Here is a 922,746-nt window from a genome sequence, read left to right on the forward strand (position 1 = left end):
ACTTTATTGCGTATTTGATAATTGTTGTAGCTGTAGAGCTCTTAAGTAAGAAATTACCCAATCAGGTTGGTTTCTTTTATTTAGCAAGTGTATTCATCAAAATCGGCTTTTTTGTATTGATTTTTAAGGATGCTATTTTTGCTGAAACTCCGATGAATTTTTTGGAAAGAATCTCTATTATCATACCATTTTTTATGTTCCTAATCTTCGAAGCGATCTATAGCGGAAAGTTGATGAATGCGCAGTAATTATATAGGTTAATTAGAAGGTAAAAAACTTAATAAAAAAATTATCTTTATTAATAAAATGTTTACCTTTGCCCCCAAATTAAGGCTATCGAAAGAAGTAGAATGATCAATCCAACTATAATGAGAAACACATTGTTGTTCGCACTTTTAATATCGCTAATTAACGTTAATACGTTATTTGCGGTTGCAGGAGGTTCAGAAGAAGGTGGGCAAGTCGACACCAAAGAAGAGATAAACGAATATATTCAGCATCACTTACAAGATTCACATGACTTCGTTTTTTGGACTAACGGTAAAACTGGAGCTCATTATGGATTCCCTTTACCCGTTATTTTATGGTCTGATGGATTGCATGTTTTTTCATCTTCAAGATTTGACCATGGCCATGATGTAGCGGAATCAAACGGAAAACATTTCGCACTTTATCACAGCAAAGTTTATGAAACTAATGCTGATGGTGATATCGAATTAGATGAAGCAGGTCATCCTACTAATCCTAAGCCATTAGATCTTTCAATCACTAAAAATGTGGTAGGGATGTTATTAGCGTCTTTATTATTGTTTTTAGGATTTAATTCATTAGCTAGAAGTTATAAAACAAGATCTATTCCTAAAGGAATTGGTAGAATATTAGAGCCATTAGTAATATATGTTAGAGATGAGATTGCTCGTCCTAATATTGGTCCTAAATATGAGAAATACATGTTCTATCTTTTAACTGTATTTTTTTATATCTGGATTTTAAATATGTTGGGTTTAACTCCACTTGGGTTTAACGTTACAGGTAATATCGCTATCACTGTTGGTTTAGCTTTAATTACTTTCTTAGTAGTGCAGTTTAGTGGAAATAAAAATTATTGGAAACACATTTTTTGGATGCCAGGTGTTCCAATTCCAATGAAAATAATCTTAATGCCAATTGAGGTATTAGGTATGTTCACAAAGCCTTTTGCTTTATTGATTCGTTTGTTTGCTAACATTACTGCTGGTCACTTCGTAGTTATGAGCTTAATTGCTTTAATGATTACTATGAAATCAGCTTTTGGTTTGGTAGCCTCAACGGGTATGGCATTTGCATTAGCGTTTTTTATTACAATAATTGAATTACTAGTTGCTTTCTTGCAAGCTTATATCTTTACAATGCTTTCTGCATTGTTTATCGGTATGGCAGTGGAAGAAGAGCATCATTAATAAATAAGTATTTTTGTTTAATTTAATATAAATCAAATCTCATGTACAATTTAATTGGAGCAGGATTAATCGTAATCGGTGGTGGAATTGGCTTAGGTCAAATTGGTGGAAAAGCAATGGAAGGTATTGCTAGACAGCCAGAAGCATCAGGTAAAATTCAAACCGCTATGATTATCATCGGTGCATTATTGGAAGGTTTAGCATTTGGTGCTTTAATCTTAGGTCAATAATCTATACCGAAGGAAAAAACAAATGTTGTTTGCAGCGCTAGGCTGTAAACAGCATTTTTTAAAAACATTTAATTAAACACAAGAATGGAACAATTAGTAAATGATTTTTCTCCAGGGTTGTTTTTCATGCAACTCTTCATTTTTGCTATTCTTTTATTGCTTTTATCAAAGTTTGCTTGGAAGCCAATTTTGAACTCATTGAAAGCAAGAGAAGGCAGTATTGCAGATGCATTGCAATCAGCTGAAAATGCTAAAGAGGAAATGGCAAAATTGCAGGCTGACAATCAAAAATTATTGCAAGAAGCAAGATTAGAGAGAGATAAGCTGCTAAAAGAAGCAACTGACATTGCTAATAAAATTAAAGAAGAAGCTAAATCTGATGCTGCTAAACAAGCAGATAGAATGATTTCTGATGCTAAAAATGCAATTGAAGTAGAGAAGAATGCAGCCTTGAAAGAGGTGACTACTAAAGTTGCTGAGCTTTCATTGGAAATTGCAGAAAAGCTTATTCGTAAAAACCTATCTGATGATAAAGCACAAAAAGCTTTAGCGGAAGATTTTATGAAAGATTTAAAACTCAATTAATCTGATCAAATGTCAGAATATAGAATTGCATCCCGATATTCCAAATCCTTAATTGATCTTGCGGTTGAAAAAAATCAGCTAGAAGACATCAAAGCGGATATGGAACTTTTTTCTAAAGTCTGTAATGAAAATAGAGACTTTGTACTTATGCTGAATAATCCGATTTTGGAGAGCTTGAGAAAAGCAGCCATAATCAAGAAAGTATTCAAAGGCAAAGTGCAAGAAATGACTTCTTTGTTTTTTGATATAGTATCAAGAAAGCATAGAGAGTCTGTTTTGCCAGAAATGGCAAAAGTTTTCAAGCAGCTTTATAATGAACACAAAGGGATAATTGCTGCTGAAGTAACAACTACATTTAAATTGGATGATAGTTTACGTTCAGAAGTGATCAAAATTGTAAAAGAGATTTCCAATAAGGAAGTTGAATTAAACGAAAAAGTTGATGAGGCTTTGATTGGTGGCTTTTTAATCCGAGTGGGTGATAAGCAAATCGATGAAACTATTCAAAGCAAATTAAATGATTTAAGACGGGAATTAACCCAGAATCAATATATCAAGCAGATTTAAAAAATTAATTAACCTATAATAACAGAATAATGGCAGAGGTTAGACCAGACGAGGTTTCAGCAATATTAAGAGAACAACTTTCTGGCTTCAAAACAGAAGCAGAATTAGAAGAAGTTGGTACCGTCCTTCAAGTTGGTGATGGTGTGGCACGTATTTACGGCTTAACACAAGCCCAATCAGGTGAGTTGTTAGAATTTGAAAACGGCTTACAAGCATTGGTATTAAACTTGGAAGAGGATAACGTTGGAGCTGTATTGTTCGGTAGTTCCCAAGGAATTAAAGAAGGGGATGCTGTAAAAAGAACAGGAAAAATTGCTTCCATTAAAGTGGGTGATGGTATCGCAGGTAGAGTTGTAGATACACTAGGTCAACCAATTGATGGAAAAGGCCCTATCGAAGGAGAGCTTTTCGATATGCCTTTGGAGCGTAAAGCACCAGGTGTAATTTTCCGTGAGCCTGTAAGTGAGCCTTTACAAACAGGTATTAAATCTATTGATGCGATGATTCCTGTTGGTAGGGGTCAGCGTGAGTTGATTATTGGTGACCGTCAGACAGGTAAAACTGCTGTGGCGATTGATGCCATCATCAACCAAAAAGAATTTTATGATGCTGGTAACCCAGTTTATTGTATATATGTAGCTATCGGACAGAAAGCTTCTACAGTGGCACAAATTGTGGCTGAGTTAGAAAAAGCTGGGGCAATGGCTTATACTACTATTGTTTCTGCTTCTGCAGCTGATCCAGCTCCTTTACAGTTCTTTGCTCCTTTCGCAGGTGCAGCTATCGGTGAGTATTTCAGAGATACAGGCCGTCCAGGATTGGTTGTTTATGATGATTTATCAAAACAAGCGGTTGCTTATCGTGAGGTTTCTTTGTTATTAAGAAGACCTCCAGGACGTGAAGCTTATCCTGGTGATGTATTCTACTTACACTCTCGTTTATTAGAGAGAGCAGCAAAAGTGATCAATGATGATACTATTGCTCAAGATATGAATGACTTACCTCCTTCATTGAAAGGTAAAGTAAAAGGTGGTGGTTCATTAACAGCACTTCCAATTATTGAAACTCAAGCAGGTGACGTTTCAGCTTATATCCCAACCAACGTAATTTCAATTACGGATGGTCAGATATTCTTGGAAACTAACTTGTTTAACTCTGGTATCAGACCAGCAATTAACGTAGGTATTTCTGTATCTCGTGTGGGTGGTAATGCTCAGATTAAATCAATGAAGAAAGTATCGGGTACCTTGAAATTGGATCAAGCACAGTTCCGTGAATTAGAGGCTTTCTCTAAATTTGGTTCTGATTTAGATCCTGCTACTAAAAAGATTATCGAAAGAGGTAAGCGTAATCAGGAAATCTTGAAGCAAGGGCAATACTCTCCAGTTTCTGTTGAGCAGCAAGTGTCTATCATTATTGCTTCAACTAAAGGGTTCTTGGATAAAGTTCCAGTTGATAAGGTTCGTGCTTTTGAGAAAGAATTTTCAATGATGATGGAGAATCAAGAAAGAGAAACTCTTGATGCATTCAAAGCAGGTAAAATTAATGATGACTTAATCGCAGTAGTGAAGAAAGTAGCTGACGATTTATCATCTAAATACTAATATTTAGAGGAGCTTTTTAGAAGCTCCTTTCTACATTTTAAGATTAACATTTTCCCTTTTTAATTAAAGGTCTAAATAGATATAAGGCTGTATGGCAAATCTGAAGGAAGTAAAAAATAGGATTAGTTCAGTTGTTTCAACACAACAAATTACCAAGGCCATGAAAATGGTGGCGGCTGCGAAGTTGAAGCGTGCTCAGGACAGAATCACCATGATGCGTCCTTATTCCCAAAAATTATCCACTATTTTACAAAACGTAAGTGGTGGTGGTGAGGAAATGAACAATCCTTACGCAAAAGAAAGGCCAGTTGAAAATATTTTATTGATTTTGGTTACTTCTGATAAAGGACTTTGTGGTGCTTTTAATAGTATGGTGACTCGTAAAGTTACCAGCTTAATAGCAGGTGAATATCAGTCAATTGCCGAAAAAGGTAATTTGCATTTTATGACGATTGGAAAGAAGTCTTCAGATTACTTAAAAAGGAATAAGCTTCCTTTTAATGCTGATTACATGGATTTATTCAATAGATTAAATTTCGAAGATGTAAGTGAAGCAGCTCAGTTTGTAATGGATGAGTTTGAGAAAGGCACTTATGATAAAGTAGAAATCATTTATAATGAGTTCAAAAATGCAGCCACTCAAGTTTTAAATCAAGAGCAATTCTTACCAATTGCTAAAGCAGATGATGCTGAAGGAGCTAATACTGATCATGGTTATTCTTTTGAGCCATCTAGAGATTATATTGAGAAGGAATTAATACCTACTTCATTGAAAACGCAATTATTTAAAGCACTTTTAGATTCCAATGCTTCAGAGCATGGAGCTAGAATGACGGCTATGGATAAAGCGACTGAAAATGCTGGTGATCTATTGAAAGAATTGAGATTGACTTACAATAGAACTCGTCAAGCAGCCATTACGACAGAAATATTAGAAATTACAGCCGGAGCAGAAGCTTTAGCAGCTGAGTAATACATAATATACTTTATAAATTAGAAAGCCGAAAAATTAGTTTTTCGGCTTTTTTATTGATTTTAAATTAGTTTTTATGATTCTATAAGTATAACCTAGTGCTTATAAGTATATATTTAATGCTTCCAATTCACTTCTTGGCTATCTCTAACAGCACGCATAATATCTCGCTGACTTATTTGACCAATAAGCTTTCCTTCTTTTAAAACAGGAAATCTTCTAAACCTCATTCTTAAAAACATATTAGCAGCTTCAAAAATATTCGTTTCAGGTTCAATGTGAATTATATTTGTAGCCATATAATCTTTTACTAAGCCAGGAAGCTTAGGGGAGTTATTATATTTTCCTTTGACTATTTCCTTCAGGCAATCGCCTTCAGAGATTACACCTATTAAATTACTATCTTCATCTACCACAGGGCCACCTGAAATTTTCTTTTTCATCAAAATATCCATGGCTTCATAAATAGTTTGGTGCTCATTAAAAGTAATGAGATTTGTAGCCATATAGTCTTTTACTGATACACTGTTAGGCTCTTCTTGCTTGGGTTCTTTTTTGATGAATGCCCCTTGATAGCTTTTTACCATGATTGAAAAATAGTTTAGTGTTGTATAATATACACTTTTATTAATTCAAATCAAATTTAATTAACTACAAATCAGTAATTTGCTTAGTTGCTTAAGGTAATAAGCCTATCTTTAAACTCAACAGATTTGAATCCAAAAGTATCTTTAATCCAATCAAAAGTTGTTTTTTGATATAAGAAGACATGGGTAGGATCATTTTTGTAATACCAATCCTGAAAATCTATCTCTTCTCTGTAAAGATCAGTCATGATATAGAGTATTCCATTTGGTTTTAATAATGATTTTAATTTTTCAAACTCTAATTTGGGTTTATGAAAATGCTCAACCACCTCGCAACAGGCAATATAGTCATAGGTTTCAGTTAGAATCTCTGGTCTATTATCAAAGTAAGGATCATAAGTTTCGAGGCTATATCCTTGCTCTTTTAAAACTACAGTAATCACAGGACCTGTTCCTGATCCAAAATCTAATCCTTGATGGTTTTTATTAAAATCCTTAAGAATACCATTTGTTATTGGTTTAACAAACTTTCTGTATCTTGGATCATTTACATCGTTGTTATGGGTGGAATAACGGTCAATTTCAATACTATCATCTGGTAAAAATTGCTCAGACATGAATATTCCAAAGCAGTTTGGACACTTTAAATAGTACCTTTCTTCATTGATGTGAACTATAGGACTTAATGTGTTGCATAAGCTGCAATTTTCTTTTTCATGCATCATATTTTAGTCATTCCTTTTTAAAAATTGCACTATTCTTTACATCAGCTCTTCCTTATTGTTGCAGAAGTATCTGTTTTTAATTTGGATGTAAGGTTAATTTATTCTAAACCCTATAAATATAATTAGAATTTAAGTTTTACTAATTATTTAAAATAATCTATGTAATTCTTTTTTTTGATACATATGTCTATGTTTGAATCAACTAAATAATTATTTTTATGACTGGATTTTCAACTTTTAATGTAAATCCAAAAATTACCGCTGATGCGACAGGAACCTACACTGATGATGGATGCGGAATCAAGACTTCTGATGGAGAACCATGTAATTGTACAAATAAGATTGTAATCCTAAGAAGTGATTGTTAACCAGTTTTTTATAGGAAGCTATAATTGTATAGTTTTCTTTTTTTATATTTTTAATAATTATTTCTTTCATATGAAATCATCTTTTCTAATATTTTTAATAATTATATTTTTCATTTTTGGTTGTGAAAAGCAATCATCTGAAAATGAAAAAGCTAAAAACATAGACCAACGGAGCCTAATATTTAATTCCTCCGTATCCTCATATACAGTGGATTCATTTAAGATTGAGCTTGGATCAACCACTCCTATAAAGTCTCCAAATATCCAGTACCTGGAAGAAATGAATCAATTGGCCATGATGAATGCTTCCATGAATGAGATAAATATCTATGATTTGGAGACTTCTCAATTAAGTAACAAAATTAAGTTAGAAGAAGATGGCCCCAATGGTGTAGGAAAAGTTAGAATGTTTAAATTTTATGAAGATAAACTTTATGTATTGAATTCTAATTAATTCAAATTTTATGAATTAGATCTCTCCGGAAATGTAATTAAAAAATATGATTTGAATCGAGATAATGCACCTAAACCAAAAGCAACAACCTGGCAACCTATCATCATTGATTGGCCTTTTGCTTATATGGCCAGCACTCCTTACAGAGATTATAATTCCAAATCATTTTATGAGGCAAATGACTTAATGACTAGATTAAATCTTGAGACAGAAGAAATTGCTTATTCAGTTAGTTATCCTGAGGCTATAAAAGGGAAACTTTGGGGACCGAATTTATCCGACAAATTTTATACTTATAACTCAAATCAAAAGAAATTTGTAATTAGTTGGCCACCCATTGCAGATTTATCTGTTGGTGATTTTAATGATATGGAACTTGTTTCTGCCCCCAGTAAATTTAATATTAAGCCAGAACCAGTAGATGAAGTACCAAGAGATTTTCACAAAAGCCATGCAATATTTACTACTAATCCACAATATGGCAGGATTTATTATAATAAATATAAAAACGAATATTACCGAATTGTAGAACAAAGAGTCCCAGAAAAATATATAGATAGTCAAGATTATGATAAGAAGAACTTAAAACCATTTTCCTTAATGGTTTTAGACTCAGATTTTAATGTAAAAAGCGAGATCGAATTTCCACATTTGAAATATTATCATTTTATGGTATTCATAACAAAAGAAGGTTTGTATATGGCAAAAATTCCTGAAAATGAAGATGAGTTAGTTTTTGATTGTTTCCAATTTGATGATAATGAGAAAGTTTGATTTAATTCCTTTTTACAAATTGCACCACTCTTTCCATTAGTTCTTCCTTATCGTTCCAGAAGTTTCGGCTTTTGATTTGAATGTAGGGCCAATTCATTTTGGATAATAGAAAAGGGGTATAAGCAAATATATCCTTCACCGATGGATTGTCATAAAACAGATTATCGTCAGAAAGCAATAAGCCTTTGTATTGATCACTGTCTTTAAAGCTTAAATCAGCAAAAGGCAATTCTTCCTCTGCTTTAATGCTTTTTACAGATTCTTCTAGCTCTTCCCTTACTTTGGTTTTTAGGAACCAGCTGCTTTGAAATTTATCAGATGGTTTTGGTTTCGGCTTGAAATTTCCTTTTGAAACATCCAATGCATATTGTAAATAAGCTTTCAATAATTTAGGGCCATTATTTTTAGCATCTTCTACTTTTAATTGATCAGGATAAAGGCTGCTTATGATTACTACCTTCTCACGAGCTCTAGTGATGGCTACATTCAATCTATTTTCTCCTTTTGGGGCATTGATACTCCCAAATTGCATTTTAAGTCTGCCAGACTTATCGGGAGCATATCCTGTGCTGAAAATAATAACATCCTTTTCGTCACCTTGAACATTCTCTATATTTTTAACGAAAAATTTATCAGGCAAAGTGATGTTTCCAAGGGCAATTTGATCTTCCAAAATATCCCAAATCAACCCCTGTTGAGGAGCATTGAAAGTCACTACACCTATTTCTTTTTCTGGCTCATTATGCAGATATTCTTTAATTAAATCTACCACATTGAGCGCTTCAATTTCATTAGAGTTTTGCTCCCAAATTCCATCCACTTTTATATAATCAATGCCAGGGTCTGCATTATTGATGTAATTAAAATCAGGTAATAATCTCAATCTATCTTTATAGAAATGATGATTGGAAAATTCTATCAAGTCTAATGATTTACTTCTATAATGGCCGGCCAACTGAAGGTTCATTACATATTTGTTGGCTAAATCGAGTAAGGAATCAATTTCTAAATCAGGATGATCCACTTCCTCTTCCTCCCACCTCACTTTGTAGAGATCATTTGGACTTAGTTGCTTATCATCACCAGCTACCACAACTTGCCTGCCTCTGTACATGGCAGGAATTCCTTTTTCTACAAAACATTGAGAAGCTTCATCAAAAATGACTAAATCGAATATTTCTTCCATAGGGAAAATAGCAGAAACAGATTCAGGACTTGCCATCCAGCAAGGAATAAGATCAAAAAGTTCATCTTGAAATTCTTGAATCACCTTTCTTATAGGCCAAATCTGACGCTTTTTGGTCACCTGATGACTTAAATCTCGATAAGAAATCCTGTTGTTAAGGCGATTATATTCAACATTTTCAAAAGTTCGTTCCCGCACTTTTAAATTGAGGATTTCAGAACTTAATTCTAGCTTCTTTTCAATCGAATATTGTAATTCGTTAGTTTGTTTATCAAATTTCCGAGTAGAGACCTCTCTCAATATCGGATGTTTAGTTTCAATATGATTAATCCATTCTAAATAGATGCTGTTGAGAAAAATAGGTTTAATATTGGTATGGTCAATGGTAGTGTCACTCTCATTGAGAAGTTTTACCACCTCTTTTTCATGGTTTTCTAAGCTATCGTAAAACTGATCAAAATGAACAAGCTCATCAAAATATCTTTGAAAGGTTTTAATGTAGCTTTCAGGCAATCTCTCTTGCTCTAATTGGTCAATTTGAGTTCTGGTCAGGTATTTTTTCCATTTATTTTTCTCTTCAATAGTATCCTCTGCAAGTTGAATAATAGCCTTTATTTTAGATAAGAATTCTGCAAGAGTTTTACCCTCAATTAAAGAGAATGCCTTAAAATTTGTGAAAGAGCTAATAATTTCCTTTGCATTAATTGCACGTTCTTGCTCTTGAAACCAATGATTTAACTCAATTTGATTTTTTGTTTTAGGAATATCTTTTAGCCAAGTCTGTTTTTTGAGCTTGGTCATATTGTGCTCAAAATTTAGACGGTTATCTAATCGTTTTTCTAATTCTTTTACGCCTGTGCCATTCACAGTCAAATTATTGGCTACTAACACCTTTTTCAAAAAGTATTTCTCTTTTGAAAAAAGCAGCCAATGAATCCATTTGGTGGGTCTTTTTCGAGATTGTCTTCTTAAATGAATTACCTTTTGAAGTGTACCTAAGTCTTTAGAGGGCAAACTATTTTCAATTCCCCCATCTTTAAAACAATCGTTTATTACTCTTTGGACATTACTCAACCATAATGCATTTGTATTGTCGCCAGAATAGTTAAACATATACAACAAATACTGATAGGAGTCAGTATTTAATAATTCTTCCAATGAGAATAATTTATTTCGATGTTCCACAACATCTTCAAATTCTTTCAATGACATAGGAGAGCCTACTAATTTCTTAGAGTTTACAGCAGTTTCCTGAAAGTAGGAAGGTATTTTCTCCAGTAGTTTTATGATTTCCGTTTTGTCATTCAGTCCAAAATCTTTGAAGTTCACTCTATCTTGCCAAATGAAATCATCTTTACTGAAATCATCCACATAAGTTTGAAAATGGACTAATTTATTGGCGAATTCCTCAATCTCTTTTTTATGGAAATGTCGGTGTATTTGTTTTAAATTGATTTTTATTTGATTGAAATCACAATTCAGATACAGTTCCTTAGCGGAAATTCCACATTCTGATTCATCAAATAACGCTAATCTATAATCTTCTTTTTCTTCTACTATCTGATCTATAATTCTACTCGATTTAAGAAATTCTCTTTGAATTTGAACAGAATCTAATCCGTTGTTTTTAGCTTCATATTCTTCCAGTCTTTCAATCTGACTTTCAATTTGCTCAAAAATTGCTTTTCGGTCATTTTTGAAATCATGCACTAGCCCTATGAAGGGTTGAATGTCAATAGATTTCATTCTGTCATAAATAACATCCAATGCAGCTCTTTTTTGACAAACCACCAAAACCTTCTTTCCCCTGGCAATAAAATCAGTCACCAAATTGCTGATAAGCTGGGATTTTCCAGTTCCAGGAGGTCCTTGAACCACTAATGAATTTCCTTTTTTTACGGCCTTTAGAGCATTTTCTTGATAGGCATCCATTGGGAATACCGTGAAGGTTTCTTCCTCCTTTACACTCTCAATAAAGCGATATCGCTGTTTGTAATCTGTTGGGTCTTCTGTTTGTTTATCAGGATTTCTGCTCAAAAAGAATTCCTCTATATCTTGTACTTCTTGGTCTTTTTCAAGTAAGTAAGAATAGTCAGGAACTAAGTATGAACCACTTTGCGGGAAAATTCCAAGAACAGCTTCAGGGTAGAGTTTTAATTCACCTTCTTTTTCATTTTCCTCAAAATCTGGTTTCTTGAAATTTTTAAATGAACGTAGAACATCCATGAAATTATCCTGATTGAAATTTATATCAATCGGACTTTCTTTAAAAATTTGATAAAGATCAGTTCTAAATACCCGGCTATCCGGATCATAAATTTCAAATACTTTTTCAATTAATTCATCGCTGATTTTTATTCCGTGGTAATGTGCATAAGCAAGAAGAAAAGATTTATTGAAGGTGATGTTTACATCTTCTCTTAACTCCATCACCCATTGATCATTCACTTCTTTTATTTCAATAGGGAAAAATATAAGTGGGCAGCGAACTGAAGTTCCGCCTTGAAATTTACCTCTTACGAATGGCCATCCAACATATAAATCTTTTGCGCCTCTTTCGTCATAAATGAATTTTTCTATCCTTTTTAATTTTTTCAATTTCTGGCTCATGATGTTGTTTTGCTCGAGCCGAGGATCAGAAATGGCAGCTAATGGGATATGCTTTTTTCTAGCTATTAAATCTTCTATAAGCGAAAATGAACTCTTGTTGAGTAAGAAATCAAAATCATGCAAATCTAAGGTTTGATCTGAAATCAAACGAAGAAGCATTAATGATCGATTACTTCCTGAAAGATTAGTGAGCCGTTTTAAATAGTGCCTTAGTATATCGTGCATGAAAAAATAATTAGCAAGAAATCAATTTAAGAAATTATTATCTTAATTATAAATCTTTAAATATTGCTTAATCAAATGAGATATAGGGATTAACTTTTTTGACCCAGCTGCTATCTAAAATTTTAATAGCTAAAAGGTCTTTTATTGAGTTAAATTCCCCATGTTGTTTTCTGTAATTGATTATTAAGTTTGCTTCTTTGTAGGAAATATACGGATGTTGTACTAAACTGTCCACATTAAGTTGATTAACTTTTAATTGTTTTAATTTTAATTCATCTTCAACAAAAACATATTTTTCTAAGGAATCTATATTCTCTTGCTTTAAACCATAAACTTCTTTAAGCTGATAAAGTGAATGAAAACCTCCTAAATATGCTCTATATTTAATAATCCTACTAGAATACGCTGGCCCAATTCCGTATATTTTTTGTAATTGTAAACTATCGGCTTTATTGAGATCAAAGCGAGTCAATTTTTCATTTTTAAATGTTGTGTGCGTAGTTTTCTTCTTCTTAATTTGGTAAGTGTTGCTACTTTCCTTTGCTAAATCAACATCAGGCTCTTTCTGTAATTTTGTTACTCTGATATAAGGATGGATTTCATGGTAGAAAGCACTGTCCATACCATAAATTTTGAGTAATTCTTTTTTAGATTCAAAAGGCTTTACTTTTTCTCTGTATTTCACGATTCTTTCAGCAAGAAATTCCGGAAAGCCTGATTGAATCAATTGCTTAGAATTGGATTTATTAAGGTCAAAGGTCTGATAACTCCTTTCTTCAGCTATTTCTCTTTCGATTTCAACTTTATCTTTTAACTCTAAAAGTAAAGAATTAAGATATGCCTTATCATTTTGAGATTGTAATGGTTTTTTGTAAAAGGAGTATATTTTTTTAGAAAAAAAGGGCATTGAAAGTATGGCGACCATCAAAATTAAGAGGACAATAAAACCATTGGTTTCAGTTCTTGAAAAGCCGAAAAAATTACGAAGCCAAATTCTTATTTTTTGCTTCATTGCTTAAGTAAGGTTTTAGTTCAGTACTAAAGTAAGGAAGCAAATTTAATTCTACAATTTTTATTGAGGGTCTAATTTTATTTCTTCAAAAACATCCCAAGATTTTCCATTATGCTTAAATACAGTAATAGAATCAGCTAAGAAATTTTCTTTAAAAGTTCTGTTTTTCACATCATCCCAAATTTTATGAAAAGTAGGTTTTTTCAAATCACGAAAGGCAACAGTTATGTGAGGAGTAAAGCCATTATTTTTGTGAGTGCCGTTAAAGACCTGAAATCTTTTCATAAAGCGCTCGACAGATTTTTGCAATAAATCTAGTTCCTCATTTTCATCTACTTTAATAAATATCACACGTGGCTCAAATTTTCCAAAATCATTTAATTTCAGTTCAATTGGCTTCTGTTTTATTAAAATCTTTTTTAATTCATGAATAAAATCCTTTTCGCTATTTACTGATAAATTAAAAGGCATTTGTAGTGTAATATGTGCTTTTGAACGAAATGCTCCTTCAATTCCATGTTTTTGACGAAACTCCTCTTTTATTCTTTGAATCTTCTTCTCAAGCGGATGAGGAGGGCCAATTCCAATAAAAAACATAGATTTTTCCATATATTTTAACTACTACAATTTATTAAAATCCTTCAATTTTCAATAGATTTGACACAAAATTAGTAAATATGAAAAAAATCATTCGTAAATCAATCCTTCTTTTTGGCATATTAATAAGTGTGCTTATTGGAGGCTGCTATTCGGAACTCGGAAATTTGGAGTTTGGAGATTTGCAGTGGAGCCCAGAATTAGGGGTGCCATTAGTTGATTCTAAATTTACGCTTGTAGATATTTTAGAAGCTAATGCTAATGACATTGAGGTTACTACTAACACTGATGATGTTATAGTTATTTCAATCTCAGATGATAGCTTATTTAGCCAATTTGCTACTGAGTATTTTTCCTTAAGTGACCAAACCCTGAATGTGCCTCCAATATTGTTGACTCAAGAAGAAATAAATGAGTTCAATGCTAGTGGTCAGGTAACTGTAACCAGAGAAGAAATGGTTGATTATCCTAATGAAGGTAATTTGGATAGAATTTTAATTGATCAAGGGTTTGTTCAAACTCAAGTAACTGAAAATTTTCCTGTAAATCTTGATTTGTCTTTCAGTTTGGATGACCCGAATAATATTTCGATTCTTAATTATAATAAGTTTTTTGGTTTTAACGGTGATAGCAATGATCAATCTACTGATCAGTTCAATAATATAGGTTTTACTTTTATTGCAGACCCCAATTTAAGACAAGTAAAAGTTTCCTTTGATATTATTCTTACTAGACAAGAGGGAGGTTAAGATTTAGTCTTTGGTGAGAATAGTATAGACATAGAATTAGGAGTTGAAGATTTAGAATTTGGAGCTCTATATGGTGATCTAAGTCCAAAAGATATTAGCATAGCAGAAAATACTATTAGAACCGATGCTTTTAGTCAGAATGCGTTGTTAGATGAAATTGACTTTTATTTTGATGATCCTCAATTCAGAATAATTTTCACCAATTCAATGGGTTTGCCAGTTCTTTTTAATGTCAATAATTTTACGACCTACAAAGATGGACAAGAAACAGATGACCCTATTAATAACGCAATTGAATTAGAAGCCGCACCAGAAGGTTCTACAATTACATCAGGAGCTAATTTTGATAATATCTTTAAAAATATTATCAATAATGTACCGGATTCTGTTTCTCTACAAGTTGATGGATTTTTAGATCCTGATAATAATACCACGGATAATTACGTAACTAAAGATTCTTATATTCAAGGAGGCTATGAAGTTAACTTGCCTCTAAAATTTAGCTTAAGTGGATTAGAAATTAATCAAACCATTTCCTTAGACGGAATTGACCCCCAAGAATTGCAATATGCTTTGTTCAAGTTTACTTCTGAAAATTCATTACCGATTGATCTCAATTTTAAAGCAGATCTTTTAGAGGAAGATAGTACTGTTGTAATGAATTTATTTGACGGCAAGTTTCTAGCGGCAGGCACAGTAAGCCAACCAGAATCTTCAAGAAGTATCATCAGACTTGAGGATAATCCAGAGACTAACAATGCCAACGAGCTAGAGGATTTAAAAAATGTTAGAAGGATTGGGATTAGAGCTACTTTATCTACAACTAATAATGGCAGTGAAGTGGTTGAAATTAAATCTGATGCTTCAGTACAGTTTAATTTGGCAGTTCAGGCGAAATATAATGTGAATTTAGAATTGGATTAACTATGAAAAAAATCAATTATATAGCATTAATCATTTTTGTGTTTTTGAATTCTAGTATAGCGCTAGCACAATCAGATATGATTGGATATGGTTTGAACAAAACCTTACCACAAGCCAATAATTTAAATCCTGCGATGCTGCCTGATTATAAATTCTCTTTTGGTTTACCCGGCATTTCAGGAGTTCATTCCAGTACAGGTCAAAATTTTACAAATTTGGATTTACTTACTTCAGTCGATGAAAATGGAAATATCAATACATCTGATATTTTTAATAAAATGAGGAGAAACAATCGAGTGACCTCAGATAATACAGTGAGTATTTTACATTTAGGGATTCGAGGTTTAACAAGTTATACTGCTTTTAGTATAAACACGAAAGCCTTTGCAAGAGTGAGTTTGCCTAAAGAACTTTTTGCCTTTGCACTTTATGGTAATGCTTCAGATAAATTGGATGATGGGCTATTAGATTTTAGCAGAGGCTCTATTAAAACTATGGCATATACTGAAATAGGGATTTCTCATGGAAGAGAGATTTTAGCAGGAAAAATGACTGTTGGAGCAAGGGTTAAATATTTGATTGGCCATGCCTATGCAGATGTCAAATCCTTGGATGCCAATTTAAGAACTTATGGAAATGATGAGTTCAGAGGAGATTCAATTAAAATGAATGTAAATCAATTTGACGTTCGTACTGCAGGTGTTGCTGGGGATTTAATTAATGGAAATGAAGATGTCAGAGGTTCTGCCCTTTCAAATGGTGGCTTTGGTTTAGATTTAGGCGCTACCTATGAATATAGCAAAAAGATAAAGTTTTTTGCTAGTTTGAATGACTTAGGATTTATTAAATGGAACGAACAGTATACAAACAAACAAACTGTTCCATCATTTCAATATAAATTTAGTGGAGCAGATGTGGTAGAATTAATTAATGGGGAGGATTTATCTGTTGTTAATGATTTTGATAGTGTGATTTCTGATTTGGAAATAAAAGAAACAAAGAATGAATCTTTTAGCACATCCTTAACAGGGAAACTTTATGCTGGCGCTTCTTATCAATTGACTAGAAGACAAACCGCATCAGCTATTTTGTATTCAGAATTTTATAGAGGGGCATTAATTCCAGCTTTTACTGCCATGTACAATTTCCAAGGTGGAACGTTTTTTAACTTCGCATTTTCTGCTACTATGATGAATGGTAGGGTCAATAACCTTGGTACTGGATTTACTTTAAACTTAATTCCTTTTCAATTAGTGTTAGCAACCAATGATTTGTTGTCTATTGTAAATCCAATGAAAGGAAGAGCAGTGGATATTAGATTTGGAATAAATCATACTTTTGGTAACCTAAACAAAGGAAAATCAAGAGCTAAAAAGAATAGTAATAATACAATTGACACAATTGATTTAGGAATTGACTGATTTTTCAAAAAAAATCCCCTATTTTGAAGAAAATTTAAAAATAAAATATTTTTGAAATCTAAATATTCATATTATTAATGATAGATAACATAAAAGAAAACAAGATGGATTTAAATGTAAATTTCATCAAATCGGTATTAAGCCTTTTTTCTGAAATGCAAGGAAATGGGATCTCATTGGTTTATTTAGGAGAATTCAATCATGAAATCACAAAAATGTTTACTTCCATGGCAGAGTCTGACATGGAAAGGAAAAAGGAAGATAGATATGTGAAAAAGAGAGTTTACCATGTAATGGTAGAAACTCTTCAGAACATGAATAAGCACTCTGATGAAATAACAGATGCGCAAATTGGAAATGGATTATTTGTGATTGGTAATAAAGAAGATATCTATTATGTAATTACAAGTAATAAAGTTGCGAGAGATAAGGTTGAAGATTTGAGATCTGCTATTGATGAAGTAAATGCTGCTAGTGCAGATGAATTGAAGAAAATGTACATGCAACAAATCAAACACGGAAAGCTTTCAGATAAAGGAGGAGCTGGACTTGGATTGATTGACATTGCTAGAAAAACAGGTGAGAAATTGGTCTATAAGTTCTTGCCTATTGATGAGGAATTTGATCTTTTCATCTTAAAGGTGGAGATTAACGCTGATAAAATTAAAGACGTAAAAAGTAAGTAAGTAATTTTTACTTTATAACATACCAAGCCTTTTCAATATTGAGAAGGCTTTTTTTATGATCATCAATATTTTGAATTACAATTATTCTCAATCAAGAAATATTATATTTGCCTATCATTTAATTAAGTTTTGCTAATGAGTTTTAATACAGAGTTAAAAGTTGGAGTTTTAGGTGGAGGTCAATTGGGAAGAATGTTGCTGCAAAGTGCTATCAATATCAACATCGATTTGAAAATGATGGATGCTGATCCTAGTGCTCCTTGTTCTAAATTAGTTTCTGATTTTGTGGTTGGAGATTTGGAAGATTTTGATGCTGTTTATCAATTTGGTAAACAATGTGATATTCTGACTATTGAAATTGAGAAGGTCAATATCGAAGCCATGAAAAAGCTTCAATCAGAAGGTGTGAAAGTATTTCCTCAGCCTGAAATAGTTGAGATGATTCAAGATAAAAGAGTTCAGAAGCAATTTTATATAGATAATAACATCCCTACTGCCCCATTTGTATTAACTGATAGTAGAGCTGATTTAGAAAAATTAAGCGATAAATTTCCTGCAGTTCATAAAATAGGCAAAGGGGGTTATGATGGTAGAGGAGTTCAAATTATAAAATCAAAGGATGATATAGCGAAAGGCTTTGATGCTCCAGCATTATTAGAAGAATTTGTTCCTTTCAAAAAGGAATTGGCTGTAATTGTAAGTAGAAATGAAAATGGAGAAGTGAATACTTTTCCAGTAGTTGAGATGGTTTTTCATCCAGAGCATAATTTGGTAGAGTATCTATTGTCTCCGGCTGTTATTGATAAATCTGAAGCAGAAAAAGCTAAGAAGGTTGCGATTGAAATTATCCAGAAATTAGAGATGGTTGGCATTTTGGCAGTAGAAATGTTTTTGACAAAAGACAATCAGATCCTAGTGAATGAAATTGCACCAAGGCCTCATAATAGCGGTCACCAAAGTATAGAAGGAAATTTTGTGTCTCAATATGACCAACATTTACGTTCTATTCTTAATCTTCCATTAGGCGATACTTCAACCAAGATTAGCTCTGCTATGGTAAATGTTTTAGGTGAAGATGGCTTTAAAGGAGATGCAAAATATGAAGGAATGGATGAGATAATGAGGATATCAGGTGCTTCAGTTCATTTGTACGGTAAAAAACTGACAAAGCCATTTAGAAAAATGGGACACGTTACCATTACTGATCCTAGTCTAACATCCTTGAAAAGGAAAATTGAGATTGTAAAATCTACATTAAAAGTAAAAGCATGAGCAAAGGTAAAATAGCGATTATAATGGGCAGTCAATCCGATCTTCGAGTAATGAGTGAGGCTGCTAAAGTATTGGAAGAATTAGAGGTTAATTTTGAATTAACTATTGTTTCAGCGCATAGAACTCCTGAGCGAATGATGGAGTTTGCTCAATCAGCAAGAAAGAATGGTTTTCATGCCATTATAGCTGGAGCTGGGGGAGCTGCTCATCTTCCAGGTATGGTCGCGGCTTATACCACTCTTCCTGTTATAGGTGTCCCTGTAAAATCAAGTAATTCTATTGATGGATGGGATTCTGTATTATCTATTTTACAGATGCCTGGCGGAGTGCCGGTAGCTACTGTTGCTTTGGATGGTGCGAAAAATGCAGGAATTTTAGCTGCTCAAATCATATCTAACTTTGATGATAAGGCAGCTAAAAAGTTAGAAAGCTATAAAAAGCAAATGAAGGATAAAGTATTGAAATCTGCTGAAGAAGTGGAGGCTAATGGTTGGAAATCTGCTAAAGTAGGTTTTTGATTACTCCTCTAAGAAAGGGAAGTATAGTGTAAACTCACTATATTTTCCGACCTCAGTTTCTAAGTTGATTTTGCCATTCAATCTATCTACTAAAGTTTTTACAATAGCCAGACCCAACCCATTTGAACTTTCACCACCAGTTGGTCTAGCGCTTAGCTTTTTAAATTTTATAAAAAGATTTTTCTTGTCTTCTTCAGTAAATCCTGGGCCAAAGTCTTTAACACTTATCCAGAAATTATTTTTACCTATGCCTGCTCTTAATATCAAATCGGATTCTAAATCTGAAAACTTGATGGCATTTGATACTAGGTTTTCTAAAATCCTATTGATATAGTTTTTATTAGTTCTTATATAAATATTTGGCTCACATTCTATATTACATTTAATTTCCTTATTGGTCAATTCAACAACAAAATTTGAGACTGTATCTTCTAAAAGTTTTTTAAGCTCAATCTTATCAGATGTGAGCTCTTCTTTTTCAGATGACATCGAATTGACATCTAATAAGTCATTAATTAAATAAGCGCCATGTTTGGCGTTATTTCTTATCATTTCAGTGTATTGATTTTGTTCTTCATTAAGCCCAGATAATCTTAAAAGTTCAGTTAAACCTTTTATTCTGTGAAAAGGAGCTTTCATATCATGTGCTACTAAGTTTAACAAGGAGTCTTTCTCATTATTTAAGTCATCCAATTCTTTATTTCTAATTATGAGCTCATCATTTTGAGTTTTGATTTCTTTGTTCTTAAGCGTTATATTTTTTTGCTGTTGTTCAATTTTATTATTCTTTAGTTGTAAAATTTTATTATGTTTTCTTCTTCTATTAGCGGTTATCCAAATACTAATAAGTAGAATAACAGCTAATACAATGGTCGCTGTAAGCGCAATGTTAAATGCTCTTTGCTTTTGTATGACTTGTTTATAGGTTTCTTCATTTTGTTTCAGTAGCTGATTTTCAGTTTCTTTAACATCAAGTTCTAATCGGGCTTCAAGACGTTCAATTTCACGAGCTGTATTTACATTTTCAGTTTTCTCTTTTAATTCAGAGTATTTTTTGAAATAATCAAAAGCTTCTTGAGTAGAAGCTTTTTTCTCAAAGATTTTTGATAGATAAAAATAAGCGTCTTGTTCATATGTTATATCGTTGTTGGTAGCGAGTTCACTAACTTTTAAAAAGTAATCCTTCGCCTGTTTATACTCATTTCTATAAAAATGAATTTGACCCAAAAGTGAATAAACTTGTATAATGAGATTTACATTTTTTGCTTGTGATGCAAATTCAAGTGCTTCGGTAGCATTTGTTAAGGCAATTCCTAATTGACCTCTTTTGGTATTCATTCTAGCAATAGACAATTTTATGATTGCTAAGTTGGCTTCATCATTTATTTTAGATGCTACTTCATAAGCTTGAGTAAAATATTTTAAGCTGTTATTATAATTTTCCATTTGGCCATAGATGTCAGCTATTTCAAGATAAATAGAGATTATTCCAGAAGGATCATTAAATGATTTTCTAATTTCAGCTGTTTTTAAAGACATTTCCAATGCCTTTTCAAGGTTGTTTTGGGATTGATATAGCTCGGCCAAGCTTTTGTAACCATAGCTCAAGGAAACAGAGTCATCAATTTCTTTAAAAATCTCTAAGGCTCTGAAAAAATTATCGTAAGCTGCTACATAATTGCCTTGATTAAAAAAGAGTCTTCCAATATTGTTGAGTGAGTATCCATATTGCAAAGAGTCACCGTATAATAAAGCAGAATCTTTAGCCTGTTGATAGTGTTCAAAGGCTTTAATGTTTTCCCCTCCATAAAAATAACCTACCCCTTTAAAATTTAAGGCCTTAACAATTTCTTCAGCTAACTCAGGGTTGGAGCTTGATAATTCTATTGCTTTTTGACTATAAAAGATCGTACTATCAGGGAAGGATTTTCTATATTCCCAAGCAAGCTGATTGTAGGTTTGAATTTTTGCGGATGAGCTGGAATTACTCAAAGTGTTTTTAAGGCTATCAATTGCTGTCTTGTTTTGTGCCATTAATATAGATGGTAACAAAATAACTAAGACAGAGAATAATATGCTAAACTTAAGTTTCACTTTAATCGAATGTTTGTGCAATTTATAGTATTTCAACAATAAAAATGCAAAATGATTTGATCTAATTATTAATTTTATAATCTAAGCTAAGAATTTAAAATTATATAAATGTCATCTCATCATATTATAAGAGACGAACAAGAGCCCCCTGTTCTGGTATTTCAATTAAATGATAATTGGCCACAGCTATCCGAGATATTAGGCTGGTCGCCAAATTTATTGATTATGCCTGAATTAAAAGACATATTTGAGTTAAAACAAACTAAAATTGATGGTTATTTAATTGAGGAAAATAGAGAGGTTAATATTGGTGAAAAGGATCTAGTTTATAATAATTCGCAAATATTAGAGTCATTGCTAAACTGGATAAGTAAGAAAAAATATACTGCTTTAAATATTTTTTGCGATGATAATTTCATGATGGAATTATTTCAACAATTGAAAACCTTGCCCACCTCTATTCCTTTCATTTTTTTCACTGAAAAGGGGAAATATATTTTAAAGCCAAATGCTAACTTTAAAAAGTGGTATCCTGAAAATTTTCAGATTGAAATCGTCAATGATGATATTAAAATAATCGAAAATTTGAAAAGAGAGCAAGATGGATATAGGGTAGATAAAGCAGGCTTTGTATGTATTGAAGTCAAAGGAAATTTGGTATTGATAAAAGAGAAATCAGTATAAACCTTAAGCACCCCGAGAATTCGGGGTGCAATTTTAATCAGATTTTATACGCATGAATTAGAGTTAGATTAGCTTTATTTCAAATTACCCGTAAATTTCATTTAAAAGCCCGGCTAATCTAATACCTGCTTTTTTCAATTGGGTTTGAACAGTTCCCCAATTTTTATAGCTGTATTCATATCCTAAATACATATCTTCGGGTAGTTCATAAACCTGGTTTCTTAATCCCATAGCTTCCTTATACCAATCATCTATTGTACTGTTTTGAAGAGCTTTTATTTCGTCTTTTGAGGTGATATTTACAGCATCTGCCAATTCTGTATAGCTAAAAGCTTTGGAATCAATCATTTCACTGTCCCAAACACGGTGAAGGTTTGAGTTCTGACCGAACCATTTTAACCTTACAGCATTTCCTCCCATGTCATCTCTGCCGCCAACATGGCAAGGTTGGTGAATATCTCCTACCAAATGAATCAACATTTTAAGTTTTTCTTGCTCACTTTTTGCATCAAGATTACCTGCTTTTAATTCCTCAGTGATTTTTTCAATCATCATGATGATATCTCCATCAGGGTTTTTCTCACTTTCTTCATATGTCATTCCATCAGGAATAGTAACATAATGCCAAGGTTTAGCATAGTCCCAGCTATCATCTGACTTGATGTTGTCCATCCAAACACTGGCTACTGCTAATGATTTTCCATTTAAAATATCATTTACTTTTTTCTCCACCTTTCTTTTCAAATAGAAAGAGGCCACTTCTCCCACAACTCTATGTCCAGTTTGACCCCATGCTAAAGCTTGAGAAATAGTGAAAATGCTTAAAATAAAAACGCTTATAATTCTAATCTTCATATTTTTAAATTTTTGCAAAGGTAGTATTTTAGTATTACCGAAAGGTTATTTATTGTCACGTAATTTTTGCAATTCTTGCCATTCGTCTCTTAATCTTGCGGCTTCCATAAAATCTAGATCTTTGGCAGCTTTTTCCATTTTCTTTTTGGTGGCAGCAATCATTTTATCTAAGGCTGGTTTATCCATATATTGAACAACTGGGTCTGCGGCAACAGAAGTTTCCACCAATCCTGCATAGTATTTTTGTTGAGAAGTTTTTTTAGAATCAACTGCTACAGTTTGGCCTAATATACTTTCTCTAGATTTGAAAACGGTTTTAGGTGTAATGCCATGTTCTTCATTATATGCTTTTTGAATCGCTCTTCTCCTGTTGGTTTCATCAATTGCTTGTTCCATCGAAGCTGTAATTTTATCAGCATACATGATCACTTTTCCCTTTTCATTTCTGGCAGCACGACCAATGGTTTGAACCAAAGAACGCTGGTTCCTTAAAAATCCTTCTTTATCTGCATCCAGAATTGCTACTAGTGAAACTTCAGGTAAGTCTAATCCTTCTCTAAGTAAATTTACCCCTACCAACACATCAAATTCTCCTAAGTCTTAAATCTCTCAGGATTTCAACTCTATCCAAAGTGTCTACTTCAGAATGAATATACCTAGCTTTTACACCTGCTCTACCTAAGAATTTATTCAGTTCTTCAGCCATTCTCTTGGTAAGTGTAGTACACAAAACTCGCTCATTTAACTTTACTCTCTCATCAATTTCTTCTAATAAATCATCAATTTGATTTCCGCTAGGACGAACATCAATTTCAGGATCTAATAATCCAGTTGGTCTAATGACTTGCTCTACCACAGTCCCTTCTGTTTTTCGCAATTCATATTCTGCAGGAGTGGCACTTACAAAGATTGTTTGACCTATCAAATTTTCAAATTCATCAAATTTCAAAGGTCTATTATCCATAGCGGAAGGCAATCGGTAGCCATAATCAACTAAGTTAATTTTTCTGGCCCTATCACCTCCATACATTGCCCGAACTTGCGGTATTGTAACATGGCTCTCATCTATCACCATCAAAAAATCATCTGGAAAATAATCTAAAAGGCAGAAAGGCCTAGTGCCTGGAGTTCTTCTATCAAAATAACGAGAGTAATTCTCAACGCCTGAGCAGTAACCTAATTCCCGCATCATTTCAATGTCAAACTCTGTTCTTTCCTGAAGTCTTTTTGCTTCCAAAAATCGACCATCTCTTTCAAAGAATTTCACTTGCTCCACCATATCATCTTGAATTTCTTTGATGGCTTGGTGCAATACATCCTTTCCAGTTACAAATAGATTTGCAGGGAAAATACTAATAATTTTTTCATCCGAAATTTTCTTTCCTGTTTCAGGATCAATTCTTTGGATTGACTCTATTTCATCTCCCCAAAACATAATTCTGTAAGCGAAATCGGCATATGCTACAAAAATATCTACCGTATCGCCCTTTACTCTAAATGTCCCACGTTTGAATTCTGCTGTGGTTCTATTGTAGAGAATATCCACAAAAGCAAAAAGCAGTTGGTTGCGAGGAACTTTATCACCTTGCTGCAAGCGGATGATATTTTTTCCAAATTCTTCTGGGTTTCCGATACCATAAATGCAGGAAACAGAAGCCACTACAATTACATCTCGCCTTCCTGAAAGCAGTGCAGATGTAGCGCTCAATCTAAGTTTTTCAATTTCCTCGTTGATAGAGAGATCCTTTTCTATATAAACATTGCTGGAAGGAATAAAGGCCTCAGGCTGGTAGTAATCATAATACGATATGAAATATTCCACTGCATTTTCAGGAAAGAATTGTTTGAATTCCCCATAAAGCTGTGCAGCTAAGGTTTTATTATGGCTTAAAACCAAAGTGGGTTTTTGAACGCGCTCTACTAAGTTCGCAATTGTGAATGTTTTTCCTGAACCCGTAACTCCTAGAAGTACTTGGTCTTGTTCACCTTCTTCAACTCCTTTTTGAAGTTCCTCAATGGCTTTTGGTTGGTCACCCGTAGGTTGATATTCACTTATGATTTTAAAATCCATACTTACAACAAACGATAAAGTTGGAAAATGTTTATCAACAAATATAAGCAGATTTTAAACCCTTATGAATCTTAATTTCATCAATATAAATACTACTTAATTTTTATAGAAGTGTATCAATGTAACAATTGTCACACATAGCCTTTTGTTTTCAATATTTGATGAGTTTATGTCATTCAATATAAAACTTATGCCGTAAACATAAGAAACTAAAAAGCTATAATTATGAACTATTATCATTCAAAAATATTAGAAGGAAAGGACTTTGATGCAGTAAGAACTGAAGTTGAAGCAGCCTTGAAAGAAGAAGGTTTTGGGATTTTAACTGAAATTGATTTTCAAGCCACTATGAAGAAGAAGTTGGATAAGGATTATTTACCTCATGTAATTTTAGGGGCTTGCAATCCTACTTATGCTGATAAAGTTGTTTCAATTGAACCCCATATAAGCACTATGTTGCCATGCAATGTCACTATAAGGGAAATGGAAAATGGGAACATAGAAGTTACAGCTATAGATCCTGCAACTGCAATGGCTGTTGTGGATAATAATGACCTAATTGAACATGCCGAAGAAGTAAATGAAATGCTTAAGAACGTATTAAAAGCATTATAATAAAATAAGGGCAACATTTTTGTTGCCCTCTAATCATAATTCAATTGTTAGCAGCATCCACCTCCATCATAAAAATAAGTGGATGGTGAAATGTAAATATCTTCTCTATCAAGTAAATTCAATGCATTGGCCGTTTTATCACAAACCGATAATGGCTGATTTTGCATCAAAACATGTCCTTTCTTATCATCAAAATATTCTTCTTCTCCAATGTAAATAGCAGTTTTACCAGTAAACACACAAGGCCCATCTTCTGGCATTGGGTCTTTAATAGCGCAAACTTCTACACTTTCTATAAAAATATTTTCTTGCGTATCGTAATGCTTAGGACTTAAGATTCTGTAAGGTCTTTTGGCTCTAATTTCGACAGTGCCAAATCCTGCATCCGTAATTTTTTTAATATAATCAGTTAAGGGTAATGAACCACTTAAGCAAAGTGCTCTTAATCGTTCATCTTCTTTTAAATTTTCAGGCATGGCTTGATCGCAAACAGGATCCGACATTACCAAGCGACCATGAGGTTTCAACACACGATACATTTCATCCATCGCTTTTTTAATATCGCTTTCTTTGAAAATATTAAATAAACAGTTTTGTGCAGCTACATCTATTGAATTATCTTCAACTGGCAGATTTAAAGCATCACCAGTTCTTAAATCAACAAAAGAAGAGTCGAACCAATCGTTTAATTTTTCTGCTTCTGAAAAGTTGTCTCTACTGGCTGTGAGCATTTCTTCTACTACATCCACACCAACTACGCCAGTTTTTTGTCTGCTGAAATAAGAGAATTGCAGTAGTTCCATTCCTCCGCCTACTCCCACATATAATATGTTGGGATTGTTAACCAAATCACGAGGATGAACCGTACTTCCGCAGCCGTAATTCATTTCCTGCATTCTTTTGGGTATGTCTAATCCTGGTAATTGCCAGATTGGTGTGGTAGTGCAACAAAGTCCTACATCTGGAGTTTCGGCTGCTTTTCTATAAACATCCTTTGTGGTTTCTAAATAAGTATCGTTCATATTTGATCAAAATAAATTTAATTAAAGTACGGGAATAAATTTAAGATAGATTGTTACAAATGAGACATTGCTAATACAAGCGGATATTTGAAATGGTTTACTTAGTGAATTTAAATCATTTTTAATCAAACTCATCTTCTATATCTCCCACTACAGTTTCCACCAAATTTTCTAAAGTAATCATACCAATAATTTTATTGGTCTCAGATTTTACCATTGATATGTGGAATCTGTTTTCGTTCATTTTTTTCAACAGATTTATGATTGGGGTATTCTCGTTAATGAAAATGATGGGTCTTATAAATTCTGTCAACTTGTTTTCAGAATTCTCCTTTTCGTTTAGTGCAATTTCTTTGAAATTTATATATCCGTATACATCTTCTATAGAGTCAGTGCTACTTATCGGATAACGAGTATGTTTATGTTTAGCCGCTAAATTGAAATATTTATCAAAGCTAATATTCTCTTTGAAAAAAATGATTTTTTCTACAGGTAGCATAATTTCTTTCACAAAACGTTTTTTTAGTGTAGAAGTGTTGATAATGATGTTTTCTTGATCGGTATCAATTATCTTTTCCAATTTAGCCATTTTGGCAATTGTACGAATATCATCTAAGCTGTATGGATTGCTCTTTTTTCTTTTACCCACTAAAAGGTTGGTGAATGCTTGAGTCACTACAATAAGAGGGTGCAGAATTTTAATAATTACCTGAAGAGGCCTTGCCATCCTCCTGGAAATCAAGTTTGATTTATTTACACCAATTACTTTGGGTAGGATTTCCGTACCAAAAAGAATTACGATTGTAAAAATGACTGAAAATATCCAGATATACTTTTCCCCGTAAATCGCATCAAAGGCACTACCAGCTATAGTTGCTCCACCTGTATGGGCTATGGTATTTAAAATAAGAATTGCGGATATGGGCCTATCTATATTTGATTTGAGTTTATGCATTATCTTCGCATAAGTTAGCCCCTTTTCTTTATCAGTTTCTATTTTTACTTTATCAACACTGAGCAAAACAGCTTCAGCCATGGAACATAAAAAGGAAACAAATACTGCAACAAAGGTGCTTATTACGAATACAAGCATGGTAATCTAGTTTATTCTTGTAGCAAGGGCTCAAGACTAATTCTTAGTAAATACCCTAACTCTTTTGATTCTTTTTTGGTCAACTGCCACTACTGTGAATGTGAAGTTTTTAAATTTTATTTTCTCTCCAGTGCGAGGTAATTTGCTGTTAATTTCTAGAATAAGGCCACCTAATGATTCGCTTTCTCCTTTTACTTCTTCGAAAGTACTGGGTTCTTCATTTATGATTTTGCAGAAATCATTTAATGATGTTCTGCCTTCAAAAATATAGGTATATTCATCTAGTTTATTATAGGCAACATCAATATCTTCATCAAATTCATCATTGATTTCACCAACGATTTCTTCAATTACATCTTCTAAAGTAATAAGTCCTGAGGTACCGCCATATTCATCTACCACTATTGCCATATGAACCCTTTTTTCCTGAAAGTCCTTTAATAGACTGTCAACTTTCTTGGATTCAGGTACGAAGAAGCCTGGTCTTAGCAGTGTTTGCCATTCAAAGTTTTCTTCTTTTTCTATATAGGGCAATAAGTCTTTAACATAAAGAACACCCTCAATTTTATCAATAGTGTCTCTATAAACGGGTATTCTACTAAAACCGTTTTTATTGATTTGATCCATCAGTTTGTGGTAATCATCATCAAAATCAAAGGCGGTAATATCAAGACGAGATTTCATTACTTGACGTACTGAAAGGGTTCCGAAATTTACAATTCCTTTTAATATTCCTTTCTCTTCTTCGGTAGTGTCTTTATCAGCAGTGATTTCAAGTGCCTGATGTAATTCATCAATTGATACACTAAAGCCTTTTTGTTCTACTCTTTTTTCAATGATTCCGCTTAAGCTCATTAATGGAATAGATATGGGGCTAAATATTTTAGCAGAAAAATTAAGAGGAAAGGCCATTCTAGCAGCAAAACTTAAATTGTTCTGGTTGGCATATACTTTAGGAACAATTTCACCATAGAAAACAATCAGAAATGTTACGATAGCAGTTAAAGTAACGACTAATAAACCTTCTGTTTCTTTAGTGCCTACTATTTCCCAGGTTAAATAAGTGGAAAGCGTAACTATCCCTACATTAATAAAATTATTAAGGATTAGGATAGTGGCCAATAAGCGTTTTGGATTTTTTAAAAGCTCCAGAATAGTCTGTTCTTTTGGCTGATTGCTAGTTTTGCATTTAGCCAAATCATCGTGAGACAATGAAAAAAATGCTACTTCAGAGCCTGAAACTAGAGCTGACATCATAAGTAAAAACATCATCAATAAAGTATTGATGATGTAAAACCAATGATTGCCGTTTTCGGCTATATTTGCTAATAAAATTATACTAGGGGAAGGGTCTTCCAATTTTTATAATTGTTTATTAAAATGGTAAATCGTCCATTTCGCTGTTGGTATCCGGTGTTTGGCTTGGTGCCGCAGCGGCCTGATTATTGGATTGATTCCCTGCATAATTTGATGACTGACCTGAATCATCGCCACTTTTCTTTCCACCAAGCATAGTCAATTGGTCACCTACAACTTCTGTTGTATAACGTGTAACGCCTTCTTTTTCCCATGATCTGGTTCGAAGTTTTCCTTCTATATAGACGCTATCTCCTTTTTTCAAATATTTTTCAGCTACTTCCGCTAAACCTCTCCAAAGCACAATATTATGCCATTCAGTTTGATCAACTCGTTCTCCAGAATTTCTGTCTTTATAGGTTTCGGTTGTTGCTATTGAAAAATTTGCAACGGAAGCTCCGTTGTCCAAGTGTCTTACCTCTGGGTCTTTACCCAGATTACCAATCAAAATGACTTTGTTTACTCCTTGCATAAGTTAAAAAGTTTTAGTTCAAAATTACAGTTAATAGTTGAAGCAAACTGCTTTTTTTGAGGAAATATTTTCTCAACAGTTAAAACTTCAGGTATAAATTTACCTAAAAATATTTTCTTGTCAAATAATTCTCAATCAATCTGGGTTTTGGAAGTTCTTCAACCTCCTGTTTTGTATAATACTGTAAATTACTGTCGTTCAATATTTTTTCATTGTTTGATTTTAGTTCAATAAATACGGCTTCTAATCGCTGATGTGAAAGTATATGCTTAACTGGTTCAGATATTTCAACTACTTCAGCATTGCTGTGGTGTTTATTTACTTCTTCAAAAATCTCTTCTGTCGATAAAGCAATTTTGCTTTCTATTAAGTCGAAATCAAATAAGCCTTGCCAAATATCTTTTGGCCCTCTTTTTTTCATTGCCAATTTTTCACCATTCAGCCAGATCAAATAATAGAGGTATCTATTTTTAACCTTTATCTTTTTCTTTTTAACAGGTAGTTCTGATTGTTTATGATGAATTCTAGCCATACAATCTTGAGCTAAAGGACAATTTCCACAGTCAAATTTCTTTGGTGTACAAATCGTTGCGCCTAACTCCATTAAAGCTTGATTGAACGAAGCGGCTTGATTTTGAGGAATTAATTCGTTGGCAACATTAAAAAATTGGGTGAAAGTTTTCGGTTGAGCAATATCTTCTGAAATATCAAAATACCGAGCAAGCACTCTAAAAACATTTCCATCTACCACGGGCACTGCCTGACCAAATGCAAAAGATGCTATTGCAGCAGCTGTGTATTTACCTATGCCTTTTAGTTTCAGTAATTCATTATATGTATCTGGGAATTTGCCATTATACTCTTTTACTATTGATTTAGCACATTCATGTAGATTTCTTGCTCTAGAATAATAGCCCAATCCTTGCCATAGTCTCATCACTTCATCTTCAGGTGCCAATGCCAAATCTTGCACAGTAGGATACTGGCTTACAAATTTGTTAAAATAAGGGAGGCCTTGGTTTACCCTGGTTTGTTGCAAAATGATTTCAGAAAGCCATATTTTATAAGGGTCTGAAGTATTTCTCCAAGGTAAGTCCCTTTGGTTATTGTTATACCAATTTATAAGAAGATTTGAGAAGCTATGAATCATATAAATGCAAATATGAGCAATCTTAAATAAAATAAATAAAGAATATAAAGATGAAGTTATTAATAAGATTTTGCATAAATTGTTGAAAATTAAAAGGTTAAATGTGAAATATGGAATAAAAGCTTACATATCTTTAAAAGATTTTACTTTTAAATTCAAAAATGTAGGACTACCTTTGCAGACCCAAAATGATAGGGTAAAATTTTTTAATAATTTAAACCAAATAGAAGCGTGACTAAAGCAGACGTTATATCAGAAATTTCTGAAAAAACAGGTATAGACAAGGCAGATGTAACCGCTACAGTAGAAGCATTTTTCTCTGTTGTGAAGGACTCAATGGCTGATGGTGAAAACATTTATGTGAGAGGTTTTGGTAGTTTTGTGAATAAGAAAAGAGCTAAGAAAATTGCTCGTAATATTTCAAAAAACACCGCTATTGTAATTGATGAGCATTATGTGCCTAGCTTTAAGCCATCAAAAGTATTTGTTGAAAAGATCAAAAGCTCAAATAAAATAACTGAAGAAGTTTAATTTCAGACATGCTTAAGTCCCGAATCATATTAATTGTTATAGCCATTGTTTTAGTAGCTGTGTTTTTCAGTTTACCTAAAGTAGTGGTGGATAACGAGAATGAAAGTATCGATAAAGGGGCCGAAACAGCAGAAAACAGTACATCTTCAGGGGAAACTTCTGCATCCTCAGATAATAATATGATGACTGAATCTCATTCAGGAAATATCCCTAAAGAGGTTCGGGAAGATATTGAACGGCTAAGAAATAGTTATAATTTGGCTGAGAATCAAGAAAATAGTATTATATTTGCGGATTCTTTAGCTGATGTGTTTCGAAACTTAAATAGGTTAGATAGCGCAGCTAAGTATGTAGAATTGTCTCATGAAGATAATGAATTAATAGGAAACGCCTATTACGAAGCTTTCAGTTTTGCAGCTGATGTTGAAAAAGCAAATAGGTTAGCAGTGAAAACAAGAGAATACTTGCAAAAAGTATTGGATGAAAACTCTGCTAATAACAGTGCTAAAATAAAATTAGCAATGACTTATGTGTCTTCTGACAATCCAATGAAAGGCATTTCGATGCTTTTAGAAGTGGTAGAAGAAGATCCAGATAATGAAGAAGCTCTATTTAACTTAGGTATTCTCTCAGTTCAATCTGGTCAATACAGCAAAGCAATTGAGAGATTTGAAAAGCTTTTAATACAACACCCTGAAAATATTCAGGCAGAATTTTATTTAGCTTTGAGTTTGATGAATAATGGTCAGAAAGCAAAAGCTAAAAAGCTATTTACAGAAATTAAAAATAAAAGTAATGATGAGCAGTTGTTAGCAGCTGTTGAAAGTTACTTGAATGAATTGTAATAAAATTGTTTAACAAAAAATTTTAAAGTTATGCCTTGCGGTAAAAAAAGAAAAAGACACAAGATTTCAACTCATAAGAGAAAGAAAAGACTAAGAAAAAACAGACATAAGACCAAGAAGTAATCATTACTTCTTGTTGTCTTTTTATAAGACATTTTTTTAGTTTTCACTTAAACTTATAGAGCTTTGAGCAATGAATTAGTTATTAATTCAACTCAAAATGGCAGTCGTATTGCCCTTCTAAATGATAGGAATCTTATAGAGATTCATTATGATAATAAAGAAGAGCAGTTTAGTGTGGGTGATATTTATTTAGGGAACGTCCGAAAAGTAATGCAAGGCTTAAATGCCGCATTTGTGGATGTAGGTTATGAGAAAGATGCATTTTTGCACTATCATGATCTTGGACCGAAAGTGAACTCACTTTTAAAGTATACTAAATTTGCCACTACTCGTAATAACACCTCATACAAATTAAGTAAGTTCAAATTAGAGCCTGAGATTGACAAATTAGGTAAAATCTCACAGGTGCTCTCCAAGAACAAGCAGGTGTTGGTTCAGGTTATTAAAGAACCTATCTCTACGAAAGGGCCAAGACTATCATGCGAGTTGTCACTAGCAGGAAGGTATTTGGTATTAGTACCATTTGCCAATGGAATAAGCATATCCAAAAAGATATCAACTAGTGAGGAACGTAAAAGACTCACCAGATTAATTTCTTCCATAAAGCCAGAGAACTTTGGCGTAATCATCCGTACTGTTGCCGAAGGTAAAGAGGTAGCTGAATTAGATACGGATTTAAGAAATTTATTAGACACTTGGGAGAATGGAGTTAAGAAACTTAAAGACGCTAAACCGAAGGATAAAATCATCGGTGAAGTAGGCAGAGCTTCTTCTATTCTGAGAGATATGATGAATGAATCTTTCGATAACATCCATGTGGATGATGAAGAAATATTCAAGGAAATTCAGACCTATATCCAGAAAATAGACCCAAGTAAAGAAAAAATCCTAAAACTCTACAACGGGAAGAATAAGATTTTTGAACATTTCGGGATTGAAAGGCAATTAAAATCCTTATTTGGACAATCTGTTAACATAAAAGGTGGCGGATATCTTATTATAGAACATACTGAAGCATTACATGTTGTAGATGTCAATAGTGGTAATAAGTCTAATAATGAAGAAAGCCAAGAAGATACAGCTTTAAATACGAATCTGGAGGCTGCTAAAGAAATAGCACGTCAGTTACGATTGAGAGATATGGGAGGGATTATTGTGGTCGATTTCATCGACATGAAAAATCCTGATAATAAAAAGCTTCTCTTTAAAAAGATGAAGGATTTTATGGAAACAGATCGCTCTAAGCATACTGTTTTACCATTATCTAAATTTGGATTAATGCAGGTGACCCGTCAAAGGGTTAGGCCTGAATTGAATATTATTACAAAAGAAAATTGTCCTACTTGTAATGGAACCGGTAAGATAACCGCTTCCATATTAGTTTCTGATAATATAGAGCAGGATTTGGATCACCTATTGACTAAGCAGAATGAGAAATCATTAAGTCTAGCAATACACCCATTCCTATATTCTTATTACACAAAAGGAATTATTTCCTTACGTGTAAAATGGTTCTTTAAATATGGTAAATGGATTAAGCTAATACAAGATAGTTCTTTAGCCTTAACTGAGTACCATTTTATGAATGCAAATCAGGAATTGATAGAGATGGAATAATTATAACATAATTGTATTATTTTAATAGCCCGTAGTTTATCAAAAAACTACGGGCTATTTTTATTATATATTACATCGAAGCCAAATGCACGTTAGTCTAAGATATTTTTGGGGTAATTAAAATTTCCCTAAATTTAGGGAATATTGGATTTTTTTAACATGACGATCAGTAAATCATTGTTTAATTTATTAATTGGGGATAAAAAAACATTGTTACTCACAATAATTTTTGTGCTAGTGTCTGTTCGTGCAGTATCTTTTCAGATTAATGATTCCCTTCAAACAGCATCCGCTGATTCAATAATATTTCATGATTTTGATGGATCCAACTATCAAGCAAGTTCTTTTAATTATACCTCAGTTGAGGATGAAGATGGCATTATGTATTTTGGAAATGAAAATGGATTGTTAGAATTTGATGGAAGCCATTGGCGATTATACAGAACACCCAATTATACACCTATTACTTATCTAAAGATCGTAGGAGATAAAATTTATACATTCGGCAGTAATGAGTTTGGTTTCTTTCAAAGAAATAAAATTGGAAATATGATCTATCATCCCTTGAACGATAGGTCAACTGATGAAATTGATATCTCTTATATTTGGAAAATACTGGAACACAACGGAGATGTTTATTTTAGTGCAGATAGTTTAATATTTAAATGGGATGGTGAGATTTTGAAAAGAATTCAAGCTGACAATAAATATTTAACGATGTATAATGTTGAAGATGAATTGTTAGTTTCTTTTTATGGTAAAAATGGAGGTTTAGCTTTACTCGAAAAAGATACTTTTAATTTTGTAAATAAGAGTTTTAATTTCCAAGAAGATTATGCTTGGGAAATCATTCAAAAGGAAGATGAAGAATGGTTATTGTTTACTTCAGAAAATGGGGTTTTTAAGCTAGATCCTGAAACCTATGAAACGGAGGTGTGGGATAATGAAATAAATCAATACTTCTTACAGGATAGTACTTACTTATATTATGTTGAAAGGTATCAGGATTCTTTATTTTTAGGTTCAACTTGGCAAAATGGAATTGTACTTTTTAATGATGAAGGAGATATCATTAGGAAGTTAGATAAAAAATCTGGTTTATTAACTAATTACTATTCATATCCTATTGAGGATAGAAGAGGTAATATTTGGCTAACTACAGAGGTTGGGTTGCAATATTTGGAATTCTATAATCCAGAAGAAGAAGAATTTAATTTTAAACCGCAGACTAAAGTTAGATATATTAAACTTGGCGACAGCTCCGTTTTTATAAGAGATACTAATCATGTTTTATCTATTTCGGAAAATAAAAGTAATTCAATTGACTTTTACTTTTCTGTACCTAGCTTTTTTAAAGAAAATTTACAGTTTTCCTATTATTTGGATGGCTTTGATGAAGACTGGTCAGAATGGACCAATAATACGCGTAAAGAATATACAAATTTATCTGGTGGTAAATATACTTTTCATCTTAAAGCTAGAAGTCTTAATAACCCAGATTTAGAAATTCAATCATTTGAGTTTGATATTATAGTACCCACTAAATGGTATGAAAGTTATATCACTTATGTGCTACTTGCGGTGTTATTAAGCTTGTTAATTTTTGGGTTTATTAAATACCGTACGCATAGATTAAGCATTACCAACAAGAAACTTGAGAAAATAGTAAAAAAGAGAACCTCAGAGCTTCGTTCTCAAAAAGAACGCTTAAAACAAGCAAACGAAGAATTAAAAACAATTAATAATGAACTAGATAATTTTGTTTATCGATCGTCTCATGATTTAGTGGCTCCTTTGAAATCTTTAAGAGGCTTAATTTCGGTAGCAGAGATGTCTGACAGACCAGAAGATATTAGAGAATATTTCAAATACATGAATGTCAGCATTACTAAACTGGAGGAATTTATAAAAAGCATTATGGATTTTTCCACTAATACTAAAAAGCCACTTGAAATGAAACCTGTTAAAATGGATTTCATATTAGATAGTATAGTGGAGGATTTGAAATTTTATGCAAATGCAGATAAAGTTAAGTTAATAAGGGCTTATAATTCTGATTTTGAAATAAAAACTGATCCCAAAAGGTTGAATATTGTATTGAGTAATTTGGTAACTAATGCCTTGAAATACCATGATTTTGAAAAAGATGAATCTCCGTATATTAAAGTGAGTGCAAAAGTTAAAGACAATTCTTATGTGATCGAAGTGGAGGATAATGGATCAGGAATTCCGGAAGAATATCAAAGTAAGATATTTGAAATGTTTTTTAGAGCTCATCAAGGTATTGAAGGTTCAGGGTTAGGGCTTTATATAGTGGTAGATACTCTAAATGTATTGAAAGGTACTATTGATTTTACTTCTAAAACTAGAAAAGGGACCAAGTTTACAATCCTACTTCCTTTTGTGAATTAAATAGAGTCTATTTGGTAATTACACTAGATGAGTTTATACCTATCTGATAATCAGTACCAAACAATGAATATTTGTGATATTAATTGTTAAACTTCATATAATTTATTGTTCATCAATTTCTTCATCCAACTCCAATAGATTTTTTAAATTGAAAATTACTTTGTCCAATTCGGTTGCACTTGTTTTCAAATGCTTTAAGAGGACAGGATCTATTTTTCCATCTTTTGCTAATTCCATCACATTAATAAGGCCTAATACATTGGCAACCGGTGCACGAAGTTTATGAGAATTATAATAGGTAAATTCAGCAATTTGACGGTTCCTTTCATTTAATTTCTGGGTTCTTTCAAAAACCCTTTGTTCTAGATTATTATTGAGGCTGTTAAGTTCCTTATTCACTCTAGCCAGTTCTAATGATTTCGATGAAATCTTGCTCTGTTTATCTTCAATTTCTTCTTTTTGCTGTTTAAGTTTTATATGAGCACTATTAAGCTGAATGCTTTTATTTCTGAGATATAAAATGAGAATAAATGCTAATATTAATACAATGATTAATATAGTTATAAACTGTGTTCTATTTTCAATTTTATTGGATAATTCTGCTTGTTCTAATGCTAATTTATACCGCTCTTTTTCTTTTTGAGACAAATTATATTGAATACTTAATTTATTAATTTCCGCTCTTGATTCTGAATTGAATATAGAATCTTTAGTTTCCAGATATTTATCAAAATAAAATACAAGTGAGTCTTTGCCTCCTTTAAATTTAAATAAATCAATTTTTGACTGATATATATTAAGCAATAAATCTAATGCATTAATTCTTACAGCAAGATTTTCAGCCTCTCTTAGATATTGATTAGCTCTTTCAAAATCATTTTGATCAAGATAGATTTTGGCAATTTCAATTTTACTTTCAACAGTTCCTCTTTCATAATTTATGTCATCCCAAAATTTCAAACTTCGCTCAAGAAAATACTGAGCGGAGTCATATTGCCTGATTTCATGATTAATAATGCCTTTATATAAGTAGGTGAAACCCCTAGATTGTGTGCTTACACTGTCTTTATTCAGAATTTGATTGAGATAGTAATTAGCGCTATCATAATTTTCTTTGAGCATAAATAACTGACCTAAGTTTACTAGTATTAACTCAGGAGAAAGATTCTCAACTTCACTTACTTTTTGTAGGGCTAATTTTATAAATCTGGCAGACTGTGTATAGTCTTTCTGTTTTTTATAAGTCTCACCAATATTGTTTAAGGTTTTAATGACTTCAATAGAATTCTTTTCGTGCTCAAATAATTTAAGTGCTCCAAAATAGGCATTAAGAGACGCATAATATATTCCTTGTAGCCAATAGAAAGTTCCTTTTTTACTTAAAATATAAGCTTTTCCACTATTGTCTTTTTCGGACTCTAACTGTTCCTCTAATGCATTAACATAAAATAATGCATCTGTTGGAGATTGTGAGTATAGTTTTTCAGAAATATCTAGAAATTCAATTATCGCCTCTTCTTGCTTGAAACTTTCATTTGAGAGCTTGTTTTTAAGCAAGCTTTGTAAAGAATCATTCTGCAAAGCCAATAATGAATGCAATTGCACGATAATTAGCAATAAAATAGGCGGTATGACTTTTAAAAAACGGCTTATCATAATTTAAAATAGCCAATAATTTAATCAAAAAAAATTAATGTTACAGCCGTTTAGCTTACCTAATTTTTCATGACTAAAGATTTTAAAGTAAGTATCCAATCTTTATTGTCGTTTAAGCTCTCGACTAAATCCCATCGCTCTCCACCTGCTTCTTCAAACTCTTCTTTAAACTCCTCTCCCACTTCAATAGTGGTTTCCAAACAATCAGAGACAAAAGCAGGAGAATAAGCTAAAACTGATTTTTTCCCATCTTTAGCCAATTCTTTCAAAACCTCATCTGTATAAGGTTTAATCCATGGGTCATTTCCTAATCTACTTTGGAATGTAACGGTATATTTATCTTCTGGTAAGTTAAGTTCATTTGCAATTAAGCGTGCAGTTTGGAAGCACTGAGCCCTATAACAAAATCTATTTTTATCATGATAAGCATTGCAACAATTACCCAGCTTACAATAATTATCAACAGAACCTTTTCGGATTTGCCGCTCAGGTAAACCATGAAAACTAAAAAGAACATGGTCATAGTCATGCTTATCCAAATATTTTTTACCTAAAGCTGCAAATGTTTTATAATAACCTGGCTCTTCTACAAAATTGCTAATGAAATTAATATGAGGAATAATCTGCCATTTTTGTACAATTTCCATGACCTTATCTTGAACAGATCCGCTGCTTGCAGATGCATATTGAGGAAATAATGGTATTACTATTATTTTAGCTACGTTATGACTTCTTAATTCATCCAAAGCATCTTTTATACTTGGAGATTGATATCGCATTGCTATTTCGACTACATACTCATCATCTAATTCCTGTTGCAACAAATCTCTGATATCTTCCCCATAGAATTTTAAGGGAGACCCTCTTTCTACCCAAAGTTTACGGTATTCTTTGGCAGATTTTGGTGCTCTGAAAGGTGCAATTATTAAGTTCACCAACATCCATCGGAATAAAAAAGGAATATCAATTACCCTTTTATCCATTAAAAATTCTCTTAAATATTTTCTTACATCCGATGTTTTTGTAGAATCTGGTGTTCCCAAATTCACTAGTAATACTCCTGTCTTTCCTTGATTTGCTTTTTTCATATTGGGTTGAATAACCAGCAGTGTGATTTTATGTTTTAAATTTCAAAATTAACCAAAGATATATTGATATAATATTCTATTAAGGATTATTACTAATAGTTTGAAATGTTTTGATGACTTATTAAGAAATTCCTAAATCTCTTTTTTGTTTTTCAAGAGATGCTTTTAATTCTGATTCGTTCTTTTGGAGTTTCTCTATTAATGATTTCTTCAATTCTTGTTGATATGCTTTTAATTCAGCTAACCCGCCCTCTCCAGTACTTTTAATTTTACTTTCAATTTCTTCTATTTGTTGTATTAAAGCATCTTTTTCTTTTACTAAAGCGTCTATTTTTTGATATACTTCTGTAATGTCAAAAGCAAATTTGACAATTTTGGTTATTTCCTCATTTTGATTTCTTAAAATTGAATAAGAGCCTTTGATGTTAATTTTTTGTCCATTTTTACTGTAGCGTTCAAATATTCCACTTTGAATTTTCCCTGCTCTTAAATTTTCCCAAAATGATTGATAATCTTCTGAGTTAGCATAATCTTCACTTACAAAAATACGGTGATGTCTTCCTTTAATTTCATCTACTGAGTTATAGCCAAATAATTTAATAAAAGTTTCATCAGCAGTAAGGATATCTCCTTTTGGATTAAACTCTATATAAGCCATGCCACTTTTTTCCATGGCTACTAAACGTTCATTACTTTCTTTTTGGGCGCGTTCCATCTCTTCTTGGGTGGCCTGCAATTCCTCCATATTCTGGCGCATTTCCTCTTCTTGAGCACGCATTTCCTCTGTCATCTGTTGAGAATCCTCTAAAAGTTTATTGGTTCTCTCATTTATCTTAACAGATTGAACTGAGGAAGCAATGTTTTCGCCTACGTCCTCAATAAATTTCCTTTCATTATCGGTAAACTCAGTAAAAGTACCTATTTCAATCACACCATAGACAGTTTCATTGGCGATTAGCGGAACTATGAAAATACTTTTTGGAGTTGCTTTTCCTAATCCTGAAGTAATAGTAATATAATTTTCAGGCAGTTCTTTCATGTATATAGACTGCTTTTCTAGATAAACTTGCCCAACTAATCCTTGTCCAGGTTGAATCGTTTTTTCTAAAAACTTCTTTCTGTCGTATGCATAAGTTGCAGTTAGACGAAGTGCTTCCTCTCCATTTTCATCTTCATCTACTATAAAAATGCTTCCTTGATTTGCATTTAGGTAGTTTACCATAAAAGTGATGACGTGATCGCTCAACTCCGAAATGTTGTTATTGTATTTCCGTAAGATGTCACCAAATTCAGCAGAACCTTTATTTGTCCAGTTTCTAATTCTGGCTTCTTCCGATACGTTTTTGAGGCTATCACGCATTTCAGCTAAAGATAAGCCAATGTCTCCTTGATTATTGAAAACAGAAATATCACTATCAAAACTCCCTTTTCCGACTTCCAAAGCAAAGTTCTTTACATTAGATAGATTTTCTGATAGCGTATGAATTTCTTCTAAAATAATATCGAATTCATCGTTGGTATTAGCTCTTGTTTCAGGAATGTTTCCCTCACTTAGGATTTTTACTTCATCTTGTAATGTGTTGATACTGCTTTTGAATTGTCTTCTTGCGAACCGATATAATATAAAGCATAAAAGAATAGAAATTATGACAATAATTGATTCAACAATTACGAATCTATCGCGAGCATTATATATTTTTTCAGCCACACCCCAAGATTCTTCTTCGATGTTCGCATACAAAAGGCTTGCTTTTTCATCAAATTCATCGCTTAAAGACTTTAAATTATCTGCATAAAGATTACCATTTGGATTGTTGTTTGAGCTTTGGTCTGCTAATTCATCATCTATCCAATTTTGGAGATCATTTGAGTCATATATAGTATCACTTTCTGATCCAGGATAATCATTTATTGATAAACGGATATCCCCACCTCCAAACTGCGCATTATTCATTACTTCTTTTTGCTTAAGCTGGATTCTGTTGCCAAGTCTGCTCAGCTTTTCATATAAAATAATGTTCTCTGGATTCTCCCAAGAAGATTTTAAAGAATCAATACTGTCTTTAGCTGATTGGATTTCTTTCTCCCAAATTTCTTCAATTTCGTTTTTTAAACGGTCATTTCCTGAAAGTAAATAATCTTGAAGATTAACATTGGAATGGCGTATTCCACTTTTAAAGGCATTTACATAAATTCGAGAGGGTTGTTTATTTTCCAAAACATCATTTCCCATCATCATGATTTTGCCGATTTGCGAAAGTGTTATAATAACAACAATTACTATCAATAGGGCCATACTGCCATAGCCGATGATCATTCTGCTTTTAATGGAATTGAAGTTTATTTTTCTCATGTTACACGCTCGCTTTTTCCAAGTCTCAATTTATCTTTTATCAACCTAATTAAAAAGCTTCAAACATAAATTTTAAGCAAACGGTTATTCTGACACATTAAAATCTTTGGAAAATGAGGAAAAAGCATCAAAAATCGCTGATTTGGTTCAGGAAAAATTTAAGAATTGAAGATAATCAAGCACTTTTGGAGGGAATCCAAAACTCAGAAAGATACCTGTTGCTTTATATTTTTGATGAAATAGAATGGAAAGAAAATCCAATTGGCTTGAAGCGATCCTCTGATTTGAAATTAAAATTCAGATGGCAAACTGTGTTGGACTTAAAATATAATATTGAACAGAAGGGAGGGCAATTATTGATTCAAAAAGGGGATTCTAAAACCATCATTCAATCACTTTTGACGGAGAATAAATTTGATGCACTATATGCTCCTAAAGAATTTGGTACAGAGGAAATTCAAGAGGAATTAAGCATTGAAAAACTATTTATAAAACAAAAAAGAGAGGTGCATTTTTATGCTCAAACTACACTTTTTCATGAGGACGATATTCCCTGGCCTATTGGAAAATTGCCAGATATTTTTACCCAATTTAGGAAAGAGAATGAAAAACAAACCGAAGTAAAAGATTTATTAGAAACACCACGAGATTTATCAGCTTCCTTGCCTGTAGACTACAATTTTGAGTTTTCAGATTTAGGGATTGATGATATTCAACCAAATTCAAAATCGGTTCTAAATTTTGAAGGAGGTGAAACAAAAGCTTGGGAGCGTTTGAATCAATATATATGGGAATCAGACCAACTCAAAGAATATAAAAATACCAGAAATGGATTGCTGGGGGAAGCTTACTCTTCCAAATTTTCCCCTTGGCTGGCTTTAGGATGTGTTTCTCCTAAATCAATTTACTACCAGGTTAAGAAATATGAAAAAGAACGAAAGAAAAATCAATCTACTTATTGGTTAATTTTTGAACTGATTTGGAGAGATTATTTTCAATTTGTTTTGAAAAAATTTGGTTCTCAGCTTTTCCAAAAGGAAGGAATAAAAGGAAATGAAGTAGAATGGAAATGGGATTTAGAGCTTTTCCAAAAATGGAAAAATGGCGAAACAGGAGTACCGTTTATTGATGCCAATATGCGGGAATTAAATGCTTCTGGTTTTATGAGCAACCGGGGCAGGCAAAATGTAGCCAGCTTTTTGGTAAAGGATTTGGGATTAGATTGGCGAATGGGCGCCTGGTATTTTGAGCATCAATTAATTGATTATGATGTGGCAAGTAATTGGGGAAACTGGGCTTATGTTGCTGGAGTGGGAAATGATCCAAGAGAAAACCGCTATTTCAATATCCTAAGCCAAGCTAAAAAATATGATGCTAAAGGGGAATATGTTAGAAATTGGATTTCAGAATTGAAAGAAATCGAAGGCTTTAATATTCATAAAATCTCTTTAATGAAGCAGACTGAATTAGAAAAACTTAATTTGGATATACCAGAAATTTATTTGAAACCAATTGTGGATATGGATAAATGGGAGTATTAAAATAAAAATTGAATGAATTCATGGTCGTACTGAATTTTAGAACTGTGGATTAAATTTTGTTGCTAAGTGGTCTTCCTTTACATCTTACCTCTTCATCCTTTAGCTTTATGCTCAAATCTTCTTATTTTTGTTTTTTAGCCTATAACAAAATTTGAAAACAAGATGAGACAGAAAATAGTAGCAGGAAACTGGAAAATGAATAAAACATTAGTAGAAGCGCAATCTTTAACTTCCGAAATTGCTAATATGGTGGAAGATGAAGCACCTTCCGATGTTAAAGTGGTCATTGCTCCTCCATCCCCTTTCATATATGCAGTTGAAAATTTAGTTCCTGAAATGGGACAAATTGTTTTGGCAGGTCAAAATTGCCATCAAGAAGATTCAGGGGCTTTTACTGGCGAAGTTTCTGCTCCAATGTTGAAATCTTTAGGTGCGCAGTATGTGATTTTAGGACATAGTGAAAGAAGACAGCATTTTTCTGAAACCGATGAAGAATTAGTCAAAAAGACTGATAACGCACTTAAAAATGATTTGAAGGTAATTTTCTGTTGTGGTGAGCCTTTGGAAATCAGAGAAGCGAATACTCAAAATGAATATGTTACCAAGCAATTGACCAACAGTTTATTTCACCTATCAGCAGAGCAATTCAAAAATATAGTGATTGCTTACGAACCAATATGGGCAATTGGAACGGGTAAAACCGCTAGTTCTCAACAAGCTCAAGATATGCACAAAACCATTCGTGAGCACATTGATTCAAAATTTGGACAAGAGGTAGCAGATGAAACTTCCATTTTATATGGAGGAAGCTGTAAGCCTGATAATGCGAAAGAACTTTTTTCTCAACCTGATGTTGATGGAGGATTAATTGGCGGGGCCTCTCTGAAATCAAGAGATTTTACGGATATTATCAAATCTTTTTAATGAGCTATATATCTTTAGAAGTAAATTGTCAGGAAGATTTCATTGAAATTTTCATGGCAGAGTTGGCAGAAATCGGTTTCTCTACCTTTCAAGAAAAGGAAGATGGAACCGGCCTTTTTGCCTATTCAGAAGAAAATCAAAACATAGAAAATTCTCAAATTGAAGAGCTTTTTCAGCAATATGAAAATCTGACTTCCTTAACTTATGAGTTGGGAACAGTGGAGAAAGAAAACTGGAATGCAGATTGGGAGAAAAATTATCAGCCGATAGAAGTAGAAGATAAAATACTAGTGCGTGCAGATTTCCATCCACCTAATCCCCAATTTCCTATTGAGATAGTGGTGACGCCTAAAATGTCATTCGGAACGGGGCATCATGAAACCACATATCAAATGCTGAATTTGATGCATGATATGGATTTAAAAGATAATGTGATTTTAGATGCTGGATGCGGAACAGGAATTTTAGCTATTTTAGCAGCTATTAAAGGAGCTGAAAAAGTACATGCTTATGACATTGATGAATGGGCTGTTGAAAATACCAATGAAAATTTTTCGTTAAATTCGATAGAAAATTCAAACTATAAAATTTGGCAAGGAGAGGTTCAGAGTGTTCCCCAAGATGCGAGTTATGATTTGATTTTAGCTAATATCAATAAAAATATATTATTGGCAGATATTCAATATTTACAAAAACAGATTAACAAGGACGGGTTTTTGATGTTGAGTGGGTTTTATGAAAATGACATTCAAGATATTTTATACGAATGCGAAAAATTTTCATTGGAACTTGTTAATCAATCTGTAAGGAACCAATGGTCTGCAATTTTGCTTAGGAAAAATAAATGAGATTAATTTTAATCACGATATTAACCTTTTTACATTCATTTTGGGCTTTCTCACAGGATGAGGCTGCTTCTGAAGAAGTGAATGAGCCTACTTTTCTAAAGACAGTTCAAATGGATTTGGCACAGTTAAATTCTGAAAAAGGAGAAGGGGTGTCATTGTTTTTTCAAAACTATTGGAATCAGGATAATTTATTTACCAATTCCAATAGAGAAAAAATAGAGCTTATTTATCGTAAGATGATGGAGCAAAATTTAAGTATCACTGTTTATAGACTCCCATTTATTAGTACTTTGTCAGGTGCAGCATCAAACTTGAAGGATCCTGCTGCAGCCATCAATTCTTTTCTTGAAATTATCGAAAGAGCTTTTGAGGAATTAGAATCAAATCAGTTTAAAACATTGCTGAGAGTATCCGAGCAGATTCTGGAAAAGAAAGCCATCTTTTACAGCAAATATTATCAAGTAGCTTTCAGTGGAGGGAGCGTCAGTTTTGAATGGTCTTCAGAACCTAAAGCTGAGGCAATAGAAACGGTTCCCGAGCCTGCTGATGAGGAACAGACAGATACATGGGGAACCGAATCCAATGATGATTGGGGGAGTGATGATGGATGGGGTGAAAGTGAAGATGATGGTTGGGGAGACAATGATAGCTGGGGAGAAGAGCCTGATAATACGGAAGCTGAAAAGGAACAAGAGGTGGTAAATACCATTGCTACATACAGTGAACCCATGCCGATATTAGAAGGGCCAGTTGTAAAATTGAAAAACATAAACTTAAAATTCCTTACTTCAACCGATTCGGTTAAAATAAATGATGTTACCGGAAATATGGAATTGATTGGATCAACCTTTGTAGCAGAAGGTGGAAAGCTCACTTGGGAACATCTAGGGTTTTCTACAGATGAGCTATATGCTGATCTTTCTGATTTCACATTTGAAGTAAATGAAAAAGAGTTTTATGCAGAGCAATCCACACTCCATTATCCTGAAATAGTAAAGAAGCCTGTGAAAGGTATCGTTGAATTTAAGGCAGAAAGCAGAAGCCGTAATAATTCTTCAAACTATCCTTATTTTCAATCATATGAATCGGGATATGATCTGAATTTTATTAATAAACAGGGATTATATGTAAAAGGAGGGGTTACTTTGAAAGGGACAACTCTAAGTACTGCTTCGATGGATAGTGGATTAGGCAGTATTGAACTTCAAGGCACAGCGGTAAAAAAATTCAGGGCAGAATCAAGAGATTTTGTTTATAATGATAGCGCATTCACAGCTGATCAAAGTGCTGTATCTATTTATCAAAGAAAGGATTCAATTTTTCATCCTGGTTTAGCCATAAATTATAAGGTCAATGAAAATAATTTAACTCTCTTAAAAAAGAGCGGGAATTTTAAAAATACTCCATTTTACGCCAGTTTTTTTAACATGGATTTTACAGCTGATAAAATTAGTTGGGATATGGATTCATCCATTGTTGAAATTTCAGTGCTAATTGCTGGTAATAGAGTGCCGGCTTTGTTTGAGTCTGCTGAATATTACAATGAGTATAGATATAATAGTTTGTCAGGATTATATCCTTTTCATCCTTTACAAGTTGTCGTGTATTTTAGTAGAGAAGTCAATAAAAGGACGTTTTATGTAGATGAAGTTGTAAAAAAGATGGGGCGTATTGAAGACAAAAAACTTCGTGCGAGCATGAAGCTTCTGATGGAAAATGGCTTTATAAAATATGATCAGGTAAGCGGAAGAGTAGAAATGCTTGATAAAGCATTCCATTATGTAGATTCAAAATGGGGTAAAAAAGATTATGATAATGTTCAAATTTCTTCAGTAGCCTCAGGTAAACCTAACGGAAAACTGAATTTGGATAAAGGTATCTTGGATATTGTGGGTGTTGAAGAATTTATTATCAATGATAAATTAGGTGTAAGAGTAACTCCGGATAGTGGAAGAGTTAGTTTGAAAAAAAATAGGGATGTACAATTCAATGGGACAGTATATGCCGGAAACTATGAATACTTTGGGACTGAATTTGAAATGGACTATGATAGCTTCTTGATTTCAATGCCTCAGATTGATAATATTAAATTTAATTTAGCCAAAGGAGATAAAAGTAAACAATCCAACAAAGAGCAAATTCAAAACCAATTGGTAGAAACCGCTGGTGTGCTTTATATCAATGAGCCTAATAATAAATCAGCAGAAAAGGAATTTCCAAAGTACCCCATTTTTAATGCAACCAAAGGAGCAACAGTTTACTTTTTGGGGGAAGAGATTTTAGATGGAGTTTATGATCAAAGTTTATATTTCGTTATTCCACCTTTCCAAATTGACTCTGTAAGTAGTAGTGACCCTAATTCTATTGCTTTTGAAGGGCAGTTTCATTCAGGCGATATTTTCCCTGAATTTGAAGAGAAATTACGTGTGATGCCAGATAAATCATTGGGTTTTGAGCATCCGGTTTCTGAAGATGGGATTGATCTATTAAATGGAGAAGCAAAGTTCTATGGAAGTATCCGATTAGATAACCAAGGGTTAAGAGGAGGAAAAAAAATCGAATATCTGAGCTCAACCATTCTTTCTGAAAACTTTACCTTTTTTAAAGATTCTATTAAAGGCTTAGGAACTTATGCCAATATTGAGCCTGGTGAATGGGAAGGAGTTTCTTTCCCTAAAATGGAGATTTCCAATTTTGATGTCCGTTGGCTAACTTCTAAAGATAGTCTTTACTTAACCAACAGATCAGATGCATTTAGGATGTATGATGAAACTGCTTCATTAGAAGGTAAGACAATAATTTCTAAAAAGGGGCTTTTTGGGCAGGGTGAAATGAAAACTCGTGGATCAAAAACCTTATCCGAGAATTATAATTTTAAAGAACATCGCTTTTCTGCAAGACATGCAAATTTCGAAATTGAATCTACTGATACTATCCCGGCTCTTTCTGCCGATGATGTTCGTTTAGATTTTGATTTCCAGGCTAATACCGCCACAATCAATCCTGAAATTGAAGGTGACGCAGCTTTAAATTTTCCATATGCAAGTTATAAAACCTCCATTCCATCAGCTTTATGGAAGTTGGATGAGAAAATTGTAGAAATGACTAAGCCCGATAATATTAACATCAATAATTCATATTTTTATTCTACTAATCCTGATCAAGATTCTTTGGTTTTTAATGCAACAAAGGCTGTTTATGATATTGAAACACAATCTTTGAATGTTTCAGGAATTCCATCTATAACGGTGGCAGATGCTAAGATCACGCCAAGCGGAGGAGAAGTAATTATTGGTGAAAGTGGGAAAATTAACAAATTATTTAATGCCACTTTATCACTTGATACTTTAACAAATTACCATAATTTGTACAATGCTGAAATTGAAATTATTTCCAAAAATAAATTCCTAGGTAATGCTACCTATCGATATGTAAATTCAGTAGGAGATACTTTCTCCATAAAAATGGGCGAGTTTAGCTTGGAGCCAATTCCAGACCCAGGAAAAAGTGATCGTAAATTAAGAACGGTATCTTCTGGAATTGTCAGTAGAGATGATAGAATGTTAATTAGTCCGGGCATGTATTATAAAGGCGATGTAACTATGTATGCCGATAAGCCTGCGCTCGAACTCAAAGGTTATGTGCAACCGGATCTTCAAGATATCCCTAATTATGATACTTGGATTAGCTATACTAGTGATGGGAGTAATAAAGAAGTGGTCATTGATTTCAATAATAGCGTAACTGAAATGGGCGAACCTCTTCAGGCTGGGATTCATTTCGATAAGGTGGATAATGAATTGTATGCTACTTTCTTAAATGAGAAAAGAGATTTTACGGATAGTGATTTCTTTATCCCAAGCGGAGTCTTGACTTATAGTGCAACTAAGAACCAGTTTATTATAGAAGATAGAGACCGAAAAACTGATGGTTCATTCTCCGGAAAATATTTTGCCTATAATGAAAAAGAGCAAAAGATTGATTTTGAAGGTCCATTCAAATTTATGGACAGTAGAGATGAAGCAGAATTTAAGAGTGCGGGTTCTGGCTCAGGAGATTTATTAACGCAAGAATTTGTCTTTAATTTAATGATGACCACTAAGTTTGATTTACCTAATTCATTTACTTCAATTATTGGAAATGATATAATTAAGGTGGTGCAAAGATTAGGTCTTCCTGAATCAACCAAAGACTTGGAACGCCTCTTGCCTAAATTAGCTGAGCTTGCTGGGAATAGTGCTGCTAAAAGATATGAAGAATATATTTTCAAAGAATATATTCCTTTACACTCCTTATCTTCTAATCTTACTAAAACGCTAGTGTTAAATAATATGGACATGAAGTGGTCTTCAGAAGAACAATCATGGTATAGTGTTGGTAAAATTGGCTTATCTAATACAGGAAATGTTGATATAAATGCTAATCTGGATGGTTTTGTTGAGATTAAAAGAATGGAAATGGGTTCTGCTATTAAAATATTCTTACAGGTTTCACCATCTTGTTGGTACTTCTTTCATTACGAGGAAGATCGACTAATTTTCTTTTCATCTAATGAGGAAGCAAATGAATTAATAAACCGTAAGTCAAAAGCCGAGAAAGCAAAATTTGGTGATTTTGTATTCTTGACTGGTGATAAATTAGAGGTGACAAATTTTGTCGAAGAATATCGTAAAAAATATTTTGACATAGATGCTCCTTATTTCTTAGAAATGGCCAGCGAAGCAGGAGCTGCAGCTGCTCCAGCAAATAATACTCCTATTCCTCAACAGGATGATACTCCTGTGGAGGATGATGACGATGGGTTTTAAATCAATAGATTAATTTATATAAATTACAATCAATGATAACTAAAGAAGAAACAGGACAATATTTAAGTGAAAACAAGCAACGGTTTTTGGATGAACTTTTCGAATTGCTGAGAATACCAAGCGTAAGTGCAGATCCTAAATTTAAAGATGATGTACAAAAAGCAGCTCAATTTGTAAAAGGGAAATTTGAGGCCGCTGGTGCTGATAATGCAGAAGTTTGCCAAACAAAGGGTCATCCAATAGTTTACGCTGATAAAATAATTGATCCAAATTTACCCACTGTCTTGGTTTATGGTCATTATGATGTACAACCAGCCGATCCCTATGAATTATGGGATTCAGAACCATTTAATCCGGTTATAAAAAATGGCAAAATTGTAGCAAGAGGCTCTGCAGATGACAAAGGTCAGATGTATATTCATATTAAAGCCTTCGAAATGATGATGAAAAACGGAGGAGTTCCTTGCAATGTGAAATTCATGATTGAAGGTGAAGAGGAAGTGGGCTCTGAAAATTTGGAAATCTTCATTGCAGAAAATAAAGAAAAGTTGAAATCTGATGTAATTGTAATCTCCGATACTTCTATGATTGCAAATGAGCATCCTTCCATGGCAGTAAGTTTGAAAGGGATAAGTTATTTGGAAATTGAAGTTACTGGTCCAAATAGAGATCTACATTCAGGAGTTTATGGTGGCGCTGTAGCAAATCCAATTAATGTATTAGCTAGAATGATTACTTCACTTCAGGATGAAAATAGGAAAGTTACTGTTCCTGGTTTTTACGATAAGGTTTTGGAATTGACACAAGCGGAAAGAGATGAAATGAATAAAGCTCCTTTCAACTTAGATGATTTCAAAAAGGATCTGAATATTGACGATGTAGAAGGAGAAGCTTCTTACAATACTCTTGAGAGAATGGGCATTCGCCCTACTTTGGATGTAAACGGTATTTGGGGTGGTTATATAGGTGAAGGTGCTAAAACAGTATTACCGTCAAAAGCGCATGCAAAAATCTCTATGCGTTTGGTTCCAAACCAAAATCATCATGAAATCACAAAGCTTTTTAAAGAGCATTTAGAAAGTATTGCGCCTAAAAGTGTAAAGGTAAAAGTAACTCCACATCATGGTGGAATGCCTTATGTTACACCTACTGATACTGATTCCTATAAGGCAGCAGAAAAAGCTTTTGAAAAGGTATGGGGTAAAAAGCCAATTCCAACACGAGAAGGAGGAAGTATTCCTATTGTTTCTTTATTTAAGGATATCCTAGGGCTAGATAGTATTTTAATGGGCTTTGGTCTGAATTCAGATGCTATTCACTCACCTAACGAAAGTTTTGGGGTAGAGAACTATTTAAAAGGAATTGAAACTGTAGCTTTATTTCACCAATATTTTGCAGAATTAGGCAAAAAGTAAATGACTCAAAGTTTGATATTAAAGCCTGTTATTCGAATGATTAACAGGCTTTTTTTATTTTATGACAATGGAAGTTATACCCAAAGTTTCAAGTATCATCCAAGCTACAAAAAGCACATAAAGTCCTAATAGCACTATTCCTTCCCATTTGACTAAAGCTAAATTAGTTCTTAAGAAAACGAACATTATAATTGTTATCAAAGCAAGGAATAACATAAGTGGCGCTGCTACAGTAAAGTTAACAATTGCGGAACCAGCTATTAAAACACCTACTGGTACTGCCACTAATAAATCAAAAATATTGCTGCCAATCACATTTCCTAAACTAATAGAGCCTTTAAATTTCCTGGCTATTTTAATACTTACCACTGCATCTGGAATGCTAGTTGCACCTGCAACTATTGTGATACCCCAAATAAAATCTGGAGTATTGAAATATTCTCCTAAGAAAATAGCACCACTTACTAAACCCTCCACACTGGCAACAATTAATACAAGACTAATAATTAGCTTTATCCAATCTTTTCTAATGTGGACACTTTCTTTATCAACACCCAATACAGCCCGTTTTCCGTGGTCTCTTCTGTAATCCCGTGTTTCCATACCTTGAATGAAAAGATATAGCCCATAAAACACTACTGGAATAAATGCTATCCACCTTGTCATTGTGCCTTCCATATTCCCAGGAGTAACTACAATTGGGTAATAAATATAAGCAAGGGCAAAAGTGATAAACAGGATGAAAATTGAAATGATATAATACTGAGTGTCTTTGTAAATTAAACTTAAATCTGCAGGCATTCTCTTAACTAAAACTGCTGAAATCCCTGGGATTACTAGTATGTTGAATATAGCTGAACCTACTATTGCAGATACACCTAAATCAAATTTTCCGTGAAGTAATGTTGATAAAACAGTTGCTGCAAGTTCAGGGAAACTTGAACCCACTGCAGTTATAATAGTACCTTGAATAAGGGGAGGAAGTCGGTAAAAATCAGATAGCTTTTCTGAAGATTCTTCTAGGAGACTACCTCCTTTCCATACTGCCCATGTAGATACAGATATTATCCCTATATAAAGTAAAAGCTCACCCATAAATTATTTCAAATATCAATAAAATACTATTACAAAACAATACAAAATGTACTTGGGTATAAATATATTTGTTGCAACAGTTATCGTAGCCTTATTTATCTATTTTTATAACATTTATTGCTAATATCTATCATCCTCATTAATATTTATGGAATGTTTGCAGTTTCAAGGTTTTAAATGAAAGCTGTTTTTACTTGTACGTTTATATTCTGATTCAATTGAAGGCATTTTTCTAAAAGTCTCCATAAAATGACCGCTTAAATCAATAATGACCTCAGGTTTATTTTTTTGAATATCATCATATAATTCAATTAGCCGTTCTTTTTCATGCATATCATCCAATATTTTAATACTTAATTCAGGATGATAAAATTTGGTTGCCACTATTTTTGCCTCTTTGTAATTGGAAGGCTTTGCACCCAAAATCATAGCTTTTTTATTTTTTACTTGGTGCTGATATACTGTTTGAGAAGTTTGAAGCTTATTAAAATCGCCATAATTGTGGATTGGGGTATTTTGATAATATAAACAATATCCTATTCCTATTAATAGGATACTGAATCCAAAAGTGAATAATTCCGCTCTATTTTTTTTATTGAATTGTAATATGAAATGAGTTATAAAGAACGCAAATGAAGGTATAAATAACAATAGCTCATTAGGTGCTTTTTCTTCAGAAATCCACCATGCTCCTAAAGCAGCTAAAAACATAATGAACATAACTTGCTGTACTCTGACCTGATAGTTTGTAAATCTTCCTGCAGAAAATGTTTTGTACAAGGAAATAAGAAACACAATTACGGGCAATCCAATTATAATCAATATTGACTTATAATCGATTATTGCGTCTACTTGATTCATTAGGTTAAATTCTATCCATTGAAAAATCAAATTTTGCAAACTTTCTTGCCAGAAGAAGTAAATAAATATTATTCCGAAAGGAAATAGGAAGCCATAAAGAAACAGCAAGTATCTTCTTACCACCAAGCTTGTAAGCATGGCAAAAGATAAAATGGTAGCTATAAAAAATATGATACTAGGCAAATAAAATAAAACGGCAATCCCCATGAATAAGCCAGTTTTAAGAATTGTAGCATCATTTAATTTGTTTTCAATTCTTAAATAAATATTATCCAATACTAAAAGAATAAAAGTAAGGCTGATGAGAGCAGGCGATAAGGTGAAGAAATCATAGAAAGTAAACATCATCAAAGCATAAATCAATGCAGGGATGTAGGAATTTTCATTATAGGCCTTATTTCTCAACATTATATTGTTGAAAAGGGAAAATTGGTATGTAACTAGTAGAACGGATAAAATTTGTAGTGCTAAGATCGATTTTCCAAATATAAATTCTACCACCATATAAACCCATGCGGATAAAGGTGCAATTGGGCTTACCAAATCTTTATACAATACTTTTCCCGAATTCAAAGCTTCTCCAATTAAAAGCCAATCGGTTTCATATATTAAGGGTTCTGACCCTACTAAGTAGGGCAGACGCAATAGAAATACTGCTAAAAAAAGTATCAGTAAGCGATAAGGATCGTTAATTCGGAAAAAACCTAACAATAGTCTTTGGTTTTGTTTAAAATTCGATTGCTAAATTAGGCGATAAAGCACAAATTGTATAAAATATCGTGCATATTTGTAAAGAAATTATAGAATAATATGGCTGCAGGATCAAGACAGAAAAAATATTCCAGTTTATTACAAAAAGATTTAAGCGAAATATTCCAGAAACAAATGGCTAATGCCTTTGGAAAGGCTTTTATCACGATCACTGATGTGGAGATATCTCCTGATTTAAGTTTTGCTAAAATTTATCTTAGCTTAATGTTGTCTGAGAATCCTAGTGAAACATTGGAAATGATCAGAGAAAGAAAAAGCGAAATCAGAAAGCATTTAGGAAACAGAATTGGAAAGCAAGTCAGAATTGTTCCAGAAATAGCATTTTTCATGGACGATACATTGGAAAGAGCTAACCGAATTGATGATATTCTGTCAAAACTTGACATCCCTCCAGAAGAAAAGGATGAGGATGATGACGAAAACAAGGATTAAAATCACAGCAATAGAATATTGAAAAACCTATCATTTTTCATAGCAAGAAGATATTTCCTATCTAAGAAGAAAAAGGGATTCATAAATGTACTGTCCATTATTGCAATGGTGGGTGTTGCAATTGGAACGGCCGCTTTGGTTATTGTACTTTCCGTTTTCAATGGACTTGAAGACTTAATCCGTTCTTTATACAGTTCTTTTGATGCCGATATCAAAATAAGTTTGAAGGAAGGCAAGTTTTTTGAGTATGATGACGAGCTTAAGAATAAAATAGAACAAAGGGAGGGCTTAGCTACTATTGTGCAAGTAGTAGAGGATAATGTTTTGGTTCGCTACAATGATGGAGAATCAGTGGTGCGTATGAAAGGGGTCAGTCCTGATTTTGTCCAAGATAGCCAATTGAAAGATCATATAACTGAAGGTCAATTAAAGTTGACTGAAAAAGAGCAGAACTTTGCAGTAGTTGGTCAAGGAATCCGATATGATTTGTCCATCAATTCACGCAATGACTTTTTGGCTTTACAGTTTTATTACCCTAAAAATATTAGCCCAGGCAGGACGAATCCATCAAGCATGTATAACTCAAGCATTTTGATGCCAGCAGGTGTTTTTGCAATTGAAAAGCAATATGATGAGAAGTATATTTTTGTGCCGTTGCGCTTTGCTCGGCAATTGATAGGAAGGAAAAATGAATGTACATCAATAGAGATTAATTTGGATGAAGGGGTTTCTGTTGGTAAAATACAGCAATCTCTCCAACAGGATTTAGGTGATAAATTTGAGGTTTTAAATTCCGATGAACAACACGCCTCTTTATTGAAGGCCATTAAGATTGAAAAGTTATTCATTTATCTAACCTTCAGTTTTATTTTGACAGTTGCTTCTTTTAATATCTTTTTTGCACTTACTATGTTGGCACTAGATAAAAAAAGAGACATTAGCATTTTATATGCTATGGGAACACCTATCAAAACCATTCGCAATATTTTCTTAAAAGAAGGTGCCATTATTTCCCTTTCTGGGGCATTAACAGGAGGACTTTTCGGCTTTATTATTTGCTTACTCCAACAGGAATATGGGTTGATTTCAATGAATATGGCATCAGCAGTTCAAGAAGCATATCCCGTGAAGATGATTGCTTCAGATTTCATTTTCACCATGCTAACCATATTTGTGATTACCATTTTGGCATCCTTCAAACCTGCTCAAGTAGCAGCGAAATCAGTTGAAATCCAGAGATTATAGGAAATTATTTAAAAAAACAGTACCAGTTCCAACCTTATTTATTAAATTTCAATTCTGATTTTTTTAAAAAATTGACAAAAATTGTTTGATTGATAAGTTTTATCCATGAAGGTATACACCACTCAACCATTTCAACTGATATATTCATTATTCCAACATGAATATTTGGGCTACACTTTCGAATCTTTTGTAGTGCAAATAAACAGCAGGGGAGAATTAACCTTTTCCCATCAAAATATTTCTGCTAAGAATGCAAAGGAATTTGAAAAGGGGCTAGATGATGTGGACTATGAGCTAATTGAGCTAATGGATGAAATGCAGCAGGATGTGGTGGTGAGGAAGTTTGCCAAAAAGAAAATGAAGCCTGCCGAATTCTTTGATAAATTTTATAATATAGACGGTGGGAATGACTTAGTGAAGAGTGAAATAGAGCGCTACATGGAAAAAAGGCGTTCTGAAATTTTGAGCAGAATAAAAGGCAAAATGCTCTTTGAGATGGGTAATGATGGCGAGCCCGCTTGGCGTCAAATTGAGATAATGGAAGAAAAAGCCACTATCCTTTTCCATTTCGTAAAGAATGAAGAAAACACACACTATTTCCCTACTATTAAACATAATGGAGAGAAATTAGAATTCCAATATAAAGGAGCATATCTAATTTGTAATGAACCTGCCTGGCTAGTTGTTGATCAAAAGTTATATTCATTCGAAAAAGACCCAGAAGGAAAAAAAATAAAACCCTTCCTAAACAAAAAGTTCATTGCCATTCCTGAAAAAGTAGAAGAGACCTATTTTAAAAAATTTGTTGCTCCATTAGTTGCCTCTTTTGATGTTTTTGCAAGAGGATTTAAAATTGAGACCTATCGAGAAGAACCTTTTCCAAAATTGAAAATTTCTGAATTGGTATCTACATCTGGAAAAAATCTGGATTTATTTAGCAATGGAGATAAAGAGATAGAGGATGAAGGTAAATTATTGCTTGAATTAAAATTCCAATATGGCCAGCATACTTTTCCACTCGGGAAAGGTGAAGGGGTTTCAGTAAAAGTTGAAAAGGAAGATGGGCAGTTTGTTTTTAAGCGGTTGGTAAGGAATATTTTAAAAGAAAAAAGCCTTCGCGATGCCATGGTGGATAGAGGGCTGAATATTTTGAAAGGAAAACTGACTGCTCCCAAAACGCAAGCTTTCAGTTGGATTTCCAAAAATGTGGATTGGCTAGAAGAAAATCAGGTTGAGATACAACAAGAAAAACAAATAAGTGATAAGAACTATTTTGTAGGCAAATCTTCTATTGAAATTGATATTTCAGAAGGCATCGATTGGTTTGATATCAATGCGGTGGTCATGTTTGGTGATTATGAAATCCCTTTTAAGGAACTCAGAAAACATATTTTAAATAATCAAACTGAGTTTCAATTACCCAATAACCAGACTGCAGTAATTCCTTCACACTGGTTTGAAGATTATTCCGAGTTGTTTAGCTTCATGGAAAATGGTGATGAAGACGCTATGAAAATGCGTAAGCATCATTTATCACTGGTCAGTGATATGGAGAAAAGTAATTTGGCCAAGGTTCAAATGGACAGGAAATTGGCAAAATTAAAAGACTTTACTCAAATAGATGATCATCCTATGCCTGAAGACTTCTCAGGTGAGTTGCGACCATACCAAAAAGAAGGATTTAATTGGCTACAGTTTTTAAATCAATATAATTTTGGTGGATGTTTGGCAGATGACATGGGTTTGGGGAAAACCGTACAGACTTTGGCAATGCTACAATCTGAAAAGGAAAATGGTAGAACTGCTGCAAGTCTTTTAGTGATGCCTACTTCTTTGGTTTATAACTGGCAATCGGAAGCAGAAAAATTCACTCCTGAACTAAAAATATTTGTCTATACAGGAACTAATAGAATAAAAGACAGCAAGCAATTTGAAGATTATGATTTGGTTCTGACTTCATATGGCATCACGAGATTGGATGTAGATATTTTATCAGAATTTCTTTTTAATTATATCATTTTGGATGAATCTCAGGCAATCAAAAATCCTGACTCTCATATTGCTAAAGCCGTTAAGAAATTAAAATCCCGCAGGAAATTAGTGCTGACGGGTACTCCGGTTGAAAATAGCACTATGGATTTATGGTCTCAAATGTCATTTGTAAACCCAGGTCTTTTGGGAAATAAAAAATTCTTTAAAGATGAGTTTGTTACGCCTATTGAAAAAAAGCGAGATGAACAAAAATCTCAAAAATTAGCTACACTGATTAAACCGTTCATATTAAGGAGACATAAATCACAGGTGGCAACTGAGCTTCCCGACAAAATTGAAACTGTGCATTATTCTGGCATGACTACCATGCAAGAGGAAAAATACGAGGAAGTTAAAAACTACTTTCGGGACATGATTCTCGATGAAATTGAGAAAAAAGGGATTCGTAGTTCTCAAATGATTTTATTGCAAGGGTTAACGCAATTACGGCAGATCGCAAATCATCCTAAAATGGTAGATCCCGAATATCAAGGTGATTCTGGAAAGATGGAAGATGTTACCCATATGCTAAGTTCTATTATTTCAGAAGGGCATAAGGTTTTAATATTCAGTCAATTTGTTAAACATTTAAGTTTGTTTAAAGATTTTATGGAGCGCAGTCATATCAAATATGCTTATTTAGACGGCACTACCAAAGACAGGCAAAAGCAGGTAAAATCATTCCAAGAAAATGAAGATATATCTGTATTTTTAATCTCCTTAAAGGCGGGCGGTTTGGGCTTGAACCTTACTGCAGCGGATTATGTGTTTTTATTAGATCCTTGGTGGAATCCTGCTATTGAACAGCAAGCAGTGGATAGAGCGCACAGAATTGGACAAAAACAACAAGTTTTTACCTATAAATTCATCACCAAAAATACGGTGGAAGAAAAGATATTAGCACTTCAGGAGAAAAAATTGACGCTGGCAAGGGATTTAATTAGCACCGAAGAAAGCTTTATGAAAAGCTTAAGCAAGGAAGATATTCAAGGGATTTTGTCTTAAAGGGTTTTTGTATTCTCAAAAAGTTGAAAGGCTGCTTTCTGCAACCAGAAGGAGGCTTTTTTAATGGCCTCTTCTTGACTTTTAGCTAAATCTGTTAAACTAATAACCGCTTTAATTTCTTTTGGTAATTCAGATTTGTACCCATTATATCCGACCACTAAAAATAAGGACTTATCAAGTTTCTGACATGAATTTAAAACTCCAGAAACTACTTTTCCTTGAAAGGATTGTGTATCCAGTTTTCCCTCACCAGATATCACAAGGTCTGCATTCTTCACTTTATCTTCTAAATTGAGTGCATCTGCAATAAATTCAATACCTGAATGCAAATCTGCATTAAGAAAAAAAGTGGAACCGCCACCCATTCCTCCAGAAGCTCCTGCACCAGAGTGTTGATCAATGTTGAAGTTAAATTGCTGGAAGATTATATCCTTCAGATGCTGCATTCCTTTATCCAAAAATTCTAAATCTTTTTCTAAAGCCCCCTTTTGAATGGCATATTGATAACTAGCTCCATTTTTTCCTGTGAGAGGATTATTTACATCTGTTAAAACGGAGACTTTGATATCCTTAAAAAAATGATCTTCTGGCATTTTAATTAATTTGATCAGATGTAGATTTTCTGCAGTTGGAATGAATTGTTCTCCTTCATCATTTAAAAATTGAAAACCTAAAGCGGATGCCATTCCTGCTCCCCCATCGCTTGTAGCACTACCGCCTATACATAATATAATCTCATTACAGCCTTTAATTATGCCATCTTTTATTAATTCCCCTGTTCCAAAAGAAGTGGTTTTTAATACATTTTGCTCATCAGACTTTAATAATTGCAAACCAGAGGCAGAAGCCATTTCAATAAATGCGGTTTTATCTTTAATGAAATATTGAGCTTCTATATTTCGCATTAGTGGGTCATGCACTTTAGCCGAAACTGGTTTTGCATTAGCTTGTAATGCTAAAATTTCAGATGTTCCTTCTCCTCCATCTGCCATTGGAAAAGATTCTATTTCCAAACTACCCGATTTTTCTTTTAGGCCATTCTCAATTATTTTACAAACTTCTTGAGCGGTTAAACTATGCTTAAACTTATCAGGAGCAATTAATATTTTCATAGGGTGTAAATTATTCTTTATATTCATTAAAATGAAATCTAAAATTAATTTATACTAGGTGTTATTATTTGATTCTTAATAGGCACCTTTCAATTTAAGAAACATGGGAGACTTTTATACCATTATTTTCTGGATTGTACTGTCCATCATCTTGATTATCCTTGGAACAGCACGTTTTAAACTACACCCTGCCATTGTGCTTTTTTCTGTAGCGCTTTTAACAGCAATTGGCTTAGGATTTCCCGTAATTCAATCAGTGGAAGTAATCAGCTTCGGCTTTGGAAATATGCTTGCCAATATCGGGATACTGATTTTATTGGGTTGTGTATTAGCAGTAATTTTAGAAGAACTACAATCCATAAAATATTTATCCAATTTATTTATTCGTGTTTTTGGATTAAAAAAGCCCTTTTTGCTTTTAAGCTCCTTAGGAGGTTTAATAGGTATTCCTGTTTTTTGTGATGTTGCTTATATAATTCTGTCTGATTTCAGTAAAACTCTGGCAGGACAAGCTAAAGTAAGCCGAATTTCCACATCAGTTACCATTGCTTCCTCATTATATATAGCCCATAATTTAATCCCACCCACACCTGGCCCTTTAGCTGTAATCGGCAACTTTGGGGTAGCAGATCAACTTGGATTAGTATTTTTATTGGGAATTATAATCAGCTTGTTTTTAGTATTGATATTGAGTCTCTATGCTCAATTTATATCTAGAAACACGCTAAATGAAGATACCGAAATAGAAAAGGAGAAAGATGAAAGCAATACTTCTAAGCTGCCATCCAAAATAATTATACCCTTAATTTTACCCATTATACTCATTGCTAATGGTAGTGTTTTGGGAATAATCAATTCAGATAATGTAGTTTTGAATGCATTAGAAACGATAGGGAACCCTATTATTGCTTTAGCCATAGGTGTTCTAATAGGTTTGTTTTTATTGAAAAGGAAATCCAGTGAATTGAAAATGGATTTAATCAAAAAAGCAATTTTGCAAGCAGGTCCTATTTTGGTTATTACGGGCCTAGGAGGTTCTTATGGGCAAGTCATTAAGGAAAGTGCTTTTTCAGACTTACTTATTGACAGCATTAATATCCAAACTCAAGAACCCTTTATGATATTAATCATAGCCTATTTGATGGCATTTTTCATTAAAACAGCACAAGGATCAAGTACTTCTGCTATGATTATAGTCAGTGCTATTATTGCACCACTAATTATTGGTTCCACATTAGATACCGTAATGGGAACCTCTTTATTGGTTTTAGCTATAGGATCAGGAGCTATGATGGTAAGCCACAGTAATGATTCTTACTTTTGGGTAGTAAAAGAATTTAGTGGAATGAGTGTGAAACAAGCACTTAAAAGTTATAGCATTGGTACAATTTTACTGTCTGTAAGTTCAATGGTATTGGTTATGCTACTCTTTTGGATTTTAGGTTGAACCAATTAATTTTTGACAAATCAATTAAATTATAATAGAATGACAGATTATATTTGGTACGCCAGCTACGGTTCCAATATTTCCACTGAAAGATTTATGTGTTATATCCAAGGTGGGAAACCTGAAGGAGCTACTCGGACTTATCAAGGATGTGTAGATCAAAGCCCACCGATTGAACAGAATCCCATCAAAATCCCGCATGAATTATACTTTGCTAAAAGCGCAGGAGTATGGAATGGAGGAGGCGTTTGTTTCATTAATCCCGAGAAAAATGAAAGAACTGAGACATTAGGCAACATGTATATGATCACTCGCCAACAGTTTATGCAAGTGGTTCAACAAGAAAATAACACCAAAGACCCTATTAAAATAGAATTTGAAAAAGCACAAAAGGAAAAATCCTTAATAGTAAGGGAAAATAGCTGGTATGGTAATTTACTATATTTAGGCGATCAGAATAATGCACCTATATTCACTTTTACAAATGAAAATTTTTTATCAACTGAAATCAACTCACCTAATCTGCATTATCTGAAAACAATTATAAAGGGTTTAATAGCATCACATCAACTTAGCCAATCTGAATTAGAAGCTTATTTTCATTCCAAAAAGGGTGTAGACCAAACAATTATTGCTGAAGTAATCAATCAACTATAAAAGTTTCAGGATAAAAAACCATTCTTAAATTGTTACGTATTTAGAAATAAATACTATGTTTGTAACATAATTATAAATTAGTAACATTTTAAGCGAATGACTAAAAGTCAAAAAGCGATATTAGACAGTGCCAAAGCTTTATTTTGGAAATATGGTTTAAAGAAAGTAACCGTGGAAGAAATTTGCGAGCACGCAGGTGTGAGTAAAATGACTTTCTACAGACGTTTCGTAAATAAGGAGCATGCTGCAGAGGAAATCTTGGAAGCCATCTTAGAAGATAACTTGAGACGGTATTCAGCTATCATGGATGAGAAAAAGCCATTTCCAGAAAAGATTAACGAGATATTAAACCTCAAGCATCAAGAAGCAAAAAAAATGAGTAAGGATTTCATTAATGAAATCCTAACAGAAGATGGCTCAGCTCTGAGTGAACTCATTCAAAGATATTCTTTGAAATCCTATAAAGTAATGATAGCTGATTTCGAGAAGGCGAAAAAAGAAGGTTGGGTGAGGGAAGATTTAAAGCCAGAATTTATCATTGATATGTTGGGGGTGATTAGATCTAAAATGCAGGATGAAAATTTCCTGAAAATGTTCAAGAGCATGGATGAAGCCATAATGGAATTGACAAATTTTTTCTTCTATGGAATTTTTGTCAAACGATGACACATGAAATGAGCATAAATTTTAGAATCCTCAAAATACCAACCGAGGATGAATAAAATTTATCGAATTCCATGTGGCAACTTAAAAACAGTTACATACACATGAAACACCACTTAATTACCATATTGCTAATTTTTGCCCCTTTCCTTCTGAAAAGCCAGATTTCGTGGGATGGTCAAGTATCAGCTTTTGGTAATTACAGCCCAGATAATCAATATTATTTATTCGTAGGTGGGCGCTATATACCCGAAATCAATTATACACATTCTTTAGATTCCGGTAAAAGCTTTGATATGCTAGCTTCGGCTAATATCAGTGGCTCAATTCTTTCAGACCCTTTTCAGGATAATCAAACCGATGGAAATTTAGACCCTTACCGACTTTGGGCTCGATATGCTGGACAAAATTTCCAAATTAGAGCTGGCTTACAAAAACTTGATTTTGGAGTGGCAACTTTGCTCCGACCATTACAATGGTTTAATCAAATCGATCCGCGTGATCCTTTGGCTCTAACTAATGGAGTTTATGGGATTATGGGAAATTACTATTTTAAAAATAACACCAATATTTGGGCGTGGGGCTTATATGGAAATAGCAAAAGAAGAGGTTTTGATGCTGTGGAGACGAATGATAAAGTCCCTGAATTTGGTGGGCGAGTCCAGCTTCCACTCCTAACAGGTGAAATAGGTTTTACTTACCATCACAGAAAAGCAGATGCGAGTGAGTTTCTGAAAGATAATTCATTTAATAACATTGCTGAAAACAGATGGGCAGTAGATGTCAAATTAGATTGGGTAGTCGGTTTATGGATGGAAGCTACTTACATTCATAAAGCAGAAAATTTAGGGCTTTTGACCAATCAAAATCTAATAAATATAGGGTCGGATTATACTTTTGGCTTAGGTAATGGGCTTACTGTAATTACAGAACATCTTTTATATGGAAATAGTGAGGATTACTTTTCTGATAAGTATGCAAATATTACGGCTGCCAGTTTGAATTATCCATTGGGTTTTTTTGATAGCTTGAGTGGCTTGGCTTACTATAGCTGGGAAACTGAGAGCACTACTTTTTTTCTAAATTACCAACATCAGTTCAAGAAAATTATAGGCTACTTGATGGCTTATTATAATCCTTCTGAATTTCAAGGAATTCAACAAAATGAATTAGTCAATAACTTTTCAGGACCAGGAGTGCGCATTATGCTGGTCTTAAATCATTAAATAAAATGCTTATGGAACCTATCATCAAAATTGAAAACGTAACCAAAAAATTTCCCGAAGGAGAAGGGGAATTTGTTGCCTTGAAAAACATCAGTCTCAATTTTGAGAAGGGTGAATTTTCAGGAATAGTTGGACCCAGCGGTTCTGGCAAAACCACTTTGCTGAATATCATTGGTTCTTTGGATCAGCCGAGTAGCGGAAATGCTTGGGTGATGGATAAGAATGTTGCTGAATTGAGCCATAAAGAGTCGGCACAACTGAGGAATCTACATTTGGGCTTTATTTTTCAGGTATATAATTTATTACCTGTCTATACAGTATTTGAGAATGTGGAATTTGCTTTGCTCTTACAAAATAAAAGCAAGGAAGAAAGAAGAAAGGCAGTTATGCAAGCATTGGAATGGGTGGGTTTGGAGAATATACCTGATAAAAAGCCTTCAAAATTGTCAGGTGGTGAAGGACAAAGAGTGGCAATTGCCAGAGCGATGGTGAAGGAACCTAAAATTGTGTTGGCAGATGAACCTACAGCCAATTTGGACGCCACTAATGCCCATGCGATCATTCAGACCATGAAAAAACTCAATGAAGAACTCGGTACTACTTTTCTATTTTCCACTCATGATGAAAAGGTGATGAAATATCTGAACCGCATTATTCACTTAAAAGGTGGGGAAGTGGAAAAAGATGAAATCATAACAGTGCAAAATCAAAAGTCATGAAATCGACATTAAAAGTTTAGCTTTGAATTTCACACCAACCAAAGATAAATTTTTAATCAAAGATTCCATGTGACCGTAAAAAAACAAACAATATACACATGAAACTCGCATTTCAATTGGCATATCGAAATTTAGTAGGTGCAGGATTGCGCACCTGGCTGAATGTTGGGATTTTAGCCTTTACTTTCATTGTCATTATATTTTTTAATGGCTATTTGGATGGCTGGAATCTGCAAGCACAAAGGGAGAGCATCAAATGGGAATATGGAAATGGTCAGCTCCGTCATCAAGATTACGATCCATTAGATCCATTTACTTTAACGGATGCTCATGGAAAATTGGAATCAGGAAAAAGCGGAAATTTATCTCCTATTTTAATCCGGCAGGCATCATTATATCCTGAAGGCAGAATGATTTCCATTCTGATGAAAGGCATAGATGCAAATCAGGAAACATTGAGTATTCCAACTGAAGCATTTCAGGGAACAGATGCTGGAATTCCTGCTTTAATTGGTCAAAGAATGGCTAATTCAAATAATCTTAAAGTAGGAGATCAAGTTTTACTGCGATGGCGAGATAAGAACGGAACTTTTGATGCATCAGAAATCACCATTACTGAGATTTTTGAAACAGATGTGGCAGGTGTTGATTTAGGTCAAATCTGGATTCCGATTGAAAAGCTTTGGGAGATGACAGAATTAAATGGACATGCAACATATTTTGTAGCTAATGAGAAATACGAAGCTGAAAAATTAGAAGGCTGGGAATTCTCTTCCAAAGAAGAGCTTTTAAACCAGTTAAAGGAAATTATTGAAATGAAAAGTGCCAGCAGTTCTATTTTATATCTTCTACTGCTAGGAATTGCTCTTTTGGCAATTTTTGATACTCAAGTGTTGTCCATTTTCAGGAGACAAAAGGAAATTGGGACTTACATAGCTTTAGGCATGACCCGATGGCAAGTGGTTAAATTATTTACTATTGAAGGTAGTATGTACAGCTTAATGGCAAGCGTTGTAGGAATTATAATTGGTACTCCAATTTTCTGGTATTTTGCTACAAATGGAATCGGAATGCCGGAATATGTAACTCCAGAAGATATGGGAATCACCATTGCACAGCGTATTTACCCAGCTTTTAGTATTGGTCTTTTGTTAGGTACCCTGGCTTTGGTTGTAATTTCAGCCACGATCGTGAGCTTTTTACCTTCTAGAAAGATTGCAAAAATGGATCCTGTTGATGCTTTAAAAGGAAAAGTCCAATGATACAGTTTATTTTAAAAGGAATATTAAGAGATAAAAACCGCAGCCTTCTGCCTATCATCATTGTGGCATTAGGTGTTACCTTAACGGTCTTCCTGAGTGGTTATTTAGCAGGTGTTTTTCAAGATATTATCAATCAAAATGCACGATTTGATACAGGACATGTGAAAATTATGAGTCGATCTTATGCGGATAATAAGGATCAAATGCCAATTGATTTGGCTTTGTTGGATGTAGATCAGCTTCAAGAAGGTTTAGAAAAATCTTACCCTGAGGTGGAATGGGTAAAACGCATAAGGTTTGGTGGACTTTTAGATATAGCCGATGACAATGGCAATACAAAAGGTCAAGGACCAGCCAGCGTTATGGCTATTTCACTTTTTTCACAGGAAAGTCGAGAAGCCGAAAGATTAAATATTGAACAAGCTTTAGTAAGCGGAGAAATCCCGGGTAAAAATGGAGAAGTCCTTATAGCTCATGATTTTTCTGAAAAGTTGAATATTGAAATTGGTGATGAAATTACCTATGTAGGTTCCACTATGTACGGAAGCATGGCTTTTCAGAATTTCATTGTTTCTGGCACTGTGCATTTTGGAACCGCTGGTTTCGATAGAGGAGCTGTAGTCATGGATATATCCGATGCGCAAACCTTATTGGATATGGATAATGGTGCCACAGAAATTCTTGGTTATTTTGAAAGTGGGCAATATAATAGCGAAAAAGCTTTTGAAATCGCCAATGAATTTAATCAAAAGCAGGCTTCTTCAGATGATGAATTCGCTCCTAAAATGTTCAGCTTAGAACAACAAAACAATCTGGGAGATATGCTGGCTTACAGTAATTATATGTCACAAATTATAGTGATCATATTAATATTTGCCATGTCTGTAGTATTATGGAATACTGGTTTATTAGGCGGACTCAGACGCTATAAAGAATATGGAATTAGATTGGCATTAGGAGAATCTAAAGGAAGTATTTACAGAAAATCAATTATTGAAGCCATTCTCATTGGAGGTATGGGATCAATAATTGGTACAATATTGGGCTTATCAGCAACTTATTATATGCAAGAAGTAGGGGTTGATATCAGTGATTTAATGCCTCAATCAAGCATGATGATTCCTTCCACTTTGAGGGCGAAAATGATCCCATCACAATTTTACATTGGATTTATACCTGGCGTTTGCGCCATGGTTTTAGGGAATATGCTTTCAGGAATGGGTATTTACAAAAGACAAACTGCACATTTATTTAAAGAATTAGAAGTATGAGAAATAATATGAAAATATGGCTATTGACTTTGATAATCCCATTCAATTTAATGGGGCAAAGTCAATTAACCGCAGATGAAATTCTACAAAAAGTGGATGAAAACATAAGTTCCAACTCCACCATAACGGAATCTAAAATGGTGATTCATGGGAGAAGAAATACAAGAGAGATTGTCTCCAAAGGATATGCAGAAGGAAATGAAAAGGCATTTACGGAGTATTTAGCACCAGAGCGAGAAAAAGGCACTAAAATGCTGAAGCTGGAAGATAAGTTGTGGATTTATAATCCATCCACGGATAGAACCATTCAACTTTCAGGTCACATGCTGAGGCAATCGGTTATGGGTTCTGATCTTTCATATGAAGATTTAATGGAAGACCGACAGCTTACTGACATTTATGATGCCCAAATTACTGGTGAGGAAGTTATTGATAATAGAAAATGCTGGATATTAGAGCTAAATGCTACTGTGGAAGATGCTAGTTACCAAAAGCGGAAAACCTGGATTGATCAAGAAAGATTTGTGCCTTTAAAAGAGGAGCTTTATGCAAAAAGCGGACAACTTCTGAAGCAAATCACTATGAAAAATGTTGAGAAGATAGCGGGAAGATGGTATCCAAAAAACGTGAATTATAAGGATGTATTGAAGGAGGGAGAAGGAACCGATTTTATAGTGTTGGACATTCAGTTTAATCCTGAGATTCCAGATTATATTTTCAATAAGGCTTCTTTGAAGAGGTGATAATGAAAGAGCCTAATTTTTTTAAAAAATTAGGCTCTTGTCCATTTAACAACTAATCTTATCAACCCTTCTTCCATGTCTTCCACCTTCAAATTCGGTAGTTAAGAAAGTTTTCACAATTGATTGCGCCTTGTTATAATCAATAAAACGAGCTGGAATGCAGATGACATTTGCATTATTGTGTTGGCGTGTCAGTGCTGCTAATTCATCTTCCCAGGCAATACCTGCTCTGATTCCCTGATGCTTATTAGCTGTAATAGCTACTCCATTTGCACTTCCACAAAGTAATATGCCCAATTCTTGTTCTCCTTTTTCTACTGCTTCAGCTAAAGGATGTACATGATCAGGATAATCAACAGATGCATCTGAATCTGGACCAAAATCCTTTACTTCATATCCTTCTTTTTCAAGAAATTCAACTAATTGCTTTTTGTACTCAAATCCAGCATGATCGCCACCTATTGCTACTTTCATTGTATGTGTTTATATTAATAAATATTTTAAAAAGACCTGGAAGATTTATGAAACATGCAAGGTCTGAACTACTAGCAGTTTTTATTTTTTCTCCCAAATCCTATCTGCCTTGCTTTCCTCAAAATGCTCAGTCAGGATTTTTTGTTCCGTTTCGTCCAATGTTTTATCCCTTCTTTCCATCACTTTTTCAGCCACTTCAAAAGCTTTTTTCAAATTGAATGTGCTAAAGCCTGCGGCACCTCCCCATGCAAAAGAAGGAATGAAATTTCTTGGAAATCCACTACCAAAAACATTAGAACAAACGCCTACAACAGTTCCTGTATTAAACATGGTATTGATTCCACATTTGGAATGATCTCCCATCATTAAACCGCAGAATTGTAAGCCCGTATCCTTAAAACTGCCCTTGGCATAATCCCAAAGTTTTACGCTGGCATAATTGTTTTTCAAGTTGGACGTATTGGTGTCCGCGCCTAGATTACACCATTCTCCTACCACAGAGTTCCCGATAAAGCCATCATGCCCTTTGCTGGAATAGCCGAAGAAAACAGAATTGCTCACTTCTCCACCTACTTTGCAATAAGGACCAATAGTTGAATCGCCTTTTATCTTTGCACCCATATTTACATGGGAATTATCTAGCATAGCAAATGGGCCTTTGATGATGGCGCCTTCATGGATTTGCGCATTTTTACCAATATAAATTGGGCCATTTTCTGCATTCAAAATAGCTGCCTTAATAGAAGCACCTTCTTCTATAAAAATATTTTTCTCACCATAAACTGAAGTGTGTGGATCATTCACATGCTGAGAATTTCTTCCTGCAGTAATCAACTCAAAATCACTTCTGATTTCAGCCGCATTCTTTTGAAATATGTGCCAGCTCTGAGTGATCATGGTAATTTCACCATCATATTCTGCAGCTTCTTCAAGTTTTTGCTTTGGATCAAAAAAACCTATTTCCTCCTCAGTTGCAGTAGCAGAAATTAAAACACCTTCTTTTTTCAAACTTGCGCCCAACTGAATAGCTTTCACTAATTCAGGATTAGGGCAAACAGAGCTGTTGATTAAAATATTTCGGGCTTCCGTTTTTGTTGGATATTTCTCGCTTAAAGTTGGAGCTGAAATATGAGATAATGTTGCATTTAGATGTTTTTCCCATTTCTCCTTAATAGTTAAAATTCCTACTCGAATTTCTGCAATAGGGCGAGTGAAAGTAAATGGTTTAAGTTGATTTCTAAAATCGGTTTGTTCTATGAGCAAATAGTTCATGCCCCAAATTTACAAGCTTCATTTTATAAATCTGAAATTCTATGAATGAATTTAAAAAGAATTAGAAACATAATTGATTCGACTTTGTCTTTTTTACCTATTATTTCAACAGCTTTAGCTGTCACTTAGTGTTCCTCTGTGAAATCTCTATAATCTTTGTGGTTAAAAGAAAACAACCTTGGCGGTCTCTATTGTAGTGGCGAGACATAAAAAAAACCTCTCCGAATTTGAAATCGAAGAGGTTTTGAATTCTTTTGAAAGAAATATAAATTATTTCTTCTTGTATTTTTGGTTGAACTTCTCCACACGACCTGCAGTATCCAAGAAAATTTTCTTTCCTGTATAAAAAGGGTGAGAAGCTGAACTAACTTCTATTTTAACTACTGGATATTCTTTGCCATCTTCCATTTTGATGGTTTCACCTGAGGACATTGTAGACCTCGTTAAGAATTTCACGTCTGCTTGAGTATCCCAGAAAACAACTTCTTTGTATTCCGGATGAGTATCTTTTTTCATAACTAATTAATTAAATTATTGATTTCCAACCAATTCTTTTAAAAGGAATGCAAAAATAGCAGAAGCTTTTTATCTTTCCAAACCTTCCTTTGTTTATCCACTCTAATATTTTGGTTATCTTGCAGCTTTAATTTATTCTATATGAGATTATTACTAACTATTGCGTTCTTTTTCTCTGGTTTAATTGCCTATTCTCAAGCTGTAAATGCACCACTAAATCGTGATTATTATCACCTTTTGGAGCGATTGGAAATACAAAGTGGAAAATTTTCTGAAAGCTTTCACGCCTCCATGAAGCCTTTTAATCGTAAAGAAATTGCTCAGTTTTTGGATAGCCTTGATACAGATAATTTCAATAAGAGAGATGAATTTAACTATAATTACCTGAAAAATGATAGCTGGGAATGGACGGATAGCGCTGATTACAAAAATGATAAAGGCATATTTGGACATATTTATAAAACTAAACCTGATTTTCTAAATGTTCATAATGAGGAATTTGATTTACATATAAATCCTGTTGTGGGTCTTTCTATAGGAAAAGAAAGCATCACTGATAACCGACTATATACCAATACTCGAGGATTTGAAGTAAGAGGATTAATCAATAATAAGCTTGGCTTTTATACTTTTGTTGGTGAGAATCAGATCATATTTCTTAATCATGTCAATACCTATATTAAGGATTTTAAAGCTGTTCCTAATGAAGGCTTTTGGAAACCATATGGTGATAATAATGAAGGAGTGGATTTTTTTACGGCTCGTGGATACATTTCCTTCCAAGCCACAAAAAATATCAATTTACAATTTGGGCATGACCGCTTTTTTATCGGAAATGGAGAGCGTTCGTTAATTTTGAGTGATTTTGCAACAGGCTATTTATTCTTAAAAGCCGAAACCAATATCTGGAAATTGAATTATACCAATCTTTTTGGATTACAAACAGCGGATGTTGTTTTGCGAGGTAATCAACTTTCTGGAACGCAATATCAATATCCAAGAAAATTCATGTCGCTGCATCACCTAAGTTATAATATTACTGATAATATAAATATCGGAATTTTTGAAGCCATAATGTCAGGAGATTCAACTGTGGCGCAAAATCCAATTGATCCTGTTTATTTCAATCCAATTATTTTTTATCGTGCTTTGGAGCAGCAGGATGGCAGCTCAGGCAATGCCTTAGTAGGTATGGATTTCAGAGCACTTTTCTTAAAAAGGTTCAGCCTTTACGGTCAGCTAGTTTTGGATGAATTTTTAATTGATAATTTACGACAAGGGGGTTGGTGGGCTAATAAATGGGCTGTTCAAGCAGGTTTGAAATATGTAAATGCATTTGAAATTCCTAATTTGGATTTACAGGCTGAGTATAATGTGTCAAGGCCTTTTATGTATGCTCATGATACTAATTTTACAAATTACTCAAATTATAAACAACCACTGGCACATCCTTTAGGTGCAAATTTTGAAGAATGGATTGCCACTTTGCGTTATCAGATAAGCCCAAGAATTCATTTTAAGGCTCAAGCAGTAATGGCTGAATTTGGAACAGATACAAGCGCTAATGCTCACTTTGGAGGCGATATATTTAAATCCAACAATAACCGTTACAATCATGTAAATCCTGATACGGGAAGCAGATGGCAGTTTGGTCATACTATTGGACAGGGAGAAAGTAATAGCTTAAAGTTCGTGAAGTTGAGTTTGAGCTTTATGCCTTATCATAATATTTTTATCGATCTGAATTATAGTATCCGAAATCAAGTAAGTGAATTTGATAATAATACTGCAGAAAATAACTTCTTCGGAGCTTCGATGAGGGCAAATATTCCTAAAAGAGAAAATTTGTTTTAAACAGCTTCGTTCTACTTTCCATAATTTAACTCGTAAATTGCGCCCAAATTTAAGGAATTGAGTCATCCTTTTAGAAAATTCTAATAATTAGGACAATTAAACACACATGAAGACATATTTTAGAGTGCTTTCGTATGCAAAACCATTGGGTTGGTTAGCGCCTCAATATTTAATTTATGCTATATTTCAAGCAGTATTCAGTGTAGTTACATTGGGGATTTTGACGCCCGTATTAAATGTGCTGTTTAAAGTTAAGGAGGAAGAAACCAAAATACCTGAGACCCTACCTGATTTTAATCTCAGCATTCAATATTTCACAGATGTATTCGACTATTATTTTCTGGCCATAGTGCAGGAAGATCGTTTTGCGGCACTTCAGTTTGTATGTGTGATATTAATTATAAGTATTTTTCTTTCTAACTTATTTAAATATTTATTAGCCGTTATTTCTGCAATAGTGAAAGCTAATGTGATTTCCAACCTAAGAAATGCACTCTACCACAGGTTGGTGAATATGCATATTGGTTTTTATACGGAAGAGAGAAAAGGGAATATCATGTCAAAAGTAATGGCTGATGTTCAAGAAGTAGAGGCTACGGTAGTAAATAGCTTAAAGGCTGTAATTAAAGAGCCATTTATGCTTATTGGCTATTTTATTGCCCTATTTTTTATTTCTGCTAGACTTACCCTAATAACATTGATTATCTTACCTGTTTCGGGTTTTATTATATCCTACATTGCCATTTCATTAAAAAAGAAAGCAAGGCAAAGCCAAGAAACTATAGGGAGAATATCAGACATTTTGGATGAAACCCTTAGCGGAATGCGCATCATTAAAGCTTTTAATGCTATTAAATTCTCAAAAAATCGTTTCCAAAAGGAAGTGAAAAATTATGCTGAATTTAATGTCAGTATGCAGAAAAGACAAGCCTTAGCTGGCCCAACTTCTGAATTTTTAGGAGTATTTGTAGTGGTGGGGGTTTTGCTAATAGGTGGTGGTATGATTTTGGAAGGTGAATCAGAATTAAATGCAGCTAACTTTATAGCCTTCATTGCTATTTATTCACAGCTCTTGGTGCCTGCTAAATCATTGTCTACAGCTTTCAGCAATGTACAAAGAGGTTTGGCCTCTGCAGAAAGAATATTTGGGATAATAGATTTAGAACCTGCAATAACTGATAAAAGCACAGCAAAAAAATTAGAAGAATTTAAAAGTGAATTAAGCTTTAAGAATGTTTCTTTCGCCTATGGAGAAGAAAAAGTATTGAAAAATATTAACATCAACATTCAAAAAGGGGAAACAATAGCATTGGTTGGCCCTTCTGGTGGCGGGAAATCTACATTGGCTGATTTAATTCCTCGCTTTTATGATCCTATTGATGGCGAAGTTCAAATTGATGGAGTTTCATTGAAAGATTTAACAGTTGAAAGCTTAAGAGCAAAAATGGGGATCGTTAGTCAAGAATCCATTTTGTTCAATGATTCCATTTTCAATAACATTGCCTTTGGCAAACCTGAATGCACTTTAGAGGAAGTAATGCAAGCTGCTAAAGTAGCTAATGCCCACGAATTTATTTCTCAAATGGAAGGTCAATATGATGCTAAAATAGGAGAAAGAGGAACCAAACTTTCCGGTGGACAAAGGCAAAGAATAAGCATTGCAAGAGCAATTTTGAAGAATCCAGATATATTGATTTTAGATGAGGCTACTTCAGCTCTAGATTCTGAATCAGAAAAATTAGTTCAAGATGCCTTGACAAACCTAATGAAGAATAGAACTTCAATAGTGATTGCTCACAGATTAAGTACCATTCAGGAGGCTGATAAAATATATGTGATGCAAGAAGGGGAAATCATAGAAGAAGGTAAACATGATGTGTTGATGCAAAAAGGTGGTGTTTATAAAAAGCTAATTGAGATTCAATCTGTTAGTTGAGGTAAAGGTGGCATAAATATTCAAAAACAGCTTTAATTATCGGTTCTTAATCAACTTGGCAATACTAGTTGTTAAATAATTTCTATATTTGTTTATATTCATAATCACAACCATCACAACATCATTTTTATGAAGACTTTTAAAATTATTGTTTTTGTGGCGCTTCTTGTCTTTCACATAGCCACTGTGGTAATTATTTCGATAGGAAAGAATGATCTAAACTTTTTATTTGATTTATTCAAACAAATGGATTTGGTTCAATACAGTGCTATTGTTGGCCTTGTCCTCTTTCTTATAGTAGTTTTTCTATTCCGACAACAAGAAAAAGCTAAAGCTAAATTGATTGAAAAGCATGAAAATGAAATCAACCAATTTAAAGCTAAGCTTTATGATAAAAAGGAATCTGAAAGTTCTACTACTTCAGCAAAGCCTGAGACTTCAAGCGAAAAGATTGATAGTCCTAAAAATGAAGCTCAAGAAAAAGATTCAACCAAAACTGACGATACAAATCCCCAATCATAAGAGACTAAATGATCAACCTTATTAAAAATGAATTGAATTCAGCACAGAAAACGCTGGATGATTTTTTAAACCAACCCGAGCAGTTAGCCAATATAGAAACGGCTGTAGAAATGATGGTCGATTCCTTCAAGAAGGAAGGAAAAGTGATGAGTTGTGGAAATGGTGGATCCCACTGTGATGCCATGCATTTTGCCGAAGAATTAAGCGGAAAATTTAGAGAAGCGAGACCAGCCATAGCCGCTATGGCACTCTCCGATATCAGTCATACCACTTGTGTAGGCAATGATTATGGATTCGATTTTATATTCAGTAGAGCAATTGAAGCCTTAGGAAGAAAAGGCGATGTTTTATTAGCCATCAGCACCAGCGGGAATTCAAAAAATATTTTAGAAGCCTGCAAAGCAGCAAAAGCCAAAGGAATGAAGATTATTGCGCTTATAGGTAAGGATGGAGGCAAGTTAGCCAATGAGTGCGATGTGGAAATAAGAGTTCCTCATGCTGGTTATGCTGACAGAATTCAGGAAATTCATATCAAGATTATTCACATTTTTATTTTGCTGATTGAAAAAAGATTAGGGTATGCTAGCTAAATCTTATGGAAGTTCAGTTTTTGGAGTAGATGCTAATGTAATTACCATAGAAGTTAATGTAAGCCAAGGTACAAAATTTCACATGGTAGGTTTGCCCGATAATGCCATTAAAGAAAGTGAACATCGAATTGATGCTGCTATAAAATATAGCGGATACAAAATGCCTCGCCAAAAAGTAGTAGTTAACTTAGCACCTGCTGATGTAAAAAAAGAAGGCTCTGCTTATGACTTGCCAATTGCTTTAGGAATTTTAAGTGGGTCTGAACAGATATTCACCGAGGCATTAGGCAATTATATGATAATGGGAGAATTAGCTTTGGACGGAACACTCCGGCCCATAAAAGGTGTTTTGCCTATTGCCATAGAAGCTAGAAAACAGGGGTTTAAAGGCTTTATACTTCCACAGGAAAATGCAGCAGAAGCAGCTATTGTTAATAATTTAGATGTGATTCCTGTCACAAATTTAAATGATGCCATTGGTGTTTTAGAAGGAACCTCGGATATAAAACCAATGGAAATGGATACTCGTGACATCTTCTTCACTAATATTAATGATTACGAAGCAGATTTTGCAGATGTACAAGGTCAGGAAAATATTAAAAGAGCTTTAGAAATTGCAGCAGCCGGTGGACATAATGTGATTATGGTCGGGCCTCCCGGAGCAGGAAAAACAATGCTGGCTAAAAGATTTCCCTCAATTTTACCTCCATTAAGCTTAACCGAAGCTCTAGAAACCACAAAAATACATTCTGTTGCCGGAAGATTGGGGCCTAACGCTTCTTTGATTGCAACACGCCCATACCGAGCACCCCACCATACAATTTCTGATGTTGCTTTAGTAGGAGGTGGTGGTATTCCTCAACCAGGTGAAATTTCATTAGCTAATAATGGAGTTTTGTTTTTGGATGAATTACCAGAATTCAAAAGGACAGTTTTAGAAGTAATGCGTCAACCACTGGAAGAACGAAGAGTAACAATTTCCAGAGCAAAAGTTTCTGTTGAATTCCCTGCTAATTTTATGTTGTTGGCTAGTATGAATCCATGTCCATGCGGATATTATAATCACCCTGAAAAAGAATGTGTTTGTCCTCCAGGTTCTGTAAAACGGTATTTGAATAAAGTTAGTGGCCCACTTTTGGATAGAATTGATTTGCATGTAGAGGTTACTCCGGTTTCATTCGATCAAATGACGGCTGATCGTAAAGCTGAAAGCAGTGATACCATTCGCAAGAGGGTAATAGCTGCTAAAGAAATACAGGAGAAAAGATTTGAAGGCTTAGAGGAGGTTCATTCCAATGCTTTGATGCCTTCTCAAATGGTAAAAGAAGTTTGCGTAATAAACTCCGCAGGAAAGGCGTTGTTAAAGAATGCAATGGAAAAATTGGGACTTTCAGCACGGGCTTATGATAGAATTATGAAAGTTTCCCGTACAATAGCTGATTTAGCAGGAAGTGAAGATATTAAAATTGAGCATTTAGCTGAAGCAATTCAATATAGAAGTTTAGACAGAGAAGAATGGGCAGGTTGAAGTTAGTTTTTATTACAAGTTTTTTATTGGTAATGAGTTTCATTAGTTTCTCTCAGGAACTCATTTATGATGTCACTATTGAAGGAAAACCGGTGGGCAATATGCTTGTAACCAAAAAAGCATTGGATAGTGGAAAGATTTATTATTCAGCTGTTATGGATTTGGAGTATAAACTTTTTAGACCAACTCAAATGGTGCAATTGCATGAAGCTATTTATCAAAATGACACTTTACGTCAAACTTATTTTGTAGATAAAAGAAATGGAGAAACGATAAAGGAGGCTAAGATGGAGCAGCTGCTCGGTAAGCAATATTACCGAACCACTATGGATACTTCAAAAGCATGGCATGAAAAACCAGTAGTGAAAAGTGTAGTAAAACTTTATTTTGAAGAACCTCAGAAAAGAGATTCAGTCTTCTCGGAAAGTACTCACCAATATAATAAAGTAGCAAAATTACCAGATGGAAACCGCTTTATGATGTTAAATGATGAAGGGGAGAAGTCTATTTTTAAGTATAATGAAAATGGGACTTGTATTCAACGTAACTTTAATCTTGGTGCTGTGGAATATGAAATAAAACTTAATGATAGGAAAGAGTAATGAAAATATGGTTCATTTAATCTTCTAATTTCAATCCTTATTCCCTCTAGAAGTAGCTTTTTGAGCCCGTAATGCCCTTCATCGTCTCTTTAAAAGTCTTAAGGATACCTTTTTATTTGGTTCACAAACTTTGATATTATAATCAAGAGTACCCCTTCTTAAAATTCTATATCAATTTGAATAAAGGTTAAAATATTTAAAATGATATAGCTTTTTTTTCAATAAAAAAACCTGTGAAGTAATCTCCACAGGTTTAAGTAATTTATTTTAGATTCAATAACCTATTTTAAAATGAGCTATAAATCTTGGAAAATTATTCAGCTTCAGTTAATGGAACTGGAAACTGACTAAAAACTTGATCACCTTCTCTGTCAATTGGTAAATAATCATCATCTAATCTTCCGTATCTTCTTAAATCTACCATTGCATGACCTTCACACCAAAAAGAATATTGTCTTTGAATTAATAATTCTTCAATTACAGCTTCTTTGGTTTGAGCACCACTATAAGGCTCAAGACCAGCATAATCTCTGATTATATCTATATCAGCGATAGCACCTGGAATATCACCATTTTGCATTTTAGCTTCTGCTGAAATCAAGACTAACTCCTCATTTCGAATGATATCAATCGGTGAAGTTGGGCTTTCAAATAAAGCTGTTTCAAGCTCACCATTTAACCCATCCTGAGAAGCTGCGTTTTCTCTTCTGGACATTTTTGTGATTATTCTTAAATCAACTGTATCGGCCCCATCTTCAGCATTATTTAAATACCTGTCATGCACTACAATCATATCACCATTATTTCCAGGAATCTTATATAGACCATTCAATAGATCTCCTGAAGCAGTCGAAAAGCTATGCTTTGGACCAACCCTTAAATCACCATTGGGATCATAAAAGGAATCTGCAAGTAATCCTGCCACTGATCCCCATTCTTCTCTATATATGGCAACTCTAGCAGCCAACGCCCTGTTGAACAACGCAAAAGTTGTTGGCGTATTAAATCCATCAAAACCAGATGAAAGACTAAAAGGAAATTCAGCACCAGCATTACCTAATTGAGTGTTGGCAGTATTTAGCAATTCTGCAATGTGTGTTAAAGCAGCACTCTTACCTACAAAGGGGCCTAAATTATCAGGATTTGCCACATCAATTCTAATTCCATTTTCATCAAGCATATTCAATACTCTTAACTCCTGTAAAGCAATTACAGTATTTGCAAAACCTCTATAACCATTTTTCTCTTGATCAGATACAAATTCTGTGTTATCCAAAGCATTCAATAGAATATTAGCATTCTTGACATTAGTGTAACTACCGTTATACGGGCCATTCAGATAGAAAACATTGTTGTCTAGCTGACCGCCATTCTTACCAAGTAAATCCTCGGTATTTCTAGGATCTGCATTAAATAGGTACAATTCTCGAGCGATTGAACCCGTAGAAGTTACATACAATGCTAGTCCATTACGCATTCCAGACTCCATGCCAACCACAATGTTGTTGAGTTCATTAACTGTCGCATCTTGATTGTATTGCTGTAAATTCGGATTATTAGGGTCTACCTGATCTTCAAATTCACATGAATAGAAGAATAGCATAGAAAATGCTACTAATCCTGATGCTATTGATTTTATATTAATATTTTTCATGATTTTTTGATTTAAAATTCTAAGGCTAGGTGAAAATAAACTTGTTTAGTTGATGGGAAAGGGTTTACATCCAAGCCAGTGGAAAGTCCTGTCCCGCCTTTAGCGGACACCTCAGGATCATATCCTGTATAAGAGGTTACTGTCCATAAATTTCTTCCAGAAGCCCCAATCTTGATTTTATTAACCGCGCCATTGAATACATCTACTGCTGATTCTGGTAATCTATAGTATAAAGCAATTTCTCTTAATCTCATATAAGAGGCATCCTCTATAAATCTATCAGTATTAGGATTAGACGTTCTTTCAATACCTGAAGGATCATCCAAGTCACCCGTTAAACCTGCTAAATCTGTTAAAAAAGTTGTTAAATTCAAGTTGTTTCCGCCTTCCTTAACATGAATTAAGAAACTAAAGTCAAAGTTCTTGAATATTGTAAAGCTATTTAAGAATGATGTTTGGAAATCAGGCTCTGCATCTCCTACTGTTACCACTTCACCGTCAATAGTACCTTTTAATTGTGTTACTGGTTGACCTTCCTCTATAAATGCAGTACCAAGTCCTAAACCAAATCCAGAACCTGCAGGTGCAAAAGGAGGTACATCCAATCTCGTAATTTCTGATCTGTTAAACCAGAAATTGGTAGTAGAAGTCCAAACGAAATTTTCGTTTTGCACTGGGCTGGCATTTAATGCTAACTCTAATCCTTGGTTTTGCAAATCGGCAAGGTTTGTAACCTCTAAGTTAAATCCAGTTGAAGGTTGTAAGGCTCTTTGAAGAATTAAATCATAGATATTTCTATTATAATAAGTAGCTGTAAATGAAAGCTTATTATCTAATAATGTAACATCTATACCAGTTTCAAATTCAGAAGCAGTTTCTGGTATTAAATCTTGACTTCCTCTCAATCCTCCAACGGAAACCCCTGGAGAACCCCCGATATTTACTGCTTGGAAACTTGTATATAGCGAACCAAAAGTTGCACTAGATCCTGTTTCACCATAAGCGGTTCTTAATTTGAATTGATTGAATAAATCTAAGTTCCAAAAATTAAAATTAGCTAAGTTTAAAGCAACTGAAGCTTTTGGAAAGTAGTAGAATTGATTTTGATCGGCATTTAATGTTGATTTATCAGCTCTTACACCTAATGTAGCAATGATTTTATCTTCATAATTCATTTCTTGCTGAGCAAAGAAACCGAATTCTTTTACGTTTTGTAACGTTTGACCTAATTCCTGAGTACCAGATTGGCCCAAAGTGGTCTGACCAGGAATCAATTGTGTAGCTTGATTATATACCAGATCTCTATCAAAAGTAATATAAGTATAACCAACTTGAGAAGTCAATTGAATTGATCCTCCACTTAGGTAATTATCCCAAACTAAAAATCCTTGGTTGTTGGTATTGAAGATACTGTTTTTTCCAACTCCAATAAATCCATTCTGTACTCCTTGTGCCTGATGATATTCTGGCACATATACATATGTCTCAAGGTTATAAGAATCAAAGCCACCATTCCATTTAAATTTCAAGAATGATTGGTCAGTTTCATATAGATTAATATCTATGCTTGCACCTTGAATAAAACGATTAATTACCTCATCATTTAATGCTCGGTCTCTAACTAATAACATATTACCGGCAGCATTTGGATTGTCAGGATAGTTGCCAAATTCATCAGGATACAGATTTGCCCAAGGGCGGGTAAAAGCCATATTATAACCATAACTCAAACCACCTTCATTTTCATTTCCTGTAAAACCTCTTTGAGTGGTGGAATTTACAAAATTACTTGAAGTGGTGAATTTTATTCTATCAGTTAATTCGTGATCAATATTAGCCCGAACACTTGCTCTTGTATATCCAGTATTTTTAATTATTCCCTCTTCATCTCTTAAAGAAGCACCAACATAAAATTTAGTGTCCTCGCTTCCACCAGTTGCACTAATTTTTGTGTCTGTTATTAAACCAGTCTCTCCATATATTTCTTCTTCATAATCAATTAAGCCTCTTCCGTTTAATGCGGCATTATATCTAGCCACTTCGTCAGGGCCAAATACTTCCGCTACTAAAGCAGGTGTCCAATCTCTCTGACCAATACCTACTTTTCTTTGGATTGTGCTGAAACCCACATCTTGGGTAAGGTTAACTCTAGTTTCTCCTCTTTTCCCTCGTTTGGTAGTTATGATAACAACACCTGCATTAGCACGTGAACCATAAATAGCAGCAGCTGATGGACCTTTTAAAATCTCTATATTTTCAATATCACTAGGTGCCAAGTCCGCAATCCTGTTTGATGCATTTTCTTCGTTTCCAGAATTTGCACCTGATGCATTCCTTAATCCACTTGGAATTTCTGCATTACTTACATAAACACCGTCAATGATAAATAAGGGTTGATTATTTCCTGTAATAGAGGTAACTCCTCTCAACCTCATAGCAACACCACCTCCTGGTGCTCCAGAGCTAGAAGTAATATTTATCCCTGTTACTTTACCATATAAAGCATTGTCCATAGTAGGTTGGTTGGTCATTCCGGTTAATTCTTCAGAAGAAACCGTAGCTACCGCATTACCTAAATTAGATCTTTTTACACTTGATGCCAGACCGGAAACTACCACTTCATTTAGTTTAGTGATATCTTCTTCAAGTCTAATTGTTAAATCACCAGTTTGATCTGGATTAACAGCAATTTCTTTTTGAGCAAATCCAATAAAAGAAACCACTAAAACCTCTGGTTTAGAAAGTTCAATTTTAAACTTTCCGTCTAAATCAGTTGTGGCTCCCGAAGTCGATCCTTTTTTCACAACTGTAGCACCAATCAAAGGTAAACCATCGCTGGCACTCACAACTGTTCCTTCTATCACCCGATCTTGAGCGTATGAAAACGTTCCCATCAGGAATAGAATAATCAATAATAGATACTGTTTTTTCATATCAATTTTAAGTTTTGTTTTAATGTTAATATGAACAATAAAACTGATATTAATTAATAATATGCAAAATATCTTATCTAGATGTTAGAAATGTTAAATATTATCTATGTAAATGAAAACATTTGTATGCTTTACGAACTAATGATTGTTAGCTTAGAATTGTGCTGTTATTGTATCATGTTATTCTTTTTCTAATAGATTAGCATTGATTTCTTTAACGGTTGCTCTTGCAGTTCTCCCAACTCCAATCAAAGTGGCAGAAGCAAAACCTGTCCAGCCGCCAAAACCTACTAACCATAGATTCTCTTCTTCAACAGAACGGGTTCCTTTAGTCTTAATTTTGCCTCTTTCATCTGTTGAAACAATATTTTTTAAATGGTCTGTGGCAAAACCAAAACCAGTGCACCAAATCACAGCATCAAATGATTCTTCATCTCCATTTTCCCAGATTACTCCTGATTCAGTAAATGCTTTGACTTGACCTTTTGAATGGAGGACATCCCTATTTCGTGCTTCTTTCACCGAAGGAACCATCACTATATTACCTAAATTGTATTTTGAAGCATCAAATTTCTCACCTTTCTTTTCAGCATAATATTTAGCAGAAGCTTGATCGAATAAAACTCTACCATCTACATCATCAGGTAAAAACTCAGGTGTTTTACGTGTTGTCCAAACAGTTTCAGCAACCTTGGAGACTTCAGCCAAAATTTGAGCACCTGAATTGCCTTCTCCCACTATCAATACTTTTTGGTCTGTAAAAACTTCTGGCTTTTGATAAAATGCAGAATGAACTTGCTTTCCACTAAATTTTTCCTTTCCAGGAACTTCAGGAATAAAAGGCTTTTCCCAAGTGCCAGTGGCTGAAATTATAGTCTTACTGTAGAATGTTGATTTGTCAGTTATGATTTCAAAGTAATCCGCTTCTTTTTCTACATCTTTTACTTCAAAAGGCCTTTCAACTGGTAATCGATATCGCTTTTCATATTGGCATATATAGTCAATTACTTCTTCTCTACTAGGAAATTCATTTTCTGATTTGGGCATTAACCAACCTGGCAAGGAGCTGTGTTCTGCTGGAGAAAAGAGTGTTAAAGATTTCCACCCATGTTGCCAGGCTCCACCACATTTTTCCTGATTATCCAGAATTACATATTCCAAATCAGTTCTGCGGAGATAATAGCCACAAGCAAGAGCACTTTGTCCGCCTCCTATTATGATAACATCATGTATTTTTTGTTCTTGCATAGGTTATTTTTTTCGGTTTTATAAATACCTGTTTGCTTTTCACAAGTTAGCGCACGTGCCTGTAAGCCTAATATTTCCATTTATTAGCCAAAGCAACTAAAGAAAGCATAACTGGAACTTCAACTAATACGCCCACAACTGTTACCAAAGCAGCCGGGCTTTGCAATCCAAATAAAGCTATAGCTACTGCCACTGCTAATTCAAAGAAATTACTGGCGCCAATCATGGCAGCTGGTGAACATACTGCATGAGAAAGCTTTAATTTTCTTCCTGCAAACCAGGCTATGAAAAATATAAAATAAGTCTGTATGATCAGCGGGACAGCAATCAGCAGTATGATAATTGGATTATCTAAAATATTAGGTCCTTGGAAGGCAAACAAAAGAATTAAAGTCAACAATAAAGCAATAATGCTAACAGGTTTGAACTTTGGCAAAAACACATCCTGAAACCATTTTTCGCCTTTTTGTGCTACTAAGATTTTATTGGTAATCACACCAGCCACTAATGGAATCACAACAAAAATAATGATACTTGCTGCCAGTGTTCCATAAGGAATTGTAATGTCCGTTATACCCAAAAGAAAGCCAACCAAAGGAATAAAACCCACTAAAATAATCAGGTCGTTAACGGAAACTTGAACCAATGTGTAATTCGGGTCGCCATCTGTTAAATAAGACCAAACGAAAACCATAGCCGTACATGGTGCGGCTCCCAATATAATAGCACCTGCTATATATTCCCCTGCCATTGCAGGATCAATAAAAGCGGAATATAAATGTTCAAAGAAAATCCAGGCGAAAAATGCCATAGTGAAGGGTTTGATAAGCCAATTGATCACCACCGTCATAATCAATCCTTTTGGAGCTTTGCCGATTCCTTTTATACTGGAGAAATCAATTTGCAGCATCATAGGATAAATCATCATCCAAATTAAAATGGCAATTGGCAGATTTACTTTATAAATCTCCATATCACTTAAAAAGGAAATATCATCTCCAGCTAAGTATCCAATTAATATTCCAACACCTATACATAAGGCTACCCAAAGGCTTAAATAGCGTTCAAAAAAAGCCATTTTTTTCTTTCCTGCGGCTTCACTCATGATTTTTTAATTTTTAAGAATACATAAAATAATTCTGTGGCAATTTGACGACTTCTTTCTTCATACTTACTTTTTTGAAGCGGACTGCCATCAAAAGCTTTTGGGTCTTCATAATTTAAAGCAATTCTTTTTTCCGTCCCTGGAATAAAAGGACAATTTTCATCTGCATCTGAGCAAGTCATCAATGCTGCAAAACCAATGGACGGATTAAAAGCATGATCGTAAGTCTTGGAAAAAGCAATGATTGGATGGCTATCTGCTTTATATTTTATAGCATATACTGGATTTCCTTCATTAGAAAGTTGGACAGTTTCAAAACCAGCTTCTTCCAAAACCTGAATAACCATAGGATAAATTGCCGTTGCAGCTGTTCCTCCAGAATAACAAGTAACTTGATTCAACTGAAAATGCGCTGCCAGAGCTTGAGCCCAAATTTGGGAAAGATGACTTCTTCGAGAATTGTGAGTACAGATAAAATTCAGTGAAATATTACCTCCCGAATTGATTTTCTCCTGTAAATATTCAATAAAAGGATTTAATACTTCTTTTCTTTCGGAAGAGAGGGATTCTAAATCTAGTTTCTTGATGTAATTAGTGAGTTTTTGGAACATTTTAGTAGAGGATTTAGCAACATTCTATTTTATCTTAAACCTGACAGGTTTATGTGGCTTAACAACATCCACCACCTGGTTCACATGCATTTGTACCTGAACCTGAAACATCAGCTAATTGCACTTTCGGTTTTGACTCAGGAATTCCACATTTATCTTTGGCTAAACAATCTGTTTGGGTATTCAAAAGTACAAAGTAATCTTCCTCGAAATGCAAATGATATTTACCGATAGTAGTCCCTTGATATTCCACTTCTATGTCTAAATTATCATCTATTCCAAGTTTATCTTCCGATAAGGTGATAATATCATGAAGTTTTTTAGCTCCTAATCTGTGGTCGTAATCGCCAGCTTCATATAATTGGAAATTTACTGTTTGTTCATTTCTTATGGTGCCACCACAATCAATAAAATTGCGAGTAATGATGCCCACTTCTGTAATGTGGAAATGCTGAGGGACAAACTCCCCATTTGGCAATTGAAATTTAACTTCGCTTAAGTTTTCTAATGTTGATTTGATTTCTGAAAGTTTCATGATTTCTTATTTATAAATTTTATTTAATTGTATTATCGCTTTATTACGATGGTTAAAGACAAAAAAATATCAGCAGCAGTTCTGCTGATTTGGGTTTTTATATAACTCAAAAATTCCACTGAAAAGGTTTTTTACTTCTTCCCAACGCTTGGGGTTTATGCAGTAACTTACTGATACACCTTCAATAGTACCTTGTATAATACCAATGTCTTTCAATGCTCTTAAATGTTGGCTGATAGTAGCCTGCGCTAAGCCAAGTTCCGCCACTAAATGTCCATTGATGCATGCATTGGATTTCAGCAAATACTGAATAATGGCAATACGAGCCGGATGAGCAAAGGCTTTGGCCACATTTGCCAAGTCATTTTGCTCTTCTGTGAATAAATTTGATTTAGTTACGCCCATTTGATTCTTATTATATTGCAATATTACGATTAATCATTGTGTACGCAAATTTCGATGCTAAGTTTATGTGATTTCTGTATTACTTAAGTGCTGTAAATGAGCCTGGAATTTCCAATTATGCAACAATCGGGAAAGTTACAGCGTGTAAAAGTTATGATTTAATTGGCTGTGATCATTTTTTTACCTGAATAGAAAGTATTTATAAAACTTTAATTTTTAATCGCGCACTATTTAATGAGGCAGAAAAATATGGTAATATGCATTCTACCTTTGCTTTTTTAGAGATTGTGGCGCATTTGTTCCAGAAGTTTTTAGGTGGGAAATAATCTATTATGCTTTCATCGGCTCCAACCCTTATTTTTTATTAGTCTATTAAATTACTAGCTATTTGGAGTCGACCTCCCTTTTGAGGAAAGAGGGGAGTTATAGTTCTATTTATATCATAAAGAATAAACTTAAGTATGTATAACTCAGTAAATAATCAATCTACTTTAACTTACATTCAACAAACTGCGAAGAAGTTTCTTGATAGGGAGACTGCTGGAGGCTTACTTCTAATTGCGGCAACTATTGTAGCTCTTATCATAGGCAACTCACAATGGGCAAACAATTATCATCATTTTCTAAAGGATGAATTTCTCATTGAGTTTTCAGAGTATTTTACTTTTGGTCTGACTGTCGAAGAGTGGATTAATGACGGTCTAATGGCCGTATTTTTTTTAGTAGCAGGTATGGAACTGAAGCGGGAAATCATGGTAGGAGAGCTGTCATCTTTTCGGAAAGCCTCCATGCCAATAATGGCAGCACTAGGAGGGATGATTGTTCCTGCAGTTATTTTTGCGAGTTTCAATGCTGGTACAGAAAGTGCAAGTGGATGGGGAATCCCAATGGCGACAGATATTGCCTATTCATTAGGGATTATTGGTTTGTTAGGTAAAAGGATTCCCTCGCAGCTTAAAATATTCTTGGTCGCTTTGGCTATTGCCGATGATTTAGGAGCTATTCTCGTTATTGCAATTTTTTACAGTAATGAATTGAGTTGGACGTATCTTGGGTTAGGAGGGGCATTATTTATTCTTTTATTGACCATTAATCGACTAGGGGTAAAAGATTTGTTTTGGTACATAGTTGGTGGTATCTCACTTTGGTATTGCTTTCTTAATTCTGGGGTTCATCCAACGATTGCAGGAGTACTTTTTGCGATAACAATTCCGGTCAAACCAAAGCTAGACAGTAAATTACTGAAAGAACGCACAGACAAGAATTTGGCTGAATTGGAAAAGACTGATATTGAAACTCGCGATCCTATGCAAGATATTCAGCAGAGAAAAATACTCAAAGCCATGAAGAAAGATACTCAAAACTCCAGACCACCATTGCTCAAACTGGAAAATTCCCTCATTAATTTTAACGCCTTTTTTATTCTTCCAGTCTTTGCCATAGCCAATGCGGGTGTTAAACTTGATGTAAGTCTATTAGAAGTTACTTCTCACTCATTAGGCTTGGGCATACTGTTAGGGCTTGCAGTCGGCAAAGTATTTGGGATTAGTATTTTCTCATATATTGGTGAAAAGCTTGGGATTGCGGAACTTCATTCTTCCTTGAGGTGGCAACATATTATTGGGATTGGGTTGATTGCAGGTATAGGTTTTACGATGTCTTTATTTATCACAAATTTAGCTTTTGTAGATTCTGAATTAGAAAAAATTTCTAAGATTAGCATTCTAATGGCATCACTTGTTGCTGCGCTTTGTGGGGTTATTACTTTATTATTCACCAATCCTAAAAGAGATTAAGCTAAGTTAATGATTGAATCAATAAATCTCTTAATTATTCCTTATTCTCCGAATCCCCTTCTTCTAAGGTTTTATTTATTTCATTAATAATAACATTAAGTTCTTCAGATGGATATCTTAATTTTTCAAAAATATTTTTTAATTCTTCAGGGTTATTAGAGTAATCTGAAATATTGATTAACCCCATAATTCTTGCAAGGGGACCTCTCACTTTGTGAGCATTGATATTCGCATAATCTATAATTTGTTTGTTTTTAGTGTCTATAACGTTCGTTCTTTCTTCCACCAAAGCTTCAAGGTTGCGATTAATGGCTTCGTACTCTTCATTTTTAGCAATTAACTCCTCTTGTGTTTCTTGAAGTTCTTTATTTGTACTTCTTAATCGTCTTTCATATTGAGAATTCGTTCGATTATACCATAAAAGTGTGGCGGTGGAGAAAAAAGCCACAAATAAAGGAGGTAATTTAAAGTCACTAAAATTAGTAACTAGTACTTTCATTGCTTCAGGAGGCTCACCGTAATGAAGTAAAATCTTATCAATGAATAAGGTCACCATAAGGTAATAAGTAAAGAAAAAGGCGATATATAATTTATCTTTAGTATGATCAAATAGAATAAAAGGAATGGAACAAAATATCGCTCCCGCGTACTGAAACCAAATAAATTGACCAGGAAAAATATCTCCAATAATTATAGGGACTCCTAGAAGAATAAAGCCGGGAAAAAACAGAAAGATACTTTTTGATAATTTGTAGCGCCTTTTGTGATTCAAAAAAGGGATCAGCAGCATCAAAACAAAAACTCCTGCTCTTCTGTAGGCCGCTAAATAATTTTCAGTATTAAAAACATCATTGAACCAAACTAAAACCATGACCACTGCCAAAAATAAAGACATAGTATTGGTTAGAAACACTTTTCGCTTTTCATCATCATCCATTTCTGCATGAATTCCAGCTTTTGTCCAATATTGTATATATCCCGTCAACTCTATATTTTCTTAAACTTTAGTTTAACTCAAAATAAAAAATAAAGTTGATTTTTTTCAATAAATAAGAATAAGCTCATCTTTCTTTCTTCGAATATGGATTTTTGTTCATTGGCTTTCCATTTTTTAGTACCTTTGCAGATTGAATCAAAAGAAAACATAAGTGACCTTAATAAAATCAATTTCAGGCATTAGAGGAACCATAGGTGGAAAGACGGGAGATGGATTAACGCCCGTTGATATCGTAAAGTTTAGCAGCGCCTATGCAGCATGGTTAAGAACCAAATCCGATAACAATAAAGTAGTTATTGGAAGAGATGCAAGACCTACCGGTGAAATGGTGTCTAAACTAGTTACCGCCACTCTTCAAGGAATGGGAATGAATGTAGTTGATCTAGGATTATCCACTACCCCAACAGTAGAAATAGCCGTTGTTTTAGAAAAAGCAGCCGGTGGATTTATCCTTACAGCTAGTCACAATCCCGTTCAATGGAATGCTTTAAAGCTTTTAAACGATAAGGGGGAGTTTATATCTGGTGAAGATGGGCAGGCTATCTTAGATTTAGCTGAAAGTGGAGACTACAATTTTAGCGAAGTAAAGAAAATTGGAAAATACACTACGCAAGATCATTATATCCAAAAGCATATCGATATGGTGATTGATTTACCATTGGTAGATGTGGCGGCTATTCGTGAAAGAAAATTCAAAGTAGTGGTGGATGCAGTAAATAGTACTGGAGGTATTGCAATTCCAAAGTTATTGAAATCATTAGGTGTTGCAGAGGTAAGAGAACTTTATTGCTATCCTGATGGGAACTTTCCACATAATCCAGAGCCACTGCCTGAAAACATCACGCATATCTGCAATGAACTGGCGAATGGTCAATATGATTTAGGATTCGTTTTGGATCCCGATGTAGATAGATTAGCTATTGTAAATGAAGATGGAACTCCATTTGGTGAAGAATACACCTTAGTTGCCGTTGCTGACTATATTTTAAGCCAGCAAAAAGGTAATACGGTCTCCAATCTTTCCAGTACTCGTGCATTACGAGATGTAACCGAGAAAAGGGGTGGTTCTTATGAAGCTTCTGCTGTTGGAGAAGTTAATGTAGTAACTAAAATGAAGGAAACGAATGCAGTCATTGGTGGTGAAGGTAATGGCGGCATTATTTATCCTGAATTACATTATGGTAGAGATGCATTAGTAGGGATTGCATTATTTCTTACTCACTTAGCAAAATTTGGAAAATCTTGCTCACAGTTAAGATCAACTTTCCCAAGTTATCATATCTCAAAAAATAAGATTGAATTAACACCAGATATTGATGTAGATGGTATTTTAGAAGCTATTCAAGAGCGTTATAAAAATCAACCTATTAACACAATAGACGGAGTTAAAGTAGAATTCGATAAAGAATGGGTGCATTTGCGCAAATCAAATACTGAACCCATTATCAGAATATATTCAGAATCCGATTCCGAATCTAAAGCTGAGCATTTAGCTCAAAAAATGATTTCGGATATTAAAGAGATTATCGCATATAAAGAAAATTAATATTATGGCAGGGATTTATTTAGATAATGCAGCTACCACCGCTTTAGACCCTGAAGTTTTTGAAGCGATGAAGCCTTTTATGTTGAATCATTATGGCAATCCTTCATCTATTCATTCTCATGGACGAGAGGTAAGGGCAGCCATTGAAAAATCTAGAAGGACAATTGCTGAATTATTGAATACTTCTCCTTCTGAAATATTCTTTACTTCTGGAGGAACTGAGGCTGATAATACTGCTTTAAGATGTAGTATAGAGCAAAAAGGAATCAAAAAAGTTTTGACTTCCAAGATTGAGCATCATGCGGTATTGCATACGCTTCAACATTTGGAAAAAGCAGGACATGTTGAGTTGGATTATGTTCCTTTGGACGAAAATGGCTCAGTTGAGTTGGATGCTTTAAAGGATTGGTTAAGTAAGAATCCAGAAAGTTTAGTTTCCTTAATGCATGGTAATAATGAAATAGGAAACATCCTCGATATTGAAGAAGTGAGCTGGCTTTGTAAGCAGTATAATGCTGTTTTTCATTCTGATACAGTTCAAACCATGGCTCATTACAACCATGATTTGCAGGAAATTAAGGCACAACATATTGTTGGGGCGGCTCATAAATTCCACGGGCCAAAAGGTGTGGGTTTCTTATACATTAATAATGAACATAAGATTCATCCTTTTATTCATGGCGGAGCCCAAGAGCGAAATATGCGTGGAGGAACTGAAAATGTTTATGGTATTGTTGGTTTAGCTAAAGCAATGGAAATAGCTTATCGGGATATGGAAGAACATCAAAACCATATTCAGGGCTTAAAGGATAGAATGATTCAAAAGCTGAAAGCTAAAGTTGATGGAGTAGCTTTTAATGGTTTATGTGCTGATCCAGATAAAAGCCTTTATACGGTATTGAATGTTTGCCTACCTCCTTCGGATATGAGCGATATGCTATTATTTAATTTAGATATTAAAGGCATTTCTGCAAGTGGAGGTTCAGCTTGTAGTAGTGGTAGTGATGTTGGTTCGCATGTTATTGCTGAGTTAGGAAAAGCTTCAGAAAGACCAAATGTTCGTTTTTCATTCAGTAAATATAATACAGCCGATGAAATTGATAAAGCGGTTGATGCTCTAGCTGAAATTTATGAAAAGAAGACGGTAGGATAAAACTTAAACTTTTCCAAAGCTCCAAAACTTTGGAAAAGTTAATTTCTAGGAATTAAAGTTTAAGTAAAGCTTTCAGAAAGCCCATATTCTCTCCTTTTTCTTTTACAATCATCAAAGGAATTTCGCTGTCATAAATCACTACTTTTTCAGCTACGCTTCCTAATAAAATAGAAGCTAGTCCGGTTCTCCCTTTTGAGCCCATAATAATCATATCGGCATTTTGGTCTGATGCAAATCCAAATATTTTATCTGCTGGAGAATCATCGTCATCCAGAACAAAATGGCATTCTAAATCTTCTGGAAAGTCATTTCTTTTTACAAAATCCTTAAAATCATTTTTTGCGTGCCCTTTCATTATAGTAGCAAATTCATCATAGGTTTTGCCTGTTTTATTATAACCAACAGGAACTCTGAATACATTGACAAGAGATAAATTGATGTTTTTATCTTTTGTGATAGCCATAGCTTCTTCTACAGCTAGTTTAGAATGCTTTGAGAAATCCGCAGATACCACAATTTTATCCAGTTTAAAGTCAAAATCTTCAGGCACTATCATAAGGGAAGTTTGGGCCACTTTTGCTATTTTATTAGGAACAATCCCTCCTCCTTTTAGCTTTCTTTTTCTGCCCATCACCATCATGTCAACATCTTTGATGTTGACCCATTTTAATATTTGATCTGAAGGGTCTCCCTCCTTAATTTCGATTACTTTTTCGCAATCAAATCCTGATTCCCATGATGAATTGACTACTTTGTCAATGGAATCCGCAATAGATTCATCATTTGGCGCCATTAAGTCAGGATAGCTTTTTCTTAAATCTTCAGGTAACTCTAAGTCTCTTGAAACATGGATAAAATACACTTTCTCACTTTTCAAAAATTTGGCTAAATGAGATGTATATTTAATTAATAATTCATCCATTTCAGTTAAGTCAAGCGCAACTAAAAGTCTTTCTATTTTATACATTTCAGTTTAATTTATTTAGTAAAATCAATCGGTTTTGTAATTTAATAATTTATCTAACGAATTGTAGCTTACATAGTGGTAATTTTCTCTTGCTTTTTTATAGATGTTTAAAGCAATTCTTTTACCGGTTTCAGTTTTAATAAGTTCAGCATATATAGGCATTAAGAATTTTTTTCTTCCAGTATTGATTAGGAAGTTTTCCATTGCTCCATAAGCAGGGATAAACTCTTTTTTAATGGCTAACAAAAACCATTCAGTTAATATTTCTGAATTACTGCTATTGGTGAAATCAAATTTCTCATCCAGTAATTTCACTTCTGCATATTCAATAGAATCCGGCAGCTGATGAAAGAAATGTAAAAATTCGTGTGTACTCCATTCTAGCGTATTCAAAGTGTCAATATTTCCAGTATTCAACCATTTTGCAATAGACTGTTCAATATTAATGAATTTAACAGAATTTGGTTTTGGTAGATCATTAGGAATTCCGGTACCATAAACCCAATTAGAGAATAATTCCTTTGGGAGTTCAATGTCATTTTTTCCGAATAAATTCTGCTCCATATACAGAATAAATTGCTCAGTATTTATGCTTTCAAAGGCGTGCTCATTAAAATATTGCTTTAAAAATTCATCGAAATTTCCTCTTCCACTTATCTCTTCAATCTTTCTTAAAAAGAAATAACCCTTGTCATAAGCGATAGCAGTCATTCCCACATCAGGATTTCTTCCACTTAATTCTAATTTCAAACGGGTGTCTGCAGCATTTCCATTATCTATCAATTCCTTCGCTTCCTCTTTTAATTCTTTAAAAGAAATAGAAGCCAACATTTCGGCATAATCCTTACCATAGAGCTCTTCCATAATACGGTATTCAAAATAAACTGTGAACCCTTCATTTAGCCAGAAATCATCCCAAGTGGCATTGGTAACTAAGTTTCCTGACCAACTATGTGCTAGTTCGTGAGCGATTAAGGAAACCAATGATTTATCACCTGATAATATGGTAGGTGTTGCAAATGTCAGCCTTGGATTTTCCATTCCTCCAAATGGAAAACTTGGAGGTAAAACCAAAACATCAAATTGTTCCCATCTATACTTCCCATAAAGCTTTTCAGCTGTTTCCAAGAAGGATTGTAAATCCTCCAAATCAGTTATTGCTTTTTCCATAGTGGCAGGCTCAGCATATATCCCAGTTTCTTCACCTGTTTCATGATATTCCAATTTACCTACTGCCAAAGCCATCAAATAGGCAGGAATTGGTTGTTGCATTTTAAAACTATAATTTCCAGTTGAGTCAATTTTTTGAGGGTTTTCAGCACTCATTAAAGCTAGGTTTCCTTCTGGGACTTTTACTTTTGCTTCATATGTGAAGCGGATGCCGGGTGAATCCTGAATAGGAATCCATGTTCGGCAAAGAATTGCTTGAGATTGTGTAAATAAAAATGGAGAATCTCCAGCAGTTTGTTGGGCATTTAACCACTGCAAAGCTTCAGCCTTTTCAGGTGTTTTATATTGAATACTGATTGTTTTGGTATCTTTTGATAAAGGTATGTGCAAAGCTTGGCCTAAAATCTCATCTTGCTCTTTTAATTCAAAATCAGTACTATCATTTTCATTTCTCCATATTTTCTCGATTTCTAAATTTTTAGTATCTAATATGATTTCCTTAGCACTTTGAGATTTTCGAATATCATATTGAGCTATTGCTTGTATGGTTTTATTCTCAAAATCAATAGTTGAATTCCAATTTAGATGGGTAATGAGAGCCTCTTGAGGTTTAGCAAATGAATGCTGATCAGGATTTTGAAAATCTGTTGAAGTAATTCTATTGTTTTCCATATTTTTATTTTCATTACAAGAAAACAAGCCTAATATCACACAAAATAATAAAGCTAATTTTTTCATTTCTGTTGATTAAAATTTTATTTTAAGCCTTAATATTTTAAAATATGAAAGCTAAGACTAAATTAGTTAAATGAAATGATCATACCTTAAAAGCAAATTATTATCTTTAGAATACACGAGAAAAAGAAATATTTAAAGTAAAAAAAGACACGACTATCGAAAATTATAACAAGATTTTGAAGTTAACGTAATTTGTTATCATATTTGATACAGTATGTTTAGAATGTCAGGAACACATCAGAGACCCACGGTGGTCATCGATATAGAAAAAGGTTTTTTTGAAATCTCAGGGTCTTCAATTCCAGAGAACCCTATGGATGTTTTTACACCCATTTTTGATCATCTTAATCGGTACATGGAAGATCCATGTCCAGTTACGGAATTACATTTTCGGTTAGATTATTTCAACACAAGTACCTCGAAACTAATGTTGGATATGATTCATAAAATGGAATCTATTAAAGACCAGAAAGGCAATGATGTTAAAATCAAATGGTTTTACAGAGAAGCAGATGATGATATGATGGAAATAGGAGAGGATTTTGCTAATCTTTGTAGATTACCGATCGAGATTATTCCTTATAGTTAAAGTCCAGCCTCCTTGCCCCCAATCCCGCCAACTGGCGGGGAATGGCGCACGGAATGGTCTTTTTTTAAAATGTTCAAACACAGTTTTAAAGCTTTAACTTCTAGGTTTGATGGGTCTAATCAACAACTTTAGCTGTTACTTTGTGTTCTTTGTTAATCTTTGTTGTTAAAAGAAAAAACATTTGGAGTTTAAACTTCCCCTAAAAACAACTCCAATTTTTCTATAGTAACATGATCCATCACTACTATTTTATACCATTTTGGATTTTTATGATTATCTGGGATCAATCCATATTTTTTACAAACTGCTTGCTTTAAGTATGGAGCTTTAATCGTCACAATATTAGCATCCGGATATCGGTAAAACTCGAATTTTTTATCTTTTAATTGATCACAAAGCCATTGAGTTCTATGATTTAAAACCAAAGTTTTCTCATACCAACCGTTTGGCCCATATGTCATTAAGATCATCCAGATAGCAATAGCATTTGCCCCAGAGCGAGATCCAATTAAAGTAAAATCTTGACCTTCAACATAGCTGGCTTCTTGCGTATTGGCATAATGCATCCAATTTTTACGGATTAAAAAGATTCCGGTTCCATAAGGTGCCTGTAGCATTTTATGGGCATCTAATGTTACTGAATTGACATGTGGGTTACTAAAATTTAAATCATTTTCAGGCTTTGCAAATGGAAAGAAAAAACCGCCATAAGCACCATCCACATGTAATTTGAATTCTAAATTTTTCTCTATTAAAAGATCAGTGTAAATATTAACATTATCAACAGAGCCAAACATGGTGGTCATCATATTGGCCATAATGATGAAATATTTCTTTCCATCTGCTTGTGCTATTGAAATAGTCTCCTCCAAAGCTTCTTTGCTTATAGAACGATTATTTTCATCAACAGTCACTTTATAGAAATCAATCTGCAGTACATTGGAGGCTTTTGCAGAAGAGTAATGTGCATCTGATGAGCTAATAAGTGCTATTTCATTTAGTTTTGCATTGTGCTCTTGCTTGAAATAGTTCCTGTAGATCCACACAGCCTGCATATTCGCTTCAGTACCACCCGAAGCTACATACCCATCATACTCAGTGGTACAATGTAAAATGTCTTCTGCACAGATCTTGATTACTTCCTTTTCAAGTTCCTGAGTGCCCTTGAAAAAGCTTTCTGATTCACCTAAAGTATGACAGCCAATATGATTCGGATTGTGAATTAAGGTGGATAGATAAGGAGCGTCTTCTAGGAATGGCGCATTTTGATAAAATACCTTATCATCTAAATGAGAAGCTGGTAATCCAATAATGTTTTGAGTATAGTAATCTACATTTTCTGAAAGTGCAGAAAATATCCTTTGTCTGATCTCTTGCTGAGATAGCTTTTTCCACTTTTGCATGAATATGAAATTTTAATGGTTTTGAAATTTGTCAGATTCCTCGTGCGGAGATCTTGGATATGAGCCGTAAATGTAGGGAAATTGATGTAATAATTTAAATTCCTTTAGCCTTTTAAGTAAATCCATTAAATTTATTTTTAAAATAGCTTCTTTTGATCTCTTCTATGAAGGGATGAGCTAGATAGCTTTTTAGCTTAATGAATTATAATTGAATATGCATATGAAAAAAATTAAGAAAAAGTATGTGGTTGGATTTATTGTGGGTTTATTAACAGTTTTGACAATGGAATTTTTGATGAATACAGAAAAATATGTAAATGCCTTTAATGAAGGTTATAATAAAGCTCATCAATCTGAAAAAAGCCAAAATTAATAAGTAACTGTGGACAAAAAAAAGCCGACTTACGTACAGTAAATCGGCTTAGAATTTATAAATATTTAACTAAACTACGCTTCAATAACCTTTTCAGCCAGAACAGTAATATTGTTATTTAAAACTTCTACCACACCGCCATCAACCACAATAGTTGTAGTATTCTTGCCATCGGAGAATTTTAAATCTCCTTTGTCTAATGAACTAATAAGTGGGGCGTGGTTATTCAAAACCTGAAAAGAACCATTGCTTCCCGGAAAAGTAGCAGAATCTACATTTCCTTTAAACACATTTTTTTCCGGTGTAATGATTTCTAAAAGCATGATTTTAATTTTAAGCTTCTGCTAACATTTTCTCTCCTGCCTCAATGGCTTCTTCAATAGTACCTTTCAAGTTGAAAGCTGCTTCAGGAAGGTGATCTAACTCTCCATCCATAATCATATTGAAACCTTTAATAGTATCTTTGATATCAACCAATACCCCTTTCAAACCAGTAAACTGCTCAGCTACGTGGAAAGGTTGAGACAAGAATCTCTGTACTCTTCTGGCTCTATAAACGGTTTGTCTATCATCTTCAGACAATTCATCCATACCCAAAATTGCAATGATATCCTGCAATTCTTTATATCGCTGTAAAATCTCTTTTACTCTTTGCGCACAGTCATAATGTTCATCACCAACAACACTTCTTTCCAAAATTCTAGAAGTTGAATCCAATGGATCCACCGCTGGATAGATACCTAACTCAGCAATCTTACGAGATAATACTGTAGTAGCATCTAAGTGAGCGAAAGTTGTAGCTGGTGCAGGGTCAGTTAAATCATCCGCAGGAACGTAAACAGCCTGAACGGAAGTAATTGAACCATTTTTAGTTGAAGTAATTCTTTCCTGCATGGCACCCATTTCAGTAGCCAAAGTTGGCTGGTAACCCACAGCAGATGGCATTCTACCTAAAAGAGCAGAAACCTCAGATCCTGCCTGAGTGAAACGGAAAATGTTGTCAATAAAGAAAAGAATATCTTTACCAGTTTCATTACTGTCTTTATCACCGTCACGGTAATACTCAGCTAATGTCAAACCAGACAAAGCAACTCGAGCACGAGCACCTGGAGGCTCATTCATTTGACCAAAGACGAAAGTAGCTTTAGATTCTTTCAAAGCTTCTTTATCGACTTTTGAAAGATCCCATTTGCCTTCTTCCATAGAGTGCATAAAGTCATCACCGTATTTTACAATACCTGATTCCAACATCTCTCTAAGCAAGTCATTACCTTCACGAGTTCTTTCACCCACACCGGCAAATACAGACAAACCACCGTGTCCTTTTGCAATATTATTAATCAACTCTTGAATCAATACGGTTTTACCAACTCCGGCACCACCGAATAAACCAATTTTACCCCCTTTTGAGTAAGGCTCAATTAAGTCGATAACTTTAATTCCTGTATATAAAACTTCAGAAGAAGTTGATAAATCTTCAAATCTTGGAGCATCCCTATGAATAGGCAATTTAGTTTTTCCTTCCGGCTGGTCGATACCATCGATAGCATCACCAATTACATTAAAAAGCCTTCCTTTAATATCTTCACCTGTTGGCATTGAGATAGGCGATCCGCTATCTACAACTTCCATACCTCTAGTCAAACCTTCAGTACCATCCATTGCGATGGTTCTTACTCTGTCTTCCCCTAAATGTTGCTGACATTCTAAAACGATTGTAGAACCGTCAGATTTTTTTACTGTAAATGCATCAAAGATGTTAGGTAATTTCGCGCCTTCTTCCTCGAAGCTCACATCCACTACCGGGCCAATTACTTGGGTAATCCTACCAATATTTGCCATGATTTAATAATTATTGTAAAATAAAATTGCTCTATTCTTTCAGGGTGCAAAGCTAAGGTTTAATTCAATTATAACAAAGTATTTTTAGCTTTCGGTTTGGGTTGATACAGAAATTTTATAATCTGACACTAAATGATTATTTAGATTATAACTTTTTCCATTAATAAGGTTGTTTCCTCCACTCATGGAAAAGAGATAAAAATTGTAAACTTAATACTTCCTTGTTGTTAGTTTAGCAGGAAATTAAATGTACATACAATGAAAAAATTAATATTTAGCTTAGCTGTAATGGCTTTTATTGGGCTATCTGCTTCAGAAAGTCATGCTCAGTTTAAGCTGTTTGGTAAAAAGAAAAAGGAAGATAATAAGAAAGAGAATAATTCAGATTCAAAATATAAGCCTTATTCAAAGGTGATTACTTCAGAGGCGGAATCTGATGAGGGATTGTTCACTTTCCATAAAGTGGATGACAAATATTATTTTGAAATACCAGAGGATTTATTGGAGAGAGAAATTTTGATAGTTTCTAGGATTTCAGGTCACGTAAAAGGACTGAATTTCGGTGGAGCTGGAATGAAATCTCGTCCGCAGCAGGTGATTCGATTTCAAAAGAAAGATAAGCAATTGTTATTGCGTTCAGTATCCTACAATTCTGTAGCAGATGAAGAAGATCCAATTTATGAATCTGTAAAGAACAATAATTTTGAACCTATCATTCATACTTTTAAAATTGAAGCATTAGGAAAGGACTCATCATCCTATGTGATTGATGTTGAAGATTTCTTTACTACAGATGTTCCAATGATTGGTGCACTTTATGATTCTCAAAGAAAGGCTTTTAAAATTCAAACTGTTGATAAAAGTAGATCTGTTATTGTTCATGGAAAAGCTTTCCCTGAAAATGTTGAAATTAGACATATCTTAACTTACAAAGGAAGTGAGATACCCGATAATCAATTAACAGGTGCATTATCAATTGAAATGAATCAATCAATGATTTTGCTGCCTGAGGAACCGATGGTACCAAGAAATTTTGATGATAGAGTAGGCTATTTTTCTATTCGTCAGTTAGATTATTCTAAAGATTCTCATAAAGCTGATGACAACCGTTTCATCACCAGATGGAGATTGGAGCCATCTGATTGGGAAGCTTATAATAAAGGCGAATTGGTAGAGCCAGTTAAACAAATTGTATATTATATCGATCCTGCTACCCCAATTGAGTGGAGAGAATTCATCAAAAAAGGAATTGAAGATTGGCAACCAGCTTTTGAAGAAGCAGGTTTTAGAAATGCAATTATTGCAAAAGATGCCCCAACCAAAGAAGAGGATCCTGACTGGAGCCCAGAAGATGTGCGATACTCAGTTATTCGTTATATAGCTACTGATATTCAAAATGCACAAGGGCCACATGTTCACGATCCAAGAACTGGAGAAATTCTGGAAAGCGATATCTTATGGTATCATAACGTAATGAACCTTTTGAGAAACTGGTATTTCATCCAAACTGCTGCGGTTAACCCTGAAGCTCAAAAAGTTAAGTTTGAGGAAGATTTAATGGGTGAATTAATCAGATTTGTGGCTGCACATGAAGTAGGTCATACATTAGGATTACCTCATAATATGGGATCAAGTGTTGCATATCCTGTTGATTCATTACGATCAGCTGAATTTATGAAAACGCATGGAGTTGCACCTTCAATAATGGATTATGCAAGATTTAATTATGTTGCGCAGCCAGAAGATAATGTTGAAAATTTCTTCCCAATGGTTGGAGAGTATGATAAATGGGCAATAGAATATGGTTACAGGGCAATTCCAAACATTGATACTGCTGAAGAGGAAGAATCTATTTTGAATGGATGGATTTTAGAGAAAGCAGATGATCCTGCTTACCGATATGGTCGTCAGCAAAGAGGAGTTGTAGATCATACTGCCCAAACTGAAGATATTGGAGATGATTCCATGATTGCTTCTGCATTAGGTATTAAAAACTTAAAGAGAATTGCTGATAGATTAATTGAATGGAGCTCGGAAGAAGGTGAAAATTATGACGAGCTTTCTGAACTTTATGGTAATGTAATAGGTCAATATAATCGTTATATGGGTCATGTTACTGGAAATGTTGGCGGCATAAGCGAGTACTTTAAAACATCTGATCAGGAAGGTGCTATTTATACTCATGCTTCTAAAGACAAGCAAACCAGAGCTATCGCATTTTTAAATGAGCAATTATTCGAAACTCCAGAATGGTTGATTGATGCTGAAATACTTAGTAGAATTGAGTCTGATGGAATTACCGATAGAATAAAAGCATTGCAAACTAGAACTTTGAACAGTCTTTTCAGTGCTGATCGTGTGAAAAGAGTTTTAGAAAATGAAGCCTTAAATGGAAATGATGCTTATAAGGCCACACAAATGATGAGCGATTTGCGTACTGGCATTTTCTCTGAATTGAGAACAGGAAAAAGCATAGATACTTATAGAAGAAACTTGCAAAAAGCTTATGTTGAGAAGTTGGGTGAATTAGTGAAGACAGAAGACGAGGATATCCGAACAACAGACATCCCTTCTCTTTCAAGAGGAAACTTGGTTGCTTTAAGAGCTGAAATCAATAGAGGTTTAGCAAGACAGAGCGATCAAATGTCTCGTTATCACTTGCAAGATTTAGTAAGCAGAATTGATCAAATTTTGGATCCTAGGGGTTAAGGTTGATTAAATAATAGTTTAAATTTTTGCCTTTCGGTTTTTATTAATCGGGAGGCATTTTTTTTGTGAAATTTATGAATACAACACACAAATTCAGGGTAGGTAGGAGGTTTTAATTGATGGGTTAGGACACAAACAGTCTTATGAAACAAAAAACCTGAAACAAGTTTCCCAAAGTTTAAAAATTTGGAAAGCTAACATATCCGTATACAGCTTTTACTTATCCTATTTGATAGCCTTTACCTTTTTAATATAATTCTAAAAGTGGTTCCTTTGTTTACGATAGATTCCTTGACTGATATCTTCCCATTATGGTAGTTCTCAATTATTCTTTTTGCTAAAGTAAGTCCTAACCCCCAGCCTCTTTTTTTAGTGGAAAATCCTGGCTGAAAGATTTCTTTTATCTTACTGGAAGGAATTCCTTTTCCAGTATCTGTAACATCTATCAAGGCATCTCCATATTTTCCCTCTTTTAAAGTAATAGTGATTTCACCCTCACCATTCATGGCATCAATCGCATTTTTACATAAGTTCTCAATCACCCAATCGAAAAGAGGCTTATTAATATCTGCCGTAACCAGATCATCTTTGCAATGAAAATAGAGATTTACCTTTTTTGAAGTCCTTTTCTTTAAGTAATTAATAGTTTGCTCAATGATTTTTGAAATATTTTCTTGCTTCAATACGGGGATAGAACCAATACTTGAAAATCTTGAGGTTATCAATTCCAATTTGCTGATATCTTTTTCCAGCTCTGTTACAACCTCTTTATCTTTTATATCATCATCAATTTTCATGATTTCTAACCAAGCCATTAATGAGGAAAGGGGAGTACCCAATTGGTGAGCAGTTTCCTTAGCAAGACCAACCCAAACTTGGTTTTGTTCGGCTTTTCTGGAATAGGAAAAGGAAACATAGCCGAAAAATACAAACGCAGCAATTACAGATAATTGTATGTAAGGGTAGTAGCGTAATCTGTAAATCAAATCGGAATTTCGGTAATAGATATATTGAAAGTCATTTGGATCATCTGAACCCATTCCGGAAATAGCAATTGGCTCATATTCTTGTTCCATGATTTTGAGCTCTTTCTTCAGTATTTTTTTTCTGGCCTCCTGATCATGTTTGGAACTGTCTATGTCAATATTTCTATAAACACTGGGATTTCCATTGGCGTCCACCACAATTGCTGGAACAAAGTTGTTTGGAGCTACGATTTCTTGAAAAATAAAAATCAGATTTTCGCTATTATCAGGATCACTGGTATATTCCAAAGTTTTGGCAAATAATTCGATATAACGTTCCTCTCTTTCTTTTAGCTCTTCTACTATGCTATTGGTGTAGAGAACCGAAGCAATACCAATAATTAAAGAAAATGCTAGTGCAACCCATTTTAAAGCAGCCTTACTTTGGTAAATGGAAGAAGCATTGCCCATAAAGGGGTTTTCAGAAGGAGTTACCATTTATATTTTTCAGGCAAATTATAAAAGTTTAAGGGATAACGGAAAAAATGAGCCTTATTACTTTGAAACTGTGAAATAATAACTGATTTAATTCGATATTTAATTGAGAGTAACCATTTTATAACTTTTTCGATACATAGTACATGGAAAATATAGTGCAAATTGAATTATGGGGCATCAGAATAGATGAGCCCATTGTTACCCTCACCGACCTATTGGTCAGTTTTTTTTGTTTCCTTTATTTTTATAAGATGTCAATATCCCCTAAAAAGGGAAAAGTATTCACTTATTTCAAATACTATTTTTTAGTGATGGGTTTAGCTACCACTTTTGGAGGCGTTATTGGACATGCATTTTATTATGAATTTAGTAAATCATGGAAACTGGTAGGATGGATAATTAGTATGTTTGCAATTATGCTAATAGAGCGGGGAGCTATAGAACACACTCGTATAGCATTAAATAAAAAATATGTTAAAATATTAGGCATAGTTAATATAATAGAGTTTTTAATTTTTCTTGGATTAGTGTTTTATACCCTCGATTTCTTTTATGTCCAGTTACATTCTGGCTATGGATTAATGTTTGTAGTTTTCACAATTGAGGCTTTACTATTTTATAAAACCAAGAATGAAGCTACTAAATATATAATGGCCGGAATTGGTTTTGCTGCGCTTTCGGCTTTAGCATTTGCTACAAAATTCTCAATTCATGAATGGTTTAACTACTTGTCTTTAAGCCATGTATTGATGGCAGTAGCAACGATTTATGTTTATGGAGGAGTAAAGAGAATTAAAATAAAGGAAGGGCAAGTAAAAGAAAAGGTTTAATTCTATTTCAAATTAATATTAATGAGGCTAAGCCTAAATATAAACAAGCCAAATGCTTGAGGTGTTTCACGCAAAGACGCTAAGTCGCAAAGAATAAGAAAGGAGAGAATAGTGTGCTTTAAATTTATATTTCAAAGTTCTCAAATCAAATCATATCGTTATTCTCGGGGTAAATATTGCTCAGAGAGAGTATTATAATCTATTTTATTTAGTATTGACAGTTTGAACGGGAATTCAAAAAGTTAAACAATTAAATACCTTTGCGTAAACTTTGCGCCTTGGCGTGATTTATTTAGTGCGTCTTTTGACGCTTAAAGACAGAAATAAAAAAAGCCCATCACTCTCCAGTGACAGGCCCTACTATGGAAACGACTAATTGAATACTATTTTATAAAGCGATACTATGTTTAAAGTTCCTATCGCCAGACTGAACCATAATCTGATATTCACCTTTATCTAAAGAAGAAATATCAAATCTTTTCTCAATTCCTGATTTACTACCTAAGTTCTCTTTATAAATCACGTTTCCTTTTGAATTTGTGATTAAAATTGAGGTACTATTACTGCTTAAATTAAGATAATTGAAATCTACAATTCCATTTTCCTTAAGTTTTACAAATGGTTTGTGGATCGTGTTGAACTGATCTTCCGCTACCGTAACAGAATCCCAAGTAATGGTAATAGGTAATATTTCTATATTGAGATCATTTTCCAACTCGATATTATATCGACCAGATTCTAAATGTCTCAAGTCGAAATTTTTCAAAATACCATTTACATTTTCAACTGTTTCAGTGTATAACACTTGACCGAATTGATTTTTTATCCTAATATTGGTCAAATCAGACTCAGCTGATCCTACCCTTAATGTGATCATTTTGTTTTCCTTGCTTGTCAATTTTACAAATGGGAAGCCATCTGCAAAGCTCAATAATGGCAGTAAAACCAATACTGCGGTTACAACCGATTTTTGAATTTTTAAATTGTTCATAGACTTTTTCTTTAAAGTACATTACAAATGTAGGGTGCTTTTTTGCCACTAACTATGTGAAGATTTTCCAATTGTAGTACTATTTTAACTCTTTAGTGTTATCTTATTGTTATCAAGAGGTAAAATGCAATAACAAAATCAATTTTCAATCGTTTTAAATTCACTATGCAATTCTATAAGCCTACACTCGAACAAATTGAGCCTACCTTTGGAAGCTCGGTACTCATCAAAAAATTTGAACAGTCAAGACCTAATAAGGAACCATTTTGGCATTTTCATCCCGAAATTGAATTAGTTTTTGTGCGTGGAGGGAATGGAAAAAGACATATAGGCAATCATATTTCCTATTACCAAGATGGAGATTTGATGCTGATCGGATCTAATTTGCCGCATTATGGTTTCACAGACCGCTTAACAGGAAATGAATCGGAAACTATTATCCAGATGAAAGAGGATTTCCCTGGACCAGTATTTTTAAATTTGCCTGAAATTCAACCTATCAAGCAACTAATTGAGAATGCGAAGCTCGGAATTGTGTTCACAGGCGAAACCAAAAAGAAAATTGGAGATGAAATAGAAAGTTTAGTAGATAAACCGCCTTTTGATCGGTTGATAGGTTTGATATCCATTTTAAAGAGACTATCAGAGGTAAAAGATTACTATTTGTTAAATTCAGAAGCAGTATCAATTGAGGCTAAGGCTGTTGATCAGCAGCGGGTAAATTTAATTTATGATTTTGTAAGAGATAATTTTAAACGGAATATATCATTAGAAGAAATTTCAGCTGAAGCTGCCATGACCGTTCCAGCTTTTTGCCGCTATTTTAAGAAGATTTCTAATAAGACTTTCACTCATTTTGTAAACGAACACAGGGTAGTACATGCTTCCAAGCTTTTATCAGAAGGGAATTTAAATATCACAGATATTTGCTATGCCTGTGGATTTAATAATATCTCCCATTTCAACAGACAATTCAAAGAAATCACCGGTAATAGCCCATCAGATTATAGAAAGGCTATTAGGAGAGTGGTTAGATAAAGCCCCCTAGCCCCCAATGGGGAAGTATGCACGGAATTAGGTCAGTATTAAAATTTTTTTATCTGAAATAAAAGGGAGATAAGTACAAATATGTTGTAATTCTTGTCAGTATCTAAAACGGAAAATATACAAATGTTTTGATACTAATATCCACAGAAATAACACAACCACTTCCGACGAACTCGGAAAGGCGGGAGGGAGGAAAGTTTAGCGGGCCAGCGTGGGCATGAGGGGTAGTAGCATTAAACTTTCTTGAATTTTTGTTTCTTTTTGTTCAAGCAAAAAGAAAGTAAGAATGATGAAAGTAAAATAAATTGATTTCTGCAGATATGGGACAAACTAAGTGGCTAGTCCCTTCTAAAACTTTTACTAATAGCTTTCTTTTTCCTTCTGATATTAGCTTTTAATATTTCATCCAACATTAAGCTTAACAAAATACATAGACCTACTATTACTGGTACTAAAATATTGTCCCCTAGAAAATCTAAAGCCAAGGCTACTGATATAATGGCAATATTAGTAGCGATCATAATTAAAGTAGTACCAGAATGGCTAAAGCCCAATCGCATTAGAATATGGTGTAAGTGCGTCTTATCTGGTGAGAAAGGAGATTTCTTTTTCATAGCTCTTGAGATAAATACCCTGAGCGTATCAAAAAGTGGGATGATGATTATTGAAATCCCTACTGCAACTGAAGACGTTAATTTGAACGGAGTTTCTTCAGGCAAATAATGATTATAATCAATAAACTTAATGGTAATCACAGCTAAGGCAAAACCAATTAATAGCGCTCCGGTATCTCCCATAAAAATTCTTGAGGGCTCCCAATTGAAATTCAAAAAGGCTATCAATGCACCTATAAACCCAAAGCAAACCATAGAAAAATATGTCTGTCCTACCAAAAAGAAATAAATACCAAAAAAGAAAAAGGCAATTATACCAATGCTACTAGCTAAACCATCCAGACCATCTATTAGATTATACGAATTAGTAATCACGATTAATGTAAACAGTGTTACCACTATGCTAATGATATAGGGAACCTCCTCAATAGACAATAAACCATAAAAGGATTTTAAAGTAATGTCCATTAAGAAGATGACCATAAAAGAAGCTAAGAACTGTGCTCCCAGTTTTACTATTGGACGAACAGGAACTAAATCATCCCTTAAGCCCACCATAAACATAATGCCCATAGCGCCAAAGAAAAACTTAAAGCGCTGTAAGCCCACAAGCGGCATGAAGATTAACAAGGCTATCATGACGCCTATAAATATGGCTATTCCCCCCATGCTGGGTGTATCACCTAAGTGTATTTTCCTTCCTCCCGGTTTATCCACGATATTTCGCTTTTTAAAAAAGCTAATTACCAATGGCGTAACCAAAAAGGTTAATATAAATGAAGTAATTAAACTAGCTAGGGTTTGGGGCATGTTTAAAATTTGATAAATCTACAACTTTAGCTTTATCCCAATCAATTTGGTCATCAGCCATTAACAGATCAACAAATTTAAATGGTTTTAGGGAATTATCTAAAGTTAAGTATAATTTTAGAAGTAAAAGAAAATCAATATTTAAACTAATGCTTTTAAATGATCCAGCATTGTCTTTGCTAAAGTTTGTCTATTGTAAGCTTCAGCAAGTTTTGAACAATTATTTTTGATTTTATCTTTTAATTCCGGCTCTTCAATTAATCTATTAAGCTTTACATTAAAATCATCAAAGTTTCCAGGTTCAAAAAATAAACCAGCATCATATTCTTCCATTATTTCCCTTGCTTGCCCATCAACACCCAATAAAATAGGTTTTCTCATTGCAGCCGCTTCAAATATTTTTGAAGGGATAACGGTTTTAAAGGTATCGTCCTGTTTCAGAGGAATCAAAGCAAAATCTGCCAAAGCCCAATATTTTACTATTTCACTTTTAGGAACTGGGTCTAAGAATTGAACATTGTCTAAATTTAGTTCTTTTGCTCTTTGAACTAAAAGCTTTTTGTTGGCACCATCTCCAATAAATAAAAATTCAATGTTATTATTCTCAATCTTATTAAGATTAGAAACATAAAGCTCCAAATCATGAGCTAAACCATGTGTCCCAATATAGGAAACTACAATTTTATCATGCAGATTTAATTTACTCCTTAGGTCAGAAGCATCCACTTGCGGATTAAATAATTCTAAATTACAGCCATTGGTTATAACAGTTATTTTTTTAGCGTCAATACCGCGTTGAATTAGATTTTTCTTGAATGCATCAGTTACAGCTACAATCAGATTTGCATTTTTATATAATCTTAATTCTATTTTTTCTAATAGATTAAGAATCCATTGGCTGTTCATTGATGTAACAGATCGAATAGAATCAGGCCAAAGATCACGAAGCTCAAAAACCCATTTTTTTCTTTTAAAAAATGCTAACCAAAAGCCAGAAATTGCAGTGAAAAATTGCGGGGATGTAGCTACAATTAAATCCGTTTTTATAAATAGCCCTACAATAAATGCTGACAATGAATAGCTAATGTAATCTAACGTCCTTTTGAAGAAGCCTTCATTTCTTGTAATATAGGACCATACTCTAATTACCTTTATCCCTTCAATTAGTTCTCTTTGAGGAATTATTTTATTTTTATATCCCTCATAAACTTTACCCTGTGGGAAATTAGGATTACAAGTTATCACAGTGACCTCTATTCCTTCTTTTACCCACTCCTTACAATGCTCAAAGGTTCTTGTAGCAGGGGCATTTACTTCCGGTGGAAAATTATCAGTAAGGAATAGAATTTTCATTTAAAAAATTTTGGTCTCAAGTGACTTATTAAAATGAACCGCTAATTTATCACATGTAATATAACTATTAAAGCCTTTTGGACAATTATATTTTTCGATATCAATTGAAATAGCATTTTTGAATTTCATTTTAATACCATTATTAAAAGAGATTTTGGCAGTCCCCTTATCTACAATTTCTATTTCTTTTGATAAATGGAAATATGCTGTGGCACTCGATTTTGTATTGTCTCTTGTTAATATATCTTGAATTGTAATGCTAGTTTCAGAGAACTGAAGTTCTCTGATGTGATCGCCACAAATTGATTTGTAGCCATTATGAGATAATTTTAAATGATTTGCCGATTCCTTCAATATTTTCACTTTTGCTCGTTTACCTAATCTAAACCCCCCCCAAACATCAGACTGATTTTGATCATTTACAACAACTGTATTATGAAATTCGGTTGACCTTTCTAAATTTCTTCTTTCATTTTTGTCATAGGTAGAAATACCGGGATCTATTATAAATGGTTTATTATCATAATATAAAATAAAATTACCTATATCTGCATGTGCGTGTCCTGGGATATAATTTGGACCCGGTTTTCCAGCATCAGCGACTAATTCCCAATCTTGGTTTATATATTTTCTGTAACCACATGAACCTAAGTTTGTAGTCTTAGATTTTACTCCTAAATTCTCAGCATATTTAATTAATTCTTTACCAGACTTAGCGATTCCAGTAGTTGAATCATTCAAAAGTGGCATCTCACCATTATTCATCTTCATCTCTTTCAACCAACCAAGCATTAATTCTGCTTTTTGAGTTAGAAAATCTAAAAATAAATGGTCTTTAAAAGCATTCGAAGATTTAGCAAAATTTATACAATCCAGTAATCTTTCGAAAAGAATATGATGATACATAGGAGATAGCTCAAAATGAGCACCATCATCCAGTATTTGTTCTTCTAATTCTTGTTTTAGGAGTTTTTTACTTTTAATAAACAGCTTTTCATCATTAAAGTAAACTGATCCAATAAATAATGAATAGGCGTTTTCAAGTAAATGGTTTCCGAGTAAATGATATTCTAAATTCTTTATTAAATGGACATAGCATGAGAATATAAAGGAATCAATTTTATTGTCTTTGATATTATGAAGGACTATGAATTTAATCCAGTTTATATTTCTTAAAGAAATTGGGTAAGGTTCTAGTCCATCTTTAAGAGTTTCTGTTTTTGAAATGTAATCATTAATTAGCGTTAGTCCATTGTCTTTTGATAAGTCATCTTGTAGTAAGAAGTCGAAATAATTAAGGTTATAGCACCACAATTTCCCATTATTGGAATAATTCCAATCTACTGAATCAAATTGTTTCTCAATACTTAAAATAATGAATGTTGATTTGTCTTTAATTATTTTATTACTGAATAGAAAATCAACAAATATATTAATGGATACATCGTTTCTCTTAACTTTCCGAAAAGTAAATTTATTTCCAAATAGGTTGTTTCTAAAATAATAATACAATCTAAAATATATTTGAATAAACTTTAAAAAGTAGATTGTATAGAAGTATTTGTGAAATTTATTTATCATTATTTTTTAACCAGAAACTGAAATATATCAATTGAAAAATTTTATAGGTATTGTTTTCATTCTTGTTAAAGTGCTCTTTTAAAATAAGGATGATTTCTTTTTCATTTAAATAATTAAATAATCCATTATCAAGAAATAATGTTTTTATCTTCTCAAAACCTAAAGATTCAATTTTAGCGTCCAGTGGAGGATTAAATCCTGCTTTTTTTCTATTGATAATATGATCGGGCAGGTCTTTTTTTAGAATATTTTTAAGTAGTATTTTTGTATTTTTAAAATTTATGAGTTTTTTATCAGGTAAATGAAATATTTTCTCATATAATTCTTTAGTTACTAGTGGCACTCTTAACTCTATACTTTCAAGCATTGAAGATTTATCAGCAACAGAGAAATTATGAGCCAAAAAGCCAAAGATATCTAGGTACATTGCTTTTTTCAAATCTGTAGAATTATCGGGCATTTCATTTGTTATATTTTTCAGCTTTTTAACAAATTCTGAAGTGCCAAGTGAATTCCTTGTTAAGTTGTTGACTTCATGTGATGAAAAATATCCTATTAATTGAGTGTATTTTAACTCAAACTCTTTTTGAGTAAAGAAATTTCTAAATCTGGATAGTTTTTTTTCAAAAGCCTTATTTTTTAAGATAAAACCTGGTAAAAAATTCACTAATTTGTAGTATTTAGCATATTTTACTAGTTTATATCTTGGGTATCCTGCAAATAATTCATCTGCACCCAAGCCAGAAAGCATTACTTTAAAGCCGAGCTCTCTAGCTTTTCTAGATAAAATTTGTGATGCAATAAAAGTGTAATCCGATATAGGTTCTTCTGTATTTTTACTTAACTTATCGATGCTTGTCAAGAAGTCCATTTCTTCCTTATCAAAAGAAACTTCTTTAATTTCTCTATTCCATAATTCAGAAATCATTTTTGCGTATGAATAATCATCTGAAAAACCAGCGTTTTCAGTTTCCTTTTTGTTATTTTTAAAAACAATAGGAGTTACATTTTCTTTTAAACTTTTAAGTATAACGGTCGAATCAATACCACCGCTAAAAAAAAGACCTACAGGAACATCACTTACAGTATGTTGCAAAATGCTTTTTTCTATGCTATCAAAGGTTGTTTCATTTTTATCAAACTCTTTTGAATCAAAAACTGACCAGTACCTAGTTTCTTGCATTGGTTGATTTTCCGAAAGAACTACATAATGCCCTGGTTTAACTTTTTTTACATTTTTAAACCCAGTATCTGGTTCATAAAGAAAGCCATTAAGTAGGAATTCATTTATACAATTTTCATCAATTTCTTTTTTTACGATATCGAATTCCCACAGTGATTTTAATTCAGATGAAAAAATTAGGGTATTTGTAGTATTGAAATAGTATAATGGTTTGATACCCAATGGGTCTCTAGCTAAAAACAATTGCTTCTCTAGAGTATCGAATATGGCAAATGAAAACATGCCCTCTAGTTTACTGAGCATTTTAGCCCCCTCATTTTTAAAGAGATTTAATATGACTTCTGTATCAGAAGTGGTTTTATAATCATATGGATAGAGAGTTCTTAGATCTTTATAATTATATATTTCACCATTAAAAATGATTACATATCTTTTGCATTCAGACCACATTGGCTGATTTGCTTCGTCTGATATATCTATAATACTTAATCTCTTGTGACCCAGCCCACAGTTAATACTATTTTCATTGAAATAGTAATCACCTGTTCCATCCGGTCCTCTATGTTCAATGCTATTTAAACTTGTATCAAGATCAGGTTTATATTCGTCTTGAGAAAAATAACCAACTATTCCGCACATTTTATATCCTTCTTAAAAGTCATTAATAAACAATAAAACAAACTAATAAATAAAATTCCTTTATTCAAACCTAAAAGAACTTCAGTTAAAGAATAAATAGCTATGATAATCGAAAATAATATAAGAGGTTTGTTAAGAATTTTTTTTAAATATAAAAACATAGGTTTTAAATAAATATTTAATAGAATTAATAATCCAGGTATTCCGTAGCCTAGTAGAGTTGACAAATATTGATTATGTGCATTATGATAAAATGTTTTTCCATTTTCTAAATAACAATCAGTGAGGGCTTCTTGAACAGAACCTGTTCCATAGCCGATAACTGGGCTTTCAGAAATTTTAACTAATGAGCAATACCATGAAATAGTCCTTTCAAAAAAAAATGTATAGTAATTTCCTTTAAAAACCTTAAATAAAGGAATGTAAAATCTTCTTTGAAAAAAATCGACATTGTAACTTACTATTATTATGACACTTATTGAAATAATAATAAGGGATATACTTTTGTAGTTGAATCCCAACTGGAGTATTAAAATTGCAATAAACGTGATCAGCAAGCCAACTATAAATATTTTAGAGCCAACGTAGAAACCAAATATTATTGCATATATTATCAAAACTGCATAAATAACTATTTGTAGTGGAGAAATTTTATCAAAAATCTTTAAAAGTAACATTGCGATGCTCATATTTAAATAAAGAGAAAAATATGTAGGGTGCATTGCTAATGGCTCTAATAGAAGAATGTAAAAATTATGAAAAGGGTTTGAATACAATAAGATTTGATTTACATTACAAATAAATGCTCCAGTAAAAACACCTAAAATAAATGTATTTATTAGAATGTTTCTAGTTTTATTATTTAAATGTATGCTAGAAAATAAGAGGGGAAATAAAATTAATGAGGCGCTTTTCTCCAAATTAAATAATCCAAGCTCTACATTAGAAGAATAAGTTAGTCCTACTATCATCAATAGAAAATATGCAACAATTGGGTAATAATCTTTTTTTAAGAATTGTTTAATTGTAAGGGAGTTCCTAAGAGCTTTGATAATAAATAGAATAGCTGCGAAAATTGATGCCGCTGATGTTACTTTATGAGAAACTAACGGCATAGTAAATAAAATTATTCCAATAGAAAAAAGAATACCAAGGTCAAATTTTTTCCCTTTATATTTTTTTGAAAATTCAATAAAGTGATTATGAATTACAGTCATTTGTTTAAAAAAAGATGAGTAGAAGTATTTTGTTTAAATTTCTTGAAAAGAACCTATGACCAACTCAAAATTCTTTGTGAATTCTAATTTCATTGTGCTGTAGTAACTGCAATAAAAAGATCATTAGACAAAAATATATAAATATCGCTATGGCTCATTATTTTTAAATACATTGTTTGATTCAATTATAGCTTTTATTGATTATGGTGTACAAATTTCAATTTTATTAAAACATATTGAAACTCTTAAATTACTGGTTCATTTTGCATTAGCTTTAAAAGAGGTCTGATAAAAATGATTTTTGTATCCTAAATTATATTTTTAGTAATTGAAATTAACAGTTGATAAAACGTACTGGCAATTAATTGGGCTCATCATTTTCTGCTTATTATTAATATTAACAATTTTGACTATAACAAATTTATTGGTTAAAGGCATTATTTAGATTTTGTCATTTATACTACTTTCTTTACTATAATACAGTACGATCTTGTTTTACTTTTACGTGGTCTAACAGATCTACAAACGATTTAATTGTATTAACATGATTTTTATTGTCTTTTTCATACCTAAATTCAAAATCTAGAATACCCTTTACTGAAGTTTCTAAAATTCTTTTAATCATAGATCTTTTCTGGGTTTCTGTGATTTCTTTGTGATAAAGATGTTTATTAATACTCGATAGATTTTCATAACTAAATATATTATGCGAAACTTCTGATTCTGGATCATAATAAGTACCACCCAGAGCAATCACAGTTTTATTTTTTATTATTGCTTCTATTCCTGTTGAAGCAGAACCAGTTATTATCACGAAATCACTTATTTCAAGAATATCATTTGTAGGAAAGGCAAGATCTATTAATAGGGTGTTTTTGTAGGATTTAATTTTTTTGTAAAATTCTTTTCTTCTGTAGGCATAAAAGTCTGGATGTTCTTTGAAAATTACTAGAACATTATTTGGTAATTCATTCACTACGGTTTCTATCGTTTTTTCATACTGATAAAAATTTGGATCTTTAATTCCATAATTTATGGTATTTTCTGGTACAAATTGTAGAGGAAAATAAACAACACTTTCATATTTTTCAGTTATAGCTTTAATCTTATTAATATCCTTTTCAAATAGATTACGAACAAAAGCATCAGATATTGATTTGATTGTTATTGCACCTGGCATAGGGTAAATACAATTATAGTGAAATGAATATGGATCTGAGTTCTTCCATTTCCGATATGAAAAGACTATTTTTTTTACTCTTTCTTTAAAATACAAAAACAAAAGCTTTTGGAATTTTTTAGGTTTTTTAAGCCATGTTGGTCTAAAATAACGGTCGCTTAGTACTTTATAAATGCTTTCAACTTCCTCAAGTGATGGTTCTCTTAGATCATATGATTCGTAAAGATTTCGAATCCTTACATAGCCAGGTAGAGGGGAGGAAGTTGGACATATAGCAGGGATCTCGTGGTCTAAACATTTTAAGAATAATAAATGTAAAATGTAGTTATCAATAGGCATACCGATAAAACCGTCAAAGGAATTTTCAGAAATAATTTCTTCCAAAGATTCCCAAACTCCATTAATTAAGCTGATAGCCTCTTTCTCTTCTATGTGTTTAATATATCGATCTCTCTTTATAATATCATAATAGTTTATATCATAAAGTTTTTCTGAGATGTCTGATCTCTTAATCTTACTGTAGACACTATTCATTATTGGAAAATCTCCGAAATTCTTAAAATCACTTATATACTTGGGATTTATATCCCTTAATTCATTGTATGATTCTGAAAATTTCAAAAAACTAGGAAAAGGTCTTTTGAATATTAATATGTTTTTCATATTTGAAGAATTATGATTTTATAAAGCTTTATTAAATAATCTTAAACAGCCAAAAAAGTATAATAATTTGGAAATAAGAATGATTATTAAGATTTCTGTTAAACTTAATTTAATTTTAAAAAGCGCAAAGATAGCGAATAACACTAAAGATGCTACAATATATGAGGTTTTCATGACCGCCAACTGCTTGTTGTTCTTCCCGTAATAGACTGCCATTTCAAATACGTTTAGAATTATTACACTGCTAATTATAATAATAAAAAGTAAATCTAGAGTATTGTAGGTGTAGGAAGAATAAAAATTCGTGAGCAATTTATCTAATACAAAGAATACAGGAATAGCTGAGAATGACAAGATCAAAAGTAACTGCTTTGATAGTTTTTTGATACTTCTTCCAGCATCAATTTTCGATCTTAGTAGTTCTTTGTAATATAGGTTTTGCAATAATGCTAGTACGCTATAGGCAATATTAATAAAGGTTGAAAGTAAGATAAATGAATTATATTGATTTTCAAACATTACTCCTTTACCAACAATTTTTTCGATGTTAAGTAATACAAGTGATAATAATGAATTAATTAAAAGAAATAAAGGAAATTTATAGAATGTTATTAACTCTTTCCGAATCTGTTTAAAATCGAATGTAGGAATAACCCTTCTTATTGCTGAAGTTCTAAACAGATATGCTGCAAATAAGAAACAAGTGATCAATTCTACCCCAAAAATTATTTTAATATTAATTTTAGAGAAAGAATAGTAGATAAAAGTAAGAATAATTAAATCCATTAAATTTCTGAGAAACACAAAAGCAAAGAAATCATTAGTGAGACCCCAGGACCTTATTATTTTTAGATTATTTCGAAAAATACTTAATAAAAAATAGCTTCCAAGTACAGTAATTGTTAGACTAAGAGAGTAATCTTGGAATAGCAAAAATGGAAGAAGTAAAAATATTCCAATAAAGAAAATGTTTAATATTGTAATGCTATGCTGAGCTATTCTCTCATGACCTTCACCGTCAATTAGACTTTTCGCGAATGAATCACCCCATCCCAAATGAGAAAAACCTGCAAAAATTGATATAATTGCAAATAACCATCCAAATTCACCAGATTGTTCAAACGGGATAAATTTGAAAATTAGAAATATCTTTAAAGGCTGAATGAGTGCTGCAAAAAGCGAGTATTTCTGTTTTAGGACTTTTTGAAATATCATCTAATTTTTAGTAAAATATATAGAAAACAAATTCCCCAAAATTACACCAGGTAAAAAATTAACAAACATATCATTGGTGGAGAATGAAGCGAAGATTATAAATATTCCTAGAATAGCGTAAAACTGAATTTTCGAGGAGGTCTTGTATATATATAATTTAATAGTTTTAAAAACTAGTAAGAGAAAGAATGTCAATCCAAATATACCATAACATAATATAAAGTACCATAATGAAATATGTACATAATGCCTTTCTGAACTTTTACCTACTAGGCTAGGTAATTCGTATCTCCATCCATAACCGTTCCCGAAGATATAATCAGAATAACTGCTCATAAGCTGTTCTTTAGAGCTAACTATTTCTTGTACTTTTTCACCTAAGGAAGTTGGCTGATAATTTTTTGAAGTATCTAAAATATTTGATATTGATTCCATACCATTTTCTATTCTGGCTATTACTGGCTTGGTAATTTTATTTGGGAGAACTAAAAAACTAAAAAAAAGAATTAAAACAAGGGCAGTGAACCGTATTAACGATTTTATAGAAAATTTTGAATTACGTAGATAATACAGTGCGAAGAGTATCGGTGCTATAAATATCATAGCTCTTTTCATATGAAGTATGATAAATAGTAAAAATATTATCACATAAGTTGTTCTTTTTTCGACTAAAAAATAAACCAAAAAGGGAAATAAATACAAAGACTGCATTGAAAGGTAATAGTTTCTACCGAATGGGTTTATCAAAAAAAACAGTAAACTGATAAACACTAAGAGCATAAAATATCGCTGAAAATTTTTGTGGTTTATTATCTCATAAATATCTAATATTTTCTTAGTACCAAGGAGGAAAAAGATGAAGAAGATAAGTGATCCGACAAAATGCGGGAGAACAATCGAAAAATTAGTCTCCTGAAAATTCAAAAAAAATATTAATATGGGTAGGGGAAAAAGTATGAAAAATAGATATATAACTATCGGTTTATACTTCTTACCATAGCGTAAATCATTTATAACAAATAAGGTGAAAAATAATAATAGAGATACCAGATAATACTTAATAAGTTGAGTTTTTATGAATTCAACTTTAAAATAGTAAATTAATATATTCCAAACTGGCATGACCAATATGTAGAATCTGAAAACGTTTTTTGCAAGATTTGAAGCTTTCATGTTTTTTAATGTAATTCAATCTAAATGGATTAAATTTCTATCAGTTATACGCAGTGTTTCAAAAGGTAATAAAATGATCCAAAATGACTAAACGAAATTATCATATTTCCTTCCTTAACTATTCTATTATTAACGCTTTCCTATTTTGAAGTGTTAGTATAATTTTTTCCCAATCACCTTCATTTCTGGAAAACTATTTGTTCCGTATTATTTAAGCAATTGAAAAAGAACTAATGAGGGTGCTTTTTATACCACATTTTTTCAGTAGAATTTCAGATGAAGCAAATATGCTTACTATAAGGTTTTTATCTACTAAACTCTCCATTATGCCTTTTTCAAGAACTGTTTAAAAATAAGACAAAACTTTGGTCTGAAGTTCTCTTTCTAACCCATGGTTTAGTTTTCAAGAAAATTAATTTACATTAAAGTACAAATCTCTCCAATTATTGTTGATGCCTTTATGATTTTTTCTGCTAATTGAAGCTTTCATTACTTCAAGCCGATAGTTCTGCTATTATTATACTTGTCTACTTCATATTAGAGATGTTTAAAAAAATGGAAATAAAGAATATTTATTGATTATTACTATTGTCTATGTTATCAAAGGACAATCTGTCACCCTTTTCTAAATCTATTAAAGCCTCCTTTCCAATGACATTATAATAATGTTTAGGATGCATACCAAACCCAGGTCTTATACTCCTAACATTTTCTTCCGTAAACTTGTCCCCCTTTTTAATGTCTTCCACAACATATAAAGAACGGGAGAAATCCTTACCTTTTGTTTGCTTCTCTGTAAGTGTATAATCTACTTTCCCAATGGCTTTTTCAGCTTCTCTTACTACTTTTACCATCTCTGTAAATTCTTTTTCATCCATAGAAAAAGAAGCATCGGGTCCCCCTACGGAATGATCTAATATAAAATGTTTTTCGATAATTTTAGCACCGAAACAAGTCGCTACAATAGGCACCGTGCTTCCCATGGTATGATCCGAAAGTCCTGAAATAACACCATAACGTTCTCTTAAATCTTTTACCATCACCATATTCGCCTCATCTATTGGAGCTGGATAACTTGAGGTGCACTTGAGCAATGCAATATCCTCATTCCCCATTCTTTTGCAGGCGTCCAATGCCAGTTCTATATCTTCTTTTCCTGCTATACCAGTAGATAAAATTACTGGCTTCCCTTTAGAAGCCACATATTCTATTAAAGGAATATCAGTAATTTCAAAAGAAGCGATTTTATAAGCCGGGGCGTCAAGATCTTCTAAAAAGTCTACAGCTGTTTTATCAAAAGGGGATGAAAAACAGATTAATCCTTCTTCAGCAGCTATCTTAAATAATTTTTCATGCCATTGCCAAGGTGTGTAAGCACTCTTGTATAAATCATAGTACGTTTTCCCATCCCAAATAGAGCCTGATTTTATAATGAAATCATCTTTTTGGGACTGGATCGTTAAAGTGTCAGCAGTATAGGTTTGAAGTTTAATTGCATCTGCACCTGTTCTTTTAGCAGCTCTTATTGTTTCTACAGCCGTCTCTAAACTACCATTATGATTGGCTGACAATTCAGCAATGATAAACACCCCTGAATCTTTATTTATATTAAACCCTCCGATTTTCATGATTGTAAACTTTTATAAGATGCTATTCAATTTTAAATTCGTATTTCTATTTCTGACTTTCTTGATTTCCACTACTCCATTCGGTGTTTTTACCAGTATTGGGTTGATCGATAAAACCTTGCCATTTGGCTCCTCGCATGAGAATCCATAATCAGTGTAGCTAATTTCATCAATTATGATTTTTTGATCTTTATAAATAGAAAATGCCCCTGGATAAGGCGCGGCTTGCGCTCTTACCCAATTCCTTATCCGCTCTTTTTGCCAATTCCAATTAATTTGGCCATCCTCAGGAGTCCGCTTTCCAAAATAAGTTGCCTTACTCTCATCTTGATAAAGATATCTCAAACTGTTTGATTCTACCTTGGTCAGAACATTTTCTATAATGGGTAAATAACTGTTTTCGTATTTTCCTAATAAAGTAGCTCCAGTTTCATTTTTATTAATCTCGATGACTTGCTGTTCTAAAATGGCACCAGTATCACACCCTTCATCTATTAAATGCGCTGTAATACCAGTTTCACGTTCATTGTTAATAATGGCCCAGACATGGGGTGTCCTACCTCTGTACTTTGGTAAAAGTGATCCATGTATGTTGAAGGCTAAAGTCTTCGGTAATTCAATCAATTCCTTTTCTATGATAAACAAATAATTTACCGAAATAAGAACATCTATACTTTTATCACTGATGAAATTAGCGCAAGCTCCTTTACGAGGATTACCTTCAAATAAGGCTACATTATTATCCTTACATAAAGAAATAATACCTTCAGATTTTTTGTCCGTCATGACGAAATTAATTTCCCAGGAAGTAATTAATTGTTCCAAAACTTTAAATCCAAGATTACCACTAGCTAATATCCCTAAAGTCATCCTTTTTCTAGTTTTGAATAGATTACAACGTCTTTGTATTCGCCTTCAAAATAACAATGGTCCCTTAGTCTAGCGTCCAGAAAGTATTTATTATCTTTCAGTGCATCATACAAATGAGGTCTTAGATCAAAAGCATATACATATAGCTTATGAAAATCTAATTCTTCAAAAGCTACTTTTTCAATCAGGTTCAGGTAAGATTTCCAATGTAGGTTGAATTCTTCAACTTCTAATTCGGTTTTCATAATAAAGGATACTTCTGCATTTTTATCAACCCAATTGATATGAACCAATCCTCCATAGCCTATGCAATGATTATCTTTCAAATAAGAAAAGAGAATCTGCGCTGGCTTTTCCTGTTCAAACAATTTAACTATTACCTTATTAAAATAATTGTCCTGCGATTCTTTGGCAAGAGGCTTATCTTGTCTTAAGTGATATATTTGCTCATTTCGCCATTTCATGATGGCGTATCGATCTTCCATTCTGATGGGGACTATTGAATAGCCATCAGATTCAAATTTTTGTTTCGATAAAACCTTATAAGAGCTCATACTTCAGTTCCGCTAACTTCCAATCTACCAGAGTATCAATATCCTGCACTTCAGTTGCTTCTAAAACAACACAAGATGTTCGATCTCCAAATAATTTCTGGTCTTTTTTAAAGCTTTCTATATTAATCCAGTACCATTGACCAGCATCATGGTAAACGGTTTCCAAATCCTGGGATCTTTTGTTTAAGTTTTCAGGCCATACCATTTTAAATCCCTCATCAGTTGTTTTTTTAAGCCCTCTCCAAACAGGGTAAGAAAACTCCACTGCAGGAAAAACGGTATTGAAATGTCCATCTTTCAATTTCTCAAATCCCATTTTTAGCTTCTCAGTTTTAATCAAAGGAGCTGTAGGATAGATGCAGCATGCGTATTCAAACTCTTTTCCATTAACCTTATATTCGTCTAAAACTTCAATCAAAACGGCTGAGGTTGTAGCAAAATCATCAGCATTTTCATTCGACCTCTTAAAAGGGACTTTAGCCCCAAATTTTTGAGCAATTTCAGCAATTTCAGTATCATCAGTAGAAACCATCACCTCATCAAATAAACCGGACTGTAAGGCAGTTTCAATAGAATAGGCTATAATAGGTTTGCCCAGAAAATCTTTGATATTCTTCCTGGGGATTCTTTTGCTACCACCTCTTGCCGGTATGATACATAAATTGCTCATTTATAATATTCAATAATTTTATTGAGTACAATATCCTGATCTTCGTCAGACAAGGTCGGAAACATAGGTAAACTGATACAATGCTTATAATATGTTTCTGCTTTAGGCATATCACCCTCTTTCCATCCAAACTGTCTATAATAAGGCATTAAATGGGTAGGTATATAATGAATTTGAGCAAATATTTTATTAGCTCTCAAATAATTATAAAGTCCAAGTCTATCCTCTACCTCTATTACATATAAATGATAGGCATGACCTTCAACTACACCAGATTGACCTTTAATAAAGCTTTTACCTTTAAATGCTTCGAAGTATTTTTCAGCAATTTCCCTTCTTCTTGCCAATCCATCATCAGCTCTCTTTAATTGACTCAACCCTAAAGCTGCCTGAAAATCAGTCAATCTGTAATTGTACCCTAATTCTTGCATTTCCATATACCAAGCAGGATATGTGTTATGTCCTCCAGCAAAATCTATTGAGTTCTCATAGGAGCTTTCGTCCTTGGATATTCCGTGGGTTCTAAGCTTTAATAACTTTTCGTAAAGACTTTTATCACTTGTTGTAATCATCCCCCCTTCACCTGCTGCAATATGCTTTACCGGGTGGAATGAGAAAATAGCTAAATCAGCAAAATTACCGTTTCCGCAGTTCTGCTTTTTCCCAGTGGAATCTATAAAATGTCCTCCAGGCGAATGGCACGAATCTTCAATTATCCAAAGCGAATATTCATCAGCCAATGTTCTAAAAGCTTCAAGATCTACTGATCTCCCTGCAAAATCCACAGGGATAATTCCTTTATAAGTGCCTTTTGGTGAGGCCTCAAGTAATTCTCTTGCTTTATTGATGTCTAATAAATAAGTCTCTGAATCAATATCAGCAAAAATTACCTCTCCACCACAATATCTAACACAGTTAGCAGAAGCAGCGAAGGTAATTGGTGTGGTAATCACTTTATCACCTGGTTTTACACCCAAGGCGAGACAGTTTAGATGCAAGGCAGCAGTGCCATTGGCTACAGCAACAGCATATTTTGAACCTACGTAGTCTGCAAAATCCTCTTCAAACTCCTTGATTTTAGGTCCTTGAGTTAGGTAGTCGGATTGTAAAGTTTCTACTACAGCCTGAATGTCAGTTTCTGTAATGTTTTGCTTTCCGTATGGAATTATATTTTGGCTCATACTTCAAATGTCGAATCTACATGTTCTTTAATAAGAGTGCGCAAACTTTCCACAGTTTCCCATTCATTATTTTCTCCTGAATTATATTTGAATCCTGGCTCCACCTTTGTAGCATTAAATTGTTTGATGAAATCATCTATCTTCCATTTATGAGTAGCGGGAAGTATAGTGTAATATTTCCCTAAATCATATGTATAAAATGAATCGGAAGTAGTAATCATCTCTTCATGGACTTTCTCACCGGGTCTAATTCCGATTACAGGCTTGTCACAATTCGGACAGACGGCTTCTGCCACATCTGGAATTTTATAAGATGGGATTTTTGGAACAAAAATTTCTCCTCCCCATGCATGTTCAAGAGCATGCATTACCATATCCACTCCACCTTGGAGGGAAATATTAAAACGAGTCATGGTGGGGTCTGTAATAGGCAAAACACCGTCTTTTTTCTTATTTAAGAAAAAAGGAATAACAGAGCCATTTGATCCCATTACATTTCCGTAGCGTACAACAGAAAATTTGATAGGGTTCCAACCTGTTATATTGTTGGCCGCTATAAATAATTTGTCAGAGGCTAATTTAGTAGCTCCATAAAGGTTAATAGGTGCACAAGCCTTATCTGTGGAAAGTGCCACTACTCTTTCAACATTGGTCTCTAAGGCTGCATGAATTACATTTTGAGCACCATTAATATTTGTCTTCACACATTCATCAGGATTGTACTCGGCCAAATGCACATGTTTCATGGCTGCGGCATGAATTATATAATCAACATTTTTAACAGCTCTGGTCAATCTTTCTTTGTCACGTACATCTCCAATAAAAAATCTCATTTGTGGAAATTTGTCACTTGGAAATTCTTGCGCCATCTGAAATTGTTTCTGCTCGTCTCGAGAAAAAATGATTATTTTTTTAATCTCGGGATGAACTTTTAGTATATGGCTTGTTAGTGCCTTTCCCAAAGAACCAGTTCCACCAGTAATTAATATAGTTTTATCCTTGTACATATTTACTAATTTACAAAACTTAAATATTCCTTATCTATTCCTTTTTCAAAAAGCTTTTTGAATTCTCGGTGAGATACTAAGAAAACTAAAATATCAGCTTTTTCTTTGGCTTCCTGAGTAGAATAAACCTGAAACTCATCATGCTCATCAATATTAGGTTCCACAGGCATGATCTCTACTCCTTCTTTGATTAGAGATTTAGTCACGTACAGAGCCGGACTTTCTCTTAAATCATCAATATTAGGCTTAAAAGCTAAACCCATACAAGCGACTTTTGGCTTTTTACCATGCTTCACTTCAAATTTCAGTGCTGCATTTTTTATCTTTTCAATTACCCATTCTGTTTTGTAATTGTTTATTTCACGGGCAGAACGAATAATCTTGGCTTCTTCAGGGAATTCAGAAACGATAAACCAGGGATCCACCGCTATACAATGACCCCCAACACCTGTTCCAGGTTGTAAAATGTTTACTCTTGGATGTCTATTGGCTAAGCTTATTAACTCCCAAACATCAATTCCTGCTTTATCACATATCATGGAAAGTTCATTTGCAAAAGCAATATTAACATCTCTGGAAGAATTCTCTACTAATTTACACATCTCAGCAGTACGTGCATTAGTAGCTACTAATTCTCCTTTCACAAAATGTCTATAGAAATTTATGGCTTTTTCAGTGGAATTTTCATCCATGCCGCCAATTGAACGATCATTATGTTCCAGCTCGTGAATTACATTTCCTGGTAAAACTCTTTCAGGGCAATAAGCGATAAATACTTTTCCTTTTAATTCAGGTCTTTCTTCATCAATAATTTCTTTTACCCTTTCAGTTGTACCCACTGGGCTGGTAGATTCTAATATCACTAAATTCCCTTCCTCTAAAAATGGACAAAGGTTTCTCGTTGCAACTTCTACATAAGAAATGTCTGGTATGTGGTCACCTTTAAAAGGTGTAGGGACAGCAATTAAAAATACATCAGCAGCCGTGGCTTTGGTATCAGCTACCAAATATCCCTCTCTTACCACATGACGTACTAAACCGTCCAGATCTGGCTCTACTATATGGATTTCTCCTCGGTTAATGGTGTCTACTGCTTTTTGGTTTATATCAACACCATGAACTTTAATTCCTCTGCTTGCCATCAATGCAGCAGTAGGTAGGCCTATATATCCTAAGCCGACCATTACGGCTTTTATATTTCTATCTTTTTTTACCATTGTTATTGCTGAGATTTTAAAATAGTCAACACTTTTTGACTGGTTGTGCCATCACCATATGGATTTACTGCATTTGCCATATTTTTATAATGCTTCTCATCGTCCAAAAGCAATTTAGCTTCTTTCATAATCACATCATAATCAGTACCAACCAATTTGGCTGTTCCTGCTTCAACACCTTCCTGTCTTTCTGTTACATCACGCATTACTAAAACTGGTTTACCTAAAGAAGGTGCTTCTTCCTGTATTCCTCCTGAGTCTGTCAATACAAAAAATGATTTATTCATTAACCAAATCAAATAAGGATAAGCTAATGGTTCAATTAGCTTTACATTATCAACTCCTGTTAAAATTTCGTTTACCGTATTTCTAACATTAGGGTTTAAATGAACAGGATAAACTAATTCCGTATCCGGATAAGCTAAAGCAATGTCTTTCATGGCATTGCACATATTTTCAAAAGGTCCACCAAAGCTTTCACGTCTGTGTCCCGTTACTAAAATCACTCTTTTAGAAAAATCTATATCTTTAAAGAAATCCTGATATGATTCTTCTCCTTTTTCCTTTATAATATCAAGTCCTAATAATAAGGCATCAATAACTGTATTGCCCACCTGATGAACGTTATCTATTATTCCTTCTAATTTTAAATTATTAACCGCTCTGTCGGTTGGTGCAAAATGGAAATTAGCTAAATGTCCTGCTAACTTCCTGTTACCTTCTTCTGGGAATGGTGAATATAGATCGCCACTTCTTAAACCTGCTTCAATATGAGATACTTTAATTTTTTCGTAAAATCCTGCCAAAGCACCAATAAATGCAGTGGTCGTATCTCCCTGTACAAAAATATTGTCTGGTTTCTCTTCAGCTAAAATGGGTTTTAATCCTAAAAGTGCTTTAGCTGTAATATCATATAAGGTCTGATTTGGAGCCATTAAGTTTAGGTCATGATCTGGTTTGATTTCAAAAAAATCTAAAACCTGATCCAACATTTCTCTATGTTGCCCAGTAACGCAAACCACTACTTCCTGACTAGGATCAGCTTGAAATGTTCGGATTAATGGCGCCATTTTAATAGCCTCCGGACGAGTACCAAATACAAATAAGTGTTTCAAAATATTACAACCTTTTATTTACTAATCCTCTCTCAAAAAATCCTTTAATGTCATAAGTGACTCCATTACTGCTTAAATGGTTGGATAAGTTGAAATCTTTAAATTCTTTATGTGAAACTGCTAAAACAATAGCATTATAACCTGAGCTAGGCTTGTCAATTAAATCAACCCCATACTCATGTTTAACCTCTTCTTTATCCGCTTGTGGATCATAAACTTCTACATCAATTCCGTACGAAGTTAATTCTTTAATCACATCTATTACTTTACTGTTTCTGATGTCAGGACAATTTTCTTTAAAAGTAATGCCCAAAACTAATGCCTTAGAGCCCTTAATTACGGATCCTTTTTGAGCCATTAGTTTTACAACAGAACTAGCCACATGAGCTCCCATATTATCATTGATTCTTCTTCCAGCTAAAATAACTTGAGGATGGTAACCCAGAGCTTCTGCTTTGTGGGTCAAATAATAAGGATCAACGCCTATGCAATGACCACCAACTAGCCCTGGTTTAAACGGCAAGAAATTCCATTTAGTACCGGCTGCCTCTAAAACATCGGCAGTGTCGATACCCATTTTGTCAAAAATCAAAGCCAACTCATTAACGAAAGCAATATTCAAATCTCTTTGTGAGTTTTCAATTACTTTTGCTGCCTCTGCTACTTTTATAGTAGCAGCTTTATGAGTTCCAGCGGTAATAATTTCTTTATATAATTGATCTACCTCCTCAGCAATTTCAGGAGTGCTTCCTGAAGTTACTTTTTTAATAGTCGGTAATCTGTGCTCTTTATCTCCCGGGTTGATTCTTTCTGGTGAATAACCACAAAAAAAGTCTTGATTGAATTTCAAGCCACTTTCTTTTTCTAAAATGGGCACGCAATCATCTTCTGTACAACCTGGGTATACTGTAGATTCATAAATTACTATATCTCCCTTTTTCAATGTCTTGCCTACGGTAGCAGAAGCCATTTTCAATGGAGTTAAATCTGGTTGTTTATATTCATTGATAGGAGTTGGGACGGTTACTATATAAATCTGAGCTTCTGCTAAATCATTTACTTCAGAAGTGTAAGATAAATGTTTGGTCTCCTTTAATTCATTTGAATCTACTTCTAAAGTACGATCAAATCCATTAGAAAGCTCATCAATACGCCTTTGATTAATATCAAAGCCAATTGTAGGTCTTTTCTTTCCGAATTCTGCGGCCAAGGGTAGTCCCACATAGCCTAAACCAATAACAGCGATTTTTTTCATACTATAATCCAAATGAAGTGCAAAATTAGTCATTTTTGATAACTTAGGAAGTGAATGTACTTTTAATATCAATTGTATTGGAAAAGTGAAATACTTATAGCCTAAGGCTGAAGGGGTAACCACGAAGTTGCACTAAGCTTTACACTAGGAACACCAAGGACAGCTAACCTGTCTCGTATTTATCGCGAAGGCTGTTTAAAATTTAATCAGAAAGAGACAAAAAACAAAAAGACAGGCTAATACTGTTTAAATAATTCTTGCAAAGTTAAAGCAAAGAGTATTTCAATAGAAACAATTATCCAATTTGTGCTTAGAGATTTTTGAAGTTTTATATTTTAATCCCATAAAAAGTTAAATTCCCACTTATTTATACATTGCGTAAACTTTGCTCCATTGCAGCTCTGCGAGAGTAATCATACAGCATTAGGCTGTTTTAAATTTTCTTTAGCGAGAACAAAAAAATATTTCCTTATATACTTTTTTGAAATGGAATTTCCTTCTTACCTTTGTGAGCCAAAATGGTGGATGTAGCTCAGTTGGTTAGAGTATCGGTTTGTGGTACCGAGGGTCGTGGGTTCGAGCCCCATCTTCCACCCATTGTTTGATAGCCTGATTCTTTGCAGAATTGGGCTATTTTTTTTGCATCAAATGTTAGAGTATATTCCCTCAAATTATTCCATGCCACACATCCGCTAGCTAGACTCTCTTAATACAGGGGAGCAGCATATTATGCTAAACTTGAGTTGACTGTTTATGAAAAAACATAATCTTAAGAAAACATATGACAGATACAGTTTTAGAATTTTAGTACATAATTCTTTTAATAAGAAGGGGTAAACTCCATGCATCTTCGACTTTAGAGTTCCAAGTGGACGCTTGAAACATGGTGGAACTTATAATATCCAGCCATTATTTCAGTTATTCCCTTCCAATAGCAAAATTTCTAATTGAAGATTCGTATTTTGCGCTTAAATTGAATTTATGCAATTTTACTGTCGCTTAGTCAGCAAACTCTATGGCAAAGAATACTTATAAATCAAATACTTTCAAAAAAGGGGAGAAGGAGAAAAAATCTACCAAATTAAATTTCCAATGGAATTTTCTAAAGGATAGAAGATTGCAATTGGCTTTTGGGTTCTTTCTGTTAACTGCCTCTATTTTTTTATTTACAGCTTTTGTTTCCTATTTATTTACAGGAAAAGCTGATATGAGCGTATTGCAATCTGTTTCGGAAACAGGTATTAAAGCTTCAGGTTCAGAAATGGATAACTGGCTTGGACTATTGGGTGCACAATCTGCTTATTATTTTATTTTCAAATGGTTTGGCTTAGCTGCCTTTCTAATTCCACCTTTTTTATTTTTAGCAGGTTATCGTATTACTTTCGATAAAGTGATCTTCTCAATTAAAAGTGCTTTTACTTTTATGTTGTTTTTCCTTTTTTGGTTCAGTTTACTTTTAGGCTTTATGGTATTCGAATCGGGGAAAATTACAGCTTTCTCCTTTTTATGTGGCGGAATAGGATATGAATTAGCAGTGCTATTCAATAGCCTTTTCGGTTGGGGGACTTATTTGGTTCTTATTCTTTCTTTATTAATATTCATTGTTTTCTATTTCGATGTTACTTCCCTTCTATTCTTTCATTCCAAAACAGCTAATGATGAACAAGTAGGTGATGAAAATGAAAAAGTAAGCTTTTCTGAAGAAAAGTCTGAGGATGAAATCGATCAAGCAGTGACGTCAACTAAAAAACAAGAGGACGTGGTGGAAGACGATGAATCTTTCGATGAAGCAAGCACTTGGACTGTAGCCGAACAAAAACCTAAAAAAGCCCAGCCCCAAGAAGAATTGACTATGGAGGTGGAAAATACATTGGAAAATAAGGTTGTGCAGGAAGAACCTCCTCAAAAAGAAGAGAAGCCGGAAATGGAAGTAGAGGAGTCTGACTTCGATGAGAAATTAGGCAAAAAAGTAGAGAATTATGACCCTACTTTAGACTTGTCTTCATATAAATATCCAACACTTGATCTTTTAGCAGATCATGATTCTGGAAAAGTGAAAGTTACCCAAGAAGAGCTTGAAGCTAATAAAGATAAGATTTTGGAGACTTTGACCAATTTCAAAATCAAAATCCAAAGTATTAAGGCTACTATTGGGCCTACCGTTACACTTTATGAAATTGTACCAGAAGCGGGTGTAAAAATCTCCAAGATCAAAAACCTTGAGGATGATATTGCATTAAGCTTGGCTGCTTTAGGTATTCGTATTATTGCTCCAATTCCGGGAAAAGGAACAATCGGTATTGAGGTTCCAAATAAGAACCGTGAAATGGTGAGCATGAAATCGGTATTAGCCACTGATAAATTCCTAAAAAGCGATAAGGAATTGCCTATTATTATGGGTAAAACGATTAGCAATGATGTGTTTATTGCTGATTTGGCTAAAATGCCACACTTACTGATGGCAGGAGCAACCGGGCAAGGTAAATCTGTTGGGTTGAACGTGATGTTGGCTTCCTTGATTTATAAAAAGCATCCTTCTCAATTGAAATTTGTATTGGTTGATCCAAAGAAAGTGGAATTAACACTTTTCAATAAATTGGAAAGACACTTTTTGGCGATGTTGCCTGGAACGGAAGAACCAATTATTACCGATACCAAAAAAGTGGTGAATACGCTAAATTCTCTCTGTATTGAGATGGATAACCGTTATGACTTATTGAAAGATGCAGGTTGTAGAAATCTAAAAGAGTACAATAATAAATTTATCAGCAGAAAATTAAATCCTGAAAAAGGGCATAAGTTTTTACCATATATTGTTTTGGTAATAGATGAGTTAGCGGATTTGATGATGACGGCAGGAAAAGAAGTGGAAACTCCAATTGCACGTTTGGCTCAATTAGCCCGAGCAATCGGAATTCATTTAATTATTGCCACTCAGCGACCTTCAGTTAATGTAATTACAGGTATTATAAAAGCCAACTTCCCTGCCAGATTATCATTTAGAGTGACATCCAAAATTGATTCAAGAACTATTTTAGATACTGGTGGCTCTGAACAATTGGTTGGGATGGGAGATATGCTGCTTTCTCAAGGTTCGGATTTGATTCGTTTGCAATGTCCTTTTATTGACACGCCTGAGATTGATGAAGTAGTGGAATATATAGGAAATCAACGAGGATATGAACGAGCTTATCAACTGCCAGAATTCTCAGGAGATGATGATGACAGCAAAGTAGGGGAGGTCGATTTATCCGAAAGAGATGCTTTATTTGATGAAGCAGCCAAATTGATTGTGTTGCATCAGCAAGGAAGTACTTCATTGATTCAAAGAAAATTAAAATTAGGTTATAATAGAGCTGGTAGATTAATTGATCAGTTGGAGGCTGCAGGAATAGTAGGCTCATTTGAAGGAAGCAAGGCTAGAGAAGTATTAATTCCTGATGAATATAGTTTGGAACAATTATTGACCAATATCGATAAGAATCATTAGAACAGAATAGAAAAAGATATGAGAAGATTAACAATAATTATGGTGCTATGTATTTATAGCATCTCAGCATTCGCACAAAATGACCCAAAAGCGAAAGAGATTTTGGATAAAATGAGCGCTAAGTACAGTAATATTCCAGGGTTTACTGCCACTTTCACTCAAACTCTAGAAAATAAAATGGAAGATATTACCGATACTTTTAAAGGAGAGATCGTTGTAAGTGGTGATAAATTCAAGGCAGATGTTGCTGGGCAGTTAATCGTTAATAATAATGAAACCGTTTGGACTTATCTGAGAGACGCAAACGAAGTGACCATCAATAATTATGATGAAGAAGCTGGAGAGATGAACCCAAGTAAGATTTATAAAGCTTATCAAGAAGGATACAAATATTTATACATGGCAGGAGAGGGGAATGCTCAGTACCATGTAATTGATTTAGTGCCAGAAGATAAGGATGAGTCATTTTACAAAATCAGATTGAAAATCGATAAAAAAACTAATTTATTGGATAAATGGACAATTTTCGATAGAGCAGGAAATATATTCAATTATGAAGTGACCAACTTCAAAGTGGATGATTCTTTAACTGCTGAAGATTTTGTATTTAATCCTTCAGAGTATCCAGATATTGAAGTGTTAGATTTTAGATAATTTTAAATTTAAACCCGCAAGCTTTTCAAAACCTTGCGGTTTTTTTTAGCTTTTATGAACTACCAAGAACTTTCCCAACAAATCAAATCTAAATCAAGCTACCTCTGTGTTGGTTTGGATACAGATATCAATAAAATTCCAAAGCATTTATTAAAAGAGAAAGATCCAATCTTTGAATTCAATAAGCAGATTATTGATGCTACTATTGATTATGCGGTGGCTTACAAACCAAATATTGCCTTTTATGAAGCCTTGGGAATAAAAGGCTGGGAAAGTTTACAAAAGACTATAGAATATCTACCCAAAGATGTTTTTACGATAGCCGATGCTAAAAGAGGAGATATTGGCAATACTTCTAAAATGTATGCAAAAGCATTTTTTGAGGAAATGAATTTTGATTCCATCACTGTAGCACCTTATATGGGAAGTGATTCGGTCGAGCCATTTCTTGAATTTGAAGATAAATGGGTAATTCTATTGGCTTTAACTTCTAATGAAGGTGGAAAGGACTTTCAGTTTGAAGAATTGAAATCAGGTGTAACACTTTATCAAAAAGTGTTGGAGGTTTCTCAGAAATGGGGTACGAAGGAAAACTTAATGTATGTTGTGGGAGCCACCCGCTCCAAAGAATTTCAAGAAATCCGAAAATCAGTACCCAATCATTTTTTATTGGTTCCAGGTGTTGGTGCCCAAGGTGGTGATTTGGAAGAGCTTTCAAAATATGGTTTGAATGCAAATGGCGGCTTATTGGTCAATTCTTCAAGAGGGATTATTTACTCTTCTTCAGAAAAGGACTTTGCTAAAGTAGCTGGAACAAAAGCTAAAGAAATTCAAGAACAGATGAAAGGGTATTTGGAGAGATTTAGTTGAAAATATTGATCATTCAATCAATTGAGAAATAATGTACACTTATTAAAAAGCCTTATTATCAAGCGCTTGAGGCGTGAGTAATCATCACGACCTAGAGGATGGCAATAGCAATTATTTTCCTTTCGCTTGCCTTCGGCTAGTGGAATTTACTATTGCCTGGCAGAATTTGAAGAAAAAAACACCAGATAGAATCACTTCACAGACTTTACCAAATCCTTAATAAGATTTAATATAAAACTAGCGCTTAAAACGGTTATTCCCATCGATACTATATATATAGTATTTATATCTACTGTATGACTATTAATAGCATACTTAAAATAGAAGTATGAAATATTTATTACTATAATTACTATACTTAGCTTCTTGATGTAGCCAAATTTTTTGTGAAGGTATTCTTTGCCATTCATAACTTTACTTTTTATTCCATATCTCCCAAGACTTCTCAGCCTGACCCACCAACATTTCCAAGCCATTAATAGTCTTAGCTCCTTGCTTTTTTCCAGCTTTCATAAAAGCTGTTTCAGATGGGTTATAAACCAAATCATAAAAATAATGATTTTCTGTTAGCACTTTAAAAGGTAAATTAGGCTTTTCTTCTACTTTCGGATATGTGCCTAATGGTGTGGTGTTGATAATTAAATGGAAGCCAGCAAGAATTTCAGGCTTGTCATTTATCTCTTTATAAGTAAAATCAAAACCTTCCTTTCGGGAAACCACCTTAAATGGAATAGATAAATCTTTCAGTACTTGCTTGATGGCTTTGGAGGCACCACCTGTTCCCAAAATAAGTGCTTTTGACCTAAATTCTTTTGGCAAGAAATTTAAAAGAGAATCTTTAAAGCCATGATAATCTGAATTATAGCCTTTGGTTTTTCCGTTTTTAAACTGGATTACATTTACTGCACCTATGGCTTGTGCGTGCTCATCTAATTCATCCAAATAAGGAATAATTTTTTCTTTATAAGGAATCGTAACATTCAATCCAGCAATTTCCTGCCGTTTTAATTCTTCAAATTCCTGAATGTTTTCAAGTGGGAATAATCGGTACTCGCAATTTTTAATATTTTCCTTATCGAATTTTTTAGCAAAATATTTTCCGGAAAAGGAGTGTTCAAGCGGATAACCGATTAAACCATAAATTTTCATTTATTCACTTTCTTAACATTAAACATAGAGGCAATTTTCTCAATAGCTACAACCAACAAAATACCTAAACTTGCCATTAGTATAGCCTGAAATAGTTGTGGATCCTGTCCAGTCTCCAATAAAAATTCCTTCGGCAAAACATTATGGTCAAATAATGGCACCTGCTCACCATCGCTATTGATTCGAAAACTATCAATTACTTTCCATGGCCATACTTTGTTTAAAGAGCCTATCATAAATCCTGCAAGGACAGCAACCGTAATAGATTGATAATTTCTTAAAAACCAGGAAATCAATCTTGCAAAACTTAAAAGTCCAATAATACAACCCACTATAAATATAGCTATCGTGACTATGTCAAATGCATCAATAGCCTCAAACATGTACTTATATTTCCCTAAAATCAAAAGAATGAAAGCTCCTGAAATACCTGGTAAAATCATGGCGCAAATAGCAATAGCTCCTGCAATAAGCACAAACCACCAGGTTTCTGGAGTTTGGGCAGGAGAAGCCGAAGTAATAAAATAAGCAATAAAAATACCGACAATACCAGCTATAATTGCTTTCCAATCTTTCTTTTCAATGTCTCGGGCTACTAATACCGCTGAGATAATGATTAAGCCAAAGAAAAATGACCAAACCAAAACGGGGTACGTGCTTAAGAGAAAACTAATAAGCTTGGCTAAGCTAAAAATACTGATGGCAATTCCTAATACTAAGGTAATAAGAAAGTTACCATTGATATGGCTCCAGAATTCTTTGAATTTAAAATGAAATAATAATCTGAATGCTGTGCCATCAACTGATTTGATGCTGTTCAGCAATTCATCATATATCCCTGTAATAAATGCGATGGTACCCCCTGAAACCCCAGGGACAACATCAGCACTTCCCATTGCAATACCTTTTAAAAGTAGAACAAAATATTCCTTAATCGACCGCACAAAAAATCTTTTTTAGAGTAAATCTTTATTATTTAAAAAATGGTGGAAGGTATCTCCCCTTAAACCCAAACGAATGGTTTCCAAAGGAATTATCTCATTTGGAGCTATATTTCCAAGATTTACATTTGCACCTACTAATTTGATGAAATAAACTTGCTGCGCTTTTTGTGGAGCTTCCCAGATAATTTTTTCGTAAGGAATTTTAGTTAGAATTTCCTGTACCAAGCCTGAACGAACTTCACCGCTGGCACGGAACAAACCAACATTTCCAGCTTCTCTTGATTCTCCGATTACTTTCCACGCACCTGCATCTAATTCGGTTTGCATTAGTTCAATCCACTGGTAAGGAGGAATGATTTTTTCAGCATCTTTTGACCCAACCTCTGAAAGAACTGTAACTTGCTCAGAAAGCTTTCTGATATAATCACATTTTAAGTCGTGTGGCAGCTCAATAGAACCATCGGATACTTCTGCGAATGGCATATCATATTTATCCAATAACTTGCGGTAGTCCTCAAATTGATCTCTAATGATGAAAGCCTCAAAAAGAGTACCTCCGAAGTAAACTGGAATACCAGCCTCTTTATAAAGTGCTAGTTTGTCTTTTAGATTAGTTGTAACATAGGAAGTTGCCCATCCTAATTTTACTATATCAGTATATTCTCCGCTGCTATCAATGAAATCTTCTACCTCTCTCAGGCTAAGACCTTTGTCCATAGCCATAGTAAATCCTACATCTCTTGGTTTTGCTGGTCTTTCAGGGATGTCTTTTAATTCGTAGTTCATGTCTTACTGGTTATCTTTTCTGAATTGATCAATGATTTTGAACAATGCCTTCTGTGTTTCAACCCTTGGGAAGAACTCATAAAGCACCGTATGCATTTCAAAGTCCAAAACTAATGCATTTTCCAGAAAGATAAAGGCTTCTTTGTATTTACCGTATTCAATTAGGTAGGCCGTCATTCTATAATAAAGCTCAGAAGCATCAGGATTATCCTCCATTCCTTCTTTAATTATATTGATGGCTATCTCTAAATCACCTGATTCATAGTAAATGAAAGACCAATCCAAAAACAGGCTAACTTCTTCAGGGTCAAGCGCTACAGCTTCTTCATAAGCATCAATAGCAGAATTTTGATTGCCTAATTGGTACTCAGCATTGGCTAGTGCTTGCCAATATTTTGATTCATGTTTATTAATTTTTATTGCTTTTTTGGAATAATGCACTGCTTCTATCCATTTTTCCTGTTGGATGAGGCAAAGAGACATTCCAAAATAAGCTTCGTCATAGAGTGAATCGAATTTAACTGCTTTTTGAAAATATTTTATGGCTAAGTCTGCTTGGTCTAATTTGTCATAAGTTTCTGCCATTCGACAAAATACTTCGGCACTTGGTCCTTCTATTCTTAAGGTTTGAGAAAAGGCATCTAAAGATTTATTGTTTTTCTCTAGTGCAGAATAGGTATTGCCCATGTTGAAATAAGCAGAAGCAAAATTCTCATCAATGGCAACTGCAAATTCATAAGCTTCAATCGCTTTTTCATATTTCCCTAACTTATGAAGTACAACGCCCAAGTTATACCAAGCATGATAAGAATAAGGATCAGCATCTATAAATTTCTCATAATAAGCAATGCTTCCTTCTAACTGATCGGTCACATCTAAGCAATAAGCTAATTCATAAATGGCGCTTTCATGATCTATATTCTCTTCTAAAACTGATTTATAGTTTTTAATGGCTTCCTCATATTTTCCGAGTTGCTGATAAGCCATTCCCATCTGAAATAACACTTCATCTTTATCTTCAGCAAATGTAAGTGCTTTTTCTAGGCACTCAATTGCTTCCTTGTTTCTGTTTGAAATGGTTAAAACATTCGCCTTGGTTAATAATAAATCAACATCATTGGGCTGAATATTTTCGGCTCTGTCCAATACCTGAAGTGCACTGTCGTATTTAGAATTACTAGCTAAAACATGTGCATTGAGAATCAAAAGCTCAACTGAAAAAGGAAATTGTTCTACTGCAAATTCACTGGCTTTGAGTGCCTTCATGAATTTGTCGTTGTCTAAATACAATTCAACCACTTTTTCAAGTTCTTCCACATCAAAAAAGTGGAAATCTTTGCCCTGAATATGATTCTCGAATTTTTTAATCAACTCTTTCTCTTCGTCTTTTCTATTTCTGAAAAATTCGCTCATAAATAATGAATAAGTGGTTATCCTACTTTGTCATTTTACTACTACTCGCCTATGCCTAGGTTTGTGTCTTCACAAACCTGAAAATAGCTTCTTAAAGCTGCAATATACAGGCTTTGGCATGATCTGGTAAATAGGACGTAGTAGCGTTAAATAAATTTACTGATTAAAAGGTGAAAATCAAGCAACGTTGAATTAAATTTTAAAGTTTATAATTCACCTTTTTTCTGCATTTCCTTCACTGTCCATTCAACAGATTGCTCTAAAGTTTTATAACGTAAATTGAGAGTGTTTTTTGCCTTTTCGCCATTATATATTTTTTTATTTCCTGCCATTTTTGCAGTTTCCATTGTAAGCGTAGCAGGTTTCCTGCTAAGTTTACTGAAAATGTTTTCCATTATTGCACCCAATATCACCATAAATTTAGGCATGCCTATGTAAGGAGCTTTTACTTTCAATTGTTTTGCGATGGCTTTAAAAAAATCATGATAGCTAATGCTCCCTGTATTTAAAATAAATTGCTCATTGCTGATTTTATTTTCCAAACTTTCTACAACGGTTTCTGCAACATCTCTCGCATCTATGTAATTGATCAATCCCTTCGTGTAAAAGGGCTTTTGGTCTCCAACATATCCAAATAGTTGTGCGCTGCTTTGGTAACGCTTTGCAGGGCCAATAATCACGGATGGGTTGAAAATAAGAATAGGCAATCCTCCTTTTGATAAATCCCAAAGTATTTCTTCTGCTTTCCTTTTGCTATTTCCATAATTGCTTAAAAATTCATCTTCTGATTTGGGAGTGCTTTCATCTATTAAATTATCGTTAGAATTTTTACCCAAAGCGGAAATACTACTAATGAAAATAAATTTTTTTACTCCAGCTTTCTTGGAATCCTTAGCCAATTTAGAGGTCCAATCAGTATTGATTTGAAAGATTTTTGTTTTGTCTGATTTTTTGTAGGAAACCAAAGCTCCTGCATGGATTGCAAAATCAATGGGTTCAGGAATAAGCTGGAATAAATCATCTTCCATAGTGTTTATGTCAAGCCAATTTATTTTCTCTGATTCTAAAGGAATAACAGAATAAGGTCTTTTAGCAGCATAAACTTTATAGTCTTGGGCTATTAATTGTTTTAATATTTGTTTCCCCAAAAGACCTGTAGCGCCTGTAATTAGTACTGTTTTCTGCTGCATTAAATATTAAAGAGCCTTTTCAGAGTTGAAATGGACTTGCTGTTATTGTCATTATAGTAATCTTGATAATATCCATAGCCTTTATTTTCTTTTCTGACGGCATTGAAAATTATGGAGATGTTCTGGATGTTATTCAAACTCAAGCTTCTATGTAAATCATCAATAAATGACCTTTTGGAATAATCTGCTCTAACTACAAAAAGAGAATGGTCAGATTTTTTCAATGCAATAATTCCATCAGATACCAATCCAATTGGAGGGGTATCTAATAAGATAATATCATATTCTGCTTTTAGTTCTTTTAATAGTTGATCAAAATGATCACCTTCCAGTAATTCTGCAGGGTTTGGAGGGAGAATACCTGAAGGAATAAAATGCAAGTTGTCAGTTTTAGTAATATTGATGCATTCTTTCCAGTGAATTCCACCACTAAGGATAGAGCTAATACCCATTTCATTTTGCTCTAAATTGAAGGCATATTGGGCGCGGGGTTTTCTCATGTCTAAATCGAGAATAATCACTTTTTTATTCGACATGGCAATTATTGCAGCCAGGTTAACAGATATAAATGTTTTCCCTTCACCACTGGTGGTGGAGCTAATAGAGATCACTTTTTTACCTTCTTTTATTCCCACAAAATCAAGGCTTGTTCTTAAAGTTCTAAAAGCTTCACTAATTTGAGATCTGGGTTTTTCTGAAACAATCACACCACTTTTTTTCGCTACAGACCTATTTAGACGGCTTATTTTTGCAATAATAGGGATAGTTGTTAATCGCTCAAGCTCGTGAATACTGTTTATTTGATCATAAAGCAGGTACCTAATTCCGATGAATATAAAACTCAATATAAATCCTACAGCAAAAGAGCCAATATAGATCAGGTTAGTAGAAGGCCCAATTGGACTTCGAGGTAAATTTGCTGGAGTTAGAATATCAACCTCCGATAAAGTTCCTGCTTGAGCTATTTCAAATTCTGTTTTCTTTTGCATTAAGGATAAATAAAGCTCTTCATAAAGAGAGTAGAACCTCATTTTCTGATTAAGCTCATTTGTTTTGGCCGGTAATTGATTAAACTTACGCTCGATAGCCTGTTTTCTATTTAAGATGGTCTCTTTTCTTTCTTGAAGGACCTCAACCTTATTGCTTAAATAATTGTTTATTCTATCCTTTAAAGCATTGATTTCTAACTTTCTTTGTTGTAGTACTTGACTTTCAGTTTTATAGCGAGTTTTAGCCATTTGATATTCACGCTTGAGTTCAGAAAACTCTTCAAATAATGACTGTGTATTGGATGGTAACACCAAATAGTTGATCTTATCGAAGCTTAAAGTGTCTTTTTCTAATTGGTTTTGAATATTTTCAATCTCCTCAAGCTGATAGTTGATTCCGTATAAAATGGAGTCCATTTTCACCATTTCTGAAATCGATCTGTTTACATCAGCTGATGGATTCACGGTTTTATTTTCTATGGTGAAATCCTCGATATAGGTCTCGTAATTGGAAAGTTCTTTTTCTGTTTGCTTTAATTGTTTATTTAAAAATTCAATTTTAAGCTGGTTAGCCTTGTTTTTCTGTTCTTTACTGTATTCAGTATATAACTCACTTATTTTCTCAACAATTGCTTGAATTTTATAAGGGTTAAAATCTTCAAAAGTGATTTTTATGGTGTTCGCACTTAAGTTTTCAGGGGCTACAGAAAGATTTGACTCCACATAGCCCATTAAACTTTCAGGAGTTGAAATGATGAAAAATAAATTTTCAGTATTGAAGAAGTGAGAAGTTATTTCAAGTTTGTAGCTGCAACCATCGAGTGTAAAATATTCTCCAAATTTTTGATCTACCCATTCTTCTCCATCCGGATTTGTTGATATTTTGAAATTTTCTTTATCAATAATATCAACAAAAAATTTTTGACCATAATTAGCACATGATTTTTCATAGCTTACTACGAAAGGAGTGAATTTATAACGTTCCTCATTTTTAAACCTTCCTATAACATGATAGGATACATCTAAAGGTAATTTCTCTATTACTTGCTTTAAAAAAAGCTTTGAGCGGATAAGTTCAACTTCTCCTGAAAGCGTATTAAGGTTTGAACTTTCTTCAGATAAAGGATTAAAACCAAAAACACTTGCTTCGCTTCTTTTATTGAGCTTTAATTCGGCATATGATTGAAATTTAACATTTGTATATCGGACATATAGAAAGGCCACAAATACGGCTACTGTTATCAATAAAATTGCCCAGGGTAAATTATTTTTAAGTATGGTTTTTAACTTAAAAAGATCAAGTACTTCAGATTCTTGATTTTGAGGTTTATGTGAGTTTTTAGACTCTAAATTTCTTTGATATCGTGTTTCTTGATTGTTCACTGTTATTGACTATTCAAATTTTCAATCACAATAAACAAGGTAACAACATTAGTAACCACTCCGATTATTGGCGCTATGTCTCGGATAGATTCAGTAAATATTCTACGAATCGGCTCTATGTAAATAATATCATTTGGGAGCACGCCTAAATTGGCTTTTTGCATTCCATCAATAGTAGCTAAATTTATGACTTGAACAGATGGATCATCCAATGGGCCTCGTATCAATCGGATATTTCTTCCTCTAGAATCTCTTGTTAAGCCCCCAGATAATGCTAATACTTCCAAAACAGTCATTTTTTCGTTTTCCAATGGGATAACCTGACCTCCCAACGCTCCGAGAACAACCACGCGTCTATTTAGAGGACGAACTCTTACATAGGGTTGGATGTAATATTCTGAGTATTCTTCTTTTAGCATTTCTTGAAGTCCTGCAATGGAAAATCCGGCTATTTTGGTTTCCCCGAGCAATGGTAGAATAGCGTTTCCATTTGGTAATACTTCAAATATTTTATCGGGCATCATGCGGCCGCCTCCTGAACCTCCGCCTCCTGTTATGGCATTTAATTCCATATTAGGGTCAATCACTCTCTCCCCTTTGTTGGTATAAACTTCTATATTGAGTTTATCTCCAGCCTGGATTTTATAAGCACCTTCAATTCTAGATACTTCTTCTTTAAAATTCTCTGATTTAATATCTGAATCTGTTTGCAGGATAATATTCTGCCTGTACACTTTGCAACCACTCATTGCTAGCGCAAGTGCAAGAATACTAATAGGGTATAGGTAAAATTTTTTGATAGTTTTATTCACTAATTGTAAAAATATAACCAATTAAGCAAAAGACAATAAATTATTGGGATTGCTTATAAATTATTTGCGTAAGCAGCCTTAAGTTCGGGTTTTAAGGTGCTATTTTGATCAATTGCCTTCAAATATCGTTCGATTACTAAGTTATGATCAAATCTTCTCTCTACTATCTCCCTACCTTTTAAACCCATCTGGTGACGTTGATCTGGCGTCATATAATACATTTCTTTCATTTTTAAGGCTAGATCATCTTCATCTTTTACCTTACAAAGTATACCGTTTAATCTGTGATCTACTATATTGTTACATCCAGGTACATTTGTTGCTACTATAGGTTTTGCACTAGCAGCTGCTTCTAATAATGTTCTAGGAGTGCCTTCTCTGTAACTTGGTAGAACCACACAATCGGCTTTATTGATGAAAGGTCGAACATCGTCAGTGCTCCCTAAATAATTAATATAGCCTTCTTCAATCCAAAAATTCAACTCTTCAGCAGAAATTCCTCTTGAGTGCAATTCATCTAATTTTCCTAATAGATTAAATTTTGCATTCATTCCTCTTTCTTGCAGAATTGCAGCAGCTGCCACATATTCCCTGATTCCCTTGTCTATAATCAATCTGGAAATCATTAAAAATTCAAATGACTCTCCATCTGCCTTTTCTTGAGGAGGATGAGGAGTGAATTTGTTTAAATCTATACCTGATCCTGGAATTACTTCACAAATATTTCTATGTATTAAGTTTTTATCCATGAAGAGTTGGTAATCTTCATGATTTTGGAAAAACACTTTTTTCGGAAATTTGAAAGAAAATCTATATAAATTTAATGCTATTTTTGAAATCCAATCCTCATTTAAGAAAATTGTACCTAAGCCACTCACATTGTTGATAACAGGAATTCCTAACATGGCAGCAGCCAAAGTTCCATAAATATTTGGCTTGATGGTATAATGTAATATGATATCAGGTTTAACTCTTCTATAAATATTATGCAATTCAAAAGTTAGTCCAATATCACGAATAGGGCTTGCTCCACGGCTATCCATGGTGACGTCTTCAAACTCACATCCAGCTTCAATAAGCTTTACTGTATATTCATCATGGGGGGCAATAGCCACAACTTCATGCCCATCTTTTCTGAGAGCTTGAATAAGTGACATCCTAAAATTATAGATGTTCCATGAGGTATTTAGGGTGATAGCAATTTTCATGTTATGATAACAAATCTACAAATAATAACACTTACGGTTCTTTTATGTTGGGGAGATTTCGATAGGCAGAAGCTAAAGGCAGATTAGTTTGCACTAATTCACTTTAAAACACCCATAAAATTCAAATATAATGGACAATATGAAATTATTCCCATAGCCTTTATTAATTTTGTACAAAAAACAATTAGATATGGAAATTGGAATGCTTCACTCCCACGTATTAGTGGTGACTTTATTTTTACTATTTTTATTATTCAAAACCGTTTTGTTATTGGTCAATAAAAAAGAATTTTTGACTAAAATCAGAACAAAACTCAAAATGGTTGATCCTATTTTGGGAGTACTTATGCTGGCAACAGGCGGATATTTATTATCATTATATGGTTCAGCTGCCCCTACCTATTTATGGGTGAAATTAGTATTAGTTTTAATTATAATTCCAATTGGGATCGTAGCCTTTAAAAAGGAAAACAAAGCTATGGCAGTTATTGCACTATTATTGACTTTTTACATTTATGGAGCCTCAGAGGTAGGAAGCCTTACTTTTTCTAAAGATGAATCAGTGGCGGTTTCTGATGATAGTCCAGCTAATAATGCAGCTGAAGTTGTTATTGAAGGTGAAACTACAGAGTTGGTGAAAAATGGCAAAGAAATCTATTTAGCAGAATGTAAAAAATGTCATGGAGAGGACGGTAAAAAAGGACTTTTCAAAGCACCTGATTTAACGCAAAGTCAACTTGATTTATCTGAAAGAGTAGCTTGGATTAAAATAGGAAAAGGCGTGATGCCAGCTTATGAAAATGAGTTGAGTGAAACCGAAATAGAGGCGGTTGCTCTTTATTTAGATGAACTGAAATAAGCTCATTTGCTTGATAGAATGAGAATTAATTGTGATTCATTGAAATCTAGTACCTAAGTTGGATTTTATACGTAATTACATATTAGAATACCTATAAAATAATATATGCAACATAATTCTGCAGAGGAAAAAGAGGAGAAGAAAGCCGTTTTGGTGGCGATCATTACACAAAATCAAAACGAAGAGAAAGTCAATGAATATTTAGATGAATTGGCTTTCTTAACATCAACTTTGGGTGCAAAAACAATCAAAAGATTTACCCAAAGATTGGAAAAGCCTGATATTAGAAGCTTTGTGGGTAAAGGTAAGTTAGAAGAAATCAATGCTTACATAAAAGCCGAAAATGCAGATTGGATAGTATTTGATGATGATTTAACTCCCTCTCAATTAAGAAACCTAGAAAAAGAACTGGAAGTCAAAGTTTATGACCGGAGTTTATTGATTTTGGATATATTTTTGAGCAGGGCCCAAACAGCTCAGGCTAAAACACAAGTAGAATTAGCTAGAAATCAATATTTATTACCTCGCCTAACTCGAATGTGGACTCACTTGGAAAGACAGCGAGGTGGAACTGCCACTCGTGGTGGTGCTGGTGAGAAAGAGATTGAAACGGATAAAAGGAATATCCGCAATACCATTACCAAGTTGAAGGATAAGCTAGCTAAAATTGAAAAGCAGAGTAGAACCCAAAGAAAATCAAGAGGCAAAATAGTGAGAGTGGCCATAGTCGGCTATACTAATGTTGGCAAGTCCACTTTAATGACGCTTTTATCTAAATCGGATATACTAGCAGAGAATAAATTGTTTGCCACTGTGGATTCCACTGTGCGTAAAGTAAATTTTGATGATATTCCATTCCTCTTATCCGATACAGTGGGTTTCATTCGGAAATTACCTACCCACTTGATCGAATCCTTTAAATCTACATTGGATGAAATTAGGGAAGCAGATGTTTTAATTCATGTGGTGGACGTTAGTCACCCAACTTTAGATGATCATATTAGTGTGGTTAACCAAACTTTGACGGACATAGGTGCTAGTGATAAGCCTACTTTATTGGTTTTTAATAAAGTAGATTTATTAGAAGAAGAGGAAGAGTTAAGTGTGAAGGAAAAGATCAAGAACTTGAAAAACACTTATTGGAATAAGGAACAAAATGATGTGGTATTCATCTCTGCTACTAATAAGGAAAATATAGAAGAACTGAAAAGCAAGCTACGAAAGTTAGTAGAAGCCAAGCACTTTACAATTTTTCCGAATTACTTGAAAAACACTTATTACTAATTTAGATTTGCGTCTTTCTAAATATCTTAAAACCTTGCGGGTTTTGATATCAGGTATAATTATGGTTTTGATGAATGTCTACATTGTTTCAAACTACTGAAACCCGCAAGGATTAGAAAATATTGGTCTCGTAGTTCAATGGATAGAATAGAAGTTTCCTAAACTTTAGATGCAGGTTCGATTCCTGCCGAGACCACTAGGTTTCCTGAGCTTAAGTTGCAGAGTCTGTACCGATTTGTCTTTATTTTGACATCTACTTGAATCAATGATGATCTGATTAAGTGAAATTTTCAGCCTTCTTATTTTAAATTATCCACTACAAGTCTCGAAATACTCCTTACTTCTAAAAAATCATCTTTAATAAGTTGCGTGTTGGGATGGGTATCAGTACAAATTACCTTCTCAATAATATTTGAATTCTTGATTTTTTCCAATCCATTATTAACGAAAAGCCCGTGACTGGTAATGACAAAAATTTTATTTGCACCTGCATTTTTATAGGTTTTGGCTGCATTAATTATACTTCCCCCAGATCGTATCATATCATCATAAATGATTACATTTTTACCTTCAACATCAGCATTTACGGCATTTACCTCTGTTTTGTCTCCTTGTAATCTTCGTTTTAACACAAATGCAGCATTCACATGCATGTCATTTGCTAGCGATTCCACCCATTTTGCCCTGCCTGCATCAGTACTAGCTAGTACAAAATTATCACCACCAAATTCTTGACAGGCTTCTATTATTAATTCTTTGCAATAAAGGTGAATAGGAAATAAGTTCCCTTCAAAATAATGAGGCAAACCTTCGGTATGTAAATCAAACAAATAGATATGATTTCCTTTATTGCTTCTTGGGATAGATGAAAGGAGACGTGCACGAGTTTTTGCTGTCACGACTTCACCTGTAGCTACTGCTCTTTCCATAGTTGAATATCCAAAATAAGGCACTACCAAACTTAATGAATTTGCTCCATAGCTAACTAAAGCAGATGCAAGGTCATAAAGCTCTAAGGTTGCAGAATCATTTACAGTACCCCCAATCAAAATTACATTTCGGTTTTCAACTTGAGATAATATTCTTTGATATCGTTCTCCATCAGAAAAGGTATTTGTTTCTAATTCTCCTTTTTCAAATTCACCCAGTTCAAGAACTTTTTGAGCTAGATATTTATAGTCTGAAGTATTAAATATGATTTTTTTCATTTCATTAATTTTTATTGAGTGGAATGTAAATTTCATCTTTAGCCATGCCCGTTTTATATAATGAGCTTAGCTTTGTCATGAGCCTTAGTAATGGTCACAGTTCTACCGGAATTAAATACAAGATAATCTTCCATAATCCCATCGCTGAAGATAACCCCATCATCTGGCATTACAGATTCAATTATTAATTTTTCATCTTTATTGATGTATCCTGCCACCATATCTGTACTAAAATTAGGGCTTTTGTAGGGTTCTCGCACAATATAGCATAATTTGTCATCGTCCCATTCCATGCTTTGAAATGTGCCCATGCTTTTATAACCTAAAAACTTTTCCAAACCCCTGAATTCATTTAGTACAGAGCTTAGCCAAGCAGTTGATCCAGCACCTGTGGAAATAATAATTCCGCTAGAAGATTGGTTTTCATGCCTACCTTGATAAATAATTTTGTAGCGTGAAGAGCTGTGATTTGATTTTCCAATATAGAAATCATTGAAAGCCAGTAATTCTTGCCCATCATTCATTGTAGCTTTTGCTAATGTGATATGCTTGCATTCATTCTGCCCCTTTAGTATTCGTTTATACCCCTCTGACAAACTATCTAAGTCAAATGGCAATAAAGCACCCATATTTCTTTCTAAATCTGGATTAATTGCAAAAATAGGATTTGTGGATACATATTTGGCAGTATTCGCTACTAAACCGTCCTGTCCAATTACTACTATCAAATCATTTTTCTCAAACAGAAAGGCCGGCAAGAAATTTCTTTCGAGTACAGTGGGTTTTAACTGTCTACCAATAATCTTTTTAGCATAGTTAAAGCCATTGTAAAACTGCTCATGTTCCAATTCATATTCAGAAAAATCGCCTCCATTATGGTTGATATAAAATTGCGCTTGAGATTTGCTGTTATATCGATCAAGAAGCTTTTCTAACCGGGTTTTTCCTTTTATAATTATTGCTCGTTCGTAATTCATCTTTTCCCTTTTTCTTGTTTGAGAAGCATGTCAAATAAATCAGGACTGATATTTAAAGTACCGATCTTACCTGCATTTTCTGCAAGTTCCCTAAAGGCTAAAGCAATATTGTTACGAGCATCACCTGATTGCTGATTTAAAGCAGAGAGGACTCTCCAGTCCAAATCTCTGTAAGGTTTAATCATTGCCTCAACTGCGTAACCTTGTGATTCTGCAGATTTCTTTTCATTGCTTACTTGGATATCTATCAGCTCTTGACGTTTCGATTCAACCGAAAAATCTGCTCTCACTTTCATTTCTCTTATTTTTCTATCGTTTTCAGCTTCCGCAACATCTCTTTCCATTTGTTTTTCGGCAATCTCTTTCTCTTTTTCCACAATGGCAATTTCAGTGTTCAACTCACTTTGCTTAATCATTCGTTCTTGTTCAACTGAGAAATTACGTCTTTCATAAATTGCTAAATCAGCCCTTTTAAGTAACTCCTCCCGTGCTTTAGATTCTAAAGCTTTTTGTGTTTCTGGAGTTGCTTTTATCGATAGGATGTTAATTTTTAATGGGACAACTCCTAGCTGAGATATCGCATTTGAATCTTTCAAATTCTGATAAATTTCAGATGACAGTTCTTTTGAACTGTTTATAGAATCCACTAAATCCATCTCTCTAATAAAAGAAGATGTAGCTGTTTGAGCTTCATTTATCAATCTTTCATTTAGCTTTTCAAAGTCATTTTTTTTGTAGTTACCATTACTGTCAACCGTGTAATCAAGTAACTCTGCTAGTTGACGAGGCTTTTCAATTTTATAGGTAATGTTCCCCTGAATGCTAACTTCTTGAAAGTCTGATGTTGTTTCTGTAAAAATGAAATTGATATCATTACTGCCAGTAGGAATGGATGCAATAGAAGAGTTTGGCGAAAAGTAAAAGAATGATAAGCCTTTACCTTCTCTAGCTATTTCTCCATTTTTATACTGAATGACATAGGTCATTGAATCGAATTTAATATAGTTTATACCGAACATATCTCTTGATTTTTGTTGATTATTTTTAATACTTCTTTCCAATCGTTTTCTGCATCGAAACCTGCTTTATCCTCAAAAAGAACATTGAAATAGGGTTTCTTTTCAAAGTATCCATAGTTTTTGCTCACTACTTCAGGGTTTTCGTTTACATAGTCAAAGTGAATCCCATTTTGACTGAAAAAAAACAGATATTTCTCTAATTCCGTTGGATGAGTACATGTATATAAAATGCGAGTTACATCCTTTCTTTGACTGATTAACTGCAATGCTTCCTTTGCAAAAGGATAAAATTCAGTTGATATTTTGTCAGTTGACCAATTGGGTTTTACAATGGTCTCATGAATATCAAATGCCCAAAAAGTTTTACCCCATTTCTTTTCCTTGGCATTATTTAATGCTCTGCATATTGCTTTTGATATCATATAGTTTATCGTTAAAAGTGTTATTTGCATTAGCTCTCACCTGTTCAAAAGTCCAATCCTGAATAATTTCTCCATTTTCAAACACGGTCACTAGTTCATCCTTAATTTCTGGATATTCATGCTCATTAACAGTTTTGAATGCTCCCTCACTTTTGATAAGCTTAAGGCGCCCTCCTTTACTTTTCTTAAAGCTTTCAGTGATATTTCCATTTTCATCCATCTCAGTAGGGTTTTTCTTCACAATTACTCCTTCACCACTTATTTCAGCATAGCTGCACTTTAAAGCAAATTTCTGTGTATCACGATCTAGCTTTTGGAGCAATGCTCCACCCATGCCCAGTACTAAATTTTCTGCACTGATTTGATTTTCTTTTAATGCTTGAAAGATATCTTTTATGGCATCATAGTTTACCCCATCTCCTTGAATCACTCTTACTTGAGGTGGAAGTACCTTAAATCCCTTTTCATTTATGGTATAGCCAAACTTTTCAAATAGGATATCGAAAATTCTCAATAGGGTCTTAATTGGATCACCACTGTCTGGTCTGATGACCAATACACCTTCCCTTTCCATTATCTGGGTTTTCAAATCTTCGCCCCAATATTCTTCACAAGCCTTGAAAATATTGTAACTATCGGAAACACAGGCTACTATTCCTGTTGGAAAGCTGTTTAGCACATGCTTGAAGATGTCGAGTTCTCCTTTCTCTCCTAATAATGTGCAAATACTATGTTCTGTAGCGGGTACACTTTTACCGTAAATTGTAGAAGTATTGTAATATTTTTGCGCCAGCACAGATCCAATGATTGTATCACTTCCTTGAAAGTTTACCAAGTGAGCACTACCGCCTAATCCTGCACTTTCAACACTGCTGACTCCCCGCAAGCCAAAATCATTTAATACATAATCAATACCTGCCTCAGCCCCATTGCTTGCTGTTTCCCTATAGAAATTGGTCAAAACCTTTTTAATTTCTTTGCTAATTGTGGCAACAGTTATAGGATACCATACCTGCATGAGTAATGATTCCAAAAAGTTGGTTAACCAAAAACAATTGGGATCTGTATTTTCAATAGTCAAGAGTACATTGCTTACAGGAACTTCCGTACCCTCAGGAACTGCTTTTATTCTTATGGGCAGTTTTCCATCATATTCATCTAATATGTATTGGAATTTGCTTGGGTCGAAAACATCATCCCTACCAAAAACTTCTTTTAAAATAGGAATTGCCTCATCCAAATCTTGTTGAGTAAAAGCTATTCCTTCTAAATATTCTTTTATGAAATATTGAAGTTCATAGAAGACAGTAGAGTTAAATTTCCCACCTCTACTTTCCAAATAGCTATATACTTTATTTGTGCCTGGGTAATATAACTTGTGGTGGGAATATTTGTAGGCATCTGCTAATAATATTAAGTTATTTCTATTCATGGCTTTATTATTTAATGGTGAATATTATTTTTTCAAGAGGAACTGAAATAGTGCTATATGCTCCTCAGTTATTGTTTTATCCTTTATCATTTGAAATAAGTCATTGACTTTTATCCATTCCAGATGCTCTATGTCGTCTAAAGGAATAGGATTTCCAGATTGATGATCACAGCTAAATAAAGTGGTGATAATTTTATCAGCTTCATTTCTGTACCGCCAATCGTTAATCTTGAGTGAGGTTTCGTATTTTAAATTACTGACCTCTATTGGTCCGCATTCCTCAGTTAGCTCTCTTTTTGCAGCTTCTTCAAAACTGGAATCCTCAGCATCGGCAAAACCACCAATAAGTCTCCATTTTTTGTTGATTACCTTCTGCCCCAGCAAAATTTCAGTTCTGTTATTTCTAAAGACAGCAACATCAACAGTCGGATAAACTTTTGTGTACTGATTGTGATAGGCATATAAAATACCTGCCCTGAAATCTTCTGAATTTGTAACTCTATCAGCATATTGTTTTCGGATATCTGTAGAGTTATAATCACCATGCTGTGGTAATTCTGCTGTTTCATATTTTCCGCTGTAATAGGAAATGAAACTGTCCCTACTTCCGTATAAAATGAATCCTTCGGTAGTGAAAGTATTCTTTAGCAAAGTATCCAGATTTTGCGACCAAACATTATCATCAGGATGATCAGATAAGGGAAGTACAATTACTTCAGGATAGCTGGCTTTTATCATTTTTTCCCTGGTATAATAATCATAAGGATTTCGTTTGCTACCAGCAATTGGTGAAATACCCAAAATGATAATGAGCTTATTGTGATTAGCTTTTACGGATTGAATTAATTCAGTATGACCGCTATGTAAATACGGGGTCTGAAATCTTGCTATTATTACTGCTGTCTTCATTTCTAATTGCGTTTAATATACGCAAATATAAATAAGTGTAATTAATACACAAAATATTTCATGTAATTTTTACGCAAATAGTAAAATAAATTTATACAGCTTTAATTTTCAGTGGGTTATATTTCGAAGTTTATGCCTTCTTTTTTGAGTTGAAAGTACTTCTCCTGATTAAATTGAAACAAATTACCAGGTCTGCCAGCACCTGATAAGTTTTGCTTTTCTTTGGTTTCTTCTAAGAAACCGAATTTCATGATCTTTTTTTTGAAGTTTCTTCTATCCAATGGTCGATCCAATACTGTCATATACAGTTTTTCTAATTCTGAAAAAGGGAATTTTTCATCTAGGAGTTCAAATCCAATAGGTTCATAGGTGATTTTACCTTTAAGCCTTTTGATGGCTTCGGAAATAATTTCATTATGATCGAAAGCTAATGTTGGAAGTCTTTTAACTTCAAACCAAGCAACATCACTTGCATCAGTTGCAGCTTTAAGTTTAAAAATATCAGGTTTAACCAATCCATAATAAGCAACCGATACAACTCTATTTCTTGGGTCTCTTTCTGGTTTTCCAAAAGTGTATAACTGCTCCAAATAATTAATGGACACTCCTGTTTCCTCATTTAACTCTCTGGTTACAGCTTGTTCTAGTGATTCGCCCTCATGGACTAATCCTCCAGGAAGTGCCCAGGTACCATGAAAAGTGTCACTTTTTCTTTTTATGAGTAAAATGGATAGCCCATCAGTTGAATTATAGCCAAAAACTACTGCATCTACAGCAACCTTAATATTTTGAGTTATAGTCATACTGATAAAGTTAGTAAATTATGTAATTATTACACAAATTAACAGCTAGAGTTTTTTTGCAATCATTAAAGCATTGGTTGGTGGATAGGGTAATTCTTGCATTTGTTCATCAAACAACTTTACTTTATTATCGAACCTGTTATTAGCAATCCATGGGTTAGTGTAGGCAATCGAATTATTTGATAATTCGAAACCTACTGCTTCTAATTGTTCTTTCCATTCTTTGATGCTCCAGAAACAGAAACGTTCATGCATTTCGCTATTCCAGTTATCTGTGTAGTCCTTGGTCAGCATATATTCTGCAGCATCCTTGAGTTGCAGCAAAATATAGGTTTTCCCTTCAATAGATTTTAGACTATAGCTTATTTGATCATTTTCTTCTTTTCTAAAATCTTCTGTAAACCTCAGGAATCTTGAAAAGGTAGAAAGACTATTGAGATGGTTTGCTAACTCTTTTTGGTTTGAGAAAGATTGATAGATATTTTCATTTGCGCCATCTTCATTATTTAAGAGCATTAAAACTTCTTTCTTGCCATCTTGAGGGCCAATTACATCTCTATTGATCCATACACCTCCAGATTTTAGTTCCTCAAACGATTTTGAATGAAACTCAACAAATCTGATCTGCTTCCATAAGATTCAATTTCATGAGTCAGTGAAGAAGTATGGATTGTATTCATTGAATGCTGTTCGAAGACTAAAGCAGTGACCGCATTTTTTTGTGCAAAGAAGACATTTGGGTTTTTGAATTCACCATTATGCTTTCTTTGAATGCATATATCGTATAATTGACGTGCTACTTCAATTCCATAGAAATCTGATTCTCGCAATTCGGACACCTCACATGCCTGCTTAATCCAAGATCCTACGGCACATCCAATATCTCCAATTCGACCCGATAATATGTATGGACTTGTTTCCCTGAATTTAAGCTCTGCTATTTCATCCATTTGACGAACATAGGTGTTATAATCTCTTGACTCAGTAATATCTCCATCCTCCCCGATTATTGGATCTGATAATATCCTTCTAACTTTGCTTCCAAGATTGTAAGTATTCCAAATTTTAGAACTTGATTCATGAATTAGGGGAACGATATTTTGATCTTTCTCCCAATTTTTATTTTCAACAATTAATTCCACTATATCCCAAGGTAGTTTAGCATGATATTTTTGGTTGTTAATATCTTCCAATTCAGCAGGAAGGATAGTAAAGCCCAACTCTTGGTACATTTTCAATACTGGTGTGGAACAAATAACAGAAGTGTTTTCGGCTGTAAGATTTAATTCTCCGTCAGTTTGATGTTTGATCTGTTTAACAGTATAATTTGCAAAATTTTCTATTGTTCCTACATCATCAATTCCGATAACATAGATGGGTACATCAAGATTCTTTGAGAATTCCTGTATCATCATAGCTCGCAAGTAAAAAGGCACCGGATTGCGCTTTGTGCCACTATGATTTGCCGAAGTAACTGCGAAAATAATACCTTCTATATCATTTGATCCATCTGTATTCTTTAATGGACTTTCAGATAATGACTTTATTGTTTTTGTAAGATATTCGAATTGAAATGAGGTAAGTATATGATGTCTTCCCGGAAATAAAATGTACATGTTTCAAAATCTAGTAGTTGTCATTGGTAGCCAAATTTAAACTTTAAATCTATAAACCAATTAAGCCCGATGATTTTTCCCCATTGTGCTCATTTGACTTCTCCTCAAATGTTTGGCTCCTTCTCTGGAGTAAAAAGGATCAGTTTTTAATTCTGGCCTGGAACTCAGCACATGTCCATGTTTTTCTTCTATTTCCTTTCTTTTGGTATATTTAAACCATGTTTTTTCTTCTATAGAGATGGGATGTCGTTCGTTTTTTGCTGCTTCTATAAATAGTTTTTGTTTTTCAGTATAAGGTCCTAATTCACCAGAAATCAAAGCTTTGAACCAATGTCCGTATTTTTCTAAAATCTCTCTTTCTTCATTACTAAAAATGGCAAGGCTACAGTCCATTTTAAATTTTCCTTTTTAAGTAATTAATTTTAGGTGGGAGTCTTTAGCGTTTTTAATTCTTGATAGGTTTAGTTGAAAATATAGAATATAATAATTTCATTAAATTAAGTAATATATTATTTATGCTCAAAAATTCAAGATCTTAAATAGAAGTTAAAAAGAGATTTGAATGCTTGGCTATATCCGCTAATTTGGCATTTTAGAATTATAGAATTTTTAAGAATGAAGAGCATACACCAGAACGAACAATCAATTCAATGGACTTTATCTCCTTTTGATTTTCAGGGAGATATTAATGCAGGTCAAATTTTTTTCAGCCGTTTTGAGGAGATACCCAATACATTTGAAATGTATGATGTGGATATTCACAAAATTAGTAAATGGTTGGAATCAAATTTTTCAGAGAATATCATAACTAAGCATAAAAGGGAAAAATTTTCTGAGAAAGACGGTGTTGAAATGCTTTCAACCATCTATGTTTTAAATGATGATATTGTACTGGAGATAGCAGCAAACATGATGCAAATGGCTTATGGTGCTGGGGCGAAAATAAAGGATAAGCTAATTGAAGGAATGAAGGCTTTTGTGAAAAATGAAAGGTCAGGAATCTCTATGATTGTCCAAAGTAAAATGGGCTTAATGCCCAAAGATCTTGAAATTAAGAAACAGGATATCGATTTGTCCTTACACTATAATGATGGTTTTAATGGCATTGATGAGCAATTGAAAAGAGAACTATCAGAGGAAAACGGATCTGGACTGTATCTACTTTATGGGGCACCGGGAACTGGTAAAAGTTCTTATATCAAATACCTTATTCATCAAGTAAATAAGCGTATGGTATTTTTACCACCGAAAGTCGCACTCAATTTAGATGATTTTGCCCTTACCGATTTCCTCTTGGATAACAGAAACATAATTTTGGTTATTGAGGATGCTGAAGAATTATTAAAGGCTGATAATAGTGCCAGAACTTCAGCCATTTCCATGTTATTAAACCTGACGGATGGAATTTTAGGTGATGGATTGGGCATAAAAATCATTGCCACTTTTAATACGGAGCTGCACCAGATTGACCCAGCCTTAATGCGAAAAGGAAGGCTGAAGTTAATGTATGAATTCAACAAACTTAGCATTCCAAAATCAAAAGCTTTGCTAGCCCATCTGGGTGTAGAAAAGGAGGTTCATAATCCAATGAACCTCTCAGAAATTTACTATTTGGAAGAACATCAATATCAGCTGAATAGTAATAATGGAATTGGCTTTTAGGTGGAGACCTTTTTTAATAGGGTATTTTTTACTGAATATAATCTATTTACAGACTATTGAACATCACGGATTTGATAGAAAGAAACTAATTTTACATTAGTATTAATTATTGCTTAAATTTGAATTTTCAGTCATAAACTGAAATAAATTTTATCCTTATTTTCAATATGCCCCAAAAAACCAACAAAATAAGCTGTGAAGAATGTACTACCACTTCATGTTTTGTGAAAAGGACGAATCCGGAGTGGCTAGCCAAAATCAGCGAATTCAAGAATCAAGTGGTTTACCCAAAAGGACAATATATTTTCTCTGAGGGCTCGCCCGTATTTGGAGCATACTTTATTCAATCAGGAGATGTAAAAATTGTGAGCAGTAGTTTTTCTGGAAAGCAAAATATAGTGCGATTAGCTAAAGCTGGTCACATGATGGGACACAAAGGAGAGGCTAAGGAAAATTATCCGATAGGGGCAGTAGCAATCAATGATGCCCGAATTTGCTTTCTAAATAATGAATTGCTTTATGATGCCTTTTTGAATAATACTCATTTCACTATAGACATCATGATGTTCTATTCTAAAGAACTACGCAAAAGTGAAATGCGAAATAAATTCTTTGCCCAGATGACCACAGATGAAAAGGTGGCTTACGCAATTGTTTATGCTGGTGAAATTGTAGGTGAGAAAAATAATAAGGGTAAAATCATGATTATGCTCAGTAGACAAGAACTGGCACAGATTGCTGGAACAAATGCTGAACAAGTTAGCCGAACCATCAGCCATATGAAGAATGATGGATTATTATCTCTGGATGGTCGTTGTATTTGCATTGAAAACCTACCTGGAGTTTATAATTTACTCTCCGAATACGAACAGTTTATTTAGGGCTTGCTTAAAAAGTCTCAAGTGCCTCATATACAACCGGGCTAAGTGAAGGAGTATTGTAATACTTCGAGCTTTAGCCCGGGAAGTAGATGAGGTGCTTGAGGCTAGAGCACTAGAAAATCAAATTTTGATTTTCTAGTGCAAACAATTTAGAATTGTACCTATATAATTCTGGCATTTGCTGAAATACTATTCCTCAATGATCACTGCCAAAATAGGTCTAAAGATTATTTTATTATGTATTCTAATTTTAAGCAAGCCCTAATTAGTTTCCTGCGTTTTCGCAGACTAATTCCTGTAAATAAACTTCTTAATCCCTGATTTGGAACATTTCTATTGTAAAATTCTCTATTGATCTTTGCCTTAAACAAAAAAGGATAAAAACATCCGAATATATTTAAAATTATAGATTATGAAAACGCATAGAAAAACACAGACACGATTCGCTTATTTGTTTTTTGCACTGTTATTCCCTTTTCTTTTCGCGGCTTGTCAGCAACAGGAAGAAGTTGTGAAATCCAACAGAAATAAAAATGAAGACATTAAAGTAGTAGGTACAATGAAAGCGGAATTAACCGCCCCACCTCATGTTCCAAAACCGATAGGTAAAAGAACTGCCAAAAGGCTTTTTGTTGATATGGAAATCATAGAGGAGGTGGCTGAAATGGATGACGGTGTTGAATACGTTTACTGGACATTTGGTGGGAGTGTACCCGGTTCTTTTATTAGAACTCGAGTGGGTGACATAGTAGAGTTTACGCTTAAAAATCACCCTGACAATAAATTACCACACAACATTGATTTGCATGCTGTGACAGGTCAAGGAGGAGGAGCTGAAGCTTCTTTTGTAGCACCTGGACAACAGAAAACCTTCTCTTTTAAAACACTTAATCCAGGATTATATGTTTATCACTGTGCTACAGCCCCAGTTGGAATGCACATTGCAAACGGTATGTATGGATTGATTTTAGTTGAGCCCTTAGGAGGTTTACCACCTGTAGATAAAGAGTATTATGTGATGCAAGGCGATTTTTACACTAAAGGCAAGCACGGAGAAAAAGGTTTGCAAGATTTCGATTTGCAAAAAGCAGTAGATGAAAATCCAGATTATGTAGTCTTTAATGGTAAAGTTGGAGCTTTAACGGGTGAAAATGCACTTACTGCGCAAGTTGGGGAAACCGTAAGAATTTTCTTTGGAAATGGTGGTCCAAATCTAGCTTCCTCATTTCACGTGATAGGAGAGATTTTTGACAGAGTTCACCTAGAAGGTGGAAAAAGTATTAATGAGAATGTACAAACTACTCTAGTACCTGCTGGTGGGTCAGCAATGCTGGAGTTCACTGTGGAATCCCCTGATAATTTGGTTTTGGTTGACCACTCTATTTTTAGAGCTTTTAATAAAGGAGCTTTGGGTATATTAAGTGTCTCTGGTGAGGAAAATCATGTAGTATATGACGAAGGTACAGAGGCAATTCCTTATAATCCACAATCAGAAATTGCTGAAAGCACTCCTCCGCAGGAAAAACAGGTAGAAGCAGTGGTTGAAGAGCAAGTTTCAGCACCAGCTGACTTTGATTTGCAAACCAGCATCACAAAAGGGAAAAAGATTTACTCTCAAAACTGTCTGGCATGTCACCAGGCAGAAGGTCAGGGTATTCCTAAAACCTTCCCGCCATTAGCAAAATCTGATTATCTAAATAATCATCCTGACAAGGCTATAAATGCAGTGGTAAATGGTTTGACAGGTGAGATTACAGTAAACGGTGAAACCTATAATAGTGCAATGCCTGCTCAAAGATTGAGCGATGAAGATGTAGCAGCGGTACTCAATTATGTTTATAGCAATTGGGGAAATAATGGAACTACCATTACACCTGAAAAAGTAAAAAACACTAAATAAAATATCATGCTTAGATATTTCACAATTGCAATCTTGTTCTTTTTTCATTTGAATTTAAATGGACAGGATCTTGAGATGCTCAAAATTGAAGGGGGAGTTTACATCCCCCTTTATGGAAGTCAAGAGGAAGTGCAGGTTGAAATAGAGTCATTCTATATGGATACTAAACCTGTTACGCATCAAGAGTTTGCTGAATTTATCAAGCAATATCCTCAATGGTCTAAAGAAAATGTGAAAGCATTATTTGCAGATGCTAGCTATCTGACCAAATGGACTGCTGATGGTGAAGTACCAAAGCATTTAAAAAACAGCCCAGTGAATAATGTCTCTTGGTATGCAGCCAAAGCTTATTGTGAATGTCAGGATAAGCGCCTTCCTACAACAGATGAATGGGAATTTGCCGCGAAGGCAAGTGAGAATTCAATTGATGCTAGGGAAGACAGCTTGTTCAACCAAAAAATAGTTTCAGGCTATGAAAAACCTAAAACCTATTTGAAAGAAGTGGGGCAAAGCAGTCCTAATTATTATGGAGTTTATGATTTACATGGATTGGTTTGGGAATGGGTTTACGATTTCAACAGCATCATGATAACCGGAGAATCAAGATCCAATAATAACACAGATGCTAATTTATTTTGCGCAGGAGGAGCTGTCAGTGCCAACGATTTAATGAATTATGCCGCCTTTATGCGCTATGCGATCAGATCCAGCTTGAAGGCCAGAAATACCATGAGCAATATGGGCTTTCGATGCGTGAAAGATTACGATGACGAATTAGAACTAAATCAATGAAAGGGGCTAATACTAACTAATTTATAAATACAATCGCTATGAAAACGCTAATGATATTACTCGCTACTGTTTTATTTTTCGCTTGTGATAATGTCGAAAAACCCGAATCAAATGATGAAGATAAGGGCATTACTTCCAAAGAAGAATTCAATGACCTATCAATTTTCAATATCACTTCCGAATGGACTACCCAGCACAATAAGCAAATAGAATTTAAAGATTTGCAAGGTAGCGTTTTGGCTGTGGTTATGGTATATACTTCCTGCCAAACGGCTTGTCCTAGATTAGCTGCCGATATGCGCAATATTGAAAAACAAGTGGCTGAAAAAGGAAAGGAAAATGTAAAATATGTTCTAGTAAGTATTGATCCCGAAAATGATACACCTGAGCGATTAACTCAATATGGTAAAGAATATCAGTTGGAAGGCGATCAGTGGTTATTCTTAAGAGGAACTGAAGAAACAGTTAGGGAATTTGCCAATGTAGTTGCGGTAAAATACAAACAAATCTCTCCTATAGATTTTTCTCACTCTAATATTATCTCTGTTTTTGATGCAGAAGGAGTGATGCAACATCAACAAGAAGGCTTGGGAGTAAATAATAAAGAAACGATTGAACAGATTATTGAATTGAGTAATTGACCTTGAACAAGTAGAAAGTGCTTTTTTTCTGCTTGTATAACATTTAGAAATTCCCTTCAAAATCGGAATAAATAACCAACAAATATCATCTTTTTTTGACCCTGTCTGTCTGCCTGTGCAGAACAGTCTTCACAACCAGATAAGGAAGTAGATAGCGTACAATGCCGCTAAATTTTCTTTCATGCAATTGTCGAGGCTTGCCTGAACAAGCAGGCATAAATGCAGGCGAAGAGATTAAATCCTTTTCTCAATGTGGATAAAAAATACTAACAAATATCATCCTTTTTGAAATTATTTCGTAATAAAAGATAAAAAGACCAAAATATCCTTTTATATTTGTGTCAATAATGAATACCTAGAATTAGGTAAAAGCAAAACAAAAATTTATATTTAAATACAACTGTTATGAACGTTTACAAAGAAAAAACCATAGGAGAATGGGTAGCGGAAGATTATCGCACAGCATCAGTTTTTAAATCATTTGGCATTGATTTTTGCTGCAAAGGCGGTAGATCAATTCAGGAAGCATGCGAGGCAAAAAACATCCCTGAAAGAGAGGTTGAGATTGCTTTGGCTGAAGCCGTAATGGACAAAGCAGAACAAAGTGATATAGATTTTAAAAGATGGCCAATGGATCTTCTGGCTGACTATATAGAAAAAACGCATCATAGATATGTTGAAAGGACAATTGAAGAACTAAAGCCATATCTGACCAAAATTTGCAAAGTGCATGGTGATTCAAATCCTGAATTGCATAAAGTAAAACAACTATTTTTTGAGTCAGCGGGGGAATTGACTGCCCACATGAAAAAAGAAGAATTTATTCTTTTCCCTCATGTTCGTAAATTAGAGAAGCATTTAAATGATGGTAGTTCTATAGAAGCCCCTCATTTTGAAACAGTCAAGAATCCTATTAAAATGATGATGGCTGAACATGAAGCAGAAGGAGATCGCTTTGAAGAAATCGCAAGATTAACAAATAACTATACTCCACCAGAACATGCTTGCAATACCTATAGAGTGACATTCGCATTGTTGGAGGAATTTGAAAACGATTTACATAGACATATTCATTTAGAAAATAATATACTCTTTCCGAAAGCTGTGAGAGTGGAGGAAAGTTTTAATTCATTAAACTGAATAAAATAGCCTTGGGCTAAATTCATGAAGAAAACTTGGTTAATAGTTAGTTTGGTTAATTTTCTGATAGCTTCTCTGATGGGCTTGCTCCTCAGAGGAGCTTTTGTTTGGGAAATTGATTGGTTGGACTACAGAAATATGTTGCACGGACATTCACATGTAGCCCTGCTGGGCTGGCTATATCTAGGGTTTTTTATTGTGATACATGCCAAGTTGCTACCTAAAGAAAAAGCTGATAAGCCCATTTATACCTGGCTTTTTTGGCTAACTCAGTTTACGGTATTAGGTATGGCAATTGCATTTCCAATTCAAGGCTATGCTGTCTTTTCTATTTTCTTTTCCACTTTGCATATTGTTTTAAGCTATATTTTTGCTGTACGAGTTTGGAAAGATCACAGTAGAAAAGATTTTAAGAGCTCTCTCTTGCTTAGAACTGCCATTTTATTTTTATTTATTTCTACTGTTGGCGTTTTTGTGGTAGCCTATATTATGGCATCTAAAAATGGTGCAAATGTCATTTATCAAATCGCTATTCAGTTTTATTTACACTTTCAATTTAACGGATGGTTGCTATTTGCATTGTTGGCTTTATTTTTCAATCGTTTTGGGAATATTCTTAAAATTAGCAATAAAGCTTTCAAACAGTTTTACTGGCTATTATTGCTAGGGAATATCTTGAGTTATGCATTGGTCCTTTATTGGGGCTATCGATGGGAATTCAGTTATTATGTTAATGCTGTAGCTGTAGTGCTTCAGTTATTGGCTGTTCTTGCCTTAATTAAATCATTTGGCAGCAGTTGGATACAACTCAAGAACTCATTGAGTGCAGCGCAAAAACTCTTATTGAAGCTATTGATTACAGTGTTTTTAACACGAACAATTTTTCAATTTGCATTGGTGATTCCTGAAATGGCTGAAATGGCGGTTTTATTGAGGCTGTTTATTATAGGCTTTATTCATTTAAACATGTTAGGCTTTTTTACTGCCTATATATGGCTCGAATATCTTTTTGATTATAAATCTGCGATAAATACTCTTCAAAAATCAGCAGTAATCCTCCTTTTAATCGGATTTCTCTTAACAGAGTTGATCATGTTTTTACAAGGGTTTTTTTACTGGCAGGAATTAGGAAAGTTCCCTTATTTTCATGAAGGGCTGTTTTATGCTAGTTGCATTTTACCGATAGCAATCCTTACTTTTTTAAGAGCATTCGCAAAAAAAGGAAAATTTCAAATTGCAACAAATCACTAAAAAACATGACTTAAATCATTTTTCTTACATAAATCAATTAATAACTTTAACATAAATCAAACAACTATGAAATCACTAAAATTTTTAAGTACCACAATCATTGCAGCCGTATTTTTATTTGCCTGTGGAGGTAATGAACAGTCAAATAATAAGGCTGAAGCTGATAAACAAACAACAGAGAAGCAAGAAGACAAAATGCCAGAATCCATTAAAATGGGTAAAGGAGTTGGAGAATTTACTGAGGTAGAAGTTTCCGATCCACTAAATAAAGAATGGGTTGAAAGAGGTCAGGCTATCTATGATATGAAGTGTTCTGCTTGTCACAAATTAACAGATCAAAGGGTTGTTGGACCTGGATTTCAAGGCGTAACGAATAGAAGAAAACCAGAATGGATCATGAACATGATTACCAATGTGGATGTGATGTTGGCAGAAGACCCAACGGCTCAGAAACTTTTGGAAGAATGTATGACCAGAATGCCAAACCAAAACATCAAACCGGATGATGCACGAAAAATCCTAGAATTCTTTAGAAATAATGACGTGGAAAAAGCTGGTAAAAAGGATGAAGCTATTAATTCTTAAATACCAATTAATTTTTTTAACTAAACTAAAATGTAACATGAAAACACACTATTTAAATTATGTTGCAGGATTAAGCCTGATTTTCTTAATGGCTTCCTGCGGCAATCAAGGTTCAGAAACCTCTCAAGTTTTGGGAGGTAGCGCAGCCGAGCAAGCCTATGTTGCTCCTGGTGAATACGATGAGTTTTATGCTTTTATGTCTGGTGGCTATAGTGGACAAATTACAGCCTACGGATTACCTTCAGGAAGATTATTAAAAGAAATTCCAGTTTTTTCAAAATATCCTGAAAATGGATATGGATACAGTGAAGAAACTAAAGCCATGTTCAATACTTCTTATGGAGAAGTGCCTTGGGATGATTCTCACCATATTGAATTATCGCAAAAAGATGGTGAATTTGACGGTAGATGGTTATTTGTAAATGGAAATAATACGCCTAGAATTGCTAGAGTAGATTTAAAAACATTCGAAACAGTTGAAATTTTGGAGATTCCTGATGTAGCAGGTTTGCACTGTGCACCTTTTATTACAGAAAACTCTGAATACTTAGTTTCAGGTACTCGTTTTTCAGTTCCTATCCCTCAAAAGGATGTGCCAATTGACACTTATAAAAAGAACTTCAAAGGTTTAATTAATTATGTTTCAGTTGATCCTGAGCATGGCCATATGGAATTGGCTTTCCAAATTGAAATGCCAGGCTTTAATTATGACTTAGCTAGAAATGGAAAAGGAAAATCTCACGGATGGAGCTTTTTAACCACTTATAATTCAGAGCAAGAGCACAGTCTTTTGGAAGTAAATGCTTCTCAAAAAGATAAAGATTTGATGGCTGTAATCAACTGGAAAAAAGCTGAGCAATATATGAAGGAAGGGAAATTTACAGAAAGACAAACTTCCTATTTCCATAATTTAATGAATGAGGAAACCAGTATTGTTGAATCAGAGGAGAAAACTTTAACCAAAATTTTGGATCCAAAAAATTGTCCTGACATGGTTTATTTCATCCCGGTTCCAAAATCACCTCATGGTTGTGATGTTGATCCAACAGGTGAATATATTGTGGGTAACGGAAAGCTTTCTGCTGATATGTCTGTTTACTCATTTGACAAAATCATGAAAGCCATAGAAGAGAAGAATTTTGATGGTAACTTTGATGGCATTCCTATTATCAACTATGAAGCTGCACTTGATGGCATTGTTAAAAAGCCAGGCTTAGGACCATTGCACACTGAATTTGATGGAAGAGGAAATGCTTATACTACTTTCTTTATTTCATCTGAAGTAGTAAAATGGGATGTAGAATCTAAAGAAATTTTAGATCGTCAGCCTACTTTCTATTCTCCTGGTCACTTAGTAATCCCTGGTGGAGAAACTAAAAAACCAGACGGCAAGTATTTAGTGGCGATGAATAAAATCACTAAAGATCGTTATCTGCCAACAGGTCCTGAATTAGCGCACTCAGCTCAATTATTTGACATAAGTGGTGATAAAATGAAATTGATTTTGGATTTCCCAACCAAGGGAGAACCGCATTATGCTCAAGCAATTAGTGCTGATAAAATTCAACCAAATTCTGTTAAATTTTATGATATTGAGCAGAATAAACATCCTCATGCTACATTAGGAGAAAGCAAAACTAGAGTAGAGCGTGATGGCGATGAAGTACATGTTTACATGACTGCCATCAGAAGTCACTTGGCTCCGGATAATATTGAAGGTTTTAAAGTTGGGGATAAAGTATATTTCCACCTTACCAATTTAGAGCAAGATTGGGATGTACCGCATGGTTTTGCTATTCAAGGTGCTACAAATGCTGAATTGTTAGTAATGCCAGGACAAACTAGAACTTTACTTTGGGAGCCTAAAAAGCCAGGTGTATTTGCATTCTACTGTACAGATTTCTGTTCTGCACTTCACCAGGAAATGTCTGGTTATGCAAGAGTTTCTCCTAAAGGCTCAGATGTTCCAATAAAATGGGGATTAAATGAGAAATTGAGAGAAAATGAACAAGCTGCTCATGACTTCTATGAGAAGGCTAAGCAAAATGCCAATATTGGTAAATAAAATCTATTTAACTGCCGGTTAACTACCGGCAGTTTTTCTAACATATTTAAATAAAGCAAGATGTCACTCAAGCAAAAAAGCAGATTGCCACAATTATTGATGCTATTGGGAATATTGTCCTTAGGAGCTGTTTTCTTGTTTCCTTTATGGCAAATTACCTTAGATGCAGCACAGTTTCCAGGTGGACTGAAAATGCACATCTGGGTCAATAAGATTTCGGGGAGTGAGAAGAATATCATTCAAAATATTAATATTCTGAATCATTATATAGGTATGCAATATATCGAACCTGACTCTATTCCTGAGTTGAAATATTTTCCGATTGTGGCTTATTCTATGATGGCATTAGGATTGATTTCCTTAGTCCTTAACAAAGCTTGGGCTTATTTATCTTGGTTTATAATTATTGCTATTTTAGGAGCGCTTGGAATCTATGATTTCTATTTATGGTTATATGATTATGGGCACAATCTTGATCCCAAAGCTCCTATTAAAGTTGAAGGTATGACTTATATGCCTCCACTTTTAGGAGAAAAGGATTTACTGAATTTCTATGTAACCTCCTATCCTCATTTGGGGAGTGGTTTTTTAGGCTTATCTTCTATACTTGCTTTGGCTGCATTTTGGGTTAAAAGAAAAAGCAAATGAGAATACTTAAGCTCTTATTTATATTTTCTATTATTTCAGTTTTAATAGCATGTTCTATTGAACCCGAACCTATAAATTTTGGAAGTGATCATTGTATTTATTGCAAAATGACAATTTCTGATCCTAAATATGGTGCTGAACTGGTAACCGATAAAGGAAGAATCTATAAATTCGATGCTATTGAGTGTATGATTCCATATCTCAAAGAAAATCCTAAAACCGAGTTTAGCTATATCATGGTAATAGCTTATGATGAACCCAAAAAACTTAAAAAAGTGGAAGGATTGCACTTTGTGAAAAATGAACACTTTAAAAGCCCTATGGGCAAAAATCTAGCTGCATTTGCTAATCAACCTAAAGAATTTGAAAGTTTAGATTGGAAAAAATTGAAAAAATCATTCAACTAAAATATTTAAATAGACCATTTTAATGACTCGCTACTTCCTGCTTTCCTTCCTCACTTTTACTCTCCTTTCAGGCAGTCTGCTAGCTAAAACAATTATTGTTAAGCCAAATGAATCCATAAAGAAGGCAGTCCTGCAAGCTTCAGATTATGATACTATCATGGTAAAAGCTGGGGTTTACAATGAAAACTTGATTTCAATAGAAAAACCCTTGACCATCATTGGTGAAGAAGGCGCCATAGTGGACAGCCAAGAAGGAGATGAAATATTTATTGTTCAGAGCGATAATGTGACTATCCAGAATATGACCTTAAAAAATATAGGCGTTAGCTATATAAAAGATAGAGCAGCCATTCGCCTCAATAGAGTTCGAGATGTTAAAATCCTCCATAACACCCTGATCAATACCTTTTTTGGGATCTATCTACAGAAATCTAATAATTGTGTAGTCGATGGTAATAAAATTATTGGTGGAGCTGAAGACGAATCTACAGCAGGGAATGCCATCCACATCTGGCAAGGAAAACGAATTCAGGTGAGCAATAATGAAGTTTCTATGCATAGAGATGGAATTTATTTTGAATTTGTGGATGAGAGCTATATCGCCAATAATATCAGTAGAAATAATATGCGCTATGGACTGCATTTTATGTTTTCCAATAATGACCTTTATGAAAATAACCGATTCCAAAACAATGGATCGGGCGTGGCGGTAATGTTCAGCAAAGAGATCGAAATGATCGAAAATGAATTTTTGGATAATTGGGGAGGAGCTAGCTACGGATTATTGCTCAAAGAAATTTCAGATGGAAGCATAGAAAATAATAACTTCTCAAGAAATACGGTGGGGATTTATGCTGAAGGAGCCAACAGGCTTTCAATTAAAAATAATCTCTTTCATAATAATGGCAAAGCCATGGACATTAAAGGCAATAGCCTAGATAATCAGATTATAAAAAACGATTTTGTGGGCAATACTTTTGAAGTCCTGACCAACTCAAAATCAAATCTGAATCATTTTGAAGGAAATTACTGGAGCCAATATTCAGGTTATGATTTGAATAAAGATGGAATTGGGGATGTACCACATCGTCCTGTGAATCTCTTTGCAATTGTCACCGACAAAATCCCAGCTGCTAGTATGTTATTGCACAGCTTTCTGGTGAATAGTTTGGATGCGGCAGAACGTCTGTTTCCTCAATTTATTCCCGAACAGCTTATTGATCAAAAACCGAAGATTAAACCCAATCATTATGATCAAAATTAAAAATTTAAATAAGCATTTTGCTAAACATAAAGTATTGAACGATATCAATCTCCAATTTAATGCAGGAGAATGTGTGGCTTTAATTGGACCGAATGGTTCGGGTAAAACTACGCTTATTAAGAGTATTTTGGCATTGGTGACCATCGAAAAAGGAGAGATTAATGTGCAAAATGAAAATATCCGAAATCAAAGTGCCTATCGATCAACTATAGGTTATATGCCCCAGATCAATAGATTTCCTGAACACATGTCGGTTCATCAGCTTTTTAATATGATGAAAAGCATACGTTCTGAAGTGACTGATTATGACCTTTCTTTATATGAAGCTTTTGACATTGAAAGCATGGGCAAAAAGAAGCTAGGAATATTATCAGGAGGCATGCGACAAAAGGTAAGTGCCGCCCTAGCATTTTTGTTTAAACCCAAAATTTTGATTTTAGATGAACCAACTGCAGGTCTGGATCCTGTTTCCAATGAAATTTTAAAACAGAAATTGAAAGAGTCTATTGAAAAGGAAAACAAATTAGTTTTAATCACCTCTCATATTTTGAATGATCTGGATGACATAGCCGATAGGGTGGTTTATTTGATGGATGGAAGCTTATATTTTGATAAACAAATGAGGGCTTTAAAGGAAGAAACTTCTGAAAGCAGACTAAATAAAATTATTGCCAGCATTTTAAATACAGAGAATCAATATGTTTAAAATAGCCAAATTTATAACGACAGATTTATTGAAAAATAAGGTGATGCTACTTTATCTAATTTTTCTATGGGTAGCGTGTTTTGGTCTGTTCAGTCTTCAAGGTCAGGGAGATAAAGCACTCACAGGAATTCTCAATGTCAGCTTGTTGGTTACGCCTATGTTGTGCTTGATTTTCGCTACTATTTATTTCTATAATATGTATGAATTTATGATGTTGTTACATGCTCAGCCCATCAAAAGGAATACACTTTTTATAGCATTATATTTAAGTCTGTCTCTGGTTTTTACGCTTATCTATTTTCTAGGAGCGGGTATTCCCCTTCTGTTTATGAATCCCGGAAAGGCTTCTATTTTGATGATAGTCGGGACTTCATTTCTCAATTTTATATTCATAGCCATAGCTTTGGGAGTAGCCGTTTGGACAAAAGATAAATCAAAAGGAATGGGCTTTTCACTCTTGATTTGGGTTTATTTTGTTCTTCTTTTCGATGGGATTATTCTGCTCTTAATGTATAATTTCAGTGATTATCCAATTGAGAAATTTGTCTTATATATTAGTTTCCTAAATCCAGTGGATTTGATGCGAATATTAGTTTTAATGCAGACGGAAGCTTCTGCCTTAATGGGCTATAGCGGAGCAATTTTCCAAAAAGTATTCACTCAAAATTGGGGTATCAGCATCATTTTATTAGTCATGCTAGTTTGGACTGTTCTGCCGCTTGGATTATCACTAAAAGCCTACAACAAAAAGGATTTATAAATGCCAAAGCACATCTGGATATTGCCCTTTGTGATGCTTTCATTGATAGTGGGCATTATTGGCGGTTGGTTGCGCTTGGGGTGGGCACAATTTAACATTCCAGAAGCTGCTTTTCATCATGGAATTATCATGACAGGAAGTTTCCTGGGGGCTTTAATTAGCATGGAACGAGCTGTTGTGATGAAAAACAAAGCCTGGTTTTTAATTCCCGTTCTGGCAATTTTGGCTTTGCCTTTAAATTTGTTTGGCTTCACACAAATAGCAATCGTTAGCTTAGTGCTATCGTCCACAGGCTTAACATTTCTAATGTATATCCAAAGCACGAGGGTGAAAGAAGCCTCGCATTATGTAATCACATTGGGTGCTTTTTGTTGGGCTGTGGGTAATGCTTTATTACTGAAATCAGACTTTATCCCCATGGTAGTGCCTTGGTGGATAGCTTTTTTGCTTTTTACCATAGTGGGTGAAAGATTGGAGTTGAGCAGGTTTCTGCCTGTCAAAAAGATATTCATTGTTTTACTATATGTTCTGATTGCGGGCGTATTTGCTAGTTTTTTCATTCCATTCCATTTTGGTGGAAGTCGTATTACTGGAATCTTGATTGCCTTAATAGCACTTTGGCTTCTGAGATTTGATATGGCAAGAAAATCCATTAAGAAAAAGGGAGAATATCGATACATAGGATTGGGGTTAATAGTAGGATTTATTTGGTTATTAATCCATGCGCTTATCATGATTTTTCTGGAAAACCATGCGCTTTATTACGATTTATGGGTGCACAGCTTCTTTCTAGGTTTTGCCTTTTCCATGATCTGGGCACACGCTCCTATCATTTTTCCAGCAGTCGTGAAAGTCAAGAGATTAATATACCATCCAGTGCTTTATATTCCTTGGCTATTGTTCCAGCTATCTTTAATTGGAAGAGTTTGGGCTTCATTTGCTGGAAATATAGAACTCCGTCAATTCTTTGGAGTAGCCAATGGCTGGCTAATTCTATTGATGTTTTTAAGCATGGCAATGACCTATTTTTGGAATCAAAAAAGGATATCTACTAATTAGATTTACAATCAGCTTATCAAAAACTCCGCATTGGAATTGATAAAAAATAGTGATGAATTATATTGTTTTCTGTTGAAATAAATCCGTGAGAGCTATCCCCTTGAGGGGATTATAGGGGTGTTGTTCGAGAGAATTAAAGGTGTCTGCTAACAAAATGAAAAGAATAAAAATTAAAGCATCAAAACCAATTCTCAAAAACAATGACATGAATCAGCCTAGCTAATGATTACCGTCATATTATTTAGAAGTCCAAAATTTTAAATTTGTTTAAGCATTTTATCTAAGCTAAAAAATAGCGGAGGAGAGTTATAAGATATGAACTTAGCAGAGAAAATCACACAACTGAAGGAAGAGAAAAATGCCGTTTTATTGGCGCATTACTATCAATATCCTGAAATTCAGGAAATAGCAGATTTTGTGGGCGATAGTCTGGCATTGTCCAAAAAAGCATCTGAAACTGAAGCAGATATTATAGTTTTTGCAGGAGTACATTTCATGGGGGAAACGGCTAAGTTGCTGAGCCCTCACAAAAAAGTACTAATTCCCGATATGGCAGCAGGCTGTAGCTTGGCAGATTCCTGTTCAGCTGCTGATTTGGAAACATTGCGAAATGAATACCCGGATCATATTGTAGTCACTTATATAAACTGCAGCGCAGAGGTGAAAGCCTTAAGCGATTATGTTTGTACCTCTTCCAATGCTGTAGAAGTGATTAATAATATCCCTAAAAATATCCCTATAATTTTTGCTCCCGATAAAAACCTAGGCAAATATTTAATCAAAGAAACTGGCAGAGATATGGTGCTTTGGGATGGTACTTGTGTGGTACATGAAGCCTTTTCTTTTGATAAATTATTAGATTTGGTACAAGCATATCCTTTAGCTGAAATTATTGCACACCCCGAGTCAGAGCCTCATTTTTTAAAAACAGCACATTTTGTGGGCTCCACAGCAGCCTTATTGAAATATGTTCAAACGTCTGATAAAACGGAATTTATTATTGCCACAGAAGTGGGCATTATTCATGAGATGCAAAAGAAAGTTCCTCATAAAACCTTAATTCCCGCTCCTATTGATGAAGATAATACTTGCGCTTGCAGTGAATGCGCCTTTATGAAAGTCAATACACTTCAAAAAATATATGACTGTTTGCTAAATGAAAGTCCTGAAATATTAATTGAAAATGCTGTACTAGACCAAGCGAGAAAACCTATTGAAGCCATGTTAGAATTTTCTTTTTCAGGGAAATGAAGACAGATATTTTAATTATTGGAAGTGGTCTTGCTGGAATGGCAACGGCTCTTTATTTAGCAGAACTACGTCCAGAATTGCAAATTGTGATTGTAAGCAAAGCAAAAAAGGACGAATCCAACACTAAATATGCACAAGGAGGAATTGCCGGAGTTGTTGAAACTAAAATTGATAGTTTCGAGCAACATATTGAAGACACCATGAAAGCTGGTCATTATCTATCCAATAGGGAAATTGTGGAATTAGTGGTCAAATCTGCGCCTGATGGCATTAAAGATTTAGAAAGGTGGGGTGTAAATTTCGATTATGAGAAAGAAGGCACTTATGAATTAGGTCTTGAGGGCGGACATTCAAAACATCGGATTTTACATCATAAGGACAGCACCGGTAAAGAGATTTATGATAAATTGAATAAGCAAGTTCAACAAAACGCTTCTATTCAGCTCATTAATAATTGCACGGCATTAGAGCTTAATAAAAATCAACAAAATCAAATTGAAGGAGCATTATTTTTAGATTTAGAAAGTAATCAGTTTTTCAATATTTCAGCCCCTAGAACTATTTTGGCAAGTGGAGGTATTGGTAGAATTTTTGGTCATACCAGCAATCCGGAAGTAGCTACTGCTGATGGTTTGGCAATGGCGATTCGGGCTGGAGCAGAATTAAGTAATATGCACTTTGTACAATTTCATCCCACCCTTTTTTATAAAGCCAGTAAGGAAAAATCATTTTTAATTAGCGAAGCCTTACGAGGTTTTGGAGCTTATTTGGTGAACCAGGATGCTAAGCGATTTATGCAAAATTATGATGAAAGAGCAGAGTTAAGCCCTCGGGATATCGTATGTGGGGCTATTTTTAAGGAATTAGAGCATAGGAATGAGTCTAATGTATTTCTTGATTGTAGACATTTGAATCCAACTGACACTAAAAATAAATTTCCATTTATAGCTAAGAAATGTGAAGAGGAGGGATTAAATATCAATAAGGATCTTATTCCCGTGGTACCTGCTGCGCATTATCATTGTGGTGGAATAGCGGTTAACCAGTACGGTCAAAGCAATTTAGAAAATTTGTATGCAATTGGTGAAATAGCAGAAACAGGATTGCACGGGAAGAATAGACTGGCATCCAATTCATTGCTAGAGGCAGTGGTTTTTGCGAAAAAAGCTGCTCTTAAAATAATAAAGGAAATTCAAGTAATCGAATCAAAGAAGCACTCTGAAATAGAATTTATTGAGCTTTCAACGAAAGTTCATTCAAATATAAAAGCAGAAGAATATTTGGCAGCATTACAATCAGAAATGCAAAAATTAATAACAGTCTCAAGAGATAAGTCATCTTTATGCCAGATTCAAAATCAGATTGTTAGCTTGCAAGAGAATTTTGAAAATAATTTTCCAATTACCACATCAAGCCTTAAATTAATGGAAATCAGTAACATGTTGTTAGTGGCAGAGAAAATTGTGAATTCAGCCATCAATGATGTTTAATTATAAAATTCAGTATTTTAAAGATTCCAACGAAAAACCGATTCAGTAATATGGAAAAAAGAAAAGCCGCTTAAAAGAAAGGAAGAAATGAAACCAGTGAGTAGAGATCATCACCATTCACTCTTGCTATGCTGGAAAATAAGAACTGCCTTTAAGAATAAAATTTCCGTTGAACGCGTGAAAAAATATGCGGATTGGTTTTATCAAGAGCATGTTTTACCCCACTTCGAATTGGAAGAGAAATATATTTTTCCTGTTCTTGGAAATGAAGATGAATTGGTAAAACAAGCTTTAGCAGAGCATAGGCGACTCAAAAGACTTTTTGAAAATGGAGAAGAGCCACTAAAGTCATTAAGTTTAATCGAAGAAGAATTGGAAAAGCATATCCGCTTTGAGGAGAGGGTACTCTTTGAGAAAGTGCAAGAAATTGCCACTGACGGTGAACTCAAAGCCATTGAACTCCACCATGCTTCAGGAGAATTTAAAGAAAATACCGAGGATGTTTTTTGGGTGTAAAAAGGGTACATACTATAATTTGAATAACAAATGCATGAAGTCTATTAAGGCTTTGACACCCCCCTTCGCCCCCCTCAAGGGGGGAGGCTCACGGAAATAGATTTTCCTGTTAATTTGATTTAACAATTTTGCCTGATAATTGATAAAAAGTGATAAAACTTATTATTTCCTGCTAAAATAAATCTGTGCAACTGTCCCCTTGAGGGGACCACAGGGGTGTTGCTTGAGTTGATTAAAGTGATTTCAAGTTATATAGTAGAACAATATTTACAACCTTAAAAAGGTCTCTCCTCTTTCCAATTTTTCTAGTAGAATCACCATATTAGTGTTTTCCAACATGCGTTTTAACTTTGTTCTTACTTCTTTAAATTGAAAGTGAATCGGACAGGGCTTTTCTTCAGAGCATTGACTTAATCCTAATCCACAGCCGTCATAAGTTTGTGAACCATCAATACAACGCACCACATCTATTAGATAAACCTTTTCTTGCTGTTTTTTGCTTAGGCTAAACCCTCCATTGGGTCCTTTTATGGAGGAAACCAGGTCATCTTTCACCAATTTTTGCAAAATCTTGGCAGTAAAAGCTTCAGGGGAATCAATATTTTTGGCAATGTCTTTTAGTCCGACATTAGTGCCCTCTTTGCTTTTATTGGCAATATAAATTGTTGCTCTAATAGCGTATTCACAAGTTTTTGAAAACATTATTTCTATTTTAAAAGGCAAATATAAGTAAATTCATTTTTCCCATTCCCCAAAAGAGGTGGCTGTTTCAAATAGTTTCAACTTCTTTAGAAACACCGGTTTTGCTAATGAGTTCTCAATTTGGATTTTTATATATTCTATTAATCTTTCAACAGTAGGTTCATATTCCATCCAAAATATTTTGCTATCAATATGCTGAGCTAGTTTAGTGTTTTCTTCATTACGCTTTAAAACCAATGCATGATCGAAAGTTTTAATCACTTTCTCATTAATAATCTGCTTCAATACCTTAAAATCAATGATCATGTCATTTTCTTGGATTTCTTCTGCTGAGACGGTTACTAATAAGCGATAGGAATGACCGTGAAGATGTCTACAGGCTGCCGGATGATTGCTAATACGGTGGGCAGTTTCAAAAGTAAATTCTTTAGTGATACTTATCATGAAATTTAAATTAAGAGCCAAATTTAATAATATTACACATAAGAAGATAAAAACATCCTTTAATATTTTTTAGGTTTCCAGTTTTCTGGAAAATAACTTTAAATTCATTCTTTTTCCAGTGTGGATAAGTGAGCTGCTTCAGCGCCTTGCTTGCTTTTTTTGTTTAATGAAGCAGATAAAGCAAGCGTTTGTATATAGTTGATAGTTAGTGTATTAAACTTTAATTTTTACTGAATCCGCTTGCTTTCCTTTCGTTTTTGTGGATAAATAAAGACCTGAACATCCTTTGAATTAAGATATTAATAATCTTATATTCGGATATACATATCCTGTAATAATGAGGTAAAAAAAACTAATCAATATGGAAAATTATGTAATCAAAAGAAACGGGGAATACCAGCCTCTCAAGCATTATAAAATTGAAGATGCTATCAAAAGAGGATTCAAAAGTGTGGGTGTTGAATATGATGTTATTATCTTAAAAAGTGTCTTAGAAAGGTTGGAAGAAAAAACCACTTGGGCAGTAGAAGAAATACAAGATATCATTGAATTGCAGCTTTATCATTATCACTATTTTAAAGTGATGCGTTCTTTTATGCTTTATAGGCATACTCGCAAACTTCAAAGGAATAAAAAGAAAGGAATAAAGCACGATACCACTTGGGTGGATAGCACCCAAACAATTAAAGAGTATATCGGAAAAGATGATTGGCGAATTAATGCCAATGCCAATACTTCCTATTCAAATGCTGGCTTGGTGAATAATGTGGCGGGAAAAGTGATTGCTAATTACTGGCTTGATAAAGTTTACAATAAGGAAGAAGGCTATGCCCACCGAAATGGCGATATCCATATTCATGATTTGGATTGCTTGACGGGTTACTGTGCAGGTTGGAGTTTGAGGGTTTTGTTAAATGAAGGTTTCAATGGTGTTAGAGCAAGGGTAGAAAGCAAACCTCCAAGCCATTTCCGAGAAGCGCTCGGCCAGATGGCTAATTTTTTAGGCATTCTCCAGAGTGAATGGGCAGGTGCTCAGGCTTTCAGTTCTTTTGACACTTACCTTGCGCCCTATGTTTTCAAAGATCAATTGACCTACAAAGAAGTATTAAAAGGTATCCGCAGTTTTGTTTATAATTTGAATGTTCCTGCCCGTTGGGGACAGTCTCCTTTTACCAATATCACACTTGATTGGGTAGTTCCGGAAGATTTGAGAGAACAAATCCCAACTAAAAAGGATCAACATCTTTTCTCCAATAATCAAGACGAAGCCTTGAGGCAAAAAGCCAAAGAAAGAGGGGCGAACACAATGGAAGAGCTGACCTATCAGCACTTCAAAGAAGAAATGGATATGATCAATAAGGCTTATTATACGGTTATGACAGAAGGAGATGCCAATGGACAACCTTTTACCTTTCCAATTCCTACCGTAAATATCACCGAGGATTTTGACTGGCATGGTAAGAATACTGATATACTGTTTGAGAATACAGCTAAAATTGGCTCCTCCTATTTCCAGAATTTTATTGGGAGTCAATATACCTATGACGAAGAGGGCAATAAAATTGAAAATCCATTGGCTTATAAACCCAATGCAGTAAGAAGTATGTGCTGCCGTTTGCAATTGGATTTAAGAGAATTGCTAAAAAGAGGAAATGGCTTGTTCGGAAGTGCGGAAATGACCGGAAGCATAGGCGTGGTTACCATCAATATGGCTAGGCTGGGCTATTTATACAAAGGGAATGAATCCGCCTTTTACGAAAGACTTGACTTTTTACTGGATATCGCCAAATCTACTTTGGAGAAGAAAAGAAAATTCATTCAGGAAATGTATGACAGAGGCTTGTATCCCTATACAAAACGCTATCTGACTCATTTCAGGAATCATTTTTCTACTATTGGGGTGAATGGAATGAATGAGATGATCCGGAATTTTACTGATGATGAATATGACATCACTTCTCATCAAGGCATGAAATTATCTTCTCAAATTCTGGAATATATCAGAGGAAGAATGAAGCAATATCAGGAAGAAACAGGCAATTTATATAATCTGGAAGCCACGCCTGCGGAAGGGACCACTTACCGATTTGCTAAAGAAGATAAAAAGCGGTTCCCTGATATACTGCAAGCCGGAATGGAGGAGAATATTTATTATACCAATAGCTCTCAAATTCCTGCTAGCCACACAGATGATCCTTTTGAAGCATTAATGCTCCAAGATGATCTACAATGTATGTATACCGGTGGAACAGTTTTACACCTATACATGCGTGAAAAAATAAGTTCTGCGGAAGCTTGTCGTAATTTGGTAAAGAAAGTGATGACCAATTTCAAGCTCCCTTACATTACAGTAACTCCAGTATTTAGCATTTGCCCAACGCACGGATATTTGACTGGAGAGCATGAATATTGTCCGAAATGCGATGATATTTTGAAAGAGCAATTAGAAGTAGAAGAAACTGAATTATAATTTAAACTTAAAACAGAAATAACATGGAGGCACAAGTAAAAACAGCAACGAAATTAGAGCGAAATAGTGAATTACGAACAAAATGCTTGGTTTATACTCGAGTAATGGGCTATCACCGACCGGTAGAAAGCTTTAATATTGGTAAAAAAGGGGAACATAAAGAGCGAAAACATTTCAATGAGTAAGGGAAAACCTATATATGATATTACGCCATTCACACTTCTGGATTATCCGGATAAAACAGCCTGCATCGTATGGTATGCAGGCTGTAATATGCGCTGTGGCTATTGCTACAATCCTGATATTGTGTTGGGGAAAGGCAAAATATCCATCGATGAAGTGCTTCAATTTTTAAAAAGCAGAAAAGGACTTCTAGATGGCGTAGTCATGAGTGGAGGAGAATGCACTATGCATCCTTCTTTAACTGATTTTGCATTAGAGGTGAAAGCCTTAGGCATGGAAGTGAAAATAGACACCAATGGAAGCAGACCAGAAGTGCTGAAAAAACTCTATGAAAATGGCACATTGGATTATGTAGCACTTGATTTTAAAGCAACACCTCAAAAATTCCATTCTATCACCAAATCAGACTTATTCTCACCTTTTGAAAAAAGTCTGTATTTTCTGATTAAAAATAATATCTCATTTGAAGTCAGGACAACAGTTCATTCTGAGCAATTAAAAGCCGAAGATATTTTGAGTATGAGGCAGTTTTTGGAGACCAAAGGATATGATGGTAATTATTACTTGCAACACTTCACCAATAACAGCAAAACCATAGAATCTTTAGCTGATTCAGATCATAAAGAGTTTGATCGTAATCTTTCGTCTGACCGTGTACAGGTAAAGATTAGGGAAAGTATATAGCCATCAAGTTATTTTTATTTTTGTAAATAAACATATATCTTAATGACTTAAGTCATGATTAGCCGTAAAAGTATGTACTACATTTGGATTAGAAATCATTAAGAATGGATTTACTCAAACCCATAAAAAAATTTCTTACTAGAATAGGTCTGGAACCCGGACGCAAATGGAAAAAAGTAGCTATTGTTTCTTTTGCGGCATTAGTGGGCTTGGGTTTTTATATATTAAAGGTTAGCCATGCAGTTTCCTATCTTTCTGATGATCCTCAGGCTTGTGTAAACTGCCATATTATGATGCCGCAATATGTAACCTGGAATCATAGTTCTCACAGGGAAGTAGCCACATGCAACGGCTGTCATGTTCCTCACGATAATATTTTTAATCAATATTTCTTTAAAGCTAAAGATGGTTTATACCATGCATCAGTATTTACAATGCGTGCTGAACCACAAGTTATCCAAGCATTGGAAGCCTCTCAGGCAGTTATTCAAAGTAATTGTATCAGGTGCCATGAAGATCAGGTGACCGATGCTAAAATGGGAGCATTTGTAGAAGATCATCATTCCAAAAGAACAGATAGAACCTGCTGGGAGTGCCACAGGGATGTGCCCCATGGTAGAGTTAAAAGTCTTTCATCTGTAGGGAGTCAAATTGAACCTATTAAAATGCATGTGCCAGAAGACCGGGAGATTATACCAAAATGGCTTAAAGAATCCATGAAAGAAGAAAAATCGCAGAAACCTAAAACTATATCACCATGAAGAACTGGATACTATTTGGTGTAACGGCTATAGCAGTATTTTTACTGGCTATGTTGGCTTACACCATCATCGATAGAAAGGCAGAGGCTAGATTTGCCTATCAGCCCAAAGTTGAAATTGAAGGTGTTGAGCCAAGAGATTCTGTTTGGGGCTTAAATTATCCTAGACAGTATCAATCCTACATGAAAACGGCAGATACCACTTTCAAAAGTATGTACAATACCAGTGGGTTTGCTGATATTCTGGATGAGCAGTCGGAATTGGTGGTTTTATGGGCAGGATATGGTTTTGGTAAAGATTACAACCAACCTCGCGGGCATGTTTATGCAGTAGCTGATATTTTAAAAACGCTAAGAACAGGCGCTCCAATGAAAGAAGGAGATGGTCCAATGCCAAGTACTTGCTGGACCTGTAAAAGTCCGGATGTTCCCCGCCTAATGAAGGAAATGGGTGCAACTGAGTTTTACAGTAAGCAATTTTCGGATTTAGGCAGCGAGGTGATTAATCCAATAGGCTGTGCAGATTGCCATGATCCAAACACTATGAATTTAACTGTCACCCGACCAGCTTTAATAGAAGCCTATGAAGCTATGGGGAAAAATATTAATGATGCCTCACATCAGGAAATGCGCTCATTGGTTTGTGCTCAATGCCATGTGGAGTATTATTTCGATAAAGATAAACCAGGCAAAGAAGGAGCCAATTACCTTACCTTTCCTTGGAAGGATGGAATGGATGTGGAATCAGCGGAAGCCTACTATGATAAAACAGATTTTGCTGATTGGGTCCATCCAATTAGCAAAACACGAATGCTTAAAGCACAACATCCGGATTATGAATTATTTCAACAAGGTGTGCATGCCAAGCGTGGTGTGAGCTGTGCCGATTGCCACATGCCATATAAATCAGAAGGCGGTCAAAAGTTTACAGATCATCATATCGGCTCTCCTTTAGAAAATGTGGAAAACTCCTGCTTTGTCTGCCATAGAGAAAAAGTTTCCGATCTGGTTGATGATGTTTATGAACGCCAAAGAAAGATAAAAGAAGGAACTTCAGAATTGCAGACTTTAATTGCAAAAGCACATATAGAAGCCGGAAAAGCATGGGAGTTAGGAGCTACTAAAGAGCAAATGAAAGAAATTCAAAAAGGTATTAGACATGCTCAATGGCGGTGGGATTACTCAGTTGCCTCGCATGGTGCTGCTTTTCATGCACCTTTAGAAACCAGTAGAATCGTAACTTCTGCTACCAGAATTATAATGGAATCCAGATTAGAGTTAATGCAATTGCTCAATTCTTTAGGTCATTCAGGTGATGTGGAAATGCCAGACTTAAATAGTAAGGCAGCCCTACAGGAATATACTGGGATAGATATAGAGAAAGAACGCTATAATAAAGAGAAATTTCTGGAGGAAATAGTTCCTAAATGGATGAAAGAAGGGAAGGAAAGAGAATCAAAAATGAATGTTAAAGAAGTAGGCTCAAAATAGCCGATCCAAAAATTCCTAGATTATGAAGACCATAGTAAAATATGGATTAAGCCTACTATTGGCTTTTTCCGCACAGTTCTCTTATGCCCAATTTACAGTTGATGGGCAAATAGTTCAACGAGCAGAATTCCGAAATGGAGCAGGTCGTTTAATTGGCGTAGACCAAGAACCCGCTGCTTTTATGGCTCATCGTGTGCGATTGCAAACTCGCTATGAAATGGATGGTTTTACGTTTTATGCCAGCATACAAGATGTTCGGACTTGGGGGAATACGCCACAGACTAAAGCCACTGATCCATTCTTGTCTTTACACGAAGCTTGGGCTGAAACCTCTTTAGGAGATTACTGGAAAATAAAACTGGGTAGGCAAGAGCTTAATTATGATAATGCTCGCTTTCTCGGAAATTTGGATTGGGCTCTGCAAGCTCGTGCTCATGATTTTGCTTTAGTTAAATACGAAAAGGAAAATATGAAATTGCACTTTGGTGGAGGGTATAATCAAGATGCGCAATCACTTTCAGGAAATATCTTTTTCAATCCCAACCAATATAAAGTAGCTCAGATGGTTCGATATGAAAATCAGTGGGGAGATTTTAAACTGTCAGCTCTTTTCTGGAATGACGGACGTCAGTTTATTGAAACAGATACTGCAGGGAACGTGATTAATGATAAGGTCAACTACAGCCAAACGATTGGTTTGCCTACCATTAAATATCAATTGGGTAATACTTTGCTTTCAGGTTTTTATTACCATCAGACAGGAAAGGATATTTCCGACAGAGATGTTAATGCTTATGATGTAGGGGCGCAAGTCACTCAAACTTTAACTTCAAATGATGAAAAGGGAAGTAGTTTTAAAGCGACTTTAGGTTTTGAAATATTGAGTGGGACAGATAATCTGTCAGCTGAGCAGAATAATTCCTTTAATCCACTTTACGGAACCAATCATGCGCATAATGGATATATGGATTTATTCTTTGTGGGAGGAAGATTTGTAAATAGTGTAGGCTTGCAAGATTATTACCTTAAAGGCAGATATCAGTTTAACCCTAAATTTTTCACCCAAATTGACGGACATGTTTTTACTGCTCAGGCAGAGGTTAAGCAATTCGGAGAAGGTGGACCTGCTATTACACCAGCAGTAGAAACACTTGATCCTTATTTAGGAACTGAAATTGATTTCTCTTTTGGTTATATTCTAAATCGTGCGGTTTCAGTACAAGGCGGTTATAGTCAAATTTTTGCTTCCAATACTTTTGAAGCATTGCAGGGACAAGCAGAATATAAAAACACACAAAACTGGGCTTATGTGATGTTCATTTTTAGGCCTACAATGAAAAATAGATTTATAGGAGTTTTATTTTAATGACGAAATTTTTAAAAATAATATTATCGACTAAAGTCACTTTAGTATTGTTATTGGCTTTTGCCATTTCAATGGGTGTGGCAACTTTTATTGAAAATGATTATGGTACTGAAACCGCACGTGCAATGGTGTACGAGGCTTGGTGGTTTGAACTCATCATTGCATGGATGGCAGTTAACTTTCTGTCCCATATCAACAAATATAAATTATTCAGCAAAGGAAAGTGGCCGGTTGGTTTGTTTCATGTAGCCTTTGTAATTATAGTTTTGGGTGCAGGTATCACGCGCTATTTTGGTAAAGAAGGCATGATCCACATCCGTGAAAAACAGGAAGAAAGCACTTTCTATACTAATGAACGCTATTTGCAACTGGAAGCATTGGATCATGAAAAACCACATCATTTTAATGAGAAATTAACCTTTACTCCTAAAACATTTAGCCCTTTTGAAACAGATGTCGAATTGGCTGGAAAGGAATTAAAAGTGAAAGTTGCGGATTATATAGCTGCAGGTAAAGAAAGCTTTATTGAAGGAGATCAAACCTATATTTCGCTGGCTGTGACAAATGGAGAGGGTAGGGAAGATTATCTTTTAAAAGAAGGACAACAAGTTAAATTGGAGAGTTTGGCTATTGCAACCAAAAAGAATTCCCAAGCTGATGTCAAGATTTTCAAGGAAAAGGGTGAATGGATGATTGAATCGGATAAGCACCTAAGCATTATGGAAATGTCCACTCAGAAAATGGGCACTCTGCATAAAAATGAGAAAAAACCTCTACAATACATGAGCTTATATCAATGGGACGGAGGGGCATTTTTGGTAAAATCCATAAATGAAAATTCAGCCTTGAGTTATAAAACAGAAGAGGACGAAAAGAAGGCAGAGAATATGACGGATGTGGCTCATTTAGTAGTGGAAGACACAAAAGGCAATAAGCTTACTGATGCATTTGTGCATGTAGTGAGCATTGAACCTGATTGGACAAAATTCGAGCATGAAGGCCAGGAATTTGGTATTACTTATGGTCCTAAAGCCATGAAACTTCCTTTTAGTTTATACCTTTCTGATTTTCAATTGGAGCGTTATCCTGGTAGCCGAAGCCCTGCTAGCTATGCCAGTGAGGTGGAGGTAAGGGATGGAGAAAACAACTTCCCGTTCCGTATATTTATGAATAATGTATTGGATCATGCAGGCTATCGTTTTTATCAGGCATCATACGATACGGACGAAAAAGGAACCGTACTTTCGATCAATCAGGACAGACCTGGTACCTATATCACTTATTTAGGCTATACTTTATTGACCTTGGGGATGCTGTTTACTCTTTTTGCAAAAGGAAGCCGTTTTTCTCTGCTCAATAAAAAGCTTAACAGAATGCACAACAGTAAAAAGTCTAAAATTAGCCCGAAAACAACACTGATATTAGCCTTGCTTTGCTTTAGTTTTTTAGGATTGCAAGCGCAGGATAAATCCGCAATCGAGCATTCTGTGGTACCCAAAGAAAAGGCAGATGAATATGGGAAATTGATTGTTCAGGATATGGATGGGCGAATGAAACCGCTCAATACCTTGGCACATGAAATTGTTCGTAAGCTTAGCGGTAAAACGTATATGCCCATTCCACTTAAAGATGAGACTGTAAAGCTAAGTCCTGAACAATTTATACTCGCTGTACAGCTTGATCCAATAACTTATGGCAATTTGCCTTTGATTAAAATTGATAAGGAAAAATCATTGGAAGCTTTCAAAGCTTTAGGAGTGAAGCCAACTGATCGATTGAGTTTTAGGCAGTTTCTGGCAGATGATGGAGCCTATAAATTAAATCATTTGGTCGAAACAGCTAATAAGCTAAAACCTTCAGAGCGAAATGAAGGTCATAAGGAGTTATTGAAAACCGATGAGCGTTTCAATATATTTTATGCACTGCTTTCAGGAGATTTCCTGCGGCTTTTTCCGTTGGAAGGAGAAGAAAATAACACTTGGTTTACTAAAAATCAGTTCGATCAAGGATTTGGTGAAGAAGACGGACGCTTTGTGAAAAATATCATTCCTCTTTATTTACAAAACCTAGATAAAGGAATTAAAGAGGGAGATTGGACTGCAGCAGATGAAGCTTTGGGCTATCTCAGTCTCTATCAGGAAAAAGTTGGGGAAGAGGTTTATCCTTCTGAAATGGAAATTAAAGGGGAGCTTCTTTATACTGAGTTGAATTTAGGTAGCCAATTATTTGGACCATTTTGGCTGATTGGTATAATTATGCTGGTTTTTGCTATTCTTTACCTCTTTTACGATAATAAATTCCTTAGAATCGGATGGAAAGTAGGCACTGTTTTAAGCTGGTTAGGATTATTGGTTTTCACTTTTCACTTAGGCTTGCGCTGGTATATAGCCAAACATCCGCCTTGGAGTGATGGGTTTGAAATGTTGGTTTTTGTGGCTTGGGGAGTATTGTTTTTTGGCTTAATGTTCTCAAGAAAATCACGTTTTGCATTGCCTTTGGGGTTACTTTTTTCAGGCACACTTTTATTTGTTGGCTTTCTGGACTGGCTAAATCCCGAAATCACTAATTTAATGCCTGTATTGAATTCCTATTGGTTGAAAATCCATGTGGCTATTATTGTCAGTGGTTATGCTCCATTGGCATTGGCAGCCATTATTGCACTTTTAAGTTTATTGCTCTTAATTTTCAAACCAAAAAACCCTACCAATCAATGGTGGAAGAGCATGGAAGAACTAACCATTGTAAATGAAATGTCCATCACAATTGGCTTATTTCTATTGGCGGTAGGTACATTTTTGGGTGGCGTTTGGGCCAATGAAAGCTGGGGAAGATACTGGGCTTGGGATCCAAAAGAAACCTGGGCACTGATTTCAGTGATTGTATATGCCATTGTATTGCATATCAGGTTGATTCCGAATTTAAGGGATTATTTGATATTTAATTTAGCTAGTTTGTGGGCTTTTTCTTCCATCATCATGACATCCTTTGGAGTAAATTACTACTTGTCAGGATTGCACTCTTATGCAAAAGGAGACCCTGTTCCAATCCCAGGTTGGGTGTATTGGGTTGTGGGAATATTGTTGGTTATTTCTATTGCAGCTATTATCAGGCACAAGCAAATGAAGTCTCAGGAGAAATTGAATGTAACTACTTAGACCTTAATAATAAAGCTGAGCCAGTCTATTGAAAGTCTCAGCTTTATTGATTTATTCAATACTTACGAGCTCCCCAGCTCATACCATTTTAAAAGTTTTCTAAAGTGTAGCTTTTTGGAAAAGCTAAGTCTATTTCACTGAAAATACTGGTGATAAATTTCATAAGAGTCTTCCAATTGTTGGATAACAGCTTCAGCCTCTTTTTTTGATTCAGCCTCCTGCAGCTTCTTTACCAACTGAAGATGTGGATGAAGCCATTTATGCAGTTCATCATGGCTTTTTCCTTTCATGGTGCAACTTGAAATCAATTGATCGTTTTGTGCTTTTAACTGATCAGCAAGTTCCAAATGGCTTGAATCATTCGAAGCATTATACGATTGAAGGATCTCTTCTGATTGTTTTAGAAATGGTTTCATTTCTTCATTCACCACCCATTTTTCTCCCTGATTCAATTCGATTTCAATATTTTTACTTTGCGTTTCATGCTCAGAATGCCCTTCTTCATTTCCTTGCTTTTTTCCATCGCAATTCATTAAAAATGCACTTATAAGTATAATAATAGAAATTGATTTAATATTATTCATCGCTTTTAATTTAATGTAAAATAATACTTACAATATTTGAACTCCCCCAAAAACGCCTACAATTAAAGCAGTTACAACGGCTAGAAGGATTACACTGAATTTCCAAATACCATGAGATTTTCGCAGTTCCATATACTCCATTACCACTAAAATGAACTTAAAGACTGCAAGAGCCATTACTATTCCTGCTGGAATCCATGCCAATACCCGAAATATAAGCACTTACAACAGTTAAAATTATCAATACTAGGTAAACTATAATCAATCTTCTCATTTTATTAAAATTTTGAATTTTCATGCATTAAAAAACCAAATAGAGGGCTGGGAAAATCAACAGCCAAATTAAATCACACATGTGCCAAAAAGCACCTCCTGCCTCAATATCCTCTATTTTAATCGCTTTCTGCTTATTCGTGATTTTCACTATAATTATAGTAAGAATTACTAAGCCGACTATCACATGAATGAAATGGAAGCCTGTTAACAACCAATAGAAGGTGAAAAACATGTTTTCATCAAGCCCTAAACCGACATTTAATTTCTCCTCATATTCAAACCATTTAATGACCAAAAATGCAGAGCCGACCAAAATAGTAGCAAGCATGGAATAGATACCGTTCTTGACATTCTCTTTTTTAAAGTAATGAACTGCTAACGCCATGAAAAAACCACTTGTTAACAATACAATGGTGTTAATTCCTCCAAGCGTTTTATTTAAAACGGCAGTTGATTGCGCAAATAACTCAGGCTCTTGAAATCTGTAATACATAAGACCTGCCAATGCCAGACCAAAAGTAAAAACTTCTAATAAAATCAAAATCCATAGCAAGATTCCACCAGGCGGAGATGCTATTGCTTTATAATCCATTTTGTTTTGCTGAATTCCTGATGTTAGCTCCATTCCAATAGTCTTTTTTCTCCTTCAATATCTTTGATTTCTGTAATGTCCTGAGACATTTCCACCACTCCTTTGTAGTTTTTCTTTTCGTCTCGAACTGCGAAATACCGAATGTAGATCAAGCGTCCTTTGAAATTAATCCAGAAAGAAGCTTCACTTTTAGTCCCTGCCCTGAAAGCCTCTAAAATTTTCAAGACTTTGCCTACACTTTTCGGAGGATGACAGAATTTAACTTCTCTGCCAATAATGCCTGCACTTCTTGGGAAAACCCGTTCTTCGCCTCTGTTGTAAAAAATCACCTTGTCATTTTCATCCACATAAGTAATGTCAACAGGAATGGTTCTAAACAGCAAATTGACTTGTTCCACTGTCATATAGCCCTCATCATAATGAGCACTTTTTTCATCCAGAAAAGAGAGATCTTTTGCGCTTTCATCTTCAGAAGGGTGCACATACTCTGTTGCTTTTTTGGGCATAGGTTCACAGTCAGGCATCCAGCCTATTTCTACTTCTCCTTTTTCCATTTCCTTCCAATCCTGTTCTTCTAATATTTGGAGTGCATTAGGAAATAATACAGTTTGCTCTACTGCCATCAAATTATTGATGCCATCTAATAGATAGTGAATATTTTGATCTATTTTTTCGAATTCTTTTTCCTCAAAGGCTTTTCTCAACAGTCGAATTTGATCTCTTAAATTGTCATGGAAAGACCACATATTTTGAGAAGGACCATCCCATCCTCTTTTTTCCAGATAAGGGAAAAGTTGATTTTCCTTGCGTTCAAATCTCTTGTCAATAGTGCTCAATTTGTTGAAGAGATTGAAGAATACTTGTGGCTCTTCTGAAGCCTTCACTGTCCTTAATTCCCAGATAATATTCTGTAATAGATCAATCTCTTTTATATAATGATTAAGCGGATGCCATTCGGGCAATTTTGCTATTTCTTCAGGTACTTGCATTTCTATTGGTTTTTAATTTTGGTATATAATTTTACCAAAGAGTGAATTAAATCGTCCGGTTTTGAAAGAATCTGATAATGATTTTGTCCGAACATCTGAGGTAAATAATATTTGGCTTGCGATTCTATGGCTATTGCATAAGAATTGATATTTAATTGATTGAATTCTTTTAATGCCTGCTTCACGTCCTGCACCCCGTATTTCCCCTCATAGCGATCATAATCATTTGGCTTACCATCACTTAGCAAAATCACCCATTTATTCTGGCTTTCCCTGCTATGCAATCTACTGCCAGCGTGCCTGAGAGCAGTGCCAATTCGGGTATAGCCGCTTGGGGCAATGGCACCCACTTTATAGCGGGCACTTGACCATTTTTCATCAAAATCTTTTATGGTCAGATAGCTTGAGTGATTTCTGGTTTTGGAATAGAAACCATCAATACAGAAATCAATATTAAACTCATTCAATATTTCCCCAAATAGAATAGAAACCTCCTTTTCAACATCCAAAACTTTACGATTATTGACATAACTATCGCTGGAAAGGCTTAAATCCAATAACAGGGTTAATGAAAGATCCTTTTCCTTTTTCCTGTTGTCAACATAGATGTTTTCATCTGGTGATTTTTTGGCTTGAATATCAGTATAGAAATCCACCAAAGCATCTAGGTCGAAATTGCCACCAGAAGTAAGCCTTTTTTGTTGCCGGGCTTTATTATTAATGGAAGCCACCATCTTTCTTAAAGAATTTAATACGCTTTTATTCTTTTGGATGGTATTTTGATAATAATTAACATCTGTTTCCTTTAAAAAATCGGGAAATAGTTTACAAAAATCCCTCTTGTACATATTGGATTTGAAATTCCATTCATCGTAGTGGATATAAAAGGCATCACTCTCTTTCTCAGCACTTTCTGCAATGGTGGTTTGCTCTACAAAATCTGCCTGATACACAGAATGAACCGCTTCATCAACCCGCACAGTTTGTCTCATTTTAAGTTCTTCCAAAGCATCCTGATGCTTTTCAAGTTCATCCGAACCATCAAAATCACGCCATAGCCCATCATGCTCCTCTGCAGTCTCTACTTTTTCAAAATTGTGCAACAATACATAATCCTCCTGTTGCTTTTTGTCTATGCTCAAACTTTTGATTTCTTCTACTGCTTTGGTTTTTATGATGGTATCTGCCTTGTCTTGTGCTTGATGCAGTTTGTTGTCAAAATTTTCTAACTTTTCAGGCTCTCGCTCTGCTTTTTGTGGATTCATCCACTTGCCATAAAGCATGCTAAAGTCTGGCAATTGATTTCCTTCTGCCTTATCCTTAAAAAACTGGTAAAAATTAGCATGTAGTTCTTCTGCAACTGGAAATTCTTCAAAAAGCTCGGGCAAAATCTCCTCTGCACTTTGAACTGCCATTTTCCTTGAAAGTAGAAGGTCATCTTCAGGGTATTCCCAATTAATATTTTTTTTCTTTTGAACATATAAATAGATCAATCTGAAAAAATAGAATGAGAGATTTTCTTCTTTAGTCGGGAATTCTGAAAAACTAATGGGCAGGAAGAAATTATTTCCTTTCCAGCCTCCTTCAGCTTCGGCAGGGTAGATTTCAACAGCATTTCCGCTGATTGCACGGGCAAGCAAAGTAAGCCTGGGTTTAATTTCATCCAAGCTTACTTTTTGAGGTAACTGCTCATTTTGCTTTGCTTTCTTATTTTTAAAGTATTTGGCTACCTTTCCAAATATCCATTCATCCGGCTCAAATCCCATATCATTATATTTTAGAATTATCTCATTTGAATTAATCCTTCAGTAGATCTGTAAAGAATTTTGAGGGATTAAATCATTAAATCACAAAGGTCTTTTAGTGAGGTAGTGGTATGTTCATCATCAGAAAGTGGTTCTACTACCGCTACATGCATACTTTGTCTTTTCGCCAAACCGCTGTTAATCAAAATAGAGGCATCCACCAATAGTCGGGTTGAAACGGTTTCTGCCAAGCCTAATTCCGTCAGGTTTCTGATTTTATTACCGATATTCACTATTTTCTTGGCATTACTGTGATCAATCCCACTTTCTTTTTCCAGGATCATCATTTCAATATCCGCTTTTGGATAATCAAATGAGAGGGCAATAAACCGCTGTCTGGTGGATGGTTTTAGTTCCTTATAGCCTTTTTGATAGCCGGGATTATAAGAAGCCACCAACATAAAGTTAGGGTCTGCTTTGATTGTTTCTCCCAGTTTATCAATAAAGAGTTCACGTCTGTGGTCGGTCAAGGAGTGAATCGCAACAATTACATCCGGTCTGGCTTCCGCTACTTCATCCAGATACAGAATAGCACCTTCTTTTACTGCTTTTGAAAGTGGTCCGTCAATCCAGACAGTTTCAGCTCCTTTTATTATATATCTGCCAATTAAATCCGTGGCTGAAGTCTCTTCATGACAGCAAACAGTGATCAATTTTTGGTCTAATTGTTCTGCCATGTATTCTACAAATCGGGATTTACCACTTCCTGTAGGACCTTTTAGTAAGAGCGGAATTTTGTTTTTAAAACTGTGTTCAAAAACTTCCTTTTCATTATTTATTTCCTGATAAAAAACTGAATTTTCCATCTTTTAAGTATTTAAAGTGTTGAAGCTGAAATTAGTTGTGTGTACAATGATGATAATGAAAGGGCGGAGGTGATTTTGAAATTTTACAACACAAAATCGACAAGCATACTCCGCGCCTTACAACCATCACTAACCACAATCTATGAAACTAACTCTGCTTGATTTTTTGACATACTTGTATCATCAGTTTCGTCATCAAATGGATTTTCACTTTCCAGTGCTTCATCCGTTGGTCTTCCATATTTGATGAATTCATATATGTATATACCAATCCCTATAGTGAAAAGCGTTGCGCAAAGCAACATCACCACAAAGTGAATTTTCACTTCTTCCTGCACGATCATAAATTCCATTTTCAATTTTCTTTCAAGATAGACTTGAACTACTCCGGCTACTCCCATAGCGGTGACCATTCCGAGCATCCCTATATTTGAAAGCCAAAATGCTAAATGCCCATTGGTGTTATTGTATCTTTTTCTACCTGTCATATTCGGCATACTGTAACTAATAATAGCCAATACAATCATTGCATAGGCGCCCCAAAAAGCATAGTGCCCGTGCATAGCGGTTACTAAAGTACCGTGAGTATAAATATTAGTTTGAGGTAAAGTATGGGCAAATCCTAAAAGCCCAGCTCCAATAAAGGAAACTATGGAAGCTCCAATTGTCCAAAATAAAGCAATTTTATTGGGGTGATTCTTTTCGCCTTTTCTATACATATAGACTGCAAATAGTGCCATTGCCAAGAATGCAAGAGGTTCCAGAGCGGAGAAAATTCCCCCTACAATTATCCAGATTTTATTTACGCCTATGTAGTAATAGTGATGACCTGTCCCTAAAATTCCTGAAAGGAAAGTAAGCCCAACTATCACATAAAGCCATTTTTCAATTACTTCTCTGTCCACACCGGTTAGTTTTATCAATAGGAAAGCAAGTATACCGCCCATGATCAATTCCCATACACCTTCTACCCATAAGTGCACTACCCACCAACGGAAAAAGGAATCTGTTACCTGACTATCAAACCATATCATGCCCGGCAAATATAAAAGTGCCGCAAAAAACAATCCCATAACTAATACTATCGAAGTGGTAGTTTTGCGTTTTCCTTTATAAAGAGTGGTAATAATAATCCCTAGGAAAAGCAGTACATTCACTACTACCAAGTAATCCAGTTCTCTTGGGATTTCAAGGAATTTTCTTCCTTCCCAAATGTTAAAGTGATAGCCTGTTATAGCAACTACACCCACTAAAGCCAATGAAATCAATTGAACATAAGCCCACTTGACGCTTACCAATTCTCTTTGTGCTTCTTCAGGTATTATGTAATAAGCTGCTCCCATAAATCCACTTAGTAACCAAACGACCAATAAATTGGTATGTACAGCCCTTGCGGTATTAAAAGGAATGAATTCATGAAAAACATCAAAACCTATACGGGCAAATCCCATGACAAACCCGTATACAATCTGCAAAGTGAAGAGTAGCATGCACAGTGCAAAAAACCAATACGCAACTTTTTGTGATTTATATTTCATCTTTTTAAAATTTTAATTGCTGTTTTATTTTCCTTTAGCTTTATCTTTTGCCAAAGGCGATACCATATGGTCAAATCCATTGAGGTCGATTTCCCCAATCCATTTAAAATATTCTATCATAGCTTCGGCATCTTCTTCGCTCATATTATAAGCCACCATTTTCCTACCATTTGGCTGCCAAGGAACGGGTGAAGTCAGAATGGCTTTGATGATAGGCTCACCTTTTCTGTCCACTACTTTAGTTAATTCAGGAGCATAGTAGCCCCCTTCTCCTAGAATTGAATGGCAGCCCATACAATTGTTCTCTTCCCATAGGTGCTTTCCACGCTTCACTTCCTCAGTGATATTTTCATGATTCGATTGATCATTACTGGGCATCATGGAATAAATTGTTAAACCAATAAAGATCAGGAAGGTGACCAGCGTCCCTCCCAGAAAAAAAGCTTGTGCTTGTGATTTTGATAACATGACTAATTGCTTTTAGTGGATATTCGATAAATAAGGATAAAAAAGTCCTTTATTATTCAAAGGTATATCCGTCCTGCCTTATTTTCAAAATAAACAGCAAAATATTTTCTGATATGCAAGGGATGTGGTCTACTAAAAAGTGTTTTAAATAGAATAAAAGCAGTTTTGTTGATTTACATCTGCAATAATTCATTTTGCAGCATGATAAAAGTCAGTGTTTTTGAGAGAGCATATTTTAACTAAAATAAAGTTGTTAAAAGATTAGCTCTTGCCGAATGGTGTGGTGCTTTTAACGAGGTAAATTCCACTAAGCATTAAAAATGCCGCAAAAATTTGGTGAAGAACACCTAGGCTTATCGGAACTGCATATAGTAAAGTAAATACACCTAAGGTAAATTGAGCTACAATCAAAATCATCAGAAATATGACAGTTTTTGGGAAATATTTTAATTTTTGATAGGCTTGAAAAAAGATGATAAGACCTAGAACAAAAATAATATAAGCCAAAGAACGATGAACAAACTGGACTACCGGAGGGCTTTCTATCATAGCCCAAAGCCCGTAATGTTTGAATTCATAGTGAAATGAAGAAGGAATCCATTCATCACCCATTTTAGGAAAAGTATTATACCACTTTCCTGCTTTCAATCCGGCAACAAATGCACCGAAACAAATTTGAAAAATTAAAAGAAGGAGAAAAGAAAGATTCAAAAAGAATAAACTATTACTTCTGATTCTTTTTTGTGGGATGAAATCTAAAATCACCCAAAATATATAAGCTATTAATCCGAAAGCAGTTATTAAATGAGCAGCTAACCGATAATGACTAACATGCGGAACATTCATCAAACCACTTTTCACCATATACCAACCTAAAACCCCTTGAAATAAGCCTAAGAAAAAAATAACAATCAGTTTATTCTTAAGCGAGGAATCCAAATATCCTTTTATCCAAAAATAGAGAAATGGCAATAAGAAAATTATGCCAATTATTCTGCCTAAAAGACGGTGTAAATATTCCCAAAAATAAATCTCCTTAAAATCAGCAAGCGTAAAATTCTTTCTGTAATGAATAAACTCAGGGCTTTCTTTGTACTGCTGAAAGGTCTGTTGCCATTCGTCCTGACTAAGAGGAGGGGTAATTCCACTGATGGGTTTCCACTCCACAATGGATAACCCAGATTGGGTAAGGCGTGTGATACCTCCTATAACTACCATGCTGATCACTAGGGCACACCCTAAAATCAGCCAGATCAAGATTGCTTTGTTGTTATAAGTACTCCTCAATTTCTTATAAGTTAGGAAAGCAAAACTACAAATAAAAAGATAACATTATCTTTTTATTTGTAGTAAATAAAGTTGTTTTATAACAATGAACCCCTTGTAAAGAGTTTAAATGTTTTATTTATCAAAAACTGTGACCCTTCTCATTTTTTAGAATGACTTAAAGCATTATTAGTCTTAAATCAAGCCCATACCTTTGATATTTTAAAATAAGTTTAATGGATTCATACAATATGTGTCCAAATAATATCAAAGTTATTCTATGACATTTTCAACTCATCAGCACTCATTTCATATACCCGTAATGGGTTTAGCTTATACTATTGATACACCCATCAGAATTGCACATTTAGGCATTAATTCGGTTGTGTCGTTAGGCGATGATGTTTTAATTGAAAAAGTGAGAAAATTCTATTCTCAGAAGTTTGATTTTGAGTTTATCCCCATTTTGTCTTCTGAATTAGATGCAAGAGCTAAAAGGATTACTTCCTACCTTAATCTCATGCATAAAATAGTGGTGCAGAAGTTTGAAGAGCATAAGGTGAAACTTGCTACGGACGAAAGTTATCTGGATAATTTTCTGGATCTATTACCTGATTACTCAACTGCTAAAAAAAGACTCCTTGAGTTTGCTAAAAAGTTCAGTCAAACTGAATTTTTAGATTCCCTACATAAAACGTTAAACCCAGGAAGAATTGATGTGAATATCATGACAAAATTGGATAAAACCAATTATCATGAAAATGAAGCGCTGCCCATTCAATTTAATGATGGGCACTCATCATTCAGGGCATTTGCAGACAGTAATTTGTCTTCATCGGTAGTGCTTTCAGCAGGAATGAATCCTAAATTATTTAGTTATATGGCTGAATTTAATGATTTTCTTCCAGATGCTTCGGGTAGTTTAAAAAAGGAAGTGATTATTAAAGTAAGTGATTACCGATCTGCATTTATTCAAGGAAAGTTACTTGCCAATAAAGGAATTTGGGTTTCCGAATATAGAGTGGAATCTGGTTTGAATTGCGGTGGACATGCATTTGCAACGCAGGGTAAACTTATGGGACCAATTCTTGAAGAATTTAAAAATAACTACGATTGTTTAGTCAATACATTATTCCCCATTTATCAAAAAGCTTTATCGGAAAGAGGTATTGTTCAGAAAATAATACCTGAAATAAAAATCACCACACAAGGCGGAGTGGGCAATGCAGAAGAACATGATTTCCTGTTAAATCATTATAATCTGAATTCTGTAGGATGGGGAAGTCCCTTTTTGTTGGTTCCGGAAGCAGTATCAATAGATGAAGCTACTCGCCAACAATTATCTGTGGCAGAGGAAAAAGATTTTTACCTTAGCGATGCTTCTCCATTGGGAGTACCTTTCAATAATTTGAGAAAATCATCCAGACAAAAGGAGATGTCCAAAAAATTGCAGAAAGGAAAAAGTGGGAGTCCATGTACCAAAAAATTCCTGATGTTAAATACAGAATTTACGGATAAACCAATTTGTACGGCTTCTACTAAATATCATAAGCTTAAATTGAAGCAGCTGCAATCTGAAAATTTAAGTAGTGAAAAGTATCAAAAAGAGTATTCAAAACTCATGGAAAAGGAATGCTTATGTGGAGGATTATCCATTGCTTTTTTCTATGAGAATAATATGGATACTAAATTGGAAGGAGCGGGTGTGACGGTTTGTCCAGGTCCAAACCTAGCCTATTTCAGTGGTAAGATAAAACTCCATGATATGATAGGTCATATTTACGGGAAAAATAATGTGTTAAATCAAATAGAGCGTCCTCATATGTTTGTAAAAGAGTTGGAGCTTTATGTAAAATATTTCCTTAAAGAGCTGGATAAATTTCAGGAAGCGCCAAGTAATAAAGTGGCAAAATATTTAAAAGATTTTCAAACCAATCTCCTTGAAGGTATTGATTATTATAAATCTTTATTTCAAAAAGAAGCTGGTTTTTCATTAAAAGCAATTCAAAATGCTATAGAAGTATTAAATGATTTTGAAGATCAACTCAAATCAATTTTAATATCACAAAATTCAGCAGCATTGAACTGATATATTTTTTAAAAAAATTAAGTAGTTGTGTAACAAATATCACAATAAAAAAGTATAATAAAAGATAAATTTGTCCTAAATTTAAATATAAAAAATATGGAAGACAGACACACATATAATTTAGACCTTGAATGGCAAAAAGATAGGATAGGTTTAATAAGTTCACCGGAACTTAATGAGAAAATTACAGTAGCCACACCACCTGAATTTCCTAAAGGGGTAGAAGGAATTTGGTCACCTGAGCATCTTTTTACAGGCGCAGTTCTATCCTGTTTTATGACCACTTTTTTAGCAATGGCTGAATATTCTAAATTAGAATTTTCAAAATTTGATTGTAAAGCTCAAGGTGTTTTGGAAAAAGTAGATGGTAAATTCAAAATGTCAGAGATAATTTTAAAACCTTCGATCATTTTAAATGAAGAGTCCAAAACTGATAGAGTAATTCGATTGATGGAAAAAGCTGAAGCTTCTTGCCTGATTAGTAATTCTATTAAATCATCAGTTAAGTTGGACTTTTCAGCAATTCAAGTTTCAGAGTCCGTTTAGTAAATAGTTTCATAATGAAGGAGGTACCAGTACCTCCTTTTTTCGTGCAGGATTAATTCTATTTTGAGAAAAATATTAAATATTAGCATATATAATTGATATCAAAATGCTTCAAAATTCACTTCTAAAGCCTGAAAGTATTGCTGTAATAGGCGCTTCTGAAAATCAATCCAAGCCTGGAGGCAAAGTGATTTATAATTTAATATCCGGTGGCTTTAAAGGGAAAATATATGGAGTAAACCCTAAAGCAATTTCAATAAAGGGTGTAGACCACATTTCTGGAATTGACCTTCTACCTAAAGTGGATTTAGCTATTCTAAGTATTCCTGCAGCTTTATGTGTTAATACAGTAGAAAAATTGGCGAAAGCTGGAACTAAAGGCTTTATCATTTATTCCGCAGGCTTTGCTGAGGCTGGGGAGAATGGAATTGAACTGGAAAATCAACTTATCGCAATAGCCGAAAAATATAACGCCCAAATTATAGGTCCTAATTGTATTGGGATTATAAATGGACATTATAAAGGAGTATTCACTACACCGGTTCCTCATTATTATGAAGAGGGGTGTGAATTAATATCGAGTTCAGGAGCTACAGCAGTTTTTATCATGGAAGCAGCTCATGCAGTGGGTTTAAAATTTTCTAATATCTACTCCATAGGAAATGCCGGACAAACAGGAGTGGAGGAAATTTTGGAGCATATGGATGTTACTTATGATCCTAAAAGAAGTCCGAAGGTGAAATTGCTGTATTTAGAGAATATCAAAAATCCTTTCAAATTTTTAAAGCATGCCTCTTCATTGGTTCGCAAAGGATGCCATATTGCTGCCATAAAATCTGGCTATTCAGAAGCAGGAAGTAGAGCAGCTTCATCTCATACCGGGGCAATTGCTACATCTGATACTTTAATTCGGGCTTTATTTAAGAAGGCCGCCATTGTTTATTGCAATAGCAGGGAAGAATTAATAAATGTAGCAGCTGTATGGCAAGAAAATAAAGCCATAGGAAAAAATGTAGCTATTATCACTCATGCAGGTGGTTCAGCTGTAATGCTTACGGATGTTTTAAGTAGTAATGGTGTCAAGGTGCCTCCAATTGATGAAGATAAGGCCCAAGATCTATTGAAAAAGCTTCATCCAGGTTCTTCTGTTGCAAACCCAATTGATTTTTTAGCAACGGGCACGGCAGATCAACTGGCTGAAATCATTGATTTTTGCGAAGATTTAGAAGAAATAGACGCAATGGTGGTAGTTTTTGGGAGTCCTGGTCTATTTAATGTCCGCGATGTTTATGAAGTATTACATAAAAAGCTAAAGAGCTGTAAAAAGGCTATTTTCCCTGTATTGCCTTCCTTAATTAATGCTGGAAAGGAAATTCAGGAATTTTTGGATAAAGGACATGTGAACTTTCCCGATGAGGTGGTTTTGGGAAAAGCCTTGGCAAGTGCTGCCAATATTGATGTTCCTGCTTATGGTAAATATGATTTGGCTGAAATGGATTATAGTCGCATTCGTGATATCATTGCTGAATCCAAATCCGGATATCTGGACACCAATATTGTACGGGAATTGCTAACGGCTGCTGGAATAAAGATGGTGAAAGAGCAGGAATTCTACGATGAAAAAAGTCTTGAAAACATCCAGAAAACCATGGCATTCCCATTGGTGATGAAGGTATTGGGCCCTATTCATAAAACAGATGTGGGAGGGGTAAGCTTAAATATTAATTCTCAAGAATTCCTGAAAAAGGAATTTAATAGAATGATGAAAATATCCGGAGCCAAAGGAGTTCTCATTCAGGAAATGAAAAAAGGGGAGGAGTTTTTTGCGGGCGCTGTTAAGAAAGGAAATTTTGGACATCTGGTACTTTGCGGAATGGGCGGAATTTTTGTAGAAATTATTAAAGATGTAGCCAATGGACTAGCACCACTAAGCAAACGAGAAGCAGAGAAAATGATCAAGTCCCTAAAAACTTATCCTATTATACAAGGATATAGAGGCAGAGCAGGAATAAACGAAGCAGCTTTTGCAGATGTTATTGTCCGACTTGCTTCCTTGGTGCATTTAGCTCCTGAGATCGAAGAAATTGATATGAATCCCTTAATTGGAAATGAAAAAGAATTGGTAGTTGTGGATGCTAGAATTAGAGTTTCATAAAAAAACCGAAGAAGATAAACTCCTTCGGTTTTAAATATATTTTCAAAAATTGTAAACTAATTAAAGCAACATTCCGTCTCTAGGACCTCCTGAAGCAAAAATTGCTCTCATTCTTTCTTTTTGTCCTTCAGAGAACATATACATACAAGCATCATTAGAATAATCCATGTAGTTCATGGTCATGTCGTTGCTTCTGCAATTTACAGTTGGGTAAGCAGGACATCCATAATTAGGACCATCTGAAGAAGGAGTATCTGCTACAAAATCATCTTGCTTACATCTTCCATCTCCCCAGATATGACGTAAATTTAAGTAGTGGCCAACTTCGTGCGTACCAGTCCTACCTTGATCGAAAGGAGCAGAAACATATCCAGTTGTTCCGAAATACTGCGGAGCAATTACAACACCGTCAGTAGATGAACTTCCACCAGGGAATTGAGCATATCCTAAGATACCTCCGCCAATGTTACAAACCCAAATATTAAGAGCACCTTCAGGATTTACAACATCTACTCCACCATTTGAAGCAAATTTCATCTCATCTCTAGTACCCCATTCAGTTCTGCTTGATGCCTTTCTAGTAACTCCAGCTAAAGTAAAGTTAATATCAGAATCAGCTACTAAACCAGCAAATTCTGAAGGAACACTATTTGCATCTCCATTTGTAGCATTAAAATCATCATTTAAAACTGCAATTTGAGAATTAACTTGAGCATCACTGATGTTTTCTTGTGAGTTACTATAAATCACATGAACATAAACAGGTATGTCGATAACACCTAATCCGTCATCAACTGGGTCGGTGCCTCCACCGTCTCCACCATCACTTCCACCATTGTTTCCTCCACCATTTCCATTTCCAACTCCGTCAGGCTTTTTAGAGGCAATGAATTTTCTGGTGTTCTTTTCAATGTTATACATCTTTTGGTAAAGACCAGGGTTTTCATCCAAATTTCGATTTAAAACTGCCATTGAGAAACAGTTTTTTCCTTCATTTGATGTTCTTCCATTTACGAAATCAGAAGTTTCTGTGAAAACGTAAAAATCACTCATATCAACATTTACTTCCTGTTTTGTTACTGTTTCGGCTTCATTATTACATGAAGAAAACACAACTGTAAATGCGATTAACGCTAATAATAATTTTTTCATAGTGTAATATTTAGTTATAAAATCTTCGCAAAGTAATAATTTTATACAAAAATCAATAGGCAAAATAAAATTTTATTTTAATACTTAATTATGAAATATAAATCATGTAGATGGATAGTTGACAATATTATAAAGAATTTTATAATGAGTATATATAGATTACATTAATATTTTAAGTTAAGATAAGTGAAATACAATATGTAAAAAGTGCAATTATAGATATTTGCTGGAAATACAATATATATATCTATATTCATTACATAGGTCATTTATAGGTACTTTTAGTAATCATCATTCACTTCAACCCAATAGCCATTAGGATCTTGAAAATAAATTTGTTTTACTCCGTCTACTCTATTTGTTATTTTTCCACTTTCACCAATCCAATTCTCAAAAGGAACATTTTCAGCTTTTAAATTTTCAATAAAGCTATTCATATCCTTTATACTAAAGCATAAATGATTATTTTTATTAATAGTAGGTTCTTCCCAATCTCCTTCTATCAGATGCAATTGCGAACTGCCCAATTTGTACCAAACATGCAATCCATCCTTAAATGGTTCCTCAATTTCTTCTAAACCAATAGTGTTGGAATAGAAAGACTGGCTCTCAGTCAAATCCTCTACATATACTGCAATGTGATTTAATTTTACTTGTGCTTGAGATAAATGAATAGTGAATATGAATAATATGCTAAAAAATAATTTCTTCATCTTTTTTATTATTAGTTTATATACAATTTAGAAAGTTTTCCAGCTATCCGCAAGATTTAGTATATTGATGGAAATTTTTTGATATGAAGCGACTACTTTACTTTTTACCCATCCTGCTATTTACAGCTTGCAACTTTGAATCAGAAGTGGCAGACAGAAGCAGTGCCAACTGGCAAAATATTGAAAAAGATTTACAAACGGCATTGATAATGGCTAGTGATGGCGATACCATTAACATTCCAGAAGGCTATTTCAAATTCTCCAAGAGTTTGTTGTTGGATGAAAAATCAAATATTGTTTTTAAAGGTGCGGGTATTGATAAAACCATATTATCCTTTAAAAATCAGGAAGAAGGTGCAGAAGGATTGAAAATAGCAGATTGTAAAAACATCTTGTTAGAAGATTTCACCATAGAAGATGCTGCTGGAGATAATATTAAAGTCACCGATACGGATGGCATCACTTTCCGAAGGGTAAAAGCTCAATGGACAGGAAAAGTAAGTGAGAAAAATGGGGCTTATGCGCTTTACCCTGTGCTTTGTAAGAATGTGTTAATTGAGAATTGTATAGCTATTGGCTCTTCAGATGCAGGAATTTATGTAGGACAATCTGATTCTGTTATTATCAGAAATAATGAAGCTTATCAAAATGTGGCTGGCATCGAAAGTGAAAATTCCAATTTTGTGGAAATCTACGGGAACAAAGCCATCAATAATACTGGTGGTATTTTGGTTTTTGATTTACCAGGACTTACTCAATATGGAGAAAATATTAAAGTATATGATAATGAGGTAAGGGAAAACAATCATCGAAATTTTGCCCCAGCTGGAAATATTGTTGGTGTTGTACCTCCTGGAACTGGAATAATGATTTTAGCCACTCGAAATGTGGATATTTATGAAAATGAAATCATCGATAATCGTTCAGCAGGATTAGCCATTGTTAGCTATGAATTAGTGGCTGCCATAAGCGAAGAGGAAACCTCAGAAGCTGATGCAGAACAAGACGGCTCAGCCCAAAGAGTGAACAGTAATTATGATTTGGATGAAAATTATAATCCTTATCCTTCTGATATAAAAATTAGGCAGAATACTATTAGCAATAGTAAATGGTTTGCCACTTTCCAGCACGATTTCGGAAAATTATTTAATTTCACATATCCTTTCAACCCACCTGATATAGTTTTTGATGGATTTATGGCAGAGGGCAAAACGCCTAGTGAGATTTTATGCATTGACCAAAAAGACGTGCACTTTGTCAATTTGGATGCGCCTAATGATTTGGAAAACATGAATGAAAATATGGAGGGCTTTGTTTGTAAGTAAAATGAGAACCTCTTTATACATACTATTCAGCATTTTCTTTCTAGTTTCATGCAGCAATAAAGAAAATCAAAAAGAAGAAATCCAACAAAGCACTCCCACTCAATTTGTCTTTAATTCCAATAAAGAACTAGGGAAAGAAAAGCTTTCGGAATATGGTTTTTTCAGAGGGGACCTGGCTGATTTATCTCCATCTGAAAATGTCCATCCCTACAAATTGAATTCTGCTCTTTTCTCTGATTATGCGCATAAAGCTCGCTTTGTACAATTACCTGAAGGCAAAAGTGCTGATTACCACCCCACAGAAGTAATGGAATTTCCAGTAGGCAGTATTTTAATCAAGAACTTCTATTATCCAAATGATTTTTCTGAGCCAAATGGAGCCAGAAAAATTTTGGAGACCAGATTATTGATTCATGAAGAAGAAGGTTGGAAAGCTTTGCCTTATGTCTGGAATGGGGAACAAACTGAAGCCTATTTGGAAGTTGCTGGAGCTACTAAAAGTGTGAGTTGGAGAGATGCAGATGGCTCTACTCAAAAAATTAATTATAGTATCCCGAATATGAACCAATGCAGGAGTTGCCATTTGAAAGACAATAAAATTATGCCTATTGGTCCTTCTGCAAGGCAATTAAATGGAGGTTATGATTATGCGGAAAAAGGCGAAATGAATCAATTGGAATATTGGCAATCACATGGATTACTATCGAATTTACCCAAAGAAGATTTACCTAAATTAGTGAATTATGAAAATGAAAATGCTCCATTAGCCGACCGGGCAAGAGCTTATTTAGAAATTAATTGTGGACATTGCCATCGTCCAGAAGGTCCAGCCAAAAACTCTGCTTTGCATTTAATGGCCTCAGTAGACAATCCTGCTGCTTGGGGAGTGGGCAAAACTCCAATAGCTGCAGGTAAAGGCTCTGGTGGCTTGAAATATGATATTGTAAAAGGAAATGCAGATGAATCTATTCTCGCCTACCGTATGGAATCTACTGATCCTGGAATTATGATGCCTGAATTAGGTAGAAAAATGGTGCATGAAGAAGGCTTGGCTTTGGTGAAACAATGGATTAATGAGATGGAGTAAAGGTTGACAAGTTTTAAGGTTGGCATGTTGTCAAGTTGAGCCATATTGCTTTAAAAAAAGAAAAGACATCAAAGTGTCAAAACAACCTTGATGTCTAATTACTTATTACCTAAAACCTATTACTGAGAACTAATTAAAGTCCTTCATTCTTAGCAATCAATTCTGCAAGGTCTAAAACCTTCACATTATGTTCTCTTTCTTTGTTTTTAACGCCATCGCCCATCATGGTCATGCAGAAAGGACAGCCAGCAGCAATCACTTCCGCACCTGTATCTAAAGCCTCTTCAGTTCTCTCAATATTAATTTCTTTGTTGCCTTTTTCAGCATCTTTGAACATTTGAGCACCACCAGCGCCACAGCATAAACCTTTCGTTTTACAACGTTTCATTTCCACTAACTCCGCATCTAATGCTTTGATGACATCTCTAGGCGCCTCATAAACTCCATTTGCTCTACCCAAATAACAAGAATCATGGAAAGTGATTTTCTTGCCTTTGAATTCTCCACCATCTTTTAAAGTTACCTTTCCTTCATTTATTAATCCCTGTAAGAATTGAGAGTGATGCACTACATCATAATTACCACCCAATTCAGGATATTCATTTTTCAAAGTATTAAAGCAATGAGGGCAAGCAGTTACAATCTTTTTCACATTGTAGCCATCCAAAACTTGAATATTGCTCATTGCCTGCATTTGAAATAGGAATTCGTTTCCTGCTCTTCTTGCGGGATCTCCGGTACAACTTTCTTCTTGTCCTAAAACGGCAAAGTTGATACCTACCTTATTTAAGATTTTGGTAAATGCAATGGTGACAGCTTTGTATCGGTCATCGAAAGAACCTGCACAGCCCACCCAAAATAATACCTCTGGAGATTCTCCTTTGGCACTCATTTCTTGCATGGTTGGGACTTTATATGTTGAATCGCTCATAATATCTTGATTTATAATTTATAGTTTCCTAAAATTTATTTTTGTTCTTCATTTAACTTGTCTGCCCATTTGAAACGGTCTGTTGGAGGAAATTTCCAAGGTGCAAAGCTGGTTTCTACGTTTTGGAACATAGCATTCCAAGATTGTGGTGAGCTGCTTTCCTCCATTGCCATATATCTTCTTCCTTGCAATATAATATCCAAAGGGTTGATGTTGATAGGGCAAGCTTCTACGCAAGCATTACAGCTCGTACACGCGTTCAATTCTTCGGCAGAGATATAATCATCACTAAATAAAGAACTCCCTTCTTCGGCTTCTTTTCCAGCTTTAATATTCTTCCCGATTTCATCTATTCTGTCACGCGTATCCATCATGATTTTTCGAGGGGAAAGTTTTTTTCCTGTAATATTAGCAGGACATTCAGCAGTACATCTTCCACACTCCGTACAAGCATAAGAATTCATCAAATTCACCCAAGTTAAATCAGTGGCATCTTTTGCTCCTAATCTCGCTACCTCTGCAGGAGGATCACCAGCATCCATTCCCAACATGCTTTTTACTTCTGTAGTTACTTCGTCCATATTGTTCATTTTGCCGTTAGGTGTTAATCTGGCGAAATAGGTATTAGGAAAAGCCATGAAGATGTGCAAATGCTTAGAGTAGGTTACATAAACTGCAAAGGCTAAAATACCAATAATATGAAACCACCATGCAAATCGCTCAGTGAATCTTAATGCGTCTACACTCATGCCTTCAAAAAGAGGAGTTAAAAAGCTACTAAAGAAAAAGCTTCCTGTTTGTAGGTAATGACTGTCTTTTCCCTGCAGCAATTGGTCTGTAGCATTCATGGTTAAGATCGCAAACATTAAAATGATTTCAATAACCAAAATCAAATTACCATCTAATTTCGGCCATCCACTCAAAGTTCTGAGCCTTTTCACGTTCAAAACATTTCTTCTCAAAAGAAAAGCCACACAAGAAACTAGAACAGCTACCGCTAAAAATTCAAAAATATTGATGGCTACAGTGTAGGCATCACCTAAAATAGGGGCGAAAATTCTGTGTGTTCCTGCAATTCCATCAATTATAAATTCCAATACTTCCAGATTGATCACTAAGAATCCTACATAAATCATTAGGTGAAGTATGGCTGGAATAAATTTCTTAAACATTTTCTTTTGCCCGAAAGCAATAAGCAAAGTGTTTTTCCATCTTTGCCCTTTATTATCACTTCTATCTACCTCTTTTCCGAGATTGATGTTTTTTTTAATGCTTCCTATTCTTTTTGCTAAAAAGTATCCTGCCACCGCAAGTACCAGTAAGAAAGCAATTTGCGAGATGTATTCCATAGTTGTTCTTTAAACGTTTAAAAATTTTTATTATATTTTTTTTAAAATCCTTTTGCAGGATAAATATTTCACCTACTTTTGCACCACTCTATCACGGTGCTGTAGCTCAGTTGGTAGAGCATCGGACTGAAAATCCGTGAGTCGGTGGTTCGAATCCACTCAGCACCACAAGCCTTGCCTTCAAAAGCAAGGCTTTTTTTATGTTCTTTATGCGAATTTTATTTACTGCCATTTTCATCTAATTTCTGATAAAGCTTACACTTGAAATTTAAAAATAATAGTTGAGTTTAAAAATAGTATGCATACATACTATTTTTGTGATAATTTAAAATCAATACAGATAAGCAATTACTTACTAAATTTGATTTAAAATATTACTTTAGTGATTATAAAACAACTAAACATTGATTAATCAATCTAATTTCGACCAATATTTTGAAAGCATACTTATAAGCTATTCAGGTCAAGCTGTTTGGGGTATAGGGCTGACGCTTATTTTATGGTATTTTTTCAATTTATATCAAAGAAAGCATTTAAAACTTTGGTCTTTTAGTTGGCTTGCATTTGCTGCCTATGTATTGTTTTCTTTGTTAACACTTTATTGTGCAAGGAATCAAGACATCGGTCCATTCTGGCAAAATATATTCACCTTCCTATTTCAAATTGCTGGCCTAATGCATGTATTATGGCTTCTCCAGGGTACATATCATCTTATTTACAGAAAAACGCTAAGCTTAAGGTACGAATATATTCAATACACATTAGTTGTTCTAATAGGGCTCTTTAGTTCATTATTATATTTATTCGAAGAAGATGGAGGGTATATTTATTCTCTGGTACTTCCTTTTACTATTAAATCTTTAATTGTAGGGGGTTCTTTCATTTTTGCAGGAATACAAATCATGAGACTTGGCCGCAGGGATACTGCTGTAGGAAAAAAATTGTTGTGGATTGCCTTTTTACTCTACGGCTTTGAAAATCTTAATTATGCCCTTGGAGGAGTTTATATGATTTTCGATGAGAATTATATTGTTGAAATCGATGGTGCGCTAGGGGTGATTGATTTCTTATTACTTTCTTTTATTGGGATAGGAATGATTATTTGGATGCTGGAAGAAGAACGCTCAACATTGGAAAAGACCAACAGGGAATTAGATAGTTTTCTTTATAGTACTTCCCATGATTTACGTGCACCCGTAGCCTCCTTATTAGGATTAATTAATATTGCCAAACATGATATAAAAGATGAATCGGGACAGCGATATGTGAAAATGATGGAAGATAGGGTGAAAAAGTTAGATCATATTTTCAGCGATATTCTGAATTATTCCCGAAACATTAAGACAGAAATAACACTTAAGACTTTCCGACTGGGGGAAATGGTGGAAGATGTTATTACGGATGTAAAGTTTAATCAGGGTGCAGATAGTATTCGACTAGATTATGACGAACATATTCATCATACTTTGAGAACTGATTATTATCAGCTCAAAGTGGTGTTAGGTAATTTAATATCAAATGCTGTAAAATATCATGATTCAAAAAAGCCTGACCAATTTATTGCAATACGTTTCGAGAAATATGATAGGGATGTTCATATTTCTGTGGAGGATAATGGTATTGGTATTGCTCCTGAAAGTCAGCATAAGGTTTTTGACATGTTCTATAGAGCCACAAGCGAGGCAGAAGGCTCTGGCTTAGGCTTATTCATAGTCCAACAAGCGCTAGATAAAATTAATGCCCGCATCGCTCTCGTTTCGGAATTAGGCAAAGGCAGTATTTTTAAAGTTATAATTGAAAATGCAGGGGTAAAGTTGGATGATTAGTCTCCTAGCCCCCTAGCCCCCAAAGGGGGAAGACGCACAGATTTACTTTTTTTAATCTCTAATTTTTCTACGATAAAAGCACAAGCGGCCGCTTGCGCTATTGCAGTATGATTCATCACGGCTGCTGGTTCAAGCGTCCGCTTGAACCAAAAAGCAGAAGCATATTATCTCCTTATCACCTCAAATGCTTCAAATTAATCACTTCTTTTTCCTTCAAGAATCTCCATTTACCTCTTGCTAAATCTTTTTTGGTGAGACCTGCAAAGGTGGTTCGATCTAATTTTACCACATCATAGCCCAAATGTTCGAAAGTTCTTCTGACAATACGATTGCGACCCATTCTGATCTCCATACCTATGGTTTTGGCATCAGGAGTTAAGATTGCAACATTGTCTACTTTTACTTCCCCATCTTCCAGTGTTACACCTTCTTCGATTTTTAGGAAATCTTCTTCCGTAATCGGCTTGTCCAATTCAACTTGGTAGATTTTTTTGATCTTATGTTTAGGATGGGTTAATTTCTTGGCTAATTCTCCGTCATTGGTAAAAAGCAAAAGTCCAGTGGTGTTGCGATCCAATCTGCCAACAGGATAAATACGTTCATCTCCTGCAGATGAAATTAGATCCATTACGGTTTTCCTGCCTTTAGGATCATCCATAGTGGTGATAAAACCCTTTGGTTTGTTAAGCAATACATAAACCAATTTCTCTCTTTTGATGGGTTTTCCTTCGAAGGCTACATCATCCATAGGCTTCACTTTAAAGCCTAATTCTGTAACGACTTTATTATTGACCTTAACCTTCCCATCAGCTATATGTGTGTCGGCTTCCCTTCTGGAGCAAATTCCTGCATTGGCAATGAATTTATTCAGACGAATGCCTTCCTTAAGTTCCTTTTCTTTAGTCTCTGCGGATTTAAGTTTTTTAATATCATAATCAGGAGTTTCTGCTTTTCGTTGATTTGAAAACTTCTTTACCTGATGAGATTTATGGGGTTTCTGAGGTTTTTGACCTTTTGGAGACTTCTTATTATGCATAGCAATGAAATTTATGAACTGACCGACATTTGCCTGTCACTATTTCAACTACAAAACTACGCTTCTATTCTGACTAATCCTCGTTTTCTTTTCCTATTTGATTTTCGTCTTGGGAAAAGTCTTTTGGGGTAGGTAAATCTTTCAAATCATTGATGCCGAAATACTCCATGAAATTTTGGCTTGTGCCATATAAAATGGGTCTTCCAATGGCATCTGCCTTTCCTTTTATTTCAACCAATTCTTTTTCCAGAAGCTTTTGTACTGTATAATCACAATTCACACCTCTAATTTGCTCCATTTCCCCCTTGGTTATAGGTTGTTTGTAAGCAATGATGGAAAGAGTTTCCAAAGCCGAAGTAGATAATCTTTTTTTGGATTGCTGTTTGAGCATAATGCCGATACTGGCTTGATAGGCAGGCTTTGTCATAAATTGATACCCGCCCCCAATATACTCTACTTGAAAAGAATATTCGTCTGATTCGTATTTTTTGAGGATTTTTTCAAGTGCACCTTCTATATCCTGCTTTGGAACATCTGCCTCAAACATCTCGGACAAGCATTTCTGAATTTCATGCAACTTTAATGGTGAAGTTGCACAGAAAATCAGTGCCTCAATATGGTTGAGCAGAAAATCCATTAATTATCTTGGGCCAATTTAGCTTCAATAGATTGCGTAGTATGCGGAACAGCTCTTAATCTTTCTTTAGAAATTAATTTACCTGTTACAGAACACACTCCGTAAGTACCGTTTTTAATTCTTACTAAAGCATTCTCTAAATTAACGATGAATTTATGTTGACGAGCTGCCAACTGATTCATGCTTTCTTTTTCCATGGTGTCAGCACCATCTTCCAAAACTTTCACATTTCCTGAAGTTCCGTCTGTTCCTGAATCTCCAGAACGAGTAATGGTTGATTTGATATACTTTAGTTCTTCTTTTGCTTTATTTAATTTGCTAGTGATTAGCTCTTCAAATTCTTTTAGCTCATCGGCACTATATCGGGTTTTCTCATTATCACTCATAACAATAGTGGGTTAGTTTTACTTTGCGGCAAAAATAAATGCTTTCCTTGAAAACAAAAACTATTTATTGAATAATTAAAGTGTTTTCTCAATGTTAAGCAAATTTTAATCAATGGAATATTTTATTAATATTAGAATCATCCAAATATTATTTTTTAGGACGGTTTGCAAAGGCAACTCCCAGTATAATTAATACAATTCCGACATAGTGACCAAATACTAATATTTCTCCGTCCAATAATCCCCAGGCAATTGCTACAATTGGAATTAAGTAAGTTACAAAACTGGTAAAAACAGGAGAGGTTAGCTTAACTAATCGGTTAAATAGGATTAAAGCGAATGCAGTTCCTACCACACCCAAGATGCTGATATAAAGTAAAGCTCGCCAAGCACCTTCTTCATATTGCATTTTAGTTACAAAATCACTGGAGCCAAATAAATAACCACCTGCCAATGGGGCTATTAAAACTAAAGATATACTAGTAATCATTCTTGGAGTAAGAATGCTAAATTGAGTTTTAATAATATTTAAATTGAATCCATAACAAAGCGTTGCTAAGATTACGAATATGGCGTAGAAGTTAAAATTGCCAAGTTCTCCACCAGAACCAGCGACTATCAAAACTATTGTCCCTCCAAAACCTAAAGCGATTCCTAGGCTATCTCTTAATTTCAAACTTCCCTTGAAAAAAATAACCCCCACCAAAAGGGCAAAAATAGGTGTTAAGGCATTTAAAACACCCGTTATCCCGCTTTCTAGCTGCGTTTGGGCATAGGCAAATAGGAATGCTGGGGCAAAACTGCCCACCATACCTGAAATAAATAACCATTTCCATTGGCGTTTATTCAAACCTTTAAGTTTGGGTAATGATAAAGGGGTTAATACTAGCGCAGCTGAAAATATTCGTAGTGCTCCAACCTCTCCAGCGGAAAAAACAAGAAGTCCTTTTTTGATAAGGATAAAGGAACTCCCCCAAATGAGCGCTAATAAAATTAATAAACCATAAACTAAAACAGGACTTACAGATTCTTTTTCGCTCATATATTTTCAAACATTTGAGCAGAAAATACTTCATTCACCTCGTCTAAGGTATCCAAAACTGCTTGGTAATTCTCCCCCTCCACTAATCTTGTTCTGTAAGGTTTAAAATGTGGGATTCCTCTAAAATAATTGGTGTAATGTCTTCTCATTTCAAATATCCCTAATTTTTCACCTTTCCATTCTACTGAAAATTTGAGATGCTTTTTAGCAGTCTCTACTCTGTCATCCAAATTAGGAGGAGGAAGTGTTTCACCAGTTTCGAAAAAGTGTTTGATTTCATTGAAAATCCACGGATAGCCAATAGCAGCCCTGCCAATCATGAGTCCATCCACTCCATATCTATTTTTATATTCCAATGCCTTTTGAGGAGAATCGATATCTCCGTTTCCAAAAATTGGAATATTGATCCGAGGATTATTTTTAACCTTTGCAATAAGCGACCAATCTGCCTCTCCTTTGTACATTTGCTGGCGAGTTCTACCATGAATAGACAAGGCCTTTATTCCCACATCTTGCAACCTTTCAGCTACTTCCTCTATATTTTTTGAACTTTCATCCCATCCTAAACGAGTTTTCACAGTAACAGGCAAGTCTGTAGATCTTACAACAGATTCAGTCAGCCTGACCATTAAATCAATGTCTTTCAAAACTCCAGCACCTGCTCCTTTGGTCACTACTTTTTTGACAGGGCAGCCGAAATTAATGTCGACCAAATCTGGCTGTGTTACATTTACTATACTGGTTGCCATGGCCATTGCTTCCTCATCGCCCCCAAATATTTGAATGCCGATGGGCTTTTCATAATCGAAAATGTCCAGTTTTTGTCTGCTTTTGATGGCATCCCGAATTAATCCTTCAGAAGAAATAAATTCTGTGTACATCAAGTCTGCGCCATTTTCTTTGCATACTGCTCTGAAAGGCGGATCGCTTACATCTTCCATGGGTGCCAAAAGCAATGGAAATTCGCCTAATGATATGTTTCCTATCTTTACCAATTTGATAATCTTAATTTTGGTGTAAATTTACGCACTATATGAATTCTTTAAAGCATAACAACCCACAAATTCTGCATAAAAATCCCTGGACTTCAATTTTTTACCTGGTATTGCTGTTTCTGGCCTGGAATCTTTTTAGTCAATTAATTGGCACAGGCATAGCTGTATTGGTCACAGGAGTTGATTTTATGGAAAGTCAACAACTTTTAGAACCGCCTTTTAGTCCGAAAAGTAAAATTTTCATGTATGTGGCTCAAGGAATAAGTCATTTCCTAGGGTTCACTGTTTTCGCCCTGTTTTTTATAAAGGCAATGGATAAAATGAGTTGGAAAACTTTTTTTAATAAGAAAAATATAGGTGTCCAGCCTTCTATTTTGATTGTTTTAACCACTTTCTCTTTTATGATATTCAATTCCATCATAATCGAATGGAATATGAATATCGAATTTCCTGAATTTATGAAAGGTTTTGGCGAATGGGCGAGAGGTATGGAAGACCGAATGATGGAATTAACAGAACTGCTCAGTTCTTATGATAACTTTGGTGAAATGTTGATTGCTTTAGTGATAATCGGTGTTTTTCCTGCAATTGGAGAGGAGTTGGTATTCAGAGGGCTATTGCAAAATAAATTACAAACTGCCACAAGAAACGCACATTTAGCCATCTGGATAAGTGCTATTATTTTCGGTGCATTCCACATGCAATTTTTTGGGGTTGTTCCTAGAATCTTGCTAGGCGCATTATTTGGCTACATTTATCTTTATTCTGGTAATATTTGGTATCCAATTTTAGCCCATTTTGTAAATAATGGTTTGGCAGTAATTGTTATGTATCTTGGTCCGAAATATATAGATGATTTTGACGCAGCTGAAGTGGATACCGCTGTCCCAGTTTATGTTTCCATAATTGGATTATTCGCATGTCTCATTTTTTTCCGTTACTTTATGAATTTAATAAAAGGAGCAGTGGAGGAATGAAAAATTGGAAGACTGTATATAAAACGGATAAGCTCTATCAAGTACAAATCGTGAAAGATTATTTGCAGGATAAGGATTTGCAACCGATTATTGTAGATAAGAAAGATTCTGCCTATCAACTGGGCTATTACGAGATCGTAGTTACTGTGGACGAGGTAATGCGTGCGATAAAACTAATTGAAGATGATATCAAATTTGAGTAAATACAATAATTTAACCCAAAGGATTATTGCGGCATTATTAGGAGTCGCTATTATGCTTTCTGCAATAGTCTATAGTGAATGGACTTATTTTGCAGTCTTTTTTATTCTATGTGCAATGACCCAATTGGAATTTTACAAGCTGGTGGGATTAGATGGAATGCTTCCCCTCAAGTTTTGGGGCACCATTACGGGTCTTTCCATTTACAGTATAACATTTTTGGTTCATGCCGAACATCTTGATCCTCGAGTTTATTTCGCAATTGCACCCATAGCTTCCACGGTTTATTTTGTTAAACTCTATAAAAAGAATGATAAAAAGCCTTTCACCAATATTGCCTACACGTTTTTAGGGATAATATATGTAGCAGTTCCATTTGCACTTTTACATATTGCCGTTTTTTATAATGGGACTTACAGTTTTCAGATTATTATCGGAGCACTTTTCATTCAATGGGCAAGTGATACGGGAGCTTATTTTGCAGGAGTGAAATTTGGCAAGAGAAAATTATTTGAAAGAATTTCTCCAAAGAAAACCTGGGAAGGTGCCTTAGGTGGAACCATATTAGCCTTTATTTTTGCCATCATAATGGCTTCAAATTTTAATGAAATTGCAGATTGGCAATGGTTGTGTATTGCTGGAATAATTGTCATTGCAGGTACTTATGGTGATTTGGTTGAATCACTTTTCAAAAGAAGTATTGAAGTAAAAGATTCAGGCTCCATAATCCCAGGTCATGGCGGCTTTTTGGATAGATTTGATGGACTTTTGCTATCCGCACCATTTATTTCTGCTTTTTTGATGCTTTTTGAATGATTTTTTCAACATTAGTACTCGAAAAAGTAAAAATCATTTAACAAATACTTAATTTTACCGCAAAGTTTTTAAAAAAAACAATTACTACTATGGGTTATATTGAACCGGCTCCAATTAAAGACTTAGAAAATCCTTTCGAGTCCATGATGTCACGATTTCATATCGCTGCGCAACACTTAGGTTTAGACGATGAAATTTACAATGTATTGAAATCACCCGCTCGTCAGGTGATAGTCAATCTTCCTATCACGATGGATGATGGCTCTATTCAAGTTTTTGAAGGCTATCGTGTGATTCACTCTACTATTTTGGGTCCATCCAAAGGTGGTGTACGCTATGATATGGGAGTAAACATTGATGAGGTAAAAGCACTTGCAGCTTGGATGACATGGAAATGTGCTGTCGTGGATATTCCTTATGGCGGTGCCAAAGGAGGTATAAAATGTAATCCGAGAGCAATGTCTGCTGGAGAAATTGAAAGATTGACTCGTTCTTATACTGAGTCAATGGTGGATGTTTTTGGAGAAGATAGAGATATTCCTGCTCCTGATATGGGAACAGGGCCTAGAGAAATGGCTTGGATGATGGATGCTTATTCTAGATCAAAAGGTATGACTGTTAATGCTGTTGTAACAGGAAAGCCACTGGTTTTGGGAGGTTCTTTAGGAAGAAATGAGGCGACTGGTCGTGGTGTGATGGTATCTGCTTTGGCTGCGATGGAAAAACTGAAAATCAATCCTTATAAAGCCACTATGGCGGTTCAAGGATTTGGTAATGTTGGTTCTTTTGCTGCTTTATTATTGGAAGAAAGAGGTGCAACCATCAAATCTATTTCTGATATTTCTGGTGCTTATTTTAATGATAATGGAATTGATATTAAGAAAGCTATTGAATACAGAAATAATAATAACGGCACTTTAGAAGGTTTTAAAGGAGCTGAAAAAATAGAAGGGAATGATTTATTGACTTTAGAAGTGGATGTTTTGATTCCTGCGGCTAAAGAAGATGTAATTACCCATGAAAATGCAAGTAAAATCCAAGCTAAGCTAATTGTAGAAGGAGCTAATGGCCCTACTTCAGCAAAAGCGGATAATATTATAAATGAAAAAGGAATAATGGTAGCACCAGATATTTTAGCGAATGCTGGTGGTGTTACGGTTTCTTATTTTGAGTGGGTGCAAAACCGTTTAGGTTACAAATGGACTCGCGAGCGTGTAAATAGACGTTCTGATAGGATTATGAAAGACGCTTTTGAAGTAGTTTATAAAACCTCTCAGGATTATGATGTGCCTATGAGAATTGCAGCTTATATAGTAGCAATCGATAAAGTAGCACAGACTTATAAGTATCGTGGAGGTTATTAATTTATTGGATTTATAAATTTTATGATATAATTAAAAGCGTAGGAGACTGCGCTTTTTTTATTCGCTTTATATAATTCCATACTTTGTTTTCCGTGCGTCATTCCTGCGAAACCTGTCCCGCACTGAAAGTCGGGAGGTAGGAATCTATTTATTTTAACCAAAGGTTAAAAAAATAATTGATGCGGATGATATTTAGTACTTTTGTTAATTGGGTTAGTAAGAATAGGGAAATTGAAACTCCGTTTCAATAGGACAAGATTCCCACCTTCGTGAGGATGACGCCCTGAACAAACATTCTTTCTTCATATTCAATCATTATCTTCTTATAAATCCCATTATTCAACTGATTTGAAACGATTTTTCACACTTATTAACAATTACCTCATGAAATCAATTCATTAGTAATTATATTTGATTGTTTTTAAATTTAGATTATGACTTTACATAAAGAAGGAAGGAAAATATTATTTTTCTCATTGATAATATTCGTTGGAGTATTCTTTTTATTTGAATACGCATTAGACACACCAAATTGGGTGAATAATGCACTATTGGTTGTTTTAATAGTGCTTTACCTTGTGATTTTACAATTTTTTCGAAGCCCAAAATTTATTATTAATAAAGATGAAAAACACGTATTAGCGCCAGCTGATGGAAAAGTAGTGGTAATTGAAGACACTGAGGAGAATGAATATTTTAAAGGAAAAAGAAAGCAAATATCCATTTTCATGTCCCCAATAAATGTACATGTAAACCGGAGCCCAATCTCAGGTGTGGTGAAATTCTGTAAATACCATGCAGGGAAATATTTAGTTGCATGGCATCCTAAATCCAGTACCGAAAATGAAAGAACCACCATAGTAGTAGAAACTGGTAATGGTGTTGAAGTACTTTTCAGACAAATTGCCGGAGCTATGGCAAGAAGAATTAAGTGGTATGTAAAAGAAGGCGATATGGTGGAGCAAGGAGGTGAATTCGGTTTCATAAAATTTGGTTCTCGTGTGGATATTTATTTACCTCTTAATTCCGAAGTGAAAGTAAATATAGGAGATAAAACCAAAGGTGGTAGAACTGTTATTGCAGAATTGAAATCCTAAATTTGAAGACCAAAAAAACCATAGGCAGAATCGATAAATTGGATTTACCTGAATTGGGATTGGTAAAAGTTCAGGCTAAAATAGATACAGGAGCTTACACTTCTGCTATTCATTGCTCCAAAATCCATATCGAGAAAGACAAAGACGGAACTGATTTATTGGTTTATACCATTAGTGCAAAGCGGTTGGGTCAGGGAATGAAAGCCAAGAAATTCAAAACTTCTGATTTTAAGTTAAAGAGAATTAAGAGTTCTAATGGGCAAGTGCAGGAGCGCTATGTAATAAAAACCAAAGTAAAAATTTTTAATAAAATTTACAATACTGAATTTTCCCTTTCCGACCGAAGTCACATGAAAAATCCTATTTTATTGGGTAGGAAATTATTGAGTGGTAGATTTGTGGTGGATGTAACGGAGGAAAACCTTTCTTATCAATACCATCAAAAATAATAGAAATTTAATAGGATGAACATTAGAATTGGCACTCGAGGCAGTAAGTTAGCATTATGGCAAGCAGAGTATGTGAAAGATAGAATTGAGAAAGCTGGACATATTGCTGAGATTGTTGTTATTCAGACCAAAGGAGACAAGATTTTAGATGTGGCTATTTCCAAAATCGGAAGTAAAGGAGTTTTCACTGAAGAAATTGAAGCTCAACTAGTCGAAGGTAATATTGATATAGCCGTTCACAGTGCCAAGGATATGCAATCCGAATTGCCTCAAGGATTTGAATTAATAGCATTTACTGAAAGGGAAAAGGTAAATGATGTGTTGGTTTCGCATAAAGAATCCATTGATATTAATGATAAAGAAAATCCAATTGTAATTGGAACTTCTTCCACTCGTAGAATTGCGACTTTAAAGCATTTCTATCCGCATATTAAAACTGTAGATATCAGAGGGAATCTGCAAACACGAATCAGAAAAATGGAGGAAGGTTTATGCGATGCCATTTTGCTTGCTTATGCGGGAGTGCATAGAATGGAATATGATGATAAAATCAAATTAGAACTTTCTACCGAAGAATTTATTCCTGCAGTAGGGCAAGGTTCTGTTGCTATCGAAGTGCATGAAAATTTATCAGATGATAAAAAGCAAATGTTGCGTTTTGCACTTAATCACAGAAATACGGAATATTGCTTGAGAGCGGAAAGAGCTTATTTGCGCCATTTGCAAGGTGGTTGTAGCATTCCAGTTTTTGGCTTGGCAAACTTAAACGCCAACTCAATTGAAATGGAAGCAGGAATTATCAGCTTGGATGGACAAGAAAGGATTTCTATGAAATTAACAGATGAAACCTCCCGAGCAGAAGAATTGGGGACATTATTAGCTCGCCAAATTTTGAAAAAAGGTGGTGACAAAGTTTTAAAAGAAATTAGAGAACAACTTTCAGAATAATTATGAAAAATAGAAACAGTTTAATTTTAGTATTTTCCCTATTGATAATTATGGCTTCATGCCAAACTTCAAAAGATTCTATAGTGGTATTTCATACAAAATATGGTGATATGACTGCCATTCTTTATGAAGAAACCCCTAAGCATAAAGAGAATTTCCTTGAATTGGTGGAGTCAGGAAAGTATGACAGCACCATCTTCCATAGAGTAATTGAGAATTTTATGGTGCAAGGAGGGGATGTGAATCAGAAAAAAGGACTAGAAGAGGAAGAAAAAGTGAATTACACAATAGATGCTGAAATCCATCCTGATTTTTGGCATGTAAAAGGTTCTTTGGCTGCTGCTCGTCAAGGGGACAATGTAAATCCTGAAAAGAAATCTAGCGGCTCTCAATTTTACATTATTCATGGGCAAAAATTTAAGGAAGCAGATTTATTGCAAATGGCCGAAGGAAGTGTTTACCAACAAAAGAAGATGAAATTACGTGAGCTATTAGGAATGAAGAAATATGCTAATATCAGAAATGAAGTAATGGAAATGCAAAAAGCCCAAGATATGGAAGGCTTACAAAATTTCATGGAAACTACTGCAGATTCTTTAGTTAAACAGGAATTTGGAGAGGTAGAAGTATATCAATTCAGCAATGCTCAAATAGAAGACTATGAAACTATAGGTGGCGCTCCCCATTTAGATGGGGAATATACAGTATTCGGAAGAGTAGTGGAAGGTTTAAATGTAGTGGATTCGATTGCTACAGTAAGAACTGCAGGAGCTGATAAACCAGTAAAAGACATCTTCCTAACAGCTGAAATTGAAAAAATGTCGAAGAAAAAGATTACCGAACAATACGGATACGAATACCCTAAAGAAGAAAAGTGAAAATTTTAATAACAGGATCAAACGGATTATTAGGTCAGAAATTAGTCAAATTAATTACTGATCAAGGCAAGCATGAACTAATTGCCACAGCTCGAGCTAAGAATTGACTACCGAATGAGTCTGGATATATTTTTGAAAGTCTGGATATTACAAGTCAGCAGGAGGTTATGAATGTGGTTGGGAAATACAAACCTGATGTCATCATCAATACTGCTGCAATGACTAATGTAGATCAATGCGAAACGGAACAGGAAGATTGCTGGAATTTAAATGTAACTGCAGTAGAGCATCTGATTAAAGCTTCAGAGGAATATAAAGCCTTTTTATTACAGCTTTCCACAGATTTTATTTTTGATGGAAAGGATGGTCCTTATCCAGAGGAAGCAGTTGCTAATCCTGTAAGTTATTATGGTGAAAGTAAGTTAGCGGCAGAGAAATTGATGTTAGAAAGCAAAATCGATTGGGCTATAGCTAGAACTGTTTTGGTTTATGGCATTGCGCATGACATGAGCCGATCTAATATTATTTTGTGGGTCAAGAAATCTTTGGAAGAAGGTAAAGATATTCAAGTTGTAGATGATCAATGGAGAACTCCCACATTAGCAGAAGATTTGGCGAAAGGTTGTTTATTAATAGCTGAAAAGAAAGCCAAAGGTATTTATAATATTTCAGGGGATGATTTATTGACACCTTATGAAATGGCAGTGAAAACAGCTGAATTCTTCAATCTCCCTCAAACCACCATGACCAAATCGGATAGTACCAAATTTAAGCAAACTGCCAAACGTCCTCCAAAAACAGGTTTTATTTTAGATAAAGCCAAACAGAATTTAGGTTATAAACCGCATTCTTTTGAAGAGGGCATTCAGGTTTTAGCTGAGCAGATAAAATAGCTTTTATTTATTCTAAAGCAGTCTGATGAACATATCCATGAATTCGATTATTGGTAAAAAAGAGAATTAAACTTTTTTCATTCAGTATTGATCGAAGTAAAATAAAGGTTTGTGGAATAGACTCCATATTAATTGAAAAATGCCAAACAATAGGTTTAAACAAAGCATCTATTAATTAGAAATATATTAAGATGCTTATGCCAACTTTTACAATTGTTTACAAAGATGAATCCACTAAAAATTTTGAAGCAGCAAGCAAGGAAGATCTCATAAGAGATTTCAGTTTAGAAGATGCAACTGCATTTCAAAATGATGTGAAAGAAATCCATTGGGACGAGAAAGAATGTTTTTGTGTAGAAAACATTTCAAGTGGTGAAATTATTAAAACTGCTTTTATTAAGAATGAGAAATAAGTAAAGGAAGTTAATCCTTTACTCTCCATCCACAAAACTTTGTAAATAGCTAAATCTTTCTGTCAATTTACCATTTTCAGTAATAGTCGCATTTTTGATCACGTCCTCTTTATCATCGCCAAGCAGGTGCGGCAAAACGTTTTCGATCATTTCCTGACCGAAGCTTTCAGAAGCATCTCTTGGAAGCTCACACGGTAAATTATCGACTGCCATAACGGTAATATTACTTTCTTCACTGAATTCTGGTTGAATTGTATCAGTGGTAGGGTCATAATCATACACAGGTTCATCCACTGTAGCTGGTTTTTTAGTGCTTGGAATAGAGCCCTCAATATCACAGGTTATATCTCCTATTATTCTTGTTTTAAACTCAGGACGCATGGCATCTTCCTTTGTAAAAAGAACTGGAGCACGAGGATCCCAAAAAGCACCCGCAATTAACATATCTGCAACTTTCGTATATTTAAGAAAATCCCCTTCATAAAGCCCTGGGTTTTCATAGAATTCATCTCTATTAAATGGACCACCGTCTTTTTTCCGATGATAAGTGTGGCTGCTCAATTGCGTGAAAACAGGTCGGTCAAATCTTTCATTCAAAAACTCATATGGTGAAACCTGCAGAATATCCATTCCATACATAACTTCCATAGCGCCTTTTGCTACTCTTCCTCCGCCTGTAATAGCAATTTTGATAGCGGGTAACTCCACTTTTCCAAATTCGGTTTTCATATCAGCCAAATCATAACACTCATGAGCCCGCCTGATGTGGAAAAGATTATATCGCTGACCGAATGTCCAGATAGTATTATAAGCGCCTACAATTCCTGCAAAGCGACCAAAAGCTACAATTCTTTGATTGGTTTGAGGATCTAATAAACATTCATAATCCACTAGCTTAATCTTTTTCTCCAGGATGGTTTGTAAAAGATCTCTATTATATTCTTGTTCTTTAATGGTATGAGAAAAGAAAAAATACGTTTTTTCAGGTATTAATTTTTCCATCGGAACTTCCTTAACTCCCAAAAGAATGTCGTTATCACTAATGTCATCCACCATTTCAATTCCGTGTTGTGAGTATTCATCTGGTCGAAAGATCCTTACATCACTTTTTTGAACTTTAACATCTACCTCAAATTGGCTTGCCACCATTTGGCATTGAGCTGGAGTTAATGGTGAACGTTTATCTACTGGTATTTTATCCTCGCGAATAATTCCTATTTTCAACATATAAAAAAAAGTAATAATTACAATTGAGTTAATCCTTAAAGGTATTAAAAATAGTGGAGGCTACATGAGTTTTAAAATTTATTGATTAGAAAAAAGGCCATGAACTTCCGTATCTATTTTACTTACGATTAAAGCAAAATCTTCAACATTGTTTAAGTAATCTAATTGGTTGACATCAATTATCACCAATTTTCCAATGTCGTATTGCTTCACCCAAGCTTCGTAATGCTTGTTTAAGTTTTTTAGGTAATCAATCCTGATGGTTTCTTCATAATCCCTGCCTCTTTTTTCAATTTGCCCAACCAATTTTGGGATATCAGCTCGCAAATAAATAAGTAAATCAGGAGGAGTAATGACTGAAGCCATTGAATCGAATAACTCCAAGTAATTATGGTAATCGCGGTCAGACATATTCCCTGATTCATGAAGATTTTTGGCAAAGACATAGCAATCTTCATATATGGATCGATCTTGAACCACAGTGTGTTCACTTTCTCTGATTCTTTTAACTTGCTGAAGGCGACTGTTTAAAAAATATACTTGTAGATGGAAAGCCCATTGCTTCATGTCACTATAAAAATCTACTAGGTAAGGATTGTCTTCAACAGCCTCAAATTCAGTCCTCCAGCCATAATGATGAGATAATTTTTTAGCTAAAGTGGTTTTACCGGCACCAATATTTCCGGCTATGGCGATGTGTTTTAATTGATCCATCCTGTTTTCCATCTGACCACAAAAGTAAAAAATATAAGCTTTTTAACTGGTATGTTTTCCGATATAATCTTTTATAAATTTTTACTCGCTTAATTGGTTGAGAACCAAATATTTGTTTAATCTTTTAAAGTTAATTGAAACGTATGTTAAACATAAATAATAAATTATTAAACAATAAATGGCATTCTAAACCTTTTTAATCAATTAGTGTTTATCTTTTGTAACTAAATATTAAACACTATGGAAACACTATTTCTAGCGGATGTCATTGACATCAAATCAGATGATCCAGTAGCATTTACCTTTTTTACAGGCTACATGGCAATGTTTGCAGCTTCTGTCTTTTTCTTTTTCGAAAGACAGCAAGTTGACGGTAAGTGGAAAACTTCACTTTTAGTATCAGGTTTAATTACTATGATTGCAGCAGTTCATTACTACTATATGCGTGATTATTATGCTGCTACTGGTATGAATCCAACTGTATTACGTTACATCGATTGGACTTTGACAGTTCCATTAATGTGTGTAGAATTTTATTTATTGTTAAGACCAGCAGGCGCGAAGCAGAGCTTTATGTGGAAATTGATTTTCTTCTCATTAGTTATGTTAGTAGCAGGTTATATCGGTGAAGCCTTCACTGACGGATCTATGACTCACTCTGTTACTTGGGGAGTAATTTCTACTGTCGGATATGTCTATATCTTGTATTCAGCTTGGTTTGGTGAAGCTGCGCAATTGGCTAAATCAAGCGGTAATGAATCTGTGCAAAAAGGAATTAAAGCTTTAGCGTGGTTTGTATTAGTTGGATGGGCTATTTATCCAATTGGATATATGGCAATGCCAGGTGGTTGGCTTGGTGCTGATGGAGCAGGTTTATTAAGGCCTCAAGATATGGATTTAATTTACAACATAGGTGATGCTGTTAATAAAATCGGTTTCGGTTTGGTAGTATATAGCATTGCAATGAAAGAAACTAAAAAATCTAAAGCATCAGCCTAATGCATTTTTTAGTTAAAATTAGTTTAAAAGGGATCTCAAAAGGGTCCCTTTTTTTATTCCACATTTTCAACTGCTAAGCGTAAAAATTTATTTACAGGATAAGCTTTCTCAAGTTTCTCTACACAAAATTCCACCAACTTATCAGATGTGATTTTACTAGCTGGGTAGCGTTTCATAAAATAAAATTGTTTTTGGTATAAGATAGGAATCTCTTCACCAAATTCTTTAAAAGGAGGTTTTAGTATTTTGTTTTTGTTTCCTTGCAGTTCGCCAAATTCTTTTTTAAAACCATTTGAATTTAATGCTTCATCTAAATCCTTTTCATTATAAAGAATCTCTTGCCTTACCTTATAAATATTTTCTGTAGAAAGATCATATAATCCTCCACCTAGCCATATTCCTTCTGCATCCAAATGAACATAATATCCTGCAAATTGCTCTTTTTTAGAAATTCGGGAGATATAGGCTGCCACATTATTTTTATAGGGCTGTTTATTTTTGGAAAATCGTATGTCTCTATTGATGCGGAAAATGGCATCTTTAGGTTTGATCATGATTTCAGGATCAAACTTCTGAATGGCAAGAATTAATTCACTTACAAATGCTTTGAAAGGGTTTTTAATTTCCTTTTCATATCTTTTTCTATTCTCGTCAAACCACTCTTTATGGTTGTTTTTCTCCAGTTCTTCAAAAAACTTTACAAAATCACTACTGAAATAAGCCATTGTTTCTACATTTATTGGAACTAAAATAGCAATAAATAATTGTTATGTTTGTTTAAGAATTGTTCATTTTTTTTCTCTTGCATGGAAAATTATTACCAAATATTAGGTTTAAGTGAAATGGCAACTTTATCAGAGATAAAGTCTGCCTATAAAAAGCTAGCAAAAGCTTACCATCCTGATATTAATCCATCACCAGCTGCTGAAGAGAAATTCAAATTGATTTCTACTGCTTATACGGTACTAAGCAATCATGATTTAAGACGGCAATATGATGTGAAATTAGCTCAAATGCGTCTTAATGCAAAAAGGGCAAGTATCCGTGCACAGGAGAATAAGCAAAGAGCCTATCGAAATCCGTATCAGAACTACACTTACAGGCCACCGGTTTATAAACCCACTAAAGATGCTAGTACAGAAAGGAAAGCTACATATTATGCTTTAGGAATGGTAGCATCCATTGCCATTCTAGTTTATGTAGGTGTGGCTATTTATGAATTTATTCAGGAGAGGAAGCTTCAAAATATGATTAGCCAATTCGAACAGAAGGTTCAACATGCTGACAGCCTATATTATTCTGGAAAAACTCAAGCAGCATTGAATTTTGTTGATAACATCAAATCCATTAATAGTGATTATGTTCCAATTAAAAGATACGAAATTGATTATTTAAATTTCCGCAGAGACCAAGCCGATATTGATTATAAAAATAAAGCTTTTCAAGATGCACTTTGGGGTTATTTATTCTTTATGGAATATAGTCAAAGTCAAAACCCTGATATGCAATATAGATTAGCGGTTTGTTATAGAAATTTGAATGAGCCCAACAAAGCAGTATTTATCTTAAATAGGTTGATGAATAATAACTATAAGCGAATGAGAATGATATCGCTGATAGCCGAAATTTATAAAGAAGAATTAAATGATTATGAAGTGGCCATGCAATATTATCAAATGGGGTTGAAAAGTATATTGGCAGAATTTAAGAGTGTATATGGTAATGCTTATCGCTTATTAGTTTCTGCAGAAAGAACTCCAGAAAGTTATAAATCAATTTATTTCAATGCTGCAGAAATTTTATTTGAACAGGGAGACTACAAACAAGCATCTAAATTATTGGAATGGGTTACCTTTTTTAAACCGGAAAAAGAATTAGGATATCAGTATTTAATTGAGTGTTATTTTCAGCTGGGTAATAAAAAGGAAGCTTGCAATATTTTAAATAAGGCAGAAAAAATGGATATTCGCCCGAAATTAAATTTTGAATTAAGCTGTAATTAATGCGATATCTTTTTATTCTATTCTTTCTCAGTAACATTTCTATTGGCTCTAGCCAAAGTGATTTAGCTAGAGAACATCTTTCAATTTTGACTTCTGATTCATTAGGAGGTAGGGGATTTACTCAAAATGGTCAAGAAAAAGCATCAAATTATATCATAAAGAAATTACAGGAATATGATTTGAAAGCTGGTGGAGATAACAATTTTAGGCAGGAATTGACATATCCTGTCAATACTTTTCCTGGAAGCGCTCAGTTTTCAGTAGAAAATCAAAATGCCATTAAAATTTATGGGGCGGGGAAAGATTTTCTTTTTCATTCAGCTTCAGCATCAATTGATATTAAAGGACAAATCGAGGAAATCTCCATTGGTTTTAAATTTTCTAGGAAAGCTAAAAATAAGATTTTTTACATTGAGAAAACCGCGAATAATGCTAAAGAAATTGAGGACATAACTCAATCTTTTTTGTTTGATTTAAAGGCTTCTGGTAATTTACTAATCATTCAAGATAGTGCTAAATGGAGCTGGTTTCCATCTTCAAAGCAATCGAATAATAGTGTTTTATATGTGAAAGATCATTTGAAAAGTGGAGCAGAAATTAGAGCGACAAATGAAGCCAAATTTGTATCAAATTTCAATTCTTCTAATGTAATTGGCAAGATTGAAGGTGAAAGGAGCGATTCAGTCATCTTGCTTTCCGCCCACTATGATCATATTGGCCAAATGGGAAGTGCTATTTTTAGAGGTGCAAATGATAATGCATCAGGAGTTGCAATGCTCTTAGCATTGGCAAAATATTATGGAGAAAATCAACCAAAATTGGATACCTACTTTCTTTTCACCACTGCAGAGGAAATAGGCTTGTTGGGCAGTTATTATTTCATTGAAAACCCGCCATTTGATCTAAGAAAAATCAAAATGTTAGTTAATTTAGATATGGTAGGAACAGGAGAAGAAGGAATTACAGTTGTGAATTCCAAAAAGCATAACCGCTATTTTGAATTGCTTCAAAAACTAAATAACGATAGAATAACCAAGATTAAAGCTAGGGGAGAAGCCTGCAATAGCGACCATTGTTTATTTGATCAAATTGGAATTCCAGCAGTCTTTATTTACACCTTAGGCGGAAAGCAAGCTTATCATGATGTTTATGATAATGGAGAAGATTTAAGCTTAGAAGCTTTTGATGAATTGCATGATTTGATAATTGAAAGTTTAAATAAGTACTGACTAGGCACTCAAACTAAAGATTGAACGAATTTCAGCTTCATGTTGATAATTTTTTCCTTCAATTGCCTGTACGAAATGATGGCTTAGTTCATTTCTACTGAAAAACTGTTCTGCCGTATCTCTAGATGCTTTTTGATATTTCATCAATAATTCTGGGGAATCAATAAAAGGCTTTATTTTTTCTCCAAACTCAGCTGGGAAATCTGAATCAGCGAAAAAGCCTATGTGGCGTTTTTCCACTAGACCTCTAATCCAGCCTTGGATGTTCGTGATAATCAATTTACCCGAGGCAATGGCATCGAAGAATTTATTGGGTGAATTTGTCCTTAAAACAGGTTTATGAAGAAAGGAAACATAACAAGCATCCGTAACATTCATAACATCTTTCACATCATCTTTAGTGCCATAAGGAATGAAGAAGACGTTTTTCAACTGATTCTTAGCTACATAATTTTTTACATCAGGCAAGCTTGATCCTTCTCCCATAATCAAAAAGCGAATTGGTAAATGCATGCTTAATTCAGCACATTTAATTAGGCTCATCAAGTCATTTACAGGTCCTACTGCACCAAAATAGCTTACTACAAATTTATTTTTTACTCCATATTGTAAGACCAAATCCTCATCTTTTTCTTCTACTCGCTCAAAAAAATCGCAATCTGCAACATTTGGGATCAAGTCTACTTTTACTTCTGGAGCTTTTTTCTCAATATGATTACGCATGCCAGGTGAGAGGGCAATAACTCTTTCAGCATTTTTGTAAAATTTTAATTCCTGCTTTTCTAACCAGATTTTTAATAATGGATTTTTAATTGCTCCCATTTGAATGGGAGCTTCAGGCCATAAATCGCGTACTTCAAAAATATAAGGTATGTTAAATTTCTTTTGTACCCATAAGGCTATAAAACCTACGGTAAGCGGAGTGCTTGTTACGATTATCTTATCATAGTCATTGTGCTTTCTTATAAAGCTTTTGGAAAGCATGATAAAATTCAAGAAAGCTTTTATTCTTTTTAAGAAACCGAATTGGTTTTCATATTGAACTGGTAAATAATGTACTTTTAATCCATCCACTGTTCTGGAAATAGCCTTTTTCTCATTATGAGTGGTCAGCATTTCTACCTCATGGCCTTTAGCCTTTAAAGCCTGAGCCATAAAGTAGGAGCGATTTGCTCCCCCTTCATCAGGCGTTTTGAAATATTGATGGATGTAAAGGATTTTCATTCAGCCACTAAAGTAATTGCTTTAGTTATATAACAAATAATATTGTGATATAATTTTTAAAGTGAATTGAAATTGTGGCTTAATTCTCAATCATACGCTTACTCTTAATATGTGTCATAATCATATCAGCATGAACTCGGCTATTCTCAATAAACCACTTATTAGTTTCCATTCCACCACAAATCACACCGGCTAAATAAATCCCTTCCACATTGGTTTCCATGCTTTGAGCATCATAAACTGGAGCAAAAGGCGGTTCTTCAATTTTTTTGACACCCATATTGCTTAAGAAATCATAGTTTGGTTCATAGCCCGTCATGGCTAATACAAAATCATTTTCAATGGTGATATTACCTTCAGGCGTTTTGATGTCTATTTCATTTTCTCTTATAGCGGTAATTTCACTTTCGAAATACGCTTTTATACTGCCCTCTTTAATTCTATTTTCGATATCAGGCTTCACCCAATATTTCACCGTTTTACGGATTTCTTCTTCCCGAATTACCATAGTTACTTCTTTTGCACCTTTTCTGAAGCATTCCAAAGCAGCATCAACTGCAGAATTAGCAGCTCCAACAATAGCCAAATTCATATCATAATAAGGATGAGCTTCTTTATAATAGTGAGTTACCTTAGGCAAATCTTCTCCAGGTATTCCCAGCTTATGTGGTAAATCATAAAATCCTGTTGCCACAATAATGTTCTCAGCCTGTAAGTCGAATTTTTCAGAACTTACCTTAAATCCATTTTCATTTTTCTCTACTTTTTTTACAGGATTATAAAGAGAAGTATTGAGCTTATGTGAGCTGGCCACTCTTCTGTAATATTCCAAAGCTTCCATTCTTGTTGGCTTCGGGTTATGCGAGATAAATGGCACACCTCCAATTTCTAGTTTATCGGAAGTACTAAAGAAAGTCATTCCGTATGGATAATTGTACAAGGAGTTTACCAAAGTACCTTTGTCCACAATTAGATAAGATAAGCCTTCAGATTCCGCTTTTATTCCACAAGCCAAACCTATGGGGCCAGCACCAATTATTAATACATCTATATTTTGCATCTAGTTAATATCTTGAGTTGTATTCAATATCTTAATTAATACGATAAGTGTCCTGAAAGTTTTGGGAATTCGGGGTTTTCTTAGAAGGATTAGTCCTCCATTTAGGTAGATAAAAAAAAACCTGCCAGGTTTACTCAATTTCTAGTATCTAAAAAGATCTTGAAAAGAAATTAGCAATTGAAACCTGACAGGTTTGGATGGATTTTTTACTTGTATTTAATCAATCCATTCAAAACCAGTATAAGATTGCAATGCTTTAGGCACTCTAATCCCTTTTTCGGTTTGATTATTTTCCAAAATCGCTGCTAAGATTCTTGGGAAAGCTAACGCACTGCCATTTAAAGTATGCAATAAGTGCTTTTTCTTATCCGCATCTTTATAGCGCAATTTCAAACGGTTGGATTGGTAAGTTTCAAAATTAGAAACAGAGCTCACTTCTAGCCATTTTTCTTGTGCTGCAGACCAAACTTCCATATCATAAGTTAAGGCAGAAGTAAAACCTAAATCACCACCACATAACCTTAATACACGGTAAGGCAATTCTAATTTAGTCAGTAAGCTTTGAATATAACTGCTCATTTCCTCCAATGCCTGATAAGATTTATCAGGATGCAGAACTTGCACTATCTCTACTTTATCAAATTGATGCAAACGATTCAACCCTCTAACATGTGCTCCCCAAGAGCCTGCTTCTTTTCTGAAACAAGGCGTATAGGCAGTCAATTTGATAGGCAAATCCTCTTCATCGATAATTTCATCTCTTAAAAGATTGGTAATAGGTACTTCAGCGGTAGGAATCAAGTATAAGTCTGTATCTTCTATGTGATACATCTGACCTTCTTTATCTGGTAATTGTCCAGTCCCTATCCCTGAAGCTTCATTTACTAAAACAGGTGGTTGAATTTCTTTGAATCCTTGTTTTTCTGCTTCGTCTAAAAAGAAATTCAATAAAGCACGCTGCATTCTTGCTCCTTTGCCTTTATAAACAGGAAATCCTGCACCCGTGATTTTAATTCCTAAATCAAAATCAATGATGTCATACTCTTTAATCAGATCCCAATGTGGTTTTTTGCCAGCATATAATTCAGGCTTTTCACCGTGCTCAGATAGGATTTCATTATCATCTTCGCCTTTTCCTTTTTTAACGTCCTCTTGGGGAATATTAGGAATTTGATAGAGACTGTCTGTCAATTCTTTTTCAATCTCTTGAGATTCTTCCTGCAAAATTTTACTGCGTTGCTTGAGTTCAGCAGTTTTGGCTTTTACTTCCTCTGCTTCTTCCTTCTTTCCTTCTTTCATCAAAATGCCAATGCTTTTGGAAATTTGGTTTGATTCTGCCAAAACTGAATCCAGTTCAGTTTGCAATGCTTTTCTTCTATCATCAAGAGCAATTACGCCATCGATTAGAGATTCAGCATTTTCAATATTTCTTTTTAATAAGCCTTTGACTGCTTTGGCTTTACTTTCACGCAAATTTGCAACTTGTAACATTTTTCAGAATTTTTGGCAAAATAAGCTATTTTTAACCGTATTCTAAACAGAAAGCTATCTTAAATGCCAATTTCTATTTTATATTTCTTAAATTGCTTGACAATTAAAAAAGCTTAGCATATCATTGTGGTATCTAAAAAGAAACGGGGCAAAATTCAAATGTCTCATTCAATAAAAATCCAAAAACATAATATCAAATTTATCATACCAAAAAATCAGGGTCTCAAATCCTGAAAAAGTAAAAGTCCCTTTATGTATAACATTGAAGAATTAAACTTAAAGCTACTTTCTGAACTTAAGGAAATAGCGGAAAAACTGGGAGTATCTCAGTACAAGAAATTGCCGAAAAAAGAACTGATTTACAAAATTTTGGATCAACAAGCACTTTTACCCGAAAGTGACTTACCAAAAAAGGAAGAAGAAAAATCGACTCCTAAATCAGCACCTTCAGCAAAGAAAGAATCAGCTCCAAAAGCTAAAGCTCCTGAAAAAAAGGAGGAAAAAGTTCAATCTAAAGCTCCTAAAAAGGAAGAAAAACCTGAAGCTAAGCCAGAGAAAAAAGCTGAAGAAGCGACTGCCAAACCTCAAGCTGAAGCAGACGATAAGCAAGAACGCAAACCACGTCCGGCTCCAAAAGATAAAAGACCTAGACCAGAAAGAGCTGAGCGTTCTAATGACAAAGGTGATAGACCTCCTAGACCTGAAAGAGCTGATAACCGACCTAAGAAAGCAGATATCAAAGATTTTGATGGTATAATAGAAAATGAAGGTGTATTGGAAATGATGCAAGACGGATACGGTTTCTTGCGTTCTTCTGATTACAACTACTTAGCAAGTCCTGATGATATTTATGTTTCTCCATCTCAAATCAAATTATTTGGTTTAAAAACTGGTGATACGGTAAAAGGTCAAATAAGACCTCCAAAAGAAGGTGAAAAATATTTCGCTTTATTAAGAGTTTCTTCCGTAAATGGAAAAACGACTGAAGAAATAAGAGATAGAGTTCCTTTTGAATACTTAACTCCTCTATTCCCTGAAGAAAAATTCAATTTAAGTACCAAGCCTAATAAATATTCCACTCGTATTTTAGATCTTTTTGCTCCAATTGGTAAAGGACAAAGAGGGATGATTGTAGCTCAGCCTAAAACAGGTAAAACGGAGCTATTAAAAGAAGTGGCAAACGCCATGGCTGAAAATCATCCGGAAGCTTATTTATTGATTTTATTAATCGATGAACGTCCTGAAGAGGTAACGGATATGGCACGTTCTGTAAAAGCAGAAGTAGTAAGTTCTACTTTTGATGAGCAAGCAGACCGTCACGTGAAAGTGGCTAGCATGGTTTTGGAAAAAGCCAAAAGAATGGTGGAATGTGGCCATGATGTAGTGATTCTATTGGATTCTATTACTCGTTTAGCTCGTGCTTACAATACAGTGGTTCCTTCATCAGGTAAGATTTTATCGGGTGGTGTGGATGCTAATGCATTACACAAGCCAAAAAGATTTTTTGGTGCTGCCAGAAATTTAGAAAATGGTGGTTCATTAACAATTTTGGCTACTGCCTTAATTGAAACTGGTTCTAAAATGGACGAAGTGATCTTCGAAGAATTCAAAGGAACTGGTAATATGGAATTAGTATTGGATAGAAAATTAGCTAACAAGCGTATTTATCCTGCAATTGATGTTCCTGCTTCTGGTACAAGAAGAGAAGACTTGTTGATGAGCAAAGAAGAATTGCAAAGAGTATGGATATTACGTAAATTCATGGCAGACATGAACTCAGGAGAAGCAATGGAACTTTTATTAACTAAAATGAAAGGTACTGTGGACAATGATGAGTTTTTGATTTCCATGAATGGATAAACTAACAAAGAAAATAATAAACATTCCTAAGCGGCTTCTTGTAGAGGAGCCGCTTAATTTATATTCTGGTATCCGTGGAATGTTCGGAGAAAGTTCCAAAATTGCTGGTCTTCCGCCCGGAAGTGCGATTTATACCGGTTTCCGAAAAGACACTCCTTTTAACATTGACCTTTTTTCCTACAGTGAAAATACCCTTGAGGAAAAAAATAATATCTCAATAGAAGAAGTTATTAATTTACCTCAGGATGGAAATTTCAAATGGATAAACATTGAAGGCATCCATCATGCTGAAAAGGTAAAAGAAATTTGTGATGCTTTTCAGATTCATCCGCTTACGATGGAAGATATTTTATCTGTAGGGCAACGTCCACAGATAGATGATACTGAAAACTACCTTTTTGTAGCTTTAAAAATGCTACAATTTGATTCTAAGAATAATAAAACCCTTAATGAGCAGGTTAGTTTCGTGTTGACTAAAGACTTGCTGATTACTTTCCAAGAAAGAAAAGGAGATACTTTTGAAGCCGTTAGAAACAGATTAAGAGCTGGCAAAGGAAGGATAAGAAAAGAGGGGTTGGATTATCTGCTTTATGCCTTGGTGGATACAGTGGTTGACCATTATTTTATTGTGCTTGAAAAATTCGGGGATATTTTGGAAGAAATTGAGGAGCGTATCATGTTCCAAGGTCAGAAAAGAGATTTTGATTTACTCTATACACTTAAGCGGGAATTAATTCATATTCGTAGATCTGTTTGGCCGCTTAGAGAAGTGATCAGCAAATTGGAACGCGATGAAATTAAATTAATAAGGAAGCATACTCGCTTATATATTCGTGATGTTTACGACCATACCATTCAAGCCATTGACTCTGTAGAAACTTATAGGGATTTTATTTCCAGTTTGGGAGATTTATATCAATCAGTCATTAGCAATAAGCTTAATCAGGTGATGAAAACCCTGACAATTTTCTCTGTTATTTTTATACCCTTAACTTTCATTGCGGGAGTTTACGGGATAAATTTTGAGAATGTGCCTGAATTCAGATGGGAGTACGGATATGCCTATTTTTGGTCTTTAATAGTTGGAATGGCTGTTGTAACCTTAGCAATTTTCAAATATAAAAAATGGATGTAGGTGTTTAATTTCAAGCCATTCTTATTAAGACATTAAATTGATGAAAAAAGGAGTTCTTTATCTAATCCCTACAGTTATTGCGTCCAACACAGAATCGAAGGCTTTACCTTCTGATTTGGTCAATTTATGTAATAAATTAGATTATTATTTGGTGGAGAATCTTCGTACTGCCAGAAGATGTTTGAGTGCTATGAACATTAGCAAACCCATTCCAGAAATTACTTTTCACGAACTTAGTAAAAACACGGCAGATACTGATGTCGCAGCATTAATGCAGCCTCTTTTTGAAGGTAAATCCGTTGGTGTAATGTCAGAAGCTGGCTGTCCAGGAATTGCAGATCCAGGTGCAAGGGCAGTAGCATATGCACATGAAAATGATATTCAAGTACAACCTTGGGTGGGACCTTCTTCCATATTTTTAGCATTAATGGCTTCAGGATTTAGCGGTCAGTCTTTTGCTTTTTCTGGATACTTACCCATTGATAAGAAGGAAAGAACGCAGGCTATTCGAAATTTAGAACAAACTGTTTTCAAAACTGCACAGACTCAGATTTTTATGGAAACACCTTATCGTAACAATCAGTTAGTAGAAGATATCCTAAGAATGTGTGCTCCTCAATTGAAATTATGCATTGCAAAAAATATCAATTCAGAAGATGAAATGATTAAAACTGATACCATCCAGAATTGGAAAAACAATAAGCCTGAATTGCATAAAGTGCCTTGTATTTTCCTATTTGGTATGAATTGATAAATGGCTGACATTTATCACCAATAAATTAAAATTATTATAAATAGTCTGTTAAATTTGCCCCTTGAAAAATTAAAACGTTATGCCATATTTATTTACCTCAGAGTCGGTTTCAGAAGGACATCCGGATAAAGTTGCCGATCAGATATCAGATGCATTATTAGATAATTTCTTAGCTTTTGATCCACAATCGAAGGTGGCCTGCGAAACGCTGGTTACTACTGGCTTGACAGTTTTGAGCGGTGAGGTTCGCAGTAATTCTTATGTGGATGTGCAGCAAGTAGCCAGAGATGTAATCAACAGAATCGGTTATACCAAGGGCGAATATATGTTTGATGGGAATTCTTGTGGTGTAATTTCTACCATTCACGAGCAATCTCAAGATATCAATCAAGGTGTTGATAGAGGTAATCCTGAAGAGCAAGGAGCTGGTGATCAAGGAATGATGTTTGGCTATGCTACCAAGGAAACTGAAAACTACATGCCATTAGCATTAGATCTTTCTCATAAGATTTTGATGGAACTAGCTCTCTTGAGAAGAGAAAATAATGATATTCAATATTTAAGACCTGATTCGAAATCTCAGGTAACCATTGAGTATTCGGATGATAATGTTCCGCAAAGAATAGAGGCCATAGTAGTTTCCACTCAACATGATGGCTTTGATAATGATGATGAAAAGATGTTAACTAAAATCAAAAATGACATCATCAATATTTTAATCCCTAGAGTTAAAGCTCAATTAAAACCGGAATTACAAAAACTTTTTAATGATGATATTAAATATCATATTAACCCAACCGGGAAGTTTGTGATTGGTGGTCCTCATGGAGATGCTGGTTTGACTGGTAGAAAAATTATTGTGGATACTTATGGAGGAAAAGGAGCTCACGGTGGTGGTGCTTTTTCTGGAAAAGATCCATCAAAAGTGGATAGATCTGCAGCTTATGCTACTCGACATATTGCCAAAAACTTGGTGGCAGCTGGTGTGGCTGATGAAATATTAGTGCAAGTTTCTTATGCTATTGGTGTTGTAGAGCCTATGGGAATTTATGTAAGTACTTACGGAAGTGCTAATGTAGATATGACGGATGGCGAAATTGCTAAAAAAGTTTCTGAAATATTTGATATGCGTCCGTATGCGATCGAAACCCGATTGAAATTAAGGAATCCAATGTATAGCGAATCTGCTGCTTATGGGCACATGGGAAGAGAGCCAAGAACTGAAAAGAAAACTTTCAATGCGAGTAATGGCGATGTTTTCTCACAAGAAGTAGAGCTTTTCACATGGGAGAAATTGGATTATGTAGATAAAGTAAAAGAAGCTTTTAATTTGTAAGAATTAAGTCTTTTCATTGATAAAAAACCAAATGGGCATGTGTTGAAAAACGCGTGCCTTTTTCGTTTTCCACCGTTTGCATAAATAAGTTATTTGCTTGCAAATTGTAGTTCCTTTTATAAAATTCCTTACTTTCGATATATTATTTACAAAAACAAGCCATGAAGAAAACATTAATTGTAATTATAGCACTTATTATTGTTTCCTTAATTGCGTATGCGATTTTAGGGGGATTTAAAGAAGTTGAAAAATCTATTGAAGAAGATGTTTTAGTTCATATTGCGGGTACTGAATATCAGGGTAAAATAGGATCGGATAGTTTGCAAATGCTATTTATGCAAGCAAAGGAATTGGTTGAATCAGAAGCTACCGCTACTGCAATTGCTATAGCTTATTATGGTGAAGCAGATGATAAGACAGGAGCAGTTCATAATTTCATAGGTGTGGAAGTAGGAGATGAAATGATTTATGAAATGCCTAAAGATTGGGAAATAAAGACTTTTAAAAGATCTACTTCCGTGAAAGGATGTATTGAAGCAAATGTTTTAGCAATGCCAACTCCAGATGATATGCTACAAGAATTAAAAATGTTTGCTATTGATAAAAATGTGGCCGTTGATTCCATGTTTATCGAGCTTTATCCTGGCCCTAATCAATTATGCGTGCAGTTGTTGGGGGCTGAATAATAACTTTTCCAAAGTTTTAAAAATTTGGAAAAGAAATGCTGGTGCGAGCTTCCCAGCTCGTACCAATATTAATCTTGTATTTAGGCAAAAAAACAAGCGCGAGCTTCTTAGCTCGCGCTAGCATTCCAGTTTTAAATTTACTAGACCTTATTGCAAGTTCATTTTTTACTCATAAGTAATGGTATATCCTCTAATACCGTGTTCATGACTGTCTAATCCTTGCTCTTCATGTTTTTTAGAAACTCGCAATCCAATAGTTTTCTTCAATAAATAAAACAATATTATGGCACATCCAAAAGCAGCAGCACCGCATACAGCCACTCCAATTAATTGATTTATGAATTGTTCCCAACCGGCTTTTGCTCCAAATATGCCAACAGCTAAAGTTCCAAATATTCCACAAGTCAAGTGGACGGAAACAGCACCAACGGCATCATCTAATTTCAACTTATCCAAACCAATTGCAGAAAGTACCACTAAATTACCAGCAATGAATCCTATTAAAAGCGACAGTCCAGGAGTCATTAAATCCGCACCAGCAGTAATCCCAACTAATCCAGCTAGGGTTCCATTAAGTACCATTCCTAAATCTAGTCTCTTAAAAGTGAAATAGCCCATTACAAAACCACCTAAAGCTCCAGCCGCTGCGGCAAGTGAAGTATTCATAATCACTAAAGAAGTAGCTTGTGGCTCTGCTGAAAGGACTGAGCCGCCATTAAATCCAAACCAACCGAACCATAATAAAAATACACCAATGGTTGCCAATGGAACACTTGATCCTTCTTTGTCTATTACTTTTCCATTTACATATTTACCGATTCTTGGGCCTAAAACAATTATGCCAGCTAAAGCACCCCATCCACCAACGGAATGAACCAGAGTCGATCCTGCAAAGTCATAAAAACCCATGGCAGCTAATGCACCGCCTCCCCATTGCCAACTCCCTATTGCAGGGTAAACGAAGCCTACGAATATGATAGTAAAAATGAAATAGGCTGAAATCTTTATTCTCTCTGCTACTGCACCAGAAACTATAGTTGCGGCTGTTGCAGCAAACATAGCTTGAAATAAGAAATCTGTCCAATAGGTATAATTTTGATTATAATCTAATCCTGCAAAATCATCCAAAAAGAATCCATTGAAATCAAACCAACCAGGGCCGTCTGCAAATTCAGGATACATTAGGTTAAAGCCGATTATTGTATAGGAAACTAGTCCTATTGCTGGGGTTAGTGTGTTTTTGAAAAGAATATTAACTGTGTTTTTTGATTGAGTGAATCCAGCCTCTACACAGGCAAAGCCTAAATGCATAATGAATACTAATGCAATGCAGAGCATCATCCATAAATTATTTACAGTTAAAATTTCTAAGTTGATTTCTGAGGCTGCTGTAGCTGTACTTTCAAGATTAGCTGCCAATAAGGGTGAAAATAATCCCTGAATTGATGAGATAAGTGATAAATCCATATAATTTGGTTTGATAAAAATTCAAATTTATGGAAATATACAAAAATGAAAATGTTTTAGAATAAAATTTTAACTGTTTTAGAGTTTAAATATGAAATTATTCTGTTGGATGGGTTTAATTATAACTTAAGAAATTGAATATTCTGAAAATCGGCTCAAGTTTGGATCACTTTTAAACCTCCGCTAGTGTGAGCTGTTGTAAATTTCCTCTATACTCTTTCCGTAAATACTCAAAAGTTTTTCCAAAGTTCCATCAGAACTGCGCTTGTGCGACCTTTCCAACTCGTGCCAATGTTAGCAAAAAGCCAGATTAAGCACGAGTTAGGAAGCTCGTGCTAGCTTTATTGGTTCAATAACAGACTATTTATAGTTTTTTAGCCTTTTCCCAGTAAACATCCATTTCTTCTAGGCTCATTTCTGAAATTTGCTTGCCTTCTTTTTTGCTTTCTGACTCTAAGTAATTAAATCTTTTGATGAATTTTTTATTCGTTTTTTCTAAGGCTTCTTCGGGGTTGATTCCAGCAAAGCGGGCATAATTAATTAAGCTAAACATTAAATCACCAAATTCCTCTGTGGCTTTTTCCTTATTGCCTGCTTCTTCTTCGGTTTTAAATTCTTGAATTTCTTCCTCAACTTTTCCCCAAACCTGCTCTTTTTTATCCCAATCAAAACCTACACCTCTTGCTTTCTCTTGAATTCGGATTGATTTAATCAATGCAGGCAATGAATTAGGAACTCCTCCTAAAACTGTTTTATTGCCTTTTTCCTTTAGCTTTATTTTTTCCCAGTTTTCTTTTACTGCTTGTTCATCATTGGCTTCTACATCGGAATAAATGTGAGGATGGCGGTTGATCAATTTATCTGAAATTCCATTGAGCACATCCGCCATATCGAAAGCTTTTTGCTCATCTGCCATACGAGCATAAAAAACCATATGGAGCATAATATCACCCAATTCTTTTCTAATTTCTTCCAAATCATTTTCTAGAATCGCATCTGATAGTTCAAAGGTTTCTTCAATAGTCAAGTGACGAATACTTTCAATAGTTTGCTTCTTATCCCATGGGCATAAATTTCGCAATTGATCCATGATTGTGAGTAATCTGTCAAAGGCCTGCAGTTTTTCTTCTCTTCTTGCATCTGGGTATTTTTGCACTTCTTTCATTTCTAGATTTTAACTGTTTGGGAAAAATGCAATTTAAGAAACTTTGCTTTCTTTGTAGGCGTTATGAAATTAGAATGTTAAATTTGTGAATTGATTATCAGGGCTGACGAAATGCCCTTAAAATTAAAAATATGACTACTTTTTTATTAGCAATCGGATTAATTGGAGCGTTTTTTATTTTAATGTCAGTAAGACTGATATTTATTAAAAACGGAGAGTTTAAAGGGACTTGTGCATCTCAAAGTCCTTTCTTAAATAAGGAGGGAGAGTCTTGCAGTTTCTGCGGAAAGCAGCCAGGAGAACAATGTGCAAATCCTGATTCCGAGGTAAACAAAGTAATGAATAAATTCTAATAAAATTAAGATATAGGTAATGAATTAGCTCAGTAACTTGAATATGCTGGGCTTTTTTTATGTTCTTATTTTTTGAGAACGGATTTAAAAATATTTCTTCTATATCACCCCCTACCCCGGTAGGTGGAACACCGACCAGAAGCAGAGAAGATGGCATTTAGATTAATTTGATCTGTGCGGCACCGACCATGGGATAAAAATATTCTTGAATATTTTTTAAGCTGAATGCAACCTCTTTTATTTTCTCGCATCTTTACTGAGAAACTAAACCATAATAACATGAAAAATATACTATTAGTATTTGTTCTTGCTTTATTCGCGTGTCAGGTACAATCACAAGAAATTGAAACGCGCTCTTTGTCAGATTTTACATCTGTTTCATCTTCTCAAAGCATCAGAGTTACGTTGAAAAAAGGTAACGAACCTAAAGTGGATGTAAGCACCACCGGAGAATTAGAAGATGTGATTACCGAAGTAAAAAACGGAAACCTGAAAATTGAAATGGAATCTAATAAGACCTTTAGAAATGTAGAAGTTGAGGTTACAGTCTATTTTCAAGAGCTAGAAAGTCTAAAAGCTAGCAGTTCATCTAGAATGATGTCGGAAGATTTAATTGAAGCCAACAATATGGAGATTAAAGGTTCAAGTTCAGCTAGAATGGATTTGAATGTGAAAGCCAACAATATTGAAGTATCAGGCTCTAGTTCTGCACGCATTGCTTTATCAGCACAAGCGGTTAATATAGAAACCCAAGTAAGCAGTTCATGTCGATTTAATTTAGATGGTAATGCAGAAAATTTTGAAGCACAGGTGAGTAGTTCAGGAAGAATTGATGCATCTGAATTTAGCTGTGATAATGCCGATTTAGCAGCAAGCTCATCAGGAAGAATAGAGTTGAATGTACAAGAGAAATTGATTGCCAAAGCTTCTTCATCAGGGAGAATAACTTATGGTGGAAAGCCTTCCTTAGTAGATGTGAATTCAGGTTCTGGAGGGAAAATTTCTAAAATGTGATACTCTGAAAAGATCTTTAACCATAAAAGTAAAAGGCTGTCTAAATTAAATTTAGTCAGCCTTTTATGGTTTTAAAGTATAAATCAAGTTTTTTACTTTCTAAAAGTTTTGTCATAAAGATCTATACTATCTTGAATAACTTTGTGTGCTTCTTTTTTATCAAAAAAATCCTCTACCACTACTTTTTTGTTTTCAAGCTGTTTATAATCCTCAAAGAATCTTTGCATTTCTTTTGAAGTATGTGGAGGTAAGTCATTAATATCATTCATATGATTTACGGACATATCATTAGCTGCAACAGCTATGATTTTATCATCTGCTTCTCCCTGATCCATCATTTTCATAACGCCCAGCACTTTTGCTTTTACCATACAAAGGGGTGGTAATTCAATAGAGGTAATCACCATGATATCCAAAGGATCTTTATCATCACAATAAGTCTGCGGAATAAAACCATAATTTGCTGGATAGTGTACAGAGCTGAAAAGTACTCTATCCAACATTAAATAACCTGTTTCTTTGTCTAGTTCAAATTTACCCTTGCTGCCTTTAGAAATTTCAATTACGGCATTCACATACTCGGGCACTTCGTCTCCGTAATGGATATCGTGCCAAGGGTTTCTTTTCTTATCTATCATCTTAAATTTGTAAAATATTTTTACAAAAATAAGGCATTTAGCTGAGAGCACCTACTTATAGTGTTATTAGATTATTATAACTTTGTATTATGAACAAAAAAACCATTACCCCTATCATAAATTTAGAGCGAAAAAAGAGAATCTGGTTTTTGGTTAAAGCTGTAATTTTTATTGCTACTCTTTTTGCTATAGATAACTATAAAAATCAGATTTTGGAATTTGGTATTCCAGAACACTACCTTAAAGCATTGAGGCTTTATCTTTACGCAGACCTGTGGATTTCTTTTATAAGATTGGCAGTGGTTTTTTACTATCAGCAAAAGCACAAATTATCCAGAGGGGTAAAAAGCAATTTTATTTTAGGGATAGATCATATTGCCAATATCTTGCACACTTTCGTGCTAATTGGCGCTATTCTGCTACTTTTTAATATTGATCCCATCAATCTGATTACTTCCTTAAGTATAGTAGCAGCAGCAATTGCCATTTTATCAAAGGATTATATTGCCAATATGATTAATGGAATGTTGATCATGTTTTCAGAGGAGGTGATGATAGGAGATGAGATTAAAATAGGGGAGGTAAAAGGTAAAGTGACTGATATCACCTTGGTGAATATGCATATCGTAAATGATGATGAAGATTTGATTTACATCCCTAATTCAATGGTCTTTACTTCTCAAATCTTCAATTATACTAAAAGAGCGATTAGAAAAGTAAGTTTTGATTTCGATTTGAAAAATGAGCTTGCAACAGATGTTGAAGCTGTTGAAAAGCATATTATTGATGTATTAGGAGAGTATCATCACTATATAAGAAATGATAGCTATGTTTTACGAATCATCAAAATCAATGAAAATTTCACTTCCCTAAAATTTCAATTTGTGTTGCATAGACATTCAGAAGTCCGTGAAAAAGATATTAGAAAAGCTGCTTTACGACATGTATTGAAATATATTGGGGACGCTAAGCAAAAATACTAACCAAAGCCTCATGAGGGGCGAGCTTATTCAGAAATCAAGCTTACATATCTTTTCAGAAAACTGAAACACTTGCGATTGCAATCAGTTTTGTATCTTTATAATAAACCAACTAAAATAACTATGAAAAGTACAGTATTCGTATTGGGATTTGCATTGCTGATATTTGCATGCCAACCCGCTAAAAAAGAAAATCAAGAAGAAGAAACACAAGAAAAAGAAGTTGTAGAACAATCTGCTGATCCTAAATTGGTAAAATTATGGGAAACAGATACTGTGATGACAACTTGTGAATCCGTTTTATATGATGGAGAAGGTAATAGACTATTCGTTTCCAATATCAACGGAAAGCCATTAGATAAAAATGGTGAAGGATTTATCTCTATTTTAAATCTTGATGGAAGTATTAAGAATTTGAAATGGGCGACTGGATTGAATGCTCCTAAAGGAATGGGGATTTTTGATGGCCATCTTTATGTAACGGATATCGATAGAGTTGTAGCTATTGATATGGAAACTGGAGAAGTCGCTAAAGAATTTACTCCGGAAAAAGCTGAATTCTTGAATGATATCACAACATCTGAAAGTGCAGTTTATATTTCAGATATGGGCTTAGGTTTAATTCACAAAATTGAAGGTGGAGAATTATCTACTGTTGCTGAAGGAGTTAAAAGCATTAATGGATTATTAAGCAAAGGCGATCATTTAATGACTTTAGATGGAAAGGGCTTAAGAGCTTATGATTTAGCTGAAAATAAATTCGAGATGGTAAATGATTCCGTAACTGGAGGTGATGGTTTAACTATGTTAAATGATGAAACTTATATTGCCAGCAGATGGAAAGGCGAAATTTATCACGTGGCTGGTAATAAAGCTACTTTGTTATTAGACACAAAAGCAGAAGAATCACAAACTGCTGATATTGGTTTAGATGCTGATAAAATGATTGTATATGTTCCTACTTTCTTTAAGAATAAGGTAGTAGCTTATCAATTGGAGAAATAGATTTATATACTAAAATTAAAAACCCGCAAGATTTCTTGAAACCTTGCGGGTTTTTTGTTGCCCTAAAATTGAAAAAAGCTTCCGAGTTTCCCCGAAAGCTTCTTCAATATTAAACAGTCAACCTAAACTTAAAATTTGTAATTCACTCCAACGCTAAATGCAGTTCCAGGATTTAAACTGGTAAACACTTCTTTATCTGCTTGAAATGATTGATAGAAACTTTCTCTTTTATCGTTTAATATATTTGATACTTTGAAATCAATGCTTGTTTTATCATCCTTACCAAACGTTTTATTTATGCTAAAACTTAGGTTGTGAAATGATTCATCATACACATCACCATACAGACCAGTACCAACAATTGCCAAAGTAGGACCTTTCACATTGTAAAACATACCTGCATTTAAGCCTAATACAGGATTATTATATGACAGTCCTCCATTGATCACGTAAGGTGCCTGACCTGCCATTTGACGGACATCTGAGATGTTCTCTCCTGTTTTTTCGTACTCTTTTCTTGCGTTAAACTCTTGATCAGTCATATCGATTCTTGATTCAACCATTGTCAAATTTCCGCTAATGTTGAAATTCCTTAATGCAGGGCTAATGAAATCTAATTTCTTTCTAGCTTCTAGTTCTACACCAAGCAATCTTCCGTTTCCTACATTTCTAGCTTGAAACTCAGTGCTTGTTTGTTGTGCTGGAATTCTTACTAACTCAATTGGATTGTCAAAATATTTGTAGAAGGCACTAACTGAGAACATCTGTCCTTCTCTTTGGAATAATTCCCATCTCAAATCAATGTTGTCGATTCTGGTTTCAGTTAAATTACCGTCCCAGTCAGCATAGGTAAATAAACTTCCGTTGAAAATTCTGTTTGTAATAGGATCCAATATTTGAGCAAAACTTAATTCTTTGAAAGAAGGTCTTGCTATAGTTTTTGAATATGAAGCTCTTAAATTTTGATCATCAGTTAATGAATAAATCAAATTAGCAGTTGGGAAGAAATCGAAAGAATCTAATACTTTTTCGTTCACTAGATTTCTACCATTTGAACTCCCACTTGCATGTGCTTGATCTCTACCAGTATGTCTCTGCACATAATTCTCAACTCTTAAACCTAAAACAGTTTTGAAGTTTCTGATAGGAGTCATTTCATTCGAAACATAAAATGCAGTATTATTTACATTGGAGCTATATGCATTTGGATTAGGATTGTTATTTCCTGATTGATAATAGATTCCATTTGTTTCGCTTGGGAATAAATTTTCTTCATTTAAAACAACTTCTTGGCTTGGATTAGGCCATGATTGGCTTTCAAAGAATTGTACATCAAAGAATAATATTTCGTAATCTCTGTTTTTATAAGTGTGACTTCCACCAAATTTAAATTTAGCATCTGCATCGTTGAAGCTATACTTTTTAGTAATATCGATTTTAGAATTTATATTAAATTCATTTAATGATCTCCAGATTCTGGATGGATTACCAGCCTCACCAGCAGCAAATCTAGGGTTGTCTGTATTGACAGCAGAGAATGCAGTTTTTCTGATATCTGGATCTTCTAAAGTCGAGAAAGTTGGAGAAACTCTCCAATCGATATCCCACCCAGTATTTTTCAAGATATGAGTACCATTTAATAGGATATTATTTAATGCGCTTTGTGTATATTCTAAGTTGTCTGATTCAGCAACATAACCTGACTGACCAACTGCTTCGCCATCATTCTGAATGTTGAATTGACCTGCTCTACTTTCACCATTTTGTAATCGCATTGCAGTTAATCTCAATTTAGTGTATTTTGATTTTAAAGCTAACCCTCCTAATGCACCAATAAGTACGTTATTCTCACCTAATTGACCGTCTTGAGTAGTAGCATAACGCATCTCAGTTCTTTCAGGATCTTTATATTTTTGGTATTCACCATAGCTTACGTCATCATAAAAACGCGTATTGTTTTTATATGAAAGAGAGAAGATGTATCCTAATTTCGGTTTGTCATCATCTTCTGACTTGCCTAATTGCAATTGGTCACCAATTGAAAATCCAAGGCTGTAATCCATTAAGCTAGTTTGATTTTGCGCTGCTAGGTTTGGATTGAAACTTCTTATGAATTCAGATGCTTCCTCAGTATTTCCTGTAAAAGGACCAGGAACCTGAGTTGCTCTTGCTCCTTGAGGCAATGCTCTCGTGCCATCATCAAAACCTAAGAAATCAGTACTACCACCTTCGTATGTTAAGTAATCTGAGTTGAAGTGCATAGATGGGTTAAAACCTATTCCAAAAGAAACATCCATAATTTTTTCATCAGGAAAGTCTTTTGTTTCCACATTCACTATTCCACCTGTGAAATCTGCAGGTAAATCAGCGGTGAATGATTTTCTTACAATCATATTGTCAATTAAGCTTGTAGGAAAGATATCCATTTGCAAGCTATTTCTGTCTGGATCTAAACCTGGAACATCCATACCATTCAAAGTAGTTTTGGTATATCGATCTCCTAAACCTCTAACATAAACATATTTACCGCCTTCTATTGAAACTCCAGTTACTCGCTTTACTGCTTCAACTGCTGTAGCATCGCCAATTAATTTGAATTTAGCTGAAGAAATTCCGTCCATCATTCCAGGAGCTTTTTTCTTAACTGTCATCAATGCAGCCTCAGTAGTTCTGATAGCTTTAGCTGTAACCACAACTTCTTGAAGCTCTGATTTCTCTTCTTTCAGTCTGATTTGTCCTAAATTATTTACTTCTCCATCTTTTATCACTACCCCTTCAATGGTTAAAGCCTGAAAAGTAACAAAGGATACTTTAACATTATAGGTGCCTGCTTCAACAGGAACAGTAAACTGTCCATCTAAATCAGTAACAGCACCAATAAGTGCTCCTTCAATAATCTCTTGGTTATCGGGGGAAACTTTATTAACCACGACATTGGCACCGATCATCGGCTCTCCGTTTGAATCCTCGATTATAGTACCACGAATTTTACCTTTCTGTGCAATAGCTACAGAAGTGGAAAGAATCAATAAGACAGCTAAAAGATGTTTAAATTTTAACATGTGTATAATTTTTATGCTTTTTTTATAAACGCCATTAAATACTAAAGGCACACAAAATTACTTTGTGTGCCTTTAGTAAGCTATCCTAGTTGATTAAGGATTTATTATAAATTAGCCGTTATGTTAATTCAATGTTATCTGAATTATTATAAACTTGATACGTTAGCAGCCACATCAGCCCAAGTCCAGTTTGCAAATACAGAAGCATCTGCTTGTCCGCTCGTTCCAGCAACAATTCCAGCTGGGACTTCACTTCCTTCAGGAATATAGTTTGTTAATTCAGTGTTAACATCAAGGATAACATTGTCAAAAGTAACATTTGCAGCATTTACTCTATTGATGATTTGACCATCAGCAATTCCAGTAATGAAAACGTTTCTTAAGATTACTCCTGAATTGTTATCAGTATTGATTAAATCTTGAGAACCTCTTTCAACTTCTCCATCTGAATCAAAAGATGAAGCAACTACAGTTCCATTAGAGAAAACATGTTGTACATCTAATAATACATCACCTTCAGGTCCATCTAATTCAAAGCAATGTCCAGCAGGAGTAACTACTAAGAAATTATCCATAGTACCGCTCCATGATTGGTCAGTATCCATTCCGTCATCACCTGCATTCCATACTAAAGCATTAGTAACGTTAACAGTCCCACCGAACCATTCGATTCCGTCATCTTGGTTACCGACTATCTCTACATTTTCGATTACTGTTCCTGAACCAACACCGCCTAAAGTTAAGCCATTGATTTCATTACCTGCTCCTATGTTAGTTCCACCATGACGAATAGAAATATATCTTATTTCACCTGAATTATCTTCAGCATTAGTTCCTCCGTAAAGTCCGTTTGGATCAGAAGTAGGGATACCTTCAATTTGTACTTCAGCAGCCGAAGCTGAGATAGGAGCATTTCCTAAAATGATAACACCACCCCATAAACCATTTTGAGTTGGATCTAAATTTGGAGAAGCAATTTCACCCGGCTGAATTTCATCTGCAACTGATGTGAAAATGATTGGCTCATCAGCAGTACCTTGTGCAAATAATTTTCCATCTCTAGCAACAATTAGAGCAGTTGCATTTGCTTGTGAACCAGCTTCACCTTTTATAATTGTACCGGCTTCTATTGTTAATTCAGCGCCAGCTTCCACAACAATTCTTCCACCTAATTGATAAACTTTGTCTTTTGACCAAGTAGTATTTTCAGTAATGTTGTCTGTAACTACAACAATACCCTCGTTTTCCTCTTCTTCATTTACTTCTGGCTCAACTGTGTTTTCATCACAAGCTGTGAATCCAAATGCAAGTACTAAAACTAGCATCGCTAATAAATTAATTTTCTTCATCGTGAGTAATTTTAATAAGTTTAAATTTCTTTGCGACAAAGGTGGGTTTTAATTGTTAACTGAATTTGTCAGACTCTTTAGCAAATTGTTATCAATTCTATACACTATTAATTTTGTGTTAAAATAAAAAAGCGTCCCATCCGGAACGCTTTTAAAATTATCTTGAAAATAGTGCTAATTAACCAATAGGCACTTGTTTTAATATTTTTTCAATGATATCCTTTGTTGTTACCCCATCTGCTTCTGCTTCATAGTTGAGCAAAATTCTATGGTTCATCACATCATAAGCAACTTCTTTTATATCTTCAGGTAATACGTAATCTCTACCTTCCATATAAGCAACAGCCTTTGCGCTCAGGTTTAAATTAATACTAGCACGAGGTGAAACTCCATATTGGATATATTCTGCTTCTTGTTTCAAACCATAATCTAAAGGAGATCGAGTGGCATAAACCAATTCGATTATATAGCGCTCTAAGGATTCAGAAATCTCTACTTGATTTACCTGATCTCTAATGCTAAATATTTCCTCTTTAGTCAGAATAGTATTAACATCCTTATTAAATGTCATATTCGACATTCTTCTCATTACTTCTAGCTCCTGAGATTTTGTAGGATAACTAACCGTTACCTTTAGCATAAATCGATCGACCTGTGCTTCCGGTAAAGGATAAGTTCCTTCCTGATCCACTGGGTTTTGGGTGGCTAAAACCAAAAATGGTCTATCCAATTGGAATGTAGTTTCTCCAATCGTTACTTGTTTTTCCTGCATGGCTTCCAAAAGAGCCGATTGAACTTTAGCAGGAGAACGGTTCACCTCATCAGCCAAAACTAAGTTGGAGAAAATAGGTCCTTTCTTCACTTCAAAGTTTCCTTGCTTCTGATTGTAAATCATGGTTCCGATCAAATCGGATGGCATTAAATCAGGTGTAAACTGAATTCTTTGAAAATCTAAATGCAATACATTAGCTAGTGTATTTACAGTTAAAGTTTTTGCCAAACCGGGAACACCTTCTAATAATACATGTCCGTTAGTGAAAAGACCAATCAATAAACGGTTGACCATGTATTCTTGTCCAACTACCACTTTAGCCACTTCAGACATAACGTCCTTTACTTTCTGTTGCAATGCGCTTTTATTTTCTATCTGTGCTTCTTCCATGATTGCTTTATAAATCTCTTTTTAATCTGAATTTCAAATATATTATTTAAATTTTAAAAATTTAAACACCTATTAGTTCGGTGTGGAATATCAAATTGCTATTTAATAAGTAACGATACTATAAACCGCTTCATTTTCTTTAGCTAGCTTTTTTTTGCCTTCCAAAAAGCCTAACTCAATCAGAAAGCTAAAGTTGCCTACTTTTCCGCCTAATTCTTTCACTAATTTGGCTGCAGCCAAGGCTGTGCCTCCTGTTGCCAGCAAGTCATCATGAATCATTACATTCTGCCCTTTTTTGATTGCATCTTTATGGATTTCCATGGTGGCACTTCCATATTCTAGATCATAAGAATATTTAATGGTTTCATAAGGTAACTTACCTTCTTTCCTTACGGGTACAAATGGTACTCCTAATTTCTCGGCTATCATCATTCCAAAAAGAAATCCTCTGGATTCTACTCCCACTATCACATCAATTCCGTCATTTTTAGCTTTTTCTACAAACCAATCTACAGTTTCAGTTATTAGTTTTGGATGTGAGAGAACTGGCGTAATGTCTTTAAATATGATCCCTGCTTTCGGGAAGTCAGCTATATCTCGAATTTGGTCATTAATTTTTTCTGCTAATGTCATGGTGTAGGATAAAATGGGTTTAAATAGCTTTTAATTTCTTGATCATATCATCAAGCATGTCATCGTCAAAATCGAGATGTGTCACAAATCGGACATCATGCTTTCCAAATGGAACAGCTAAAATGCCTATTTGCTTTAGTTTTTCAACAAAATCAACCGATAAAGCATTGTTGGCTAATTTGAATATGACAATATTAGTCTCAACAGGCATAACGGAATCTACAAAACCTAAACTATCTAATGCATTAGCAATAGTTTTTGCTCTATCATTGTCCTCATTAAGTCGGTTTATATGATGATCTAAAGCATAAATGCCCGCAGCTGCCAGAAAACCGGCCTGACGCATTCCGCCTCCTAAGACTTTTCTTACTCTTCTGGCTTTTTTGATAGTAGCTTTATCTCCAAGTAATAAAGAGCCTACAGGACAGCCTAATCCTTTTGACAAGCATATTGAAATGGTGTCAAAGTGCTTTCCATATTTCTTAGGATCATCATCTGTGGCAACTAAAGCATTGAATAGCCTAGCTCCATCCAAATGAAGTTTCAAATTTTTGTCTTTACAAAGCGAACTAATTTTTTCGATTTCATTGAAGTCATATACGCAACCACCTCCTTTATTCATTGTGTTTTCTAAAGAAACCAAAGTTGAGATAGGTGCATGAACATCATCAGGATTGTTGATATTATCCTGAATCATTTCAGCCGTTATTCTTCCTCTATCACCATGCAACAAACGAACGGAAGCAAAAGAATTATAAGCTATTCCACCACCTTCATATAAATAGATATGAGATTTTGCATCGCAAATAACTTCAGTGTGTGGAGCAGTATGGACTCTGATAGCAATTTGATTGGTCATCGTTCCGCTAGGGCAGAAAATAGCAGATTCCATCCCGAAATAATCAGCAGCTTTTTGTTCCAAAGCATTTATAGTAGGGTCTTCGCCAAAAACGTCATCTCCAACTGGGGCAGCCATCATGGCTTCCTTCATTCCAGCTGTTGGTTGGGTTATAGTGTCACTTCTTAAATCTATCATTTTAAGATACTTTTTCGAGCCAATGTGGTAGTTTCACTTGATCTGTATAAAACTTTTTTCTGGTGTGATTACTATCAAAAGGAACGATTTTTTCGATACGGTCAGTTTTGGGATGATAAAAAGCTTCTACATAAAAATCATTCAATAAAAATAAATTCACTTTATAGCGATAGTAACGGATGGAAGTCACAAATTCCCCCTCTACATATAAGGTCTTTATCTTTTTAAATAAACTTAAACTTACAAACTCCTCTACCTTCACTGACCTATTTCTTTTTAAGTGTGTATAAATCTTTTCTTCTATCCTTCAAATTACGCACGCTTCCGTAAGTATGCAATTCTTTTAGCAAATTAACATCTACATCTGCAATTACTGTCATCTCAGTGTTAGGCGTAGCTTCGGTTTTAACCCCATTAGTAGGGAAAGCAAAATCAGATGGTGTAAATACTCCAGACTGCGCAAACTGAATATCCATGTTATTTACTTTAGGCAAGTTACCAACACTTCCTGCTATGGCAACATAACACTCATTTTCTATTGCACGTGCCTGAGCACATAGTCTTACCCGCATATATCCATTTTGAGTATCCGTTAAAAATGGAACAAATAAAATCTTAACTCCTTCATCTGCCAATAATCTTCCCATTTCAGGGAATTCAACATCATAGCAAATATTAATTCCAATTTTACCACAATCTGTATCGAAAGCTTGAATTTTCTTTCCCCCACTCATTCCCCATGCACTTACTTCTGCAGGCGTCATGTGGATTTTTTCATAGGTTTCGCTAGTTCCATCTCTTCTGCACAAAAATCCTTTATTGTAAAGTTTACCTCTGCTCATTACTGGCATACTTCCAGTAATGATATTCACATTATAATTAATGGCATACTCCTGAAAAATTTCTTTTAAAGGCTCAGTATATTTTGCCAATTCTCTGATGGCTGAAGCTTCATCCAAATGGTTGAATTCTGCCATTAATGGGGCATTGAATAATTCAGGGAATAAAATAAAATCACATTGATAACCACTTACCACATCAATAAAGAATTCAATTTGCTCCTGCATTGCCTTTAAAGATGGAGTTGGTCGCATTTGCCATTGCACTAATCCTAAACGAATTACCGTTTTTGGAATATGGACATATTCCTCCGAAGGTTCATAATAAATATTATTCCACTCAATTAAAGCGGCATACTCTGCAGATTGTTTATCGCCAGGTAAATAGCCTTTTAAAACTTTCTTTACGTGGAAGTCATTTGATAATTGGAAGGACAAGGTTTTGTCATAAATCTCTTTAGCAATTACTTTTTGAATATATTGCTTGGGCGTCATCTTCTCAGCGTATTTCGAATAACCTGGTAGTCTTCCGCCAGCTACAATAGAGTGAAGATTCAATTGCTCTACTAAATCTTTTCGAGCATCGTACATTCTACGCCCCACTCTCATTCCTCTAAAATCTGGGTGTACAAAAACATCTATCCCATAGAGTACATCTCCATCAGGATTATGAGTGTCAAAAGATTCCTTTCCTGTAATCTGCGGATAGGTATGATTATCACCGAATTCGGAATAATCAACTATAATAGATAAAGCGCAGCCCGCAACTTGTCCATTTACTAAAACGCATAATTGCCCTTCAGGAAATTTATCAATTAGGGTTTTGATGTGCTCTACTTCCCATAAATCATCCCAACCCGCATAAGCTTTCTTCATTGATTTCAGTAAGCTGCGGTAATCCTTTAATTTTAGATTCTCTAGGGTAACGATAAAATTATCTTGCATAGGTATTCAAAATTGACTTTCTATTAAAAGCCTTTATAAAAATGGTAAAAGCTTTTCAAACTTCATTAATAAAGTCCAAAAAGTAAAAAACCACAGCAATATAAGTGGAATTCACTAGATGCTGTGGTTTTGAAATATATTTACGCTCCTTAAATAGGGACGTTTACGTGTCTTTCGGCATGGTAAGAAGATCGCACTAATGGACCTGACTCAACATATTTCAAGCCTCTTTTCAATCCTTCTTCTCTGTACATATCAAAAACATCAGGATGTACATATTCAATTACATCATGGTGCCTTTTAGTAGGTTGTAAATATTGTCCAACAGTTAAAATATCGCAGCCATGTGCTACTAAATCATCCATAGCCGCAAACATCTCATCATGAGTTTCACCTAAACCAACCATAATACCGGTTTTTGTTCTTTTCCCGTATTCCTTAGTAAGTTTGATCTGGTCTAAACTTCTTTGATATTTGGCTTGAGGTCTTACTCTTCTGTAAAGACTAGGAACCGTTTCCACGTTGTGAGAAACCACTTCTTGTCCAGCTTCAATCATTCTGTATAAAGCATCCCATTTTCCTTTTACGTCAGGAATTAATGTTTCTATTGTAGTTTCAGGAGAAAGTTCTTTTGTTTTCACAACAGTTTGATACCAAATTTCTGCACCTCTGTCTTTCAACTCATCTCTATTAACAGAAGTCAAAACAGCATGTTTCACCCCCATTTTTTTGATAGCTTCTGCTACTCTTTGTGGTTCTTGCTCATCATATTCTGGTGGTCGACCAGTAGCTACTGCACAAAATGAACAGCTTCTGGTACATACATTTCCTAGAATCATGAAAGTGGCAGTACCTGCTCCCCAGCATTCTCCCATATTCGGGCAATTACCGCTTTCGCAGATAGTATGCAATTTATTTTCATCCACAATCTTGCGAACGTTTGCATACTCTTTACCAACAGGTAATTTAACCCTTAACCAATCAGGTTTTTTATTTTTCTTTTTTTCTTCTTGGCTTACTACCGGTAAATCTATCATATCAATTTATTAATCGATTCTTAATCTATTTTCTTGACCCAAACAGTATACTTACAAATGCAGCAGGGTAAAAGTTATAATTTTTTGTACCTAAAGGCACAATTTGTATTTCTCTAGTGAAAATTTCAGCTAAAAAACCAACTTCAAAGCCAGTTATTTTACTCTTAAAGGATCCAAATTCAAATAGCAAAGAGGCTCTCAAGTGTGCGCCAGGAACTACTTCCATTTGATCTATTCCTGAAAAATATCCAGCAGGACCAATAATCGATGAACCATTCAGATATTGTGAATATGTTACCAATCCGCCTCCTTCACTTCTCAGTAAATAAGGTGATACTAAACCTAATGTAGGTCCTCCAATTAATACTCCATTAATCTGAACTCCCTTTTGTTCTGCTTTTTTAAACAACAACATATCGTAGCCATACATTAATCGAGTGCTTATTAAATATTTTTCTTTTCCTTCATAGAAAGAGGAGGAGCTAAAAAATGTTGGGCTCTGAACTCTTCTTTCTTGAGGATGTCGAATATTAGCAATTTCCAATCCGAATGTTTGAAATATGCGATCGGATTTTTTTGCACTATATCTAAAAAAACCACCAGAAATTAGCCCTCCATTTGTTGCCTTCGTAGCTCCAAACAGAAATTCTTGCCCATAATCAAAAGGATCATCCTTTTGAGCTTTTGCATCAGTCAAAAGAAAGAATGTCAATAAAGAAAATATGAGCAGTTTTTTCATTTCTGTTAAATAATTCCACAAATTTAAGCTTTTAAATCAAACGATAAAAAACTTAGTTAGTTTATGGCAACTTCATCTATAAAATACGTCCACTTGTTAAAAACAAAAGCGACTCATAATGGTTCGGGAAATTCTTTAATTACTGATGCTCCAGTCGATAATAATGGGGAAGGAGCCTATTTTTCTCCTACCGATTTAGCGGCTACCTCACTTGCAAGCTGTATGTTTACCGTTATGGGGATTTATGCTGATCAAAATAAATTGGAATTAGGTGAAATCAATTGCGATTTACAAAAAGAAATGGCGGCAAATCCAAGAAGGATTAAAGCTATTACTATTGACATCAATTGGAAAACTAACTTATCAGAGGATGAAATTCAGAAATTAAAGAAAATTGCCTTGAATTGTCCTGTAGCAAAAAGTTTACATCCTGATATTGAACAGAATGTAACTTTTAATTTGTTGTAATCTAATTGAAGTGCTTAAGCAGCAACTCCTGATTTCAAATTTTGATAACTGATTCCCATATGTGAATCATCATAAACACATTCTCCATTTTTTATTAACAAAACTTGGGGAGATTGGTGCATCACTCCAAATATTTCAGCAACTGTATTTGATATGTCTCTATAGGAAATCAAATCTAAATAATATGCTTTTACTTCAGCCATTTCGCTCTCATTCCAGCTTCTTTCTAATCTGTTCAAAGCCATTGCACTAATAGAACAACTAGTGCTGTGCTTAAAAATCACTATTGGATTTTCATTAGAATCTTCAATGATTTTATCTAATGTTTCTTTACTATCTAATCTATTCCAATTCATAAATTCTTTTTATAATATCTATTGTTGCTCTCCAGATTCGGCTTTCTGTTTTTTCCATTCGCTAGGATGAACAGAATTATCCCAAATTTGGCCTTCTTTTTTATCTCTTTTTTCTTTAGGGTTTTTTCTAGTTACGTATTTTGGTTGAGTAGGATCACCCCAAATTTTCTTAAAGAACAAGGAAACGGACTGAAAAGTTTTAGCTAAAAATGGAACGTTCGTATTTTCTGCCGCCAATATTTTTGTGCCAGGATGCGATTCTGTACTCACGTAAAAATGTCTTTGATAATCACCATCATGTTTAGAAATGTCCTTGCTAGTTTCCTTCATTTCATCAGTTGGCTTTCTGCTTTCTAATACTGTGAGTAATCGGTCATCATGCAATTCCTGTTTTTTAGGTTTGCTGACCGTAGCAGTCATCAATTTACTATCATCATACTTTTTTCTTTCTGGATTAGCAGGGCGAGCAGTCATTAATTTATCATCATCGAAAGGCTTTCTTTCTCTATCTCCATGCAAAGCAGTCATTAATTTACTGTCATCATAAGGTTTTCTTTCCCTATTAGCTGGTTCTGATATCATCAATTTATCATTATCAAACTTATTTTTTTTACCATCATTCACCCTTTCGGTCATCAACTTATCGTTATCAAATGGCTTAGGCTTCTTATCGGAGGCGTCAATTGTTAATAATTTATCACCATCGGGTTTATTTGATTTATAGTCAGGTCGCTCAGAAACCATCAACTTATCATTATTCATTTTAGGATAATCATCCTTTTTCTTTCTGAACATGATTTGGTCCTCATCCATTTTAGGATCTAAATCTGGAGCTGATGCAGTTTCTAGTTTATCGTTATCAAATGGTTTTCGATCCTTATCCTTTCTCCTGCTGTAAAGCTTTTTTCCATCTGTTTTGCTTTCCTTATCTTTTTTTGGAGCCTTCGATAAAGTCTCTGATGGGTCATTCAGACTTATAGGTTTACGGAAATCTTGCGGCCCACCATCTGATACATTTACATTTTTGGGTTTTCGCTTTTTCTGTAAAACAGGACCTTCTTCAGCAATTCGGCTATCATAAGGAATTAATGGTTTGCTTAATTCAGATGGATTCGTGATGGCTTTTCTGTCAGCAGATTTATAATTTGGTTGATTATCATAGGTTTTTCTTTTTGGTCTTTTGTTAGGATTATAATCTTTGGTTTCATAATCGCTTTTTCTCGCTTTAAACCACATTACTTTATCCCAATCCCATTTAAATGGGTTAATCACAATTACCTTATTACTTCCTCTGTTTGGATTTCCTTTTGCCTTTCTTCTTTTAGAAGTTCTTACTTTTTTATTGTCCATTTTAGTTGGACTACTCTTTTCAGAGACCTCTAGTTTTTTTCCACCAGTATCTTGCCCGTGAGATATGGACGGAAAATAGAGAAAACTTGCCATAAAGATGACAAGTCCTATTCCAAAGAATTTATATGGTAAATATTTTATCAAATTATATTTTCTAAACCTTCAATTTAATGCCAATTTCTCAGAATATGAATTTTCATCTACTCTGAGACAGTATTTTAATATTCAGCTAGTTTCTTAAGCTTTGTTTTAATCCTCTCTTTTGGTAAAAAGTTTTGCTCTAAATCTGCATTGAAAGGAACTGGAGTATCTAAACTTCCTTCTCTCATTACTGGTGCATCTAAGGCTTCAAAACAATTTTCACTGATCCAAGCGGCTATTTCTCCGCTAATGCTACCAGTTAAGCAATCTTCATTGCAAATCAATACTTTCCCCGTTTTTAATATGCTTTTTTCGACTGTTTCAGTATCCCAAGGCAATAAAGTTCTTAAATCAATCAACTCAACAGATAAATCTGATAAATCATTCATTGCTTCTTTTGCCCAGTGAACGCCCATGCCGTAAGTAATGATAGTGATATCAGTTCCTTCATTAATTATGTTAGCTTTTCCGATTTCAATAGTATAATAATCATCAGGAATTTCCTCAGTTAAAGAACGATAAAGTGCCTTGTGCTCAAAATACATTACTGGATTCGGATCTTCTATAGCTGCAGCTAATAATCCTTTCGCTTCATAAGGATTGGAAGGGAAAACGATTTTCAGTCCCGGTGTATGGAAAAACCAAGCCTCATTTGATTGGGAATGAAAAGGTCCTGCCGCAACTCCTGCCCCTGTTGGCATTCTGACCACAACATCAGCATTTTGCCCCCAACGATAGTGCGATTTAGCTAAATTGTTCACTATTTGATTAAATCCGCAAGTCACAAAATCCGCAAATTGCATTTCGATTACAGATTTTTGCTTTTTGATGCTCATTCCTAAACCAATACCAATAATGGCTGATTCGCAAAGTGGTGTATTTCGGATTCTGTCTTTGCCGAATTTGTCAATAAATCCTTCCGTGATTTTAAAAACACCTCCATAATCGGCAACATCCTGACCCATAATCACTAATTCAGGATATTTCTCAAATGATTGCTTTAGTCCATCTGAAATGGCATCAACATATCTTTTAGGGCTTTTTTTGTCTGATTTTGGTGCTATAGGTTTTGTGTTATTGGGCAAAAATAAATCAGCAACTTGCTGTTCAGTACTCACTTCTGGATATACATCTTCCCCAGCAAGTTTTAAGCCTTTATTAATTTCTGCTTTAATGCTAGCTCTTAACTCATTGATCTCTTCTTGAGAAATTATTTTTTCTTTCAATAAAAATTGCTCGTAATTATCGACTGGATCTTTTTTAGCCCACTTATCAAATAATTCCTGTGGAACATATTTTGTACCTGAAGCTTCTTCATGTCCCCTCATTCGGAAAGTCATGGCTTCAATTAAAATAGGCTTAGGATTTTTGCGCATTTTTTTTGCGGCTGTATCCACAGCGTGATAAACATCCAAAATATTATTTCCATCTACTTTGATGGCCTCCATTCCATAACCAGGGCCTTTATCTACAAAATTTTTGAATTTGAATTGCTCATTGCTCGGGGTGGAAAGTCCATAACCATTATTTTCGATCATGAAGATAACAGGCAGATCCCAAACAGCGGCAACATTCAAAGCTTCATGAAAATCTCCTTCAGAACTTCCTCCATCTCCACTAAAAACAAGAGTAGCTTTATTTTCACCACTTAATTTATTGGCCAGAGCAATTCCATCTGCAACACCCAATTGAGGGCCTAAGTGAGATATCATACCCACAATATGAAATTCATTGGTTCCGAAATGGAAAGAACGATCTCTCCCCTTAGTGAACCCCTTCATCTTACCCTGAAATTGGGAAAACAATCTGCTCAGCGGAATTTCTCTAGTGGTGAATACACCAAGATTTCGATGCATTGGTAAAATGTATTCGTCATTTTGCAAAGCTGCTGCCGAACCAACTGAAATTGCTTCCTGCCCGATTCCAGAGAACCATTTGCTGATTTTATTCTGCCTAAGCAAGATCAACATTTTTTCTTCTATGAGTCGGGGCAACAAAATTTGCTCGTAGAGGTTAATCAGTTGGTTGTTGGATAATTTTTTTCTATCGAATTGCATGAAAAAATACCTTATAGAAAGGCTTTAGAGGTTTAAGTTTAGTTTTTAAATTACAGTTTCTATCTTTGAGTTTCCTAATAAAGTCGGAAACAATTATCCGACAAATTTAAAGTAATGGTCTTATCTGCAAAAGCCATTATATTTTTTATTTTTGATTCACACATTAGCTTATGATAAAATATAATTCTTTTACACTTGATAATGGTCTGCATGTTTTCGTACATGAAGACAAAAATACACCATTAGCGGTTGTTAACCTACTTTATGATGTAGGATCAAGAGATGAGAAACCTGATAAAACTGGTTTTGCACATCTTTTTGAGCATTTAATGTTCGGAGGGTCAAAAAATATTCCTAATTATGACGAACCTCTACAAAGAGTAGGAGGAGAGAACAATGCTTTTACGAGTCCAGATATTACGAATTATTATGTAACACTGCCTGCCCAAAATATTGAAACTGCTTTTTGGTTGGAATCTGACAGAATGTTATCTCTTTCTTTTGACCCCAAAGTTTTAGAAGTACAGAGAAGTGTAGTGATTGAAGAATTTAAACAACGCTATTTAAATCAACCTTATGGAGATTTATGGTTGAAATTGCGTCCATTAGCTTATGAAAAGCACCCTTATCAATGGGCAACTATAGGGAAAGAAATATCTCACATCGAAAATGCTACTATGGATGATGTAAAGGATTTTTTCTTTACTCACTACAGGCCAAACAATGCATATTTAGTTGTTGCAGGAAATGTAGATACGGAGCAAATAAAAGAATTAGTAGATAAATGGTTCGGGGAAATTCCATCAGGGGAAAAGCGAGAAAGAAAATTACCAGCTGAACCAAAGCAAGAAAAAGCTAAATTTTTGGAAGTGGAAGCGGATGTTCCAGTTGATGCATTGTATAAAGCATATCACATGCCAGCCAAAAATGATGATAAATATTATGCTACAGATTTGATGAGCGATATTTTGGGAAGAGGTAAATCAAGTAGATTATATAAAAAATTAGTGAAGGAAGCTGGAGTTTTTTCTAGTTTGGCTGCTTATGTAATGGGCTCAGTTGATCCTGGTTTATTGGTGATTAGCGGGCAGGTTTCAGCTGGAATTAGTTTGGAAAATGCAGATAAAGCTGTTCAGCAAATCATAAAAGAATTGCAAGCTGAGGAAGTTGCCAACAGGGAATTAGAAAAAGTAAAGAATCAAGCAATTTCCACTACTGTATATGGCGAAGTAGATATTTTGAATCGTGCAATGTCCATTGCTTTTGGAGCTGCTATGGGTAATCCTAATTTGGTAAATGAAGAAATTGATTTGATAAAAGCAGTAAGCACGAAAAACATCCATGAGGCATCAAATGAAATTTTGAGAGCCGAAAATTGTTCCACTATTTATTATAAGGCAAAGAAATGAATTTCAGAATAGGATATGGATATGATGTACACCGCCTAGCAGAAGGTGAAGAATTCTGGTTAGGAGGCATAAAGCTAGATTATCATAAAGGTGGAGTAGGGCATTCCGATGCGGATGTTTTAATTCATGTGATTTGTGATGCTTTATTAGGAGCTGCTAATTTGCGAGACATTGGTTATCATTTTTCAGATCAAGATCCACAATATAAAGGAATAGACAGTAAAATTCTACTAGAAAGAACCGTTGCTTTAATTAGGGAAAAGGGTTACGAAATTGGAAACTTGGATGTAACTGTAGGTTTGCAAAAACCAAAAATCAATCCTTTGATTCCCGAGATGGTCACTGTTTTATCTAAAGTGATGAGGATAAGTGAGGAGGATTTATCTTTAAAAGCTACTACAACCGAGAAATTGGGCTTTGTAGGCAGAGAAGAAGGTGTGGATGCACATGCTGTGGCTTTGATTTATAAGGTAAAGAGTCAAAGTGATTTAGATCAATAATCATGGAAAACATAAAAATCATAACTACTGAAGATGGTTCTCATTCCCTTTATCATGAAGGATTAAAGGAAACTTATCATTCTTTTCATGGTGCTTTGCAGGAGTCTGTTCATGTATTTATTGAAAAAGGCTTACGATTTTGGAGAACCAAATCAGGCTTGCCTAAGCAAGTTGATATTTTTGAAGTGGGCTTTGGAACAGGATTAAATGCCCTTTTAACTGCTCAATTTGCTATTGATAATGAAGTGAAAATCAATTTCACCACTATCGAGCCTTATCCATTGGATATGGAAATCATAGATCAATTGAATTATGCGACTTCAATTGGACAGGATAATTTAAAAACTGTTTTTAAAGAACTACATAGCTGTAAATGGGAAGAAAATATCGAGATTAGTCCATATTTCTCGATTCATAAAATCAAAAGTAAACTGGAGGATTTTCAAACAGACCAGCGATTTGATGTGCTCTTTTTTGATGCTTTTGCTCCAAGCAAACAAGCAGAACTCTGGACAGCGGATTTATTGCAAAAGTGTTTTTCTTTATTGCGAGAAGGAGGAGTTTTTACTACCTACAGTGCCAAAGGTCAATTAAAAAGAGATTTAAAATCAGTTGGTTTCGAAGTGGAGACTTTGCCTGGGCCTCCTGGGAAAAAGGAAATGGTGAGGGGAATTGTTAATTAGATTAATTTATAAATGCCTTTGGCATTATTTCTTAACAACAAAAGAAAACAAATGGCAGCCAAAGGCTGCATGATTTTACCACAGAGTGACACAATGAATATGCACAAAGTGACACTGAGGTTTTCACAATCAGAAACATTGGGAAGAACATGGAGATTAATCTCAAAACAAAATTAATCAAGATTATTTTCTGTTTTTTTTATATTATTAATGGATTGAATTATATCAAATAGCCCTATTTCTTAAGATTAAGAGTCAATCAATAACTTTTATCTGATCCTTTGAGTCCTTTGTGAAATTCTTAGAGAAACTTTGCGGTAAAAAGAAAACAGCCTTAGGCTGGTCATCTAATTTGTGGTTATAATGAATCATTTTACTCAAAATTAATGCTCATCAAATTATTGTTATTAAATTCATGCCATGGATTTAAGACTTTTCTTTAGCCCCGTTCCCGAGGAGATTTTTTCCGATATAAAAAAACAGGGAAGCTTTTACAAAAATATTCAAGTCTATCAGGAGAAGTTTCCTGATTATAAAAGTGCAGATATCGCCTTGATAGGAATTTCCGATAAAGGAAATAATGAAGAAAATGTGGGTACAGTTGGAGGCGCAGACGCCCTTAGAAAAAAACTCTATAAATTATCAAAAGGCTCAGGTGCTTATAATATTGTGGATTTAGGAAATATTTCCGAAGCTATAGATACTGAGCAAACCTTCGGAAGAGTTCAAGAAGTTTGTCATGCTTGTATTGAGAATAATGTTTTACCTATCCTAATTGGAGGTTCTCAAGATATGGGATTTGCGCAATATTTGGCTTATGAGGAAATGGAAAAGCTCATTAGCGTATTAAATGTGGATGCTTTTTTAGATATGGAGGATAAAGATTCTCCAGCCAACCAACAGCATGTTCAAAAAATGTTGATGCATCAGCCCAATTATTTATTTAATTATAGCCATTTAGCTTATCAAACCTATTTGGTAAATCCTCAAGCTATTACCACACTTGAAAAATTATATTTCGAGGCGCATAGAATAGGAGCTTTGCGTCATGATATCAAAGAAATGGAACCTGTTATCCGTCAGGCTGATATGATGAGTTTTGATTTGTCTGCCATAAAATCATCTGATTTTCCAGCCTCCGCTCAAGCTCAGCCTTTCGGGCTTACTGGTGAGGAAGCCTGTCAATTATGTTGGTATGCCGGCATAAATGAAAAATTGAGTGCAGTAGGATTCTATGAATTTGACGTCACCAAAGATGATGAATCCAATAAATCAGCAGCAGTTTTGGCCACCATGATTTGGTATTTTATCGAAGGTTTTTATCATAGAAAAGAGTCTCGAGACTTCCGCTCTAATGATTATATGAAATATGTGGTTTCCATGCCAATGGAGCCAGAAATTTTAACTTTTTATAAAAGTAATTTCATAGAAAAATGGTGGATGGAAGTTCCTAATCCATCTGGGAATAACCGATTTAACAGAAATTCTATTGTTCCATGTAGTTATTCAGATTATCAGCAAGCCATGAAAGGCGAATTACCCGAAAGATGGATCGTGATGCATTCTAAACTATTTTAAAAATAAGGCGTACTTTTGTTTTATGAAAAATATATTTGGAGTAATAATTTTAACATTTTTTATAAATGCTTGCAATCCTAGTGAGCAGTCAGCTTATAAAGTAATTCAAAATGCTATTGAATTTCATGGCGGTGAAGCCTATGATTCTTTGAATGTTCAATTTCAATTCAGGGATAAATTTTATTCACTCAGACATGCTGGGGGAAGTTTTCAGTATGAAAGAATTTTCCGAGATTCAACTGATAGTGAAATCAATGATATTTTGAATAATAGTGGTTTCAAGAGACTAATTGATGGTGAAAAAGTCGATTTATCTGCTAAAGATTCTGCAGCCTATGCAAATTCAGTGAATTCCGTTCACTACTTTGCTTTGCTTCCTTACAATTTGAAAGATGAGGCTGTAATAGCACACAATAAAGAAGATGTTCTTATTAAAGGAAAGCCTTATAAAACTATAGAGGTGAAATTTAAGCAAGAGGGTGGAGGTACAGATTACGAAGATGTTTTCATGTTTTGGTTCAATGCAAACACCTATGATATGGATTACTTTGCTTATTCATATGAAACAGAAGGTGGAGGAGTGCGCTTTCGAGAATCCATTAATAAAGAGAAAGTAGAGGGCGTGATTTTTCAGGATTATAATAATTATAAAGCTGAAAAAGGAACTGATTTAGCAAGTTTACCAGCAATGTTTGAGAAAGGAGAATTGGAATTACTTTCTAAAATTGAATTAGAATTTGATGTTGAAGCTTTATGATTGTATCAAAACCACGCATTAATACTGTATTCGCTTTAAGCATTTTTTTAATTCTTGTATTTGTGTCTTTCTTCCTATTGTTAGATAGCCTATTGAATAGTGAGTCTTTCTTTATAGTGAAGCTCATTCTAACTCCAATAACATTGGTCATTGCTTTACTAGTTTTAGGGAAATTATTGGCGGCAGTAAAGATTGTAAAAGCAGGCAATAATAAATTGAATATATTTTTTCCTATTAGTCGCAGCCGGATTGATTTGCCACTTGCTGATATAAGAGGTTGGAGAGAAGATGTAGTCAAAACCAAACAAGGTGAATTCAGAGAAACTAAAATCCTATATGGGAAGAAAAAAGTCATTAAACTTTCCAATAAAGAGAATACAGAATACGATAAATTAGTAAAATACCTTAACCAAAAAGCCAAAAAGCAGAAGGCAGAGTAAGATTTATCACACATTCTACCCGTATTAGAATCACTTAATTTAATCACCAAACATTGTAAAAATCTGGGCTATTTCCTCCATAGCCCCCAAATGAATCTACCTATAAATTTGACAAAGTAATATGTTTAACTAAATTCGGCTTGTTTTTAAACTAAACAAGACATTTATGGCGGAAAAAGTTGAAGAATTTAGTAGTAGGTGGAGTATAATTCTAGCTTCTTTAGGAATGGCAATTGGTGCTGGAAATCTCTGGCGTTTTCCAAGAATTGCTGGGGAATATGGCGGCACCTTTATTATACTCTGGATGTTATTTCTTTTAGTTTGGTCTATTCCTTTATTAATGGCTGAATTAGCATTAGGTAAACATTACCAGAAAGGTACATTAGGTTCTTTAGGTAATTTGGCTGGGAAGAAATTCAACTGGATGGGGACTTTTATCACCATCGTAACTTTAGGAATCGCATTTTATTATTCTGTAGTTACAGGCTGGTCGCTCCGGTATTTCATCTTAAACACAGAAGTGCTCATAGGTTATCTATTTGGCGCGGGTGAGTTGAACCAACAAATTGGAGAAACTGATTTCATGAACAACTTTTGGTCAAATTTATCCAATTCTAGCTGGGTGGCTGTAGTTTGTTATATGGTGACTATTCTTGGGGCTATTTGGGTATTGAGTAAAGGAATTAAAAACGGATTAGAAAAAGTTAATAAGATTTTAATCCCGACCTTATTCATATTGTTAATGGTGGTTTCCGCTTTTGCTTTAAATATGGAAGGAGGTTATCAAGGATTAGAATATTTATTCACCATTGATCCAGAGAAATTCTCAAATCCGACCATTTGGATTGAAGCAATCACAGATTCCGCTTGGAGTACTGGTGCAGGATGGGGATTGATGATTACAATTGGTTCCTTTTCCAATAAAAGAGAAGATGTTACTTTAAATACATTTCTTGGGGCTTTTGGTAATAATACTGCTGCACTTTTAGCCGCTATGGCAATTTTACCAGCCGTATTTGCAATGTCCGCTACTCCTGAAGGCGCTATGGATTATCTCCATTCAGGAAGCCAGGCCTTAACATTTACCGTAATTCCTCAGCTTTTTGCGCAAATGCCAGGAGGACCGATATTGTCCTTTATATTCTTTGGAGCATTTCTAATGGCGGCCTTTAGTTCTTTATTGCCCATGATGCAATTGCTCATTAAAAATTTAACTGATTATACCTTAACAAGAAAACAAGCTGCATTTGTAGCAGGAGCATGTTGTTTTATAATTGGTTTCCCATCGGCTTATTCTTTAGATGTATTCAAAAATCAAGATTGGGTATGGGGCTTAGGATTGTTAGTAAGTGGTATTTTTATTGCATTTTTAATTATCAGATATGGCCCTACTAAGTATAAAAAGGATTTTATTGACGAAAGCTCCGATTTTACAGTAGCGAATTGGTATTTCAAAATCATGGTATATGCTATTTTCCTATTCGGATTATTCTTAGTGTACTGGTGGATGAGTCAAGGTTATAGTGAATATCCATGGTTCGATGCAGAAGGAAACTGGAATGTGATGGATGTTTACAGTAATGCTAGTATAGTAACTCAGTGGGGAATTGCCTTAGTAGTTGCAATTGTATTTAATGGATGGTTTTACAAAAAATTTGTTAAAAAATGATGAGTACTGAAGCAATAATCGGAATGGTAGTATGTTTGACTATCACCTTGGGGGGCTTTATCGGATTAGTGATAAAAGCACTTTCAATGGATAAGAAAAAGGAAGAAAAGTAAAATTGAAATCGTTTAGTTAAGATAAATATCCATCTTAATAAGGAGAAGAATAAAAGGATGAGGCAATTTCTCTTCTCTTTTGTGGAAGAACAAAAGAGGGGGCTTTAAAGCTTAACTAAACGACATTCTTAACTAAACATAAAAAGGGGAATCAGTCGGTTCCCCTTTTATTATTTCTGCTCTAAAAAATCTTTGACCACTTTCTTAGGCAAAACATGATAGCCGTTTACAGGCTTTAAGTTTTCTTTTTTATCAGTTATATTAAGATGAACATGATAACCATCCAATTCTTCAATAGCTATCATATCGTCCACTTCATATAAATCATCTTTATGCACTTGATCATAGCCATTTAATAATTTTTCTTTTGCTCTTTTTTTAATTTCAGTGGCTAATTTGCCTACCAAAAAAGTGTTGGCATGATGTTCCATGAAATCACCCTCTTTATAAGCCCCTAAATTGATGAAGAATAATTTTATATCCTTTTCCTTACTTTTTTCTTTTTGCAAGCTGATTTCATATCCGTCCACCACGTCCAATTCCATATACGAATCGACATGCATTTTTTCAGGAAGACCGAACCATTTATCCAATAATTGAAAATAGCAATCTTCTATATTTTCACCAACCGCAAATACCACATCATGCAGTTCAGTATTTGATTTTTCTGCTGCACCACCCAAAACGACCGCATATAATTTTAATGAATTCATTTTTTTAATTCTTAAAGGGAAAACAATAACTATTCGTAAGCATTCAAGTTTAACAAAGGTAAACTAAATTAAAAATAAAATTATGGCAGAAGTAACATTAGGAGGCAACCCTTTAAACACAGTTGCAGATTTACCCGCTAAAGGACAAAAAGCACCTGATTTTAAATTGGTCAAAACTGATATGACAGAAGTTTCCCTTTCTGATTATAAAGGGAAAAATGTGATCTTAAATATTTTCCCAAGTGTAGATACGGGCGTTTGCGCCATGTCCGTTAGGGAATTTAATGAAAAGGCTGCTTCATTAGATAATACGGTGGTTTTATGTATTTCAAAAGATTTGCCTTTTGCACAAGCAAGATTTTGCGGTGCGGAAGGAATTGATAATGCATTACCATTATCCAATTTCAGAAATGATAGCTTCGGAAAAGATTATGGAGTTGAACTAATTGATGGAGGATTTAAAGGACTAAATGCGAGAGCGGTTGTAGTTGTTAATCCTGATGGAGAAGTTTTATATAATCAGTTAGTACCGGAGATTGGGAATGAACCTGATTATGAAAAGGCTTTGGAAGCGGTGAAATAATTTTTTAGAAATATTAGAAGATAAAAAAGGCTCGGAAATTATTTTCCGAGCCTTTTGTGTTTAAACTCTTTTAATGTTTATTCTTCCATTACAATTGAAAATTCTATTTGACCATTCTCACCATCTCCTGGAGTAATTGACTCAACTAATAGTAAGCCTTTTTTTGCTCCACCATCTTTTGAACCATCAGTTTCAAAAGCTAAAACGTCACCTTCAGCTAAGTTTACAATTCTACCGTCAGTATTTCCAGGAGCCCCATTTTCAAAAGCTTCTGTTATAAAACTTAGATTAGCCTCATTAAATTGAGATTCAGTTACTGTAGTAGCTCTGATTAAGGTGTTGTTTCTAGCACCCCATGCGTTCTGACCATATTCAAATGGATAATGAGCTGGAGAAGCAATGGTTGCTTCAGTGTCAAATTCCCCTGAGCCATAAAAATAACCAAAGTCAATGTTTGCTGATAATGGTTCAGAACTTCCATTTACCTGTGCCATTGAATATGTTTCACCTGTATTGGTACTAAAAAAAGTTTCAGAGGTTTTACTTGTTGTTGACCCTGCATCATCTTGTAATGGAGCAGCTAATAAGATTGCACTAAAATTAACTAGTGGTTCTTGATTTTCCCCAACTTCAATATCCAAAGTACCCTCACCTGTTCTACCATCTTCATCCTCCATTGATACTAGAAAACTTAACGTCATATTAGCTGCTTGATCAGGTATTTGTAAGCCTTCAATTGTAAAACTACCTTCAGTTTCACTAGCTACACTAAATGCATTTAAATCAATTATATTGTCAGAAATACCGTTTGCTGATAAAGTAAAAGTATTTTCAGTAGTTTCAATATCAATAGTTGAACCAACGACTGGGGCGTCAGCTGTAAAATCAACAACTAAATTAATAACATCACCAGGTAAATAGGTGTCTTGCTCAGTTTCAACTGACAAGTTTACTTCTGGCGCACTCTCTACAGGAGTTTCTTCTTCCGGATCACATGCTGTAAAAAACAGCGTTCCAGCTGCAGCTAACATTAACCCATTTCTCAAAAATTTTTTCATAACCTTTTTAGTTTTAATTTTAAAATGTAATAAATAAATCAAATTCTGGAGTAGATTCCAGATGTTTTTAAGACCCATTTTACCGTTTAATAGTTGTGTTTAAACGGATAAATATTTTTTTATTTGATGTTTTAGTGTTTTCTATTTTAAAATCTCTAAATTTATTATTAATATTGATATATGTAAATAATTGTTTATGAGCATGTTAGTTGCTTTTGCTTTGAGTAAAAGCTTAACTATGTGTAATAAAAAAAAAATTTTTTAGGTATTTCAATTAATTTATATAACTTTATTGATAGAATTTTACGCAATTAATTTTAACTTGCTTAAAGTTTCGTTGTATTCATGCAATGAATTGTTAATATTTCGAATTAGAAAACTAAATTTACCATCACTAAAAAACTGAATTATGGCAGAGAATAACCAAAGCATCTTTGACATGATAAACCATTATGGTCCTTACGTAGGTATGGTCATTATTGGGATAGCCGTCTTACTTGTTTTATTATACTACTTGAGGTTAGGTACCTTAAAAGAGTTCAAGCAAAAGTATGATTACATTAATAAAAATGAAATCGATGTCTTATGGCGTTCTGCTGTAATTATATTGATTGGTGCTGTAATATGGGTTAATGCCCTATTTGGCGAAACTGAATTTTTATGGCTAGCCGTTAAGATTTTTGTTTCTGGTATGTTGGCTCTTATCATTGGTGTAATTATTCAGAATGTACTACGATTTTACTTTCCTTTTTACATCGAAAAGCGTCTAAAGAAACTAAGATACACTCCAAGAATTTCTCCTAAAACTGGAAAGCCTATGAAGCTTTTGAGTGAAGAAGAAGAAGATGTTTACCTTGATGAAGGTATGCAAGCAGAGGAAGATATCTTTTCAGTTGATTATGATGTATGGGTAGATGAAGAAACTGGTTATACTAAAATTGAGAAATATTCTGGTCACTTACACGCATTACAATGTTCTGAGTGTAATTACCAAACTCTAAAAGTAGTTAAGGAAGAGATTATTAAATCTCCAACTGTAACTGAAGATGGTGAGTTAATGAAGTATTTCAAATGTTCTTATTGTGGACATAAAGCTAGAAAGACTTTCCATATTGCAAAATTGAAAGAACCAAGTCCTGAGGCAGCGTCTTCAGACTCTTCGGCTCAAGCTTAATAAATTGACTAAGAAGTTTAAAAGCCAATCAGGATTCCTGATTGGCTTTTCTTTTTCTAGTTAGTTTAGTATTGTATACAAATATTTTTGGGCTCTGTGAAAAATCTCAAAGCTTCTAAACCACCCTCTCTACCTAAACCACTATTTTTCATTCCACCAAATGGGGTTCTTAAATCGCGATTCATCCAACAATTAATCCAGACTATCCCAGTTTCTATCTGGTTTCCTATTCGGTGCGCTTTTGATAAATCATTCGTCCAAATGCTGGAAGCTAAGCCATATTCACTTTCATTTGCAAGTTTAATGGCTTCTTTCTCATTTTTAAAAGTATTTAAGCTCACTACAGGCCCAAAAATTTCTTCTTGATTCGTTCTGCAATGATTGGGTAAATTTTCAAAAACATGAGGTCGTAAAAAATATCCATCCTTATTCTTTTCCTCTAATTCAAAATCTTCATCACCACATAATAATGTACCGCCTTCATCTTTAGCTAAAGTTATATAGCTTTTCACTTTTTCTAAATGCTGTGTGGAAACCAAAGCTCCCATATTAGTTGAATCATCTGAAGGATTGCCTACTTTCAAAGCTTTTACTTTCTCAAGAAATTGAGTTTTAAAATCATCATAAATAGATTCTTCAATATAAATACGAGAAGCACAAAGACAGATTTCACCCTGGTTTGCAAATGATGCCCGAACTAAGCCCTCAGCTGTTTTTTCTAAATCACAATCTGCAAATACCAAAGCAGGATTTTTGCCGCCTAGTTCTAAAGAAATTTTTCTGAACATGGGAGCTGAAATTTCAGCTATCTTCCGGCCTGTTGTCGTACCGCCAGTAAAGGAAATAGCTTTGATTTTTTTGTTTTGCACTATAGAGTTTCCAATTTCAGGTCCAGTCCCATGAAGAATGTTTAATACTCCTTTTGGTAGTCCTGCTTTTATACAAACTTTACTTAATAAGTATGCGGTGTAAGGTGTGATTTCGGAAGGCTTTGCAATCACACAATTCCCTGTCGCAAGTGCTGGAGCAATTTTCCATGTGAAAAGATATAGCGGTAAATTCCATGGTGAAATACAAGCAACCACGCCTATTGGTTTTCTCAGTGTGTAATTAATAGAATCTTTTCCAGCATGAGATTCACTGCTAAATTGAGTAATGGCATATGCAAAAAACTCCATGTTTGCGCTGGCTCTTGGTATGTCAACAGTTTTTGCTAATTGCAGTGGCTTACCCGTATCTTTGCTTTCAGCTATTGCAAGTTCTTCTAAATTATCTTTAATGAGATTTGATATTTTTATCAAATAGTCGGCTCTTTCTTTAGCCGATAGTCTGCTCCATTCTGGAAATGCTTTTTCTGCTGATTCTATTGCAGATTTTAAATCTTCCTCATTAGAAAGTGGAATCTTTGCAAAAATTTTTGCAGTTGCTGGATTTATATTATCAAAATATTCAGATGAATGAGGAGGAGTTAATTCTCCATTGATATAATTGGCTAATATTTCCATATTAAATACAATCTAATCGACCCCCATCAACAGGTAAATTTACTCCATTGATATAGGATGCTTTTTCTGAAGCTAAAAATAACACGGCATCAGCTAATTCATGTGGCTCAGCAAATCTGCCAGCAGGGATTTTTGATTGCATATCTTTGCTAACTTCATCCAAACTTTTGCCACTTGCTTTACTTTTACTTTGTATCAACCCTTCTAGTCTTCCTGTCATAGTTGCTCCTGGCAATACATTATTTACAGTTATGCCGAAAGGACCTAATTCATTGGAAATGGTTTTTGACCAACTAGCTACCGCTCCTCTAACAGTATTAGAAATCCCTAAATTCGGGATAGGCTGACGAACAGATGTGGAAATTATATTGATAATTCTTCCGTATTGTTCACTTTTCATATTGGGAATTACTGCTTGTGATAAATATTGATTACAAATCAGATGTTGCTGAAATGCAATCATATAATCTTTCCCCAGAGCTTCATGAGCTTGTCCTGGGCTTGGTCCCCCCGTATTATTGATTAAAATATCTACTTGATGCTTGGTACAATACGCTAATGCTATTTCTCTTAATGATTCTGGATGGCAGTAATCTGCGACTAAAATATGATGTTCTTGATTATTATTTGGTAGTTCATTTTTAGTGGCTTCTAATTTTGATTGATCTCTTGCGATTAGTGTAACATGTGCGCCTTCATTTGCAAATGCATGAGCAATAGCTTTACCTATTCCTGCCGTACTTCCACCTACTAAAACTCTTTTTCCCGATAAATTTAAATCCATTTTAATTATTTTTATAGAAGAATATTAACATCTGTTAATATTGTATGACTGATTTTAAACTCCGTCTTAATTTCACTAAATTTAGAAGATTAACAAAATCAATTTGAAGTTAAGACTATTTTAAGCTTTATAAAATTGAGAAACAATGGCAATAAAAAGACCTTTTAACTTAATAAAGTGGGTGGAGGAAAACAGAGATTTGTTAAAACCACCAGTTGGAAATAAAAACCTATATAAGGAAGCAGGAGATTATATTGTAATGATAGTGGCTGGCCCAAATGCTCGAAAAGATTATCATTATAATGAAACCGAAGAGCTTTTTTATCAATTGGAAGGAGAAATTTCTGTTAAAATTCAGGAAGATGGAAAAGCTGTTACCATGGATTTAGGTCCTGGTGATATGTTTTTATGTCCTGCTAATACTCCGCACAGTCCGATTCGAAAAAAAGATTCTATTGGGTTGGTTGTGGAAAGGGTAAGAAAAGGGACTGATATGAAGGATGGTTTACTGTGGTTTTGCGATAATTGTAATCACAAATTGCATGAAACTTATTTCCCTTTAATAGATATAGAGAAAGATTTTTTGCCTCGTTTTAAAGAGTTTTACGCTTCAGAGGAATTGCGCACTTGCGATAACTGTGGACATGTAATGGAAACTGATCCAAGATTTGTATAAACAGAGCTTATTGGGCAATTAATGGAGTTAATTTTAACTGTAATTTATATTGAATACTAAATAACTAATATTTATCATTATTAGATTCTGTATTGATGGAAAAAGTAGCTGACATAGCAACAAAAAGGCCTTTAAAAGTCGATATACACACACATATTTTGCCTAAAAACTGGCCTGATTTGCGTGAGCGATATGGTTATGGTGGTTTTATTCGTTTGGAGCATCACAAGCCATGTTGTGCTCGTATGATGATGGATGATAAATTCTTCAGGGAAGTAGAAGATAATTGCTGGGATCCTAAAACCCGAATACATGAATGTGAGAAGCACAATGTGGATGTTCAGGTATTATCTACTGTCCCTGTTATGTTTAGTTATTGGGCAAAGTCTAAAGATGCACTTGATTTATCTATGATGCTAAATGACCATATTGCAGGCATTGTAGATAAATATCCAGATCGTTTTATTGGCCTGGGTACTTTACCTATGCAAGCTCCTGATTTGGCAATTAAGGAATTGGAGCGATGTGTAAATGAATTAGGCTTGGCTGGAGTTCAAATTGGAACCCACATTAACGATTGGAATCTGGAAGCCCCGGAAGTGTTTGCTGTTTTTGAAGCAGCACAAGATTTAGGAGCCTCTATTTTTGTACATCCTTGGGATATGATGGGAAAAGATCAAATGCCAAAGTACTGGTTGCCCTGGTTAGTGGGCATGCCAGCAGAAACCTCTCGAGCAATTTGTTCTATGATTTTCGGAGGCGTATTTGAAAAACTACCAGATTTGAAAGTGGCTTTTGCACACGGTGGAGGATCTTTTCCTGCCACTATTGGTAGAATTGGGCATGGTTTTGATGTACGTCCTGATTTGTGTGCTATTGATAATCCTCATCATCCTAGTAAATATTTAAAGAAGTTTTATGTGGATTCTTTAGTTCATGATCCATCTACTTTAGAATATTTGATTAAAACTATGGGCGAAGATTTTATTGCTTTAGGTACTGATTACCCATTTCCTTTGGGGGAATTAGAACCAGGAAAAATTATTGAGGAAAGTGATATCTCTAATGAGTTAAAAGCAAAACTCTTGGGACAAAATGCTTTAAAATGGTTGGGCTTACATCAGGAAGAATATGCAGGGCATTGAACAAGAATTTTTCATTGACACCAAAATTGGTAAGCTTTTAATAGGAGTGTCTGGAAATAGAATTGCCAAGATATCATTTAACCAGCCTAATAATACCTTAAAAGGAGTAAAACCAAAAGTGGTGACTAGTTTGGAAAACCAATTACTCGAATATTTTAATGGGCATAGAAAAACATTTCAGATTGAATATTCTTTAACAGGAACAGAATTCCAGAAGGAAGTTCTGGCAAAAATTGATTGATATTCCATTCGGAAGAACAATAAGCTATGGTAAATTAGCGGCTCAAATGGGAGATGTTAAAAAAATTAGAGCAGTCGCTAATGCAGTGAGTAAAAATCCAATTCCAATCGTGATTCCTTGCCATAGAGTGGTGGGCATGCACGGGAATTTAACAGGCTACATTGGAGGATTGCCAAACAAAAAATTTCTAATTGAATTAGAATCTAATAGGCAATTAGGATTATTTTAAAAGAGTACTAATTGAAATACAAAGCTTAATTTAAATATAGAATCTATAAAACTACATTACATTAATTCATAGAATGGCAGAGAATTATCAGAATACTTTAGAATACGCACAAAAAATGGATCAAGAAGATCCGTTAAAAAAATATAGAGATGAATTTCATATTCCGGTTATTGATGGTCAGCAAGTGATTTACTATACGGGGAATTCATTAGGGCTTCAACCTAAAAGAACTCGCTCTTTTATTGAAAAGGAAATGAAAGACTGGGAGCTTTTCGGTGTGGAAGGCCATTTTAATAAGAAGAAAGAAAATATCTGGTATAAATATCATGAATATGGAAAAGAAGCTATTGCAGAAATAGTGGGAGCAAAGCCTATTGAAGTGGTGCCAATGAATAATTTAACGGTCAATCTTCATTTACTCTTAGTTTCTTTTTATCGACCCACAGCTAAAAAATTCAAAATAATAGTTGAAAAAGGAGCTTTTCCATCTGATCAATATGTATTTGAAACACAATTAGATTTTCATGCAAATCATGGCGGGCAAAAATTATTTGACCCTGCAGAAGCTTTAGTAGAAATTGCTCCTAGAGAAGGAGAAGACACATTAAGAACTGAAGACATAATTTCCACTATTGAGGAACATCAAAATGAACTGTGCTTAGTGATGATGGGTGGATTGCAATATTATACTGGTCAATTCTTTGATTTAGAAAGTATCACAAAAGCAGCTCATAAAGTAGGAGCTTATGCCGGTTTTGACTTGGCACATGCAGCAGGAAATATTGAATTGAAACTCCATGATTGGGATGTAGATTTTGCTTCTTGGTGTACATACAAATATTTAAACTCTGGCCCTGGAAATGTCTCTGGGATTTATGTGCATGAAAGATTTGCCAATGAAAAGGATTTACCTCGTTTTGCAGGCTGGTGGGGACATGATGAGGCCGAGCGTTTCAAAATGAAAAAGGGGTTTATCCCTATGGAAGGTGCAGACGGATGGCAATTGAGCAACACTAATGTTTTAGGACACGCAGCTCATTATGCCTCTTTAGAAATTTTCAAAGAAGTGGGCATGAAGGCCTTGAGGAAGAAAAGTGTACTTTTAACAGGTTATCTTGAATTTTTAATCAATGAATTCAATAAAGAAGAAAAGATATTTGAAATTCTTACTCCAAAAGAGCCTGAAAACAGAGGTTGTCAATTATCCTTATATTTATTGAAATATGGGAAACCTTTATTTGATGAGTTAATGAAAAGAGGGGTTTTGGGAGATTGGCGCGAACCGGATGTAATTCGTTTAGCTCCAGTCCCATTGTATAATACTTTTGAAGAACAATACCGATTTATAGAAAAGCTAAGAGAAGCTGTAAAAGCTGTAAAATAAACTGATTTTGAAGAAAGAAATTAAACATATCGGAGTTATGGGTGCAGGTTTAGTGGGTGCACTTTTGAGTATTTATCTAAGAAAAAGAGGCTATAAAGTCAGCCTTTATGAGAAACGTGACGATATGAGAAAATCTTCTTCAGATTCGGGTCGTTCAATTAATTTGGCTTTAAGTAAAAGGGGAATTAAAGCATTGGAAGACATTGGCGTAATTGAGGAAGTAAAAAAGATTATGCTCCCAATGGAAGGCCGAATGATGCATAGCAAAGATGGCGAACTTACTTTTCAACCTTATGGAAAGGAAGGACAGTTTATTAATTCTGTTTCGAGAGGAAATTTGAATAAGATTTTATTGGAAAAAGCTGAAGCTTCAGGAGTTGAGATCAAATTCGAACATACTTGCAAATCTGTTGATTTAGAAGGTACTAGTGTGACTTTTAAAACTCCAGAGACAGAAAAAACCATGCAATTTGACTTGCTCTTTGGTTCGGATGGAGCCTATTCACAGATGCGTCAGGCAATGTTGAAAACGGATAGATTTAATTATGAGCAATATTATATTCCACATGGTTATAAAGAACTTTCAATTCCGCCTACTGAGGATGGTGATTTTGCTATAGCGCCTAATGCATTACATATTTGGCCAAGAGGGCAATATATGTTGATAGCTTTACCGAATTTAGATAAAAGCTTTACCTGTACTTTGTTTTTTCCTTTTGAAGGGCAACCATCCTTCGAAAGTTTACAGACTCCGCAACAAGTATTACAATTTTTTAAAAATACATTTCCTGATAGTTTGCCTCATTTGAAGAATATTCAAGATGAATATTTTCAAAATCCGACTTCTTCTTTAGTGACCGTAAAATGTGAGCCTTGGGTTAAAAATAATTGCGTTTTAATAGGTGATGCGGCACATGCCATAGTTCCCTTTTATGGTCAAGGAATGAATGCGGGCTTTGAAGACTGCTACGAACTCAATTTATTATTAGATAAACATTCTGACGATTGGGAAAATACATTGGCTGAATATCAAGAAGTGCGAAAAAAGGATGGAGATGCTATTGCGGATTTAGCTTTACATAACTTTGTTGAAATGCGAGATTTAGTGGCAGATGATAAATTCCTGGTTCAAAAGAAGATTGAAGCTAAACTGCATGAAAAATTCCCAGATAAATGGATTCCACTTTATTCTATGGTTACTTTTAGTGATTTACGCTATTCCGAAGCTTTTGAAATTGGAAAAAAACAACAAGTCATAATGGATGAAGTTATGCAGAAACCTGATATTTTAGAAAATTGGGAAAACATTGATTTAGAGAAGATTGTGGATAAATTGTAAGGTTTAGGTCCTTTTATTTTAAACATAATTTATTTATTTCGTTTCTATTGTAGAACAAAACGTAATAGAAATGGCATATACCGTAAAAATCACCAATGTGCTTTCCTTAACGCACAATGTAAAACAGATTAAAACCGAAAAACCAAAAGATTATAAATTTACACCAGGTCAAGCCACAGAAGTAGCCATTAATAAAAAAGGATGGACAGAAGAAAAAAGGCCTTTTACTTTCACCTCTCTCCCTGAAGATAATCATCTAGAATTTGTTATTAAAACCTATCACGATCATGAAGGGGTAACTCATGAAATAGATAGCCTTGTAGAAGGAGATGAATTGATCATTGATGATGCTTGGGGTGCTATTGAATATAAAGGAACTGGGACTTTCATTGCTGGTGGAGCAGGAGTTACTCCATTTATCGCTATTTTCAGAAATCTTGAGAAGAAGAATGAAGTTGGTGAAAATAAACTAATTTTTTCCAATAAAAGAGGAGATGATGTTATTTTGGAATCCTATTTTAATGATATTCTAGGAGATAATTTTATTTCTACATTGACTCATCAAAATATTGAAGGGCATGAAAATGAAATGGTAGACATGGAATTTTTGAATAAGCATTTGGAGGATTTTACACAACATTTTTATGTATGTGGGCCTGATGCCATGGTGAAAGATGTTAGCAAACAATTAGAAATGTTGGGAGCTAGTCCAAAAGGTATAACTTTTGAAAAATAGATGACCCATTATCGACTCAAAATTTGAAGCTTCTTAATAGCACTGAGTGGAAAATTAAGAAGGATGCTCAATGCGTCAGAACAGATTAAATTTTTACAAATCATAGTAATTAGTGATAAAATTTAAAAAATGATATGAAGAATATACTAGTAAGCGGAGCAGATGGAAATTTAGGAAGTGCGGTTGTCAATAAATTAAAATCGGAAGGCAATAAAATTTTTGGTCTATTCGGGGATAAAGAAAATGCAAAAAATTCAGAAGATGATTTTCAAAAGCTTTCAATTGATTTGACTAATCCAAAAGCTGCCTCGGATGCAGTTGAAAAAGCAAGTAGTGCATTTGGGGAAATCAATGGAGCTGTACTAACTGTTGGCGGTTATGCTGGTGGTGGAATAAAAGATGTGACTATTGATGACATCCATTTCCAAATCAAATTGAATTTTGATACTGCTTTTAATTTAGTGAAGCCACTAATGGAAAAAATGCCGAAGGGTAGTCAAATATTTCTGATTGGTGCAAAACCTGTTTTATCAGCAAATGATTTGAAGAATGTAGTATCCTATGGATTGGCTAAACAATTGGTTTTTAGTCTTGCCGACATCATTAATGCGGATTATTCAGAACATCAAATTAGCGCTCATGTTATAGTGCCTAGTATAATTGATACACCACCTAATAGGGAAGCAATGTCAGATATGGATTTCAGTGACTGGGTAAAACCAGAGCAAATCGCAGATTCTATTTTGCATTACTTAAAGCATCCTGAATTAAGAGAAGGGGTGATTAAAGCCTTTGGCAAAATTTAAAAAGCTTCTCTCAAAAGCGGCCAATTAATAGCTTTTGAGAGAAGCTTTTTCTTATGATTTCAATAAATTTCTCAATCCCAATAAGGCAATTATGCTTCCTGCAACCAATGATGTGTAATACCAAGCTTCACTCATTCTGTATGCATTCTCTTCTAATAAATCAGTTACCTTTTCACCTATGGGAGCATTAGGACTGTGATCTATTGCCCAATAAATAGTAAATGCACCTATAGCGATTAAAATAATTCCGCTTAAAAGTCCTTTTTTCATAGATTAAAAAATTTGGTTTATGCAATTTAATGAAAATTTAGAGAATTCTTAGATTCAAATTAGCCTCTGTTTTTTAAACTATTTAAATTTATCCTATATTTATGTAAACAGACCGCAACTAAATTTTTGAGCTTACGATAAGCCTAGTAGATATGTCTAAAAAAGTAAAAAATATTCCTTGTGATTTATGCCTAAGTAGGCGTAAATCCATGTTCAATGAAATTCCAAATGATGCTCTTTGTGCATTAAGTGAACATAAAAGTACTTTGGCGCATAATAAAGGTCAGGTGCTTTTTCTTGAAGGAACCCAACCTATGGGTTTGTTTTGCATTAGCGAAGGGAAAGTGAAAATTTTTAAAACAGATGATTCCGGGAGAGAGCAGATTGTACGCTTGGCTCAGGAAGGAGATTTTTTAGGCTATAGAGCTCTACTTTCAGGAGAAAACTATAATTCTTCTGCTACTATATTAGAAAATGCAAAAGTTTGTTTTATCCCTAAAAGCAGCTTTACTGAGCTAATTTCAAAAGACCACAATTTTCAGAATAAACTTATGCAGGCTGTTTGCCATGATTTAGGCGTTATGGAACAAAAAATGGCCGATATGGCTAATAAAACTGTAAGACAACGTCTAGCTACTACATTATTAATGTTAAAAAGCTCTTACGGTGTAGATGGAGATCAAAAAACTGAAATTAATATTGCACTTACAAGAGAAGATTTAGCCAAAATTGTGGGTACAGCTACTGAAACCCTTATTCGTTTGTTGTCCGATTTCAAGAAAGATGGATTAATTGATCTTAACGGCAAAAAAATAAGCGTCTTGGATGATAGAGCCTTAGCAAAAGAAATCGATCTATTCGCTTAATCTCACAAATTTCCGAAAATCCCTGAACTTATATCACTTCATTAGGCTTATGTCTGCTGATTATTGTAATTTTGTGCTATGCAAGAGAAAGCAGTCCATATTCAGAAAGAAGTAATAGAGGTAAATCTAAGCAAAAAGGATATTCGAAAAATGTCCATTGATGCTATTGCAGAAGATTTAACCGCATCAGGCGAGAAAGCTTTTAGAGCCAAACAGATTTATGAATGGCTTTGGATGAAATCAGCTGCTTCATTTGAGGAAATGACCAATCTTTCCAAAAATTTAAGGGAATGGCTGGATCAAAACTATTGTATTAATAGAATTACAATTGCCGATAAGCAATTAAGTTCAGACAGAACCATCAAAGTCGCTTTCCGATTGCATGATGGCAATGAAGTAGAAGGAGTGTTAATTCCTACCGAAAACAGAATGACGGCTTGTGTGTCCTCCCAAGTAGGCTGTTCATTAAGTTGTAAATTTTGTGCTACAGGTTATTTGAAGAGAATGCGTAATCTTGAAGCAGCTGAAATTTATGATCAGGTGGTGATGATTAAAGAATTGGCAGAAACGCATTACGATATGCCACTTTCCAACATTGTTTATATGGGCATGGGCGAACCGCTTTTGAATTATAAAAACATGATGGAGTCCATAGAACATATCACTTCCGAAAAAGGATTGTTCATGTCTCCTAAAAGAATTACCGTTTCCACAGCTGGTATTTCCAAAATGATAAAGAAATTAGCGGATGATGATGCTAAATTCAATCTAGCACTTTCTCTTCATGCCGCAAATGATGAGAAAAGAAGCCAAATCATGTCTATTAATGACAGCAATAACTTGCCAGTGCTCAGAGAGGCTTTAGAATATTACCACTCTAAAACCAAAAACAGAGTGACCTTTGAATATTGCGTTTTCAATAATTTTAATGATAGTCTGGAAGATGCAAAAGAACTATGGCAATTCACTAAATATGTTCCAGCCAAAGTTAATTTAATTGAATATAATCCAATTGATCAAGCTGATTTTACCAATACGGATGAAGATAAGCTCGATAAATTTGCTGCATTCCTTGAAGATAGAGGTGTAATTGTGAATGTGAGAAGAAGCCGAGGAAAAGATATAGATGCTGCTTGTGGGCAATTGGCAAATAAGCATTAACTGGATTTTGTTTTAATAGATTAAACAAATGAAAAAGCTTGCATCCCTATTTTTATTACTATTATTTATATTCTCCTGTGAGCCAGAGCCTGAAGATCCATCTACCGAATATACATTAATTAATTCTACTCCGTGCCCTGTAGAGGTGAGAGGGTATTTGAATGGTGAAGTACTTGATACTTATTTGATAGATGAAAACTCGGATTTCTATAAATCTTTTAATTCATCTATTGAGACTGGTGCTATTTATCCACCTCCATTCCGACCATATGCTGATTCATGTGTGGTCATTTACTGTGATAGCTATAGTATAACTCATTTACGCACGTATGAAGATCTGTATTTTTCAAGCCCTATAAAAAATTTATTTCATGACAATGACTACGAAATAGAGACTAGTGGGGAAAGAGTTAGTTATGTTTTTGAATTCACAGAAGAAGATTATGAAAAAGCAGTTGAGTTAAACAGGTATTGAAAAATATGAAGCCGTAGTTCATAACTACGTTTTTTATGTCCTGCTTGAAAGAGAATTAGCAAAAAATGTAACTGATCACCAAATTATTCATTCAGCAGACCCAAGCAAAAAAACTTTTATTGGGGGAGAAGCTTCGATAGGGCTTGCGTAAAAACTGCTAGACCTTAAACTTCTCAAGCATTATTTTAAAATTTTCCTGCAATTTATACTTAATGCAATATGCTTGCGTTATAGTGTTAGGTGTATGAATAATCATGTTCAACTCATAGAATCTAAAAGTTAATTACACATTAAATTGTGGGTTGCTTCTGAATATCAGATAGTCACTTCAGTTTCTCATGTAATTGCCTAATAGGCTCTATTTAAATGATTATTCACTATGGAACATTTCAAAAATGCAACTCGAGAATTGTATGCTAAGCGTCCACTTTTTTTTAATTTTGGATTAGTCTTAGCAATTAGTCTTTGTTTTATTGCCTTTGAATTTAAGGTCTTTATCGATGAAGGAGATAAAGTAGATTTTTCAGAGGAGGAAATAACTTTTCATCTTAATGAAGATGTAATACCTACCACTCATCCACCAAAACCTAAGCCTAAAAAATTACCAGAACCAAAGGGTGATATCAACATAGTTGAGGTGGAGGAACTTTCTAAACCAGAAGAGAAAACGAAAGAAATTGATATCAATAAAGAGCTTGAATCACTTGGTAATGAATTCAAAATTCCTGAGGAAAAGGTTGATGATAATAATATTTATAATCCTGAATTATTAGAAGTTAGACCTCAATTTAATGGAGGCTTAGAAGCTTTTTATAAATATATTGGGGAGGCAATTGAATATCCTACTTACGAGCAAAGAAGAAATATAGAAGGCAAGGTATATTTATCTTTTGTAATAGAGAAAGATGGTTCTTTATCACAAGTGAAAATTCTAAAAGGTGTTTCTGAAGGCATTGATAAAGAAGCGGTTAGAGTTATCGAAAATGCTCCAAAATGGGAAGCCGGAAGACAGAGAGGACAAGCCGTGAGAGTGAGTATGAATATTCCTATTTCCTTTCAATTGAGGTAAATAATATAAATAGAATGAGAGCTTTTTAAGCTTTCATTCTAACCTGAATTCGATTATTAATTTAGGATTCAGACCGTTTGTAAATAGTGAGTTTCAACTAAAAATTTTGAAGCAATAGCGGGCTATTGCAAGAAATTTTTAGGAAGAAAATCGCTGTTTACAAGCGGAATCAGAAAAAATTTCCCATAAAATCTGAATTTCCAAATTAATGTCGAACTCAGGTTTCTATCCTGCAAATCCAATTTTATTGTGAGTTCCATCGCAAAATGGTTTATTTCCCGAAGCGCCACATCGGCAAAAAGCGGTTGTTTTGTCCTTACTTTCCGTTTTCCCATTGGAATGTTTTATTTCAATTTTCCCTTTCACCATCAAAGGGCCATTTTTGCTGACTTCAACTTGGGTAGAAGAAGACTCGGTCTTATTATCTTGCTTTTGATTTTTCCAATATCCTGAAATCGCACCAGATGGACAGGCTTCCAACTGTTCCATAATTCTTTTGTCCTCTGCACCTTCTATATTCACCCACGGTCTTTCGTCTGTTCTAAATACCTCTGGGAGACCTCTCCAGCATTTTTCGCTATGAATACATAGAGAAGGTTGCCATTCTACTACCAATTCATCTGAATCATAAGTTTTTTTAGTAGGTTTTACATTCATTTCATTTTAGCTATTTGATTCATTATTTAAGTTAATGAAATTTTAAGAATAGATTTTAAAGGAACTTAAAAAAATCATTTTACATTCAATGGTTGGGCATTATTAATAAATCAAATTCACCATTTATGGAAGAGGTTTACTTAACTGTAAAGAAGTAGTCTAAATTCCGTAAATTTGTATGACTTGATTTCATCAATTTGAAAAAACAATTCATTCTTATATCGTTTCTTTTTTGCTTGTTAGCACCAGCTATGGTGACCTACCTATGGTTAAATCATCAAAAGAAACAAATCAAGCGTGAGGTGAAATGGAAAATCATTGAGGGTATCGATAAATCTGAACTGGTATTAATTCAGTTAAGTAAATCTGAAGCTGCTGAAAAACTGGAATGGAAACATTCCAGAGAGTTTGAATTTGAGGGGGAAATGTATGATGTGGTGGAATTTGCAGAAACCACGGATAGCATAAAATACTGGTGCTGGTGGGATTATGAAGAAACAGTATTAAACAAAAATTTGGCGGAAGTAGTCAATAATTTGTTAGGGAACCATCCTGATAAGCAGGAGAAAGAACAGAAGCTGATTTCATTTTATCAATCTCTTTTTTCTGAAAAAGTCTTTCAGTGGCAAGCGCTTCAATTTGCTGAAGTATCAAATCCGGAAACTGATTACCGATTCATTTCCAAAATGAATATTATTTCTATTCCCAATCCACCTCCTCAAAAGATAGTTTAAATATTTTATTTTGCTTTACTGATTAAATTGGATAATTGTATCTCTTCTACTCAGTAATGCCTTCTATTTTTTAAACTATTTATAAACTAAAAATTTATAATGAGGAATATTATATTGCTCTATATGTTTTTGGGTAGTCCTTTTATGGTCTATTCTCAAACTATTATGGTCAAAGATGACAAAACTTCAGAGCCTATTGAAATGGTAACCCTTATCAGTGAGGAAATGAAAGAATTCATTAGCACTGATAAACACGGAAAGGCTGATATTTCCGCTTTTTCGGGTGCTCAAAAAATCCAGATTCAACGGCTAGGCTATCAATTGAAGATTTTAAGCTATGAAAAAATAAAGGCTTCTGATTTCATAATTGAGCTCAAAGCCAATAATTTCAATTTGAATGAGGTAATAGTTTCTGCAACTAGGTGGAGGCAGAATACTGGAGATATCCCTTCAAAAGTCATTTCGATTTCACCAAAGGAAGTGGCACTCCAAAATCCTCAAACTGCTGCGGATTTATTAGGTGTTTCAGGGAAAGTCTATATTCAAAAAAGTCAACAAGGCGGAGGTAGCCCAATGATTCGAGGGTTTGCTACCAACCGGTTGCTTTATACAGTGGATGGAATTCGGATGAATAATGCAATTTTTCGTGGTGGAAATATTCAAAATGTGATAAGTTTAGATCCTTTTGCTACAGAAAATACAGAGGTTTTATTCGGTCCTGGCTCAGTTATTTACGGAAGTGATGCCATAGGTGGAGTGATGAGCTTTCAGACTTTAAGTCCTGAGTTATCTGATTCAGATGAGGTTTTAATATCTGGAAAAGTAAATACCCGGTTTTCTTCTGCTAATAATGAGAAAACCATTCATGCTGATATAAAATATGGCTGGAAAAAGTGGGCTTTTGTGACCAGTGCCAGCCGCTGGGATTATGATCATTTAAGGCAAGGGAGTAATGGACCGGAAGATTATTTGAAAACTTATTATGTTGAAAGATTTGAAGGTGAGGACAGAATAGTGGAGCAAGACGATCCTTTAATTCAAAATCCTACTGCATATACTCAGAAGAACTTAATGCAAAAAGTCAGATTCGAGCCTAATGAAAATTGGGATTTTCAATATGGATTTCATTATTCTGAGACTTCAGATTATGGGCGTTATGATAGACTTAATCGAGTATCAAATGGTGAACCGCGTTATGCGGAATGGAAATATGGTCCTCAAAAATGGATGATGAATAATTTGAATATCACACATTCAGAAGAAACCAGAGCATTTGATCAACTATCTTTTCGATTAGCTCATCAGCAGTTTGAGGAAAGTAGAATTGACCGCAGTTTTCAAGATGAGATAAGGAGAATAAGAGCGGAAAAAGTTGATGCCTATTCAGCCAATATTGATTTCGTTAAAAAACTAGGGGAGAAAAGTACAGTTTTTTATGGTTCAGAGTATATTTTAAATAATGTTGAATCAAATGGTAAACAGGAAAACATCTTAACAGGTAATTTTGCCAATTCACCTTCCAGATATCCTGAGTCTACTTGGAGTTCGATGGCAGTTTATACAAATTATGAATTTAAACCATCGGATAATTTCACTATTCAAGGGGGCCTACGATATAATCACTTCTTATTGAATGCTGAATTTGACACTACCTTTTACTCTTTTCCTTTTACAGAAGCCTATATTAATAATGGAGCTCTTACTGGAAGTTTGGGTATGGTTTATCATCCTGGAGATTCTTGGTCGGTTAATGCTAATTTCGGAACAGCTTTTAGAGCTCCCAATGTAGATGATGTAGGTAAAATATTCGATTCGGAACCTGGAGCTGTCGTGATTCCCAATCCGAATTTGACGGCAGAATATGCTTATAATTGGGATATAGGAATAGCAAAAGTTTTCAACGATTTTCTTAAAGTGGATTTTACAGCCTATTATACTTTGCTCAATAATGCTATGGTTCGAAGGGATTCTCAATTAAACGGACAAGATAGCATCATTTTCGATGGTGAACAAAGTAAAGTTCAGTCCATTCAAAATGCGGCTGTTGCAAATGTGTATGGAGTTCAGGCAGCAATGGAAATTAAATTTCCTGGAGGAATAAACTTGTCTTCAGATTTAAATTATCAAATAGGAGAAGAAGAATTAGATGATGGTTCGCTTAGCCCTTCAAGACATGCAGCTCCAATGTTTGGTACCACTCGTTTAAATTTCAAATCTAAAGATTGGTTAGTTCAGCTTTACGCTAATTATCAAGCGGAACGCCAACATTCAGAATTAGCAGTTGAAGAAAGAGGAAAAACTGAAATTTATGCATTGAATGAGAATGGCAATACTTATGCACCAGCTTGGTATACTCTTAATTTTAAATTGAGCTATCAGTTTTTACAGGATTTGAGTTTAAATGTTGGAATAGAAAACATTACTGACCAACGATACAGGCCATATAGTTCAGGTATGTCTGCTCCTGGAAGGAATTATATTATGTCTCTTAATTTTAAGTTTTAATCTATATTTTGAATTCAAGAGATTGCCGAAAACGGTAGTCTCTTGAATCTTTTCTTTTGATTTGCACTTTCAATTCCTTTTGCCAATCATTATTCGTAATTTTGCAGCTTCATTGAGGAATCCATATGAACAAGTTAGAACAAGAGATAAGCAAGCGTAGAACTTTTGGCATTATTGCCCACCCTGATGCTGGTAAAACCACTTTAACGGAAAAACTTTTACTTTTCGGTGGTGCTATTAATAAAGCTGGAGCTGTTAAGTCCAATAAAATTGATACGGCCACCAAATCGGATTGGATGGAGATTGAAAAGCAGAGAGGTATTTCTGTAGCTACTTCCGTGATGGGATTCGAATATAAAGATTTAAAAATCAACTTATTGGATACTCCTGGTCACCAAGATTTTGCTGAGGATACTTATCGAACGCTGACTGCTGTCGATAGCGTGGTGATGGTAATTGATTGCGTGAAAGGGGTGGAGCAACAAACGGAGAAGTTGATGGAAGTTTGTCGTATGCGAAATACTCCTGTGATTTGCTTTATCAACAAACTAGATAGAGAAGGAAGAGATCCTTATGATTTGCTCGATGAAATAGAAGAAAAATTGGACATTCAAGTTCGTCCCTTAACCTGGCCAATTGGAATGGGAAAAACCTTTAAAGGGGTTTATAATTTATTCACTAAAAACTTATTGCTATTTAAACCTAGTAAGCAACAGTTAACGGCAGAGGGTCTAGAAATTAAGGATTTGACTGATGAAAGGTTAGATGCAACTGTTGGCGATACTTTAGCTGATCAATTAAGAGAAGATGTAGAACTCATTGAAGGTGTTTATCCTGAATTAGATAAAGAAGAATATTTATCTGGAAAAGTAGCCCCTGTATTTTTTGGATCTGCTATCAATAGTTTTGGCGTAAAAGAGATGCTGGATACCTTCATCAATATTTCTCCACAGCCTAAGGAGCGTTCAACAGAAGGAAGAATTGTTAAGCCAAATGAAGAGAAATTCACTGGTTTTGTATTTAAGATTCATGCTAATATGGATCCTAAGCATAGAAACCGAATTGCTTTCGTTCGAATTTGCTCCGGAAAATTTCAAAGAGGAAGTAGTTACTTGAATGTGAGACACGATAAAAAATTCCGTTTCTCCAATGCTACAGCCTTTATGGCACAAGATAAGGAAACCGTAGATGAAGCTTATCCGGGCGATATTGTTGGTTTATTCGATACTGGAAACCTAAAAATTGGAGATACCTTATCGGAAGGTGAAAAAGGCGTTTACAAAGGAATTCCATCTTTCTCTCCTGAGATTTTCAAGGAAGTAATCAACAAAGACGCCATGAAAACCAAGCAATTGGATAAAGGCTTAACGCAGCTGATGGATGAAGGTGTGGCACAATTATTTACTTTTGAAATGGGAGCTAGAAAAGTAGTGGGAGTAGTTGGAAATCTTCAGTTTGAGGTAATTCAACACCGTTTGAAGAACGAATATGGCGCTTCTTGTGAATTTGCTCCAATGAATTTGTACAAAGCCTGCTGGTTTAGTAGTAATGACAAAAAGAAGTTGGATGAATTCGTAAAATCTAAGTATCGCCATATTGCAAGAGATAAAGACGGAAAAATGGTCTTTATGGCAGAAACTAAATCTTGGTTGCAAATGGTAGAGGATAATTTCCCTGAAATCGATTTCCATTTCCAGTCGGAATTTTAGGAGAGAACCTAGAGTCAAGAATCAAGATTTCAGTCTTTTTAAACTCTAGATCCAAAACAGATAGGTAGTTTCAAGTTATTTAATAGATAATAAAATCCGCCAGAGGCGGTATTGTTTTCAACTAGCGAGGCGCTAGCGGAAGGGAAAATCAGTTATCTATCGCCATCCTCTCGATGGTGATGATTACTGGCTCCTCTGGCGCTTGGTAATAAAACTCTTACTGTTTCTGGTGACAAACAGACCATCTCTCCTCAAAAGCTATCTTTTCTATTTCTGATTGGTATGCCACCTACTATGGATTAGCCTCTAGAGGCTAGAACCTAGTGTCAAGATATATTTCCTTCTCTTATAGCAGAAGGATAAAGGATGAGGTTATTTCAAACCCCTTTCACCACCTGATAGTTTTTGCGGGTTCTTTGTTCCATGTAGATTTCTTTACCTGCCCTCATGCGTTCTATCAAGCTATCATTGCAGTTTTTTATGGTGATTAATTCCAAACCTTTATTATAAAGAATTGAAAAATCATCTTTCAATTCATTTATTAATTGATCTAAACGATGTAAATCATCATTTACACAAACAGAAAAGGAAATGGCCGTATTTTGCATCATATTGATTTTGATATGATGCTTATTTAAAGCCTCGAATATTTTCCCAAATAAAGCTTCAGTTATAAACGTAAAATCTGTCAATTTGAAAGTGATCAGGCTTTGTTTTTCTTTAATGATTATACAGGGGATTTCATGGACAATTTTACAATTATGGATAATCGTGCCTCCTTTTTCAGGGGAGCTGAAAGAGCGCACATGCATTGGAATTCCAGCAATTGCCAAAGGTTTAATAGTCTTTGGATGAATGACTGAGGCGCCATAATAAGTCATCTCTGCAGCTTCTTGATAAGACAGCTCTTGATACAAAACGGCATCCTTTATTTTTTTCGGGTCTCCGTTTAATATTCCTGGAACATCCTTCCATATTGTGACTGCTTGCGCATTGGTGCAATAAGCAAAAATAGCAGCAGTAAAATCTGATCCTTCTCGTCCTAAAGTAGTGATCTTTCCATTGCTAGTGCCTCCTAGAAATCCTTGTGTTATCACCAACTGATTTTGAGAGAATTCATGATGGATTATTTTTTGTATTGATTTTTTGGTTTGTTCCCAATCAACCAATGCATCTCTAAAACTTTCATCAGTGCTGATGCAATTTTTTGCATCAATCTTAGAAATAGAAAAATCTTCTTTTTTCAGAAATTCTAATAAAATGGAGGAAGAAATCATTTCACCAAAAGAAATGATGCTATCATAAGATTCATCATATCGAGATTTATTGACCCCAGAAAGTTTTATTTTTAGGTCTTCAAACATCCTTTCTAATAATTGAAGAATATTTGCTTCATTTTTCTCAAATAATTTTGAAATAATGACAGAATGATACTGAAAAAGATTCTGAATAGCAGTCTCAATTGATAGCTCATCAAGCTTTAAATGCAATATTTCTTCCAATGCATTGGTAGTTTTTCCCATTGCGGAAACCACTATGATTATTTTTTCATCGGGGAATCTTTTCAAAATATCCGACATATTCCGCACTGCTTCTGCGTCTTTTATGGATGCCCCACCAAATTTAAATACTTGCATTTGTTCCTTTTTGTAATGAATGGCAAAATAAGCTGCAATTTTTTCATAATTTAGCATCAATACAAATAAATATTCCATGCAAACTAAACTAGCCACCTCTGTTGGTATCACTTTAGACCGATTTATCAAAAAGAAACAAAACGATTTTGCCTTTGCTTCGGGTGAACTTTCACAATTGCTGAGAGATATTGCCTTGGCAGGAAAAATTATTCATAGAGAGGTGAATCGAGCTGGCTTATTGAATATAGGAGGTGCTTATGGGACTGAAAATATTCAGGGAGAGGAACAGCAGAAATTGGATGTTATTGCAAATATTCGATTTATAAGGGCTTTAAAAAATGGCGGTGAGGTTTGCGCCATTGTTTCAGAAGAGGATGATGAAATCCTGGATCTGAATAATAAGGACGGAAGATACATTGTCTCTATGGATCCTTTGGATGGTTCTTCCAATATAGATGTCAATGTTTCCATCGGAACTATTTTCTCGATTTTTAGAAGAGTTTCGCCTGTTGGCAGTAAAGTCACCGATGAAGATGTATTGCAAAAAGGCTCTGAACAAGTAGCAGCTGGATATTTATTGTATGGATCTTCCACAATGTTAGTTTATACCACTGGAAGAGGTGTAAATGGATTTACTTATGATCCTTCTTTGGGTGAGTTTTTCTTATCGCATGCTGATATGAAAATTCCTGAAGATGGAAAAATATATTCGATTAACGAAGGCAGTTATAGAAGCTTGGAACCTAAAGTGCAGCAATACATTGAAAACTGTAAAGATAAAAAATACACTGCTCGCTACATTGGTTCTTTAGTAGCTGATTTTCATAGAAACTTATTGAAGGGTGGAATTTACATTTATCCATCTACTGAAAAAGCCCCAAATGGAAAATTACGGTTGAATTACGAATGCAATGCCTTAGCCATGATTTGTGAACAAGCTGGAGGATTAGCTACTGATGGGAACATGAGAATTTTAGATATTCAACCGGAATCATTGCACCAAAGAGTGCCTTTTTATACAGGTTCTAAGAAAATGGTGGAAGAAGCGATGAAGTAATTTACTTCTGCTCTTCCCAAGCAATATTCATTTGTTCAATAATGCTTAAAATTTCTTCTTTACCAGTCTTTTTTTCTGCAGAACTGACAAAATAAGGAGGAAATTCTTCCCAACTACTCAACATTTTCTTTTTGAAAACAGCTACATTTTGATTCGTTTTATTTAGAGATTGTTTGTCCGCCTTGGTGAATATTAGGGAGAGCGGTAATCCATTTTTGCCAATAAAGTCCAAAAACTCAACATCTGCTTTTTGTGGAGGCAGTCGCGAATCAATTAATACGAATATGCAGACAAGATTTTCTCTGTTTTTTAAGTAATCACTGATCATCTTGCCCCATCCTTCATTGGTTTTTTTGCTGACTTTAGCATAGCCATAGCCTGGTAAATCCACCAAATACCACTTTTCATCCATTAAAAAATGATTGATAAGCTGTGTTTTACCTGGTCTTGAGGATGTTTTGGCTAAGCTTTTTCTATCCGTCAGCATATTGATCAAGGAAGACTTGCCTACATTGGAACGACCAATAAATGCATATTCGGGTAAATTAGTTTCAGGACTTTTTTTGTAGTCCGTATTACTTATAATAAATTCTGCATTTTTAATTCGCTTCATTTTGCAAATATAAAGGCTTTATGTGGCTTAGAAACTTAAGTTTGCTAAAGAATTATTAGATTTAGGTGATTTTTCTAGTTAATGTAAGCTTTTAGCATCAAAATAATTTATTCAGGCTTACTATTTTTACATCTAAAAAAGATGGGTTTTAATAAAAATACTATAACATTTTTATATTTATTGCTTCATCTAGTAAAAATATCGAATAAAAACAGGAAGTTTTGCTTACTTTTTTTGATATAACATAAAAAGTAGTTTAATTTAAGTGATTATTTTAGTGAAGCGACCTAACTCGCTATATTTTACCGAATTAAAGAATACGATGATATATAAATTTAGATTCTTTGCTGTCTTTTTAATTTCTGTTTTATTTGTTTCTCAAGTAAAGGCTCAGGAACCTAATCCTGAATTAGCAAAAGAGTTTCTTTTAACTGCTGAGGAGATTTTAAAAGAAACGAAAGCATTAAATCAAGCTGTTGAGATGTATAAACTAGCGGCTGAGGCAGATCCTAATAATGTTGAAGCCAATTATAAAACAGGGGATACTTATCTTCAAATAACTGATAAAGCAAAAGCAACCCAATATTTATTACGTGCTTATCAATTAGATTCTGATTATAAATTTGATATGCTCTACAAAATCGGACATGCTTATCAATATGGGTATGAATTTGATAATGCTATTGAGTACTATAAAAAATATAAACAAAAGTTAGAAAATAATACAGGCTACAGTGGTGCTGATAAAACACCAATGTCAGAAGTTGATAGACGAATAGATGAATCTAATACGGGTAAAAAATTAATGGATGATCCTGTTAATTACTCCATCACTAATGTTGGTACAGCTATTAATTCTGAGCTGTGGGATTATGGTCCAGTGGTTAATGCTGATGAAACCGTTATGATTTTCACTTCAAGAAGAGGTCCTGATCAAGGGAACTTAAATGAAAACGTATTTGATGATAACTTCTATTATGAAGATATTTTTATCTCTAAAAAATCAGGTGGAGAATGGCAGCCTGCAGAAAATATTGGTCCTGTAGTTAATACAAAATACCATGATTCAAATTTTGGTTTCTCGCCTGATGGTAAAACGCTATATATCTATAGTGATGAAGGAAATGGTGATGTTTATTATACCAATAATTTATCTGAAGATACTTGGTCGGAACCCTTAGGATTAAGTGATAATATCAATTCCAGTGGATACAATGAAAAATCTGTTTCTCAATCAGCCGATGGAAAAACTCTATTTTTTGCAAGTAACCGCCCAGGTGGATATGGTGGATTTGATATTTACTATTCAACAAAAAACAGAAAAGACGAGTGGGGCCCTTCTAAAAATCTTGGAAGAGTAATTAATACTGAAGGCGATGAAGACGGTCCTTTTATTCAGTATGATGGTAAAACACTTTACTTTAGTTCTACTGCTCATAATGGCATGGGCGGTTTTGATATTTTTAAATCAGAATATGACAGTGCAAGCAATGAATGGAGTAATCCTGAAAATTTAGGTTACCCATTAAACACTCCTGATGATGATATTTATTTTGTAATGACCAAAGATGGAAAAACGGGTTATTATGCTACTGTACGTGAAGAAGGAATGGGTTACAATGATATCTACAGAGTAAAGATTGGAGGTAGCGAAGATAAAACGGACAAAAAAGTAGCAAGTAAAAAAGCCAATGTAGATGAAGGCGAGAATGAATCAGAAGAAAAAGAGGTTGAAAAAGTAGATGTGGTTGAATCGCAAGAAGATGAAGTGGATACAGGAGCTCCAGTAAAAGTAATGGTAAGAGTAGTCGATGCTAGTAATAATCAATCTATTGAATCAACTGTAAAGTTAAAGGGACAGGCAGACAATATTAACGTACCTTCTGAAAGTGAAAATAACGGCATTTATACTTTTGTAATAATCCGAGATGCTGCAACGGATTTTATGTTGTCTGCTGAAAAGCCAGGTTATATTTTTGCTAATAAAAGAATTAATGTACCAGCTTCAAAAGGAGAGGAGCAGACTATTAGAATTACCCTTAGCTTGAGTAAACCAGAGGTAGGAACTTCTAAAACTTTAAGAAACATTTTCTTTGAATTCGGTAAAGCTACATTCACATCCGAATCTTATGAAGAGTTAAACAAAATGGTGAGTTTCTTGGAAGCTAATCCTCAGGTGAATGTTGAAATTGCTGGTCATACTGATAATATTGGTTCCGATTCGGTTAATAAAAAACTTTCCCAGCAGCGGGCTAATAAGGTGGTAGAATACCTTACGGGCAAAGGAATTGACAGAAGAAGATTGAATGCAGTCGGTTATGGAGAGGAAAGACCAATCGTAAGTAATGATGATGAGGTAATGGGTAGAGAGATAAACAGAAGGGTTGAATTCATCGTTAAAGAGTAATACCTACTAAAATATTTGAATAGGATAGGGATGTTCGGCATCCCTTTTTTATTTATAGATTTTAAAAATTGTAATAATGAAAAAGTATGCAATCATAGTAGCAGGTGGTACTGGCAAAAGAATGGGGGAGAGTCTTCCCAAGCAATTTCTTAAGCTAGGAGGCACACCTATATTGATTCATACTTTACAAGCCTTTGAAGCAGCTGATCCTGAAATAGAATTGATTTTAACACTTCCTCAAGAGGAAATCCAATTTTGGGATGAACTGAATATATGGCATCAAAATTATTTAGAACATAAAGTAGTGGCTGGTGGGGAGACACGCTTTCATTCCGTAAAGAATGCTTTAGAACATGTTGGAGAGGGCTTGGTTGCAGTTCATGACGGTGTTCGGCCTTTTGTTTCTGCTAAAATCATAAATCAATCTTTCGAGCAGGCTAAAGTGAATAAAGCAGTTGTTACTGCAGTCTTTATGAAAGACTCTGTAAGGCAGCTTGATGAAAAGGGCAATAGTAAGAATATTGATAGGAATTCTTTAAGGATGATTCAAACTCCACAGACTTTTGATGTAGATTTACTGAAATCTGCTTATAATGCCGACTACAAATCTTCATTTACTGATGATGCATCAGTGGTGGAGGCATATGGATATAATATTACCTTAATTGATGGTGAATATCAAAACATCAAGATCACAACTCCTGAGGATTTAATTATAGCAGAGGCTTTATTAAAGGCAAAGTAAGCTTAAAAGCTTACTTTGCTAATATTCATCTTCGTTAAAAAAGAAATCTTCTTTGGAAGGATAATCCGGCCAAATCTCCTCTATGTTTTCATAGGGTTGTCCGTCATCCTCTAGTTCTTGTAAGTTTTCAACTACCTCTAATGGTGCTCCAGAACGAATTCCAAAATCAATTAATTCGTCTTTTGTGGCTGGCCACGGAGCATCTTCTAAGTATGAAGCTAATTCTAATGTCCAATACATATTCTACCGTATTTTTTTGATGCGCAAAAGTATGATAAAAAATTATAAATCAAAGCTTTAATTGCATTTCACTTTACATGCATACTAAAATAATACGCGCAAAGTTCAAATTATTTTAAATTTTTATTCAATTCACGGAGTTCTTCCATGATTTGTTGCTTTACGGTGAGCTTTCTTTTTTGTTTTTCATGTTTGAAGCCTACCATTTTATCCAGCTTTTCAGTGCCTAAATTAAATTTTTCTAAATTTTCTTCAAATACATTAAGTTCTCTTTGATCTCTTGAAATCAAATCTCTTAAAATATTCATTTTAAACTTAACAGCATCCTTTTCATCTAAGCCTTTTTTAGCTTTTCTTTCAAATAAATTTTCTAAGAAGCTCTTTTCAAAAATATAATCATTAAGAGTGAAATATTCCTCATTTAATGACTTATTGAATGTTTTTCCTGAGTTCTTCCATTTTTGTTGAATTGCTTTTGCCTTTTCAACTGATTCAGAAGGCTCCAGCTTTTGAGCTTCCTTTAATTCTTCAATCAAAGCCAATTTTTCTTTATCATTGCCTTCCTTAGATTGAAATTTAGGATTTTTCGCATTTCCTGCTTTTCTTCCGACCTGAGTATATTTCTTAAATTCTTTTAGAAGCAAAGCATATTTCTCTTTAGGAATATTTTCTAAAGATTTCCATTCTTCAACCAATGCATTGCTTTTTTTGGTTAACTCATCAGCTTCCGATTTATCATCTTGTAGTTTTTTAGCTTTTTCTATTAGGCTTTCATATTGCTTTTCCCTGGTTGCCATCATTTCTTTTTTGGCATCATGAAAAGCTTTCTTTTTATCGTAAAACTCATCGTAAACAGCTTGGAAAGTATTTTCTACCTCTTCTTTTTTATCCTCTTCTACTGCGCCTACTCTTATCCATCTTTGGCGAAGTTCTTTTAGCTTTTCAGTAGCTTCTCTCCAATCGGGATTGGCAGCATAACTTTTGGCTTCTTCAATTAAAGTAGATTTCACCTCCAAGTTTCGTCTTCTATTTTGGCTGATATAATCTTCCAGCATTTTTTCCATCATCTCTAAACGATCCTTAAGCGCAACGAAGTCGCCTATGCCGTCAAAAGAAGATAAAGATTCTTTCAAGTTTAAGACTTTCATCAGGAATGAACCTTTATTGTCTTCCGTTTCAATCTGATGCTGAACTTTGTCTACTTTTTCTTTTAGAGATTCGTATCGATCCTGAAAAAACTGCAATGCAGTTGCCTCATCCTCCTTTACTTCTCCTATCTCTCGCTGCGGAAAACCTTCTTGTTCCCTTAAAATAACTTTTCCGCCTTCAATGAAAGCCAATTCTTGCTGTAAATCAGTCAAAATATTTTAATTTGGTGTTTGTAAAATTTGGTGCAAAATTAAATTTAATTTGCAATATAGCCATACGGCTGTTGTGTTATTAATGATGATATCACTTAATTTGATATTATATTCAATATATAAAGAAAAAAAAGTAATCAAAAACTGATATGAGTGACGAAAAAATTATTTTTTCAATGGAGAAGGTTTCGAAAATCTATCCTCCTAAAAAGACTGTTTTAAAAGATATTTATTTATCCTTTTTCTATGGGGCTAAAATAGGTGTTTTAGGTCTAAATGGTTCAGGAAAATCCTCTTTGTTGAAAATTATTGCCGGAATTGATAAAGATTATCAAGGAGAAGTGGTGGCTTCTAAAGAATATTCTGTGGGGATGCTGGAACAAGAACCTGAATTGGATCCAGATAAAACCGTAAAACAGGTTGTGGAAGAAGGCGTAGCGGAAACCGTTAATCTGTTAAAAGAATTTGAAGAGATTAATGAGAAATTTGCGGATCCTGAAGTCTTGGACAATCCTGACAAAATGAATGACTTGATTGAGCAGCAATCCAAAGTTCAGGAAAAATTGGATCATGCCAATGCTTGGGAGCTCGATAGTAGATTGGAACAAGCAATGGATGCCTTACGCACACCGCCAGCTGATTCACCAGTTAAAAATCTTTCAGGAGGGGAAAAGCGTAGAGTGGCTTTATGCCGATTGTTGTTACAAGAACCTGATGTATTGCTTTTGGATGAACCCACCAACCATTTGGATGCTGAATCTGTGCATTGGTTAGAGCACCACTTACAGCAATATAAAGGAACCGTTATAGCCGTAACTCACGATCGTTATTTCTTAGATAACGTAGCGGGTTGGATTTTAGAATTGGATAGAGGCGAAGGAATTCCATGGAAAGGAAATTATTCTAGCTGGTTGGATCAAAAGCAAAAAAGATTGGCTCAAGAAGAAAAATCTGAATCTAAAAGGCAGAAAACCTTACAGCGAGAATTAGAATGGGTGAGAATGGCACCAAAAGCCCGTCAAGCTAAATCGAAAGCTCGTTTAAGCTCTTATGAAAAAATGCTTGGTGAAGAGGGTAAGGACAAGGAACAAAATTTGGAATTGTTTATTCCACCTGGTCCGCGTTTGGGAAGTAAGGTGATTGAAGCTAAAGGCGTTGCAAAAGCTTATGGTGATAAACTTTTATATGAAGATTTGAATTTCTCTTTACCTCAAGGTGGAATTGTAGGGATAATTGGTCCGAATGGAGCTGGTAAAACTACTTTATTTAAACTGATAACTGGAAAAGAAGAAGCAGATGCAGGTACTTTTGAAGTAGGTGAAACTGTTAAAATCTCATATGTCGATCAGGAACACAATAATTTAGATCCTAATAAATCTGTTTGGGAAAATATTTCAGAAGGCAATGAATGGATTCAGCTAGGAAATAATAAAATCAACTCCAGAGCTTATGTAAGTAAATTTAATTTCGCTGGTGGTGACCAAGAAAAGAAAGTGGGCGTATTGTCAGGTGGTGAAAGAAACAGAGTCCATTTGGCCATGTCTATTAAGCAGGAAGCCAATTTACTTTTACTCGATGAGCCAACCAATGATTTGGATGTGAATACGCTTCGAGCTTTGGAGGAAGGTCTAGAGAATTTTGCAGGCTGTGCCGTAATCATCAGTCACGATAGATGGTTTTTAGATAGAATTTGCACACATATTCTAGCCTTTGAAGGTGATTCTCAAGTCTATTGGTTTGAAGGTAACTTCTCTGACTACGAAGAGAATCGCAAGAAGAGACTTGGAGATGATGCTATTCCTAAAAGGATTAAGTATAAGAAGCTTACGAGATAATTTAGTAAAGCTATAAATTGAAAAACCCGCATGAGGAATTTATTTTCTTCATGCGGGTTTTTTGTATAAAGTATTTTTAATGAAAATGGTATTTGTGACGTTGACTCTTCCAACTTCTCACTCCCAACTTCCAGCTTTTCATGTCAAAACATTCTATGGTCTGACCTGCGGTACTGACTATCACCCAACATCCATCACCCTACACCCATCAACCCTTCACCTCACTCATTCCCATTGCCTTCAGCATAAATCTAGGAAGTGGTTTTTTAGGATTTCTCTTTTTAAGATCTAAATACCAACCTATTTTTTTCATAATCGGCACTTTGTGGGTTTCCACAAATTCAATTAAGGTTCCATCAGGATCTTCAATATAAGTGAAATGACCTGCAGCTTCTCCCATATCAAAGCTATTAGCAGAATCCACTGTGAAATTAAACCCTTTAGCTTCGCACTCTTCTTTTAGTGCCTGCATGCCATTGATGTCATAGCAAAGATGTATATAGCCCAAATCTCCCCAGAATCTATCTTCAAAGATCTTTTTTGGCTTACGGTTTTCAGCCAATACTAATTCAATTTCAGAAGCACCTAAAAGCGGACTAAATGCACCTTCCATTGGTTTGCTGTGGCGTAATAAAATCCTTGTCAATTTTTTATCTCCACCAGGGACTGCTTTTAAGTCATCAAAAACACCTTCTTCTTCATAAATAACAGTGTCATACCCTAATATATCTGAATACAGTGTTCGGGCTTTTTCAATATCTGTAACGCCAATAATAGCACCATTTGGGCCGCCAGGTAAATCTGTTTTTCTTTGCTGAAACCAAGAATTAGAAGTCACAATCTGGAAAATATTATCCCAAGGATCTTTTACGAAAAAAGTGGGTTTTCCATAAGGATCATTTTGTAAATCACCCAAAACATTGAGCCCTCTTCTGTTGAAAAGTTCATAAGTAGCTTCTACATTTTTGCTTTTCATTTTGGCGATATTGATTCCTAAATCACCTAATTGTGGTTCAAACTTTGGGCCTTCAGGCTTTCGGGAAGTGTATTGCCATATTTCAAATCCACCGCCACCTTGCATATTTATTGCTAAAATAGCATGGCGACTTCTAGGCTCACCACCAGTATAGGGTAACATTAGAGCCGCTTCGGCTGCTTCTTCAAAAACTGGTACGCTCATTCCGAAGTTTTGCCTATACCATTTGAAAGCTGCTTGAACATCTGAAACCCCTATTCCAATTTGCTGTATTCCGCTTATTATTTTCCCGCTCATAATATTAGAATTCTATTTTCGGCTAAAATAAGGCAATTGATTGAAAAGGCGAGTATTTGAAGGTGAAAATTGTAATTTTCTGTTTTAAGTGGTAAGAAAGCAGGCTGCCAGCGCAGTTTCTGACGGTTCCAACCGTCTAACGCATAAAGCACAGGCTGGACAACACTCTGAATCTTTCTTTTACATCAAAACGGTCAGACGGGATTAGAGCACAGTTAAAAGAGTATTGCTTTAAAGAAATCATCTTTCTTAAAAGATTTTTCATGCCCCGTCCTTGTGAACGCAAAACCTGTTTCGCATGGAAAACTTTTCTTATACTAGAGTTTCTGACGCTTGAAAAACGCTTTTCATATGTAACAGTTATAATATAGCTATATATTAGATTAGAACGTTCCCGATTAAAATACGGGACAGGCTATTCCTGCGAAGGCAGGAATCTTGACTATTGAAACGAAGTTTCAATACCTTATTCTAAAAGAAATATGAAGGAATTCTTTAAAAGTTTAATTTACTACTAGTGGCTTTCTTAATATTTTAACCAAAGGTTAAAATCAACAGATTCCTGCCTTCGCAGGAATGACGCACAGATCACAATTCATCAAACTTAAAATATGGTAAAGAAAAGCAACAAACCTCAAGCCGATTACCCAGTGTCTGACGGTTTCAACCGTTTGACACATACGGACAAAGCTGTCCAACAGCATGATTCTCTTTCTTTGACAATAAAACGGTCAGACGGGCTTAGAGCATTTTAATAATATTCCGCCATAGTGGATACAGTTGTGGTTATACAATGATATTTACAACCCGTCAGACCGTAACCCGCCAGAAATTACAGATATAAAAAAAACCTTTCCCAAAGTTTCTGACTTCGAAAAAGGTTTTCAAAAATATTTTTAGACATTACCTAATATCGGTCAGACGCGAAATACGTCAGGCCGGAGTAACTGTCTCTTTAATCCAATTTCACCGCTTTTACCTGATTGGCTTGAACCAAATCATTAAATGCACTTACTTTTTTATCCAAAATTTCATTTAAAGCTTCCAAATGTTGGTCTATTCTGGCTGTAACTTCCTTACTAAACTCTATAGCCGATTCAGTTGGTTTGAAATCGCCCATTCCCACCAAACTATTCAAATGCCCTAATTTATTGTTCAATCGGATAGGGTAATTTAGTGGATCCTGTCTGCTTCTGTTTTTAGTTTGATATAAGGACTCTTCAATTTCCTTGATCTCATCCAAAATGCTTGTCCCCATATTTTTAATAGTGTCAGCTTCAGCTTTTTTTATCACATCTTCAATCTGTACTCTTGCTTTTCGGATATCCTTAATAGCCAAATTAGTTTCAGAAAGCTTTGCAATTACCCTGTTTTGGAAATCAAATTGTGCTTTTAAATCTTCCTGTGTAGCACTTGATCTTGGATCTTTTACAATCTCAAATTCTTGGGTTTTCGTTTCTTCATTGATAGAGAGAGCCACATCATATTTCCCAGGAAGTGCTGTTGGGCCGCTTGTTGATGACCACCACAAAATCATGCCCTCAAAAATTTCGGCATCAGGATATCGCATATTCCAGATCAACTGATTACTTCCAGGTTCTACTTCCAACTTTTCTTCTTTTGATTCTTTATCAGGATGAGTACTATAAGTAGCAATCACTTTTCCTGATTTTTCCTTATACTGGATTTTTACAGTATCCGCAGAAGCAGTATCCTTTAGGTGGAAATAGGTAATTACGCCTGATGACATGTTTTCACCAGCAGTTTTCGATTCTTCACTTCTTCCGCCTATTCTATACGTTTTCTTGGGTTGAAATAAGTAGAAATCATTTTGCTTTACCTCATCATTTAATTGATGTAAAACTGTTAAATCATCAATCAACCAAAAGCCTCTTCCTTGAGTAGCTGCAATCAGGTGATTATCCTTAAGGGTCAAATCCGTAATCGGAACAATTGGTAAATTCATTTGAAAATCTTTCCAACTAGCCCCATCATCAAATGAGATATACATTTTCGTTTCAGTTCCAGCATACAGCAATCCTTTTCTTTCTGTGTCAGCCCTAACAACTCTTGTGAAATGATCATTTTGAATTCCATTTACGATTTTTGTCCAGCTTTTACCATAATCTTTGGTTTTATATAAATAAGGTTGATAATCTCCATTTTTATAAGAAGTTGCAGCTATATAAGCCCCACCTTTTGTAAATGGATCCGCTTCAATGCTATTGATCATAATCCATTTAGGCATATTTTCTGGGGTCACATTTTTCCAGCTTCCCCCACCATCTTTGCTGACATGCACCAAACCGTCATCAGAACCTGTCCATAATAAACCTTCTTCATAAGGCGATTCTATTGCTGCGAAAATGGTGCAATAATATTCTACACTCGTATTGTCTTTGGTAATTGGACCACCTGAAGAGCCTAATTTACTAGGGTCGTTTCTAGTCAAATCCGGACTGATAGTTTCCCACTTATGTCCTTCATTGGTGGTGACATGCAAATGGTTGGAAGCCGTATATAATTTATTCGGATCATGAGGTGAGGTGAAAATTGGGAAATTCCATTGGAAACGGTATTTCATTTCTTCAGCTCCATGTCCCATAGGATTATCAGGCCATACGTTGATTGCTCTAATTTCTTCGGAATTATGATTATAGCGTGTTAAAAAGCCATCATAACTTCCGCCATATACCACATCATTATTTTCATTATCAATGGCCAAATGCGCACTTTCACCACCAGCCGTTGATTCCCAATCTCGTTCACCAATCACAGAGCCGGTAGTTCTATGTGCAATTCTTACAGTAGAATTATCTTGCTGAGCTCCATAAATTCTGAACGGGAAGTGATTATCAGTTGTAACTCTGTAAAATTGAGCAGTATTTTGATTCATATAGGTACTCCAATTATCACCTCCATCAAAGCTTACTTGAGCACCTCCATCATCAGCCATGATCATTCGTTGGTTGTCATTAGGATCAATCCACATATCATGATGATCTCCATGTGGTGCTCTATGGGAAGTAAAGGTTTTGCCTCCGTCTTTAGATTGGTGATAGTCTACATTGACTACATACACCATATCTTCATCTTGAGTATCAGCATAAATTCGAGTGTAATACCACGCTCTTTGTCTTAAAGCTCTGTCATCATTGGTCTTTTGCCAAGTTTTCCCAGCATCATCCGAGCGGAAAACACCACCGTTTTCATTTTCAATAATAGTCCACACTCGATTGGAATTTTGAGGAGAAACTGTGATTCCTGATATTCCCCAAACGCCTTTTGGTAATCCTTTATTTTCGGAAAGCTTTTCCCAATTTTCTCCGCTATCTGTAGATTTCCAGATATCCGAGCCAGGCCCGCCACTAGAAAAATTAGAGGGACTTCTTCTTACATTCCAGGTGGAGGCATACATGATTCTTGGGTTATTAGGATCCAGTATTAAATCCACAGCCCCAGCTCTATTGTTGACAAATAATTTTCTTTGCCAGGTTTTTCCTCCATCAGTAGATTTATAAACGCCTCTTTCTTCAGAATCTTTAAAAATATCGCCCATCACTGCTGCATATACTATGTCAGGATTTTGAGGATGAATTCTGACTCTACTGATGTGTCGGCTGTTATCCAATCCGATATGTTCCCAGTTTTTACCGGCATCTACGGATTTATACATGCCATAGCCGTATGACATATTTCCACGTAGGGTTTTTTCTCCGCCTCCTACATAAATTACATTAGGATCACTTTCAGCAATAGCAACTGCCCCAATTGAACCACCAAAATGACCATCTGAAATACTTTCCCAAGTGCTGCCACCATCTTTGGTGCGCCAAACACCACCTCCGGTAGCGCCCATATAAAATAAATTAGGTTCACCAATAACGCCAGTTACTGCAGCGGATCTTCCACCGCGAAATGGCCCAATTCCTCTCCATTCTAGTGCGTCATATATTTTTTCATCATAAGATATTGTATTGTCGGCCTTTCTTCTTTGTGCATCCATATTAAAAGGAATACAGAGTAAGAAGGCTAATAGTAAGCTATATAGTCTGTTCATATGTTTTTGATTTTAAGATGGAATATAATATTTGATTTAATTTAATGCGATCTATATTATATGAGTGGTACAGATCAATAGGTTCTTCTGATTATAAAACTAACCAACACCATGGTTCTCTTTCTTTGACAACAAAACGTTCAGACGAGTTTAGAGCATAGTTGGAAGAGTGTTGTTTTAAAGAAAATTCACCTTTCTCAAAAGAGTCTTTACGACCCGTCAGGCCGTGAACCGCAGATAAGTACTATTAAGTTAGATATCGCTACTACTCTTTCTGAATTTATTGAAAATAGGAAGTTGATTTTAGCAAAGCTAAAAATTAGTTAACCACAAAAGTGACAAAAGAAAACAAAGAAAATAACCAAGGTTATTTGTGATATAAGCTAGTTCCTAACTTTTGGGAAGAGTTAAATAAACACTCTTATAGCACTGAATCACGAACCAATTGCATTAATGTGTTAGAGCTCATTTACCATAAAAAATGCTTTATTTGCATTTTAAGGGCATTCGGAAATTCAAAAATGCTATTTCAGAAATCAGGAAAATCATAATAGCATTGCTCTAATTAATTTTATGTGATTAAACGGTTTTTTCAAACTATTTTATTAAAATTGAATTAGGTTTAAAATTGAATGATTTTAATATTACCCTTGTAAATGTCACTAAAATATTAAATGTCAGGGCTTTATATTTTTTAAATAGTTGATTTACAATCAAATAGATATACATATGTAATATTGATGTACCTAGAAATAGGTATTTAAAAGTATTTTCGATGAAATTGATTGTGTTAATTGATTTATTTATTAATTTAGTGCAATATCTTAAAACAATAATAACAAAGTATATTTTTAAATTAAACTAAAACAATGACTATGAGAAAACAATTAATGCTTTTAACTGCATTGCTATTGATTTCATGTCCTATTTTTGCTCAGGAAGAAGATTCTGGCGAAAGTAGTTCAGGAGGAATGGCAGGGGCAGGTGACCTCTTATTTGAGGTAACGGGAACTCCCTTCAGTGGGACTAGCTTATTGGACTTTTCTGAGTTTAGAGCACGCTATTTTATCACAGAAGATATGGCGGTTCGCTTAGGAATGGAAATGAATTTGAATAATAATCAGCAAACACCTGATGTGGTGACAAATGATAGTTTCTATGGCTTGATGCCGGGTTTTGAATATCATTTCGTAAACGATGGCCCATTTCGTTCTTATGTTGCGGGTGATTTAATGTGGGGACAACGAATAGCAAGTCGTAAGTCAAGCACTGGCCCAACTGTTTTGGGGGCTAATTTTGATCCAGATCCTGCTTTTGGTCCAAATCCAACCCCAACTTCAATTATTCAAAATAGAGCTTACAACCAATTTGGTTTTAGAGCTTCTATAGGTGCTGAATATTATTTCGGAAAGAGATTTTATGTTGGAGGCGAAGTTGGCTTTCAGTACTTAAATCGAAGCAATAAGGAAGTATTTGTTGATGGTGAAAGTTTCCAAGACGCTACTAAGACTAGCTTTGGTTATTTAGATACCAGCAATATACTCAAGATTGGTTTTAGATTTTTAAATTTTTAAACTAAAAAATAGATACAATGAAAAACATAATACTACAAAAAACACGCTACCTCAAAGCGATGATGCTTACGATGCTCGTAGGCTTATTTGCGTTTGGGGCTAATGCGCAAACATTCACAATATCGACTCCACCACCTGCCCCATGGTATGCTGGTCAGGAGGCTACAGTTACTTACGAAGCTTCAGGCTTTGATGCAGGTACAACTTTTATTGTTTGGGATGATGCTGATGGTCAGTTTGACATCGATGAAAGTGAAACTATTTTTGGTAGTTCTACAGCTCAAGGTGCGTCTACAGATATTGACTTCAACTGGGGAGAATCAGGGGCTGTCAACTTGAAACTAGCTGCTTTCTCTGGAAATACTGTAACGGGTGAGGTTGTTACTTTTGAAAGATCAGAAACAACTGTGCTTGGATCTAATAGTACCGGTGAGTACGTACAATTTAACAGAGCTAGTACTAGAAGCTTAACGATTAATGATGTGGATCTCAGTACAACAGATCCAGTTGAACTATCATTTTATTTAGAAGCGGGTAACACAGATGTAGATAATCCAATTGAAGTCTTGTATTCTACTGATGGATTTGCATCAGCTGGTACAGCGTTAACAGAAGATAATTTGGCAACTGCTGAATTTGAAAATATTAACCAATATTTGGAATTTACTCTTCCTACGGCTGCTAAAACCGCAAATACTTCATTCCGAATCAGACAAAAAGGTACTGTTGATTATGGTACAACTAAAAATTGGGCTGTTTATGTTGGTCCTTCAGCTGGTTACACAATTTCTTTTGAAATTGGTGAGACGTATAGCTTTATACAAACTGGTTTTCAGAACGGTGATAATGTTCAGCAGAATCAAATAATTATTGATGATTTATTAGATGAAGCCGATGCATCTGAGACAGTATTTTATCCTGGTGATGAGGTGACTATTGATGCTCAATTGCCAAATGTTGACTTAACTGATTTATCTTTTGTAGCCACTATGGTTAATAACAATACTGGAGCTGAATATCTTTTAGATGTTCAAACTACTCCGGTGAAGGATAATGGTACTAAAGACATTAATGTTAACGGTACTATTCCAACAAATATTGAGTATTATACTGCTGTAAATGGCTGGGATTTTAGACTTCAAGCTTATGAAGGAAGTGAGCCATTATTGGGGGTAAATGAGACTGTAGATTTCAGTGGTGGAATACCTGCTGATTATACTTCTACAAGCACGCAAGTAAACTTTGCAAGAGGAATTTCCTTTAACCAATCAGGTGAAAGATCACTTTTAACGCCAGAATTTGATATCACAAGCACTGATGGTGTATTAAGTTTGACATTCCAAAGACATTCTGATTTGATTAGTCCTGAAGGAACTGATCTTATAGTGGAGTATACTACGGATGGAGAAACTTTCACTGAATTGACTTCAATTGGAATCAATGAATTGATATATGACATTAGCAACTCAACTAATACAACGATTGAAATTGACTCGTGGCCTTCAGGCGTAGTTTCTTCATCTACTCAATTTAGAGTGAGACAAGAAGCTAATAACGGAGCTGGTTTAGACGGGTGGTATTTCAGAGAATTTGATATACAAAATGAAAGCAATATAGTTTCAAATGCTACTATTAATGAAGCTTTTGCTGCATTTACTATGCCAAGACCAGAAGTAACTGCTGACCTTATTGAAGTAGGTGGCGATGGTTTAGCTTTCGCTATGGAAGATTTGACTTACACTTATACAATAGATGAAGGTGCTTTTCCAACTGGTACTTCTGCTCAGTTATTATTGGATAGAAATAATACACCAGGAGACGACATTATTATAGGAACTACAGCAAATATTGCTTCAGGTACTATTAGTTTTACAGTCCCTCCTTTAGAAGCAGGTGATTATGATGTTTACGTAAAAACATTCAATGATCAAAATTATGGTTTTCAGACTTTATCAATTTATGATACAGAGCTTACTGTAACCAATATCACTTATGAAAATCCAGTATTAGTTGCAGGTGAAGAATTTGGTACACCAGGATCTGGAATAACAGTTAATTACTCTTTACTTGGTGATCCAGGAGCGTCAGCTGAAATCATGTTATCCATATATGATGATGAAATAAATGAGTTTGTAATGATTAGTGCTTCAAATACAATAAATGGTACTATCGCTGGGACTCTGCCAATCAACTTCGAATACGACAATCCTCCTAGACTTCAATTATCATTGGGTAATGGCGGAGTTTTTGCGGATAGTCCTTTTAATGAGGAAGTATATGGTGAAACTTTTGGAAGTACAACAATTCCTAGTGGTTTTACTTTTGAAGGGAATTCGATTATTAGCGGTGCTGCTAATAATTTAACTTCTGCTGGTACGAGAAGTGTAACTGCAGATGCACAATCTTTTCAGTATGGAGCGAGAATACGTGTTCAGGGTTTTGTTAATAACTACAATGGTAATCCGCAGGATTTATTTTTGCAAGCATCAACGGACGGTACTTCTTGGATTGATATAGATTCAAAAACAATTACAGGTAGTAGTTATTTAACTTTTGATGTTAATCTACCTAATACGGTTTGGAGCGAAACTACTCAAGTTAGATTGATTTATAACGAAGATGGTGCAGCGGGCTTTGAGGAAAATAGATTTTATGTAGATTTCTTTCAAGCTAGAGTACCGGAATTCTTAAATACTTCTGTTATAGCAGATTTCAATGTAATAGTTCCTTCACTATCGGTAGATCAAGACTTTGATGCTGAACTTCCTACACAATGGTATTATGGTGAAGAATTCACAGTGAATTATAACGCTGTAGGTTTCGCTGCTGGTACTGAGTTTGCTGTAGTGATAGAGCAAGGAAACGAGTATTTTGTTGCTGGTACAAGTAGTGCTCAAGGTTCTGGTTCAGTAACTGCGACTATGCCTACAGTATTGCCACTTGATTTGGATAACCCAAATGATGATTACAACTTTTTCATATATCCTTTTGTTCCAGAGAGTGCTGGGGATACTTATATGCAAGGGGTAACTATTGTAGCTAATGCTCAGGAGGACTTCTTAACTATTTCTGGGGCAAATGATCCTTCTAACTTCACTAATTTGGTGATGGACCAAACTGGAAAACGTGAAATATTAACTAGAGCTTTTGATCTTTCAGGTTCTGATACGGCTACTTTGAGTTTCAGACATAATTGGAATTACGCTCCTTTTGATATTAATGATAATAAAAATATAGTTCCAAGACTGGAGGTATCAATAGATGGTGGTGCAACCTTCCAGACGATAAATGTTGAAAATTTATCACCTGGCGAAATGTCTATGTATGATGAAGGTTTATTGTATGAAGATGATGATTATGAGGTTGGAATTCCTTCAGAATTTTTAACAGAAGCTACGCATTTCAGATGGTCTCAACCTTTAAATCTAGGTCAAAACCAAAATATATGGCAAGTTGAAAATATAGAAATCGAACTTGGTGGCGGAAATGCAATTAAGTCAAATGTATATGATGAGTCAAATACTGATTTTTATGATATCAGTATCAATGCTCCTGATTTAGGAGACTACACTTGGTCACAAGCAGATTTACAAGATGCTGTTTTTAATGGTGAAACATTTGATTATTCATTTGATTATAGGGATGGTTTAGATGCTACAACTGCGGAATTATTCCCTGCTGAAACTACTTTTGATTTCTATTTATATGATGCAGGTGCAGGTCAGTATGTGATGGATCCAGAAACTGAAAATCCATACGTAATTGCAAGCACTACAACTTTAGGTACTGCTCAAGCTGAAATACCTTTCTATGTTGTAAATGGAAATTATCAAGTAAGATTAGCAGCTTCAATAGATAATGAAGGTGAGCCACATTATATCATTGGAGATGAGAGTAATGGTAATCAAGTTGGTAATCTAAATGTATTCTTAAGAGTAGCTGAATTGGTTTACCAAGGCGATCCTAATGCAATCATCTATGCTGGACAAGACGTTACTTTCGGTATCGACATCGAAAATAACGAAACTAATACCGAAACTACTGATGGTTTATTTGCTAATGTAATCCTTACTTTAGGTAATGGAGATAGATTAGTAGTAGCTACGCAAGAAGGTTTAGAAGATGTTTCTTTTGCGTTACCAACGGACGTTTGGGGTGCTGCTTCAGGCGACTTTAGTTTAATGTTGACGGAAAATGCTGCGCTTGCAGAAGTGGGGACTATTTTGGAGAATCAGCAATTTAATAATTTGCAAAACGATTCAGATAACTTCCTTACTTTAGATAATTCTTCATTTTCAAATGTTTCTGGTCGTAGACTCATCACAACACGTGATTTCTTGCCAGCTGAAATTGAAGAAGCAACTTTACTTTCGTATGACGTTAGTTTCAATCAAGTACCTGCTGATTTAACAGCAAATCAGTATGTGATATTTGAATTTTCTACTGACGCAGGAGCTACTTATACTTCATTGGATACTATTCCTGAAACAGGTGCAACCAACAATTTAGTAGGTGATGCAAGAATGTTTGCATTTACTACTGCTATGAAAGAAAATGGTGTTCGTTTCAGATGGAGACAGGAAGAGGCTAAAGGAAACTTCTCAATTGCTGATTTCGATTTTGTATTTGGTGAAACTTTACCATTTGATTATGTAGATGAATCAATTGACATCGCTCAACAAGCTTTATTAGTTACTAATATTGCTCCGTTGGAAATCTGCCCAGGTGATGATATCACATTAAACTATGAAATAAGAGGTAGATTTGGAGCTGATAATGTAGTTACAATTCAATACCGTAATTCAGTAGGTGGTGTTGCTACAATTAATAGCTCTGAAGCCAACTTAGTTGAAGGAACTGGTGAACTTACTTTTAGCTTACCTGGAAATACTTTAACTGCAGGAGCTAATAATGGTACATTCAAAATCCGTTTAATTGCGAATGATGAAACAACAGACAATACGGTTACTGTTAATGGATCTTTCTCTGAAGAAAGTGTAGAATTGGTAGCACCAATTGATCCAGATGCAGATTTCAGTGTTGGTAGCCAACAGCTTTGTGACATTCAGGATGTAATGGTAGATATCACTAATCCGCAGGATTATTTCACTTATCAAGTGATCAATGCTGTAAGTGGTGAGGCTATTGGAGATGCATTAGCTTATGATCCTGAGTTAGGAGATACAGAGATTAATTTAGGAGCATTGGAGGAAGATGTTCGATTAGGTTTACAAATTACGTCTGCTTCTTCAAGTGGTGCAACTTGTAATACAATCACTTCTACAGTAGAAAGAGATTTCTTTGTACAGCCGAATTATGCACTATTCAGCGGTTCAGCAACTGCTGCTACTTTAGTTCAACCTGAAACAGTTGTTGATCTGTGTGGTACTTCTCTTACATTGAGAGCTTCTTACTACAATAGTAATGGTGCTCAGCAAAATGCAATTAATGCTCAGGTAGAATGGTTTAGAGATAATCTACAAACTCCTGTAGGTTCTAATGCTTCATTATCTACTTTTAACAAGTCAGGTGACTATTTTGCTAGAATTACAGACGGTAATTGTATCTATACAACTGAGAGCATTACAGTAAATGTTACAGTTCGTCCAGATCAACCAGCTATTACAGTTGTAAGCGGTGATTTAGTTTCTTGTGATGAGACTAACCAAGTTGTATTAGAAGGACCAGAAGGATTTGCGGTTTATAATTGGACTAGAACTGTAAATGGTGCTTCAGCTACACCTTTTGCGGCTAACCAAAGAACAATTACTGTATCTTCAAATGGAGAATATAGGTTACAGGTTTCTAATGCTACAGAAGCTAACAACTGTAATTTGAGTAATTCTTCTGAACCAGTTATAGTAAACACTGTAACTAATGATGATGTGTCTATCAACATTGCAGGTTTTGGTAATGCTCAGGCGGGACAGGTTTATGATATCTGTGACAATAATGGTACAACCATTTCTGTAAATGGAGCTGTTACGGGTAGTTCAAATGTAAAATGGTTCCAAGACGGTGCGGAATATGCTGCAAATACCAATAATGATGGTACTGTTAACATTAACGTGTCAGGTGCTTATTATGCAGAAGTAACAACTGGTGAGTGTACATTCACCACTCCTGAGGTAACTTTCAATGTATTGGAAGCTCCTGAAGATGCACCTGCAATTACAGCAACCGGTGATCTTACTTTCTGTGATGGTCAAGGTTCTGTTGTATTAGAAGGACCAGAAGGATTTGCTTACTATGAATGGGAGAGAAGAGCACCAGGAAATATAGGTTTTAATGCCTTAAATACTACTGGAGCAACTAGTTCTAATAATACGATAGAAGTAACTCAAGCAGGTACGTATCGCTTGTTAGTAGGTAATGTGTCTGCTGACGGTGCAGTATCTTGTTTAAGCCCTGTTTCTAATACTATTACTGTTAATAGTAGAGCTTTACCAGAGATGCCGAGAGCGACCTTATTTGATAATTCATGTGGAGACGGCCCTGTTACTTTCGTGTTGGATGACTTTTTTGATGGGGTAACAACACAGAATGTTCAATCTAACGTAAGTTATCAATTGATCAATGCGGCTACAGATGAGGCTTCTGGTTTACCAGTAACTGGTAACGCAAGTGATGCTACATACATAACTTCAGATGTAATAACTGAAGAAACTACTTTCTATATTGAGGCAACTTATGCAGATGGTAGTGGATGTACAGTATCGTATCCTGAAACGCGTGCTTTCACGGTTACTCCTAATAATGTAACATTAGAAGTAGAAGGTGCTCAATTGATTGCTAACTATAACGGTAATGCAACAGTAAGATGGTACAGAGATGGTGTGCTTTTAACAGGTGAAACCTCTGATAGAATCACAATTTCTGATGCTGCTGAATATAGCGTAGAAGTAGAGTATGCTTCAGGTTGTGTAGTTACAGCTAGCTCTGCTGACATTGCAGGTAAAGTATTGGGTAATCAAGATGCGATGGCTATGAAAGTAGTATCTTATCCTAACCCAACAATATCTGATGCTACTTTAAATGTGAATAGCCAGTACATGGGTAAACATGAAGTAATTGTAACTTCAATGACAGGTCAAATCATGATGCAATCAAGCTTCGAGAAATCAAGCTTTGAGGCAGAACATGTAATGAATGTTGCGAACCTTGAAGAAGGCATCTACAATGTTCAGATCCGTCATGACGGTTTAACTCAAAATGTAAGAATCATTAAAAAATAAGAATCATGAAATGAGCTCAAATTTTATTCCTCTTAATTTTATTATGAAAGAGGTCTAAAATTTGAGCAAATTCCATGTGGCGATTTAAAATTTAAATTATACACACATGAAAAGATTATTAAATTATATGATGTTCATAGGGATAGCCACACTGGCTATCTCATGTGCTGAACCCGTAGAACCATCTTCTAGCCAGCGAGTAATAGGTACTTGGTCGGTTGAAGAAGTATATGTTCAAGGTCAGGTTGAAAATGGCGATCTTATTGAAAGATTGGTGATCGAACGCGATGGTAATTTCATATTGCAAGATGGAAATGGCGTATTAACAGTGGGCTCATGGTCTTCTGATGATGCGGCATTAACATTAACTCCTGTAGAGGGTGAAGCTGTAGTTTTAAATATTGTGACACTTACTTATGATAAAGGTCACTTTACACAAAACTTAAGCAGTCCAATCTTGGGTGATGTAGAAATACGTTACCTAATGGATAACTTAGGAGAGCAAGATTATTAAGCTAAGCTTTTAATCAAATTATAAATTTCAAAACCCTAACAGGCATTGCTTGTTAGGGTTTTTTTGTGATTTTTAATTAATAAGCTTTGATTATTCATTTTTAATCAATAAGCTTGTTTTATCAATTTAATAATGAAGTCATTACAACAACCATATCAATCTCAAGTAAATGCAATTGCCCAATTGCATAATGGGATGATTATGACTTCGTTTACTATTACTACCACTACCATTACAACCCCGATTCGGGGTTAATATTTTCATATCGCCATAAGGCATATTTTGCCATAAATTCAATTGAAGCCAGAGAATTGACCAGATAGTCTGTGCTTTGGTCTGTCGGTTTGAACCGTCTGAACGATAAATCGAATTGCCAATTATTTAATTACGGGTAAGACAATAGCAATCACGAGCTTCCTAGCTCGTGCTCGTTTTATCTTTTTCAAAGTTTAGAAATTTGGAAAAGATGGTTCAAGAAAACATCATAAAAAATAGAATAATGAAAGTATTAAAATTTGGAGGTACTTCCCTAGGAAGCCCTGATAATATAAAGAAAGTAAAAGCCATAGTGACTGAAAAGTCTAAAAATAGCCGAGTAGTTGTAGTTGCCTCTGCTTTTAGTGGTGTAACCAATCAATTACAAGAATGCAGTCACTTAGCAGAAAAAGGAGATGATCAATATAAAACTGAATTAGATAAATTAATCAATCGTCATCTTGAAGCAGTCCAGAGTTTATTGGGTGCTAAAAGCCAAAGTCCATTAATGGCTAAGGTTCGGCTTGTGCTTAATGAAATAGAAGACATTCTGAAAGGAGTCTTTTTAATACACGAGTTATCCATTAAAACCCTAGATAGAATTCTAGGTTCAGGAGAAGTTTTGTCGGCTCTGATTATCAATGAATTTTTCCTTCAAGAGGGAATGAAAAGCAATCTGCTAGATCCCCAAGATTTCATTATAACAGATAGTGAGTTCGGAAAGGCAAATGTAGATATGCCATTAACCGAAAAGAAAATATCTTCCTATTTTCAGCATCAAGAAGCAGAAGTTTTAGTTTGTCCTGGTTTTGTAAGTAAAGATTTACAGGGTAATAATACTACCTTAGGCAGAGGAGGTTCAGATTATACCGCAGCTTTGATAGCCGCAGCATTGGATGCTCCTGAATTAGAAATCTGGACAGATGTCAATGGAATGATGACCGCCAATCCAAAATATGTAAAACAGGCTTTTGCCATTCCTCAGATTAATTATGAGGAAGCAATGGAATTGACTCATTTCGGTGCAAAAGTGCTGTACCCGCCATCAGTACATCCAGTTTATAAAAAGGGAATTCCGATTTATATCAAAAACACTTTCGAGCCTGAAGCTGAGGGTACCAAAATTCATAAATTTCCTGAAGCGGATTCACAATCTATAAAAGGTATATCTTGCATTGAAAACATTGCCCTTTTCAATTTATCAGGAAGCAGTATGGTAGGAATCCCCTATTTTTCACATCGATTATTTGAAGCATTGGCGCAAGCTAAGGTTAGTGTAATTTTAATTACACAGGCTTCTTCGGAGCATAGCATTTGTGTAGCCATAGATTTAGAAGATGTTAAAAGAGCTAAATTGGCTATAGAAAAGGCTTTTTCTTTTGAATTTAAACAAGAAATGCTTGACCCACTTTTTATTGAAACAGATCTGGCAATTGTCGCTTTGGTAAGTTCTCAGTTAAAAAACCAAATAGGACTTAGCGGAAAAATGTTTAGTGTACTAGGTCAAAATGGAATCAATATTAAGGCCATTGCCCAGGGCTCATCAGAGAAAAATATTTCTGCCGTGATCGATAAAAAGCAAATCAAAAAAGCATTAAATACTTTACATGAAAGCTTCTTTCTTTCAGATCTTAAAAGAGTGAATTTATTTATTGTAGGAACTGGAAATGTAGGAAAAACCTTGATTGACCAGCTTAATCAACAATCAGATTATTTAAAAGATCATAGTCAGATAGATTTAAGAATTAGCGGTATTGCTAATTCCCGTAAAATGCTTTTTGACTTGAACGGTATTCCTTTTGAAAATGCTGTGAATACTTTATTGGAAAAAGGACAGAAAATGAATTTAGAGCAATTTCTTGAGGATATGAAAGATTTAAATCTAAGAAATAGTATTTTCATTGATAATACTGCACATGAAGTAGTGGCCAATACCTATTCAGATGTTTTAGCTAGTAGTATTTCTGTGGTAACGCCCAATAAAATTGCTTGTACAGGGAAATATGATGATTATAAAAATCTTAAGAATTTAGCTTTAAGATATAGAAGTCATTTCCGATTTGAGACTAATGTAGGTGCAGGATTACCTGTTATCAACACGCTGGATGATTTAATTAAAAGTGGAGATGAAATTTTGGGAATCCAGGCTGTATTATCAGGTAGCTTGAATTTTATTTTCAATAATTACACTGGTGAAGGCGATTCTTTTGCGGAAGTGGTAAAACAAGCGCAAGAGGAAGGTTATACAGAACCTGATCCAAGGATAGATTTGAGTGGGGTAGATGTAAAAAGGAAAATATTAATCCTGTTGAGAGAAAGTGGATTTGAAATGGAATTAGATGATATTGATACCATTCCTTTTATTCCGGAAAAATGCATGCAAGCAGAAAATGTTGAGCAATTCTTTGAATCTATAGCTCAAGAAGAAGCTCATTTTAAGAAATTGGTGGAGGAAGCCAATGCAGAAGGTAAGAAGTTGAAATATGTTGCCACATTTGAGAATGGAAAAGCGAATACAGGCTTAGAAAAAATAGCTTCAGATCGTCCATTGTATAATTTAGAGGGAAAGGATAATATTGTTTTATTTAATACCAAAAGATATCCCGAACAGCCTCTGGTGATTAAAGGAGCAGGAGCCGGGGCAGCAGTAACGGCTTCAGGTATATTTGGTGATATAATTAGAATAGCGAATGCACTATAGAGCAGTTGACAGTAGACAATGAACAATTGGCAAAATGGGCCTGCTACTTCGGTCTGACGGTTGGAACCGTCTGACCGATAAAGACAGAAGCTGTATCCATGATCTGTGGCTCACAGAAGTGCTGGTGCGAGCTCAATGTCGTTAAGTTAAGGATTTTATTATTTCTCGGGAATGTGTTTTTTACTCATGCTTGATATCGCAGTTTAATAGTTTCTTAATAGAGAATTAATAAAATCCGCCAGAGGCGGTAGTAGTATCCACTAGCCGGAGGCTAGCGGAAGGAAATTATTTTTCTACCGCCATCCTCTAGATGGTGATGATTACTAGCGTCTCTGGCGCTGGATAATAAGACTGTAAAAGTTTCTTTGTATCCAATTATTCAATAAATGTTTCTAGCTTTTTTTAATAGCAATTTGTATTCGTTTTTGAAGTCTCATACTGGTATAAAAGTATTAACCTAGAGCAGTATCTCTTAAATTAACGACATTGGGTGCGAGCTTTCCATCTCGTTCCTTCTTACTCAATAAAAACATTAAAGAAGTTAAAAAAATGAAAAAGATAAAAGTATTTGCTCCTGCTACCATCGCAAATGTGGGTCCTGGATATGATATTCTAGGCTTAGCATTGGAAGGTGTAGGAGAGCATTTGGAAATAGAATTATTGGATTCAAATGACATTATTATTCATCCCATTCCAGGTTATCCAGATTTACCTTTAGGTCCAGATGAAAATATAGCAGGAATTGTAGCCAATGCTATGCTTAATCAGTTAGGCAGAAAGCAAGGGTTAAGCATTAAAATCCAAAAAGCAGTAAAACCAGGAAGTGGATTAGGCTCAAGTGGTTGCACAGCTGCTGCCACTGCTTTTGCACTCAATGAATTATTGGATAGTGTTTTTACGCCACTTGAACTGGTAGAATTTGCGATGTTAGGTGAAAAGGCTACTTCTGGTAAAGCGCACGCAGATAATGTAGCGGCTTCATTAATGGGTGGTTTTTGTATTATAAAAAGTTATCACCCTCTGGAGATTTTAAGTATTCCTTTTCCAAAGGATTTGCGAATAGTGGTTGCTCATCCACAAATTGAAGTGAAAACAGCGGATTCAAAGAAAATTTTGAAGAAGGAAATGGCTATTTCGGATGTAATTACTCAAATGGGAAATATTGCTGCCCTGATCAGTGGATTGACGACTTCCAATTTAGAATGGATAAAATCTGGAATGAATGATTTGATTGCTGAGCCTATTCGTTCTTACTTAATTCCTGGATTTGGTCAAGCAAAAACTTTGGCACTAGAAAATGGTGCATTAGGATGTAGTATTTCGGGTTCAGGGCCATCAATTTTTGCTTTTTGTGAAAATGAGAATCAAGCACAAGTAGTAGGGGATAAATGGAAGCAATTTTATGCTGATTTAGAAATTGATTCCAAGATTTACTTATCTAAAATTAATCCTAAAGGAACTCACTTAATAGAAGCCTCATGAACTATTACAGTACTAAAAATAAAGATATAAGTAAGAGCTTTAGAGAAGCTGTTATAGAAGGTTTGCCAGCGGACAATGGATTATTTATGCCTGAATATATCCCTCAATTACCTAAAGATTATTTTGAGACTATACAGGATAAGAATATTCAAGAAATTGCTTTTGATATTTTAAAACCATTTGTGGAAGATGATCTAAATGAGGAACAATTAAGGAAAATCATTATAAAAACCTTTTCCTTTGATTTTCCACTTCAAAAAATCAATGGCAATAATTATGCGTTGGAATTATTCCATGGTCCAAGCTATGCTTTTAAAGATGTGGGCGCTACATTTTTGGCTTTGTGTCTGGAAGAGTTTTATAAAGAAGAGCAAGAAGAGTGTACGATTTTGGTTGCTACTTCAGGCGATACGGGAGGGGCAGTAGCGGCAGCTTTTTCAAAAGTCAAAAATATAGAAGTGGTTATATTATATCCTTCAGGGAAAGTAAGCGAGCTTCAAGAGAAGCAATTAACAACTTTTGATCAAAATGTAAAAGCACTAGAAATAGATGGGAATTTTGATGATTGTCAGCAACTAGTGAAACAAGCATTTCTGGATGCTGATTTGAGAAAGCACTTGAATATAAGCTCAGCAAATTCAATTAATGTGGCTCGTTTTTTACCACAAATGGTCTATTACTTTGCTCCTTTTATTGAATTTGGCAATGAACCCTTAACGATTGCAGTACCTAGCGGAAACTATGGTAACCTAACCGCAGGCTTGATTGCACAAGAAATGGGGTTGCCAGTAAAACAATTTATTACTGGGGCAAATAGTAATGATGTTGTCCCAAGGTTTTTAAATAGTGGAAAATATCAGCCCAAGCCTACTATCCAAACCATTTCCAATGCGATGGATGTGGGAAATCCGAGCAACTTCCAGCGGATGATGGATTTATTCTCAGAGAATAAAATCAAAGAAAAAGTAAAAGGATATGCCTTTTCAGATGAAGCTACATTGGAAGTTATGAAAAAAGTAAATTCAGAAAATGACTATTTATTAGATCCTCATGGAGCAGTAGGCTATTTGTCATTAACTGAATATATGAAAACTTCAGAAGGGATAGGTGTTTTCCTAGAAACTGCCCATCCTTGCAAATTTATGGATGTGGTCAAGAAAGTTACTGATAAAAATATTTTGCCTGATTCAGCTCAAGCTTTAATGCAGAAAGAAAAGAAGAGTGTAAAGATGGAGGTGGATTACGAGAGGTTTAAGGAGTTTTTGTTGCAGTAGGAAGGTATTCTATATTTTAAATCGCATAAAAAAGCCCTAATCATTTCTGAAAAGGGCTTTCTTTTTAAATATTTAAGTTTATTTACTTCGCATAAGAAACAGATCGCATTTCACGGATAACCGTTACTTTTATCTGTCCTGGATACTGCATGTCCTTCTCTATTTTTTGAGAAATATCAAATGACAATTGCCCAGCTTTTTGGTCAGATACATTTTCAGCATCTACCATCACTCGTAATTCACGACCAGCTTGGATAGCATAGCATTTGTTTACGCCATCAAAGTTCAAAGCAAGCTCTTCAAGCTCTTTTAGCCTTTTAATGTAACTATCCATGATTTCTCTCCTCGCGCCCGGTCTTGCGCCTGAAATAGCGTCACAAGCCTGTACAATAGGAGAGATTAACGTAGTCATTTCAATTTCATCGTGGTGAGCACCAATTGCATTTAAAACTTCAGGATGCTCCTTAAATTTCTTGGCGAACTCCATTCCTATAATCGCATGTGGTTGTTCCGGCTCTTCTGGCCAAACTTTTCCAATATCATGCAATAAACCAGCTCTTTTAGCCAATTTAGGATTCAATCCTAATTCTGATGCCATGGTAGCACACATATTGGCAACTTCTCTAGAGTGTTGCAATAAGTTCTGACCATAAGAAGAACGGAATCTCAATCGACCAACCATTTTGATTAGCTCAGGGTGAAGGCCATGAATTCCTAGATCGATCACAGTTCTTTCACCGATTTCGACTATTTCCTCATCTATATTTTTGGTAGTTTTATTTACGATTTCTTCAATTCTTGCAGGGTGAATTCTACCATCCTGCACTAATCTGTGTAAAGATAATCTTGCAATTTCACGTCTCACTGGATCAAAACCTGAAATGATAATAGCTTCTGGTGTATCATCCACTATGATTTCCACGCCAGTAGCTGCTTCTAAAGCACGGATATTTCTTCCTTCTCTACCGATGATTTTCCCTTTAATATCATCACTTTCAATATTGAAAATGGATACGCAGTTTTCTACCGCATGCTCAGTGGCGGTTCTTTGAATGGTGGAGATTACAATTTTCTTAGCCTCTTTTGTAGCTGAAAGCTTGGCTTCTTCCATGATATCCTTTATCAATGAAGATGCTTTGGTTTCAGCCTCATCTTTTAAGGTTTCAATTAATTGTTCACGAGCCTCATCCGCAGTTAAATTAGCAGCTTTCTCAAGAATATTAACTTGCTGTTCCTTTATCTTTTCAAGTTCTTCTTTGCGCTTTGCAATTACTTCTAATTGAGCGTTAAGATTCTCCTGTATTTTCTGTGTCTCGTTTTCTTTTCTTTTGAATTGCTCAATCTCTTTGGAAAAGTTTTGCTCTCTTTGTTTCAGCTTATTTTCATTAGCCGCCATTTGGGTTTTTCGTTGCCCAATCTCATCCTCAAAATCTGATTTCTTTTTAAGATAATGCTCTTTTGCTTCGAGCATTTTATCTTTCTTGATGTTCTCTGCATTTACTTCAGCTTCACGAACAATCAAAGCGGCTTTATCTTGCGCTTCTCTTTCTAGCTTGCTAAGTAGGCTTTTTTGAGCAATTTTGCTTAACAAAAAGCCCAAAAGCAGTCCCACTACCCCGGAAATGATTATGTATATAGTTCCCATTTTTATTTATTATTTAATGGGAAGCGGTGATATGAATATAGAACCAACACTTAATTACTGAAACGTTTGATTCTGATTGTCAGATAATTTCAAACGGCTCTCATTAATTGCCTAATAGGCTCTATTTAATTCTGAATGGAAGGTATTATATTGCTTGATTTATTAAATGTTCAATAGATTTTATTTTATTCAAAACCGATTCGTCATTGCTTTGTAAATTTTCTTCAACGCCAAATCTGTCAACTATAGCATCAAATGCCACCATTGAAAGTAAGTCCTGTTTGTCATCAATCCCGAATTTTTCTCTATAAGATTTCAATCGTTCATTGATTAATTTTCCGGCTCTTCTCACTCTTTCTTCTTCTTCCGCTTTCACTGTCATGGGATATTCCCTGTCAGCAATCTTAATCTTGATTGAAAGTTCTCTCATAAACCGGTTATTATCTATCTTGTTAAGTGCAATATGCACTTATCAATCTCTTTAATGTAATCGTCAATTTTACCCTTCATTTCAGAAGCCTCTGCCTCACTCTTCCCAATACTTCCTACAATTTTACTAATTTTATCTTGATTTTGAAAGTCGTTAATTTTCTCGTCTTTAGATTTTAAAACAGCTTTTAATTCTTCATTTTCTGCTTTTAAGCTTTTCAATTCATTCTTAGCATTTTGATATTCATTCAAAAGTAATTGAACTTTTCGCTCTAGGGCATTTAATTCGTTATGTGTAGCTGCCTGATTCATTTTATTTTCTGATTATTGCCCCAATTTCATTTTCGAAAGCCTTCATCAGTTTGTCCATTGTTTTATCTATAATCTTATCTGTCAATGTCTTTGTTTTGTCCTGCAAGGTGAAGGATAAAGCATAAGCTTTTTTTCCTTTCTCTATTTTGTCACCTTGATAAACATCAAAAACATCTATTTTACTGATTAAGTATTGTGCTTGTTTCAAGCTTATCTTTTTAATTTCATCATATGAAACATTGTCATCTATCACTAATGATAAATCCCTTTTTACTTCAGGGAATTTACTCACCGGCTCAAATTGGATGTTGACATTGACCATTTTCAATAGCGCTTCCCAATTGATGTTTGCATAGAAAACATCTTGCTTCAATCCGCTCAATTTCAGGGCTTTTTTACTTAATTTACCCAATTCAGCAACTACTTTTTGCTTGATTTTTAACTTCAAGCCATAGTCGAAGCAATCATCATGAAATTCTTCATTTTCAATACTTTCCGCATTAAATTTATTGAAAATTTTTAGAACTGCCGAATAGAGATCATGAAATTTTACAGATTCATTTTTTCGAATCCAATTTTCAGCTTCGGTTTTCCCCGTCAGGTAAATCCCAAGGCGCATTTCCTCCTTATATTTGGAATTTATTTTTTTGTAAACTTTTCCGAATTCATAGAATTTTATGTCGGTTTGTCTCCGATTAATGTTATATGCCAAAACATCTAAAGCTGTAAACATCAAATCCTGACGCATCACACCCAAATCTTCGCTCAGTTTATTCAGGATTTCTACATTTTCTTCCGAATTAAAACCATCCAATTGCTCACTAAAGATTGATTTGGTCAAAGAATTGGTCATGATTTCCTGAAAACCATTGGCAGTTAAGAGCAAACCAGCCTCTTTTCTCATTTTCACCGGGTCAACTTCAGGAAAACTTGCCATATAACTGCTAGAAAGCGTTTCTGGTAAATCGATGTTGTTAAAACCATAAATACGAATGATTTCTTCAATTACATCAGCTTCTCTGGTGACATCTACTCGATAAGGCGGAACAATCGCTTTGAAACCTGTTTCTGTTTTGTCAGTAGTTTCAATGTCCAATCGGTTGAGAATAGTATGAATTTCATTATGCTCCAATTTTTTCCCTATCAAGCGGTCGATGTTTTTGTATTTCATCATTACCTCTCGGTCTGGAATAGCAACAGGGTATTCATCTTGAATTTCACTGCTAATTTTTCCACCCGCTATTTCCTGAATCAGTAATGCAGCTCTTTTGAGGGCATAAACCGTAATATTTGGGTCTGTTCCTCTTTCATATCGAAAAGAGGCATCCGTTTTTAGTTGATGGTGCTGTGAAGTTTTTCTTACGCTATCAGCTGAGAAATAAGCAGATTCCAAAAATACTTTTGTGGTATCCTCTTTAACTCCAGAATCAATTCCGCCAAATACTCCAGCTATGCAAAGTGGATTTGAATCACCATCGCAAATCATTAAATCTTTAGCCGACAGTTTTCTTTCTTTTTCATCTAAAGTGATGAATTTACTTCCTTCAGCTAAATTTTTGACTTTAACCGTATTGCCTGAAATTTTATCAGCATTGAAAGCATGCAAAGGCTGACCTAATTCGTGCATTACGAAATTGGTCACATCCACCACATTATTAATAGGCTGTAAACCAATGCTTTTCAAAGCATTTTGCAACCAATCCGGGCTTGGAGCTACTTTAATTCCTGCAATGCTCAAGCCGCTATAGCGAGGACAAGCTTCTTTGTTTTCAACTTCAACTTTTATAGGTAGATCTTGATTATCCACCTTGAAATCTAGAATTGATGGAAATCTTACTTCTTCACCCGTAACAGCTTTTATGTCTCGAGCTGCACCGATATGTCCCATAGCATCGGCACGATTTGGCGTTAAGCCGATTTCATAAACAATGTCGGATTCAATATTGAAATATTCTGCTGCAGGTGTTCCATTAGGTTTATCAGTATCCAAAACCATAATGCCATCATGACTAGCGCCCATTCCGATTTCGTCCTCAGCACAAATCATTCCCATACTGACCTCACCACGGATTTTGGACTTCTTAATTTTGAAAGGCTCTTCAGGATTAGGGTAAAGAGTGGAATTCACCGTTGCTACCACCACTTTCTGTCCTGCAGCAACATTTGGCGCGCCACAAACAATTTGCACAGGCTCTTCCTCACCAATATCAACAGTAGTGATTTTTAATTTATCTGCATTCGGGTGTTTTTCGCAGGTTTTGACTTCACCTATCACCAAACCTTTCAATCCGCCTGGAACGGTTTCAATTTCTGCCATTCCTTCTACTTCCAATCCTGTGTTGGTCAAGGTTTCTGAAAGTTCCTCAGGAGATTGCGTAATATTTATATAGTTCTTTAACCAGTTTAAAGCGATCTTCATTTCTGTATTTTTATACTTCTCTATTAATAAATATGGATTCTAGAGGAGTCCATATTATTTTCCAAAAACAAAATTAAAGAAATGATTGATAAGGAGAATGATTAATTACGCTTATTCGTAATTTTTCCTTTTTTATTTACAGTCCCAATCTATGGAACACCCCCCTAAGCCCCCCTCAAGGGGGGAGTACGCTCAGATGTACTTTTGTTTTTTAATTTGATTCTGATTAGCCTACTATTTTTCTTTTTGGGAAACCTCAAATAAAAATAGTGATGAAAATTATGGTCTACTGCTAAATAAAATCCGTGAGGCTATCCCCTTGAGGGGATTATAGGGGTGTTATTGTAATACTGTATATCCTAGCTTATTCATAATTCTTTTCTCCAGCATTAATCGGAATAGAAATATTATTCTCTGGTGGAGGTACAGGACAGCTATAGCCATCAGTATAGGCGCAATAAGGATTATAGGCTTTATTGAAATCCAAAACGACTTGTTGTTGCCCTTTTTTATAATCGACTTCTAAATATCTTCCAGCTCCATAAGTTGTAATAGCAGAGGTTTCATCATAAAAAGAAAGGAAAAAATGTCCATCAACTGCAGATTGCAATAAAGTTAAGTCTTGATGAGATCCGACAATATCAAAATGTAAAATAGCGACTGCCTGATAAGTTTTTACTTTATCATCACTAGTCCTCAAGTCATAAACTTTACCATCTTCAAGTGCTTCAACCGAGGCTTTTACTTTAAAACTTTCATCTATATCGAAATAATTTAAGCCTTTGAAATCTACACTTTGTTCAACAAAAGGTGATTTTTCATTTGTACGCATGAAACTATCTTTTTCATGGCGGAAAGTTTTTATTTCCTCAATGTAGTTGGTTTCCACTTCTGGGCTATCTCCAGTATTGAACAAACTAAAAACAGCAATCAAAATGACTGCTGCTATTACGATATAAGTTAAGACTTTAGTTGGTTTCATGTGATTAATGTATTTTACTTAAAGGTCACATGGAATCTTTGATTAATAATTCTTCTTTGCTTAAAATTAATTTCAAAGAAGAATTATTAATATCGATTTCATTTTTTAGAAAATCACTTTCCAGATGTCATTGAATATGGCAAATGCCATTAAACTTAATAATAAGACCATACCCACTTTCTGCGCATTTTCAAGGAATTTATCAGATGGTTTTCTACCTGAGATAATCTCATAACTTAAGAACACAACATGTCCACCATCCAGTGCAGGAATTGGTAAGAAGTTCATAAAAGCCAATACCATGGAAAGTAGTCCTGTAATTCCCCAGAATTTTTGCCATACCCATTCGCCTCCAAAAATTTGAGCGATTCCAATTGGTCCAGATAATGATTCAGAAGCCGAAACCTCTCCTCTAAAAATCTTACCAAATCCTTTAATGTTTAACCAGATTACATTGAAAGCTTTAGCTGTTCCTGTTGGGATTGATTCTGCAAAAGTGAATTCTTCATGTTCCAATTCAACTTTCATTTTAGGCATGAAACCTAAAAGTCCGTCATCTCCTACTTTAGCTTGAAGATTTTCAATCTTTTCATTTCTTTTTACTGTCAAGCGTATTTCTTCGCCTTTATTACTATCCAATTTCTCTTTAAAGAATTGGAAATATTTTACTTCATCCCCATTTACCGCAATTATTTTATCACCAGGCATTAAACCTGCCATATCTGCATTGCTTTGCGGTTGAATATTATCAACCTCAAATTCATATAAAGGTTGAATAAAGGCAACTCTTTGATTGTCCTCAGAGATTCTTTCAATCATATCATTTGGAATAGGAATCACTACCTCTTTACCATCTCTTAAAACAGTATAATAGCTGTCAGATTCCAACAATACATCTGAGCTTGTTATGTCGCTTACTTTTTCGTAATCTTTTCCATTTACATTCAGAATAATGTCTCCAGTTTGTAAGCCAATTTCTTTGGCTGGCTCATAGGCATAAATCCCGTTTTCTGCTATGTTATCTTTAGATTCGTAAGTTTCGCCATAGCCATATTGAAGAAATATAAAAATGATGATACCTGTGATAACGTTCACGATAATACCGCCCATCATCACAATCAATCTTTGCCAAGCTGGTTTTGCCCTGAATTCATAAGGCTCAGGCTCCTTGTCCATGTTTTTAGTATCCAAAGATTCATCAATCATCCCTGAAATCTTCACAAAACCACCCAAAGGAATGGCGCTTAATGCGTATTCTGTTTCACCGTATTTGAAACTAAAAATTTTAGGAGGGAAGCCAATTGAAAATTGTTCCACTCTCATACCAAAAGCTTTGGCTGCCAAAAGGTGGCCAAACTCGTGCAATCCTACCAAAATAGATAAGCCCAATATTAATTGGGCGATCATAATAACTGTTTCCATTAATTTATTAACTCTAAAGCTTTAATTCTAGTTTCTTTATCAGTTGAAATATAATCTTCCAAACTAGGGGTTTTAATAAAATGTACTTTATCAAGGCAATTTCCAATCACTTCTGACATTCCTAAAAAGGAAATTTTATCTTCAAGAAAAGCCGAAACTACTACTTCGTTTGCTGCATTCAAAATACAAGCTGCATTTCCTGCTCTACCAAGCGCGTGGAATGCTAAGGCTAAATTACGGAAGGTATCGCTATCGGGTTGTTCAAATGTGAGCTGCGGATAATCCATAAAATTAAAGCGAGGAAAATCAGCCTTCAAACGGTCAGGATAGCTTAAAGCATACATAATCGGCACCCGCATATCAGGAAGCCCCATTTGCGCTTTAATCGAGCTGTCTTCAAACTGCACCATACTGTGGATGATGGATTGTGGATGCACCACTACATCAACCTGGTCCTCCCTAAGATTGAATAACCATTTGGCTTCAATCACTTCCAAACCTTTATTCATTAAACTGGCAGAATCAATGGTGATTTTGGCACCCATATCCCAGTTGGGATGTTTTAAGGCTTGTTCTTTTTTAACTGATTCTAAAAATTTTCTGTTTCTACCTCTGAAAGGACCGCCTGAAGCAGTTAGAATTATTTTTTCAATTGGATTGTGGAATTCTCCCACCAGGCACTGAAAAATAGCCGAATGTTCAGAATCAACGGGGTAAATATTCACTCCCTTTTCTTGGGCCAATGAGGTAACTAATTCTCCTGCAACTACTAAAGTTTCTTTATTGGCCAAAGCGATATGTTTACCTGCCTCTATGGCTTTAATAGTGGGTACTAAACCAGCATAACCAACTAATGCAGTCAAAACAACATCTATGGTGTCCATTTGCACCACACTGGCTAAAGATTTCTCTCCTGAATATACTTTTATGCCGAGAGGGTCTAATACATTGAAAGCTTTGTCATATAAAACTTCATTTCCAATTACTACTGCATTAGGTCTAAATTCAATGGATTGTTGTATGAGCAAATCTACATTGCTTTGTGCTGTCAATACTTCAACTTGAAAATTATCAGGGTGTGATTTGATAACCTCTAAAGCTTGAGTTCCAATGGAACCTGTAGAGCCTAAGATGGCTATCGATTTTTTATTAGACATAAGTCAATTAATATAATTAAATTTTAATGTGTATATTTCTCCATAGCTTCCGCTATTTTTCTGTCGTTTGAAAGGCGAGGTACTTTGTTTTGTCCTCCCAACTTTCCTTCTGACCTCATATAATTTATGAAAGAGGCTTTTTTGAGTGTTCTAATTTTTAAAGTTCTCAATATGTTGCCCGTAATTAGGTCATCATAGTAACTATTTCTTTTTCTTAAATTAATATCCAATTCTTGAGAAAATGCTTCCAAGTCAATCGGTGGATTGTCAAATTCCACAAACCATTCGTGGTGAGGTAGTCCATCCTTTGGAGTTACTTGAGGCGCAACTGTAAATTCTGTGATTTTCACATTTTCAAATTTCTCACAGGTTGCTTTCATTGCATTTTCCACTTCTTCTCCAATCACATGCTCCCCAAAAGCAGAAATAAAATGCTTTATCCTTCCAGAAACTACCACTCTGTATGGATTCATGGAAACAAATTTCACGGTATCTCCAATTGAATAGCCCCATAATCCTGCATTGCTGTTGATGATCAAAGCATAATTTTTATCCATTTCCACTTGATCAATCATCAATCTGGTTGGATTTTCATCAAAATATTCTTCAGCAGGTATAAACTCAAAAAATATTCCACTGTTTAATAAAAGCAACAATCCATCTTCTTTCTGAGAATCTTGATAGGCGATAAAACCCTCCGAAGCGGGGTAGGTTTCGATTGAATCTACTTTTTTTCCAATGCTTTCGAAGAGCTTGTTTTTGTAAGGCTCAAAATTCACACCACCATAAACAAACATCTCAAAATTTGGAAAGATGTCTTTGATAGGTTTATTGACTCTTGCTTGAATTCTATCAAAATACATTTGCACCCAAGGTGGAATGCCTGAAATCAGACTCATGTCCTGATCTATTGTTTCATCAATTATCCGTTCTAACTTTTCTTCCCATTCTTCAATGCAATTGGTTTCAAAAGACGGAAGTTGATTAGTTCTCAAATAATTTGGAACATGATGATTGACAATCCCTGATAAACGACCTGTATTAATCCCTGCCTTTTGCTCTAAAGTTGGAGCTCCTGATAAGAAAATCAGTTTTCCATCCAGAAATTGAGATTTACCTGTTTCGTGAATATAGCTTAAAAGGGCATTTTTGGCACTATTAATATGGTTGGGAATCGAATCTTTTGTGATGGGGATGTATTTTGTTCCCGAAGTGGTACCACTAGTTTTGGCAAAATAAGCAGGTTTTCCTGGCCAAAGCACATCACTTTCTCCTTGCAAAATTTTATCTACATAAGGTTTTAGCGCCTCGTAATCCCGAATGGGCACTTGCTTTTGAAAATCTTCATAGGTTTGAATATTTTCAAATCCATGGTCTTTCCCAAAAGCAGTGTTTTTTGCTTTAAAGATGATGTTCTTGAAAATCTTAACTTGAGACAGAGCTGGTTGAGCCGCCCATTTTTTTTGTTGGTTGACTACAATAGCCGCCAAAGGTTTACTTAGTACTGCACGTATTCCCATAAGCCCAAAATTAAGAAAATTATTAGGAACCCTTTTTGATTCTAATGGCTTTTATATAATAATTGAAATTATTAATGATTCCTTATTATGGAAACTTCAATAACCTCAGCTTTCTTAAGCTTGTCGGAAACAGGTAAAAAGAAAGTTTTAGATTTGATAGAACAACTTAAATCAGAACAAAGAAATAAAGGAAGAAAAGAAGAAGAGCTTTTAGATTATTAAAAGGGAGAATCCATATAAAAGATAATTTTGATGACCCGATTGAAGAATTTAAGGATTATTATGTAGGATTAATTGTCATAGAAATAAATGAACAGCCTTTCCTGAGTTCCATCGGAACGGCCTTATGGTAACCTCAAAAAATAATAGAATGAGTAAGTTCCGTAGGAACGACCTTACCTTAAAATCATGATGGAAATACATAACCATCTGAACTAATTCACTTCTCATCTAATTCTCAATAAATTAGAATAACCTTATTATTATATCTCAGCCTTATTGCGTACTTTTGCACTTCGATTATCAAGATGAATGGTCTTCAACTTATCTAATGCACTTAATGTTGAGATCAACTAAAGAGGTTAATGATTTTTCTACCTAATCAGAATAATCGAGCAAAGTTATATAGATGAAGAATATTAGAAATTTTTGCATTATTGCACATATTGACCATGGTAAAAGTACCTTGGCAGACAGGCTGTTGGATTCAACCCAGACAGTGAATGATCGAGAGAAAATGGAGCAGTTGTTGGACAACATGGATTTAGAGCGTGAGCGAGGCATCACTATCAAATCGCATGCAATCCAAATGGATTATAAACTCAATGGAGAGGAATATATCTATAACCTTATTGACACTCCAGGTCATGTGGATTTTTCCTATGAGGTTTCTCGTTCCATTGCAGCTTGTGAGGGAGCTTTACTGATTGTAGATGCCGCTCAAGGAATTCAGGCACAAACTATTTCCAATTTATATTTAGCCATAGAGCATGATTTGGAAATCATACCAGTGCTTAATAAAATTGATTTACCAGGTGCCATGGTAGAGGAAGTCTCTGACCAAATTATTGAACTAATTGGTTGTAACAGAGAAGATATTCTTCATGCAAGTGCTAAAGAAGGAATTGGAATAACTGAAATTTTAGAGGCTGTTGCTCATAGAATTCCTGCTCCCAAGGGAGATCCAAAGGCACCTTTACAAGCGATGGTTTTTGATTCTGTTTTCAATCCTTACAGAGGAATTGAAGTCTACTTTAGGGTTTTCAATGGGGAAATTAATAAAGGGGATAAGATTAAATTTATCAATACTGGTAAAACTTATGAGGCAGATGAGATTGGGATTTTAAAACTAACCCAACAGCCAAGAAATACCATTAGTACAGGAAACGTAGGCTATTTAATCAGTGGGATTAAAGTAGCTAAAGAAGTAAAAGTGGGGGATACCATTACCCAAGTTGACAATCCGGGAACAGCAGTTCAAGGTTTTGAAAATGTAAAACCAATGGTTTATGCAGGTATTTACCCTGTTGAAACCTCTGATTTTGAAGAATTGAGAGCTTCAATGGAGAAACTTCAGTTAAATGATGCTTCATTAGTTTGGGAACCTGAAACTTCTGCAGCACTTGGTTTTGGTTTCAGATGCGGGTTCTTAGGAATGTTGCATATGGAAATCGTGCAGGAAAGATTGGAGCGTGAATTTGATATGACCGTGATTACCACTGTTCCTTCTGTGCAGTTTCATGCGTATAAGAAAGGTGGTGAAATGGTGAAAGTAAGTGCTCCATCAGAATTACCTGATTTAGGAGAAATCGACCATTTGGAAGAGCCATATATAAGAGCGCAAATTATCACAAAAGAAGATTTTGTGGGGCCTGTGATTTCTCTTTGTATGGATAAAAGAGGAGAGATTAAAAATCAGGTTTACTTAACGCAAAGTCGAGTTGAATTGACTTTCCATCTGCCTTTAGCGGAAATAGTATTTGATTTCTTCGATAAATTGAAAACAATTTCAAAAGGTTATGCTTCCTTAGATTATGAATTGGTAGGATATCATAGTAGTAATTTAGTAAAGCTTGATATTCTTTTAAACGGAGATAAAGTAGATGCGCTTTCAGCTATCGTTCACAGAGAGAAAGCTTATGAATGGGGTAAGAAATTGTGTGAAAAATTAAAAGAATTAATACCTAGACAACAATTTGAGATCGCAATTCAGGCAGCAATTGGAACTAAGGTGATTGCTAGAGAATCTGTGAAGGCTTTACGTAAAAACGTATTGGCTAAATGTTACGGTGGAGATATTTCCCGTAAGAGAAAGCTTTTAGAAAAGCAGAAAAAAGGAAAGAAAAGAATGCGTCAAGTAGGGAATGTTGAAATTCCACAGGAAGCATTTATGGCAGTTCTTAAATTAGACTGATCCACATATAGTAGTTAAACATCATATAAGCATAAAATCATGCCTATTTTATTAGATGGGAAGAAAATATCTTCTCAAATAAAAGAAGAATTAAAAGCAAAAGTTGAAGAATTAAAGAAAGAAGGGGGCAAAGTCCCACATCTTTCTGCAATTTTAGTAGGGACAGATGGTGCAAGCCAAACCTATGTGGAGGCTAAAGTTAAAGATTGCCAGGAAATTGGTTTTGAATCATCAAAATTGCTTTTTGATGATACCATTTCAGAAGCCGAACTTTTGCAAGAGGTAGATAAACTGAATAATGATGATAGAGTAGATGGATTCATCGTTCAGTTGCCATTGCCTAAACATATTGATGTTAATAAAGTGTTGAATGCCATCAAGCCAGAGAAAGATGTAGATGGTTTCCATCCGGTGAACTACGGAAGAATGGCTTCCAATTTGCCGGCTTATGTTCCAGCAACTCCTTTTGGGGTAATGGAATTAATCAAACGCTATGATATTCAAACAAAGGGTAAACATTGTGTGGTAGTTGGAAGAAGTCATATCGTGGGATCACCCGTTTCCATTTTAATGGGTAGTGCCAATTATCCGGGAGATGCAACAGTTACTTTGACACATCGCTTCACAGTAGATTTAGCAAAATACACCAAGCAAGCGGATATTTTGATTGTGGCGGTTGGAAAACCAGGTTTAATTACAGCCGATATGGTGAAAAATAATGTGGTAGTGATAGATGTAGGGACAACTAGAGTTTCTGATTCAAGTAAAAAATTTGGATTTTCTTTAAAAGGAGATGTTCTTTTCGATGAGGTTTCCAAAAAAGCTACACATATTACTCCAGTTCCTGGTGGAGTTGGGCCTATGACTAGAGCTGGCTTATTAATGAATACATGGTTAGCAGCTCAAAAAGAAATTTATGGAAAAGAACTCGTTTGATCCAAGCGTTGAGCTTCCGATAATGGAGGCTTTTTATACTATTCAAGGAGAAGGTTTTCACAGTGGAAAAGCAGCATATTTTATTCGTTTAGGCGGATGTGATGTGGGTTGTGTTTGGTGTGATGTGAAAGATTCTTGGGATGCCGATAAATGGCCACTTAAGAATATAGATGATATCGTAGATGAGGCCTATCAATATGAATCTCGTTTAGCGGTTATTACTGGAGGTGAGCCTTTTATGTATGATATGCACGGGCTGACCAAGCGTTTATTGCAAAAAGGCTTTCATGTAAATGTAGAAACTTCAGGAGCCCACCCTTTTAGTGGAATGGTAGATTGGATTTGTCTATCACCAAAGAAATTTAAAGCTCCCTTAGACCATTGGTATGAAAGAGCAGATGAATTAAAAATCATTATCTTCAATAAATCAGATTTTAAATGGGCGGAGGAACATGCCGAAAAAGTTAGCTCTGATTGCAAGCTATTGATTCAACCCGAATGGAGTAAGCGTGAAGAAATGATGCCTCTGATTGTGGATTATGTAAAAGAAAATCCAAAATGGAGTATTTCTTTACAGACTCATAAATATTTACAAATCCCATAATACTTGAAATTATTGAAGATTTGCTTGCATTTGAGTCTCCACAAATGCATTTAGGAAAGCTTAGAACACTCTGCTATATCTACTTCACAAGTTACGCGAGCTTCTTAGCTCGCGCTTTAGAAGGTTTATAGCTTAATCCTCCAATTCCTTTTGAAATTCTCCCGTATCAACTAAATTGGGATATGAATTTCAAAATAATATTCCTCTCTATAATAATTATGTTTTTTAGCCTGACTTTATTCAGTCAGGATTATAAATGGAGAACAGAAAGACTAGTCGAAAAATCTAAGGAAGCTCTTTACCAAAGAGATTGGGATGCGGCTGTTCAATACATGGATGATGCCATTGCTCTTGAACCTGAAAACCATCACCTTTATTTAGAAAAAGCCACCTTGTTTTATGGTATTAATGACTTGAATAAAGTGGTTACTTCATTGGAAAAAGCTTTTTCATTAGAAGAAAAATGGCCTGCCAAATATAATGATTACTATTTCATTTTAGGGAAAGAGTCATTCGATCGTGGTAATTATGCCCTAGCAAAAAAGCCACTTGAAATTTATCAGCGGAAAGGTTTTAAAGAGGACTACCTTAAAATGACTGATATAATTACTCAATCTATTGATTTTGCTTTAGAAGAGTTAGAAAAGGTACCAACCAATAATGAAGAAATTAAATCTATAGAATCAGATAAGATCTTTCGCAGTATTTATTTTCCATTTTTCACTCTCTACCCATCTGAATTTTTGTATTTCACAGGACAAAGAACCGGTAGTTTGGCTGAAGGTATTTATAGAGCTAAATTATCAGGTAATCAGTTTGAGAATGTGGAAGAAGTTCCAGTAATCAACACTAAAGAAAATGAGGGCGCAGCTGCAATTTCAGCAGATGGCAGAGTAATGGTTTTTACAAGCTGCAACAAACGCGATGGGTTTGGGAGTTGCGATTTATATATTTCCTATTACGAAGGAGATGAATGGCAGAAACCAGAGAATTTAGGTGTTAGTGTTAATTCAAATGCTTGGGAATCACAGCCTTTCCTTTCTTCAGATGGAAGGTTTTTGATATTTAGCTCCAATAGGAAAGGTGGATTTGGTAAAAGAGATCTTTATTATTCCAGAAAGGAGGGCGATGAATGGATGGAAGCTGTCAATTTAGGAGCGGAAGTAAATACTTTTGCTGATGAGATATCTCCTTTTCTAACCTTATCTAATGATGAATTATATTTTAGCTCGAATGGTAGAGTGGGGATGGGAGGATTTGATATCTATAAAACGAAATGGCCTATCAATAAAGGGGAAATTGAAAATATCGGCTTACCCATCAATACTTTTAGCAATGAACTTTCCTATCACCAGAAATTTAGTGGAGAAAAATATTGGTCGAGAGAGTTGCAGTCAGATGCCAAATACCCTCCATCTAAAATATTTTTTAATGATAAGGAAAAAGGTGGAGAAATTAATTTGGTTTTCGGGAATGTCATAAATGAGGTAGATAGTGCTAAGCTCAAAGCTAAGATTCAGATCTATGATTTGGAATTAGATAGCCTTGTTCAAGAAACCTATAGCAATTCGCTAGATGGCAGGTATAAGGTGATCATACCTAGGCCATCAGATTATGCTTTTTACGTAGAGGCATCCGGATATTTATTTCAATCTAAGAAATTAGAAGTAAATGAAAGAAGAACGGAATTAAATTTTGCTTTAAAACCAATAGAGAAAGGAGCTACTGTAGAATTAAATAATATTTATTTTGAATTTGATAGTTATGAGTTATCTGAGAGGTCGAAAAACGAAATAAATAAGATTGCTGACTTTCTGATTCAAAATCCAGAGGTAGCTATTGAGATTGGTGGATACACTGATGAAGTGGGCTCCAAAGAATATAATAAAGAGTTATCAAGAAAAAGAGCAAGTGCTGTTTATGATAAAATAATACAAAAAAACGGTGTTGATAAGGAAAAAATTAATATAGTAGGCTATGGAGCTAGAAAATTACCGTCAGGAGAATTCAAAAAGACTGTAATATTTAGAGTTTTGTAGAAGGTTTTTCTTTTTAATATTATATTAGAATATTAATATTTAAACAATTTCTTGAAAAAGAAGTTTATTTCAAATCTATTGTTTTATTGGCTTTATTGCCTATAATAGACTTGTTTAAAAGGAAAAGTATAGTTAATATTTGGTAAATAATTTTCAAGAAAAATTTATATTTTGTTAGGAATTTTGATTTGATATTATGTACTTTTAACCTTTAATTATTGTTAACCTAAACTAAAATAAGTATGAAGAAGATTCTACTAACATGTATGATGTTGGTGTTCGTGCTATATGCATGGGCGCAGGATCGCACCGTAAGCGGTAAAGTTACTGACTCCGAAACTGGAGAAGGCTTACCGGGTGTGAATGTTTTATTAAAAGGTACCGGTACTGGGGTCAATACTGACCTTGATGGAAATTATAAAATTTCCGTGCCATCCGAAGGTGGTACATTGGTTTTTACGTTTATTGGAATGTCAAAACAGGAAGTTTCAGTAGGCGCTAGGTCTATAATTGATGTTCAATTGGTGACAGATGTACAGCAGTTAAATGAAGTAATCGTCACGGCATCCGGTATTGAAAGAGAGGCCAGATCCACGGGGTACGCAGTACAGACTGTTGATTCGGAGGAAGTATTGAAGGCTAGAGAGGGTAACATCGCCAATGCTTTGGCAGGAAAGGTAGCCGGAGTGGACGTGAATGCTTCTTCAGGTACAGTGGGAGGATCGTCCCGTGTGGTAATCAGGGGTGTAAGTTCCATAGGTCAGGACAATCAGCCTTTGTATGTAGTAGATGGTGTACCTATCCAAAATACCAACATTGCTTCAGTGGATAGATTTTCAGGTGTAGATTACGGTAACCGTGCCGGTAACATAAATCCTGATGATATAGAATCCATGACAGTACTGAAAGGAGGAGCTGCTTCTGCCCTATACGGTCAGCGAGCGCGTAACGGTGTAATTGTTATCACCACCAAGAAAGGATCAAAGAACACCAAAATGTCAGTGACAGTCAATAGTTCAGTGAGATTTGATAGCCCTTTCCGTCTTCCTAACTATCAAAATATATATGGTCAGGGTTCGCAAAACAAGTTGGACAGTGCCTCATTGTCAAACTGGGGTCCAGAGATGGATGGTCGAACTTTCATTGCCCCTGATAGCTCATCGAGAAACTATACAGCCGTTCCTGATAACGTAGAAAACTTCTACAGAACTGGAAGAACCAATATCAATTCAGTTTCACTTGCTGGAGGAGATGAAAGTTCTACTTACCGTTTTGGTATTACGAAATTTGACCAGGAAGGTATAGTACCTAATACAGCATTGGAGCGATACTCATTCAACCTGAATGGCAGCAGAGACTTTAACAATAATTTCTACTCCAGCTTTAATGCGACCTACCAGCGATCAGATAATAATGGTCGTCCTGAGACAGGTTTCAATAACCCGAATGCAGTATCATCTATTGTTACTACGATCCCACGAAATATTGATTTGGAGTCGTATAGCGATCCGGAGGATTATTTGAACGAAGACGGAACCCCTGTTCCCTTTTTAGGAGTAAATCAGAACCCTTACTTCTCTTTAAATGAGAACATATTTACCCAGCAGGTAGACAGGCTTTTCGGTTACGGTTTGGTAGGATTCAGGCCAACAGACTGGATAAACATATCTTGGAGATTGGGAACAGATGTGATATTCGATAGAAGAAAGCAAATCTACCGAGTAGGATCAAACGGGAACGCAGATGGAGCATTATGGGAGGATAGAATTTTTGAATCCCAGACCAACTCAGATTTATTGTTAACCATCAATAGAGACATTACCGAAAAATTTAACCTGAATATGATTTTAGGCCACAACGTCAATGATATCTCAGTAGAGACCTTATTTAACAGAGGCCAGGAGCTGGTGGATCCCAACTTATTTGTGGTTCAAAATGCGGTTTCTACAGAAATCAATTACAGGGTACCTTCTAGAAGAAGGTTGGTAGGTGCGTTTTTTGATGCAGGCTTCTCATGGGACAACTACTTGTTCTTAAACATCACAGGCCGTAATGACTGGAACTCTACCTTGCCGAAGGATAACAAAAGCTACTTCTTCCCTGGAGTAAGTGCCAGTGCAGTTTTGACTGATGCCTTTGATTTTGGTTCTGATATAGCCAACTTCATCAAAGTAAGAGCCAACTGGTCTCAGGTGGGTGGCGCAACAGACGAGTTCCAATTGCAATTCAGGTTCTTTCCTCAAACAAGTATATTCCAATTGTTTGGTGTAGACAATACTTATCCGTTCAACGGAATTCCTGGCTTTGCCGGTACCAGCGTGTTACCTAACAGAGAATTACGACCTGAAATTTCTACTTCCTATGAAATTGGTGGAGAATTTCATTTCTTCCTCAGCAGGTTGATTGTTGATGCAACCTACTATAACCAAACCACCGATGACCAGATCATCAGCGTGGACGTGGCGCCATCTACTGGTTTTTCTGCCTTTTTCTTGAATGCTGGAGCGATTGAAAACAGAGGAGTAGAGATCAAAATGAGCGGTACGCCAATCGAAGCAGGAGATTTCACATGGACTTCCACAGTTAACTTCGCTAGAAACGTGAACACTTTATTGTCATTGACAGATGACTTCGAGTTCGTTTCAGTGCCAGGCACAAGGACTGACCCCAGCTTACGTGCTTACATTGGAGAGTCTGTAGGTACTATATTTGGTTCAGATTGGAGAAGAGATGATGAAGGTAATCTTTTGATCAACCCTGACAACGGCCTTCGTCTGGATCAGGATGGTCAAAAGATTGGAAATATCGTGCCAGACTTCAGATTAGGTTTTCAAAATGAAATCAACTTCAAGGGAATTGCAATCAGTGCCCTGATCGACTGGAGACAAGGCGGACAAATTCATTCGCAGACTGTTCAAAGCTTGCGAGGAAGCGGATCAGTTGCAGAAACAGCTGTCGGAAGGGATTTAGCCTATATCGATAATGGCGTGATCCTTCTGGAAGAAGATGAAGACGGGAATGCCACCTCCACACGACCTAACGACATTCCAATTACTGCGCAACAATTCTGGGCCCAGCAAAATGGAGTGGATGCCGATGGTGTGTTCGATGCTACTTACGTGAAGTTAAGAGAGGTGAGCGCATCCTATACGCTACCAAGCTCGTGGATGGGTAATTTACCGATAAACAGCTTATCGTTTGGTATCGAAGGTCGTAACTTGGCATTGCTGTACTCTAAGATACCACATATCGACCCAGAGGTTAGTTTCTATGGCTCAGGTAATGCGCAAGGTATAGAGGCATTCAACTTGCCAACAACTCGATCTTTAGGTGTAAATGTTAAGTTGACATTTTAATTAAAATACAGATAATCATGAAAAAATACATATTTATATTTTTGATCGGATTAGTGACATTAACATCCTGCGAAGATGATTTTCTTGATGTTAACACCGATCCTACTGCCTCAACAGAAGTTCCTCCAGGTACTTTGTTGATGAACGCATCAATTGCCCTTTCCCAGAACAGGTTGAATACCCTGAGCCCTGACGGAGCGGCATATATTCAGCACCATAAACCAATTGTTGTACTTACTGCCCCTGATACCTATGGTTTCAGCGAAATCGGTAACAACAACTTCTGGGAGTTTTCTTTCTATCAGGATATCATCAAAGATCCTAATCTGGGAATTACCCTGGCTGAAGAGCGAGGTAACTTCAACGTGTCTGCCCAGTTAAAGCTTTTACAGGCTTTCGCATGGATACATGGGGTTGACAGATGGGGAGAGATGCCTTTCTTTCAGGTGAATAACCCTGAATTCCCTAATCCGATGTTTGACGAAGGAGCAGAGATATACCAAGGCATCATTGACTTAATAAATGAGGCACTGGATCAGATTGACCTTGACCAGCAGGTTGAACCATTCACCATCGTGGCCTTCGATCATATTTACGGAGGAGACATGAATAAGTGGGAGGCTTTTGGGAATAGCTTGAAGTTGAGAGCCCTTATGCGTCTTTCTTATGTAGAAAACAGAGATGCTGAAATCAGTGCCCTTTTAGGGTCAGGAGTGAATTTCATCGATGCCCTTGATGGATCGGAAGATGCGGTTTTCAGATATTTCAATAACAGACCTAATCAGAATTTTGATTACGCTACCTTTGATAATTTTACCCAGTTTAATTCATTTCTACCAAGTGCAAGCAACAGGGTTCATCAGGCATGGCGTTTGGCATCAAACCGTATGGTTACCTTGCTGACGGACGACAATGACCCGAGGTTGAACTCCTTCTTTGTGCCTTTCTATTCACAACCAGATGGCTATGCATTTACAGGTGCAGTGAATGGTTCAGCACCACTTCCGGATGCAGCAGAAAGAGGTTTCGTATCTCCATTCTACATTCGACAGGATGCACCTGATGTGTGGTTTGCTGCCTCTGAATATTGGTTATTGGTGGCAGAAGCCTACCAGCGAGGTCTTGTTTCTGGCGATGCGCAGACTGCTTTTGCCAATGGTGTTATCGCTCATATGAATATATTCGATGGTACTGCACAGGAGATATCCGATGCCGACAAGGATGCTTACATTGCGGCAAATACACTTGCCTCTAAAGGAGATGCTACTTCATTCATCCAGACAGAGCTTTATAAAGCACTATTTGGAAACGGTGTTGAAGCATGGTCGCACTGGAGAAGAACCAAACGTCCTGCATTGACTCCGGCCGTGGGAGGTCCAATTACTACTGTAATTAGCAGAATCCCACTTCCTCAGTCACCACTAGGAGCAAACAGCAATGCACCTGAGGTGTCGAAACTTAGAGATGTTCCAGTATTTTTTGAAAGACAAGAATAATTTATAAGATATGAAAAAACTGATATATTTAATATTTGCCCTAGTTGTTTTTGCCTCCTGTGAGGAGGACTATGATAATCCTATAGAGGGACTAGAAACGACTAATTTGTTTGTACAGTTAGGTGCCAATACGCCTGATTCAGTTAGTTTGACCGAGGGCGAAATGACACAGTCATTGACCATTCAGGCGCCAATTTCTGCTAACCAGAATTTATTGGCCTCTCTTACTTTTGAAGGTTCTGCCGTTTATGGCACCGACTTCATCATTGAGACGCCAGATGGTGACTTCCTTGTTTCAGCTGATGCAGACGGAGCGGTGATCCGGGTACCATTCTTACCCGCTAAGCCGAATGAATTTGTAACAGACCAGGTTTCATTCATTATTTCTTTTGCCGAGAACTTTATCCAGGATGGCGACAAAGATCTTACTGTCACTTTAACAGGTGCTACCGGTGAGGAGAATTCCGGTGTTACCTTAGATGGAGGTCGTGGGTCAATACGTAGACAGTTCTATATCGAAATCGCAGATAACGATTGTGGAAATCTTGCTGGTCTCTATGATGTTGAAGGTGATGTTCTTGTCTCTGACCTTGGTCCATTGACCTATAATTATGATGAAGCATTAGGGTTAGCTGATTGTACACAAGAAGGAATTTATCCAGTTGTAGATATTACTGGAGGACTTTGGAGTGATGGATATGCTAATCTTTATGGAACGTCAGCTATAAATGCTTTAATCACTATTAATAGCACAAATAATGAGGTTACATGGGGTACGGTAAGCGACCAGTTCGGTGGAGCAATCATTCAAGATCCAGTGCAGCCAGTTAGTAACTATGATCCATCTTCCAACACAGTTACAATTTACTGGACTGCGACAGCATATAATGAAAGAGGTGTTACTACTTACACATTACAATAATCAGAGTTTAATTTTTCAAAAAGCTTGTACTTTTGTACAAGCTTTTTTTATGCCTTTTGAATTAAATTAATTCAGATCTGTATAACTATTTTGATTATTAAATGACGTAATTATGGAAAGTAACGCTTTCATTATCGCTTTAAAAGTAAGGTATAGAGTCAGGGGAAATTTTAATTGGAAATAGTAAATGGATGATATATATTGCCTTTCATTTCCCTTTTTATCTATTATCTTTGAGCCGTGAACCGACTCAAACCCATTTTATATTTATTTGGAGGCGCGATATTACTTTATTTAGTCAGCCTTCTCTTTTCTGATATATTAATATATATCATCATTTCCCTGATAATTTCAACTATCCTACGTCCTTTAGTAGGTTATTTAAATAGCTTATATTTTTATGGATACAAACTGCCAAAGGTCTTTACTATTATAATATCATTTACCGTCTTTATAGGATTTATCGTCCTTTTTGTGGGGCTGTTTATTCCTTTGGTTTCAGAGCAAATCCAAATTCTGAGTAAACTCAATTATGATAATCTCTATAATAGAATTACAACCCCAATTCAATCAATTGAAGTATTTTTAATTAATTCTATTCCTAATATTGGAGAGCAAGGATTTCTGATTGACCGATTAAAGGAGAGTTTTACGAACTTTGCTCAAACAGTAGATTTTAGTTACGTATTAAATAATTTTATTTCCATTACAGGTAGTATTTTCGTTGCTATTTTGGCAGTTCTTTTTATTACTTTCTTTTTACTTTATGAAAAAGGCTTAGCTAGAAGAAAATTTATCCAATTAATTCCCAATAAATACTTTGAGGTATCTATTGGGGCTATTTATAAAATCGAAAAGCTCCTTTCCAATTATTTATTAGGACTATTATTTCAAATGATTTCAATATTTACAATTGCGTCTGTTGGGCTAAGTATTTTCGGGATCAAATATGCTGTGACTATTGCGGTATTTGCAGCAGTTGCTAATCTTATACCTTATGCAGGGCCAATTTTAGGGGCAACTTTTGGGATTATAGTAGGGGTTACTACTGGTGGGATTTTCGAACTTAGTAATGAACTTTTCCTCTTAGTGGTAAAGATTGTGTCGGTTTTTGCAGTAGTTCAGATCACCGATAATATTGTATTGCAACCACTTATTTTTTCAAAAAGTGTAAAAGCCCATCCATTAGAGATTTTTGTTATTATCTTTGCAGGCGCATCCTTGGCAGGGGTGATAGGAATGATAGCAGCTATTCCGGTTTATACCGTTATAAGAGTAGTGCTGATTGAACTTTATCAAGGATACAAGCAATATAAGATTTTTCAGAATTAAATAATTTATTTTCATGGGGTTACAGTGTGGTATTGTTGGTTTACCAAATGTTGGAAAGTCAACTTTGTTTAACGCACTTTCGAATGCGAAAGCTGAAGCGGCAAATTTTCCTTTTTGTACAATTGATCCAAATGTGGGCGTTATCAGCGTTCCAGATGAACGGTTGAATATTTTAGAAGAACTAGTCAATCCTAATAAGGTAGTGCCGACTATCATTGAATTTGTGGATATAGCAGGTTTGGTAGAAGGAGCAAGTAAAGGCGAAGGCTTAGGGAATAAATTTCTTGGCAACATCCGTGAGGTTGATGCCATTGTTCATGTTGTAAGATGTTTTGAAGATGATAATATTACACATGTTTCTGGAAGGGTAAATCCAGTAGCGGATAAAGATATTATTGATACTGAATTGCAATTGAAAGATCTGGACTCAGTAGAAAAGAAAATTCAGAAGACGGAAAAAATTGCTAGATCAGGAGATGCCAATGCTAAAAGAGAAATGGCAATCCTAACTCAATATAAAGATGTATTAGAAGATGGTAAAAATGCCAGGACGCTAAAATTATCAAAAGAAGAGAAAGAGCCTGTCCGTGATTTAATGCTTTTAACTGATAAACCAGTAATTTATGTTACGAATGTGGAAGAATCTGCAGCGGTATCTGGAAATGAATGGGTTGAAAAGTTTAAAGAATATGTAAAAGATGAGGAGGCTGAAGTAATAGTAGTCAGTGCGGCAATTGAATCTCAAATAGCTGAATTTGATGATCTTGATGAGAAGGCCATGTTCTTGGAAGAATATGGGTTAACAGAATCAGGATTAAATAAATTGATTCGAGCCTCCTATTCTATTTTGGATCTAATCACCTACTTCACAGCTGGTAAACAAGAAGTTCGTGCCTGGACAATTAAAAAAGGCTGGAAAGCACCACAAGCTGCTGGTGTTATCCATACCGATTTTGAAAAAGGCTTTATCAAAGCTGAAGTAATTAAATTGGATGATTACCAAAAATATAAAACGGAACAAGCTTGTAAAGAAGCTGGAAAAATTTCAATTGAGGGCAAGGAATATGTGGTCAAGGATGGTGATATCATGCATTTTCGATTTAATGTGTAAATTTTCTTAGAATTTTATAAACAATTTTATATCACGATTGGTCTTATAACAAAATAATGAATCGTGAGAGTAAGACTAATTTTTAAAAATAAGGAGAAAGGGGCAACGGTTCCATTTCATCACCAATACTATTTGTTTAGATTTTTTAAAGGACTAATCAAAAAGTGTGGTAAAGAAGAATATAGGGATTTCAAGCACTACAATTTTTCTGGTTTAAAAGGGCAAACCACAGTTAGTAAAACTGGATTGCATTTCTATAGCTCAAAAATAACGGTTGTTTTTTCTTGCTCCAATAAAGATTTTATCGATAGCATAATTGAAGTTTTATTCAGTCTTCCTGAAATTAAATTAAATGGATTAACCATAATTCCCCATACCGTTGAATTAGAAAATGAAATTGAATTCAAAGAGGAGACTAGATATATATGTATTTCACCTCTAATACTGCTAACTCCGGAATTTTCCAGTGATGAGGGTAAAAAGTTTATTATTCCTGGATCAAATGAATTTGTGGATCATTTAAGATCTGCTTTACTAGAAAAGAATCAATTAAATGATTTTGGAGGTTTTGAATTCTATCCTGACAAACAATATTTAAAAAAATTAGAAGATAGGGGTAAAAAATATTCCAGAGTATATCCTATATTCGATCAAGATGTGCCTTACGAAGTTAGGGGTTATACTTTTCCGTTTACTTTAAAGGGATCTCCTGAGCTCCATCAATATTTATTTGAGTGTGGATTGGGGTTGTTTAACGACAAAGGATTTGGCATGTTGGATTTAGCAGAAGTGACACCTGGCAGTCAAACAGTTCCATATTTTACTGGGCAGCTCGAGAATTAAATTGAGTATAACCAATTAATTTATCATAACGGAGTTGAGGATTCCTATAGTAAACTAAGATATCATAAGTATTTTCTGTGTCATTATAGCTTCCATCTACTGGGTTAACTTCTTCCCCTTTCACATAATACGTGTATTCATAATATCCTTGCTTCATTAAGAAGCTGCTTTGATAATTACCTGTATTAACATTGTATTTCATTCTGTTGGGATTACTTAATTGCCAATTATTAAACTCTCCGACTAGGTAAACTTCCCCCAATTCTTGTGGAGCATTCAACTCAAAGTTAGTTAAAAGATAATCAGAGACTAAAGGAGTGTTTTGTCTTTCTATATTCCCGATAACAAATGCACCGTTGCGGTCTTCCCATTCTCGGTATGCTTCTGAAGAGCGAACTGCGTCCGGTCTTGCTGTTACTGTAATGGGTTTAGTATCTTTATTAATGTTTGCAACATTATTCCCTTTAAAATTAACTGTGGTTAAATCAATAAAGCGAAATTCATTATTACCTGGGAAATTCAATTCACCATTATAAAATTTGTAAACCAATCTTTTATTGCCATCTAAAATCCTTAATGGATCGGGTGCCTCTTTTGCAAATAACCAACTCTTGTTTTGCCTAACTACAGGGTAAATGTCCGTGGCTGTATTCAAAATATTAATTCGGTTCAACATTATTTCAAATTCTATTTCCTGATGAGTTCTTCTATTAGTAACCACATTGGATGGAATAATTTTAAAATCAATGCTTGACTTATTTTCATACACCATAAATCTTTCACTTAGAATAATATTAGCTTCATTATTATTTTGATATACAACCAATAGGTAATTCCCTGAAAGACTTACTTTTGGTAGTTGAAATTCATAATGAATATACCCCATTTTCGTGTCGAAAGAAAACTCGTAATCTCTGATTGGAAATTGATTATATTCTTCAAGGTAATCCATCGACTGTAAATTACTTTTTTGCTTCCAATCCTTATCGCAATGGAAAATTTTTGCTTGAAATTGTTTTTGTTCTTCCGAGATGTCATCAAAGGTAAGTAGTAATCTGTCGTTTTCACCTAATTCTATCACAGGGTTATCCGTGGAAATCATTTTGTCTCCATTCAATTGCACTAGTTGAACAGTCTTGATACTTTCCTTATAACTTTTATTTATAAATTCTAAATCAGGATAGTAGGTTCTAGTGCTATTTGATTGTGTGTTTTGAACTGGCACACAAGCACTTGCTAAAAATAAAATTGGTAAAAATACGATGATAAAATAAAAATAATGTTTCATTCCAACCTTTAATTTGTAATTTGGGTCTAATATAAACAGAATCCTCAAGGTTTTTGTCATGCCTAGAACCAAAGAACTTATAAAAGGTTGCCAGAATGGCGACAGAAAGAGCCAATATCAACTCTATCAACAATTTTCCTCAGGGATGATGGCGGTAGCTATGCGCTATTCAAAATCAACTCAAGAGGCAGAAGATATTTTGCAAGAAGGATTTATTAAAATATTTCAAAATATTTCAAAATTCAGAGGAGAATCAAGTATAGGATATTGGATTAAAAGAATCATTATCAATACAGCATTAAATCATCAAAGAAGTAAATTATATCTCTATCCAATGGTGGACGTAGATGATTTAAAAGAGGGCATGATGTCCTTATCGGTAGATAATTTGGCAGTAGAAGATTTAATGGATTTGGTTCAGCAATTGCCAACTGGATGTCAGGTTATTTTTAACTTATATGCTGTTGAAGGTTATCAACATAAAGAAATAGCGGAAATGCTCGATATAAATATTGGAACTTCAAAATCTCAATACGCTAGAGCAAGGAAAATATTAATGGAACAATTAGAAAAACAAAGTAAGTGGGGGAATGAAAGATTTCAATAAAGATAATTTCAACGATTCTATACGCAATAAATTTGCCAATGCTGAAGTTCAGCCGGGAAATAATGTATGGGAAGGAATTGAAGCCGAGCTTTTAAAGCAGGACAATAGAATAATGCAAAAAAAGGCAGCTTTTTACAGAAATGTTGCAGCTGCTGTAATACTGATTGCGATGGTTTCAATCTATTTCAATTTACAGGATTTTACTTTCAGCACTAATCAAAGTAACGCTTTTGCTCCAATTGAATTGGAGGAGCAAAAAGATCAAATTTTTATTAGTGAGAACAATGATGTTCTGACAAAACCTAAATCATTAAGTACTGCCGATGGTGATAATACTATATTCGAGAATGGTAATGAGAATACTACTTTAGCTCTTTTAGGGAATGTAACTAATCAGGAAAAAAATACTACAATCATTACAGATAATCAAAAAAGGGATGTTATTGCATCTTTAGATGGCCCATCTGCTATATTAATTTCAAAACTTAAAGGTAAAACTCCATCTGATTTTGAATTGCCTCAATTAGAAATGGAAGTTAAAGGAGTATCTTATTTTGCAGTTAGCAATTTAGAAAAACCAAAAGAAAAATCTGAGTTAGCATGGAATACTAATGTTAATGTAGGCTCTGGAAGTTTTAACCCCAATTCTGAAATTACTTCTTCACCGATAAATTCAACAGTGTCTACTTTAAATAGTCCTGGCACTGCAGGTAGAACTACTGGAGAAACTGTTGATGCTTACAGTCAAGAAAGAGAAGCAGTGCAAGAATTAAGCTCGGCACCTATGAGAAGTAATGTTTCCTTTACTATAGGGCTGCATGCTGGCATTGTATTAAACGATAGATGGAATATTAAATCGGGCTTACAATTTGGTAACTACAGATCATCATCTACTAGCGGTACTGTAATGCGTGATAGAAACAGTGATATGCTATATCCTTTTCATGGGGCCAGCAGTTCAACTGCAATTTCTGATGGAAGAGTATTTAATGTTACCTCAGAATATGATATCTATAATGATTTCCAGATTTTATCAATCCCATTAATGGCTTCCTATAAGATTATAGATAGGAAATTGGATATTGCATTAGTGGGTGGTGCCACCGCGGATTTTATTTTGAAGAATACTTTAAGAGGTGGAAGTGACCAAATCAATGATGTATCCTTTGATCAAAACGATAAACAATCATATAAAAGTATTTTTGCAAGCGGAATAGCAGGCATTGAGTTTAGTTATCCTCTTGCAGACAAATATGCTTTGAGCATTATGCCTACTTACAAAAGAGCATTAACAAATGTTACTACAGAAAAGGCAACCTTTAATAGTATGCCTGCCTTTATGGGATTGAATATGAGTTTGGCTTATTTGTTTTAAAACAGAATATTTAAAGGTAAGGCTTAATCATCGCTTTCACCCTTATTGGCTAAGTGTTTTTGAATTTCTTCAAAAGCCATGTCCATTTCATTAAAATCATAAGGGGATTTAATAAAACGGGCATATTTATCTGAATCGATAATAGGAGTTTTGACTATATGTGGATGATCTTTTATGATTTGTAAAAGATCATTATCATCAAAATCCTTTCCTTTCAATTCATCTTTATAATAATCATTATTTTCATCAATTAAATCTTTAACAGCTACTTTAAGCTTTGTTGCAAGTTCAGCCCAGTGTCTTTCAGTTAAGACTTCTTTATCCAAATCTATGGCATTAATATAATGCTGGTCTAAAGACTTTGCATAGCCATAAGCTTCTCTTTCCTTAATTTGAGAACTGTTATAAATAAACTTGAATTCCATATCTGATTTTTTCTTCTTATCCATAGTTATAGAACTGACATTGAGTATTGAGGTTTCAATAAATATATAACAATTAAACTATTGTATAAAAAAAGCTCTGCTAATAATTTAACAGAGCTTTTGTATATTTGTTTTAAAGAGGTGTTTTAAAAAACAGGTATTCTAAATTTAATATAAAGATTAAACTCTGGATTTAATTTCATATTTGTTTGTCCGTATCCAGGAATATTTTTCACTTCAAAATCAGGGAAATCATCAAACTCTTGAAGTGATTTAAGTCTAAATTTAAAACCTATAGAAAGAAAATCTGGAATATCTTTTTTGCGAATCTTCTTTATTTTTTTCTCTGATGTTAAAACAAGCTCATACCAGCTTGCACTGAGATTTTCTCTGTTCAATTCGCCAGTTTCATTCTCAAAAATAGGATTCCCTATCTCGTAAAATATACGCTCACTAAATGAAGATTGAGCGTATCGTAAACCTAGTAAAAGGAAATTATTGGGAATAACGGTCATATGATAATCCAAACCAATGCGGTAATAATTACCTTCAGATTTGTAATCAGAATTTTTATAAGATTCCTTCGGAGTAAGTTCGGCAATTCCATATTCCCCAATTACTGAAACTTTATCTAAGATTCGGAAATTAACTGCTCCTTCCCATTTTTCGCTTTCATCAATTAATAAGGTATGAAGCTTTAAATAATCGAAAGCGATGCCTATGCTTAACTTTTGAGCCTCTTCAATATTTTCAGGTTTATTTGATTCCACAGCAGTTGAATCTTGTCCTATGGCTTGATTCATAAAAGCTGGGACAATCAAAATCAGGTATAATAATTTATATTTCAACATAAATCTCTAGCTCATTACTGATACATTCGGATATTGATCTGCAACCAAAAGGGCCTCTTAATGAATCAAATTGGTGTTCAATAACTTCCAGATGTTTAGCAGATTTGGTGATTTTATTGTTGATTACGGTATCTGATAATTCATATCTAATTTTTAGTTGATGTGTAGTATCCGCGAATTCAATCTGAAAAACATATTCCGATTCCGTCTGATTTGTATTAATTGGAATTTTAAATTTTCTTAAACTATCTCCACCATTTTTGTTTTCAAACAAATTGGTTTCCCCATTTATAGAAGCTATGCTGATGATTTTATTATTAGTGGTTTTAATAATGGCATTAATTAATGTCAATGAATCGCCTTTTATTTCCTTTAAGTTATTTAAAGAATCAACAACTGGTGCATTTTCAGGATTATCTAATGCAGTATTTATGGTTTTAATTTCTGCCGTTAATCTTGTTTTGTATTCGTTTAAAGTATCTAAAGAAGTTTTATTTAAAATGCTTAGGTTAAAATATGGGTATGCATTGTCAGGCCCACAATCTTCGCAAGGTTCACAAGCCCAAAATAAAGCTAAACCTAGAGTAAGGGCACTAAAATATTTGATGGCAGTTTTAATCATGACCGCAAAATTAAACTTTCTTATTGATTTATAACCCGAAAAATCAATTGAAAATCAGTTGTTTTTATTTGATTAGTATCATTATTTACGACCTTTTCAAGAATAATTCAGGCTAATATGCTTTTCTTCTAATCCTGTGTGAAAGCAAAACTGATAATATTAGCTCCCATTTTTAAGGCTTTCAATCTGACTGTTTCAGGGTCATTATGAATACTTTTATCTTCCCAACCATTTCCTAAATCACTTTCGTAGGAATAAAAACACACTAACCTGCCTTCATAAATGATGCCAAAACCTTGAGCAGGTTTTCCGTCATGTTCATGGATCTTGGGAAGTCCGTCTTCAAATTTAAATTTTTGGTGATAAATTGGATGGTCAAATGGTATTTCCACAAAATCTGATTCTGGAAAAACTTTTTTCATTTCTAATCTAATAAACTGGTCTAAACCATAATTATCATCAATATGCAGAAAACCACCTGAAATCAGATAATTCCTTAAATTTTGCGCCTCATCATCCGAAAAAACTACGTTTCCGTGGCCAGTCATATAAATGTATGGATACTGATAAATTTCTTTACTCCCAACCTCTACCACATAATCTTTATTTTCCAGAGGTACATTTAATTCTTGTTCAGAAAATTCAATCAAATTTGGAAGAGCTGTTTTGTTGGCGTACCAATCTCCACCTCCATTATATTTCAGCTTTGCTATTTTAACTTGCTGTGAAAAGCCAGAAAAAGAGCTTAATAATAAGATTGTAAATAGGATTGAAGTGTATTTTTTCATTTTATGTTTACTATATAACTTAAGCTGATCCATTCAATTCATGGAAATTCTTGATTTTCATCAATAATCCATCAGGTAATTCTTCTTTTTCCAAGGAGGTATATAAACCAATTACATCCATTCCTGCGCTTTTAGCAGATTGAATGCCAGCAAGCGCATCTTCCAATACAACGCAATTTTCAGGAGAAATATTCAGTTCCTCAGCTGCTTTTAAATATATCTGTGGGTCTGGCTTACCTTTGATAACCATTGTACTGTCAATCACAGCATCAAAATATTTACGGATATTGAGTCCGTCCAAAGTGAAATCAGCATTAGCTGTGATGGCTGAAGTAGCAACGGCCATTTTTATCCCTGCTTTTTGGGCTAAAGGTAAAAAGTCCATCAAACCAGGTGTTGGTGCTAAATCAGCACTGTATAAATCTCTGTAGATTTTCTCTTTTTCCTCTGCTAACCTCATCACTTCTGTATGATCAGCCTCAGGTTTTAATCCTAGTATTACTTCTTGAATGGTTCTGCCATTGTAGTGATTTTGGAATTCTTCATCAGTAATTTCTTTACCAAACTGTTTTAAAAATTGCTTGAGCGCTTCAATATGATAGGAAATGTTATCGATAATAACGCCATCCATATCAAATATGATGGCTTTTTTATTTGAGAATATCTTATGCATGAATTATTGATTGTAAAGTCCAAAATAAGGTAAAATACTATTAATTACCTTGTTAAGCTTTAGTTTTCTTGGCTTTTCTACAATATTAACCTAGTTTAAAACTTTAAGTTTATGTTACTTATTATATGTATAGATTTTAAATTTTTAAAACAATTTTGGATCTAGTGCCTTACTTAAGAAGCGTATTTTTTAATTCTAATAATCATATTATGAAAATTAGATTTTTTATTCTGCTTTTCCCCTTACTTTCAATGCATTTTGAGAGTAGTTCTCAGGCTCTATTAGATGATAAAGACACCACTTTTATCAAAATAGGAGGAGCAGTAAGATTCAACACAATTTATACTATTTACGAAGGAGAAACCTCTCCTTTACCAACTGAAAATAGAAATGGCTTCTTTTGGGATACTTGGAGATTTGAGGCAAGAGGACAAACCAAAAATATAGGTATTGATTTTGAATATCGGTTCTATCCAGGCTTTAATACACATTTTGTTAAAAAGGCATTCTTATATCATGATTTTTCCAAAAAACTTCAAATGCAATTAGGCGTAACTCAAGTCCCATTTGGTGCACTCGAGTTTTCTGGTAATTCCTGGTGGTTTCATTTGCCTTACTATTTTGGTTTGGAAGATGATTATGATACAGGAATTAAATTTAAATGGCAAAATGAAAATTGGACCTATCATTTTGCCTATTTCCTGATGGCAGAGCCAAGAGGTGTAAGCGAGCCTGGTTATGGAAGTTTTCCATCTGCTCGTTATTCTTATGATGTCATTCCAGAAGATGGCTACAATGGTAATAAAGAAAGAAATCAGCTCAATGCAAGGGCAGAATATGAAAAAGGAAAGTTTTTAATGGGCTTTTCTGCTCAGTTTGGAGAAATATATAATTCCACTACCAAGAAAACTTTCAACCATTGGGCAACAGCCTTTCATTCTCAATACTTATTGAAAGAAGAAGCAAAAATTAAATTTCAGTTTACACACTACGACTATCCAAATAGCTTAGATGATGCTGGAAACCGTGTTGATCACATCAATATGGGTGCTTATGGATTTAATACTTATCAAGTGGCATCAAGTGCAAGTACATTTTCATTAGGATTGTCCTATGAATATAAAGTGGACTGGGGCCCAATTTCTAGTCTTACCTTTTATGACGATTACTCCTATATGCATAAATATGGTAGCATTGAAATTATGGGCACGGATTATGAATTTGTTGATTCTCATCAGAATATATTGGGATTCATGGTGACAGCAGGCAATACTTTTACATTTTTCGATATTGCCTCTGGGATTAATCAACCTTGGTTAAGCAGTGCTTTTGGAGGAAATGCTTTGAGTAGTGGAAGAGGAGAAAGTGTAGGAGAAGCAGTAGGAGTTACGGAAGAAGGAGCTATAAATCCACCACTTTCCAATCCTACTATCAATACTCGTTTCAATATTAATATTGGTTATTATTTCTAAATAGAAGAAAATACTATGAAGAATTGGTTAAATAAATATTTTGATGTGCATAAGCCTGTCTTTTGGCCAGCAACTATTTTGATTGTGGTTTTTATTGGCGTGACGCTTTATGTGGGTGAGCCAATGGAAAAGGTGTTTGCCGATATCCAGGGAGGGCTCTCTGATTATGCTGGTTGGTTTTTTGTGCTTGTGACTAATTTGTTTTTGATATTCTGTATCGTAATTGGGTTTAGTAAGCTGGGTAAAATCAAATTAGGTGGAAAAGACGCCAAGCCAGAATTTAGTCGAGGCTCCTGGTTTGCCATGCTTTTTAGTGCTGGTATGGGAATTGGAATCATTTTCTGGGGTGTGGCTGAACCGATGACACATTTTCTTACTCCGCCTCAGGGTGTAGATACTCCAGGGGAAGCAGCCTCTCAAGCAATGCAATTTAGTTTTCTCCACTGGGGATTACATGCTTGGGGGATATACGCCTTAGTAGGATTGTCATTAGCATTTTTTGCCTTTTCTAGAAAGTTACCGCTTACCATTCGCTCTGTTTTTTATCCAATTTTAGGCGATAGAATTTATGGTTGGATAGGGGATGTAATTGATGTTATCGCAGTTTTAGCTACATTATTTGGTTTGGCAACATCCTTAGGATTAGGTGTGAAACAGGTTAACGCTGGTTTAACCTATCTTTTTGATATTCCGGATACTGTCACCACTCAGGTTTTATTAATAGGAGGAATTACACTGGTGGCCACTATATCAGTTTTTTCAGGAATCGATAAAGGCGTTAAAAATTTAAGTGAATTAAACATCAGAATAGGCGCAGTCTTCTTGATTTTTATTATCGCAGTAGGCCCAACTTTATATATTTTCGACTCCTATATTCAAAACATAGGGAATTACATTCAGAATTTCTTTAGCCTGAGTTTCTGGACAGAATCTTATGCTCAAGAAGGAGAAGGTGGTTGGCAAAATGGTTGGACTGTTTTCTACTGGGCGTGGTGGATTAGCTGGTCGCCTTTTGTGGGGATGTTTATTGCCAGAGTTTCAAAGGGAAGGACAGTAAAAGAATTTATCACGGGTGTTTTATTAGTGCCAACTTTATTAACTTTCTTATGGATGACGGCTTTTGGTGGAACAGGAATTTGGATTCAACTTAATGAAATTGCAAACATTGGACCTGATATAGTAGCTGATGCTTCTACTAGCTTATTCGTACTGCTAGAGCAATTTCCATTTACGGGTATTGCCTCTGGAATTGGAGTGATTTTGGTGATTAATTTCTTTGTAACCTCTTCTGATAGTGGTTCCTTAGTGATTGATAGTATCACGGCAGGAGGTAAACTAGATGCGCCTGTTGGACAAAGAATTTTCTGGGCTTTGTCAGAAGGCGCAGTAGCTGCAGTACTTTTGATTGGTGGAGGACTAACTGCTTTACAAACGGCAGCTATCACTACGGGCTTGCCTTTTGCTTTCATATTGATTTTAATGATGTTTAGTCTGTACAAAGGTTTGATGAAGGAACATGCTCGTAATTTGGCAGAGGATAAAGAAACAGATTTTGCTTCTTATCAAGAAAAACTGAAAAATGTAATTGGAAAGAGAAGTTCTAAAACCGAGAAAATGAAAGAGGAATGAAATGAGCATAAATCTAGTATCCCTAATATGCCAACAAAGGGATAGCTTGCCTGCTTCTGGCAGGAATAGATTTGATGCGAATTACATCCCGATATATACGGGACAAGTTGTGACCATTTAAAGTAAACACTATACACATGAAAAATGTAATCGTATTTATGGATATGTCCAAAATGGACGAGATTGTATTAAAGCAAGTAAAACAGCTTGAAAAAGTCTGGGGCTTTGATAAAATATGTCTGGCTCATTATATTGAGTTGCAGGAGTTAACGGATGATTTTTCTTCTCAATTTCCTGATTTAGACAAACCATTGGAAGAAATATTGGAGGAAGAGATTATTGAAAAAGCAACTCAGGCGGGATGGGACGCTGAAAACTATACTGTAAAAATCCATAACAAAGGAGGAAAAGATGATTTGACTCATTGGGTAAATACCAGTGATTATAATCTTTGCGTTTTTGGTAAAAAGGTAATTAATCCTGGTTCTGGTATTTTTGCCTCTAAAATTGCCCGGTTGATAGATAAATCCATTTTATTCACGACAGAAACATCCCGTCCTAATTTTGATAATGTGATGCTGTGTGTAGATTTTTCAGCGTATTCAAAAAAGGCTGTGAAATTTCTCAATCATTTCATACCTGATTCTGCTTCAAATTTCAGTCTATTTCATGTTTATAAAGTTCCCACTATTTATTTCCCATTTGTAAAACAGAAATCTAATAAGTTAGTGGAGGAAGAACGTAAGAAAGCCGAAAAAGCCTTGGATCATTTTAGAGAGAAGTATACCAAACAACCTAAATCAAATGCTTGGGTTGCATATAATGATGATCAGCCTTCTGACAAAGTAATCTATAATTATGCCCGAACCCATCATGTAGATTTGATAGTGGTGGGCATAAAAGGAAAATCTGATGACGATGATTTATTAATTGGCTCAGTAGCAGAAAAGTTAATTCAGCCAAATCGGACTGTGCCGGTGCTTTTGGTTCAGTGAGTTTTACTCTTCGGGAGGTATAGACTATAATCAGCTCTTATTAAACAATAGTGGATAATGACTCTCAGTGGTTCCGAGAGCCATTCTTTTGTGGGTTTATGCAAAGCCTGCATCGAGTATGGTAGCTCCACCATCAACATCTTGCCATGCTTCCCCAGATTTAATTTGATATGAAACTTTATTGCCTCCATCTTCATGAGGGTCATTACTGACAATCCAAATCACCCCATCTGGATCGATACTTATTTCTTTGGCAAAATTTTCGCCAGTCATTTGCTCAGCAAGTCCATTTTTATCAATTGTTGATACAATGCCATCAGAATTTATTATTAAAGCCTCACCTTTCGGAGTCCCTGAAATTTTTATTGCTCCCAATTCAGAGGGTACCCTAATCCACTGATCATCTTTTAAATATTGTATACTTGCTCCTCCATGTGTACCTTCCTGACTAATTACCCATACAGTGCCATCAGCTCCAGCACTTATTTCCTTGGCAAAACCTTCTCCTGATAATTGAATAGGTTTTTTTTCAATTTCAAGTTGCCAAACCTCTCCTTTATTGTTAATAATATAAGCTTTAGAACCTTTTGGTCCACCATCAATCTTTATAGCGCCACCAGATTCTATTGACTTCCATTTTTTATCTGTTGGTCCCTTGTATTTTACTGGCCCCCCTCCAGCATCTTTTTCTGAGGCATTAGGGTCTAACATTATTGCCCATAAAGTACCATTTGCACTTATACTGACATCTCTTATTGATTCATTTGAGGTTTTTCCAATTCCGTCTTGAGTAATCTCTCTTAAAGTGTTTTTATTTGTGAGGCTTAAAATCTTTGACTTTTTTTTCATTGTAAGTATATGTTATGGTTAAAATATATTGTATCGTTAATTAATATTAATTGTAATACATTATTAATAAATAAAGCTAAAGTTTATTTAGTATAATAACAAGTAATGATATTTTAATTAAAAATGAAATTCAAATATATAATTATAGTGATATTTATTTTGTTTATAATTTAAATGTGATTAAGTTTAAACTCATTATAGTTCTTTGAATTTTAATTCAACCAAACCTAATAATTTGAGTCTTTTCAAATAATATTTGATGAAGTGTAAGAGTATATCCTTTCAGTTAATTATTTAACTAAATAAATACAATTCTTATTACAGCTCTGATTAATTTTTGATGTTGGATAAATTCAGTAAAACTGTTTTTTATTTTTAACATTTAAAATCAAAACCTTATGGAAGGAACAATTTCAGAAATCCGATATTTCGGACCAACATGGACACCAAGAAACTGGTTTCCTTGTGATGGTAGATTATTGCCAATTTCACAATACACGGCTTTTTTCTCTTTAATAGGAACAATTTATGGTGGTGATGGAAGAACAACTTTTGCAATTCCAGATTTAAGAGGACGTGTTCCTGTTGGCGCCGGAAATGGACCAGGATTAACACCAAGATCAAATGGCCAAAAGGGAGGAGTTCAAAATGTCACCTTAAATACTCTTGAAATACCAACCCATAACCATGTGGCCCAAACAAGTAATCCAACTGTAAATAGTGCTACCGCTACAATCAGGGTAAATACTAGCTCATCTAGTGGTAATAATCCTTCTGGAAATTATCTTGGTTTAGATCAAGCTGCTCCAATTTATGAATCTACAGCAAATGGAACTATGGCCAGCGATGCAGTACAAATCAATAGTATCAACTTTAATCCGATTAATACTACAGTTGGGATGACGGGTGGTAATCAATCACACGAAAATATGCAGCCTTGGTTATGTTTGAATCCTATTATTTGTTATCAAGGTATCTTCCCTTCAAGAAGTTAATTCAAGATACAAACGTATTCAAGTAATTAAAGTAAAAGAGGTTTTTAAACTTCTTTTGCTTTATAAAATAGCATTATGTTAATTAAACATAAAAATGAGGAGATCATTAAGGTAGGTGTTTTAGTCCCTCAATCTCCAGCAAGCCCTACTGCTAGTTTAAATTTTGTAGACGGTATAAAATTGTACTTTACACTATTTGAAAATAGGTTTCTAAGAGGTGAAGTTCAACTAGAAATTATGGATATTGGTACAGGTAATTCATCCAAAGTTTTGGAAAAAACACAAGAACTAATGATGAATTATAAACCAAATATAATTTTGGGTTATATGAATTCTATGATTGGCATTGAGCTTGCCAATATGGTAAATACCCATGGAATACCTGTACTTATTTCTAATTTAGGAGAACAGGCAATTAATCAATTACATATACCTGAGAATTTATACTTTAATACCTTTCAATTTTGGCAGTCCTATTTTCATTTAGGGAAATATCTTTCCGAAAAATCGGACAAGGACTGGCTAATTGTATCATCCTTGCACGATGCTGGTTATGACCCCTTAAGAGCCTTCAGGTTGGGGCTACAATGCAACGATGCTAATGTAGTACAAGAGGTTTATCTTAATAGTGATTCTGATCATGATTTAATTAAAGAGTTTAATTTGAAATTTGAGGAAATGAATAATTTATTTCCAGCCCTATTTTTTCAGCCTAAATTACAGCATGATCTGATTAATTATATGAGTTCCAGATATGATTCTTTAGTAACTACTCCTTTTTACTATGGAAATGACCAAACTATTAAATACTGGGCATTTTCAGATAATACATTAGTACCTGATCAGAAGGATATTATAAATGGTACGATGGAATATTTAAATAGCGATGCTGATTTATTTCATTTGTTAGGATACAGAGCTGGAGCAATGTTATTTGAGGCAGTTAAAAATATGGACAGTCCAGAGAATGATAAGATTAATGTAAAGAATACTTGGGCTCGCTATAACCTTAAATTAAATGATGAAGTACTTTCGATAGATACTGATTACCAAGATTTGAATGGGTTGTCAGGTATTTATAAAGGTATCTCTAATGTTAAGAGTAATGATAGACTTCATGTGATAAGATCATATGATATTGACCAGTATATTATGGAAGAAATGACGAAAGATAAAGCCTTGTTCACCAATCCATACATGTTTTTTTAATTATTAATACATGAATGCAGTAGTATTTACAAACAGTTTGTGGGGCCTTCCACTAATAAATGAATTATTTAAGCAAGGTTCTCTTAAAGGTATAGTTATTCCATTGATTGATCATGTAGATAATAGACAGATTTACGATTTTTCGGAAAAACACAAAATCCCTTGTATTAAAATAGAAAATATCCAGCTTAAAAATGAGTTGGCTGATTGGTTAAATACTATTAAGCCAGATATTGCATTTTGTATGACATTCCCATATTTAATTCCCAAAATTATCTTAGATATCCCCATACAAGGCTTTGTTAATTTTCATTTTGGGAGATTACCAGAAAATGCTGGGGCAGACCCTCTTTTTTGGACACTAAAAGAGAATAGAAAAGTTGCAGTAATTACAGCTCATAGAATGAGTATATTCTTTGATTGTGGTAGTGTAATTGCTGAAAAAGAAGTGCCTATTATTCCCGGTGAAAACTGGGGATTGTTAGGGAACCGTTTAAGCGTATTGACTTTGTCCTTGATTTCAGAAATTATTAAGAAAAACAAGGAGTTAACTAATGAGACCATTGGAATTAATCAAAACAATAGTAATAAAATAGAATTAAAGGATTTAAGAATTCAATGGACTACTCAAACTGCGATTGAAATAGAGTCTTTAGTTAATGCCTGCAATCCTAAATACAATGGTGCGATCACTTATTTTAGAGGTGTTCAAATCCGTATATTGGAGGTAAGTCATGCAGATCTGAGTAATGTTAATTCTTTTAAGCCAGGCAGTATAGTTTTAGCAGATCAGCAGCAAGGAATATTTGTCCTTTGTTCTGATTATAAGTTTTTAAGAATTAATCTTGTGAGTACAGCTGAAGGATATATGACTGGACAAAAATTAGTTGCTCTAGGTGTTAGAACAAATGAAATATTTTACTCTAATGAATTTATTACAGAAGAAAAAGAAACTTTGCTAAAGTAAGAGAATTCATTAAGAAACTTCAAAGTTTGTATACTTCGATAAGACCGAAGATAAATTCGTTTAAAGTTATTTGTTATTGAAATATTAAACTTATTTTTGTGAAATATATATAATCCGATAAAATATATAATAAAAGAAAGTTATAAGTGGGTATTGTTAAGGTTTATTAGTTGTGAAATGTTAATTTTAGAAACACTTATAATTTACTTAAGAGTTAAAGTTTTATGCTTTTTAGAGCGTTTTAGAAAAATCAAGTGAGATAAATTTATCCAAATTAAATAATTTTAAAAAAAACAGTCAGGGATGAAAAAACAGATACAAAGTTTAATACAGATCATATTATTGACAATTATAAGTGTGTCTGGTCTTGTAGCACAACCAAGTACAGGCGTATCAACATTTGATGGTGCTTTTCTGCAACTTGCAGGCTTTGGCCCATCACCACGGACTGGAAGTTTAGATGGGTGGACTTTCACTTCTGTTGGTGCTGGAAGTGGCTTTACCAGCCGTAATGGATCTGGCCAAATCAGTATGAGCATGCAAACACCAACCTATTTTTCTATCGGAAGTGATGACGGCTCAGAATTTCAATTTGACAATATTAACATTGAGTTCTTTCTAGGAACTACTACTTACACAATAACAGGTTACAGGGATGGGGCACCGGTATCTGGTGCAGTGTTTTCGGAGGCTGTCGTAAATGCCCAAGCAAAAACCATTGATGTATCTTCGGATACTGATTTTGAAAATATTGATGAATTTAGGTTTACTTTTTCTACTTCACCTTCTAGTAGTTCAATTACCATTGAGGATATCACGATATCAGCTGCAGCTGCTGCTAACACTCCACCAACAGCCACTTCCTTCACTGCAGCAAACGGGCCATATGAAAATCTCACTTATACTTTCTCCACTTCAGACTTTGGATATTCAGATGGCGATGGTGACCCCATAAATCATTTATTGATAGAATCATTACCAGGAGCAGGAACGATTTATGTCGATGCGGATAATGATGATACCTATGACGGGGGGGAAGAATTATCAGTTTCGGATCAGGTGAGCAAGGCTGATCTCGATGCAGGTAACTTACAGTATATCCAAAACGGAAGTACTAGTACTTCTTTTCAATTTGAAGTAAATGACGGCACAGATAATAGCTCTGGAAACTATAAAGCTTCACTCAATGTGGTAGGAGTACCAACGGTGACTCTGAGTATCAACCCGTCATCACGCGTTGAAGGCGTTTCGGCTAACGTGAATGTTACGGCTACACTATCAAATTCCTATGGAGTAAATACCAATGTCGCCTTAGGGTTCTCAGGTACAGCTACTAACAGTGTTGACTATACCAGAAGCGGAACATCTATACCTATTTCTGCAGGAAGTACCTCCGGGTCAATTACACTTAGCAACCAAAATGATATACCATATGAAGGTAACGAGACCGTAGTGATCGATATCTCCGGAGTAACGGGCGGGAAAGAAGACGGAGTGCAACAGGTGACCTATACCATTATAGATGATGACCCTCAGCCTTCAGCAACGTTGCTTTTAAGAGATATATACAATCCTATAACTGATGAAAGTGGTGGGCAGGCCTATATCGTAGGTGAGCTTAGTTATTCTGCAGGAGTTACTGTCACAATACCTCTTACCTTTAGCGGAACAGCGACAGGAGGAGGAACAGACTACGGAATTTCAGGTTCTTCGATTGTAATCAGTCCGGGTAATTGGATGGATAGTATCAGGGTTACTTCTCTTAATGATGAAATAGAAGAGGGCGATGAGACGATAATAATTGATATGGGTACACCAACTAATGCAGTTGAAAGTGGCACACAACAAGTAACAGTAACAATAAAAGATGAAGATGCTTTAGCTCCATCTGGATACACAATATCAATAGATCAAAATCCTATTAATGCAGGTAATGAAAGCTCTGTCAGCTTTACCTTTGCAGGAGCTGAGGTAGGCGCTGACTACGACTATACTTTTAGCAGTAGTGGAGGCGGAACCAACGTAACGGGTTCTGGGACAATAGCCACCGCAACCGATCAAATTTCTGGTATTGATTTAAGTGGTCTGGGAGACGGAACAATAACTCTTTCTGTTACGCTAACTGATGCCTTTGGCAATACGGGTACGGCTGCAGCAGATACAAAAACGAAAGATACTGCGGCACCAACAGGTTACGCTGTAGCGATCGATCAGGCTGGCATTAATGCTACTAATACGGGAAACGTGAGTTTCACTTTTACTGGAGCTGAAGTGGGAGCGGATTATAATTATACCTTCAGTAGCTCAGGAGGTGGAACCAATGTTACCGGATCAGGGACAATAGCTATAGCTACCGATCAAATCACAGGACTAGATATAAGTGGGTTAGGTGATGGTACTATTACCTTATCAGCAACTCTTACGGATGCAAACGGGAATGCCGGGTCAGTGGCTACCGATAATGTTCAGAAAGATATTGTAGTGCCAACAGGCTATAGTGTCGCCTTTGATGTACTTGGTGAGCTTCAGATCAATGTGATAAATGAATCTATCATTGAGTTTTCCGGTTCGGGTCTCGAGGTGGGAACTACCTTAAATTATTCTTTTACCAGCGATGGAGGGGGTACTCCCGTAACAGGTACGGAGACCGTGACCACTGCTTCTCAGCAGTTTGATAATAGCGGTGCCGGTTATGACCTTAGTGGATTAACAGATGGGACCGTAACGTTGACAGTTACATTAACAGACGCTGCTGGCAATACGGGTGCGGATGCTACTGATAGTGAGGCAAAAGATTCGGGACCTCCTACTGGTTATTCTGTGGCTTGGGATGACGCTTTAATCAACGCATCTGAAGCATCAACGGCTACTTTTACAGTTACGAATGCTGAAGTTGGAACAACAATAAATAATACTGTCTCTAGCTCTGGGGACGGAAATACCGCAACAGTATCTAACCCTACAGTTGTCACTAGTAATACCCAAGTAGTCACCGTTGATGTAAGCTCATTAGTGGATGGGACTTTGACGGTAGAGGTCTCTTTAACCGATGGGGGAGGAAACACAGGGGGAACGGTAAGTGACAACTCTGCTGAACTGGACCAAACGATCCCTTCGGGCTATGGTGTAGCAATCGATCAGGCTAATATCAGTGCAGCCAACCAGGGAGCAATAAGTTTCACATTTTCAGGTGCGGAGGTAGGAACTACCTATGATTATACCTTTAGCAGTTCAGCAGGAGGTCCAAATGTAACAGGAACAGGAACAGTAGTTACAGCTTCTGATCAAATAACTGGTGTCGACTTGAGTGGTATCGCTGATGGAACAATCACTTTATCAGTGACACTTTCCGATGCTGCCAATAATGTAGGCGCTGCAGTTACAGATAATGTTCAAAAGGACGCAGACGCCCCAACGTTTGTTTCTGTGGATGATAATGGTGGAGATAACTCTTACACTTCTGGTGAAAGCCTTACAATAGTTGCAGATTTGGCAGAAATTGGCTTAACAGTAACTGCTGATTTATCAGTGATTAATCCGGGGTTCAGCAATAATTATCCAATGAATGATAATGGTGATGGAACTTACAGTAATACAGTTGGCGATGTTGATGCAGGAGGAAACTTGATAGAAGGGGCCTCAACAGCTGTTAATATTACTGCAACTGATGCTTCAGGAAATCAATCTACTGATAATTCACTTTTATTATTACTTGATAAAACAGCTCCTTCTGGATACTCAGTCACAATTGATCAAACAATTATAGATGCTACAAATCAAGCAGCCTTAAGCTTTAATATTGCTAATGCTGAAGTTGGAACTACTTATGACTATGCAATTAGTAGTAATGGTGGAGGAACTGATGTTACAGGATCTGGGATAATTGGAACTGCAACTGATCAAATTACAGGAGTAGATTTGAGTGGTCTGGGAGATGGAACCCTTACCCTATCTATCACCCTGACAGACGCAGCTGGTAATACAGGAGCTGTAGCAACGGATAATATTGCGAAAGATATTGTGGTTCCTTCTGGATATTCCGTTTCAATAGAACTTTTAGGAGAGTCCTTCGTCAACGTGATCAATCAAAACATCATAGAATTTACTGGCTCAGGATTAGAAGTTGGAACCACTCTAAATTACACTTTTACCAGTGATGGTGGAGGGACTCCAGTTTCAGGAACGGAGACTGTGACCAATGCTTCTCAGCAGTTTAATAATAGCGGTGCTGGTTATGACCTAAGCGGCTTGACGGACGGGACCGTTACACTAACTATTAGCCTAACCGATAATGCAGGAAATACGGGAGATGATACATCCGATACAGCTAATAAAGATATTGGTCCGCCAACCGGCTATACGGTAGCTTGGGATGAAGCTTTTATTAATGCGTCTGAATCTGGCACGGCAACATTTACCGTGTCAAACGCAGAAATAGGCTCTACAATTAATAATTCGGTTTCTAGTTCAGGAGATGGAAATACCGCAACAGTTTCTAGTCCAATTACTGTTACCAGTACTACGCAAATAATTACAATTGATGTCAGTTCATTAGATGATGGAGTGCTAACTGTTGAAGTTTCTCTTACAGATGCAGCAGGTAATACTGGCGGCACAGTTTCAGATAATGCAGCTACACTTGATCAGACAGCCCCGTCAGGTTATTCGGTTTCAATAGACCAGGCGGATATCAGTGCTGCCAACCAAACAGCAACAAGTTTCACATTTGCCGGGGCAGAAGTGGGTACAACTTACAATTATATGCTAAGCAGTAGTGCAGGTGGAACCGATGTTACAGGTAGCGGAACAATAGCTACGGCAACGGATCAAATCACGGGAGTTGATTTAAGCGGTCTAGCAGATGGAACAATAACTTTATCTGTAACCTTAACTGATCCTGCAGGAAATGAAGGAACAGCAGCATCTGATAATGTTTCAAAGGATACCACAGCACCGAATTTCATTTCGGTGGACGATGATGGAGGAGATAATTCATACAAATCAGGAGAAAGTCTAAGCTTAGTTGCCGACCTGGGTGAAACAGGCTTAACGGTTACTGCAGATTTGTCGGTGATCAATTCAGGCTTGAGTGCGACAGCTGCCATGACAGACAATAGCGATGGAACCTACAGTCTTACGGTAGCTGATGTCGATAATGGAGGGGATATGATAGAGGGAACCGCTATTGCAGTGCCATTGATTGCTACTGATGGAGCTGGGAATCAACAGACTGATAATAGCTTAACCTTAAACCTTGATAAAACAGCTCCTGCCGGCTATACTGTGAGTGTTGATCAATCCATTATAAATGCTTCTAATCAAGCATCTATGAGCTTTACATTTGCATCCGCTGAAGTGGGGGCGACTTATAACTATACCATCAGCAGTGACGGTGGTGGAACAGCCGTAACCGGCAGCGAATCAATAGGCACAGCTTCTGATCAAATAACTGGAATAGATGTGAGTGGTCTGGGAGATGGAACCCTCACCCTATCGATTACACTGACAGACGCAGCTGGTAATACAGGGGCTGCAACAACTGATGAAGTGAACAAAGTGACCGCGGCCATTACTTTTAATGCCACAGGTAGCAGCGGGGATGAATCTGTAGCAAATGCAAACATTCAGGTGGATTTATCCATCCTAAGTGCATTTGACGTTACAGTCGATTATTCCCTATCCGGTACTGCTAATGGTGCTGGAAGTGATTATACTTTAGCAAATGGCACATTAACCATTGCTTCGGGTAATGAAAGTGGAATAATTGAAATTACAGGTATTGTGGATGATGAAATTGTTGAAGGAGCCGAAACTATTATACTAACGCTTTCAAATCCTACGAATGCTTCATTGGGCTCTACCACAGAATTTATCTATACCATTAATGATAATGATAAAGCCGAAATTAGTGTAGTTGCAACAAATCAAGCAGCAGAAGATGACGTTAATGGATTATATACTATTTCAACTTCGAAGGAATTCGCTAATGAAGTTGTTATCAGTTTTTCTATAAGTGGAACAGCAACGGAAGTGGCTGATTATGAAGAAATAGATACTTCCATTGTTTTCCCTGCATCAACAAGTTCAATTACCATTCCTATAGTTGTAAAGGCCGATACTGAGGTTGAAGATGATGAAACAGTAATAATAACCTTAGAAAGCACTGATAATACAGCTGTTTTGATTGGGACGGATAATTCAGCTACAGTTATCATTACGGACAATGATGAGAAACTTCCTCAAATCATTACATTCGATCCTATTTCTGATAAAAATTTAAGCGATAAGGAAGTAATTTTAGAAGGTTCTGGTGGCGATTCTGGTGAGCCAATTACTTATACCATTTCAACAGAACCTGTGAATGGTGTAGCCACTTTATCGAATGGCATAATAATGCTGGAAGGCATTGGAACAGTAACAGTTACTGCAAGCCAGGCAGGTAATGATTCCTACCTGCCAGCTGAAGATGTTAGTCAAAGTTTCTCTATTCTTTCAGATGAATTATTATTGCCAACCCTCTTTACACCTAATAATGATAGGATAAATGATGTTTTATTCATCAGAGGAGGAGCAGCAGTTCAATCCGTTAACTTTAGAATCTTTAATCGAAAAGGAAACCTTGTTTATGAGTCAAATAGTTTCCAAGAATTATCAGAAACCGGATGGGATGGAAGGAAAAACGGAGTCAATCAGCCCGCAGGTACCTATGTTTGGGTGATCTCTGGTACGATGTCAAATGGTGAACCCATAAAGGTTAATGGGTCAAATAGAGGAACAATACTTATCGCTAGATAATAACTGAAAAATATTCAAAATAGATGAAAAAATTTATTCAATATATCACATTAGTAGCCTTGACTGTATGTCTAAGCAATGTTTCAGTGGCTCAGGAGGCTAATTTCTCCATGTACAGATACACTCCTTTTTATGCTAATCCAGGACAGATATCGACTACAGACCAGTTGAATTTTATGTTAAATAGCAGAATTCAACCGCTAAATACAGGAGAGAATCTAACGACTACTATTGTTTCGGGTTATTTGCCGATTCATTTTTCGAATGCTCACAAATTGGTAGTAGGTGTAAATGTAAGTTCAGAACAAACGGCAAGCTTATTAAATTCTAACGGTGGAATGCTCGCTTTGTCCTATTCAGTTCCTTTAAACGATAAGTCTGAATTAAGTTTAGGAGCGCAAGGTGGTTTATTTCAAAATAAAATTGGAGGTGATTTTGTTACCGATGGGCAAATAGAAGGCGGGGTTCTAAATCCTGGAGCAGGTCAGCTTGACCCAGTTTTAAATCAACAACATGCCTACCCGACCTTAAGCAGTGGAATCTACTATAGATTAAAAGATGCTAATTACCAGGATAAGGCTTTTATTGGAGTTTCATTATTCAATATGATTGAACCTAATATCTCTTTTGTTGAGAATGGAGATGCAGATAAACTTCCTATGAGCATTAAGACTATCGCAGGTTATAAAGTGTATGATAATGCAACGTTGTCAGTATCCCCTACCATTAGATGGATTAACCAAGCTCAAAATAATGCATTTGACTTGGGAACTGATGTGGGCTATAGGCTATCTGGTGATGAAAAGGATTTCAAAAAGTTGATTTTAAGCCTCTGGTATAATTCCAACTCAATTGGCGTGATGAGTCTAGCCTATGAACAAAAAAGAGTTGCAGTTGGTGTTAGCTACGATATCCCGATGGGAGAAGGTTTTAATCTGGCGCAGAATGGTATTTTTGAATTTGCTATTTCGTATAAATTAAAGAATAGAAGGCGAGCAGAAGAAACCCCAAGAGAATTACCGCAAGAAGGAGTCGAGCTTCAAAAGGACGAAGCTGTAATTGAAATTGAAAAGCCCAAAAAGGAAGAGATTGAAGAAGCTGCAGTAAATGAAGAAGAACCTCAAGTAGAAGAGCCGGTCAAAGAAGAACCAGTAATAAATGAACCGCTTAAAAATGAACCAAAACTTGAAGAGAAAGCTGCTGAAGTAACTGTTCAGCCACTTACCGAAAAAGAAAAGGAGACGCTAGCCAAGACGGTTCGCTTCAAATTAAATTCTGATGATTTAAACGATGATTCAAAAGCGTTCATAAATCAGGTAATTGATATTCTCTCCAAGAAGGAAAACTACAATATTACTTTAATTGGTCATACTTGTAATTTAGGCGAGAGCTCATTTAACGGTGAATTGGGTATGGATAGAGCTGAAATTGTAAGGGATTATATGGTAGCCAATGGTATAAATAAGGCTAGAATAAGTACTAACTCTAAAGGTGAAACAGACCCTATTGCAACAAATGAAAACCAGTTGGGCCGAGAAAAAAATAGAAGGGTAGAGTTTAAAGTTACATATCAATAATTCATTGTAGCGCTTTATATCGATTCAGTTGACATATGTCAGCTGAATCGATTTTTATGCAACTTGATATCGCTTTCCAGGAAGGGATTTTATGATCCCTTGCATTTCCAGATTCAAAAGAATTCCTGCTAGTTGATTCAGGTTAATCTGACTTTTGATACTTAAAATATCGATAGATAATTCTTTATTATTTTGAAGCAAAGTGTTCATCACGCTTTGCTCTTCTTCATTTAAAGAAGATAAATCCAACACCTTTTGTTTGATAGCAGCCTGATTTTCCAATTCCCAATTCATGATGTACAATACATCATCTGCAGTTTCTACCAAATGTGCTTTGTGTTGTTTGATTAGTTTATTGCAGCCTTCTGAATAAGTATCACCAATTCTTCCAGGAAAGGCACCAACTTCTCGGTCGTAAGAATTAGCTAACTCCGCTGTGATCAAAGCCCCACCTTTCTTGGCCGCTTCCACTACAATTACTAAATCTGCCATCCCCGCTATTATTCTATTTCTTGCAGGGAAATTAAACGCATCGGGTTTTGCTCCAAAAGCTTGTTCGGATATTATCCCGCCATTTTTTTGCATTTCCATAGCAGTAGATTGATGAGCGGAAGGATAAATGACATCTATTCCTGAACCCATTACAGCATAAGTAGATAATTGATGTTTTAGGGCTGCTCTGTGCGCATGAATATCGATTCCGTAAGCTAATCCGCTTAAAATTATGGGTTTTAATGGGCTCAGCTTTTCGATCATTTCTTCCGTTAGCTTCTTGCCATAAGGAGTAGCATTTCTGGTTCCAACTACTGCTACGGTTGGTTGTTTTCTGTCAATCGGGAATTGTCCTTTTGTATAAATGAGTATAGGGGCGTCAGGAATTTGCTTTAAGCGAAAAGGATAATCTTTATCTAAGTAGCTGATGATTTTAACACCTTGCTTCTCTGCTTTAGCAAATTCTTGCTCGGCATAATCTGTGATTTCCCTGCTTTTAATATTGTCTATAGTCTTCTGACCAATACCTGGGATTTTTAAAAGCTTGGATTCAGGTAAGTCTAAAACGGCTTGGGCAGATCCGCAGTGACTAATGAGACTCTTAACTGTGATGTTACCTATTTTGGGGATTAAATGCAGGCTTAAAAGTGCCTTTTCCTCTGCATTCATAAGGGGCTGTTTTGGTTGTTATTGTATATTCTCCTTAATTTCGGTTAAAAAGTTTCTGATATTTCTTAATGAGTCCAACATTTCCATTTTATCCCGAACCTCATTGGAATCATTTTTAAGCATATCTTTAGCGCCCTGCAAAGTGAATCCTTTTTCTTTCACCAAATGATAAATCAATTTTACATTTTCAATATCTTCTTTAGTAAATTGTCTATTGCCTTTTCTGTTTTTCTTGGGTTTGATAATATCAAATTCTCCCTCCCAGAATCGAATCAAAGAGGTAGCAACATCGAATTGTTCGGCTACTTCACCAATGGTGTAGTATTTTTTCTCTATGGTTTTTTCCTTGTATGGCACTGTATTTTATATAGATTCTAATATTAATTTACATAAATAAATTCTCATTCCACTAACTATCGAGACTGAAAATCAGGTGATTACATGAGTATTCACATAATTACCTATTGGCTCTTTTTAAAATTGATCCTGAATATAGCGAATATTCCCTTCGGGGTCAATTAAAATCTTAGATTCTGGAAAATCAGATTCCGTTAATTCCTTAATTTTTTGAGCAGCCCCATGGTTAACATCTATTTCAGGCACTCCCGCACCCTTTTGAACTGCAGAAATAATTTTACCTTTTATGAAACTTCCATCTTCTCTTATCCAAACTTTTGCAATAGGAGCTAAGCCATTTTCACCTCTTAAATTGAATCTTCCGTAAGTCGCGAAATTTCCTAAGCTGTAAGCAATAAATCTATTTTTATAAACTTCAATTGCACGAGCAACATGTGGCCCATGCCCGAAAATGATATCGGCACCCGCATCTATCATTTCATGAGAGAATTCATATACATTCCCTCTGTTTTCACCGTAGAAAAATTCTCTTTCTCGCGTTACATGCTGGTATTTTTTACCTTCAGCGCCACCATGAAAAGAAACGATGATGATATCTGTTAAAGTATCTAAATGCTGAATTAAACCTAGGGCAGCTTCCAAATCGTTGATACTTTGAGTACCATTATTTGGTGAAAATGCTACAAACCCATATTTAATTCTTTCATGCTCAAAGATGGTGAATGGTCGAGCCAATTGCCCTGCATGATGGATTCCCAAACTGTCTAAAACGCGCATAGTATTTTTTCTTCCAGTATCTCCAAAATCTCCAGCATGATTATTGGCCAAACTCATCAAATCAATTCCAGCTTCTACATAATGCTGAGCCAAATGTTCTGGACTTCTAAAAATATAGCAAAGAGAAGGGTCAGAACAACTTTTAGCTTCTCCTCCTTCGTTTAGGATCACACCTTCCTGATTTCCAAAGGTTAAATCTGCATCTCTTAAAACATGAGCTACTGAAGACAGCATGTATTTACCTGAATCGGGCGGTAAATAGCCATCATTTGGGAAGTTTGTACCAATCATAATATCACCAACTCCAATTACACTTATCGTGTCAGGCTGTTTAGGATGGATTTTAAGAGTTACTTCTTCTTGAGTCTGAATAGTATCTTTAAGAACTATTTGAACTGTATCTTTTTTTATTTTAGTGCTGTCAACCTTTGTTTGAGCTTCCTTAGAATCATTCTTCTGTTGCGTTTTTTGCAAGGATTTACAGCCTGAAAGGATGAAAAGTACTATTAAAAATGTGAAAAAGGACTTGATCATTTTATGTGAGGCTAAAAAAAGCAGTCTCTCGACTGCTCTTTAAAATTTTAAATATTTTTATGATTAACCTAGTGATTGATTTTCTCTAGATGACAATTCTAATAATTTTTCATATTCTTCATCCGATACATCCTGATAGAAATAGTGAACAGGATTGATTGGCTTATTGTCTTTATGAATTTCATAGTGTAAGTGAGGTGCCGTAGAAGTTCCTGTTGTTCCAACAAAACCGATACAATCTCCTCTTTTTACTTTATCTCCTCTTTTTACATTGAAAGATGACATGTGAGCATATTTAGTAATAAAACCATAACCGTGGTCTATCACAACTAATTTACCAAATCCACCAAAAGTGCTACTAACTCTAATAACTTCACCATCTCCGGTAGAATAAATTGGAGTACCTCTTGGTGCAGAGAAATCACAACCTTCATGCATCCTTACTACTTTCAAGATTGGATGCATTCTCATTCCGTAACCAGATGCTAATCTTTTTAATTCTTTGTTCGGGATAGGTTGGATAGCAGGGATAGAAGCCATCATTTCTTCTTTATTTTCTGCCATTTCCAGAATCTCATCATAAGATTTGGTCTGAATATACATTTGCTTTTTCACCTTATCCATTTCCTGCATCATGCCAAGGATAAGTTTTTCTCGCTCAAGATCACTTTCAATAATGTTTTTGTAACGCTCAGCTCCTCCAACTCCAGCAGACCTAATACTTGAAGGAATAGGCTCAGCACCCATAATGTTTCGGTAAACTTCATCATCTCTTTCTTGTAGTGATGATAGGACCTTCTGAACATTGTTTACTTCCTGTTCCATCATTTCATAATAGAACTGAAGCTCCTTATTTTCCTTTTTGAGTTGAGCCTCTTTCGGAGAGTCGAAATATGCATTGTAAACTATGATAATGCCGACAGCTAGAATCAATGATACAGACAAAAAGCCTAATAAATTTAAAAATATGTCCCACTTTGAAACCTTTACTCGCTCATATCTGCAAGTTTCGGTATCGTAATAGTATTTAATTCTTGCCATTCCGTTTTAGACTAGTTAAAAACTTCTAATTTTGTACTCGGATTCTTTAATCCGCAAAATTGCACAAAGGTTCATCAAAAATCAAATTTTTTGATAAATCTCATTGATAAAGGCAAATATAAGTAAATATTTTTAAAGTAAAACATTAAATACAAATACTTTACTACATGACTTCCAGCGATATACGAAAAAAATTCTTGAGCTACTTTCAAGATAAACAGCACAAAATAGTGCCTTCAGCGCCTATGGTAATCAAAGATGATCCTACTTTGATGTTTACCAATGCAGGTATGAATCAGTTTAAAGATTACTTTTTAGGTAATAAAAAAGCCGAAGCCACTCGTGTTACCGACACTCAAAAATGTTTGCGTGTTTCTGGTAAACACAACGATTTGGAAGAAGTAGGGCATGATACCTACCATCATACCATGTTTGAAATGCTAGGAAACTGGTCTTTTGGAGATTATTTCAAGAAAGAAGCTATCGAATGGTCATGGGAATTGTTGACTGAGGTTTACAAATTACCTAAAGAAAGATTATATGTAACTGTTTTTGAAGGAGATAAAGCAGATAATATTCCGTTTGATCAGGAAGCTTATGATTTCTGGAAAGGACATATAGATGAAAGCCGAATTTTAAAAGGAGATAAAAGTGACAATTTCTGGGAAATGGGCGATACCGGACCTTGCGGACCCGCTTCCGAAATTCATGTTGATTTAAGAGATGAAGCAGATATTGCTAAAATTCCAGGGAAAGATTTGGTAAATAATGACCATCCTTTAGTGGTGGAAATCTGGAATTTGGTTTTTATCCAATTTAACAGAAAAGCAGATGGTAGTTTGCATGCATTACCGGCACAACATATCGATACAGGTATGGGTTTTGAGCGTATTTGCATGGCAGTACAAAATAAAAAATCCAATTACGATACAGATGTTTTTACTCCTCTATTGGATGAAGTAGCTAAGATTTCCGGTAAAAAATATGGTGAGCTTAGCAAAATAGACATTGCATTTCGTGTAATTGTGGATCACATTAGAGCAATTTCTCTTTCAATTTCTGATGGGCAATTGCCATCTAATAACAAAGCAGGTTATGTAATCAGAAGGATTTTAAGAAGGGCAGTTCGTTATGGGTATACCTTCCTTGATTTGAAGGAACCCTTCCTTTATAAATTAGTTCCGATTTTAGCCAAGCAATTCGAAGAGGTTTTCCCTGAACTAAAAGCCCAACAGGAATTAGTAGAAAAAGTAATCAAAGAAGAAGAAACAGCTTTCTTGAGAACTTTAGAAAATGGATTGAAAAGACTGGACAGTATTAAAGCTGAATTATCAGAAAGTGGAAATACTACTATTTCTGGATCGGTGGCTTTCGAATTATATGATACTTACGGCTTCCCATTGGATTTGACGGCCTTAATTGCCAAAGAAAATGGTTTGACTATTGATGAAAAAGGTTTTGAGCATGAGATGGCAAAGCAAAAAGACCGCTCAAAATCAGCAGCCAAAATGGAAACAGGCGATTGGCAGATCGTGAGTGAAGGAAGTGATGTTGAATTTGTTGGTTATGATGAAGTAAAAGCGGAAGCGAAGATTTTACGTTATCGCTCAGTGAAAAATAAGAATAAAGAGCAAATTCAGCTGGTTTTGGATAAAACGCCTTTCTATGCTGAAAGTGGAGGACAAATAGGGGATACTGGTATTTTGAAAATAGGAGATGAAACCATCAAGGTTTTAGATACCAAAAAGGAGAATGACTTGATTGTTCATTTTGTAGATAAAATTCCTACAAAATTGGAAGCTCCAGTTTATGCTGAAATTGATAATGATAGAAGAAGGAAAATTGTATATAATCACTCAGCTACTCACCTTTTACATGCTGCTTTAAGAGAAGTTTTAGGCGACCATGTACAACAAAAAGGTTCTTTGGTTTCCGATAAAATATTACGATTCGATTTTTCACATTTCTCTAAAATGACAGATGAAGAAATCCTGAAAGTTGAACGCAGAGTAAATGAAAAAATCAGAGAAAATATTCCTCAACAGGAAGAAAGAAATATTCCGATAGAAGAAGCTAAAGCAAAAGGAGCCATGGCGCTATTTGGTGAAAAATATGGGGATAGTGTAAGAATGGTTACATTCGATCCCAATTATTCTGTAGAACTTTGTGGTGGAGTGCATGTGCCGGCTACTGGAAATATCGGTCAGTTTAAAATCACTACTGAAACATCTGTTGCAGCTGGAATCAGAAGGATTGAAGCAGTAACTGGAGAAAAAGCAGAAGAATACAATTTAAATCAAGAGGCAATTCTGAAGCAGGTTAATGCTTTATTGAAAAGCCCGAAAGATTTGGCTCAGGCTGTTGAACAGTTGATGAAAGAGAAGAATGAATTGCAAAAATCTCTGGAAAAAGAGCAATCAAAGCAAGCCGGTCAGTTGAAGGATGAGTTGATAAAAAATGCTGAAAAGCAAAATGATATTACGGTAATTATCAGCGAAATCACTTTGCCAAATGCGGATGCTTTGAAAAAGTTATCATTTGAACTTAAAAACGAAGTTGATTCATTATTTGCTGTTTTAGCTTGTAATGTGGAAGGAAAACCGCAAATTTCAGTGGTAATTTCAGATAATTTGGTGGAAAGCAAAGATTTAAATGCTGGAAAAGTTATTAGAGATTTAGCTAAAAATATCCAAGGTGGAGGCGGAGGTCAAGCTTTCTTTGCAACTGCTGGGGGTAAAAAATTAGAAGGCTTGCCTGATGTGGTAGCGCAAGCCAAAAACATGGCTCAGGAATTATAAAAATATGTCTTTAGACAAATCCATAAGAGATAAATATACAGTCGTAATCGGACTTGAAGTGCATGCGCAGTTGTTGACAGAAAGTAAATTATTCTGTTCTGATTCGACTGCCTTTGGAGCAAGTGCCAATACGCATATTAGTCCAATTTCTTTGGGGCATCCTGGCACTTTGCCTATGCTCAATAAGAAAGCAGTGGATTATGCCATAAAAATGGGTTTAGCATGTGACTGTAGCATCACCAAAGAAAATATTTTTGCCAGAAAAAATTATTTCTATCCTGATTTACCGAAAGGTTATCAAGTTACCCAAGATAAAGCGCCCATTTGCGTAGGTGGTAAAGTTTGGATCAAAGCTAAAGGAGAAACGGAAGAAAAATCCATTGCTTTGAATCGAATCCACATGGAGGAAGATGCTGGGAAATCTATTCATACAGAGGATGCTTCCGATACTTTGGTGGATTATAACAGAGCTGGAGTTCCTTTGATTGAGATTGTTACGGAGCCTGATTTGCGTAGTGCAGATGAAGCTTATTCATTTTTGACTGAAGTTAGAAAGCTGGTGAGATACCTTGAAATCTGTGATGGCAATATGGAAGAGGGTTCCTTGAGATGCGATGCCAATGTTTCCGTGATGCTTACCAATGCCAAAGAATACGGTAGCAAAGTGGAGGTGAAAAATATGAACTCCATCAGAAATGTTCACAGAGCTATAGAACATGAAGCTGAGCGGCTAATTCAATTAATTGAAAAAGGCGAAAAAGTTATTTCTGAAACCCGTGATTTTGATGCAGCTACTGGCACTACTTCTAGTTTGAGAACGAAGGAAGAATTGAATGATTATCGTTACTTTCCTGAACCAGATTTATCTCCACTTATTGTGGATGAAGCTTGGATCGAAGAAGTGAAAGCTCAAATGCCTGCTTTACCAAGGGAATTAGCTCAAAAATTCACTCAAGAATATGGATTGCCTGAATATGATGCACAGGTTTTAACTGATAATAAGGATATTGCATTGTATTTTGATAATCTTTGCCAAGAGACAAAGAATTATAAATCTGCTTCTAATTGGATAATGGGAACAGTGAAATCATATCTAAATGATAATAATTCGGATATTACTGATTTCCCAATTTCGCCAAAGCAATTAGCTGGATTAATTCAGTTAGTGGATGAAGGTAAAGTGAGTAATAGTGTTGCCAATCAGCAAATATTCAATAAAATGCTGGAGGATCAGCATTCTGAGGCAGAAGCAATAGCAAAAGAAGAGAACCTAATACAAGAAAGTTCGTCTGACAGTATTCAGCCAATAATTGACGAAGTTTTACAGGATATGGCTGATAAAGTAAAAGAATATAAATCCGGGAGAAAAGGATTAATAGGATTATTCGTTGGGGAAGTGATGAAACGCAGCAAAGGAAAAGCTGACCCCAAAAAAACTAATGAATTATTACAACAAACTTTAAAATAGATTATGAAATCGACATTAAAAATCAACTTCAAATTATACACCAACTGAAGGTGAATTTTTAATCAAAGATTCCATATGGCAATTAAAAAAAACAGTATACATATGAAAATTATTTTGAGAAATAGTGCTTTAACCATTCTAGCAGCTTTGTTTTTTGTGGCTTGCGGAAGCGATAAGGAGGAAAATGAAGGAACAACAATTAGTGGGAAAGTTGAAAATCCGCAAGATCAAGGAGTTATTACCTTGGCTAAGATTAGTGCAGGTAAAAGAGAAGTAGTGGACACACTTTATTTAGATGCGAATAATACATTCGAATCTACTGTTGAAACTACAGGGCCTGAGTTCTTTCAATTGAATTTTTACAACACTCAAGTAGCTACTTTAATTGTAAATGACAAAGATTTGAATATAATAGCAGATGGTGGAGATAGAAATGGAAAATTAGAGATTACAGGTTCCAAAGACATGGAATACATGAGCCAACTGCAAGATGTCATGAATAAACAGACTGAAGAGGTGCAGGAAATTAATAAGGAATTTATGGCAGCTCGAAAAGCTCAAGATGAGGAAAAGATGAAAAATATTCAGGATGATTTCCTTTTAATGCAAGAGAAGAAAAAAGAAGGTATCAAAAAGCAGGTGGAAGAAATGCTACCTTCTTTGGCCGCGATTCAGGCAATGAATTTTTTCAATCCAAATGAGGATTTTGAGTTTATGCAAAAAGTAGCTAATACAATAGCTGAAGCTCATCCAAATTCCGATATGGCTACTTTTTATAAAAAGCAGATGGATGATATGGCGAAGATTTCAGTGGGCGCACAGGCTCCTAATTTCAGTATGCCAACTCCTGAAGGGGACACTGTAAGTTTGAAAGATTTTAGAGGAGAATATGTTTTAGTTGATTTCTGGGCAGCATGGTGCAAGCCTTGCCGTCAGGAAAATCCTAATTTAGTGGAAGCTTACAATAAATATAAAGATCAAGGTTTTCAAATGTTAGGTGTATCATTAGATAAAAAACGTGAAGATTGGTTAAGAGCAATTGAAGCAGATAATTTAGAATGGACTCAGGTTTCTGAATTGAAATTTTGGCAAACTCCAATTGTTCAGGAATACAAAATCAATGGCATTCCATTTTCATTACTACTTGATCCAGAAGGGAAAATTGTAGCTAAGAATTTAAGAGGGGAAAGACTTCATGAGAAATTAGAAGAAATTTACGGAAGCTAATTTATGTCGATAAATACTTTAGAAAGCCCTGATTCAGTACTGTTTCAGGGCTTTTTTATTTAATTAGTTTAGGAGAAGTAATTTTATTATTGCACTTTGCTAGATTAGAACGTCATCCCTTTGAAGAAAGGGATCTATTGATTTTAACCAAAGGTTAAAATATTAAGAAAGGATTTTAGAGTATTCATTTCTATTTAGATTAGAGGGAAATAGCAGATTAGATTATTGAAACTTTGTTTCAATTAGACTAGATTCCTGCCTTCGCAGGAATGACGCATGGAATAAAGTGATGTACCTCATAGCTAGTATTTAAGCTAGCCATGAGCAAGTTCGATTAAGATGAAAAATTACTTAAAACAAACCCCCTCACCTCAATTCCTTGTTAAAAGTAATCGTAAACTTGGCTCCCTTATCTACCTCACTTTCAACCGAAATATTTCCGCCTAAACTTGTAATATGTGTATACACTAAATAAAGTCCAACACCTTTACTATTTTCATTATGATGGAAAGTTTGATGCAATCCGAAAATTTTATCTTTAACTTTTTCCATATCAAAACCCATTCCTTTGTCTTCAAAAATCAATTCTGTTTTATCAGGATAATCTTTACTCATGATTTTTAAATAAGGAATAGAGCCTACTTTTGAATATTTTATGGCGTTTGTAGTCAAGTTTAAAATAATACTTTCTAGGTAATTTCTGTTAATATATAGATAAGGTTGACTGCTGAAATCTGCTGTAATTTCAATTTTGGAACTAGAGATTAAATTATCGATTGAATCCAAAACAGATTTCAAACAATCTTCAATTTCGATTCTCTCCAATTTAACGATAGGACAACTATTAGTACTCACCGCGTCAATATAGAAATTCATTTTTTCCTTAAGATTTTCGCTTCCTTTTTTTAGTAGATCAATAAGGTTAAGATTCTTTTGATTTCCAATATCAGAAAGCTCAATCATATTAAGTAACGTTTGCATATTTTGAATAGGAGATCGCAAATCATGAGTAGTTCTGTAATTAATCTCCCTAAATTCGGCATTTCTATTACTAAGCTGTGCCAATTGATTATTTCTTTCAGATTCCAATCTCTTTTTGTAAGTAATTTCTTTAGCAATAGCAAAAATAGTTTGATCTTCATCTGATGGGATTGATGTCCAAGCTAACCAAATTATTTTTCCGCTTTTGGTGATATACCTGTTTTCAAAATTATGGAGACTATTTGACTTTATTAATTCCTGTCGGTGAATAGAAGTGACTTTTTCGTCTTCAGGATGAATGAAGCTAAAGATGGGGCTGGCATAAAGTTCTTCAAAACTATAGCCTAATGTATTTACTACTGCTTGGTTAATTTTTTTGAAGTAGCCATCATAACCTGCAATACATACTAAATCGGGTGTCAACTCAAAATAACGTTCATAATTGAAGCTTGAATTATTCATTTAACCATAGGAATTATAATATAAATATTTAAAGATAGTCTTTTTATAGAAAAGACGGGATTTTTTTACACTTCAAAAGACCATAAAATGCATTAAATTAGTACCCAAAATCGTAATGTCGTGCTAATGTCGGATATAAGCCCATTTAATTCGTTTTATTTTAAGGTTTAAAAAAGCTACTTGCCATGGTCAACAAAACAATATATAATATGCAACAACCTGAATTAGGCCAGAAAATCCAAAATTGGAGAAAGGCAAAAGGACTTACGCAAGAAGAGCTTGTAGAAAAATGTAATTTAAATGTTCGTACCCTTCAAAGAATTGAAGCGGGCGAAGTGCTGCCAAGGAGCTATACAGTAAAATCAATCTTGGAAGTGCTAAAGGTGGACTTTTCTGAGCTTAATTTAAAAGAAGAGCAGCAGAACCAATTTTCAGCTCTACTAGGAAATAAAAAAGCATACTTTAAATGGGGAGCTATAATCGGGATTATTTATTTGTGTCTATCATTTGTGGAGGGCTTTATGGAAGTGGGTTTTTATTATTGGCATGATAGTGAGCGTGATGTTTCTGGTGTAAATTACAGCTTAGTAAAGATAGGAGTGATGCTTACTTTTGCCGTTTTTTATTATCCAATCTATTTAATTGGAAAAGCATTGAATGATAATTTAATAAAAATCAGCAGTATATTTTTAATTGTACTTATCTTGATTAGCAATATTAATGACATAGTGGTTTTTTATACAAGTTATATGTCATTAGCATCAGTGATGATTATAAGAAGTATTATGTTCGGAATTGGATATATTCTGCTTGGAACAGCCTTCGTATTGAGACAAAAATCATTAGGTACGCTTTCTTTAGTAATAGGGATTTTTGCTATTGTTACAGGCTTAGGATTTGTAAGTGTTTTAATGGCTATTCCAGCATTATTCACTTTAACTATTTTTGAAATTCTAATGCTTGTATTCATTGTGAAAGCAATGAGCGATAGCGGGTTTACCATGAGAAAAAGTGATCAGGAACTTTCTGCTGCAGTTTCTTAAAATATAAAAGGGATACTGATTCATTTTCAGTATTCCTTTACACCTTTATACTTTTTTCTACAGTTTTAAACCCTCATTTCAAATATTTAAGACAATACCATATTCAAAATTTTCATCTGGATTTATTTATACCTTAACTTTTCCTGCATACATCAGCGATAAAAACAAAAGAATACCACTTGTTTTAAGATTGCCAACTGCTACTAATTTTTACAAAATTCCATACTCCCTATATGTTTCTATAAATCAACTCTAAAATAACAGCCTTTGATGAAATATGACTCAATGTTTATTGCAAAAAAATGTTGAAGAGGATAATCTTGTGAATAACCTTTGGCTAGTAGAGCTTCAATCAGTTTAGGGATCAACCATGTTTTAAATAAATGTTAAAAGTAGTAAAATCGCCTACCTCGCTTTCAACCTCTATTCTTCCGCCTTGGTTAGTAACCATTTTGTTTATTATAAACAAACCCAATCCTGTTCCTTCTATTTGTGGTTTCAAGCGGGTGAACTTAGAAAATATTTCTTCTTTTTTATCTGGCTCAATGCCTACTCCATTATCCTTTACTGAAAGAAGGGTCAATTCTTCAGCTTCTTCAATATTTTTCAAATAGTCATGAGTGTCATCTGTAATTTCACTTCCTTGTGATCGTTTAAATAAGTCCAATAATGCTATCAGGTTGGCTATAGGATCATTTAAATCATGTGAAACAGAGTAAATAAAAGTTTCGTGGTCTGCATTTATTTTTTCAATGATTTTTTTATCATTAATCCGGGCAGTGATGTTAATAAAAGTGATGACTACACCATTCGTAACATTTTTTTCTTAATGGTGTAAGGGAGTATATTCATTTGAAACCAACGATTGTCTGTAGTTTGGATTTCATCTTCATAATCAACGTTAGTCGTGATAACTTCTTTAATGATGTCTATCAATCCATCGAGTTGTGAAAGAGCTGGTAAATTAAAAATGGACTTTCCAAGATCCGTTTTTTCTAACTTAAAGTGGGCGTTTGCGGGTGGACTAAATTTTCTTAGAACCAAGTCCGCATCCACAAAAAACTGTGGTATGATCGTGTTTCTAAAATAGTTTTCTAACTCTTCGTTTAGCTCAACAAGTTTTCTGTTTTTTTTCTTCAATGGCTACTTTCTCACTCATAATACTTACCATTTTTAAAGTTATGCCCTAATTTGGGATAGAGGAAATGAAGTATAAAGGTATAAACTGGTTGTGATCAACATCTTACATTATTGTTATTATTAAATTTTATAAAATTCATATTTTTTTCGAGAGAATGCTTAAAACTCAGAAATGGAAAGGATTAGTTGTATTTATTACAATTATTCCAAATAATCTATTTGTAGTAAGCGCCATTCTAATTATTCAACTGAAGAACAGTTTAACCAACATTCTTATTTAAGCCGAGTAAATATGTAACATATGTAAGTATTATGATTTAATGTGTAACCTATTTTGATTTTAAAACACTAATCTTGTTAAGGGTAATTTAGCTAATATTCCTTTGGATTAATATTTCAAGAATGAAATTAATATTATATGTATTTATAATGCTACTGTTGTTTCCTATTTGTTCAAATGCTCAGTTACGAAACAACGGTAACTTAAGAATGCATTTAGAATCTAATATAGGGCTATTCGGTGATTTTTCGAATAATGGCAACTTCACAAATAATTTGGGTACGTTACATGTAGTCGGCTCAAACCCTCAAAAATTTAACGGAACCAATTTAATTCATACTAATAACTTAATAATTAATAAAGCAAGCAATTCACTGCAGCTAGATAATGTATTGCAAATTGCTGGTATCCTAACATTTACAAATGGTTTGATTCAAACTGACCATCTTGATATAACCACTGAATTTGTCAACTTTCTAGACGGTGCTTCTTATACTGGAGAAAGCAATACAAGTCACATTGATGGGGTAGTCCGTAAAACTGGGAATGATGCGTTTGTGTTTCCTACAGGAGATAATTCTATTTTAAGACCAATAGCAATAACACCACCAGCTTCTGCTACTGACCATTTTACAAGCTATTACACTGAGGGTAATCCACAGGAGTTTTATAGTGCTTCTTCGCTTGGTGCTGATTTAGATCATATTAGTGCTTGTGAATATTGGATACTAAATCGAACAGGCGGCAATTCAAATGTAGCGGTAACCTTGTCTTGGGATTCTAATTCTTGCGGAGTTGATAACTTATGCGATTTGCGGGTTTCACGCTGGGATGGAGCTCAATGGATATCTGGAGGAAACGGAGGAGTAAGCGGTACTGAAGCATCAGGAACTTTGGTTTCAGGAACAAATTGTTCTGTTCCAGAACCTATTTCAAGCTTTAGCCCTTTTACACTCGGCTCATTTTCCAGTGATAACCCACTGCCGATAAGTCTAATTTCATTCGATGCCAAAGTATGCGAATCTTCAGTTTGTCTGTCATGGCAAACTGCATCAGAAATTAACAACGATTTTTTTACAGTAGAAAAATCTAAGGATGGTGTAACCTGGGAAGCTTTTGTAAATTTAAAGGGAGCGGGAAATTCCCAATCCGTTTTAAATTATAAAACCATTGACAAATCCCCTTTCTCAGACCATTCATATTATAGATTAAAGCAAACTGATTTTAATGGTGAGTTTAAGTATTCGTCAATAGAGGGGGTTTATTTAGAAAATTCAATTGCACAAAGGTTGACTATTTACCCAAATCCGGCCAGAGATAATGTTACCATAAAAGGGTTGTCAACTGAATTAAAGAATATAAAAATTTACAACTTGATGGGACAAGAGGTAACCTCGTCTGTGATGATTATAAAAAATAATATTACTAGTGTAGAACTTGATATATCTCTTTTGATACAAGGGACATACTACGTAAAGACTAACAACCAACATAATTCAATTATTAAACAATAGCGCTAAGATTTCCTAATAAAGCGATAAATCTAAAGAGGAGAAGATACATTATCAAAATTATAACATCATGAAATATTTTTTAGCGTTAACTTTTCTGTTTTTTACTATCTGCTCACATGCGCAAGTAAAAATAGGGGATAATCCAAATACCATTAATGCTGCATCAATTTTGGAGATGGAAGATACCACACGAGGTGTATTGGTAACTCGAATGACCACTGCCCAACGTAATGCCATTGCATCCCCTCCTAGCGGTTTGCAAATTTATAATATTACAACCAATACTATGGATGTCTTCCGTAGTGATCATTGGGAGTCAACTACATACGCTAATACTGATGAAAACTTAGTCTATGTTTATTCAATGGACGATCTTCCTGCTCCGTCAGGTAGCAGCATAACACTGGATGCCAATTCAATGTATATTTTTAGAGGTATTATTGACATTTCTCCTTATTATCTGGAATTAAATGGGGCTAATTTACAAGGGATTGACCCTGCGCGGGATGGGGTACAATCATCTGTTAGTGGTGCTATTCTTAGAAGTACAGATGTTTCTGTATTTATGCAAGACCTTGTTGTTATTCCTTTAAGTGGAACTACCTCGGCCTACGATTTTAAAGATGCTTCAGGAACTAAATTTTGTAATCTTTTTTCTGGCAACTCAGTGATTGAAATTGGTATCCCTAGTTTAGGGGTTGGTCAAATTAGTGGCTTTATTGCTGCAACGATAGTCAAAAATTATTGGAACTGTGCTGATGGTTTGAAAGTAGACGGTAACATGGGTAAATTTGCTTGTGCTTATACTTTTATCACTAATCTTACCACAGGGGCAGGTATTGAATTTTTAGGTAGCCTGGTGATAGACGATATTGATCTTTCCAATAATTACTTTATTTATAGTGGGAATACAGGAGTGAAACTCAACCCTTCTGCTCAAGTTGATAGAGGTCGTTTGACAACAAATATGTTTAGAGATGTTGGAACTGTATTGAGTGGTGTGACACCCTACGATATCGGTTGGAATATGTCACAAAACACTAATATACCTGACACTCGTGCATATGGATATATATTTACGAACTCAAATGCCGAGAGTACCAATTTTCTAACTAATAATACCTATGCAAAAGTAAATGGAACCACTTCTAGTGTAAAACTCCTAAAATTTGAGTCTGTAATGAATAATCGACTTACTTATAAAGGAATGGAAGATATAATTGCAAATATTTTTATTACCGTTACAGGCAAATCCCCTTCCAACGATGCCAGCTTAACTTTGGCAGTTTCCAAGAACGGAACAGCAATTAACAATCCAAACCATAGTACGGGCCTCATGGTCAACAATCAGACATTTACATTAGTGTTGGAAACTGAGGTTGATATGAGCACAGATGATTACATAGAAGCAGTTATCAAAACAACTACAGGCGAGTCTTCAGTAGCTATTTCCGATCTACAATTTAGGGTTAGGGATTAAAAATAATTGTGAATGATTCTATATTTATGGATTGAAATTTTATTCAATTTTTTTCTGAGTAGCTTCTATAAATTCTTCAGAAGTATTTTAAATTATTAAGAATACGGTTCTAATTTGAACATTTATCCTGCACCATATCTTCTATTGTTGGATTATAAACATTATGTCGAGCGATGAAATAAATTGATTCTTTATTGGCTTTAATGAATTTTGTCAGGGAACAAAAATCAGTTAGCGAATCATTAGAGTCAATTCTAATGTCTGATGAAGAGGAAATTCCTTCAAGACCTTCAATATTGACTAATCTGATGTTGTTAAGAATTAATAGTTTTGGACATTCCACTAAATTTTCTAAACCACTTAAATCTGAAAGCTGTGAGTTATCAAATATAAATAGTTGCTCCCCAACCCTCGTAAGTCCATTTAAAGGGGTTAAATTTTCTAGGGTTCTATTGCTGTAAAGACTAAAGCTTGAAGAAATCTCACTTAAATTTTCAAGTCCTTCTAATGAGGTTAGTGATTGGTTATTCTTTATTTCTAGGAATTCTAGTTGTTTGATATTTTCTAAACCAGCTAATGATTTTAAATCTTTATTATTTAGGATTATGATACCATTTACTTCCACTAAATTTTTTAAAAGGCTTAAATCTTCAATTTCATAAGTGTTTTTTATTGACAAAGTTCCGCTAATAATTCTGTAAGCTTGAACTTCTGGTTTTTGAAAATCTGCTAATGAAAGTAATTCAAGATCTCCTTCCAAATGAGTTTTTAGTTCAGTTGTTTCATCATTGGGATTGCATGAAACAAAATAAAATAGGGTTAGAATTAGGGATAGATTTCTCATGGTTAAAAAAATAGATATGTAAATTAAAAAGTACCTTAATTAAATTAGGTTAAATTGTATTTAAAGATTAACTGGAATAATTTTCAGCAAAATAGTATATTTTTCGTTATGATATACGATTGTATTTATATTATTTCCAAAGTTTTGTTTTAAATATGGGAAAGGTTTTTTTACTAGGCTTTAAGTATAATTAACAATGCTACTAGCAATTCAGATTAAATTTAAATCACAAAAAAAGCCCGACTTGATAAAGTCAGGCTTCTAATATATGTGATAAAATATATTTATTTACTCATCATCTTCATCGTCTTTCAATAGTGCATAGGCTAAAACTCCACCAACTATAGCTACACCACCTACAAAAAGACCAATGTTGAAATTTCTTTGAATTTTCTCTGCTCTTGATAAATAGCTAGAGCCAATACCTTTCTTAGAAATGAAGTTTTCTAAATCGTTTACCTTATTTTCTAATTCTTTTAGTGTTCTTTCTTTAATCGTTGACATTTCGATAATTTTTAAATTTGAAAAAATTTATAAGAAATTACTTTACTATAGTATACAGGAATTATGCTGTGAATGTTGCATTTCAATTCATTTAAAGCAGTAATTAATTTTTTCTTTCTACTATTCCCGAGCCATATTCTTTTTTAACAATTTCATTTGTGGCTCCTTTAACGGATATATTACCACTACCATAGATTTTGGCATCCAGTTTTTCAGATACATTCATTTTTATGGAACCTAAGCCATATAATTTTGCATTTGCATTTTGTGCTTCGAATTCAAATGCATCTACGTCACCAGCACCGCTATTCTCTACATTCAAATTATCGGTATAACCTTTAATAGTTAGAGTGCCTGGCCCTGCTAATTTTGCATCAAGTTCTTTAGTTTTTGCATCTATTTCCATGCTACCAGTTCCTGCTACAAGCAATTCAAGTTTATCTGAAGCAATTGAATTCTCTGTAATTAGCTTACCACTTCCATTTACAGACAAATTTTGAACATCTTTTATGGAAACATAAACTTTGAGTGTGGGTAATAATTTTATATTATCTATTTTTTGCCAAATGCTTTTACTCGTTTGGGAATCATCTTTTTCGATGTTGATATGCAATACCCCTTCTTTTACAATAATTTCAGTTAAATCATAAATCTCTTTCTCTGCTTCCACTCTCACTTCTTCTTTGTTTGATTGTTTTATATAGACAGTATAGGCTGAATTAACACTAATGCTATGGAAATCCACAATGTTCATTACATCATAGTTATTGACCTGTGCTAAAAGTGAAGGTGATATAAATAAAAATAGTACTCCTAAAATAAAAATTGATTTCTTCATCATCTTAATTATTGGTGATGACTATCAAACGAACTTCTGGTGGAAATGTTAACTAATGTAATTAATTGTGATAAATTAAATAATTTTATAGATAAACATTTTATTTTTCAAGGTGAACAAAAAAAGGCTTGCGGATTAACAAGCCTTTAAAGTTTAATGTGTTTTATTCTATTATCTAATAACTCTCTCAGGGAAAACCACCACAGACTCGTTTCCATTTTTATCTACAGCAGCCACACCGAAATAATAATTATCAATTACAATTCCTTCTAAAGTATGTTCATTTACTTTTCCAACATATCGGAAATTATCCCAAGTTGGGGAAGTGGTCAATCTCCAATAAATTTTATAACCTACAATATTATCATCTTCTACTTCATCCCAAGCTAATTTGGCTGATGGTTCAACCACTCCACCTATTCCTACATTTTGTGGTGCAGGTGGTGCCCAAGCCAATCCAGCTAAAGAAATAGCATTAACAGCTGTCAGCTTTTTTGCATATCCAAAATTCACACCTTCCACAACATCACCATATTCAATTCCATCTTCAACTCGGATATCTTGATGTTGACGGTTATAATTTTCATGAGCCTCCATAATTCGGATGCCAGCAAAGCCCAAATCATTAAATGGTCTGTGATGGCCTCCTCTGCCAAATCTGTCTAATCGGTAAATCATCATCGGGTTCATTTCAGGCATATAGGTTTGGACTTGATTATGCACATAACGAGCTAATTGTCTGGAAATCCCATCTACCTCACCGCCATAATATCTACGCATTGTTCTTTCTCTCTCTGTTTCGGTTGGAGGTACTGGCTCAGAGAATATTCTGAAGGTTCGGTTGTCAATTACACCATCCACACCTTCAATATTTCCAATCATGTCATTATTAAGAATGCCTATAATGTTCCACTCTTTTTCCTGAGCATATTTAGCTAATCCTGCTCCACCAAACAATCCTTGCTCTTCACCAGAAAGCCCAACGTAAACAATGCTGTTTTTAAATTTGTATTTTGAAAGTACTCTAGCAGCTTCAATGGTTCCTGCCATTCCGGAGGCATTATCATTAGCTCCAGGCGCATCGGTTTCATAATCCATAGTATTGCTAGCCCGAGAATCTATATCTCCAGACATTAATACATGATTATTAGGATAGTCAATCCCTTTTTGAATGGCGACTACATTCACCACCCATGCATCTTTTGGCACCCTGCTATTCCCTTCTTTGGTTACATAGTCTTTTTGGTAGAATACTTCCAAACAACCCCCGCATTCTTCTGATATTTTGTCGAATTCAGCTTTTATCCATCTACGCGCTGCTCCAATGCCACGAGTATTCGAAACGGTATCCGAAAAAGTATTTCTGGTTCCAAATCCTGCTAAAGTTCTAATATCGCTTTCTAGCCTTTCAGCTGAAACAGCATCTATTATGTCATAATGGCGAGTATCCACTTCTTGAGGTACTTGGCTAAAACCCAAAATGGAAAGAGCACATAAAGCAAATGTGAGTATATATTTTGTCATATGTTTTTTATTTATTTTTCTGAATATATGAATACCAAAATCAAAAAGTAAGAAAATTGTTATAGAAAGGACTTCATCTTTGATGAGTGGGCGATAAAATGATAGGCTAGTGGGAATTGAGGTTATTAAAAGGTGAGGAATGGAAATAAAATAGAGTTCAATAGAAAGGAGGCTGAAACTCTTTTAAAGATGAGCACTTCCAGCTTTCCACTTTTTATTCCCTCTAATATATGTATTATAGCCAAATTTTACGACTTTTGCATTTATGAATTATCAGGAATTTCTACAAATAGTAATGTATGAAGATAATCACCTTTTGGTGGTAAATAAGCCTTCAGGTATGTTGGTGCAAGGAGATCAAACTGGTGATACTCCTATTTCAGAACATGCAAAGGAGTACATCGCTAAAAAATATAATAAGCAAGGGAAAGTATTTTGTGGTACTCCACACAGAATAGATCGACCAGTGAGTGGGACGCTAGTTTTAGCGAGAACTTCTAAAGCATTGGAACGAGTTTCTAAAATGTTCCAAGAAAGAGAAGTGGATAAAACTTATTGGGCTATTACGGAAAAGAGGCCGCCCAAAACAGAAGATACCATTACCCACTGGCTCAAAAAGGATTCCAATAAAAACCTAACTCACGCGCACATGAGTGATAAAAAAGGAGGATTAAAGTCAACGCTATCCTATCGTTTGATTCGTGCTTTGGGAGATAGGAATTTAATAGAAGTTAAACCATTAACAGGAAGGCCACATCAAATTAGAGTGCAATTGGCTAGAATCGGTTGTCCTATCATTGGAGATGTGAAATATGGTTTTCCTAAACCGACCAAAGATGGCTCTATTGCACTACATGCCAGAGCAATTAGCTTTGAGCACCCTGTAAAAAAAGAACCTTTTAATGTAGTAAGTCCGATTCCCAAAGCTTTTGTTTGGTCATTTTTTGAAGATGTTATTTGATAAAACAAAGGATTTTTTAGCCATTGGTGTAAATACTATTGTATTCATATTAAAATTTTCTGAATTTTCATTTTAATCAATGATCATGAAGAAAATTATATTTTTTACCACTTTCATCTTTTTTATTTCCTTTTCTGCCTTTACTCAAAGTTATCAAAGGGATTCTACTCAAATCGCGGAAATTATTCAAGATGTTTTTGACGGTATGCGTGAATCAGATACAACTAAAATGGCTCCGTATATGCATCCAAATGTGAAAATGCAAAGCCTAAACGTGGATGGAGAGGGAAATGAAGTTAGTCAATTAAATGGTGCCCAGGGGTGGTTAAATGCAGTAGCCAAAAACAAAGGAGATGTTTGGAATGAGCAAATTGATAATTTGAAAATTCAAACTGATGGCGAAGTAGCCTCAGCTTGGATGGATTATAAATTTTATTTGGGAGATAAACTAAGCCATTGTGGAATCAATTCATTTCAGTTCATCAAAATGGATGGAAAATGGAAAATAATTTATATCATTGATTCAAGATTTAAAAGTAATTGTTCTGAATAACTTAAAACTATAACCTAAACTTTATTAAAAATGGAAAATCAAGAAGTAGAAATGAGTAATAGTCAGCATTCATTAAAATGGGGCGCTATATTAGGCTTAATTTCAATTATTATCTATTTAGTAGTATACCTTATAGATATAACTTTATTAGCTAAATCAGGGGTAGGGATTGCTTTGTTAGTAATTTCATTAGCAATAGTTATTTATGCAGGTAGAGATTATAGGTCAAAACTTGGCGGCTATATGTCATTTAAAGATGCCTTTTTACATGCATTTATAGTTTTTGTATTAGCAGGATTTATAGGCACTGTATTTAATTATCTATTATTTAATTTTATAGATCCAGAAATTGTACCTGTTTTAATTGAAGCACAGATGACAAATACTATGAAAGCGATGGAAGCTTTTGGAGGTGGATCAACTGATATGATGGATGAAATGGCTGTCAAAATGAAAGAATCTTACACATTAACTGGGCAAGCAACATCATTTTTATGGGCCCTTATTTTTTATGCCATAGGAGCATTAATAGTAGGAGCTATTAATAAAAAGAAAGATAAAGAAGAAGAATTTTAAAAGTATCAAAACCTTAGTTATAGAGCCATTCAACGCCAAATTGAATGGCTTTTTTATTTACCCTCCAGATATAATATTAAACCATTTCTTTTTTTATGAGTAAATTATATGGGATTTAGATTATCCAACAAAATAAGTGTTCAGTCGAAAAAGTTGTGGCTATTTACTCGCTGAAATATTTATTGGCTATATTGGCAACTTTAAAATAAAGATATGATGAACTATTTCAACAAGTCTTTTTACTTGATTTTGTTTTTGACTTTCAGTTTTTTGTGGTCTTGTTCCACGAAATCAGATACTAAATCAAAGGATTTATCTTACGCGATAGAACCCGTTGATTTTGATTTTGATAAAATTAAAGAAAGAGGATACATAACGGCTGTAGTGGATAATAGTGCAACCAGTTACTTTATTTACAAAGGTCAGCCAATGGGCTATGAATATGAAATGTTAAATTGGTTAGCCGATGATTTAGGGGTTGAACTAAAAATAATAAAAGAGAACAGTATTTCTATTGCGCTTGAAAAAGTAAATAGAGGTGAGGCAGATATTGCAGCTTTTAATTTAACAGTGACCAAGGAAAGAAAACAATATGTGGATTTTACTGACCCTTTGTATTTTGTAAGACAAGTTTTGGTACAAAGAAAGCCAGAAAACTGGAGACAGATGAAAATTCATGAAATTGAAAATGAACTGCTTAGAGACCCTATTCAATTGACGGGAAAAGAGGTACATGTTAGAAAAAGCTCTGCATTTTCTACTCGGTTGGCTAACCTTTCAGATGAGATTGGCGGTGATATAGTAATTATTGAGGATAGTAGCAGCTTGGAAGTTGAAACTTTGATAAAAATGGTAGCGGAAGGCGAGATTGAGTATACTGTTTCGGATGAAGACGTGGCCATGCTAAACGCAACTTACTATCCTATTTTGGATGTGAAAACACCGATAAGTTTCTCTCAACAAATTGCTTGGGCTTTAAGGTCTAATTCAGATACCTTGGAAAATAAAATAAATGCTTGGTTGGAAGAGAGGCAAAAGGAAACAGATTATTATGTGATCTATAATAAGTATTTTAAAAATTTAAAACGGTCATCTAACAGATCATATTCAGAATTTTCGTCTGTTGGAGGCGATAAACTTTCCCCTTTCGATGAAGAAATTCAGGCTACTGCAAAAGAAATAGGATGGGATTGGAAATTGTTAGCAGCATTAATTTATCAAGAAAGTAAGTTTGATCCTAAAGTGAAATCATGGGCAGGAGCTAAAGGACTTATGCAAATGATGGGTCCAACCGCTCAAGAATTTGGTGCTACAAATCTATACGACCCAAATCAAAGCCTCAAGGCAGGAGGAAATTATATAAATTGGTTACAGAAAGCTTTTACTAAGCATGTTGAAGATAGTGTTGAAAGACAAAAATACATTTTGGCGGCTTATAATGTAGGTATTGGCCATATGCAGGATGCAATCCGATTAACTGAAAAATATGGAGGAGATCCTACCAAATGGGATGATAATGTGGAGAAATATTTATTATTAAAGGCCCAAAAGAAATATTATACTGATCCGGTTGTGAAATACGGATACTGCAGGGGAGCAGAGCCTGTAAATTATGTTCATGAAATTTTAGAAAGATACCAGCAATATGCTTTATTACTGAATTCACCTAAAGTGGAGGATGACGAAAAAGCCCCTGTTATTTAGCGACCTAAACTATATTTTATAATTAATATGTCAAAAATTGATCAACTTTTTAAAGAATATACGCGAGAGCGTTTCATCAATTTAAACAAAGAGCAATTTGTTTATATCGTTAATCTTTTTCCTGCACTTAGAGTGGTGATGTCTGATGGTATAGTTGATCAAGATGAATGGGTAACAGTAAAAAGACTAGCTAAAATTCTTGGTGATGAATTTGCTTCAGATGATTTAGGAGAAGAGAAAGAGGAAAACTTAATGCTTATCTACAGAGCTGAATTTCGCCATTTGATTAAGAATTTAGATAAATGGCAAGATAAATTTCTTGCCGCTTTAAAGGATTATTTCAATGAAAATGAACCTTCCAAAGAATTTGTAGTAGAAACGATGTATCTCTTTGCTAGTGCTTCAGATGGTGTTTCGGAAGAAGAAAATGAAGTAATTGAATTTCTAACCAAAGAATTGGGCTTGGAAGATATTGAGCTTTAGAATTATAAAACTGACATCCTTTAGGAAAATTATTAAGCATAAAAAAAAGCTTCATTGAAATCGATTTCAATGAAGCTTTTTAATATAAATGGATTGATAGTTATAACATATTAAAGTATAACTATTCCTTATTCCTCCATTTCAACATCAATTATATTATCATCTTTTTTCCTATCGATCAACTTGTTAAGCGGATCAACTCCTGCTTTAACTGGCTCACCTTTCACTTTTAAAGTAATAGAATGCTCTCCAGGGGCTATTTTATGCTTTTCTAGATAGAGTGGATTGGTTCTTTTTCTACCATTCTCATCGCGATCTTCAGCTGCAAAAATACCAATATCCATATAATCACCATCATACTTGGCTGGAGTTTCCTGACCAGTGCTATCTGCATAAAGCTTCTGTGAAGTTAATTTAATAGTCACTTCATAAATACCTTCATCCAGTTTTTTAGCAGTTGCTGTCTCAGCCTTATTTTCATAAAGCGTGATTTTCTTCCAAGTATCTTCCAAATAATACTTTAAACTATCAGGAGTAACCGCTTCAAAATGTCGATATAAATCATGGCTACCTGCAAAAGGCGGAGTTTCTTTATGCGCAAATTCGTCTCTAAAGCCTCGAATAGCTTTATTCATCGAACTATCGCCTATGAAATCACGCAATCCATACAAAATCAAACTTCCTTTTCTATACCATTGATAAGATCTATTACAATCAATAAATACATTTTCTTTCTTTGATTCAAATGCCCTGCCTCTTAAATAGCCATTTAATTCATCTTCAAGGAATGTCTTCATATTTGCCTTTCCATATTTTCTTTCTGACAAAACTAATGCAGTATATTCTGCCAAAGATTCTGAAATAAGATTGGCTCCGCGGGTAGAGTTAGGCACCACTTGATGCCCCCACCATTGGTGTGCTAATTCATGGGCAGTTACAAAATAAGCATAATCAAAATCATCAGGATCACTGAAATCAGCAATCCAGCCGAAACCTTCAGAATAAGGTACAGTATTTGGAAATGATTGAGCAAAATTTGCATACCTCGGGAACTCCAAAAGCCTCATTTGTCGGAATTGATAGGGGCCATATACTTCTGAAAAATATTCAATACCATCTTTAAAGGCGGCTGAAAAGTGATCTAGGTTATAATCGTGTGAAGCCAAATGGAAAATTTCAATATTGACATCAGTATCATCAGGCATTTTGGCCTTATCATTGTAAACTGCATAATCAGCAGATACAAGGGTATAGAATAAATCGATTTTTGAATCCTGAACATAATGGAAATATCTCCTATCTCCGTCTGTCCATTCTTTTTGTAAATATCCTGGTGCAACCGCAATTTGATCTGCTGAAGTACCAATTGTTGCTTCAAAAGTTACCAAGTCAGCATCATCATTAAATAGCATAGTTCTCATGCCATAAGGATCATCATGTGGTGGTAATTCATCTATCTTTTCAGGGAGGTCATATTTTTTTCGTTTTTCATCACTACTCAATTCTGAACTAGCGCTATAGCCAATTGAAGGCATACTTTGACCAATAAATGTACCGTTATAAACTATTTCTCTTGAAAAACCACTATTGACAAAACCTGTATTAGTTAAGGCGGAATGGAAATCCAACTCTAAAGTATCACCTGGCTGCATTGTATTGGGCAAGGCATAAATCTTGTACCAAGGTTTAACTTCTTTTTCTCCAAAAATCTGAAATTTGGCTTTGTCATATGATAAAGGGAAACGATATGAAAGCGTGTCGCCTTTATAAAGGGCATGAAAATAACTTGCTCCTGCAAAATTTAAATGCAATGAATCTATCGGTTCATCGGTTTTATTTACCATTTGAACCTTCACCTCAGAGAATGCATCTCGCTTTTTTGGGAATATTTCAGCATTTACATTTACACTTATGATTTTTGGTTGTGCTATAAATTCATATTGCTTTAATTGTTTCTCATAGTCTGCTTGCCGTTTTTCCGATTCAGTCACTGTTAAATATCCATTGGTGTAAACTACCGTTTTAAAGATATAGCTACCAAGACCCAGTGCTACAAATAGCAATACATAAGAAAGTACAGCTGTTGAATTTTTTAGACGGTTCTTTCCTTGACTTAACCTTTTCTTAAAATTGATATCTGAACCTCTTGCAAAGAAGAGAGAGAAAAATAATATTAGAAAAACACCAAATACTGTCCAATATAGATTATACCATAATAATGGAGCTCCAAAATGACCTAGTCCATTCAAATCTGACCAGATATAGTTAGGCTTGTAAGAGAAGAAGAATAGGTTAAAATTAAAATCAGCAAAATCCCTTAAAACGATCATCACTAACCAAATTCCAATACTTACTGCATGGCCAGCAAATTTATTGTTCACGATTAAATGAACCGCAAAAATTAACATGAGCATTTGCAGATAATCAGGGAAAGAGATCAGATAACTATCTACCAAATAAACTCCGATATCATAATTATAATATCCTTTAAGCGTCTGTATAATTAGTCCTACAACTATTGGTAAGGTGGCTAATAAGAGACAAATAGTAGCCATTCCTAAAAATTTTGAAGCAATTAATACACCATCTTTTATAGGGAAAGTGTCGCTTATGGAAGAATATCCTGAGCTTTTATCTCTATGTAAAGTTTCACCACCAAAGAAAACCAGGATAATAAATACAAAAATGATATAATCATACCCCTTAAATTGCATCAAAAATGAAGTGGACGGGAGATTTGGTACACTATAGATGGTACTGCCAATCCAAAAATCAATCACTAAGAATACTAATCCTCCTAAAAGAATTGCTCTAAAGTAACTGTCTTTCAATACATTCCTGATCTCAAGCTTGGATAGCGTTATCAAACTTTGCCGTTGGTAAGCTTTTGTAAAGGAGGTAGTTACTTTTTTTAGTAGAGTCTTTGCTGAAGAATCCTCGCTCTCTTCAACTTGCGATTTTTTGGAAGTAGCTTGAAAGAAATACTTAAAACTAAAACGCATGTAGGAAGCGATGAAGAGTAAAATACCTATGGAGATCCAAAGGATTCTATTGATCAACAAGTTTCCAGATATGTTAACTCGATAAGAGTTTTGTTCAAAGGGTGTTAAATATTCTACTTGAATGGTGAATGAATTAAGACCTAGGGGGTCTAAAATTTGAACCAATTCTTTATTTTCAATATCATTTGCTAAAAAATTAGTTAATAAATAGAGAATGAAAACAATAATTCCACCTGAATAAATCGCTTTAATATTCTTTGTAAAAATAATGAGAGCGAAAAATAAAGTGGAGAAAAACCATAAATTAGGTACTACTAAACTAATCCATGGCTGGAAATAATTCATGAACAGATTGGGACCATACCGTTCAGCAGGCGTCCATCCTGTGGCAGCTCCTATTATAGTTCCTAGATAAATCCCAACAACTACTCCTAATGAAATAAAGAGTAAAGTGACAAAGGAGCCCCAAAATCGACCCATGAAATAGGCATTTTTTGAAATCGGTAAACTAAACAGAAAAGTGCCAGTCTTATGTTCAATATCTCGGTACATTGGTACACCCATAACTGCAGAGGCGATAAGAATGCCAAAAATTGATACAACCAGCATTAGGTTAGCAATTGTAATAGGTGCATTGTGAAATACTTTTTCTGTTGCTGGAGTGCTACCCGAAGCAAAAAGTAAGAGTGAAACAAGCAGCAATATTCCAAAGTACATATAGGTAGCAGGTCTACTAAACCTATACCTTAATTCAAATATGAAAATGTTTAACATGGTCAATGATAGGTTATAGCGTGATAGGATCTACTTTTTTAGAAATGTGACTGAAATACACATCTTCAAGATTGGGTTCTACGTGTTCAAATCCTTCACCAGGATTACTTTCAGCCTCTACTCGCAAGGCTAAATTACCTTCTTTCAGTTTGGTGGAGATCACCTTATAATTTTGCTTATAAGTTTCCAGCTCATCCTTTTTAATGATTTTTGCAAATATATTTTGCTGTAATTGACTCAAGCCATCTGCAGGCTTTCCGTCCATTAAAACTTCTCCATTACAAATTATGGCCATATTAGAGCAAAGCGTACTCACATCTTCAACAATATGAGTAGATAAAATAATGATGGTATTTTCACCAATCTCACTAAGTAAATTATAAAAGCGATTTCTTTCAGTTGGATCTAATCCTGCTGTTGGTTCATCTACAATGATTAGGTTGGGGTTTCCAGCTAGAGCTTGTGCGATTCCAAATCGTTGGCGCATACCTCCCGAATATGTGCCTAAAGCTTTTTTTCTATGGTTATAAAGATTAACTTTTTCTAAAAGGCTGGCAACTAATTCTTTTCGTTCACCTCTGTTACCCACGCCTTTCATTTGAGCGATATGATCTAACATTACTTCGGCACTTATTTTTGGGTAAAGTCCAAAATCCTGTGGTAAGTAGCCCAAGCGTTCTCTTATGGCTTGAGGATTTTCCATTACATTAATATCATCCAGCATAATACTGCCGGAATCTGCGTCCTGTAAAGTTGCTATTGTTCGCATTAAGGTAGATTTGCCAGCTCCATTTGGACCCAACAAACCGAACATTCCTTTTGGAATAGTTAGTGAAACGTTATTAAGTGCCTGCACTCCATTGGAGTAAGTCTTGGATAAATTTTGGATTGATAGTTGCATATTGCTTTATTAGATTAGTTAAAAAACAAAGCAATATAATTATTATTATTTTTAGTACAGATGTTTTTATATGAGTGGATTTGACTTTATGGTGAAGTCTCCAATATTATTCCAGTGTCAAGAAAGAGAATTATTTATGGTAATAGTGGGGTAATATTTTAAAATTCTTCAAGAGATTTTTAATCTTAAATTTTAGGAAAATTAATATGGTATTTAACTGCTAATAATCGAGCTGACATTATAAAGGAGGCCGTTACTATAAAATTAATGTCCCTTTCAAGCTGGAAATAGTTTAGTAATGTATAGAGCATCCCACCTAATAGGCATACGCTGGCATAAATTTCTTTTCTGAAAATAACGGGTGTTTCATTGACTAAGGTGTCGCGGATTACACCTCCAAAAACTGCAGAAAACATCCCCATAATTGCCGCAATTTCCCATCTTAATCCCATCGATAAAGCTTTTTCAACTCCAGCAACGGTAAAGAGTGCTATTCCCATTGAATCAAATAGGCTCAAGGTTTTTCTTAAATTTTGTAGAAACTTATTGAAAAAACTGGTGAGCAATACCCCAAATAGAATGGTATAAATAATATTCATATCGCCTACCCATGATAATGGATAGCTGCCCAACATGATATCCCTTAAAGTCCCACCTCCGATAGCAGTCACAAAGCCTGTGAAACCAGCGCCAAACCAATCTTCTGATTTGTCTTTTACAGCTAATGCACCTGAAATGGCAAAAACTAATGTCCCTAAAAGCTCAAGTGCATATTGAATTTGCATAGTTTTTGGAAAGTTTGACTACCTATGGTTTGATTTTTTCAATTTTAGAATGAGTTTCTAAATAGACAGGAAGTGCAGCAGATCCATACCAATTATAAATATTATAAGCCAATAAGTCTGCTTTTATAGCAGGATCAGTTTGTAAAAGTTCCGCTACTTTACCTTTATCAGGATCATCAAAAATATAAATCCCTCGGTAATCATTACTATTTTTTCCCAATGGGCCAGCCACAATTAATTCACCTGCTTCAGCTAGTCTTCCAATATTTTCCATATGTCCTCTGAACAAACTATCAACTCTCGCTTTATCCTCTATGTTTCCTCCGCCAGTTTTAAGTATCACTAAAGTATAAGATTTCATGCCATAATCATCAGCACCTAATGAATCAGCTAAATTCTTATCATAATTTGAATTTTGGGAGAGTACCAAAAATGGGGAGACTAAGAAAAGGCAAAGCAAGAGTAGATTTTTCATGTGTAAAGTGTTTTTTTTTCAACGGCCACAACTTGTCCCGTATATATCGGGATGGAATTCGCATCAAATCTATTCATCCCTCAGTTGGTATATTAGGGACTCTAGATTTATGCTCATTTCATGGTTATTAAATTTAAAATGTGATTTTCATCTCAAAAAGTCTTCTATTAAACTTAAAAATTCTTCAGGTTTTTCTGCATGAATCCAATGTCCTGCTCCTTCTACCATTTCAATTTTAGCATTAGGGAAGAAATTATTGATAGCAATATGATCTTCAGATTTGATATAGTTAGAGTTTTTACCTCCAATAAATAATGTATCCTTTTCTGTAGTCAATTTTTTCTCCAATCCTTTACCTACTACTTCAATGTTTTTCTCAAGAATAGGTAAATTGATTTTCCATTTGAATTCTTTTTTATCATTTCGAGTTAAGTTTTTTAGCAAAAACTGTCTTACACCTTTTTCAGGTACATATTCTGACAATTTTTTATCCGCATCACCTCTTGATTCAAGTTCATCTAATTTAAGACTACATAACCCTTCCAAAATAGAATCATGATGAACAGGGTATGCTTTTGGCGCAATATCAACCACTACTAATTTATCGTATAAATCAGGATGCTGAACTGCAAAATACATAGCTGTTTTTCCACCCATTGAATGACCAATTATATGAGGATTCTCTATATTATTGGAGTTAATAAACTCTTCCAAATCTTCCGCCATCACCTCATAATTGTGCACATCATCATGCGGTGAATCACCATGATTTCGCTGATCTACCAAATAAACATGGAATTTCTCCGATAATTTTCGTCCAATTGTCATCCAATTATCCGAAGAACCAAAAAGCCCATGTAAAATAATCAATGGCTGTCCGCCTTCACCTAATTCTTTATAATTTAACTTCATAATTTAAGATTTTTAGAATCTAGATACTAGAACCAAGATTTGAGAACCTAGTATCAATACAATTTCTATAATTTCAAATTTTATTATATCATTCAATGCCCAACATCCATCATCCTTCACCCAACTTCTAACTTCCTTCTTCTCTGAGTTCTCTTAAATACAATTGAATCGTATTCTCTAACCCAAAATAAAGCGCATCACAAATTAAAGCATGCCCAATGCTAACTTCATCCAAAAAAGGAATTTGCTCTTTCAAATATTTCAAGTTTTCTAGGCTCAAATCATGCCCAGCATTAATTCCTAAGCCTACTTCTTGAGCTTTTTTCGCTGCTAAAACAAAAGGTTCTACTGCTTTTTCTCTATCCTTAGCGTAATTTGCGGCATAAGGTTCTGTATAAAGTTCAATTCTATCTGTGCCTATTTTAGCAGCCGATTCAATAAGATTAAGATCTGTACCAATAAAAATAGAAGTTCTTACTCCCATACCTTTTAATTGTGAAATCACATCTTTCAAAAAGTCCTGATGTTTGATGGTATCCCAACCCGCATTGGAAGTTAAAACACCTGGAGGATCAGGAACCAAAGTAGCCTGAGCGGGTTTATTTTTTTTAACTAATTCTAAAAATCGCTCATCAGGATAACCTTCAATGTTAAATTCAGTAGTCACAATTGGCGCTAAATCGTAAACATCTTTTGTGGTAATATGTCGTTCATCAGGGCGGGGATGGATAGTAATTCCTTGTGCGCCAAAACGTTCGCAATCCTTGGCAACATTGACTACATTAGGGTTTTCACCGCCTCTTGCATTACGCAAAGTGGCAATCTTATTGATATTGACGCTTAAGCTTGTCATAATTTTATTTTTATATGATAACTTTGTCGGCAAGTTAATGATTTTAAAAATTTACTATGAGCTTAAAACAACAAATTGATACGGATATTAAAAATGCAATGAAAGCTAAGAACAAAGAAGAGCTTCAAGCATTGCGTTCTATTAAATCAATGATTTTATTGGCTGAATCAGAAAAGGGAGCTGAAGAGAATCTTACTGAAGATGCTGAAATGAAATTATTGATGAAGGCTGCTAAGCAGAGAAGAGAATCTGCAGATACCTATAAGAGCAATGGCAGAGAAGAATTAGCTAAAGCAGAATTATTTGAATTAGATGTAATCGAAAGATATTTACCAAAGCAAATGTCTGAACAGGAATTGAGGTCAAAATTAGAGGATATTATTTCTAAAATAGGTGCTACTGGCCCTCAAGATATGGGTAAAGTGATGGGAGTTGCCACAAAAGAACTAGCAGGCAAGGCTGATGGAAAGATGATTTCTCAATTAGTAAAGCAAATTCTGGCTTCTTAAATGAAAACCCTTGATATCATTTTATTGATACCATTGTTTTTTGGAGCTTATTTAGGCTTTAAAAAAGGGTTGTTATTGGAAATAGTTTCATTAGTAGCTCTAATTTTGGCTATAGTTGGTGCTTTTAAACTGTTGGATTTTGGTATGGAAGTATTGCAGCCCTATTTCGAAAATTGGGAGCAAGCCTTGCCTATCATCTCCTTTATTTTACTGTTTATAGCAATTTTGCTAATTGTAAACCTGATAGGGAAGATTGTCAAAAAGATTTTGGATATGACGCTTTTGGGAGGCTTAGATAATTTTGCAGGAGCTGTAATAGGTTTATTGAAATGGGCATTTGGTGTTAGCTTAGTACTTTGGTTGGGCGAATCAATTGAGATTAGTGTTTCAGCAGATATGGCTGAAGGAACTTATATTTATCCAATAGTGGCATCTATAGCACCTTTTATGGTAGATTTAATTTCTGCTTATATGCCCTTTATTCAGGATGTTTTTGATCAACTGAAATCTCAATTTTTATTTGATCAATCATGATTTTATTATTGGATAATTTTGATTCATTTACCTATAATTTGGTTGATTATTTCAATCAGCTGGGTGAGGAGTGCGAAGTTATCCGTAATGATGTTTCTCCAGATAAGTTGGATATAAGTAAATATTCTGCCTTGGTTTTATCCCCAGGGCCAGGAAAACCTGAAGAGGCTGGATTTTTAATGGATTTCATTAGTGCTTTTGAAAATAAGATGCCGATTCTTGGGATTTGCTTGGGACATCAGGCAATTGCAAAGTACTATGGCGCTAAGGTGGGAAAAGCCATAAAACCCATGCATGGAAAAATTTCAACTATTCATCAATTAGCGGATGATGAATTATTTGAAGGCATGAATTATGATTTCCAGGTTGTCAGATATCATTCTTTGGTGGTTGCCAATCTTGAGAAAACAATGCTTTTGCCTTTAGCTAATACTAAAGAAGGAGAGAATATGATTTTTAAACATCAATTTCTTCAGTTATATGGGATACAATACCATCCTGAAGCAGCACTAACTGAATATGGGTTGAAAATTCTATCAAATTGGAATGCCATAGTAAGTCAAAAAAAAGAAGCAATAGTGAATTAATTGTAGTAGTTTAAAGGAAATTGATATATTTAACCCTATTAAATCTTCTAGCGTTTAATGAAATGTGAGAGTTACATAAAGGAAGATGAGTTATTTTAAGTGAATTAAATTGAATTATGAAGATACATAAACAAGGAGAATATAGTTATATAGACGAAGGATCGGGTGAACCATTAGTTCTTTTACATGGATTATTTGGAGCATTGAGCAATTGGGAAGCAGTTGTCAATAAGTTTTCCCAAGAATATCGTGTTTTAATCCCTTTATTACCTATTTATGATATGCCAATTAAACAAGCAGGGCTTGGTGCATTAACAGATTTTGTTGAAGGATTTGTGGAGCAACAAGGCTTGGAGAAAATGACTTTAATTGGTAATTCATTAGGAGGTCATGTGGCCTTAATTTATACTTTAAGACATCCGGAGCAAGTAAGCCGATTAGTGCTTACAGGTAGTTCTGGGCTTTTTGAGAATACAATGGGAGGCTCTTTTCCGAAAAGAGGAAGTTATGACTACATCCAAGAGCGAGTGGCTTACACTTTTTATGATCCTAAAACAGCTACAAAAGAATTAGTGGATGAGGTTTTTGAAACCACCAAGAGTATTCCAAAGTGTATGCGAATTGTAGCCATTGCAAAATCGGCTCAAAGGCATAATATGCGAGAAGAAATAAAAAAGATTACAGCACCAACTTTATTAGTTTGGGGCTTAAATGATACCATTACTCCACCAATGGTGGCACATGAATTCGATAAATTAATACCAAATACGACTTTGAAATTTGTTGATAAATGTTGTCATGCACCTATGATGGAGCATCCAGAGATTTTTAACAATTATTTGGATGATTGGTTAAAAAATACTGAACTTGTAACAACTGCATGACAATAGATTTAATAAACGATATGATTCCACCTCTTAAGGTGACTGATGATGCCGCTAAAGCATTAGTTTGGATGGAGGAGCTCAGGCTTCATGCACTTCCCGTTATTCAAGATAAAAAATTCAAAGGTTTTTTAACGGAAGAGATGATAATTGATCAAAATAATGTTGATGCCAAGGCTGGTGACTTCATTTTAAAAGGGGAAAATTGTTTTGTTTATGATTATCAACACGCTTACGAAGCAGTTAAAAAAGCTACAGATTTTGATTTTGAGTGTGTGGTAGTGCTTAATGCAGAGGATGAATACTTAGGTGTAGTAGTGCTATCCGATGCCTTATCAATTTTTTCACAGTCTGCATCTATTCAGAGTGAGGGAGGCGTAATTGTATTGTCTTTAAATCAAGTGGATTATTCTTTGAGCGAAATAAGTCGCTTAATAGAATCAAATGAAGGGCAAATAATGGGTTCAAGCTTAAATATTGATAAAAATGAGCCCACTAAATTTCGGTTGACCTTGAAAATCAACAAAGTAGATTTAACACATATCATTGCCACCTTAGAGCGCTTTGGGTATAAAGTGGTAGCCAAATATCAAGAAGTAAAATCAGTATCTAACGAAAAAGAAAGATTGGATATGCTAATGAGATATTTAGATGCCTAATTCAGTTAAAATTGCACTTCATGGTAAAGTATTTAACGATGAGGTCAAGCCACATATAAAAAAAGTAGTAGATTTTCTAAATGAAGCTAATGTAGAGCTGATTGTTTCTCAATTATTTGCCAAAAAATTCACAGAATCTTTTCCTGAGTACGCTAATTTTGAAGTATTTAAAAAGTTAGGTGCTGAAGATAATGTTGACTACCTCATTAGTTTGGGGGGTGATGGAACTTTGCTTGAAGCGGTGAATTATATAGGAGCACTGGAAACTCCAATATTAGGGATTAATACAGGTCGGTTAGGATTTTTAGCTACCACCTCAAAAGATAAAATAGATAAAGCACTTTCAGATTTATTAAATAAAAATTATAAAATCGATAGTAGGGCATTAATTTATTTAGAAGCTGATTCAAAAGTTTTTGGGGAAAAGCCCTTTGCTTTGAATGAATTGGCTATTCTAAAAACTGATTCTTCATCCATGATTACAGTTCATACTTATGTGGATGGTGAATACTTAAATTCTTATTGGGCCGATGGATTAATCGTAGCTACCCCAACAGGTTCTACAGGTTATTCATTGAGTTGTGGAGGGCCTATAATTTTGCCACATTCCAATAATTTTGTAATCACTCCAGTGAGTGCTCATAACTTGAATGTCAGACCATTAATCGTCTCAGATCAAAGTATAATTTCATTCAAAATTGAGGGGCGCAGCAACAAATTCCTTGTATCCCTCGATTCAAAATCCCATTCTGTCGATTCCTCTATCAAAATGTCTGTTAGAAAAGGGGATTTTAAAGCCAAATTGATTACGTTTGATCAGTTGAACTATTTTGATACACTTAGGCAAAAATTAAATTGGGGATTAGATTTAAGGAATTGATTACCATATATTTAAATTATTTGTGTTATTTTTGCTCTTTAAGTAAAGAACCGAAGTATATATGAAAAAACTAATACTTACCTTTTCTATAATTATGTCGGCAATGATGATATTGCCCGATTATGCTGACGCCCAACTTTTCGGGGGAAAAAATAAAAGAAGAAAAAGCAGTAGAAAAATAGGTTCCTTTTCAGGTTCCAAAAGACTTTTCAATCCTGAAATTTCATACTACGCTGTAGGTGGAGGTATAAATGCCTTGAACTATTTTGGCGAAATTGCTCCAAGACCTACCTCTTTAAGTACTGATATTTCATTTACTCGTCCAGGAATAAATTTGTTTTTGAAACAAAAATTTGGAGAAAGATACAGCTGGAAAGTGAATTTTATGTGGGGAAGACTGAAAGCTTCTGATATTGAAACTGTGGGAGTTGATAATTTTAATGCAGAAAATGCTAATCGATATTTAAGAAATTTAGATTTCAGAAATGATATCTATGAACTTTCATTTCAGGGTCAATTAGATTTGATTAAACATGGGGGAAGATTTTCATCAAGACCACCAGTAAATGTATATGCTTTTTTTGGTGTAGGAGTTATTTATCATAATCCGAAGGGACAAGTACCCGATTATTTTAGTACGGATGCTTTCATGGCGGATAACCCAATAGATTTTCTTGGTGGAAATTCTCCAAGATATTATGAATTAGAACAAGCAGGAGAGTGGGTGAGTCTTCGTGATTTAGGGACGGAGGGACAGTTTTTTGATGCTGAAACGAGAGCACAGTATAATGATCTTTATGAGAAAGATTTACCCCAACCATACAGTAGGATACAAATTGTTTTGCCGGTAGGAATTGGAGCTAGATATAAATTGACTAATAATCTGGATATTGCTTTAGATTTTGGCTATCGACATACATTCACAGATTATCTTGATGATGTAAGTGGTGAGTATGTGGATTTATCAGGTTTTGGGGATCCATCAGATCCAAATGCGGCATTGGCTATGGCGATGTCAGACAAATCAAATCAATTTGATGGGCAAACCTTTAATGAAAATATTTTACCTGCTATTTATAGTCAAAGAATTCACACATATAACACAGTTTTAAATCCTGACTTAACATGGAACCGAGCAGCGGGCTATGGCAAAGCGGCTGGTGTAGGGAATGATGATGTCAGAAGGAATAATAGAGGAAATCAAAATGATAATGATATTTATATTGTAACAAATATCTCTGTCACATACATTTTAGGCGGTGGACTCGTTAGAGGAGCAAAGTTTAGATAAATTATGATGAAAATGTTTTTCCTAAAAGGGAAGCATTTGAGCTTTCCTTTTTTCTTTATAATGCTATTCAGCTTTGGACTGGATGTTTTTTCCCAATCCAAGGAAATTGGAGGGGGCATAGCCAGCTTTAATTATACTGGAGATCTTATACGCACTTATTCTGTTAATAATCAATCCATTGCAGGGAATTTATTTTATGTGAGAAATTTCGAAGATGGTTGGAGTGGTAAATTAAATTTTGCTGCAGGTCGTATAAAAGGAAGTGATCAAAACCCTATTGATCCACAAGCTGAAGTTAGAAATGCTGGCTTTCAAGATTTTTTGACCGAAATTTCTGGTCAAGCAGTTTATGAATTCCTCGATTTTAGATCTGATAGAGCTTTAGTGGATTTTACACCATACTTAACAGTGGGTGCTGGTTTCTTTTTGATTAACAGAGCTGAAAAAAATGCAAACTATAGTGATATACAATTAATGATTCCTTTTGGGGGAGGTATAAAATATAGTGTGAGCCCTCTTTGGACTATTAATTTTGAATTTTCTGCCAGGAAGTTATTTTTTGATTATTTAGATAATATTTCGCAGGAGGATGTTACTGATAAAAGAAATTCCGATTTCCAGTATGGGGATTGGAATGACAATGACTGGTACTATTTTACCGGCCTTACTCTAAGCTACACATTTTGGGGTGTAGACTGCCCCGTTCCTTTAAAAAAATAATACTTGATTTTTCTCATAGGTTTAGTAATAACTAGGATTTTTGTACCTTGCGCTCTTATTTCGAGCAGCTGATTGTAGATGGAAAAAAATTTGGATAAAAACAATTTACCAAAGCATGTGTCCGTTATTATGGACGGTAATGGAAGATGGGCTAAGAAACAGGGTGCAGCTAGAGTTTTTGGTCATAAAAATGCTATTAAAGCGGTTCGTGATACAGTTGAAGGTTGTGCTGAATTGGGGATTTCTCATTTAAGTCTTTATGCATTCTCAACTGAAAACTGGGGACGACCAAAAAATGAAGTGGATGCATTAATGCAGTTGTTAGTTTCTACTATTAAAAGTGAAATGAAAACACTGATGAAAAATGATGTCAGGTTGTCTTCCATAGGTGATATAGAGAATTTGCCCGGTAAATGTTATAAGGAATTAAAAAGTGCAAAAGAGCAAACGGCTCAAAACAAAGGTTTAAATTTAATTTTAGCTTTAAATTATAGTGGTAAATGGGATATTTCCCAAGCTTGTAGAAAAGCATTGGTAGCCTGTCAAAATGGAGATTTGTCAGAAAAAGATTTGACGGATTCAAAATTTGAAAGCTTCTTATCTACAGCTAATATACCGGATCCAGAATTATTAATCAGGACTAGTGGTGAATTCAGGATTAGTAATTTTATGCTATGGCAATTGGCTTATACTGAAATATATATTACCGAAGTCCTTTGGCCGGATTTCAGAAAAGAACATTTAATAAATGCATTGCGCAACTACCAAACAAGAGAAAGAAGATTCGGAAAAGTAATAAGTGAATGATACGAAATTTATTAATGTTATTAAATTTCCTGCTTATGTCGCAGGTAATGGTGGCGCAAATCAACCCATCACTTGATTATAGTAAACCTAGAAAATACGAAGTTGCCGAAGTGGTGACTAATGGCCTAGAATATCTTGATGAAGGAGCTGTTATAGCGATAACTGGAATCAGGGTAGGAGATAGGATTGATATTCCTGGAGATGATATTTCTTTTGCCATTAAAAAAATGTGGAAACAAGGCCTGTTTGCAGATATTGAAGTGCAATATGAAATTGTTTCTGAAGGTAAGGTAAAACTGATCTTAGAATTGACAGAAAGACCAAGACTCACTAGGTTTAGCTTTGACGGTATTAAAAAATCAAAAGAATCTGAAGTTTCGGATGAATTGAGTTTAGTTAAAGGGAGAATTTTAACTGACGCATCCATTAAAAATGCTGAACTAAATATTATTAAATATTTTAAAGGTAAAGGATTTTTGAATATTGAAGTGAGTTCTGAACAAAAACCAGATGAAGTAATGTCAAATGGTGTAGAGCTTGTTTTCAAGATCGATAAGAAGAAAAAAGTTAAAATTGAAGATTTGTATATTGTTGGAAATTCAGCATTTGGTGATAGAAGAATAAAAGGACAACTAAAAAATACAAGAGAGCGATTAAGGTTCACTTTATTTGAAGATATTGTGAGTAGGGCTATTCATTCCAAACCAAAACATTGGTTCAGATTCTTTGCTAAACAAGATTCTGTGGAGCTGTCTCGAGCTTTAGATTATTTTGGAGAGCATGTGAATGTAAACTTCTTTAAATCGTCTAAACTAGTGAAATCTGAATATGAGGAGGATAAAAGTGCGATTATCGACTTCTATAACAGTAAAGGATATCGTGATGCTGAAATCACCTATGACAGTATTTTTAATGAAGGTGGTAATATAGCTATTGAAATTGGTGTTCATGAAGGTAAGAAATATTATTTCAGAGATATTAATTGGACAGGTAACTTCACCTACAATGATGAAGTATTAAGTTCTGTATTAAATATTGATAAAGGGGATGTTTATAATCTAGAGAAAATCAATCGTAAGCTTAATTATGATCCTACAGGCAATGATATTAGCTCATTGTATATGGATAATGGATATTTATTCTTTAATGTGACCCCTGTTGAAGTAAATGTGGAAAGTGATTCTATTGATTTAGAATTGAGAGTTTATGAAGGAGCGCAAGCCACAATTAATAAGGTTACCATCTCTGGTAATACAAGAACAAATGATCATGTAGTTTTAAGAGAATTAAGAACCATTCCAGGAGAAAAATTTAGTCGTGAAAAATTGATAAGAACTCAGAGAGAGTTATCTCAATTGGGTTATTTTAACCCTGAAACAGTTAATCCAACCCCAGTGCCAAATCCGAATGATGGAACAGTTGATATCAACTGGGAACTAGAAGAAGTTTCAAATGATCAAATCCAACTTTCTGGTGGTTGGGGTGGTTTTATAGGCTTTGTAGGTAGTTTAGGAGTTACTTTTAACAACTTTTCTATTAATAACTTCCTTGATTTTGGAAACTGGGATCCACTTCCTGTTGGAGATGGACAGGTACTTTCATTGCAATTTCAAGCCAATGGCCGTCAGTATCAAAGTTATAATGCTTCATTCACTGAACCTTGGTTAGGAGGTAAGAAACCTAATGCACTTACAATTGGTGGTAGTTATTCAAATCAAGGAGAATTTGCTGACTGGAGAAATCCAAGATCAGGAATTGCAGGTTCTTTTAAAATCTTCAGAGGATTTGTCAGTCTTGCTAGAAGATTGAAATGGCCTGATAATTATTTTACTTTGGCTAATTCATTAGAATATAATAGATATACTTTAAATAACTCTTTAAGATTCGGTCGGCAAATAGGTTGTTCAGATTGTGAAGCTAATAACTTCAATTTCAAAACCACTATTGCTCGTAATAGTATAGATAATCCTATTTTCCCAAGAAGTGGTTCAAAAATTAGTTTAGCTGTTTCTCTCACTCCGCCATATAGTTTACTGAATAATAAAGATTATAGTGAACTTTCATTTGAACAGAGTATCAATTTCTTAGAATTTAATAAATGGATGTTTGATGCTTCATTCTTTAATCAGGTAGTAGGTGATTTAGTTATTAATACTAGAGCTAATTTTGGTATAATTGCTAGCTATGGTGATAAAGTAGGTGTTGGGCCATTTGAACGATTTATACTTGGTGGATCAGGATTAGCTGGTGGACAAGGCTTTATTTTAGGAAGCGACATTATTGCACTTAGAGGATATGAAGATAATTCTCTTCGCCCTACTGAATTAGTACAAAGTTTTGAACAAGGCGAAGTGAGTACAAGACAGATTTCAGGTGGAACTATATATAATAAATTTGTAATGGAGATGAGATATCCTATATCTTTAAATCCTTCTGCCACTATATATATACTAGGATTTGGAGAAGCTGGTAATACTTGGACTGGTTTTGATAAATATAATCCATATGATTTAAAACGTTCTGCTGGTGTAGGTGCGAGAATTTTTATGCCTGCATTTGGTACTATTGGTATTGATTGGGGCTATGGTTTTGACAATACACCAGGAACAAATAATACAAGTGGTGGACAAATTCACTTTACAATTGGTAATCAACAAAGATAAATTGGTATGAGATTTGTTAATGTCCTTATAACAATTGTAATTTTAGGCTTGAGCTCGCAAATGGCGAACGCTCAAAAATTTGGGTATGTCGATTCAAAATTCATTTTGAGTAAAATGCCTGAGTATAATGAGGCGAAACAAGAAATTGATGCTTTAACTTCTGCTTGGCAAAATGAAATAAAAGGTATGCGTAAAGAGATTGAATCAATGTACGCAGAATTAAAAGCTGAGGAGGTTCTTTTGACTAAAGAGTTGAAAAATGAACGCTTAGCCAAAATTGAAAAGAAGGAGAAAGAAGTTGAAGAATATCAAAATAAAGTTTTTGGTTTTGACGGCTTACTTTTTTTGAAAAAGAAGGAATTGGTAAAGCCTGTACAGGATAAAGTTTTTGATGCCGTTGAAGTGGTAGCCAAAAAAGAAAGATTACAAATTGTATTTGATAAAGCAGGTGAACTTATAATGATTTATACCGACCCTGTACATGATTATACTGATTTGGTATTAGAAGAATTAGGATTGATTGACGATAACGATTTAAATAAAAATTAAAATTAGACAGATGAAAAAGGGATTAATATTAATTTTAGCTTTGGGCTTATTTTATTCAGCAAGTGCTCAAGAGACAAAAATAGGATTTACTAATGCTGATTATGTTTTGAGCTTGATGCCAGAATCTAAAGAGGTACAATCTCAAGTTGAAGCTTATGAAAAGCAATTTTCAAACTCTATTCAACAGAAATATCAGGATTTTCAAGCGCAAGTAGCTGAATATCAGCAAAACGCTCCTACAATGACTGAGCAAGTTAGAGCCGAGAAAGAGCAAGAATTGCAAGGTTTACAGCAATCATTGCAAAAGTTTCAACAGGATGCTGAGCAGTCTATAGCTCGTAAGCAACAGGAGTTGTATCAGCCGCTATATGAGAAAATTCAAGGAGCAATTGATAAGGTAGCTGCTGAAAATGGTTATACACACGTTTTAAGAGCAGAAGCTTTATTATATATTGCTGATGAAGATACAGGTGATATTTCAGAGTTGGTATTAAATAAATTGGGTGTTGAAGCTCCTGATGCTTCGGCAACTGACGAATAATCATCATGGAAAACATATTAAATTTCTATTTAACGGAAATTTGTTGAAATTAGCCCTGAATTTATTCAGGGCTTTTTTTTTAACCTTTCCAAAGTTCTGAACCTTGGAAAGGTTTTCTTGATAAAAATTTATTTATGATACAAAACCCTTCTTTCCTTAGTGAAAATGATTTGATTCTTGTCATAAGCCCATCAGGAGTGGTGGATGAAGATGTGGTTACAAAAGGAGCTGCTATTTTAAAAAATGCAGGTTTTCAAGTTGAAATTTCACCTAATGCCTTTAATCCTCATTTTAAGTTTGGTGCCAAACATCAAGAAAGGCTTTCCGACTTACAATTTGCTTTAGACAATAAAGAGGCAAAAGCTATTTATTGTGCCAGAGGAGGTTTCGGAATTACTCATATTATTGATTCCTTAGATTGGACTCAATTTAAGAAAAATCCAAAATGGATAATTGGCTTTAGTGATATCACGGCACTATTGCATAATGCTTTTCAAAATGGATATTATTCTTTACATGCGAGTGTTTTGCAAGGCTTGCCAAAACTATCAACAGAGTATCAGAAGCATTTGATTGATACATTATCAGGAGATATCAAGGCTTTAAAAGCTGAAAGTTCTTTTCATAAATCAGGATCAGCTAATGGCCAATTAATCGGGGGGAACTTATCCTTATTGATTCATCAAATTGGGACCCAAACAGAGTTAGATTATTCCAATAAAATTCTTTTTATAGAGGAAGTAGCGGAACCATTATATCATATTGACCGCATGATGTTACAGTTAAAGAGAGCGGGTAAATTAAAAGGCTTGGCTGGCCTGGTAGTTGGCCTATTTACCAATCTATCTGAGGACAAATCAATTTATGGCCAATCAGTAGAGGAAATTATTTTGGACCATTGCAAAGATTACGATTTTCCGATTGGTTTTAATTTTCCATTTGGGCATGGGGAAGATAATGTGCCTTTGGTTCATGGGGCAGAGGTAGGTTTTGAAGTGGAAGGAAAGGAAGCTTATTTGAAATATCTAATTGATAATACATAAAATAACTTGCCATTATAATAATTTAAACTTTTAGCAGTTTTTATCTGAACTTTACGAACCAACTATCAACCTAAATGAAACCATTTATTTCATTGTTAATTTCTAGTCTTTTATTAATACTGCTTAGCTCAGAAAGTTTATTTAGCCAAAAGATAGATCTTAAAATACAGGCTTTCGGTACAAAGGAAGCAATCCCTTATGCACATGCAAGAATTGTGGGTTCCAATACTGGTGGAGTAGCCAATGCTGAAGGTATATTGCAGTTGCTAATTTCAGATAAACAGAATGATAATAAAGTCTTATTTTCAGCTGTTGGCTTTCAGCCCTTAGAAGTCCCAGTGGCTCAATTGATTAATAAAAAAACGGTTTTCTTAAAGGAGGCAGTTATAGCATTAGATCAGATAACCGTGCGGTATGTAGATCAAGCAAAAAAGCTCGTTAGCAAGGCGATCGATAATATTTCAGTGAATTACCCTTCGGACAACCAGTTTCTTTATGGTTTTTATAGGGAATCTGCATTTGCTGATACGTCATATCAGCAAGTTTATTATCAATTGGAAGCTTATACGAAAACATTGAAAACATCTTACAGTGAGAATACTAGTAACGGACATGTATTAATTGAAAAAGGTAGGCTTAAAAAGAGTCAACTAAATGACAGCCTGTTTGTAAAATTTTATAGTGGTCCGCATCTCCCTCATCGAATGGATTACATAAAAAAGAGAATTTCAGTTTTTGATCGAAAGAAAATGGATCAATTTGAATTTGAGATACTTGACACCTTGATGTATCAAGGAAAAAAACTGTTTGAAGTGGGCTATACTGGAAGAAATAAGGGCATAGGGTACAATAAAATTTACATCCAGGATTCCACATATGCAATCACCAAATTAATCTTTGTGAAAAAATTCAATGAAGAGGATGATCCTTTTAGCCTGTTCAATTCAAAGAATGAAAGAATTAAAAATGATATTACAGTAGAGTATGTCCCACGTAAAAAGGAATGGATTTTAGGAAGAATAACATACGAAACAGCTTTTAAAAATGAGGATAATAAGGAAGCTTATGTTGTAGCTGAATATGCTACTCAAACCTGCGAAAACACAACTGAAAACAGCATACCTTATGAGAACAGATTTTTTTATAGAGACATTACTTATGATTTTGTTTCTTCAATGGATAGTAGTTTTTGGCAGCAGCAAAGTATATTAATACCTGAAAAATCAAGCCCATATTTATTTAATGATTCAGTAAATTTTGATCTTAAGAAGTCAAAACTAGATAAGAAGTTAGATATCTTTAGAAAATTCACATCCTCAGTTTATATTGGCTATCGACTCATAAATTTCCAATCGAGAGAAGTTGATATTACTATTGATGAATTGACATATAGTGGCAATTACAATCAGCCCAATGATTATAGCATTGTTTTTGGGAATAGTATAGCTTATAATTTCCGGAATAATTGGTATGTAGATTTGAAAATGCATAGTTCAATTAGTAACAGTAAATATAATAGTGTGAATTCGGGGGTATATTATCAGAAAAATTTAAATCCTGGAGGAAGACCATTTCATTTAACAACTGGTTTTTCTCTGCAATACAACAATTATAATTCGCATCTTTCCAAAGTAAATAGTTCATCGGACTTTAAGATTGGATATAAAAAATTCAATAGTAGTGAAATAGATATTTTTGCATCGACCAGAGAATTCGCATTGAGTCCTTTTGTTCAGATTGGTTTGGATATTAATCCACAAATCAAAATCTTCACAGGTTTTAGTCATCCAGTATCCATCATTCAAAATGAAGGGGTACTAATTAAGGAAAAAGGAGATTTGATAAACCAAAAGAAATTTATCCGCTCTAGCAATATTCCTTTTAATGAAATCTCAAATACTCCATTCAAAAATTATTTATTCACAATTGGAGGTAGTTTTAGGCTCTGATTTTCTTTGATAAGAGATTTTTTTAGCAAAAATTAGAAGGGTTTTAGAATAAAAGCTGAAGATGCAAACAAGAGTTTTTTATATGTATTTATTGACTTACCCCAATAAAAACCCAGCAAGCAACCCAATCAACACCACATAAGGAGCAGGAATTTTGGTAAATAGCAAGATGGCTACAGTTCCTATTATCAAACTAAAATTAAGCATGGTATTCTGTACCGGCTCAAAAAGTAAGAAAATAGCCGCTACCACCATCCCAGAACTGACGGCTGTAATACCTTCCAATGAGGCTTTAATAATCCTGAATTTTTTCAATTGATCCCAAAACCTGATCAGGAAAATCATCATTAAAGTGCCGGGAACGAATATTCCGACTGCTGCTAAAAATCCGCCTAAAATTTCTCCCCAAACGCCATATTCTCGCATGGAAAGTGCGCCTATATAACTGGCAAATGAAAAAGTTGGGCCAGGTATGGCTTGCGCTATGGCAAAACCGCTTAGAAATTCTGATGAAGAGAGATAGTCTTTAAAATCTACAAACTCAGTATAGAGAAAGGGTACTAGCACTTGGCCGCCACCAAATATCAAACTTCCATTTCTATAAAAATTTTCTAAGAGGCGAATAGGTAAAGATTGTGTAAAAAGTCCGATTACCGCAATTAGAACCAAAACACTGATCCAGATGATCAAGGCCGTCCATCTAATCTTGATTTTCTCTTTTTCTTCTATGGGCTGGGCTTTGTATTTGAAAGCAGTAATAAATCCACCTGCTAAAATCAATGCTGGAAATAAATAAGGCGAATTAATCCAAACTGAAATAGCAGCAGATAAAACTAATAATATTACACTGGTTTTCGTATGAATAACTTTTTTGACAATCCGATATGCTGCAGCTGCCACGAATCCGACTGCAATGGGCTGCACAAAGGTCAGAAAGTGGGTCGACAATTCTTTTTCATCAATGTTGGACATTAATATCCCGAAGCCGGTCATTAAAGCAACCCCTGGAATAGCCCAGACAAATAAGGTCAAAAAGGCAAAAGGTGCTCCTCCTATTTTAACTGCCAATCCGGTTAGGATTTGAGTAGAAGAAGGCCCTGGCAACATTTGACACAGGGCATTCATTTCTATCAATTCTTTTTCGGTTAGGTAGCCTCTTTTATGAACCAAATGGTCTAAGAAAAACGCAAAATGAGCAGTAGCACCCCCAAAAGTGGTGAGAGATAGGATAAAAATATCCTTCAGATAGATCAGGTATCGGATATTCCTAACCATTAAATTACTTCTTCAGCAAACCAATTTCTGCTAATCTTTCCTGTAAAAATTCTCCTGCTGTCATATCCTTATATTCTTTAGGTTGATCTTCGTCCACACAGCTATCAAGACAAGTTAAATCCATGCTTGATTTTGGATGCATAAAAAATGGAATGCTATATCTAGAAGATTTCATTTGTTCTTTAGGCGGATTTACGACTCTATGGATAGTAGATTTTAACTTGTCATTCGTCAATCTGGCTAACATGTCCCCTACATTCACCACCAACTGATTGGGTAAAGCTGTAATCGGAATCCATTCACCATCTCTTCTTAAAACTTGTAATCCATCAGCGCTGGCTCCCATCAGTAAGGTGATTAAATTGATGTCACCATGTTGAGCTGCACGAACTGCATCTGCTGGTAAATCTTCAGGATTTTCAATTGGCGGATAATGGATAGCGCGCAAAATACTATTTCCGTAAGTCACTTGAGGATCGAAATAATTTTCATCCAAGCCTAAATAAAGTGCTATGGCTCTTAGCATCTCAAAACCTGTTTTTTCTAGTTTTTGATAAGCATCTTTTGCTAAGTCAGCTAATTCAGGAACTTCACTAGGCCATAAATTATCTGGATATTCTTTTTTCAATTCATGATCAGCTGGTACAAATTGTCCTACCTGATAGAACTCTTTCAAATCAGGTACTTTATGTCCTTTTGCTTGCTCTTTTCCTTTACTAGTATAACCTCTTTGGCCAGCTAGCTCTTCTTTTTCATATGCTTTTTTCTGCTCTGTGCTTAGACTGAAGAATTTTTCTACAGCGGCATAAAGTTTTTGGCTTAAATCGTCACTTAGGTAATGTCCTTTAATGGCTACAAATCCTATGCTATTGTAAGCATCCCCTAATTCTTTTACAAATTGTGCTTTAGTTTCTTCTGTTCCGTTAGTAAAATCTTCCAGATTTAAGGACGGAATTTCATTATATAATCTTTTGCTCATAACAGTATCGAGGTTTATTGAGTTGATAGTGTAACATATTCACACTACCTTAGTACACTTTACTAGAGTAAAATAAAACAAAAAACATAAAACCATGAAAAAAGCCACAATAAGATTTAGTATTTTATTTGCGATGGCAGCAATTTTTGCTTGTAGCACCGGAAATAAAGAAGAAAAAGCTGAAACAGAAAATGAAAATACAACAGAAGAGAAATCTGAAAATGTTTCTTCTATCAGTTTAACACCAGTTGAGTCTCCTGAATTTGAGGATTCAATGCTGGAAATGTTAACCCCAATGGAAAATGAAACAAACTTAGAGGAAGGTGCAGTGAAATTCTCATATAATGTGAAGAATTATGAATTAGCAACACAAACTTTAGATGCAGATATTAAAAACTGTGCAAATTCACCTAAAGGTCAGCATATTCATTTGATTTTGAATAACCAGCCATATTCAGCTCATTATGAAGCTGAATTCACCAAAGATTTAGAAGAAGGTCATTATGTGGCTTTATCTTTCTTATCTCGTTCTTACCACGAAAGTGTAAAGAGCTATGGTGCTGCTAATATTCGTCAATTTACTGTTGGGAAAGAACCAACAGGTCAGGAAATTGCTGATTTATCTGACCCACATATGTTTTATAGCCGTCCGAAAGGAACCTACACAGGTGAAGATGCTAAAAAAGTATTGTTAGATTTCTATTTATTAAATACTGAGCTTTCTGAAGATGGAAATAAAGTGAGAGCGACCATTAATGGTGAAGAGTTTATGATAGATAAATGGCAGCCATTTTTCATTGAAGGTGCAGAAATGGGTGAAATGTCTATCAAACTAGAATTATTGGATGCGGATGGCGAGTTGATTCCTAGTCCGTTCAACCCAGTTGAAAGAACAGTTACTTTAAAAGAAGGTGATGCTTCTTGATTCTTTTTTTAATTGAGAAATCAAACCCGCATGGCTTTTAAAACCTTGCGGGTTTTTTTATACAAACTATCAGCTTTACCACCCATCGTTTAGATGTTTTCACCCAAACTTATTCATTGAAAGCCCTAAAACCTCAAGGAGGATGGTTGGGGTTTGGATTCAAGTGGAACGAGCTTAATATTATCAAGTTAAGCTTTGAAGTCTTATCCTTCACTATAATCCCAAAAAAATAACCTTGGTTATTTTCCTTTGTGTTCTATTGTGTCTTTTGTGGTTAATAAAGAATGGTGGTAATCTGCACCAATGTCAGCAAATTCCAACCACAATAGAAACAAAAGAAAACAAAAGGATTTTTCGCTAAAGCGAAAATCTAGTTAAGGGAAATCTATTAACTTAATAGTATCCCAAGCTGGCGAGTTCCCCTGTTCGTACCTAGTAAACATTTATTGTCTTCTGTCAATTGAAAAAATATTTTGTAGATTGAAAAATTAGCACATCATTAGCTAATTACTTAATTTTAGCGCTGAATTGAAAACTGAATGAAATACGTGGTAAAATAGGGTTCTGCTCTGATTTGAAACGGAATTTCATACTACAAAGTAATAACATAAACAATATGAACTATCCGGTAAGCGATCGCATCAAGAATATGTCTGAATCTGCAACTTTAGCTATGGCAGCTAAGGCTAGAGAATTAAAATCTCAAGGGATTGACATTATCAGTTTAAGTCTTGGAGAACCAGACTTTAAAACACCTAAACATATTCAAGAAGCAGCTAAAAAAGCGATTGATAGTGAAAAGTATTTTGCTTATCCGCCTGTTTCTGGTTACCAAGATTTGCGTGAAGCGATTGCTAATAAGCTGGAGAAGGAAAATGGCATTCCTAGTTCTCCGGAGCAAATAGTAGTTTCAAACGGAGCTAAGCAATCTATAGCAAATTTAATGTTGTCTTTGTTAAACCCAGGAGATGAGGTTATTGTATTCGCTCCGTTTTGGGTAAGCTATACGGAATTGGTAAAGTTGGCAGGAGCAACTCCTGTTTATGTTACTGGAACTCTTGAAAATGATTTTAAACCTACTGCTGAGCAATTGAAAGATGCTATTACAGATAATACCAAAGCTGTTTTGTACTCTTCCCCTTGTAACCCAACAGGAAGTGTTTTTTCTAAAGAAGAATTAGAAAAACTGGCGATGGTCATTAGGCAGTATGATAGACTGGTAGTGATGTCTGACGAGATTTATGAGCATATCAATTTCGGTACGGAAGGACATGTGAGCATAGCATCTTTACCTGGAATGGCCGAAAGAACTATTACAATCAATGGGTTTTCTAAAGGATTTGCTATGACAGGTTGGAGAGTAGGTTATATTTCTGCTCCTCTTCCGATCGCAAAAGCGGCTACTAAAATCCAAGGGCAAATCACTTCTGGTAATGCCTCTATTTCACAAAGAGCAGCTTTAGCAGCTTTAACTGGAGATTTGCAGCCTACTTTAGATATGACCAAAACTTATCTCAAGCGCAGAGATATGGTTTTAGATTTATTGAAAGAAATGCCTGGAGTAGTAACCAATGTTCCAAAAGGAGCTTTTTATATCTTCCCTGATATCAGCAGTTTCTTTGGTAAGTCGGATGGAGAAACTAAAGTGACCAATGCAGATGAATTGGCAATCTATATTTTGAAGAAGGCCAATGTTTCTGTAGTAACTGGTTCTGCTTTTGGTGCACCTCATTGCATTAGAATTTCTTATGCCGCTTCTGATGATGAATTGAAAGAAGCTATGAAGCGTATGAAAAAAGTATTGGCAGAACTTAAATAATTGTCATACTTAGCAAAGAAAATCGCCTAAGCCTGTGTCTTCACAGGCTTTTGCAGTTAGATTGAGGTTTGTGAAGTCAATAGAGGCGGATTTTGGTAAAATTGATTAAGTAGAAATAATTTTTTATAGAATTTAAATAGATGTCTATCAAAAGTATTCCTGATATTTTTAAAGCATTTCAAGAGCTAAAAGTATTAGTCATTGGTGATGTGATGATTGATGCTTACATCTGGGGGACTGTCTCCAGGATTTCGCCTGAAGCGCCAGTGCCCGTTGTAAATGTTAAAAATCGTGAAAAAAGAATGGGTGGGGCTGCCAATGTTGCGCTAAATCTGCAATCATTAGGTGCTGAGCCTATTTTATGTGCCGTTTTAGGGGATGATGAGGAAGCGGATATTTTTGAAGGATTATTGAAAAAGAGAAATATCACAGCTAAGGGTATCCTCCGCAGCAAAGACCGGATCACTACAATTAAAGAAAGAGTATTATCAGGTTCTCAACATTTATTAAGAGTAGATTCTGAAAGTCTTGAATATTTAAATCAATCAGAAGAAAGTTTATTACAGGCTAAAATCTATGAGTTGATTTCAGAAGTAGATGTCATTGTTTTTGAAGACTATGATAAAGGAACCATCAACGCCAAGATAATCCAGGATACGGTTAAAAAAGCTCAAGAATTAGGAAAGCCAGTTGTAGTTGACCCTAAGAAAAATAATTTCTTTGATTACAGTGGAGTGGATTTATTCAAACCAAATTTGAAAGAATTAAAAGAAGGAATGAATGTCAATTTTGACCATACTAATAAAGAAGCATTAAGTACTCAAACTCAACTGCTGAGGGAAAGATTATCTTGCAAAATGGTCATGACCACTTTATCAGAAAAAGGAGTTTATATCCAATCTGAAAAAGAAGATTTTTTAATTCCTGCATACAAAAGAAGTATTTCTGATGTTTCAGGTGCTGGAGATACCGTAATTAGTATTGCAGCACTTTGTATGGCATTAAATTTAAAGCCCGATTTTGTGGCTTCACTCTCAAATTTGGGTGGTGGAATAGTTTGTGAGGAATTGGGTGTTGTGCCAATTGATGCTAAAAAGTTGGAAGTAGAAGCAATAAAGCATAATTTACAATTATAAATAAGGCAGTAAATTTAAAAGCCAAGCATTTCTATTAGAATGAATTTTTCAAAGCTTAAAAATGATGTTACAGAATGGTTAAATAATGCCATCTACAATAGTAGAAGTGCAGTACTTAATACATTAGTATCCCTAAAAGCATTTATCTGGCTTACTGCAGCGATATTGTTATTCTTCGTTTTTGGGTTTGAAACAGAGTCTAATGAACTAGAACAGGTGTTTTTGGGACTTGATGTTGTCCTGATAATTTATTTTTTCACCTTTTTAATTCGGCTACTATATGAATTCCGAAGGACTGAATTTTTGAAGTCCAATAAACTAGAAGCCGTATTGGTCTTTATTATTATTATTAATACAGTCAGTAATTATTATTTCGATAATCAAATCATTAAGTATTTGGCCGACACACTCGGCTTCAAAAATTATCAAGATGCCTATCTAACCTTCATTACCTTCTATTTTTTAGTATTAATTGTTTATGAATTTATTAGGGCAAGTACAGTTCTGTCCAAATTAAAAACAAAACCTGCTAGAACCTTCATCTATAGTTTTTTGCTTTTAATTGCTTTTGGAACAGGGGTTTTGATGTTACCTGCCATGAGTATTCAAGAAGGTTCAATGCCTTTTATGGATGCTTTATTTACATCCGTGAGTGCAAGTTGTGTTACTGGACTTATTGTAGTAGATACTGCTACTTATTTCACCATGAAGGGGCAGTTTGTCATTATGATATTGTTTCAGTTAGGTGGATTGGGGATTATTTCATTTACCTCTTTCTTTGCAACTTTCCTGAAGAGTGGAGTTGGGATTAAACAACAATTAATGTTGCAGGATTTTTTAGTAAGCGAATCCTTATTTTCGGCAAAAGGATTACTAAGAAAGATTATAGCTATCACACTTGTGATAGAAATTATTTCATTCATTATGATATTTTTTAGTTGGGGAGAAGATGTAGTATTCGACTCTATGGGCCAAAAAATATTCTTTTCAGCTTTTCATTCTGTGAGTGCTTTTTGTAATGCTGGATTTAGTTTATTCACCAATGGACTCTTTGAAGATGGAGTAGCAAATGGATATATATTACACATCATTATTGCTTTAACCCTTATTTTGGGTGGTTTGGGTTTTTCTTCTATTCAGGATTTATTCTCAAGGAAAAATTTAAAAGATAGATTTCAAAACCCTTGGAAAGATTGGGCTTTGAGTACAAAAATTGCAGTTTATACTTCCATGGTTTTATTGGCTTCAGGAACCTTGGTTTTTTATCTTTTGGAACAAGACAATACTCTGGGAGATAAAAATTTCATTGAATCTTTAATAGCCAGTTTCTTTCAATCAGCTACTTCACGAACTGCAGGTTTTAATACTGTTGATATTGGTGCTCTACGAACCCCAACCTTAATCGTGATCGCTTTTTTGATGTTTATTGGAGCGTCTTCAGGCTCTGTGGGTGGAGGTATTAAAACTTCAACCTTCTATTTATTAATCGTTTCAGTTTTTGCAACATTAAGAGGAAGGCTAAAAATTGAGATTGATAGGAAATTCATTCCTAAGGAATTATTATTTAAAGCCTTATCTATTTTCTTCTTTGCTGCCTCCCTCAATCTGATAGGTATTTTTATACTTACAATTACTGATAGCAATTTCACATTGATGCAATTAATATTCGAGGAAGTTTCAGCTTTCGGTACCGTAGGATTAAGTACTGGGATTACTGCTGATCTGTCTTTCGCAGGACGTGTGGTGATAATTCTTTCTATGTTTATAGGAAGAGTAGGGACATTAACCTTTGCTTTGGCCTTAAGTAGCCGAAAATCCTCTAAAAGCTACAAATACCCTAAGGCACATTTGATGGTGGGTTAAATTTCCTACTTTATTTCCAACTAATTTCATAAATAAGTTGTCAATAAAACTGATACTATCAACCTTAATTTTTTTAATCAATGAAAATCTTAATTATTAGTTTCCTAATAGCGTCCGTTGGATTCTGTTCTCTTAAATGTGATGAGAGTAATCTTATCGATGCTTACGCCTTTCCGGAAAATATGGAGGAATTAATTCCTTACGAAAATCAAGATAAATTTACGCTCATCCATAATTCAGGAACTGAAATTCCATTTGAGGTATTTAGAAATTCGACAGTTGAAACTGGAGGCTGCGACCATTGTTGTGATTATTATACCTATGAAAACGAAGAATTATTCGTTATTTCTGATTATCCATTCTATGATATCCAATTTAATATTAATGCTGGAGAGGAAGGGATATTTAATTACGGAATTTCTATAGGAAGAGAATATTTTTCATTGGATGAAGATATGCAAATGTCAGATTCTGTAAAAATAAATGATCAGTACTTTCATGAAGTGTTTAAATTAAAAAGCAATAGCTACAGTGAGGAATATGAAAGAGAGGTTGATAGTTTGTATTTCAATTATTCTACTGGAATTCTAAAAATAATTCAGCAAAACGGAGATACTTATGAAATTAACTAAATTATTCCTCCTTGGATCTTTTTTACTATTAATTTCATGTAATGGAGCTATAGTTTACGAAGAAATTCACCTCCAAGCTGAGACAGAAGCGTGGATTGTGCAGGAAGAAAGATACCATAGTTTTCAAATGACAGATGAAAATGGGATAAAAAGTAGCTGGAATCTTACTGAGGAAGATAATTATTATAGTGAGTCAGGGAGTGCATTTTTATTAATTCCTACACGCAAGACTATGCGTGAAATGTATTATCAAAAATTCAGGAATACCATTTTAGGCGATTTTAGTATAAATGCTGATGCTGGATTCTCTGATGTTAATCCTTGGGTATCTTTTAATATGCCTGATTTATCTTTTGAATTTGATGCAGTAACTCATAAACCAAATCGTTTATACTTGTTCCCAAATAATGGCAAATCTTTTTCATGGTCAGAATATGAGGATGTGGAACTGCCTTTGGAATTTCAAGTTGTGACCAATTTTGAAGTTAATGGTAAAACTTATCCAGAGGAGGTTGCAATTTTTGAATTAACGGATCAGGTAGGGATTTTAGAACCAAAAAGTGTAGTAAAATTTGCCTTTTCAAAAGATGTAGGACTTATTTTTATAGAGCTTAAAAGCGGGTTGAAATTTTATAGACTTTAAATTCAAAGTGCCAATCTGGCATAAGAAATTCTTTGGTGCTATTTTCGCTTAATGGAGCACATGGCAAGTATTGAATTTTATAAATATCAAGGAACAGGAAATGATTTTGTGGTGGTGGATAATCGTTCTCAAAAACTTGATAGAACGGACAAATCTATAGCTCAAAAACTTTGTGATCGAAAATTTGGAGTTGGATCTGATGGCTTAATACTAATCGAAAATCATGATGAATATGATTTTGAGATGGTGTTTTTTAATCCAGATGGCTCGCAAAGTATGTGTGGGAACGGAAGCCGTTGTGCAGTGAAATTTGCTCAATTTTTAGGGATAATTAAGGATAAAACTACCTTTCTTTCTACAGATGGTGTACATGAGGCTATTATTGAGAACGATATTGTTCGCTTGAGCATGCAGGATGTAGCCCAATCCAAAATCAATAGCTTTCCTGAGCACTTTACGATTAATACGGGTTCTCCTCATTATGTTATTTTTGCCAGTAACATTAAAGATAAAGATGTAAAAGAAGAAGGGGCTAATATTCGTTATAGTGATGAATTTGCGGCTGAAGGTATTAATGTTAATTTCGTTGAAAAGCAATCTAAGAATAAAATTTCAGTTAGAACTTACGAACGAGGTGTGGAAAATGAAACATTGTCATGTGGAACTGGGGTTACGGCATGTGCCATTTCTCATGTTTTGCACGGAGGAGTTTCTCCTGTTGAAATTGAAACATTAGGAGGGCAATTAAGTGTTGAATTTGAGCTAGAAGATGGTTCAGCAAAAAACGTATGGTTAATTGGACCTGCAAAGAATGTTTTTAAAGGTGAAATCACTCTTTAAAAATTTAAATAAATCATAAAAAAGCGTGTAAATTAGCGCATATTTTAAATAATTATAGTAAAAAAGCATGTTGGATTTTTTAGCAAAAGGACTAACCAAAGTATTCGGAACCAAGTCTGATAGAGATATAAAAGAAGTACTTCCATTAGTAGAGCAGATAAATAAGGAATTTGCCAAATTAAAGGATTTATCTCACGATGAATTAAGGGCTAAAACCAATGAAGTTTTAGACAGAATCAATCAATATTTGAAAGAAATTGATGATGAAATAGCGGCTCTTCATACAAAAGTGGATGATAATCCTGATATGGATTTACATACCAAAGAAGATGTTTTCAATGAGATTGATGCATTGGAAGAAAAAAGGAATGAAAAGTTGGAGGAAGTCCTAATGGAGGTACTACCTGAAACATTCGCCATTGTAAAAGATACTGCCCGCAGATTTATGGAAAACGAACAGTTGGAAGTAACCGCTTCTATGTTCGATAAAGAAATGTCTGGCAAGGCAGAGCATGTGAATTTGAAAGGTGATAAAGCAGTTTGGAATAATACCTGGAAAGCGGCTGGAAATGATACGACTTGGGATATGATGCACTATGATGTGCAGTTGATTGGTGGTATTGTGCTTCACAAAGGGAAAATTGCTGAGATGGCAACAGGTGAAGGTAAAACTTTGGTGGCTACTTTACCTGCTTTCTTAAATGCATTAGCTAAAAGAGGCGTTCATATTGTAACTGTAAATGATTACTTGGCCAAACGAGATGCTGAATGGATGGCACCGATTTTCCAGTTCCACGGAATTTCGTGTGAGTGTATTGACAATTTTAGACCCAACTCAGAAGAAAGAAGAAAAGCTTATCAAGCGGATATCGTTTACGGAACCAATAATGAATTTGGCTTTGATTATTTACGTGATAACATGACACGCGAAACCAAAGAATTGGTTCAAGGGAAACACCATTTCGCTATGATAGATGAGGTGGATTCTGTTTTAATTGATGAAGCTAGAACCCCACTTATTATTTCTGGCCCTGTGCCTAAAGGAGATGTTCATGAATTTGATTCCTTAAAGCCAAGAATTGAAAAATTAGTACAAGAACAAAGAAAATTAACTTCTGATTTCCTTTTAGAAGCGAAAAAGCTCATTAAAGAAGGAAAAGAAGATGAGGGTGGTTTAGCATTGTTCAGAGCTTTTAGAGGTTTACCAAAACATAAACCATTAATTAAGTTCTTGAGTGAGCAAGGTATGCGCCAAATCTTACAGAAGACAGAAAATATCTATTTGGCAGACAATTCTAAATTGATGCCTGAGGCTGATGAGCCATTGCTTTTCACCATTGAAGAGAAAAATAATAATATTGACCTTACCGAAAAAGGGATTGACTTAATCACAAAAGATGGTGAAGATCCTAATTTCTTTATTCTCCCTGATATCGGAATTGAAATTGCCAATTTGGAAAAAGATGAGTCTATATCCGATGAGGAGATGTTGGAGCAAAAGGATAAGTTGATAAAAGATTATGCAGAAAAAGCAGAAAGAATTCACTCTGTAAATCAGCTTTTAAAAGCTTATACACTTTTCGAAAAAGATACTGAATATATTTTAGTAGACGGAAAAGTGAAGATTGTGGATGAACAGACGGGGCGTGTGATGGAAGGTAGAAGATATTCTGATGGTCTCCATCAAGCTATTGAAGCTAAAGAGAATGTGAAAGTAGAGGACGCTACCCAGACTTATGCAACTATCACGTTACAGAATTATTTCAGAATGTACCACAAACTAGCGGGTATGACTGGTACTGCCGAAACAGAAGCTGGTGAGTTCTGGGATATTTATAAATTGGATGTGGTAGTTATTCCTACTAACAAGCCAATTATAAGAGATGACCGTCAAGATAAAGTTTATAAAACGGTAAGAGAAAAATTTAATGCTGTTGCTGCTGAAATTGAGGAAATGAGTAAAGAAGGAAGACCTGTTCTAGTGGGTACAACTTCAGTAGAAATTTCTGAGATTTTAAGCCGTATGTTGAACATGCGAAAAATTAAGCACCAAGTATTGAATGCAAAACAACACGCGAAAGAAGCGGATGTAGTAGCCGAAGCGGGTAAACCAGGCACAGTTACCATTGCTACCAACATGGCAGGTCGTGGTACGGATATTAAATTGGCTAAAGAATCTAAAGAAGCTGGAGGTTTAGCTATTATCGGTACGGAAAGACACGAATCAAGAAGGGTCGATAGACAGTTAAGAGGTCGTGCTGGTCGTCAGGGTGATACAGGTTCTTCTCAGTTCTTTGTTTCTCTAGAAGATAATTTGATGCGTATGTTTGGTTCAGATAGAATCGCCAAACTAATGGACAGAATGGGACTGGAAGAAGGAGAAGTAATTCAGCATTCTATGATTTCAAAATCAATTGAGAGAGCTCAGAAGAAAGTAGAGGAAAATAACTTCGGTACACGTAAGCGATTATTGGAGTATGATGATGTGATGAATTCTCAGCGTGAAGTAATTTACAAGAGAAGAAAGAATGCACTCTATGGTGAGAGATTGCAATTGGATATTATGAACATGCTTTTTGATACTTGTGAAGATATCGTCACTAATTCCAAAGCAATGGATGCTTTTGACGATTTCAGATTAAGCATTTTGGGTACATTTGGAATTGATTTTGAAATTAGCAAAGAAGACTATGAGGGGTTAAAACCAAATGAACTTACTGAGAAATTATACAATCATGTTTATGCTTCATATAAAGCCAAAAATGAGAAAATAAAAGATAAGGCATATCCAATTTTAAAGGACATTTCCAAAACCAAGGGAGCAACTGTGAAAGAAGTCATGGTTCCGTTTACGGATGGTAAAAAGCAAATTGGGGTGGTAACGGAATTACAGAAAAACCTGGATACTGAAGGTCAGGAATTGATCCTTTCTATGGAAAAAATCTCTACGCTTGCCATTATTGATGAAAACTGGAAAGAGCATTTGAGAGAAATGGATGACTTGAAGCAATCGGTTCAGAATGCTGTTTATGAGCAAAAGGATCCACTATTGATTTATAAATTCGAAGGATTTGAGTTGTTCAAAAGATTTATTGGTAAATTGAATGAAGATACTAGCTCATTCATGATGAAGCTTGATTTACCAGTTCAGGATAGTTCTCAGGTTCAAGCGGCTGCTCAAAGAAAGCAAGAGCAGAATTATAAAGAAAGTAAAGAGGAATCTGGTTCTGTATTAAGCGGAGGTCAAAACAAAAACAGACCGCCAGTTGAAAAGCAGATGCCAGTGAAATCTGAAAAGATTGTAGGAAGAAATGACAGAGTTTCTGTACAATATCAAGATGGAAGCGTCAAAAAAGACGTAAAGTTCAAAACAGTTGAGGAAGATGTTAAAAGCAATAAATGTGTTTTGTTAGATGAATAAATTTGGAACCAGCATAGCGTTTTTATTAGTTGGCTTTTTTATAATAGGTTGTGTAAGTACACAGCCAACTTCTACTGCTAGTAAATCCTACAGTGAAGATTTAAGTCAACATCGTCCAACAGTTGATACTACTTTTGAAATGGAAGCTGAAAAAAGCAGTTTTAGAAGGACAAGTGATGATTTTGATCCCAATGCTGATGTGACAGAGCTATTGAATAAAAAGCTAGATACTTTAGCAAAGAATAATAAAGAGATTCGCTATGTTAATGGTTACTCAATTCAAGTTTTTAGTGGCAGTAGTAGCTCTGAGGCTTATGCAGCCAGAGATACTGCAAGAGTTGTTTTGCCTGAAATTAGAACGGATGTGGAATATAAACAGCCCATCTATAAAGTTAGGGTAGGAAGGTTCACGGAAAGACTGGAAGTTCAAAGGACATTATTGAAATTGAAGCCTAAGTTTCCTGATGCAATTTCTGTTCCGCAAAGGATTTATATTAATTAATTTGGGCAATTGATTTTTACTAATGCCTAGCATAATATTTTAATAGGTAGTTAGTAAAAAATAAATAGAATCCACCAGAGGCGGTAGTAGTTTCCACTAGCGAGACGCTAGCGGAAGGAACTTACTTTTTATGTATCGCCATCCTCAAGATGGTGATGAATACTGGTGACTCTGGCACTGATGATTTCAATGACAAATATTTTCGCTATGGCGAAAATCCTTTTGTTTTCTTTTGTTTCTATTGTGGTTAAAAATAAATGTTTGTTAATCAATAAGAATGAAAGCAATTTTTTATCATTCCCAAAATTTTAGTTAAGACCTAAAATCAAAACATAAAATGGATTTAAAATCAGAGATTCAATCACTGGCAAAGTCACAATTTGAAGAGATAAAAGGTATTAGAGAGCATTTGCACCGTAATCCAGAACTCTCTTTCGAAGAGTTTGAAACCGCTAAATTCATCAGCAAAACCTTATCAGACTGGGGAATTGAGCATCAAACAGGAGTAGCTGAAACAGGTACAGTGGTTTTAATCAAAGGTAAAAATCCAGATAAAAAAGTAACAGCTTTAAGAGCTGATATTGACGCCCTTCCTATCACAGAGCAAAATGATGTTCCCTATAAAAGTCAGAATATTGGCGTAATGCATGCTTGTGGGCATGATGTACATACTTCCTCCATGTTGGGGACAGTAAAAATCTTAAATCAATTAAAAGAACATTTCGAAGGAACCATCAAAGTAATTTTCCAACCAGGAGAAGAAAAAGTACCAGGTGGAGCTTCCAAAATGATTAAAGAAGGTGTTCTGAAAAGTCCTGATGTGAATAATATCATCGGTCAGCATGTGATGCCATTGATTGATGCAGGTAAAGTAGGTTTCCGAAGTGGAATGTATATGGCAAGTACCGATGAATTGTATATGAAAATCATTGGGAAAGGTGGTCATGGTGCAATGCCTGAATTAAATGTTGACCCTGTTATCATAACAGCACATATTTTAGTGGCACTGCAACAGATTGTGAGTCGTCACGCTAGCCCGAAAATCCCTTCTGTTTTATCTTTTGGAAAAATCATAGCAGATGGAGCAACCAATGTAATTCCTAATGAAGTTTATCTGGAAGGAACTTTCCGAACCATGGACGAAGAATGGAGAGCTTCTGCTCACCAAAAAATGAGAAAGATGGCTGAAGGAATGGCGGAAAGCATGGGAGCGAAATGTGAATTCGAAATCAGAAATGGGTATCCATTTTTAGTGAATGAACCAGAATTAACAGAAAGAGCTAAATCCAATGCGATCGAATTTTTAGGGGAAGAAAATGTGGAGGAGCTGGATTTATGGTTAGCAGCGGAAGATTTCGCCTATTTCTCTCAAGCTACAGACGCATGCTTTTATCGCTTAGGTGTTCGAAATGAAACAAAAGGAATTAACTCATCTGTTCATACCCCGACTTTTGATATTGATCCACTTGCTTTGGAAACCGGAATGGGTTTGATGGCTTGGTTGGCTATAAAAGAGTTAGAAAGTAAATAATTATCAGAATTTAAGTTTAGATTTCTTAGCGTAGAATTAAACATTTAATTCTACGCTTAATCGTTAAATAGTTCATTTTAGTCAGTTATAAAGGTCTTTGTCCCCAATTGAAATATTAGTAAGTTTAGAAATGTAAAATAGATATATAGTTACCGGGGGGTGACAATATTCAATTGTTATGGGTAATAATCCGCTAATCTAACCATTATCAGAACCTCCTAAAAACCATTTTCAAATTGACCAAGCCCAGAAAAAATATCGAAAAATGGCTTTTGCCTACAATATTTGCCTTCATTTTTATTGCAGGACTTCTAAATAGTGGTCGTCTTGATGAATATGATTTGATTGAATCACTTTTAGAAATCATACTATTAGGTTTTGTAATTGGACTTATTTATCTAATGTGGAAAAAGTCTACTTCCGATAATGCGACATTTCCAGAAAAGGCAGTTCAACTAACAAGAATCTTATCCGGAACAGTTCTCTTTTTATCGCTTGCACTTATAATTTCGAATGAGCTTAATCAACATTTAGGTTTCAAGACCGCACTGATAATTTCTGGTGTAGTTTCTGCTCTTGGCTTAATTCTATCTACTATAATTTATAGAGTAATCAAATCTAAATAAGCATTCAAGGACACTATAGAAAACCCATAACAAGGTATAAAACCCATTTGCTCACCATCTTGTAGAGATTTGATTGCTAAACAGCCCGTAATTTATGCTTGCTTTTTATAGCTGGCAACCAAAGATACTGCTTTGGTCAAGTGAGGTGCTTAATTATTCTAAGGTATTGCAATTAATGAAGTGTATCAGTTTGTGGAGAAAGCATAAATTACTACTTTCAGTATTTTATAGCCTAGTGTAACAAACGGGTTTTATACTGGCGTTACCTGTAAAATTCTTCCTAATCTAATGATAGTAAAAAGAAAAAGAATTTGGAACACAATACTATTTCTCATGGTAATCCCTGGTGTTCTAATGTTTTTTATAATTGGTATTATAGGAATATTCTCAGACAATAGCATAGGTGAGAAATTACTAAGTCTATTTTTTACATCTATAACATTCATTGCTCTTTATAGTGGTAAATCTGTATTAATGAAACTTATTTCAAATAATCCCGAATTTGAATTGACTGAAAAGGAATTTATAGTTTACGATGATCCCAAATACTCAATTATACCTTTTAAAGAAATGCTTGGATGCGAGACTTACTCAGGTCACTATGAAGATTTTATAGGAATTCATTTAAAAGACAGTTCCAGAATAAAAAGTAATATGACTAAAATCTACAAAACTATTTCTGGTACTCCTCCAGAAAGGTCTAAGATTGTTTTCTTAACTCTAAGATACGCAAATATAAATGCAGAATATTTAGTAGATCTTCTTTCTAAAAAGATTACTGACTTAAATACAGATTCAAAAAACACAGGTAACAACACATAAAACCAATTTGCTCAGCACCTTGTAGCAAAGTCAGCAGTAACCAGCCAGCAATTTATGCTTGCACTTTGTGGCAGCCTCATCAACGGGCGGACTTATTTTTACTGACGCACTGGACCTACCGTATGTGGACAGCATCACTTTAATCAACATTCTGCCTTGGTGGAAACCGCATAAATTGCTTAGTTTAGCTTTTCATAGCCCACATAGGCAAACAGGTTTTATGTAGGCGTTAGCGATAATTAGGTAAACTCTCAAACTACAAATCCATTAATCCTTAAAATATTTTAAGAAAATGTGTGGATAGACTGATATGGAGAAGCAATATAATATTGAAGCAAACCAGAAGAATTATTTAAAGCAGAAAGATCTTTTTCAGATGATCTTAATAACATTCTTTATTTATTTGGCTTTAATGATTGTTTTCATTTTAGACAGTGGTTTTTCAACTAGTATATTGTGGTTTTCATTAACATACTTTTTTGCGGTCGGGATTGGTTTGATAGGTAGATACAACTACAATTCCCCTTTGGACAATACAATCATTTATCTGCAGAAAAATCAAATTACAAGAAAAGGCAAAGAACTAAGGACGGTCATTATGAATTTTGATGAAGTCACAAATGTGGAGTACGTAAAACATGGTATGGTCCTATATGATACTAATGCTAGCAAATTTTATATCATGTTTGCACAAAATGCATATGCGACAGAAGCTGGCATACTATTTATCCCCAATACAATTGAGGATTTTGAAGAAATAAAAAACTATGTTTTAAATAAAATAAGATAAGTTTAATAATAAATCAAGTATGTCCATTATTGAAGAGCAACCGCTAACATCGCATAAAACCCATTTGCTCACCACCTTGTAGCAAATTGAATGCTAAATAGCCCGTAATTTATGCTTGCTTTTCATAGCTGGCAACCAAAGATATTGCGCTATGCAAGTATGGAATTCTAATTATTCTAAGCTTTTGCAATTAATGAAGTTTATCAGTTTGTGGTGAAAGCATAAATTACTACTTTCAGTATTTCATAGCCTAGTATAGCAAACGGGTTTTATACAGGCGTTGTAGAAATTGATGGTACGTTAAAGGGACATGCTTTACAAAGTTAAAGGGACATAGTTTACACTTTTAAGAATAGTAAATTGAGTAAAAACTCAAATTGCTATGCCTTGGAAGAACACAACAACTATGGAACAGAAAATTGAATTTATCTGCGAATGGCGTACTAATAAGTACACCATTACCGAGCTTTGCAAAGCTTTTGAAATATCCAGGCCAACAGCCTACAAGCTGATTGACCGCTATGAAAAGCAAGGCATTGAAGGACTTAGAGAACGGGCTAAGAAGCCGATTAATCATCCCAACAGAACCAAAGAAAAAGTCGAGCAATACATACTCGATTTAAAAAAAAGGCATTCAAAATGGGGTGCTAAGAAAATACATCGATTGTTGTTTAACCACTGTAGCCCAGAGGACATTCCATCAGTGGTTACCGTACACAACATCCTCTCTAAAAACGGCTTGGTTTGTCCTCAAAAAAGGCTGCGAAGAGTAAAGCCTATCTATCCTATTTTTGACCCTAAATCCTGCAACGAAGTATGGTCGGCTGACTACAAAGGGAAGTTCGTCATGGGCAACAGAAAGTACTGTCATCCACTCACCATTGCAGACTCAAAAAGTCGCTTTGTCTTCACTGCTAAAGCACACTACCGAGAGACCTTTAAAGACGCTAAATTGGAGTTTACAAGGGTTTTTAACAAATATGGACTGCCTAGGCAAATCCATACTGATAACGGTGGGCCCTTCGGATCAGTCAGTGCTATCCAACGCTTTACAAGACTCTCCTACTGGTTCATTGAGCTGGGTATTTTACCAGTGTTTTCAGATCCGGCTCACCCTGAACAAAACGGACGACATGAACGCATGCACAGAGACTTAAAGGCAGCTTGTGCACTTCCTTCTGCCTACGATCTAAAGTCTCAACAGAGGAGTCTAAACAAGTTTGTCGAGGAATATAATTATGTGAGGCCACATGAAGCACTGGGTATGGAAACACCTGCTAGTATGCATCAATTTTCATCCAGAGAATATCCCAGTAGAATCCCCAGATATGACTATCCAACACATATGAAAGTCATGAATGTATACACCAATGGATATGTCAGATGGAGGTCTAACTACTGGGTTTTTATATCACGCGGAGCTGAGAGAAAACAAGTAGCCGCTGAAGAACAAGGAAATGGTATTTGGAAGGTATTCTATAGAAACGTATTTTTAGGATACTTTAATGAAAATGATCTAAGAAAGAAGAAAACACAAACAAGGTTAAGCGCTATTTTAGTGTAAAGGATGTCCCTTTAACTTTGTAAACTATCTGCCTTAACGAACAGATCTAAGAAAGAAGAAAACACAAACAAGGTTAAGCGCTATTTTAGTGTAAAGGATGTGCCTTTAACTTTGTAAACAATCTGCCTTAACGAACAGATCCCATAATTAAATCAAAACTAATTATGGCTATCTTAATAACCTTTATTATGTGAATCAAAAAAGCCTGTATTCAAATCTCGAATACAGGCTTTTATTTTGGTGATTGCTTAGTGAAATCTGTTAAAACAAATTCATAAATTCACTCACAAGTTGATCCTGGAATTTTTTATTCACCCCAATTGCCAGTAATACAGAAAGCACAAGTCCGATGGTAGCGTAAAGGAAATCTCTGCCTACAATTTTACTTGCTCTTTTTATATTTTTTATTCTCTTTTTATATCTCTTTTTGCTGATGGCAATGGCAACTTCTCTACCACCTAATAAACCGATGAAAACCCAAGTAGTACTAATCGGAACTGTGCTGATCACTTTGAAATAGTATAGAAGAATAGCGTAAACAAAATCGACTATAGTGGCAGCTCTAATATCTGTAACACCTGCTTTTTCATTTACAATGCTTTGTATTTTATCTCCTTTAAGGAAGAATAAAAGCCCCATTCCAATAAATATGAAACCTGCAAAACCTATAAATTCATAAACATTTAAGCTTCTAGGAAGGAAAACTGCAATGTTGGCAGCATCTTGGGAAATCCAAACAGACCATAATGCACCACTGATAATCCACTGTACGGGCGTCCAAAATTTAGCAGGTTTTTTACTTTTAAAGTATTTGGAGACAAATTTTGAAACAAAGAACCAGACAAAAATGGCGGTAATAAAAGCCAAGCCGTATCCCGTTAAACTTTTCCCAACCATGGCCCCAATAGAGGATGCTTGAGTTGAAAATGCACTTAAAAGTAAGAATGTTGTAGATACTGGCATTCTAAAACGTGTCAGTATCAATAATAGGATCGGAGCTGCTAATTGAAGAAAACTAAAGGAAGTGGGTGCTTTATCAAAGCCTTTTGTTAATAATCGTTGGCTACTCACATCGCCATCAAAAACAATCCAACTGTAAAGAACTGTAGCAAGGAAAATTAATCCCATAAATAACCATAGAATCCACCAAGGCTTTTTGCTGTTGGAGGCTATAAATGTTCCAATAGTTTGAATACTATCATTTGCAATAGCAGAATAAGCTGCTAATCCAAAGCCTACCCACATAGCAATTTGTGGATATGGAGAGATGATACCACATATAAAAGTGAAAATAGCAATCATAGTAATAAATGCTTTTTCCTTTTTAGCTATCTCAAAGGTTTTGTAGGTAACTTCGGAAACGGTATTTCTGTTGTATTTAAGGAATGGTTTCTTAGCCATAAAAAAATTGATTCAATACTGCTTTTTTAGCAAAATTATGTTTCAGCCACAAAGCTAATTAATCTTAGTGAAAGTATGAGTTAAAAAATTGTTAACAATATTACCTCAATGTTAATCGAGTTTCCAAAACATAATTTTTTTAGAGTAGTGAGCTGAAATAATGTTAAGCTTAGGTTAATTGGAGTGATATTTAATTCTTAACAATAGCTTTACTTTGTAAATGCGATTACTAATTATTTTGCTGCTAATTTTGCATTTTAATTTACGCTCAGAAATAATAAATCATCAGAACTACTTTAAAAAATAATGACCAAAAGTGGCAATCAACCTTAAAAAGGCTGGTATTGATTGCAATTAATATTTTTCTATTTCTTCTTGCAATAGATTTTATTGGATATTCATTTCGATTGTTGAATAAGGATATTGCCGATTCTATTATAAATCTTACAGCAAATCCATTTATAAGTCTCTTTATTGGATTATTAATTACGGCAATAATTCAAAGTAGTAGTACTAGTACTTCCATGATTGTAGCTATCGTTGCTTCAGGCTCTATTCAATTTTCTGATGCAATTCCTATGATTATGGGAGCTAACATTGGGACTACATTAACCAGTACGTTAGTTTCTTTGAGCTTTATCACTAATCGGGATGAGTTTAGAAAGGCTATAGGAGCTGGAGTTGTGCATGATTTTTTTAATATTTTGGTAGTAATCATTCTATTTCCTTTAGAATACAATTATGGAGTATTAACAAATCTTTCCTCCGCGGCCTCTAATTTTATTTTAGGAGCTGATTATGTAGTCCAAGATTCTGAATTTCGATACTTTCTATTTACTAAGCCTGTAGTATTGTTTATTGGCGGGTTAATTCCTTACCCTGTTGTTTTGGCTATTTCTTCTTTTGTAATGCTAGCCATAACGGTGAAATTTTTATCTAAGACTTTATATAAATCTATTACAGGCGGTTCAAGGGAATTTTTACAAAAATACTTCTTTGGTAGCCCATATCGCTCTTTTTTCTGGGGAATTGTTTTTACAGCCGGTGTTCAAAGTAGCTCGGTAACTACATCAGTGATTGTCCCATTTGTGGCAACTCGAAAAATAAGCTTGAAGCAAAGTTTCACTTTTATTTTAGGGGCAAATATTGGGACAACCATAACAGCTTTGATTGCAGCACTTTTTAAATCCGAAGCTGCTGTGAGTATAGCTTTGGTTCACTTGTTTTTTAATTTAATTGGAGTTTTAATCTTTTTACCTTTCCCGATTATAAGAAATATACCAGTTAGAATGGCGAAGGCTTTCGGACGATTGGCAATGAAATTCAGGATTGCTGGTTTTGTTTACATTATCATAACCTTCTTCCTGATTCCATTTGTTTTAATATCTTTTAATAAGGAAGAGGGAAATGAAAAAGATTCAGATGTTAAAATAGAGGAGAGTATTAATAAGCCCGTTAATCCGACTGATTCATTGAATTAATTCTCCAATCACTTGCAGTCTTTCAAATACCATTTCAGTGTGTGGAGCATCTTTTAACTCATCTGTTAAATCTTGTCCTGACCAATGTTCATAATGAGTCCCATTTCTCCATAGTTTGGAATTGGTGACATCATATATAATCCCCTGATAAGCTATCCAGATTTCATCTCTGTCCTGTCCATTCCGTAAAGCAAGCTGTTGAGGGCTATATTTCTTCATTAGTTACTTTTTTAAAATTAAAGCTAATCAATATATAATTTTATTACATGTTAATTTATTTCAAATTTCAGAATAAAAATTTGAAAAGATATAGTTTACGGGAATAATCTAGCCTAATTATATTTATAGGCAATAGGTCTGTCTTTAAAACTAAAGTTTGTCTAATCAAATACTTTAAAAATACATGTAGAGCTACTTCTGTAACTTTATTCGTCAGCTAAATAAAACAGTTTTAAAGTAGTCAGCTACTTTTGCATTGTATAAAATAATATAAGAATATGTCAACTTTAGTGTCTCAATCAGAAAATGTGTCCATTGAAGAACAAATCGATGTTCAAGCTGCCATGATTACTTTTCATGGAAGTTTAAAGAGTGAAGATTATCGTGCTGCTATGTTAGCGAATTACGATTTATGTAAGCAGCCACAGATCAATAATTGGCTTCAAAATAATATTGATGCTGGATTATTATCATTGGAGGATCAAAAATGGGTGTCTGAGTCACTAATTCCAAAAGCAGCTCAGGAAGTAGAAAAAATTGCGGTAGTAGTTTCAAAAGATGTATTTAGAAAATTTGCTGCTAAAAATATTTTAGATAAGCAGAAAGGAAAATTAAATTTTCAATATTTCAATAGCTTGGAGGATGCCAAAGCTTGGTTGAAAGCATAAGATTTTCATGTTAAACAGGGAATAGTTTAGTTTAGGTTAACAAAGAAGGCAGGGGTGGTTCCCTGCCTTTGTCTTTTTATACAGCCTGAGCTGTTTCCTTTTAACCACTAAGATTCTCTAATGATTCACTGAGGACCTGTCTGCAAAGGCAGGCACAAAGGGGTATTAATGCTTATTTCAAGTCCTCATAGTATTTAAACTGAACTTTAAATGAGAGTTTAAGATTTTTGCTAACGTAAAGAATAGCAGTAATTTTATTGTTTTTTTCTGATGTAAATCTGTGAGATTGTCACCTTGAGGGGACTTCAGGGGTGTTGCTAAAGCGGATTATAGGGGGCTGCTAGAAAAATGAAATCTTGAAATAGCAGTCAATTTAAAGTTTCGTTTAAATAAAAAACCACAAAAGAATCAATTAAAACTAACTTTTGTTTTCTGTTGACTCTTTTGTGGTTAATATATTATTTGTAGTGAAACTACACTATTTATTTCTGCTCATTTCATTATCCTCAGGAGATTGACCTCTAGGAGTAGTATTCTTTCTTTGATATAATTCAAATTTGTTAGGAATACTTCTTGGTGGCCAGTAGTTGTTTTCTTCATCTACATCCGCTGTTTCTCTTTTAGGATCCACCTGAAATTGTACAATCTCTTTTTGAGAAATAATCACTTTAGTGGCAGTATTCTCTCTCTTTCTCCAAATTTCAGCAGGATATTTTAAGGTTTCTTTACTTCCATCTGTGTAAGTGACCTCCACAATGATTGGCATTACTAATCCACCTTCGTTTTCATATTCAACTTCGTAGAAATTATAACCTCCGTCCATCAACTCTTTCTCTTTCGGAGATAAAGAAGCTCTGAATGATTTATAAGCTTTTCTATCATCGCTATCTACTTCAAAAGGATCATAGCTGTTATAGAAATCTTTCAATTCAGGATGTTTCTCTACTATGGTTTTAACACCTTCTTCCTTGTTTTTATCAGGCGTTACATGGTAGCTCTCTTCCTCTGCTCTTTCTTTTTTGATTTTGTTTTCTACATCTGGGTTTTGAGAATCAAATTTATACCATTCTACATCTTTGATGGCGATGTCCACGTGGTCAGTGCTATAGAACCATCCTCTCCAAAACCAATCTAAATCAACAGCGGATGCATCTTCCATTGTTCTGAAAAAATCAGTTGGGGTAGGATGTTTGAAAGCCCATCTTTCAGAGAAGGTTTTGAATGCTTTGTCAAATAAATCTCTTCCCATTACAGTTTCTCTCAATATATTTAAGGCTGTTGCTGGTTTACCGTAAGCATTATTTCCAAACTGAATGATGTTTTCAGAATTTGTCATAATTGGACGGATATTTTGTTTGTCTCCTTTCATATAAGAAACAATATTTCCAGCTGGTCCTCTACGGCTTGGGTAATTAGGCTCCCATTCTTGTTCGGTTACAAACTGTACAAAACTATTCAAGCCTTCATCCATCCAAGTCCATTGGCGCTCATCAGAGTTTACAATCATAGGGAAGAAGTTATGCCCCACCTCATGGATGATTACACCTATCATTCCGTATTTAGTTCTGGCTGAATAAGTGCCGTCTGGAGCAGGTCTTCCGTAGTTAAAGCAAATCATTGGGTATTCCATTCCGTTTGCTGCTTCTACTGAAATGGCTACAGGATATGGATAAGGAATGGTCATTCTTGAATAAACTTCCAATGTATGAGCCACTACTCTTGTGGAATATTTATCCCATAACCCCCAAGCTTCTTTCGGGAAATATGACATTGCCATTACGGTTTTGCCATCGATTTCAACACCCATGGCATCCCAAATAAATTTACGGGAAGAACCAAATGCAAAGTCACGAACGTTTTCTGCATGGTAAGTCCAGGTTTTAGTACCGGAAGCTTTACTTTTTTCAGCTTTCTCAGCTTCTTTTTTAGTTACAATTAAAACAGGATCATCTGCAGTTTTTGATTCTTCCCATCTCTCCAGTTGATCCTCGGTTAATACTGCATCAGCATTTTGTAATTCACCTGTAGATGCAACAATATGATCTTCAGGAACGGTAATGTTCACTTCATAATCTCCGAAAGGCAATGCAAACTCACCATTTCCGATGAATTGCTTGTTTTGCCATCCTTCAAAATCATTGTAAACCGCCATTCTTGGGAACCATTGTGTAATGGTGTAAACTGTATTGTCATCATCTTCAAAATGGTCAAATCCACCACGGCCGCCCATTCTTGCTCTGTCGTTGATGTTGTAATACCAGTCAATAGAGAAAGAAATTTCTTCACCTGCTTTTAAAGGCTCATCCAAATCAATTCTCATCATGGTATTGTTGATGGTGTAATTCATATCATTACCTTCAGCATCTACCAATTTTTGAATTTTGTGTCCTCCATCATAATCAGGATATCCCATCATGCGGTCAATTTGTCCTTCGCTTGCTTTGTCAGGAACACTAGTTTCAGCTACATCATAAGTCATGCTGTTTTTTGCACGCATATTTTGGTCAAGCTGAACCCACAAATAGGTCAAATCATCTGGTGAATTGTTGGTATAAGTAATGGTTTCAGAACCGATGATTTGATTTTTTCCTTCGTCTAGGGTGACATCAATTTTGTAGTCGGCTTTTTGTTGCCAATACATGTGACCTGGCGCACCTGATGCTGTTCTGTAAACATTTGGTGACCTTAGCATATAATCCAATTGCTCGAATTTGCCTTGGTTTTTGTACTCTTGAGCAGTTGCTGCAAAAGCAAAAAGTGCCATAAAGGCGGTAAATATTCTTTTCATATCTATTTTAATTTAATGTACTACTTACCAAAATTTTGTTTCCATCATAATTGTAACGGCTATTCCCGCTATGGCGCTGGAAACAATCAGCACCCAATCTCTTCTTTTCATGCCAAAAAGGTCTATAAAGATAAAAGATAAAACCAAGAAGACCAGTACTATAATGATTTGACCAACTTCTAATCCCACATTGAATGCTAACAACTCCATGACAATCGAACTGTTTTTTCCTAAGATTGCTTTCAGGTAATTGCTAAAACCTAATCCGTGAATCAACCCAAAAAGCAAAGCAAAAATATAATTCAATTGCATTTTTCCAGTGCTTTTTAAATCTCGTTCTTTCTTAAAAAGATTTGCGAAAGCAGTTATAAAAATCGTCACTGGGATCAAAAACTCTATTAATTCAGGATTTATTTTTACATAATCTAAGGTGGATAATGCCAGTGTAATGGAATGTCCAATTGTAAAGGCAGTTATTAAGATTAAAACCTTTCGCCAATCGCGCATTAAATAAATTACCGCTAGTGCCAAAACGAATAAAATGTGATCGTATCCGTTAATATCTAATATGTGATCAAGTCCTTCTAGAAAGTAGGCTTTAAAAGTTGACATAATTTTTTATATATGACCTTATAATTAATAATAATTTTTGCTATTTGGTACAGATTATCAAATAGTTACTCATTCAACTCAAGTATTTGCCTAATAGGCTCTATTATTTAAATTATCAGTTTTATGGTAACAAAACATAATATTACCATAATTTTGCAAAACAGACACGAGACTTTCAAAAATGTTATACAGTAATTTTATTATCGGTTTTTTCTGGATGCTTAGTGGAATGCTTCATCCTTTTTATGTTTCTATCACGGATTTGGTTTATAAGGAAGATGCCAAATCAGTTCAGATAATGCATAAAGTATTTGTGGATGATTTTGAGCAGACACTGAATAAGCATTATAATGTAAGACTTGATATTTTAGCAATGGAGAATACTTCAGAAATTGATGAAATGGTTAAGGATTATTATTCTAAAAGATTTGCAGTTTCAATTGATGGAAAGGAAAAAGAAATCACCTATATCGGCAGTGAATTAGAGGAAAACGTACTTTGGGTATATCAGGAAATTTATAAAGTTAGAAAACCGAAAAAATTCAGAATCACTAATACGGTTTTATTCGATGAGTTTGATACCCAATCTAATTTAGTACATACTGATTTAGGAGGGGAAATCAAGACTTTGAGATTAACCGAAGGCGATGGAACTCAGGAAGTGGAGTTTGATTTTTATTAATATTTAAAAATAGAATGTAGAAAATGAGCATTCATTTTCTACATTCTATTCTTCTTTTACAAAACATTCAAACTCTGTTCCTTTATCTTCTCCAGCTCTTCCTTCATTTGAATAACCTGCTCTTGCAAATCAGAATCATTGGCTTTGGAGCCTAAAGTATTGATCTCCCTACCGATTTCCTGACTAATAAAGCCCAATTTTTTACCGTGAGATTCGGCCTTACTTTTGAGTGTGTCTAAGAAATATTTAAGGTGAATAGATAAGCGTTCTACTTCTTCGTTTACATCCAGTTTTTCCGAATAGTAGATTAATTCCTGCTCTAATCTTTCTTGATCGTAATCTACAGATAGGGTTAATTCTTTAATGTTGTTTTGCAGTCGGGTGCGGATTTTCTCCATTCTTTTCGGCTCAATTTCCTTGGCTATCTCTAATTTTTCAGAAATTGTATTGATATAGCCTGCTAAAATATCGCTAACCGTTTTGCCTTCCGTATCTCTGAAGTCATTACATTTTTCCAATGCATTTTTCAACGTGTCAATAATCAATAGTTGATCATCCTCAGTCAGTTGATCATCCTCATATTTTATGATTTCAGGAGCTTCCAATGACATTTTCATAATATCTTGGAATTTTCTTCCATTCAATTCCTCTAATTCCGAAAGTTTGTCCAAATAAGCTGCAAAGAGGTCTTGATCTATATTGGGCAAAGCCAATTGCTTATTCTTTTTGGAAATACTAATAGAAACAGAAGCCTTTCCCCTAATGAGCGCTTTGGTTATTAAATTCCGAACCTCAATTTCTTTAGCATTTATAACTTTAGGAAGCTTTAAGGATAAGTCTAAAAATTTAGAATTGAGGGTTTTAATTTCTACCTCAACGTTAATGTTATCGTTTTGTGCCTCAGCAATGCCAAAGCCAGTCATTGATTTGATCATGAAATTTTAATATGTGGATTATACTCTTTAATCAATATTATTTAGTTATAAATTGACCTTGCGGGTTTTGGTATCAAAAATTATAATCGAGTTTAATTAAACGTAAAGGTATTAATTTTAGAAACCTGCAAGCTTTAAAATTTTTGTTTTTTAAAAATCGTATCCGATACTTAAGCTTAATTTAGGATCTTGAACGATGTAGTCTTCTATTGGATAAGCGTAATCAAGCTTTACATAGTAGCCTAATAAAGTTGTTCGTAACCCCAATCCGAGCGAAGATAGCCACGGGTTTTTATAATTTCTAATGACGGCTTTAAAATTATCATTTTCTATATTTTGGCGGTTTATACTATTATCTTGATCCCAAGGGCTTCCTCCCAACCAAGCGGTACCTATATCATAAAAACCAATCAACTGAAAATTCTTCGCAAAATTAGAGGTCATGGAATTATTACTTAAAACTCTAAAAATGGGAAATCTCAACTCATTGCTTAGTAAGACTACATTTTTACCACTAAATTCATTCAGCTGAAATCCTCTTAAACCAGTTACAAATTCATGAAACAGGATATTTGAATTGAAAATTGGACTTTCAGCAGAGGTAAGTGCTAATGGGTTTTCTTCAGGGGTTACTTCAGCTCCTGGTTCAGGTTCGTTGATTCTTCTAAACACCCAATTATCAACTCCTCCTAGCATAAAATAGGGTGAATTTTGACCAAAAAATCCTCCGGCATATAATCGAGTTGCAAAAGTAATTTCCCTAAATACTTTTTGATAATTTCGGAAGTCAACATATAGTTTACTAAAGGATTGGCCTTCATTAAACCCACTAGTATAATTCTCAAAAGCTATTTTACCTCTTAAGCCTTGTCTCATATTTAGACCAATGGGTTCAGAGTTATCGAATACATATTCGATTTTTCCACCAAAGAGAAATTCGTTTTTTATAGGGGCTTTTCGTAAACTATTGTTTTGAGTCAATACATTGAAACTACTTTCTGTAAATTGGTTATATACAAAATGTGGTTTAGCACTTATGCTAGAAGTATTGGAAAGGGGAAATGAACCACCGAAGCTCAAAGTATTTAAAGCATAGGTTTGATCTGTAAATCGATCATTTAATTTTTTGGCGTAAACTTCTCTTTCAAACCGAACACTGTAATCTACTAATCTTTCTAAATACTGATATTCACCAAATACCAAACCACTTTTGAAATCTTGAAGGGAAAAATTGAATCCGCCATTGAATTTATTGTTTTCCCTTAAATCATTCATTTGATATCTAGAATATATTGATAAACCAATTAATGGATCTATTAACCATGAAGCCGTTACATTGTCAGTAGTGAATGTTGGTTCATAATCAAATGGCCCCATTGTACCTGTTTTTCTTCTTAACTTGTTCAGGTTTTTCAATAGAGAACTTTCTTCAGGTCGAGCCTGAAATTCTTGCTGTTGAAATTCAAAGTCATCGGCATTTAACTTACCCGTGATTTCATCGTCTTGATTTATTCGTTTATTCTCATTTGCTCCTATGGAATCTGATTTATTAAATGGATTTTGAGAGATTTCTATCGCATTGCTCTTGTTTTCTTCTTTTTTGGGAGAAGTTTTAATATTTCGGCTTAATTGCACTTGTTTCCGTAAAGTTGAAGGCATAAATTTCCCTTCATTAGAATTGAAATCTTTCTCTAAATAAAATTTCTCATCTCCATTATTATCCATTACATAAGTGAAATAATTTAATTCTGGAATAATATCATATTGCTCAATACCTGTTCCAAATGCAGTTATTTGTTTTGAAGTGTTTTTCTTCAGATCCAATTTGTTTAAATTGAATATGCCGGATTTATCACTTAAGTAAAATACAGAGGTGGAATCAGGTATTACAACATTTGTACTCTGACCAAAATAATTAGTCAATTGATTTAGTTCTGATGGTTTATCAAGGTCAAGCTCATAAAGATTATAATTATTCGTAATATCCTCGTAAGAAAATTCGGTTGATAATGAATCGGTTTGTCTGTTTGAGGCAAAAACAATTCTTTTTGTAGTGGGAATAAAAGCAGGATAAAGATTATCAAAGACATCATTGGTTAATCTTCTAATGTTGGGCCTGCCAGTACTAATGATATATAAATCAGATTGAGCATTTACATTTGCACTTAGAACGGCAGTTTTACCATTGGGATATATATCCATGTGGTTTACTTGATCAAATCTACGCAAATCTCTTTTTTGGAATTCGTCAGTGTATGGATCATACAAATAAAGGAGGTTAATTCCTCTTTCGTAATTAACTATTCCCAATGTTGTGCTATCGCCCCAATCTAATACGGGTGCATCCGTGTAAAAATTTTGATCTAATCTTTTTTGGCCTCCCCTCAGAATTGTTTTTTCATTTCCACTTTCTATCTCTCTTAATATAACTTTATACTTTCCTTTATTATTAATAGAATAGGCTAAAAATTCGCCATTTGGGCTAATTTTGGATTTGTAAGACAAGTTTTTTCTCCAAGGTTTTGAGAGTTGATTCTTGTTTGAAGGTTGTTCTGTTTCTATATCTGAGAAATTGTTGATATAAAAATATCTATATTCATTTAAAAAAGCCTTAAAAGGAATTCCAAGTGTATTAGTAATACTCTTTTCTTCATTTCTTATAATTCTGGTGAGGTTAAGAGTATTAGAAATATTGATTCTTCCATATTTTTCAGAAATAAAATTCCATACAGACTGTCCAGCCAATTCGGCTTCTTTCCCTTCTAATTTATCAATATTATGCGCTTGATTTCTAATTAAAAAAGACCGAATAAAATCGTCCATTTCTGCATTCCATCCATAAGCGATGTAGGCCGCAACTCCATCTATAAACCAATCAGGAACTGTGAATAATGAATTTGATTGGAATACTTCTGACACAATTCCGCTACCAAACAGCATGTCTTTGGCATATAGCTTTGAGATTTTATAGATCATCTCTTCATTGAATTCACTATAAGAACCACCAAATGCTAGCTCAATATGAGTTTTTAAAAAATTGGTTTGACCACTAATATTAAATTGAGCTTCATTTAAGCCCACATTGCTCTGATTCAGGTCTAAATTACTATTGAAAATGAATATTTTTGTTTTATCAAATGGTGCATAGCCCATTATGTCAGTAATTCTTAGAAATTCTTCTTCTATATTTTCAGTTACTTGTTTGGCAAGTTTTTGTCCGCCATAATAGTAGTAAATGTCAAAATGGGGTGTGCTATAATATTTCCAATCAAAGAAGCGGTATTGTATTCTACTTTTACCGTAAACTTCTTCTGCGTTTTGTGATAAAACTGGTGCAGACATCCATAAAAAAGTGATGCTGAATAAAAATGCGGTATATTTTATTACTCTCCGATTCATACTAACTTGAATATAATGGATAATAACGGTTTATGTTTACTTCATCGTTCAATTTTTCTAAATTAAATATTGAATTCACAAATTGACATGCAAAATAAGGTGCTAATGATACGCCTTTTGTGCCCAAACCATTGAAAATAAATACATTCTTTCTTTCAGGATGGTTCCCTATTAAAGGCCGTCTATCTTTTGAGGCAGGCCGAATACCCGCAACTTGATCCACAATGGTGTAATTAACGTTAAGTAAATCATCGAGTTTATCTGTCAATTGCTTTTTAGCTTTTTCAGTTGGCTCATAATCAAGGTTTTTCCACTCATAGGTGGCGCCTACTCTATAATAATCATGTTGAGGATTTTTAACTAAAAAGACTCCTCTATTGAAAATCACATCTTCTGGTAAGGTTTCTCCCATTTTTATATGAAGTATTTCTCCTTTTACGGGCGCAGTTGGAAGCCAATCAAAAAATGGATTATGGCTTAAAGGCCCATCGCAAAAAATGATCTTTTCACTTTCAATATCATTATAAAATATTTGATTTTCTTTCACTTCTAGCTTCTCATATTCCAATTTCTCATTAATAAATTGCCCATCTTCAATTAGTTTTTCTTTATGCTGATCAAGCATTTCTTTTACATCTAAAAATCCACTTCGATTAAGTAAAAGACCACCGAAATCATCTGCAATAAATTTAGGATACTGCGATTGGGTGAAAGTCTTTTTGATGAAATAATTATCGGTGTTCTGTTTTGCCATCCAATCATTTTGATCTTCTAAGGATAGGAAAGGTCTGTAGATCGCTTTTTTATGTAGAAATTCAGCATTGAGCGATTTTTCTAAATCACCGTAAAATTCTTCTAAGTAGGGAAAAAGTTGATCAGCCAGCCAAGTTTGTTTCATTTTTCTACCTGTAACGGGATTGTATAATCCTGCTGCCACTTTAGAACTGGAATTGGGGTTTTCATCTGAGAAAACTACAAAAGAAGAATTGTGTTTCCGGAGGTGTTCAACCACAGCAACCGAAGCCAGTCCATGCCCTACAATGATAAAATCAACTTTCATAAATTAATTCTTACTTTTCTATTTAAGTTTTGAATGGTAGATAACTCTAAACCAATATTTAATAATCCTTATTTTAGGCAAACAGTTTTAATTTCAGCAAATTTGCATCAAACTTTAATGATATGATAAACATAAAGCAATTTGTTTTTAATCCTTTTATGGAAAATACCTATGTGGTGTATGATGACAGTAAAAATGCCGCAATTATTGATCCAGGATGTTATGAGGGTTACGAGCAAGATGAGTTGGTGAATTTTATTAAATCTGAAGGGCTAAATGTTCAGCAATTAATTAATACTCATTGTCATATTGACCATGTTTTAGGCAATGCTTTTGTGAAAGATAAGTTTGGAGTGGAATTATATATGCACGAAAAGGACTTACCAATTTTAGAAGCCGTTCCTAGTTATTCAGCTGCTTATGGTTTTGCAAATTATCAACCTAGCCAACCCGATCACTTTTTAAAAGAAGGCGATATTCATAAAATCGGTGATATTGAATTTGAAGTTTTATTCTTGCCAGGGCATGCTCCAGGTCATATTGGTTTTATGAATGAAAAGGAAAAAGTTTTTATAGGTGGAGATGTATTGTTTGATGGAAGCATTGGAAGAACAGATCTTCCTGGTGGCGATCATGATACCTTGATCAGCAGCATCCAAAATAAATTGTTCAAATATCATGATGATGTTAAAGTATATTGTGGACATGGCCCTGAAACGACATTGGGAAAAGAAAAAGCTACAAATCCATTTTGCGCTATAAAATAAACTAAGATGATAAAAAAGAATATTCCAAATATCATTACTGCCGCAAATCTTTTCACAGGTGCTGTGGGAGTTTATTTTGCTAGCCAATTTGAATTTGAATGGGTGGCTTTTTGCATTGTTTTAGCAGCTGTATTTGATTTTTTGGATGGCATGCTTGCCCGGTTGCTCAAAGTTCATTCTGAAATAGGGAAACAATTAGATTCCTTGGCTGATATGGTGACTTTTGGCTTTTTGCCCTCTTATGTTTTATTCCAATTCTTGCAAATGAATGATGCGGGTATTTTGAGTTTCACTGCTTTTCTAATTGCTGTATTTTCTGCTTTTAGATTAGCGAAATTTAATATAGATACACGCCAATCAGAAGAGTTTATAGGTTTACCTACACCAGCGAATGCCTTGTTTTTGGGATTTCTGTTTTTTTTAATGGATGTTGAAATGCTAGGATTTTTATTTGAAACGCCTGCTTTACTTACTATTTCAGTTGTTTTTTCACTATTATTAGTCGCTGAACTTCCAATGATAGCGTTGAAATTTAAAAATTTTAGTATAAAAGAGAATATTTTCAGGTATCTCACTATCATTATGGCCATTATTTTAATCAGTATATTTCAATTTTCTGCCATACCTGTCGTTATTCTGCTTTACATTTTATTATCAATGATTAAGTTTACTTTATTTCCTAGAATTTAATGCTATCAAAAAGCTGTTAAGCCAGTGATTTAAAATAATTGATGAAATTCTTTCTAAGTTTAATATTGACCATTTCTGTTCTTCATAACTTAAGCAGCCAATCTGTTTTAGAAAAAGAAGGGCTTATTAAAGTTGCTACTTTAAAGGAGGGAGTTCATAAAATTGATTTGACTTTTATTGAGTCTACTGGTTTAAATGCGCAAGAAATTGATCCAAACCAAATTCAAGTTTATGGTATGCCTGGTGGCCATATTCCGCAATCCAATGCAGTGGATTATCCTTTTGATCCTCAAGCAATTCCAGTAAAAATTGAAGCAAACCAAAATAGCATTTTTGAATCAGATGAAGTAGTATATTTTTATGCTGATGCAGTTCGAAATATTAATTTTGATTTTGAAGAAGATAACTATCAATATAGCAATAATCTATACAGCGATTCTTTATATTTTTTTATAGATTTTAATGCAACTGATACAAGTCCAATAGAAATATTGGATTCAAACGAAGCTCAAGCGGATTTAATTATTGATTGGTATGATGCAATTTATTTCCATGAAATAGATAAAACCAATATTTTAAGATCAGGAAGAAAATGGTTTGGCGAATCATTTAGCGTGAATAAAACTCAGGACTTTTCATTTGAATTGTCAAATGAATTGTCACAATCCAGAGAAATTGCGCTTACCACACAATATATGGCGCAAACCTATAACTCAGCTAATTTGAATATCAGATTAAATGAATTTGACTTAGCTTCTGAAGCATTGCCCACCGTTTCTGATTTTACCATTTTTCCTTATAGAAAGAAAGGAGAAATTGTAAAAAACCATTCTACTATCACAACATCACTTTTATCTGGTAGCGAGATGAACGTTCAAATTTCCCATGAAGCTTTAGGTTCAGGCAGATCTGATGGATATTTAGATTATCTCTTTCTTACTGTGCCAGAAAAGCTAACTCTCCATGATAAGCAGATTGTCATAAGAAATAAAAATTTTCAGAATAATGGTGTTTATCAATTGAAATTTGAAGGCTTGAATTCTTCTCATTCAGTTTGGGATGTAACTGATTTGATGAATTATAAAGAATTAAATGTTGATAATCAGAGCTATATTTTTTCTCAATCAACTGAATTGAAGGAAAGAAAATTTGTGGTTTTTGAGAAATCTACAGCATTTGAGTTGTCTTTCGTTAGAGAAATTAACTCTCAAAGTTTAAAGAATAACAATAGTCCCGATTATCTGATAATCGCTCATGATAATTTTGCTCAAGAGGCGACTAAATTAGCTGATTTCAGAAGAAGTCACAATGGCTATGCTGTTGAAGTAGCCCCAGTGAGTAAGATTTTTAATGAATTTGGTTCAGGAAGAAGAGATGTCTCAGCTATTAGAAACTACATAAGATATTTTTATCAGAAGAATCCTGATAAATTGAAATATGTCTTAATGTTGGGTGCCTCTTCATACGACTATAAAGATAGAGTAACCGATAATACTAATTTGGTTCCTGTTTATCAATCTAGAAACTCATTGCATCCGGTATTCACTTATGCTTCTGATGATTTTTACGGTTTTATGGAAGCAACTGAAGGTATTTGGGAGGAGGAATCTAATAATATTGATGATGTTGATATAGGAATAGGCAGGATTACAGCAAAATCAGTAAATGAAGCTAGGGATGTAATCCAGAAAATCATTCATTATGAGAGCAGTCCTCAAGTATTTGATAAATGGAGAAATGATTTATATTTCATTGCTGATGATGAAGATGGAAATTTACATCATAGAGATTCTGAAGTATTAAGCGAATATGTAATTGATAATTTCGGTTTTTACAATATCAACAAACTCTATTTAGGTGCCTACGAACAAGAAGTTTTTGCAAGTACTCAACGATCTCCTAAAATGCGAGAAGCCATTAATAATATGGTAGATAAAGGGGCTTTGATAGTAAATTATATTGGTCATGGTTCGGAAAATAGCTGGACGAATGAAGCAATACTGAATAAGAGTATGGTTGATGATTGGAATAATTTAGATCGATTGCCATTATTCGTTACAGCCACTTGTGAATACGGAAGATTTGATAATCCTAATGTAGTTTCTGGTGCTCAAGAAATGTTATTAAAGAAGGACGGAGGTGCCATAGCATTGCTCACGACTTCTCGTCCTGTTGAATCAAGCTCAAATGCCACTCTCAATCAAGCCTTTTTTGCAAATGTCTTTAAGTCGGAGGGAGGAAGCCCTCAAAAGCTGGGAGATATTATAAGAAATACTAAAAATTCAGGGATAGTAGGCGTGAAGAATAGAAATTTCATTCTTTTGGGTGATCCTGCAGTAACATTGGCAGAACCTAAAAATAATCTTAGAATTGAAGAAGTTGTCAATGAAAATGGAAACACCGATACTTTAAATAGTATGGCTAAAATTACAGTTAGTGGAATTGTAGAGAATTCCTCAGGACAAAAGTTAACTAACTTCATAGGAGAATTAACAGCTGAACTTTATGATAAGCCAGTAGAAAGTAATACAATTGATCCTGCCGAAAACGAATTTGAATTCTTGACTTATAATCAAGTATTATACAGAGGAAAATCCACTGTAAATAATGGAGATTTTGATTTCACTTTTTATGTCCCTAAAGAGATTAATTATGCAATAGATAATGGAAAATTTAGTTTATATGCTAAGCAGGAGGGAAGTTTGGAAGATGCCAGTGGATTTAATGATCATTTTCTGATAGGCGGGAGTAACCTAATGACCAATCAAGACAATGTTGGACCTGATATAGATATATTTTTAAATGATCGAGCTTTCGTAAATGGAGGAAAAACGGGCAGTAATGTGGAGTTGATAATTGATTTATTTGATGAACATGGAATAAGTATAGCCAATAGTAGCATCAATCCTGGTATTACGCTATCTATCGATGGGAATAGTGAAGTTAAGCTTAATGATTTCTTCTATTATAATCTTGATTCATATCAGGAAGGATCCTTAAGTTATAGTATTTCAAATTTGTCAGAGGGTAATCATTATTTAACTGTTACTGCGCTTGATGTATTTAACAATATGTCAAAATCAACAATAGATTTTGAAGTGGTTGGGAACAATCAAATTTCAATTTTGAATTTCACTATGTTTCCAAATCCGGCTTCTGAAGAAGTAAATTTCAGGTTAAGACAAAATAGAAAAAATGAGAATGTAGAATTCAGTTATCAAATACTAAATAATCAAGGACAATTAATATATTCGCACAGCTATCAGACAAATGACGACTTTCGACAGGATGTTTGGAATTTAAAAGATAGTAATGGAAGAAAACTTTCACCTGGAATATATTTTGTCAGGGTATTTCTACGTTCTGTAGAAGATAATGCAAAAACTGACCAATTTAAAAAGCTAATTGTAATCAATTAAGTATATTTGAAGTAAACCAAGATAAAATGCGAGCAGCAAAATTAATATTTATTACCGCTATAACGTTTTTTTCTAGCGCAGCAATAGGACAAATAAGTAGTCCTCCATCCACAACAGTTTCAGGGCAAGATGCCGAAAGAAACGTAATTACTACCGCTATGCCATTTCTATTAATCTCTCCTGATTCACGCTCAGCCGGTATGGGAGATGTGGGAGTAGCGCTTTCAGCTGATGCTAATGCTATGCAATGGAATGCAGCACGTTTAGCTTTTGTAGAAAATGAAATAGGAGCTTCGATTTCTTATTCTCCATGGCTTAGAAGTATAAATGTGGATGATATGTCGATCTCATATCTAAGTGGATATTACAAAATAACCAAAGAACAGGTGGTAGGTATATCTATGAAATACTTTGATTTAGGAAACATATTCTTTACTGATGATGGTAGTACAGGAACAGATTTCTCACCTAAAGATTTTTCAATTTCTGCCGCTTATTCAAGAAAATTAAGTGATAATTTAAGTGCCTCACTTACAGGTAAATTTGTTCGTTCCAATTTATTCGGTAATTATACAAATAATAACACTTCTAGCCCTAGCCCTGCTACAGCCTTGGGGGTTGATTTAGGTGTTTTTTATACTAAAGAGCTTTTATTTAGTGGTCGTGATTCGGAGTTTTCTTCTGGATTACAAATTGCCAATATTTCTAATAAAGTTTCTTACAGTGGAGATGATAACGAGCAATTCCTTCCAATAAATATGAAAATTGGTACAGCATTTACCACATCCTTGGATGCTTACAACAAACTAACCATAGCATTGGATTTTAATAAATTGATGGTGCCAACACCTATTGAAGGAGATACGACAAATGCCACTTTGTTAGAAGGAATGTTTGGATCCTTTAGTGATGCTCCTGGTGGATTTCAAGAAGAGATGAGAGAAATCTCCATTTCATCTGGTATTGAATACACCTACAATAATGTATTTGCTGTAAGAACTGGATATTTTTATGAACATTTCACCAAAGGTGGTCGACAGTATTTTACGGCTGGTGTGGGATTCCGCTATCAAGTTTTAGGCCTTGATTTTTCTTATTTAATTCCTACAACTCAAAACAATCCTCTGGCCGAAACGCTTAGGTTTACAGCAGTATTTAAGTTTGAAGATATGGGGATTGCAAAAGCTTCTGTAACTGAATAAAACGGCTAATACTATTTTTTACTTTATTAAATTATAATCTATAATATGCTCAATAGACAAGTAGCTCCTGATTCCTTTATTTTAAAAGATTTGGCATTGACTAAACCCGAAATTAAGGAATTGTCCAATGGGTTGTCTGTTCATATTATACAGGATGACACTAACCCAGTTTTAAAAATTGATGTTCTTTTTGCCGCTGGAAAGGTAAACGATGAAAAACCAGGTCAATCTTTAATTTGTGCTAAAGTCATGGTTGAAGGTACTAAGAGCTATCCGGGTAGTGAGCTCCAAGAACTATTAGATCATTATGGTGCGCATTTAGATGTATCTGTTGACTATGATTATACCACAGTTAGCCTGCTGTGCCTGAAAGAGCATGTTAATTTGCTATTGCCAGTATTGAAAAGTGCCATTACCGAACCTCTATTTGACGCTGAAGATTTTGAGAAAATTAAACTTCAACTATTGCAGAAAATTAGAGTGAATAATCAAAAAAATGCTCTTATTGCCACTAAAAGCCTTAGAAAAAAACTTTTAAACGGAACTCCATATTCCACCACTTTAGAAGAAGATCATTTAAATAATATTACTAAGGACGATATTGAGAATTATTTTAATCAATATTTTGCATTGCAGCCTGAAATAATAGTAGCAGGAGATTTTGATGAAGATGTTTTTAATTATATTGAAGAGCATTTTGTTATGCTAGAATTCTCAAGTCTTGATTCTGATTATGAAAGTAAATTATCTCCGATTATAGAGGATGATTTAATTAAGCGAGAAGGTTCAGTTCAGGCTTCTATCAGAATGGGAGCTATTACTATCCCACGTACTCATCCTGATTATTATGACTTATCCATTGCAAATGAAATTTTCGGTGGCTATTTCGGCTCTCGTTTAATGAAAAACATAAGAGAGGATAAGGGTTATACTTATGGCATTTATTCGGTTTTAATAAATTATAAACATTTGGATTATCATGTTATCGGAGCAGATGTGAAAATTGAACACATTGAAGATACTGTAGCTGAAGTTTATAAGGAAATGGAGGAATTAAAGACCAATCCTGTTCCTGAGGAAGAAATTGAAACGATAAAAAACTATATGCTAGGTAAAATTGCTAGCAGTCTAGATACTGTATTTCATCAGTCAGAAAATTATAAAGTAAAACTTTCTGAGGGAGCTGATTATTTAGACTATTTCGATGCCTATGTTAATAGCATCCGTAATATCACAGCTGATCGCATTTTGGAAATCAGTAAAAAATATTTCTCTGAGAAGTACTGTGTGGTGAAAGTAGCTTAATCATAATCCTTTCATTCAAAATATTTATGAGCAAATTGGATTGAATGATCATTATTCAAATTACATTTGCACCCTAAATATGACAATCAAACATAAAGTTTTAGCGGTTGAAAAGTTATTCAAACGCCTTGATAATGAGATAGCTGAATTCAGAAAAGAATCAGGTATTTATTGTTTTTCTGGTTGCGGTAAATGTTGTAATAAAACCGATATTGAAGCCTCACCACTTGAGTTTCTTCCTTTAGCATTCCACTGGTTTTCCGAGGGCAAAGCAGATGAAATGCTACAAAAGTTAGAAAAAAATCAATCTCTTAACTGCATGGTCTATCAACCGCTTTCTGTTGTCGATCAAAATCATGGACATTGTGGCGAGTATCAATACAGAGGGTTGATATGTAGACTTTTCGGATATGGTGCTGGAAAGGATAAATATGGTCAACTTCGAATGGTCACCTGTAAATTAATCAAGGAAAATCAAGTGGAGAACTACGAGAAAGCTGTGGAAATGCTAAAATCAAATTCTACAGTTCCAGTATTTTCTGATTATTACCAAAAGTTAATGCAAATAGATTTCCGATTGGCAAAAGATATGCTGCCTATTAATGAAGCTATTCAAGCAGCTCTAGAAGCGGTAATGCAATATTATGCTTACAGAGCTTTTCCTGTTAGGGAAGGGGTGGCTTAAAATATTTGGATTATGAAAACAAAAACCCGAAAGAGTAATCTTTCGGGTTTTGTTTTTTGTTGAGTATTTAGAGTCTAGTCTCTAAATTACATATGAATAGGTCTATTGTCAGTTGCTGCTAAGCAAGCTTCTTTCACTGCCTCCATATAAGTTGGATGTGCATGAGACATACGAGAAACATCCTCAGCAGAGGCACGATATTCCATTGCCGTAACACCAGCTGCAATCATATCAGCTGCTCTGGCTCCTATGATATGGATACCTAAAATCTCATCCGTCTTTTTATCAGCAATTACTTTTACCAATCCTTCCATGTCACCACTTGCTCTAGCTCTACCTAAAGCTTTGTAAGGGAATGATCCGGTTTTGTATTCCGTTCCTTTCTCTTTTAATTCCTCTTCAGTGTGACCTACTCCTGCTACTTCTGGCCAAGTGTACACCACATTCGGAATCAATTTGTAGTGGATGTGTGGTTTTTGTCCTGCCATAGTTTCTGCTACAAAAACACCTTCTTCCTCGGCTTTGTGAGCTAGCATAGCACCTCTTACCACATCTCCGATAGCATATATATTATCAACCTCAGTTTTTAGGTTATCATCAACCGATATTCTGCCTTTATCATCAGCTTTTAGTCCAGCAGCTTCTAAGTTTAAGCCTTCCGTATAAGGCTTTCTTCCAACGGCTACTAAGCAATAATCACCTTTGATGGTTTCTTCTTTGCCTTTATCCGTTTCAAAAGTAACTTCTACTTCTTTACCTTTATTTTCAACCTTGGTCACTTTATGCTTCAGCTTCAAGTCCATGCCGAGCTTTTTCATGCTCTTTTTCATTTCCTTGCCCATAGTGCTATCCATGGTTGGGATAAGGCTGTCCATAAATTCAATCACAGTTACCTCTGAACCAATTCTTTTATAAACAGAACCTAATTCAAGTCCAATAACGCCACCACCTATTAAAATTAAATTCTTTGGTACTTCTTTTAATTCTAAAGCTTCAGTGCTACTGATCACTCTTTTCTTATCAAATTTTGCAAATGGTAATTCAACTGGCTTTGAACCTGTAGCAATTATTACCTTATCAGTGCTAAGCTCTTCTTTTTTACCGTCAGATTTAGTAACTACTACTGTGTTTTTGTCCTTGAAAGAACCTACACCAGTGTGAACATCAATCTTATTTTTCTTCATCAAATAAGCAATGCCCTCAACATTTTGCTTCACCACATCTGCTTTGCGGTTAATCATTTGCTTAATGTCCACTTTTAAATTGCTAAGGTTTATTCCATGCTCTTTAAAAGTAGTTTCTGCATTATGATAATGTTCTGATGAATCCAATAAAGCTTTTGAAGGAATACAGCCTACATTAAGGCAAGTTCCACCAAGCGTATCGTATTTTTCAATTATAGCGGTTTTCATTCCCAGTTGTGCACAACGAATTGCTGCCACATATCCACCAGGGCCAGAACCAATTACCGTAACATCATACTTGCTCATTTTTTTAATATTTATGAATTATAGCACCAATAATACAGTGCATCAATTTGTTTAATTATTTAAATGCCTAAAAGTAACCTAGTCGGATCTTCCAACAATTCTTTCACCCTAACCAAGAAGCTAACGGATTCTTTACCATCAATAATTCTGTGGTCATAGCTAAGAGCAACATACATAATTGGCTTGATTTTAACCTCGCCATTGACTGCCATCGGGCGCTCCACTATATTGTGCATACCTAAAATAGCAGATTGTGGTGCGTTAATTATAGGAGTTGATAACATAGAACCAAATATACCACCATTGGTGATAGTGAAAGTTCCTCCAGTCATTTCATCTATGCTCAATTTACCATCTCTGGCTTTTTTAGCTAATCTGATTACTTCTCCTTCCACTTCATTAAAGGAAAGTTTTTCAGCATTTCTGATAACAGGAACGACCAAACCTTTTGGAGAAGAAACGGCAATAGACATATCTACATAGTCACTATAAACCATTTCATTTCCATCTATTTGAGCATTTACAGCAGGAAATTCTTTTAGTGCTAAAGTACAAGCTTTTGTAAAGAATGACATAAAGCCTAATCCAACTTCATACTTTTCTTTAAATTGCTCTTTGTATTTTTTACGGATCTCCATGATAGGCCCCATGTCCACTTCGTTGAAAGTGGTCAACATAGCCGTTTCATTTTTCACGCTCACCAATCTTTTGGCTACTGTTTTACGCAAGCTTGACATTTTCTCTTTTCGCTGCTCACGATTACCGCTTGCATCTGGAGATGGTAATTTTTCAGTTTCTATGCCTGAATCAGATGGTTTGCTTTCTTTTTCTGAAGATTTAGCTGATTGCTTCTCAGCATTTTCAGCATCCTCTTTGGTAATTCTACCGTCTTTTCCGCTTCCTTTTACATTTGAAGCATCAATTCCTTTTTCTTTAAGGATTTTTGCAGCTGCGGGAGAAGCATGTCCAGTAGCATAAGTTTCTTTTCCATCTTCTTTTGATTCAGAACTTGAATCACTTTTCGAAGAACTCTTATCAGAAGAGGATGATTCGCTTGGAGCACCGCCTTCTGCCACTTCAATTTTACAAATAGTGGCTCCTATTTCTATTGTATCATCTTCCTGAGCAACAATTTGTAAAAAGCCATTAGCTTCAGCAGGTAATTCAAAAGTTGCTTTGTCCGATTCCACTTCAGCAATAATCTCATCCATTTCTACATAATCGCCATCTGATTTTAGCCAAGAGCTTATAGTGACTTCTGTGATGGATTCACCCACTGTAGGAACCACCATTTCATGAACTTCACCAGTTTTTTTAGGTCCGCTGCCGGAAGATGAACTTTCTTTCTTTTCCTCTTTTGGCTCAGATTTATCTTCCTTCTTCTCTTCTTTTTTATCTTCAGCTTTGCCTTCTGATTTAGATTCACTGCTTTTGGCATCTTCATCTATTTCACAAATGACTGCACCAACTTCTACGGTATCGTCTTCTTGAGCTTTAATTTTTAATACACCGGAAACCTCAGCAGGTAATTCAAATGTTGCCTTATCTGATTCCAGTTCTGCGATGATTTCGTCTTGTTCAACAAAATCACCATCTTTTTTTAACCATGAGGCAATGGTCACTTCAGTGATTGATTCGCCTACTTCCGGTACTTTTATTTCTAAACTCATGTTTCTCTGAATTCTGTCTTAAAAAATTTTATTTCTTTGTGTCAAAAGCTTTTTCAACTAATGCTTCTTGTTCTGCTTTATGTACTTTGGCATAACCCGTTGCCGGTGATGCACTTGATTTTCGTGATATCAATTGCAAACCTGCTTTATTAGCAATGGTTCTCAACATATAAGTCCAATATCCCATATTTGAAGGTTCTTCTTGAACCCAGAAAATTTCAGGGTCTTTAAATTTCTTCAAGGCTTTATCTATTTGATTCATTGGGAATGGATGTAGTTGCTCAATTCTGATTATGGCAACATCCTTTCTTTCATCAGCTTGCTGTTTTTCCAATAAATCGTAATAAACTTTACCAGTACATAGCAATACTCTTTTTACATTTTTGTTGGTTACGTAATCATCTTCATAAATTTCCCTGAATTTACCTTCAGTAAATTCTTTAATTGGAGAAATTACTTTTGGATGACGTAATAATGATTTAGGTGCGAATTGGACCAAAGGCTTTCTGAATTCCCATTTTACTTGTCTTCTAAACATATGGAATAAGTTTGCCGGAGTCGTAATATTAGTCACTACTAAGTTTTCTTCTGCAGCCAATTGAAGGAATCTTTCTGGTCTGGCATTAGAGTGTTCAGGTCCTTGTCCTTCGTATCCATGAGGTAATAGCATTACTAAACCATTCATTCTTTGCCACTTACTTTCGGCAGACGTGATGAATTGATCAATCATAACCTGAGCTCCGTTGGCGAAATCACCAAATTGTGCTTCCCATACTACTAATGCATTTGGAGTAGCCATGGCATATCCATACTCAAAACCTAAAACCCCAAATTCTGATAATAATGAATTGAAGATTTTAAATTTCTCTTTCTGGTTTTCATCTATATGGTCCAGATTACAATATGGCTCATTAGTTTCAGCATCAAATAAATAGGAATGCCTGTGAGAGAAAGTGCCTCTTTTTACATCCTGACCTGACATTCTAACTATATTTCCATCTGAAAGTAAAGAACCATAAGAAAGTAATTCGGCATCAGCCCAATTGAGCATTTTCTCATCAAAGAAATTTTTCTTGCGCTCTTTTAAAAGTTTGTCAATTTGTTTTAAAGGCTTAAACCCTTTTGGCAAGGAAGTTAAAGCTTTTCCTATTTTATCCACTAATTCCTGTGAAATAGAGGTGTCAGGAGACTCATGAAAATCTTCTGATTTTGATCTTCTTAGTTGTTCCCACTCTTCCTCTATTTTTTGAGGTTTATAAGGTAAAGGTTTTTGCTTTACCTCATTCAACCTGTCTTGAAGTTGCTTTTTGAAGTCTTTCTCTAGTTTTTTAACAGAATCATTATCCAAGTCACCTCTTTCGGTTAATTTTTTAACGAAGACCTCTCTAGGGTTAGGGTGCTTAGCTATTTTGTTATAAAGTTTAGGTTGAGTGAATTTTGGTTCATCACTCTCATTATGCCCATGTCTTCTGTAGCAAAGCAGATCTATAAAAATATCCTTATGAAATTTATGTCTGTATTCTACTGCCAAATTTGCCGCGAAATTCACTGCTTCAGCATCATCACCATTAACGTGTAATACTGGAGCATCAATCATTTTGGCGATGTCCGTACAATATATAGAAGAACGAGCATCATCATAATCAGTAGTGAAACCAACTTGATTATTGATCACAAAGTGAATTGTACCACCTGTTGAATAACCCTCTAATAGTGACATTTGAGTGGTTTCATATACAATTCCTTGTCCAGCTACTGCGGCATCACCATGAATTAAGATGGGTAATGCAGCATTTACATCTTCGCTGTATTCATCATCAATTTGAGCTCTAGTATAACCTAATACCACAGAATTCACCGCTTCTAAGTGAGAAGGATTAGGCGTTAATTTTACATATGATTTTTTTCCATTGGATGTTTCCAAATAGCTGGAGTATCCCATATGATATTTTACATCACCATCACCCATGGTTAAATCAGGATCTGTACTGCCTTCAAACTCAGAGAAAATCTGTTCATAAGTTTTATTCATGATATTGGCTAATACATTTAACCTACCACGATGTGCCATTCCAATCACTACTTCTTTAGTGCCTAATTCAGAAGAGCGATTAATTACTTTGTCTAGGAAAGGGATAGTATTTTCACCACCCTCTAAGGAGAACCTTTTCTGACCTAAAAATTTTGTGTGGAGGAAATTTTCAAAAACTACCGCCTCATTTAATTTAGAAAGGACTCTTTTTTTCTCATCTAATTTGGGCTGATAATCTCCTTTAGAACTTTCTGCTTTATCAATAAACCAATCCACAATTTTCGGATCTCGAATATGCATGTATTCAAATCCTATTGGTCCAATGTAGATTTTATCTAAAGCTTCAATGATACTTTTTAGACTAGCTTTTCCAAGTCCAATTTCTTGACCAATCGAAAACTCTTCCTTTAAATCCTCCTGCTTAAGGCCAAATTCTTCTAAGCTAATTCTAGCATCATGAGGTCTTCTGTCTCTTACAGGGTTGGTTTTTGATTTTAAATGACCACGCATTCTGTATGCTTGGATCAAGTTTCGAACATGGGTTTCTTTAGAAGATACTCTGGGTTCCGAAGCTTCTCCATTTCCTCCAAAATCCTTTTGAGAAAATTCAAAACCTTCAAAGAATTTCTGCCATGATTCATCAACAGATTGGGGGTCGTTTTTATAAGACTGGTAAAGTTCCTCTATATAATTGCCATGTGCATTGGCGATATATGTGTATTTATCCATTATGGAATTGTTTTATTTTTCGATAAACAAATATAAACACTTCTAAAAGACTATAAAAATTGCCTAAACGATTATACGATTTATTAAGATTATCAGGCATTTAGCCTTTATTAACGCTATTGCGCTCTATATGTTAAGGGAATTTGAAATATATATTTATATAAGCGAAAATAAATAATGTTTGTTTAATCAGATATATTTTGTAATATTTAAAGAATAGCTTAAATAATCAAATGAACAAAAAGTCTAATAGGGGAAATATGATTGGATCAGTCTTGAAGAGATGTAGTTTTTTAACATTCTTATTTTTGAATTTTATAGATTACACTTATGCTCAATCTGTGAGTAAAGATCCAGTTCCTCTAAAGCGTTTAATGGCCACAGAATGGTCAGTAAAATCAGCGGGTTTGGTAGCAAATAATGTGACTAATGTTTTACAATCACATTCTGGATATATATGGTTAACTACCTATAACGGGGTACAAAAATTTGATGGTTATAAGACTATTACTTTTGATCAAAATGAATTATCGTTTTTAAGAAGTAGTGGTTTTAGAAATATATATCATAGTCCAGTCGGTCATACATTATATTTTTCCTCCCAAAGCAGTGGCTTAGTACAGTATGATGAAGATTCTGGTTTTAAACAGCTTAAAGCTACCCATGGGGAGATGCCCTCTTCTGTTGAAGATGTAATCATTGATCGAAAAGGGGATATGTGGATTGGTTCTGTGAATCAAGGCTTATTTATATTTTCAGGGGATAGTATTTATAAATTTCAGCATGAAATTATAGAAAACAGTAATGTTTTGTCGCTCTATGAAGCTAAGAACGGAAGCATTTATATTGGAACGGAAGGTAATGGCATATTTTTGATAAAAGATCATGAGGTTAAAGCTCATTATAATATAAACAATGGTTTAAAAAGTAATATTGTTAATGTAATCTCACAAATCGGTGATTCTATTATTGCTGGTACTCAATCTGGAATAAATTATATTGTAAACGATAAACTGAGTTTTTCTAAGTTTATGGAAGGGGAGTCAGTAAACGCTATTTTACTTTCTGAACAATTTCTATGGGCAGGTTCTGATAACGGCTTAGGAAGAATTGATTTAAAATCAGGAAGAGAAGAATTTGTCTCGTCATCTGGTTTTATAGATATGACCCGAATCAATGATATTATGCTTGATTCGGAAGGGAGTTATTGGCTAGCAACAGGAAGAAATGGCTTGGTTCAACTAAAAGAAACTGGAATTATTAATTTCAATCGTTTTGATGGTTTAGAGAATGATAACATCAATATAGTAACTCAAAGAAAGAATGGGAAGGGATATTTCATAGGTTGTGATGATGGAAATATATTTACTTTAAATTCAAATCAAATCAAGCCTTATGAAATAAAAAATGCTATAAAGCCAACTGGTATCAGAGATGTTTATGAACAAGCCGATGGAACTGTATGGATTGCCAGCTATAAAGGATTGTTACGGAAGAATGGTGCTTCAGAAAAAATGTATGGATTGTTAGATGGCTTACCTTCTCTTGATTTACGGAGGATATTGGAAGATAAAAATGGAAATATTTGGGTTGCAAGTAGATCCGGTGGATTAATAAAAATTCAAGATGAGAAAGTCGTAAAGGTTTATGATAGAGGTAATGGTTTAAAGGCAGACTTTATACTCAGCATTGAAGAAGATGAAAAAGGGCAATTGTATTTGGGTACTCATAGTGGAGGAGTAGTAATTATAAATACAAATGAGAATGTTGAGAATATTTCTTTAACCGATAATGATCAAGGAATTATCGTTTTTAATACCCACATTGATAGTCCAGATGTTCTATGGGCTGTGACAACGGCTGGTTTGTTTTATGTCAATGGACAAAAAATTAAGGAGTTGACCTTTGCAAGAAGTTATAGTGGTTTAAGTATGTTTGATTGGCTTGAAGATGATAATGGAAATGTTTGGATTACTACAAATAGAGGTATAATTTATGTAGATAAAGATGAAATCAATAAGTTTTTAAACAAGCCAGATTATAAAGTAAGCTCTCGATTAATAACTGAATCGGATGGTATGTATGATGACGAATGTACGGGAGCAGTTCGATCATTAAAGTCAAATAAAGGTAAATTATTAATACCTACTCTTGGAGGTGTAAGTGTGGTTTCTCCAGAAAAAATAAATATGAATACTGACCTTCCCAAGGTTTACGTAGAGAATTTAGAAACACAAGATAGCACTTATGAAAATCAAACTAATATTAAAGTACATTCGCAAGTAAATAGATATAAATTTAATTATACCTCATTAAGCTTTTTAGCGCCTGATTTAACAAGGTTTAAATATAAACTGGAAGGTTTTGATCCGGCATTCACTGAAGTTTCAGGAGTAAGATCAGCCGAGTATACCAACTTGCCTCCTGGAAAGTACACTTTTTTGCTCTTTGCAACCAATAATCATGGTTTATGGACTAAACAACCTGCGAAATTCTATTTTGAAGTAAAGCCTGCATTCTATGAAACCTTTTGGTTTTATTTTTTATTGGCACTCATTACATTCTTTTTGGTGTATGCAATTTATAATTGGAGAGTAAGTGGAATTCAAAAAATGAATAAAAAATTGATGAAGGTTAATAGTGAGTTGGATGGTTTTGTTTATAGTGCATCTCATGATTTAAGATCTCCATTAGCTTCTCTATTAGGACTCATTAATTTATCTCGCAAAGACCCAACTAACACATTTGATTATCTGGATAAAATGGAGAAAAGCGTAAAAAGATTGGATGATTTTATTGCTGAGATCATTGATTTTTCCAGTAATGAGCGTAAAGAAGTAGTTTGCGATGAGGTGGATTTTGAATCCACTGTTTATAGTATAATTGATGAATTATCTTTTTTAGATAGTGAAGATAAAATTGCGAAAAAAGTAAATATTGATCAAAATGGACTTTTTATAAGTGATAAAAGAAGAATAGCCGTTATTTTTAGAAACTTGATTTCAAATGCTCTTAAGTATTATGATGACTCAAAAGATGAGCCTCACTTGAATATTGAAGTGGAAAGTAATTCTGGATTTGCTCGCATTTTAATTGAAGACAACGGTATAGGCATTTCTAAGGAAGATCAAGAAGAGGTGTTTAAGATGTTTTATAGAGCAACAGAGAGAAGTACTGGTTCAGGATTGGGTTTGTATATAATATTAGAGACAGTAGAAAAGCTTCGTGGCTCTATTAAAATGGAATCCGAAAAATATAAAGGCACTAGTTTTCACATTGAAATCCCTAATTTAGATCCGAAAAATGGAAAAAACTGTAGTTCAAAGTAAATAATGAAAGGCTATTTATATTTATAATCTTTTTTCATTACCTTTGCAAACTAATTAAGAGAAGGACGTGATCCTTCGTAATTGCTAAAACAAAATTAAGAAATGGCAGTAAAAATCAGATTGGCCCGTAGAGGTCGAAAAAAACTGGCGATATACGATGTAGTCGTAGCAGACGCCCGTGCACCACGTGATGGTCGCTTTATTGAAAAAATTGGTACTTATAACCCGAATACGCCCGTTGCCGCTATTGAGATGGACAACGAAAAAGCTTTTCAGTGGTTAATGAATGGTGCCCAGCCAACCGATACGGTTCGTGCTATGTTATCATACCGTGGCTTGCTTTATAAAAAGCATTTGCAAATTGGTGTGATTAAAGGAGCTATGACTCAAGAGGATGCCGATAAGAAATTAGAAGCTTGGATGAAAGACAAAGAAGCTTCAATTGAAGGTAAAGAGAAGTCTTTAGCAGATAAAAAAGCAGCTGAGAAGAAAGAAAGATTAGAAGCTGAAGCTAAAGTAAACGAAGCTAGAGCGGAAGCTATTAAGAAGCGTCAAGACGAGGCTGAAGCTGCAGCAAAAGCGGCAGAAGCGCCTGCTGAAGAGGAAGCAACAGAAGAAGCTCCTGCTGAAGAGGCTCCTAAAGCGGAAGAAGCTCCAAAAGCTGAAGCATCTGAGGAGAAATCTGAAGAAGAAAAGAAAGAAGATTAATTTCCTTCAGCCATGAAGCTTGACCAATGCTTTCAATTAGGTATGGTATTAAAGCCTCATGGGTTAAAAGGAGGATTATATATTTCCCTGGATACAGATTATCCTGAGGATTATCAAGAAATGGAATCAGTATTCATGTTGCAAAACGGAAAACTGGTTCCTTTTTTTATTGAGCATATCCAAGTTAAAAATAAAGAGGCTTTAGTAAAGTTTGAAGATGTTGAAGATAAAGATGCCGCTTTAGCTTTACGAGGCTGTACTTTACATTTGCCCTTAACTGACCTTCCCAAATTAACTGGAAGTGAATTTTATTTTCATGAAATCAGTGGTTTTCAAGTAGAAGATACTGAAAAAGGAATGTTAGGGGTAGTGAAAGAAGTCTTTGAAGCAGGTCATCAAGATTTGATTGGGATGGAATATAAAGGCAAAGAAGTGCTTATTCCAATTAATGATGATGTAATCTTGAATGTGGATAGAGATAAATCACTACTAACAGTAAGTTTGCCAGAAGGCTTGTTAGAATTGTATATGGAAGAGGAAGGTGAGCAAGATGAGGATTGATATTATAACTTGTTTGCCAAAGCTTTTAGAAGGGCCTTTTTCTGATAGTATTTTAAAACGTGCTCAAGAAAAAGAGTTAGTTGAAATTCATGTTCATGATTTAAGAACTTATTCTACTCATAAGCAGAGAAGTATAGATGATTATGCCTATGGAGGTGGAGCAGGAATGGTGTTGCAAATAGAGCCCATTGCAGCTGCAATTGATGATTTGAAATCTCAACGGACTTATGATGAAGTGATTTATATGAGTCCTGATGGTGAACAATTCACTCAAACTTTAGCAAATCAGCTTGCGCTCAAAGGAAATTTATTAATTCTTTGTGGGCACTATAAAGGAGTAGATGAAAGAGTTCGTCAGCATTATATCACTAAAGAAATCAGTATAGGCGACTATGTGATTTCTGGTGGAGAATTAGCAGCCGCAGTAGTGACAGATGCCATTGTTAGATTATTACCTGGTGTTTTATCAGATGAAACTTCAGCACTAACAGATTCTTATCAGGATGGATTATTAGCGCCTCCGGTTTATAGTCGACCAGCAGATTTTAAAGGTTTAAAAGTGCCTGATGTATTATTATCAGGCCATGCAGCCAATATTGAAAAGTGGAGATTTGAGCAGGCAGTGAAAAGAACAGAGGAGAGAAGACCAGATTTATTTAAAAAAGAATAAAAAAATATTGTTTGGGGATGCAAAGAATAAAATTATCCTTATATTTGCACTCCGTTTTTCGGGCATAGTACCGAAACCATTATAGGAAAAAAGAAAGAGCCATGAGCGATTTGATCAAAGAAATTGAAAAAGAATATCACGAAGCAGTAAGTAAATTTCCTGATTTTAAGGCAGGTGATACTGTGAATGTTCACGTGAAAATTAAAGAAGGAAATAAAGAACGTGTTCAGCAATACCAAGGTGCTGTAATCCAAAAAAGGGGTTCTGGTAACTCTGTTACTTTTACTGTAAGAAAAGTTTCAAGTGGAATTGGTGTTGAAAGAATCTTTCCTTTAATCTCTCCAGCTATCGATAAAATCGAAGTTGTTAGAAGAGGTTCTGTTAGAAGAGCTAAACTTTACTACTTAAGAGGTAGAATGGGTAAATCTGCTAGAATTAAGGAAAAAATCTAAGCGATATTCTAAAAGTATTTAAGGCGATTATGGAAACATAATCGCCTTTTTTTTTCGGTGAACTTTAATTTTAAACCGATAAAATGAATTAATTCTTAGATTTATTCTAGTTTTACATTGATGTTTGCTAAGTTTTATCAATACATAAGGGCATTTAGTTTGGATGTGGTGGCAGGGGCTGTCATTAGTGCCAGATGGATTGGTAATTATTTTAACGCAGATATTCCCTCTTCTGCAATTCTAGCCTTAGGACTAACGGTTTGGCTGATCTACACTATAGACCATTTGTTGGATGCCCGAAAAATAAAATCACAAGATGCATTATTTCGGCATATTATCCATTATAAAAATGCCCCCTATATTTTTGGTTTGATTGCTATTGTGAGTATGGGCTTGATTTTTTTACTTCAAAATCTAAAACCATACCTGATAGGATATGGGCTCGCATTAGGTTTTGCTGTTTTCTGTTATCTTATTTTCATTCACTTTGTTAGAAAAAAGGTCTACTGGGGGAAAGAATGGTTTATAGCCTTAGTTTATGCTACTGGAATTTGTTTGCCTACTTTCGCTTACATTCAGAGCATTCCACCCATTTTAATTTATTTTTGGATTCAACTATTTTTGTTAGCTAGTATCAATCTTATTTTATTCAATATGATTGAATATAAAGTAGATAAGAAGCTTGGGTTCAATTCTTTTGCGACTGTAAAAGGAGCTGATTTTTCGAGAAGAGTTATTTTGTTTCTTCTTTTTGCTTTTGTTTTAATATGGTCATCCTCCTTTTTGTTTTTCAATGCGGAGGAGTTATTAGACTACCAAGCTATTTTTATTTTGATGGCTTCTGTTTTGGCTATGGTGTTGAGTAAGGAGGTAGTTTTGAGGCAAGAAGAATGGTACAGAGTAATAGGAGATATTGTATTTGTTCTTCCTATTATTGAAATCATCATTATAGATGGCTAATTTTAATCGGATAGCCTTCCTATATGATTTTCTAAAAAGATTAATTTTTAGTCAGCAGCTTGAAAAAGCAGGAAAATATTTTTTAGATACTATCCCATCAAGTAGTAAAATCCTTATAATAGGTGGAGGAACTGGAGAAATCTTAAAGAATTTCAATTCCTCACACCATATCACATACCTAGAGCTTTCTGAAGTAATGATTAGAAAAGCAAAAAAGGTAAATTCAAATTCAAGAATAGAGTTTGTTCAAGCTGATATATTAGAATGGACTACTAATGATAAATTTGACTATGTCATCTCCCCTTTTATTTTGGATTGTTTTGATGAAATGCAACTGGATCAAATCTTTTCAGGTCTTAAAAATTTATTGAATAAAGAGGGGAGCTGGATTCAAACAGATTTTTATCCTAAAAACAGAGGCCATAAACTATTGATTAATATTATGTATCTCTTTTTTAATTGGGCAACCAATTTAAAGGTGAAGAAATTAGCTGATTTCGATTCACTTTTCAAAAAGTATAATTTTATTTTCAAGAGAAAAGCCCTTTTTTATCATTCTATGGTAGAAAGCAGAATTTATCAAAAGATTGATTGACTAACTCCTTTCGATTTCGGATTTATCATCTTAATTTTGCCCAATTTATTTAGCCCCGAAAACAAATAAAAAGCTCATGCCTAAAGACAACAGTATTAAGTCAGTACTTATCATCGGTTCAGGTCCTATCATTATCGGACAAGCCTGCGAATTTGATTATTCAGGTTCTCAAGCTTCTCGTTCGTTGAGGGAAGAAGGAATTGAAGTAACACTCATCAATTCCAATCCTGCTACCATCATGACAGACGAGGTAACAGCCGATAATATCTATTTGAAGCCGCTGACTAAAAAATCAATTATTGAAATTTTAGAGAAGCATGATATAGATGCTGTTTTACCAACTATGGGTGGTCAAACTGCATTGAATCTTGCCATCGAATGCGATAAAGCAGGGGTTTGGGATAAATATAAGGTGAGAATGCTTGGAGTAGATGTTGATGCCATTGACACTACGGAAAATAGAGAGCTATTCCGCTTAAAAATGAAGGAATTGGAAGTTGGCGTATGTGATGGTGAAACAGCTACTTCCTTTTTGCAAGGAAAGGAGATTGCACAAAAAATAGGGTTCCCTTTAGTGATTCGCTCCTCTTTTACATTAGGTGGACTAGGCGGTTCTATTGTAAAAGATCCTGCGGAATTTGACAATGCATTAAAAGACGGATTGCATTCTTCGCCAATTCATGAAGTACTAATCGAGCAAAGTATTTTAGGCTGGAAGGAATACGAACTAGAAATTCTAAGAGACAATATAGGGAATGTAATTGTGATCTGTTCTGTAGAGAATTTTGATCCAATGGGTGTTCATACGGGGGATTCTATCACTGTGGCGCCAGCTCAAACATTACCTGATACTGTTTATCAGGAAATGAGGAATTTGGCTATCAAAATGATAAAAGGTATCGGAAATTTTGCTGGTGGTTGTAATGTGCAATTTGCCGTGAATCCTGAAAATGATGATATTATCGGAATTGAGATTAACCCAAGGGTTTCTCGTTCTTCTGCATTGGCTTCTAAAGCGACAGGTTATCCAATCGCAAAAATTGCAGCTAAATTAGCTATTGGTTATGATTTACATGAGCTTAAAAACCAAATTACTAAAACCACATCTGCTTATTTTGAGCCTTCTTTAGATTATGTAATTGTAAAAATTCCTCGTTGGAATTTCGATAAATTCCCAGGTTCTGATAGAAGACTAGGTTTTTCTATGAAGTCTGTAGGGGAGGCCATGGGGATTGGAAGAAACTTTCAAGAAGCCCTTCAAAAAGCTTGTCAATCCTTAGAAATCAAAAGGAATGGATTGGGAGCAGATGGAAAAGAACTTAGAAAGCAAGACGAATTATTATACAGCTTAGAAAACCCAAGCTGGAACAGATTATTCCATATTTATGATGCCTTTAAATTGGGTATCCCTTTCAAAACGATCCAAAAACTGACTAAAATTGATAAGTGGTTCTTGGAGCAAATCGAAGAGTTATTAGTTTTAGAGAAAGAGGTAGAGAAATATTCCATCGATACTATTCCTAAGGAATTAATGATGGAAGTGAAACAGAAAGGCTATGCAGATAGACAAGTTGCCCATTTGGTGAGGTGTCTGGAAAGTGAGGTTTATAAAAAGCGTCACGAAATGGGAATCAAGAGAGTTTATAAATTGGTAGATACTTGTGCAGCAGAATTTGAAGCGCAAACTCCTTATTACTACTCTACTTTCCAAGAAGAAAATGAGTCGGTTGAAAGTGGTAAAAAGAAAGTAATTATTTTAGGTTCAGGCCCTAACCGAATTGGGCAGGGGATTGAATTTGATTATTCATGTGTGCATGGAGTGTTAGCTGCAAAAGAATGCGGTTATGAAACCATCATGATCAACTGTAATCCTGAAACAGTTTCCACTGATTTCGATACTGCTGATAAATTATATTTCGAACCGGTTTTTTGGGAACATATCTATGATATTATTTTACATGAAAAGCCAGAGGGAGTAATAGTTCAGTTGGGAGGTCAAACGGCATTAAAGCTAGCTGAGAAACTTAATCGTTACGGAATAAAAATTATTGGAACATCATACGAAGCCTTAGATTTAGCAGAAGATCGAGGTTCTTTCTCTAAATTATTGGCTGATAATGATATTCCTTATCCGAAATTTACGGTAGTGGAAGATGCGGACAATGCTTTGGAAATGTCTAAAGATATTGGTTTTCCAATGTTGGTTAGACCTTCATACGTATTAGGCGGACAAGGAATGAAGATTGTAATCAATGAAAGAGAATTGGAAGAGCATGTGGTTGATGTATTGCGTGATATTCCAGGTAATAAAGTATTATTGGATCATTTCTTAGATGGAGCTATTGAAGCAGAAGCGGATGCCATTTGTGATGGGGAGGATGTTTATATTATTGGTGTAATGCAACATGTTGAGCCTGCCGGAATACACTCAGGAGATTCATATGCAGTTTTGCCGCCTTATAATTTAGGAGATTTTGTATTGACACAAATTGAAACCTATACGAAAAAAATCGCTTTAGCTTTAGAGACCAAAGGATTGATCAATATTCAATTTGCTATCAAAAATGACATTGTTTACATCATTGAGGCAAATCCAAGGGCTTCTAGAACAGTACCTTTTATTTGCAAAGCATATAATGAACCATATGTTAATTATGCAACCAAAGTGATGTTAGGGGAGAAGAAAGTGAAGGATTTTAACTTTAACCCAACTCGAAAAGGGTATGCGATTAAAGAGCCTGTCTTCTCTTTCAATAAATTCCCGAATGTAAATAAGGAATTAGGTCCTGAAATGAAATCAACGGGAGAATCCATCTATTTCATTGATGATTTGATGGATGATTATTTCCTTAAAATTGTTTCTGAACGAAACCTTTATTTGAGTAGATAGTAAAAGAAAATAGAGCCTATTAGGCAATTATTTGAGGAGATTTTTTAATATATTTATATTTAGTGCCAAATGACTATCGTTTGAGTTATTGAATATTAGTTTTGTGAAAACAAATTCCTGTGGTGAGTTTTGAAACTTTAGCCACAGGAATTTGTTATTTTAGATAGTTGAAATTTAATTTTGGCAAGAGCCATTAGGAATCAGATATTATGTTTAAATTTTTATTAATCCTTTTTTTGGTAGGGTATCTTATTTTCAAAATAGGAGGATTTCTTTTTAGATTGTTTTTAGGAAGAACTTACAAAGCAGCTCAAGAAAGACAATACAAGCAAAACAATAAGGGAAAAACTACCAAAGATGGAATTAATATTGACCATGTTCCTAACCAAAAAGGAAAAAGAACTGGTGGAAATTTCAAAGGTGGCGAGTATGTGGATTATGAAGAGCTGTAAAGTCTAAGCAATTATCTTCTTTCCTGACCAAAAAAATGCAATAATTAATCCAGCCACAATATGCCAAATACCCCACCAACCAGCAATAATGGCCATTCCGCCAATCCCATCAAAAAAGTTAAAGATTAAGACTAATCCTAAACCAGAGTTTTGAATGCCTGTTTCTATGGAAATGGCTTTACGCTCACTTTCTTCCAATCCACCCAATTTTGCCATCCAATAGCCACTTAAGAAGGCTAATCCATTATGGAATAATACGATGACAAAAATAATATGAATATACTCTAGGAAGTAATTAGCATTTTTCATGAATGCGATGATTACAAAAGCTGCAAATATCACAATTGATATTATATTAACTGGTTTTTTTATTTTTTGAGCAATTGTTGGTTTGTATTGTGCAAATAAGACTCCTAATACAACTGGAATTACTATCAAATAAATAATAGTTGAAAACATATCCCAGATATTGAGGGAAATACTGCTTTTTAATCCATCAGCACTTTCAATGAATGAAGACCAAAAGGCAAAACTAAAGGGAGTCATGAAAATGGCTGCAGAGGTCGTCATAGCTGTTAAACTTACCGATAATGCAGCATTTCCTCCAGCTAATTTACTGATGAAATTACTGATGTTTCCGCCAGGACAGCAGGCTACCAGTATCATACCCAATGCCATGCTTGGTCTCGGCTCAAATGTAAAAATCAAGATCAGGGTGATAATTGGTAAAATCACCCATTGGGAGATTAATCCAATAATAGAGGCTTTAGGGTTGAGTAATACTCTTTTGAAATCCACTACTTTCAGGTCCAGCGCAACGCCAAACATGATAAAGCCCAGCAAAAAATTTAACAGCAATAAACCTTCACTATTGAAGTTAAGCGATACTTCATCCATATTCATGTGTATGTGATTGTTTTCAATGGCCACATGGAATAGTCAATGTTTCAATATGCTGCTTAACAACCATTAAAGTTTTATTTTATTTATTTTGGTTGGCGTACATGGTTTATGACTATTTCATAAAGCCAATATATAAAAATTATTCTGAGAGAGATGAAAAAATCATGGGTTTCAATCTTTTAATTCTGCTTTCAGGAATTTGCCCGTGTAACTATTATCTAACTTAATAAGTTTTTCCGGAGTTCCCGTAAAAACAATTGAACCACCACCAGTTCCACCTTCAGGCCCTAAATCTATTAAGTAATCTGCTACTTTAATGACGTCCATATTATGCTCAATCACCAAAACGGTATTTCCTTTATCCACTAATTTTTGCAATACTTCCAAAAGATGTTCAATATCTTGAAAGTGAAGTCCAGTGGTAGGTTCATCTAAAATATAGAATGTATTTCCAGTATCTTTTTTCGATAATTCCGTTGCTAGTTTCACTCTTTGTGCTTCTCCACCAGATAGGGTAGTGGCATGTTGTCCTAAAGTGATATAACCTAGTCCTACTTCTGAAAGTGTCTGAATTTTCCTCAAGATTTTAGGTAGATTAGTGAAGAATTCAACTGCTTGCTCCACTGTCATGTCCAAAACATCTGAAATAGATTTTCCTTTGAAACGAACCTCCAGAGTTTCTCTATTGTATCTTTTGCCTTTACAAGTTTCGCAAGGAACGTGAACATCTGGCAAGAAGTCCATTTCAATCAATTTCATACCTGCTCCTTCGCAAGTTTCACATCTTCCGCCTTTCACATTGAATGAGAATCTACCTGGCTTATAACCTCTTATTTTAGCTTCAGGCAAATTGCTGAACAAAGCTCTGATATCTGTAAAAACTCCCGTATAAGTTGCTGGATTTGATCGTGGAGTTCTTCCAATAGGAGACTGATCCACTTCAATCACTTTATCCAAATGCTCCAATCCTTTAATGGATTGATGTTCCATCGGGTCTTTTTTGGAGCGATAGAATTTCTGGTTTAAAATAGGATAAAGTGTGTCGTGAATTAAGGTGGATTTCCCACTTCCTGAAACACCCGTTACACACATCATGGTGCCCAAAGGAAAGTCTACATTAACATTTTGTAAATTATTACCTTTAGCTCCTTTTAGTTGGAGTTTTTTGCCATTTCCCTTTCTTCTTTCTTTAGGGATTTCAATTTTTAATTCACCAGTTAAATATTTGGCAGTTTTGCTTCCCTGCTTTAAAAATTCATCAGGGGTTCCTGCTGCTACAATCTTCCCACCATGTCTTCCTGCACCTGGGCCAATGTCCAAAATGAAATCCGAAGCCAACATCATGTCTTTATCATGTTCCACCACCATCACAGTATTGCCCAAATCTCTTAAATCCTTTAAAGCAGAAATTAATTTAGCATTATCTCTTTGATGAAGACCAATGCTTGGCTCATCCAAAATATATAAAACACCTACTAATTGAGTTCCTATTTGAGTGGCTAATCTAATTCTTTGTGCTTCTCCACCAGAAAGGGTTTTTAACGGTCGGTCGAGTGATAAATAATCCAATCCAACATCCAACATAAAGCCCACGCGCTTCCGGATTTCTTTTAAAACTTCAGCACCGATAAGGTTTTGCTTGTCAGAAAGCCTTTCTTCAATATTTTCAAACCAATTCCCTAAATTGCTTATGCTCATTAAAGCTAATTCTGAGATATTTTTTCCGTCAATTAGAAAATGAAGTGATTCTTTCTTTAATCGTTGTCCATTACAATCCGGGCATTTCTGGACGACAGTATACTCTTCTAGCCAATCTCGCATTTTATCAGTGCCGCTTTCCTGTTGTTTTTGCAAGAATTTGATAATTCCTTCAAAGCTAGTACTCCATTGAGTGCCAGGGTATTTTTTAGAACTTACTTCTACTTTCATTTTGCTTCCATAAAGCAAAATATTGAGAACTTCTTCAGGAAATTTCTCAATTGGAGTAGTCAGATTGACATCCGTATTTTTTAATAAAGCATCTATTTTTTTGAAAATCCAGATATCTCGGTATTCACCTAAAGGAGCAATTCCACCTCTGCTAATGCTCAATTTAGGATTAGGGATTACGGTTTCTTTAGTGATGTTTTCTAATTCACCTAAGCCTTTACAAGTTGGGCAGGCCCCATAAGGAGAATTAAATGAGAAACTGTTGGGAGCTGGCTCATCATAAGCCAATCCTGTTTCAGGATCCATCAGGTTTTGAGAGAAATGTTGGATATTTCCATCTGTATCTCGCACCATCATGATGCCATTACCGTGTTTTAATGCGGTTTTGACAGATTGCGTGATACGATATTTATCTTTTTCATTGACGACAATTCTGTCTACCACAATTTCAATATCGTGGGTTTTGTAGCGATCCACTTGCATGCGGGCATCGATTTCCAAAATCACTCCATCCACTCTTGCTTTGGTGAAGCCCATTTTGCGTATCTGCTGGAAAAGCTCACGGTAATGTCCTTTTCTACCTTTTACCACAGGAGCTAAGATGCTCAATTTGGCATCAGGAAATTCACTGATCAAATGTCCGATAATTTGATCTTCGGTTTGGCGTTGCATTTTCTTACCTGTTTTGTAAGAAATGGCTTCACCTGCACGGGCGTACAGTACTCGCAAAAAGTCATAAATCTCTGTAAGAGTCCCAACTGTTGAGCGTGGGTTTTTAGAGGTCGTTTTTTGCTCTATGGAAATAACAGGAGAAAGCCCGTTAATTTTATCCACATCAGGTCGCTCCATATTGCCAATGAAAGAACGAGCATAGGCAGAAAAACTTTCCATATAGCGCCTTTGCCCCTCTGCATAAATGGTGTCAAAAGCTAAACTTGATTTGCCACTACCGCTAATTCCAGTGACTACGACTAGTTTATCACGAGGAATTGAAATATCTATATTTTTAAGATTATGCTCCCTTGCACCAATTACTTCAAGGTATTCTTCTTGACTGGCTGTGGTTGCATTTTGGACTTTATGATCTGCTTCTTTCACTAAACTCATTCTATAATTTTATAACCTGCTAATTTACAAAATAGCATAGAGGATTGTTTGGTTTTGGGAAAGATTTATTTTGGAATGGTATGAGTTTTAGGCTATAAGTTTTAAGTAAAACTTTCCTTAGCACTCGCGACACACGTGCGCTGCTAGCTTTCGGGAACACTTTCAAAATTCATCTACCTTTAACCAAAAAAACAGTCAAGTTGTATGATAAATCTCAGGTTATAAATAATCGCTCAATAATCTTCCATATAAAAATCAGAATTGTGAAAGCCTACTGATTAAAAACAACTAGTGTAAAAGGACTGTCGTATAATTGGTAGTGGTAATGATAAAATTGAAACTAGGAAAAATCTAGCTTTTGATAAGACAGTTCATGGCTAATGGAATTTATTTTTTTAAATCCAGTGGATTAAGTAAAGGGTTCTTAGATTTAATAGTTAAAATTTCAACAAATTCATTATGAGGTATTCAGTGAAATTATCAGGAATCGCTGTAATGTTATTGGTTTTGATTACAGCATGTGAAAAAGAAGAAATCAATGAGGCAAATCCACCTGTTGATGGTATTTATGAAGGCACCTTAAGCAGTTCACAATCTAAAACTGCAGGAGCGGCAGAAACCAGTTCAGCTACTGCCGAAATAACCATAAGTGGTGAAAATGAAATTCGTGTACATTGTTATTCAGACAGTTTTGACTCCACTTTTGTTATGAATTATTACCATCACAACGATAGCGTATACGTTTGTTTAACAGGCGATGACTTTGAAGAAATGTATGGGCACAAACTTGGTGGGGGTCACCATGGCGGAATGATGGATGACATCCATAAGGGAGAAACCGAATGGATGCATCACATGAGCGAAGAACATGATGATAGTGATGAACACTTTGGAGGATTTGATATGACAAATCATAGCTTTTCGTATACCTTTAAAATGAATATGAGCGACTCTTCGGAAGATTTACATTTTCAAGGTACAAAACAGTAGTTTTTTTTGAAACAACCATATCCCCGCTGGTGCACGCGTTTCGCGTGTGTCAGATAGTATTACAATTGATAATATTGAATTAAGCAATCAATTCTTATTACTCTTTCCTCTTCATCCCAAACCAAATAAATACCAACCCTAAAATAACATAAGGAATACTTAGCCATTGCCCCATATTGAGGGTCATATCTGCTTCGAAAGCGGATTGATCTGCTTTTACGAATTCTATAAAGAATCTGGCGGTGAACATTAAAACCAGCATTAATCCTAACACGAATCCCTTTTGGAATTTTTGTTTTTTATCTAGCCAAAATAGAATACCGAATATTACTAAATAAGAGAGGGCTTCATATAATTGTGCAGGGTGACGAGGTATATTATCAATATGCTTAAAGATAAAAGCCCAACTTACATTAGTAGCATTCCCGATAATTTCTGAATTCATTAAATTACCCAAACGAATACAAGCTGCAGCCAAAGGAATTACTAAAGCAATGGTGTCTAAAATCCAGAGTTTCGAGATTTTTTCTCGCCATGCAAAAATTAGAAGGGCAATAATGACTCCTGCTCCTCCGCCATGGCTAGCCAATCCTCTATAGCCAATAAATTCAAAGGATGGAGAAAACCTGAAAGGAAGCAGGATTTCCAACAAATGATTTTGGTAATAATCCCAATCATAGAAAATACAATGTCCTAATCGGGCACCGATTATGGTTCCTACCACCAAATAAACTGCAAGGTTATCCAGTAATTTTGTATCAACATCATCTCTTTTGAAACGCCATTTTACAAACTGATAGCCTAAAATAAAGCCTAATCCAAAGAGCAAGGAATACCACCGTAATTGGTAAAAGCCAAAATCTATTAAAGTGCCATCGGGGTTCCAGATGATGTAGTTGAGCATTTATTTTCTATTTAATTGAACTTGTCGGTTTATACTTTCCTCCAAAGATATAAAAGTCTCTGTTCTTTCAATTCCTTCTATGGGTTGAATAAAGTCGTGCAATATATTTTTTAAATGATTGGTGTCTCTACAAACTATTTTCACAAACATGGAATAGGCTCCTGTGGTGTAATGACAATCCACTATTTCCGGAATGGCTTTTAAAGCTGAGACTACATCATCATATAAAGAGCTTTTTTGTAGGTATACTCCCAAGAAAGCGGTTACGTCTAAACCTAATTTGGATAGATCTACTTGCAACTGCGAATTCTTAATCAAACCTAATTTTTCCATTTTCCGCATCCTAACATGCACAGTACCAGGCGAAACAAAGACTTCTTCGGCTACTTCGGTAAAAGGTCTGCGTGCATCCTGCATCAGGATATTTAATATGGCTAAATCGGTATTATCAAGTTGATAATTTTCCATGGGTTTGAAGGTGTTAAATTATTAAAAAATTAAAGATAATATATTAAAATTATGAATACTGTATTTTTTATCAATTATTATTAAATATTATTTAACGTATTGATGTTTTTATTACCTTTGAAATATCAGAAAGGCAAAAAGTGCTGGAAAGATTAAATATTGTAAGGTGATGGAATTGGCAAACATGCCCTCCTATCTCGGGGGTGGAGGTTTGGGATAAATCCCGAGTAAGCGCTATAATTTACTTCTAGTAGTTTATTGTGATTACTCGGGACTAACTACTCCTTGGAGGTTCGAATCCTCCCCTTACAGCTAGGGTTTAGGTAATATTGCAAAGAAACGCTTTGCAAATATTGAAACAATGATTAAAGAAAACCAGCCTACGCTAAAGCTGCGGTTGGTAAATATTGTAAGGTGATGGAATTGGCAAACATGCCCTCCTATCTCGGGGGTGGAGGTTTGGGACAAAGCGCAGACATTTCACGATAATTTACATAGTAGTTTATCGTGGAAACTGTAGCCTAACTACTCCTTGGAGGTTCGAATCCTCCCCTTACAGCTAGGGTTTAGGTAATATTGCAAAGAAACGCTTTGCGAATATTGAAACAATGATTAAAGAAAACCAGCCTACGCTAAAGCTGCGGTTGGTAAATATTGTAAGGTGATGGAATTGGCAAACATGCCCTCCTATCTCGGGGGTGGAGGTTTGGTACAAAGCGCAGACATTTCACGATAATTTACATAGTAGTTTATCGTGGAAACTGTAGCCTAACTACTCCTTGGAGGTTCGAATCCTCCCCTTACAGCTAGGGTTTAGGTAATATTGCAAAGAAACGCTTTGCGAATATTGAAACAATGATTAAAGAAAACCAGCCTACGCTAAAGCTATGGTTGGTAAATATTGTAAGGTGATGGAATTGGCAAACATGCCCTCCTGTCTCGGGGGTGGAGATTTGGGACAAAGCGCAGACATTTCACGATAATTTACATGGTAGTTTATCGTGGAAACTGTAGCCTAACTACTCCTTGGAGGTTCGAATCCTCCCCTTACAGCTACTATCTACCGATGCTTTAGAATAGGTGGGAATTATCTATAGAGATAGATTCCGTTAAAATTTAATTTGCTCATTTTACAAGTCTGCACTCCTTGAGCAATAAAGTTGAATAAAATTTCTTTTGCAGTATCTATTTCACAAAATTGATAGACTATTTCTTCCTGCACTTCTAACCTTGAAATTCTTTCCAAAGATGCAATTCCTATTTTCCATTCATGAAAGGGAGCCTTACTTAATTCTATTTGGTTGCTGAATTTTTCGATGATGTTGGTTTTATCCACAGTGGTTGTATGCATGATTTGATGATTTTATTTAGGTAAATCTCGTTTAATTCAGCTTTAATTCATATTAATTCTATATTTTATCGTTTAAGTGCAATATTTAAGCCATCAGTGTGACTAATGGCGGGATGTATTAAGTGATTTACAGATGTAAGTTTTGATGGTTTTAATAGTTTATGATTGATAGGCTGCTCGATATTTTAATCAGAGATTAAAATGGATAGATTCCTTTCTTCAAAGGAATGACGTTCTAATCTGGTAGATTGTGATAGAGTCTAGTAGGGAATGTCTAATCAAAAAGGGGGGTGGTTGATTTTAGCACTTTACAGACTTCCGTGCGTCATTCCCTTGCTGAAGGGAATCTCATCTTATTGAAACTTCGTTTCAATAATCCGTTTTATGGATTACTTTTCACTTTTATATTTAGCTTTTGATAATCTGCTATGGATATTTTAATCAGAGATTAAAATGAATAGATCCCTTTCTTCAAAGGGATGACGATCTTATCTGTTGGATTGCAATAGAGCGAAGTAGGAGAGAGTGTTCAATATTCCCTAAATAAATCAAAAAAAAAGAGGCTGATTAATCAGCCTCTTTTTTATTTTCTTGGTTAGTGTCTTCTTTATCTTGGTCTTTTTTGCCCTTCTTATCTTCTTTTTTCTTTTTCTTCGACTTGATAAAGAGTGTTTCGCTCTTACCATCATGATCTGCTATGATGGAATCACCAATTTTTATATTTTCATTTAAGATTTCTTCAGCTACTAAATCTTCCAAATACTTTTGGATGGCTCTGTTCAACGGTCTTGCACCATATTGTTGATCATATCCTTTCTTCGATAAGAAATCTTTAGCTGCGTCTGTTAAATCAATATCATACCCTAAAGACAACATTCTGTCAAAGACTTTTTTCAATGAAATGTCAATGATTTTGTGTAAATGCTCTCTTTCAAGATGGTTGAACACAATCACATCATCCAGCCTATTCAAGAACTCAGGACTGAAAGCTTTTTTCAGTGCATTTTGAATAGTGGATTTCATGACCTCATTTGAATTATCTTCTTTGGCGCTATTTGAGAAACCAATTCCAGCTCCAAAATCTTTCAAGTCACGAACCCCAATATTAGAAGTCATGATGATAATTGTATTTCTGAAATCAACCCTTCTTCCGAGTCCATCAGTTAAGATACCGTCATCCAATACTTGTAATAATAAGTTGAATACATCTGGGTGAGCTTTTTCAATCTCATCCAAAAGAACTACAGAATAAGGCTTTCTTCTTACTTTTTCAGTAAGTTGACCACCTTCTTCATATCCAACATAGCCTGGAGGCGCTCCAACTAATCTCGATACGGAAAATTTCTCCATATATTCACTCATATCAATTCTGATAAGAGCATCTTCCTTATCGAATAAATAAGTAGAAAGAACTTTTGCCAGCTCGGTTTTACCAACACCAGTTGGGCCTAAGAAAACGAATGAACCAATCGGTTTTTTCGGATCTTTTAAACCAATTCTTGTTCTTTGAATAGCTTTAGAAAGTTTTCCAATCGCTTCATCTTGTCCAATGACTTGCTTTTTCAAATCATCGCCCATTCCTTTCAACTTCACACTTTCATTTTGAGCTACACGCTTAGTTGGAACACCTGTCATCATGGCGATAACCTCGGCAACATTATCTTCTGTTACCGTGTATCGCTTAGCTTTAGTGTCTTCCTCCCATTTTCTTTTCTCTGCTTCTAGCTCATCTATAAGTTTTTTCTCAGTATCTCTTAATCGAGCTGCTTCTTCATATTTCTGACTTCTAACAACTTGATTTTTTTCTTTCTTGATGTCTTCTATTGAAGCTTCTAACTTCACAATTTCATCAGGAACATGGATATTATTCAAGTGAACTCTTGCACCTGCTTCATCCATTACATCAATGGCTTTATCAGGTAAAAATCTATCAGAGATATAACGATCACTTAATCTTACACAAGATTCAATTGCATCATCTGTAAAATTAACATTGTGATGTTCTTCGTATTTATCTTTGATGTTCATTAGAATCTCTCTGGTTTCTTCAGGAGTGGTAGCGTCTACCATTACCATTTGGAAACGTCTAGCTAATGCACCATCTTTTTCAATATATTGACGATACTCATCTAAAGTAGTGGCACCTATACATTGAATTTCGCCCCTTGCTAAGGCTGGTTTAAACATATTACTGGCATCCAAAGAACCTGAAGCGCCACCTGCACCTACTATAGTGTGCAACTCATCAATGAATAAGATAACATTTGGAGATTTCTCCAACTCATTCATTACGGCTTTCATTCTTTCCTCGAACTGACCTCTGTATTTTGTTCCGGCTACTAATGAAGCTAAATCCAAAGTCACTACTCTTTTACCAAAAAGAACTCTAGAAACTTTTCTTTGCACAATTCTTAATGCTAAACCTTCCGCAATGGCAGTTTTACCAACGCCTGGTTCACCAATTAAAATTGGATTGTTTTTCTTTCTTCTTGATAAAATTTGGGCTACACGCTCAATTTCTTTTTCACGACCAACTATTGGATCTAATTTATCTTCTTCAGCCATTTTCGTTAAATCGCGTCCGAAGTTATCTAAAACAGGTGTTTTAGATTTTTCACTAGTTTTGGATCCACTGGAGCCTCCACCACTAGTTTCTCTTGAGCCACTTCCGCCAAATATTTTACCTGAATCCTCATCGCTATCATCAGTATCTGAAGATGCCATAGGATTTTGGGTTTGATATTCTAATAGCTCTTTAATCACATCGTAATTCACATCAAATTTTTCCATCACTTGAGAAGCGATATTGTCTTCATCTCTCAAAATGGATAATAATAAATGCTCAGTTCCGATTAATTGACTTTTAAAAATTTTAGCTTCCAAATAAGTAATTTTCAATACTTTTTCAGATTGCTTTGTCAACGGTATATTGGCTAGATTCTTTACGTTATTCGTAGCGGTTCCTCTTGTGCTTCGTTCTAATTCCCCTCGAAGTTCATCGAGCGAAACCCCAAGCTTTTTCAAGAGACTGATCGCCACGCCTTCCCCTTCTCTTACCATTCCTAGTAATAAGTGCTCTGTACCAATATAGTCATGGCCTAATCTAAGCGCCTCTTCACGGCTCAAAGAAATTACCTCTTTAACTCTGTTTGAAAATTTTGCTTCCATATGCTTACTGCTCGATATTCTAACTTAATGCCCGAAGGCATATTTAAATGTAACTATTATAAAAACTAAATAAAAAACCTAAGGTTTAATTTATTTAAAAATTGACTGCTGAATGACAGTTTTTGTATTTGGTCCTTCATTCATCAACAAATCTATAACACTTAAGTTCGGTTCAAAATTGTTGCCAAAACTCTGGTTGTAGGCTTTTGGTTTATGAAATTGATTTAAAATTTCTGGTTTTTTAGGGTGTATTAACGACCTGGCATCCATAACGTTCTCTGAAACCTTTTTTTCATAACTGCCGCTTTCGGTAATTTTTATTTTTTGACCCGTAATTTTAAGACAGATTGTCAGTAAATCTAAATTCACATCCCATAAATAAAGATAGTCCTTTTCATAAATAGGTTGGAATTCATCTGCAAAAAATTCAAAAAAGGGTGATTTACCATAGCAAGTTTGTATGCTTCGCCAGTGTTTTTTGCTCCAGTTTTGACTATTATCTATTTTAATATCTCTTGTTTTGATCTTTTTATTAGCACCTTGAAGCGGAACAGTTAAGATTTCAATCTGCTGAGATGACAACAGATGACATCGATTTCTATAGGTTTGCTTTTCAAAAAACTCATTTGCTTCCAAAATCATTTCCTCTTTTCCTTCAAGGCTAGAAAAAAATGCTACTGAAGGTAAATACTGTAATTCTATTAAAATGGATTTATGCATTTAGAAATTAATTCCTCGAAATTTATAAAATGATTTCTCCTAATCCTTCTCTAACGATTTCCGCAGGCTCTTTAGTGCAATCTATTACAGTTGAAGGATTATTATTCCCATATCCACCATCAATTACTACATCCACTAAGTTTTTAAAGGATTCATAGATTTCTTCCGGGTCAGTAGGGTATTCTACTATATCGTCATCATCCTTTATGGAAGTTGTAATGAGTGGATTTCCCAAAGCTTTTACGAGAGCGATCGGGATATTATTATTTGGAATCCTGATTCCTACCGTTTTTTTATTGGCATTGACGATTTTCGGAACATTGCTATTGGCGGGCAATATAAATGTAAAGGGGCCTGGTAAATTTTTCTTCATCAACTTAAATGTTGGTGTAGAGAGATTTTTCACATAATCTGAAATATGGCTCATGTCTTCACAGATAAAGGATAGATTGATTTTCCCTGGTTTAATACCTTTTACCCAACAGAGTTTGTCGATGGCTTTTCTGTTGGTTAAATCACAACCCAAACCATAAATAGTATCAGTAGGATAAATTATAACTCCCCCATCCTTTAAAATGTCTACAATCTGTTGGATTTTCCTTGGGTCAGGATTTTCTTCGAATAATTTGATAAATTCAGCTGCCATATACAATATTAATCAATTTGAAATTAAATAGAATAGTTCAAGCCCAAACAAAATCCTTAAATTTGCATTTTAATTTAAGTCAATTGCATAGTATATGAAAAGAAATAAATTTCTAATAGGGTTTGTGATAGTGTTTTCTATCCTCATAACATCCTTCGTTTTCTATTTTTATCAGGTTTTTTTCTCTGAAAATATTTTAGTAGAAAAAGGTGATGAAGTGATTTTGATAGAGCAGGATATGGATTTTCAAGATTTGCAGGACATTGTTTATGATAGGGGAATAGTAAATGACATGCTGTCCTTTAGTTTTGTAGCAAAGCTGTTGGATTATCAAGAAAACATGAAGCCGGGTCTTTATTTGATGAAAAAAGACATGACCAATCTTCAAGCGGTTAGAATGTTGAGAGCTGGAGAACAAATACCTACTACCACTACTTTTAATAATGTTCGCTTAAAACCAGATTTGGCTGGTAAGATCACCGATAATCTTCAAGCTGATTCAGTTGAATTTCTGAGACTTTTGAATAATGATTCTTTGATAACTACTTATGGATTTACCCAAGAGAATATCCTTAGTATGTTTATCCCGAATACCTATGAAGTTTATTATACCATCTCAGAGCAAGCACTATTTGATAAGATGTATGCTGAATATCAAAGATTTTGGAATGATGAAAGAAAGCAAAAAGCAGAGGCTCTAGGGTTGTCTCCAACAGAAGTAAGTGCTTTGGCCTCTATAGTGCAAGCGGAAAGCATACAGTCTGATGAAAGACCTAAAATCGCAGAAGTGTATTTGAATAGATTGGACAGAAATATGAGGTTGCAGGCAGACCCTGCTTTGGTTTATGCAGTTGGGGATTTTACCATTAAAAGAGTGTTGAATGTTCATAAAGAGGTGGATTCGCCCTATAATTTATATAAATATAAGGGATTACCTCCTGGGCCAATCAATTTACCAGAAATTGAATCTATAGATGCCGTTTTAAATCCTGAGGAACATAACTATATCTATTTCTGTGCAAAACCTGATTTTTCAGGATATCATGCTTTTGCAACCAATTTAAGGCAGCATAATAATAATGCAAGAGCCTATCAAAATGCTTTAAATCGCTCAAATATTTACAAATAATTTATGTATCAATTTGAACACAAAATACGGGTTCGCTATGCCGAAACCGACCAAATGGGCTATGTTTATTATGGAAATTATGCCACTTATTTTGAAGTAGCAAGGGCAGAATCTATCCGTAGCTTAGGATTATCTTATAAAGAAATTGAAGAGGAGGGTGTGATTATGCCCGTTTTGGAAAATTATTCCAAGTATCTACGACCTGCCCGATATGATGATGAATTGACTATTAAATTATCTATACCTAAATTACCTGATACTAGGATTCGATATGAATATGAGGTTTTCAAAGATGATAAATTAATCCATAAAGGATTTACCGTTTTGGTTTTTGTAGATAGAAATACAGGAAAACCTTGTCAGATGCCCGAAATATTGGTTAAAATTATGCGTCCTTTTTTCAAATGAGGTTTAAGTATTTAAGAATTATATTGTCAATTGGCTTTTTGAGAAGGTTCATTCACTTCTTGAAAAGAAAGCGCCTCAAGAGAAGCGGTGTATCCTATTTCACCTTAATAAAAATTTTTATAGACGAACTTAGTGATCATAATTTAATTGAAAGGGCCAATAATGTAGCTTTTCAATTTACCTTAGCCATTTTTCCTACCATTATCTTTCTATTCACACTTATACCTTATTTGCCTATAGATAATTTAACCCAGGAGGTGATGGACTTATTACAAGAGACCATGCCTACTTCCATTTATCAAGAGGCAGAATCCACTATTTACGATATTTTATCAAAATCAAGAGGAGGTTTATTATCTGTCGGATTTATTTTTGCGCTTTATTTTGCGACCAACGGTACTAGTGCATTAATGTCTGCTTTCAATAAAACCTATCGCACAAAAGATAGCAGAGGTTTTTTTAAAGCTAAAGTAATTGCTATAGGATTAACTTTTCTGTTAGCCTTTGTTTTATTTTTATCAATAGTCTTATTAGTTGTTGCCCAGCAATTAATTTATTTCTTGGAAGATTTCGGTATCATAAGCGACAGCTTTGAGGTTTATATATTTATTGGATTAAGGTTTTTAGCCATATTTTTCCTTTTCCAAATTGCAATATCGGTTATCTATTATTGGGCGCCAGCAATTCATAAAAGATGGCATTTCTTTAATCCTGGTTCTATTTTGGCCACTTTTTTATGTTTGGCAGTTTCTTTTGGGTTCTCTTTTTACATCAATAATTTCGGTACCTACAATAAGCTTTATGGTTCAATTGGAGCATTGATAGCCATCATGATTTGGTTCTCCTTTTTGTCCCTGTTTTTAATTGTAGGTTTACAGTTGAATGTGAGTTTAGAAAAGGCCAGAAAAAAGAATAAAATTAAAGCTGAATAATATTTTTTAGGATTCCATTTGTATAAAAAATATTTTCACCTACATTTGCAATCCGATTCGCATAAAGCGAATCTTTTTTATTGATTTAGAGGCGTGGCAGAGTGGTCGATCGCGTTGGTCTTGAAAACCAATGTACCGCGAGGTACCGGGGGTTCGAATCCCTCCGCCTCTGCAATTAGCTAACCCTGATAGTGAAAACTGTCAGGGTTTTTTTGTGTCTAAAAATATCAGGAATTAATGAAAGGAGGGATGAGAACCCAGTTCGAAACCGCAGGTTCACGAGGGGCTGTGCGGCATGCCATGTGCGTATGAGTAATCCCTTCACCTCTGCATTAAACAACGAAACCTGTCGATATGGACGGTTTTTAGCGTTTATGGGTGTCAAGAGCGGGTGTCAAAACTTTTTTTCGTCTCTTTTTGCTTTTATTAATTCATCAATTTTCACCATCACATCACCTGTACCTAATTTCATTTCATCGAGGCTGATCTTCAACAATTTTATCTCATTTCCTTTTAGTTCTTCCAAGGTTTCCAAAGTGAATTCCCGTGATATTTTCAGTACTAAATCCTTATTCAAGGTTATAAATTTTTATAAAAAATTATAAATATCAATTTAGATGATTTTATTCTAAATTATAAAAATTTTTTCAGAGCATACATTAGCCTCTATAATGACTAATTTATAAACCCAAAAAATGACTGATGAGCTTATAAACTGGATTCTCTCAGTATTTATTACATCCTGCTAGATTAGTTACATTATTATCTTAATATTACCACGTGGAGAAGCTTTATAGCCAATTAAGAACGCATGTGTTAAGTCAATTTTATTGGGTTTAATCTTTTTTCCACAGATTCGATTCCATAGCTGTACATTTTAAATATAATTCTTATCGTCATAGCGATTTGGATTGCTAAAAATTCAATTTCAATGAGAAAAAATTACTGTAAATCGAGTTTACAATCACTCTACCTCATTATTGGGGTAATGTTCTTTAGTTCTTGTGGTGATGATGATGTTCCGTCAGATCCCACAATGCCGCAAGCCTGCTTTTCAACAGAAAATGAAGAGGTCTTCGCAGGTGTGGTAGCCTCTTTTAATTCAGACTGTTCTGAGAATGCGCAGTATTATGCCTGGGATTTTGGAGATGGTAATACATCTACTGAGGCTAACCCAACTCATACGTTTGATGAAGAGGGGATCTATAGTGTAACCCTCACTTTAGTAGATAGTCTTGAAAGAACCAATCAGAGCAGTAAGGATATTACCGTACTTGAAAATCCCTTTACAGAGCATTCTGGCTATATTGATTCGGATGAAGTGTGGGAAGAAGGTTATCATTTGGTGAAAGGAACGGTGAAATTGCGTAATGGCTCCCTAACTATAAAACCGGGCGCAGAGGTATTTATAAATGAGGGGCGTCACATCATTGTTGGAGATCGAGAAACTACGGTTACGGGTGGTGTAACACTAACTGCTGAAGGCACTAGTGATAAGCCCATTATTTTTAAGCCTGCTTCAGGTTCAAGCGAGCCAGGTTCGTGGGGGAATATTTTGTTCACAGGTGGGGCCTCTAATAATTCTAGCTTTAAGTACTGTGAAATATATTATGGTGGTGAAGCGGATTCATTTAGTTATCCAGATTTTGAATTCTACACAAGACATGGGTTAATTGACATCCAAGGTCAAGCAGTAAGTATTGAAAATACGCTTATTGAAGGGGCCGCTAATTTTGGCATACTTGCCAGCAATGTATTTAATAATGCATTCACCTCTTTTTCTAATAATACAATTAGAAATTCCGTGAATTATTCGATGTATCTGGATATTAAATATTTATTCAATATAGGGGATAATAACAGTGCAGATCAGGCAATTTACATTCGAGGCCAATATATGCCATCGAAAGTAAACTTTAAGAACATGGAGGCACCTTATTATATTTCATTTGGACTTGGAAGCACTGATGCTGGTACAGAATTAGTGATAGAGGCAGGTACTGAGATCCAATTTGCGGAAGGTACAGGAATTGGTGTTTCGAAAGGGAGTTTTACGGCTATAGGTACAGCCTCTAACCCAATACGCTTTACAAGTGCACAGGAAAGCAAATCTCCAGGCGATTGGAGTAGGCTGAATTTAGGGGCAGAAGCAACCTTAGAACATTGCATAATTGAATACGGAGGTAGTAGATCTAGTTCCAATGGAGAATTTCCAATGGTGGAATTAACCTCTGATAATCCGGTTATCTTTAGAAATAATACTATTCAGTTTTCTAATAATGCGGGTTTAAAAATCATTACGGATCAGGGTGAATGGAATGCAACAGTTTTGGATAATGAAATCAAGGAAACTTTGGGCTATGGTCTTATGATGGATCCGGCTATTGTAGGATATGTCCCTAATAGTAATACATTAAGCAATACTATGGGTAAAGCCATAGACTATGGCTCCATTAAACAGAATGTTACTTGGCCGGCAGATAGCTATACTTTAACAGGTAGTGTTAGGATTGTTCACACCGCTGAAACTTCTTTAACTATAGAGTCGGGTTCAGAAATATTAATGAATGACAACGTGAAATTTTGGATAGGTGGTGAATCATACTTATATGGTCATATCGTGGCTGATAATGTCACCTTTAAAAAAGCCGAAGAAGAACCATGGGCTAGGTTTGAAATCGAAGAATCTGTTGATCAGGGGAAGAATTCAATTACGAACTGTGTACTAGATGGAGGAGGTGCTAGTAATTTTGATTACATGACAGGTTTAATTTATTTAAGAAGTTTAGGAAGTACAGATGTACCTACCATTACAGGTAATACCCTTAAAAACTCTGTTACGCATGGAATATCATTCTATTTTACAGAGATGGATTTAACTCAAAATACATTTGAAAATAATGCAATGGGTGATATTTATGAGCATGGTCCATGATGTAAATTTGATAAAGCTAGACTAAGCATATGTGCAGGCTTAGTCTTCTTTTATAAAAATAGTATTCATTATTTACTTTTACCTGTATGATGATGCTTAGTCTACTACTTGATTGAAAAATGAGAATTCAAGGATTTTTTCAGGAGCTTTGCATTATCCTTTGAATATACATAATCTGCTTTAAGCCGAAATCTAGAATCAGTTGCTGTCACTCGGGAAATATTTGCCCCTTTTCCGAGCAGCAACGGTTTATTTAGACATCTTTTGTTCACTTCCTACTATCACGCTTTAAAATCTAATCTGAATTATGGAGGAAACGGATATACTATTGGCCTAGGATATGGGCGTGTAGATGTACGGTATAAAATCCATGGCGCTTTTAAAAAAAAATATTTAACAGCCTCATCACACTCTGATCTTAAAGTTAAGAAGCAACTTTCCAATTGACCTTAGATGATAGAGTAGTAGGTGTTTTGTCTTTCAAATAGGGGAAATGGATGTTTAAATATTCGAATGAATATAAAGTGCGCCAATTTGCCGCAATGATAAATTTCCCTAAACTAGATAAAATTAAGAAGAAAGGCGTAAATGAAAATGATTATCTGGAGCTGTTGAGCTTCTTTGGGAAAAGGACAATTACAAATCCATTTGAGCTTAATAATATTTCTCATTAAATATTTTTTTTCATGGAGGGGCTGGTGATTCAAATCCCATTGGGACTGGATTTATGTTTCACCTTTGTTTCACCTACTAATTTTAAACATATTTAAGTTATTGATATACAGTATTTTGTTCGGTTTAAAAACAATCTCTCTGCTTCTGCAATTAGCTAACCCTGATAGTGAAAACTGTCAGGGTTTTTTTGTCTTTTTAAACTATTGTTGCGCATAGGGTATCACAGGGTAGTTTACTCATTTCTTGGAAGCATGACCATTGGATTATCAATTGCTTACTGGAATTGGCATACAGGAGGATATTTAGACTTTGATGTATATGCTATCATTGCGGGTGAAATAATGGGGATAGTATATGGAGCCTTTTTGTTTCCTTTTTATATAAAGCCAAGCAAAAAAGAAGAGTTAACCAGCCCCCAGTTCCCGCCATGCTACTCTTATGGTTTAAGCAAGTATATGCGTATAATTTTTTTCATATTTTCTATTATCTCGTATCACTGCAAAAATTCGATGGATAATTTTTGAACGTATAGCATTAAGGACTGACATTTTGTTTTTCCCTTCGTCTATTTTTCTATCATAATATTGCCGTAATTCTCCTTTGGTTGATAGGATTGATAAGGCTGCCATATGATATAAAGTCTTTAGATTTTTATTGGCTTTAGGGGAGACTTTGTTTCTAGACCTGATACTGGAGCCTGAGTTATAACTAAACGGGGCACAACCGACATGACAAGCAAACTTTTTAGGGTTTTCAAACTTGCGAAAATTATCGGTAGCCACAATAGTAGCGATAGCTGTTTGTTTCCCAACCCCTTCTACAGATACTATTTTAGTAAATGAAGCTTGTATTTCTTCATCATTTTTGATGATTTCATCTATTTTGTTTTCTACTTGTTTAATGGCTTTTTGGAGACAAGAGGTGAGTTTTAATATTCGTTTTTTCTTATCTTTAAAGTAGTCCAAGTCCAAAAATCCATCCTCTTGTTTTAACTGGGCTTTGTATTTGGCCATATCTTGTAGTAGTAGGCTTCTCTCCGTGTGCAGATGTTTTATCTGATTGATAGCCTTAGAGTTACTTTTTATAAGGCGTACTTTATCTACAAACCGTCTGGCATATTCAGCTATTCTTACAGCATCAACTCTATCATTTTTACCACGTATTAACCCCTGTGAATGGCGAATATCGTAAGGCGATTCTAACCAAAAATCCAAATCTAAGCTAAGTGCTACATCCAACAGTTTATTACCAAAATGTCCAGTATGCTCAGCACATATTAAGGTGTTCTCCTTTTTGAGGTTATATTCGGTAAAGAACTGTTCAAATTCTTTTAAGAGTGAGGTTCGATCGTTTGACCACTGAACGCTAATTATTTCTCCTTCCATTGTAAGTAGGGCAATATCCAGTACTGTCTTACTAATATCAATACCAATAAAGTTTGAGTAATTCATAGATCTGAGTAATTTTAAATTGAACAAAAAAACTGGGGGTTAAGAAATCTGAACTATTACCTAATAACCTTATCGGTGACAAACTCTTATACAGGTCTGAGTTCAGAGGGGAAACAAGTATTTAGAAGCATGATGAATCTTTTTCACTGCATGGTATAAGTCACTTGAATCCCTCTTAACCAACAGAAATATAAAACCTATTTCTTGAAATATTATAACAGTACTAAGCTAAGGTCTGCATGGTGGGATATTTTGAAGCTGAATAAGTTGAGATAAGATTTTTTTAATTACAATAAAGGTTACCGTATAAACTAAGTTCTTATTAACTTTGACAGTTAATTGTATTTTATGATTGATTTTTTAACAATTTAAGGAGTATTTTTAGATTAGAAGAAACAATTATTAATATTAAAAATCACATAATTTTGCTATCCCCAGTTCCCACATTGTTCCAGAGGATGTATTCACTTTTTATACTATTCTCCTGCTCCCACCACCCAGGGTGCATAACTTATTATAATCGAACTTAAGCGACAAAAAACACCAACTTATGAGAAACAAGTTAAAAATTTTATTGTTGTTATGCCTTTTCATAGCGGCAAAGGGTTTAGCTCAGTCAGACCAGGTAAAGCTGCACAATGGTGTAGGGGGGGTGCAAATAGGAGTGTTTAGTACCCAACTATTTCAAGAACGCGTTATTTCCAGCAATACTTTAATTAAATACGAATGTGGAGTCAATTTTCAATTTAGAAGTATAGAGAGTATTGATAATCTAGCATTTTTTTTAATTCATGAAATAGGATTCACTATTAGGAAATATTCGAATTTATTGAATAAGGGAGTTAGTCTCAAAGACAAAGGAAATAATAGCGGTAACTTTATAGGAGTAAACATTTTTAATGACATCAGAAAAATCTCTTTCTCTCCTAAGTATGATGTGGGTCATTGGTCATTTATTAATGTATTAGGAGAAGTGGGGTTCCGAAGAATGCTTAGTGAAAAATTGGCGATTGAATTAAGTGCTGCTGCAGGATTTAGTAAACAATTATACAAGCCACTTTTCGATGATATCGCTTTGATAGCAGACCTGGAATTTAACTTTATTTTCTTAAGGAAAAGTCATTCAAATTAGAAGAGATTTTCCCCCTGTTCCCGCCATGCTCCGCATGGTGGGAATACTTTTTTTAAAAGAACCTTGTCCTCATCATCACCTCCAACTTCCCCATACCAACTTCTTGCAAATCTCCCTAAATAATCACAACTTTAGTATTTAATTTGTTTTAACTAAAACCTAAGCTCATGAGAACCATTGAATTGGATGCGCTTTCCTTTATTGCTTCCCCAAATGAGAAAAAGATTATCCTGCTAAGAGCGGAGCAAGCTGATGATCAAAATTTTTTAGAAAACTTTGTCCTTCCCATTATTTAAAAAAGAGAGATTTGTTAAGTAATTACTTAACAATTTTTATTATGTTTGCGTTAGAAAGAGTAAAAGAGATTAAGGGTAAGATAGACTTTTTCGTATTAGTTAAAAATGAAGTTAACCAATATGAAGAAGTAAAGAAACAACTTCAAAAGGAGGGTAATTATGAATCGGAACTTAATACTATTCAAACACGGCTTCAATCAATGGCTGAACTTCAGTCACTGCCAGAAACAAAATGTAGACAACTACATCCCAAAAGTGAGAAAGACTACGAAATAAAGACAAAGAATTTGCGGCTCTATCTTTTCCATCTAGAGAATAAGGGTAGAGTAATCGTTTTTCTCGGTAAAAAGACCAATCAAAAGAAGGACATCAAAAGATTTAGATCAATAAAGAAGGAATATCTGGAGCAATTATGAAAAAGAGAGAAGAACTATATAAAACTACAGAATATTGGCTTGAAAATATTCAAAATGACATTTATAGACATGTACAAGAATACATGGAAGAAAATAACCTAAATAAGGCTGGATTAGCAAGGGAACTAGGATTTTCTAGACCTTATATTACTCAAGTTTTGAATGGAGAGTTCAATTTTTCTCTCAAGAAATTAATTGAACTCTCACTAGCTGTTGGAAAAGTGCCAATTATAAATTTTAAAATGTTAGAAGACTTTATTGTAAGTAAGGAAGACGATTTAAACTATTTACAAAATGGTTTGCATGTCTCTTTTAACATTAACAATGTTCAACTTGGAGAAACCCGAATTGAAGAGGAATCTCAGCAATTTGCTTAATTATGAATAAGTTAAAAACTTTAAATGTCATCAATATATTTGAATTGGGTTTTCAGTTACATGAAACACCTGATTTGAATAAAAAAGAAAATAGTAAAGATTTAGTACTAGATTTTAATATTGGTTTAGATATTAAGGATGAAGGAAAGATAGTTGGTATTACAATTAATTCAACTTTTCATCTTAAAAAAGATAAAACTAAGGTGGTGGCATCTTCTAAAGTTAAAACAGAATTTCAACTTACTTATGAAAATGAGGTTAAGCTTGAGGATGATGGAAAATTGAATTTACCCGATCAACACTGGATAACAATGCTTAGTCTTGCCATAAGTCATGCAAGAGCCCTGATGGCGAGATCTACAAACGGAACAATTCATCATAATTTAATACTACCCATTGTAAATCCCAGTGAGATATTTAAAAATACATTGAAGCAGCAATAAAAAATCTTTATCGTCCATGACATCCTTAGGTCTTAAAGGTAATAAAAGTAAAAAAACTACCTTTCATCTAACCTTAGATGATATGTCGGTAGGGACTTTACATTTTAAAGACGGGTGCTGGGTGTTTTAATATTCGAATGAATATAAAGTGAGCCAATTTGCCGCATTGGCAAATTTTCCCACTCTAGATAAAATTTATAAAAGTGAGGAGCTTTGGCCATTCTTTTCTTCAAGGATTCCTTCATTAGCTCTAAAGAATATTCAAGATAAAATTAAGAAGAAAGGCGTAAATGAAAATGATTATCTGGAGCTGTTGAGCTTCTTTGGGAAAAGGACAATTACAAATCCATTTGAGCTTAATAACATCTCACATTAGTTTTTTTGTGAATACGCGAAGCAAAAATCAGCAATATATTGCCGATAATGTAAATATTCTGCTTTAATATCCTTTCAAAACACATAGCCGGCAATATGTTGCCGTTTCTTTAAAGAAAGTAATTGCTTTTCCCAAATTTTAAATTTGTTCACATATTTTATTTGTTCACGTTACGTGAACATTGTATGTTTGTGAACAAATGGAAAATGAAATAATAAATATCGCTTTAAATAATGTACATCAAAATGTCCCAATCCAATTAAAATACAAAAAAACGGGACAATATGGAGGATTTTTAACGGCTACAAAAGGGAAAGAGGAGCTTTGGTTTTATGTAATGCAAAAAGGCGAAGTTCGGAAATATGTGGTTGAAGAGCTAGAGGATATCAAACAACCACCTGTGGGTGTGATGCTAATTGCTGAAAGAATTCCAGCTAATATAAAAGCAGCTCTTAGAAAACGAAAAACTGCATACATAGAAGGAAACGGTAATATTTATATCGAAAATGAAAATATGTTTGTTTTCGTAGATAGCAATAAGACATTGAAGCTTAATAAAGAAAAAGGCAATAGAGCATTTACCAAAACAGGATTAAAAGTACTCCTACATTTTTTAATTAAGCCGGAGTTAGTCAATCAAACCCAAAGAGAAATTGCAGAATATACTGGGGTAGGCTTGGGGAATATTCCACAGGTTATTGAAGGATTAAAAGAGACAGGTTATTTACTGCGATTGAATAAAAAAGAGTATGCTTGGGAAAATAGAAAAGATTTATTCTTTCGATGGATAGAGGGTTATCAGACTATCCTTAAGCCAACACTCAAGAAAAGAAGATTTCAAATGCGCAAGAAATGGCAAGAGATAGCACTTAATGATGGGATAGCTGCATGGGGTGGTGAATCTGCAGCAGATTTGCTTACTAATTACCTGAGACCTGAAAAATTCATTCTTTATACTAATGAAGACCAAGCAAACTTGATTAGGAACTATAATTTTCAACCAAAGAAAGATGGCGATTTGGAAGTGATAGAAATGTTTTGGAATAAAGATCTGAATCAAAGAACTGCCCCACCCATTATAGTCTATGCAGACTTAATGATGGAGGGAGGTAAAAGAAATCAAGAAACAGCCGAAATGATTTATAATGAGCAAATCCAACCAAACCTATAAAGAGTTAGCCGTACCTCATTTTACAGAAGTGTTTGACATCATTGACGGAGTGATGAGGGAATTCAGTGTTCCTTATTACATGATTGGAGCAAGTGCCATCGCGCTAGAATTATTGAAAGATGGTATTAAACCAAGCAGAGGTACAAAAGATATCGACTTTGCAATGATGCTTTCCTCAATGAAAGAATTTGAAGAGATAAGTAAAGCATTGGAACAGCGTGGATTTAGAAAAGCCAAAGCGCCATGGACATATCTATACGAAAAGGATGATGTTGTAATTGATTTGTTGCCTTTTGGCGAAATTCAAGAAAATGACACTGAAGATTTTAATAAAAGGAACTCAGATTTGCATATAATAGGTTTTCAAGAGGTTTTAGAAAACCCCTCCAGAATACCAATAGAAGAGAAATGGGTGAATATACCTCCTTTGCCAGGAATGATCCTACTTAAGCTAATTGCTTGGAGTGATAGGCCAGAAGCACGAGAGAATGATCTAGCAGATATTCTGAGGATCATCGAGCATTACTATGATATTGAATTCGATAAGATTGTAGCAGAGCATTATGATACGCTGGATACGGATGATTTAGATGAAAGAACTGTCGCATCAGAAGTTTTGGGAAGAGAAGCCAGAGTTTACCTAAATAAATCAGATCGTTTGAAGGAAACAATTTATACTATTCTTAAAGATAATTTAACGGAGGTGAAACTTTCTTCTTTGGTGAAACATTGGGCGAGGCAATCTGGCGAAGAGGTAGAATACACATTCGGTTTGTTGAAAGCTTTTCAAAGAGGCCTACTTAAAAATGAGGAAAATTCAGAATAATTAGTTTATGATGTTTTACAAGGGATTTTCTCTTTATTCATATAAATTGAATCTGAATTGAGAAAAATAAAATTTATTTTTTCAAGGGGGACGGAGGTTCAAATCCCAAAGGGATCACCTAAAGTGTTTCACCTATTAAATATAAATATACTTAATATACTGATAAACAGTGCGTTAAGTGTATTATAGACAATCCCTCCGCTTCTGCAATTAGCTAACCCTGATAGTGAAAACTGTCAGGGTTTTTTTGTGTCTAAAAATATCAGGAATTAATGAAAGGAGGGAGTTTAATCAGTTTTGAAATTGAAGTTTACATATAAAAAAATGTAAAATTCTTTTGGACTTTAAATTTCCACTCAATAAGTTTGTAAAACTTACTTAAGTACTTTTAACATTTGTTTCAATCAAAACCCCTAGTTATTGCGCTTTTTTACAATTCTCATATTAATTCTTTCAACATTTTTTCGAGTTTACTGTAACGATGAAAATCGTTCTGTTAGGAGATTAGAGTCTATTCCTTACAAATTATCCTTTAAGAAAAGTGGGTCTGAAAATTTAATATTAATCCCCAATCGGGAAATCAGATCCGTTAGTTTCAATAGCTTTCAACAATTCCGGAGTTTTGATGATATTGAAGAATCTATAGAAGTTAATTCATTGGATGACAATATGTTTATTGATGATTTGTCTTTTAATGAGTCAATGAATGTTGATTCTGTTCAGTATCATATAGAGCAAGCACATAAATTAGCTAAAGAAGTTGAGCAAGAAGGAAGATTTATTGATTATCTGTCACTTGGTCAAGCCTTTCAGTTGCCAGTTGGGGTAAGAAAAACAATTTCAGAGCTAGAGTACACTGTCATATTCCATAAAGTTATTCTTGACGAAGGATCTGCATTTATTGATGCTTATTTGACTATAAAGCTACCAAGTGAAAAAATGCTAAGTTTTATGGGTAGAGGTATTGAATTTTCTAATGATGGTGGGATTACTGGTGTTGGAAGAGTAGAGCTTTTAGGGAATAATAATATCGCTTTTTCTGAAAATAGTGAAGAGCAAAAGATATTGCTAACATTAATTGGTGGTAGCCCAACTAATCCTGGAAATACTTATGCTGAATTTGATTGTTATGGTTTCCGTGACCTTTCCCTAGATGCAAGAATCACATTTTCAAAAGATTTTTTACTCAAGGAGAATGAAGATGGTTCCATTTCCAATGACAGGCTTACCTCCAGATTTGCAACTAAAGTAACAGATTGGAATAATTTAATAGCAGACATTACATTACCCAAGTTTCAGGTAAATGGTTTGAAAGACTGGTCTTTTCGAGTTACTAATGCTGTAATAGATTTTTCAGATACCCAAAATGCAGGTAATGTAATCTTTCCTACTGATTATGAATCTCCTTATTTTCAGGAAGGAAATCGAACCTTATGGAGAGGCTTTTATTTAAGGGAAATTGAAGTCACATTACCTGAAGAATTTAATAAGAAGAATCAATCGGCTAGAACTTCTTTTTTTGCTGGAAATTTAATAATTGATGAAACTGGTATGACAGGCACAGTTGGAGTCAGGAAATTAATTGATTTGAATGAGGGAGATGCTGATTCCTGGAAATTATCAGTCGAAAGCTTATCAGGTTCTTTTATACAAAATAAATTTGTAGGAGGTGATATAGCTGGGCAAATAGAAGTTCCCTCTTTAGAAACAGAGGAGCCTCTTTTATATGCAGGTTCTTTTTCGAGCAATGGTGATTATAGTTTAATAGCAGAACTTCAAAGTACGGCAAAATTCAATGTATTCAAGGCTGATTTAAATCTTGAACCTAATTCACTGATAGAACTGAAAGTACTTAACGGAAAATTTAAGCCTAGAGCTGTTTTGCATGGTAATATGGATGTAAAACCAACAACGAGTTCGGGTAAAAAAGGTGCAGAGGTTAATGGTTTGATATTCCAATCTTTAGTATTACAAACTGAAGCTCCATATTTTGATGCGGAATATTTTGGATTTAAGCCTGAACTAGATGGAAATAAAGCAGGAGGTTTTCCAATTGGAATTGAAGAAATAGCTTTAAGGATAGAAGGTGAAAGAGTGGGGATTTATGCTGGTATCATTGTTAATTTAGTACGTGCCAATGATAGTGGTTTTGGTGCTGGCGCAGGGGTAACTGTTTGGGCAAAGCAGATTAGGACTAATAATAGAGTTCGGTATGAATATGACAAATTGGATTTATCTAAAATATCTGTGGATGTCAGTCGTAGTGGGTTTTCTTTTTATGGCGAACTCATATTTTATGAAGGTGATAACACCTATGGTAATGGATTTAAGGGATATTTGAATGCAACCTTCGCAGATATTGGAGTTGAAGCTACTGGATTGTTCGGAAATGTAGATGGTTACAGATATTGGTATGTGGATGCAATGATGACTTTACCAAAAGGCATTCCTGTAATAGCTCCTTTTGCTGTAAATGGAATTGGAGGAGGAGCTTTCTACCAAATGAGACAGCAAGGTCTCAATGAAAATATAGGATCTGAAATAGGAAGATCAGCCTCAGGGATTGTATATATACCTGATGACACCTATCATTTAGGAATAAAGGCTTCTGTACAATATAGTTTAATGGAAGCAGAAACAGCTGCCAATGGTGAAGCAGAATTTTCTATAGCCTTTAATTCAAATGGTGGAGTCAATCAAGTAGCATTTAATGGTAGCCTTAATATGATGACCGCAAGCTTTTCAACAGATATCGGTCAGATCTCTGAATTAGCTTCAAAAGTTTCAAATCAGGAAGCAATTTTGTCTGTACCCGGTTCTTCATTACGTGGAAATGTAAATATACTTTTTGATAGTAAGAATAAGACTTTCCATGGAGTGGTGGATGTCTTTGTGAATACGCCTGGCGGAATTGTAAAAGGTATAAATGCAGGCGGATTAGCAGGTAGAGCTACTCTACATTTCGAGCCAAATTATTGGTATATACATATTGGTAAACCTGACCATCCTATTGGCTTGGAATTTTTGAATTTGGCTCAAACGGAGAGTTATTTTATGATTGGTCATGATATTCCTGGAATCCCTTCTCCACCTCAACTAGTCTTGGATATTCTTACTGCGGAACAGCGTGCAGATAACGAGAGAATTAGGAGCAATAGTAGAGGGTTGTCTCAATTTAGTTCTGGAAAAGGATTTGCATTTGGATCTAGTTTTACCATTGAAACTGGGGATAGAAATTTCTTGATGTTTTATGGCAGATTTGCAGCAACGGCTGGCTTTGATATTAATATGCAAAGATTAAATGCTTCTTGTTATGGTAGGTCAGGGTTAGTGGGTATCAATGGATGGTATGCTGAAGGACAAGCTTATTTTGGTATGTTAGCCACAATCGGAATGAAAGTAAACCTTAGGTTTATAAAGAAAAATGTGGAGATTTTCCATGGTGAACTTGCAGCTTTAATGCAGGTAAAAGGGCCTAATCCTTTCTGGATGCAAGGTGATGCAGCGGGAAGATTTAGTGTATTAAATGGATTAGTGGAAGGGAACTTTGATTTTACGGTAACCATTGGTGAAGAGTGCGAACTGGAGCAATTAGATGGCGGGAATCCGCTGCAAGATGTAAGTGTTATTGCTCAGCTAACCCCGGATTCTGGATCGTCTGAGGTCGATGTTTTTACATCTCCTCAAGCGGTATTCAATATTCCGGTTGAGAAGGAATTCACTTTAACGGATCAGAATGAAAATATTTTAAAGTATATAGTCGAGTTAGAATATTTTGAATTAAAACAAGGTGGTAAAGAATTAGATTCTGAATTGGAGTTTAATGCTGATCATGATGTTTTGGTTTTGAGACCTATCGATATTTTACCTGATGAGAAAGATCTTAAATTGAATATTAAAATAAGATTTAAGGAATATAAAGATGGTGAATGGAAATATGTAGAGGAAAATGGCTCAGCAATGACTGAACAACTTTCAATTTCCTTTAAATCAGGACAGCAGCCTGATTATATCCCTGAACATATGGTTGAGTATACTTATCCGATAAAAGGAATGGTGAACTTTTATCAAAACGAAACTAATACTGGATATATTAAATTAAATCAAGGTGGATTAACACGCCCTTTTGAAACTGAAGGGAAATGGAATTTGAAAGTTAGTTTCACTGATAATGGTGGAAAAACACATCGAAATAGCTTTTCTTATAATTCTAGTTCAAAGCAGGTGGTTTTCGATATGCCAACTGTTCCAAACAATGAGATCCTTAACTTTCAATTATTAAGAGTTCCTAAAACTGAAAATGCATCAATTGATTCAAATGTAAAAAGTAATAAGACAAGTGTAGATCAAGCTAACACTGGAAAAGGTATAAATTTTGAAGTAGAGACACAGTCAGCTGAGGGTACAATTGAAGCTCTTTCCGAAGAAGAAATCTATGGTTTTTTTATTCGATCTAGTGAGTTTAATACGCTAGAGGAGAAATTTAATTCACCTGATTATTATGTATATCCTCGAAGTGGGGTATCAAAATTTGTAAGACCATATGTGTATTATCTCTATTTTGATTTTGTAAATGGAAAGGAAATGTTCCAAGATGAAGAAATTTATGGACAAGATTCTTATATAGAATTTAATTTTGTTCCAGAAGGAAATGTATGGTTTGAACAGGATGTTGAACCATTATTTTATGATCACACGAATCAATTCCAACCAATAACAGATGCATTTTTTTATAATCATTATACTCATTCCAACTCCATTTCTCAAACATCAGAATTCAGTCAAAATGTATTTTCAGAATACAGTGATTTTGGAATCAGGTTTAATATTCCTGATGTGATGGAAAGTGATTATAGATATTTTAAGAGTTTAGTAGCAGATAACTACACCAATAGCAGTCGACCTCAGTGGGTTAAGGATGTCTTGAATTCACACTTTCCTGTAATTAGAACAGGAAATCATAAAACAAAAGTAAAATACAGATTACCAAATGGGCAATATGGGAAAAGTCAGTTTGTATTTCAATTCCTCAGAAAATGATAAATAAATGAAGGAAGTGATAAAGAAAATAGTAGTTGTGTTCTTAATATCTATTGGAATTAATATGAGTGCATTTGCTCAGGATAATCCTAAAGTTGAGCTTATCGCGAACTATGATTCCTTAGAAAATTCAATATTGCTAAGGTGGGCACCCAATACGTCTAATTTATGGATGTTGGCTATGGAAAAGGGTTATACACTTGAGAAATTTGTGTATCAAAAAGACGGTAAACTATTAAGCCCTCCTTTACAAAAGATTATTCTTTCCGACAAAATAACTCCTCAACCTCTTAATGAATGGGAGCAGTTAGCCTTGAAAAATGATTATGCTGCTATTGCCGCACAAAGTATATATGGAGAGTACCTTGAATTTGATGAAGTGGATAATGATATTTTTAGTATTGTCAACAAATCAAAAGAGCAGGATGCTAGATTTTCCATGACCTTGTTTTCAGCAGATCAATCTACTGCAGTAGCAGATAAAGCAGGTTTGTTTTTCAGAGATCAAAATGTACAAAAAGATGAAAGATATCTTTACAGGATTTATGCTAATGTTCAAGATTCAATTATAAAAGCAGATACAGGTCTTATTTATTATGGTCCAAAAGATTTTACCCCATTACCCCAACCAATTATTAGGAGCTCAACCCAAGAGGACGGAATGATTCAACTATATTGGCTAAAAGCGCCTTATCATAATGTTTTCACCAATTACATAGTCCAAAGAACTCAGGACCTTAATTCTGGTTTTAAAGCAGTGAACAAATTACCTGTACTCAATACATCTTCAGGGCCTAAAAAGAGGAATAATTATGGGGTATTTGTTGATACTACTCAGCTTTCAGGAACAGTTTATTATAGAATAATTGGAGAGGATGCTTTTGGGATTAAAAGTGAGCCTTCGGATACTCTTGAAGTTAAAATCATGCCTGATTTCGAAATGCCGATGCCTCAAATAGATACAATTTATAATGACAAAGAAGGAAAAGTTTTTGTCAATTATAGTTTAAAAAATGATACTCAATACATTGATAAAATATTTTTTGAACGCTCTGATAAAGCAGATGGTAAATACAAATTAATAGAAAGTGACTCGATCTTAAATCATAGAAATTTCATAGATAAGCAACCATTAAGAAATAACTATTACAGAATAGGTGTAGCGGCTTTTGATAAAATGCAATATAGTATGCCTTCACTTTTTAACTTAATGGATAGCATTCCACCTAGCACGCCTAGCTTTAAAAGCTATTCATTGAAGGATAGTACCTTGACTTTAAAATGGAATGCTAATTCAGAAAAAGATTTAGCAGGATACCGGATTTACAAAAGTCATTATAAAAATCAAGAGCCTAGCCTAGTAGCAGAAGTTGAAAATTTAGATACACAGATTCAATTTGTTGAAAAACAGGATTTTATTAATACTGGGCGTTTCTATTATTTAGTAGCTGTAGATAAAGTAGGAAATAGTTCAAAATTAAGTAAAGCTTTTAAAATAACATTAGCTGATAAAATACCGCCTTCTCCACCAGTTATTAGAGATGTCAATCAACATAAAAATCGAATTGAATTGTCATGGATACTTAGTTCTAGCACAGACGTTAAGAATTATTTAATTTATAGAAAGCAATCAAATTATAATAATTATGAATTGGTCGGCATGACTGATCACACTCACCACTCATTTATTGATGAAGTTTCCTTCAAAAAGAATCAAAATTTATTTTATCGATTAGTCGTAATAGACTCTTCCGGTAATGAAAATTACACTAAGGCTTATAGTTTTAATTATGTAAAGCCTAAAAATATTACTCCAGATTATTTTATTGATGTAACCGAAGACATTGTCAGAATAGACTGGGATTTTCAGTCTTCTGAGAATAGTGAATTTTCGAAAGTGAAGATTTATATAAAGAGTGAAGAAGGGTATAGACTCTATAGAGAAAAGAATATAGAGCTAGAGAATTTTTCATTTGAAATGAAAAAGATCAAAAAGGAGGACATTAAAGTAATTTTTATTTAGATGAGAATTAAAGCATATTATTTCTTTTTCTGTTTGTTTTTTGTTTCAATAATCTCTTTTGAAACATTAGGAGCAGATTTTTTGACTGGAAACTCTTCTGTATGTACCGAAGGCACTAAGACTGAGACTTATTCTGTTTCGATTATAGACTTGCCAACTCATACAGGTAATTGTGAATATTATTATACTTGGAGAGTAGATGGTGGTACTATACTAAATGGTTCAACAAATGCCACTGCTAATGGGTATCAGTTCAGATCAATTAAAGTAGATTGGGATGAAAATCAAACGGAATATAAGGTAGCTGTAACTGTATCTAATGAGAATGGTAAAGGAACTTGTATAACTGGTAATTTATCTGCAAGTGATCTTTTATTAATTTCAGAGAATAATGACAGTTGTGGTGGCGGAAGTAGTGGTGGTGACAATGGTGATGATGACAGTGGTGATGATGACAGCGGTGGGGATGAGGATGATGAAGTGAGTCCTTTTATTTCTGAAATTTTTTTTCAAAAATTAGATGAAAGCGCAGAGCCGTTTAGTTCGGGTTCTTTTTGTTCTGATCCACACAAACTATATTTTAAAGCTCAGAATATTACATTGGATGGTGATTATGATAAATCAATAAGTATTAGAATTGGTAGTGAAATAAAATCTACTCCTTTAACTCCTTTAGAAGAAGGGAGTTTATATGATTTTGTTGTGGATTTAGATACACTTGGATTACTTGAGCCAACACAGGTAGCTTTTCGGTGTAGAATGTCAGGGGGTGATTTAAAAAGGGCAATTTCAAAAACTTTTACTTTTACTATTCTTCCGAATTTAAATGTAGAATTTACTGAATTAATGCCTCCTATACATGAAGGAAGTGGCGATGCTCAGATAAAGGTGAAAAATACAAATGATAATATTGATAGTTTAAAATTAGATTTATTTACTTCTGGAGATATCGGGGTTTTATCTGATTATTTCGGTAAAACAGGTGATTTCGTAAATTTCACTGGTATTTCAATGGGTGAGTTTTCAGTACAAATTCAAGTTGGAGATCGGTCAGAATTTCCTTCAGGTATTGATCCTTCATACTGTCCAAAGGACTATGAAATAACAGTTCCTGAACCTACAACACTTAATACATTTAGCATCAGTCAGGAAAATCCTGAATGCTATGGAGATGATGCTGTTATTAAAGGTAATACAAATTATGATAGAGACTACTATTCAAATAACCCTGATATTTTTTATGAATTATATAATGATGAGGATAGATTAATTGATACTGTGACTGTTTCACCTGGTCAGGATTTTAGTTTTCAAGTATCGCCTAATCATGGAAATGATAATTATTATGTAAGAGCAACAAAGGTTGGATGTGAAAATCTTTCAGGAGAAAATTTAGAAGGATTTCAGATTATATCTGAAAATGAAGTTAATGTGAATTTTATTGAAAGAATAGAAAAAACAAATCTAATATCTAATGATGAGTCCTGTTATAATTCCGAAGACGGTAAAATTTCTTTTAAAATTTCAGGTGGTACACCTCCTTATAAAATTGAAGTTGATAATAATAGTTTAAAGGGTATTTCAATAGACGATTTTAATAATAATATTGAAAAAATTCCGTCAGGTGAAACAGTCATTATAGATGGTTTGGCTCCAGATGATGAAAATGACAAAGAAATATCATTTATAATATTTGATTCTAAACAATGTAAATCAGATAAAATTAATATTAAAAAAAGAATACATTCAGTAAAGGAAGAAATTGGTATCAGTTCAGATGAGGTCAAAAAATATCCCGAGTGCCTATTAGGAGAAGATGGGGAAGTTAAAATAGTCCCTAAGGGTGGAAATGGGGCACCTTATGAGTTGTCTGTGGTTTCAGTGACTAAATCTAACGGTTCTTCATATAATAATGAAACTATAACAGCAAACAGTGACAGTTCCGAATTATTTATAAATAATATTCCTGCCAATTGCATTATAGAGTACAAAGTTTTTGATAGTAATGGATGTGAAGGTACTAAGAACTTTACATTTGAAGTAGGAGATAACCCTGATGCACTTAATTTTAAAAATTTTGATGGAGGCACGGATCCAGACTGTTTTAATGGATTTGGCAGTGTTTACTTAGAGTTAACCAATTTTAAAGATGATTTAAATAATATCACCAAAAAACTTTATAACGCTGATGATGATAATGCAGAAATAGATTCTGTAGGGACAAATCACTCAGGCTCTACTGTAAGTTTTACTGGATTAGGTGAAGGTAATTACTATATTGAAATTAAAAATAGCAAAACTAATTGCATCATCCCAATTGCAGATTTATCATTTAGTATCGATATACCCGACCAACCCACCTTCTTACCACCTATCTCTGACGATATACCTTGCAGGTATGGTTCTATGAATGTAAAACTACCTATGAGTAGTGCTAAATTACCTTTTAAGCAATTTGATTTAACAATAGAAAGAAAACCATCTGGAGAGGACCATTTTACCGAAGCGGATTTGGATACAGTTCAAATATATCCGAATTCAGCTAATGAACTCGTTATAAGAAATTTATTCGAAGGCGATTATAAAATATCAGGTACTGATGGAAAGGGGTGTGCTTTTAAAGATTTTAAATTCACACTTAATCAACCCGATGAACTCTTAGAATTAACTACTTCACCTCATATTAAATTTAGTACCGATGGTACTGATTATCACATAAGTGAATATGGTGTTGCAGATGGTGAAATTAATTTTGAAGCCGAAGGAGGAGAATTTAATTATATATTTTATCTGTATAAAAATAATAGTCAAATAGAATCAAAAACAACCAATAATGAAGGTTCATTCGATGGTTTAAAAGCACTAGATGATAATGGTGATCTAAATGAATTTTATATCGGGGTAAGTGACTCAAGAAATTGTTTTAAAAGGTCTAAAACCTTCACTCTAACCCAACCCGATTCTTTAATTTTTGAATACGAATTAATCAATTACATCTCTAGTGAGAATGATACATTTAATATAGAATGCAATGGCGGAGCTGACACTGTAAGAGTGGAAACAGAAGGTGGTGTTTACCCACATTTGGTAGAGTTATTAAAAGGGGATAATACTGAAAAATCTGATACTTTATATTCTCAAAATGAGGGCTCAGTTTTTCGAGATATTTCTTATGGCAGGTATAAAATAAAAGTTACAGATAAATTTGACACTAATATCTCAAGTGGTTATAGGAAAATAATTGATATAGACTCTATTGATTTAGTAGAACCTGACTCACTTAGTGTTGACACAGTAATGACCCAACCCATTTGCTATGGGGATAGCACGGGTTCCATTATAATTACTCCTTCAGGGGGAGTTCCTTTTGCAAATGGAGAGTACGATATTCATTTATTTGATCAAGATGGTGGTTCGATCCTAAATGAAACCACAAATGAATTATCAATTGTGGCTGATGCGGGTATCTATTATTATACCATTTTTGATGCTTTTAATTGTGAGTATGTTTCTGAGGATGAATACTTTGCTGGTCTCGGTAATAAAATTACAGTAACCGAATTAAGTCCTAGACTAAGCGTAGTTGAAGATACCATTACTTATCCTCCCTGTGCTGGTGATGAAACCGCTACGCTTTCAGTAAATGCCAGTGGTGGACGTTCTGAGGATGGAAATTATATTTTAGAACTCTATGACAATAATAATCCACCTTTGTACGGACCTAACCCGCTAATTGATAGTGTTTCAACTATAGAATCTGGTTATTATACTTTTCAAAATTTATTTGCTGGTGAATATAATGTTATCGTTTACGATGATTCTTTATGTTCCGAAATGATTCCAATCACAATCGAAGAAAGAGATTATCCTTTAGAATTTAAAATAGTTGATTCTGTACTTGCTAGATGCCCAAATTCTTCTGATGCAAAATTAAAAATCATTTCAACAGGTGGAGATAGTCCTCATATTTTCTCACTCAATAATATTGATTTCTCACCTTCTGATAGTATAACTTATAGCGATGATAGTACAGAAACATATTATCATAAGACCTTCACAGGTTTAATAGGCGATAGCACCTACAATATTTATTTGAAAGATGATAATTATTACGATGGCTCCTTTAATAATGTATGCTTAATAGATACAAGTCAGACTATTCCTAAAACCCCATCTTTAGCACTGGATTTTGAAAAAACAGATATAAAATGTTTTGGAGAAGAAAATGGAGATTTTACTCTTAGCCCATCATATGGGGATATGGACAATATTAATGACTTTATTATAGTAATTGATGGACCAAATAGTGTAGTAAGTCATGACCAAGGTTATGTAAATAATCTTTCAGCAGGCAGATATAAAATAAAAATTACTTTAGCTGATACTACCGCATGTAAAACGCCATTGGATGAGGAAATTTATATCGATCAACCAGAACCTTTAGTTGTAGATATATTTTCTAATACAGAATATAATTGTTCATCTGATGAAGAGATTATTCTTAATGGAGAGATAAATGGAGGATTATCAACTAGCGATCAATTTTTATATGCTATAAACAGTGACAATAGTGCTGATTTTGAATTGCTTGAAGTATCAAAGAGTGAATTTAGAATTAAGGAGAAGCTTGAACCAGGCTGGAATGTCTTTTATTTAAAGTCCTCTCATAATTGTATGGTTTCCGATTCCTTTTTTGTGGAATCAGAGCAACCAAATCTTCAAATTATAGCAAATCAAGCTGTGAGCTGTTTTGGCAAATCAGATGGGGAAATTAGAGTGACTTCAAATTTTGAGAAGCTTAATTATAAGCTGATGAATTATGAAGATACATTTTCAATTGATGATTCAGAAGCAGAAAATGTAGTATTTGAGGGTCTTAAATCAGGAAACTATCAACTCACTGGGAGTTCTTCCAGCTGTTTGGCTGATACCTTAGAAATATTCGTTAATCAGCCAGATTCATTAATGTTTAGTCCTGAGATAATTGATCAGCCATCATGTAATCAAGCAAATGGAATAGGGAGTCTTAGTATTTCAGGAGGTACTTCACCTTATGAGATTTTCTGGCAACTGGAAAATGGGAATATTTTAGATAGCACATCTTTAAAATCAGGTTATTATGATATTATTGTTGAAGATGCCAATAATTGTTCCGCTATTCTGACTGACTTTTTTGTAGAAGAGTCTAATGATTTTATGGTTTCTGTTGATACTTTATCAAATCCTACTTGCGGAAAGAATAATGGTTCAATTTCTATACAAACTATCGGAGGAGTTCCTCCCTTTGACATTATTTGGTTTAAAAATGGGGACTTATTTACCGATGGAACCGACTCATTAACATCATTATCAGCGGGTACTTATATTTATAGTGTAGAAGATGCCATGGGTTGTGTTTTTGAGGATAGTGTGAAGTTAAACGGTAGTGAACCTATCAGCATAGATATTTTAGATCAAATGCTAGCGGACTGTGACACTCAAAATGGATCCATAACCTTGTCAGTTACAGGAGGAACTCCTCCATATACCTATTCATGGCCAGATTCAATTCCTTATGCAGAAGGAAATTATGCGGAAGGTTTATGGGGAGCTAAGATATATACAGTAAGCGTAACAGATGCTAATTTATGTTCAAAGGAATATGAATTTGCAATCGGAAATAAGGGTGCACCGGAAATAGCCGTACATGCCACAAATCCAAAATGTGACTTTGCAAATGGAAAAATAGAAATTGAATTGCTTTCTGAAGATCATGTTAGCTACGAATGGAGGGGATTTGAAAATGCGAGTTCAACTTTAGAAAATGTTCCTTCAGGCATTTATTTTGTAACCTTAACAGCCAATAATTGTCCGATAACTAAAAGGATTGAACTCACGGAGAATACCACTAATCTTTTAGAGGTAAATCCAATTTTGACGAAAGCAGGATGTAATGATATGGGTGGAGAGATTGATCTCAATATTTCTGGAGGAACTCAACCATACACTATTACTTGGGATGACACGCTACTAAAAAATGATGTAAGATCAGGTTTATCTTCGGGGAATTACAGTTTTAAAGTGACGGATAGTGTTGGATGCATTGTATCTAAAGATATTTATTTAGATAAAGAGGAATTGCCTCAGCTTTCATTAAATTCTTTAGGTAATGCAGCTTGCGGAGCAACAGATGGTTATATCCAATTAGATAGCCTTTCAAGTGAGTTTACTTTCAAATGGTCCCATAATAACTTGCTTAATGATGATTTAGCTGAAAATCTTTCCTCAGGATTATATTCAGTATATGCTGTGAATCAAAAAGGATGTACTACAGATACTGTTTCCTATTACATCAGCAGTAGTAATACAGATCTTAGAATTCAGGAAATTGACGTTATTTCTGCTTCCTGTAATGAAAGCGCGGATGGTTCCATAGAAGTGAATGCCGTAAACGGTGTTCCACCTTATCAATATGAATGGAATGATGATGATCAGCAAACTGGCAAAATAGCTAAGGATTTACGCCCAGGAACTTATACGGTCCGTGTAACAGATGCCACAAATTGTAGTAGAGTAAAATCTATTACCTTGGGTCAAGTTAATCCAGTTCACATTTTAAGTGTATCAAAAAATGCCCCTTCATGTACAGATGCCGCTGATGGAAGTATTTCAATCACCGCAGCAGGCGGTAAGGGTAATTATTCTTATGAATGGTCAACTGGTGCTACTACCCCATCAATTACAGGTCTGGAAAGTGGTGAATATTCGGTGACAGTTTATGATAATAATGTTTGTTCAGATCAAATTGATGTCAGCATCACTGCGCCTGATATGTTATCAGTAGAGTATTCTACTGAAAAACCTAAGTGTTATTCTACTGCAGACGGACAAGTTGAGCTTTCAGTATTGGGTGGAATACCTCCTTATAAAGTGGAATGGCATGATGGTGCAACATTAAATAGACGATTTGATTTGGCAGCAGGCAGCTATAATGTATTTATTTCAGATAATAATAATTGCAGCATTAACAAAAACATCATAGTTCCAGCTAAAGATTCAGTCACGATTGATTATGAGATTACTTCAGTTTCCTGCAATGGAGGAAATGATGGTAATGTTAGAATCCAAAGCATTTCCAATGCAAATAACCCAAAAGTTGTTTGGTCCAATGGCCAAATTGGAAATACATTAAGAAATGTATCCTCGGGTTTTTATGCAGCAGATATCACAGATTCTTATGGCTGCACTACGGCTTTTGAATTTGGGGTAGACTCACCGGATCCTTTACAAATTGTGAACGACTCTGTAACGAATGTACTGTGTAAAAATGGTTTCAATGGTTCCATTATTTTTGATGTAAAAGGTGGTAATGGAAATTATAGCTTTAATTGGGATGATGGACCAAGAAATAAGAATAGATATAATCTAACTGCAGGTAATTATAAAGTTACCGTATTGGATGATCTTAACTGTAGAATTGAAAAACAATTCACAATAGATGAGCCAAATTTATTAGTACTTGATTATACCGCAGCTTCAGTTAGTTGTTTCGGAAATGCAGATGGCTATGTTTCTCTTGAAATAAATGGCGGAATAGAGCCATACCAAATTAGTTGGGATGATGGTGTTATGGATAGTGTCAGGAATGACCTTACTGCCGGAACACATGATGTTTTGGTAAAGGATGCCAATAATTGTTCAAAAAGCATAGAGGTGAGCATTCCAAATATTAATCCTATTAGAATTGATGAGGTCATTCAAACTATCCCATCTTGCTATCAAGGCTCAGATGGTGGACTTGAATTAGAAATTAGTGGAGGTAATGCACCATATACAGTGAGTTGGGATAATGGAAAATCTGGAGCTTCCATAGATAGTATTTCTGCAGGAAATTATCGGGTTACTATTAAGGATAATAAAAATTGTCAGTTAACAGAATTGATTGCTCTAGAAGATGCATCTCCAATATATCTGACTAGTTTAACTATGGCTAATCCGATTTGCTATGGAGAACCTTCTGGTGTCGTGGAGGTTGTTCCTGACGGAGGGAATCCGCCTTTTGAGGTGATATGGGAGGATGGAACTAGCGCTTTTAATAGAGGTGATTTATTGGCAGGATCACATACTTTTGAGGTGGTGGATTCTACGGGATGTTCTGTTAGCTATAAGATTTCCCTTCAAGATCCCCCATTGGAAGTAATAGAAGGTTTGCCATCTGAAATTGTTCTATGTACTGGAGGAGTTGCTAATCTTGATGCCGGAGAATGGAACAGCTATAATTGGACTGCAGATAATGGATTTTCTAGAAGTGAAAGAGAGGTTACAATTGATGCTGTAGGGAATTATAATCTGGCTGTCACCAATGAGGCAGGTTGTATAGATAATCATCCTTTTACGGTAACTAAGGATGATGATTTATTAACAGCAGACTTTTTATTAACCACTGAGGCAGTAGTTCAGGATACCGTTGTAATTGTTGATGTTAGTTGGAAGGTACCCGATTCAGTACGCTGGATTAATCCTGATGATCCTGATTTTTACTTAGTATCTCAAACAGAAGAATATCAAGAGGTTATTTTTACTCGAACTGGTGATTTTGAGCTTAAAATGAAAGCAAAACTAGACTATTGCGAGTCTGATGTTATTAAAACCATTACAGTGCTTTCTAAAGAAGAAGCCGCACGTATTTCTGATGAGGAAAAAAATATTATTTCTAAAGACCTCCATATTTCTACTTCCATTTACCCTAATCCTAATTTCGGAGATTTTAGAATTGAAATGAAAGGGAATAAGCAATATGATCATCATTCAAAAATAATTGATGTGAATTCAGGAATCGAGTATTATCGATTTGAAGGCAAAAAACAAAAGAATTATGTTTTCAATATAGAAGATAATCGACTTCCTGATGGAGTTTATCTACTAATGATGGAAACTGAAGGAGAAACAATTACAAAAAGATTTATAGTTAAGTAATGAGAAAAAGCTTTATTTTTTTTCTAGTACTATCATTGTTCTCAGGTTTAGTAAATGGCCAGAACTTTAGTGAGGTTGGTTCTACAGGGCTTCCAGCGATTGGAAATAGTCAGATAGAGTGGGCTGATTTTAATAATGATGGATTTAAAGATGTTCTAATACTCGGCACTGATAATTCTGGTGATATAGTATTTGAATTGTATTCCAATAATGGAGACGATACTTTTTCAGCTTCAGGTTTGCCAATTGGTGCTTTAAAAAATTCAAGTTTCATCATTGATGACTTTAATGATGATAATCAGCTTGATATTTTTTATACAGGGAAAGATGATTCAGAAAACATTAAAAATTATCTACTGATCAATGATGGCAGCGGATTTACTGTTTTAAATGATGTCATTGGTCAGTATTATAGAGCTAGAATTTTGGCGCTAGATGTAAATTTAGATGGCCAAGTAGATTTGGTCATCAATGGTTACAATGAAAGTAATTCAATTAAACAATCTGTATGGATTCAAGATGATTTAACTTTTACAAAAAGTGCTGATTATTCACTTCCAGATATAGCCTTAGGTAGTTTAGTGGCAGCCGATTTTAATAATGATGGTATTATTGATTTTTTAACCTCAGGTGAAAATTCTAATGCGCAGTTCGAAACTCATATCTACTTAATCAATACAAATGGTAGCCTAACAGAAAAGATTTTTTCACCTATTTCTGATTTATTAATTAATGAGATTAAAGCACTGGATTTTACGGGTGATGGATTGACGGATCTTATGTTTTATGGATTAGATGGCGCTTTCAATTCAATCCAAAAATGGTATCAACAGAATGGTTCATCATATAATGAGATTAATAATGTTATTGATGTGGAATCGAGTGCATCTATCGATATGCTTGATATTGATAATGATGGGGATCAGGATTTTGCAGTAAGCGGTTTGAACAGCTCAGGAAATTATACTACTCAAATCTATGGTAATGATGGAGCAGGGAATTTCACTTTAAATGCTGAAACATTAACAGGAGTTGCCAATGGCAGTATCCATATAGTTGATTTTAATAATGATAGTAAAAATGATTTATATGTAAGCGGATATTCTGATGTAGATCCTGATAATGCCATTATAAATTATTTATCAGAAAATTCAGTTGCTTCCACAAATTCAAGTCCGTCCATTCCAATTAATCCGACAAGCCTTATAAGTGGTAAAGAGGTGGAATTTTCATGGGATCCGTCAACTGATGATTTGAGTGCTTCTGCTGAAATTAAATATGCTATTACTTTAGGTAGTTCCACTGGTAATTATGATCTAATGAGTCCACTCAGTCTTAATAATGGAGTAAATCCCTTAATGACTGAAGTATTCTTATCAACTCAAAATCAATTTTACCTCCAAAATTTAGATGAGGGGGAATACTTTTGGAAAGTAAGGGCTATTGATGCAGGAAGTAAGAGTTCCGCATTTTCTTCTGAAGAAAGTTTTATTATCTGCGATTCTCCCGATTTAGGTGTAGATCAACAAATTTGCTATGATGATGTAATTAATTTATCCGCAGGAACACCTTCAGATATTATAAAATGGTATTCCAAGAATGATGGATTGCTTCAAAATGGAGGAAATGATTTTTCAATAAGCCTTCAAACTAATGATACTATCATAGTAAAAGTAGAAAAAAAACCATTGGGTTGTATAGTTTATGATACAGTAAATGTAGAAGTTATCCCACTTCCTGTAAGTAGCCTTCCAGCTGATACTTCAGCTTGCTATGGGTCAAATATTTTGCTGGAAGTATCTATAGATTTTGATGAAGTCAATTGGTATAGAAAAGATGAGGGATTGATTGAATCAAATAGCAAGTTTATTGAAATCGAATTGTTTGATAATGATACGATTATTGCAGAGCTCATCAATGATGAAGGCTGTATCGGAAAGGATACCGTATTGCTTTTTACTGATGATCTTCCTAATAAAATAGCCACTCGAAACTTTTCTTTGTGCTTTGGTGATACCTTAAGCTATACTTTACCCAATAATTACGATTCAATCCGATGGGAATCCGATCAATTGGGCTTGATTACCTCAAATACTAATGAGATAAATTATCTTTTTAATGAGAATGATACTTTATTAATCACCAAAGTAAATGATAAAGGATGTTCTGTTACGGATACAGTAGCAGTAACTATAAATCCTTTGCCAACTATTGGGTTACTATCAGAAAAGAGAGTCTGTGAAGGTGAAATTACTGAAATTTCTATTGATGGAACCTGGGATAGTATAGAATGGAGAAGCGCAAATAATGGATTGATTGATGTAAATGTTAATAGCATTGAATTTCTCGTAACAGCAGATGACTCCATTTTTGTATCAGTTGAAGATTCATTTGGCTGTGTTAATTCAGATACTCTACTTCTAATTAAAAAAGACCTTCCATTATTTGATTTAGGTAACGATACTACACTCTGCACTTTTGAAAGCATCTTATTAGAAACATCCTCAGGTTTTTCCAAGGTAGAATGGGAATCCGTAAAGTTGGGCATTATAGAAGAAGAGGATTGGTTTCTGAATTATGAAGTTTTGCAAACGGATACGCTGATCGCTACAGCTTTTGCTTTTAATGGTTGTACTTATACCGATTCTATAATAGTTAATGCTATTAATTTACCGCAATTTTCATTGGGCAATGATCAATCGATTTGTATTGGTGATTCAGTTAATATAAGCTTAGATGGAAGTCCCGATAGTGTGAATTGGTATATGGACGGTGCACTTCTGGATAAGCATAATAATACCATTCAATTATTACCGAAATCTTCCACTACCATTGTTTCTGAGTTTTTTAATAGTAATAAATGTGTAAACACAGACACTCTTTTAGTTACAATAAAAACTCTGCCTAATCTCAATCTAGCCGATACCATCAATGTATGCGAAGGAGAAATGACGACTATTTCAATTGATGAAAATTTTCAATCCATTCAATGGTATTCAGAAAATGAAGGGCTTATAGCATCCGATCAAATTGAAATTAGCATGGAAATTAAGCAGTCTGACTTGATATGGGTTGAGGTTGAAGATACTAATACTTGTTTCAATAGTGATAGCATCAGAGTAATTAAAAATGATTTACCTGAATTTTCTTTAGGTCCCGATCAACAAATTTGTGAAGGAAATATAGTTCAGTTGGAAATTGATAATCCTGCAGATTCTATCAATTGGTTTAATAATTTAGGTGAGCAGCTGTTGGATACTAGTGCTATCTTGAATTTTGAAGTCAATCAAAACCAAACTTGGTGGGCAGAACAATGGAATGCTAGTTCATGTGTCTTTAGCGATACAGTTCAGATCACTAATATCCCATTACCGGATTTTGATGCAGGCGATTCTATTTTGATCTGTGAAGAAGCAGAAGTACAATTAAATACTGAAGGAATTAACGATAACTGGACTTTTGCATGGAGCCCAGCTGCTTTTTTATCCGATGCTTCCATTGCTAATCCTATTGCAAATCCTGAAGAAGATACATGGTTTTTCCTTGAAGTGCAGAATGCAGAAGGTTGTGTGTATACGGATTCCGTTTTTGTGGGGTTGGATCAACCGCTTATTTTAGATGCAGGTGAAGATAGAACCATTTGTTTGGATGACTTTACCGAACTAGGTGGTGCTCCCACAGCAGATGGTAGTAATTTTACCTATCAATATGAATGGAGTCCGGCTGAATCCTTGGATGACCCTAATGTCGCAAATCCAATAGCCAATCCATCAGAAACTACGACTTTTCAATTAATTGCTTGGGCAGGAAATTGTAAAGCGGATACTGCTGAGGTTACAGTTAGTGTTCAATTTCCTCCTGAAATTACGCTAACGGCTGATACCACTATAGGCGCAGGAGATGCCATTCAAGTACTAGCTTCTGGAGGAAGTTTTTACCAATGGAAACCTGAAAGAGGCTTGTCGGATGCTACTATTGCCAACCCAATTGCGAGTCCTTCTCGCACCACTAGTTATACAGTGGAGGTATTGGACTCCTTAGGTTGTATTTCTGAAAAAGAGATGACCATATTCGTAGAGAATCAGCTCTTTATTCCCAATCTTTTCACGCCAAATAACGATGGTCAAAATGATTTTTTTAAAGTTTATGGTGCAGGTATAAAACAAATTGAATTCAAGGTATTCACCAGAGGAGGTAAATTATTGTACAGTACCAACTCAGTGGAGGAAGCCTATGGAGAAGGCTGGGATGGAAAATATAACGGAAATCCAGTGGAATCCGGAGTTTATGTCTGGAGCATAAAAGGTGAATATTTTGATGAGCGTCCTTTAAGCTTTAATGGGCAGCAATCAGGGGTAATTAATTTAATGAGATAGCGGATGGAGAAAATTTACGAAAAGAATCTTATTTATTTAGAGAATTTCTTGAGCAATTGCTTTTCCAAAGTAGCTGGATTAGTACTGATTTTTTGTGCTTTAATGAGCACCTCACTTTATGCTCAAAACACACAATTTTCCAATTATGGCTTTGGTGAAATCGCATTGAATCCTGCTGCTTCGGCTTCAAAAAATTTAATTGGAGCCAATGCCCTTTACAGAATTCAGCGCTATAACAATGGTATGAGCATTAATAGTACCCAACTGCAATTTCAATATGCGCTTATAAATCAAACAGCAGGAAAGCGGTGGGGAGGATTTAGTTTGGTGGCCCAAAGTGATAAAGTTTCAGAGGGCATTCCATACACCTTTTATAGCATAAAGCCAGGTTTTGCCTATAATTTGGAGATAATCCCTAACAATTTTTTAGCAATGGGAGTGGAGCTGAGTGCCAATCAATCAGGTTTTAATGCTGCAAATTTTACAACCGGAAGCCAATGGATGAACAATCAGGGCTTTGATGAAACCGCAGCTTTGGGAGAAGAATTCCAAAGACAACAGTTGACTTATTTTTCTGCTGCGACTGGCTTGATGTGGTATGATCAAGATGGAGAAGGTTATCGAAGAAATTATTTAGGAATCTCAGTTTTTAATCTCAATCAACCGGCTCGTAGTTTTATTAGTGAAGATGATCAAATCCCACTTCATTATACAGCTTTAGGTGGGTATCAATTTTTCAAATTAAACCGCCATGCTTTTTATGCAGAAGCTATTGGGACTAAAAGTTTGAATGATATATTTTGGGGAGCAGGACCAAGATGGTCGTACCGATTTGAGGATACCAGTCCATTTGATCCTTTTACAGCTGGTGAATTGGATATTTTTGCCCGATATTTTTCAGGAGACCGCATCAGTTTGGGCACTCAAATAGCCCAAAGAAATTTTTCAGTTGGCTTTGCAGTGGATTTACATTTGGAAAACGAAACTCAGATGGCTTCCACTGAATTTTCAGTGAGCATTTTTAAGCGATTGCCCATCACAAAAGAAGAAGAACTTCCGGATGATGAGTATGAGATTGGTAGTGCTAGGGATTTTGAAGAGGATAATTTTCAAGATCAGCCGGTAAAGGTCATCGAAAAGGAATATAAAACTTCAGTTAGCCGAGATTTCTCATTCGAACTCAGAAAAAACTTCAATTATGGGTTTAATGAAACCAATTTGAATGATGAAGCCAAATCCTATTTGGATGATATAGCCGTAATGATGGAGGCTAATCCCGCTTTAAAATTAAGAGTGACCGGTCATACGGATAATATTGGAACAGAAGAAGCCAATCAGAAAATTTCAGAAGAGCGTGCAAAAGGAGTTCAGGATTATCTGGAAAGTATTGGAATAGCTCCTGAAAGACTAAGCTATGATGGAAAAGGAGCCACTGAACCTTTGGCGAAAAATAATAATGAAGAAAGTAGAGCGAAAAACAGAAGGGTAGAATTCCTGATTTATGCTACTAAAGATTAAATACTATATCGTCTTTTTATTTGTTGCCTTTTCTGTTTTTGAATTGAATGGGCAAGATTTATCTCAAATTGGAAAAGGAGATGCCATAAAGGTAAATGGAGGGATTTCTGTTTCTCAATTGTTCAATAGCTCCTTTGGAGGAGAACAAAGACGTGATCCTTACAATTATTATCTCAATGGGAATTTGAATTTTTCCATTTATGGTTTAAGCGTACCTCTGACTTTTAATTTCTCCAACCAACAATTTGGTTTCCAACAGCCCTTTAATCAATATGGGGTAAGCCCAACCTACAAATGGATGACCCTGCATGCCGGCTATACCAGTATGAGTTTTAGTCCTTATACCTTAAGTGGTCATTTATTTTTGGGTGGGGGAATAGAATTGAGGCCCGATGGCCCTTGGAGTGTGAGTGCTATGGCAGGGAGGTTACAAAAGCCCATTGCAGCAGATACCGCTGCAGGGAACGATCCTATGTATCAACGTTTTGGCTATGGAACCAATGTGGGCTATAATGGCGATGGCTATCAACTGGATTTAATTTTATTTAAATCTAAAGATGATCCTAATTCCATTGATTTTGTGCCAGAAGATTCGGACGTATTGCCTGAAGAAAATATGGTGGTTGGTTTAAACGGAAGTACCACGCTTTTTAGTCGCTTTTCATTATCCTTTGAATATGCACAATCTGCTTTAAGCCGAAATGTAGAATCAGAAGCCAGCAATCGGGAAATATTTGCCCCTTTTCCGAGCAGCAACGGTTTATTTAGACATCGTTTGTCCACTTCCTACTATCATGCTTTAAAATCTAATCTGAATTATGGTGGAAAGGGATATACAATCGGAATAGGATACGAAAGGGTAGATCCTGAATATAAAACCCATGGAGCCTATTATTTTAATAGCGATTTGGAGAATATAACGGTCAACGGAGCGACCCAATTGTTTGACAATAAAGTAAGCATTAGCACTAATGTTGGCTTGCAAAGGGATAATTTGAATGATCAAAAAATGAATCAAATGACCCGTTGGGTAGGGGCGGTAAACCTGAATTATACGGCTTCTGATAAGTTGAACTTGAGTTCGAGTTATTCCAATTTCCAGACCTATACTAATATCCGTTCACAGTTTGAGGATATCAATAATCCCAATCCATTGGTGCAACCCACTGATACTTTGAATTTCACGCAAATTTCTCAAAATATTAGTTTCAATACGAATTATATTTTAAAATCAACAGAAAAAAAATCGGCTTCTTTAACGGCTAATTTATCTGCACAGCAAACGGCTGATGAGCAAGGGGGAGCAGAGCAAAATTCCAGTTCTATGTTTTATAACGGTAATCTTGGCTATGTGAATCAATGGAAACCGCTGGAGCTTAATGTTTCAGCTTCCCTAAATGTAAGTCTGCAAGAATCCAACAATATGCAAAACCTAACAGCTGGACCTGTTATATCGGCAAGTAAATCCTTATTCGAAAAGCAGCTGAGAGTAAGTCTGTCTTCTGCCATAAACAATAGTTATAGCAATAGCCAATTACAAAATACCATTCTCAATTGCCGCCTAAGCGCAACTTACAGCTTGAAGGAGAAACATAATTTCAGTTTTACTAATGCCTTTATCAATAGAAAAACTTTAAGAAATGAAGTGTCTGGAAGTACGATTAGGGCAGAATATAATGGGACATTGACTTATAGCTATCAGTTTTGAGTTGGTACGAGCGGTACGAGCTAAGAAGCTCGCACCAGCTCTCCAGTGCTAGCGCGAGCTTCTTAGCTCGTGCTATTAATAAAAAGCTCCCCAGCTCCTGCCTCGTGCTAATGTTTAAAAAAGCCACCAAATGAGCAGAAAGTACAAATTTTTAAATAAGGAAGGAATATACTTTGTGAGTTTTGCAACAGTCTACTGGATAGATGTTTTTATTAGAGAAACTTATTTTAGAGAAGTAATTGAAAGCTTGAAGCATTGTCAAAAAGAGAAAGGAATGGAGATATTTGCTTACTGTATTATGACAAATCACATTCACTTAATTTTTAGAGCAAAAGAGCATAATCCTGGAGACGTATTAAAATCATTTAAACAGTTTACCTCTAATAAGTTGCAAAGTGTAATATCGGAAAATGTAAAAGAAAGTAGGAGAAATTGGCTCTTGTGGATAATGGAAAAGGCAGCTAGCAAGAATTCAAATGCGAAAAAAAGACAATTCTGGCAGCAGCATAACCATCCCATTGAATTGTGGAGTCCAGATGTATTGGATCAAAAATTAGAATATACGCATAATAATCCTGTGAAAGCGGGATTTGTAAGGGAGCCACAGGATTGGAAATACAGCAGTGCAATAGATTATTGTGGAGGGAAAGGGTTGTTGGATATTTCGTTTCTTTGAGTAAAGGAGTTCTAACAATGCAAAATACAAATGCTAATCAGTAAAATTTAAGTGATTAGATATTCATATATTGGCCATTTGTAAGAGGTGTATTGAATATTGAATCTTTGAGCTAAAATGGTATGGTACGAGCTTGGAAGCTTGCCAGCGAGGATTTAGTTAAAGTAATTGAAGAGAGCAATTAAAAACAATAGTATGGAGAAATTTTGGTATTGGAGGATTTATTATAGATTTCTCCCGTTAGGGTTAATAATATTATTAGCTGGTGTTATACTTTTCAGTGAAAAGACTAAAAAATTAAGCCAAGCAAAAGGTTATTTTAGCTTTTATGAAAAGCATAACGAATATGTGAAAAATTGTGATTGTAGAATGAATAAACTAAAGTTTTTTTTAACGGATGAAACAGATCCATACTACATTAGAAACCCTAAAAAGATAAAAAAAATTCAAAATAGTGATATTAAAAAAGGGCAATTGGTTCAAATTTTTCATAAGAACAGAAGGATTAAACAATTAATAGTTAATGAAGAAAACGTTTTCAGTAGAGATATAATATTCCCTTTACTACTTATAATATTTGGTGTAATGACTATTTTGATATGTGCATTTTACATATTTAAAAGAGCAAAAATTTAATTAAATTACTGATATAACATATTTTTAAATAGTTTCAATTCTCTTATTTTATATTGAAATTCTTTTGAACTTAGAAAATAATGAAAACTATTTTGTTGTGGTGATACTTTTTTTTACCACCCTCACTCAATCCATTGATTAACAAATAAATGCAGCAAGCGAGTAAGAAAATGGCTTCCGAGCTCGCTCTAGCTGGTGAGTAATATAATTTCAATTATTTCCTATGTGCCCTTCGCGTAAATCTTAGAGAAACTTCGTGGTAAAAAAACAGCCTATAGCTGTCCTTTTGTTTTCTTTTGCCTCTGTGGTTTAATATTATTTCTCCTTCGTTTCCACTTTTATTTTGCTTTCTAGCGTTTTATGAACAGGGCATTTATTGGCTATTTCAATTAGTCTTTTTCTTTGCTTTTCATCCAAATCACCTTTTATTTCAATGCTCCGGTCAAAGAAAGTGATTTTACTGTTTTCAGATTCGCAATCTTCACTATCCTCATCGTAGCGTTGATCTTGATCCACATGAACCAGAATTTCATCTACATCCCATTTCTTTCTATTGGCATACATGCGCAAAGTAATGGCAGTGCAGGCGGCTAGTGCTGAAGTGAGTAATCCATAAGGAGAGGTGCCGAAATTATTTCCTCCAACATTTTCTGGTTCATCAGCTACTAAATGATGACCTTCAGCCACTATTTGGGTTGTGTATTTCTGTTCCTCATTGCCAATGAACGCTACCGTTTGGGATTTAGTAGAGATTTTCTTTTGATCTGGTCTTTCCAGATAGCGTTTTGCCCACGTAGCAATTACTTCACCTGCATATAAAGAATCTTCCTTATTGCTTAATAAATGATCCGCACCATCCAAAGAAATAAAACTTTTGGGGTGATGTGCTTTTTCATAAATCGCAGCTGCATTTGAAATATCAACTGTTTGGTCTTGTGGAGAATGTAAAATCAATATAGATTTCCTCAAATCTTCTATTTTTTTCAGGTTGTCTTTGCTTTGAAGATCATCCAGAAATTGCTTTTTAATAGTAAAAGGACGCCCACCAATGTTCACCTCTGCTTCCCCCTTTTCTTTTATCTGTTCTTTTCCATCTGCAATTAGATGTAGCACATGATCTGGTTGGGAAGGTGCTCCAATTGTAGCCACTGCTGAAATGGAATCTATTTTGCTAGCGGCCATTAAGGCTGCAGCGCCTCCCAGGGAATGACCAACCAGCATAGTGGGTGCTTTATGATTTTTTTCTAAATATTCTGATGCTTTTAAAAGGTCTTCTATATTGGATGAAAAATTGGTGTCCGCAAAATCGCCTTCACTTTGTCCTAATCCTGTAAAATCGAAACTAAGGACAGCAAAGCCTTTTTTAGTCATGCCTAAAATTATATTTCTTACAGCATTAAGGTTTTTATTGCAGGTAAAGCAATGCGCGAAAATAGCGAAGTTGTGAGCATGATCATCAGCAGGAAAATGAATTTCCGCAGCTAATTGATCTTCCATTGAGCCCTTAAAATTTATTCTTTCCTTTTTCATGTGAGAGTATGAGGATTTGTTTATTCTCAATTTAGCCAAATCATTCTGAATTGATTAATATTAAAATAAAAATGACGTGGAACTGACCATTTTTTTTACTTAAAAAAGTATTGAATAATTACATTAGCTGATAAAAAAATGTGATTTTTCAAAAGTATTATTAACTTTAGATGCATTAATAAAAAAATCATATGCTATTTGTCTCTATTTAGAGGCAGTTAACGCATATTTAAATTCATAGAAAGATACTAAAACTTAAAAGTCTAAAATTTAAACCATGTTAAAAGAGCAGCTAAAAATTTTAATTAAACTAGCCACAATTGATAATGAGCTGGCAGATAAAGAATCAAACTTGATTGAAAAAATTGGAAAGGCTAATGGGATTTCAGAGGATGAAATATATAATATGATGAAAAACCCTGAGCCGATCAAAAACTTAGATAGTTTGTCAGAAGATCAAAGATTTGAATATTTATATAATATTATTCAATTGATGAAAATTGATGGCAAGGTTTACAAAAGTGAAATTGTCTTCTGTCAGGAAATTGCGCAAAATTTAGGCTATAAAAAGAAAGCTGTTTCAGAACTTTCAAAAAGCATATACAGCGATCCTAGTATAACCAGTGACCGAGAGGAGTTAAAAGCTAGGTTAAGAAAGCATTCTACACGATAAAAAAGGCCCCATAATGGGGCTTTTTATTTATGAAAAAATCTTTTTTTAAAATTCTTGCCAAAATTAATAAAGCCATACTTCCTAGTTTCGCCAAAAAGGATTTGACCAAACTTAAAAAATGGGAAAAGGCTATTGTGGCTTATAGGTATGTAGTGACAAAGAACTCTTTATAAGGAAATTATTAAAAATTATCATTGAAATATTCCTGCCCTTTCTGAATATATTTTTGATCAACCAAAAAGTAACTTTCTCTTTCTTCTCTTTTAATTAAATCATTTAAAATTTCCTTGGCTTTTTCGTCCTTCTCTAATTCATGCAATACTTTCGCATACAAATAGACATTGGCTGGATGTTGAGGTGCTATTTCATATGCCTTTTTTAAAAGTCGATAAGCTTCATCATTTGAAGGCCAAGTAATTATTAAAGGAATATTTGGAGCCTCTAAATGCAATCCACCCAATAATCTTAAGGCACCGGCTTGATTATAGTTTTCATCTAATTTAATTGCCTTCTCAGATAATTCCTTAATTTCATTTAGCACACCTTCTTCTGCTGCTCTTGTTATATCAATTAGATCAGCCCAACGAGCATAATTAGCTGCATGCCAATAAGCAATGGCACTGTTTTCTGGATAATCAGCGGATTTATTTTTAGCTAATTCAATAGCTTTATTGTAAAGTTCTTTTTGTTCTTCTTGGGAAACATTAGTCCAGGAGGCTTTATATTCCCAACTCTTTAAAAGCCCTACAGTTTTTTCAGGCTCTTGATTGCTTAGCTTATAATATTCAATGGCTTTGTCAATGTTCTCGCTATTAGCTTTTCCGTCCTCCACAATTTCAGATCTTTTTTCAAAAAATTGTTCAGCCTTTTCAAGATTTGATTGAGATAAAAGGGTGTTTGAAAAGAATAGTATTGAAATAAAAAGCGTGATGTTAATTGAATGCATATTATGCTTAATTTTCTTCGATATTATCATTAAAAAAATAGTCTGCTCGAATAACGAATGAAAATGGGTATTGTTGGGTGGTTAAGTTATCTTATGATTTATTTAAAAAATCATTAAATTCGAAATTCTATTAATTTTATATAACCATGAAAGCAAAATCTGCCGAAAATTCTAGAACAACTATTACCGAATTAATGATTCCATCTTATGCTAATTTTGGAGGTAAAATTCACGGAGGAATCCTTCTTTCTTTAATGGATAAGGTGGCTTATGCAACGGCTACCAAGCACAGTGGAGCTTATTGCGTAACGGTTTCGGTTGATAATGTAGATTTCCTCCAACCTGTGGAGGTAGGTGAGCTGGTTTCCATGATGGCCTCGGTAAATTATGTAGGAAATTCCAGTATGATTATCGGTATAAAAGTAATAGCTGAGAATGTGAAGTCAGGTTTGGTAAAGCATACTAATACCAGCTATTTCACTATGGTAGCTAAAAATGAAGATGGTAGTTTGATGACCGTTCCTTCTTTGATTTTAAACTCAAAAGATGATGTGAGAAGATTTGCTGAGGCTGTAAAAAGAAAGCAATTAAGAAAAGGATATCAGGAACAAATGGAAGCTGAAAAATCGGCTTTTACTTTTGAGAAACAGAAAGAATTAATTGATGGTCAGCGATGTGAAGTTCATATAAAAGAAGAAAGGTAAGCTTTTCCCCTATTAAAAAGCTTACCTTTTAAAATTGAGGCTTATGATTGCTTAGACTTCAACCATTCTTTTGCGTCTTCTATATTTTTAAAAGTAGCCATCTCCAAATGTCCACCTATATTCATGTTTAATTCTTTCGCTGACATTTCTGAAAAGGTATTGGCAGAAACGACATGAGCATAATATTTTAATCCTGATTCAATGACTTTTGGTATCAAAACAGATTCGATCCAATCCATCGCTTGAGTCCAAGGACCAGTGGACTTACTATCATCATTTAATAAATAAGGACATTTTGCTTTTTTAACCAAATCAGCAAATTCTAGTCCCCAGTTTTTTATGGCATCAACATTAGCATAGCCTTCCCAATCACAAAATATCCAGTTATTGTCAGCTTGGTACTCAGTCTTACAAATTACTCTACCGAGGTTATTTTTAGTATTAAAATTCATTTAAATAAATATTTATAGGGTTAAACATGATTATAATTTAATATTAATATCAAATAAACTAAAATATTAAGAACCATAAAGTTTATATTTGATTCGTATAATACATGAGCGGTAATAAATGCTATTCAATCAATTTAAAATGATGAAATGAAGAGAATAATTTTAATGATTTCTGTGGTGATTGTTGGGTTGATCTTTTATTCACTATTTCAATCAGATAATATTAATTCTTTGGAAGGCGATTTTGAAGAGTTGGCTTTTGAAAGAAATGAAAACAATACGGGGCCAATTCATAGAGTGTATGTTTTTTCTGTGGAAGATACTGTGTGGTCAGAAATGAAAAAGCATTCTGATTTATTACCTCATACTAAATATGGAACTACTGAAGTCTACTATTTTTTAAAGGAAAAGATATCAAAATCTCAACTGAAATTAAGTCTAAATGGTATAAATCAAGAAGCAAAATCTAATTGTATTGCCCATTCCGTAAAAGATGGCCAGTCTAGAATCAATTTCAAAAAATATCCATTTTAATAATCATCAACCATGCCCCGTTTGGCTGGTTTTATCAAAGCTATTCCTGCATTCCTCGATAGGACAGCGTTGTCTTCAAAGAAAAAATTATTTTAGTTTAGTAATTATAATCTAAGTAGTCACATCGTTTTTGATAATAATTAAAATTTCAACAATACTTTCCAAGCTTCCATCACTTTATTGTCTTCAAGTAATTGATGAGCTAACCTATGTTGATCTTCTTTATTATTATCGCAGCTAACGGAAATTAATAGGCCTTCTAATTCTGAAGCTTCGGGGATCTTCTCAACATTCCCAAGTTTCCCTAAGTCATTCCCTGTTAAAACATTACTATTTTTAATCTCTTCTGGTAAGGCATCCACCCCAATCCCCAGTTTTTGCAAAGGTTTCTCTACTTCAAATAATGCTTTCTTAGAACGACTGTACCAGTTGCCTCCTAATCGGCCAATAGGATCTAATTTGAAAGGATCAATTTTTCCATCTTCATCTAAAATTTCTTCATCCACATGGATGTGAATCACTTCACAAATGACCAAATTTCCTGCACCTCCATCTTCTCCGGTTTCAATCACTTGGTTTACTTTGCATTCAAATGCCACAGGTGACTCGGCAACTCTTGGCGGTTTCACTTTGGTTGATTTTGCTTCAGTAAATCCTGCTTTCACAAATTCGTTAATACCCTTGTCATATTCCGTAGATGCCAGTGACATTTGCTCTACCATTGGATAATTTGCAATATTGATGACCACTTCAGCCACTTCTTTCACATTTTCATATGAATGCTTTGTGGTGTTGTTTCTACCTCTTCGGGCAGGTGAAAAAATTAAGATGGGTGGATTAGCGCCAAATACATTAAAGAAGCTAAATGGACTTAAATTCACTTTTCCTTCTTTATCAATAGTACTAGCAAAAGCAATGGGTCTGGGTGCTATTGCTCCCAATAATAAACCATGCAATTCTGGTGTTTTGATGGATTTTGGATCTACTTCTTTATAACTCATGCCCGAATTTTGCTAAAGTTTTCTGAATATTCAAATGTTTTATGATTAGTCGTTCTCTTGCAGCCACATTTCTAGAACTAGCAATGCATAAATCATATAATCCGTATTCCTTTCCTGATATTTTACACCCTTCATCAGCAGCATGATTTCGGTATAATTCACATAGTTGTAAATTTTTGCTTGGGGATTGAAAAGCAAATCTTTCAACAACTCATTAAAATCATGCTTTAGCCAATTTCCTATTGGTGCTTCAAATGAAGTCTTTGGTGCTTGGGTTACGGATTTAGGAAGTTTATCGGCATATATAGACTTTAATATATGCTTTCTATTGAAACCAGAAATTTTGAATGAGTTAGGCAACTGATTACTGATTTCAAATAATTTATGGTCTAAAAATGGAGAACGAGCCTCAATTGAATAAGCCATACTTGCTCTATCCATTTTTACTAAAATACCCGAAAGAAGGTTGAAATTTCTGTCCCAATGCATGAGCTGATCAAGGTCTGAAAGCTTTGAGTCAAAATGTTGATTTATGATTTCAAATGATAAGTTTTGAATTTCATTCGGTCTGTTCCAAAAATTTGAAATATCAGCATCCTGAAACATATCTGTTGTGTATAGCAAATACCTTTCGGATGAAGATAATGATGCAATTCTTGAAATCCGGTTCAGAAACCCCAATTTTGTTCGTCTTTCCCCAGTTGGAAGTATGTTTTTCAGATGTTTTGTGAAAGTTAATTTCTTAATATTTTTAGCAGTAAAGTACCTTCTATAGCCTCCAAAAAGTTCATCACCACCATCTCCATTTAGCATTAATTTAACGTGGTAAGAAGCTGATTCAGCAATTGCTAAATTCGGAAGTGCACTACTATCGGCTAAAGGCTGATCAAAAGTGCAGATTGATTTCCCCAATAAAGCTAAAGGGCTTTTATCAATTTTGATGATTTCATGATTTAAGCCCAATCGATGAGCAGTCTCTTTGGCAATTTGGCTTTCATTTTGAGTGGTTTGAAAAGGATATTCCACTGTAAATGCCTTCAGATTTTGCTCATGTTTGGAAGCTTCATAAGCAATAATGGAGCTATCCCATCCACCTGATAAAAACAATCCTTTGGATACATCTGCTCTTAATCTAATTTTGACAGATTCTTCTATGGTTTGTTGGGTTTTTTCTTTTGCTTCAGTAAATGAGATTTTCTCTTTTGGCAAGTATTGATGTTCCCAATAAGGGAAAATATTTAATTTACCATTTTGATATTTTAAGCAATGTGCTGGAGGCACTGTAAAAACATTTTGATAGATAGTTTCAGGTTCTGGGATATTGGAAAAGCATAAATAATGATAAATCGCATTTTCATTAATCTCAACGGCAATATCATTCAATTGCATTAGCTTTTTCAAGCTTTTTAGCTCAGATGCAAAAAGGAGAAAATTGGAGTTTTGATAATAATATAAAGGTTTTTGCCCCATTCTATCCCTTACTAGCAGAAAGCTGTCTTCCTTTTCTTCATAAAAGGCAAAGGCAAACATTCCTCTGATAGTTTCTAAAGCTTTATGAATTCCTTGTTTTAAGATGAGTTGAAAAAGGATTTCAGTATCCGATTGTGATGGAGAGTTGAGCGATGTGGCAATTTCAGGATAATTATAAATAGCACCATTAAAGACTAGATAATGTCCTGAATCATCACCGACAGGTTGCTGTCCGCCATCAATTCCAATAATTTTTAACCTTTGAGTACCAAGGTTTGTGTTGGATGTGCATATTGAGTGGCGCTCATCCGGTCCGCGGTGGTTCATTAAATAGAGGGCGCTGTCAAATTTATCCTTTTCTAAAGCTCCATTTCTTGACCAAAACCCGGCTATCCCACACATAATTAAATCTTTAATTTATCGAAAATTAAATAAAACTTTTCACATCTGATTAAATTCAGACCCTATTCCTTCCTTTGGGCAATCCTATTGTATATACTAGGTCTTATGTGAGCATTTTTTCGCTCTAGCGAAATCCTTCTGTTTTCTTTTGTCACTCCCGACTTTCAGTACAGGACAGGTTATGTGGTTAAAAGAAATGTAGCCTTTGGCTACTTATGATTTGTCAGTCATCTCTATTATCGTTAGAATATTACCGTTTTTCAAAATAAAAACCACTGATCTTTTGCAAAATCCTCTTTGTAAATGGCGTCATCAAAGCGATAATATTGGGCAGGTTTATGAGAAACACCCGTTTCTTTTTCATTCATAGCAACTAAAAATCTATTTCTAAGCATTCGTTTCCTAAAATTTCTTTTATCAAGTTTTTGACCGACTAAAGCTTCATAAAGCGTTTGTAATTGCCTTAGAGTAAATTTTTCAGGCAATAAGGAAAATGCAATAATAGGTTCTCTCTTAATTTTTTCCCTTAACATTGCCCAGCCTGTATTCGCTATTTCATTATGGTCAAAACCTAATTTCTGTGGTTTTTCTATAGGATGCCATAAAACTTCCTCTGCAAATGATGAAGGTCTATAATCAAAATCTTGAGTTTTCACTAAAGAGTTGTAGGCAACAGTGATCACTCTGGCTTCTGGGTGTTCCCTAACTGATTTAATCCATTCTACATCAACAGGATCAGAGGTTCGATCTGGTGAGCCAAAAGTTTTAAATTGCTCTAAGTATAAATTCTCCATGCTTGTAAGTTCATAAAGAACACGATTAGCGGCTACATCTAAATCTTCTCCTTTCTGTACTAAATCTCCAGGCAGTGCATAAACATTTTCACCTTCTTGCTTTCTCTTTATCAATAAAATATTGATCTTTTCATCATCAAAGCCAAAAACGACACAGTCGACCGATATATGCGGATTGTAATGGAATTCTGACATGTTTCTATTCAATTAGTATTACAAAGATAATAAAATACTATTGGGTAAGTGTACGCATTACACTATCTTTGGCGGGCTGAACAATTTTTTTAGATGAAAAAGATGAATCGAATAGGTGTTTTTACTTCTGGAGGTGATGCTCCTGGAATGAATGCCGCTATACGTGCAGTAGTAAGAGCAGGTATTTTTTATAATAAAGAGATAGTAGGAATATACCGCGGATATGAAGGGATGATTGAAGGTGATTTTGAGGAAATGGACGTTCGCTCGGTAGCCAATATACTCCAGAGGGGAGGTACCATGTTGAAATCAGCAAGATCAAAAGAATTTAGAACTCCTGAAGGAAGAAAGAAAGCTTTTGAGCAATTGCAAAAGCACAACATCGATGCATTAATTGGAATTGGTGGTGATGGCTCTTTCACAGGTATGCATCATTTGTATTTAGAACATGGGATACCTTATATCTGTATTCCAGGCACCATTGATAACGATATTCCGGGCACAGATTATACTATTGGATATGATACAGCCACTAATACGGCAGTGGAAGCGATTGATAAAATTAGAGATACCGCATTGTCCCATAACCGTTTGTTTTTCATTGAAGTAATGGGAAGAGATTCAGGTTATATTGCGATAAACAGTGGTATAGCTGGCGGAGCTGTTTCAATTATTATTCCTGAGGAAGAAACTTCTATCGATGAATTGGTTGAAAAATTGAATAGGGGAGGCGAAAAGAATAAAACATCAAGTTTGGTGGTTGTGGCAGAAGGAGGAAAGTCAGGTTCAGCCATGGAAATTGCTCGAAAAGTGAATGAAAAATCTTCTTATTTTGACACAAAAGTGACTATATTAGGTCATCTTCAAAGAGGAGGAAGCCCTACTTATTTTGATAGGGTATTGGCCAGTAAAATGGGAGTAGCAGCAGTCGAAGGTTTGGATCAGGGGAAAACTGACAGTATGGTAGGGATTAGCCACCATGAAATTATTTTCAATAAATTTGATGATATTATGAATCAGCCTAAAGACATTCATAAAGATGATTTACGAATTGCTAAAATTTTATCAATATAAATTATGATACTAATAGGTACCAGCGGTTCCACTAAATGTGATTGGCAATTAGTAGATGCCAATAAAACTTTACTCAAAAAAAGTACGAAAGGGATGAATCCTTTCTTTATGGACGATGTAGCCATTAGCGATGTGGTGAAATCACTGGGATCAGAAATTATTGATCATAAATCAGAGATAGAAGTAGTCTATTATTTTGGTGCAGGATGTTCCAGCAAACATTTTGCTTCTATGGTGGAAAGAGGATTGTCTATGGTCTTCAATAAATCGCATATGTATGTGAAGGAAGATATTGTGGCAGCGGCTTTTGCAACTTTTAATGGCGAGCCTTCCATTACCGCTTTGATGGGAACAGGTTCAAATGCTTGCCATTTTGATGGAGATATCGTTCGTCAGGAGGTGAGTGGAATGGATTTCATTTTGGGTGACGAAGGAAGTAGAAGTCATTTTGGAAAAATGCTGTTAAGTAAATTTTTGAAGAAACAATTACCAGCTGAAATCGCTCATGATTTAGAGCAAGAATTTCGATTGGATAAGGAAGAAATATTGTTGAATGTTTATATTAAACCTTATGCCAACGTTTATTTAAGCAGTTTTAGCCAGTTCATACAAGAACGAATAGACAATCCTTACCTTAAAGAAATGGTAAAGCAAAGCATTACAGACTTTGTTGATATTTATATTTGTAGTATAAAAAATTACGAAAACCTACCTGTTCATTTTGTAGGCTCTGTTCCTTACTTTTTTGAAGGAATTGTGAATGAGGTAGTAGAAGAACGTAATTTAACCAAAGGAATATTTATAGAAGAACCTATAGACTTACTAGTAGGTTATTTAATTAAGAAACATTATAAAAATTAATATTGCTTGCTAAAGTCAGTTAGCTAGGTGATTTTAAATTATATAGAAGTATGAAAGTTAGCATTGGGATCGATATAGGTGGTACTGGAACAAAATTCGGAATTGTAACTTTAGATGGAAAGGTTTTATATCAAGGTGCAATTCCTACGCAAACAGAAGCGGTTTTTGCAGATTATATTCATTTACTCGCAAATGAAATCCGTAAAGGTCTTGATTCTGAAAAACATCAATTGATCGGAATTGGAGTGGGTGCCCCAAATGCTAATTACCACAAAGGAACAATTGAACATGCCCCCAATTTAAGGTGGAAAGGAATTTTACCTTTAGCAAAAACCTTAGAGGATGAATTTGATGTGCCAACGGTTGTAACTAATGATGCTAATGCAGCTGCAGTAGGAGAAATGATTTTTGGTGGAGCCAAAGGGATGAAGGATTTTATTGTCATAACTCTTGGAACAGGCCTAGGAGCCGGAATAGTAAGCAATGGACAATTAGTAAATGGCGCCAATGGCTTTGCAGGCGAGCTAGGGCATACCACGGTTACTTATGGAAATGGAAGGTTTTGTGGCTGCGGAAAACGTGGATGTTTAGAAACCTATGTATCTGCAACTGGAATTAAGAGAACCATATATAAATTATTGGCAGACTATACTGAAGATAGTGCATTGAGATCCGTTAGTTTTGATGAGTTAAGCCCGGAAATGATCACTAAATATGCTTTAAAGGGTGATATTATTGCCAAGCAAGCTTTTGAATATACAGGTAGGATTTTAGGCACTAAATTGGCCGATACCGTAATCCATACTGATCCGGAAGCGATATTTATTTTCGGTGGATTGTCGCAAGCAGGAGATTTGATTTTTAATCCCGTAAAAGAGCATTTAGAATTGAATTTAATGCCAGTTTTTAAAGGTAGGGTACGAGTAATTTCTTCTCAACTACAAAATCAATCGGCTCCAATTATAGGTGCTAGCAGTTTAATAGTAGATAAACTAAAGAAGGATGAAATCTCTTTAATGGAGAATAAGTAAAATTATTCCTTATCTCTAGTTAAATAGTAATTTTTAAGGTCAAATATATTTCTGTATTTAATCTTACTATCTTCCTTAATGTTGAAATTCAGAGAATTGCCATCAATTATTTTCGGGATAATTTTCTCGTAAATTAAATCCTCTGGAAGATTAAGTGCCTCGATTTTTTCTTTTCCTTGATTTTTATTTTTAAATGCTTTTTCAAATTCCAATGGATATAACCATACATCATAAGTGAAAATAGCATGTTCGTACTTATAAATTAATTTCGATTTTATATGGTTTTGGTTAATCTTTCCATTTAAATTTGGAGTAAAAGGTTTATACTTTTCTTCAAAAGAAAACCGCTTACCTAAGTTGATGTTATTTTCATTCATCAACTTTTTAATCATTTCGAATAGCCCTTGTTGTTTTAAGTCTATTAATATTGAATTAAACACTTTTAGTTTTTGCCAATCTTCCTTGGGAGTATCCGTTATTTCTTCGAAAGCAAGAAGGACTCTTAACCTTCTACAGATCTCTAATTTTATTTCATCAAACATTCCGTCTAGCTCCTTCTGAAAAGCTTCTTCCTTTCCTTTCAACTGCTTATTCTGATTAAGAATATCCATAATAGTTTGGAACTTCACCTTTCCATAGAATTCACTTTGGTTGATTTCAGCATTTTCAAATTGATTTAAAAAGGCAATTATTTCATCAGGTTTATTGGCCAATTTGAAATGTAAATCGAAATATAAAACAGCTTCTCCTCTTTCTGAAGACATAAATTATGGATTATAACTTTAAAAAGTTCTTTGGTTTGGCTGAAATGATATTTAATAAGTTGAAACTTATTCTATAAGTTCAACGGGGATAAAAAGTGCAAGTTTTTTTGTGCAATTATACATAACGTTCATCGATTATTAACAACTTAATAAGTTTATTTATGTATTTTTGCTGTTAAATGAGTAGTGCAGAAAAACTAAACCTTGCTATCGATCAATTAAGCGATACAGGTTATTTTATTTGGGATGATTTTGTCACCAATGAAGAGGTCAAAAAATTAGTTTCAATAGCCAATCAGAGCAATCAGTCTGGCGATTTTAAAAAGGCGGGAATTGGAAAGCAGGCATTGTTCCAATTGGACAAAAGTATTAGGGGAGATTACATTCAATGGTTAGATAGAAGTAATCAAAATCAGATTGTACTCCAGATTCTGGATAAAATGGAGAGTCTTAAAAATACTTTGAATGAAACATGCTACTTAGGTCTGAAAGACTTTGAAACTCACTTTGCCATCTACCCTGAAAATACTTTTTATAAAAAGCATGTAGATAGATTTCAGCAGAATGCCCATCGAGTAATTTCCTTTGTGCTGTATCTCAATGAAAATTGGCAAGAAGGAAATGGTGGAGAGTTAGCAATTTATTTAGAAAATCAAACGGAAATTGTACAACCTCTGGCTGGTCGATTATTGTTGTTCAGAAGTGAACTCGAACATGAAGTTTTAATGTCTTATAAGAAACGCTATAGCGTAACTGGCTGGATGTTAGATAAAGACATGAGTTTGACTTTTCTCCCTTAAAATTATTAAGAAAATAACTTAATAATTATATGGAATGGGTTTGATTAATGTCTATCCATTTCTTATAATTGTTGTTAATACTAAACCAAAATTTTACAAAATGTCATTTAAACCCACTATTCCTTCAAGGAAGCATTATCATCTTTTTGAAGAAGAACAAATTGACCATATGTATTTTGATATTTCTCCAGCTGGGGAAATAGATGCCAATAAATATTCGCTATATAATTTCACCGGTGACCCAAAACTGGAATATGCCGAATGGGAAAGCAGAATGGATATGATGAATAGTTGGTTTTCGGATATGAAAAGCAATGAAAGGTTTTTATATGAACGAGAATCAATTAATGGTTCTAAAGTTGTATCCAAAATTATAGATCCTGTTACTAAAGAAGTGAGAGAAATGCTCAATTTCGCTTCTAACGATTATTTAAATCTTACTCAAGATCCAAGGATTTTAGAAAAAATGACTGCTATTGCACCTTATTATGGTGCGGGTGCTGGCGGTGTGCCTCTTTTAAGTGGTTCAATGAATATTATCAAGGAGCTGCAAGAAAAGATAGCTGAAATGAAGGGAATGGAACAAGCTATTGTTTACAGCTCAGGCTATGGAGCTAATATTGGCACCATTTCAGGTTTGCTGGGGCATAGAGATGTGGCTATATATGATATGTTTGCTCATGCTAGTCTGATAGATGGAAGCAGAGGTTCCAATAAAAAATTCTTCTCTCATAATGATCCTGCTTCTTTGGAAAAGGTTTTGAAGAATACTCAAAATAAGTATATCAATAAATTGGTGGTGGTAGATGGAGTTTATTCCATGGATGGAGATATATGTAATCTTCCGGAGATCTTAGATATCGCACACTATTATGGAGCTTGGGTTTTGGTGGATGAAGCTCATGCAACAGGCGTTATTGGAAAAACAGGAAAGGGCACTTTAGAGCATTTTGGTCTGGAAGGTAAGGTTGACATTATTACAGGAACTTTGAGTAAAGCAGTAGGTTCTGTGGGTGGATATGTAGCTGCATCTAGTCGTTTGATTAATTATTTGAAATATACCAGCCGATCCTATATGTTTTCAACCTCTCCTTTTATAGGTTCTGTTGTGTCTTCATTAGAGGCTTTAAATCTGATTTCAAAGCAGGAAGCAGGAATGGACAAGCTTTGGGATAATATCAGATATGTAAAAGATAGATTAATGAAAGCAGGATTTAATATTGGGAATGCTGAAACCGCTATTTTTCCTATTATTATCGGAGACGATAATAAGGTAAAGGAAATGACTTATCGTTTGCATCTAAAGAATATTTTTGTGAATCCTGTGCCTTATCCCGCAGTCCCAAGAAAACTTACGCGAGTAAGAATGACGGTTACGGCAGGTTTTTCTATTGAGCAATTAGATTATACTTTAAATCAAATTGAAGAAATCGGTAAAGAATTAAATATCATATAATTTCAGAAGGCATAGCATGAGTTAGAATCGTGCTATGCTTTTACATTAAGCTAACTGAATTATTTCCTCCATATATTTATTAAACCCTCCTGCAATTGTTCGCTTTTGTATGCATTTGATGTTCAATACTGAACACTCCTAAACTTAGATTTCTAATAAATTACCTTCTAAACCCAAATTTAGCCACTTACAGAATATGGCACATTCCGTGCATCGAGAGCTAGCATGAACGCATCTATTAACTAAAGAACGAAACATGCAAACGCTTAAGAACATGAAAACTATTTTAACTCTACTAACTCTAACACTTTTTTTAACATCTTTTGCGCAAGCGCAAAACGGTTTAATCAAAGGTGTATTGACAGACAATCAAGATGCGCCACTACCTTATAGTAATGTGGCGGTTTACCAATCTTCGGATTCAAGTTTATTAACGGGTAGCATCACCGATGCTGAAGGTCAATTCTATATCAATGTGAAATATGGCGATTATTATTTAAAGATTTCCGCTGTTGGTTTTGAAACTTACCTTTCTAAAAGTATAACTGTAAATGCCAATAATCCAACAATTGATTTATCTGAAATCAAGTTGGAAGAAGATGTACAGGTGATGGATGCTGTGGAAGTAAAAGCCATGCGACCACAAGTGATAGTGGAGGCTGATAAGATGGTTGTGTCTGTTGAAGGAACGGCAATGGCGGCTGGAGCTACTGCTTATGAAGTCTTAGAGAAATCCCCAGGGATTTTTGTCGATCAGGATGGAAATATTCAGCTCAATGGAAAATCTGGTGTGCAGGTTATGATTGATGGGCGCAGATCTTATTTATCCGCTGCTGATCTGCAAAATATGTTGCAAGGAATGTCAGCTGATAATATCAAAACCATAGAAATCATCAATAATCCATCCGCTAAATATGATGCTGAGGGAAATGCAGGTATCATCAATATTACCTTGAAGAAAAATAATATTCAGGGTGTAAATGGAAGTGTGAATGCAGGTTATCGATATAATGAAATGCAAAATTATAATACAGGCTTGCAATTAAACCATAAAAAAGGGGACTGGAATTCTTTCATAAACGCAGATTTATCTCAAAGAGGAAGAATAAGAGATGCTGGTTTTTATAGAGAAATTACTCAAAATAACGGAGTCACCACTATTTTTGATCAGACTGGTAAAGAATATGTAAACAGAGTAATTCCTTCTTTAAGACTAGGTACTGATTATGATATAAATGATATGCAATCAGTAGGCGTAATGTTCAATATATATGGTCAAGATGTTTACCACGATTTTAATATCGATACTGAATTGGAACAAGGGGCTAATGAATTTATGATTAATTCAGATAATCAGATTGATTACAGATTCTTAAATACTCAAGGTAATTTGCATTATGTTCATAAGTTGGATACTAATGGCACAAAAATAACTGCTGATTTAAATTATGTGAAATTATTTAATGATGGTGGGTCATCCTTCACTAATAGTTATTTCCAGGAAGGAAACTCTGAGCCTTATTCAGTGGAGAGATTGGAAAATGAAAATCCTTTTGCCTATGATATTTACTCAGCCCAAGTAGATTTTGAAGGAAAATTATTTGATGAAATTAAAGTGGAATCAGGTTTGAAAGCTAGTCATGTGGTTTCTGATAATGAATTGAATTTTTATGAAATTGAGGATAATCAACGGACTTTAGACCCAGAAAGAACAAACCACTTTATTTATACAGAACAGATTTTTGCAGGCTATACAAGTTTTGCTGGCAAGATAGGAGAGAAGTTATCTTATAAAGCTGGATTAAGAGCAGAGCAAACTTATTCAGAAGGAGAATCTTTAACTTTAAATACAGTAAACGAAAGAAATTATTTTAATCTATTTCCAAGTTTCTTCTTACAGCATAATATTTCAGAAGGCTATCAGGTTAATTATAATTATAGCAGAAGAATTGACAGACCGAATTACAGTAATTTGAATCCTTTTGTGATGTATTTGGATCCCTATACTTGGGCTCAAGGCAATCCTTACTTGAAACCACAGTTAACACATTCAATGTCGGTTACTCAAACCATATTAGGGCAATATAATTTAGTGTTGAACTACGGCTTAACTAGTGATTTCATTGCGGAGGTTCCTACACAAAATCCTGAGGACGGCACTACTGTTTTTATACAGGATAATATTGATGATCAGGTAAATTATAGTGCTACTGCTGTAATTCCGGTTCAGCCATTTAAATGGTGGTCGATCAATGGTAATCTATCTGTTTTTCATCAGGAATTCACTACCTATTTAAATGGAAATCAGGTGGAAAACAATGCGACTTCAGCTTTTGCAAGAGCGGGAAATACTTTCATGCTACCAAATGACTTTAAGCTAGAATTGAATGCTGACTATAGATCAAATACAGTTTGGGGATTATATGCGATTGGTGCTCAATGGGGAGTTGATTTTGCAGTAAAGAAAAGCTTCATGAATAAAAAATTAGATGCTTCATTAAATATCACCGATATTTTTAGAAGTAGAAGATTTGAAGGAAGTTCTAATTTCAACGGTAACATCAATGAAATCAGTCAGTATTTCGGACAGCAAAGTGTAGGCTTTTCTTTAAGATATAGATTCAGCAAAGGAGAAGAATTTAAAGCTCGTCAACGCAATACCAACTTAGAAGAGTTAAATAGAGCAGGAGGATAATATCCAGTTTAGGTTAACAATAAAAGCTGGAGAACGGCAATCCATTTGGGTTGTCGTTTTTTTTATATATAACTTTAAACAGAATCAATTCCTTTTCCGTAAATATTCGGCACAATATATGTCATAAAATTTCATTTAATAGATATTGTATTAACTAAATAAACTATGAATCAATATTTGAAAACTACAATCGCTGCATTTTTCGGAGGGATAATTGGAGCTCTTTTGATTTATCATTTGACCAATGATGAGCCGGAACTAAAAATTAATGAATCAGCTTTTCAAACTCCAATAAGCAATGTAGCACTCGAGAATTATGGAGAGACAAATTCCAAAAATTTCAATTCTATTCCCGAAATTGATTTCGTAGAGGCCTCAAAAAATAGCCGTGAAAGTGTGGTGTATATTAAAACCGTGTCCGAAGCTTATGGCAGAAGTTCATGGCTAAATTTATGGCTTGGCGGAAGCGGTAGTATGCAACAAGTAGGCTCAGGTTCCGGTGTTATTTTCAAATCTGATGGATATATTATAACTAATAATCATGTGATTGATGGTGCGGATGAAATAGAAGTAGTCAGGAAAAAGAGAACCTATAAAGCCAGTTTGGTAGGACGCGACCCATCTACAGATTTGGCAGTATTGAAGATAGATGAAAATAATTTGCCAACAATAAAATTAGGTTCCTCTAAAGATTTAGAAGTAGGTTCTTGGGTGTTGGCAGTAGGAAATCCTTTTAATTTGACTTCCACGGTCACAGCTGGGATTGTAAGTGCTAAAGGCAGAGAGCTCAATATTTTAAAGAGCAATTTCCCTATTGAATCTTTTATTCAAACGGATGCCGCTATTAATCCTGGAAACAGTGGAGGAGCTTTGGTAAATCCTGAAGGAGAGTTAGTGGGAATCAATACGGCTATATTATCTAGAACAGGCTCCTATGCAGGATATGGCTTTGCAGTTCCTATTGATATAGCTAAAAAAATTGCCACAGATATAATTGAATTTGGCATGGTTCAAAAAGCTTTTCTAGGTGCTGAGGTGAAATCTTTAACTCCTGAATTGGGTGATAACCTAGGGGTGAAAAATCTGGATGGAGTAGTAGTGAGCTATATTCGTGAAAATGGAGCTGCTGATAATGTGAAATTGCAAGAGGGAGATATTATTCGCGAATTTAATGGGGAAGACATAAGTACTCATGCAGAATTTGAAGAGAAGTTGAGTATGCTCTCACCTGGCGATAAATTGTATCTCACTTTAGAGAGAAAAGGAAAAATGATTCAAAAAGAGTTGATTTTGACCAATAGTGAAAACACAACTGAACTACTCAAGAGAGATGTATATTTTTCAAAATCATTAGGAGCAGAATTTGAATCGGTATCTACAGCAGAAAAAGATTTACTAGATATCAATAGTGGAGTAAGAGTAGTAAATATTAAAAATGGTTTTTTCAAAAGACTTAATATCGATGAGGGCTTCATCATTACAGCTATTAATAGCAATCAAGTAAATAGTCCAAAAGAAGTATCAAATATTTTAGAATCTGTGAAAGGAAAAGTGGTGATTCAAGGAGTAAATAAAAAAGGAGTGAAAGGTTATTACTCTTATTATTTTTAAAAATGTTGAAATGAACAGGTTTAAGGCATCATTTCATGAGATTTGATGCCTTTTTTAATCTTGTACTCCGCTCTCATGCTGTCTTAATTTTTCATTCGAAGATTGAGGTATATATTCTTCCTCACTAAAAATTGCCCGTTCTTCAATCAAAAGATCTAAATTAGGCTGGCCTGCATTTACCCATGCGGTATACCAATAATCGCCCACCATTTTAACAGAATTGCGCATCCTTCTTTCTACTTGTCCGCTAAGCATTTTATGATAAGCCTTGGAGAAGTTCCTTGAATAGACCTTCGTATTAACACTTCCTCTCAATTCAGAACTGTATTTACTGTCAGCTGACATTTCTTTGGTTAGTGTTTTCTCAAAACCAAAAACGGAATCCAGTGCAAAATGCGCTTCCTTTACCGCATCCCAAATAGCTATCTGCGTATTGTCTACATATTCTGCCTTCCCAATAAAAAAGTTATAATCTTCAGAATAAAGTTCAGGTAAACGTGATTCCCAAAAACCATGAATTCCATATTGCCCGGTTAATTGTCCGTTGTAATTTTCTGTGGTGTGTAGTGGAACATTAGCATCAGCTATGTAGTGACCCAAATCAGCAGAATATCTTAAAATATCTTCCGCATTATTTTCTTTAAATGCTTCGGTTAATTGGTAGGTTACGAAATGCACATGCCAAGGCACAATTCCATAAGCCTGTAAAGTGTCTTCTGTATATTTCTCAATTGCATCATTCCAATAGCGTGGCATTTTGTAAACAGCACTATCTCCATAAACGTCCAAATCGATATAATGCCTAGGAGCTTCGTAATCCACAGCATATCGTCTTCGGTCAGGGTTAACCGCATTTTCTGTAACATATTGAATATGGTGCTTGTAGAATGAAATCATTTCAGGAGGAAGCCTAAAAACAGCCAGCCGATTGATTTTTTGGTGAGCAAAGAAACCCCAATTTGGTTTTCTAATGAAGTCGAAAGAAAATAAAAAGGATAAAAAAACTAAAGCGATAATAACACGGGAAATACTTTTCATCTTATGATTTTGGCTAATCTAGTTACTAAAGTATGAATAGTAATTGTAAAAACCATAAAACAGAATTCAATTCAATAGATGAGTTTTCAATAATTAAACGTATTTTTGTAAATCATTTTAAGGCAGAGAGATGATATTTTCAGCAAATAGACATTATTTCTTAAAATAAATAAGGATAATGATGATTAGGTTTTGTTTAGTAAAACAAATTCTTTTAAATTTGCAGTCCTTAAATAGAAAGCAAGAATTTCAATAGACATAAATCAATATGGCAAATCACAAGTCAGCATTAAAAAGAATTCGCTCAAGTGCGGCAAAACGTTTGAGAAACAAATATCAAGCTAAAACTACGAGAACATATATTCGTAGATTGAGGGCTACAGAAGACAAGGCGCAAGCTGAAGATCTATTGAAAACTGTAACTTCAATGTTGGACAGATTGGCGAAAAAGAATATTATCCACAAGAAAAAAGCGGATAATAACAAATCTAAATTAGCAAAGCACGTAGCTAAATTAGCTTAAGAATTTTAAGATTTTAATCTTAAGCCTCAACTCTATCAGTTGAGGCTTTTTTTGTTTGTTCTATTTTGATAACTTTTGGGTTTAATTATATCGGTTATAGAATTAAACCATTTTATAGCTTGTGATTTAGTCTGATTATCTGGTAATTACTTTATTTTCATGTATAATTGCCAATAGTCTCCGTTAATTTCAACCTTAAATGACCCAAATGGACAACGAACAATATTCAACTGTTACAAGTATTAAAAGCTGGGCTGAAGCCGATAGACCAAGGGAAAAGTTATTGACTCATGGACGGACTGTTTTATCAGATGCTGAATTAATCGCAATTTTAATTGGTTCCGGAACTCAAGCTTTATCGGCTATTGATGTGGGAAAGAATATTTTATCTGCAGTCAATAATGATTTAAATCACCTGGCAAAATTCTCTGTTAAAGAGTTAATGAAGTTTAGAGGGATTGGGCAGGCAAAGGCTATTTCAATCATTGCAGCACTTGAATTAGGTAGAAGAAGGAAGGAATCAGCTGTTCAAGAGAAACCCAAAATTATTTCTTCTCAAGATGCATATGAGCTTTTAAAAGCTGTAATGTTAGATTTAAATCATGAGGAGTTTTGGGTGATTATGCTGAACCGTGCAAATCGAGTAATTCGGATGAAGCGGGTAAGCAGTGGCGGAATTTCTGGTACCGTTGCTGATGTAAAAGTTATTTTTAAGGAGGCAATCGATCAAATGGCTTCAGCTTTAATTTTAGCGCATAACCATCCTTCTGGAAATCGAAACCCAAGCGATCAAGATATTCGTTTAACCAGAAAAATGAAAGAAAGTGGTCAGTTATTGGATATTCCAGTGTTGGATCATATTATTTTTACAGAAGATAAATATTATAGCTTTGCAGATGAAGCAATGCTTTAAAATTGATTAAAAGATTATGGATAATAACCCTGAATTAAGCGGAAAATATTTAGGTACAATTACTGAAGATTTTGTTGCCATTTCAGACACCTTAAAGGAGGCGTCATATGCAGTACGTCAGCGTGGCTTTTCTGAATTCCCGATTTTCCCGATTTGTAAAACCGAGCAACCCATTGGTCAGGTTTTGATTGGTGCTGGTGAATTAAATCTAACTTGGAATTATTTTATCACTTATTTAGATGAGTTTGTGCAAAGAAAGATAATAGATGAAGATAAGGTAGAGGAATTCAAACAAGCTTATAAAAACCCTGATGAGTTTTGTTGTTTGTTTGTTGTCGATACTGATATGACAAGCTTTGTTTATGTGCCTTATCCCGAGGATTAATTGTTTCTTTTTTCTAGAATTAGGTTTAAGGCCGTTCTGCTTAAGCTATCATTCATTTTCCTGATAACAACATCCATTTGTTCCGCTGTTGCTTTTAATTTTTCAACAAGGTAAGCTGGGTCTTCATATTTTTCAAATAAGCTGGTTAATCCCATCATGCTTGTTAATGGACCTCTCAGCTCATGGGATGTTTGAAAAGCATAGTCAGTAAAATCATCTAATAACTGTTGTTGATTAATTTCTAAATTTTTCTTTTCGGTTATATCATAACTGATTGACATGAATTTATAAATGTTGCCATGGTGATTTCTCACTGGGCTTACTACCATGTCCGTCCAATAATATTCACCATTTTTGTTTTTATTCTTTATGTCCGCTCTCCATATTTCACCAGCCTTAATCTTCTGCCACATATCATTCCATAATTTAAGGCTATGATATTCGGACTCTAACATTTCAATTGGGTGGCCTATAAGCTCATTTTTACTGTATCCGCTAATCCTGCAAAATTCGCTGTTAACTTCTTCTATATTTCCATTAATGTTTGTGATGGAAACTAAGGCTGCTTTATTCAATGCTTTTTCAAAGTTTTCACGTTCTAGTTCTGCAAGTATCTTTTTATTTACATTTATGGCGTTTACTATCCTACATTCTTTCCCTTTATATAATGTACTATGGGAATAAATGTTGACATAAAAATAATTCCCGAATTTATCTTGATGTAGCCATTCTCCGCTATCTACAAATTCTTCTTGTAGCTGTTTCAGATGTAATTGTAGTTTATTCGCTTCTGAGTCAGGTCTTAAGTCATTTAGATTTAAATGGCTTAATTCATTTAAAGAATAACCATATTGACTGCAAGCAGCCTTATTAGCAAGTAAAATATTTTGTGAATTAATTTCAAAAATATACATGGGGTTTGGGTTGTCATGAAATAGTCTTCTGAAATCGTTCTTTACAAATTCAATGGAATTGGTTTTTCTTTTAATTAAATAATATAAAAGTAGAGTTGTGATGGCTACGTAGAAAAATCCTTTCCATTGGCTTAAGGTAGTAATTAACTCTTGTTGTAAGTTAAATTTGTCAGCTAAAAAGAAAAGCAACTCATCGCTTAAGCCAATCCATACTATTCCCGCTAAAAGATAAATAAGGGGGATTGTCCAGTCTTTTTCTTCAAGTTTCATGGATATTTATGGATTGTTTTGGTTTGAGATTAAAACTAGAGTACTCAATATAAAAAAATCCATTATATCTAACATTATAGAGAAGTATTATTATTGTAGTATTTAAGAATACTTAATCCCTCCAAAGGAAGTCTGTTTGCTATCTATGTTTTATCTTTGTGACAAATTAGATTAATTATGCCAAAACAAGCGAAAAATCCAAAGGATACTTATACCATCATGACCGAATTGGTATTGCCAAATGATACCAATCCATTGAATAATTTAATGGGAGGTAGACTGATGCACTGGATGGATATCGTTTCTGCCATTGCTGCACAAAAGCACTGTAATAGAATTGTAGTTACGGCTTCCGTAGATAATATCTCATTTCAGCACCCCATTGCATTAGGAGATGTAGTGACTTTGGAAGCTAAAGTAACAAGGGCTTTTAGTTCTTCAGTTGAGGTTCATATTGTTGTAAAAGGAGAAAATATTCCTTCAGGAAAAAAATACCCCTCTAATTCCGCTTTCTTTACGTTCGTGGCAGTGGATCAATCAGGTAGACCTATTGATGTTCCAGAATTAATTCCAGAAACAGAAGAGGAACAAGAATTATTTGATGGAGCTTTACGTAGAAGACAGTTACGTTTAGTGTTAGGGAAAAGAATGAAGCCTGAAGAGGCCACCGAATTAAAATCTATTTTTAAATTGGATGAATAATGGAAATAGAAAAAGACTACTTAGGTCAAATATTTGATGGGGATCAGCTTTTTGTATTTCAAGAAAAAGAAGATGATAATAAATATACTCTAGAGCAGGAGGATACTGTTGCTAAATCAGTTCAAGAACCCCAAGAAGTTATTAAACCAAAACCACAGGAACCGAAAACTCCTCAAAAGGAAGTAGTGATTTTGGTTAATGAAGATTTAGGTACTCAAGAAAAAGAGACACTAAATAAATTACTAAAAGCTATTAATATAGAGGAGGGGCAATATGATATTATTTATGAGCATCCTGAACAATTGAAAGCTATTCAACATTTGAAACTTTTTTTGTCATTTCATAACCAATTTGTACAATCTACCGAATACGCAATTCTAAAAATAAATAAAGGTAATGCGATTTATGCGCATGATCTAGCCGAACTTAATAAAGACACTTCTAAAAAGCTGATGCTTTGGAATCTTCTTAAGACTATTGTTTAATGAATAGTTGCCTTTAAAATTACTTTCGTGTAAAGAAATATTTTCTATGTTATTAAGTTTCCTGGGCTTAAAAGGATTCATAATCACATATTGAATATAATTTAAGGCCATATGAAGTCTGCAAAAATTTATTTTGTAATTTGGTTTATAAAATAAACTAAATTACATTTGTGATGTTGGTTAAAAAGTAAAACAATGAAACGTTTATTAATTCTAGTATTTGTTTTGGCTGTATCAGTTCTAGGGACTGAAAGGGTGAGTGCCCAAGGCGGCTTCGGTGGAGTCCATGCAGCATCTGAATTGACGAGCAATGGTAATTTATTATTGATTGGTGGTGGCGGAGCCTGGGTCATCAATTCCAATTTCTATTTAGGAGGCGCAGGTTATGGTGGATCCAATTCACTGACAACAAATTCAGGTGAACTGAATTCTTTAGGATATGGAGGATTAATGTTCGGTTATTTTAATGAAGTGAAAGAGTCAATTAGAATAGGTGGGGATATTTTGGCAGGTTCAGGGGGTTATGCAATAGATGATGTTGAGGAGGAATTTTTCTTCATAGAACCGAATATCAAAGTATGGTATTCAGTCAATTCATATATGCATTTGTCTGCTGGGGTTTATTATAGAATTGCTTATCTGAATGCTGATGCAGTATTAAATGAGCAAGACTTAAATAATTTGGGGATCAAATTAAGCTTAAATTTTGGGAAATTATAAGACTAAAGAAATGGAACAAGAAAAGTTAAAAGTAGAAGAAAGTTTGAATATCATCTCTGAGATGGTCAACAGTTCAAAATATAATCTTTCAGAAGATAAGGGCATCTATTTAATGTGGGGTTATGCAGTGGCTATTTCAGCTATTATTCATTATATATTGCAATTCCATTTAGAATTCAAGGAAGCGCATTATGTATGGTTGTCCATGCCTGTCTTAGGTGTAATTAATACCGTCTATTTTGCTAGAAAGAGTAAAAAGAAGAAAGTGTATACTTATATCGATAGAGCATTAAGCTATATTTGGTTAGGATTTTTGTTTGTAATTTTAGCTTTGTTAGTAATTAGTCCTCAATTCGGTATGAATGTAGTTTATCCTATTTTTATGTTTTTGTATGGTATCGCTACTATTTCAACTGCAGGAATTATTAAATTTAAACCTCTGGCAATTGGAGGTGTTATTAGTGTTTTGTGTGGAATAGTTGCTGCCTATTTAAACTTTGAATATCAAATTCTCTTATTAGCATTCGCTATTGTTTGCAGCTTTGTAATTCCAGGTCATTTGCTTAAAAATACCAAATAGTATTATGTTTGATCCATTAGATCCATTATTACATTCGCAGTTAAGATTGGCCGTCATGAGCTTATTAATGAATGTTGAGGAGGCGGACTTTAATTTTATAAAAGAAAAAACCAAATCAACTTCTGGCAACTTAAGTGTTCAGGTAAATAAATTGAAAGATGCCGAATATATCCAAGTAGATAAAACCTTTAAAGATAATTATCCTCATACTACTTGTAAAATAACGGATAAAGGTATTGATGCATTCGAATCTTACCTCAATGCATTAAGATCGTACATCAAACCAACTGATTAAATGATTGATGTATTTCAAAGGAAATAAGCCTTAGCGGCTTTTTTTATTAGTAATTAAGTTTATAAAGTAAAGTAAATTATAAAAAAATATGAAGACTATATATTTAAAAATTAATTGTGTGCTGTGCTTTTTCTTCTTAGTGAATTACACACTCACTGCACAGAAAACCCATGATAATTCAATACAGAAATCAGAGATGGCTAAAATTTCATTTTTAGAAGGTGACTGGAAAGGATCTGGATGGATCATGCGTCAGGATAGGAAAAAACATTATTTTGAGCAATCGGAGAATGTCATTTTAACTTTAAATGGTACCGCTATTTTAATTGAAGGGATAGGTAAGCAGGAACGAGATACTGTTCATCATGCATTGGCTATCATCAATTATGATACTGAAAAGCAGGAATACAATTTTCGTTCTTATTTAAAAGATGGTAAATCAGGTGACTCTAAAATGGAGCTGTTAGATGAAAAGCTGTATTGGTATCCGACAAGTTATATTCGTTATATCATTTCAATTAATGAAAATAATGAGTGGATTGAAATTGGGGAAATTAACAAAGCTGATAATTGGTATAAATTTTTCGAAATGAAATTAACTAAATTATAAATTCTGGAAAGAAAAGATCAAGATTTATGGGAACTAGCTGAAGCTAGAGTAGGATTTAAAAGACACTTAACTTCATACATTATAGTAAATATTGCTGTATGGTCTTTGTGGTATTTTATTGGAAATATGGGAGTGAATTATGTGGATTTATTTTTCCCATGGCCTATTTGGATGACATTTGGTTGGGGAATAGGGATTGTTTTTCATTTCCTTGGAGTATATGTTAATAACTCATACAATGCTGTGGATCGCGAATATGAAAAACTAAAAAAGAAAAATAATATGTAAATTCCTTATTGATTTTAATCACAATAGCTTAATTTAAGTCTTTTATTTGATTAGCTATTGTGATCTTACTACTTAATATTTTCTTCTTAAACATTGCTTTAGTTTTTGACTTAGGCGGTCAAAATCTTGATAATAATTTACAAAAAGGGGATTCCTGCCTTAAAGCTGAGAATTATTCTTGTGCAATTCAATATTATTCTAGAATCAATAAGGATTCCATGGAATTTGATTCTAAGAACCAAATGTTAGAATTTCATCTAAACTATTCAAATGCTTTATTTATTACAGGGAATTATCCTAATTCATTAATTGCTTACGAAAAGTTAAAAACTTTAGCAGTTCAAGATCAAAATAGATTTTATGAGGGTAAAGCGCGCTCTGGAATATCGCATTCATTATGGCGCATGACTGAAAATGTTCAGGCAATAGAGGAGATTTTGAAAGCGATTGAGATTTTTAAGGAATTGGATGATACGGCTAATTTAATAGAAGCAGCTAATATTTTAGCAGGTATTTATGTTAGCATTAAAAAGTATAAGGATGCCAGAGCTATATATCAAGAGATGCTGGATAAGGCAATAGATTCAGAAGACACATTTAACATTGCGACTAATTATGAATATTTAGGTGTAGTTGATTATTACGAAGGAGATTTTCAAAGTGCAATTGATAATTATGAAAAATCACTTGAGATTAATCAGAAAGGTGATAATTCGTTCAGGATTTCGATAAACCTAGTCAATATTGCTGAACCTAAAATGGAATTGGAAGAATATCAGGAAGCCTTGGATTTACTTCGGAAGGGAATAAAAATTCAAGAAAAACATAAATACAAATCTGTTTTAATTTATAGTTATTATACAATAGGTAAAATTCATAGCCAAATCCAGTCTTACGATAGTGGGTTGTATTATTATGAAAAATCTCTTCAAATGATGGAAGAAACTTCTGAAGATAGAGATAAACAGGAGGTATATAAGCTTATTGCAAAAAATTATGCTAAACAAGGTTTGTTCCAACAGGCTTATGAATATCATAGATTACACAGCATTGAAAAGGATTCATTAATTGCCTTAGAAAGAACTAGGGAATTGGAAGAAATTAAAACACGTTATGAAGTGGAGGACAAAATAAAGGAAAATGAATCCTTATTAATTCAAAATTCACAAAAACAAAGAGAACTTCTTGCTCAGAAAGAGCTAATTCAATTGCAATATACTATAGGTATTCTAATCATTATTTTCTTAATTATATCACTTTTTCTAGCTATTAGATTATACCGAGTAAGACAAACACTTGTAAACGCCAATAAAAGTAAAGATAAACTTTTTGGAATTATTGCACATGATCTAAAAGGGCCAATTGGGAATATTGAGTCTATGCTTAAGTTGATGCAAATCGAAAAAGATGAAAGAAGGATAGCTCAATATTTTGAATATTTATCAAAATCAATTCAAAACTTATCTGCTCTTACAAGTCAATTACTTTCATGGACTTTCAGTAATAAAGGTGATTTTAATTTTAAAATTCAGAGTGTTTCTGTAAGAGAAATTTCAGACAGAACAATTGAATTATTTGATTACCAATTGACTGAGAAAAGAATCATGATTATTAATTCTATTGGAAATGATTTTTATGTAAACGCTGATGAAAATGCGCTATTAACTATTTTCAGAAATATTATTTATAATGCAATTAAGTTTACTAACAAGAAAGGTCAAATTATTTTAGAGGCTGAAAAAGTAGGTAAATTTATAGAGATTAAAATTATTGATAACGGATTAGGAATGACTGAAAGTGCTATTCAAAAAGTTTTAAAAGGCAGGCATGTAGTGAGTAGTTCTGGTACAGATAATGAAAAGGGCAGCGGTTTGGGATTTTCAATTGTCATCGAATTTGTGAAAAAAATGAAAGGTAAAATAGATATCCAAAGTGATGGAAAAAATGGAACCACTGTGATTTTGAAATTAAGAATAGCTTAAATTAAAACTGATAATTCAATATCAATTGGGAATGAAATATATCTTCATACAAAAAAGATCCTTCAGCAAAGCCATCAGTAATAAAATAAGAATTTAATAATCTGATTTTTAGGTTTTTCCAGTCGTTTTTTAAATGGGTTTGAATATCTAAACTTATTTGAGTTAATGTGTTTTCTTCTTTGTTATTATTAAAACTACCGTATACTCCATAAAACCCAATATTTAGTGCAGTCCAGTTCTTAAAAGGCTGTAAGTCCAACTTTATAGCCTGGCTGTTTACTTCATTTAATCCTTCAATCCGGTGACGGCTAATAAAAGTATAAAATGGTTCCGCTCCCCATTCAGATGGGAATTTCATGGCATCCTCAGTAATATTTATTGTGTGATTATAGGACACTTGCCATTTGTTTTGACTCCATTTAAATTGCCCTGATAATAACTGAGCATTATGATTGGCATTTAAATAATGGTTTTCTTCTAATGAATTTTGGATAAAATACTGAACACCTAATTTGATAGCGTTTTGGGTGTATTCTAATTGATTAAAAGATACCAGACTCACCTTGTCAATGTAGTATTGCCAACTATGTACGCTTATTTTATCATTCGGTAAATAGTGCCCTCCTAAAATGGCAAGTCCACTTGTGTTAATGGTCTCGTGTTCTTTTTCAGGATTTAGCAAATGATCATAAAGCCCAATACTTTCATTGATGTGAATCCATTCAGTAGTTGACCTGGGAGAGACCTTATTGAAAAAACCACCATTGATTTCGAATTTATGTCCTTCGTTCCAGTCCAACCAAATCCCCTGAAAAGCCGATGGTTTCATTCTGGAATCTTGCGGATTAACGAGAGGGGTATTTAAAAGCATTTTCCCGATTTTGATATAAGAATCTTTATATCGGTATTTAATGAAAAGTTCTTCCAATCGGTCTAAGTCATGTTTGTTATTTGGATCTTCTAAATCAAATAATTGACGTTCCCATTTTGGTGTATAAGGATTTTCAGTAGTATTGCTCAAATCAGTAGATAATATATTATAGGTGTAAATCCCCCCAATTCCCATCTGAAAACCATGCCAGTATGCGCTATGATAGTAAATTCTCCCACCTAACCCTAAAGCAGCACTGAAATTGTCGCTAGTAGGTCTGTAAGTGGTTATGGTGCTGCTTCTGAACAAGCCGCTAACATGTCCTTTTTTAAACCATTCATGAAAACTGTGAGCTTCATTTGGATTAAAAGAGCCATGTTTTACCGAATCAATAGACTCAAATTGTTGGTGGCTGTTTTGCGCTGATAATTTTAAGGATATCACCAAAAAAATAACTATATATGAATATATTTTCATATAAATGAGTTAAAAAGAAGCTCCCTTATTTTTTAAGGGAGCCTCTGATTATAAAAACTATTTGCTGATTATTTTAAAGTAGTTGGACAAACATAATCCGTTTTAGGAATATCTGTTTCACTGATAGCCTTAAATCCACCTGCAATATCCACTAATTTATGAACTCCTCTTGATTTCATGATAGAGGCAGCAATTACTGAGCGATAACCACCAGCACAATGCACATAATATTCCTGATCTTTATCTAAGTCATCAAAATTATCATTGATATAATCCAATGGGAAATTTTGTGCATTTTCCACATGCTCCGACTGGAATTCAGTTGGTTTACGAACATCTAAAACAGTTAAATTTCCAGATTTTAATTCAGAAGCAAATTCACTAGCAGGTATTGACTTCAAACTGTCTGTTTCTTTTCCTGCAGCTTTCCATTCACTGATTCCACCTTTCAAATATCCTAAAGTATTATCATACCCAACTCTTGATAATCGGGTTACGATCTCTTCTTCTCGCCCTTCTTCCGCTATGAATACAATGGGTTGTTGCAAATCAGGAATTAAAGCACCTACCCAAGGGGCAAAGCTTCCATCAATACCAATGAAAATCGAATTTGGAATATGTTCTTTTACAAACTCATTCTGATGACGAGTATCTAAAACCAAAGCACCTTCATGATTGGCCATTGCTTCAAAAGTCTCAACATCTAAGCCTACATTTCCCTTTTCCAAGATTTTGTCTAAACCTGAAGTATCTGCTGATTTATTCATAGCTACGTTCTGAGCAAAATATTGTGGAGGAGGTAATAAACCGTCTGTTACTTCCGCAATGAATTCCTCTTTTGTCATATCCGCTCTAAGCGCATAATTGTTTTCCTTCTGATTACCTAAAAGGTCAGTAGTTTCTTTGCTCATGTTTTTACCACAAGCTGAACCTGCACCGTGAGCTGGATAGACCACCACATCATCAGGTAAAGTCATGATTTTGTTTCTCAAGCTGTCGAAAAGCATTCCAGCTAAATCCTCTTGCGTGATTTTTCCGGCTTTTTGAGCCAAGTCTGGTCTTCCTACATCGCCAATAAATAAGGTATCACCACTGAAGATGGCTTTTTCATTTCCTTCTTTATCTATTAATAGGAAAGTAGAGCTTTCTAAAGTGTGACCTGGAGTATGTAAAACTTTGATTTTAATTTCTCCTAATTCGAATATTTCACCGTCTGTAGCCTCATGCATTTTAAAATCCGTTTTAGCTCCCGGACCATAAACGATAGTAGCTCCAGTCTTTTCTGCTAAGTCAACATGCCCGGAAACGAAATCTGCATGAAAGTGAGTTTCAAATATATATTTAATTTTAGCTCCATCTTTTTCTGCTTTTTCAATATAAGGAGCAGATTCTCTTAAAGGATCTATGATAGCAGCTTCTCCGTTGCTCTCAATATAATAGGCGCCTTGCGCTAAACATCCTGTATAAATTTGTTCTATGTTCATAATTCTAAATAATTTTCTTTTTTAAACTTCTCACAAATATACGGCAGTGATAAAAAGTGGATTGTAACATCAGTTACTGATTGATTTAAAATGCCATTTAATTGAATTTATAAAGTCTTTTTTAAAGAATTTCTATATAATTTCTCCTTTGCTCTATTTTATCTTCCTTCTCTAATTTCTTAAGAAGCCTTGAAATTACAACTCTTGAAGTATTCAATTCATTTGCAATTTGCTGATGTGTTTTCTTAATTTCAAATGAACCGCTTGCAATTTTTTTATCCAGTAGATAATTATAAAGTCTTTCGTCAAGTTTCATGAAAACCATGCTGTCGATGGTTTGCAATAATTCATCAAATCTGGTTTGATAAGAATTGAATACAAATCTTCTGAAGCTTGGGTATTTCGTAATCCAGTTATCGAGATTGGTAACCGGCATCATCCATAGTTCAGAATCTTCTTCCGCTATAACATGAAACGAACTTCTTTTGCCTTCTAAGCAACAAGTAATAGACATGGCACAAGTTTCCCCGCCCTCTAAATAATAAAGAAATACTTCATTTCCATTGTCATCATTCCGCATTACCCTCAACAAACCTGACATTACTAATGGCATTTCCTGAGTTTCGTCATCAGGAGTGATCACGGTCTGTCCGGCTTTAGCCTTTTTCAAGCGGCCTGATTTCAAAATTTCTTCTTTCAGTTCAGGTTCAAAAGGTGTTTTTTCTAATACTTCTTTTATTTTCTCGTTCATTTATTCACAACAATTTTCAATACAATTCAATAAATTCTCAATTTCTTTTTTGGCTGAGGAATAATAAATTTTCCGTCCATCTCTTCTTGAACTTAAAATCCCAGCTTCTTTTAAAGCGGCCAAATGATGCGATAAAAGCGATTGTTCACAGTTTTCTAACTTTTCACAGATTTCATTTACGGTCATTTCACCATGATCCAGCAAGAGCTGAACAATTCTTAATCTATTATGATTGGCAACAGCTTTCAATACTTTTGCCATAGCCGCTAATTTTTTATCGTTCTTTTGAACTTCCATCACTTTCATATCGTAATATATGAAAAAATGTTTATATATTGATTTCAATAAATGTAAAACATGATTAAATCTGTTTATTTAGATACTTCGGTTATAGGTGGTTATTTTGATGAAGAATTTTCAGAAAATACTATTCCATTTTTCGAAAGAATTATTCAAGATAAAATTAAAGTGTATGTTTCTGATTTACTGATAAGTGAATTGTCAGGGGCACCAAATTTTGTCCGAGAATTACTTGATGAAATTCCACTTGACCAAAAAATACATATTGAGTTAAATCAAGATGCGATTGATTTAGGTGACAGATATATTTTTGAAGGAGTTGTTGGAAAAACTAGCAGGGCAGATTGCCAGCACATTGCTTTAGCAACTTTAGCAAATGTTGATGTGTTAGTAAGTTGGAACTTCAAGCACATTGTTAATTTGGAGAGAATTCGAGGATATAATGGGATAAACATTATATTAGGTCATAAACCAATTGAAATTAGAACACCACAAGAAATTGAAATATTATGAAACCTAAGGAAAAAATAAAAACTCAAAAAGGATTAGTCAGCAAATTGAGAAAGATTCGTGATAAAATGAATCTTGATATTTCCGATATGACTTTAGAAGAAGAGAAGGCTTACTTAAAGAAATTGAAAAAATTATCTTCTAAATAACTTCTTATCCATATTGAAAAATGAATGCATCCAATACCATCAAAAAAACATTTCCAGTTACCGGAATGAGCTGTGCCGCTTGTGCCACAAGCGTGAGCTCTACTTTAAAAAGTACTAAAGGAGTGCAAGATGCTGATGTGAATTTCGCTACACATACAGCCTGGGCTACTTTTAATCCTGACGAGGTTTCATTGGAAGATTTAAAAACTGCTTTACAGGGTGTGGGCTATGACGCTATCATGGAGGAAGATAATGTGACAGAGAGGCAGGAGGAGGAACAAATGAAGCAGTTTCTTAAGATTAAGAAGAGTTTGATTGGCTCTGCTATTTTATCAATTCCTGTATTCATCATCGGAATGTTTTTCATGGACTGGCAAATCGGGCATTATATTTCTCTTCCTTTATCGGCTATTGTATTATTCTATTTTGGAGGGCATTTTTTCGCTGGAGCATGGAAACAGGCTCGTCACAGAAAAGCCAATATGGATACGTTAGTGGCTTTAAGTACAGGAATAGCATTTATATTGAGTGTTTTCAACACCTTTTATCCTGAATTTTGGCTGCAGAGAGGTTTGGAAGCCCATGTATATTATGAAGCAGCAGTAGTTATTATCACATTTATATCTTTAGGGAAATATTTGGAGGAGAAAGCTAAAACCAATACTTCCTCAGCCTTAAAAAAACTGATTGGCTTGCAACCTAAAACGCTAATCGTTTTAGTAAATGGGAAAGAAGAAGAAATCCCTATTAATGCCGTAAAAGAAGGATTTGAGATTTTAGTTAAACCAGGTGATAAGATTCCTGTGGATGGTCAAGTCGTGAGCGGTGATTCTTATGTAAACGAAAGCATGATCACTGGAGAGCCAGTTCCGGTTCAGAAGATTGAAGGGGCAAAGGTTTTTGCGGGTACCATTAATCAGAAAGGAAGCTTTACTTTCAAAGCTGAGAAAGTTGGGGGCGATACCTTATTAGCTTCCATTATTGAACGAGTAAAAGAAGCTCAGGGAAGTAAAGCCCCAGTTCAAAAATTGGTGGATAAAATTGCTGGAATATTTGTACCTGTAGTAATCGGGATTGCAATTTTAACCTTCATTTTATGGCAAATATTCGGTGGTGATAATGCCTTAACTCAAGGAATGTTGTCTGCCATCACGGTATTAGTGATTGCCTGTCCTTGTGCACTTGGCTTGGCAACTCCAACGGCTATCATGGTAGGAGTAGGAAAAGGAGCGGAAAACAATATGCTCATTAGGGATGCAGAAAGTTTGGAAAAAGCTTATCAGGCAGATGCCATTATCTTGGATAAAACAGGAACCATCACGGAAGGAATGCCATCCGTGGTGAATCAGAAATGGTTTTCGGAAAATGAACAACTCAAATCTATTTTATATCAAATTGAAGCAAAAAGTGAGCATCCTTTGGCTGAAGCGGTTCTAAATCAATTAAAATCGGAGGAATTATCATCAGTGAAGATGGATGCTTTTGAAAGTATTTCAGGTAGGGGAGTGAAAGCTAAATTAGGAGAGCTCAGCTATTTTGTTGGGAATTATGCATTCATGAGCGAGCAAAAAATTGAGGCTACAGATGAGATTCTAATTTCAGCTGATCAATGGGAATCCCAAGGTCAGACGGTGATTTATTTTGCTGATGAAAAGCAAATTGTGGCTTTAATTGGAATAGCCGATAAAATAAAAGAAAATGCAAAATTAAGTATACAGCAATTACGTGAGAGGGGAATGGAAGTGTATATGCTTACAGGAGATGCGGAGAAAACGGCTAGAGCTGTAGCAGATGCTGTTGGAATTGAGCATGTGAAAGCGCATTTAATGCCAGCTGATAAATCCAATTTTGTAAAAGAATTGCAATCCAAAGGAAAAGTGGTGGCTATGGTAGGTGATGGGATCAATGATTCTGAAGCTTTAGCTCAAGCCGATGTTAGTATTGCAATGGGCAAAGGTTCAGATATTGCCATTGATGTAGCTAAAATGACTTTGATAGGTTCTGATTTGCAGAATCTTCCTAAAGCTTTTCATTTATCTCAATTGACCATAAGAGGGATCAAGCAAAATCTTTTTTGGGCATTTATATACAATGTTATTGGAATTCCTTTAGCAGCTGGTTTGCTCTATCCTTTCACAGGATTTTTATTGAATCCTATGATAGCTGGCGCAGCTATGGCTTTTAGTTCTGTTTCAGTAGTCTTGAATAGCTTGAGGTTGAAGAGTATGAAGTTGTGATATTAAAACTCCAACAATTTCTTCACTTGCTCTTCAAGCAATTCACTGTAAAGTGTGTCCGTAACCTCTTCACCATCAAAATTGCTTTCAATTCTGGCTAATTTGGGCTTTAATGCTAATACATTCATCCCTAAATAATTGAAGATATCGGTCATGTGACTTAAGGCTAATCCAGCGCCTTGCATTCCAGAAGAAATGCCAACTAACGCGCATTTCTTATTTTGAAAGCTGTTCGGATATTCCATTCCATCAATAAATGCTTTAAGTGCACCAGGAAATGAACCATTATATTCAGGAATGATGAAAACATATTTATCCGAAGATCGCAACTTCTCTAAAAAGATATTGAATTCAGGGTTTTTACCATTGTTTTCATATAATGCCGTATAAACAAAATCCTTAGGCAAATCAGCAAGATCAATGATATTGGATTCCACTTGATGTTGAGTCAATAAGCTTTGATATAGATGAGCAACTTTTGCTGATACGGAGTTTTGGCGGTTTGTTCCTGAAATAATTGTGATCATTATTTTGAGCTATTTAAAAACAAAAATAGGGACATAATGTCCCTATTCAATAATTTATCTAATTAGATTTGAATTATAATGATGATAAATTAATAGTTAACTCAAAATCATCATAAATCATTTTATCGCCTAAGCCATCAAAAAATGATCCTGAGCCATATTTAACTTGCCATTTTGTTCTGTCTAATGCGAAAGAAGCTTTGGCATTTGCCTTTCCGTTTTCAACAGTTACGTTAGCAGGAAATGTAATTTTATTGGTTATTCCTTTGATCGTTAAATCACCTGCAACAAAGTGAGTAGCATCAGTTGCTTCACTTTTATCTATTGAAGTTATGGTGAATTTAGCAGTCGGGTGATCTTCAACACTGAAAAAATCATCAGATCTTAAGTGACCCATTAATTTATCTTTGTACTCACCCTCTAAATCTAATACATTAATTGTGGTCATGTCAATGATGAATGAACCTCCAGTTACTTGACCATCTTCCATTTCTAATGCACCTTCTTTAATGTCAACAGTTCCGTTGTGCTGACCTGTTACTTTTTTACCTACCCATGCAATTTGGCTTGAGTTAGTGTCTACTTTTACTTCTTTTTGTAAAACTGTAAAAGCCGCAGCCATAATTAATGCTGCCATTCCGATTGATAAAATCTTTGTTTTCATAATTCTTTAATTGTATTTACATTAAATGTAGGTACATATACTTTATAAATCAAAAAAGGTTTAAAATATTTCAAATAAATTTTTGATTATATAGGTTCTTCAATCAAATTCGGACAAAATTGTTTAAAAGAATTATGAGCACGATAAAAGAAATAAAAGAAGCAACAGATTTTATAAAAAGTGAAATAGATTTTAAACCAGAGGTTGGTATCATTTTAGGTACTGGTTTGGGAGCTTTAGTGGATGATATTAAAATAGAACACTCCATATCTTATAAGGATATTCCCAACTTCCCGGTTTCCACAGTAGAAACGCATAGTGGACACTTAATATTCGGTGAATTAAGCGGTAAGAAAGTCATCGCTATGAATGGTCGTTTCCATTATTACGAAGGCTATAGCATGAATCAAGTGGTCATGCCTGTGCGCATTATGCACTTATTAGGGATACAATATTTATTCATTTCCAATGCTGCAGGTGGTTTAAATCCAAAGCTGGAATTAAGCGATTTAATGGTTATTAATGATCACATCAATCTATTTCCTGAAAATCCTTTAAGAGGCGAAAACCTAGATGAATTTGGTGGAAGGTTTCCTGATATGTACGATGCTTATGAACCGAAACTGATTCAGTTGGCAAAAGAAGTGGCAAAAGAAGAAGGAATAGATATAAAAGAAGGTGTTTATGCAGGGGTTCAGGGACCTAATTTAGAAACACCTGCAGAATATCGTTATTTAGATAAGATTGGAGCTGATGCAGTGGGAATGAGCACAATTCCTGAAAATATAGCAGCACGTCATATTCAAATCCCTGTATTTGCTGTTTCGGTGATTACGGATTTGTGCTATCCAGAGAAATTAAAGCCAGCAGCAATTCCAGAAATAATTGGAGCTGCAATTAATGCAGAGCCTAAAATGACTACAATTTTCAAAGGCTTGCTAAATAGAATTTGATCTTAAAAGAGGTTTTGACCTGCTCTTGACCTTATGTGTATTCTTAGTATATTAAGTTAATGTTAACTTAAATTTTACTGTGTTAATATGTTAAAAGCGATTTTAATCAATAAAAACAGTTGCAATCCCATTTTGTAGATTTTATTAATTATTTGTTAACATAGTATATATAAAATTAATATTGCTTAGGCTTACTTTTGCGCAAACATTAAAATAGAAATGCGAAAAATAAGCCTAACTTTTTTAATCTTCTTTTTGATTATTCAGTCTTCTCAAGGTCAAATAGAAAAAATGCCTTACGATATTAATGGCAATTCATGGTTTGAGAATATCAAAATAGGTGGCTATGTTCAAGCCAGGTATAACAGATTGTTTGAAACAAATCCGAATCTGGATTGCGACCAATGTGATAAAAGCTGGGGCGCTGGAAATGGAATCTTTTTAAGAAGGGTCAGACTCAAATTCTCAGGAAATCTGGGTGACTATGTTTATTTCTATATTCAACCCGATTTTGCAAGTTCAGGGAGTGGCAGTGGTCAACATTACGGTCAATTAAGAGATGCATATTTTGATGTAAGTTTAGATAAGGCAAGAGAATTTCGCTTTAGATTTGGACAAAGTAAGATTCCTTACGGATTTGAAAATATGCAATCAAGTCAGAATAGACTTCCATTAGATAGAAATGATGGAATCAATAGTTCAATTAAAAATGAAAGAGAGCTTAGTTTATTATTTTATTGGGCACCTAAAGAAACTAGGGAATTGTTCAGGGAATTGGTTTCTGAGGGCTTAAAGGGTTCAGGAGATTATGGTGTAGTTGGATTTGGTGTTTTCAACGGTCAAACTGGTAATTCACCTGAACTTAATGATGCTCTTCACATTGTCGGAAGAGTTAGCTACCCTATGCAAATTGGCAATCAGATAATTGAACCAGGTATACAAGCTTACACTGGGCAATTTCAAATGCCTCAATCTAATTTAAGTGATGGCGTAAATGTAAAAGAAAGTTTAAATTATTTAGACCAAAGAGCTGCTGCTACTTTTATTTTATATCCTCAGCCTTTTGGAATCCAGGCAGAATATAACTGGGGAACAGGACCAGAATTTAATAAAAACACCAATACTATCGAGCAAACTAGTTTGGAAGGCGGTTATGCGACCTTGACATACAAAATTTCAAAATTCAAACAATTATTCTATCCATTTATGAGATATCACTATTATGACGGGGGTAAAAAGTTTGAACGCGATGCCAGAAGTTATAATGTAAGCGAACTTGAAATTGGAATGGAATGGAGACCATTAAGGGCATTTGAACTAGTAGCTCATTATACCATTTCATCAAGAAGATATGAAGATTTCCAGAATCAAGATAACCTGCAAACAGGTCGATTGTTAAGATTGCAAGCCCAAGTGAACTTTTAAAAAATAAATCAGTCTCCCATTAGTACATTCTGAAACTATTTCATTTTAGCTTCGCTTAAATAAACAATACCAAACTGAGGAATTATGAAATTTGGTAATGTGAAAATCGAAGCTATTCAAGGAGATATCACTAATCAAAATGATATCACTGCTATTGTAAATGCTGCCAATGCACAATTGCAAATGGGTGGAGGAGTAGCAGGAGCAATACATACAGCTGCCGGTAAAGAGTTGGCTGAGGAAACTAAATTTTTAGCTCCAATTAATCCTGGTCAAGCAGTTATTACGGGGGCGTATAAGCTTCCTAACAAATATATAATACATACTTTAGGTCCAGTATATGGATTTAACCAACCCGAAGAAACATTTTTAAGGAAATGCTATAAAAATTCTCTTGCTCTAGCAGAAGAAAATAATATTGATTCCATTGCATTTCCAGCAATTTCCACGGGTGCGTTTGGGTACCCCTTTGAACAGGCAACGGAAATTGCCTTCTCCTCAGTTTTGGATTTCACGAATGAAGCTAAATCAGTTAAGCTTATCCGTTTTGTTTTATTTAGCGAAAAGGATTTTCAGTATTATCAAAAGAAGCTAAATTCAATCAAATAGATTCCTTAAATAGATTTTGTATGAATTTTATTACGGGTACTTACACAGACCAATATCAACTAACAATGGCTCAGGTCTATTTCCATAATAATGGAGCAGAACAAGAAGCTGTTTTTGACTATTTTTTTAGAAAGTCACCTTTTAAAGGAGGATATGCAATTTTTGCAGGACTTGAAAATCTATTAGATATTTTGGAGGATCTTAGTTTTACGAAAAAAGATCTTGATTTTCTGAAGGCTCAGGGGTTTGATCGTAAGTTCTTGGAGTACCTCAAAGAATTTGAGTTTAAAGGGAAAGTTTATAGTGTAAGTGAAGGGGATGTAGTATTTCCCACAAGACCAGTAGTTCGAGTGGAAGGAAATATAATTGAAGCTCAACTCATAGAGACTGTATTATTAAATATTCTCAATTTTCAATCCTTAATTGCCACCAAAGCCTCAAGAATAAAATTAGTAGCGCCAGATAGAACATTGATAGATTTTGGTATGCGAAGAGCACATGCTTTTGGGAGCTACCATGCTAGTAGAGCTGCAATAATAGGTGGATTTGATGCCAGTAGTCATGTGATGGCAGGTAGAGATTTTGGAATTCCAGTTTCAGGTACAATGGCACATTCATTTATCCAGAGTTATGACGATGAATTAAGTGCTTTTCGTGCTTTTGCAAAAGTGCGTCCTGATGATTGTGTTTTATTGGTTGATACTTATGATACATTAAAAAGCGGAATCCCGAATGCCATAAAAGTGGCAAAAGAAATGGAAGCCGATGGTCATAAGTTGAAAGCTATTCGATTAGATAGTGGCGATTTATCCTACCTCGCAAAGAAAAGTAGAAAAATGCTGGATCAAGAAGGCTTAGAATATGTAAAAATTGCAGCCTCCAATCAATTGGATGAATACGTAATCAAAAGTTTGCTAGAACAAGGCGCCCCAATAGATGTAATGGGAGTTGGAACAAACTTAGTAACAGGAAAGCCAGATGCTGCTTTAGATGGTGTTTATAAATTGGCCTATACAAAAGGAAAAGCAAGGATTAAACTATCAGAAAATAAGGCTAAAATCACTCTGCCAGGTAAAAAGCAAGTATTCAGATTAAGGGATAGTCAACAACGATTAATTGGAGGAGATCTAGTCACACTTGAAGATGAAAATTCGGTAGAAGAGATGTTTCATCCTTTTGAAGCAGATAAATCAATGAAATTTTCTGATTGCCAACAGGAGCCATTATTAAAAATGGTCATGAAAAATGGTAAGCGACTTAATAAAACGAAATCCTTGAAAGAGATTCAAAAATATAGTCAAGAAAGATTGGCTGAATTCCCTATTGAATTTACAAGATTTGATAATCCTCATATTTATAAAATTGGATTGAGTAAAAATTTATTGGATTTAAGAAATCAATTAGTAACTGAAGAAAAAGAAAAGGCTTTATGAAAACCTTAATTATAGTAGATCCCCAATACGACTTTATGCCTGGAGGCTCTTTAGAAGTTGAAAAAGGGGATGAAATTATACCTGTTATTAATTCCATCTCTGATGAATTTGAATTAATAGTGGCTACACAAGATTGGCACCCTGATGGACATAGCAGCTTCGCCTCCAGTCATAACGGCAAAAAGCAATTTGATAAAATAGAATGGAAGGGTATGGAGCAAGTTTTATGGCCGGATCATTGCGTTCAGGGTTCAAAAGGAGCAAATTTCCATGAAGCTTTAAAAATTGATAGTGTTGAAGCAATTTTTAGAAAAGGAATGAATCCTGATATTGACAGCTACAGTGGTTTTTATGATAATGAGCATAAAAAAAGCACTGGATTAAGCGGTTATTTAAAAGAGAAAAAGGCGAGTGAATTATATTTCTGTGGGTTGGCCGCTGACATATGTGTTTATTTCACTTTAAAAGATGCAATCAATGAAGGTTTTAAAGTGAACTTAATTGAAAATGCAACTCGCCCTCTGGATGAAGGCGATTTTGCTGAACAGAAGAAAGAATTAAAATCCCTAGGGGTTAATATTTTAAAAAGCACAGAATTATAAATTCTAGCCTATCAGTCTTTTTTTAAGGTAATTATTAATATCCAATAGAGCATCAATAATATTGTCTGCCATTTTTTGGCGATACCCATTCACTCTTTGATTTATAAGCTGACCAGATTCTCCATTAAAAGCAAATCTGCCAATAGTTTTATTGTTTTTGATCTCATAAATCAATATTTCATAAATTGATATGTCTATTCCATTGTGATAACCTGTTCCCATTTTCCAGCTTAAATCCCTTCTTTCTTTAATGGTATGATTTAATAAATCAACCAATGCGTTTTTATTTAAATTCATGATGATCAATGAGTTGTTTCCATTTACAATTTAAAGAAAATATTTTCACTCTAAAAGTGATATATTGATATTTAGCATAAAAACAAAATTAAAATCTGAATAAACAGATATTTAAAGTTAAATGCTTGGTATTTAGTATAGAGAGTTCGCGATTAGATTTTGGGGCTAGATGAATTACCCCATATAATCTCCCGTTTTTTGACGGCATTCTTTGGCCTTCTTTTTGGAAATTATTTTCCAGAATGGGTTTCTTAAAAATAAGGCAGTTTTTACAAATATATTATGCATATTTCTCTGAAATCCTGAATGAAATTTCGAGGCATTTTTGGGCATTACTACATACTCATAACCAAATCTTTGAGTAACCTTGTCCATACATGGGTTTCCGTATAATATATTCTTTGTATTCTTTATGTAAATACTAAGAAGTTTACGGTTTGGAAATTCATTTTCAGGCTCTAGTTCCGGCTCCTGTTTTATTTTCTCAGTTGAATTTTCCTTATAATTAATTTGGCTAAATCCTTCAAACGAAAATAAATAAATGCTTAAAATGAAGAAAAGTATGCATTTAATCATAATACAAACATCATAAAATAATTTAAAATGCCGACTTTTTTAATGATTTATTCGATTAAACGTCTGTTTTCTTTGAAATCATATAGGGTTAATTGCCTTAAATTAAAATAGGCTTGCCAAAAATTTCCTAAGGAATTGATATAATCTCTTTTGGCTTGGTCTTTTTCCGTAAGCGCTATGGATAAATCTGTAATGCTTATTTTACCAATTAAATATCGGTTTTTAGCGATATTATATCTTCTTTGAGAGATGTCATCAGCTTTTTGCGTAATCGCTACTTGGTCTCTTAACATTTCTAGGGTGCGGACTTGAGTATATACTTCTTGCTCAAAATTCACCTTTTCCTGCTCTACAGTATATTGCACTAATTGGTAATTGGCTGCAGCTGTTTTTACTCTAGATTTTTGTCTGCCCCAATCTACAATTGGTATAGTAAACCCTAATTGTACTCTTTGCTGATTTTCGGGTGTTTGGTAAATAGCCGGTAATTGATCTCCTTGATTCGTTAATCCAAAACTACCAAACAGATTCATATTTAAACCTGTTTCTCCTTGTGCACGATCCACCTCCTTATCAGCTTCTAAAAGTCTCCTTTTAAATCCAATGGCCTCTTGTCTATTGTTTAGAGCCTCTTGTAATGCTAAATCTGGATCAATTATAAAATTTGGAATATCTTCAGGGACCACCAAATTTAATTCTTCATTGTTTTTTAATCCTAAAAAAGCTTTTAAAGCTAACTGACTGGTCTCTAAATCCAGATTGGCTTGAGCTACAGCTTGTCTGGAATTCATCAAGCTTAATTCCAATTGCAAGAGTTCGTTTTCAGGTATTTTACCTAATTCATATCTTCCTTGAGCTATTTTATAAATGGTATCATTATTCCCTAAGTTCTTTTGAGCTATCTCAAGACTTACTTGCGCGCTTAATAAATTAAAAAAACGAGTCGCAACATTTTTGGATATTTGTTCAAACTCTTCAACGAATTCTCTTTTTGATTCTTCATATCTTAATGGTTCAATTTTTTTATCCCACTTTAACTCGTTGAAGCTAAAAAGGGGCTGACTGAAACCTATTGATAATGGATCTCCCCCATAGGTGAAATTGTTTTGTTCGAAATTATCGAATCGATTGACTGTACTACTCATGAATACTCTTCCGCCCGTTAACCCAATTTGTTGTTCAAGATTTAATGAGACATTTGAATTGCTATTAAAAACAGAAATATATTCTGTAGATCCGTCTGGCTGAGGAGTTGGGCTCACTGACCTGTTGAAGTTAGGTAAAGTTCCGCTTAAACTCAATTGAGGCACAAAGTTAGACTTATAAACTCTGTATTGCCAATATCTATTTTCTTTGATGGTTTCTGCTCGCTTATAGGCTGGAGATTGCGTTTTGGCTATTTGTATAACCTCTTCCAAAGTATAAGTTTGCTGAGCAATTGAATTATGGCTTACAGAAGCCAAGCTTATAAAAATAATTATGCTAAAAAAGTATTTTCTATTCATATCTTAAAGAAGTTATAGGGTCTTGGTTAGCGGCTCTTCTTGCCGGTGCAATCCCGAATATTAAACCAACTGTGGCTGCAACACCAAATGAAATTACGATTGATATCCCACTTACAATGGTTGGGATTTCAGCAAAGGAGGCAACCAAATAAGCAAAAATAATTCCTAGAATAACACCTATGATTCCTCCGCTTATGCTGATCATGACTGCCTCTAGCAAGAATTGTAAAACTACATCTGATTTTTTAGCTCCCAATGATAATCTTAAGCCGATTTCTTTGATTCTTTCCATTACTGAGGCCAACATAATATTCATGATACCTATACCACCTACTAAAAGTGATATGCCAGCTATGGCGCCTAATACGATATTAAAAATATTTTTAGTTTTTTGTTGTTGCTTGAGTAACAGTTCAGGAATAGTGACTTCAAAATCTACTTTATCATAATGTCGCCTTTTGAGCATGCGAGAGATAATTTCGGCTGTAGCGCCTAAATTATCAGATTCTTCCACTTGAACTGTAAGCTTATCAATTTGATGATAGTTAGTGCTTCCTTGATTTTGATTGTTGCCGTTTTCATCATCATTCCGAGAATTGGCTTTTTTTAGTTGGGCTTGTGTAAGTGCTGCTCTGTTTCGGTAATTAACTAGGACGGTCTGCACGGGTGTATAAATATCCATATTGAAATCTCTCAGCCCAAGGTTATCTAAGCTTTTTTGACTATAAACCCGCTCTTTTAAAACGCCTATTACTTCCAACCAATGAGGGCCCACTTTAATCATTTTTCCGACAGGATTGGTATTCGGAAAGAACCGTGCTTTAACAGATTTTCCAATAATGCAAACTCGGCTTCCATTTGTTAAGTGGTTTTGAATAAACATTTCTCCTTCATTCAGTTCAAATGCTGATAAATTAAAATAGGCCGGATCTACACCAACCAATTTGGCGGATCTTCTGATTCCGTTTCGGATTACATAAGTCTCAAGGATGATTTCAGGACTAACTGCCGTAATTCCAGGTATTATTTCTTTGATACTTTCTGCATCTGCTAAGCTTAAACCAGGGCTAAACTTCTTTTTCTCCTTTTTGCCGTTGCCTTGTTCCTGCAGGTTTTCTTCGGTTTGCTCTACAATAGGCTCAATTACAATATTATTGACCCCTACTAATTTTATTTGATTAAGAATTTCTTGTTGTGCTCCATTCCCAATCGCTAGCATGGCAATTACGGCTGCCACACCAAAAATAATACCCAAAGCTGTTAAAAAAGATCGGGTTTTATTGGCGACTACTGCCTCAAAGGCAATTCCTAAATTCGCTAATATTTTTTCCTTCATTAATTTTTGGGAGCTTTTAAAAGCGAAACATCCTTTTTCTCCATTCCCTCAGGTGCAATTAAATATATTTTTTCGCCAGCGTCTATGCCTTGATTTACAATAACCTCATTAGCATTTGCCTTTCCTAATTCAACCTGCTGTTTGATGGTTTCTAAACCTGATTTTTTGTAAACAAAAGCAATAGAGTCACCTTGATTGAAAACTGATTCCAAGGGAACATATGTAGCTTGGGGCACCACATCAGTAATAATTTCATTAGCTGTGCTCATGGCAGGTCGCAATGTGGTATCCGATTCATTTATTTCAACCTTCACTTCAAATACTTTAGCATCAGAATTTGGTCTTTGCTCACCTACATTTGCAACATAAATGACTTCACCACTTAATTCTTTATCAGGAAAAGCATCTAATCCGATATTTACATGTTGACCTTTTGCAATTTTTCTGATATCTACTTCATTAACAAAAGTAGTGGAAATCATGGTGGATAAATCAGGTAATGTGGCCACTGTTGGATCCCAAGCGCCAATGGAGGCACCCTCTGATTTTTTAGACCCGTCATATTCTCTTACATATATGACCATTCCATCTTCAGGAGCTGTAATATTAAATTTCTTTCTCAGTTCAATTAAAAAATCTCTTTCATCTCTGTCTTCTGATAATTCTGCAGCGGCTTCTTGCATTTGAGCTACAGCTTTATCTTTTCTTAATAGGTAATTTTCTTTGGCTTGTTTAAAAGCTCGTTTTGCTTTGCTTAAATCAATTTCAGCTTGTTTTATAGTTGCGGGTGGCTCAAATTGAGATTGTTCTAACACTAATTTTTTCTCCTCAACAGCAAATTCAAGATTAATTAATTCATCTCGTGATTGGCGTAGAGTAAGCGCAGTATCCAATTTGGTTTGGGTATATTGAGATAGACTTTGTTGATATTCATTTTCTACATTTCGTAATCTGTCGGATAGTTCTGAGGCATCTAAACTGGCAACAAAATCACCTTTCTCTACTACTGAGCCTTCATCTACTAATTTATCAATCTTCACATTCCATAACCTAGCAGCACGTAAGCCAGAAGGGCCAGTAATTTTGATAGAATTTTTGGCTTCCAGTTCTCCGGTTGTTGTAATGGCTATTACAAAATCTCCTGCTTGAGCTTCGGTCATTATTTCAATACTTTCGGTAGTGCCACTACCTCTAAAGGTGAAAAAAGCAATTATGATGAGTATTATTACAGAACCTGCTATGATGAGTTTTTTATTCATTTTATTTTTTTAAAGAGCATTATCAACGGTTGAATTGTAAAATTATTGATAATTAATTGAAGTTTTACAACCACCTATCAATTAATTGAACCTACTAAGTGAATAGTTTAATTGTAATCATTTGATTGAAAGGTTTATATATAGGATGAATGTTTTTTTAAATAGTTTTATCATTTTGATTAAAACTTCCGTCCGCATATGAAGATACGCAAATGTATGAGTTGCTAGAAGATTCAAGCAATTTATTACCTTTGCAAGCCAATAGTAGCTTATGAAAAAAATTATCAGTTTTATATTAAGAAATGTTCCTCGTAAATATATTCAGAGAATAAGTGGGATTAGCTTAAAAATCATTGGTCTTTTTTACAAAGGAGACAATGTCTATTGCCCTATAAACGGAAAAGGGTATAAGAAATTTTTGCCTTATGGAAGAGTAAATCCTAGAGAAAACGCGCTTTGTCCAGATACACTTTCTTTAGAAAGACATCGGTTGATTTGGCTTTATTTGAAAGAGAAAACCAATTTCTTTGAAAGCAAGCTAAAGGTGTTACATGTAGCTCCGGAACAATGTTTCATGGATCGGTTTGAAAAATTACATGGAGATGACTATATCACAGCTGATATTGAATCGCCTCTAGCAAAAGTAAAAATGGATATTCATGATATTCCATTTCCAGCCAATACATTCGATGTGGTTTTTTGCAATCATGTAATGGAACATGTTGAGGATGATATTAAAGCAATGAGCGAACTATATAGAGTTCTGAAACCAGGAGGCTGGGGGATTTTACAAATCCCTTTTTTTGAACCGGTTCCTGAGAAAACTTTTGAGGATAATAGTATTACCGATCCTAAAGAGAGAGAAAAAATATTTGGACAGGACGATCATGTGAGACTTTATGGAAAAGATTATCCCGATCGATTAAGAAAAGCAGGATTTAAAGTAACAGAAGATAATTATGTAAATGAACTACCTGAATATAGAGTGAAAAAATATGCCTTACCTAAAGGAGAGCTTATCTATAAAGTTGAAAAATAGATAAAGCTGTTATGTTTTATTTAAATGTTTTATAATTGAAAATTTTACAAATTCCCATAGCTTTATCCTTCATAGCTGAAAATTATCAATTCTTTATAGTAAAATTTAGGCTATTCATCAATAAAAATGTGTAATCGAAAAGATAATTTTAATTTTTCGCCATTAATTGTATTAATTTATTTAAAATTGTTGGTTAAACAGCTTAAATAACTAGTATTTTTCATTAATTTGATATAAGATTTTTAAAACTATTCTCTATGGAAATGTATTTACTCAAAAGAACCGCCTTAATTATCTGTCTGCTAATAGGTATAAATTGGCAAGGGATGGCACAGAAAACTCAAATTTCAGGGACTGTCATTGATAGTGATTCAAAAGTCCCACTAATTGGTGTGAATGTGGTAGTGAAAGGAAAAGTATTAGGAACCACCACTGATTTTGATGGGAATTTTGATTTTAGCGTCAACCTACCAACTCCTCTCACCTTGCAATTTAGCATGGTAGGTTATAAAATGGAAGAATATACTATCGATGGAAATAATTCTGCTACAGGTATAAAAATAGCTTTAAATGAAGAGTTGATCATGGGGCAGGAAGTCGTAGTTTCTGCTTCTCGTGTGGAGGAAAGTATATTGAAATCTCCGGTTTCTATTGAGAAAATGGATGTTTTAGCTATTCAACAAACTCCAGCAGATAATTATTACAAATCTATTGGTTATTTGAAAGGAGTGGATGTTACCCAAAGTAGTATCAATTTTCAAATTGTAAATGCTAGAGGGTTTAATTCAACTGGAAATACTAGGTTTGTTCAGTTAACAGATGGAATGGATACACAAGCACCAGCATTAAACTTTCCGATAGGTAACTTGAACGGTCCTTCTGAATTAGATGTAGAAAGTGTGGAAATGATACCAGGAGCAGCTTCTGCACTTTATGGACCCAATGCCTTCAATGGAATATTATTAGTGAATTCTAAATCACCTTTTGAATATCAGGGCTTAAGTGCATTTGCTAAAGTAGGAATGAACCACTTTGGTGCTGATACAGAAGCTGGTGCACCTTCAACTCCTCAACCAATGTATGAAGCATCAGTTCGATATGCAAAATCACTATTTAATGACCGTTTTGCTTTTAAGGTAAATGGAAGTTATATGCAAGCATTGGATTGGTATGCTACCAATTATACTACTGACCGAGAATCAGAAAGACAAGGTAATCTTTCTTTCAATCCAGGAAGTGATTATCCTAATACAATGGGAGATGAAGCTAGTGTTAATGCAGCATTTTTAGGAACAGCTATTCAATCAGCTTTCGCAGCAGATGGAACGGCAAATGACAATAATACTTTTGCTAGTTTAAGGACTCTTTATAGTGGTATTATGTTTCAAGGCTCTGCTCCAAAAGACAATCAAAATTTCACGGATTATTTGGCCTTTGCACCAAATCAAGTTGTTTCAAGAACACCTTATGAAGAGCACCAACTTATAAATTATGATGCTAGAAACTATAAATTAAATGCTTCTGCTCATTACAGAATTACTGATAATATTGAAGGTATTTATCAATGGAATTATGGTTCAGGAACCTCTATATACACTGGAGCACAGCGATATTCATTATCAGATTTTAGTATTCAACAACATAAATTAGAATTAAAATCAACTGATTGGTTTATTAGAGGGTACGGAACTTTTGAGAATTCTGGTAATTCATATATTACTGAATTCTTAGGGAATCAGGTCAATACTTCCTTTTCTAGTAACAATAAATGGTTTGCAACTTACACTGCTAATTATCTGAAACAAATAAGTAGGGATTATACACCAGCAGAATTAGCCAATTTACAAAGCACAGATCCCCAATCATTCATTAATTTACAAGAACAGGCTTTTACTGCTGCAAGAGATGCTGCAGACAGAAGTAGATATGAACCTGGTTCGGATGCATTTGAGGAAGCTAAAGAACGTGCTTTAGCATCAGGTACGGTGCCTAATGGTCCAAGCTTTGCTGATATGACTAAAATGTATCATGCTGAGGCTCAATATGACTTAACTTCAAAGATTGATTTTGCCTCCATACAGGTAGGGGCTTCTTTTCGATTATATGACTTGAACTCTAATGGAACTATATTTCCTGACACAGTAGGTAATGATATCTCTATTGCAGAATATGGAGCCTATCTCCAAGCTAGTAAGCAGGTTTTAGATGATAAATTGAAATTAACAGGATCTGCAAGGGTAGATAAAAATGAAAATTTTGACGCTGTTTTCAGTCCTAGGTTTTCAGCTGTTTTTGAAGTAGCAAAAAACAATAATATTCGAGCTTCATTTCAAACAGGTTTTAGAAACCCAACTACTCAAGGTCAGCATATCAATTTGAATATTATTTCAAGCAGACTATTAGGAGGTCTTCCTCAATACGCAAATGCTTATGGCATTGGTACTGACCCCAATATTTATACGCTAGAGTCTGTGAATGCTATGATCAATAACTTATATTCAACAGGAAGTTTTGATGAATCATTCCTCGATAATGAAAACACTTTAAATTATGAATCAGTAAAACCAGAGCAAGTTCAATCTTTTGAAGTAGGTTATAAAAGCTTGATCAATAAAAAAATTATGATTGATGCTGTTTATTATTATAACCAATATAATGATTTCATCACACAACAAAGGGTTAGAAAAGCACAAGCTAATCCTGATGGGTCTCCAAATTTAGGAAGTTTGCTTCAAGGTAATGCTGATAATACTTTCCAAATATATACAAATGCAAGTCAGCAAATTACATCGCAAGGCGCAGCAATTGGGGTTGATTACGCCATTGGTAGCGGTTATACTGTTGGTTCTAACTACAATTGGAATGTTTTAAACACAGAAAATGCTGAGGGGCAAAGTTTTGTTTTTGGATTCAATACTCCAGAGCACAAATTCAACTTAAAATTCGGGAACAGAAAATTAACTGATAAAATTGGTTTTAATGTTGCTTATAGATGGCAATCAGAATTCTATTGGGAGTCATCATTTGGCGATGGCAATATTCCAGCTTTTGGAACATTGGATGCACAAGTTTCTTATAAGCTACCATTTAAAACCTTGTTGAAAGTAGGAGGAAGTAATCTTACGAATGATTACTACATTCAAAGTTTTGGAGCACCTAATGTAGGGGCAATATATTATGTTTCTTTAACTTTTGATCAGATGATGAATAGGTAATCTCCACCGAACTCAAAAGAAAGGTAACTACATTAAAGTGGTTACCTTTTTTTATTATAGTATAAAAACATAAATCTTAGACCATTTATTTCAATAGCTTTGAGCACTTAAATGGTTATGAAAGTAAAATTTTGAAGCTCGTAAACCATAGTCTAATGAGTAAAAACTTGAAAATTAGAATACACCGTTTACGGTATAATACAAAGTGAAATAATAACCCTTGATGCCTTCTTGAAATTGTCAATTATTTGTATTAACGACTGTACCAAAACTCAAACACAAATACATTTGTCTTCGTATTCAATTACATCCTTTATATGTTGATACAAAAAAAAGAGACTGCTCTAACGAACAGTCTCTCTTAATTCAGAATATATTATTACTTACAACTTAAAAAGCATCAGCAATTACTTTTACATCAATTGTAATTGAACCAGTTCCATTAGTATCATTAACCTCAGCAACTTTAACTAATCCGAATAAACCACCTCTTGCATCATCTAATTTGAATGCAATTACACTACCTTCCTCTAAGTTAGTAGCGTCCGGATTTGATGTTAATTCAGAATTTGCAACTCCTGCAACTTGAGCATTAGTAACAATGCCGTCAAATTCAGCAGCACTTAAACTGGTTACTTGAAATCTTGTAGCATTTCTTGTTTCAAAAATATCTGCGATAGGTAAATCAACAGATGAGAAAACTGAATTCAAGTCTTCAGAATCAATAGCACCAAGAGAAACTTCATTAGTTGCTCCGTAGTAGTAAGCAAAATCAATAGAGGCAGAAGCATCTCTTGAAGCACCATAGCCACTGGTAGCATTTGCAATCACATTGTAGAAACTTGGACTTGAGCTCCCTTGTGATCCTAATAACACTGCAGAGTAAGAATTAGAATTAGAAGAAACAAATCCTGCTATTGCATGAACAGTACCATTTCCTGTAACATTATCAGGCGAAACCACTGCTGCACCACCAATTGATAATGTCGGATTACCTTGGAATTCAGTTGGAGCTACTGTTACTTCACCACCTAAAGTAGTTAATGTATTATCTCCACCTGCAAGTTGTCCTTGGATGTCTGCAGCTGCTAGGTTGTCACCAACGATAACATGATTTAAAATTACAGCTTCCAAAAATCCAACATCAGCAGTAGATGGATCAATACCCGCTCCATCAAATACAGCATTTACTGGAGCAAATACAGTATAACTTCCTTGTCTATCAGCTAAAATTTGAGCGAAAGGAGTATCGCCTCGTTCTGCTCTTGCAGCATCTACTCTTTGGATAGCAATCGCTAAATCAGAGAAATCTGCTCCTAATAATAAAGTACCTGAAACAGTCCCTAAAATTGGAGTTAATTGCGCACCAATAGAAGGTGGAATTAAAACAGAGTTAGTTTCATGGATGATACCTGTGGTTGTTTTGATATCAGTGTCACCTAAAGTGATTTCAGGATTAGTAGCTCCAGTTTCTAAAGTACCGTTATTTACAATGATAACTTCGTCATTATAAGCCGTTGTAAGTTCACCAGATAAATCAGCAGCAGCAATTTCTTGACCTACTACAACATGGTAAGTCAAAACCGCTTTAATAATACCAGGATTAATGGTAGTGATATCTTGCGGGAAACCAGGGGTTTCTAATAATGAAGCAAAAGCAGCATTATTAGGTGCAAATAAAGTTTTCTCGGATGCTGAATTTAATGTTGAAACTAAATCTGGATATACACTAACATACTTTATTAGTGAATCATATCCTCCTAAATCAGTTAGTGTTTCTACAATATTATTTTCCGGTTCTGGTTCTGGATCTTCACCACATGACGTGATCATAAATGCCGACATTACTACGAATAGCATCGCTAGTAACGAGCTGGTCGATTTTAAAAATAAATTTTTCTTCTTCATAATAGTTTTAATTTGTTTAATAGTTGTGAAAATAGGTAAATAAACCACAATCCTAAAATATTGTTATAATTTTTTGTTATGCATAACGAGTATTTCATGAAATATTTATTTGCCAATACTGAAACAGACACTATAAAGTCTACTTTGGTTGTAAAAGTTTAGAATATTTAGAATATAAATTAATTTGAAATTTTAGTGAAAAATCCAGAGTTAGGCTATATTAGTCAGCTATTAAAATTATTGTTCCTAAGTAATTTTCCATTTAAATAATCTTTATTGTATTTCAGGCAATTTCAAATTACTTTCAAACAAATTTTAAAAAACACACAATGAAAATAAAATCTTTACTATCCATATTGGCAATTTTCAGCTTTCTGAGTTGTCAAAATCAACAAGAATCAGCGGATTTAATAATTAAAGGAGGTAACATTTATACAGTAAATGAAAACCAACCCACTGTGGAAGCAGTAGCTGTTAAAAATAATAAAATTTTATTTGCAGGAAGTGAAGCAGAAGTTGAGCAATATCTGTCTGAAAATACGAAGCAGGTTGATTTAGCAGGGAAAACCATGACTCCTGGTTTTATTGAAGGTCATGGTCATTTTATGGGCTTAGGTTATAATGAATTGAATGTTGATTTATTACAAACTAAAAGCTATGATGAAGTCATACAAAAAGTAAAAGAAGCAGTGGATGCTGCAAAGCCAGGTGAATGGATAACTGGTAGAGGTTGGCATCAAAGCAAATGGAATAAAATGCCTAATAACACTATTGACGGTTTTCCTTTGCATCATGCCATTAGTGAAGTTTCCCCTGATAATCCCGTTTATTTAAGGCATGCAAGTGGTCATGCTGGAATGGCAAATGAAAAAGCTATGCAAATTGCTGGAGTTCTTCCTTTATCTAAAGAAAGCATGGCAAATCTAGATGTTGAAGGTGGCGAAATTTTCAGGGATGAGCAGGGAAATCCAACAGGAGTTTTCAACGAAAGAGCGATGACATTGATCACGCAACATATTCCTGAGAGTACACCAGAAAAAGATCAAAAAGCTTTTGAATTAGCAGTAAAAGCTAGTCACCGAAACGGAATTACAAGTTTTCATGATGCTGGAATTGGCAGAGAAAATATTCAGCTTTATCGTGATATGAAGGCAGATGGAAAATTGGATGTGAGGATGTACGCTATGTTAACAGGTTGGGATAAGGAATTATTAAATGAATGGTATGAAAAAGGACCTGAAGTGGATAGTACTCATCTTTTAACTATCCGCTCTATCAAATTAAATTGCGATGGTGCTTTAGGTTCAAGAGGTGCTTGGCTTTTAGAAGAATATACTGACCAACCAGGTCATTTCGGACATGAGACTTTGCCAATGAGTTTTGTTTATACTACTTCCAATCAGGCATTGAAAACAGGTTTTCAAGTTTGCTCACATGCAATAGGAGATAGAGCCAATCAGGAAATCCTAGATAGATATGAAAAGGCGATGAATGAAAATGCGGATCTAACTGACAACCACAGATTCAGAATTGAACATGCTCAGCATTTACATCCTGATGATATTCCAAGATTTGCTGAATTAGGTGTAATTCCAGCTATGCAAGCTGTTCATATGTCATCAGATAGGCCTTGGGCAATTGATAGATTAGGAGAAAAGCGAATTAAAGAAGGGGCTTATATGTGGCAAGCCTTGTTGCAATCAGGAGTACCTATTGTAAATGGAACCGATGTGCCGGTTGAGCCAATCGATCCATTAGCTTCTTTTTATGCAAGCGTTAGCCGTAAAACCTTAGAAGGAACTCCAGAAGGAGGTTACGAACCAGAGCAAAAAATGACCAGAGAGCAGGCTTTAAGATCTTATACTTTGGATGCGGCTTATGGTGCTTTTGAAGAAGACATTAAAGGCTCAATTGAAGTAGGTAAATTAGCCGATTTCACCATTTTTGATAAAGATATCATGACTGTTCCTGAGGATGAAATCCTTGAAACAAATGTGGCTATGACTATTTTTGATGGGAGAGTGGTTTTTGAGAAATAAGTTTAAAAGCCTTATTAGGGAAAAGGTTTATGCGATATTGGTCTTTTAGAAAAATCCTTGTTCAGTGCGTTCCCGAATTTTAATCGGGAACGCACTGAACGGGAAAAGTAGTAAACTTAACTCTTTTATGCTATTGAAATAGGTTTGTAATTTCAGTGTCCATGGTTAGTGGCACAGCAACCATCCGATACACAAAAAAAGGTCTGATAAAATCAGACCTTTTTTCATTATTAGAAACTGTCGCTTTTTGTCAACTGTCAACTGTAGCATAGCTCTCCATATTTTCAGGAAGCTTAATATTCGCCAACAATTTCTCTTCCAGTAAATCTGCCCAGGCAAACATATAATCCACCACATCTTCTTTATTGTTGTGATAGAGTTTTACACCTCTTTCGCCCATATATCTTCTAACTTCTTGGTTTTTCAATCTTTCCAGTTCAATCATGTCTTTTCTTTCCAAGCCTGAATCCATCATACTAGAGATAATTTCATCCATCGGCATTGCACTGGTGCTACAATAGTCTTCTACTTGGTCTGTCCAATCACCAGATTTTCTCATGGCATATTCATGAATTTCTCTTTTGCTGTAAGGAGTTAGTTCCTGTGCTAAATGCCCGCAATTACAACCGCCCATATGTCCCCATTGGTAATGAAAGCCCTCCTGAATCTTTCGGGCAGCAGTTCTAATTGCTTTAATGAGTTTTATATTTGCTCTTGCCATAATTATGTTTTCTTTTTGTAACTATCGAGTCAGCTTAAAAGTTTATTATTGAAATGAATTTTGAAGCATTTTTGGAATTAATAAGTGAAAATTGTTAAAGCTTGTTAATTTTGCTTAACTATTATAGAAACATTGAGTTATCTCAAATAAAAATTTAAAAAGCATGGCGTTTAATTTTTTCAAAAAGAAAGAAAATAAAGAAGATAAAAAATCAAAAAGATATAAGGAACTGACGGTTCGACAAGTCATCAATGCAACAGCGGATGCTATTGTAATTGAATTTGAACAACCTGAATGGGAATTGAGCTATACCGCAGGTCAATTTTTAACACTTATCACTGACATAAATGGCGAAAGTGTAAGAAGAGCTTATTCTTTATGTACTTCTCCTTTGGTGGATGAATATCCTGCCGTAACGGTGAAAAGAGTGGAGAATGGTAAAATGTCCAATTACTTGAATGACAATCTTAAAGCTGGCGATAAAATTCAGGTATTGGAGCCAATGGGGAATTTTACAACTACTGTGGAGGCTGATAAAAAGCGTCACCTGATTATGTTTGCTGGTGGTAGTGGTATCACGCCTATGATGGGAATATCAAAATCAATTCTACATGCAGAGCCAGATAGCATTATATCATTGATTTATGCCAACAGAAATTTGGAATCTGTAATCTTCAAAAAGCAATTTGATAAGTTGGAAGATGATTACGAAGGAAGAATGCATGTCATTCATATATTGGATGATGCGCCTATCAACTGGCAGGGCGAATCTGGTTTATTAAATGAGGAAATGCTTCAAAAGATATTGGACAGAATTCCTAATTGGGGAAATGATCAAACACAATATTTAATGTGTGGCCCGGAAGGAATGATGAAAAATGTGGAGCAATACCTTGAGAATTTCGGGGTGGATAAAGCCAATGTTTATAAGGAAAGCTTTGTACAGGGTACCATTGATAAAGAAGAAAAGAAATCTGGAAATGAAGCCCAAGGACAAGAATACGAAGTAACTATATTGTTTGATGGCGAAGAATATAAATTCCCAGTTCCAGCAGATAAGTCTATTTTAGAGACCGCTTTGGATTTAGATATTGATTTACCATTCTCTTGTCAAAGTGGATTGTGTACTGCATGTAGAGGTAAATTATTATCAGGAACTGTTCATATGGAAGAGGATGAAGGTTTGTCTGATGCAGAAAAGGAAGAAGGCTTTGTCTTAAACTGTGTAGGGCATCCTACATCTGCTGATGTAAAAATTGAAATAGGATAACTTTTCATTAAATAATGAGTAAAAAATAAAGAGGGCTACTGTCCTCTTTTTTTGTATCCAGATACTGTCATCTCGGAAATTAAATTCATTTAATTTAAATAATGAATTTAATTAGCCGTGATCTAAAATTTTAAAATACTAAACATGGAATTCGAAATAAAAGAAAGACAATTTTTACCTAAGGATTTTAAAGTAAAAGATTGGGAGACTTTAAAACCTTATTTTGATAAATTATTAGAAGAAGAAATTAATTCCACCCAGGATTTAGAGAATTGGTTTGCCAAATTAAGTGAACTGGAAGCGGTTGTTTCAGAAGATATGGCTTGGCGCTATATTAAAATGACCTGCGACACTTCAGATGAAAAATTAGCTGCCTCTTTTGAGGATTTTGTTCGTAATATCCAGCCTCATATTGCCCCTTATAGTGATAAATTGAACAGGAAGGCTTTGGCTTCTCCTTATTTAGCTTCAGTTAAAGAGAAAGAAGGCTATAATATCATGATTCGGGAAATGGAGAAAGATGTGAAAATCTTCAGAGAGGAAAACATTCCACTGGAAACCGAGATTGCAAGCCTCTCTCAAAAATATGGCTCTATTTCCGGGGCAATGGACATTGAGCATGAGGGCAAGGAAATGACGTTGCAACAGGCAGCTGTAATGTTACAATCCACCGATAGGGAATTAAGGGAAGAAATCTATCGTAAAATATCTTCCAGAAGATTAGCCGATAAAGAAAAACTGGATAAGCTATTTACTGAACTGATACAGTTAAGAACCAAAGTGGCTAAAAATGCTGGTTTTGAAAATTACCGTGATTTTATGTTTGCCTCCATGGGCCGCTTCGATTATTCACCTCAGGATTGTTTTGATTTCCATGATTCTGTGAAGTCAGAAGTAGTGCCCTTGCTGGATGAAATAGCAAAGAATAGAAAGGAAAAGCTAGAACTGGATACATTAAGACCATGGGACAAAGCTGTTGATATTTCTGGAAAGGAAGCTTTAGAACCTTTTAATGGAGCTGATGATTTGACTCAGAAAACCATTAAAGTATTCAATAAATTAGACCCATTTTTAGGCGATTGTTTAGTAAAGATGGTAGAAATGAAACATCTGGACTTGGATTCCAGAAAAGGGAAATCGCCAGGAGGTTATAATTATCCGCTTTCCGAAACAGGAGTTCCTTTTATATTCATGAATGCCACATCTACTTTGCGAGATATGGTGACACTATTGCATGAAGGCGGACATGCAGTGCATTCTTTCCTAATGAATGATTTGGAATTGAATGATTTCAAAAATCCGCCATCTGAAGTAGCCGAATTGGCTTCCATGAGTATGGAGTTGATTACCCTTGATTATTGGGATATTTTCTTTGATAATGAAGAGGATTTAAAAAGAGCCAAAACAGAACATCTGGAAGGAATTATTGAGACATTGCCTTGGGTGGCCACTATCGATAAATTCCAGCATTGGATTTATGAAAATCCGGAGCATACCGTAGCCGAAAGAACAAAAGCATGGAATGATATTCTGGATGATTTTTCAGATTCCATTACAGATTACGCTGGTTTGGAGAAATTCAAAGACAGTCTGTGGCAGAAGCAATTGCATTTATATGAAGTGCCATTTTACTATATAGAATATGGAATGGCACAATTAGGAGCAGTAGCAGTTTGGAAGAACTATAAAACAGATCCTAAAAAAGGATTGGATTCCTATATGAAAGCTTTAAGGATGGGGTATACCAAATCTATTCCTGAAGTTTACGAAGCAGCTGATATCAAATTTGATTTCAGCAAAAAGAACATCAGCGAATTGATGAACTTTGTAAAAGAGGAAATGCAGAAACTTTAATAATTGATAAAATTTACTTTTTAAAAAGGAACGCTCAATCGTGCGTTCCTTTTTTTAAATCGATTTCTACATCTAAAATCCAATCTTCAATTCCTCTCTATAAGTACTATCCTTTACACCATTTTTATTCCAATAATCCAGCATAATTCTTTCTTTAAGGGTGGCGGTAGTCGTCATTATTTCACCTTTTTCAGGATAAGTTTCTTCCCACTTTTCTATTTGATAAGGATGTTGATTTTTATAAAATATTGATAATTCACGCTCCAATTCAGGGATTTCAATTTTGAGTTCGTTTAAATCATCACTCTTGATTTTACTGATATTGGCAGTATAAGACTTTAATTCTTTGTGCTTTAATCGCAAATACTGGGTGGAAGGAAATAATTGGATTTCACCTTCAGGAATTTGATTGGGATCCAAACGCAATAAGGTCCAAAGCTCATCTTCCAGCCATATTTTTTCTAGATTCATTCTCACATCTCCTTCACTTTCAAAATAGGAGCGAGCTAGTAATTTGTATTTATTCCTTTTATTATTCAGTTGCATAAAAACATGACCGCACCATTCCTGAACCGAGGTGGTAATTTTTCTCGCATGTAAATCATTATCAGGATAAACTGGGGAGAATACAGAGGTCATAATAGAGTAAGGATAAATTCCCGTATTGAATTTTTTAGTGAAATTAAGTTTCAATACTTTTTCGGCATCATCCCCAGCTTCTTTGGGATTATCCAGTTTTACTTGCTTGCTTTTAGAGAAATCCTCTGTTACATAAATAAGAACAGCTTCACCTTTTCTTTTTGCTCCATATCGGATTTGCTCTAAATCATAGGAAGTCAATTCTGCTTTGCCTTGATACCAATAGTCTCCAAACTGTTCATTAAGCTTTAAATTCACTTTTTCTTGTGAAGGCTTGTCGTCTTTTTGTGCACAGGCTTGAAATAAAATTAATAAAAACGGAAAGAGTAGAAGGTTTTTCATGGTTTTGAAATTTGGTGATTACTTATTGCTAACGGATTACGGCAATAGCTGTTAATGATTAATGCTCTTAATGTAATTGAAACGACCAAATAACTCCTCTTTATACCAATTTTCTTTCTTTACCTTCCCAATAATCTCTTTATGGATATCAGCATATGCATAATCCTTCATGGCTTGCTCATTTTCCCAAATGCTGAAGGTGGCTTGTTCAATTAAAGGCCATTCGCCTATTCCTTTGGTAAAGATTAAACCCTTGGCATTTTTAATAGCTTGACTTGCCTTGGGTACGAATTGCCAAAATCGTGGCAGTTTATGGAGGTTAATTCTTGCCCTGGTTATTACAGCTATTTTCCCTCCTGAGTATTCTGCTTTCTCAGGAAATGGATTTTGTCCATACCAGCTACCATGTGCACCAAGCGACTCTAAATAGTGTGTTTCTATTGAGTTGGATTTACTTTTTAGCTCATTGAATTCATTTGAATTTTGGAAAAAATCTTCGGCTTGCGTTTCATGCTCCCACTTCATCAACAAAGCATAGGTAGAAAAATCAGGCCATAAACTAAAACCAAATCCGCTTCCTGTCCCTAGTAATTTCGCAAATTCACAACCTTTGATTTTAGCTAATCGAGGAGGCAGCAATTGCATTTGTTTAAATGCCCAATATTTATTTTGAGAGTAGTTTATTAATGAGATGGTTACCATATATTATTTGTAAAACTCATTAGTGCAGGAAGGGTTTTGAGATTTGATAATATATTTAATTAAGATAATAAGTTTTTAAGTCTATAGAAGGGGTTATTGTTACTGCCTGAGTATGTAGATATAGGATGCAATTGAATTATATTTTTAAAATTTAGTTTTCACTTTATTCCATGTGTTAAATCCCATTAGTTGTTTTTATTTTATTAGTTTTAATTTTTCAACACTTGAACTATTAGCCTAATGAACACAAAGTTAAAAATCTTTGTAATTATTGAAGAAGCAATCGATTTATTTAAATCGAATTATAAATTGTTTTTAACCATTAGTTTTCTCGGGGCTGTTTGTAGCTTGTTGATTTCCCTTGGTAACCAATTAGTCAATACTGATGATTTTATCAATGCAGTTGTTTTAGTACTTGTTGTTATCTTCTCCATCTATTTTTCTTTTCGATTGCAGATTGCATTAATAATTGCTGTTAATAACAGGTTTCAAAAATTTGAAACTGATTTTCAGGAATGTTATAAAACAGCTGGTAGCTATTTTTGGAGCTATGTTTTTACTTCCATTGCTTTAGCTTTATTGGTGGGTTTATCCATCGTATTTATATTCTTTTCGATTTCAATGGAAGCAAATCCTTTGGTTATTGCTTTATGTAGCTTGTTGTTTGGTGGGCTGGCACTTTTACTTCTTTATTATTTTAATTTTGCTCCTTTAGTAAGTGTATTAAATCCTGAGGCTTCAAGTAATTTTAGTAAAAGTAAAGAGTTGGTAAAAAGTCAACCGAGATTAGTCTTGAGTATGGTTGTGCTTGGTGTAATTGTACAAATTTTACTGTATTTATCAAAAGACCTACTTGGGGGTAATAGCTTTGTAATGAATATGGAGGTTTCTTATGTTTTGGAATTCATGGTCGATTTAGTGATTGCGCCATTATTTACGATAGTTTATATGATGGTTTATTATAAACTTCAGGAGACTGCCTATGAACAAGAAAACTTGACTGATACAGCCACTGAATAAATCTATTTGAAAAATAAAATATAAGCCTATTGGTTATCAGCTCAGTTAAAAGAATTGTCTACTGGACCTTTTGTTTATGCTGAAACCTGAAAAGATAATTAGGTTAGTTTGAAGGCTTTTGAGCAATTCTAGTATTCAGAAGCAATTGAGGATATATGAGAGAATGGATTGTTAGTGTTATAAATCAATTCTACCAATTATCCATAAACAACATAAGCCATCATTATTTTCCATATATTTAATCTATATATCTAAAACAATCACTTATTTTCTTTAAATAGTTGTCATGGATTTTGATTACGATTACATTATAATTGGCAGTGGGTTCGGGGGTTCGGTTAGTGCATTAAGACTTTCGCAAAAAGGATATAAGGTTTTGGTGGTCGAAAAAGGAAAGTGGTACCAGTCAAAAGATTTTGCTAAAACCAACTGGAATTTACCTAAGTGGTTATGGTTGCCATCGCTGCGTTTTTTCGGTATTATGAAGCTCACAGTTTTCAGGCATGTTGCCATCCTCTCAGGCACTGGTGTAGGAGGTGGTTCCCTTGTTTATGCCAATACATTACCTGTGCCTAAAACTGCCTTTTATAAAACGGGTTCATGGGCTAGTTTAAAAGATTGGGAAACAGAGTTAAAGCCGTATTATGCAATAGCCCATAAAATGTTGGGGGCTGCTGAAAACCCAGAATTATTTGACGGTGATCTTGCCCTTCAAAAGCTGGCTAAAGAGCGAAATATCAGCAGTCAATTTGAGGCTACTAAAGTGGCCGTATATTTTGGCAAGCCGGGAGTTGAGGTAGAAGATCCATACTTTGGTGGTAAAGGCCCTAAAAGGACAGGTTGTACTTTTTGCGGGGGCTGTATGACGGGCTGTCGCTATGATGCCAAGAATACATTGGATAAAAACTATTTACATCTTGCCCAGCAAGAAGGGGCTGAAATACTAGCCGAACAGGAAGTAATTGATGTGAAGCCAATTGAAAATAAAGAAGGGTCAGATGGTTATCATGTTCAGCTTCAATCCAGTACAAAGTTTTTTAAAACAAAAAAATCTCTTACCGCAAATGGAGTGATTTTCTCTGGTGGGGTAATGGGCACAGTAAAATTACTGTTAAAACTGAAGAAAAAAGGCTCATTACCACTTCTGTCCAATAAAACGGGTGAAGAAATAAGAACCAACAATGAAACACTGATCAGCGTATCCAGTCTGGAGAAAAATATTAATGTCTCTAAAGGAGTGGCTATCGGCAGTATTTTGCATACTGATGAAAACACCCATCTTGAGATTTGTCGTTATTCAGAAGGCTCAGGCTTTTGGAAGTTATTGCATTTACCCATGTCACAGGGAAATACTATTTTTAAGAGGATAGGAAACACCTTTGTCAATATGTTTAAGTCGCCTGTCCGTTATTTCAGAACTTACTGGCTCAACAGCTGGTCAAAACGAACGGTCATTTTGTTATTTATGCAGTCGGTTGATAGTACCATTAACTTTAAAAGAGGATGGCTTGGCAATATGGTATCGAAAGTGGGAAATGGAAAACCACCGAGTCCTGATATTCCAGAATCTGCTCAGCTAACTAAAGATTACGCAAAAATTATAAATGGGAATGCCACAGCCTTTTCGCTGGAAACGCTGGCAGGAATTCCGTCAACAGCACATATTTTGGGTGGTGCTGTTATGGGGGAAGACGCTGAAAAAGGGGTGATTGATAGGAGTAACAATGTTTTTGGCTATAAAAATATGATGGTCATAGATGGCTCGATGATATCGGCCAACCCGGGAGTTAACCCTTCATTGTCTATTACCGCTATTGCAGAGCATGCAATGGACCAGGTACCGGAAAAGTCAAAAATACATGCTGGTTTTGAGAAGGAATAAAATTAGTTGATAGGTGTTTTGTCCAAAAAATTAAGTGGAAAACTTAACGCCTCAATAACAGTATATAAATAAAAAAAAAGGTTACAAACTTTCTGTCTGTAACCCTTTAATTTTGTGTGGGGATAGTAGGATTGTTCATACACACCTCCATGCCACACTTCCCCTCGCGAAGCTGATGGCCTTCGAACCTACGACCCTCCCGACATTGCCTGTCGGGATGCGCAAAACCAACTGAGCTATATCCCTGAGTCTTTGATCAAAGCCTCAGCTCTTTTTCTGTTCTTCCAATTCTTAACTTGAAGTTCTCGATTCTGGGCTTTTGTTTTTGTAGGGTATTCTTCATTATAGGAGAGTTCCCAATCATCAGTTTTACCAGTATAGCCTTTGTGATTGGAGTTGTGTTTTCTAATTCTTTCGGAAAGTTGGTCACAGGTGTGACCGTAATAGTATTTTTCGAGAGATGGGGAGAAGAGGATGTAGAAATTGCACATGGTGTAAAATAAAAAAAGGTTTGCAAAATTTGCAAACCTTTTGTGGGGATAGTAGGATTCGAACCTACGACCCCCTGCTTGTAAGGCAGGTGCTCTAAACCAACTGAGCTATATCCCCATTTGTATCAAAAACCAGTTGATAGTTCGGATTCGAACCTACGACCCTCCCGACTTCGTGAGTCGGGATGCTCTAAACCAACTGAGCTATATCCCCATTTATATCAAAAACCAGTTGATAGTTCGGATTCGAACCTATGACCCTCCCGACTTTGTGAGTCGAGATGCTCTAAACCAACTGAGCTATATTTTCAATAAATGTTTCCCTTTTTTTAATTTTTTACAACCTTTTGTTGTGTTTTGGGAATGCAAATGTAGTACTGCTTTTTATATTTACAAATTGATTTTGTAAAATAATTTAAATTATTTTCAAGCTTCCGTTTATAAAACTGAAAATCAACTATTTAGACTTATAAAAAAATAAATTTGGATTTATACCCCTTATTCACAATTTTCGTTCATCAATCAAAAGCAATACTTTGAAGCGCATCAGAAAGTTTATTCTTTATCTTTTTTTATTTTTTATCCTGCTTTTTGCGGGTGGGTCGGCTTATTTATATTACAATCAAGACCAACTGATTGATAAAATTCTATCCGAAGTCAATAAATCGATTCAGACACCTGTGGAGGTTGGTGCCATTGATATCAATTGGTGGACTGATTTTCCTAATATCTCACTTCGCTTTCAGGATGTCTTCATAGAAGAATCTCTCGAGAGAAGCAGTTTTCCTTTAGCTAAGTTGGAGGAGTTGGCTCTTTCTTTCAATACGTTGGATTTCCTTAAAGGAGATTATTCATTCGAGAAAATCATACTAAAAAGGGGAGAAGTAACAATTCGCACTACTCGAACAGGTGAGAGAAATTATGATATTATCAAAAGTTCTGGTGAATCATCCAATCAATCGGTCAATTTTAATTTGAAGAATATCCAGATTCAAGCTGTGCAGGTCAATTATGTGGATGAAGCTTTAAAACAATCCTATTTACAGTATGCGGATGAATTAAAGGCAAGCTTAAATAAAGTGGGGGATGTTTATCATATAATTGCGGATGGAAAAATTAATTCCAAAGCCATTAAAATTGGTGAATACAGTTATTTTGAAAATAAAAAGCTGACTGTTAAAACTAAGCTCAACTATACACAGGGGGCGGAAACTGTAGATATATTACCATCTCAATTGCTTTTGTCAGGGAATGAATTTCAAGTTTCAGGAAATTATGAAATCCTAAACAGTTATATGAATATTCAAGTGAATGGGATTGAAACTGATTTCACAACTCTTATTTCTCTGTTGCCTGAGGATTATAGAAAGCAATTGTCAGATTATGAAAGTACTGGGAATGCCCAATTTGAAGGAAGTTTGATCGGAAAATTAACATCTAAAGAAAGTCCCCAAATCAATTTTAATTTTAGTGTAGGTAATGCCTCTTTATTTCAACCCGAATACAATACAAGATTTGAAGATTTAAGCTTTCACGGTAATTTCAATAATGGCGCTAGGCAAAGCTTCAAAACCTCTCAATTGGTATTGAAAGATTTAAAGGGAAATTTAAAAGGTAAAGCTTTTACAGCTAATTTGGGAATTAAAGATTTTGAAAATTATCTCATCAATCTTTCTACTGAAGGACAAATTTCAACACAGGATTTATTTACGTTCTTCCCGAATCATGAAAAATATACTAAACTAGAAGGTTTAATTAATTTCAATTTAAGTATAGCGGGTTATTTTGATGATTTCAAACAAGCTTCCACTGCCTCAAGAATCAATAATTCTGGCGAGATTATTCTGACTAATTTGAGTGGTGTTTACGAGGATTATCCCTTGCCAATTAATGATGTAAATGGAAGATTGATGTTTAATAAAAATGACATAGCCATCAATCATTTGCAGGGCAAAATCGGAGATTCGGACATTGAATTAAGCGGTTTTTTTCTCAATATTATTCCGTATTTCTTGAAAGATAATCAGTCGCTATTAATTGAAGCTGAAACGATAAGCGAAAACATCAATTTAAATGAATTGTTGTCAGGCTTATCGAATGCTGAAAACTCAATCGAAAAGCAGGAAGAGTCCTTTAAATTTGCTCTAAGCCCAAAATTGCAGTTGGACTTAACATCCCATATTTCAAAATTGGAGTTTAAACGATTCGAGGGCAGAAAAATATCGGGCAATATTAAATTATCCAATCAAATTTTAGAGGCTTCACAATTAGAAATGGAAAGCAATGGTGGAAAAATGACCTTAAGCGGAGAAGTGAATGCCAAAAAGAGAAATGAGATTCGCATCAATAGTATTGCAAATTTCGATGGGATGAATGTAGATAGCATATTTTATACTTTCGAAAATTTTCAACAGGATTTCTTAACGGATCACCATTTGAAAGGAAAAATTAATGCGGATGTGGATGCTTTTATTTTGCTTGATGAAGGCTTGAACTTTCAATCTGATGCTTTTACAGCGACTATTGATGCTAAAATTGAGAATGGTGAGCTAAATAATTTTGAGCCTATGTTGAGTTTATCCGATTATGTGAGAGAAGATGAGCTCACGCATTTGAATTTTGGAGAATTGAGCAACACCATTGAAATCAGGGGTAAAGTAATTTATCTGCCGGAAATGTCCATTCAGTCGAATGTATCAGATATTTTAATACAAGGCACGCATACTTTCAATCAGGAAATTAATTATAGATTATTAGTACCTTTGAAAAACTATAAAAAGCAGGATAGCGATGAAGCATTTGGCGCCATTGAAGAAAGTGGGGAATACTCCAATCTTTATCTTAAAATTATAGGTACTACGGATGATTTTGAAGTCAGCTGGGATAGAAAAAGATCATTGCAGTCTGTGGCAGATAGAATAAGAGAGGAGGGAGAAACTTTGAAGAAGATCATTAAGGGAGAGAAAATCCAAGAAAAAGAGAAAAAAGAAGTTGAATTAAATGAAGAAGAATATTTTGATTGGTAGTAAAATTTCAAATTACAGCTTAATAATTATCACATTAATTTTCATTGTATCATGTGGTGATAAAAAAGTAACGCCTAAAGTTACTCAGTTAAATAGCAATACAGACGCATTAATTATCGGTTTGCAGTCATTTAACGACTCCATAGTTTGGGCAAGCGGCACTTATTCCACATTACTTAAATCCAGTAATGCAGGCGCTGACTGGCAAGTTTTTACCTATCCTAAAGTTGATAGTTTGCAATTTAGAGATGTACATCCTATTAGTGATAAAGAGGCTATTGTTTTAAGCGCTGGTGAAGGTCGATTAAGCCAAATCTTTTATTTCCATGTAGAATCAGGATGGAGAAAAGTTTTTCAAATGAAGAATAAGCAAGGTTTTATAGATGCAGTTCAGTTCTGGGAAAACGGCCAAGGATTAGTTTATGGTGATGCCATTGATTCCTTAGCTTACATTCTTAAAACCACAGATTTTGGTAGGAGCTGGGATAGAATCCCGACTGCCCCATTGACTAATGAAGGTGAAGGCGGTTTTGCCTCAAGTGGGAGCAATATTTTGACGGGAGATGAAGGTAAAGCATGGATTGCTACAGGAGCAAACGGAAGTGCAAGAGTTTTTTACACAGCAGATTATGGTAGAAGCTGGGAAGTGAAAAACACGCCTATGATGACAGGTGAATTTGCTGGTTTGACTGCCATTAAAAATTCCAATGATAAATTATGGATTACGGGTGGTGATTTGGCAATCACTGATCAACAATTGGAGAATGTATATTATTCAGAGGATGATAGTAAAAACTGGAAAACTTTACCTAAACATCAAACTCTAGGTTCTTTTTACGGAATGGCGGTTACGAATTACTTAGGTAATGAATTTGTGATTGTTTGCGGACCAAAAGGAGCTGAAATTTGGCTAGGTGACCAACAGAAATGGAAGATCTTAAGCGAGGAGGATATTTGGACAACTACTTTTATTGATAGCCGAACTGCTTTAATGGCGGGAAGAAATGGTAAAATGTATAAGGTAGAGTTGGAGTGAGGTCTTAATCTATCATTTTACAATTTCATTTAATTCCGTGCGTCATTCCTGAGAATGCAGGAATATTGCCTTATTGAATCTTCGTTTCAATAATTCCTATCTCCCCTCCAACTTCACCAAAAAAGGAACAATTTCCTCCAGCGCATTTTTCCTTGACCCTTTAATTAAGATCGTACTGCCTTTTTTCAATGGTTTGGCAGTTAGGTGTTCTATTAACTCATCCTTAGTTTCAAAGTATTTGCCGAAGTTATCCTTTTTGGAAGCGGATTGAATTTGTTTTCCGCAATAATATCTTTTGCTTATGCCTAAATCAACAGCTAATTCGCCTAATTTCTCATGTTCTAATTCAGCTGTATCACCCAGTTCCAGCATATCTCCCAAAATCACTGCGGATTCTGTATTTTCAATTGCACTCAAGCTTTTCATAGCTAATTCCATCGAATCCGGATTGGCATTATAAGCATCCAATAAGATGGTATAATTATCAGTTTTAATCATCTGAGAACGCATATTCTCTGGAATATATTCTTGCGTTGCTTGAATTGCTTTTTCCATCGGAACCTCAAAGTATTTCCCTATACATAAAGCAGCAGCCACATTCAGATAATTAAATTGACCTACCAATTGGGTTTCTATATGGCTAAAGCCTTTAGTGGAGTATTTTAAAAATGCAGTCCCTTTTTCAGGTTTAAGTTCTAAATCGTCTCCTTCATTTGGAAAAGTTACTGCATTGGAAAATCGCTTTTGCATATTTTTCAGAACAGCATCTTGGGTATTGATAAATGGAATGCCATCATTTTTTTTCAAGAAATCGAAAAGCTCACTTTTCCCAATTATGATGTTTTCAAAACCTCCGAATTCCCCAATATGTGCTTTGCCAATATTGGTAATCAAACCATGGGTTGGTTTTGCCATTTTGCAGTAGGAAGCAATTTCACCAATATGATTTGCACCCATTTCAATTATAGCAATATCATGATTTTTCTGAATAGATAGTAAGCTCAAAGGAACTCCGATATGATTGTTCAAATTTCCTTCAGTGGCAAAAACATTATATTTTTTAGCTAAAACAGCATGAATTAATTCTTTGCTCGTGGTCTTTCCATTCGAGCCAGTAATACCGATTATAGGAATATTGAGTTGCTCTCGATGATGAATTGATAAAAGTTGCAGTGTTTTTAATGCATCATCTACCAATACATTTTTATTATCATCATGATGATATTCGTTTTCATCTACTACAACTGCCACAGCACCTTCTTCAAGTGCTTTTTGGGCAAATTGATTTCCATTGAAATTAGGCCCTTTCAGAGCAAAAAAGAGGTTTCCTTTTTCGAGCTTACGGCTGTCAGTGCAAATCCCAGTACTTTTTAAATATATATCGTAAAGCTTTTCTATTTGAGTCATTGTTCAATAGGTTTATACAAATCTATAAAATTGTAAAAGCTTCCAATTGTTTATACTAGAAAAAATATAAAGAACGTTAGATTTGCATCATGCGATTATTGCTTTTCTTTCTTCTTTCAGGACTTTCATTTATTGGTTTTTCCCAATATCAATTTATTCCCTATCAGGATACTCCAATATCCCACCCCAATGAAGCTGACAATGCTTTTCCATGGGCAGGAGGGCTGAATGGTGTTCAATACGGTAAAATTGATTTAAATAGTGATGGGATTGATGATTTGGCGGGGTTTGATCGTAGTTCAGGTAGGATTTTATGTTTCCTTAAGAGTGGAAATGATTATGAATATGCTCCACAATATGAGAAGTTTTTTCCTTCTGAAATCCGAAACTTTTTTATTCTGAAAGATTATGATGGCGATGGAAAAACAGATCTTTTTACCACAGGGAATTTGGGCATTACAGCTTATCGAAATGTAGGAACAATAAATCCACAATGGGAAAGGGTAGTAGATTTTATTAGCTACGAAAGCCTTTCAGGAAATGAAGTGAACTTACAAGTAAATTTTAATGATTATCCCTATATAGGGGATATTGATAATGATGGTGACATCGATATCCTGAATTTCAATTTTTCAGGTGTTGAAAGTCGTATTCTATTTTACGAAAATAAAAGTGCTGATAATGGAGGGGATCCTGATTTAGGCCCTTTTGAATTGGTTGATAATTATTGGGGGGAAGTGGAAGATTGCGACTGTGGTGAATTTGCTTTTGATGGTGAAGATTGTCAGGGTGTTTTTGGCAGAATGATGAGTAATAACCGTCATGCAGGAGGTAAAAGTTTAGCAATTTTTGATTTCGAAGAAGATGGTAAATTAGAGTTAGTTTCAAGCCATGAAGAATGTAGTGAGCTTTATTATTTCAATAATGCAGCATCTGCAAATCAAGCCCCTGATTTTGATAGTTTCACTTCCGATTTCCCTAATCAAATAGATCCCGCACGGTTCAATATTTATCCCAACACTATGATTATGGATATTTTGGATGATGAAAAAGAAGAATTAATCATTAGTCCGAATATTGAAGCCAATTTGGGAAGTCCTATCGATTTCTCTTCTTCCAATTGGCTCTTTCAGAAAGTAGGGAATGATTATGAATTACTCACCAAAGAATTTCTGCAAGCGGATATGATGGATTGGGGCGCTCAGGCAAGTCCTGCTTTTCATGATTATGATAATGATGGGGATTTGGATTTATTCCTTTCCTATACTGATTTAGACGAAGATGAGAATTTATTCAGTGCTATTGCACTTTATGAAAATATTGGAGACAGTCAAAATCCAGCCTTCGAATTAGTTACAGATGATTATCTCAATTTATCTAATGAAGGATTAGCCAATATGTTTATTCAGTGGGCTGATGTGGATTTAGATGGTAGAAAGGATTTGGTTTTACAAGGTACTCTTCAAAATAGCAATCAATTAAGGATCATTTTTCAAGAAGAAGCTGGCTTGAATTTGAATAATATTTTCAATATGGAAGATGTGTTTATCGGCTTTGGCTATTCTGTACATTTTGCAAATATATTGGGTGATAATCATCCAGATTTGCTGGTAGGTAAATCCTCTGGTGGATTGATTTTATATGAAAATACTGGGCAGGGTAGAAACCCTCAGTTTGAAATGAGAGATAATGCATTTTTAGAAATTGGTGATGATTTTTTCCGATCTGCAATTCGAGTCCATGTTGCGGATATAGATAATGATAATCAGCAGGATTTAATCACTTCCGATTTAAGTGGGAATATCAGGGTGTTTTCTGACATTGAAAATAATGAAGGTGAATTTGACTCTTTAAATATTTACAACTCACTCGAACAAAGTTTCGATGACATTTATTTCGGGAAAAGAAATAACTTAGTCTTTGTCCCGCTTTTCGATGGTGATTATCCAGCTTTGGTTTTAGGGACAGTATCAGGCGGGGTCAGAATTTTCAGAAATAGTGAAGAATTACCAGTTCAAAGTGGAGAAGAATTGGTTTTTCAGGTTTATCCCAATCCAAATCAAAGCAGGCAACTTTATATTAAGACCAATCAAAATATTTCAATTTCCATCACAAGCTTAAATGGGCAAAAAGTATTAACAGGGCAGTCTTACCAAGCTTTTTCCAGACAAGCCATAGATCTCACCGCTTTAGAAGGAGGTATTTATATTGTCAGTGCTATTTTTGAAAATGGCAAGAGAGTGAGTAGGAAGGTGGTTTTGTATTAGTTTTTACTAGTGCTTCACATCCATTTGCAATTGGCCCGAGTAACCATTAGCCTTGTTTCGTCTACAATCTCGGCTCGAACCGTTCCCGATTAAAATGCGGGACAGGCTATCCCTGCCTTCGCAGTGATGACGCACAGAATGCATTGAGGTGGAAAAATTAACTTAATGTCACTAATCGAATACAGATTGCTTTTATACCTTATGAAACATAAGGAGTACGTTTCTTAGTTGACAGGTCCTGAAGAAAGGAGCAACCCCATAATCTCGGATGATACAAAATTGTTTAAATTACTTATTCCCCAATTACTAATTATTAATTAATCTTAAACCCATCCGCATCCAACTGAGCTGGGAATTTCTCCCTAAATCTTATTAATTCCTGACCTGAGAGTGTCACAGTTTTAATTTCTTCTCTGTCATCAGCAAAATATAATGCATTACCTTTTGGGCCATAGATAGCAGAATGCCCATTGTGTGCTATTCCTTTTCCATCATCTCCAATTCTATTGACGCCTAAGCAATAGCTAACATTTTCAATAGCGCGCGCCTGTAATAATGTATCCCATGCATTTACTCGAACAGCAGGCCAGTTGGCCACAAACAATGTTAAGTCATATTCTAGTTCATTTTGATCATTGGATTTATTCCGGATCCAAACGGGAAATCTTAAATCGTAACAAACTAAAGGCTTTATTTTCCAGTCTTTTAATTCTACTATCAAATCTTTTTGACCTGGTGAATAGTGCTCATCCTCATTTGCCATTCTAAACAAATGTCTTTTATCATAGGTGAAATAATTCCCGTCAGGCTGCATCCAAATTAAGCGGTTGAAGTATTTTCCATTATCATTTACTATATAAGAACCAGTCACAACCGCTTTCTTTTGACTTGCCATCTGTTTCATCCATTTGAAAGTATGCAAATTCATAGGCTCGGCCATTTTTTCGGCTTCCATACTAAAACCTGTGTTAAACATCTCAGGCAATACAATCAGATCAGTTTCTTCTTCAATCTCCCAGATCTTTTCTTCTAACATGGAGATGTTAGCCTGTTTGTCCTGCCAATGCAGAGGCGTTTGAATAAGTGTTACTTTTAAATCTTGCATAATATGTCTGATGCTTTATGTAATGTATCTTCTCCTTTAGCAAAGCAAAATCTCAGTAATTTGTTATCCTGTTTGTCGGAATAAAATGCCGAAACAGGTATTGAAGCCACACCCTTTTCTTTGATGAGATATTGCGCAAATTCCATATCACCCATATCTGAAACCTCACTGAAATCCAAAACCTGGAAATAAGTGCCGTATGAAGGAATCACTTTAAATTTTGAATCTTGCATTGCTTGTTGAAAGAATTCTCTTTTCTTTTCATACATCGAGCTCACGCCCAAATAGTTTTTCTCATCTTTTAAATATTCAGCCATAGCGTACTGACTAGGTGTATGGACTGAGAAACAATTGTATTGATGCACTTTCCTAATTTCTTTCATGATAGCTTCAGGTGCTACCATATAGCCTATTTTCCAGCCTGTAGCATGAAAAGTTTTTCCGAAAGAAGAAACGGCAATACTTCTGCTAGCTAAGAATTTATCTTTTAAGACACTAAGATGTGTGTTTCCGTCAAAAATGATATGCTCGTAAACTTCATCACTCAAAATAATCAGCTGCGGATTTTCTTCCAAGATTTCTTTTAATGCCGTAATATCATCTTGAGTTAAAATAGCCCCTGAAGGATTGTGCGGAAAATTAATAATGATCATTCGGGTTTTGTCCGAGATATTATCTTTTACTTTTTGCCAATCTGGAGTGAAGTTGGGCAAACTTAAACCAACAGGAACGACTTTACCGCCTGCTAATTCAATGGCAGGAATATAGCAATCATAAGCGGGCTCTAATACAATTACTTCATCTCCTTGATTTACAGTTGCTAAAACACTGGAAAAGATAGCTTCAGTTGCCCCTGCAGAAACCGTAATTTCTGTATCTATATTAAGGTTAACACCATCTGTATTTTTGATTTTGTTAGCGATGGCTTCTCTAAGTTGAGGAAGACCAGGCATAGGCGCATATTGGTTATGCCCAATTTGCATATTTTGATAAACTAAGTCTATTAATTTTTCTGATACGGGGAAATCAGGAAAACCTTGGGAAAGATTGATGGCATTATATTCGGCTGCCATTTGAGACATAACAGTGAATATGGTGGTACCTACATTTGGAAGCTTAGATTTTAGTTCTTGCATATTTAAATATGTTTATTCCTTAATTAATATCTCCTTAAAGTTAGTAGTTGAATTAATTAATTAAGAATAGGATTATTAAAAATAAGTCAAAAAAAAAGGCTGACAAAACTGCCAGCCTCTTTCGAAATCGTTCAAATTCTAATTAAGCTTTGTTCTTAATATCTTGAACTTCAATTCTGATCTCTTGTGCTAAGTTTTTCAACTCTTGCATTCCTTTTCTTACGCGAGTACCAGCCGCCTGATTCTCTTTGTCGTAGAATTTTTCAAAATCACCTTCTAGACCCATGATAAGGTCTCTTACTTGTTCGAATCTTTTCATTCTTATTTTAGTTTACGGTTGACTAAATAATTAAATTAATTGAAAGCAATATAGGCAAAAACATATAAAAACAACAATTAGGGCAACATTTTTCCTAATTTTTTACTCTTTAAATGCTTTTGCAAGCTCATTTTCCCTATAATGACCCTCTTTTAGCTTATCCTTTATAGCCTCAAATGCTTTAATCGTACGATTAACATCTTCCAAACTATGCGATGCTGTAGGGATTAATCTTAGTAAAATTGTGTCTTTTGGCACTACTGGATAGATAACAACCGAGCAGAAAATGCCAAAATTTTCTCTTAAGTCATAAGCTAAAGCTGCAGCTTCACCAACTGTACCGTTCAACATTACTGGGGTAACAGGAGATTGAGTTGTTCCAATGCTAAAACCTTTGTCTTTCAAACCACCCTGCAATGCATCTACTATTTTCCACAAATTCTTTTTGTGCTCCGGTTGATCACGCAATAATTCTAATCTTTTAAGTGCCCCTTCTACCATTGGCATTGGTAAAGATTTTGCAAAGATCTGAGAGCGCATATTATATCTTAAGAATTTGATGATTTCAGGATCACCTCCAACAAATGCACCAATTAAAGCCATAGACTTTGCGAATGTGCTGAAGTATAAATCTACTTCTTCCATTACACCTTGCTGCTCAGCTGTTCCAGCTCCTCTTTCTCCCATGGTTCCAAAACCGTGGGCATCATCACATAATAAACGGAATTCGTATTTTTCTTTTAAGGCAAGTGTTTCTTTCAGTTTACCCATAGCACCAGTCATACCAAATACTCCTTCAGTAATAACCAATATACCACCCCCAGTTTCTTCCGTTAGCTTAGTAGCTCTTTGTAATTGTTTTTCTAGGCTTTCTATATCGTTATGAGGATAAACAAATCTTTTCCCCATATGCAAACGAACGCCATCTACTATACAGGCATGACATTCCGCATCATAAACGATAACATCTTTTCTACCTACCACAGCATCTATAATAGATAATACACCTTGGTATCCGAAGTTTAATAGCATTACATCATCTTTCTTGATGAATTCAGCTAGTTGTCTTTCTAATTCTTCATGTTGGGCAGTGTTGCCAAACATCATTCTAGCTCCCATTGGATAGGCTAAACCCCATTTGGCAGCTGACTCAGCGTCAGCCTTTCTTATTTCAGGATGATTACCTAAACCTAAGTAGTTATTTAAACTCCAAGTCAACACTTCTTTTCCTCTGAATTTCATATGAGGAGACAATTCTCCTTCCAATTTAGGGAACATAAAGTAACCTTCTTCAATGTTGGAATGCTTACCCAAAGGTCCGCGATCCACTTTCAATTTCTCAAATAAATCCACGTTTATCTATTTTATTGTATCAATATTATTTCTAATCAAGCCTCAAAGGTAACAAAAAAGCTGTTACCTAAAAAATTGATTTCCTGCTTTTAAGACTGAATTTTTAGTATAAAAGACAATAATTATGTAGCATTGTACTTCAATTTTTATTTGATATTGTAAGACTAATTGATATGCCAGATATTAAAAAAATCTTAGTTGCCAACAGAGGTGAAATTGCCCTTAGAGTAATGCGTTCTGCGCGCGAATTGGGTATAAAAACTGTAGCAATATATAGTGAAGCGGATAGAAATGCACTTCATGTGCGCTATGCAGATGAAGCCGTTTGTGTTGGACCGCCAGCTTCTTCAGAAAGTTATTTAAGAATAGATAAAATAATTGAAACTTGTAAGAAATTAAAGGTAGATGCTATCCATCCTGGATACGGTTTCCTTTCGGAAAATGCTGATTTCGCTAGACAAGTTGAAAAGGAAGGAATCATTTTCATAGGTCCTTCTGCTGAGTCTATTGAGATTATGGGAGATAAGCTTTCTGCCAAAGCAGCTGTTTTAAAAAGAAATGTGCCCTTAGTACCAGGTTTGGACAAAGCCATTACGGATATAAAATTGGCAAAAGAAAAAGCGGATGAAATCGGCTATCCTATATTAATAAAAGCCAGTGCTGGTGGTGGTGGTAAAGGAATGAGAATAGTGGAAGATCCTGCGGACTTTGAATCTCAAATGGACAGGGCAGTAAGTGAGGCGAAAAATGCCTTTGGAAATGGAGCTGTTTTTTTAGAGAAATTTGTTACCTCTCCTCGTCATATTGAGATTCAGATTTTGGGAGACCAAAAAGGAAGTGTGGTGCATTTATTTGAAAGAGAGTGTTCAATTCAAAGAAGGCACCAAAAAGTTATTGAAGAAGCTCCATCAAGCGTATTGACTCCAGAAATTAGAGAGCAAATGGGACAAGCTGCTATTGATGTGGCAAAATCCTGTAATTATTATGGAGCAGGAACCGTGGAATTCATAGTGGATAATAAATTAGATTTTTATTTCCTTGAGATGAATACTCGTTTGCAGGTGGAGCACCCTGTAACCGAACAAATAACGGGCGTTGATTTAGTAAAAGAACAAATCAGAATTGCAGAAGGAAAAGCATTATCCATTAAGCAAGAAGATTTAACTATAAAAGGTCATGCGGTAGAAGTGAGGGTTTATGCTGAAGATCCACAAAACAACTTCTTACCTGATATTGGAAAACTTAAGGTTTATAAAAGACCTCAAGGAACTGGTGTTAGGGTAGATGATGGTTTTGAGCAAGGAATGGATATACCAATTCATTACGACCCGATGATTGCAAAGCTAATTACCTATGCTGATAATCGAGAAGAAGCCATCAGCAGGATGCTTCGTGCTATAGATGAATATGAAATAGTGGGAATTCAAACAACGCTAAGTTTCTGTAAATATGTATTAAAGCATGAGGCTTTCAGAAGCGGTGATTTCGATACCAAATTCATAGAAAAATACTTCCAGCCAAGTGATTTGGATGAGAAAGTATCGGATGTGGAATCAGAAATTGCAGCCGCCTTAGCGGTAAAACTGTGGTCAGAAAGGCAAAAAAAGCAAACAGCCCAGGAAGAAAATGATAATAAGAAAGCCTCTTTGTGGAAAAAGAATAGGTTATAGAATAGAGTCTATTAGGCAAGATATGAGAATCTGCAGTAGTTGTCTGATATTTAATGCCAAAAATATTTTGTTTAATTCATTTATAAATCCATAGAATGGCAGAGATTAAGCCTATTAAAGCTTGGCGCTATAATGCCGAGCTTCAAAAGGAAATTGAGAGTTTGACTAGTCCTTTATTTGATGTGGTATCAGCCAAGCAAAGAGAGGCACTTTATAAAAATCCTTTAAATAGTATTCATTTGTCCGTGCCCAAAGGCGGGGAAGAATCTGCTGATATGGCGGCAGAGCGATTGGAAAAATGGAAAAAAGAAGGAATTATAAAACAAGATCCGCTGCCTGGGATTTACGTTTATTATCAATATTTCACATTGCCTGGCTCTAACCGAGAGCATGTAAGAAAAGGCTTTATCACCTTTATTAAAGCTTATGATTGGGATGAGAAAGTTATTTTAAGGCATGAAAATACTATTCCAAAGTCTGTAAATGACAGAATTGAGCTATTGGATAAAACCCAATTGAATGTCAGTGCTACTCATGGCTTATATTCCGATCCGGAATTTGAATTGGAGCCTTATATGGATGAGAGCATGGAAATGCCCTTAGGTGAATTGGAAGATTATCAAGGAGTAAGGGAAGTAGTCAGTGTCATCCATGATGCTAAAATCATCAAAAAATTCATAGAGAAAATTGCACCACAGCAAATTATTTTAGCGGATGGACATCATCGCTATGAAGGCTCTTTGCTTTATAGAAAAAAGATGATGGAGAAAAATCCGAATCATACTGGACAGGAAGGGTATAATTTTCATATGATGTACCTGACCAATTCTAATTCAGATGATTTAAGAATTTTGCCTACTCACCGATTAATAAAAGATATTCCTGATTTGTCAGAAAAGGAAATTCTGAAGAAACTAGAGGAGGATTTCATTATCAAAACACTCGAAAACCCTGAAGATGTTCATGAAATTATTTTAGGGAAAAAGTGGGCGTTTGGTATGCTTTTCAAGGAAAATACCTATAAAATCCGATTAAAGCCTGAGAAAATCGGGGAACTGAAATGGAATTTTCCAGATGAAGTAAAACATTTGGATTTAACAGTGTTGCATTACTTTTTCATAGAGAAAATCTTAGGAATAAAAGGAGAAGAGCAGAGAAGTTCTGAATCTATCCAGTTTGAACGAAATTTTACGGCTTGCATTCGTAAACTGTTGAAAGATGAAGTGCAATGTGCATTAATTACTAAAGAAATAAGCATGGAGCAGGTAAAAAACGTCTGCAATACAGGCTATACTATGCCTCAAAAATCAACTTATTTCTATCCTAAAACCATTTGTGGATTTTTATTTGGCTCAATACAAGAAGATGAATTTGAATTACCCTCTTATTTTAGGGTCTAAATCGCCCAGAAGAAAAGAAATACTAACCAAAGCAGGCTTTGAATTTTCTACCGAAGCTAAGGATACGGAAGAATCTTATCCATTAGATATGCCTCATACGGAAGTAGCCGCTTTTTTAGCAGAAAAGAAAGGCCAAGCCTTTGCGGAAGATGAAAAATATACCGATAAAATCATTTTGACAGCTGATACCACCGTCTTAATCGATAATGAACTATTGGAGAAACCCCAAGATGAGGAGGAAGCTTTCAGTATGCTAAGTAAGCTTAGCGGAAGAGCGCATCAGGTGGTTTCTGGTTTTTGTGTTTTGCTAAATGGCAAGTTTGAAAAATATTCAGACGAGACATTAGTGTATTTTAATCCGATAGAAGAAGAAATGATTTGGGATTATATCCGAAACCATAAACCATTCGATAAAGCAGGAGCTTATGGCATTCAGGAAGGCATTGGCTTAACGCATATTGAAAAACTGGAAGGTTCTTATTTCACCGTAATGGGGCTGCCGATTCATAAAGTTTATCAGGCATTGGCTGCTTATAGCAAAGGGTAAAAAAATTTGGTAGTTGCAGTAAATGCTAGCACGAGCTTATTAGATCATGCTATTTATCTTAGCAGCTTGAAAATGGTACGTGCCAAGAAGCACTTTTATGGCTCGTATAGTGAATTGTACAAATCTAATTCTTGATTATTTAAATAAGATAAGCAATAGAATAACTCGGCTAACTTATGTCTTGGGAATGCTGACCTTAAACGTTGTGCCCTTGTTTGCTTCACTTTTCACCTCAATATTACCATTATGACTCCTTATCGTATCTTTCACTAAAAACAAGCCTAGCCCAAATCCTTTTTCGCCACGCGTACCTTTGGAAGATTTTATGCGGCCGTTAGATTGGAAACTTTCGATCAAATCAGGATCCATTCCTGCACCAGAATCCTGCACTATTAAAATACTCTCTAGTGAATTCTCATAACCTGCAATTTTGATAGCACCATTTTCTGGGGTAAATTTTATGGCATTAGTCAAGAGATTACGAAGTACAAGCGCGATATGATTAGAAGGCATGCCGATTTTTATATTATGGTCCACTGATTTTGAAATACTTATGTTTTTCTTAATTGCAGTTTGAAGTTGTAGAGTAAGTACTTCTTCGATAATCTGATTTAGATTTACAGCTTCTTCTGGCGTATTTGATTTTTCTAATTGCACCATTGACCATTCAATCAGGTTTTCAGCCAGTGTTATTGTATTAGAAAGGGAATCCTTAGCCTTAGCTAACATATTTACCATCTCCTCTTTAGTGAAATCATTAATGTAATCCGTTAGTAAAACCATCATAGACTGTAATTCAACTAATGGACTTCTGAAATCATGTGACATAACGCCCACAATTTTATCTTTTTGCTTGTTTAACTCTGCTAGTTCATTTCGCTGTGCTTCGATGATTTCATTACTCTTTTGAAGCTTTTGGGCCAGTGATTCAGCTTTCTTTTTCTCATAAAATAGCTCCCGCTCGTATGTTTCTCTCCGAGTGATTTCAAATAAGGTAGTATGAATATACGTCTTACCTTGAATATCTATTATCGAGCTATTCACCAATACTGGGACAACTCCATTTCTTGACTTGATATCAAGATTAATTTCTTTAACCTCGCTATGCATTTTCAGCAAGGGAATGAAATGCGTTTGATAATAAATTTGACTACCCTTTGAAAGGTAATCATGAAAGTACATCTTCTCGTTTGCCTGATCCTTTTCGCAATCGATCATTGATAAAAAAGTGCTATTAGTTTTGAGAATGCGACCATCAATATCGGTTGATACAAATCCAGCTAACACATAATTTAAATAGTTAACTTTAGTAGATGATGAATTTCTAGCGTTCATTTCAGGCATTTATAAATTCTTTGATGGCTTTTGTAGTTTCTTCTGGTGCACTAAGGTTTGGACAGTGTCCTGTGGCTTCTAACAATACAAATTTACTATTGGCAAGCTGTTCATGTACATACTTGCCAACACTTTCAGGAGCAATAACATCATCTCTGCATTGTAGGATTAGCGCTTTTGTCTTAAGCTGAGCCAGTTCTTGGCGATTGTCACTTGTAAAAGTCACTTTTGCAAAGTGTTCTGCTATTTTGGGATCCGTTCGGCAAAAATTCGCTTCTAATTCCTCTCCCAGTTCCGGTCGTTCACTATTGGCCATAATGACAGGAGCCATTTGGCTTGACCAACCCAGATAGTTTTTTTCTAATGATGTAAGTAGTTCTTTGATATCCTCTTCAGAAAAACCACCATAATAATCCTCAGTATTTATATATCGAGGTGAAGGCCCCACCATTACAATACTATCGAAAAGCTTTGGCTTTTTAATAGCTGCCAGTGTCCCAATCATAGCACTAACTGAGTGGCATACAAGAGTAATATTGCTTAAGGACAAAGCTTGGCAAATTTCTAAAATATCATCAGCATATCCTTCTAGACTATTGTATTTTTCAAAATTATAAGCTGAAATGTCTGACTTGCCAAAGCCCACATAATCAAAGGTTATTACTGTATGAGTATCCTCAAAGGATGGAGTAATAAATCTCCACATATTCTGGTCACAGCCAAAACCATGTGCAAACATAATGGTTTGACTGCTCTCCGTATTCCCTGTAATGGAAATATTATTTCTTTTTAAAATGTTCATAAATTTACTGTAATAGTATTAAATACTATCTTTTTTATGTAGTAGTCAAAACCATCCATTTGATTATGCCATATTAACACACTTCTGATATGAAACAGGATTCAGAACTTCAAATAAGGTATGACTTCACATATAGCTACAATGGTTTCTTCTAAAATTTGCTTAGAACCTTATATCTAATTTTTGGTTCGTTTGCAATTATATTCTGTTACTTGCTTTATCAAGTGCTTCAATTAATTTCAAATCAGCTTTTGTGAATGACGGATTCAATCACCTCTCTTAATTTTTCAAGGTAATTAAGCTTGCTATCTTTAATAATAAAGTCTTTAGCCCCTTTTTGTAAAGTGCTTGCAGCTAGTTCTTGATCATTAGCACTGGTGAGTACTACACAAGGGGTATCAGTATTATTTTCAATAATATCTAAAGCTGTGCCGTCCTCCACATAGTAGTCTAACAATGCCAGATCAAATTTTTTATTACTCATTTTAGCAAGCGATTCTGCTACATTTTCACAATAGGTAATCTCAATTTCAATTCCAGTGTCACTTAGCGCTTTATCAATCATATGTTGTGTAATACTAGTATCCTCTAGAACTAATATTTTTAATTTATCCATCTTTTTATCCATTATATGTTCCTAGTTTTTGTTGTAATTCATTGCAGTTATTTTTTTTTCTTTTTAAAATCACCTAATGTCAGAGTTTTCTAATTCTTGTTGTAGAAGTTGATCCACACGCATAACTTCTTGGTCTACTTCTACAAAATCAGCTAATGATAAACCATTTTCGAAGGAAGATTCAATCTTTTCAAAATATAAATATAAATTCTCTGCACACATCGAAGAGGCTATGCCTTTTAATTTATGACTGTAGTACTTTATAGAAGTTTTATCTTGTTCGTGAACAGCTTTTTTAAGTATTTGATAATTAGACACGATGGAATTTTTTCCAATAAGGGCTAGCGCAAGCAGGGTTCTATATAATGTTTTGTCAGATTTAAGCAGCTGGTCAAGCCTGGAAAAATCAATACTGGGTAATTTACTTTCAGGGGATTTTAACCATTTCTGCAGCAAATCATGAAGTATTTCTTCCTTTAGAGGCTTATTGATATAATTATCCATACCGGATGCATAGCATTCCTCTATCTCCATCTGATACACGCCAGCAGTAAGCGCAATAATAGGTGTTCGTACTGAATTTTTTTCTAAGGACCGAATCTCTTTTGTTGCCTCAAATCCATTCATTTCAGGCATTTGTACATCCATAAGAATTACATCAGGCTTAGTTTTCTTGTATAATTCTACAGCTTCCCTTCCATCACTGGCTTTGGCTATTTGTAAGGATGGAAAAGCTCTCTGAATCATTTTTTCAGCTAATAGTAGATTAATTTCATTATCATCTACCAGCAGTATATGTTGATTATTGCTATTTTCTGCATATTCTTTCATAGTCTTCTGAGAATTAATTTCTCCGATATATTCCTCCTTCAAGTCATGATGCTATACTTTCATTTATAGATTTAAAGGAACTCCGTTTTCTAGATTTGAATCTATATTCGGCTCTAAATCTATAGATGATTTTCAGAACTCTTTAGGCTTTTAATTCCCTTCATTCCTTAGTACTAACAGCCAGTGCTTATCATTCAGATTATTGCAGTAAAGTTAAAAGTGTTTGAATTAGCACCCAATACATAAATAATTGTATTCTATCTAAGTATATATACCCAGCAGTTTTGAGAAAACGCTTGACTTCCGACTTCATTTGAAATACAATTACCTCCAGAAAATCCTACCGTACCACTGGCGTGTGTACATATTAAGCTTGGCAGTTTTTAATGTACTTGAAAATGCAACTCTTAATTTTACAAAAAAAGAATTTGTAATAGCTAAAAAAACTTGAATGCGCTTATGATTGTGTCACAAGCATTATGAGAAGTAGATACTTCTGAAGGTTTCTAAATATGTTTCGTTGCATTTGTGAAGACACAAATGTGGGCAAAAAAGAATCGAGAATAAACTAACTTAACAATATTGGGCTTACGCTTAGGAAGAAAAACGCCTGCTGTTTACTCCTCCGTGAAAATCTCAGAGATATTTAGGGTTAAAAAAGGACAGCCCATGACTGTCCTTTTCTTTCTTTTGTGGTTTAATTTCAACTAAAATGATCCCAGCCTTGAGCCTTCAAAGGAATAGGGTTTCCTTTTGTAGTAACCAAATTTAACCCACTAGATTTTTCATTGATATAACCAATGAAATGAATATCAGGGTGGTTTTTTACTTTCTCAAATTCCTCTTGAGAGATGGTGAAAAGTAATTCATAATCCTCACCTCCATTTAAAATGGCAGTATTCGGATCCAATTTGAATTCAAGTGCTGTTTCTTGCGTGTTGGTAGCAAAGGGCAATTTATCCTCATGAACATTGATGCCTACATCTGAATGTTTAGCAATATGATGCAATTCAGAAGCCAATCCATCGGAAATATCAATCATGGAGGTTGGTACAATTTTCAAATCCAAAAGCTCGTGAACTAAGTCCATTCTGGCCTCAGGCTTTAATTGTCTTCCCACTATATATTGATATTTATCCAGTTGCGGTTGCATATCAGGATTTTCTAAATAGACTTGCTTTTCCCTTTCCAAAACTTGCAATCCCATATAAGCACCGCCTAAATCACCGGTTACGCAAACAATGTCATTTACTTTAGCACCTGATCTGTAAGAAATTTTATCTTTATCAACTTTACCAATTGCTGTAACAGAAATCATTAATCCCGAAGGAGAAGCGGTAGTGTCACCGCCAACCAAATCAACTTTGTAAGCATCACAAGCCGCTTTTACTCCTTCATAAAATGCATCTATGGCTTCGAATGAAAATCTATTGCTTAAAGCTATACTTACGGTGATTTGCTCTGCTATTCCGTTCATGGCGGCAATATCTGATACATTTACTGCCACAGCTTTAAATCCCAAATGATGTAAAGGAAAATAAGAAAGGTCAAAATGTACGCCTTCAATGAGCATATCAGTGGAAACCAATTGGAAATAATCGCCCACATCAATCACCGCAGCATCATCCCCAATGGCATATTTAGTAGAATTATTCTGTTTGCTGAACTTTTCTGCGATTTTATCGATTAACCCAAATTCACCGAGTTTATTTATTTCTGTTCTATTTTGATGGCTCATTTTAATATTTTTGAGTTTCTAAATTGAATTCTTTACTTTTGTATTATGAAGACTAAATTATTAAAAACATTCATTTTCTTGCTTTTAGGAGCGTTTATTTTTTCCGCTTGTAATAAAAGTTCTTTTCAAACTAGAAAAGGCAAAAAGAAGATTAAATACTATAATTCTATTCAGCACCAATAATCATTTTTTGATTTCTTGGCATAATTCTATAAGAACGCCATTGGTGCTTTTAGGATGTAAAAAGCAGACTAATTTATTATCAGCCCCTTTTTTAGGGGCTTTATTGATTAGTTGAAAACCTTCTTCTTCCAATCTTTTCATTTCTGATTCAATATTTTCAACCTCATAAGCGATGTGATGGATGCCTTCTCCTTTTTTCTCAATAAATTTGGCAATGGCACTATCTTCAGTTTCTGCTTCTAACAGTTCTATTTTAGTTTCGCCCATTTGAAAAAAAGAGGTAGCAACACCTTCACTTTCCACTTTTTCCAGTTTATAAGGAGCTTTATTGAATAGTTTACTGAAAAGTGAATTGGCACTTTCCATATTTTTCACTGCTATACCGATATGTTCTACTTTCAACATGCTTTTTAATTTTGTGCGACTAATTGACTAACTTTGCATTTGAGAATGCAAAAATGCAGAAACTTTTCCATGGATAAAAAAGTTGGGATACTCAAAATCATTATTTAAATTTCAAAAAGGAAATAATTTAGGATGGAAACATCAACAGACATACATATAGAAAGTGCTAGGCTGCAGAAAGAAATCATAAACTATCTGGGCTTGAATGATAGTGAGTTGGTCTTTGAATTTGGTTCTCAAGATGGGAAGGTAAAGCTCGATTTGATTACCATCAATCCGAGGCACAACCAATCCTTTTTATTTCATTCTGAAATGGGCTATGATAAATTGGAAGCCCTAAAGAAAATGATGGATTATGTCAAAAACTTTAGGGAAAGGGAAAGTTCCTACACCATTCAGTGGATGACAAAAGATGACAAACAATTGCATACCTCTTATTTTAGAGCAAGCAATATTTTAGATAGTTTAGACAAACTTTATTACGGCAGAGATCGTAATACCATAACCGTTTTTAGTGTAGTGCTAAATCCAGTATCATAAATAAATATTAATAGCCATGATTATTGTTACAGATAAAGCGAAAGACAGATTAGGGAAGTTGAAAACAGAAGAAGGACACACTGAAGGGAGCAATGTGAGGGTTTCAGTAAAAGGTGGAGGATGTTCTGGTTTAATGTATGATTTAAGTTTTGATGATCAGATTAAAGAAGGAGATGAGGTGTTTGAGGATAAAGGAGTAAAGCTTCTAGTAGATAAAAAAAGCATGTTATACCTCTTGGGAACAACTTTAGATTTTTCAGATGGTCTAAATGGAAATGGTTTCCAATTCATCAATCCTAATGCAAGTAGGACATGCGGCTGCGGAGAAAGCTTTTCTATTTAGAAAACTAATCGCAATTTAAACCTATCATCATATTTTACTAAGAATTTAGAATGGATGGAGTGCCACCAATCATGGAGTTAACCCACGATCGGTGGCACATCAACCGGAATCTAGTTTCAATAGAACTGGCAGACTTTTTTAACTGTTCAAAGGAAAATGATTAAAAATAACCCTTGATATTTGCGAATTTCAAGGGTTTTTTTATTAAAAATGCATAAATCTGATTACCCTCTCTTCAGATGTGACAGTGAGAGCGCATTCTATAACAAAAACCCTATATAAAAAACGATTGAAATGGGCGCTACCTTTAATAATCCTATTTTCTGTTTTGATTCTTGTTTTATTTTTTAATTAGGCTTGATTTATATATTTTGGTATATAATTTATGACAAATGCCACTCAATAACTTCAATCCTAAACATCAAGGACTTCAAAAAAGCCGCCTTAAAAAGCGAGTCCTAAAATTTCAAAAATTGCTTAAAGCCTTAAGCGAAAGGGAAATTACAGCATTAGCTTTACAAGCTATAAATGTTGAAATTGATAAGGTTAATCAAGCTGAATCAGAAACAAAATTGTCAAAGCAATTGCAGAAATCTTTCAGAAAAATTCTAATAATTTCTGAAAAGGAATTGAATCTAGTTGTGAAGGATCATTACAGAAATATGTGGTTAGCAATAGGGATGAGCGCATTTGGAATACCATTAGGAGTTGCATTTGGAGCTGCACTAAATAATTATGCGTTTATTGGACTAGGGATTCCAATTGGTTTTGGAATTGGGATTGCAATTGGTTCAAAAAAAGATAAAGAAGCATTTGAAGAAGGCAGACAATTAAATGTTGAAATGTAGATTTGTAAAAATATCTTCGAAATTATTGTAACAACTTCCCATCTTTGCAAGATGCATAAAGATAATTCAGCTCCCATAGGTATTTTCGATTCTGGTATAGGCGGGCTTACAGTGGCGCATAAAGTAAAAGAATTGATGCCCAATGAAGGTATGGTTTATTTCGGTGATATTGCTCATTTGCCTTATGGCGATAAATCAGCAGCTGCCATTCAAGCTTATAGCATAAAAGTAACCGATGTCTTACTGCAACAAGGTTGTAAATTAATTCTGATAGCTTGTAACTCTGCTTCATCTGCTGCTTTTGAATTAGTGCGCGAATATGTTGGCTCCAAAGCAAAAGTCTTTAATGTGATTGATCCTGTGGTGGAGCATGTAGCACAAAATTATAGTAATCAAAAAGTTGGACTAATTGGGACTAAGCAAACAGTTAATTCCAATGCTTATGAATCAAAACTAAAACAACTGAACCCTAGCATTGAGTTGAAAAGTTTGGCTACTCCGCTTTTGGTACCGATGATAGAGGAAGGATTTTTTGAAAATAGAATCAGTCATGATATAATTGAAGCTTATCTTCATAATGATGAATTAAAGGGGATTGAAGCTTTAATATTGGGGTGTACTCATTATCCTTTGATTAAAAAAGAGATCAATAAGTTCTATGATGGAAAGGTAGATATTTTGGATTCTGCCACCATAGTTGCCAAAAGATTAGAGCAATTCTTAAAGGAATATGATCTCTTTTCGGAGAATAAAACCAGAAAAGATAGGTTTTTAGTTTCGGATATTACTGCCTCTTTTGAAGCTTCAGCCAAAATATTCTTTCACGAAGAAGTGCATTTAGAGAAGTTCCCTATTTGGGATTAACAGGGATTTTTAAAGTAAATTGAGTACCTTCATTAACAGTTGAGCTGACTGATATTTCCCCTGCTAAAAATGAAATGGCTTTATGTGCTAAAAACAGTCCTAAACCCGACCCTTGAGTTTTATTACTGATTTTGAAATAAGGCTTAAATAAATCTTCAAAATATTTTTCAGGGATCCCGAATCCATTGTCTTTTACGTGGATGTAGAAATAGTAATTTCCTTCATCAGTGAAAATTTCTATTTCATTCTTTTCTTCTCTTTGGTAAAGCAGAGCATTTTCTAAAATATTATCCAATGCAATTCTCAGTAATGCCTTATTCGCTTGAACGGACTTTGCTTTTTCATTGATATTTACTGTGATATTGGCATTTTGCTCCTTAATTTCCAAAGACATATCATCAATACATTCTTTAGTTAATTCTTCAATATCAACCTTTTCAATTTGATGAGAATTGTTGAGTTCATAAGCCATTTGAAGTTTGAACAGCATCTTGTCCATGCTCATAGCAGTACTGTGGACTTTGTGGAAAAGCTGTTTCATTTCCTCAGGATCAGTATTCATTTGAGCAATATTGTTCAGGCCTAATAAAGTTCGAATAGGTCGTCTAATATCATGTGATGCTCGATATAAGTAGGTATCTAATTCCTTATTGATTTCCATCAAACGAGCCGTTCTTTCAGACACCTTGGCTTCCAACATTTCATTCAACTTATCAATTTTCTTATTTTTATTTCTAAGCGTAAAAACATACCACAAGACTACCAATAATGTGATTGCTATGATAATCAAAAGTGCAGTTCTTAATTTTAGATGTGAAGCTTGAAGTTGATTAGTATTTTGAAGTAATTCCAACTTACTGATTTCCTGCTCCATTAAATGCCGCTCGTGCAAGCTTGCAACATCATTACTTAAATTAATGGAGTCTCTAATTTTATCTTGATTTATATATTCTCTTAAATACTGATTTGATTTTGCAGTTTCGCCATTTATCTCAGCAACCATGGAGCCCACTTTGTAATATTCAGCTTTAGTTTTTGGATTCGTAATAGGGAATTTTCCCTCAATTTCTTGCATTTTATTAAATGTACTGATAAGTGAATCTTTATTGTCCAATTCTATATAAATCCAACTTAAATAAACAAGTGCATTCATACCGCTGTTAAATTCTCCTGCATTAATACTAGTTTTGAAATCTTTTTGCAGTAGAGGAATAGCTTTTTCATAATCTCCCTTTTCGTAATAGATTGTAGCTTTATTACCATTATTTAAGGCAAGCCTAACAGAGTCATTTAAAGCTGAAGCTAATTTCACAGCCTTATTAATATTATGTAAGGATTTCTCAAATTTATGGATCCTTCTGTATGCAATTCCCTTTATTTCATAAAGGCCTAATAGCGTGGTGGAATCCATTCTGTTAAATACTTTAACTTCATTTATAGTATTCAATCCTTTCTCAGCATACTCTATACTTATTAAATTGTTCCAACCATTCAAATTTATAATGCCAATTCTATAATAGATATGAGCTAAATATGAGGGTCTATTTAATTCTTTAATAAGTGATGAGGCCCTCAAATAACTTTCTAAGGATTGAATAGGCTGGTTGAGTCTATCATAAAATTGTGCAAGTTTATAATAGAGAAACGCTTGAAGTTCATCAACTAATTTTGACTTTGGGATAATTTTAGATACAAATTGAACCCCTAATTCATTTTCCTTGTTTTCATCAAGCAAGGCTAGCAGTTTAAGAGAATTTTGAAATTGAGAAAATTCGGTGATTTGTGAAGTGGAAAAATTTTCTACCTTTTTAATTAAGGTTTTCTGAGTAATATTTATTTTCTCCGATTCTTTCAGTTCGTGTTGATAGTAAAGATTTAATGAATCGAAAGAAATAACTTGAGAAAACCCAGTAGATACAGTTAAAAAAAATATTGCTATTTGTACTAAAACAGTCTTTATCACTTCTATGCTTAGTTTAAATCTTGGTTTGAAGCAGTGAGCATCAAAAAGTTAAATTCAAAAATAGGATTATTTTCAAACTTAACCCTTACTAATTAAGTAAATTCATCCCAATAAAACCATACTTCTATCGAATATCTTACTTGGATTATTTTTAGTTATGATCTTAATGAACGAAAAACATTGAACATCAATTATAATAAACTTAACTTTGCACTTTAAGTAAAAAATCATGAGCGATAGCATAAAACACGAATGCGGAATAGCCCTAATCCGCTTAAGAAAACCACTTCAATATTTCATAGATAAATACGGTCCGCTTTATGCCATGAATAAGCTGTACTTGTTAATGGAAAAGCAACATAACCGTGGACAAGACGGAGCCGGAGTGGGCAATGTAAAGCTAAATGTGGATCCGGGTCATCGATATATAAGTAGGTATCGCTCAGTTGATAATCAGCCCATTACCCAAATTTTTAAGAAAATTTCCAAGAAATATAAAAAAGCTAGGAAAGAAGGGGGTAAGTGGTATAACCAAGAGAAATGGCTGAAAGAGAATTGTGCTTTTACTGGTGAAGTTTGGTTAGGTCACTTAAGGTATGGTACACACGGTCAAAATGCTATTGAGAATTGCCATCCAATGTTACGTCAAAATAACTGGAAAAACAGAAGTTTGATGGTGGCTGGAAACTTCAATATGACCAACGTTGAAGAATTATTTGATATTTTAACCGAGCTAGGGCAGCATCCTAAAGAAAAAGTAGATACCGTTACGGTGATGGAGAAAATCGGCCATTTCTTGGATGAAGAAAACCAAAGAATTTTTGAACAGCATAAGGATGAATATACGAATGCTGAAATCACTCAAATAATTGAAGAAAAACTAGATTTACTGGATGTATTGCAACGCGCTTGTCGGGATTTTGATGGCGGCTATGCTATGGCAGGCATCACTGGTGCTGGCCATGCTTTTGTAGCAAGAGATCCATTTGGTATCAGACCTGCTCATTTCTACGCTGATGATGAAGTTGTGGTGGTAGCTTCTGAGAAAACAGCTATTAAAACTGCTTTCAATGTTAATTATGAGGATATACAGGAAATCAAACCTGCTCATGCTTTAGTCATCAATACTAAAGGGGATTATAAAATGGAGCAATTTATTGAGCCTTTGGAGCGTAAATCATGCAGTTTTGAAAGAATTTACTTCTCAAGAGGTTCTGATCCTCAAATTTATGCTGAGCGTAAAATGTTAGGTAAGCTTTTAGTTCCTAAAATATTAGAAGCCATCGATTATGATTTAGAGAACACAGTTTTTTCATATATCCCCAATACAGCCGAGACTTCCTTTTTAGGAATGATGGAAGGTATGGAGCAGCATTTAGCTAAAAGGCAATTACAGGAATTAAGAAGTACTCGAGAAGATGATAAAGCTTTAGAAAAATTATTAGCTTTCCGTCCGAGAGTTGAGAAGTTGGTGATTAAAGATGCTAAATTAAGAACTTTCATTACGGACGATCAGCATAGAGATGAATTAGTAGCCCACGTTTATGATACCACATATGAAGTTATAAAAAAGAAGGTGGATACGGTTGTGGTAATTGATGATTCTATTGTTCGTGGTACAACTTTAGAGAAAAGTATCTTAAGAATGTTGGATAGATTGGAGCCTAAGAAGATTATCATTGTGTCCTCAGCCCCACAAATTCGATTCCCTGATTGCTATGGAATTGATATGAGTAAAATGAAAGATTTTATTGCTTTTAGAGCTGTTTTAGCTTTACTCAAAGAAACCAAGCAAGAAAATGTTTTGGAGGAAGCCTATCAAAAATGCTTAACAAGTGATAATACTGAAAATCATGTGAAAGATGTTTTTGCACCATTTAGCTATGAGCAAGTCTCACAAAAAATAGCAGAATTGGTGAAAATTGATACCATTGAAGCTGAAGTAGAAGTAATTTACCAAACGGTAGAGAATTTGCATAAAGCGAGTCCAGACCATTTAGGCGATTGGTATTTTACAGGCGATTTCCCAACCCAAGGTGGAAATAGAGTCGTAAATAAAGCTTTTGTCAATTTTATGGAAGGGAAAGAAGTAAGGGCTTATTAAGGTTTGCAAGTTGACATGTTTACAAGTTTTTCAGGTTGGCAAGTTTATAAGTTGTCGGGTTGGTGTGATTATATGACTTCCAACTCCCTGCTTCCCACTTCAAGCTTCTGACTTTTAACTTGCCAACTTGCCAACGAGACAACCTGCTAACTTGGTCTTTCCATTTCCAATTTACTTTCCTATTTTTAGCAATTGCTAATTGAATAGAGAAAAGATGTTCAAAAACTCTTACGTATTTTTCATATCATTAACGGCTGCTTTGGGCGGCTTTTTATTTGGTTTTGATACTGCCGTAATTTCAGGTGCGGAGCAAGCCATACAAGAAATATGGCAACTTTCAGATTGGATGCATGGATTTTCAATTGCTGTTGCTTTATACGGAACCGTAATTGGTGCCTTGGCTGCAGGCTATCCAGCCAATCGGTTTGGTAGAAAACCTATGCTCTTGCTCATTGGTGTTCTTTATACCGTTTCTGCTTTAGGTTCAGCTTTGGCTCCTGATGTCAATACATTCATGTTTTTTAGATTTTTAGGAGGCTTAGGTGTTGGCGCTTCGTCCGTGATTGCCCCAATGTATATTAGCGAAATTGCCCCCGCTGGAAAAAGAGGAATGTTAGTGGCACTCTTTCAATTCAATGTAGTTTTAGGAATTCTAATTGCTTATTTCTCTAATTATTTGATAGCATTAGCTGATTTAGATAGCAGCTGGAGATGGATGTTGGGTGTAGAAATTATCCCGGCTGTGTTATATTCTTTATTAAGTATTCGATTACCTCGAAGCCCCAGATGGTTAATAGCTAATCATAATGATTATGAAGAAGCTCGAACTGTTTTAACCAAGACGGATCCTGAAAATGTGGATCGTATCATTCAAAATATTGAAAAGGAAAAAGCAAAAATGGAGCGAAAGGAAGGCTTTTTTGCACTGTTCAAAATTAAATATTTCAAATTCACCTTCATGGCAATCTTGATTGCTTTCTTTAATCAATTATCAGGTATAAATGCTATCATATACTTTGCCCCTAGGATTTTTGAATCTGCTGGAATCAGCACTGAGAACGGCTTACTTTCCACCATGGGGATTGGATTTATCAATGTTATAGCCACTATGTTCGGATTATATTTGATTGATAGAATGGGAAGAAAATTTTTGCTTTATCTAGGCTCGGCCGGTTATTTGATTTCCTTGAGTTTAATGGCCATAAGTTTTAGTGGAGATATTATCCCTTCTAATTTACTCCCGTTTTTTGTGTTTTTATTCATTGCAGCTCACGCAGTAGGTAGTGGCTCCATTATTTGGGCTTTTATAGCCGAGATTTTCCCTAACAAATTAAGAGCCCATGGTCAGTCAATTGGGAGTTTCACTCATTGGTTATTTGCGGCCATAATTGCGAACGTATTTCCTTATTTCGCCAGCACTTTTGGTTCTTCTGTCATCTTTTGGTTTTTTGCCGTAATGATGCTTGTTCAATTATTATGGGCAATTTTTATTATGCCTGAAACAAAAGGAAGAGAATTGGAAGAGATAAAATAGCGTTATAGATGTTAAAATGATTTGGCTTTCATCAAGGAAAATATTATTAATATGGGAAGCTCGCACCAACAGTAAATGTAAAAATGAAAAGTTAGCGCGAGCTTCCTAGCTCGTGCTCCTTTTTTTTACTATAATTCACCTTCAATTAAAACTGTTCTCATTTTCTTTTCATTTCCTTAAACCTTTCCCATTATCAGGCTGTTACATCACCATAATTACAATTTGACTTATGGCAAAAAAGCAAACAGCAAAACCAATCGATTCAAAAATAAAAGAAGCCTATATTGACTTTGTTTTAGAACATGGAAAGGAACCTGCTTCCATCTACAAATTCGCTAAGGATTTGAAAATGAAAGAAGTAGATTTTTATAATCATTTTAATTCATTCAAAGCATTACAAAAGCATATTTGGGCTGATTTCTTAAAGGAGACCATTAATAATTTGCATGCAGAAGAAACATTCGTGGAATATTCTTCAAGAGAAAAGTTATTGGCTTTATACTTCACTTTAATTGAAGTATTAAAAACTAATCGCTCTTATGCAATGATGGATCTACAGAAAATGAGAAAGGGAGATTTGAAGCCAGCTTTCTTAGATGCCTTCAAAAAGCAATTCTACAAATTTGTTGATGAAATATTGCTTCAAGGAAAGGAAACTGAAGAAATTGTGGATAGACCTGTGATTGGAGATCGTTATTCAGAAGGTTTATGGATCCAAACATTATTTATCCTTCAATTTTGGGCTAATGATGACAGCAAGGATTTTGAAAAAACAGATGCAGCTATAGAAAAAGCGGTAAATGTTGCTTATGATTTGATGGGTAAAAGCCCATTAGATTCAATGTTTGATTTTGCCAAATTCATATTTCAAAACCGATAATAATGAGCGATAGAAAAGAACAATCCCGAATCCCTATTTCTAAAATTCAACGTGCCAGTAAATTTGTTTCAACGGGTGCAAGAGTAGGAGGGAATTACATAAAACATTATTCAAAGAAAGCCTTCAATCCTAAAATGGATCGAACGCAATTGGATTTAGATAATGCCGAAGATATTTATGGCTCCTTAAGTGAGTTGAAGGGTAGTGCATTAAAAGTGGCTCAAATGCTAAGTATGGACAGGAATTTACTACCTCCTGCTTATCAGGAGAAATTCACTATGTCTCAATATAGCGCCCCGCCATTATCTTATCCTTTGGTGGTGAAAACTTTTCAAAAAACATTAGGCAAAAGCCCTGAGGCAATTTTTGATACCTTTACTAAAAGTGCTGTGAATGCGGCTTCTATGGGGCAGGTACATCAAGCAACTAAAGGTGACAAAACCTATGCCGTTAAAATCCAATATCCTGGTGTTGCGGATAGCATTAGTTCTGATTTGAGATTAGTTCGGCCATTCGCCACTCGCTTATTCAATATGAGCAATGCGGAATTAGATCACTACATGAGTGAGGTAGAAGGTAAGTTGATGGAAGAAGCTGATTATGGTTTAGAATTGCAGCGTTCAAAAGAAATCACTGAAGCTATGGCTGGTAAAATTGATGGATTATATTTTCCAAAATATTATAAAGAGTTATCGGGCGATAGGGTGATTACCATGGATTGGTTAGATGGAGTTCATTTAAAAGAATTTTTGGCAACAAATCCATCTCAAGAAATTAAAAATAAGATCGGTCAGGCACTTTGGGATTTTTACAATTTCCAATTTCATGAACTAAGACAAGTACATGCCGATCCACATCCGGGGAATTTCATGTTCATGGATGATGGAACCATGGGAATCATCGATTTCGGATGTATTAAAGAAATTCCAGATGATTTCTATGAAAATTATTTTGCGCTACTTAAGCCTGGTTTTATGCAGGATAAAGAAGAGATTGATAAACGATTTAAAGCTTTGGATTTCTTTCATGAAAACGATAGCCCAGCGGAAAGAAAAATTTTCAGTTCTGTCTTTTTAGAAATGATTGGCATGTTGAGCAAGCCTTTCCAATATGATACTTTCAATTTTGGCAATAATGATTTCTTTGAAGAAATTTATGCAATGGGCGAGCGAGTTTCTAATATGAAAGAAGTGAGAAATAGCAATGGCGCTAGAGGTTCAAGACATGGATTATATGTGAACCGAACTTATTTCGGACTTTATAACATGCTTAATCAACTAGATGCAGAAGTGAACATCACCAAACCTGAGTGGTTAAATGGAAGTACTGAAAAAGTAGCGTAACAGATTTTAAATAATGTTTGATTAGAAATAGCCATACTATATAGTGTGGCTATTTTTTTAGAAGCATTGTTAATTTGAAAAAATTGTAACGAAATAATGCCCATTTGTTTGATTATTTCGTTATAAAGCCTAGTACTAATGGGTTCTAAGGAAATGCACCATGCAATTTATTTATAGAATAATTGGCTTCATTCTAGTTTGCTTGTTTGCGATGAATGCATTCGCACAAAATAAGATTGTCATAGATGATAGAACTTCGATTATCACCCCAGAGCTTGAGCAAATTCTTCAAAGAAAATTTCTGGAAAAGGATATTTACCTGACCAGTTCTGTAGATTTCAGAGAAAAATGTAATTACTATTTTTCCTCAATTACCAAAGAAAATAATTTTTTTAAAATCGATATTCAGGATTGCAATAATAAAGTCTTGGGGTCTGTTTTGGCTGGGGCAAATCTTCAATCTATCCCAAATGATGAAAAGGCTATTATTATATTCTACAATTTGTGGGATATAATAGAGAATCCGAGAGAGATGGTCGTGCAGCTTGATGAAAAAACGGAAAAGGTAAAGGCGGATACTTTGGATTCAGAGCATGATTCGCGCTACTTCTTTGCTCCTACAGCACTTCCTCTAAGGAAAAGAGAATTGTACTACAATTCATTATACTTTTTGTTACATGATATTCAATACGGTATAACCAACCGTCTGACTATCGGAATGGGTACCACAGTTATTGGCTTGCCGGTTTATTTTACAGGAAAATATAGTATTCCAATTCAAGAAAATTCGCATTTGGCTTTTGGTGATATGTTGATTTTAGGTACTTATGGCACCAATTTTTTTGGTAATCTGGCTTTTGGAACTTACACCTATGGCAATAGCCACAGCAATTTTTCGATTGGCGGTGGGCACTTGTATTTCAATCCTAATGACAATTCCAGAAAAAGTTCTTCCGCTGTAGGGAATATTTCAGGGATATATCAAGCAGGGAAATATTTTTATTTACTCACTGAAAATTATTTATTTAATTTTCAATCAATGGATGATGCTTCTAGAGAGACTCAATTGCCTGATGGATCTTTTATTTTTGAAGAAAGACAGTACAATACTCAACGAACAATTTGGTATGGTTTAACAGGGATTCGTTTTATAAGGAAAAGCAATGAATTGGTTAGCTGGCAAATTGGTTTTACCCACGTGCTGATCTCATATTCAGATATTCCGGTACCTTACAATACTCCTGAATGGTCTACTTTTAGCCCCGATGGTGGATATGATTTTTTCACTTTTCCAACTTTTTCTTTCATTAGAAAGTTTAAGTTGTAAGTTTTTTATAGAAAATTTCTAAGTAATCGAAATAAAACAGAAACAATTAAACTTACTAATAACATAGTAGTAATCGGGAAATAAAACCGGAAATTCTCTTTTTCTATTCGTATGTCTCCTGGAAGTTTCCCTATCCACTGCAGTTTGTCATGGAAAAAATAGATAATGATGCCTGCTAGAATGACGCAGGCACCAATTATGATTAAATATTTACCTAAAGAGTTATTTGTTTGCATCTTTAATTTCTATCGGGATCTCAACAACTGTGGATGTAGCTAGAATTCCGTAACCATTTTCCACATTAGTAAAGATTTGTGTAGGCTCTGTAAATGGATCAGGGTATTGGTTAAGTTCTAAGCTTTTCAAATACAAATAAAAAGATTTACTAATTTTATGAATTTCAAAGACATACTCAGAACTGGCTTCATAATCTTCACCTCCATAGAAGGCATCAGATAAATTATTTGTTGTAAATCGAATTGTATATTCATTTCCGTTAAAGAGTTCATCTTTTAGGACTTGCATTTGGCCCATCGAATTCAGATAAACAAATTCGATTTGTAAATCTGATGATTCTAAATAAGCATCGTATTTAATATAAGTAGTATCTTCTGGATTGTCAATACTCCATTCTTTGGCATTCCGTTTTAACATAAATAAATAGAAATCTTCTGAAGAAGGGTTGTCTTTAAAAGTAAGAGTAATTTCTGATTCGCTTCCGTTACCATATTGGTGATTTACTTCTTCTGATGTATATTCAAATTGTAAATCTCCTTCTTTAAATGTCTCTAATGATTTTTCGATTGCGACAACATCCTCAAAACCATCAACTTTTGCAATGATTTTGTATTCTGTATCAGGTTTAATTTCGATGTTTTCATTTTGATAAAAACCTGAACCAAAATGTTCTAGAAATCCAATTTCCTTGTCATTTTCAAATAAGATTACTTCAGCATTTTGAATGTTGTCAGTTCCTCTTTTATCAAAAATAAAAGTAGATCGATTAACTTCCACTACAGGATGTTGCTCAGTTTTAAACCAGGCATTTAGTACTAATTTGGATTCACTTTCATCGATTTTCAAATCCACTTCTTTCTGGCATCCTGAAAACAGAATTAAAGAAAGTATGATAAACTTTAGATTATTTTTCATTTGGTCTGAATTTAAAGTTGTAAGTAAAAGAAGGAATTAATTGAAAAAGACTTACTTGGTTGAAAGATGTTTCCCCTATGCTATTAGTGGTGGTATTTATGAAAAAAGGGTTTTGCCTATTGTACAAATTGTAAACGCTTATGGTCCAGCTTGAACTTCCCCAATCCTTTTCCTTATGTCGGGTTATTCCAAAATCAGCTCGGTGATAGGAAGGCATTCTATAAGCATTCCGATCGCTATATTGATAAACTTCATCATTTCCGTAATAGTTACCATCATTATTTCTAGGCCTTTCTGATAATGGTGGAACTTTTGCAATAGGTAGCGTGATAGAATTACCGGTTCCATACACCCAAGTTCCGCTTATTTCCCATTTATCATTTAGTCGATAATTTGTTACCACACTTATATCGTGCCTTCGGTCATATTTATAAGGAAATACTCTCCCGAAATTTAGATCATCAAATTGTCTGTTATTGTAGGATAAAGTATAACCTATCCAGCCGTTAAAATTACCCTCCTTCTTTCTGAAGAGAAATTCAGCTCCATAACTCCATCCATCTCCAATAGCAACTTTGTCTTCCCAGCTTTCATCCAAATTTAAAAAGTTTGAACCTTCCTTATATTCAAGCAAGTTGTTCATGTTTTTGTAATAGCCTTCAACAGAAAGGTCGTATTTTCCATCTGCTATTAATGAAGACATTCCTATAGCGGTTTGTTGCGCATATTGTGGTTCGATATTATTAGTAACAGGCACCCATAAATCTGTTGGCAAGCCAATTCCTGAATTCGTCAACAAATGGAGAAATTGGGCCATTTCGGCATAAGAGGCTTTAAAGGATAATTTGTTATTGACTAAATAGCGTGCACTAATCCTAGGTTGAACCGATGGATAAAATTCATCTCTTACTCTAAAAGCAGAGGCATGAATACCTGCATTTACTTTTAATTTATGGATCGGCTCAAATTCATCTTCTATATAAACTGAAAATTCATTGCCATAAATAGGTTGTGTATCTGGAGATTCAAACCCAGTTTCGAAGTCTGCCTCAAAATTAAAGGCTTCAGGTTGAAAAATATGATAGATGTAATTGGCACCAAATTTTAAGGAATGACCATTGTTTAGGTAATAGTCAAAATCAAATTTCAAACCATAATCCGTAATTCCTGAAGTATACTCGGTATAGAAGTTTTCCTCGGTTTCCTCATCCGGTGTTGCATATCTGGAATAGCTTTCGTTAAATAAATCAAAGCTATAACGACTGTAAGTGGCAGTTGTATTGAGAAATAGTTGATTGGAAAATAAATGATTCCATCTTCCTGCAGTAGTAAAGTTTCCCCACTGTATTCCTGCTTCGTCTTTATATTCGTTAATGGATCCACCATTGTCAAATTCATATTCATCGCGCGCATAGAATTTATCTTTTCCGGTATAAGCACTTAAATAAACGCGATCATTATCGGAGAATTTATAATTGGCTTTGGCATTAAAATCATGAAAGAAATAACCTAAATCCACATCATCAGTACTCGCTCTAATTAAAGGTCTTGCTAAAATATCAATATAAGTTCTTCTTCCGGAGAGAATAATGGAGCCTTTATCTTTTTTGATGGGTCCTTCTACTGATAGTCTGGATGAAATTAAGCCGATTCCACCTTCTGCTTGCCAGTTTTTCATATTGCCGTCTTTCATATTGATGTCGATCACGGAGGATAATCTCCCACCATATCTGGCTGGAAAGCCACCTTTTATCACTTCTACATTACTGATGGCATCGGCATTAAAAACCGAAAAGAAACCAAATAAGTGGGAAGCATTATAAACGGGAACGCCATCAAGCAAAATTAAATTTTGATCTGGTCCACCGCCTCTTACGTAAATTCCACTGCTTCCTTCTGACCCACTTTGTACGCCTGGCATCAATTGAATGGTTTTCAACACATCGACTTCACCCAATAAAGCAGGAATGGCTTTTATATCTTGAGCACTTATTTTCATACTACTCATCTTGGTAAGCTCCAAATCAGGGCGCGTTCCTTTTACTACCACTTCCGACAATTCATCGGAGAGGTTTAATTCAAAATGGATGGTGGTGTCTCCATTGAGCTTTACGAATTTTTTGGTGGTGGCATATCCAACATAAGAAACTTCCAAAGTCGCTGTGTCTCCGGGAATATTTAAGCTATAAAAGCCATAGGCATTGGCTGAGGTTCCTTTTTTGGTGGCAGGTTGCCAGATGTTGGCTCCAATTAAATTCTCACCTGTTTTAGCATCTTTTATATACCCGCTGATTCTATTTTGAGCATTTGAATATACACTGAAGCTAATCAGGGTAATAACTAATATGCAGTTTTTCATTTAGCTTGGATTAGGTTGATAGTTTACATAAAATTCAAATACTAACGTAATTCAAACTTCTGTATTATGGAATAATCGAATATATTATTTCTTTTCTTATAGAATTTTATAATTATTTTATTACTGAACAACTAAAGATTAGTCCAATTCATCGAAAAAATTGCATAAATAGACTGCTAGAAGTAATTTTTCTAATAAGAACATGTATTTTTGTTTCATCGTATTTAAAGAAGAAAATTATGAACACATTTAAGAATTTATTGATTTATTCAATTTCACTTATTGCATTATTTAGTTTGACTGCAATTTCTTGTGAAGACTTATCGGAAGAAGTTACTATAGATGTTCCAACTGATATTACTAAAGTTATTAGATTAGCAAGTGAAGAAGCCGGTGGTTTTGAAATTGTTGAACCAGTTGATATTGCATCTGAGGAGTTCAATGAAAGACGTGAGCAGATGAAGGATTACAAAATTGAATCTATCACTTTTGAAGTGGTGGATAATTTAGCAGAAGGAAGTGCTGTTCCTAATGACTTGATACTTTCATTTGATGCTGGGGGTACCTTTGTGACAACAGGAGGTACTTTTCTTACTGGTACAACATTGCAAGCAAAATTAAATAACATTACTCCAGAAATGCTTGATCAAGTGAAAGGAGCAATTGAGGGGTATATACTTGATAGCTCTACAGCAGGTCCTGTTATGGAAGTCTCTTTTGGAGGAAATGCAGATGCTCCATTGGATTATACTATTACCTTAGTTATAGAAGCTACTATAGAGGCTGGAGTAGAATAAAAAATTTAAAAAAAAAATATCTAAACCTGTTTACATGCTGTAAGCAGGTTTTTTTGTGTTTAAAAATACACACCTAGTTTTTAGGGGATTTCTTGAAAAGAATAGAAGGTAATTTAGGCATTGTATTATTGACTGGCGATCCTTCTTAGTAGTCACTTCATCGAAAAAGTATGGTATTTAGGCTATTAGAAATAATCTTTCTAATATTTATTAGTACTTTTGAATTATCGTATTAAAAGAAGAAAATTATGAGCACATTTAAAAATTTATTAATTTATTCGATTTCAATAATCGCATTATTTAGTTTGACTGCAATTTCTTGTGATGACATAGGAGACATTGAGCTTCCTGATATTACTGCCCCAATGGATATTGAGAAAACCTATGTTATTGATACTTCTGAAGCAGCATATTTTGCTAAATATGAAACAATTGATCCAGCTGAAGATTTAGCGGAATATAAAGATAGAATTAAATCTGCCGAAATTGAAAAAATTTCGGCTGAGATAACTGAATTATTAGATGGAAATAGCGCTATTACTGATGGGTTATTCATTATTTATGATATTAGTCAAGGTGTGCCAGTTAAAGTGTTCGAATATGACCTTCCTGATTTTTCTAAAGTCTCTGAAACTATCGAAATACCAATTGATAGCGAAGCCAAAGAATTTTTGAAAAACGCTGTTGAAAATGATGAAAAATTTGATGTTGGTTTCGATATTTTTGTGACTGGTCCATCACATTATCAGGTAGACGTAACATTTCATGGTGTTATTACAGCATCAGCAGAATAATCAAGTCAATAAAAATATATTATAAATCATTGACCTGTTTGCTTCCTGCAAACAGGTTTTTTTATGCTTAAAAATTTATCCTACCTTGTCATATTATGGACCAATCCGAATATCTACACGGGAGATTTTAATTTTAGAATCTTAATTCATCCTGAACTTTGGAAGCATAAAGATTTTCTTTAGTAAACTCTTAAAATATAGGACAAACTGCTGCTCCCCTGTTTTAGGGGAGCTTCCGCTGGCTAGCGGATGAGGGAGTGTATAAACCACAAATAGAAGACGGTCTCATTAAACCTAATAAAATTGGTAATAGGCTTAATAACTCCTAAAAACATTATCACAAATAATAGCCGTAGCCATTGCGGCATTAAGCGATTCTGCTTCGCCTATCCTAGGAATGGTTATTTTGTCGCTAATCAGCGGAATTAAGTCAGAATTTATACCGTGAGATTCGTTACCAATTAACAATAGACCATCCTTAGCAAATTTAACTTTATGTACATTTTTTCCTTCTAATAAAGCTCCGTAAATTTTTCTGTGCTTGTTTTCCGTTAAAAATTCTTTTAAATCTCTTCGATAGAGATTAGTTCTAAATATCGAACCCATTGATGCACTGATCACTTTTGGGTTATAAAATTCGGCAGTAGTTTCAGAACAGATGATATTTTTGATACCATACCAATCAGCTAATCTGATAATCGTCCCCAGGTTGCCTGGGTCTCTTATATCGTCTAGTACCAAATCAAAACCATTTGAGTCATATTTTGGAGGGGTTTTATCATGTACAACTGCCAATGCATCAGTATTGCTTTGAAAAGCGCCCAATGCACTTAATTCTTTTTCTTTTGCAATGATTGGCTCAATCTCAGAACTATTCATTTCCTTTTGATGTCTACTTAAAAAATCTTCACTGACAATTAAATATTTTAATTTATAGGAAGAATTTAATAATTCAAGGGTATTTTTGGCTCCTTCAACTATAAATAGCGCTTCTTTTTGTCGGAATTTCTTTAATTGAAGAGATTTGATGAACTTTGTATTATTCTTAGTAAGCATTTATTCGATAGCACTAAAATTGAGTATAAAAGTAATAAAATCCTTTCTGCTGGTCAGTATCCTGTTTTTCACTTCTTGTGTTGGCACGAGCTATTTGAAAAAAGATGAAAAACTTCTCTATAAACAGAAGATTAAAGGTAATGAAAATATTTCTTCTGATAGATTAGACGATCTATATACCCAAAAAGCAAATAAAAGAATTCTTCTTTTGCCAATATCTCCTTATGTAGCTTTTTATGAGGTAGGGAAACAATACTATGATAAAGAAGAGATAGAACAAAAATTAGAAGATGTTCAACAGACTTTATCTCAGAAAATAGAACTTGCGAGAGAGAATGAAAAATTTGGTAGAGCCACAAGGCTTGAAAGAAAATTAAATAATAAATCCGATAAGCTTAATACCAAATTAAAAGATGGTAATATTTTGATGCGTTGGGGTGAGCCCTTAGCCATTTATGATTCTACTGCAACCGAAAGAACCGAAGATCAAATTCAGCTCTTTTTAGAATCCAAAGGATTTTTCGATGCGGAAGTTGATTATGTGCTCAAAGAAAAGGGCTATAAAGATAGGAGGGTGATTGTAACTTATCATATTGAAGAAAATAAATCATATGTAATTGATACCGTTTTTTATGATGTAGGAGATGATAAAGTAATGATGAGTGTCCTCATTGGTGGTGCAAGAAACAGTTTGGTTAAGGCAGGTAATACTTATGATCAGAGTAAACTGACTCAGGAAAGGGAGAGAATAGAAACTTTAATGAAGAATAATGGCTACTATACTTTCTCCAGGCAATTTGTAGAATTTAATGTTTTTCGGGATCCAGACACCACTTCTTTAGCATTGGAAATCCTTATTAATAAACCCCAAGATGGCCAAAATCATAAACGATATACCTTGGATGAAGTGAATTTTACAACGGATGTTAATACTCAAATCGGTGGAGTTAAGAGGACGGTTGAAAAATTTAATTCTATTAATTATTCATATTACGAACATACCTATAAAAAGAGAATATTAGATCAGAGAGTATTCCTTCGCCCAGGAGAATTCTATAGCCTCGAGAAGACATTAAATACTCAACGTCAATTGGCTAATTTGGACATGTTTCGATTCGTGAACATAAAATATGATACAGCAGGAGGTGATTTTGTGGCCAATATTTTCACTAGTCCATTGGAAAAATATCAATTGAGCAATGAGGTTGGCGTCAATGTGAATGTAACTTTCGGTTTGCCAGGGCCTTTTTACAATGTGTCTTTAAAAAACAGGAATCCTTTTGGTGGTATTGAGGTAATGGAACTCTCAGGGCGTTTGGGGGTTGAAGGAGTAGCTAGTTTATCAGATGAAACAAATGTGACTACTGCCACCGAGGCAAGAGCTAATTTGTCTTTTACCTTCCCACACTTTCTATTTCCTTTTGGTACTCAACTTAAATCTCGATTTGCATTGTTAAACCCCAAAACCAAAACCGGTTTAGGATTTAATTATACTAAAAGACCGGAATTTGAGAGAAGTAATTTAAACGCCTCTTATGGGTATTCGTGGCAAAATAAAATGAGATGGATGTTTGATTTGACCATTACTGATGTCAATCTTATAGAGTCTGATTTAGAAAAGAATTTTAGAGATGCTTTAGAAGAGCAAGCTACCTTTGGAAGGCAGCTGAGTAGATCATTTCTGCCATCATTTGTTTCAAGCAGCTCTATCAACATTTCTAAAAATTTCAATAATTATGGCCAAGCTAACAGTAGGGCCAGTTTTATAAAATTCTTTGCTGAAACAGGAGGTAATTTATTAAATGTAAATGCCATTAGTAAAAACATAAATGATGATTCTTTAGCGTACTTTCAGTTTCTGAAAGCTTCAGTTGACTATAGGACTTATATTCCATATGGGCGGGAAAGTACATTTGCATATCGCTTTCATGTTGGGGTTGCTAAGCCTTATGGTGAATTTTCACGGGGTTTATTACCTTATGAAAAATATTATTTTGCAGGGGGTAGCAATAGTATTAGAGCATGGGCTCCAAGAAGGTTAGGGCCTGGCAGTTTTGTGGAAACAGATGAGGAAGGGAATTTTATATATAATTTTGAAAGACCGGGAGAAATTATTTTGGAAACTAGTATAGAAGTAAGGCGCAATTTGATCAGTTTTTTAGACGGTGCACTTTTTCTCGATGCGGGAAATGTTTGGTCTTTTTCTGAAAATGATGAGCCTGGTAGTGATTTTCAATTGGATAGTTTTTTTAATGAAATTGCAGTAGGAACAGGTTTTGGTTTGAGAATCGACTTTTCCTTTTTAATTATGCGTTTTGACCTAGCCTTTAAATTATATGATCCTGCAAGAGATCCAGGAGAGAGATGGACTATAGATGAATGGAACTTAGGAACTAGAGATAATTACGGGCCAGCATTAAATATTGGGATTGGTTACCCGTTTTGATTCTTCTTTTTGCGAAAGATATTTTTTATATCTTCAAAAGACTCTTCAAAACTATCGGCTATATCTTTAAAAACCTCCTTATTATCATCTGTAAACTCGTTAAAGTCTTTTTCTAAAGATTCTTTGTTACGTTTTAATTCTTGCAACCGCTCTTTTAATTCCAGCTTTTCAGAAATATTGCTGCTGCTAATTTCAGAAAACAATTCATCTATTTTCTTTCCTGCTTTACTAAAAAATTCTTCAGCTTTTCCTCTTTTATATTCCATCATCATGTATTTTTATCAAACCTTTGATTAAAGTTAATAAATTTTGGGAAGCATAAATTAGAAATATTTAAATAAATTTTGGAAAATAAGGCGTCAAAGTAATGTCATTTCATAGGACATTACTTTGACGCCTTATTTTCCCTTTGTTCTTTCAAGAATTTTTCTGGAGTTCTTTTTTTATACCATTGCATCACTCCATAACTCAAGAAAAATCCTGAACCAGCACCTTCCATAATAATTATAAATGAGATAAGAAATGCGTTTAAATAATTACCAAAGGGTTCTACATTCTTTATTTCTTGTAAGAATTCAGGGTTCGATAATAAATAAATGAAAATGAATATGGCAAATGCCAATGATGAGCTCACTGCTGTAAACATTCCGGTACCAATACCTTTAAAATAATCGAAGGCCTTATTTTTTTTATGAATTGATTTGATAGAGTAAAAAACTCCAGCACCCATAATAAAAATATTCAAAGCTCTAAGCTCTAAATTATGAACTAATCCTATGGCATTCATAATCAAGAAATAAACAACAAGACCAACAAAAACCATAATTCCTCCGATAAGTCCGTTATAATCAATTGAATCTTTCTTCATAACATTTAATGATTGGTTATTAATATTAACAAGACATGAAGTCAATTGTTGTTTTTTATTCGTATTAACCTGAGTTCGACATTAATTTGGAAATTCAGGATTTCATGGGAAAGTTTTTCTGATTCCGCTTGTAAACAGCGATTTTCTTTCTAAAAATTTCTTACAATAGCCCGATATTGCTTCAAAATATTTAGTTGAAACTCACTATTTACAAACGGTCTGAATCCTAAATTAATAATCGAATTCAGGGTATTAGTCCAGCTTTGTTCCTTTAAATCCTCATCTCTCCATTTGTGTTTGCTCAGATTTTATTTTAATCAATAGCTCATTGAAATGAGAATCAAATTTGTCAAAGTAATTGTTGTTAGTTCATTCAACTGTTTTTGTAATTAATATCAATTCAGTATTTCATCGAATTATCCGTGAATTTCCTTGCTTATCCTGTATATTTGCAGACGAAAACAAATTTGGAGGTATTGATGCTTAGGAAAGCACTAAAATTAAATTTTATATCCTTATTAATTATCGGAGTTTTGATGTCTGCTTGTGCGAATCAAGGAGGACGAAAATCAATGCCTAAGAAAAAACCTCTACCATGTCCTGTTAAAGATTGCTAAAATGAGAAAAATAGTTATTGCCATAGATGGATATTCAGCCTGCGGGAAAAGTAGCACAGCCAAAGAAGTGGCAAATCTGCTAGGCTACAGTTATATTGATTCAGGAGCTATGTACAGGGCAGTGACTTTGTATTTCCATCAAAACCATATCACAATAGACAATCCTAAGGAAGTTGCTAAAGCCATTGAAAATATTAATATTTCTTTCATTTTTAACGAAAGAAAGGCATACAGCGAAACTTATTTGAATGGCTTGAATGTTGAAGAGGAAATTCGAAAAATGTATATTTCAAATCAGGTAAGTAAAGTAAGTTCTATATCTGAGGTGAGAAAAAATATGGTAAGCCAACAACGAAAATTAGGAAAGAAGAAAGGGGTGGTAATGGATGGAAGAGATATTGGTTCGAATGTATTTCCTAATGCAGAATTAAAAATTTTCATGAAAGCTGATTTGGCTATTAGAGCCGAAAGAAGGCAAAATGAGTTACTGGAAAAAAATCAGTTAGTTCCAATTCCTGAAATAGAAGAAAACTTATTAGCACGTGATAAAATGGATTCGGAAAGAAAGGAGAATCCTTTGATAATCCCTGATGATGCTTATATTTTGGATACAAGCGAATTGACCTTGCCAGAACAGGTAGAATATGTTCTGCAATTGGCAACCGAAAAAATGATAAAATATGATGGGTAAATTGAAAGTAACCATAGACCAAGATTCAGGTTATTGCTTCGGTGTTGAATATGCTATTAGGATGGCAGAAGATGCGATGGAAGAATCCGATAAATTATATTGTTTGGGTGATATAGTCCATAACGATATGGAAGTAAAAAGACTTTATAATAAAGGATTAAGAGTCATCAATTATGATGATTTGAAAGAGCTTCATGATTGCAAAGTATTGATAAGAGCTCACGGAGAACCACCTGAGACCTATCGTATTGCTATGGAAAACAACATTGAACTCATTGATGCAAGTTGCCCTGTTGTTTTGAAATTACAAAATAGAGTGAAAAATGCGCATGATAAAATGTGCACAGATAAAGGACAGATTGTGATCTATGGTAAAAAAGGTCATGCAGAAGTGACGGGTTTAGACGGACAAACTAACGGAAATGCAATCATAGTCATGGATGAATCGGATCTTGAGAAAATAGATTTTAAAAGACCCGTTACTTTATTTAGTCAAACCACTAAAAGCACTTCTGGCTTTTATGATTTAAAAGAGAAGATCGAAAATAGATTAAAGCAGGCTCAAGCAGATTTTAAAGAAGAGAAATCAGCTACATTTAATGCAAATGATAGCATTTGTAGGCAAGTGTCCAATAGAGAGCCAAAACTAAAAGAATTTTCAAAGCTACACGATGTTGTTTTGTTTGTGAGTGGTAAGAAAAGCTCAAATGGAAAAGCATTGTATCAAGTATGTAAAGCCCAAAATCCGAACAGTTATTTTGTTGAAAATGAAGAGGAGGTAGATTCTCTTTGGTTTGAAGGTCAAAATTCAGTGGGGATATGCGGAGCAACATCAACCCCGATGTGGTTAATGGAGAAAGTAAAGAATTATGTGGAAAATATTGAACATGAAAGCCTACTAAGCTGTTAACGAAAAAGTTTTCAGCCGAATTAACTATGTACAGTATTATTGTATTAAAAGATTTTTTTTAGCAAAATAATTCTTAATTTTGCCTCAATTTCAAATAAGGGTTCATTGTTAAATAAAGACATGTCTCATACCATTAAACTTAAAAAAGGTTTTGATATCAACTTAGCTGGAAAAGCTGAACAAAAGATATCAAGTGCACCTAAACCAGAAACATTCGCAATCAAACCTACTGACTTTCCGGCTATTACACGGCCAAAGTTATTAGTAGAGGAAGGTGATTCTGTTAAAGCAGGAACTCCACTCATCTATGATAAGATGGCTCCAGATGTATTGTACTGCTCTCCAGTTAGCGGAGAAGTAGCCGAAATCAAAAGAGGAGATAAGCGAAAATTATTAGAATTAAGGATTTTAGCAGATAAGGAAAATGAATTTGTGGATTTTGGAAAGCATTCCAAATCTGACCTCAAATCATTGGATGCAGAGAAAGCTAAAGAAACTATGCTGAAAAGCGGTGTTTGGCCTAATATTATCCAAAGACCTTATGGTATAGTAGCTAATCCTGAAGATTCGCCTAAAGCAATCTTTATTTCCGCATTTGATACGCATCCTTTAGCTCCAGAATATAACTTCATTTATAAAGAAGATGAAGAAGCATTTGAAGCTGGTTTAGAAGTAATTAAAAAATTCACTCAAGGAAAAGTTCATATCAATATTTCTGAAGATAAAGAAATGTTGAAAATGTTCAGCCAAGCAGAAGGTGTTCAAATCAATAAATTTTCTGGTAAACACCCTTCAGGTAACGTAGGCGTTCAAATTCATCATATTGACCCTATCAATAAAGGTGATATCGCTTGGACAGTAAAACCTTATGGTGTTATCCAAATTGGTAATCTTTTCTTATCCGGAAAATATGATGCTTCTAAAAAAGTAGCTTTAACAGGATCAGAAGTAAGTGAGCCTCAATATTATCAAACTTATGTAGGTGCTTCAATCAAAAATATTATTAAAGATAATATTTCTGGAGACCATGTAAGATATATTTCAGGAAACCCATTAACTGGGGAACGAATTGATGCGGATGGTTATTTAGGGTATTATGATGAACAGATAACGGTTGTTCCTGAAGGTGATTTTGAAGAATTATTAGGATGGATCAAGCCTACCACTTCAAAACTAAGTATTCATAGGGCTATTGGTTTATTATCTTTCTTGAACAAAAAGAAAGAATATGTATTAGATACTAATACCAATGGAGAGGAAAGGGCATTTGTTTTGACTGGTGAGTTTGAAAAAGTTCTTCCAATGGATATATTGCCTAATTATTTATTTAAAGCTATAATGGCTGAAGACTATGATGAAATGGAAGCTTTAGGTATTTTCGAATTAGTGGAAGAGGATGTAGCATTATGTGAATTCATTGATGTTTCTAAACATGAGCTACAGGCCATCTTAAGAAAAGGAATCAATTTAATGATAAATGGATAAAAGGTAATTAATCTTAGAGATTAATATCAATAAATATAATCATACTATAAAATATGAATCCAATACAAAAATTCTTCGATAAAATTGAACCTCTTTTTGAGAAAGGGGGGAAATACGAGAAGTACTATACATTGTACGAAGGTCACAGAACTATTCTTTTCAGGCCTAAATTAGTTACAGGTAAAAAAGGTGTACAAGTTAGGGATGCTAACGACTTGAAGAGAACCATGATTACAGTAGTTATCGCCATGATTCCTTGTTTATTATTTGGAATCTGGAACATAGGTCATCAGCATTTTTTAGCAATAGGTGAAACAGCAACTTTTATCCAAAAAATTGGAATTGGTGCTATTCAAGCTATTCCAATTATTATTGTTTCCTATGCGGTAGGTCTTGGAACTGAATTTGCAGTTTGTGTTATCCGTAATCACCCTGTTAATGAAGGTTATTTGGTTACAGGTATGTTAATTGCATTAATTATGCCACCTAGTATCCCTTTATGGCAAGTGGCATTGGCTACAATTTTTGCTGTAATTATTGCTAAAGAGGTTTTTGGTGGAACAGGAATGAATGTTTTAAACGTAGCCTTAACAGCTAGAGCATTTTTATATTTTGCTTACCCTACCGATATTTCAGGTGAGGTTTGGACTTATTTAGGTGATGCTACTGCTGTTGATGGATACTCTGGAGCGACTGCTTTAGCTGTTGCTTACGATACAGCTTTAAACGGAACGGGTACTGTGATGGAATCGTTTTCAAGCTTCTGGGCTGAAGGGATGTATTCATTCAAGAATATGTTTATAGGAGCGATTCCTGGTTCCATAGGTGAGACTTCTACTTTAATGGTATTAATTGGAGCTGCAATCCTTATTGCTACAGGAGTTGGAAGCTGGAAAATTATTTTCAGTGTATTTGCTGGAGCTTGGTTAATGGGATTAGGTTTTAACGCTGTAGGATACAATGCTTTTATGGATATGCCAGCTCATTATCACTTAGTGATTGGTGGTTTAGCTTTCGGAGCAGTATTTATGGCAACTGATCCAGTATCGGCAGCCCATACAGAAACTGGTAAATGGATTTACGGATTCTTGATAGGTATATTAACTGTAATCATTAGAGTTGTTAACCCTGCTTATCCAGAAGGAATTATGCTAGCCATTCTTTTAATGAATGTGTTTGCTCCATTAATCGATCATTATGTTGTTGAATCTAATAAAAAGAGGAGGTTAAAACGTGCGACAGTCTAATTATTACGTAATATTATTTTCCGTCATACTAACAGTTGTATTGGGCGGATTATTGGCAGCTACGTCTGAAGGTTTAGGACCTATTCAGCAAAAGTCAATAGAGTTGGACACTAAAAAACAAATTTTGGGTGCTGTAATAGAAGTGACTCCTGAAATGGATGTCATTGAAACTTACAATAAAGCTATTAAATCTGAAGTAACAGATTATGAGGGCAATATTGTAACTGAAAATGAAAAAGGAGAAGAGCTAGTAGCTGAAGATGTAAGTGTTGAAAAACAATATAAAAAAGCACCGGAAGAAAGACTTTATCCTGTGTTCAAATATTATGGAAAAGATGGTGGAGAAGAAATAGAGTCTTATATCCTGCCTGTATATGGTAGTGGTCTTTGGGATAATATTTGGGGTTATATAGCCTTAGATACTGAAGGGAAAATCATTAAAGGGGCGGTTTTTGCTCACGCAGGAGAAACCCCAGGATTAGGAGCAAGAATTACCGAGGATCAAGTACAAGCAAGATTTGAAGGTAAAGAGCTTTATAATGATCAAGGCGAATTGGTATCTGTTAAAATGCTTAAAGGTGAAAGTAATCCTGAAAGTAAATTGGATGAGCATCATGTAGACGGAATGTCTGGAGCCACCATTACTGGTAATGGTCTAAATGACATGTTGAAAAATTATTTCAAATATTACCAATCATATTTTAACAAAAAAGGGGCTACTGCCACTTTATAATTTAAAGAAATTAAAGATATGAGTACAGAAACTGTAGATAAACCGGTTAAAAAAGATTCGGAAGCTTTTCTTTCCAAAAGAAGGAAAAAGATTGTAACCGATCCGTTAAATGACGATAACCCGATTACCATTCAGGTATTGGGTATTTGTTCTGCTTTAGCAGTAACTACCCAAATGAAACCAACAATGGTAATGTCAATTGCGGTTATTTTTGTGATAGTTTTTTCAAACTTAACTATTTCATTAATAAGAAAATTGATTCCAAACCGTGTTAGGATTATTGTTCAATTGGCTGTTATTGCAACATTGGTAACTCTAGTAAATGAAGTATTGCAAGCTTTTGCTTACGATATGTATAAAGAATTAAGTGTATTCGTTGGTTTGATTATTACAAACTGTATCATTATGGGGCGTTTGGAAGCATTTGCTTTAGCTAATAAACCTTATGATTCAATTCTTGATGGTTTAGGAAGTGGTTTAGGATACGCTTGGATTATACTAGCTGTTGCTTTCTTTAGAGAGCTTTTTGGTTCGGGTGCAATATTTGGCTTCGAAGTATTTGAAGCTATTGGTTTCTCAGCAGATGGATGGGTTGGTTTTGACTACCAAGCTAATGGTATTATGGTAACTCCAGTTGGTGCCTTCTTTATATTGGGGCTTATTATCTGGGTTCAAAGAAATAAAACAGGATACGTAGAAAATTAATCGCTAAAAATATTTAGACAATGGATTTAATTAATTTAGGAATAAAATCAATTTTTATAGAGAACATGGTTTTCGCCTATTTCTTAGGTATGTGTTCTTTTTTGGCGGTTTCTAAAAAGGTAAGCACTGCTTTCGGTTTAGGATTAGCTGTTGTTTTCGTTTTGACTATCACAGTTCCAACTAACTGGTTCTTGGCAGAGTATGTATTAAATGAAGGAGCGCTTACATGGTTAAGTAAAGATTTAGCAACAGTAGATTTAAGCTTCTTAAGCTTTATCATGTATATCGCTGTGATTGCATCAATGGTGCAATTAGTTGAGATGGTAATTGAAAAAACATCACCAGCTCTTTACGGTTCTTTAGGTATATTTTTACCATTGATTGCTGTTAACTGTGCGATTTTAGGTTCATCCTTATTCATGGCGCAAAGAGAGTATGGATTAGCTGAATCTGCTGTTTATGGCTTCTCTTCAGGAATTGGATGGTTCTTAGCAATTATTGCTCTAGCAGCTATTCGCGAAAGATTAAAATACTCTAATGTTCCTGATGGATTAAAAGGATTGGGCATTACAATGTTAATCACTGGCTTGATGGGTATTGCATTTATGTCTTTTATGGGGATTTCAATTTAACCCTCTTTTAATAATGTTATTTTCGAAGCCTTGATGGACTACATCAGGGCTTTTTTCGTTAGTACAACAATACATTTTATTTTTATACATGAGACAAAGGATTCTTACAAAAATTGCAAGTTATTTTTTCAGGGGATTATTATTCGTAGCGCCTATTGCCTTTACTCTTTTAGTAATACAAGCGGTCTTTAATTGGCTTGATGGGTTGTTACCTGTTGATTTTCCAGGGCTTGGGATATTAATTCTGGTATCAGCAATAATTGGAGTGGGCTATTTAGGAAGCACCTATTTTATGAAGCCCTTTTTCGAGTTGTTTGAACAAATTATAACAAAGATTCCTTTTCTAAGTTTGATATATAACTCTATAAAAGATCTTGTTGGAGCATTTGTAGGTGATAAAAAGAAATTTAATGAACCCGTCATGGTGCAATTTGATGAAGCGGGTAAAATATTTAAACCAGGATTTATTACTCAAAGTGATTTAACTAAGGTCGGATTGGAAGGTTTTTCTTCTGTTTATATGCCACATTCCTATAATTTTTCAGGAAATATTATAATCGTTAAAAATGAGTTGGTTCATGCATGGGATGTTAATAGTACTAATGCAATGAAATTTATTGTTTCTGGAGGCGTGAGCGGTTTTGAAGATATGTAATAAAGAACAAAAAAAAGGCTTTAAAATATTTTTAATTTACCTTTAAATATAATTAAAGCAATAATTAAAGTAAATAAAGTAATAATTACGCTATAAAATCCTTAGTATGCTTTTTATCAGTAATGTATGTTATTATATTTGTTTACCATTAAAAATTAATCATGACGAGGGGGGAAGTTTTGAACGTAAAGAGTAAATATAAATCAATTATTACGAATGGTTCTACAGGCGATATAATTTCTGCTGTGGTTATTGGTATTGAATGTATTGTAGCAACTTCTGTTATTATAATGAATATATTAAACTAACTCCTTTTAATTTAATTCCACTTCCCTTAATTTTCCTTTATGTATAAGGAAAATCTCTTCACAGTTTATAAATCATCTGCAGGCAGCGGTAAAACTTTCACTCTCACAAGAGAATATTTAAAATTAGCCTTCCAAAATCCCGATCATTTCAAAAAAATACTAGCGGTTACTTTTACTAATAAAGCAACACAGGAAATGAAAGAACGGATTATTCATAATCTGTTTGATTTCTCCCGTAAAGCACCTTCCGACATGGGAGAGCAGTTGAAAAATATTTTGGGATTTACAGATCACCAATTACAAGTAAAATCCCAGCAATTACTTATTTCAATTCTTCATAATTACAGTCGCTTTTCTGTACAAACTATAGATCGATTTTTCCAAAATGTAATGCGTTCTTTTGCTAGAGAGTTAAGTCTTCAAGGTGATGGTGAACTACTTTTAAATACTGATGAAGTAAGACAAGCTGTACTTGATTTGTTAATGGAAGACATAAGTGATCCAAATCATATAGCCTTAAAAAATTGGGTGATCGATTTTTCCATTAGCAAATTAGAAGATAAAGGAAGATGGGACATTAGAAAAGATATACTTTCCTTTACTGAGGAATTGATGAAAGATGATTTCAAGATTATTGAAAATGCTTTAAATAAAGAAATTAGTGATTATGATAAGCTGAAAGTTTTCAAAGACAAGCTCAATAAAATCATAGCTAAATTTGAAAATACTCTGGATGGAATAAGTAAAAAGGCCTTTCAGTTAATCGATAAAAAAGGACTTACACTTGATGACTTCAGTGGCAAGGGGAGTTCAGCGCCTAATTTCTTTAATAAAATCAGTAAAAATAAGAACTATGATTTGTCAGACTTACTAAATAAGACGGTTCAAAAAGCCTTAGATTCAAATGGTGATTCACTAGCCACCAAAACATCTGATAAAAAGGAACTTATTTCTCAAACTGCATCTGAGGGATTAGTTGATTGTTTCCATGAGGCTATTGAATATATTCAAAAAAACCTTGGAGAATATCGGTCGGCAGAGAATATCCTTAAAAATATTTATTTAATAGGTATTACCCAGCATTTCAATCAAAGAATGCAGGAATATAAGCAAGAGGAAGGTATTCAGTTTCTCTCCGATACAACACAATTCTTAAATCAAATAATAGGAACAGATCCAGCTGAAAGTCCATTTGTTTATGAGAAAATGGGCAGTTTCTATGACCATTTTTTAATTGATGAGTTTCAGGATACATCGACTTTGCAATGGCAAAATTTCAAGCTTTTGGTTGAAAACTCTTTAGCCGAAGGGAATGAAAATTTAGTAGTAGGAGATGTGAAGCAATCCATTTACCGATGGCGAGGTGGAGATTGGCGATTGTTGTTGAAAGGTTTAAAAGAAGATATCTCTCCAGCTTTTTATCATGAGGATGCTTTAAGTCATAATTTCCGTAGTAAGCCTCATGTTATAGATTTCAATAATAATTTATTCACCTCCTTACCTGAAATCATAAAGGCTCATGCAGTTAATAAGTCATCAAATAGTTTTACCGAAGACGCTGAACATTTATTGCAGGATCTACCTGATGCCTACAATGAAGTAGTTCAGCAAAAGAAGAAAGAATATCCTTATGATGGATTTGTAGAACTTCAGTTTTTTGAAGAAGAGCAAACAGATGATGGCGAAAAAATCAGCTGGAAAGAAAAGGCTTTAGAAAAATTTATCCAAGATTTGGAGCGTTTGCAGGATTTAAATATCCAATTAAAGGATATCGGGATCTTAGTAAGAAGAAAAGCAGAAGGGATTGAAATTCAAGATTATCTAGAGAAGTATAAAAAGGAAAACCCACAGAAAGCTAAAGAATATCAATACAATATCATTTCAGATGAAACTTTACTTCTATCAAGTGCACATATTGTTAATTTTCTGTTGAACTGCTTTCAATATCTCTATACAGAAGATAAAATTGCACTGGCGCAAATTAAATTCTATTATCAGAAAATCATCAATCAAGATAATTCGCTGATCCATGAAATTGTGAAAGTAGATGGGGATGATAATTACCTTCCAGAAGAATTTTTATCTGCACAGAAAGAACTGATGAGTTTGAGTTTATTAGAGATGAGTGAAAAGCTCATTCAGATTTTCAAACTGAAAGAAATAAAGAAGGAAAAAGCTTACCTATCAGCCTTTCAAGATGTATTGTTAGACTTTGGAAATAAGGGAGGTATTCCAGATTTTATGGAATGGTGGGAACAAAATAGCCAATCCTATGCTATCAAACTGCAATCAGATGAGCATTCCGCTAGATTAATGACGATCCATAAATCTAAAGGATTGGAGTTTAAGATCTGTATGATTCCACTTTTGGAATGGACTTTAAGTCCTAATGCTTTAATGGCGCCAACTCTTTGGGTAAATACAGAAGGCACTCAATTTTCGGAAATCCCATATTTGCCAGTTAAGCAAACTTCCTCATTGAAAGATTCAGTATTCGCTAATGCTTATTGGGAAGAAGAGGTGAGGAGTTATCTGGATAACCTTAATCTATTGTATGTAGCCATGACTCGTGCTGGAGATGCGCTCTTAGTCAACACTAATGCTAAAGGGAATTCAGGTTACGTTTCTAAACTCCTATTAGAATTTGCTGAACAGCAAGATGATTGGCAAGAAGCGGAAATGAAATTAACAATTGGCTCAGAATCTGATTTTGCTTTAATGGCGAAAGATAAGGAGGAAAAAGCAGAAGCCTTTTCAACATCATCCGTTAACTTAACTTATTATGAAAGTCATAATTGGCAGGATAAATTGCAAATCAAACATTCCCAAGCTTTGCTAGTGGATGATTCTGGTCTTTCCAAAACTGATTTAGGAATTTATGTGCATGATATTTTTTCTAAGTTAAATGACCTTTCTGAAATTCCAGTTTTGCTTGAAAAAGTAAAAGCTGAAAAAATGCTGAACACAGAAGATTATGATTCTATTCAGAAATTGGTGAAAGATAATCTCCACAGTGAAAGTGAATTATTGCCTTGGTTTCAAACGGATTGGGAAGTAAAAACAGAAGTGCCTGTTTTATTACCTGATGGCTCATTAATCAGATTGGATAGGGTGTTACTTAAAAATAATGAAGCGAGAATATTGGATTTTAAAACAGGTCAAAAATCAGATCAGGATAACAAGCAGCTTAATTTTTATAGAAATACTTTAAAGAAAATGGGTTATGAAAAAGTCACAGCCCACATCGCATATTTAAATCCCTTGGAGATTGTTGAGGTTTAGGTTGTTTTTCTCACAAGGCGAAAACTTATACAAGCCAAAGGCTTGAGGTGACTCTCGCAAAACCTGTCCCGTATTTTAATCGGGAGGCGCAAAGACCTCGCAACGCAAATAAAAAGAGAAAAATGACTAATTTATAAAAGAGATTTATGTTTTTCTTTGCGAAAACTTTGCGACAAAGACGCCTGCGGACAAGTTTTTTTATATAGTAGCATAAAGAAATGAAGAAAAAATGGAAGCAAGGAATTTTCAACCATTAGGAAAAAAGTGATAATTCTATAGAACTAGCAAAGCATCACGAAATAGTACTTCAATTATACACATAATGCAAAACACATTTTTAGAAGAGTTAGCCCATACATTATATACTCAATTAGGAAAAGACATTTCAAATTACACCGTCATTTTCCCAAATAGAAGAGCAGGTTTATTTTTTAACCGTGCACTTCGTAAACTAATTGACCAACCCATTTGGGCACCGGAAGCGATGGCAATTGAAGATTTTGTTCGTCAGAAAAGTGATTTTGCAGTACCTGATCAATTGAGCTTAATCTTTTCTTTGCATGAAGTATTTCAAAAGCATGCGCCATTTAAAGAAGACTTTGAGCAATTCTATTTCTGGGGCGATATGTTGGTTAAAGATTTTAATGATGTAGATCATTATATGGCTGATGCTCGCCCACTCTTTGCTAATTTGTTGGAATGGAAAAAACTGGCAGATACAGATTTCTTAACCGAAGAACAGGTCCAATTAATTGAAAAATTCTGGAAAAGTTTTGAAGCTAAGCCCAAAGATGCGCAAGAGAAATTTGCTCGAAATTGGAATATACTTTATCCGGTTTACCAGGATTTTAAGCAAAAATTGAAAGAGGAGAATCAAGCTTATAATGGCATGTTGTATAGAGAATATGCTGAAAAGCTGAAGGCTGGAGAAGTGCAGATTTCAGGGCATTTGATTTTTGCTGGATTCAATGCATTAACCAAAACGGAGGAGATTATTATTTCAGAAGCAGTCAAACAAGGAGCTCAGATTTTTTGGGATACGGATGCTTATTATGCCGCTCCTGAAAATACCATGCAAGAGGCTGGTAACTTCTTTAGGGAATATTCCAAGCATACTGTTTTAGGTAAGACATTTCCAGAAGAACTGCCAGATAGAATTATTAAAGAAACTCCACAAATTAATATAACTGAAGTTAAGGGGAACATTGCTCAGGCTAAATTCTTAGGGCAATTGCTTACAGAGCAAAACATAGGGCAACCCGAAAAAACGGCTATCATTTTAGGAGATGAAAGTTTGCTTTTTCCTGTTTTGTATGCGCTTCCTGAGGAGATAAAGAAGGTGAATGTTACAATGGGCTATCCGCTGCGATTTGCCTCCATATATCAGTTGATGAATATTTGTCTTTATCTACAGAAAAATAAAAGAGTAGAGGTTGATAAAATCACTTTCAACCATCGAGATGTTTTGAAAATTTTAAAGCATCCTTTTGTAGGGAATCTTTTGGGTGAAATAGCCAAAACTAAAATCCAAAATATTGAAACTAATAATATTATTCGATTAGAATTAAAGGATTTGTACGCTGAAAATGAAGAAGAAAATCCACTTTTAGAAATCCTATTTAATGATGGTTCAGAGAATTATTTTTTCTATTTGAGAACCATTTTGCAATATGTGCATCAAGAGCAAATTGAATCTACTGAGCAGGAATTTATTTCTGAAATTTACAAGCAGATCAATCAATTAGAACAAATCATAAGCGAGTTCAAACTGGCTTTAGATATCAATGCTTTCATCCGCTTATTCAATCGAATTATTCAATCCATCAGAGTACCATTTTCAGGTGAGCCTTTGGAAGGAATTCAAATTATGGGAGTACTGGAATCCCGTAATCTGGATTTTGAATATATCTATTTCCTCAGTATGAGTGAAGATAATTTTCCGGGTGGTGCAAACAGTCAATCATTTATTCCTTACAACATCCGGAAAGCATATGGACTGCCGACATTAGAGCAAAGAGATGCTATTTATGCGTATTTATTCAATCGTTTGCTACAGCGTTCTAACGAGATGCACTTGATGTACAACAGTGATAATAGTGGCGGAAAAGGTGGTGAGCCCAGCCGTTATCTGTTGCAATTGCAATATGAACTAGGCATTCAAACTCAAAAAGTAAAATTGCAGAATCTTAATCAAGATCCGCAAGCTGCTTCTGCTGTTCCGATTACCATTGAAAAGAATGAGGCAATTTGGAATATTTTAAAATCTTATAATAAAGATAGATATCTATCAGCATCAGCCTTGAAAACATATTTGAATTGCAGACTGCAGTTTTATTTTCGCTATATCGCAGGCTTAAAAGAAAGAGATGAAGTGAGTGAAGATTTGGATGCCGCTGATTTTGGAAATATTCTACATCAAGTGATGGAAAAACTGTATGGTTCGGTTTTAAATCAATTATTGGATGCTAACAAAATCATTCTGTTAAAGAAAAAAATTGATGCTTTAATAAAAGAAGAATTTGCAGCGCTTTATGGCAAAAAGGATAAAGTTTCGGAATTTGAATTTGAAGGCAGAAACATCATCATCAGAGATGTGGTGAAACGAATGGTTATTCAGATTTTAAATTATGATGCACAAATTGCACCATTTACAGTTAAAAGAGTGGAAGGTGTTTTCAAATATGAGGTACCTTTGGAAGATGGACAAAAAATTCAGCTTCAAGGCTCAATCGATAGATTAGATGAAAAGGAAAGTAGTATTCGAGTTATTGATTATAAGTCAGGTGGAGATGAAGTGAAATTTCCAGATATAGAAAGCTTATTCGATCGTGATCATGATAAAAGAAATGGCGCAGCAATGCAGACGCTGATCTATTCTTATCTTTTTATCAAAAGCGATGATTATGATGGTATTAAAAATGTGGTACCTGGGTTATACAATGGAAAAGGTTTATTCAAAGCTGATTTTTCAGAGAAATTGAAATTGAATAGAAATGAACTGAATAATGCGGAGGTTTTAATGAAGGAATTTGAGAAAGGCTTGAAAAATATCTTGAATGAAATCTTCATCAGTGACCAACCTTTTAAACAAACTGATAAACTAGAAAATTGTGCTTTTTGTGCTTACAAAACGATTTGTAATCGATAGATAAAAAAAGCAACACGTTGGAAGACGTGTTGCCAAACCTAATTGAACATGAAAACTAAATTGTTATCTAAAATAACATAATGTAAACCATTTGAATTAAAAATAGTTTTAAAACAATACACTAAAAGATTTTTATGTCACTAAAAGAACAAGAAAAAGCACCTGATTTTGAGTTAGAATCAACTTCAGAAAAGAAGTTTAAATTATCAGACCAGAAGGGTGAGCCAATTATTCTATTCTTTTATCCTAAAAACTTCACTAAAGTCTGTACTGCTGAAGTTTGTGAATTTAGGGATGCCTTTTCAGAGTTTAGAGATTTGAATGTGAAAGTAATAGGTATAAGCCAAGATTCTATAGCCTCTCACCATAAATTCAAAAAGGAAAATAAATTACCTTTTGAGTTGTTGAGTGACCCGAAAGGCAAAGTAGCAAAACTTTATAAAGCGACTATTCCTGTTATAGGCATGAATAGAAGAATTACTTATTTATTGGATAAGGAGTTGAAGATTAAATCTGTGTATGAAAATATGTTTACCCCAGATAAACATGTAAAGCAAATGATTAATCAGCTCTAATTTAATTTTCCTCTACAAATCTTTACTTTTTTTAGAACTTCTCTCTCTACTATATAATAAGAATTGTCCGCAGGCGTCTTTAACGCATAAAAGGTCTCGCAATACCTGTCTAGTACTTTAGTCGGGAGTCGCAAACCTGCCTGATCGGCAGACAGGACCGCGAATTTTTCGCAAAGGGAAATATTTGTTATCTTTTTGAAGTTCAATTCTCGGCCAAAGGCAAACCAGCCTCTGGGTGGAAAGACTGAAAGTACTTGATTTAAAATGATAGGTGAATAAATACCGACAAATAGGTATTTCATCTCATTCATACATACCGTATCTTTTGATTTTAAATGCTAATAACATAACAAAACTTAAAATACTTATGTATTGAATTTCAAGACTAATATTTAACAATTCATTCAAAACTTAAGTACTAGTATCTTCCATTTATCTATTAGAATTTAATCTTTATCGAGAATTATATAAGTTATAAGTTTTAAAGCTTAAATGTATTTAAATTGTGCAGTAATTATCCTAAAAGTACTAATTTGAAATAACTATTTTTAAAAATGTCAGTAAAGTGTATTGCAATAAAGTATTTATTCATTGGTCTTTTTCTTTTCTCAAGTTCAATGGCGTTTTCTCAGGATTGGATTGCTCCATATGAGGAAGCTGTAAAATCATTTCAGAATGGGGAACTTGAAAAAGCTGGGGAATTGGCTAGTGAATCTTTGTCATTTCTTAATGAAGATGTTGAGGATAAGGATCGTTTTTATGTACATCAGATCAGTACAACATTGGCATTGCAGTTAGGTGATTTATCTAATTTTCCTGAGTTGATCGATGAAGAAATTGAATTGTCAGAAGCCGCTTTTGGAAAGAATCAAAAATATATAGAAGCACTTAAAAAGAAAGCTCAAGGGTTTTATTATAGTGGAGATTTTGAAGATGCACAAGAAGCTTTCGAGTATGCAAAAAATGAATCTCATAGTATTTTAGGAGCTGAAGCTCCAATTACACTTTCACTTCAATCCGACTTAGGGCAACTTTATGCTGCTCAAAACCAATGGGGAAAAGCATATGAAATATTGAGTCCGGCTATGGATTTAATGCAAAAAAGTGCTGAAAATACAGAAGATTATATCTTCTCACTTTTTGTTTTAGGTCAAGCACATTATCATAGAGCAGAATTTAATGAATCTATAGAAAATCTATCTTTTTTCATTCAAATATTGAATGATAACGGAATGGAATCACTTCCTGAGTATGCACAGGCAGTAGAATTGGAAGAAAGAGCAAAGATAGAATCAGGTCAAACCACCGATTTATCAGATGTCAGCAGTTCGAATTTAACAGCATTGTTGAAAAGTGCAATGCAGGAACAAAATGTTGGAAATTCTCAGAAAGCGATTGAGTATTATGAAAAGGCTGAAGGCATTATTAAGGAAGAAGAAATTCAAAATAGAACAAGCTTTAGTATTCTCGTAAATTTCGCCAACTTAAAATTAGATGAAAATAATCACCAGAAAGCAGAGGGATTGTATGAAACTGCTGCAGCTATTTCCAATCAAGTATTTGATTCTATCTCTTTTGAAAATTTAATATTAAAGCAATTAGAAGCTAAAATTTACCAAAGAAAAGGACAAACAGAAAAGCATTTAACAGTTCTGGGAGAAATGAAATTGCTCGCCTCTCAAATAGATCCGCAAAATTCATTTAACTCAGTTTATTATGTTTTGGGATCATATATTCAGTTGAACGAATTAATTGCTTCATGGGAAATGGCCAAAAATTATTACAGTAATAGCGAATATGTGAAAGCCCTTTCCAATCAACAAAAAGAAAAATTTTTACAGCTATTTTCAGAGATATCAATTCTAGCTGCCACAGTATCAGAAGCACTTCCTTTATTGGAGGATGCGCAATTTAACCATTGGAAGGAAAACGAAAATTGGAATTTGAATTATATCCGATTAGCTTTTGAAACTGGTGATTATACAACTGTTATTAAAACCGTAGAATCAGAATTAGAGAATAGTAAATCTGGTGAGCATGAGACCTCTTATAGGCTATTACTAGCAAATTCTTACCAAAAGCTGGCAAACTATCCAAAAGCTGAGGAAAATTTCCAAAAAGCAATTGACAATTTACAGCAAAATGATAATGATGAATTGGAAATGCTATTGGCTCAAAATAGTTTGGCTACCTATTATATGGATTTGGGGAATTACGATAAAGCAGAAAGTATCTTTAAAGATATCTTGACTAAAAACAGATCGGCCTCATTTCTTCAGAACTTGGCTACACTTTATCAAGTAACCAATAGAAACCAAAAGGCAATTATTTTATTAAAGGAAGCACTTACCTTAGATTCTGTTCAATATGGAGTGAATCACCCTAATTATGCGCTCACCTTACAAAACTTAGCTTCTGCTCACAAGACGATTGGCAATACAGATGAAGCATTAGCACTTTACCGTCAATCGATTAAAATTGATGAAGCGAATAATTCTGAAAATACGATCGGATATGCCAATAAGCTTAATAATTACGCTATGGCATTGCAAGAAGATAGAAGGATAGATGAAGCCGAAAAGTATTTGATAAAAGCACTTGAAATCCGAGAAAATAAGTTGGGTAATCTCCATCCTGAGTATGCTTTCAATTTATACGGTTTGGCGGTTCTTAATCATAGAAAAGATAATATGGCGGTCGCCAAAGAATACTTTGATCAGGCTATTCCTATTTATATCAATCAGATAAAGAATGTTTTTCCTATTTTAAGTGAGAAAGAGAAGTCTGCTTTTTATGCCAATGTGGTAGATGTGGTGTCCGATTATCAAGAGTTTGCTATTGATTATTCACAGGAATATCCTGCTATTGGTGAAGACCTTTTTAAGTTCAGGATGTTGACAAAAGCCATTTTGCTGAATGCTTCTTCTTCAGTTCGTAAAAATATTTTAAAAGGCTCAGATGAGGCACTGAAGCAAGATTTTATGAAATGGCTTAATATTAAGGAGGAGTTAGCACAGCTATATAGCGCTGGAAAAGAAATCCAAACGGCCAATCTTGATAAGATTAAGCAATTTGAGAATCAGGCTAATGATTTAGAAAAAACACTATCCAGAAATTCTAAAAGCTTTGAAGGAGCCTTTTCATCATCTGTGGATCAATATGATTTAATAGTTGATCAACTTAATGAAAATGAGGCTATTGTTGAGATCATCAGACAAAAACTTAATATTAAAAATGACTCAGTTATATATGCTGCTATCATTTTAAATAAAGAATTGGAATTTCCAAAAGTAGTTGTTTTACCAAATGGGCTTCAAATGGAGGATCGTGAATTTAAGCGTTATTTCAATTCAGTTCGATATAAAGTCGCTAATAATGCAAGTCACGAAATTTATTGGTCACCAATTGCAGAAGAATTGGGCGAAATTAATACGGTATATATTTCTCCAGATGGAGTTTTTAATAAAATTAATTTAGCAACAATGCAGGATCCTTCTGATGATAAATTTGTGCTTGAAAAGTATGATTTACGACTTTTGACGAATCCTACAGCTTATTTGAAAAAAATTAATCTTGATAATAATTCACTTTATACAGCTGCATTATTAGGTAATCCAATGTTTGGAAATGAAAACCATATAAAATTAGATGTGAGCGAAATAACCGAACAAGTTGCAAACCAAAGATCTTTTGAATTATTAAAAAATGGTATTGCTCAACTACCAGGAACTAAGATTGAGATAGAAAAAATTGGTGGACTATTGAATCAAGAAGATTGGAATACTCAAATATTTACAGAAGAAATTGCCTCTGAATCTAGTATTAAGAATTTGAGTGATGCAAGAATTTTACATTTTGCTACCCATGGCTATTTTATTGAAAGCAGTTCATCCGAAGCAACAGTCGATTCAGAAAACCCATTGTTAAGATCAGGTTTATTACTAAGTGGGGTTGAAGAACATCTCACAGATCAAATTAATAATATTAATATGGATGGGGAAGATGGAATGTTGACGGCTTACGAAGCCATGAACCTTAATTTATTTAATACTGAATTGGTTGTACTTTCAGCTTGTGAAACCGGTAGTGGAGAATTAAAAGACGGAGAAGGAGTTTACGGCTTACAAAGATCTTTCTTGGTTGCTGGTGCCGAACAATTAGTGATGAGTTTATGGAAGGTAGATGATTTAGCTACTCAAGAGTTAATGGTAAATTTTTATCAAAACTGGATAGCAGGAGATGATTATTCTCTTGCCCTGCGAAATGCTCAACTTCAATTAAAAGAAAAATATCCTGAGCCTTATTATTGGGGGGCTTTTGTGCTTACAAAATAAATAGAACTATGAAATCGATATTAAAAATTCAGTTTCGAAATTTACATCAACCAAGAATGAATTTTTATCAAAGATTCCATGTGACCGTTGGCAATAAACTTATACACATGAAAAGAATTATTACTGTCTTATGCATCAGCCTTTTATTCATCAATTTTCTTTCTGCTCAAAATGCGGAAAGAACGGTAGTGGGAGGAGTTAGTTCAAAACGTAATACTGAATTTGCACCGAGTTTATCAGCTGATGGTAAAACCATGATTTTTCAATCAGATTCGGATTTTGGTTGGGAGTTATATGAATCTGTTTTGCAAGATGATAGTATTTGGTCGGAACCTACACCATTAAAAGAGATTAATGCTGCTTGTGATTTTTTGGCAGGCCCGTCTCTAAGTTATGATGGAAATACACTTTATTTTACTGCTTTTATTGAAGGGGAGACTGAAACTGAAGATATATATTATTCTGAGAGAATCGGTGATAAAGAATGGAGCGAACCCAAAAGTATTGGTGCACCAATTAATACGAATGATGACTACGAAGGCTTTCCTTCAGTATCATCGGATGGAAACTCCCTATATTTTATTCGTTTAAATTTTGATAATCCTGTTGATAGGAAAAGTAAAGAAAACTGCTTTAGGATATTTGTTTCGCACAAAAATGAAAATGGAGAATGGGGTGAGCCTCAAGCGCTTCCTGAGATCATCAATTCTGGATGCGAACGAGATCCGAAAATAATGGCAGATAACCATACACTTATTTTTTCCTCTATTAAGGAAGAAGGATTGGGGAAATATGATCTTTATCAAACGCGTTTGCAACCTGATGGAAGCTGGAGTGAGCCTTTAGAACTTGATTACTTAAACTCGGATGAAAATGATCAGAGTCCTGCTATATCTGCATCGGGAAAGGAAATTTTCTATTATAGCGATGATGATATTTATAAAACAGCTATTCCTGAGAAATTCAAACAAATGATAAATATCACCGTGAAGGGCATCGTGAAAAATACTGATGGAGATCCTGTAGAATCAAATATTCGAGTTTATGATAATGAAACTGGAGAGCTGTTAGCAAATGCTAAAAGCAGTACAGTAGATGGAAGATATAGCTTGGTTTTACAAGGAGGATTAGATTATCGTGTTTTATTCTCAAGCCCCAATTATTTTTCACAAGAAGAGCTTCATGAACTGAAAATTGTAGAGTCTTATAAAGAAATCAAATCTGATGTAGAATTAGAGGATAATTACAAAATGGAGATTTCCATTCGAGATAAAGATATTGAAAAGCCACTTTCTGCTTTTTTAAGTATCAAAGGAGGTAATGGAGATATGATTTATGATGATTCATTATCATTAGAACAAAAATCAATAAATCTGGATTTAAAAACAGATCAAAAGTATCAGGTAAAAGTTAATGTTCCGAAATACCCAACTCATGAAGAAGAGATAATATTCAATCCGGACACATTTAAAAGTCAAATGAAATATGCGATTTTAGTGCCGTTTGAGAAAGTGAAAGTGAAAGCCAATGTAACGGATATTGTTTCGAACCAGAAAATGAAAATGAAAGTCTATTTCAAAAATGAGGATGAAGATGAATTAATTGTAGCAAATGATAATGAGGAAGTTTACCTAAGAAAAGGTAATCGATATGAAGTATTGACTGGTAGTGACAAGGGCTATATGTTCTCTTCTACCAAGGTGGTAGCAGGTGAAGGTGAAAAAGATGAATATGGTAATTATAACGTAAATATGGAAATAATGAGAATTGAAAAGGGGTCTTCTCTTAATCTCAATTACATTACGTTTGATTTAAATTCTACAGAATTAGACTCAGCTTCATATTTTGAGTTAGATCGAGTTATTGAACTTCTTAATAAAAATGAAAGTATTAAAATTGAAATAGCGGCACATACTGATGATCTAGGTGATGAAAATTATAATCTGAAATTATCTGGAGAAAGAGCTAAATCGGTTATCAAATATTTATCCTCAAATAATGTTTCAGCAGACAGAATGATTGCAAAAGGTTACGGTCAATCAAAACCGTTGGTACCAAATGATTCTGACGAGAATAGAGCTTTAAACAGACGTGTAGAGTTGACGGTTTTAGAATCTGATTGATTGCCAGTTGGTTATAATCAATACTAAATTGTATAGAATTAGATTTTCCGCTTATTGATAAATGAATTAATTTTTTAATTCCGATAAAACCTTTTAAATTTACTATCGTAATTGAAAATTGTGATTCAGCAAAAATCCATATTAGCCATACTGCTATCTGTGTTAATTCTCAGTACAAGCTTAGGCGCAGTAATGTATAAGCATTACTGTGGAAATGCTTTGCAGGAAGTAGCATTTGCTGAAAAAGACACACATTGTACACATCATACTGAAAACAAGGAAATGCCTCCTTGTCATAAGCATGAAGAAGAAAAAGAAGGCTGTTGTAAAACAGAATCTCAAAAAATAGTGGTTGAAGACATTCAACAGCAAAAAGAGAACAATTCCATATTAAAAAATGGCACATCATTCGTATCAGTAATTTATGTTTTGGTGAATTATTTATTCTCTAATCCATTAGATTCACAAGCACATTCTTCCTTACTGATTTTTGATAGCCCGCCTCTCTACAAAGCACCATTACAAGTACTATACCAAAGCTTTTTGATTTAATACTACCATTGTTTTAAACGAATAATCGAAGGAGATTTTCCCTCGATTGAATTTTCTATGTTTAAATCAATGGTTTCTTATGTTAAATCGAATAATCAAATATTTCTTATATAATAGGTTAGTTACTTTTTTACTCTTAACAGGATTAGTAGCCTGGGGTATTTCAGTAGCTCCCTTTGGATGGAGTGTCGATATACTTCCATCTGACCCAGTTCCAGTCGATGCCATCCCCAATTATGGTGAAAACCAGCAAATTGTGTTTACGCAATGGCCGGGTCGTTCACCCCAGGATATTGAAGACCAGATCTCTTATCCTTTAACTACTTATTTATTAGGGATTCCCGGAGTGAAAACTATTAGGAGCTCTTCTATTTTCGGCTTTTCTAGTATCTACATCATTTTTGATGAAGAAAAGGAATTTTACTGGACACGGTCTCGTATTCTTGAAAAGCTAAATTCGATTCCTGGAGGGCTATTGCCTGAATCTGTTCAGCCAACTTTAGGACCTGATGCAACTGCCTTGGGACAGGTTTATTGGTACACCATAGAAGGTAGGGATGAAGAAGGCAATCCGACCGGTGGTTGGGATTTACATGAAATTCGCTCGGTACAGGATTTCTATGTCAAATATGGATTAAATGCCGCTGAGAATGTTTCGGAAGTAGCTTCCATTGGTGGATTTGTAAAAGAATATCAAATTGATGTAGATCCTGATGCACTTAAAGTTTATAATATTCCGCTGAATAAGGTTATGAGTGCGGTAAAGAATTCTAACCGTGATGTGGGTGCCAAAACCATCGAAATCAATCAGGCAGAATACTTGGTAAGAGGCTTAGGTTATATTGAGAATATAGAAGATATTGAATCTGCAGTGGTGGCTGTAGTGGATAATACTCCAGTTCGAATTAAAGATATAGCCACAGTTTCCCTCGGCCCTGCAACCAGGCGAGGAATTTTGGATAAGGATGGTGCTGAAGTGGTTGGTGGAGTAGTAGTAGGACGATATGGAGCAAATCCTCTACAAATCATCAATAATGTAAAGGATAAAATTGAGGAGATAGCTCCCGGAATGCCAAGCAAAACCTTGGCGGATGGTACTAAAAGTACTTTGACCATAGTTCCTTTTTACGATAGATCTGAATTGATTTATGAAACTTTAGGCACACTTGAAGATGCATTGACCTTACAAATTTTGATTTCCATTTTGGTCATTACAATCATGGTTTACCGATTGCGTGCGTCTATCCTGATTTCGTCCTTATTGCCTATTGCGGTTTTGATGGTTTTCATTGCCATGCGCTATTTCGGAGTTGAAGCCAACATTGTTGCGCTCTCTGGTATCGCCATTGCCATAGGGACCATGGTCGATTTGGGGATTATTTTGACTGAAAATGTGATCAAACATCTGGATGATGCCCCTGAAGACCAAAAACTGATCGAAACCATTTATAATGGTGCTTCGGAAGTTTCAGGCGCAATTTTGACTGCAGTTTCCACGACTATAGTCAGCTTTATTCCGGTATTTACCTTGCAAGCAGCCGAAGGGAAATTATTTAGTCCATTAGCTTTTACCAAAACCTTTGCTTTGGTAGCAGCTTTGGTAGTTAGTTTATTAATCTTGCCAGCTTTAGCTCATATCTTTTTTGGCTTTAAAATTAAAAATAAGACATTCAATAAGTTTGCAAATCCAGGTCTGATTTTGCTGGGTTTATTAGGCTTGATATTCGGCTATACTTGGGCGGGAGTAGTTGTTTTGCTTTTTGGTTTATTTGGAATAGTAAATCAAATAATAGAGAAAAAAGAGGTTCAATTACCTAATTTCCTTGCCTGGATTCTGAAACGCTCAGATTTGATTATTGCTGTTTTTGCAGTGCTGTGGCTATTGGCTGAATATTGGCTACCACTTGGACCTGCAAAATCCCTCATCAGCAATTTCATTTTTGTGGCGGTTATAGTAGGAGTTATATTAACCTTATTTATCTTAATAGAAACTTATTATAAAAACATATTAGGTCTTTGCTTAGATAATAAAAAGACATTTTTAGCTATTCCTAGCTTCTTTATTCTTTTAGGAATTGTCATTTGGTTAGGCTTTAATACTGTTTTTGGCTTTGTATCCAAAGGCTTTGAAAAAGTTGGGTGGAATGTGCAAGAAACAAAGGTTTGGTCTGCTATAGCCGAAACTTTCCCAGGCATTGGGGAGGAGTTTATGCCTTCTTTAGATGAAGGAAGCTTTTTGTTAATGCCGACTTCCATGCCGCATTCTGGAGTAGCATACAATAGAAAAGTTTTAGGTCAGCTGGATATGATGTTGACCAATATCCCAGAAGTGGAACTCACGGTTGGTAAATTGGGTAGAGTGGAATCTGCTTTAGATCCTGCTCCGGTTTCCATGTTCGAAGAATGTCATCAATTATAAACCTGAATACATTTTAAATGGAAAGGGAAAAAGGCAGAGATTTAAAGTAAATAACGAGGGTGATTTTTATATCAGTATGGGGGATAAACTATCTGAACTTGATTTTTCCTCCGATAAAAATGAAACAAAATTACTTTTTAATATAGGAAGCAGGAAATTCACAGATGAAGAGGGGAAAACACTTGGTGAAGAGTTGCAAGATGAAATTTCTGTAATAATTGGAGGTGATTTTGAAAGTTATTTGGTACAAGATTCTGATGGACAATATTTCAGGAATTGGAGAGAGGAAATCAAAAGTCCAGATGATATTTGGGATGAAATAGCTAAAGTGACTAAAATCCCTGGGGTGACTTCAGCGCCTAAACTTCAACCCATAGAAACTCGATTGGTAATGCTTCAAACGGGGATGCGTGCACCTATGGGTATTAAGGTTTTTGGTCCGGATTTACGATCTATAGAATCTTTTTCATTACAGTTGGAAGACATCCTGAAAGAGGTTGCTTCTGTTAAATCAGAAGCAGTTTTTGCTGATCGAATTGTAGGGAAGCCTTATATGCTCTTGGATATAAACAGAGACGAAATTGCTCGATATGGCTTAAGTATAGAGGATGTCCAGCAATTTATTGAAACTGCTATTGGCGGAATGACTGTCACTAATACAGTAGAAGGCAGGGAGCGTTTTCCTGTGAGAGTAAGATACCCTAGAGAGCTGAGAGAAAATCCTGAGGAGCTTTCTCGAATGTTAATTTCTACCTCAACTGGTGCCCAAATTCCTTTAGGACAAATTCTGGACATTAGATATGAGCGTGGACCACAAGCAATAAAAAGTGAGAATACATTCTTAGTAGGCTATGTTTTATTTGATAAGAAAGATGGTTTTGCTGAAGTGACAGCAGTAGAAGATTCTCGAAATTTAATCCAGCAAAAAATTGATAATGGCGAATTGGAAGTGCCAAAAGGCGTAAATTATAAATTCTCAGGAAGTTATGAAAATCAGGTGCGTGCTGAGAAAAGACTGAGTATCATTGTGCCGATTGTCCTATTGGTCATTTTCTTGATTCTCTATTTCCAGTTTAAGTCTGTACTGACCAGCTTTATGGTCTTCTCAGGAATTGCACTGGCATTTAGCGGTGGCTTCATCATGCTTTGGCTTTATGGGCAAGATTGGTTTTTCAATTTCGAGTGGTTTGATATCAATTTCAGGTCCTTATTCCAAATCAGTACAATTAATTTGAGTGTAGCCGTTTGGGTAGGTTTTATTGCTCTATTTGGAATTGCAACTGATGATGGTGTAGTAATGGCTACTTACCTCGATCAAAGTTTCGATAAAAATAAGACCGACAATGTCAAAGGAATTAGGAGTGCTGTAATTGAAGCAGGACAAAAAAGAATTAAACCAGCAGTGATGACTTCCACTACAACCATTATTGCATTGCTTCCAATTCTGACTTCAACAGGTAAAGGTTCGGATATTATGGTGCCTATGGCAATTCCTGCTTTTGGGGGGATGTTGATGGCAGCACTTACCTACTTTTTGATTCCAGTGCTATATGCAATGAAGGAAGAAAGGAAAATTAAGAATACCCAAAAGTAAGAACTTTAAATTAGGTTAAAATGAGACATCGATATATATATTTAACTATAGTAACCAGCTTGGTTCTGTTGCTTTCGTTTTCCGCAAATGCTCAAAACACGAATTCAGATTTAGATGAGTATTTCAAAATAGCTGTAGAGAATAATCCTAAACTTCAGGCAGAATACAAAGCCTACGAAGCAGTACTACAGAAATTGCCTCAGGCTTCTTCTTTGGCAGATCCTAATTTGTCCATTGGGTATTTCATCTCTCCAGTTGAAACCAGAGTGGGGCCACAATTGGCTCGATTTAGCTTAACGCAAATGTTTCCTTGGTTTGGAACACTTAAAGCACAGGAAAATGTAGTGGCTTTGGAAGCTGAAGCTCGTTTTCAGTCCTTTTTGGATGCACGAAATAAATTGTATTGGGAAGTCGCTTCTCAATATTATCCGCTTTATGAGCTTAAAAAATTAGTGCAAATAGAAAAAGAGAATATTGAAATCCTTAAATCTTATAAATCTTTAGCCGAAAGAAAATTCAGTAGTTCAAGTGGAAGTATGGTGGATGTATTGAGAGTTGATATCATGATTGATGATACAGAAACCAATCTGGAAATACTCAAACAAAAAGAGAAACCTTTGCTGACTGCTTTTCAAAATGTACTCAATAAAGAAGTTGAGCTAGAGATTTCGGAAGATTTGACTCCTTTAAATTTCGAACGTTCGCTGGTGAAAGATTCCCTTTTTAATGATCATCCATTAATTCAGTCATTAGAATACAAAATCCAATCTGCAGAGGCGAATGAAAGAGTGGCTCAAAAGCAAGGCTTGCCTAAAATTGGCTTGGGTCTTGATTATGTAATAGTAGGAGAAAGGCAGGATATGGTTTTAGCTGATAATGGTAAAGATGTATTGATGCCAATGGTGTCTGTGAGTTTGCCCATTTTCAGAAAGAAATACAATGCTCAAAAGAAGGAAGCTCAACTCATGCAGGAGAGTTATGAGTTGCAAAAGCAAAATGTAAAAAACCAGTTGGACACAGATTATGAATCCACTGTTTTTGAAATCGAAAAGCAACTAGAATTACTGAATTTGTACCAGCGACAAATCAAGAAAACGGAGAATACATTGGAAATTATATGGAAGAGTTATTCCAGTTCAGGAGCTGATTTTGAGGAGGTTTTACGAATCCAACAACAGTTTTTAAAATATCGAAAGTTGAAAGCGAGAGCTGAAGTAGAGTTTTGTATTTCCATTCAGAAATATGAATATCTGATTTCAAATTCAGCTAATTAAAATTATTTCCACTAGCAAAAAATATAAATCATGAAAATTAATAAATCCACCATTATAGTAGTAGTGATAAGTGTCTTGATTGGCGCAGTTGTTGGCTACTTTATTAGCACATCAGCAAGTCAAGAAATCAGCACATCGTCACATCAACACACTGCGGAAGAATCGAATGACCAAATCTGGACTTGTTCCATGCACCCTTCTGTTCGACAAAATGAACCAGGCGATTGCCCAATCTGCGGAATGGATTTAATTCCATTGGATGAAGCGGTAGGCGAAGGGGATGTACTTAGCGAAGAGGCTATAAGTATGTCGGCTACAGCCATGAAATTAGCGCAAGTAAGCACAACAAAAGTGGAGCGAAAAGCAGTCGAAAAAGATATCCGATTGACGGCTAAAATTCAAGATAACGATCGATTGAACTATGTGCAAACAGCACATTTCCCTGGTAGAGTAGAAGATTTGAGGGTAAATTACACTGGTGAATATGTTCGAAAAGGTCAGGTAGTGGCGGTTCTTTATTCTCCGGAATTATTAACGGCTCAAGAGGAATTGCTTCAAGCTAATCAGGATAAAGACAATCAGCCACAGCTTTTCGAAGCCTCTAAAGAAAAATTGAAAAACTGGAAATTGACAGATGTTCAAATTGAAAGTATTATTGTTTCAGGCAAACCTAAAGAACAATTTGAATTAAGGGCGGATTATTCTGGATATGTAACTGAAAAGAAAATTAAAGAGGGAGACTATGTGAAGCTAGGACAATCCTTATTTGAGGTCAATAATCTTTCTAGTGTATGGGTTCTGTTTGATGTTTATGAACGAGATATTCCTTTTGTTAAGTTGGGGAGCGAAGTAAATTTCACTATTTCATCTTTTCCTAATGAGGAGTTTTCAGGTAATATCAATTTTATAGATCCAAGCTTGAATCCTCAAAGTAGAGTAGTTAAAGCACGAGCCGAGATTCAAAATGTAGATGGAAGATTAAAGCCTGAGATGCTGGTAAAAGGAAATATACAATTTAAAAATACCTCCGAATCAGCAATTGTTGTGCCTAAATCTGCTGTGATGTGGACAGGTAAAAAGTCAGTGGTTTATGTGCAGGAAGATACTGAAAAAGGAGTGAGCTTTGTGATGCGAAATGTGGAGCTGGGATTGCCATTAAATGATGCTTTTGTGATTGAAAAAGGATTAGAAGAAGGCGAGGAAATCGCAGTTCAAGGTGTGTTTAGCATAGATGCAGCGGCACAACTTTCTGGCAAAACAAGTATGATGAGTGCGGACAAAGGGGAAGGAGATCAAATTGATATTTCAGATAATGCTAAAGCTGAATTAAACCCACTTTATGCTCAATATTTCCAGCTAAAAGATGCATTAACCAAGGACGATTTTGAAACTGCAAAGGCAAAAGCAAAGGAGTTGAAAGCTATCTTTAGTAAAATTGATATGAAAGCATTTAAGGGTGATGCCCACGAAAAATGGATGGAGTATCATGGGAAGATGGAGAAAGTATTAGAGCATATTCACCATCATGATAATATTGAGGATTTACGCAAAAATTTCATCGCCTTATCGGATTGGATGATTCAGGTGACAGAAATTTTTAGGCCAATTTCCGAAACGCTTTATTTACAGCACTGTCCTATGGCAGATAATGACAAAGGAGCAGATTGGTTGAGCAAAGAGGAACCAATAGTAAATCCTTATTTTGGGGAAAGCATGCTAAGATGTGGGGAAGTAGTTAAGAAAATTGAGTAATATATAAACTCTATATTTATACAGAGAATGTGTTTAATTGTAGACTGAAAAATATAGTTAGATGGATAATTTTTTAAAAAACTGGGGAGAAGCTGCTTATACTTCCCTAGGATTTTTTTGGATGGCTTTATGGGCTTTTGTTCTAGGTTATGCCATTAGTAGCTTGATTCAAATATTTGTTACTGAAAAAAGAATGCAAGAAAGCATGGGAGCCGACAGCGGTAAAAGCGTTTTGTTGGGTACTTTTTTTGGATTTATCAGCAGTTCATGTAGTTTCTCGGCTTTAGCAACTGCAAAATCTTTATTTCAAAAAGGAGCTAGTTTCATTTCTTCCATTGCTTTTTTATTGGCATCAACCAATTTGGTGATTGAACTAGGAATTATCATTTCTGTATTCCTCAGCTGGCAATTTGTTGTGGGGGAATATGTTGGAGGGATCCTTTTAATCTTAATTTCCTGGATTTTGATCAGGATCATTAAACCTAAAAAGCTTATCAAAAATGCACGAAAAAATTTAGATAAAGCGGATGATGATGAATCAGAAGAAAAGCCTCTTAAGAAAAAACTTAAGTCGTCTGAAAGCTGGGCTAAAGTAGGAAAGCAATATGGCATGGAATGGAAAATGGTATGGAAAGATGTAACAGTTGGTTTTACTATTGCCGGGATAGTAGCTGTTTTTGTGCCAGATTCGTTTTTTCAAACTTTATTTATCAATTCTGGCGAAGATCAAAGCTCGTTTTCTTTTTTCACACTTCTGGAACATGTTATAGCTGGACCTATTGCAGCATTTTTAACATTTATCGGATCAATGGGAAATATTCCATTAGCTGCATTGCTTTACGGAAAAGGAGTGAGTTTTGCTGGTGTTATCGCGTTCATATTTAGTGATTTAGTAGTGTTTCCTGTGTTGAGAATTAATGCAAAGTATTATGGCTGGAAGATGTCCTTATTTATTTTATTTTTGCTTTTCACTTCTCTAATTGTAACATCTATGATATTGCATTATGGCTTTAATCTTTTTGATATGTTACCTGATGCATCTGCCGGAAAAAGCATTATTGAAAATGATCATTTCCAAATAGACTACTCATTTTATCTAAATATAATATTTTTAATGATCTCAGGAGTTTTAGTTTATTTGGGATTCTTTAAAGGAAAGAAAGTGATGCACCATAAAGAGATGGCGCCTAAAAGTCCTCTTTTAGAAAAAATACTTAAATGGGTTGCCTTTGCAAGTTATTTATGGCTGACAGGAGGTATTTTGGTGAAATATTTTGTGTTGTAAGAAACTTACACCTATCACTTTTTAGTGATATTTTTAGATCAAGTATGGTTTGGTACAGGTTCATTTGATTCCTGAAATTATGAGAAAAAACAATAAATATTATATTCGAAAGACGCACCGTTATTTGGGCGTAATAATTGGTATCCAATTTTTATTTTGGACCATAAGTGGGCTTTACTTCACTTGGACAGATTTGGATGAAATTCATGGAGATCATTTTCTAAAAGAGGTACCTGGGCAAAAAACCGTTAATTCTCAAAGCTTAAATGTGCTTTCCGATTCGATGGAAATTCATTCAATGGAATTGAAATTTCTTAATGATGAAGCCTATTACTGGGTAAATGACTCTGTTCTGATTCATGCAGAAAGCGGGAAACCTAAAACAAAAATAACTGAAGAGGAAGCCAAATCCATAGCGAGGAATAGAATTAAAGGAGAATATCAAATTGAAAATGTGAATTTTCTGACTGAAACAGGTGCTCATCACGAGTTTAGGGGAAGGAAATTACCCGTTTGGCAAATTGAATTTGAAGGAGCAGAATCTCTAAAAGTCTATATTGATGTTCAAAATGGTGATTTTCAAACATTGAGGCATCGTGATTGGCGTTGGTTTGATTTTCTATGGATGACTCATACAATGGATTATCAAACCAGAGATGATTTCAATAATACTTTAATCAGAGCATTCTCAGTTTTTGGATTGCTGACTGTATGTTCAGGCTTTTTACTCTTTTTCGTCACCATCAAGACTAAACGAAAGAAAAAAGCTAAAAAATCAAGGAAGAAACATTAAATTTGTAACCAAAGTAAATAAAAATAAAATGAAGAGAGTAATCATAAGTTTAGTAGCCTTTGCAGTTTTAACATTAGGCTGCAGTCAAGAACAGAAATCGGAAAATCAAACTGCTCAAGAAGAACCTAAAGAAGAAAAGGTGATGCAAGCTTCAACTTCTGAAGTGAGTTCAGAGCAGTTAAAAAGCATTTTATCTTCTTATTTTAGTGTAAAAGATGCTTTAGTAAAAACAGATGCAGCAGAAGCAAAATCTGCTTTGGCTAAGTTATTAGGAAATATAGCCTCGGAATTAGAGCAAATGAAATCTTTAACGAAGCAAATGCATGAAAAAGAGGATGTGGAAGAAATTAGATCTGATTTTGATGATTTAAGTCAGCAGGTTTATGATTTGGTGAAAGAAAATTCAGATAACAAAGAGCAAACTGTTTATAAGCAATTTTGTCCAATGGCATTTAACAATGAAGGTGCTTTTTGGTTAAGCGATAAAGAAGAAATTCGTAACCCTTATTTTGGCGATAAAATGCTGAAATGCGGTAAAGTTCAGGAAGAGCTTTAAATAGAATTTTGTGATAGTCAAATCAATTTTATCAATTGAATTCATCAATATTAGTTGATTTTGGCTTCATTTGAGGGGTTTTTTTAGTTATAATATTTTTAACTCCTATACAATAGTCGTATATGTGACATATGTTACTGAAATAGAAATGTGTGTAGCAACAATTTTTTCTATCTTTACGTTTTCAACAGCATAAATTAGAATTAAATTAAATAGAAAATAAGATGGCAAGTACTGTAGAAATAACTGACAGCAATTTTGAAGAAATATTAAAATCAGATCAACCAGTTTTGGTTGATTTCTGGGCAGAGTGGTGCGGACCTTGTAAAATGATTGGTCCATTAGTAGAAGAATTAGCAGGAGATTATGATGGTAAAGCGGTAATTGGAAAAGTTAACGTTGATGAAAATCCTAATGTGTCTGCAAAATTCGGTATCAGAAGCATCCCGACTTTATTAGTTTTTAAAGGAGGAGAAGTAGTAGATAAACAAATTGGAGCAGTGCCAAAGCAAGTTTTAGCGGATAAAATTGATGCTCAAATGGCATAATTTGCTGATTTTGAAAATATAATTCTAAAGACTGCCTTAATTCAAGGCAGTCTTTTTATTTTTCAGCTTTTTTCATATTGCTACAGACTATAATTTAAGATTCACACTATACTCAGTGCGTCATTACTGTGAAGACAGGAATCTAGTCTAATTGAAACTCAGTTTCAATTCTCATCAATTAGTGGATTCCTTACAAACTACCTAACCATGGTAGGTGGCAAACCGACCATCAATGACTCAGAATAATGGCTTAATTGTATTCATCCCAACAATCCCTCCTTACTACTCTCAATTTTACTAAAATCAAATCTTTTAAGTTTAGCTTCCATTTTAGCTGTTATCTCATCCAGACATAAATTACCTAAGCTGCCTTCATGAGTATGTTCCAAATGGGTTGAGGCTTTAAAATCACCTTCTTCAATAGCTATACCAACTTGTTTGTAAGCATCTCGAAAGGAAATTCCGCTTTTTACTAATCTGTTTACTTCTTCCACACTGAAGAGATGCTGGTATTTTTCATCTTCAAGTAAATTTTGCTTCACATTAATTTCTCTTAGCATGTAATAGGAAATATTCAGGCAATCTAACGTATTCTGAATCCCTGGAAAAATAGCTTCTTTCAATAACTGCAGATCACGATGGTAGCCTGTGGTTAAATTAGTGCCATTCAAAATCACAGTATTTGGAACTGAATTCAGTTGATTACTTTTAGCTCTCACCAATTCAAAAACATCAGGATTTTTTTTGTGAGGCATAATGCTGCTTCCAGTTGTGAATTCATCAGGGAAACTAATAAATGCAAAATGCTGATTCATGAAAAGACAAATATCAGCCGCCAATTTATTTAAAGTGCCGCCCAATCCACTTAATGCAAATGCAATGGTTTTCTCCGTTTTTCCTCGACTATTTTGTGCATTGATGACGTTATGGTGCATATCCTCAAAACCCAATAATTCAGTGGTATAAGCTCTATCCAGTGGAAATGATGAACCGTAACCTGCAGCCGAACCCAAGGGGTTTTTATTGACTATTTGAAATGTCGCATAAAGCATATCCATATCCTCGGATAATGATTCAGCAAAACTGCTAAACCATAAGCCAAAAGAAGATGGCATGGCTAGTTGTGTATGTGTATAACCTGGCATTAAATCTCCTTTATGTTTCTCTGCTAATTGCATCAATAAGCTAAATAGCTGTTGACTTGCTTCCACAATTTCCTTGATTTTGTCCCGATAATATAGTTTTAAATCTACCAGCACTTGATCATTTCTGGATCTTCCACTATGGATTTTTTTACCCATTTCACCCAATCTTTCGGTCAGCAAGAACTCAATTTGGCTATGAACATCTTCCACGCCTTCCTGTATCTGAAATTTTCCGTCCTTAATTTCCTGATAAATGACTTTTAATTCTTTTGATAAAGCCTCCAGTTCCTCATTAGAAATTAAATTGATTTTTGCTAACATTTTTAAATGTGCCAGCGAGCCTAAAACATCATAAGGAGCTAATAAGATGTCGAATTCAGTATCTTTTCCTATGGTGAATTGCTCTATTTCTTTTGATGAGCCTGTATTTTTTTGCCAGATTTTCATTTTTCAATCTTTTGGTGGTTCATATATTTTTCTAGTATTTGGATATAAGTCTCAATCCCATCTTCAATTTCTTTCAATTCAATAAATTCATCAGCAGTATGGGAACGGGCTGAATCACCCGGGCCAATTTTCACTGAATCAAAGGGAATTAATGCTTGATCTGATAAAGTAGGGCTTCCATATTTTGGAAGACCTAGGCTTTTTGCGACTTCCATCATTTTATGACCATCAGCTATGAATGAGCTCTGCAATCGGAATGAGCGGGCAGTAAGAGTCGCATCTAGTTGGCTCTTTAATTCTTCAAATGCTTCTTCCAAAGAATATGCGTCCGTGACACGAACATCTACTGTGAAATGACAACTTTCAGGTACTACATTATGCTGTTGTCCAGCAGTTATAACTGTGGCACTCACTTTATTCTCCCCTAAATAGTTGGAAGATTTTTTAAATTTGAAATTCTTGATTTTTAAAATGTCTTCCATGGCCTTGTAAATGGCATTTTCGCCTTCATTTCTTGCAGCATGCCCTGCTTTTCCTTTTGCAATGGCATCGATCACTAATAAGCCTTTTTCTGCAACAGCCAATTTCATTTGTGTGGGTTCGCCTACTATGGCTAACTCACATTTTGGAATATGCTCCAAAACACTGCTGATTCCATTCTTTCCACTGATTTCTTCTTCAGCGGAAGCTATAAAAATCAAATTGTACGGGATCTCTTTAGCATAAAAATGAAGAAAGCTAGCCAATAAACTGACCAGCGGGCCTCCTGCATCATTACTTCCTAATCCATAAAGTTTTCCGTTTTGCTCAATGGCTTCAAATGGATTATTTGTATAACCATCATTAGGTTTTACGGTGTCATGATGTGAATTAAGCAGAATGGATGGGTTTTGATCATCAAAATGAAGATTAAAGGCAATAATATTATTTCCAATTCTTGTAAATTCTATAGATTCTCTATTTAGAAAGTTACCGATTGCATTAGCAGTTTTATGCTCCTCTTTGCTAAATGAAGGAATAGCAATCAATTCTTTTAAAAGATTGATTGCTTTCATTTTTAAATTATTGAGATAAGTATTTTCCATTATGCACTAATAAAAGTTCCAGTATTTTCTTCCTTAATAGCAATGTCAATATCTTCAGCTGAGCCAATTCTAACTTTTGAAACACCCGATTTCAATGCTTGAAATGCATTTTCTAATTTGGGTTTCATGCCATCATGAATCAGAGATTTAGCTAGAAGCTCAGCATAGCTTGCTGGATTTAGTTTTAGAATAATTGAATTCCCATCATTTACATCTAGTAAAACGCCTTTTTTATCAAAGCATAGCCATAAATTTACTTCATAATAGGCTTGCAATGCACAAGCAATATCCTTGGCTATGGTATCAGCATTGGTATTCAGTAATTGGCCTTTCCCATTATGTGTAACCGGACAAATTACTGGGGTCAAATTTTGAACCAATAGACTTTGCAGAAATGCTGCATTTATCTCATCGATATCACCAGCAAAACCATAATCCACTTCTTTCACGCTTCTTTTATGAGCTTTTATGAGATTGCCATCTGCACCACTTAATCCAATTGCATTTACATTTTTTGCTTGCAGTTTTGTCACTGTCTTTCTATTCACCAATCCCCCATAAACCATAGTAATTAAATCCAGCGTTTCATCATCCGTTATTCTTCTTCCTTCATGAAAATGCGATTCGATCCCCATTTTTTCACCTATCTGATTTGCTAAAACACCACCACCGTGTACCAATATCTTTTTACCTGGTATTTTAGAAAATGCTTCGATGAACTGAGCTAAAGCTTTTTCATTATCAATGGATTTGCCTCCGATTTTTATGACATTTACGACTTCCTTTTTCATGATTTCATATTTGAAATGATTTCAAAAAGCACAGCCTGTGCTGCATAGATTCTATTATTGGCTTGTAATTGCACCAAGCTCTTTGAACCGTCCAATAGTTCATCTGCCAATTCTAAATTTCTTCTCACTGGTAGGCAATGCATAATTTTAGCACTTTCTTTCAGCTGATGGTCTTGCAATAGCCAATTGCCTTCTACTTCTGGTAATTTCCCGTAATCATGATAGCTGCTCCAGTTTTTGATATACACAAAATCTGCATCGGCTACTGCTTTTTCTTGGTCATATTCAATCTCAGCTCCCTTGGTAAATTGTTCACCCAATTCATAACCTTTTGGCTGTGTGATGACCAGTTCATGTTCCAAACCTAATGCCCATTCCGCAAATGAATTAGGAACTGCATGAGGTAAAGCTTTTACATGTGGAGCCCAGCTCAAAACTACTTTTGGCTTTTTATCCTGCTTCCAAGTTTCTTCTATGCTCATCATATCAGCTAAGGATTGTAGTGGATGTCGGCTGGAGCTCTCTAAACTCACCACTGGCTTGTGACTATATTTAATAAATTGATGGATGACCTTATCAGCCATGTCCTGTTTTTTATCAATTAAAGTAGGAAAAGCCCGGATTGCCAAAACATCAAAATATCCTCCCAATACTGCAGCCGCTTCTTTGATATGTTCTGCCTTGTTTTCATTCATAATCACCCCTTCTTCAAACTCCAATGCCCAACCTTCCTTGTCAATATTGAATACAATAGCTTCCATTCCTAGATTTTTAGCGGCAATTTGGGTGCTCGCTCTTGTTCTTAAGCTTGGGTTTAAAAAAATAAGTCCTATTCTAAGGTCTTTGCCCAATTCTTTTTGCAAAAATGGGTTTTCCTTAAATTGAAGTGCTGTCTCGATTAATTTTTCAGCGGTAGATTGTGTTTCGAATTTTATAAAATTGTGCATTTCTGTTAATTTAATAAGCGTTGGCTTTTAATTGTAATCCTAGATTTTCTTCCCAGCCTAAGTGTAGATTCATATTTTGAATTGCTTGTCCGGCAGCTCCTTTCAATAGATTGTCAATGATTGAAGTAATAATCAACTGATCTGATTTCACTTCAAGATGCAATAGACATTTATTGGTATTGACCACTTGTTTCAAATCAATAGTCGCATCCGAAACATGCACGAAAGCAGAGGTTTTGTAATATTCTAAAAATACCTTTTTTGCATCCTCAAGATTTCCTTCAAATGGAAAATAGACTGTTGTCACGATCCCTCTTGAGAAATTCCCTCTGTATGGCACAAACAGGATATCTTCCTTGAAATCTGAATCTAATTGAGTGAAGGTCTGCTTGATTTCATGCAAATGCTGATGTTCAAAGAGCTTATAGGAAGATACATTCTGATTCCGCCAACTAAAATGGGTGGTGTCCGAAGGAATTACTCCCGCGCCCGTACTACCAGTGATGCCACTGACATGTATACTTTGGCTTACCCACTTTTTTGCAACTGCAGGAGCTAAGGCCAACTGAATAGCTGTGGCAAAGCAACCTGGATTGGCAATCCGCTTCGAAGATTTAATTTTATCTGGGAAAACCTCAGTCAAACCATATACAAAACCTTCTTTTTCATTTCTGAAATCAGTGCTTAAATCAATGACCAAAACCTCATAGGCTATTTTATTTTCTTTAAGAAATTGCTGTGATCTCCCATGAGGTAATGCCAAGAATATGACTTGAGCACTTTCTTTTAGTGATTGAGTAAACACTAGATCTGTCTCACCAATCAAATCTGTATGTACCTCGCTAACTTTTTTCCCATTTTGGCTATTGCTCAAAGCAAAATCAATCTCTGCTTTAGGATGATGCAATAATAATCTTATCAATTCACCACCTGCATAGCCGGCTGCACCTACAATTCCAATTTTTAGCTTTTCCATATTATTTATTTACTTGGTGATAAATAGCAGTTTGGTTGCCTATGATTTTGGTAAAGCCTTTCACATCTTCTGCAGACCAGGTAAGGTTCATTTCACCATAACTGCCAAACTTTGCCGACATTAAATCATGAGGTGATTCGATTCCTTTTAGAATGAAATGCTCAGGCTTTAATTTCACATTAACTTTACCGCTCACTTTTTGCTGACTATCCAAAAGCATGGCTTCAATATTTCGCATTACGGGATCCAAATAATGTCCTTCATGCAAATGATTTCCATAAAACTCAGACAATTGATTTTTCCAGAAAATTTGCCATTTGGTAAGCGTATGTTTTTCCAACAGATGATGCGCTTTGATGATGATTAAGGGAGCAGCTGCTTCAAAACCCACTCTTCCTTTTATGCCAATAATAGTATCACCCACATGAATATCTCTACCGATTCCTAAAGGCGAAGCGATTTTATCTAAAGCCTGAATAGCTTCCGTAGGATGAGAAAACACTTTTTCATTGATTCCAATAAGCTCACCTTTTTTAAAAGACAGAGAAATTTCTTCCTCATCTTTTTTTGTGATAGGGGTAGGAAAAGCTTCATCAGGTAAATATTGATCTGAAGTTAGAGTCTCTGCACCACCAACAGAAGTTCCCCATATCCCTTTATTGATGGAATATTTAGATTTTTCAAAATCCATCTCAACACCTTGTGCTTTCAAGAAATCAATTTCCTGTTCTCGGCTTAGTTTCAAATCTCGGATAGGCGTGATAATTTCAATATCGGGTAGTATGGTTTGAAAAACCATATCAAATCTCACTTGGTCATTGCCAGCTCCTGTACTTCCATGGGCCAATGCATCAGCCTCGATTTCTTTGGCATATTGAGCCAAAGCTTGTGCTTGCACTATTCTTTCGGTGCTAACCGATAATGGATAAGTCTGATTTTTGAGAATATTTCCAAATACCAAAAATCTGATGACATTCTGATAGAAAGTTTCCAGGCAATCGATGACAGTGAAGGAAGCAATGCCCAGTTTTTTGGCTTTTACATCAATTGCTTTCAACTCTTCAGAAGAAAAACCGCCTGTATTCACTAAAACGGCATGTACTTCATAGCCTAATTCTTTCGATAAGTATAAGCCGCAGAAGGTGGTATCCAATCCTCCGCTATAGGCTAAAACAACTTTTTTCATTTCTTTATATTTTTAATTTTTTGAGACTTTTAGAATCTGATAATTAATTTCACAATTATTTATTATATGACACAGAATATCAGATAGATGCATACTCTTCTCGTGTAATTGCCTAATAGGCTCTATTTAAAATAGATTCACCAGATGAGCTGAATGCTTTTTGAGTTTAAGCATCACATGCTTTTTGATCCTCGTCCAGCGTTCAAATAACTTGATGTTTTTGGCGAAATTCTTCCTGAGCGCTTTGACTTTGCTTTCTGGCTTAGGTGTATAAAGCATGGCAGTGCAAATACAATTCTGCTTGTTTTTGGATTGTAGTATATCGTAATTCACGCAGCTTTGACAGCCTTTCCAGAACTCCTCATCTTTTGTCAAGTCTGAGTAGCTCACGGGAATATATCCTAAGGCAGAGTTAATTTTCATGACAGCACCGCCTGTTGTTAAGCCAAAGATTTTCGCATTGGGATATTTCTTTCTGCTCAACTGAAATATTTCAGATTTAATGGCTTTTGCTAAACCTGTCATTCTGAACTCTGGAGCAACGATTAAGCCTGAATTGACAACATATTTCTCATGATCCCAGGATTCTATATAACAGAATCCTGCCCATATCATATCTTTGGTTAAAGCAATTACCGCTTTACCTTCCAGCATCTTTTTTTCGATATATTCAACTGATCTGCGGGCAATGCCAGTACCTCTTTTGGCGGCTGATGCTGCCATTTCCTCTATAATAGTTGAGGCATAAATTTGATCTGCTTCTTTAGCAATTCGTATGATAAACTTGGATTTTTCCATTGAATGAAAAATTGAAAATGAACGTGAAAAGTGGTTTGAAAACCAGCTAGGTCACTTACAATGAAATAATAGAATATAATTGGGGTATTGGATTCCCGCGTAGGGTATCCTAGAATAAAAAAGGGCTATGCCCTAAAGAAAAACCTGCGAGTCTGGCGACTACGCAATACAGCCACAGCATCAATAGCATAAACTGCTGATGAAGTAAAATCTTGCGCTATGGTATTATTCTTTTTCAAATTGAATTACAAAGGTTTGTAATAATTATTGATAATACAATGGTGAATCTTGGAAAATTTTAAAAAGTCAGTTTTATTCATAGTTTTTATGAATAAAATCAACTCTTTCCTCTTTATCTAAGTGGGTCAATTTACTTTTTGCTAGCAGTGTTTTTTATCTGCCAACACTTAGCTATTTTTGTGCTAATGGAAGCAATTAGAGAAACCAATTTTCAGCTGCCTAATCAGCAAAATTTTTATAGAGGTAAAGTTCGAGATGTTTATACCACACCCGATCAATTAATCATGGTGGCAACCGACCGCCTTTCTGCTTTTGATGTAGTGATGCCACGCGCAATACCTTTCAAAGGTCAGGTCTTAAATCAAATAGCTGCAAAAGCTTTAAAAGCCACAGAGGATATCGTTCCAAATTGGCTGCTATCAAATCCTGACCCTAACGTAAGTGTAGGTTTCAATTGCGAAACTTATCCTGTGGAAATGGTGATTAGAGGCTATTTGGCTGGTCATGCTTGGCGGGAATATAGAGATGGAAAACGTAGTATTTGTGGAGTTTCCATGCCTGAAGGCTTGAAGGAAAATGATAAATTACCTCAGCCTATCATTACACCTACTACCAAAGCACATGAAGGACATGATGAGGATATTTCCAGAGAAGAAATTTTAAAACAAGGCTTAGTTTCCAAAGAAGAATACGAAAAATTGGAATCTTACACCCAGCAATTATTTCAAAGAGGAACTGAAATTGCCGCTAAAAATGGATTGATTTTAGTAGATACAAAATATGAATTTGGAAAAGTAGGTGATAAAATCTATTTGATAGATGAAATCCATACGCCTGATTCTTCTCGCTATTTTTATGCAGATGTTTATGAAGAGAATCAAGCTAAAGGATTGAAACAAAAGCAATTATCAAAAGAGTTTGTAAGAGAGTGGTTGATTGAAAATGGTTTTCAAGGGAAAGACGGACAGCAGATTCCTGAAATGACGGATGATAAGGTGAAGGAAATCTCTAATCGCTATATAGAGTTGTTTGAAAAAGTTACGGGGGAAAAATTCCAACCCAGAGATTACAAAGACGTATTAAAAACGATTGAACAAAATATCCTAAAAAGTATTAAATAAGGAGTTACATTTACTAAAATAGTTTTCCAAAGATATAAATAGTTAAAAATGAAATATTCAATTGATAAAGAAGAAAAGTATTCATTAATAAAGATAAAGGAAGAAAAATTTGATTCTTCAGTAGCGTCAGGTTTTAAATCGGACTTAGTGACCATGCAGGCAGAAGGAGTGCAGAACATGGTGATTGACATGTCGGAAGTAAAATATGTGGACTCGTCAGGCTTGAGCGCTTTATTAGTTGGAAACAGAGTGATAGGAGAAAATGGTGGAGCATTCATCATTGCAGCGCCTACGGAGCATACTGAAAAACTAATCAAAATCTCGCAGTTAGATAAGGTATTTGATATTTTACCTACCGTGCACGAAGCAGTGGAATCTGTATTCATGCATGAATTGGAAAAAGGTTTAGGAGAAGAAGGCGATAGCGAGTAAAATTCCTTGTCTTTTGAAGTTCACATATTAGGCTCTAATTCCGCAGCTCCAGCTCATGGAAGACATCATACTTCCCAGGTTTTGCGAATACAGGATATGCAAATCATGATTGATTGTGGGGAAGCCACTCAATTACAAATGAAAAAATATGGCTTAAGAAAAAATCGCTTAAGCCATATTTTTATTAGTCATTTGCATGGTGATCATTTTTTGGGATTGATGGGGTTATTATCTACCATGCACCTTAATGGTAGAAAAACAGATTTGTATCTTTACGGGCCGGTTGGATTGTCTGAGATTATACAGCTTCATTTAAAATATGCTAATACCCGTCTGAGTTATCGGATTCACTTTCGAGAATTAAAGGGAGATCAATCTGAATTGATATTGGATCACCCGAAAATTACAGTGCAAACTATTCCGCTAAATCATAGAATTCCCTGCACTGGATTTTTGATTAAAGAAAAACCCAAGCCAAAGCGATTGAGAAAGGAAAAAGTTTCAGAATTGGGTGTTCGTGATATCAATATTCTGAAAAAAGGAGAGGATGTATTGGATGAATCGGGAAATCTGAAATTTAAAAATTCGGATTATACTTTACCGGCTAAGCGCTCCAGAAGCTATGCTTATTGCTCGGACACAAAATACAATGAAGAGATTATTCCTATAGTGGAGGATGTAGATTTGCTTTATCATGAGGGCACATTTTTACACGATAATTTAGAAAGAGCAGAAGCTACTTTCCATACTACAGCTAAGCAAGCAGGAATTTTTGCAAAAAAGTCTAATGTTGGCCAATTGTTGATTGGTCATTTTTCCAATCGCTATAAAGAATTAGATCCTTTATTGGAAGAAGCTCAGAAGGAATTTTCCAATACCGCTTTGGCAGAGGAGGGTAAAGTTTTTACTATAGAAGAATAGGATGGATGCAGTTAAGCCAAATGGGTCGCTAAATAGAAAAAAGAGAAACCTTTTCATTGTATTAAGCGGAATTTTCCTGACCAATGCTTTATTAGCAGAGATTTTAGGGGTAAAGATTTTTTCAGCTGAATCTACTTTGGGTTTTCAACCTGCGCAAATCAAACTTTTTGGTGATTTTATCTTGGATTTCAATCTGACAGCTGGGGTGATTATCTGGCCCATTGTTTTCATCACCACAGATATTATCAATGAATATTTTGGTAAAAAGGGAGTCCGAAGAATCAGTTTTTTGACGGCAATCTTTATTCTCTATTCCTTTTTTGTGATTTATGGCGTTACAAAACTAGCTCCAGCAGAGTTTTGGCTGGATGTCAACTCACCTGATCCGCAAGGAAATGATTTTGATATCAATTATGCCTATGCTGTCATTTTTAGACAAGGACTGGGTATAATCTTAGGCTCATTAACCGCATTTTTAATTGGACAGTTTTTGGATGTTTTGGTTTTTCAACATTTGAGAAAATACACAGGAAGTGATAAAATATGGCTTAGGGCTACAGGTTCCACTTTAGTTAGTCAATTGGTAGATAGCTTTGTAGTGCTTTGGATTGCCTTTTTTGTTTTTGGAAACTGGAGTATGGAACAGGTACTTTCAGTAGGAGTCATTAATTACATTTACAAAGGGGCTATAGCCATATTACTCACACCATTATTATATGTAGCCCATTTCTTAATAGATCGCTATTTAGGTAAAGAAAATGCAGAAAAAGTAACACAGGAAGCTGCAGGGGAGGAGTTTTTCTGATTTCTAGCTATTTAAATTTCAATTTTTATTTTTTTGATTCTGGAGAATTATGGCAAATGTTGCCTCTAAGAAATAAATTGTCTGGCATAATTCTATTTCATTATATTTAGGCTGAAGACACTAAATATAAAATATGAAATATCTTTTAATCATAATATTTTTGATTTCGAATCAACAAAAGTCACAAGACTTAGTGAAGGGACTTATATTGGCTGGTGAAAATTTTGATGTATGTTGTATTTATATACCTAATTCTGGATTAAGAATTTATGATGAACCAAATGGGGTTTCAATTGGTAAATTGACTCTGGGTTCTTCAGATAACAATACTGAAGCTTATCAATCTTATATTCAAATAGGAAGTCAAAGAAGTGATTTTGATTATTCTAACCTTCACATGGTGGGATATGAGATAATGGCGATAGTTTATACTGATATAATTGATGATTTTGTGGGAATTAAAAATGGGTATTGGCTAAGTATAACTGAATTGAAATCCAAAGGACTGGTTTTGACTACTTGGATGGAGTATCTTATAAATAAGGATGGTGTTTTAGGTTGGTATGCCAATGAACCAGGGTTGAATTTAAGGACTGAACCTAATACGGGTTCAGAAATATTAGCAACACTTAAAGGCACTCTTTGGGAGATTACTCCAATAAATGAAACCAGAGGGCTTTGGTGTAAAGTAAAAGTTAAAGAATATAGAGAGCACCCATGCATGGGTGAAGGGGATCTAATAGTTAGGACAATTACTGGATGGATCAAGCTTCTGTCCGATGAACAAACCCCAAATGTATGGAATTATTCTAAGGGCTGTTAGAATCAAATGAAGAAGATTTCATGTTCTTTTAGCATAGAGTTTTGTTCTGCTAATGTCAATTTTATTATATTTATGTAAAAACATCATGAAAGTTTTTACTTCCTTATTCTATTCAATTCTTATAATAACCAGTCTCACTTTCTGCACAACTAAGGAGAAAACCTCAGTTGATTTACTTTTACTCAACACCACAATAGTTGATGTTCAAAATAACAGCCTCCATGAAAACCAATTCATAGCCATTAAAGGAGATACTATTTTCTCAACAGGTTCTATGGAAGAAATGCCAGCTTATGATTCAAAAGAGTCACTGGATTTGCAAGGAAAATATGCAATGCCAGGCCTTTGGGATAATCACGTGCATTTCAGAGGAGGAACTGATTTAATAGCTGAAAATCAAGATCTTTTAAGCTTATTTCCTCAATTTGGAGTGACCACAGTTCGTGATGCTGGTGGAGATTTAACTCCAGCTGTAATGGGTTGGAGTCAAAAAATCAATCAAAAAGAATTGCTAGGGCCACAAATTTTCACTTCAGGACCTAAGTTGGATGGACCAAAATCAGCTTGGGAGGGCTCCATTAAAATAGAAAACCAGAAAGATATTGAAATGGCTTTGGATTCATTACAATCCATCAATGTGGATTATGTGAAAATTTATGATGGAAGTCTCAGTGCAGAAAATTTCTATTCTATCATTGAAGCAACAGAAAAAAGAGGAATGAAAGTAACAGGGCATATGCCGATGTCTGCCGATTTCCAAAAGGCAATTTCCCTAGGCATGGATGGAAGCGAGCATATGTATTACATTATGAAAGGGTGCTCTCCCAAGGCAGATAGCTTGACTGAGTTAGGTTTGGGCTATGCCATGATGGAAATCATTACCGATACTTATTGCGAGGAAATGGCTAATGAATTATTTACAGAACTGGCTCAAAAAGAGGTTTATATTACCCCAACCTTATATATCGGAAAAGTACTTTCACAATTAGCGGATGAAGATCATAGTTCGGATTCTTTAATAGATAGGATAGGAGTGGGTATACAGAAGACCTATAAGGGAAGAATAGAATCTGCAAAGCGGGCCAAAGTTTCCGGAAGCCAAATGCGAGAAAAAGTCTCGAATTTAGCCAAGCAAATGATTAGACCAATGTTTGATGCCGGAGTTCCAATATTAGCCGGTTCTGATTGTGGCCCTTTTAATTCCTTTGTCTATCCTGGGGAAGCATTATGGGGTGAATTGTTTAGCTTAACAGAAGCAGGTTTAAGTCCTGCCGAAGCACTGAAAACCTCCATGATTTATGGGCCTGCTTTTTTTGGTTTGGAAGATCATTATGGAAGTCTTGGAAAAGGTAAAGTGGCTGATGTTATCGTCTTAAAGAAAAATCCATTGGAAAATATTCAGCATTTGAGAAGCTTGGAAATTGTGATTCTTAAAGGAAACTTGACTGATTTGTAATCTCATTTTTTTCTTTCATAATCCTCAGACATAAAAAAACGCATGAAGCAAAGCTCCATGCGTTTAAATAATTTAATTATTGTTTTCTTTACTTCACAATAAAGTTAGCATTAATAGCTTCTTTCACTGTATTAGCTTTTAAGATATACATCCCTTTTTCTAAAGTGCTTACATCAATTGTATTGATTTCTTTTTCAGTATTGATTGATCTAATCAGAGCACCATTGCTGCTATAAATCTGGATTCCCTTAGAAGGATCTATGTTTTTAATATTTACATTCAACTTATCTTGAACCGGGTTAGGGTACAAGCTGTAGATTGCAATATTATCTTCATTGCCTAATGTTTCTCCATCTAAGTTATTATTCATAGCAACCATGCTAGAAGTACTGTTCGTGATGTTTACAGTATAATCTTCTACTTCTCCATAAGCAAAAGCTTCACATGGTGTTCCTTGTGAATTATACTTCATGGTTACTCTCATTCTTGTTGGGCCAGTTAAAGCCGTAGAAGGAATATTTAAAGTAGCACTTAGCAGATTGCTACTGCTTGAAGAACCATTTACTAATCTTTCACCAGAACTGAAAGTTCCATCTTGATTTAAATCAATCCAGATGCTCCAATATTCTGTATAGCTGCTTCCACTAAATGCTGCTTGAACATTCATTGAAGTAGAAGTACCTCTAGGTAAATCAGCAGATAGATTTGTGAAATCGGCATATCCACCATTGTCTCCGCTAGTATTGTCAATGCTTCCTAATACAACTCTTTGTATCCACTCATAGCTTGAATTATTTCCTTGAGAGGTACAATATTCTAATTGAACTGGAGCGGCTGTAGTAAATTGACTTGAACTTGAGTAATTACTGTTACTACTTGAGCAATTACTTCTTACTTGCCACTCATATTGTGTATCAGCAGTTAAGCCAGAAACACTAGTACCATTACTAGAAGCGGATAAAGTGCTCCAAGAGCTAGTACCTACTTCTCTAATTCTTACTGTATAGTCATTAGCAGCACTTTCACTTGACCAAGATAATGAAGCAGTAGTTTCTCCTATGTTAGAAGATGATAAGCTAGAAGGAACTGTACATACTTCAGGGCTTCCTGTAGTGATGTTTACAGTGTAATCCTCAACTTCTCCATATGAGAATGATTCACAAGCAGTAGGAACCCCGTTATACTTCATAGATACTCTCATAGTAGTGTTTCCTGAAAGTGCTCCTGAAGGAACTGTAAAGCTTCCGCTTACAGGTGTATTGCTTGTAGCTGATTGCGTCCAAACTTGCTCTCCAGCATCATTGAAATCTCCATCTTGATTATAATCGATCCATACACTGTAGCCTTCATTATAAACAGTTCCAGTCCATTCCGGAGTGATAGTGATTGTATTTGCATCACCTTTACCTAAATCAGTTGATTGAGAAGTAAAGTCTGCATAACCAGAACCTGCAGCTCCAGAAGAATTATCTAGGCTTCCTAATTGAACTCTTCCTATGTATTCATCAGAAACATTGTTTCCATTTGAATCACAATACACCAATTGTACATCAGTTGTAGTGAAGCTAATGCTGGAAGAGTAAGAAGATGAAGTTCCGTCAGAACATTTACTTCTTACTTGAGCTTCATATTGAGTAGTTGAACTTAAACCTGAAAGAGTTAATGAACTTGAAGATACACTTTCAGTTGTCCAAGAAGAAGTTCCTGAAACTCTGTAACGAACATCATATGTAGTTCCGCTAACTGCATCCCAATTTAAATCAGCACTGTTTGAACCAACATTTGAAGCTGATAAGCTTGTAGGAGTAGTTGCTTCACAAGCAACTGGGTCACCAGAAACACCAGTAACAACCAATGAAAAGTCTTGGCTTCCGCTGGCTAATGATCCTTTATGGGTTACTGTGATAGTATAAGAACCACTTGCATTATTGATATCTACTCTTTCATAAGGATCAACATTGTTGTCACCTTTTGAATTGCTATTCACTCCTGTTAATCTGTAAGGAGAGTATGTAGTTGAGTTTTTAGTAACTCTAATATCTAAATCATTTACTAATACTGGAGTACTTAGGTTTGTTGTTCCAGTATTAGCTGTCCCGCCTTGGTCAGTCCAAGAAATTGAAGCTAATAATGGGCTAGTTCCATCTGATTCAACAGTTACAGAGTAAGATTGGCCATTATTTAAGGTCAATTCTTCTATTTTAGAGATATCACCTGCTCCAGTCATAGTTTCAGCTGCTCTTTTAGCATTCATTAATCCCCAACCCCAAACAGCATCTGGGCCTGTAATGCCTGCATCATCAGCAGTATGTAAAACCACACCTTTTAAAGTTGCAGCTCTTACATAGTTTCCAAATACATTGTTAGCATGTTCTTGTAAAATCAAAAGAGAACCAGCTACATTCGGAGAAGCCATTGAAGTACCTGTAATAGAGTTGTAAGCCGAATTACTACTTTCATAAGTAGAGTAAACACCTGTTCCGTTTCCAGTAATATCAGGCTTAATTCTGAAATCATCAGTTGGGCCTTCACTTGAGGAATAGTTAATACTAACGCTTACTAATTCTCCGTTACTATTAATGTTAGCATCTTGAGCATTTGCAACTACCATATTGTTTTTTGAAGTAGCATGCCCTGATAATTTATCAAAAGAACTGTTTCCTCCTAGTGGGCTTCCATTATAACCATCGTTAGCTCCATCATTACCAGCAGCTACAACCATTAAATAATAAGGAGAATTATACATTAAATCATCCCAATCTTTTGATTCTTGAAGATATGCTCCAAAATACCAGTCAGGTAATTGATCACCTCTATATCCATATGAATGGTTAGAGATCAGCATACCGTTTGAAGCGGAATTAGTTGCTTCTGAAATATCGCTATTCCAATCATAACCAACTGCATTGGCATGAGGTGCCATACCTTTAGCCGCAGCTTGAACGCCTGATGCTATAATAGTTCCGGTTACGTGAGCAGCATGAAAATTCAATGAACTTGAACCATCACCTACTGAAAAACGATTTGAACCACCAGCTCCATCATATTCTTGGTGAGATGAACGAGCTAAGCCACCATCCCAAACGTGAGCGGTCATATTATCACCGTTTAGGTTTAAGCCTAAACCACCACCTGAGTTTAACCAATCAGTTCGTGTTGATTCAGCTGCATCTACATTGTAGGTTATATAATAAATAGGCTCGCCAGATGGAGTTAGTTTCTGAAGTTCTGCGTAACGCCCGTCTTCTAGTTTCATTTTTACTTCCCATCCTTTTTGCTCAGCCATTTGAATTGCTTCTTCTTTTTCTTTTTTGGCTTTGGCTGAGAAATTTTGTTCGAGCTCAGTTAATACTTGTTTATTGTATTTCTGAGTAATTTTAGCTTTTTGTTGATTCGTTTGGGCCATTGTTGAACTTGCTAAAAACAAGCATCCTATGGCTATTAGATTTAATTTCGTAAAAAATGTGTTCATTTTGATTTAGTTTAACTTAAATAATACCACCGAATAATTTATTAAGTGTAATAATTTTAAATATGATTATTTTAATATTTAGTTTTTAACACTAAAAGTCATCTGAATTGGAAGTCTTCTAAAAACATAATTAAGGAAGTTTTACCTCTTTTGTAATAAGATGTAAGTACGTTGTAGATATGTGATATTTTTAAATGTAGGAGGTTGATTTCTCTAAAACATTTATTGATGATATTTATTAACATCTTATATTGAGTTTTGGTTGTTTTCGTAAGTTTAGGTATCATTTAATCACAATTATAAGAATTTTATTGTTGTAAATTAAAATAATTGCCAATAAATATTTTGTTACGAAGGGAATTAAATATTTCGTTTATTGGAAAATCACTGTTTTAGTCAAGATAAAACGGAATTTTAAAATATGTAATATTTGAAAATAAATATCACATATTTTTCAACATGTATTAACGGAAAAGTTATGTTAAGATAATATTGATAGTATTTTTATATATAATTATAAAATTGAATTATTTTGATAAATAAATATAATGATATCATTTAAATTTAACTTCAGGGGATTAATAAGGTTTTAATTTTATAAATTTCATATCGAAATCTAAAATTTCATTTTTTATGAGGATAATATATTCTTTATGTATTTATGTGATTTTCCTTATCAAGCTTAATCCTATTTCCGTTTTTGCGCAATCCAACTATCAAAATGGTTATGTTGTCACAAATCAAAACGATACTATTTTCGGGCAATTAAGAGACCGAAGTCCTGAGCCTTTTGGAAAAATATTTAGAAAAGTTAGGTTAAAAGGTTTTTGGATCTTTGAAAGAAGATATGGACCAAAAGATTTAACCTCTTATAAAATCGGGAATGATATTTACGAAGCTTTATGGTATGATAGCTACAGCGAATTATTTTCAGTATTTCATGTAAATTCAACAGGCAGAGGTGAAAAGGTTTTTATGAGATTAGCGGTTGATGGCAAGGTTAAACTTTATTGGGATGAATATAGAGATCCCGATAGTGGTTATGAAGAAGCAATTCCATTTTTCCAAATGGAAAACTCCCATGAAATGATTCGGGTAACTCAGGGTATTTTAGGATTTAAGAAAAAGTATCTTGCTAATCTATTTGTGGATTGTCCGGAGTTGGTTAAGAGAATGAATGAGGGTTTTTTTGAAACTCCTGAGGAAATGGCTGTATTTTATAATTTAAGATGTAACTAAAGTTTAAATAAAGAAATTCGTTCAATTCTATTTAACTGTGTCTTTAAACTCTAAAGTCTGTGATGATAGATTTAATCTTTGCCAAAGTAGTTTTAGGATAATATAAACTCCAAAGCTTCTTCCGGATTGGAGCAAAGCTTTGCAGGACGCTTAGTCACTTTTATAAGTGTATTTAAATAATATTTCTTAAATGGTGATGCATCTGTTACCACTCCGGTTTTATCAATACCTATTTCTTTTCCTTTTGGCGAAAAGACTTTTTCAAAATGTTTTCTGGCAGCGACTGGTACTACTCCTTGTTCTCTAATATCGCTATAAAAGCCAATTATTTCTTTGCCTTTTACATCTTTAATAAACTGATTAAATAATTCAATATAATCATCTGTGGCGAATGAACCATGCCATTTAACACCAGCGATCTTTAATTCCTCATCATAGTAGGTAGTGGCAAACTTATATTGTCTAAGTTGATTTTCTTCATTGACTAACTTTTCTTCACTTAATGCTATAGCTTCCATATTGCTTGAATTATCTTAAAATGATATTTAAGATAATGATTTACTGGATTATATTCAAAATACACATAGATTATTTCCATTTAAGTTCTGTAAAAGTCTTTTTCCTCTTTACAAAAAAGCTCTTAATTATTGATTCCTTGAAAATTTCAATATGCTGTAAACCCTGTGTTGGATTATGATTATAATGCTTTTTCATTTCCTTAAAATCACGATGAGCTTTTAAAATTGCGTTTGCATTGGCTTTTTGTCCTTTGGCAACGAATTGTATAGCCGCTAATATATCTAATCGCTTTCTACGTTTGCTAATTGATTTAAATTCTTCTTTACTGAGGTTTTTGTATAGTAATAACCAATTATTTCTGAAATTTAGATAAGTTTTAAAAGGACTTTCTGCCTTCAATGTGCCTCCACCCACGTGGTAAACCGTGCTTTCTCCACAGTAATAAATTTCATGTCCAGCATTTTTTGCTCGCCAACAAAAGTCAATTTCTTCCATATGAGCAAAAAATTGATCATCTAACCCTCCAAATTCATGGAAAATTTTAGCTTTTACAAAAAGGCAAGCACCTGTTGCCCAAAAAACAGGGATGTTATTATCATATTGGCCTTGGTCTTTTTCCAAATGAGAAAATATTCTTCCTCTGCAAAATGGATAGCCTAAATGATCAATAAAGCCCCCTGCTGCTCCTGCATATTCAAACAGTTCCTTTTTATTATAGGATTTAATCTTAGGTTGGCAGGCAGCAATTTTTTCATTCTGTTGCATCAGACTAATCACTGGATTTATCCAATTAGGAGTAGTCTCTACATCAGAATTAAGTAAAATATAGAAATCTGTTTCGATTTGTTTTAAAGCATAATTATAACCGCCTGCATAGCCTAGGTTTTCTGGGGTTTCAATAAGTTTTAATTCGGGGAAATTTGTATTAAGGTATTGAACTGAATCATCAGTAGAAGCATTATCTACTATTATTACCTCATGAGGGCTGGAATTTTGAATTACATTCGGCAGGAATTTATCTAGATAATCCCTGCCGTTATAATTAAGTATGACTACTGCAATGCTATCAGCCATTGAACATATTACCTAAATCCATTCCTGGAATGTTGGGAAGGGCTCCATCTGTAGCTTTTCTCATCTCTTCCTTAGCCAATCCATCTACTTCTTCCATGGCTTTATTTACAGCAGCTACAGTCAAATCTTGAATCATTTCTTTATCATTATCATTAACTAAAGAATCATCAATTTCAATGCTAATTACTTGTTTTTTACCATTCACTTTGGCTTTCACCATGCCAGCACCGGCTTCTCCTTCTGCTGTGATGTGGACTAAATTTTCCTGAGCCTCTTTTACCTTGCCCTGTACTTCTTTAATTTGTCCCATCATTTTCATCATATCAAACATATCTATCTTATTAAATTAAAAACACCACTTTTAAAATATTCTTCTCCGTAATTATCTTTTACACGCACTGTGTAGCTGTAAGTTCCTTCAGGGGCAGGTCGATTAGTTAAATATCCGTCCCATCCTATTTCTAATGAGTTGCTTCTGAAAATTAATGTACCCCATCTATTGTAAATACTGAATTCTACTTCCTCAATAAACTTTCCTACTACTTTTATTTCTTGATTTAGCGCATCATCATTTGGGGTAAATCCTGTTGGAACAAAAAAGCTTGAAGGGATTTTGTATCTCAGTAAATTCGAGATAGCGATTAATCCATTTTCAGAATATGCTTCTACTTGATAAAATGATAGCTGATCTTCACTTTGAGCTATGTTTTCGCTGTAATTTGGTAGATCACCTAAATCATTTTCATCTAATATGGTCATATTCTCATCATATTTTTTGATAACATAATGGCTTAATAATGAATCAAATCCTTCATAAGAATCCCATGTGAAATCAATTATGGACTCATTTTGATTTACTTTTAGTAAAATATTTGATGCGGTGGTGGTAATAGGAGATATGCCGCCACAACTATTAGTATAAGCTATTGAGTAGTAGAATTTTCTAGTAGTAAATGCTGTGCCAATATCTATATAACTGTTTGTTCCAGTTGTGTCAACTTCAAAAAAATCTTCAGTTAGATTTCGTTTTTTATAAATAACGAAATTTGTGGGTTGAAGCCCTGCAGGAACTTCCCAAGTTAATTCTAATTCAGAATCTGAAAGTACCTTGGTGGCTATCTGGGAAATAGGAATAGACGGAGAACCAGTGATGGCAGATACTTCAATCGAAAAAGATGTTAGTTCTATTCCATTTTGATCTCTAGTAACTACTGAATAGGTGTCTGTTTGGCCGCATAAGACATTAACATCAACATAAGGTGCATTGCCACTATATATAATCTCACCATTTTTGAAAAGCTCTGAATTCTCAAAACTAAAATGATTCCAATCCAAAAGGTTACCATTATTTTGGGCACTTGCGTCAAAACGTATAGTACAGACTTCATTTGAATTAAGAGGAGTATTATCGCAATTACTGGTGCTGATTATTCTAACACAGTAAAAATTATCAACCAAATTTAGGTTCTGAAAAGTGTAAACCCCACCAGTTGTAGCTGAAATGTTATCTATAGTTTGATAAGTACCATTACTATTTTCCTTGATTTGTATTTGATAAAGCTGATTCTCATTAGCTTCATACTCAATTTCGAAGTTGTTCTCAGACAATAAATTAATAGAATTAATACTTGCTTCTGCTTCAATTTGGTTTTCAGGAACGATGGTTTTGCTTACTGAATTATTTCCACAATTATTATTGCCTGTATTATCAAATGAACCTGAAATATCAATCGTATATTCTTGAGTTGGATCAGTATAGTCATATGCAAAAGGGAAAGCTGTAATAGGATATTGCTGAGGATCAGAGCCATCACCAAAATCAATTGTGTAAAAATCAAAAACTTCCTCTTGTGGATTTAAATCAAATACTAAGCCGTCATTACAATTGGCTAATGCAATTCTAGGTGGCTCCGGATCTATAATTTCTATAGTAATGCTGTCGTAAACTTGAGAGTTGGTTAACTGTCGTAGAAATAAAATATTATAAATACCTGCTTCTTGATAAGTAAACTGTAAATCTTCAGCTGATTGTGCAGGGTTTCCAAAACAATCATTATTGGAGGCAATGTCAGATAAATCAGCATCAAAGCAAATAAAGGGTGTTCCAGTTCCAGGATTAAGTGTAACCTCAATTTCAGTAAACTCACAACCTTTTAAATAATTAATGTTAAATAAGCCGTTTTCACTTGGGAAACTACTCTGAGCCCACAAGCTGCTACAGCTAAATAAAATTAATATGGTAATGAGTATTTTTTTCAAGCTCTATGGGTTTTGATAAAATGCACCGCTTTAACAATATCTGTATGAAGAATTCTATCTTCTTCTATTAACGGGACTTGCTGCCTAAAATTACGAATTAATTCTTCTAAATGTGAACTTGTTTTTAAAGGTCTTCTAAATTTTAAGGCTTGCGACCCATTTATTAACTCTATGGCTAATACTTGATAAGTATTTTCAACTACTTTATACAGTTTAGTAGCTGCATTTGCACCCATGCTAACATGATCTTCTTGCCCATTTGATGAAACTATGCTATCCACAGAAGCGGGCGAACAAAGCTGCTTGCTTTGGCTTACCAAACTAGCAGCACTGTATTGAGGTATCATCAAACCGGAATTTAATCCAGGGTTCATCACCAAAAAATCAGGTAAGCCTCTGCTTCCAGAAATTAGTTGATAGGTCCTTCTTTCAGAAATGCTTCCTAATTCAGCTAAAGCTATGGCTAAAAAATCTAAAGAAAGTGCTAATGGTTGCCCGTGAAAGTTTCCACCTGAAATGATCTCACCTTCCTCAGGGAAAATATTGGGGTTATCAGTAACTCCTGCAAGTTCTTTACTTACAATAGTTGTCACATATTTGATGGCATCATAACTAGCTCCATGAACCTGCGGAATGCAACGGAAGCTGTAAGGATCTTGAACATGCTGTTTGCTTTGTTTTATAATTTCACTACCATTTAGCAATTCCAAAATCTTTTGAGCCACTATTTTTTGCCCATCCTGATTTCTGATTTTATGAATTTTGTGATCAAATGGCTCTGGGCGTCCATCAAAAGCATCTAATGATAAAGCCCCAATGGTATTTGACCAATTTAAAATATCTTCAGAAGCTAAAACCGAATGCACGCCAAATGCATTCATAAATTGAGTCCCATTTAATAGAGCTAAACCCTCTTTTGCTTTTAAATGGATAGGCTCCCATTTCATTTTGGCTAATAAATTCTCGCCAGTTAGTCTTTCTCCTTTGAAATAGACTTCTCCTTTTCCGATTAATGGTAATGATAAATGTGCCAAGGGAGCCAAATCTCCAGAAGCTCCCAAAGAACCAGTTTCATAAATGACTGGAAAAATATCTTCATTATAAAATTCTAATAAGCGTTCGACAGTTGCTAACTGAACACCACTATGTCCATAGGACAAGGATTGAATTTTAAGCAACAGCATAATTTTCACTATACTTTTGTCAATCTCGGGACCAGTGCCACAAGCATGCGACATCACCAAATTAGATTGCAATTGCTCCAAATCAGCTTTGGAAATATTACGGCTGTATAATGAGCCAAATCCCGTATTGATCCCATAAACAGGAGCTTCGGAAGACTGAATATGTTCGTCTAAAAATTTCCGACAATTTACAATTGCGTCTACGGCCTTATCTGCCAATTTTAGCTTTTTATTTTCGGCTAAAATCGTTCTTATTTCAGCTAGCGTAAGGTCGTGTTCGCCAAGTACAAAAAAATTACTCATATCCTAAAAATCGTTTTAAAATGCTTTCTGCATTTAAGTTTTCTTGCGTTCCTTCTTTCATGTTTTTGAAAGTTAAATCGCCTGTTTTCATTTCTTCAGAACCTACCAAAATCACATATGGAATTTGCTTATCATTAGCGTATTTCATTTGCTTTTTTAGTTTTATGGGTTCAGGGTAAAGTTCAGCTTTTACATTGGCTGTTCTTAATCTATGCAATACTTTCAAGCAATATTTCCAACTCTCCTCATCGAAACTCACCATCAAAACCTCCGTGCTGGTTTCGGCATTTTCAGGATATAAATCTAATTCTTCCAATACATCATAAATTCGATCTACACCAAATGAAATACCTACGCCAGAAACATCAGGCAAACCAAAAGTATCTGTCAAACCATCATATCTTCCTCCACCACAAATACTGCCCATCTCCACATTTTTAGGCTTCACTTCAAATATAGCTCCGGTGTAATAGGAAAGTCCACGAGCTAAAGTCACATCTAACTCAAGCTGAGGTACTTTAGCACCAAAAGATTCTAAAATATCAAAAACTTCATTTAACTCAGCCAATCCTTTTTGGCCTTTTTCAGAATCTTTTAGGAAATCCTTTAAGAAATTCATTTGCTCGGCATTATCTCCACTTAAAGTAAATAAGGGTGATAAAGTATCAATTGCAGATTGAGCAAAACCTCTTTCTTTCAATTCTTCTTTTACTTTTTCCTCACCGATTTTATCCAATTTGTCAATGGCTACAGCAAAATCTGTTTCCTTTCCTTCTGCGCCCATTACTTCCACTATGCCCGATAATATTTTTCGGTTATTGATTTTAATAGCATAATCCAAGCTATTGGCTTTTTTAGTCTGCAAGTTTTTGAAAACTTCCTGGATCATTAATACAATTTCCGCCTCACAAAGCATGGAATTGGTTCCAATAGCATCCGCATCGCATTGGAAAAATTCTCTGTATCGTCCTTTCTGTGGGCGATCAGCTCTCCATACTGGCTGGATTTGATATCTCTTAAATGGGAAGGTTAAATTATGCTGATGCATCACCACGAAGCGGGCGAATGGAACAGTTAAATCATATCTTAAACCTTTTTCAGAAATTTTAGGCTGCAGTGTTTTAGAATCATGTCGATCTTCTTCCTCAGTTTTAGAAAGAAAATCCCCTGAATTCAATATTTTAAAAAGCAACTGATCTCCTTCATCTCCATATTTCCCCTGCAATACGCTTAGGTTCTCCATCGCAGGAGTTTCAATAGGCGCATATCCGTATTTTTGATAGACTTTTTTGATGGTATCCAAGATAAAATGTCTTTTGACCATTTCAGCTGGTCCAAAATCACGAGTTCCTTTAGGGATAGAAGGTTTCTGTTTGCTCATTTTTACAATTTATTTTGGCGCAAATCTACAAATTTTTGTCGATAGGTTGGCAAGTTGACGGGTTTACATGTTGACAAGATGATGATGGGTGTAGGGTGATGGATGACGGGTGAATTAAATTTCGTGTCTTTTCTTAATTACCCTCAATTTCCAATAGCCCATTTTGTAATAAGCAAAAGCTAAAATCGCTGCTAAAAAATTCGAAATCGGAAATGCCCACCAAATCCCTTCAAATCCTAAATCTGTTTTATTAGACAGCATAAAGGCAGTTGGGAAACGCACTATCCATAAACTAAATATTGAAATTAACATAGAGGCTTGTGTAAATCCTGCTCCATTAAAAACACCATTCAAAATCTGCTGTACGCCTAACAATCCGAAACTTGGCGCCATTATTTTAATAAATAAAGCTCCATTTTTTATTACCGTAGGGTCATTGGGAATGAAAAAAGCAGTGATGGGTTCGGCAAAAATAAATAATAAAACACCAATTCCCGTTAAACCGAAAAAGCCAATTTTATTACTCAAATCTCCAATTTTCTCAGCTCTTTTAAGTTTATTGGCTCCAATATTTTGTCCTACTAAACTGGTGGTGGCAATAGCAAATCCTAATGCTGGTACTACTACCAAACTCAAAATTCTTGCCCCAACTCCATAAGCGGCCACCACTTCACTTCCGAAACTTGTTACCAGCATAATCATAAAAGTCATACCTGCAGCTCGACTAGATTGATCCAGACTGGAAGGAATGCCCAATTCAAATAATTTCTTTACCCACGGGAAATCCCATCTCATGTGGGTAAACTTGATTTTTATTCCTCGTTTCCCTTTAAAAAGAATTACCATTCCAATAACTGCCGATAAGCCTTGAGTAAAAACACTCGCTATAGCTGCTCCGGCTACTCCATTTCCCTCAATTGGTCCCCAACCAAATATGAAAAGCGGATCTAAAACCAGATTGAGGAATACAGTCCCTAAGATGATAAACATAGGAAGGTAAACATTCCCAATTCCTCGCATCAAGGATTGGAAAACAAAAAACATGAATAGGAATACAAACCCAAAAGAGGAAACTTGGAAATAACTTATGGAATCTTTTAGAATTTCAGACCCTGCACCTACAATTTTCATTAAAGGCTCAGCAGAAAAATAACCAACTGCAGCTAATAAAATGGAAATAAAGAATATGACCATCACGGTTTGGGAGGAAGCATAATTAACCTTCACTTGGTTTTCTGCTCCTTTATGCTGAGAAACAATTACGGTTCCGGCTAATGTTAAACCTCCGCCTAACGCTAAAACCAAGAACAGAATAGGAAAACTTAAACTCACAGCAGCTACTGCATTAGCACCCAATCTACCCAACCAAAAAGTATCGATTAACTGATAAGCTGTTTGCAGCACGTTAGCCATGATAATTGGAAATGCAAGACTTACCAAAGAATTCAAAATCTTTCCTTCTGTATATTTCTTGCGTTTTGCCATTCCCAAAGATACGGGAATTCAATTTATGGGTTTGTATTATTTGTAATAGTACTCTTCGTTGAACCCCATTTTGAAGTAATAGCTTAAGTTGTCAAAAAGCAAAGTTTTACTTTATATATACTGTAACTTTGAAATTTAGGCATAAAAGCCTATTTTTTTTCAAATATTTGATTTAACTTTTATTCTCTAAATCAAAATACTGTGGAAGACATCAAAAAAAAGCAATCTGTTAAAAATCAGGTAGTAGAAAATGAATATAAATCAAGCCAAAATTTCTATAAAAGTGATTTAATTCTTCAAGATTTTCTAAAGAGGAAAGTAAGTAGCAAAGGCTTAGATTACATGAATCCTAAGCTTAGTAAAACTGGAGAAGATGCAGCTCAGAAAATGGATGCACTCTCACTTGATGCGGATAAAAATGGCCCTCAATTAGTTAAGAGAAATTTTTTTGGAGAGGATATAGATGAAGTGAAATTCCATCCTTCTTATCAGGAATTAATGAAAATCGCCATTGATTCTGATATGTTTAAAGTAAAATGGGAACCGAACCTAAAGAATGAATTCAAGTTAGAGAGACACAGTTTAGGTTTTGCATCTGGCTATCTTTATGCCATGAGCGAATTGGGCCAATATTGTCCGCTTTGCATGACAGATGGAGTTGCTCGCCTGATTGATTTGCACTGCACGGAAGAAGATAAAAAAAGATTGCTTCCTCATATTTACACCACAGAACTGGAACAGTTTTTCACAGGGGCCATGTTTTTAACTGAGAAATCAGGAGGTTCGGATGTCGGTAGAAATTTAGTAAAAGCTGAAAAGCAAGAGGATGGTACTTACCTTTTGAGTGGTGAAAAATGGTTTTGTAGCAATGTGAATGCTGAGCTCATTTTTGCTTTAGCAAGAACAGATGAAAGCAAAGAAGGAACCCGTGGTTTATCCATTTTCTTAATCGAAAAACATTTACTAGATGGCAGTAAAAATAAATTACCCATCGTTCGGCTAAAAGATAAGCTGGGTGTTCGCTCTATGGCTAGTGCTGAATGCATTTTAGATGGGACGGTTGGGAAATTGGTTGGGGATGAATTCAATGGTTTTAAAATCATGACCGATATGATTAATCTGTCAAGATTGTATAATTCCATTGCTGCACTTTCTGGAGCCAGACGCGCTTTGGTGGAGGCTTATAATTTTAATCTTTTCAGAAAAAGTTTTGGCAAAACCGCAATTGAACACACGCTGATAAAGGAAAAGCTGTTCGAATTAGGAAGTTTGAATGTTGCCAATTTTTATTTGACTTGGAGAGCTATAGAAGCTTTGGATAGAGCGGATAACGGAGACGAAAATGAGAAGCATTTGGGTAGATTATTAACTCCTATGGTTAAGAAATGGTCAGCAGAAAAAGCAGTTTACATCACCCGAGAAAGTATGGAACTAATGGGTGGAATCGGATATATAGAAGATGGGGTGTTACCAAAAATAATGCGGGATATCATGGTATTGCCAATCTGGGAAGGGGCTGGAAACATCATGATCTTAGATATGCTTAGAGCCAGTTTTAAATCGGATGGATTGAAAGTTATGATGCAGGAAATCAAAACCTCTTTGGGTAAAAAATCTGATTTTAATGATACTGTCTTAGAGCATTTTGAAGAACTGCAAAATGAAATGAAAAGCATATTTAAAATGGAGCAAGATGAACTGGAGCTTCATGCTAAATATTTCTTTGAAAAACTGACTACTTTATTTCAATTAAGTCTGATTTTGGATAATTGGGAGGATAGCAATGAGGTTTGGATGAAACCAACTGCTGAATTTTTAAAATTGAGTTTAGAAAAGAAAGAGAGCCCCAAAGTTAGAGATATTGAAAGTATTAAGGGTTTAATGGCTTGGGAATTATAATGGAAAATCAAGCAGTCTCGAAATTTCGAGACTGCTTGATCTATTAAAATTATTAAGCTTCATCTCTATCAAACATCCCAGCAAAAGCTAATGCTCCTCCCATAATCACCATGTCTTTCAAGAATCCTTGCATTGGCTGCATCATGGCTTCTTGAGTATCTGCCCCAATAATTCCTGGCAAATGAATCCCCAAAATAAAGATCAATAGCATTAAAGCCAGTAATAGTCCTGCCAGCTTAGCATATTTCTTAATAATGAAAGCAATGGCTGCCGCTATCATCCCTGCCCCTACCAAATAATTCCAAAACATTTCCGGAGGAAAAGGTACCATTGATGCCATTTGTTCGGCATTTAGAAAATGGAATATCCCAAAAATCAAAAAAGGAATTGCAAAAACAATTCGTGCTACTGTAGTGGTTAGCGTTTTCATAGTAAAAAAATTTAGTTACGAAAAATGTTACTATAAATATAATAAATTTATTAACTAACCGAAAATGAGAGGTTTAAAGTATCGTATAATGTAATTATTCAGACATTTAGTGTGTGAATTATATATCGATAGTGTTTAGTTTACAAAAAACCCAAGTCAGGAATTTTAACTTGGTTTAAATTCCAAAATCCATATTCGAAATAATGGAATACTTCAGCTTCTAATTTCTGTTGCCTATTAGCTTGGTTTTCAGAAACATTTTCAAATTGAATTACGCAGCTTACTTTGGCTTTATCCTTTTCAATTTCTACATTTTTGACCTCTACCTCAGGTAAAATGATTTCATTTTGTGCTTCTAAGAGCTCAATAGCTTTTTCAATGAATTGATCTAAAGGGATTTCTTTTTGATCATAAATTAATCGATCAGCACAATGAAAATTTATGAATTCAAAATCTTGTTTTATTAACTTTTTAAGAAATTCTTCACTCTCTCTTTTGAGGTCTTCAGCATGATTAGGATGAAATTCTTCGTAAATAAAACAAGTATTCATTCCTGGAATGTCCACAACGTTCATGTCTTCCTCCAATAGTTCCTCAATTATGAAGCGATAAATTTCACTCTTGTCCACTTCATAAATAACATCTAATTGAATATTATGCAGAGCCATAAATTCCATTACCTTGTCTAATTCCTGGCTAAGAGTGGCTTCATCCAGATCCTCTAGCTTTTTGAATTTAGGATTGCCTAATATTGCTTTTACTTTTTTAACTCCTTTTTTTGAAGCAGACTCTTCAAATTTTTGAACGTAATCTAAAAATTGGGACTCTACTTCTGCTGGGATATCTGAATTCTCTTTATCATCATCCATAAATTTAGCGCCAAATTCAGCTCTTAATTTGAGTTTCTTTAGTTCATTTTCCTGCCTAAGTTCTTCCTGATTTTCGTCTTCATTTCTGTTTTGGTTGTCCATATTAATTTTGTTAGTTTTTTTCAAATAAGCTAATCCTGTGCTTAATGTCAAGTATTCACTGTTTTGAATCTAACTTCACAAGGAATTGCAGGGATTTATCCCAAAGTAGAAAATAGTGATAATCGTATTGTTTTTTGGTGAAGTAAATCTGTGAGAACTATCTCCTGCAAGGGATTAAAATGCTAAAAAGTTAATTTTTGAAGCTACATCGTTACCAATATCCTAAAAAATAACTTTGGTTATTTTCTTTATGTTTTTTTGTAACTTTTGTGGTAGTAATGTGCAACTGTTAATAGAAAAAGTAAACATTAATCTTTACCACAAAAGAGACAAAAGAAAACAAAAGGTTTTTCGCTTCAGCGAAAAACTCGCTAAGAATATTTCCTTAAATTAATAGTATTGACAGGGAATAAAGGGATATTGACTGGAGAATGAATTCTTTATATGTAATGGAAAAAGTGACTGATCAATTTCAGGGTAGGGGATAATGCTTGAAATTAGCTTTTTAGAAATGCTTTAACTTATTTAGTTCAATGATTATAGATTCCGAATGCAATACCGTTTATTTTTCTGAAAAGCTTAAAGAAAATTTTCCTGAAGAATTTAATAAGATTTCTGAAGTGCTCTCTCCTTTTGATTATATCAAAATCAAATTATTAAAAGGTACCAAAGATGAATGGGCTCGAGATTATATGCCCATTCAGACGGCAGATAGGAGATTAGTGAAATTCCGTTATCAGCCAAGTTATGAAGTAAGAGCTAAATGGACGGAGCCAACAAAGGTCTTAAGAACCAATCGATTACTAGCTGATTTTTCAAAACATAATATCAATTTAGATGGTGGGAATGTGGTGAAGTGGAAAGATAAGGTCATTATAACTGATCGAGTTGTTTCAGAAAACCATACTTATGAAAAAAATCCGAATTCATTATTTGAAAGAATAGCAGAAGATTTACAATCTGAGGTTATCGTGATTAAAGCTCATAAGGAAAAAGATGATATGATTGGCCATGCTGATGGAATGCTACGATTTGTCAATGGAAATACTCTTATCGGCAATAGATTAAGCGAAGAATATAAGTCAATCAGGGAAAGTATTGAAGGAATGCTAAAAAAGCATCAATTCAATTATATCGACATGCCATTTTTTATAGATGATAGCGAAAACCACTATTCTGCAATTGGCACATATGTGAATTTCCTAGAAATCGCGGATGTTATTGTATTCCCAATTTTTAACCATCCTAAAGAAAAGAATGAGGAAGCTTTGGAAATCATGTATACTAGTTTTCCAGATAGAAAAATCATTCCAATCAACATTGATGCAGTTGGGAAAGATGGCGGGTTGATGAATTGTATCAGTTGGTGTGTGAAAATGTAAATAAAAAAACCTGCTCAGTTTCCCGAGCAGGTTTTTAAAACCATAATCAATTCAAATTATTTTTTATTTTTTGCTAAGTAAGAAGAAACGCTTTCTCTTGATTCTTGCATAGCCTCTTTTCCTTCTTCCCAGTTTGCTGGACAAACTTCACCATATTTTTCAACATGTTGCCATGCATCAACAATTCTCAACATCTCATCGATGTTTCTACCTAATGGTAAGTCGTTGATAGTCTCATGACGAACAACTCCTTCTTTATCGATGAAGAAAGTTCCTCTATAAGCAACTGGAGTTCCTTCGAAGATTAATTCTCCTTCTTCATTATAATTCCAGTCGCCTGCTAAAACACCATAGTTGTTAGCAATTGTTTTTGAAGCATCAGCCACTAATGGATAAATTACACCTTCGATTCCACCATTTTCTTGTGGAGTCATTAACCATGCTAAGTGAGTTTCTTCTGTATCAGTAGATGCACCTACAACGGCAACACCTCTTTTTTCGAACTCAGCTAATTTCTCTTGGAAAGCCAAGATTTCAGTTGGGCAAACGAAAGTGAAATCTTTTGGATAAAAGAAGAAGATCACATCTTTTTTGCCTATATATTGCTCCAAAGAAAAATCTTCTACAATTTCTTCTCCGTTAATTACTGCTCCTGTTTTAAATACTGGTGCTTTTTTTCCTACTAAAGACATATTCTATTATTTAATTTATTGTTAAAAAATATTGACTAATATATTTAAACCTTGCTTTTGCTAACGAAAGAATACATATGATGTTTTTTGTATACGAATTAATTTATTTGATAATTCTCAACCTATTTTTTCATTAATATCTTTTCGGTATAACAGAAAAGATTGTTTAAAAATCTTCGTTTTGCTTATTTTAAATAAGGATATAAATAAAAATTAAATTCCCATCTGGAATTGAAGTGCAAAGGTAAGTTTCAAATAATTGATTAGCAATTGTGAGAGTGAAAGTTTCCATTGATATTTATAATCGAATTATCAATATAATCTATGAAGCAAGAGAGTATTAGAGTATTGAAATCCACTTATAAAATTTACTTTTTATATCCCTTATTATTCCTATATCTTTAAGTCTTAATTGTAATATAGATAATGAATAAATCCATTAAAGAATATATAGTTTCCATCAATTCTGCCATTGAGAAAGAGCATTTTGGAGACAAGCCGCAAGAACTTTACGAGCCTATTCGATATATCATGTCTTTAGGTGGTAAAAGGATGCGTCCACTTTTGAGTTTATTGTCTTTTCAGTTATATAAGGATAACATAAAAGATGTGATTCCAGCTTCAATTGCTGTGGAAATCTTCCATAATTTCACTTTGATGCATGATGATATCATGGATAATGCGCCTTTAAGAAGGGGACAGCAAACTGTGCATGAAAAATGGAATGATCCAGTAGCCATTCTTTCTGGAGATGTAATGTTGGTAAAAGCATATCAACAAATAATAGCGCATTGTCCAAAAGAGAAATTAACCGAGGTTTTAGAGAAATTCAATCAGTGTGCCATTGAAGTTTGCGAAGGACAGCAAATTGATATGAATTTTGAAGAGCAGGAACAAGTTCATGAAGCTGAATATTTAGAAATGATTCGCTTAAAAACTGCTGTTCTGTTAGGGTTCAGTCTTGAATTCGGTGGTATTTTAGCTATGGATAATGAAGCTGATCAAGCTTTGTTATATCAAATGGGAGTAAATGCCGGAATTGGGTTTCAGTTGATGGATGATTTGCTGGATGTTTATGCAGATCAAGAAAAGTTTGGTAAACAAGTAGGAGGGGATATTATTGCCAATAAAAAAACCTATCTTTTGATTAAAGCCATAGAACTAGCCTCAGGAGAAAATGCCTATGATTTAAATAAATGGTTACAAACTCAAGATTTTAATAAAGAGGAAAAAGTGAAATCAGTAACAGCTATTTACAATAAACTGAATATCAAAGAACTTACTGAAACTAAAATGAATGAGTACTTTGAAAAAGCATTTCAAAATTTAGAAGATTTGGATGCGTCTTCTGAAAAGAAAGTTATCATCAAAGATTTCTTCAATTACCTTATCAATAGAGAGCAATAATGAGTACTACCTTAATCATCATCATAGTTACCTGTATCATCAGTATTCCTGCCTTTAATAATCGCTCTAGGATGTATGCTTGGATGTTCAATCCCTATCAAGTGGTTTACAGAAAGCAGTATTATAGAATGATTACCTCAGGGTTTTTACATGCTGATTATGTACATTTAATTTTCAATATGATTACGCTTTACTTCTTTGGAGATGCGGTAGAGTATTATTTCAATCAATTGACTAATTATGGAACTCTACTTTATGTAGGATTATATTTAACTGCTATTGTAATTTCAGATATTCCAAGCTTGATAAAACATAAAGAAAACCCTAATTATAATGCATTAGGAGCTTCAGGCGCAGTTTCTGCGGTAGTTTTTAGCAGTATTTTGTTCAATCCAATGACTGATCTTTGTCTTTACGGGTTGTTATGCTTGCCGGGCTTTATTTTCGGAGCTATTTACCTTATATATTCTTATTATCAAGGTAAAAGACAAGGCGATAATGTTAATCATGACGCCCATTTATTTGGAGCACTTTACGGTATAATAATTACCGTTGCCATCTGGCCAGGAGTGATTATGCATTTTATCGATCAGTTGAGTACTTTTAGTCTGTTTTAGATAGAAACAAGAGTTAAGACGAAAGATATTACTTTGATCCGGAAAATTGACAGTTGACAAAAGTCCCTCATTGTGTTTCCCTAAGAATTCTTACATAATAATGGATAAGTACATTTTGTCTATTGTCTACCGTTATTTGAATATTGTTTAAATTTTTAATCCATCACCCCACGCCCAACATCCATCAAACAAACTTCTGTCTTCCAACTTCCAACTTTCCCGTTCATTTTTATTAAATTCAGGCGTTATTAAATTAGATCTATAAAATCATGATAAGGAAACGATTTACGCAGCTATTAAGCTTGCTTTTATTGACAATGTGCTTCTCACTTCAGGCACAAGAAAAACAAACATTTACTAGCTTTCAGGAAGCTATGCAGGGATTACGCCCATTGGGTGGTAATTCTGGACCAAGTAATATTAATTGGATCAATGATGGACAAGCTTATTCATTTACTGAAAGGGGAGAAAATGGAGCTCAATTAATTAAATCTTATAATCCTAAAACGGAAGAAGAGAAGCTGATTTTTTCTACTGAGGGAATGAATATACCTGAAACGGAAGATGCTTTTGAATATGTGTCTTTTCAGTGGTCAGATGATTCTAAATATTTATTATTCCAAACCAATTTCCGTCCTGTATGGAGAAGATCTGGAATATCGGATTATTATTATTATTCGATTGCAGATAAAACATTGGATTTAGTAGCAAAAGATGCTCAAACTGCAGAATTGTCGCCTAATGGAAAGAAAGTTGGCTATGAAAGAGGCGGTAATCTTTTCGTTTTTGATTTGGCTGCAAAGCAAGAAACGCAATTAACCGATGATGCAGAAGACGGCTTTTACAATGGACGTTTTGGCTGGGCTTATGAAGAAGAATTCGGATTGGCTCAAGCATGGGAATGGTCTCATAATAGTGAATACATTGCTTTTTGGCAGTCGGACGAAAGGGAAGTGCCGATTTTCCAAATGACAGATTACCAAGGAACACATAAAGAATGGGTTGAATTGCCTTATCCACAGGTTGGAGATACAAATCCTACTGTAAAAATAGGGGTGATTAATGTGGCTGAAAAATCAAAAGAATGGATGAATGTTCCTTTGGAAGAAGGTTATATTCCTCGAATTTATTGGACTGCTGAAAAAGAAAAATTGGCTATTATGCATCTCAACAGAGCGCAAACTAATATGAAGCTTTATATGGCAGATGTTACTTCAGGAAAAGCCAATATGATTTTGGAAGAAACTTCTGATGCTTGGATTGACGTTTTCGATTTCTTTGCTGGTATTATGCATTATGCTTTTTTCCCTAAAGATGCCAAAGAATTTTTCTGGATAACCGATAAAGATGGCTATGCGCATTTATACCGATATAATTATGATGGCGAGTTGCAAAACCAAGTAACTTCAGGGGAATGGGAAGTTGTTTATGTGCATGCAGTAGATAGCAAAAAGAAGAAAATTTATTACAGCTCCACTGAAGATTCACCTTTAGAAAGACAGCTATATGTAGTAAATTTCAACGGAAAAGGAAAGAAGAAAGTAACGGAAATGGAAGGTCGTCATAATATAGATATGGCTCCTGAGGCTACCTATTTTGTTGATCGATATTCTAATGTGAATACTCCAACTAAGATCGGACTTAGAAATGCTTCTGGTAAGTTGGTGAAAATGCTAGAGGAGAATAAAGAAGTTACTGATGCTTTAAAGAATGTCGCTTTTGTGATGCCTGAATTGACCAGTTTTGAAAACAGCGAAGGTGATAAAATTGATGTTTCAATCTACAAACCAGTTGGATTTGATGCTTCTAAAAAATACCCAATGGTTTTGGATGTCTATGGTGGCCCAGGAGCTCAATCGGTTTATAACCAATGGAGCGTTAGTTCATGGCATCAATATTTAGTTCACAATGGTTATGTAGTTCTTCAAGTGAACAATAGAGGCGGTGGCGGTTATGGCCGTGAGTTTGAGAAAATTGTGTACAAGAACTTGGGGCATGCTGAAGGACAAGATTTTGCTCAAGCAGCCCAGCATATGGTAGATCAAGGATATGTAGATGCTGATAAAATTGCCATCAGAGGACATAGTTATGGAGGTTATATGAGTAGTTTTTCTATCTTAAATCATCCTGATGTTTTTAAAGTGGCATTGGTTGGTGCTCCAGTAACCGATTGGAGATTATATGATAGTATTTATGCAGAGCGATATATGGGCTTGGAAGATGATAATGAAGAAGGATATATCAATTCTTCGCCTACAACTTATGCTAAAAATTTAAAAGGTCATTTGTTTATTGCTCATAGTACAATGGATGAAAACGTGCATGTGCAAAATACTTTTCAATTGGTGAAAGGCTTAATTGATAATGGGAAAGATCATGATTTAAAGATTTTTCCTCCAGGTGCTCATGGAGTAGCTTATAATTATCCTAGCTATTTGTTATTAATGAATAACTACATCAATTATTTAGATAGGTACTTGAAATAGGGAAATGTTATTTTGATGCTTAGATGAAAAAGCCGTGATTTTTATCACGGCTTTTTTTATACTTAGTAACTCAGGTTAGTAGCTATTGCCACCTCCATTTAAAAGTGCAAATATTCCTGCTCCAAAAATTAAGCTAAACAGGAAGCTTAAAGCAATCAATATTGCCATTAATAATAGAGCGGCTTTTGCCCAATTTGCTTTGTTTACATTCGTCCCTCCGCTAAAGGCCCACACAAATAACATGATAAATCCAATAATTGGAATGGCAGTAATTATCAATGTAATGAGCCAATCTTTGGTTGACAAAGGTTGTGTGTTTCCCTGGTTTTGAGTTTCCATAGTTTAATTAGGTTTAGTTAAAAAAATAATAAATTTCAATCTATTATAAGGATTATTACAATGGATAGAAAATGTTATTCCATTTTTTTGATCAATTTTCACTAAAAAGAAGAGGTTTTACCTAAAATGCAATATAAATTAAAATATAGTTTGGGAGTTATTAGTCTATTCTATTTGAATGCAGAGAAATCAGATAAGATGGAATTTTTATGGATATAAAAAAAGCCCGAAGGACGTCCGAGCTTACTGATTTGATTTTGAAGTGTAGCATAAAATCATGTGAAATTAGGTAACAATAAGTTATTTCTTAATGCTAATATTTCACTATTCTTTAATTTTATCTTCTATTTCTTTGGCTTGTTCTTTATCGCCAAATTTTTTTAAAAGAGAAATCCCTTCAAATAGCTTGTATTTACAAGCCTTTATTACTTCCGGATGGTCATCCACCTCAAAGAGCGTCATAACTATTAGTAAACTTGAAGAAACGTCTTCTACAGTATCTCCAAATTCGATAGTCTCAATGTCTTTTAATTTTCTTTCTAATTCTTCTTTCTCTATATCCATAATTATTTGAAAAATTTCTTAATTAATTGAATTGATCTATTTCCTTCCTGATCTTTACCTGCTATAATATCTTGAAAAGTTTTTGCTTCTTCTTTACTTAAATCAGTTTGGAATTCAACTTTGTCTTCATTAATTTTTTTAGAACCCATTTCCCAACTTGGAAAGCTCCTCTCTTTAATTTGACCAGTAGTAATTAACACTACATTTTTATGTCTGTCATCAGATTTAATTTTTTCATAAAGTCCACTTATTTCTTTATAATCCCCTTCCAGATATTGCAAAAAATGTGTGTTGGAGTATAAAAGGACACCTGTGATGTCTAATTTGGGATTGTTTCTTTTACAAGCATCCAGAATTTTTTCGATTTCTTCTTCAGTACATTCTTTCTTTCGAACGCTTACGTAAACTAAGTGTGATAACATGTTCTATGGTTTAAAAAGTTAGTAATTATTAAAAGTTATTTTATTAACATGACTATTAGAATATTGTTTTGAAGATATGAAAAATAGTTGATTTTACTATCTCAATTATAGACTCGATATTAAAGTGTTTGAGGGCAACTATATTAGGGCAAATTTTTGCTGCAACAATTATTTGCCGATACAGGAGTATTAACTAATTTAAAATCAATACTTTAAATAATAACAGAGACAAAATAGAGACAAGATTGATATTTAATTTTGAATGGTTCGGTAATTATATAAAGCAATCTAAGAATTCATATTTAAACTCTCCACAGATTTTATTAATGCTATTTCAGATCTTTAATAGTCTCTTTTGCATATTCATCCAACTTATCCTCAGTGATGATTCTTTTGGGAGCATTTTTGTCATAATCTAAAATATCCAAGGCATTCCAATAGTCATCAATGAATTGTTTATTCTGTGGTTTTGATACCAAGAAGTCAAAACGAAACTTATTGACCTTGGCATAATCAGCCAATTGAGTTAAATATCCCAAATACAAAGAAGCTTTATTTTGGATGTCTTTTGACTTATTTAAATCGAAACTTAAAGGTTTTACATGGTTTAAAGTTCCATTTCTCCAAGCTAAATCAAAGGATAAAGAAACCGTCTTTGTTTCAATTATTTTATTCTTAGTCAACTTTTCCTCAATACCTTCATATCCATGTTTAATATTATCCCAATATCTTGAAAGTAGATATTTCTCATTGTGGGTAATTTGTGTATGCTGGATAGTGTTTGTGCCGGGCAGTAATAATTGACTATAAGTAGATACAGTGCTAGCGATGGAATCTAATCCTTCCGTCACTTTAACAGGAGCATCAAAAACTAATCCTGCTGCATCGACTGCCAAAATATTTTCATGCACATATTGCTGAATACTTTTTTCATCAGGTGCTTTTGAGAAATTTATCTTCTTTTTTTCAATTCTATTCTGAATAATATCTAAATAATGATTAACCAATTTTGAATCAAAATCAGGAAATATTGATTTAGGACGCTTCAAATCACCTTTTACCAACTCAAAGTGATTCAACTTTGAAAAATAGAAAAGTACCCCAACATTGACAGCCTCACCGGCTACAATACTGCTTTTATACTTCAATATTTGATATGTGAATAGGTCGTTCATTGGATAAATCCTTTCAGATTATTTACAAAAATAGCTGAATTTCTTCTAATTTCAGTGAAATAGTGTATTATTAGTGTACTTTGGGTGTTAAACCCGTTTCCTTCTAGTGTTGTTAAAACATTACGAACCTCATTTAAATTCATTGTCCTTAAGTATTCTGTAAAGCTGTTGAATAACGATAATTTATTGGTTTTTGATACTTTTTTTAAATAAGGCAAACTGATATGATGACTAGCAAATTTATCTTCCCAGTTAAAATCATGCAATCTTTTAAGGGTATCCTCTTTAATATCCAATGCATATTCGTGATCAATTAGCCAAGCTTCATCTTTTTTAAATAACAAATTAGGCTTTTTTGTACCCCTATCTCCATTGCGGATAAAATTATCAAATGCATACAGCGTATCTAATTGAATACTGGAAGATAAATACTTTTTCTGGACCTCTCTTGTGAAATTTATGGCATCGGGAAGATATATACAGCCAAATTTCAATCTTTCATCAGATTGTTCAAATTGAAACATTTCTTCTGGAGGTAATGTAGCTATAAACTCTTGAGGAAATTCAATCAATGCCATTTTTGGGACATTAAAATCAAATTCGGAAGCCAAATGATTCCCTAAAACTTCAGCAGTTACATTATTTCTATTTTCAATTTGGTCCGTAGTATATAATTTTACCACATAAGGCTTGATCCCTGAATCTTCCTTAACCAAAACTACCCAAGGTTTAGTATGCCCTGATTCTTGAGGAATCACTTTAATAAATGATATGGCTTTGTAAACTGGAATCAAAAAATTACAATTTTTTACAAGTTAAATATATATAAGTTTTTTGAAACTATCTCTTTAACAGGTTTATGGTGTTTATAAAATGCGAGATAAATTGGGTATTAGAAAATATTAGCATTTCAAAAATCTTTATTTATACTCATTCTTATAATTTGATTTAATATATTCACACGTTAATAAAATAAGACATGGCAAAGTTCTTAACTGATGATAACCTTAATGTAGCAGTCTCTAATTTGATTGAAGAGGCAAAACAGACTTTTATAATAATCTCTCCCTTTATAAAATTGCATGATCGATTAAAAAAGAGATTATCTGAAAAATCAGAAAACTATGATTTTGAGTTAGTAATTGTATTTGGGAAGAATGAGAATGACTTAAGTAAAAGTTTAAGCTACGAAGATCTGGAATTTTTCAAATCATTTCCCAATGTAGAGATACGTTATGAACCGAAACTACATGCTAAATACTATGCAAATGAATCTTCTTCGATTTTAAGCTCCATGAATCTGTATGACTATTCCCAAAACAATAATATTGAATTTGGAATTTTGATGAAAGCTGGAAGATTTACGAGTGAAGATATAGATATCGAATCTTGGGAGTATTTTGATAAAGTAATTGAAAGTAGTAAAATATTATATGAAAAAAGACCAGTTGTAGAATCAAAATTGCTAGGCTTATCAGAAAGCTTTAAAGGTTCTGAAGTGGAAATAGATATTTTAGATGACTACTTTAAGCAACTTAAAAATTCAAGCAAGAATCTAAAAGGCTATTGTATAAGAACTGGTGAGCAAATACCATTTAATATAAAGCATCCCTTTACAGAAAAGGCTTTTAAATCATGGTCAAAATATAATGACCCAAACTATAATGAAAAATTTTGTCATTTCTCAGGAGAAAAGTCCAATGGTCAAACTTCTTTTTCACGACCAGTACTGCAGAAATATTGGAAGCAAGCCATTTCATCTTAACATGCTTTCTCTTATACTTTTTAACTTACTTGGTCTTTCGTCATTTAAAAATAAGATCATTTTAAGAGACTTTTTATGATTACGAAATTGCCATATGGTATTAAAGGCGGTGAGTTAACCTCTATCCACAATGTGTTGAGTGGATTAGATTGTAATTGCGTTTGCCCAAAATGCGGCTCAAAACTGATTGCAAGAAAAGGAGAACATAAAACACATCATTTTGCTCATTATCATGAGACTAATTGTGAGGGTGCTGCTGAAACTGCACTGCATTTAGTAGCTAAAGAGATTTTAATCCAAGAGAAAAAATTAGTAATACCTGGTAGATTGATGTTTAAGAATGGATCATTAATCAAAAATAATTCAAAAGAAATCATATTCGATGAAGTTCGAAGTGAAGAAAAAACAGGTGATTTTCAGCCCGATATAATAGGAATTGATAAAGGCAGAGAACTATTTATTGAGATAGCAGTAACTCATTTTATTGATGAAATTAAACATGAAAAGTTAATAAAGTATGGTACATCTACGCTAGAAATAAACCTTGAAGCACTTAAAGATGGATTTAATACAGAGGAACTCAAACAGTATCTTTTAGAAGAAACCTCAAATAAGCAATGGATTTATAATTCAGAAGAGGAGAAAGCTAAAAAGCTTTATTATGAAAATGAAACCAGTCTAGATACATTCGAAAACCAAAATGAAAAAAAGTGGGAACTTAAAGTTCAAAATTTTGAAAAATTTAAAAAGGAAAATATAAAAGCTGGATTCAGAATAATAAAGGTAGATATTGGAGAAAATGTTTATTGTCCACTAAAAATGAAAAATACTGCCAAAAGTTTACCTAAATCATATATTTCCGATCGAATTGGTAATGGTGGTGTATGGAATGGGGTGATTGATGACAAAAGGAGATTTGGAATGTACATTGATTTAGACAATAAAAAATTCCCCGTTTTCCCTCCGGATAATATGCGAACTGATACAAATGTTAAAATGGGGAAGTTTTATTTCCATCAATTAAATAGAATTAGAGATAAGTCAATTCAGAATTATAGAAAATGTATTCGGTGCAAATTTTTCAAAGGTTCAAATTTAGATTTGGATCTAACTCTAGATGAAACTGAAATTGTTTGTGGATATAAATGATTAATCTATTAATACTAGCTTTTAACTTATAATATCATCCCTTAAGTATGAATTACCCATAGCATACCGTATCAGCACCCTTTAAAAACATAAAACGCACTAGGTTTACACGGTTGTCCATTACAGCCATTTCTAAGGGTGTAATCCCGTCACCCTGATGCACATTTAGTTCTAAGTGATAAATTCAATTTGATCAACGTTAGAAACAATGTATTTATAATAAGGTGTTTAATTATTTAATATCTTCCAATTATAAAATACGATAATTTTGACATTCTATTTTTTCGAAAACGATTTTAGGAAGTGTATTTTTATGTGTGGGAGTCATTATCAAATCCATAATATACGGTATGGATTCCTTCCCCTCTGTGGTTAGCTATTTCGTGTATAAGATTAAAACCAAGTTGATTTAATAAATTAATATGGCTCAAATTACTTGACCATGTTCTAGTTGTAAATTTACCTTTCTCAACTGTTAGAAGTTTTTGATACAATTTTTTTGCTGCTCCAAGACGTCTATATTCCGGATTAATAATTATAGTTGTTATATAGTTCGACTCTAAAAAATCTTTTAAAAATTCTAATTTGTAGTTTTTTATATAGGACATAAAGCCTATTGGTGTTGAGTCAATAAATATAATTAGTGCTGGCTGTTCTAGTAGCTTCTCAAAATACTCATTATTACTTGAGTCAGATGAATTGTTGAAAACCTGCTGAGTAGAAGAGTTTCTTGTATTTAAAGGAGGAATAAATTCATTACCATATCTTTCCACCAAGGTCTCAACAAAGGAGTTCCCTTCAAAGTATATTAATTTTGAGAAATGTTCTATGCTAATATTCATCCTTCCTTCTTCTTAGTCTTCTGGCAATAAATATCAAATATATTAAAGTAGATACAACTAATAAAGATATAGAAATCATTCTTGGGAGATTAATCTCAAAATTATCTGATATATCAGTGGTAAAGATGGTCGGTGCAAATGCTGCTATTCCAGCAATCGCATTTATTGCAAACAAGAATTCCAGAATATTAGCGTTTCTTTGATTCTGCTTTTGTGAAGATCTTTCAAAATTTTCGTTCAAACGATCAATGTAATTTTCGAGATTTTGAACTTGTAAATCAATCAACTCATATTGGCTATTAATCTTAAAGTTTGCTAATAGACGCTCCAATAAACTGTTGAATGCAGAGCTTTTAACTACTAAATCCGCATTTTTCATCGTAAACAGATCACTCAATATTTTAGATTTCAAATTATGAATGTCTTGATTAGTATATTTTTGATAAAGGTTGTCTTGATTAATTATTTCCTTTAGTCTATATACCCAACATTGAGATAAAAACCAGTTTGAATGAGCTATTGAGAATAAACTGAAAAAAATCTTTTCATTGTTCAAAACACTTTCATCAATTACATAGCTCCAGGTATTTGCAAATATGTAATAGCCCTTAAAATCTATTAAATTATATTGATTTAGGTCTATTGCTCGTTTATTACTTCTTTCTAAGTTTAAAAATGAAGGTATTATTTCTTCATTCTTTTTTATATCATCCACACAAAAAATAGTTCTGAAGTCGTGAAAGACATAGAGTATATCGTGTGAAATTTCATTCTTAAAAATATCCCTAATTAAGGAAACATCTTTTGAGAAATTTACCAGTTCTATTGGATTTTCTTCATGAACTTCCTTTTTTAAATACTCCAAACTACCCGACAGATTATTGTGATCATTTAAATAGGGTTTATAATCCTTGTTTTTTTGTGTCACAAAATAGTCATAAGTTTTGAGTAAGGATTCTTCAAGCTGAAATTTATCATCTGTTGAAATTTCGGGGGAAGTTAGAAAAAAAGTAATTATACCTAATTGGTCTATTTCTAGTTCTTTTGTCCATCCATTTATTTGAGTAGAATACAATTTGAAAGATGGCTTTTTGCTACTTAAATAACTGAAATTAAAAATAGTTAAATCATTATTCAATGCTTCAGTTGAGGGGTAATGTTGTAAAAGTGCCTCTTTAAATTTCTCTGTTTGAATTTCACTTCCTAAATCGTATTTGACTGTAAATAGAACTTTTCCTTTTGGCATAAAAATTAATATTGAAATTGACTCAATAGTCACTATTTATAAAATGACTTACGGTTAAAACTTGAGATCAAACTTATCATAGAGTGATGCTTTGATAGATTATGATTGATTGAAGTTGTAATATATTTAAATTTTCAAACTTAACATAAATAATCAAAAACGGGAGAGCTTTTAAAATAGCATTCCAAAGTAAACTGTTTTGATAAAATAAATATTTCAAAAGTTACTGGTTTACACTCACTATCATTTCTCAAAGCTTTCAAATAACTCCACCATCTCATTATAATCTATACCCGTTTTATGGATATCGTGGTAGGTCCTTTCACCCTTTGCGATTTCTATAATATTTAGACCTTCTTCACCCACCATAAACAGGTCAGCACCCTTTGATAACATGAAGCGCACTAGGTTAACACGGTTGTCCATTACTGCCATTTCTAAGGGTGTCATGTCATCACCTTGGTTCTCATTTAGGTTTGGCTGATAGTTTTCAATAAGGTAGATGATTACCTCATCACTTATTTCCTCAATATTGATATCTAAGGCTTTGTAAAATATGGTTTCTCCATCTATGAGGGATTTTGCATTGATATCTCCTCCTTCAGCAATCAGTTCTTTGACCGCTTCAAGATCGCTGGCTTTACTATGAGTAAGCATACCTAAAAGTTGGCGGTTTGGGAAAGTGAATTCGTTGTCTTGTGGATTCATGAAATTGTATTTATGTCAAAGCTCTCAATTTCTCCCCTAAAGCTACAATGTGCTCGTTTTTCCAGCCACTACTGCCACTCAACTGATTGCATATTACTATAATTTGAGAAGTGTTTTTGGATATGGAAACCTCTCTTTTTTTATCAGTTCCATAACTACCCAAATTATAATTTTCAAATATAGCCTCAGAAAATATCTTTTTCACTACCTCTTCATTTGATGGATTCCCAATTGCAAAAACTACCACCTTAAATTTTTTGAAGAAGGGGTTGCTTAAAAATTCTTTTCTTTCATCTATTAGATGAAGCCCTGAATTACTAACAGCAGGAGTTACATTTAATTCAGTGGTAAATGCTTTATCAAATAAAGTGTCACCAGTATTTTGATTCCAATGCTTTTTCATGTTTTCATGGCAGGAATTAATACCATAAAAAGCATCTGTTAGAATGGAATACTTAGACCACGTATGATTTCCAGATCTTCCTTTATCATGGTGTTTTCTTGGATTTCTTGGGTCAAAATTGATTTCTGATAAATCTCCATTATTTTCGATGATTTTTGACCATTGAAATGAATTGTTTATGCTTTCATAAAGCATCAATTTGGGATGAGCAAAGGCATTGAAGGCTTTTTCCTGTCCCATTATCAGCAAATCAGCTTCTGGATTACCAAAACCTATGTAATATGGATTAGCAACTTTATTGAAATCTTTAATTTCCTTTAGCTTTACTTTTATATTTTCCCAAGCATCTAACCTTTCTTGCTCTGTTTTGAGGGTGAAAAAGTTCTCTGGAAAGAAGTACTTTACTTTGTTTTTATCCAAATAATTTTGATACGATGTATCATTTTCCAACTCAAATATAAGGGATTTCAGTGTTTCATTCATTTTCTAAAAAGTATTTATTTTTTTATAATAAAAGCAAAGCCTTAGATTTTTCAATAATTTCATCCCATACCTTATTCAAGTCGCTCCAGTCAAGTTCATTTTTATCACATCCATCAAATTTTATTGCAATTGCCTTTTTCGAGCTTTTGTCCAGTTGTGGTAACTGAGTTTTACGATTTAATGAGAGTTTAATTTCATCCCTAAAATAATGTTTATCTAAATACAGCTCTATACATGCCGATTTTGAATTTACGTTTGACTGTCCATAGTCTTCTGTAATTGTGTTATAGACGCAAAACTCTTTAAGATTGTCCAAATCAGGTAACTTTATTGCACCAATATTAGTGGAGCGTATCTTATTGACCTCCATTAGACCATCGATTCCTGCTTTATCATTATCAAAAATGCCTATAATAATCTCATGTGCATTTATTTCATTATATGCTTTTAATAATGAAACGACTTTTTGCCAACCTCCATCTTTCCCGTTAAAGTCATGAAAATTAAAATATGGTATTAATGTATCATTATTTTGTTGTAAGGCTTCGGTCAGATAAATAGAATCACTAAAACCTTCAGTTATTAATTTGATGGGTCGGTATTGTGAATTATGATTTATAGTATCCTCTATGCGCTTATACTTTTCTTCCTTATTATCAAAATCTTCCAAAGGAAATATAAAATCAATGTCACTTTCACCGTCTAATGATTCTAATATGGATGTGAAGTTAACCAGATCATCATCAAAAAAGCCATGAAAGAAATTTTCAATGATATATCTTTGTGCTACATTATTAATATGTGAAGGAAATCCGTACCTATCCGTCCATATATCTTCACGCACATTTCCTAAATTAGAACAGATAATTTGTTTACGATATTGATTATTGATAATGGTTTTAACAGACTTCTTGTATTCTTCAAATGTAAAGTTTTCTAGAAATTCTTTCTCTTCTTGTTTGGTTTCAGTAGCTCCAAAAACTGGATAAGCTTTATTCTTTTTGTGAAGGAAATTTAGTTTATTTAAACTATCAATTTTCTTCTTTTTGTTTAGATTAAAATTCTCTTCTAGATTATCATTAGAATATCCGTACAGATCTAATCTGCTTTTTAAATCAGAATTCTTTACAGTTATTTTAAATACTTCTTTTTGTGGTTTAAAGTCCTCTGATAAGTACCTAGCATTATTTTGAAGTAAAGATTTTTTGTTTACTTCCAGAAGCTTAATTTCTAAGTCCTTTAAAAAGAAAAGTATTTGATTAAGTGATTTTTCTGACTGAAAAATATTAACATAGTAATTATTTAAATGAGTCTGAAAAGAGATTAGTTCTTCCATATCAATTGAATTCAGTAGGATATTCAAGATTTATTTTGATATCTGCGGACATTCTTCACAACCTTCAAAGTTCACCAACTTTCTTCTTAGCTCTTGTTTATCGGAAAAGTGTCTTGAAATATTCCTTGCTACATCTTGATAACCGTTTTCATCTTTATAATACTGAATATGTATTTTTTGGCAATTTTCATGTTCAAATATTTGACTTAATAAGGTTCTATCAGATAATCCGCAGGATAAACCGATAGTATGTACTTCAAAAGGTTCAGAATCAATAAATGAAAGAAGCCTAGAGTAATTTTGATTTCTAAAATACGCAAAGGATTTAAAGTGATCCATTAAACGATTATCATTCAAATCTTCTATTTGCTGATACATTTGATCTCTTTCATCTCCAAAGCCAAAAACTAGGGGGTAATGATCATCATTTATATTGCCATGCAATGGTATAACAATATCCTTATTTGGCGGAAAGTCGTAATTTTCTAAGTAACTGTTTACCGTATTAGTGTAGTTGAAATTTAATATTAATTTAGGTTCTTTTGAATAAATTAATTTTTTAAATTCTGGAATGAAATTTGAACTTTCCATTTTTATATTGTCGCATAAATAAGTTTTTAGTTCTGAGGAGATGTCTTTCAGATTTAAATTTAGTTCAATAAGATCATCAATTATTTCATTTGAATCGACCAGTGAGCTTGACTTTTTAACAAGTAACTTATATTCATCATAATATAATTGCTCAATATCGACCCATTTAATTACATCTAAAGTATTTAAAATTTTACTCCATAACTTATTTTTAAATGTAGGGATTACATCAAGTTTAAGGTGTTTTTCAAAAATGTTATTTGAATCATAAAGCTGACCATATGGACTACTATAGTCTTCAATATTTAGTAATGAATCTACACTTCTTAATTCTATTAATTTATCTTCAAAATAATCTTCCTTATCAAATATCTCTTTTACCTTATTTAAATACCATTCAATAAAATCACTATAACTTGTTTTTAATCCATGAGAAAGGTCAAAGCCATTGCCTAATAATATTAACCTATTATTAGGTTTTTTCTTACCACTATTAATTGTTACTGTTCTCATTTTTGAATCTACAGTTTTTCGCTTTTCCATCATCCAACACTCTCATTCACTTCCTTAATTTCCTCTTCAGTCAGCCTATAAAACTCATAAACCATTTGGTCAATCTGTAATAGATCGGGTTTAACTTTCAGAAAAGCCTTATTCAGCGATTTTCGGGGGAGTCAGGATATTATAAGTCATAAGCGTGTAAAATGGGTGCTATGGTTCAATCAACCTTTAAATTAAAGGAATAAGATTAAATATCAGCAGGGATCGCTTATTTATTGTGATTTAGTGTGCAAAATTTTAAAGGTTAGAGAGCTTAGATGAAATTCCTTCTTAAATCTCAAAGTTTACAACATAACCATCACTTCCCAATACAAAACTTACTAAAGATATTAGCCAACAAATCATCCGTTGTAATCTCACCAGTGATCTCACCTAAGAAGCGTAAGGCATGACGAATATCTAAAGCCAAGAAGTCGCCAGTGATATTATCACCTAAACCTCTCAACACTGCATTTAAGCTGTTTTGGGTTTGAACTAGATTATCATAATGACGGATGTTGGTCACTACTGTGTCTCCTGTTTTGAAGTTATCCAGATTTACGGTTTCTACAAGTTTGCTTTTTAGAGCTTCCAAACCTTCTTTGTTGATGGCAGAAATAAATAAAGTGTTAGGGTCTTTTTTCATTTCAGCGAATAATTCAGGCTGTGCTTCGTCCATTTTATTACCAACTTTAATAAATGGAATTCCCAAATTCTCCAGCATATTGATATCCCGATTGACTTCGGTTAAGGAATCGTTTTTCAAATCGAACATATAGATGATTAAGGAAGCTTGCTTCATTTTCTCCTTGGTTCGAGAAACACCTATTGCTTCTACTTTATCTTCCGTATCACGCAAACCAGCGGTATCTATAAAGCGGAAAACTACACCTTCCAAATTGATTTCATCTTCTATGAAATCTCGGGTGGTTCCGGCTATATCTGAAACTATAGCTTTTTCTTCATTTAAAAGCGCATTGAGTAAGGTAGATTTCCCGGTATTAGGCTTTCCGGCAATCACGGTTGGAACCCCATTTTTGATCACATTTCCTAAATCAAAACTACTCACCAAAGCGGTTATCACACTAAGCAATTGATTAACCAGCTTTTTTAAATCGTCTCTATCGGCAAATTCTACATCTTCTTCCCCAAAATCTAACTCCAATTCGATCATACTGGCAAAATGAATTAATTCGGCTCTTAGATTTTTAATTTGCTCTGAAAAACCACCCCGCATTTGGTTCAAAGCAGCTTTGTGGGAAGCTTCTGTATCTGCATTAATTAAGTCAGCTACTGCTTCTGCTTGTGCCAAATCAAACTGACCATTTAAGAAAGCTCTTTGTGTAAATTCTCCTGCTTTAGCTAATCGAACTCCTTTTGTTAAGAATAATTTAATCAGTCGTTGGACGATATATGGTGAGCCATGACAGGAAATCTCCACCACATTTTCTTTTGTGAAGGAATGTGGAGCAATAAATAATGTAGCGACTACTTCATCTATGATTTCACCTTCCTCATTACGGATGGTGCCAAAATGCGCAGTATGGCTTTTTTGCTCTAAAAGATTCTTCCCTCTAAAAACGCTATTGGTAATATCAATAGCATCCTCTCCTGAAAGTCTAATGACTGCAATAGCCCCTACGCCCGGAGCTGTAGATAAAGCAATAATGGTTTCCTTCAACTGATCTAACATATTGCAAATTTCATGAATTATTGGCGATTATAAAACGGAAATTTCGATTATACTTAAAAGTCAATAAAAGCTGTCAGATATATAACCGATGTTGCCAATCAGGCAAACTTCATATTTTAACCAAGGTTAAAATCATTAGATTCCTGCCTCCGCAGGAATGACGCACAGAAAAATCAAGTTCTCACAGTCTTATAATCTTAAGTTCAAAGGAGAAAACAATAAAATCCTTTGCGGAAACTTTGCGGCCCTGTCTGCCGATCAGGCAGGTTAGCGACTCCCGACTAAAGTGCGGGACAGGTATTGCGAGACATTTTTAGCGTCTATAGACGCCTGCGGTCCATCTTTTTATATGAGTAGTGCATCAAGATATCATGCATTGTTTAAGTTTAAGTACCTCAATTACTTTTAAAACTAATAATTGTATGACTTCAAGGCAATTCTTCCCCTTTTGCAGCGGAATATAAGGCATACCAATCTTCTTTTTCCATGGTTTTTGATTCTACCGCAAGGGCCTCCTTCAATCTTTCGGTTTTGGAAGTTCCTAAAACTGGAATGATTCCTGAAGGATGTCTCTTGAGGAAAAGCAACATCAATTGTGCAGTGTTTAGCTCATATTTTACACTTAATCTTTTTAGAATTTGATTTAAGTCTTGATCTGTTTTTGAATTACCTTTATGCATAAAATGCCCTCCACCAAGTGGAGACCAGACGGTTGGTCGAATGTTTTTCATCATTAACTGATCTAAAATCCCATCTCCAAAAGGCTTTAAATGCCTTAAGGAAGCTTCAACTTGATGAGTAACTAATGGGTATACTTTATTAATCATTTCAAATTGAGAAGTAGAAAAATTAGAAACTCCAAAATACTTTACTTTGCCATCATCTTTTAATTTTTCGAAAGTTTCTGCTATTTCGTTGGGGTTCATTAAAAAATCAGGGCGATGTAACAATAGCACATCTATATAATCTGTTTGAAGATTTATTAATGAGTTTTCTACGGATTGAATGATATGTTCCTCACTGCTATCATAAGATTTAATCCTGTTTTTAGGACGATTTTCTGTTGGTATTTTAATTCCACATTTTGTAGTTATTTGCATTTCATCTCTCAAATGCGGTTTTTCCTTAAGCACTTTTCCGAAATCTGCTTCTGTGGTATAATCCCCATAAATATCGGCATGGTCAAAATCTCTCAAACCGAGTTCAAGAGATTTCTCAACAAATTCGATCCATTGATTAGTATTGAAGTTTTCTCCCCAGTTCCCCAATCGCATGGTGCCTACTAAATAGGATGAAAATTCTATGCTGTTTTTAGCTAAGCTTGTTTGTCTCATTCCATAATTTAAATAAGATTAAAATTTACACAAATATTTCAATATCGCATATCCAAAATTAAACTTCTTCGTTAGCTTGCACATAGATTCAATTTAAAATGAAATTAAACGAACATTCAACCACCAATAAGTTATTATTAGTATTAGTGATCCCTGTAATCTTTTATAGTTTACAGTTGTTATCATTTATTTTCATTCCGTTAATGTTTGCGATCTTTATTGCATTGCTTTTTACTCCTATGATGCGATGGATGAAAAAAAGAAAAGTTCCACAATTTGTTGCTTTAGGGACGGTAATACTCATATTAGCTTTAACAGGCTTTTCTGCAATTAAAATTGTTCAGATGTCCGGTAAGCAAATAGAAGAAGGTAAATCCGAGATATTTAAAAAATTGGATAATAAAGTGGAGCAGGTAGTAACTCCTTTTGCTGAAACATTAGGATTAAATCAAGCAAATGGAGAAAGCACAATTAGAAACTTATTAAAAAGTGATAAAATAGAAGGGGTTATTTTGGATAATTTCACTATTACGGTTTCTTTTATTCAAAGTACAGTGGTGAATATTTTAATGACATTATTCTTTTTGATGTTGCTATTAGCAGGGTCACTCAACTTTAAAGATATTCTACAAAGTACATTATTTTCTGGTGGTACTCAATCAGTTAAAACTTTTATGAAAGTGGAACGAAGTGTATCCGATTTCCTGAAGGTGAAAATTTTTGTGAGTTTCTTAACAGGTGTTGCTTTTGGAGTTATTGCATGGTCATTGGGAATAAGTTTTCCACTCTTTTGGGGGCTCTTGGCTTTCGTTATCAATTTTATACAAATGGTAGGTTCTGTGATTTCCACTGTTTTAGTGATGATTTTTGCCTTTATAGAAATAGAAAGTCCTGGAACTTTATTATTGGCGGCAATATTATTTACAGGTGCTCAGATATTATTCGGTGCTGTTTTAGAACCTATATTTATGGGAAGATCTTTTTCAATCAATATCATCGTAGTCTTAGTGATGCTTATGTTCTGGGGATTTATATGGGGAATACCTGGATTAATATTGTCGATTCCGCTTACCGTACTTTTCAAAACCATCTTGAACGAATTTCCAGGAGGAAAGAAATTTGCCAGGTTGATGTTCCTAACTACAATTCAGATAAAATAATTAAATTATTGCTTATAGTCTATTTGTTGCGGAAATAAATAGACTATAAGCTATTTTTCTTTATATAGTTAATCATATAAAGATTAATACCTAAACCTTCCGTTTTTTTTCGTATTTTAAATAAAACTATTATCTGACCGAATTTAAATGCTGAAAAAGAAGCCCCTTAAAATAACCAGTATTATTTTTTTTAGCAGCATTATCGCACTTTTCATAGCGTGGCAATTGTTAAAAGAATTGAAAATTAGATCCTATGTGGTGGATTCTATTCATAGTGAACTAAATCATTATTTTGAAGATTCGGTGCACTTTCAAATTGAAGATATTTCATTTCAATTTTTGAAAAAAAAAATAGTATTAGAAAAGGTTAATATTAATTTAATTGCCGATCAAAAAGATACCCTTGCCAGCCTTGAGCTACCAAATATCTATATTTCCTGGGATGATTATTGGGAAACCTTCAATAATCAATTATACAAATTCAATACTTTAGAACTTAAAAAAGTTAAACTACTTCTCCCCTTTGATTTCAGAAAAATCAAAATGCATGAAGCTTCTCGCCCCTCTTTTGATGGGAGATTTGAGCTTGAAATAAAAGATTTTCTTGTGGAGGAAGGTGAAATTCTGTTTTACGATGAACGCAATAGTGAAACAGGTCGGATAACGACAAATTATAATTTAATAGCGAAGGAGCTTAAGTTTGTAAAGGGAGAGATACCTAAAAAACTCCAAGATGTAGCAAAAAATATTTTTTTAGAGTTTCATGATTTAACCTATTTCCTGAAAGATGATATACATAAACTAGATGTTAAAAAACTATCTTTTGATTTATTTAAACAGGATATAACGTTAATTTCTACTCATTTTCGTCCACTTCACTCTCCTGCAGAATTTGCCAAATTAAAAAAAGAGGAAGCAAATCATATTGATATCTTTTTAGATAGTGTAAAATTGAAATCCTTAAAATGGCAAGGAGATAGTATGGTCAGTATAAATACTGTTTATACCAATCAGGTTGAATTAATAGTGACTAAAGATAAAAATTATCTTTTGCCAGATGATAAATTCGTCCCAATTTTAGTGGATCTTCTAAAGGAGAGTGATATTTCAATTGATGTAAGAAGATGTATTATCCAAAACATGAATTTAAGCTATTTTGAAATACCGGATGGAAGTCAAGAAACAGGCACTGTTAGTATTGCCAATATTCAAGGTGAAATTGAAAACATCACGAATAGGAAAGATAGTATAGCAAAACATGGTGCTGATTTGGTGATTATCGCAACTGGAGATCTTTATGGTGAAGGAAAGCTAAAAGCGGATATCAGGTATAATTTAAACTCTAAATATGGCTATTTTACTGTGGCAGGGAGCTTACAACCAATGTCTATTGGGGCTATCAATCAATACTTGGCCAAATCTGCACCTGTCGAAATTGCATCAGGTAGAATAGATGAATTGTTTTTTAGCTATTCTGGTGGAAATAGAGCGGTTAGTGGTGAAATGGAATTCAAGTATTCAGATTTAAAAATTGAATTTCACAAAGTTATAAACGAAGAAAAACAAGGAGACAAAGCTTTAAGCTGGTTGGCGAATATTGCCTTATCGCAGCAAAACCCTAAGCAAAACGGCAGGTTTAGAGTTGGGAAAATAGAATTTGAAAGAGATACCCGTAAATCCATGTTTAGCTATTGGTCGAATAGTTTGGTTTCAGGTTTTCAGTCAACTGTGGGGTTAAGTAAAGCCTCCCGAATTGAGAAATTAGAAAAGGAGGAAAAAGAAGATAAAAACCTTTGGCAAAAGATGGGTTTTGGAAAGGATAAGGATGATGAATAGGTGGAAATACTATCTATTTGTAATCGGGTTAATAGTAATAGCTACATTTAGTAATTACCTGTTTTTTTCTGAGGATGAAAACAAAAAGACTTCCAGAATAAAAGGTTTTAATCTAGTGGCACCGCCTGAGCCTTTTGCTATGCATTCTTTAAAAAATGTAAAAGAAATTGGAGCCGGCTGGGTAGCCATAATACCTTATGCCTTTTGTAATGCTAAAACCGCTGAGATCGTTTTTGACCATCCGCGTCAATGGTGGGGAGAAAAGCCAGAGGGAGTAAAGGAATCTATCAATATGGCAAAATCACTGGGCTTGAAAGTGATGCTTAAACCACATTTGTGGGTAGGTGGACAAGGCTGGGCAGGTGATTTAGATTTTGAATCTGATAGTCTTTGGCAAGTTTTTGAACAGCAATATTTAGATTACGTAAATACTTATGCGTCAATAGCTGATTCACTGAATGTGGAGTTATATTGTATAGGTACAGAGATTAAGCAGTCTACCACCAAAAGAAATGAATTTTGGATTAATTTAATTTCTAAAACTAGAAAGAGTTATGATGGTAAGATAACCTATGCAGCCAACTGGGATGAGTATAGTCAAATTAAATTTTGGAATGAACTAGATTATATTGGTATAGATGCTTATTTCCCTTTGAGTGAGGAAAAATCACCAAAAAAAGTGGATTTAATGAATGCTTGGCAGCAACCAAAAAAAGAGATGAAAATACTTTCAGAACAATTTCAGAAACAGATTTTATTTACTGAATATGGATATGAAAGCATTGATTATAATACCATGGGACATTGGAAATTATCCAAAGACTCATTAGATGTGAATTTTGAGAATCAAAAAATAGCATTCGAAGCTTTATTTGAGTCATTCAATTCGGAAGTCTGGTGGAAAGGCGGGTTTATCTGGAAATGGCATTTGAATAAGAAAGAACTGAATAGAAGAACTATCAAAGCTTATACACCTCAGAACAAACCAGCACTTAAAATTATAGAATCGGAATTTAAATACAACTTTTAAACTATTAGAACCATGAAATTATCATTTCAGAACTCATTTTTTACACTCGCATTTGTAGCCTTATTGATTGCTTTTATGGTTGTGGCTAAAACTATATTAATTCCAATCGGAATTGCCTTGCTCCTTGCTTTTATTTTATATCCTGTTCATAAAAAATTTAGAAAATGGGGAATTGGGAATATTCTAGCTGGATTTTTATCTATTTTATTATTGATAATTATTATTGGCGGTGGTATCACTTTTTTTTCAGCGGAAATCATAGCACTTTCAGATGAAATCAGCAATTTTGGTGTAAAGCTGTCTAAACTCTACACTGATGTTATCATTTTTATAAATGAAAATGTGAGTTTGGTGGAAGATTTGAATAAAGAGCAATTATTGAAAGATTTAAAGTCATGGATGAAAAATTCAGCAGGGAGTTTATTGGGTGGCACTTTTAGTAGTACTGCTAATTTCTTTACTGGATTAATTACCATGTTTATTTATATGTTCTTATTTCTGATTTATCAAAAAGGATTAGTAAGAGCTTTTATGAAATTTTCACCCAAGGAGAATAAAGATCAGTTTTTCAAAATGTTAAAAGGTGTTCAGCAAGTAGGTCAGAAATACCTTTCTGGAATGTTAATTTTAATCGTGATACTAGGAACAGTAAACAGTATAGGGTTATGGATAATTGGCATCGATAGCCCGTTTTTATTCGGGTTTTTAGCTGCTTCTTTATCTATTATCCCATATATTGGTACTACTCTTGGAGCCACTATTCCTGTCTTGTATGCATTCATGTCTCATGATCAATTATGGGTTCCCCTTGCTGTAGCCATTTTATTTTGGGTGATTCAATTGGTTGAAAGTAATTTTTTAAGTCCAAAAGTGGTAGGCAATAGCGTGAATGTAAATGCATTTGCAGCTATTTTAAGTTTGATCATTGGAGCTTCTATTTGGGGAGTTGCGGGCATGGTGTTATTCCTGCCTTTTGCAGCTATGTTGAAAGTTATTTGCGAAGAATATAAACCATTACAACCCTTAGCTCTATTAATCGGCAATACCAATTTCCAAGATGGGGAAAGTAGTAAAAAGGGGCTTTTTCAGAGATTGAAGGATAAGATAAAGAGTAAATAGTTGCTTAAATTTAGTAGATAGATTACGCTTACAGAATACACTGAAAACCACAGAATAAAAGGTGATTTATCTTTCTGTGTAATTTTGTGCTTTCTGTGAGCTTCATCGTCTCCCAAATACAAACCGATCTTTCCCCTGCATATCTCCCATGATTTTTACATCCCGAAAACCTTTTTCCTCCATCAATTTTTTCACTTCTCTTCCGAATTGTTCATTAATTTCAAAGTATAATTCTCCGCCTTTAATTAAATGCTGACTTGCTAGTTGGGTAATTCTCTCATAAAATTTCAAAGCATCATGGTTGGGTACAAACAGAGCATTAGCGGGTTCATGTTCAAACACCTTGGTTTGCATTTCAGCTTTCTCCTTTTCTAAAACATAAGGCGGATTACTGATCCAGATATTTGACTTAGGTAAATCTAAATCCTCAATTAAAATATCTGCTTGAATAAAGCTAACCTTAGCATGATTAAGCAAAGCATTTCTCTTTGCTGTTGCTAATGCAGAGGAGCTGATATCTACCGCATAAACTTCACAGTGCTTTCTTTCCTTAGCAATTGTTATTGGGATTATTCCACTTCCTGTGCCTATGTCCACGATCAATTGCTCGCTCAAATCAGGATTGTTTTCTAATATTAAGTGCACTAATTCTTCCGTCTCCCTTCTTGGGATCAAAACATTAGGATTGACTAAAAACTGTCTGCCATAAAACTCGACTTTACCTAAAATATGCTGAATGGGTTTCCCGCTTTTCAGTTCTGAGAGAATAGAATCAATTTTTTTATCTATGGAGATTGAAGTCTCAATTTCTTTTTCCAATAAAACATCCATGCGGGAAATCTGAAATTGGTCTTCAAGAATTAAGAAGGCAATGGCTCCAGCTTCACCTACAGTTTCAAATTCAGCTATTGAATTTTTAATTTTTTCTAAGACTAGTTTACTGTTCATTTCAGATTCCTTTCCTCAAAGTTCATGAATTTTTATTTAGTTTTGCCTGTGATGAACAAACAAGATGATTTATTTATGCAACGTGCCTTGCAATTGGCTGGTTACGGCAAATCAACGGTAAGCCCCAATCCTATGGTAGGTTGCGTAATTGTTTATGATAAGAAAATAATAGGAGAGGGCTGGCATCAGAAAGCCGGTGAACCTCATGCCGAAGTTATGGCAATTCGCTCTGTAGAAAATGAGCTCTTATTAAAATCTGCCACTGCCTATGTCACCTTAGAACCCTGTGCTCATTACGGAAAAACTCCTCCCTGCGCTGAATTATTGGTTGAAAAGCAGTTGAAAAAAGTAGTGATTGGAGCAGTTGATCCTAATCCGTTAGTGGCAGGAAAAGGAATCGAAATCTTAAAAAATGCAGGAATTGAAGTGGAAACTGCAGTTTTGGAGAAAGAATGTTTAGAAATTAATAAAACCTTTTTCACTTTTATACAGAAAAAACGCCCTTACATTATTTTAAAATGGGCGCAGACAACTGATGGTTTTATCGCTAGGGAAGATTTTGACTCAAAGTGGATTAGCAATCCTTTGTCTAGACAATTAGTACATAAATGGCGTACCGAGATTGATGCTATTTTAGTGGGGAAAAATACAGTTCAATATGATGATCCTCAGCTAACAGCACGTGATTGGGCAGGTAAAAATCCAGTTCGATTGGTAGTTGATCATCAATTTACTTTGAGCGAGGATTTAAAAATATTTGATGGTAAACAAAAAACGATCCTATTTCATTCTCAAGGTCAAATGATAAAAAAGCATGACGTTGAATCTGTCCAGTTGAATGAGAAAGATTTTTTAGGGGATATGATGAAATATTTACATCAAGAAAAAATTCAATCCGTTTTAGTAGAAGGCGGAGCTCAAACTGTACAATCCTTTATTGAGGCTGGATTATGGGATGAGGCTAGAATTTTCACCGCACCTATAAGCTTTGAAAAAGGCATTAAAGCAGCGGAACTAAAAAATCACAAGCTCGTTTCCCAAGAAAATATTCAAGATAAAAACCAGATGGATGTTTTAGCAATTTACCATAATTCAAATCCGTCTTAAATATTAAATCTAATAATCTTACAAAAATGTCAGAATCATTATTAATAGATGTTAACGCATCCAAAGAAGAAAAATACAAAGCTTTAATTCCGCAAATAAATGCCTTAGTAGATGGCGAGGAAGATGTTGTGGCGAATTTAGCTAATATCACCGCTGGTTTGAAAGAAGCTTTTGGTTATTTCTGGATAGGTTTTTATATAGTTAAAAATGGAGAATTAGTGTTGGGGCCATTCCAAGGACCAATTGCTTGTACCCGCATTCAGAAAGGTAAAGGTGTTTGTGGTTCAGTTTGGGCAGATGCTAAAACGATTATAGTGCCAGATGTGGAAGCTTTTCCAGGGCATATCGCATGTAGTTCAGCATCTAAATCGGAAATAGTAGTGCCAGGCTTCAAAAATGATGAGGTGGCATTGGTTTTGGATATTGATAGTGATGAACTCAATACTTTTGATGAGACAGATCAGAAATACTTAGAAGAATTAATGAAAACGGTTTCTAAATTTTTATAAATAGAGCCTATTAGGCAATTATCAATGCAATTAAGTTAAGGAAATTTCCTTAACGCGATTTTCGCTAAAGCGAAAAAACTTTTGTTTTCTTTTGTATCTCTTCCCGATAAATGCGGGACAGGTCGTGGTTTGAATTTGCTAAGGTTGTTACAGATTACCACCATTATTTTTTAACCACAAAGAAGACAAGAGAACACATAAGAAAATAACCAAAGTTATTTTTTAGAATTTCAGTGAAACATGTGACATCAAAGCTTAACTTAATAGCATTGAGGTAATTACTAGAGGATCATTTGTAGTGAGTTGAAAACAAGAGGCAAATGAAACATGTTTGTGCAATTTAATTTTAGAATCCATATAAGACTTATTTAATGAATAGTGATAAAGCTTCAATAGGACATTTTTTTCAAGAATTACAAGCTGATATCTGCGATAAAATTTCGGCTACTGATGGCAAAGGCAAATTTGAAATTGACGATTGGAGACACTCCAAAGGGGGAGGAGGTAAATCCCGCTTATTACAAAACGGAAATATTCTAGAAAAAGCTGGAGTGAATTTTTCAGCTGTTGAAGGGCCAGCTCCAGAAGGATTATTAAAAACCTTGGAAATTGATGCTAATCAATCAGATAATCTCAGTTTTTTTGCCACCGGAGTTTCCATAGTAATGCACCCTTTCAGTCCTATGGTGCCAATCATTCACATGAATGTGCGTTATTTTGAATTAAGTAATGGTACTTACTGGTTTGGAGGAGGAATTGACCTTACACCACATGTTATTGATAAATCACAAGCCCAATACTTCCATCAGGAGATTAAAAAAGTTTGTGACAAGCATGATATGGACTATTATCCCAAATTCAAAAAGTGGGCAGATGATTACTTTTATTTGCCGCACCGAAATGAAACCCGTGGAGTAGGTGGTATTTTCTTTGATCGTCTTATTGAAAATGAAAAGCATAGCAAAGAAGATATTTTTGCTTTTGTACAAGATGTCGGGAAATTATTTGCTCCAGTTTACAGCCATTTAATGGAAATCAATAAGGATAAAAGCTTTTCTGAAGAACATAAAAATTGGCAGTATCTGAGAAGAGGGAGATATGTTGAGTTTAATTTAGTGTGGGATAGGGGCACAAAATTCGGATTACAAACCAATGGAAGAACTGAATCCATTTTAATGAGCATGCCACCTCAAGCTAATTGGGAATATGATTATCAAGCTGAAAAGGATTTTGAAAAAGAAACTTCGGCTTTATTGAAAAAAGAGGTGGATTGGGTGAATATTCTATAAGCTATTTTTAGGTCATTTGTTAGTTATCCATTATTTTCCCAAAATTTTTAAGAATGCTAGAATCCCTAATAGAACTCGACCAACAATTTTTTCTTTGGCTTAATGGATTGCATGCTGATTGGCTCGATCCGATCATGTTAGCCATTACTGGAAGAAATATCTGGATTCCACTTTATGCTGTGATTTTGTTTTTTGTTATCAGAAAGTTAAAGTGGCAAAGCTGGTCTATGATGATAGCCTTTGCATTATTAATCACTTTGGCTGATCAGGCAGCATCAGGATTTTTTAAGCCCTTTTTTGAGCGTTATCGCCCTTGCCATGAACCAGCTATTCAGGAGATGGTACACTTAGTAAAACATTGTGGAGGCCAATATGGATTTGCCTCCAGTCATGCATTTAACACATTTGCTTTAGCCTTTTTTCTATTCTTTATTTACAGAAATGTATATGCAAGATGGATGATTGTATGGGCTGTGGTAGTATCTTACTCAAGAATATATGTTGGAGTTCACTATCCTGGAGATATAATAATGGGAGCTATTTTAGGATTATTAGCAGCGATAATAACCTATCAGTTGTACAAAAGAATTTTCCCTAATCACTTAGAGAAAATTCATAGTACCGTATAGTGTTTCTTTATAGGAAGCCCCAATAGGAATTGATTTAACTTTAATATGCACTGTTAAATCTTCTATATAATCTATCTTTTCAATATTCACAATAAAAGATCGGTGTACTCGGACAAATCTATGTACTGGTAATTTTTTCTCCACACCTTTCATTGTGTGGTGTACAATGTATTTTTTGGCTTCTGTATTGATAACCACATAATCAGCTAAAGCTTCAACAAAAAGAATATCTTGTAATCTTAAATGAACAATTTTTCCATCACTTTTGATGAAAATGTGCTCTATGATATTTTTCTTTTTACGGAAAGCTTCAATATTTCTTTGAGCTTTATTGATGGCTTGAACAAATCTTTCATATTCAAATGGCTTAACTAAGTAGTCTGTCACTTTTTGCTCAAAGGCATCTACTGCATAGCTATCATTTGCTGTGACTAGAATTACTTCATATCCATTATTTAACCTTTGTGTCAACTCTATACCCGTCATTTCAGGCATTTGAACATCTAGAAAAATAATATCAACCTCATTTTCTTCTAATAAATCAAGAGCTTTGGCAGCATTCTCTGCCTCAGTTACTAATTTTAAACCATTAGTTTCTTTGATCTGTTTAGAAATATATTGTCTGAATATTGGATCATCGTCCACTATCATGCAATTCAATTCTGAAGCCATAGTGTAGTAGGTTAGTTAGTTTTATTGATTAGTTTATGTACATATTTCCCAATTATATCGAATTCTAAGTTCACTTCATCGTTTTTTTTCATTTTTTTGAAGTTTGTGTGCTCAAAAGTGTAGGGAATTATGGCCACACTAAACTTTTCATCAGACACATCAAAGCAAGTGAGACTCACACCGTTAATGCAAATGGAGCCTTTTTCGACCAGTACATTTTCAGATGAATCATAAGAAAATTCAAAAATCCAACTTCCATCTTCATCTTTTATGTTAAGGCATTTTCCTTTCCCATCCACATGTCCTTGCACTATATGCCCATCAAGCCTGCCGTTCATGATCATGCATCTTTCTAAATTGACATAATCTCCTTCTTGCAGATTGCCAATGGATGATTTTTGCAGTGTTTCATTCACGGCTACAACCGTATGCGCATCAGCGTGTAACTCGGTGACGGTGAGACAAACCCCATTATGAGAAATACTTTGATCTATTTTTAATTCATTAGAGATATCACTTTTTATGGTCAGCTTTAGATTACTTCCTTCTTTTTCAGCTGATTTAATTTCCCCTAATGATTCTATGATTCCTGTAAACATTATGTAATATTAATAAAAGTAAATGGATTGAGAAACAGCTTTTAATCCAAATAGTTTAGAAAATAAAAATAGGGAGACGTCATCTTGGTCCTGAGTAATCGGGATCATATTTTAAAAAAAAAAGAAATTATCCGTGATCTATTTTTATCAATTCATTTTATTCCTTTTGATCAAGAACTCAGCCATTACTTTTTGAATATTATCATTGATATCAACCCTTGTTAAATCCACTTTATATTGATGACATTTTAAGGCAATTTGCTTATAATATTCATCTACCTTTTTATGATAAGTCTCTTTTATTTGAGACGGGTTTAATTTCATTTTTTGACCACTCTCCAGATCTTCAATTACATAAGGTCGGTCTTCTAAATCAAAATCAAGCTCAGTAGATGGTTCATTTACTTGAAAGAATAGTACTTCATGTTTCCTATGTTTGATATGTTGAATGGATTTAAAAAATTCTTCCAATTGCTCGGGCTTTGTCATCAAATCACTGAAAATAATTACCAGTGAGCGTTTATGGATTTTTTCAGCAACGATATGAAGACTTTGACTGATTTCAGTGCTTTTATGCTGCTGGTTTTGATTTAATATCTTTTGTAAATGGATAAAAATGTTCTGAAGGTGAGCTCTTGTTGATTTGGCTTCTGTGAAAACATCAATTTTATCTGAAAAGGAAATTAAGCCAACTGCATCTCTTTGTCTTTGCAGTAAATAAGCCAATGTTGATGCGGCTAAAATACTGAATCTAATTTTCCCATTATTTTGAGTTGGATAATACATAGAAGAACTGTTATCTAACAAAATATAAGCTCTTAGATTAGTTTCTTCATCGTATCTTTTCGTGTAAAGCCTGTCTGTTTTCGCATAAACTTTCCAATCAATATGACGGGTGCTTTCTCCTGTGTTGTATAATCTGTGCTCAGCAAATTCTACTGAAAAACCATGGAAAGGGGATTTATGCATGCCCGTAATGAATCCTTCTACCAGCTGCTTAGCCAATAAATCTAATGAAGGAATTTCAGGAAGGTTTTCTAATGATATATCCATCAATATTATATACTTATTTATTTAAAGTTATGTTTTGGCAATTTAAGAAGGTCAATTTGCAAAAGTGTAAGGGTTTATACTATATTTAAGCCAAATAATAAAAAAACAACATTTAAGAAAGCGTAGTGAAAGAGTTTATGGAAAGAGAACAGGAAGAATTATTTTCAAAGAGAGTAAGGGCAGGTAAAAGAACTTATTTTTTTGATGTAAGAACAACGAAGGCTAACGATTATTATTTAACTATCACTGAAAGCAAAAGAAAACCTAAAGATGATGGGTTTACTTTTGAGAAGCACAAAATATTCTTGTATAAAGAAGATTTCAACAAATTCGTAAATGCCTTAAACGAAAGTGTTGAACATATCAAAACTGATTTAATGCCAGAATTTGACTTCACTCAATTCGATAGAGATGAAGATGATGATTCAAGCTGGGATTAATTTATTCTAAAAATTTTATAAATAGAGCTCCTATTTACTTCAAGGAGCTTTATTTATTTTATTATTCGGGATTTAATTTTTAATCAATTACAAGGATTTATAAATTCTAAGTCAGAACTTTGGGCTTCATTGTAGAATTTCAAATTCCTGAACTTTGATTTGATGTATAAATCCATAATTAGACCATTATTATTTCAGCTTTCTGCTGAAAAAGCCCACCATTTTACTTTTACATTAGCTAAATTTTTCTTCAATATACCTGGGGTAAAATCCATTAATAGAAGCTTATTTCAAGTAAAATCTCCTAAACTGGAGCGAGAATTATTTGGTTTGAAATTTCCTAATCCAGTAGGTCTAGCAGCAGGTTTTGATAAAGATGCAAAACTCATTGATGAATTGGCATCCTTAGGTTTTGGCTTTATTGAAATAGGAACCATCACACCAAAAGCTCAGCCAGGCAACCCTAAACCGCGACTTTTCAGATTACAAGATGATAGTGGTATCATAAACAGAATGGGATTTAATAATCAAGGAATTGAATCGGCTATCAAGAATTTGAAAAAACGAAAAAGCAAAGTAATAATTGGTGGAAACATCGGTAAAAATAAAGTGACTCCAAACGAAGAAGCTTTTAATGATTATGAAAAATGTTTTCTTCAGCTTTATCCGTATGTGGATTATTTTGTCGTGAATGTGAGCTCGCCAAATACTCCTGGATTGCGTGAGCTTCAAGAAAAAGAGCCCTTAATGCAGTTGCTAAATCACTTAATGCAACTTAATGAACAGCAAGAAAAAACTAAACCTATATTATTAAAAATTGCCCCTGATTTAACTAATCAACAACTCGATGATATAATTGAAATTGTAAGAGAGACGAAAATTGATGGGGTCATTGCTACTAATACTACCATAAGTCGTGATGGTTTGAAAGCTCCAGAGTCAACCATTAAGGAAATTGGAAATGGCGGTTTAAGTGGAAAACCATTAGGCAAAAGATCCACAGAAGTGATTCGTTACTTAAATGAAAAATCCAATGCTGCATTTCCAATAATTGGAGTTGGAGGAATTATGTCTGCTGCAGATGCTCTTGAAAAGTTAGAAGTGGGTGCAAGTTTAGTGCAGTTATATTCTGGCTTTATTTACGAAGGTCCAGCTTTGATTAAAAGTATTAATAGGGCTATTCTTAAAAGACCAATAGCATAAAATTAACAACTGCTAATTGCAGAAAAGAAATAAATTCAGCATTTTTCGGTTAAAAAACTGACTATCATGGAACAAAGTGCTGTAACTGCCATATTTCTTCCTTTGGCTTTAGGAATTATCATGTTGGGGATGGGAATGACGCTCACTCTTAATGATTTTAGAAAAGTCGCACTCTATCCAAAAGCAGCTGTTATCGGATTGATCAGTCAACTCATTCTTTTACCACTGATTGGGTTTGGTTTAGCCGCTTTAATTTTCACAATTCCAGAACTTGCGGTTGGGTTGATTTTAATAGCTCTTTGTCCGGGCGGAGCAACTTCTAATTTAATTTCTCATTTAGCAAAAGCTGATTTGGCTTTATCCATAAGTTTAACTGCAATAAGTAGTATTATTACCAATTTCAGTATTCCGATTTTATTGAATATTGCTTTAGCGCATTATATGACTGGGGAAAAGGCTATAACACTTCCTTTCTTTAAGACTTTTATTCAAATCTTTTTAGTGACTATTTTCCCAGTAGTTATAGGAATGATTATCAAGAAAAAGCGTCCTCATTTCGCCTTAAAATCTGAAAAGGCAATGAATATAATTTCTACATTCTTTTTTATCTTGATTTTATTAGCGGCAATCCTAAAGGAAAGGGAGAATATCATTCCTTATTTTGAACAAGCAGGAGTAGCGGCTATTATTTTAAATATATCAGCTTTATTAATGGGTTTTATTTTGGGTAAATTATTTGGTTTAAATAAAAGACAAAGAAGCTCTATTGCAATAGAAACAGGTATTCAAAATGGAACTTTAGCCATCGCATTAGCTTTAAGTCCGGCAATATTAAATAATACGCAAATGGCAGTGCCCGCAGCAATTTACAGCTTATTGATGTTTGTGACCGCTGCTGTAGTTATTCTGATTTCTAAAAAACAAAACTCACAAGAGGCTTTAAAAGAACTATCTTTATCCTAAATCTGAAATTAAAAATCATGACTAAAAAAACATGGATTATTGGAGCTTTAATGCTGACTTCCCTTTGGGTTGTTGCGCAAGATCAAGCCGAATTAGTAGAAAACACCATCAAAAGAAGTACAATAGAAGGTCATATCTATTTCTTGGCTTCTGATGAATTAGCAGGAAGAGAAACAGGGACTCCAGGAATTGATGTTGCTGCTCGATATATTTCAACCACATTTCAACGCTATGGTGTTTCCCCAGTAGAAGGAGCTACAGAAGGATATTTCCAGGAAGCTCCCTTAGTGAAAAATATAGCCCCTGAAGCTTACGGTATTAAAATCGGAAAAGAAGCCGTGGATGCTGAAAATATCCTACGATTGGAAGGGTCTGGTGTTAATGTGGAATCGGATTTTGTTTTCCTTAATTACGGTACTGAGGAAGATTTTAATAACAGTAATATCAAAGGTAAGATTGTAGTGGTTTTTGCCGGCCAAAAGGATAATCAGGATTATAGATTTGTGTATCAAGCTAGTGTTAAAAAATCTAATCTAGCAAAGGAAGCAGGAGCAATAGGAATATTGGAATTACACAAAGATAATCCAGACAATTGGAAAACATTTCAAAGTTTTATGAATAGAGGATCGTCTATTGGCTTCGCATCTGAAAATAATAAGGATAGCTTCTTTAAATTATGGGTAGACGATCCAGATGGGACCTGGACAAAGCGTATTAATTTGAAAATGAAACAGAAGCTTGCTATCACAATAGGTGAAGCAATGGAATTACCGATTCCATCTAAGAATGTGGTCGGTATGGTAGAAGGAACAGATCCTGAGCTAAAAGATGAATTCATCATCTATTCTGCTCATTATGATCATTTGGGAATAGGAAAACCAAATGCAGAAGGAGATTCAATTTATAACGGAGCCCGTGATAATGCTGTTGGGGTAGTAACGGTGATGAGTGCAGCAGAGAGTATTGCTAAAAACCCAACCAAGCGTTCTGCCTTATTTATTCTATTTACAGCTGAGGAAAAAGGCTTGTTAGGAAGTAAATATTATGTTGAAAACCCACTTTTTCCACTAGATCAAATGGTTTATTGTTTTAATAGTGATAATGGTGGTTACAATGATACTAGTTTAGCCACCATTATTGGCTTAGAAAGAACCACAGCTGGAAAGCATATCAAAAAAGCTTCAGAAACTTTTGGACTGAAAGCGATTGATGATCCTGCTGGTGAGCAGGGGCTTTTTGATAGGAGTGATAATGTGAATTTTGCTAAGAAAGGAATTCCTGCACCCACTTTTAGTTTGGGTTTTACAGCTTTCGATGCTGAAATTGGGAAATATTATCATCAGCAATCAGATAACCCTGAAAGCATAGACTATGATTATATGGAGCAGTTTTTTAGAGCTTTTGTTCTATCGGCTCGGCTGATTGCAAATGATGAGGAAACTCCCTTCTGGATAGAAGGCGATAAATATTATGAAGCGGGAAAATCGCTTTATGGTAAATGAAAAAAGCAATAGCTTCCTGAAATTCTAATCAGGAAGCTATTTTATTTTACTTCTATTTCGAATATCCATTTTTGATGATCTGTGAAATTATCATCTCCTGAACTTCCCGTTAATACAATCTCCACTTTCTCAAAGCCTTTAAATCCCTCCTTTGCCTGATAATTGTATGTTGCCCATTGCATTTCGCTTGTTTGATAATTCTGTGCTTGTTTTCGAATATTATAGCCGCCTTCGGTTGGATGAGAATCAGAAAATTTATGTTCATATAATTCTGTTCCTTCAAGGGTAACTTTAATAACATCACTTTCTAAATTATTGTCCATGTCTTCTTTACAACTTACTAAAAACAAGCATAGTATTAAACTTAATAATTTAAATTTCATAGTTTTTGTTTTTTTTATAAGACTCATTAAGTAATCAAGAAGTTGGATTTTGCTATTGATTTTATGAATTGTAACTCCTGTTACAAACAAAACTTTACCAAAACCCGTATCTTTGTGGAAAATAAAGTTCAATTAATTAATAATCATTATGAACCATAAAAATATTAGTCCAGAGGAATTTAATAAGCTTTCAAAAGAGCCTAATACTGAAATAATTGATGTTCGTTCTCCTGAAGAAAAGGTAGAAGGGTTTATTGAAGGTGCTAAAGTAATCAATATCATGGGCCCCTCTTTTGCTGAAGATATTAAGGCTTTAGATAAAGATAAAACGTATTTGGTGTATTGCAGAAGCGGTAATAGAAGTAGTACTGCTTGTGGCTTTATGGCAAGTAATGGCTTTGATAAGCTTTATAATTTAGATGGTGGTATACAAGCTTGGAATCAATATACTAATTCATAATTATGGAAGCATTAGAAGTGAAAAACGTAAAATGTGGAGGTTGTGTAGATGCTATTAAAAATGGTTTGGCAGAACTAGAGGGGATAGATGTGAAAAATATTGATATCCCAACTGGCAAATTGGAATTTGAAAGCGAAGGCAAAACTCCATTGGATAAAGTGAAAGAAAAATTGGATAGCTTGGGTTATCCAGCAAATTCATAATTATGGCAAGCTTTGGAGATTTAATAAAAAGTGAAACACCTGTTTTGGTAGATTTTTATGCTGATTGGTGCGGACCTTGTAAGATGATGGCGCCTTATTTGGAAGAAGTTGCACAGAAAATGAAGGGTAAAGTCAAAGTGATAAAAGTAGATGTGGATAAAAATCAGCAAGCGTCCGCTAAATATCAAGTGCAAAGCATCCCTACTTTGATATTATTTCAAAATGGGCAAATAAAATGGAGACAAGCAGGGGTTGTGGATCCCAATACTATTATGTCTCAAATAAGTAATTTAAGTAATTGATATGAAATGAGCATAAATCTAGAGTCCCTAATTTACCATGAGGGATAGCTTGCCTACCTCTGGTAGGAATAGATTTGATGCGAATTCCATGTGGCAACTAAAATCTATCCTATACACATGAAACAAAATAAATTGTTACTTCCCATTTTGGCTGTCCTTACTTTAGGGCTAGCCCCCTATTTCCCTGAACCCCATTTCTTTGGAAAAGTTCGTTGGATTTTAGGAGGTGGTGAAGGCATGCAAGCAGGAGACTATTTTGACTTGTTGATGCATGGAGCACCATGGGTATTTTTAGCCTATCGATTGATAGGAATGCTAATTAAATCTTTGAAAAAGCAAAGTTCTTGAAAATTAAAAGGCTCATTTCTTAAAATGAGCCTTTTTAAATGAATCTCTAGACTGTTTCCAGGAAAGTTCTAAAAGAAACACATTTGTCTTGAAATTTCTTGTAGTGCTCATCTCTTAACCTTGGAGCCTCCTCGCTCATATATTTTTCTAACTTATCTAATTCATCCGTAAAATACTGAACTGCATAAGTTTCTCCTTCACCCTCAGTTTCATTTAATAAGCGCAACATTTTATGCTCATGGAATAAACCAGTAGCTAGAATTTCAGGAATATGGGTTTCCTTCATCCAGTTTACCCAGACTTCTTCCACTTCTTTTTCAACATTCACAGTAACATTATAAATAATCATGGCGTTTTTCAGATTTTTTTTACAAATTTGGAACATATTATCGTTTCTAAAAAACATTTTTAACGTCTTGTGGTTATTTTTTTTACTTATCAACCCAAAACATATTGAGTGAAAAGAATTAAACTTTAATTTAAACCGGTAAGTAGAAAGGAGAGAAGCATAGTGAGCAGTTATTCAATTAAAGATTTAGAACACCTATCAGGAATTAAGGCACATACCTTGAGGATTTGGGAACAGCGATATAATTTTATCGAGCCTAAAAGGACTGATACCAATATTCGTTACTACAGTGATGAAGATTTAAAATTGGTATTAAACATTTCTACACTCAAGGAAAATGGATATAAAATATCCAAAATAGCCAAAATGGGTGAAGAGGAATTAAGTCAAGAGGTTTTAAAAATAGCAGAAACTAATCTAAGATTTCCTGATCAAATCAACTCATTAACCTTGAGTATGATTGATATGGATGAAGATAGGTTTGAGAGCATCCTAAATAATAATATCCTGAAATATGGTTTTGAAAGAACCATGTTGAATATTATTTATCCATTTTTAGCTAAGATTGGAATGTTATGGCAAACAGGGAGCATTTTGCCTGCCCAAGAACATTTCATTTCAAATTTGATTCGTCAGAAAATGACCGTTGCAATTGACGGACAGTATGTTACTGAAAGAGAATCTAAGGGAAAATGGCTATTGTATTTGCCAGAGGGCGAGTTACACGAATTATCTTTAATGTTTTCAGCTTTCTTATTGAGAGCAAGAAAATTTAAGGTCATTTATTTAGGTCAAAACCTTCCGAAATCAGATTTGTATTCTGTTAAAGAAATACATGAGCCAGATTATGTACTAACAATTTGTACTGCAGCTCCTAAAAAATCTGAAGTTCAAGAATATATTGATGAAGTGGCAGATTTATTTAGTAGTGCAACTTTTTTTATTGGTGGTTTTCAGGTAATAGGGCAAGATATTAAAAGGAAGAAAAATGTTGAGTTTATTATGAAAATGGAGGATCTAATTGATTTCATTAAGGAAAAAGATATTGAACTTTCCCCTAAAAGACCAGAAGGTCAAAAAAATATGAAATACGAATAAGAAATATATTTAACACTAAATACAAAGCTATCCGAAAGGATGGCTTTTTTTATGCCCTTAATTTTGATATGACCCTTCGATTTCTTGAATTATATTGATTTATTTATTCAACACTTAAACAGAAAGATATAAAAATCTAAATATATTTTCATTTTGTTCAACATTTCTTAAACATTTAAAATCAATGTATCAACATGTAAAATATTGCGTTTAAGCTCCTATATAAGCTTTTATACGGTTTTATAATTAAAATTAACTTGTTATAAATGTCATATTGTTTAATTAAAATAAAAAATAATTAAACAAAATATTTGGTTATTGTTTAATTAAATTATAGATTTGTTAAACAACATTAAACACTGACAATCATGACAGCATTAGAATTTGGTTACGCGATTAATAACATGACGAAATCTATGAAACCGTTCGCATTAAGGCTGACGAAAGACATGGAGCAGGCAAATGATTTAATTCAGGAAACTGTATTAAAAGCATTTTCAAACCGAGAGAAATTTTCTGAGGGTACTAATTTGAAAGCATGGTTGTTTACTATCATGAAGAATACATTCATCACCAACTATCAGAGAATGGTGAGAAGAAAAACTTTCATTGACACTACTGAAAATTTACATTTCATTAATTCTACTGAAAATATTGCACAGAATTCAGCTTATGGTTCTTTTGCTATGGCTGACATTGTAAGTCAAATTTCTAAATTGGATGATGTTTATAAAGAGCCATTTATGATGCATTTCAGAGGTTTTAAATACCATGAAATAGCTGAAAAATTGGAAATTCCAATTGGAACTGTTAAAAATAGAATTCACATTGCCAGAAAAGAGTTGAAAGATGCTCTTAAAATATATGCCTAAAATATAACCTATAATTAGTAAACCATTAAAATGCTTTGCTAATTATGGGCTAATCAGTATTTTTTGAGAATTTTTTTGTGTAATTTAATCCTAGTTTTTTTATAACTAACTCATTAATGGCAAATAAAAAAGTAGTAGTAATTGGTTCTGGTTTTGCAGGTTTATCAACTGCAACTTACCTTGCCAACGAGGGCTGTGATGTTACAGTCTTAGAAAAAAACAAGGATTTAGGAGGGCGAGCCCGTCAGTTCAAAGCTGAGGGCTTTACTTTTGATATGGGTCCAAGTTGGTATTGGATGCCTGATGTTTTTGAAAAGTATTTTGAAACCTTTGGCAAAAAAGTATCGGATTATTATGAGCTCCAAAGACTAGACCCTTCTTACCACGTCCTTTTCGGAAAAGACGATATTTTGAAAGTGCCTGCCAATATGCAGGAGTTCAAAAATATGTTAGAAAAACTTGAACCGGGTAGTGGTGTACAGCTAGACAAATTCTTAGAGCAAGCAGCTTATAAATACGAAAAGGGAATCAACGATTTGGTTTATAAACCTGGTCGTTCGCTTACTGAATTCATGAGTGTCAAATTGTTGTTTGATATGGTTAGAATGGATATATTTTCATCCATATATAGTCATGTCCGAAAATTTTTTAAGAATGATCGCATTATTCGTTTAATGGAATTTCCCATTCTTTTCTTAGGAGCTCTTCCGGAAAATACCCCTGCACTTTATAGCTTAATGAATTATGCTGATATCAGCTTAGGAACGTGGTATCCGAAAGGAGGAATGCATAAAATAGTGGAAGGAATGGTGAAGTTGGCAGAAGAAAAGGGAGTGAAGTTTAAAACTGATCAGGAAGTGCTATCTGTTGATTGTGAAGGTAATCTTGCTAAAAGAGTAATTACTAAAAATGAGACTTATGAAGCAGATGTGATTGTTTCTTCTGCTGATTACGAGCATACTGATCAAAAAATTCTTCCTGAGAGTTTTAGAAATTATAATACCAAATATTGGGAAAGTAGAACAATGGCGCCTTCTTCTTTAATTTTCTACTTAGGTGTAGATAAAAGAATTGAGGGATTGGTTCACCATAATTTATTTTTTGATCATGATTTTGGTCCTCATGCCCAAGAAATTTATGAAACTCCAAAATGGCCGAATGAGCCATTATTTTATGTAAGTGCTCCATCTAAAACTGATGATACTGTAGCTCCAGAGGGTAAAGAGAATATATTTATATTAATGCCTGTGGCTCCTGGTTTAGAGGATAATGAGGAAATAAGAGAAAAATATTATGATCTCATTATGGATAGAATGGAGAAAATATTAGGAGAAGATATCAAGAAATATGTAACTTATAAGCGTAGTTATGCGCATAATGATTTCATAAATGATTATCATTCATTTAAAGGAAATGCTTATGGCTTAGCCAATACTTTAAAGCAAACCGCTATATTGAAACCTGCTTTAAAAAATAAGAAACTGAAAAACTTTTATTACGCTGGGCAGTTAACTGTCCCGGGTCCGGGAGTGCCTCCATCTTTGATATCAGGGCAGGTAGTGGGCAAAGAGGTAATGAAAGATTTCATTTAGAATTAACAGCATGGATGCTAAAGAACTATTTAACCAAACCACATTTGAATGCAGTAAGCTGATTACGAACCGATATAGTACGTCTTTCAGTTTGGGCATCAAAAGTCTTGATAAAAAATTTCATTATCCTATTTATGCTATTTATGGTTTTGTTCGCTATGCGGACGAAATTGTGGATACTTTTCATGATAAAGATAAATCATCCCTTTTAAAAGAATTTAAGGCACAGACTTATGAAGCAATTGAAAATCAAATCAGTTTAAATCCTGTTTTGCATTGCTTTCAAATGGTAGTAAATGAATATCAAATAGATCATAAATTAATTGAAGCATTTCTGCATAGCATGGAAATGGATTTGTTGGATATTGACTATGAACAATCCTCTTATGAGGAATATATTTATGGCTCTGCAGAAGTAGTGGGTTTAATGTGCTTAAAGATTTTTTGTGAAGGTGATGAAGTGGAATATCAAAAGTTATTACCATCTGCAAAAAGTTTAGGATCGGCTTTTCAGAAAGTCAATTTTCTACGAGATATCAAATCGGATTATTACGAAAGGGGTAGGGTTTACTTTCCTGGAGTAGATTTTAATGATTTTTCAGCTTCGCATAAAGAAAAAATAGAGGCTGATATTCAAAAAGATTTTGATCATGCCTATGAAGGAATAGTGAAATTACCAAGAGGAGCGAGATGGGGTGTATACCTTGCTTATACTTATTATTTGAAATTATTTGATAAGATTAAGCGATTCCCACCTAATAAAATTTTGGAAGAAAGGGTAAGAGTTCCTGATTCAAAAAAACTATTTTTACTGTTGGGTAGTTATGTAAAACATCAGTTTAATACGCTTTAAAATTCACTCATGATGAACCTAAACGTTAAAATAGATAATAGTTCTGGATTCTGCTTTGGCGTAGTATATGCTATCGAAATGGCAGAAGATATGCTAGATGAGCAAGGTTACCTTTTTTGTTTAGGTGATATTGTACATAATGATGAGGAGGTGAAAAGACTTGAGGCAAAGGGATTGAAAATTATCGATCGTGATGCTTTAAAAGAATTGAAGGATGAAAAAGTTTTAATTCGAGCTCATGGAGAACCTCCTTCCACCTATAAATTAGCAATTGAAAATAATCTTACTTTAGTAGATGCTTCTTGTCCTGTTGTATTGAAATTACAGAATAGGATTAAAAACTCCTTTGATAAAAAGGAACAAATATATATATACGGGAAGCATGGTCATGCAGAAGTTGAAGGTTTATTAGGACAAACCAATCAGGAAGCTGTTGTTTTTCAGGATATAACTGAATTGGATATTGACAGTCTGCCAAGGGAAATGACTTTATATAGCCAAACCACCAAAAGCACTGATAATTTCTATAAAATCAAAGAAACTTTAACTGAAGCGGGTATAAGTGTAAATGCAAATGACACCATATGCCGACAAGTTTCCAATAGAGATAAAGAGCTTAGGTCATTTGCCGGAGAATTTGATAAAGTTATTTTCGTTTCAGGAACAAAATCATCTAACGGAAAGGTTCTATATAATGTATGCAAGGATAAAAATCCTAATACCTATTTCATTTCTAATATTACTGAATTAGAGAAAAACTGGTTTAGAGATAATGATTCAGTAGGAATTTGCGGTGCCACTTCCACTCCAATGTGGTTGATGGAGCAAGTTCGAGATGAATTATTGAAATATTAAGCTTAATTTTGTAGAATATTCACCATGTCAGAAGTCTTGACCATATTATTTTACACCTTTTTAATTGTAGGAACCTTCTTCTTTATGGAAGGAGTTGCTTGGTTTACCCATAAATACATCATGCATGGATTCCTATGGACATGGCACAAATCACATCATAAAGTACATAATCATAAACTGGAAAGAAATGATTTGTTTGCAGTGGTGTTTAGCGTTCCTTCTGCAGCTTTGATTATGGCTGGAATTGAATTTCCAGAAGTGAGATGGTTATTATTTGTAGGAATAGGAGTAGCCTGCTATGGAGTATTCTACGTCTTATTCCATGATATTTTGGTGCACAGAAGAGTGAAACTAAAATTCAAAGCCAAAAATTCTTACCTAAAAAGAATGATGAGAGCCCATTACATCCATCACGAAGTACACACAAAAGAAGGAGCTGAAGCTTTTGGTTTTCTATACGCCCCAAAAAAATACGAGCCCAAAGAAGAGAAAAGTAAATTAAAAGCTTAAATTTATAACCTGAGTTCGATTTTAATTTAGAATTCAGAACGCCTATAAATAATTTTTTCAAACTTAAAATCCTAAAACATGAAAAAGATATTCTTTAGTCTGTTTTTTATTGCATTGTGTTCACTTTCGGTAAGTGCTCAAGACTTAAATATGAAAGAAATGGTTTCTAAATTGCAGACTTATCTTAATGGTGTAGAAGAAAATGCAACTATTGCAATTAGCGATGAAGGAGTCGTTACATATACTAAAAGATATCGCGATGAAAAAAATAGCTATAGGGCAGTATTTCGATTATCTAATGTTAAGATTTCGTTAGAGGAGGTTAAAGAAGATAATCTAATTGAAGGTGAGCCTCAATATTATATGAAATTTGATTGTGAAAATAAAAAGGAACCATGTATCATTTATACTAAGCTCTCCGATGAATCTTCCACCAATTCTTACAAGTTTACAAATTTCCCTGTGTGGACTTTAGAAAATGGAGAAGATGCAGTAAATAAATTAAAAATGTTGAAATCTAAATTTTAAGATTTAGTTTAAGGATGCAAATAAATGATTTGAAATGAGGAAGGTTTATTCTAATAAATCTTCCTTTAATTTTTCCCAATTTTCATTCTTATAATGCTCATAACAGTGTTGATGATACTTGTCAAGTTTAATAAGTGAATCAAAAAGTTTTACTTTTTCAGTTTTATTCAAATTACCCACCAAATGTTTGCTGACCTCATTGGCCCGATTCATAACTGAAAAACTAGCTATTTTTCCCTTTTCAGTCAATTTCAAGTGCTTACTTCTCTTGTCAATTTCATTTGCTTTTTCTTCTAAGATTCCATTTTTCACTAGTCGTTTTATGGTTTCGAAAATAGTGGTTTTCTCTTGAAGCGAATGATTGGCAACTTCCGACTTACTACATCCTTCATGACTCATTACAAATAAAGCTACTCCAAATTCCGTTAAATTGTGGATAGTTTGATTGGCAAATGCTTTTTTCTCCCAAATCTGAGTAAAACTCATCATTCTTCCCCAAGCCCAACCAATATATTCATCTGGTGAATTCGCTGGAAATGGGAAAGGCATTTTTTTGCTCATTTGTTCTAATTCATTTCCAGTATTCTCTTCCTTTTCATCTTCGATCAAACTTTCCCCAAACTCACTCATAGTCGCATTCGGATTCTTTTTTAAGAAATCCTGGTAGAGTTGAAGCAGTTTAATTCCGTTATCTAACATTTTCTGAAAAGTTTTATTCTAATATTAAAACAACCTTGTAACAAAAATGTTATGAATTTGTAATAATATTAAATCTTAAACTTAAATATTAAAAATGAAACGTTACATTTTTGGATTAATAGGTGCTGTTATAGTTTTTATGACTTTATCTCAATCACTTTTTGCACAAGGGAAGGCTAGTTTTGGCGGTTATGTAAGAGATGCTAAAACGGAGGAGCCTTTAATTGGAGCAACTGTAATTATAGAAGGAACGGAATTAGGTGCAGTAACGAATGTTGAAGGCTACTATGAAATTAAAAATATAGAACCTAAATCTTATACTGTAACTGCTTCCTTTGTAGGATATAAAAATGCTTCGAAATTTAATGTGACAGTTCGCTCAGGTGGAATTCCTAATGTGAATTTTGAATTATCTGAGGATGTAGAGCAATTAGAAGGGGTTACCGTTCGAGCTAATCCCTTTAAGAAAAATGAAGAAACACCACTTTCAATTCAAAGATTATCCCCTGAGGAAATTGCTACCTATCCTGGGGGAAATAACGATATAGCTAAAGTTGCACAGTCTTTACCTGGTGTTAGCGGTTCGGTTGGTGGTTTTCGAAATGATATTATTATCCGTGGGGGAGCTCCAAATGAAAATGTGTATTACTTAGATGGGATTGAGATTCCCAACATCAATCATTTCAGTACTCAAGGAAGTGCTGGTGGTCCAGTAGGATTATTAAATGTATCCTTTTTCGAGGGTGTAACTTTATCTTCCAGTGCTTTTGCAAGCCAATATGATAATGTGCTTTCAGGAGTATTACAATTTGATCAAAGAGATGGAAACAGAAGAGAATTTAGAAATAATTTCAGATTGAGCAGTAGTGAAGCTGCCGTTACCACTGAAGGTCCTTTATTCAAAAAGAAAGATGAAGAAACTAGTAATACTTCATTTATTGCATCAGTGAGAAGATCATATTTACAATTATTATTTCAGGCTATTGATTTGCCATTTTTACCTGATTATTGGGATTATCAATATAAATTGACTCATAAATTTGATGATTATAATGAGCTAATTTTCACGGGTGTGGGTTCTCTTGATGATTTGACCATCAATGCCCCAGATGATTTTGATGCTGAGCAACAAGCTGTTTTAGACCAAATACCTGTCATTCAACAGTGGAGCACTACTTCAGGCTTAAGCTGGAAACGTAGGTTTAAAGATAATTCTGGTTTTATGACTACTGCTTTGAGCACTAATATTTTGAATAACCAATTCGAACAATTTGAAGATAATGTAAATCAGGAAGGATTGGTATTTAGCAATAATTCTCAGGAGCAGGAAATAAAATTACGCTACAATTTGACCAAATTCATGGAAGATTGGACTTTCAATACAGGTTTTATAGTGCAAGAGGCCATTTATTCTAATAATTCTGAATTGATAGATGAAAACAGAGGTTTTGATTATGAAAATAGCTTGAATTTTACACGTTATGGTTTAAATGCCCAGGCTTCTCGAAATTTTGTGAATGACAGATTAGGAGTTTCTGCTGGCTTTAGAGTGGATGGAAATACTTTTACTGAAACAGGAAATGAAATTTACAGAACATTTAGTCCTAGGTTCTCTGCATCTTATACCTTTGATGAAAAAAGGAAATGGACTGTAAATGCATCAGTAGGTAGATATTATAAAATACCTCCTTATACTATTTTAGGATTCACCGATCAAAATAATACTTACGCCAATAAAGATGCTGAGTATATCCAAAGCGACCATTTGGTAGCAGGAATTGAATATTTGGTAACTCCATCATCTAGATTTAGCATAGAAGGTTTTTATAAGAAATACGATAATTATCCAGTTTCTGTAGTGGATAGTGTTTCTCTGGCTAATTTGGGAGGAGGATTTTCAGTATTGGGAAATGAAAATATTGAAAGTGTAGGTTTAGGTAGAACTTATGGGATGGAGTTTCTTTATCAACGAAAGCTGACTAAAGACTTTTACGCAATATTGGCTTATACGCTATATAGAAGTGAATTTACCGGGTTTGATAAAAATGAATATTTGCGTTCAACTTGGGATAATAGAAATTTATTGACTTTCACAGGAGGTTATAAGTTTGGAAATAACTGGGAAGTTAGTGCAAGGGTTCGCTATTTGGGTAAAACACCATTGGCACCAGTCGATCAAGAAGCTACACTACAGTCTTATCCTACTATTATTAGAGATTATTCTAGACAAGGAGATTTGCTTTTAGATCCATTTAATCAAACCGATATCAGGATTGATAAAAAGTGGAACTTTGATAACTGGACTTTCAATATCTTTTTTGAAGTACAAAATGCTTTTGTACAAAATCTGCCTTCAGAGCCTAATTTTGGGTTAAGAAGAAATGATAATGGCGAAATACAACAACCTCGCGAATTAGTACGTATTGCAGATGTAAGTAATAGTTCTTTATTACCTAATCTAGGTATAGTAATTGATTTTTAAATTAAAGCTTTCTGATCTTAATTTCTATCAAATATTAGTTTAATTTTGACCTAAAATTTATTTTGGAATCTGATATATTTTTAGATTTCAATGTCATTTAACCAAAATATAAATATTAAATGAAAATAGCAGTAGTAGGTACAGGTTATGTAGGATTAGTAACGGGAACATGTTTTGCAGAAACAGGAAATCACGTTACCTGTGTAGATATAGATGAAGCCAAAGTACAGAAATTACAATCCGGTAAAGTGACCATTTATGAGCCGGGTCTTGAAGTGATATTCGAAAGAAATGTTAAACAAAACAGATTAGATTTCACAACAAACCTTAAAGAAGGAATTAAAGATGCTGAGGTGATTTTCTTAGCCTTACCAACTCCTCCAGGTGGAGATGGAGCAGCAGATTTACAATATGTTTTAAAAGTAGCAGATGACTTGGGTCACATACTAGAAAATTATGCTGTAATAGTAGATAAAAGTACTGTTCCTGTAGGAACTGCAGATAAAGTGCATGCTGCTATCTCAAAAAATGCCAAAGTAGATTTTGATGTAGTCTCCAATCCAGAATTCCTGAGAGAGGGCGTTGCAGTGGAAGATTTCATGAAACCTGATAGGGTAGTGATAGGAACTCAATCTGCTAAAGCGACCAAAATCATGGAGAGACTTTATGCTCCATTGGTACGTCAAGGTAATCCTGTCATTTTTATGGATGAGAAGTCAGCTGAGTTGACTAAATATGCAGCCAATTCATTTTTGGCTACCAAGATTACTTTCATGAACGAGATCGCCAATCTTTGTGAAAAACTAGGTGCCAATGTAGACATGGTGCGTAAAGGAATCGGAACCGATACCAGAATTGGGAAAAGATTTCTTTTTGCAGGAATCGGATATGGTGGAAGCTGTTTTCCAAAAGATGTTCAAGCATTGGCAAAATCTGCCAAAGATGTAAATTATGATTTCAAGATATTGAATGCCGTAATGGATGTGAATACTACCCAGAAAACGCGTTTGATGGATAACTTAAATGGCTATTTTAAAAATGATTTAAAGGGCAAAACGATTGCTATGTGGGGATTGGCTTTTAAACCCAATACAGATGATATTAGAGAAGCACCTGCATTGTACAATATAGAAGCTTTAATTGAAGCTGGAGCAAAAGTGCAAGCTTATGATCCTGAGGCTATGGAAAATGTAAAAGATCAGATAGGTGATAAAATCACTTATGCCGATAATCCAAATGATGCTTTAAAAGGAGCAGATGCTTTAATGATTATGACAGAATGGCCAGTATTCAGAACCCCTGATTTCAATATCATCAAAAAGGAATTAAAAGACCCTTTGATTTTGGATGGGAGAAATTTATATGAGGTAGAGCAAATGAAAGAATTAGGCTTTACATATTTCAGCATAGGAAGGTAAGGATTATGGCTAAAGAAAGAGTATTAATTACTGGAGCAGCAGGATTTTTAGGTTCGCATTTGTGTGATAGATTCATCAAAGAAGGCTATGATGTAATTGGAATGGATAACCTGATCACAGGGTCTATGGACAATATTGCCCATCTGATGGGGAAGGAGAATTTCGAATTTTATCATCATGATGTATCTAAATATGTTCACGTTTCCGGTGATTTGAAATATATTCTGCATTTTGCTTCTCCTGCAAGTCCGATTGATTACCTAAAAATTCCTATTCAGACTTTGAAAGTAGGGGCTCATGGAACGCATAACTTATTAGGCCTTGCCAAAGATAAAAAAGCACGAATTTTGGTGGCTTCTACTTCAGAAGTTTATGGTGATCCGCTGGTGCATCCGCAAACTGAAGATTATTACGGTAATGTGAATCCTATTGGGCCCAGAGGTGTGTATGATGAAGCCAAACGCTTTATGGAATCCATTACGATGGCATACCACACTTATCATCAATTAGAAACCCGTATTGTAAGAATTTTCAATACCTATGGCCCTAGAATGAGGCTGAATGACGGTAGGGTATTGCCTGCTTTTATTGGGCAAGCCTTAAGGGGAGAAGATTTAACCATTTTTGGAGATGGTTCACAGACCCGTTCATTCTGTTATGTGGATGATTTGGTTGAAGGAATTTATAGATTATTGTTGAGTGATCATTCTTATCCAGTCAATGTGGGAAATCCTGATGAGATTACGATTTCGGAATTTGCTGAAGAAATCATTAAATTGACGGGAACTAAGCAAAAAGTTATTTATAAAGATCTTCCAAAAGATGATCCAAAGAAAAGGCAGCCAGACATTACTAAAGCTAAAGAACTGTTAGGATGGGAGCCAAAGGTCAACAGACAGGAAGGTTTGAAGATTACTTATGAATACTTTAAATCTTTAGATAAGGAAAAGCTTTTCCAAAAGGAGCATAAAGATTTTGAAAAATATATAGTAAAATAATGGCAAACAAAGTACTGGTTACGGGTGGATTAGGTTATATAGGTTCTCATACTGTGGTAGAATTGATGAATCAAGGCTATGAACCTTTAATTATTGATAATCTTTCTAACAGCGATATATCAATTTTAGAAAGAATAGAGAAAATCACCGGTAAGCGGCCTGAATTTCAACAAGTTGAAATGCGGGATAAGGAGCAATTGCAGGAAGTCTTCTGGAGTAACAATAATCAAATAGTAGGAGTAATTCATTTTGCAGCCGTATTGTTGGTAGGAGAATCAGTAGAACAGCCATTACATTACTATTATAATAACCTGACATCCACTATCAATTTACTGGAGTGTATGAATGAGTTTGATGTCAAACCTATCGTTTTTTCATCCTCATGCACAGTTTATGGTAATCCAGATCAATTGCCTGTAAGTGAAGATGCACCTATTAAACCCGCTATTTCTCCTTACGGGAATACTAAGAAAGTTTGTGAAGATATTTTAAAAGATTCCAGTATTGCTCATCCTATTAAAGTGGTTTCTTTAAGATATTTCAATCCAATTGGAGCTCACGAATCTTCTTTGATTGGAGAGTTTCAGTCTGGTCCGCCTCATCATTTAGTGCCTTTTATTACCGAAACTGCAACTGGGAAAAGAGAAAAGCTCAATATTTTTGGGGGTGATTGGAATACTTCTGATGGTACTTGTGTAAGAGATTATATTCATGTTTCGGACGTAGCAGAAGCTCATATCAATGCTATGGAATATGCTATAAAGCAATCTGATAATTCATTTAAAGTATTCAATATTGGTTCGGGGGATGGGTATTCAGTCCTAGAGATGGTCAAAAGTTTTGAAAAGACCACTGGGATGAAAGTCCCCTATGAGATAGTAGACAGACGACCAGGAGATGTAGAGGCTGTTTATGCTGACACAACTAAAGCAACCCAAGAGATAGGTTTTAAAACCAAAAGAAACTTGGATGAGATGCTCAAATCGGCTTGGGATTGGGAACAAGCTTTAGCTAAAGAATAATTACGAATTAAGGTTCTTTCGATTTATTGATTAAAGATATATATGACCAATTGTCAACTGTCTTTATTCTCACTTATGAGTAACTTCTATAAACTTTGAGATAGCTTGAAATACTTCTTCTTCCTCTTCAAACATTCCCATATGACCAGTTCTAGGTAAGTTTTTTAAATAAGGGTGTTTCATGTACTTAATTTGGGATTTACTTAAAGCAACAGGAATGCTGCTATCTTTTTCTCCGTAAACAAATAATATAGAACCCTCAAATTCTTTTATGAAATCCAAGCTGTCACTACGATCACGCATAGCCAACATATAATCGGTTAGTGTTTTTTCAGGAATTTTGCTCCCTTCATCTACTATTGATTGGATAGTATCTTTTAATTTATCTCGATGGCTATCATCAAAAAGCATAGGGACAAAGCTTTCAATAAATTTAGCTACACCATGCTTTTGAATAAACTCAATTGATTTTTCTCTACCTTCCTTTTTCTCGTCCGAATCGGCTAAAGCTGTAGAGTGAATAAGACCAATGTGAGAAACAATATTAGGAAATCTTTTAGCTATTTCGAGTGTGACATATCCACCCAATGAATGTCCCATAATTATGCATTCAGACACATTAAGTCTTTTTAGGCAATCATAAATGGAATTAGCTACCATATCAAGACTTAGCTCATAGGGTAAGCTATCACTCTTTCCAAAACCGGGCAAATCAGGTGTGATTACCTTGTATTTGTCAGATAATCTTTCTCTGTAATGGTTCCAAATTTTATGGGTTTCCCCATAGCCGTGTAAAAAAACTACCGGATAACCTTTTCCGGAGACTTCATAGTGAATGGTCATAGTTTAGCATGTAATGAATGTTCAACCATTTGAAGCGCTGTAGTAAAAATACCTTCCGGATCGAAGTTGCATTCTGCATGAAGTTCATGTTGCTCACCATGCTCTACAACCCTATCTGGAATCCCTAAGCGTTTCACTTGTGAAGAATAATCATTTTCTGCCATAAATTCAAGTATTGCGCTACCAAATCCTCCCATTAGACAACCATCTTCTGTGGTTATTACCTTTTTATATTGGGAAAATACCTCATGCAACATTTTTTCATCCAATGGTTTTACAAATCGCATATCAAAAACACCAGCCTCAACTCCTTCTTCAGATAATTTTTCTGCTGCTTCCAATGCATAATTTCCAATATGACCAATGCTTAAAATAGCGATGTCTTTACCATCTCTTACTTTTCTTCCAGTTCCAATTTCCATAGCTTCCATTGGCGTTCTCCACTCCGGCATCACACCTTTTCCTCTTGGATATCGAATAGTGAAAGCTTTTCCTTCTCTAGGTAACTGAGAAGTGTACATCATATTTCTTAGTTCCGATTCATTCATAGGAGCTGCTACTATCATATTCGGTATGCATCGCATAAAAGCAATATCATAATTACCATGATGAGTAGGGCCATCAGCACCTGCAAAACCCGCTCTGTCTAAGAAAAAGTTAACAGGCAAATCTTGAATACATACATCATGGATTACTTGGTCGTAACCCCTTTGCATGAATGTACTGTAAATATTACAGAAAGGAATTAATCCTTGAGTAGCCAATCCTGCTGAAAATGTCACCGCATGTTGTTCTGCTATTCCTACATCAAAAGCTCTATCTGGCATGGCTTTCATCATGATATTTAATGAAGATCCAGATGGCATTGCAGGAGTAACTCCTACGATTTTATCATTTTGCTCAGCCAATTCTACTATAGTATGACCAAATACTTCCTGATATTTTGGAGCAGACGGCTTTTCAACAGGCTTTTTCTGAATTTCTCCTGTTATTTTATCAAATTTCCCTGGAGCGTGCCATTTGGTTTGATCTTTTTCAGCTGGGCCAAACCCTTTACCTTTAGTAGTTACACAGTGCAATACTTTAGGGCCAGGGATGTCTTTTAAATCTCTTAAAACATGTACCAAATGATTGACATCATGACCATCAACAGGCCCGAAATACCTTAAATTAAGGGATTCAAATAAGTTACTTTGCTTTAACAAAAATGATTTTATGCTATTCTCTAATTTCCCTACAACTTCTTGCGCGCTTTTTCCAAAGCCACTTACTTTCCCTAATAATTTCCATACATCATCTCGCATTCTGTTATAGGTGTGCGAGGTGGTGATATCCGTTAAATATTCTTTTAATGCGCCAACATTTGGGTCAATTGACATACAATTATCATTTAATATGATAATCATATTGGCATCTGAAGCACCAGCATGATTCATGCCTTCAAAAGCCATACCGCCAGTCATGGCGCCATCACCAATTACAGCAATGTGTTGTTTATCAAATTCTCCTTTAAGGTTAGATGCCATTGCCATACCCAAAGCAGCAGAGATTGAGGTAGAAGAGTGTCCTACACCAAACGCATCATATTCGCTTTCTTTTCTTTTAGGAAAACCAGACATTCCACCATAAACCCGGTTAGTATGGAATTTTTCTTTTCTTCCTGTTAAAATTTTATGTCCATAAGCTTGATGCCCTACATCCCAAATCACTTGGTCTTCTGGTGTGTTGAATACGTAATGAAGGGCTGTAGTCAGTTCTACAACTCCTAAGCTAGCACCGAAATGTCCGCCATAAATCGATACATTATCAATGATGAATTGTCTTAATTCTTGGCTTAATTGGACTAATTGAGATTGATTGAGTTTCCTGAGATCATCAGGACTGTCAATCTTTGATAAAAGTTCTCCGGGTTGAATAAGCATAATATCTTAATATGTTTAATGCTGAAAACAAATACTTCATGTAAATGTTTCACCTGATTAAATATTGCGTCATTTTTTTTGTTTGACAGAAAATTCAATCATTGTGTTGAGTGTCCTCAATTAATAAGTCTGTCGAGGACAATTTCAATCTACAAATTACCGAATTTTTTGTGTTATAAATGCAAATTTACAATAATTTCCTGCCATTCACCTGCAATCTTTTCAAATTCGATTATCTTTGAAAACTTAGAACACTTAAATGATCATAGCCATTGAGTTTTGAAATAAAACTTCCACTTTTTGAGGGACCATTTGATTTGCTTCTTTTCTTCATTGAAAGGGATGAATTGGATATTTATGATATTCCTATTTCTAAAATCACCAATGATTTTCTGGATTACCTTAAGCATTTGGAGCAGATGAATATTGAAGTGGCTAGTGAATTTATTTTAGTGGCTTCTACGCTAATGCGTATTAAAGCAAAAATGTTATTGCCTCGTCCTCAGATTGATGAAGAAGGAAATGAAATTGATCCTAGAGAGGAATTGGTTAGGCATTTACTAGAATATAAAAAATACAAATCAGTTTTGCAGGAACTTTCAGACATGGAAGGGAAAATGCAGGAGAAGGAAAAGCGCGGAAATGTTAAAAAGGAAGTAAAATCACTTTCTGAAACCATTAACGTGGAGGCAGAATTGCAAAATGTTGATTTATATAAACTTTTGAGAGTTTTTAGGGATGTGATGGCACGCTATGAACTCGAGAAAAATAAACCTTCCCATAAGGTAGTGCAATATCCTTATACCATTGAAGGTCAAAAAGACCATATCGTTGGAAAACTGGAAAGAGATGGAAAGTTAGCTTTTACTACATTTATTGAAGAAAGACCAGAGAAAATAGCCGTTATTTTTAATTTTCTGGCCATATTGGAATTATTACAAAGTTCCCTAATTACCATTACGGTAGGGGAGGGCTTTAATAATTTTTGGCTTGAAAAAATTGAAACAGTTGCTGAATGAAGTTAGAGAAGGAGAAAATTTTCAAAACCCTTAATCCAAATAAAGTATGGATTCCTGTTTTATTGGGTGTTTCCATAGTAGCCTTTTTATTTTATCAAGATGATTCGGTAACCTTAGAAAATCTGTCATTAATTTTTGAGGCAGAAATTTTGCCAGTGGCACTAGCATTTTTTGTTTTATTTGCTCGTGATGTAGGTTACGTATATCGTATCCGGATGATAACTGGCAAAAGGCTGACTTGGAAAAGCAGTATTTATGTCATAATTCTCTGGGAATTTGCCTCTGCCGTTACTCCTTCAGTAGTAGGTGGTACAGCCGTAGCTGTTTTTATTTTAATGAAAGAAGGGTTGAAATTGGGTAAGGCATTGGCTTACACCATGATTACAGCCATTTTCGATAATATGTATTTTGTGGTGATGGCTCCTATCGTCTATTTGATTGCATCAGGTCATATCTTCCCACAAAATTCGATGATTGAAACACAATTAGGAAGAAGCTTGCCTACACTTTTTATTGTAAGTTATTCACTTATTGCTGTTTACACTTTTGTAATGGCTTTTGCAGTTTTGGTCAATCCAAGGTGGTTCAGATGGATTTTATTGAAAATCACTTCCATTAAATTTCTAAGAAGATGGAGGCAAGGTGCTTACGAACAAGGTTCTGAAATCATGATGGCTTCTAAAGAATTAAGAGGAAGGGATTTCACTTACTGGTTAAAAATATCTCTTTCTACCATTTTTATATGGACAGCACGTTATGCTATGTTGAATTGTGTGATAGAAGCATTCTCTAATCAAAGTTTTTTTGAACATATTGTGATTTTTGCCCGTCATGTAGTGATATGGATAACCATGTTGGTTTCACCAACTCCCGGTAGTAGTGGAACAGCTGAATTTATATTTACCCAATTTTTCAAAGAAGATTTAGGGTCGGTTACTTTCATTACCAATATTTTCTGGCGTTTGATGACTTATTATCCCTATTTATTTTTAGGGGCATTAGTATTGCCAAGATGGATAGCGAGAGTATTTAAGAAAAAGAAAAAATAATATTAATTCAAATCCTCTCAAATTTAGCTCTATACTCCTAAACTTGAGTGGATTGAACTGTCTAAAGAATAATCCATTCAATTTTCATAATTCCTTCAATTTCCATAACTTGATTTCATGCAAATCAATCAAATTAAAGAGACTTGTCTATATATTAAGGATTTAGAAAAGGCTAAAGATTTTTATCATGGAAAATTGGGATTGCCTATTATAACACAAGCTCCTGAGAAGTTGATTTTCTTTCGCTCAGGATCTTCCGTTTTGCTTTGTTTTAACCCAGATTTTAGTAAAGAACAAGATGTTCCCCCACCGCATTTTGCCCGAGGAAAGCAACATATTGCCTTTGAAGTTCCAGCTAATGATTATGATTCCGCTAAAGCAGAATTAAAGGAAAAGGGGATTTCAATAACGTATGAGCACGAATGGCCAAATGGGAAACTGTCAGCTTATTTTGAAGATCCAGAAGGACATGTTTTAGAAATTGTGCCGACTGGGCTTTGGGAGAAAGCTTGAGCTGTCTAAAACTTGAAGAGGAAAAACTTTCAAAGAGAAGCGATTTGACCGTTTTTACTGTTTATTCGCTACTAATACCTATTTTTAGCATATCGGTCTGACGCTTTATGGAGCACTTTTCTAACTCCAATATTTTTTTAAAGTTTTAACATATTGTAGATGTAATTGAATTAAGCGTCAGACCAGAGAAATATTTGTGCTTATGTCAGATATTCAGAATTTGCAATTAATCTTAATTTTTATCCATTAATCAATATTAGCATGAGCTTAGTCTATCAGACTTTGCATGAAAATGTCAGGCAATTCGTAATTCCCCAATTCATAATTAAACTAAAAGTGCTCCTTTCTTCTTCAAAGCCTCTTCCACATAATCAAAAGTAGAAAGTAAGTCTGGCTTTCCATCAACAATAGCCACATCATGTTCGAAGTGAGCTGAATATCTTCCATCAGCCGTAACTATTGACCAACCATCAGCTAATTGCTTGATGCTTCTTCCGCCTAAGTTAATCATAGGCTCAATAGCCAATACCATTCCTTCTTTCAACTTAGCACCTCTGCCTCTTTTTCCATAGTTCGGAACTTCAGGGGATTCATGCATTTTTCTACCTAAACCGTGTCCTACCAATTCTCTTACCACTCCATAGCCGTGCTTTTCAGCATGTTGTTGAATAGCAAAACCTATATCACCTATTCTATTTCCTGCTTTGCATTCCTCTACTCCTAAATACAAAGACTCCTTGGTAACTTTAAGTAATTGTTCTATTTCTGGTTTTACTTCTCCCACAGCAAATGTGTAAGCGTGGTCACCATAAAAGCCGTTCATTTTCACTCCGCAATCAATAGAAATGATATCACCTTCTTTCAGAGGGTCATTGTTAGGGAAACCATGCACCACTTGCTCATTTGGGCTCATGCAAAGTGTATTTGGGAAGTCATAAAGACCTAAAAAGCCTGGCTCACCACCATGATCTCTAATGAATTCCTCTGCTTTTTTATCCAGTTCCAAAGTTGTAACTCCTGGCTCAAGCATTTCAGCCATCAGACCTAAGGTTTTGGATACAAGTAATGCGCTTTTACGCATTATTTCAATTTCTTCTTTATTTTTCAAATGGATCATCTCATCAAATCTTTTAATTTTTCCCAAAAGCTCTTTTTAGGAAGTGTGTATTCAACTGGATTGTTGCCCAATAGTTCCCATACTTTACTCCAGCCTAAAAATCCTCCAATATTTCTGTCATCAATAAATAAGTCGACAATTAATTTACGGCTTTGCTCAGGTTCCAGAGTTTCCTCTGGAAAGTTTTTATTGACAGCATAAAATTCAATTCCATGCTTTCTGCAGAAATTCACTGCTTCTTGCAAGGATTTTCCTTCTCTTACTGTCCACAGAATCAATTGATGCTGCTGTTGTTGCAATGCCTTTAAAGTTTCAAAAGCAAATAATTGAGGCTTACCGATACCAGGGTAACGGTCTTCCACTATAGTGCCATCAAAATCAACTGCAATTTTCAACATTTTCACAATATTAGCTCGAAACTTTTTATTTGGCAATGAATTCAACAATTGCAACACGAGTGCTCAAATAATGGGTCGGTCTCAGACCGTATTTTATTTTGTTTTGTATTCCGCTCTTATTTTTGCCTTCAAACAAAGGCGGTCATATATCATTTCCGCTAGTTTTTCAGGGATTTCTGCAATTCCAGGTTGCAAAGTTAAGGCAAATTCTTTTTCCGACACATCAATACGGTACATTATCTGCACTAGTTTTTGAAAGTCAGTGTCTAATAAATGGGAAATATAGGGGGCAAGCTTATTAATAAAGCTTTGTTTGTTAAAGGATTCTTCCTGACTGATCTCAAAATCAGGAATTAATTTTTGGGAAACGGTGATGAGTTCTTTTTGGTAATCCATTACGAGGAATTTACCACAAAGCTATAAATTCAAAAGGAATTTTTAAAGACTTGACTCCAATAAGGAATTTTGGTTTTGATATTGAAAATCAAACCAGTAAGCATAATCCTGGTATTCAACACAGTCAGGAAGCGAAATGTTATTAATTTCTACATTCATCCTTGCTGATTGGGGAATCCACATACCGAAAAGCTCTTGCTGCTCATATGGTAAGCTGGAAATTTGAATGAAATTAATGCCTTGGTGAAAATTTGGTGTTGCTTTTAGCATTGTTAATTGTTTTCTATTTTTACAAATGTAGGGATTTATAATTGACTTATTATTAAGTGTTTGTTAATAGTTTATGAAGTTTTTTGATTCAATTTGAAAATATTCAAACTGTCGATTTATAAAGTATTTTACGGTTTTTATCATAAAATTCGCTTATTTCGTGTTTCTATTTTTTATCTATGGAGTATTTGGAAGCATTTGATTCGATTAGACCTTATAATGATTCAGAGGTGAATGAAGCCGTTCAGCGCTTGATTCAGCATCCATTTTTTGATCAAGTTTCTAAAAGAGTTTTTCCTGAGAAATCAACGGATCAACTCAAAGAAGCTCTAACTGATGTGAATACCATTAAGGAATTCCAGAAAGTAATGATGTATCCTACCGCACGTAGGGTACTTGATAACAGCTCTGATGGAATATCGCATGATGGTTTTGATAAAATCAATGCGGATAAATCTTATCTTTTTATCTCCAATCATAGAGATATTGTATTGGACTCCACTATTTTAAATGTATTGTTATTTGAATTAGGAATAGATACCACAGAAGTAGCGATTGGCAATAACTTATTGGTAAATGAATGGGTAACAGATCTTGCCAAATTAAATAAGAATTTTATTGTCAATAGAAATATCCCTCCAAGGGAAATGTATTCCTACTCACAGACACTATCTTCTTACATTCGATATACAATTTTGGAGAAAAAAACTTCCATTTGGATAGCTCAGCGAGAGGGTAGAACCAAAGATGGAGATGATCAAACCCAACAAGGCCTATTGAAAATGATTGGCTTAAGTGGAGGGAAATATTTTTATGAAAATTATGCCCCACTTAGAATGGCTCCTATGGCCATTTCCTATGAATATGATCCATGCGATGTATTAAAAGCTAGAGAAATAGCTTCAAAAATGGCTGGTAAACCTATTGAAAAAACGCCTGAGGATGATTTGCAAAGTATGATTGCGGGGATAACAGGTGTAAAGGGTAGAGTTCATATTTCCATCGGCAAGATTGTGGATGAAAAATTACAGGAAATTCGTGAAATCAAAAATAAAAATGATCAAATGCAGGCTTTAGCCGATTTGATTGATGAGCGTGTGCACAAAAGCTACAAACTTTGGCCAAATAATTTTATTGCTTACGATTGGTTGTATGAAGAGCGGTTTTCAGATCATTATACAAAAGAAGAAGCAGAAAAATTTGAGGCTTACCTACATAAGCAAGCCCAAAATTTCTCTGCTAATTTTAATGAATTAAAAGATCCGCTTTTGGCTATGTATGCCAATCCTGTTAAAAATAAATTAAAAGTTGAAGGAATGGCAGAGAGCGAATTATAAAATTTTTGCTCTTACTTCAAATACCATTTCAGCTCTAATATCAGTCTTTGAGTTGGTTGTTTCGCGGGTTACTGCTTCAAATTCAAGGCTGTAAGTGTCCTCTTTGATGTATTCACTTAAATCTGTTCCTGTCGTTTCTAAATTTAATGTACTGCCAACATTTTCCGAAATATCTTGATTCTCAGCTATTAAAGTTTTGCCTTCAGCATCATTTGAAATATAAATTTTTAAACTTTTCAAAAAAGAGAATGTCCTGTCATTTGGATTAGTAATGGAAAGTTTAAGTTCGCTTAAATTTACATTTTCCACCAAATCAGCTCTCGTATTATTATTTTCAAAAGTTTGTTTAGAAGAGGTATTGATATCAGGAGTACCAATATCAATAGGAACGTCTACCAATGTGGAAGAAGGTACAGTGAATTCTGTGGAATTAGTAATGTTAAAGGTGGTAATTTTATCAATTTTTTCTTGAAGGTTACAACCTGTGAAAATTAAAAATGTAGTAATTAATAAAAAATATGTAGTCTTCATAAATAAAAATTTTACTTTGTTTTAGTGTAACGTACGAATGATTAGTGAAATTGGATATAATGTCTCCATTTTTCTAATACTTCTTTGAAATCTACTGGCAATTCGGAATCAAATTGAACCGCCTTATTTTGAAATGGATGAATAAATCCCAAAGATTTGGCATGCAAAGCCTGCCTTGGGATTATTTTGAAACAATTGTCCACAAAGGATTTATATTTTGAAAATTGAGTTCCTTTTAGGATTCTATCACCTCCGTAAGTGGCGTCATTAAATAGGGGATGGCCAATATATTTCAAATGGGCACGGATTTGATGGGTTCTTCCTGTTTCCAAATTGCATTGGATAAGGGTTACATATCTTAACCTTTCCAATACTTTGTAATGTGTTATGGCAGTTCTACCAAAATCGCCATCAGGAAATGCATCCGTGATTCTTCTGTCTTTGAAGCTTCGGCCCAAATTAACATCAATTGTGCCTTCATCATCTTCCATGTCACCCCACACTAAAGCGTAATAAGTTCTTTCAATACTATGATCAAAAAACTGTCTGGCGAGATGAGTCATGGACTTTTCGGTTTTGGCAATTACCAAAAGACCGGACGTATCCTTATCAATCCGGTGCACAAGACCTGGTCTGCCTTCATTTCCTTCCATTTCAGGTAGTTGTTGAAAATGATATGCCAAAGCATTAACTAAAGTACCATCCCAATTTTGATGAGCAGGGTGCACTACCATTCCTGCTTCTTTATTGACTATCAGAAAATCTGAATCTTCATATACAATATCTAGGGGGATATTTTCTGGTTTTACTTCAGTATCTCTAGGAGGCTCTGGTAATGCAATACGGATATTATCATTAGGATGGATTTTATAATTAGATTTGATCGTTTCTCCATTCACCTGAACAAACCCATCTTTAATGGCTTTTTGCACCTTATTTCTTGTGACGTTCGGAAGCCTGTCCATTAAGAATTTATCTATTCTTAATAATTCCTGCTTTGGGTCTACTTTTATTTGATGATGTTCAAACAATCCATCATCTTCATGTTCGTTTTTTGATATATCTTCTTGCATAACTTCTTTCAGTTTGCAAAGTTAGTAAAAAGATAGTGCTAACGAACACTTCATATATTTTGATGCAAGTATAAAAAGTTAGATATTTATTACGGTGTATGACTATAAAATAATGACAAAATATTTTTGCAGTATATTTTTATTGCTTTCAACAGCTTTATGCCAGGCGCAATCGGTGTGGAGTAAGCTAAATAAAGATCCATTCAAAAACTCTCAGGTATATGTTGGGTTTAGAACTGGGGCTAATTACAATACCATAAATATTATCAATAGATATTCTTTAATCAAACCAACCTCAAGTTTAGATGAAGGCTTATATGATAAAAAATATCAAGAGGTAGAAAACATTGGGATTATTTATGGAGTTTCTTTTCTTTATCAATTTGAACAAAGATTAGTTATAGGGGCTAATGCTTCAGTTAATCAAATTCGTTTTAAGTACACTCAAGACCAGCCAGGTTCCACTCGAAGTGTGAATTTTATTCATAATCATGATCTTAATTATTTAGATGTTCCAGTTTTCTTTCGATTTATGTTTAGGAAAATAAATAGCCGATTTTGGGACAAGAAAGGCAGAAAGCCAACTGTTCCGGCAATTATTCCATTTGCTCAAGTTGGATTGAATTTTTCAATGTTAATGAATGCTAATAAAGAATATTCTAAATTCACTACTCAAAATGGAATTGAGAGCCAGGAGTTTGAAAAAAACGCTGATATTAAATCTTTAATGTCTCCCTTTACTGTGGGGGCTTTCGTTGGAGGTGGTGCCCGGGTTAGAGTAGGGACATTTTACATAACTGCTGAAGCAAATTTCAGACAGGGTTTAAGCAATGCTAATAATCAAAATGCCAGATATTTAAATGAAAATTTACAAAATGAGGCTTATGATATCATGGATGATTTTAGTTTTCAATCAGTTGAAGGCTTAATTGGGATTATATTCCCTTTAAAATATTTAAGTAAGAAAGAATTTATGCCGGTTGAGATATGAGAAATGTATTATTCATGATATCGGTTTTAGTTATATTCTCTTCTTGCGGAGAAGATTTAATAGAATTTACGCCTACAGAAAAATTCAATAGTATTTTTGATAATCCATCAGAGGGTCTTAATTATGTTCCCCTGGATGCTATTGAAACGGATGATGGCGGATTTCTAGTTTTATCTCAATTGGCAAATGAATCTATTTTTATTTTAAAAATCAGCAATAGGGGTGATTTTCAATGGAGTAGACAAATGGAGCCTCAGTTTGTGAAGGCGGTAGCTAATTTGATTAGGCAAGGAGATAATTATTACTTCATAGGAAGTACACTGCCTGATTATACCTCAACACTTTTTGAGATCAATGATTTAGAGCAAACAATTCAAGCTGTTAGAACTTATGATTCTTATCGTAATCCGTTAGCATTTAATAATTTAACTCCTGAATCCTTTTTACTTTTGACATATAATGATACTACGGGAACTGTTTTAAGTAAAATATTAGATGGCTTTGCTATGGAATGGGCCAGGAAATTTGATAATATTGAAAATGCAGATCAAAAATTAGAGACTTTTCAAAATTCAAATAGGACTAATTTTTTCGTGGGTTCCTATAATTCAGGCTCCATAATTTATTTTAATTCCTTAAGAGATCAGGGTATGAATTTGACCTACACAGATGATCAAGGAATTGAAACTGGTAAAATTAGAAGTTCACAAAGGGATATGATCAACTCTGTAACTCCAATACAAAGTGGTTTAATAGCAATAAATTATACCTTCAGAAATCAAGCTTATTTTATAAGTGACTATCAACCAATTGCTAATGACTCCATAAATCTACAAATTTTAGGAGGTGAAATTTTGCAAGATAGATTAAGTATACAGAATGCAAAAAGTGCGTCTATTTCAGTGGGAGCTGTAAGTTACATTGTAAATGCTTATTCTACTTTGGATGGTAGAATAAAACTTAATTTCTTTAATTCTCAGACAGGAGAACAAGTTGCTATTAAATATTTAGGTGGGATTGATCCTTTGGAAGTAGTTGAGATTATTCCAACGGCAGATGAAGGGATGGCAATTCTTTCAAGAATAACTATAGCTGGAGCAAAAGAAAGAATTAACCTTATGAAAATTCCTAAAGATGAGATTTTAGAAATATTGTAATTTCAACAATTTGAAAAATTAATCGTTATCAATTTTCTATGAAAAATTTACTCCTTAGTTTATTCGTAGTCACTGCAGTATTCTCTATTAATAAAGCCAGGGCTCAAAGTGGAGAACTCAAAATTATTGATATACCAGAATTAGAAGAAATAATGCTTCAATCGGAAGGTGAAAAGCTCAAAGTAATAAACTTTTGGGCTACTTGGTGCAAGCCTTGCATAAAAGAGCTTCCGTATTTTGTGAGTGCGCAAAGCCAATTCCCCGAGGTAGAAATTATTTATATGAGCATTGATTTTTCAGAAAATGCTGACAGAGTAGAAAAATTTGCACAAAAGAAAAAACTCAATCCTTCAGGCATTTATTTAATAGATGATGTAGATTATAACGCATGGATAGATAAGGTTTCTCCTGAATGGTCAGGAGCTATTCCAGCTACTTTGGTTATGAAGGATGGTAAGAAATATTTTTATGAAAAGGAATTTCATGAAGGAGAGTTGGAAGAATTGATTAAGCAAAAATTAAAATAATATACCTATGAAAAAGTTAATTTCATTATCGCTTTTACTAATTGCTTTGATGGCTTTTAGTTTTAAAAAAGGTGGATACGAAGTAGGGGATAAGGCTACAGATTTTTCCCTTAAGAATGTTGATGGAAAAATGGTTTCCATGGATTCATTTGAAGATGCAAAAGGCTATATGATTATTTTCACTTGTAATACTTGTCCCTATTCTGTTGCTTATGAAGACAGGATAATTGCTCTACATGAAAAATATGCCGATAAAGGTGTACCTGTAATTGCCATCAATCCAAATGATGATGAGAAATCTCCTAAAGATTCTTTTGAGAAAATGATTTTAAGGGCGAAAGAAAAAGGATTCCCGTTTCCTTATGTTTATGATGAAACCCAAGAAATCACAAAAGCTTATGGAGCTACTAATACACCACATGTTTACGTTTTAGATGCAAATAGGACTGTAAAATATATTGGAGCGATTGATAATAATACAAAATCAGCTGAAAAAGCAGATAAAAAATATGTTGAAGATGCAGTCGAAGCTATTTTAAATGGAACCGAAGTACCAGAAAAGAAGACCAAGGCCATTGGATGTACAATTAAGTGGGCATCATAATGTTTTTATTTTAAAAGTCACTTTAAGAAGCTAACATAACCGTTAGCTTTTTTTGTTTGATACTCAGTCGTTTCTATTTTTTTTATATAATTAATAATGCGAGTTCCCTTTCCTTAGAATAAATTCATTTGTAACAATTCCAGATGGATTACGCTTAATGAAGGCATAACTAAACTTTTTTTAAAGATGAATAAAGTAATTTTTGTATTGCCATTATTAATTTTGAGTTCATTTCTTGTGAAAGCTCAATCCGATCAAAGCGGAATTAGAGCATCTTTGAACTTATCAAATTTATATGTGGAATCAGTGGATGATGAAAATACAAAACCGGGATTTGCAGTTGGGGTTTATTTTCGAAAAGGTTTATCTGATCAAATCAGTATTCAACCAGAGATTAATTATAGTTTAAAAGGGTCTCAAATTAATTACGATGGTTTTTTTAGCGGAAGTGGAAAGTATCGATATAATTTATCGTATGTTGAAATACCTGTTTTGGCTAACTTTCATGTAGGCGAGAGTTTATATTTTAGTGCTGGTCCTTATGTTGCCTCCTTAATTGCTGTTAAAGTAAAAAATGTGGACGGTGATGGAACAGTTAACAACGTTGAAGAATACGATAGAGATGATTTTAATACTTGGGACTACGGTTTAGCAGCAGGAGTTGGATTTGATTTTACAGGCGGAACAGCAGGAGTTAGATATAATTATGGATTAGTTGACGTTGCTCCTGACGGAAATGGATTAGATAATGGAAAGAATTCAGTTTTACAATTCTTCATTGGTTTTGAGTTTTAAAGATTATAGTAAATAGATCATGGTAAGCGCAGTTGTCTTTGGCAGCTGTGCTTTTTATTTTTTCACCACCATCTCCAATAAATCATCTAAGTACTTTCTATTATTTGATAATCTAGGAACTTTATTCTGACCACCTAATTTGCCTCTTTTTCTCATCCATTCATAAAAAGTACCTTGTGGGACTTTGTGAATTACTAGACAATGTAATGCAATATCTTTGTGTCTTTTGGCATCATAATCAGAATTTATTTTTCTTATCTCATCATCTAATGTATTAGCAAATTCTTCAATATTATCTGGCTCTTTTGAAAATTCTATAACCCATTCATGCGCCCCGCTTTTTCCTTGTTCCAGATATTTGGGAGCAGCCGTGAAATTATCAATGATGACTCCAGTTTTGTTGCAGGCCGTGGCTATAGCTTTTTCAGCATTTTCTATCATCAACTCTTCTCCAAATGCATTTATGAAATGTTTGGTTCTACCACTGATCTTAATTCTATAAGGGCTTAAAGAAGTAAATCGGATGGTATCACCAATTCTATATCTCCACAAACCTGCATTCGTACTGATGACTAGTTCATAAACTTTATTGAGTTCTACATCATCCAAACGAATGGTTTTGGGTTGTTTTTGGTCAGCATTTTCTAAAGGAATGAACTCATAGAAGATTCCATAATCTAGCATTAGAAGCATTTCATCTGAATCCATACTGTCTTGAATTCCAAAAAATCCTTCAGAAGCATTATAAGTTTCCAAGTAATTCATTCTTGGGGATTTTATTAAATCCTTGAAAAGAGGCTGGTAGGGAACAAATGAAACTGCTCCATGAATAAATAATTCTAAATTGGGCCAAACCTCTGAAATATCATCTTTTCCGCTAAGCTCCAGAATTCTCTGCAAAAGAACTACAGTCCAAGTGGGTACGCCTGTAAGGCTCGTGACGTCCTCCTTCATGGTAGCATTAGCCATGGCTTCAATTTTTCCTTCCCATTCGTCCATCAAGGCTATTTCCAAGCTGGGGGTCCTGATAATTTGGACCCAAAAAGGGAGATTTTTCATGATGACTGCAGAAACATCACCATAAAATGAGTTGGAATTATTGTCAAATTGATTGACCTGCTGGCTTCCACCTATGCTAAGGTTCTTTCCCGTAAAAAGCCTGGAATCAGGATTGTTGTTTAGATAAATCGATAATAAATCTTTGCCACCTTTAAAATGGCAATCTTCCAATGCTTCATCTGAAACGGGAATGAATTTACTTCTATCGTTGGTGGTTCCTGAAGATTTAGAAAACCATCTGATTTCAGTTGGCCACAGTATATTTTGGTCTCCTTTTAAGAGTTGGTCTATATAGGGGAATAACTCTTCGTAAGTAAATAATGGAACTCTTTCTTGATATTGCTTAAAATTCTTTAAATCCTCAAATTGATATTCTCTTCCAAATTTAGTGTTCCTTGCTCTATAAATCAGTTTTTGAAGTACTTCACTTTGCATTTCATTTGGGTATTTCATGAAAAGCTCCACTTCGTGAATTCTTTTCTTCATTACCCAGGTCATTATAGAGTGGAGGAATTCCATAGCTTATAGTTTTCGTTTTAATTCGAAATGCTTACCTAAATATACTCTACGTACTTGTTCATCATTTGCCAAGTCTTCAGCAGTTCCAGCCTTCAGCAGTTTCCCTTCGAACATCAAGTAAGCCCTATCAGTAATAGAAAGCGTTTCGTTAACGTTATGATCGGTTATAAGAATCCCAATATTTTTTTCTTTTAATCTGCCTACTATAGTTTGAATCTCTTCCACGGCAATTGGGTCGACTCCGGCAAAAGGTTCATCTAATAATATAAAAGCAGGATCCATAGCTAATGCTCTGGCAATTTCAGTTCTTCTTCTTTCACCACCTGACAACACCATGCCTTTATTTTTGCGAACATGTCCTAGACTAAATTCTTCCAGCAAACTTTCCATTTTTTCTTTTCTAGCAGCATTGCTGATTTTCCTCATTTCTAAAACTGCCATAAGGTTCTCTTCCACTGTAAGAGATCTGAACACCGAAGCTTCCTGCGCCAAATATCCAACTCCCTTTTTTGCTCTTTTATACATAGGGAGACCAGTGATATTTTGTTCATCTAGAAATATTTGACCGGAGTTCGGCTTTACTAAGCCCACTATCATATAAAAAGAAGTGGTTTTCCCAGCACCATTGGGTCCTAAAAGTCCAACGATCTCTCCCTGTTCCACACTTACAGAAATATGGTCAACTACAGTCCTTTTTGAATATTTCTTAACAAGATTTTCAGCTCTTAATATCATTTTTGTTTTTTTGTTTTGAAGCTTAAAAGCAACAAACATACCTAATTAGCAAATTAACGAAAATAATTACTCAATGCGGATATCTTTTAGATAAAGCTGTAAAGATTTTACGCCATTAAAGTGATTTTCTTGTATGGTAAATGCTATTTCAAAAGTATTTGAATTCATAATAAGCGCTTTGTATTCCGCCATTCCAAATCCGATGGCTGTAATTTTATTTTTCCCGCTTTTATCTTTAATGGTAAGTTTTAGATGTTTTTCTTTTAGAATCAAGGGTTCTCCTACTATTGATAAATTCTTAGCAGCAAAAACCGGTTGCATATTTCCAGGCCCAAAAGGATCCATTTGACTCAAGATAGAGTAAAATTTATCTGTAATTTGATCTAATTCAATATAACTATCAATATTTACTTTTGGAATGAGCTGCTCTTCGGTTATATGTTTTTGAACTATAGCTTCAAAAGCAGCAGCGAAATTAGGGATTTGATCTATTGAAAGCGTTAAACCAGCTGCATGTTTATGCCCCCCGAACTGTTCCAAATGTTCTTTGCACGACTCAATTGCTGAATAGAGATCAAAACCTTCTACAGATCGTGCAGAACCCGTTGCTTTTCCATTGGATTCAGTCATGATGATCGTAGGCCGATAATGATGTTCAATACATCTGGAAGCTACTATACCGATTACTCCTTTGTGCCAGTTTTTATTAAAAAGCACTGTACTTTTAGCGCTTAGTAGATTTTCGTTTTCTTCAATAGTGCTTAGGGCTTCAGCAGTAATATTTTGATCAAAATCTTTTCTAGTATTATTTTTAGTGGTGACATTTTCAGCAATAATTAAAGCCTCATCTTCATGGATGGCAGTTAATAATCTTACAGCTAAGTGAGCATGATCTATTCTGCCAGCAGCATTTATCCTTGGGCCAAGTTGGAAGACTAAATTGGATATGGTGATTTTATCTTTCAGTCCTGATGCTTGCAGTAATGCCTTTATTCCTGGTCTAGGGTTAAAATTAATTTTTTCTAATCCATAAAAAGCTAATGTTCTATTTTCTCCAGTTACAGCTACAATATCAGCGGCAATGCTAATAGCAACCAAATCGAGTAACTCAAAAGCATGATGCTCAGGGATTTCTTTTTGAATACAAAAAGCTTGAATAAGCTTGAAGCCGACCCCACAACCCGACAGTTCTTTAAAAGGGTAGGAGCAATCTTTTCTTTTAGGATCCAAAACAGCAATTGCTTCAGGTAAGGTTTCACCTGGATTATGGTGATCGCAAATAATAAAGTCAATATCTTTTGAATTAGCATAATTAACTTGATCTAAAGCTTTTATGCCGCAATCAAGTGAAATGATAAGGCCACAATTATTCTCCTTTGCATAATCAATGCCTTTGATTGAGATTCCATAGCCTTCCAAATACCTATCTGGAATGTAGTAGAAAAGATTTTTGCAATAATTCTTTAAGAAGCTGTACATCATAGCAACAGATGTAGAACCATCCACATCATAATCCCCATAAACCAGAATTGGCTCATTGTTGTCAATGGCTTTTATTAATCTATTAACAGCAATTGACATATCCTGCATCAGAAATGGATCATGACAGTCTTCAATCGAAGGTCTGAAATAAGATTTTGCCTCTTCAAAACTGGTAATTCCTCTATTTACCAATATTTTGGATAGGACAGGATTGATATTAATTGATTGACTTAATTCATCAACTTTAGGGGACTGAGGTTCTGGTTCTATAATCCACTTTTTTTGTTTTGGCATACTACAAAATTAAAAAGGCTTCGATTAATACCGAAGCCTTTCTTAAAAATGATTTATTTGAATGTCTGATATTGAGTTACACCTTACTTTATCAATATAAATATCCTTATCTAAAATAGATAAAATTGCTATGTGATTTTGTATATTGAAATAATTCTAATATAATTGAAAAAACATAAACTATAGAATAAAAAATATTATGAAAAAACTATTAACAATTACCGTTGCTATTATTGCTTTAACACTTGTATCATGCAGTCAAGAGGAGAATTTGGTTGTGGAAAAAGAACAATTAGAAGGAATATTAATTGAAGAGTTTAATGACCAGAATCAAAGAACGATGCCCAGAAGAAAGGTGGATGGTGCAGGTGTAAGTGTAAGGAGATTGGCAGGTTCTTCAAGAACAGTTAATTCGTTGAATTCCTACAAATCAGAAGAAGTAAGTTATGCTCTTACAGATGAAAATGGAGAGTTCTCATTAGATGGAATTCCAGAAGGAAATTATGTAGTGGTTTTTGAATATGAGGATTTGCCAACCAATCCTGATTCGAATAACCAAATTATCATTTCAGGGTCTAATGATCAGAAAATATCTGTAGAGGGTCTTATTGAGAATGAGTCAATCTATATTGAGACTAGTGTCGAGTAATTAAATCTCAATGAGAATTTTTACTTCTCATTTTTTGTTAACAAAATTGAAGAATGGGTTGATCTTAGGGTTAACCTATTTTTTTTGTGTTATCATGATTTGTTGAGGAAAATATATGTCTTAGCTTCGGAAATAGAACTTTCCACATCATTATAACCTCAAAATATCATTTTTTTATTCGTGTTGCCTGATTAGATTTATGTGATTAAAAAAAGACCCATACAATCTTCCATTAGGGGTATGAAATAAGGCTTCGATCAATACCAAAGCCTTATTAGAAAATGATTTAGTAATTGCCTAAAACCCGCAAGCAACTTTAATAGCAGCTGAAAAATCATAGTGATAGTCATGCCATGACTCAATACTACAATATCTGCAATTAGCTCTAAACCAAAAAAATCATGGCATGACTACGGATTTAAGTAATTGTCATCATTCACCCACCATAACAAAAGCTCCCCAGTAGAATGGAGATTCATATTTTTCCTTAATGGTTTTTTGAGCGTCATTAAATGCGGTTAATTTATCTTTACCACCTATCCAGTTTTGATAGAAAGTAGTCATTAATTCTTGAGTTGCTTCATCATCAACAGACCACAAACTCATAATGATGGCTTCGGCTCCGGCAACTTGGAAAGCTCTTCTTAAACCGTAAACACCCTCGCCATTTTTTAATTCTCCCAAGCCAGTTTCACAAGCTGAAAGCACTACTAATTCCGTATCGTTTAAATTTAAGTTCATTGCCTCAAAGGCGGTTAGGATCCCATCTTGTTGGTTAGTTTCATTAATTCCTGAACTAATAAATGAGTTGGCGCCTGCCATAATCAAACCAGATTTCAGAAGAGGGTTTTGGCTGTATTTATCTTCTTCTGATTCACTCTTTGTTGATTCATTATCCTCAAGAAAAAAACCATGAGTTGCTATATGAAGAACCTTTGGGTTCTGGACACTTTTCAATTGCGTTTCATCTGCTTCATTTTCCAGATATGTGTTGGGTTTAGCTGAAGCATTATCACCATAAAGTTCATTGATTTTATTTACTTCTTCTTTTGTTCCAGGTAAAGCAGTAACTAAAGAATTACCTCTAATATAGCGTTGTAAATTACCTCTTAACCCTCTATTAAGACTTGCATTTTCTACAATTTTTTCGGCAATATCATCCTCTTCATCTTTTGATTCCATTATGCCTTTATTATAGTTAGGGAACCCAAAAAGACTAGGAGCTGAGGCTACCTTTGATTTACTATCATTATTAAAAGCAATTAGATCTTTTGTGTTGGTAACTAATTGGATGTTTTGTTCCTCCAACACATATTTTTCAGTATTAGAATTATATAATGTATTTACACTAATCTGATTATAAATACCGTCAGGTGAAAGGTATATTTTATCATATTGATTCGTTTTTTCTGCTATAGGTTTCCAATAGAATTGATAACTATACTGATCTTTTACTTTATATTTAATTGAGTTTCTATAATTTTTGATGTATTTATTTTCCAATTCTAGCCCATTCTCCAATAAAATGAGTTTCGGTTGTTTGGAATTCTTATCAATTAATAATGCAGCGTAATTAACCTTGTTTTCAAAAATGCCGCTACTATCAGGTTTGAATTTTCCAAACCTAATCATTTCTATAGCAGCCTCATTTTCTTTTAATTCATTTTGAACATCCTTCCACGTATAATCTTTGGCTACAAAAGCGTCTTCAAAATCTGATGATGCTCTGCTCAATTCTTTTTCCAATTCCTTCGATGAAGAAATCAAGGAGTCTAATTTTAGATCCTGTTGCGCTATTTCTTCTTCGGACATAGAATAAAGTTGGGCAATGAGTTCTTTTGTACTTATCCAGCTTTGATATTTATTTTTCAAGTCCTCGTTATCACTATTGAGAATATTTTTGCGCGCTTTTGCGGTGGCATACATAATTAAGCCTTTTGTCGCCAATTGATAATTGTACATATCACCTAATAAAGAGGGGTCTTTATCCATATAGGCAATAGCAAATGAATTATATTCTTCAAAGGTTGATCTTAAGGTGTTAGTATAAAAATTCGCTTTTTGCTGCTCACTTAAAGCTGGAAAGTAAGCTTCAATTTGTGCGAAATAATTATCAAAAGTTTCATTGAAATAGCTTTTCGCTTTTTTAGGATTGTCTTGAAACCAAGTGAGCTCAGCTAATTCTTTGCTGCTTTCTGCATAAAGAGGATGGTTTTTACTTAAATATTTTGCTCTTAATTCATGAGCTTGGTTAATATGTTTTTCAGCTTTTTTAATTTCATTCATTCTAAAATTAGCAATACCCCATTTAAGCTCATATTTAGAATACTCAGGATTACTTTTTTCCAAAATTAACTGAGAAGTATTGAAGCTCTTATTCATTAAAGTATAATACTTTTCTAAATCATTACTTTTACCAAGAGCTAATGCTTTTTCCTTTAAGTGGCGTGTGTATAATTCACTTTTTGTCCCCAAGTTTTGCTCGATGATATTTAGTGATTTGTCAAAATGTTTGAGGGCAGAATCTATTTCACCAATTTCGACTAGGTTTTGAGCATAATTATTGTGAATACTTGCATTGTGTAAGGTAGATTCTTCTCTAATTAAATCTTCTAGTATATTTAAAGCCTCATCATAAAGACCGATTTTCCAATATAAAATAGCTAGGTTGTTATTTGTTTTCTCTTTTAATAATTCATTTCCTGATAATTTAGCAGATATTTCAAGTGCTTGATTATAAAGTAATTCAGCTTCAGAATATTGGGAGCGGTAATAATAAGGAATAGCTAAGGTTACTAAGGCTTCAGCATATTGTACACTTTCCTTCCCAAAGTTTTTCTCAATAAATTGTAAATTTTCTTTTAAAATAGCTTCTGATTTAGAATAATAGCCAATATCAAAATAGGCCATTCCTAGTTCTTTATTAACTACATGTTGGTATTGTTCTTTTACGTAATCTAATTTTAATAATTTCTCTAGTATCTCCATTGATTTTCTATGATCACCCAAAACACCATAAGTTTTAGCTAATTCAATTTCGCTTTCCACATAGCCAATACTAGCAGTGCCTACGTTTTTTTTGTATATCTCGGAAGCTTCAGAAAAATTTTGTTTTGCTTTTTGGAAATCATTAATGAATAGTAAATAATAACCTAAATTGAAATGGATGTCGGCAATCAATACAGGATCTGAGCTAGGTAGCTTTTTACGCAGATTTAATTCTTTCTGCATAACTTCCAAAGCATTGTCCAAACTATCATAAGCTAAATAAGCATCTCCCAAATAATAAAGTAATTCGGCTGAAAGAGAATCCTTATCTGTATTACTTCTCTGAAGTATTTTATCTTGTTGTGATAAAATAAATTTGTATTCTTCAGAATTGAAGGCATTTTCAATTTTATTGTAGAATTCTAAATCACTTTCTTGTGCTTTTAAGCTAACTATAGAAGTAATTTGCAAGAGGAGTAATATCAGTAAAAAGTTTTTCATGATAAAATAGACATTATTAGGAATATAAAGTTAACACAAAAAAATAGTAATAAAAAAGTAAAAGTTTGCACTCATAGAACAACTTTTTAGCTTGTAAAGATAAAATTACCTCTAGATATTTGTCTTTGCGATCTTGTCTTCGCACTGTATAGATTACATTTAAGTTCTGTTAAAATGTTTGATTTTTGAAAAGCTTATGAAAACATAAGTCAGAATACAGGAACGAAATTTCAATAAATACTAAAACGGAAAGTATTTTTTCCGTTAAAATATTTCTTATTATAATTATATATTTTAGGATATTTGTTATCTTTGGGGTGTATTTTGAAATTACTCTATTTATGCGAAAACTTTTCCTCTCAGTATTTTTTTTACTTACAGTAACCTCAGTAATGGGGCAACTTTCAGTAGGGACTTTAACTAAAACACAAACGACTATTTGTTCTAATGGCCAAAGTACAATAACCGTTAATTGGTCTGGAGGAACTCCTAATTACACTGTAAATTTTAACGTAATGGATCCAAATAACGTTAGTGCTGTGCTCAGAACTTTTACGCGGGAAGATGTAAGTGTTACCAGTGCTACTTATGGTTATCAGCCTCAAAATGCTGACATAATAGGTATATCAGGCGATGCTACCATACAGGTAGAAGTTATTGATGCCGGCAGTGAATCTGTGGTTTTCCCACTAACGACAATATCGGTAACACCGGGCCCAACAGCGGATGCTGGTCCTGACCAAACAATATGCGAAAGTGGAAGTGTAAATCTGGCAGGTTCTGCATCGAACTACTCAAGTGTGAGTTGGTCCTCGAGCGGAACGGGTACTTTTGATGACGCTTCAAGTCTGTCTCCCATATATACACCTAGTACAGCTGATGCACAGGATGGTTTTATAATCTTAACCTTAGATGTATTTAGTGATGATGTTAATTGTAGTTCAGAATTTGCAGACATGTTTTTAACGATTGAGAGTGCACCAAATGCAGGTACATATATTGGTACCGCTGCAGACGTTTGTAATTCAGAAACTGCCTTCGACTTAAATACTTTATTAGACGGTAGTCAAGATGTTGGAGGAAGCTGGTCGGATGATGACGGAAGTGGTGCTTTTATTTCTGGTTCTGTTGTTGATTTCATAGAAGTGTTAGCAGGGACTTATAATTTCACTTATACAGTTGTTGGATCTGGTGCGTGCCCTGATGATGTAGAAACTGTTACAGTGAATGTTTCGGAGGCACCATTTGCAGGTTTTTATGTTGGAAACCCCGCACCAGTATGTAACTCGGAGACTGCTTTCGACTTAACTACTGGTTTAGACGGTAGCCAGTATTTTGGAGGTACTTGGTCTGACGACAATGGAAGTGGAGCTATTATTTCTGGGGATTTCGCAGATTTTACTGGTGTTAGCCCCGGAACTTATGACTTCACTTATACCGTTACTGGACCTGGAGCCTGCCCAGATGATTCAGAAACTGTTTCTATTAATGTTGAAGCTGAACCAAGTGCGGGTACGTATATTGGAGTTGCTGCTGAGATTTGCACTCTTGACCCTCCGTTTGATTTGAGTACTTTATTAGATGGCAGTCAAGACGGAGGAGGATTTTGGAATGATATTAGTGGGAGTGAAGCATCAATTTCCGGTGATTTAGCCGACTTTGGTCCCGTATTACCCGGGACATATGATTTTGAATATGTAGTTACTGGTGCAGGTAGTTGTCCATCTGCCACAGAGGTGGTTACCGTTAATTTATCTCCTCCTCCCAATGCGGGAACATATTTAGGTACGCCTGGTGAGGCGTGTACGAATGATTCTGCTTTTGATCTTTCAATTCTTCTTGATGGAACTGAAGATTTGGGAGGAGCCTGGTCAGATTTAGACGGTAGTGGCGCTTCGATTGCTGGGAATTCAGCTGATTTCAATGGGATAGTTGCAGGTACTTACGACTTTGTCTACACAGTTGCTGGAGTAGGAAGCTGTGCTGATGCTACTTCTACAGTAACGGTAAATATTTCTGAAGCTCCCACCGTAAGTGTTGATTCAGAAACTGCAATCTGCGAAGGGGAAACCTTAGATTTGACTGCTGTTAGTCCTTCTTTTACATTGTCAACAGGTGTGCAGTGGACTACTTCAGGTGATGGAAGTTTCACTCCCGATGCTAATTCCCTGACACCAACCTATAATCCTGGCCCGATAGACATGAATGCCGGATCAGTTAATTTAACCATCACCACTACAGGAAATGGAATCTGCTCAGCATCATCAGCCATAGTAAATGTTAATATAAGCCGTACAAATAATGCAGGCACTTATGTTGGTACAGCTGCAGAAGTCTGTGCTACCGAAACAGCTTTTGATTTCACTACATTACTTGATGGTAGCCAGGATGCTGGCGGTAGTTGGATAGATAGTGATGGAAGCGGAGCTACAATTTCTGGAGATTTTGGAGATTTTAATGGAGTGAACGCTGGAACTTATAATTTTGAGTATTTAGTTTCCGATGGGGTTTGTGCCGATGCGGTATCTTCTGTTGCGGTAGTAGTAAATAATATACCTCAAATAACTATAAACACTTCAATTGAATCTTGCGGTGGGGTAGTACTTGATCTGTCCGCGGCAAATCCTGCTTTTTCATCTTTTGAAAGCTTGCTGTGGAGTAGCAGTGGAGATGGCTCTTTTAATGATAACGCTGTTGCAGAGCCACTTTATACGCCTGGAATTAATGATTTGGTAAACGGATCTGTTACTTTAACTGTTCAAGCTTCAGCGCTTGGGAGTTGTGTCGATGTTTCTGAAAGCATATTGGTGACTTTTAAAGAAAGTCCTGAAATTACCTTTCCAGCGAACAAAGTGTTTTACCAGGAAAATGCTGAAATAGATTTGAATCAATTCAGTGATCAAATTCAGATTACTGGAGCAGACACTTATAGTTGGAACATCATCTCAGGCGAAGGTACTTTTGCAGCAGGAGCTGCTTCTTCTACTCAAGTTTACCCTGTCTATACGCAAAATGAAAGTAGTTTCCCTGCAACTATTGTTTTGCAATTAGTAGCAACTAATACAACGACTTCGTGTCCTACTTCTAAGAATTTTGAGTTTGTGATTTATGATAACCCTGACTACGAAGCATTGATCGATTTATATAATCTTAACAATGGTGAATCGTGGAGCGATAACGCAAACTGGTTGAGTGATGGGACAAGCATTGGTGATTGGTCAGGAATTACGGTTGATGGAGATAATAGAGTAATTGGCATCGACTTAACCGCAAATGGTATTGAAGATATCACCCCATTGTTGTCGATGGTAAATAATTTGACGTTGTTTGATATAAGTGGAAATAAGTTGAGTTTTGAACAACTGCAGCCTTTTAGTGCGGTTCCAGATTTCGTTTTCGGCAATCAGGATTTTGAATATACTATTCCAAATGAAATTTTTGAAAGCTTAGGTACTGATATTTCGATTACAGTGGAAGCGAATGCTAGTGCGAATACTTTTCAGTGGTTTAAAGATTCTGTACCAATAGAAGGTGAAACAAATCAGACTCTTAATTTGACAAATGCACAAAGATCAGATGAAGGTTTTTACTATGTTGAAATAAATAATTCAAATTTACCTGATTTGACTTTGGTTTCAACTATCACTGAAGTAAAAATATCTTCTTTAGAAAGGGATGTAATTGCACTTAGAGAATTTTATGATTCAACTAATGGAGATGGGTGGAGCACTATTGTTTGGGATACTACATCTGACAACCCAACTGAATGGTCTGCAAACGATCAAGATATAATTGTAGAAGATAATAGAGTAGTTGAAATTAATTTACCAGAGAATAATTTGACTGGTTCAGTTCCAAATGCTTTAAATGAAGTTAGAGGTTTACGGACTATCAATTTTGCTAATAATGCTATTGAAGACTTAGCTGATTTGACTGCTTTACCAAATTTAACTCAATTAGATTTAAGCGGAAATGCTTTAGGATATGATGATTTAGAACGGAATATTTCAGTTGAAGGATTTGAATTTAATAGTCAAGCAAATTTTGGAAGTGAACCAGATCGAAAAATCCCCCAAGGTTATGATTTTACTTTGAGCTATGAAGTCGATGGTTCAGCAAATGTTTATGAATGGTATAGAAATGATGAATTAATCAGCACTGAAGATGCAAGTAAAATCACTATTGAATCTATTACTTTTGGAAATATGGGAGAGTACAGATTGGAAGTGAAAAATACAGTCGTCAATGCGGTGAACTCGGAATTTACTTTAAATTCAAATCCAGTAAGCATTATTGCAACTTCAGTAATTTCTGGTAATGTGCAAGATGCTAATGAATTTGCTACAGAAAGTGGGCGAATTTACCCGTTTAGTGTTTCAACTGATGGTTCTTATGATAGTGTAAGACTTGAGAATGGAAATTACTATATGAATATTCAAGCCAACGGTTTTTTTGAAATAGCGAATATTGAATTGGGTGATTATGTAATTTTTGTCAACAATGACGAAAATAGTTATCCTGAGTTATTGAATACCTATTATCCAAATACCATTGACTGGGAATTGGCGGAAATTGTTAGCTTAAGATCAGATATTAATGATTTATTGATAACAATGGAAGGAGAACCCCAAGAGCTAACAGGAACTTCGGTATTAAGTGGTTATTTGGAGGAAGAATATGAAGAGGGAGAAAGAAAGTTACCTAGAAGAAAGGTGAGTGGTGCTGGTGTAAGTGTAAGAACATTGTCTGGTTCAAGTCGTGAAATCTCCTTTAGATCAATTTTACAAAATAATGAGTTAGTGGCTTATCTGGAAACTGATGAAAATGGTGAATTTGAAATACCTAATCTTCCAGCAGGACGGTATTCAATTAAATTTGATATTCCGGGGGTTCCAATGAATCAACAATCTGAAATTAACTTTGATTTTACGGGTGAAGATCAAGAGGCTCTTGAAATAGCAGCTGTTTCCGATAATGGCCAGATTACTGTATCAAAAGTAAAATATACTGCTAATAAATCAGAATTGTTAAAGAATATTACGGTCTATCCCAACCCTTCTGATGGGAGATTTAAAATAGCTGGAACTGAAGCTATTTCAAATATTAAACTCATTAGTTCAGAAGGAAGATTGATTGAAGAAATTACAGATTTCAATTCTATTTCTAATGAAGTAGAATTAGACATTAGTAATTATCCTGATGGCATGTACTTCATGCAAATCATTTGGAATGATGGATTACAAAGCATGAATAAGTTAATCAAAGAATAATTAATATATAAATAACTTTATTGACATGGGCTGTCCGTAATTGGTCAGCCTATTTTATTTTCAGTTTCATTCAATATTTCAACAGTTGTGGTAGTTATATTGCTAAAGAAATCAGGAATCTAATATGAGATTAATATTTACCCTATTCATTTTTATCATGAGTAATCAAATAATTGCTCAGAATGATAATATCCATACTTCTTTTCAACTTAATATTGATAATAATCAAAGGTTAATTCAAGAGACTACTTTCAGCTTTACAGCAATTGCCCTAAAGTCAAGAGAGATAGATGATTTTTCAAAGATCGGTTTTATTTATATGTCAGATACCATCTATTTTTCAAATGATTTACATTCAAATGAAAACTCCGAATATTTTTATTCTAGTTTAATTCATTTTGACGAAGCTTTAAAATCAATTGAGTTATTCAGCCAGGACAAGATTGATGAATTGGAGGTTGTTCTCATAAATGGTAGTGGGAACTATTCTGATTTTTCACAAAGGCAAAATCAATCAATTCAAAATATTAATTGTGAATTAAATGGAGTTATTCAGCAATCAGAATGGAGAGCTGGACTTCCTGAACCTTCTTACAATAGAGTCTTCACGACTACTGAAAATATGATAGTGCATCATTCAGCTGGTTCTAATAATATTTCTGATTTTACCCAGGCCGTGCGCGATATTTATATTTATCATACAGAGGAAAACGGTTGGTCAGATATAGGCTATAATTATTTAGTTGCTCCTGATGGTGTTGTTTACGCTGGAAGAGATCCTGCTGATGGTAAACAGGATGAGGTAATGGGAGCGCATTTTTGTGGCTCCAATTCCAATACTATGGGTGTGTGCCTTATGGGAAATTATGAAACCGTTGAGCCGACTTCAATTATGATAGAGAGCCTTGAGAAGGTTTTAAGTTGGAAGGCCTTCACAGATGAATTAAATGTTTTAGAAAGTAATACTCATCCTTTAAATTCTAATCTTGGTGTAATTGCTGGGCATCGAGATGGTTGTAGTACTGCATGTCCAGGAGAAAATGTTTATAAGCGATTGCAAGATATTCGAGTGAAAGTAGATGAGCAGTTGTCTGTTTGTAATGGGGAAGAGGAGGAGGAAGAAGAAAGCCCTGTGGTTGAATTAGAAATCGATTCTATCCTAAATCAAAAAATTTATCCTAATCCAATAAAAACTGATTTTTCATTTAGTTTTAATATTTCACAAAATAAACAAGATGATTTGGATTATATTCTGGTTTTTAATCAAGAAGGTAAAAGTATAAAGTGGCAAAATCTTTATTTCTATGAAAATAAACTAGAAGTAAAACTACCCAATACTTTAAAACCAGGTATTTATTTTTTACAGACCATTTTCAAAGATGGAGAGAAGAAATCACAGCAATTTTTAATACAGTAAGTCTAGTTTCTATTTTTTGTTTTTGGATTGCCTTTCAACCATATTTGCAATTCATAAATCAGAATACCCTTGCAAAAAATTAAAACTATCATTTTCGATTTAGGAGGTGTAATCATTAACTTATATGTTGATAAAACCATCTCAGCATTTTCTAAATTATCTGGCTTGTCTGATAAGGAAGTAGAAAAAGCATATTTATCAGCCGATGTTTTTAAAGAGTATGAAAAAGGGCTGATATCCGATGCTGAATTTCGAAATAGTTTAAAGGCTAATTTTAATTTGAAAGCAACTGATACAGAAATTGATGAAGCTTGGAATGCTATGCTAGGTGAAATTCCAGCTGATAGAATTGAAGCTATAAAGAGTTTAATGCGAGATTATAAGTGCATTGTTTTAAGCAATACCAATGCGATTCATGCTAAGGCCTTCCATGAAAAATTAACAGACTCTTTTCAATATCAGCATTTAAATGATCTCTTTCATGAAGTGTATTTTTCTCACGAATTGAATCAAAGAAAGCCTGATCAAGAAATCTATCAAAATGTTTTAGGCCTGTCCCAAACAGAAGCTGGCAAAGCCCTGTTTATGGATGACTCCCAATTAAATTTGGATTCTGCATCTGAACTAGGAATTCAAACACTACACATTCCTAGAAATAATGGTTTTATAAATTTAGTAGAGGATAAATTATCTAAAATATGATTGAGAAAAATACCCGTTACTATGCAAAGAAAATTATTCTCTTTGTATTAACCTTCATTACTACAACACTAGCAGGTTCGGAATGGGTTACCAATCGTATTATTTTCTATTCTCCCGATTATTCTTGGGCCGATTTCCTTGCAGGGATGCATTATTCAATTCCATTTTTATTCATTCTAACTGTACACGAATTTGGTCACTTTTTTATGGCTAAATACCATAAAGTAGAAGTTACACTTCCTAATTATATTCCGCTTTGGTTGGGATTTATGGGTTCTGTTTCTTTCGGTACATTAGGGGCATTAATTCAGATCGTTGGGCCTATTAAATCCAGAAAGCAGTTTTTTGATATTGGCATTGCGGGGCCAATAGCTGGTTTTGTAGTGGCATTAGGTGTTTTGTTTTATGGATTTACTAATTTACCTGAACCTGAATATATATTTGAGATTCACCCTGAATACGAGCAATATGGAATGGATTATGCCGACCATGTTTATGATGATGAAGAAATAATGAGTATAAGTTTAGGGAATAGTCTACTGTTTAGTTGGTTTGAGAATAATGTAGCTGACCCTGAGCGATTGCCCAATCACAGAGAAATTATTCATTATCCTTATTTGTTTGCAGGCTTTTTAGCACTATTCTTTACAGCTTTAAATTTAATTCCTATTGGTCAGCTGGATGGAGGGCATGTGATTTATGGCTTATTTGGAGCCAAAAATCATCAAATCATCGCCTTTACCCTCTATATGATTTTCACATTTGTAGCAGGCTTAGGATTGATCACTGCTGGAATAGATTTAGGTGATTTTGCTTTATACAGTACCATGTATGTAGGCTTTTTATATTTCTCTTTCAAAGGCTTAGGATTTCAACAATCCACAACCTTAATGTTAGCAGTGGGCATGTTTGTCGCACAATATTTAACATCCTATATATTTCCTTCTGTTACAGGTTTTTCAGGTTATTTACTCTTTGTATTTCTGTTAGGAAGATTGATCGGTGTTAAACATCCAGTCGCCCCTGATGACACCCCACTTAGCACAGGAAGAAAAGTATTAGGCTGGATTTGTCTCATTATTTTCATTATCTGTTTTAGTTTTGAGCCTTTGGTTTTGGAGTGATTGAAACTTTAAAAGCCAAAGTCTTTGAAGGGTTAACCACGAAGTTACACTGAGTTTTACACCAAGAACACAATGGACAGTAATAGGCTGTTAAAACTATTCTTGCCAATACTCAAAAACCATGTAACACAAGAAATGAGTAAATGACACATTAGAATCCTTAAATGGATTATTATTTTCCTTAGCGAAAACTTCGCGCCTTGGCGAGATTCTTTAAGAAGGCGCATCTTTGATGCCTTTCAAGAAGGAAGACTCTGTTGGAAAGTTGAATTTTTCATAATTAAAATACTATTTTTGCGTTCATCAATCACAACAAACCATAAAATTCTGAATGTCCATTCTTGTTAAGGGTCTTATTAAAAAATATGGAGAGCAGACTGCTGTCAATGATATTTCTTTTGAGATCAAGAAAGGAAATATTGTAGGCTTTTTGGGGCCAAATGGAGCGGGGAAATCCACTACCATGAAAATGATCACAGGTACCTTGCCTGCTGATGCCGGAATTGTGGAGGTAGATGGAATAGATGTTGGGCAACAACCTTTAGAAATCAAAAAGCATATCGGATATCTTCCTGAGCATAATCCTTTGTATTTGGATATGTACGTGCATGAGTTTTTACGCTTTTGCGGAGGAATTTACGGGATGTCTGGCAGAGGATTGAAAAATAGAGTGGCTGATTTGGTGGAATTATGCGGACTTCAAAAGGAGCAGAACAAGCAAATTGGAGCTTTATCCAAAGGGTATCGACAAAGAGTCGGACTTGCTCAAGCTTTGGTGCATGATCCTTCTGTTTTAATTTTAGATGAACCTACTACAGGTTTGGATCCCAATCAAATCATTGAAATACGAAATCTAATTTTATCCATTAGTCAAGATAAAACGGTTTTGTTGAGCACTCACATCATGCAGGAAGTGCAAGCACTTTGTAATCGAGCTATCATCATCAAGGAAGGTAGATTGGTTGCAGATCAGTCGGTAAATGAATTAACAGAGGAAAAAGAGAAGTTTACCATTAAAATAGAACTCGAAAAACAGGCGGATTTATCATTTTGGACTACCCATCAAGAAGTCAATACTTTAAAGTTGGTGACTGAAACAGAATATTTATTGGAAACCACAAAAGATATCAGAAAGGAAATTCTGAATTGGGTCACCCAAAACGATGTGGATTTAGTCGGAATTTCATTAGAAAAAGGCAATATGGAAGAAGTGTTTCACAAACTCACCCAAAATAACTGAGCCTATGTGGAGTATTTTTACAAAAGAAATCAACAGCTTTTTAAATTCACTCATTGCCTATCTGGTCATGGGTGTTTTTTTGGTCAGCATGGGATTGTTGGTTTGGGTTTTTCCTGATACTGCCATCTTTGAGTATGGTTATGCCGATATGGGCATTTTCTTCAATTTGGCACCTTATGTCTTAATGTTTTTAATTCCAGCCATTACCATGAAAGCCTTGGCTGAAGAATCCAAAAGCGGCACTTTTGAATTGCTGATGACCAAACCCATTACAGAGCTTAAATTATTATTGGGTAAATATTTAGCAGGTTTGGTGCTAGTGGTGATTTCATTGATTCCCACTTTAGTTTATTATTTCTCTTTGTCTTACCTCAGCAATCCCGTTGGAAATATTGATTCAGCAGGGATAATGGGAGCTTATGTAGGCTTGCTGTTTTTGGTTTCTGCCTATACGGGCATCGGAATTTTTGCCTCTTCCTTATCTGAAAATCAGATTGTGGCTTTTATCATAGCGGTTTTCATCAGCTTTATCTTCTTTATGGGATTCTCTTCCTTAGCGGATTTGCCATTTTTAACTAATGCTAGTATTCAAATTGAAAAAATAGGCATGCTAGCCCATTATGATTCATTAGGGAAAGGAGTCATTGATTTTCGAGATGTGCTGTATTTTCTTTCTATTACAGCATTATTTTTAGGAGCTACTTTTTGGGTTTTAAAATTGAGAAAATGGAATTCTTAAAGAGTAAGTCAACAGAATATACGCTCAAGTTTTTGATCCTGCTCACTTTGGTGATATTGGTAAACCTTGCCATGCGCCATCAGATTTTCCGTTGGGATTTGACAGAAGAAAAGCGCTATTCTATGAATGAAGCGACTATTTCTATGCTTCAAAACCTAGAAGAACCGGTTTATGTGGAGGTTTATTTGGCGGGAGATATAAATGCGGAGTTTAGTCGTTTACAAACTTCCATTAAGCAGACATTAGAGCAATTTAAAACTTATGCTTACGGAAATATGCAATATAGTTTCATCAATCCAGATGAAGCCAGTTCAGCAAATGCACGAAATGAATTTTATAGATATTTAGTAGATAAAGGGATTCAGCCGACCACCGTTTTTGACAGTGAGGAGGGTAGGAAATCCCAAAAATTGATTTTCCCTGGAGCCGAAATTTCTTATGGTGGAAGGAGTTTGCCTGTTATTCTATTAAATGGAAATAATGCAGCAGGGGCTAGCCAAGCCATCACCCAATCAATAGAGAATTTGGAGTATGAATTAGCCAGTACTATTAAAAGCCTTGCAAATCCTGATCGACAGAGTGTGGCTTTGTTTCAAGGGAAAGGAGTGCCTTCAGGAGATGTGTTGAAAGGATTGAATGATGCGGTTTCTTCAAAATACGATTTAATTCCTGTTCAAAATACTGAAAGGCTGTCCAATTTTGATGCTACCATATTTTTAAAACCAACTAAGGGTTTTAACAATTCCGAGCTTTATGATATTGACCAATTTATCATGAATGGAGGAAAAAGCTTGTTTTTCTTGGATGGCTTGATGATGGATGTGGATTCCATTAAGGATTATGGCGCTATGGCTTTACCTATTGAAACCGGGCTTGATGATTTATTATTCAAATATGGTGTTCGAGTAAATAAAGATGTATTGCAAGATGTTAATAGTGGGAATTTCCCAATCGTAACTGGAAATTTGGGCAAAGATCCACAAATTCAATTACTGCCTTGGCCCTATTATATCATTTTGAATAAATATGCTGATCATCCGATTGTAAGAAATATGAATGCGGTTTATGGCAAATTTGTGAGTTCAATTGATACAGTAACCGCAAGCGGGATTAAGAAAACGCCATTGATTTTTACTTCCGATTATACGCGAAAAATGAAAGGCCCCATTCACATTAGTTTTGAAAACTTAAGGGAAGATATTAAACCAGAAAACTTCAATTTGAAAAATGTACCAGTTACCTATTTGCTTGAAGGTAAATTCACTTCTGCTTATCAAAATCGTTTACCTCCTGAAGGGAGAGAGAATTCCAGCACAAAGAATAAAAGTAAGGAAAATTCAATCATAGTCGCTTCGGATGGTGATTTACTGTTGAGTGAAATTGATCGTAAAAATAATCAGCCTTTTCCTTTGGGAGTAGATCCTTATGCAAAACATCCATCTAATTTCGCTAACGATCAATTGATTCTCAATATGTTAAATTATTTATTGGATGAAGATGGATTGATTATTTCTAGGAATAAGGATTTAAAGATTCGTCCTTTAGATAAAGTGAAAGTATCGGAAGATAAAGTATGGTTGCAATTTGTAAACGTAGCTTTACCAATTGTTTTGATTGTACTTTTTGGCATTTTAAGATATTATTGGAGGAAGAGAAAATATTCAAAATTTAATGGCTAAGTCTCAATCAAAGAAAAATATCGTCTTATTATCTGTTTGGATCATTTTAGTTCTGCTGACTATTGTTGCCTACAGCTATAATCCTTATGAAAGAAAATCTACTTCTTTTGAAAAGGATTTGTTTGCTGTTGAAAATGCCAATCAAACAATTTCCCGAATTGAGTTAAATGGACAGGACTTCAATAATACTTTAAAGAAAAATGGCAATTCCTGGACTGTAAATCAAGAATATCTTTTGGATGCTTCCATGCAGCAAGTGTTTTTCAAATTATTGGAGCAAGTCAGTATTCAAAGACCGATAGTAGGGGAGAATTCAGCTAAGATTAAACAAAATGTATTGGACTCTGGAGTGCAGGTCAATATTTATGGGAATGAAAGCTTGTTGAATTCCTACACAGTAGGCGGTGATTTTCAAGCCATGCGCTCTTATTTCGTAAAGGGAGAGGATGTTTATTTGGTTCAATTGCCAGGTTATCAAAGCTATGTAGCAGGGATTTTTGAAGTTCCTGAAAATGATTGGCGTGACCGAGTGATTTTTGATGGTATTTGGCAAGATATGGTCAGTTTAAAAATTGATAAACCAGATAAAAAAGCAGTAGAATTCAAGTATGATAACCGATTAATGCGCATCCAAAACCAGCAGGCAGATACGGCAGAAGTCATGAATTTCGTAGAGCGCTTTAATTATTTCTTCGTAGATCAATTTCTACCTGAAAACCATTTAGCTTTACAGAAAAAAGAAAGTTTTGATAAAGCCGGCACCATTGAAATTGAAGGCTTAGACAAAGATAAAAGTTTAAGACTGGAGCTGTTTAAAAACCCCGAATTCAATGCTTACTTAGTCCATATCAATGGCAAAGAATGGGCAGCAATAAGAAATGAAAGAATGGAGAAGATTTGGATAGAGTTGGAGAAGTTGTAGGGAGTTTTAAGTAATAAGTTTTAGGTTTTAAGTTGTGGAGCCAATATTTTCAACTACCCATATCCATCACCCCCTCAAAAACTCATTTTTCAACTTTTGCCTGCCATTTAAGAATTTTTTATTGCTTAATGCGCTATAAAGTATAGATTTGCAAATTAATTTTTAACTTTGTTGGTAATACAAAATCAAGAAGTTTATAGCTAAGCTTTTGATCAATTTTAAAAGCGAGCCCTAAATAAAAAACTATGAAATTTTTAGTATCCTCATCTGCATTATTAAAGCAAATTTCATCCATCAATGGGGTGATTTCAACCAATCCCATGGTGCCTATTTTAGAGAATTTCTTATTTGAGATTCAAGATGGTCTTTTGACTATCACGGCTTCGGATTTACAAACTTCCATGATTACCGAGATTGATGTAGAATCATCTGAAAACGGAAGCATAGCCGTTCCAGCTAGGATTTTGATGGATACTTTGAAAAACCTTCCAGAGCAACCTGTGACTTTCTCTATTGATGAGGAAACTTACAGCATAGAAATTAGCTCTGATAATGGTCGCTATAAATTAGCGGGGGAGAATGCAACGGATTTCCCTAAAGTACAGGAAGTTGAAAATCCTGATACAGTAGATATTTCAGCAGATGTTTTAGCCACTGCTATTAACCATACCATCTATGCTACCAGTAATGACGAATTACGTCCAGCTATGGGTGGTGTTTACGTTAAATTTGATGAAACCAATACGACTTTCGTAGCAACTGACGGTAACCGTTTGATTCGTTACAGAAGGGTAGATGTAGCATCTGATTCAGGAACAGGTATTATCATTCCTAGAAAAGCTTTATCATTATTGAAAAACAGCTTGCCTGCAGAGAATGTGAACGTAGCAGTGGAATTTAATATGTCTAATGCTTATTTCAAATTCAATAATATCAAATTGATTTGCCGATTGGTAGATGAGCGTTTCCCTGATTATGAAAATGTTATTCCTGCAGAAAATAATATCAAACTGACCATCAACCGTCAGGAGTTTATGTCCTCTTTGAAAAGGATCAGCATTTATGCTAATAAAACGACTCACCAAGTTCGTTTGAAAATCAATGGTAGTGAATTGCAAATCTTTGCTGAAGATTTAGATTTCTCAAATGAAGCAAATGAAATCATGGCTTGCGAGCACCAAGGAGATGATATAGAAATCGGCTTCAATGCTAAGTTCTTAGTAGAAATGTTGAATAACTTAGATAGCAAAGAAGTGAGCATCGACATGTCAGCACCTAATAAAGCTGGTTTACTGTTCCCGTCTGATATGGATGAGAATGAAGACATCTTGTTATTGGTAATGCCTGTTATGTTAAATAATTACGTTTAATTTATTTTTTCTTTGATTATAAAATAAGACGTTTTACATTTGTCAAAATGAATTTCACGCAAAACACATATTATTACTATTATCAAGCCCCGACAGGAATCGGTAATGGTAGTGTTATGCATATTTTGTAAGACATATTTCGAATAGAAAATATACCAAGCCCGGTTCCAATGGAATCGGGCTTTTTTTATGCCCAAATTTTAAACTTTAACATTAAAAATTAATTATTAATACCATGCAACAGATTTATGAAAATTACACAGCCGAAGACCAAGATGTTTGGGGGATACTTTTCAGAAGACAATTTGAAAACATTAAAAAAGTAGCCACCAAAGAATTTGTGGACGGAATTGATAAAATTCATTTTACCGAAAAGGCTATTCCTAATTTTGTAGAAACAAATAAACACCTGAAGGAATTAACTGGCTGGCAGGTGGCTGCTGTACCAGGTATTGTAGATGATGATAAATTCTTTGAGCTGTTAAGCAACAGGATTTTCCCTGCCACTACCTGGTTAAGGACTCGTGAGCAGTTAGATTACCTAGAAGAACCAGATATGTTTCATGATGTATTTGGTCATATTCCTTTGCTTGCAAATCAGCCATTTGTTGATTTCTTACAAGGATTAGCAAAAATTGGGTTGAAGCATTTGGATAATGACTGGGCAATTCATCTTTTAAGTCGAATTTACTGGTTTACGATCGAGTTTGGTTTAATCAGAGAAGAAGGAGATTTAAGAATTTATGGCGCTGGAATTATTTCTTCTCCTGGAGAAACTAAATTCTCTATTTCTGATGAACCAGAGCATTTTGATTATAATGTGGAAGCGATCATAGATAGCAGCTATAGAAAAGATAAGTTCCAGACTAAATACTTTATCATTGATGATTATGAGCAATTATACAGCTCTCTTCCTCATATTGAGAAAGTGATTGAAGATAGGTTACAGAAAGAGCCGATAAGCATTCCTTAGAATAGGGATTGGTGCTTATGGTTGGTGGTATACCAACCATAAGCACATATTTCATTAAACCTTTCAGGTTTTCAAAATCGGAAAGGTTTTTGCCTTTATATCAGTTTATTATTTATCTTTTTTTCTCCTCCTATCCTGAATTTTTCATAAGTTTGATTTATAATGGAGGACAGTTATAAACATCAAGGAATGCGCAGAAAATTGATTCAGAAACTGCGCGAAAAAGGTATTGAGGATGAAAGGGTTTTATCGGCTATGGGGAAAATCCCCAGACATGTGTTTTTTGAAAATGCCTTTTTAGAACATGCTTATCAGGATAAAGCTTTTCCAATCGGACACGGTCAAACTATTTCTCAACCTTATACTGTAGCTTTCCAGTCTGAATTATTGCAAGTAAAACCAGGGGACAAAATATTGGAAATTGGAACGGGTTCCGGTTATCAAGCTTGTGTGCTTTGTGAACTTGGAGCTAAAGTTTATACAATAGAATATCAAAAGGATTTATACGAACGTACCCGAAGATTTTTACCTAAGTTAGGCTATAAACCTCATTTCTTTAGTGGAGATGGTTCTAAAGGAATTCCTGCACATGCACCCTATGACAAGATCATTGTAACGGCAGGAGCACCAAGTGTGCCTTCCGCATTAGTTGAACAATTAAATATCGGAGGATGTCTCGTAATTCCAGTAGGGGATAGTCAAACGCAACAGATGCTTCGTTTAACTAAAGAATCTGAGAAGAAAATTGTAAAAGAAGTATTTTCAAATTTTAGTTTTGTTCCTTTAAAAGGTGAGCAGGGATGGCAATAGAAAAGGCTGAATAAATTATATCCAGCCTTTTACTTTTCTGTTTTTTGAAGTTTAAGGTTTGTGATAAAATTCTACTTCACCGCTGGCAACATCATACATGCCGCCCGCAACCCCAATAGATCCATCATCAAGCATTTCTTTTAATACAGGGCTTTTTTCTTTGATCTGCTGAATGGTAAGCTCTACATTTTTGTCAGCTACTTTTTGCACAAATTCATCATTTTTGGAGCTTCGCTCACCATCTGTTGTTACAGCATCTTTTGCAGGTTGTAGTTTTTTCAACATACCGGTAAGGTTTCCTAACTCTACATTGTCGCAAGCGCCTTTTACTGCTCCACAACTAGTGTGGCCCAATACTACAATTAGTTTTGATCCGGCTACTTTGCAGGCAAATTCCATGCTGCCTAAAATATCCTCATTCACGAAATTTCCAGCAATTCTTACGCTAAAAATATCTCCTAATCCCTGATCAAAAATAAGCTCAGCAGGAACGCGAGAATCAATACAGCTAAGGACTATCGCAAAAGGATATTGCCCATCTCTGGTTTCATTTACTTGGTCTAAATGGTTACGGTCGGCTTTTAAATTTTCTACAAAACGTTTATTTCCTTCTTCTAAAAGAGAAAGTGCTTTTTGCGGGTTAAGTGCCGCTTGACTTTTTTCCGTTTGTGTCTTCATAATTTTTTATATTAATCTTAATTAATGATCTATTTTAAACTGTATTTTTTGTGAAATTCTTCGAAGCCTAATAATTCCACTTCTACATTTTTATATTTAGCACCTTCATTGGAATATAATTCAATTGCCTCTACAACATCAAAATCAATGAATTTTGATTTTCTAGCATCAATTATCACTTTAGAATTCTCTGGTATTTCGTCCAAAGTTTTTACCATACTTGCCTTATTTAAAAAAGATACTTCATCAGATAAAACTAATCGAATTGGCTCTCCTTTTTTATGAGCATCCTTATCAAATGAATAAGTGTTTTTCATGTTCTTCAGCAAAATGTTAAGGAATCCGGCTAATAGACCAATGACAATTCCGATTAATAGATCTGTAAATACGATGGCTACAATGGTGATAATAAATGGGTAAAACTGGCTAGGTCCAACTTTATACATAGCTTTCATCAAATTAATGTTAGCCAATTTGTAACCAGTAACCAATAGTATGGCGGCTAAACTTGCGTATGGAATCATATTGATAATAGTTGGGATAAGAAGGATCGCAACTAGTAATAGTATACCATGTAGCCAAGCCGATAATTTAGTTTTAGCTCCCGAATTGATGTTTACTGTACCACGTATAATCACGGCTGTCATAGGTAGACCTCCAATTAATCCTGCCACGATATTACCCACACCTTGTGCTTTCATTTCCCTGTTTAAAGGTGTTCTTCTTTTCTGTGGATCTAATTTATCTACTGCATCAATACTCAGCAAAGTTTCCAAACTGGCTACGATAGCAATAGTGATGGCAACAGTATAAACTACCGGTTCTGTTAAGATTGACCAATCAGGAAATACAAAAAGATTTTCAAATGAAGTGTCTTCACCTAGGACTGGAATAGTCACTAAATGTTTTTGAGCTAGTGCCATTCCGTTATCCAAAGCCATAAAAATGGCGTTTATCGCAACACCAACAAATACTACTACTAATGGAGCAGGGATTGATTTAATACTATTGTTTTTAATGTAATTCCAACCTATCAGAATTATTAATGATACTATCGATATGATAAAGGCAGTTGGATCAATGTTTTCGAAAGCCGAAACTAATGCGCTGAGAGCATTTTCATTATTACTTTGCCAAAAGTCCAAATCGCCTAAATAATCTTTATCATATCCAAATATATGTGGTATTTGCTTGATAATTAGTAGTATACCTATGGCAGCCAGCATTCCCTTTATTACTGAAGAAGGGAAATAGTTACCTATCGTACCAGCCTTAAGAAAACCTAAAATTAATTGGATAATACCGGCTAAAACTACTGCTACCAAAAAGCCTTCAAAAAAACCTATTTCTTCTATGCCGTTATAAACGATTACAGCCAGTCCTGCTGCAGGGCCTGAGACGGCTAATTGGCTACCACTTAGTAAGGCAACTACCAAACCACCTATTATACCCGTTACTAAACCTGAGAAAAGAGGTGCTCCTGAGGCTAGTGCAATACCTAAACATAGAGGCATTGCTACTAAAAATACCACCAAACTGGATAAGGAATCGTTTTTAAAATGTTTAAAAGTTATTCCTGTAAATTTTGAAAATTTTGATTCACTCATTGTTTAATCAATTATTGATTTCTTTGTAATAAAATATTTGCAGAATTATTTTATAAGAGTTAAGAGTACTTAACACAATAAAATATGTTGATCAATCTGATTAAACTTTCGGTGGGGGCGTGATTTTTAATATGGGAATGGATTGGTAAAGATTGGAGTGAAAGATGTTATTTACCAATGATTCATGTAAAATGTTATAAATAGAGGCTCGATATAAACCTAATGATTTTACATTCAGATGATTGTTTTCATCTTCATTATTTTCTTTTGAGGACTCTTTGCTTTCTTCTTCAAAAATATTCAGACCACTTGTTGATTCTTCACCTAATATATTATTGCTAACTTCTTTATCTTGAAAATCCTCAACAGCATCCAGACATAGCTGGGGTATGAAAGCCACATTAAAGAGACAGATGAAAAAGAAGGTTGATATGGTGATTTGAATAGTTTTCACTTAAAATTTTCAATACTCAAAATTAAGTATTAAAAAATTAAATATAGAATATAAGATACTTAAATGTATATAAAAAGTTTCATATACAAAAGTATTAAGATGTGAGGTATTCTATTTTTAGTGTCTTAAAGTGAATTCTAAATGTTCATGATTTCATGATTTTTGCTTTATAATCAGTTCATTTTGCAAGCCTATCTTTCATAAAAAATTACTATGAAGATCTTATATGCTATACAAGGCACGGGTAACGGACATATTAGTCGAGCTAGAGATATTATTCCTGTTTTACAGCAATATGGTGAACTTGATGTTTTGTTAAGTGGGACACAGGCAGATGTCGATTTAGGCTTTTCAATTCGATACCAATTGCATGGTTTAAGTTTTATATTCGGAAAAAGGGGAGGCGTAGATTTTTTAAAAACTATTAAGAGCATGAAGTTTTTTAGACTTGTAAGTGAAATCTGGTCTCTAAATGTCAGACAATATGATTTAGTTATTAATGATTTTGAGCCGGTTTCTGCTTGGACATGTTTACTAAAAGCGAAAAAGTGTGTTGGATTAAGCCATCAATCAGCGGTGATTCATCCTTTTTCTCCTAAACCGAATAAGATAGATTGGATAGGTTATTTGATTTTGAAATATTATGCTCCTGTAAAAAATGCTTATGGCTTTCATTTTAGGACTTATGCTGATAGAATTAATTCTCCTATCATTCGGGAAGAAGTACGGGCACTAGAAACTAAAGAAGAAAATTATTACACGGTCTATTTGCCTGCCTATAGTGATGAAAGAATAATTCATGTTTTATCTAATCTAGATACTGATTTCAAGGTGTTTTCAAAACATAGTTTTAAAAGAAGAATGGAAAAAAATGTAGAGATTATCCCCATAGATAATAAGCTATATTTAAAGAGTTTGAGTTCTTGTACCGGTCTAATATGTGGTGCAGGTTTTGAAGGACCTTCTGAAGCTTTATTTCTAAATAAAAAATTATTGGTCATCCCTATGAAGGGGCAATATGAGCAGCAATGCAATGCAGTTGCCCTTGAAAAATTAGGGGTTACAGTATTAAATTCTCTTCATCTCAGACATTTAAAAACTTTGAATAAATTTATCGACCAAAAAGAAATCACTCCAATAGACTTTCCAAATGAAACAGAAAAAATTATTGAAAAATTGATCGTAGAAAATGTAGAGCTAGATTATCCAGTTAGGGCTGATTCTTTTTCACTTTCTTGATGGCTGATAATTTTATTCATCATTCCTTCAAAGATGAATTCATGAAATACAAAAATACTATACCAATATAGCCTACCAAATAATCCGTGGGGTCGGAAAGTTGCAGTTTGTGTTATTTTATTTTTGCCTTCTTCATTTTTGGATATCTTAAATTCTAGCCAAGCTTCTCCAGGTAATTTCATTTCAGCAAATAAGAGCAATCGCCCTTCTTTTTTATCGGCTACTAATACTCGCCAAAAGTCTAATGAATCACCTGCAACTAATTGATCATGACTTCTTCTTCCTCTCCTTAATCCAACTCCACCAACGGCTTTATCCATATAGCCTCTTAGCTTCCATAAAAAATTCCAATAATACCATCCGCGATCGCCACCAATTTTCCATATATTTTGCAATACTTCAGATCGATTTCTTTCAAATATGGCAGTTCTTTTATCCATATAGCATCCATAAGTAGGGACTTGGACAAATTCCATTAATTCAGTATTGATTTTTGAACTGGCAAAAGCATCTTTCCAACTAGAAACTACTTCATTTTGAGCAATTCTATCAAATGCCATTTTCACTGCTTCGCTGTAAGTAATAAGTTCTTGGGGAACAATGTCTTCTATTCCTTTATTTTCTACTATAACCTCATTTTTCATGCTGTCAACCAAACTACTTGCAATTTTATAGCTAGTAGCTGTAACAAAATGAAGCCAATAAGAACTTAGGCGAGGAGTTAAAACAGGAAGAGTTATAATATATCTTTTTAATCCTCTGACTTGTGCAAAGATTAAAAGCATTTCTTTATAAGTGAGGATGTCTGGACCGCCTATATCATAGGTTTTTCCATAAGATTCTTCTTTCCCGATAATGCCAGAAAGATAATTAATCACATTTCTAATTGCAATGGGTTGACAGCGAGTTCTCAACCATTTAGGTGCCACCATAATAGGTAATTTTTCTACCAAATCACGGATAATCTCAAAAGAAGCTCCACCTGACCCAATAATAATGGCTGCACGCAATACTGTTAAAGAAGCCTTAGCTTGTGATAAAATAGTTTCAGCATTTTTTCGAGACGATAAATGTTTTGAAAGGGTGTCATCATTTGAAATACCACTTAAGTAAATAATATGTTTGCACTCTGTTTTGTTGATTGCTTCAACAAAATTTTGAGAAGTATTCTTTTCCATTTGCTGAAAGCTACTTGATGAGCTGCCCAGCGAATGGACTAAATAAAAAGAGGCTTCTATATCTTTGGGTAGGTCTTGAAGTTGCTCTGGTTTTAGAAGATCCGCTTCATAAAATTGAACTTTGTCGATGATTTTTTCTTCAAGTTCTATTCTTCTTTTATCTCTGACTAAGCAGATAACATCATGCCCTTGCATTACCAAAACAGGCAATAGTCTTCTGCCTATGTATCCATTTGCTCCTGTCAATAATATCTTCATATGATTGAAACCATTCAAAGTCTGAAAAGTTGTAAGTTTCGTTTATCGATTAAATAGGTGTTGTGATAGAATTTTTCTAGTGAATATAAATGTACTTCATTATATTTAATATATCTTATAATATGTTGTATTAAACAAATAGGCATGAAAAGTTTTAAATTTAAAAATACGGGGAATAGTGCATCCATAAATAATGATATTTGTGTGCTTTTGGTGGGTAATAACCCCATTGAAATGAGCATAATTTATGAAAAACTACATGCCTTAAAGGATAAGATAAAGCATATTGAAACAGCTTTTTCTCAGGAAGATATGATAAGAAAAATCAATTCAATACACCCTAATTGTATACTGTTAGATGATAATATTGGATTAAGTCCATTGAAAGCAATTGTCAATAGTATTAATGAGTTGAGTAAGGAAGCTATTTCAATTACGCTATTAAAATCAAATAATTATCAAGAATTAACTTCAGGCGTTCAAGAGTATTTGATGAAAGATGGATTAGATGAGACAAGAATATATAATTCCTTAAGAAATGCGTTAAGATTTAAGAAAACGCAACAGTTTTTTAGAATCAAGTATTACTCAGGTAAAAGAAATATTAAAAGAATGTTTATATAAAAGCCTCTAAATAGAAAGTGAAGGCTAGTATTTTTTCACCTCTTTTCACTTTAATTTTGATTTTTTTTCCTTCTTTTTTTCTTAGCTTTCTATTTATCAATTCTAAGCTAAGCCCTTTGCCTGAATTACCATTTAAACTTATAATTTTATCTTCCTTTCTTAATCCGGCATCATAAGCTGGTGTATTTTCTCTTACTTTTTCAATTTCGTAATAGGGTTCTAAATAATATTCTCCTTTGGCTACTACAGTCATACCACTCATATCATGTTTGAATTTGGCGGTTTTCAGACTGTTCCGCCTGATATATAATTTATCATTACCATAATCAAAAAATAGTTTAAAATGTTTTAATACACCTCCTCCAATTGTACCGTTCCTCCCCGTAATTTTAATGATATCTTCATATGCTCCTGAATCAGGATAATTGGCCACAACATCTTCTAAAATATATTTATCTAAAGACAGTTGTGGAATTCTTGCGGCATGTCCTTCAATAGAACCGGCAATGCCTGCTCCTAATACGTCTCTTACATTTTTCTCGGGAAGTTGAATATCCTTACTACTATTTTTATGAAGCATTAAGGGATGAGATGCCCCAGTATCAATCATTAGTTTACTTAAAATTTCTGTTGAGTCATTTAATTTAATTTTTTGATAAATATATGGCTTGCTTTGTTCGATTTTCATCTCTATAGATCTATAAAAAAACATAGGCCGGTTGAAAGATTCAGGAAGATAAAATTTCATTACCTCATTTCTATAATCTACTTTAACAATAAAATTTTTAAAGAAATCATAGCCTAAAATTCCGTGAATTTTTATACCCAAGTTTTTTTGAAGATTTAAATAGTCCTCTTTTAATATTAGTAGTGGAATATTGTTACCAGTAATTTTCCCGACTTTTATATTGGTTTTATTAGCGATATAGGCTTCTACTTCTTTAATGCCAGCAGCTCCAATTAGCACTAATTTTCTGTCAGGTTCAATGTTAAGTATGTCGCTATATGTTTTGTCAATTAAAACAGTATTGGTTACTCCAGTATCCACTATAAATTTTAATGGTATAACTCCTTCAAAAAGAACATCGACAATGATTAAATTACTATTTATATCAAAAGGAATGCTGGTACTTTTTTTATCGTCATTTATTTCGAAGCCAAATTTTAAATTTTGCCCTGAAACTTTTTTAATTTCAGCAGTTAATATAAGTAAAGTTAAAAAAGCATAGTATATACACTTTTTAATCATAGTCAAAAATTAAATAATAAATATGAGAAATATACAAAATTACATTGAGCATACTAATCTAAAAGCGACAATAACTTCAAATGATATTGAATTGTTATTAAAGCAGGCTCAAGAAAACAATATTTTTGGAATTTGTGTTCCCCCATTTTGGGTGAAAAAAGCAAAAAGAGATATAGGTAAGTCAGGTATTCAATTAATTACAGTAATTGGTTTTCCATTAGGATATCAGATGAGCCAAGCTAAGGAAGCAGAAGCAGTTCAGGCTATCAAAGATGGAGCGGATGAATTGGACATGGTATTAAATATATCCTCGGTAAAATCTGAGATGATGTGGCCAAAAATTGAGGTTGCTAAAATGGGGAAATTAGCCCATGAGAACGGTAAAATTTTAAAGGTAATTATTGAAACAGCTTATCTTTCGGAACAAGAAATTATGGATGCTTGTAAAATATGTGCTGATGCTGGTGCAGATTATGTAAAAACCTCTACAGGCTTTGCTCCAGAAGGGGCAAAAGTAGCGCATATAAAGTTAATGCGCTCTGTACTACCAGATCATGTAGGTATTAAAGCAAGTGGAGGAATAAAGACTTATGATCAAGCTTTAGAATTGATTGAAGCAGGTACAGATAGAATTGGTACTTCTTCTGGCCCAGAAATTTGTAAAGGTTCTTAATTAGCGATTTTCATCGGAACAATTCCTTTGTGCTTATAGATTTTGATTCCAAAATGATCAGAGATATAATTTTTTAATCTAGAATAAGCCCTTTGAGATTGCTTGTCGTCTGGATAGAAAATAGCAGTTTCCAAAACTGCTTTCAAAAAGTTTTTTGATCTAGAGAAATCAACTATCCATTTTTTTAGTGCATTAGCCCAATCATCTTGATATTTTTCTTGGTGATCCCTACCATCAAATAATAATTCTAATTGGTTAGAACTGAATTTATATCGGTATAAACCTGCTAATTCATCATAAAATGTGGAAAGTTCTTCAAGATTGTAATCTGTAGTAGAAAGTATTTTTTCAATAGATTTGTCTTTCAGTCCCAAAGGATTGTAGCGCAAAAGATATATGTCTTTGACAATTTCAACCATTTGATTCAATAAAGAATCCTTAAGCTCCATTTGAGCATTTTCTAATAAGTAGTTTTTATCAAAAGGAAAAAATCTGCGCTTCATTCAAATATAGTTTCTCAAAGATATAACCAAATCTATAAAATCAGAAGCCTTTTTGTTGTTATATGCTCAAATTAATGTCTGATGCCACATTCATCGCAATATTTCATTTTATCAGGTGATCGCTTCTTTGGTTTCCTTTTATGCCCGAAATAAGTCCAATCCGAATACTGAGGCTTCTCCATTTCCTTGGCTTTTTTTCGTTTTTCTTTAGCGTTTTGCTCCATTCGCTCTTCATATTCCACTATGAGTTGATCTCCCCAGTTTAATTTTTGCTTCTTTTTAAATAAGCCGAAAAACCAAGTTTCCTGTCTTGCTTGGGGTCTTTTTCCATAATTTTTATTTGCTTCAGGATTAAGGCTTGAAGGATTCTGTTGGCTATAGCTAGGCTGAGATTGACTGACCGGTTGCTTTTGGCAAGAAGCTAAAAGTAGAACGGCAGTTATAAATACTAAACACTTTTTAATCATGCCTTAAAAACGTTAATCTTTTAAATTATTGTATCCATTAACTAAACATAAATTGTAATATATAGTATATTGTGCTCCATTAAAATTTACTTTAACTGTGAAAAAGGATTTAATTCAAATAGAATATAAAAAATACGACTCCATAGATGAGCTCTCATCTGAATATCAAGATCTATGGAAATCAGCTTTGGAAGCTAGACAACATTCTCATTCTCCTTATTCAAATTTTACTGTTGGGGCAGCAATCCAATTAGAAGATGGACAGATTATAACTGGAACCAATCAGGAAAATGCATCTTTTCCAGCTGGTTTATGTGCTGAAAGAACAGCTATGTATAGAGCAGGAATACAAGCACCTAAACAAAAATTCAAAAGAATAGCAATAGCAGCTAGTAAAAGAGATTCTGATCAATTGGCAAGTGCCCCACCATGTGGAGGATGTAGACAAGTGATGTTAGAATTTGAAAAAAGACATCAGCAAGGTTTTGAATTACTATTTACGGATTCGGAAGGTAAATTTATACTGATTGAAAAGCCTACTGATTTGTTTCCTTTTTCATTTGTGTTTTAAAACTGCTCATCCTTCAATTTCAAATGAAGAATGAGCAGGTGAATTGTCTAATTCTTAATCATTTTTGACATGATATAGTTGCCATCATTATCTTGTAAGCGAATGATATATGTACCTGTTGCTAAATTGTGTACATCAATTTTAGACTGACCATTTTTTAATCTTATTTTTTCATGTACAACTCCCTTCAAATCATAAATAGTTAGTTCATTTGCATTGATGGCATTCTCCAATTTCAAATTGATTACGTTTTTTGCTGGATTGGGATAAAAACTAAATCTGATCATTTTGTTTGGTTCATTAGCAGTCACTCTTCCAGTTTCTGTCACTTTAATTAAACCGTCTTCAACTAAAGCCTCAACACTTACCACCTCGCCTTGTTCACCACTTAAATTAAAGTCAATATCTGAAGTTTCATCAACTTGAACACCAGGATATTCTATTCTAATTTTATAATCTCCCGATGGTAGATTTGGAAAAGAAAATTCTCCGTTCTCATCTGTCTTAACATAAGCTACTATTTCATAATCTTCATCTAATAACCTTAGGCTATTTGTAGCTCTGGAAGATCCGGAAAGTGTTCTTACACTTACACCTGCACCACTGACTTTTCTTCTGGGTAAAACTCTTAAGGAAGAATCTGCTTCATCATATTCTTCTTCAATAAAACCAGAAATTTCAGAGCCAGGTTCTGTTAATGGCTCGGGTTCTTTCTCTACTTCTATTGTTATTCCAGTCGTGTTTTCTTGTAAAAATAGAGTGTCTGCTACTTGCCAGTCCAATGTATTTCCTAAGTATGTTGGAATCAAATTAGGATATTGATTTTCATCAGGGTCTGCTAAGATGATATAATCTCCTAAAATTAGATTTTCAAAATTGAATGTATTACTACCTGCTAATGGCTGTACTGCAGCAGTATCATATTTATTGGCAAATGGATTTATAGCAAACAATCTAACATTCCCTTCATTTACATTTACATTATCAATATCCACTACACTTCCAGAAAGGTTAGCGGCTATGGCTTCATACGGAATGTAGGTTCTATGACTTCTTTTGCCAGATTGATCTATTGCTTGAAAAACTAAATCATAGGTAAGATTAGGTTCTATTACAGATCTATTGGGTAAAAATTCTACTTCTAAATCACTAACTTGATTGAAACCACGAACATTAAATGGAGAAGAGGATTGGTTGTTTCTTCTATACAGATATCTTATTCGGTTAAGATTGTTACTATTGTTAGATTTTACACTAAGTTTTGCGGAAAGTCTCGGGCCAATTTCGATATTGTAGATTGATGGTACGGGTGGTAAACCACTAAGTATGTATGGAGAATCTCCCGAAAAAGCACCTTGGGCTAAACTTTCATCAATTGGTATAAAATCATTGTCTATACTCAAAGTACCTGAATTATTAGTAAATAATGCTACATCATAGGTTAAGGTGTTAGAGTATGTGTTGTTACCGCCTTGAGTTTCAATAATGTTATTGTTAAATACTAGATCATTTATAGAATTTGAAACAACACCAATATTATTATTATTTACCGTTACATTATTCAGACTGTTTTTGGATACATTAATAACATCGAAAAATGTTTGAATAGAATCAATTATGTTATTATTTATTAGGATGTTGTCATAGGTTCTAGGATTAGTTGCAGTTGTAGATGAAAATTCAAGTATATTAATAAAATTTCCAATGATATCTATTTGGTTGTGCTTATCACTAAGTACAAGATTATTTATTTTGTTACCTCTTATTATAACATTCTGTAAGGTGTCAGTAGCTGAAGAGGATTGGAAATTCATTCCTATAATATTTGCTGCTACTCCATAAACTTTACTATTATCTGCCAAAGCATTGAAATAAATGTTGCCGACATTTGCATCTAATGTATTGAATTGATTGCCTGTGTTTTCTTCTAGAAAATAGCCAGGCCCCAAAAGTACTCTTGGGCTATTGAATATTGCACCAAGATATTGTGTTTCTGAGCCAGCAATATAAAGAGTGTCACCAGCTTTTGTTGCTGCTGCAGCTTGATTTAATGAACGGAAATCAGCAATAGTTCCGGGTCTATTATCCACATACCAATTAGTTTTACCGCCAGCAATTTTCAAATTAATTGGTGCTGAATTTAAAATTAAATCAGCTAAATCAGGATGGGTGGCTTTCAAATAATATTGACCAGATTTTGCAGTTGTAAAATTATTGATTGTTAAGGAAAGTGAATTGGCATTTGTCAATGAATCACCATTTAAAATCCATTGATAATTCGCATTATCAACTTGAACAAAATCTGAACTTATATTTTGAGAGGCTCCAATTGCGACTTCAATATCTGAGGGAGCCCCAATATTTCGTTGGGGCCTATAAGTAAAGTCACTTACCCCTAAATAAGGTAATAAGCTTTCGAATTGTAATTGATTAAAAGCCAGATTTACCATTTGTAAATTTGGCAATGTGCTGATATCTGGTAAGAAATCAAAATTATTATAACTGATGTCAAATGTGGTTAAATTCTGAGCCGAAGTTATTTCAATTGGGAAAGCATCTACAAAAAGATTGTTACGTAGATATAGTGAATTGAGATTAGTCAAATTCCCAATTCTTTCATCTATCACACCAGTAAACAATTGGTCTGATAAATCAAGCCCATAGAGATTGGTTAGATTATAAATCCCCTCTGGAAATTCGCCTCCATTTGCTCTAGTATTCCATATGGAAAGAAACTCCAATTGTGTAAGTTCTCCTATATTATTTGGTAAATCTACCAAGAGATTTGGATTCCCTCCAGCTTGCAATGCTCTAAAGTTTGGCATATTCAGCATATCGGGTAATGTTCCGGAAAAATTATTTCCACTGAACCAAAACTCTATTAAAGAAGGACAATTTAGAATTTCAATAGGTACTTCACCTTCTAGGTTCATATTTTCTAGAAATAGGAATTTAAGACTGTCCATTAATCCTATTTCCAGAGGTAAACCGCCTGTAATTTCATTCCCTGATAAATTTAATTCTATTACATTTTTTAATTCACCTATTGATGTAGGTATGGTGCCAGTTAACAGATTCCCGGATACGTTAAATTGATCCATTAAAGGTGAGTTACTTATTTCAATTGGAATTTCACCAGTCAACTGATTATTAAATACTCTAATTTCCAGTAATCCAGGATGGAAAACATCAGGTAAAATTGTGCCTGTGAAATTACAATCATGAGCTGATACTCGCTCTAAAGCAGGATAATTAATAAGGAAATCGAATAAATTACCCGAAAGCTCAGGGTTATTCCAAAAGTAAAACCTTTTAAGAGAGTCTAGGTTTTTCAAGCTTTCAGGAAGTGTTCCCGTCAGATTATTATCAGCCAACCAAACTTCCACAACTCGACCATCAGGGCCCAAAGAAACTCCATTCCATTGGTCCAACGGTGAGGAAAGCCACCCATCAGCATTAATCCAAGCGGTATCCCCAGGATTGGTTGCGTTATATAAATCAACAAGTGCTAAGGAATCGGCAAAGTTGCTATTTGACAAAATAGATAAGAAGCCTTGTTTTGATTTATAGCTACCAGTTTGTAGATTTTGAGTATTGTAAGTAGAAGAAGATACTTGCAAACTTATATTACCATTCTCTATTTTGGCAGCAATATTTCCGTAATTATACCTTACTTGTTGCTGAGCTAATAAAGAAGAGCTCCCTAAAAGTAAAAAGGCTAAAAGATAAATTATAAATGGTTTCATAAGCTAGGTATTCAAATGATGAAAAAACTTTTTTTACTTTGAAGCTACTTTTTGGCCTTCCAATAATAATTTTTCCAGCTTATCAATTTTCTTTGACAATTCTTTTGTTTCGTTAAGTGCAGTAGTTAATGTGTCATTTTCCTTTTCTAAATTCTCCACTTTAGCATTTAATTCCTTAATGGCTTCTATTAAAACAGCTGTCATTTGAGCATAGTTTACTGATTTGAATCCTTCATCATTGGTATGAACAAATTCAGGATAAACTTTTTCCACTTCTTGGGCGATTACACCAATTTGTCTCTTTTTAGAACCATTTTCGTTTTTCCAGAAATACGAAGTACCTCTTAATTTTAAAGTGTTTTCAAGAGAGTTTTCTAAATTGGTTATATTTTTTTTCAATCTTCTATCCGAAGATGCAGTAATTGTAGTAGCTGTAATTGTGCTTGTTTGCCCATTCAATATAATTTGTTCAGTTGGACTATCTAATGTTATGGATCCCCATTCGTTAGTTCCATCGGTGCCTGTTGTAGCGAATACTCTTGGTGAAATGCCGTCTGTTCCAAATAAAGTGAACTGACCTAAATCATTATTTCCAGGATCTCTATCTAATTGAACATTTTTATTACCATTTGGACCGTATGTAATTAGGAAACCTGAATTATCGCCAAAGGAACCAATTTCTGCTTTTAAACCATTATCAGAACCATAAAATACAGCTTGTCCACTATTTCCACCTCTGTTTTGAACTGCAACGATGTCAAGTCCAGTAGTTCCTCTTAACTTTAATTGACCTGAATTTCCATTGCCTCTTGCCTCTAATATTGCAGTTGTAGAACCAACACTATCCCTTAATTCTAAGCCACCAGCAGATGAACCTAGGAAATTTGAAGAAATCAATACGCTTTCATTATTTTCCCCTCCATTATTGGTGAAATTTAAAATCAGGTCAGCAAAGTTTGTAGTGCCAGGTCCTTGTTTCACTTCAATTGCAGCATTTCTTATCCACCATCCTCCTCCATCATCATTATTTCCAAATAAACTAAAGATAGGTAAGTCATTATTTTCCCACCTTTTCCCAGTTAATTCAACATTAAAACTATTAGTACCCCATAAAGACAGAAAGCCAGACTTACCCGTAGGATCGCCTCCACCTTCTTCTCTGGCATTACCAATTGCTGCTAATAGAGTACCCTCGTTATCATACCAATCTGAACCAGATCTCAAATATCCACCACTCATTACTGGTCCGCCTGCTATTTCTCTTTCTGTTATATAATTTTCCATAAGTCTGGCAATTCCAGTTCCTGATGGATTTAAACCATAATATTGGGAATAACTTTTGCTACCGTTGGTTCTAGCAACTATTGCACTTGTGAGCGCTCCTGAGCCATTTCTCTGGTTTAGTTGCAGACGTCCACCAAGTGGGTCCGCAGCTAAAAATCCTTGTGGTGCACCCAATGAATCATAAATATTCACACTTCCATAATAGGGATTGAAAGAGCCGATTCTAAGATTTAAACTGTCATTAGGTCCTTTTATCTCTAGATTTCCATTTGTCGTCAACAATGAGTTGATATTGACTAAAGGCTTATATAGTGTAGCGATACCAATTGATACCCCATCCACAGTAATTTCAAGAGGGGTTTCTGTTGTATCACTAAAAATCATGCTGGGTAAAGGTGTTTCATCTCCCAAAACAACATTATATATCCCATTTTCAATGGGGATATCGGTTTTTGTTTCTGTCCAACCGTAATCAGGTAAAGCAAAATCAAATGTTCTAGTACCGTTTAATGGTACTCCTGATTCTTCTAAATATCCTTGAAAGGGAAGTTTTTGTGCTGTTAAAATAAATCCGATTAAAAAGAAAGCGAGTGTTAGGTAAACCTTTTTCATTACATATATAATTTTGATAAATTATTCTATATGTAAGATAATGATTGCCAGTTAAGTATGGAAATGCTAAACTGTAAAATACCTAAAAATGAGTATTAGAAAAATGGTGCTTTTCGATAAGAAGTGTATTTTGTAAGACTAATATTTTATAATTTTTGAACTGAAAATATAATTAAAAATATATTATGGAGCAGCAAACAAAAAGTTATAATGGATGAGATAAAAATGGATATTTTTAAAGCTAGGCGAGAGTATAATCAGAATCCGAACTTAATAGTTACTTTTAAAATCAAAATCTTCTTTTTTAGAATCTAGTAATTTGCCTTGCTGGCATTTTAATACTCTCGAAGGGTGAGTGTCTAAAAAACTATGGTCATGTGTTCCCATCAATATTGCAGTACCACTTTTGTTGATGTCAGTAAATAATTTGAAAATGCCTTCAGAAACCTCTGGATCTAAATTTCCTGTGGGCTCATCCGCTATCAAAAGTACAGGTTCATTTATTAGTGCTCTTGCAATTACTACTCTTTGTTGTTCTCCTCCTGAGAGTTGATGAGGCATTTTATTGTCAACTGCGCCTAATCCTACTCGCATCAGCACATCAGCCATGCGGGTTTTCATTTTAGATTTTTCTTTCCATCCTGTGGCTTTCATTACGAAATAAAGGTTTTCTGCAACGGTGCGGTCGGCCAGTAATTGGAAATCTTGGAAAATCACACTTATTTTTCTGCGAAGCTGAGCTATTTGTTTTGATTTGATGCCGTTAATTTTAAATCCTGCTACTTCCATTTGTCCTAGTCGCAGATCCAAATCGGCATATAGCGTTTTCATTAAAGAGCTTTTTCCACTTCCCGTTCTACCAATAAGGTAAACAAATTCACCTTTACCAATACTCAAAGAGATATCACTTAAGATGGCTTTATCTTCTTGAAAGATAGTGGCGTTTTCAATACGGATTACGGGTTCGTTGGAAAATGATGACATCTTTAATTATATAGATTCTAAAATTTAATTACACCAAAAAGTGCTTTTAAATATCCAAAGCTTGAATTTTACCGAAAGGTAACTGATTTATAACTTCTTGCAAGGCATCTTCCTTGCCTTCCAATCCATATTTATCTAAATTTTTCAATGGACGGTCGGCTCTAAAATAAGCAATTAATACAAAATCATCATCCCTAAGTTGGATGTAATCCGGAATTTTTGCTTTGCCTTTTACTTTTATAATATACATATTTTTGAGAATCTAGAGTCTAGAATCAAGATTCAAGACATCAGAAAAAAGATTTAAGATAATAGAAGTCATGTGAACGATTAGAGATTTTTGTCAACTGAAATAAGCTAAAGGCTTATTGTTGTCAATTGTCAACATACTGTTTACTATCTTAAATCCAACTTATTACTTAAAACTGATAACTTAAAACTATTATTGATTTCCTTTCTTATGATCTGCTAAGAATTGAGCTAAACCAGAATCAGTTAATGGATGTTTTAATAATGCTGTGATTACTTTCAATGGGCAAGTAGCTACATCAGCTCCCATATTTGCACATTCTAATAAATGCATGGTGTGACGAACAGAAGCGGCTAAAACCTCAGTTTCATACGCATAATTATCATAAATACGGATAATGTCTTCTATTAAGCTTAATCCGTCAGTAGAAATATCATCTAAACGTCCGATAAATGGAGAAACGTAAGAAGCTCCTGCTTTAGCAGCTAACAGTGCCTGACCAGCGGAGAAAACTAATGTGCAGTTTGTTCTGATACCTTCCGAAGAGAATTGCTTGATAGCTTTAATTCCATCTTTAATCATCGGTACTTTTACTACGATTTTGTCATCGATTGCAGCTAATTCTCTGCCTTCTTTCAACATGGTTTCATAATCGGTAGCAATTACTTCAGCACTTACGTTATTGTCAACAATATCGCAAATAGCTTTGTAGTGAGCTTTGATTTTAGCATCTCCAGTGATGCCTTCTTTAGCCATTAAGCTAGGATTGGTGGTTACGCCATCCAAAACGCCCATGTCATAGGCTTCTCTGATTTCGTCTAAATTGGCGGTATCAATAAAAAATTTCATTAGTAAAGATATTTTTTGAGTTCAATTAATCTTGTGCAAAGGTAAGATATTAATCTGGAAATTGAATATAGGTTTCTTTGTTGTTAACCTTATAAACGAGTATATAACACTGCATTCCTGAATTTTTTATTAGTGTTGAAGGAAACGAGAAAAAATAATAGGAATCCTCCTTCTTTTTAGGTGTTTTTACTTAAAAAACTGTAGTTAAATTCAAAAAGGATTGTAAAATAATAGAAAGGAAAGAAAAATGGCAAACCAACATCGCACCGCTACGACCGCCTACCCTTGCTACCTTCCGGTCCTGGGGGAGTTCAGCAGGAGCTGGTCGTGCCGATTTGCCGATGCAAAGGTAGGAAGAATGATTGGATTTGTAAACCTTGGGTTGTAAAAAATCTCAAAGAAATTTTATATGACTGATTTAAAGAGTGTTATGGAGATGATGAAATTTAACGTATCCATTTGTGAAATAAATCGTGTATAAAGGACTAATATGATGATATTAATTAATTAAATCGTATTTTTGCAGTCCTTCAAAAGGAAGGGTAATAAATTGACATGGGGTTGACCGGTATTGACGGTAAGTGTGAATTATGTATCAGCATGCAGGGTGGAGAATGTACATCCTTAAGTAATTCATTCGAACTATAATTGGCGAATCTAATTACGCCATGGCTGCATAATCTTAATTTATTAAGATAAAGCTTTAAGGGTTGAGTCCCCAAAAGGATTCCCCAGCCACATTCCTCGTTCCTTCGTTTTTCCGGGAGCGGTCAAGGAGTGTCGACAGGAGAAACTAGCGTGGTGATGCTATTAAGCCATTGCGAAACTCAAATAGCTAAGGCCTGCAACAGGACTGTTACTTTCCATAACAGGCTCGAAAACCTAATTAGTAACTAAGCATGTAGAAGATGCATCGTTTCCTTATCCGGACGAGGGTTCGAATCCCTCCAACTCCACAACCGCCCCTCGCAGCTTTAGCGAAGGGGGGCATTTCATTTTTTCTATAATAACATATCATAGAAAGTCTGATTTTAGAAGATTTAGCATTATAATTATGCTGTTTGAATATTATTTATTTAATTAACATTCTTATTCAACCCGTAAAAATTGGAGAAAAAAGCAAAAATAAAGTATAATAAGACCAATACCTACCAAGCTAATGTTTCTACAGGAGCCTTTGGTGGTATTTCCAGCACTGGAAATATTTGCATGAATTTTTACTTGGAAAGGGTTCCCTTACCTGATAATATCGAATTAACCTTAGACGAAAGTGGCAAGCCTTTAAAAGAAGATATTGAAAATGGGAATTTCATAAGTGTAAGAGATGTTCAGTCTGGTGTAATCATGGATATAAACACTGCAAAAAGTTTTCATGATTGGTTGGGCAAGAAAATAGATGAACTAGAAAAACTATTAAACAATGATACCTCAAGCAAATAACATAGTATCAGATTCTTCAGTAGAATATAAAGTCCAGAAAAATATATTTTCCAATAGAGATTATGATTCTTCTGAAATAGAAGATATAAGCAATTTCAACGTAATTAAATTTGTCCAGAATAGAGGAGAGTTTTCAAGCAAAAGGACTTTCTTTTTTTCTATTGATTCCGAAATAAAAGAGTTGTCAAAAGCTTCAGAAATCAATGATAATTTAGACACAAAGAATTTATCAACCTTGTCTCAAACTTCATTTAATGAGTTATGGGAAAAAGAAGATGATGATTATTGGAATAGTTATTTAGAAGAATAATATTTAATCAATTGTACCAATCAGGAGATATTTTATTAGTTCCTTTCCCATTCACAAATCAATCTGGCAATAAAGTAAGGCCAGTATTGGTTATTGCAGACTCTGATGCAATTAATCAACCTAATGATATCCTGACAGTGATGATTTCAACTCAAGATAAATCCAGTGGTATTAAAATAAAAATGGACAATGAATTCCTTTCAATACCCTTGAAAAAGGATAACAATTTCATCTATTGTAATAAAATTTGTGTTTTAGAGGAATCAATCGTTAGAAAAAAAATCTCAAGAATTTCTGATTTTAGTCTGTTTAATCAAGTGATTAATTCTATCAAAGGGTATTTACTAATGAAATAAACACTACAAAAAGTACTTATAATCAAGCTTTTTTCTAAAACTCCAAATATAGACACAAAATTAATAGAATCACTTGTGGTTTATAAAAATATTGAAGCACACAAATTTACTGAAAGTTATGATGAACGAATATCAAATTCTGATTATTTAAAACACTTCGAATCTAAAGCTGCAAATCATTTTAAATCAAATAATGAAATTGTTGTATTACATCTTGCAATCACAAAACATGATGAAAACGGAAATTATTATTATGATAATTACGGGAATAAAATATGGGATGCTATTTATATAAAGGGCTATTTTGATAAGTAATAATCCTTACTTATCTCAGGAACAATAATAATGAAGTTTACCTAATATAAAATATATCACTCTCTGAATGTTTGTAAACGAAGTTGTCTATAATTTTGAAAATTTGTTCGAACATTGTGTTTATATAAAATAAACGCTAAATTAATGAATAATTGTTCTTCATTTAGAATTAATTGAAAGTTTCATTTTTTTAAATATCTTTTTGGTCTATTTAAATTGCATTAACCTTTTCTATTCCCAGCTTAAAAAGCATTAATCTTTTTGTACTAAAAACCAATACTTATGAAAAATATAGTTTTACTAATGCTATCTTTATTACTATTTAATTGTGGTAAGGAAGAAAAATTAAGTACAAGCGAAGCAAATGCTTTAACATTCTTGAATGAAAATAAAGCGTTTATAGAAGGTGCAACATTGTCACCAGCAAATGTTTTCAGAAATTTAAAAAGTTCTAAAAGTCTTGAATATGGTAAAGTAAATATGGAGTACTTTTTTGATATCAATGATAACTATAACTTCAACTTAATTTCATTAGTAACAGATTGCGGAATAAATGAAATACCAGATTCAGATGAAAGAAACTTTTTTAGTCAACAATCTATTGATTATTCAATAGGATTTAGAGATATTAAAAACTTAAGTAGTAGAGAGTACACTGTAGATAAAAGAATTTACTATGTACTATCTCTTTATTATGAAAAGGAAGGTGTAAAAAGAACTGAAACTGACTTTTCACTTTTAATGTGTAATGAAAATATAGATTTTAATTTTCCTGATTTGACAAGAAATGATAGAGCAACAAATGATACTTTATTTGTGGTCTTTGATAATGAAACAAGGCTGAATGATTTTAAATTTAATATAGATGCTCTCATTGATTAAATATAACTGCTTTATGAAGAATTTAGATATCATAATTTGGAAATAATATCACTCTCGTAATCCTAAAAAGTGACTATTTTAGGGTTTATTACATTTCTTTAAATCTATTTTGAATTAAAAAAACCACCCTAACTTTCATCAGGGTGGCTCAACCAATATAAACTATTAAAAATTAAACTTTCACTTCCTTCTCCATTTTCGGATAATCCGTATAGCCTTTATGCCCTGGTGTGTAAAAAGTATCGCTATCCCATTCTGCTAATTCTGCATGGGCAGCAAATCGCTCCACCAAATCAGGATTGGAAACATATGGTTTTCCATAAGCTACCATATCCGCATCTCCATCTTCAATTACTTTATTGCCTTTCTGTTGATCAAAATGAGCGTTAATCATCAAATTACCTTCATAGACTGGCCGATATCTTTTGGCTATTTCTGTTTCGGCATGCTCCACATCAGATACATCATTGAATGGTTCTGAAAGATGTAAATAAGCCAAATCATAATTATTCAGTTTTTCAATGATATGATCAAATGTTGGAATAGTTTCCTCATTTAAGGTCATACCAAATATTCCATGCAAGGAAGGATTTAATCTCAATCCAATTCTATTTTCAGGCATTACAGTTTTGATTTCATCTATGATTTCAAAGAGAATTCTGGCTCTATTTTGTTTGTAACCACCATAAATATCTGTTCTTTTATTGGAAGTAGAGCTAAAGAATTGGTGCAATAAATAACCATTGGAAGAATGGATTTCTACTCCATCAAAACCTGCTTCCCAAGCATTTTTTGCTGCATTTTTGAAGTCCTGAATGGTTTGTTTGATATCCTCTACAGTCATCTCCTTTGGAGTAACTGTATCTTTAAATCCATCAGGAGTATAAGCTTTAGCCTCTGGGTTTAAAGCAGAAGGAGCATGCGGTAAATCTCCATTATGAAAATCTGGGTGCGATATTCTTCCTACATGCCACAGTTGGATGAATATTTTTCCGCCTTCATCATGCACCATTTTAGTCACTTCTTTCCAGCCTTCAGTTTGTTCTTTAGTGTGAATCCCTGGTGTGTTCACATAACCCACTGCCTTTTCAGAAACTTGGGAACCTTCGGTAATGATTAGTCCAGCAGAAGCTCTTTGCTGATAATATTTTCCTTGTAAATCTGCTGTAGGTACTTTACCAGGATTATCAGCACGACTTCTCGTCATCGGAGCCATGATGACTCTATTTTTTAAAGTTAAATCTCCTAATTTTATTGGTTTTAATAATGCTTGATTATCATCCATGTCTTTATATTATCTATTTTAAGTTTAATCGATAATACTAAAGACTACTTGTTTAATCTTATAGTTACAACAAATGGAGATTTTAATTGTAAAGCAGGCGACATTCTATTCTTCTCGCCAACCCCAAGGAGCAGCAGGTGCTTCTACTTCAGTGGTTAAATCAAATTCCACTCTAATAGGTTTGTCGCTGCTTACTCTTCTTAAATTATAAGTAAAAGTAGAATCAGAAATACTAACCCACCAAACATTTCCAGCGGCAAAAGGGATTAACTCTGTGGTTTCTTGATCAGCAGGAAAATATTGCAAGCTGTCAAATCCTGTATTTGGGCTTGTTCCTCCATACATGGTGATATCATCAGGACTACCATCTTCATGTCGGTGATCATGTTTTAATTGGATGCTGTTATCATTTAAAGTAAAAATCCATGTTCGAGAACGGTTTTCACCCACTACAAAAGGAATTCTAATTTGACCTTCACCACAGGAAATAAAATGCATTCGTAATTCTTGCTGCTGAAAATCCTTTGGGACAGGAGCAGTTACAACTTTTCCGGCATAAGCTTTTCCGCAGTGTTGTTCTAATTTTTCCCAGAAAAGGAGATGATTGGCTTTTTCTTCTTGGGCGATAGAAAAAGAACTGAAAAAGAATAAGAATATCGTTAGACTAAATAGGATTTTCATAATGGCGATTTAATGGTAAAGTTGTTAAGATACTTCTTTGCTCTATTATTACCATATTAAATTAACAGCTAAAGCTGTTTTTTTTATTTAACCACAATAGAAACAAAAGAACACAAGAGGTTTTATATAAATATAAAACTAAATCAGCACTATTTTGTAGTCAAAAGCCTCAAAAATTGTCAATTTTAACTTGTAAATAATAGAGAACTTGACTTTTAACCTAAAAATAGAATGTTCATATTAAAAATAACCTCGGTTATTTTCCTTTGTGTTCTATTGTTCCTTTCCCGATAAATACGGGACAAGTCGTGGTTAATTAATTCAGCTTTGCTGAAATCGCTACAGTTTCAAGTGTCGACTTAAACCTAAAAGAAAGTAAGTTAAATCTTAGCACTTAAATAATATTTAGAAAATAAGACTAATTAAATCTGGATTGAATTTAAAAAAAAATATTTGTAATCTGATGATTATCAGTCAAATAGATCATTAAAACCCTATTTCTTAAAAATAAATTTAAATTCTCTGTAACTTTCACTTCAGTTGTGCATCTACCTATTGTAATGAGCGAAGAAAACTACTTTAAAAATATCTACCTGAGCCAGAAAAATAAGCTCTTCCGCTTTGGCTTCTTCTTTTTGAAAGATGAGGAGGAGGCTAAGGATGCGACTCAAGAAGCTTTGATCAAGATTTGGGATAAGAGAGGTGATTGGGATTCGGTGGAAAACCCAGAAGCTTGGGGCATGCAAATTGTAAAGAACATTTGCTTAGATAGATTAAGGAAGAAAAAGACAGTCCAAAAGCATCAGGATTCGCTCAAATTAGAGAAGACTTTTGGGCAAGATCCCAGCACAATTTCTCTTTGGCAAGACCAATGGAAAATTATGCAGGAAGTGATGGAGCAGTTGAGCGAAAAGCAAAAAACAGTATTCATTTTAAGAGAGGTAGAAGGAAATAGTTATCAAGAAATAGCAGAAACTTTGGAGATATCCGAAGCACAAGTGAAATCTGACCTTTTCCGCTCTAGAAAATTTTTGAAAGAAAGCATGCAAAAAATAAATGACCATGGCATTAGAAAAACTCGAACAATGGCTTGAAAAATACTGGTTGGGTGAACTCAGCCAGGTAGAAGAAATGCAGTTTAAAAGTGAACTGAAGGCCAATAAAGATAGCCTTAAAGGGGAGCTGAAGCAAATGGCGGAGTGGTTTGAAAGCCATGAAGAAACAAAGCAAAACTTAAGGTTGGACGACAGCTTTGATGATAAAATCATGGCAACAATTCAGAAGAAGTCAAAACCAGTAGATAGTTGGAACTGGATGAAAGTTGCAGCTTCCATTTTGGTGGTCTTCGCATTAGGATTCTTCGCATGGTGGATGCCAGAACAGCAAGAACAAAAGCAATTGGCAAAACAGGAAGAAAAAGCCTACAGAGAAGCAAAAGCGACTTTAGAGTTGATGGCTTCCATGATGAATCATGGCAAAAAGCATTTAAGCTCTCTTGAAATGATTAATACAGCGCAAGAGAAAGTGAAAAATACTTTTCAACCCGATAGAAAAGAGAAGAAGGAAGGGCAAGACGGATGATTAGTTAGGATCAAGAATCTGGAGTCTAGAATCTAGAATATTGATATTATCTAACGTATTTAAGTGCCTAACACTTATTACTTATTACATATTACTTAAAACTTAAAACTCAAATAGAAATGAAAAAGATAGGATTAATAGTTGTATTAGCTTTATTAAGCATAGCAGCACAAGCACAAAATAGTGAATTCATGAAATTTTATAATAAATACTCAAGTGATGAGACATTTACAATAGTTTCAGTGAATCAACGAATGATTGAATTATTCTCCAATTTTGAAGTGGAGGGAGAAGAGGAGGAAGCCATGAAAAAAGCAGTTTCAGGTTTGAAAGGAATTAAATTAATTGCCAATAGTAAAACTAGTAACGGTGCTGCTTTATTTTCAGAAGCAAATGCAGCATTTTTGAAAGGCTACGATGAATTGATGACGGTAAGAGATGGTGATTCTGATATCCGATTCTTAATTCAAGAAAAAGGTGGCTTAGTGAATGAGTTGGTAATGCTAGTAGGAAGTGACAGCAGTTTTGTAGCGGCTAGTATTTTCGGTGAAATTGACTTAAAGCAAATGTCTAAAATGGCTAAGGGGCTTAATATTTCAGGGATGGAAAACCTGGAGCAGCTTGAAAACATGGAGGATGAACAGAAATAATTTCGAAAAATAAAACTAATTTTAGCAAGGTCAAGCATGAGCTTACCTTGCTTTTTTTCATTTAAACTACTGAAATTATGCGACTATTAATTCTAACCATATTCACTCTATTTATATTTTCTGCTTGTGAGCAAAAAATTGAAGACCCACTTAAAAGTCTTCAGGAAAAAGATATTCATTCCTTAAATATTAATCTTTATCCAAGTAATTTAAAGATGATCAATACTAATAATGATCCGAATTTTGCTGAAGCTACTAAAGACATTAAAAAACTCCATGTTTTGCAAATAAAATGGGATGGAGAGACCAAAAAGGAAGATTATGCAGAATGGAAAAGTAAGCAAGATTTCACTTCATGGGAATCTATTTTTACCGCAAGAATAGATAATGTAGATTTAGAAATAAAAGCTCCTGAGGGCAGAGAAGATATTCTTTATGCTTCTGCTGATACTAAGGATGGCCTTTTTGTTGGTTTTCTTGAAGGGAATTTTGATATTTCGCAAGTTCCAGCTCTTATGAAAGCTGATTTGGATTTAGGTCCAATTGGTGATTTTATCCAGGATAAAGAAGATAAAAAGAAGCAAAGAGAAAAGTGGCAAAAAATGCGAGAAGAAATTAAGGGAGATTCAACTGAAGTAATATCTGACAGCATTCAAGAATAATTTTTTATGGCAGAAAATATATTAGAGATATCAGGACTGAATAAAAGATATGGAAATATTCAGGCGATTAATGATCTTGAGTTAAAAGTTGAAAAAGGAACTGTTTTTGGATTGCTAGGCCCCAACGGGAGTGGGAAAAGTACCACTCTTGGGATTTTATTAGGGGTTGTTCAGAAGGATTCAGGCGAATACAGGTGGTTTGGAGAAGAACCAACTGCAGCTCAAAGAAGAAGATTGGGAGCCATTTTAGAAAGTCCTACATTTTATCCTTATCTCTCAGGTATTCAAAATTTAAGAATAGTCTGCAAAATAAAGGAAGTAGCTGAAAGCAGAATTATGGAGGTTTTGGAACAAGTGGGATTGGCTCAAAGAGCAAAATCTCCCTTCAAAACTTATTCATTAGGGATGAAACAGCGCCTAGCTATTGCTTCTGCCTTGCTTTCAGATCCTGAGGTGCTGATTTTGGATGAACCCACAAATGGTTTGGATCCTCAAGGAATTGCGGAAATCAGAGAGTTAATCATTAACATTGCCCAGCAAGGAAAAACCATCATTTTAGCAAGTCATTTATTGGATGAAGTGCAAAAAGTATGTACCCATTTTGCTGTTTTAAAGCAAGGAGAGAAGATATTTCAAGGGACAGTAGCAGAAAGCTTAATGGGCAATGAGGGGGTAGAATTGTTGTCAGAAGATTTAGAAAATCTAAAGTCCGTGGTAGCAGGTTTTCCTTCTTTTGTGGATATGAAAATCAATAATTTAGGAAGATTGGAAGTGCAATTATCCAAAGAAACGCCTATTCAAGAATTCCATCAATTTTTAATTGAAAAAGGGGTAGTGCTTACTCATCTAGCATACATTAATAAATCCCTAGAAAAGCAATTTTTACAACTTTTATCTGCTAAATCATGATTATAAAATATTTACAAATAGAATGGTTAAAGCTTAAGAATTATAAAACATTCATTCGATTAGCTTCACTGTATTTTATACTATTGCTTTTGATATTAAGTAGTGTGAAAATACTTTTATCATGGATGGCGAGTGCAGGTGCCGAGTTTGAAGGAATAAGTCCAGATATCATTCCTTTCTATAATTTCCCTGATGTCTGGCAGAATCTTACTTATTTAGCATCGTATTTAAAATTCTTCTTGGCATTTATAGTCATCATTTCGGTTACAAATGAATATTCTTATCGAACAATTCGGCAAAATATTATTGATGGAATGTCCCCAACCGAATTCCTGATAGCTAAACAAACCATGATTGTTGCTTTTAGTCTTTTCAACATGCTAGTGATTTGGCTTTCTGGAACGCTTATGGGTCTTTTCTATGGCTCAGGCTTTAGTTTTAGTTTGTATATGATGGATATGGAATTCCTCTTAGCTCATTTTCTGGAATTGCTTACTTTCTTGAATTTAGCAATGCTAATTTCTGTACTATTTAAAAAGGCGGGTTTTGCCATTATCGGATTATGTTTTTATGCTATCTTTTTGGAACCTGCTCTGGTAGGGATTTTAAATTATAAATTCGATGATCATTGGTTAATCACATTGTTTCCAATTAATGCAGTAAATAACCTGATTGAAATACCATTTCATCGCTACGTATTTATGGAGATTCAGGACTTTATAAAAGTAAGTAGCGCATTAATAGCAATAGCTTGGTTAATCATAAGTATCGGTTTAAATTATATTTTGATTGCTAAGAGAGATATAAATTGATCTATGCATGATTTACTTCATGAGATAAGAAATTGTACTGAATGTGTAAATAAGCTTCCCTTAGGAGCTAATCCTATAGTTCAAGCATCAATCCATAGTAAGATTGCAATTATTGGACAAGCTCCGGGTATTGCTGTACATCAATCTGGAGTTCCTTGGAATGATAAAAGTGGTGATAATTTAAGGGGTTGGCTTGGAGTGGAGAAAGAGATTTTTTACAATGAAAATATTTTCGCTTTAATCCCTATGGGATTTTGCTATCCAGGAACAGGGAAATCTGGTGATTTACCACCCATGAAGATTTGTGCCCCACTTTGGCATGAAAAGCTTTTTCAAATGATGCAAGATGCAGAGTTAACTATATTGTTGGGTCAATATGCTCAGCGTTACTATTTAGGAAAAGCGGCTAAGAAATCGCTGACTCAAACTGTCCAATCTTTCAGGGATTATAGTTCTGAATTTTTACCGTTACCACATCCATCACCAAGAAATAATATCTGGCAAAGTAAAAATCCGTGGTTCAAAGAAGAGGTTTTGCCTTTCTTAAAATCACGGATTTCAGATATACTTTAATTATATTTTTTCTTGGTTAAGCTACCGCAGAAATAGGTTCAGTTTTCATTTCTTTTACCTTTTGATCATAACTTCCTGTCCCTAATTGATTCAATAGCGTAAAGTGACTTTTCAACGCTTGACCAAAGGATTTATGATGGTGATAAGGAACTCCATATTCTTCTGCCGTCCGTTTTACTATAGGCGCAATCTTTCGATAATGAATATGACAAATATTAGGGAATAGATGGTGTTCTACTTGGTAATTTAAACCACCTACTATCCATGAAAACCACCTTGAAGAATTTGCAAAATTTGAAGTGGTACGCATTTGGTGAATTGCCCAGTTGTTTTCAACACTTCCATTTTCATCCACTTTATAGAAATCTGTTTCAGTAATCACATGAGCAGATTGAAAAACTAAAGCCAATAGAAGTCCACTAATAAATTGCATTAATAGAAATGCCAATGCCACTTGCCACCATACAATTCCAGTAATTAAAATAGGCGCTACTAATGTAAGTGCAACATACCATGCTTTATTGAATAACATTAGACCTAAACTTTTTTTGAAAGTTAATCCTTGCCCTTTTAACAAACCTCTTTTATTGTAGCGGATCAATTGGTCTATGTCTTTAGCAATCACCCAATAGAATGTCATTAATCCATAAAGGATTGGAGCATAGTAAGCTTGAAATTTAAAAATGCCTTTACGCTCTTGATGAGGAGAAAATCTAATGATTCCCTTTTTATCAATATCTTCATCATATTCATCAATATTCGTAAAGGAATGATGCAATACATTATGCTGGATTTTCCAGTTAATGTGATAAGCACCGAGGAAATTGGCGGTAAAGCCTAAAGCTCTGTTTACTTTATTGTTTTTGGAATAAACCCCATGATTGGCATCGTGCATCACACATAATCCAATACCTGCCATACCAAAACCCATTATGATATAAAGCGGTAATGCTAATGCAAAGCTGCTGACAACACCGCTTAGTAAAAATGCTAATGGTGTAAAGTACAACAAGAGCATGAAAACTGTCTTTATTCTCATGGCATTATTGGCAAATTTGGAAATATTGTTTTCCTTAAAGTATTCACCCACTCTTTTTCTGAGTGTGCTCACAAATTCAGGATTGTCGTTAGCGTTAAATTTTACTGTATTCTTGTTCATAAATATTCGTTAATACTACAAGGTAGCTTAAATTCAACCAAATATCTTATATAATCCCCATGTTTTAGACGAATGTATTTAACTTGGATAATTTCAATTAATTTAAAACTTGAATATTAGAATAATGCATTTCGAATAAAAATATCTAGTTCGGAAGATTTAAAATGCGTTAGTTTTATTTAATATATTTCCTACGTCATTTTAAATAATTGAAACTGAATAATGTGCATTCAATTGAATTAAAGCGATTAATTTTAATTTTTATTGATTTTCAATTTCAAAGCATGAACATAATTCAGTTTGCGCAACTTGCCAAGAAAAAGGGGTAAAATCTTTGAAAAATGCATTTTTGTTTAATTATTGTTTAAATATACTAAACATTAGTTCAACAGGATTTTTTTTTGTGATGCAATGTACTTGTGTATTCAAATTAGATGAATATAATTTTATTTTTTAATTTATAAGGTAAAAAAAAGCCATACTTAAATAAAAAGCATGGCTCTACATTGAAATAAAATTTTCTCAAATCTTATTTTTCATCTTTATAAATAAAAACTTTAGGTGAGTCTTTTTCATTCATATAACCTCTGTACATTCCGGAAGTATTAAAAGGCATAGAGATATTTCCAGCTCTATCTAAGGCTATAAAGCCACCTGAACCGCCAAAGTCAACTAATTCTTCATAAACAATTTTATTAGCTGCGGCATCTAAGCTCATGCCTGCATATTTCATTTTGGCGGCTACATCATAAGCTACAACTGAGCGGATAAAATATTCACCGTGACCTGTAGCTGAAACACCACAAGTTGCATTATCAGCATAAGTTCCTGCTGCAATAATGGGTGCATCTCCAATTCTTCCATATCTCTTATTGGTCATTCCGCCAGTTGAAGTTCCAGCGGCTATGTTTCCATCTTTATCTAAAGCAACACAACCAACTGTTCCAAATTTGCTATCAGGGAAATCCATTAATGCAGCACTCCTATCTTTTTCTTCTTCTCTTTTCTTCACTCTCTGTAAAGCATCATATCTACTTTGTGTAAAGAAGTATTCAGGATCAACTAATTCCAAACCTTGTTCTGCTGCAAATTTCTCAGCTCCTTTGCCCGACATCATCACATGCGGACTGTCATCCATTACTGAAAGTGCAGCTAAAATTGGACTTTTGATAGTGGAAACACCAGCTACTGCACCTGCATTTCTTGTTTTGCCATCCATAACGGCTGCATCTAACTCATTTTTACCTTCATTTGTGAAAACGGCTCCAACTCCAGCGTTAAAAAGTGGAGATTCCTCCATAATTTGAATGGCTGCGATCACTGCATCCATTGCAGGTGCGCCAGATTCTAATTTTGCATATCCGGCTTCTAATGCCTCCGTCAGTTTAGCTCTGTATTCAGCATCTTGCTCTTCAGTCATGTTTTTGCGTTCAATAGTTCCTGCTCCTCCATGAATTACAAGGCTTATCGGTCCTTGTTTTATTATTTCTTTTTCTTCTGTTTTAATGTCTCGCTCTTCTGGGGATTTTCTTGTGGTGGGATCGCATGCCGTAATGATAAAGATGAACAAAATGGCTAAGTAGTATTGGGAAGTCTTTTTCATATTTCTATTTTTATCCGTTACTTAAATTTTGCAACCAATATACTCAACTGAACTTCTTTTACCAAGATGAATAACTAAAGCGGTTATTTTCTTCCATAAGCGCCAAAAATTCAATAATTTTCGTCAATCTTTTTAAATCTTTGATTTATGCTGAAAATATACAGAAATATACTTACCATTATTTTTTCAATAAGCTCGCTTGTAGCTTTTTCACAAGCTGAGCAGAGTTTGTATTTTGTACAGACTTATGATAATGCAGGACAGCCTTTGCAAAAAGGAACAGCTATTATTTTGGATGGTCAGGGAACGGGGGCTACCCATCAGAATTTGTTTATAGGCGCCACTAGTGCTAAAGTCTTTACCCAAGACAGCTCTGTCCATAATATTTCTACTTTCAATGCACATGATCCCGCTACTGGTTTAGTGAAATTTGCTGTGGATAATAATCTGAGCACCAAATTTCAAAAGGCTTCCATAAAAGCAGGGAAATTTGAGGAGGCAGGTTCCTTTACTTTATTGCAATCAACAGATATACAGAAGACAGAAAGTAGTGATGTGAAAATTGCTAAATCAAAAGAAATAGAAGGCTTTGGAACGTTTGCTGTAATTCCTGATAACTTAAAAAAATCAGCAATAGGTGCGGTTGTGTTATCTGGAAATGATATGCTAGGTATTATTTTGAATGAAGCTAATGGTGTAAATGGTGCAGTAATTATTGATTTAGGCCGTTTAGAAAAAGCCAATCCTATCACTAACGGATTCTCAAATTTTGCTCAAAGGATTAATGTAAATGGACATTTATTGTCAGCCTTAAATGCTTATGCAAATGAAGAGTGGAACAATGCTTTAAATGCCTTTGAAGAATTCGCTAATCAAAATCCAAAAGATGAATTTGCATGGAAAATGGCTGGATTCTCTGCTTTTGAAGCTAAAAATTATGATAAAACCATCAGTAACTTAACAAATGCATTTAAAATAAAATCTAGTCCAAGAGCTTATTCTATTAGAGCATTTGCTTATTTCGAACAGAAGAAATATACGGAAGCAATCAATGATTTTGCTCAAAGCCAAGATGAAAAAGTAAATGAAGCTAAATGGCATGCTTACAAAGGAATTTCGCATTATGAATTAGATCAGTTGGGTCAAGCAATTCCTGATTTGGAAAAAGCAGTTGAGTTGAAATATGAAGATCCTCAAGTAAGCTATTATTTAGGAAATGCGCATTTTAAAAATGATGATTTTGCAAAAGCCATTACAGCTTATGACCAAGCAGAAAAATTAGGCTACGAATCGGAAGTACTTTTCAATAATAGAGGAAAAGCCAAATTCTTAACTGAAAAATATGAAGCTGCAATTAAAGATTATACAACCTCATTGGGTCTAAAAGCAAATTATCAGACAGCTTTGGAAAATAGGGGAGCCGCTTATTATAAAACTGAAGATTGGGAAAACTCCATTAAAGATTTTGAAAAAGCAATTCAAGCAGGTACCAATGATGCTGATGTTTTTCTACAATTAGCCGAAGCTTACTTTAACACTGAAAACTATTCATCTGCCATCACCAATTTTGATAAAGCAATCAATGGAGGTAAAAATGAAGCTGAAGTTTATAGAAAAAGAGGGGTTGCACATTTGAAAGAAAAGAATAGTGATAAAGCTATTGTTGATTTCAATGCTGCGGTTCAGAGAGGAGCTAATGATGGTGAAATATTCCAACTTTTAGGAACGGCACAATTTGAAAAAGGAACTTATGAAGAAGCACTTCAAAATTTGGAAAGAGCTATTTCATTTCAGGTTAGTGATAGCAATCTTTATAAAAATGCAGCTATTGCAAGTCAAAAGTTGAATAGGAATGAAGGTGCCATTACTTATTTCAAAAAAGCTATAGCAACAGGAGCTAAAAGTCCTGATGTTTTTGAACAATATGCAATTCTTCTGTATGAGACTGGAAACACTCAGGAGGCTAAAATTAATATCGAAAGAGCTATGTCTGCTGGTGCTTCTGGTGAAAAATTATTTTTGTATAAAGGGTATTTAGCTATAACGGATAAAAATTGGGATGCAGCCATTTCTTCTTTACAAAAAGCTAAGGATGGAGGGGTGAGAGAAGCAGGCTTGTATTCCGCTTTAGGTAAAGCCTATTACCATAAAGATGATTATAATTCAGCTATTGAAAACCTAAAACAAGCATTCCAGGCAGGAGACCGCACAGGCGAGAATTATGAATTAATTGGACAATCATATTTTAAGGTAGAGAATTATGAGGAGGCTTCAAGAGCTCTGAATTCGGCAATTCAAGGAGGAATTATTAATCAATCAGTTTATTTTGCTTTGGGGCAGTCGTTATTTGAACAAGGGAATTTCAAAAATGCAGTAGATGCACTTACCAAAGCTGAAGAACAAGGAGAAAACAGTCTTATTTTGTTTGAAAAAAGAGGTCTTGCGAATAATGAATTGAAATCTGCCGAACCAGCTATTGCAGACCTATCAAAAGCATCGGAAAAAGGAAGCAAAAGCATTGAGGTTTATGCTACTTTAGGAGATTTGTATTTTCGTTCTCAAAATTTAATCAAGGCAGTTGAGTCTTATGATAAAGCTATCAGTTTAGGTGCAAAAGATGCGGTTATTTATAATAACAGAGGAAAAGCTAAATTTTTACAGGATAAAATCTCTGCAGCCATAGCCGATTATAATCTTGCTTTAGCTGAAAAACCGGATTATGACCAAGCTTTATTGAATAGAGGGTCTGCACATTATAAACAAGAAAATTATTCAGCTGCCATCGCTGATTTAGTAAAAACAGAAAAGAAAAGTCCTGAGGTGGCGGAAATGCTCGGTTTGGCATATTACAAAACCCAACAGTTTGATAAGGCGCTACAAAATATGGAATCTGCCATCAGCGGAGGAGTCAAGAATGCAGAGCTTTATTATTTCAAGGGAAATATTTTGTATGATAAAGAGGAATACCGTCAGGCTGTAAGTGATTTTCAAAAAGCTGAAGAGGGCGGAATAAGTGAGGGTGCTTTATATGCCAAAGTGGGAAATGCTTTTTTTGAATTGGAGAGTTTCAAACAATCGGCTGAGCAATTGTCTAAAGCAGTTGATAAAGGAGTTTCTGATAAAATAGTAATTGAGAATTTAGGAAATGCACTTTATGAAGGCAAGAAATATGAAGAAGCTAGTAAGTTTCTGCAAAGAGCAATTGGTTTTGGAACACAAAATCCTAAAACTCATTATCATTATGCCAATACCTTATTTCGTGAAGATAGATTCAAAGATGCTATTAAATCCTATGATGAGGCCATTGCATTAGGTCAAAAAGATGAAGTGATTTATAATAACAGAGGAAAAGCAAAAGCTAATTTAGACCAGTTTGAACTTGCCATTCAAGATTATAATCAATCACTTTCAATAGATGAAAATTATGGGCAGGCTATTTTAAATAGAGGAAATGCTTATTATGAATTAGAGGCCTATCAAGAAGCATTGAATGATTATGTGAGAGCAGTTGCATTGGCTCAAACCGACAATGATACTTTTGTGAAAATGGGCTTAAGCTATTATAGTTTGGATAATTTTGAGCAAACTATCGAATATATGGATCAAGCCTTTCAAACAGGAAATCAATCTCCAAATGTTTTCTACGGTAGAGGGAATGCATATTATAATTTGGGACAATTAGATAATGCATATTCTGATCTGAATCAGGCTGTTACTTTTGGAGACAATCACCCTGAAACATATTTTCACCGAGGTCAAATTAATTTTCAGAAAGAAGAATACGAATTGGCATTATCCGATTTTAATAAAGCAGAAGAATATGGTAGCAAAGCTGAACAACTTTATTTCTTAAGAGCTAAAACACATTATGCATTGAGTAATTGGAAGGATGCTTTGGAGGACTTCAATTTAGCTATTGCAGCTGACAAAGAGCTTTATGAAGCTTTTGCTTTACGTGGAAACACAAAGTTCCGCTTGGATGATTTGTCAGGAGCCATTAATGATTACAATATTGCCATTGCGGGTGGAATTGAAGAAGCGGTTTACTTTAATAATAGAGGTAAAGCCAAACAGCTGAGCGGTAATATAGAGCAAGCAATTGAAGATTATGATAAAGCAATTTCAACTGATAGTGAATATGCAAGAGCATACGAGAATAGAGCATCAGCAAGATATGAAATGAAAAATTATGCTGGCGTAATCGAGGATGTAGATAAATTGGAAGATTTGGATGAAGCTAATCCTAATGCATTTTATATTAAAGCTGAGTCATATTATGCTTTGGAAGATTGGGTAGGGGCTATTTCCTATTTTGAAAGAGCAATTCAAGGGGAGGTTATAAAATCGGATTCCTACTTTAAAAGAGGTAGATCCTATTTGGGAGTAGAGGATTATCAAGCCGCATTAGATGATTTCAATCGTGCTGCTGAAGCAGACCCTTCTAATGCAAGTATTTATTTATACCGGGCGCAGTGTTATTTGTACTTAGGTGAAGTACGCTATGCAGCGGAGGATTATTCTAAAGCGATTACATTAGAACCTGAAAATACTGATGCTTATTACAATAGAGCTATTCTGCGAGAAGAAACTGAAGATTGGGAAGGAGCATTGCAAGATTATGACAAAGTGGTTCAATTAGATCCTGAAGATGCCTCAGCTTATTATTACAGAGGAAATGTAAAAGCTGTATTAGAAAATTATCAGCCTGCTTTGAAGGATTTAAATAAAGCAATCGAATTGAATTCTGAAGATGCTTCTTATTACAAGTTGAGAGGAAATATTTACTATCAATTAGAAGATGATTTGAAAGCTTGCGAGGATTGGAAAAGAGCTAAGAACATGGGCGATGATAGTGTGAATTATTATTTGAATCAGTATTGTGAGTAGAGATTCTAGTTTCTAAAGAATTGATATTTAATTCAATTTAAATGTGAAATTTAGGATTTAGCTTAGCTTTAGAATAAGTCTCCGGACGATCTCTTATTTTAGTATTATTGGTAGAGTAGACGAATGTTTGGTTTTTAATTTTAAGAAAAGCACAATATATTATTTGGAACTATAGTTGTAATTAATGTATAATTTTAATTATTTAGAGTTTTGAACCACTAAAACAATCTTTATGATCAACCTTAATATTAAAGATTTCCTCAGGATTTTATTTAGCTTTATAGGAATAGCTTATTTATTAACTTTTATATATTCTATAATTATCGGTTTTCAGCTCGAAACTGCTTATGAGATTGGCGGAGAGGTAGGATATAATATGGGTTTTGTGAGTTATTATGTAGTGTTAATTGCAATTGCATTTACAGCCTTTTTCTCAATCAATGTCATGGTTAGTAAATTTAGACTTAGCAATAAGTGATTGTATATATTCTTCCTAAAATTTATTTGATGGTAGGCTAAGTATGAAATATTAAAACCCTCACATTTATGGCTCCATCGAAGCCAACATATGGCAACATCAATCTGTTAGCTTAATCTAAGTTCTGTAAGAGTGGCCTTAACAAACATCCAACGTCTGTCATCCCGCACCCATCACTCAACTTCTAAACTATGACCCTGTTCATGCGTTTACTCTATGAATTTAATTCAATAAATAGAGCATATGCTGAATTCCAATCAATTTTCGCGAAATCCTAACCTTTATATATTCTTACCACTATATTATACGCTTTGGGAGGATTTAAATCTTACAAAGCATGATATCGGAATCATGAAAAAACTGATTGATTCTCAATCATGGTTGGAGAAGGAAGAAGTTGAGTTGTTGGAACACTATTTAAATCCAAATCAAAAACCTTCAGCACAAGAGCTCAAAGACTGGAGGAATCATATCCAGTTTATAAAGCCTAAAAATTTAAAAAATCTTACCACCCTAGGTTTGGAACTAGTAAAAACTCATCAAAATGGACATGATTTAAAAATTACTGAAGAAGATAAAAAAGCATTTCAAAAGGCTGAGCAAGAATTAGGCTTAATTTATAATGAAGCGGCTTATCGATTTGAGGGTAGCCATTCTACCATCACTTCAGAGCAGAAGTCAAAATCTTCATTTGATCCAAAACTAATGCAGGAGATTTTGGATGGATCAAAAATCGAATTGATTCAAAAAGTAAAAGATACTTTATGCAAGCCAGAGTTTTCTTACCATCATCATGAGAAAATAGCAGACCAAAGAGCACAAGTTTTAGAATGGTGTAAATTATTAGCCAAAGAAGGCTATGGTTCATGGGCTTTTCAGCGTGAATATGGTGGAAGAGATGATATGGAAGGCTATTTCACCATTATGGAAACCTTGAGTTATCATGATTTGAGTATGGTCATAAAATTCGGTGTGCAGTTCGGGCTTTGGGGAATGAGCATCTATTTTTTAGGAACTGAAAAGCATCATCAAAAATATTTGAAAGACATTGGAACATTGGAATTACCTGGTTGTTTTGCCATGACAGAAACCCACCATGGTTCTAATGTTAGAGGTTTAGAAACTACAGCCACTTACAATCATCAAGACAAAACTTTCACCATTCATACACCTCACCGAGATGCTCGAAAAGAATATATTGGAAATGCCGCATTACATGGTCAGAAAGCAACGGTATTCGCAAAATTAATAATAGATGGTGAAGATTATGGAGTCAACACTTTTGTGGTGCCATTGAGAAATAAAGCAGGCGAATTACACCCTGGCGTAGAAATAGAAGATTGCGGCCCTAAAATGGGCTTAAATGGTGTGGATAATGGATTAATTGCTTTTAATAAAGTAGAAATCCCAAAAGAGGATATGCTGGATAAATTTGCCTCAGTAGATGATGATGGTAAATTCCAAAGTTCTATTTCATCTGATAATAAGCGGTTTTTTACTATGCTAGGAACTTTGGTTGGTGGTAGAATCGGAATTCCTCGTTCTGGCTTATCTGCGGCAAAATCAGGTTTGACCATTGCTATTCGATATGCCAACCAACGCAAGCAATTTGGGCCGGAAGGTGGCGGAGAAGTACCGATTATGAATTACAGAATGCATCAAAGGAGATTGATGCCTCTAGTAGCCAAAAGCTACGCAATGCATTTTGCTTTGAAATATTTGACCAACCGCTTTCTAACTAAATCCGAGGAAGAAGGACAAGAAATTGAGGCATTAGCTGCTGGAATGAAGGCTTACGGTACTTGGTTTACCACTGAAGCACTTCAAGAATGCAGAGAAGCATGTGGAGGAAAAGGATATTTATCAGAGAATAGAATTGATGCTTTGAAAAATGACACGGATGTTTATACCACTTTTGAAGGGGATAATACCGTTTTGATGCAGTTAGTTGCTAAAAGTAGATTAACAGAATTCAAGAATGAGATGGGAGATATGAATTTCACTACCATTTTTAATTACCTCAGCAAGCAAGCAAAAACTTCATTTACGGAAAAGAATCCGATTACTGTCCGAAGTACAGATGAAAAGCATTTGTTGGATTTTGATTTTCATATTAATGCTTTCAAATACAGAGAAAGAGCAATAGTGGCTTCTGCCGGACAGCGAATTAAAAGATTGGTTGATGATGGGATGGACTCTTTTGATGCAGTAAATGTTGCTCAGCATCATTTAATAAATGTGGGAAGATCTTATATCGAAAGAAAAATATTAGAGCAATTTCAATTGGCTGTGGAAACCACTCAAAATGAAGCTTGTAGAAAATCATTGCAGCAATTATGTCAATTATATGCACTTCATACTATTGAGCAAAACAGAGGCTGGTATTTGGAGCAAGGCTATATGGAAGGCGTAAAAACCAAAGCCATCCGTAAAACGGTCAATCAACTTTGTTGGGAAACCAGGCAAGATGCCATTGGATTTACTGATGCATTTGGTATTCCTGATAAATTGCTTGCGGCTCCTATAGCTTTTTGATATTATCGGGTATCGAGATGACTATTACTCTATTTGGGTATTGACCTAGGACAATCAAACTTCTCTGGTTCCAATACTGCCCCCCCCTTAATGTTATTAAGGTAAGAGGATTTCAGTATTTCGCTTTAGCGAAAAACCTTTTGTTTTCTTTTGTATCTATTGTGGTTGAAAAAAATCTATGTTAATATGTACCAGCCTCAGCAAATTTTTACCACAATAGAAACAATAGAACACAAAGGAAATTAGGATAGTATTAAAAGTTAAGGTTTTAAAGCTTAACTTAATAGCATTGGAGTCCCCCCTTATGGATTGGGAGACTGTTTCCGGTCTGATTTGCGGTACTGACCAAATCATCCTACACCCATCATCCATCAAACTTCGAGCTTCCAACTTCCCACTTCCAACTTTTTAATACTCCCCAAACTTCACACTCACCATACTATTATATTCCATACCCAGCAATTCTGCAGCACTTCCTTGTTTAATCCCAATTTCCAAGACACCCTGATCATTGAAAATAGCAAAAGCTTCTCCACCCTGACTTTCGTGATAATGTTTTTGAACACCAGTTAAAGAATAATTTCTAAATTTAATCTGGACACTTTTTCCTTTACTTAAAATATCATAATCGTATTTAAGTATATCTGTTATGAGATTACCATAGTCATCAATATGCACTACATGTCCTTGAATAATTTCTCTAGTGGCTTTAACTTTAGGAGTGATAAATTTCTTAAAATCTTCAGCAGCTAAAGATTCTCCTATTTCGTTTAATGTACCGGATTTAAGTATTTTTACAGCAGTCGATGCTAAAATATCCTTAACTGGGAAATTCCCTTTGATTTCTTCTTCAGAAGAAATTTTTATAATTTTATCGGGGTCTTTTTCCCTAATTAAGCTTAATAATCCATTATTACTTCCCAGGAAAAAATGATTTTTGATTTCAATGGCAATCATAGCTTCATTAGGCTCAGAACGGGAATTCACAGCTACTAAATGAACACTGCCTTCAGGGAAATCTTTATAAACTGATTTTAAAACATAAGCAGCATGAATGATATCATGCTTAGTAATGTTGTGAGATATGTCAATCACTTGAAGATTTGCATCTTCACTCAGTATTTTGGCTTTTACCGCTGCCACATAATGGTCGCGCCAACCGAAATCTGATAGAAAAGTGATTAAAGGCATACAAAAAATTGAATTATTGTTAAATTTGTTAAAAACAAAATTACATAAATTTCAGTACTAACATATTGAGACATCATAAATAAGAAAATCATTTGGTAGAAAAAGTTATTACTTTAGAAAATGTATCCTTAGTGGATTTTTTAGGTGTAGAAAATCGTAATATCAACGAGCTTTCTTCAGCTTTTCCTAAATCTAAAATTATCTCTAGAGGAAATGAAATAAGAATACAAGGAAGCACTCCCGAAATTATTCGCATCAATCAGATTGTGCATTCACTGGTAACGCATTACCACAAATTTGGAAAAATCACAGAGGAAAGTGTGAAAACCTATTTGAATGAGGAGCATGAAGAGAGCCAGAAAAAACTGGATATAAATGCAGATGAAACCTTGGTTTTTGGTACTAAAGGATATGCAATAAAAGCTAAAACTCCCAATCAAATAAAACTGGTTGAAGCAGTAAGAAGAAATGATTTGGTTTTTGCTATAGGCCCAGCAGGTACAGGTAAAACCTATGTTTCTGTTGCCATGGCAGTGCAAGCTTTGAAAAATAAAGAAGTTCGAAAAATCATCATTACCCGCCCAGCTGTGGAAGCAGGGGAGAATTTAGGTTTTTTGCCTGGTGATTTAAAAGAAAAAATCGATCCTTATTTACGTCCAATTTATGATGCATTGGATGATATGGTTCCTGCTGAAAAATTAAAATATTATCAGGAAAATAGGGTGATAGAAATTGCTCCATTGGCTTATATGAGAGGTAGGACTTTGCACAATGCTTTTATTCTTTTGGATGAAGCACAGAATACGACTCCTATGCAAATTAAGATGTTCCTAACAAGAATGGGGCCTCATTCCAAAGCAATTATTACAGGAGATATGAGTCAGGTTGATTTGCCGAAAAGACAAAAGTCGGGCTTAATTGAATCTACTCAAATATTAAAAGACATTAAAGGAATTGGTATCGTACATTTAAAAGGAGAAGATGTAGTGAGACATAGGTTAGTAAAACAAATCATTGAAGCCTACGATAAAAATGATGCCTTGAATGAAAAAGAACAAAAATGATTTCAGTTAAAGTAGTTGAAACCCAAGACGAACTCAAACAAATATTTGCCATAAGGGAAGAGGTATTTGTTAAAGAACAGAAAGTTGCTCCTGAGGAGGAATATGATGAATTTGAAGAAATTTCTACGCACTTTATTGCTATAGATGAAAATGGGAATCCTTGTGGAACTGCAAGATGGCGATTTACCGAAAATGGGGCTAAACTAGAAAGATTTGCTGTACTGAAATCTCATAGGGGTAAAGGAGTAGGTCAAGCTTTAGTAAAAGCTGTGATTGATAACGTTAGAGTACACCCCGAAGCCAGCGGTAAAAAAATGTATATGCATGCTCAGATTCCTGCAATTTCGCTCTATTCTAGATTTGGTTTTGAAAAAGTAGGAGAGCAGTTTGAAGAATGCAATATTATGCATTATCAGATGGAGATGTATTAAAATCATTTAAATCAGTATCAGTTATAAAGCTCACCAAGCATTATTGAGTTTTTGAAGAGCAAGTTTTTACCTCAATTTTGATCATTTTGTAAGCTCAAATCAGTAGCTTGGAATAGTATCCTTTTCAATTTATCCAGATTTCTTATCCTTTTGGTTTATAGTGCTATAGCTATATAAATGTAACAATTTTTGATAGCAAGGGTATAAAATAGTGTACCAAAAAAGAAATAACCATGAACAAGTTAATTATACTAATACCGTTTTTAGCAGTATTTCTATTTAATTGTGACGGTAAGAAGACTGAAAAGGCTTCAGAAGTTGAAACCTTAGATGAAGAGGTACCTGAAGAGGAAGTAGTAGATGTAATGGAAGAGAAAGGAGATGAAGTAGAAGAGGTTCTTATAGATAATGAATATATCAAAGCAATCAAGGTTAATTTAAAACCTGGAGAAGAGTTACCTTGGCATAAAGGAAAAGAAAGGGTTATGTATCCTTTAAATGATTTTCAGGTGAAGTTAAAAAGCCTTACTGATGATGACGAGGCAAAAGAAAGATTATTCCAAAAGGGTGTCCCAAATTGGTTTCAAGAAAATATTCATAGTGTAAAAAATATTGGTAATACTCCAGCTAAATATTTGATTGTGATGAGAAAGCAAAAAAGCTTTCCAGAAGGAAAGATGTATGAAGTATCGGAGCTTAAGACAGCTGATGGGGTAAATGTTGTTTCACTTTTTGATAACGCATCTGTAAGAGTTTCTAGAGTTAAATTGGAAGTAGGAAAAGAAACTTCCGTTCATAAAGGAATTTATAGACTTACGTATCCTTTAACCGATTATTCTGTAGTTTATGATAAGGAAAATCAAACCAAAGAAACCCGTAATATTTTTAAAGGAGTAGCACATTGGCATTTACCAAGTAGTCACTCTATTAAGAATGTCAGTAACAAAGGAGTAGCGGACTTTTTAGTATTTGAATTTAAGATTTAATCAATCATTTCTTGATTTTATAAAAACTTGAAAAATAGTCACTCGAGTTGTGAAAAGGAGTTCGTATAATGAGCTCCTTTTTTATTTTATTGATAAACTTTTAGTTAAAGCAATTGGCTAGTTTCAACTTGTTATTTACATTAGTATATGCGACAAGCTTGGAACCGATATGCCTTTATCCGTTTTGTGGTATTCATGTCTCTTGGAATAGTAGCGGGAACATTCCTTCCTGATTATTTTGAGATAATCCTTCTTTTATTTAGTGCTATTGCAGCCATGTATTTATCCGCTCAGTTTTTCAGAGGGTATCAATTCCCTTCTTTTCAATCCATTTCTTTTGCTGTTTTAGCTTTTTTGATCTGTTTTTCATTTGGGTACCTCAATGCTTTCTGGAAATCAGAAAAGCATGATGAAGCTCACTTGCTTAAAATAAACACCAGTGAAATTGAAGCATTTGAAGCAGTATTAATTGATGCAGGAAAAGTCACTGAGAAAACTCATGGATTTAAAGTAGAAATTCAGCAAGTTCTTTTTGGTGGAGAATGGCAAAAATATAGTGGAAATGCTATGATTTATTTCCAAAAGGATAGCCTTTCTGAAAACTTGAAATATGGAGATAAGTTACTAGTCAAATCTAGATTAAGCGAGTTGGAACCTCCTAAAAACCCATTAGAATTTAATTACAAGCGATTTTTAGGCTTTGATCAAATCTATCATCAGCAATATATTACTTCAGGGAATTGGCTAAAGTTGGATGAAGGTAAAGGGAATTTAATTATGGCCTATTCCATTCAGACAGGTCAGTATCTGGAAGGGATAATGAATGAATACATTCAAAATGATCGCTCTTTAGCTATTGCCAAAGCTTTAACTTTAGGAATAAAAGATGAACTCGACAATGAATTGCGAAATGCTTATGCAGCTGCAGGTGCCATGCATGTTTTAGCAGTAAGTGGATTACATGTTGGAATCATTTTTTTGATTGTTTCCACTCTTCTAAAGAGGTGGCGAAATCGTAAAAGAGGTAGAATATTTTTTGCCGTAATCAATATTTCCGTCTTATGGGCTTATGCATTTATTACGGGACTTTCTCCATCCGTGCAAAGAGCAGCTATGATGTTTAGCTTTATCATTTTGGCTCAAGCCATGAAAAGGCAAACGAATATCTACAATACGCTAGCAGCTTCTGCTTTTGTGCTGTTGAGTTTCGATCCTTTTTTATTATTCTCGGTTGGTTTTCAGTTGTCTTATTTGGCAGTTTTAGGTATTGTCTTTTTCCAGCCAAGATTATATGGGTTATTACAGTTCGAATTTGTTTTATGGGATAAGCTTTGGGCCATTACTTGTGTTTCTATTGCAGCTCAATTGGCTACTGCTCCATTGGGATTATTGTATTTTCATCAATTCCCGACTTATTTTTTCTTATCAAATTTAGTTGTAATTCCTGCAGCTTTTGTTATCCTAAACAGTAGTCTATTTTTAATGATTATTTCATTTTGGGATTGGGCGTCCGATTGGATAGGTTTTTTGATCGACCATTTTATTCAAATCATTAATTATTTGGTTTTCAGTCTAGATTATCTTCCTAACAGCACTATAGATGGAATTTTTATTAATACACCAGAAAGTTGGCTGATTTATATTGCCATCTTTTTTATCGCGCTATTCATTTCAGAGAAAAAATTGAATTATTTGAAATTGACAGTTTTAAGCTTGTTTTTGATGAGTGCGAGTATCTGTTTACGTCAATATGAAAATTTTCAGGAGAAGAAATTGATAGTGTATGACACCGGAAAGCATCATGCATTGGCAATCAGGAACGGATTCTCTCAATATTTTAAAGTGGAGGATGAATTAGCCAAGGATAAAAATAAGCTTAGATTTCATGTTTACCCAAGTCAATTGCAAGCTGGGATAGCCGATTTCCACCCTGATCATTTTGAACCGGAAAATCAAAAAGAATTGTTTGAAGATTTCCATGGATTGAAGCTAGCCATTTGGGAAGATAAGCGAATCATTCATTGGCATCAGGAATTGGATAAAAATTTTACTTTTAAAGAACCAATTGATGCAGATTTATTGATTATCAGTAATAATGCATTAGAAAAGCCTGAGAAGTTACTGGAATTTTTTAAACCTGAAAAGATTGTGCTAGATGCATCCAATTCTTATTATAACATTCAAAACTTTAAAGCTAAATTTGAGGAGGAAAATTTAGACTATTATATAGTGCCCGAAAAAGGTGCTTTTGAATGGAAATTATAAACTATGGAATTAACTAAGATTGAAATTAAAGACAGAATTGGTTATATCACTTTAAACCGTCCAGAAAAGAGGAATGCCTTAAGCTATGAATTTGTTGGTGAGCTGAAACAAGCTTTTGCACAGCTAAAGGAAGATGATAATGCAAAAGTAATAGTGCTTAGAGCTGAAGGAAAAGCGTTTTGTGCAGGAGCGGATTTAGCTTATATTCAAGGTTTACAAGGCAATACTTATGAAGAAAATCTGGAAGACTCCAATCATTTAAAGGAGCTTTTCTATGAGATTTACACTTATCCTAAAGTAGTGATTGCAGAAATCCAAGGACATGCTTTAGCTGGAGGCTGTGGATTAGCAACAGTTTGTGATTTCTCTTATACGGTTCCTCATGCAAAATTCGGTTATACGGAAGTGAAAATTGGTTTTATTCCTGCCATCGTTAAAGTCTTTTTATTAAGAAAAATAGGAGAAGGAAAATCTAAAGAGTTGTTGTTATCTGGGAAATTATATGAAGCAGTTGATGCTCAAAAAATGGGCTTGGTCAATGAAGTGGTTGAAGCAGAAAAGCTTTCAGAAACGGTTTATGAATTTGCGCAACAATTAATTCAGAACAATTCAGGTCAATCCATGGCATTTACCAAGCAAATGATAGCTGAAGTGCAGGAAAAAGGCTTGGAAGAAGGCTTGCAATATGCAGCTGAGCAAAATGCCAAAGCCAGAGCTTCGGAAGATTGCAAAAAAGGCATAGCTGCCTTTTTGAATAAGGAAACTCCAAGTTGGTAATTTCATAAAATATCTTTACAAATTCCATGCAAAACCCAAAAGCCATTGATGTTCTCCAAAAATACTGGGGCTATGAAGCCTTCAGAAGTATGCAGGAGGATATTATCAATTCCGTAACTTCAGGAAATGATACTTTGGCTTTATTGCCAACGGGTGGAGGGAAATCGATTTGTTTTCAAGTACCTGCTTTAATGAGTGAAGGCTTATGCTTGGTAATTTCTCCACTAATTGCCTTGATGAAAGATCAGGTGGAGCAATTAAAAAGGCGAAAAATTCCTGCAGCTGCAGTTTATTCTGGAATGACTTATCGTGAAATTGATATTCTGTTGGATAATGCTGCTCATGGAGCCTATAAATTCTTGTATGTTTCTCCCGAAAGATTAAAAACTGAGTTATTCTTAGAAAGGGCTAAGAAAATGAATCTTAACCTACTGGCAATAGACGAAGCTCATTGTATTTCTCAATGGGGTTATGATTTTCGTCCTCCTTATTTGGAGATTTCCAACTTCCGTGAATTATATCCTGATTTGCCTTGTATAGCCTTAACTGCAACTGCAACTGAGAATGTTAAAATTGATATTCAGGATAAGCTGAATTTTAAAAATGGAAAGCTTTTTCAAAAGAGTTTTGCGCGTGATAATCTTTCTTACTCGGTTAGAAAAGTCGAAAATAAGGAAGCCAAGCTTTTTGAAATTTTGCGGAAAATAGGGGGTACTTCTGTTGTTTATGCAAGAAACAGAAGGCGCACTAAAGAAATTGCCCAGCTTTTACAGAAAAATGGTTTTTCAGCAGATTATTACCATGCAGGACTCTCTCAAACCGATCGAAATGCAAAGCAAGATGCCTGGTTAAAGGGAAATACGAGAATTATTGTCGCCACTAATGCATTTGGAATGGGGATTGACAAGCCCGATGTTCGCACTGTAGTTCACTGGGAATTACCTGATAATCTGGAATCCTATTATCAAGAAGCGGGACGGGCAGGGCGTGATGAGAAACCAGCCTTTGCAGTGGCACTTTATCATCCTCAGGATTTCAAAGAAATGGAAGAAAAGCATGAATTGGCTCATCCTGAATTTGATTTCTTGAAAAAGCTTTATCAGTCCTTAGCAAATTACTTCAAAATAGCCATTGGTTCTGGCGAAATGCAAAGCTATAATTTCGAAATTCAAGACTTTTGCCAACATTACAACTATGAAGTTTTTCCGGTTTTTCATGCGTTAAAAGTGCTGGAAGAAGAGGGGTTTATCCAGTTAAACGAACAGTTTTATCGTCCCTCAGGATTGCATATCAATTTAGATTTTAAAAATTTATATGCCTATGAAATTGCTAATGCCAAATTTGAAAAGCTGATTAAAACAGTATTACGAATTTATGGCGGAGATATTTATCAGCAAGTTATTTTTATAAATGAATTGCAAATAGCCAAAATGGCTGAAATGAGTCCGCAGGAGGTAGTAAAGCAATTAAATTATTTGGATAAGGAAGGAATACTGGATTATTCACCCAAATCCGATTCACCCCAATTAACTTTTTTGGAAGCACGACATGATGCCAATAAGCTTCCTTTGAATAAAAAGCGATTGGAAGAGCGGAAAAAAAATAAATATGATAAGCTTATGGCGGTGAAAAATTATGTTGAAAATGATTTGGTCTGCCGTACATTAAAATTACTACAGTATTTTGGAGAGTATAAAGAGGAGAAGTGCGGAGTATGTGATGTCTGCATTAACGAAAAGAAATCAGTACATCAGGATATAGATTTAGAGCAAAGAATCTTAAAAATATTGAAAGATTCTCACTTGAATATTGAGCGATTGTCAGAAAATATTGAAGGTTATGCCAAGGAAAAAGTGATTTCTTACGTTCGGAAATTAGATGATGAAGGCAGATTGAAAATTGATAAAATGGGGATGTTGAGTTTGGTGGATTAACTGATTCATTTGTAACATTCTAAGAGTCGAAAGAATTTCGAATGCTAATTGAATCTTTTATTTCAGCCTTGTGAATAAAAAGCTTAAATTTACAGAGAATTTAAATCAAAACTTTTCATGATTACCATCGCCAAACCAGAAATTGCACGTGCCATATCTTTAGAATTATTAGATGTTGGAGCTATCCAAATCAGACCTGCTAAGCCTTTTACATGGGCTTCTGGATGGAAATCACCTATTTATTGTGATAATAGATTAGCACTTTCTTTTCCTGAAACTAGAAGCATCATAAAACATTATTTAGCGGATGTTATCCGAGCTAATTTCCCTGATGCAGAAGCTATTGCAGGAGTTGCTACTGCAGGCATTCCACAAGGTGTTTTAGTTGCTGAGTCATTAGATTTACCTTTTATGTATGTTCGTTCAAAGCCAAAAGGACATGGAATGGAGAATTTGGTAGAAGGGAAATTAGAGAAAGGTCAAAAAATTGTGTTGGTAGAGGATTTAGTGTCAACTGGTGGTAGTTCTATCAAAGCGGCAGAAGCTTTAAAATCTGCTGGGGCAGAAGTTTTAGGAATGGCAGCAATTTTCACCTATGGTTTTGATGTGGCAGTAGAAAATTTCGAAAAAGCCAATATTAAGTTGGTATGCTTAAGCGATTACCCACATTTGCTTGAAGAGGCTTTAGTAAAGAAATTAATTCAAAATGATGAGTTAGCCACTTTAAAAGAATGGCGAGATAATCCTTCTGAGTGGGGTTGATAATTTGATTCTTTTAATTTCCGCTAGCCTCCGGCTAGTGGAAAATACTATCGCCTCGGGCGAATTTTAAATGCTGATTATTAACAATAATATTTATCCATTGTTTCTTTACTAGATATAAAAGTAAAAATTGTTAGCCAGGCAATCAATAGTGCAAATTGTCCTGTTTTAAACCTCCTTTTTAGCTTTCTTAACATTAGCAACCACTATAGCAAATAGAATAGTAGCAACCCCTACCCATTGCAAAGCAGTTACCTCTTCAGCTAAAAGCCAGCTAGAGAAGAAAACCGCTACGGGTAATTCAGCAGAACTTAGAATGCTGCTAAGTCCCACTCCAGTTTGTGGAATACCATATGCATAGAAAAGAGGAGGAATTACAGTTCCGAACAGCGCAAATACTAATCCCCAAGACCATAAGCCTGCAGATAAACTTCCATTCCATAAAAATTCAGGAGGGAAAATCATAAAGATAAATATGCATGAACCCGTGATCATCATAGCACTTTTTTGAACAGGAATTAATGCATTGCCAACCCTGCCGTTTGCCCAAATAAATACGGCATAGAAAAATCCTGCTAAAAATCCATAACCTATTCCTTCCAAGCTAAAAGGAATATTATCTAAGCTATAAACATTTCCAGCCAAATAGGTTCCGAAAAGAATGAAAATAACAGAAACCCACTGCATTCGGGTTGGGAATTTACGATGGATAATGATTTCCAACAACAAACTAATCCATGTGAATTGCATTAATAGAAGTATCCCAATTGAGGCAGGAAGTTCTTGGATGGATTTATAGTAACATAAACTGACTAAACCAGTACTGATTCCAGTAAGCAATACTTTCCAGCTATTTTTCCAAGTGAAATGGAATTTGATATTTTGAAATAGGGCTCTTCCAGCAAGAATTAGCCATAAAATTAATGCACCAAAGAACACTTGTGCTCCAGTGACTTCTGCTAACGTAAATCCTTCCTTATAGGAAATTTTAACTAATGTGGTTAAAACTCCAAAACTACAAGCACCTAAAAATACCAATATGGCTCCTCTTATCATTCCTTTTAATTTTTTGGATTGCAAAAATGAGGAAATTTTAGAAATATGAGGTATGAAAATTGAAATATAAAAGGTGGCGCACAAGTTTCCCTCTAAAAGTTGGCTGCCCTCATAACTAGCGCAAGCGTCCGCTTGTGCTTTTAACATTAAGCTCAATTGCTTTTTGGCTTAAAAATAAAGGTATAAATAAACTAAGAGGTCCAAGTGGACACTTGAACCAGTGCCTTGTTGAGAAAGAGTGCCTTTTAAAATCTCTAATTACGCAATCGTCCGCTTGTGCTTGTCTCCTTATTGGTTCTGCAGTATGCATGGCGCAAGTATCTGAGTTAGCATTTGCTATTCATCTTTCTCCGCATCTGGCTGCCCATTCACATCAAACCCAAAAACATCATTCCGGGCATAATGTCCTATCACATCAAAATCCATTTTAGCTCTGATTATTTCATCATGATCGATTTCTGCGGTGAGTAAACCTTCTTCATTGTATAAAGGACCTGCCAATATTTTTCCTAAAGGAGAAATAATGACACTACCGCCTCTTGATAATATTTCAGGTCTGTCTGCAGCTAATTCATTTTGCAGATGTTCAGGATAATCATTTTTACGGATAAATTGATTTGACCCGATTACATAGCATCTACCTTCGCAAGCGATATGAATCAAACTACTGTTCCAGCTTTCCCGTGAATCTGCAGTTGGAGCCACATAAATTTCCACACCTTTTTGATACATTGCCATTCTGGCTAAAGGCATGTAGTTTTCCCAACAAATCAATCCACCCAATTTTCCGATTTCAGTATTAAAGGTTGATAGTGTGGTGCCATCTCCTTCTCCCCAAACCAATCTTTCCGCGGCAGTAGGTTTTAATTTTCTATGTTTCCCCATCAATTTCCCTTTAGGAGAGAAATAAAGCAATGTGCAGTATAATGTTTTGCTATTCGAATCTCTTTCTGTAACCCCAATGGTGATGTATATTTCGTATTCTTTAGCCCAATTCGCAATCTGTTGGGTTTCTTCAGCACCTACTTCAACACTATTGTCCCAATATTCCCTGAATTGCTCTCTTCCTGCTTCTGTTCTGCTGCCTACTACTGTGCCAAAGCCTAAGCCAGCTGGATATGCTGGGATAAAGCTTTCGGGAAATACCAATAATTTAACTCCCTGTTCAGAAGCTTTTTGAATCCATTTTAATACAATATCCATGGTTTTGGATTTATTAAAAAGGGAAGGAGTGGCTTGCACACAACCTACTTTGAATTTTTTCATGATTAAATTTCTTTTTCAAAAATTTCCAATTGCCTTGGCAATAGCTGAAATGATTTCCGATGGTGCTCAGTTATACCAAATTCCTGTATTCCGGCTCTATGTTGTTTGGTAGGATAGCCTACATTTCTTTCCCATCCATAATGTGGATGGATTTCAGCTAAATCCCGCATTAAGGTGTCTCTATATTCTTTAGCTAAAATGGAAGCCGCAGCTATACTGAAATACTTACTATCTCCTTTTATAACACATTCATGATTAATTTCCTGATAAGGAGTAAAACGGTTTCCGTCTATCAATAAGAAATCAGGTTTTTGTTTTAATTGATCCAAGGCTTTATGCATAGCCCAAAAGGAAGCTTTTAAAATATTAACTTGATCAATTTCTTCAGGACTGCATTCAGCGATTGCCCAAGCAATGCTTTCTTCTTTAATAACATCTACCAATTCAGCTCTCTTTTTTGAACTCAATTTTTTGGAATCTGTAAGATAGGCATGTGAAAAATTTGTAGGTAAAATTACAGCTGATGCAACTACAGGGCCTGCCAAGCAACCACGGCCCACTTCATCGCAACCCGCCTCGAACTTATTGTTTTTATGAAAGTAAGCTTTTAAACTCATTTTTGTATTTTGAATAGATACCCTAATCCCATAGCAACAAAGCTTTGCTGATAATTTTCCACAGAATTAACTTGTTGAATTAAATCGAAACCTGCATGAATATCCAATTGAAATTTTGGATTAATTAGATATGTTAACCCTCCATCAAAGTAATTAGATGGGGTTAGGAACTCAGATCTAAAACCATATATCTCTGCATACACAGATAATTTCTCGTTTATGCTATAACCCGTATTTAGTGTAAACCTTATGCGCCCGAAATCATTAAATCGTTCATCGTATCCGAGATTTGCCATTAAATACCATTCAGGGTTTAGCTGGTATTTGGAAGATAATTGAACCCTGAAAAAACTATTTCTTTGAAACCTGTCAGGGCTGTATGTGTTAAATCCATATTCTACCAATATGGCAGTTTGAGGAATTAATTCTGATTCTTTAAGTAAATCTATTTTTGTACCAACTACGGCTGGCCCTGAATAACTTATCCAAAGAAATTCTGGGTTTGTCCCTGCTTCTAATAATCTTTCACTTTGATAGGTTTGACCTAGTCGTAATTCCCAACCTTTTGTTAAACCGTATTTTATAAGAGTATTATTCCAATTGATCAATTGTAGTTTGTCATTAAGATTTACTGTTTCACTTTCAAAAGAAAAACCAGCCTCTATTTGAAAATATCCTTTTGGAATAGTTTTAGGATAATCAGAAAATCCAGGTCTATCGGTATTGATTTGAATGCTGTCCTCTTGGGCATGCGAATAAAATGCAGTACCCATTAAAATCAGAAAAAGGATATATCTCATTTGTGGAATATTTTGACTGCAAGTTAATAAAATTTAATAATCCGTTTTTATTCTATTTTCGGTAAACCTTTTTATTATTATTTAGTAATCTAATTATAATTAATATATTTGTTGTAAAATAAATTTAGATTAATCTAAAAATGATTTATGTTGAGGTTATTATTTGTAGTAATTGTCTTTTTATCAAGTGTTTGTGTGTTGAGAGCACAAGTGTTTAAAGCTGTCGTAAAAGATGAGAAAGGTGAGCCTTTGCCCTTTTCAACAGCTTATGACCATGATCTAGGCTATGGGGCAACAGCTGATGGGAACGGTGAAATCATATTATCTATAAAACCTGAGTCTAAGGAGATATGGATTTCGCATGTGGGCTATCAAAAGAAGATAATTAATGTTGATAAAATAGATTTATCTCAATTCCATAAAATTCAGCTTTTACCGGATAAGTTAGGCTTAAATGAAGTGGTGGTAAGCGGTCAAATGCAAGCAAGAAGTTTGCGTAATTCTCCAGTGAAAGTGGAAGTTTTTAAAGCAGATTTCCTCAATGATTTTTCTCAAGGTTCTGGTAATTTGATGGAAAATATCTCCATGGTTAATGGAATTCAAGAAAATGTAGCTTGTGGGGTATGCTATACTAATGAAATCAGTATCAATGGTTTGGAAGGAGCTTATACATCACTTTTAATTAATGGAATTCCAATTTACGGCAATTTAGCTACTGTTTATGGACTTAATAGTATCCCAACTGATATGATGGAAAAGGTAGAAGTGGTTAGAGGTCCTGGTTCTACGCTTTATGGCTCTGAGGCAATGGCAGGAGTTATTAATATCATTACACCTCATGCAGAAAAGAATTCTGTAAACCTTAATTCCAGTATTTCACAATTGGGTGAATGGAAAGGAAATTTGATTTCTCAATACAAAGCCGAAAATTGGAAACACTTTTCAGGATTCCACTGGGATGTAGTCAATCAATTTGTAGATCAAAATAACGATTTATTTTCGGATGTTGTTTTAAGAGATCGTTTTTCGATATTCAATTTCTCTGAAAATGAGGAGAAAGAATTATCTATAGGTGGTAAATACTATTATGAAGATAGAAGAAATGGCGTTTTGGAATTTGTGAAGGACAGAAACTATAAACAGCTAAGAGGTAGTGATGAGGTGTACGGTGAAAGTATCTATACGCACAGATGGGAATTATTTGGGAGCAAGAAATTCGGCAAATCTCCTTTTAAATTACAGTTTTCCGCTAGCCAGCATTGGCAGGATAGTTTCTATGGAGACACTTTTTATGAAGCAGAGCAACATCAGGCTTTTGCAAATTTCATTTTTGAAAGTCAGTGGGGAAATCACAACTTTTTATCAGGGTTTAGTCAGCGTTTAAGTTACTATGATGATAATTCTCCAGCAACAGAAAATGAGACTGGCAATAATCCTGATTTACAAATCATACCAGGAATATTTGTTCAAGATGAATGGAAAATCAATGAAGATTGGAAAGCCCTTTCAGGAGCGAGAATAGATTATTACGATAGGCACGGATTGATATTTTCTCCAAGATTAAATATTCAATATCAACTAAGCGAGTGGACAAATTTCCGATTTAATAGTGGTACTGGTTTTCGTATTGTCAATCTTTTTACCGAAGATCATGCTTTTGTTTCTGGACAAAGAGAATTACGGATTGAAGAAGATTTAAATCCTGAAAGATCCTTTAATGTAGGTTTAGGATTTCAGCATGTTTATACTTTCGGAAATCAGCAAGGAAGCCTTGAGTTGGATGGATTTTACACCTATTTCACCAATAAAATTATTCCTGATTACGATACTCCTGGTTTTATTATTTACGAGAATTCCGAAGCTTATGCCTATACCAGAGGCTTGAGCGCAAACATCAATCACCAAGTTGGCGCTAATCTCTATTTGAATTTAGGCGCTCAATGGCAAAATGCTAGACAGGCAGAAAGTGATGAAAATGGTGTTTTAGAGGAGAATCCAATTATCTATTCTAGAGATTGGTTTGCTGTGGGTTCTGCAGAATATAGTTTTCCTTTAGGGATAAAATTGAATTATAGTTTTAATTGGAATGGGCCTACTGCCATGCCAGAGGTTTATGATGTAAATGCAATGGGTGAAATTATCAACTCCAGATCAGACTTTTCTCCTGAATTCACGCTCCATAATCTTAAAATCCGAAAGGAATTCAAAAGATTAGAGGTTTTTGTCGGTGTTAGGAATATATTCGATAATGTTCAGCAAATATCACCGCTTAGCGGAACGCAGGACGAGACCACCCCTATCGGTTTTGGAGAATATTTTGATACCGCTTACAATTATGGGAGTATGATGGGGCGAAATTTCTTTTTTGGGGTTGATTGGATGTTGTAATAATCACTTCGGAAGTCACATTTAAAAAGTTTAAAAATACACATATAGAGTTACATTGTTGTATTCATAAATTGTATCTAAAACTCACTTTAAGTCTTGAAAATCTTTCAGATTTATATAAAATTAATCTATTAATATTTATATTCCGAAAAGCCTCTAAATTATTGTAATATAAGTTTTTATAATTAAATGGTTGCCAAATTAAAGGCTGTCTCGACTACGGAAAATCTAGTTTTGTCGCTGTTATCGTAATTCTTGACGATTAAAGATAACTTACATATATTTTATTGGTTTATTTCAATATTATGATAGTATATTTGTTATTAGCTTACATTGAAAAGGAACCATTATGAAGAGATTCTACACAATACTTACAGTTATTTCAATCAGTTTATTTTCCCCAATAATCGTATTCAGTCAAGCTGGTCCTGCAGGGGTTGATACTAATCTCCAACTTTGGTTGAGGGGAGATCGTGGGTTAGTATCCAGTGATGGTTCAGTAAGCGAATGGCAAGATCAGAGTGGTAATGCAAATGATTTCACCCAAGTTACAACTACAGGACAACCATCTGTTTTTCCATCTACCCCTGGGCTGAATGGATTGACTTCACTTGATTTTGATGGTAGTGATGACTTTCTTTCTGATGAGGATGGAGAGAATTATATCAATGGAAACTCTGCCTTTTCTTTATTTATAGTAATACAGTCAGATATTTCGGGCACTGATAATGGATTTCTTCGAACATCACCTAACAATAACAATGATGAATTTTTTTCCCTTAGATATGATGCTAGCGGTGCAAATGGTGGTGGGTCCAATGTTTTAAAAGCGGGTGTTAGTAATAGAAATGTAGAAACTTCATCTGGAAGACAAAGTACTGCTGCTCAATTTTTAGGACTTCAATGGCAAGCTGCAACAGATGCTGAAATATATATCAATGATTTGGAAGATTCTCCCGCCACAGCAGATAATGGCACTGCTTCTGCAACCTCTCCCATAAGTGGAGCGGATTTCGTTTATTTAGGAAATGGACCAAAGAATTTCTGGAATGGTAAGATTGCTGAAGTAATTTTTTTTACCAGAAAAATTGATCCTTTAGAAAGAATTCTTGTACAAAATTATCTTTCATCAAAATATAATATCGCATTCTCAACAGCTTCTAATGATAAATATAATGGTGACGAAGCAAGCCAAGGAGATTATGATTTCGGTGTTATTGGTTTAGCAAATGACGGAATTAATCCGAAGAGAAGCACTGCGCAAGCTGATGGGCTCAGTTTGACAGAAAACGGAACTACATTAAGCAATGGAGATTATATTTTTGCAGGCTACAAATTAGTGAATAATGTTGTTAACGATTCTGATTTGGGAGGTGTTACTGGATTACAGGCAAGGTGGTTTCGTGATTGGTATTTTGATATTACTGATAGTGATAATAGCAGTAGAACAGATTTCACTTTCGATATTGAAGATGCAGGTTTTGTTACACAAGATCTTTCTTCTGCCTCAGCAGCAGATTACATACTATTATTTAGAAGTGGTACTTCAGGAAGTTGGACAGAGGTTTCAACAGCCTCTTCATTTAGTAATACGAATAATTCTATTACTTTCAATAATATCGATCCTCAGGAAGGGTATTATACTTTAGGGACAAAAAATAATGAAACTAGCTCAATCGGTCCTAATCCGCCAGAAACTTGGTATAGCTATAAATCAGGTGACTGGGATGATCCTAACACATGGACATTAGATGGTTCAAATTCACCATTGTTGGTAAATCCAGGTAATAATATTCCTTCTACCGATGATAATGTGGTGATTACCTTGGGTAAAACGGTAAACATTCAGGAAGGCGCTAATTCAGGTCAAAATAATATTTCGATAAATGGAATTGAAGTAATTGGCAGATTAAATCTAACATCTTCCACAGGGCATAACTTCACTACAATCAAAGGAAATGGTCGAATAAGAATGCAAGGAGATGTTTCGGGAATTGATAATTTTCCTGCTGGAGATGCCTCATTATTTGCTGATGCCAATGCTGGTGGAACCTTGGAAATTTATGGTTCTGGGATTGACTTGACTACGGGAAGGACTTTCAATAATATCGATATTAATATGAGTACCTCAACAGACATTGTAACCTTACTCAGTGATTATACCTTAAATGGAAGCTTAACTATTAACCAGGGTGATTTTAGAATTAATAATACTAGTAGTACAACTCGTCTGTCTTTACTAATCAAAGAAAATGTGTTGGTACAAAGTACAGCTTCTATAAGTGTCGGTACAGCCAATGCTTACGATGGGGGAGCTTCATATTATGACAGATGGCACAAAATGGATGTACAAGGTGATTTTACCAATAATGGTAGTGTTCGCTTGACTAATCTTTCAATACCAGATTATGCAAATCCTGCAGCCAACGGTGCTGTAACTTTGTCTTTTTCAGCACTCAATAACAGCACATTTTTCTGTGGAGGCACTACAGATCTGTATAATTTAGTCTTGAATAAGGGCACTGATGATACTTATATATTAACTGTAAATGCTTCGGATAAAAGTCATTTCGGATTATTCGGTGTTAACAACAATGGTTTTGCTACAACTAATCCTACTGCACTTTCCAATAAAGCACTCTGGTTAGCAAATGGAACACTTAGGTTAAAAGGTAAAACTCATATTCCTTCACTTACTGAAGGAGGAAATGATTTCCCGATAGGTGGTAGTGCTAGGCTCTGGTTAGATGATCCAGATGTCTTTGTTAGCGCTACTGCGAATGAAAGTAATAGCTGGACTGGTTTCTCTCACGGGGCTCCTATAACAGTAAATAATGGAGGTGGTAATCAAGGACTTTATTTATATGGAAAATTGCAGGTGGATGCGGGTAAATTTTTATTAGGTGAGGCTGAAGCCATTAACTTTAGGGATGAAGCATCTGGTCAAATAATAGTAAATGGAGGTGAACTGGAAGCTACCCAAATTGCTATCAGTAGTTTTGCTACTACAGGAACTTATTCTTTTATCCAAAGTGGAGGTGTTGTTAGGATAAACGAAAGGTTTAGAGGTGGAGACAATAGTAGGTATAGCTTGCATTTAGCAGATCCAAATATGGTGGTAAATTTAAGTGGAGGGGAAATTATTATACAGGATAGAACTAATTTAGGTGGTCTGACTATAGACAGCGATCCTAATAATATCTCAGTAACTGGTGGTTTGTTGACAATAGATGATCGTAATGGTATAAATGAAATAATAACCATTAATTCTACAGCTCCTTTCTATAATTTTATATTAAAAGATCAAAACGTAACACTTGATAATAATTTTACAATTATAAATGATTTCACCCTTAACAATAACATAAATGGTGATGCAGATATCTTTAATACATTAGATTTCAATGTCACGGTAGGAGGGGATTTCGTGATCAATTCAGGCGCCACCTATAATAATGGAGCTAATAGTATTTTGACCATAAATGGGGGGAATGATGCAACAATTGAAATTAATACTGGAGCAACACAATCAATTAGTAATCTTACCATAAATAAAGGGCCTCTCAATGACTTGGTTGTTACAAATGGTGCTGCTTCCGCTTTAAATATTCCAGGCAATTTCAGGCTTGAAAACGGTAATTTTCTTTTGAGTACTTTCAATACAGAAATTGCCGGTAATGTGTACTTAGCAGATACTGTTAGCAGTTTAACCGAGACTGGAAAATTGATTCTTAATGGATCTGTTTTACAGACCATTACATCTGAACAAGGTGTTGTTCATAACTTGGACTTGGATAATAACGCAAATTTATCCTTGGCTGGCGGAGAACTCGTGATAAGAAAAACCCTTTCGCTTATTAATGGTGTATTGGATATTAATCAATATAGACTAAGGCTTGCAGGACCGGATGCTTCCATTTCTGTAACTAACCCCGGTACTACAAGAATGATTGAAACCTCAGGTTTATCTTCTGATAGAGGTGTAGCATTATATGCAGATGCGAATGAAATCATTACTTTTCCTTTTGGATCTGCTGGTAAATACACCCCAGCTGAAATTACCCTTAGCAATGTAACAGATGATGGTTATATTATTCTAAATCCCGTAAATAGCATTTTGCTCACTCTAGAAGGTGGTAATGACAAAGCCCTAGAATATTATTGGAGACTTAGAAATGAAGGGTTTACAGATATTCCTAGCGGAACTATGATTTTTGATTATGACGGTACTGATGATCAAAATGCTGGAAATTTAACACCTGGAAGAGTGGTAAATGTTACACGAGAACAGCTAGACGGAAACGTAGATAAAAATAATAATAGAATAACGATTACAACTGCTTATACGCTGCTAGAAGGTGATTATACGGCTGCAAATAACAGTTTATTTAATGGAACTTTAAGAACTCTTTATGCAATTCAAAATGGAGTTTGGCATGATCCTGATACCTGGTCTGAAGCCCAGGGAGGTTCTCCAATTAATAATACTAATCAATTGCCAGGTCCGGGAGATATAGTGGTAATTGGAAGCACTACTGAAAACTTTTCTGTAGCCATAACAGACACTGATGCAAATGGGGATCCTATTGCTGCTTATGAGCCTATCAGTATTGCAAGACTTGCAATTTTAAGATATTCCAATGCTGAAAGCTCTTTGGTAACAATTAAAGAAAATGGTGATGTCCATGATTTTGGTATCCTTACCAATATCGATCCTGACAATCCTGTTACAAGTAATCATTCAAGTAAAATTATATTAACAGGAAATACGCTTCCTGCCGGGGATTTGGGTGAGTTCTTAACAGCCCCAAATACAATTTGGACTTATTCAAGAAGATTCCCAGGAACAAATACCACAATTATTGACCAAGATGATGTTAATCTCGGCAATACTGATTTTACAAGTTATACAGTAGGAAATACTATCACTGAGTATCCGAATTTACAATTTGAATATTCAAATCTAACGGGTGGTCAGATTACATTACCTGATGTTGATATTACAGTAAATGGTGATATTCGTTTTTTCAAAGGCCCAAATAGGATATTGTTAAATTCAAGTGGGGTTGATGGTGATGTATTTGTCAAAAGGAATATTAATTTTAATAATGGAGCAGTTTATGTGCAATTTCCTTTCACAGGCGCTAATGAAAGGCTGCTGACAGTAGAAGGCGATATTAATTTTTTGGGAAACAACGCCAATCCGACTCGCTTCGAAGTAATTGATGGTGTAAGTACTTTAAATCATAAGCTACGATTGCAAGGTAATATTATAAATCCGGGAAATAACTCCAACTTTATTTTCTTCAGAGCAACTAATAAAGCAACTGTAGATTTGGAGTTTTTTGGTGCAGGCAATTCTTCATTTGATTTAATGCCTAATATACCTGCTTTAAACAGGATCATAATGGATAAAGGTATTGATCAAAGCCTATCCACTACAATTTTCACCAATTTCACACTAGGGGGAGATGCTTCCGGAAGTTCAGATACCAAGCCGGTAGTGCTGGAAAATGGAACTTTGAATTTAAATAATGCTGCAATAAACATTGATTTAAATACAGGAGGTGATGATTTTCTTATACCTTCATCTGCAGGTTTAACATTAACACAAGGCCAGGCAAATGTGGGAGGAAATGATACAGGAATCTTATTAAATGGAGGACTTCAAATTTCAGGTGGAACCTTAGATATGAATGATGGTACGAATAACGGTAATAACTATATTGAGTATTCTCCAACGGGAAATGCATCATTAACCATTAATTCAGGAACTTTAACCGTAGGTTCTCAAATCAGGAGAAGTCTTATTACCAATACAGGTGTTTTAAATTACACTCAGACAGGAGGAACAGTACTGGTTGGAAACAATGCTGCTCCTGTAGCAAATAGAGGTGTTTTTGAAATAACGGGTGGTGTTGGTGATTTCACTCACACAGCGGGGAGTTTTACGGTATTAAGGCAGAACAGTGCCAATCCTTCCGTTGCTGCGCTCATTTTAAATCCTGCTACCAGTAACTTGACAGGATCAACGATTACTCTTGGAGATGTTGCTACACCTGCTTCACAAAATAATTTTGGTATCAATTCCAACATAGCTTTAAATGAACTTGTTATTAATGGAAATAATAATCCTACTATGAATTTGCAGGTAAGGCCTTTAACTATGAATGGTACCTTAACAGTAAATTCAGGAGCTACATTCGATGCTAATGGACGCAATTTGATCTTAAAAGGGGATTTTATGAATGAAGGGGCTTATTTAGGAACAAATAATACCACTTTTTTTAGCAATTTAACTGCAACGACCTATTCTGGCATTGGAACTGCCACCTTTAATAACCTCACAAAAAACCAAACTGGAATTGTTAATATTGGAAAAGAAATAACTGTAGATGGAACGCTTCATATAGGTGCTGGAACTTTTGCTGATAATGGAAATAGTATAAATGTTAGTGGAACGGTAATTAATGATGCAGTTCATACTAGTAGTGGTGGAAATGGTATCATTTTTAATGGAACAACTCAACAAGAGCTAAGGAGATCCGGCCAAGGAACCGGTACTTTTGGTATCGTAACCATAAATAATCCAGAAGGTGTTCAGATTCCTGATGGTAATGATTTCAGCTTTATTATCAATAATTCCTTACGACTTCAAGGTGGAGTGTTTGATATAGGAGGTAATCTGCTTACCCTTTCGGCCTCAGCAAATATTGAAGAGGTAAGTCCTTTCGGTATAAGTAATATGGTGGAAACTAATAGCTCCCTTTCTGATAATGGCTTAAGAAAGTTCTTGAATCCTATTAATAGCACCACAAATTTCACATTCCCAATTGGACAGAGTAAATATACTCCCGCCATATTTACTATAAACAATAGTAGTGCAGGGAGTATAACCGTTCGTCCTACCAACGAGATACATCCTGCAATTGTAGAAGATGTAGAAGCTCCAAATGATGAGATTACTGACCGCGAAAATGTCTTGCAATACTATTGGACGATTGAAGCCAATGGGATTTCAGGTTTTGACGCTTATGTTATGTTGAAATATAGATCTTCAGATATAGAGGTTACTTCACCTTATTCCGAAAATAATTATATTCCTGCTCGTGTTTTTGAATCTAATAACACCTGGGATAAGGCATTCAGCCAAGCTGCATTTGATGAAGCTAATCAAGAAATGACATTTCCTTTTTCAGGGGCTAATGATGCATTGATTACTGGTGATTACACGGCTGGGGTTAGTGTAGATAATTTAGATAACTCCTTAAACGGTGCTATTCCGAATGTAATAGAAGAATTTAGTACTGATGAGAGCGGTGGTGGAAACTTTGATGAATCGACAGCATGGTCAGAAGCAATACCGTTAGGAGGACCTCTGGGTGCTCAAATTACAATTAAGGCTGGTGATGTTCTTCGTTTGAATAATAATAGTGTAAGATTATTTAAAACAATAATTGAAGCAGGTGCAATTCTAGAGGTACCCGAAACTATTGGTCATCGACTTGGAATAGTGGAAGGGACAGGAACCTTACGATTAATTAGTGATGGAAATAGTGTTGTACTGCCTGCGGGATATTATGCCGATTTTTTCACTTGTGGTGGTGGTAGTCTCGAATATGCAGGTGCAGGTAATTATGATGTGATGGGAGCAATTAATACTGTTCAAAATTTAACTTTCTCAGGATCAGGAAATAGAATTCTTTCCAATTCTAACTTTACAGTTTGTAATGATCTTACTGTTTCAGGTCCTATAGTTAGTAATTCTGATGGTGTCATGGTGTCTGTCCAAAGAGATATGCTGGTGAATTCAGGTGGTTACAACAATGGTGCAGGTAATTTACAGATTGACCGTAATATGGTTGTTGATGGTGGTACATTCAATGGCGGTAATGGTAATAATAAAACTGTTGTCGGAAATGTGAATATTAATTCTGGCATCTTAGAAATAGGGAATGCAGGAAATTTCAATATTCAAGGAAATCTTGTGCGTACTGGTGGTGCTTTTAATAGCGGGTCTTCAACTTCTTCAGTAGTTATGAATGGCTCCTCCGTTCAAACTATTAGTGGCGATTTTACAGGTACTAATGATTTTTATAATCTAGAAATAAACAATGGAAGTGGGATAAGTCAAGCTGGTAATCTAGATTTAGACCGACAACTTAGGCTAACAAACGGAATAATCACCACCAATGGTAACGATTTCACGTTTGATGCTGACGCTTCAGCAAGTCCAGCCAAGGGGTCTAATGCTTCTTATATCAATGGTCGGGTGAAAAAAATACTTAATTCAGGTTCTTTTACATTTCCAATAGGGAAAGGCTCACGTTGGGGACATGCAAGTGTAATCGATCCTTCTGCTTCTGGATTTACATGGGAAGCAGAATATTACAACGGAGATCCAGGAGCTGACCCTGAAGTAGATAATAAAACACCTTCTAACACAGCTGTAAAGAAAATAAGTGGAAATGAATACTGGAGGATCTCTAGTGGAGCGGCTCCTGCAGGAACCACTGCCAGAGTAGGTTTAAGTTGGGATGCAGCAAGTGATGTTTCTTCAAACGAATTTGAAAGAGCAGATTTAGTAGTAATGGCATGGAATGATGGAAATGGAAATTGGGATGATTTTGGTGCGACAGCCTTTAATGATTTAGGAAGTACTGAAGGTAGTTTCCAATCCTCTAATTCTGTAAGCTTTACCGAAAAGGTTATTACTTTGGGCTCCACCGACCCTAATAATCCTCTACCTGTAGAATTTACTTTCTTTATTGCTGAGAATAAGTTTAACAGAGTAGAGCTAAAATGGCAAACAGCCTCTGAAATCAATAATGAATTCTTTGAAGTGCAGCGTTCATTTGATGGTAAAGAGTATGAAGCTATCGGAATTGTGGAAGGTAACGGTAATTCTAATCAAACTATTGATTATGATTTCAAAGATTTTGCTCCTTTGGCCGGTGAATCTTACTACAGATTAAGACAAGTAGATTATGATGGTGCCTTTGAATATTCTGAAGTAGTGAGGGTGAGGAGAGCGCAAGCTGCTGATTTGATAGCGGTTCCGAATCCAACACAATCACAAAATATCCATTTAAGATTACTAGGTTTTCACGGAGAACAGAAAGTTCAAGTGACTATTTTTGATATTCAAGGTCGAAGACATTATCAGGCTATTCACAATCCCTCTGATTTGAATAAGCCTTTACCAATTAATCAAAATCTAAACTCTGGGATTTACATAGTGGATGTGAAACAAGGAAATATTAATAAGAAAGTTAGATTAATGGTTCGTTAAAAAGCGAATACAAAATATTAATAATAAGGGATGCAGTTTTGTATCCCTTTTTTATTGAATAAGTAAATTATTTTCAACTATTCGCTCAAAGCATTTTATCCTGAAGAAATCCCACTTAATTTTGCATCATGCTTTCTATTAATAATTTAGACTACTACATAGGTGATAGAGCCTTATTTGATAATGCTTCTTTACACATAAAACCAAAAGATAAAATTGGTTTGATTGGACTAAATGGGCAAGGGAAATCCACTTTACTTAAAATCATCAATGGGGATATGACGCCCGATAAAGGTGAAGTCCAAATGAGTAAAGACTGCACCATTGGTTTCTTAAATCAGGATTTACTTTCTTTCCAGTCAGATGACAGCATTTTGCATGTAGCCATGCAAGCTTTCAAGGAAGCTTTAAAATTGCAGGAGAAAATTGAATCTATTTTGAAAAAAATGGAAGAAGATTATTCCGATGATTTGGTGGATAAGCTCACCAAAGCTCAAGAACAATATGAAATGATGGAAGGCTACAGCTTGCAAGCTAAGGCTGAAGAAATATTAGAAGGGATAGGTTTTAAAACGGAAGATCTAAGTCGTCCGCTCAAGACTTTTTCAGGGGGATGGAGAATGCGAGTGATGTTAGCAAAGCTTTTATTGGAAAAGCCATCTCTATTGATGTTAGATGAGCCTACCAACCACTTGGATTTACCTTCTATCCAATGGATTGAAAATTATCTAAAGTCTTATGAAGGGGCTTATATCATTGTTTCGCATGATAGAGAGTTTTTGAATAGAACAATAGATATTACCGTTGAGGTTGATCAGCAGCAATTGAATGTATACGCTGGTAATTGGAGCTTTTATAATGAAGAAAAAGCTTTGCGTGCGGAGTTGCAACAAAATGCTTATGAAAATCAGCAACAGAAAATAAAGCAGACCGAGCAATTTATTAACCGTTTCCGTTCTAAAGCCACCAAAGCAAAGCAGGTACAATCTAGAGTGAAAGCGCTAGATAGAATGGATAAAGTGGATGCCGTGGTGGATAATAATGCTACCATAAATTTTAGCTTTAATATCAATAACAAATCGGGTAGGCATATTGTAAGGTTGCATGAAGTTTCTAAATCTTATGGAGATATCAAGATTTTAGAAAAAACAGATGCGCATATTGAAAGAGGTGATAAGATTGCCTTGATAGGCGCAAATGGTAAGGGTAAATCTACTTTGCTAAGAATAATAGCAGGAGAGGAAAAGATTAATGGGGAAAGAGAAGAAGGCTATAATGTAGAATTCGGTTTTTTCGCTCAGCACCAGTTGGAATCATTAAATATCAATAATGAGATATTAGATGAATTGAAGCAAGCAGGTAGTGATAGAACTGAAATGGAGCTTAGAAACTTATTGGGTTGTTTCCTTTTTAGAGATGAGGAGGTTTTTAAGAAAATTAAAGTCCTTTCCGGAGGTGAAAAATCCCGTGTGGCTTTATCTAAAACCATGATTTCCAATGCGAATTTCCTACTGCTGGATGAGCCTACCAACCACTTGGATATGCAATCGGAAAACATTCTGATTCAAGCTTTGCAGCAATATGAGGGGTCTTTTATTACAGTATCCCACAATAGGTATTTTGTATCGAATGTAGCCAATAAAATCTGGTGGATTGAAGATTATCAGGTGAAAGAATATCCTGGTACTTATGATGAATTCCAGAATTGGTTTGCTAAAAGAGAAGCTGCCAAAGCCGATGATCAGAAAATTGAGGACGAAATAAAAAAAGAGCAGAAAAAAGAAAAGCAATCCAAACCTAGGCATCAACCAGAAGATGCAGAATTGAAAGCCAAACAAAAAGAACTTTCTAAATTGGAAACTCAAATTGAGAAATTGGAATTGAATAAAAAAAGTCTAGAAGAAGAATTGGCTAAACCCTCAGTTTATGGCAATCCAGATAATCTTTTTGAAGTGAATCAGGAATTTGATAAAGTAAATAAGGAATTAGAAGACTTAACAGAGCAATGGGAAAATTTGGCGATAGAGTTGGAGTAAGTCCCAACCAGCCTTCGACTCACAAATGGGGAGATCCAAAGCTATTTAGTTAAGGAAATTTCCTTATTGAGATTTTCGTTTTAGCGAAAAACCTTTTGATTTCTTTTGTGTCTCTTGTGGTTAAAATTTGCTAATCTGGGTGCAGATTAGCAACATTCTTTTTTAACCACAAAACAATAGAATACAAAGGAAAATTACCTTGATTATTTCTTAGGATAAAAGTTAAATATATAGCTTAAATCTTAACTTAATAATATTGGGGGTAGATCGTAGGTGAATTCTTTAATTAAAGCTCAATTATAATATTGGCTTAAGCCTCCAATTGGATGTTTATTTCGTATGAAAAAAGAAAGTTAAAACGGCATAACAAAACATGAATTTTTCACAAAATTGTAGTTTTATAATAAAACGCCATTTTAAGAATATCTAAGACTTTAAATACTCACTATGCCCCCAATCTTCAAAGACCTAAGAGTAATTGAACTTGCCAATGTGTTAGCCGGACCATCTGTCGGTCAGTTTTTCGCTGAACTAGGAGCTGAGGTTATTAAAATTGAAAACCCCAAGACTAAAGGAGATGTCACCCGCTCGTGGAAACTCAAAAACGAGAAGGCTGAGAACTCAATTTCCGCTTATTTTTCTGCTGCTAATAGTGGCAAAAAATCAATAGCCTTAGACTTATGGGATGAAGAAGATTTAACCATTCTTTATAAATTAATTGCCAAATCGGATATTGTTATTGCCAGTTACAAAGCAGGTGATGCTAAGAAGTTGAGGGTTGATTATCAGTCGCTTAAATCTGTTAACCCAAAAATTATTTACGGGCAAATTACTGGTTATGGAGATGAGGATGAAAGAGTTGGTTATGATGCAATAATTCAAGCAGAAAGCGGATTTATGAGCATGAATGGAGAACCGGATGGAAATTCTTTAAAAATGCCAGTAGCCTTGGTAGATGTTCTGGCAGCGCACCATTTGAAGGAAGCTATTTTGCTAGCTTATATCAATTTGCTTAAAAACAATGAAGGTTCAAAAGTATCCGTTTCCTTATTCGAATCAGCTATTGCATCTTTAGCCAATCAAGCCACTAATTTTTTGATAGCTGGACATAACCCACAAAAAATGGGAGCGGAGCATCCTAATATTGCACCCTATGGAACAGTTTTAAAAACTGTAGATCACAATGAAATTCTTTTGGCAGTAGGGACAAATTCTCAATTTCAAAAGCTTTGTAAAGTTTTTGAAATGCCTGAAATTTCTGAAGATGATAGGTTTAAAACCAATGCTTTGCGGGTGGAAAATAGGATAATATTAAATCAGTTATTATTGGAGAAAGCAAAATTATTTCAATCCGAAATCCTCATTGAAAAATTAAAAACAGCTCAAGTTCCAGCCGGAAAATTGCAATCAGTACAGGAAGTTTTAGAAGGAAAAGATGCTAAAAATATGATTTTAAAATCAGCAGAAATGAACTTCGGATTAAGAAATTTTGCTGGTATTTTATCATTTATGGGAAAATCCTCCCACCTTGCCCCACCACCTAATTTTGATCAAGACAGAGACGAAATACTAGCTGTAATCTAAATTTTAGCCTATTATTCAATGATTTTGGGCCAAAACCAATTCTTCAAACATTACACGCTCACGTTTTTTATAAAATTTTTGTTTATATCTGATAATCAAAAACTTATAAATTTTGAATCATTAGATTTCATATTTTTTAAAGTATTGATTTTTAATGAGTTGTATGATTTTATTCTGCTCAATTTTAAATTGAATGGAATAATTAAAAACATTCTTTCACTGCTTTTGAGCCTGTTTTCCTTGTCTTTTTGACGCCCAAAATGTAATCTTTTTGAGAAATGTGTAAAAAAGTGGGGGAAAGTGGTATGAAATGTCGCATATTGTTTTAGCTTTGCATATAAGAAATTGTGTAAACTATAAGCATGGCATTCTTCACCGGTGAATATGATTGTAAGCTAGACGCCAAAGGGCGTATGGTCTTGCCTGCCAAGATCAAAAATGCTCTACCCGAGGGAAGTGGTGATGAAATAGTTGTGCGCAGAGGTTTCGAGCCTTGTTTAGTTCTTTATCCAATGCTTGAATACAAAAAGATTTTTTCAAAGATTGCCGGTTTGAATGAATTTAATCCAGAATACAGAAATCTACAACGCAACTTCTTTAGAGGCAATGCAATCGTGGAACTCGACAGTGCAGGAAGAATATTGATTCCTAAAAATATGATGGCTTTTGCCGGATTGGAAAGAGAATCGATAGTGGTGGGAATGGGAAATCGAGTTGAAATATGGGATGCATCAAAATATGATGATTACCTGATTAAAGACCAGCAGGAATTTTCTGATTTGGCTGAGAAACACCTTTTTGAATCTTAATCCCTATGAGCGAATATCACGAACCGGTAATGTTACAGCAATGTCTGGATGGATTGGCTATTAAGCCCAATGGAATCTATGTAGACTTGACTTTCGGGGGTGGTGGTCATTCTAAAGCCATTTTAGAAAAATTAACTGACGGGAAATTATTAGGATTTGACCAAGATCAGGATGCTGAAGCTAATGCTGAGGCCATTGATCATCCAGGTTTTGAGTTTGTTCAAGCGAATTTCAGGTTCGTTAAAAAATATTTGAAATTATATCGCATCAAGCAAGTTGATGGGATTTTAGCTGATTTAGGAGTTTCTTCTCATCAGTTCAACAAAGCGGAAAGAGGGTTTTCTACTCGTTTCGATGCGGAATTGGATATGAGAATGGATCAACATGCGTCAGTTACTGCTAAGCAAGTTATAAATGATTATAGCGAAGCTGATTTACATAAAATTTTTGGGCTTTATGGTGAGGTTCGAAATGCTAAGACTTTAGCTTCTGCCATTGTTTCGGCAAGAGCTGCTAGTCCTATTAATACGATTGGAGAGCTAAAAGAAATATTAGCAAGATACGCTAAACGCGGAAGAGAAAATAAATATTACGCACAGGTTTTTCAAGCACTAAGAATTGAGGTGAATGAAGAATTGAAAGCTTTGGAAGAAGCTTTACTTCAGATGGAGGAAGTGATAAAGCCAGGTGGTAGATTAGTAGTAATGAGCTACCATAGCTTGGAAGATAGATTGGTGAAAAACTACATCAATAAAGGGAAATTGGATGGTGAGGAAGAAAAGGATTTCTACGGAAATGTTTTGAAACCATTTAAAGCTATCAATAGAAAGCCTATTACTGCAGAAGATGAGGAGTTAAAACTCAATAATAGAGCTAGAAGTGCAAAATTAAGAATAGCTGAAAAGTTATGAGCGAAAATACTTTTAAAAAAAAGGAGAAAAACAAAACAAAGGATTCAGCTTCGGGAAGTATTTTCTCAAGGCTGGATAAAACTTTGGGAGGAAATAATGCCGAAGGTGGATTGCCAGTGCATTATCTGCCGTATGTTTTATTCATAGTCGCGATTTGTATTTTCTACATTGGCAACAGCCATTATGCGGATAAAACCACTCGAAAAATCGATAAGCTTCATCAAGAAGTGGAGGATTTAAGAGCGGATTATACCACTTTAAAATCAGAATATATGTTTGCTTCCAAGCAATCGGAAGTAGCAAAAAAGGTAAAGAAATTAGGATTAAAGGAATCAGAAAAACCACCATTTAAAATTATAGTAGAAAAAGGTGAATATTAAAAAGTCCATATTGCTCAGAGTACGATTAGCATTTTTGGCTATTGTCATTTTTGCTGGAGCTATTATGTACCAGATTTTTCACATCCAATGGATGGAAGGTGATAAGTGGCAAAAAATGGCAGAGGAAATCAATATGAGCTATCAAGAAGTGAAAGCTACCCGTGGGAATATTTATTCCGATAACGGAAGTTTGTTGGCTACTTCTTTGCCTTTCTATAAAGTAGCTTTTGATCCTACTATTGCTGATGAGCAATTATTCAGAGAAAAGATTGATTCTTTAAGTTTGATGCTTTCCAAAAGTTTTGGGCAAACATCTACTTATTATAAGCAAAAAATTATTACAGCCAGACAAAAAGGTAGACAGTATATTTTCCTTTCTAATGAATTGATTGGTTATCAGAAGAAAAAGGAAATGGAGACATGGCCTATTTTTAGAGAAGGGAGATTAGCAGGCGGTGTTATTTTTACTAAAACTGATAAAAGGTTCAGGCCTTTTTCAAATTTAGCATTTAGAACCATCGGCTTTTTGAATGAAAATGATTACGGTGCTGGGCTTGAATACAGCTTCAATAAATATTTAGCAGGAACAAACGGGAAAGCATTGTTCCAAAAAATTTCTGGTAGCAGCTGGAGACCTGTTAATGATGGTTCTGAAATCAGACCAAAAGACGGTTTTGATATTCAAACTACTATTGATATCAACTTGCAGGATGTTTCAGAATCTGCGCTATTGCGTCACTTGATTAAGCATGAAGCCGATATGGGTTGTGTAGTGGTAATGGAAGTGAAAACAGGAGAAATTAAAGCGATTTCTAATTTGAAAAAGCTTTCAAACGGAAAATATGGTGAAGTTTATAATTATGCAGTAGGTAGTCATGGACTAAGAGAACCAGGTTCTACCTTTAAACTTGCTTCCTATATGGCGCTTTTGGAAGAAAAAAATATCCAGCTTACAGATTCAATTGATACCGGAGATGGGGAATATAAGTTTTATAAAGATAAGGTAAGAGACCATAAACCAGGTGGTTACGGAACAATTTCTATTCGTGATGCTTTTGAGAAATCTTCTAACATTGCTATAGCCAAATTAATTGATGAGACCTTTCGTGAAAATCCTCAGCGCTTTTTGGATTATTTAAAAACGATGGGTGTAACTCAACCTTTAGGATTTCAAATGATTGGAGAGGGGAAACCTAATATTCCGCCTATTAAACAATGGAGTGGGATTACTTTGCCTTGGATGGCTTATGGGTATGGTTTGGAATTGACTCCTTTACATACTCTAACGTTATTTAATGCAGTTGCTAATGATGGCAAAATGATTCGTCCTTTATTGGTGAAATCAATTAAAAAGACTGATAAAAAAATTAATACTTTTAAAACTAATGTAATTAGCGATCAAATTTGCTCTAAAGAAACATTAGACAAACTAAAAATCATGTTGGAAGGTGTGGTGCAAAATGGAACTGCCTCTAACATTAGTAATGCTGAATACAAAATTGCAGGAAAAACAGGAACAGCTCAAAGCTTGATAGATGGCAAGTATGTTCGACAATATTATACATCATTTGCAGGTTATTTTCCTGCGGATAACCCAAAATATTCAGCTATAGTCGTGATGGATAATCCTAAAGGCTATCAACAATATGGTTCAGATGTGGCAGCTCCAGTTTTTAAAGAAATTGCGGACAAAATTTTTGCATTGGATTTGAATATGCATGAAGAGTATAAATTGGAGGAAAAACCAGAGAAAGGAATTTTCCCTGTCGTTCAAGCGGGTAATAAAAATGACTTATCCTCTATGTTAAATTATTTAGGGGTTTCCAATCATTCTGATAAACAAGAATTGGAATGGGTGAGAGCATCTATTCATAATAATTCCATTAAATGGGAACCTAATAATCAGCATCAGCAAGGTTTAGTGCCTGATGTGAGAGGTATGACATTAAGAGATGCACTGTATTTATTAGAGAATACAGGTTTAAATGTAGTAGTAAAAGGTGAAAAGGGTAGAGTGAATTCACAATCGCAATTCCCAGGATCAAGAGCATTAAAAGGAAGTACAATAAAACTAGAAATAGGTTAGTGGCGAACTTAAAAGACATATTATATAAAGTAAAATTAATCAGCATTTCAGGTGCTACTGATATTGCTATTGATGCCATTCAGTTCGATTCTAGAATTGTTGGAGCTGGTGATGTCTTTGTTGCCATTAAAGGAACTCAGGTTGATGGTCACGAATTTATTTCAAAAGCTGTCACTCAAGGAGCGGTTGCTGTGGTATGCGAAGATATTCCAATTGATATCCATCCTGAAGTAACTTATGTTCAGACTGATAATTCAGCCAAAGCTTTAGGAATTATGGCTGATAACTATTTTGGTCATCCTTCTGAAAAATTGAAATTGGTTGCGGTAACGGGCACAAATGGAAAAACCACCACAGTGAGTTTACTGCACCAGTTATTTATGAATTTGGGCTATCATACCGGTATGATTTCAACTGTTCAAAATCAGATAAATAATAAGGTTATTCCTGCAACACATACAACGCCTGATGCACTTCAGTTGAATTCCCTATTAAAAAAAATGGTGGAATCTGGTTGTAATATAGTTTTCATGGAAGCTAGTAGTCACGCCATTGAACAGGAAAGAATGGCCGGTTTAAAATTAGCCGGAGCTGTTTTTACAAATATTACCCATGAGCATTTAGATTATCACAAAACATTTGATAATTACATAAAGGCCAAAAAGAAATTATTTGATGATTTGCCATCTGATGCTTTTGCTTTGGTAAACGTTGATGATAAAAGAGGAATGGTGATGCTGCAGAATTGCAAAGCCTCAAAATATACGTATTCCTTAAAAATGATGGCGATATATAAAGCAAAAGTTTTAAGTAATTCATTGCAAGGACTTGAGCTTAATATTGAGCAAAAGGATGTTTGGTTCAGGCAAATTGGTTATTTCAATGCCTATAATTTGTTGGCTTCTTATGCAACTGCACATTTGTTGGAAGAGGAAAGCGAAGAAATATTAATGAATTTATCTCAAATCGAATTAAAGAATGGAAGATTTGAGCAAGTACCGAATAATGCGGGAATTACGGCTGTGGTAGATTATGCACATACTCCTGATGCTTTGGAGAATGTGTTACAAACTATCGATAATATTAGAACAGGAAATGAACAAGTGCTTACCGTAGTGGGCTGTGGTGGAAATAGAGACACGACTAAAAGACCATTAATGGCTGAAATTGCCTGTAGGTTTAGTGATAGGGTAATATTGACTTCAGACAACCCAAGATTTGAGGAACCTGAAGCAATCATTGCAGATATGCAAAAAGGTGTTCCTGTTTCTCAAGTTAGAAAAGTAACGAATTTGCCAGACAGGAAAGAAGCTATAAAGTTAGCATGCAGTTTTGCGCAAAAAGGGGATATCATATTAGTGGCTGGAAAAGGTCATGAAACTTATCAGGAAATTAAAGGCGAGAGAAGCCATTTCGATGATAAGGAAATAGTAAGTGAAATGTTGAATTTGATCCATAATAAATAAAAAAGAGAAAGGTGTTATATTATTTATTCGACTTCTTAAATAAAAAAATGGACTTGCTTGGGGCAGGGGTGTTTCAGTATATCTCCTTTAGAGCAGGTATGGCTACACTTTTTTCTTTGTTAATAACCATCACCTTTGGTAAGACATTGATCAATAAATTAAGAAAGAAGCAAGTTGGTGAATCTGTTCGTGATTTAGGGCTTGATGGTCAGATTGAAAAAGCTGGGACTCCAACCATGGGTGGCATAATGATTATTTTGGCCATTGTTATTCCAGTTTTGCTTTTTTCAAAAATCGATAATATATATATCATTTTACTTTTAGTTTCCACCGTTTGGATGGGATTAATTGGCTTTTTAGATGACTATATCAAAGTTTTTAAAAAGAATAAAGAAGGACTAAAAGGAAAATTCAAAGTATTTGGTCAAATCGGTTTAGGGCTGATTGTAGGCCTAACATTATTTTACCACCCTGATGTTACGGTTCGTGAATTCATTTCTCCTGTAAGTGTATCTGAAGGTGTTGAAATGGTATCTGAATCTTCATTTGAAGACGTAAAATCAATGGTCACTACCATTCCATTTTTCAAGAATAATGAGTTTGATTACAGCAGTATTTTGCCTTTTCTTCCTGATGGCTCTACTGTGGTCATCTATGTATTAATTGTGATCTTTATTGTAACTGCAGTTAGTAATGGAGCGAATATTACCGATGGAATAGATGGATTGGCAGCGGGAACATCAGCTATCATTGGTTTGGCTTTAGCAATTTTTGCCTATGTATCTGGTAATGCCATTTTCTCTCAGTATCTCAATATAATGTTCATCCCAAATAGTGGGGAAATTGTGATTTTCTGTGCTGCTTTCGTAGGGGCGTGTGTGGGTTTTTTATGGTACAATACTCATCCGGCTCAAGTTTTTATGGGAGATACTGGAAGCTTGTCCATAGGTGGAATAATAGCTGTTTTAGCATTAGTCATTAGAAAAGAATTATTGATACCTGTTCTGTGTGGAATTTTCTTGATTGAGAATCTGTCTGTAATCATTCAGGTCAGTTATTTTAAATATACAAAGAAAAAATACGGTGAAGGCAAAAGGATATTTTTAATGTCTCCATTGCATCATCATTATCAAAAGAAAGGAATTCATGAATCTAAAATTGTAAACCGCTTCTGGATTGTAGGCATTTTGTTGGCTATTATTTCAGTCGCAACATTGAAGCTTCGGTAAATTAGAAAGATGAAAGTTGAAATATAAAAAGGTCAGTACCGAAGGTCAGACCAGTTTTTAGAGAAAATTGAAATAGGTAGAAGTAGAAATAAAGTAGAAATAAAATAGAAATAAAAAAAAATAGATAAATACTAAAAAAATCAGTGAATAAACGAATCATCATATTGGGAGCAGGAGAAAGCGGAACCGGTGCTGCTTTGCTAGCAAAAGCAAAGGGATATGATGTTTTTGTGTCTGATTTTGGGAGAATTAATGAGACGAATAAAGAGAAATTAACTCAAGCTGAAATTCCATTTGAGGAAGGAAAGCATACGGAAGATTTAATATTTAATGCAGATAAAATAATCAAAAGCCCTGGTATTGCTCCAAAAGTGGAGATTGTCCAAAAAGCTTTAGCTAAAAATATTCCAGTAATAGATGAATTGGAGTTTGCCTTTGGATTTACTAAAGGAAAGATCATTGCCATAACTGGAACAAATGGTAAATCTACCACTACCATGCTAACCTATCATTTGCTTAAAGAAGCTGGATTGTCAGTTGGTCTGGGAGGAAATATCGGTAAGAGTATGGCAGGTCAGTTGGTCAATCTGGATTTTGATTGGTGGGTGTTAGAGTGTAGCAGTTTCCAAATTGATGGCTTTGCGGATTTTAAGCCACACATTGGCATTTTGCTAAATATTACACCAGATCATTTAGACCGATATGATTATAAAGTTGAAAATTATGTAGCATCTAAATTCTCCTTGTTCAAAAATCAAGATAAAGAAGATTATGCTCTATTATATACAGAAGATAAATTGATTAATGCGAATCTTTCAAAACATCGATTTTCTTCCAAATTATTTGAGTTGAAGTTTGAAGATATACCATCTGAGGGGGCTTATGCAAATCCGTCTGGTATCATCATTAATTTAAATGGAAGAAAAAACACTTTCGCTCAAGACTTACTGACTATAAAAGGAAAACATAACCAGACTAATGCCATGGCTTCTATTTTAACTGCTAAACTCGCTAAAGTAAAGAATGAAAAAATTTCGGAAAGCCTTCCGAAATTTAAAAGTATTCAACATCGATTGGAGTCGGTAGGAAATATTCATGGAATTGAATTTGTAAATGATTCAAAAGCAACCAATGTTGATGCTGTCTATTATGCCTTGGATGCTTTTACAAAACCAATAATCTGGATAGTTGGGGGAGTGGATAAAGGAAATGATTATAGTCAGTTAGATGCAGTAAGCACCAATGTAAAAGCCATTATTTGTTTAGGGAAAGATAATGAAAAGATCAAGGAGTATTTCAAAAGTAGATGTCCGATAATCGAGGAAACGCAATCTATGCAGGATGCCGTGAAAATGGGATATAAATTATCTAAAGATAGAGAAGTGGTATTGCTTTCTCCTGCTTGTGCGAGCTTTGATTTATTTAAGAATTATGAAGACCGAGGGAATCAATTTCGTTTGGCATTTCAATTATTGGAAAGAGAAATAGAATTGAAAAAAATATCGCAGTCATGCTAAGTATTCAAAACATAAAAGCTTGGACTGACAAGCACCTCAAAGGAGATCCCGTGATTTGGACGGTGGTTTTTGCTTTAGGTATGCTCAGTATTTTAGTTGTTTATAGTGCTACTGGAACTATTGCCTATTTCAAATATGGAGGCAATACAGAATACTATTTACTACGTCATAGCTTTTTAGTGATTTTGAGTTTCTTTGCGATGTGGGTTGCCCATAAAGTGGATTACCGTTATTATTCCAAATTATCTCGTTTGGCATTATGGCTTTCAGTCCCACTTTTAATTTTTGCATGGCAGTTTGGAGTAAACTTGAACAGCGCATCAAGATGGATTACCATTCCATTAATTAACCAATCATTTCAACCGTCTGATTTAGCAAAATTAGCTTTAATTATCAATCTGGCTGGGATGCTATCTAAGAGACAGCAAAATATTCATGATTTTAAAAAGGCATTAATTCCTATGCTTTTGTGGTGTGGTGTAATTTGTGGTTTAATAGCTATGACCAATTTATCGACAGCTATATTATTATTCTTAACCTGTATGTTACTTTTATTTATCGGTAGAATTCCAGTTAAGTATTTAGCCATGCTAGCTTTTGTTGGAGTTTTTGCAGTGAGTATCGCCATGGTTGTAGGACAAAGGGGTGAAACCGCTATTAGCCGTGTTGAGAATTTCATCAATAAAGAGAATATTCCGTTTCAAGCGCAACAATCTTATATAGCAGTTGCAACGGGAGGCATAACTGGAAAAGGTCCTGGAAATAGTAGTCAACGAAACTTTTTACCTGAGGCCTTTTCGGATTTTATCTTCGCCATAGTGGTTGAAGAATACGGGATGATAGGAGCAGGAATTGTAATTTTATTGTATTTAACCTTGCTATATAGAGGAATGAAGGCTGCAGCAGCCAGTGGCAGAGCTTATGGAGGATTACTCTCCGCAGGTCTGAGTTTTGCCATTGTCATACAGGCAATGGTCAATATGGGAGTTGCCGTTGGTTTAGGGCCAATTACAGGTTTACCTCTTCCACTTCTAAGTATGGGGGGAACCTCGCTTTTATTTACAGGAATCGCAATGGGTATCATATTAAGCGTGAGTAGAGGCGAAATTGAAGAAACTCCAGATGCCTTAAGCAAAAAACAATTTTCTAATTTACCTAAAAAAGAAGCAGCCTAAATGGATATGCAAAAACCATATCGATTCATTTTAAGCGGAGGGGGCACAGGCGGTCACATTTTTCCAGCTTTGGCAATTGCGGATGAAATCAAAAAGCAACTACCAAATGCAGAAATACTTTTTGTAGGTGCTGAAGGTAAAATGGAAATGCAAAAAGTGCCGGAGGCGGGTTATAAGATTTTTGGATTACCAATAGCCGGTATTCAAAGAAGTTTGACTTTGAAGAATTTGAGTTTTCCTTTTAAGCTCATGAATAGTTTAAAGCAAGCTAAAAAAATAGTAAAGAATTTTAAGCCAGATGCTGTTATTGGCGTAGGCGGTTATGCAAGTGGGCCAACTCTTAGGGCAGCATCCAATTTAAGAATTCCTTGTTTGCTACAGGAACAAAATTCCTACGCAGGCTTAACCAATAAGTGGTTGAAAAAGAAGGTTAAACAAATTTGCGTAGCTTATGAAGGGATGGATAAATATTTTCCAGCCTCAAAATTAAATTTAACAGGAAACCCGGTTAGGAAAAACTTATTGGAGTTACCTGAAAGGTCACAAGCAATTACCAGCTTTGATTTAGAGGCGAATAAAAAGACAATTTTGGTTTTAGGCGGAAGCTTAGGAGCAAGAACTATAAATGAAAGTATTGCGCAAAATTTAGATCTACTAGCAAAAGAAGATTTTCAGATGTTATGGCAAACAGGCAAGCTTTATCATAATGAAATGCTAGCTCGATCTAAAAATGCTAATAAAAAGCAATTGAAAGTTTTAGAGTTTATCAAAAATATGGATGAAGCTTATGCTGCTGCGGATATTATTATTACTAGAGCCGGGGCATTGTCTGTTTCAGAGTTGCAAATTGTAGGTAAGCCCGTAATTTTTGTACCATCACCTAATGTAGCAGAAGACCATCAAACCAAAAATGCTCAGGCATTGACTAAAGAAAATGCAGCCTTAATGGTAACAGATGCCATGGCAGTAAAAGAATTAATGCCGAAAGCTTTTGAATTATTAAAGGATACTGAAAAACAAAAGGAGCTTTCTGAAAATATAAAGAAAATGGCTAAACCAAAAGCCACAGAAAATATAGTATCGATTATTTTTAAAATGATTGAATGAAGATAAAAAATATACATAGCGCATATTTCATTGGAATTGGAGGTATAGGCATGAGTGCCTTAGCTCGTTGGTTCCACCATAATGGGGTGCAAGTATATGGCTATGATAAAACATCAACCAAATTAACCATCCAACTGGAAAGTGAAGGCATCTCAATTCATTTTGAGGATGAAATTGAAAAAATGCCTGATTTTGTATTTAAGAACAGCAAAGAGGTACTGGTCGTTTATACTCCCGCAATTCCAAAAGACCATAAAGGATTTAATTATTTGAAAGAAAAGGGGATTAATCTATATAAAAGGTCAGAGGTTCTAGGGATACTGACTGAAGGGATGTTTACCGTGGCGGTAGCTGGTACTCATGGTAAAACTACAACCAGTTCCATGATTGCGCATTTGCTAAAAAGTGGTAAGAAGGATATAGCCGGCTTTTTAGGGGGTATTACGACCAATTATGATACGAATATGGTCATGAATCAAGGTGATTATAAAAAGGCAATCATAGTGGTGGAAGCAGATGAATTTGATCGTTCATTTTTAACGCTGAAGCCCAATATTGCAGTGGTTACTTCAACGGATGCAGATCATCTGGATATTTATGGCAAACTGGAAGAGTTAAAGAAATCTTTTTCTCTCTTCTTGGAAAATGTAAATCCAAATGGACAGGCATATATTAAGGATGGTTTATGGGACGATATTGCTTCTAAAAAGATAAAAGCTCAGCCTTTGTCTTATGGTTTAAATGCAGGAGATGTAAGAGCCTTAAACGTTCAGGTGAAAAATGCGAAATTTGTATTTGATGTAGCCTTAAATGATACAATTATAAAAGGGTTCCAATTGTCTGTACCTGGTTTTCATAATGTTGAAAATGCAGTAGTAGCTATAGCGATAGCTCATCAATTAGGCTTAAATGATAAAGAGATATTAGAAGGAATTAGTACTTATGCTGGTGTGAAACGCAGATTTGAATATATTATCCAAAGAGAGGATTTTGTCTTTATTGACGATTATGCGCATCATCCTAGTGAAATAACAGCGATGTTAACTTCAGTTCGGGCTTTATATCCTGGAAAAAAAGTAAGTGTTTTATTTCAACCGCATTTGTATTCGCGCACCAGAGATTTTGCAGTGGAATTTTCTCGCAGCTTAAGCTTGGCGGATGAAGTCATGTTATTAGATATCTACCCAGCTAGAGAACTACCAATTGAAGGAGTAAACAGCGATATTTTATTAGAATCTATTCAGGTAGATGAGAAATATAAAGTAGATAAAGAGACTATAATAGATTATTTAAGTAATAGAGAATTAGAGGTTTTTATCACAATGGGAGCTGGAAATATTGACCAGTTAGTAGAACCTTTAAAAAATATGTTTAATAAGGAGCATGCAGCTTAAGAAGAGTTTAAATATTGCCCTAAAAATTGTTTTACCCATAATTATATTTGTGGTAAGTATTGGCTTTGTGAGCAAAAAACAAGAAGAAGTGCTTTGTAAAAAAATTATTATTAATATAAAAAATCAGCAAGGTAATTTCTTTATCAATGAGGCAGATATTAACAGTCTGTTGACCAATAATGGCAATGAAATGGTGATGAATTTGCCTTATGAGAATTTCAAATTGAAAGATTTGGAAGAGCGAGTGAATGCTCATAAGTTTATCCAAACGGCAGAGGTATATAGAGACTTGGCTGGAAACATGATGGTAGATGCTGTGCAAGCACGACCAATAGCCAGAATATTTAATCCAAATGGTGCTGATCATTATATCAGCGATCAAGGAAGAATATTACCGGTGTCGGATAGATTTACGGCTCGGGTAATGGTATTGTCAGGTGAGTTTTTCAAACCTTATTTAGAAAATGATATGCTAAAAGACGAAGCTGGAAAAGACTTATTTAATTTTATAAAATTTATAGAGCAAGATAAATTTTGGAGTGCGCAGTTTGCGCAATTGGAAGTAGATGAAAGAGGAATAATTAATATATACCCTCAGGTTACCAAACAGTTGATTGAATTTGGGACGGTGTATAATTATTCTGATAAATTATCGAAACTTAAAATTTTTTACGATAAGATACTGCCAGACAGAGGGTGGAATCGATACGATCGTGTAAATTTGCAATTTAAAGAACAAATCATTTGTGAATAGAATAACCTTAGTTGATACATGGACATGCAAAATGATAAAATAGTAGTCGGATTAGACATAGGAACCACCAAAATATGCGTGATAGTGGGCCATAAAAATGATTATGGCAAACTGGATGTTTTGGGTATGGGCAAAGCCGTATCTGATGGCGTAGTTAAAGGCAAGGTCATCAATATTGAAAAAACCATTTTGGCTATTAAAAAGGCTGTAGAAGAAGCTGAAGATATTTCCGGTATCGACATTAAAGTGGTTAATGTAGGCATAGCTGGCCACCACATCAGAAGCTCTATCCAAAGAGGTAGTATTACTCGTGAAGATAGGGAAGAAGAAATTACTGTAGAGGATGTTAATCGTTTGACCAATGATATGCACCGCATGGTAATTCCTGCGGGGAATCAGATTATCCATGTGATGCCGCAAGTTTATACAGTGGATTACGATGATGGAATCAAAGATCCTGTGGGTATGACGGGCATTCGATTGGAAGCTGATTTTCATGTAATCACTGCTGATATTAATTCTATCAACAATATTCAGAAATGCGTAAAAAGAGCAGGCTTGGATATTGAAAATATGATATTGGAGCCACTGGCATCCAGCTTAGCAGTTTTATCTGATGATGAAAAGGAAGCTGGTGTTTGCTTGGTTGATATAGGGGGTGGCACAACTGATATTGCCATATTCCATGAAAACATCATTCGTCATACTGGGGTAATTCCATTTGGAGGTAACATCATTACTTCAGATATAAAAGAAGGCTGTATGGTAATGCAACAGCAGGCCGAATTACTGAAAACTAAATTCGGAAGAGCAATTTCCACTGAAGCCAGTGAAAATGAAATTGTTTCTATTCCTGGATTAAGAAATAGAGCACCTAAGGAAATTTCCATCAAGAATCTGGCTCATATAGTAGAAGCAAGAATGGAAGAAATCGTTGATTTGGTGCATGCTGAAATATTAGCATCCGGTTATGAAGGTCGTTTGGCAGGCGGAATTGTAATCACTGGTGGTGGTTCGCAAATGCATAGTGCCAGGCAATTAGTTGAATTTTTAACCGGAATGGATGCCAGAATTGGTTATCCTAACGAACATTTAGGGAGAACAAAAATAGAGGCTGTGAAAAGCCCGATGTATGCCACATCTGTAGGATTAGTATTGGCAGGTTATCGTTCCATTGACGAACGAGAAAACAGGTACCTTGAAGCTAAGTTGAATAATCAGAATATGTTTATCAACCATAAACAAAAAGGAGTGAAAGGTGCAAAGAAAGAAGGAGACTTCTTTTCAAAGATTATCAATAAAACCAAAAGTTTTTTGATAGATGATTTTGATGAAAAAGATGATTACTAATATCGAAAGAACTTAAAACACGGATATTATGACTGAAGGAGCTTATAAATTCGAAATTCCAAAACACCACAAATCTATCATAAAGGTGATAGGTGTTGGTGGGGGTGGCAGTAATGCTGTTAATCACATGTTTAACCAAGGCATCAGGGATGTTGAGTTTGTGGTCTGTAATACAGATTCCCAAGCATTAAAAACAAGTCCTGTGCCTAATAAATTACAAATTGGAACAACGCTAACAAGCGGATTGGGAGCCGGTGCTAATCCTGAAAAAGGGAAAGATGCGGCACTTGAAAGCAAGGAAGAAATCCGTGAATTGTTAGGCAATGATACCAAAATGGTATTCGTTACGGCCGGAATGGGCGGAGGTACTGGTACTGGTGCTGCGCCTGTTATTGCACGAATAGCCAAAGAAATGGATATCCTGACTGTTGGGATTGTCACTTCGCCTTTTAGTTTTGAAGGAAAGAAGAAGGTAAGACAAGCAGAGGAAGGCATTCGACAGTTAAAGGAGAATTGTGATACTGTTTTGATTATACTCAACGATAAATTAAGAGAGATACACGGTAACCTTACCATTGGAAATGCATTTGCGAAAGCGGATAACGTATTAACTACTGGTGCTAAAGGTATTGCAGAAATTATCACAGTTCCAGGTCAAGTAAACGTGGATTTTGAAGATGTTAAGACGGTAATGAAAAATGCCGGTGCTGCTGTAATGGGTTCTGCTAGAACTGAAGGGGATGGCAGAGCCTTAAGAGCAGCTGAAGAAGCATTATCTTCTCCATTATTGAATAATACTGATATTTTAGGAGCGCAAAAGATTTTATTGTCCATTATTTCAGGTGATAAGGCTGAATTGCAAATGGATGAGCTGACTGAAATCACGGATTATATTCAAGAGAGAGCCGGAGATGAAGCTGAAGTAATTTTTGGACATGGAATGGATCAGTCTTTAGGAGAAGGATTGTCTGTAACAGTCATTGCTACAGGTTTTGATCAAGGAGGCTACAAGGAAAATGCTATTCCGCATCAAGAAGCCAGAAAGGTATATGATTTAGACTCTAATAAGCAGATTACGCTCTTCGGTAATGAGAAAGAGGAAGAAAAGTCTAAGCCAGAACCAAGAAATGAGCCTAGTCCATTTACTTTTGAAAAGCGAAATACTCAAGAATCTCGTCCCCCTGCAGATGAGGAAAGAGGTTATTCTTTTGGATTCCCTTCTAAAAAGCAGGAAGAGCCAGAATATGTAGAGGAAGAGAATGATTTTGCTGATGATTTTACTGATAGCTTGTCTAATGAGTATGATATAGTAGATAAGTCAGAAAGTCAGGATGATGTAGATAAAAAAGAGGCAGAGCGCCAAGAAATGTTGAGAAAGCGTTCTGTTGAGAGGATTGAAAAATTGAAAAACTTAAATGGTGGACATACCAATACTCCTGAAGCGTATAAACAAATGGAGGTACCGGCTTATAAACGTAAGCAGGTAAAATTAAGAGATGTGCCACATTCTTCTGAGAAAAATATCTCAAGATTCAATTTGAATGATGATAATCAGATATTGGGCAATAATAAGTTCTTGCACGATAACGTAGATTAAATTATTCACAAATCCTTTTAAGTCATAATAAACAGGTGTTACAGGCAGCTTCGTAAGGAGCTGCTTTTTTTGTTTGCCTTGGATGCAGACATATCCGATGGGTTGAAAGAAACCCAAGTTGCCTAGCCAGAGGGAAGACAATGCAAAGCCAAGGGCGTTGTTGGCAACGACAGGGTGTGTAGCAAGTCAGGGGAACATAACGAAAGTGAACCGACCTTGGCAGACAGTCTGGGCAACCTTGCAAAAAGTGGGAACGCCCGAAATCTGGACAAGATTGTATGCTATAACGGATGTGTTTCCAGACAGGATAGTTTGCTTAATGAGGGAAGCCTTTACCCTGCAAAATAATGCTAGCCGGTGACAAGTTTGACGACAAGGAACTGGCGAACAGGTGAAGGTGGCAGATGAAACCGTAGTAGTGAATAATTCCCTGCCAAAGAAAGTCTGGTAACGGACGGGAGGAGAAAACAGGGAAGACTTTATGCGAAGAGCGTGCAACTTGTCATAAAGGGGTATTCATATTCAAAAGAATGGATGTTGTGCGAAGGGGCAAAGTTAAACCGAAGACTTGGAGCTAAACCGAACGTATCAACCTGAGTTCGACATTAATTTGGAAATTCAGATTTTTCACCCAGAGGGTGACCAGCCTATGGCTTGCATCCATTCAATAGACAAGGCGTCTTTTTGAAGATATAGCGAGCTATATCGAAGAAAGACAACGCAGTATATTGGATTATATGGGAAAGTTTTTCTGATTCCGCTTGTAAACAGCGATTTTCTTCCTAAAAATTTCTTACAATAGCCCGCTATTGCTTCAAAATTTTTAGTTGAAACTCACTATTTACAAACGGTCTGAATCCTAAATTAATAATCGAATTCAGGTTATCAGGTAAAAGCAAAGATAATTTCTGCTGGAATGCGGGATTGTATTTTACGGAAAGGGGTGACGAGCCTACATTCTGTGGAAACCGTGCGAGTGTTCAGTAACCGTGGTTAAATACTGCTGACAGATTGACTTTGGATAGCTTGTCTTTGAGCTAGAAACATCAGCGGGACACGGAGAAAGAAGAACCTGCCCAATCACTGAAAGTAGAGTTGCCAAAACTGCAGAAAACGTTTCAATGCACATGCTAAGGATTTTGCATCAATACTATGAGATGGTATTGAATAAGGCTTAACAGGAGCCGTGTACGATGGTCTGTAAGCACGGTTCTGTGAGAGGGCTTGAGATAGGAAGTTTTATTTTCCTATCTTTACCCTACTCTATTATGCAAATTCGTACCAATTATTAATGGAACTCAAGTCGCTATGTAATTACCTAACGGTACGTTAGTATAAATGTGTGCGTTTAACATTTTGAAATACGACTATTTCAAAATACTTTTGTATGCTAAAATTTTAAATCCTAATTGATGCCTTTTAAGGTTACTTTTCATCTTTTCAATAATAAAAAACATGCCTAGTAAGTATATTTACCTAATCTTAATATTTTTAGTCAGTTTATCCTGTACAGATGAACCAGAAACAGAAGCCCTCGAAGTAAGATCATTATCCTATACCAATAATAGCACTACCATAAAAGTAGGTGAAGGCTTTGCCAGTGATGCTCCTGAAGTGGATGGAAGTGGCACTTTAACCTTTTCAATTGCAGATGTTTCTGTCAGCAACTTTGAAGGTATCACAATAGAGGACTCTACAGGAGTTATCACTGTGGCTGAAGGTAATACGCTTGAAGGAGGTATTAACTACGTTATTGCTGTGGCAGTTTCTAATGATGATGTTACTGAAGTCTTTGAAAGTGCCTTTACGATAGAAATGGTTGCCTTAGACCTGCCAAGAAACCTGATTTATTCAGTAGACTCAATTGCCGTTCCTTTGGCAACGAATTCAAGTAGTGTAGCACCAACTTTAGATGGCTTATCACCATTTAGCTTCACTATAGAAAATGAGGCAGAAGTGCCGGGGTTTTTAAGTATCAACGAAGAAACTGGAGTGATCAACGTCAATGGTGAAACTTCAGAAGTTGGTACGTATAAAATTAATCTATTAGTGGCTAATGAGGATGGCGCAACTAGTTTTGAAGCAGCTTATACCGTAAAAATATTGGCCCCAGAGGCCATAGCTGGCTTCTCCTTTAGTATTAATCAGAATAACGCTTATACAATTGACTTTACAAATACTTCACAAAATGCGGTTTCTTATACGTGGGATTTTGGAGATGGTAGTACATCAAATGAAGAAAATCCAAGCCACACTTATAATGATGACGGAGAATATGAGGTAGTATTAACGGCCACCAATAGTGATGGCTTTGACAGCCAGTATGCAGAAACAATTTGTGTAGCTGACTTAGCTGGTATGTATAATGTTGTTGGATCATCACCAGATGCTGGTGTAAGTAATCTTGAATATACAGCTGAAATAGTTAAAATTGCTCCTGGTGAGTATTATTTCTTGCCTACTAGTGCTTATGCGGTGTCATTAGGTTATTCTGGTGCTTTTGCTGTTCCAACTATCTTTACTGATGTTTGTGGTGAATTAGAAATTCCTGCTCAAAACCTAGGTGGTGATTTGGATGGCTTCCAACAATTCTCAAATGATGTAGCTGGAGAAGGATCGATTGATCCTGAGACTGGTGTCATTACATTTGAGTATATTATTAGTGGGTTAGGGTCTCAAATAGATGTATTTACTCCAGTTGAATAATTTTTTAAAGGAAATAATTAAATGTTTATATTTTAGGATTGCTTCTGATATTCTTTGGAAGTAGTTCCTAAGATGAAGATTTCACAGGTTGTGGTACATTAATCTCTGTGTCCGGTGTTTCAGCTTTAGTTAATGTGTCTGATGTTGCTTCTGCATATAATGAGAGCAGTGAAGATACTATGGGGGTTACACTTACACTAAGTGAATTTCAGTCTAGTGCAGATGCTGTTTTGATGCATCTTAAATAGGTGGCGAAGCTACTATAGGTGATGGTTATATTTTTATAAATTAATATGGATTAGGTCTTGCTAAAAAGGTTATACCTGCTACATCTGATATACAATCTCTTACTTGGAATATAGTGATCTTTGATGATTGCGTTGGTGAGAATGCCGAAACGATTGAATTATATTTCGGTGATGAAAGATCTGCTAATGTAAATATTGAACCAACTACAACGAGTTTCTCTATTGTTAATTTTAGAAGTGATTTGGCAGTTGCTTCCACGGCATGGGGAGATGATTTAGATGGAAATCCTATTGCAGTTGAAGCTCCAGATGATTAATCTATTGATATTGCAGATATTAATATGGATTGGGAATTGTATGACACAGACTTCAATTTAATTAACTATTCTTGGTTTTGATAATCCAGAAGAAATGATTATTGCTAACTTTGGTAGATGGAGACTATTATCTAGTTCCCATTCAGTATGCATCTGTGGATATAGACCCTCTTGATCCTGTAAGATATCCTTTATTGTTTGACTTCACAAGATGTGGTTCAACTTTAAATGCTAGCCCAGTAATTAATGGCTTTACTACAGCAGGTTTCGATAATGGTGATGAGACTTATTCCCAAGCAATTGTTGATTATACTGTTACTGAAGAAGGAGATAATGTTACTATAAATGATGGTGTTTCAGATATTGCTTCAGGTAAAATGGAGCAATTACAAACTATAATTTCTCAACGAGATAGAAAGTAATATTATTTAATAAATAGAAAAGCAGGGTCGTAAGGCTCTGCTTTTTTGTTTGCCTTGGATGCAGACATATCCAATGGGTTGAATGAAACCCAAGTTGCCTAACCAGAGGGAAGACAATGCAAAGCCAAGGGCGTTGATGGCAACGACAGTTTTATTTTCCTATCTTTACCCTACTCGATTTCTGGTGACCACAAATAAAATATGACAGCCAAAGGCTGTTTTGTGTTAACCACAAAGATTACACTGAGAATTTCACAAAGGACTCAAAGGGATAGGCCATAACTTATATTTTTACCAAAAGAACTCGAAATACACAAGTAAGATCAGTAGTAAATTTTTTGCCACAGCGAAAAAGCTTTTGTTTTCCCTGCCTGCTTCAGACAGCTTTTGCTTCTTTTGTGGTTAATTTTTCCATAGTCGGTGTTCCACCGACCATCTTTTTGCTTGGGTTTAACTATTTGTATTTTACTTCATAAATCTGCGGTTTCCTATTAAAATCATATTTTCCTCAAAATCCATCCCCCAATTTTGTGAAAACGGAAATGTTTGCACTAAATTCGTCCATCAATTTTTAAGAAGATAAAACATGACTTTAAAAGATATAGCTTCAGTTACAGGAAAAGGCGGTTTGTTTCAGGTAGTAAAACCTTCAAGAACAGGCGTTATTTTAGAATCCTTAGATGAGAAAAAGCAAAAGCTTGTAGCTCACGCACACGATAGAGTATCCATATTGGATGAAATATCCATTTATACCACTGATGCAGAAGGGAATGTTCCTTTACAGAAGATTTTTAATACTATGCATGAAGAATTTGGTGACGATTTAGGAATAGATGCTAAATCTTCAAAAGAAGAGATTATGGCTTTCTTAAAGCACGTACTACCTAATTACGATGAAAATCAGGTTTATCCTTCTGATGTAAAGAAATTAGTGAGCTGGTATAATACTTTATTAAAAGAGGCACCTGAGGTATTGACTGCTAAAGGCGAAGAAAAGAAAGATGAAGAAAAAGAGTAATTTGATTTAGTAGAAATAAGATTTTATGCCTTCCAAGTTTTCAAAACTTGGAAGGTTTTTTATTTCATTCAAGCTTAGGCGAAAACCATTTCATTCAATTTTCTAACCTCCTTCCAATCCAAAGTTACACCTTTTGATAGCCTCTCATAATGGCTTCTAAAGTAATTAATGCAAATATTCTGAAAATCATCGGGGCTAATACTTGAGGCATAAACTGGTCTGAAACAAGGACTCTGAAAGCGTTCTTTCTTACTTAATTTTTCTCCTTTTAAGCGCAGAATAGGAGCTGTATCTGTAAAATGTTCTGCTTCCCATGTTTTACCGCTTTCTTCAATTTCATTCAATTGATCACATAGCTTTTCCATGCTGATTCTTGGGAAATGCTGGCGAGTGGTATTGATCCAAGTGGTGTATTTATATTCTAATTCATATCGGTTATCCGAATAAATACTCATGACCATATCAGCAGATTGACTTTTGCTATAAAGGGCATAATAATGCAATGGTTCATTGGCATATACAATTTGCATCCTGATATCATCAATTGTTTCCTGGTTATCAATTTTTTCAAGATGGTTCAAGACTAAATTGAATTCTTCTGTATAAGGAACTTCAGCAATAGGTAAATCCACCACTTTGCTGAAAGCATCTAAAAAGTGAATGTATTTAGGGACACAGGCTTCCATTTCCTTTTCTGCTATTTCAGGAGCACCAAAAGGAGGGTAGAATAATTCAGCTTCTTCTTTATTCAGCCAACAGACTAGTTTTAAGGCTTTTTTCCATTCAGAATATTCAAAATTAATCTCTCTGAAATCTCCAATCTGAGCCATTTCAGTCAATAAATCATAATGCTTTAATGCTTCCTTTGGATTGAAAACAGCCCATACACCCAAAAATCCATCAATATCATAATGGTTATTGGTGACATATTTTTTATCCAGTTTTGGTAGATTGTTTTGAATTGCTTTTAAAACAATTTCAGTGCTGGTATCTGCTTCACAATTCTTGGGAACTGGCGCTCCTCGCCAATGCGATAAATCAAATCCCTGAGGATGATGGGCATCGACTACCAAAACTTCATCAGGATATTTTTTGATGTCGTAGAAGGGGATGAAAGTTTTATCAGTCATAATTGGCTTTTTGAAATTGAAAGTAGCTTTTCCAAAGTTCTAAACTTTGGAAAAGCTATCTATTAATAATTATCAGGTAGTTCTTCTTAAAATCTTAGATTTAAACCTAATAAATAATTTGCGCCTGCTTGAGGATATAAATAATTCTCTCTTACTTCATATGATCCGGCATTGTAGCCGAATGTATAACCGTTTGAAGAATACATTTCGTTAAATATATTATTCACCATCAATTTCAGCTCTGCAGTTTTTAAGAATGGTAAGCCAAATTTGTAGCTTCCTACGAAATCACTTACAAAATATGGATCTAAGGCTCTATTATCATTAGAGGTATTATCCAAATATTGTTTCCCTACATATTTTCCTAGTAGCGTAAATTTCAATCCTCTCACTGGCTGATAATTGATTTCTCCGGCAGCTATGATGTTTGGAGAGAATGAAATATCTGTATCGCTATATTCATTTTCAATCACATTATATTCATCCCAGTTTTCGCCATAATCATAAATTACCTCTGTAAAGTTGGCTATTTTATTTTGGCTGAAAGTGGCATTACCACCTATTGATAATTGTTGAGTTAATTGATAAGCACCAATCAATTCTATTCCCCTTCTATAGCTATTTTCCACATTAGTTCTAATGCTTGACCCGACATCGTTCAATTCCCCCGTAAGGACTAATTGATTAGTGTAATCCATATAATAGAAAATGGCCTCCGCACTGAAATTGCTTCCTTGTTTTTTATAACCAAATTCATAATCATATAAAGTTTCTGGCTGCGGTGTTACATCTTGAGGCGCATCAACAAAATCATTTCTTACCGGTTCTCTATTAGCTACAGCAACAGAAGCATATAATTGACTGTTATTAGGTAAACTGTAAGTTAAACCTGCTTTAGGATTAAAGAAAAAGTATTCACCACCTGTGTCAATAGTAGTTAAGTCATTGTCAATCCCTTGAGTAACATAATTGATATTTCTGATTTGCATATCAGCAAACATATTCAATTTCTCATTGAGTTGATAATTAGCTTTTAGGAAGGTGTTAAAATCATATTTTCTTCCATAGTTATCGTAGTAACGCTCTCTAATTTTAGATTCACCAGCAAATCTTGCCCAGATGATTTCACCAAAATGATCTCCGTCATACTCATTATAAGCTCCTCCTAAAGTAACATCCCAATCACCTTCTTGATAATTCAAACTATAGGTCAAGCCATAAAAATGGTTGTCTAGCCATCTTCTTCTAACCAAATCAGTAGAGGAAATAGTGCTGTCTCCAATCACAACATCATTTAATTGATAATCAGCGAAATCATCATCATTTCTGTATTGCTCATAATAACCTCTACCATAAGTATAGTGGAGAGCTGCGTTGGCTTGTATGTTATCAGTAAATTGATGTGACAAGTGGAGTTGATAGTGATCTTGCTGATAATTATCAGTCTCATTATCATATAAATAGTAATTGAATGTCCTGCCAGAATTCAGAAGATTTTCAGCTTGATCTTCTGTATAACCATTATTTAGGATTACTTCCTGCATACCTTCTTCATTATTTTCTAAACGAGCTTCCGGTGTGCCCCACCAGCTTTGATAAGTTTTTTCTTTTCCGCCAAAAGCCAAAGCTTTCACGATAGTTTTGTCACCGTAATAAGCACCGGAAAGGAAGTAAGATTGCATATCAGAAGTTGCTCGGTCTATATATCCATCCGAATGAATGGAAGAAAGGCGTCCTTCAAAAGACCAGCCACTATTGGTAATTCCCGAATTGAAAATCACATTATGCTTCCTTGTGTTGAAAGAGCCATAAGAATTATTTACTTCTCCAAAAGCATCTTGAGATGGAGTAGAAGTTTGCATATTTACCGATGCACCAAAAGCAGCAGCCCCGTTAGTTGAAGTTCCTACCCCTCTTTGGATTTGGATATTATCCACGGAGCTAGCTAAGTCCGGCATATTCACCCAGAAAGTTCCATGAGATTCCGAATCGTTGATTGGAATTCCATTTATTGTGACATTAATTCTAGTTCCATCACTACCTCTGATTCTCATTCCAGTATAACCAACCCCTGCTCCAGCATCTGAAGTGGTCACCATTGAAGGTGTGTAATTCAACAGCATAGGCATATCCTGTCCTAGATTTTGCCTTTCCAGCTCTGCCTTCTTAATATTGGTAAAGGTAGTAGGTGTATTTTCATCTGCTCTTGTAGCTGAAACCATTACCTCATCCGTAATCTGAATATCTCTTTCTAATTCAAAATTAAGGGTCAAATCCTGATTTTCGAGTTGTACTGTTTTAACAGCTTGCTTAAAGCCGATATAAGAAACCTTGATTTCATATTTACCGGCATTAACATTATTGATGCGGTAATTTCCATCAATATCAGTGGCACTTCCTTTTTGAAGGGATTCTATCACTACACTTGCACCCACTAAAGGCGAGTTGTCTTCTTGGGAAACTACTTTCCCACTAATGCTGCTTTGAGCCATTAAATGCATACTCATAACCACAGCCAAAGCAGTTAATAACCACTTTTTTGTAAATTGTAACATTGTTTAAATTGTTTGTTAGTGAAACTCATGGAGGCGGGGTAATTACCTCCTTTCATTTTCCTTAACCAAAATCCCTGCGACCGCATTATCGGCATCAGGTTCATTGGGTATGATCTCAGCCCGTTGTATTAAGGCACCCCAGCGTAGATACGCTTTATCTTTACAATAGATTTACAAGAACAATTGTTCCTGAAATCTTATTTTTATTCATTTTATGTAATTGATTTATAATATTTAATTTCACAGAAATTTATTATTTGGCACTGAATCCCGATTGCTATCGGGACAAGTTTCTCTCATGTAATTGCCTAATAGGCTCTATTTAAATTCAAAATTCCTACGCTCGCATTACCGAGTTCAGGTTCAGGGTATATTCTCAGCCCGTTATATTAAGGCACCCCTTATTGATGCTGCAAGTATAAGAGGGAAATTCTGAGGAAACAAATTTTATTTCAGCATTTTGGTTTTTCTTTACCTTTGTACGCTTGATTTTAGGTTAATGATTTTTAATATATTAATTTTGAAATTGGGTTTAAAATATCTTATTCTAATTTTCAATTTTAAGCATAGTTTTTAATGAAAAAATTCTACTCTCCCCTCAAATCTCTATTATCTTTATTTTTTATTTTATTTGCTTTAAACGTTCATGCTGCTGACTATTTTTGGATAGGGGGTAGTGGTGATATTAATGATTTAAATCACTGGGCAACAACTAGTGGCGGATCAACTCTGCATACAAATCTGCCCGGTGAAGATGATGATTTATTTTTTGATGCTAATTCATTTTCTGCAGATGGTCAAACTGTTACATTTAATGTAAATATAGGTGTACGGGATTTTAATGCTAGTAATGTCAGTAATGCCATAATTTTCACTGGAAGTGGGGATTTTAATATATATGGCTCACTATACATTGGGGTTAGTGTAGAATTAGACCTTGACTCCAATCGTTTAAGCTTTTACAGTAATGAGGATGGGGAGGAAATAGAAATTGCACAAGGCAATATGGATATTGATGACCCTAAATCAAATAATATTAGTTTTTTAGGTTCTGGTAGCTATACCTTCCTAAGCAATTTTTCTGCAGCGAATGTTTTTCACTATTCAGGGACTATAATATTTGGTGCCAATGAATTTGATTTTGGCTATTTTAATTCCATAAATAATGTAGCCAAACATATTGACATTACTAATGCTATTATCAATTTATCTCATTGGAGTATTGCCTCTTACGATGTGATTACATTGGAGTCGGCAAATTCGACCATAAATGTAAGCAGAGACTTTAAAGGGAATAATTTAGATTATTTCGATGTAAATATTTTAATGCCCGATTTTTTTAATACAGTTAGCATAGAGGACGATAACTCCTTTGATAATTTAACAGTAGCAGCAGGTATTGAAGTTGAATTTCAAGCAGAAAGTCAACAAACTATCACAAATGCCTTGACTGTTAATGGAACCGCATCAGAGGTGGTAGAATTTGTTAGCTCTACTGAGGGTAGTACTGCAACCATTATTGGGTCTGGAATAAATGTTTCAGGAGATTATTTAAATATTACTGATGTCGATTTCACAGGTTCAGGCACTTTTAGTTTAGAAAATTCCCTTGTTTTAGACGATTCCCAGGGTTGGGAAATCAACTCAGTACCAACACCAACTGGGAATGGACAATTTTATTTCTCAAAGATTTATAGTGACAGTATATATTTAGGCTTGACTGCGGGCGGTGGGCAGGAACGAATAGTTTTTATTCGTGAAGGTACTTACCCAGATGTAACTGTAGCAGATGATACTGAATATACAGCCAATACTACATTTGGACAGGGTCAATTAGTTGGCACTGATACTTATGTAATATATCAAGGTAACGATAAGCAAGTAAAAATCGATGGCTTGCAACCGAATACTGAATATTATTTTTCCAGAATGGAAGTGAACTCCACGCCTGACAATTCAAGTGTTAAATATCAAAGTACTTCTACCAGTTTTGCAAAAATTATGACAACTCTGGAAAGCGGAAATATATACATGCATAATGGAGAAGTCAGTGTAAATACCGGAGATAGTTTTTATGATGAAGGTGGAAATGGTTCTTATTTTCCTAATAAAGAACAAGTTCTAACCTTAAATTCAGCAGAAGCTGGAAAATCTGTGAAATTGACTTTTAATGAATTGGAAGTTCGATCTTATGAAAAGCTTAGGATTTTTGATGGTGCAGATACTACAGCAACACTTTTAGAATCTTATTCTGGTGATACCCATAGTTTACCTTTAAGTGTTTCTTCATCAGGGGAGTCTTTAACAGTTAAATTTGAAAGTGCTGATTTTGAGACAAGTAGTTTTAGTTCTAAGGGTTGGCAGGCTGATGTGGATATTACATTGCCTGCTCCAACACAAATGGCTTCTGAATTGACAGTTGAAAATATATCTGATTCAACAATTCGAATCAAATTTTATTTGGGTAATGGTGATGATAGAATGATTTTAATTCAAAAAGGAACTAGTCCTATCACTTTTACACCAACTGATAATCAATCTTATGCGGATGATTTTGAAATCGGCACTGTAAGAAATATTAGAGCAAATAATATTTCTAGTTTCGGTTCAGGTTGGTATGTTACGATGGATAAACTTGATTTTGCCTCTGAGTATACAGTTAAAATCATAGAATATAATGAGAGTAATGGAGAGATTACTTATGCTGAGGAAAGTTATGAAACAGTAGTAGACAATATAATAGAGGCTCCTTCAGATGATTTTTCAAAATATGACTTAGATTTTTATTCATATGATCAGCCTTTTGTAAAAATCGAAAAAATAAGACTGAGTGGTCCTCGAGTTGACCCTTCTTCAGATTTTCGAAATGAAAAAGAAGCAAATTATTTTTTTCTAATAAGTGAACAACCCATATCTGAAAGTTTATTGAGAGAGACACTTAAAGATAATACTCGATTTCAAGCAAATGAACAATTTGGATTAGGTACTGAAATTGCAGAGGGAGTTTTCGTTGTTACTAAAAGAGATAATACTTTTTACGATACAGAAATTTCTGGACTTAAACCCTCAACAGATTACTATTTTGCAACTATGCTTTTCAGAGAAAACCGAGTGGGTTTAACTTATGGTTGGAACACATTAAGGTTTAATAAATTTACTACAAGACCGGAAAACTCCATCTTTTTAAATGATACTGTGGATTATATCGACTCTGTTAAGTTTTTATATGACCCTACTGGTTTTGCAGGTACTATTTGGAATTATGAGGATATAACACAAACATTCTACCCAGAACAAAGTACAGATAAGTTATCTTATCAAAATTTAGGAATTGATAGTCGAGTTGGAGGGAATACCATTTTTGATTTAAGAGTTTTTGATGGCACTGATTCTCTAGCACCATTACTAATTGATTATGAAGAGTTAACAGTTGACGGTATAAACTCTGATTCAGTAATTCAAGCTACGAATAGCCAAGGGGCATTAACATTTGTGTATAAAAAATTATGGTCAGGATATACGCATAAAGGATTTTATGGGAGATTATTTCCAGTTCAAGCAGGTGAACAAGAACCAACTCAAAGTGTTTCAAATTTTGAAGCGACTACTACGAAAGAAGGAACGGCAGATATTAATTTTGTTCGTGGTAATGGGGATAGAGTTGTAGCCACCATAGTAAACAGATATGAGGAGTCCCCAAGCTATATAGATGGATTGGATTACCAATTCAATAAAACCCTTAAAGACTTTTTTACTAATGGAAGTCAAGTGGTTTACAATGGTGCAGGCAATAATTTTTCCATAAATAATTTAGTGCCAGGAAAGTCCTATGACATATATTTTGCCGAAGCTAATGGGGAGGGGAAGAATATTGCTTATGCACAGGCAAAAAAGTACACTTTTAATGTGCCTGAAAACAGACCCACGATCGCAGCTAAAAACTTAGATTTTCTGTTAATTAATGATTCTACGGTAAACTTAAGCTGGGAAAATGGAAATGGTGAAGAAAGAATCGTTTTAATTACTTTAAATAGAGCTTTATTTAATACATATCAATCTATTGACGGTAGAGATTTACCGTCTGTGAATGGTGGTTTGATTGAAGATTTTTATCGTGTTAATGTAGATAATGGATACAGCAATAGTACTTTATATTTGGCCTATTCAGGCACAGGTAATTCCGTAAATGTATCCTCTAAATACTTGGTTCGTCAGCTCTATAATACCGAGGCCTTAAAATTTTATGTACTTGAGTATTATGGGGATGAGAATGCTAAAAATTATTTAAGTTCTGAGCACAAGACATTTTCTTTTATACCAAAAATTGGCACAAATAAACTTGACGGAAGTTATTTTACTATTTCAGAAATAGATGCAGTATCTTTTAAATTATCTTATGAAACAGAGGCATATTACTATCCTTATGAGTCAGTTGTGGTTGTCTCAGAAAAGGGAGTGGCAGACAATACCATACCATTTGAGAGTGGACTTCTTCCAAATGGCTTCACTGAAATAAAAAATGGATTAGTAGGAACATTTGAGAACAAAAAAGTCTATTTCTTTGATAGACCTAGTAATAACTATATAAAAGGGTTGAAGCCTAATACTGACTACACAGTAACTATATATAATGCCAGATTCACTAAGCTAGCTTCAACTATCACGAATGATCAGATTTATCAACGTGATGTTGCTACAAGTAATACTAGCACTTATTATTGGGTAAATGGATCTGGAAATTGGGTAGATTTATCCCATTGGGCAACAAGTTCTGGAGGTAAAACTAAACACAGTACTTTGCCTGATAATAGTAGTGAGGTCATTTTCGATGAAAATTCGGTTTCTTCAGCAACAAAGGACTCTGTTGTTATTTCTACTGAAGAAATGGCTTTATTCAGTTTTGATGCCAAAAGTTTGCCAAACAAATTGAGTTTTGTTTATGAAGATATTTCTAGTAGTATCGATCAAGTTAATATTGCTTCATCCTTTGAACTCAATGATAGTCTCAATTTCTTTGCTGATAACTTAACATTAAGACAGGCGTTAGAGGGAAATAAATTTAGGTCTAATATTGCTTCTACAATTCTTTCTATCGAAATAATGCCAAGTAAGAATCATTTAAATATTAAGAATGTTTTTAGTTTGATGGAATTAAAAATTACCAATGCTAATGTTTCATTTGAACCTCAAAGTTCTATTAGTGTAGAAGATATTAGCTTTAATAATTCCATTATACATAATATGCCAAGATGGGAAGGAGTTAATTCGATTAGTAGTGATATCAAATTACCCTATGTCGAAACTGGGAATAGAGATTACTTTAATACCTATTCAAATGTGGATATCGATTCTCTCTTTTTAAATATACATAAGGTGTATTTAAAGAATCAATCTACGTTGCAGGTAGAGGAGATAATTAATAATTCTCAAAAAACAGTTTTACTCACTTCATTAGATGGTATTGCTAATATAAAAACTAACTCAGATTCGCTTATTGTAGATAATTTTTACATCAAAAATAATTTTGCTTTAGGTAGTGCTGTGTATTATGCTAAAAACTCGGCTTTACTAGAAAACACTAAGGGTTGGATAAATGATAATGATTCATTTCCAGATGTAGAAGCAGAAGCAGAAGCAATCATCATAACTGGCCTCAAAACTGAGATTAGTTTAAAGCTTTATAATTATTTATCCTTTGGAGGTTTGTATATAAGTTTACGTGAGGCAAATAAACCTCATAAAGGACCAGGGGAATTAGAAAATCTCAATGCTAATTCAGTCTATTCAGAAGCTTCAGGTGAAGAACAATTATTGTATCTAAATACTAATTTCAAATTTGATTTTAATAGACCTCTTTTAAATATATCAAATTTAAGTCCTGATACTGAATATATTCTGTCATTCTACTCATGTTACAAATCAGGAGATCAAGTTATTTTTTCTGAAGATCGCAGAGAGAAGAAGTTTAAAACACTCAAGAAAGACGATATTTTAATGTTCAGAGAAGGCGGAGATGTTATTGTTGATGGACGCAAAAATCTTTATGGTGTAAACGGATTTGAAACAGGTGAATTCCCGTTTGAAAGAAGTGAGGTTACATTGTATCCAAATAGCAATTCTAAAAAGATTGCATTGACAGCTTTACAAATCCGGGATATTGAAACTGACATGGATGTTTCCATTTTTGATGGTATTGATACTTCAGCAAATAAGATTTTGGATTCAAGATTAAGTGCTCGTGGTGAGAATTTGGAAAGTATTTTTCAAGATAATTACCCAAAAGCCTCCAATGCTGAAGGTGCATTAACAGTAGTATTGGAAGGTTATACCAGTGCCAGTTCATATAGTAAAGGTCCTAAATTTATAGTTTATGAATCTAATGGAGTTGTGGCTAATGAACCAACAGTTCAGGCCAGTAATGTTGAAATTTCTGATAAGAATCAAAACACAGCTACTATTACGTGGACTAAGGGTGATGGAAATAGAACTTTAGTTTCTATTTTTGAAGGATATTCATCTTTTGGAAGTTCTATTTTTAATGATGGGATAAAGTGGAATGCTAATAATATATTTCGTTTAGGTGATAGGGTTGGAGATCGATATACGCAATATATTGTGTATACAGGTGAGGGTGATTCCATAACCATTGATTCTTTAAAAGCAGATACTAGGTATGGTGTTATGGCTTTAACTTATAATGTCTCTGAAACTGAAGATCCAAATTATATGAATTCTGATGTGGTTACAAAATCATTTTACACAACACCAAATGCACCTGTTCAATTACCGCAAAACTTTTCAATTTTTGATCGGGAACCTATTTCAACAAATTTTACTTTTCAGGATTCGGTGGCGACTGGAGCATTGATATTGATTAAGGAAAATGAAGCAGTTGATTTAAGTTTGGCTACAGATAGCATTAAGAATCAGAATACTTCAGGATATGTAGTTGATTTTACTGAATTAGATAGTCTTGAAGATGGAGCCAGAATATACTTCAATGATAATTATTCTGACATGAATTATTATTTGGAAGGGTTAAAGGAATCAACTGAATATCACTATGCTATTTTTAATTATCGAGAGAATTCTGTAGCTAGAGTAGTAAATGAAAATGCCTTAACAGGTAGCTTCAAAACACAAGATGCGAGTTATAAAATAAATGGTTTCAATTTACCAAATAATTCCTTGCAGGGTGAAGAGATTTGCATGGGTGCAAATATAAAAATCTATTACAACTACACTGGAACTAATGAAGGTGATAATTCAGCTATTCCAATCATTTCAAATTCTTTAGGTATGAGTGATAGTACACTTTTGGATGTAATAAGTGAGGAGGATGGTTTAATGATAGTGAGTCTACCTGAGGATTTGGATTCAGGCATGCACTATTTCTCTATGATTCCTGAGCTGGGAAGTGATTTTAAAATATACATAGACTCACTAAATATTCAACCGATTCAAGAAATTGAAATCACTAGAAATAATAATAAATTAGTGGTTAATGACTCGGTAGACCTAAGGTGGTATAGAAATGACGCCTTGATTTCACAAGAGAATGATTCCATTTTGCAGCTAACTAGTGAAGGAACTTACTATGCATCAAAAACCGCAGCCAACTGCGAATATTTCTCAAATGAAATCTATGTGAAAGCTAAAGTTACCTTTACCGAGGATTCTGTCCAAAGTTGTATTGATGAATTAGTTGAAATTGAATTTGAAAATACGCTAGGCAACTTAAGTGATTCATTTAATTATTATGCTTTGCTTTTAGATAATTCAGGAAATGAACAAAATTTAGAATTGGAGTCGATAGATTTAAATAATAATTTATTCAGTTTATCATTACCGAAGAATTTGCCAACTGATTATTACTCAATCATACTGAAAGCAGAAGGTGATAGTATAGAATCAGATACCACCACGCTTTATATTGAAAATATGGAGCCAGCAATCATTACCTTAACAGAAAGTGGGTTGAGTTCCAATTATGAAGAAGGTAATCAATGGTTCTTTAATGGCGAACCTATTAATGGCGCTACTTCCCAATCCATTTCAATAGATAGGTCTGGGGTCTACTCAGTTGAAGTATCCACAGAATTTTGTAGTGTGAAATCAGAAGGCATAACGCTTACTTCAAACCGCAGAGGATTATCAGCTGTTGGGTTTAGAGCTTACCCTAATCCAATCCGAAATGACTTAAACCTTAAATACACTGGGGATGAGTACCTTGGGTTGAGTAGTGTGGTGATCACCGATTTGACAGGAAAAGCAATTTATAATGGATTACATGACTTCCAAAATGAGAAAAAGTTAGAAATTCCATTAAGTGAAATAAATGCTGGGGTTTACTTTATAACAGTAGAAACTAACAGCTATAGAGCGCAGCAAAAATTAATTAAAAAATAAATAAAGGAGATAAGGAGAGTAGTAATACAATGCTCTCCTTATTTCAATTTCTCAATCACCTCAATTGCTTTTTTTAACCTACCTTCTTCTCCTGAAATTATAGAATATTCAACGCCATATTCTTCCAACTCCCTTTGATAGCGTTCATAAAGCTCTTCTCTTATATTTGGATTTTCCCTTAAAGGGTCTGCTTCCCAAGGAAGATCAGGAGCACATAACAAATAATAGTCGTATGGATTTTCAGCTAATTTCCCCAAAATAAATGGATGACATTGTCCATATTTCACTTCATACCACACTTTCATCATGATCAAATCTGTATCACAGAATAAAAAGTGTTGAGCATTTTTAGCTTGCGTTTTTTCAGCTCCAAGCATGCCTTTACTAATTTTCAGTAGATCAGATTTCTCATACTGACTGCCATTTTCTTCTAGATATTGTCGTCCGTATTCAGGCACATATAGCTCCTGAAAGTAATTCGCTAATCCTTTTGTTAAGGTACTTTTACCAGTACTTTCAGGTCCTATTATTGCAATTTTAATCATGCGTATTTGGTATGGTAAAGTTTGCGCCAGTTGAAATAACCTACTGCTGCTATAATTACATAAGCCGCCATTAAGAGAGATGTTAAAAATAATTCTCTTTGGAAATAAATGTAAACCGCTACGGCATCAATAACGATCCAGTAGAGCCAATTTTCTAATACTTTTCGTGTTACCAATAAGGTGGTCAATACACTAAAAATGGTTGTGAAAGAATCTAAATAGGGGAGTTGTGCATCTGTGTTTTCTACCAAAAAGTAAGCAAGTCCAAAAGTGAAAAGGATCCCTGAAATGATAAATATAACATGCTCTTTTAATTTCATTTTAGAGATAGGTAACTCCTTTTCTTTTCTATTGGGATTTCTCCAATGCCACCAACCATATACTGTTGTGCCTAAATAATAGAAGTTTAATCCCATTTCTGCGTAAAGCTGAACTTGATAGCAAATAACTAAATAAATACTTACGCTTACCAAACTAGCATACCAGCACCAGATCATCTCTTTGGCTGCAAAATAGATATATAAGATGCCAAAAAATACACCTAATCCTTCGAGCCATCCCATATTGAGGAGGCCATAATACAATTCATTTAAAATTTCCATTTGCTATATCATTGATTCCTACGCCTGCATTATCAGGATCAGGTCCAGGGTATGTTCTCAGCCCGTTATTATGAGGCACCCCTTAATTGATGGCACAAGTTAGGAGAATATATACAAAAAGAAAAAAGGTTTAGATTACTCTTTTATGCGTTTTTTTAAATTTAACAGGTCTTTATTTTTTCGCATACTGAGGTTTTACATTTTATCTACTAAAACAACTGCAGTTAATATGGAATCAAATGAAAATACAGCATCTAATAGAATGATTTGAAATATTACGGAAGAAAAGCTGTTTGCTTTGGATTTAGATTTTACATCAATTTCTTCTACTTCTAATTTATGGTGGATTTCAATTGTACTTTTATAAATTAAAAATAGTCCGCCTGGCATTAGGAAGATATCTCGATATGTGAGTTCAAAACCAGATATTTTGTGGTGAGTGGTTGAGTAAGACCAATTAACCATGATACTGCAAATAATAAGGCAATTCTCATGACAAAAGCTAAAGTCAATCCTAATGTTCTTGCTTTACCTTGTTGATTTGTGAGATGTTGATTACATCAAATTGATAGGATATTATATTACCTATACTTAAAACTACGTCCATCAAGGTAAGAGATAATAAACTGATTAATCCATTAGCAGTTAGTAATACTTCCAGAAGGTTGAAAAATTAGTTTTTAAAACTTGAAGTTAATTTAATTCTTCTTTAGCTAAAGGGATTTTAACTTCAAATGTACTCCCTACTTTCGGTTCACTTTGTACTGATACGTCACCTTTCAAACGTTCAATTGCTCTTTTTAAAACAAATAGACCTAAACCTGTTCCTGATCCCTCTTCACTGGCTCTGTAAAACATTCCAAATATCTTATTTATATGTTCAGGTTCAATTCCATGCCCATTATCTATTACCTTTAATATGACATGATCTTTTCGCTTAAAAATTACTACATCTACCTTAGGCTGATTTTTATTAATATCAATATATTTAATACTGTTTTCAATCAAATTCTGTAAAATAGTATTAATAATATACCACTCAGATTTAAAATATAAATTGCTCTCTATATCGATGGTAAAACTTATCTTGGAGTAGTTAGGAAGATACGCATAAGCTGAAATACAATTGTCTACAATCTCATAAAAATTGATTGGAGTAAGCTTAATATCTCTATAATTCAATTCTGTGATGTTGATGAGCTCCATTACAATCATATTCAATCTTCTGATTTGATGATCATACATTTTAAAGAAATGTCTTGCATCAGGATCTTTGATATCTTTATCAACTAATTCACTTAAACCCAAAAGAGATGCAATGGGTCCTTTCAAATCATGGGAAACTCTATAGAAAAATGAATCTAATTCGGTATTTTTCTTTTCTATTATTGAGGCTTTTTCTTGCTCTATTTCGGCATCTTTCTCTAAATCTTCCATATGGGAAATCACCTCATAGCCATCTACTAAATTTTTGATGTATTTATTATTTTCCTCTTCCTTCAGTTTTACGTATTCCTCTAAATGAAAAAGTGCTTTTGAAGTGTTGACAGGCTTAAAACATTGAAAAAGAAGGTTATGACACTTAAATAAACTGATTTTTAGATTACTTTTTTCAGCTATTTTTACTGCTTCTTCTAATAAGTCGATAGCCTCCTTAATCTTTCCTTGCTTGAAATAAACTCCTCCTAATTTCTCCATACTCTCTACCATACCCGCTTCTATATTGTGTTGGTTAAATAGAGATAAAGCAATCATAAAATGATAGCCGGCTTTATCAAGCTTTCCGGCTTTGGATTTAATTTTCCCAGCCAGATAATAAGCACTTGCAAGCTTCTCTTCCTGCTGGAGTTCTTCTTTTACTTTAATACATTTTTCTATTAATTGTGAAGCTTTGGAAACTTTATTAGATTTTAAATTAATACTTGCTAGGCTTAAATAGATATCGCTGATTAAGTTGATGTTTTGATGTTCCTCAGCCTCTGCAAGTGCTTCTTCATAAGCTAGAAATGCATTTTTGAAATCATGAAAACCTTCATATAAATTCCCTAAAAGGCATAGAGATTTTATGTGAAATTCATGATTTTTAATTTTAGCATATAAATGAAGTGCATAAGTTAAGTAAGGTAAAGCTTCACTGTACTTTTCTTGTTCTTTTAATAGTAATCCAATGTTATAGCAAGCATCACCTTTCCCTTTATCGTAATTGATTTTATTGGATATTAATTGCGCTCTTTCTGCCAATGATCTAGCTGTAGTAAACTCTTTATTTCTTCTTTGTAGTGAAGAAAGTTGGTTTAAAGCATTTGCATGAATGGCATTCTTTTCTTTTATTTTTTGAGATTTAAAAAGCGCTTTTTCAGTTAAGCTTATAGCATTTGGTACACTCTCTTTTGATATTTGATGAGCCTCAGCCAGCAAATCCTCTATCTCCCCAATAAGGTTATCAGCTATCTTCAAGTTTATAATTAATTCAATGGTTCCATTTCAAATATACAATTAAATGTTAAAATCATCATCACTCTCAGATGAATCTTCAAAATTTAACATGCTGCTTAGTAAGTCTTTAAAGCTATGTCCGGTTGCTAATGCATGTTTACTTAAAAGACTATATTCTGCCATACCATGCAGAGCAAATTCCATCATAAAGTATGTTTCTTTCTCATTCAATTTTTTATGATGAGTTTTTACTAAGTCTTTTAGCCCAGGAATACTATCCAGTTTTTTATGATATTCTTTTTCATTATCATCATGGAATAAATCGATTTTTTTTCCATCATTGAACCACTTGCTTATGGGCTTATAAGGATTTTTCTTTTCCCTATCTTTTCTCAATTCCTCTGGATTTGGAAAATAATCATCAAACTGGGAGCGAATGGCTTTCCCTACTAAAGTTTGGGCAACTATGCCAGGGCCTTCTTGCTCCCCTTCGTATACTAATTCCACCTTACCCGTAATGGCCGGAACAACTCCAGTAAAATCAGACATACGGACATATACTTTTGGCTCCTTATTAATTAATGATCTTCGCTCAGCAGCACTTACTAAGCTTTCAAATGCGGAGATAGTTAATCTTGCTGAAACACCGCTTTTTTCATCTATGTATTCACTATTTCTTGCTTCTATTGCTATTTGCTCAATCAAATCTTTAGAGAGCTCATTCAATTCAACTGCCTCATTCTGTTCATCTTTAATGGCAGCTTCTTGAGTGGTGATTTTTCTACCTATTTCAATCGTTTCTGGATAATGCGTTATAATCTGGGCATCAATTCTATCTTTCAAAGGAGTAATGATACTACCTCTATTCGTATAATCTTCAGGGTTTGCGGTAAATACAAATTGTAGATCTAAGGGTAATCTTAATTTAAAACCTCTTATTTGAATATCACCTTCTTGTAAAATATTGAAGAGAGCTACCTGTATTCTAGCTTGCAAATCGGGCAATTCATTGATGACAAAAATTCCCCTATGTGAACGAGGAATTAATCCATAGTGAATAACTCTCTCATCAGAATAAGGTAATTTTAAAGTAGCAGCTTTAATGGGGTCAACATCACCAATCAAATCGGCAACGGATACATCCGGAGTTGCTAATTTTTCAGTATATCGCTCATCTCTATGCATCCAGGCAACAGCTGCATTATTTCCTTTTTCCTCCAAGATGTCCAAAGCTTGTCTGGAAATTGGGTGCATCGGATCATCATTCAATTCAGACCCCTTGAGAACTGGAATGTATTCATCAAGTAATAAGGTCATCATTCGGGCAATTCTGGTTTTTGCCTGCCCCCTTAAGCCTAATAAGTTAATATTATGACGAGATAGAATGGCTCTTTGAATGTCTGGAATAACTGTGTCTTCATAACCCCAAATGCCTTCGAAAACATTCTCACCAGCCTTCATTTTTTTTATGAGATTTTGTCTGAGTTCTTCTTTTACTGGTTTCGGTTGATAACCGCTTTCCATTAATCCTTTAAGTGTAGTAATTTTTAATTTATCTTGCGAAGTGAGTTTATCGTAGCTCATATAATTATTTTCAGTATCTTTTTTTTCTATTTCTTTTGTAATCTTCAAACACTAAGTTACCTAAGCCTTGTAAGCTGCTGTAATAAGCATTTCCATTATTAACGGTAGTGAATTCTTTTACAAATTCTTGCAAATAAGGATCAGAAGCAATCATAAAGGTGGTGATTGGGATATTTAACCTTCGGCATTGCGCCCCCAGATTAAGTGTTTTATTTAATATTTTTGGATCTAGCCCAAAACTGTTTTTATAATATTTGATGCCTTGCTTCATACAAGTAGGTTTCCCATCTGTAATCATGAAAATCTGCTTGTTTTTATTTTTCCTTCTTCTCAATAGATCCATAGCCAATTCCAATCCTGCTATGGTGTTCGTGTGATAAGGACCAACTTGCAGATAGGGCAAATCTTTAATTTGAATTTGCCAAGCATCGTTTCCAAAGACAATGATATCAAGCGTATCCTTTTTATATTTTTTGGTGATGAGTTCGGCTAAAGCCATGGCTACTTTTTTAGCTGGCGTAATTCTATCTTCACCATACAAAATCATGGAATGCGATATATCAATCATCAAGACAGTGGAAGTTTGTGTTTTGTATTCACTTTCAACTACTTCCAAATCATCTTCTGTAAGCATGAAATCACCTAATCCATGGTTGATTTGAGCATTTCTTAAAGAATCCGTCATGGAAATCTGATGTAATAAATCACCAAACTCATAATTTCTTCTATCCGTGCCTGGTTCTTCTCCTAAGCCTGTAAAGTTGGTTTTATGTTCTCCTTTTCCTGATTTCTTAAGTTTGCCGAAGATTTCTTCCAAAGCATTTTTTCTGATGTTCTGCTCAGTTTTGGCTGTAATCTCAAAAGAACCATCAGGCGTTTTATCGGAGATAAATCCTTTGTTTTTTAAATCTTCTATGAAATCGCCCATTCCATATTGTCCATCTGTGATGTTGTATTGTTTATCAATATTGGTGAGCCAACTTAAAGCCTCACTAACATCACCCCCCGTTATGATCAACAATTCATTGAATACATTGAATAATTGATCAAAAGTAGTGTCTGATAAATCCTTATGGGCTAAATATTTTGTAAATCTGTAACCTAACATATTCAAACTTAACTAATATAAGAAGATGAATGTTACTGTTATCTACTAAAATTTATCGGAAATGTATTTTAGATTTTCTAAAGGTATAAAATCAATCCTGAAAGGTGTTTTAAAGGGATTTATAAAAACCTCTTATAAAATATGATGTGAGAATTCTTGATTCACATGTTGCGATAAGCTAATTTCTTGTTGGCTATTTACTAATAAATTTTGGTGAGCCATATTGACGATTCCTTTTAAAGAACAAATACTCGTGATGCTAACGGTTTTCACTTCTTCTCTATCCATCACCATATCATTTTTCAAATCACCTGAACCAGCATTTCTATGGAAATCTCTGATAGCTTCAACAGTATATTCTTTATTGTCTTTCAACCATTCTTTAAACCATTCATTTCTATTTTGAATAGATTCCTTTGTGTAAAGTTGAGCTGAAGCCCAAATGTGTGGTTTTTTAGGGTCTTTTTCTTCTATGAATGTATTTTTACCATCCCATTTGAATTCGAGTATTCTTAATTCAGGATCATGGAAAAGCACTACCATAGTAAATGGTTCTATATCCGTGAAATCATAATTCTTGAAAAATTCATCTGGTTTTATGCATTCAATGGCTTCCATAACTACCATTCCTCTGCTCATCCGATAAGGAGGATTAAAATCATGAGGTGCATTAGCCCCATTTAATAAACATACACTAATTCCATTGTCAGAAGTGGCAACCCAAGTACCTCCTGCTTTAGGATCTTGAGGGAATACTATATTTTTACCTTCAACATGATGATATGATGGGAAGCCAGCGTGACCTCTATCAGGGCTTTCATCACGATTGGTGGTTAATATATATTGCTGTTCGGAAAGTGGTAAATATGTTAGCGTACACATAGATTTTGATAAAACTTCCGAATGATACTAAATAATAAAATCTTTAAAAAGCCATTTCTTTAATTAATATAAAAAAAATCCAGTGGATCAGGGTATGTGAATGAATAATCTAAGATATATTCAATTTTGGAGCTTTCAATAATTCGGTTTGTCAATTCTTGTTTTATGTTTTCAAATTGAGGGGCTTCGAAACCATAATCTTTCGCATTTTTTAAAAACACTTCCTTTTTAGTTGGATGTTTTGGAGCTGTCCCATTTATAATAGTTGACCATTTTTCTTGCTTTATGACAGCCTGAATAATTCCAACAGCATCATCTCTATGAATATAATTTACCTTTTGTTCGTGTTGTGCTAAAGGTTTCCCAGAAAAATACCTTCCTGGAATTCTTTCATATCCTAAAAGACCACCAAATCGGATAATGGTTAACCTTTCTTTAAATTCGTTAAGCAAAAGTTGTTCGGCTTGGATTAAAGCTTGTGCTCTTTCAGATTGATGATCAAGTTCATGTTCTTCATCAATTGGATGATCAACTTTTGGATAGACAGAAGTGGCACTAATATAAATTATTTTTTGAGTAGGAGGAATGTATTTTATTATTGGTTTTAAGCTTTCAATATGATGATCTACCCCTTTTTTGGAAGTTTTTGGTGGGATATTGATAATTAAATAATCAGAATTAAAAAACTCACTTCCTAAATCATCATTTGGTAAATCAATGTTGAAAGCATTAATTTTAGCCTCTTTCAATTCTTCCATTTTTGAAGCGGTTGTTGTGCTTCCTTTTACTTCATATCCTTGCGCTATTAATTTTTTTGCAAGAGGGAATCCTAACCATCCGCAACCTAAAATGCTAACTGATGCCATTATTTTTTCTTTTTGGGAATAGTATTGAAAATATAATCCCAGATTGGAGTTGAAACCCCAAAATATTTGTCTGGATGCTTATAGTGATGAATACTGTGGTAAATCCACAACCATTTTAAGAAATTTTTGGGTGGTTGATAAGCGTGTATGGCATAATGTGCAAAAGCATAAGCCAAATAGCCGATCAAAAATCCTGGTACAAAAGCAAATGCATAATTCTGCATTATTATCCAAAATCCACCAAAAATAATACTGCTAATGATTATTGCGCCTGCCGGTGGCATTACAATTCTGTCTTTGTCTTTTGGATACTCATGATGGATTCCATGGAAAGTATAGGTAATCCATCTTTTCCATCTTTTGTCATCATCCATGTGGAATACATATCTATGTATCAAATACTCTCCTAAAGTCCAGCTGAAGAAACCCAAAACAAATAGGATTACAAAAGTTGTGGTCGCAATATTGAATTGAGTGAAAGATAGGTAAGCAAGAGAGATTGAAATGATAGCTAAAATAGTTAAAGGAACCGAAAAATGGCTTCTAGTTAATTTTTCTAGTATAGGGTTCTCGAATAAGTTTTTTGTTCCTGAACCCTTGATTTTTCTGTCTTCTGCTATATCCATAATCAAATAAAAGTGACAATTTTAAAAAAGTTGTTCATCGATTAACTATGGGATTTTAACGACTAACCCTAGGATTTGTTCCGATATAAGATTTTAGGATGACCTTTCGGCTAATTCTTTGTTTAAAATTTTGTCATAAAAATTCTCATAAAGAGGAAGGATGTTGGTAATGTCAAATTTCTTAGCTCGTTCAAGTGCTGCCGATTTAAATTTATTTAAATTTTCATCAGCTAAAATATACAAAGCCTTCTCGGTCATGTCTTTAACGTCTCCCACATTACAAGTAAATCCTGTTACTCCGTTAATATTTAATTCAGGAATTCCTCCTGCATTTGAAGAAAGTACAGGGACTTCACAAGACATGGCTTCCAATGCGGCCAAGCCAAAACTTTCTTTTTCAGAAGGCATTAAGAATAAATCACTAACTGATAAAACTTCTTCTACTGCCTCCATTTTTCCTAAGAAACGGATGTCCTCACAAGTGCCTAATTCTCTGCAGAGCTTTTCCATTTTGATTCTTTCAGGACCATCACCTACCAATAGTAATTTTGCAGGAATTATTTTTCTAACATTATTGAATACGTGGATTACATCTTCTACTCTTTTCACTTTTCGAAAATTGGAAGTATGTACCAGTAGTTTTTCGCCATTTGGGCAAATAGCTGTTTTGAAATGCTCTTTTTTCTGTCTTTTAAATCTATTTAAATCAATGAAATTAGGGATCACTTCGATATGCTGATATATATCAAAATGCTCTAAGGTATCCTTTTTTAAGTCCTCAGAAACTGCAGTAACGCCATCTGATTTATTGATGCTAAAAGTTACTACAGGTTCATATGATGGATCTTTTCCTACTAGCGTGATGTCAGTACCGTGTAGAGTGGTCACCACAGGAATATTAATATTCTTCTCTTTTAATATTTGCTTTGCCATATAAGCTGCAGAAGCATGAGGGATTGCATAGTGTACATGCAATAAATCTAATTTTTCATGCTGAGCAACATCTACCATTTTGCTAGCTAGTGCTAGTTCATAAGGGGGATATTGAAATAAGGGATAAGTTCTTATATCAACCTCATGATAAAATAAATTTTCGTTGAAAAAGTCTAATCGAGTAGGCTGCGAATAAGTGATGAAATGTACATTATGTCCATTTTTAGCTAAAGCTTTCCCTAATTCTGTAGCTACAACTCCGCTTCCGCCAAAGGTAGGATAGCAAACAATACCTATATTCATTTATTTTTAGTTAAATAAAACTTCTTTGATAAGATGAGAAGTAAAACGTAATGCCCTGCAATTATGTTTAAAATTTTAGAATTGACTTATTCAATTCACATAATCTTCTTGCTCTGATTCATATTCAAAAATAGATTGATAAATCACATCCATTATTCTTGTTCGAATGTTGGACGTAATCAGTTTCCTATTATTGGCATCAGGATAAACCCTATTAGACAAGAAAATAAAAACTAATCCAAACTCAGGGTCTGCCCAAGCTGCAGTTCCAGTAAAGCCAGTATGACCAAAAGTTAAAGGGGAAGCATAATGAGAAGTAGGAGAGGGTCCTTCTTCTTCAACAGGTTTGTCCCAGCCTAACCCCCTTCTATTTTCATCAAATTGTTTTCTTGTAAAATAAGGAACAGTCCCTTTACTGAAATATCGAACACCACCATAAGTACCATCCCATAAATTCATTTGCATTAAAATAGCAAGATCTTTAGCGTTGCTAAATAAACCAGCATGCCCTGCGACACCTCCTATCATTGCAGCGCCTTGATCGTGTACCCAGCCTTTTATCAGATCATTTCTAAATATTAAGTCATTTTCAGTTGGGGCAATTTGACTCTCAGGAAATCGGCATAAAGGAAGGAATCCCATTGTGGTCATTCCCATTGGCTTATAAAAATTCTCATGTAACAAGTCTTCATAACTCATATTAGTCATGCGTTCACTTATTTTTTGCATAATATAATATCCCATATCTGAATATCTGTAATCATAACCTTTTTGCCACCTAGGCTTTTCAAGCAATTCTGAATCAATCACCCATTGCCAAATGGAATCGCCTAAAACCTGATGACCGTAAAGTCCTGAAGCCAATTGGTTAGGGTAAAGAGAGGCTTCATGGTTTTGATATAAGGGAGTTTTCAATCCAAACATATCATGTGTTTGCCTCCAAAATGGAACATAAGGAATTAATCCTGCTTGGTGCGTCAAAATATTTCGCAAGGTCATATTTTGTTTATTGCTCTTTTTCAACTCCGGCAGATATGTACTGATTTTTTCATCTAAATCAATAATTCCTCTATCATACAAAAACATAATGCTTTGCAATGTGGCTGCCACTTTTGTGATGGAAGCCAAATCATAAATGGTTTCATCCTCTACTTTTGAGTATTTGTGATAAGTCTGATACCCAAAGTTTTTTTCATATACGATTTGACCATCTTTGGCAACCAATATTTGACCGCCTGGAGTAGCTTCTGTTTCAATAGCTTCTTGTGCAATTGCATCAATTTCTGCTAGTATTTTGGGGTCCATTCCCACATCTAATGGATTACTATAACCAAATCTATTCAGGGTTTTGGTATTGATTCCAGTCCCCGCTTTCATGTTAGGAGCAGCCGAAATTGGCAATTTCCCTTTTGTTGGTTTTGCACCAAAAATCATCTGAGGAGCTAATTTCTGAGTAATTTCATTATCCTCATACATCATCAAAATGTGCTGAAATGATTGTAAATACTTCAAACTGTAAGCATTGCCAAAAACTGTCAAGACTACATTTGCTTGTTCTGACAGATTTTGAAGAAATAATAAGTCTTCAGATTTTAAACCAAACCGTTTTGAAGCTGAATTATTCATTCCATGCAAGCCAACCACCACGGTCTCATATTGGCTTAGTTGATTCATAAGCTGACTGTAATCACCTAAATTCATATTCTCTTTAGATAAATGATAGTGAGTGAAATCAGCATATTTATTTAAATATTGTTGAAATGTACTATTGTTATTGCCTCTCAATGAAAGAGATGCAAAATTGGTGGTATCCAAAATATGAATAGGAAGAAAATCTTTTTCATTTTTCACCAAAGTGGCAGCTTCGGCATATAGTTTTTCGTTTAGATTTTCAGCTTCAGTAGAATTGAGTTTTTCATGTATATTCTCAACATTTAATTTCTCAAAGCCTTTATGAAGCCCTAATTTATATTTTGCGTGTAGGATTTTCTTCACACTTTCTTCTAACCTTTCTTCAGGTATTTCATTCTTTTTAATGGCATCTTTTATCATTTTGATGGCATTAGGAACATTCATAGGGAATAGTAAAACATCGTTTCCTGCTTTGAAGGCTAATAGGTCAGTTTCTCCTGGTGCATAAAAATCACTAACACCTTTCATATTTAAAGCATCAGTGAATATCAATCCATCAAAACCTAATTCTTCTTTTAATAAATCAGTGACCACATTTTTGGATAGGGTAGTAGCTTTATTGGGCGTATTGTCATAAGCAGGAATATGCAAATGTGCCACCATCATGCTGTTCACTTCATTTTCAATCAGCTTTTTGAAGGGATACAATTCTATTTCATTCATTCTTTCTGTGCTGTGATTGATAACTGGCAAAGTCATATGCGAATCTGAGTCAGTATCTCCATGTCCAGGGAAGTGTTTTGCATTAGCTAAGAGACCATTGTCTTGCATGCCTCTCATATAAGCAACTCCTTTTTGTGCCACATTTACTTTGTCCTCCCCAAAGGAACGATTTCCGATCACAGGATTTTTAATATTGTTATTGATATCCACAACAGGGGCAAAATTGACATGAACGCCAACTAATTTAGCCTGACGAGCGATTTCAGCCCCCATTTTATAAATCAGATCATTATCTTGAATAGCGCCTAATGTCATCTGCTTAGGAAAATTCATAGTGCTGTCTAATCGCATTCCTAATCCCCATTCCGCATCCATTCCGATCCACAAAGGGATTTTAGATTTAGCTTGAAGTTGGTTGGTCATATTGATTTCCCTTCCTGGGCCGCCTTGGAAAAATATTAATCCTCCTATATGATAATTTTCTATAAGTAGGGAGAGATTTTTAATATGTTGGTCGTCCTTATTGGAATAAGCCGCTACCATAAAAAGCTGTCCAATTCTTTCCTCCTGACTCATCTCTTCATAAGTTTTCTCAACCCATTGCGGGTACTCTTTTTGTTGCGAAAAAAGTAAACTTGTTATTAAAAAAATCAACAGAATTGATAGGGATAAAACTTTTTTGAACATGTGGTAGTTTTGAATTTATGATAAAAGCTAAATTAACATTAAGTTTGCTTCTGAGAAAGATGATTCCTTTTTATTGTTAATTTTTGCTAATTTGTTGAAATAAATTGAATTCATAATAGCAGAATACAATTTAAACTTACATAACGATAGCTTCGTTCCTTTATTCGTCTATTAAATAAGTAATTATGAAACTTCCATCCATATTTAGATTGCCAGGACATCAAAGGTTTGAAATACAACCTAGATACTATGATCCTATTAAAGAAGATTTAGAGAAAAGAACTCGTAGAATTAGACAAGAGCTGAAAAATGAACGTAACGGTGGTAACGCTGAAAGCATTCGAGAGGCTTATAAAGCAAAAAGAGGTTCAAATCGCTCTGCCGATTTATTTCAATTTTTGATGATTATAATTGTGGGAGTCTCGATTGGAGGATATTTAATGTATGGAGCTAATGTTTATTTTGCTTTATTACTTTTAATTCCTTTATACATAATTTTACGAAGAAGGAAGAAATAAAGTCTATCTGAAATAGCACGAATGTTAAAGGGTACTTTGTTGACTTTCAATGCCAAGTAAAAACTTTGTGTAATTAAATTGTAGAATCCACATAATAAAGTAAATGTCCGATATAATACAGTTATTGCCTGATGCAATTGCTAATCAAATTGCTGCAGGAGAGGTAGTTCAAAGGCCGGCTTCTGTAGTGAAGGAGTTACTTGAGAATTCCATTGATGCCGGAAGCAGTAAGATAAAATTGGTGGTGAAAGATGCCGGAAAGCAACTTATTCAGGTGATTGATGATGGATTAGGAATGTCTGAAACTGATGCCAGAATGTGTTTTGAAAGACATGCCACCTCTAAAATCCGAAAATCAGACGATTTATTTGCTTTGAAAACAATGGGCTTCAGGGGAGAAGCTATGGCTTCTATAGCGGCAGTTGCGCAAGTAGAACTTAAAACCAAAACTTATGAGGCAGAGCTCGGGGTTTTACTTCAAGTGGAAGCTTCGGAAGTAAAAAACCAAAGCCATACTGCTCATACTGGCGGCACTACCATATCAGTAAAAAATTTATTCTATAATGTTCCTGCTAGGCGTAATTTCCTGAAATCCAATCCAGTTGAAATGCGCCATATTATTGATGAATTTCATCGTGTGGCTCTGGCTAACCCACAAGTGGCTTTCAGTCTGCATCAGAATGATATGGATGTTTACCAACTGAATGCAGGTAAACTGAGTCAGCGAATTGTAGGCTTGTTTGGAAAGAATTATCAAGAACAATTGGTTGCTTGTGAAGAAACAACCGACCAATTAAAAATATATGGCTATATCGGTAAACCTGAATTTGCGAAGAAAACAAGAGGTGAACAGTTTTTCTTTGTAAACAATCGCTACATCAAAAGCGGCTATTTACATCATGCAGTTGTGAATGGATTTGAAGGTTTGTTAGCAAAGGAAGCACATCCATTTTATGTATTATGTTTGGAAATTGACCCCAAAAGAATTGATGTAAATGTTCATCCAACGAAGACAGAAATTAAGTTTGATGATGAGCGCATGGTTTATGGAATCTTAGCGGCTGCTATTCGTCAAGCACTAGGGGCACATAATGTGGCGCCAGCTTTAGATTTTGATAGTGATGTGAATTTCAGTTTTAATGCCCCTAGAAGAAATCAGGTAGATGATTTTTCCAGAAAAACCACTAACTATCAAAAATTCAAACAACCCAAAGATAATGATGGGGAGTGGGATAAAATTTTGTCCAATTTCCAAGAGCTAAGCCAGAAAATAAGCAAAGAAGAAGAAAGTGATGAAATTGCAGATGAAAGTCAGCAGTCAATGACTTTTGGGAGTGCAATTAATGGGGAAAATGACAGCAAAACGCCCCAAAATGAAAGGGTGGAAACTAAATCAAGTATATTTCAAATTCATCAAAAATATATTGCAACTCAAGTTAAATCAGGCTTAATGTTAGTGGATCAGCAAGCGGCTCATGAGCGGATTTTATTTGAGAAATTCAATCGTCATCTGCAAAATAGCGATGGGAGTTCTCAGCAATTCCTGTTTCCCGAGCAAGTGCAATTATCTGCACCAGATTATGCACTGGTAATGGATATGGAGGAGGAGTTGAAAGCTTTAGGCTTTGTGATTTCTTCTTTCGGAAAAGATACTGTTGTGATTAATGGAGCACCAACAGAATTAACTGATACCTCGGTAAAATCAGTCTTTGAAGGCTTGATAGACCAGTTTAAACATAATAAAAATGTGTTAAGCGTATCGAAAAATGAAAATATTGCCCGTTCTTTGGCAAAAAGGTCAGCCATAAGAGCAGGGCATAAGTTGAATGGAGAGGAAATGAATGCTTTAATTGATAAACTTTTTGCTTGTCAAAATCCTAATTATGCGCCTTCAGGTAACTCAACTTTTATTATTTTTGACCTTAATAAAATTGCTAGCTTTTTTTAATTAAAAAGAGCTATTAAACCTTTTTTAAGAGAGGTTACACTAATTAATTATAGAAATTATATAGTTTAAATTTATGTTCGCAAGACTTACTCCGGTTGTTAAAAACCTATTATTAATCAATATAGCTTTATTACTTATTCCTTCATTTTTGGAATTTGAATTGGCACAATATTTTGGTTTGCGCTATATCTTCGCAAGTTCTTTTCAGCCTTTCCAATTCATTACTTACATGTTTCTTCATGCTGGATTCGGTCACTTGTTAGGGAATATGTTTGCCCTTTTCATATTTGGTCCTATGCTTGAAAATTTCTGGGGTTCAAAAAAGTTTTTTATCTTTTATATGGTAACCGGTATTGGAGCTGGGATACTTTATGGAGCAGTGAATTTTGTTGAAATGCAACAATTGGAAAGTGCAGCAGAACAATATATAGAAAATCCGAATTATGAAGGATTTGTTTCTTTTATACAGGAAAATGCAAGCTATGTATATCGTGATTGGTATGATTTTATCGATGCCTATGGAGAAAACCCTAAAAAGCAAGAGTTTATTGAGGGTAGTATTCAAAGAGTAAAAGAAGTAGTTAGATTTCAAGGAAATGTCCCTTTAATAGGAGCGTCAGGAGCTGTGTTTGGGATTTTGTTTGCATTTGGCTTCCTCTTTCCAAATACAGAATTGTTTTTACTATTTCCGCCTATTCCTATCAAAGCTAAATACCTTGTAACCTTCTATGGATTATATGAGTTATATGCAGGCATACAGAATGTTCCAGGAGATAATGTAGCCCATTATGCCCACTTAGGAGGAATGTTGATTGCGTTTATTCTGGTAAAGATTTGGCAGAAAGGTAATACAAGATTTTATTAAAAAAGATGGCAGGATTTTTCGATGAGTTAAAACAAAATTTTAAAAGACCCAATAATGCATTAAACCAGTTGATTATTATCAATGCTGTGGTTTTTGTTGGATTGGGTTTATTAGCATTAATAGGTAAATTTTCAGGTGTAGAAGGGCTTTATGCAATAGTGGATGCACAGTTTACCATTCCGCCTGATTTAGAAAGGTTTATATACAGACCTTGGACCATCATTACCTATGCTTTCTCTCATGCTGGTTTCTTTCATATTTTAATGAATATGTTAGTGTTGTACTGGTTTGGTATGTTGATTTCTCAATATTTAGGTAGTGCCAAATTGGTGAATTTATATGTTTTAGGAGCATTGGCAGGTGCTGTGATTTTCATATTAGCTTATAATTTAATCCCATTTTTAGCTGATAGGACTACAAACGGTATGGTCGGAGCCTCTGCAGCAGTTTATGCAGTAGCTACTGCAGCAGCAACATTACTTCCAGACCATAGATTTCATTTAATATTAATTGGTCCGGTAAAAATTAAATATATAGTAGCGGTTTATATAGTATTATCTTTACTTAATTCAGCTGGTCCGAATGCAGGTGGAAACTTAGCCCACTTAGGTGGAGCAGGAATTGGCTTTTTATATGTTAGAGGCTTGCAGGCAGGTACTGATTTTGGATTATGGATTCAAATGACTTTAGGTTTTATTCAAAGTATATTCAAATCTAAGCCAAAAATTAAAGTCACTTACAAAAAGAAGCAGACTGCTGGAGCCAGTAAAAGCAGTGGGCAATATTCCTCTACATCATCCACAACAGAGCAAGAAGAAATAGATAGAATATTGGATAAGATTTCTGAAAAGGGTTATGAAAGCTTAAGCAAAGACGAAAAGCAAAAGCTTTTTAATGCAAGCAAGAAGTGATTGATAATTAGGAATTAATAATTAGGAATTAAGGCATTCCAATTTTCAGAAAGTTTTTGTTGTTAATAATCCACCATTCCACAATTTAATAATTGGAAAAAGACTAATATAACAAGTTTTTTGCTTTAGCAAAAAACCTTTTGTTTTCTTTTGTATCTCTTGTGGTTAACAAAGAATGTTTGTTGTTCTGTACCAACGTTAGCAAATTTCCACCACAAAAGAGACAAGAGAACACAAAGGAAAATAACCAAGGTTATATTTTTGGGATTATAAAGAAGGATTAGGATTCATAGCTTAGCTTAATATCATTGGAAGGGGATGAAGTATTCCATTTTTTCACCTCCTTAGAAGACTTATTGACATTTTCTATAAATCAAAATTAAATCTGACCGATTACATACATTTTCTCCATGGTAGGATTCTTACTACCGCCTCTAGGTTCAAGGGTTACAGCAAAAGCAGAAGCTTTTCCAATGGTTTTCATCTTAAGTAAGCGCGTCATATCACCTGCTACATCAAATACACCCATATCTACTGGAGCTCCTTCTACTATTGCCCATAGTTGATATTGATGATCCATTTCATTAGACGGCATTTTCTTAGCGTTTAAGAATACCTCATTAGTTTTCTTATTCCAATGCACAAATGCCTGAGCATCAGGCGCTATATCCAATCCTTTCATAGGAACGGTTTCTATGCCTGGTTGTCTAAGGATTTCAACATTCTCGGCATATTGTTCCATTTGATTCTTTACCACATTGTATTGCTGCGCCATACTTTGATTTTGCGCAATGATATTAGATAATCTGGCTTCAGTACTTTGCCATTGGTTATAATAATAAACGCTGAATACAATTCCTATTATAGCTACTATGCTAGCAGCTGCAGATAAATAAGGATAAATAGAGAATGCTTTTGTCTCTTTTTTGATTTCTTCTTGAACAAGTTCTTCTTCAGAATCAGCTTTATCTGATTCCATTTCTAATCCCAGATCAGCAAAAAGTGCTTTTTTGGATTGGGCGGGAGGAGTAATACTTCCTTCTTGGCCTAATGCAAATAAGGTCTCCTCAGTCTCATCCAAGGCATTCCTCACTTCTTCATGCTCTTCAGCATACTGAAGCAATTCCTTTGTTTCAGCTTCATTGAGCTGCCCCAAAACGAAAGCTTCGATTACTCCTGTCGATATGTATGCTTCAATATTATTCACAATAATAATTCTCTTAATGTACGCATAGCTGTCCTAGCTCTTGTTTTGACAGTCCCTAGTGGGATATCAAATTCCTCAGAAATTTCAGTTTGCGTATAGCCTTTAAAATACATTTGATCAATTACAAATCGAAGTTCCTTAGAAAGCTTATCTAAAACTTTCTCTAACCCTATGCCATCAATTGAAAGCTCAGTTGAATTTGCATTGTCAATGGAATGTACGTTGTCTGAGACTGAATCGGTTTTGCCTGTTTTCTTTATTTCTTTTGATCGAAGTTTATCAATGGAAGCATTTCGGCTAATATTGACCAGCCAAGTATATAAGCGGCCTTTCTCTGCACTGTAAGCATTTATATTTTTCCATGCTTTCATAAAAACATCATGCAATACTTCTTGTGCTACTTCCTCTGATTTAACAATTCTAACTACCACTCCATAGATAGCAGCACTGTAATTATCATACAGATATTCAAAAGCACTAGATTTCTGTGCTTTTAGTTCTTTTATGAGAACTTCTTCCGATATTTTAACTGCTGGTGCTATAGTTTTGAATTTCGTTTGCTAAATAAATCATATTAAGCCAATAAAAAAAGCTGTTAGGCAAATTCAACTAACTAATCTGCTTAACAGCTTTTTGTTTTATTTTTTATAGGTTTTTATCTACTGCACTGTCAAAAGCGTCTGCTTGTGACTTAGTAGCTTGTGTTATATATGAATCACTTCATCATAAGCAGCAGCTGCAGCTTCCATCACCGCTTCACTCATAGTTGGGTGAGGATGAACTGTCTTAATCAACTCATGTCCTGTTGTTTCTAATTTTCTAACCGCTACAATTTCAGCAATCATTTCAGTAACATTAGCGCCAATCATGTGAGCACCCAATAATTCACCATATTTTGCATCAAAAACTAATTTCACAAAACCATCTTTAGCACCTGCTGCACTTGCTTTTCCTGAAGCTGAGAATGGAAATTTACCTATTTTCAAGTCATATCCTGCTTCTTTGGCTTGCTTTTCGGTGTAGCCAACAGATGCAATTTCAGGACTGCAATATGTACAACCTGGTATGTTTTTATAATCTAATGGCTCGGGTTTTTCACCTGCAATATTTTCTACGCAAATGATTCCTTCTGCAGAAGCTACGTGTGCTAAAGCTGGGCCATGAACGATATCGCCAATTGCATAAACGCCATCAACATTAGTTTTGTAAAAATCATCAACTAATACTTTTCCTTTATCAGTTGAAACGCCAACATCTTCTAAACCAATCCCTTCTAAGTTAGTAGCCACACCAACAGCAGAAAGTACTACATCGCAATCTAGTTTTTCTTCACCTTTTTTGGTTTTAACAGTCACTTTGCAACCGCTTCCTTTGGTGTCAACTGAAGTTACTTCAGAGCTGGTCATGATGTTGATACCTGCTTTTTTGTAAGTCTTAGCTAATGCTTTTGAAACTTCTTCGTCTTCAACTGGCACAATTCTGTCCATAAATTCAACGATAGTCACTTCCGTACCTATAGAATTATAGAAATAGGCAAACTCAACACCTATAGCGCCTGAACCTACTACCACCATTTTCTTTGGTTGTTTTTCTAAGCTCATTGCTTTTCTGTATTCTATGATTTTTTTGCCATCAATCGGAAGATTTGGCAATTCTTTGGCTCTTCCACCAGTAGCTATTATGATGCTTTCAGCAGAATATTCAGTTTTTTTACCGTCTTTTTCTACTTCTACTTTCTTTCCTGATTTTAATTTCCCAAAACCGTCAATTACATCGATTTTGTTTTTCTTCATCAAGAACTGTACTCCTTTACTCATGCCATCTGCTACACCACGGCTTCTTTTTACCATTCCTGAGAAATCAGCTTTGGCATCTTTAACGGTAATTCCGTAATCCTCAGCATGACTGATATATTCAAATACATTGGCACTTTTCAATAAAGCTTTAGTTGGGATACAACCCCAGTTTAAGCAAATTCCGCCCAAACTTTCTTTTTCAACAATAGCCACTTTTTTACCTAATTGAGAAGCACGGATTGCGGCTACATAACCACCGGGGCCGGAGCCCACTATTATAATGTCATATTTTGATGCCATAATATTGATTAATTAAATTTTGGATTCGTTTTAATTTGCTGACAAATTTAATGGAAATGGTGCTAGAAAAAAATTTTGTTGCTTTATTCAATATTAACATCTGATTGAATTATTTTTTCTATTTCAAACTATTATATAAATGCCATAAATAGATATTTCACTATTTGTTAAAATTTATTCCGATTACATTATATGTTTAATCATATCCAAAATTTTATTTTGGGTGGTGATAGTCTATGTTAAGGAGTGAATTTTTTATTTATATAACTGTTTTTCAAAGGTGTTTATATTTTTTTTGCAAAAAGTTGAAATTTTTAGGAGTACTTTTATTTACCAGTGTTTTCTTTTTTTAATATTAGCTTCTTTCTGTATAATCCCATTTCTTATAAAAATGGCCTCGATTTTAGCATACTGACCTATAATTCATAACTAGGAAATACGGATCAAGATGTTTAATTATGGCAGCTGGTACTAATCAGATATTTATGTTATCCCGTTAAATTACTCCAAGCCAACTTAAAATAAATTTTTTTGGTAAATTCATTATCAAAGACAATATAAAAAAGCTTACAATTAAAATATGGAAATAATTATATTTATGCCTCTCAATTTTATATCTCAAATTTCCTAATAAGACAATAAAAATAGGGGTTGAAAATGGTGCCAATATTCTATAATTAAAAGCATCAAAAGGTGATAGTTTTCTAATGACAAAAATAGAAATAAGGTAAAAAAAGGATGATGAAATAGTCAAGATATGCTTTTTCCCTTTAAGAACGTCTACATCAAGATGTTCTTTTTTTCTGAAAATATAATAGCAAATAATAAGTTGGATTAATAACATCAGAATAAATAGCGGATCCCAATTCCAATAGAAATTTCTTAAAATGAATAATTCGTTTACAATTCCAGTAAATAGCAGTTTTAGGAAAATTGACAATGATTCTACTTCAGGAAATATTCTAGGACGACCACTGAAAAAACCTCCTGAAATGAAATAATTATTCAGTAGGTAGGAAAAAACAAGGATACTGGATACAAAAAGGACAACACTAATGTGTTTGCCAACTAAATATCTTTTCTTTAGGAAAAGGATTACAACTACTGTAGCTAGGTAAAAAAAATAAATTAAACCAGCATATCTTAATAAAGGAAGAGAAGCCAAACAAATGATTGATAAAATGAGGTTAACCGATGATTTTTTACCTGCTAAGTTCCTCTCTAAAAGGTATAATAGCCAAAGGAGAAAAAATAAGAATACACCTTCTGACCAAGTATATGAATAAATCTCTAATTGGTTAAATGAGCAGAAATAACAGGCTGGTAAAATGCTATATTCTCCAAACCAATAATATAATAAAATAAATATTAGTCCCAGAAAAAATGCATTAGTAATTTTAGAGGAGACAAAAGAATTAAAGCCAGTTAAATTTGAAAATATTGCGATCAGAGCTGGATAGCCAACTGGCCAAACAGTCATATATGATTCAGGAGTAGTTTCATTAAATGGATAAGTGGTAGGAGCAACAAAACCTTTTCCTAAATTATAGTTGGTAGCAGATTTTGTGTAAAATTTGGAATCTGGACTCATATATCCAGTTGATTCTACATTGATCCTGATGACGAGAACTATACAAATACATGTATAGAGAAGAAAAAGTTGAAACTTAGTATTTTTAATGGTTGACATTTGTGAGCGAGCTTATTTTATGAAATTGGTAAATGCAAGAATGGCTTTTAAAATTAATTAGTTTTATTATAAAATACATGGATATTAAACTTGAGATAAAAAAAAGTATGGAGATCAGAATTTATTCAACGTATCAAATTAAAAGTAATAATATACTTTTAGATTGAAAACCTAAAGTTGCAGACCAATTTTGAAAGGATTCCAGTGTTCATCTTAAACCACCAAAAAACTGTAGATATGAATACCTAGTACAAGTATTAATAATCCAGCAAATAGTAGCCATTCATATCTTTCAATCATACTTTTATCTCTATTTTGCTTTTCATTTTCTTAATTAGCTTATTCCTTGTAATTTTAGGCTTTTTACAATCAACTACAAACCCATTATGACAAAACTATTAGAAGGAAAAACCGCACTTATCACAGGTGCTTCAAAAGGAATAGGTAAAGCCATCGCTCAGAAATATGCTGAACAAGGAGCTAATGTAGCTTTTACTTTTTTATCAAGTGTTGAAAAAGGGCAGGCTTTGGAAAAAGAATTAGCTGATGCTTATGGTGTAAAAGTGAAAGGTTATCGATCAGATGCCTCTGATTTTAAGGCAGCTGAAGAATTAATCGCTGGAGTAGTTGCTGATTTCGGGAGTTTAGATGTTTTAGTGAATAATGCAGGAATCACTAAAGATAATTTATTGATGAGGATGACGGAAGAAATGTGGGATGATGTAATCAATATCAATTTGAAATCTTGCTTCAATACGGTAAAAGCTGCTAACCGTACTTTTATGAAGCAAAAAAGCGGGTCTATTATAAATATGACTTCTGTTGTAGGAATAAAAGGAAACCCAGGACAGGCAAATTATTCTGCCTCAAAAGCAGGAATTATTGGTTTCACTAAATCTGTTGCTTTGGAATTAGGATCAAGAAATATTCGTTCTAATGCTATTGCTCCTGGTTTTATTGAAACCGAAATGACTGATGCTTTAGACGAAAAAACTGTTCAAGGATGGAGAGATGCTATTCCTTTGAAAAGAGGAGGTAGCCCCGATGATGTTGCAGATTTATGCGTATTCTTAGGTTCTGATATGTCTTCTTATATTACAGGTCAAGTGATTCAGGTTGATGGCGGAATGTTGACTTGATATTGAAAAAGAGTTTTAAAAAGAAAAGGCTGTCAAAATGAATTGACAGCCTTTTTAATTGGTTTTAGTTGAAGCTTATTTCTTCACTAATTTATAGTTTTCACGTTTTCCATTAGCTTCTACAAATATATGGTAGATGCCAGGCTTCAGATCAGATACTTCTAAAGTTTCATCATGTGTACCTATCACGTTTTCTAATGAGATGGACTGAACTTGTCTTCCAACCGCATCATAAACATTGATATTTACATTCATGGCTTCTTCACTGTTAAACCTTAATGTTGTTTGGTCAACTGCAGGATTAGGGAAAATTGTAAAATCAGTAATTTTACTTTGATTTTCTATTCTTCCACTTGACGATACATTAATAGTATAATCTTCTACTTCTCCGTATGAGAATGCCTCACATGAGCTAGCATTAGCATTATATTTCATAGTTACTCTCATTCTAGTAGCACCTGTTAAAGCATTATTTGGAACACTTATGCTTCCACTTATTGCAGTGTTGGTTGTTCTACTTCTGCTATAAACTGCTTCACCAGAATCATTGAAATCACCATCTTGGTTCCAGTCAATCCAAACATTATAAGCTTCTCTATAAGTTCTTCCTGCCCAAGCCGGATTAATTGTAATATTATAGCTTCCGCCAGTAACTACATTAGTGCTTTGGCTTGTGAAATCTCCATATCCACCATTTGCACCTGAAGTATTGTCAATGCTTCCAAATCTTACTCTTTGAATCCATTCATCAGCTACACTGTTTCCTTTTGAATCACAATAGTTCACTTCCACTTGAGCGCTTTCAGTTGTAAATGAAGCAATAGAAGAATAATCACTGTCAGAGCTTGAACAGCTACTTCTAACTCTCCACTCATAAGTAGTACCTTCAGAAGCTCCTGTTAATGCGAGACTATTTGAAGTTGAGTTGAAATCTGACCAGGTAGAGTTACCCGCAGCTCTTAATTGAATATCATATTCATTTGCAGCAGAAACACTATTCCAATTAAGCGTGAAAGTAGTTTCGGTTACATTTGATGCGTTTAATCCTTCAGGTGTTTCACAAGTTGGTGCACTTGAAGTAGTGATATTAACTGTGTAATCTTCCACTTCTCCATAACTGAAAGTTTCACAAGGAGTTGAAGCACCATTATATTTCATTGAAACTCTCATTCTAGTTTCTCCTGAACTTACATTTGAAGGGATAGCTAAAGAACCAGTTACAGTGGTGCTACTTAGAGAACCAGCATCATACACCAATTCATTTGCATCACTGAAATCACCATCTTTATTGAAATCTATCCATATTCTCCAATACTCATTGTATGCAGTACCAGAAAAAGCAGGTGATAAACTAACATTATTGCTAGATCCTATTGCTAAATCTACTGAAGTAGAGGTGAAATCAGCATATCCACCGTTTGCTCCAGTAGAATTGTTTAATCCTCCAACATTTACATTGGCAATCCATTCATCTGAAACGCTGTTTCCTTGTGATGCACAATAAGTAATTCCTGGATCAGTTGGATCTCCACCACCATCATTGTTCACAAATCCTTCTCTGAATCCGCCAGTGTCAAATAATGCTCTCATTCTATTTTTTTGTCCTGCAGAGAACATATACATACAAGCATCATCTACATAATCCATGTAGTTCATGGTCATGTCATTTCCAGTTGCTGAACAGCTATTGGTTGGGTAATTAGGGCAACCATAATTAGGATTTCCTGAAACAGGAGTGTCAGTTACGAAATCATCAACATTACATCCGCCATCTCCCCAGATATGACGAAGATTTAACCAGTGACCTACTTCGTGAGTAGCAGTTCTACCTTTATTAAATGGAGCGGATAAGAAAAATCCTGTTCCTTTATCAGCGCTACCAAAATACTGAGGGCTCATTACAACACCATCAGTAGCTAAACTTCCGCCAGGAAACTGAGCATAACCCAAAATTCCTCCACCGATATTACAAACCCACATGTTTAGGTAACGAGACGCATCCCATGGAGCAACTCCACCTTGTGAGGTTTTTTTCATGTCATCATTAGTACCCCAAGATGTTCTTGAAGTTGATTTTCTTGTGATCCCTGAAGTTGGATTTCCATTAGGGTCAGTAGTTGCCATTACAAACTCAACTTCAATATCAGAAGCAACAGAAGCGAATTCATTAGGAACTTGGTTTGCATCTCCATTTAATCTTCTGTAATCTTCATTCAATACATCAATTTGAGATTGAATTTGAGCGCTGCTAATGTTTTCATTTGAATTTGAATACAATACATGAACAACAACAGGGATTGTAATTACTCCACTTACTGCAGCGCTTCTTGCTTGCTCACTGCTATTAATAAATTGTTGAGTTCTTTTTTCAATCCCTTGCATTTTTAGTTGTAAAGAAGGGTTTTGTTGTACTTGTTGTTCGTAAACGTCCATGGTATGGCAGTTACGATCTTGGGCTTTGGTTGAATAACTTAATGCAGAAAGCACTAAGCAAATCATAAGTAATTTTTTAATCATAATTTTAGTTTTTTAGTGAGACAATAAATAGAATTAAATCAAGTTTTATCTAATTCATATTTTTTCAGCTTGCTATTTAATAAAAATATTTAACAAAATATAATTCTATTAAAATTACTTTATAAGCAATTAAATATATGTAAAGTGCAATTACATCTATAAAATCGCTGCTATAATTAAATAATTGATATTTAAATAATTTAAAGGTTAGGCTAATGTGGTGAATTATTTTTTTTACTATTTTTTGATGTAATATTTTATAAGGCAATTTTGTAAAATATTTTGAAAGAATATTTAATTAAGTAATCATCTAGTTCCCTATTTCAATTTTTAAGGATTCTTTACTTAGATTCAATTCGAACTTATTAACTTTAAGTGCCGTTTAGCTGAAAAAATCAGATTTGTATTCTGATTTAGTATCTCTTTCGGATTAACTTTATTCAATTAAATTGTATGTACACTAATTTTGATAATTTAGACAAAAGTTCTAGACTGTGGGTTTATCAAGCTGATAGGTCATTTAATGAAGAAGAATTGCAATTTGTTTTGCAAAATGGTAAGGTGTTTGTGGAAAACTGGACAGCTCATAATAAAGCATTAAATGCATCTATTGAAATAAAATATGATCAGTTTATTGTGCTTGCTGTGGATGAAACAAATGCATCAGCAACAGGATGTTCAATCGACAAATCAGTTCATTTTATAAAATCTTTAGAAAATGAGCTAAAAATCAATTTACTTGATAAAAGTAAGATTGCTTTTTTGAAAGATAATGAAGTTGTTTTGGAGAAATTACCGTCAATAAAATCAAAGGTGGAGTCAGATGAGATTAATGCTGATGCCATGACTTTCAATAATATGGTCACTACTAAAGAGGAATTTGATAAAAACTGGTTAATCCCTGCAGCTAAAAGTTGGATGGGAAGATTTTTTAAGACGGAAGCATGATTTTATTGAAATGCTCGTTTATAAGTTCGGAATTATATTAATTTTTAAATTTTGGTGAAGATAAAATATATATTATTTGCTTCAACTTTACTTTTTTTGGTTTCTTGTTCAACTTTTAAAAGAGCGGAAAAGAAGTTTGAAAAGGGAGAGTTTGATTCTGCTATTGACTTATATGAGCAAGCTTTAAAGAAAGATGATAATTCTGCACAAGCATTATTTTCAATCGCAGAATCTTATAGATTGTCTAATAGATTAGAAATAGCAGAACCTTATTATAGCGCTGCAATTGACTCTGGTTATACAGAAGATGAAGTTTTTTATAATTATTCATTATCCCTAAAAGCAAATTCAAATTACGATAAGGCAAAAGAGGTTCTAGAAAATTACCTACTTCAGGCTAACAATCCTGAGATCAAAAAATTAGCTGAATTCCAATTGAATAACTTGAATAATATAGATGACATTCTTGAGGATCAGACTTTTTATACTGTTAAAAATCTAGAAGCAATCAATACCCCAGCCGCTGAATATGCACCATTTTTTCATGATGGTGAGTTGTATTTTACTTCCACTCGAGATGAGGAAGGTAGAATTTATAAAGCCACAGGAGATAATTTTTCTGATATTTATAAAGTAAAATCAAAAGGAGCGAATATTGATACGGCATCTATTGAGAAATTATCATCTATTATTAATTGGTCTGACGCAAATGAAGGTTCTGTAGCCATTGATAACAGAGGTAGAACAATGGTTTTTGCGCGAGGTAATACAGGAAAAAGAAAAGGCTTGAATGATGTAAATCTTTATATCACCCGCTATAGAAATAGTAAATGGTCTGAACCAGAGCTGATGAAAATTAATGATCCTGAAGCATGGAATTCCACTCCGGCTTTTAGTGAAGATGGTCGAACTCTTTATTTTTCATCAACAAGGGAAGGTGGATTTGGTGGAGTAGATTTGTATTCTGCAACTGTGAATAGCCGTGGTCAATGGGGAAATGTTAGAAATTTGGGTGATAAAATAAATACTCCCGAAGATGAAATGTTTCCATCTGCATCACAAGACGGCAAACTATACTTTTCCTCAAATGGACATCCTGGCTTAGGGAAACTCGATATTTTTGTAGCAGAACGAAAAGGAGGGGAAATAACCATCTCACACTTGGGTAAACCCATGAATTCTAATAAAGATGATTTTGCGGTATTTATGTATTCTCCTGACAGAGGTTTCTTTTCAAGTGATCGACCAGGCGGAGAAGGTAGAGATGATATTTACACCTTCAAAAATGAAAATCCGAATTTAAAAATTGTAAACTATTTCTTAGCTGGAGTTACTACTACTCATAATAAAAATGATGAAGAGGTGATTTTACCTGGAGCTAATGTGAGAATGTTTTCACAAGACAGTGTTTTGTTAGGTGAAATTTTGACTGGTCAAGATGGTAAATTCAATTTCAGGGTTTCGGAAGAAGAGGATTACTTTATTATCGCAGAGAAAGACAACTATTTCACCACAAGAAAGACTTTCTCTACTGTAGGAAAGACATTAGATAAAAGTCAGTTGACTTCCTTAATTACCAATAAGGTATTTGAAACTGAAATATTATTGGAAGAGATCATTTTGGATAAAGCCTTCGAACTGGAAAACATCTATTACGATTTCGATTCAGCTAATATTCGTGCTGATGCAGCTCTTGAACTAGATAAATTGGTTACAATCTTAAAAGATAATCCACCTATAAAAATAGAATTAAGCTCACATACCGATGCTAGGGGAGAAGCGGCTTACAACCAAGAGCTATCAAAGCGTAGAGCAGAATCAGCAGTTGCTTATATCATTTCTCAAGGAATTGATCCTTCTAGAATAAAAGCCAAAGGTTATGGTGAAAGTCAACTCATTATTGAAGATGCGGAGACAGAAGAGGAGCACGAAACCAACCGTAGAACTGAATTTAAAGTAACGGAATACGATAAAGAAGTAGCTAGAAGAATTAGAGAGCAAGAAGAAGCTCAGTTCAAAAAAGGAACCGTAGAAGTAGAGATTAAAGAAGAAAAAGAAGTTCCTGAAGAAGCCTCAACTGATGAGTTTGATTTTAATTAGACATAAGTTAGCAGGTTTTCAGGTTGGCTTGTTGACAGGTTAACTTATTTGCGATTTTACTAGGTGTTGTATCTCCAGCAGAATTAAAAGGACTTTTGTTTTTACAGTTTGTAAAATAAGTTAAAATTCACCTTGTATTTTGGATGATTTCCTGTCTTTAAGATATTAAATTTGAATTAAACCTTAGAATTATAATTGCCAATTACCTAGAATTAAATCTGTATATTTCTAATTGAGACTGGTTTCAACAAACAATCAACTTGCAAACCTGAAAACTTGCCAACTCGACAACATATAATAAAAAAGCCCCACATTGCTGTGAGGCATCCCCTATTGTTGAATGATGATGAATTTCTTGACCTAGTAGGCTATAACTCTTTCAAATTAAACAGCTGAATTTCTTCAGTGCGTGACTCCCCCTTTGGGGGTTGGGGGGCTTGGCTTACTGAATAACCACTCTAATATTTTCTTGTAATCCGTTATGATTTACTTTTAGTATATACATACCAGATTTTAATTTTTGATTGATTTGTAAGGAGCCATCAGTATTGAAGTTTCTGAATTCCTGTACTTTCAATCCAGATAAATCAAATAGTCCAACATAAGCCAAATCTTCTCTAAATTCACTTGGCACTTGAATTTTAAGGTTGGAAGCATCCTTCACAGGATTAGGAGAAACAGCCAATTTACCTTCGAAACCAACTTCAATTTTTACTACTGGCGAATATTCAAATGTAGCATCAATATCTACTGATTTTAATCTGTAGTAAATAACTCCAAAAGGAGCGTTTCTATCAGTAAAGTCGTAATTTACATCAGACATGCTTTCACCCAAACCTTGCACTAAGCCAATTTGTGACCAATTGTCTTGATCAATTGAACGCTCAATTTCAAAATGAGAGAAGTTTTCTTCTTTAGCAGTTACCCAGACTAAAGAAATATTTTTACCTGATTTTAAGGCTTCGAATGATTTTAGTTCGATTGGTAGGGCTCCGATTTGATCGCCTAGATCGGCATCACAAGATCCATCTGCACTACATCCACCGCCACCTAAATTATCTTGAGTAAGTTGATTGGGTTTAGGTTGATCGTCAATGGTATTTATATTAGATCCATTGACTGTAGTGGTTCCTAATGTTATGTAGTTATTATTAGTCTGATTAGTGTTATTACCTAAAGCCTGAATAGATGCTGTACTACTTATAAAAATATCAGAAGTCTCATCCATTATAAGTTGACCTGCTTGAGGTCCACCGGAGTTTCCTGAATTAAAAGTTAGTGTCCCATTAATAACAAGTATACCGTTGTAATATACATCTGTATCTTGGCCAATGATTACCTCGGTATTTTGACGAATTACCGCAGTTGCAGGACAATCAGTTTCACCAGTCACAACGGTTGAACCAGGGTATCCGTTTTCACATGGACATGGTTGTGTTGGATCGTTAGCATCTCGCCATGTACCTGCGTCAGCCCAAATACCACCTGCATCTGTGGTTTCACATTTTGTCTGCGCATGACTGGAAAAAACTGTTACTAAAAGTACAATTGAGAAGGCTAAAAATAAAATCTTTTTCATAATCATTAAATTATATATGCAAATATACGGGTTTCACGTATAAGTATATGAAAATCAATCAGTGAAAACCCTATTTTTCTTACATGAAACACTTAATATACGACTATCTCCTAATTTTGGGATGTCAAGCAATAAGCTTTTCCGTTGAATGTATCCTTTTCCTCGATTAAGTCTTTCAAATTCAATTTCTAGCAAACTTCCAATTGTCATTAAAGTAATTTGCTCTTTGTGGTTGGGTCTGCATACGTTATATTTGCATTCTAAAAGAAAAAGAATTCATTTATGGCTGATTTTGAAAACCTACAACTGGCTAATGACAATGGTGTACTAACCATCACCATCAACAGAGCCGAAAAACTAAATGCCTTAAATATCGCCACTATAGAAGAATTGCGTGAAGCTTTCCAAGATATTTATGATAATAACGAAGTGAAATCTGTCATTTTAACCGGTGCAGGAGAAAAAGCTTTCGTTGCCGGTGCTGATATTTCTGAGATCTCAGAATTAAATGAAATGAACGGCAGAAAATTTTCTGAAAATGGTCAGGAAGTGTTTGAAATGATAGAGAAATGTCACAAACCTGTCTTGGCAGCTGTAAATGGCTTCGCTTTAGGCGGTGGTTGTGAGCTGGCAATGGCTTGTCATATGCGTATTGCAACTCCTAATGCTAAGTTTGGTCAACCAGAAGTAAACCTCGGAATTATACCAGGTTATGGCGGTACTCAAAGATTAACTCAGCTGATAGGCAAAGGAAAAGCCCTAGAACTGATGATGACAGCTGATTTCATTGGAGCAGAAGAGGCAAAAAGTCTTGGTTTAGTAAATCATATAGCTGAAAGTCATGAAGAATTAATGACTTTAGCCAATTCTATCTTAAGTAAAATAAATAGCAAAGCACCTCTTGCCATTGGTATGGTGATAGATAGTGTAAATGGATATTATACAGGTGAAGAAAATGGTTACCAAACAGAAGCTAATAGCTTTGCAGCTTGTTGCAAGTCCGAAGATTTCAAAGAAGGAACAAAAGCCTTTTTAGAGAAAAGAGCTGCTGAGTTTAAAGGAGAGTAGTTTAATTACTAATTACGAATTTTGTAATTACGAATTATACAAGCATGAAAATTAGGAAGATGAATTATCGTTTTGGTAGTCATCTTCCTATAACCAAATTCGGTCTCTCAACTTCCCACTTCTAACTTCAAGCTTCCAACTCCCACACATGAACCCACTTAAAAAATTAGCATCTGAAGCCGGTTTGTATGGATTGCCCAGCATCTTGGGTAGGGTGCTGAATTATTTATTGGTTCCGATACATACGGGAGTTTTCATGCGAGAGCAATTTGGAACCATAGGGGTATTATATGCGTATGCGGCTTTTTTGAATATCATTTATACTTATGGTATGGAAACGGCATATTTCCGTTTTACCACCAAGGAAAAATCAGAGAGCTATTATTCCAACGCATTTACTGCTGTTCTTTTAACTTCCGTGCTATTCAGTGGAAGTATTTTCATATTCGCTAATCAAATAATTCAATTCCTTGAATTAGATGTTCAAACTTACATTGTCCGATATCTAGCGGTCATCTTTTTTGTCGATGCTATAGTAGCTATTCCTTTTGCAAAACTTCGATTAGCTCATAAAGCCCGAAAATTTGCTTTTGCCAGAATCAGTAGCATAGTGCTCAATATAATTTTCAATCTCTGTTTTTTAATGCTTTTTCCATTTTTGGCAAAAAACGGTTGGATGAATTGGGCTACACAAGAGCCTTATGATATTGGGTATGTGTTTTTAGCTAATCTTTTAGCCAATTTATCAATGGTTTTCATTTTGTATAAAGAAATATTTATGCAAAAACTACAATTCCATTGGCCTAAAGTAAAAAAGATGTTGGTCTATGCATTACCAATTTTGATAATGGGATTGGCAGGAATATCGGTGGAACAATTAGATAAAATCATTTTTACTCATATTTTACCTGAAAATTTTTATGATGACAAAACCGCTAAAGCGGCTTTAGGGGTTTATATGGCCTCCTTCAAATTAAGTATTTTTATGGCTTTGGCAATTCAGGCATTTCGCTATGCAGGGGAGCCCTTCTTTTTCAGTCAGGCGGAGGATAAAGAAGCACCAGAGCTTTTCGCTAAAGTACTTTATTATTTTGTTTCTCTATCACTTGTAATTTGGGTAGGGGTTAGTCTAAATGCTGATTTAATAGGGAGAATATTTCTAAGTGGTGATGAATATAGGGAGGCACTGTTTTTAGTACCTATATTGCTCTTTGGTAAATTGTTTTTTGGAATCTATATCAATCTCAGTATTTGGTTTAAAGTGACCGACAAAACGTATTATGGAGTCTATATTAGTGTAGTTGGGGGTATTGTAGCTTTAATAGGGAATATCCTGTTAATCCCGGTATTAGGTTATACTGGAGCCGCACTGACTTCAGTTTTGGCTTATTTCAGTATGATGATCTATTGTTATTTCAGTGGTCAAAAACATTTTAAAATTCCTTATCCGGTAGGTAAAATATCATTAAACATTTTAATAGCAGGAATCATAATTGTTGCTTTTTTCTACCTTAAACCAAGCTCTGTTTGGCTTAATTATGGGTTGGGATTACTGATTACATTATTATATATAGGTTTGATGTTTCTATATGAACGCAAAAGGATTTTTTCCGAAAAATTAAAATGATACTTTTGAGTTAGAATAATATATTATGCAAGTAAAAGTTATAAATAAATCAAATAATGAATTACCAGCGTATCAAACGCAAAGTGCTGCTGGTTTAGATTTAAGAGCAAATTTAGATGAGCCTATCAATTTGAAACCTATGCAAAGGGTTTTGGTGCCAACGGGCTTATTTATGGAATTGCCTGATGGTTATGAAGCGCAAATCCGTCCGAGAAGTGGATTAGCATTTAAACATGGGATAACGGTTTTGAATAGTCCTGGCACGATTGATGCAGATTACAGAGGAGAGATTAAAATTTTATTGGTTAATTTATCAGATGAAGCTTTTTTTATTGAATCTGGAGAAAGGGTAGCCCAAATGGTGATTTCCAAGCATGAGCAAATTGATTGGAGCTTAGTGGATACTTTGGAAGATTCTAAAAGAAGTGCAGGTGGTTTTGGGAGTACAGGGTAGTCCCCTAGCCCCCAAAGGGGGAACGCTCCCAGATTGAAGTTTACAAAAATAGCTTGTTTCATCACTCCTTTTGTAATTTTAAAAGTTAAAGATTTAATAAAGCGATACAAAATCAAATTAAAATTTAAATGCAGTTCCGTGCGAATTCCCCGTTTGGGGGTTAGGGGGCTGGACTAAACATAAAAAAATTATGAACATTATCATTCCAATGGCCGGCATGGGAAAACGCATGCGGCCGCATACGTTAACAGTTCCAAAACCATTAGTACCTATTGCTGGAAAGCCAATTGTTCAGCGTTTGGTAGAAGATATCGCAAAAGTTTGCGGAAGCGAAGTCGATAAAATAGGATTTATCATTAAATCTTCTTTCGGGGAAGAAATTGAGAAAAGCTTATTAAAAATTGCAGAATCTGTTGGAGCAAAAGGTTCAATTCATTATCAAGAAGAAGCTTTAGGGACTGCTCACGCTATTATGTGTGCCAAAGATTTATTGGATGGAAATACGGTAGTGGCTTTTGCAGATACCCTATTTAAAGCTGATTTCAAATTGGATACTTCAGAAGAAGGCATCATTTGGACTCAAAAAGTTGATGATCCTTCCGCATTTGGTGTGGTGAAGGTAAATGATGATAACGTTATTACTGATTTCATTGAAAAACCAAAAACCCCTGTTTCCAACTTGGCAATAATTGGTATTTATTATTTCCAAAAAGGAGAGGACTTAAGAAAAGAACTTCAATACCTGCTTGATAATGATATTAAAGATGCGGGTGGTGAATTCCAAATCACAGTGGCATTGGAAAACATGAAAGATAAGGGTATTAAATTGCGTCCCGGAACAGTTACGGAATGGCTGGATTGCGGGAACAAAGATGCCACAGTTTATACCAATCAACGCTATTTGGAGTTTATTAAAAGTGAAGAATTAATTAGTAAATCCTCTAAAATAGAAGATTCTGTTATTATACCTCCAGTTTATTTAGGCAAGAATGTTTTTATTAAAAACTCTGTAATAGGTCCGCACGTTTCCATCGGAGACGATACTGAGGTTCAGGATAGCAGAATTAGCAATAGTATTATTCAAACAAATTCCATCATATCTGAAGCACAAATAAAAAACAGTATGCTAGGGAATTTTGTATTGTATAACGGAGCAGCAAAAGATTTGAGTATAGGAGATTATAATAAGGTGATTGAATAAAAATCGTGAATATAAATTTTCAATATATATTTAAAGTTCTTCTTATTTTCTGCCTTTTATATGGACAGGGTTTGGCGATTTATGCCCAAACTCCGGAAACTCCAGAAATCCCTCAACAAGAAGATATATTGCCTGATGCCGATCCATTAAAGGTAGATCGTTTTAATGTTGAGTTTTTAATAGTAGAAGGTATGCATTTCTTGTCTATTGATAATGCAGCTAAAGCACTGGACAGCTTCATGAAGGCTCACCAAATTATGCCTGACAATGCAGCCATAAATTTTAAAATTGCTAAAATCCTTAAAGAAAGTGAAGATACGGATCAGGCCCTTTTTTACATTTCAAAAGCAACAGATAAAGAAGAGACCAATTACTATTACCAAGCTTTGAAAGCTGAAATTTTAACTGAAAAAGGAGATTTGTCGAATGCAATTTCCGCTTATGAGGATTTATATGAGTATTCAGAAGATGCGCCAGATGACTACCTATTAGAATTGGCAGCTCTTTACCTTTACAATGGAAATCCTGATATGGCTTTGAAAACCTATAACAGAATTGAGAAGCGAATTGGGATTTTAGAAGAAGTAAGCACTCAAAAGCAAAAAATTTATTTAAAGCAGAACAAACTAAAAGAGGCAATTGCTGAAGGTAAAAGATTGGTAGAAGCTTATCCTAAGATTGGGGAGTATGCAGTATCTGTTTCTCAAATATTGGTATCTAATGATAAGAAAAAAGAAGCTATCGAATATTTGAATAATCATTTAGTGGAACATCCAAATCAAGCATTGGTTGAAATGGAACTGGGCAAGTTATACAGACAATCCAACGAAATGGAATTGGCAATGAAGCATTTCAAAAGTGCTTTTAGTTCTGAGGAAATTCCATTGGAAGATAAGCTGAATAACTTTGTAGCGCTTATTCAAAAGCTTTCAACTGATAAAGAATTGAATAGCTTGAAAGGCTTAGGGAGAAGTATTTTAGAAATACATTCAACGGATGCCAATGCATATGCTGCAAACGGTGATTTATATTTTGCACTTGAAGAAAAAGACAGTGCTCAATATTTCTATAAAAAAGCGGTGGATATAAACGGTAATAATTTTCAATTATGGCAAAATTTATTGTCTTTGGAGATGGAAAATAATAATTACGAAAATGTAATCGATTATGCTGATGAAGCCCTTTCCTATTTCCCAAATCAGCCAGTATTGTATTTATATGCTGGTTCTGCACATTTTTCTTTAAAGAATTTTAAGAAGGCAATTATGTTTTGGGAGCAAGGCAAATCGATTGTTTACGGAAATGATAGGATGAAAAGCAGCTTTGCAGCTCAATTAGCCGATGCCTACCATGCAGATAAACAATATGAAAAAGCTTTCAAAACTTACGAAGAAGCCATAAAAGCTAATCCGACTAATTATTTTGCTATAAATAATTACGCTTATTATTTGTCCTTGAAAAAACAGAATTTAGAAAGGGCAAAGGAACTTTCAGCTAGAATGGTAAAGGCAAATCCTGATAATGCCACTTTTTTGGATACTCACGCTTGGGTGTTATTTCAGAAGGAAGAATATCAAGAAGCTCTAAAATATCTGGAGAGAGCAGTAGAGAATCAGTCGTCTGCCACTATTGTAGAACATTATGCTGATGCGCTTTATAAAAACGGACAAAAAGAAAAAGCATTGGAACAATGGAAGAGAGCCAAATCTTTAGGCGGAGCTTCTGAATTAATTGATAAAAAAATATCTAATAAAAAATATTATGATGCGTCTATTTAGTGTGTTGATTTGTTGTGCAGTTTTGATTTTTTCCTCTTGTGGTAAAAAGCTTTTACCAACTTCTTCTGTGGAGGAAGAATACGCATTAGAGAAGTTTGATTTTGAGTATCTACAAGCTAAATCCAAAATTAGATTTAGTTCGCCAGACAAAAGCTTAAGCTCAAGTGCTACAATTAGAATGAAGAAAGATAGTGTTATTTGGGTTTCAGTTTCGCCTATCTTTGGAATAGAAGCAGCTCGTGGCTTTATTAGTCAAGACACTATTGTGTTCATGGATAGAGTCAATAAAGATGTCTATCGATATAATTACGAAACTTTGAGCAACACGCTTAATTTTGAAGTAGATTTTGAAATGGTGCAATCTATCCTTCTTGGAAATCAGGTGTTTGATTTTAAAGGAGATGATAATTTTTCGAAAAAATCCGGAGAACTTAAAATTGGTCAAAAAAGAGGGAGGTTTGAATTGGAAACAACAGCCGCTGTTGATAACAGAAAAGTTAGAAATGTAAAAGTTCGTGAAATTCCTGATGGGAGTAAAATGGAAATCATATTTTCTGAATTTAACATCATAGCAGAACAAGCATTTCCATTTAATACCGATGTAGAAATCATATCAAAAGGAAAAAATGGTGAAGAAAGGACTCAAGTTGAAATCAATCATTCAAAAGTAGAAGTAGGGAATACTCCGATTTCCTTTCCTTTTAGCGTATCCAGTAAATATGAAAATTAAAATTTTCCACATTGGCTTATTCGTTTTCCTTTTTACTTTTGGGCATTTAGCTAATGCCCAAAAATCAAGGGAAGAACTCGAGAAAGAAAAGAAAGAAAATCTCGAGAAAATCAGTCAGGCTGAAAAAATATTAAATCAAACTACATCCAAAAAGAGAGCTACAATTGGACAATTGAATGCACTGAATTATAAAATTGAAGCTCAGCAATCCTTAACAAATTCTATATCTAACGAGCTTAATTTATTGAACCAAAAGTTGAATGAAATTGGAAGCATCATTAACTCTATGGAAAGCGACTTAGATAAAATGAAGGCAGAATATGCTAGTATGCTATATGCTACCCAAAAAAGTAATCAGTCTTTAAGCAAACTTGCCTATATTTTTGCTTCAACCTCTTTTTATGAAATGTTTATGCGCCTTAAATATATGGAGTATTACGGTAAAATGCGTAGACAGCAAGCCTCTCAAATTGAAATGATTAAAGATTTATTAATCGGCCAAAAAGAAAGTGTGGAAGAGGTAAGGTTGGAAAAAAGCACCTTATTGCAAGAACAGATTTTCAGGAATAGAGAATTAAATAAACTAAAACAACAACAAAGTAGCTTAGTTGCGGAGTTAAATAAGCGGGAGAAACAAGTTAAGAATGAAATTGAGGATAGGAAAAAGGCAGTTGATAATCTTGAAAAAATCATAGCCGATTTAATTAAGAAAGAAATAGAGAAAAGTTCTAAGGGAGCTTCCTCTACTAAATTTGCACTAACTCCGGAAGCGAAAGAACTGTCAGATTCTTTCGCTGGCAATAGAAATAAATTATTCTGGCCAGTGAATTCAGGTTTCATTTCCCAAAAATTCGGAACCCATCCACATCCTGTTTATAAAAATATTCAGGTCAATAATGATGGAATTGATATCCAAACCAATGAAAATGAGGAGATAAGATCCGTTTTTGATGGAGAAGTAAGAAATGTGGCTTTCATTCCAGGTATGAACAATGTAGTGATGGTGCAACACGGGGAGTATTTCACTGTATATGCAAAACTAAAAGAAGTGAAAGTAAAGAAAGGGGATAAAATAACCGCTAAAGAAACTTTAGGTATTGTTTATACAGATAATGATGGCACCTCAGAAATCCAATTCCAAGTGTGGAAGAATAACCAGAAACTAAATCCAGAGCAATGGTTGTTTAAGAAGTGATATTAAAAATTGAATTGAATAACTGAACTATTCTCCCATTCTTTACCTTTCTCAATAATAAGCTGTCAATTTTTTGATGAGTGATTGCTTAGGCAGTCAAATATTATTTAACTTTACAATCACATTTATAATTCAATAAGCAATGAACACAGTATTTGCATTTTTAGGAGGATTAGGAGGATGGGAAATTCTTCTGATCATGTTAGTGATTTTGATATTTTTTGGTGCTAAAAGAATTCCAGACCTTGCAAGAGGCTTAGGAAAAGGCATCAGAGAATTTAAAGATGCTACAACAGAAATTAAAGATAATATAGAAGACGGAGGTACTAAAAATACAACCTCTAAAACAGATAGCACTGAAAGTAGCAATACTAAAGACCAATAAAATTGGAAACCTATCACAGTCTCAAATTTCTTCAGCAAGAGCTGAAGCAACAGAAGTATACCCTAAAATCAGTTGTAGAGCATTATTTAAAGCAAATTGAGGAGCAAAAGCATCTCAATGTGTTTTTAGATGTTTATGATACTGAGGCTTTGGCTAAAGCTGATGAACTTCAAGAGAAGTTGGATGCTGGTCAACCCATAGGAAAACTTTTTGGTCTGGTGATAGGCATAAAGGATGTATTGGTCCATCAAAACCATGAAGTCCGATCTGCATCTAAAATTTTAGAAGGTTTTGAATCCCAATTTACAGGAACGGCAGTTCAGAGATTGATAGAGGAAGACGCTATTATTATTGGAGCCCAAAATTGTGATGAATTTGCAATGGGCTCTTCTACTGAAAATTCTACATATGGCCCCACTCTAAATGCGGCAGATAACTCAAGGGTACCTGGTGGTTCTTCTGGCGCATCAGCGGTCTCAGTACAAGCTGGACTTTGCATGGCTTCTTTAGGGACAGATACTGGTGGGTCGGTAAGACAACCAGCAGCTTTTTGTGGCGTGGTAGGCATTAAACCGACTTATTCTAGAGTTTCTCGCTATGGCTTAATCGCTTTTGCCTCTTCTTTCGATTGCATTGGTGTTTTTTCAAATAATATTGAAGACAATGCTCGTATTTTAGAGGTAGTAGCGGGTCATGATGAATATGATAGTACTGTTTCCAGAGAAGATGTACCTGTTTATGCTGATAATCTTCAGTTCAATAAAAAGCTGAAGATTGCATATGTAAAGGAAACTTTAGAAAATGAAGCTTTACAATCTGAAATTAAAGAAGCTACTCTTTCTAAATTGGAATGGCTTAAAAGTGAAGGACATCAAGTCAATGAAGTCACATTTCCGCATTTAGATTATTTATTGCCTACCTATTATATCTTAACTACAGCAGAAGCAAGTACTAATTTATCTCGCTTCGATGGCGTTCGCTATGGATATAGAGCTCCAGAAGCACATAATATTGAAAGCATGTACAAGCTTTCTCGCTCTCAAGGATTTGGAGAGGAAGTGAAAAGAAGAATTATGCTGGGCACTTTTGTGCTTTCGGCAAGCTATTTTGATGCTTATTATACTAAAGCGCAAAAAGTTCGTAGAATCCTTCGAGATGAAACTCGAGCAATGCTTGCGGAATATGATTTCATCATAATGCCAACCACACCAACAACCGCTTTTCAACTAGGATCAAACCGAGATAATCCTGCTGAAATGTACTTAGAGGACATTTTCACCGTTCAAGCTAATGTGACGGGTATTCCGGCTATTTCAATTCCTAATGGTACGGATACTCAAAATTTACCAATTGGCTTACAAATTATGACCGATATTTTCAAAGAAAGCGAATTATATGCATTTGCTGATTATTTGATTAAATCATAATCTTATTATTATGCAGGGAAAGGTTAGAAATATATTGATTTTTGGATTGTGCTGGGCATTTATAATTTCACCCTTAAACGCCCAGCAAGCTGATTCTTTGTCTATTCCTACTGCAATCGGTACTTTAACTGTATCTACACTTACAGATACTACAATTAGTACAGACGATACCTTAGATAGAAAACTAATTCAATTTTCTCACCAATATGAATACGTTCCTGAATTTGAACAGGAAATCATTCAAGAAAGATTATCTAAAATTGAGAATGAAATACCATTGACTTATAATCCTGTAGTCAATTCATTTATCAGCTATTTTACAGTTACAGACAGAGAGTATACTAGAAAAGTGGCCCAATTGCAGACTAAGTATTTTCCAATGATTGAGCGCTATTTGAAAAAATACAATTTACCAGATGAATTGAAATATTTAGCAATTGTGGAGTCTGGCTTAAATCCTAAAGCTAAATCTCCAGCAGGTGCTGTTGGTTTATGGCAGTTTATGCCGCTTACTGGAAGAGTGGATTACGGATTATCAGAAAACTGGTATTTAGATGAGAAAATGGATATGGAGAAATCAACAGATGCTGCTTGCCGTTATCTTACTTTTCTCTATAAATATTTTTATAATGATTGGCCATTAGCTTTAGCAGCGTATAATACTGGCCCTGGAAATGTTCGTAAGGCCATCAGAAGAAGTGGCTATAAAAAGAATTTCTGGGAAATTTACCCTTATCTCTACAGAGAAACCAGGTCTTATGTTCCTCAATTTATTGCGATAATGTACAGCATGAATTATTTGGAAGAACATAATTTCTTTATTGAAGAATATGAGTACATGCCAGAATATGAAACGGTTTCAATAAATGGATTTTTAAGCCTACCCTTATTTGCTGAGCATTCAGGAATATGTTTAGAAACTTTAAACGACCTTAATCCAGAATTAAAACGTGGCGTCATTTCAGATAAACATCCAATGTATCCATTAAGAATTCCATCCAACCAGAAAAATTTTGTTGCTGAAAATCTTAAAGATATAATGCGTTTTGCCGGTCAAGGGAAGGAACATTTCGAGAAATTGGCTAGGAATGAGGTAGGTAGTACTTATGGCAGGCAAAAATTAACTTATAAAGTGAGATCAGGTGATGTCATAGGTAAAATTGCCCAGACCTATAATGTTAGGATTGCAGATTTACAACAATGGAATAATTTGAGAGGTACCGTTATTCGAGTTGGTCAGCCTTTAAGTATTTGGGTTGCTGATGATTTTTATGATGGAGTAAATAAGCAACTTGCAGCAATAAGTCAAAAAAATGTACCAAATAAAAATGTAGCTTTGAAATCTGGTGAGTACAGAGTTCAAAATGGAGATACATTATGGGATATTTCAAGAAAATTTGATGGGTTAACGGTAGAGAAGTTGAAAAAATTAAATAATTTGGAGGGAAATGGGATAAAGCCTGGTCAAGTACTCAAGATTAATGAAAATTCATAAAACTAGCATTATGTTGAAATTCAATAAATTATATTTTTTATCTATCTTATTTATCACCTCATTTTTCATGATTTCCTGCAATGATGAAGGAAAAGGTGGTCAAGAAAATCAAGTTTCTAGCTCTAATATGCAAAAAGCTAGAGGTGAATCAGGAGAAGTTATTCTCGTTGTTCCTCCAAGCTTGTGGGATGGAGAATTAGGTGGTTTATTAAGAGAGGTTTTTACATCAAACGTTAAGGTACTTCCACAAGACGAGAAATTATATGATCTAAAGCCTGTTGACCCGAGTAAGTTCAATAGTGTATTTAAAGCCTCACAAAATTTAATGTTTGTAGCCACATTAGATAATAAAAAACCTGAAGGGAAATACATGAAAAAGTATTTTACCGAAAACTCTTTAAATCAAATTGAAAAGAATCCTGATTTGTTTTCTTTCAATCAACAGGATGTATATGCGCGTGGGCAAGAAGTGCTTTACTTGTTTGGCAGAAATGAAGAGGAATTAATCAATAATATAAAAGCAAATAAAGCAGGGATAAAAGAGTTTTTTAATGATAAAGAAGCTGAAAGATTAGTGTCATCTTTCAAAAATACGGCTCAAAAAGGTATTATGAATTATATTAACGATTCTTTAAACCTTGAATTGATTGTGCCTTTTGGATTCGATATTGCACAAAAAAGTGATCATTTTATATGGTTAAGAGAACTAGATACCAAAGAGGAATATAATATTTGGATAGTTAAAATGCCTTACAATGATGAATCTGTCTTTGATCCTACAAAAATCAAATCACTAAGGAATTCACTAGGAAAAAAATACATCACAGATAAAGATCTGCCAGATTTACATTTGACTAGTCAGGATGAAATTGATTTTGTAATCGATACGGTAAATCTGAATAATCAATATGCATTAAGAATAAAAGGCTTATGGAAATACTCTGATAATTCTAGAGGTGGCGCATTTGTAAGTTATCTTTTTGCTAATGAAGAATCTGGTGATTTATATTATCTAGAAGGCTATTTAGATGCACCAGGAGAATCAAAGCGCGAACCAATGCGTAGGTTAAAAGCTATTTTAGGTACTGCAAAAGTCCCTGAGAATATACAGGACTAATCTGTTAAAAATCTTGGTTAATGCTGTAGATTATTACAGTCTTTTCTAAATTTACTTTAATATTATTTATTCAGTTAGGATAACTATATTAAATTCCGAATTGATCGAATTATAACAAATTTATAGAATTATTATGCCAAAGAAAGTTCGCAGACAAGATGCATTAAATTATCATATGCAAGGTACTCCAGGAAAGATTGAGGTGGTGCCAACCAAAATGTTAAGCTCTCAATCTGATTTGGCATTAGCCTATTCTCCAGGTGTGGCAGAGCCTTGCAAGGAGATTGAAAAAGATAAAGAAAACGCTTATAAATACACAGCTAAAGGAAATTTGGTAGGGGTAATTTCTAATGGAACCGCTGTTCTAGGTTTAGGAGACATTGGACCAGATGCATCTAAGCCTGTAATGGAAGGAAAAGGAGTTTTATTCAAGAAATTTGCTGGTATTGATGTTTTTGATATCGAAATACAGGAAAAAGACCCAAAAAAGCTGGTAGAAATCATCAAATCTCTAGAACCCACTTTTGGTGGAATCAATTTAGAAGATATAAAAGCACCGGAGTGTTTTGAAGTAGAGACTGCATTAAAGGAACAAATGAATATTCCTGTAATGCATGATGATCAACATGGTACTGCTATTATATCAAGCGCAGCTCTTCTAAACGCGATAGAATTAGTAGATAAAAAGATTGAAGATATAAAAATTGTGGTTTTGGGAGCTGGTGCTGCAGCTATTTCCTGCACTAAACTCTATCATTCGCTTGGAGCAAAGCTGGAAAATATTTACATGTTTGATAGAAAAGGTTTGCTTACAAAGGACAGAGATGATTTAAGTGAATCCGGAAAAATGTTTGCTTCTAGTAATACAGAGATTAAGGAAATCATGGATGCCATGAAAGGTGCGGATGTATTTTTAGGCTTATCTGCGGGGAATGTAATCAACAAAAAGCATATCAAAGCAATGGCGGATAATCCTATTGTTTTTGCACTAGCGAATCCTGATCCGGAAATTCCTTATGCTGATGCTATGGCAGCACGAAAAGATATCATCATGGCTACAGGAAGGTCGGACCATCCTAACCAAGTAAATAATGTGATTGGTTTTCCATATATTTTCAGAGGAGCTTTGGACGTAAGAGCCACAGCCATCAATGAAGAAATGAAATTGGCAGCTGCTTATGCTATTGCTGAATTGGCTAAACAACCTGTTCCAGAGTTGATCAATAAAGCTTATGACGATCAGAAAATCGTTTTTGGAAGAGAATATTTAATTCCAAAACCTCTTGATCCTCGCTTAATTACTACTATTTCCCCTGCTGTTGCTAATGCTGCAATGAAATCAGGAGTAGCAAAAACGAATATTCGCGACTGGGCGCAATATGATGTTGATCTTCAAAAAAGAATTGGAGTTGACCAAAAATTGATGAACAGGATATTGACGAAAGCCAAGAAAGATCCTAAACGAGTGGTTTTCTCAGAAGCAGATAATGTGAATATTCTGAAAGCTGTTCAAATGGTCATTGATGAGGGTATTGCGACACCTATTTTATTGGGTAACCGCCAAAAAATAGAAGCACTTATCGAAACCCATCAATTAGATTTAGCAGGCGTAACCATCATTGATAATTTCTTAGATGATGAAAAACGTCAAGAATATGGGAAGGTGCTTTATGATAAAAGGAAGCGAAAGGGTGTTACGCAATATGAGGCAGTAAAATTAATGCGCGATCGAAATTATTTTGGCAGCATGATGGTGGAATTAGGAGAAGGAGATGCTATGATTTCCGGTCTTACTAAAGATTATCCTAAAACAATTCGCCCTGCTTTGGAAATCATTGGGGCAGAAGAAGGGAAAAGAGTAGCTGGTATGTATATTTTATTGACCAAAAAAGGTACTTTCTTTTTCTCAGACACTACTGTAAATACCAATCCTTCTGTAGATGAATTGGTAGAAATCATTGGTCTTACAGCTAGAGGAGCAAAAGTATTTGGATATGAGCCACGAATGGCGGTGCTTTCTTATTCGAATTTTGGAAGTAGTAAAGGAGATATACCAGAGAAGACAGCTAAAGCCAGAAAAATTGCAAAAGAGAGATGGCCTGATTTAATAATAGATGGAGATATTCAAGCTAATATTGCGGTTAATGAAGAATTGTTAAAAGAGACATATCCATTTAGTGAATTAGCTGATAAAGGAGCTAATACCTTTATTTTCCCAAGTTTGGCATCTGGAAATATTGCCTATAAATTATTAATGGAATTAGGAAATGCAGAAGCAATTGGGCCAATTTTATTGGGAATGAATAAGCCTGTTCACATTTTGCAATTAGGTAGTTCTATCAGAGAAATAGTAAATATGGTAGCCATCTCAGTAGTGGATGCACAAGACCATCAGAACCGATCAAATTTATGATTTCATACTTAAAAGGAATTTTAGTAGAACTTGAACCTACTCACCTAATCATGGAGGTTGGGGGAGTAGGGTATCATGTCATTATTCCACTATCCACTTATGATGCTTTTAAAAATCAGAAAGAGGCTAAAGTTCTTACTCATTTTCATGTAAAAGAAGATTCTCAAACCCTTTTTGGTTTTTATTTGCCAGAAGAAAGAACTGTCTTTTTAGATTTAATTGGTATTTCGGGGATAGGACCTTCAACTGCTATTGGAATGTTGTCAGCTATGAATCCAAATGAAATAAAGTCTTCAATAGTGGCTGAGAATGTAAAACAAATTCAATCGATAAAAGGCATAGGTGGAAAAACTGCTCAAAGAGTAATATTGGAATTGAAAGACCGATACAAAAAGGAAGGTTTAATTTCAGAATCTAGCCAATCTTCTGCTGTTTCAAACAATAGCCTGAGGAACGAAGCGTTATCTGCTTTGATAAATTTAGGGTTCGCTAAAAATTCTGCTGAAAAGGTTATTGATAAGATATTGCAAGCTAACAAGGAAAATATTACTTTAGAGCAATTAATAAAGCAAGCCTTAAAATCAGCCTAAACTAAATTGTATTTTGCTAAGTAGAAGCACTCAACTTCTTTTATGGGTAATAATGGTTTTTACTTTCATTTTTGGAGGTAGCATAAATCTATACGCAAATTTTAACGGTTCTGCCTTTAATTTGTTCCAAGAAGTTCAGCAAACCACTGAACAATCTCAAGATACAGTTGCAACTGATTCCACCGAAACTGATAGTGTAAAAAATTATCAACCTACCAGAAGGCCAACTTACCAAGCTCAAGATCGATATGGTGATCCATTTTCAAGCCAAGCCGGAAATAGTCCTTTATTATTGGAAGATCCCGCGGCCTTAAATATGGATGTCAAAATTGATACTGGTTTTAATTATACAATGTATGAAACTATAGGAGATATAAAGTTTAGACCAACATCCTCTATGTCTTATGAGGAGTTCTCTAATTATCAAGATGATAGGATATTAAAAGAATATTGGAAAGAGCGTTCCTTAGGCTTGGATGGTGAAAGTGCAGTGAGTGGTCGTTCTCTAATTCCGCCACTTTATGTCAGCCCTGTTTTTGATCGACTTTTTGGGGGCAGTTTTGTAGAACTAGTTCCTAATGGATTTATCACTCTCGATTTTGGTGGACGTATCACTAAAAATGAAAATCCAAATTTGCCAGTTCAAGCTCAAAAGTATTCTAGTTTTGAATTCGATCAGCAGATTAATATGAATGCGGTTGGTAAGGTTGGTGAAAAATTGGCTATTACCGCAAATTTCGCCAATAATAATTCCTTTGATTTTCAGAATGACTTGAAAGTAGAATATACCGGATATGAGGAAGAAATATTGAAAAAAATTGAAATAGGGAATGTGAGTATGCCCGTCAATAATTCTTTAATGTCTGGTGCACAAAACTTGTTCGGTATTAAAACCCAAATGCAATTTGGGCATCTCTTTGTGACCAGTGTTGCTTCTACTCAAAGGGGGAAAGCGGAAAGTATAAAAGTAGAAGGAGGAGCTCAAAGAAAAGAATTTGAAGTTAGATCTTCCGATTATGATGAAAACCGACATTTCTTCTTGGGTCATTTTTTTAGAAATAATTATGAAAGATGGTTAAATGGTTTGCCAAGGATTAATTCCAGTTTGGACATAAGAAGAGTAGAAGTATATGTCCTTAATAGAAATCAAAATACTCAAAACTTAAGATCAATAGCGGCCTTTATGGATTTGGGAGAAGCAAATCCGAATGATATTTATCAAGATCAATTTTTAAAACCTAGTTTGCCATCCAACAATCCTACCGATAATGATGCCAACAGCCTTTGGGAAGATATTAATAGTTACAATAAAGATTATGATAATTTCTTAAGCACTTTAGAAACTTCAAATCCTGAACTATCTAGAACTGTGGATTACGAAATTATTAATGTGGCAAGAAAACTAGATGCAACAGAATATACTTTTGATAAAGCGCTAGGCTATATCTCTTTAAGAAGACAACTACAGAATGATGAAATGTTAGCAGTGTCATTTGAATACACTTATAATGGTCAACGCTATCAAGTAGGTGAAATGGCGGAAAATTATGGTAGCAGGTCAAATGATGAAGTGGTTCTATTAAAACTTTTAAGACCCTCTAAAATCAATGTGGATGTTCCGACTTGGGATTTAATGATGAAAAATATTTATAACCTTCAAGGCAATCGAATAAGCAAAGATGGTTTTCAACTTAGGATTATTTATCGTGATGATAGAACAGGCCAGGATAACCCAAGTTTACACGAGAGTTCATTAAGAGACATTCCATTGCTTAGAGTATTTAATTTAGATAGTCTAAACCAGAATAATGATCCTCAACCAGATGGTAACTTTGATTACATCAATGGTTTAACCATTAATCAGGAAGAAGGTAAAATTATTTTCCCTGTGTTGGAGCCTTTTGGAAGTAGTTTGAGCGAACAATTTCGAGCTGACGAACAAACCTTTAGAGGTAAATATGTATTTAATACGCTTTATGAATCCACCAAAAATGATGCGCAGCAGTTAACTTCAAAAGATAAGTTTTTTATTAAGGGGCAATATGAAAGTAGCGGTTCTGCAACAGAGATTGCACTTCCAGGCTTAAATGTGGCAGAAAATTCGGTACGTGTAAGTGCCGGTGGAACCCCCCTCCAGGAAGGGATTGATTATAGAGTAGATTATAACTTAGGTAAAGTAATCATATTAAATGAAGGAATTCTCAGTTCAGGCAGAGATATAGATATTGATTTTGAAACGGAAGATATGTTCAATTTCCAATCTAAAACTTTAGTGGGAACTCGTTTTGATTATGTTGTAAGTGATAAAATAAACATTGGAGCCACTGTACTTCGTCATACCCAAAGGCCATTGGGCGTATCTCGATATACGATCGGTTCTGAGCCTTCAAGTAATACGAAATGGGGATTGGATATGAATTATAGTGATGAAGTGCCATTTCTAACGAAAATGGTAGATTTCCTGCCTTTCTTAGATACAAAAGCGCCTTCCTCATTAACTTTTAGAGGTGAGTTTGCACAATTAATTCCATCTACGAGCAGTCAAGTAGATGGACAAGGAGCTGCATATTTAGATGACTTTGAACAATCGGTTACTGTAAATAATTTAGGGAGTGATTTTGTGAGTTGGAAAATGGCGGCAACTCCTGAGACGGAAGATAATAGATTTATGGATCAAGGGAAATGGGGAGCTAATAAAAAGAGAGGAAAATTATCGTGGTATAATATAGATAATACTACCATTTACAATACAAACGGACCAAATGCAGCCGTCATGTCAGAGGAGGCCCGTGAGAATCATTATGCTAGAGGTATAATAATGCAGGAAATTTATAAGAATAGGGATAGAAACATGGGAAGTAATATATTACAAACCTTTGATATAGCCTATTTCCCTTCTGAAAGAGGGATGTATAACTTTAATAGCGACCTTACCAATGATGGATATTTAAAAAACCCCCAAAAAAATTGGGCTGGAATTACAAGACCCATAACATCGGAAGTAGATTTTGATAAAAACAATATTGAGTATATCGAATTTTGGTTGATGGATCCATATATTGATACACAAAGAGGAATAGTAGATGATGGAACTGAAGATGCAACCAATAATACCACAGGAGGAAAGCTGTATTTTAATTTAGGAAGTGTATCTGAGGATGTGCTGCCCGATAATAAACTTGCTTTTGAAAACGGATTGCCAGAAGATTATGATGATTTGGCAGAAGTAAATATAACGGAAGAAGGTAGAGTGCCTTCTGATCCTCCTGTGACAGAAGTTTTTTCTAATATTGAAAACGCAAGACCTAATCAAGATGTTGGATTAGATGGAGTTAGAAATGATCAAGAAGCAGAATTTTATAATGAATTTGTAAATGAAATCAATTCAAATCCTGCAATCTCGGAAGAAGCAAAAGATCGAATTTTGAATGATGTTGCCGCAGATAATTTTACGTATTTCTTGGGAGATGAATTTGACCAGAGAGAAGCTCCTGTTATAGAACGATATAAAAATTTCAGTAGTACAGAAGGTAACACACCAGCAAGCAGTGGGGAAGATACTTTTAACCCATCAGGTAGTCGTTATCCTGATTCAGAGGATTTAAATAATGACAAGACCGTTTCAACCTTAGAAGAATACTATGAATATGAGGTATCATTGAATGAGAATGATCTCAATGTCGCCACAAATCCCTTGATTGTAGATGAAGTTGCTGCTTCTGATGAAAATCAGAATGTGAAATGGTATTTATTTCGAATACCAGTTCGAAACCCCTCAAGAACTCAAGGTGAAATTAATGGTTTCAAATCAATCCGGTATATCAGAACTATATTAACTGAATTTGAACAGCCTGTGGTTTTAAGAATGGCAGATTTCAGATTAGTAGGCTCCCAATGGAGAAAGTATGATGGCTCATTAGAAAAAACTGGAATTATTGAAACTCCTGAAACAAAGCCATCAAATCTTGTGATTTCATCTGTAAGTATAGAAGCAAATTCGGAAAATGGTCCTGGGAAAGTTCCTTATGTTTTGCCTCCTGGCATAACAAGGGATCAAGACATTGCAGCAGTGGCTAATCAGGTAAGACAAGATGAAAAATCAATTCAACTTTGCGTGGATGATCTTGAAGATAGTAAAGGTGTAGCAGCATTTAAAAACGTGAACTTTGATTTAGTTAACTATGGTAGAATTAAATTATTTCTGCATGCTCAAAGCCCAAATGTTAACGATGATGAGGTTACGGCCTTTGTTAGGTTAGGGACTGATTTTGATGATAATTATTATGAAATTGAACTTCCATTAAAAATCACGCCTTACCAAACAACTGATGAAAGAGAAATATGGCCATTAGAAAATGAAATTGATTTAGATTTAGATCGACTTTATGAGTTGAAAGCTAGACGAAACAGAACTTTAGGGAATCAAAATGTTTTACTGCCATTTACTGAGCAATCTGGCAAATATACTTTAACTGTAAGAGGTAGGCCTGACATGAGTTCTGTCCAAACCATGATGATAGGTATTCGAAATCCAGAAGGAGGAAGTAACACCATGCCCCAAGATGTTTGTATTTGGGCAAATGAAATGAGAGTAACTGATTTTGATCAGACAAATGGATGGGCAGCCAATGCAACTTTAAATACTCAATTAGCTGATTTTGCTAATATAACTTTAGGAACAAGCTATACAACTGTTGGATTTGGTGGAATTGAACAAAACATTGCACAGAGAACTAGGGAGACTTCTGAATCTTACGATGTTTCTGCAAATTTTAGTTTAGGTAAATTCTTTAATGAAGAATCTGGTATAAAAGTGCCAATGTATTTAGGATATCAAACTTTTACGGCCACTCCATTTTTTGATCCTAGAGATCCTGATATCCCGCTTACTGCTGCTTTGGAAAGTTTTGAAACTGCTGAAGAAGCTGAAAATTACCGCCAATTAGTAATTGATCAAGAAGTACGAAGAAGTATAAACTTTACAAATGTTCGTAAAGAAAGGAAGCAAACAGATAAGCTAGTATTGCCTATAGCAATATCTAACTTCGATTTCACATATGCTTATAGTGACATCTTAAGGAGTAATTTGCAAACAGCCGAATTTGCTACAAAGAATTATAAAGGTGCTGTAGGGTATAGTTACGGATTCCCAAATACAAGTATTGCACCATTGAAAAATGTTGGATTTTTGAGTTCTCCTTATCTAAAATTAATTCAAGATATTAACATTAACCCTTTACCTACCACTTTTAGTATGAGGGCCGATTTGGATAGAAGTTATATTAAAACTCAATTAAGAAATGATAGGCTAACCATAGATGGAATTGAGCCGCAATTTCAAAAATCATTCACCTTAAATAGAAATTATAATCTTGATTGGAGTTTAACTGAGAATTTAAATGTAAACTATACAGCAAGGGCATTTTCAATTATAGACGAACCAGCAGGAGAAATTAACAGTGAGATTAAACGGGATTCTATAATGACCAATCTTCAGAATTTTGGAAGGATGAAGAATTTTGATCAGAGTGTAGTTGCTGGATATCAATTACCACTAGGTAAATTCCCATTAACGGATTGGATTTCTGCAGAAGCACGTTATAAGGTTGATTATAATTGGACCTCTGGTTCACTTAATCAAATTGATACACTGGGGCATCTTATTCAGAATAGTAATGAATGGGGACTGAATTCACGATTGGATATGA

The 922,746-nt window shown here is 34.5% G+C and carries 758 protein-coding genes, 7 tRNA genes, 2 other RNA genes, 4 pseudogenes and 3 riboswitches (2 of these 774 cut by a window edge); of the genes and pseudogenes, 454 read left to right on the top strand and 317 right to left on the bottom strand.

Going from position 1 to position 922,746, the window contains the following annotated elements:
• From QYS49_RS04465 to atpG, 7 genes are all read left to right on the top strand, one after another.
• A protein-coding gene (locus tag QYS49_RS04465; protein WP_308350489.1) for a DUF6168 family protein crosses the window boundary here: on the top strand, window positions 1-248 show its 3' portion. Its footprint begins 133 nt before the window's first position; the window shows 248 of its 381 coding nt (coding positions 134-381); its start codon lies beyond the left edge, outside the window; it ends in the stop codon at window positions 246-248.
• Window positions 249-368: 120 nt separating this feature from the next.
• A complete protein-coding gene (atpB, locus tag QYS49_RS04470; protein WP_308350491.1) occupies window positions 369-1,439 on the top strand; it encodes a F0F1 ATP synthase subunit A in 1,071 nt (356 codons plus the stop codon).
• Between the two features lie 41 nt (window positions 1,440-1,480).
• The gene (gene atpE, locus QYS49_RS04475) at window positions 1,481-1,669 is read left to right on the top strand and encodes an ATP synthase F0 subunit C (RefSeq protein ID WP_013454689.1); all 189 of its coding nucleotides are present in this window, start codon (window positions 1,481-1,483) and stop codon (window positions 1,667-1,669) included.
• An 84-nt stretch (window positions 1,670-1,753) separates the two neighbouring features.
• Window positions 1,754-2,254, top strand: coding sequence for a F0F1 ATP synthase subunit B (locus tag QYS49_RS04480; RefSeq protein ID WP_308350493.1), 501 nt, complete (start codon window positions 1,754-1,756; stop codon window positions 2,252-2,254).
• 9 nt (window positions 2,255-2,263) lie between these two features.
• Window positions 2,264-2,821 carry an ATP synthase F1 subunit delta gene (gene atpH, locus QYS49_RS04485; RefSeq protein WP_308350494.1) on the top strand — a complete coding sequence of 186 codons (558 nt, stop codon included), beginning with the start codon at window positions 2,264-2,266 and terminating at the stop codon, window positions 2,819-2,821.
• A gap of 29 nt (window positions 2,822-2,850) precedes the next feature.
• Window positions 2,851-4,425 (top strand): F0F1 ATP synthase subunit alpha, encoded by a 1,575-nt coding sequence (atpA, locus tag QYS49_RS04490; RefSeq protein WP_308350495.1) that lies wholly within the window; start codon window positions 2,851-2,853, stop codon window positions 4,423-4,425.
• Window positions 4,426-4,516: 91 nt separating this feature from the next.
• The gene (atpG, locus tag QYS49_RS04495; RefSeq protein WP_308350497.1) at window positions 4,517-5,398 is read left to right on the top strand and encodes an ATP synthase F1 subunit gamma; all 882 of its coding nucleotides are present in this window, start codon (window positions 4,517-4,519) and stop codon (window positions 5,396-5,398) included.
• A 116-nt stretch (window positions 5,399-5,514) separates the two neighbouring features.
• On the opposite strand, the gene QYS49_RS04500 is transcribed toward atpG, so the two are convergent.
• Both QYS49_RS04500 and QYS49_RS04505 read right to left on the bottom strand, forming a co-directional pair.
• Window positions 5,515-5,985, bottom strand: coding sequence for a CBS domain-containing protein (locus QYS49_RS04500; RefSeq protein WP_308350498.1), 471 nt, complete (start codon window positions 5,983-5,985; stop codon window positions 5,515-5,517).
• 83 nt (window positions 5,986-6,068) lie between these two features.
• Entirely contained in the window at window positions 6,069-6,602 is a 534-nt protein-coding gene (locus QYS49_RS04505) for a class I SAM-dependent methyltransferase (protein WP_308350499.1), read from the bottom strand.
• A gap of 326 nt (window positions 6,603-6,928) precedes the next feature.
• Between QYS49_RS04505 and QYS49_RS04510 the strand changes: the two genes are divergently transcribed.
• Both QYS49_RS04510 and QYS49_RS04515 read left to right on the top strand, forming a co-directional pair.
• Complete coding sequence (locus QYS49_RS04510; RefSeq protein WP_308350501.1) at window positions 6,929-7,078, top strand: hypothetical protein; 150 nt, start codon at window positions 6,929-6,931, stop codon at window positions 7,076-7,078.
• Window positions 7,079-7,148: 70 nt separating this feature from the next.
• A pseudogene (locus tag QYS49_RS04515) lies at window positions 7,149-8,306 on the top strand (DUF4221 family protein).
• Between the two features lies 1 nt (window position 8,307).
• Here the strand turns inward: QYS49_RS04515 and QYS49_RS04520 are convergent.
• From QYS49_RS04520 to QYS49_RS04530, 3 genes are all read right to left on the bottom strand, one after another.
• Window positions 8,308-12,327 (bottom strand): AAA domain-containing protein, encoded by a 4,020-nt coding sequence (locus QYS49_RS04520; protein ID WP_308350502.1) that lies wholly within the window; start codon window positions 12,325-12,327, stop codon window positions 8,308-8,310.
• A gap of 67 nt (window positions 12,328-12,394) precedes the next feature.
• Window positions 12,395-13,339 (bottom strand): ComEA family DNA-binding protein, encoded by a 945-nt coding sequence (locus tag QYS49_RS04525; RefSeq protein ID WP_308350503.1) that lies wholly within the window; start codon window positions 13,337-13,339, stop codon window positions 12,395-12,397.
• A 60-nt stretch (window positions 13,340-13,399) separates the two neighbouring features.
• Window positions 13,400-13,948 (bottom strand): 2'-5' RNA ligase family protein, encoded by a 549-nt coding sequence (locus tag QYS49_RS04530; protein WP_308350504.1) that lies wholly within the window; start codon window positions 13,946-13,948, stop codon window positions 13,400-13,402.
• 68 nt (window positions 13,949-14,016) lie between these two features.
• Here QYS49_RS04530 and QYS49_RS04535 point away from each other — a divergent pair, with 68 nt between their 5' ends.
• The 6 genes from QYS49_RS04535 to purE all read left to right on the top strand — a co-directional run bounded on the left by QYS49_RS04535 (window position 14,017) and on the right by purE (window position 19,506).
• On the top strand, window positions 14,017-14,685 hold the full coding sequence (locus QYS49_RS04535; protein ID WP_308350506.1) for a hypothetical protein: 669 nt from the start codon (window positions 14,017-14,019) through the stop codon (window positions 14,683-14,685).
• Window positions 14,686-14,829: 144 nt separating this feature from the next.
• Entirely contained in the window at window positions 14,830-15,609 is a 780-nt protein-coding gene (locus QYS49_RS04540; protein WP_308350508.1) for a hypothetical protein, read from the top strand.
• A gap of 2 nt (window positions 15,610-15,611) precedes the next feature.
• Window positions 15,612-17,030 carry a DUF5723 family protein gene (locus QYS49_RS04545; RefSeq protein WP_308350509.1) on the top strand — a complete coding sequence of 473 codons (1,419 nt, stop codon included), beginning with the start codon at window positions 15,612-15,614 and terminating at the stop codon, window positions 17,028-17,030.
• Window positions 17,031-17,107: 77 nt separating this feature from the next.
• Window positions 17,108-17,716, top strand: coding sequence for a SiaB family protein kinase (locus QYS49_RS04550; RefSeq protein ID WP_308350511.1), 609 nt, complete (start codon window positions 17,108-17,110; stop codon window positions 17,714-17,716).
• 135 nt (window positions 17,717-17,851) lie between these two features.
• Window positions 17,852-18,988, top strand: a complete 1,137-nt coding sequence (locus QYS49_RS04555; RefSeq protein ID WP_308350512.1) for a 5-(carboxyamino)imidazole ribonucleotide synthase — start codon at window positions 17,852-17,854, stop codon at window positions 18,986-18,988.
• On the top strand, window positions 18,985-19,506 hold the full coding sequence (gene purE / locus QYS49_RS04560; RefSeq protein WP_308350514.1) for a 5-(carboxyamino)imidazole ribonucleotide mutase: 522 nt from the start codon (window positions 18,985-18,987) through the stop codon (window positions 19,504-19,506). Before QYS49_RS04555 ends, purE begins: the two co-directional genes overlap by 4 nt.
• On the opposite strand, the gene QYS49_RS04565 is transcribed toward purE, so the two are convergent.
• Window positions 19,507-21,540, bottom strand: coding sequence for a tetratricopeptide repeat protein (locus tag QYS49_RS04565; RefSeq protein ID WP_308350516.1), 2,034 nt, complete (start codon window positions 21,538-21,540; stop codon window positions 19,507-19,509).
• Window positions 21,541-21,708: 168 nt separating this feature from the next.
• Here QYS49_RS04565 and QYS49_RS04570 point away from each other — a divergent pair, with 168 nt between their 5' ends.
• On the top strand, window positions 21,709-22,284 hold the full coding sequence (locus QYS49_RS04570) for a hypothetical protein (protein WP_308350517.1): 576 nt from the start codon (window positions 21,709-21,711) through the stop codon (window positions 22,282-22,284).
• Window positions 22,285-22,368: 84 nt separating this feature from the next.
• On the opposite strand, the gene QYS49_RS04575 is transcribed toward QYS49_RS04570, so the two are convergent.
• A complete protein-coding gene (locus QYS49_RS04575) occupies window positions 22,369-23,139 on the bottom strand; it encodes a S1/P1 nuclease (RefSeq protein WP_308350519.1) in 771 nt (256 codons plus the stop codon).
• Window positions 23,140-23,184: 45 nt separating this feature from the next.
• A pseudogene (gene uvrB / locus QYS49_RS04580) lies at window positions 23,185-25,210 on the bottom strand (excinuclease ABC subunit UvrB).
• Window positions 25,211-25,435: 225 nt separating this feature from the next.
• Here uvrB and QYS49_RS04585 point away from each other — a divergent pair.
• Window positions 25,436-25,825, top strand: a complete 390-nt coding sequence (locus QYS49_RS04585; protein WP_308350521.1) for a DUF302 domain-containing protein — start codon at window positions 25,436-25,438, stop codon at window positions 25,823-25,825.
• A 47-nt stretch (window positions 25,826-25,872) separates the two neighbouring features.
• Here QYS49_RS04585 and arsM read toward each other — a convergent pair whose 3' ends face one another.
• The 5 genes from arsM to mutY form a co-directional block, all read right to left on the bottom strand.
• Window positions 25,873-26,847 (bottom strand): arsenosugar biosynthesis arsenite methyltransferase ArsM, encoded by a 975-nt coding sequence (gene arsM / locus QYS49_RS04590; protein WP_308350523.1) that lies wholly within the window; start codon window positions 26,845-26,847, stop codon window positions 25,873-25,875.
• 121 nt (window positions 26,848-26,968) lie between these two features.
• Entirely contained in the window at window positions 26,969-27,940 is a 972-nt protein-coding gene (locus QYS49_RS04595; protein WP_308350524.1) for a CNNM domain-containing protein, read from the bottom strand.
• Between the two features lie 36 nt (window positions 27,941-27,976).
• Window positions 27,977-29,299, bottom strand: a complete 1,323-nt coding sequence (gldE, locus tag QYS49_RS04600) for a gliding motility-associated protein GldE (RefSeq protein ID WP_308350525.1) — start codon at window positions 29,297-29,299, stop codon at window positions 27,977-27,979.
• 16 nt (window positions 29,300-29,315) lie between these two features.
• On the bottom strand, window positions 29,316-29,768 hold the full coding sequence (locus QYS49_RS04605) for a single-stranded DNA-binding protein (protein WP_308350526.1): 453 nt from the start codon (window positions 29,766-29,768) through the stop codon (window positions 29,316-29,318).
• Between the two features lie 103 nt (window positions 29,769-29,871).
• Window positions 29,872-30,918 (bottom strand): A/G-specific adenine glycosylase, encoded by a 1,047-nt coding sequence (gene mutY, locus QYS49_RS04610; RefSeq protein WP_308350528.1) that lies wholly within the window; start codon window positions 30,916-30,918, stop codon window positions 29,872-29,874.
• Window positions 30,919-31,149: 231 nt separating this feature from the next.
• On the opposite strand from mutY, the gene QYS49_RS04615 reads away from it, so the two are divergent.
• The 4 genes from QYS49_RS04615 to QYS49_RS04630 all read left to right on the top strand — a co-directional run bounded on the left by QYS49_RS04615 (window position 31,150) and on the right by QYS49_RS04630 (window position 36,446).
• The gene (locus tag QYS49_RS04615; RefSeq protein ID WP_013454713.1) at window positions 31,150-31,449 is read left to right on the top strand and encodes an HU family DNA-binding protein; all 300 of its coding nucleotides are present in this window, start codon (window positions 31,150-31,152) and stop codon (window positions 31,447-31,449) included.
• Window positions 31,450-31,457: 8 nt separating this feature from the next.
• Window positions 31,458-32,294, top strand: a complete 837-nt coding sequence (locus QYS49_RS04620) for a tetratricopeptide repeat protein (protein WP_308350531.1) — start codon at window positions 31,458-31,460, stop codon at window positions 32,292-32,294.
• A gap of 186 nt (window positions 32,295-32,480) precedes the next feature.
• A complete protein-coding gene (locus tag QYS49_RS04625; RefSeq protein WP_308350533.1) occupies window positions 32,481-34,034 on the top strand; it encodes an Rne/Rng family ribonuclease in 1,554 nt (517 codons plus the stop codon).
• A gap of 144 nt (window positions 34,035-34,178) precedes the next feature.
• The gene (locus QYS49_RS04630; RefSeq protein WP_308350535.1) at window positions 34,179-36,446 is read left to right on the top strand and encodes an ATP-binding protein; all 2,268 of its coding nucleotides are present in this window, start codon (window positions 34,179-34,181) and stop codon (window positions 36,444-36,446) included.
• Window positions 36,447-36,548: 102 nt separating this feature from the next.
• Here QYS49_RS04630 and QYS49_RS04635 read toward each other — a convergent pair whose 3' ends face one another.
• From QYS49_RS04635 to QYS49_RS04645, 3 genes are all read right to left on the bottom strand, one after another.
• The gene (locus QYS49_RS04635) at window positions 36,549-38,102 is read right to left on the bottom strand and encodes a tetratricopeptide repeat protein (protein ID WP_308350537.1); all 1,554 of its coding nucleotides are present in this window, start codon (window positions 38,100-38,102) and stop codon (window positions 36,549-36,551) included.
• A gap of 59 nt (window positions 38,103-38,161) precedes the next feature.
• The gene (gene hemH / locus QYS49_RS04640; RefSeq protein WP_308350539.1) at window positions 38,162-39,190 is read right to left on the bottom strand and encodes a ferrochelatase; all 1,029 of its coding nucleotides are present in this window, start codon (window positions 39,188-39,190) and stop codon (window positions 38,162-38,164) included.
• 121 nt (window positions 39,191-39,311) lie between these two features.
• Window positions 39,312-41,543, bottom strand: a complete 2,232-nt coding sequence (locus tag QYS49_RS04645; protein ID WP_308350541.1) for a GAF domain-containing protein — start codon at window positions 41,541-41,543, stop codon at window positions 39,312-39,314.
• A 113-nt stretch (window positions 41,544-41,656) separates the two neighbouring features.
• On the opposite strand from QYS49_RS04645, the gene QYS49_RS04650 reads away from it, so the two are divergent.
• The 5 genes from QYS49_RS04650 to QYS49_RS04670 all read left to right on the top strand — a co-directional run bounded on the left by QYS49_RS04650 (window position 41,657) and on the right by QYS49_RS04670 (window position 51,079).
• Complete coding sequence (locus QYS49_RS04650) at window positions 41,657-43,084, top strand: DASH family cryptochrome (protein WP_308350543.1); 1,428 nt, start codon at window positions 41,657-41,659, stop codon at window positions 43,082-43,084.
• A 162-nt stretch (window positions 43,085-43,246) separates the two neighbouring features.
• Complete coding sequence (tpiA, locus tag QYS49_RS04655; protein WP_308350545.1) at window positions 43,247-44,008, top strand: triose-phosphate isomerase; 762 nt, start codon at window positions 43,247-43,249, stop codon at window positions 44,006-44,008.
• Window positions 44,008-44,856, top strand: a complete 849-nt coding sequence (gene prmA / locus QYS49_RS04660; protein ID WP_308350547.1) for a 50S ribosomal protein L11 methyltransferase — start codon at window positions 44,008-44,010, stop codon at window positions 44,854-44,856. Before tpiA ends, prmA begins: the two co-directional genes overlap by 1 nt.
• Window positions 44,853-49,664, top strand: a complete 4,812-nt coding sequence (locus tag QYS49_RS04665; protein ID WP_308350548.1) for a hypothetical protein — start codon at window positions 44,853-44,855, stop codon at window positions 49,662-49,664. Before prmA ends, QYS49_RS04665 begins: the two co-directional genes overlap by 4 nt.
• 32 nt (window positions 49,665-49,696) lie before the next feature.
• Entirely contained in the window at window positions 49,697-51,079 is a 1,383-nt protein-coding gene (locus QYS49_RS04670; RefSeq protein WP_308350549.1) for a dipeptidase, read from the top strand.
• Between the two features lie 54 nt (window positions 51,080-51,133).
• On the opposite strand, the gene QYS49_RS04675 is transcribed toward QYS49_RS04670, so the two are convergent.
• Both QYS49_RS04675 and QYS49_RS04680 read right to left on the bottom strand, forming a co-directional pair.
• Entirely contained in the window at window positions 51,134-52,174 is a 1,041-nt protein-coding gene (locus QYS49_RS04675) for a sodium:calcium antiporter (RefSeq protein WP_308350550.1), read from the bottom strand.
• 165 nt (window positions 52,175-52,339) lie between these two features.
• A complete protein-coding gene (locus QYS49_RS04680; protein ID WP_308350551.1) occupies window positions 52,340-53,746 on the bottom strand; it encodes a glycosyltransferase family protein in 1,407 nt (468 codons plus the stop codon).
• A 99-nt stretch (window positions 53,747-53,845) separates the two neighbouring features.
• Between QYS49_RS04680 and rbfA the strand changes: the two genes are divergently transcribed.
• The 3 genes from rbfA to QYS49_RS04695 all read left to right on the top strand — a co-directional run bounded on the left by rbfA (window position 53,846) and on the right by QYS49_RS04695 (window position 58,519).
• Window positions 53,846-54,238, top strand: coding sequence for a 30S ribosome-binding factor RbfA (rbfA, locus tag QYS49_RS04685; RefSeq protein WP_308350552.1), 393 nt, complete (start codon window positions 53,846-53,848; stop codon window positions 54,236-54,238).
• Window positions 54,239-54,256: 18 nt separating this feature from the next.
• Window positions 54,257-55,483 (top strand): ABC transporter permease, encoded by a 1,227-nt coding sequence (locus QYS49_RS04690; RefSeq protein WP_308350553.1) that lies wholly within the window; start codon window positions 54,257-54,259, stop codon window positions 55,481-55,483.
• Window positions 55,484-55,588: 105 nt separating this feature from the next.
• The gene (locus tag QYS49_RS04695) at window positions 55,589-58,519 is read left to right on the top strand and encodes a DEAD/DEAH box helicase (protein WP_308350554.1); all 2,931 of its coding nucleotides are present in this window, start codon (window positions 55,589-55,591) and stop codon (window positions 58,517-58,519) included.
• Here the strand turns inward: QYS49_RS04695 and QYS49_RS04700 are convergent.
• The gene (locus tag QYS49_RS04700; RefSeq protein ID WP_308350555.1) at window positions 58,516-59,631 is read right to left on the bottom strand and encodes a glycerate kinase; all 1,116 of its coding nucleotides are present in this window, start codon (window positions 59,629-59,631) and stop codon (window positions 58,516-58,518) included. The genes QYS49_RS04695 and QYS49_RS04700 overlap by 4 nt on opposite strands.
• 103 nt (window positions 59,632-59,734) lie before the next feature.
• On the opposite strand from QYS49_RS04700, the gene QYS49_RS04705 reads away from it, so the two are divergent.
• The 8 genes from QYS49_RS04705 to QYS49_RS04740 all read left to right on the top strand — a co-directional run bounded on the left by QYS49_RS04705 (window position 59,735) and on the right by QYS49_RS04740 (window position 67,619).
• A complete protein-coding gene (locus QYS49_RS04705) occupies window positions 59,735-61,078 on the top strand; it encodes a GntP family permease (RefSeq protein WP_308350556.1) in 1,344 nt (447 codons plus the stop codon).
• A gap of 39 nt (window positions 61,079-61,117) precedes the next feature.
• Window positions 61,118-61,735 carry a hypothetical protein gene (locus tag QYS49_RS04710; RefSeq protein WP_308350557.1) on the top strand — a complete coding sequence of 206 codons (618 nt, stop codon included), beginning with the start codon at window positions 61,118-61,120 and terminating at the stop codon, window positions 61,733-61,735.
• Window positions 61,736-61,831: 96 nt separating this feature from the next.
• Entirely contained in the window at window positions 61,832-62,401 is a 570-nt protein-coding gene (locus QYS49_RS04715; RefSeq protein WP_308350558.1) for a TetR/AcrR family transcriptional regulator, read from the top strand.
• 101 nt (window positions 62,402-62,502) lie between these two features.
• Complete coding sequence (locus QYS49_RS04720) at window positions 62,503-63,624, top strand: hypothetical protein (RefSeq protein ID WP_308350559.1); 1,122 nt, start codon at window positions 62,503-62,505, stop codon at window positions 63,622-63,624.
• Window positions 63,625-63,635: 11 nt separating this feature from the next.
• The gene (locus QYS49_RS04725) at window positions 63,636-64,343 is read left to right on the top strand and encodes an ABC transporter ATP-binding protein (protein WP_308350560.1); all 708 of its coding nucleotides are present in this window, start codon (window positions 63,636-63,638) and stop codon (window positions 64,341-64,343) included.
• 98 nt (window positions 64,344-64,441) lie between these two features.
• Window positions 64,442-65,605 (top strand): ABC transporter permease, encoded by a 1,164-nt coding sequence (locus tag QYS49_RS04730; protein WP_308350561.1) that lies wholly within the window; start codon window positions 64,442-64,444, stop codon window positions 65,603-65,605.
• The gene (locus QYS49_RS04735; RefSeq protein WP_308350562.1) at window positions 65,602-66,876 is read left to right on the top strand and encodes an ABC transporter permease; all 1,275 of its coding nucleotides are present in this window, start codon (window positions 65,602-65,604) and stop codon (window positions 66,874-66,876) included. The genes QYS49_RS04730 and QYS49_RS04735 overlap by 4 nt, the downstream gene beginning before the upstream one ends.
• The gene (locus tag QYS49_RS04740) at window positions 66,873-67,619 is read left to right on the top strand and encodes an outer membrane lipoprotein-sorting protein (protein WP_308350563.1); all 747 of its coding nucleotides are present in this window, start codon (window positions 66,873-66,875) and stop codon (window positions 67,617-67,619) included. Before QYS49_RS04735 ends, QYS49_RS04740 begins: the two co-directional genes overlap by 4 nt.
• A gap of 45 nt (window positions 67,620-67,664) precedes the next feature.
• Here the strand turns inward: QYS49_RS04740 and rpiB are convergent, their stop codons facing one another.
• The 3 genes from rpiB to QYS49_RS04755 form a co-directional block, all read right to left on the bottom strand.
• Window positions 67,665-68,093, bottom strand: a complete 429-nt coding sequence (rpiB, locus tag QYS49_RS04745) for a ribose 5-phosphate isomerase B (RefSeq protein ID WP_308350564.1) — start codon at window positions 68,091-68,093, stop codon at window positions 67,665-67,667.
• A gap of 81 nt (window positions 68,094-68,174) precedes the next feature.
• Complete coding sequence (locus QYS49_RS04750; RefSeq protein WP_308350565.1) at window positions 68,175-69,365, bottom strand: GlmU family protein; 1,191 nt, start codon at window positions 69,363-69,365, stop codon at window positions 68,175-68,177.
• A 270-nt stretch (window positions 69,366-69,635) separates the two neighbouring features.
• Window positions 69,636-69,881 (bottom strand): type B 50S ribosomal protein L31, encoded by a 246-nt coding sequence (locus tag QYS49_RS04755; protein ID WP_296621625.1) that lies wholly within the window; start codon window positions 69,879-69,881, stop codon window positions 69,636-69,638.
• A 141-nt stretch (window positions 69,882-70,022) separates the two neighbouring features.
• On the opposite strand from QYS49_RS04755, the gene QYS49_RS04760 reads away from it, so the two are divergent.
• The 6 genes from QYS49_RS04760 (at window position 70,023) to QYS49_RS04785 (ending at window position 76,913) form a co-directional block, all read left to right on the top strand.
• Entirely contained in the window at window positions 70,023-71,735 is a 1,713-nt protein-coding gene (locus QYS49_RS04760; RefSeq protein ID WP_308350566.1) for a capsule assembly Wzi family protein, read from the top strand.
• Between the two features lie 106 nt (window positions 71,736-71,841).
• On the top strand, window positions 71,842-73,671 hold the full coding sequence (locus QYS49_RS04765) for an ABC transporter ATP-binding protein (protein WP_308350567.1): 1,830 nt from the start codon (window positions 71,842-71,844) through the stop codon (window positions 73,669-73,671).
• 129 nt (window positions 73,672-73,800) lie between these two features.
• A complete protein-coding gene (locus QYS49_RS04770) occupies window positions 73,801-74,193 on the top strand; it encodes a hypothetical protein (RefSeq protein ID WP_308350568.1) in 393 nt (130 codons plus the stop codon).
• Window positions 74,194-74,201: 8 nt separating this feature from the next.
• Window positions 74,202-74,783 (top strand): D-sedoheptulose 7-phosphate isomerase, encoded by a 582-nt coding sequence (gene lpcA / locus QYS49_RS04775; protein ID WP_308350569.1) that lies wholly within the window; start codon window positions 74,202-74,204, stop codon window positions 74,781-74,783.
• The gene (locus QYS49_RS04780) at window positions 74,773-76,311 is read left to right on the top strand and encodes a YifB family Mg chelatase-like AAA ATPase (RefSeq protein ID WP_308350570.1); all 1,539 of its coding nucleotides are present in this window, start codon (window positions 74,773-74,775) and stop codon (window positions 76,309-76,311) included. The genes lpcA and QYS49_RS04780 overlap by 11 nt, the downstream gene beginning before the upstream one ends.
• Window positions 76,312-76,343: 32 nt before the next feature.
• The gene (locus QYS49_RS04785; RefSeq protein ID WP_308350571.1) at window positions 76,344-76,913 is read left to right on the top strand and encodes a DUF6134 family protein; all 570 of its coding nucleotides are present in this window, start codon (window positions 76,344-76,346) and stop codon (window positions 76,911-76,913) included.
• A gap of 313 nt (window positions 76,914-77,226) precedes the next feature.
• On the opposite strand, the gene QYS49_RS04790 is transcribed toward QYS49_RS04785, so the two are convergent.
• From QYS49_RS04790 to QYS49_RS04820, 7 genes are all read right to left on the bottom strand, one after another.
• Window positions 77,227-78,567, bottom strand: coding sequence for a RagB/SusD family nutrient uptake outer membrane protein (locus QYS49_RS04790; RefSeq protein ID WP_308350572.1), 1,341 nt, complete (start codon window positions 78,565-78,567; stop codon window positions 77,227-77,229).
• A gap of 11 nt (window positions 78,568-78,578) precedes the next feature.
• Window positions 78,579-81,500, bottom strand: a complete 2,922-nt coding sequence (locus tag QYS49_RS04795) for a SusC/RagA family TonB-linked outer membrane protein (protein ID WP_308350573.1) — start codon at window positions 81,498-81,500, stop codon at window positions 78,579-78,581.
• A gap of 180 nt (window positions 81,501-81,680) precedes the next feature.
• Window positions 81,681-82,748, bottom strand: coding sequence for an ArsO family NAD(P)H-dependent flavin-containing monooxygenase (locus QYS49_RS04800; RefSeq protein ID WP_308350574.1), 1,068 nt, complete (start codon window positions 82,746-82,748; stop codon window positions 81,681-81,683).
• A gap of 67 nt (window positions 82,749-82,815) precedes the next feature.
• On the bottom strand, window positions 82,816-83,853 hold the full coding sequence (gene arsB / locus QYS49_RS04805) for an ACR3 family arsenite efflux transporter (RefSeq protein ID WP_308350575.1): 1,038 nt from the start codon (window positions 83,851-83,853) through the stop codon (window positions 82,816-82,818).
• Complete coding sequence (locus QYS49_RS04810) at window positions 83,850-84,464, bottom strand: arsenate reductase/protein-tyrosine-phosphatase family protein (RefSeq protein ID WP_308350576.1); 615 nt, start codon at window positions 84,462-84,464, stop codon at window positions 83,850-83,852. Before QYS49_RS04810 ends, arsB begins: the two co-directional genes overlap by 4 nt.
• Window positions 84,465-84,522: 58 nt before the next feature.
• A complete protein-coding gene (locus QYS49_RS04815; protein ID WP_308350577.1) occupies window positions 84,523-84,999 on the bottom strand; it encodes a DUF6428 family protein in 477 nt (158 codons plus the stop codon).
• Window positions 85,000-85,068: 69 nt separating this feature from the next.
• Window positions 85,069-85,404, bottom strand: a complete 336-nt coding sequence (locus QYS49_RS04820; RefSeq protein WP_308350578.1) for an ArsR/SmtB family transcription factor — start codon at window positions 85,402-85,404, stop codon at window positions 85,069-85,071.
• A gap of 461 nt (window positions 85,405-85,865) precedes the next feature.
• Between QYS49_RS04820 and nhaA the strand changes: the two genes are divergently transcribed.
• Window positions 85,866-87,200, top strand: coding sequence for a Na+/H+ antiporter NhaA (nhaA, locus tag QYS49_RS04825; protein ID WP_308350579.1), 1,335 nt, complete (start codon window positions 85,866-85,868; stop codon window positions 87,198-87,200).
• A 34-nt stretch (window positions 87,201-87,234) separates the two neighbouring features.
• Here the strand turns inward: nhaA and QYS49_RS04830 are convergent, their stop codons facing one another.
• Window positions 87,235-88,185 (bottom strand): hypothetical protein, encoded by a 951-nt coding sequence (locus QYS49_RS04830; RefSeq protein ID WP_308350580.1) that lies wholly within the window; start codon window positions 88,183-88,185, stop codon window positions 87,235-87,237.
• Between the two features lie 163 nt (window positions 88,186-88,348).
• Between QYS49_RS04830 and glmM the strand changes: the two genes are divergently transcribed.
• Both glmM and QYS49_RS04840 read left to right on the top strand, forming a co-directional pair.
• On the top strand, window positions 88,349-89,743 hold the full coding sequence (glmM, locus tag QYS49_RS04835) for a phosphoglucosamine mutase (protein ID WP_308350581.1): 1,395 nt from the start codon (window positions 88,349-88,351) through the stop codon (window positions 89,741-89,743).
• A gap of 4 nt (window positions 89,744-89,747) precedes the next feature.
• On the top strand, window positions 89,748-90,896 hold the full coding sequence (locus tag QYS49_RS04840) for a cysteine desulfurase family protein (RefSeq protein ID WP_308350582.1): 1,149 nt from the start codon (window positions 89,748-89,750) through the stop codon (window positions 90,894-90,896).
• A 52-nt stretch (window positions 90,897-90,948) separates the two neighbouring features.
• On the opposite strand, the gene QYS49_RS04845 is transcribed toward QYS49_RS04840, so the two are convergent.
• Both QYS49_RS04845 and QYS49_RS04850 read right to left on the bottom strand, forming a co-directional pair.
• Window positions 90,949-91,863, bottom strand: a complete 915-nt coding sequence (locus tag QYS49_RS04845) for a universal stress protein (RefSeq protein ID WP_308350583.1) — start codon at window positions 91,861-91,863, stop codon at window positions 90,949-90,951.
• A 24-nt stretch (window positions 91,864-91,887) separates the two neighbouring features.
• Entirely contained in the window at window positions 91,888-93,771 is a 1,884-nt protein-coding gene (locus QYS49_RS04850; protein ID WP_308350584.1) for a M1 family metallopeptidase, read from the bottom strand.
• Window positions 93,772-93,994: 223 nt separating this feature from the next.
• Here QYS49_RS04850 and QYS49_RS04855 point away from each other — a divergent pair, with 223 nt between their 5' ends.
• Window positions 93,995-94,360, top strand: a complete 366-nt coding sequence (locus QYS49_RS04855) for a DUF1987 domain-containing protein (protein ID WP_308350585.1) — start codon at window positions 93,995-93,997, stop codon at window positions 94,358-94,360.
• A 188-nt stretch (window positions 94,361-94,548) separates the two neighbouring features.
• Here QYS49_RS04855 and QYS49_RS04860 read toward each other — a convergent pair whose 3' ends face one another.
• Window positions 94,549-95,763 (bottom strand): pyridoxal phosphate-dependent decarboxylase family protein, encoded by a 1,215-nt coding sequence (locus QYS49_RS04860; RefSeq protein WP_308350586.1) that lies wholly within the window; start codon window positions 95,761-95,763, stop codon window positions 94,549-94,551.
• A 220-nt stretch (window positions 95,764-95,983) separates the two neighbouring features.
• Here QYS49_RS04860 and QYS49_RS04865 point away from each other — a divergent pair, with 220 nt between their 5' ends.
• Complete coding sequence (locus tag QYS49_RS04865) at window positions 95,984-96,136, top strand: hypothetical protein (RefSeq protein ID WP_308350587.1); 153 nt, start codon at window positions 95,984-95,986, stop codon at window positions 96,134-96,136.
• Window positions 96,137-96,210: 74 nt separating this feature from the next.
• Here QYS49_RS04865 and atpC read toward each other — a convergent pair whose 3' ends face one another.
• Together atpC and atpD are read right to left on the bottom strand one after the other, a co-directional pair.
• The gene (atpC, locus tag QYS49_RS04870; protein WP_308350588.1) at window positions 96,211-96,459 is read right to left on the bottom strand and encodes an ATP synthase F1 subunit epsilon; all 249 of its coding nucleotides are present in this window, start codon (window positions 96,457-96,459) and stop codon (window positions 96,211-96,213) included.
• A 10-nt stretch (window positions 96,460-96,469) separates the two neighbouring features.
• Window positions 96,470-97,978 (bottom strand): F0F1 ATP synthase subunit beta, encoded by a 1,509-nt coding sequence (gene atpD / locus QYS49_RS04875; RefSeq protein WP_308350589.1) that lies wholly within the window; start codon window positions 97,976-97,978, stop codon window positions 96,470-96,472.
• 258 nt (window positions 97,979-98,236) lie between these two features.
• On the opposite strand from atpD, the gene QYS49_RS04880 reads away from it, so the two are divergent.
• Window positions 98,237-100,687, top strand: coding sequence for a zinc-dependent metalloprotease (locus QYS49_RS04880; protein ID WP_308350590.1), 2,451 nt, complete (start codon window positions 98,237-98,239; stop codon window positions 100,685-100,687).
• A gap of 239 nt (window positions 100,688-100,926) precedes the next feature.
• Here the strand turns inward: QYS49_RS04880 and QYS49_RS04885 are convergent, their stop codons facing one another.
• Window positions 100,927-102,150 (bottom strand): sensor histidine kinase, encoded by a 1,224-nt coding sequence (locus tag QYS49_RS04885; protein WP_308350591.1) that lies wholly within the window; start codon window positions 102,148-102,150, stop codon window positions 100,927-100,929.
• 143 nt (window positions 102,151-102,293) lie between these two features.
• Here QYS49_RS04885 and QYS49_RS04890 point away from each other — a divergent pair, with 143 nt between their 5' ends.
• Window positions 102,294-102,980 carry a DUF6962 family protein gene (locus QYS49_RS04890; protein WP_308350592.1) on the top strand — a complete coding sequence of 229 codons (687 nt, stop codon included), beginning with the start codon at window positions 102,294-102,296 and terminating at the stop codon, window positions 102,978-102,980.
• A gap of 388 nt (window positions 102,981-103,368) precedes the next feature.
• Here QYS49_RS04890 and QYS49_RS04895 read toward each other — a convergent pair whose 3' ends face one another.
• Complete coding sequence (locus tag QYS49_RS04895) at window positions 103,369-103,971, bottom strand: DUF3244 domain-containing protein (RefSeq protein ID WP_308350593.1); 603 nt, start codon at window positions 103,969-103,971, stop codon at window positions 103,369-103,371.
• 165 nt (window positions 103,972-104,136) lie between these two features.
• On the opposite strand from QYS49_RS04895, the gene QYS49_RS04900 reads away from it, so the two are divergent.
• On the top strand, window positions 104,137-105,009 hold the full coding sequence (locus tag QYS49_RS04900; protein WP_308350594.1) for an AraC family transcriptional regulator: 873 nt from the start codon (window positions 104,137-104,139) through the stop codon (window positions 105,007-105,009).
• 347 nt (window positions 105,010-105,356) lie between these two features.
• Here the strand turns inward: QYS49_RS04900 and QYS49_RS04905 are convergent, their stop codons facing one another.
• From QYS49_RS04905 to tviB, 17 genes are all read right to left on the bottom strand, one after another.
• On the bottom strand, window positions 105,357-106,442 hold the full coding sequence (locus QYS49_RS04905) for a glycosyltransferase family 4 protein (RefSeq protein ID WP_308350595.1): 1,086 nt from the start codon (window positions 106,440-106,442) through the stop codon (window positions 105,357-105,359).
• A gap of 141 nt (window positions 106,443-106,583) precedes the next feature.
• On the bottom strand, window positions 106,584-107,795 hold the full coding sequence (locus QYS49_RS04910) for a glycosyltransferase family 4 protein (protein ID WP_308350596.1): 1,212 nt from the start codon (window positions 107,793-107,795) through the stop codon (window positions 106,584-106,586).
• Entirely contained in the window at window positions 107,796-109,376 is a 1,581-nt protein-coding gene (locus QYS49_RS04915) for a heparinase II/III domain-containing protein (RefSeq protein ID WP_308350597.1), read from the bottom strand.
• On the bottom strand, window positions 109,366-111,198 hold the full coding sequence (asnB, locus tag QYS49_RS04920; protein WP_308350598.1) for an asparagine synthase (glutamine-hydrolyzing): 1,833 nt from the start codon (window positions 111,196-111,198) through the stop codon (window positions 109,366-109,368). Before asnB (QYS49_RS04920) ends, QYS49_RS04915 begins: the two co-directional genes overlap by 11 nt.
• On the bottom strand, window positions 111,186-112,415 hold the full coding sequence (locus QYS49_RS04925; protein WP_308350599.1) for an O-antigen ligase family protein: 1,230 nt from the start codon (window positions 112,413-112,415) through the stop codon (window positions 111,186-111,188). Before QYS49_RS04925 ends, asnB (QYS49_RS04920) begins: the two co-directional genes overlap by 13 nt.
• A 472-nt stretch (window positions 112,416-112,887) precedes the next feature.
• Window positions 112,888-114,258, bottom strand: a complete 1,371-nt coding sequence (locus QYS49_RS04930; RefSeq protein WP_308350600.1) for a capsular polysaccharide export protein, LipB/KpsS family — start codon at window positions 114,256-114,258, stop codon at window positions 112,888-112,890.
• Between the two features lie 18 nt (window positions 114,259-114,276).
• Entirely contained in the window at window positions 114,277-115,473 is a 1,197-nt protein-coding gene (locus QYS49_RS04935) for a hypothetical protein (protein ID WP_308350601.1), read from the bottom strand.
• A complete protein-coding gene (locus QYS49_RS04940) occupies window positions 115,474-115,908 on the bottom strand; it encodes a hypothetical protein (RefSeq protein ID WP_308350602.1) in 435 nt (144 codons plus the stop codon). It lies immediately after the preceding gene.
• 1,310 nt (window positions 115,909-117,218) lie between these two features.
• Window positions 117,219-118,274, bottom strand: coding sequence for a pseudaminic acid synthase (gene pseI, locus QYS49_RS04945; RefSeq protein ID WP_308350603.1), 1,056 nt, complete (start codon window positions 118,272-118,274; stop codon window positions 117,219-117,221).
• 12 nt (window positions 118,275-118,286) lie between these two features.
• On the bottom strand, window positions 118,287-119,144 hold the full coding sequence (locus QYS49_RS04950; RefSeq protein ID WP_308350604.1) for a methionyl-tRNA formyltransferase: 858 nt from the start codon (window positions 119,142-119,144) through the stop codon (window positions 118,287-118,289).
• Complete coding sequence (locus tag QYS49_RS04955; RefSeq protein WP_308350605.1) at window positions 119,141-119,698, bottom strand: GNAT family N-acetyltransferase; 558 nt, start codon at window positions 119,696-119,698, stop codon at window positions 119,141-119,143. Before QYS49_RS04955 ends, QYS49_RS04950 begins: the two co-directional genes overlap by 4 nt.
• On the bottom strand, window positions 119,685-120,368 hold the full coding sequence (gene pseF, locus QYS49_RS04960; protein WP_308350606.1) for a pseudaminic acid cytidylyltransferase: 684 nt from the start codon (window positions 120,366-120,368) through the stop codon (window positions 119,685-119,687). Before pseF ends, QYS49_RS04955 begins: the two co-directional genes overlap by 14 nt.
• Window positions 120,365-121,549: a UDP-4-amino-4,6-dideoxy-N-acetyl-beta-L-altrosamine transaminase gene (pseC, locus tag QYS49_RS04965; RefSeq protein WP_308350607.1), complete on the bottom strand. Its 1,185-nt coding sequence runs from the start codon at window positions 121,547-121,549 to the stop codon at window positions 120,365-120,367. Before pseC ends, pseF begins: the two co-directional genes overlap by 4 nt.
• Window positions 121,546-122,556 (bottom strand): UDP-N-acetylglucosamine 4,6-dehydratase (inverting), encoded by a 1,011-nt coding sequence (pseB, locus tag QYS49_RS04970; protein ID WP_308350608.1) that lies wholly within the window; start codon window positions 122,554-122,556, stop codon window positions 121,546-121,548. The genes pseC and pseB overlap by 4 nt, the downstream gene beginning before the upstream one ends.
• 5 nt (window positions 122,557-122,561) lie before the next feature.
• Window positions 122,562-123,773: a UDP-N-acetyl-D-mannosamine dehydrogenase gene (wecC, locus tag QYS49_RS04975; RefSeq protein WP_308350609.1), complete on the bottom strand. Its 1,212-nt coding sequence runs from the start codon at window positions 123,771-123,773 to the stop codon at window positions 122,562-122,564.
• A 2-nt stretch (window positions 123,774-123,775) separates the two neighbouring features.
• A complete protein-coding gene (gene wecB, locus QYS49_RS04980) occupies window positions 123,776-124,888 on the bottom strand; it encodes a non-hydrolyzing UDP-N-acetylglucosamine 2-epimerase (protein ID WP_308350610.1) in 1,113 nt (370 codons plus the stop codon).
• A 4-nt stretch (window positions 124,889-124,892) separates the two neighbouring features.
• Window positions 124,893-126,176, bottom strand: coding sequence for a Vi polysaccharide biosynthesis UDP-N-acetylglucosamine C-6 dehydrogenase TviB (gene tviB, locus QYS49_RS04985; protein WP_308350611.1), 1,284 nt, complete (start codon window positions 126,174-126,176; stop codon window positions 124,893-124,895).
• 487 nt (window positions 126,177-126,663) lie between these two features.
• On the opposite strand from tviB, the gene QYS49_RS04990 reads away from it, so the two are divergent.
• From QYS49_RS04990 to pyrF, 4 genes are all read left to right on the top strand, one after another.
• A tRNA-His gene (locus QYS49_RS04990) sits at window positions 126,664-126,739 on the top strand.
• Window positions 126,740-127,158: 419 nt separating this feature from the next.
• A complete protein-coding gene (locus QYS49_RS04995; RefSeq protein WP_308350612.1) occupies window positions 127,159-129,633 on the top strand; it encodes an FtsK/SpoIIIE family DNA translocase in 2,475 nt (824 codons plus the stop codon).
• 18 nt (window positions 129,634-129,651) lie between these two features.
• The gene (gene lolA1, locus QYS49_RS05000; RefSeq protein ID WP_308350613.1) at window positions 129,652-130,287 is read left to right on the top strand and encodes an outer membrane lipoprotein periplasmic chaperone LolA1; all 636 of its coding nucleotides are present in this window, start codon (window positions 129,652-129,654) and stop codon (window positions 130,285-130,287) included.
• 54 nt (window positions 130,288-130,341) lie between these two features.
• The gene (gene pyrF / locus QYS49_RS05005) at window positions 130,342-131,157 is read left to right on the top strand and encodes an orotidine-5'-phosphate decarboxylase (protein ID WP_308350614.1); all 816 of its coding nucleotides are present in this window, start codon (window positions 130,342-130,344) and stop codon (window positions 131,155-131,157) included.
• 414 nt (window positions 131,158-131,571) lie between these two features.
• On the opposite strand, the gene QYS49_RS05010 is transcribed toward pyrF, so the two are convergent.
• The 8 genes from QYS49_RS05010 to QYS49_RS05045 form a co-directional block, all read right to left on the bottom strand.
• A complete protein-coding gene (locus QYS49_RS05010) occupies window positions 131,572-132,306 on the bottom strand; it encodes a shikimate dehydrogenase family protein (RefSeq protein WP_308350615.1) in 735 nt (244 codons plus the stop codon).
• Window positions 132,303-133,250, bottom strand: coding sequence for a polyprenyl-phosphate transporter (locus QYS49_RS05015; RefSeq protein ID WP_308350616.1), 948 nt, complete (start codon window positions 133,248-133,250; stop codon window positions 132,303-132,305). Before QYS49_RS05015 ends, QYS49_RS05010 begins: the two co-directional genes overlap by 4 nt.
• A 12-nt stretch (window positions 133,251-133,262) precedes the next feature.
• Window positions 133,263-134,036, bottom strand: coding sequence for a phosphosulfolactate synthase (locus tag QYS49_RS05020; protein WP_308350617.1), 774 nt, complete (start codon window positions 134,034-134,036; stop codon window positions 133,263-133,265).
• A 3-nt stretch (window positions 134,037-134,039) separates the two neighbouring features.
• Complete coding sequence (locus tag QYS49_RS05025) at window positions 134,040-135,449, bottom strand: tetratricopeptide repeat protein (protein ID WP_308350618.1); 1,410 nt, start codon at window positions 135,447-135,449, stop codon at window positions 134,040-134,042.
• A 206-nt stretch (window positions 135,450-135,655) separates the two neighbouring features.
• Window positions 135,656-136,639 (bottom strand): NAD-dependent epimerase/dehydratase family protein, encoded by a 984-nt coding sequence (locus QYS49_RS05030; RefSeq protein ID WP_308350619.1) that lies wholly within the window; start codon window positions 136,637-136,639, stop codon window positions 135,656-135,658.
• Complete coding sequence (locus QYS49_RS05035) at window positions 136,639-139,011, bottom strand: GumC family protein (protein ID WP_308350620.1); 2,373 nt, start codon at window positions 139,009-139,011, stop codon at window positions 136,639-136,641. Before QYS49_RS05035 ends, QYS49_RS05030 begins: the two co-directional genes overlap by 1 nt.
• A gap of 2 nt (window positions 139,012-139,013) precedes the next feature.
• A complete protein-coding gene (locus tag QYS49_RS05040; RefSeq protein WP_308350621.1) occupies window positions 139,014-139,745 on the bottom strand; it encodes a polysaccharide biosynthesis/export family protein in 732 nt (243 codons plus the stop codon).
• 131 nt (window positions 139,746-139,876) lie between these two features.
• Window positions 139,877-141,031, bottom strand: a complete 1,155-nt coding sequence (locus tag QYS49_RS05045; protein ID WP_308350622.1) for a glycosyltransferase family 4 protein — start codon at window positions 141,029-141,031, stop codon at window positions 139,877-139,879.
• A 190-nt stretch (window positions 141,032-141,221) separates the two neighbouring features.
• On the opposite strand from QYS49_RS05045, the gene QYS49_RS05050 reads away from it, so the two are divergent.
• From QYS49_RS05050 to QYS49_RS05060, 3 genes are all read left to right on the top strand, one after another.
• A complete protein-coding gene (locus tag QYS49_RS05050) occupies window positions 141,222-141,890 on the top strand; it encodes a c-type cytochrome (RefSeq protein WP_308350623.1) in 669 nt (222 codons plus the stop codon).
• A gap of 105 nt (window positions 141,891-141,995) precedes the next feature.
• Window positions 141,996-143,174: a GTPase HflX gene (gene hflX, locus QYS49_RS05055; RefSeq protein WP_308350624.1), complete on the top strand. Its 1,179-nt coding sequence runs from the start codon at window positions 141,996-141,998 to the stop codon at window positions 143,172-143,174.
• Between the two features lie 124 nt (window positions 143,175-143,298).
• Window positions 143,299-143,370: transfer RNA gene (locus tag QYS49_RS05060), tRNA-Arg, on the top strand.
• Between the two features lie 103 nt (window positions 143,371-143,473).
• Here the strand turns inward: QYS49_RS05060 and QYS49_RS05065 are convergent.
• The 10 genes from QYS49_RS05065 to maoP all read right to left on the bottom strand — a co-directional run bounded on the left by QYS49_RS05065 (window position 143,474) and on the right by maoP (window position 151,953).
• Entirely contained in the window at window positions 143,474-144,382 is a 909-nt protein-coding gene (locus QYS49_RS05065) for a ribose-phosphate diphosphokinase (protein ID WP_308350625.1), read from the bottom strand.
• 53 nt (window positions 144,383-144,435) lie between these two features.
• A complete protein-coding gene (locus QYS49_RS05070) occupies window positions 144,436-145,359 on the bottom strand; it encodes an NAD(+)/NADH kinase (protein ID WP_308350626.1) in 924 nt (307 codons plus the stop codon).
• Window positions 145,356-146,378: an SPFH domain-containing protein gene (locus QYS49_RS05075; protein ID WP_308350627.1), complete on the bottom strand. Its 1,023-nt coding sequence runs from the start codon at window positions 146,376-146,378 to the stop codon at window positions 145,356-145,358. The genes QYS49_RS05070 and QYS49_RS05075 overlap by 4 nt, the downstream gene beginning before the upstream one ends.
• Entirely contained in the window at window positions 146,366-146,800 is a 435-nt protein-coding gene (locus QYS49_RS05080) for a hypothetical protein (protein ID WP_308350628.1), read from the bottom strand. Before QYS49_RS05080 ends, QYS49_RS05075 begins: the two co-directional genes overlap by 13 nt.
• The gene (locus tag QYS49_RS05085) at window positions 146,766-148,232 is read right to left on the bottom strand and encodes a nicotinate phosphoribosyltransferase (RefSeq protein ID WP_308350629.1); all 1,467 of its coding nucleotides are present in this window, start codon (window positions 148,230-148,232) and stop codon (window positions 146,766-146,768) included. Before QYS49_RS05085 ends, QYS49_RS05080 begins: the two co-directional genes overlap by 35 nt.
• A gap of 24 nt (window positions 148,233-148,256) precedes the next feature.
• Window positions 148,257-149,141, bottom strand: a complete 885-nt coding sequence (locus tag QYS49_RS05090) for an NUDIX domain-containing protein (protein WP_308350630.1) — start codon at window positions 149,139-149,141, stop codon at window positions 148,257-148,259.
• Window positions 149,142-149,257: 116 nt separating this feature from the next.
• Window positions 149,258-149,944, bottom strand: a complete 687-nt coding sequence (locus tag QYS49_RS05095) for an NUDIX hydrolase (protein WP_308350631.1) — start codon at window positions 149,942-149,944, stop codon at window positions 149,258-149,260.
• A gap of 45 nt (window positions 149,945-149,989) precedes the next feature.
• Window positions 149,990-150,460, bottom strand: coding sequence for a hypothetical protein (locus tag QYS49_RS05100; RefSeq protein WP_308350632.1), 471 nt, complete (start codon window positions 150,458-150,460; stop codon window positions 149,990-149,992).
• Window positions 150,461-150,525: 65 nt separating this feature from the next.
• Window positions 150,526-151,560: a hypothetical protein gene (locus tag QYS49_RS05105; RefSeq protein WP_308350633.1), complete on the bottom strand. Its 1,035-nt coding sequence runs from the start codon at window positions 151,558-151,560 to the stop codon at window positions 150,526-150,528.
• Window positions 151,561-151,620: 60 nt separating this feature from the next.
• Complete coding sequence (maoP, locus tag QYS49_RS05110) at window positions 151,621-151,953, bottom strand: DUF413 domain-containing protein (RefSeq protein ID WP_308350634.1); 333 nt, start codon at window positions 151,951-151,953, stop codon at window positions 151,621-151,623.
• A 222-nt stretch (window positions 151,954-152,175) separates the two neighbouring features.
• Here maoP and QYS49_RS05115 point away from each other — a divergent pair, with 222 nt between their 5' ends.
• From QYS49_RS05115 to QYS49_RS05200, 18 genes are all read left to right on the top strand, one after another.
• The gene (locus tag QYS49_RS05115) at window positions 152,176-153,222 is read left to right on the top strand and encodes an AAA family ATPase (protein ID WP_308350635.1); all 1,047 of its coding nucleotides are present in this window, start codon (window positions 152,176-152,178) and stop codon (window positions 153,220-153,222) included.
• 167 nt (window positions 153,223-153,389) lie between these two features.
• Window positions 153,390-154,103 (top strand): Crp/Fnr family transcriptional regulator, encoded by a 714-nt coding sequence (locus QYS49_RS05120; protein WP_308350636.1) that lies wholly within the window; start codon window positions 153,390-153,392, stop codon window positions 154,101-154,103.
• 412 nt (window positions 154,104-154,515) lie between these two features.
• Window positions 154,516-156,003 carry a copper-containing nitrite reductase gene (nirK, locus tag QYS49_RS05125; protein ID WP_308350637.1) on the top strand — a complete coding sequence of 496 codons (1,488 nt, stop codon included), beginning with the start codon at window positions 154,516-154,518 and terminating at the stop codon, window positions 156,001-156,003.
• Between the two features lie 6 nt (window positions 156,004-156,009).
• Complete coding sequence (locus QYS49_RS05130) at window positions 156,010-156,795, top strand: formylglycine-generating enzyme family protein (protein WP_308350638.1); 786 nt, start codon at window positions 156,010-156,012, stop codon at window positions 156,793-156,795.
• Window positions 156,796-156,833: 38 nt separating this feature from the next.
• Window positions 156,834-157,436: an SCO family protein gene (locus QYS49_RS05135; protein ID WP_308350639.1), complete on the top strand. Its 603-nt coding sequence runs from the start codon at window positions 156,834-156,836 to the stop codon at window positions 157,434-157,436.
• Between the two features lie 405 nt (window positions 157,437-157,841).
• The gene (ric, locus tag QYS49_RS05140; protein WP_308350640.1) at window positions 157,842-158,576 is read left to right on the top strand and encodes an iron-sulfur cluster repair di-iron protein; all 735 of its coding nucleotides are present in this window, start codon (window positions 157,842-157,844) and stop codon (window positions 158,574-158,576) included.
• A 24-nt stretch (window positions 158,577-158,600) separates the two neighbouring features.
• The gene (locus QYS49_RS05145; protein ID WP_308350641.1) at window positions 158,601-159,827 is read left to right on the top strand and encodes a hypothetical protein; all 1,227 of its coding nucleotides are present in this window, start codon (window positions 158,601-158,603) and stop codon (window positions 159,825-159,827) included.
• A 66-nt stretch (window positions 159,828-159,893) separates the two neighbouring features.
• Window positions 159,894-160,412 carry a c-type cytochrome gene (locus QYS49_RS05150; protein ID WP_308350642.1) on the top strand — a complete coding sequence of 173 codons (519 nt, stop codon included), beginning with the start codon at window positions 159,894-159,896 and terminating at the stop codon, window positions 160,410-160,412.
• A gap of 37 nt (window positions 160,413-160,449) precedes the next feature.
• Window positions 160,450-162,477: a Sec-dependent nitrous-oxide reductase gene (gene nosZ, locus QYS49_RS05155; protein ID WP_308350643.1), complete on the top strand. Its 2,028-nt coding sequence runs from the start codon at window positions 160,450-160,452 to the stop codon at window positions 162,475-162,477.
• 60 nt (window positions 162,478-162,537) lie between these two features.
• On the top strand, window positions 162,538-163,125 hold the full coding sequence (locus QYS49_RS05160) for a hypothetical protein (protein ID WP_308350644.1): 588 nt from the start codon (window positions 162,538-162,540) through the stop codon (window positions 163,123-163,125).
• Window positions 163,122-163,532 (top strand): nitrous oxide reductase accessory protein NosL, encoded by a 411-nt coding sequence (locus tag QYS49_RS05165; RefSeq protein ID WP_308350645.1) that lies wholly within the window; start codon window positions 163,122-163,124, stop codon window positions 163,530-163,532. Before QYS49_RS05160 ends, QYS49_RS05165 begins: the two co-directional genes overlap by 4 nt.
• Window positions 163,533-163,554: 22 nt before the next feature.
• Window positions 163,555-164,796: a nitrous oxide reductase family maturation protein NosD gene (nosD, locus tag QYS49_RS05170; RefSeq protein WP_308350646.1), complete on the top strand. Its 1,242-nt coding sequence runs from the start codon at window positions 163,555-163,557 to the stop codon at window positions 164,794-164,796.
• A complete protein-coding gene (locus QYS49_RS05175; protein WP_308350647.1) occupies window positions 164,783-165,502 on the top strand; it encodes an ABC transporter ATP-binding protein in 720 nt (239 codons plus the stop codon). The genes nosD and QYS49_RS05175 overlap by 14 nt, the downstream gene beginning before the upstream one ends.
• Window positions 165,495-166,262 (top strand): ABC transporter permease subunit, encoded by a 768-nt coding sequence (locus QYS49_RS05180; RefSeq protein WP_308350648.1) that lies wholly within the window; start codon window positions 165,495-165,497, stop codon window positions 166,260-166,262. The genes QYS49_RS05175 and QYS49_RS05180 overlap by 8 nt, the downstream gene beginning before the upstream one ends.
• On the top strand, window positions 166,263-167,321 hold the full coding sequence (locus QYS49_RS05185) for a DUF8744 domain-containing protein (RefSeq protein WP_308350649.1): 1,059 nt from the start codon (window positions 166,263-166,265) through the stop codon (window positions 167,319-167,321).
• 315 nt (window positions 167,322-167,636) lie between these two features.
• Window positions 167,637-168,572: a quinolinate synthase NadA gene (gene nadA, locus QYS49_RS05190; protein WP_308350650.1), complete on the top strand. Its 936-nt coding sequence runs from the start codon at window positions 167,637-167,639 to the stop codon at window positions 168,570-168,572.
• The gene (gene nadB / locus QYS49_RS05195) at window positions 168,569-170,062 is read left to right on the top strand and encodes an L-aspartate oxidase (protein WP_308350651.1); all 1,494 of its coding nucleotides are present in this window, start codon (window positions 168,569-168,571) and stop codon (window positions 170,060-170,062) included. The genes nadA and nadB overlap by 4 nt, the downstream gene beginning before the upstream one ends.
• 87 nt (window positions 170,063-170,149) lie before the next feature.
• Entirely contained in the window at window positions 170,150-170,578 is a 429-nt protein-coding gene (locus QYS49_RS05200) for a hemerythrin domain-containing protein (protein WP_308350652.1), read from the top strand.
• Between the two features lie 267 nt (window positions 170,579-170,845).
• Here QYS49_RS05200 and QYS49_RS05205 read toward each other — a convergent pair whose 3' ends face one another.
• Complete coding sequence (locus tag QYS49_RS05205; RefSeq protein WP_308350653.1) at window positions 170,846-171,280, bottom strand: RrF2 family transcriptional regulator; 435 nt, start codon at window positions 171,278-171,280, stop codon at window positions 170,846-170,848.
• 33 nt (window positions 171,281-171,313) lie between these two features.
• On the bottom strand, window positions 171,314-171,724 hold the full coding sequence (locus QYS49_RS05210; RefSeq protein ID WP_308350654.1) for a 6-pyruvoyl trahydropterin synthase family protein: 411 nt from the start codon (window positions 171,722-171,724) through the stop codon (window positions 171,314-171,316).
• 361 nt (window positions 171,725-172,085) lie between these two features.
• On the opposite strand from QYS49_RS05210, the gene QYS49_RS05215 reads away from it, so the two are divergent.
• The 7 genes from QYS49_RS05215 (at window position 172,086) to QYS49_RS05245 (ending at window position 181,833) form a co-directional block, all read left to right on the top strand.
• Window positions 172,086-174,194, top strand: coding sequence for a ribonucleoside triphosphate reductase (locus QYS49_RS05215; RefSeq protein WP_308350655.1), 2,109 nt, complete (start codon window positions 172,086-172,088; stop codon window positions 174,192-174,194).
• Window positions 174,195-174,217: 23 nt separating this feature from the next.
• On the top strand, window positions 174,218-174,379 hold the full coding sequence (gene nrdD / locus QYS49_RS05220; protein WP_308350656.1) for an anaerobic ribonucleoside-triphosphate reductase: 162 nt from the start codon (window positions 174,218-174,220) through the stop codon (window positions 174,377-174,379).
• Complete coding sequence (locus QYS49_RS05225; protein WP_308350657.1) at window positions 174,372-175,061, top strand: anaerobic ribonucleoside-triphosphate reductase activating protein; 690 nt, start codon at window positions 174,372-174,374, stop codon at window positions 175,059-175,061. The genes nrdD and QYS49_RS05225 overlap by 8 nt, the downstream gene beginning before the upstream one ends.
• A gap of 104 nt (window positions 175,062-175,165) precedes the next feature.
• A complete protein-coding gene (gene nrfH / locus QYS49_RS05230; RefSeq protein ID WP_308350658.1) occupies window positions 175,166-175,822 on the top strand; it encodes a cytochrome c nitrite reductase small subunit in 657 nt (218 codons plus the stop codon).
• The gene (gene nrfA, locus QYS49_RS05235; RefSeq protein WP_308350659.1) at window positions 175,819-177,312 is read left to right on the top strand and encodes an ammonia-forming cytochrome c nitrite reductase; all 1,494 of its coding nucleotides are present in this window, start codon (window positions 175,819-175,821) and stop codon (window positions 177,310-177,312) included. The genes nrfH and nrfA overlap by 4 nt, the downstream gene beginning before the upstream one ends.
• Window positions 177,313-177,334: 22 nt before the next feature.
• Window positions 177,335-178,678 carry an alginate export family protein gene (locus QYS49_RS05240; protein WP_308350660.1) on the top strand — a complete coding sequence of 448 codons (1,344 nt, stop codon included), beginning with the start codon at window positions 177,335-177,337 and terminating at the stop codon, window positions 178,676-178,678.
• Entirely contained in the window at window positions 178,678-181,833 is a 3,156-nt protein-coding gene (locus QYS49_RS05245) for a cytochrome c biogenesis protein (protein ID WP_308350661.1), read from the top strand. The genes QYS49_RS05240 and QYS49_RS05245 overlap by 1 nt, the downstream gene beginning before the upstream one ends.
• 134 nt (window positions 181,834-181,967) lie before the next feature.
• Here QYS49_RS05245 and QYS49_RS05250 read toward each other — a convergent pair whose 3' ends face one another.
• The 9 genes from QYS49_RS05250 to QYS49_RS05290 all read right to left on the bottom strand — a co-directional run bounded on the left by QYS49_RS05250 (window position 181,968) and on the right by QYS49_RS05290 (window position 190,178).
• Window positions 181,968-182,417 (bottom strand): hypothetical protein, encoded by a 450-nt coding sequence (locus QYS49_RS05250; protein ID WP_308350662.1) that lies wholly within the window; start codon window positions 182,415-182,417, stop codon window positions 181,968-181,970.
• 27 nt (window positions 182,418-182,444) lie between these two features.
• On the bottom strand, window positions 182,445-182,639 hold the full coding sequence (locus tag QYS49_RS05255) for a hypothetical protein (RefSeq protein WP_308350663.1): 195 nt from the start codon (window positions 182,637-182,639) through the stop codon (window positions 182,445-182,447).
• A gap of 79 nt (window positions 182,640-182,718) precedes the next feature.
• Window positions 182,719-183,318, bottom strand: a complete 600-nt coding sequence (locus QYS49_RS05260) for a cytochrome c oxidase subunit 3 (protein ID WP_308350664.1) — start codon at window positions 183,316-183,318, stop codon at window positions 182,719-182,721.
• Complete coding sequence (locus QYS49_RS05265; RefSeq protein ID WP_308350665.1) at window positions 183,309-184,274, bottom strand: DUF438 domain-containing protein; 966 nt, start codon at window positions 184,272-184,274, stop codon at window positions 183,309-183,311. Before QYS49_RS05265 ends, QYS49_RS05260 begins: the two co-directional genes overlap by 10 nt.
• Before the next feature lie 2 nt (window positions 184,275-184,276).
• Entirely contained in the window at window positions 184,277-186,040 is a 1,764-nt protein-coding gene (locus tag QYS49_RS05270) for a nitric oxide reductase activation protein NorD (RefSeq protein WP_308350666.1), read from the bottom strand.
• 68 nt (window positions 186,041-186,108) lie between these two features.
• Window positions 186,109-186,885: a CbbQ/NirQ/NorQ/GpvN family protein gene (locus tag QYS49_RS05275; RefSeq protein ID WP_308350667.1), complete on the bottom strand. Its 777-nt coding sequence runs from the start codon at window positions 186,883-186,885 to the stop codon at window positions 186,109-186,111.
• A gap of 140 nt (window positions 186,886-187,025) precedes the next feature.
• Window positions 187,026-188,423: a cbb3-type cytochrome c oxidase subunit I gene (locus tag QYS49_RS05280; RefSeq protein WP_308350668.1), complete on the bottom strand. Its 1,398-nt coding sequence runs from the start codon at window positions 188,421-188,423 to the stop codon at window positions 187,026-187,028.
• A gap of 24 nt (window positions 188,424-188,447) precedes the next feature.
• Window positions 188,448-188,891 (bottom strand): c-type cytochrome, encoded by a 444-nt coding sequence (locus QYS49_RS05285; protein WP_308350669.1) that lies wholly within the window; start codon window positions 188,889-188,891, stop codon window positions 188,448-188,450.
• Between the two features lie 261 nt (window positions 188,892-189,152).
• Complete coding sequence (locus QYS49_RS05290) at window positions 189,153-190,178, bottom strand: COX15/CtaA family protein (protein ID WP_308350670.1); 1,026 nt, start codon at window positions 190,176-190,178, stop codon at window positions 189,153-189,155.
• Window positions 190,179-190,437: 259 nt separating this feature from the next.
• On the opposite strand from QYS49_RS05290, the gene QYS49_RS05295 reads away from it, so the two are divergent.
• From QYS49_RS05295 to QYS49_RS05305, 3 genes are all read left to right on the top strand, one after another.
• Window positions 190,438-192,246, top strand: coding sequence for a hypothetical protein (locus QYS49_RS05295; protein ID WP_308350671.1), 1,809 nt, complete (start codon window positions 190,438-190,440; stop codon window positions 192,244-192,246).
• 96 nt (window positions 192,247-192,342) lie between these two features.
• Window positions 192,343-192,792 (top strand): OsmC family protein, encoded by a 450-nt coding sequence (locus QYS49_RS05300; protein ID WP_308350672.1) that lies wholly within the window; start codon window positions 192,343-192,345, stop codon window positions 192,790-192,792.
• Between the two features lie 106 nt (window positions 192,793-192,898).
• On the top strand, window positions 192,899-194,947 hold the full coding sequence (locus QYS49_RS05305) for an acetate--CoA ligase family protein (protein WP_308350673.1): 2,049 nt from the start codon (window positions 192,899-192,901) through the stop codon (window positions 194,945-194,947).
• Window positions 194,948-195,007: 60 nt separating this feature from the next.
• On the opposite strand, the gene QYS49_RS05310 is transcribed toward QYS49_RS05305, so the two are convergent.
• Both QYS49_RS05310 and QYS49_RS05315 read right to left on the bottom strand, forming a co-directional pair.
• Window positions 195,008-196,099, bottom strand: a complete 1,092-nt coding sequence (locus tag QYS49_RS05310; protein WP_308350674.1) for a zinc metalloprotease — start codon at window positions 196,097-196,099, stop codon at window positions 195,008-195,010.
• Between the two features lie 281 nt (window positions 196,100-196,380).
• Window positions 196,381-196,812 carry a VOC family protein gene (locus QYS49_RS05315; protein ID WP_308350675.1) on the bottom strand — a complete coding sequence of 144 codons (432 nt, stop codon included), beginning with the start codon at window positions 196,810-196,812 and terminating at the stop codon, window positions 196,381-196,383.
• 83 nt (window positions 196,813-196,895) lie between these two features.
• On the opposite strand from QYS49_RS05315, the gene QYS49_RS05320 reads away from it, so the two are divergent.
• The gene (locus QYS49_RS05320) at window positions 196,896-198,137 is read left to right on the top strand and encodes a parallel beta-helix domain-containing protein (RefSeq protein ID WP_308350676.1); all 1,242 of its coding nucleotides are present in this window, start codon (window positions 196,896-196,898) and stop codon (window positions 198,135-198,137) included.
• 1 nt (window position 198,138) lies between these two features.
• Window positions 198,139-199,224, top strand: coding sequence for an SO2930 family diheme c-type cytochrome (locus QYS49_RS05325; protein WP_308350677.1), 1,086 nt, complete (start codon window positions 198,139-198,141; stop codon window positions 199,222-199,224).
• Between the two features lie 133 nt (window positions 199,225-199,357).
• Here the strand turns inward: QYS49_RS05325 and QYS49_RS05330 are convergent, their stop codons facing one another.
• Window positions 199,358-200,155 (bottom strand): (Fe-S)-binding protein, encoded by a 798-nt coding sequence (locus tag QYS49_RS05330; protein WP_308350678.1) that lies wholly within the window; start codon window positions 200,153-200,155, stop codon window positions 199,358-199,360.
• Window positions 200,156-200,190: 35 nt separating this feature from the next.
• Complete coding sequence (locus QYS49_RS05335; protein WP_308350679.1) at window positions 200,191-201,504, bottom strand: 4Fe-4S dicluster domain-containing protein; 1,314 nt, start codon at window positions 201,502-201,504, stop codon at window positions 200,191-200,193.
• Window positions 201,505-201,599: 95 nt separating this feature from the next.
• Between QYS49_RS05335 and QYS49_RS05340 the strand changes: the two genes are divergently transcribed.
• Window positions 201,600-201,672 (top strand) — tRNA-Phe (locus tag QYS49_RS05340).
• Between the two features lie 236 nt (window positions 201,673-201,908).
• Window positions 201,909-203,330, top strand: coding sequence for a sensor histidine kinase (locus tag QYS49_RS05345; RefSeq protein ID WP_308350680.1), 1,422 nt, complete (start codon window positions 201,909-201,911; stop codon window positions 203,328-203,330).
• 175 nt (window positions 203,331-203,505) lie between these two features.
• Here QYS49_RS05345 and QYS49_RS05350 read toward each other — a convergent pair whose 3' ends face one another.
• From QYS49_RS05350 to dusB, 5 genes are all read right to left on the bottom strand, one after another.
• Window positions 203,506-204,366, bottom strand: coding sequence for a pseudouridine synthase (locus QYS49_RS05350; RefSeq protein WP_308350681.1), 861 nt, complete (start codon window positions 204,364-204,366; stop codon window positions 203,506-203,508).
• A 73-nt stretch (window positions 204,367-204,439) separates the two neighbouring features.
• Window positions 204,440-205,003 carry an SMC-Scp complex subunit ScpB gene (gene scpB / locus QYS49_RS05355; RefSeq protein WP_308350682.1) on the bottom strand — a complete coding sequence of 188 codons (564 nt, stop codon included), beginning with the start codon at window positions 205,001-205,003 and terminating at the stop codon, window positions 204,440-204,442.
• Entirely contained in the window at window positions 205,003-205,389 is a 387-nt protein-coding gene (locus QYS49_RS05360; RefSeq protein ID WP_308350683.1) for a TraR/DksA family transcriptional regulator, read from the bottom strand. The genes scpB and QYS49_RS05360 overlap by 1 nt, the downstream gene beginning before the upstream one ends.
• Before the next feature lie 148 nt (window positions 205,390-205,537).
• Complete coding sequence (locus QYS49_RS05365) at window positions 205,538-206,431, bottom strand: DMT family transporter (RefSeq protein ID WP_308350684.1); 894 nt, start codon at window positions 206,429-206,431, stop codon at window positions 205,538-205,540.
• Window positions 206,428-207,426, bottom strand: coding sequence for a tRNA dihydrouridine synthase DusB (dusB, locus tag QYS49_RS05370; protein WP_308350685.1), 999 nt, complete (start codon window positions 207,424-207,426; stop codon window positions 206,428-206,430). The genes QYS49_RS05365 and dusB overlap by 4 nt, the downstream gene beginning before the upstream one ends.
• Before the next feature lie 38 nt (window positions 207,427-207,464).
• On the opposite strand from dusB, the gene QYS49_RS05375 reads away from it, so the two are divergent.
• The 10 genes and pseudogenes from QYS49_RS05375 to QYS49_RS05420 all read left to right on the top strand — a co-directional run bounded on the left by QYS49_RS05375 (window position 207,465) and on the right by QYS49_RS05420 (window position 215,462).
• Complete coding sequence (locus QYS49_RS05375; protein ID WP_308350686.1) at window positions 207,465-208,403, top strand: CPBP family intramembrane glutamic endopeptidase; 939 nt, start codon at window positions 207,465-207,467, stop codon at window positions 208,401-208,403.
• Window positions 208,400-208,606: a DUF2007 domain-containing protein gene (locus QYS49_RS05380; protein ID WP_308350687.1), complete on the top strand. Its 207-nt coding sequence runs from the start codon at window positions 208,400-208,402 to the stop codon at window positions 208,604-208,606. Before QYS49_RS05375 ends, QYS49_RS05380 begins: the two co-directional genes overlap by 4 nt.
• Complete coding sequence (locus QYS49_RS05385) at window positions 208,587-209,420, top strand: phosphatidate cytidylyltransferase (protein ID WP_308350688.1); 834 nt, start codon at window positions 208,587-208,589, stop codon at window positions 209,418-209,420. Before QYS49_RS05380 ends, QYS49_RS05385 begins: the two co-directional genes overlap by 20 nt.
• Before the next feature lie 89 nt (window positions 209,421-209,509).
• Window positions 209,510-210,784, top strand: a complete 1,275-nt coding sequence (locus QYS49_RS05390) for a Glu/Leu/Phe/Val family dehydrogenase (RefSeq protein WP_308350689.1) — start codon at window positions 209,510-209,512, stop codon at window positions 210,782-210,784.
• Between the two features lie 434 nt (window positions 210,785-211,218).
• Window positions 211,219-211,881: a phosphatidylserine decarboxylase family protein gene (locus QYS49_RS05395; protein WP_308350690.1), complete on the top strand. Its 663-nt coding sequence runs from the start codon at window positions 211,219-211,221 to the stop codon at window positions 211,879-211,881.
• A gap of 2 nt (window positions 211,882-211,883) precedes the next feature.
• Window positions 211,884-212,330, top strand: a complete 447-nt coding sequence (locus tag QYS49_RS05400) for an ATP-dependent zinc protease family protein (protein WP_308350691.1) — start codon at window positions 211,884-211,886, stop codon at window positions 212,328-212,330.
• A gap of 15 nt (window positions 212,331-212,345) precedes the next feature.
• On the top strand, window positions 212,346-213,278 hold the full coding sequence (gene hemC, locus QYS49_RS05405; RefSeq protein WP_308350692.1) for a hydroxymethylbilane synthase: 933 nt from the start codon (window positions 212,346-212,348) through the stop codon (window positions 213,276-213,278).
• Window positions 213,279-213,280: 2 nt separating this feature from the next.
• Window positions 213,281-214,156 carry a peptidylprolyl isomerase gene (locus QYS49_RS05410; RefSeq protein WP_308350693.1) on the top strand — a complete coding sequence of 292 codons (876 nt, stop codon included), beginning with the start codon at window positions 213,281-213,283 and terminating at the stop codon, window positions 214,154-214,156.
• Window positions 214,153-215,049, top strand: a pseudogene (locus tag QYS49_RS05415) (SDR family oxidoreductase). Before QYS49_RS05410 ends, QYS49_RS05415 begins: the two are co-directional and overlap by 4 nt.
• Window positions 215,050-215,246: 197 nt before the next feature.
• Window positions 215,247-215,462, top strand: coding sequence for a hypothetical protein (locus QYS49_RS05420; protein WP_308350694.1), 216 nt, complete (start codon window positions 215,247-215,249; stop codon window positions 215,460-215,462).
• Between the two features lie 18 nt (window positions 215,463-215,480).
• Here QYS49_RS05420 and QYS49_RS05425 read toward each other — a convergent pair whose 3' ends face one another.
• Window positions 215,481-216,689 (bottom strand): NAD(P)-dependent oxidoreductase, encoded by a 1,209-nt coding sequence (locus QYS49_RS05425; protein WP_308350695.1) that lies wholly within the window; start codon window positions 216,687-216,689, stop codon window positions 215,481-215,483.
• Window positions 216,690-216,767: 78 nt separating this feature from the next.
• The gene (locus QYS49_RS05430) at window positions 216,768-217,403 is read right to left on the bottom strand and encodes a deoxynucleoside kinase (protein ID WP_308350696.1); all 636 of its coding nucleotides are present in this window, start codon (window positions 217,401-217,403) and stop codon (window positions 216,768-216,770) included.
• 240 nt (window positions 217,404-217,643) lie between these two features.
• On the opposite strand from QYS49_RS05430, the gene QYS49_RS05435 reads away from it, so the two are divergent.
• Complete coding sequence (locus QYS49_RS05435; RefSeq protein WP_308350697.1) at window positions 217,644-218,402, top strand: bacteriorhodopsin-like; 759 nt, start codon at window positions 217,644-217,646, stop codon at window positions 218,400-218,402.
• Between the two features lie 53 nt (window positions 218,403-218,455).
• Here QYS49_RS05435 and QYS49_RS05440 read toward each other — a convergent pair whose 3' ends face one another.
• Complete coding sequence (locus tag QYS49_RS05440; RefSeq protein ID WP_308350698.1) at window positions 218,456-219,127, bottom strand: DUF2461 domain-containing protein; 672 nt, start codon at window positions 219,125-219,127, stop codon at window positions 218,456-218,458.
• Window positions 219,128-219,208: 81 nt separating this feature from the next.
• On the opposite strand from QYS49_RS05440, the gene QYS49_RS05445 reads away from it, so the two are divergent.
• Window positions 219,209-220,405 carry a J domain-containing protein gene (locus tag QYS49_RS05445; RefSeq protein WP_308350699.1) on the top strand — a complete coding sequence of 399 codons (1,197 nt, stop codon included), beginning with the start codon at window positions 219,209-219,211 and terminating at the stop codon, window positions 220,403-220,405.
• On the top strand, window positions 220,405-221,634 hold the full coding sequence (locus tag QYS49_RS05450) for a M28 family metallopeptidase (RefSeq protein WP_308350700.1): 1,230 nt from the start codon (window positions 220,405-220,407) through the stop codon (window positions 221,632-221,634). The genes QYS49_RS05445 and QYS49_RS05450 overlap by 1 nt, the downstream gene beginning before the upstream one ends.
• Here the strand turns inward: QYS49_RS05450 and QYS49_RS05455 are convergent, their stop codons facing one another.
• The 3 genes from QYS49_RS05455 to serS all read right to left on the bottom strand — a co-directional run bounded on the left by QYS49_RS05455 (window position 221,635) and on the right by serS (window position 225,409).
• Window positions 221,635-222,858, bottom strand: coding sequence for a glycosyltransferase family 4 protein (locus QYS49_RS05455; protein WP_308350701.1), 1,224 nt, complete (start codon window positions 222,856-222,858; stop codon window positions 221,635-221,637). It lies immediately after the preceding gene.
• Between the two features lie 79 nt (window positions 222,859-222,937).
• The gene (locus QYS49_RS05460; protein ID WP_308350702.1) at window positions 222,938-223,918 is read right to left on the bottom strand and encodes a YpdA family putative bacillithiol disulfide reductase; all 981 of its coding nucleotides are present in this window, start codon (window positions 223,916-223,918) and stop codon (window positions 222,938-222,940) included.
• Between the two features lie 216 nt (window positions 223,919-224,134).
• On the bottom strand, window positions 224,135-225,409 hold the full coding sequence (serS, locus tag QYS49_RS05465; protein WP_308350703.1) for a serine--tRNA ligase: 1,275 nt from the start codon (window positions 225,407-225,409) through the stop codon (window positions 224,135-224,137).
• Between the two features lie 252 nt (window positions 225,410-225,661).
• Here serS and rho point away from each other — a divergent pair, with 252 nt between their 5' ends.
• The 5 genes from rho (at window position 225,662) to QYS49_RS05490 (ending at window position 231,180) form a co-directional block, all read left to right on the top strand.
• Complete coding sequence (gene rho, locus QYS49_RS05470) at window positions 225,662-227,269, top strand: transcription termination factor Rho (RefSeq protein ID WP_308350704.1); 1,608 nt, start codon at window positions 225,662-225,664, stop codon at window positions 227,267-227,269.
• The gene (gene corA / locus QYS49_RS05475) at window positions 227,262-228,404 is read left to right on the top strand and encodes a magnesium/cobalt transporter CorA (protein ID WP_308350705.1); all 1,143 of its coding nucleotides are present in this window, start codon (window positions 227,262-227,264) and stop codon (window positions 228,402-228,404) included. Before rho ends, corA begins: the two co-directional genes overlap by 8 nt.
• A gap of 40 nt (window positions 228,405-228,444) precedes the next feature.
• On the top strand, window positions 228,445-229,155 hold the full coding sequence (locus QYS49_RS05480) for an SAM-dependent methyltransferase (protein ID WP_308350706.1): 711 nt from the start codon (window positions 228,445-228,447) through the stop codon (window positions 229,153-229,155).
• Between the two features lie 82 nt (window positions 229,156-229,237).
• A complete protein-coding gene (metK, locus tag QYS49_RS05485; protein WP_308350707.1) occupies window positions 229,238-230,494 on the top strand; it encodes a methionine adenosyltransferase in 1,257 nt (418 codons plus the stop codon).
• Between the two features lie 161 nt (window positions 230,495-230,655).
• Window positions 230,656-231,180, top strand: coding sequence for a hypothetical protein (locus tag QYS49_RS05490; protein ID WP_308350708.1), 525 nt, complete (start codon window positions 230,656-230,658; stop codon window positions 231,178-231,180).
• Between the two features lie 165 nt (window positions 231,181-231,345).
• On the opposite strand, the gene QYS49_RS05495 is transcribed toward QYS49_RS05490, so the two are convergent.
• Window positions 231,346-232,647, bottom strand: coding sequence for an ammonium transporter (locus tag QYS49_RS05495; protein ID WP_308350709.1), 1,302 nt, complete (start codon window positions 232,645-232,647; stop codon window positions 231,346-231,348).
• Between the two features lie 364 nt (window positions 232,648-233,011).
• Window positions 233,012-233,812 carry a nucleoside triphosphate pyrophosphohydrolase gene (mazG, locus tag QYS49_RS05500; protein WP_308350710.1) on the bottom strand — a complete coding sequence of 267 codons (801 nt, stop codon included), beginning with the start codon at window positions 233,810-233,812 and terminating at the stop codon, window positions 233,012-233,014.
• A gap of 131 nt (window positions 233,813-233,943) precedes the next feature.
• Between mazG and QYS49_RS05505 the strand changes: the two genes are divergently transcribed.
• Window positions 233,944-234,165, top strand: coding sequence for a hypothetical protein (locus QYS49_RS05505; protein WP_308350711.1), 222 nt, complete (start codon window positions 233,944-233,946; stop codon window positions 234,163-234,165).
• Between the two features lie 279 nt (window positions 234,166-234,444).
• Window positions 234,445-235,179, top strand: coding sequence for a head GIN domain-containing protein (locus tag QYS49_RS05510; protein WP_308350712.1), 735 nt, complete (start codon window positions 234,445-234,447; stop codon window positions 235,177-235,179).
• A 92-nt stretch (window positions 235,180-235,271) separates the two neighbouring features.
• Here QYS49_RS05510 and QYS49_RS05515 read toward each other — a convergent pair whose 3' ends face one another.
• Window positions 235,272-235,817: an inorganic diphosphatase gene (locus QYS49_RS05515; RefSeq protein WP_308350713.1), complete on the bottom strand. Its 546-nt coding sequence runs from the start codon at window positions 235,815-235,817 to the stop codon at window positions 235,272-235,274.
• Window positions 235,818-235,906: 89 nt separating this feature from the next.
• Here QYS49_RS05515 and QYS49_RS05520 point away from each other — a divergent pair, with 89 nt between their 5' ends.
• Both QYS49_RS05520 and QYS49_RS05525 read left to right on the top strand, forming a co-directional pair.
• Entirely contained in the window at window positions 235,907-236,800 is an 894-nt protein-coding gene (locus QYS49_RS05520; RefSeq protein ID WP_308350714.1) for a mechanosensitive ion channel family protein, read from the top strand.
• A gap of 120 nt (window positions 236,801-236,920) precedes the next feature.
• Window positions 236,921-237,802 (top strand): ATP-binding protein, encoded by an 882-nt coding sequence (locus tag QYS49_RS05525; RefSeq protein ID WP_308350715.1) that lies wholly within the window; start codon window positions 236,921-236,923, stop codon window positions 237,800-237,802.
• 128 nt (window positions 237,803-237,930) lie between these two features.
• Here QYS49_RS05525 and QYS49_RS05530 read toward each other — a convergent pair whose 3' ends face one another.
• The 9 genes from QYS49_RS05530 to QYS49_RS05570 form a co-directional block, all read right to left on the bottom strand.
• Complete coding sequence (locus QYS49_RS05530) at window positions 237,931-240,864, bottom strand: TonB-dependent receptor (RefSeq protein ID WP_308350716.1); 2,934 nt, start codon at window positions 240,862-240,864, stop codon at window positions 237,931-237,933.
• A 146-nt stretch (window positions 240,865-241,010) separates the two neighbouring features.
• Complete coding sequence (locus tag QYS49_RS05535) at window positions 241,011-242,213, bottom strand: beta-helix domain-containing protein (protein ID WP_308350717.1); 1,203 nt, start codon at window positions 242,211-242,213, stop codon at window positions 241,011-241,013.
• Between the two features lie 178 nt (window positions 242,214-242,391).
• Window positions 242,392-243,375 (bottom strand): AAA family ATPase, encoded by a 984-nt coding sequence (locus tag QYS49_RS05540; RefSeq protein WP_308350718.1) that lies wholly within the window; start codon window positions 243,373-243,375, stop codon window positions 242,392-242,394.
• A gap of 102 nt (window positions 243,376-243,477) precedes the next feature.
• Window positions 243,478-244,008, bottom strand: coding sequence for an adenine phosphoribosyltransferase (locus QYS49_RS05545; RefSeq protein WP_308350719.1), 531 nt, complete (start codon window positions 244,006-244,008; stop codon window positions 243,478-243,480).
• A 19-nt stretch (window positions 244,009-244,027) separates the two neighbouring features.
• The gene (locus QYS49_RS05550; RefSeq protein ID WP_308350720.1) at window positions 244,028-245,044 is read right to left on the bottom strand and encodes a threonine aldolase family protein; all 1,017 of its coding nucleotides are present in this window, start codon (window positions 245,042-245,044) and stop codon (window positions 244,028-244,030) included.
• Between the two features lies 1 nt (window position 245,045).
• A complete protein-coding gene (locus tag QYS49_RS05555; protein ID WP_308350721.1) occupies window positions 245,046-245,306 on the bottom strand; it encodes a hypothetical protein in 261 nt (86 codons plus the stop codon).
• A 4-nt stretch (window positions 245,307-245,310) separates the two neighbouring features.
• A complete protein-coding gene (locus tag QYS49_RS05560) occupies window positions 245,311-246,828 on the bottom strand; it encodes a carbon-nitrogen hydrolase family protein (protein WP_308350722.1) in 1,518 nt (505 codons plus the stop codon).
• A 149-nt stretch (window positions 246,829-246,977) separates the two neighbouring features.
• Window positions 246,978-247,865 carry a lipoyl synthase gene (gene lipA, locus QYS49_RS05565; RefSeq protein ID WP_308350723.1) on the bottom strand — a complete coding sequence of 296 codons (888 nt, stop codon included), beginning with the start codon at window positions 247,863-247,865 and terminating at the stop codon, window positions 246,978-246,980.
• Window positions 247,866-247,890: 25 nt separating this feature from the next.
• Window positions 247,891-248,604, bottom strand: a complete 714-nt coding sequence (locus tag QYS49_RS05570; RefSeq protein ID WP_308350724.1) for a hypothetical protein — start codon at window positions 248,602-248,604, stop codon at window positions 247,891-247,893.
• Window positions 248,605-248,667: 63 nt separating this feature from the next.
• Between QYS49_RS05570 and QYS49_RS05575 the strand changes: the two genes are divergently transcribed.
• Window positions 248,668-249,072 (top strand): OsmC family protein, encoded by a 405-nt coding sequence (locus QYS49_RS05575; protein ID WP_308350725.1) that lies wholly within the window; start codon window positions 248,668-248,670, stop codon window positions 249,070-249,072.
• 14 nt (window positions 249,073-249,086) lie between these two features.
• Here the strand turns inward: QYS49_RS05575 and ytxJ are convergent, their stop codons facing one another.
• The 3 genes from ytxJ to QYS49_RS05590 all read right to left on the bottom strand — a co-directional run bounded on the left by ytxJ (window position 249,087) and on the right by QYS49_RS05590 (window position 252,976).
• The gene (ytxJ, locus tag QYS49_RS05580) at window positions 249,087-249,428 is read right to left on the bottom strand and encodes a bacillithiol system redox-active protein YtxJ (protein ID WP_308350726.1); all 342 of its coding nucleotides are present in this window, start codon (window positions 249,426-249,428) and stop codon (window positions 249,087-249,089) included.
• An 18-nt stretch (window positions 249,429-249,446) separates the two neighbouring features.
• Entirely contained in the window at window positions 249,447-250,922 is a 1,476-nt protein-coding gene (locus QYS49_RS05585; protein WP_308350727.1) for a hypothetical protein, read from the bottom strand.
• A 74-nt stretch (window positions 250,923-250,996) separates the two neighbouring features.
• A complete protein-coding gene (locus tag QYS49_RS05590) occupies window positions 250,997-252,976 on the bottom strand; it encodes an alpha-ketoacid dehydrogenase subunit alpha/beta (RefSeq protein WP_308350728.1) in 1,980 nt (659 codons plus the stop codon).
• A 170-nt stretch (window positions 252,977-253,146) separates the two neighbouring features.
• Here QYS49_RS05590 and QYS49_RS05595 point away from each other — a divergent pair, with 170 nt between their 5' ends.
• The 7 genes from QYS49_RS05595 to QYS49_RS05625 all read left to right on the top strand — a co-directional run bounded on the left by QYS49_RS05595 (window position 253,147) and on the right by QYS49_RS05625 (window position 260,012).
• The gene (locus QYS49_RS05595) at window positions 253,147-254,385 is read left to right on the top strand and encodes a M16 family metallopeptidase (RefSeq protein ID WP_308350729.1); all 1,239 of its coding nucleotides are present in this window, start codon (window positions 253,147-253,149) and stop codon (window positions 254,383-254,385) included.
• Window positions 254,382-254,885: a 2-C-methyl-D-erythritol 2,4-cyclodiphosphate synthase gene (gene ispF, locus QYS49_RS05600; protein ID WP_308350730.1), complete on the top strand. Its 504-nt coding sequence runs from the start codon at window positions 254,382-254,384 to the stop codon at window positions 254,883-254,885. The genes QYS49_RS05595 and ispF overlap by 4 nt, the downstream gene beginning before the upstream one ends.
• Window positions 254,886-254,887: 2 nt before the next feature.
• On the top strand, window positions 254,888-255,568 hold the full coding sequence (gene mnmC2 / locus QYS49_RS05605) for a tRNA (5-methylaminomethyl-2-thiouridine)(34)-methyltransferase MnmC2 (RefSeq protein ID WP_308350731.1): 681 nt from the start codon (window positions 254,888-254,890) through the stop codon (window positions 255,566-255,568).
• 420 nt (window positions 255,569-255,988) lie between these two features.
• Window positions 255,989-257,146, top strand: a complete 1,158-nt coding sequence (locus QYS49_RS05610) for a formimidoylglutamase (protein WP_308350732.1) — start codon at window positions 255,989-255,991, stop codon at window positions 257,144-257,146.
• 22 nt (window positions 257,147-257,168) lie between these two features.
• Entirely contained in the window at window positions 257,169-257,903 is a 735-nt protein-coding gene (locus tag QYS49_RS05615; RefSeq protein ID WP_308350733.1) for a DUF6503 family protein, read from the top strand.
• A 62-nt stretch (window positions 257,904-257,965) separates the two neighbouring features.
• Window positions 257,966-258,343, top strand: a complete 378-nt coding sequence (locus QYS49_RS05620) for a hypothetical protein (protein ID WP_308350734.1) — start codon at window positions 257,966-257,968, stop codon at window positions 258,341-258,343.
• A 166-nt stretch (window positions 258,344-258,509) separates the two neighbouring features.
• Window positions 258,510-260,012, top strand: coding sequence for a sodium-dependent transporter (locus tag QYS49_RS05625; protein WP_308350735.1), 1,503 nt, complete (start codon window positions 258,510-258,512; stop codon window positions 260,010-260,012).
• Between the two features lie 283 nt (window positions 260,013-260,295).
• Here QYS49_RS05625 and QYS49_RS05630 read toward each other — a convergent pair whose 3' ends face one another.
• The gene (locus QYS49_RS05630; RefSeq protein ID WP_308350736.1) at window positions 260,296-260,838 is read right to left on the bottom strand and encodes a DUF1543 domain-containing protein; all 543 of its coding nucleotides are present in this window, start codon (window positions 260,836-260,838) and stop codon (window positions 260,296-260,298) included.
• 82 nt (window positions 260,839-260,920) lie between these two features.
• Here QYS49_RS05630 and tpx point away from each other — a divergent pair, with 82 nt between their 5' ends.
• Entirely contained in the window at window positions 260,921-261,421 is a 501-nt protein-coding gene (gene tpx, locus QYS49_RS05635; RefSeq protein ID WP_308350737.1) for a thiol peroxidase, read from the top strand.
• 77 nt (window positions 261,422-261,498) lie between these two features.
• Here tpx and QYS49_RS05640 read toward each other — a convergent pair whose 3' ends face one another.
• Window positions 261,499-262,479, bottom strand: coding sequence for a hypothetical protein (locus QYS49_RS05640; protein WP_308350738.1), 981 nt, complete (start codon window positions 262,477-262,479; stop codon window positions 261,499-261,501).
• A gap of 409 nt (window positions 262,480-262,888) precedes the next feature.
• Here QYS49_RS05640 and QYS49_RS05645 point away from each other — a divergent pair, with 409 nt between their 5' ends.
• Window positions 262,889-263,653, top strand: a complete 765-nt coding sequence (locus QYS49_RS05645; protein ID WP_308350739.1) for a hypothetical protein — start codon at window positions 262,889-262,891, stop codon at window positions 263,651-263,653.
• A gap of 65 nt (window positions 263,654-263,718) precedes the next feature.
• On the opposite strand, the gene QYS49_RS05650 is transcribed toward QYS49_RS05645, so the two are convergent.
• Complete coding sequence (locus QYS49_RS05650; protein WP_308350740.1) at window positions 263,719-265,158, bottom strand: aldehyde dehydrogenase; 1,440 nt, start codon at window positions 265,156-265,158, stop codon at window positions 263,719-263,721.
• A 1-nt stretch (window position 265,159) separates the two neighbouring features.
• Window positions 265,160-265,942: an SDR family oxidoreductase gene (locus QYS49_RS05655; protein ID WP_308350741.1), complete on the bottom strand. Its 783-nt coding sequence runs from the start codon at window positions 265,940-265,942 to the stop codon at window positions 265,160-265,162.
• 145 nt (window positions 265,943-266,087) lie between these two features.
• Here QYS49_RS05655 and QYS49_RS05660 point away from each other — a divergent pair, with 145 nt between their 5' ends.
• The 8 genes from QYS49_RS05660 to QYS49_RS05695 all read left to right on the top strand — a co-directional run bounded on the left by QYS49_RS05660 (window position 266,088) and on the right by QYS49_RS05695 (window position 272,498).
• On the top strand, window positions 266,088-266,618 hold the full coding sequence (locus tag QYS49_RS05660) for a 3-hydroxyanthranilate 3,4-dioxygenase (RefSeq protein ID WP_308350742.1): 531 nt from the start codon (window positions 266,088-266,090) through the stop codon (window positions 266,616-266,618).
• 95 nt (window positions 266,619-266,713) lie between these two features.
• Window positions 266,714-267,763, top strand: a complete 1,050-nt coding sequence (locus tag QYS49_RS05665) for an amidohydrolase family protein (RefSeq protein ID WP_308350743.1) — start codon at window positions 266,714-266,716, stop codon at window positions 267,761-267,763.
• Window positions 267,750-268,004, top strand: a complete 255-nt coding sequence (locus QYS49_RS05670) for a hypothetical protein (protein WP_308350744.1) — start codon at window positions 267,750-267,752, stop codon at window positions 268,002-268,004. The genes QYS49_RS05665 and QYS49_RS05670 overlap by 14 nt, the downstream gene beginning before the upstream one ends.
• Window positions 267,997-268,233, top strand: coding sequence for a methylated-DNA--[protein]-cysteine S-methyltransferase (locus QYS49_RS05675; protein WP_308350745.1), 237 nt, complete (start codon window positions 267,997-267,999; stop codon window positions 268,231-268,233). Before QYS49_RS05670 ends, QYS49_RS05675 begins: the two co-directional genes overlap by 8 nt.
• Window positions 268,234-268,306: 73 nt before the next feature.
• Complete coding sequence (gene kynU / locus QYS49_RS05680) at window positions 268,307-269,617, top strand: kynureninase (protein WP_308350746.1); 1,311 nt, start codon at window positions 268,307-268,309, stop codon at window positions 269,615-269,617.
• Between the two features lie 7 nt (window positions 269,618-269,624).
• Window positions 269,625-270,956, top strand: a complete 1,332-nt coding sequence (locus QYS49_RS05685; protein WP_308350747.1) for an FAD-dependent oxidoreductase — start codon at window positions 269,625-269,627, stop codon at window positions 270,954-270,956.
• A 70-nt stretch (window positions 270,957-271,026) separates the two neighbouring features.
• Window positions 271,027-271,692 carry a ferredoxin reductase domain-containing protein gene (locus QYS49_RS05690; protein WP_308350748.1) on the top strand — a complete coding sequence of 222 codons (666 nt, stop codon included), beginning with the start codon at window positions 271,027-271,029 and terminating at the stop codon, window positions 271,690-271,692.
• Window positions 271,693-271,826: 134 nt separating this feature from the next.
• Window positions 271,827-272,498 carry an SDR family NAD(P)-dependent oxidoreductase gene (locus QYS49_RS05695; protein ID WP_308350749.1) on the top strand — a complete coding sequence of 224 codons (672 nt, stop codon included), beginning with the start codon at window positions 271,827-271,829 and terminating at the stop codon, window positions 272,496-272,498.
• Between the two features lie 51 nt (window positions 272,499-272,549).
• On the opposite strand, the gene QYS49_RS05700 is transcribed toward QYS49_RS05695, so the two are convergent.
• A complete protein-coding gene (locus tag QYS49_RS05700; protein ID WP_308350750.1) occupies window positions 272,550-272,768 on the bottom strand; it encodes a hypothetical protein in 219 nt (72 codons plus the stop codon).
• A 152-nt stretch (window positions 272,769-272,920) separates the two neighbouring features.
• On the opposite strand from QYS49_RS05700, the gene QYS49_RS05705 reads away from it, so the two are divergent.
• The 4 genes from QYS49_RS05705 (at window position 272,921) to QYS49_RS05720 (ending at window position 276,339) form a co-directional block, all read left to right on the top strand.
• Window positions 272,921-273,634 carry a Crp/Fnr family transcriptional regulator gene (locus QYS49_RS05705; protein ID WP_308350751.1) on the top strand — a complete coding sequence of 238 codons (714 nt, stop codon included), beginning with the start codon at window positions 272,921-272,923 and terminating at the stop codon, window positions 273,632-273,634.
• A gap of 78 nt (window positions 273,635-273,712) precedes the next feature.
• A complete protein-coding gene (gene rlmN, locus QYS49_RS05710) occupies window positions 273,713-274,795 on the top strand; it encodes a dual-specificity RNA methyltransferase RlmN (RefSeq protein ID WP_308350752.1) in 1,083 nt (360 codons plus the stop codon).
• A gap of 28 nt (window positions 274,796-274,823) precedes the next feature.
• A complete protein-coding gene (locus QYS49_RS05715; RefSeq protein ID WP_308350753.1) occupies window positions 274,824-275,270 on the top strand; it encodes a hypothetical protein in 447 nt (148 codons plus the stop codon).
• 379 nt (window positions 275,271-275,649) lie between these two features.
• A complete protein-coding gene (locus tag QYS49_RS05720; RefSeq protein WP_308350754.1) occupies window positions 275,650-276,339 on the top strand; it encodes an energy transducer TonB in 690 nt (229 codons plus the stop codon).
• A gap of 225 nt (window positions 276,340-276,564) precedes the next feature.
• Here QYS49_RS05720 and QYS49_RS05725 read toward each other — a convergent pair whose 3' ends face one another.
• Window positions 276,565-276,996 (bottom strand): (4Fe-4S)-binding protein, encoded by a 432-nt coding sequence (locus tag QYS49_RS05725; protein WP_308350755.1) that lies wholly within the window; start codon window positions 276,994-276,996, stop codon window positions 276,565-276,567.
• A 251-nt stretch (window positions 276,997-277,247) separates the two neighbouring features.
• On the opposite strand from QYS49_RS05725, the gene QYS49_RS05730 reads away from it, so the two are divergent.
• The 3 genes from QYS49_RS05730 to QYS49_RS05740 all read left to right on the top strand — a co-directional run bounded on the left by QYS49_RS05730 (window position 277,248) and on the right by QYS49_RS05740 (window position 281,944).
• Window positions 277,248-277,730, top strand: coding sequence for a hypothetical protein (locus QYS49_RS05730; protein ID WP_308350756.1), 483 nt, complete (start codon window positions 277,248-277,250; stop codon window positions 277,728-277,730).
• Window positions 277,731-277,829: 99 nt separating this feature from the next.
• Window positions 277,830-280,235: a TonB-dependent receptor gene (locus QYS49_RS05735; RefSeq protein WP_308350757.1), complete on the top strand. Its 2,406-nt coding sequence runs from the start codon at window positions 277,830-277,832 to the stop codon at window positions 280,233-280,235.
• A 125-nt stretch (window positions 280,236-280,360) separates the two neighbouring features.
• Window positions 280,361-281,944: a peptide chain release factor 3 gene (locus tag QYS49_RS05740; protein WP_308350758.1), complete on the top strand. Its 1,584-nt coding sequence runs from the start codon at window positions 280,361-280,363 to the stop codon at window positions 281,942-281,944.
• Between the two features lie 377 nt (window positions 281,945-282,321).
• On the opposite strand, the gene QYS49_RS05745 is transcribed toward QYS49_RS05740, so the two are convergent.
• A complete protein-coding gene (locus QYS49_RS05745) occupies window positions 282,322-283,659 on the bottom strand; it encodes an aspartate kinase (RefSeq protein WP_308350759.1) in 1,338 nt (445 codons plus the stop codon).
• On the opposite strand from QYS49_RS05745, the gene fbp reads away from it, so the two are divergent.
• Complete coding sequence (gene fbp, locus QYS49_RS05750) at window positions 283,658-284,638, top strand: class 1 fructose-bisphosphatase (protein ID WP_308350760.1); 981 nt, start codon at window positions 283,658-283,660, stop codon at window positions 284,636-284,638. The genes QYS49_RS05745 and fbp overlap by 2 nt on opposite strands.
• A 1-nt stretch (window position 284,639) precedes the next feature.
• On the opposite strand, the gene yihA is transcribed toward fbp, so the two are convergent.
• Window positions 284,640-285,251 (bottom strand): ribosome biogenesis GTP-binding protein YihA/YsxC, encoded by a 612-nt coding sequence (gene yihA / locus QYS49_RS05755; RefSeq protein ID WP_308350761.1) that lies wholly within the window; start codon window positions 285,249-285,251, stop codon window positions 284,640-284,642.
• A gap of 322 nt (window positions 285,252-285,573) precedes the next feature.
• Here yihA and QYS49_RS05760 point away from each other — a divergent pair, with 322 nt between their 5' ends.
• Entirely contained in the window at window positions 285,574-287,658 is a 2,085-nt protein-coding gene (locus QYS49_RS05760) for an OmpA family protein (protein WP_308350762.1), read from the top strand.
• A gap of 76 nt (window positions 287,659-287,734) precedes the next feature.
• Complete coding sequence (locus QYS49_RS05765) at window positions 287,735-288,403, top strand: 2-C-methyl-D-erythritol 4-phosphate cytidylyltransferase (RefSeq protein ID WP_308350763.1); 669 nt, start codon at window positions 287,735-287,737, stop codon at window positions 288,401-288,403.
• 18 nt (window positions 288,404-288,421) lie between these two features.
• Here the strand turns inward: QYS49_RS05765 and QYS49_RS05770 are convergent, their stop codons facing one another.
• Together QYS49_RS05770 and QYS49_RS05775 are read right to left on the bottom strand one after the other, a co-directional pair.
• The gene (locus tag QYS49_RS05770) at window positions 288,422-288,643 is read right to left on the bottom strand and encodes a DUF2795 domain-containing protein (RefSeq protein WP_013454973.1); all 222 of its coding nucleotides are present in this window, start codon (window positions 288,641-288,643) and stop codon (window positions 288,422-288,424) included.
• A 110-nt stretch (window positions 288,644-288,753) separates the two neighbouring features.
• Complete coding sequence (locus QYS49_RS05775; protein WP_308350764.1) at window positions 288,754-290,004, bottom strand: DUF349 domain-containing protein; 1,251 nt, start codon at window positions 290,002-290,004, stop codon at window positions 288,754-288,756.
• Between the two features lie 149 nt (window positions 290,005-290,153).
• Between QYS49_RS05775 and ettA the strand changes: the two genes are divergently transcribed.
• Window positions 290,154-291,839 carry an energy-dependent translational throttle protein EttA gene (ettA, locus tag QYS49_RS05780; RefSeq protein WP_308350765.1) on the top strand — a complete coding sequence of 562 codons (1,686 nt, stop codon included), beginning with the start codon at window positions 290,154-290,156 and terminating at the stop codon, window positions 291,837-291,839.
• A 208-nt stretch (window positions 291,840-292,047) separates the two neighbouring features.
• Here ettA and QYS49_RS05785 read toward each other — a convergent pair whose 3' ends face one another.
• Entirely contained in the window at window positions 292,048-293,112 is a 1,065-nt protein-coding gene (locus QYS49_RS05785) for a VOC family protein (protein ID WP_308350766.1), read from the bottom strand.
• Window positions 293,113-294,067: 955 nt separating this feature from the next.
• The gene (locus QYS49_RS05790) at window positions 294,068-297,172 is read right to left on the bottom strand and encodes a WD40/YVTN/BNR-like repeat-containing protein (protein WP_308350767.1); all 3,105 of its coding nucleotides are present in this window, start codon (window positions 297,170-297,172) and stop codon (window positions 294,068-294,070) included.
• An 875-nt stretch (window positions 297,173-298,047) separates the two neighbouring features.
• On the opposite strand from QYS49_RS05790, the gene QYS49_RS05795 reads away from it, so the two are divergent.
• The 6 genes from QYS49_RS05795 to thrC all read left to right on the top strand — a co-directional run bounded on the left by QYS49_RS05795 (window position 298,048) and on the right by thrC (window position 312,207).
• Window positions 298,048-298,746, top strand: coding sequence for an outer membrane beta-barrel protein (locus tag QYS49_RS05795; RefSeq protein WP_308350768.1), 699 nt, complete (start codon window positions 298,048-298,050; stop codon window positions 298,744-298,746).
• Between the two features lie 17 nt (window positions 298,747-298,763).
• Window positions 298,764-305,981: a T9SS type A sorting domain-containing protein gene (locus QYS49_RS05800; RefSeq protein ID WP_308350769.1), complete on the top strand. Its 7,218-nt coding sequence runs from the start codon at window positions 298,764-298,766 to the stop codon at window positions 305,979-305,981.
• A gap of 106 nt (window positions 305,982-306,087) precedes the next feature.
• Window positions 306,088-306,495, top strand: coding sequence for a hypothetical protein (locus QYS49_RS05805; protein WP_308350770.1), 408 nt, complete (start codon window positions 306,088-306,090; stop codon window positions 306,493-306,495).
• Window positions 306,496-306,994: 499 nt separating this feature from the next.
• Window positions 306,995-309,451 carry a bifunctional aspartate kinase/homoserine dehydrogenase I gene (gene thrA, locus QYS49_RS05810; RefSeq protein ID WP_308350771.1) on the top strand — a complete coding sequence of 819 codons (2,457 nt, stop codon included), beginning with the start codon at window positions 306,995-306,997 and terminating at the stop codon, window positions 309,449-309,451.
• A 549-nt stretch (window positions 309,452-310,000) separates the two neighbouring features.
• Window positions 310,001-310,933, top strand: a complete 933-nt coding sequence (locus QYS49_RS05815; RefSeq protein ID WP_308350772.1) for a homoserine kinase — start codon at window positions 310,001-310,003, stop codon at window positions 310,931-310,933.
• Entirely contained in the window at window positions 310,930-312,207 is a 1,278-nt protein-coding gene (thrC, locus tag QYS49_RS05820; RefSeq protein WP_308350773.1) for a threonine synthase, read from the top strand. The genes QYS49_RS05815 and thrC overlap by 4 nt, the downstream gene beginning before the upstream one ends.
• Before the next feature lie 82 nt (window positions 312,208-312,289).
• Here thrC and rny read toward each other — a convergent pair whose 3' ends face one another.
• From rny to QYS49_RS05860, 8 genes are all read right to left on the bottom strand, one after another.
• Window positions 312,290-313,852: a ribonuclease Y gene (rny, locus tag QYS49_RS05825; RefSeq protein WP_308350774.1), complete on the bottom strand. Its 1,563-nt coding sequence runs from the start codon at window positions 313,850-313,852 to the stop codon at window positions 312,290-312,292.
• Window positions 313,853-313,997: 145 nt separating this feature from the next.
• Window positions 313,998-314,282 (bottom strand): cell division protein ZapA, encoded by a 285-nt coding sequence (locus QYS49_RS05830; RefSeq protein ID WP_308350775.1) that lies wholly within the window; start codon window positions 314,280-314,282, stop codon window positions 313,998-314,000.
• A gap of 14 nt (window positions 314,283-314,296) precedes the next feature.
• The gene (locus QYS49_RS05835; protein ID WP_308350776.1) at window positions 314,297-314,593 is read right to left on the bottom strand and encodes a hypothetical protein; all 297 of its coding nucleotides are present in this window, start codon (window positions 314,591-314,593) and stop codon (window positions 314,297-314,299) included.
• A gap of 1 nt (window position 314,594) precedes the next feature.
• The gene (gene pheT, locus QYS49_RS05840) at window positions 314,595-317,012 is read right to left on the bottom strand and encodes a phenylalanine--tRNA ligase subunit beta (protein ID WP_308350777.1); all 2,418 of its coding nucleotides are present in this window, start codon (window positions 317,010-317,012) and stop codon (window positions 314,595-314,597) included.
• A 364-nt stretch (window positions 317,013-317,376) separates the two neighbouring features.
• Window positions 317,377-317,994 (bottom strand): DUF1684 domain-containing protein, encoded by a 618-nt coding sequence (locus QYS49_RS05845; RefSeq protein ID WP_308350778.1) that lies wholly within the window; start codon window positions 317,992-317,994, stop codon window positions 317,377-317,379.
• 105 nt (window positions 317,995-318,099) lie between these two features.
• A complete protein-coding gene (rseP, locus tag QYS49_RS05850) occupies window positions 318,100-319,416 on the bottom strand; it encodes an RIP metalloprotease RseP (RefSeq protein ID WP_308350779.1) in 1,317 nt (438 codons plus the stop codon).
• The gene (locus QYS49_RS05855) at window positions 319,416-320,573 is read right to left on the bottom strand and encodes a 1-deoxy-D-xylulose-5-phosphate reductoisomerase (RefSeq protein WP_308350780.1); all 1,158 of its coding nucleotides are present in this window, start codon (window positions 320,571-320,573) and stop codon (window positions 319,416-319,418) included. Before QYS49_RS05855 ends, rseP begins: the two co-directional genes overlap by 1 nt.
• A gap of 23 nt (window positions 320,574-320,596) precedes the next feature.
• A complete protein-coding gene (locus tag QYS49_RS05860; protein ID WP_308350781.1) occupies window positions 320,597-322,093 on the bottom strand; it encodes a GH3 auxin-responsive promoter family protein in 1,497 nt (498 codons plus the stop codon).
• An 87-nt stretch (window positions 322,094-322,180) separates the two neighbouring features.
• Between QYS49_RS05860 and QYS49_RS05865 the strand changes: the two genes are divergently transcribed.
• The 11 genes from QYS49_RS05865 to cas6 all read left to right on the top strand — a co-directional run bounded on the left by QYS49_RS05865 (window position 322,181) and on the right by cas6 (window position 337,145).
• On the top strand, window positions 322,181-322,315 hold the full coding sequence (locus QYS49_RS05865; protein ID WP_308350782.1) for a hypothetical protein: 135 nt from the start codon (window positions 322,181-322,183) through the stop codon (window positions 322,313-322,315).
• Between the two features lie 406 nt (window positions 322,316-322,721).
• The gene (lepA, locus tag QYS49_RS05870) at window positions 322,722-324,506 is read left to right on the top strand and encodes a translation elongation factor 4 (protein WP_308350783.1); all 1,785 of its coding nucleotides are present in this window, start codon (window positions 322,722-322,724) and stop codon (window positions 324,504-324,506) included.
• Window positions 324,507-324,545: 39 nt separating this feature from the next.
• Window positions 324,546-325,442 carry a bifunctional 5,10-methylenetetrahydrofolate dehydrogenase/5,10-methenyltetrahydrofolate cyclohydrolase gene (locus tag QYS49_RS05875; RefSeq protein ID WP_308350784.1) on the top strand — a complete coding sequence of 299 codons (897 nt, stop codon included), beginning with the start codon at window positions 324,546-324,548 and terminating at the stop codon, window positions 325,440-325,442.
• On the top strand, window positions 325,423-326,046 hold the full coding sequence (locus QYS49_RS05880; protein ID WP_308350785.1) for a 7-carboxy-7-deazaguanine synthase QueE: 624 nt from the start codon (window positions 325,423-325,425) through the stop codon (window positions 326,044-326,046). The genes QYS49_RS05875 and QYS49_RS05880 overlap by 20 nt, the downstream gene beginning before the upstream one ends.
• A gap of 182 nt (window positions 326,047-326,228) precedes the next feature.
• The gene (locus QYS49_RS05885) at window positions 326,229-328,085 is read left to right on the top strand and encodes an OmpA family protein (protein ID WP_308350786.1); all 1,857 of its coding nucleotides are present in this window, start codon (window positions 326,229-326,231) and stop codon (window positions 328,083-328,085) included.
• Window positions 328,086-328,327: 242 nt separating this feature from the next.
• Entirely contained in the window at window positions 328,328-331,441 is a 3,114-nt protein-coding gene (locus tag QYS49_RS05890; RefSeq protein WP_308350787.1) for a SusC/RagA family TonB-linked outer membrane protein, read from the top strand.
• 17 nt (window positions 331,442-331,458) lie between these two features.
• Window positions 331,459-332,937 (top strand): SusD/RagB family nutrient-binding outer membrane lipoprotein, encoded by a 1,479-nt coding sequence (locus tag QYS49_RS05895; protein ID WP_308350788.1) that lies wholly within the window; start codon window positions 331,459-331,461, stop codon window positions 332,935-332,937.
• A 10-nt stretch (window positions 332,938-332,947) separates the two neighbouring features.
• Window positions 332,948-333,859: a hypothetical protein gene (locus QYS49_RS05900; protein ID WP_308350789.1), complete on the top strand. Its 912-nt coding sequence runs from the start codon at window positions 332,948-332,950 to the stop codon at window positions 333,857-333,859.
• Between the two features lie 240 nt (window positions 333,860-334,099).
• Window positions 334,100-335,191, top strand: coding sequence for an AI-2E family transporter (locus tag QYS49_RS05905; RefSeq protein ID WP_308350790.1), 1,092 nt, complete (start codon window positions 334,100-334,102; stop codon window positions 335,189-335,191).
• 13 nt (window positions 335,192-335,204) lie between these two features.
• A complete protein-coding gene (ychF, locus tag QYS49_RS05910) occupies window positions 335,205-336,302 on the top strand; it encodes a redox-regulated ATPase YchF (protein ID WP_308350791.1) in 1,098 nt (365 codons plus the stop codon).
• 63 nt (window positions 336,303-336,365) lie between these two features.
• Window positions 336,366-337,145 (top strand): CRISPR-associated endoribonuclease Cas6, encoded by a 780-nt coding sequence (gene cas6 / locus QYS49_RS05915; protein WP_308350792.1) that lies wholly within the window; start codon window positions 336,366-336,368, stop codon window positions 337,143-337,145.
• Here cas6 and QYS49_RS05920 read toward each other — a convergent pair.
• Window positions 337,123-338,433 carry a type IX secretion system plug protein gene (locus tag QYS49_RS05920; RefSeq protein ID WP_308350793.1) on the bottom strand — a complete coding sequence of 437 codons (1,311 nt, stop codon included), beginning with the start codon at window positions 338,431-338,433 and terminating at the stop codon, window positions 337,123-337,125. The two genes, cas6 and QYS49_RS05920, sit on opposite strands and share 23 nt — an antisense overlap.
• Window positions 338,434-338,491: 58 nt before the next feature.
• Here QYS49_RS05920 and QYS49_RS05925 point away from each other — a divergent pair, with 58 nt between their 5' ends.
• Window positions 338,492-339,040, top strand: coding sequence for an RNA polymerase sigma factor (locus QYS49_RS05925; RefSeq protein ID WP_308350794.1), 549 nt, complete (start codon window positions 338,492-338,494; stop codon window positions 339,038-339,040).
• A complete protein-coding gene (locus tag QYS49_RS05930; protein WP_308350795.1) occupies window positions 339,024-340,415 on the top strand; it encodes an outer membrane beta-barrel protein in 1,392 nt (463 codons plus the stop codon). Before QYS49_RS05925 ends, QYS49_RS05930 begins: the two co-directional genes overlap by 17 nt.
• Before the next feature lie 23 nt (window positions 340,416-340,438).
• Here QYS49_RS05930 and QYS49_RS05935 read toward each other — a convergent pair whose 3' ends face one another.
• The 5 genes from QYS49_RS05935 to QYS49_RS05955 form a co-directional block, all read right to left on the bottom strand.
• Window positions 340,439-340,864, bottom strand: coding sequence for an arsenate reductase family protein (locus QYS49_RS05935; RefSeq protein ID WP_308350796.1), 426 nt, complete (start codon window positions 340,862-340,864; stop codon window positions 340,439-340,441).
• A gap of 122 nt (window positions 340,865-340,986) precedes the next feature.
• On the bottom strand, window positions 340,987-341,691 hold the full coding sequence (locus QYS49_RS05940) for a DUF6048 family protein (protein WP_308350797.1): 705 nt from the start codon (window positions 341,689-341,691) through the stop codon (window positions 340,987-340,989).
• Complete coding sequence (locus tag QYS49_RS05945; protein ID WP_308350798.1) at window positions 341,678-342,313, bottom strand: hypothetical protein; 636 nt, start codon at window positions 342,311-342,313, stop codon at window positions 341,678-341,680. The genes QYS49_RS05940 and QYS49_RS05945 overlap by 14 nt, the downstream gene beginning before the upstream one ends.
• A gap of 128 nt (window positions 342,314-342,441) precedes the next feature.
• Complete coding sequence (locus QYS49_RS05950; protein WP_308350799.1) at window positions 342,442-343,101, bottom strand: DUF4159 domain-containing protein; 660 nt, start codon at window positions 343,099-343,101, stop codon at window positions 342,442-342,444.
• A 19-nt stretch (window positions 343,102-343,120) separates the two neighbouring features.
• Complete coding sequence (locus QYS49_RS05955; RefSeq protein WP_308350800.1) at window positions 343,121-343,774, bottom strand: HAD family hydrolase; 654 nt, start codon at window positions 343,772-343,774, stop codon at window positions 343,121-343,123.
• A gap of 209 nt (window positions 343,775-343,983) precedes the next feature.
• On the opposite strand from QYS49_RS05955, the gene QYS49_RS05960 reads away from it, so the two are divergent.
• From QYS49_RS05960 to QYS49_RS05970, 3 genes are all read left to right on the top strand, one after another.
• Entirely contained in the window at window positions 343,984-345,246 is a 1,263-nt protein-coding gene (locus QYS49_RS05960) for a hypothetical protein (protein ID WP_308350801.1), read from the top strand.
• Window positions 345,247-345,261: 15 nt separating this feature from the next.
• On the top strand, window positions 345,262-346,875 hold the full coding sequence (locus tag QYS49_RS05965) for a BCCT family transporter (RefSeq protein WP_308350802.1): 1,614 nt from the start codon (window positions 345,262-345,264) through the stop codon (window positions 346,873-346,875).
• A gap of 137 nt (window positions 346,876-347,012) precedes the next feature.
• Window positions 347,013-347,870: a universal stress protein gene (locus tag QYS49_RS05970; protein ID WP_308350803.1), complete on the top strand. Its 858-nt coding sequence runs from the start codon at window positions 347,013-347,015 to the stop codon at window positions 347,868-347,870.
• Between the two features lie 96 nt (window positions 347,871-347,966).
• On the opposite strand, the gene QYS49_RS05975 is transcribed toward QYS49_RS05970, so the two are convergent.
• Window positions 347,967-348,719, bottom strand: a complete 753-nt coding sequence (locus QYS49_RS05975; protein ID WP_308350804.1) for a hypothetical protein — start codon at window positions 348,717-348,719, stop codon at window positions 347,967-347,969.
• Between the two features lie 398 nt (window positions 348,720-349,117).
• On the opposite strand from QYS49_RS05975, the gene QYS49_RS05980 reads away from it, so the two are divergent.
• From QYS49_RS05980 to QYS49_RS06000, 5 genes are all read left to right on the top strand, one after another.
• A complete protein-coding gene (locus QYS49_RS05980; protein WP_308350805.1) occupies window positions 349,118-349,714 on the top strand; it encodes a phage tail protein in 597 nt (198 codons plus the stop codon).
• A 75-nt stretch (window positions 349,715-349,789) separates the two neighbouring features.
• On the top strand, window positions 349,790-350,923 hold the full coding sequence (locus tag QYS49_RS05985; protein ID WP_308350806.1) for an ABC transporter substrate-binding protein: 1,134 nt from the start codon (window positions 349,790-349,792) through the stop codon (window positions 350,921-350,923).
• A 10-nt stretch (window positions 350,924-350,933) separates the two neighbouring features.
• Complete coding sequence (locus tag QYS49_RS05990) at window positions 350,934-351,890, top strand: formyltransferase family protein (protein WP_308350807.1); 957 nt, start codon at window positions 350,934-350,936, stop codon at window positions 351,888-351,890.
• 303 nt (window positions 351,891-352,193) lie between these two features.
• The gene (locus tag QYS49_RS05995; protein WP_308350808.1) at window positions 352,194-358,685 is read left to right on the top strand and encodes a Calx-beta domain-containing protein; all 6,492 of its coding nucleotides are present in this window, start codon (window positions 352,194-352,196) and stop codon (window positions 358,683-358,685) included.
• Between the two features lie 23 nt (window positions 358,686-358,708).
• A complete protein-coding gene (locus QYS49_RS06000) occupies window positions 358,709-360,262 on the top strand; it encodes a PorP/SprF family type IX secretion system membrane protein (protein ID WP_308350809.1) in 1,554 nt (517 codons plus the stop codon).
• 54 nt (window positions 360,263-360,316) lie between these two features.
• Here QYS49_RS06000 and dprA read toward each other — a convergent pair whose 3' ends face one another.
• The 4 genes from dprA to QYS49_RS06020 all read right to left on the bottom strand — a co-directional run bounded on the left by dprA (window position 360,317) and on the right by QYS49_RS06020 (window position 364,132).
• A complete protein-coding gene (dprA, locus tag QYS49_RS06005) occupies window positions 360,317-361,423 on the bottom strand; it encodes a DNA-processing protein DprA (protein WP_308350810.1) in 1,107 nt (368 codons plus the stop codon).
• 18 nt (window positions 361,424-361,441) lie between these two features.
• Window positions 361,442-361,780, bottom strand: a complete 339-nt coding sequence (locus QYS49_RS06010; RefSeq protein ID WP_308350811.1) for a MerR family transcriptional regulator — start codon at window positions 361,778-361,780, stop codon at window positions 361,442-361,444.
• A gap of 117 nt (window positions 361,781-361,897) precedes the next feature.
• Window positions 361,898-363,091 carry a CapA family protein gene (locus QYS49_RS06015; RefSeq protein ID WP_308350812.1) on the bottom strand — a complete coding sequence of 398 codons (1,194 nt, stop codon included), beginning with the start codon at window positions 363,089-363,091 and terminating at the stop codon, window positions 361,898-361,900.
• 63 nt (window positions 363,092-363,154) lie between these two features.
• Window positions 363,155-364,132, bottom strand: coding sequence for a M23 family metallopeptidase (locus tag QYS49_RS06020; RefSeq protein WP_308350813.1), 978 nt, complete (start codon window positions 364,130-364,132; stop codon window positions 363,155-363,157).
• Between the two features lie 167 nt (window positions 364,133-364,299).
• Between QYS49_RS06020 and alaS the strand changes: the two genes are divergently transcribed.
• From alaS to QYS49_RS06035, 3 genes are all read left to right on the top strand, one after another.
• Window positions 364,300-366,930: an alanine--tRNA ligase gene (gene alaS / locus QYS49_RS06025; RefSeq protein WP_308350814.1), complete on the top strand. Its 2,631-nt coding sequence runs from the start codon at window positions 364,300-364,302 to the stop codon at window positions 366,928-366,930.
• Window positions 366,931-366,934: 4 nt separating this feature from the next.
• Window positions 366,935-368,398, top strand: a complete 1,464-nt coding sequence (gene gatB, locus QYS49_RS06030) for an Asp-tRNA(Asn)/Glu-tRNA(Gln) amidotransferase subunit GatB (protein WP_308350815.1) — start codon at window positions 366,935-366,937, stop codon at window positions 368,396-368,398.
• Window positions 368,399-368,500: 102 nt separating this feature from the next.
• Window positions 368,501-369,625: a peroxiredoxin family protein gene (locus tag QYS49_RS06035; RefSeq protein WP_308350816.1), complete on the top strand. Its 1,125-nt coding sequence runs from the start codon at window positions 368,501-368,503 to the stop codon at window positions 369,623-369,625.
• 366 nt (window positions 369,626-369,991) lie between these two features.
• On the opposite strand, the gene QYS49_RS06040 is transcribed toward QYS49_RS06035, so the two are convergent.
• The gene (locus QYS49_RS06040; RefSeq protein WP_308350817.1) at window positions 369,992-371,068 is read right to left on the bottom strand and encodes a PAS domain-containing sensor histidine kinase; all 1,077 of its coding nucleotides are present in this window, start codon (window positions 371,066-371,068) and stop codon (window positions 369,992-369,994) included.
• A gap of 209 nt (window positions 371,069-371,277) precedes the next feature.
• On the opposite strand from QYS49_RS06040, the gene QYS49_RS06045 reads away from it, so the two are divergent.
• The gene (locus QYS49_RS06045) at window positions 371,278-372,111 is read left to right on the top strand and encodes a helix-turn-helix domain-containing protein (protein ID WP_308350818.1); all 834 of its coding nucleotides are present in this window, start codon (window positions 371,278-371,280) and stop codon (window positions 372,109-372,111) included.
• A 364-nt stretch (window positions 372,112-372,475) separates the two neighbouring features.
• Here QYS49_RS06045 and QYS49_RS06050 read toward each other — a convergent pair whose 3' ends face one another.
• Both QYS49_RS06050 and QYS49_RS06055 read right to left on the bottom strand, forming a co-directional pair.
• Window positions 372,476-372,778 (bottom strand): ATP-binding protein, encoded by a 303-nt coding sequence (locus QYS49_RS06050; RefSeq protein ID WP_308350819.1) that lies wholly within the window; start codon window positions 372,776-372,778, stop codon window positions 372,476-372,478.
• A 134-nt stretch (window positions 372,779-372,912) separates the two neighbouring features.
• On the bottom strand, window positions 372,913-373,251 hold the full coding sequence (locus QYS49_RS06055) for a PAS domain-containing protein (protein ID WP_308350820.1): 339 nt from the start codon (window positions 373,249-373,251) through the stop codon (window positions 372,913-372,915).
• Window positions 373,252-373,653: 402 nt separating this feature from the next.
• Between QYS49_RS06055 and QYS49_RS06060 the strand changes: the two genes are divergently transcribed.
• Both QYS49_RS06060 and QYS49_RS06065 read left to right on the top strand, forming a co-directional pair.
• Window positions 373,654-375,045: a T9SS type A sorting domain-containing protein gene (locus tag QYS49_RS06060; protein WP_308350821.1), complete on the top strand. Its 1,392-nt coding sequence runs from the start codon at window positions 373,654-373,656 to the stop codon at window positions 375,043-375,045.
• Window positions 375,046-375,112: 67 nt separating this feature from the next.
• On the top strand, window positions 375,113-376,525 hold the full coding sequence (locus tag QYS49_RS06065) for a phage tail-like protein (RefSeq protein WP_308350822.1): 1,413 nt from the start codon (window positions 375,113-375,115) through the stop codon (window positions 376,523-376,525).
• A 109-nt stretch (window positions 376,526-376,634) separates the two neighbouring features.
• On the opposite strand, the gene QYS49_RS06070 is transcribed toward QYS49_RS06065, so the two are convergent.
• The 4 genes from QYS49_RS06070 to QYS49_RS06085 all read right to left on the bottom strand — a co-directional run bounded on the left by QYS49_RS06070 (window position 376,635) and on the right by QYS49_RS06085 (window position 380,235).
• Window positions 376,635-377,369 (bottom strand): hypothetical protein, encoded by a 735-nt coding sequence (locus tag QYS49_RS06070; protein WP_308350823.1) that lies wholly within the window; start codon window positions 377,367-377,369, stop codon window positions 376,635-376,637.
• A gap of 288 nt (window positions 377,370-377,657) precedes the next feature.
• The gene (locus QYS49_RS06075; protein WP_308350824.1) at window positions 377,658-377,873 is read right to left on the bottom strand and encodes a hypothetical protein; all 216 of its coding nucleotides are present in this window, start codon (window positions 377,871-377,873) and stop codon (window positions 377,658-377,660) included.
• A gap of 103 nt (window positions 377,874-377,976) precedes the next feature.
• On the bottom strand, window positions 377,977-378,711 hold the full coding sequence (locus tag QYS49_RS06080) for a head GIN domain-containing protein (RefSeq protein ID WP_308350825.1): 735 nt from the start codon (window positions 378,709-378,711) through the stop codon (window positions 377,977-377,979).
• Between the two features lie 171 nt (window positions 378,712-378,882).
• Window positions 378,883-380,235 (bottom strand): M28 family peptidase, encoded by a 1,353-nt coding sequence (locus QYS49_RS06085; protein ID WP_308350826.1) that lies wholly within the window; start codon window positions 380,233-380,235, stop codon window positions 378,883-378,885.
• A gap of 265 nt (window positions 380,236-380,500) precedes the next feature.
• Between QYS49_RS06085 and QYS49_RS06090 the strand changes: the two genes are divergently transcribed.
• The 5 genes from QYS49_RS06090 to QYS49_RS06110 all read left to right on the top strand — a co-directional run bounded on the left by QYS49_RS06090 (window position 380,501) and on the right by QYS49_RS06110 (window position 384,512).
• On the top strand, window positions 380,501-381,196 hold the full coding sequence (locus tag QYS49_RS06090) for an RluA family pseudouridine synthase (RefSeq protein ID WP_308350827.1): 696 nt from the start codon (window positions 380,501-380,503) through the stop codon (window positions 381,194-381,196).
• An 85-nt stretch (window positions 381,197-381,281) separates the two neighbouring features.
• Window positions 381,282-381,749, top strand: a complete 468-nt coding sequence (locus QYS49_RS06095) for a nuclear transport factor 2 family protein (RefSeq protein WP_308350828.1) — start codon at window positions 381,282-381,284, stop codon at window positions 381,747-381,749.
• A 30-nt stretch (window positions 381,750-381,779) separates the two neighbouring features.
• Window positions 381,780-382,325, top strand: coding sequence for a DUF4199 domain-containing protein (locus QYS49_RS06100; protein WP_308350829.1), 546 nt, complete (start codon window positions 381,780-381,782; stop codon window positions 382,323-382,325).
• Between the two features lie 213 nt (window positions 382,326-382,538).
• On the top strand, window positions 382,539-384,029 hold the full coding sequence (locus tag QYS49_RS06105) for an MltF family protein (RefSeq protein ID WP_308350830.1): 1,491 nt from the start codon (window positions 382,539-382,541) through the stop codon (window positions 384,027-384,029).
• Window positions 384,030-384,056: 27 nt separating this feature from the next.
• Window positions 384,057-384,512 (top strand): hypothetical protein, encoded by a 456-nt coding sequence (locus tag QYS49_RS06110; RefSeq protein WP_308350831.1) that lies wholly within the window; start codon window positions 384,057-384,059, stop codon window positions 384,510-384,512.
• Window positions 384,513-384,640: 128 nt separating this feature from the next.
• Here QYS49_RS06110 and QYS49_RS06115 read toward each other — a convergent pair whose 3' ends face one another.
• The 6 genes from QYS49_RS06115 to QYS49_RS06140 form a co-directional block, all read right to left on the bottom strand.
• Window positions 384,641-388,288 (bottom strand): ABC transporter permease/M1 family aminopeptidase, encoded by a 3,648-nt coding sequence (locus QYS49_RS06115; RefSeq protein ID WP_308350832.1) that lies wholly within the window; start codon window positions 388,286-388,288, stop codon window positions 384,641-384,643.
• Between the two features lie 13 nt (window positions 388,289-388,301).
• Window positions 388,302-389,189, bottom strand: coding sequence for an ABC transporter ATP-binding protein (locus tag QYS49_RS06120; RefSeq protein WP_308350833.1), 888 nt, complete (start codon window positions 389,187-389,189; stop codon window positions 388,302-388,304).
• Between the two features lie 185 nt (window positions 389,190-389,374).
• Window positions 389,375-389,974, bottom strand: coding sequence for a trimeric intracellular cation channel family protein (locus tag QYS49_RS06125; RefSeq protein WP_308350834.1), 600 nt, complete (start codon window positions 389,972-389,974; stop codon window positions 389,375-389,377).
• Between the two features lie 22 nt (window positions 389,975-389,996).
• The gene (locus QYS49_RS06130) at window positions 389,997-390,449 is read right to left on the bottom strand and encodes a YciI family protein (protein WP_308350835.1); all 453 of its coding nucleotides are present in this window, start codon (window positions 390,447-390,449) and stop codon (window positions 389,997-389,999) included.
• A 147-nt stretch (window positions 390,450-390,596) separates the two neighbouring features.
• Window positions 390,597-391,361 carry an alpha/beta fold hydrolase gene (locus QYS49_RS06135; protein ID WP_308350836.1) on the bottom strand — a complete coding sequence of 255 codons (765 nt, stop codon included), beginning with the start codon at window positions 391,359-391,361 and terminating at the stop codon, window positions 390,597-390,599.
• A gap of 127 nt (window positions 391,362-391,488) precedes the next feature.
• Window positions 391,489-392,214 (bottom strand): pyridoxine 5'-phosphate synthase, encoded by a 726-nt coding sequence (locus QYS49_RS06140; RefSeq protein ID WP_308350837.1) that lies wholly within the window; start codon window positions 392,212-392,214, stop codon window positions 391,489-391,491.
• Window positions 392,215-392,270: 56 nt separating this feature from the next.
• On the opposite strand from QYS49_RS06140, the gene QYS49_RS06145 reads away from it, so the two are divergent.
• From QYS49_RS06145 to QYS49_RS06210, 14 genes are all read left to right on the top strand, one after another.
• On the top strand, window positions 392,271-392,723 hold the full coding sequence (locus QYS49_RS06145) for a GatB/YqeY domain-containing protein (protein WP_308350838.1): 453 nt from the start codon (window positions 392,271-392,273) through the stop codon (window positions 392,721-392,723).
• A complete protein-coding gene (locus QYS49_RS06150) occupies window positions 392,724-393,257 on the top strand; it encodes a CvpA family protein (protein WP_308350839.1) in 534 nt (177 codons plus the stop codon). It begins immediately after the preceding gene.
• On the top strand, window positions 393,254-393,844 hold the full coding sequence (locus tag QYS49_RS06155; RefSeq protein ID WP_308350840.1) for an anthranilate synthase component II: 591 nt from the start codon (window positions 393,254-393,256) through the stop codon (window positions 393,842-393,844). The genes QYS49_RS06150 and QYS49_RS06155 overlap by 4 nt, the downstream gene beginning before the upstream one ends.
• A 116-nt stretch (window positions 393,845-393,960) precedes the next feature.
• Window positions 393,961-394,728 (top strand): alpha/beta fold hydrolase, encoded by a 768-nt coding sequence (locus tag QYS49_RS06160; RefSeq protein ID WP_308350841.1) that lies wholly within the window; start codon window positions 393,961-393,963, stop codon window positions 394,726-394,728.
• A complete protein-coding gene (locus tag QYS49_RS06165) occupies window positions 394,725-395,387 on the top strand; it encodes a CBS domain-containing protein (RefSeq protein ID WP_308350842.1) in 663 nt (220 codons plus the stop codon). Before QYS49_RS06160 ends, QYS49_RS06165 begins: the two co-directional genes overlap by 4 nt.
• Window positions 395,380-396,267, top strand: a complete 888-nt coding sequence (locus tag QYS49_RS06170; RefSeq protein WP_308350843.1) for an NAD kinase — start codon at window positions 395,380-395,382, stop codon at window positions 396,265-396,267. The genes QYS49_RS06165 and QYS49_RS06170 overlap by 8 nt, the downstream gene beginning before the upstream one ends.
• Before the next feature lie 61 nt (window positions 396,268-396,328).
• Window positions 396,329-397,558: a hypothetical protein gene (locus QYS49_RS06175; RefSeq protein WP_308350844.1), complete on the top strand. Its 1,230-nt coding sequence runs from the start codon at window positions 396,329-396,331 to the stop codon at window positions 397,556-397,558.
• A 12-nt stretch (window positions 397,559-397,570) separates the two neighbouring features.
• Complete coding sequence (gene porG / locus QYS49_RS06180; RefSeq protein WP_308350845.1) at window positions 397,571-398,278, top strand: type IX secretion system protein PorG; 708 nt, start codon at window positions 397,571-397,573, stop codon at window positions 398,276-398,278.
• A 78-nt stretch (window positions 398,279-398,356) separates the two neighbouring features.
• A complete protein-coding gene (gene uppS / locus QYS49_RS06185) occupies window positions 398,357-399,085 on the top strand; it encodes an undecaprenyl pyrophosphate synthase (RefSeq protein ID WP_308350846.1) in 729 nt (242 codons plus the stop codon).
• A gap of 35 nt (window positions 399,086-399,120) precedes the next feature.
• Window positions 399,121-401,748 (top strand): BamA/OMP85 family outer membrane protein, encoded by a 2,628-nt coding sequence (locus QYS49_RS06190; protein ID WP_308350847.1) that lies wholly within the window; start codon window positions 399,121-399,123, stop codon window positions 401,746-401,748.
• A gap of 6 nt (window positions 401,749-401,754) precedes the next feature.
• Complete coding sequence (locus QYS49_RS06195; RefSeq protein ID WP_308350848.1) at window positions 401,755-402,297, top strand: OmpH/Skp family outer membrane protein; 543 nt, start codon at window positions 401,755-401,757, stop codon at window positions 402,295-402,297.
• Between the two features lie 10 nt (window positions 402,298-402,307).
• Entirely contained in the window at window positions 402,308-402,838 is a 531-nt protein-coding gene (locus QYS49_RS06200) for an OmpH/Skp family outer membrane protein (protein ID WP_308350849.1), read from the top strand.
• A gap of 134 nt (window positions 402,839-402,972) precedes the next feature.
• Window positions 402,973-403,881, top strand: a complete 909-nt coding sequence (locus QYS49_RS06205; protein WP_308350850.1) for a S66 peptidase family protein — start codon at window positions 402,973-402,975, stop codon at window positions 403,879-403,881.
• Window positions 403,882-403,955: 74 nt separating this feature from the next.
• Window positions 403,956-405,830 (top strand): hypothetical protein, encoded by a 1,875-nt coding sequence (locus QYS49_RS06210; RefSeq protein ID WP_308350851.1) that lies wholly within the window; start codon window positions 403,956-403,958, stop codon window positions 405,828-405,830.
• A gap of 96 nt (window positions 405,831-405,926) precedes the next feature.
• On the opposite strand, the gene chrA is transcribed toward QYS49_RS06210, so the two are convergent.
• Entirely contained in the window at window positions 405,927-407,105 is a 1,179-nt protein-coding gene (gene chrA / locus QYS49_RS06215) for a chromate efflux transporter (RefSeq protein WP_308350852.1), read from the bottom strand.
• Window positions 407,106-407,109: 4 nt separating this feature from the next.
• Entirely contained in the window at window positions 407,110-408,084 is a 975-nt protein-coding gene (locus QYS49_RS06220) for an isopenicillin N synthase family dioxygenase (RefSeq protein ID WP_308350853.1), read from the bottom strand.
• A 94-nt stretch (window positions 408,085-408,178) separates the two neighbouring features.
• On the opposite strand from QYS49_RS06220, the gene QYS49_RS06225 reads away from it, so the two are divergent.
• From QYS49_RS06225 to QYS49_RS06265, 9 genes are all read left to right on the top strand, one after another.
• Window positions 408,179-409,009, top strand: a complete 831-nt coding sequence (locus QYS49_RS06225) for a phosphopeptide-binding protein (protein WP_308350854.1) — start codon at window positions 408,179-408,181, stop codon at window positions 409,007-409,009.
• A gap of 616 nt (window positions 409,010-409,625) precedes the next feature.
• Window positions 409,626-410,828: a pyridoxal phosphate-dependent aminotransferase gene (locus tag QYS49_RS06230; protein WP_308350855.1), complete on the top strand. Its 1,203-nt coding sequence runs from the start codon at window positions 409,626-409,628 to the stop codon at window positions 410,826-410,828.
• 140 nt (window positions 410,829-410,968) lie between these two features.
• Window positions 410,969-411,964 carry a bifunctional heptose 7-phosphate kinase/heptose 1-phosphate adenyltransferase gene (locus QYS49_RS06235; protein ID WP_308350856.1) on the top strand — a complete coding sequence of 332 codons (996 nt, stop codon included), beginning with the start codon at window positions 410,969-410,971 and terminating at the stop codon, window positions 411,962-411,964.
• Window positions 411,965-412,003: 39 nt separating this feature from the next.
• A complete protein-coding gene (locus QYS49_RS06240; protein WP_308350857.1) occupies window positions 412,004-413,827 on the top strand; it encodes a TrkH family potassium uptake protein in 1,824 nt (607 codons plus the stop codon).
• 80 nt (window positions 413,828-413,907) lie between these two features.
• A complete protein-coding gene (locus QYS49_RS06245; RefSeq protein WP_308350858.1) occupies window positions 413,908-414,459 on the top strand; it encodes a hypothetical protein in 552 nt (183 codons plus the stop codon).
• Window positions 414,446-415,102 (top strand): hypothetical protein, encoded by a 657-nt coding sequence (locus tag QYS49_RS06250; protein WP_308350859.1) that lies wholly within the window; start codon window positions 414,446-414,448, stop codon window positions 415,100-415,102. Before QYS49_RS06245 ends, QYS49_RS06250 begins: the two co-directional genes overlap by 14 nt.
• A gap of 60 nt (window positions 415,103-415,162) precedes the next feature.
• Entirely contained in the window at window positions 415,163-415,942 is a 780-nt protein-coding gene (dapF, locus tag QYS49_RS06255) for a diaminopimelate epimerase (RefSeq protein WP_308350860.1), read from the top strand.
• Window positions 415,943-416,009: 67 nt separating this feature from the next.
• Window positions 416,010-419,363, top strand: coding sequence for a preprotein translocase subunit SecA (gene secA, locus QYS49_RS06260; RefSeq protein ID WP_308350861.1), 3,354 nt, complete (start codon window positions 416,010-416,012; stop codon window positions 419,361-419,363).
• Window positions 419,356-419,865, top strand: coding sequence for an SPOR domain-containing protein (locus tag QYS49_RS06265; RefSeq protein WP_308350862.1), 510 nt, complete (start codon window positions 419,356-419,358; stop codon window positions 419,863-419,865). Before secA ends, QYS49_RS06265 begins: the two co-directional genes overlap by 8 nt.
• Window positions 419,866-419,993: 128 nt before the next feature.
• On the opposite strand, the gene QYS49_RS06270 is transcribed toward QYS49_RS06265, so the two are convergent.
• Window positions 419,994-420,152, bottom strand: coding sequence for a hypothetical protein (locus QYS49_RS06270; RefSeq protein ID WP_308350863.1), 159 nt, complete (start codon window positions 420,150-420,152; stop codon window positions 419,994-419,996).
• A 50-nt stretch (window positions 420,153-420,202) separates the two neighbouring features.
• On the opposite strand from QYS49_RS06270, the gene QYS49_RS06275 reads away from it, so the two are divergent.
• The 5 genes from QYS49_RS06275 to QYS49_RS06295 all read left to right on the top strand — a co-directional run bounded on the left by QYS49_RS06275 (window position 420,203) and on the right by QYS49_RS06295 (window position 425,198).
• The gene (locus QYS49_RS06275; RefSeq protein WP_308350864.1) at window positions 420,203-421,396 is read left to right on the top strand and encodes a M20 metallopeptidase family protein; all 1,194 of its coding nucleotides are present in this window, start codon (window positions 420,203-420,205) and stop codon (window positions 421,394-421,396) included.
• A gap of 236 nt (window positions 421,397-421,632) precedes the next feature.
• Window positions 421,633-422,022, top strand: coding sequence for a hypothetical protein (locus QYS49_RS06280; protein WP_308350865.1), 390 nt, complete (start codon window positions 421,633-421,635; stop codon window positions 422,020-422,022).
• Between the two features lie 288 nt (window positions 422,023-422,310).
• A complete protein-coding gene (locus tag QYS49_RS06285) occupies window positions 422,311-422,844 on the top strand; it encodes a hypothetical protein (RefSeq protein ID WP_308350866.1) in 534 nt (177 codons plus the stop codon).
• Window positions 422,845-423,154: 310 nt separating this feature from the next.
• Complete coding sequence (locus QYS49_RS06290; protein WP_308350867.1) at window positions 423,155-423,634, top strand: hypothetical protein; 480 nt, start codon at window positions 423,155-423,157, stop codon at window positions 423,632-423,634.
• Window positions 423,635-424,040: 406 nt separating this feature from the next.
• On the top strand, window positions 424,041-425,198 hold the full coding sequence (locus QYS49_RS06295) for an integrase core domain-containing protein (RefSeq protein WP_308347323.1): 1,158 nt from the start codon (window positions 424,041-424,043) through the stop codon (window positions 425,196-425,198).
• Between the two features lie 261 nt (window positions 425,199-425,459).
• Here QYS49_RS06295 and QYS49_RS06300 read toward each other — a convergent pair whose 3' ends face one another.
• A complete protein-coding gene (locus QYS49_RS06300; RefSeq protein ID WP_308350868.1) occupies window positions 425,460-426,599 on the bottom strand; it encodes a hypothetical protein in 1,140 nt (379 codons plus the stop codon).
• Window positions 426,600-426,943: 344 nt separating this feature from the next.
• Between QYS49_RS06300 and QYS49_RS06305 the strand changes: the two genes are divergently transcribed.
• Window positions 426,944-428,080, top strand: a complete 1,137-nt coding sequence (locus tag QYS49_RS06305; RefSeq protein WP_308350869.1) for a Na/Pi symporter — start codon at window positions 426,944-426,946, stop codon at window positions 428,078-428,080.
• Here the strand turns inward: QYS49_RS06305 and QYS49_RS06310 are convergent.
• Complete coding sequence (locus tag QYS49_RS06310) at window positions 428,069-428,299, bottom strand: cytochrome b5 domain-containing protein (protein ID WP_308350870.1); 231 nt, start codon at window positions 428,297-428,299, stop codon at window positions 428,069-428,071. The genes QYS49_RS06305 and QYS49_RS06310 overlap by 12 nt on opposite strands.
• A gap of 278 nt (window positions 428,300-428,577) precedes the next feature.
• Between QYS49_RS06310 and QYS49_RS06315 the strand changes: the two genes are divergently transcribed.
• Window positions 428,578-428,967 (top strand): STAS/SEC14 domain-containing protein, encoded by a 390-nt coding sequence (locus tag QYS49_RS06315; RefSeq protein ID WP_308350871.1) that lies wholly within the window; start codon window positions 428,578-428,580, stop codon window positions 428,965-428,967.
• A gap of 478 nt (window positions 428,968-429,445) precedes the next feature.
• Here the strand turns inward: QYS49_RS06315 and QYS49_RS06320 are convergent, their stop codons facing one another.
• Window positions 429,446-431,755, bottom strand: a complete 2,310-nt coding sequence (locus QYS49_RS06320; protein WP_308350872.1) for a M1 family metallopeptidase — start codon at window positions 431,753-431,755, stop codon at window positions 429,446-429,448.
• A gap of 24 nt (window positions 431,756-431,779) precedes the next feature.
• Window positions 431,780-432,367, bottom strand: a complete 588-nt coding sequence (locus QYS49_RS06325; protein ID WP_308350873.1) for a HupE/UreJ family protein — start codon at window positions 432,365-432,367, stop codon at window positions 431,780-431,782.
• A gap of 181 nt (window positions 432,368-432,548) precedes the next feature.
• Between QYS49_RS06325 and QYS49_RS06330 the strand changes: the two genes are divergently transcribed.
• The gene (locus tag QYS49_RS06330) at window positions 432,549-433,049 is read left to right on the top strand and encodes a DUF6702 family protein (protein WP_308350874.1); all 501 of its coding nucleotides are present in this window, start codon (window positions 432,549-432,551) and stop codon (window positions 433,047-433,049) included.
• A 56-nt stretch (window positions 433,050-433,105) separates the two neighbouring features.
• Here the strand turns inward: QYS49_RS06330 and QYS49_RS06335 are convergent, their stop codons facing one another.
• The 3 genes from QYS49_RS06335 to QYS49_RS06345 form a co-directional block, all read right to left on the bottom strand.
• Window positions 433,106-433,984: a YicC/YloC family endoribonuclease gene (locus QYS49_RS06335; protein ID WP_308350875.1), complete on the bottom strand. Its 879-nt coding sequence runs from the start codon at window positions 433,982-433,984 to the stop codon at window positions 433,106-433,108.
• 150 nt (window positions 433,985-434,134) lie between these two features.
• Window positions 434,135-437,383: a hypothetical protein gene (locus QYS49_RS06340; protein WP_308350876.1), complete on the bottom strand. Its 3,249-nt coding sequence runs from the start codon at window positions 437,381-437,383 to the stop codon at window positions 434,135-434,137.
• Between the two features lies 1 nt (window position 437,384).
• A complete protein-coding gene (locus QYS49_RS06345; protein WP_308350877.1) occupies window positions 437,385-438,443 on the bottom strand; it encodes an NAD(P)/FAD-dependent oxidoreductase in 1,059 nt (352 codons plus the stop codon).
• A 122-nt stretch (window positions 438,444-438,565) separates the two neighbouring features.
• On the opposite strand from QYS49_RS06345, the gene QYS49_RS06350 reads away from it, so the two are divergent.
• The 6 genes from QYS49_RS06350 (at window position 438,566) to QYS49_RS06375 (ending at window position 446,511) form a co-directional block, all read left to right on the top strand.
• Window positions 438,566-439,210 carry an MBL fold metallo-hydrolase gene (locus QYS49_RS06350; RefSeq protein ID WP_308350878.1) on the top strand — a complete coding sequence of 215 codons (645 nt, stop codon included), beginning with the start codon at window positions 438,566-438,568 and terminating at the stop codon, window positions 439,208-439,210.
• A 6-nt stretch (window positions 439,211-439,216) separates the two neighbouring features.
• Window positions 439,217-439,900, top strand: coding sequence for a CDP-diacylglycerol--serine O-phosphatidyltransferase (gene pssA / locus QYS49_RS06355; RefSeq protein WP_308350879.1), 684 nt, complete (start codon window positions 439,217-439,219; stop codon window positions 439,898-439,900).
• 41 nt (window positions 439,901-439,941) lie between these two features.
• Window positions 439,942-443,319 (top strand): type IX secretion system sortase PorU, encoded by a 3,378-nt coding sequence (gene porU / locus QYS49_RS06360; protein ID WP_308350880.1) that lies wholly within the window; start codon window positions 439,942-439,944, stop codon window positions 443,317-443,319.
• A gap of 26 nt (window positions 443,320-443,345) precedes the next feature.
• A complete protein-coding gene (gene porV, locus QYS49_RS06365) occupies window positions 443,346-444,521 on the top strand; it encodes a type IX secretion system outer membrane channel protein PorV (RefSeq protein ID WP_308350881.1) in 1,176 nt (391 codons plus the stop codon).
• Between the two features lie 45 nt (window positions 444,522-444,566).
• Window positions 444,567-445,826 carry a M16 family metallopeptidase gene (locus QYS49_RS06370; protein ID WP_308350882.1) on the top strand — a complete coding sequence of 420 codons (1,260 nt, stop codon included), beginning with the start codon at window positions 444,567-444,569 and terminating at the stop codon, window positions 445,824-445,826.
• Window positions 445,827-445,905: 79 nt separating this feature from the next.
• Window positions 445,906-446,511 carry a YkgJ family cysteine cluster protein gene (locus QYS49_RS06375; RefSeq protein WP_308350883.1) on the top strand — a complete coding sequence of 202 codons (606 nt, stop codon included), beginning with the start codon at window positions 445,906-445,908 and terminating at the stop codon, window positions 446,509-446,511.
• An 86-nt stretch (window positions 446,512-446,597) separates the two neighbouring features.
• Here QYS49_RS06375 and lpdA (QYS49_RS06380) read toward each other — a convergent pair whose 3' ends face one another.
• The 3 genes from lpdA (QYS49_RS06380) to QYS49_RS06390 are packed head-to-tail and all read right to left on the bottom strand — an operon-like array spanning window position 446,598 to window position 452,432.
• Entirely contained in the window at window positions 446,598-448,001 is a 1,404-nt protein-coding gene (gene lpdA, locus QYS49_RS06380; RefSeq protein WP_308350884.1) for a dihydrolipoyl dehydrogenase, read from the bottom strand.
• 59 nt (window positions 448,002-448,060) lie between these two features.
• A complete protein-coding gene (gene odhB / locus QYS49_RS06385; protein ID WP_308350885.1) occupies window positions 448,061-449,671 on the bottom strand; it encodes a 2-oxoglutarate dehydrogenase complex dihydrolipoyllysine-residue succinyltransferase in 1,611 nt (536 codons plus the stop codon).
• A gap of 28 nt (window positions 449,672-449,699) precedes the next feature.
• Window positions 449,700-452,432 carry a 2-oxoglutarate dehydrogenase E1 component gene (locus QYS49_RS06390; protein WP_308350886.1) on the bottom strand — a complete coding sequence of 911 codons (2,733 nt, stop codon included), beginning with the start codon at window positions 452,430-452,432 and terminating at the stop codon, window positions 449,700-449,702.
• 233 nt (window positions 452,433-452,665) lie between these two features.
• Here QYS49_RS06390 and QYS49_RS06395 point away from each other — a divergent pair, with 233 nt between their 5' ends.
• The 9 genes from QYS49_RS06395 to QYS49_RS06435 all read left to right on the top strand — a co-directional run bounded on the left by QYS49_RS06395 (window position 452,666) and on the right by QYS49_RS06435 (window position 463,049).
• Window positions 452,666-455,761, top strand: coding sequence for a sensor histidine kinase (locus QYS49_RS06395; protein WP_308350887.1), 3,096 nt, complete (start codon window positions 452,666-452,668; stop codon window positions 455,759-455,761).
• A 102-nt stretch (window positions 455,762-455,863) separates the two neighbouring features.
• Window positions 455,864-456,469: a 30S ribosomal protein S16 gene (locus tag QYS49_RS06400; RefSeq protein ID WP_308350888.1), complete on the top strand. Its 606-nt coding sequence runs from the start codon at window positions 455,864-455,866 to the stop codon at window positions 456,467-456,469.
• Between the two features lie 12 nt (window positions 456,470-456,481).
• A complete protein-coding gene (gene rimM, locus QYS49_RS06405) occupies window positions 456,482-457,030 on the top strand; it encodes a ribosome maturation factor RimM (protein ID WP_308350889.1) in 549 nt (182 codons plus the stop codon).
• On the top strand, window positions 457,020-457,700 hold the full coding sequence (gene trmD / locus QYS49_RS06410) for a tRNA (guanosine(37)-N1)-methyltransferase TrmD (RefSeq protein WP_308350890.1): 681 nt from the start codon (window positions 457,020-457,022) through the stop codon (window positions 457,698-457,700). The genes rimM and trmD overlap by 11 nt, the downstream gene beginning before the upstream one ends.
• Window positions 457,701-457,801: 101 nt before the next feature.
• Window positions 457,802-458,152 carry a 50S ribosomal protein L19 gene (gene rplS, locus QYS49_RS06415; protein ID WP_308350891.1) on the top strand — a complete coding sequence of 117 codons (351 nt, stop codon included), beginning with the start codon at window positions 457,802-457,804 and terminating at the stop codon, window positions 458,150-458,152.
• 120 nt (window positions 458,153-458,272) lie between these two features.
• Window positions 458,273-459,112 carry a UbiA family prenyltransferase gene (locus QYS49_RS06420; RefSeq protein WP_308350892.1) on the top strand — a complete coding sequence of 280 codons (840 nt, stop codon included), beginning with the start codon at window positions 458,273-458,275 and terminating at the stop codon, window positions 459,110-459,112.
• Window positions 459,105-459,707 carry a class I SAM-dependent methyltransferase gene (locus QYS49_RS06425; protein WP_308350893.1) on the top strand — a complete coding sequence of 201 codons (603 nt, stop codon included), beginning with the start codon at window positions 459,105-459,107 and terminating at the stop codon, window positions 459,705-459,707. The genes QYS49_RS06420 and QYS49_RS06425 overlap by 8 nt, the downstream gene beginning before the upstream one ends.
• Before the next feature lie 76 nt (window positions 459,708-459,783).
• Complete coding sequence (carB, locus tag QYS49_RS06430; protein ID WP_308350894.1) at window positions 459,784-462,597, top strand: carbamoyl-phosphate synthase large subunit; 2,814 nt, start codon at window positions 459,784-459,786, stop codon at window positions 462,595-462,597.
• A gap of 209 nt (window positions 462,598-462,806) precedes the next feature.
• Window positions 462,807-463,049, top strand: coding sequence for a DUF4834 domain-containing protein (locus QYS49_RS06435; protein WP_308350895.1), 243 nt, complete (start codon window positions 462,807-462,809; stop codon window positions 463,047-463,049).
• A gap of 3 nt (window positions 463,050-463,052) precedes the next feature.
• On the opposite strand, the gene QYS49_RS06440 is transcribed toward QYS49_RS06435, so the two are convergent.
• Entirely contained in the window at window positions 463,053-463,946 is an 894-nt protein-coding gene (locus tag QYS49_RS06440; protein WP_308350896.1) for a bile acid:sodium symporter family protein, read from the bottom strand.
• Window positions 463,947-464,123: 177 nt separating this feature from the next.
• Window positions 464,124-466,988, bottom strand: coding sequence for an excinuclease ABC subunit UvrA (uvrA, locus tag QYS49_RS06445; protein ID WP_308350897.1), 2,865 nt, complete (start codon window positions 466,986-466,988; stop codon window positions 464,124-464,126).
• A 459-nt stretch (window positions 466,989-467,447) separates the two neighbouring features.
• Here uvrA and QYS49_RS06450 point away from each other — a divergent pair, with 459 nt between their 5' ends.
• Window positions 467,448-467,978 carry a hypothetical protein gene (locus tag QYS49_RS06450; RefSeq protein ID WP_308350898.1) on the top strand — a complete coding sequence of 177 codons (531 nt, stop codon included), beginning with the start codon at window positions 467,448-467,450 and terminating at the stop codon, window positions 467,976-467,978.
• Between the two features lie 97 nt (window positions 467,979-468,075).
• On the opposite strand, the gene lgt is transcribed toward QYS49_RS06450, so the two are convergent.
• The 6 genes from lgt to QYS49_RS06480 form a co-directional block, all read right to left on the bottom strand.
• Window positions 468,076-468,882 (bottom strand): prolipoprotein diacylglyceryl transferase, encoded by an 807-nt coding sequence (lgt, locus tag QYS49_RS06455; protein ID WP_308350899.1) that lies wholly within the window; start codon window positions 468,880-468,882, stop codon window positions 468,076-468,078.
• A complete protein-coding gene (locus tag QYS49_RS06460) occupies window positions 468,883-469,350 on the bottom strand; it encodes an Lrp/AsnC ligand binding domain-containing protein (RefSeq protein WP_308350900.1) in 468 nt (155 codons plus the stop codon).
• 1,087 nt (window positions 469,351-470,437) lie between these two features.
• Window positions 470,438-470,701 carry a hypothetical protein gene (locus QYS49_RS06465; RefSeq protein ID WP_308350901.1) on the bottom strand — a complete coding sequence of 88 codons (264 nt, stop codon included), beginning with the start codon at window positions 470,699-470,701 and terminating at the stop codon, window positions 470,438-470,440.
• 567 nt (window positions 470,702-471,268) lie between these two features.
• Complete coding sequence (locus QYS49_RS06470) at window positions 471,269-473,869, bottom strand: ATP-dependent Clp protease ATP-binding subunit (RefSeq protein WP_308350902.1); 2,601 nt, start codon at window positions 473,867-473,869, stop codon at window positions 471,269-471,271.
• A 90-nt stretch (window positions 473,870-473,959) separates the two neighbouring features.
• Complete coding sequence (locus tag QYS49_RS06475; protein ID WP_308350903.1) at window positions 473,960-474,589, bottom strand: WbqC family protein; 630 nt, start codon at window positions 474,587-474,589, stop codon at window positions 473,960-473,962.
• A 22-nt stretch (window positions 474,590-474,611) separates the two neighbouring features.
• Window positions 474,612-475,235, bottom strand: coding sequence for an L-threonylcarbamoyladenylate synthase (locus tag QYS49_RS06480; RefSeq protein ID WP_308350904.1), 624 nt, complete (start codon window positions 475,233-475,235; stop codon window positions 474,612-474,614).
• Between the two features lie 94 nt (window positions 475,236-475,329).
• On the opposite strand from QYS49_RS06480, the gene mltG reads away from it, so the two are divergent.
• The 4 genes from mltG to QYS49_RS06500 all read left to right on the top strand — a co-directional run bounded on the left by mltG (window position 475,330) and on the right by QYS49_RS06500 (window position 477,876).
• Window positions 475,330-476,364 carry an endolytic transglycosylase MltG gene (gene mltG, locus QYS49_RS06485; protein ID WP_308350905.1) on the top strand — a complete coding sequence of 345 codons (1,035 nt, stop codon included), beginning with the start codon at window positions 475,330-475,332 and terminating at the stop codon, window positions 476,362-476,364.
• Window positions 476,365-476,367: 3 nt separating this feature from the next.
• Complete coding sequence (locus QYS49_RS06490) at window positions 476,368-476,772, top strand: acyl-CoA thioesterase (protein WP_308350906.1); 405 nt, start codon at window positions 476,368-476,370, stop codon at window positions 476,770-476,772.
• Window positions 476,773-476,831: 59 nt separating this feature from the next.
• Window positions 476,832-477,704, top strand: coding sequence for a YihY/virulence factor BrkB family protein (locus QYS49_RS06495; RefSeq protein WP_308350907.1), 873 nt, complete (start codon window positions 476,832-476,834; stop codon window positions 477,702-477,704).
• Between the two features lie 87 nt (window positions 477,705-477,791).
• Window positions 477,792-477,876 (top strand) — tRNA-Ser (locus tag QYS49_RS06500).
• A gap of 222 nt (window positions 477,877-478,098) precedes the next feature.
• Here QYS49_RS06500 and QYS49_RS06505 read toward each other — a convergent pair.
• A complete protein-coding gene (locus QYS49_RS06505) occupies window positions 478,099-478,281 on the bottom strand; it encodes a hypothetical protein (protein ID WP_308350908.1) in 183 nt (60 codons plus the stop codon).
• A 354-nt stretch (window positions 478,282-478,635) separates the two neighbouring features.
• On the opposite strand from QYS49_RS06505, the gene QYS49_RS06510 reads away from it, so the two are divergent.
• Window positions 478,636-480,639: a beta-helix domain-containing protein gene (locus QYS49_RS06510; protein WP_308350909.1), complete on the top strand. Its 2,004-nt coding sequence runs from the start codon at window positions 478,636-478,638 to the stop codon at window positions 480,637-480,639.
• Between the two features lie 497 nt (window positions 480,640-481,136).
• Window positions 481,137-481,313 (top strand): hypothetical protein, encoded by a 177-nt coding sequence (locus QYS49_RS06515; protein ID WP_308350910.1) that lies wholly within the window; start codon window positions 481,137-481,139, stop codon window positions 481,311-481,313.
• A gap of 444 nt (window positions 481,314-481,757) precedes the next feature.
• Here the strand turns inward: QYS49_RS06515 and QYS49_RS06520 are convergent, their stop codons facing one another.
• On the bottom strand, window positions 481,758-482,765 hold the full coding sequence (locus QYS49_RS06520; RefSeq protein ID WP_308350911.1) for an IS110 family RNA-guided transposase: 1,008 nt from the start codon (window positions 482,763-482,765) through the stop codon (window positions 481,758-481,760).
• A gap of 550 nt (window positions 482,766-483,315) precedes the next feature.
• Between QYS49_RS06520 and QYS49_RS06525 the strand changes: the two genes are divergently transcribed.
• From QYS49_RS06525 to QYS49_RS06600, 16 genes are all read left to right on the top strand, one after another.
• A complete protein-coding gene (locus QYS49_RS06525) occupies window positions 483,316-483,897 on the top strand; it encodes a hypothetical protein (RefSeq protein WP_308350912.1) in 582 nt (193 codons plus the stop codon).
• Window positions 483,898-484,064: 167 nt separating this feature from the next.
• Window positions 484,065-484,193, top strand: coding sequence for a hypothetical protein (locus QYS49_RS06530; protein WP_308350913.1), 129 nt, complete (start codon window positions 484,065-484,067; stop codon window positions 484,191-484,193).
• A 41-nt stretch (window positions 484,194-484,234) separates the two neighbouring features.
• Window positions 484,235-484,609, top strand: coding sequence for a hypothetical protein (locus QYS49_RS06535; protein WP_308350914.1), 375 nt, complete (start codon window positions 484,235-484,237; stop codon window positions 484,607-484,609).
• Complete coding sequence (locus QYS49_RS06540; RefSeq protein ID WP_308350915.1) at window positions 484,606-484,986, top strand: helix-turn-helix domain-containing protein; 381 nt, start codon at window positions 484,606-484,608, stop codon at window positions 484,984-484,986. Before QYS49_RS06535 ends, QYS49_RS06540 begins: the two co-directional genes overlap by 4 nt.
• A gap of 2 nt (window positions 484,987-484,988) precedes the next feature.
• Window positions 484,989-485,429, top strand: a complete 441-nt coding sequence (locus QYS49_RS06545) for a hypothetical protein (RefSeq protein WP_308350916.1) — start codon at window positions 484,989-484,991, stop codon at window positions 485,427-485,429.
• A 148-nt stretch (window positions 485,430-485,577) separates the two neighbouring features.
• Complete coding sequence (locus tag QYS49_RS06550; protein WP_308350917.1) at window positions 485,578-485,805, top strand: hypothetical protein; 228 nt, start codon at window positions 485,578-485,580, stop codon at window positions 485,803-485,805.
• Window positions 485,806-486,004: 199 nt separating this feature from the next.
• Window positions 486,005-486,976, top strand: a complete 972-nt coding sequence (locus QYS49_RS06555; RefSeq protein WP_308350918.1) for a type IV toxin-antitoxin system AbiEi family antitoxin — start codon at window positions 486,005-486,007, stop codon at window positions 486,974-486,976.
• Window positions 486,951-487,802: a hypothetical protein gene (locus QYS49_RS06560; protein WP_308350919.1), complete on the top strand. Its 852-nt coding sequence runs from the start codon at window positions 486,951-486,953 to the stop codon at window positions 487,800-487,802. Before QYS49_RS06555 ends, QYS49_RS06560 begins: the two co-directional genes overlap by 26 nt.
• A 420-nt stretch (window positions 487,803-488,222) precedes the next feature.
• Complete coding sequence (locus QYS49_RS06565; RefSeq protein WP_308350920.1) at window positions 488,223-492,842, top strand: hypothetical protein; 4,620 nt, start codon at window positions 488,223-488,225, stop codon at window positions 492,840-492,842.
• 7 nt (window positions 492,843-492,849) lie between these two features.
• Window positions 492,850-494,865: a fibronectin type III domain-containing protein gene (locus tag QYS49_RS06570; protein ID WP_308350921.1), complete on the top strand. Its 2,016-nt coding sequence runs from the start codon at window positions 492,850-492,852 to the stop codon at window positions 494,863-494,865.
• Window positions 494,866-503,820: a T9SS type A sorting domain-containing protein gene (locus QYS49_RS06575; RefSeq protein ID WP_308350922.1), complete on the top strand. Its 8,955-nt coding sequence runs from the start codon at window positions 494,866-494,868 to the stop codon at window positions 503,818-503,820.
• Window positions 503,820-508,196, top strand: coding sequence for an FG-GAP-like repeat-containing protein (locus tag QYS49_RS06580; RefSeq protein WP_308350923.1), 4,377 nt, complete (start codon window positions 503,820-503,822; stop codon window positions 508,194-508,196). The genes QYS49_RS06575 and QYS49_RS06580 overlap by 1 nt, the downstream gene beginning before the upstream one ends.
• 3 nt (window positions 508,197-508,199) lie before the next feature.
• Window positions 508,200-509,714 carry a PorP/SprF family type IX secretion system membrane protein gene (locus tag QYS49_RS06585; protein ID WP_308350924.1) on the top strand — a complete coding sequence of 505 codons (1,515 nt, stop codon included), beginning with the start codon at window positions 508,200-508,202 and terminating at the stop codon, window positions 509,712-509,714.
• Window positions 509,698-511,422 carry a TonB-dependent receptor gene (locus QYS49_RS06590; protein ID WP_308350925.1) on the top strand — a complete coding sequence of 575 codons (1,725 nt, stop codon included), beginning with the start codon at window positions 509,698-509,700 and terminating at the stop codon, window positions 511,420-511,422. The genes QYS49_RS06585 and QYS49_RS06590 overlap by 17 nt, the downstream gene beginning before the upstream one ends.
• A 130-nt stretch (window positions 511,423-511,552) precedes the next feature.
• Complete coding sequence (locus QYS49_RS06595; protein WP_308350926.1) at window positions 511,553-512,098, top strand: REP-associated tyrosine transposase; 546 nt, start codon at window positions 511,553-511,555, stop codon at window positions 512,096-512,098.
• A 195-nt stretch (window positions 512,099-512,293) separates the two neighbouring features.
• Window positions 512,294-512,734, top strand: coding sequence for a hypothetical protein (locus QYS49_RS06600; RefSeq protein WP_308350927.1), 441 nt, complete (start codon window positions 512,294-512,296; stop codon window positions 512,732-512,734).
• 315 nt (window positions 512,735-513,049) lie between these two features.
• Here the strand turns inward: QYS49_RS06600 and QYS49_RS06605 are convergent, their stop codons facing one another.
• Window positions 513,050-514,231 (bottom strand): bifunctional alpha/beta hydrolase/OsmC family protein, encoded by a 1,182-nt coding sequence (locus QYS49_RS06605; protein WP_308350928.1) that lies wholly within the window; start codon window positions 514,229-514,231, stop codon window positions 513,050-513,052.
• Window positions 514,232-514,541: 310 nt separating this feature from the next.
• Here QYS49_RS06605 and QYS49_RS06610 point away from each other — a divergent pair, with 310 nt between their 5' ends.
• On the top strand, window positions 514,542-514,937 hold the full coding sequence (locus tag QYS49_RS06610) for a TerB family tellurite resistance protein (protein ID WP_308350929.1): 396 nt from the start codon (window positions 514,542-514,544) through the stop codon (window positions 514,935-514,937).
• A 181-nt stretch (window positions 514,938-515,118) separates the two neighbouring features.
• On the opposite strand, the gene QYS49_RS06615 is transcribed toward QYS49_RS06610, so the two are convergent.
• Window positions 515,119-515,883: a tetratricopeptide repeat protein gene (locus tag QYS49_RS06615; protein WP_308350930.1), complete on the bottom strand. Its 765-nt coding sequence runs from the start codon at window positions 515,881-515,883 to the stop codon at window positions 515,119-515,121.
• A gap of 146 nt (window positions 515,884-516,029) precedes the next feature.
• Here QYS49_RS06615 and QYS49_RS06620 point away from each other — a divergent pair, with 146 nt between their 5' ends.
• Window positions 516,030-516,587, top strand: coding sequence for an acyl-CoA thioesterase (locus QYS49_RS06620; RefSeq protein ID WP_308350931.1), 558 nt, complete (start codon window positions 516,030-516,032; stop codon window positions 516,585-516,587).
• Window positions 516,588-516,628: 41 nt separating this feature from the next.
• Here the strand turns inward: QYS49_RS06620 and QYS49_RS06625 are convergent, their stop codons facing one another.
• Window positions 516,629-517,039: a hypothetical protein gene (locus QYS49_RS06625; RefSeq protein WP_308350932.1), complete on the bottom strand. Its 411-nt coding sequence runs from the start codon at window positions 517,037-517,039 to the stop codon at window positions 516,629-516,631.
• 147 nt (window positions 517,040-517,186) lie between these two features.
• Between QYS49_RS06625 and QYS49_RS06630 the strand changes: the two genes are divergently transcribed.
• Window positions 517,187-517,573, top strand: a complete 387-nt coding sequence (locus QYS49_RS06630; RefSeq protein ID WP_308350933.1) for a hypothetical protein — start codon at window positions 517,187-517,189, stop codon at window positions 517,571-517,573.
• 140 nt (window positions 517,574-517,713) lie between these two features.
• Here the strand turns inward: QYS49_RS06630 and QYS49_RS06635 are convergent, their stop codons facing one another.
• The 3 genes from QYS49_RS06635 to QYS49_RS06645 form a co-directional block, all read right to left on the bottom strand.
• Window positions 517,714-518,574, bottom strand: a complete 861-nt coding sequence (locus QYS49_RS06635; protein ID WP_308350934.1) for a flavin reductase family protein — start codon at window positions 518,572-518,574, stop codon at window positions 517,714-517,716.
• Between the two features lie 45 nt (window positions 518,575-518,619).
• Complete coding sequence (gene asnB, locus QYS49_RS06640) at window positions 518,620-520,446, bottom strand: asparagine synthase (glutamine-hydrolyzing) (RefSeq protein WP_308350935.1); 1,827 nt, start codon at window positions 520,444-520,446, stop codon at window positions 518,620-518,622.
• A gap of 260 nt (window positions 520,447-520,706) precedes the next feature.
• The gene (locus QYS49_RS06645; protein WP_308350936.1) at window positions 520,707-521,435 is read right to left on the bottom strand and encodes an NUDIX hydrolase; all 729 of its coding nucleotides are present in this window, start codon (window positions 521,433-521,435) and stop codon (window positions 520,707-520,709) included.
• A 102-nt stretch (window positions 521,436-521,537) separates the two neighbouring features.
• On the opposite strand from QYS49_RS06645, the gene pfkA reads away from it, so the two are divergent.
• From pfkA to QYS49_RS06660, 3 genes are read left to right on the top strand one after another with little or no spacing between them, the layout of a single operon-like run.
• A complete protein-coding gene (gene pfkA, locus QYS49_RS06650) occupies window positions 521,538-522,509 on the top strand; it encodes a 6-phosphofructokinase (RefSeq protein WP_308351569.1) in 972 nt (323 codons plus the stop codon).
• Between the two features lie 3 nt (window positions 522,510-522,512).
• Window positions 522,513-523,370: a BadF/BadG/BcrA/BcrD ATPase family protein gene (locus QYS49_RS06655; protein ID WP_308350937.1), complete on the top strand. Its 858-nt coding sequence runs from the start codon at window positions 522,513-522,515 to the stop codon at window positions 523,368-523,370.
• Window positions 523,371-523,420: 50 nt separating this feature from the next.
• The gene (locus QYS49_RS06660) at window positions 523,421-524,401 is read left to right on the top strand and encodes an ROK family protein (RefSeq protein ID WP_308350938.1); all 981 of its coding nucleotides are present in this window, start codon (window positions 523,421-523,423) and stop codon (window positions 524,399-524,401) included.
• 2 nt (window positions 524,402-524,403) lie between these two features.
• On the opposite strand, the gene QYS49_RS06665 is transcribed toward QYS49_RS06660, so the two are convergent.
• A complete protein-coding gene (locus QYS49_RS06665) occupies window positions 524,404-525,165 on the bottom strand; it encodes a hypothetical protein (RefSeq protein ID WP_308350939.1) in 762 nt (253 codons plus the stop codon).
• Window positions 525,166-525,344: 179 nt separating this feature from the next.
• Between QYS49_RS06665 and QYS49_RS06670 the strand changes: the two genes are divergently transcribed.
• From QYS49_RS06670 to QYS49_RS06685, 4 genes are all read left to right on the top strand, one after another.
• Window positions 525,345-525,965 carry a 2OG-Fe(II) oxygenase gene (locus tag QYS49_RS06670; protein WP_308350940.1) on the top strand — a complete coding sequence of 207 codons (621 nt, stop codon included), beginning with the start codon at window positions 525,345-525,347 and terminating at the stop codon, window positions 525,963-525,965.
• A 100-nt stretch (window positions 525,966-526,065) separates the two neighbouring features.
• Window positions 526,066-527,421, top strand: coding sequence for an aminotransferase class I/II-fold pyridoxal phosphate-dependent enzyme (locus QYS49_RS06675; protein WP_308350941.1), 1,356 nt, complete (start codon window positions 526,066-526,068; stop codon window positions 527,419-527,421).
• A gap of 256 nt (window positions 527,422-527,677) precedes the next feature.
• Window positions 527,678-530,116, top strand: a complete 2,439-nt coding sequence (locus QYS49_RS06680; RefSeq protein ID WP_308350942.1) for an outer membrane beta-barrel protein — start codon at window positions 527,678-527,680, stop codon at window positions 530,114-530,116.
• 165 nt (window positions 530,117-530,281) lie between these two features.
• Window positions 530,282-531,727 (top strand): S1C family serine protease, encoded by a 1,446-nt coding sequence (locus QYS49_RS06685; protein WP_308350943.1) that lies wholly within the window; start codon window positions 530,282-530,284, stop codon window positions 531,725-531,727.
• 54 nt (window positions 531,728-531,781) lie between these two features.
• On the opposite strand, the gene QYS49_RS06690 is transcribed toward QYS49_RS06685, so the two are convergent.
• Window positions 531,782-532,765: a zinc dependent phospholipase C family protein gene (locus QYS49_RS06690; protein WP_308350944.1), complete on the bottom strand. Its 984-nt coding sequence runs from the start codon at window positions 532,763-532,765 to the stop codon at window positions 531,782-531,784.
• Between the two features lie 268 nt (window positions 532,766-533,033).
• Here QYS49_RS06690 and rpsT point away from each other — a divergent pair, with 268 nt between their 5' ends.
• The 3 genes from rpsT to QYS49_RS06705 all read left to right on the top strand — a co-directional run bounded on the left by rpsT (window position 533,034) and on the right by QYS49_RS06705 (window position 534,586).
• The gene (rpsT, locus tag QYS49_RS06695) at window positions 533,034-533,288 is read left to right on the top strand and encodes a 30S ribosomal protein S20 (RefSeq protein ID WP_308350945.1); all 255 of its coding nucleotides are present in this window, start codon (window positions 533,034-533,036) and stop codon (window positions 533,286-533,288) included.
• A gap of 208 nt (window positions 533,289-533,496) precedes the next feature.
• Window positions 533,497-534,201: a RadC family protein gene (gene radC, locus QYS49_RS06700; protein WP_308350946.1), complete on the top strand. Its 705-nt coding sequence runs from the start codon at window positions 533,497-533,499 to the stop codon at window positions 534,199-534,201.
• 16 nt (window positions 534,202-534,217) lie between these two features.
• Window positions 534,218-534,586: a hypothetical protein gene (locus QYS49_RS06705; protein ID WP_308350947.1), complete on the top strand. Its 369-nt coding sequence runs from the start codon at window positions 534,218-534,220 to the stop codon at window positions 534,584-534,586.
• Here the strand turns inward: QYS49_RS06705 and QYS49_RS06710 are convergent.
• Window positions 534,583-535,770 (bottom strand): PAS domain S-box protein, encoded by a 1,188-nt coding sequence (locus tag QYS49_RS06710; protein WP_308350948.1) that lies wholly within the window; start codon window positions 535,768-535,770, stop codon window positions 534,583-534,585. The genes QYS49_RS06705 and QYS49_RS06710 overlap by 4 nt on opposite strands.
• Before the next feature lie 177 nt (window positions 535,771-535,947).
• Between QYS49_RS06710 and QYS49_RS06715 the strand changes: the two genes are divergently transcribed.
• The 8 genes from QYS49_RS06715 (at window position 535,948) to QYS49_RS06745 (ending at window position 541,432) form a co-directional block, all read left to right on the top strand.
• On the top strand, window positions 535,948-536,472 hold the full coding sequence (locus QYS49_RS06715) for an acyl-CoA thioesterase (RefSeq protein ID WP_013455213.1): 525 nt from the start codon (window positions 535,948-535,950) through the stop codon (window positions 536,470-536,472).
• Window positions 536,472-536,957 carry a hypothetical protein gene (locus QYS49_RS06720; RefSeq protein WP_308350949.1) on the top strand — a complete coding sequence of 162 codons (486 nt, stop codon included), beginning with the start codon at window positions 536,472-536,474 and terminating at the stop codon, window positions 536,955-536,957. Before QYS49_RS06715 ends, QYS49_RS06720 begins: the two co-directional genes overlap by 1 nt.
• 195 nt (window positions 536,958-537,152) lie before the next feature.
• Window positions 537,153-537,677: a hypothetical protein gene (locus tag QYS49_RS06725; protein WP_308350950.1), complete on the top strand. Its 525-nt coding sequence runs from the start codon at window positions 537,153-537,155 to the stop codon at window positions 537,675-537,677.
• A 10-nt stretch (window positions 537,678-537,687) separates the two neighbouring features.
• Window positions 537,688-538,257 (top strand): hypothetical protein, encoded by a 570-nt coding sequence (locus QYS49_RS06730; RefSeq protein WP_308350951.1) that lies wholly within the window; start codon window positions 537,688-537,690, stop codon window positions 538,255-538,257.
• Between the two features lie 4 nt (window positions 538,258-538,261).
• Window positions 538,262-538,552, top strand: a complete 291-nt coding sequence (locus tag QYS49_RS06735; RefSeq protein WP_308350952.1) for a winged helix-turn-helix domain-containing protein — start codon at window positions 538,262-538,264, stop codon at window positions 538,550-538,552.
• Window positions 538,553-538,640: 88 nt separating this feature from the next.
• Window positions 538,641-539,162, top strand: coding sequence for a hypothetical protein (locus tag QYS49_RS06740; protein ID WP_308350953.1), 522 nt, complete (start codon window positions 538,641-538,643; stop codon window positions 539,160-539,162).
• 3 nt (window positions 539,163-539,165) lie between these two features.
• Entirely contained in the window at window positions 539,166-539,450 is a 285-nt protein-coding gene (locus QYS49_RS19040) for a 2TM domain-containing protein (protein ID WP_372587675.1), read from the top strand.
• Between the two features lie 59 nt (window positions 539,451-539,509).
• Complete coding sequence (locus tag QYS49_RS06745; protein ID WP_308350954.1) at window positions 539,510-541,432, top strand: ATP-binding protein; 1,923 nt, start codon at window positions 539,510-539,512, stop codon at window positions 541,430-541,432.
• A gap of 1 nt (window position 541,433) precedes the next feature.
• On the opposite strand, the gene QYS49_RS06750 is transcribed toward QYS49_RS06745, so the two are convergent.
• From QYS49_RS06750 to QYS49_RS06765, 4 genes are all read right to left on the bottom strand, one after another.
• On the bottom strand, window positions 541,434-542,780 hold the full coding sequence (locus tag QYS49_RS06750) for an OprD family outer membrane porin (RefSeq protein WP_308350955.1): 1,347 nt from the start codon (window positions 542,778-542,780) through the stop codon (window positions 541,434-541,436).
• A 68-nt stretch (window positions 542,781-542,848) separates the two neighbouring features.
• Window positions 542,849-544,264, bottom strand: a complete 1,416-nt coding sequence (locus QYS49_RS06755; protein WP_308350956.1) for an MBL fold metallo-hydrolase — start codon at window positions 544,262-544,264, stop codon at window positions 542,849-542,851.
• A 121-nt stretch (window positions 544,265-544,385) separates the two neighbouring features.
• Window positions 544,386-545,015, bottom strand: a complete 630-nt coding sequence (locus QYS49_RS06760) for a Crp/Fnr family transcriptional regulator (protein WP_308350957.1) — start codon at window positions 545,013-545,015, stop codon at window positions 544,386-544,388.
• Window positions 545,016-545,321, bottom strand: coding sequence for an ArsR/SmtB family transcription factor (locus QYS49_RS06765; protein WP_308350958.1), 306 nt, complete (start codon window positions 545,319-545,321; stop codon window positions 545,016-545,018).
• A 51-nt stretch (window positions 545,322-545,372) separates the two neighbouring features.
• On the opposite strand from QYS49_RS06765, the gene QYS49_RS06770 reads away from it, so the two are divergent.
• Genes QYS49_RS06770 through QYS49_RS06780 form a run of 3 tightly spaced genes read left to right on the top strand, consistent with a single transcriptional unit; the run spans window position 545,373 to window position 548,211 of the window.
• The gene (locus QYS49_RS06770) at window positions 545,373-545,828 is read left to right on the top strand and encodes a PIN domain-containing protein (RefSeq protein ID WP_308350959.1); all 456 of its coding nucleotides are present in this window, start codon (window positions 545,373-545,375) and stop codon (window positions 545,826-545,828) included.
• Window positions 545,825-545,974 carry a hypothetical protein gene (locus QYS49_RS06775; RefSeq protein WP_308350960.1) on the top strand — a complete coding sequence of 50 codons (150 nt, stop codon included), beginning with the start codon at window positions 545,825-545,827 and terminating at the stop codon, window positions 545,972-545,974. The genes QYS49_RS06770 and QYS49_RS06775 overlap by 4 nt, the downstream gene beginning before the upstream one ends.
• A 20-nt stretch (window positions 545,975-545,994) precedes the next feature.
• A complete protein-coding gene (locus QYS49_RS06780) occupies window positions 545,995-548,211 on the top strand; it encodes a heavy metal translocating P-type ATPase (RefSeq protein WP_308350961.1) in 2,217 nt (738 codons plus the stop codon).
• A 2-nt stretch (window positions 548,212-548,213) separates the two neighbouring features.
• Here the strand turns inward: QYS49_RS06780 and QYS49_RS06785 are convergent, their stop codons facing one another.
• Window positions 548,214-548,738: an NADPH-dependent FMN reductase gene (locus QYS49_RS06785; RefSeq protein ID WP_308350962.1), complete on the bottom strand. Its 525-nt coding sequence runs from the start codon at window positions 548,736-548,738 to the stop codon at window positions 548,214-548,216.
• Window positions 548,739-548,811: 73 nt separating this feature from the next.
• Complete coding sequence (locus tag QYS49_RS06790; protein ID WP_308350963.1) at window positions 548,812-549,402, bottom strand: YceI family protein; 591 nt, start codon at window positions 549,400-549,402, stop codon at window positions 548,812-548,814.
• Window positions 549,403-549,536: 134 nt separating this feature from the next.
• Here QYS49_RS06790 and QYS49_RS06795 point away from each other — a divergent pair, with 134 nt between their 5' ends.
• From QYS49_RS06795 to pncA, 5 genes are all read left to right on the top strand, one after another.
• Window positions 549,537-550,355 carry a purine-nucleoside phosphorylase gene (locus QYS49_RS06795; RefSeq protein ID WP_308350964.1) on the top strand — a complete coding sequence of 273 codons (819 nt, stop codon included), beginning with the start codon at window positions 549,537-549,539 and terminating at the stop codon, window positions 550,353-550,355.
• 219 nt (window positions 550,356-550,574) lie between these two features.
• Complete coding sequence (locus QYS49_RS06800) at window positions 550,575-551,780, top strand: porin (RefSeq protein WP_308350965.1); 1,206 nt, start codon at window positions 550,575-550,577, stop codon at window positions 551,778-551,780.
• An 84-nt stretch (window positions 551,781-551,864) separates the two neighbouring features.
• A complete protein-coding gene (locus tag QYS49_RS06805) occupies window positions 551,865-552,389 on the top strand; it encodes a macro domain-containing protein (RefSeq protein ID WP_308350967.1) in 525 nt (174 codons plus the stop codon).
• A 20-nt stretch (window positions 552,390-552,409) separates the two neighbouring features.
• Window positions 552,410-553,822 carry a nicotinate phosphoribosyltransferase gene (locus QYS49_RS06810; RefSeq protein WP_308350968.1) on the top strand — a complete coding sequence of 471 codons (1,413 nt, stop codon included), beginning with the start codon at window positions 552,410-552,412 and terminating at the stop codon, window positions 553,820-553,822.
• Window positions 553,819-554,424 (top strand): bifunctional nicotinamidase/pyrazinamidase, encoded by a 606-nt coding sequence (pncA, locus tag QYS49_RS06815; RefSeq protein ID WP_308350969.1) that lies wholly within the window; start codon window positions 553,819-553,821, stop codon window positions 554,422-554,424. Before QYS49_RS06810 ends, pncA begins: the two co-directional genes overlap by 4 nt.
• Before the next feature lie 3 nt (window positions 554,425-554,427).
• On the opposite strand, the gene QYS49_RS06820 is transcribed toward pncA, so the two are convergent.
• The 5 genes from QYS49_RS06820 to QYS49_RS06840 all read right to left on the bottom strand — a co-directional run bounded on the left by QYS49_RS06820 (window position 554,428) and on the right by QYS49_RS06840 (window position 559,397).
• Window positions 554,428-554,721 carry a hypothetical protein gene (locus QYS49_RS06820; protein ID WP_308350970.1) on the bottom strand — a complete coding sequence of 98 codons (294 nt, stop codon included), beginning with the start codon at window positions 554,719-554,721 and terminating at the stop codon, window positions 554,428-554,430.
• 174 nt (window positions 554,722-554,895) lie between these two features.
• Entirely contained in the window at window positions 554,896-555,297 is a 402-nt protein-coding gene (locus tag QYS49_RS06825) for a hypothetical protein (RefSeq protein WP_308350971.1), read from the bottom strand.
• A gap of 47 nt (window positions 555,298-555,344) precedes the next feature.
• Window positions 555,345-556,802 carry a TolC family protein gene (locus tag QYS49_RS06830; protein WP_308350972.1) on the bottom strand — a complete coding sequence of 486 codons (1,458 nt, stop codon included), beginning with the start codon at window positions 556,800-556,802 and terminating at the stop codon, window positions 555,345-555,347.
• Window positions 556,795-558,138: an ABC transporter permease gene (locus QYS49_RS06835; protein ID WP_308350973.1), complete on the bottom strand. Its 1,344-nt coding sequence runs from the start codon at window positions 558,136-558,138 to the stop codon at window positions 556,795-556,797. Before QYS49_RS06835 ends, QYS49_RS06830 begins: the two co-directional genes overlap by 8 nt.
• Window positions 558,138-559,397 carry an efflux RND transporter periplasmic adaptor subunit gene (locus tag QYS49_RS06840; RefSeq protein ID WP_308350974.1) on the bottom strand — a complete coding sequence of 420 codons (1,260 nt, stop codon included), beginning with the start codon at window positions 559,395-559,397 and terminating at the stop codon, window positions 558,138-558,140. The genes QYS49_RS06835 and QYS49_RS06840 overlap by 1 nt, the downstream gene beginning before the upstream one ends.
• Before the next feature lie 271 nt (window positions 559,398-559,668).
• Here QYS49_RS06840 and QYS49_RS06845 point away from each other — a divergent pair, with 271 nt between their 5' ends.
• The gene (locus tag QYS49_RS06845) at window positions 559,669-560,436 is read left to right on the top strand and encodes a class I SAM-dependent methyltransferase (RefSeq protein ID WP_308350975.1); all 768 of its coding nucleotides are present in this window, start codon (window positions 559,669-559,671) and stop codon (window positions 560,434-560,436) included.
• 326 nt (window positions 560,437-560,762) lie between these two features.
• The gene (locus QYS49_RS06850; RefSeq protein ID WP_308350976.1) at window positions 560,763-563,651 is read left to right on the top strand and encodes a TonB-dependent receptor; all 2,889 of its coding nucleotides are present in this window, start codon (window positions 560,763-560,765) and stop codon (window positions 563,649-563,651) included.
• Window positions 563,652-564,041: 390 nt separating this feature from the next.
• On the opposite strand, the gene QYS49_RS06855 is transcribed toward QYS49_RS06850, so the two are convergent.
• Window positions 564,042-565,559, bottom strand: coding sequence for a fasciclin domain-containing protein (locus tag QYS49_RS06855; RefSeq protein WP_308350977.1), 1,518 nt, complete (start codon window positions 565,557-565,559; stop codon window positions 564,042-564,044).
• Between the two features lie 329 nt (window positions 565,560-565,888).
• On the opposite strand from QYS49_RS06855, the gene QYS49_RS06860 reads away from it, so the two are divergent.
• The gene (locus QYS49_RS06860; RefSeq protein WP_308350978.1) at window positions 565,889-567,598 is read left to right on the top strand and encodes an amidohydrolase; all 1,710 of its coding nucleotides are present in this window, start codon (window positions 565,889-565,891) and stop codon (window positions 567,596-567,598) included.
• A 250-nt stretch (window positions 567,599-567,848) separates the two neighbouring features.
• Here the strand turns inward: QYS49_RS06860 and QYS49_RS06865 are convergent, their stop codons facing one another.
• Entirely contained in the window at window positions 567,849-568,319 is a 471-nt protein-coding gene (locus QYS49_RS06865; RefSeq protein WP_308350979.1) for a hypothetical protein, read from the bottom strand.
• Between the two features lie 163 nt (window positions 568,320-568,482).
• Here QYS49_RS06865 and QYS49_RS06870 point away from each other — a divergent pair, with 163 nt between their 5' ends.
• Together QYS49_RS06870 and QYS49_RS06875 are read left to right on the top strand one after the other, a co-directional pair.
• On the top strand, window positions 568,483-569,589 hold the full coding sequence (locus QYS49_RS06870) for a 2Fe-2S iron-sulfur cluster-binding protein (RefSeq protein ID WP_308350980.1): 1,107 nt from the start codon (window positions 568,483-568,485) through the stop codon (window positions 569,587-569,589).
• A 144-nt stretch (window positions 569,590-569,733) separates the two neighbouring features.
• Window positions 569,734-571,443: a M3 family oligoendopeptidase gene (locus QYS49_RS06875; protein ID WP_308350981.1), complete on the top strand. Its 1,710-nt coding sequence runs from the start codon at window positions 569,734-569,736 to the stop codon at window positions 571,441-571,443.
• A 72-nt stretch (window positions 571,444-571,515) separates the two neighbouring features.
• On the opposite strand, the gene QYS49_RS06880 is transcribed toward QYS49_RS06875, so the two are convergent.
• Complete coding sequence (locus QYS49_RS06880) at window positions 571,516-572,424, bottom strand: hypothetical protein (RefSeq protein ID WP_308350982.1); 909 nt, start codon at window positions 572,422-572,424, stop codon at window positions 571,516-571,518.
• A gap of 51 nt (window positions 572,425-572,475) precedes the next feature.
• Window positions 572,476-573,126 carry a spheroidene monooxygenase gene (locus QYS49_RS06885; RefSeq protein ID WP_308350983.1) on the bottom strand — a complete coding sequence of 217 codons (651 nt, stop codon included), beginning with the start codon at window positions 573,124-573,126 and terminating at the stop codon, window positions 572,476-572,478.
• Window positions 573,127-573,366: 240 nt separating this feature from the next.
• Here QYS49_RS06885 and QYS49_RS06890 point away from each other — a divergent pair, with 240 nt between their 5' ends.
• Together QYS49_RS06890 and QYS49_RS06895 are read left to right on the top strand one after the other, a co-directional pair.
• The gene (locus tag QYS49_RS06890) at window positions 573,367-574,146 is read left to right on the top strand and encodes a hypothetical protein (protein WP_308350984.1); all 780 of its coding nucleotides are present in this window, start codon (window positions 573,367-573,369) and stop codon (window positions 574,144-574,146) included.
• 286 nt (window positions 574,147-574,432) lie between these two features.
• The gene (locus QYS49_RS06895; RefSeq protein WP_308350985.1) at window positions 574,433-576,028 is read left to right on the top strand and encodes a GMC oxidoreductase; all 1,596 of its coding nucleotides are present in this window, start codon (window positions 574,433-574,435) and stop codon (window positions 576,026-576,028) included.
• 236 nt (window positions 576,029-576,264) lie between these two features.
• On the opposite strand, the gene QYS49_RS19045 is transcribed toward QYS49_RS06895, so the two are convergent.
• From QYS49_RS19045 to QYS49_RS06915, 4 genes are all read right to left on the bottom strand, one after another.
• Window positions 576,265-576,519 carry a GIY-YIG nuclease family protein gene (locus QYS49_RS19045; protein WP_372587671.1) on the bottom strand — a complete coding sequence of 85 codons (255 nt, stop codon included), beginning with the start codon at window positions 576,517-576,519 and terminating at the stop codon, window positions 576,265-576,267.
• A gap of 43 nt (window positions 576,520-576,562) precedes the next feature.
• A tRNA-Val gene (locus QYS49_RS06905) sits at window positions 576,563-576,637 on the bottom strand.
• Window positions 576,638-576,656: 19 nt separating this feature from the next.
• Window positions 576,657-576,730, bottom strand: a tRNA-OTHER gene (locus QYS49_RS06910).
• A 23-nt stretch (window positions 576,731-576,753) separates the two neighbouring features.
• Window positions 576,754-576,821: transfer RNA gene (locus QYS49_RS06915), tRNA-Val, on the bottom strand.
• A gap of 234 nt (window positions 576,822-577,055) precedes the next feature.
• Here QYS49_RS06915 and QYS49_RS06920 point away from each other — a divergent pair.
• Both QYS49_RS06920 and QYS49_RS06925 read left to right on the top strand, forming a co-directional pair.
• Window positions 577,056-579,545: an AsmA family protein gene (locus QYS49_RS06920; RefSeq protein WP_308350988.1), complete on the top strand. Its 2,490-nt coding sequence runs from the start codon at window positions 577,056-577,058 to the stop codon at window positions 579,543-579,545.
• Window positions 579,520-580,581, top strand: a complete 1,062-nt coding sequence (locus QYS49_RS06925) for a WD40/YVTN/BNR-like repeat-containing protein (protein WP_308350989.1) — start codon at window positions 579,520-579,522, stop codon at window positions 580,579-580,581. Before QYS49_RS06920 ends, QYS49_RS06925 begins: the two co-directional genes overlap by 26 nt.
• A 96-nt stretch (window positions 580,582-580,677) precedes the next feature.
• Here QYS49_RS06925 and QYS49_RS06930 read toward each other — a convergent pair whose 3' ends face one another.
• A complete protein-coding gene (locus tag QYS49_RS06930; RefSeq protein WP_308350991.1) occupies window positions 580,678-581,988 on the bottom strand; it encodes a UDP-N-acetylmuramoyl-tripeptide--D-alanyl-D-alanine ligase in 1,311 nt (436 codons plus the stop codon).
• An 89-nt stretch (window positions 581,989-582,077) separates the two neighbouring features.
• Between QYS49_RS06930 and QYS49_RS06935 the strand changes: the two genes are divergently transcribed.
• Complete coding sequence (locus tag QYS49_RS06935; protein WP_308350992.1) at window positions 582,078-584,255, top strand: FG-GAP-like repeat-containing protein; 2,178 nt, start codon at window positions 582,078-582,080, stop codon at window positions 584,253-584,255.
• A gap of 313 nt (window positions 584,256-584,568) precedes the next feature.
• On the opposite strand, the gene QYS49_RS06940 is transcribed toward QYS49_RS06935, so the two are convergent.
• From QYS49_RS06940 to QYS49_RS06955, 4 genes are all read right to left on the bottom strand, one after another.
• A complete protein-coding gene (locus QYS49_RS06940; RefSeq protein ID WP_308350993.1) occupies window positions 584,569-585,360 on the bottom strand; it encodes an amidohydrolase in 792 nt (263 codons plus the stop codon).
• Window positions 585,348-586,496 (bottom strand): methionine aminotransferase, encoded by a 1,149-nt coding sequence (locus QYS49_RS06945; protein WP_308350994.1) that lies wholly within the window; start codon window positions 586,494-586,496, stop codon window positions 585,348-585,350. Before QYS49_RS06945 ends, QYS49_RS06940 begins: the two co-directional genes overlap by 13 nt.
• 142 nt (window positions 586,497-586,638) lie before the next feature.
• Window positions 586,639-586,815: a BF3379 family histone-like protein gene (locus tag QYS49_RS06950; protein ID WP_308350995.1), complete on the bottom strand. Its 177-nt coding sequence runs from the start codon at window positions 586,813-586,815 to the stop codon at window positions 586,639-586,641.
• Between the two features lie 102 nt (window positions 586,816-586,917).
• Window positions 586,918-588,168, bottom strand: a complete 1,251-nt coding sequence (locus tag QYS49_RS06955; RefSeq protein WP_308350996.1) for an aminotransferase class I/II-fold pyridoxal phosphate-dependent enzyme — start codon at window positions 588,166-588,168, stop codon at window positions 586,918-586,920.
• A gap of 173 nt (window positions 588,169-588,341) precedes the next feature.
• On the opposite strand from QYS49_RS06955, the gene accC reads away from it, so the two are divergent.
• The 3 genes from accC (at window position 588,342) to QYS49_RS06970 (ending at window position 591,785) form a co-directional block, all read left to right on the top strand.
• Window positions 588,342-589,838, top strand: a complete 1,497-nt coding sequence (gene accC / locus QYS49_RS06960; RefSeq protein WP_308350997.1) for an acetyl-CoA carboxylase biotin carboxylase subunit — start codon at window positions 588,342-588,344, stop codon at window positions 589,836-589,838.
• A 95-nt stretch (window positions 589,839-589,933) separates the two neighbouring features.
• The gene (locus QYS49_RS06965) at window positions 589,934-591,238 is read left to right on the top strand and encodes a DUF1015 domain-containing protein (protein WP_308350998.1); all 1,305 of its coding nucleotides are present in this window, start codon (window positions 589,934-589,936) and stop codon (window positions 591,236-591,238) included.
• Window positions 591,204-591,785 carry a Maf family protein gene (locus QYS49_RS06970; RefSeq protein ID WP_308350999.1) on the top strand — a complete coding sequence of 194 codons (582 nt, stop codon included), beginning with the start codon at window positions 591,204-591,206 and terminating at the stop codon, window positions 591,783-591,785. Before QYS49_RS06965 ends, QYS49_RS06970 begins: the two co-directional genes overlap by 35 nt.
• Before the next feature lie 174 nt (window positions 591,786-591,959).
• Here the strand turns inward: QYS49_RS06970 and QYS49_RS06975 are convergent, their stop codons facing one another.
• The 6 genes from QYS49_RS06975 to mce form a co-directional block, all read right to left on the bottom strand.
• Entirely contained in the window at window positions 591,960-593,120 is a 1,161-nt protein-coding gene (locus tag QYS49_RS06975) for a PAS domain-containing sensor histidine kinase (RefSeq protein ID WP_308351000.1), read from the bottom strand.
• Window position 593,121: 1 nt separating this feature from the next.
• Window positions 593,122-593,922, bottom strand: a complete 801-nt coding sequence (locus tag QYS49_RS06980) for an alpha/beta fold hydrolase (RefSeq protein WP_308351001.1) — start codon at window positions 593,920-593,922, stop codon at window positions 593,122-593,124.
• 244 nt (window positions 593,923-594,166) lie between these two features.
• The gene (locus QYS49_RS06985; protein WP_308351002.1) at window positions 594,167-594,538 is read right to left on the bottom strand and encodes a response regulator; all 372 of its coding nucleotides are present in this window, start codon (window positions 594,536-594,538) and stop codon (window positions 594,167-594,169) included.
• A 69-nt stretch (window positions 594,539-594,607) separates the two neighbouring features.
• Window positions 594,608-595,369, bottom strand: a complete 762-nt coding sequence (locus tag QYS49_RS06990) for a response regulator (protein WP_308351003.1) — start codon at window positions 595,367-595,369, stop codon at window positions 594,608-594,610.
• A 703-nt stretch (window positions 595,370-596,072) separates the two neighbouring features.
• Window positions 596,073-597,107, bottom strand: a complete 1,035-nt coding sequence (thiL, locus tag QYS49_RS06995) for a thiamine-phosphate kinase (protein ID WP_308351004.1) — start codon at window positions 597,105-597,107, stop codon at window positions 596,073-596,075.
• A 183-nt stretch (window positions 597,108-597,290) separates the two neighbouring features.
• The gene (gene mce / locus QYS49_RS07000; protein WP_308351005.1) at window positions 597,291-597,695 is read right to left on the bottom strand and encodes a methylmalonyl-CoA epimerase; all 405 of its coding nucleotides are present in this window, start codon (window positions 597,693-597,695) and stop codon (window positions 597,291-597,293) included.
• Window positions 597,696-597,827: 132 nt separating this feature from the next.
• On the opposite strand from mce, the gene QYS49_RS07005 reads away from it, so the two are divergent.
• From QYS49_RS07005 to murI, 4 genes are all read left to right on the top strand, one after another.
• Complete coding sequence (locus QYS49_RS07005) at window positions 597,828-598,235, top strand: hypothetical protein (RefSeq protein WP_308351006.1); 408 nt, start codon at window positions 597,828-597,830, stop codon at window positions 598,233-598,235.
• Window positions 598,236-598,251: 16 nt separating this feature from the next.
• Window positions 598,252-598,578, top strand: coding sequence for a HesB/IscA family protein (locus QYS49_RS07010; protein WP_308351008.1), 327 nt, complete (start codon window positions 598,252-598,254; stop codon window positions 598,576-598,578).
• Between the two features lie 392 nt (window positions 598,579-598,970).
• Window positions 598,971-599,426: a hypothetical protein gene (locus tag QYS49_RS07015; RefSeq protein WP_308351009.1), complete on the top strand. Its 456-nt coding sequence runs from the start codon at window positions 598,971-598,973 to the stop codon at window positions 599,424-599,426.
• Between the two features lie 51 nt (window positions 599,427-599,477).
• Window positions 599,478-600,290 carry a glutamate racemase gene (gene murI, locus QYS49_RS07020; RefSeq protein ID WP_308351010.1) on the top strand — a complete coding sequence of 271 codons (813 nt, stop codon included), beginning with the start codon at window positions 599,478-599,480 and terminating at the stop codon, window positions 600,288-600,290.
• Here the strand turns inward: murI and QYS49_RS07025 are convergent.
• Window positions 600,277-602,253 carry an ATP-binding protein gene (locus QYS49_RS07025; protein WP_308351011.1) on the bottom strand — a complete coding sequence of 659 codons (1,977 nt, stop codon included), beginning with the start codon at window positions 602,251-602,253 and terminating at the stop codon, window positions 600,277-600,279. The genes murI and QYS49_RS07025 overlap by 14 nt on opposite strands.
• A 229-nt stretch (window positions 602,254-602,482) precedes the next feature.
• On the opposite strand from QYS49_RS07025, the gene QYS49_RS07030 reads away from it, so the two are divergent.
• The 5 genes from QYS49_RS07030 to QYS49_RS07050 all read left to right on the top strand — a co-directional run bounded on the left by QYS49_RS07030 (window position 602,483) and on the right by QYS49_RS07050 (window position 609,441).
• Window positions 602,483-604,357, top strand: a complete 1,875-nt coding sequence (locus QYS49_RS07030; RefSeq protein WP_308351012.1) for an amidophosphoribosyltransferase — start codon at window positions 602,483-602,485, stop codon at window positions 604,355-604,357.
• A gap of 214 nt (window positions 604,358-604,571) precedes the next feature.
• Window positions 604,572-605,891 carry a sugar porter family MFS transporter gene (locus QYS49_RS07035; protein ID WP_308351013.1) on the top strand — a complete coding sequence of 440 codons (1,320 nt, stop codon included), beginning with the start codon at window positions 604,572-604,574 and terminating at the stop codon, window positions 605,889-605,891.
• A gap of 229 nt (window positions 605,892-606,120) precedes the next feature.
• Window positions 606,121-606,771: a TetR/AcrR family transcriptional regulator gene (locus tag QYS49_RS07040; protein WP_308351014.1), complete on the top strand. Its 651-nt coding sequence runs from the start codon at window positions 606,121-606,123 to the stop codon at window positions 606,769-606,771.
• Window positions 606,772-606,773: 2 nt separating this feature from the next.
• Window positions 606,774-608,114, top strand: coding sequence for an ABC1 kinase family protein (locus tag QYS49_RS07045; protein ID WP_308351015.1), 1,341 nt, complete (start codon window positions 606,774-606,776; stop codon window positions 608,112-608,114).
• Window positions 608,115-608,274: 160 nt separating this feature from the next.
• On the top strand, window positions 608,275-609,441 hold the full coding sequence (locus tag QYS49_RS07050; RefSeq protein ID WP_308351016.1) for a hypothetical protein: 1,167 nt from the start codon (window positions 608,275-608,277) through the stop codon (window positions 609,439-609,441).
• A 5-nt stretch (window positions 609,442-609,446) separates the two neighbouring features.
• Here the strand turns inward: QYS49_RS07050 and QYS49_RS07055 are convergent, their stop codons facing one another.
• From QYS49_RS07055 to QYS49_RS07065, 3 genes are read right to left on the bottom strand one after another with little or no spacing between them, the layout of a single operon-like run.
• The gene (locus tag QYS49_RS07055; protein ID WP_308351017.1) at window positions 609,447-609,677 is read right to left on the bottom strand and encodes a DUF2905 domain-containing protein; all 231 of its coding nucleotides are present in this window, start codon (window positions 609,675-609,677) and stop codon (window positions 609,447-609,449) included.
• Entirely contained in the window at window positions 609,664-610,593 is a 930-nt protein-coding gene (locus QYS49_RS07060; RefSeq protein WP_308351018.1) for a DUF4249 domain-containing protein, read from the bottom strand. The genes QYS49_RS07055 and QYS49_RS07060 overlap by 14 nt, the downstream gene beginning before the upstream one ends.
• Complete coding sequence (locus tag QYS49_RS07065; RefSeq protein WP_308351019.1) at window positions 610,583-612,952, bottom strand: TonB-dependent receptor; 2,370 nt, start codon at window positions 612,950-612,952, stop codon at window positions 610,583-610,585. Before QYS49_RS07065 ends, QYS49_RS07060 begins: the two co-directional genes overlap by 11 nt.
• 239 nt (window positions 612,953-613,191) lie before the next feature.
• Between QYS49_RS07065 and QYS49_RS07070 the strand changes: the two genes are divergently transcribed.
• Together QYS49_RS07070 and QYS49_RS07075 are read left to right on the top strand one after the other, a co-directional pair.
• Window positions 613,192-613,749 (top strand): hypothetical protein, encoded by a 558-nt coding sequence (locus QYS49_RS07070; protein WP_308351021.1) that lies wholly within the window; start codon window positions 613,192-613,194, stop codon window positions 613,747-613,749.
• A gap of 248 nt (window positions 613,750-613,997) precedes the next feature.
• Window positions 613,998-614,543 carry a hypothetical protein gene (locus QYS49_RS07075; RefSeq protein ID WP_308351022.1) on the top strand — a complete coding sequence of 182 codons (546 nt, stop codon included), beginning with the start codon at window positions 613,998-614,000 and terminating at the stop codon, window positions 614,541-614,543.
• Window positions 614,544-614,858: 315 nt separating this feature from the next.
• On the opposite strand, the gene QYS49_RS07080 is transcribed toward QYS49_RS07075, so the two are convergent.
• Window positions 614,859-615,599: an RNA methyltransferase gene (locus QYS49_RS07080; protein WP_308351023.1), complete on the bottom strand. Its 741-nt coding sequence runs from the start codon at window positions 615,597-615,599 to the stop codon at window positions 614,859-614,861.
• Window positions 615,600-615,618: 19 nt separating this feature from the next.
• On the opposite strand from QYS49_RS07080, the gene tamL reads away from it, so the two are divergent.
• The gene (tamL, locus tag QYS49_RS07085; RefSeq protein WP_308351024.1) at window positions 615,619-618,045 is read left to right on the top strand and encodes a translocation and assembly module lipoprotein TamL; all 2,427 of its coding nucleotides are present in this window, start codon (window positions 615,619-615,621) and stop codon (window positions 618,043-618,045) included.
• On the opposite strand, the gene QYS49_RS07090 is transcribed toward tamL, so the two are convergent.
• The gene (locus QYS49_RS07090) at window positions 618,033-618,311 is read right to left on the bottom strand and encodes a hypothetical protein (protein WP_308351026.1); all 279 of its coding nucleotides are present in this window, start codon (window positions 618,309-618,311) and stop codon (window positions 618,033-618,035) included. The two genes, tamL and QYS49_RS07090, sit on opposite strands and share 13 nt — an antisense overlap.
• Before the next feature lie 119 nt (window positions 618,312-618,430).
• A complete protein-coding gene (locus QYS49_RS07095; protein WP_308351027.1) occupies window positions 618,431-618,913 on the bottom strand; it encodes a DUF4199 family protein in 483 nt (160 codons plus the stop codon).
• A gap of 618 nt (window positions 618,914-619,531) precedes the next feature.
• Here QYS49_RS07095 and cmk point away from each other — a divergent pair.
• The 21 genes and pseudogenes from cmk (at window position 619,532) to trxA (QYS49_RS07200) (ending at window position 651,131) form a co-directional block, all read left to right on the top strand.
• Window positions 619,532-620,221, top strand: a complete 690-nt coding sequence (gene cmk, locus QYS49_RS07100; protein ID WP_308351028.1) for a (d)CMP kinase — start codon at window positions 619,532-619,534, stop codon at window positions 620,219-620,221.
• A complete protein-coding gene (locus tag QYS49_RS07105; RefSeq protein ID WP_308351030.1) occupies window positions 620,211-621,131 on the top strand; it encodes a 4-hydroxy-3-methylbut-2-enyl diphosphate reductase in 921 nt (306 codons plus the stop codon). Before cmk ends, QYS49_RS07105 begins: the two co-directional genes overlap by 11 nt.
• Before the next feature lie 120 nt (window positions 621,132-621,251).
• Entirely contained in the window at window positions 621,252-622,616 is a 1,365-nt protein-coding gene (locus tag QYS49_RS07110) for a Na(+)-translocating NADH-quinone reductase subunit A (RefSeq protein WP_308351032.1), read from the top strand.
• Between the two features lie 53 nt (window positions 622,617-622,669).
• Entirely contained in the window at window positions 622,670-623,863 is a 1,194-nt protein-coding gene (locus QYS49_RS07115; RefSeq protein ID WP_308351033.1) for an NADH:ubiquinone reductase (Na(+)-transporting) subunit B, read from the top strand.
• Window positions 623,850-624,596 carry an NADH:ubiquinone reductase (Na(+)-transporting) subunit C gene (nqrC, locus tag QYS49_RS07120; protein WP_308351034.1) on the top strand — a complete coding sequence of 249 codons (747 nt, stop codon included), beginning with the start codon at window positions 623,850-623,852 and terminating at the stop codon, window positions 624,594-624,596. The genes QYS49_RS07115 and nqrC overlap by 14 nt, the downstream gene beginning before the upstream one ends.
• 18 nt (window positions 624,597-624,614) lie before the next feature.
• Window positions 624,615-625,301: an NADH:ubiquinone reductase (Na(+)-transporting) subunit D gene (locus tag QYS49_RS07125; RefSeq protein ID WP_308351035.1), complete on the top strand. Its 687-nt coding sequence runs from the start codon at window positions 624,615-624,617 to the stop codon at window positions 625,299-625,301.
• Between the two features lie 20 nt (window positions 625,302-625,321).
• Window positions 625,322-625,933: an NADH:ubiquinone reductase (Na(+)-transporting) subunit E gene (gene nqrE, locus QYS49_RS07130; RefSeq protein WP_308351036.1), complete on the top strand. Its 612-nt coding sequence runs from the start codon at window positions 625,322-625,324 to the stop codon at window positions 625,931-625,933.
• Window positions 625,934-626,021: 88 nt separating this feature from the next.
• On the top strand, window positions 626,022-626,588 hold the full coding sequence (locus tag QYS49_RS07135) for a DUF502 domain-containing protein (RefSeq protein WP_308351038.1): 567 nt from the start codon (window positions 626,022-626,024) through the stop codon (window positions 626,586-626,588).
• Between the two features lie 347 nt (window positions 626,589-626,935).
• Complete coding sequence (locus QYS49_RS07140; protein ID WP_308351039.1) at window positions 626,936-630,178, top strand: UvrD-helicase domain-containing protein; 3,243 nt, start codon at window positions 626,936-626,938, stop codon at window positions 630,176-630,178.
• Window positions 630,179-630,500: 322 nt separating this feature from the next.
• A complete protein-coding gene (locus tag QYS49_RS07145) occupies window positions 630,501-633,326 on the top strand; it encodes a PD-(D/E)XK nuclease family protein (protein ID WP_308351041.1) in 2,826 nt (941 codons plus the stop codon).
• Window positions 633,327-633,460: 134 nt separating this feature from the next.
• A complete protein-coding gene (locus tag QYS49_RS07150; RefSeq protein WP_308351043.1) occupies window positions 633,461-633,901 on the top strand; it encodes a peroxiredoxin in 441 nt (146 codons plus the stop codon).
• A 554-nt stretch (window positions 633,902-634,455) separates the two neighbouring features.
• Window positions 634,456-638,235 (top strand): CHAT domain-containing protein, encoded by a 3,780-nt coding sequence (locus tag QYS49_RS07155; RefSeq protein WP_308351045.1) that lies wholly within the window; start codon window positions 634,456-634,458, stop codon window positions 638,233-638,235.
• 107 nt (window positions 638,236-638,342) lie between these two features.
• A complete protein-coding gene (locus QYS49_RS07160; RefSeq protein WP_308351048.1) occupies window positions 638,343-640,358 on the top strand; it encodes an OmpA family protein in 2,016 nt (671 codons plus the stop codon).
• Between the two features lie 120 nt (window positions 640,359-640,478).
• A complete protein-coding gene (locus QYS49_RS07165; RefSeq protein ID WP_308351050.1) occupies window positions 640,479-640,910 on the top strand; it encodes an HYC_CC_PP family protein in 432 nt (143 codons plus the stop codon).
• Between the two features lie 79 nt (window positions 640,911-640,989).
• Window positions 640,990-644,923: pseudogene (locus QYS49_RS07170) on the top strand (efflux RND transporter permease subunit).
• A gap of 20 nt (window positions 644,924-644,943) precedes the next feature.
• On the top strand, window positions 644,944-646,197 hold the full coding sequence (locus tag QYS49_RS07175) for a TolC family protein (RefSeq protein ID WP_308351052.1): 1,254 nt from the start codon (window positions 644,944-644,946) through the stop codon (window positions 646,195-646,197).
• A 30-nt stretch (window positions 646,198-646,227) separates the two neighbouring features.
• A complete protein-coding gene (locus QYS49_RS07180; protein WP_308351054.1) occupies window positions 646,228-647,949 on the top strand; it encodes an efflux RND transporter periplasmic adaptor subunit in 1,722 nt (573 codons plus the stop codon).
• A 61-nt stretch (window positions 647,950-648,010) separates the two neighbouring features.
• Window positions 648,011-649,234 (top strand): permease, encoded by a 1,224-nt coding sequence (locus QYS49_RS07185; protein ID WP_308351056.1) that lies wholly within the window; start codon window positions 648,011-648,013, stop codon window positions 649,232-649,234.
• A gap of 79 nt (window positions 649,235-649,313) precedes the next feature.
• Window positions 649,314-650,027, top strand: coding sequence for a PepSY domain-containing protein (locus tag QYS49_RS07190; protein WP_308351057.1), 714 nt, complete (start codon window positions 649,314-649,316; stop codon window positions 650,025-650,027).
• A gap of 28 nt (window positions 650,028-650,055) precedes the next feature.
• Window positions 650,056-650,583, top strand: coding sequence for a DUF3347 domain-containing protein (locus QYS49_RS07195; RefSeq protein WP_308351059.1), 528 nt, complete (start codon window positions 650,056-650,058; stop codon window positions 650,581-650,583).
• Window positions 650,584-650,807: 224 nt separating this feature from the next.
• Entirely contained in the window at window positions 650,808-651,131 is a 324-nt protein-coding gene (trxA, locus tag QYS49_RS07200) for a thioredoxin (RefSeq protein WP_013453673.1), read from the top strand.
• A gap of 260 nt (window positions 651,132-651,391) precedes the next feature.
• On the opposite strand, the gene argH is transcribed toward trxA (QYS49_RS07200), so the two are convergent.
• The 7 genes from argH to QYS49_RS07235 all read right to left on the bottom strand — a co-directional run bounded on the left by argH (window position 651,392) and on the right by QYS49_RS07235 (window position 658,506).
• On the bottom strand, window positions 651,392-652,723 hold the full coding sequence (argH, locus tag QYS49_RS07205) for an argininosuccinate lyase (RefSeq protein WP_308351060.1): 1,332 nt from the start codon (window positions 652,721-652,723) through the stop codon (window positions 651,392-651,394).
• Entirely contained in the window at window positions 652,720-653,778 is a 1,059-nt protein-coding gene (locus tag QYS49_RS07210; RefSeq protein ID WP_372587672.1) for a M20 family metallo-hydrolase, read from the bottom strand. The genes argH and QYS49_RS07210 overlap by 4 nt, the downstream gene beginning before the upstream one ends.
• A 29-nt stretch (window positions 653,779-653,807) precedes the next feature.
• Window positions 653,808-654,599 carry an acetylglutamate kinase gene (gene argB, locus QYS49_RS07215; protein ID WP_308351064.1) on the bottom strand — a complete coding sequence of 264 codons (792 nt, stop codon included), beginning with the start codon at window positions 654,597-654,599 and terminating at the stop codon, window positions 653,808-653,810.
• Complete coding sequence (locus QYS49_RS07220) at window positions 654,596-655,546, bottom strand: Rossmann-fold NAD(P)-binding domain-containing protein (protein ID WP_308351066.1); 951 nt, start codon at window positions 655,544-655,546, stop codon at window positions 654,596-654,598. Before QYS49_RS07220 ends, argB begins: the two co-directional genes overlap by 4 nt.
• 10 nt (window positions 655,547-655,556) lie before the next feature.
• A complete protein-coding gene (gene argC, locus QYS49_RS07225) occupies window positions 655,557-656,522 on the bottom strand; it encodes an N-acetyl-gamma-glutamyl-phosphate reductase (RefSeq protein WP_308351068.1) in 966 nt (321 codons plus the stop codon).
• Between the two features lies 1 nt (window position 656,523).
• The gene (gene argG / locus QYS49_RS07230; protein WP_308351070.1) at window positions 656,524-657,708 is read right to left on the bottom strand and encodes an argininosuccinate synthase; all 1,185 of its coding nucleotides are present in this window, start codon (window positions 657,706-657,708) and stop codon (window positions 656,524-656,526) included.
• A 126-nt stretch (window positions 657,709-657,834) separates the two neighbouring features.
• Window positions 657,835-658,506, bottom strand: coding sequence for a GNAT family N-acetyltransferase (locus QYS49_RS07235; RefSeq protein ID WP_308351072.1), 672 nt, complete (start codon window positions 658,504-658,506; stop codon window positions 657,835-657,837).
• A gap of 425 nt (window positions 658,507-658,931) precedes the next feature.
• On the opposite strand from QYS49_RS07235, the gene QYS49_RS07240 reads away from it, so the two are divergent.
• From QYS49_RS07240 to QYS49_RS07265, 6 genes are all read left to right on the top strand, one after another.
• Window positions 658,932-659,867: a phosphoribosylaminoimidazolesuccinocarboxamide synthase gene (locus QYS49_RS07240; protein WP_308351074.1), complete on the top strand. Its 936-nt coding sequence runs from the start codon at window positions 658,932-658,934 to the stop codon at window positions 659,865-659,867.
• A 48-nt stretch (window positions 659,868-659,915) separates the two neighbouring features.
• Window positions 659,916-660,299: an STAS domain-containing protein gene (locus QYS49_RS07245; protein ID WP_308351076.1), complete on the top strand. Its 384-nt coding sequence runs from the start codon at window positions 659,916-659,918 to the stop codon at window positions 660,297-660,299.
• Between the two features lie 6 nt (window positions 660,300-660,305).
• Window positions 660,306-661,220, top strand: a complete 915-nt coding sequence (locus tag QYS49_RS07250; RefSeq protein WP_308351078.1) for a ribonuclease Z — start codon at window positions 660,306-660,308, stop codon at window positions 661,218-661,220.
• A gap of 1 nt (window position 661,221) precedes the next feature.
• Window positions 661,222-662,025 carry a queuosine precursor transporter gene (locus tag QYS49_RS07255; RefSeq protein ID WP_308351080.1) on the top strand — a complete coding sequence of 268 codons (804 nt, stop codon included), beginning with the start codon at window positions 661,222-661,224 and terminating at the stop codon, window positions 662,023-662,025.
• 133 nt (window positions 662,026-662,158) lie between these two features.
• Window positions 662,159-662,848 carry an SH3 domain-containing protein gene (locus tag QYS49_RS07260; protein ID WP_308351082.1) on the top strand — a complete coding sequence of 230 codons (690 nt, stop codon included), beginning with the start codon at window positions 662,159-662,161 and terminating at the stop codon, window positions 662,846-662,848.
• 85 nt (window positions 662,849-662,933) lie between these two features.
• Window positions 662,934-664,304 carry an amidohydrolase family protein gene (locus QYS49_RS07265; protein ID WP_308351083.1) on the top strand — a complete coding sequence of 457 codons (1,371 nt, stop codon included), beginning with the start codon at window positions 662,934-662,936 and terminating at the stop codon, window positions 664,302-664,304.
• Window positions 664,305-664,392: 88 nt separating this feature from the next.
• Here the strand turns inward: QYS49_RS07265 and QYS49_RS07270 are convergent, their stop codons facing one another.
• The gene (locus tag QYS49_RS07270) at window positions 664,393-667,776 is read right to left on the bottom strand and encodes a GEVED domain-containing protein (protein ID WP_308351084.1); all 3,384 of its coding nucleotides are present in this window, start codon (window positions 667,774-667,776) and stop codon (window positions 664,393-664,395) included.
• 633 nt (window positions 667,777-668,409) lie between these two features.
• Between QYS49_RS07270 and QYS49_RS07275 the strand changes: the two genes are divergently transcribed.
• Complete coding sequence (locus QYS49_RS07275; protein ID WP_308351086.1) at window positions 668,410-669,015, top strand: hypothetical protein; 606 nt, start codon at window positions 668,410-668,412, stop codon at window positions 669,013-669,015.
• 92 nt (window positions 669,016-669,107) lie between these two features.
• On the opposite strand, the gene QYS49_RS07280 is transcribed toward QYS49_RS07275, so the two are convergent.
• The 7 genes from QYS49_RS07280 to QYS49_RS07310 all read right to left on the bottom strand — a co-directional run bounded on the left by QYS49_RS07280 (window position 669,108) and on the right by QYS49_RS07310 (window position 677,220).
• The gene (locus tag QYS49_RS07280) at window positions 669,108-669,533 is read right to left on the bottom strand and encodes a hypothetical protein (protein WP_308351088.1); all 426 of its coding nucleotides are present in this window, start codon (window positions 669,531-669,533) and stop codon (window positions 669,108-669,110) included.
• A 70-nt stretch (window positions 669,534-669,603) separates the two neighbouring features.
• A complete protein-coding gene (locus QYS49_RS07285) occupies window positions 669,604-670,608 on the bottom strand; it encodes a glycosyltransferase family 2 protein (protein WP_308351090.1) in 1,005 nt (334 codons plus the stop codon).
• Entirely contained in the window at window positions 670,601-670,939 is a 339-nt protein-coding gene (locus tag QYS49_RS07290; RefSeq protein ID WP_308351091.1) for a YbaB/EbfC family nucleoid-associated protein, read from the bottom strand. Before QYS49_RS07290 ends, QYS49_RS07285 begins: the two co-directional genes overlap by 8 nt.
• Window positions 670,940-670,941: 2 nt before the next feature.
• Complete coding sequence (locus tag QYS49_RS07295; protein ID WP_308351092.1) at window positions 670,942-672,867, bottom strand: T9SS type B sorting domain-containing protein; 1,926 nt, start codon at window positions 672,865-672,867, stop codon at window positions 670,942-670,944.
• On the bottom strand, window positions 672,864-674,354 hold the full coding sequence (gene hutH / locus QYS49_RS07300; RefSeq protein ID WP_308351093.1) for a histidine ammonia-lyase: 1,491 nt from the start codon (window positions 674,352-674,354) through the stop codon (window positions 672,864-672,866). Before hutH ends, QYS49_RS07295 begins: the two co-directional genes overlap by 4 nt.
• A complete protein-coding gene (gene hisS, locus QYS49_RS07305) occupies window positions 674,347-675,735 on the bottom strand; it encodes a histidine--tRNA ligase (RefSeq protein ID WP_308351094.1) in 1,389 nt (462 codons plus the stop codon). Before hisS ends, hutH begins: the two co-directional genes overlap by 8 nt.
• 114 nt (window positions 675,736-675,849) lie before the next feature.
• On the bottom strand, window positions 675,850-677,220 hold the full coding sequence (locus QYS49_RS07310) for an MATE family efflux transporter (protein ID WP_308351095.1): 1,371 nt from the start codon (window positions 677,218-677,220) through the stop codon (window positions 675,850-675,852).
• A gap of 201 nt (window positions 677,221-677,421) precedes the next feature.
• Between QYS49_RS07310 and QYS49_RS07315 the strand changes: the two genes are divergently transcribed.
• Window positions 677,422-679,119, top strand: coding sequence for an acyl-CoA dehydrogenase family protein (locus QYS49_RS07315; RefSeq protein ID WP_308351096.1), 1,698 nt, complete (start codon window positions 677,422-677,424; stop codon window positions 679,117-679,119).
• Window positions 679,120-679,171: 52 nt separating this feature from the next.
• Here the strand turns inward: QYS49_RS07315 and QYS49_RS07320 are convergent, their stop codons facing one another.
• Together QYS49_RS07320 and QYS49_RS07325 are read right to left on the bottom strand one after the other, a co-directional pair.
• The gene (locus QYS49_RS07320) at window positions 679,172-679,549 is read right to left on the bottom strand and encodes a DoxX family protein (protein ID WP_308351097.1); all 378 of its coding nucleotides are present in this window, start codon (window positions 679,547-679,549) and stop codon (window positions 679,172-679,174) included.
• Between the two features lie 140 nt (window positions 679,550-679,689).
• Entirely contained in the window at window positions 679,690-680,520 is an 831-nt protein-coding gene (locus QYS49_RS07325) for a hypothetical protein (RefSeq protein ID WP_308351098.1), read from the bottom strand.
• A 533-nt stretch (window positions 680,521-681,053) separates the two neighbouring features.
• Here QYS49_RS07325 and QYS49_RS07330 point away from each other — a divergent pair.
• Entirely contained in the window at window positions 681,054-681,902 is an 849-nt protein-coding gene (locus tag QYS49_RS07330) for an agmatine deiminase family protein (RefSeq protein WP_308351099.1), read from the top strand.
• 56 nt (window positions 681,903-681,958) lie between these two features.
• Here the strand turns inward: QYS49_RS07330 and QYS49_RS07335 are convergent, their stop codons facing one another.
• Window positions 681,959-682,594, bottom strand: a complete 636-nt coding sequence (locus QYS49_RS07335) for a peroxiredoxin (protein ID WP_308351100.1) — start codon at window positions 682,592-682,594, stop codon at window positions 681,959-681,961.
• A 426-nt stretch (window positions 682,595-683,020) separates the two neighbouring features.
• Between QYS49_RS07335 and QYS49_RS07340 the strand changes: the two genes are divergently transcribed.
• The 3 genes from QYS49_RS07340 (at window position 683,021) to QYS49_RS07350 (ending at window position 687,104) form a co-directional block, all read left to right on the top strand.
• The gene (locus tag QYS49_RS07340; RefSeq protein ID WP_308351102.1) at window positions 683,021-684,001 is read left to right on the top strand and encodes a polyprenyl synthetase family protein; all 981 of its coding nucleotides are present in this window, start codon (window positions 683,021-683,023) and stop codon (window positions 683,999-684,001) included.
• Window positions 684,001-684,618: a rhomboid family intramembrane serine protease gene (locus QYS49_RS07345; RefSeq protein WP_308351104.1), complete on the top strand. Its 618-nt coding sequence runs from the start codon at window positions 684,001-684,003 to the stop codon at window positions 684,616-684,618. Before QYS49_RS07340 ends, QYS49_RS07345 begins: the two co-directional genes overlap by 1 nt.
• Before the next feature lie 269 nt (window positions 684,619-684,887).
• Window positions 684,888-687,104, top strand: coding sequence for a S9 family peptidase (locus tag QYS49_RS07350; protein WP_308351105.1), 2,217 nt, complete (start codon window positions 684,888-684,890; stop codon window positions 687,102-687,104).
• Between the two features lie 75 nt (window positions 687,105-687,179).
• Here QYS49_RS07350 and QYS49_RS07355 read toward each other — a convergent pair whose 3' ends face one another.
• The 5 genes from QYS49_RS07355 to QYS49_RS07375 all read right to left on the bottom strand — a co-directional run bounded on the left by QYS49_RS07355 (window position 687,180) and on the right by QYS49_RS07375 (window position 690,398).
• Window positions 687,180-687,443 carry a hypothetical protein gene (locus QYS49_RS07355; protein WP_308351106.1) on the bottom strand — a complete coding sequence of 88 codons (264 nt, stop codon included), beginning with the start codon at window positions 687,441-687,443 and terminating at the stop codon, window positions 687,180-687,182.
• Between the two features lie 324 nt (window positions 687,444-687,767).
• Window positions 687,768-688,007 carry a hypothetical protein gene (locus tag QYS49_RS07360; RefSeq protein ID WP_308351107.1) on the bottom strand — a complete coding sequence of 80 codons (240 nt, stop codon included), beginning with the start codon at window positions 688,005-688,007 and terminating at the stop codon, window positions 687,768-687,770.
• A gap of 2 nt (window positions 688,008-688,009) precedes the next feature.
• Window positions 688,010-688,429: a BLUF domain-containing protein gene (locus QYS49_RS07365; protein WP_308351108.1), complete on the bottom strand. Its 420-nt coding sequence runs from the start codon at window positions 688,427-688,429 to the stop codon at window positions 688,010-688,012.
• A gap of 329 nt (window positions 688,430-688,758) precedes the next feature.
• A complete protein-coding gene (locus QYS49_RS07370) occupies window positions 688,759-689,604 on the bottom strand; it encodes a DUF3037 domain-containing protein (protein ID WP_308351109.1) in 846 nt (281 codons plus the stop codon).
• Complete coding sequence (locus QYS49_RS07375; protein WP_308351110.1) at window positions 689,601-690,398, bottom strand: HipA family kinase; 798 nt, start codon at window positions 690,396-690,398, stop codon at window positions 689,601-689,603. Before QYS49_RS07375 ends, QYS49_RS07370 begins: the two co-directional genes overlap by 4 nt.
• Before the next feature lie 185 nt (window positions 690,399-690,583).
• Here QYS49_RS07375 and QYS49_RS07380 point away from each other — a divergent pair, with 185 nt between their 5' ends.
• Together QYS49_RS07380 and QYS49_RS07385 are read left to right on the top strand one after the other, a co-directional pair.
• Window positions 690,584-691,369: a phospholipase D family protein gene (locus tag QYS49_RS07380; RefSeq protein ID WP_308351111.1), complete on the top strand. Its 786-nt coding sequence runs from the start codon at window positions 690,584-690,586 to the stop codon at window positions 691,367-691,369.
• Window positions 691,370-691,444: 75 nt separating this feature from the next.
• Window positions 691,445-692,518 (top strand): competence protein CoiA family protein, encoded by a 1,074-nt coding sequence (locus QYS49_RS07385; RefSeq protein WP_308351112.1) that lies wholly within the window; start codon window positions 691,445-691,447, stop codon window positions 692,516-692,518.
• 311 nt (window positions 692,519-692,829) lie between these two features.
• On the opposite strand, the gene QYS49_RS07390 is transcribed toward QYS49_RS07385, so the two are convergent.
• The 8 genes from QYS49_RS07390 to QYS49_RS07425 form a co-directional block, all read right to left on the bottom strand.
• The gene (locus QYS49_RS07390; RefSeq protein ID WP_308351113.1) at window positions 692,830-693,360 is read right to left on the bottom strand and encodes a GNAT family N-acetyltransferase; all 531 of its coding nucleotides are present in this window, start codon (window positions 693,358-693,360) and stop codon (window positions 692,830-692,832) included.
• A complete protein-coding gene (locus tag QYS49_RS07395; protein ID WP_308351115.1) occupies window positions 693,350-694,606 on the bottom strand; it encodes a hypothetical protein in 1,257 nt (418 codons plus the stop codon). The genes QYS49_RS07390 and QYS49_RS07395 overlap by 11 nt, the downstream gene beginning before the upstream one ends.
• 243 nt (window positions 694,607-694,849) lie before the next feature.
• On the bottom strand, window positions 694,850-695,314 hold the full coding sequence (locus QYS49_RS07400; RefSeq protein WP_308351116.1) for an ankyrin repeat domain-containing protein: 465 nt from the start codon (window positions 695,312-695,314) through the stop codon (window positions 694,850-694,852).
• A 10-nt stretch (window positions 695,315-695,324) separates the two neighbouring features.
• Window positions 695,325-696,200, bottom strand: coding sequence for a hypothetical protein (locus QYS49_RS07405; RefSeq protein WP_308351117.1), 876 nt, complete (start codon window positions 696,198-696,200; stop codon window positions 695,325-695,327).
• A gap of 22 nt (window positions 696,201-696,222) precedes the next feature.
• A complete protein-coding gene (locus tag QYS49_RS07410) occupies window positions 696,223-697,536 on the bottom strand; it encodes a HEPN/Toprim-associated domain-containing protein (RefSeq protein ID WP_308351118.1) in 1,314 nt (437 codons plus the stop codon).
• A gap of 30 nt (window positions 697,537-697,566) precedes the next feature.
• Window positions 697,567-698,640, bottom strand: coding sequence for an AbiH family protein (locus QYS49_RS07415; RefSeq protein WP_308351119.1), 1,074 nt, complete (start codon window positions 698,638-698,640; stop codon window positions 697,567-697,569).
• A gap of 346 nt (window positions 698,641-698,986) precedes the next feature.
• A complete protein-coding gene (gene mnmE, locus QYS49_RS07420) occupies window positions 698,987-700,360 on the bottom strand; it encodes a tRNA uridine-5-carboxymethylaminomethyl(34) synthesis GTPase MnmE (RefSeq protein ID WP_308351120.1) in 1,374 nt (457 codons plus the stop codon).
• Between the two features lie 428 nt (window positions 700,361-700,788).
• Window positions 700,789-701,694, bottom strand: coding sequence for an aldo/keto reductase (locus QYS49_RS07425; RefSeq protein WP_308351121.1), 906 nt, complete (start codon window positions 701,692-701,694; stop codon window positions 700,789-700,791).
• Window positions 701,695-701,792: 98 nt separating this feature from the next.
• On the opposite strand from QYS49_RS07425, the gene QYS49_RS07430 reads away from it, so the two are divergent.
• From QYS49_RS07430 to QYS49_RS07445, 4 genes are all read left to right on the top strand, one after another.
• Window positions 701,793-702,854: an AI-2E family transporter gene (locus QYS49_RS07430; protein ID WP_308351122.1), complete on the top strand. Its 1,062-nt coding sequence runs from the start codon at window positions 701,793-701,795 to the stop codon at window positions 702,852-702,854.
• A 237-nt stretch (window positions 702,855-703,091) separates the two neighbouring features.
• Entirely contained in the window at window positions 703,092-704,690 is a 1,599-nt protein-coding gene (locus QYS49_RS07435) for a hypothetical protein (RefSeq protein WP_308351123.1), read from the top strand.
• A complete protein-coding gene (locus tag QYS49_RS07440) occupies window positions 704,680-705,720 on the top strand; it encodes a glycoside hydrolase family 113 (protein ID WP_308351124.1) in 1,041 nt (346 codons plus the stop codon). The genes QYS49_RS07435 and QYS49_RS07440 overlap by 11 nt, the downstream gene beginning before the upstream one ends.
• Before the next feature lie 12 nt (window positions 705,721-705,732).
• Entirely contained in the window at window positions 705,733-706,839 is a 1,107-nt protein-coding gene (locus QYS49_RS07445) for an AI-2E family transporter (protein ID WP_308351126.1), read from the top strand.
• A gap of 102 nt (window positions 706,840-706,941) precedes the next feature.
• Here the strand turns inward: QYS49_RS07445 and prmC are convergent, their stop codons facing one another.
• Window positions 706,942-707,787: a peptide chain release factor N(5)-glutamine methyltransferase gene (gene prmC / locus QYS49_RS07450; protein ID WP_308351127.1), complete on the bottom strand. Its 846-nt coding sequence runs from the start codon at window positions 707,785-707,787 to the stop codon at window positions 706,942-706,944.
• 24 nt (window positions 707,788-707,811) lie between these two features.
• Here prmC and ribD point away from each other — a divergent pair, with 24 nt between their 5' ends.
• The 4 genes from ribD to QYS49_RS07470 all read left to right on the top strand — a co-directional run bounded on the left by ribD (window position 707,812) and on the right by QYS49_RS07470 (window position 711,321).
• Window positions 707,812-708,894 (top strand): bifunctional diaminohydroxyphosphoribosylaminopyrimidine deaminase/5-amino-6-(5-phosphoribosylamino)uracil reductase RibD, encoded by a 1,083-nt coding sequence (gene ribD / locus QYS49_RS07455; protein ID WP_308351128.1) that lies wholly within the window; start codon window positions 707,812-707,814, stop codon window positions 708,892-708,894.
• Window positions 708,895-708,920: 26 nt separating this feature from the next.
• Window positions 708,921-709,403, top strand: a complete 483-nt coding sequence (msrC, locus tag QYS49_RS07460) for a free L-methionine (R)-S-oxide reductase MsrC (RefSeq protein WP_308351129.1) — start codon at window positions 708,921-708,923, stop codon at window positions 709,401-709,403.
• A gap of 371 nt (window positions 709,404-709,774) precedes the next feature.
• Window positions 709,775-710,692, top strand: coding sequence for an oxygen-dependent coproporphyrinogen oxidase (hemF, locus tag QYS49_RS07465; RefSeq protein ID WP_308351130.1), 918 nt, complete (start codon window positions 709,775-709,777; stop codon window positions 710,690-710,692).
• A 53-nt stretch (window positions 710,693-710,745) separates the two neighbouring features.
• A complete protein-coding gene (locus QYS49_RS07470; protein WP_308351131.1) occupies window positions 710,746-711,321 on the top strand; it encodes a phosphatase PAP2 family protein in 576 nt (191 codons plus the stop codon).
• On the opposite strand, the gene QYS49_RS07475 is transcribed toward QYS49_RS07470, so the two are convergent.
• The 3 genes from QYS49_RS07475 to QYS49_RS07485 form a co-directional block, all read right to left on the bottom strand.
• On the bottom strand, window positions 711,295-711,993 hold the full coding sequence (locus QYS49_RS07475) for a LytR/AlgR family response regulator transcription factor (protein WP_308351132.1): 699 nt from the start codon (window positions 711,991-711,993) through the stop codon (window positions 711,295-711,297). The two genes, QYS49_RS07470 and QYS49_RS07475, sit on opposite strands and share 27 nt — an antisense overlap.
• 11 nt (window positions 711,994-712,004) lie before the next feature.
• Window positions 712,005-712,592: a riboflavin synthase gene (locus QYS49_RS07480; RefSeq protein WP_308351133.1), complete on the bottom strand. Its 588-nt coding sequence runs from the start codon at window positions 712,590-712,592 to the stop codon at window positions 712,005-712,007.
• A gap of 147 nt (window positions 712,593-712,739) precedes the next feature.
• Window positions 712,740-713,645 carry a DUF58 domain-containing protein gene (locus QYS49_RS07485; RefSeq protein WP_308351134.1) on the bottom strand — a complete coding sequence of 302 codons (906 nt, stop codon included), beginning with the start codon at window positions 713,643-713,645 and terminating at the stop codon, window positions 712,740-712,742.
• A gap of 137 nt (window positions 713,646-713,782) precedes the next feature.
• On the opposite strand from QYS49_RS07485, the gene QYS49_RS07490 reads away from it, so the two are divergent.
• From QYS49_RS07490 to QYS49_RS07505, 4 genes are all read left to right on the top strand, one after another.
• Window positions 713,783-714,085 carry a DUF3276 family protein gene (locus QYS49_RS07490; RefSeq protein ID WP_296618591.1) on the top strand — a complete coding sequence of 101 codons (303 nt, stop codon included), beginning with the start codon at window positions 713,783-713,785 and terminating at the stop codon, window positions 714,083-714,085.
• Window positions 714,086-714,247: 162 nt separating this feature from the next.
• Window positions 714,248-715,288 (top strand): quinone-dependent dihydroorotate dehydrogenase, encoded by a 1,041-nt coding sequence (locus QYS49_RS07495; RefSeq protein WP_308351135.1) that lies wholly within the window; start codon window positions 714,248-714,250, stop codon window positions 715,286-715,288.
• A gap of 66 nt (window positions 715,289-715,354) precedes the next feature.
• Window positions 715,355-716,251, top strand: a complete 897-nt coding sequence (locus QYS49_RS07500; RefSeq protein WP_308351136.1) for a bile acid:sodium symporter family protein — start codon at window positions 715,355-715,357, stop codon at window positions 716,249-716,251.
• A 17-nt stretch (window positions 716,252-716,268) separates the two neighbouring features.
• Entirely contained in the window at window positions 716,269-717,753 is a 1,485-nt protein-coding gene (locus QYS49_RS07505; protein ID WP_308351137.1) for a M28 family peptidase, read from the top strand.
• A gap of 41 nt (window positions 717,754-717,794) precedes the next feature.
• Here QYS49_RS07505 and QYS49_RS07510 read toward each other — a convergent pair whose 3' ends face one another.
• On the bottom strand, window positions 717,795-718,136 hold the full coding sequence (locus QYS49_RS07510; RefSeq protein ID WP_308351138.1) for a hypothetical protein: 342 nt from the start codon (window positions 718,134-718,136) through the stop codon (window positions 717,795-717,797).
• Between the two features lie 148 nt (window positions 718,137-718,284).
• Between QYS49_RS07510 and QYS49_RS07515 the strand changes: the two genes are divergently transcribed.
• From QYS49_RS07515 to QYS49_RS07530, 4 genes are all read left to right on the top strand, one after another.
• A complete protein-coding gene (locus tag QYS49_RS07515; RefSeq protein ID WP_308351139.1) occupies window positions 718,285-718,596 on the top strand; it encodes a rhodanese-like domain-containing protein in 312 nt (103 codons plus the stop codon).
• Window positions 718,597-718,598: 2 nt separating this feature from the next.
• Window positions 718,599-718,799, top strand: coding sequence for a heavy-metal-associated domain-containing protein (locus QYS49_RS07520; RefSeq protein ID WP_308351140.1), 201 nt, complete (start codon window positions 718,599-718,601; stop codon window positions 718,797-718,799).
• 2 nt (window positions 718,800-718,801) lie between these two features.
• Window positions 718,802-719,101 (top strand): thioredoxin, encoded by a 300-nt coding sequence (gene trxA, locus QYS49_RS07525; RefSeq protein WP_308351142.1) that lies wholly within the window; start codon window positions 718,802-718,804, stop codon window positions 719,099-719,101.
• A 117-nt stretch (window positions 719,102-719,218) separates the two neighbouring features.
• Entirely contained in the window at window positions 719,219-719,449 is a 231-nt protein-coding gene (locus QYS49_RS07530) for a hypothetical protein (protein ID WP_308351143.1), read from the top strand.
• Between the two features lie 46 nt (window positions 719,450-719,495).
• Here the strand turns inward: QYS49_RS07530 and QYS49_RS07535 are convergent, their stop codons facing one another.
• Window positions 719,496-719,855, bottom strand: coding sequence for a DUF4286 family protein (locus tag QYS49_RS07535; RefSeq protein ID WP_308351144.1), 360 nt, complete (start codon window positions 719,853-719,855; stop codon window positions 719,496-719,498).
• Window positions 719,856-719,960: 105 nt separating this feature from the next.
• Here QYS49_RS07535 and QYS49_RS07540 point away from each other — a divergent pair, with 105 nt between their 5' ends.
• From QYS49_RS07540 to QYS49_RS07570, 7 genes are all read left to right on the top strand, one after another.
• Window positions 719,961-720,896 (top strand): MerR family transcriptional regulator, encoded by a 936-nt coding sequence (locus QYS49_RS07540; RefSeq protein WP_308351145.1) that lies wholly within the window; start codon window positions 719,961-719,963, stop codon window positions 720,894-720,896.
• A 368-nt stretch (window positions 720,897-721,264) separates the two neighbouring features.
• Window positions 721,265-721,768, top strand: a complete 504-nt coding sequence (locus tag QYS49_RS07545; RefSeq protein WP_308351146.1) for an RNA polymerase sigma factor — start codon at window positions 721,265-721,267, stop codon at window positions 721,766-721,768.
• A gap of 116 nt (window positions 721,769-721,884) precedes the next feature.
• Window positions 721,885-723,360: a bifunctional phytoene desaturase/3,4-desaturase gene (gene crtID, locus QYS49_RS07550; protein WP_308351147.1), complete on the top strand. Its 1,476-nt coding sequence runs from the start codon at window positions 721,885-721,887 to the stop codon at window positions 723,358-723,360.
• A gap of 10 nt (window positions 723,361-723,370) precedes the next feature.
• Window positions 723,371-724,213 carry a phytoene/squalene synthase family protein gene (locus tag QYS49_RS07555; protein WP_308351148.1) on the top strand — a complete coding sequence of 281 codons (843 nt, stop codon included), beginning with the start codon at window positions 723,371-723,373 and terminating at the stop codon, window positions 724,211-724,213.
• Between the two features lie 9 nt (window positions 724,214-724,222).
• Window positions 724,223-725,068, top strand: a complete 846-nt coding sequence (locus tag QYS49_RS07560; protein WP_308351149.1) for a 4-hydroxy-3-methylbut-2-enyl diphosphate reductase — start codon at window positions 724,223-724,225, stop codon at window positions 725,066-725,068.
• A 24-nt stretch (window positions 725,069-725,092) separates the two neighbouring features.
• Window positions 725,093-725,578, top strand: coding sequence for a sterol desaturase family protein (locus QYS49_RS07565; RefSeq protein WP_308351150.1), 486 nt, complete (start codon window positions 725,093-725,095; stop codon window positions 725,576-725,578).
• A 78-nt stretch (window positions 725,579-725,656) separates the two neighbouring features.
• Window positions 725,657-726,106 carry a hypothetical protein gene (locus QYS49_RS07570; protein ID WP_308351151.1) on the top strand — a complete coding sequence of 150 codons (450 nt, stop codon included), beginning with the start codon at window positions 725,657-725,659 and terminating at the stop codon, window positions 726,104-726,106.
• A gap of 45 nt (window positions 726,107-726,151) precedes the next feature.
• On the opposite strand, the gene QYS49_RS07575 is transcribed toward QYS49_RS07570, so the two are convergent.
• Entirely contained in the window at window positions 726,152-726,805 is a 654-nt protein-coding gene (locus QYS49_RS07575; protein ID WP_308351152.1) for a MarR family winged helix-turn-helix transcriptional regulator, read from the bottom strand.
• 94 nt (window positions 726,806-726,899) lie between these two features.
• Between QYS49_RS07575 and QYS49_RS07580 the strand changes: the two genes are divergently transcribed.
• The 4 genes from QYS49_RS07580 (at window position 726,900) to galE (ending at window position 732,725) form a co-directional block, all read left to right on the top strand.
• The gene (locus QYS49_RS07580) at window positions 726,900-729,287 is read left to right on the top strand and encodes a TonB-dependent receptor (protein WP_308351153.1); all 2,388 of its coding nucleotides are present in this window, start codon (window positions 726,900-726,902) and stop codon (window positions 729,285-729,287) included.
• A 119-nt stretch (window positions 729,288-729,406) separates the two neighbouring features.
• Window positions 729,407-730,705 carry a UDP-glucose dehydrogenase family protein gene (locus QYS49_RS07585; protein ID WP_308351154.1) on the top strand — a complete coding sequence of 433 codons (1,299 nt, stop codon included), beginning with the start codon at window positions 729,407-729,409 and terminating at the stop codon, window positions 730,703-730,705.
• Between the two features lie 5 nt (window positions 730,706-730,710).
• Entirely contained in the window at window positions 730,711-731,703 is a 993-nt protein-coding gene (locus QYS49_RS07590) for a UDP-glucuronic acid decarboxylase family protein (RefSeq protein ID WP_308351155.1), read from the top strand.
• Entirely contained in the window at window positions 731,703-732,725 is a 1,023-nt protein-coding gene (galE, locus tag QYS49_RS07595) for a UDP-glucose 4-epimerase GalE (RefSeq protein WP_308351157.1), read from the top strand. Before QYS49_RS07590 ends, galE begins: the two co-directional genes overlap by 1 nt.
• 69 nt (window positions 732,726-732,794) lie before the next feature.
• Here the strand turns inward: galE and QYS49_RS07600 are convergent, their stop codons facing one another.
• Complete coding sequence (locus QYS49_RS07600) at window positions 732,795-733,568, bottom strand: alpha/beta fold hydrolase (protein ID WP_308351159.1); 774 nt, start codon at window positions 733,566-733,568, stop codon at window positions 732,795-732,797.
• Window positions 733,565-735,490 (bottom strand): 1-deoxy-D-xylulose-5-phosphate synthase, encoded by a 1,926-nt coding sequence (dxs, locus tag QYS49_RS07605; RefSeq protein ID WP_308351161.1) that lies wholly within the window; start codon window positions 735,488-735,490, stop codon window positions 733,565-733,567. Before dxs ends, QYS49_RS07600 begins: the two co-directional genes overlap by 4 nt.
• Before the next feature lie 272 nt (window positions 735,491-735,762).
• On the opposite strand from dxs, the gene QYS49_RS07610 reads away from it, so the two are divergent.
• The 3 genes from QYS49_RS07610 to QYS49_RS07620 all read left to right on the top strand — a co-directional run bounded on the left by QYS49_RS07610 (window position 735,763) and on the right by QYS49_RS07620 (window position 738,071).
• Window positions 735,763-736,509, top strand: coding sequence for a segregation and condensation protein A (locus QYS49_RS07610; RefSeq protein WP_308351164.1), 747 nt, complete (start codon window positions 735,763-735,765; stop codon window positions 736,507-736,509).
• The gene (locus QYS49_RS07615; RefSeq protein ID WP_308351167.1) at window positions 736,506-737,558 is read left to right on the top strand and encodes a lysylphosphatidylglycerol synthase transmembrane domain-containing protein; all 1,053 of its coding nucleotides are present in this window, start codon (window positions 736,506-736,508) and stop codon (window positions 737,556-737,558) included. Before QYS49_RS07610 ends, QYS49_RS07615 begins: the two co-directional genes overlap by 4 nt.
• Before the next feature lie 117 nt (window positions 737,559-737,675).
• Window positions 737,676-738,071 (top strand): VOC family protein, encoded by a 396-nt coding sequence (locus tag QYS49_RS07620; RefSeq protein ID WP_308351169.1) that lies wholly within the window; start codon window positions 737,676-737,678, stop codon window positions 738,069-738,071.
• Window positions 738,072-738,396: 325 nt separating this feature from the next.
• Here the strand turns inward: QYS49_RS07620 and map are convergent, their stop codons facing one another.
• The 4 genes from map to QYS49_RS07640 form a co-directional block, all read right to left on the bottom strand.
• Window positions 738,397-739,188: a type I methionyl aminopeptidase gene (gene map / locus QYS49_RS07625; protein WP_308351570.1), complete on the bottom strand. Its 792-nt coding sequence runs from the start codon at window positions 739,186-739,188 to the stop codon at window positions 738,397-738,399.
• Complete coding sequence (locus QYS49_RS07630; protein WP_308351172.1) at window positions 739,185-739,586, bottom strand: BT0820 family HAD-type phosphatase; 402 nt, start codon at window positions 739,584-739,586, stop codon at window positions 739,185-739,187. The genes map and QYS49_RS07630 overlap by 4 nt, the downstream gene beginning before the upstream one ends.
• Before the next feature lie 93 nt (window positions 739,587-739,679).
• The gene (locus tag QYS49_RS07635) at window positions 739,680-739,982 is read right to left on the bottom strand and encodes a hypothetical protein (protein WP_308351173.1); all 303 of its coding nucleotides are present in this window, start codon (window positions 739,980-739,982) and stop codon (window positions 739,680-739,682) included.
• 42 nt (window positions 739,983-740,024) lie between these two features.
• On the bottom strand, window positions 740,025-740,252 hold the full coding sequence (locus QYS49_RS07640; RefSeq protein WP_308351174.1) for a hypothetical protein: 228 nt from the start codon (window positions 740,250-740,252) through the stop codon (window positions 740,025-740,027).
• Between the two features lie 179 nt (window positions 740,253-740,431).
• On the opposite strand from QYS49_RS07640, the gene QYS49_RS07645 reads away from it, so the two are divergent.
• A complete protein-coding gene (locus tag QYS49_RS07645) occupies window positions 740,432-741,589 on the top strand; it encodes a 1-acyl-sn-glycerol-3-phosphate acyltransferase (RefSeq protein ID WP_308351175.1) in 1,158 nt (385 codons plus the stop codon).
• Here the strand turns inward: QYS49_RS07645 and QYS49_RS07650 are convergent.
• Both QYS49_RS07650 and QYS49_RS07655 read right to left on the bottom strand, forming a co-directional pair.
• Window positions 741,584-742,120 (bottom strand): hypothetical protein, encoded by a 537-nt coding sequence (locus QYS49_RS07650; protein ID WP_308351176.1) that lies wholly within the window; start codon window positions 742,118-742,120, stop codon window positions 741,584-741,586. The genes QYS49_RS07645 and QYS49_RS07650 overlap by 6 nt on opposite strands.
• Before the next feature lie 41 nt (window positions 742,121-742,161).
• Entirely contained in the window at window positions 742,162-743,193 is a 1,032-nt protein-coding gene (locus QYS49_RS07655) for an RluA family pseudouridine synthase (RefSeq protein WP_308351178.1), read from the bottom strand.
• 112 nt (window positions 743,194-743,305) lie between these two features.
• On the opposite strand from QYS49_RS07655, the gene QYS49_RS07660 reads away from it, so the two are divergent.
• From QYS49_RS07660 to QYS49_RS07680, 5 genes are all read left to right on the top strand, one after another.
• On the top strand, window positions 743,306-744,184 hold the full coding sequence (locus tag QYS49_RS07660) for a hypothetical protein (protein WP_308351179.1): 879 nt from the start codon (window positions 743,306-743,308) through the stop codon (window positions 744,182-744,184).
• Window positions 744,181-745,341, top strand: a complete 1,161-nt coding sequence (locus tag QYS49_RS07665; protein ID WP_308351180.1) for a hypothetical protein — start codon at window positions 744,181-744,183, stop codon at window positions 745,339-745,341. The genes QYS49_RS07660 and QYS49_RS07665 overlap by 4 nt, the downstream gene beginning before the upstream one ends.
• Window positions 745,342-745,379: 38 nt before the next feature.
• Window positions 745,380-745,868 (top strand): TlpA family protein disulfide reductase, encoded by a 489-nt coding sequence (locus tag QYS49_RS07670; RefSeq protein WP_308351181.1) that lies wholly within the window; start codon window positions 745,380-745,382, stop codon window positions 745,866-745,868.
• A 7-nt stretch (window positions 745,869-745,875) separates the two neighbouring features.
• Complete coding sequence (locus QYS49_RS07675; RefSeq protein ID WP_308351182.1) at window positions 745,876-746,472, top strand: thioredoxin family protein; 597 nt, start codon at window positions 745,876-745,878, stop codon at window positions 746,470-746,472.
• A 186-nt stretch (window positions 746,473-746,658) separates the two neighbouring features.
• A complete protein-coding gene (locus QYS49_RS07680; protein WP_308351184.1) occupies window positions 746,659-747,267 on the top strand; it encodes a porin family protein in 609 nt (202 codons plus the stop codon).
• 54 nt (window positions 747,268-747,321) lie between these two features.
• On the opposite strand, the gene QYS49_RS07685 is transcribed toward QYS49_RS07680, so the two are convergent.
• The 3 genes from QYS49_RS07685 to recJ form a co-directional block, all read right to left on the bottom strand.
• On the bottom strand, window positions 747,322-748,845 hold the full coding sequence (locus QYS49_RS07685) for a GH3 auxin-responsive promoter family protein (RefSeq protein ID WP_505307698.1): 1,524 nt from the start codon (window positions 748,843-748,845) through the stop codon (window positions 747,322-747,324).
• 3 nt (window positions 748,846-748,848) lie between these two features.
• Window positions 748,849-749,580 carry an LPS export ABC transporter ATP-binding protein gene (gene lptB, locus QYS49_RS07690; protein WP_308351186.1) on the bottom strand — a complete coding sequence of 244 codons (732 nt, stop codon included), beginning with the start codon at window positions 749,578-749,580 and terminating at the stop codon, window positions 748,849-748,851.
• A 66-nt stretch (window positions 749,581-749,646) separates the two neighbouring features.
• Window positions 749,647-751,356: a single-stranded-DNA-specific exonuclease RecJ gene (recJ, locus tag QYS49_RS07695; RefSeq protein ID WP_308351187.1), complete on the bottom strand. Its 1,710-nt coding sequence runs from the start codon at window positions 751,354-751,356 to the stop codon at window positions 749,647-749,649.
• A 199-nt stretch (window positions 751,357-751,555) separates the two neighbouring features.
• Here recJ and QYS49_RS07700 point away from each other — a divergent pair, with 199 nt between their 5' ends.
• Complete coding sequence (locus QYS49_RS07700; protein WP_308351188.1) at window positions 751,556-752,005, top strand: carboxypeptidase regulatory-like domain-containing protein; 450 nt, start codon at window positions 751,556-751,558, stop codon at window positions 752,003-752,005.
• 432 nt (window positions 752,006-752,437) lie between these two features.
• Here the strand turns inward: QYS49_RS07700 and QYS49_RS07705 are convergent, their stop codons facing one another.
• Window positions 752,438-755,494: a CHAT domain-containing protein gene (locus QYS49_RS07705; RefSeq protein ID WP_308351189.1), complete on the bottom strand. Its 3,057-nt coding sequence runs from the start codon at window positions 755,492-755,494 to the stop codon at window positions 752,438-752,440.
• A 341-nt stretch (window positions 755,495-755,835) separates the two neighbouring features.
• On the opposite strand from QYS49_RS07705, the gene QYS49_RS07710 reads away from it, so the two are divergent.
• From QYS49_RS07710 to QYS49_RS07760, 11 genes are all read left to right on the top strand, one after another.
• Entirely contained in the window at window positions 755,836-760,764 is a 4,929-nt protein-coding gene (locus tag QYS49_RS07710; protein WP_308351190.1) for a T9SS type A sorting domain-containing protein, read from the top strand.
• Window positions 760,765-760,921: 157 nt separating this feature from the next.
• Window positions 760,922-762,181, top strand: coding sequence for an N-acetylmuramoyl-L-alanine amidase (locus tag QYS49_RS07715; RefSeq protein ID WP_308351191.1), 1,260 nt, complete (start codon window positions 760,922-760,924; stop codon window positions 762,179-762,181).
• A 69-nt stretch (window positions 762,182-762,250) separates the two neighbouring features.
• A complete protein-coding gene (locus QYS49_RS07720) occupies window positions 762,251-762,883 on the top strand; it encodes an HAD family hydrolase (RefSeq protein WP_308351192.1) in 633 nt (210 codons plus the stop codon).
• The gene (locus QYS49_RS07725; protein ID WP_308351193.1) at window positions 762,880-764,007 is read left to right on the top strand and encodes a site-2 protease family protein; all 1,128 of its coding nucleotides are present in this window, start codon (window positions 762,880-762,882) and stop codon (window positions 764,005-764,007) included. The genes QYS49_RS07720 and QYS49_RS07725 overlap by 4 nt, the downstream gene beginning before the upstream one ends.
• A gap of 331 nt (window positions 764,008-764,338) precedes the next feature.
• Entirely contained in the window at window positions 764,339-765,247 is a 909-nt protein-coding gene (gene gldA / locus QYS49_RS07730) for a gliding motility-associated ABC transporter ATP-binding subunit GldA (protein WP_308351195.1), read from the top strand.
• A 4-nt stretch (window positions 765,248-765,251) separates the two neighbouring features.
• Complete coding sequence (gldF, locus tag QYS49_RS07735; protein WP_308351196.1) at window positions 765,252-765,986, top strand: gliding motility-associated ABC transporter permease subunit GldF; 735 nt, start codon at window positions 765,252-765,254, stop codon at window positions 765,984-765,986.
• Window positions 765,974-767,665, top strand: a complete 1,692-nt coding sequence (gldG, locus tag QYS49_RS07740) for a gliding motility-associated ABC transporter substrate-binding protein GldG (RefSeq protein ID WP_308351197.1) — start codon at window positions 765,974-765,976, stop codon at window positions 767,663-767,665. Before gldF ends, gldG begins: the two co-directional genes overlap by 13 nt.
• Complete coding sequence (locus QYS49_RS07745; RefSeq protein ID WP_308351198.1) at window positions 767,658-768,587, top strand: hypothetical protein; 930 nt, start codon at window positions 767,658-767,660, stop codon at window positions 768,585-768,587. Before gldG ends, QYS49_RS07745 begins: the two co-directional genes overlap by 8 nt.
• 245 nt (window positions 768,588-768,832) lie before the next feature.
• Window positions 768,833-769,957 (top strand): DNA polymerase III subunit beta, encoded by a 1,125-nt coding sequence (gene dnaN, locus QYS49_RS07750; protein ID WP_013453562.1) that lies wholly within the window; start codon window positions 768,833-768,835, stop codon window positions 769,955-769,957.
• 235 nt (window positions 769,958-770,192) lie between these two features.
• Entirely contained in the window at window positions 770,193-770,930 is a 738-nt protein-coding gene (locus tag QYS49_RS07755; protein WP_308351199.1) for a phenylalanine 4-monooxygenase, read from the top strand.
• Between the two features lie 162 nt (window positions 770,931-771,092).
• The gene (locus QYS49_RS07760; protein ID WP_308351200.1) at window positions 771,093-771,740 is read left to right on the top strand and encodes a protein-L-isoaspartate(D-aspartate) O-methyltransferase; all 648 of its coding nucleotides are present in this window, start codon (window positions 771,093-771,095) and stop codon (window positions 771,738-771,740) included.
• A gap of 51 nt (window positions 771,741-771,791) precedes the next feature.
• Here QYS49_RS07760 and QYS49_RS07765 read toward each other — a convergent pair whose 3' ends face one another.
• The 3 genes from QYS49_RS07765 to QYS49_RS07775 form a co-directional block, all read right to left on the bottom strand.
• On the bottom strand, window positions 771,792-772,418 hold the full coding sequence (locus QYS49_RS07765) for a carbonic anhydrase family protein (RefSeq protein ID WP_308351201.1): 627 nt from the start codon (window positions 772,416-772,418) through the stop codon (window positions 771,792-771,794).
• 29 nt (window positions 772,419-772,447) lie between these two features.
• Window positions 772,448-774,025: a SulP family inorganic anion transporter gene (locus QYS49_RS07770; protein ID WP_308351202.1), complete on the bottom strand. Its 1,578-nt coding sequence runs from the start codon at window positions 774,023-774,025 to the stop codon at window positions 772,448-772,450.
• A 100-nt stretch (window positions 774,026-774,125) separates the two neighbouring features.
• Window positions 774,126-774,479 carry a hypothetical protein gene (locus tag QYS49_RS07775; RefSeq protein ID WP_308351203.1) on the bottom strand — a complete coding sequence of 118 codons (354 nt, stop codon included), beginning with the start codon at window positions 774,477-774,479 and terminating at the stop codon, window positions 774,126-774,128.
• 213 nt (window positions 774,480-774,692) lie between these two features.
• On the opposite strand from QYS49_RS07775, the gene QYS49_RS07780 reads away from it, so the two are divergent.
• Window positions 774,693-775,718, top strand: a complete 1,026-nt coding sequence (locus QYS49_RS07780) for a glycosyltransferase family protein (protein ID WP_308351204.1) — start codon at window positions 774,693-774,695, stop codon at window positions 775,716-775,718.
• Here QYS49_RS07780 and QYS49_RS07785 read toward each other — a convergent pair.
• Window positions 775,682-777,154, bottom strand: coding sequence for an SDR family oxidoreductase (locus tag QYS49_RS07785; protein ID WP_308351205.1), 1,473 nt, complete (start codon window positions 777,152-777,154; stop codon window positions 775,682-775,684). The genes QYS49_RS07780 and QYS49_RS07785 overlap by 37 nt on opposite strands.
• 144 nt (window positions 777,155-777,298) lie before the next feature.
• On the opposite strand from QYS49_RS07785, the gene QYS49_RS07790 reads away from it, so the two are divergent.
• Window positions 777,299-777,778 (top strand): hypothetical protein, encoded by a 480-nt coding sequence (locus QYS49_RS07790; protein WP_308351206.1) that lies wholly within the window; start codon window positions 777,299-777,301, stop codon window positions 777,776-777,778.
• Here the strand turns inward: QYS49_RS07790 and QYS49_RS07795 are convergent.
• Entirely contained in the window at window positions 777,771-779,027 is a 1,257-nt protein-coding gene (locus QYS49_RS07795; RefSeq protein WP_308351207.1) for an aspartyl protease family protein, read from the bottom strand. The two genes, QYS49_RS07790 and QYS49_RS07795, sit on opposite strands and share 8 nt — an antisense overlap.
• A gap of 22 nt (window positions 779,028-779,049) precedes the next feature.
• Between QYS49_RS07795 and deoC the strand changes: the two genes are divergently transcribed.
• Window positions 779,050-779,700 (top strand): deoxyribose-phosphate aldolase, encoded by a 651-nt coding sequence (gene deoC / locus QYS49_RS07800; RefSeq protein ID WP_308351208.1) that lies wholly within the window; start codon window positions 779,050-779,052, stop codon window positions 779,698-779,700.
• Here the strand turns inward: deoC and QYS49_RS07805 are convergent.
• Window positions 779,697-780,203: a hypothetical protein gene (locus tag QYS49_RS07805; RefSeq protein ID WP_308351209.1), complete on the bottom strand. Its 507-nt coding sequence runs from the start codon at window positions 780,201-780,203 to the stop codon at window positions 779,697-779,699. The two genes, deoC and QYS49_RS07805, sit on opposite strands and share 4 nt — an antisense overlap.
• Before the next feature lie 71 nt (window positions 780,204-780,274).
• Window positions 780,275-780,670: a hypothetical protein gene (locus QYS49_RS07810; RefSeq protein WP_308351210.1), complete on the bottom strand. Its 396-nt coding sequence runs from the start codon at window positions 780,668-780,670 to the stop codon at window positions 780,275-780,277.
• A 97-nt stretch (window positions 780,671-780,767) separates the two neighbouring features.
• Between QYS49_RS07810 and cdd the strand changes: the two genes are divergently transcribed.
• Complete coding sequence (gene cdd / locus QYS49_RS07815; protein ID WP_308351211.1) at window positions 780,768-781,241, top strand: cytidine deaminase; 474 nt, start codon at window positions 780,768-780,770, stop codon at window positions 781,239-781,241.
• Window positions 781,242-781,288: 47 nt separating this feature from the next.
• Here cdd and QYS49_RS07820 read toward each other — a convergent pair whose 3' ends face one another.
• From QYS49_RS07820 to ffs, 6 genes are all read right to left on the bottom strand, one after another.
• Entirely contained in the window at window positions 781,289-784,987 is a 3,699-nt protein-coding gene (locus tag QYS49_RS07820) for a T9SS type A sorting domain-containing protein (protein WP_308351212.1), read from the bottom strand.
• Window positions 784,988-785,020: 33 nt separating this feature from the next.
• The gene (locus QYS49_RS07825; protein ID WP_308351213.1) at window positions 785,021-786,883 is read right to left on the bottom strand and encodes a tail fiber domain-containing protein; all 1,863 of its coding nucleotides are present in this window, start codon (window positions 786,881-786,883) and stop codon (window positions 785,021-785,023) included.
• 270 nt (window positions 786,884-787,153) lie between these two features.
• Window positions 787,154-787,867, bottom strand: coding sequence for a cell division ATP-binding protein FtsE (locus QYS49_RS07830; protein WP_308351214.1), 714 nt, complete (start codon window positions 787,865-787,867; stop codon window positions 787,154-787,156).
• Window positions 787,868-787,913: 46 nt separating this feature from the next.
• The gene (locus tag QYS49_RS07835; protein WP_308351215.1) at window positions 787,914-788,117 is read right to left on the bottom strand and encodes a fructose-6-phosphate aldolase; all 204 of its coding nucleotides are present in this window, start codon (window positions 788,115-788,117) and stop codon (window positions 787,914-787,916) included.
• Window positions 788,118-788,309: 192 nt separating this feature from the next.
• Window positions 788,310-788,966 (bottom strand): fructose-6-phosphate aldolase, encoded by a 657-nt coding sequence (fsa, locus tag QYS49_RS07840; protein ID WP_308351216.1) that lies wholly within the window; start codon window positions 788,964-788,966, stop codon window positions 788,310-788,312.
• Window positions 788,967-789,210: 244 nt separating this feature from the next.
• An RNA gene (gene ffs / locus QYS49_RS07845) (signal recognition particle sRNA small type) lies at window positions 789,211-789,308 on the bottom strand.
• Between the two features lie 215 nt (window positions 789,309-789,523).
• On the opposite strand from ffs, the gene ssrA reads away from it, so the two are divergent.
• The 5 genes from ssrA (at window position 789,524) to QYS49_RS07870 (ending at window position 792,269) form a co-directional block, all read left to right on the top strand.
• Window positions 789,524-789,925: a transfer-messenger RNA gene (gene ssrA, locus QYS49_RS07850) on the top strand.
• A gap of 148 nt (window positions 789,926-790,073) precedes the next feature.
• The gene (locus tag QYS49_RS07855; RefSeq protein ID WP_308351217.1) at window positions 790,074-790,406 is read left to right on the top strand and encodes a hypothetical protein; all 333 of its coding nucleotides are present in this window, start codon (window positions 790,074-790,076) and stop codon (window positions 790,404-790,406) included.
• On the top strand, window positions 790,387-790,716 hold the full coding sequence (locus QYS49_RS07860) for a hypothetical protein (RefSeq protein ID WP_308351218.1): 330 nt from the start codon (window positions 790,387-790,389) through the stop codon (window positions 790,714-790,716). Before QYS49_RS07855 ends, QYS49_RS07860 begins: the two co-directional genes overlap by 20 nt.
• An 11-nt stretch (window positions 790,717-790,727) precedes the next feature.
• The gene (locus QYS49_RS07865; RefSeq protein ID WP_308351219.1) at window positions 790,728-791,072 is read left to right on the top strand and encodes a type II toxin-antitoxin system PemK/MazF family toxin; all 345 of its coding nucleotides are present in this window, start codon (window positions 790,728-790,730) and stop codon (window positions 791,070-791,072) included.
• Window positions 791,073-791,669: 597 nt separating this feature from the next.
• Window positions 791,670-792,269, top strand: a complete 600-nt coding sequence (locus QYS49_RS07870) for a hypothetical protein (protein ID WP_308351220.1) — start codon at window positions 791,670-791,672, stop codon at window positions 792,267-792,269.
• Window positions 792,270-792,441: 172 nt separating this feature from the next.
• Here QYS49_RS07870 and QYS49_RS07875 read toward each other — a convergent pair whose 3' ends face one another.
• Window positions 792,442-793,554, bottom strand: a complete 1,113-nt coding sequence (locus QYS49_RS07875; protein WP_308351221.1) for an alkene reductase — start codon at window positions 793,552-793,554, stop codon at window positions 792,442-792,444.
• A gap of 105 nt (window positions 793,555-793,659) precedes the next feature.
• The gene (locus tag QYS49_RS07880) at window positions 793,660-794,235 is read right to left on the bottom strand and encodes a hypothetical protein (RefSeq protein WP_308351222.1); all 576 of its coding nucleotides are present in this window, start codon (window positions 794,233-794,235) and stop codon (window positions 793,660-793,662) included.
• A 560-nt stretch (window positions 794,236-794,795) separates the two neighbouring features.
• Here QYS49_RS07880 and QYS49_RS07885 point away from each other — a divergent pair.
• From QYS49_RS07885 to QYS49_RS07915, 7 genes are all read left to right on the top strand, one after another.
• On the top strand, window positions 794,796-795,329 hold the full coding sequence (locus QYS49_RS07885) for a GFO_1088 family ECF-type sigma factor (protein ID WP_308351223.1): 534 nt from the start codon (window positions 794,796-794,798) through the stop codon (window positions 795,327-795,329).
• Window positions 795,298-795,816: a hypothetical protein gene (locus QYS49_RS07890; protein ID WP_308351224.1), complete on the top strand. Its 519-nt coding sequence runs from the start codon at window positions 795,298-795,300 to the stop codon at window positions 795,814-795,816. The genes QYS49_RS07885 and QYS49_RS07890 overlap by 32 nt, the downstream gene beginning before the upstream one ends.
• A gap of 119 nt (window positions 795,817-795,935) precedes the next feature.
• Window positions 795,936-796,466 (top strand): DUF4252 domain-containing protein, encoded by a 531-nt coding sequence (locus QYS49_RS07895; RefSeq protein ID WP_308351225.1) that lies wholly within the window; start codon window positions 795,936-795,938, stop codon window positions 796,464-796,466.
• Window positions 796,467-796,543: 77 nt separating this feature from the next.
• A complete protein-coding gene (locus tag QYS49_RS07900) occupies window positions 796,544-797,128 on the top strand; it encodes a DUF4252 domain-containing protein (RefSeq protein WP_308351226.1) in 585 nt (194 codons plus the stop codon).
• Window positions 797,129-797,134: 6 nt separating this feature from the next.
• Window positions 797,135-798,037, top strand: a complete 903-nt coding sequence (locus tag QYS49_RS07905) for an ABC transporter ATP-binding protein (RefSeq protein ID WP_308351227.1) — start codon at window positions 797,135-797,137, stop codon at window positions 798,035-798,037.
• Window positions 798,034-798,849 (top strand): ABC transporter permease, encoded by an 816-nt coding sequence (locus QYS49_RS07910; protein WP_308351228.1) that lies wholly within the window; start codon window positions 798,034-798,036, stop codon window positions 798,847-798,849. The genes QYS49_RS07905 and QYS49_RS07910 overlap by 4 nt, the downstream gene beginning before the upstream one ends.
• A 3-nt stretch (window positions 798,850-798,852) precedes the next feature.
• Window positions 798,853-799,422, top strand: coding sequence for a uracil-DNA glycosylase family protein (locus QYS49_RS07915; protein WP_308351229.1), 570 nt, complete (start codon window positions 798,853-798,855; stop codon window positions 799,420-799,422).
• 16 nt (window positions 799,423-799,438) lie between these two features.
• Here the strand turns inward: QYS49_RS07915 and QYS49_RS07920 are convergent, their stop codons facing one another.
• Window positions 799,439-800,581, bottom strand: coding sequence for a fatty acid desaturase family protein (locus QYS49_RS07920; RefSeq protein ID WP_308351231.1), 1,143 nt, complete (start codon window positions 800,579-800,581; stop codon window positions 799,439-799,441).
• 529 nt (window positions 800,582-801,110) lie between these two features.
• On the bottom strand, window positions 801,111-802,184 hold the full coding sequence (locus QYS49_RS07925) for an isoaspartyl peptidase/L-asparaginase family protein (protein WP_308351232.1): 1,074 nt from the start codon (window positions 802,182-802,184) through the stop codon (window positions 801,111-801,113).
• 147 nt (window positions 802,185-802,331) lie between these two features.
• Between QYS49_RS07925 and QYS49_RS07930 the strand changes: the two genes are divergently transcribed.
• The 3 genes from QYS49_RS07930 (at window position 802,332) to QYS49_RS07940 (ending at window position 810,084) form a co-directional block, all read left to right on the top strand.
• Window positions 802,332-807,071 (top strand): tetratricopeptide repeat protein, encoded by a 4,740-nt coding sequence (locus QYS49_RS07930; RefSeq protein ID WP_308351233.1) that lies wholly within the window; start codon window positions 802,332-802,334, stop codon window positions 807,069-807,071.
• Window positions 807,072-807,303: 232 nt separating this feature from the next.
• Window positions 807,304-807,549, top strand: a complete 246-nt coding sequence (locus QYS49_RS07935; protein WP_308351234.1) for a hypothetical protein — start codon at window positions 807,304-807,306, stop codon at window positions 807,547-807,549.
• A gap of 351 nt (window positions 807,550-807,900) precedes the next feature.
• Window positions 807,901-810,084 carry an acyl-CoA dehydrogenase family protein gene (locus tag QYS49_RS07940; protein WP_308351235.1) on the top strand — a complete coding sequence of 728 codons (2,184 nt, stop codon included), beginning with the start codon at window positions 807,901-807,903 and terminating at the stop codon, window positions 810,082-810,084.
• 408 nt (window positions 810,085-810,492) lie between these two features.
• Here QYS49_RS07940 and QYS49_RS07945 read toward each other — a convergent pair whose 3' ends face one another.
• The gene (locus QYS49_RS07945) at window positions 810,493-811,275 is read right to left on the bottom strand and encodes an SAM hydrolase/SAM-dependent halogenase family protein (protein ID WP_308351236.1); all 783 of its coding nucleotides are present in this window, start codon (window positions 811,273-811,275) and stop codon (window positions 810,493-810,495) included.
• Window positions 811,276-811,367: 92 nt separating this feature from the next.
• Here QYS49_RS07945 and QYS49_RS07950 point away from each other — a divergent pair, with 92 nt between their 5' ends.
• From QYS49_RS07950 to pyrE, 7 genes are all read left to right on the top strand, one after another.
• Window positions 811,368-812,339 (top strand): PhoH family protein, encoded by a 972-nt coding sequence (locus QYS49_RS07950; RefSeq protein ID WP_308351237.1) that lies wholly within the window; start codon window positions 811,368-811,370, stop codon window positions 812,337-812,339.
• A complete protein-coding gene (locus QYS49_RS07955; protein WP_308351238.1) occupies window positions 812,336-812,770 on the top strand; it encodes a GNAT family N-acetyltransferase in 435 nt (144 codons plus the stop codon). Before QYS49_RS07950 ends, QYS49_RS07955 begins: the two co-directional genes overlap by 4 nt.
• 233 nt (window positions 812,771-813,003) lie before the next feature.
• Complete coding sequence (locus QYS49_RS07960; RefSeq protein ID WP_308351239.1) at window positions 813,004-813,756, top strand: cupin domain-containing protein; 753 nt, start codon at window positions 813,004-813,006, stop codon at window positions 813,754-813,756.
• Window positions 813,757-813,903: 147 nt separating this feature from the next.
• Complete coding sequence (locus QYS49_RS07965; protein ID WP_308351240.1) at window positions 813,904-816,021, top strand: ComEC/Rec2 family competence protein; 2,118 nt, start codon at window positions 813,904-813,906, stop codon at window positions 816,019-816,021.
• Between the two features lie 3 nt (window positions 816,022-816,024).
• Entirely contained in the window at window positions 816,025-816,798 is a 774-nt protein-coding gene (locus tag QYS49_RS07970; protein ID WP_308351241.1) for an enoyl-CoA hydratase/isomerase family protein, read from the top strand.
• A 26-nt stretch (window positions 816,799-816,824) separates the two neighbouring features.
• Entirely contained in the window at window positions 816,825-818,732 is a 1,908-nt protein-coding gene (locus tag QYS49_RS07975) for a RecQ family ATP-dependent DNA helicase (RefSeq protein WP_308351242.1), read from the top strand.
• Between the two features lie 117 nt (window positions 818,733-818,849).
• Window positions 818,850-819,494: an orotate phosphoribosyltransferase gene (pyrE, locus tag QYS49_RS07980; RefSeq protein WP_308351243.1), complete on the top strand. Its 645-nt coding sequence runs from the start codon at window positions 818,850-818,852 to the stop codon at window positions 819,492-819,494.
• Window positions 819,495-819,662: 168 nt separating this feature from the next.
• Here the strand turns inward: pyrE and QYS49_RS07985 are convergent, their stop codons facing one another.
• The 4 genes from QYS49_RS07985 to QYS49_RS08000 all read right to left on the bottom strand — a co-directional run bounded on the left by QYS49_RS07985 (window position 819,663) and on the right by QYS49_RS08000 (window position 823,233).
• Window positions 819,663-820,697 (bottom strand): EamA family transporter, encoded by a 1,035-nt coding sequence (locus tag QYS49_RS07985; protein ID WP_308351244.1) that lies wholly within the window; start codon window positions 820,695-820,697, stop codon window positions 819,663-819,665.
• A gap of 189 nt (window positions 820,698-820,886) precedes the next feature.
• The gene (locus tag QYS49_RS07990) at window positions 820,887-821,816 is read right to left on the bottom strand and encodes a carbon-nitrogen hydrolase family protein (RefSeq protein ID WP_308351245.1); all 930 of its coding nucleotides are present in this window, start codon (window positions 821,814-821,816) and stop codon (window positions 820,887-820,889) included.
• Window positions 821,817-821,818: 2 nt separating this feature from the next.
• Window positions 821,819-822,433, bottom strand: coding sequence for a ribonuclease HII (rnhB, locus tag QYS49_RS07995; protein WP_308351247.1), 615 nt, complete (start codon window positions 822,431-822,433; stop codon window positions 821,819-821,821).
• The gene (locus QYS49_RS08000; RefSeq protein WP_308351248.1) at window positions 822,430-823,233 is read right to left on the bottom strand and encodes a transporter; all 804 of its coding nucleotides are present in this window, start codon (window positions 823,231-823,233) and stop codon (window positions 822,430-822,432) included. The genes rnhB and QYS49_RS08000 overlap by 4 nt, the downstream gene beginning before the upstream one ends.
• A 147-nt stretch (window positions 823,234-823,380) precedes the next feature.
• Here QYS49_RS08000 and QYS49_RS08005 point away from each other — a divergent pair, with 147 nt between their 5' ends.
• The 21 genes from QYS49_RS08005 to QYS49_RS08105 all read left to right on the top strand — a co-directional run bounded on the left by QYS49_RS08005 (window position 823,381) and on the right by QYS49_RS08105 (window position 859,019).
• Window positions 823,381-825,621, top strand: a complete 2,241-nt coding sequence (locus tag QYS49_RS08005; protein WP_308351249.1) for a TonB-dependent receptor — start codon at window positions 823,381-823,383, stop codon at window positions 825,619-825,621.
• Between the two features lie 349 nt (window positions 825,622-825,970).
• Window positions 825,971-834,913, top strand: a complete 8,943-nt coding sequence (locus QYS49_RS08010; protein ID WP_308351250.1) for a T9SS type A sorting domain-containing protein — start codon at window positions 825,971-825,973, stop codon at window positions 834,911-834,913.
• Window positions 834,914-835,041: 128 nt separating this feature from the next.
• Window positions 835,042-836,949 (top strand): ribosomal protection-like ABC-F family protein, encoded by a 1,908-nt coding sequence (gene abc-f / locus QYS49_RS08015; RefSeq protein WP_308351251.1) that lies wholly within the window; start codon window positions 835,042-835,044, stop codon window positions 836,947-836,949.
• 447 nt (window positions 836,950-837,396) lie between these two features.
• Window positions 837,397-838,533 (top strand): CaiB/BaiF CoA transferase family protein, encoded by a 1,137-nt coding sequence (locus QYS49_RS08020; protein ID WP_308351252.1) that lies wholly within the window; start codon window positions 837,397-837,399, stop codon window positions 838,531-838,533.
• A gap of 362 nt (window positions 838,534-838,895) precedes the next feature.
• Complete coding sequence (gene mraZ, locus QYS49_RS08025; protein WP_308351253.1) at window positions 838,896-839,342, top strand: division/cell wall cluster transcriptional repressor MraZ; 447 nt, start codon at window positions 838,896-838,898, stop codon at window positions 839,340-839,342.
• 5 nt (window positions 839,343-839,347) lie between these two features.
• Complete coding sequence (rsmH, locus tag QYS49_RS08030; protein ID WP_308351254.1) at window positions 839,348-840,253, top strand: 16S rRNA (cytosine(1402)-N(4))-methyltransferase RsmH; 906 nt, start codon at window positions 839,348-839,350, stop codon at window positions 840,251-840,253.
• Window positions 840,250-840,633, top strand: coding sequence for an FtsL-like putative cell division protein (locus tag QYS49_RS08035; RefSeq protein ID WP_308351255.1), 384 nt, complete (start codon window positions 840,250-840,252; stop codon window positions 840,631-840,633). The genes rsmH and QYS49_RS08035 overlap by 4 nt, the downstream gene beginning before the upstream one ends.
• Window positions 840,623-842,719: a PASTA domain-containing penicillin-binding protein gene (locus QYS49_RS08040; protein WP_308351257.1), complete on the top strand. Its 2,097-nt coding sequence runs from the start codon at window positions 840,623-840,625 to the stop codon at window positions 842,717-842,719. Before QYS49_RS08035 ends, QYS49_RS08040 begins: the two co-directional genes overlap by 11 nt.
• The gene (locus tag QYS49_RS08045; protein WP_308351258.1) at window positions 842,719-844,185 is read left to right on the top strand and encodes a UDP-N-acetylmuramoyl-L-alanyl-D-glutamate--2,6-diaminopimelate ligase; all 1,467 of its coding nucleotides are present in this window, start codon (window positions 842,719-842,721) and stop codon (window positions 844,183-844,185) included. The genes QYS49_RS08040 and QYS49_RS08045 overlap by 1 nt, the downstream gene beginning before the upstream one ends.
• Before the next feature lie 11 nt (window positions 844,186-844,196).
• Window positions 844,197-845,414, top strand: a complete 1,218-nt coding sequence (mraY, locus tag QYS49_RS08050) for a phospho-N-acetylmuramoyl-pentapeptide-transferase (RefSeq protein ID WP_308351259.1) — start codon at window positions 844,197-844,199, stop codon at window positions 845,412-845,414.
• Window positions 845,415-845,557: 143 nt separating this feature from the next.
• On the top strand, window positions 845,558-846,931 hold the full coding sequence (gene murD / locus QYS49_RS08055) for a UDP-N-acetylmuramoyl-L-alanine--D-glutamate ligase (protein WP_308351260.1): 1,374 nt from the start codon (window positions 845,558-845,560) through the stop codon (window positions 846,929-846,931).
• Window positions 846,925-848,106 carry an FtsW/RodA/SpoVE family cell cycle protein gene (locus tag QYS49_RS08060; RefSeq protein WP_308351261.1) on the top strand — a complete coding sequence of 394 codons (1,182 nt, stop codon included), beginning with the start codon at window positions 846,925-846,927 and terminating at the stop codon, window positions 848,104-848,106. The genes murD and QYS49_RS08060 overlap by 7 nt, the downstream gene beginning before the upstream one ends.
• Window positions 848,107-849,213, top strand: a complete 1,107-nt coding sequence (murG, locus tag QYS49_RS08065; RefSeq protein WP_308351263.1) for an undecaprenyldiphospho-muramoylpentapeptide beta-N-acetylglucosaminyltransferase — start codon at window positions 848,107-848,109, stop codon at window positions 849,211-849,213.
• On the top strand, window positions 849,210-850,607 hold the full coding sequence (gene murC, locus QYS49_RS08070) for a UDP-N-acetylmuramate--L-alanine ligase (RefSeq protein WP_308351264.1): 1,398 nt from the start codon (window positions 849,210-849,212) through the stop codon (window positions 850,605-850,607). Before murG ends, murC begins: the two co-directional genes overlap by 4 nt.
• Window positions 850,597-851,361, top strand: coding sequence for a cell division protein FtsQ/DivIB (locus tag QYS49_RS08075; protein ID WP_308351265.1), 765 nt, complete (start codon window positions 850,597-850,599; stop codon window positions 851,359-851,361). Before murC ends, QYS49_RS08075 begins: the two co-directional genes overlap by 11 nt.
• 24 nt (window positions 851,362-851,385) lie before the next feature.
• Window positions 851,386-852,711 carry a cell division protein FtsA gene (gene ftsA, locus QYS49_RS08080; protein WP_308351266.1) on the top strand — a complete coding sequence of 442 codons (1,326 nt, stop codon included), beginning with the start codon at window positions 851,386-851,388 and terminating at the stop codon, window positions 852,709-852,711.
• A gap of 28 nt (window positions 852,712-852,739) precedes the next feature.
• Window positions 852,740-854,308 carry a cell division protein FtsZ gene (gene ftsZ / locus QYS49_RS08085; RefSeq protein ID WP_308351268.1) on the top strand — a complete coding sequence of 523 codons (1,569 nt, stop codon included), beginning with the start codon at window positions 852,740-852,742 and terminating at the stop codon, window positions 854,306-854,308.
• A 1,455-nt stretch (window positions 854,309-855,763) separates the two neighbouring features.
• Entirely contained in the window at window positions 855,764-857,014 is a 1,251-nt protein-coding gene (locus tag QYS49_RS08090) for a PKD domain-containing protein (RefSeq protein WP_308351270.1), read from the top strand.
• 361 nt (window positions 857,015-857,375) lie between these two features.
• The gene (locus tag QYS49_RS08095) at window positions 857,376-857,579 is read left to right on the top strand and encodes a hypothetical protein (RefSeq protein ID WP_308351271.1); all 204 of its coding nucleotides are present in this window, start codon (window positions 857,376-857,378) and stop codon (window positions 857,577-857,579) included.
• Window positions 857,580-857,680: 101 nt separating this feature from the next.
• A complete protein-coding gene (locus QYS49_RS08100; protein ID WP_308351273.1) occupies window positions 857,681-858,001 on the top strand; it encodes a hypothetical protein in 321 nt (106 codons plus the stop codon).
• A 586-nt stretch (window positions 858,002-858,587) separates the two neighbouring features.
• The gene (locus tag QYS49_RS08105; RefSeq protein WP_308351274.1) at window positions 858,588-859,019 is read left to right on the top strand and encodes a DUF5606 family protein; all 432 of its coding nucleotides are present in this window, start codon (window positions 858,588-858,590) and stop codon (window positions 859,017-859,019) included.
• Between the two features lie 74 nt (window positions 859,020-859,093).
• Here QYS49_RS08105 and QYS49_RS08110 read toward each other — a convergent pair whose 3' ends face one another.
• Together QYS49_RS08110 and QYS49_RS08115 are read right to left on the bottom strand one after the other, a co-directional pair.
• The gene (locus QYS49_RS08110; RefSeq protein ID WP_308351275.1) at window positions 859,094-860,149 is read right to left on the bottom strand and encodes a DUF6687 family protein; all 1,056 of its coding nucleotides are present in this window, start codon (window positions 860,147-860,149) and stop codon (window positions 859,094-859,096) included.
• A gap of 86 nt (window positions 860,150-860,235) precedes the next feature.
• Window positions 860,236-862,704, bottom strand: coding sequence for a TonB-dependent receptor (locus tag QYS49_RS08115; RefSeq protein WP_308351276.1), 2,469 nt, complete (start codon window positions 862,702-862,704; stop codon window positions 860,236-860,238).
• A 54-nt stretch (window positions 862,705-862,758) separates the two neighbouring features.
• Window positions 862,759-862,855: riboswitch (TPP riboswitch) on the bottom strand.
• A gap of 166 nt (window positions 862,856-863,021) precedes the next feature.
• A riboswitch (TPP riboswitch) is annotated at window positions 863,022-863,116 on the bottom strand.
• Window positions 863,117-863,280: 164 nt separating this feature from the next.
• On the opposite strand from QYS49_RS08115, the gene QYS49_RS08120 reads away from it, so the two are divergent.
• On the top strand, window positions 863,281-871,113 hold the full coding sequence (locus QYS49_RS08120; RefSeq protein ID WP_308351277.1) for a T9SS type A sorting domain-containing protein: 7,833 nt from the start codon (window positions 863,281-863,283) through the stop codon (window positions 871,111-871,113).
• A gap of 38 nt (window positions 871,114-871,151) precedes the next feature.
• Here the strand turns inward: QYS49_RS08120 and QYS49_RS08125 are convergent, their stop codons facing one another.
• The 11 genes from QYS49_RS08125 to QYS49_RS08175 form a co-directional block, all read right to left on the bottom strand.
• Window positions 871,152-871,658, bottom strand: coding sequence for an AAA family ATPase (locus QYS49_RS08125; RefSeq protein WP_308351278.1), 507 nt, complete (start codon window positions 871,656-871,658; stop codon window positions 871,152-871,154).
• Window positions 871,655-872,260: a nicotinamide riboside transporter PnuC gene (gene pnuC / locus QYS49_RS08130; protein WP_308351279.1), complete on the bottom strand. Its 606-nt coding sequence runs from the start codon at window positions 872,258-872,260 to the stop codon at window positions 871,655-871,657. The genes QYS49_RS08125 and pnuC overlap by 4 nt, the downstream gene beginning before the upstream one ends.
• Window positions 872,258-872,353: riboswitch (TPP riboswitch) on the bottom strand. It overlaps the preceding gene by 3 nt.
• A 102-nt stretch (window positions 872,354-872,455) precedes the next feature.
• On the bottom strand, window positions 872,456-872,725 hold the full coding sequence (locus QYS49_RS08135; RefSeq protein ID WP_308351281.1) for a TerC family protein: 270 nt from the start codon (window positions 872,723-872,725) through the stop codon (window positions 872,456-872,458).
• A gap of 228 nt (window positions 872,726-872,953) precedes the next feature.
• Complete coding sequence (locus QYS49_RS08140) at window positions 872,954-874,717, bottom strand: tetratricopeptide repeat-containing sensor histidine kinase (RefSeq protein WP_308351282.1); 1,764 nt, start codon at window positions 874,715-874,717, stop codon at window positions 872,954-872,956.
• A gap of 39 nt (window positions 874,718-874,756) precedes the next feature.
• Complete coding sequence (locus QYS49_RS08145; RefSeq protein ID WP_308351283.1) at window positions 874,757-876,280, bottom strand: magnesium chelatase; 1,524 nt, start codon at window positions 876,278-876,280, stop codon at window positions 874,757-874,759.
• A 10-nt stretch (window positions 876,281-876,290) separates the two neighbouring features.
• Window positions 876,291-877,388 carry a vWA domain-containing protein gene (locus QYS49_RS08150; RefSeq protein ID WP_013455423.1) on the bottom strand — a complete coding sequence of 366 codons (1,098 nt, stop codon included), beginning with the start codon at window positions 877,386-877,388 and terminating at the stop codon, window positions 876,291-876,293.
• 132 nt (window positions 877,389-877,520) lie between these two features.
• On the bottom strand, window positions 877,521-878,270 hold the full coding sequence (locus QYS49_RS08155) for an NRDE family protein (protein WP_308351285.1): 750 nt from the start codon (window positions 878,268-878,270) through the stop codon (window positions 877,521-877,523).
• A gap of 59 nt (window positions 878,271-878,329) precedes the next feature.
• Window positions 878,330-879,136 (bottom strand): NAD-dependent epimerase/dehydratase family protein, encoded by an 807-nt coding sequence (locus QYS49_RS08160; protein WP_308351286.1) that lies wholly within the window; start codon window positions 879,134-879,136, stop codon window positions 878,330-878,332.
• On the bottom strand, window positions 879,136-879,762 hold the full coding sequence (locus QYS49_RS08165; protein ID WP_308351287.1) for a sterol desaturase family protein: 627 nt from the start codon (window positions 879,760-879,762) through the stop codon (window positions 879,136-879,138). The genes QYS49_RS08160 and QYS49_RS08165 overlap by 1 nt, the downstream gene beginning before the upstream one ends.
• Before the next feature lie 93 nt (window positions 879,763-879,855).
• Entirely contained in the window at window positions 879,856-880,998 is a 1,143-nt protein-coding gene (gene bshA, locus QYS49_RS08170; RefSeq protein ID WP_308351288.1) for an N-acetyl-alpha-D-glucosaminyl L-malate synthase BshA, read from the bottom strand.
• 90 nt (window positions 880,999-881,088) lie between these two features.
• The gene (locus QYS49_RS08175; RefSeq protein ID WP_308351289.1) at window positions 881,089-884,040 is read right to left on the bottom strand and encodes a serine hydrolase domain-containing protein; all 2,952 of its coding nucleotides are present in this window, start codon (window positions 884,038-884,040) and stop codon (window positions 881,089-881,091) included.
• A gap of 185 nt (window positions 884,041-884,225) precedes the next feature.
• On the opposite strand from QYS49_RS08175, the gene QYS49_RS08180 reads away from it, so the two are divergent.
• The 4 genes from QYS49_RS08180 (at window position 884,226) to QYS49_RS08195 (ending at window position 888,282) form a co-directional block, all read left to right on the top strand.
• Window positions 884,226-884,558 carry a hypothetical protein gene (locus tag QYS49_RS08180; RefSeq protein WP_308351290.1) on the top strand — a complete coding sequence of 111 codons (333 nt, stop codon included), beginning with the start codon at window positions 884,226-884,228 and terminating at the stop codon, window positions 884,556-884,558.
• A 103-nt stretch (window positions 884,559-884,661) separates the two neighbouring features.
• The gene (gene mutL / locus QYS49_RS08185; RefSeq protein WP_308351291.1) at window positions 884,662-886,506 is read left to right on the top strand and encodes a DNA mismatch repair endonuclease MutL; all 1,845 of its coding nucleotides are present in this window, start codon (window positions 884,662-884,664) and stop codon (window positions 886,504-886,506) included.
• Window positions 886,507-886,579: 73 nt separating this feature from the next.
• Window positions 886,580-887,371 (top strand): rhomboid family intramembrane serine protease, encoded by a 792-nt coding sequence (locus tag QYS49_RS08190; protein ID WP_308351292.1) that lies wholly within the window; start codon window positions 886,580-886,582, stop codon window positions 887,369-887,371.
• A gap of 5 nt (window positions 887,372-887,376) precedes the next feature.
• Window positions 887,377-888,282 carry a rhomboid family intramembrane serine protease gene (locus tag QYS49_RS08195; RefSeq protein ID WP_308351293.1) on the top strand — a complete coding sequence of 302 codons (906 nt, stop codon included), beginning with the start codon at window positions 887,377-887,379 and terminating at the stop codon, window positions 888,280-888,282.
• A gap of 379 nt (window positions 888,283-888,661) precedes the next feature.
• Here the strand turns inward: QYS49_RS08195 and QYS49_RS08200 are convergent, their stop codons facing one another.
• The 4 genes from QYS49_RS08200 to QYS49_RS08215 form a co-directional block, all read right to left on the bottom strand.
• The gene (locus QYS49_RS08200; RefSeq protein ID WP_308351294.1) at window positions 888,662-889,489 is read right to left on the bottom strand and encodes an anti-sigma factor; all 828 of its coding nucleotides are present in this window, start codon (window positions 889,487-889,489) and stop codon (window positions 888,662-888,664) included.
• Window positions 889,486-890,031, bottom strand: a complete 546-nt coding sequence (locus QYS49_RS08205; RefSeq protein ID WP_308351571.1) for an RNA polymerase sigma factor — start codon at window positions 890,029-890,031, stop codon at window positions 889,486-889,488. The genes QYS49_RS08200 and QYS49_RS08205 overlap by 4 nt, the downstream gene beginning before the upstream one ends.
• A 162-nt stretch (window positions 890,032-890,193) precedes the next feature.
• A complete protein-coding gene (gene lpdA, locus QYS49_RS08210; RefSeq protein WP_372587673.1) occupies window positions 890,194-891,585 on the bottom strand; it encodes a dihydrolipoyl dehydrogenase in 1,392 nt (463 codons plus the stop codon).
• 496 nt (window positions 891,586-892,081) lie between these two features.
• Entirely contained in the window at window positions 892,082-893,176 is a 1,095-nt protein-coding gene (locus QYS49_RS08215; RefSeq protein WP_308351296.1) for a hypothetical protein, read from the bottom strand.
• Window positions 893,177-893,661: 485 nt separating this feature from the next.
• Here QYS49_RS08215 and fabG point away from each other — a divergent pair, with 485 nt between their 5' ends.
• Window positions 893,662-894,414 (top strand): 3-oxoacyl-[acyl-carrier-protein] reductase, encoded by a 753-nt coding sequence (gene fabG / locus QYS49_RS08220; protein WP_308351297.1) that lies wholly within the window; start codon window positions 893,662-893,664, stop codon window positions 894,412-894,414.
• A gap of 75 nt (window positions 894,415-894,489) precedes the next feature.
• Here the strand turns inward: fabG and QYS49_RS08225 are convergent, their stop codons facing one another.
• On the bottom strand, window positions 894,490-896,931 hold the full coding sequence (locus QYS49_RS08225) for a GEVED domain-containing protein (RefSeq protein WP_308351298.1): 2,442 nt from the start codon (window positions 896,929-896,931) through the stop codon (window positions 894,490-894,492).
• 453 nt (window positions 896,932-897,384) lie between these two features.
• Here QYS49_RS08225 and QYS49_RS08230 point away from each other — a divergent pair, with 453 nt between their 5' ends.
• Together QYS49_RS08230 and QYS49_RS08235 are read left to right on the top strand one after the other, a co-directional pair.
• Window positions 897,385-897,879: a hypothetical protein gene (locus QYS49_RS08230; protein ID WP_308351299.1), complete on the top strand. Its 495-nt coding sequence runs from the start codon at window positions 897,385-897,387 to the stop codon at window positions 897,877-897,879.
• Window positions 897,880-897,933: 54 nt separating this feature from the next.
• Window positions 897,934-899,979, top strand: coding sequence for a CHU_0125 family OmpA-like outer membrane integrity protein (locus QYS49_RS08235; RefSeq protein ID WP_308351301.1), 2,046 nt, complete (start codon window positions 897,934-897,936; stop codon window positions 899,977-899,979).
• A 442-nt stretch (window positions 899,980-900,421) separates the two neighbouring features.
• On the opposite strand, the gene QYS49_RS08240 is transcribed toward QYS49_RS08235, so the two are convergent.
• On the bottom strand, window positions 900,422-901,558 hold the full coding sequence (locus QYS49_RS08240; RefSeq protein WP_308351302.1) for a T9SS type A sorting domain-containing protein: 1,137 nt from the start codon (window positions 901,556-901,558) through the stop codon (window positions 900,422-900,424).
• A 282-nt stretch (window positions 901,559-901,840) separates the two neighbouring features.
• Between QYS49_RS08240 and QYS49_RS08245 the strand changes: the two genes are divergently transcribed.
• From QYS49_RS08245 to sov, 14 genes are all read left to right on the top strand, one after another.
• A complete protein-coding gene (locus tag QYS49_RS08245) occupies window positions 901,841-902,626 on the top strand; it encodes an enoyl-CoA hydratase/isomerase family protein (RefSeq protein ID WP_308351303.1) in 786 nt (261 codons plus the stop codon).
• 148 nt (window positions 902,627-902,774) lie between these two features.
• The gene (locus QYS49_RS08250) at window positions 902,775-904,253 is read left to right on the top strand and encodes a lipopolysaccharide biosynthesis protein (RefSeq protein WP_308351305.1); all 1,479 of its coding nucleotides are present in this window, start codon (window positions 902,775-902,777) and stop codon (window positions 904,251-904,253) included.
• Window positions 904,254-904,278: 25 nt separating this feature from the next.
• On the top strand, window positions 904,279-904,707 hold the full coding sequence (gene dut / locus QYS49_RS08255; protein ID WP_308351306.1) for a dUTP diphosphatase: 429 nt from the start codon (window positions 904,279-904,281) through the stop codon (window positions 904,705-904,707).
• Window positions 904,708-904,897: 190 nt separating this feature from the next.
• The gene (locus QYS49_RS08260) at window positions 904,898-905,908 is read left to right on the top strand and encodes a sugar phosphate nucleotidyltransferase (protein ID WP_308351307.1); all 1,011 of its coding nucleotides are present in this window, start codon (window positions 904,898-904,900) and stop codon (window positions 905,906-905,908) included.
• A gap of 5 nt (window positions 905,909-905,913) precedes the next feature.
• On the top strand, window positions 905,914-907,686 hold the full coding sequence (locus QYS49_RS08265) for a tetratricopeptide repeat protein (RefSeq protein ID WP_308351308.1): 1,773 nt from the start codon (window positions 905,914-905,916) through the stop codon (window positions 907,684-907,686).
• On the top strand, window positions 907,670-908,416 hold the full coding sequence (lolB1, locus tag QYS49_RS08270; RefSeq protein ID WP_308351309.1) for a lipoprotein insertase outer membrane protein LolB1: 747 nt from the start codon (window positions 907,670-907,672) through the stop codon (window positions 908,414-908,416). The genes QYS49_RS08265 and lolB1 overlap by 17 nt, the downstream gene beginning before the upstream one ends.
• Complete coding sequence (locus QYS49_RS08275; RefSeq protein WP_308351310.1) at window positions 908,406-909,611, top strand: murein hydrolase activator EnvC family protein; 1,206 nt, start codon at window positions 908,406-908,408, stop codon at window positions 909,609-909,611. Before lolB1 ends, QYS49_RS08275 begins: the two co-directional genes overlap by 11 nt.
• A gap of 142 nt (window positions 909,612-909,753) precedes the next feature.
• Window positions 909,754-909,996 carry a Sec-independent protein translocase subunit TatA/TatB gene (locus QYS49_RS08280; protein WP_013455447.1) on the top strand — a complete coding sequence of 81 codons (243 nt, stop codon included), beginning with the start codon at window positions 909,754-909,756 and terminating at the stop codon, window positions 909,994-909,996.
• A 2-nt stretch (window positions 909,997-909,998) separates the two neighbouring features.
• A complete protein-coding gene (gatA, locus tag QYS49_RS08285) occupies window positions 909,999-911,423 on the top strand; it encodes an Asp-tRNA(Asn)/Glu-tRNA(Gln) amidotransferase subunit GatA (protein ID WP_308351311.1) in 1,425 nt (474 codons plus the stop codon).
• Window positions 911,424-911,433: 10 nt separating this feature from the next.
• On the top strand, window positions 911,434-912,918 hold the full coding sequence (locus QYS49_RS08290) for a lytic transglycosylase domain-containing protein (RefSeq protein ID WP_308351312.1): 1,485 nt from the start codon (window positions 911,434-911,436) through the stop codon (window positions 912,916-912,918).
• A 10-nt stretch (window positions 912,919-912,928) separates the two neighbouring features.
• Window positions 912,929-914,035 (top strand): DUF4837 family protein, encoded by a 1,107-nt coding sequence (locus QYS49_RS08295; RefSeq protein ID WP_308351314.1) that lies wholly within the window; start codon window positions 912,929-912,931, stop codon window positions 914,033-914,035.
• Window positions 914,036-914,168: 133 nt separating this feature from the next.
• Window positions 914,169-916,448, top strand: coding sequence for an NADP-dependent malic enzyme (locus QYS49_RS08300; RefSeq protein ID WP_308351315.1), 2,280 nt, complete (start codon window positions 914,169-914,171; stop codon window positions 916,446-916,448).
• Complete coding sequence (gene ruvA, locus QYS49_RS08305; protein WP_308351316.1) at window positions 916,445-917,038, top strand: Holliday junction branch migration protein RuvA; 594 nt, start codon at window positions 916,445-916,447, stop codon at window positions 917,036-917,038. The genes QYS49_RS08300 and ruvA overlap by 4 nt, the downstream gene beginning before the upstream one ends.
• Window positions 917,039-917,051: 13 nt before the next feature.
• Window positions 917,052-922,746: the 5' portion of a T9SS outer membrane translocon Sov/SprA gene (sov, locus tag QYS49_RS08310; RefSeq protein WP_308351317.1), read on the top strand. 1,469 nt of this gene lie beyond the right edge of the window; the window shows 5,695 of its 7,164 coding nt (coding positions 1-5,695); its start codon is at window positions 917,052-917,054; its stop codon lies off the right edge, out of view.

The sequence above is a fragment of the Marivirga salinae genome, assembly GCF_030503855.1.
Classification (GTDB): domain Bacteria; phylum Bacteroidota; class Bacteroidia; order Cytophagales; family Cyclobacteriaceae; genus Marivirga; species Marivirga salinarum.

Excerpts from the sequence above, each read along its gene's own strand:
- atpB (WP_308350491.1), top strand. The coding sequence starts at position 369 with ATGAGAAACACATTGTTGTTCGCACTTTTAATATCGCTAATTAACGTT.
- atpE (WP_013454689.1), top strand. The coding sequence starts at position 1,481 with ATGTACAATTTAATTGGAGCAGGATTAATCGTAATCGGTGGTGGAATT.
- QYS49_RS04480 (WP_308350493.1), top strand. The coding sequence starts at position 1,754 with ATGGAACAATTAGTAAATGATTTTTCTCCAGGGTTGTTTTTCATGCAA.
- atpH (WP_308350494.1), top strand. The coding sequence starts at position 2,264 with ATGTCAGAATATAGAATTGCATCCCGATATTCCAAATCCTTAATTGAT.
- atpA (WP_308350495.1), top strand. The coding sequence starts at position 2,851 with ATGGCAGAGGTTAGACCAGACGAGGTTTCAGCAATATTAAGAGAACAA.
- atpG (WP_308350497.1), top strand. The coding sequence starts at position 4,517 with ATGGCAAATCTGAAGGAAGTAAAAAATAGGATTAGTTCAGTTGTTTCA.
- QYS49_RS04500 (WP_308350498.1), bottom strand. The coding sequence starts at position 5,985 with ATGGTAAAAAGCTATCAAGGGGCATTCATCAAAAAAGAACCCAAGCAA.
- QYS49_RS04505 (WP_308350499.1), bottom strand. The coding sequence starts at position 6,602 with ATGTCTGAGCAATTTTTACCAGATGATAGTATTGAAATTGACCGTTAT.
- QYS49_RS04510 (WP_308350501.1), top strand. The coding sequence starts at position 6,929 with ATGACTGGATTTTCAACTTTTAATGTAAATCCAAAAATTACCGCTGAT.
- QYS49_RS04520 (WP_308350502.1), bottom strand. The coding sequence starts at position 12,327 with ATGCACGATATACTAAGGCACTATTTAAAACGGCTCACTAATCTTTCA.
- QYS49_RS04525 (WP_308350503.1), bottom strand. The coding sequence starts at position 13,339 with ATGAAGCAAAAAATAAGAATTTGGCTTCGTAATTTTTTCGGCTTTTCA.
- QYS49_RS04530 (WP_308350504.1), bottom strand. The coding sequence starts at position 13,948 with ATGGAAAAATCTATGTTTTTTATTGGAATTGGCCCTCCTCATCCGCTT.
- QYS49_RS04535 (WP_308350506.1), top strand. The coding sequence starts at position 14,017 with ATGAAAAAAATCATTCGTAAATCAATCCTTCTTTTTGGCATATTAATA.
- QYS49_RS04545 (WP_308350509.1), top strand. The coding sequence starts at position 15,612 with ATGAAAAAAATCAATTATATAGCATTAATCATTTTTGTGTTTTTGAAT.
- QYS49_RS04550 (WP_308350511.1), top strand. The coding sequence starts at position 17,108 with ATGATAGATAACATAAAAGAAAACAAGATGGATTTAAATGTAAATTTC.
- QYS49_RS04555 (WP_308350512.1), top strand. The coding sequence starts at position 17,852 with ATGAGTTTTAATACAGAGTTAAAAGTTGGAGTTTTAGGTGGAGGTCAA.
- purE (WP_308350514.1), top strand. The coding sequence starts at position 18,985 with ATGAGCAAAGGTAAAATAGCGATTATAATGGGCAGTCAATCCGATCTT.
- QYS49_RS04565 (WP_308350516.1), bottom strand. The coding sequence starts at position 21,540 with ATGGCACAAAACAAGACAGCAATTGATAGCCTTAAAAACACTTTGAGT.
- QYS49_RS04570 (WP_308350517.1), top strand. The coding sequence starts at position 21,709 with ATGTCATCTCATCATATTATAAGAGACGAACAAGAGCCCCCTGTTCTG.
- QYS49_RS04575 (WP_308350519.1), bottom strand. The coding sequence starts at position 23,139 with ATGAAGATTAGAATTATAAGCGTTTTTATTTTAAGCATTTTCACTATT.
- QYS49_RS04585 (WP_308350521.1), top strand. The coding sequence starts at position 25,436 with ATGAACTATTATCATTCAAAAATATTAGAAGGAAAGGACTTTGATGCA.
- arsM (WP_308350523.1), bottom strand. The coding sequence starts at position 26,847 with ATGAACGATACTTATTTAGAAACCACAAAGGATGTTTATAGAAAAGCA.
- QYS49_RS04595 (WP_308350524.1), bottom strand. The coding sequence starts at position 27,940 with ATGCTTGTATTCGTAATAAGCACCTTTGTTGCAGTATTTGTTTCCTTT.
- QYS49_RS04605 (WP_308350526.1), bottom strand. The coding sequence starts at position 29,768 with ATGCAAGGAGTAAACAAAGTCATTTTGATTGGTAATCTGGGTAAAGAC.
- mutY (WP_308350528.1), bottom strand. The coding sequence starts at position 30,918 with ATGATTCATAGCTTCTCAAATCTTCTTATAAATTGGTATAACAATAAC.
- QYS49_RS04620 (WP_308350531.1), top strand. The coding sequence starts at position 31,458 with ATGCTTAAGTCCCGAATCATATTAATTGTTATAGCCATTGTTTTAGTA.
- QYS49_RS04635 (WP_308350537.1), bottom strand. The coding sequence starts at position 38,102 with ATGATAAGCCGTTTTTTAAAAGTCATACCGCCTATTTTATTGCTAATT.
- hemH (WP_308350539.1), bottom strand. The coding sequence starts at position 39,190 with ATGAAAAAAGCAAATCAAGGAAAGACAGGAGTATTACTAGTGAATTTG.
- QYS49_RS04645 (WP_308350541.1), bottom strand. The coding sequence starts at position 41,543 with ATGAGAAAAATAAACTTCAATTCCATTAAAAGCAGAATGATCATCGGC.
- QYS49_RS04650 (WP_308350543.1), top strand. The coding sequence starts at position 41,657 with ATGAGGAAAAAGCATCAAAAATCGCTGATTTGGTTCAGGAAAAATTTA.
- tpiA (WP_308350545.1), top strand. The coding sequence starts at position 43,247 with ATGAGACAGAAAATAGTAGCAGGAAACTGGAAAATGAATAAAACATTA.
- prmA (WP_308350547.1), top strand. The coding sequence starts at position 44,008 with ATGAGCTATATATCTTTAGAAGTAAATTGTCAGGAAGATTTCATTGAA.
- QYS49_RS04665 (WP_308350548.1), top strand. The coding sequence starts at position 44,853 with ATGAGATTAATTTTAATCACGATATTAACCTTTTTACATTCATTTTGG.
- QYS49_RS04670 (WP_308350549.1), top strand. The coding sequence starts at position 49,697 with ATGATAACTAAAGAAGAAACAGGACAATATTTAAGTGAAAACAAGCAA.
- QYS49_RS04675 (WP_308350550.1), bottom strand. The coding sequence starts at position 52,174 with ATGGGTGAGCTTTTACTTTATATAGGGATAATATCTGTATCTACATGG.
- rbfA (WP_308350552.1), top strand. The coding sequence starts at position 53,846 with ATGGCTGCAGGATCAAGACAGAAAAAATATTCCAGTTTATTACAAAAA.
- QYS49_RS04695 (WP_308350554.1), top strand. The coding sequence starts at position 55,589 with ATGAAGGTATACACCACTCAACCATTTCAACTGATATATTCATTATTC.
- QYS49_RS04700 (WP_308350555.1), bottom strand. The coding sequence starts at position 59,631 with ATGAAAATATTAATTGCTCCTGATAAGTTTAAGCATAGTTTAACCGCT.
- QYS49_RS04705 (WP_308350556.1), top strand. The coding sequence starts at position 59,735 with ATGGGAGACTTTTATACCATTATTTTCTGGATTGTACTGTCCATCATC.
- QYS49_RS04710 (WP_308350557.1), top strand. The coding sequence starts at position 61,118 with ATGACAGATTATATTTGGTACGCCAGCTACGGTTCCAATATTTCCACT.
- QYS49_RS04715 (WP_308350558.1), top strand. The coding sequence starts at position 61,832 with ATGACTAAAAGTCAAAAAGCGATATTAGACAGTGCCAAAGCTTTATTT.
- QYS49_RS04720 (WP_308350559.1), top strand. The coding sequence starts at position 62,503 with ATGAAACACCACTTAATTACCATATTGCTAATTTTTGCCCCTTTCCTT.
- QYS49_RS04725 (WP_308350560.1), top strand. The coding sequence starts at position 63,636 with ATGGAACCTATCATCAAAATTGAAAACGTAACCAAAAAATTTCCCGAA.
- QYS49_RS04730 (WP_308350561.1), top strand. The coding sequence starts at position 64,442 with ATGAAACTCGCATTTCAATTGGCATATCGAAATTTAGTAGGTGCAGGA.
- QYS49_RS04735 (WP_308350562.1), top strand. The coding sequence starts at position 65,602 with ATGATACAGTTTATTTTAAAAGGAATATTAAGAGATAAAAACCGCAGC.
- QYS49_RS04740 (WP_308350563.1), top strand. The coding sequence starts at position 66,873 with ATGAGAAATAATATGAAAATATGGCTATTGACTTTGATAATCCCATTC.
- rpiB (WP_308350564.1), bottom strand. The coding sequence starts at position 68,093 with ATGAAAGTAGCAATAGGTGGCGATCATGCTGGATTTGAGTACAAAAAG.
- QYS49_RS04750 (WP_308350565.1), bottom strand. The coding sequence starts at position 69,365 with ATGAACTATTTGCTCATAGAACAAACCGATTTTAGAAATCAACTTAAA.
- QYS49_RS04755 (WP_296621625.1), bottom strand. The coding sequence starts at position 69,881 with ATGAAAAAAGATACTCATCCGGAATACAAAGAAGTTGTTTTCTGGGAT.
- QYS49_RS04760 (WP_308350566.1), top strand. The coding sequence starts at position 70,023 with ATGAGATTATTACTAACTATTGCGTTCTTTTTCTCTGGTTTAATTGCC.
- QYS49_RS04765 (WP_308350567.1), top strand. The coding sequence starts at position 71,842 with ATGAAGACATATTTTAGAGTGCTTTCGTATGCAAAACCATTGGGTTGG.
- QYS49_RS04770 (WP_308350568.1), top strand. The coding sequence starts at position 73,801 with ATGAAGACTTTTAAAATTATTGTTTTTGTGGCGCTTCTTGTCTTTCAC.
- lpcA (WP_308350569.1), top strand. The coding sequence starts at position 74,202 with ATGATCAACCTTATTAAAAATGAATTGAATTCAGCACAGAAAACGCTG.
- QYS49_RS04780 (WP_308350570.1), top strand. The coding sequence starts at position 74,773 with ATGCTAGCTAAATCTTATGGAAGTTCAGTTTTTGGAGTAGATGCTAAT.
- QYS49_RS04785 (WP_308350571.1), top strand. The coding sequence starts at position 76,344 with ATGAGTTTCATTAGTTTCTCTCAGGAACTCATTTATGATGTCACTATT.
- QYS49_RS04790 (WP_308350572.1), bottom strand. The coding sequence starts at position 78,567 with ATGAAAAATATTAATATAAAATCAATAGCATCAGGATTAGTAGCATTT.
- QYS49_RS04795 (WP_308350573.1), bottom strand. The coding sequence starts at position 81,500 with ATGAAAAAACAGTATCTATTATTGATTATTCTATTCCTGATGGGAACG.
- QYS49_RS04800 (WP_308350574.1), bottom strand. The coding sequence starts at position 82,748 with ATGCAAGAACAAAAAATACATGATGTTATCATAATAGGAGGCGGACAA.
- arsB (WP_308350575.1), bottom strand. The coding sequence starts at position 83,853 with ATGAGTGAAGCCGCAGGAAAGAAAAAAATGGCTTTTTTTGAACGCTAT.
- QYS49_RS04810 (WP_308350576.1), bottom strand. The coding sequence starts at position 84,464 with ATGTTCCAAAAACTCACTAATTACATCAAGAAACTAGATTTAGAATCC.
- QYS49_RS04815 (WP_308350577.1), bottom strand. The coding sequence starts at position 84,999 with ATGAAACTTTCAGAAATCAAATCAACATTAGAAAACTTAAGCGAAGTT.
- QYS49_RS04820 (WP_308350578.1), bottom strand. The coding sequence starts at position 85,404 with ATGGGCGTAACTAAATCAAATTTATTCACAGAAGAGCAAAATGACTTG.
- nhaA (WP_308350579.1), top strand. The coding sequence starts at position 85,866 with ATGTATAACTCAGTAAATAATCAATCTACTTTAACTTACATTCAACAA.
- QYS49_RS04840 (WP_308350582.1), top strand. The coding sequence starts at position 89,748 with ATGGCAGGGATTTATTTAGATAATGCAGCTACCACCGCTTTAGACCCT.
- QYS49_RS04845 (WP_308350583.1), bottom strand. The coding sequence starts at position 91,863 with ATGTATAAAATAGAAAGACTTTTAGTTGCGCTTGACTTAACTGAAATG.
- QYS49_RS04850 (WP_308350584.1), bottom strand. The coding sequence starts at position 93,771 with ATGAAAAAATTAGCTTTATTATTTTGTGTGATATTAGGCTTGTTTTCT.
- QYS49_RS04855 (WP_308350585.1), top strand. The coding sequence starts at position 93,995 with ATGTCAGGAACACATCAGAGACCCACGGTGGTCATCGATATAGAAAAA.
- QYS49_RS04860 (WP_308350586.1), bottom strand. The coding sequence starts at position 95,763 with ATGCAAAAGTGGAAAAAGCTATCTCAGCAAGAGATCAGACAAAGGATA.
- QYS49_RS04865 (WP_308350587.1), top strand. The coding sequence starts at position 95,984 with ATGAAAAAAATTAAGAAAAAGTATGTGGTTGGATTTATTGTGGGTTTA.
- atpC (WP_308350588.1), bottom strand. The coding sequence starts at position 96,459 with ATGCTTTTAGAAATCATTACACCGGAAAAAAATGTGTTTAAAGGAAAT.
- atpD (WP_308350589.1), bottom strand. The coding sequence starts at position 97,978 with ATGGCAAATATTGGTAGGATTACCCAAGTAATTGGCCCGGTAGTGGAT.
- QYS49_RS04880 (WP_308350590.1), top strand. The coding sequence starts at position 98,237 with ATGAAAAAATTAATATTTAGCTTAGCTGTAATGGCTTTTATTGGGCTA.
- QYS49_RS04885 (WP_308350591.1), bottom strand. The coding sequence starts at position 102,150 with ATGGTAACTCCTTCTGAAAACCCCTTTATGGGCAATGCTTCTTCCATT.
- QYS49_RS04890 (WP_308350592.1), top strand. The coding sequence starts at position 102,294 with ATGGAAAATATAGTGCAAATTGAATTATGGGGCATCAGAATAGATGAG.
- QYS49_RS04895 (WP_308350593.1), bottom strand. The coding sequence starts at position 103,971 with ATGAACAATTTAAAAATTCAAAAATCGGTTGTAACCGCAGTATTGGTT.
- QYS49_RS04900 (WP_308350594.1), top strand. The coding sequence starts at position 104,137 with ATGCAATTCTATAAGCCTACACTCGAACAAATTGAGCCTACCTTTGGA.
- QYS49_RS04905 (WP_308350595.1), bottom strand. The coding sequence starts at position 106,442 with ATGCCCCAAACCCTAGCTAGTTTAATTACTTCATTTATATTAACCTTT.
- QYS49_RS04910 (WP_308350596.1), bottom strand. The coding sequence starts at position 107,795 with ATGAAAATTCTATTCCTTACTGATAATTTTCCACCGGAAGTAAATGCC.
- QYS49_RS04915 (WP_308350597.1), bottom strand. The coding sequence starts at position 109,376 with ATGATAAATAAATTTCACAAATACTTCTATACAATCTACTTTTTAAAG.
- asnB (WP_308350598.1), bottom strand. The coding sequence starts at position 111,198 with ATGTGCGGAATAGTTGGTTATTTTTCTCAAGACGAATATAAACCTGAT.
- QYS49_RS04925 (WP_308350599.1), bottom strand. The coding sequence starts at position 112,415 with ATGACTGTAATTCATAATCACTTTATTGAATTTTCAAAAAAATATAAA.
- QYS49_RS04930 (WP_308350600.1), bottom strand. The coding sequence starts at position 114,258 with ATGAAAAACATATTAATATTCAAAAGACCTTTTCCTAGTTTTTTGAAA.
- QYS49_RS04935 (WP_308350601.1), bottom strand. The coding sequence starts at position 115,473 with ATGATATTTCAAAAAGTCCTAAAACAGAAATACTCGCTTTTTGCAGCA.
- QYS49_RS04940 (WP_308350602.1), bottom strand. The coding sequence starts at position 115,908 with ATGGAATCAATATCAAATATTTTAGATACTTCAAAAAATTATCAGCCA.
- pseI (WP_308350603.1), bottom strand. The coding sequence starts at position 118,274 with ATGAAAATCGGAGGGTTTAATATAAATAAAGATTCAGGGGTGTTTATC.
- QYS49_RS04950 (WP_308350604.1), bottom strand. The coding sequence starts at position 119,144 with ATGACTTTAGGGATATTAGCTAGTGGTAATCTTGGATTTAAAGTTTTG.
- QYS49_RS04955 (WP_308350605.1), bottom strand. The coding sequence starts at position 119,698 with ATGAGCTCTTATAAGGTTTTATCGAAACAAAAATTTGAATCTGATGGC.
- pseF (WP_308350606.1), bottom strand. The coding sequence starts at position 120,368 with ATGAGCAATTTATGTATCATACCGGCAAGAGGTGGTAGCAAAAGAATC.
- pseC (WP_308350607.1), bottom strand. The coding sequence starts at position 121,549 with ATGAGCCAAAATATAATTCCATACGGAAAGCAAAACATTACAGAAACT.
- pseB (WP_308350608.1), bottom strand. The coding sequence starts at position 122,556 with ATGTACAAGGATAAAACTATATTAATTACTGGTGGAACTGGTTCTTTG.
- wecC (WP_308350609.1), bottom strand. The coding sequence starts at position 123,773 with ATGGTAAAAAAAGATAGAAATATAAAAGCCGTAATGGTCGGCTTAGGA.
- tviB (WP_308350611.1), bottom strand. The coding sequence starts at position 126,176 with ATGACTAATTTTGCACTTCATTTGGATTATAGTATGAAAAAAATCGCT.
- QYS49_RS04995 (WP_308350612.1), top strand. The coding sequence starts at position 127,159 with ATGGCAAAGAATACTTATAAATCAAATACTTTCAAAAAAGGGGAGAAG.
- lolA1 (WP_308350613.1), top strand. The coding sequence starts at position 129,652 with ATGAGAAGATTAACAATAATTATGGTGCTATGTATTTATAGCATCTCA.
- pyrF (WP_308350614.1), top strand. The coding sequence starts at position 130,342 with ATGAACTACCAAGAACTTTCCCAACAAATCAAATCTAAATCAAGCTAC.
- QYS49_RS05010 (WP_308350615.1), bottom strand. The coding sequence starts at position 132,306 with ATGAAAATTTATGGTTTAATCGGTTATCCGCTTGAACACTCCTTTTCC.
- QYS49_RS05020 (WP_308350617.1), bottom strand. The coding sequence starts at position 134,036 with ATGAACTACGAATTAAAAGACATCCCTGAAAGACCAGCAAAACCAAGA.
- QYS49_RS05025 (WP_308350618.1), bottom strand. The coding sequence starts at position 135,449 with ATGAGCGAATTTTTCAGAAATAGAAAAGACGAAGAGAAAGAGTTGATT.
- QYS49_RS05030 (WP_308350619.1), bottom strand. The coding sequence starts at position 136,639 with ATGCAGCAGAAAACAGTACTAATTACAGGCGCTACAGGTCTTTTGGGG.
- QYS49_RS05045 (WP_308350622.1), bottom strand. The coding sequence starts at position 141,031 with ATGAAAATTGCTATCACCCTAAATACCTCATGGAACATCTATAATTTT.
- QYS49_RS05050 (WP_308350623.1), top strand. The coding sequence starts at position 141,222 with ATGGAAATTGGAATGCTTCACTCCCACGTATTAGTGGTGACTTTATTT.
- hflX (WP_308350624.1), top strand. The coding sequence starts at position 141,996 with ATGCAACATAATTCTGCAGAGGAAAAAGAGGAGAAGAAAGCCGTTTTG.
- QYS49_RS05065 (WP_308350625.1), bottom strand. The coding sequence starts at position 144,382 with ATGAAAAAAATCATATTTAATACTTCAGACTATAAATATCTAGCTCAA.
- QYS49_RS05070 (WP_308350626.1), bottom strand. The coding sequence starts at position 145,359 with ATGAATTACGAACGAGCAATAATTATAAAAGGAAAAACCCGGTTAGAA.
- QYS49_RS05075 (WP_308350627.1), bottom strand. The coding sequence starts at position 146,378 with ATGTTCGGTATAAACTATATTAAATTCGATTCAATGACCTATGTCATT.
- QYS49_RS05080 (WP_308350628.1), bottom strand. The coding sequence starts at position 146,800 with ATGATATCAAAAGCAATATGCAGAGCATTAAATAATGCCAAGGAAAAG.
- QYS49_RS05085 (WP_308350629.1), bottom strand. The coding sequence starts at position 148,232 with ATGAATAGAAATAACTTAATATTATTAGCAGATGCCTACAAATATTCC.
- QYS49_RS05090 (WP_308350630.1), bottom strand. The coding sequence starts at position 149,141 with ATGAAGACAGCAGTAATAATAGCAAGATTTCAGACCCCGTATTTACAT.
- QYS49_RS05095 (WP_308350631.1), bottom strand. The coding sequence starts at position 149,944 with ATGACTATAACTCAAAATATTAAGGTTGCTGTAGATGCAGTAGTTTTT.
- QYS49_RS05100 (WP_308350632.1), bottom strand. The coding sequence starts at position 150,460 with ATGCTCTTAAATAATGAAGATGGCGCAAATGAAAATATCTATCAATCT.
- QYS49_RS05105 (WP_308350633.1), bottom strand. The coding sequence starts at position 151,560 with ATGTACATTTTATTTCCGGGAAGACATCATATACTTACCTCATTTCAA.
- maoP (WP_308350634.1), bottom strand. The coding sequence starts at position 151,953 with ATGGACTGTAGCCTTGCCATTTTTAGTAATGAAGAAAGAGAGATTTTA.
- QYS49_RS05115 (WP_308350635.1), top strand. The coding sequence starts at position 152,176 with ATGAAGAGCATACACCAGAACGAACAATCAATTCAATGGACTTTATCT.
- QYS49_RS05120 (WP_308350636.1), top strand. The coding sequence starts at position 153,390 with ATGCCCCAAAAAACCAACAAAATAAGCTGTGAAGAATGTACTACCACT.
- nirK (WP_308350637.1), top strand. The coding sequence starts at position 154,516 with ATGAAAACGCATAGAAAAACACAGACACGATTCGCTTATTTGTTTTTT.
- QYS49_RS05130 (WP_308350638.1), top strand. The coding sequence starts at position 156,010 with ATGCTTAGATATTTCACAATTGCAATCTTGTTCTTTTTTCATTTGAAT.
- QYS49_RS05135 (WP_308350639.1), top strand. The coding sequence starts at position 156,834 with ATGAAAACGCTAATGATATTACTCGCTACTGTTTTATTTTTCGCTTGT.
- ric (WP_308350640.1), top strand. The coding sequence starts at position 157,842 with ATGAACGTTTACAAAGAAAAAACCATAGGAGAATGGGTAGCGGAAGAT.
- QYS49_RS05145 (WP_308350641.1), top strand. The coding sequence starts at position 158,601 with ATGAAGAAAACTTGGTTAATAGTTAGTTTGGTTAATTTTCTGATAGCT.
- QYS49_RS05150 (WP_308350642.1), top strand. The coding sequence starts at position 159,894 with ATGAAATCACTAAAATTTTTAAGTACCACAATCATTGCAGCCGTATTT.
- nosZ (WP_308350643.1), top strand. The coding sequence starts at position 160,450 with ATGAAAACACACTATTTAAATTATGTTGCAGGATTAAGCCTGATTTTC.
- QYS49_RS05160 (WP_308350644.1), top strand. The coding sequence starts at position 162,538 with ATGTCACTCAAGCAAAAAAGCAGATTGCCACAATTATTGATGCTATTG.
- QYS49_RS05165 (WP_308350645.1), top strand. The coding sequence starts at position 163,122 with ATGAGAATACTTAAGCTCTTATTTATATTTTCTATTATTTCAGTTTTA.
- nosD (WP_308350646.1), top strand. The coding sequence starts at position 163,555 with ATGACTCGCTACTTCCTGCTTTCCTTCCTCACTTTTACTCTCCTTTCA.
- QYS49_RS05175 (WP_308350647.1), top strand. The coding sequence starts at position 164,783 with ATGATCAAAATTAAAAATTTAAATAAGCATTTTGCTAAACATAAAGTA.
- QYS49_RS05180 (WP_308350648.1), top strand. The coding sequence starts at position 165,495 with ATGTTTAAAATAGCCAAATTTATAACGACAGATTTATTGAAAAATAAG.
- QYS49_RS05185 (WP_308350649.1), top strand. The coding sequence starts at position 166,263 with ATGCCAAAGCACATCTGGATATTGCCCTTTGTGATGCTTTCATTGATA.
- nadA (WP_308350650.1), top strand. The coding sequence starts at position 167,637 with ATGAACTTAGCAGAGAAAATCACACAACTGAAGGAAGAGAAAAATGCC.
- nadB (WP_308350651.1), top strand. The coding sequence starts at position 168,569 with ATGAAGACAGATATTTTAATTATTGGAAGTGGTCTTGCTGGAATGGCA.
- QYS49_RS05200 (WP_308350652.1), top strand. The coding sequence starts at position 170,150 with ATGAAACCAGTGAGTAGAGATCATCACCATTCACTCTTGCTATGCTGG.
- QYS49_RS05205 (WP_308350653.1), bottom strand. The coding sequence starts at position 171,280 with ATGTTTTCAAAAACTTGTGAATACGCTATTAGAGCAACAATTTATATT.
- QYS49_RS05210 (WP_308350654.1), bottom strand. The coding sequence starts at position 171,724 with ATGATAAGTATCACTAAAGAATTTACTTTTGAAACTGCCCACCGTATT.
- QYS49_RS05215 (WP_308350655.1), top strand. The coding sequence starts at position 172,086 with ATGGAAAATTATGTAATCAAAAGAAACGGGGAATACCAGCCTCTCAAG.
- nrdD (WP_308350656.1), top strand. The coding sequence starts at position 174,218 with ATGGAGGCACAAGTAAAAACAGCAACGAAATTAGAGCGAAATAGTGAA.
- QYS49_RS05225 (WP_308350657.1), top strand. The coding sequence starts at position 174,372 with ATGAGTAAGGGAAAACCTATATATGATATTACGCCATTCACACTTCTG.
- nrfH (WP_308350658.1), top strand. The coding sequence starts at position 175,166 with ATGGATTTACTCAAACCCATAAAAAAATTTCTTACTAGAATAGGTCTG.
- nrfA (WP_308350659.1), top strand. The coding sequence starts at position 175,819 with ATGAAGAACTGGATACTATTTGGTGTAACGGCTATAGCAGTATTTTTA.
- QYS49_RS05240 (WP_308350660.1), top strand. The coding sequence starts at position 177,335 with ATGAAGACCATAGTAAAATATGGATTAAGCCTACTATTGGCTTTTTCC.
- QYS49_RS05245 (WP_308350661.1), top strand. The coding sequence starts at position 178,678 with ATGACGAAATTTTTAAAAATAATATTATCGACTAAAGTCACTTTAGTA.
- QYS49_RS05250 (WP_308350662.1), bottom strand. The coding sequence starts at position 182,417 with ATGAATAATATTAAATCAATTTCTATTATTATACTTATAAGTGCATTT.
- QYS49_RS05260 (WP_308350664.1), bottom strand. The coding sequence starts at position 183,318 with ATGGAGCTAACATCAGGAATTCAGCAAAACAAAATGGATTATAAAGCA.
- QYS49_RS05265 (WP_308350665.1), bottom strand. The coding sequence starts at position 184,274 with ATGCAAGTACCTGAAGAAATAGCAAAATTGCCCGAATGGCATCCGCTT.
- QYS49_RS05270 (WP_308350666.1), bottom strand. The coding sequence starts at position 186,040 with ATGGGATTTGAGCCGGATGAATGGATATTTGGAAAGGTAGCCAAATAC.
- QYS49_RS05275 (WP_308350667.1), bottom strand. The coding sequence starts at position 186,885 with ATGGAAAATTCAGTTTTTTATCAGGAAATAAATAATGAAAAGGAAGTT.
- QYS49_RS05280 (WP_308350668.1), bottom strand. The coding sequence starts at position 188,423 with ATGAAATATAAATCACAAAAAGTTGCGTATTGGTTTTTTGCACTGTGC.
- QYS49_RS05285 (WP_308350669.1), bottom strand. The coding sequence starts at position 188,891 with ATGTTATCAAAATCACAAGCACAAGCTTTTTTTCTGGGAGGGACGCTG.
- QYS49_RS05295 (WP_308350671.1), top strand. The coding sequence starts at position 190,438 with ATGACATTTTCAACTCATCAGCACTCATTTCATATACCCGTAATGGGT.
- QYS49_RS05300 (WP_308350672.1), top strand. The coding sequence starts at position 192,343 with ATGGAAGACAGACACACATATAATTTAGACCTTGAATGGCAAAAAGAT.
- QYS49_RS05305 (WP_308350673.1), top strand. The coding sequence starts at position 192,899 with ATGCTTCAAAATTCACTTCTAAAGCCTGAAAGTATTGCTGTAATAGGC.
- QYS49_RS05310 (WP_308350674.1), bottom strand. The coding sequence starts at position 196,099 with ATGAAAAAATTATTATTAGCGTTAATCGCATTTACAGTTGTGTTTTCT.
- QYS49_RS05315 (WP_308350675.1), bottom strand. The coding sequence starts at position 196,812 with ATGAAGAAATTATTTTTTAGCATATTATTCATATTCACTATTCATTTA.
- QYS49_RS05320 (WP_308350676.1), top strand. The coding sequence starts at position 196,896 with ATGAAGCGACTACTTTACTTTTTACCCATCCTGCTATTTACAGCTTGC.
- QYS49_RS05325 (WP_308350677.1), top strand. The coding sequence starts at position 198,139 with ATGAGAACCTCTTTATACATACTATTCAGCATTTTCTTTCTAGTTTCA.
- QYS49_RS05330 (WP_308350678.1), bottom strand. The coding sequence starts at position 200,155 with ATGAGCGATTCAACATATAAAGTCCCAACCATGCAAGAAATGAGTGCC.
- QYS49_RS05335 (WP_308350679.1), bottom strand. The coding sequence starts at position 201,504 with ATGGAATACATCTCGCAAATTGCTTTCTTACTGGTACTTGCGGTGGCA.
- QYS49_RS05350 (WP_308350681.1), bottom strand. The coding sequence starts at position 204,366 with ATGCATAATAAGAAGTCTCCAAAAGGTCAAAAACCTCAGAAACCCCAT.
- scpB (WP_308350682.1), bottom strand. The coding sequence starts at position 205,003 with ATGGATTTTCTGCTCAACCATATTGAGGCACTGATTTTCTGTGCAACT.
- QYS49_RS05360 (WP_308350683.1), bottom strand. The coding sequence starts at position 205,389 with ATGAGTGATAATGAGAAAACCCGATATAGTGCCGATGAGCTAAAAGAA.
- QYS49_RS05365 (WP_308350684.1), bottom strand. The coding sequence starts at position 206,431 with ATGAGCGAAAAAGAATCTGTAAGTCCTGTTTTAGTTTATGGTTTATTA.
- QYS49_RS05375 (WP_308350686.1), top strand. The coding sequence starts at position 207,465 with ATGAATTCTTTAAAGCATAACAACCCACAAATTCTGCATAAAAATCCC.
- QYS49_RS05380 (WP_308350687.1), top strand. The coding sequence starts at position 208,400 with ATGAAAAATTGGAAGACTGTATATAAAACGGATAAGCTCTATCAAGTA.
- QYS49_RS05385 (WP_308350688.1), top strand. The coding sequence starts at position 208,587 with ATGATATCAAATTTGAGTAAATACAATAATTTAACCCAAAGGATTATT.
- QYS49_RS05390 (WP_308350689.1), top strand. The coding sequence starts at position 209,510 with ATGGGTTATATTGAACCGGCTCCAATTAAAGACTTAGAAAATCCTTTC.
- QYS49_RS05395 (WP_308350690.1), top strand. The coding sequence starts at position 211,219 with ATGACTTTACATAAAGAAGGAAGGAAAATATTATTTTTCTCATTGATA.
- hemC (WP_308350692.1), top strand. The coding sequence starts at position 212,346 with ATGAACATTAGAATTGGCACTCGAGGCAGTAAGTTAGCATTATGGCAA.
- QYS49_RS05410 (WP_308350693.1), top strand. The coding sequence starts at position 213,281 with ATGAAAAATAGAAACAGTTTAATTTTAGTATTTTCCCTATTGATAATT.
- QYS49_RS05420 (WP_308350694.1), top strand. The coding sequence starts at position 215,247 with ATGCCAACTTTTACAATTGTTTACAAAGATGAATCCACTAAAAATTTT.
- QYS49_RS05425 (WP_308350695.1), bottom strand. The coding sequence starts at position 216,689 with ATGTTGAAAATAGGAATTATTCGCGAGGATAAAATACCAGTAGATAAA.
- QYS49_RS05430 (WP_308350696.1), bottom strand. The coding sequence starts at position 217,403 with ATGGATCAATTAAAACACATCGCCATAGCCGGAAATATTGGTGCCGGT.
- QYS49_RS05435 (WP_308350697.1), top strand. The coding sequence starts at position 217,644 with ATGGAAACACTATTTCTAGCGGATGTCATTGACATCAAATCAGATGAT.
- QYS49_RS05440 (WP_308350698.1), bottom strand. The coding sequence starts at position 219,127 with ATGGCTTATTTCAGTAGTGATTTTGTAAAGTTTTTTGAAGAACTGGAG.
- QYS49_RS05445 (WP_308350699.1), top strand. The coding sequence starts at position 219,209 with ATGGAAAATTATTACCAAATATTAGGTTTAAGTGAAATGGCAACTTTA.
- QYS49_RS05450 (WP_308350700.1), top strand. The coding sequence starts at position 220,405 with ATGCGATATCTTTTTATTCTATTCTTTCTCAGTAACATTTCTATTGGC.
- QYS49_RS05455 (WP_308350701.1), bottom strand. The coding sequence starts at position 222,858 with ATGAAAATCCTTTACATCCATCAATATTTCAAAACGCCTGATGAAGGG.
- QYS49_RS05460 (WP_308350702.1), bottom strand. The coding sequence starts at position 223,918 with ATGCAAAATATAGATGTATTAATAATTGGTGCTGGCCCCATAGGTTTG.
- serS (WP_308350703.1), bottom strand. The coding sequence starts at position 225,409 with ATGTTACAAGTTGCAAATTTGCGTGAAAGTAAAGCCAAAGCAGTCAAA.
- rho (WP_308350704.1), top strand. The coding sequence starts at position 225,662 with ATGTATAACATTGAAGAATTAAACTTAAAGCTACTTTCTGAACTTAAG.
- corA (WP_308350705.1), top strand. The coding sequence starts at position 227,262 with ATGGATAAACTAACAAAGAAAATAATAAACATTCCTAAGCGGCTTCTT.
- QYS49_RS05480 (WP_308350706.1), top strand. The coding sequence starts at position 228,445 with ATGAAAAAAGGAGTTCTTTATCTAATCCCTACAGTTATTGCGTCCAAC.
- metK (WP_308350707.1), top strand. The coding sequence starts at position 229,238 with ATGCCATATTTATTTACCTCAGAGTCGGTTTCAGAAGGACATCCGGAT.
- QYS49_RS05490 (WP_308350708.1), top strand. The coding sequence starts at position 230,656 with ATGAAGAAAACATTAATTGTAATTATAGCACTTATTATTGTTTCCTTA.
- QYS49_RS05495 (WP_308350709.1), bottom strand. The coding sequence starts at position 232,647 with ATGGATTTATCACTTATCTCATCAATTCAGGGATTATTTTCACCCTTA.
- mazG (WP_308350710.1), bottom strand. The coding sequence starts at position 233,812 with ATGAAAGAAGTGCAAAAATACCCAGATGCAAGAAGAGAAGAAAAACTG.
- QYS49_RS05505 (WP_308350711.1), top strand. The coding sequence starts at position 233,944 with ATGACTACTTTTTTATTAGCAATCGGATTAATTGGAGCGTTTTTTATT.
- QYS49_RS05510 (WP_308350712.1), top strand. The coding sequence starts at position 234,445 with ATGAAAAATATACTATTAGTATTTGTTCTTGCTTTATTCGCGTGTCAG.
- QYS49_RS05515 (WP_308350713.1), bottom strand. The coding sequence starts at position 235,817 with ATGATAGATAAGAAAAGAAACCCTTGGCACGATATCCATTACGGAGAC.
- QYS49_RS05520 (WP_308350714.1), top strand. The coding sequence starts at position 235,907 with ATGAACAAAAAAACCATTACCCCTATCATAAATTTAGAGCGAAAAAAG.
- QYS49_RS05525 (WP_308350715.1), top strand. The coding sequence starts at position 236,921 with ATGAAAAGTACAGTATTCGTATTGGGATTTGCATTGCTGATATTTGCA.
- QYS49_RS05530 (WP_308350716.1), bottom strand. The coding sequence starts at position 240,864 with ATGTTAAAATTTAAACATCTTTTAGCTGTCTTATTGATTCTTTCCACT.
- QYS49_RS05535 (WP_308350717.1), bottom strand. The coding sequence starts at position 242,213 with ATGAAGAAAATTAATTTATTAGCGATGCTAGTTTTAGTACTTGCATTT.
- QYS49_RS05540 (WP_308350718.1), bottom strand. The coding sequence starts at position 243,375 with ATGGAAGAAGCACAGATAGAAAATAAAAGCGCATTGCAACAGAAAGTA.
- QYS49_RS05545 (WP_308350719.1), bottom strand. The coding sequence starts at position 244,008 with ATGACATTAGCAGAAAAAATTAATGACCAAATTCGAGATATAGCTGAC.
- QYS49_RS05550 (WP_308350720.1), bottom strand. The coding sequence starts at position 245,044 with ATGATAGATTTAAGAAGTGACACTATAACCCAACCAACAGCTGGAATG.
- QYS49_RS05560 (WP_308350722.1), bottom strand. The coding sequence starts at position 246,828 with ATGCAAGATAATTTTATCGTTACCCTAGAGAATCTAAAATTAAAGGAT.
- lipA (WP_308350723.1), bottom strand. The coding sequence starts at position 247,865 with ATGATAGATTTACCGGTAGTAAGCCAAGAAGAAAAAAAGAAAAATAAA.
- QYS49_RS05570 (WP_308350724.1), bottom strand. The coding sequence starts at position 248,604 with ATGAAAAAACTGCTCATATTTTCTTTATTGACATTCTTTCTTTTGACT.
- QYS49_RS05575 (WP_308350725.1), top strand. The coding sequence starts at position 248,668 with ATGGCAACTTCATCTATAAAATACGTCCACTTGTTAAAAACAAAAGCG.
- ytxJ (WP_308350726.1), bottom strand. The coding sequence starts at position 249,428 with ATGAATTGGAATAGATTAGATAGTAAAGAAACATTAGATAAAATCATT.
- QYS49_RS05590 (WP_308350728.1), bottom strand. The coding sequence starts at position 252,976 with ATGCAATTCGATAGAAAAAAATTATCCAACAACCAACTGATTAACCTC.
- QYS49_RS05595 (WP_308350729.1), top strand. The coding sequence starts at position 253,147 with ATGATAAAATATAATTCTTTTACACTTGATAATGGTCTGCATGTTTTC.
- ispF (WP_308350730.1), top strand. The coding sequence starts at position 254,382 with ATGAATTTCAGAATAGGATATGGATATGATGTACACCGCCTAGCAGAA.
- mnmC2 (WP_308350731.1), top strand. The coding sequence starts at position 254,888 with ATGGAAAACATAAAAATCATAACTACTGAAGATGGTTCTCATTCCCTT.
- QYS49_RS05610 (WP_308350732.1), top strand. The coding sequence starts at position 255,989 with ATGGATTTAAGACTTTTCTTTAGCCCCGTTCCCGAGGAGATTTTTTCC.
- QYS49_RS05615 (WP_308350733.1), top strand. The coding sequence starts at position 257,169 with ATGAAAAATATATTTGGAGTAATAATTTTAACATTTTTTATAAATGCT.
- QYS49_RS05625 (WP_308350735.1), top strand. The coding sequence starts at position 258,510 with ATGGCGGAAAAAGTTGAAGAATTTAGTAGTAGGTGGAGTATAATTCTA.
- QYS49_RS05630 (WP_308350736.1), bottom strand. The coding sequence starts at position 260,838 with ATGAATTCATTAAAATTATATGCGGTCGTTTTGGGTGGTGCAGCAGAA.
- tpx (WP_308350737.1), top strand. The coding sequence starts at position 260,921 with ATGGCAGAAGTAACATTAGGAGGCAACCCTTTAAACACAGTTGCAGAT.
- QYS49_RS05640 (WP_308350738.1), bottom strand. The coding sequence starts at position 262,479 with ATGAAAAAATTTTTGAGAAATGGGTTAATGTTAGCTGCAGCTGGAACG.
- QYS49_RS05645 (WP_308350739.1), top strand. The coding sequence starts at position 262,889 with ATGGCAGAGAATAACCAAAGCATCTTTGACATGATAAACCATTATGGT.
- QYS49_RS05650 (WP_308350740.1), bottom strand. The coding sequence starts at position 265,158 with ATGGAAATATTAGCCAATTATATCAATGGAGAATTAACTCCTCCTCAT.
- QYS49_RS05655 (WP_308350741.1), bottom strand. The coding sequence starts at position 265,942 with ATGGATTTAAATTTATCGGGAAAAAGAGTTTTAGTAGGTGGAAGTACG.
- QYS49_RS05660 (WP_308350742.1), top strand. The coding sequence starts at position 266,088 with ATGGCAATAAAAAGACCTTTTAACTTAATAAAGTGGGTGGAGGAAAAC.
- QYS49_RS05665 (WP_308350743.1), top strand. The coding sequence starts at position 266,714 with ATGGAAAAAGTAGCTGACATAGCAACAAAAAGGCCTTTAAAAGTCGAT.
- QYS49_RS05670 (WP_308350744.1), top strand. The coding sequence starts at position 267,750 with ATGCAGGGCATTGAACAAGAATTTTTCATTGACACCAAAATTGGTAAG.
- kynU (WP_308350746.1), top strand. The coding sequence starts at position 268,307 with ATGGCAGAGAATTATCAGAATACTTTAGAATACGCACAAAAAATGGAT.
- QYS49_RS05690 (WP_308350748.1), top strand. The coding sequence starts at position 271,027 with ATGGCATATACCGTAAAAATCACCAATGTGCTTTCCTTAACGCACAAT.
- QYS49_RS05695 (WP_308350749.1), top strand. The coding sequence starts at position 271,827 with ATGAAGAATATACTAGTAAGCGGAGCAGATGGAAATTTAGGAAGTGCG.
- QYS49_RS05700 (WP_308350750.1), bottom strand. The coding sequence starts at position 272,768 with ATGAAAAAAGGACTTTTAAGCGGAATTATTTTAATCGCTATAGGTGCA.
- QYS49_RS05705 (WP_308350751.1), top strand. The coding sequence starts at position 272,921 with ATGTCTAAAAAAGTAAAAAATATTCCTTGTGATTTATGCCTAAGTAGG.
- rlmN (WP_308350752.1), top strand. The coding sequence starts at position 273,713 with ATGCAAGAGAAAGCAGTCCATATTCAGAAAGAAGTAATAGAGGTAAAT.
- QYS49_RS05715 (WP_308350753.1), top strand. The coding sequence starts at position 274,824 with ATGAAAAAGCTTGCATCCCTATTTTTATTACTATTATTTATATTCTCC.
- QYS49_RS05720 (WP_308350754.1), top strand. The coding sequence starts at position 275,650 with ATGGAACATTTCAAAAATGCAACTCGAGAATTGTATGCTAAGCGTCCA.
- QYS49_RS05725 (WP_308350755.1), bottom strand. The coding sequence starts at position 276,996 with ATGAATGTAAAACCTACTAAAAAAACTTATGATTCAGATGAATTGGTA.
- QYS49_RS05730 (WP_308350756.1), top strand. The coding sequence starts at position 277,248 with ATGGTGACCTACCTATGGTTAAATCATCAAAAGAAACAAATCAAGCGT.
- QYS49_RS05735 (WP_308350757.1), top strand. The coding sequence starts at position 277,830 with ATGAGGAATATTATATTGCTCTATATGTTTTTGGGTAGTCCTTTTATG.
- QYS49_RS05740 (WP_308350758.1), top strand. The coding sequence starts at position 280,361 with ATGAACAAGTTAGAACAAGAGATAAGCAAGCGTAGAACTTTTGGCATT.
- fbp (WP_308350760.1), top strand. The coding sequence starts at position 283,658 with ATGCAAACTAAACTAGCCACCTCTGTTGGTATCACTTTAGACCGATTT.
- QYS49_RS05745 (WP_308350759.1), bottom strand. The coding sequence starts at position 283,659 with ATGGAATATTTATTTGTATTGATGCTAAATTATGAAAAAATTGCAGCT.
- yihA (WP_308350761.1), bottom strand. The coding sequence starts at position 285,251 with ATGAAGCGAATTAAAAATGCAGAATTTATTATAAGTAATACGGACTAC.
- QYS49_RS05760 (WP_308350762.1), top strand. The coding sequence starts at position 285,574 with ATGATATATAAATTTAGATTCTTTGCTGTCTTTTTAATTTCTGTTTTA.
- QYS49_RS05765 (WP_308350763.1), top strand. The coding sequence starts at position 287,735 with ATGAAAAAGTATGCAATCATAGTAGCAGGTGGTACTGGCAAAAGAATG.
- QYS49_RS05770 (WP_013454973.1), bottom strand. The coding sequence starts at position 288,643 with ATGTATTGGACATTAGAATTAGCTTCATACTTAGAAGATGCTCCGTGG.
- ettA (WP_308350765.1), top strand. The coding sequence starts at position 290,154 with ATGAGTGACGAAAAAATTATTTTTTCAATGGAGAAGGTTTCGAAAATC.
- QYS49_RS05785 (WP_308350766.1), bottom strand. The coding sequence starts at position 293,112 with ATGAGCGGGAAAATAATAAGCGGAATACAGCAAATTGGAATAGGGGTT.
- QYS49_RS05790 (WP_308350767.1), bottom strand. The coding sequence starts at position 297,172 with ATGAACAGACTATATAGCTTACTATTAGCCTTCTTACTCTGTATTCCT.
- QYS49_RS05795 (WP_308350768.1), top strand. The coding sequence starts at position 298,048 with ATGAGAAAACAATTAATGCTTTTAACTGCATTGCTATTGATTTCATGT.
- QYS49_RS05800 (WP_308350769.1), top strand. The coding sequence starts at position 298,764 with ATGAAAAACATAATACTACAAAAAACACGCTACCTCAAAGCGATGATG.
- QYS49_RS05805 (WP_308350770.1), top strand. The coding sequence starts at position 306,088 with ATGAAAAGATTATTAAATTATATGATGTTCATAGGGATAGCCACACTG.
- thrA (WP_308350771.1), top strand. The coding sequence starts at position 306,995 with ATGAAAGTATTAAAATTTGGAGGTACTTCCCTAGGAAGCCCTGATAAT.
- QYS49_RS05815 (WP_308350772.1), top strand. The coding sequence starts at position 310,001 with ATGAAAAAGATAAAAGTATTTGCTCCTGCTACCATCGCAAATGTGGGT.
- thrC (WP_308350773.1), top strand. The coding sequence starts at position 310,930 with ATGAACTATTACAGTACTAAAAATAAAGATATAAGTAAGAGCTTTAGA.
- rny (WP_308350774.1), bottom strand. The coding sequence starts at position 313,852 with ATGGGAACTATATACATAATCATTTCCGGGGTAGTGGGACTGCTTTTG.
- QYS49_RS05830 (WP_308350775.1), bottom strand. The coding sequence starts at position 314,282 with ATGAGAGAACTTTCAATCAAGATTAAGATTGCTGACAGGGAATATCCC.
- QYS49_RS05835 (WP_308350776.1), bottom strand. The coding sequence starts at position 314,593 with ATGAATCAGGCAGCTACACATAACGAATTAAATGCCCTAGAGCGAAAA.
- pheT (WP_308350777.1), bottom strand. The coding sequence starts at position 317,012 with ATGAAGATCGCTTTAAACTGGTTAAAGAACTATATAAATATTACGCAA.
- QYS49_RS05845 (WP_308350778.1), bottom strand. The coding sequence starts at position 317,994 with ATGAAACCAACTAAAGTCTTAACTTATATCGTAATAGCAGCAGTCATT.
- rseP (WP_308350779.1), bottom strand. The coding sequence starts at position 319,416 with ATGGAAACAGTTATTATGATCGCCCAATTAATATTGGGCTTATCTATT.
- QYS49_RS05855 (WP_308350780.1), bottom strand. The coding sequence starts at position 320,573 with ATGTCTAATAAAAAATCGATAGCCATCTTAGGCTCTACAGGTTCCATT.
- QYS49_RS05860 (WP_308350781.1), bottom strand. The coding sequence starts at position 322,093 with ATGGGAATACGTGCAGTACTAAGTAAACCTTTGGCGGCTATTGTAGTC.
- QYS49_RS05865 (WP_308350782.1), top strand. The coding sequence starts at position 322,181 with ATGGAAACTTCAATAACCTCAGCTTTCTTAAGCTTGTCGGAAACAGGT.
- lepA (WP_308350783.1), top strand. The coding sequence starts at position 322,722 with ATGAAGAATATTAGAAATTTTTGCATTATTGCACATATTGACCATGGT.
- QYS49_RS05875 (WP_308350784.1), top strand. The coding sequence starts at position 324,546 with ATGCCTATTTTATTAGATGGGAAGAAAATATCTTCTCAAATAAAAGAA.
- QYS49_RS05880 (WP_308350785.1), top strand. The coding sequence starts at position 325,423 with ATGGAAAAGAACTCGTTTGATCCAAGCGTTGAGCTTCCGATAATGGAG.
- QYS49_RS05885 (WP_308350786.1), top strand. The coding sequence starts at position 326,229 with ATGAATTTCAAAATAATATTCCTCTCTATAATAATTATGTTTTTTAGC.
- QYS49_RS05890 (WP_308350787.1), top strand. The coding sequence starts at position 328,328 with ATGAAGAAGATTCTACTAACATGTATGATGTTGGTGTTCGTGCTATAT.
- QYS49_RS05895 (WP_308350788.1), top strand. The coding sequence starts at position 331,459 with ATGAAAAAATACATATTTATATTTTTGATCGGATTAGTGACATTAACA.
- QYS49_RS05900 (WP_308350789.1), top strand. The coding sequence starts at position 332,948 with ATGAAAAAACTGATATATTTAATATTTGCCCTAGTTGTTTTTGCCTCC.
- ychF (WP_308350791.1), top strand. The coding sequence starts at position 335,205 with ATGGGGTTACAGTGTGGTATTGTTGGTTTACCAAATGTTGGAAAGTCA.
- QYS49_RS05920 (WP_308350793.1), bottom strand. The coding sequence starts at position 338,433 with ATGAAACATTATTTTTATTTTATCATCGTATTTTTACCAATTTTATTT.
- QYS49_RS05925 (WP_308350794.1), top strand. The coding sequence starts at position 338,492 with ATGCCTAGAACCAAAGAACTTATAAAAGGTTGCCAGAATGGCGACAGA.
- QYS49_RS05930 (WP_308350795.1), top strand. The coding sequence starts at position 339,024 with ATGAAAGATTTCAATAAAGATAATTTCAACGATTCTATACGCAATAAA.
- QYS49_RS05935 (WP_308350796.1), bottom strand. The coding sequence starts at position 340,864 with ATGGATAAGAAGAAAAAATCAGATATGGAATTCAAGTTTATTTATAAC.
- QYS49_RS05940 (WP_308350797.1), bottom strand. The coding sequence starts at position 341,691 with ATGTTGAAATATAAATTATTATACCTGATTTTGATTGTCCCAGCTTTT.
- QYS49_RS05945 (WP_308350798.1), bottom strand. The coding sequence starts at position 342,313 with ATGATTAAAACTGCCATCAAATATTTTAGTGCCCTTACTCTAGGTTTA.
- QYS49_RS05950 (WP_308350799.1), bottom strand. The coding sequence starts at position 343,101 with ATGAAAAAATACACTTCAATCCTATTTACAATCTTATTATTAAGCTCT.
- QYS49_RS05955 (WP_308350800.1), bottom strand. The coding sequence starts at position 343,774 with ATGCATAAGATATTCTCAAATAAAAAAGCCATCATATTTGATATGGAT.
- QYS49_RS05960 (WP_308350801.1), top strand. The coding sequence starts at position 343,984 with ATGAAAATTAGATTTTTTATTCTGCTTTTCCCCTTACTTTCAATGCAT.
- QYS49_RS05965 (WP_308350802.1), top strand. The coding sequence starts at position 345,262 with ATGAAGAATTGGTTAAATAAATATTTTGATGTGCATAAGCCTGTCTTT.
- QYS49_RS05970 (WP_308350803.1), top strand. The coding sequence starts at position 347,013 with ATGAAAAATGTAATCGTATTTATGGATATGTCCAAAATGGACGAGATT.
- QYS49_RS05975 (WP_308350804.1), bottom strand. The coding sequence starts at position 348,719 with ATGAAAAAAAAGTCAAAGATTTTAAGCCTCACAAATAAAAACACTTTA.
- QYS49_RS05980 (WP_308350805.1), top strand. The coding sequence starts at position 349,118 with ATGGAAGGAACAATTTCAGAAATCCGATATTTCGGACCAACATGGACA.
- QYS49_RS05985 (WP_308350806.1), top strand. The coding sequence starts at position 349,790 with ATGTTAATTAAACATAAAAATGAGGAGATCATTAAGGTAGGTGTTTTA.
- QYS49_RS05990 (WP_308350807.1), top strand. The coding sequence starts at position 350,934 with ATGAATGCAGTAGTATTTACAAACAGTTTGTGGGGCCTTCCACTAATA.
- QYS49_RS05995 (WP_308350808.1), top strand. The coding sequence starts at position 352,194 with ATGAAAAAACAGATACAAAGTTTAATACAGATCATATTATTGACAATT.
- QYS49_RS06000 (WP_308350809.1), top strand. The coding sequence starts at position 358,709 with ATGAAAAAATTTATTCAATATATCACATTAGTAGCCTTGACTGTATGT.
- dprA (WP_308350810.1), bottom strand. The coding sequence starts at position 361,423 with ATGAATGCAGAGGAAAAGGCACTTTTAAGCCTGCATTTAATCCCCAAA.
- QYS49_RS06015 (WP_308350812.1), bottom strand. The coding sequence starts at position 363,091 with ATGATCAAGTCCTTTTTCACATTTTTAATAGTACTTTTCATCCTTTCA.
- QYS49_RS06020 (WP_308350813.1), bottom strand. The coding sequence starts at position 364,132 with ATGGCAAGAATTAAATACTATTACGATACCGAAACTTGCAGATATGAG.
- alaS (WP_308350814.1), top strand. The coding sequence starts at position 364,300 with ATGACTTCCAGCGATATACGAAAAAAATTCTTGAGCTACTTTCAAGAT.
- gatB (WP_308350815.1), top strand. The coding sequence starts at position 366,935 with ATGTCTTTAGACAAATCCATAAGAGATAAATATACAGTCGTAATCGGA.
- QYS49_RS06035 (WP_308350816.1), top strand. The coding sequence starts at position 368,501 with ATGAAAATTATTTTGAGAAATAGTGCTTTAACCATTCTAGCAGCTTTG.
- QYS49_RS06040 (WP_308350817.1), bottom strand. The coding sequence starts at position 371,068 with ATGAATAATTCAAGCTTCAATTATGAACGTTATTTTGAGTTGACACCC.
- QYS49_RS06045 (WP_308350818.1), top strand. The coding sequence starts at position 371,278 with ATGCAACAACCTGAATTAGGCCAGAAAATCCAAAATTGGAGAAAGGCA.
- QYS49_RS06060 (WP_308350821.1), top strand. The coding sequence starts at position 373,654 with ATGAAATTAATATTATATGTATTTATAATGCTACTGTTGTTTCCTATT.
- QYS49_RS06065 (WP_308350822.1), top strand. The coding sequence starts at position 375,113 with ATGAAATATTTTTTAGCGTTAACTTTTCTGTTTTTTACTATCTGCTCA.
- QYS49_RS06070 (WP_308350823.1), bottom strand. The coding sequence starts at position 377,369 with ATGAGAAATCTATCCCTAATTCTAACCCTATTTTATTTTGTTTCATGC.
- QYS49_RS06075 (WP_308350824.1), bottom strand. The coding sequence starts at position 377,873 with ATGTCAACGATTAAAGAAAGAACACTAAAAGAATTAGAAAATAAGGTA.
- QYS49_RS06080 (WP_308350825.1), bottom strand. The coding sequence starts at position 378,711 with ATGAAGAAATCAATTTTTATTTTAGGAGTACTATTTTTATTTATATCA.
- QYS49_RS06085 (WP_308350826.1), bottom strand. The coding sequence starts at position 380,235 with ATGACAAAATATATACTCACATTTGCTTTATGTGCTCTTTCCATTTTG.
- QYS49_RS06090 (WP_308350827.1), top strand. The coding sequence starts at position 380,501 with ATGAATTATCAGGAATTTCTACAAATAGTAATGTATGAAGATAATCAC.
- QYS49_RS06095 (WP_308350828.1), top strand. The coding sequence starts at position 381,282 with ATGAAGAAAATTATATTTTTTACCACTTTCATCTTTTTTATTTCCTTT.
- QYS49_RS06100 (WP_308350829.1), top strand. The coding sequence starts at position 381,780 with ATGGAAAATCAAGAAGTAGAAATGAGTAATAGTCAGCATTCATTAAAA.
- QYS49_RS06105 (WP_308350830.1), top strand. The coding sequence starts at position 382,539 with ATGATGAACTATTTCAACAAGTCTTTTTACTTGATTTTGTTTTTGACT.
- QYS49_RS06110 (WP_308350831.1), top strand. The coding sequence starts at position 384,057 with ATGTCAAAAATTGATCAACTTTTTAAAGAATATACGCGAGAGCGTTTC.
- QYS49_RS06115 (WP_308350832.1), bottom strand. The coding sequence starts at position 388,288 with ATGTTAAACATTTTCATATTTGAATTAAGGTATAGGTTTAGTAGACCT.
- QYS49_RS06120 (WP_308350833.1), bottom strand. The coding sequence starts at position 389,189 with ATGCAACTATCAATCCAAAATTTATCCAAGACTTACTCCAATGGAGTG.
- QYS49_RS06125 (WP_308350834.1), bottom strand. The coding sequence starts at position 389,974 with ATGCAAATTCAATATGCACTTGAGCTTTTAGGGACATTAGTTTTTGCC.
- QYS49_RS06130 (WP_308350835.1), bottom strand. The coding sequence starts at position 390,449 with ATGAAAAATCTACTCTTGCTTTGCCTTTTCTTAGTCTCCCCATTTTTG.
- QYS49_RS06135 (WP_308350836.1), bottom strand. The coding sequence starts at position 391,361 with ATGAAGTTAAATTATAAAGAATTAGGTGAAGGCGGACAGCCATTGATT.
- QYS49_RS06140 (WP_308350837.1), bottom strand. The coding sequence starts at position 392,214 with ATGACAAGCTTAAGCGTCAATATCAATAAGATTGCCACTTTGCGTAAT.
- QYS49_RS06145 (WP_308350838.1), top strand. The coding sequence starts at position 392,271 with ATGAGCTTAAAACAACAAATTGATACGGATATTAAAAATGCAATGAAA.
- QYS49_RS06150 (WP_308350839.1), top strand. The coding sequence starts at position 392,724 with ATGAAAACCCTTGATATCATTTTATTGATACCATTGTTTTTTGGAGCT.
- QYS49_RS06155 (WP_308350840.1), top strand. The coding sequence starts at position 393,254 with ATGATTTTATTATTGGATAATTTTGATTCATTTACCTATAATTTGGTT.
- QYS49_RS06160 (WP_308350841.1), top strand. The coding sequence starts at position 393,961 with ATGAAGATACATAAACAAGGAGAATATAGTTATATAGACGAAGGATCG.
- QYS49_RS06165 (WP_308350842.1), top strand. The coding sequence starts at position 394,725 with ATGACAATAGATTTAATAAACGATATGATTCCACCTCTTAAGGTGACT.
- QYS49_RS06170 (WP_308350843.1), top strand. The coding sequence starts at position 395,380 with ATGCCTAATTCAGTTAAAATTGCACTTCATGGTAAAGTATTTAACGAT.
- QYS49_RS06175 (WP_308350844.1), top strand. The coding sequence starts at position 396,329 with ATGAAAAAACTAATACTTACCTTTTCTATAATTATGTCGGCAATGATG.
- porG (WP_308350845.1), top strand. The coding sequence starts at position 397,571 with ATGTTTTTCCTAAAAGGGAAGCATTTGAGCTTTCCTTTTTTCTTTATA.
- uppS (WP_308350846.1), top strand. The coding sequence starts at position 398,357 with ATGGAAAAAAATTTGGATAAAAACAATTTACCAAAGCATGTGTCCGTT.
- QYS49_RS06190 (WP_308350847.1), top strand. The coding sequence starts at position 399,121 with ATGTCGCAGGTAATGGTGGCGCAAATCAACCCATCACTTGATTATAGT.
- QYS49_RS06195 (WP_308350848.1), top strand. The coding sequence starts at position 401,755 with ATGAGATTTGTTAATGTCCTTATAACAATTGTAATTTTAGGCTTGAGC.
- QYS49_RS06200 (WP_308350849.1), top strand. The coding sequence starts at position 402,308 with ATGAAAAAGGGATTAATATTAATTTTAGCTTTGGGCTTATTTTATTCA.
- QYS49_RS06205 (WP_308350850.1), top strand. The coding sequence starts at position 402,973 with ATGATACAAAACCCTTCTTTCCTTAGTGAAAATGATTTGATTCTTGTC.
- QYS49_RS06210 (WP_308350851.1), top strand. The coding sequence starts at position 403,956 with ATGAAACCATTTATTTCATTGTTAATTTCTAGTCTTTTATTAATACTG.
- chrA (WP_308350852.1), bottom strand. The coding sequence starts at position 407,105 with ATGGTTAGGAATATCCGATACCTGATCTATCTGAAGGATATTTTTATC.
- QYS49_RS06220 (WP_308350853.1), bottom strand. The coding sequence starts at position 408,084 with ATGAGCAAAAGATTATATAATGAAATTCCGTCCTTAAATCTGGAAGAT.
- QYS49_RS06225 (WP_308350854.1), top strand. The coding sequence starts at position 408,179 with ATGAAAAAAGCCACAATAAGATTTAGTATTTTATTTGCGATGGCAGCA.
- QYS49_RS06230 (WP_308350855.1), top strand. The coding sequence starts at position 409,626 with ATGAACTATCCGGTAAGCGATCGCATCAAGAATATGTCTGAATCTGCA.
- QYS49_RS06235 (WP_308350856.1), top strand. The coding sequence starts at position 410,969 with ATGTCTATCAAAAGTATTCCTGATATTTTTAAAGCATTTCAAGAGCTA.
- QYS49_RS06240 (WP_308350857.1), top strand. The coding sequence starts at position 412,004 with ATGAATTTTTCAAAGCTTAAAAATGATGTTACAGAATGGTTAAATAAT.
- QYS49_RS06245 (WP_308350858.1), top strand. The coding sequence starts at position 413,908 with ATGAAAATCTTAATTATTAGTTTCCTAATAGCGTCCGTTGGATTCTGT.
- QYS49_RS06250 (WP_308350859.1), top strand. The coding sequence starts at position 414,446 with ATGAAATTAACTAAATTATTCCTCCTTGGATCTTTTTTACTATTAATT.
- dapF (WP_308350860.1), top strand. The coding sequence starts at position 415,163 with ATGGCAAGTATTGAATTTTATAAATATCAAGGAACAGGAAATGATTTT.
- secA (WP_308350861.1), top strand. The coding sequence starts at position 416,010 with ATGTTGGATTTTTTAGCAAAAGGACTAACCAAAGTATTCGGAACCAAG.
- QYS49_RS06265 (WP_308350862.1), top strand. The coding sequence starts at position 419,356 with ATGAATAAATTTGGAACCAGCATAGCGTTTTTATTAGTTGGCTTTTTT.
- QYS49_RS06275 (WP_308350864.1), top strand. The coding sequence starts at position 420,203 with ATGGATTTAAAATCAGAGATTCAATCACTGGCAAAGTCACAATTTGAA.
- QYS49_RS06285 (WP_308350866.1), top strand. The coding sequence starts at position 422,311 with ATGATAGTAAAAAGAAAAAGAATTTGGAACACAATACTATTTCTCATG.
- QYS49_RS06290 (WP_308350867.1), top strand. The coding sequence starts at position 423,155 with ATGGAGAAGCAATATAATATTGAAGCAAACCAGAAGAATTATTTAAAG.
- QYS49_RS06295 (WP_308347323.1), top strand. The coding sequence starts at position 424,041 with ATGGAACAGAAAATTGAATTTATCTGCGAATGGCGTACTAATAAGTAC.
- QYS49_RS06300 (WP_308350868.1), bottom strand. The coding sequence starts at position 426,599 with ATGGCTAAGAAACCATTCCTTAAATACAACAGAAATACCGTTTCCGAA.
- QYS49_RS06310 (WP_308350870.1), bottom strand. The coding sequence starts at position 428,299 with ATGAAGAAATATAGCCCTCAACAGCTTGCTTTACGGAATGGACAGGAC.
- QYS49_RS06315 (WP_308350871.1), top strand. The coding sequence starts at position 428,578 with ATGTCAACTTTAGTGTCTCAATCAGAAAATGTGTCCATTGAAGAACAA.
- QYS49_RS06320 (WP_308350872.1), bottom strand. The coding sequence starts at position 431,755 with ATGAAAAGAATATTTACCGCCTTTATGGCACTTTTTGCTTTTGCAGCA.
- QYS49_RS06325 (WP_308350873.1), bottom strand. The coding sequence starts at position 432,367 with ATGTCAACTTTTAAAGCCTACTTTCTAGAAGGACTTGATCACATATTA.
- QYS49_RS06330 (WP_308350874.1), top strand. The coding sequence starts at position 432,549 with ATGTTATACAGTAATTTTATTATCGGTTTTTTCTGGATGCTTAGTGGA.
- QYS49_RS06335 (WP_308350875.1), bottom strand. The coding sequence starts at position 433,984 with ATGATCAAATCAATGACTGGCTTTGGCATTGCTGAGGCACAAAACGAT.
- QYS49_RS06340 (WP_308350876.1), bottom strand. The coding sequence starts at position 437,383 with ATGAATCGGAGAGTAATAAAATATACCGCATTTTTATTCAGCATCACT.
- QYS49_RS06345 (WP_308350877.1), bottom strand. The coding sequence starts at position 438,443 with ATGAAAGTTGATTTTATCATTGTAGGGCATGGACTGGCTTCGGTTGCT.
- QYS49_RS06350 (WP_308350878.1), top strand. The coding sequence starts at position 438,566 with ATGATAAACATAAAGCAATTTGTTTTTAATCCTTTTATGGAAAATACC.
- pssA (WP_308350879.1), top strand. The coding sequence starts at position 439,217 with ATGATAAAAAAGAATATTCCAAATATCATTACTGCCGCAAATCTTTTC.
- porU (WP_308350880.1), top strand. The coding sequence starts at position 439,942 with ATGAAATTCTTTCTAAGTTTAATATTGACCATTTCTGTTCTTCATAAC.
- porV (WP_308350881.1), top strand. The coding sequence starts at position 443,346 with ATGCGAGCAGCAAAATTAATATTTATTACCGCTATAACGTTTTTTTCT.
- QYS49_RS06370 (WP_308350882.1), top strand. The coding sequence starts at position 444,567 with ATGCTCAATAGACAAGTAGCTCCTGATTCCTTTATTTTAAAAGATTTG.
- QYS49_RS06375 (WP_308350883.1), top strand. The coding sequence starts at position 445,906 with ATGACAATCAAACATAAAGTTTTAGCGGTTGAAAAGTTATTCAAACGC.
- lpdA (WP_308350884.1), bottom strand. The coding sequence starts at position 448,001 with ATGAGCAAGTATGATGTTACGGTAATTGGTTCTGGCCCTGGTGGATAT.
- odhB (WP_308350885.1), bottom strand. The coding sequence starts at position 449,671 with ATGAGTTTAGAAATAAAAGTACCGGAAGTAGGCGAATCAATCACTGAA.
- QYS49_RS06390 (WP_308350886.1), bottom strand. The coding sequence starts at position 452,432 with ATGGATAAATACACATATATCGCCAATGCACATGGCAATTATATAGAG.
- QYS49_RS06395 (WP_308350887.1), top strand. The coding sequence starts at position 452,666 with ATGAACAAAAAGTCTAATAGGGGAAATATGATTGGATCAGTCTTGAAG.
- QYS49_RS06400 (WP_308350888.1), top strand. The coding sequence starts at position 455,864 with ATGGCAGTAAAAATCAGATTGGCCCGTAGAGGTCGAAAAAAACTGGCG.
- rimM (WP_308350889.1), top strand. The coding sequence starts at position 456,482 with ATGAAGCTTGACCAATGCTTTCAATTAGGTATGGTATTAAAGCCTCAT.
- trmD (WP_308350890.1), top strand. The coding sequence starts at position 457,020 with ATGAGGATTGATATTATAACTTGTTTGCCAAAGCTTTTAGAAGGGCCT.
- rplS (WP_308350891.1), top strand. The coding sequence starts at position 457,802 with ATGAGCGATTTGATCAAAGAAATTGAAAAAGAATATCACGAAGCAGTA.
- QYS49_RS06420 (WP_308350892.1), top strand. The coding sequence starts at position 458,273 with ATGTTTGCTAAGTTTTATCAATACATAAGGGCATTTAGTTTGGATGTG.
- QYS49_RS06425 (WP_308350893.1), top strand. The coding sequence starts at position 459,105 with ATGGCTAATTTTAATCGGATAGCCTTCCTATATGATTTTCTAAAAAGA.
- carB (WP_308350894.1), top strand. The coding sequence starts at position 459,784 with ATGCCTAAAGACAACAGTATTAAGTCAGTACTTATCATCGGTTCAGGT.
- QYS49_RS06435 (WP_308350895.1), top strand. The coding sequence starts at position 462,807 with ATGTTTAAATTTTTATTAATCCTTTTTTTGGTAGGGTATCTTATTTTC.
- QYS49_RS06440 (WP_308350896.1), bottom strand. The coding sequence starts at position 463,946 with ATGGATGAAGTATCGCTTAACTTCAATAGTGAAGGTTTATTGCTGTTA.
- uvrA (WP_308350897.1), bottom strand. The coding sequence starts at position 466,988 with ATGAGTTTAGTGAAAGAAGCAGATCATAAAGTCCAAAATGCAACCACA.
- QYS49_RS06450 (WP_308350898.1), top strand. The coding sequence starts at position 467,448 with ATGAGGTATTCAGTGAAATTATCAGGAATCGCTGTAATGTTATTGGTT.
- lgt (WP_308350899.1), bottom strand. The coding sequence starts at position 468,882 with ATGCTCAACTACATCATCTGGAACCCCGATGGCACTTTAATAGATTTT.
- QYS49_RS06460 (WP_308350900.1), bottom strand. The coding sequence starts at position 469,350 with ATGGAAAATTATCAACTTGATAATACCGATTTAGCCATATTAAATATC.
- QYS49_RS06465 (WP_308350901.1), bottom strand. The coding sequence starts at position 470,701 with ATGCATACAACCACTGTGGATAAAACCAACATCATCGAAAAATTCAGC.
- QYS49_RS06470 (WP_308350902.1), bottom strand. The coding sequence starts at position 473,869 with ATGGAAGCAAAATTTTCAAACAGAGTTAAAGAGGTAATTTCTTTGAGC.
- QYS49_RS06475 (WP_308350903.1), bottom strand. The coding sequence starts at position 474,589 with ATGCATAAATCCATTTTAATAGAATTACAGTATTTACCTTCAGTAGCA.
- QYS49_RS06480 (WP_308350904.1), bottom strand. The coding sequence starts at position 475,235 with ATGGCAGCTGAATTTATCAAATTATTCGAAGAAAATCCTGACCCAAGG.
- mltG (WP_308350905.1), top strand. The coding sequence starts at position 475,330 with ATGAAAAGAAATAAATTTCTAATAGGGTTTGTGATAGTGTTTTCTATC.
- QYS49_RS06490 (WP_308350906.1), top strand. The coding sequence starts at position 476,368 with ATGTATCAATTTGAACACAAAATACGGGTTCGCTATGCCGAAACCGAC.
- QYS49_RS06510 (WP_308350909.1), top strand. The coding sequence starts at position 478,636 with ATGAGAAAAAATTACTGTAAATCGAGTTTACAATCACTCTACCTCATT.
- QYS49_RS06515 (WP_308350910.1), top strand. The coding sequence starts at position 481,137 with ATGTTTAAATATTCGAATGAATATAAAGTGCGCCAATTTGCCGCAATG.
- QYS49_RS06520 (WP_308350911.1), bottom strand. The coding sequence starts at position 482,765 with ATGAATTACTCAAACTTTATTGGTATTGATATTAGTAAGACAGTACTG.
- QYS49_RS06525 (WP_308350912.1), top strand. The coding sequence starts at position 483,316 with ATGAGAAACAAGTTAAAAATTTTATTGTTGTTATGCCTTTTCATAGCG.
- QYS49_RS06530 (WP_308350913.1), top strand. The coding sequence starts at position 484,065 with ATGAGAACCATTGAATTGGATGCGCTTTCCTTTATTGCTTCCCCAAAT.
- QYS49_RS06535 (WP_308350914.1), top strand. The coding sequence starts at position 484,235 with ATGTTTGCGTTAGAAAGAGTAAAAGAGATTAAGGGTAAGATAGACTTT.
- QYS49_RS06540 (WP_308350915.1), top strand. The coding sequence starts at position 484,606 with ATGAAAAAGAGAGAAGAACTATATAAAACTACAGAATATTGGCTTGAA.
- QYS49_RS06545 (WP_308350916.1), top strand. The coding sequence starts at position 484,989 with ATGAATAAGTTAAAAACTTTAAATGTCATCAATATATTTGAATTGGGT.
- QYS49_RS06555 (WP_308350918.1), top strand. The coding sequence starts at position 486,005 with ATGGAAAATGAAATAATAAATATCGCTTTAAATAATGTACATCAAAAT.
- QYS49_RS06560 (WP_308350919.1), top strand. The coding sequence starts at position 486,951 with ATGAGCAAATCCAACCAAACCTATAAAGAGTTAGCCGTACCTCATTTT.
- QYS49_RS06570 (WP_308350921.1), top strand. The coding sequence starts at position 492,850 with ATGAAGGAAGTGATAAAGAAAATAGTAGTTGTGTTCTTAATATCTATT.
- QYS49_RS06575 (WP_308350922.1), top strand. The coding sequence starts at position 494,866 with ATGAGAATTAAAGCATATTATTTCTTTTTCTGTTTGTTTTTTGTTTCA.
- QYS49_RS06580 (WP_308350923.1), top strand. The coding sequence starts at position 503,820 with ATGAGAAAAAGCTTTATTTTTTTTCTAGTACTATCATTGTTCTCAGGT.
- QYS49_RS06585 (WP_308350924.1), top strand. The coding sequence starts at position 508,200 with ATGGAGAAAATTTACGAAAAGAATCTTATTTATTTAGAGAATTTCTTG.
- QYS49_RS06590 (WP_308350925.1), top strand. The coding sequence starts at position 509,698 with ATGCTACTAAAGATTAAATACTATATCGTCTTTTTATTTGTTGCCTTT.
- QYS49_RS06595 (WP_308350926.1), top strand. The coding sequence starts at position 511,553 with ATGAGCAGAAAGTACAAATTTTTAAATAAGGAAGGAATATACTTTGTG.
- QYS49_RS06600 (WP_308350927.1), top strand. The coding sequence starts at position 512,294 with ATGGAGAAATTTTGGTATTGGAGGATTTATTATAGATTTCTCCCGTTA.
- QYS49_RS06605 (WP_308350928.1), bottom strand. The coding sequence starts at position 514,231 with ATGGAAGATCAATTAGCTGCGGAAATTCATTTTCCTGCTGATGATCAT.
- QYS49_RS06610 (WP_308350929.1), top strand. The coding sequence starts at position 514,542 with ATGTTAAAAGAGCAGCTAAAAATTTTAATTAAACTAGCCACAATTGAT.
- QYS49_RS06615 (WP_308350930.1), bottom strand. The coding sequence starts at position 515,883 with ATGCATTCAATTAACATCACGCTTTTTATTTCAATACTATTCTTTTCA.
- QYS49_RS06620 (WP_308350931.1), top strand. The coding sequence starts at position 516,030 with ATGAAAGCAAAATCTGCCGAAAATTCTAGAACAACTATTACCGAATTA.
- QYS49_RS06625 (WP_308350932.1), bottom strand. The coding sequence starts at position 517,039 with ATGAATTTTAATACTAAAAATAACCTCGGTAGAGTAATTTGTAAGACT.
- QYS49_RS06630 (WP_308350933.1), top strand. The coding sequence starts at position 517,187 with ATGAAGAGAATAATTTTAATGATTTCTGTGGTGATTGTTGGGTTGATC.
- QYS49_RS06635 (WP_308350934.1), bottom strand. The coding sequence starts at position 518,574 with ATGAGTTATAAAGAAGTAGATCCAAAATCCATCAAAACACCAGAATTG.
- asnB (WP_308350935.1), bottom strand. The coding sequence starts at position 520,446 with ATGTGTGGGATAGCCGGGTTTTGGTCAAGAAATGGAGCTTTAGAAAAG.
- QYS49_RS06645 (WP_308350936.1), bottom strand. The coding sequence starts at position 521,435 with ATGTCAGAATTCCATTACAATCCGCATATATCGGTCGACTGTGTCGTT.
- pfkA (WP_308351569.1), top strand. The coding sequence starts at position 521,538 with ATGAATCGAATAGGTGTTTTTACTTCTGGAGGTGATGCTCCTGGAATG.
- QYS49_RS06655 (WP_308350937.1), top strand. The coding sequence starts at position 522,513 with ATGATACTAATAGGTACCAGCGGTTCCACTAAATGTGATTGGCAATTA.
- QYS49_RS06660 (WP_308350938.1), top strand. The coding sequence starts at position 523,421 with ATGAAAGTTAGCATTGGGATCGATATAGGTGGTACTGGAACAAAATTC.
- QYS49_RS06665 (WP_308350939.1), bottom strand. The coding sequence starts at position 525,165 with ATGTCTTCAGAAAGAGGAGAAGCTGTTTTATATTTCGATTTACATTTC.
- QYS49_RS06670 (WP_308350940.1), top strand. The coding sequence starts at position 525,345 with ATGAGTAGTGCAGAAAAACTAAACCTTGCTATCGATCAATTAAGCGAT.
- QYS49_RS06675 (WP_308350941.1), top strand. The coding sequence starts at position 526,066 with ATGTCATTTAAACCCACTATTCCTTCAAGGAAGCATTATCATCTTTTT.
- QYS49_RS06680 (WP_308350942.1), top strand. The coding sequence starts at position 527,678 with ATGCAAACGCTTAAGAACATGAAAACTATTTTAACTCTACTAACTCTA.
- QYS49_RS06685 (WP_308350943.1), top strand. The coding sequence starts at position 530,282 with ATGAATCAATATTTGAAAACTACAATCGCTGCATTTTTCGGAGGGATA.
- QYS49_RS06690 (WP_308350944.1), bottom strand. The coding sequence starts at position 532,765 with ATGAAAAGTATTTCCCGTGTTATTATCGCTTTAGTTTTTTTATCCTTT.
- rpsT (WP_308350945.1), top strand. The coding sequence starts at position 533,034 with ATGGCAAATCACAAGTCAGCATTAAAAAGAATTCGCTCAAGTGCGGCA.
- radC (WP_308350946.1), top strand. The coding sequence starts at position 533,497 with ATGGACAACGAACAATATTCAACTGTTACAAGTATTAAAAGCTGGGCT.
- QYS49_RS06705 (WP_308350947.1), top strand. The coding sequence starts at position 534,218 with ATGGATAATAACCCTGAATTAAGCGGAAAATATTTAGGTACAATTACT.
- QYS49_RS06710 (WP_308350948.1), bottom strand. The coding sequence starts at position 535,770 with ATGAAACTTGAAGAAAAAGACTGGACAATCCCCCTTATTTATCTTTTA.
- QYS49_RS06715 (WP_013455213.1), top strand. The coding sequence starts at position 535,948 with ATGCCAAAACAAGCGAAAAATCCAAAGGATACTTATACCATCATGACC.
- QYS49_RS06720 (WP_308350949.1), top strand. The coding sequence starts at position 536,472 with ATGGAAATAGAAAAAGACTACTTAGGTCAAATATTTGATGGGGATCAG.
- QYS49_RS06725 (WP_308350950.1), top strand. The coding sequence starts at position 537,153 with ATGAAACGTTTATTAATTCTAGTATTTGTTTTGGCTGTATCAGTTCTA.
- QYS49_RS06730 (WP_308350951.1), top strand. The coding sequence starts at position 537,688 with ATGGAACAAGAAAAGTTAAAAGTAGAAGAAAGTTTGAATATCATCTCT.
- QYS49_RS06735 (WP_308350952.1), top strand. The coding sequence starts at position 538,262 with ATGTTTGATCCATTAGATCCATTATTACATTCGCAGTTAAGATTGGCC.
- QYS49_RS06740 (WP_308350953.1), top strand. The coding sequence starts at position 538,641 with ATGAAGACTATATATTTAAAAATTAATTGTGTGCTGTGCTTTTTCTTC.
- QYS49_RS06750 (WP_308350955.1), bottom strand. The coding sequence starts at position 542,780 with ATGAAAATATATTCATATATAGTTATTTTTTTGGTGATATCCTTAAAA.
- QYS49_RS06755 (WP_308350956.1), bottom strand. The coding sequence starts at position 544,264 with ATGAACATAGAACAAATTTATACAGGATGTTTAGCGCAAGGCGCCTAT.
- QYS49_RS06760 (WP_308350957.1), bottom strand. The coding sequence starts at position 545,015 with ATGAACGAGAAAATAAAAGAAGTATTAGAAAAAACACCTTTTGAACCT.
- QYS49_RS06765 (WP_308350958.1), bottom strand. The coding sequence starts at position 545,321 with ATGAAAGTGATGGAAGTTCAAAAGAACGATAAAAAATTAGCGGCTATG.
- QYS49_RS06770 (WP_308350959.1), top strand. The coding sequence starts at position 545,373 with ATGATTAAATCTGTTTATTTAGATACTTCGGTTATAGGTGGTTATTTT.
- QYS49_RS06775 (WP_308350960.1), top strand. The coding sequence starts at position 545,825 with ATGAAACCTAAGGAAAAAATAAAAACTCAAAAAGGATTAGTCAGCAAA.
- QYS49_RS06780 (WP_308350961.1), top strand. The coding sequence starts at position 545,995 with ATGAATGCATCCAATACCATCAAAAAAACATTTCCAGTTACCGGAATG.
- QYS49_RS06785 (WP_308350962.1), bottom strand. The coding sequence starts at position 548,738 with ATGATCACAATTATTTCAGGAACAAACCGCCAAAACTCCGTATCAGCA.
- QYS49_RS06790 (WP_308350963.1), bottom strand. The coding sequence starts at position 549,402 with ATGAAAACAAAGATTTTATCAATCGGAATGGCAGCATTAATTATGGCT.
- QYS49_RS06795 (WP_308350964.1), top strand. The coding sequence starts at position 549,537 with ATGAGCACGATAAAAGAAATAAAAGAAGCAACAGATTTTATAAAAAGT.
- QYS49_RS06800 (WP_308350965.1), top strand. The coding sequence starts at position 550,575 with ATGCGAAAAATAAGCCTAACTTTTTTAATCTTCTTTTTGATTATTCAG.
- QYS49_RS06805 (WP_308350967.1), top strand. The coding sequence starts at position 551,865 with ATGAAATTTGGTAATGTGAAAATCGAAGCTATTCAAGGAGATATCACT.
- QYS49_RS06810 (WP_308350968.1), top strand. The coding sequence starts at position 552,410 with ATGAATTTTATTACGGGTACTTACACAGACCAATATCAACTAACAATG.
- pncA (WP_308350969.1), top strand. The coding sequence starts at position 553,819 with ATGAAAACCTTAATTATAGTAGATCCCCAATACGACTTTATGCCTGGA.
- QYS49_RS06820 (WP_308350970.1), bottom strand. The coding sequence starts at position 554,721 with ATGAATTTAAATAAAAACGCATTGGTTGATTTATTAAATCATACCATT.
- QYS49_RS06825 (WP_308350971.1), bottom strand. The coding sequence starts at position 555,297 with ATGATTAAATGCATACTTTTCTTCATTTTAAGCATTTATTTATTTTCG.
- QYS49_RS06830 (WP_308350972.1), bottom strand. The coding sequence starts at position 556,802 with ATGAATAGAAAATACTTTTTTAGCATAATTATTTTTATAAGCTTGGCT.
- QYS49_RS06835 (WP_308350973.1), bottom strand. The coding sequence starts at position 558,138 with ATGAAGGAAAAAATATTAGCGAATTTAGGAATTGCCTTTGAGGCAGTA.
- QYS49_RS06840 (WP_308350974.1), bottom strand. The coding sequence starts at position 559,397 with ATGAATAAAAAACTCATCATAGCAGGTTCTGTAATAATACTCATCATA.
- QYS49_RS06845 (WP_308350975.1), top strand. The coding sequence starts at position 559,669 with ATGAAAAAAATTATCAGTTTTATATTAAGAAATGTTCCTCGTAAATAT.
- QYS49_RS06850 (WP_308350976.1), top strand. The coding sequence starts at position 560,763 with ATGGCACAGAAAACTCAAATTTCAGGGACTGTCATTGATAGTGATTCA.
- QYS49_RS06855 (WP_308350977.1), bottom strand. The coding sequence starts at position 565,559 with ATGAAGAAGAAAAATTTATTTTTAAAATCGACCAGCTCGTTACTAGCG.
- QYS49_RS06860 (WP_308350978.1), top strand. The coding sequence starts at position 565,889 with ATGAAAATAAAATCTTTACTATCCATATTGGCAATTTTCAGCTTTCTG.
- QYS49_RS06865 (WP_308350979.1), bottom strand. The coding sequence starts at position 568,319 with ATGGCAAGAGCAAATATAAAACTCATTAAAGCAATTAGAACTGCTGCC.
- QYS49_RS06870 (WP_308350980.1), top strand. The coding sequence starts at position 568,483 with ATGGCGTTTAATTTTTTCAAAAAGAAAGAAAATAAAGAAGATAAAAAA.
- QYS49_RS06875 (WP_308350981.1), top strand. The coding sequence starts at position 569,734 with ATGGAATTCGAAATAAAAGAAAGACAATTTTTACCTAAGGATTTTAAA.
- QYS49_RS06880 (WP_308350982.1), bottom strand. The coding sequence starts at position 572,424 with ATGAAAAACCTTCTACTCTTTCCGTTTTTATTAATTTTATTTCAAGCC.
- QYS49_RS06885 (WP_308350983.1), bottom strand. The coding sequence starts at position 573,126 with ATGGTAACCATCTCATTAATAAACTACTCTCAAAATAAATATTGGGCA.
- QYS49_RS06890 (WP_308350984.1), top strand. The coding sequence starts at position 573,367 with ATGAACACAAAGTTAAAAATCTTTGTAATTATTGAAGAAGCAATCGAT.
- QYS49_RS06895 (WP_308350985.1), top strand. The coding sequence starts at position 574,433 with ATGGATTTTGATTACGATTACATTATAATTGGCAGTGGGTTCGGGGGT.
- QYS49_RS19045 (WP_372587671.1), bottom strand. The coding sequence starts at position 576,519 with ATGTGCAATTTCTACATCCTCTTCTCCCCATCTCTCGAAAAATACTAT.
- QYS49_RS06925 (WP_308350989.1), top strand. The coding sequence starts at position 579,520 with ATGAAGAAGAATATTTTGATTGGTAGTAAAATTTCAAATTACAGCTTA.
- QYS49_RS06930 (WP_308350991.1), bottom strand. The coding sequence starts at position 581,988 with ATGACTCAAATAGAAAAGCTTTACGATATATATTTAAAAAGTACTGGG.
- QYS49_RS06935 (WP_308350992.1), top strand. The coding sequence starts at position 582,078 with ATGCGATTATTGCTTTTCTTTCTTCTTTCAGGACTTTCATTTATTGGT.
- QYS49_RS06940 (WP_308350993.1), bottom strand. The coding sequence starts at position 585,360 with ATGCAAGATTTAAAAGTAACACTTATTCAAACGCCTCTGCATTGGCAG.
- QYS49_RS06945 (WP_308350994.1), bottom strand. The coding sequence starts at position 586,496 with ATGCAAGAACTAAAATCTAAGCTTCCAAATGTAGGTACCACCATATTC.
- QYS49_RS06950 (WP_308350995.1), bottom strand. The coding sequence starts at position 586,815 with ATGAAAAGATTCGAACAAGTAAGAGACCTTATCATGGGTCTAGAAGGT.
- accC (WP_308350997.1), top strand. The coding sequence starts at position 588,342 with ATGCCAGATATTAAAAAAATCTTAGTTGCCAACAGAGGTGAAATTGCC.
- QYS49_RS06965 (WP_308350998.1), top strand. The coding sequence starts at position 589,934 with ATGGCAGAGATTAAGCCTATTAAAGCTTGGCGCTATAATGCCGAGCTT.
- QYS49_RS06970 (WP_308350999.1), top strand. The coding sequence starts at position 591,204 with ATGAATTTGAATTACCCTCTTATTTTAGGGTCTAAATCGCCCAGAAGA.
- QYS49_RS06975 (WP_308351000.1), bottom strand. The coding sequence starts at position 593,120 with ATGAACGCTAGAAATTCATCATCTACTAAAGTTAACTATTTAAATTAT.
- QYS49_RS06980 (WP_308351001.1), bottom strand. The coding sequence starts at position 593,922 with ATGAACATTTTAAAAAGAAATAATATTTCCATTACAGGGAATACGGAG.
- QYS49_RS06985 (WP_308351002.1), bottom strand. The coding sequence starts at position 594,538 with ATGGATAAATTAAAAATATTAGTTCTAGAGGATACTAGTATTACACAA.
- QYS49_RS06990 (WP_308351003.1), bottom strand. The coding sequence starts at position 595,369 with ATGAAAGAATATGCAGAAAATAGCAATAATCAACATATACTGCTGGTA.
- thiL (WP_308351004.1), bottom strand. The coding sequence starts at position 597,107 with ATGAGCCATCAAAATAGAACAGAAATAAATAAACTCGGTGAATTTGGG.
- mce (WP_308351005.1), bottom strand. The coding sequence starts at position 597,695 with ATGTTGAAAGTAGAACATATCGGTATAGCAGTGAAAAATATGGAAAGT.
- QYS49_RS07005 (WP_308351006.1), top strand. The coding sequence starts at position 597,828 with ATGGAAACATCAACAGACATACATATAGAAAGTGCTAGGCTGCAGAAA.
- QYS49_RS07010 (WP_308351008.1), top strand. The coding sequence starts at position 598,252 with ATGATTATTGTTACAGATAAAGCGAAAGACAGATTAGGGAAGTTGAAA.
- QYS49_RS07015 (WP_308351009.1), top strand. The coding sequence starts at position 598,971 with ATGCCACTCAATAACTTCAATCCTAAACATCAAGGACTTCAAAAAAGC.
- murI (WP_308351010.1), top strand. The coding sequence starts at position 599,478 with ATGCATAAAGATAATTCAGCTCCCATAGGTATTTTCGATTCTGGTATA.
- QYS49_RS07030 (WP_308351012.1), top strand. The coding sequence starts at position 602,483 with ATGAGCGATAGCATAAAACACGAATGCGGAATAGCCCTAATCCGCTTA.
- QYS49_RS07035 (WP_308351013.1), top strand. The coding sequence starts at position 604,572 with ATGTTCAAAAACTCTTACGTATTTTTCATATCATTAACGGCTGCTTTG.
- QYS49_RS07040 (WP_308351014.1), top strand. The coding sequence starts at position 606,121 with ATGGCAAAAAAGCAAACAGCAAAACCAATCGATTCAAAAATAAAAGAA.
- QYS49_RS07045 (WP_308351015.1), top strand. The coding sequence starts at position 606,774 with ATGAGCGATAGAAAAGAACAATCCCGAATCCCTATTTCTAAAATTCAA.
- QYS49_RS07050 (WP_308351016.1), top strand. The coding sequence starts at position 608,275 with ATGCAATTTATTTATAGAATAATTGGCTTCATTCTAGTTTGCTTGTTT.
- QYS49_RS07055 (WP_308351017.1), bottom strand. The coding sequence starts at position 609,677 with ATGCAAACAAATAACTCTTTAGGTAAATATTTAATCATAATTGGTGCC.
- QYS49_RS07060 (WP_308351018.1), bottom strand. The coding sequence starts at position 610,593 with ATGAAAAATAATCTAAAGTTTATCATACTTTCTTTAATTCTGTTTTCA.
- QYS49_RS07065 (WP_308351019.1), bottom strand. The coding sequence starts at position 612,952 with ATGAAAAACTGCATATTAGTTATTACCCTGATTAGCTTCAGTGTATAT.
- QYS49_RS07070 (WP_308351021.1), top strand. The coding sequence starts at position 613,192 with ATGAACACATTTAAGAATTTATTGATTTATTCAATTTCACTTATTGCA.
- QYS49_RS07075 (WP_308351022.1), top strand. The coding sequence starts at position 613,998 with ATGAGCACATTTAAAAATTTATTAATTTATTCGATTTCAATAATCGCA.
- QYS49_RS07080 (WP_308351023.1), bottom strand. The coding sequence starts at position 615,599 with ATGCTTACTAAGAATAATACAAAGTTCATCAAATCTCTTCAATTAAAG.
- QYS49_RS07090 (WP_308351026.1), bottom strand. The coding sequence starts at position 618,311 with ATGGAATATAAAAGAGGAAAAGCTGAAGAATTTTTTAGTAAAGCAGGA.
- QYS49_RS07095 (WP_308351027.1), bottom strand. The coding sequence starts at position 618,913 with ATGAAGAAAGATTCAATTGATTATAACGGACTTATCGGAGGAATTATG.
- cmk (WP_308351028.1), top strand. The coding sequence starts at position 619,532 with ATGAGAAAAATAGTTATTGCCATAGATGGATATTCAGCCTGCGGGAAA.
- QYS49_RS07105 (WP_308351030.1), top strand. The coding sequence starts at position 620,211 with ATGATGGGTAAATTGAAAGTAACCATAGACCAAGATTCAGGTTATTGC.
- QYS49_RS07110 (WP_308351032.1), top strand. The coding sequence starts at position 621,252 with ATGTCTCATACCATTAAACTTAAAAAAGGTTTTGATATCAACTTAGCT.
- QYS49_RS07115 (WP_308351033.1), top strand. The coding sequence starts at position 622,670 with ATGAATCCAATACAAAAATTCTTCGATAAAATTGAACCTCTTTTTGAG.
- QYS49_RS07125 (WP_308351035.1), top strand. The coding sequence starts at position 624,615 with ATGAGTACAGAAACTGTAGATAAACCGGTTAAAAAAGATTCGGAAGCT.
- nqrE (WP_308351036.1), top strand. The coding sequence starts at position 625,322 with ATGGATTTAATTAATTTAGGAATAAAATCAATTTTTATAGAGAACATG.
- QYS49_RS07135 (WP_308351038.1), top strand. The coding sequence starts at position 626,022 with ATGAGACAAAGGATTCTTACAAAAATTGCAAGTTATTTTTTCAGGGGA.
- QYS49_RS07140 (WP_308351039.1), top strand. The coding sequence starts at position 626,936 with ATGTATAAGGAAAATCTCTTCACAGTTTATAAATCATCTGCAGGCAGC.
- QYS49_RS07145 (WP_308351041.1), top strand. The coding sequence starts at position 630,501 with ATGCAAAACACATTTTTAGAAGAGTTAGCCCATACATTATATACTCAA.
- QYS49_RS07150 (WP_308351043.1), top strand. The coding sequence starts at position 633,461 with ATGTCACTAAAAGAACAAGAAAAAGCACCTGATTTTGAGTTAGAATCA.
- QYS49_RS07155 (WP_308351045.1), top strand. The coding sequence starts at position 634,456 with ATGTCAGTAAAGTGTATTGCAATAAAGTATTTATTCATTGGTCTTTTT.
- QYS49_RS07160 (WP_308351048.1), top strand. The coding sequence starts at position 638,343 with ATGAAAAGAATTATTACTGTCTTATGCATCAGCCTTTTATTCATCAAT.
- QYS49_RS07175 (WP_308351052.1), top strand. The coding sequence starts at position 644,944 with ATGAGACATCGATATATATATTTAACTATAGTAACCAGCTTGGTTCTG.
- QYS49_RS07180 (WP_308351054.1), top strand. The coding sequence starts at position 646,228 with ATGAAAATTAATAAATCCACCATTATAGTAGTAGTGATAAGTGTCTTG.
- QYS49_RS07185 (WP_308351056.1), top strand. The coding sequence starts at position 648,011 with ATGGATAATTTTTTAAAAAACTGGGGAGAAGCTGCTTATACTTCCCTA.
- QYS49_RS07190 (WP_308351057.1), top strand. The coding sequence starts at position 649,314 with ATGAGAAAAAACAATAAATATTATATTCGAAAGACGCACCGTTATTTG.
- QYS49_RS07195 (WP_308351059.1), top strand. The coding sequence starts at position 650,056 with ATGAAGAGAGTAATCATAAGTTTAGTAGCCTTTGCAGTTTTAACATTA.
- trxA (WP_013453673.1), top strand. The coding sequence starts at position 650,808 with ATGGCAAGTACTGTAGAAATAACTGACAGCAATTTTGAAGAAATATTA.
- argH (WP_308351060.1), bottom strand. The coding sequence starts at position 652,723 with ATGAAAATCTGGCAAAAAAATACAGGCTCATCAAAAGAAATAGAGCAA.
- QYS49_RS07210 (WP_372587672.1), bottom strand. The coding sequence starts at position 653,778 with ATGAAAGCAATCAATCTTTTAAAAGAATTGATTGCTATTCCTTCATTT.
- argB (WP_308351064.1), bottom strand. The coding sequence starts at position 654,599 with ATGAAAAAGGAAGTCGTAAATGTCATAAAAATCGGAGGCAAATCCATT.
- QYS49_RS07220 (WP_308351066.1), bottom strand. The coding sequence starts at position 655,546 with ATGCACAATTTTATAAAATTCGAAACACAATCTACCGCTGAAAAATTA.
- argC (WP_308351068.1), bottom strand. The coding sequence starts at position 656,522 with ATGGAAAAGCTAAAAATTGGAATTGTAGGTGCAGCCGGCTATGCAGGT.
- argG (WP_308351070.1), bottom strand. The coding sequence starts at position 657,708 with ATGAAAAAAGTTGTTTTAGCCTATAGCGGAGGATTGGATACCACCTTC.
- QYS49_RS07235 (WP_308351072.1), bottom strand. The coding sequence starts at position 658,506 with ATGGAAAAATCCAAGTTTATCATACGAATTGCTAAAGAAGCAGATCAA.
- QYS49_RS07240 (WP_308351074.1), top strand. The coding sequence starts at position 658,932 with ATGGAAGCAATTAGAGAAACCAATTTTCAGCTGCCTAATCAGCAAAAT.
- QYS49_RS07245 (WP_308351076.1), top strand. The coding sequence starts at position 659,916 with ATGAAATATTCAATTGATAAAGAAGAAAAGTATTCATTAATAAAGATA.
- QYS49_RS07255 (WP_308351080.1), top strand. The coding sequence starts at position 661,222 with ATGGATGCAGTTAAGCCAAATGGGTCGCTAAATAGAAAAAAGAGAAAC.
- QYS49_RS07260 (WP_308351082.1), top strand. The coding sequence starts at position 662,159 with ATGAAATATCTTTTAATCATAATATTTTTGATTTCGAATCAACAAAAG.
- QYS49_RS07265 (WP_308351083.1), top strand. The coding sequence starts at position 662,934 with ATGAAAGTTTTTACTTCCTTATTCTATTCAATTCTTATAATAACCAGT.
- QYS49_RS07270 (WP_308351084.1), bottom strand. The coding sequence starts at position 667,776 with ATGAACACATTTTTTACGAAATTAAATCTAATAGCCATAGGATGCTTG.
- QYS49_RS07275 (WP_308351086.1), top strand. The coding sequence starts at position 668,410 with ATGAGGATAATATATTCTTTATGTATTTATGTGATTTTCCTTATCAAG.
- QYS49_RS07280 (WP_308351088.1), bottom strand. The coding sequence starts at position 669,533 with ATGGAAGCTATAGCATTAAGTGAAGAAAAGTTAGTCAATGAAGAAAAT.
- QYS49_RS07285 (WP_308351090.1), bottom strand. The coding sequence starts at position 670,608 with ATGGCTGATAGCATTGCAGTAGTCATACTTAATTATAACGGCAGGGAT.
- QYS49_RS07290 (WP_308351091.1), bottom strand. The coding sequence starts at position 670,939 with ATGTTTGATATGATGAAAATGATGGGACAAATTAAAGAAGTACAGGGC.
- hutH (WP_308351093.1), bottom strand. The coding sequence starts at position 674,354 with ATGAGTAATTTTTTTGTACTTGGCGAACACGACCTTACGCTAGCTGAA.
- hisS (WP_308351094.1), bottom strand. The coding sequence starts at position 675,735 with ATGAGCAAACAGAAACCTTCTATCCCTAAAGGAACTCGTGATTTTGGA.
- QYS49_RS07310 (WP_308351095.1), bottom strand. The coding sequence starts at position 677,220 with ATGGCAAAACGCAAGAAATATACAGAAGGAAAGATTTTGAATTCTTTG.
- QYS49_RS07320 (WP_308351097.1), bottom strand. The coding sequence starts at position 679,549 with ATGAAAACGCTAACCACTACAGTAGCACGAATTGTTTTTGCAATTCCT.
- QYS49_RS07325 (WP_308351098.1), bottom strand. The coding sequence starts at position 680,520 with ATGGACAACCAAAACAGAAATGAAGACGAAAATCAGGAAGAACTTAGG.
- QYS49_RS07330 (WP_308351099.1), top strand. The coding sequence starts at position 681,054 with ATGATTATAGATTCCGAATGCAATACCGTTTATTTTTCTGAAAAGCTT.
- QYS49_RS07335 (WP_308351100.1), bottom strand. The coding sequence starts at position 682,594 with ATGTCTTTAGTAGGAAAAAAAGCACCAGTATTTAAAACAGGAGCAGTA.
- QYS49_RS07340 (WP_308351102.1), top strand. The coding sequence starts at position 683,021 with ATGAATAAATCCATTAAAGAATATATAGTTTCCATCAATTCTGCCATT.
- QYS49_RS07345 (WP_308351104.1), top strand. The coding sequence starts at position 684,001 with ATGAGTACTACCTTAATCATCATCATAGTTACCTGTATCATCAGTATT.
- QYS49_RS07350 (WP_308351105.1), top strand. The coding sequence starts at position 684,888 with ATGATAAGGAAACGATTTACGCAGCTATTAAGCTTGCTTTTATTGACA.
- QYS49_RS07355 (WP_308351106.1), bottom strand. The coding sequence starts at position 687,443 with ATGGAAACTCAAAACCAGGGAAACACACAACCTTTGTCAACCAAAGAT.
- QYS49_RS07360 (WP_308351107.1), bottom strand. The coding sequence starts at position 688,007 with ATGGATATAGAGAAAGAAGAATTAGAAAGAAAATTAAAAGACATTGAG.
- QYS49_RS07365 (WP_308351108.1), bottom strand. The coding sequence starts at position 688,429 with ATGTTATCACACTTAGTTTACGTAAGCGTTCGAAAGAAAGAATGTACT.
- QYS49_RS07370 (WP_308351109.1), bottom strand. The coding sequence starts at position 689,604 with ATGAACGACCTATTCACATATCAAATATTGAAGTATAAAAGCAGTATT.
- QYS49_RS07380 (WP_308351111.1), top strand. The coding sequence starts at position 690,584 with ATGGCAAAGTTCTTAACTGATGATAACCTTAATGTAGCAGTCTCTAAT.
- QYS49_RS07385 (WP_308351112.1), top strand. The coding sequence starts at position 691,445 with ATGATTACGAAATTGCCATATGGTATTAAAGGCGGTGAGTTAACCTCT.
- QYS49_RS07390 (WP_308351113.1), bottom strand. The coding sequence starts at position 693,360 with ATGAATATTAGCATAGAACATTTCTCAAAATTAATATACTTTGAAGGG.
- QYS49_RS07395 (WP_308351115.1), bottom strand. The coding sequence starts at position 694,606 with ATGCCAAAAGGAAAAGTTCTATTTACAGTCAAATACGATTTAGGAAGT.
- QYS49_RS07400 (WP_308351116.1), bottom strand. The coding sequence starts at position 695,314 with ATGAATCCACAAGACAACGAATTCACTTTCCCAAACCGCCAACTTTTA.
- QYS49_RS07405 (WP_308351117.1), bottom strand. The coding sequence starts at position 696,200 with ATGAATGAAACACTGAAATCCCTTATATTTGAGTTGGAAAATGATACA.
- QYS49_RS07410 (WP_308351118.1), bottom strand. The coding sequence starts at position 697,536 with ATGGAAGAACTAATCTCTTTTCAGACTCATTTAAATAATTACTATGTT.
- QYS49_RS07415 (WP_308351119.1), bottom strand. The coding sequence starts at position 698,640 with ATGAGAACAGTAACAATTAATAGTGGTAAGAAAAAACCTAATAATAGG.
- mnmE (WP_308351120.1), bottom strand. The coding sequence starts at position 700,360 with ATGTTAGATCAGTTGAAGGAAACCATTATTGCTTTATCTACAGCTCCG.
- QYS49_RS07425 (WP_308351121.1), bottom strand. The coding sequence starts at position 701,694 with ATGAGACAAACAAGCTTAGCTAAAAACAGCATAGAATTTTCATCCTAT.
- QYS49_RS07430 (WP_308351122.1), top strand. The coding sequence starts at position 701,793 with ATGAAATTAAACGAACATTCAACCACCAATAAGTTATTATTAGTATTA.
- QYS49_RS07440 (WP_308351124.1), top strand. The coding sequence starts at position 704,680 with ATGATGAATAGGTGGAAATACTATCTATTTGTAATCGGGTTAATAGTA.
- QYS49_RS07445 (WP_308351126.1), top strand. The coding sequence starts at position 705,733 with ATGAAATTATCATTTCAGAACTCATTTTTTACACTCGCATTTGTAGCC.
- prmC (WP_308351127.1), bottom strand. The coding sequence starts at position 707,787 with ATGAACAGTAAACTAGTCTTAGAAAAAATTAAAAATTCAATAGCTGAA.
- ribD (WP_308351128.1), top strand. The coding sequence starts at position 707,812 with ATGAATTTTTATTTAGTTTTGCCTGTGATGAACAAACAAGATGATTTA.
- msrC (WP_308351129.1), top strand. The coding sequence starts at position 708,921 with ATGTCAGAATCATTATTAATAGATGTTAACGCATCCAAAGAAGAAAAA.
- hemF (WP_308351130.1), top strand. The coding sequence starts at position 709,775 with ATGAATAGTGATAAAGCTTCAATAGGACATTTTTTTCAAGAATTACAA.
- QYS49_RS07470 (WP_308351131.1), top strand. The coding sequence starts at position 710,746 with ATGCTAGAATCCCTAATAGAACTCGACCAACAATTTTTTCTTTGGCTT.
- QYS49_RS07475 (WP_308351132.1), bottom strand. The coding sequence starts at position 711,993 with ATGGCTTCAGAATTGAATTGCATGATAGTGGACGATGATCCAATATTC.
- QYS49_RS07480 (WP_308351133.1), bottom strand. The coding sequence starts at position 712,592 with ATGTTTACAGGAATCATAGAATCATTAGGGGAAATTAAATCAGCTGAA.
- QYS49_RS07485 (WP_308351134.1), bottom strand. The coding sequence starts at position 713,645 with ATGGATATATCATTAGAAAACCTTCCTGAAATTCCTTCATTAGATTTA.
- QYS49_RS07490 (WP_296618591.1), top strand. The coding sequence starts at position 713,783 with ATGGAAAGAGAACAGGAAGAATTATTTTCAAAGAGAGTAAGGGCAGGT.
- QYS49_RS07495 (WP_308351135.1), top strand. The coding sequence starts at position 714,248 with ATGTATAAATCCATAATTAGACCATTATTATTTCAGCTTTCTGCTGAA.
- QYS49_RS07500 (WP_308351136.1), top strand. The coding sequence starts at position 715,355 with ATGGAACAAAGTGCTGTAACTGCCATATTTCTTCCTTTGGCTTTAGGA.
- QYS49_RS07505 (WP_308351137.1), top strand. The coding sequence starts at position 716,269 with ATGACTAAAAAAACATGGATTATTGGAGCTTTAATGCTGACTTCCCTT.
- QYS49_RS07510 (WP_308351138.1), bottom strand. The coding sequence starts at position 718,136 with ATGAAATTTAAATTATTAAGTTTAATACTATGCTTGTTTTTAGTAAGT.
- QYS49_RS07515 (WP_308351139.1), top strand. The coding sequence starts at position 718,285 with ATGAACCATAAAAATATTAGTCCAGAGGAATTTAATAAGCTTTCAAAA.
- QYS49_RS07520 (WP_308351140.1), top strand. The coding sequence starts at position 718,599 with ATGGAAGCATTAGAAGTGAAAAACGTAAAATGTGGAGGTTGTGTAGAT.
- trxA (WP_308351142.1), top strand. The coding sequence starts at position 718,802 with ATGGCAAGCTTTGGAGATTTAATAAAAAGTGAAACACCTGTTTTGGTA.
- QYS49_RS07530 (WP_308351143.1), top strand. The coding sequence starts at position 719,219 with ATGAAACAAAATAAATTGTTACTTCCCATTTTGGCTGTCCTTACTTTA.
- QYS49_RS07535 (WP_308351144.1), bottom strand. The coding sequence starts at position 719,855 with ATGTTTTTTAGAAACGATAATATGTTCCAAATTTGTAAAAAAAATCTG.
- QYS49_RS07545 (WP_308351146.1), top strand. The coding sequence starts at position 721,265 with ATGACAGCATTAGAATTTGGTTACGCGATTAATAACATGACGAAATCT.
- crtID (WP_308351147.1), top strand. The coding sequence starts at position 721,885 with ATGGCAAATAAAAAAGTAGTAGTAATTGGTTCTGGTTTTGCAGGTTTA.
- QYS49_RS07555 (WP_308351148.1), top strand. The coding sequence starts at position 723,371 with ATGGATGCTAAAGAACTATTTAACCAAACCACATTTGAATGCAGTAAG.
- QYS49_RS07560 (WP_308351149.1), top strand. The coding sequence starts at position 724,223 with ATGATGAACCTAAACGTTAAAATAGATAATAGTTCTGGATTCTGCTTT.
- QYS49_RS07565 (WP_308351150.1), top strand. The coding sequence starts at position 725,093 with ATGTCAGAAGTCTTGACCATATTATTTTACACCTTTTTAATTGTAGGA.
- QYS49_RS07570 (WP_308351151.1), top strand. The coding sequence starts at position 725,657 with ATGAAAAAGATATTCTTTAGTCTGTTTTTTATTGCATTGTGTTCACTT.
- QYS49_RS07575 (WP_308351152.1), bottom strand. The coding sequence starts at position 726,805 with ATGTTAGATAACGGAATTAAACTGCTTCAACTCTACCAGGATTTCTTA.
- QYS49_RS07580 (WP_308351153.1), top strand. The coding sequence starts at position 726,900 with ATGAAACGTTACATTTTTGGATTAATAGGTGCTGTTATAGTTTTTATG.
- QYS49_RS07585 (WP_308351154.1), top strand. The coding sequence starts at position 729,407 with ATGAAAATAGCAGTAGTAGGTACAGGTTATGTAGGATTAGTAACGGGA.
- QYS49_RS07590 (WP_308351155.1), top strand. The coding sequence starts at position 730,711 with ATGGCTAAAGAAAGAGTATTAATTACTGGAGCAGCAGGATTTTTAGGT.
- galE (WP_308351157.1), top strand. The coding sequence starts at position 731,703 with ATGGCAAACAAAGTACTGGTTACGGGTGGATTAGGTTATATAGGTTCT.
- QYS49_RS07600 (WP_308351159.1), bottom strand. The coding sequence starts at position 733,568 with ATGACCATTCACTATGAAGTCTCCGGAAAAGGTTATCCGGTAGTTTTT.
- dxs (WP_308351161.1), bottom strand. The coding sequence starts at position 735,490 with ATGCTTATTCAACCCGGAGAACTTTTATCAAAGATTGACAGTCCTGAT.
- QYS49_RS07615 (WP_308351167.1), top strand. The coding sequence starts at position 736,506 with ATGAAGTTAGAGAAGGAGAAAATTTTCAAAACCCTTAATCCAAATAAA.
- QYS49_RS07620 (WP_308351169.1), top strand. The coding sequence starts at position 737,676 with ATGCAAATCAATCAAATTAAAGAGACTTGTCTATATATTAAGGATTTA.
- map (WP_308351570.1), bottom strand. The coding sequence starts at position 739,188 with ATGATCCATTTGAAAAATAAAGAAGAAATTGAAATAATGCGTAAAAGC.
- QYS49_RS07630 (WP_308351172.1), bottom strand. The coding sequence starts at position 739,586 with ATGTTGAAAATTGCAGTTGATTTTGATGGCACTATAGTGGAAGACCGT.
- QYS49_RS07635 (WP_308351173.1), bottom strand. The coding sequence starts at position 739,982 with ATGGATTACCAAAAAGAACTCATCACCGTTTCCCAAAAATTAATTCCT.
- QYS49_RS07640 (WP_308351174.1), bottom strand. The coding sequence starts at position 740,252 with ATGCTAAAAGCAACACCAAATTTTCACCAAGGCATTAATTTCATTCAA.
- QYS49_RS07645 (WP_308351175.1), top strand. The coding sequence starts at position 740,432 with ATGGAGTATTTGGAAGCATTTGATTCGATTAGACCTTATAATGATTCA.
- QYS49_RS07650 (WP_308351176.1), bottom strand. The coding sequence starts at position 742,120 with ATGAAGACTACATATTTTTTATTAATTACTACATTTTTAATTTTCACA.
- QYS49_RS07655 (WP_308351178.1), bottom strand. The coding sequence starts at position 743,193 with ATGCAAGAAGATATATCAAAAAACGAACATGAAGATGATGGATTGTTT.
- QYS49_RS07660 (WP_308351179.1), top strand. The coding sequence starts at position 743,306 with ATGACAAAATATTTTTGCAGTATATTTTTATTGCTTTCAACAGCTTTA.
- QYS49_RS07665 (WP_308351180.1), top strand. The coding sequence starts at position 744,181 with ATGAGAAATGTATTATTCATGATATCGGTTTTAGTTATATTCTCTTCT.
- QYS49_RS07670 (WP_308351181.1), top strand. The coding sequence starts at position 745,380 with ATGAAAAATTTACTCCTTAGTTTATTCGTAGTCACTGCAGTATTCTCT.
- QYS49_RS07675 (WP_308351182.1), top strand. The coding sequence starts at position 745,876 with ATGAAAAAGTTAATTTCATTATCGCTTTTACTAATTGCTTTGATGGCT.
- QYS49_RS07680 (WP_308351184.1), top strand. The coding sequence starts at position 746,659 with ATGAATAAAGTAATTTTTGTATTGCCATTATTAATTTTGAGTTCATTT.
- QYS49_RS07685 (WP_505307698.1), bottom strand. The coding sequence starts at position 748,845 with ATGGAATTCCTCCACTCTATAATGACCTGGGTAATGAAGAAAAGAATT.
- lptB (WP_308351186.1), bottom strand. The coding sequence starts at position 749,580 with ATGATATTAAGAGCTGAAAATCTTGTTAAGAAATATTCAAAAAGGACT.
- recJ (WP_308351187.1), bottom strand. The coding sequence starts at position 751,356 with ATGCCAAAACAAAAAAAGTGGATTATAGAACCAGAACCTCAGTCCCCT.
- QYS49_RS07700 (WP_308351188.1), top strand. The coding sequence starts at position 751,556 with ATGAAAAAACTATTAACAATTACCGTTGCTATTATTGCTTTAACACTT.
- QYS49_RS07705 (WP_308351189.1), bottom strand. The coding sequence starts at position 755,494 with ATGAAAAACTTTTTACTGATATTACTCCTCTTGCAAATTACTTCTATA.
- QYS49_RS07710 (WP_308351190.1), top strand. The coding sequence starts at position 755,836 with ATGCGAAAACTTTTCCTCTCAGTATTTTTTTTACTTACAGTAACCTCA.
- QYS49_RS07715 (WP_308351191.1), top strand. The coding sequence starts at position 760,922 with ATGAGTAATCAAATAATTGCTCAGAATGATAATATCCATACTTCTTTT.
- QYS49_RS07725 (WP_308351193.1), top strand. The coding sequence starts at position 762,880 with ATGATTGAGAAAAATACCCGTTACTATGCAAAGAAAATTATTCTCTTT.
- gldA (WP_308351195.1), top strand. The coding sequence starts at position 764,339 with ATGTCCATTCTTGTTAAGGGTCTTATTAAAAAATATGGAGAGCAGACT.
- gldF (WP_308351196.1), top strand. The coding sequence starts at position 765,252 with ATGTGGAGTATTTTTACAAAAGAAATCAACAGCTTTTTAAATTCACTC.
- gldG (WP_308351197.1), top strand. The coding sequence starts at position 765,974 with ATGGAATTCTTAAAGAGTAAGTCAACAGAATATACGCTCAAGTTTTTG.
- QYS49_RS07745 (WP_308351198.1), top strand. The coding sequence starts at position 767,658 with ATGGCTAAGTCTCAATCAAAGAAAAATATCGTCTTATTATCTGTTTGG.
- dnaN (WP_013453562.1), top strand. The coding sequence starts at position 768,833 with ATGAAATTTTTAGTATCCTCATCTGCATTATTAAAGCAAATTTCATCC.
- QYS49_RS07755 (WP_308351199.1), top strand. The coding sequence starts at position 770,193 with ATGCAACAGATTTATGAAAATTACACAGCCGAAGACCAAGATGTTTGG.
- QYS49_RS07760 (WP_308351200.1), top strand. The coding sequence starts at position 771,093 with ATGGAGGACAGTTATAAACATCAAGGAATGCGCAGAAAATTGATTCAG.
- QYS49_RS07765 (WP_308351201.1), bottom strand. The coding sequence starts at position 772,418 with ATGAAGACACAAACGGAAAAAAGTCAAGCGGCACTTAACCCGCAAAAA.
- QYS49_RS07770 (WP_308351202.1), bottom strand. The coding sequence starts at position 774,025 with ATGAGTGAATCAAAATTTTCAAAATTTACAGGAATAACTTTTAAACAT.
- QYS49_RS07780 (WP_308351204.1), top strand. The coding sequence starts at position 774,693 with ATGAAGATCTTATATGCTATACAAGGCACGGGTAACGGACATATTAGT.
- QYS49_RS07785 (WP_308351205.1), bottom strand. The coding sequence starts at position 777,154 with ATGAAGATATTATTGACAGGAGCAAATGGATACATAGGCAGAAGACTA.
- QYS49_RS07790 (WP_308351206.1), top strand. The coding sequence starts at position 777,299 with ATGAAAAGTTTTAAATTTAAAAATACGGGGAATAGTGCATCCATAAAT.
- QYS49_RS07795 (WP_308351207.1), bottom strand. The coding sequence starts at position 779,027 with ATGATTAAAAAGTGTATATACTATGCTTTTTTAACTTTACTTATATTA.
- deoC (WP_308351208.1), top strand. The coding sequence starts at position 779,050 with ATGAGAAATATACAAAATTACATTGAGCATACTAATCTAAAAGCGACA.
- QYS49_RS07805 (WP_308351209.1), bottom strand. The coding sequence starts at position 780,203 with ATGAAGCGCAGATTTTTTCCTTTTGATAAAAACTACTTATTAGAAAAT.
- QYS49_RS07810 (WP_308351210.1), bottom strand. The coding sequence starts at position 780,670 with ATGATTAAAAAGTGTTTAGTATTTATAACTGCCGTTCTACTTTTAGCT.
- QYS49_RS07820 (WP_308351212.1), bottom strand. The coding sequence starts at position 784,987 with ATGAAACCATTTATAATTTATCTTTTAGCCTTTTTACTTTTAGGGAGC.
- QYS49_RS07825 (WP_308351213.1), bottom strand. The coding sequence starts at position 786,883 with ATGAAAAAGGTTTACCTAACACTCGCTTTCTTTTTAATCGGATTTATT.
- QYS49_RS07830 (WP_308351214.1), bottom strand. The coding sequence starts at position 787,867 with ATGTCATCATTTTCCAACGAACCCGTAATCCGTATTGAAAACGCCACT.
- QYS49_RS07835 (WP_308351215.1), bottom strand. The coding sequence starts at position 788,117 with ATGTATATTATAAAAGTAAAAGGCAAAGCAAAAATTCCGGATTACATC.
- fsa (WP_308351216.1), bottom strand. The coding sequence starts at position 788,966 with ATGAAATTTTTTATTGATACCGCCAATTTAGACGAAATCAGAGAAGCC.
- QYS49_RS07860 (WP_308351218.1), top strand. The coding sequence starts at position 790,387 with ATGATACCTCAAGCAAATAACATAGTATCAGATTCTTCAGTAGAATAT.
- QYS49_RS07870 (WP_308351220.1), top strand. The coding sequence starts at position 791,670 with ATGAAAAATATAGTTTTACTAATGCTATCTTTATTACTATTTAATTGT.
- QYS49_RS07875 (WP_308351221.1), bottom strand. The coding sequence starts at position 793,554 with ATGGATGATAATCAAGCATTATTAAAACCAATAAAATTAGGAGATTTA.
- QYS49_RS07880 (WP_308351222.1), bottom strand. The coding sequence starts at position 794,235 with ATGAAAATCCTATTTAGTCTAACGATATTCTTATTCTTTTTCAGTTCT.
- QYS49_RS07885 (WP_308351223.1), top strand. The coding sequence starts at position 794,796 with ATGAGCGAAGAAAACTACTTTAAAAATATCTACCTGAGCCAGAAAAAT.
- QYS49_RS07890 (WP_308351224.1), top strand. The coding sequence starts at position 795,298 with ATGGCATTAGAAAAACTCGAACAATGGCTTGAAAAATACTGGTTGGGT.
- QYS49_RS07895 (WP_308351225.1), top strand. The coding sequence starts at position 795,936 with ATGAAAAAGATAGGATTAATAGTTGTATTAGCTTTATTAAGCATAGCA.
- QYS49_RS07900 (WP_308351226.1), top strand. The coding sequence starts at position 796,544 with ATGCGACTATTAATTCTAACCATATTCACTCTATTTATATTTTCTGCT.
- QYS49_RS07905 (WP_308351227.1), top strand. The coding sequence starts at position 797,135 with ATGGCAGAAAATATATTAGAGATATCAGGACTGAATAAAAGATATGGA.
- QYS49_RS07910 (WP_308351228.1), top strand. The coding sequence starts at position 798,034 with ATGATTATAAAATATTTACAAATAGAATGGTTAAAGCTTAAGAATTAT.
- QYS49_RS07915 (WP_308351229.1), top strand. The coding sequence starts at position 798,853 with ATGCATGATTTACTTCATGAGATAAGAAATTGTACTGAATGTGTAAAT.
- QYS49_RS07920 (WP_308351231.1), bottom strand. The coding sequence starts at position 800,581 with ATGAACAAGAATACAGTAAAATTTAACGCTAACGACAATCCTGAATTT.
- QYS49_RS07925 (WP_308351232.1), bottom strand. The coding sequence starts at position 802,184 with ATGAAAAAGACTTCCCAATACTACTTAGCCATTTTGTTCATCTTTATC.
- QYS49_RS07930 (WP_308351233.1), top strand. The coding sequence starts at position 802,332 with ATGCTGAAAATATACAGAAATATACTTACCATTATTTTTTCAATAAGC.
- QYS49_RS07935 (WP_308351234.1), top strand. The coding sequence starts at position 807,304 with ATGATCAACCTTAATATTAAAGATTTCCTCAGGATTTTATTTAGCTTT.
- QYS49_RS07940 (WP_308351235.1), top strand. The coding sequence starts at position 807,901 with ATGAAAAAACTGATTGATTCTCAATCATGGTTGGAGAAGGAAGAAGTT.
- QYS49_RS07945 (WP_308351236.1), bottom strand. The coding sequence starts at position 811,275 with ATGCCTTTAATCACTTTTCTATCAGATTTCGGTTGGCGCGACCATTAT.
- QYS49_RS07955 (WP_308351238.1), top strand. The coding sequence starts at position 812,336 with ATGATTTCAGTTAAAGTAGTTGAAACCCAAGACGAACTCAAACAAATA.
- QYS49_RS07960 (WP_308351239.1), top strand. The coding sequence starts at position 813,004 with ATGAACAAGTTAATTATACTAATACCGTTTTTAGCAGTATTTCTATTT.
- QYS49_RS07965 (WP_308351240.1), top strand. The coding sequence starts at position 813,904 with ATGCGACAAGCTTGGAACCGATATGCCTTTATCCGTTTTGTGGTATTC.
- QYS49_RS07970 (WP_308351241.1), top strand. The coding sequence starts at position 816,025 with ATGGAATTAACTAAGATTGAAATTAAAGACAGAATTGGTTATATCACT.
- QYS49_RS07975 (WP_308351242.1), top strand. The coding sequence starts at position 816,825 with ATGCAAAACCCAAAAGCCATTGATGTTCTCCAAAAATACTGGGGCTAT.
- pyrE (WP_308351243.1), top strand. The coding sequence starts at position 818,850 with ATGATTACCATCGCCAAACCAGAAATTGCACGTGCCATATCTTTAGAA.
- QYS49_RS07985 (WP_308351244.1), bottom strand. The coding sequence starts at position 820,697 with ATGTTAAAAGCACAAGCGGACGCTTGCGCTAGTTATGAGGGCAGCCAA.
- QYS49_RS07990 (WP_308351245.1), bottom strand. The coding sequence starts at position 821,816 with ATGAAAAAATTCAAAGTAGGTTGTGTGCAAGCCACTCCTTCCCTTTTT.
- rnhB (WP_308351247.1), bottom strand. The coding sequence starts at position 822,433 with ATGAGTTTAAAAGCTTACTTTCATAAAAACAATAAGTTCGAGGCGGGT.
- QYS49_RS08000 (WP_308351248.1), bottom strand. The coding sequence starts at position 823,233 with ATGAGATATATCCTTTTTCTGATTTTAATGGGTACTGCATTTTATTCG.
- QYS49_RS08005 (WP_308351249.1), top strand. The coding sequence starts at position 823,381 with ATGTTGAGGTTATTATTTGTAGTAATTGTCTTTTTATCAAGTGTTTGT.
- QYS49_RS08010 (WP_308351250.1), top strand. The coding sequence starts at position 825,971 with ATGAAGAGATTCTACACAATACTTACAGTTATTTCAATCAGTTTATTT.
- abc-f (WP_308351251.1), top strand. The coding sequence starts at position 835,042 with ATGCTTTCTATTAATAATTTAGACTACTACATAGGTGATAGAGCCTTA.
- QYS49_RS08020 (WP_308351252.1), top strand. The coding sequence starts at position 837,397 with ATGCCCCCAATCTTCAAAGACCTAAGAGTAATTGAACTTGCCAATGTG.
- mraZ (WP_308351253.1), top strand. The coding sequence starts at position 838,896 with ATGGCATTCTTCACCGGTGAATATGATTGTAAGCTAGACGCCAAAGGG.
- rsmH (WP_308351254.1), top strand. The coding sequence starts at position 839,348 with ATGAGCGAATATCACGAACCGGTAATGTTACAGCAATGTCTGGATGGA.
- QYS49_RS08035 (WP_308351255.1), top strand. The coding sequence starts at position 840,250 with ATGAGCGAAAATACTTTTAAAAAAAAGGAGAAAAACAAAACAAAGGAT.
- QYS49_RS08060 (WP_308351261.1), top strand. The coding sequence starts at position 846,925 with ATGCTAAGTATTCAAAACATAAAAGCTTGGACTGACAAGCACCTCAAA.
- murG (WP_308351263.1), top strand. The coding sequence starts at position 848,107 with ATGGATATGCAAAAACCATATCGATTCATTTTAAGCGGAGGGGGCACA.
- murC (WP_308351264.1), top strand. The coding sequence starts at position 849,210 with ATGAAGATAAAAAATATACATAGCGCATATTTCATTGGAATTGGAGGT.
- QYS49_RS08075 (WP_308351265.1), top strand. The coding sequence starts at position 850,597 with ATGCAGCTTAAGAAGAGTTTAAATATTGCCCTAAAAATTGTTTTACCC.
- ftsA (WP_308351266.1), top strand. The coding sequence starts at position 851,386 with ATGCAAAATGATAAAATAGTAGTCGGATTAGACATAGGAACCACCAAA.
- ftsZ (WP_308351268.1), top strand. The coding sequence starts at position 852,740 with ATGACTGAAGGAGCTTATAAATTCGAAATTCCAAAACACCACAAATCT.
- QYS49_RS08090 (WP_308351270.1), top strand. The coding sequence starts at position 855,764 with ATGCCTAGTAAGTATATTTACCTAATCTTAATATTTTTAGTCAGTTTA.
- QYS49_RS08105 (WP_308351274.1), top strand. The coding sequence starts at position 858,588 with ATGACTTTAAAAGATATAGCTTCAGTTACAGGAAAAGGCGGTTTGTTT.
- QYS49_RS08110 (WP_308351275.1), bottom strand. The coding sequence starts at position 860,149 with ATGACTGATAAAACTTTCATCCCCTTCTACGACATCAAAAAATATCCT.
- QYS49_RS08115 (WP_308351276.1), bottom strand. The coding sequence starts at position 862,704 with ATGTTACAATTTACAAAAAAGTGGTTATTAACTGCTTTGGCTGTGGTT.
- QYS49_RS08120 (WP_308351277.1), top strand. The coding sequence starts at position 863,281 with ATGAAAAAATTCTACTCTCCCCTCAAATCTCTATTATCTTTATTTTTT.
- QYS49_RS08125 (WP_308351278.1), bottom strand. The coding sequence starts at position 871,658 with ATGATTAAAATTGCAATAATAGGACCTGAAAGTACTGGTAAAAGTACC.
- pnuC (WP_308351279.1), bottom strand. The coding sequence starts at position 872,260 with ATGGAAATTTTAAATGAATTGTATTATGGCCTCCTCAATATGGGATGG.
- QYS49_RS08135 (WP_308351281.1), bottom strand. The coding sequence starts at position 872,725 with ATGGTTAATTGGTCTTACTCAACCACTCACCACAAAATATCTGGTTTT.
- QYS49_RS08145 (WP_308351283.1), bottom strand. The coding sequence starts at position 876,280 with ATGAGCTACGATAAACTCACTTCGCAAGATAAATTAAAAATTACTACA.
- QYS49_RS08150 (WP_013455423.1), bottom strand. The coding sequence starts at position 877,388 with ATGTTAGGTTACAGATTTACAAAATATTTAGCCCATAAGGATTTATCA.
- QYS49_RS08155 (WP_308351285.1), bottom strand. The coding sequence starts at position 878,270 with ATGTGTACGCTAACATATTTACCACTTTCCGAACAGCAATATATATTA.
- QYS49_RS08160 (WP_308351286.1), bottom strand. The coding sequence starts at position 879,136 with ATGGCATCAGTTAGCATTTTAGGTTGCGGATGGTTAGGATTCCCTCTT.
- QYS49_RS08165 (WP_308351287.1), bottom strand. The coding sequence starts at position 879,762 with ATGGATATAGCAGAAGACAGAAAAATCAAGGGTTCAGGAACAAAAAAC.
- bshA (WP_308351288.1), bottom strand. The coding sequence starts at position 880,998 with ATGAATATAGGTATTGTTTGCTATCCTACCTTTGGCGGAAGCGGAGTT.
- QYS49_RS08175 (WP_308351289.1), bottom strand. The coding sequence starts at position 884,040 with ATGTTCAAAAAAGTTTTATCCCTATCAATTCTGTTGATTTTTTTAATA.
- QYS49_RS08180 (WP_308351290.1), top strand. The coding sequence starts at position 884,226 with ATGAAACTTCCATCCATATTTAGATTGCCAGGACATCAAAGGTTTGAA.
- mutL (WP_308351291.1), top strand. The coding sequence starts at position 884,662 with ATGTCCGATATAATACAGTTATTGCCTGATGCAATTGCTAATCAAATT.
- QYS49_RS08190 (WP_308351292.1), top strand. The coding sequence starts at position 886,580 with ATGTTCGCAAGACTTACTCCGGTTGTTAAAAACCTATTATTAATCAAT.
- QYS49_RS08195 (WP_308351293.1), top strand. The coding sequence starts at position 887,377 with ATGGCAGGATTTTTCGATGAGTTAAAACAAAATTTTAAAAGACCCAAT.
- lpdA (WP_372587673.1), bottom strand. The coding sequence starts at position 891,585 with ATGGCATCAAAATATGACATTATAATAGTGGGCTCCGGCCCCGGTGGT.
- QYS49_RS08215 (WP_308351296.1), bottom strand. The coding sequence starts at position 893,176 with ATGAGTCCAGATTCCAAATTTTACACAAAATCTGCTACCAACTATAAT.
- fabG (WP_308351297.1), top strand. The coding sequence starts at position 893,662 with ATGACAAAACTATTAGAAGGAAAAACCGCACTTATCACAGGTGCTTCA.
- QYS49_RS08225 (WP_308351298.1), bottom strand. The coding sequence starts at position 896,931 with ATGATTAAAAAATTACTTATGATTTGCTTAGTGCTTTCTGCATTAAGT.
- QYS49_RS08230 (WP_308351299.1), top strand. The coding sequence starts at position 897,385 with ATGTACACTAATTTTGATAATTTAGACAAAAGTTCTAGACTGTGGGTT.
- QYS49_RS08240 (WP_308351302.1), bottom strand. The coding sequence starts at position 901,558 with ATGAAAAAGATTTTATTTTTAGCCTTCTCAATTGTACTTTTAGTAACA.
- QYS49_RS08245 (WP_308351303.1), top strand. The coding sequence starts at position 901,841 with ATGGCTGATTTTGAAAACCTACAACTGGCTAATGACAATGGTGTACTA.
- QYS49_RS08250 (WP_308351305.1), top strand. The coding sequence starts at position 902,775 with ATGAACCCACTTAAAAAATTAGCATCTGAAGCCGGTTTGTATGGATTG.
- dut (WP_308351306.1), top strand. The coding sequence starts at position 904,279 with ATGCAAGTAAAAGTTATAAATAAATCAAATAATGAATTACCAGCGTAT.
- QYS49_RS08260 (WP_308351307.1), top strand. The coding sequence starts at position 904,898 with ATGAACATTATCATTCCAATGGCCGGCATGGGAAAACGCATGCGGCCG.
- lolB1 (WP_308351309.1), top strand. The coding sequence starts at position 907,670 with ATGATGCGTCTATTTAGTGTGTTGATTTGTTGTGCAGTTTTGATTTTT.
- QYS49_RS08275 (WP_308351310.1), top strand. The coding sequence starts at position 908,406 with ATGAAAATTAAAATTTTCCACATTGGCTTATTCGTTTTCCTTTTTACT.
- QYS49_RS08280 (WP_013455447.1), top strand. The coding sequence starts at position 909,754 with ATGAACACAGTATTTGCATTTTTAGGAGGATTAGGAGGATGGGAAATT.
- QYS49_RS08290 (WP_308351312.1), top strand. The coding sequence starts at position 911,434 with ATGCAGGGAAAGGTTAGAAATATATTGATTTTTGGATTGTGCTGGGCA.
- QYS49_RS08295 (WP_308351314.1), top strand. The coding sequence starts at position 912,929 with ATGTTGAAATTCAATAAATTATATTTTTTATCTATCTTATTTATCACC.
- QYS49_RS08300 (WP_308351315.1), top strand. The coding sequence starts at position 914,169 with ATGCCAAAGAAAGTTCGCAGACAAGATGCATTAAATTATCATATGCAA.
- ruvA (WP_308351316.1), top strand. The coding sequence starts at position 916,445 with ATGATTTCATACTTAAAAGGAATTTTAGTAGAACTTGAACCTACTCAC.